Origin of the sequence: Rubrobacter tropicus (assembly GCF_011492945.1) — a bacterium.
GTDB lineage: Bacteria > Actinomycetota > Rubrobacteria > Rubrobacterales > Rubrobacteraceae > Rubrobacter_D > Rubrobacter_D tropicus.
The window spans coordinates 1367104-2281623 of the sequence record NZ_CP045119.1; the positions used below are offsets into that span (position 1 = coordinate 1367104).

Annotated in this window: 922 protein-coding genes, 18 tRNA genes, 3 rRNA genes, 26 pseudogenes and 5 riboswitches (1 of these 974 only partly in view); of the genes and pseudogenes, 542 read left to right on the forward strand and 427 right to left on the reverse strand. The window is 66.6% G+C overall.

What is annotated here, in order from left to right:
• Window positions 1-11 precede the first annotated feature (11 nt).
• The gene (locus GBA63_RS06630) at window positions 12-329 is read left to right on the forward strand and encodes a CD225/dispanin family protein (protein ID WP_166174596.1); all 318 of its coding nucleotides are present in this window, start codon (window positions 12-14) and stop codon (window positions 327-329) included.
• Between the two features lie 149 nt (window positions 330-478).
• On the opposite strand, the gene GBA63_RS06635 is transcribed toward GBA63_RS06630, so the two are convergent.
• Entirely contained in the window at window positions 479-934 is a 456-nt protein-coding gene (locus GBA63_RS06635; protein WP_166174598.1) for a hypothetical protein, read from the reverse strand.
• 18 nt (window positions 935-952) lie between these two features.
• Window positions 953-3334 carry an ABC transporter permease gene (locus GBA63_RS06640; RefSeq protein WP_323127039.1) on the reverse strand — a complete coding sequence of 794 codons (2382 nt, stop codon included), beginning with the start codon at window positions 3332-3334 and terminating at the stop codon, window positions 953-955.
• Window positions 3335-3364: 30 nt separating this feature from the next.
• On the opposite strand from GBA63_RS06640, the gene GBA63_RS06645 reads away from it, so the two are divergent.
• A complete protein-coding gene (locus GBA63_RS06645) occupies window positions 3365-3538 on the forward strand; it encodes a hypothetical protein (RefSeq protein ID WP_166174602.1) in 174 nt (57 codons plus the stop codon).
• Between the two features lie 38 nt (window positions 3539-3576).
• On the forward strand, window positions 3577-4008 hold the full coding sequence (locus tag GBA63_RS06650; RefSeq protein WP_166174604.1) for a hypothetical protein: 432 nt from the start codon (window positions 3577-3579) through the stop codon (window positions 4006-4008).
• A 4-nt stretch (window positions 4009-4012) separates the two neighbouring features.
• On the opposite strand, the gene GBA63_RS06655 is transcribed toward GBA63_RS06650, so the two are convergent.
• Window positions 4013-4480 carry a GNAT family N-acetyltransferase gene (locus GBA63_RS06655; protein WP_207957108.1) on the reverse strand — a complete coding sequence of 156 codons (468 nt, stop codon included), beginning with the start codon at window positions 4478-4480 and terminating at the stop codon, window positions 4013-4015.
• Between the two features lies 1 nt (window position 4481).
• The gene (locus GBA63_RS06660; RefSeq protein WP_228282337.1) at window positions 4482-5231 is read right to left on the reverse strand and encodes an ABC transporter ATP-binding protein; all 750 of its coding nucleotides are present in this window, start codon (window positions 5229-5231) and stop codon (window positions 4482-4484) included.
• Between the two features lie 215 nt (window positions 5232-5446).
• On the opposite strand from GBA63_RS06660, the gene rpsF reads away from it, so the two are divergent.
• From rpsF to dnaB, 4 genes are all read left to right on the forward strand, one after another.
• On the forward strand, window positions 5447-5779 hold the full coding sequence (gene rpsF / locus GBA63_RS06665) for a 30S ribosomal protein S6 (RefSeq protein WP_266096307.1): 333 nt from the start codon (window positions 5447-5449) through the stop codon (window positions 5777-5779).
• 23 nt (window positions 5780-5802) lie between these two features.
• The gene (gene rpsR / locus GBA63_RS06670) at window positions 5803-6054 is read left to right on the forward strand and encodes a 30S ribosomal protein S18 (RefSeq protein WP_166174610.1); all 252 of its coding nucleotides are present in this window, start codon (window positions 5803-5805) and stop codon (window positions 6052-6054) included.
• Between the two features lie 6 nt (window positions 6055-6060).
• Window positions 6061-6510 (forward strand): 50S ribosomal protein L9, encoded by a 450-nt coding sequence (rplI, locus tag GBA63_RS06675; protein ID WP_166174612.1) that lies wholly within the window; start codon window positions 6061-6063, stop codon window positions 6508-6510.
• Window positions 6511-6743: 233 nt separating this feature from the next.
• Window positions 6744-10865 (forward strand): replicative DNA helicase, encoded by a 4122-nt coding sequence (gene dnaB, locus GBA63_RS06680; protein WP_166174614.1) that lies wholly within the window; start codon window positions 6744-6746, stop codon window positions 10863-10865.
• Between the two features lie 86 nt (window positions 10866-10951).
• Here the strand turns inward: dnaB and fabI are convergent, their stop codons facing one another.
• Both fabI and GBA63_RS06690 read right to left on the reverse strand, forming a co-directional pair.
• A complete protein-coding gene (gene fabI / locus GBA63_RS06685) occupies window positions 10952-11731 on the reverse strand; it encodes an enoyl-ACP reductase FabI (protein WP_166174615.1) in 780 nt (259 codons plus the stop codon).
• A gap of 225 nt (window positions 11732-11956) precedes the next feature.
• The gene (locus GBA63_RS06690; protein ID WP_166174617.1) at window positions 11957-13849 is read right to left on the reverse strand and encodes an LTA synthase family protein; all 1893 of its coding nucleotides are present in this window, start codon (window positions 13847-13849) and stop codon (window positions 11957-11959) included.
• 274 nt (window positions 13850-14123) lie between these two features.
• Here GBA63_RS06690 and acs point away from each other — a divergent pair, with 274 nt between their 5' ends.
• The 22 genes and pseudogenes from acs (at window position 14124) to GBA63_RS06800 (ending at window position 38276) form a co-directional block, all read left to right on the forward strand.
• Entirely contained in the window at window positions 14124-16046 is a 1923-nt protein-coding gene (acs, locus tag GBA63_RS06695; RefSeq protein WP_166174619.1) for an acetate--CoA ligase, read from the forward strand.
• Between the two features lie 174 nt (window positions 16047-16220).
• On the forward strand, window positions 16221-16913 hold the full coding sequence (locus GBA63_RS06700; protein WP_228282339.1) for a zinc metallopeptidase: 693 nt from the start codon (window positions 16221-16223) through the stop codon (window positions 16911-16913).
• Window positions 16914-17066: 153 nt separating this feature from the next.
• A complete protein-coding gene (locus GBA63_RS06705; protein ID WP_166174621.1) occupies window positions 17067-17687 on the forward strand; it encodes a hypothetical protein in 621 nt (206 codons plus the stop codon).
• A 276-nt stretch (window positions 17688-17963) separates the two neighbouring features.
• A complete protein-coding gene (locus tag GBA63_RS06710; RefSeq protein ID WP_166174623.1) occupies window positions 17964-18686 on the forward strand; it encodes a Crp/Fnr family transcriptional regulator in 723 nt (240 codons plus the stop codon).
• A 377-nt stretch (window positions 18687-19063) separates the two neighbouring features.
• Window positions 19064-19675: an RNA polymerase sigma factor gene (locus tag GBA63_RS06715; RefSeq protein WP_166174625.1), complete on the forward strand. Its 612-nt coding sequence runs from the start codon at window positions 19064-19066 to the stop codon at window positions 19673-19675.
• Window positions 19672-20178 carry an anti-sigma factor family protein gene (locus tag GBA63_RS06720; RefSeq protein ID WP_166174627.1) on the forward strand — a complete coding sequence of 169 codons (507 nt, stop codon included), beginning with the start codon at window positions 19672-19674 and terminating at the stop codon, window positions 20176-20178. The genes GBA63_RS06715 and GBA63_RS06720 overlap by 4 nt, the downstream gene beginning before the upstream one ends.
• Entirely contained in the window at window positions 20175-21221 is a 1047-nt protein-coding gene (locus GBA63_RS06725) for a hypothetical protein (RefSeq protein ID WP_166174629.1), read from the forward strand. The genes GBA63_RS06720 and GBA63_RS06725 overlap by 4 nt, the downstream gene beginning before the upstream one ends.
• A gap of 437 nt (window positions 21222-21658) precedes the next feature.
• Complete coding sequence (locus GBA63_RS06730; RefSeq protein ID WP_166174631.1) at window positions 21659-23359, forward strand: ABC transporter substrate-binding protein; 1701 nt, start codon at window positions 21659-21661, stop codon at window positions 23357-23359.
• A gap of 247 nt (window positions 23360-23606) precedes the next feature.
• Window positions 23607-25316 (forward strand): ABC transporter substrate-binding protein, encoded by a 1710-nt coding sequence (locus tag GBA63_RS06735; RefSeq protein WP_166174633.1) that lies wholly within the window; start codon window positions 23607-23609, stop codon window positions 25314-25316.
• A gap of 117 nt (window positions 25317-25433) precedes the next feature.
• A complete protein-coding gene (locus GBA63_RS06740) occupies window positions 25434-26348 on the forward strand; it encodes an ABC transporter permease (RefSeq protein WP_166174635.1) in 915 nt (304 codons plus the stop codon).
• A gap of 15 nt (window positions 26349-26363) precedes the next feature.
• Window positions 26364-27296, forward strand: coding sequence for an ABC transporter permease (locus GBA63_RS06745; RefSeq protein ID WP_166174637.1), 933 nt, complete (start codon window positions 26364-26366; stop codon window positions 27294-27296).
• 10 nt (window positions 27297-27306) lie between these two features.
• Window positions 27307-28335: an ABC transporter ATP-binding protein gene (locus tag GBA63_RS06750; RefSeq protein ID WP_228282489.1), complete on the forward strand. Its 1029-nt coding sequence runs from the start codon at window positions 27307-27309 to the stop codon at window positions 28333-28335.
• Window positions 28332-29336 carry an ABC transporter ATP-binding protein gene (locus GBA63_RS06755; protein WP_166174641.1) on the forward strand — a complete coding sequence of 335 codons (1005 nt, stop codon included), beginning with the start codon at window positions 28332-28334 and terminating at the stop codon, window positions 29334-29336. The genes GBA63_RS06750 and GBA63_RS06755 overlap by 4 nt, the downstream gene beginning before the upstream one ends.
• A gap of 271 nt (window positions 29337-29607) precedes the next feature.
• Window positions 29608-31149 (forward strand): ABC transporter substrate-binding protein, encoded by a 1542-nt coding sequence (locus tag GBA63_RS06760; protein WP_166174643.1) that lies wholly within the window; start codon window positions 29608-29610, stop codon window positions 31147-31149.
• 12 nt (window positions 31150-31161) lie between these two features.
• The gene (locus GBA63_RS06765; protein WP_166174645.1) at window positions 31162-32112 is read left to right on the forward strand and encodes an ABC transporter permease; all 951 of its coding nucleotides are present in this window, start codon (window positions 31162-31164) and stop codon (window positions 32110-32112) included.
• Between the two features lie 3 nt (window positions 32113-32115).
• Window positions 32116-33012: an ABC transporter permease gene (locus GBA63_RS06770; protein ID WP_166174647.1), complete on the forward strand. Its 897-nt coding sequence runs from the start codon at window positions 32116-32118 to the stop codon at window positions 33010-33012.
• A gap of 15 nt (window positions 33013-33027) precedes the next feature.
• Window positions 33028-33886, forward strand: a pseudogene (locus tag GBA63_RS23925) (DUF1028 domain-containing protein).
• 90 nt (window positions 33887-33976) lie between these two features.
• On the forward strand, window positions 33977-34990 hold the full coding sequence (locus GBA63_RS06780; protein WP_166179892.1) for an ABC transporter ATP-binding protein: 1014 nt from the start codon (window positions 33977-33979) through the stop codon (window positions 34988-34990).
• Window positions 34987-36060, forward strand: a complete 1074-nt coding sequence (locus GBA63_RS06785; RefSeq protein ID WP_166174649.1) for an ABC transporter ATP-binding protein — start codon at window positions 34987-34989, stop codon at window positions 36058-36060. Before GBA63_RS06780 ends, GBA63_RS06785 begins: the two co-directional genes overlap by 4 nt.
• A 178-nt stretch (window positions 36061-36238) precedes the next feature.
• Entirely contained in the window at window positions 36239-37483 is a 1245-nt protein-coding gene (locus GBA63_RS06790) for a S41 family peptidase (protein WP_166174651.1), read from the forward strand.
• Between the two features lie 74 nt (window positions 37484-37557).
• Entirely contained in the window at window positions 37558-38025 is a 468-nt protein-coding gene (locus GBA63_RS06795; protein ID WP_166174653.1) for an SRPBCC family protein, read from the forward strand.
• Between the two features lie 80 nt (window positions 38026-38105).
• Complete coding sequence (locus tag GBA63_RS06800) at window positions 38106-38276, forward strand: hypothetical protein (protein ID WP_166174655.1); 171 nt, start codon at window positions 38106-38108, stop codon at window positions 38274-38276.
• Between the two features lie 292 nt (window positions 38277-38568).
• On the opposite strand, the gene GBA63_RS06805 is transcribed toward GBA63_RS06800, so the two are convergent.
• Window positions 38569-39663, reverse strand: a complete 1095-nt coding sequence (locus GBA63_RS06805; protein ID WP_166174657.1) for a sigma-70 family RNA polymerase sigma factor — start codon at window positions 39661-39663, stop codon at window positions 38569-38571.
• Window positions 39664-39795: 132 nt separating this feature from the next.
• On the opposite strand from GBA63_RS06805, the gene GBA63_RS06810 reads away from it, so the two are divergent.
• The 17 genes and pseudogenes from GBA63_RS06810 (at window position 39796) to pth (ending at window position 53143) form a co-directional block, all read left to right on the forward strand.
• Window positions 39796-40539: a YcjF family protein gene (locus GBA63_RS06810; RefSeq protein WP_166174659.1), complete on the forward strand. Its 744-nt coding sequence runs from the start codon at window positions 39796-39798 to the stop codon at window positions 40537-40539.
• A 34-nt stretch (window positions 40540-40573) separates the two neighbouring features.
• Window positions 40574-41830 (forward strand): phospholipase D-like domain-containing protein, encoded by a 1257-nt coding sequence (locus GBA63_RS06815; RefSeq protein WP_166174661.1) that lies wholly within the window; start codon window positions 40574-40576, stop codon window positions 41828-41830.
• Between the two features lie 153 nt (window positions 41831-41983).
• Window positions 41984-43639, forward strand: coding sequence for a single-stranded-DNA-specific exonuclease RecJ (locus GBA63_RS06820; RefSeq protein ID WP_166174663.1), 1656 nt, complete (start codon window positions 41984-41986; stop codon window positions 43637-43639).
• A 3-nt stretch (window positions 43640-43642) separates the two neighbouring features.
• A complete protein-coding gene (locus tag GBA63_RS06825; RefSeq protein WP_166174665.1) occupies window positions 43643-44593 on the forward strand; it encodes an ROK family protein in 951 nt (316 codons plus the stop codon).
• Window positions 44594-44596: 3 nt separating this feature from the next.
• Window positions 44597-45397, forward strand: a complete 801-nt coding sequence (gene rsmI, locus GBA63_RS06830; protein WP_166174667.1) for a 16S rRNA (cytidine(1402)-2'-O)-methyltransferase — start codon at window positions 44597-44599, stop codon at window positions 45395-45397.
• A gap of 10 nt (window positions 45398-45407) precedes the next feature.
• Window positions 45408-45899 carry an NUDIX hydrolase gene (locus GBA63_RS06835; protein WP_166174669.1) on the forward strand — a complete coding sequence of 164 codons (492 nt, stop codon included), beginning with the start codon at window positions 45408-45410 and terminating at the stop codon, window positions 45897-45899.
• 70 nt (window positions 45900-45969) lie between these two features.
• On the forward strand, window positions 45970-46728 hold the full coding sequence (locus tag GBA63_RS06840; RefSeq protein WP_166174671.1) for a TatD family hydrolase: 759 nt from the start codon (window positions 45970-45972) through the stop codon (window positions 46726-46728).
• A gap of 12 nt (window positions 46729-46740) precedes the next feature.
• Window positions 46741-47199, forward strand: coding sequence for an HIT family protein (locus GBA63_RS06845; protein WP_166174673.1), 459 nt, complete (start codon window positions 46741-46743; stop codon window positions 47197-47199).
• Window positions 47200-47205: 6 nt separating this feature from the next.
• A complete protein-coding gene (gene rsmA / locus GBA63_RS06850) occupies window positions 47206-47982 on the forward strand; it encodes a 16S rRNA (adenine(1518)-N(6)/adenine(1519)-N(6))-dimethyltransferase RsmA (RefSeq protein ID WP_166174675.1) in 777 nt (258 codons plus the stop codon).
• Window positions 47979-48854, forward strand: coding sequence for a 4-(cytidine 5'-diphospho)-2-C-methyl-D-erythritol kinase (gene ispE, locus GBA63_RS06855; protein ID WP_228282340.1), 876 nt, complete (start codon window positions 47979-47981; stop codon window positions 48852-48854). Before rsmA ends, ispE begins: the two co-directional genes overlap by 4 nt.
• A 52-nt stretch (window positions 48855-48906) precedes the next feature.
• Window positions 48907-48990 (forward strand): annotated as a pseudogene (locus GBA63_RS24290) (NUDIX domain-containing protein); the annotation flags it as partial.
• 329 nt (window positions 48991-49319) lie between these two features.
• Window positions 49320-49390: transfer RNA gene (locus tag GBA63_RS06865), tRNA-Gln, on the forward strand.
• 46 nt (window positions 49391-49436) lie between these two features.
• The gene (gene glmU / locus GBA63_RS06870; protein WP_166174679.1) at window positions 49437-50840 is read left to right on the forward strand and encodes a bifunctional UDP-N-acetylglucosamine diphosphorylase/glucosamine-1-phosphate N-acetyltransferase GlmU; all 1404 of its coding nucleotides are present in this window, start codon (window positions 49437-49439) and stop codon (window positions 50838-50840) included.
• The gene (locus GBA63_RS06875; RefSeq protein WP_266096308.1) at window positions 50840-51724 is read left to right on the forward strand and encodes a ribose-phosphate diphosphokinase; all 885 of its coding nucleotides are present in this window, start codon (window positions 50840-50842) and stop codon (window positions 51722-51724) included. Before glmU ends, GBA63_RS06875 begins: the two co-directional genes overlap by 1 nt.
• Entirely contained in the window at window positions 51681-51830 is a 150-nt protein-coding gene (locus GBA63_RS24580) for a hypothetical protein (protein ID WP_207957113.1), read from the forward strand. The genes GBA63_RS06875 and GBA63_RS24580 overlap by 44 nt, the downstream gene beginning before the upstream one ends.
• A gap of 19 nt (window positions 51831-51849) precedes the next feature.
• Complete coding sequence (locus GBA63_RS06880) at window positions 51850-52548, forward strand: 50S ribosomal protein L25 (protein ID WP_166174681.1); 699 nt, start codon at window positions 51850-51852, stop codon at window positions 52546-52548.
• Window positions 52484-53143, forward strand: coding sequence for an aminoacyl-tRNA hydrolase (gene pth, locus GBA63_RS06885; protein WP_207957114.1), 660 nt, complete (start codon window positions 52484-52486; stop codon window positions 53141-53143). The genes GBA63_RS06880 and pth overlap by 65 nt, the downstream gene beginning before the upstream one ends.
• A gap of 12 nt (window positions 53144-53155) precedes the next feature.
• On the opposite strand, the gene GBA63_RS06890 is transcribed toward pth, so the two are convergent.
• The gene (locus GBA63_RS06890) at window positions 53156-54106 is read right to left on the reverse strand and encodes a GntR family transcriptional regulator (protein ID WP_166174683.1); all 951 of its coding nucleotides are present in this window, start codon (window positions 54104-54106) and stop codon (window positions 53156-53158) included.
• 94 nt (window positions 54107-54200) lie between these two features.
• Between GBA63_RS06890 and GBA63_RS06895 the strand changes: the two genes are divergently transcribed.
• The 7 genes from GBA63_RS06895 (at window position 54201) to GBA63_RS06925 (ending at window position 59167) form a co-directional block, all read left to right on the forward strand.
• Entirely contained in the window at window positions 54201-54788 is a 588-nt protein-coding gene (locus GBA63_RS06895) for a hypothetical protein (RefSeq protein WP_166174685.1), read from the forward strand.
• Between the two features lie 47 nt (window positions 54789-54835).
• Window positions 54836-55114, forward strand: a complete 279-nt coding sequence (locus GBA63_RS06900; RefSeq protein WP_166174687.1) for an antibiotic biosynthesis monooxygenase — start codon at window positions 54836-54838, stop codon at window positions 55112-55114.
• Between the two features lie 219 nt (window positions 55115-55333).
• On the forward strand, window positions 55334-55855 hold the full coding sequence (locus GBA63_RS06905) for an AzlC family ABC transporter permease (protein WP_407690832.1): 522 nt from the start codon (window positions 55334-55336) through the stop codon (window positions 55853-55855).
• Window positions 55855-56160 (forward strand): AzlD domain-containing protein, encoded by a 306-nt coding sequence (locus GBA63_RS06910; RefSeq protein ID WP_166174689.1) that lies wholly within the window; start codon window positions 55855-55857, stop codon window positions 56158-56160. Before GBA63_RS06905 ends, GBA63_RS06910 begins: the two co-directional genes overlap by 1 nt.
• A gap of 25 nt (window positions 56161-56185) precedes the next feature.
• Entirely contained in the window at window positions 56186-57745 is a 1560-nt protein-coding gene (locus GBA63_RS06915) for a DNA-3-methyladenine glycosylase 2 (protein WP_228282341.1), read from the forward strand.
• Window positions 57742-58257: a methylated-DNA--[protein]-cysteine S-methyltransferase gene (locus GBA63_RS06920; RefSeq protein ID WP_166174691.1), complete on the forward strand. Its 516-nt coding sequence runs from the start codon at window positions 57742-57744 to the stop codon at window positions 58255-58257. Before GBA63_RS06915 ends, GBA63_RS06920 begins: the two co-directional genes overlap by 4 nt.
• Window positions 58258-58279: 22 nt before the next feature.
• Window positions 58280-59167 carry a DMT family transporter gene (locus tag GBA63_RS06925; RefSeq protein ID WP_166174693.1) on the forward strand — a complete coding sequence of 296 codons (888 nt, stop codon included), beginning with the start codon at window positions 58280-58282 and terminating at the stop codon, window positions 59165-59167.
• On the opposite strand, the gene GBA63_RS06930 is transcribed toward GBA63_RS06925, so the two are convergent.
• Window positions 59164-59568, reverse strand: coding sequence for a PaaI family thioesterase (locus tag GBA63_RS06930; RefSeq protein ID WP_207957115.1), 405 nt, complete (start codon window positions 59566-59568; stop codon window positions 59164-59166). The two genes, GBA63_RS06925 and GBA63_RS06930, sit on opposite strands and share 4 nt — an antisense overlap.
• 107 nt (window positions 59569-59675) lie before the next feature.
• Between GBA63_RS06930 and mfd the strand changes: the two genes are divergently transcribed.
• The 9 genes from mfd (at window position 59676) to GBA63_RS06975 (ending at window position 69477) form a co-directional block, all read left to right on the forward strand.
• A complete protein-coding gene (mfd, locus tag GBA63_RS06935) occupies window positions 59676-62834 on the forward strand; it encodes a transcription-repair coupling factor (RefSeq protein ID WP_166174697.1) in 3159 nt (1052 codons plus the stop codon).
• A gap of 372 nt (window positions 62835-63206) precedes the next feature.
• Window positions 63207-64214 (forward strand): peptidylprolyl isomerase, encoded by a 1008-nt coding sequence (locus GBA63_RS06940; RefSeq protein WP_166174698.1) that lies wholly within the window; start codon window positions 63207-63209, stop codon window positions 64212-64214.
• A gap of 224 nt (window positions 64215-64438) precedes the next feature.
• Window positions 64439-65728, forward strand: coding sequence for a phosphopyruvate hydratase (gene eno, locus GBA63_RS06945; RefSeq protein WP_166174700.1), 1290 nt, complete (start codon window positions 64439-64441; stop codon window positions 65726-65728).
• A 1-nt stretch (window position 65729) separates the two neighbouring features.
• Window positions 65730-67160, forward strand: a complete 1431-nt coding sequence (pyk, locus tag GBA63_RS06950; protein WP_166174702.1) for a pyruvate kinase — start codon at window positions 65730-65732, stop codon at window positions 67158-67160.
• 119 nt (window positions 67161-67279) lie between these two features.
• Entirely contained in the window at window positions 67280-67459 is a 180-nt protein-coding gene (locus tag GBA63_RS24295) for an FtsB family cell division protein (RefSeq protein WP_407690833.1), read from the forward strand.
• A 137-nt stretch (window positions 67460-67596) separates the two neighbouring features.
• Window positions 67597-68049: a DUF501 domain-containing protein gene (locus GBA63_RS06960; protein ID WP_166174704.1), complete on the forward strand. Its 453-nt coding sequence runs from the start codon at window positions 67597-67599 to the stop codon at window positions 68047-68049.
• A gap of 34 nt (window positions 68050-68083) precedes the next feature.
• Window positions 68084-68156, forward strand: a tRNA-Leu gene (locus GBA63_RS06965).
• A gap of 60 nt (window positions 68157-68216) precedes the next feature.
• Entirely contained in the window at window positions 68217-69176 is a 960-nt protein-coding gene (locus tag GBA63_RS06970; RefSeq protein WP_166174706.1) for a nucleotidyltransferase domain-containing protein, read from the forward strand.
• A 100-nt stretch (window positions 69177-69276) separates the two neighbouring features.
• Window positions 69277-69477, forward strand: a complete 201-nt coding sequence (locus tag GBA63_RS06975; RefSeq protein ID WP_166174708.1) for a hypothetical protein — start codon at window positions 69277-69279, stop codon at window positions 69475-69477.
• Between the two features lie 29 nt (window positions 69478-69506).
• Here the strand turns inward: GBA63_RS06975 and GBA63_RS06980 are convergent, their stop codons facing one another.
• Together GBA63_RS06980 and GBA63_RS06985 are read right to left on the reverse strand one after the other, a co-directional pair.
• A complete protein-coding gene (locus GBA63_RS06980) occupies window positions 69507-69794 on the reverse strand; it encodes a hypothetical protein (RefSeq protein WP_166174710.1) in 288 nt (95 codons plus the stop codon).
• The gene (locus GBA63_RS06985) at window positions 69791-70033 is read right to left on the reverse strand and encodes a hypothetical protein (RefSeq protein WP_166174712.1); all 243 of its coding nucleotides are present in this window, start codon (window positions 70031-70033) and stop codon (window positions 69791-69793) included. Before GBA63_RS06985 ends, GBA63_RS06980 begins: the two co-directional genes overlap by 4 nt.
• A 437-nt stretch (window positions 70034-70470) precedes the next feature.
• Here GBA63_RS06985 and GBA63_RS06990 point away from each other — a divergent pair, with 437 nt between their 5' ends.
• Window positions 70471-71691, forward strand: a complete 1221-nt coding sequence (locus GBA63_RS06990) for a low temperature requirement protein A (RefSeq protein WP_166174714.1) — start codon at window positions 70471-70473, stop codon at window positions 71689-71691.
• Window positions 71692-71722: 31 nt separating this feature from the next.
• Here GBA63_RS06990 and GBA63_RS06995 read toward each other — a convergent pair whose 3' ends face one another.
• From GBA63_RS06995 to thrS (GBA63_RS07005), 3 genes are all read right to left on the reverse strand, one after another.
• The gene (locus GBA63_RS06995) at window positions 71723-72484 is read right to left on the reverse strand and encodes a hypothetical protein (RefSeq protein WP_207957116.1); all 762 of its coding nucleotides are present in this window, start codon (window positions 72482-72484) and stop codon (window positions 71723-71725) included.
• Window positions 72485-72528: 44 nt separating this feature from the next.
• Window positions 72529-72933: a PadR family transcriptional regulator gene (locus GBA63_RS07000; RefSeq protein ID WP_166174716.1), complete on the reverse strand. Its 405-nt coding sequence runs from the start codon at window positions 72931-72933 to the stop codon at window positions 72529-72531.
• Between the two features lie 204 nt (window positions 72934-73137).
• On the reverse strand, window positions 73138-74934 hold the full coding sequence (thrS, locus tag GBA63_RS07005) for a threonine--tRNA ligase (RefSeq protein ID WP_207957117.1): 1797 nt from the start codon (window positions 74932-74934) through the stop codon (window positions 73138-73140).
• 191 nt (window positions 74935-75125) lie between these two features.
• On the opposite strand from thrS (GBA63_RS07005), the gene GBA63_RS23120 reads away from it, so the two are divergent.
• From GBA63_RS23120 to GBA63_RS07030, 5 genes are all read left to right on the forward strand, one after another.
• Window positions 75126-75461, forward strand: coding sequence for a DUF2188 domain-containing protein (locus GBA63_RS23120; protein ID WP_207957118.1), 336 nt, complete (start codon window positions 75126-75128; stop codon window positions 75459-75461).
• A 299-nt stretch (window positions 75462-75760) separates the two neighbouring features.
• Window positions 75761-76291 carry a calcium-binding protein gene (locus tag GBA63_RS07015; protein ID WP_166174720.1) on the forward strand — a complete coding sequence of 177 codons (531 nt, stop codon included), beginning with the start codon at window positions 75761-75763 and terminating at the stop codon, window positions 76289-76291.
• A 12-nt stretch (window positions 76292-76303) separates the two neighbouring features.
• Entirely contained in the window at window positions 76304-77419 is a 1116-nt protein-coding gene (locus GBA63_RS07020) for a cobalamin-independent methionine synthase II family protein (protein ID WP_166174722.1), read from the forward strand.
• 23 nt (window positions 77420-77442) lie between these two features.
• Complete coding sequence (locus GBA63_RS07025) at window positions 77443-77958, forward strand: AAA family ATPase (protein WP_228282492.1); 516 nt, start codon at window positions 77443-77445, stop codon at window positions 77956-77958.
• A gap of 43 nt (window positions 77959-78001) precedes the next feature.
• Complete coding sequence (locus GBA63_RS07030) at window positions 78002-78664, forward strand: CBS and ACT domain-containing protein (RefSeq protein ID WP_166174724.1); 663 nt, start codon at window positions 78002-78004, stop codon at window positions 78662-78664.
• A 260-nt stretch (window positions 78665-78924) separates the two neighbouring features.
• Here GBA63_RS07030 and GBA63_RS07035 read toward each other — a convergent pair whose 3' ends face one another.
• On the reverse strand, window positions 78925-79830 hold the full coding sequence (locus GBA63_RS07035) for an NAD-dependent epimerase/dehydratase family protein (protein WP_166174726.1): 906 nt from the start codon (window positions 79828-79830) through the stop codon (window positions 78925-78927).
• A 103-nt stretch (window positions 79831-79933) separates the two neighbouring features.
• Here GBA63_RS07035 and GBA63_RS07040 point away from each other — a divergent pair, with 103 nt between their 5' ends.
• Window positions 79934-80977, forward strand: a complete 1044-nt coding sequence (locus GBA63_RS07040) for an NAD-dependent epimerase/dehydratase family protein (RefSeq protein WP_266096297.1) — start codon at window positions 79934-79936, stop codon at window positions 80975-80977.
• Window positions 80974-82143 (forward strand): zinc-dependent alcohol dehydrogenase, encoded by a 1170-nt coding sequence (locus tag GBA63_RS07045; protein WP_166174730.1) that lies wholly within the window; start codon window positions 80974-80976, stop codon window positions 82141-82143. Before GBA63_RS07040 ends, GBA63_RS07045 begins: the two co-directional genes overlap by 4 nt.
• Before the next feature lie 70 nt (window positions 82144-82213).
• On the opposite strand, the gene GBA63_RS07050 is transcribed toward GBA63_RS07045, so the two are convergent.
• The 5 genes and pseudogenes from GBA63_RS07050 to GBA63_RS07070 all read right to left on the reverse strand — a co-directional run.
• Window positions 82214-82414: a hypothetical protein gene (locus GBA63_RS07050; protein WP_207957119.1), complete on the reverse strand. Its 201-nt coding sequence runs from the start codon at window positions 82412-82414 to the stop codon at window positions 82214-82216.
• Window positions 82411-83454, reverse strand: a complete 1044-nt coding sequence (locus GBA63_RS07055; RefSeq protein WP_166174732.1) for an LLM class F420-dependent oxidoreductase — start codon at window positions 83452-83454, stop codon at window positions 82411-82413. Before GBA63_RS07055 ends, GBA63_RS07050 begins: the two co-directional genes overlap by 4 nt.
• A 1-nt stretch (window position 83455) precedes the next feature.
• Window positions 83456-84426: pseudogene (locus GBA63_RS23125) on the reverse strand (quinone oxidoreductase family protein).
• 74 nt (window positions 84427-84500) lie between these two features.
• Window positions 84501-85442 (reverse strand): PASTA domain-containing protein, encoded by a 942-nt coding sequence (locus tag GBA63_RS07065; protein ID WP_407690834.1) that lies wholly within the window; start codon window positions 85440-85442, stop codon window positions 84501-84503.
• Between the two features lie 6 nt (window positions 85443-85448).
• Window positions 85449-86167, reverse strand: a pseudogene (locus GBA63_RS07070) (protein kinase domain-containing protein); the annotation flags it as partial.
• Window positions 86168-86317: 150 nt separating this feature from the next.
• Here GBA63_RS07070 and GBA63_RS07075 point away from each other — a divergent pair.
• The 4 genes from GBA63_RS07075 to rbsD all read left to right on the forward strand — a co-directional run bounded on the left by GBA63_RS07075 (window position 86318) and on the right by rbsD (window position 88514).
• Entirely contained in the window at window positions 86318-86563 is a 246-nt protein-coding gene (locus GBA63_RS07075; RefSeq protein WP_166174738.1) for a hypothetical protein, read from the forward strand.
• A gap of 20 nt (window positions 86564-86583) precedes the next feature.
• Window positions 86584-87123 carry a hypothetical protein gene (locus GBA63_RS07080; RefSeq protein WP_166174740.1) on the forward strand — a complete coding sequence of 180 codons (540 nt, stop codon included), beginning with the start codon at window positions 86584-86586 and terminating at the stop codon, window positions 87121-87123.
• 105 nt (window positions 87124-87228) lie between these two features.
• Window positions 87229-88131: a ribokinase gene (locus tag GBA63_RS07085; RefSeq protein WP_166174742.1), complete on the forward strand. Its 903-nt coding sequence runs from the start codon at window positions 87229-87231 to the stop codon at window positions 88129-88131.
• Entirely contained in the window at window positions 88128-88514 is a 387-nt protein-coding gene (gene rbsD, locus GBA63_RS07090) for a D-ribose pyranase (protein ID WP_166174744.1), read from the forward strand. Before GBA63_RS07085 ends, rbsD begins: the two co-directional genes overlap by 4 nt.
• Before the next feature lie 101 nt (window positions 88515-88615).
• Here the strand turns inward: rbsD and GBA63_RS07095 are convergent, their stop codons facing one another.
• The 6 genes from GBA63_RS07095 to GBA63_RS07120 all read right to left on the reverse strand — a co-directional run bounded on the left by GBA63_RS07095 (window position 88616) and on the right by GBA63_RS07120 (window position 92371).
• Complete coding sequence (locus GBA63_RS07095) at window positions 88616-89443, reverse strand: class I SAM-dependent methyltransferase (RefSeq protein WP_166174746.1); 828 nt, start codon at window positions 89441-89443, stop codon at window positions 88616-88618.
• A complete protein-coding gene (locus tag GBA63_RS07100) occupies window positions 89444-90067 on the reverse strand; it encodes a flavin reductase family protein (RefSeq protein WP_166174748.1) in 624 nt (207 codons plus the stop codon).
• A 37-nt stretch (window positions 90068-90104) separates the two neighbouring features.
• Window positions 90105-90593 carry a hypothetical protein gene (locus GBA63_RS07105; RefSeq protein WP_166174750.1) on the reverse strand — a complete coding sequence of 163 codons (489 nt, stop codon included), beginning with the start codon at window positions 90591-90593 and terminating at the stop codon, window positions 90105-90107.
• A gap of 397 nt (window positions 90594-90990) precedes the next feature.
• The gene (locus GBA63_RS07110; RefSeq protein WP_166174752.1) at window positions 90991-91608 is read right to left on the reverse strand and encodes a MarC family protein; all 618 of its coding nucleotides are present in this window, start codon (window positions 91606-91608) and stop codon (window positions 90991-90993) included.
• A gap of 14 nt (window positions 91609-91622) precedes the next feature.
• Window positions 91623-91904 carry a hypothetical protein gene (locus tag GBA63_RS07115; RefSeq protein WP_166174754.1) on the reverse strand — a complete coding sequence of 94 codons (282 nt, stop codon included), beginning with the start codon at window positions 91902-91904 and terminating at the stop codon, window positions 91623-91625.
• On the reverse strand, window positions 91901-92371 hold the full coding sequence (locus GBA63_RS07120) for a lipoate--protein ligase family protein (protein ID WP_166174756.1): 471 nt from the start codon (window positions 92369-92371) through the stop codon (window positions 91901-91903). The genes GBA63_RS07115 and GBA63_RS07120 overlap by 4 nt, the downstream gene beginning before the upstream one ends.
• 116 nt (window positions 92372-92487) lie before the next feature.
• Here GBA63_RS07120 and GBA63_RS07125 point away from each other — a divergent pair, with 116 nt between their 5' ends.
• From GBA63_RS07125 to GBA63_RS07195, 16 genes are all read left to right on the forward strand, one after another.
• On the forward strand, window positions 92488-93063 hold the full coding sequence (locus tag GBA63_RS07125) for a GNAT family N-acetyltransferase (RefSeq protein WP_166174758.1): 576 nt from the start codon (window positions 92488-92490) through the stop codon (window positions 93061-93063).
• Window positions 93064-93140: 77 nt separating this feature from the next.
• Window positions 93141-93704, forward strand: a complete 564-nt coding sequence (locus GBA63_RS07130; protein WP_166174760.1) for an NUDIX domain-containing protein — start codon at window positions 93141-93143, stop codon at window positions 93702-93704.
• Window positions 93701-94210 carry a 2-phospho-L-lactate transferase CofD family protein gene (locus GBA63_RS23130; RefSeq protein WP_207957123.1) on the forward strand — a complete coding sequence of 170 codons (510 nt, stop codon included), beginning with the start codon at window positions 93701-93703 and terminating at the stop codon, window positions 94208-94210. Before GBA63_RS07130 ends, GBA63_RS23130 begins: the two co-directional genes overlap by 4 nt.
• Window positions 94211-94357: 147 nt before the next feature.
• Window positions 94358-94552 carry a CofD/YvcK family protein gene (locus GBA63_RS23540; RefSeq protein ID WP_228282651.1) on the forward strand — a complete coding sequence of 65 codons (195 nt, stop codon included), beginning with the start codon at window positions 94358-94360 and terminating at the stop codon, window positions 94550-94552.
• A complete protein-coding gene (gene cofC / locus GBA63_RS23545; protein ID WP_228282494.1) occupies window positions 94549-95244 on the forward strand; it encodes a 2-phospho-L-lactate guanylyltransferase in 696 nt (231 codons plus the stop codon). The genes GBA63_RS23540 and cofC overlap by 4 nt, the downstream gene beginning before the upstream one ends.
• 5 nt (window positions 95245-95249) lie before the next feature.
• On the forward strand, window positions 95250-95984 hold the full coding sequence (gene cofE, locus GBA63_RS07145; protein WP_166179906.1) for a coenzyme F420-0:L-glutamate ligase: 735 nt from the start codon (window positions 95250-95252) through the stop codon (window positions 95982-95984).
• A gap of 358 nt (window positions 95985-96342) precedes the next feature.
• Window positions 96343-97572, forward strand: a complete 1230-nt coding sequence (locus GBA63_RS07150; RefSeq protein WP_166174764.1) for an MFS transporter — start codon at window positions 96343-96345, stop codon at window positions 97570-97572.
• A 215-nt stretch (window positions 97573-97787) separates the two neighbouring features.
• Entirely contained in the window at window positions 97788-98534 is a 747-nt protein-coding gene (locus GBA63_RS07155) for a phosphoadenylyl-sulfate reductase (RefSeq protein WP_166174766.1), read from the forward strand.
• Window positions 98535-98586: 52 nt separating this feature from the next.
• Window positions 98587-100218 carry a nitrite/sulfite reductase gene (locus GBA63_RS07160; RefSeq protein ID WP_166174768.1) on the forward strand — a complete coding sequence of 544 codons (1632 nt, stop codon included), beginning with the start codon at window positions 98587-98589 and terminating at the stop codon, window positions 100216-100218.
• Window positions 100218-101417 (forward strand): Coenzyme F420 hydrogenase/dehydrogenase, beta subunit C-terminal domain, encoded by a 1200-nt coding sequence (locus GBA63_RS07165; RefSeq protein ID WP_166174771.1) that lies wholly within the window; start codon window positions 100218-100220, stop codon window positions 101415-101417. The genes GBA63_RS07160 and GBA63_RS07165 overlap by 1 nt, the downstream gene beginning before the upstream one ends.
• Window positions 101418-101726: a hypothetical protein gene (locus GBA63_RS07170; RefSeq protein WP_166174774.1), complete on the forward strand. Its 309-nt coding sequence runs from the start codon at window positions 101418-101420 to the stop codon at window positions 101724-101726.
• 56 nt (window positions 101727-101782) lie between these two features.
• Window positions 101783-102955 carry a sulfate adenylyltransferase gene (sat, locus tag GBA63_RS07175; protein ID WP_166179908.1) on the forward strand — a complete coding sequence of 391 codons (1173 nt, stop codon included), beginning with the start codon at window positions 101783-101785 and terminating at the stop codon, window positions 102953-102955.
• Window positions 102956-103037: 82 nt separating this feature from the next.
• Window positions 103038-103607 (forward strand): adenylyl-sulfate kinase, encoded by a 570-nt coding sequence (gene cysC / locus GBA63_RS07180; protein WP_166174777.1) that lies wholly within the window; start codon window positions 103038-103040, stop codon window positions 103605-103607.
• Window position 103608: 1 nt separating this feature from the next.
• The gene (locus tag GBA63_RS07185; RefSeq protein WP_166174780.1) at window positions 103609-104412 is read left to right on the forward strand and encodes a sulfite exporter TauE/SafE family protein; all 804 of its coding nucleotides are present in this window, start codon (window positions 103609-103611) and stop codon (window positions 104410-104412) included.
• A 238-nt stretch (window positions 104413-104650) separates the two neighbouring features.
• The gene (locus GBA63_RS07190) at window positions 104651-104965 is read left to right on the forward strand and encodes a hypothetical protein (RefSeq protein ID WP_166174782.1); all 315 of its coding nucleotides are present in this window, start codon (window positions 104651-104653) and stop codon (window positions 104963-104965) included.
• A 164-nt stretch (window positions 104966-105129) separates the two neighbouring features.
• Window positions 105130-106875: a VanW family protein gene (locus GBA63_RS07195; protein WP_166174784.1), complete on the forward strand. Its 1746-nt coding sequence runs from the start codon at window positions 105130-105132 to the stop codon at window positions 106873-106875.
• Between the two features lie 177 nt (window positions 106876-107052).
• Here the strand turns inward: GBA63_RS07195 and GBA63_RS07200 are convergent, their stop codons facing one another.
• On the reverse strand, window positions 107053-108354 hold the full coding sequence (locus GBA63_RS07200; RefSeq protein WP_166174786.1) for a PASTA domain-containing protein: 1302 nt from the start codon (window positions 108352-108354) through the stop codon (window positions 107053-107055).
• A gap of 344 nt (window positions 108355-108698) precedes the next feature.
• Here GBA63_RS07200 and GBA63_RS07205 point away from each other — a divergent pair, with 344 nt between their 5' ends.
• The 3 genes from GBA63_RS07205 (at window position 108699) to GBA63_RS07215 (ending at window position 111404) form a co-directional block, all read left to right on the forward strand.
• Entirely contained in the window at window positions 108699-109232 is a 534-nt protein-coding gene (locus GBA63_RS07205) for a septal ring lytic transglycosylase RlpA family protein (RefSeq protein ID WP_166174788.1), read from the forward strand.
• A gap of 73 nt (window positions 109233-109305) precedes the next feature.
• Window positions 109306-110343, forward strand: a complete 1038-nt coding sequence (locus GBA63_RS07210) for an LLM class flavin-dependent oxidoreductase (protein WP_166174790.1) — start codon at window positions 109306-109308, stop codon at window positions 110341-110343.
• Entirely contained in the window at window positions 110340-111404 is a 1065-nt protein-coding gene (locus GBA63_RS07215) for a TIGR03668 family PPOX class F420-dependent oxidoreductase (RefSeq protein ID WP_228282350.1), read from the forward strand. The genes GBA63_RS07210 and GBA63_RS07215 overlap by 4 nt, the downstream gene beginning before the upstream one ends.
• A 3-nt stretch (window positions 111405-111407) precedes the next feature.
• Here GBA63_RS07215 and GBA63_RS24300 read toward each other — a convergent pair.
• The 5 genes and pseudogenes from GBA63_RS24300 to cofH all read right to left on the reverse strand — a co-directional run bounded on the left by GBA63_RS24300 (window position 111408) and on the right by cofH (window position 118323).
• Window positions 111408-112051, reverse strand: a pseudogene (locus tag GBA63_RS24300) (response regulator).
• A 13-nt stretch (window positions 112052-112064) separates the two neighbouring features.
• Window positions 112065-113303, reverse strand: coding sequence for a sensor histidine kinase (locus GBA63_RS07225; protein WP_166174792.1), 1239 nt, complete (start codon window positions 113301-113303; stop codon window positions 112065-112067).
• Window positions 113304-113347: 44 nt separating this feature from the next.
• On the reverse strand, window positions 113348-114553 hold the full coding sequence (locus GBA63_RS07230; protein ID WP_207957125.1) for a DUF418 domain-containing protein: 1206 nt from the start codon (window positions 114551-114553) through the stop codon (window positions 113348-113350).
• Window positions 114550-115236, reverse strand: coding sequence for a GAP family protein (locus tag GBA63_RS07235; RefSeq protein ID WP_166174794.1), 687 nt, complete (start codon window positions 115234-115236; stop codon window positions 114550-114552). Before GBA63_RS07235 ends, GBA63_RS07230 begins: the two co-directional genes overlap by 4 nt.
• Window positions 115237-115980: 744 nt before the next feature.
• A complete protein-coding gene (cofH, locus tag GBA63_RS07240) occupies window positions 115981-118323 on the reverse strand; it encodes a 5-amino-6-(D-ribitylamino)uracil--L-tyrosine 4-hydroxyphenyl transferase CofH (RefSeq protein WP_166179938.1) in 2343 nt (780 codons plus the stop codon).
• Window positions 118324-118479: 156 nt separating this feature from the next.
• Between cofH and GBA63_RS07245 the strand changes: the two genes are divergently transcribed.
• Window positions 118480-119349: a sulfurtransferase gene (locus tag GBA63_RS07245; protein ID WP_166174796.1), complete on the forward strand. Its 870-nt coding sequence runs from the start codon at window positions 118480-118482 to the stop codon at window positions 119347-119349.
• Between the two features lie 11 nt (window positions 119350-119360).
• A complete protein-coding gene (locus GBA63_RS07250) occupies window positions 119361-119780 on the forward strand; it encodes an iron-sulfur cluster assembly scaffold protein (RefSeq protein WP_166174798.1) in 420 nt (139 codons plus the stop codon).
• Window positions 119781-119790: 10 nt separating this feature from the next.
• Here GBA63_RS07250 and GBA63_RS07255 read toward each other — a convergent pair whose 3' ends face one another.
• On the reverse strand, window positions 119791-120408 hold the full coding sequence (locus GBA63_RS07255) for a hypothetical protein (protein ID WP_166174800.1): 618 nt from the start codon (window positions 120406-120408) through the stop codon (window positions 119791-119793).
• A 153-nt stretch (window positions 120409-120561) separates the two neighbouring features.
• Here GBA63_RS07255 and argH point away from each other — a divergent pair, with 153 nt between their 5' ends.
• From argH to GBA63_RS07270, 3 genes are all read left to right on the forward strand, one after another.
• A complete protein-coding gene (argH, locus tag GBA63_RS07260; protein WP_166174802.1) occupies window positions 120562-121947 on the forward strand; it encodes an argininosuccinate lyase in 1386 nt (461 codons plus the stop codon).
• Between the two features lie 231 nt (window positions 121948-122178).
• Window positions 122179-122997 carry a metallophosphoesterase family protein gene (locus GBA63_RS07265; RefSeq protein WP_166174804.1) on the forward strand — a complete coding sequence of 273 codons (819 nt, stop codon included), beginning with the start codon at window positions 122179-122181 and terminating at the stop codon, window positions 122995-122997.
• Between the two features lie 16 nt (window positions 122998-123013).
• Window positions 123014-124573: a hypothetical protein gene (locus GBA63_RS07270; RefSeq protein ID WP_166174806.1), complete on the forward strand. Its 1560-nt coding sequence runs from the start codon at window positions 123014-123016 to the stop codon at window positions 124571-124573.
• A gap of 49 nt (window positions 124574-124622) precedes the next feature.
• Here the strand turns inward: GBA63_RS07270 and GBA63_RS07275 are convergent, their stop codons facing one another.
• The 7 genes from GBA63_RS07275 to GBA63_RS07305 form a co-directional block, all read right to left on the reverse strand.
• The gene (locus GBA63_RS07275) at window positions 124623-124979 is read right to left on the reverse strand and encodes a hypothetical protein (RefSeq protein WP_166174808.1); all 357 of its coding nucleotides are present in this window, start codon (window positions 124977-124979) and stop codon (window positions 124623-124625) included.
• A gap of 210 nt (window positions 124980-125189) precedes the next feature.
• Window positions 125190-126428, reverse strand: a complete 1239-nt coding sequence (gene hutI / locus GBA63_RS07280; protein ID WP_166174810.1) for an imidazolonepropionase — start codon at window positions 126426-126428, stop codon at window positions 125190-125192.
• On the reverse strand, window positions 126421-127659 hold the full coding sequence (locus GBA63_RS07285; protein WP_166174812.1) for a formimidoylglutamate deiminase: 1239 nt from the start codon (window positions 127657-127659) through the stop codon (window positions 126421-126423). The genes hutI and GBA63_RS07285 overlap by 8 nt, the downstream gene beginning before the upstream one ends.
• A gap of 94 nt (window positions 127660-127753) precedes the next feature.
• Window positions 127754-129421 carry a urocanate hydratase gene (gene hutU / locus GBA63_RS07290; RefSeq protein ID WP_166174814.1) on the reverse strand — a complete coding sequence of 556 codons (1668 nt, stop codon included), beginning with the start codon at window positions 129419-129421 and terminating at the stop codon, window positions 127754-127756.
• Window positions 129418-130935 carry a histidine ammonia-lyase gene (hutH, locus tag GBA63_RS07295; protein ID WP_266096310.1) on the reverse strand — a complete coding sequence of 506 codons (1518 nt, stop codon included), beginning with the start codon at window positions 130933-130935 and terminating at the stop codon, window positions 129418-129420. The genes hutU and hutH overlap by 4 nt, the downstream gene beginning before the upstream one ends.
• Before the next feature lie 32 nt (window positions 130936-130967).
• Window positions 130968-132191, reverse strand: coding sequence for a Zn-dependent hydrolase (locus tag GBA63_RS07300; RefSeq protein ID WP_166174818.1), 1224 nt, complete (start codon window positions 132189-132191; stop codon window positions 130968-130970).
• A gap of 2 nt (window positions 132192-132193) precedes the next feature.
• Complete coding sequence (locus tag GBA63_RS07305) at window positions 132194-133039, reverse strand: MurR/RpiR family transcriptional regulator (protein WP_228282356.1); 846 nt, start codon at window positions 133037-133039, stop codon at window positions 132194-132196.
• 116 nt (window positions 133040-133155) lie between these two features.
• On the opposite strand from GBA63_RS07305, the gene GBA63_RS07310 reads away from it, so the two are divergent.
• Window positions 133156-134730 carry an HAL/PAL/TAL family ammonia-lyase gene (locus tag GBA63_RS07310; RefSeq protein WP_166174820.1) on the forward strand — a complete coding sequence of 525 codons (1575 nt, stop codon included), beginning with the start codon at window positions 133156-133158 and terminating at the stop codon, window positions 134728-134730.
• Window positions 134731-134872: 142 nt separating this feature from the next.
• Here the strand turns inward: GBA63_RS07310 and GBA63_RS07315 are convergent, their stop codons facing one another.
• From GBA63_RS07315 to GBA63_RS07355, 9 genes are all read right to left on the reverse strand, one after another.
• Window positions 134873-135598: an alpha/beta hydrolase family protein gene (locus GBA63_RS07315; protein WP_166174822.1), complete on the reverse strand. Its 726-nt coding sequence runs from the start codon at window positions 135596-135598 to the stop codon at window positions 134873-134875.
• Between the two features lie 133 nt (window positions 135599-135731).
• Window positions 135732-136640: a glycine betaine ABC transporter substrate-binding protein gene (locus GBA63_RS07320; protein ID WP_166174824.1), complete on the reverse strand. Its 909-nt coding sequence runs from the start codon at window positions 136638-136640 to the stop codon at window positions 135732-135734.
• Between the two features lie 113 nt (window positions 136641-136753).
• Window positions 136754-137719 (reverse strand): ABC transporter permease, encoded by a 966-nt coding sequence (locus tag GBA63_RS07325; RefSeq protein WP_166174826.1) that lies wholly within the window; start codon window positions 137717-137719, stop codon window positions 136754-136756.
• Window positions 137720-137721: 2 nt separating this feature from the next.
• The gene (locus GBA63_RS07330; protein WP_166174828.1) at window positions 137722-138918 is read right to left on the reverse strand and encodes a quaternary amine ABC transporter ATP-binding protein; all 1197 of its coding nucleotides are present in this window, start codon (window positions 138916-138918) and stop codon (window positions 137722-137724) included.
• A gap of 257 nt (window positions 138919-139175) precedes the next feature.
• The gene (locus tag GBA63_RS07335) at window positions 139176-139664 is read right to left on the reverse strand and encodes a hypothetical protein (RefSeq protein WP_166174830.1); all 489 of its coding nucleotides are present in this window, start codon (window positions 139662-139664) and stop codon (window positions 139176-139178) included.
• A 55-nt stretch (window positions 139665-139719) separates the two neighbouring features.
• Window positions 139720-140676: a glycine betaine ABC transporter substrate-binding protein gene (locus GBA63_RS07340; protein ID WP_228282358.1), complete on the reverse strand. Its 957-nt coding sequence runs from the start codon at window positions 140674-140676 to the stop codon at window positions 139720-139722.
• Window positions 140673-141332: an ABC transporter permease gene (locus GBA63_RS07345; protein ID WP_166174832.1), complete on the reverse strand. Its 660-nt coding sequence runs from the start codon at window positions 141330-141332 to the stop codon at window positions 140673-140675. The genes GBA63_RS07340 and GBA63_RS07345 overlap by 4 nt, the downstream gene beginning before the upstream one ends.
• A 1-nt stretch (window position 141333) precedes the next feature.
• Window positions 141334-142065: an ABC transporter permease gene (locus GBA63_RS07350; protein WP_228282360.1), complete on the reverse strand. Its 732-nt coding sequence runs from the start codon at window positions 142063-142065 to the stop codon at window positions 141334-141336.
• On the reverse strand, window positions 142058-143035 hold the full coding sequence (locus GBA63_RS07355; protein ID WP_166174834.1) for an ABC transporter ATP-binding protein: 978 nt from the start codon (window positions 143033-143035) through the stop codon (window positions 142058-142060). Before GBA63_RS07355 ends, GBA63_RS07350 begins: the two co-directional genes overlap by 8 nt.
• A gap of 176 nt (window positions 143036-143211) precedes the next feature.
• On the opposite strand from GBA63_RS07355, the gene GBA63_RS07360 reads away from it, so the two are divergent.
• Window positions 143212-144294, forward strand: coding sequence for an NAD(P)/FAD-dependent oxidoreductase (locus GBA63_RS07360; RefSeq protein ID WP_166174836.1), 1083 nt, complete (start codon window positions 143212-143214; stop codon window positions 144292-144294).
• Between the two features lie 229 nt (window positions 144295-144523).
• Here GBA63_RS07360 and GBA63_RS07365 read toward each other — a convergent pair whose 3' ends face one another.
• Genes GBA63_RS07365 through GBA63_RS07375 form a run of 3 tightly spaced genes read right to left on the reverse strand, consistent with a single transcriptional unit; the run spans window position 144524 to window position 145654 of the window.
• The gene (locus GBA63_RS07365; RefSeq protein ID WP_166174838.1) at window positions 144524-144799 is read right to left on the reverse strand and encodes a hypothetical protein; all 276 of its coding nucleotides are present in this window, start codon (window positions 144797-144799) and stop codon (window positions 144524-144526) included.
• Window positions 144800-144828: 29 nt separating this feature from the next.
• Window positions 144829-145182, reverse strand: coding sequence for a hypothetical protein (locus GBA63_RS07370; RefSeq protein WP_166174840.1), 354 nt, complete (start codon window positions 145180-145182; stop codon window positions 144829-144831).
• A gap of 43 nt (window positions 145183-145225) precedes the next feature.
• On the reverse strand, window positions 145226-145654 hold the full coding sequence (locus tag GBA63_RS07375) for a recombinase family protein (RefSeq protein ID WP_323127034.1): 429 nt from the start codon (window positions 145652-145654) through the stop codon (window positions 145226-145228).
• A gap of 12 nt (window positions 145655-145666) precedes the next feature.
• On the opposite strand from GBA63_RS07375, the gene GBA63_RS07380 reads away from it, so the two are divergent.
• The 19 genes from GBA63_RS07380 (at window position 145667) to GBA63_RS07470 (ending at window position 163209) form a co-directional block, all read left to right on the forward strand.
• Window positions 145667-145740, forward strand: a tRNA-Pro gene (locus GBA63_RS07380).
• 248 nt (window positions 145741-145988) lie between these two features.
• Window positions 145989-146741, forward strand: coding sequence for a ParB N-terminal domain-containing protein (locus tag GBA63_RS07385; protein WP_166174844.1), 753 nt, complete (start codon window positions 145989-145991; stop codon window positions 146739-146741).
• A 177-nt stretch (window positions 146742-146918) separates the two neighbouring features.
• Entirely contained in the window at window positions 146919-148244 is a 1326-nt protein-coding gene (locus GBA63_RS07390; protein WP_166174846.1) for an ABC transporter substrate-binding protein, read from the forward strand.
• A 311-nt stretch (window positions 148245-148555) separates the two neighbouring features.
• Window positions 148556-149842 carry an adenylosuccinate synthase gene (locus GBA63_RS07395; RefSeq protein ID WP_166174848.1) on the forward strand — a complete coding sequence of 429 codons (1287 nt, stop codon included), beginning with the start codon at window positions 148556-148558 and terminating at the stop codon, window positions 149840-149842.
• Between the two features lie 13 nt (window positions 149843-149855).
• Entirely contained in the window at window positions 149856-151121 is a 1266-nt protein-coding gene (gene purD / locus GBA63_RS07400; RefSeq protein WP_228282495.1) for a phosphoribosylamine--glycine ligase, read from the forward strand.
• A complete protein-coding gene (gene purE, locus GBA63_RS07405) occupies window positions 151118-151549 on the forward strand; it encodes a 5-(carboxyamino)imidazole ribonucleotide mutase (protein ID WP_166174852.1) in 432 nt (143 codons plus the stop codon). The genes purD and purE overlap by 4 nt, the downstream gene beginning before the upstream one ends.
• Window positions 151550-151551: 2 nt before the next feature.
• Window positions 151552-152010 (forward strand): hypothetical protein, encoded by a 459-nt coding sequence (locus tag GBA63_RS07410; protein WP_166174854.1) that lies wholly within the window; start codon window positions 151552-151554, stop codon window positions 152008-152010.
• Window positions 152007-153320, forward strand: coding sequence for an adenylosuccinate lyase (gene purB, locus GBA63_RS07415; RefSeq protein WP_166174856.1), 1314 nt, complete (start codon window positions 152007-152009; stop codon window positions 153318-153320). Before GBA63_RS07410 ends, purB begins: the two co-directional genes overlap by 4 nt.
• Window positions 153313-154065: a phosphoribosylaminoimidazolesuccinocarboxamide synthase gene (purC, locus tag GBA63_RS07420; RefSeq protein ID WP_166174858.1), complete on the forward strand. Its 753-nt coding sequence runs from the start codon at window positions 153313-153315 to the stop codon at window positions 154063-154065. The genes purB and purC overlap by 8 nt, the downstream gene beginning before the upstream one ends.
• A 106-nt stretch (window positions 154066-154171) precedes the next feature.
• Window positions 154172-154408 (forward strand): phosphoribosylformylglycinamidine synthase subunit PurS, encoded by a 237-nt coding sequence (gene purS, locus GBA63_RS07425; RefSeq protein ID WP_166174860.1) that lies wholly within the window; start codon window positions 154172-154174, stop codon window positions 154406-154408.
• The gene (purQ, locus tag GBA63_RS07430) at window positions 154405-155067 is read left to right on the forward strand and encodes a phosphoribosylformylglycinamidine synthase subunit PurQ (RefSeq protein ID WP_166174862.1); all 663 of its coding nucleotides are present in this window, start codon (window positions 154405-154407) and stop codon (window positions 155065-155067) included. Before purS ends, purQ begins: the two co-directional genes overlap by 4 nt.
• Before the next feature lie 2 nt (window positions 155068-155069).
• The gene (gene purL, locus GBA63_RS07435) at window positions 155070-157304 is read left to right on the forward strand and encodes a phosphoribosylformylglycinamidine synthase subunit PurL (protein ID WP_228282496.1); all 2235 of its coding nucleotides are present in this window, start codon (window positions 155070-155072) and stop codon (window positions 157302-157304) included.
• Window positions 157301-157666, forward strand: coding sequence for a cupin domain-containing protein (locus GBA63_RS07440; protein WP_166174864.1), 366 nt, complete (start codon window positions 157301-157303; stop codon window positions 157664-157666). The genes purL and GBA63_RS07440 overlap by 4 nt, the downstream gene beginning before the upstream one ends.
• A 19-nt stretch (window positions 157667-157685) precedes the next feature.
• Complete coding sequence (gene purF, locus GBA63_RS07445; RefSeq protein ID WP_228282363.1) at window positions 157686-159137, forward strand: amidophosphoribosyltransferase; 1452 nt, start codon at window positions 157686-157688, stop codon at window positions 159135-159137.
• Window positions 159134-159619: a GNAT family N-acetyltransferase gene (locus GBA63_RS07450; protein WP_166174868.1), complete on the forward strand. Its 486-nt coding sequence runs from the start codon at window positions 159134-159136 to the stop codon at window positions 159617-159619. Before purF ends, GBA63_RS07450 begins: the two co-directional genes overlap by 4 nt.
• Window positions 159612-160634 (forward strand): phosphoribosylformylglycinamidine cyclo-ligase, encoded by a 1023-nt coding sequence (gene purM, locus GBA63_RS07455; RefSeq protein WP_166174870.1) that lies wholly within the window; start codon window positions 159612-159614, stop codon window positions 160632-160634. The genes GBA63_RS07450 and purM overlap by 8 nt, the downstream gene beginning before the upstream one ends.
• On the forward strand, window positions 160627-161208 hold the full coding sequence (purN, locus tag GBA63_RS07460) for a phosphoribosylglycinamide formyltransferase (protein WP_166174872.1): 582 nt from the start codon (window positions 160627-160629) through the stop codon (window positions 161206-161208). The genes purM and purN overlap by 8 nt, the downstream gene beginning before the upstream one ends.
• Window positions 161205-162743, forward strand: a complete 1539-nt coding sequence (purH, locus tag GBA63_RS07465; protein ID WP_166174874.1) for a bifunctional phosphoribosylaminoimidazolecarboxamide formyltransferase/IMP cyclohydrolase — start codon at window positions 161205-161207, stop codon at window positions 162741-162743. Before purN ends, purH begins: the two co-directional genes overlap by 4 nt.
• A 4-nt stretch (window positions 162744-162747) precedes the next feature.
• Window positions 162748-163209, forward strand: coding sequence for a phosphate-starvation-inducible PsiE family protein (locus GBA63_RS07470; protein ID WP_166174876.1), 462 nt, complete (start codon window positions 162748-162750; stop codon window positions 163207-163209).
• Window positions 163210-163398: 189 nt separating this feature from the next.
• Here the strand turns inward: GBA63_RS07470 and GBA63_RS07475 are convergent, their stop codons facing one another.
• From GBA63_RS07475 to GBA63_RS07520, 10 genes are read right to left on the reverse strand one after another with little or no spacing between them, the layout of a single operon-like run.
• On the reverse strand, window positions 163399-164787 hold the full coding sequence (locus GBA63_RS07475) for a UDP-glucose dehydrogenase family protein (RefSeq protein WP_166174878.1): 1389 nt from the start codon (window positions 164785-164787) through the stop codon (window positions 163399-163401).
• A 35-nt stretch (window positions 164788-164822) separates the two neighbouring features.
• Entirely contained in the window at window positions 164823-165746 is a 924-nt protein-coding gene (locus GBA63_RS07480; RefSeq protein WP_166174880.1) for a sulfotransferase family protein, read from the reverse strand.
• Between the two features lies 1 nt (window position 165747).
• On the reverse strand, window positions 165748-166683 hold the full coding sequence (locus GBA63_RS07485) for a sulfotransferase family protein (RefSeq protein WP_166174882.1): 936 nt from the start codon (window positions 166681-166683) through the stop codon (window positions 165748-165750).
• Between the two features lie 2 nt (window positions 166684-166685).
• Window positions 166686-167672 (reverse strand): sulfotransferase family protein, encoded by a 987-nt coding sequence (locus GBA63_RS07490; protein WP_166174884.1) that lies wholly within the window; start codon window positions 167670-167672, stop codon window positions 166686-166688.
• A 28-nt stretch (window positions 167673-167700) separates the two neighbouring features.
• Complete coding sequence (locus GBA63_RS07495; RefSeq protein WP_166174886.1) at window positions 167701-169068, reverse strand: phosphotransferase; 1368 nt, start codon at window positions 169066-169068, stop codon at window positions 167701-167703.
• The gene (locus GBA63_RS07500) at window positions 169058-170860 is read right to left on the reverse strand and encodes an ABC transporter ATP-binding protein (RefSeq protein ID WP_166174888.1); all 1803 of its coding nucleotides are present in this window, start codon (window positions 170858-170860) and stop codon (window positions 169058-169060) included. Before GBA63_RS07500 ends, GBA63_RS07495 begins: the two co-directional genes overlap by 11 nt.
• Window positions 170857-171897, reverse strand: a complete 1041-nt coding sequence (locus tag GBA63_RS07505) for a phosphotransferase family protein (RefSeq protein WP_207957127.1) — start codon at window positions 171895-171897, stop codon at window positions 170857-170859. The genes GBA63_RS07500 and GBA63_RS07505 overlap by 4 nt, the downstream gene beginning before the upstream one ends.
• The gene (locus tag GBA63_RS07510) at window positions 171894-173153 is read right to left on the reverse strand and encodes a glycosyltransferase family 4 protein (RefSeq protein ID WP_166174890.1); all 1260 of its coding nucleotides are present in this window, start codon (window positions 173151-173153) and stop codon (window positions 171894-171896) included. Before GBA63_RS07510 ends, GBA63_RS07505 begins: the two co-directional genes overlap by 4 nt.
• Window positions 173150-174376, reverse strand: a complete 1227-nt coding sequence (locus GBA63_RS07515) for a glycosyltransferase family 4 protein (RefSeq protein WP_166174892.1) — start codon at window positions 174374-174376, stop codon at window positions 173150-173152. The genes GBA63_RS07510 and GBA63_RS07515 overlap by 4 nt, the downstream gene beginning before the upstream one ends.
• Window positions 174377-174380: 4 nt before the next feature.
• A complete protein-coding gene (locus tag GBA63_RS07520) occupies window positions 174381-175556 on the reverse strand; it encodes a glycosyltransferase family protein (protein WP_166174894.1) in 1176 nt (391 codons plus the stop codon).
• Between the two features lie 367 nt (window positions 175557-175923).
• On the opposite strand from GBA63_RS07520, the gene GBA63_RS07525 reads away from it, so the two are divergent.
• Window positions 175924-176010 (forward strand) — tRNA-Lys (locus GBA63_RS07525).
• 39 nt (window positions 176011-176049) lie between these two features.
• Here GBA63_RS07525 and GBA63_RS07530 read toward each other — a convergent pair.
• Window positions 176050-176292, reverse strand: a complete 243-nt coding sequence (locus GBA63_RS07530) for a metal-dependent hydrolase (RefSeq protein WP_166174896.1) — start codon at window positions 176290-176292, stop codon at window positions 176050-176052.
• A gap of 857 nt (window positions 176293-177149) precedes the next feature.
• Here GBA63_RS07530 and GBA63_RS07535 point away from each other — a divergent pair.
• Window positions 177150-178001: a DUF6414 family protein gene (locus GBA63_RS07535; RefSeq protein WP_166174898.1), complete on the forward strand. Its 852-nt coding sequence runs from the start codon at window positions 177150-177152 to the stop codon at window positions 177999-178001.
• Between the two features lie 1032 nt (window positions 178002-179033).
• On the opposite strand, the gene GBA63_RS07540 is transcribed toward GBA63_RS07535, so the two are convergent.
• The 6 genes from GBA63_RS07540 to GBA63_RS07565 all read right to left on the reverse strand — a co-directional run bounded on the left by GBA63_RS07540 (window position 179034) and on the right by GBA63_RS07565 (window position 183883).
• On the reverse strand, window positions 179034-179708 hold the full coding sequence (locus GBA63_RS07540; protein ID WP_166174900.1) for a hypothetical protein: 675 nt from the start codon (window positions 179706-179708) through the stop codon (window positions 179034-179036).
• The gene (locus GBA63_RS07545; RefSeq protein ID WP_166174902.1) at window positions 179708-179926 is read right to left on the reverse strand and encodes a hypothetical protein; all 219 of its coding nucleotides are present in this window, start codon (window positions 179924-179926) and stop codon (window positions 179708-179710) included. Before GBA63_RS07545 ends, GBA63_RS07540 begins: the two co-directional genes overlap by 1 nt.
• 506 nt (window positions 179927-180432) lie before the next feature.
• Window positions 180433-181818 (reverse strand): DNA primase family protein, encoded by a 1386-nt coding sequence (locus GBA63_RS07550; RefSeq protein WP_166174904.1) that lies wholly within the window; start codon window positions 181816-181818, stop codon window positions 180433-180435.
• A gap of 22 nt (window positions 181819-181840) precedes the next feature.
• Complete coding sequence (locus GBA63_RS07555) at window positions 181841-182050, reverse strand: helix-turn-helix transcriptional regulator (RefSeq protein ID WP_166174906.1); 210 nt, start codon at window positions 182048-182050, stop codon at window positions 181841-181843.
• Between the two features lie 38 nt (window positions 182051-182088).
• A complete protein-coding gene (locus GBA63_RS07560; RefSeq protein ID WP_166174908.1) occupies window positions 182089-182277 on the reverse strand; it encodes a helix-turn-helix domain-containing protein in 189 nt (62 codons plus the stop codon).
• Between the two features lie 508 nt (window positions 182278-182785).
• A complete protein-coding gene (locus GBA63_RS07565; protein ID WP_166174910.1) occupies window positions 182786-183883 on the reverse strand; it encodes a tyrosine-type recombinase/integrase in 1098 nt (365 codons plus the stop codon).
• Window positions 183884-183985: 102 nt separating this feature from the next.
• On the opposite strand from GBA63_RS07565, the gene GBA63_RS07570 reads away from it, so the two are divergent.
• Window positions 183986-184057, forward strand: a tRNA-Lys gene (locus GBA63_RS07570).
• 3 nt (window positions 184058-184060) lie between these two features.
• Window positions 184061-184133, forward strand: a tRNA-Glu gene (locus GBA63_RS07575).
• A gap of 178 nt (window positions 184134-184311) precedes the next feature.
• Here GBA63_RS07575 and GBA63_RS07580 read toward each other — a convergent pair.
• A complete protein-coding gene (locus GBA63_RS07580; RefSeq protein WP_166174912.1) occupies window positions 184312-185118 on the reverse strand; it encodes a hypothetical protein in 807 nt (268 codons plus the stop codon).
• A 711-nt stretch (window positions 185119-185829) separates the two neighbouring features.
• Between GBA63_RS07580 and GBA63_RS07585 the strand changes: the two genes are divergently transcribed.
• The 7 genes from GBA63_RS07585 (at window position 185830) to GBA63_RS07615 (ending at window position 189020) form a co-directional block, all read left to right on the forward strand.
• Entirely contained in the window at window positions 185830-186264 is a 435-nt protein-coding gene (locus tag GBA63_RS07585) for an iron chaperone (RefSeq protein ID WP_166174914.1), read from the forward strand.
• Between the two features lie 469 nt (window positions 186265-186733).
• Window positions 186734-186805: transfer RNA gene (locus tag GBA63_RS07590), tRNA-Val, on the forward strand.
• 80 nt (window positions 186806-186885) lie between these two features.
• Entirely contained in the window at window positions 186886-187965 is a 1080-nt protein-coding gene (locus GBA63_RS07595) for a guanosine monophosphate reductase (protein ID WP_166174916.1), read from the forward strand.
• 63 nt (window positions 187966-188028) lie between these two features.
• Window positions 188029-188105 (forward strand) — tRNA-Asp (locus GBA63_RS07600).
• Window positions 188106-188261: 156 nt separating this feature from the next.
• Complete coding sequence (locus tag GBA63_RS07605; protein WP_166174918.1) at window positions 188262-188462, forward strand: hypothetical protein; 201 nt, start codon at window positions 188262-188264, stop codon at window positions 188460-188462.
• A 42-nt stretch (window positions 188463-188504) separates the two neighbouring features.
• Entirely contained in the window at window positions 188505-188843 is a 339-nt protein-coding gene (gene trxA, locus GBA63_RS07610; RefSeq protein ID WP_166174920.1) for a thioredoxin, read from the forward strand.
• A gap of 104 nt (window positions 188844-188947) precedes the next feature.
• Window positions 188948-189020, forward strand: a tRNA-Phe gene (locus GBA63_RS07615).
• Window positions 189021-189158: 138 nt separating this feature from the next.
• Here GBA63_RS07615 and GBA63_RS07620 read toward each other — a convergent pair.
• On the reverse strand, window positions 189159-189656 hold the full coding sequence (locus GBA63_RS07620) for a cupin domain-containing protein (RefSeq protein WP_166174922.1): 498 nt from the start codon (window positions 189654-189656) through the stop codon (window positions 189159-189161).
• 265 nt (window positions 189657-189921) lie between these two features.
• Here GBA63_RS07620 and GBA63_RS07625 point away from each other — a divergent pair, with 265 nt between their 5' ends.
• The 3 genes from GBA63_RS07625 (at window position 189922) to GBA63_RS07635 (ending at window position 191879) form a co-directional block, all read left to right on the forward strand.
• Window positions 189922-190200 (forward strand): DUF3303 domain-containing protein, encoded by a 279-nt coding sequence (locus GBA63_RS07625; protein ID WP_166174924.1) that lies wholly within the window; start codon window positions 189922-189924, stop codon window positions 190198-190200.
• A 336-nt stretch (window positions 190201-190536) separates the two neighbouring features.
• A complete protein-coding gene (locus GBA63_RS07630) occupies window positions 190537-191280 on the forward strand; it encodes a hypothetical protein (RefSeq protein WP_166174926.1) in 744 nt (247 codons plus the stop codon).
• Between the two features lie 158 nt (window positions 191281-191438).
• Window positions 191439-191879 (forward strand): hypothetical protein, encoded by a 441-nt coding sequence (locus tag GBA63_RS07635; protein ID WP_166174928.1) that lies wholly within the window; start codon window positions 191439-191441, stop codon window positions 191877-191879.
• A 116-nt stretch (window positions 191880-191995) separates the two neighbouring features.
• Here the strand turns inward: GBA63_RS07635 and GBA63_RS07640 are convergent, their stop codons facing one another.
• Window positions 191996-192943, reverse strand: coding sequence for an FAD-dependent oxidoreductase (locus GBA63_RS07640; RefSeq protein ID WP_166174930.1), 948 nt, complete (start codon window positions 192941-192943; stop codon window positions 191996-191998).
• A gap of 92 nt (window positions 192944-193035) precedes the next feature.
• Here GBA63_RS07640 and GBA63_RS07645 point away from each other — a divergent pair.
• Window positions 193036-194672, forward strand: a pseudogene (locus GBA63_RS07645) (thiamine pyrophosphate-dependent enzyme).
• Between the two features lie 88 nt (window positions 194673-194760).
• Here the strand turns inward: GBA63_RS07645 and GBA63_RS07650 are convergent.
• On the reverse strand, window positions 194761-195246 hold the full coding sequence (locus GBA63_RS07650; RefSeq protein ID WP_207957130.1) for a helix-turn-helix domain-containing protein: 486 nt from the start codon (window positions 195244-195246) through the stop codon (window positions 194761-194763).
• A gap of 146 nt (window positions 195247-195392) precedes the next feature.
• Between GBA63_RS07650 and GBA63_RS07655 the strand changes: the two genes are divergently transcribed.
• A complete protein-coding gene (locus tag GBA63_RS07655) occupies window positions 195393-195875 on the forward strand; it encodes an Hsp20/alpha crystallin family protein (protein ID WP_166174932.1) in 483 nt (160 codons plus the stop codon).
• A 98-nt stretch (window positions 195876-195973) separates the two neighbouring features.
• On the forward strand, window positions 195974-196171 hold the full coding sequence (locus GBA63_RS07660) for a hypothetical protein (protein ID WP_166174933.1): 198 nt from the start codon (window positions 195974-195976) through the stop codon (window positions 196169-196171).
• Window positions 196172-196218: 47 nt separating this feature from the next.
• Here the strand turns inward: GBA63_RS07660 and GBA63_RS07665 are convergent, their stop codons facing one another.
• The 3 genes from GBA63_RS07665 to GBA63_RS07675 all read right to left on the reverse strand — a co-directional run bounded on the left by GBA63_RS07665 (window position 196219) and on the right by GBA63_RS07675 (window position 200633).
• Entirely contained in the window at window positions 196219-196521 is a 303-nt protein-coding gene (locus tag GBA63_RS07665) for a hypothetical protein (protein ID WP_166174934.1), read from the reverse strand.
• A 107-nt stretch (window positions 196522-196628) separates the two neighbouring features.
• The gene (locus GBA63_RS07670; protein ID WP_166174935.1) at window positions 196629-198770 is read right to left on the reverse strand and encodes an acyltransferase family protein; all 2142 of its coding nucleotides are present in this window, start codon (window positions 198768-198770) and stop codon (window positions 196629-196631) included.
• A 96-nt stretch (window positions 198771-198866) separates the two neighbouring features.
• Window positions 198867-200633, reverse strand: a complete 1767-nt coding sequence (locus GBA63_RS07675; protein ID WP_166174936.1) for a dynamin family protein — start codon at window positions 200631-200633, stop codon at window positions 198867-198869.
• Window positions 200634-200829: 196 nt separating this feature from the next.
• Between GBA63_RS07675 and GBA63_RS07680 the strand changes: the two genes are divergently transcribed.
• From GBA63_RS07680 to GBA63_RS07705, 6 genes are all read left to right on the forward strand, one after another.
• Window positions 200830-201798 (forward strand): aldo/keto reductase, encoded by a 969-nt coding sequence (locus GBA63_RS07680; RefSeq protein ID WP_166174937.1) that lies wholly within the window; start codon window positions 200830-200832, stop codon window positions 201796-201798.
• A gap of 30 nt (window positions 201799-201828) precedes the next feature.
• Entirely contained in the window at window positions 201829-202734 is a 906-nt protein-coding gene (locus GBA63_RS07685; RefSeq protein ID WP_166174938.1) for a DMT family transporter, read from the forward strand.
• 51 nt (window positions 202735-202785) lie between these two features.
• Window positions 202786-203202 (forward strand): nuclear transport factor 2 family protein, encoded by a 417-nt coding sequence (locus tag GBA63_RS07690; protein ID WP_166174939.1) that lies wholly within the window; start codon window positions 202786-202788, stop codon window positions 203200-203202.
• Window positions 203203-203429: 227 nt separating this feature from the next.
• Window positions 203430-203720 (forward strand): Dabb family protein, encoded by a 291-nt coding sequence (locus GBA63_RS07695; protein WP_166174940.1) that lies wholly within the window; start codon window positions 203430-203432, stop codon window positions 203718-203720.
• Between the two features lie 3 nt (window positions 203721-203723).
• Window positions 203724-204053 carry a rhodanese-like domain-containing protein gene (locus tag GBA63_RS07700; RefSeq protein ID WP_207957131.1) on the forward strand — a complete coding sequence of 110 codons (330 nt, stop codon included), beginning with the start codon at window positions 203724-203726 and terminating at the stop codon, window positions 204051-204053.
• 147 nt (window positions 204054-204200) lie between these two features.
• Entirely contained in the window at window positions 204201-204728 is a 528-nt protein-coding gene (locus GBA63_RS07705) for a hypothetical protein (RefSeq protein WP_166174942.1), read from the forward strand.
• 33 nt (window positions 204729-204761) lie between these two features.
• Here GBA63_RS07705 and GBA63_RS07710 read toward each other — a convergent pair whose 3' ends face one another.
• Together GBA63_RS07710 and GBA63_RS07715 are read right to left on the reverse strand one after the other, a co-directional pair.
• Window positions 204762-205136 carry a hypothetical protein gene (locus GBA63_RS07710; protein ID WP_166174944.1) on the reverse strand — a complete coding sequence of 125 codons (375 nt, stop codon included), beginning with the start codon at window positions 205134-205136 and terminating at the stop codon, window positions 204762-204764.
• A 77-nt stretch (window positions 205137-205213) separates the two neighbouring features.
• Window positions 205214-205693: a hypothetical protein gene (locus tag GBA63_RS07715; RefSeq protein WP_166174946.1), complete on the reverse strand. Its 480-nt coding sequence runs from the start codon at window positions 205691-205693 to the stop codon at window positions 205214-205216.
• A 169-nt stretch (window positions 205694-205862) separates the two neighbouring features.
• On the opposite strand from GBA63_RS07715, the gene GBA63_RS07720 reads away from it, so the two are divergent.
• The 3 genes from GBA63_RS07720 to clpS all read left to right on the forward strand — a co-directional run bounded on the left by GBA63_RS07720 (window position 205863) and on the right by clpS (window position 208064).
• Entirely contained in the window at window positions 205863-206501 is a 639-nt protein-coding gene (locus GBA63_RS07720; RefSeq protein WP_166174948.1) for an acetoin utilization AcuB family protein, read from the forward strand.
• Window positions 206498-207658, forward strand: a complete 1161-nt coding sequence (locus tag GBA63_RS07725) for an acetoin utilization protein AcuC (protein ID WP_166174950.1) — start codon at window positions 206498-206500, stop codon at window positions 207656-207658. The genes GBA63_RS07720 and GBA63_RS07725 overlap by 4 nt, the downstream gene beginning before the upstream one ends.
• Window positions 207659-207761: 103 nt before the next feature.
• Entirely contained in the window at window positions 207762-208064 is a 303-nt protein-coding gene (clpS, locus tag GBA63_RS07730) for an ATP-dependent Clp protease adapter ClpS (protein WP_166174952.1), read from the forward strand.
• A gap of 128 nt (window positions 208065-208192) precedes the next feature.
• Here clpS and GBA63_RS07735 read toward each other — a convergent pair whose 3' ends face one another.
• Both GBA63_RS07735 and moaA read right to left on the reverse strand, forming a co-directional pair.
• On the reverse strand, window positions 208193-209182 hold the full coding sequence (locus GBA63_RS07735; protein ID WP_166174954.1) for an aldo/keto reductase: 990 nt from the start codon (window positions 209180-209182) through the stop codon (window positions 208193-208195).
• Window positions 209183-209240: 58 nt separating this feature from the next.
• Window positions 209241-210227, reverse strand: coding sequence for a GTP 3',8-cyclase MoaA (gene moaA, locus GBA63_RS07740; protein ID WP_166174956.1), 987 nt, complete (start codon window positions 210225-210227; stop codon window positions 209241-209243).
• 122 nt (window positions 210228-210349) lie between these two features.
• On the opposite strand from moaA, the gene GBA63_RS07745 reads away from it, so the two are divergent.
• On the forward strand, window positions 210350-211672 hold the full coding sequence (locus tag GBA63_RS07745; protein WP_166174958.1) for a TrkH family potassium uptake protein: 1323 nt from the start codon (window positions 210350-210352) through the stop codon (window positions 211670-211672).
• A 242-nt stretch (window positions 211673-211914) separates the two neighbouring features.
• Here GBA63_RS07745 and GBA63_RS07750 read toward each other — a convergent pair whose 3' ends face one another.
• Window positions 211915-213192: an ArsB/NhaD family transporter gene (locus GBA63_RS07750; RefSeq protein WP_166174960.1), complete on the reverse strand. Its 1278-nt coding sequence runs from the start codon at window positions 213190-213192 to the stop codon at window positions 211915-211917.
• A 57-nt stretch (window positions 213193-213249) separates the two neighbouring features.
• Between GBA63_RS07750 and GBA63_RS07755 the strand changes: the two genes are divergently transcribed.
• Together GBA63_RS07755 and GBA63_RS07760 are read left to right on the forward strand one after the other, a co-directional pair.
• Window positions 213250-213714 carry a CBS domain-containing protein gene (locus GBA63_RS07755; protein WP_166174962.1) on the forward strand — a complete coding sequence of 155 codons (465 nt, stop codon included), beginning with the start codon at window positions 213250-213252 and terminating at the stop codon, window positions 213712-213714.
• 93 nt (window positions 213715-213807) lie between these two features.
• Window positions 213808-215082, forward strand: a complete 1275-nt coding sequence (locus GBA63_RS07760) for an ArsB/NhaD family transporter (RefSeq protein ID WP_166174964.1) — start codon at window positions 213808-213810, stop codon at window positions 215080-215082.
• 310 nt (window positions 215083-215392) lie between these two features.
• On the opposite strand, the gene GBA63_RS07765 is transcribed toward GBA63_RS07760, so the two are convergent.
• The gene (locus GBA63_RS07765) at window positions 215393-216928 is read right to left on the reverse strand and encodes a glycosyltransferase family 4 protein (protein ID WP_166174966.1); all 1536 of its coding nucleotides are present in this window, start codon (window positions 216926-216928) and stop codon (window positions 215393-215395) included.
• A 392-nt stretch (window positions 216929-217320) separates the two neighbouring features.
• Between GBA63_RS07765 and GBA63_RS07770 the strand changes: the two genes are divergently transcribed.
• Window positions 217321-218409, forward strand: a complete 1089-nt coding sequence (locus GBA63_RS07770; RefSeq protein ID WP_166174968.1) for a peroxiredoxin family protein — start codon at window positions 217321-217323, stop codon at window positions 218407-218409.
• 15 nt (window positions 218410-218424) lie between these two features.
• Complete coding sequence (locus GBA63_RS07775) at window positions 218425-219300, forward strand: hypothetical protein (RefSeq protein WP_166174970.1); 876 nt, start codon at window positions 218425-218427, stop codon at window positions 219298-219300.
• Window positions 219301-219498: 198 nt separating this feature from the next.
• Here the strand turns inward: GBA63_RS07775 and GBA63_RS07780 are convergent, their stop codons facing one another.
• Genes GBA63_RS07780 through GBA63_RS07795 form a run of 4 tightly spaced genes read right to left on the reverse strand, consistent with a single transcriptional unit; the run spans window position 219499 to window position 221231 of the window.
• Complete coding sequence (locus tag GBA63_RS07780) at window positions 219499-220227, reverse strand: response regulator (RefSeq protein WP_166174972.1); 729 nt, start codon at window positions 220225-220227, stop codon at window positions 219499-219501.
• 10 nt (window positions 220228-220237) lie between these two features.
• A complete protein-coding gene (locus tag GBA63_RS07785; protein ID WP_166174974.1) occupies window positions 220238-220429 on the reverse strand; it encodes a twin-arginine translocase TatA/TatE family subunit in 192 nt (63 codons plus the stop codon).
• The gene (locus tag GBA63_RS07790) at window positions 220426-220866 is read right to left on the reverse strand and encodes an SRPBCC family protein (RefSeq protein WP_166174976.1); all 441 of its coding nucleotides are present in this window, start codon (window positions 220864-220866) and stop codon (window positions 220426-220428) included. Before GBA63_RS07790 ends, GBA63_RS07785 begins: the two co-directional genes overlap by 4 nt.
• Window positions 220863-221231, reverse strand: coding sequence for a metallopeptidase family protein (locus tag GBA63_RS07795; protein WP_207957132.1), 369 nt, complete (start codon window positions 221229-221231; stop codon window positions 220863-220865). The genes GBA63_RS07790 and GBA63_RS07795 overlap by 4 nt, the downstream gene beginning before the upstream one ends.
• A gap of 136 nt (window positions 221232-221367) precedes the next feature.
• Between GBA63_RS07795 and GBA63_RS07800 the strand changes: the two genes are divergently transcribed.
• Both GBA63_RS07800 and GBA63_RS07805 read left to right on the forward strand, forming a co-directional pair.
• Window positions 221368-221565 carry a hypothetical protein gene (locus GBA63_RS07800; RefSeq protein WP_166174978.1) on the forward strand — a complete coding sequence of 66 codons (198 nt, stop codon included), beginning with the start codon at window positions 221368-221370 and terminating at the stop codon, window positions 221563-221565.
• A gap of 40 nt (window positions 221566-221605) precedes the next feature.
• Window positions 221606-222907, forward strand: a complete 1302-nt coding sequence (locus tag GBA63_RS07805; protein ID WP_166174980.1) for a replication-associated recombination protein A — start codon at window positions 221606-221608, stop codon at window positions 222905-222907.
• 281 nt (window positions 222908-223188) lie between these two features.
• Here the strand turns inward: GBA63_RS07805 and GBA63_RS07810 are convergent, their stop codons facing one another.
• The 6 genes from GBA63_RS07810 to GBA63_RS07835 form a co-directional block, all read right to left on the reverse strand.
• A complete protein-coding gene (locus tag GBA63_RS07810) occupies window positions 223189-224751 on the reverse strand; it encodes a multicopper oxidase family protein (RefSeq protein ID WP_166174982.1) in 1563 nt (520 codons plus the stop codon).
• Window positions 224752-225103: 352 nt separating this feature from the next.
• Window positions 225104-225712 carry a GNAT family N-acetyltransferase gene (locus tag GBA63_RS07815; RefSeq protein WP_166174984.1) on the reverse strand — a complete coding sequence of 203 codons (609 nt, stop codon included), beginning with the start codon at window positions 225710-225712 and terminating at the stop codon, window positions 225104-225106.
• Window positions 225687-227546 carry a hypothetical protein gene (locus GBA63_RS07820; RefSeq protein ID WP_166174986.1) on the reverse strand — a complete coding sequence of 620 codons (1860 nt, stop codon included), beginning with the start codon at window positions 227544-227546 and terminating at the stop codon, window positions 225687-225689. Before GBA63_RS07820 ends, GBA63_RS07815 begins: the two co-directional genes overlap by 26 nt.
• A gap of 80 nt (window positions 227547-227626) precedes the next feature.
• The gene (locus GBA63_RS07825; RefSeq protein ID WP_166174988.1) at window positions 227627-228799 is read right to left on the reverse strand and encodes a glycosyltransferase family 87 protein; all 1173 of its coding nucleotides are present in this window, start codon (window positions 228797-228799) and stop codon (window positions 227627-227629) included.
• A gap of 41 nt (window positions 228800-228840) precedes the next feature.
• The gene (locus GBA63_RS07830; RefSeq protein ID WP_166174990.1) at window positions 228841-230034 is read right to left on the reverse strand and encodes a potassium channel family protein; all 1194 of its coding nucleotides are present in this window, start codon (window positions 230032-230034) and stop codon (window positions 228841-228843) included.
• Window positions 230035-230038: 4 nt separating this feature from the next.
• A complete protein-coding gene (locus GBA63_RS07835) occupies window positions 230039-231367 on the reverse strand; it encodes a magnesium transporter (protein ID WP_166174992.1) in 1329 nt (442 codons plus the stop codon).
• 104 nt (window positions 231368-231471) lie between these two features.
• Between GBA63_RS07835 and GBA63_RS07840 the strand changes: the two genes are divergently transcribed.
• On the forward strand, window positions 231472-232962 hold the full coding sequence (locus tag GBA63_RS07840; RefSeq protein ID WP_166174994.1) for a protein kinase domain-containing protein: 1491 nt from the start codon (window positions 231472-231474) through the stop codon (window positions 232960-232962).
• A gap of 36 nt (window positions 232963-232998) precedes the next feature.
• On the opposite strand, the gene GBA63_RS23145 is transcribed toward GBA63_RS07840, so the two are convergent.
• The 4 genes from GBA63_RS23145 to GBA63_RS07855 form a co-directional block, all read right to left on the reverse strand.
• Window positions 232999-233238: a hypothetical protein gene (locus GBA63_RS23145; RefSeq protein WP_207957133.1), complete on the reverse strand. Its 240-nt coding sequence runs from the start codon at window positions 233236-233238 to the stop codon at window positions 232999-233001.
• On the reverse strand, window positions 233235-233531 hold the full coding sequence (locus tag GBA63_RS23150) for a DoxX family protein (protein ID WP_207957134.1): 297 nt from the start codon (window positions 233529-233531) through the stop codon (window positions 233235-233237). The genes GBA63_RS23145 and GBA63_RS23150 overlap by 4 nt, the downstream gene beginning before the upstream one ends.
• A 275-nt stretch (window positions 233532-233806) precedes the next feature.
• Window positions 233807-234760, reverse strand: a complete 954-nt coding sequence (locus tag GBA63_RS07850) for a ring-cleaving dioxygenase (protein WP_166174996.1) — start codon at window positions 234758-234760, stop codon at window positions 233807-233809.
• A gap of 25 nt (window positions 234761-234785) precedes the next feature.
• A complete protein-coding gene (locus tag GBA63_RS07855) occupies window positions 234786-235448 on the reverse strand; it encodes a TetR/AcrR family transcriptional regulator (RefSeq protein WP_166174998.1) in 663 nt (220 codons plus the stop codon).
• A 94-nt stretch (window positions 235449-235542) separates the two neighbouring features.
• On the opposite strand from GBA63_RS07855, the gene wrbA reads away from it, so the two are divergent.
• The 3 genes from wrbA to GBA63_RS07870 all read left to right on the forward strand — a co-directional run bounded on the left by wrbA (window position 235543) and on the right by GBA63_RS07870 (window position 238277).
• Window positions 235543-236139 (forward strand): NAD(P)H:quinone oxidoreductase, encoded by a 597-nt coding sequence (gene wrbA / locus GBA63_RS07860; RefSeq protein ID WP_166175000.1) that lies wholly within the window; start codon window positions 235543-235545, stop codon window positions 236137-236139.
• A gap of 100 nt (window positions 236140-236239) precedes the next feature.
• Window positions 236240-237268, forward strand: a complete 1029-nt coding sequence (locus tag GBA63_RS07865; RefSeq protein WP_166175002.1) for an iron-containing alcohol dehydrogenase — start codon at window positions 236240-236242, stop codon at window positions 237266-237268.
• 31 nt (window positions 237269-237299) lie between these two features.
• Window positions 237300-238277, forward strand: coding sequence for a S66 family peptidase (locus GBA63_RS07870; protein WP_166175004.1), 978 nt, complete (start codon window positions 237300-237302; stop codon window positions 238275-238277).
• A 12-nt stretch (window positions 238278-238289) separates the two neighbouring features.
• On the opposite strand, the gene GBA63_RS07875 is transcribed toward GBA63_RS07870, so the two are convergent.
• Window positions 238290-239480 carry a low temperature requirement protein A gene (locus GBA63_RS07875; RefSeq protein ID WP_166175006.1) on the reverse strand — a complete coding sequence of 397 codons (1191 nt, stop codon included), beginning with the start codon at window positions 239478-239480 and terminating at the stop codon, window positions 238290-238292.
• An 82-nt stretch (window positions 239481-239562) separates the two neighbouring features.
• Here GBA63_RS07875 and GBA63_RS07880 point away from each other — a divergent pair.
• Window positions 239563-240457 (forward strand): annotated as a pseudogene (locus tag GBA63_RS07880) (DUF5996 family protein).
• Between the two features lie 60 nt (window positions 240458-240517).
• On the opposite strand, the gene GBA63_RS07885 reads toward GBA63_RS07880, so the two are convergent.
• From GBA63_RS07885 to GBA63_RS08005, 25 genes are all read right to left on the reverse strand, one after another.
• The gene (locus tag GBA63_RS07885; protein WP_166175008.1) at window positions 240518-242107 is read right to left on the reverse strand and encodes a Na+/H+ antiporter; all 1590 of its coding nucleotides are present in this window, start codon (window positions 242105-242107) and stop codon (window positions 240518-240520) included.
• A 3-nt stretch (window positions 242108-242110) separates the two neighbouring features.
• Complete coding sequence (locus GBA63_RS07890) at window positions 242111-243040, reverse strand: zinc-binding dehydrogenase (protein WP_228282497.1); 930 nt, start codon at window positions 243038-243040, stop codon at window positions 242111-242113.
• Between the two features lie 58 nt (window positions 243041-243098).
• On the reverse strand, window positions 243099-243365 hold the full coding sequence (locus GBA63_RS07895; protein WP_166175012.1) for a ubiquitin carboxyl-terminal hydrolase 14: 267 nt from the start codon (window positions 243363-243365) through the stop codon (window positions 243099-243101).
• 19 nt (window positions 243366-243384) lie between these two features.
• Window positions 243385-243777, reverse strand: a complete 393-nt coding sequence (locus GBA63_RS07900) for a nuclear transport factor 2 family protein (protein WP_166175013.1) — start codon at window positions 243775-243777, stop codon at window positions 243385-243387.
• Window positions 243774-245360 carry an MFS transporter gene (locus GBA63_RS07905; RefSeq protein ID WP_207957138.1) on the reverse strand — a complete coding sequence of 529 codons (1587 nt, stop codon included), beginning with the start codon at window positions 245358-245360 and terminating at the stop codon, window positions 243774-243776. The genes GBA63_RS07900 and GBA63_RS07905 overlap by 4 nt, the downstream gene beginning before the upstream one ends.
• 49 nt (window positions 245361-245409) lie before the next feature.
• On the reverse strand, window positions 245410-245988 hold the full coding sequence (locus tag GBA63_RS07910; protein ID WP_166175015.1) for a DUF924 family protein: 579 nt from the start codon (window positions 245986-245988) through the stop codon (window positions 245410-245412).
• Entirely contained in the window at window positions 245978-246565 is a 588-nt protein-coding gene (locus GBA63_RS07915) for a DNA integrity scanning protein DisA nucleotide-binding domain protein (protein ID WP_166175016.1), read from the reverse strand. The genes GBA63_RS07910 and GBA63_RS07915 overlap by 11 nt, the downstream gene beginning before the upstream one ends.
• A 4-nt stretch (window positions 246566-246569) precedes the next feature.
• On the reverse strand, window positions 246570-247982 hold the full coding sequence (locus GBA63_RS07920; protein ID WP_166175017.1) for a sensor histidine kinase: 1413 nt from the start codon (window positions 247980-247982) through the stop codon (window positions 246570-246572).
• Window positions 247958-249412 (reverse strand): ATP-binding protein, encoded by a 1455-nt coding sequence (locus GBA63_RS07925; RefSeq protein ID WP_166175018.1) that lies wholly within the window; start codon window positions 249410-249412, stop codon window positions 247958-247960. Before GBA63_RS07925 ends, GBA63_RS07920 begins: the two co-directional genes overlap by 25 nt.
• Entirely contained in the window at window positions 249409-250818 is a 1410-nt protein-coding gene (locus tag GBA63_RS07930) for a sensor histidine kinase (protein ID WP_207957139.1), read from the reverse strand. The genes GBA63_RS07925 and GBA63_RS07930 overlap by 4 nt, the downstream gene beginning before the upstream one ends.
• Before the next feature lies 1 nt (window position 250819).
• Window positions 250820-252481, reverse strand: a complete 1662-nt coding sequence (locus GBA63_RS07935; protein WP_166175019.1) for an FAD-dependent oxidoreductase — start codon at window positions 252479-252481, stop codon at window positions 250820-250822.
• A 200-nt stretch (window positions 252482-252681) separates the two neighbouring features.
• Window positions 252682-253314, reverse strand: a complete 633-nt coding sequence (locus GBA63_RS07940) for an alpha/beta hydrolase (protein ID WP_166175021.1) — start codon at window positions 253312-253314, stop codon at window positions 252682-252684.
• Window positions 253311-254258: a ring-cleaving dioxygenase gene (locus GBA63_RS07945; protein ID WP_166175023.1), complete on the reverse strand. Its 948-nt coding sequence runs from the start codon at window positions 254256-254258 to the stop codon at window positions 253311-253313. Before GBA63_RS07945 ends, GBA63_RS07940 begins: the two co-directional genes overlap by 4 nt.
• A 419-nt stretch (window positions 254259-254677) precedes the next feature.
• Window positions 254678-256339, reverse strand: coding sequence for an ABC transporter ATP-binding protein (locus GBA63_RS07950; RefSeq protein WP_166179957.1), 1662 nt, complete (start codon window positions 256337-256339; stop codon window positions 254678-254680).
• 118 nt (window positions 256340-256457) lie between these two features.
• Window positions 256458-256826 carry a DNA polymerase ligase N-terminal domain-containing protein gene (locus GBA63_RS07955; protein ID WP_166175025.1) on the reverse strand — a complete coding sequence of 123 codons (369 nt, stop codon included), beginning with the start codon at window positions 256824-256826 and terminating at the stop codon, window positions 256458-256460.
• Between the two features lies 1 nt (window position 256827).
• A complete protein-coding gene (locus GBA63_RS07960) occupies window positions 256828-258612 on the reverse strand; it encodes an ABC transporter ATP-binding protein (protein ID WP_207957141.1) in 1785 nt (594 codons plus the stop codon).
• Between the two features lie 8 nt (window positions 258613-258620).
• Window positions 258621-259034 carry a PPOX class F420-dependent oxidoreductase gene (locus GBA63_RS07965; protein WP_166175027.1) on the reverse strand — a complete coding sequence of 138 codons (414 nt, stop codon included), beginning with the start codon at window positions 259032-259034 and terminating at the stop codon, window positions 258621-258623.
• Between the two features lie 31 nt (window positions 259035-259065).
• Window positions 259066-259971, reverse strand: coding sequence for an LLM class flavin-dependent oxidoreductase (locus GBA63_RS07970; protein ID WP_166175029.1), 906 nt, complete (start codon window positions 259969-259971; stop codon window positions 259066-259068).
• The gene (locus GBA63_RS07975) at window positions 259964-261442 is read right to left on the reverse strand and encodes a DHA2 family efflux MFS transporter permease subunit (RefSeq protein WP_228282366.1); all 1479 of its coding nucleotides are present in this window, start codon (window positions 261440-261442) and stop codon (window positions 259964-259966) included. Before GBA63_RS07975 ends, GBA63_RS07970 begins: the two co-directional genes overlap by 8 nt.
• The gene (locus tag GBA63_RS07980) at window positions 261439-262032 is read right to left on the reverse strand and encodes an NADPH-dependent FMN reductase (RefSeq protein ID WP_228282499.1); all 594 of its coding nucleotides are present in this window, start codon (window positions 262030-262032) and stop codon (window positions 261439-261441) included. The genes GBA63_RS07975 and GBA63_RS07980 overlap by 4 nt, the downstream gene beginning before the upstream one ends.
• A gap of 65 nt (window positions 262033-262097) precedes the next feature.
• A complete protein-coding gene (locus tag GBA63_RS07985) occupies window positions 262098-262562 on the reverse strand; it encodes a MarR family winged helix-turn-helix transcriptional regulator (protein ID WP_166175033.1) in 465 nt (154 codons plus the stop codon).
• Window positions 262559-262885, reverse strand: coding sequence for a luciferase domain-containing protein (locus GBA63_RS07990; RefSeq protein WP_166175035.1), 327 nt, complete (start codon window positions 262883-262885; stop codon window positions 262559-262561). Before GBA63_RS07990 ends, GBA63_RS07985 begins: the two co-directional genes overlap by 4 nt.
• A gap of 277 nt (window positions 262886-263162) precedes the next feature.
• The gene (locus GBA63_RS07995; protein ID WP_166175037.1) at window positions 263163-264101 is read right to left on the reverse strand and encodes an AEC family transporter; all 939 of its coding nucleotides are present in this window, start codon (window positions 264099-264101) and stop codon (window positions 263163-263165) included.
• A gap of 92 nt (window positions 264102-264193) precedes the next feature.
• The gene (locus tag GBA63_RS08000) at window positions 264194-264451 is read right to left on the reverse strand and encodes a CBU_0592 family membrane protein (protein ID WP_166175039.1); all 258 of its coding nucleotides are present in this window, start codon (window positions 264449-264451) and stop codon (window positions 264194-264196) included.
• Window positions 264451-264714, reverse strand: coding sequence for a CBU_0592 family membrane protein (locus GBA63_RS08005; RefSeq protein WP_228282501.1), 264 nt, complete (start codon window positions 264712-264714; stop codon window positions 264451-264453). Before GBA63_RS08005 ends, GBA63_RS08000 begins: the two co-directional genes overlap by 1 nt.
• 354 nt (window positions 264715-265068) lie before the next feature.
• Between GBA63_RS08005 and glpK the strand changes: the two genes are divergently transcribed.
• From glpK to GBA63_RS08030, 5 genes are read left to right on the forward strand one after another with little or no spacing between them, the layout of a single operon-like run.
• Window positions 265069-266592 (forward strand): glycerol kinase GlpK, encoded by a 1524-nt coding sequence (gene glpK / locus GBA63_RS08010; protein ID WP_166179963.1) that lies wholly within the window; start codon window positions 265069-265071, stop codon window positions 266590-266592.
• A gap of 22 nt (window positions 266593-266614) precedes the next feature.
• Window positions 266615-267616, forward strand: a complete 1002-nt coding sequence (gene dhaK, locus GBA63_RS08015; protein WP_166175043.1) for a dihydroxyacetone kinase subunit DhaK — start codon at window positions 266615-266617, stop codon at window positions 267614-267616.
• A 13-nt stretch (window positions 267617-267629) separates the two neighbouring features.
• A complete protein-coding gene (locus tag GBA63_RS08020) occupies window positions 267630-268373 on the forward strand; it encodes an MIP/aquaporin family protein (RefSeq protein WP_166175045.1) in 744 nt (247 codons plus the stop codon).
• A gap of 57 nt (window positions 268374-268430) precedes the next feature.
• A complete protein-coding gene (locus GBA63_RS08025; RefSeq protein WP_166175047.1) occupies window positions 268431-269198 on the forward strand; it encodes an SDR family NAD(P)-dependent oxidoreductase in 768 nt (255 codons plus the stop codon).
• Between the two features lie 19 nt (window positions 269199-269217).
• Window positions 269218-269973 carry an SDR family NAD(P)-dependent oxidoreductase gene (locus GBA63_RS08030; RefSeq protein ID WP_166175049.1) on the forward strand — a complete coding sequence of 252 codons (756 nt, stop codon included), beginning with the start codon at window positions 269218-269220 and terminating at the stop codon, window positions 269971-269973.
• Between the two features lie 222 nt (window positions 269974-270195).
• Here the strand turns inward: GBA63_RS08030 and GBA63_RS08035 are convergent, their stop codons facing one another.
• Window positions 270196-270915, reverse strand: coding sequence for a Crp/Fnr family transcriptional regulator (locus GBA63_RS08035; RefSeq protein WP_166175051.1), 720 nt, complete (start codon window positions 270913-270915; stop codon window positions 270196-270198).
• A gap of 295 nt (window positions 270916-271210) precedes the next feature.
• Here GBA63_RS08035 and GBA63_RS08040 point away from each other — a divergent pair, with 295 nt between their 5' ends.
• Entirely contained in the window at window positions 271211-271444 is a 234-nt protein-coding gene (locus GBA63_RS08040) for a DUF2007 domain-containing protein (RefSeq protein ID WP_166175053.1), read from the forward strand.
• Window positions 271445-271605: 161 nt separating this feature from the next.
• On the opposite strand, the gene GBA63_RS08045 is transcribed toward GBA63_RS08040, so the two are convergent.
• The 12 genes from GBA63_RS08045 to GBA63_RS08100 all read right to left on the reverse strand — a co-directional run bounded on the left by GBA63_RS08045 (window position 271606) and on the right by GBA63_RS08100 (window position 283147).
• Entirely contained in the window at window positions 271606-272415 is an 810-nt protein-coding gene (locus GBA63_RS08045; RefSeq protein ID WP_166175055.1) for an alpha/beta fold hydrolase, read from the reverse strand.
• A gap of 122 nt (window positions 272416-272537) precedes the next feature.
• On the reverse strand, window positions 272538-273548 hold the full coding sequence (locus GBA63_RS08050) for a thioredoxin family protein (protein ID WP_207957142.1): 1011 nt from the start codon (window positions 273546-273548) through the stop codon (window positions 272538-272540).
• A gap of 194 nt (window positions 273549-273742) precedes the next feature.
• Entirely contained in the window at window positions 273743-274939 is a 1197-nt protein-coding gene (locus GBA63_RS08055; protein WP_166175057.1) for an epoxide hydrolase family protein, read from the reverse strand.
• Window positions 274940-275291: 352 nt separating this feature from the next.
• Entirely contained in the window at window positions 275292-275618 is a 327-nt protein-coding gene (locus GBA63_RS08060) for a hypothetical protein (protein WP_166175059.1), read from the reverse strand.
• Between the two features lie 126 nt (window positions 275619-275744).
• A complete protein-coding gene (locus GBA63_RS08065; RefSeq protein WP_166175061.1) occupies window positions 275745-276773 on the reverse strand; it encodes an NAD(P)-dependent alcohol dehydrogenase in 1029 nt (342 codons plus the stop codon).
• On the reverse strand, window positions 276770-277273 hold the full coding sequence (locus GBA63_RS08070; protein WP_166175062.1) for an META domain-containing protein: 504 nt from the start codon (window positions 277271-277273) through the stop codon (window positions 276770-276772). Before GBA63_RS08070 ends, GBA63_RS08065 begins: the two co-directional genes overlap by 4 nt.
• Before the next feature lies 1 nt (window position 277274).
• Window positions 277275-278099 carry a carbohydrate ABC transporter permease gene (locus GBA63_RS08075; RefSeq protein ID WP_166175064.1) on the reverse strand — a complete coding sequence of 275 codons (825 nt, stop codon included), beginning with the start codon at window positions 278097-278099 and terminating at the stop codon, window positions 277275-277277.
• The gene (locus GBA63_RS08080) at window positions 278096-278998 is read right to left on the reverse strand and encodes a carbohydrate ABC transporter permease (RefSeq protein WP_207957143.1); all 903 of its coding nucleotides are present in this window, start codon (window positions 278996-278998) and stop codon (window positions 278096-278098) included. Before GBA63_RS08080 ends, GBA63_RS08075 begins: the two co-directional genes overlap by 4 nt.
• Before the next feature lies 1 nt (window position 278999).
• Window positions 279000-280481 carry an ABC transporter substrate-binding protein gene (locus tag GBA63_RS08085; protein ID WP_166175066.1) on the reverse strand — a complete coding sequence of 494 codons (1482 nt, stop codon included), beginning with the start codon at window positions 280479-280481 and terminating at the stop codon, window positions 279000-279002.
• A gap of 157 nt (window positions 280482-280638) precedes the next feature.
• Window positions 280639-282165 carry an FGGY-family carbohydrate kinase gene (locus GBA63_RS08090; protein ID WP_166175068.1) on the reverse strand — a complete coding sequence of 509 codons (1527 nt, stop codon included), beginning with the start codon at window positions 282163-282165 and terminating at the stop codon, window positions 280639-280641.
• Between the two features lie 24 nt (window positions 282166-282189).
• A complete protein-coding gene (locus GBA63_RS23940; RefSeq protein ID WP_166179969.1) occupies window positions 282190-282489 on the reverse strand; it encodes a sugar-binding domain-containing protein in 300 nt (99 codons plus the stop codon).
• 19 nt (window positions 282490-282508) lie between these two features.
• On the reverse strand, window positions 282509-283147 hold the full coding sequence (locus GBA63_RS08100; RefSeq protein ID WP_166175070.1) for a sugar-binding transcriptional regulator: 639 nt from the start codon (window positions 283145-283147) through the stop codon (window positions 282509-282511).
• Window positions 283148-283276: 129 nt separating this feature from the next.
• Between GBA63_RS08100 and GBA63_RS08105 the strand changes: the two genes are divergently transcribed.
• Window positions 283277-284092, forward strand: coding sequence for a class II fructose-bisphosphate aldolase (locus tag GBA63_RS08105; protein WP_166175072.1), 816 nt, complete (start codon window positions 283277-283279; stop codon window positions 284090-284092).
• Window positions 284093-284201: 109 nt separating this feature from the next.
• On the opposite strand, the gene GBA63_RS08110 is transcribed toward GBA63_RS08105, so the two are convergent.
• From GBA63_RS08110 to GBA63_RS08120, 3 genes are all read right to left on the reverse strand, one after another.
• Window positions 284202-285041, reverse strand: coding sequence for a carbohydrate ABC transporter permease (locus GBA63_RS08110; RefSeq protein WP_166175074.1), 840 nt, complete (start codon window positions 285039-285041; stop codon window positions 284202-284204).
• A gap of 1 nt (window position 285042) precedes the next feature.
• Window positions 285043-285921 carry a carbohydrate ABC transporter permease gene (locus GBA63_RS08115; protein ID WP_166175076.1) on the reverse strand — a complete coding sequence of 293 codons (879 nt, stop codon included), beginning with the start codon at window positions 285919-285921 and terminating at the stop codon, window positions 285043-285045.
• A gap of 92 nt (window positions 285922-286013) precedes the next feature.
• Window positions 286014-287345, reverse strand: a complete 1332-nt coding sequence (locus GBA63_RS08120; RefSeq protein WP_166175078.1) for an ABC transporter substrate-binding protein — start codon at window positions 287343-287345, stop codon at window positions 286014-286016.
• 222 nt (window positions 287346-287567) lie between these two features.
• Here GBA63_RS08120 and GBA63_RS08125 point away from each other — a divergent pair, with 222 nt between their 5' ends.
• From GBA63_RS08125 to GBA63_RS08155, 7 genes are all read left to right on the forward strand, one after another.
• Window positions 287568-288557, forward strand: coding sequence for a sugar-binding transcriptional regulator (locus tag GBA63_RS08125; RefSeq protein WP_166175080.1), 990 nt, complete (start codon window positions 287568-287570; stop codon window positions 288555-288557).
• Between the two features lie 130 nt (window positions 288558-288687).
• Window positions 288688-289284: a dihydroxyacetone kinase subunit DhaL gene (gene dhaL / locus GBA63_RS08130; protein ID WP_166179971.1), complete on the forward strand. Its 597-nt coding sequence runs from the start codon at window positions 288688-288690 to the stop codon at window positions 289282-289284.
• A complete protein-coding gene (gene dhaM, locus GBA63_RS08135) occupies window positions 289284-289685 on the forward strand; it encodes a dihydroxyacetone kinase phosphoryl donor subunit DhaM (RefSeq protein ID WP_166175082.1) in 402 nt (133 codons plus the stop codon). The genes dhaL and dhaM overlap by 1 nt, the downstream gene beginning before the upstream one ends.
• Window positions 289686-289727: 42 nt before the next feature.
• Window positions 289728-290588 carry a potassium channel family protein gene (locus GBA63_RS08140; RefSeq protein WP_166175084.1) on the forward strand — a complete coding sequence of 287 codons (861 nt, stop codon included), beginning with the start codon at window positions 289728-289730 and terminating at the stop codon, window positions 290586-290588.
• Between the two features lie 13 nt (window positions 290589-290601).
• Entirely contained in the window at window positions 290602-292350 is a 1749-nt protein-coding gene (locus GBA63_RS08145) for a glycerol-3-phosphate dehydrogenase/oxidase (protein WP_166175086.1), read from the forward strand.
• Window positions 292351-292545: 195 nt separating this feature from the next.
• Window positions 292546-293055 (forward strand): ferritin-like domain-containing protein, encoded by a 510-nt coding sequence (locus GBA63_RS08150; RefSeq protein WP_166175088.1) that lies wholly within the window; start codon window positions 292546-292548, stop codon window positions 293053-293055.
• Window positions 293056-293244: 189 nt separating this feature from the next.
• Window positions 293245-294549, forward strand: a complete 1305-nt coding sequence (locus GBA63_RS08155) for a hemolysin family protein (RefSeq protein WP_166175090.1) — start codon at window positions 293245-293247, stop codon at window positions 294547-294549.
• A 236-nt stretch (window positions 294550-294785) separates the two neighbouring features.
• On the opposite strand, the gene GBA63_RS08160 is transcribed toward GBA63_RS08155, so the two are convergent.
• Window positions 294786-295094 carry a hypothetical protein gene (locus GBA63_RS08160; RefSeq protein ID WP_166172259.1) on the reverse strand — a complete coding sequence of 103 codons (309 nt, stop codon included), beginning with the start codon at window positions 295092-295094 and terminating at the stop codon, window positions 294786-294788.
• Between the two features lie 68 nt (window positions 295095-295162).
• On the opposite strand from GBA63_RS08160, the gene GBA63_RS08165 reads away from it, so the two are divergent.
• The 6 genes from GBA63_RS08165 to GBA63_RS08190 all read left to right on the forward strand — a co-directional run bounded on the left by GBA63_RS08165 (window position 295163) and on the right by GBA63_RS08190 (window position 299886).
• Entirely contained in the window at window positions 295163-295990 is an 828-nt protein-coding gene (locus tag GBA63_RS08165) for an amidohydrolase family protein (RefSeq protein WP_166175092.1), read from the forward strand.
• Window positions 295987-296301, forward strand: coding sequence for a hypothetical protein (locus GBA63_RS08170; RefSeq protein WP_166175094.1), 315 nt, complete (start codon window positions 295987-295989; stop codon window positions 296299-296301). Before GBA63_RS08165 ends, GBA63_RS08170 begins: the two co-directional genes overlap by 4 nt.
• A gap of 43 nt (window positions 296302-296344) precedes the next feature.
• Window positions 296345-297292, forward strand: a complete 948-nt coding sequence (locus tag GBA63_RS08175; RefSeq protein ID WP_166175096.1) for an asparaginase — start codon at window positions 296345-296347, stop codon at window positions 297290-297292.
• Window positions 297293-297299: 7 nt separating this feature from the next.
• Complete coding sequence (locus GBA63_RS08180; RefSeq protein WP_166175098.1) at window positions 297300-298274, forward strand: class I SAM-dependent methyltransferase; 975 nt, start codon at window positions 297300-297302, stop codon at window positions 298272-298274.
• A complete protein-coding gene (locus GBA63_RS08185) occupies window positions 298267-298599 on the forward strand; it encodes a hypothetical protein (RefSeq protein ID WP_166175100.1) in 333 nt (110 codons plus the stop codon). The genes GBA63_RS08180 and GBA63_RS08185 overlap by 8 nt, the downstream gene beginning before the upstream one ends.
• 249 nt (window positions 298600-298848) lie before the next feature.
• Window positions 298849-299886, forward strand: a complete 1038-nt coding sequence (locus tag GBA63_RS08190) for an LCP family protein (protein ID WP_166175102.1) — start codon at window positions 298849-298851, stop codon at window positions 299884-299886.
• Between the two features lie 65 nt (window positions 299887-299951).
• On the opposite strand, the gene GBA63_RS08195 is transcribed toward GBA63_RS08190, so the two are convergent.
• A complete protein-coding gene (locus GBA63_RS08195; protein ID WP_166175104.1) occupies window positions 299952-300293 on the reverse strand; it encodes a DUF1499 domain-containing protein in 342 nt (113 codons plus the stop codon).
• A 165-nt stretch (window positions 300294-300458) separates the two neighbouring features.
• Here GBA63_RS08195 and aat point away from each other — a divergent pair, with 165 nt between their 5' ends.
• From aat to GBA63_RS08215, 4 genes are all read left to right on the forward strand, one after another.
• The gene (gene aat / locus GBA63_RS08200; RefSeq protein WP_166175106.1) at window positions 300459-301031 is read left to right on the forward strand and encodes a leucyl/phenylalanyl-tRNA--protein transferase; all 573 of its coding nucleotides are present in this window, start codon (window positions 300459-300461) and stop codon (window positions 301029-301031) included.
• A 93-nt stretch (window positions 301032-301124) separates the two neighbouring features.
• The gene (locus GBA63_RS08205; RefSeq protein WP_207957144.1) at window positions 301125-302294 is read left to right on the forward strand and encodes a PQQ-dependent sugar dehydrogenase; all 1170 of its coding nucleotides are present in this window, start codon (window positions 301125-301127) and stop codon (window positions 302292-302294) included.
• A gap of 18 nt (window positions 302295-302312) precedes the next feature.
• Window positions 302313-303464 carry a PQQ-dependent sugar dehydrogenase gene (locus GBA63_RS08210; protein WP_166175108.1) on the forward strand — a complete coding sequence of 384 codons (1152 nt, stop codon included), beginning with the start codon at window positions 302313-302315 and terminating at the stop codon, window positions 303462-303464.
• Between the two features lie 42 nt (window positions 303465-303506).
• Window positions 303507-304391: a PAC2 family protein gene (locus tag GBA63_RS08215; RefSeq protein ID WP_166175110.1), complete on the forward strand. Its 885-nt coding sequence runs from the start codon at window positions 303507-303509 to the stop codon at window positions 304389-304391.
• A 230-nt stretch (window positions 304392-304621) separates the two neighbouring features.
• Here the strand turns inward: GBA63_RS08215 and GBA63_RS08220 are convergent, their stop codons facing one another.
• Genes GBA63_RS08220 through GBA63_RS08235 form a run of 4 tightly spaced genes read right to left on the reverse strand, consistent with a single transcriptional unit; the run spans window position 304622 to window position 307878 of the window.
• Window positions 304622-305197 (reverse strand): DUF456 domain-containing protein, encoded by a 576-nt coding sequence (locus GBA63_RS08220; protein WP_166175112.1) that lies wholly within the window; start codon window positions 305195-305197, stop codon window positions 304622-304624.
• Complete coding sequence (gene larE / locus GBA63_RS08225; protein WP_166175114.1) at window positions 305197-306048, reverse strand: ATP-dependent sacrificial sulfur transferase LarE; 852 nt, start codon at window positions 306046-306048, stop codon at window positions 305197-305199. The genes GBA63_RS08220 and larE overlap by 1 nt, the downstream gene beginning before the upstream one ends.
• A gap of 13 nt (window positions 306049-306061) precedes the next feature.
• Complete coding sequence (locus GBA63_RS08230; RefSeq protein ID WP_228282372.1) at window positions 306062-306634, reverse strand: peroxiredoxin; 573 nt, start codon at window positions 306632-306634, stop codon at window positions 306062-306064.
• Window positions 306635-306636: 2 nt separating this feature from the next.
• Window positions 306637-307878: a beta-ketoacyl-[acyl-carrier-protein] synthase family protein gene (locus GBA63_RS08235; RefSeq protein ID WP_166175116.1), complete on the reverse strand. Its 1242-nt coding sequence runs from the start codon at window positions 307876-307878 to the stop codon at window positions 306637-306639.
• 178 nt (window positions 307879-308056) lie between these two features.
• On the opposite strand from GBA63_RS08235, the gene GBA63_RS08240 reads away from it, so the two are divergent.
• The 8 genes from GBA63_RS08240 to GBA63_RS08275 all read left to right on the forward strand — a co-directional run bounded on the left by GBA63_RS08240 (window position 308057) and on the right by GBA63_RS08275 (window position 315635).
• Window positions 308057-308365 carry a hypothetical protein gene (locus GBA63_RS08240; RefSeq protein WP_166175118.1) on the forward strand — a complete coding sequence of 103 codons (309 nt, stop codon included), beginning with the start codon at window positions 308057-308059 and terminating at the stop codon, window positions 308363-308365.
• A 9-nt stretch (window positions 308366-308374) separates the two neighbouring features.
• Window positions 308375-309178, forward strand: a complete 804-nt coding sequence (locus GBA63_RS08245; protein WP_166175120.1) for a nitroreductase family protein — start codon at window positions 308375-308377, stop codon at window positions 309176-309178.
• Window positions 309175-310221 carry a type III polyketide synthase gene (locus GBA63_RS08250; protein WP_228282373.1) on the forward strand — a complete coding sequence of 349 codons (1047 nt, stop codon included), beginning with the start codon at window positions 309175-309177 and terminating at the stop codon, window positions 310219-310221. Before GBA63_RS08245 ends, GBA63_RS08250 begins: the two co-directional genes overlap by 4 nt.
• Window positions 310222-310288: 67 nt before the next feature.
• Window positions 310289-310804: an isoprenylcysteine carboxyl methyltransferase family protein gene (locus GBA63_RS08255; protein WP_166175122.1), complete on the forward strand. Its 516-nt coding sequence runs from the start codon at window positions 310289-310291 to the stop codon at window positions 310802-310804.
• Window positions 310805-310894: 90 nt separating this feature from the next.
• Complete coding sequence (gene serS, locus GBA63_RS08260) at window positions 310895-312184, forward strand: serine--tRNA ligase (RefSeq protein ID WP_166175124.1); 1290 nt, start codon at window positions 310895-310897, stop codon at window positions 312182-312184.
• Between the two features lie 2 nt (window positions 312185-312186).
• Window positions 312187-312972 (forward strand): aspartate/glutamate racemase family protein, encoded by a 786-nt coding sequence (locus GBA63_RS08265; RefSeq protein ID WP_166175126.1) that lies wholly within the window; start codon window positions 312187-312189, stop codon window positions 312970-312972.
• 164 nt (window positions 312973-313136) lie between these two features.
• Window positions 313137-314567, forward strand: coding sequence for a proline--tRNA ligase (proS, locus tag GBA63_RS08270; protein WP_166175128.1), 1431 nt, complete (start codon window positions 313137-313139; stop codon window positions 314565-314567).
• 120 nt (window positions 314568-314687) lie between these two features.
• Entirely contained in the window at window positions 314688-315635 is a 948-nt protein-coding gene (locus GBA63_RS08275; RefSeq protein ID WP_166175130.1) for a hypothetical protein, read from the forward strand.
• On the opposite strand, the gene GBA63_RS08280 is transcribed toward GBA63_RS08275, so the two are convergent.
• The 3 genes from GBA63_RS08280 to GBA63_RS08290 form a co-directional block, all read right to left on the reverse strand.
• Entirely contained in the window at window positions 315632-315997 is a 366-nt protein-coding gene (locus tag GBA63_RS08280; RefSeq protein WP_166175132.1) for a hypothetical protein, read from the reverse strand. The genes GBA63_RS08275 and GBA63_RS08280 overlap by 4 nt on opposite strands.
• Window positions 315998-316193: 196 nt before the next feature.
• A complete protein-coding gene (locus tag GBA63_RS08285) occupies window positions 316194-316538 on the reverse strand; it encodes a calcium-binding protein (protein ID WP_166175134.1) in 345 nt (114 codons plus the stop codon).
• Between the two features lie 162 nt (window positions 316539-316700).
• Window positions 316701-317387: a response regulator transcription factor gene (locus tag GBA63_RS08290; RefSeq protein WP_166175136.1), complete on the reverse strand. Its 687-nt coding sequence runs from the start codon at window positions 317385-317387 to the stop codon at window positions 316701-316703.
• Window positions 317388-317483: 96 nt separating this feature from the next.
• Here GBA63_RS08290 and GBA63_RS08295 point away from each other — a divergent pair, with 96 nt between their 5' ends.
• From GBA63_RS08295 to GBA63_RS08325, 7 genes and pseudogenes are all read left to right on the forward strand, one after another.
• On the forward strand, window positions 317484-318914 hold the full coding sequence (locus tag GBA63_RS08295; RefSeq protein WP_166175138.1) for a sensor histidine kinase: 1431 nt from the start codon (window positions 317484-317486) through the stop codon (window positions 318912-318914).
• Between the two features lie 60 nt (window positions 318915-318974).
• Window positions 318975-319091: riboswitch (SAM riboswitch) on the forward strand.
• 105 nt (window positions 319092-319196) lie between these two features.
• Window positions 319197-320339 carry a homoserine O-acetyltransferase MetX gene (gene metX / locus GBA63_RS08300; RefSeq protein ID WP_166175140.1) on the forward strand — a complete coding sequence of 381 codons (1143 nt, stop codon included), beginning with the start codon at window positions 319197-319199 and terminating at the stop codon, window positions 320337-320339.
• A 29-nt stretch (window positions 320340-320368) separates the two neighbouring features.
• Window positions 320369-321672: pseudogene (locus tag GBA63_RS08305) on the forward strand (O-acetylhomoserine aminocarboxypropyltransferase/cysteine synthase family protein).
• Window positions 321673-321680: 8 nt separating this feature from the next.
• Entirely contained in the window at window positions 321681-322883 is a 1203-nt protein-coding gene (locus GBA63_RS08310; protein WP_166175142.1) for an aspartate kinase, read from the forward strand.
• Complete coding sequence (locus GBA63_RS08315) at window positions 322880-323953, forward strand: homoserine dehydrogenase family protein (RefSeq protein WP_166175144.1); 1074 nt, start codon at window positions 322880-322882, stop codon at window positions 323951-323953. Before GBA63_RS08310 ends, GBA63_RS08315 begins: the two co-directional genes overlap by 4 nt.
• A 21-nt stretch (window positions 323954-323974) precedes the next feature.
• A complete protein-coding gene (locus GBA63_RS08320) occupies window positions 323975-324940 on the forward strand; it encodes an aspartate-semialdehyde dehydrogenase (RefSeq protein WP_166175146.1) in 966 nt (321 codons plus the stop codon).
• Window positions 324941-325043: 103 nt separating this feature from the next.
• Window positions 325044-325523, forward strand: coding sequence for a GNAT family N-acetyltransferase (locus GBA63_RS08325; protein WP_228282375.1), 480 nt, complete (start codon window positions 325044-325046; stop codon window positions 325521-325523).
• Window positions 325524-325651: 128 nt separating this feature from the next.
• On the opposite strand, the gene GBA63_RS08330 is transcribed toward GBA63_RS08325, so the two are convergent.
• The 4 genes from GBA63_RS08330 to GBA63_RS08340 form a co-directional block, all read right to left on the reverse strand.
• Window positions 325652-326326: a hypothetical protein gene (locus tag GBA63_RS08330; protein ID WP_166175150.1), complete on the reverse strand. Its 675-nt coding sequence runs from the start codon at window positions 326324-326326 to the stop codon at window positions 325652-325654.
• Entirely contained in the window at window positions 326323-327717 is a 1395-nt protein-coding gene (locus tag GBA63_RS08335) for a selenium-binding family protein (protein WP_166175152.1), read from the reverse strand. Before GBA63_RS08335 ends, GBA63_RS08330 begins: the two co-directional genes overlap by 4 nt.
• Before the next feature lie 413 nt (window positions 327718-328130).
• Entirely contained in the window at window positions 328131-328277 is a 147-nt protein-coding gene (locus tag GBA63_RS23160; protein ID WP_207957145.1) for a hypothetical protein, read from the reverse strand.
• A gap of 70 nt (window positions 328278-328347) precedes the next feature.
• Complete coding sequence (locus GBA63_RS08340) at window positions 328348-328950, reverse strand: class I SAM-dependent methyltransferase (protein ID WP_207957146.1); 603 nt, start codon at window positions 328948-328950, stop codon at window positions 328348-328350.
• Between the two features lie 259 nt (window positions 328951-329209).
• On the opposite strand from GBA63_RS08340, the gene GBA63_RS08345 reads away from it, so the two are divergent.
• From GBA63_RS08345 to GBA63_RS08395, 11 genes are all read left to right on the forward strand, one after another.
• Window positions 329210-329488: a hypothetical protein gene (locus GBA63_RS08345; RefSeq protein ID WP_166175154.1), complete on the forward strand. Its 279-nt coding sequence runs from the start codon at window positions 329210-329212 to the stop codon at window positions 329486-329488.
• A gap of 160 nt (window positions 329489-329648) precedes the next feature.
• Window positions 329649-329945 (forward strand): FmdB family zinc ribbon protein, encoded by a 297-nt coding sequence (locus GBA63_RS08350; RefSeq protein WP_166175156.1) that lies wholly within the window; start codon window positions 329649-329651, stop codon window positions 329943-329945.
• A gap of 5 nt (window positions 329946-329950) precedes the next feature.
• Window positions 329951-330199 carry a hypothetical protein gene (locus GBA63_RS08355; RefSeq protein WP_166175158.1) on the forward strand — a complete coding sequence of 83 codons (249 nt, stop codon included), beginning with the start codon at window positions 329951-329953 and terminating at the stop codon, window positions 330197-330199.
• A 338-nt stretch (window positions 330200-330537) separates the two neighbouring features.
• A complete protein-coding gene (locus GBA63_RS08360) occupies window positions 330538-334026 on the forward strand; it encodes a DNA polymerase III subunit alpha (RefSeq protein ID WP_166175160.1) in 3489 nt (1162 codons plus the stop codon).
• Between the two features lie 62 nt (window positions 334027-334088).
• Complete coding sequence (locus tag GBA63_RS08365; RefSeq protein ID WP_166175161.1) at window positions 334089-334568, forward strand: GFA family protein; 480 nt, start codon at window positions 334089-334091, stop codon at window positions 334566-334568.
• Window positions 334569-334580: 12 nt separating this feature from the next.
• Window positions 334581-335222, forward strand: a complete 642-nt coding sequence (locus GBA63_RS08370) for a DUF7002 family protein (protein ID WP_166175163.1) — start codon at window positions 334581-334583, stop codon at window positions 335220-335222.
• 76 nt (window positions 335223-335298) lie between these two features.
• Window positions 335299-336399 (forward strand): aminotransferase-like domain-containing protein, encoded by a 1101-nt coding sequence (locus GBA63_RS08375; protein ID WP_207957148.1) that lies wholly within the window; start codon window positions 335299-335301, stop codon window positions 336397-336399.
• Window positions 336400-336724: 325 nt separating this feature from the next.
• Entirely contained in the window at window positions 336725-337327 is a 603-nt protein-coding gene (locus GBA63_RS08380) for an ArsR/SmtB family transcription factor (protein WP_166175165.1), read from the forward strand.
• A 12-nt stretch (window positions 337328-337339) separates the two neighbouring features.
• Complete coding sequence (locus GBA63_RS08385; protein WP_166175167.1) at window positions 337340-338449, forward strand: MFS transporter; 1110 nt, start codon at window positions 337340-337342, stop codon at window positions 338447-338449.
• Window positions 338425-338697 carry a hypothetical protein gene (locus tag GBA63_RS08390; RefSeq protein ID WP_166175169.1) on the forward strand — a complete coding sequence of 91 codons (273 nt, stop codon included), beginning with the start codon at window positions 338425-338427 and terminating at the stop codon, window positions 338695-338697. The genes GBA63_RS08385 and GBA63_RS08390 overlap by 25 nt, the downstream gene beginning before the upstream one ends.
• A 54-nt stretch (window positions 338698-338751) precedes the next feature.
• Window positions 338752-340203 (forward strand): transposase, encoded by a 1452-nt coding sequence (locus GBA63_RS08395; protein ID WP_166175171.1) that lies wholly within the window; start codon window positions 338752-338754, stop codon window positions 340201-340203.
• A gap of 101 nt (window positions 340204-340304) precedes the next feature.
• Here the strand turns inward: GBA63_RS08395 and GBA63_RS08400 are convergent, their stop codons facing one another.
• Window positions 340305-343907, reverse strand: a complete 3603-nt coding sequence (locus GBA63_RS08400; protein ID WP_166175173.1) for a M36 family metallopeptidase — start codon at window positions 343905-343907, stop codon at window positions 340305-340307.
• Window positions 343908-344218: 311 nt separating this feature from the next.
• Here GBA63_RS08400 and GBA63_RS08405 point away from each other — a divergent pair, with 311 nt between their 5' ends.
• Window positions 344219-345211, forward strand: coding sequence for an A/G-specific adenine glycosylase (locus tag GBA63_RS08405; protein ID WP_207957149.1), 993 nt, complete (start codon window positions 344219-344221; stop codon window positions 345209-345211).
• A gap of 28 nt (window positions 345212-345239) precedes the next feature.
• Here the strand turns inward: GBA63_RS08405 and GBA63_RS08410 are convergent, their stop codons facing one another.
• Window positions 345240-345626, reverse strand: coding sequence for a VOC family protein (locus tag GBA63_RS08410; RefSeq protein ID WP_166175177.1), 387 nt, complete (start codon window positions 345624-345626; stop codon window positions 345240-345242).
• 147 nt (window positions 345627-345773) lie between these two features.
• Here GBA63_RS08410 and GBA63_RS08415 point away from each other — a divergent pair, with 147 nt between their 5' ends.
• The 3 genes from GBA63_RS08415 (at window position 345774) to GBA63_RS08425 (ending at window position 349852) form a co-directional block, all read left to right on the forward strand.
• Window positions 345774-347150 carry an APC family permease gene (locus GBA63_RS08415; RefSeq protein ID WP_166175179.1) on the forward strand — a complete coding sequence of 459 codons (1377 nt, stop codon included), beginning with the start codon at window positions 345774-345776 and terminating at the stop codon, window positions 347148-347150.
• 76 nt (window positions 347151-347226) lie between these two features.
• Window positions 347227-348342, forward strand: coding sequence for an SMP-30/gluconolactonase/LRE family protein (locus GBA63_RS08420; protein WP_166175181.1), 1116 nt, complete (start codon window positions 347227-347229; stop codon window positions 348340-348342).
• A gap of 106 nt (window positions 348343-348448) precedes the next feature.
• On the forward strand, window positions 348449-349852 hold the full coding sequence (locus tag GBA63_RS08425) for a circularly permuted type 2 ATP-grasp protein (RefSeq protein WP_166175183.1): 1404 nt from the start codon (window positions 348449-348451) through the stop codon (window positions 349850-349852).
• Between the two features lie 167 nt (window positions 349853-350019).
• On the opposite strand, the gene GBA63_RS08430 is transcribed toward GBA63_RS08425, so the two are convergent.
• Entirely contained in the window at window positions 350020-351519 is a 1500-nt protein-coding gene (locus GBA63_RS08430; RefSeq protein WP_166175185.1) for a carboxypeptidase M32, read from the reverse strand.
• A 121-nt stretch (window positions 351520-351640) separates the two neighbouring features.
• On the opposite strand from GBA63_RS08430, the gene GBA63_RS08435 reads away from it, so the two are divergent.
• Together GBA63_RS08435 and purU are read left to right on the forward strand one after the other, a co-directional pair.
• Window positions 351641-353014: an NAD(P)/FAD-dependent oxidoreductase gene (locus tag GBA63_RS08435; protein WP_228282377.1), complete on the forward strand. Its 1374-nt coding sequence runs from the start codon at window positions 351641-351643 to the stop codon at window positions 353012-353014.
• A gap of 7 nt (window positions 353015-353021) precedes the next feature.
• Window positions 353022-353873, forward strand: coding sequence for a formyltetrahydrofolate deformylase (gene purU, locus GBA63_RS08440; RefSeq protein WP_166175189.1), 852 nt, complete (start codon window positions 353022-353024; stop codon window positions 353871-353873).
• Window positions 353874-353920: 47 nt separating this feature from the next.
• On the opposite strand, the gene GBA63_RS08445 is transcribed toward purU, so the two are convergent.
• Both GBA63_RS08445 and GBA63_RS08450 read right to left on the reverse strand, forming a co-directional pair.
• On the reverse strand, window positions 353921-354553 hold the full coding sequence (locus GBA63_RS08445; protein ID WP_166175191.1) for a glutathione S-transferase family protein: 633 nt from the start codon (window positions 354551-354553) through the stop codon (window positions 353921-353923).
• A 64-nt stretch (window positions 354554-354617) separates the two neighbouring features.
• On the reverse strand, window positions 354618-355304 hold the full coding sequence (locus GBA63_RS08450; protein WP_166175193.1) for an acetate uptake transporter family protein: 687 nt from the start codon (window positions 355302-355304) through the stop codon (window positions 354618-354620).
• Between the two features lie 97 nt (window positions 355305-355401).
• Between GBA63_RS08450 and hisZ the strand changes: the two genes are divergently transcribed.
• The 6 genes from hisZ to hisA all read left to right on the forward strand — a co-directional run bounded on the left by hisZ (window position 355402) and on the right by hisA (window position 360663).
• Window positions 355402-356649, forward strand: coding sequence for an ATP phosphoribosyltransferase regulatory subunit (gene hisZ, locus GBA63_RS08455; protein ID WP_166175195.1), 1248 nt, complete (start codon window positions 355402-355404; stop codon window positions 356647-356649).
• Window positions 356646-357293: an ATP phosphoribosyltransferase gene (hisG, locus tag GBA63_RS08460; protein WP_166175197.1), complete on the forward strand. Its 648-nt coding sequence runs from the start codon at window positions 356646-356648 to the stop codon at window positions 357291-357293. Before hisZ ends, hisG begins: the two co-directional genes overlap by 4 nt.
• Entirely contained in the window at window positions 357286-358530 is a 1245-nt protein-coding gene (gene hisD, locus GBA63_RS08465; protein WP_166175199.1) for a histidinol dehydrogenase, read from the forward strand. The genes hisG and hisD overlap by 8 nt, the downstream gene beginning before the upstream one ends.
• A gap of 46 nt (window positions 358531-358576) precedes the next feature.
• A complete protein-coding gene (gene hisB, locus GBA63_RS08470) occupies window positions 358577-359161 on the forward strand; it encodes an imidazoleglycerol-phosphate dehydratase HisB (protein ID WP_166175201.1) in 585 nt (194 codons plus the stop codon).
• Between the two features lie 153 nt (window positions 359162-359314).
• Entirely contained in the window at window positions 359315-359941 is a 627-nt protein-coding gene (hisH, locus tag GBA63_RS08475) for an imidazole glycerol phosphate synthase subunit HisH (RefSeq protein WP_166175203.1), read from the forward strand.
• Complete coding sequence (hisA, locus tag GBA63_RS08480; protein ID WP_166175205.1) at window positions 359941-360663, forward strand: 1-(5-phosphoribosyl)-5-[(5-phosphoribosylamino)methylideneamino]imidazole-4-carboxamide isomerase; 723 nt, start codon at window positions 359941-359943, stop codon at window positions 360661-360663. Before hisH ends, hisA begins: the two co-directional genes overlap by 1 nt.
• A gap of 131 nt (window positions 360664-360794) precedes the next feature.
• On the opposite strand, the gene GBA63_RS08485 is transcribed toward hisA, so the two are convergent.
• A complete protein-coding gene (locus GBA63_RS08485; RefSeq protein ID WP_166175207.1) occupies window positions 360795-361103 on the reverse strand; it encodes a hypothetical protein in 309 nt (102 codons plus the stop codon).
• A 64-nt stretch (window positions 361104-361167) separates the two neighbouring features.
• On the opposite strand from GBA63_RS08485, the gene GBA63_RS08490 reads away from it, so the two are divergent.
• The 5 genes from GBA63_RS08490 (at window position 361168) to GBA63_RS08510 (ending at window position 366097) form a co-directional block, all read left to right on the forward strand.
• On the forward strand, window positions 361168-363123 hold the full coding sequence (locus tag GBA63_RS08490) for a transglycosylase domain-containing protein (RefSeq protein WP_166175209.1): 1956 nt from the start codon (window positions 361168-361170) through the stop codon (window positions 363121-363123).
• A 47-nt stretch (window positions 363124-363170) separates the two neighbouring features.
• Window positions 363171-363419: a hypothetical protein gene (locus GBA63_RS08495; protein WP_166175211.1), complete on the forward strand. Its 249-nt coding sequence runs from the start codon at window positions 363171-363173 to the stop codon at window positions 363417-363419.
• Between the two features lie 60 nt (window positions 363420-363479).
• On the forward strand, window positions 363480-363932 hold the full coding sequence (locus tag GBA63_RS08500; RefSeq protein WP_166175213.1) for a hypothetical protein: 453 nt from the start codon (window positions 363480-363482) through the stop codon (window positions 363930-363932).
• A 280-nt stretch (window positions 363933-364212) separates the two neighbouring features.
• On the forward strand, window positions 364213-365658 hold the full coding sequence (locus tag GBA63_RS08505; RefSeq protein WP_166175215.1) for an NAD-dependent malic enzyme: 1446 nt from the start codon (window positions 364213-364215) through the stop codon (window positions 365656-365658).
• A gap of 163 nt (window positions 365659-365821) precedes the next feature.
• A complete protein-coding gene (locus GBA63_RS08510) occupies window positions 365822-366097 on the forward strand; it encodes a (2Fe-2S) ferredoxin domain-containing protein (RefSeq protein ID WP_166175217.1) in 276 nt (91 codons plus the stop codon).
• A 32-nt stretch (window positions 366098-366129) separates the two neighbouring features.
• Here GBA63_RS08510 and GBA63_RS08515 read toward each other — a convergent pair whose 3' ends face one another.
• Window positions 366130-367497, reverse strand: coding sequence for an NAD(P)/FAD-dependent oxidoreductase (locus GBA63_RS08515; RefSeq protein ID WP_207957150.1), 1368 nt, complete (start codon window positions 367495-367497; stop codon window positions 366130-366132).
• Window positions 367498-367710: 213 nt separating this feature from the next.
• On the opposite strand from GBA63_RS08515, the gene GBA63_RS08520 reads away from it, so the two are divergent.
• From GBA63_RS08520 to GBA63_RS08530, 3 genes are all read left to right on the forward strand, one after another.
• Window positions 367711-368034, forward strand: coding sequence for a hypothetical protein (locus tag GBA63_RS08520; protein WP_166175221.1), 324 nt, complete (start codon window positions 367711-367713; stop codon window positions 368032-368034).
• Window positions 368035-368113: 79 nt separating this feature from the next.
• Complete coding sequence (locus tag GBA63_RS08525) at window positions 368114-368329, forward strand: hypothetical protein (RefSeq protein ID WP_166175223.1); 216 nt, start codon at window positions 368114-368116, stop codon at window positions 368327-368329.
• 187 nt (window positions 368330-368516) lie between these two features.
• A complete protein-coding gene (locus GBA63_RS08530) occupies window positions 368517-369845 on the forward strand; it encodes an alpha/beta fold hydrolase (RefSeq protein ID WP_166175225.1) in 1329 nt (442 codons plus the stop codon).
• Window positions 369846-370050: 205 nt separating this feature from the next.
• Here GBA63_RS08530 and GBA63_RS08535 read toward each other — a convergent pair whose 3' ends face one another.
• From GBA63_RS08535 to GBA63_RS08545, 3 genes are read right to left on the reverse strand one after another with little or no spacing between them, the layout of a single operon-like run.
• Window positions 370051-370674 carry a GNAT family N-acetyltransferase gene (locus GBA63_RS08535; RefSeq protein ID WP_166175227.1) on the reverse strand — a complete coding sequence of 208 codons (624 nt, stop codon included), beginning with the start codon at window positions 370672-370674 and terminating at the stop codon, window positions 370051-370053.
• Between the two features lie 27 nt (window positions 370675-370701).
• The gene (locus tag GBA63_RS08540; RefSeq protein ID WP_166175229.1) at window positions 370702-371484 is read right to left on the reverse strand and encodes an ABC transporter permease; all 783 of its coding nucleotides are present in this window, start codon (window positions 371482-371484) and stop codon (window positions 370702-370704) included.
• Window positions 371484-372437, reverse strand: coding sequence for an ABC transporter ATP-binding protein (locus GBA63_RS08545; protein WP_166179981.1), 954 nt, complete (start codon window positions 372435-372437; stop codon window positions 371484-371486). The genes GBA63_RS08540 and GBA63_RS08545 overlap by 1 nt, the downstream gene beginning before the upstream one ends.
• 306 nt (window positions 372438-372743) lie before the next feature.
• On the opposite strand from GBA63_RS08545, the gene GBA63_RS08550 reads away from it, so the two are divergent.
• Window positions 372744-373592 (forward strand): sortase, encoded by an 849-nt coding sequence (locus tag GBA63_RS08550; RefSeq protein WP_166175231.1) that lies wholly within the window; start codon window positions 372744-372746, stop codon window positions 373590-373592.
• 164 nt (window positions 373593-373756) lie between these two features.
• The gene (fba, locus tag GBA63_RS08555) at window positions 373757-374785 is read left to right on the forward strand and encodes a class II fructose-bisphosphate aldolase (RefSeq protein WP_166175233.1); all 1029 of its coding nucleotides are present in this window, start codon (window positions 373757-373759) and stop codon (window positions 374783-374785) included.
• 67 nt (window positions 374786-374852) lie between these two features.
• Here the strand turns inward: fba and GBA63_RS08560 are convergent, their stop codons facing one another.
• From GBA63_RS08560 to GBA63_RS08590, 7 genes are all read right to left on the reverse strand, one after another.
• A complete protein-coding gene (locus GBA63_RS08560) occupies window positions 374853-375809 on the reverse strand; it encodes a hypothetical protein (protein WP_166175235.1) in 957 nt (318 codons plus the stop codon).
• 67 nt (window positions 375810-375876) lie between these two features.
• A complete protein-coding gene (locus GBA63_RS08565; protein ID WP_166175237.1) occupies window positions 375877-376458 on the reverse strand; it encodes an LOG family protein in 582 nt (193 codons plus the stop codon).
• 4 nt (window positions 376459-376462) lie between these two features.
• Window positions 376463-376909: a DMT family transporter gene (locus GBA63_RS08570; RefSeq protein WP_166179983.1), complete on the reverse strand. Its 447-nt coding sequence runs from the start codon at window positions 376907-376909 to the stop codon at window positions 376463-376465.
• A gap of 13 nt (window positions 376910-376922) precedes the next feature.
• A complete protein-coding gene (locus GBA63_RS08575) occupies window positions 376923-377180 on the reverse strand; it encodes a hypothetical protein (RefSeq protein WP_166175239.1) in 258 nt (85 codons plus the stop codon).
• Window positions 377181-377184: 4 nt separating this feature from the next.
• Window positions 377185-377709, reverse strand: a complete 525-nt coding sequence (locus GBA63_RS08580; protein WP_166175241.1) for a MogA/MoaB family molybdenum cofactor biosynthesis protein — start codon at window positions 377707-377709, stop codon at window positions 377185-377187.
• Window positions 377706-378344 carry an MBL fold metallo-hydrolase gene (locus GBA63_RS08585; protein ID WP_166175243.1) on the reverse strand — a complete coding sequence of 213 codons (639 nt, stop codon included), beginning with the start codon at window positions 378342-378344 and terminating at the stop codon, window positions 377706-377708. The genes GBA63_RS08580 and GBA63_RS08585 overlap by 4 nt, the downstream gene beginning before the upstream one ends.
• Window positions 378341-379810: a leucyl aminopeptidase gene (locus GBA63_RS08590; protein ID WP_166175245.1), complete on the reverse strand. Its 1470-nt coding sequence runs from the start codon at window positions 379808-379810 to the stop codon at window positions 378341-378343. The genes GBA63_RS08585 and GBA63_RS08590 overlap by 4 nt, the downstream gene beginning before the upstream one ends.
• Before the next feature lie 73 nt (window positions 379811-379883).
• Here GBA63_RS08590 and GBA63_RS08595 point away from each other — a divergent pair, with 73 nt between their 5' ends.
• The 3 genes from GBA63_RS08595 to GBA63_RS08605 are packed head-to-tail and all read left to right on the forward strand — an operon-like array spanning window position 379884 to window position 382007.
• Window positions 379884-380552 (forward strand): TIGR04283 family arsenosugar biosynthesis glycosyltransferase, encoded by a 669-nt coding sequence (locus tag GBA63_RS08595; RefSeq protein ID WP_166175247.1) that lies wholly within the window; start codon window positions 379884-379886, stop codon window positions 380550-380552.
• Between the two features lie 17 nt (window positions 380553-380569).
• On the forward strand, window positions 380570-381190 hold the full coding sequence (locus tag GBA63_RS08600) for a TIGR04282 family arsenosugar biosynthesis glycosyltransferase (protein ID WP_166175249.1): 621 nt from the start codon (window positions 380570-380572) through the stop codon (window positions 381188-381190).
• Window positions 381191-381227: 37 nt separating this feature from the next.
• Window positions 381228-382007 carry an inositol monophosphatase family protein gene (locus tag GBA63_RS08605; RefSeq protein ID WP_166175251.1) on the forward strand — a complete coding sequence of 260 codons (780 nt, stop codon included), beginning with the start codon at window positions 381228-381230 and terminating at the stop codon, window positions 382005-382007.
• A 2-nt stretch (window positions 382008-382009) separates the two neighbouring features.
• Here GBA63_RS08605 and GBA63_RS08610 read toward each other — a convergent pair whose 3' ends face one another.
• Together GBA63_RS08610 and GBA63_RS08615 are read right to left on the reverse strand one after the other, a co-directional pair.
• Window positions 382010-382645 carry a hypothetical protein gene (locus GBA63_RS08610; protein WP_166175253.1) on the reverse strand — a complete coding sequence of 212 codons (636 nt, stop codon included), beginning with the start codon at window positions 382643-382645 and terminating at the stop codon, window positions 382010-382012.
• A gap of 196 nt (window positions 382646-382841) precedes the next feature.
• A complete protein-coding gene (locus GBA63_RS08615) occupies window positions 382842-384164 on the reverse strand; it encodes a glutamine synthetase family protein (RefSeq protein ID WP_166179985.1) in 1323 nt (440 codons plus the stop codon).
• Window positions 384165-384453: 289 nt separating this feature from the next.
• Between GBA63_RS08615 and GBA63_RS08620 the strand changes: the two genes are divergently transcribed.
• From GBA63_RS08620 to GBA63_RS23945, 3 genes are all read left to right on the forward strand, one after another.
• Complete coding sequence (locus GBA63_RS08620; RefSeq protein ID WP_166175255.1) at window positions 384454-385281, forward strand: tetraspanin family protein; 828 nt, start codon at window positions 384454-384456, stop codon at window positions 385279-385281.
• Between the two features lie 105 nt (window positions 385282-385386).
• Window positions 385387-386421 carry a DNA topoisomerase IB gene (locus GBA63_RS08625; RefSeq protein WP_166175257.1) on the forward strand — a complete coding sequence of 345 codons (1035 nt, stop codon included), beginning with the start codon at window positions 385387-385389 and terminating at the stop codon, window positions 386419-386421.
• A gap of 29 nt (window positions 386422-386450) precedes the next feature.
• The gene (locus GBA63_RS23945; protein ID WP_266096298.1) at window positions 386451-386582 is read left to right on the forward strand and encodes a hypothetical protein; all 132 of its coding nucleotides are present in this window, start codon (window positions 386451-386453) and stop codon (window positions 386580-386582) included.
• Between the two features lie 64 nt (window positions 386583-386646).
• Here the strand turns inward: GBA63_RS23945 and GBA63_RS08630 are convergent, their stop codons facing one another.
• Window positions 386647-387780 carry a carboxylate-amine ligase gene (locus tag GBA63_RS08630; protein ID WP_166175259.1) on the reverse strand — a complete coding sequence of 378 codons (1134 nt, stop codon included), beginning with the start codon at window positions 387778-387780 and terminating at the stop codon, window positions 386647-386649.
• Between the two features lie 223 nt (window positions 387781-388003).
• On the opposite strand from GBA63_RS08630, the gene GBA63_RS08635 reads away from it, so the two are divergent.
• The gene (locus GBA63_RS08635; protein ID WP_166175261.1) at window positions 388004-388891 is read left to right on the forward strand and encodes a triphosphoribosyl-dephospho-CoA synthase; all 888 of its coding nucleotides are present in this window, start codon (window positions 388004-388006) and stop codon (window positions 388889-388891) included.
• Between the two features lie 105 nt (window positions 388892-388996).
• Window positions 388997-389338, forward strand: a pseudogene (locus GBA63_RS08640) (CbiX/SirB N-terminal domain-containing protein); the annotation flags it as partial.
• Between the two features lie 132 nt (window positions 389339-389470).
• On the opposite strand, the gene GBA63_RS08645 reads toward GBA63_RS08640, so the two are convergent.
• Complete coding sequence (locus GBA63_RS08645; protein ID WP_166172261.1) at window positions 389471-389701, reverse strand: hypothetical protein; 231 nt, start codon at window positions 389699-389701, stop codon at window positions 389471-389473.
• 32 nt (window positions 389702-389733) lie between these two features.
• On the opposite strand from GBA63_RS08645, the gene GBA63_RS08650 reads away from it, so the two are divergent.
• Both GBA63_RS08650 and GBA63_RS08655 read left to right on the forward strand, forming a co-directional pair.
• Window positions 389734-390531: a DR2241 family protein gene (locus tag GBA63_RS08650; RefSeq protein ID WP_166175265.1), complete on the forward strand. Its 798-nt coding sequence runs from the start codon at window positions 389734-389736 to the stop codon at window positions 390529-390531.
• A gap of 88 nt (window positions 390532-390619) precedes the next feature.
• Window positions 390620-391306 (forward strand): BON domain-containing protein, encoded by a 687-nt coding sequence (locus tag GBA63_RS08655; RefSeq protein ID WP_166175267.1) that lies wholly within the window; start codon window positions 390620-390622, stop codon window positions 391304-391306.
• Window positions 391307-391427: 121 nt separating this feature from the next.
• On the opposite strand, the gene GBA63_RS24305 is transcribed toward GBA63_RS08655, so the two are convergent.
• Together GBA63_RS24305 and GBA63_RS08660 are read right to left on the reverse strand one after the other, a co-directional pair.
• Window positions 391428-391664: a hypothetical protein gene (locus GBA63_RS24305; protein WP_207957223.1), complete on the reverse strand. Its 237-nt coding sequence runs from the start codon at window positions 391662-391664 to the stop codon at window positions 391428-391430.
• Between the two features lie 21 nt (window positions 391665-391685).
• On the reverse strand, window positions 391686-392780 hold the full coding sequence (locus GBA63_RS08660; RefSeq protein ID WP_207957152.1) for a phosphomannomutase/phosphoglucomutase: 1095 nt from the start codon (window positions 392778-392780) through the stop codon (window positions 391686-391688).
• Window positions 392781-392899: 119 nt separating this feature from the next.
• On the opposite strand from GBA63_RS08660, the gene GBA63_RS08665 reads away from it, so the two are divergent.
• From GBA63_RS08665 to GBA63_RS08690, 6 genes are all read left to right on the forward strand, one after another.
• Window positions 392900-393448: a CPBP family intramembrane glutamic endopeptidase gene (locus GBA63_RS08665; protein ID WP_166175269.1), complete on the forward strand. Its 549-nt coding sequence runs from the start codon at window positions 392900-392902 to the stop codon at window positions 393446-393448.
• A 68-nt stretch (window positions 393449-393516) separates the two neighbouring features.
• Window positions 393517-393999 (forward strand): hypothetical protein, encoded by a 483-nt coding sequence (locus GBA63_RS08670; protein ID WP_166175271.1) that lies wholly within the window; start codon window positions 393517-393519, stop codon window positions 393997-393999.
• Between the two features lie 117 nt (window positions 394000-394116).
• Entirely contained in the window at window positions 394117-394776 is a 660-nt protein-coding gene (locus GBA63_RS08675; RefSeq protein ID WP_166175273.1) for a class E sortase, read from the forward strand.
• Between the two features lie 36 nt (window positions 394777-394812).
• Window positions 394813-397011, forward strand: a complete 2199-nt coding sequence (mrdA, locus tag GBA63_RS08680; RefSeq protein WP_166175275.1) for a penicillin-binding protein 2 — start codon at window positions 394813-394815, stop codon at window positions 397009-397011.
• Between the two features lies 1 nt (window position 397012).
• A complete protein-coding gene (lgt, locus tag GBA63_RS08685) occupies window positions 397013-397843 on the forward strand; it encodes a prolipoprotein diacylglyceryl transferase (RefSeq protein ID WP_207957153.1) in 831 nt (276 codons plus the stop codon).
• A gap of 47 nt (window positions 397844-397890) precedes the next feature.
• Entirely contained in the window at window positions 397891-398610 is a 720-nt protein-coding gene (locus GBA63_RS08690) for a ZIP family metal transporter (protein ID WP_166175277.1), read from the forward strand.
• 159 nt (window positions 398611-398769) lie between these two features.
• On the opposite strand, the gene GBA63_RS08695 is transcribed toward GBA63_RS08690, so the two are convergent.
• Complete coding sequence (locus tag GBA63_RS08695; RefSeq protein ID WP_166175279.1) at window positions 398770-399294, reverse strand: rhomboid family intramembrane serine protease; 525 nt, start codon at window positions 399292-399294, stop codon at window positions 398770-398772.
• A gap of 173 nt (window positions 399295-399467) precedes the next feature.
• Window positions 399468-399914: a hypothetical protein gene (locus GBA63_RS08700; protein ID WP_166175281.1), complete on the reverse strand. Its 447-nt coding sequence runs from the start codon at window positions 399912-399914 to the stop codon at window positions 399468-399470.
• Between the two features lie 111 nt (window positions 399915-400025).
• Between GBA63_RS08700 and GBA63_RS08705 the strand changes: the two genes are divergently transcribed.
• The 4 genes from GBA63_RS08705 to GBA63_RS08720 all read left to right on the forward strand — a co-directional run bounded on the left by GBA63_RS08705 (window position 400026) and on the right by GBA63_RS08720 (window position 402303).
• On the forward strand, window positions 400026-400892 hold the full coding sequence (locus tag GBA63_RS08705) for a deoxyribonuclease IV (RefSeq protein WP_166175283.1): 867 nt from the start codon (window positions 400026-400028) through the stop codon (window positions 400890-400892).
• Between the two features lie 10 nt (window positions 400893-400902).
• Entirely contained in the window at window positions 400903-401202 is a 300-nt protein-coding gene (locus GBA63_RS08710) for a helix-turn-helix domain-containing protein (RefSeq protein WP_166175285.1), read from the forward strand.
• Window positions 401203-401353: 151 nt separating this feature from the next.
• The gene (locus tag GBA63_RS08715) at window positions 401354-401815 is read left to right on the forward strand and encodes an HIT family protein (RefSeq protein ID WP_228282503.1); all 462 of its coding nucleotides are present in this window, start codon (window positions 401354-401356) and stop codon (window positions 401813-401815) included.
• Window positions 401816-401820: 5 nt separating this feature from the next.
• Window positions 401821-402303, forward strand: coding sequence for a GNAT family N-acetyltransferase (locus GBA63_RS08720; RefSeq protein WP_166175289.1), 483 nt, complete (start codon window positions 401821-401823; stop codon window positions 402301-402303).
• Between the two features lie 31 nt (window positions 402304-402334).
• On the opposite strand, the gene GBA63_RS08725 is transcribed toward GBA63_RS08720, so the two are convergent.
• From GBA63_RS08725 to GBA63_RS08755, 7 genes are all read right to left on the reverse strand, one after another.
• Window positions 402335-403342, reverse strand: coding sequence for a CPBP family intramembrane glutamic endopeptidase (locus GBA63_RS08725; RefSeq protein ID WP_166175291.1), 1008 nt, complete (start codon window positions 403340-403342; stop codon window positions 402335-402337).
• A 382-nt stretch (window positions 403343-403724) separates the two neighbouring features.
• Window positions 403725-404015: a hypothetical protein gene (locus tag GBA63_RS08730; protein WP_166175293.1), complete on the reverse strand. Its 291-nt coding sequence runs from the start codon at window positions 404013-404015 to the stop codon at window positions 403725-403727.
• 1 nt (window position 404016) lies between these two features.
• Window positions 404017-404364, reverse strand: a complete 348-nt coding sequence (locus tag GBA63_RS08735; protein ID WP_166175295.1) for a hypothetical protein — start codon at window positions 404362-404364, stop codon at window positions 404017-404019.
• An 86-nt stretch (window positions 404365-404450) separates the two neighbouring features.
• Window positions 404451-404891 (reverse strand): hypothetical protein, encoded by a 441-nt coding sequence (locus GBA63_RS08740; RefSeq protein ID WP_207957155.1) that lies wholly within the window; start codon window positions 404889-404891, stop codon window positions 404451-404453.
• A 7-nt stretch (window positions 404892-404898) separates the two neighbouring features.
• Entirely contained in the window at window positions 404899-405900 is a 1002-nt protein-coding gene (locus tag GBA63_RS08745) for an NAD(P)/FAD-dependent oxidoreductase (protein WP_166175297.1), read from the reverse strand.
• 6 nt (window positions 405901-405906) lie between these two features.
• Window positions 405907-406659, reverse strand: a complete 753-nt coding sequence (locus GBA63_RS08750) for an SDR family NAD(P)-dependent oxidoreductase (RefSeq protein WP_166175299.1) — start codon at window positions 406657-406659, stop codon at window positions 405907-405909.
• Complete coding sequence (locus GBA63_RS08755; RefSeq protein WP_166175301.1) at window positions 406652-407575, reverse strand: histone deacetylase family protein; 924 nt, start codon at window positions 407573-407575, stop codon at window positions 406652-406654. The genes GBA63_RS08750 and GBA63_RS08755 overlap by 8 nt, the downstream gene beginning before the upstream one ends.
• Window positions 407576-407655: 80 nt before the next feature.
• Here GBA63_RS08755 and GBA63_RS08760 point away from each other — a divergent pair, with 80 nt between their 5' ends.
• From GBA63_RS08760 to folE, 10 genes are all read left to right on the forward strand, one after another.
• On the forward strand, window positions 407656-408501 hold the full coding sequence (locus GBA63_RS08760; RefSeq protein WP_166175303.1) for a DUF72 domain-containing protein: 846 nt from the start codon (window positions 407656-407658) through the stop codon (window positions 408499-408501).
• Window positions 408498-409277 (forward strand): sugar phosphate isomerase/epimerase family protein, encoded by a 780-nt coding sequence (locus tag GBA63_RS08765; protein ID WP_166175305.1) that lies wholly within the window; start codon window positions 408498-408500, stop codon window positions 409275-409277. The genes GBA63_RS08760 and GBA63_RS08765 overlap by 4 nt, the downstream gene beginning before the upstream one ends.
• Window positions 409278-409288: 11 nt before the next feature.
• Window positions 409289-409813: an MFS transporter gene (locus GBA63_RS08770; protein WP_166175307.1), complete on the forward strand. Its 525-nt coding sequence runs from the start codon at window positions 409289-409291 to the stop codon at window positions 409811-409813.
• Window positions 409810-410196: a hypothetical protein gene (locus GBA63_RS08775; protein ID WP_166175309.1), complete on the forward strand. Its 387-nt coding sequence runs from the start codon at window positions 409810-409812 to the stop codon at window positions 410194-410196. The genes GBA63_RS08770 and GBA63_RS08775 overlap by 4 nt, the downstream gene beginning before the upstream one ends.
• Complete coding sequence (locus GBA63_RS08780) at window positions 410193-410432, forward strand: hypothetical protein (protein ID WP_207957156.1); 240 nt, start codon at window positions 410193-410195, stop codon at window positions 410430-410432. Before GBA63_RS08775 ends, GBA63_RS08780 begins: the two co-directional genes overlap by 4 nt.
• Window positions 410433-410468: 36 nt before the next feature.
• Window positions 410469-411572: an aminopeptidase gene (locus tag GBA63_RS08785; RefSeq protein WP_166175313.1), complete on the forward strand. Its 1104-nt coding sequence runs from the start codon at window positions 410469-410471 to the stop codon at window positions 411570-411572.
• Between the two features lie 3 nt (window positions 411573-411575).
• On the forward strand, window positions 411576-411812 hold the full coding sequence (locus GBA63_RS08790) for a hypothetical protein (RefSeq protein ID WP_166175315.1): 237 nt from the start codon (window positions 411576-411578) through the stop codon (window positions 411810-411812).
• Entirely contained in the window at window positions 411809-413050 is a 1242-nt protein-coding gene (locus tag GBA63_RS08795; RefSeq protein ID WP_166175316.1) for an MATE family efflux transporter, read from the forward strand. Before GBA63_RS08790 ends, GBA63_RS08795 begins: the two co-directional genes overlap by 4 nt.
• Before the next feature lie 336 nt (window positions 413051-413386).
• Window positions 413387-414067, forward strand: a complete 681-nt coding sequence (locus GBA63_RS08800) for an HAD family hydrolase (protein ID WP_166175318.1) — start codon at window positions 413387-413389, stop codon at window positions 414065-414067.
• A gap of 4 nt (window positions 414068-414071) precedes the next feature.
• Window positions 414072-414641 carry a GTP cyclohydrolase I gene (gene folE / locus GBA63_RS08805; RefSeq protein ID WP_166175320.1) on the forward strand — a complete coding sequence of 190 codons (570 nt, stop codon included), beginning with the start codon at window positions 414072-414074 and terminating at the stop codon, window positions 414639-414641.
• Window positions 414642-414649: 8 nt separating this feature from the next.
• Here the strand turns inward: folE and ppgK are convergent, their stop codons facing one another.
• Both ppgK and GBA63_RS08815 read right to left on the reverse strand, forming a co-directional pair.
• The gene (gene ppgK, locus GBA63_RS08810; protein WP_166175322.1) at window positions 414650-415408 is read right to left on the reverse strand and encodes a polyphosphate--glucose phosphotransferase; all 759 of its coding nucleotides are present in this window, start codon (window positions 415406-415408) and stop codon (window positions 414650-414652) included.
• A 163-nt stretch (window positions 415409-415571) separates the two neighbouring features.
• Window positions 415572-416582 (reverse strand): DMT family transporter, encoded by a 1011-nt coding sequence (locus tag GBA63_RS08815; RefSeq protein WP_166175324.1) that lies wholly within the window; start codon window positions 416580-416582, stop codon window positions 415572-415574.
• Between GBA63_RS08815 and GBA63_RS08820 the strand changes: the two genes are divergently transcribed.
• The gene (locus GBA63_RS08820; protein WP_166175326.1) at window positions 416581-417999 is read left to right on the forward strand and encodes an aminotransferase-like domain-containing protein; all 1419 of its coding nucleotides are present in this window, start codon (window positions 416581-416583) and stop codon (window positions 417997-417999) included. The two genes, GBA63_RS08815 and GBA63_RS08820, sit on opposite strands and share 2 nt — an antisense overlap.
• A 402-nt stretch (window positions 418000-418401) precedes the next feature.
• On the opposite strand, the gene GBA63_RS08825 is transcribed toward GBA63_RS08820, so the two are convergent.
• From GBA63_RS08825 to GBA63_RS08835, 4 genes are read right to left on the reverse strand one after another with little or no spacing between them, the layout of a single operon-like run.
• Window positions 418402-419448, reverse strand: coding sequence for an ABC transporter ATP-binding protein (locus GBA63_RS08825; RefSeq protein WP_166175328.1), 1047 nt, complete (start codon window positions 419446-419448; stop codon window positions 418402-418404).
• The gene (locus GBA63_RS23170; RefSeq protein WP_207957159.1) at window positions 419445-420167 is read right to left on the reverse strand and encodes an ABC transporter permease; all 723 of its coding nucleotides are present in this window, start codon (window positions 420165-420167) and stop codon (window positions 419445-419447) included. Before GBA63_RS23170 ends, GBA63_RS08825 begins: the two co-directional genes overlap by 4 nt.
• Complete coding sequence (locus GBA63_RS23175; RefSeq protein WP_207957160.1) at window positions 420127-421047, reverse strand: ABC transporter permease; 921 nt, start codon at window positions 421045-421047, stop codon at window positions 420127-420129. The genes GBA63_RS23170 and GBA63_RS23175 overlap by 41 nt, the downstream gene beginning before the upstream one ends.
• A gap of 1 nt (window position 421048) precedes the next feature.
• Window positions 421049-422164: an iron ABC transporter substrate-binding protein gene (locus GBA63_RS08835; RefSeq protein WP_228282381.1), complete on the reverse strand. Its 1116-nt coding sequence runs from the start codon at window positions 422162-422164 to the stop codon at window positions 421049-421051.
• 155 nt (window positions 422165-422319) lie between these two features.
• On the opposite strand from GBA63_RS08835, the gene GBA63_RS08840 reads away from it, so the two are divergent.
• On the forward strand, window positions 422320-423264 hold the full coding sequence (locus GBA63_RS08840) for an NAD-dependent epimerase/dehydratase family protein (protein ID WP_166175330.1): 945 nt from the start codon (window positions 422320-422322) through the stop codon (window positions 423262-423264).
• A 7-nt stretch (window positions 423265-423271) separates the two neighbouring features.
• Complete coding sequence (locus GBA63_RS08845; RefSeq protein ID WP_166175332.1) at window positions 423272-425293, forward strand: glycosyltransferase family 39 protein; 2022 nt, start codon at window positions 423272-423274, stop codon at window positions 425291-425293.
• A 233-nt stretch (window positions 425294-425526) separates the two neighbouring features.
• On the opposite strand, the gene efeB is transcribed toward GBA63_RS08845, so the two are convergent.
• Window positions 425527-426807, reverse strand: a complete 1281-nt coding sequence (gene efeB, locus GBA63_RS08850; RefSeq protein ID WP_166175334.1) for an iron uptake transporter deferrochelatase/peroxidase subunit — start codon at window positions 426805-426807, stop codon at window positions 425527-425529.
• A 15-nt stretch (window positions 426808-426822) separates the two neighbouring features.
• Complete coding sequence (gene efeO / locus GBA63_RS08855; RefSeq protein ID WP_166175336.1) at window positions 426823-427833, reverse strand: iron uptake system protein EfeO; 1011 nt, start codon at window positions 427831-427833, stop codon at window positions 426823-426825.
• Between the two features lie 138 nt (window positions 427834-427971).
• On the opposite strand from efeO, the gene GBA63_RS08860 reads away from it, so the two are divergent.
• Together GBA63_RS08860 and GBA63_RS08865 are read left to right on the forward strand one after the other, a co-directional pair.
• Window positions 427972-429414, forward strand: a complete 1443-nt coding sequence (locus tag GBA63_RS08860) for an alkaline phosphatase family protein (RefSeq protein ID WP_166175338.1) — start codon at window positions 427972-427974, stop codon at window positions 429412-429414.
• The gene (locus GBA63_RS08865; protein ID WP_166175340.1) at window positions 429411-430094 is read left to right on the forward strand and encodes a glycosyltransferase family 2 protein; all 684 of its coding nucleotides are present in this window, start codon (window positions 429411-429413) and stop codon (window positions 430092-430094) included. The genes GBA63_RS08860 and GBA63_RS08865 overlap by 4 nt, the downstream gene beginning before the upstream one ends.
• Window positions 430095-430128: 34 nt before the next feature.
• Here the strand turns inward: GBA63_RS08865 and aac(3) are convergent, their stop codons facing one another.
• Together aac(3) and GBA63_RS08875 are read right to left on the reverse strand one after the other, a co-directional pair.
• The gene (gene aac(3), locus GBA63_RS08870) at window positions 430129-430968 is read right to left on the reverse strand and encodes an aminoglycoside 3-N-acetyltransferase (RefSeq protein ID WP_166175342.1); all 840 of its coding nucleotides are present in this window, start codon (window positions 430966-430968) and stop codon (window positions 430129-430131) included.
• Between the two features lie 256 nt (window positions 430969-431224).
• Window positions 431225-432268 carry a tartrate dehydrogenase gene (locus tag GBA63_RS08875; protein WP_166175344.1) on the reverse strand — a complete coding sequence of 348 codons (1044 nt, stop codon included), beginning with the start codon at window positions 432266-432268 and terminating at the stop codon, window positions 431225-431227.
• An 87-nt stretch (window positions 432269-432355) separates the two neighbouring features.
• Here GBA63_RS08875 and GBA63_RS08880 point away from each other — a divergent pair, with 87 nt between their 5' ends.
• The 3 genes from GBA63_RS08880 (at window position 432356) to ggh (ending at window position 434547) form a co-directional block, all read left to right on the forward strand.
• On the forward strand, window positions 432356-432643 hold the full coding sequence (locus tag GBA63_RS08880) for a DUF427 domain-containing protein (RefSeq protein ID WP_166175346.1): 288 nt from the start codon (window positions 432356-432358) through the stop codon (window positions 432641-432643).
• An 88-nt stretch (window positions 432644-432731) separates the two neighbouring features.
• On the forward strand, window positions 432732-433073 hold the full coding sequence (locus tag GBA63_RS08885) for a hypothetical protein (protein WP_166175348.1): 342 nt from the start codon (window positions 432732-432734) through the stop codon (window positions 433071-433073).
• 82 nt (window positions 433074-433155) lie between these two features.
• A complete protein-coding gene (ggh, locus tag GBA63_RS08890; protein WP_166175350.1) occupies window positions 433156-434547 on the forward strand; it encodes a glucosylglycerate hydrolase in 1392 nt (463 codons plus the stop codon).
• Between the two features lie 250 nt (window positions 434548-434797).
• Here ggh and GBA63_RS08895 read toward each other — a convergent pair whose 3' ends face one another.
• On the reverse strand, window positions 434798-435310 hold the full coding sequence (locus GBA63_RS08895; protein ID WP_207957161.1) for a hypothetical protein: 513 nt from the start codon (window positions 435308-435310) through the stop codon (window positions 434798-434800).
• A 187-nt stretch (window positions 435311-435497) separates the two neighbouring features.
• Window positions 435498-436262: an SDR family oxidoreductase gene (locus GBA63_RS08900; RefSeq protein ID WP_166175354.1), complete on the reverse strand. Its 765-nt coding sequence runs from the start codon at window positions 436260-436262 to the stop codon at window positions 435498-435500.
• A gap of 187 nt (window positions 436263-436449) precedes the next feature.
• Here GBA63_RS08900 and GBA63_RS08905 point away from each other — a divergent pair, with 187 nt between their 5' ends.
• The 7 genes from GBA63_RS08905 to GBA63_RS08935 all read left to right on the forward strand — a co-directional run bounded on the left by GBA63_RS08905 (window position 436450) and on the right by GBA63_RS08935 (window position 442949).
• On the forward strand, window positions 436450-436866 hold the full coding sequence (locus GBA63_RS08905) for a PPOX class F420-dependent oxidoreductase (protein ID WP_166179994.1): 417 nt from the start codon (window positions 436450-436452) through the stop codon (window positions 436864-436866).
• Between the two features lie 11 nt (window positions 436867-436877).
• A complete protein-coding gene (locus GBA63_RS08910; RefSeq protein WP_166175356.1) occupies window positions 436878-437318 on the forward strand; it encodes an NUDIX hydrolase in 441 nt (146 codons plus the stop codon).
• A gap of 80 nt (window positions 437319-437398) precedes the next feature.
• Complete coding sequence (locus GBA63_RS08915) at window positions 437399-437572, forward strand: hypothetical protein (protein WP_166175358.1); 174 nt, start codon at window positions 437399-437401, stop codon at window positions 437570-437572.
• Between the two features lie 125 nt (window positions 437573-437697).
• Window positions 437698-438879, forward strand: coding sequence for an MFS transporter (locus GBA63_RS08920; RefSeq protein WP_166175360.1), 1182 nt, complete (start codon window positions 437698-437700; stop codon window positions 438877-438879).
• A gap of 130 nt (window positions 438880-439009) precedes the next feature.
• Window positions 439010-440242, forward strand: a complete 1233-nt coding sequence (locus GBA63_RS08925; protein ID WP_166175362.1) for a DegT/DnrJ/EryC1/StrS family aminotransferase — start codon at window positions 439010-439012, stop codon at window positions 440240-440242.
• Window positions 440239-441768 carry a glycerol-3-phosphate dehydrogenase/oxidase gene (locus GBA63_RS08930; protein WP_166175364.1) on the forward strand — a complete coding sequence of 510 codons (1530 nt, stop codon included), beginning with the start codon at window positions 440239-440241 and terminating at the stop codon, window positions 441766-441768. The genes GBA63_RS08925 and GBA63_RS08930 overlap by 4 nt, the downstream gene beginning before the upstream one ends.
• Window positions 441769-442082: 314 nt before the next feature.
• Window positions 442083-442949 carry an IS1595 family transposase gene (locus tag GBA63_RS08935; protein ID WP_228282505.1) on the forward strand — a complete coding sequence of 289 codons (867 nt, stop codon included), beginning with the start codon at window positions 442083-442085 and terminating at the stop codon, window positions 442947-442949.
• Window positions 442950-443376: 427 nt separating this feature from the next.
• On the opposite strand, the gene GBA63_RS08940 is transcribed toward GBA63_RS08935, so the two are convergent.
• Window positions 443377-443619, reverse strand: a complete 243-nt coding sequence (locus GBA63_RS08940) for a ribbon-helix-helix protein, CopG family (RefSeq protein ID WP_166175366.1) — start codon at window positions 443617-443619, stop codon at window positions 443377-443379.
• Between the two features lie 348 nt (window positions 443620-443967).
• Here GBA63_RS08940 and GBA63_RS08945 point away from each other — a divergent pair, with 348 nt between their 5' ends.
• Window positions 443968-444804, forward strand: coding sequence for an SDH family Clp fold serine proteinase (locus tag GBA63_RS08945; protein WP_166175368.1), 837 nt, complete (start codon window positions 443968-443970; stop codon window positions 444802-444804).
• Window positions 444805-444816: 12 nt separating this feature from the next.
• Window positions 444817-445071 carry a hypothetical protein gene (locus GBA63_RS08950; protein WP_166175370.1) on the forward strand — a complete coding sequence of 85 codons (255 nt, stop codon included), beginning with the start codon at window positions 444817-444819 and terminating at the stop codon, window positions 445069-445071.
• A gap of 53 nt (window positions 445072-445124) precedes the next feature.
• Here the strand turns inward: GBA63_RS08950 and GBA63_RS08955 are convergent, their stop codons facing one another.
• Window positions 445125-445304 carry a hypothetical protein gene (locus GBA63_RS08955; protein WP_166175372.1) on the reverse strand — a complete coding sequence of 60 codons (180 nt, stop codon included), beginning with the start codon at window positions 445302-445304 and terminating at the stop codon, window positions 445125-445127.
• Window positions 445305-445617: 313 nt separating this feature from the next.
• On the opposite strand from GBA63_RS08955, the gene GBA63_RS08960 reads away from it, so the two are divergent.
• The 13 genes and pseudogenes from GBA63_RS08960 (at window position 445618) to GBA63_RS09015 (ending at window position 456861) form a co-directional block, all read left to right on the forward strand.
• Window positions 445618-445920: a metal-sulfur cluster assembly factor gene (locus GBA63_RS08960; protein ID WP_166175374.1), complete on the forward strand. Its 303-nt coding sequence runs from the start codon at window positions 445618-445620 to the stop codon at window positions 445918-445920.
• 28 nt (window positions 445921-445948) lie between these two features.
• A complete protein-coding gene (locus tag GBA63_RS08965) occupies window positions 445949-446575 on the forward strand; it encodes a DNA-3-methyladenine glycosylase family protein (protein ID WP_166175376.1) in 627 nt (208 codons plus the stop codon).
• Between the two features lie 53 nt (window positions 446576-446628).
• The gene (locus GBA63_RS08970; protein ID WP_207957164.1) at window positions 446629-447360 is read left to right on the forward strand and encodes a TIGR01458 family HAD-type hydrolase; all 732 of its coding nucleotides are present in this window, start codon (window positions 446629-446631) and stop codon (window positions 447358-447360) included.
• Between the two features lie 32 nt (window positions 447361-447392).
• Complete coding sequence (locus GBA63_RS08975; RefSeq protein WP_166175380.1) at window positions 447393-447995, forward strand: META domain-containing protein; 603 nt, start codon at window positions 447393-447395, stop codon at window positions 447993-447995.
• Window positions 447996-448010: 15 nt separating this feature from the next.
• Window positions 448011-448226: pseudogene (locus tag GBA63_RS23950) on the forward strand (META domain-containing protein); the annotation flags it as partial.
• 48 nt (window positions 448227-448274) lie between these two features.
• Complete coding sequence (locus tag GBA63_RS23955; RefSeq protein ID WP_407690835.1) at window positions 448275-449033, forward strand: META domain-containing protein; 759 nt, start codon at window positions 448275-448277, stop codon at window positions 449031-449033.
• Window positions 448999-449397, forward strand: a complete 399-nt coding sequence (locus GBA63_RS08985; RefSeq protein WP_166175384.1) for a secondary thiamine-phosphate synthase enzyme YjbQ — start codon at window positions 448999-449001, stop codon at window positions 449395-449397. The genes GBA63_RS23955 and GBA63_RS08985 overlap by 35 nt, the downstream gene beginning before the upstream one ends.
• Before the next feature lie 256 nt (window positions 449398-449653).
• Window positions 449654-451045, forward strand: a complete 1392-nt coding sequence (locus GBA63_RS08990; RefSeq protein WP_228282384.1) for an NAD(P)/FAD-dependent oxidoreductase — start codon at window positions 449654-449656, stop codon at window positions 451043-451045.
• Between the two features lie 118 nt (window positions 451046-451163).
• Complete coding sequence (gene pgsA / locus GBA63_RS08995; protein WP_166175386.1) at window positions 451164-451733, forward strand: CDP-diacylglycerol--glycerol-3-phosphate 3-phosphatidyltransferase; 570 nt, start codon at window positions 451164-451166, stop codon at window positions 451731-451733.
• Between the two features lie 13 nt (window positions 451734-451746).
• A complete protein-coding gene (locus GBA63_RS09000; protein WP_166175388.1) occupies window positions 451747-452592 on the forward strand; it encodes a hypothetical protein in 846 nt (281 codons plus the stop codon).
• Between the two features lie 169 nt (window positions 452593-452761).
• Window positions 452762-454888: a RecQ family ATP-dependent DNA helicase gene (locus tag GBA63_RS09005; protein ID WP_166175390.1), complete on the forward strand. Its 2127-nt coding sequence runs from the start codon at window positions 452762-452764 to the stop codon at window positions 454886-454888.
• A 52-nt stretch (window positions 454889-454940) separates the two neighbouring features.
• The gene (locus GBA63_RS09010; protein ID WP_166175392.1) at window positions 454941-455462 is read left to right on the forward strand and encodes a type 1 glutamine amidotransferase domain-containing protein; all 522 of its coding nucleotides are present in this window, start codon (window positions 454941-454943) and stop codon (window positions 455460-455462) included.
• Window positions 455463-455694: 232 nt separating this feature from the next.
• On the forward strand, window positions 455695-456861 hold the full coding sequence (locus GBA63_RS09015) for a Shedu anti-phage system protein SduA domain-containing protein (protein WP_166175394.1): 1167 nt from the start codon (window positions 455695-455697) through the stop codon (window positions 456859-456861).
• A 314-nt stretch (window positions 456862-457175) separates the two neighbouring features.
• Here GBA63_RS09015 and GBA63_RS09020 read toward each other — a convergent pair whose 3' ends face one another.
• Window positions 457176-457604 (reverse strand): hypothetical protein, encoded by a 429-nt coding sequence (locus GBA63_RS09020; protein WP_166175396.1) that lies wholly within the window; start codon window positions 457602-457604, stop codon window positions 457176-457178.
• A gap of 1141 nt (window positions 457605-458745) precedes the next feature.
• Between GBA63_RS09020 and GBA63_RS09025 the strand changes: the two genes are divergently transcribed.
• The 5 genes from GBA63_RS09025 to GBA63_RS09045 all read left to right on the forward strand — a co-directional run bounded on the left by GBA63_RS09025 (window position 458746) and on the right by GBA63_RS09045 (window position 462103).
• Window positions 458746-458961 carry a helix-turn-helix domain-containing protein gene (locus GBA63_RS09025; RefSeq protein WP_228282386.1) on the forward strand — a complete coding sequence of 72 codons (216 nt, stop codon included), beginning with the start codon at window positions 458746-458748 and terminating at the stop codon, window positions 458959-458961.
• A 366-nt stretch (window positions 458962-459327) separates the two neighbouring features.
• The gene (locus tag GBA63_RS09030) at window positions 459328-460617 is read left to right on the forward strand and encodes a zinc-ribbon domain-containing protein (protein WP_166175400.1); all 1290 of its coding nucleotides are present in this window, start codon (window positions 459328-459330) and stop codon (window positions 460615-460617) included.
• Window positions 460618-460672: 55 nt separating this feature from the next.
• Entirely contained in the window at window positions 460673-461233 is a 561-nt protein-coding gene (locus GBA63_RS09035; protein ID WP_166175402.1) for a hypothetical protein, read from the forward strand.
• A gap of 378 nt (window positions 461234-461611) precedes the next feature.
• Window positions 461612-461911, forward strand: coding sequence for a hypothetical protein (locus tag GBA63_RS09040; protein WP_166175404.1), 300 nt, complete (start codon window positions 461612-461614; stop codon window positions 461909-461911).
• 45 nt (window positions 461912-461956) lie between these two features.
• Window positions 461957-462103, forward strand: a complete 147-nt coding sequence (locus tag GBA63_RS09045) for a hypothetical protein (RefSeq protein ID WP_166175406.1) — start codon at window positions 461957-461959, stop codon at window positions 462101-462103.
• 355 nt (window positions 462104-462458) lie between these two features.
• Here GBA63_RS09045 and GBA63_RS09050 read toward each other — a convergent pair whose 3' ends face one another.
• The 3 genes from GBA63_RS09050 to GBA63_RS09060 form a co-directional block, all read right to left on the reverse strand.
• Window positions 462459-462968 (reverse strand): hypothetical protein, encoded by a 510-nt coding sequence (locus GBA63_RS09050; RefSeq protein WP_166175408.1) that lies wholly within the window; start codon window positions 462966-462968, stop codon window positions 462459-462461.
• A gap of 78 nt (window positions 462969-463046) precedes the next feature.
• A complete protein-coding gene (locus GBA63_RS09055) occupies window positions 463047-463340 on the reverse strand; it encodes a hypothetical protein (protein ID WP_166175410.1) in 294 nt (97 codons plus the stop codon).
• A gap of 354 nt (window positions 463341-463694) precedes the next feature.
• On the reverse strand, window positions 463695-465218 hold the full coding sequence (locus GBA63_RS09060; protein ID WP_207957166.1) for a sulfatase: 1524 nt from the start codon (window positions 465216-465218) through the stop codon (window positions 463695-463697).
• 243 nt (window positions 465219-465461) lie between these two features.
• Between GBA63_RS09060 and GBA63_RS09065 the strand changes: the two genes are divergently transcribed.
• A complete protein-coding gene (locus tag GBA63_RS09065; protein WP_166175414.1) occupies window positions 465462-465782 on the forward strand; it encodes a hypothetical protein in 321 nt (106 codons plus the stop codon).
• Between the two features lie 293 nt (window positions 465783-466075).
• Here the strand turns inward: GBA63_RS09065 and GBA63_RS09070 are convergent, their stop codons facing one another.
• Together GBA63_RS09070 and GBA63_RS09075 are read right to left on the reverse strand one after the other, a co-directional pair.
• Entirely contained in the window at window positions 466076-467878 is a 1803-nt protein-coding gene (locus GBA63_RS09070; RefSeq protein WP_166175416.1) for a coiled-coil domain-containing protein, read from the reverse strand.
• A 110-nt stretch (window positions 467879-467988) separates the two neighbouring features.
• Entirely contained in the window at window positions 467989-468423 is a 435-nt protein-coding gene (locus GBA63_RS09075; RefSeq protein WP_166175418.1) for a Fur family transcriptional regulator, read from the reverse strand.
• A 332-nt stretch (window positions 468424-468755) separates the two neighbouring features.
• Between GBA63_RS09075 and GBA63_RS24310 the strand changes: the two are divergent.
• The 8 genes and pseudogenes from GBA63_RS24310 to GBA63_RS09110 form a co-directional block, all read left to right on the forward strand.
• A pseudogene (locus GBA63_RS24310) lies at window positions 468756-469766 on the forward strand (S49 family peptidase); the annotation flags it as partial.
• Window positions 469767-469792: 26 nt separating this feature from the next.
• The gene (locus GBA63_RS24315; RefSeq protein ID WP_407690836.1) at window positions 469793-470200 is read left to right on the forward strand and encodes a S49 family peptidase; all 408 of its coding nucleotides are present in this window, start codon (window positions 469793-469795) and stop codon (window positions 470198-470200) included.
• A gap of 42 nt (window positions 470201-470242) precedes the next feature.
• On the forward strand, window positions 470243-471427 hold the full coding sequence (locus GBA63_RS09085; RefSeq protein WP_166175422.1) for an MFS transporter: 1185 nt from the start codon (window positions 470243-470245) through the stop codon (window positions 471425-471427).
• A gap of 106 nt (window positions 471428-471533) precedes the next feature.
• Window positions 471534-472751, forward strand: a complete 1218-nt coding sequence (locus GBA63_RS09090; protein ID WP_166175424.1) for an MMPL family transporter — start codon at window positions 471534-471536, stop codon at window positions 472749-472751.
• A gap of 64 nt (window positions 472752-472815) precedes the next feature.
• The gene (locus GBA63_RS09095; RefSeq protein WP_166175425.1) at window positions 472816-472989 is read left to right on the forward strand and encodes a hypothetical protein; all 174 of its coding nucleotides are present in this window, start codon (window positions 472816-472818) and stop codon (window positions 472987-472989) included.
• Window positions 472990-472997: 8 nt separating this feature from the next.
• Window positions 472998-474083, forward strand: a complete 1086-nt coding sequence (locus tag GBA63_RS09100; RefSeq protein ID WP_166175427.1) for an MMPL family transporter — start codon at window positions 472998-473000, stop codon at window positions 474081-474083.
• A gap of 214 nt (window positions 474084-474297) precedes the next feature.
• Window positions 474298-474708, forward strand: coding sequence for a Fur family transcriptional regulator (locus GBA63_RS09105; RefSeq protein ID WP_166175429.1), 411 nt, complete (start codon window positions 474298-474300; stop codon window positions 474706-474708).
• Between the two features lie 117 nt (window positions 474709-474825).
• The gene (locus GBA63_RS09110) at window positions 474826-475815 is read left to right on the forward strand and encodes a hypothetical protein (protein WP_166175431.1); all 990 of its coding nucleotides are present in this window, start codon (window positions 474826-474828) and stop codon (window positions 475813-475815) included.
• 20 nt (window positions 475816-475835) lie between these two features.
• Here GBA63_RS09110 and GBA63_RS09115 read toward each other — a convergent pair whose 3' ends face one another.
• The 3 genes from GBA63_RS09115 to GBA63_RS09125 all read right to left on the reverse strand — a co-directional run bounded on the left by GBA63_RS09115 (window position 475836) and on the right by GBA63_RS09125 (window position 478200).
• Entirely contained in the window at window positions 475836-476594 is a 759-nt protein-coding gene (locus tag GBA63_RS09115) for an MBL fold metallo-hydrolase (RefSeq protein WP_166175433.1), read from the reverse strand.
• Window positions 476595-476607: 13 nt separating this feature from the next.
• Window positions 476608-477225: a phosphatase PAP2 family protein gene (locus GBA63_RS09120; RefSeq protein WP_166175435.1), complete on the reverse strand. Its 618-nt coding sequence runs from the start codon at window positions 477223-477225 to the stop codon at window positions 476608-476610.
• A gap of 90 nt (window positions 477226-477315) precedes the next feature.
• Complete coding sequence (locus tag GBA63_RS09125; protein ID WP_166175437.1) at window positions 477316-478200, reverse strand: sigma-70 family RNA polymerase sigma factor; 885 nt, start codon at window positions 478198-478200, stop codon at window positions 477316-477318.
• A 214-nt stretch (window positions 478201-478414) separates the two neighbouring features.
• Here GBA63_RS09125 and GBA63_RS09130 point away from each other — a divergent pair, with 214 nt between their 5' ends.
• Window positions 478415-479341 carry a GGDEF domain-containing protein gene (locus tag GBA63_RS09130; protein WP_166175439.1) on the forward strand — a complete coding sequence of 309 codons (927 nt, stop codon included), beginning with the start codon at window positions 478415-478417 and terminating at the stop codon, window positions 479339-479341.
• A 14-nt stretch (window positions 479342-479355) separates the two neighbouring features.
• Complete coding sequence (locus tag GBA63_RS09135; protein WP_166175441.1) at window positions 479356-479664, forward strand: antibiotic biosynthesis monooxygenase family protein; 309 nt, start codon at window positions 479356-479358, stop codon at window positions 479662-479664.
• Here the strand turns inward: GBA63_RS09135 and GBA63_RS09140 are convergent.
• A complete protein-coding gene (locus GBA63_RS09140) occupies window positions 479661-479810 on the reverse strand; it encodes a hypothetical protein (RefSeq protein WP_166175443.1) in 150 nt (49 codons plus the stop codon). The genes GBA63_RS09135 and GBA63_RS09140 overlap by 4 nt on opposite strands.
• Window positions 479811-479982: 172 nt before the next feature.
• On the opposite strand from GBA63_RS09140, the gene GBA63_RS09145 reads away from it, so the two are divergent.
• The 6 genes from GBA63_RS09145 (at window position 479983) to GBA63_RS09170 (ending at window position 484232) form a co-directional block, all read left to right on the forward strand.
• Window positions 479983-480678: a Crp/Fnr family transcriptional regulator gene (locus GBA63_RS09145; protein WP_166175445.1), complete on the forward strand. Its 696-nt coding sequence runs from the start codon at window positions 479983-479985 to the stop codon at window positions 480676-480678.
• Window positions 480679-480860: 182 nt separating this feature from the next.
• Window positions 480861-481697, forward strand: a complete 837-nt coding sequence (gene uppP, locus GBA63_RS09150) for an undecaprenyl-diphosphatase UppP (protein WP_166175447.1) — start codon at window positions 480861-480863, stop codon at window positions 481695-481697.
• A gap of 208 nt (window positions 481698-481905) precedes the next feature.
• Complete coding sequence (gene pheA / locus GBA63_RS09155) at window positions 481906-483018, forward strand: prephenate dehydratase (protein WP_228282387.1); 1113 nt, start codon at window positions 481906-481908, stop codon at window positions 483016-483018.
• A 7-nt stretch (window positions 483019-483025) separates the two neighbouring features.
• Window positions 483026-483187, forward strand: a complete 162-nt coding sequence (locus GBA63_RS09160; protein WP_166175449.1) for a hypothetical protein — start codon at window positions 483026-483028, stop codon at window positions 483185-483187.
• A 117-nt stretch (window positions 483188-483304) separates the two neighbouring features.
• Window positions 483305-483919, forward strand: a complete 615-nt coding sequence (locus GBA63_RS09165) for a hypothetical protein (protein ID WP_166175451.1) — start codon at window positions 483305-483307, stop codon at window positions 483917-483919.
• A 58-nt stretch (window positions 483920-483977) separates the two neighbouring features.
• Window positions 483978-484232 (forward strand): hypothetical protein, encoded by a 255-nt coding sequence (locus tag GBA63_RS09170; RefSeq protein WP_166175453.1) that lies wholly within the window; start codon window positions 483978-483980, stop codon window positions 484230-484232.
• A 23-nt stretch (window positions 484233-484255) separates the two neighbouring features.
• Here the strand turns inward: GBA63_RS09170 and GBA63_RS09175 are convergent, their stop codons facing one another.
• Window positions 484256-484477: a helix-turn-helix transcriptional regulator gene (locus tag GBA63_RS09175; RefSeq protein WP_266096299.1), complete on the reverse strand. Its 222-nt coding sequence runs from the start codon at window positions 484475-484477 to the stop codon at window positions 484256-484258.
• A 212-nt stretch (window positions 484478-484689) separates the two neighbouring features.
• Between GBA63_RS09175 and GBA63_RS09180 the strand changes: the two genes are divergently transcribed.
• The 4 genes and pseudogenes from GBA63_RS09180 (at window position 484690) to GBA63_RS09190 (ending at window position 488399) form a co-directional block, all read left to right on the forward strand.
• Entirely contained in the window at window positions 484690-485220 is a 531-nt protein-coding gene (locus GBA63_RS09180) for a zinc ribbon domain-containing protein (RefSeq protein WP_166175457.1), read from the forward strand.
• A 100-nt stretch (window positions 485221-485320) separates the two neighbouring features.
• Window positions 485321-485410: pseudogene (locus GBA63_RS24320) on the forward strand (zinc-ribbon domain-containing protein); the annotation flags it as partial.
• Window positions 485411-485473: 63 nt separating this feature from the next.
• Complete coding sequence (locus GBA63_RS09185; protein WP_166175459.1) at window positions 485474-486619, forward strand: hypothetical protein; 1146 nt, start codon at window positions 485474-485476, stop codon at window positions 486617-486619.
• A gap of 97 nt (window positions 486620-486716) precedes the next feature.
• Window positions 486717-488399, forward strand: a complete 1683-nt coding sequence (locus GBA63_RS09190; RefSeq protein WP_166175461.1) for a zinc ribbon domain-containing protein — start codon at window positions 486717-486719, stop codon at window positions 488397-488399.
• 58 nt (window positions 488400-488457) lie between these two features.
• Here the strand turns inward: GBA63_RS09190 and GBA63_RS09195 are convergent, their stop codons facing one another.
• Entirely contained in the window at window positions 488458-488805 is a 348-nt protein-coding gene (locus tag GBA63_RS09195) for a cyclic-phosphate processing receiver domain-containing protein (RefSeq protein WP_166175463.1), read from the reverse strand.
• Between the two features lie 162 nt (window positions 488806-488967).
• Here GBA63_RS09195 and trxB point away from each other — a divergent pair, with 162 nt between their 5' ends.
• Both trxB and GBA63_RS09205 read left to right on the forward strand, forming a co-directional pair.
• Window positions 488968-489903, forward strand: coding sequence for a thioredoxin-disulfide reductase (gene trxB / locus GBA63_RS09200; RefSeq protein ID WP_228282388.1), 936 nt, complete (start codon window positions 488968-488970; stop codon window positions 489901-489903).
• A 109-nt stretch (window positions 489904-490012) separates the two neighbouring features.
• Window positions 490013-490465, forward strand: a complete 453-nt coding sequence (locus GBA63_RS09205; protein WP_166175467.1) for a hypothetical protein — start codon at window positions 490013-490015, stop codon at window positions 490463-490465.
• 33 nt (window positions 490466-490498) lie between these two features.
• On the opposite strand, the gene GBA63_RS09210 is transcribed toward GBA63_RS09205, so the two are convergent.
• Window positions 490499-491101, reverse strand: a complete 603-nt coding sequence (locus GBA63_RS09210; RefSeq protein ID WP_166175469.1) for a helix-turn-helix domain-containing protein — start codon at window positions 491099-491101, stop codon at window positions 490499-490501.
• Between the two features lie 575 nt (window positions 491102-491676).
• On the opposite strand from GBA63_RS09210, the gene GBA63_RS09215 reads away from it, so the two are divergent.
• The 3 genes from GBA63_RS09215 (at window position 491677) to GBA63_RS09225 (ending at window position 494933) form a co-directional block, all read left to right on the forward strand.
• Window positions 491677-492363 (forward strand): response regulator, encoded by a 687-nt coding sequence (locus tag GBA63_RS09215; protein WP_166175471.1) that lies wholly within the window; start codon window positions 491677-491679, stop codon window positions 492361-492363.
• Between the two features lie 283 nt (window positions 492364-492646).
• The gene (locus GBA63_RS09220; protein WP_228282514.1) at window positions 492647-494443 is read left to right on the forward strand and encodes a hypothetical protein; all 1797 of its coding nucleotides are present in this window, start codon (window positions 492647-492649) and stop codon (window positions 494441-494443) included.
• Window positions 494444-494498: 55 nt separating this feature from the next.
• Entirely contained in the window at window positions 494499-494933 is a 435-nt protein-coding gene (locus GBA63_RS09225; RefSeq protein WP_166175475.1) for a hypothetical protein, read from the forward strand.
• A 100-nt stretch (window positions 494934-495033) separates the two neighbouring features.
• On the opposite strand, the gene GBA63_RS23180 is transcribed toward GBA63_RS09225, so the two are convergent.
• Window positions 495034-496407 (reverse strand): thermonuclease family protein, encoded by a 1374-nt coding sequence (locus GBA63_RS23180; protein WP_207957167.1) that lies wholly within the window; start codon window positions 496405-496407, stop codon window positions 495034-495036.
• 349 nt (window positions 496408-496756) lie between these two features.
• The gene (locus GBA63_RS09245) at window positions 496757-498436 is read right to left on the reverse strand and encodes a hypothetical protein (RefSeq protein WP_166175477.1); all 1680 of its coding nucleotides are present in this window, start codon (window positions 498434-498436) and stop codon (window positions 496757-496759) included.
• A gap of 124 nt (window positions 498437-498560) precedes the next feature.
• Here GBA63_RS09245 and GBA63_RS09250 point away from each other — a divergent pair, with 124 nt between their 5' ends.
• Together GBA63_RS09250 and GBA63_RS09255 are read left to right on the forward strand one after the other, a co-directional pair.
• Complete coding sequence (locus GBA63_RS09250) at window positions 498561-499040, forward strand: hypothetical protein (protein ID WP_166175479.1); 480 nt, start codon at window positions 498561-498563, stop codon at window positions 499038-499040.
• Between the two features lie 196 nt (window positions 499041-499236).
• Complete coding sequence (locus tag GBA63_RS09255) at window positions 499237-500484, forward strand: hypothetical protein (RefSeq protein ID WP_166175481.1); 1248 nt, start codon at window positions 499237-499239, stop codon at window positions 500482-500484.
• Window positions 500485-500688: 204 nt separating this feature from the next.
• On the opposite strand, the gene GBA63_RS09260 is transcribed toward GBA63_RS09255, so the two are convergent.
• From GBA63_RS09260 to GBA63_RS09300, 9 genes are all read right to left on the reverse strand, one after another.
• The gene (locus GBA63_RS09260) at window positions 500689-500922 is read right to left on the reverse strand and encodes a DUF3892 domain-containing protein (RefSeq protein ID WP_207957168.1); all 234 of its coding nucleotides are present in this window, start codon (window positions 500920-500922) and stop codon (window positions 500689-500691) included.
• 367 nt (window positions 500923-501289) lie between these two features.
• Complete coding sequence (locus GBA63_RS09265) at window positions 501290-501559, reverse strand: hypothetical protein (RefSeq protein ID WP_166175483.1); 270 nt, start codon at window positions 501557-501559, stop codon at window positions 501290-501292.
• A 504-nt stretch (window positions 501560-502063) separates the two neighbouring features.
• Window positions 502064-502714 carry a hypothetical protein gene (locus GBA63_RS09270; protein ID WP_166175485.1) on the reverse strand — a complete coding sequence of 217 codons (651 nt, stop codon included), beginning with the start codon at window positions 502712-502714 and terminating at the stop codon, window positions 502064-502066.
• A 159-nt stretch (window positions 502715-502873) separates the two neighbouring features.
• Window positions 502874-505735 (reverse strand): hypothetical protein, encoded by a 2862-nt coding sequence (locus GBA63_RS09275; protein ID WP_166175487.1) that lies wholly within the window; start codon window positions 505733-505735, stop codon window positions 502874-502876.
• A gap of 65 nt (window positions 505736-505800) precedes the next feature.
• Entirely contained in the window at window positions 505801-506199 is a 399-nt protein-coding gene (locus tag GBA63_RS09280; protein ID WP_166175489.1) for a hypothetical protein, read from the reverse strand.
• A gap of 1 nt (window position 506200) precedes the next feature.
• A complete protein-coding gene (locus tag GBA63_RS09285; RefSeq protein WP_166175491.1) occupies window positions 506201-506794 on the reverse strand; it encodes a hypothetical protein in 594 nt (197 codons plus the stop codon).
• Window positions 506795-506796: 2 nt separating this feature from the next.
• The gene (locus GBA63_RS09290; RefSeq protein ID WP_166175493.1) at window positions 506797-507399 is read right to left on the reverse strand and encodes a hypothetical protein; all 603 of its coding nucleotides are present in this window, start codon (window positions 507397-507399) and stop codon (window positions 506797-506799) included.
• Window positions 507396-508688, reverse strand: coding sequence for an MT-A70 family methyltransferase (locus tag GBA63_RS09295; RefSeq protein WP_228282516.1), 1293 nt, complete (start codon window positions 508686-508688; stop codon window positions 507396-507398). The genes GBA63_RS09290 and GBA63_RS09295 overlap by 4 nt, the downstream gene beginning before the upstream one ends.
• Complete coding sequence (locus tag GBA63_RS09300) at window positions 508688-508912, reverse strand: helix-turn-helix domain-containing protein (protein ID WP_166175497.1); 225 nt, start codon at window positions 508910-508912, stop codon at window positions 508688-508690. The genes GBA63_RS09295 and GBA63_RS09300 overlap by 1 nt, the downstream gene beginning before the upstream one ends.
• Before the next feature lie 183 nt (window positions 508913-509095).
• Here GBA63_RS09300 and GBA63_RS09305 point away from each other — a divergent pair, with 183 nt between their 5' ends.
• Entirely contained in the window at window positions 509096-509845 is a 750-nt protein-coding gene (locus GBA63_RS09305) for a DUF5131 family protein (RefSeq protein WP_166175499.1), read from the forward strand.
• Here GBA63_RS09305 and tcmP read toward each other — a convergent pair.
• The 4 genes from tcmP to GBA63_RS09325 all read right to left on the reverse strand — a co-directional run bounded on the left by tcmP (window position 509813) and on the right by GBA63_RS09325 (window position 514649).
• A complete protein-coding gene (gene tcmP / locus GBA63_RS09310) occupies window positions 509813-510928 on the reverse strand; it encodes a three-Cys-motif partner protein TcmP (protein WP_166175501.1) in 1116 nt (371 codons plus the stop codon). The two genes, GBA63_RS09305 and tcmP, sit on opposite strands and share 33 nt — an antisense overlap.
• A gap of 201 nt (window positions 510929-511129) precedes the next feature.
• Window positions 511130-511465, reverse strand: coding sequence for a hypothetical protein (locus tag GBA63_RS09315; RefSeq protein WP_166175503.1), 336 nt, complete (start codon window positions 511463-511465; stop codon window positions 511130-511132).
• 188 nt (window positions 511466-511653) lie between these two features.
• On the reverse strand, window positions 511654-511944 hold the full coding sequence (locus GBA63_RS09320) for a hypothetical protein (RefSeq protein ID WP_166175505.1): 291 nt from the start codon (window positions 511942-511944) through the stop codon (window positions 511654-511656).
• A gap of 35 nt (window positions 511945-511979) precedes the next feature.
• A complete protein-coding gene (locus tag GBA63_RS09325; RefSeq protein ID WP_166175507.1) occupies window positions 511980-514649 on the reverse strand; it encodes a phage NrS-1 polymerase family protein in 2670 nt (889 codons plus the stop codon).
• Window positions 514650-514802: 153 nt separating this feature from the next.
• Between GBA63_RS09325 and GBA63_RS09330 the strand changes: the two genes are divergently transcribed.
• Window positions 514803-515048 (forward strand): hypothetical protein, encoded by a 246-nt coding sequence (locus tag GBA63_RS09330; RefSeq protein ID WP_166175509.1) that lies wholly within the window; start codon window positions 514803-514805, stop codon window positions 515046-515048.
• Between the two features lie 71 nt (window positions 515049-515119).
• Here the strand turns inward: GBA63_RS09330 and GBA63_RS09335 are convergent, their stop codons facing one another.
• Complete coding sequence (locus tag GBA63_RS09335) at window positions 515120-515839, reverse strand: hypothetical protein (RefSeq protein ID WP_166175512.1); 720 nt, start codon at window positions 515837-515839, stop codon at window positions 515120-515122.
• A gap of 483 nt (window positions 515840-516322) precedes the next feature.
• On the opposite strand from GBA63_RS09335, the gene GBA63_RS09340 reads away from it, so the two are divergent.
• From GBA63_RS09340 to GBA63_RS09350, 3 genes are all read left to right on the forward strand, one after another.
• Window positions 516323-518194, forward strand: coding sequence for a recombinase family protein (locus GBA63_RS09340; protein WP_166175514.1), 1872 nt, complete (start codon window positions 516323-516325; stop codon window positions 518192-518194).
• 57 nt (window positions 518195-518251) lie between these two features.
• Entirely contained in the window at window positions 518252-519262 is a 1011-nt protein-coding gene (locus GBA63_RS09345) for a prolipoprotein diacylglyceryl transferase (RefSeq protein WP_166175515.1), read from the forward strand.
• A 112-nt stretch (window positions 519263-519374) separates the two neighbouring features.
• Entirely contained in the window at window positions 519375-520028 is a 654-nt protein-coding gene (locus GBA63_RS09350; RefSeq protein ID WP_228282389.1) for a cold-shock protein, read from the forward strand.
• Window positions 520029-520193: 165 nt separating this feature from the next.
• Here the strand turns inward: GBA63_RS09350 and GBA63_RS09355 are convergent, their stop codons facing one another.
• Entirely contained in the window at window positions 520194-520835 is a 642-nt protein-coding gene (locus GBA63_RS09355; protein ID WP_166175516.1) for a histidine phosphatase family protein, read from the reverse strand.
• Window positions 520836-520952: 117 nt separating this feature from the next.
• Between GBA63_RS09355 and GBA63_RS09360 the strand changes: the two genes are divergently transcribed.
• Window positions 520953-521798, forward strand: a complete 846-nt coding sequence (locus tag GBA63_RS09360) for a hypothetical protein (RefSeq protein WP_166175517.1) — start codon at window positions 520953-520955, stop codon at window positions 521796-521798.
• A gap of 46 nt (window positions 521799-521844) precedes the next feature.
• Here GBA63_RS09360 and GBA63_RS09365 read toward each other — a convergent pair whose 3' ends face one another.
• From GBA63_RS09365 to GBA63_RS09375, 3 genes are all read right to left on the reverse strand, one after another.
• Window positions 521845-522084: a glutaredoxin family protein gene (locus GBA63_RS09365; RefSeq protein ID WP_228282518.1), complete on the reverse strand. Its 240-nt coding sequence runs from the start codon at window positions 522082-522084 to the stop codon at window positions 521845-521847.
• 77 nt (window positions 522085-522161) lie between these two features.
• Complete coding sequence (locus tag GBA63_RS09370) at window positions 522162-522629, reverse strand: RidA family protein (protein WP_166175519.1); 468 nt, start codon at window positions 522627-522629, stop codon at window positions 522162-522164.
• Complete coding sequence (locus tag GBA63_RS09375; protein WP_166175520.1) at window positions 522630-523124, reverse strand: flavin reductase family protein; 495 nt, start codon at window positions 523122-523124, stop codon at window positions 522630-522632.
• An 89-nt stretch (window positions 523125-523213) separates the two neighbouring features.
• Between GBA63_RS09375 and GBA63_RS09380 the strand changes: the two genes are divergently transcribed.
• From GBA63_RS09380 to GBA63_RS09420, 9 genes are all read left to right on the forward strand, one after another.
• Complete coding sequence (locus GBA63_RS09380; RefSeq protein ID WP_166175521.1) at window positions 523214-524197, forward strand: PrsW family intramembrane metalloprotease; 984 nt, start codon at window positions 523214-523216, stop codon at window positions 524195-524197.
• A 26-nt stretch (window positions 524198-524223) separates the two neighbouring features.
• On the forward strand, window positions 524224-524796 hold the full coding sequence (mobA, locus tag GBA63_RS09385) for a molybdenum cofactor guanylyltransferase (RefSeq protein WP_228282520.1): 573 nt from the start codon (window positions 524224-524226) through the stop codon (window positions 524794-524796).
• The gene (locus tag GBA63_RS09390; protein WP_166175523.1) at window positions 524793-525392 is read left to right on the forward strand and encodes a YdcF family protein; all 600 of its coding nucleotides are present in this window, start codon (window positions 524793-524795) and stop codon (window positions 525390-525392) included. Before mobA ends, GBA63_RS09390 begins: the two co-directional genes overlap by 4 nt.
• Window positions 525393-525403: 11 nt before the next feature.
• Window positions 525404-526243, forward strand: a complete 840-nt coding sequence (locus GBA63_RS09395; RefSeq protein WP_166175524.1) for a DMT family transporter — start codon at window positions 525404-525406, stop codon at window positions 526241-526243.
• Between the two features lie 185 nt (window positions 526244-526428).
• The gene (locus tag GBA63_RS09400) at window positions 526429-527058 is read left to right on the forward strand and encodes a hypothetical protein (RefSeq protein ID WP_166175525.1); all 630 of its coding nucleotides are present in this window, start codon (window positions 526429-526431) and stop codon (window positions 527056-527058) included.
• The gene (gene cbiB, locus GBA63_RS09405; RefSeq protein WP_166175526.1) at window positions 527055-527990 is read left to right on the forward strand and encodes an adenosylcobinamide-phosphate synthase CbiB; all 936 of its coding nucleotides are present in this window, start codon (window positions 527055-527057) and stop codon (window positions 527988-527990) included. The genes GBA63_RS09400 and cbiB overlap by 4 nt, the downstream gene beginning before the upstream one ends.
• Window positions 527983-529053 (forward strand): pyridoxal phosphate-dependent aminotransferase, encoded by a 1071-nt coding sequence (locus GBA63_RS09410; protein ID WP_166175527.1) that lies wholly within the window; start codon window positions 527983-527985, stop codon window positions 529051-529053. The genes cbiB and GBA63_RS09410 overlap by 8 nt, the downstream gene beginning before the upstream one ends.
• Window positions 528951-529565: a bifunctional adenosylcobinamide kinase/adenosylcobinamide-phosphate guanylyltransferase gene (locus tag GBA63_RS09415; protein WP_166175528.1), complete on the forward strand. Its 615-nt coding sequence runs from the start codon at window positions 528951-528953 to the stop codon at window positions 529563-529565. Before GBA63_RS09410 ends, GBA63_RS09415 begins: the two co-directional genes overlap by 103 nt.
• A 181-nt stretch (window positions 529566-529746) precedes the next feature.
• Complete coding sequence (locus GBA63_RS09420; protein WP_166175529.1) at window positions 529747-530295, forward strand: adenosylcobinamide-GDP ribazoletransferase; 549 nt, start codon at window positions 529747-529749, stop codon at window positions 530293-530295.
• On the opposite strand, the gene GBA63_RS09425 is transcribed toward GBA63_RS09420, so the two are convergent.
• Window positions 530252-531118 (reverse strand): metal-dependent hydrolase, encoded by an 867-nt coding sequence (locus GBA63_RS09425; RefSeq protein ID WP_228282522.1) that lies wholly within the window; start codon window positions 531116-531118, stop codon window positions 530252-530254. The genes GBA63_RS09420 and GBA63_RS09425 overlap by 44 nt on opposite strands.
• A gap of 160 nt (window positions 531119-531278) precedes the next feature.
• On the opposite strand from GBA63_RS09425, the gene GBA63_RS09430 reads away from it, so the two are divergent.
• The 11 genes from GBA63_RS09430 (at window position 531279) to GBA63_RS09480 (ending at window position 541506) form a co-directional block, all read left to right on the forward strand.
• On the forward strand, window positions 531279-531701 hold the full coding sequence (locus tag GBA63_RS09430) for a DMT family transporter (protein WP_166175530.1): 423 nt from the start codon (window positions 531279-531281) through the stop codon (window positions 531699-531701).
• A 206-nt stretch (window positions 531702-531907) separates the two neighbouring features.
• Window positions 531908-532507 carry a helix-turn-helix domain-containing protein gene (locus tag GBA63_RS09435; RefSeq protein WP_166175531.1) on the forward strand — a complete coding sequence of 200 codons (600 nt, stop codon included), beginning with the start codon at window positions 531908-531910 and terminating at the stop codon, window positions 532505-532507.
• 27 nt (window positions 532508-532534) lie between these two features.
• Complete coding sequence (locus GBA63_RS09440) at window positions 532535-532768, forward strand: hypothetical protein (RefSeq protein WP_166175532.1); 234 nt, start codon at window positions 532535-532537, stop codon at window positions 532766-532768.
• Complete coding sequence (locus GBA63_RS09445; RefSeq protein WP_407690837.1) at window positions 532746-532964, forward strand: zinc-binding dehydrogenase; 219 nt, start codon at window positions 532746-532748, stop codon at window positions 532962-532964. Before GBA63_RS09440 ends, GBA63_RS09445 begins: the two co-directional genes overlap by 23 nt.
• Before the next feature lie 107 nt (window positions 532965-533071).
• Window positions 533072-535804: a tetratricopeptide repeat protein gene (locus GBA63_RS09450; protein ID WP_166175533.1), complete on the forward strand. Its 2733-nt coding sequence runs from the start codon at window positions 533072-533074 to the stop codon at window positions 535802-535804.
• Between the two features lie 215 nt (window positions 535805-536019).
• Window positions 536020-536355, forward strand: a complete 336-nt coding sequence (locus GBA63_RS23185; protein ID WP_207957170.1) for a hypothetical protein — start codon at window positions 536020-536022, stop codon at window positions 536353-536355.
• Entirely contained in the window at window positions 536324-536689 is a 366-nt protein-coding gene (locus GBA63_RS09460) for a hypothetical protein (RefSeq protein ID WP_166175534.1), read from the forward strand. Before GBA63_RS23185 ends, GBA63_RS09460 begins: the two co-directional genes overlap by 32 nt.
• 275 nt (window positions 536690-536964) lie before the next feature.
• Entirely contained in the window at window positions 536965-537663 is a 699-nt protein-coding gene (locus tag GBA63_RS09465; RefSeq protein ID WP_166175535.1) for a hypothetical protein, read from the forward strand.
• 268 nt (window positions 537664-537931) lie between these two features.
• Entirely contained in the window at window positions 537932-538432 is a 501-nt protein-coding gene (locus GBA63_RS09470) for a DUF6326 family protein (RefSeq protein ID WP_166175536.1), read from the forward strand.
• A gap of 135 nt (window positions 538433-538567) precedes the next feature.
• Window positions 538568-539563 (forward strand): NAD(P)-dependent alcohol dehydrogenase, encoded by a 996-nt coding sequence (locus tag GBA63_RS09475; protein ID WP_407690838.1) that lies wholly within the window; start codon window positions 538568-538570, stop codon window positions 539561-539563.
• Between the two features lie 671 nt (window positions 539564-540234).
• Window positions 540235-541506, forward strand: a complete 1272-nt coding sequence (locus GBA63_RS09480) for an MFS transporter (RefSeq protein ID WP_166175537.1) — start codon at window positions 540235-540237, stop codon at window positions 541504-541506.
• Window positions 541507-542331: 825 nt separating this feature from the next.
• Here GBA63_RS09480 and GBA63_RS09485 read toward each other — a convergent pair.
• On the reverse strand, window positions 542332-542919 hold the full coding sequence (locus GBA63_RS09485) for a TetR/AcrR family transcriptional regulator (RefSeq protein ID WP_207957172.1): 588 nt from the start codon (window positions 542917-542919) through the stop codon (window positions 542332-542334).
• 148 nt (window positions 542920-543067) lie between these two features.
• Between GBA63_RS09485 and GBA63_RS09490 the strand changes: the two genes are divergently transcribed.
• Both GBA63_RS09490 and GBA63_RS09495 read left to right on the forward strand, forming a co-directional pair.
• Window positions 543068-543820 carry an SDR family oxidoreductase gene (locus GBA63_RS09490; protein ID WP_166175538.1) on the forward strand — a complete coding sequence of 251 codons (753 nt, stop codon included), beginning with the start codon at window positions 543068-543070 and terminating at the stop codon, window positions 543818-543820.
• 176 nt (window positions 543821-543996) lie between these two features.
• Window positions 543997-544980 (forward strand): alpha/beta hydrolase family protein, encoded by a 984-nt coding sequence (locus GBA63_RS09495; protein ID WP_166175540.1) that lies wholly within the window; start codon window positions 543997-543999, stop codon window positions 544978-544980.
• Here GBA63_RS09495 and GBA63_RS24325 read toward each other — a convergent pair.
• Complete coding sequence (locus tag GBA63_RS24325) at window positions 544967-545827, reverse strand: colicin E5-related ribonuclease (RefSeq protein WP_207957173.1); 861 nt, start codon at window positions 545825-545827, stop codon at window positions 544967-544969. The genes GBA63_RS09495 and GBA63_RS24325 overlap by 14 nt on opposite strands.
• Window positions 545828-546878: 1051 nt before the next feature.
• Between GBA63_RS24325 and GBA63_RS09505 the strand changes: the two genes are divergently transcribed.
• The 3 genes from GBA63_RS09505 (at window position 546879) to GBA63_RS09515 (ending at window position 549926) form a co-directional block, all read left to right on the forward strand.
• Window positions 546879-547268 (forward strand): hypothetical protein, encoded by a 390-nt coding sequence (locus GBA63_RS09505; RefSeq protein ID WP_166175542.1) that lies wholly within the window; start codon window positions 546879-546881, stop codon window positions 547266-547268.
• Between the two features lie 383 nt (window positions 547269-547651).
• Entirely contained in the window at window positions 547652-549460 is a 1809-nt protein-coding gene (locus tag GBA63_RS09510; RefSeq protein ID WP_166175544.1) for a glycoside hydrolase family 15 protein, read from the forward strand.
• Between the two features lie 4 nt (window positions 549461-549464).
• On the forward strand, window positions 549465-549926 hold the full coding sequence (locus GBA63_RS09515; RefSeq protein WP_166175546.1) for a nucleoside 2-deoxyribosyltransferase: 462 nt from the start codon (window positions 549465-549467) through the stop codon (window positions 549924-549926).
• Window positions 549927-550325: 399 nt separating this feature from the next.
• On the opposite strand, the gene rph is transcribed toward GBA63_RS09515, so the two are convergent.
• From rph to GBA63_RS09540, 6 genes and pseudogenes are all read right to left on the reverse strand, one after another.
• Complete coding sequence (gene rph, locus GBA63_RS09520) at window positions 550326-552920, reverse strand: rifamycin-inactivating phosphotransferase (RefSeq protein ID WP_166175548.1); 2595 nt, start codon at window positions 552918-552920, stop codon at window positions 550326-550328.
• A gap of 23 nt (window positions 552921-552943) precedes the next feature.
• The gene (locus GBA63_RS09525; protein ID WP_207957174.1) at window positions 552944-553180 is read right to left on the reverse strand and encodes a hypothetical protein; all 237 of its coding nucleotides are present in this window, start codon (window positions 553178-553180) and stop codon (window positions 552944-552946) included.
• A gap of 8 nt (window positions 553181-553188) precedes the next feature.
• Window positions 553189-553384: pseudogene (locus GBA63_RS24330) on the reverse strand (glycosyltransferase); the annotation flags it as partial.
• 609 nt (window positions 553385-553993) lie between these two features.
• Window positions 553994-554941, reverse strand: a complete 948-nt coding sequence (locus GBA63_RS09530) for an L-lactate permease (protein WP_166175550.1) — start codon at window positions 554939-554941, stop codon at window positions 553994-553996.
• A 27-nt stretch (window positions 554942-554968) separates the two neighbouring features.
• Window positions 554969-555193, reverse strand: a complete 225-nt coding sequence (locus GBA63_RS09535) for an L-lactate permease (protein ID WP_166175552.1) — start codon at window positions 555191-555193, stop codon at window positions 554969-554971.
• Between the two features lie 25 nt (window positions 555194-555218).
• The gene (locus GBA63_RS09540) at window positions 555219-555383 is read right to left on the reverse strand and encodes a hypothetical protein (protein ID WP_166175554.1); all 165 of its coding nucleotides are present in this window, start codon (window positions 555381-555383) and stop codon (window positions 555219-555221) included.
• A gap of 20 nt (window positions 555384-555403) precedes the next feature.
• On the opposite strand from GBA63_RS09540, the gene GBA63_RS09545 reads away from it, so the two are divergent.
• Window positions 555404-556009 carry a helix-turn-helix domain-containing protein gene (locus tag GBA63_RS09545; RefSeq protein WP_228282393.1) on the forward strand — a complete coding sequence of 202 codons (606 nt, stop codon included), beginning with the start codon at window positions 555404-555406 and terminating at the stop codon, window positions 556007-556009.
• Between the two features lie 41 nt (window positions 556010-556050).
• On the opposite strand, the gene GBA63_RS09550 is transcribed toward GBA63_RS09545, so the two are convergent.
• Window positions 556051-556527, reverse strand: a complete 477-nt coding sequence (locus tag GBA63_RS09550) for a hypothetical protein (RefSeq protein ID WP_166175556.1) — start codon at window positions 556525-556527, stop codon at window positions 556051-556053.
• A 147-nt stretch (window positions 556528-556674) separates the two neighbouring features.
• Complete coding sequence (locus GBA63_RS09555; protein WP_166175558.1) at window positions 556675-557826, reverse strand: nicotinate phosphoribosyltransferase; 1152 nt, start codon at window positions 557824-557826, stop codon at window positions 556675-556677.
• A 51-nt stretch (window positions 557827-557877) separates the two neighbouring features.
• Here GBA63_RS09555 and GBA63_RS09560 point away from each other — a divergent pair, with 51 nt between their 5' ends.
• Window positions 557878-559347: a gamma-glutamyltransferase family protein gene (locus GBA63_RS09560; protein ID WP_166175560.1), complete on the forward strand. Its 1470-nt coding sequence runs from the start codon at window positions 557878-557880 to the stop codon at window positions 559345-559347.
• 71 nt (window positions 559348-559418) lie between these two features.
• Entirely contained in the window at window positions 559419-560339 is a 921-nt protein-coding gene (gene rocF / locus GBA63_RS09565) for an arginase (protein WP_228282395.1), read from the forward strand.
• 157 nt (window positions 560340-560496) lie between these two features.
• Here the strand turns inward: rocF and GBA63_RS09570 are convergent, their stop codons facing one another.
• The 5 genes from GBA63_RS09570 to sucC are packed head-to-tail and all read right to left on the reverse strand — an operon-like array spanning window position 560497 to window position 565414.
• Complete coding sequence (locus GBA63_RS09570) at window positions 560497-561177, reverse strand: potassium channel family protein (RefSeq protein WP_166175562.1); 681 nt, start codon at window positions 561175-561177, stop codon at window positions 560497-560499.
• The gene (locus GBA63_RS09575; RefSeq protein WP_166175564.1) at window positions 561174-563129 is read right to left on the reverse strand and encodes an APC family permease; all 1956 of its coding nucleotides are present in this window, start codon (window positions 563127-563129) and stop codon (window positions 561174-561176) included. Before GBA63_RS09575 ends, GBA63_RS09570 begins: the two co-directional genes overlap by 4 nt.
• 59 nt (window positions 563130-563188) lie before the next feature.
• Entirely contained in the window at window positions 563189-563362 is a 174-nt protein-coding gene (locus tag GBA63_RS09580) for a hypothetical protein (RefSeq protein WP_166175566.1), read from the reverse strand.
• A 9-nt stretch (window positions 563363-563371) separates the two neighbouring features.
• Window positions 563372-564244, reverse strand: a complete 873-nt coding sequence (sucD, locus tag GBA63_RS09585; protein ID WP_166175568.1) for a succinate--CoA ligase subunit alpha — start codon at window positions 564242-564244, stop codon at window positions 563372-563374.
• Between the two features lie 3 nt (window positions 564245-564247).
• The gene (sucC, locus tag GBA63_RS09590) at window positions 564248-565414 is read right to left on the reverse strand and encodes an ADP-forming succinate--CoA ligase subunit beta (protein WP_166175570.1); all 1167 of its coding nucleotides are present in this window, start codon (window positions 565412-565414) and stop codon (window positions 564248-564250) included.
• A 104-nt stretch (window positions 565415-565518) separates the two neighbouring features.
• Between sucC and GBA63_RS09595 the strand changes: the two genes are divergently transcribed.
• Genes GBA63_RS09595 through GBA63_RS09605 form a run of 3 tightly spaced genes read left to right on the forward strand, consistent with a single transcriptional unit; the run spans window position 565519 to window position 566736 of the window.
• Window positions 565519-566211 carry a DUF554 domain-containing protein gene (locus GBA63_RS09595; RefSeq protein ID WP_228282399.1) on the forward strand — a complete coding sequence of 231 codons (693 nt, stop codon included), beginning with the start codon at window positions 565519-565521 and terminating at the stop codon, window positions 566209-566211.
• A 56-nt stretch (window positions 566212-566267) separates the two neighbouring features.
• Window positions 566268-566501: a hypothetical protein gene (locus GBA63_RS09600; RefSeq protein WP_166175574.1), complete on the forward strand. Its 234-nt coding sequence runs from the start codon at window positions 566268-566270 to the stop codon at window positions 566499-566501.
• A 10-nt stretch (window positions 566502-566511) separates the two neighbouring features.
• Window positions 566512-566736: a hypothetical protein gene (locus tag GBA63_RS09605; protein ID WP_166175576.1), complete on the forward strand. Its 225-nt coding sequence runs from the start codon at window positions 566512-566514 to the stop codon at window positions 566734-566736.
• Between the two features lie 104 nt (window positions 566737-566840).
• On the opposite strand, the gene GBA63_RS09610 is transcribed toward GBA63_RS09605, so the two are convergent.
• Complete coding sequence (locus tag GBA63_RS09610; RefSeq protein ID WP_166175578.1) at window positions 566841-567083, reverse strand: DUF2630 family protein; 243 nt, start codon at window positions 567081-567083, stop codon at window positions 566841-566843.
• Between the two features lie 49 nt (window positions 567084-567132).
• On the opposite strand from GBA63_RS09610, the gene mce reads away from it, so the two are divergent.
• The 4 genes from mce (at window position 567133) to GBA63_RS09630 (ending at window position 572577) form a co-directional block, all read left to right on the forward strand.
• Window positions 567133-567585, forward strand: coding sequence for a methylmalonyl-CoA epimerase (mce, locus tag GBA63_RS09615; protein ID WP_207957175.1), 453 nt, complete (start codon window positions 567133-567135; stop codon window positions 567583-567585).
• 21 nt (window positions 567586-567606) lie between these two features.
• Window positions 567607-569196: an acyl-CoA mutase large subunit family protein gene (locus GBA63_RS09620; RefSeq protein ID WP_166175580.1), complete on the forward strand. Its 1590-nt coding sequence runs from the start codon at window positions 567607-567609 to the stop codon at window positions 569194-569196.
• Between the two features lie 200 nt (window positions 569197-569396).
• Window positions 569397-569475, forward strand: a riboswitch (cyclic di-GMP riboswitch).
• 103 nt (window positions 569476-569578) lie between these two features.
• On the forward strand, window positions 569579-571159 hold the full coding sequence (locus GBA63_RS09625) for a S8 family peptidase (RefSeq protein ID WP_166175582.1): 1581 nt from the start codon (window positions 569579-569581) through the stop codon (window positions 571157-571159).
• Between the two features lie 203 nt (window positions 571160-571362).
• The gene (locus tag GBA63_RS09630) at window positions 571363-572577 is read left to right on the forward strand and encodes an Mrp/NBP35 family ATP-binding protein (protein ID WP_166175584.1); all 1215 of its coding nucleotides are present in this window, start codon (window positions 571363-571365) and stop codon (window positions 572575-572577) included.
• 129 nt (window positions 572578-572706) lie between these two features.
• Here the strand turns inward: GBA63_RS09630 and GBA63_RS09635 are convergent.
• Window positions 572707-573677: pseudogene (locus tag GBA63_RS09635) on the reverse strand (malate dehydrogenase).
• Window positions 573678-573813: 136 nt separating this feature from the next.
• Between GBA63_RS09635 and GBA63_RS09640 the strand changes: the two are divergent.
• On the forward strand, window positions 573814-574389 hold the full coding sequence (locus GBA63_RS09640; RefSeq protein ID WP_166175586.1) for a nitroreductase family protein: 576 nt from the start codon (window positions 573814-573816) through the stop codon (window positions 574387-574389).
• 247 nt (window positions 574390-574636) lie between these two features.
• On the opposite strand, the gene GBA63_RS09645 is transcribed toward GBA63_RS09640, so the two are convergent.
• Window positions 574637-575437, reverse strand: a complete 801-nt coding sequence (locus GBA63_RS09645; protein ID WP_166175588.1) for an MBL fold metallo-hydrolase — start codon at window positions 575435-575437, stop codon at window positions 574637-574639.
• Window positions 575438-575565: 128 nt separating this feature from the next.
• Between GBA63_RS09645 and GBA63_RS09650 the strand changes: the two genes are divergently transcribed.
• Complete coding sequence (locus GBA63_RS09650) at window positions 575566-576684, forward strand: CAP domain-containing protein (RefSeq protein ID WP_166175590.1); 1119 nt, start codon at window positions 575566-575568, stop codon at window positions 576682-576684.
• Between the two features lie 9 nt (window positions 576685-576693).
• Here GBA63_RS09650 and GBA63_RS09655 read toward each other — a convergent pair whose 3' ends face one another.
• On the reverse strand, window positions 576694-577926 hold the full coding sequence (locus GBA63_RS09655) for a geranylgeranyl reductase family protein (RefSeq protein ID WP_166175592.1): 1233 nt from the start codon (window positions 577924-577926) through the stop codon (window positions 576694-576696).
• Window positions 577927-578026: 100 nt separating this feature from the next.
• Between GBA63_RS09655 and GBA63_RS09660 the strand changes: the two genes are divergently transcribed.
• Window positions 578027-578233, forward strand: a complete 207-nt coding sequence (locus GBA63_RS09660) for a hypothetical protein (protein ID WP_166175594.1) — start codon at window positions 578027-578029, stop codon at window positions 578231-578233.
• 8 nt (window positions 578234-578241) lie between these two features.
• Here the strand turns inward: GBA63_RS09660 and GBA63_RS09665 are convergent, their stop codons facing one another.
• Together GBA63_RS09665 and GBA63_RS09670 are read right to left on the reverse strand one after the other, a co-directional pair.
• Entirely contained in the window at window positions 578242-578499 is a 258-nt protein-coding gene (locus GBA63_RS09665; protein ID WP_166175596.1) for a hypothetical protein, read from the reverse strand.
• Window positions 578500-578609: 110 nt separating this feature from the next.
• Window positions 578610-579290 (reverse strand): hypothetical protein, encoded by a 681-nt coding sequence (locus GBA63_RS09670; RefSeq protein WP_166175598.1) that lies wholly within the window; start codon window positions 579288-579290, stop codon window positions 578610-578612.
• A 179-nt stretch (window positions 579291-579469) separates the two neighbouring features.
• On the opposite strand from GBA63_RS09670, the gene GBA63_RS09675 reads away from it, so the two are divergent.
• The 14 genes and pseudogenes from GBA63_RS09675 (at window position 579470) to pheT (ending at window position 591410) form a co-directional block, all read left to right on the forward strand.
• On the forward strand, window positions 579470-580192 hold the full coding sequence (locus GBA63_RS09675; RefSeq protein ID WP_166175600.1) for a YIP1 family protein: 723 nt from the start codon (window positions 579470-579472) through the stop codon (window positions 580190-580192).
• Between the two features lie 82 nt (window positions 580193-580274).
• Window positions 580275-581279, forward strand: coding sequence for an isocitrate/isopropylmalate dehydrogenase family protein (locus GBA63_RS09680; RefSeq protein WP_166175602.1), 1005 nt, complete (start codon window positions 580275-580277; stop codon window positions 581277-581279).
• A 101-nt stretch (window positions 581280-581380) separates the two neighbouring features.
• Window positions 581381-582502 carry a glycosyltransferase family 4 protein gene (locus GBA63_RS09685; RefSeq protein WP_166175604.1) on the forward strand — a complete coding sequence of 374 codons (1122 nt, stop codon included), beginning with the start codon at window positions 581381-581383 and terminating at the stop codon, window positions 582500-582502.
• Entirely contained in the window at window positions 582499-582960 is a 462-nt protein-coding gene (locus GBA63_RS09690; protein ID WP_166175606.1) for a GtrA family protein, read from the forward strand. Before GBA63_RS09685 ends, GBA63_RS09690 begins: the two co-directional genes overlap by 4 nt.
• 33 nt (window positions 582961-582993) lie before the next feature.
• Window positions 582994-583066: transfer RNA gene (locus GBA63_RS09695), tRNA-Gly, on the forward strand.
• A gap of 17 nt (window positions 583067-583083) precedes the next feature.
• Window positions 583084-583154: transfer RNA gene (locus tag GBA63_RS09700), tRNA-Cys, on the forward strand.
• Window positions 583155-583181: 27 nt separating this feature from the next.
• A tRNA-Val gene (locus GBA63_RS09705) sits at window positions 583182-583253 on the forward strand.
• Between the two features lie 190 nt (window positions 583254-583443).
• Window positions 583444-585357 (forward strand): threonine--tRNA ligase, encoded by a 1914-nt coding sequence (gene thrS, locus GBA63_RS09710; RefSeq protein ID WP_166175608.1) that lies wholly within the window; start codon window positions 583444-583446, stop codon window positions 585355-585357.
• Window positions 585358-585518: 161 nt separating this feature from the next.
• Window positions 585519-586103: pseudogene (infC, locus tag GBA63_RS09715) on the forward strand (translation initiation factor IF-3); the annotation flags it as partial.
• A 109-nt stretch (window positions 586104-586212) separates the two neighbouring features.
• The gene (gene rpmI / locus GBA63_RS09720; protein ID WP_166175610.1) at window positions 586213-586410 is read left to right on the forward strand and encodes a 50S ribosomal protein L35; all 198 of its coding nucleotides are present in this window, start codon (window positions 586213-586215) and stop codon (window positions 586408-586410) included.
• A complete protein-coding gene (gene rplT / locus GBA63_RS24170; protein WP_166175612.1) occupies window positions 586411-587205 on the forward strand; it encodes a 50S ribosomal protein L20 in 795 nt (264 codons plus the stop codon). It abuts the gene before it with no gap.
• Window positions 587162-587887: a TrmH family RNA methyltransferase gene (locus GBA63_RS09730; RefSeq protein ID WP_166175614.1), complete on the forward strand. Its 726-nt coding sequence runs from the start codon at window positions 587162-587164 to the stop codon at window positions 587885-587887. The genes rplT and GBA63_RS09730 overlap by 44 nt, the downstream gene beginning before the upstream one ends.
• A gap of 9 nt (window positions 587888-587896) precedes the next feature.
• Window positions 587897-588925 carry a phenylalanine--tRNA ligase subunit alpha gene (pheS, locus tag GBA63_RS09735; protein ID WP_166175616.1) on the forward strand — a complete coding sequence of 343 codons (1029 nt, stop codon included), beginning with the start codon at window positions 587897-587899 and terminating at the stop codon, window positions 588923-588925.
• Window positions 588926-588944: 19 nt separating this feature from the next.
• On the forward strand, window positions 588945-591410 hold the full coding sequence (gene pheT / locus GBA63_RS09740) for a phenylalanine--tRNA ligase subunit beta (protein ID WP_166175618.1): 2466 nt from the start codon (window positions 588945-588947) through the stop codon (window positions 591408-591410).
• 114 nt (window positions 591411-591524) lie between these two features.
• Here pheT and GBA63_RS09745 read toward each other — a convergent pair whose 3' ends face one another.
• Window positions 591525-592076 (reverse strand): GNAT family N-acetyltransferase, encoded by a 552-nt coding sequence (locus GBA63_RS09745; protein ID WP_166175620.1) that lies wholly within the window; start codon window positions 592074-592076, stop codon window positions 591525-591527.
• A gap of 54 nt (window positions 592077-592130) precedes the next feature.
• Between GBA63_RS09745 and GBA63_RS23190 the strand changes: the two genes are divergently transcribed.
• Window positions 592131-592490 carry a hypothetical protein gene (locus GBA63_RS23190; RefSeq protein WP_207957176.1) on the forward strand — a complete coding sequence of 120 codons (360 nt, stop codon included), beginning with the start codon at window positions 592131-592133 and terminating at the stop codon, window positions 592488-592490.
• Complete coding sequence (locus GBA63_RS09750) at window positions 592394-593089, forward strand: DNA-3-methyladenine glycosylase (RefSeq protein WP_207957225.1); 696 nt, start codon at window positions 592394-592396, stop codon at window positions 593087-593089. The genes GBA63_RS23190 and GBA63_RS09750 overlap by 97 nt, the downstream gene beginning before the upstream one ends.
• On the opposite strand, the gene GBA63_RS09755 is transcribed toward GBA63_RS09750, so the two are convergent.
• Window positions 593046-595376: a transglycosylase domain-containing protein gene (locus GBA63_RS09755; protein ID WP_166175622.1), complete on the reverse strand. Its 2331-nt coding sequence runs from the start codon at window positions 595374-595376 to the stop codon at window positions 593046-593048. The two genes, GBA63_RS09750 and GBA63_RS09755, sit on opposite strands and share 44 nt — an antisense overlap.
• A gap of 67 nt (window positions 595377-595443) precedes the next feature.
• Between GBA63_RS09755 and tyrS the strand changes: the two genes are divergently transcribed.
• From tyrS to GBA63_RS09850, 19 genes are all read left to right on the forward strand, one after another.
• A complete protein-coding gene (tyrS, locus tag GBA63_RS09760) occupies window positions 595444-596607 on the forward strand; it encodes a tyrosine--tRNA ligase (protein ID WP_166175624.1) in 1164 nt (387 codons plus the stop codon).
• Window positions 596608-597102: 495 nt separating this feature from the next.
• Window positions 597103-598648, forward strand: a 16S ribosomal RNA gene (locus GBA63_RS09765).
• 262 nt (window positions 598649-598910) lie between these two features.
• Window positions 598911-601902 (forward strand): 23S ribosomal RNA (locus GBA63_RS09770).
• 91 nt (window positions 601903-601993) lie between these two features.
• Window positions 601994-602109, forward strand: a 5S ribosomal RNA gene (rrf, locus tag GBA63_RS09775).
• Together the 16S, 23S and 5S rRNA genes form the textbook arrangement of a ribosomal RNA operon.
• A 193-nt stretch (window positions 602110-602302) precedes the next feature.
• Window positions 602303-602689, forward strand: coding sequence for a TraR/DksA family transcriptional regulator (locus GBA63_RS09780; protein WP_166175626.1), 387 nt, complete (start codon window positions 602303-602305; stop codon window positions 602687-602689).
• Window positions 602690-602750: 61 nt separating this feature from the next.
• Complete coding sequence (locus tag GBA63_RS09785) at window positions 602751-603923, forward strand: ArsA family ATPase (RefSeq protein ID WP_166175628.1); 1173 nt, start codon at window positions 602751-602753, stop codon at window positions 603921-603923.
• A gap of 19 nt (window positions 603924-603942) precedes the next feature.
• On the forward strand, window positions 603943-604119 hold the full coding sequence (locus tag GBA63_RS09790; RefSeq protein WP_166175630.1) for a hypothetical protein: 177 nt from the start codon (window positions 603943-603945) through the stop codon (window positions 604117-604119).
• Window positions 604120-604134: 15 nt separating this feature from the next.
• Window positions 604135-604314, forward strand: a complete 180-nt coding sequence (locus tag GBA63_RS09795) for a hypothetical protein (RefSeq protein WP_166175632.1) — start codon at window positions 604135-604137, stop codon at window positions 604312-604314.
• Window positions 604315-604412: 98 nt separating this feature from the next.
• Entirely contained in the window at window positions 604413-605309 is an 897-nt protein-coding gene (pdxS, locus tag GBA63_RS09800) for a pyridoxal 5'-phosphate synthase lyase subunit PdxS (RefSeq protein ID WP_166175634.1), read from the forward strand.
• Window positions 605299-605898: a pyridoxal 5'-phosphate synthase glutaminase subunit PdxT gene (gene pdxT / locus GBA63_RS09805; protein WP_166175636.1), complete on the forward strand. Its 600-nt coding sequence runs from the start codon at window positions 605299-605301 to the stop codon at window positions 605896-605898. The genes pdxS and pdxT overlap by 11 nt, the downstream gene beginning before the upstream one ends.
• Window positions 605885-606637 carry a YebC/PmpR family DNA-binding transcriptional regulator gene (locus GBA63_RS09810; protein ID WP_166175638.1) on the forward strand — a complete coding sequence of 251 codons (753 nt, stop codon included), beginning with the start codon at window positions 605885-605887 and terminating at the stop codon, window positions 606635-606637. The genes pdxT and GBA63_RS09810 overlap by 14 nt, the downstream gene beginning before the upstream one ends.
• A gap of 342 nt (window positions 606638-606979) precedes the next feature.
• Entirely contained in the window at window positions 606980-610921 is a 3942-nt protein-coding gene (locus GBA63_RS09815) for a PAS domain S-box protein (protein WP_166175640.1), read from the forward strand.
• A 421-nt stretch (window positions 610922-611342) separates the two neighbouring features.
• Window positions 611343-612230, forward strand: coding sequence for an excalibur calcium-binding domain-containing protein (locus GBA63_RS23195; RefSeq protein ID WP_207957177.1), 888 nt, complete (start codon window positions 611343-611345; stop codon window positions 612228-612230).
• A 113-nt stretch (window positions 612231-612343) separates the two neighbouring features.
• Window positions 612344-612865 carry a crossover junction endodeoxyribonuclease RuvC gene (gene ruvC, locus GBA63_RS09825; protein ID WP_166175642.1) on the forward strand — a complete coding sequence of 174 codons (522 nt, stop codon included), beginning with the start codon at window positions 612344-612346 and terminating at the stop codon, window positions 612863-612865.
• Window positions 612866-612889: 24 nt separating this feature from the next.
• Entirely contained in the window at window positions 612890-613480 is a 591-nt protein-coding gene (gene ruvA / locus GBA63_RS09830; RefSeq protein WP_166175644.1) for a Holliday junction branch migration protein RuvA, read from the forward strand.
• 2 nt (window positions 613481-613482) lie between these two features.
• Complete coding sequence (gene ruvB, locus GBA63_RS09835; RefSeq protein ID WP_407690827.1) at window positions 613483-614571, forward strand: Holliday junction branch migration DNA helicase RuvB; 1089 nt, start codon at window positions 613483-613485, stop codon at window positions 614569-614571.
• Between the two features lie 99 nt (window positions 614572-614670).
• Window positions 614671-614817 (forward strand): hypothetical protein, encoded by a 147-nt coding sequence (locus GBA63_RS09840; protein WP_166175646.1) that lies wholly within the window; start codon window positions 614671-614673, stop codon window positions 614815-614817.
• A 128-nt stretch (window positions 614818-614945) separates the two neighbouring features.
• A complete protein-coding gene (locus GBA63_RS09845) occupies window positions 614946-615221 on the forward strand; it encodes a hypothetical protein (protein ID WP_166175648.1) in 276 nt (91 codons plus the stop codon).
• Between the two features lie 60 nt (window positions 615222-615281).
• Complete coding sequence (locus GBA63_RS09850; protein ID WP_166175650.1) at window positions 615282-616388, forward strand: App1 family protein; 1107 nt, start codon at window positions 615282-615284, stop codon at window positions 616386-616388.
• Window positions 616389-616563: 175 nt separating this feature from the next.
• Here GBA63_RS09850 and ilvD read toward each other — a convergent pair whose 3' ends face one another.
• Complete coding sequence (ilvD, locus tag GBA63_RS09855; protein ID WP_166175652.1) at window positions 616564-618258, reverse strand: dihydroxy-acid dehydratase; 1695 nt, start codon at window positions 618256-618258, stop codon at window positions 616564-616566.
• A 104-nt stretch (window positions 618259-618362) separates the two neighbouring features.
• Between ilvD and GBA63_RS09860 the strand changes: the two genes are divergently transcribed.
• Window positions 618363-619232 (forward strand): DMT family transporter, encoded by an 870-nt coding sequence (locus tag GBA63_RS09860; protein ID WP_207957179.1) that lies wholly within the window; start codon window positions 618363-618365, stop codon window positions 619230-619232.
• Window positions 619233-619450: 218 nt separating this feature from the next.
• Here GBA63_RS09860 and GBA63_RS09865 read toward each other — a convergent pair whose 3' ends face one another.
• A complete protein-coding gene (locus GBA63_RS09865; RefSeq protein ID WP_166175654.1) occupies window positions 619451-620875 on the reverse strand; it encodes a M20/M25/M40 family metallo-hydrolase in 1425 nt (474 codons plus the stop codon).
• A gap of 152 nt (window positions 620876-621027) precedes the next feature.
• Window positions 621028-622920: a PA domain-containing protein gene (locus GBA63_RS09870; RefSeq protein ID WP_166175656.1), complete on the reverse strand. Its 1893-nt coding sequence runs from the start codon at window positions 622918-622920 to the stop codon at window positions 621028-621030.
• 243 nt (window positions 622921-623163) lie between these two features.
• Between GBA63_RS09870 and GBA63_RS09875 the strand changes: the two genes are divergently transcribed.
• The 9 genes from GBA63_RS09875 (at window position 623164) to GBA63_RS09915 (ending at window position 632438) form a co-directional block, all read left to right on the forward strand.
• The gene (locus tag GBA63_RS09875; protein ID WP_166175658.1) at window positions 623164-623388 is read left to right on the forward strand and encodes a DUF2905 domain-containing protein; all 225 of its coding nucleotides are present in this window, start codon (window positions 623164-623166) and stop codon (window positions 623386-623388) included.
• Window position 623389: 1 nt separating this feature from the next.
• On the forward strand, window positions 623390-624400 hold the full coding sequence (queA, locus tag GBA63_RS09880; protein WP_166175660.1) for a tRNA preQ1(34) S-adenosylmethionine ribosyltransferase-isomerase QueA: 1011 nt from the start codon (window positions 623390-623392) through the stop codon (window positions 624398-624400).
• 23 nt (window positions 624401-624423) lie between these two features.
• The gene (gene tgt, locus GBA63_RS09885; RefSeq protein ID WP_228282530.1) at window positions 624424-625512 is read left to right on the forward strand and encodes a tRNA guanosine(34) transglycosylase Tgt; all 1089 of its coding nucleotides are present in this window, start codon (window positions 624424-624426) and stop codon (window positions 625510-625512) included.
• 86 nt (window positions 625513-625598) lie between these two features.
• Window positions 625599-627077: a protein translocase subunit SecD gene (secD, locus tag GBA63_RS09890; RefSeq protein WP_207957180.1), complete on the forward strand. Its 1479-nt coding sequence runs from the start codon at window positions 625599-625601 to the stop codon at window positions 627075-627077.
• 3 nt (window positions 627078-627080) lie between these two features.
• Complete coding sequence (gene secF / locus GBA63_RS09895) at window positions 627081-627971, forward strand: protein translocase subunit SecF (RefSeq protein WP_166175664.1); 891 nt, start codon at window positions 627081-627083, stop codon at window positions 627969-627971.
• A gap of 122 nt (window positions 627972-628093) precedes the next feature.
• Complete coding sequence (locus tag GBA63_RS09900) at window positions 628094-630766, forward strand: LuxR C-terminal-related transcriptional regulator (protein WP_207957181.1); 2673 nt, start codon at window positions 628094-628096, stop codon at window positions 630764-630766.
• A gap of 211 nt (window positions 630767-630977) precedes the next feature.
• The gene (locus tag GBA63_RS09905; protein WP_166175666.1) at window positions 630978-631250 is read left to right on the forward strand and encodes a hypothetical protein; all 273 of its coding nucleotides are present in this window, start codon (window positions 630978-630980) and stop codon (window positions 631248-631250) included.
• A gap of 87 nt (window positions 631251-631337) precedes the next feature.
• Window positions 631338-632051, forward strand: a complete 714-nt coding sequence (locus GBA63_RS09910; protein ID WP_166180034.1) for an NAD(P)-dependent oxidoreductase — start codon at window positions 631338-631340, stop codon at window positions 632049-632051.
• 33 nt (window positions 632052-632084) lie between these two features.
• Window positions 632085-632438, forward strand: coding sequence for a DUF4386 family protein (locus tag GBA63_RS09915; protein WP_166175668.1), 354 nt, complete (start codon window positions 632085-632087; stop codon window positions 632436-632438).
• Window positions 632439-632666: 228 nt separating this feature from the next.
• On the opposite strand, the gene GBA63_RS09920 is transcribed toward GBA63_RS09915, so the two are convergent.
• A complete protein-coding gene (locus GBA63_RS09920; protein WP_166175670.1) occupies window positions 632667-633137 on the reverse strand; it encodes a GNAT family N-acetyltransferase in 471 nt (156 codons plus the stop codon).
• A gap of 161 nt (window positions 633138-633298) precedes the next feature.
• On the opposite strand from GBA63_RS09920, the gene GBA63_RS09925 reads away from it, so the two are divergent.
• From GBA63_RS09925 to GBA63_RS09955, 7 genes are all read left to right on the forward strand, one after another.
• Complete coding sequence (locus GBA63_RS09925) at window positions 633299-633712, forward strand: phasin family protein (protein WP_166175672.1); 414 nt, start codon at window positions 633299-633301, stop codon at window positions 633710-633712.
• A gap of 21 nt (window positions 633713-633733) precedes the next feature.
• The gene (locus tag GBA63_RS09930) at window positions 633734-635404 is read left to right on the forward strand and encodes an ABC1 kinase family protein (protein WP_166175674.1); all 1671 of its coding nucleotides are present in this window, start codon (window positions 633734-633736) and stop codon (window positions 635402-635404) included.
• Between the two features lie 128 nt (window positions 635405-635532).
• Entirely contained in the window at window positions 635533-637764 is a 2232-nt protein-coding gene (locus GBA63_RS09935) for a RelA/SpoT family protein (protein ID WP_166175676.1), read from the forward strand.
• 3 nt (window positions 637765-637767) lie between these two features.
• The gene (locus GBA63_RS09940; RefSeq protein WP_166175678.1) at window positions 637768-638436 is read left to right on the forward strand and encodes an MOSC domain-containing protein; all 669 of its coding nucleotides are present in this window, start codon (window positions 637768-637770) and stop codon (window positions 638434-638436) included.
• A complete protein-coding gene (locus GBA63_RS09945; RefSeq protein ID WP_166175680.1) occupies window positions 638433-639011 on the forward strand; it encodes an MBL fold metallo-hydrolase in 579 nt (192 codons plus the stop codon). Before GBA63_RS09940 ends, GBA63_RS09945 begins: the two co-directional genes overlap by 4 nt.
• On the forward strand, window positions 639008-640282 hold the full coding sequence (gene hisS, locus GBA63_RS09950) for a histidine--tRNA ligase (protein WP_166175682.1): 1275 nt from the start codon (window positions 639008-639010) through the stop codon (window positions 640280-640282). The genes GBA63_RS09945 and hisS overlap by 4 nt, the downstream gene beginning before the upstream one ends.
• An 8-nt stretch (window positions 640283-640290) precedes the next feature.
• Window positions 640291-641040 (forward strand): SIR2 family NAD-dependent protein deacylase, encoded by a 750-nt coding sequence (locus tag GBA63_RS09955; protein ID WP_228282401.1) that lies wholly within the window; start codon window positions 640291-640293, stop codon window positions 641038-641040.
• Between the two features lie 260 nt (window positions 641041-641300).
• Here GBA63_RS09955 and GBA63_RS09960 read toward each other — a convergent pair whose 3' ends face one another.
• The 3 genes from GBA63_RS09960 to GBA63_RS09970 form a co-directional block, all read right to left on the reverse strand.
• Window positions 641301-641573, reverse strand: a complete 273-nt coding sequence (locus tag GBA63_RS09960; RefSeq protein ID WP_166175684.1) for a hypothetical protein — start codon at window positions 641571-641573, stop codon at window positions 641301-641303.
• Window positions 641574-641664: 91 nt separating this feature from the next.
• Window positions 641665-641940, reverse strand: a complete 276-nt coding sequence (locus GBA63_RS09965) for a hypothetical protein (protein ID WP_166175686.1) — start codon at window positions 641938-641940, stop codon at window positions 641665-641667.
• A 329-nt stretch (window positions 641941-642269) separates the two neighbouring features.
• Window positions 642270-642863: a response regulator gene (locus GBA63_RS09970; protein WP_166175688.1), complete on the reverse strand. Its 594-nt coding sequence runs from the start codon at window positions 642861-642863 to the stop codon at window positions 642270-642272.
• A gap of 252 nt (window positions 642864-643115) precedes the next feature.
• Here GBA63_RS09970 and GBA63_RS09975 point away from each other — a divergent pair, with 252 nt between their 5' ends.
• Window positions 643116-643496, forward strand: a complete 381-nt coding sequence (locus GBA63_RS09975) for a hypothetical protein (RefSeq protein ID WP_166175690.1) — start codon at window positions 643116-643118, stop codon at window positions 643494-643496.
• A gap of 14 nt (window positions 643497-643510) precedes the next feature.
• On the opposite strand, the gene GBA63_RS09980 is transcribed toward GBA63_RS09975, so the two are convergent.
• From GBA63_RS09980 to aspS, 5 genes are all read right to left on the reverse strand, one after another.
• On the reverse strand, window positions 643511-645478 hold the full coding sequence (locus GBA63_RS09980; RefSeq protein WP_166175692.1) for an FAD-dependent oxidoreductase: 1968 nt from the start codon (window positions 645476-645478) through the stop codon (window positions 643511-643513).
• Window positions 645475-646050, reverse strand: a complete 576-nt coding sequence (locus tag GBA63_RS09985; RefSeq protein WP_166175694.1) for a class I SAM-dependent DNA methyltransferase — start codon at window positions 646048-646050, stop codon at window positions 645475-645477. The genes GBA63_RS09980 and GBA63_RS09985 overlap by 4 nt, the downstream gene beginning before the upstream one ends.
• Entirely contained in the window at window positions 646047-646634 is a 588-nt protein-coding gene (locus GBA63_RS09990; protein ID WP_166175696.1) for an acyl-CoA dehydrogenase family protein, read from the reverse strand. Before GBA63_RS09990 ends, GBA63_RS09985 begins: the two co-directional genes overlap by 4 nt.
• A 575-nt stretch (window positions 646635-647209) precedes the next feature.
• Window positions 647210-647836: a polysaccharide deacetylase family protein gene (locus GBA63_RS09995; RefSeq protein WP_166175698.1), complete on the reverse strand. Its 627-nt coding sequence runs from the start codon at window positions 647834-647836 to the stop codon at window positions 647210-647212.
• Between the two features lie 70 nt (window positions 647837-647906).
• A complete protein-coding gene (gene aspS, locus GBA63_RS10000; RefSeq protein ID WP_166175700.1) occupies window positions 647907-649739 on the reverse strand; it encodes an aspartate--tRNA ligase in 1833 nt (610 codons plus the stop codon).
• 249 nt (window positions 649740-649988) lie between these two features.
• Between aspS and GBA63_RS10005 the strand changes: the two genes are divergently transcribed.
• The 16 genes from GBA63_RS10005 to ribH all read left to right on the forward strand — a co-directional run bounded on the left by GBA63_RS10005 (window position 649989) and on the right by ribH (window position 666538).
• Window positions 649989-650942 carry a lamin tail domain-containing protein gene (locus GBA63_RS10005; protein WP_166175702.1) on the forward strand — a complete coding sequence of 318 codons (954 nt, stop codon included), beginning with the start codon at window positions 649989-649991 and terminating at the stop codon, window positions 650940-650942.
• A gap of 38 nt (window positions 650943-650980) precedes the next feature.
• A complete protein-coding gene (locus GBA63_RS10010; RefSeq protein WP_207957183.1) occupies window positions 650981-652162 on the forward strand; it encodes a cysteine desulfurase family protein in 1182 nt (393 codons plus the stop codon).
• A 132-nt stretch (window positions 652163-652294) separates the two neighbouring features.
• A complete protein-coding gene (gene mnmA, locus GBA63_RS10015) occupies window positions 652295-653761 on the forward strand; it encodes a tRNA 2-thiouridine(34) synthase MnmA (protein WP_166175704.1) in 1467 nt (488 codons plus the stop codon).
• Between the two features lie 74 nt (window positions 653762-653835).
• On the forward strand, window positions 653836-654219 hold the full coding sequence (locus tag GBA63_RS10020; protein WP_166175706.1) for a DUF948 domain-containing protein: 384 nt from the start codon (window positions 653836-653838) through the stop codon (window positions 654217-654219).
• The gene (locus GBA63_RS10025) at window positions 654216-654539 is read left to right on the forward strand and encodes a hypothetical protein (protein ID WP_166175708.1); all 324 of its coding nucleotides are present in this window, start codon (window positions 654216-654218) and stop codon (window positions 654537-654539) included. Before GBA63_RS10020 ends, GBA63_RS10025 begins: the two co-directional genes overlap by 4 nt.
• Before the next feature lie 31 nt (window positions 654540-654570).
• Complete coding sequence (locus tag GBA63_RS10030) at window positions 654571-654858, forward strand: hypothetical protein (RefSeq protein ID WP_166175710.1); 288 nt, start codon at window positions 654571-654573, stop codon at window positions 654856-654858.
• Window positions 654855-655628 (forward strand): SigB/SigF/SigG family RNA polymerase sigma factor, encoded by a 774-nt coding sequence (locus GBA63_RS10035; protein WP_166175712.1) that lies wholly within the window; start codon window positions 654855-654857, stop codon window positions 655626-655628. The genes GBA63_RS10030 and GBA63_RS10035 overlap by 4 nt, the downstream gene beginning before the upstream one ends.
• Before the next feature lie 24 nt (window positions 655629-655652).
• On the forward strand, window positions 655653-658286 hold the full coding sequence (alaS, locus tag GBA63_RS10040; protein ID WP_166175714.1) for an alanine--tRNA ligase: 2634 nt from the start codon (window positions 655653-655655) through the stop codon (window positions 658284-658286).
• Between the two features lie 6 nt (window positions 658287-658292).
• On the forward strand, window positions 658293-658715 hold the full coding sequence (ruvX, locus tag GBA63_RS10045; RefSeq protein ID WP_166180040.1) for a Holliday junction resolvase RuvX: 423 nt from the start codon (window positions 658293-658295) through the stop codon (window positions 658713-658715).
• Between the two features lie 59 nt (window positions 658716-658774).
• Window positions 658775-659827, forward strand: coding sequence for an endolytic transglycosylase MltG (mltG, locus tag GBA63_RS10050; protein ID WP_166175716.1), 1053 nt, complete (start codon window positions 658775-658777; stop codon window positions 659825-659827).
• Window positions 659828-660101: 274 nt separating this feature from the next.
• Window positions 660102-661721 carry a GspE/PulE family protein gene (locus tag GBA63_RS10055; protein ID WP_166175718.1) on the forward strand — a complete coding sequence of 540 codons (1620 nt, stop codon included), beginning with the start codon at window positions 660102-660104 and terminating at the stop codon, window positions 661719-661721.
• A 170-nt stretch (window positions 661722-661891) separates the two neighbouring features.
• Complete coding sequence (rpe, locus tag GBA63_RS10060; RefSeq protein ID WP_228282403.1) at window positions 661892-662563, forward strand: ribulose-phosphate 3-epimerase; 672 nt, start codon at window positions 661892-661894, stop codon at window positions 662561-662563.
• A 342-nt stretch (window positions 662564-662905) separates the two neighbouring features.
• Window positions 662906-663077, forward strand: a riboswitch (FMN riboswitch).
• 1 nt (window position 663078) lies between these two features.
• On the forward strand, window positions 663079-664203 hold the full coding sequence (ribD, locus tag GBA63_RS10065) for a bifunctional diaminohydroxyphosphoribosylaminopyrimidine deaminase/5-amino-6-(5-phosphoribosylamino)uracil reductase RibD (protein WP_166175722.1): 1125 nt from the start codon (window positions 663079-663081) through the stop codon (window positions 664201-664203).
• Window positions 664184-664837: a riboflavin synthase gene (locus GBA63_RS10070; RefSeq protein ID WP_166175724.1), complete on the forward strand. Its 654-nt coding sequence runs from the start codon at window positions 664184-664186 to the stop codon at window positions 664835-664837. The genes ribD and GBA63_RS10070 overlap by 20 nt, the downstream gene beginning before the upstream one ends.
• Entirely contained in the window at window positions 664827-666029 is a 1203-nt protein-coding gene (locus GBA63_RS10075; RefSeq protein WP_166175726.1) for a bifunctional 3,4-dihydroxy-2-butanone-4-phosphate synthase/GTP cyclohydrolase II, read from the forward strand. The genes GBA63_RS10070 and GBA63_RS10075 overlap by 11 nt, the downstream gene beginning before the upstream one ends.
• An 8-nt stretch (window positions 666030-666037) precedes the next feature.
• Window positions 666038-666538 carry a 6,7-dimethyl-8-ribityllumazine synthase gene (ribH, locus tag GBA63_RS10080; protein WP_166175728.1) on the forward strand — a complete coding sequence of 167 codons (501 nt, stop codon included), beginning with the start codon at window positions 666038-666040 and terminating at the stop codon, window positions 666536-666538.
• Between the two features lie 112 nt (window positions 666539-666650).
• On the opposite strand, the gene rpmB is transcribed toward ribH, so the two are convergent.
• Window positions 666651-666872: a 50S ribosomal protein L28 gene (rpmB, locus tag GBA63_RS10085; protein WP_166175730.1), complete on the reverse strand. Its 222-nt coding sequence runs from the start codon at window positions 666870-666872 to the stop codon at window positions 666651-666653.
• A gap of 189 nt (window positions 666873-667061) precedes the next feature.
• Between rpmB and GBA63_RS10090 the strand changes: the two genes are divergently transcribed.
• The 16 genes from GBA63_RS10090 to GBA63_RS10170 all read left to right on the forward strand — a co-directional run bounded on the left by GBA63_RS10090 (window position 667062) and on the right by GBA63_RS10170 (window position 681151).
• Entirely contained in the window at window positions 667062-668645 is a 1584-nt protein-coding gene (locus GBA63_RS10090; RefSeq protein ID WP_166175732.1) for a DAK2 domain-containing protein, read from the forward strand.
• Window positions 668642-669457 carry a DegV family protein gene (locus GBA63_RS10095; RefSeq protein ID WP_166175734.1) on the forward strand — a complete coding sequence of 272 codons (816 nt, stop codon included), beginning with the start codon at window positions 668642-668644 and terminating at the stop codon, window positions 669455-669457. Before GBA63_RS10090 ends, GBA63_RS10095 begins: the two co-directional genes overlap by 4 nt.
• Entirely contained in the window at window positions 669438-671579 is a 2142-nt protein-coding gene (gene recG, locus GBA63_RS10100) for an ATP-dependent DNA helicase RecG (RefSeq protein ID WP_228282405.1), read from the forward strand. Before GBA63_RS10095 ends, recG begins: the two co-directional genes overlap by 20 nt.
• 10 nt (window positions 671580-671589) lie before the next feature.
• Window positions 671590-672633, forward strand: coding sequence for a pantetheine-phosphate adenylyltransferase (coaD, locus tag GBA63_RS23200; RefSeq protein ID WP_207957184.1), 1044 nt, complete (start codon window positions 671590-671592; stop codon window positions 672631-672633).
• Window positions 672634-672655: 22 nt separating this feature from the next.
• The gene (locus GBA63_RS10115; RefSeq protein WP_166175738.1) at window positions 672656-673111 is read left to right on the forward strand and encodes an ATP synthase F0 subunit B; all 456 of its coding nucleotides are present in this window, start codon (window positions 672656-672658) and stop codon (window positions 673109-673111) included.
• A 19-nt stretch (window positions 673112-673130) separates the two neighbouring features.
• Entirely contained in the window at window positions 673131-673589 is a 459-nt protein-coding gene (locus GBA63_RS10120; protein ID WP_166175740.1) for a YceD family protein, read from the forward strand.
• Between the two features lie 29 nt (window positions 673590-673618).
• Window positions 673619-673804: a 50S ribosomal protein L32 gene (rpmF, locus tag GBA63_RS10125; RefSeq protein ID WP_166175742.1), complete on the forward strand. Its 186-nt coding sequence runs from the start codon at window positions 673619-673621 to the stop codon at window positions 673802-673804.
• 25 nt (window positions 673805-673829) lie between these two features.
• Window positions 673830-674828, forward strand: a complete 999-nt coding sequence (gene plsX, locus GBA63_RS10130) for a phosphate acyltransferase PlsX (RefSeq protein WP_166175744.1) — start codon at window positions 673830-673832, stop codon at window positions 674826-674828.
• Complete coding sequence (locus tag GBA63_RS10135) at window positions 674825-675772, forward strand: beta-ketoacyl-ACP synthase III (RefSeq protein ID WP_166175746.1); 948 nt, start codon at window positions 674825-674827, stop codon at window positions 675770-675772. The genes plsX and GBA63_RS10135 overlap by 4 nt, the downstream gene beginning before the upstream one ends.
• 7 nt (window positions 675773-675779) lie before the next feature.
• Window positions 675780-676598: an ACP S-malonyltransferase gene (locus GBA63_RS10140; RefSeq protein ID WP_166175748.1), complete on the forward strand. Its 819-nt coding sequence runs from the start codon at window positions 675780-675782 to the stop codon at window positions 676596-676598.
• Window positions 676595-677044 carry a 3-hydroxyacyl-ACP dehydratase FabZ gene (gene fabZ / locus GBA63_RS10145; RefSeq protein WP_166175750.1) on the forward strand — a complete coding sequence of 150 codons (450 nt, stop codon included), beginning with the start codon at window positions 676595-676597 and terminating at the stop codon, window positions 677042-677044. The genes GBA63_RS10140 and fabZ overlap by 4 nt, the downstream gene beginning before the upstream one ends.
• Window positions 677044-677787 carry a 3-oxoacyl-[acyl-carrier-protein] reductase gene (gene fabG / locus GBA63_RS10150; RefSeq protein ID WP_166180044.1) on the forward strand — a complete coding sequence of 248 codons (744 nt, stop codon included), beginning with the start codon at window positions 677044-677046 and terminating at the stop codon, window positions 677785-677787. Before fabZ ends, fabG begins: the two co-directional genes overlap by 1 nt.
• A gap of 78 nt (window positions 677788-677865) precedes the next feature.
• Window positions 677866-678111 (forward strand): acyl carrier protein, encoded by a 246-nt coding sequence (gene acpP, locus GBA63_RS10155; RefSeq protein WP_166175752.1) that lies wholly within the window; start codon window positions 677866-677868, stop codon window positions 678109-678111.
• On the forward strand, window positions 678108-679364 hold the full coding sequence (fabF, locus tag GBA63_RS10160) for a beta-ketoacyl-ACP synthase II (RefSeq protein WP_166175754.1): 1257 nt from the start codon (window positions 678108-678110) through the stop codon (window positions 679362-679364). Before acpP ends, fabF begins: the two co-directional genes overlap by 4 nt.
• Before the next feature lie 8 nt (window positions 679365-679372).
• The gene (locus tag GBA63_RS10165) at window positions 679373-680032 is read left to right on the forward strand and encodes a ribonuclease III family protein (protein WP_166175756.1); all 660 of its coding nucleotides are present in this window, start codon (window positions 679373-679375) and stop codon (window positions 680030-680032) included.
• Between the two features lie 135 nt (window positions 680033-680167).
• Entirely contained in the window at window positions 680168-681151 is a 984-nt protein-coding gene (locus GBA63_RS10170; protein ID WP_166175758.1) for an NAD(P)-dependent alcohol dehydrogenase, read from the forward strand.
• A gap of 369 nt (window positions 681152-681520) precedes the next feature.
• On the opposite strand, the gene GBA63_RS10175 is transcribed toward GBA63_RS10170, so the two are convergent.
• On the reverse strand, window positions 681521-681928 hold the full coding sequence (locus GBA63_RS10175) for a RidA family protein (RefSeq protein WP_166175760.1): 408 nt from the start codon (window positions 681926-681928) through the stop codon (window positions 681521-681523).
• 529 nt (window positions 681929-682457) lie between these two features.
• Here GBA63_RS10175 and smc point away from each other — a divergent pair.
• The 14 genes from smc (at window position 682458) to GBA63_RS10245 (ending at window position 695848) form a co-directional block, all read left to right on the forward strand.
• The gene (gene smc, locus GBA63_RS10180) at window positions 682458-685778 is read left to right on the forward strand and encodes a chromosome segregation protein SMC (RefSeq protein WP_166175762.1); all 3321 of its coding nucleotides are present in this window, start codon (window positions 682458-682460) and stop codon (window positions 685776-685778) included.
• Complete coding sequence (gene ftsY / locus GBA63_RS10185) at window positions 685759-687018, forward strand: signal recognition particle-docking protein FtsY (protein ID WP_166175764.1); 1260 nt, start codon at window positions 685759-685761, stop codon at window positions 687016-687018. The genes smc and ftsY overlap by 20 nt, the downstream gene beginning before the upstream one ends.
• The gene (ffh, locus tag GBA63_RS10190) at window positions 687019-688350 is read left to right on the forward strand and encodes a signal recognition particle protein (protein ID WP_166175766.1); all 1332 of its coding nucleotides are present in this window, start codon (window positions 687019-687021) and stop codon (window positions 688348-688350) included.
• Between the two features lie 20 nt (window positions 688351-688370).
• Window positions 688371-688613, forward strand: a complete 243-nt coding sequence (gene rpsP, locus GBA63_RS10195) for a 30S ribosomal protein S16 (RefSeq protein WP_166175768.1) — start codon at window positions 688371-688373, stop codon at window positions 688611-688613.
• Window positions 688614-688621: 8 nt separating this feature from the next.
• A complete protein-coding gene (locus GBA63_RS10200; RefSeq protein WP_228282409.1) occupies window positions 688622-688861 on the forward strand; it encodes a KH domain-containing protein in 240 nt (79 codons plus the stop codon).
• Window positions 688862-688866: 5 nt separating this feature from the next.
• The gene (rimM, locus tag GBA63_RS10205; protein ID WP_166175770.1) at window positions 688867-689355 is read left to right on the forward strand and encodes a ribosome maturation factor RimM; all 489 of its coding nucleotides are present in this window, start codon (window positions 688867-688869) and stop codon (window positions 689353-689355) included.
• 4 nt (window positions 689356-689359) lie between these two features.
• Entirely contained in the window at window positions 689360-690049 is a 690-nt protein-coding gene (gene trmD / locus GBA63_RS10210) for a tRNA (guanosine(37)-N1)-methyltransferase TrmD (protein ID WP_166175772.1), read from the forward strand.
• 36 nt (window positions 690050-690085) lie between these two features.
• On the forward strand, window positions 690086-690412 hold the full coding sequence (gene rplS / locus GBA63_RS10215; RefSeq protein WP_166175774.1) for a 50S ribosomal protein L19: 327 nt from the start codon (window positions 690086-690088) through the stop codon (window positions 690410-690412).
• A 13-nt stretch (window positions 690413-690425) separates the two neighbouring features.
• On the forward strand, window positions 690426-691052 hold the full coding sequence (locus GBA63_RS10220) for a ribonuclease HII (RefSeq protein WP_166175776.1): 627 nt from the start codon (window positions 690426-690428) through the stop codon (window positions 691050-691052).
• Entirely contained in the window at window positions 691010-691399 is a 390-nt protein-coding gene (locus tag GBA63_RS10225) for a YraN family protein (protein WP_166175778.1), read from the forward strand. Before GBA63_RS10220 ends, GBA63_RS10225 begins: the two co-directional genes overlap by 43 nt.
• Before the next feature lie 143 nt (window positions 691400-691542).
• Entirely contained in the window at window positions 691543-693051 is a 1509-nt protein-coding gene (locus GBA63_RS10230; protein ID WP_166175780.1) for a YifB family Mg chelatase-like AAA ATPase, read from the forward strand.
• A complete protein-coding gene (gene dprA, locus GBA63_RS10235) occupies window positions 693038-694171 on the forward strand; it encodes a DNA-processing protein DprA (RefSeq protein WP_166175782.1) in 1134 nt (377 codons plus the stop codon). Before GBA63_RS10230 ends, dprA begins: the two co-directional genes overlap by 14 nt.
• Window positions 694168-695007 carry a FliA/WhiG family RNA polymerase sigma factor gene (locus tag GBA63_RS10240; protein WP_166175784.1) on the forward strand — a complete coding sequence of 280 codons (840 nt, stop codon included), beginning with the start codon at window positions 694168-694170 and terminating at the stop codon, window positions 695005-695007. The genes dprA and GBA63_RS10240 overlap by 4 nt, the downstream gene beginning before the upstream one ends.
• Window positions 695008-695086: 79 nt before the next feature.
• The gene (locus GBA63_RS10245) at window positions 695087-695848 is read left to right on the forward strand and encodes a prepilin peptidase (RefSeq protein WP_166175786.1); all 762 of its coding nucleotides are present in this window, start codon (window positions 695087-695089) and stop codon (window positions 695846-695848) included.
• Window positions 695849-696397: 549 nt separating this feature from the next.
• On the opposite strand, the gene GBA63_RS10250 is transcribed toward GBA63_RS10245, so the two are convergent.
• On the reverse strand, window positions 696398-696808 hold the full coding sequence (locus tag GBA63_RS10250) for an Asp23/Gls24 family envelope stress response protein (protein WP_207957186.1): 411 nt from the start codon (window positions 696806-696808) through the stop codon (window positions 696398-696400).
• Window positions 696809-696967: 159 nt separating this feature from the next.
• Window positions 696968-697042: riboswitch (cyclic di-GMP riboswitch) on the forward strand.
• A gap of 83 nt (window positions 697043-697125) precedes the next feature.
• Here GBA63_RS10250 and GBA63_RS10255 point away from each other — a divergent pair.
• The 13 genes and pseudogenes from GBA63_RS10255 to GBA63_RS24335 all read left to right on the forward strand — a co-directional run.
• The gene (locus tag GBA63_RS10255; protein WP_166175790.1) at window positions 697126-697881 is read left to right on the forward strand and encodes a sigma-70 family RNA polymerase sigma factor; all 756 of its coding nucleotides are present in this window, start codon (window positions 697126-697128) and stop codon (window positions 697879-697881) included.
• A 54-nt stretch (window positions 697882-697935) separates the two neighbouring features.
• Window positions 697936-698475, forward strand: a complete 540-nt coding sequence (locus GBA63_RS10260) for a pilus assembly FimT family protein (protein ID WP_166175792.1) — start codon at window positions 697936-697938, stop codon at window positions 698473-698475.
• Window positions 698468-698902, forward strand: a complete 435-nt coding sequence (locus tag GBA63_RS10265; RefSeq protein WP_166175794.1) for a type IV pilus modification PilV family protein — start codon at window positions 698468-698470, stop codon at window positions 698900-698902. The genes GBA63_RS10260 and GBA63_RS10265 overlap by 8 nt, the downstream gene beginning before the upstream one ends.
• A gap of 11 nt (window positions 698903-698913) precedes the next feature.
• Complete coding sequence (locus GBA63_RS10270; RefSeq protein ID WP_166175796.1) at window positions 698914-699537, forward strand: PilW family protein; 624 nt, start codon at window positions 698914-698916, stop codon at window positions 699535-699537.
• Window positions 699538-699548: 11 nt separating this feature from the next.
• Window positions 699549-701057, forward strand: a complete 1509-nt coding sequence (locus tag GBA63_RS10275; RefSeq protein WP_166175798.1) for a hypothetical protein — start codon at window positions 699549-699551, stop codon at window positions 701055-701057.
• A 73-nt stretch (window positions 701058-701130) separates the two neighbouring features.
• Window positions 701131-701619, forward strand: coding sequence for a type II secretion system protein (locus GBA63_RS10280; RefSeq protein WP_207957187.1), 489 nt, complete (start codon window positions 701131-701133; stop codon window positions 701617-701619).
• A 197-nt stretch (window positions 701620-701816) separates the two neighbouring features.
• On the forward strand, window positions 701817-702047 hold the full coding sequence (locus GBA63_RS10285) for an ATP-dependent Clp protease adaptor ClpS (protein WP_207957188.1): 231 nt from the start codon (window positions 701817-701819) through the stop codon (window positions 702045-702047).
• A 182-nt stretch (window positions 702048-702229) separates the two neighbouring features.
• A riboswitch (cyclic di-GMP riboswitch) is annotated at window positions 702230-702308 on the forward strand.
• 168 nt (window positions 702309-702476) lie between these two features.
• A complete protein-coding gene (locus tag GBA63_RS10290; protein ID WP_166175802.1) occupies window positions 702477-702923 on the forward strand; it encodes a response regulator in 447 nt (148 codons plus the stop codon).
• Window positions 702916-703368 (forward strand): response regulator, encoded by a 453-nt coding sequence (locus GBA63_RS23575; protein ID WP_228282411.1) that lies wholly within the window; start codon window positions 702916-702918, stop codon window positions 703366-703368. Before GBA63_RS10290 ends, GBA63_RS23575 begins: the two co-directional genes overlap by 8 nt.
• Before the next feature lie 20 nt (window positions 703369-703388).
• Window positions 703389-704657: a putative bifunctional diguanylate cyclase/phosphodiesterase gene (locus GBA63_RS23205; protein ID WP_266096313.1), complete on the forward strand. Its 1269-nt coding sequence runs from the start codon at window positions 703389-703391 to the stop codon at window positions 704655-704657.
• Window positions 704654-705376: a PAS domain-containing protein gene (locus tag GBA63_RS10300; protein ID WP_166175804.1), complete on the forward strand. Its 723-nt coding sequence runs from the start codon at window positions 704654-704656 to the stop codon at window positions 705374-705376. Before GBA63_RS23205 ends, GBA63_RS10300 begins: the two co-directional genes overlap by 4 nt.
• Window positions 705265-707028, forward strand: a pseudogene (locus GBA63_RS10305) (PAS domain S-box protein); the annotation flags it as partial. The gene GBA63_RS10300 and the pseudogene GBA63_RS10305, both read left to right, overlap by 112 nt.
• A gap of 72 nt (window positions 707029-707100) precedes the next feature.
• Window positions 707101-707788: pseudogene (locus tag GBA63_RS24335) on the forward strand (sensor histidine kinase); the annotation flags it as partial.
• A 163-nt stretch (window positions 707789-707951) separates the two neighbouring features.
• Here the strand turns inward: GBA63_RS24335 and GBA63_RS10315 are convergent.
• Window positions 707952-709031 carry a type IV pilus twitching motility protein PilT gene (locus GBA63_RS10315; RefSeq protein ID WP_166175808.1) on the reverse strand — a complete coding sequence of 360 codons (1080 nt, stop codon included), beginning with the start codon at window positions 709029-709031 and terminating at the stop codon, window positions 707952-707954.
• Window positions 709032-709216: 185 nt separating this feature from the next.
• On the opposite strand from GBA63_RS10315, the gene GBA63_RS10320 reads away from it, so the two are divergent.
• The 39 genes from GBA63_RS10320 to GBA63_RS10505 all read left to right on the forward strand — a co-directional run bounded on the left by GBA63_RS10320 (window position 709217) and on the right by GBA63_RS10505 (window position 749110).
• Complete coding sequence (locus GBA63_RS10320) at window positions 709217-711655, forward strand: type II/IV secretion system protein (RefSeq protein WP_166175810.1); 2439 nt, start codon at window positions 709217-709219, stop codon at window positions 711653-711655.
• A gap of 32 nt (window positions 711656-711687) precedes the next feature.
• Entirely contained in the window at window positions 711688-712809 is a 1122-nt protein-coding gene (locus GBA63_RS10325) for a type IV pilus twitching motility protein PilT (protein ID WP_166175812.1), read from the forward strand.
• 6 nt (window positions 712810-712815) lie between these two features.
• Entirely contained in the window at window positions 712816-714027 is a 1212-nt protein-coding gene (locus tag GBA63_RS10330; RefSeq protein ID WP_166175814.1) for a type II secretion system F family protein, read from the forward strand.
• Between the two features lie 176 nt (window positions 714028-714203).
• A complete protein-coding gene (locus GBA63_RS10335) occupies window positions 714204-714551 on the forward strand; it encodes a type II toxin-antitoxin system TacA family antitoxin (protein ID WP_166175816.1) in 348 nt (115 codons plus the stop codon).
• 24 nt (window positions 714552-714575) lie between these two features.
• The gene (locus GBA63_RS10340; RefSeq protein WP_207957190.1) at window positions 714576-715166 is read left to right on the forward strand and encodes a GNAT family N-acetyltransferase; all 591 of its coding nucleotides are present in this window, start codon (window positions 714576-714578) and stop codon (window positions 715164-715166) included.
• A 518-nt stretch (window positions 715167-715684) separates the two neighbouring features.
• Complete coding sequence (gene rpsB / locus GBA63_RS10345; RefSeq protein WP_166175818.1) at window positions 715685-716758, forward strand: 30S ribosomal protein S2; 1074 nt, start codon at window positions 715685-715687, stop codon at window positions 716756-716758.
• Between the two features lie 5 nt (window positions 716759-716763).
• Window positions 716764-717351, forward strand: a complete 588-nt coding sequence (gene tsf / locus GBA63_RS10350) for a translation elongation factor Ts (RefSeq protein WP_166175820.1) — start codon at window positions 716764-716766, stop codon at window positions 717349-717351.
• 70 nt (window positions 717352-717421) lie between these two features.
• The gene (gene pyrH, locus GBA63_RS10355; protein ID WP_166180053.1) at window positions 717422-718174 is read left to right on the forward strand and encodes a UMP kinase; all 753 of its coding nucleotides are present in this window, start codon (window positions 717422-717424) and stop codon (window positions 718172-718174) included.
• Window positions 718167-718727: a ribosome recycling factor gene (frr, locus tag GBA63_RS10360; RefSeq protein WP_166175822.1), complete on the forward strand. Its 561-nt coding sequence runs from the start codon at window positions 718167-718169 to the stop codon at window positions 718725-718727. The genes pyrH and frr overlap by 8 nt, the downstream gene beginning before the upstream one ends.
• Before the next feature lie 3 nt (window positions 718728-718730).
• Window positions 718731-719459 (forward strand): polyprenyl diphosphate synthase, encoded by a 729-nt coding sequence (uppS, locus tag GBA63_RS10365; RefSeq protein WP_266096314.1) that lies wholly within the window; start codon window positions 718731-718733, stop codon window positions 719457-719459.
• A 6-nt stretch (window positions 719460-719465) separates the two neighbouring features.
• Entirely contained in the window at window positions 719466-720239 is a 774-nt protein-coding gene (locus GBA63_RS10370; RefSeq protein WP_166175826.1) for a phosphatidate cytidylyltransferase, read from the forward strand.
• Between the two features lies 1 nt (window position 720240).
• Window positions 720241-721401: a 1-deoxy-D-xylulose-5-phosphate reductoisomerase gene (dxr, locus tag GBA63_RS10375; protein ID WP_407690839.1), complete on the forward strand. Its 1161-nt coding sequence runs from the start codon at window positions 720241-720243 to the stop codon at window positions 721399-721401.
• Entirely contained in the window at window positions 721398-722435 is a 1038-nt protein-coding gene (gene rseP, locus GBA63_RS10380) for an RIP metalloprotease RseP (RefSeq protein WP_166175830.1), read from the forward strand. Before dxr ends, rseP begins: the two co-directional genes overlap by 4 nt.
• A 30-nt stretch (window positions 722436-722465) precedes the next feature.
• Window positions 722466-723539: a flavodoxin-dependent (E)-4-hydroxy-3-methylbut-2-enyl-diphosphate synthase gene (ispG, locus tag GBA63_RS10385; protein WP_166175832.1), complete on the forward strand. Its 1074-nt coding sequence runs from the start codon at window positions 722466-722468 to the stop codon at window positions 723537-723539.
• Window positions 723540-723598: 59 nt separating this feature from the next.
• Window positions 723599-723961, forward strand: a complete 363-nt coding sequence (locus GBA63_RS10390) for a hypothetical protein (RefSeq protein WP_166175834.1) — start codon at window positions 723599-723601, stop codon at window positions 723959-723961.
• A gap of 121 nt (window positions 723962-724082) precedes the next feature.
• The gene (locus tag GBA63_RS10395) at window positions 724083-724532 is read left to right on the forward strand and encodes a ribosome maturation factor RimP (RefSeq protein ID WP_166175836.1); all 450 of its coding nucleotides are present in this window, start codon (window positions 724083-724085) and stop codon (window positions 724530-724532) included.
• 4 nt (window positions 724533-724536) lie between these two features.
• A complete protein-coding gene (nusA, locus tag GBA63_RS10400; protein WP_166175838.1) occupies window positions 724537-725670 on the forward strand; it encodes a transcription termination factor NusA in 1134 nt (377 codons plus the stop codon).
• Window positions 725663-727822, forward strand: coding sequence for a translation initiation factor IF-2 (infB, locus tag GBA63_RS10405; protein WP_166175840.1), 2160 nt, complete (start codon window positions 725663-725665; stop codon window positions 727820-727822). The genes nusA and infB overlap by 8 nt, the downstream gene beginning before the upstream one ends.
• 9 nt (window positions 727823-727831) lie before the next feature.
• Window positions 727832-728113 carry a DUF503 domain-containing protein gene (locus tag GBA63_RS10410; protein WP_166175842.1) on the forward strand — a complete coding sequence of 94 codons (282 nt, stop codon included), beginning with the start codon at window positions 727832-727834 and terminating at the stop codon, window positions 728111-728113.
• Window positions 728114-728126: 13 nt separating this feature from the next.
• A complete protein-coding gene (gene rbfA / locus GBA63_RS10415) occupies window positions 728127-728480 on the forward strand; it encodes a 30S ribosome-binding factor RbfA (RefSeq protein WP_166175844.1) in 354 nt (117 codons plus the stop codon).
• A complete protein-coding gene (locus GBA63_RS10420) occupies window positions 728461-729423 on the forward strand; it encodes a DHH family phosphoesterase (protein WP_166175846.1) in 963 nt (320 codons plus the stop codon). Before rbfA ends, GBA63_RS10420 begins: the two co-directional genes overlap by 20 nt.
• Window positions 729424-729449: 26 nt before the next feature.
• Entirely contained in the window at window positions 729450-730298 is an 849-nt protein-coding gene (gene truB / locus GBA63_RS10425) for a tRNA pseudouridine(55) synthase TruB (protein ID WP_228282535.1), read from the forward strand.
• Complete coding sequence (locus GBA63_RS10430) at window positions 730286-731179, forward strand: bifunctional riboflavin kinase/FAD synthetase (RefSeq protein ID WP_166175848.1); 894 nt, start codon at window positions 730286-730288, stop codon at window positions 731177-731179. Before truB ends, GBA63_RS10430 begins: the two co-directional genes overlap by 13 nt.
• Before the next feature lie 103 nt (window positions 731180-731282).
• The gene (rpsO, locus tag GBA63_RS10435; RefSeq protein WP_166175850.1) at window positions 731283-731549 is read left to right on the forward strand and encodes a 30S ribosomal protein S15; all 267 of its coding nucleotides are present in this window, start codon (window positions 731283-731285) and stop codon (window positions 731547-731549) included.
• 37 nt (window positions 731550-731586) lie between these two features.
• Window positions 731587-733644 (forward strand): polyribonucleotide nucleotidyltransferase, encoded by a 2058-nt coding sequence (locus GBA63_RS10440; RefSeq protein ID WP_166175852.1) that lies wholly within the window; start codon window positions 731587-731589, stop codon window positions 733642-733644.
• Window positions 733644-734900, forward strand: coding sequence for a M16 family metallopeptidase (locus GBA63_RS10445; protein WP_166175854.1), 1257 nt, complete (start codon window positions 733644-733646; stop codon window positions 734898-734900). The genes GBA63_RS10440 and GBA63_RS10445 overlap by 1 nt, the downstream gene beginning before the upstream one ends.
• Window positions 734901-735028: 128 nt before the next feature.
• Window positions 735029-736666 carry a ribonuclease J gene (locus GBA63_RS10450; RefSeq protein ID WP_228282536.1) on the forward strand — a complete coding sequence of 546 codons (1638 nt, stop codon included), beginning with the start codon at window positions 735029-735031 and terminating at the stop codon, window positions 736664-736666.
• A gap of 288 nt (window positions 736667-736954) precedes the next feature.
• Window positions 736955-737656, forward strand: a complete 702-nt coding sequence (locus GBA63_RS23580) for a hypothetical protein (protein ID WP_228282415.1) — start codon at window positions 736955-736957, stop codon at window positions 737654-737656.
• Window positions 737653-739005 (forward strand): DNA translocase FtsK, encoded by a 1353-nt coding sequence (locus tag GBA63_RS10455; RefSeq protein WP_266096315.1) that lies wholly within the window; start codon window positions 737653-737655, stop codon window positions 739003-739005. Before GBA63_RS23580 ends, GBA63_RS10455 begins: the two co-directional genes overlap by 4 nt.
• Before the next feature lie 25 nt (window positions 739006-739030).
• A complete protein-coding gene (locus tag GBA63_RS10460) occupies window positions 739031-739876 on the forward strand; it encodes a helix-turn-helix domain-containing protein (RefSeq protein ID WP_166175858.1) in 846 nt (281 codons plus the stop codon).
• Between the two features lie 101 nt (window positions 739877-739977).
• The gene (gene recA / locus GBA63_RS10465) at window positions 739978-741105 is read left to right on the forward strand and encodes a recombinase RecA (RefSeq protein ID WP_166175860.1); all 1128 of its coding nucleotides are present in this window, start codon (window positions 739978-739980) and stop codon (window positions 741103-741105) included.
• Between the two features lie 12 nt (window positions 741106-741117).
• Window positions 741118-741726 (forward strand): regulatory protein RecX, encoded by a 609-nt coding sequence (locus tag GBA63_RS10470; RefSeq protein WP_166175862.1) that lies wholly within the window; start codon window positions 741118-741120, stop codon window positions 741724-741726.
• A gap of 70 nt (window positions 741727-741796) precedes the next feature.
• On the forward strand, window positions 741797-743341 hold the full coding sequence (rny, locus tag GBA63_RS10475; protein WP_166175864.1) for a ribonuclease Y: 1545 nt from the start codon (window positions 741797-741799) through the stop codon (window positions 743339-743341).
• Between the two features lie 4 nt (window positions 743342-743345).
• On the forward strand, window positions 743346-744266 hold the full coding sequence (locus tag GBA63_RS10480; RefSeq protein ID WP_166175866.1) for an ATP-binding protein: 921 nt from the start codon (window positions 743346-743348) through the stop codon (window positions 744264-744266).
• Window positions 744263-745582 carry a MiaB/RimO family radical SAM methylthiotransferase gene (locus GBA63_RS10485; RefSeq protein ID WP_166175868.1) on the forward strand — a complete coding sequence of 440 codons (1320 nt, stop codon included), beginning with the start codon at window positions 744263-744265 and terminating at the stop codon, window positions 745580-745582. The genes GBA63_RS10480 and GBA63_RS10485 overlap by 4 nt, the downstream gene beginning before the upstream one ends.
• A 149-nt stretch (window positions 745583-745731) precedes the next feature.
• Window positions 745732-746463: a tRNA dimethylallyltransferase gene (locus GBA63_RS10490; protein WP_166175870.1), complete on the forward strand. Its 732-nt coding sequence runs from the start codon at window positions 745732-745734 to the stop codon at window positions 746461-746463.
• Between the two features lie 62 nt (window positions 746464-746525).
• A complete protein-coding gene (gene hflX / locus GBA63_RS10495; protein WP_166175872.1) occupies window positions 746526-747749 on the forward strand; it encodes a GTPase HflX in 1224 nt (407 codons plus the stop codon).
• A 13-nt stretch (window positions 747750-747762) separates the two neighbouring features.
• Window positions 747763-748479, forward strand: a complete 717-nt coding sequence (locus GBA63_RS10500; protein ID WP_166175874.1) for a RibD family protein — start codon at window positions 747763-747765, stop codon at window positions 748477-748479.
• Between the two features lie 121 nt (window positions 748480-748600).
• The gene (locus GBA63_RS10505; protein ID WP_207957193.1) at window positions 748601-749110 is read left to right on the forward strand and encodes an inorganic diphosphatase; all 510 of its coding nucleotides are present in this window, start codon (window positions 748601-748603) and stop codon (window positions 749108-749110) included.
• Between the two features lie 23 nt (window positions 749111-749133).
• On the opposite strand, the gene GBA63_RS10510 is transcribed toward GBA63_RS10505, so the two are convergent.
• The 17 genes and pseudogenes from GBA63_RS10510 to GBA63_RS10585 form a co-directional block, all read right to left on the reverse strand.
• Complete coding sequence (locus tag GBA63_RS10510; RefSeq protein ID WP_228282538.1) at window positions 749134-749973, reverse strand: tyrosine-type recombinase/integrase; 840 nt, start codon at window positions 749971-749973, stop codon at window positions 749134-749136.
• 102 nt (window positions 749974-750075) lie between these two features.
• Window positions 750076-750597, reverse strand: a pseudogene (locus GBA63_RS10515) (adenine phosphoribosyltransferase); the annotation flags it as partial.
• 42 nt (window positions 750598-750639) lie between these two features.
• Window positions 750640-751536 (reverse strand): transcriptional regulator FtsR, encoded by an 897-nt coding sequence (gene ftsR, locus GBA63_RS10520; protein WP_166175880.1) that lies wholly within the window; start codon window positions 751534-751536, stop codon window positions 750640-750642.
• A 58-nt stretch (window positions 751537-751594) separates the two neighbouring features.
• Window positions 751595-752047, reverse strand: a complete 453-nt coding sequence (locus tag GBA63_RS10525) for an FHA domain-containing protein (RefSeq protein WP_166180061.1) — start codon at window positions 752045-752047, stop codon at window positions 751595-751597.
• Window positions 752047-752304, reverse strand: a complete 258-nt coding sequence (locus GBA63_RS10530; protein ID WP_166175882.1) for an RsiG family protein — start codon at window positions 752302-752304, stop codon at window positions 752047-752049. Before GBA63_RS10530 ends, GBA63_RS10525 begins: the two co-directional genes overlap by 1 nt.
• Before the next feature lie 61 nt (window positions 752305-752365).
• The gene (locus tag GBA63_RS10535) at window positions 752366-754873 is read right to left on the reverse strand and encodes a sugar phosphate nucleotidyltransferase (RefSeq protein ID WP_166175884.1); all 2508 of its coding nucleotides are present in this window, start codon (window positions 754871-754873) and stop codon (window positions 752366-752368) included.
• 119 nt (window positions 754874-754992) lie between these two features.
• Window positions 754993-756297: a ribosome biogenesis GTPase Der gene (gene der / locus GBA63_RS10540; protein ID WP_166175886.1), complete on the reverse strand. Its 1305-nt coding sequence runs from the start codon at window positions 756295-756297 to the stop codon at window positions 754993-754995.
• Window positions 756294-756938: a lysophospholipid acyltransferase family protein gene (locus GBA63_RS10545; protein ID WP_166175888.1), complete on the reverse strand. Its 645-nt coding sequence runs from the start codon at window positions 756936-756938 to the stop codon at window positions 756294-756296. Before GBA63_RS10545 ends, der begins: the two co-directional genes overlap by 4 nt.
• Window positions 756939-756945: 7 nt before the next feature.
• Window positions 756946-757611: a (d)CMP kinase gene (gene cmk / locus GBA63_RS10550; RefSeq protein ID WP_166175890.1), complete on the reverse strand. Its 666-nt coding sequence runs from the start codon at window positions 757609-757611 to the stop codon at window positions 756946-756948.
• Between the two features lie 32 nt (window positions 757612-757643).
• Complete coding sequence (aroA, locus tag GBA63_RS10555; protein ID WP_166175892.1) at window positions 757644-758984, reverse strand: 3-phosphoshikimate 1-carboxyvinyltransferase; 1341 nt, start codon at window positions 758982-758984, stop codon at window positions 757644-757646.
• Window positions 758981-759682, reverse strand: coding sequence for a pseudouridine synthase (locus GBA63_RS10560; protein ID WP_166175894.1), 702 nt, complete (start codon window positions 759680-759682; stop codon window positions 758981-758983). The genes aroA and GBA63_RS10560 overlap by 4 nt, the downstream gene beginning before the upstream one ends.
• A complete protein-coding gene (scpB, locus tag GBA63_RS10565) occupies window positions 759683-760288 on the reverse strand; it encodes an SMC-Scp complex subunit ScpB (protein ID WP_166175896.1) in 606 nt (201 codons plus the stop codon). It lies immediately after the preceding gene.
• Window positions 760285-761019: a segregation and condensation protein A gene (locus GBA63_RS10570; protein ID WP_166175898.1), complete on the reverse strand. Its 735-nt coding sequence runs from the start codon at window positions 761017-761019 to the stop codon at window positions 760285-760287. Before GBA63_RS10570 ends, scpB begins: the two co-directional genes overlap by 4 nt.
• A complete protein-coding gene (locus GBA63_RS23210; RefSeq protein ID WP_207957267.1) occupies window positions 761016-761639 on the reverse strand; it encodes a Rossmann-fold NAD(P)-binding domain-containing protein in 624 nt (207 codons plus the stop codon). The genes GBA63_RS10570 and GBA63_RS23210 overlap by 4 nt, the downstream gene beginning before the upstream one ends.
• The gene (locus GBA63_RS23215) at window positions 761561-762148 is read right to left on the reverse strand and encodes a Rossmann-fold NAD(P)-binding domain-containing protein (RefSeq protein WP_207957194.1); all 588 of its coding nucleotides are present in this window, start codon (window positions 762146-762148) and stop codon (window positions 761561-761563) included. The genes GBA63_RS23210 and GBA63_RS23215 overlap by 79 nt, the downstream gene beginning before the upstream one ends.
• An 88-nt stretch (window positions 762149-762236) precedes the next feature.
• Window positions 762237-762737: a hypothetical protein gene (locus tag GBA63_RS10580; protein ID WP_166175900.1), complete on the reverse strand. Its 501-nt coding sequence runs from the start codon at window positions 762735-762737 to the stop codon at window positions 762237-762239.
• Between the two features lie 32 nt (window positions 762738-762769).
• Window positions 762770-764434: a CTP synthase gene (locus tag GBA63_RS10585; RefSeq protein ID WP_166175902.1), complete on the reverse strand. Its 1665-nt coding sequence runs from the start codon at window positions 764432-764434 to the stop codon at window positions 762770-762772.
• A gap of 416 nt (window positions 764435-764850) precedes the next feature.
• Here GBA63_RS10585 and GBA63_RS23960 point away from each other — a divergent pair, with 416 nt between their 5' ends.
• Together GBA63_RS23960 and GBA63_RS10590 are read left to right on the forward strand one after the other, a co-directional pair.
• The gene (locus GBA63_RS23960) at window positions 764851-764982 is read left to right on the forward strand and encodes a hypothetical protein (RefSeq protein ID WP_266096301.1); all 132 of its coding nucleotides are present in this window, start codon (window positions 764851-764853) and stop codon (window positions 764980-764982) included.
• 161 nt (window positions 764983-765143) lie between these two features.
• Window positions 765144-766022, forward strand: a complete 879-nt coding sequence (locus GBA63_RS10590; RefSeq protein ID WP_166175904.1) for a DMT family transporter — start codon at window positions 765144-765146, stop codon at window positions 766020-766022.
• 135 nt (window positions 766023-766157) lie between these two features.
• Here GBA63_RS10590 and GBA63_RS10595 read toward each other — a convergent pair whose 3' ends face one another.
• The 39 genes and pseudogenes from GBA63_RS10595 to GBA63_RS10785 form a co-directional block, all read right to left on the reverse strand.
• Complete coding sequence (locus GBA63_RS10595) at window positions 766158-766580, reverse strand: ester cyclase (RefSeq protein ID WP_228282540.1); 423 nt, start codon at window positions 766578-766580, stop codon at window positions 766158-766160.
• A gap of 327 nt (window positions 766581-766907) precedes the next feature.
• Window positions 766908-768572, reverse strand: a complete 1665-nt coding sequence (gene recN / locus GBA63_RS10600; RefSeq protein ID WP_166175908.1) for a DNA repair protein RecN — start codon at window positions 768570-768572, stop codon at window positions 766908-766910.
• Window positions 768572-769381: an NAD(+)/NADH kinase gene (locus GBA63_RS10605; RefSeq protein WP_166175910.1), complete on the reverse strand. Its 810-nt coding sequence runs from the start codon at window positions 769379-769381 to the stop codon at window positions 768572-768574. Before GBA63_RS10605 ends, recN begins: the two co-directional genes overlap by 1 nt.
• On the reverse strand, window positions 769374-770165 hold the full coding sequence (locus tag GBA63_RS10610; RefSeq protein WP_166175912.1) for a TlyA family RNA methyltransferase: 792 nt from the start codon (window positions 770163-770165) through the stop codon (window positions 769374-769376). Before GBA63_RS10610 ends, GBA63_RS10605 begins: the two co-directional genes overlap by 8 nt.
• A gap of 9 nt (window positions 770166-770174) precedes the next feature.
• Window positions 770175-771074 carry a polyprenyl synthetase family protein gene (locus GBA63_RS10615; protein ID WP_166175914.1) on the reverse strand — a complete coding sequence of 300 codons (900 nt, stop codon included), beginning with the start codon at window positions 771072-771074 and terminating at the stop codon, window positions 770175-770177.
• Window positions 771067-771477, reverse strand: a complete 411-nt coding sequence (nusB, locus tag GBA63_RS10620; RefSeq protein WP_166175916.1) for a transcription antitermination factor NusB — start codon at window positions 771475-771477, stop codon at window positions 771067-771069. The genes GBA63_RS10615 and nusB overlap by 8 nt, the downstream gene beginning before the upstream one ends.
• A 22-nt stretch (window positions 771478-771499) precedes the next feature.
• Entirely contained in the window at window positions 771500-772057 is a 558-nt protein-coding gene (gene efp, locus GBA63_RS10625) for an elongation factor P (RefSeq protein WP_166175918.1), read from the reverse strand.
• Between the two features lie 193 nt (window positions 772058-772250).
• Window positions 772251-772427 (reverse strand): annotated as a pseudogene (locus GBA63_RS24340) (type II 3-dehydroquinate dehydratase); the annotation flags it as partial.
• Window positions 772387-772596, reverse strand: coding sequence for a type II 3-dehydroquinate dehydratase (locus tag GBA63_RS23965; protein WP_166175920.1), 210 nt, complete (start codon window positions 772594-772596; stop codon window positions 772387-772389). The gene GBA63_RS23965 and the pseudogene GBA63_RS24340, both read right to left, overlap by 41 nt.
• Entirely contained in the window at window positions 772589-773062 is a 474-nt protein-coding gene (locus GBA63_RS23970) for a 3-dehydroquinate synthase family protein (protein WP_266096316.1), read from the reverse strand. Before GBA63_RS23970 ends, GBA63_RS23965 begins: the two co-directional genes overlap by 8 nt.
• Window positions 773055-773663 carry a 3-dehydroquinate synthase family protein gene (locus tag GBA63_RS23975; RefSeq protein WP_166175924.1) on the reverse strand — a complete coding sequence of 203 codons (609 nt, stop codon included), beginning with the start codon at window positions 773661-773663 and terminating at the stop codon, window positions 773055-773057. Before GBA63_RS23975 ends, GBA63_RS23970 begins: the two co-directional genes overlap by 8 nt.
• On the reverse strand, window positions 773645-774148 hold the full coding sequence (locus GBA63_RS10650; protein ID WP_166175926.1) for a shikimate kinase: 504 nt from the start codon (window positions 774146-774148) through the stop codon (window positions 773645-773647). The genes GBA63_RS23975 and GBA63_RS10650 overlap by 19 nt, the downstream gene beginning before the upstream one ends.
• A 3-nt stretch (window positions 774149-774151) precedes the next feature.
• A complete protein-coding gene (gene aroC / locus GBA63_RS10655) occupies window positions 774152-775318 on the reverse strand; it encodes a chorismate synthase (RefSeq protein WP_166175928.1) in 1167 nt (388 codons plus the stop codon).
• Between the two features lie 71 nt (window positions 775319-775389).
• Window positions 775390-776139 carry a hypothetical protein gene (locus GBA63_RS10660; RefSeq protein WP_166175930.1) on the reverse strand — a complete coding sequence of 250 codons (750 nt, stop codon included), beginning with the start codon at window positions 776137-776139 and terminating at the stop codon, window positions 775390-775392.
• Complete coding sequence (locus GBA63_RS10665) at window positions 776132-776785, reverse strand: type IV pilus inner membrane component PilO (RefSeq protein WP_166175932.1); 654 nt, start codon at window positions 776783-776785, stop codon at window positions 776132-776134. Before GBA63_RS10665 ends, GBA63_RS10660 begins: the two co-directional genes overlap by 8 nt.
• On the reverse strand, window positions 776785-777519 hold the full coding sequence (locus GBA63_RS10670) for a PilN domain-containing protein (protein WP_166175934.1): 735 nt from the start codon (window positions 777517-777519) through the stop codon (window positions 776785-776787). The genes GBA63_RS10665 and GBA63_RS10670 overlap by 1 nt, the downstream gene beginning before the upstream one ends.
• Window positions 777516-777986 carry a pilus assembly protein PilM gene (gene pilM / locus GBA63_RS24175; protein ID WP_323127041.1) on the reverse strand — a complete coding sequence of 157 codons (471 nt, stop codon included), beginning with the start codon at window positions 777984-777986 and terminating at the stop codon, window positions 777516-777518. Before pilM (GBA63_RS24175) ends, GBA63_RS10670 begins: the two co-directional genes overlap by 4 nt.
• A 57-nt stretch (window positions 777987-778043) precedes the next feature.
• Window positions 778044-778640 carry a type IV pilus biogenesis protein PilM gene (gene pilM, locus GBA63_RS10680; RefSeq protein ID WP_166175938.1) on the reverse strand — a complete coding sequence of 199 codons (597 nt, stop codon included), beginning with the start codon at window positions 778638-778640 and terminating at the stop codon, window positions 778044-778046.
• A 75-nt stretch (window positions 778641-778715) separates the two neighbouring features.
• Window positions 778716-779330, reverse strand: a complete 615-nt coding sequence (locus GBA63_RS10685) for a PglD-related sugar-binding protein (protein WP_166175940.1) — start codon at window positions 779328-779330, stop codon at window positions 778716-778718.
• A gap of 173 nt (window positions 779331-779503) precedes the next feature.
• Complete coding sequence (locus GBA63_RS10690) at window positions 779504-780079, reverse strand: methionyl-tRNA formyltransferase (protein WP_228282545.1); 576 nt, start codon at window positions 780077-780079, stop codon at window positions 779504-779506.
• Window positions 780076-780423 (reverse strand): formyltransferase family protein, encoded by a 348-nt coding sequence (locus GBA63_RS10695; RefSeq protein WP_166175944.1) that lies wholly within the window; start codon window positions 780421-780423, stop codon window positions 780076-780078. Before GBA63_RS10695 ends, GBA63_RS10690 begins: the two co-directional genes overlap by 4 nt.
• Window positions 780424-780430: 7 nt before the next feature.
• A complete protein-coding gene (gene def, locus GBA63_RS10700) occupies window positions 780431-780928 on the reverse strand; it encodes a peptide deformylase (protein ID WP_166175946.1) in 498 nt (165 codons plus the stop codon).
• A gap of 5 nt (window positions 780929-780933) precedes the next feature.
• Window positions 780934-783186: a primosomal protein N' family DNA-binding protein gene (locus GBA63_RS10705; protein WP_166175948.1), complete on the reverse strand. Its 2253-nt coding sequence runs from the start codon at window positions 783184-783186 to the stop codon at window positions 780934-780936.
• Entirely contained in the window at window positions 783187-784395 is a 1209-nt protein-coding gene (metK, locus tag GBA63_RS10710; RefSeq protein ID WP_166180063.1) for a methionine adenosyltransferase, read from the reverse strand.
• 32 nt (window positions 784396-784427) lie between these two features.
• On the reverse strand, window positions 784428-785519 hold the full coding sequence (gene coaBC / locus GBA63_RS10715) for a bifunctional phosphopantothenoylcysteine decarboxylase/phosphopantothenate--cysteine ligase CoaBC (protein ID WP_166175950.1): 1092 nt from the start codon (window positions 785517-785519) through the stop codon (window positions 784428-784430).
• Between the two features lie 11 nt (window positions 785520-785530).
• Window positions 785531-785908, reverse strand: a complete 378-nt coding sequence (rpoZ, locus tag GBA63_RS10720; protein ID WP_166175952.1) for a DNA-directed RNA polymerase subunit omega — start codon at window positions 785906-785908, stop codon at window positions 785531-785533.
• Window positions 785892-786473: a guanylate kinase gene (gmk, locus tag GBA63_RS10725; RefSeq protein ID WP_166175955.1), complete on the reverse strand. Its 582-nt coding sequence runs from the start codon at window positions 786471-786473 to the stop codon at window positions 785892-785894. The genes rpoZ and gmk overlap by 17 nt, the downstream gene beginning before the upstream one ends.
• The gene (gene mihF / locus GBA63_RS10730) at window positions 786458-786781 is read right to left on the reverse strand and encodes an integration host factor, actinobacterial type (RefSeq protein WP_166175957.1); all 324 of its coding nucleotides are present in this window, start codon (window positions 786779-786781) and stop codon (window positions 786458-786460) included. Before mihF ends, gmk begins: the two co-directional genes overlap by 16 nt.
• Window positions 786782-787168: 387 nt before the next feature.
• Window positions 787169-787798: an SDR family NAD(P)-dependent oxidoreductase gene (locus GBA63_RS10735; protein WP_166175959.1), complete on the reverse strand. Its 630-nt coding sequence runs from the start codon at window positions 787796-787798 to the stop codon at window positions 787169-787171.
• Entirely contained in the window at window positions 787795-788247 is a 453-nt protein-coding gene (locus GBA63_RS10740) for a vitamin K epoxide reductase family protein (RefSeq protein ID WP_166175961.1), read from the reverse strand. The genes GBA63_RS10735 and GBA63_RS10740 overlap by 4 nt, the downstream gene beginning before the upstream one ends.
• 106 nt (window positions 788248-788353) lie before the next feature.
• Entirely contained in the window at window positions 788354-788959 is a 606-nt protein-coding gene (locus tag GBA63_RS10745; protein WP_166175963.1) for a thioredoxin domain-containing protein, read from the reverse strand.
• Window positions 788960-789026: 67 nt separating this feature from the next.
• Entirely contained in the window at window positions 789027-789344 is a 318-nt protein-coding gene (locus GBA63_RS10750) for a hypothetical protein (protein WP_166175965.1), read from the reverse strand.
• A 34-nt stretch (window positions 789345-789378) separates the two neighbouring features.
• Window positions 789379-789903: a hypothetical protein gene (locus tag GBA63_RS10755; protein ID WP_166175967.1), complete on the reverse strand. Its 525-nt coding sequence runs from the start codon at window positions 789901-789903 to the stop codon at window positions 789379-789381.
• 18 nt (window positions 789904-789921) lie between these two features.
• Window positions 789922-790701 (reverse strand): respiratory nitrate reductase subunit gamma, encoded by a 780-nt coding sequence (gene narI, locus GBA63_RS10760; RefSeq protein ID WP_166175969.1) that lies wholly within the window; start codon window positions 790699-790701, stop codon window positions 789922-789924.
• 205 nt (window positions 790702-790906) lie between these two features.
• Window positions 790907-791365: pseudogene (gene narJ / locus GBA63_RS24345) on the reverse strand (nitrate reductase molybdenum cofactor assembly chaperone); the annotation flags it as partial.
• Complete coding sequence (gene narH, locus GBA63_RS10770) at window positions 791362-793092, reverse strand: nitrate reductase subunit beta (protein WP_166175971.1); 1731 nt, start codon at window positions 793090-793092, stop codon at window positions 791362-791364. The gene narH and the pseudogene narJ, both read right to left, overlap by 4 nt.
• Complete coding sequence (locus tag GBA63_RS10775) at window positions 793092-796751, reverse strand: nitrate reductase subunit alpha (protein ID WP_166175973.1); 3660 nt, start codon at window positions 796749-796751, stop codon at window positions 793092-793094. Before GBA63_RS10775 ends, narH begins: the two co-directional genes overlap by 1 nt.
• Window positions 796751-797965: an MFS transporter gene (locus GBA63_RS10780; protein ID WP_166175975.1), complete on the reverse strand. Its 1215-nt coding sequence runs from the start codon at window positions 797963-797965 to the stop codon at window positions 796751-796753. The genes GBA63_RS10775 and GBA63_RS10780 overlap by 1 nt, the downstream gene beginning before the upstream one ends.
• A gap of 274 nt (window positions 797966-798239) precedes the next feature.
• Complete coding sequence (locus GBA63_RS10785) at window positions 798240-798665, reverse strand: RrF2 family transcriptional regulator (RefSeq protein WP_166175977.1); 426 nt, start codon at window positions 798663-798665, stop codon at window positions 798240-798242.
• Window positions 798666-798812: 147 nt separating this feature from the next.
• On the opposite strand from GBA63_RS10785, the gene GBA63_RS10790 reads away from it, so the two are divergent.
• On the forward strand, window positions 798813-799196 hold the full coding sequence (locus tag GBA63_RS10790; RefSeq protein WP_166175979.1) for a cupin domain-containing protein: 384 nt from the start codon (window positions 798813-798815) through the stop codon (window positions 799194-799196).
• 39 nt (window positions 799197-799235) lie between these two features.
• Here the strand turns inward: GBA63_RS10790 and GBA63_RS10795 are convergent, their stop codons facing one another.
• From GBA63_RS10795 to pyrR, 7 genes are read right to left on the reverse strand one after another with little or no spacing between them, the layout of a single operon-like run.
• Window positions 799236-800132: a dihydroorotate dehydrogenase gene (locus GBA63_RS10795; RefSeq protein ID WP_166175981.1), complete on the reverse strand. Its 897-nt coding sequence runs from the start codon at window positions 800130-800132 to the stop codon at window positions 799236-799238.
• The gene (locus tag GBA63_RS10800; protein WP_166175983.1) at window positions 800126-800860 is read right to left on the reverse strand and encodes a dihydroorotate dehydrogenase electron transfer subunit; all 735 of its coding nucleotides are present in this window, start codon (window positions 800858-800860) and stop codon (window positions 800126-800128) included. The genes GBA63_RS10795 and GBA63_RS10800 overlap by 7 nt, the downstream gene beginning before the upstream one ends.
• The gene (gene carB / locus GBA63_RS10805) at window positions 800857-804021 is read right to left on the reverse strand and encodes a carbamoyl-phosphate synthase large subunit (protein WP_166175985.1); all 3165 of its coding nucleotides are present in this window, start codon (window positions 804019-804021) and stop codon (window positions 800857-800859) included. Before carB ends, GBA63_RS10800 begins: the two co-directional genes overlap by 4 nt.
• Window positions 804022-805149: a glutamine-hydrolyzing carbamoyl-phosphate synthase small subunit gene (gene carA / locus GBA63_RS10810; protein WP_166175988.1), complete on the reverse strand. Its 1128-nt coding sequence runs from the start codon at window positions 805147-805149 to the stop codon at window positions 804022-804024.
• A complete protein-coding gene (locus GBA63_RS10815; protein WP_166175990.1) occupies window positions 805133-806443 on the reverse strand; it encodes a dihydroorotase in 1311 nt (436 codons plus the stop codon). The genes carA and GBA63_RS10815 overlap by 17 nt, the downstream gene beginning before the upstream one ends.
• The gene (locus GBA63_RS10820; RefSeq protein ID WP_166175992.1) at window positions 806440-807357 is read right to left on the reverse strand and encodes an aspartate carbamoyltransferase catalytic subunit; all 918 of its coding nucleotides are present in this window, start codon (window positions 807355-807357) and stop codon (window positions 806440-806442) included. The genes GBA63_RS10815 and GBA63_RS10820 overlap by 4 nt, the downstream gene beginning before the upstream one ends.
• Window positions 807347-807901: a bifunctional pyr operon transcriptional regulator/uracil phosphoribosyltransferase PyrR gene (gene pyrR / locus GBA63_RS10825; RefSeq protein ID WP_166175994.1), complete on the reverse strand. Its 555-nt coding sequence runs from the start codon at window positions 807899-807901 to the stop codon at window positions 807347-807349. Before pyrR ends, GBA63_RS10820 begins: the two co-directional genes overlap by 11 nt.
• Window positions 807902-808147: 246 nt before the next feature.
• Between pyrR and GBA63_RS10830 the strand changes: the two genes are divergently transcribed.
• From GBA63_RS10830 to GBA63_RS10845, 4 genes are all read left to right on the forward strand, one after another.
• Window positions 808148-809131 (forward strand): zinc-binding alcohol dehydrogenase family protein, encoded by a 984-nt coding sequence (locus tag GBA63_RS10830; protein WP_207957196.1) that lies wholly within the window; start codon window positions 808148-808150, stop codon window positions 809129-809131.
• A gap of 177 nt (window positions 809132-809308) precedes the next feature.
• Entirely contained in the window at window positions 809309-809644 is a 336-nt protein-coding gene (locus GBA63_RS10835; protein WP_166175995.1) for a YciI family protein, read from the forward strand.
• Window positions 809641-810897 (forward strand): RNA polymerase sigma factor, encoded by a 1257-nt coding sequence (locus tag GBA63_RS10840; RefSeq protein WP_166175997.1) that lies wholly within the window; start codon window positions 809641-809643, stop codon window positions 810895-810897. The genes GBA63_RS10835 and GBA63_RS10840 overlap by 4 nt, the downstream gene beginning before the upstream one ends.
• Complete coding sequence (locus GBA63_RS10845; RefSeq protein WP_166175999.1) at window positions 810894-811775, forward strand: alpha/beta fold hydrolase; 882 nt, start codon at window positions 810894-810896, stop codon at window positions 811773-811775. The genes GBA63_RS10840 and GBA63_RS10845 overlap by 4 nt, the downstream gene beginning before the upstream one ends.
• Window positions 811776-812043: 268 nt before the next feature.
• Here the strand turns inward: GBA63_RS10845 and GBA63_RS10850 are convergent, their stop codons facing one another.
• From GBA63_RS10850 to GBA63_RS10970, 26 genes and pseudogenes are all read right to left on the reverse strand, one after another.
• Window positions 812044-812922, reverse strand: coding sequence for an RluA family pseudouridine synthase (locus GBA63_RS10850; RefSeq protein WP_207957197.1), 879 nt, complete (start codon window positions 812920-812922; stop codon window positions 812044-812046).
• Between the two features lie 25 nt (window positions 812923-812947).
• Window positions 812948-813253, reverse strand: coding sequence for a DUF167 domain-containing protein (locus GBA63_RS23220; protein ID WP_207957198.1), 306 nt, complete (start codon window positions 813251-813253; stop codon window positions 812948-812950).
• A complete protein-coding gene (locus GBA63_RS23225; protein WP_207957199.1) occupies window positions 813246-814361 on the reverse strand; it encodes a DivIVA domain-containing protein in 1116 nt (371 codons plus the stop codon). Before GBA63_RS23225 ends, GBA63_RS23220 begins: the two co-directional genes overlap by 8 nt.
• Window positions 814362-814367: 6 nt before the next feature.
• On the reverse strand, window positions 814368-814706 hold the full coding sequence (locus GBA63_RS10860; protein WP_166176003.1) for a YggT family protein: 339 nt from the start codon (window positions 814704-814706) through the stop codon (window positions 814368-814370).
• Window positions 814707-815495: a pyrroline-5-carboxylate reductase gene (gene proC, locus GBA63_RS10865; RefSeq protein WP_166176005.1), complete on the reverse strand. Its 789-nt coding sequence runs from the start codon at window positions 815493-815495 to the stop codon at window positions 814707-814709. It abuts the gene before it with no gap.
• A gap of 15 nt (window positions 815496-815510) precedes the next feature.
• Window positions 815511-816092, reverse strand: a complete 582-nt coding sequence (locus GBA63_RS10870; protein WP_166176007.1) for a cell division protein SepF — start codon at window positions 816090-816092, stop codon at window positions 815511-815513.
• Complete coding sequence (locus tag GBA63_RS10875) at window positions 816082-816810, reverse strand: YggS family pyridoxal phosphate-dependent enzyme (RefSeq protein ID WP_166176009.1); 729 nt, start codon at window positions 816808-816810, stop codon at window positions 816082-816084. The genes GBA63_RS10870 and GBA63_RS10875 overlap by 11 nt, the downstream gene beginning before the upstream one ends.
• The gene (locus tag GBA63_RS10880) at window positions 816807-817571 is read right to left on the reverse strand and encodes a polyphenol oxidase family protein (RefSeq protein ID WP_166176011.1); all 765 of its coding nucleotides are present in this window, start codon (window positions 817569-817571) and stop codon (window positions 816807-816809) included. Before GBA63_RS10880 ends, GBA63_RS10875 begins: the two co-directional genes overlap by 4 nt.
• 17 nt (window positions 817572-817588) lie before the next feature.
• Window positions 817589-818664: pseudogene (gene ftsZ, locus GBA63_RS10885) on the reverse strand (cell division protein FtsZ).
• 45 nt (window positions 818665-818709) lie between these two features.
• A complete protein-coding gene (gene ftsA, locus GBA63_RS10890) occupies window positions 818710-819909 on the reverse strand; it encodes a cell division protein FtsA (RefSeq protein ID WP_166176013.1) in 1200 nt (399 codons plus the stop codon).
• A 6-nt stretch (window positions 819910-819915) separates the two neighbouring features.
• Window positions 819916-820203 (reverse strand): hypothetical protein, encoded by a 288-nt coding sequence (locus GBA63_RS10895; RefSeq protein WP_228282418.1) that lies wholly within the window; start codon window positions 820201-820203, stop codon window positions 819916-819918.
• Window positions 820204-820300: 97 nt separating this feature from the next.
• Window positions 820301-820579, reverse strand: a pseudogene (locus tag GBA63_RS24350) (FtsQ-type POTRA domain-containing protein); the annotation flags it as partial.
• Window positions 820580-820584: 5 nt separating this feature from the next.
• Window positions 820585-821937, reverse strand: a complete 1353-nt coding sequence (gene murC, locus GBA63_RS10905) for a UDP-N-acetylmuramate--L-alanine ligase (RefSeq protein ID WP_207957200.1) — start codon at window positions 821935-821937, stop codon at window positions 820585-820587.
• The gene (locus tag GBA63_RS10910) at window positions 821934-823034 is read right to left on the reverse strand and encodes a UDP-N-acetylglucosamine--N-acetylmuramyl-(pentapeptide) pyrophosphoryl-undecaprenol N-acetylglucosamine transferase (RefSeq protein ID WP_228282419.1); all 1101 of its coding nucleotides are present in this window, start codon (window positions 823032-823034) and stop codon (window positions 821934-821936) included. The genes murC and GBA63_RS10910 overlap by 4 nt, the downstream gene beginning before the upstream one ends.
• Window positions 822925-824079, reverse strand: coding sequence for an FtsW/RodA/SpoVE family cell cycle protein (locus tag GBA63_RS10915; protein WP_166176021.1), 1155 nt, complete (start codon window positions 824077-824079; stop codon window positions 822925-822927). The genes GBA63_RS10910 and GBA63_RS10915 overlap by 110 nt, the downstream gene beginning before the upstream one ends.
• Window positions 824076-825407, reverse strand: coding sequence for a UDP-N-acetylmuramoyl-L-alanine--D-glutamate ligase (gene murD, locus GBA63_RS10920; RefSeq protein WP_166176023.1), 1332 nt, complete (start codon window positions 825405-825407; stop codon window positions 824076-824078). Before murD ends, GBA63_RS10915 begins: the two co-directional genes overlap by 4 nt.
• Before the next feature lie 3 nt (window positions 825408-825410).
• Window positions 825411-826405, reverse strand: a pseudogene (gene mraY / locus GBA63_RS10925) (phospho-N-acetylmuramoyl-pentapeptide-transferase).
• Window positions 826398-827774 carry a UDP-N-acetylmuramoyl-tripeptide--D-alanyl-D-alanine ligase gene (locus GBA63_RS10930; RefSeq protein ID WP_166176025.1) on the reverse strand — a complete coding sequence of 459 codons (1377 nt, stop codon included), beginning with the start codon at window positions 827772-827774 and terminating at the stop codon, window positions 826398-826400. Before GBA63_RS10930 ends, mraY begins: the two are co-directional and overlap by 8 nt.
• Window positions 827771-829630 (reverse strand): peptidoglycan D,D-transpeptidase FtsI family protein, encoded by a 1860-nt coding sequence (locus tag GBA63_RS10935; RefSeq protein WP_166176027.1) that lies wholly within the window; start codon window positions 829628-829630, stop codon window positions 827771-827773. The genes GBA63_RS10930 and GBA63_RS10935 overlap by 4 nt, the downstream gene beginning before the upstream one ends.
• Window positions 829590-830030, reverse strand: a complete 441-nt coding sequence (locus GBA63_RS10940) for an FtsB/FtsL family cell division protein (RefSeq protein WP_166176029.1) — start codon at window positions 830028-830030, stop codon at window positions 829590-829592. The genes GBA63_RS10935 and GBA63_RS10940 overlap by 41 nt, the downstream gene beginning before the upstream one ends.
• Window positions 830030-830959, reverse strand: a complete 930-nt coding sequence (rsmH, locus tag GBA63_RS10945) for a 16S rRNA (cytosine(1402)-N(4))-methyltransferase RsmH (RefSeq protein ID WP_228282546.1) — start codon at window positions 830957-830959, stop codon at window positions 830030-830032. The genes GBA63_RS10940 and rsmH overlap by 1 nt, the downstream gene beginning before the upstream one ends.
• Entirely contained in the window at window positions 830959-831435 is a 477-nt protein-coding gene (gene mraZ / locus GBA63_RS10950; RefSeq protein WP_166176031.1) for a division/cell wall cluster transcriptional repressor MraZ, read from the reverse strand. Before mraZ ends, rsmH begins: the two co-directional genes overlap by 1 nt.
• Before the next feature lie 302 nt (window positions 831436-831737).
• Window positions 831738-831811: transfer RNA gene (locus tag GBA63_RS10955), tRNA-Ile, on the reverse strand.
• A gap of 30 nt (window positions 831812-831841) precedes the next feature.
• Window positions 831842-831914, reverse strand: a tRNA-Asn gene (locus tag GBA63_RS10960).
• Between the two features lie 43 nt (window positions 831915-831957).
• Window positions 831958-833208 (reverse strand): toprim domain-containing protein, encoded by a 1251-nt coding sequence (locus GBA63_RS10965; protein WP_323127042.1) that lies wholly within the window; start codon window positions 833206-833208, stop codon window positions 831958-831960.
• Complete coding sequence (locus GBA63_RS10970) at window positions 833172-833819, reverse strand: CHC2 zinc finger domain-containing protein (RefSeq protein ID WP_166176035.1); 648 nt, start codon at window positions 833817-833819, stop codon at window positions 833172-833174. The genes GBA63_RS10965 and GBA63_RS10970 overlap by 37 nt, the downstream gene beginning before the upstream one ends.
• A gap of 81 nt (window positions 833820-833900) precedes the next feature.
• Between GBA63_RS10970 and ppc the strand changes: the two genes are divergently transcribed.
• On the forward strand, window positions 833901-836720 hold the full coding sequence (gene ppc, locus GBA63_RS10975) for a phosphoenolpyruvate carboxylase (RefSeq protein WP_166176037.1): 2820 nt from the start codon (window positions 833901-833903) through the stop codon (window positions 836718-836720).
• A 193-nt stretch (window positions 836721-836913) separates the two neighbouring features.
• Here the strand turns inward: ppc and GBA63_RS24355 are convergent.
• Window positions 836914-837857: pseudogene (locus GBA63_RS24355) on the reverse strand (helix-turn-helix domain-containing protein).
• Window positions 837858-838105: 248 nt separating this feature from the next.
• Here GBA63_RS24355 and GBA63_RS10985 point away from each other — a divergent pair.
• The gene (locus GBA63_RS10985; protein ID WP_207956714.1) at window positions 838106-839143 is read left to right on the forward strand and encodes an NAD(P)/FAD-dependent oxidoreductase; all 1038 of its coding nucleotides are present in this window, start codon (window positions 838106-838108) and stop codon (window positions 839141-839143) included.
• On the forward strand, window positions 839140-839853 hold the full coding sequence (locus tag GBA63_RS10990) for a class I SAM-dependent methyltransferase (RefSeq protein ID WP_166176041.1): 714 nt from the start codon (window positions 839140-839142) through the stop codon (window positions 839851-839853). Before GBA63_RS10985 ends, GBA63_RS10990 begins: the two co-directional genes overlap by 4 nt.
• A 384-nt stretch (window positions 839854-840237) precedes the next feature.
• Here GBA63_RS10990 and GBA63_RS10995 read toward each other — a convergent pair whose 3' ends face one another.
• The 16 genes from GBA63_RS10995 to lepA form a co-directional block, all read right to left on the reverse strand.
• Window positions 840238-840732 carry a GNAT family N-acetyltransferase gene (locus GBA63_RS10995; RefSeq protein WP_166176043.1) on the reverse strand — a complete coding sequence of 165 codons (495 nt, stop codon included), beginning with the start codon at window positions 840730-840732 and terminating at the stop codon, window positions 840238-840240.
• Between the two features lie 69 nt (window positions 840733-840801).
• Window positions 840802-841551, reverse strand: a complete 750-nt coding sequence (locus tag GBA63_RS11000) for an HD domain-containing protein (RefSeq protein WP_207956716.1) — start codon at window positions 841549-841551, stop codon at window positions 840802-840804.
• A gap of 220 nt (window positions 841552-841771) precedes the next feature.
• Window positions 841772-842527 carry a DNA repair protein RecO gene (recO, locus tag GBA63_RS11005; RefSeq protein ID WP_166176045.1) on the reverse strand — a complete coding sequence of 252 codons (756 nt, stop codon included), beginning with the start codon at window positions 842525-842527 and terminating at the stop codon, window positions 841772-841774.
• Window positions 842508-843209 carry a deoxyribose-phosphate aldolase gene (gene deoC, locus GBA63_RS11010; RefSeq protein WP_166180073.1) on the reverse strand — a complete coding sequence of 234 codons (702 nt, stop codon included), beginning with the start codon at window positions 843207-843209 and terminating at the stop codon, window positions 842508-842510. Before deoC ends, recO begins: the two co-directional genes overlap by 20 nt.
• 44 nt (window positions 843210-843253) lie before the next feature.
• A complete protein-coding gene (era, locus tag GBA63_RS11015; RefSeq protein WP_228282097.1) occupies window positions 843254-844171 on the reverse strand; it encodes a GTPase Era in 918 nt (305 codons plus the stop codon).
• Window positions 844168-844572 (reverse strand): cytidine deaminase, encoded by a 405-nt coding sequence (locus tag GBA63_RS11020; RefSeq protein ID WP_166176047.1) that lies wholly within the window; start codon window positions 844570-844572, stop codon window positions 844168-844170. The genes era and GBA63_RS11020 overlap by 4 nt, the downstream gene beginning before the upstream one ends.
• Window positions 844569-845303, reverse strand: coding sequence for a diacylglycerol kinase (locus GBA63_RS11025; RefSeq protein WP_166176049.1), 735 nt, complete (start codon window positions 845301-845303; stop codon window positions 844569-844571). Before GBA63_RS11025 ends, GBA63_RS11020 begins: the two co-directional genes overlap by 4 nt.
• Window positions 845296-845598, reverse strand: a complete 303-nt coding sequence (ybeY, locus tag GBA63_RS11030) for an rRNA maturation RNase YbeY (RefSeq protein ID WP_166176051.1) — start codon at window positions 845596-845598, stop codon at window positions 845296-845298. Before ybeY ends, GBA63_RS11025 begins: the two co-directional genes overlap by 8 nt.
• Before the next feature lie 113 nt (window positions 845599-845711).
• Window positions 845712-847352: an HD family phosphohydrolase gene (locus GBA63_RS11035; RefSeq protein WP_166176053.1), complete on the reverse strand. Its 1641-nt coding sequence runs from the start codon at window positions 847350-847352 to the stop codon at window positions 845712-845714.
• A gap of 20 nt (window positions 847353-847372) precedes the next feature.
• A complete protein-coding gene (locus GBA63_RS11040; RefSeq protein WP_228282098.1) occupies window positions 847373-848251 on the reverse strand; it encodes a PhoH family protein in 879 nt (292 codons plus the stop codon).
• 253 nt (window positions 848252-848504) lie between these two features.
• Window positions 848505-848948: a GatB/YqeY domain-containing protein gene (locus GBA63_RS11045; RefSeq protein WP_166176057.1), complete on the reverse strand. Its 444-nt coding sequence runs from the start codon at window positions 848946-848948 to the stop codon at window positions 848505-848507.
• Window positions 848945-849295 (reverse strand): histidine triad nucleotide-binding protein, encoded by a 351-nt coding sequence (locus GBA63_RS11050; RefSeq protein ID WP_407690816.1) that lies wholly within the window; start codon window positions 849293-849295, stop codon window positions 848945-848947. Before GBA63_RS11050 ends, GBA63_RS11045 begins: the two co-directional genes overlap by 4 nt.
• A complete protein-coding gene (locus tag GBA63_RS11055; RefSeq protein ID WP_166180077.1) occupies window positions 849292-849999 on the reverse strand; it encodes an RsmE family RNA methyltransferase in 708 nt (235 codons plus the stop codon). The genes GBA63_RS11050 and GBA63_RS11055 overlap by 4 nt, the downstream gene beginning before the upstream one ends.
• 23 nt (window positions 850000-850022) lie before the next feature.
• Entirely contained in the window at window positions 850023-851153 is a 1131-nt protein-coding gene (gene dnaJ / locus GBA63_RS11060) for a molecular chaperone DnaJ (RefSeq protein WP_166176061.1), read from the reverse strand.
• A 2-nt stretch (window positions 851154-851155) separates the two neighbouring features.
• Window positions 851156-852196, reverse strand: coding sequence for a heat-inducible transcriptional repressor HrcA (gene hrcA, locus GBA63_RS11065; RefSeq protein ID WP_166176063.1), 1041 nt, complete (start codon window positions 852194-852196; stop codon window positions 851156-851158).
• A 203-nt stretch (window positions 852197-852399) separates the two neighbouring features.
• Entirely contained in the window at window positions 852400-854184 is a 1785-nt protein-coding gene (gene lepA, locus GBA63_RS11070; protein WP_166176065.1) for a translation elongation factor 4, read from the reverse strand.
• A 76-nt stretch (window positions 854185-854260) separates the two neighbouring features.
• On the opposite strand from lepA, the gene rpsT reads away from it, so the two are divergent.
• Both rpsT and GBA63_RS11080 read left to right on the forward strand, forming a co-directional pair.
• Window positions 854261-854518: a 30S ribosomal protein S20 gene (gene rpsT, locus GBA63_RS11075; protein ID WP_166176067.1), complete on the forward strand. Its 258-nt coding sequence runs from the start codon at window positions 854261-854263 to the stop codon at window positions 854516-854518.
• 31 nt (window positions 854519-854549) lie between these two features.
• Entirely contained in the window at window positions 854550-855212 is a 663-nt protein-coding gene (locus GBA63_RS11080; RefSeq protein WP_207956719.1) for a class I SAM-dependent methyltransferase, read from the forward strand.
• 27 nt (window positions 855213-855239) lie between these two features.
• On the opposite strand, the gene GBA63_RS11085 is transcribed toward GBA63_RS11080, so the two are convergent.
• The 28 genes from GBA63_RS11085 to GBA63_RS11220 form a co-directional block, all read right to left on the reverse strand.
• Window positions 855240-855758: a hypothetical protein gene (locus GBA63_RS11085; protein ID WP_166176069.1), complete on the reverse strand. Its 519-nt coding sequence runs from the start codon at window positions 855756-855758 to the stop codon at window positions 855240-855242.
• An 82-nt stretch (window positions 855759-855840) separates the two neighbouring features.
• Window positions 855841-856317: a GNAT family N-acetyltransferase gene (locus GBA63_RS11090; RefSeq protein WP_166176071.1), complete on the reverse strand. Its 477-nt coding sequence runs from the start codon at window positions 856315-856317 to the stop codon at window positions 855841-855843.
• Window positions 856318-856340: 23 nt separating this feature from the next.
• Complete coding sequence (holA, locus tag GBA63_RS11095) at window positions 856341-857270, reverse strand: DNA polymerase III subunit delta (RefSeq protein WP_166176073.1); 930 nt, start codon at window positions 857268-857270, stop codon at window positions 856341-856343.
• A gap of 181 nt (window positions 857271-857451) precedes the next feature.
• The gene (locus GBA63_RS11100; protein ID WP_166176075.1) at window positions 857452-859044 is read right to left on the reverse strand and encodes a ComEC/Rec2 family competence protein; all 1593 of its coding nucleotides are present in this window, start codon (window positions 859042-859044) and stop codon (window positions 857452-857454) included.
• Entirely contained in the window at window positions 859031-859444 is a 414-nt protein-coding gene (locus tag GBA63_RS11105; protein WP_207956720.1) for a ComEA family DNA-binding protein, read from the reverse strand. The genes GBA63_RS11100 and GBA63_RS11105 overlap by 14 nt, the downstream gene beginning before the upstream one ends.
• 122 nt (window positions 859445-859566) lie before the next feature.
• Window positions 859567-859639: transfer RNA gene (locus tag GBA63_RS11110), tRNA-Ala, on the reverse strand.
• A 98-nt stretch (window positions 859640-859737) separates the two neighbouring features.
• Window positions 859738-860136 carry a ribosome silencing factor gene (rsfS, locus tag GBA63_RS11115; protein ID WP_166176077.1) on the reverse strand — a complete coding sequence of 133 codons (399 nt, stop codon included), beginning with the start codon at window positions 860134-860136 and terminating at the stop codon, window positions 859738-859740.
• Window positions 860133-860777 carry a nicotinate-nucleotide adenylyltransferase gene (gene nadD / locus GBA63_RS11120; protein WP_166176079.1) on the reverse strand — a complete coding sequence of 215 codons (645 nt, stop codon included), beginning with the start codon at window positions 860775-860777 and terminating at the stop codon, window positions 860133-860135. Before nadD ends, rsfS begins: the two co-directional genes overlap by 4 nt.
• The gene (gene obgE / locus GBA63_RS11125; RefSeq protein WP_166176081.1) at window positions 860774-862012 is read right to left on the reverse strand and encodes a GTPase ObgE; all 1239 of its coding nucleotides are present in this window, start codon (window positions 862010-862012) and stop codon (window positions 860774-860776) included. The genes nadD and obgE overlap by 4 nt, the downstream gene beginning before the upstream one ends.
• A gap of 31 nt (window positions 862013-862043) precedes the next feature.
• Window positions 862044-862319: a 50S ribosomal protein L27 gene (gene rpmA / locus GBA63_RS11130; RefSeq protein ID WP_166176083.1), complete on the reverse strand. Its 276-nt coding sequence runs from the start codon at window positions 862317-862319 to the stop codon at window positions 862044-862046.
• Window positions 862309-862608: a 50S ribosomal protein L21 gene (rplU, locus tag GBA63_RS11135; protein ID WP_166176085.1), complete on the reverse strand. Its 300-nt coding sequence runs from the start codon at window positions 862606-862608 to the stop codon at window positions 862309-862311. Before rplU ends, rpmA begins: the two co-directional genes overlap by 11 nt.
• Before the next feature lie 95 nt (window positions 862609-862703).
• Window positions 862704-863261 carry an FtsW/RodA/SpoVE family cell cycle protein gene (locus GBA63_RS23985; protein WP_166176087.1) on the reverse strand — a complete coding sequence of 186 codons (558 nt, stop codon included), beginning with the start codon at window positions 863259-863261 and terminating at the stop codon, window positions 862704-862706.
• A 46-nt stretch (window positions 863262-863307) separates the two neighbouring features.
• Window positions 863308-863856, reverse strand: coding sequence for an FtsW/RodA/SpoVE family cell cycle protein (locus GBA63_RS23990; protein ID WP_166176089.1), 549 nt, complete (start codon window positions 863854-863856; stop codon window positions 863308-863310).
• Window positions 863853-864368, reverse strand: coding sequence for a rod shape-determining protein MreD (gene mreD / locus GBA63_RS11150; protein ID WP_228282549.1), 516 nt, complete (start codon window positions 864366-864368; stop codon window positions 863853-863855). Before mreD ends, GBA63_RS23990 begins: the two co-directional genes overlap by 4 nt.
• 6 nt (window positions 864369-864374) lie before the next feature.
• Window positions 864375-865304, reverse strand: a complete 930-nt coding sequence (gene mreC / locus GBA63_RS11155; protein WP_166176093.1) for a rod shape-determining protein MreC — start codon at window positions 865302-865304, stop codon at window positions 864375-864377.
• Window positions 865305-865310: 6 nt separating this feature from the next.
• Window positions 865311-866339, reverse strand: a complete 1029-nt coding sequence (locus GBA63_RS11160; RefSeq protein ID WP_166176095.1) for a rod shape-determining protein — start codon at window positions 866337-866339, stop codon at window positions 865311-865313.
• Window positions 866340-866388: 49 nt separating this feature from the next.
• On the reverse strand, window positions 866389-867078 hold the full coding sequence (gene radC / locus GBA63_RS11165; RefSeq protein ID WP_166180082.1) for a RadC family protein: 690 nt from the start codon (window positions 867076-867078) through the stop codon (window positions 866389-866391).
• Window positions 867079-867264: 186 nt separating this feature from the next.
• The gene (locus tag GBA63_RS11170; RefSeq protein WP_166176097.1) at window positions 867265-867837 is read right to left on the reverse strand and encodes a Maf family protein; all 573 of its coding nucleotides are present in this window, start codon (window positions 867835-867837) and stop codon (window positions 867265-867267) included.
• Window positions 867838-867844: 7 nt separating this feature from the next.
• Window positions 867845-868246: a nucleoside-diphosphate kinase gene (ndk, locus tag GBA63_RS11175; protein WP_166176099.1), complete on the reverse strand. Its 402-nt coding sequence runs from the start codon at window positions 868244-868246 to the stop codon at window positions 867845-867847.
• A 23-nt stretch (window positions 868247-868269) separates the two neighbouring features.
• Window positions 868270-868776 (reverse strand): double zinc ribbon domain-containing protein, encoded by a 507-nt coding sequence (locus GBA63_RS11180; RefSeq protein WP_166176101.1) that lies wholly within the window; start codon window positions 868774-868776, stop codon window positions 868270-868272.
• 87 nt (window positions 868777-868863) lie between these two features.
• Window positions 868864-870084, reverse strand: a complete 1221-nt coding sequence (locus GBA63_RS11185; RefSeq protein WP_166176103.1) for a bifunctional folylpolyglutamate synthase/dihydrofolate synthase — start codon at window positions 870082-870084, stop codon at window positions 868864-868866.
• 7 nt (window positions 870085-870091) lie between these two features.
• On the reverse strand, window positions 870092-872641 hold the full coding sequence (locus tag GBA63_RS11190) for a valine--tRNA ligase (protein WP_166176105.1): 2550 nt from the start codon (window positions 872639-872641) through the stop codon (window positions 870092-870094).
• A gap of 7 nt (window positions 872642-872648) precedes the next feature.
• Entirely contained in the window at window positions 872649-873908 is a 1260-nt protein-coding gene (gene clpX / locus GBA63_RS11195) for an ATP-dependent Clp protease ATP-binding subunit ClpX (RefSeq protein ID WP_166176107.1), read from the reverse strand.
• Window positions 873909-873956: 48 nt separating this feature from the next.
• Window positions 873957-874559, reverse strand: a complete 603-nt coding sequence (locus GBA63_RS11200) for an ATP-dependent Clp protease proteolytic subunit (protein ID WP_166176109.1) — start codon at window positions 874557-874559, stop codon at window positions 873957-873959.
• On the reverse strand, window positions 874556-876001 hold the full coding sequence (tig, locus tag GBA63_RS11205) for a trigger factor (protein WP_166176111.1): 1446 nt from the start codon (window positions 875999-876001) through the stop codon (window positions 874556-874558). The genes GBA63_RS11200 and tig overlap by 4 nt, the downstream gene beginning before the upstream one ends.
• A 61-nt stretch (window positions 876002-876062) precedes the next feature.
• Window positions 876063-876143 (reverse strand) — tRNA-Leu (locus tag GBA63_RS11210).
• 427 nt (window positions 876144-876570) lie between these two features.
• Window positions 876571-877512, reverse strand: a complete 942-nt coding sequence (locus GBA63_RS11215) for an LCP family protein (RefSeq protein WP_228282550.1) — start codon at window positions 877510-877512, stop codon at window positions 876571-876573.
• Window positions 877513-877757: 245 nt separating this feature from the next.
• Window positions 877758-878633, reverse strand: a complete 876-nt coding sequence (locus GBA63_RS11220; protein ID WP_166176115.1) for an esterase/lipase family protein — start codon at window positions 878631-878633, stop codon at window positions 877758-877760.
• Between the two features lie 318 nt (window positions 878634-878951).
• Between GBA63_RS11220 and ppk2 the strand changes: the two genes are divergently transcribed.
• Window positions 878952-879764 carry a polyphosphate kinase 2 gene (gene ppk2 / locus GBA63_RS11225; RefSeq protein WP_407690840.1) on the forward strand — a complete coding sequence of 271 codons (813 nt, stop codon included), beginning with the start codon at window positions 878952-878954 and terminating at the stop codon, window positions 879762-879764.
• A gap of 393 nt (window positions 879765-880157) precedes the next feature.
• On the opposite strand, the gene speB (GBA63_RS11230) is transcribed toward ppk2, so the two are convergent.
• From speB (GBA63_RS11230) to speB (GBA63_RS11255), 6 genes are all read right to left on the reverse strand, one after another.
• Window positions 880158-881150: an agmatinase gene (speB, locus tag GBA63_RS11230; RefSeq protein WP_207956723.1), complete on the reverse strand. Its 993-nt coding sequence runs from the start codon at window positions 881148-881150 to the stop codon at window positions 880158-880160.
• A 185-nt stretch (window positions 881151-881335) separates the two neighbouring features.
• Complete coding sequence (locus GBA63_RS11235) at window positions 881336-881530, reverse strand: hypothetical protein (RefSeq protein ID WP_166176117.1); 195 nt, start codon at window positions 881528-881530, stop codon at window positions 881336-881338.
• Window positions 881527-882300, reverse strand: a complete 774-nt coding sequence (locus GBA63_RS11240; protein ID WP_207956724.1) for an SDR family NAD(P)-dependent oxidoreductase — start codon at window positions 882298-882300, stop codon at window positions 881527-881529. The genes GBA63_RS11235 and GBA63_RS11240 overlap by 4 nt, the downstream gene beginning before the upstream one ends.
• Complete coding sequence (locus GBA63_RS11245) at window positions 882300-883007, reverse strand: SDR family NAD(P)-dependent oxidoreductase (protein ID WP_166176119.1); 708 nt, start codon at window positions 883005-883007, stop codon at window positions 882300-882302. Before GBA63_RS11245 ends, GBA63_RS11240 begins: the two co-directional genes overlap by 1 nt.
• A 1-nt stretch (window position 883008) precedes the next feature.
• Complete coding sequence (locus GBA63_RS11250; protein WP_166176121.1) at window positions 883009-884511, reverse strand: amino acid permease; 1503 nt, start codon at window positions 884509-884511, stop codon at window positions 883009-883011.
• 40 nt (window positions 884512-884551) lie between these two features.
• Entirely contained in the window at window positions 884552-885517 is a 966-nt protein-coding gene (speB, locus tag GBA63_RS11255) for an agmatinase (protein ID WP_166176123.1), read from the reverse strand.
• A 214-nt stretch (window positions 885518-885731) separates the two neighbouring features.
• Here speB (GBA63_RS11255) and GBA63_RS11260 point away from each other — a divergent pair, with 214 nt between their 5' ends.
• Entirely contained in the window at window positions 885732-887258 is a 1527-nt protein-coding gene (locus tag GBA63_RS11260) for a PucR family transcriptional regulator (RefSeq protein WP_166176125.1), read from the forward strand.
• Between the two features lie 64 nt (window positions 887259-887322).
• Here GBA63_RS11260 and GBA63_RS11265 read toward each other — a convergent pair whose 3' ends face one another.
• The 3 genes from GBA63_RS11265 to GBA63_RS24360 form a co-directional block, all read right to left on the reverse strand.
• A complete protein-coding gene (locus tag GBA63_RS11265) occupies window positions 887323-887967 on the reverse strand; it encodes a response regulator transcription factor (RefSeq protein WP_207957231.1) in 645 nt (214 codons plus the stop codon).
• Between the two features lie 22 nt (window positions 887968-887989).
• A complete protein-coding gene (locus tag GBA63_RS23240) occupies window positions 887990-889342 on the reverse strand; it encodes a sensor histidine kinase (RefSeq protein ID WP_207956725.1) in 1353 nt (450 codons plus the stop codon).
• A 242-nt stretch (window positions 889343-889584) separates the two neighbouring features.
• Window positions 889585-890067, reverse strand: coding sequence for a CPBP family intramembrane glutamic endopeptidase (locus tag GBA63_RS24360; RefSeq protein WP_407690841.1), 483 nt, complete (start codon window positions 890065-890067; stop codon window positions 889585-889587).
• Window positions 890068-890835: 768 nt separating this feature from the next.
• Here GBA63_RS24360 and GBA63_RS24365 point away from each other — a divergent pair.
• Together GBA63_RS24365 and GBA63_RS24000 are read left to right on the forward strand one after the other, a co-directional pair.
• Window positions 890836-891222, forward strand: a pseudogene (locus tag GBA63_RS24365) (tyrosine-type recombinase/integrase); the annotation flags it as partial.
• Between the two features lie 82 nt (window positions 891223-891304).
• Window positions 891305-891718, forward strand: coding sequence for a tyrosine-type recombinase/integrase (locus GBA63_RS24000; RefSeq protein ID WP_266096321.1), 414 nt, complete (start codon window positions 891305-891307; stop codon window positions 891716-891718).
• Window positions 891719-891725: 7 nt separating this feature from the next.
• Here GBA63_RS24000 and GBA63_RS11290 read toward each other — a convergent pair whose 3' ends face one another.
• The 8 genes and pseudogenes from GBA63_RS11290 to GBA63_RS11325 all read right to left on the reverse strand — a co-directional run bounded on the left by GBA63_RS11290 (window position 891726) and on the right by GBA63_RS11325 (window position 898920).
• A complete protein-coding gene (locus GBA63_RS11290) occupies window positions 891726-892988 on the reverse strand; it encodes a hypothetical protein (RefSeq protein WP_166176133.1) in 1263 nt (420 codons plus the stop codon).
• 124 nt (window positions 892989-893112) lie between these two features.
• Window positions 893113-893186: transfer RNA gene (locus tag GBA63_RS11295), tRNA-His, on the reverse strand.
• 42 nt (window positions 893187-893228) lie between these two features.
• Window positions 893229-893624: a hypothetical protein gene (locus tag GBA63_RS11300; RefSeq protein ID WP_166176135.1), complete on the reverse strand. Its 396-nt coding sequence runs from the start codon at window positions 893622-893624 to the stop codon at window positions 893229-893231.
• Window positions 893625-893792: 168 nt separating this feature from the next.
• Window positions 893793-894880, reverse strand: a pseudogene (locus tag GBA63_RS11305) (zinc-dependent alcohol dehydrogenase).
• Window positions 894881-894909: 29 nt separating this feature from the next.
• On the reverse strand, window positions 894910-895752 hold the full coding sequence (locus GBA63_RS11310) for a sugar phosphate isomerase/epimerase family protein (RefSeq protein WP_166176137.1): 843 nt from the start codon (window positions 895750-895752) through the stop codon (window positions 894910-894912).
• Window positions 895749-896600, reverse strand: a complete 852-nt coding sequence (locus GBA63_RS11315) for a carbohydrate ABC transporter permease (protein ID WP_166176139.1) — start codon at window positions 896598-896600, stop codon at window positions 895749-895751. Before GBA63_RS11315 ends, GBA63_RS11310 begins: the two co-directional genes overlap by 4 nt.
• Window positions 896597-897538: a carbohydrate ABC transporter permease gene (locus tag GBA63_RS11320; RefSeq protein WP_207956726.1), complete on the reverse strand. Its 942-nt coding sequence runs from the start codon at window positions 897536-897538 to the stop codon at window positions 896597-896599. Before GBA63_RS11320 ends, GBA63_RS11315 begins: the two co-directional genes overlap by 4 nt.
• Window positions 897538-898920, reverse strand: a complete 1383-nt coding sequence (locus GBA63_RS11325) for an ABC transporter substrate-binding protein (RefSeq protein WP_166176141.1) — start codon at window positions 898918-898920, stop codon at window positions 897538-897540. Before GBA63_RS11325 ends, GBA63_RS11320 begins: the two co-directional genes overlap by 1 nt.
• Before the next feature lie 217 nt (window positions 898921-899137).
• Here GBA63_RS11325 and GBA63_RS11330 point away from each other — a divergent pair, with 217 nt between their 5' ends.
• Complete coding sequence (locus tag GBA63_RS11330; RefSeq protein ID WP_207956727.1) at window positions 899138-900007, forward strand: AraC family transcriptional regulator; 870 nt, start codon at window positions 899138-899140, stop codon at window positions 900005-900007.
• Between the two features lie 179 nt (window positions 900008-900186).
• On the opposite strand, the gene GBA63_RS11335 is transcribed toward GBA63_RS11330, so the two are convergent.
• Together GBA63_RS11335 and GBA63_RS11340 are read right to left on the reverse strand one after the other, a co-directional pair.
• Window positions 900187-900549: a nuclear transport factor 2 family protein gene (locus GBA63_RS11335; RefSeq protein WP_166176145.1), complete on the reverse strand. Its 363-nt coding sequence runs from the start codon at window positions 900547-900549 to the stop codon at window positions 900187-900189.
• Window positions 900550-900715: 166 nt separating this feature from the next.
• Window positions 900716-900797 (reverse strand) — tRNA-OTHER (locus tag GBA63_RS11340).
• Window positions 900798-901212: 415 nt separating this feature from the next.
• Between GBA63_RS11340 and GBA63_RS11345 the strand changes: the two genes are divergently transcribed.
• The 4 genes from GBA63_RS11345 (at window position 901213) to GBA63_RS11360 (ending at window position 907213) form a co-directional block, all read left to right on the forward strand.
• Window positions 901213-903783 (forward strand): ATP-binding protein, encoded by a 2571-nt coding sequence (locus GBA63_RS11345; RefSeq protein WP_166176147.1) that lies wholly within the window; start codon window positions 901213-901215, stop codon window positions 903781-903783.
• Between the two features lie 347 nt (window positions 903784-904130).
• Entirely contained in the window at window positions 904131-904760 is a 630-nt protein-coding gene (locus GBA63_RS11350; RefSeq protein ID WP_166176149.1) for a response regulator transcription factor, read from the forward strand.
• A gap of 253 nt (window positions 904761-905013) precedes the next feature.
• On the forward strand, window positions 905014-906846 hold the full coding sequence (locus GBA63_RS11355; protein ID WP_166176151.1) for a putative bifunctional diguanylate cyclase/phosphodiesterase: 1833 nt from the start codon (window positions 905014-905016) through the stop codon (window positions 906844-906846).
• Between the two features lie 13 nt (window positions 906847-906859).
• Complete coding sequence (locus GBA63_RS11360) at window positions 906860-907213, forward strand: ANTAR domain-containing protein (RefSeq protein ID WP_166176153.1); 354 nt, start codon at window positions 906860-906862, stop codon at window positions 907211-907213.
• 68 nt (window positions 907214-907281) lie between these two features.
• Here the strand turns inward: GBA63_RS11360 and GBA63_RS11365 are convergent, their stop codons facing one another.
• The 3 genes from GBA63_RS11365 to GBA63_RS11375 all read right to left on the reverse strand — a co-directional run bounded on the left by GBA63_RS11365 (window position 907282) and on the right by GBA63_RS11375 (window position 909319).
• Window positions 907282-907521 carry a hypothetical protein gene (locus GBA63_RS11365; protein WP_166176155.1) on the reverse strand — a complete coding sequence of 80 codons (240 nt, stop codon included), beginning with the start codon at window positions 907519-907521 and terminating at the stop codon, window positions 907282-907284.
• A gap of 517 nt (window positions 907522-908038) precedes the next feature.
• Window positions 908039-908677, reverse strand: coding sequence for a hypothetical protein (locus GBA63_RS11370; protein ID WP_166176157.1), 639 nt, complete (start codon window positions 908675-908677; stop codon window positions 908039-908041).
• A 54-nt stretch (window positions 908678-908731) separates the two neighbouring features.
• A complete protein-coding gene (locus tag GBA63_RS11375; RefSeq protein ID WP_166176159.1) occupies window positions 908732-909319 on the reverse strand; it encodes a hypothetical protein in 588 nt (195 codons plus the stop codon).
• A 305-nt stretch (window positions 909320-909624) separates the two neighbouring features.
• Between GBA63_RS11375 and GBA63_RS11380 the strand changes: the two genes are divergently transcribed.
• Window positions 909625-910437 (forward strand): YveK family protein, encoded by an 813-nt coding sequence (locus GBA63_RS11380; RefSeq protein WP_166176161.1) that lies wholly within the window; start codon window positions 909625-909627, stop codon window positions 910435-910437.
• 1 nt (window position 910438) lies between these two features.
• Window positions 910439-911158 carry a CpsD/CapB family tyrosine-protein kinase gene (locus GBA63_RS11385; protein WP_166176163.1) on the forward strand — a complete coding sequence of 240 codons (720 nt, stop codon included), beginning with the start codon at window positions 910439-910441 and terminating at the stop codon, window positions 911156-911158.
• A gap of 177 nt (window positions 911159-911335) precedes the next feature.
• Here GBA63_RS11385 and GBA63_RS11390 read toward each other — a convergent pair whose 3' ends face one another.
• On the reverse strand, window positions 911336-912226 hold the full coding sequence (locus tag GBA63_RS11390) for a metallophosphoesterase family protein (RefSeq protein ID WP_166176165.1): 891 nt from the start codon (window positions 912224-912226) through the stop codon (window positions 911336-911338).
• A gap of 415 nt (window positions 912227-912641) precedes the next feature.
• Here GBA63_RS11390 and GBA63_RS11395 point away from each other — a divergent pair, with 415 nt between their 5' ends.
• On the forward strand, window positions 912642-913394 hold the full coding sequence (locus GBA63_RS11395) for a hypothetical protein (RefSeq protein ID WP_166176167.1): 753 nt from the start codon (window positions 912642-912644) through the stop codon (window positions 913392-913394).
• Window positions 913395-913421: 27 nt separating this feature from the next.
• Window positions 913422-914520, forward strand: the 5' portion of a protein-coding gene (locus tag GBA63_RS11400; RefSeq protein ID WP_166176169.1) for an O-antigen ligase family protein. It continues 200 nt past the right edge of the window; 1099 of the gene's 1299 nt are visible here — the first part of the coding sequence; the start codon lies at window positions 913422-913424; its stop codon lies off the right edge, out of view.

A 914520-nucleotide genomic window follows, 5' to 3' on the forward strand; every position in this document is an offset into this window, starting at 1 on the left:
GGAAGGACCAGGTGCGCTGTCCGAACTGCAACACGTGGAACGGAGATCCCCGCCGGCGCCGCTGCTCGAATTGCGGGACCGTTTTGGAGCCCGTCCCCGATTACCTGGCGCGGGCGGTCGTGGCGGCCCTGATCTGCCCGGTTGCCGGCATCGTCTCCCTCTACTTCTCCGTGTGGACGAACCGCTCGCTCGTCGCGGGCGACTACTTCGGGGCGCGGGAGCATTCCCGGCTGGCGCGGGCGTGGGCCAACGCGGCACTCTGGCTCGTGCTGGCGGCTGCTTTGTTCTTCGGTCTCGTCACCCTGCTCGACGCGGTCGGCAACCCGTAGTCCAGGGGCGGGTTGCTCGTATTCTGTGGCCTTCGCGGGCCCTCCGGGCGCGTGTAGCGTGGAAGGGTAGCCGCCGCGCAGGGCAGACGAACCCCAGTCTCTGTTATCGGTTCAGGTGTGAAAGTTCCGTGTGGGATCGGGTGTCGGCGCTAGGATTCGTCCCGGAGGTCCGGCGCTCCCCTGAGCGCGGCCTCGTATTCCTCGCGCTCGAAGACGAAGGGCCCGAGCCGGTCGTGGCGCCATCTCCTCCGGTGCGGCTGCTCGAAGTCGTCCCAAACGACGGCATCGTCCTGGACCGTGATCCTCGCGTGTAGCGGCCAGCATCCGACGACGCCGCAGCCGAGGACGGAGATCCTGCCTTCCCAATCGTCGTAACGATCATCCGGAACGCCGAGCAGACGCCGCGAAGGCATAAAGATGGCTTCGGCGGGCAGCCCGACGTAGCTCCCGGCGCGATCTGGGCGGCCGTCTCGCGTGGCGAACGGAAGCTCGACCTCCCTTACCAGGTCCAGAAGGCTCCGGCCGTTGACGAAGATGTCCACCGTGTCGATGGGCCCCCAGGCAGGGGTGTCGGTTCTATCGACCTCGAAGCGAATAGTGTCCACCGGGATGTTCTACGCCACCTACTCGTAGCCCACGGCCTCGACTATGGCCTTGCGGGCAGCGGAGCGGGCAGGGAGCAGGCCGGCGAAGACGCCTATGAAGAGGCCGGAGAAAAGGGCGGCGAGCGCCGGAAGGCGCGGGTAGTAGAACTCGATCTCGAACCCGCCGGCGCCCGAGCCCTGGACGAACAGGTAGCCGAGAAGGGAGCCCAGAACGACGCCGACGAGGCAGCCGATCAGGCTGATGACGACCCCCTCGTCGATGATGAGGCGCCCGACCTGCAACCGCGTGGTCCCGATGGCCCTGAGTATCCCGATCTCCCGCGTCCTCTCGAACACGCTCATGGACAACGTGTTGACGACCCCGAACGCCGAGACCGCCACCGAGACGCCCATGATGGCGTAGAAGAAGACGTACTGGCGGTTGAAGTCTCCCTCGATGCGCGCCTTCCACTCGGCGTTCGAGTACAGCGTGAACTGCGGGTAATCCCGCAACACCCGCCCGATCCCATCGGACAGGGCTTCGCGGTCCGAACCCGGCTCCGCCTTTACGGCCAGAAACTCGCTCTCGGTCTCGTTGAAGTCCCTGGCGAGCGCCCGCTTTGAAAGGTAGACGCCCGACCCGCCCCCGATCAGGTCGTTCTCCAGAACACCCTCGATTGGGTACTTCTTTTTCCCTCTCGGTCCTGCCAGCTCTATCTCGTCTCCCACGCCAAGCTTCCTGCTCTCCGCGAGCTGCTTACCGATCAGGGCGCCGCCCTCGTCGAGCGTACCGAAGGCGTCTTTCGGGGTGCCCGGGGCGAAGTCCGTGCGGAAGATACCGGGGTAGTTCCCGTCCACGCCGAAGACTATGTCCACCTTCTCGCCGCTGCGGCGGAAGCTCGAGACGATGCTCGTCGTGCTCTCGACGCCTTCTATCGCCTGGACCTTTTCCGGCAGGCTCGCGTTGAAGCCCGCGTCGGAGGTCTGTTGGGTGGGCTGGACCACGTAGTCGCTGCCCAGAGAGTCGTCGAGGTAGTCTCTTATCGAGCCGAGCAGGCTCCCGCCGAGGGCCGCGAAGGCGACGACGAGCGAGATGCCGACCATGAGCGCCGACGCCGTGAGCGCCGTCCTTCCCCGGTTCCTCGTGGCGTTCGCCGCCGCCATCCTTCCCTCTACCCCGAAGAGAAGCCGCAAGATCGGGGAGAAAAGGGCCGCCAACGGCCGGACGAGGACGGGTATCAGGAGCGAGACGCCGAGAAAGGCCGCGATGACGCCGGCGATGCCCGAGGCGTAGACGAGGCCGTCGAGGTCGGCCGAGAGGTTCCTGGCGAGGTAGTAGATCCAGGGCACCCCCACGCCCGCCAGCGCCAGCCCGATTACCGGCGCCAGACGGGAAGCCCTTCGTCTCCCCCCGCCGCCGGCGCGGGAGCGCATCGCCTCGACGGGGCTGACGCGGCCGGCGCGCAGGGCGGGGAGCAGGGCCGCGACCACCGTGACGGCGACGCCGACGCAGACGGCGGAGACGAGGGCGAAAGGGGAGAGGATGAGCGTGGTGATCTCGAACAGAAAAGCCCTCCCGAAGAGGTAGACGAGCCCCTTCGCCATCCCGTACCCGAAGAGCACGCCAAGGATGGAACCGAAGATGCCGAGAAGTGCTGCCTCCAGGATGACGGAACGCGCGATCATGGCCCGCGTCGAACCGAGCGCCCGCAGCATGCCCAGCTCCCTGGTCCGCTCGAGCACGGTCATCGAGAGCGCGTTGAACACTAGAAACGCCCCGACGAAGAGCGCCGTCCCGGCGAAGAAGAGCAGCGCGAGCCTGAACCCCTGCAACTGCCCCGTTACCGCCTGCGTCCGCGTCTCCGACCGCTCCGCCTGCAACCCTTCGCCCAGGCCCCTGTCCAGCCGCTCCCGCAACTCCCCGACCGGCACGCCCTCCCCGGCCTCGACCGCGATGCCGGAGATCTGGTCCGGCTTGTCGAACGCGTCCTGGACGAAGGGCAGAGGGACCATGCCGAAGGCGAGCCCCCCGAACGACCCGCCCGGTATCCTGAGCAGCCCTACGACCTTCGCCTCCCGCGGACCTGCGGGCGTGCCCAGCGTTACCTCGTCCCCGATCTTCAGCCCGGCCCCCTCCGCCGCGGCGCCGTCGAGGGTGAGCTCCCGCCCGCTCTTCGGGAACCTCCCGTCCGTCAACTCGAAGCCCGTCGCGAGTTCCGCGGACCTGGGTTCCACGCCGAAGAGGCGCATGCTCCTGACCTCCGGCAGTCCGGCTTCGGTCTCGCGGTCCAGGATCAGGGACGCCGAGCTCGCGTACCGGGGCGCGGCCGACTCCACCCCCTCGAAACCACGTACCTTCTCAACGGTCTTCTGGTCGAAGCCGCCCGAGCCCCGGCCGCGGTCACCGTGAGGTCGGCTGATCCGTAGGCGCGGGAGAAGAGTTGCTGAAAGGTGCCCGACATCGTGTTCGAGAGCGTCAACACGCCGAAGACGATGCCGACCCCGAGCACGATGCCGACGGCGGTGAGCAGCGTGCGCTGCGCCCTGGCCCGCAGGTTGCGCAGGCTCAGGCCCGAGAAGCGCCTCAACTTCACAGGGACGCCGCCCCGGGGCGTGCTAACCTGAACGAGATCTGGGCGAAAACGTTTGAGTGGGGAGGACGGATGGAAGAGCGCGGCGGGCCCGTCAGGGTAGGTTCTGAGAGGGAGAATAAACACTCGCGGCTCGGGGTCGCCTCCTTCGTGATAGCCGTCCTGACCACGGTGCTCTTCATCGTGCTGCTCGTCGTGATCTTCGGCGCCGCGGGGCAATTGCTCGGGAACGAGGACCCGCAGAGCGTCACGCCCCAGGACCTGCAACAGAACCTCGAAGAATCTCCCGGCACGACGGGCGTGCTCGGGGTCGCGGGCTTCGGCCTGGTGGCTAGCCCGTTCCTGTACCTTCTCGGCGCCGCGCTCGGCACAGCCGGCCTCATACAGAAGCGCCGCAAGAGGCTGTTCGCCGTCCTCGGGACCGTCGCGAACGGCGTGATCTTCCTCGGCCTTCTGGCCCTCGTCCTGTTCCTCGTCGTGGTCGGCACGACCATCCAGCCCTGATCCGTCATGCTTCCCGCTCCATGAACAGGAACTCGTACCCGCCGACGTTCGTCTCGTGCATATAAGTCTCGCCCCGCCCGAAACCGGCCCGCTCGTAGACCCGTATCGCGCGTTCGTTGAAGGTCGTCACGGAGAGCGTGAAACGCCGGGGCGCGAGACGTTCGCGCGCGAACCCCAGCCCGGCGCTGCAGAACTCCTCCCCGATCCCGCGTCCCGTCAGGTCCGGCCTGAGCCCTAGGCCGACGTCCATGGTCTCGCTCGTCTTCTCGAACTGGAAGAACCCGACGAGGTCTCCCTCCTCGTCCAGGGCCGAGAAGTAGACGTCTTTTCGGCGCTCTTCGTCCAGAAGCTCCGCGAGGTCATCCGGGTCCGCGTCGCCGTTGTAGAAGTCGTAGGGGGGCTCGTAGCGCCAGCCGGAGATCTCGCGGGCGTCGGCGGCGTCCATCTGCCGGAAGGAGTAGCCGGAAGGCATCTCAGCCCAGGGATTCGAGCGTCCTGATGCGCTCGAGGATGTCGTCCGGGTTGGGGTCGCGGGCCTCGTCGACCACGCGGCCGTCGGAGAGGAAGACGGCCCTGTCTGAGGCGGAGGCGGCGCGCGGGTCGTGGGTGACCATCAGGATGGTCTGGTCGTAGCGGGCGGCCGACTCTTTGAGGAGGACGAGCACCTCGGCTCCGGTCCTCGAGTCGAGGTTTCCGGTCGGCTCGTCGGCGAGGATGATGTCGGGGAAGCGTATGAGGGCGCGGGCTATGGCGACCCGCTGCTGCTCGCCGCCCGAGAGCTCGTCCGGCCTGTGATCCCGGCGGCCCGTCAGGCCGACGAGGTCTAGAAGCTCGTCCACCCGCCTCGCGTACTTGCCCGGCTTCTTGCCGGAGATCAAAACCGGCAGGAGCACGTTCTCCTCGGCCGAGAGCGTCGGTATGAGGTTGAAGAACTGGAACACGAAACCCATCCGCCGCCGCCTCAGCAGCGTGAGCTCCCTGTCGGAGAGCCCGGACAGCTCCGTCCCGCCGACGATGACGCGCCCTTCCGAGGGCTTGTCCAGGGCGCCGAGGATGTGCAGCAGCGTGCTCTTACCCGACCCGCTTGGGCCCATGATCGCGGCGAACTCCCCGTTGGGGAACGCCAAAGAGACGTCGTCGAGCGCCCGCACCGCCGTCGAACCCTCGCCGTAGACCTTACGCAGGCCCACCGTCTCGACAGCGTTTGGAACACCGTTCTCCACGAGCCGAGTATATCCGTGCATAGGACCGACACGACGAAGAAGGCTTTGAGGGGTGGGGAGTCGGGACCCACACTGCCAGGCGCCCCTAAAAACCTGAGAACCTCAAAACCTTTGTAACATCTACATCCCGCTGGTAGAATCCCGCGGCAATCGCATAAGCCCCTGCTCCGCCGGGACGAGCCCGGGGAGCCGAATCTAGACCGGAGGAGGCAACCATAACTACTTACGAAGCCATGCTCATAGTCATACCCGAGCTCGACGAAGAGCAGGTCGAGAATACGGTCGGCCGTTTTCGCACGATCATCGAGCGCACGGGCGGCGAGGCCGGCGAGCCCAAGCACTGGGGCCGCCGCAAGCTCGCCTACGAGATAGACAACCGCACCGACGGTTTCTACGTCGTCATGGAGTTCACGACCGGGGAGCGGACCCTCGTCGAGCTCAAGCGCATCCTGCGCGTCTCGGACGACGTGCTGCGGCACACGATCGTGAAGCTCCCGCCGAGCTACGCGCACAAGCCGCTGCCGGAGCCCGAAGAAGTCCCGGCCTAACACGACTCTCCAGGAGGTAGAGAATGGGTAAGAGAAGGAGTGGCCCGCCCCGCGGGGGCCGGCCGGTAAAGAGCAAGCCGTGCGTCTTCTGCAAAGAGGACGTCGCGTACGTGGACTACAAGGACTACAACGTGCTGCGCCGGTTCGTCTCCGACCGGGGCAAGATCCGGGCCCGCAGGGTGACCGGCCTCTGCCCGCAGCACCAGCGCGAGGCGGCCACCTCGATCAAGCGCGCCCGCGAGATGGCGCTTCTGCCCTACGTGGTAGGAAGGTAAAGGGCCATGCAGGTGATACTGACCCAGGACGTGGACAAGATAGGCCAGAGGGGCGATATCGTGGACGTTAGCCGCGGCTACGTCCGCAACTTCCTGGTCCCCCGCAACCTCGCCGAGGTCGCGACGCCGGGCAAGATGGAAGAGGCCCGCCGCGAGATGGCCGAGAGCGAGGAGCGGGACCGCCGCCTCGCCGAGCGCGCCGAGGAGATCGCCGCGACCCTGAACAAGAGCGTGATCACCATCGAGGCCCGCACCGGCGAGGACGAGCGCCTCTTCGGCTCCGTCACCGCCGCGAACGTCGCCGACGCCGTCGAGAAGGCCCGCGGAGTCCGGATCGACCGGCGCAGGGTCCGCATGGACGAGCCCATAAAGTCCCTCGGCACCCACCAGGTCCCGATCCAGGTCCACGGCGACGTCGAAGCCAGCGTCAAGGTCATCGTCGTCCCCAAACTGTAGCCGGCGGTTCGTGCAGCGAACCGCGCTTTCAGCTTTCGGCCGTCAGCTTTTTTTGTTCTGCTGACGGCCCGGCCTCTTGCCGGAACGCTTGTCCTCCCGGGATACCTCGGGAGGGGTGGGTGTAGTTGAGGTGTAGGTTTATGTATGACCTGGACCAGAAGGTGAAGGCCCCCGTCTTGTAACGGGGGCCTTTGTGTTGCATATTTGGGAGTCCTATGGAGCGTCGGGGGAGGATGCGGAGCGTAGAGACGGGGGCCGACGCGGCCCGCGTGCCGCCGCATGACCTGGATGCCGAGCGGGCGGTAATAGGGGCTTTGCTCGTCTCGGAGACCGCTGTGGCCGCTGTGGCGGAGCAGCTCACGGCCGAGGAGTTTTACTCGGAGACGCACCGGATCATCTACGGGGCTATGATGCGGCTCTACTCGCGCGGGGACCGCATAGACCAGATCACGCTCACGAACGAACTCAACTCCATAAACGAGTTCGACCGCGTCGGCGGCCGGGCCTACGTCTTCCAGCTCGTCGAGAGCGTCCCGACGGCCTCCAACGCCGCCCGCTACGCCGAGATAGTTCGCGGCAAGGCGCTCTTGCGCTCCGTCATAGACGTCGGCAGCCGCATAACGGAGGACGCCTTCCGCGAACCCGAGGACGTAACGGAGGCGTTGGACTCAGCCGAGCAGCTCATCTACGGCGTCTCGAACAGGACGCTAAAGCAGCACCTGGCCCCGGTCTCGGAGCTCGCGCCCGGGGCTCTGGAGATGATCCAACGCCTCTACGAACAGGAGGGCGAGGTAACCGGCGTCGAGGCCGGATTCGAGGACCTCGACCGGCTCACGACCGGCTTCCACAAGAGCGACCTGGTCGTCCTCGCCGCCAGGCCGGCCATGGGGAAATGCCTGAGCGCCGACGCCGAGATCGTGCTCGCCGACGGCAGCGTCAGGACCATCGAGGAGATCTTCCACCAGCGGAAAGCGCGACTGATGACGCTCGGGAACGGTCACAAGCTTTCCTGGACCAGCCCGAGCGAGTTCATAGACGACGGGGTGAAGCCCGTCTTCCGGGTGACGACGCGCCTCGGGCGTGAGATCAAGACGACGCTCACCCACCCGTTCCTTACGATGGGCGGATGGCGAAAGCTCGGGGAGCTTTCGGTGGGCGACCACGTCGCCGTCCCGCGCCGGATGCCGGTCTTCGGAGACAAACCGCTCGGTACCCACCGCGTCAAACTCCTCGCCTACATGCTCGGCGACGGCAACATGACCGGACGCACGCCCCGCTTCACCAACGCCAACCCGACCGTGCGCAAGGACTTCGCGGATGCCATCGGCGAGTTCGGTGGTCTGTACTTTCGGGCCGAGACCTCCGACGGCACGCGGACGCCGACGCTTTGCGTCTGCTCCGACCGCGTGGTCGTTCGACGGCACCGGGAGGAATTTGCCAGGACGTTGCGGGCTGCGGCGCTGCAGTCCGGCCGTCCCGCCAGCGAGCTCGCCGGCCTGGTGGGGGTCAGCCCGGCATCGGTAACCAACTGGACCCTGGGCAAGACCGTTCCGAACGAAGCCACCGCGCTCAGGCTCCGCGGGGCGCTCTCCGAAATTTCCGTGGCCCTTGAAGTCTCCGGCCTGGACCGGGCGCGTACCAACGCCCCGAACGCGCTGCGGCGCTGGCTAGACGGGCTCGGACTGTGGGGATGCGGGGCGAAAGACAAATTCGTTCCTGACCTCGTTTTCCGGACCCCGCGCGAAGAGCTGGCCTTGTTCTTGAACCGCCTCTTCGCGACCGACGGGTGGGCCACGGTACTGGCTTCCGGACAGACCCAGCTAGGTTACTGCTCAGTGAGCGATAAGCTCGCCCGGCAGGTCCAACACTTGCTGCTGAGGTTCGGTGTGATCTCCTCGCTACGAGAGAAATCCGTGAAGTACGGAGGCGCACGTCGCCCGGCTTACCAGCTGGACATCACCGGCGCGGACTCGATCCGTGCCTTCATCCAGGAGATCGGCATCTTTGGCAAAGAAGAAGCCGTGGTGCGTGTCTCTGAAGCCCTGGAAAACAAACGCCGCCACGCCAACCGGGATCTGGTACCGCGCGAAGTATGGAAGCTCATCGACGAGGCCAGGGAAGGTGAGTCGTGGTCCTCATTGGCCCGGCGGGTGGGCCACGGTCCGGGGCACAATCTCCACGTCGGCACGCGGTCCCTCTCAAGAGAGAGGCTGGCCCTGTTCGCCGAAGCGCTGGACGATGAAGGCCTGCGAGATCTCGCCGGTAGCGACGTGTACTGGGACCGCATCGTCAGCATAGAGCCGCTCGGCCTCGAGCAGGTGTACGACCTTACAGTCCCCGATACCCACAACTTCGTCGCCAACGACGTCTGCGTCCACAACACCGCGCTTGCTTTGAACGCTATATGGCACGCTGCTGGCGAGAAAAAGATGCCGGTTGCGATCTTCTCTCTGGAGATGAGCAAGGAGCAACTCGTGCAGCGCCTCATCTCACAGACGACCCGCATACCGGCCCAGGCTTTGAGGAGCGGCAACGTCAAGGCCGAGGACTGGCCGAAGCTCCTCAGGGGCGTGGCGCAGGTCAGCGAGGCTCCCATTTGGATCGACGATACAGCGGGTGTTACGTTGATGGAGATGCGCGCGAAGGTGAGGCGCCTCGCGAGCCAGCTCGGCGCCACCGGTGGGCCGCCGCTCTCGCTCGTCGTCGTGGACTATTTGCAGCTCATGATCGGGCAGGGCAGCCGCAACGACAACCGTCAGCAAGAGATCGCCGAGATCTCCCGCGGTTTGAAGGTCCTCGCCCGCGACCTCGACGTCCCCGTCCTCGCCATCGCCCAGCTCTCCCGCGCCGTCGAATCCCGCCACGACAAACGTCCCATGCTCTCGGACCTCAGGGATTGTGTGACCGGGGATACGCTGGTGTTGCTCGCGGACGGCCGTCGCGTGCCCGTGCGAGAGTTGGTTGGAGCGACGCCGCGCGTGCTGGCGATGTCGCCCGGAGGGAAGATCGTGGAGTCCGAGGCCGACCGCGTGTGGTCGGTGGGACGGCGTCCGGTCTTTACGGTGAGGCTCGCCAGCGGACGCGAGGTTAGGGCCACGGCCAGGCACCGGCTTTTCGGCGCTGACGGTTGGATACGTGTGGGAGAGCTGCGTCCTGGCGACAGGCTCGCGCTGGCTCGTGGCGTACCGGAGCCGGAGGCCGCGGGAAGATGGTCCGAGGCACGCCTGGCGTTGCTGGGGCACCTGATCGGGGACGGCAGCTACTTGAGCGGCCAGCCGTTACGCTACTGCACCGCCTCGGAGGAGAACAGCCGCCTCGTCGCGAAGTCGGCCATAGAAGAGTTCGGCGTTCGGGTGAACCGCCACGCGGGAAGGGACAACTGGCACCAACTCGTCTTGAGCGGCAACGGCAACCGCTGGCATCCCGCGGGTGTGAACCGTTGGCTGCGCGAACTTGGCATCTTCGGCCAGAGGTCCCACGAGAAACGCATCCCCGAACCCGTCTTCGGGCTCGGCAACGAGTCCATCGTTGTCCTGCTCAGGCATTTGTGGGCTACCGATGGGACGATCTTTGCTCGCAAACCGGGGACGCACGGTTCCTCCACGATCTGCTTCTCCACCAACAGCAGGGGCCTCGCGGACGACGTTGCCGCCCTGCTTCTGCGCATCGGCATCGTGGCCCGGCTTCGTGAGGTCGACCAGGGCGGACACCGCCCGATGTTCACGGTCTCCGTCTCCGGTACTCGCGACCAGAGACTCTTCCTCGATCAGGTGGGAGCCTTCGGTCCCCGTCGCGAGGGGGCTGAGAAGCTCGCGCGACTCCTTGCATCCCGTCGCGATGGAACCAACGTGGATACACTGCCCGCCGAGTTCTTCGCAAAGGTGAAGGCGAGCATGGCAGCCCGTGGTGTCTCCCACCGCGCCATGTCGCTGGCGAGAGGCACGTCCTACGGCGGCTCGTCGCGGTTCCGGTTCGCACCATCTCGCACACTGATGGCCGAATACGCCAGCCTGCTCGAAGACGAAACGCTGCTCGCCGACGCGGAGAGCGATCTCTTCTGGGACCGGGTGGTAGAAGTGGTGCCTTCGGGAGAGGAAGAGGTCTTCGACCTAACCGTTCCAGGACCGGCTTCCTGGCTCGCCGACGGCATCGTCAGCCATAATTCGGGCGCCATCGAGCAGGACGCGGACATGGTAATGTTCTTGTATCGAGACGAATACTACAATCCCGAATCGGACGACAAGGGCATAGCGGAGGTCATCGTTGGCAAGCACCGCAACGGGCCTACGGGCAAGGTGCAGCTCGCGTGGCTGGAGCAGTACACCAAGTTCGCCTCACTGGCCCGCCGCGGCTAGCGGCGTCCATGCTCCGCGGCTCCGTCCAGCCACCGGCCAGAGCGTCCTTGGCCGCTGACAAGCTGAAGCGCTGACCGGCTGACAAGCTACCTGATCTTCGTCCCCATGGCGTGGTACCCACCATCGACGTGAATGAGCTCCCCGGTGGTCGCGGGCCACCAGTCGGAGAGGAGGCTCACCACCGCCCGCCCGACCGGCTCGGGGTTCGTCGTCTCCCATCCCAGGGGCGCCTGCCTGCCCCACTCGCCCTCTATCTCCTCGAAGCCGCTGATGCCCTTGGCGGCCAGGGTTTTTACTGGGCCTGCCGAGACCAGGTTCACCCTGATGCCCTTCTCGCCAAGATCGCGGGCGAGGTAGCGGGAGGTAGACTCCAGGGCCGCCTTTGCCACGCCCATCCAGTCGTAGGAGGGCCAGGCCACGCGGGCGTCGAAGTCGAGGCCGACGACGGAGGCCCCTGGTTTCATCAGGTCCGAGAGGCCGACGGTAAGAGCCTTCAACGAATAGGCCGACGTCTGGACGGCCGTCGCGACCGAGGGCCACTCGGCCGTGAGGAAGTTGCCGCCGAGGGCGTCCTCGGGGGCGAAGGCGATGGCGTGGACGACGCCGTGGACCTGCCCCCAGCGTTCTTTCAGGTCGGCGGCGACGGCCTCGATGTCCTCGGGCTTGTTGACGTCCAGCTCAAGAATGGGGGGCTGGGGATCCAGCTTTCTCGCTGTCCTTTCGGTGAGGCTGCGGGCGCGGCCGAAGCTGCTCAGAACCACCTCCGCGCCCTGTTCGGCCGCCAGCCGCGCCGCTGAGTAGGCTATGGACCGGCGGTCCAGGACACCCGTAACCAGCACCTTCTTGCCTTCTAGCAGTCCAGACATCTCGCCTCCCGGGGCTTCGTCCCTCACAAAGTCCGGCACAGTCTACGGAAAGAGCAAAGAGCTTTCAGCGGTCAGCTATCAGCCAGTCGTCTCGATCCGTCACGCCGCCCGTTGCCCGAACCGTCGGATATGGCGCCGCCCGGTGGGGACCTGGGCGGCAAGAAGCTGACAGCTGATAGCGAGGGGCTGCAAAGCAGGCCCGACGCGTGCTGATAGCTGACCGCTCTACTCGGTCGTCTCCTCCTGCGGGCGTTGCTGCTCGTAGGAGTCCGTGACGCGGGCCTCCCAGGCCAGCAGGTCGTCCCGGAGGTCCTCTATCTTCTTGTCGCCCTGCTCTTCGATCAGGTTTTTCTTCTCTTCGGGATCTTCCGAGAGGTCGTAGTACTCCTCGCCGCGGTTGCCGTAGGAGTAGATGTACTTCTTATCCCCGTCGATGCTCGCCAGGCAGGTGCGCTCGTGGTAGCAACTCGCCACGAGCCTTCGGTCCTCCGGCGGAGAGAGAAGCGAGAAGCCGGGGTAGTCGCCGCCTTCCACCCTGTACCCGAGCATGTCGGCGACCGTCGGCAGGACGTCGAGTTCGTTGACGTTCTCCTCGACGCGTCGCGGTTCGGGGTTCTTGGGATCGTGGACGAGGAGGGGGATGTGGAGGCCTTCCTGGTAGATCGTGTTGTCGTGCTGCTTGAGGCCGTGTTCGCCGAAACCCTCGCCGTGGTCGCCCAGGATCACGAATATGGTGTCCTCGTAGAGCCCGAGGTCCTTGTACTGGTCGAAGAGCTTCTCCAGAAAGAAGTCCTGGTAACGGACGGTGTTCAGGTACCTGTTCAACTCCGGGTCTGACGAGTACTTCTTCGTGCCGTAGCGCTGCGGGACCACGTAGTTGTGGTGGGGGGTGACCGTCAGGTACGTGGTCATGAACGGGCCGTCGTCGGCGTTCTCTTCGAGCCAGGCGCGGCTGGGCTTCAGCATGATCTCGTCCTCGAACCCGAAGTAGTTGACGCGCTGGTAACCCGTCTTGCTCATGTCCTCTATCGCCTGGAAGTGCCCGTACCCGAAGTTGTCCACGAGCTGGGGCCTGCGCTCGAAGGTCTCGGTGGCCGACTGGAAGAAGGCGCTGTTGTAGCCCTGCTCTTCCAGGAGCTCCGGCAAACACCGGGCCGGGATGATGCCAGGCTCGGACTCCGTCTTCTGGGTGTCGAGGGGCGGAGGCACCCCGCAGGCGGTCGCCACCAGCGCCTTTGAGGTGTGCGGGACCACGGCGTGGGCCCGCTCCGCCATCAGGCTCTCTTCGGAGAGTTCGTCCAGGAACGGCGTCGTGTCGATCTCGTCGTTGTACGCGGTCGTCGATTCCGCGCGCGTCGACTCGAGGAAGACCAACACCACGTTTCGTTTCTCGGTCTCGGGCGTGGGGGAGAGGCTCGTGTCCGTCGGGAGGGATTCCGGGGAGACGTTCGCCTCGACCTCCGTCGTGGCGACCTCGTTGACCACCATGTTCGCCAACGGGTCCCTGGCGAAGGCGTTGCCCGCGTTGGTCACGCTCGGCACTACCGAAAGGGAGAAGAGCAGGACGGCGGCCAGGCCGACGGTGAGCGGGGCCCGGCCCGGGCTCCCCGGGGCGTCCGGCTGGGGATCCCAGGTGCCGGTAAACAGGCGGGTCAGCAGGGCCGGGCCCGCGAGGGTGTAGAAGAGGATGACGGAGACCAGGGCCCAGTGCAGGGTCGTCGTCTCCGAGCCGATGGCGCCCTGGATCTCCCCGATCGAGGAGATCGAGACGAGCACGAAGCTCAGGTCCAGCGTCGAGCCCGTGGTCGTGTAGAAGAAGTGGGCGCTGGTGGTCAGGATCACGACCACCACGACGGCGAGGTGAAACAGGATCAGGACCGCGCGCCTGGGCCAGCCGCCCCTCACGACGGCGAAGACGCCGATCCAGAGCGCCGCGAACCCGAGGTTGAAGAGGAGGTCGGAACGGACCTGATCCAGAAAACCGAGAAAGCCGGGCGGGTCCGGACGGGTGACTATGCGGACCACTTTGAGCACGAGGTTGTAGACGACCAGGGGCACGAGTAAGCTCGCGAGGTAGATCCAATCCCCACGCGTCAACAACCTGTCGAGGCGCTTCACGACGCCCGCCCTGCCTTCGTTTGCCGCCTCAAATGCGGCAGAGTTTAACAAAATTTTCACACGAACCCGCCCTCGCAGACCACGCCGCAGGCCCGAATCCTCTCAAGAAACCTCCATGATTGACCGGCGGCGTAACGGGTAATATTGTACGGGCAGTTTGGGTGACTTGGAAAGGGAGCCCGTGCAAAAGGCGAGCAGGTAGCGGTTCGGGTCCCAGCGGGGCCTACCGCGTCCGTGAACAGGCCTGCCGCATGACACGAGGAAAGGGAGAGTGATGGCTGAAGAGACCGAGATCCGCACTTACGAGCCGCCGGAGGAGTTCGCCCGGCAGGCCAACGTGGACGATGCTTCGGTGTACGACGAGGCGGAGAAAGATTACGAAGGATTCTGGGAGAAGCGGGCGAAGGAGCTCCACTGGTTCAAGGAGTGGGACCAGGTCCTCAACTGGGACCCGCCCGAGGCCGAGTGGTTCGTCGGGGGCAAGCTGAACGTCGCCTACAACTGCCTGGACTACCAGGTCGAGCAGGGCAGGGGGGACAAGACGGCCATCCTCTGGGAGTCCGACGAGCCGGGCGAGGGGAAGGCCTACACTTACTCCGAGCTCACGGCGGAGGTAAAGAAGTTCGCCAACGTGCTCAAAGGGTTGGGCGTCGGGAAGGGCGACCCGGTCGCGATCTACATGCCCATGATCCCCGAGCTTCCCATCGCCATGCTCGCCTGCGCCCGCATCGGTGCCCCGCACTCGGTCGTCTTCGGCGCCTTCTCTGGCGACTCTTTGCGCGACCGCATAAACGACTGCGAGGCGAAGGTCCTCGTGACCGCCGACGGCGGCCCCCGCGGCGGCAAGACGGCGTACCACAAGAAGAACGCCGACGAGGCCCTCAAGGACACTCCCTCCATCGATAGCGTGGTCGTCGCTAAACGCGTCGGCGAGGACGTGCCCATGACGGAGGGCCGCGACCACTGGTGGGAAGACCTCGCGGCCGAGGCCGAAGACGAGTGCCCGGCCGAGGAGATGGACTCGGAGGACATCCTCTTTATCCTTTACTCCTCCGGCTCGACCGGCAAGCCCAAGGGCATCGTGCACACCACGGGCGGCTACCTCACCCAGGTCAAGGCCACGACCAGGTGGGTCCTCGACGTCAAGGACGACGACGTCTACTGGTGCCAGGCCGACATAGGGTGGGTCACCGGCCACTCCTACCTCGTCTACGGGCCCCTCAGCAACGGGGCGACTACCGTGCAGTTCGAGGGCACGCCTAGCTACCCCGGTCCCGACCGCCACTGGGACCTCATCGAGCGGCACGGGGTGACGATCTACTACTCGGCCCCGACCGTGATCCGGGCGTTCATGAAGCAGGGTACCGAACCGCTGGAAGGGCACGACCTCTCCAGCCTTCGCCTGCTCGGTACGGTGGGCGAGCCGATCAACCCGCGGGCCTGGGAGTGGTTCCACAACAACGTCGGCAAGGGCAACTGCCCCGTCGTGGACACCTGGTGGCAGACGGAGACGGGCGCCATCATGATAGCGCCCCTCCCCGGCCTCACGAAGACCAAGCCGGGCAGCGCTACCCGTCCCTTCCCCGGCATCTCGGTCGACATCTACGACGAAGAGGACAACCCCATAGAGGGCGCCGGCAAGGGCAACCTCGTGATCACCAGGCCCTGGCCCAGCATGCTCCGCACGATCTACAAGGACCCCGAGCGTTACCGCAAGACGTACTGGGAGCGGCTCGGCGACAAGTACTTCGTCGAGGACGGCGCCGAGCGTGACGAGGACGGCTACTACACCATCACCGGCAGGATCGACGACGTGATGAACGTCTCGGGCCACCGAATCGGCACGATGGAGGTAGAGAGCGCGCTCGTCGGCCACGAGTCCGTCGCCGAGGCCGCAGTTATCGGGCGCAACGACGAGGACAAGGGCCAGGCCATCGTCGCCTACGTCATCCTCGAAGGCGACCGTGAGGGCGACGAGGAGCTAATCAAGGAGCTCAACAACCAGGTTAGAAAGTCCATTGGCCCCCACGCGAGGCCGGAGGAGATCATCTTCACCCCCGACCTCCCGAAGACGCGCAGCGGCAAGATCATGCGCCGCGTCCTCCGCGGCGTCGCCGAGGGCCAGGAAGACCTCGGCGATACCTCGACCCTGGCCGACCCCTCGGTCGTCGACGACCTGAAGGCGGCCCGGCAGTAAAGCCACCGCCCAACCGGACGCGCGCCCCGACGGGGCGGGGACCAGAGATCCCCGCCCCGTTTTTGGCCCCCGCCGGGCCCGCGTCCTGGCACCTCATTAGAACTTTCTAAGGCTTCCGACGTACGGGTATGTAGTAGAATATCCGCAGTAAATCTTCCCTAGGAGGAACAAGAGTTGGGCGGTATCGGTTTCGGTTACCTGTTCATTATGATCATCGGGGCCCTGATCTCGGGCGCCGCGGCGCTGTGGGTGAGGAGCTCGTACAAGAAGTACTCCAAGCAGAGGAGCAACAGCGGCCTCACGGGGGCCCAGACGGCGCGCATGATCCTGGACCGCAACGGCCTCTCGAACGTCCGCGTCGAGCCCGTGGCGGGCACGCTCACGGACCACTACGACCCGCGCAGCAAGGTGGTGAGGCTCTCGGAGGGCAACTTCAGGGAGAGCACCATCGCGGGCGTCAGCGTTGCGGCCCATGAGGTCGGACATGCGATACAGGATGCCTCGGGTTACGTGCCGATGAAGCTGCGCTCCGGGCTCGTCCCGATAGTGAACTTCGGCGGCCAGCTCTGGACGCCGCTCTTCTTCCTGGCCATCATCATGGGCGTCTCGACGGGCATAGGCCAGCTGTTCATCCAGCTCGCCGTCATTGCCTTCGCAGGCGTGTTGGCCTTCCACGTGGTCACGCTGCCGGTCGAGATAAACGCCTCGACCCGCGCCTACGGCCTCTTGACCCGCTACGGTATCCTCTCTGCTACGGAGGCAGGCGGCACCCGCCGGGTCCTTACGGCGGCGGCCTTCACCTACATAGCCGCGGCCCTCACCTCGCTTCTCACGCTGCTCTACCTGTTCGCCCTGAGCCGCGAGTAGGCGAAACCCGAGCCGATGGACGGGGCGGGGCTTTAGGGCCCCGCCCTTTCTCGTGCCACGGCTCCCGCCCTCGACCCGCAACTTGAGGTCTGCGGCCCGGGGTCTCGAACCGCCCGGGCGGCACGCGGAAACAGGTTGTAGAATATGCCCGCTATGGAAGACGTTCGTCGGATAACGAAGAGGCGGCGCAGGCTCCGGACCGTGGGGGAGCCGCACCCGTGGGAGCCCCGCCACATGCGCCTGGCGGGCGTGCGCGTCGCCGAGTCGGTTGGGAAGCCGGCGGCCCGGCGCAACGTCACTTTGGGCGTCGTGAAGCACCTCTGGCGCTCCCCGGTCCCCTTCGTCGGGTTCTACCCGCCCGAGGGCGTCAAGGTCACCGAGCACCGCAAGTACGTCCCCCGGTCGCCGCGGCGGGTGGACGACACCGAGTACCTGGCCGGCGTCGAGGCCCACAAGAGGTCCTTCGCCAAAGACCTCCAGGACGGCATGGTCCCGTCAGGACACCTTCCGGGCTACTTCGAGGTGCCGACCGACGAGGGGTGGCGGATCACCCTGGATCTCGTAGAGGGACGGCTGGAACTGGCAGACGCCTGGGGGCTCGGAACCGAGTCGAAGGTGGCCGGGGACCTCGCCCCCTTCGTCTGGGCTTACAGGCATTGCGGCTTCTGCATCGTCAGCGTCTACGACAAGGACGTCGACGGCCTGCGCGACGACCTCCTCTTCGTCGCCAAACGCCAGGGCGTGGAACTCAGGTGGACCAGAAAGGCCGCTTAAGAGCGGTCAGCTATCAGCGCGCTCCGGCTTCGCCTCCGCTCTCAGCCATCAGCAAAAGCCAAGCGAGCTGAAAGCTGACCGCTGAAAGCTGGCAGCGCGATTCGCGGAGCAAATCGCCACAAACAAGAGCGCTTACAGGAACGATTCTCAAAAAAGTACACCTAAAGATGCATCTGGTGGGCGCGAGGCGTTAGAATGTTTGGGTATAATGGTGCCACCCGGCACGAGGTGTTGGGGGCAAAGGGTCTGTTAGAGAGGTAGAAGAGCCAGATGCTTTTGAGCCACAACACCGGGGGATTCGCCGCGACGACCGCGCCCGAAGGGTTCAGCCTCGAAGATTTCGAGGAGGTTGGCCTCAGGACGGTGGAGCGAAGGTTTTCGCCCAAAGACACCATCTTCGCGCCGGGGGACCCCGACGATCAGCTCTACTTTCTTCTTTCGGGCACGGTTCGTCTGTACAAGATCTACGGCGACTTCAAGGAGGCGACCACGGCGCTGCTCAAGAACGGCGGCATCTTCGGCAAGCTGAACCTCGTCGAGGGCCGCTGGCAGAACGTGTTCGCCGAGGCCGTCACGGAGGCGCGGGTCGCCGGCGTTCAGAAGAGCTCGCTTGAGATGGTCATAAAGAGGGACCCCGCGTTTGCCCTGAAGCTCTTCTCCTCTTTCTCGGAGCGGCTCCGCCAGTCGGACGAGGTCATAGAGAGCCTTCTGCACCGGGAGGTCTCGACCCGGCTCGCTACTCTGCTCAGCAACCTGGACGACCGCTTCGGCCGGGAAAACGGGAAGGGTTCGCTGATAGACGTGCGGCTCACGCACCAGGATCTCGCCAACATGATCGCCTCCACAAGAGAGGCCGTCTCCAAGGTGATGAGCGAGCTCCAGCGCGAGGGCGTCATAGAGAACCGCAACCGCCGCATAGCCATCCTCGACCGCACGGCCCTCGCCGAGCACGCCTCGAGGCTCTCGGGCCTCACCGTCGACGGACAGACACAGATCTAGCGCCGGCAAAGCCGGCGCGCACGCTGCGCCCTTCGGGCTCCGCTTTCAGCCCGGCGCCGTTGGCGCCTTGTCAGCACGCTCCAGCCTTCGGCTTCCACTCTCAGCACGCCTCCCTGCGGGAGGCTTTCAGCCCAGTCGTCCGTAGGCGTCACGCTTTATGACACTCGAATCGCAGCGCCATACGTGGCCCGGTTGGGCTTCGCACGGCAAAAAGCTGAAAGCGGAGGCGCAGCCGGAGCGGGCTGAGAGCGAGGACTGCGAAGCAGGCCGATGCCTGCCGAAAGCGAAGCCCTTAGGGCGCAGCGTGCCGAAAGCTCGCGAAGCGAGCGTGCTGCGCCGGAAACCTTTCCGGCGCGAGGGCGTATACTCAGTCCGATATGGATTACGCATCTGCTGTGGCGGTGGGAGGGTGGCGGACGAGGCTCAAGGGCCTCTCGGTTCGGCGTGCCGGCCTCGAGGACAACGAGCTCGTTACGCGAACGATGGCCGGGGACGTGCGTTCTTACGAGGAGTTGGTAAAGCGCTACGAGCGGCTCGTCGGGAAGGTGCTCTATCCTTACGCCCGCCGCGAGATCTCCGTCGAGGATCTCGTGCAGGAGACGTTCTTGCGGGCCTACGACAGGCTGGAGACGTTCAACCCGGAGTACCGGTTCAAGACCTGGCTGCTCGCCATCGCCAACAACCTCGGGATCGACACCCTGCGCAGGCGCAAGGAGACCGTCGAGTTCAACCCGGAGACCCACGCCGCCGTCTCCGGTGGACCGGAGGGCGAGGCGGTGCGCAAGGACCAGTCTCGCAGCGTACAGGCGGCGGTGGCGACGTTGCCCGAGACCTACGGCGTGCCGATAGTGCTGCGCTACTCCGAGGGGATGAGCTACGCCGAGATCTCCGAGGTCCTCTCCATCTCCGTGCCGGCCGTAAAGAGCCGGCTCTTCCGCGCCCGCAACATGCTGGCCGGGAGGCTGGAGGAGGCGGGGGAGGGGGCATGAACCGCCCCGGCGGGCCCCGCTGCGACCCGAAGAGGGTCTTCGAGCTCGCCGACGGGGAACTCCCTCCCGAGGAAGGGCGCGAGGTACTGGACCACCTGGACCGTTGTCCTTCCTGCAAGAAGCTCTACATGGAAGAGCTGGAACTGAGCGCTTGCATGGGCGGGCTCGAAGTCGGGGAGACGCCTTCGGTCTGCCGGGAAGTGGCGATGGCGCTTCCGACCCGGCTGATGGGGGCCAGGGTCCTGTGGGCCGGGCTCGCGGTAGTCCTGCTGGTCGCCGTCTCGGTGGCCCTGAGCCTCGACGGAACGAACCCTGCCGCCTTCGTGCTCGACTCGGTCGGGGCCTTCTGGGGCTTCGTCTCCGGGCTCGCGGAGGTGGCCGAGGCCTTTCTCGTGGCAGCGGGACCGGCGCTTCTGGTGGCCCTTGGCGTCGGGGCCGTGTTGGATCTCCTCATAGCGGGGGTGGTGTTCTCCGTCTCGCGCCGGCGCGCGCGCGAAGCATGAGCGCCTCGGTAACCCTCAGCAGGTTCGACGCTCGGCCCCTGATCGCGGCCTCCGTCGCCCTCATCGGGTTCGTGATCTTCTTGCCGCCGCTCCCCGCGTACGCCGGGGAGAAGAGCGTCTTCGCGGACGTGGTGGTCGAGCGTGGCGGTCACACGGGCGAGGTCTCGACCGTCTTTGGAGACGCGAGCGTGCACGGGCCGGTGGCCGGGAACGTGCATTCGGCGTTCGGGGACGTCCGGGTGGGCGCCCCCGTCGACGGCAGCGTCAACTCCGGCTTCGGCGACATAAAGGTGCGCGAGCCCGTGACGGGGGAGGTGGACGCGGGGTTCGGCGACGTGTACGTGAACTCCCGCGTCGGCAGCATCGACGTGGACCACGGGGACATCCGCCTCGGGCCCGACGCCGTTGTGATGGGCCACGTCCGTCCGGGCAGCGGTGAATTCCGCCCTGACCCGGGGGCCGTGATCCACGGCCCGATGGGCGCCGGCATGATGCCGGAATTCGAGTCGTCCGGAGACGATGGGCTACTCGGTTATCTCGGCTGGTTGCTCGCCGCCGCCGGCTTCGCCGCGTGCGTCGTGCTCGCCGCCGTGGTAGCCCCGCGCGCCCTTTCCGCCTCCGCCCGGCGGGCCGAGGAGGCCCCCGGTTGGTCTCTGCTCGTGGGCCTGGTCTCCGTGCCCGCCGTCCTCGTCCTCTCCGTCGCGCTGGCCGTCTCCGTGGTGGGCGTGCCCCTCCTGCTTCTACTGGCGCCCGCCTACCTGGCCCTCGTCTTCTACGGCGCCCTGGTCGCGGCGTTCTACGTGGGCCGAAAAGTGGTGCTCGCCACCGGCCGCTACCGGTCGGGCAACGCTTCGGCCGCGGCGGTGGGCGCGATCCTCGTGGCCGCCACCACCCTGATCCCGATCCTCGGCGAGATCCTGCTCTTCGGCCTCGCCCTCCTCGGTACCGGCGCCGCGATCCTGGCCCTCGCTTCCCGACGCCGGGCACGCCGCCCCACCTACCCCTCCTACGAGGCCTTCGTCGGCGACCGCCGCGACGCGTAGAGGGTTCGCGCAGCTTCGACGGGCGAGCCGTCTGCCCGCTACCGAAACCCCGGCCCTCACGCCTCCATATTGTCTACCGGTGCTTCGGTAAAGGCGCGTCCGCCCTCCACGTTTGGCCGCGAGTCGACGGAGACAAACGAAAAGCAAGAAGAGTTCGCGGTTGCCGTGGCAACAGGGTCGCCCAGGCTAAAGCGGATGGCCCGATGGTTCGAGGATAGTCTCCGATAGGGCCGATGCCGCGAGCCGACTCGGGCGTTCGCCAGCCCGTACCGGGGCCCTGCTCTCTTGTGCGGGTGGCACAAGAGAGCAGGAGTTGCGACGGGCGAACTCCTGTACTGAGGCGGGGTCGCGCCGGGTTTCGCGGTGATGTAACTTGGCTCATGTATCTCCAGGACTCGACACAGAAGAAAATGCTGGGAATGCAAGGGAGGGAAGACTTGAACGGCAAGGCAAAGGGCGGGCTCGGCGCCGACAGGGTTCTAAGCCTCAAACCGGTAACGCGCAGGGACTTCCTCAAGGTCGGTGGCGCAGGGCTGGCCGGGACGGTCCTGCTTGGCGGTGCGGGGTGCGGCGTGTTCGAGGGGGGCGGCCAGCAAGAGCAGGGGGCCGGTGGCGGCAGCAAGGTATTCAACGACTATTACGAGGGCGACATCGTGGACATCGTCTCCACGACCACCACGGACATTTACTCCTTCTCGATCCTGAACAACGTGATGGAGGGGCTCTACCGTCTCGATAAGAACACAGAGCCCGCGCCGGCCCAGGCCAAGGGCGTCGAGATCAGCGACGACGACATCACCTACACCTTTACGCTCAGGGACAGGCTCCGGTGGTCGAACGGCGATCCCGTCGTGGCGGAGAACTTCAGGTATGCGTGGCTCAGGGCCATGGGTCCCGATACGGCGGGCGACTACTCGTTTATCCTCACGGACTACATAGACGGCGGCGCGGAATTTTTGGCGGGGGACACCGATGAGGGCTCCGTGGGCCTGGAGGCGCCCGACGAGAAGACGTTGGTGGTCACCCTCACCAAACCGGCCCCCTTCTTCCTGGGGCTGACCTCTTTCCCAACCTACCTGCCCCTCAACCAGGAGTTCACCGAGCAGCAGGGCGACCAGTTCGGGCTGAACCCGGACGCTCTGGTCTACAACGGCCCGTTCACGCTCACGGAGTTCAAGCCTTCAAGCCAGGCAGTGCTTCAGAAAAGCCAGGACTACTGGGACAAGGACAACGTGGGCGTTGAGCGGGTGAACGTCAGAATCGTCAAAGAAGACGAGACGGCGCTCAACCTCTACGAGGCGGGAGACCTCGACGTCTTCGCCCTCGCCGGCCAGTACTACAACGAGTTCCAGGACTCGCCGGAGTTCGAATCCTCACCATACTTCTCCACCTTCTACCTCCATTTCAATGCTCAGGACGAGGCGATGGACAACCTCAACATCCGCAAGGCCATCCAGATCGGCTACGACCGCCGGATCGTGGCCGACAGGATCCTGAACGACGGTTCGCGGCCGGCGGTCGGGTTCGCACCGATAGGTATTGCCGGTCCTGGAGGCGAGACCTTCCGCGAGGCGACGGGAGACACCTTGCCTGCTTTCGACGCCGGGGAGGCCAGGCGGCTCTTCGAGCAGGGGTCCGAAGAACTGGGTGGGGCGCCTCCCTTGACCATCCTGGTCAGCGACGACGACACCTCCAAGGACTTCGGCGCCTTCGTGCAGGAGGAGTTGAGCAAAAACCTGGGCGCCGATGTAAAAGTCACGTCGTTGCCCTTCGACGCACTCTACGAGCGTACAAACGACAAGGATTACCAGATCTCGGCCTACTCCTGGATCGGGGACTACAACGACCCGATGACGTTTATGGACCTCTGGCTCTCGGAGTCCGGGTTCAACACCGTCAGCTTCTCGAACGACCGCTACGACGAGCTCATCAGCGGCGCGAAGGCGGAGCCCGACAATGACCGGCGGATGGAGATGATGGCCGAGGCCGAAAAAATACTTCTCGAGGAGAACGCCGCGATAGGCCCTATATCCCACGGTGCCCTCGCGAGGCTCGAGAAACCATACCTCAAGAACTACGTGGCCCACCCCTACGGCGCCGCCGCAGAATACAAGCCCTTGCGCCTCGAAGGCAAGTAGAAGACACCGGTACAGAACCCCGCGAGACAAGAGAAAGGATCTCGCGGGGTCGTCTTTGTCCGGCCGTACGAGCGTCGCAGGGCCTTCGCATTGCAAGATCGTTAAAGTTAGGCTTATACTGCCGCAAGACAAATCTTGATGCCGCACCGAAGAAGTCGTCCGAAGCCGGGGGGATTCGTACACCGATCATACGCTAGTACCTGGCGTTTTTGCGTGCGGCGGGCACCGGGATTAGAGAGGAGAAATCATGACCAGAAAGAAAATGCGGCCCATGATGCCCAGACCGTTGGACCTCGCGAGGTTCAGCCGCCGGGACTTTCTGAAGATGGGCGGGACGGGCCTGGCCGGCGCCGCCTTGCTAGGCACCGCCGGGTGCGGCAGCCTCTTCGGGGGCGGGCAGGGCGGGGGCAACGGCGGCGGGGGCGGTGGTGGCAACTCCATCACCATCAACCTCGGGGACGCCATCAGGGACCTGAACTCCACCACCACCACCGACTCCGTATCCACGGACGTCCTGCTCAACGTCATGGACGGCCTCTACCGGCTGGACGAGAACACCGAGGCGCAGCCGGCTATCGCCGAGGGCGTGGAGATTAGCGACGACCAGCTCAACTACACCTTTACGCTGCGTGACGGCGTGCAGTGGTCCGACGGCTCGCCCGTCACGGCGCAGGACTTCGAGTATGCCTGGTTGCGGGCGCTCGACCCCGAGACGGCGGGCCAGTACGCCTTTATCATCGGCCAATTCGTCGAGGGCGGCACGGAGTTCAACGCCGGCGAGGGTAGCCGGGAGGACGTGGGCATCCGGGCCACCGACGATAAGACGCTCGAGGTTACGCTGGCGGCGCCGGCGCCGTTCTTCCTCGGCCTCACCTCGTTCTTCACCTACCTGCCCCAGAAGCAGAGCTTCGTCGAAGAGCAGAGCGACAACTACGCCCAGGGCGCCGACGGCCTGCTCTACAACGGTCCTTACACCCTGACGGAGTTCAACTCGACAAAGGGCGTGACCTTCGAGAAGAACGACCGCTACTGGAACGCGGACAACGTGGACATCCCGAAGGTCGAGGCCGTGATCGTAACGGAGCAGGACACCATCGTGAATCTCTACGAAGGCGGCGACCTAGACGTGGCCGGCCTCAGCGCGGAGTACGTGGACGAGTACCGGGATTCCCCGGAGTTCAACACGCAGACGTTCTTCGCCACCTTCTACCTCACCTGGAACTACGAGAACGAGATCTTCCAGAACTCGAACATACTCAAGGCCATCCAGATGGGCTTCGACCGGCAGGCCATAGCCGACCAGATCCTCAACAACGGCTCCAAGCCCGCAACCGGGTACGTGCCGGAGGGCATGGCCGCGAACGGCGGGGACGATCAGACCTTCCGCGAGGTGCAGGGCCCGACGGTGCCGGAGTTTAACGCGGATGAAGCGCGCAGGCTCTTCGAACAGGGCGTCGAGGAGCTCGGCCAGGAGCCGGGCGAGATAGAGTTGCTCGTCTACGAGGGCGACCCGGCCGAAGACGTGGCGGCGTTTTTGCAGGAGCAGTTCAGGAAGAACCTCGGGCTGCAGACCCGTATCAAAGTCCAGCCCTTCGACGCCAAGCTCCAGCTCGAAGCCGACGGGGATTTCGAGATGTCCTGGCAGGGTTGGATCGGGGACTACAACGACCCTATGACCTTCCTCGACCTGTACCTCAGCGACTCGTCCTTCAACACCGGCGGCTACCAGAATGACCAGTACGACCAGCTCATCACCGACGCGCAGGCCGAGGCCGACCCCGCCGCTCGCCTGGAGTTGATGCAGGAGGCGGAGAGGCTGCTGGTGGAAGAAGACGCGGCCGTCGCGCCGATCTTCTTCGACGGCGAGGCAGAGCTCATCCGGTCCAACATCAAGAACTACGTGGACCATCCCTACGGCGGCGGTATAGACCTCAGCCTGTGGAGGCTCGAGGGATAACGAGCCGTTGCAGGGATTCGGCATGATGCGTGGAACGGCTCGTTACCAGGGTCGCTCCACGCATCCGCCACGAGTATCGACTGGCCTCATGACTATTCATAGGGAGGCAGCAACGTCATGTTGAGGTATGTGGCGCGACGCCTGGTAATCATGCTCGTCACGCTCTTTGTGATCATCTCCCTTACGTGGTTCATGAGCCAGCTTCTGCCCGGCACGCCATTTGCGGACGAGAAGCTCTCGGACAGCGCCAGGGAGCAACTCTACGCCAAATACGGCCTCGACGATCCGCTGCCGGTCCAGTACTTCTGGTACATGGTGAACGTGTTGCAGGGAGACCTCGGGAACTCCTTCTACTTCGAGAACAGGTCGGTTACGTCCGTGATCATGGACGGGGCGCCCATATCGGGGTTCATCGGGGTTCAGGCGATAGTCTTCGGACTCGTTCCAGGCCTCGTGCTCGGGGTGGTCGCAGCCCTCTGGCACAACAGCATCCTGGACTACACGGCGACGGTGGTGGCGATACTGGGCATCTCCGTGCCGAGCTTCGTGCTCGGCCCGATCATGCAGTACTGGTTCGGCTACAAGTGGGGGTTGCTGCCGATAGCGTTCTTCGAGAGTTGGGCGCACTCGATCATGCCCTCGGCCTGTCTTGCGGTCTTCGTGATCGCGATAGTGGCCCGGTACATCCGGGCCGAGATGCTGGAGGTTTTGGGGCAGGACTACGTCACGCTCGCCAAGGCCAAGGGGCTCTCCAGGGTGGCCGTCGTGATGCGGCACGTGTTGCGCAACTCCCTGATACCACTCGTCACCGTGCTGCTGCCGCTCATGGTGGGGTTGGTGACCGGCTCCATAATCGTCGAGAACATCTTCGCGGTGCCGGGGATCGGGGATCTGTTCGTGCGCTGCATCTTCGTCAACGACTACGCGGTGATCCTGGGTACAACCATCTTCTTCGCGGTGTTCTTTATAGTCGCCTACCTGGTCCAGGACGTCCTTTACGCGATCATCGACCCCCGCATACGGGTCTCTTAGGGGGAGGAGAAGAGCATGGAGACACGCCAAAGGGATCTGACGCCGGACCTGTTCGAGCCGGCCGGCACGGCAGCCAAGGACGCCGAGAAGATCTCCGGTCCCTCGGTAGGGTTCTGGAAAGACTCCTGGATACGGCTGAAGAAGAACAAGGCGGCCGTGGTCTCGCTCGTGGTGATCGTCTTGCTGCTCGTGATGGCTTTTATTCTCGGGCCCCTGATCAGCCCCTACGCCTCCAACGAGCAGGATCTCGGCCGCAGCTACAGAGATCCGACGGGAGGGTTCTGGTTCGGGACGGACAAGTTCGGCCGGGACATGTTCGTTCGCGTGTGGGAGGGGACCAGGGTCTCGCTTTACATCGCGTTCCTGGCCGCCGCGCTCGACATCTTCCTCGGCGTTACCTACGGGGCGGTCTCGGGCCTGTTGGGGGGCAAGACGGACAGCGTCATGCAGCGCGCGATCGAGGTGCTGGTCGGAATACCGAGCCTCGTCGTCGCCATCCTGGTCATGGTGGTTCTCGATCCCGGCATCATCACGCTCAGCATCGCCGTCGGCCTGACCGGCTGGGTGACGATGGCCCGGATCGTGCGCGGTAGGGTGATGCAGCTCAAGGAGCAGGAATTCACCCTCGCCTCGTTGTCGCTCGGGGCGGGCAAGCGCAGGCTCCTTACGAAGCATCTCATCCCCAACGCGCTCGGGCCTATAATCATCACCGTCATGTTTACGGTTCCGAGCGCGATCTTTTACGAGGCGGTCCTGAGCTTTATAGGCCTCGGGATACAGGTGCCGAACGCGTCTCTCGGGTCCCTGATCAGCGACGGCGCCAAAGAGATGCGCTTCCACGCCTACCTGCTGCTGGTCCCGGCCGCCGTCTTCAGCGTGCTGATGCTCACCTTCAACGTCCTGGGCGACGGCCTGCGCGACGCCCTCGACCCGAGGATGAGGAAGTAAATTGGCGACGTTGAACGGCGCGAACGACGCCATCCTGCAGGTAAAGGACCTGCGCATCTCCTTCTCAACCTACGCCGGCGAGGTGCAGGCCGTGAGGGGCGCCTCTTTCGACCTCCGTAGGGGCGAGACGCTGGCGATCGTCGGTGAGTCCGGCTCGGGAAAGTCGGTCGCGGCGAGAAGCATTATGAGGTTGAACCCGCCGGCCAACACCCTGGTTCGGGGGGGCGAGATCCTCTTCGAGGGTGAGGACATCCTCAAGCATTCCGAGAGACGGATGCAGGGCATCAGGGGGCCGAAGATAGCGATGGTCTTCCAGGACCCTATGACCTCCCTCGACCCGACGATGCGGGTCGGACGCCAGATCTCGGAGAGCCTCACCAAGCACCTCGGGATGAAGGGTCGCCGGGCGACGGAGCGCGCGGTGGAGCTTCTGAAGCTGGTCGGCATCCCGAACGCCGAGGAGCGCGTCAAGCAGTACCCGCACCAGTTCTCGGGCGGGATGCGCCAGAGGGTCGTCATAGCCATCGCGCTCTCGTGCGACCCGCAGATACTCATAGCCGACGAGCCGACGACGGCCCTCGACGTCACGATCCAGGCCCAGATCCTGGACCTCATGCGCGAGTTGCAGGACAGGATAGGGACTTCCATCATCCTGATCACGCACGACCTCGGCGTCGTCGCGAGCACGGCCCACCGCGTCGCCGTCATGTACGGCGGCAGGATCGTCGAGACTGGAACGGTCCGCGAGATCTTCTACAACCCCCAGATGCCGTACACCTGGGGCTTGCTGGCCTCGATCCCGCTCCCCAACGCCGACAGGAGCCAGGAGCTCATACCGATCCCCGGCACCCCTCCCAACGCCCTCGACCCGCCGAAGGGCTGCCCGTTCACGGCCCGCTGCCCCTACGCCATGAAGGTCTGCGAGGGTGAGATGCCAGACAAGACCACGTTCTCGAACGAACACTGGGCCGCCTGCTGGCTGCACCACCCGATGGCCCCGAAGGGCGAGCCCCCGGTCCGGGTCAGGGGGCAGCGATGACGGACGGGACCACGAACGGCGGCCCGAACGGGAGCGCGAACGGGCAGGCGCTGCTCCAGGTCAAGGACCTGAAGAAGCACTTCCACGTCGGGCGCGGGGCAATGCTCAAGGCCGTGGACGGGATCTCACTTGAGATAAAGAAAGGCGAGACCTTCGGCCTGGTGGGCGAGTCGGGGTGCGGCAAATCGACCGCCGGGCGGACCCTGATCCGGCTCTACGAGCCATCGGGCGGCCAGATCGTCTACGGCGGCAGGGACATCAGCCAGGCGACGGGCGAAGAGGCGCATTCTCTCAAGCGCAAGATGCAGATGATCTTCCAGGACCCCCAGGCCTCCCTGAACCCGCGCATGGTAGTCGGCGACATCGTCGCCGAGGGCATCGACATCCACGGCCTCGCGGACAGCACGAAAGAGCGCAACGACCGGGTCCAGGAGCTCCTGGAAACGGTCGGCCTGAACCGGGAGCACGCCAACCGCTACCCGCACGAGTTTTCCGGGGGACAGCGCCAGAGGATCGGGATAGCGAGGGCTCTGGCCGTCGACCCCGACTTCATAGTGGCCGACGAGCCGGTCTCCGCCCTCGACGTCTCCATTCAAGCGCAGGTGATCAACCTGATGAAGAAGCTCCAGAGGGAGCGCAACCTCACCTACATGTTTATCTCCCACGACCTCTCGGTGGTGAAGTACATAAGCGACCGCGTGGGCGTCATGTACCTGGGCGTGATGGTCGAGATGGCCCCGAGCGACGAGTTGTACTCGAACCCGGTCCACCCTTACACCCAGGCCCTGCTCTCGGCGGTCCCGGTCCCCGACCCGGACGTGGAGAACGAGCGGGAGCGGATGGTGCTCGAAGGCGACGTACCGAGCCCGGTGAACCCGCCTTCTGGTTGCCGCTTCCGCACCCGCTGCCCCTACGCGACCGAGGCCTGCGCCCACGACGAGCCGGTCTGGCGCGAGGTCAGCCCGGAGCACTGGGTCGCCGCCTGCCACTGCATCGACTGAAATAAAGGTTTCGGGCTACAGGCTTCAGGTTTTGCCGCGGCGAGAGTGGACGTTTCCACATAGCGTTTGACCGTTGTACTGCCGGCGGATTGTCGGGCGTGCGAGTGGTGGCGTTTGGGACGATGCCGGGATTGCGGCGCGTCGCTTACATTTTGGTCGTGACGGACGTATACGGAAAAAGGGTTGACCCAGGTTCGGGCGCCTGCTACGTTGCGCATAGGGAATAGCCGGCCGGTGAGGGTCGGGACGATCGGGAGATTTCGGGGGGAAGATGAAGCTTGTTCGTGTCGGTGTAGTCTTGTTGTTGGCTGGCGTATTGTCCCTGGCCGCGGCCTGTGGCGGCGGTGGGGGGGAGACGCAGTCGAACACGCCTCCCGGTACGCTGGAGGTCGGGTTGGAGGCCGAGCCGCCCGAGTTGGACCCGAACCTCTCCAGTGCCTACGTGGACCGGCAGGTGATGTCCAGCATCTACGACAGGCTCGTCGACATCGACGAGAACGGCGAAATCGTGCCGATGCTCGCCGAGAGCTGGGAGGTCTCCGACGACGGGAAAGAGTACACCTTCAAGCTCCGCCAGGGCGTCGAGTTCCACGACGGCGAACCGTTCGACGCCGAGGCCGTCAAGTTCAACCTGGAGCGCTACCAGAAAGACGACTCCGTAAGGAGCACGGAAATAGAGCCCGTACGGTCGGTCGAGGCCGTTGACGAATCCACGGTGCGGGTCACGCTCGAGAGGCCCTTCGCCCCGTTCCTGGCCGTGCTTACGGACCGTGCCGGGATCATGGTCTCGCCGAAGGCTATCGAAGAGGGCGGGGGACGCGTCTCCAAGAAGCCGGTCGGGACGGGGCCATTCGAGTTCGTGGAGCGGGTGCGCGGGGATCACATCACCGTCAAGAAGAACCCCGACTACTGGAAGGACGGCCAGCCCAAGCTCGACGAGATCGTCTACAACGGCATAGACGACGAGAACGTCCAGTACCAGAACCTGCAGAGCGGCGAGCTCGACATGATCGACTCCATCCCGTTCGTGAACTTCAAGAGCCTCCAGGAGGGCGGCGACTACAAGGTCTCCTCCATCCCGGGCCTCGGCTACCAGGGCTTCTTCCTCAACACCCGCCAGCCCCCCTTCGACAACAAGGCGCTCAGGCAGGCTGTCTATCATCTCGTGGACCGCGACGCCATAGTGAAGGCGGTCTTGCGTAACGTCGGCGGCACGCCGGCGAACTCGCCGTTCTCCAAAGCCTCCTTCGCCTACAGCGAGGAGAGCGACTCCTACCCCGAGCGGGACGTCGCGGAGGCCAAGAGGCTCCTCGAAGAGGGCGGGGAGCCGGGCGGGTTCTCGTTCACCTACAAGACCGACCCCTCGCCCGTAAGCCAGCAGATGGGGCAGGTCATCCAGAACAACCTCAAGCCCGCGGGCATAGACGTCAAGCTGGAGCAGCTCGAGTTCGGGACGCTGCTGGAAGACTCCACCAGCGGTGACTTCGAGGCGCTGCACCTCGGCTGGAGCGGCAGGATCGACCCCGACCTCAACATCTACGACTTCATGACGACCGACGGCGACTTCAACGACTCCGGCTACAGCAACCCGGAGGTGGACGATCTGCTCAACGAGGCGCGCACGACGAGCGACGAGGCCAGGCGCAAGGAGCTGTACACACAGACCATGGAGATCCTGCACGAGGACGTCCCGTACGTCTACCTCTACCACTCCAACACGACGACGGACTTCGCCATGCAGTCGAACGTCAAGGGCTTCACGGCCTACCCCGACGGGATCTTGCGGCTCGCGAACGTGAGCAAGCAGCAGTAGGGGAGGAGGGGCGTGGCGTTCCTGGTCAGGCGGTTGCTGTTGACGTTGCCGATCCTGTTCATCGTCAGCGTCATCTGCTTTTCCATGATCAACCTCATACCGGGCGACCCGGCGACGGTGATCTTGGGCCCCGAGGCCACGGAGCAGGCCAAGGAGCAGATGCGCAACCGCCTGAACTTGAACGACCCCATAGCGTCCCAGTACCTCGACTGGCTCGGCGGCGTCCTCCGCGGTGACCTCGGCGAGTCCCTTATAGACGATGAGCCGGTCTCGGGCATCATCCTCCAGCGGTTGCCCGTGACGATAGAGCTTGCCCTGGGCACCTTCCTGGTCAGCCTGACGATAGCCGTGGTCGCCGGCATCCTCTCCGCGAGCCGGCGGGGGACGTGGGTGGATTACGTGAGCACGGGTGTCGCCCTCGGCGGGATTTCCATCCCTCACTTCTGGCTCGGGATGATGTTCATAATAATCTTCGCGGTGAGCCTCGGGTGGCTGCCGGCCTCGGGCTACGAGCCGTTCTTCGAGGACCCCGTCGCCAACATAACGGCCATGATCCTGCCCGTCTTCGCCACCGGCCTGCGCGAGTCGGCGGAGCTTACCCGAATGCTCAGGAGCAGTTTGCTGGAGGAGCTCGGCTCCGACTACGTCAGGACGGCATTCTCCAAGGGACTCAGCAGGCGGGTCGTTGTGATGCGGCACGCCGTCAGGAACGCCCTGGTGCCGTTCGTGACGGCGAGCGGGCTCCAGATCGCGGGCCTCCTGGGAGGGTTGGTGGTTACCGAGACGGTCTTCCAACTCCCCGGTCTCGGGCGGCTGGTCGTGGACTCGATAGAGCAGCGGGACTTCACTACCGTGCAAGGGGCCGTGCTGACCATCACCCTGATAGTGGTCCTCGTAAACGTGCTGGTCGACACGCTCTACGCGTTCATAGACCCGCGCATCTCCGCGGGCAGCAGGGGCTAGAGGATGAGCGAAGCCGTCACCGCAGAGGGTTCCCAGACGCAGGCCATCCAGCCGCGCGAGAGGCGGCTGGCGGGTTTCTGGCGGCGGTTCAAGCGCAACAAGCTGGCCGTCGTAGGTCTCGTCATCGTCGCGATCATGCTGCTCACGGCCCTCCTGGCACCCGTCATAGCGCCGTCCGACCCGCAGGCCCAGGACTACGGGCTCACGCTGCAGCCGCCGGGGGTGGGCGGGCTGATGGGGACGGATTCTCTGGGGGGCGACGTGTTCTCCAGGGTGGTTTTCGGGGCCAGGATCTCGCTTTACTCGTCCCTGATCTCCGTCGGCATAGCCCTTCTGATCGGCGTCCCGGTGGGTCTTACGAGCGGGTACTTTCGCGGGATCTGGGACGAGTGGATAGTGATGCGCGTCGTCGACAGCCTCCAGGCATTCCCGTTTCTGATCCTGGCGCTCGTAATAGCCGCGATCCTGGGCGGCGGCCTCGGCTACGCGATGATCGCCATCGGCATAGGCTTCGTCCCCGCGTTCGTAAGGATCACGCGCGCCCAGGTCCTCACGGTCCGCTCCCTGGACTACGTGGACGCCGCCCGCGCCATAGGCACCGGCCACTTGGGCATCATGCTCCGCCACGTCCTCCCGAACTCCCTGCCCCCCTTGCTGGTCCAGACTACCCTGGCCGTCGGTTACGCCATCATCGCCGAGGCCACCCTTTCTTTTCTGGGGCTCGGGGCGGAGCCGGGCCAGCCGAGCTGGGGCTCGATGCTCTTCCAGGCCCAGTCCTACCTGACGACCGCCTGGTGGATGGCGTTCTTCCCTGGCATGGCGATCTTCTTCGCCGTTCTCGGCTTCAACCTTCTCGGCGACGGCGTCCGCGAGGCCCTCGATCCCAGAACCTACGACTAGAGAGCGAGCCCGTCTTTGAGAGAGATAGTCGCCACCTTCTCCATCGCCGCCTTCGACCCCGAGACCGACTCTTTAGGCGTGGCCGTCCAGTCCAAGTTCCTCGCCGTCGGCTCGGTCGTGCCGTGGGCGCGGGCGGGCGTGGGCGCCGTCGCGACCCAGGCGATGGCCAACTTCAACTACGGCCCACGGGGCCTGGACCTCATGGCCGAAGGAAAGACCGCCGAAGAGACCGTCGAGGCCCTGACCTCGGCGGACGAGGACCGCGGGCACCGGCAAGTGGGCGTCGTCGATGCGAGAGGTCGGAGCGCCACGTACACGGGCTCCGAGTGCTTCGACTGGGCGGGGGGCGTTACGGGGGAGCATTACGCCGCGCAGGGGAACATCCTCGTCGGGCGGGAGACGGTCGAGGCGATGGCGCGGGCCTACGAGGGGACCGGGGGGACCTCGCCTCGCGGCTGCTGGCCGCGCTCGCGGCGGGGCAGGAGGCGGGGGGCGATTCGCGGGGAAGCAGTCCGCGGCGTTGCTGGTCGTGCGCGAGGGCGGCGGGTACGGCGGGGATAACGACAGGGCGATAGACCTGCGGGTGGACGACCACCCCGAGCCGGTTGCGGAGCTGGCGCGCATCCGGGACCTCCACACCCTGTACTTCGGGGAGACGGGGCCAGGGGACGTAGTCGCGATAGACGGGAGCGTGCGCGGGCAGGTCGTCGCCTCGCTGCGGAGCCTGGGGTACCTGCGGGAAGAGGACCCGGACGATGAGGATCTTTTCAGGGCCCTTGCGGCCTTTATCGGTACGGAGAACTTCGAGGAGCGGGAGCAGGCGCGGGGGTACGTGGACCGGGCCGTGCTGGAGTTTATGAGGGGGAAGGGGTGAGCTGGATGCGCTGGCCGGGACGCCGCCGCTGCTGTAGTCTTCGCGGGAGTCGTGGGGTTCGTCCGGGAGAGGAGGCGTAGTCCGGTGGCGATGCTGGAGGTGAACAACCTCAAGACGCACTTTTCGACCCAGGACGGGGTCGTCAAGGCCGTGGACGGGGTCTCGTACTCGCTGGAGCCCGGAGAGACCCTGGGGATAGTGGGGGAGTCCGGGAGCGGCAAGAGCGTGACGGCGCTCTCGGTCATGCAGCTAAACCCCAAGCCGCCCGCCTCGTACCCGGAGGGTGAGATCCTCTTCGAGGGCCAGGACCTCCTCAAGGTGCCCGAGAAGAGGATGCAAGAGATCCGGGGCAACGACATAGCCATGATCTTCCAGGACCCCATGACGAGCCTCAACCCGGTCTTTACCGTCGGAAACCAGATCCGGGAGGCCATCCGCATCCACCAGGACGTCTCGAAGTCCGAGGCGTCCGAGAAGACCGTCCAGGTTCTGAAAGACGTAGGGATAGCCAACCCCGAGCGCAGGGCGAAAGAGTACCCGCACCAGTTCTCCGGCGGGATGCGCCAGCGGGCCATGATCGCGATGGCGCTCTCGTGCAACCCGAAGGTCCTCATAGCCGACGAGCCTACGACGGCGCTCGACGTGACGATCCAGGCCCAGATCCTGGAGCTGATGGTGGACTTGCAGGAGAAGTACGGCACCGCGATCGTCATGATCACGCACGACCTCGGAGTCGTCTCCCAGATAGCCGACAAGGTGATGGTCATGTACGCGGGCCGCGCCGTCGAGCAGGCGACCACCGACGACGTCTTCTACGACCCGCTGATGCCGTACTCGTGGAGCCTGCTTCGGAGCCTGCCGCGCCTCGACACCGCTGGCGAGGTGAGGCTGCTCCCGATAGAGGGTACGCCGCCGTCCCTGATCTTCCTCCCCGACGGCTGCAACTTCCACCCCCGCTGCCCGTTCGCCAAGGACGAGTGCCGCACGGTGGACCCCGCGCTAGAAGAGAAGAAGCCGGGCCACGAGGCGGCGTGCATCCTCTCTGTGGAGGAGATAGAAGCGAGCAAGAGCCGCGTGGACCAGGAGCTGGGGGTCGGGGGATGACCGAGGCCGTGGCCACGAACGGGAGCCCGAACGGTCGTCCCGCCGAGAACCTGCTGGAGATGCGGAACCTGAAGATGCACTTCCCGATCAAGGCGGGCGTCTTGAGGCGGACGGTGGGCCACGTCAAGGCGGTCGACGGGGTCGACCTCGCCATCCGCAAGGGCGAGACTTTGGGCCTCGTCGGCGAGTCCGGCTGCGGCAAGAGCACGCTCGCCCGCCTCGTCCTGCGCCTGCTCGAACCGACTGAGGGCGAGGTCCTGTTCGACGGCGAGAACATCCTCGGCTTCGACCGCAAGCGGATGCTCGGCGTCAGGCGCAACATGCAGATCATCTTCCAGGACCCCTACGCCTCCCTGAACCCCCGCATGTCCGTGGGCAACATCATCGCCGAGCCCCTGAAAACGCACGACGTCGGCGATGGCCCCGGGCGCAAGAAACGGGTGCAGGAACTCCTCGAGGTCGTCGGCCTCAGCCCCGAGCACTACAACCGCTACCCGCACGAGTTCTCGGGCGGCCAGCGCCAGAGGATCGGGGTCGCCAGGGCCATAGCGCTGAACCCGCGCCTCATAATCTGCGACGAGCCGGTGAGCGCGCTTGACGTCTCGATCCAGGCCCAGGTCGTGAACCTGCTCCAGGACCTCCAGAAAGAGTTCGACCTCACCTACGTCTTCATAGCCCACGACCTCTCCGTCGTGAAGCACATCTCGGATCGGGTCGCGGTCATGTACCTCGGCAAGATCGTGGAGGTCGCCGACCGCAAGGACCTCTACGACCACCCCCGCCACCCCTACACCGCCTCGCTCCTCTCGGCGATCCCGGTCCCGGACCCCCGCAAGGAGCGCGAGCGCAGGCGCGTGGTCCTGACCGGCGACGTGCCGAGTCCCGCCAACCCGCCTTCGGGCTGCCACTTCCACACCCGCTGCCCCCGCGCCCAGGACTACTGCAAACAGAACGAGCCGCCCCTGGAGCCCCAGGAGAGCGAAGACCACCGCGCCGCCTGCTTCTTCCCCGTAAAAGAGGGGCAGAGGATAGACGATGCAGCCACGAGCACGCCATACCGCGTCGAATAGCTGTCAGCTTTTAGCAATCAGCCGTCAGCTTCTCGGAGGACGGCGAAAGATTCTGTCGTCCGGAGAAAAGCTTCTTGCCGGAGGTACTTCGGATCTTGTTCCCGTAGCGGTCGCGCTTTGCGCGGCGTGGCTGAGGGCTGAGGGCTGATTGCTGACGGCTTGCTAGTACAATCTTTGCGTGTTCGGGAGCTTTGATAAGGCTGGCAGGCGTGGCGGCGGGGCGTGGCGCCTGCTTGCGTTCGCCGTGGTTCTGGTCGCCACGGCGGCGGGGGCGTTTTACGTGGGGCGGTCCCAGAGCCCGGCTTCTCTGCAGGAGCGGGACCGGGAGAGCCTCGAGTTGTACGCCGAGGCGCTGGACGTCGTCAGGGACGATTACGTGGACCAGGGGGCCCTTGACCCAGAGAAGCAGACGCGCGGGGCCATAGAGGGGATGCTCGACACTTTGGGCGACAAGGGGCACACGCGCTTTCTGACCCCGGAGGAGCGCAAACAGAACCAGGCCGGGCTCTCCGGGACCTACGTCGGCATCGGGGTGCAGCTGGAGATGCGCGGGGACGACGTCGTCATCTCGGCGCCGATAGAAGGGTCTCCCGCGGAGGAGGCCGGGGTCGAGTCGGGGGACGTGGTGGTCGGCGTGGACGGCGAGGGCGTGCGGGGTGAGGAGATCTCCGGGATCGTCTCGAAGGTCAAGGGGCCCGAAGGAACGAGGGTCGAGCTGACGGTCTCGCGGGACGGCGAAGAGCGGGTCTTCGACCTGCGGCGCGAGGAGATAGACTCGCCCGTGGTCTCCTGGGCGCGCATTCAGGGCACGGACGTGGCCCACGTCCTCCTCTCTTCTTTCTCCAACGACGCCGCCGAAGAGCTGCGGGACGCCTTCGGTGAGGCGAAGGCCGCCGGCGCCGAGCGGTTCGTGCTGGATCTCCGGGACAACCCCGGAGGGAGGCTGGACCAGGCGGTCGAGGTCGCCGGCTTCTTCCTCGAACCCGGCAGCGTCGCCTACGTCCGCAAGGACGCCTCCGACGGGCGCGAGGAGGTAGAGGTCGAGGGGGAGCCCGGCCTGACCGACGCGCCGCTGGTGGTGCTCGTAAACGAGGGTTCGGCTTCGAGCTCCGAGATCGTGGCCGGCGCTTTGCGGGACAACGACCGCGCCACCGTCGTCGGGCAGACTACCTTCGGAACGGGGACCGTCCTCTCCGAGTTCGAGCTGGACGACGGCTCTTCCATCCTGCTCGGCGTCGCCGAGTGGCTCACGCCTGACGGCGACTTTATCCGGGAGACCGGCATAGAGCCCGACGTGACGGTCCCGCCGGAGAAAGGGGACGAGGCCGTCTCGCCCAGCGACTTGAGGAACTTGTCCAGGGAAGAGGCCTTCGAGAGGGACGCGCAGCTACGCGCCGCTTTCGAGCAGATGCCTGATCAGTAGCCCCGTTCACTTAAAGAAACGCGCCCGTATCCGATGCTCTCGGGCGAGATCGACTGACTACAGAAGGGATAACCGTGGCACAGCAGGTACGCGAAAGCATCGAGCTCCAGGCGCCATTGCAGGACGTCTTTGCCTACTGGTCCAACTTCGAGAACTTCCCGAGCTTCATGTCCAACGTCGAAGAGGTGAGGATGACGGGGCAGGACACGAGCCACTGGAAGGTGAAGGGTCCGCTCGGCAAGACCGTTCAGTTCGACGCGAAGACCACGGAGATGGACCCTGGCCGCGGCATCGGCTGGAACACGGTGGACGGTGACGTCTCGACCAGCGGCGAGGCCCGCTTCGAGGAGGTCGCGCCCGGACGCACCCGCGTCGACGTAACCATGAACTACTCCGACCCGCCCGGCGGCGCCGTCGGCGAGGCCGTCGCGAACGTCCTCTCGAACCCCGAGCGGAACCTCAAGGAGGACCTGCAGAACTTCGCGAAGATCGTGGAGCGCGGGGAGCTCGGCGGCCCCGGGGCCCAGTCGCCAAGCCGCTAAACGGTAGAACCCCGCATAAGGTAGTATGGGGTCGTCGGGCTAGACCCGGCGACCTTTGTACGCTCGAGAAAGGGCGGCCAGTGAGCATCGCCATCGTATCCTTGCTTCTTTTGATCCCGCTGGCGATCCTCGGGATCATACTCTTCGCCGTGATCTCCGGACGGGCCACGGGGCGCAACGAGAACCGCCCCGGGGGCACGGGCAGCGACGAGACCAGGCCCGGGGACAGGGGCCCCGGCGGGGAGGAATAGCGGGCTCCTCCCTTCGGTCGTCGCGCACGCTCCGGCTTACGCCTCCGCTTGTCAGCCCGGCGCTTCGCGCCTCGTCAGCACGCCCTCTCCGAGGGCTTTCAGCCTATCAGCCAATCGTCTTGGCGCGTTACGGCTTCGCGACATCTGAACCGACGCGCGACTCGCGGCCCGGTCGGGCCCTCGACGGTAAATAGCTGACCGCTGAGAGCGAGGACCTGCGGAGCAGGCCCGAAGCGTGCTGAAAGCGGAAGCCGAGGGCTGGAGCGTGCTGAAAGCCCGCGAAGCGGGCGTGCTAATCGAGCAGGTCTCTGAGCCCCGCGGCGTGGGGGCTGCTCTTTATCTTGGCGAGGGCGGTGAGTTGTATCTGGCGGATGCGCTCGCGGGTTACGTCGAAGCGCTCGCCGACCTCTTCGAGGGTCTTGGGTTGGCCGCCGGTGAGGCCGAAGCGGTATTCGAGGACCATGCGTTCGCGTTCGGGGAGGCTGCTGAGGGCCTCGCGCATCCTCGCTTTTAGCAGGGAGGACTTGGCGAGGTCGTGGGGGGATTCCGAGTCCTCGTCGGCTATGAAGTCGCCGAGTTCGGAGGAGTGGTCTTCGCCCACGGGGGTTTCGAGGGAGATGGAGCGGCGGGAGACGCGGCGGATGCGGACTATCTCCTCGGCGTCTACTTCCATGATGGCGCCGACCTCTTCGTCCGAGGGGTCGCGGTTCAGTTGGGCCGCGAGGCTGCGCTGGACGCGGTAGTACTTGTTGATCTTCTCGACCATGTGGACCGGCACCCGGATCGTGCGGCCCTTGTCCGCGATGGCGCGGGTGACGGCCTGGCGGATCCACCAAGTCGCGTACGTCGAGAACTTGAAGCCCTTGCGGTGGTTGAACTTCTCGACGGCGCGCATCAGGCCGATGTTGCCCTCCTGGATCAGATCCAGAAGAGAGACGCCGCGGCCTGCGTACTTCTTGGCTATGGAGACGACGAGCCTGAGGTTTGCCTTCGTCAGGTGCGCTTTGGCCCGACGGTCCCCGCGCTCTATGCGCCGGGCGAGGTAGACCTCTTGCGCTTTGGTGAGGAGGGGGGTCTTGCCGATCTCGTCGAGGTACATCTGGACGGCGTCGCCGGTGTAGCGGCTCTTCAGGTCGGCCTCCAGTACCTCTTCGACGAGCTGGGTGTCTTCGTCCTCTTGCAGCGTCTCTGTGAGAAAACCCGCGTCCACCACCTCGACGCCGTGTTCCCGAAGAAGGCCGTAGACTTGCTGGATCTCGTCTGTCGAGAGATCCACTTCCTGGAGGAGTTCGAGCACCTCGCTCGATTCCAGGGTGCCGGTCTCTTGGCCGGCTTCGAATAGCCCTTGTATCTCCTCTATGTCCCGCAGATCGCGCTGTGGCTGCAAGAAACTCTCTCTCCGGAGATTTTAGGTTGGAACCCTTCCGTAGCCTGCACGTAATATATCTTAAAAGGGTCATTTATCAATTCGGGGTCCCGGCAGGGGCTCCGCCCGCTGGTCGCGGAGGAGGACACGCTTATGATGGGGTTAAGGAACCTGTACAAGGTCTTTGCCGAGACGCGCAAGGCGAGCCGGGAGCGGGCGACGCTCGCTGTGGTCGGCGACTCGCCGCGCACGGGGGAGCTGGCCGACCTTCTCGGGGCGCAGCGGAACATGAGGAAGGCCGAGGTGATCCTGACCGTCTCTGGAGACGAGATCTCGCTCTCCGGCAAGGCCGCCGAGGACCCCGGCGAGATACCGCTGCCGCCGCCGGGGGCCACGGAAGAGCTTGCGCCCCGCATCGTGAAGGCGTTGGACGAGGACTACCTGGTGCCGCTGGCGAAGGCTTATCCGGCCCTCAGGCGGGCCTCGTGCGAGCGGATCATCCGCAAGAACGCCCGCGAGAACGCGGTGATAGGTCTCCTGCCGATCCCCGGCGCCGACATGCCGGTCATGACGGCGAACCAGGCGAGGATGGTCTTGCACCTGGCCGCGGCCTACGGGGAAGAGCTCTCGCTGCAGCGGGCGCGGGAACTTCTCGGGGTGCTCGCGGCGGGGTTCGGGTTGCGGGCCCTGACGCGGCAGGTGGTGAAGGTGGTGCCGGTCGGGGGATGGGCCGCGGCCGCGGCAATCGGGTACGCCGGCACGGTGGCGATGGGCCGCTCCACGATGCTGTACTTCGAGCGGGGCGGGCAGAAGGTCGGGCAGGAGGAGATGGAGCAGATCCAGCACCGCGCCGCCGAGGAGGCCAGGGCTTTCGTCTCCCGGCTCAGGCGCCGGTAGGGAGAAGAGGGACCCCGCCGCTATAATCCGTGCCATGAACCTTTCCCTGGGACGGACGTTCTCTGACTTGCGAAGGCTGGCTTTCAGGCTCTTTCTCGCCCTGACGGCGGTGCAGGCGGCCGTCGTCGGCGTGCTGGTGGCCATGGCGCAACTGCGCAAGCGCCGCGCGGGCCCGCAGGGGGGCTTTCCCTGGGAGGACCAGCCGGAGGTCTCGCTGAAAGGGGGGGACAGGCTCAAGCTCTACCCTTACGGCGTCCAGCTCTACGACGCGATGCTCGAGGACATCCGAAACGCGAAGAAGAGCATCTACGTCGGCACCTTCATCTGGAAGGGGGACGAGGTCGGAAAGCGATTCGTGGAGGCGCTGGCCGAGAAGGCGCGGGAGGGGGTCCTGGTCTGCGTGATCTTCGACGGCCTCGCCAACGTCTTCGTCTCCCCCGAGTTCAAGGACTTCCCAAAGGAGATAAACACGCTCCACTTCCGGCCGCTCTGGGGGCCCGAGAACCTCGCCAACCCGCGCAACGTCTTCCGGTACCACAAGCACATCATGAGCGTGGACGGGGAGATCGGCTTCGTCGGCGGCTACAACATCGGCTCGCTCTACGCGGAGAGCTGGCGCGACACGCACATCCGCATCGAGGGGCCCGACGCCCGCGAGATCGAGAACGACCTCGTCGATTTCTGGAACGACCACCGTACCGCCGGCCTTCCGGAGCTCGGGCTTGCCGGGAAGCGCGCGTGGAACTCGGACACCATGTTCCACAGGAACGACCCGTTCATGAGGATGTTCCCCATACGGGCCATGTACATCGAGGCGATAGACCGCGCCAACAGCCACATCTACCTGACCCACGCCTACTTCATCCCCGACAGGGCGATGCGCGCCGGCCTCATAGAGGCGGTCAAGAGGGGGGTGGACGTGCAGGTTCTCGTGCCCGAGCACTCCAACCACGTAACGGCCGACTGGCTCGCCAGACGCCACTTCAGGGAGCTTCTGGAGGCGGGGGTCAGGATCCACCTCTACAAGCACATGATGATCCACTCCAAGACAGCCACCATAGACGGTGTCTGGTCGACGGTCGGCACGGCGAACATCGACCGCTACAGCCTGCTCGGCAACTACGAGACGAACCTCGAGGTCTACAGCGAAGACCTCGCCGACCAGATGGAGAGGATGTTCGAGCTCGACAAGACGAACGCGCGTGAGATCACGGCCGAAGAATGGGACCGCCGCCCCCTCCCCGCGAAGGTGGTCGAACGCGTCCTCGCCTCTTTGAGCCCGCTGGTCTAGAGGCTACAGGTCGCCCGCTTCGCGGGCTTTCAGGCTTCAGGGGTGGTCGGCGGTGTAAAGCCCCGATCGCGCACCCCTGAAGCCTGTAGCCTAATACCCTCTTTGTATAATGACGATGATCTGGGATCGGGTTTCTAGCTTGTGGAGGACTGGTTGGCGCGCTGGCGTTTTCTTGAGCCGGATAGTGGGGCGGTCGACGACCTCGCGCGGGCTGCCGAGGTGGACCGGCTCTGCGCCCGCGTGCTGGCGAACCGGGACGTAAACCCGGAGGACGCCGCGGCCTTTCTCGCGCCTTCGTTGAAGGCTATAGGTATGCCCGAGGAGGAGCCGTGGGGGGTCGGGGCCAGGCGGGTGGCCAAGGCCATAAAGGCCGGCGAGCGCATCGGGGTCTTCGGCGACTACGACACCGACGGCCTGACCTCCGCGGCCGTGCTTTACCTGGCGCTCTCGAACTACACGGACAACCTGACGGTCGCCCTGCCCACCCGCCAGACCGGATACAGCCTGAGGGAACCCTACGTTCGGGACCTCTTCGCCGAGGGGGTGGACCTGCTCGTCACGGCCGACTGCGGCATCTCGAACCGCAGGGAGGTGGCGCTCGCGAACGAGCTCGGGATGGAGGTGATCGTGACGGACCACCACATCCCGCCCGAAGACCCGCCCGACTCGGCCGTCGCCGTGCTCGACCCGAAGCTCTGGGACCCGGACGATCCTCTCGCCGGTGTCGGCGTGGCCTGGAAGTTCGCCTGGGCCGTCGCCCGCGAGCTCGGGGACGCGGAGGGCAAGAAACGGCTCGGGCGCCTGCTCGACCTCGTCTCCGTGGGCACGGTGGTGGACATAGCGCCGCTCGTCGGGGACAACCGGGCGCTCGCCACGATGGGCCTCAAGCACATGAACCGGGGGCTGTCGGCTGGCATCGCGAGGCCCGGCATCCAGGCGCTCGTCAAGGCGGCGGGGGTGCGCGGGGAGCTAAACGAGGAGGACCTCGGGTGGAAGCTCGGGCCGCGGCTCAACTCCATCGGCAGGATCAAGAACCCCCGCCCCGCCCTCGACCTCCTGCTCACCGAAGATCCCAAAGAGGCGACCCGCATAGCCTGGGAGCTCAACCAGCTCAACTCCGAGCGCCAGCGCCGGACGCGGTACGCCGTCGAGCGGGCGATGGAGGAGGTCGACCCGGACCAGGACTTCAAGGTGGTCGTCACGGACGAGACGGGCGGGCTGGCCGGGCTGGTGGCCGGAAGGGTCGCGGGGGCGACGGGTCGGCCGGCGGCGATCCTGCACCGCAGGGCCGACGGTTCCTACGGCGGTTCGGCGCGCGCCGGGGACACGGACGTCGACCTCTACGGCGCCCTCTTCTCCGTCAGGCACCTGATGGGGGAATGGGGCGGCCACCGCAAGGCCGCGGGCCTCTCGGTGAACCCCGGGCAGTTCGACGAGTTCGTCGCGGGCGTCAACGAAGCGGTGCGGGCGCAGCACGCGGAGGACCCCGAGGTCTTCGTCCCGGCGCTCGAGGTGGACGCGGAGATAGCACTGGCTAGCGTGCAGAACGGCCTGCTCGACTGGCACGAGAAGCTCGCGCCTTTCGGGAGCGGCAACCACAGGCCCGTCTTCGCGAGCGAGGGCTTGCGGATCGAGGGCTCAAGACAACTCTGGGAGGGCATGAACCTGGTGAGCCTCGCCGGAGGCGTCAAGGCCAGGATGGCGGGAGACCCCGACGACCTGCCGGACGGGCTTTTCGACGCCGCCTACACCGTCTCCCGCAGCCGGTACTCCGGGCAGGCCGAGCTAGAGATAGTGGACGTGAGGTAGCCTTTGAACGCCGTCGGGGTGGACGTGGGCGGGACCAAGATCGCCGCCGGCGTCGTCTCCCCCGAGGGCGAGGTCCTCGCGGCGGTCCGCTACCCGACGCCGCGCTCTCCCGATAAGCTCGTCGAGACGATGGTCCGGGCCATAAACGAGGTCGGGAGCGGCAAAGACGTGGCAGGGGTCTGCCTCGCCGTTCCGGGCTTCGTTCTCGCGCAGAAAGACACGGTCGTCTTCTCCCCGAACCTGCCCGCCATCGAGGGCATCCCGCTCAAGGAGCGGGTCGGGCCCGAGGTCGGGTTTCCGCTCACCATCGAGAACGACGCGAGCGCCGCTGCGTGGGGCGAGTTCCGGTTCGGGTCGGGGAGCGGGGTCGATGACCTCGTCTTTCTGACGCTTGGGACCGGGATTGGGGGAGGTGTGATCTCGCACCGCGCCCTCCTGCGCGGCGCCCAGGGCTCCGGCGGCGAGCTCGGCCACGTCACCGTCCACGCCACGGGCCCCCGCTGCGCCTGCGGCAACCGCGGTTGCCTGGAAGCCCTCGCCTCGGGCACCGCCATAGGCCGCCGCGCCAGGGAGGCGGCCGTCGAAAACCCGGGCTCGGCCCTGGGCCGCCTGGCCGCGCGGCGGGGGTTGCTCGGGGAGGACGTCACGGAGCTCGCGCGGGAGGGGGACGGGGTGGCGCTCTCCGTGCTCGAAGAGACGGGCAGGTGGCTCGGCATCGGCCTCGCGGGCTTCGTCAACGTCTTCAACCCGGAGGTCGTGGCGGTAGGCGGCGGCGCGATGGAGGCCGGGGACCTGATCCTGGCCTCCGCGCGGCGCGAGATCCGGCTCCGCGCCCGCCCCCCTTCCCGCGACCTGGTCGAGGTCAAAGAAGCCACCCTCGGCCCCGAATCCGGCGTACTCGGGGCCGCCGCCCTCGCCCGAAACACCGACGGCGCGTACGCGCTCGGCGGTTAGCCCGTGCCCCTGGCCGTCGTCCCGACCCCCATAGGCAACCTCGAAGACATCACCCTTCGCGCCCTCCGCTACCTGCGCGAGGCCGACCTCGTAGCCTGCGAGGACTCCCGCCGCACCGGGCGCCTGCTCGCCCACTACGAGATAAAGAAGACCCTCGTCTCCTACCACGAACACAACGAGGAACGCCTGGCGATGGACCTCGCCGAACGGGCAAAGACCGAGCGCGTGGCACTCGTCTCCGACGCGGGGACCCCGCTCGTCTCCGACCCCGGCTACCGGCTCGTCGCCGCCTGCATAGAGGCGGGCGTAAAGGTCGAAGTCCTGCCCGGCCCGTCCGCGCTCGTCACGGCGCTCGCCGTCTCCGGACTACCGTCGGACGCGTTCACGTTTCTCGGCTTTCTCCCGCGCAAGGGCAGGGAGAGGACGGAGATCCTGTCCCGAATCGCCGGGGAAGAGTCTACCTTCGTGGTCTACGAGTCCCCGCACCGGATCGGCAAGACGCTGGCGGAGCTTCCGCCGGGGGCCCGGGTGGCCGTCTGCAGGGAGCTCACCAAGCTGCACGAGGAGGTCTATCGTGGGACGGCGGTCGAGGCCGCGGAGCATTTCGAGGAGGGCGTCAAGGGGGAGATCGTGCTCGTAGTGAGGGGTGGCGCGGCAAACGTCGCGGGCAGCCTGGAAGACGCCGTGGGGAGGGCGCGGGAGTACGTGGCCGGAGGCGAGAGCCCTTCGAGGGCCGCGGCGCGGGCGGCAAGGGAGGCCGGGTTCAAGAAGGGCGAGGTCTACGACCGGGTGGCGAAAGGTTAGCGGAACGGCGGTGGAGGTCCCGTACACCATCTGCTTTTGCCGGTGTGGGGACCTCGTCCTCATGCTGCTCAGGACCAGGCCGCCGAACATGGGGTTGTGGAACGGGCTCGGCGGCAAGATCTCTCCCGGCGAGACGCCGCTGCAAAGCATACGACGCGAGGTGTTCGAGGAGGCCGGGATCGATCTCCGGGAGACGGAAAGGGTGCGTTTCGGGGGCGCGGTTCGGTGGGCGGCCGGCGTGGACCCGACCGGTCCGAGCACGGGGATGCACGCGTTCGTCGCGGACCTGCGGCCCGGATCGGCCCGGGAAGGGGCGCGGGAGACCCCGGAGGGACTGCTGTCCTGGAAGACCCTGGACTGGGTGTGCGACCCCGAGAACGGGGCCGTCGTCAGCAACATACCGCGTTTTCTACCGGATCTCATCCAAAGCGACAGGCCGATGGAGTACCGCTGCGAGTACGATGGGGAGAAGCTGGTGGGGCTTTCGGTCGGACCTCTGTAGCATCGCCGGTCGGCGGTGCTCTGTATAATGCGGCCCGCTGACGTCTGGCGGGGGAGAGGGGATGGGCTAAATGCTGGTGGACTCGCACACGCACCTTCTGCGGCTCGAAATTTCGCCCGAGGACGCGGTCGGGGAGGCGGCGGAGGCCGGGGTCGGGATCGTGGTGAACATCGGGACCCAGATCGAGGACTCGCGGCGCGGGGCGGAGCTCGCGGTCCGGTTGCCCAACGTGTACTCGGCGGCCGGGATACACCCGCACAACGCGGGGACCCACACGTCCGCCGATCTGGAGGCGCTGGCGGAACTCGCGGAGTCGCCCGGGATCGTGTCGCTCGGCGAGGTCGGGTTGGACTACTATCGATCGGAGTGGTCGAAGGAGGTGCAGCGGGCCTTGTTCGAGGAGGCGATCTCGCTCGCCAACGACGCGCGGCTGCCGCTCGTCGTCCACTCCAGGCAGGCCTTCGCCGACACGATGGCCTGCCTCGGGAGCGCCCGCGTGCCCGTCGTCCTCCACTGCTTCGAGGGCGGCGACCGCGAGGTCCGCGAGGCGACCGAGCGCGACTACTACGTGGGCCTCGCCGGAAACATCACCTACAAGAACAACGAGACGGCCAGAGTGCTGCGTCTCATAAACCCGGACCGCCTACTCGTCGAGACGGACGCCCCCTACCTGAGCCCCCAACCCCTGCGCGGCACTAAGAACGCGCCGAAGAACGTGGTCCACACGGCCGCCTTCGTGGCGGAGCGGCTCGGGTACGAAGACGAGGAGTTCGCCGCCCTCACCACCCGCAACGCCCGTAACTTCTACGGCCTGCCGCCCGAAGTGTGAGCGGAGCGCCGCGTGGGCAAGTGGACGGATTCCGAAGAGTGGGGGAAACTTCTCAGCGGCGATGGATGCCCGATCTGCCTGGAGGGCAAACCGCCGGGCGCTATCGCGGAGCTGGAGACCGGCTACCTCACCACCCAGCCGGAGCAGCCGCTCCACGGTTACTGCTGCCTGGTCCTCAGGCGGCACGCCGTCGAGCTACAAGATCTCGAAATCGCCGAGGCCGAGGGGTTTATGAGGGACATGCGCGCCGTGTCCGGCGCTCTCCAGGGCGTCACCGGGGCCGTCAAGATGAACGTGGAGATCCACGGCAACACCATTCCCCACTTGCACGCGCACTTCTTTCCCCGTTACGCTGGAGACCGCTTCGAAGGCGGGCCGATAGATCCGCAAGGGACGGAGCCGATCCGGCTCCGTCCCGACGAGTTCGAGGTGTTCGTCGCCGGTTTGCGGGCGGCGCTGGAAGAGGTGTGAGCGGGGGTGCCTGATTCCGGCAGGCCGAAGAAGAAGCTCGGCCAGCACTTCCTGAAGGACCCCAACACGGCCAGGATAGTCGCCTCCGGCGTCGGGGCCGAGGACGTTGTGCTGGAGATCGGGCCGGGCCGCGGCTTTTTGACGGGCTTTCTGGCCGAGAGGGCGAAGCTTGTCCACGCCGTCGAGCTGGACCCCGACGTGCTGCCCGCCCTGCGCAGGGCCGTGGGCGCGGCTGGCAACGTCCGAATTCACGAGGGCGACGCCCTGCGCTTCGACTATTCGAGTCTCGACCCCGCGCCGAACAGGATGGTCGCCAACCTCCCCTACAACGTCGCCTCGCCGCTCGTGCTGATGTTGTTAGAACGGGTAACGAACCTTCGGACCTTGCGGTTCATGGTGCAGTTGGAGGTGGCCCGCAGGATGGCCGCGACGCGGGGGACCAAGGATTACGGCTCTTACGCGGTCCTGGTTGGGCTTTTGGCCGGGGTCAAGATCCTGCACAAAGTCCCGCCCACGGTCTTCGACCCGCCTCCCCGCGTACACTCGGCGGTCGTGGAGATGGAGCGCAGGGAGCCGCCGAAGGACTACGACCGGGTGAAGGGCCTCGTGCTCGGCGCTTTCAAGAGCCGCCGCAAGCGGCTCGTCAACAACCTGCCGGAACCGGCTCGGGCGGGGGCCCCGCGGGCCCTCGTCTCACTCGGTCACGGGCCGGACGCCAGGGCCGAGGAGCTGTCGTCCGAGGACTTCGTCGGGCTCTACCGCGCGCTCTCGTGGGCGCTGTGAGGCGGAAGATCAGGCTAAAGGCTTTTGCGAAAGTGAACTACGCCCTGGACGTGGTCGGGGTGCGACCTGACGGGTACCACGAGCTGAGGACGGTGTTGCAGAGCGTCTCGCTCGCCGACGGGGTGACGGTGGAGCGCATCGGGAGCGGGTTCGAGTTGCTGGTCGAGCCGGAGAACCTCGGGATAGGGACGTTGGAGCAGAACACGGCGTACCGGGCGCGGAGCCTGCTCGGCGAGCTCTGTGACACGGAGCTTCCGGCCAGGGTGACGCTCACAAAAAACGTCCCGGCAGGCGCCGGCCTCGGCGGGGGGTCTTCTGACGCGGCCGCGGTCCTGCTCGGCCTGGACGAGCTCTTCGGCCTCGGCCTGTCGGCCGAAGAGCTCGGGATCGTCGGTGCGAAGATCGGGGCAGACGTGCCGTTCTGCCTCGCCGGCGGGACCGCGCTCGCGGAGGGAGTCGGAGAGGCTCTGACCAACGTTCCCGCGCCGCCGGATCACCGGCTCCTAATCGCCAAACCGTCCCGCGGGGCCGACACCGGGAAGGTCTACCGGGCTTACGACGCGGCTCCCGTTCCGAGCGTGGACTCCGCGGACCGCGTCCTTGCCGCCCTACGCTCGGGCGACCTGGCCGCGCTCGCCGGGGCGCTCGGCAACGACCTCGCCTATTTCACCAAGGAAGAGCTGCCTGAGGTCGCGGAGCTTGAGGAAAAACTCCTGCAAGCGGGCGCACTCGGGGCCTCCATGACCGGCAGCGGGAGCGCCGTTTACGGGCTGTTCCGCGACGAGGAGGCCGCCGAGCGGGCGAGAGGAAAGATCGAAGCCTCGTTCACGGGCGTTTGCGCGCCTGTCTCCCGTGGGGTCGAGGAGATCTAGCCTGGAGAAGGCGTTCCCGGTCTCGGTCAAAGGGGTGCTCCTGGAGCGGGGGATGGTCGTCCTGCTTCGGAACGAACGCGGGGAATGGGAGCTACCGGGCGGCAGGCTGGAAGACGGCGAGACCCCACAAGAATGCGTGGCCAGGGAGATCCTGGAGGAGTTGAACCTCGAAGCCGGGGTGGGGCCGCTGCTCGACGCGTGGGTCTTCGAGGTATTGCCCGAATCGCGCGTGCTGATCTTGGCTTACGGGTGCTTTGTTGGGGGGGTGGTGAGATGGCGTGTAGCGCGGAGCATTCGGAGGTGGGGTTCTTCGGTCTTGACGAGTTGGACGATATCGTCCTGCCTGAGGGGTATGCAAGGATTATACGGACGTGAGCCGGGCATCCGGCGGTTTCTGGGTCTTCCGGGGTCTGACGGGCCAGGGGGGCTTCGGTATACTTGCGGCGTCGCGGAGCGTTGCGGTTTTGGGGCGTGGCCAAGAGGCAAGGCACCGGGTTTTGGTCCCGGGATCGCAGGTTCGAATCCTGCCGCCCCAGCCCCGGGGCGCGACGAGAGGCTAACGAACAGGAGTAGCGCAGACCGATGCCCGAGAGCTCGCCGATCTTCGCCGTCGTCCTGGCGGCCGGCAGGGGGACCCGGATGAAGTCCAACCGGGCGAAGGTGCTTCACACCCTCTGCGGCGTCCCGATGGTCAACTACGTTATAGAGGCGACCAGGCCCCTCCTCCCCGAGGGGCTCTTCGTCGTCGTGGGACACCAGGCCGACCTGGTGGAGGCGGTACTTCCCCCCGACGCCACGCCCGTCCTTCAAAAAGAACAGCGGGGCACGGGGGACGCGGTGCGGGTGGCGCTGGAGTCCCTGGAAGGGCAGGAGGATGGCGTGTTGCTGGTCGTCAACGGCGACGGGCCGCTCGTCTCCGACAGGACGCTCGGGGAGCTTCTGGAGCGGCACCGTTCCGCGGGGGTCGGGGCGACGGTGCTGGTGGCGAAGCTCGAAGACCCGAGCGGGCTCGGGCGGGTCGTCGAGGAGGCCGGGGTCGTCAGGATCGTCGAGGAGCGGGACGCCAGCGAGGCCGAGCGGAAGAACCGGCTCGTCAACCTGGGGCTCTACGCGTTCGAGCTGGCGGAGATCCGGGACGCCATAGCGGGCCTCGAATCCGGAAACGACCAGGGCGAGCTGTACCTGACGGACGTGCTCGAGACCATCGGGCGGAGGAGCCGGGCGGTCACGTACAAGCTCAAGAACCCGGAGGAGGCGAACCTCGTCAACGACCGGGCGCAGCTCGCGAGGGCCGAGGAGATCCTGCGCCGCAGGATCCTGGACGCGCACATGAGGGATGGGGTGACGGTCAGGGACCCGGCCAGCACGCACATAGAGGCGTCGGTCGAGATCGGCCGGGACACGGTGATCCTGCCCGGCAGCTTCCTGCGCGGCGACACGGAGATCGGCTCCGACTGCGTGATCGGGCCCTCTGCCGACCTGCTAGACACGAAGGTCGGCGACGGCGCCCAGGTCGAGCACTCGGTCGGACGGGGCGCCGTGGTCGGGGAGAACGTCACCGTCGGCCCCTACTCGTTCTTGCGGCCGGGGACGGTGCTCGAGGCCGGCTCGAAGGTCGGCGCTTATTGCGAGGTAAAGAACACGCGGGTCGGCAAGGGGAGCAAGGTCCCGCACCTCTCCTACATCGGGGACACGGAGATAGGGGAGGGGGCGAACCTCGGGGCCGGCACGATAACCGCCAACTACGACGGGCAGAACAAGAGCAGGACGAGCATCGGGGACGGGGCGTTCACGGGCGTCAACACGAACCTTATAGCGCCGGTTACAATTGGGGCGGACTCCTACACAGGGGCAGGGAGCGTGGTCAGCAAGGACGTCCCGCCGGGGAGGCTCGCCGTCGGGGCGCCGGCGCGCGCCATCAAGGAATCACCGCAGAGCCGGAGGAAGCGAGAGATGAACGATGGAGAAGGGGGACTAACGCGGTGATGCACAACGGCCACCTGACGCAGACCACGGAGAAGCGGCTGATGATCGTCAGCGGCCAGGGCTACCCCGAGCTTGCCGAGAAGATAACCGACCGGCTGGACATGGACCTGAGCGGGGTCGAGCTCGTCAAGTTCCCCGGCGGGGAGCTCTACGCCCGTTACCTGGAGAGCGTGCGCGGGGCTGACATGTTCATCGTCCAGTCCTTGTGCGAGCCCGTCAACGAGAACCTGATGCAGCTCCTCATCATGATAGACGCCGCCAAGAGGGCTTCGGCGAAGCGCATAGTCGCCGTCATCCCCTGGTACGCCTACTCTCGCCAGGACCGCAAGACCAAGCCGCGCGAGCCCATAACAGCGAGGCTCGTCGCCAACATGATCCAGGCCGCCGGAGCCGAACGCGTGATGACGATGGACCTGCACACGGGCCAGATCGAGGGCTACTTCACCTTCCCGGTCGACCACCTGACGGCGATGCACACCTTCGTCGACTACTTCGTGGAGCAGGGCTTCAAGGACGCGGACGACGCGGTCGTGGTGGCCCCCGACACGGGCGAGGTCAAGGTCGCCAAGCAGCTCGCGGGGCACCTCAGGCTGCCGTGGGCCATCGTGAACAAGATGCGCGAGGGTCCCGAGCGTTCGGAGGTTACGCACGTCATAGGCGACGTGGCCGGCAAGAGGGTAGTCATGATCGACGACATCATCGCCACCGGCGGGACGCTCGTGAACGCGGCCGAGCGCCTGGAGAAGGAGGGGGCCACCGAGGTCTGGGCGGCGGCCACGCACGGGAGTTCTCGGGGAGGCGTACCGCAAGATCGAGGAGTCTCGCATAAAAGAGGTGGTCGTGACGGACACGCTTCCCTTGAAGAGCGACCAGCCGCGGTCTAAGATCAAGACGCTTACTATCGCCCCCATCCTCGCGAGCACCATAAAGAACGTCTTTACGGACGAGTCGGTGAGCGAGGTCTTTATGGGCGAGAACCAACTTTTCTGAGAGAGGTCAGGAGAAAGAGATGGCGGACAACGTAACTTTGCAGGCGAGGGAGCGCGACGAGCGGGGCAAGAACGCCGCCCGGCGCCTCCGGGCCTCCGGGATGCTCCCGGCGATCCTCTACGGCGACGGGGAGAGCACGTCTCTCGCGGTCGAGACGAGGACGCTGGACTACACCCTCACCCATTTCGGGGACAACGCCCTCTACGACATAGATCTCGGCTCCGGGAACGCGACGGCCCGCGTCGTCGACGCCCACCGGGACCCCGTCACCGGCCTGCTGGTCCACGTCGACTTCGCGCCGGTGAACATGCGCGAGAAGATCGAGGTAACCGTCCCGCTCACGGTCGTCGGAGAGGCCGCCGGCTCCGAGGAGGGCGGCGTGCTGCAGCAGGTGGCGTACGAGATCCAGGTCGAGACCCTGCCGGGGGACATCCCGCAGGAGATCACGCTGGACGTCACGCCCCTCGGCATGAACGAGAACCTCACGCTGGGGGACCTGTCCCTGCCGGAGGGGGTCGAGCTTCTCTCCGACCCGGAGGAAGTGGCCGCCACGGTGACCCAGCCGACGGAGATCACGGACGAGGAGATGGAGGCCGCCGGCATCGTCGAGGAAGAGTCCGACGAGGAGCTTGCCGAGGGCGAAGAGGCCGAAGGTGAGGAGGCCGAAGAGGGCGACGAGGGTTCCGCCGAGGAAGGCGAAGAGCGGGAGAACGGGTAACCTGCGGCTCGCGCGCTCCTTTTTCGGGCGAAATGACGGCGGGGGGCCTTCCGGGTCCCCCGTAGTCGTTGGCCTCGGAAACCCCGGCCGCTCCTACGAACGCACCCGCCACAACGCCGGCTACCTCGTCGTCGAGGAGCTGGCCCGCCGCCACGGCGGCTCCTGGCGCCGGAAGAAGAAGGCCGAGACGGCCGAAGTCTCCGTCGGCCCGAAGAACGTCACCCTGCTAAAACCAACGACGTTCATGAACCTCTCGGGCTCGGCGCTGGCGGGCCGACGGGCGGACGACCTCATCCTCGTCCACGACGACCTCGACCTCGACCCCGGCACCGTCAGGGTCAAGGTCGGCGGCGGTGCGGGCGGCCACAACGGCCTCCGCTCGACGATCCAGAACATAGGCCCGGACTTCACGCGCGTCCGCATCGGCATAGGCCGCCCCCCCGAGGGGTCCCGTATCACGGTAACGGACTTCGTCCTGGGCCGGATGGACTCGGCGGTAAAGGATGCCCTTCCCCTGGCCGCCGACGCGGTCGAGGCCGTGCTGGAGGAGGGCGCCGAAGCGGCCATGAACCGCTTCAACGTGCGGTCGGCGTAGGGGCGATCCGCTTCAAGGGGTGGGTGGTTGGGCCCGGCGGAGCATGCGGCCCAGCATCTCGACGCCGCCCTTGTCGAGGGTCTGGTCTTCTTCGATGATCTCGAGGTCTTCCGGCACGCCGAGCTCCCGCAGCCTGCGGGCCGTTATGCTGGCGCACACGACCGCCCGGCACCCGTGCAGGTCCGGGATGGCCTCTTTTGCGTCCCGGTCCACGTAGGACTGCACGAACTCGAGGTGGTCGAGGCCGGCGCCTTCGAGCGAGCGGGAGAGGTTCTCCATGCACGTCCGACCCCATCCCACGACGCCCACGGTGGTCCCGGCGGGCAGGTCGGTCAGGCGGCGCAGGCTCTCGAGGTTTGCCTCAGCCAGGAGCGCCACGGTCTCCACCCCCAGGGGCTCCACGAGGTCCTGCACCTCGTGGACGTGGAAGAAGGTCGTGACTGCCATCGCCCAGGGCGTCTCCCCGTCTTCCGAGAGCCGCCCTGGCAGGTCCTCCAGGAGCACCCTCTCCACGTCCACCGGCAACTGCGCCTCGAGCTCGTCCGAGAACTGGTCGAGCGCCTCCCGCGTGCACTCGACGAAGAGGATCTTCGCCTTCTCCCGCGGCTCGGCGCCGGACCGGGCCAGGAGCGCGTAGGCCAAATCCTCCACGGGCAACCCCTGCGCCGCCGCGAGGTCCATCACCCGGTCGAGAACGTCGTCCTTCATCTCGATCGCGTCCACCGGCGGCTCCAGCACGTACATCCCGCTGCCGCGGCGGCTCTCCACGAACCCCTCGCGTTCGAGGTCTGAAAATACCCGCGCCACCGTGTTGCGGTTGATGCGCAGGTAACCCGCCATCGCCCTGATGCTCGGCAGCCGGCCCCCGACCTCGAAACCGCCCGTCATGATGAGGTGCTTTATCTGCTGCTCCAGCTGCAAATGCACCGGTACCCGACTCTTCAAATTTATCCGCAAATCCATGAATTATCCTATTGTCCTATGTCGCTATGTCAATTACAATTGTCCTAGTCGAATAGGGCAATTATACAGCAGGCGCATTGCCCGGAGGTGAGCGGTGTACGGGATGATGGACATCGAGTTGGCGAAGGAGCGGCGTAGGGAGCTAATCGAGGAGGCTGAGGGTATGCGGCTCGCCCGGATAGCGGGGGCGGCCGGGGCTGAGAAGAGGGTTGGGACAGGCATCGGGGTTCGCTGGGGGATGGCCGCGGACGAGGAGGCGGTCGCCGACCTCTTGCAGCTAAACGGTATGCCGCGGTGGGTCGCTTTCGAGGAGCGGTTCATCGTTGCCGAGAAAGACGAGAGACTACTCGGCGCGGTGCGCTACAGGACCGAGTCGAAGCGGCTACTTCTGGGGCTGCTGGTGGTAGATCCCTGGGAAGGTGAGCGTCGGACGGCGCGGGCGCTCTATTCCGGGGCGGTCGGGTTGGCGCGGGATCTCGGGGCGTCCGAAGTTCTCGCGGAGTCGGTGACGGGCGCGGATTACCCGGGAGAGGCCGGGTACTGGCGGGCCGGACGCGGGTGGAGGATACCCGTGTCTTCGGAAGGCGGTGGAGGACGCGTGGGCTTCTGGCGCGCGCTGGTGCACCTGTTGGGCACGAAGGCGGCGTTGCCGTTCTACAGGATCCCCCGCCGGGGTCGATGACTGGGAGAGCGCGGCCAGCCGTCGCAAAGCGGAAGTCTGGAGGGGGCATGATCGCGAGGATCTGGCACGGCGTGACGGCCGCGGTGAAGCCCGACGAGTACCTCGACTACCGCGCCGCTGAGGGGAACCGGGGCGTCTACGTGCTGCGCAGGATCGAAGCCGACCGGGCCCACTCTCTGACGGTCTCGTTCTGGGAACCCGGGGCGAATACCGTGAAGCTCGCCGGCCCCGACCCGGAGAAGGCGAGATACTGCCCCGGGGACGAAAAGTTCCTCCTCGACTTCGAGGCGGGGGTGGAGCACTATGAGGTCGTCGCCGAACCGTAGGGCGGTCAATCTGCACAACGCGATGGGGGATGGTCTCTTGGGTCGAACATCTGGGGTGAAGCAAGGCGGGGAAGCGGCAAACCCTCGGGAACGGTACTACGCCGGGGCCAGGGTCGCCCTTCCGTTCGCCCTCGTGACGGGCGTGGTGGGCGTCTCCTTCGGGGTCCTCGCCGGCTCTTTGGGCTGGGGGCGCTGGCGGCCATCGCCTCCTCCGTCTTTATCTGCTCCGCATCCGCCCAGTTCGCGGTGGCCGCGGTTCTGGGTTCGGGCGGGGGGCCGGTCGCGGCAATCGCCGCCGCCGTGCTCCTGAACGCCCGTTTCGGGCCGATGGGGTTGGCCGTCGGGCCCTACCTCAAGGGCGGGCGGTTGCGGCGCGCGCTCGAAGGACAGACCGTGATCGACACCTCCTGGGCCCTGGCCAGCCGGGGCGGGGGACGGTTCGACCGCGAGTTCATGATCGGGGCCAGCGTCCCGCAGATAGTCGCCTGGGTCGGGGGCACGGCCGTCGGGGTCCTCGGCGGGGACCTCGTCGGAGACCCCGAGAGGCTTGGCCTCGACGCCATCTTTCCGGCCTTCTTTCTGGTTCTCCTCGTCGGAGAGATCCGCAACGGAGGGTCGGCGCTCGTCGTGGCGGTTCTCGCCGCGGTCCTGGCCCTCTTGCTCGTCCCCGTGGCACCCCCCGGCGTGCCCGTGATCGCCGCCTGCGTGGCCGCGCTCCTCGGTCTGAGGAGGACGTTTTGATGACGCTCTGGTTCACGCTGCTCGCCGTCGCCCTCGCCAACGCCGCGATCAAGGCCTCGGGGCCGGTGCTCGCCGGGGGGAAGGAGCTCCCGGCGTGGGCGAACGCCGTGATCCCGCTCCTCGCCCCAGCCCTTCTCGCGGCCCTCGTCGTCACCGAGACCTTCGGCGACGACGGCGCGCTCGTCCTCGACGAGAAGGCCCTCGGCGTAGGGGTGGCGGCCATAGCCCTCGCGCTGCGCGCGCCGGTGCTCGTCGCCGTCTTCCTCGCGGCCCTCACCGCCGCCCTGGCCCGGGCCTTCGGCTAACCGGGTGGATGCGCCGTCCACGGCCATGTCCGATTTCCGCCAGAAAAGGGATGGTGGGGGTGGCACAATCGGGGGCGTGATCGGGGACTTCGACAGCAGGTACAGGGCGGTCAGCAGCCGCGACGAGCGTTTCGACGGGTGGTTCATAGTGGCCGTGACTTCTACCGGGATCTACTGCCGCCCGAGCTGCCCGGCCGTCACGCCCAAGAGGAAGAACGTGCGCTTCTACCCGACCGCAGGCGCCGCCCAGTACGCCGGCTTTCGGGCGTGCAAGCGCTGCCTGCCGGACGCCGTGCCCGGCTCACCCGAGTGGGACGTTCGGGCCGACGCCGCCGCGAGGGCCATGCGCCTCATCTCGGACGGCGTCGTCGACCGCGAGGGCGTCTCCGGCCTCGCCGGACGCCTGGGATACACGGAGCGCCACCTGCACCGGCTCCTCGTGGCGGAGCTCGGCGCGGGGCCGCTCGCGCTGGCCCGGACCCGTCGGGCCCACACCGCAAGGCTCTTGCTCGAATCGACCGGCCTGCCCATTACTCAGGTCGCCTTCGCCGCCGGCTTTTCGAGCATCCGGCAGTTCAACGAGACCGTGCGGGCCGTCTTTGCGGCGACGCCCGGAGAGCTTCGGAGGGCGGGGAGGCGCGGCGGGGTTTCGGAGGGTATGGAGCGGGGTGAGATCCACCTCCGACTCCCGTACCGCGAACCTCTGGATATCGGCGGCCTTCTGGATTTCCTCGGCGCCCGGGCCGTCCCCGGCATAGAGTCGTACGAAGGCGGCGTCTACCGGCGGACCCTCAGGCTGCCCCACGGCGCCGGAACCGTCGCGCTTTCGGCCGGCGAGGGGCGCATCAGATGCGTCCTGCGCCTCGAAGATCTGCGGGACCTCGGCGCGGCGGTGCAACGCTGCAGGCGGCTCCTCGACCTCGATGCCGACCCTGTGGCGGTCGACGGGGCTTTTGCGGCCGACCCGATTCTGGGGCCGCTCGTGGCCGGACGCCCCGGTCTTCGGACGCCCGGCGGCACCGACGCCGAAGAACTCGCGGCGAGGGCCGTGCTCGGCCAGCAGGTCTCCGTGGCGGGGGCGAGGACCCTCGCGGGCAGGCTGGTCAGGAACTGCGGAGACGGCCTGCCTGTGAGTTTGCAGGATCCCGCCGAGACGCTCACGCACCTCTTCCCCGAACCGGCCGCCATCGCGGAGGCCGGGCCCGATCAATCGGGGCTGCCGGGGGCCAGGCACGAGACCCTGGTGTCTCTGGCGGGCAGCCTGGAGCGTGGGGAGGTGCTGCTGGACCCGGGCGCAGACCGTGACGAGGCCCGGCGGCGGCTCCTGTCGCTGCGGGGGATCGGGCCGTGGACCGCGTCATACGTCGCGATGCGGGCGCTCGGGGAGCCCGACGCGTTCCTGCCGACGGACCTCGGGGTGCGCAGGGCGCTCGCGCGGCTCGGCCATCCCGGCAACCCCCGGGGCGTGGAAGCGCTGGCCGAACGCTGGCGTCCCTGGCGCTCCTACGCCGTGCAGCACCTGTGGAAGAGCCTCGGAGGCGCCCCCAAAGAGAAAGAAGCACGTAGAGAGGAGACGGTCGCATGAACGTTTACGCCGACGCGGTCGAGTCGCCGGCCGGGGAACTGGCCTTCGCCGTGGACGAGGAGGGGGCCCTTGTCGCCCTCCACTTCGCCGAGGGCGAAGGCGGGCACTCCATGGAAGAGGCGCTGGAGGACGAGGGATTCCGGATTTTGCACGACGGGGCGAGGACCGCCCCGGCGCGGGAGGAGTTGCGGGAGTACTACGCCGGCGAGCGCCGGGAGTTCGGGTTGCCGCTCTCGTTCGTCGGGTCCGAGTGGCAGAAGGCCGTGTGGATGGAGCTCACGCGCATACCTTACGGGGAGACGCGGTCGTACGGGGAGATAGCGGACAGGCTCGACCGACCCGGCGCCGCCCGCGCCGTCGGACGGGCAAACGCCACTAACCGGCTGCCCGTGGTCGTGCCGTGCCACAGGGTCATAGCGGCGGACGGCTCGCTCGGCGGGTTCAACGGGGGCTTGCACCTCAAGGAGCGGCTGCTGGAGCACGAGCGTCGCGTGCTCGGATCGGGGTCTTGAGCGCCGCAGAGAGAAGCGCGGCTTGAGCTTCAAAGACTTCGCGGCCCTGATCTCGCTCGGCGCCCTCTGGGGCGCGTCGTTCCTGTTTATCCGGGTAGCCGTGCCCGCGCTCGGGCCCTTCGTCCTCGTCGGGCTGCGCGTCGGGCTGGCGGCCCTCACCCTCGCGCTCTTCGCGGTCGCGACGCGACGGGCGCTGAAGCTGCGGGGTTTGTGGGCGCCCTTGCTGTTCGTGGGGTTCGCCAACACGGCGGTGCCGTTCTCCCTGATCTCGGCCTCCGAGCTGCACCTCACCGCCTCCCTGGCCGCCATCCTGAACTCGACGACCGTCTTGTTCACGGCGCTCGTCGCCGCCCTCTGGCTGGGGGAATCGTTGACGCCGAAGAAGATCCTGGGCGTGCTGCTCGGCATCTTCGGGGTCGCGGTGCTCGTCGGCTGGGACCCGCTGCCGCTGAGCCCCATCGTCCTGCTCTCGGTCGCCGCGGTGCTCGGGGCTTCCCTCTGCTACGGGGTCGGGGCGGTCTTCACCAAGCGGGCCTTCGTCGGCGTCCCGCCGCTCACCCTCGCCGTGGGCCAGCAGACGGCCGCCGCGGGCATCATGATCCCCATATCCTTCACGGACCTGCCGAACGAGGCGCCTTCCGTCTCGGCGGCGCTCTGCGTGCTGGCGCTCGCCGTCCTCTCGACCGCGGTCGCGTACCTGCTGTTTTTCCACCTCATCGCCAGCGCGGGGCCCACGGCCACCTCAACCGTCACGCTCATAGTGCCGGTCTTCGGCCTGATCTTCGGGGTCCTGTTTCTCGGCGAGCCGGTAGGCTTCGGTACGCTGGCCGGCCTCGCCGTGATCCTGTTCAGCGTCGTCCTCATCACGGGTATCGGTCTCGGAAGGGCCGAAAAAGCCCCGGCCCACTAACTCGGGTAGAGCACCATCTGCGTGCAGCGGAAGAGCGCGAGGGTCTTCTCGGGTCCTTGTACGGTGGCGTCCCACACCTGGGTGGTGCGACCGCCGTGGACGAGCCGCGCTTCGCACCAGATGGTCCCCTCGCGGGCCGTGCCGAGGAAGTTGCTCTTAAGCTCTATCGTGGTGAAGCCCGTCGATCCCTCGGGAAGGTGTACGAACGTGCCGTAGCCGCAAGAGGTGTCCGCGAGCGCCACGACCGTCGCCGCGTGCAGGTAGCCGTTCGGCGCCAGAAGCTCGTCCCTCAATTGCAGCCGGCTGGAGATGGAACCCTCCGCCGCCTCCACTATCTCCAACCCGATAAGCCCCGGCAGCGCGCCCTCGCCGCGCCTGTTCAGATCTTCAACAATCCCCACAGCTTGGTCTCCCACTCCCGCCGATAAGAAGACCATTGTCTCAAATAGCGGATAGCTGACGGCTTCTCTTCACATTGTTTTTGCTCGTGAGCGGGTAGAATCCCCCGGTGAGCGAGAAGACCAGAACCAGGCTCCTGCGCGCCCCGCGCAGGGTTCGCTCTTACCTTGCGGCGAAAGCGGGTTCTCCCGTACTGCTGCTCGCGGCGAGCGAGGAGGCGGCGGAGCGTTACGCTGGCGAGGCCGCGGTGTTTACCGACGGGCCGGTGGTCCATCTTCCTTCGCGCGGCGTGGCGTTCGGGGACGTGTTCGAGCCGGCGGTCACGCGGGTCGGCCGGCGGCAGCGGGCTTTGAGGTCGTTCTCTTCGGCCAGGCTCGTGGTGGCCGGTCCGCTCGCTTTCATGGAGAAGACGCCGCTCCACGAGCCGCTAGCGCTCTCGGGTGGGACGGAGATCGAGCTCGACGAGACGCTCGAGAGGCTCGTCGGCCTGGGTTACGAGAGGGTTGACCGGGCCTCGCGTCCGGGCGAGTTCGCGGTGCGGGGTGGGATCGTGGACGTCTTCCCGAGCACCCGCCGCTCGCCCGTGCGGGTCGAGTGGTGGGGCGACGAGGTGGAGAGCGTCCGCGCCGTCTCCCTCGCCACCCAGCGCGTCGTGCGCGAGCTCGAAGGCGTTACCGTCTACGCCGCCCGCGAGGGGGACCTTGCCGGCCTCGCCGCCGCGGCCGGGGACGGCTACCCGGAGGAGGCCCGCCGCGGGGCGCGGGTGCCGGGCCTCGACCGCCTCCTCGCCGACCTCGACCCCGTCTCGCCGGCCGATCTCGTGCCGGACGGGTTCGAGGTGTGGCGCGAGGGGGCGCAGGAGGGGTTGCCCGAGGGGCTGGAGGACCTAGTCCGGGAGATGTACGACGAGGCGCCGCCCGCCGCGGACGTGGAGTTCTCGCTCGACGAGGAGGGGGAGGCAGTCGAGGCGCCGCCGGTCGCGGCGTTCGCCACCACTTTGCGCGAGGCGGCGCGAAGGCTGGACGCGCTGGTCGAGGGTGGGTTGGCCGTCTTCGTGGCGTGTGATTCCGGCGGGGAGGCGAGGAGGACCGTCTACGCGTTCGGGGAGATCCACCGCACCATGCGCGAGGCCGAATGGGTCGACCCGTCCCTCCCGCCGGGCCTCTACGCGGTGCCCGGCCCCGTCGAGGAGGGCTTCACGTACCCCGAGGACGGCGTCGCGGTCGTGCGGCGGGACGCGCTGCTCGGCCGCAGGCGCGAGCCGAAGCGCCGCCCCGGACGGGTGGTCTCATCCTTCGCGGACCTGAAAGTGGGCGACCTCGTCGTCCACGCGGCGCAGGGCATCGGGCGGTTCGAAGGGCTCGTCGCCAAGGAGGTCCTCGGGGCGACGCGCGACTACATGCAGGTCACCTATCGCGGGGACGACACGCTCTTCGTCCCCTACGAGCAGATGGAGCTCCTCCACAAGTACATAGGCGGCGAAGGCACGCGCCTGGACAAGCTCGGAGGCTCGACCTGGGCCCAGGTAACCGACAGGGTCCGCAAGAGGGTAAAAGCGCTGGCCGGTGAGCTCCTCCGTCTCTACGCTCAGAGAGCAGCGGCCCCGGGCTTCGCCTTCCCGCCCGACGCCGAGTGGGAGCGCGAGCTCGAGGAGAGCTTTCCCTACCAGGAGACCACCGACCAGGAGGCGGCCATAGCCGCCGTCAAGACGGACATGCAGAGGCCCCACCCGACGGACCGCCTGGTCTGCGGAGACGTCGGCTTCGGTAAGACCGAGGTGGCGGTAAGGGCCGCCTTCAAGGCGACGCTCGCCGGCAAACAGACCATGATGCTCGCGCCCACCACGATCCTGGTGCAGCAGCACGAGCGGACCTTCGAGAAGCGCCTCGGCTCCTTCGCCGTCAGGGTGGAGAGCCTCTCCAGGTTCACCAAGCCCGCCGAAAGGCGACGCATCCTCAAGGACTTCGCGGAGGGCGAGGTCGACGTGCTCATAGGGACGCACGCGTTGCTCGGGGCGGAGGTCTCGCCGAAGGACCTTGGCCTGATCATCGTCGACGAGGAGCAGCGCTTCGGGGTCAAGCACAAGGAGCGGCTCAAGGAGTTCAAGACCAGCGTGGACGTCGTGACGCTTACGGCCACCCCGATCCCGCGCACCATGCAGATGGGCCTGGCTTCTTTGCGGGACATAAGCGTCATAGAGACGCCACCCGCCGGACGGCGCAGCATCCAGACGCACGTGGGCCCCTACGACGAGGACCTGGTCCGGCGGGCCATCGAGCGGGAGGTGGCCCGTGGCGGGCAGACCTTCTTCGTCCACAACCGCGTCGAGAGCATAGACGAGGTCACGGAGAGGCTCCGCTCGCTGGTGCCCGACGCGACGTTCGTCACGGCGCACGGGCAGATGCCCGAGCGGGCGCTCGAAGGCGTGATGGGACACTTCCTCGAAGGCCGGGCAGACGTGCTCGTAACTACCACCATCGTCGAGAGTGGGCTGGACGTGGCGAGCGCCAACACGCTCGTCGTGGACCGGGCCGACGCGATGGGGCTCGCGCAGCTCTACCAGTTGCGGGGCAGGATCGGGCGCTCCAGCCAGCAGGGCTACGCTTACCTCTTCGCGCCCCTCGGCGCCACCGTCGAGTCCCAGAAGCGCCTCGAAGCCCTCATGGACTTTACCGAGCTCGGCAGCGGCTTCGCCATCGCCATGCGGGATCTGGAGATCCGGGGCGCCGGCAACCTCCTCGGCGCCGAGCAATCGGGCCACATAGCGGCCGTGGGCTTCGAGATGTACCTGCAGCTCCTCGAAGAAGCCGTCGCCCAGGCCAGGGGAGAGTCGCAGAAGCGGGAGGAGGGGCGGCCCGTCATCGTGGAGTTGTCCCTGGACGCGTACCTGCCGCCCGAGTACGTGATGGACGAGATCGAACGCGTCGACCTCTACCGCCGCGCTTCGGGCACCTCGTCCCTCGCCGAGGTCGACGACCTCGCCGAAGAGCTAACGGACCGCTTCGGCGCGCTGCCCGAGCCGGCCATCAACCTGCTCGGCATCTCCCGCGCGAAGGTCTTGGCCCGCAAGATCGGGGCTACCTCAGTGAACTTCCGATCCGGCACGCTCTCCGTCTCGGGCGTAACCGCCGGTCCCGTGGAGTCGGCCCGGATCAGGAAGCACACCGGCGGCACCGTCGGCGGCAGGGAGGGCCGGGTCACCGTCAAAGACTCCGACCTCGGCCCGCTGGAACTCGCCGAGGCGACGTTGCGCCTACTCTCCGAGTAGGCAGCACGCTCCGCCCTACGGGCAGCTTGTCAGCCCGGCGCCGTTGGCGCCTTTCAGCCCGCTGCAGCCTTCGGCTTCCGCTCTCGGCACGCCTCCCTGCGGGAGGCTTTCAGCCGGTCGTCTGTGCGCGTTACGCCTCCCGGTACCCAAACCGTCCCGCCCCGCGCTGCCCGCCCGGCCCGTGCGCAACAAGAAGCTGAAAGCGGAGGCGACAGCCGGAGCGTGCTGAGAGCGAGGACTGCGAAGCAGGCCGATGCGTGCCGAGAGCGGGGCCCATAGGGCGAAGCGTGCCGAGAGCCGGCGAAGCCGGCGTGCTGATATAATCTGCCGCGGTTCTTGGAAAGCTATCCCGACAGCGAGGTTCTCGTCGCTTTGAGCAAGCATCTATCTTTGAGGGCGGTCTTTGTCCTGTGCGCGTTGATTCTGGTCTCCGTGGTTGGCTGCCAGCCCGCCGACACGACCGCCAACTCCGATTCGGGGTCCAAGAAGGTGGCGACTTACGAGGGCGGCGAGGTGACGGAGGGCGAGTTGCAGCAGTTCGCCCAGCAGAGCGGGCTCGGCGAGCTGGACCCGAGCTCTCCAGAGTACGAGACGGCCGTCCAGCAGGTGATGCCGCAGCTCGTGGGCATCGAGATCGCCAAGACCTACGCCCAGGAGGAGGGCATCACTGTCTCGGATAAAGAGGTGGACCAGGAGCTCGAGACCATAAAGCAGCAGGTCGGCGAGCAGGCCCGCGCCTCGGGGCAGAACCTGGAGAACCAGGAGGCCTTCGACCAGGCGCTCGAAGAGAACAACATCTCCGAGCAGGAGCTCCGCCAGGACATCAGGGAGAACCTCCCGGTCCAGCAGGTCCAGGAGCGGGTATCCGGCAACGCCGAGCCTTCCCGGGACGAGGTCCAGAAGTTCTACGACGACAACAAGACCCAGTTCACCCAGCCGGCCCAGCGCTGCGCCAGGCACATCCTCTTCAACAAGGACCAGAAGGAGAAGGCCGAAGAGGTCAAGGCCGAGCTTGAGAACGGCGGGGACTTCGCCGCGCTCGCCAAGGAGAACTCGCAAGACCCCGGCAGCGCCGAGAAGGGCGGCGACCTCGGCTGCCTCGGCAAGGGCGAGACCGTGCCCCCCTTCGAGGAGGCCACCTTCGCCGCCGAGCAGGGTGAGATCGTCGGCCCCGTAGAGACCGAGTTCGGCTACCATCTCATCGAGGTCACCGAGATCCGCGAGGAGCAGACCCAGCCCCTCGAGGACGTGGAGGCCCAGATCACGGACCAGCTAGCCGCCACCCAGCAGGAAGAAGAGTTCACCAAGTGGCTCGACGAACAGAAGAAAGAGCGCAACGTGAAGTACCTGCCGGGCTACAAGCCTGCCAGCCAGGGGTAGCGGTTCGCTGCGCGAACCGCGCTGACAGCTGTCAGCCATCAGCTTTTTATCGGCTGGAGAGACTTCATGGCGAGAAAAGTCGTCCTCCGGTGGCGCAACGTGGTGCCAGGGCGTAGAGTTACGGAAAGCTAGTCAGCTTATCGGTAGAAAAAGGCGGTTTCGGGTACTATCCGAAAAAAGCTGAAAGCTGATGGCTGATGGCTGACAGCTAAAAAGGGAGGATGATGACGGAGATCGTCGCGGTCCACGGAAGGGAGATCCTGGACTCACGGGGAAACCCCACGGTCGAGGTCGAGCTCGCCACGGTTAGCGGCTTCGTCGGCCGCGCCTCGGTCCCTTCGGGGGCCTCGACGGGCGCGAACGAGGCCGTGGAGCTCAGGGACGGGGACAAGTCGCGCTACGGCGGCAAGGGCGTCTTGAACGCCGCCGACAACGTGGACACGGAGATCGCGCAGGCCGTCATCGGGCTGGACGCCGCCGACCAGCGGACCCTCGACCTCGCCATGATCGAGGCCGACGGCACCCCCAACAAGGGCCGGTTGGGGGCCAACGCCATCCTCGGCGTCTCTCTCGCCGCGGCGAAGGCCGCGGCCGAAGCTTCCGCGCTTCCTCTGTACAGGTATCTTGGCGGGGCCGGGGCGCACGTGTTGCCCGTGCCTTGCGCGAACATCATGAACGGCGGGGCGCACGCGGCGAACAACGTGGACTTTCAGGAGTTCATGGTCGTTCCGTTCGGGTTCGACCGGTTCGACGAGGCGCTCCGGTCGGTGGCCGAGATCTACCAGGGCTTGAAGAAGCTGCTCGGGGAGCGGGGCCTCTCCGGCGGCATCGGGGACGAGGGAGGGTTCGCGCCCGACCTCGAGAGCAACGGGGCGGCGCTCGCGCTCATCGCTGAGGCGGTGGAGCGGAGCGGGTACTCTTTGGGGGACCAGATCGGCTTTGCCCTCGACCCGGCCGCCTCGGAGTTCTACGAGAACGGCGAGTACAACCTGGCCGGCGAGGGGCGCAGGCTATCGAGCGGCGACATGGTCGACTACTACGCGCAGCTGTGCGACCAGTACCCGATCCTGAGCATCGAGGACGGCCTCGGGGAGGACGACTGGCAGGGCTGGGGGGCCATCACGGAGAGGCTCGGGGACCGGGTCCAGCTCGTCGGGGACGACCTGTTCGTGACGAACAAGGAGATCCTGGCGCGGGGCATCAGGGAGGGCGTCGGCAACTCCATCCTGGTGAAGGTCAACCAGATAGGGACGCTAACCGAGACGTTCGAGACGATGGAGCTCGCGCACAAGTCCGGGTACACGACGATGGTGAGCCACCGCAGCGGCGAGACCGAGGACGCGACGATATCCGATCTGGCGGTGGCGGTGAACGCCGGCCAGATCAAGACCGGCGCCCCCGCCCGCACGGACCGGGTAGCCAAGTACAACCAGCTTCTCCGCATCGAGGAGGCGCTCGGCGAGTCGGGCTCCTACCCAGGGCGCGCGGCCTTCAACCCGAGGGTGAAGGGCTAGCATGGCCGCCCGCCGGACGAAGATAGTCGCCACTCTGGGGCCAGCCACCTCCTCCGAGGAGAACATAGCGAAGCTCGTGCGGGCCGGGGTGGACGTTACGAGGTTCAACTTCAGCCACGGCGACCAGAACATGCACCTCAAGAACGCCAAGGTCGTGAGGGACACGGCCAGAGAGCTCGGGCGCAACGTCGCCATCCTGCAGGACATCCAGGGGCCGAAGATAAGGACCGGTGAGGTCGAGGGCGGCACGGAACTCGTCGCCGGCAACAGGGTGACCATAGCCGCGGGGGACTTCCTGGGGGACGCGAGCCGGCTCGCGACCTCCTACGACGCGCTCGCGGAAGACGTGCGTCCGGGCCACAGGCTGCTCATAGACGACGGCCTGATCGGCCTTCGCGTCGAGAGCATCGAGGGCACGGACGTCGTCTGCGAGGTGCTGGAGGGCGGGCCCGTCTCCTCCCACAAGGGCCTGAACTTCCCCGACTCGAACCTCTCCATAAAAGGGCTCACGCCCAAGGACGTCGAGGACTTGAGGTTCGGGATGGAGGAGGTGCAGCCCGACTGGGTGGCCGTCTCGTTCGTCAGGACCGGGGACGAGGTGCGGGAGGTAAAGGAGAGGATCAAGGAGTTTGGCGGGAACGCGCCCGTGATCTCCAAGATAGAGAAGCACGAGGCCATAGAGAACATCGAGGACATCATGAACGCCTCCGACGGCATCATGGTCGCCCGCGGCGACCTCGCCGTCGAACTCTCGGCCGAGCGGGTCCCGATAGAGCAGAAGCGGATGGTAGCGAGGTGCCGCAGGCTCGGCAAGCCCGTAATAGTGGCGACGCAGATGCTCGACTCCATGATCCGCAACCCAAGGCCCACCCGCGCCGAGGTCTCCGACGTGGCCAACGCGATCTTCGACCGCGCCGACGCGGTGATGCTCTCGGGGGAGACGGCCGTCGGACGCTACCCGATGCAGAGCGTGCAGGAGATGGAGCGCATCTGCCGGGCGGCGGAGGGCGCCATAAACTACGGCCGCGACATCCCGTCGTCCGCCTCCTGGGGCCGGGGCGACCGCTACGACGCCGTCACCCACGCGGCCTGCGAGCTCGCCGAGGACCTGGAGACCGAGGCCATACTGACCTCGACCCAGACAGGGCTTTCGTGCATAAGGGTGGCGAGGTTCAGGCCGCCGAACAAGATCCTGGCGATAAGCCCCATAGAGCACACCGTTCGTATGCTCGCGCTCGTCTGGGGCGTTACCTCCATCCTCGGCGAGCAGGCCGGCTCCCTGGAAGACCGCTTCGCCGGGGCCATAAGGGCCGCCAGGGATGCGGGGCACCTGCAGGATGGCGACGAGGTGATCCTGACCGGCGGCACGGCGGGCTCGGTGCCGGGCTCGACCAACGTCGTCGAGGTAGTGACCGTGGGGGAAGAGACCTGAGGGGAGGTTGAGGCCGGGCCGATGAGCGTGCCCCGGAGATTAAGGCCGGTAGCGGTGCTTCTCTACGCCGCGTTCGTCGGCCTCCTCCTGGCCTCCTACATCTCCCTTTAGAGAGCATAATCTCCGGCCGCGCGGACGTCGCCGCCCTGGAGCAAAAGCTCGAAGAAGCAAAGATCCACAACACCGAACAGCAACGCCTCGTAAAGGACCTAAACACCCCGGCCGGTATCGAGCGCGCCGCCCGCGAGCGGTACGGGATGATAAAGCCGGGCGAGAAGGTCTACATAGTCTCCGACTAGGCTTCAGGTTGCAGGTTTCAGGCATTAGGGAAGGATCTTGAGGGCGATGACGCTAGTAGGAAACTGGCGCTTGTGATGGGCCGCCGTCTGCGGCTTGGTGCGGTGCCCGCCGGGGTTTACCTAAGAGCTGAAGCCTGATGCCTGATGCCTCGCCTGATCGCGAAGCGGTCACGCGCCAGCTCGGGCGTGAGCCCAGACCTTTCCGGGTTGCGGCGCGGTGCCCGTTCGGGACGCCAAGCGTTATCGAGAACGAGCGGGCGCGGAACATGCCCACGAGCTTCTGGGTTACGTGCCCGAGCCTGGTCGCCGAGATCTCACGCGTCGAGTCCACGGGCGGCGTCAGGGAGGCGGGGGAGGCGGTCGGTGAGGAGGCCGTCGAGGCGATTCACGAGGAGCACCGCGCCCTCTACGGTACGCGGGTCGCGGGCGTCAGGGAGGGCGGAAACGTGAAGTGCCTGCACGCGTTCACGGCCCTGCAACTCTCCGGCGCCATCCCGAACGCCGTCGCGGAATGGACGCTCGGGCGGCTGGAGAGGCCTTATCCCGAGAACGCGTGTTGCACCCGGGTATTCGAAGAGCAGAAAAGCTGACTGCTATACTCGTGATGCGTTTCGCGGCGCGTGCGGGGGCGTAGCCCAACGGCAGAGGCAGAGGACTTAAAATCCTCACAGTGTGGGTTCGAATCCCACCGCCCCTACTCAGCAATGGGACCTTTGGGCCGCCCCGTTTCCGAGATCTAAGGTAAGGAAGGCATCCAATGACCCATCCCGTCAACCCGCTCGAGAGCGTACCCGACCTCGTTCGATCTGGGACGGTGTTCCTCTCCTACCGGGGTTCGGAGTCGCACGGGACTACGCTTCCGCCCGAGGACGAGTTCGGGACGGACGACGTGGACCTGATGGGCGCTTTCGTGCATCCTCTGGAGCACTACTTCGGTTTCGGACGCCGCCAGACGCTTGAGCGGTGGGTCGGGGAGTACGACATCGTCGAGTACGAGCTTGGCAAGTTCGTCTCGTTGTTGCTCAAGAGTAATCCGAACGTGATCTCGCTTCTCTGGTTGCCGCCGAGAAGCATCCTCGTATCCTCACCGGCCCACGAGAGGCTGATCGAGAACAGAAGCCTCTTCGCTTCGAAGGCCGTCTACGATTCGTTCTGCGGCTACGCCAACGGCCAGCTTCGGCGTATGACCCGTCTGGTGGATAACAACCCGGAACGCGAGAGGGAGATGGAGGCGTTGAACGCGGAGCTCCAGCACCGCAGAGACATGGAGCGGGTTCATGGCCCTGGCAACCACGCCCGCGGCATCTACGGGGAGTGGTCCGCGAAGAAGCTAAGGAAGCGGCTCAACGACCTGCGCGGAGTCTCCGGGTACATGGGGGAGAAGCGGCGCAGAAACGTAGAGCGGTTCGGCTACGACGTGAAGCACGGGGCCCACGCGATCCGCCTCCTCCGCATGGGGGTGGAGTTCCTTCGCACGGGGGAGTTCCGGGTGGACAGGACCGGCGTAGACGCGGAGGAGCTCAAGGAGATCAAACGCGGACTGTGGACCCTCAAACGCGTCCAGTCGGTGAGCGAGCGGCTCTTCACCGAGGCCGAAGATGCCCTCCGCGCCTCGAACCTGCCGGAGAAGCCAAGCCGCGAGGGGGCCGAGGAACTGCTCGTCGGCATCCTCAAGGAGCAGTTCAAGGTCTCGCCCGAGGACGCCTCGTGGCGCTGATTTTATCGCGGGGATGCGCCTGACCCGCCACGGGCGCACCATGATTCTGGGCGAAAGGATTGGCCCGCTCCCGCGGGAGCTGGGATAGGAGGCAAGCATCGTGTCGGGCAACGGAGAGATCAAGGAAGCCGCCGACCGCGTTTTGCGCGAGGTCGTCGAGCAGGAGGGCGGCGTGCCTGGCGTGGTTGCGATGGCTACGACAACCTGCGTTCCGTCGAGCGCCGTCAGCTATCAGCGCGCTGCGGCTTCGCCTCCGCTTTCAGCTGTCAGCGGTCAGCTTTTTGGTTTTGCTGAAAGCTGACCGCTGATACCTTTAGACCGCTTTGGGGATCAGGCTTCGCGCAGGACGGCGAGGCCCCGGGCGGTGATGCGGCGCGAATCGACGGCGGAGTAGGGGTCTCCCTCGATCCAGCCGGCGACCTCCATGAAGTCTTCCAGGGCCGCGGTGCGCGCGGCGTCGAGGTCGAGCTCTTCGGCGCCGACGCCGAGGTCCATCTGGGTTACCTTGCCCCAGATCTCGACCTGACGCCTGTACGCGGCGCACAAGAGCTGCCGGGCCTCCTCCCTCATCCCGGCCTCCTGGGATACCCTCGTGTCTTTGCGCGTCTCTTCGGTCACGCGGACCTCATGGGGAGCTGGTGGGCGGGGGCGTCGGAGATCGAGATGCGGTCCACAGGCCACGGCACGCCGACCGCCTCCCGGTTCGAACGCCAGGCGGCCCTGTACTCGTCCTCGGTGGCGACCCAGATCACCACCTCCCCGGTCTCGGAGGTGAGGGGGCAGGAGATCGCCCTGAACCCCTGCCGCCGCGAGCCGTCTTCCAGCAGCAGGCCCACGCACTGGCCGGGGTCCGGCACGCGGGTAACCTTCCCAAAGAAGGGGAGCCGTATCATCGCCACTTCGATCCCGTCTGAAACATCTGCCTCGCGCAAGAAACCCCACGTTTCGGTGCCACATCCCGGGCGCTCGACCGCATGATAACCCCCTCGCGAACCCCGCGAGACCGCCGAACGACGCGCGGAGACCGCCTTTGCACGAGATGTGGTGTAAGCCCGACCCCGCCCGCGCCACGCGTTGGGAGCCGAGAAAAATCCGCCTCGATGCGACGCCCCGCCGTCGTTGACGCCTGTTCCGGTCAGCCGCCGGCGACGTTCGAAGCTCCGAGCCGGCCCTCGCGCTCGGGCTCTCGCGGGACGCCTCGACCGGACGTATCGGCGGGTTGAGGGTAGCGTTTCGGTGCCGGTTCCGGCTGTGGGGCGATGTTGGCGTCTTTCCGGGATAGAATGGTCTTTCTATGGACCATTCACGGCGGCGGACCAGCGGGGAGGGGCGGAGGGCTACCACGCTGGAGCTCTTCTACGACCTGGTGTTCGTGTTCGCGATCACGCAGGTCTCCCACCTCCTGCTGGAGCATCTGACGTGGGCCGGGGTCGGGCAGTCGTTGCTGGTCTTGCTCGTCGTGTGGTGGTCGTGGAACTACACGACGTGGGTCACCAACGAGCTCGACACCGAGGCAATCTCCGTGCGCCTGTTGATGATCTCCTTGATGCTCCTGAGCCTCCTGATGTCGGTCGCGATCCCGCAAGCTTTCGAGGAGCGGGCGCTGCTCTTCGCCGGCTCCTACGTGGCTATTCAGGTGGGACGCCACATCTTTCTCACGTTTATCGCGTACGGGCCGGGTACGGTAGAACGGGAGCGTGCCGGTCGCATCCTTACGTGGTTCGTCGTGGCGGGCGTGCTGTGGATAGCGGGCGCACTGGTCGACGGGCCCGCGCGCGTGGTCCTCTGGCTGGCGGCGCTCGCGCTAGACTACGTAGCGCCGCTCGTCCTCTACTGGGTGCCGGGACGCCGGCGGCTCGCGGGCGCCACGTGGAGCGTGGGGACGGAGCACTTCGCGGAGCGCTTCCAACTCTTTATCATCATCGCGCTCGGGGAGACCATCGTCATCACCGGGGCGACGACCTCCGATCTGGACCTGGGATGGGCGAGGCTCGCGGCGTTCGGGATGGCCTTCGTCACGACGGCCGCGATGTGGTGGCTGTACTTCAACTACGTGGCCAGGATCGCGCAGCGCAGGCTCGAGCTCTCCGAGGACCGCACCACGCTCGCCCGCGACGGCTACACCTATTTGCACGTCCTCATGGTCGCCGGCATCATCGTCTCGGCCGTCGGCGACGAGCTGGTGATCGCGTACCCGAGAGAGGTCCTGGCTCTCCCCGAGATCGCCGTGGTCGTGGCGGGGCCGGGGCTATACCTCCTCGCCCACGCCCTCTTCCGCCGCAGGATGACCGGCTCGTGGGGCAGCAAACGCCTCCTCGGGGCGGCAGGATGCCTCGCCGTGGGCGCCGCCGGGCCCTTAGTGCCGGCGCTCGTGCTTGCCGGGCTCGTCATCGCGGTGCTGGCGGCGGTGATCGCCTCGGAGCACGTCGCCGCCGTTCGTCGCACCCGCCGCGGCGAACCCACGCCCCTCGAACGCCTCGAAGCCTCCGCGAACAGGGGCGAGCCTACCCCCTGACCCGACCGAACTTCGACCGCCGGCGCGCGGGTCAACCCTCCGGCGCCGCGCCCGCGGGAGTCTGCCGCCGCGCGGCGTACCGGAACAACCACGCCGATCCTACGAACAGCGCGACGAAGAACCCGTTGAGGGCCAGGATCTCTGCCGGCGGGCTCCACGGGGAGCCCAGCCCGAAGATCAGCGCGATCCCGGCGACCGACGCCTGAGCGAGCGCCGTCGCGAGCAACGCGCGTACCATCCCGCGCGGCCTGAAGCGCGCGACGATCGCGCCGATGATCCCGACGGCGAGCACCCCGACGTACATCGAGTTGGCAAGGTTGTCCTCAGACCCGATGACGCCAACGGCCAGGTTGATCCAGACGAGCATGAATGCCGCCGCGAGCGCGACGCCGACGGCGGCCCGGTACGCGATATTACCGGCCTTCCTCGCTGCCAGCACGTACGTGAGACCGGTGCCGAAGATGAGGGCGCCGGCGATAACGAAATCGGCCAAATCCCAGGCCCATTCCGCCAACAAGGGCAGCAACAATATGAACGCCGTCGCGAGCGCAAGACCGCCGACGGATCGGTACGCGTTTCTGGCCGACATGGTGCTCCTCTCCTTGAGCGCGGTGTAGAGCAACTCCGGCAGGGTGCGAACCCACAACGCCGCCAGGCCCAGGCCGCCGCCGTCCTCCAACTCCTCGCGGCACAGGTCCCGAAAAAGGCGGACCATCTCGTCGCCGTACTCGTCTCGAAGCCCGCGTGGGTAGGCCCGCAGGAGCGACCGGTAGGCCCGCCCCGAGACCCCCACGGCGCGTTCGCGCCCTCCCGGGCGCGGTCCCCCCGGAGGGGCCACTACGCCCCCTCCGGGCTCGGCTTCGGCGCGGGGAAGGCGCCCTTCTCCCGCGCGGCGCGCACCAGGCCGTCGAGCCTTTCGACCTCCGCCGCCAGGACCTCGCCGCCGAAGCCGGTGAGGCGGTAGTAGCGGCGCCGCCCGTCGTCCGGGGCTTCGCCGGGGTCGGGTCTCTCCCCGGACTCCTCGATCACGCCGCCCTCCTTGAGGCGCTTGATCGCCCCGTAGAGCGTGCCCGGCCCCAGCCGCACCCTCCCGCCGGTCCTCTCCCTGACCTCCAGCATGATCCCGTATCCGTGGCGCTCCCCGTCGGCCAGCGCCAACAGGACGTTCAGCGCCACGGACGTCAGGGGCAGAAGGTCCCCCGGATCGCCCGAGCGTTCCCCTGGCACTTCCCCACCACCCATGACACCACCCCTCTGCGTCGCTCTGTCTCTCGATGCATCGTAACACGATGCATTTCCTACGGCATGGTACGCAGCTTCGGGACGCCTGTCAAGACGCCCGGAACCGCGGCAGCGTGTCCGCTCTACGGGGGATGTATAGGTTTCACTCGCTCGCCCCGCTGCGGCGGTGGGCGGCATCGCACGGGGCCGTCGCGCGTTTGCGTTTTACAGGCCGGTCTTCGCCTCGACGATCTCCTGGATGTGACTCACGAAGGAGGACAGGTCGGTCATGCCCCGGTCTTCGTTCGTGCGGAGCCGCACGCTGACGCCTCTGGCTTCTTCCTCCCTGTCGCCGACGACGAGCATGTACGGGACCTTCTGTAGTTGGGCGTCCCGGATCTTGGCGTTCATCCTCTCCGGGCGGGCGTCGACCTCGGCCCGGAGGCCGGCGGTTGCCAACTCGTCGCTCACCTCGCGTGCGTAGTCCAGGTTGCGGTCCGAGACCGGGATGACGGTGGCCTGGGTCGGTGCCAGCCAGACGGGCAAGGCCCCCGCGTGGTGTTCGATCAGGAGCGCGAAGAAGCGCTCGATGGAGCCGTACAGCGCGCGATGCACCATGTAGGGGCGGTGCGGTTTGTTGTCCTCGCCCGCGTAGGTCAGGTCGAACCTCTCGGGCAGGTTGAAATCGAACTGGATGGTGGAAGCCTGCCAGCGGCGGCCCAGAGTGTCGAGGATACCTATGTCTATCTTCGGGCCGTAGAAGACCGCCTCGCCTTCGACGCGCCTGTACGGAAGCCCGCGCGCCTCCAGGGCCGCGGCAAGCGTGGACTCCGCCACCTCCCAGTCGGCCTCGCTGCCCGCGTACTTCTCGGGCATCCCCGGGTCGTGGACGCTCAGCTCCATCTCCGGCTCCTCGAAGCCGTAGGCGGCCAAAAACGAGAGGCAGAACCCGAGGACGCGGTCGATCTCCTGGTACATCTGGTCGGGGCGGCAGAACAGGTGGGCGTCGTCCTGGGTGAAGCCGCGCACGCGCAGCAGGCCCCGCAGGGTGCCCGAGGGCTCGTAACGGTAGACGGTGCCCAGTTCCGCGAAGCGCAGGGGCAGGTCGCGGTAGCTTCGGGGACGGCTGTTGAAGATCAGCATGTGGAACGGGCAGTTCATGGGTTTGAGGTAGTACCTTTCGTCCTCGACCCCGATCGCCGGGTACATCCCTTCCGCGTACCACTTCAGGTGCCCGCTCGTCTCCCAGAGGCCGGAGCGCCCGACGTGGGGCGTAAAAACGAAGTCGTAGCCCCCGGCCCGGTGCCTCTCGCGCCAGTAGTCCTCCATCAGCACCCTTACCAGCGCGCCCTTGGGGTGGAAGAGGGCAAGGCCCGGCCCGACCTCCGGCCTGATGCTGAACAGGTCGAGCTCGGCCCCGAGGCGGCGGTGGTCGCGCTTCTCCTCTTCCTCGCGCCGACACAGGTAGCGCTCCAGCTCCTCCTTGCCGGGCCAGACCGTGCCGTGGACGCGCTGGAGCATCGGGTTCTCCCCGCTCCCGCGCCAGTACGCCCCGGAGACGTCAAGCAGCTTAAAGCCGTCCGGGGGGATCTGGCCGGTGCGTTCGAGATGGGGGCCCAGGCAGAGGTCTTCGAACGTATCCTGCCCGTAGGTTGAGATAACGGCGCCAGGGCGGGCCTCGCCGTACTCGTCCTTGCCCTCGGCCAGATCCTCGATAGTCTGGAGCTTGTACGGTTGGTCTTCGAACAGTTCACGAGCCTCGTCGGCGCTGAGGACCCGGCGGCGGAACGGGTGGTCTTCCCGCACGATCCGGCGCATGCGCCCCTCGATCTCCGGCAAATCCTCTGGCGTCAGGGGGCTCGGAAGGTCGAAGTCGTAGTAGAAACCGTTCTCGAAGCGGTCGTGCGGCGGCCCCCACCCGAGCTTCGCCTCCGGGAACATCTCGGTGACGGCCTGGGCCATCACGTGGGCCGCGGAATGGCGCAGCCCGTAGGTTGGATCTTCGCGGTCCACGGGGACCATAGGAGCGCTCCTTCGCCGGTTTTTCGACCCGGTTTCCATCTTACAGAAACCACGGTTTCGGGTATACGACCGGGCGGGCAGTGGGTTCGTCCTCAGCCCCTGACCCACCGGCGGAGGTGTAACGATCCCGCCGCCCGCAAACGTCCAACCCCTTGAAGGCAACGATTGGCGCAAGAAAGGTGGGCATCGCGGTGGGCAAAAAGAAGAAGAGCAGCGGCGAGAAGGTGGGGGACAGGATCACGGGCCAGTTGACCGAGACGGCCGGGATGATGTCAGGGAGTGCGGACCTCGAGGCCGAGGGCCGCACGATACAGAGAAGCGCGGACAGGACCACCTACACGGTGACGGCCCGGGACGACGGGACCTGGGAGGTCCGAACCGAGGGCGCCACCCGCGCCACGAGCGTCCACGACCGCAAAGACGAGGCCGTCTCCAAGGCCAAAAAGCTCGCCGGAAACCGCGTCCCGAGCCAGCTCCTCGTCTACAAGCAGGACGGGACGGTACAGACAGAACAGACATACGGATAGAGCTTGTCAGCACGCTGCGCCCTTCGGGCTCCGCTCTCAGCACGTTTCGGCCTGCTTCGCAGTCCTCGCTTTCAGCTTGTCAGCTTTCAGCCGTGCGGGGCGCAACCGGGTAGCGACTTGCGAAGCGTTTCGGGTGTCGCTGGGCGTGACGTGTACAGACGACTGACTGACAAGTTGAAAGCGAGGGCCTGGCAAGGCCCGAAGCGTGCTGACGAGGCGCGAAGCGCCGGGCTGAAAGCCTGCAAAGCAGGCGTGCTAACCTGTAGGCGGTTCGTGGTCCGTCTTTCGGGAGGAGCAGGATGGGGCGTATGATGTTTTTTGCCGCGCTGACGGCGGGGTTGCTCGCCTTCGGCGGCGGGGCCGCGTTCGCCGCGGTCGTGCACGGGACGCCGGGCGTGGACGACCTCGTTGGCACCAACGGGCCCGACACGCTCCTCGGAGGGAGCGGGAAGGACTCGCTCGACGGCAGGGGCGGCGACGACCTGATCAGGGGCGAAGCCGGCGACGACACCCTTAGAGACCACGCGGGCGACGACGTGCTTCGTGGGGGGTTCGGGAACGACACCTTCGGGGGCAACCCGGGCAAGGACGAGATCCACGGCGGACCCGGCAACGACGTCCTGCTGGACGACGCCGGGGTGGACGCCTTCTTCGGCGGCGAGGGGAACGACGTCATCGGCATCCCCGGCTTCGGACCCGGACCGCCCTCCCTGCCGTTCGAGTCGGACTCCATCGCCTGCGGCCCGGGCAACGATCGGGTGATCGCCCACGCCGTCGACCGGGTGGCCCGGGACTGCGAGGACGTGGACATCGTCGGGGCCGCACGCTAGATGAGCCCTCTTATGGCCGGGGAGACCATCCGCGCCGACGTCGTGGGGAGCCTGCTCAGGCCGCCCGGGCTGCTCGAGGCCCGGGAACGGTACTCGGCCGGGGGGATGACCGCGCCCGAGTTCAAGCGGGCCGAGGACCGGGCGGTGGACTGGGCCATCTCGTTGCAGGAACGCGCGGGCCTCCCCGTGGTGACGGACGGCGAGATGCGCCGCGAGTCCTTCCAGAGCCAGCTCGTCGAGGCGGTCGAGGGCTTTTCGGGCCACACCATCGAAGCCTGGCTCTGGGGCGACTGGCACGGCGACGAGGCGGTAGGGGACAGGCGCACGGAGCGCCCCCCGGAGCTCGGCGTCGTGGGCCCGCTGCGCAGGCGCCGCCACCTCTGCGCCGAGGAGTTCGTCTACGCCAGGGCGCGCACGGAGAAGACCATAAAAGTGACGATCCCGAGCCCCAGCATGTACGCCAACCTCTGGTCGCCCGAGCTGTCGAAGGAGGCGTACCCCACCCTGGACCTCTTCCTCGAAGACGTCGCGGAGATCCTGCGCGAAGAGGTGGAAGAGCTGGTCCGCCTCGGCGCCGAATATATCCAGCTCGACGCGCCGCACTACCCGCTGCTGCTCGACCCGAAGACGCGCCGCTTCTACGAGGAGCGGGGCTGGCCTTTTGAGCGCTGGATGTCCCGCGGCGTCGAACTCGACAACCACGTCATTGGCGACCACCCGGGAGTCACCTTCGCCTTCCACCTGTGCCGGGGCAACCAGGGGAGCCGCTGGCTCGTCTCCGGTTCCTACGAGCCGCTCGCCAGGGCCCTCTTCGCCAACGTCCATGCCCACCGTCTCATGCTCGAGTACGACGACGAGCGGAGCGGCACCTTCGAGCCCCTCGCCCACGTCCCTGAGGACAAGACGGCCGTCCTCGGCCTCGTCACCACGAAATCCGGCAGGCCCGAGACACCCGAAGAACTCGAAGCGCGAATCCGCGAAGCGTCGCGGTTCGTCCCGCTCGAAAGGCTCGCGCTCAGCCCCCAGTGCGGCTTCGCCACTTCCGTCGTGGGCAACGCCCTGGGCGTCGAAGACGAAGAGCGAAAGCTCCGGGCAATCGTCCAGACGGCTGAGAACGTCTGGGGTTAGCCGGCACCGTACCCACGCTCCTCATAACCGGCCCAGGAGGAGTCGGCAAGACCACGGTTGCCCACGAGGTCTGCCGGCAGCTCCAGGCGGCGGACGTCGCCCACGCCATGATCGACACCGACGAGCTGGACCGCGTCTACCCGCCGCCGGGCGGTGATCCCCACAAGACGGACCTGACCCGGAGGAACCTGGCGGCCGTGTGGTCGAACCTCCGCGATGCCGGCGCCCCGCGCCTGATCCTGACGATGGTCGCCGTCTCCCTCTCGGACGAGCTCGCGAATATCCGCGAAGCGATACCGGAGGCCCGCATCGTCGCGGTCCGTCTTTACGCTTCCGAGGATGCCCTGCTGGAGCGGGTCCGACGCCGGGAGGTGGGATCCGGCTACGGCCACCAGGCGCCGCGCTCCATCGGGCAGTCCAGGGTCATGGGACGGGAGTGTGGCGGGGACCGGTCGGTCGTTGACACTACCGCAAGATCCGTCCCCGAAACGGCCCGCGAGGTGCTCGACCACGCCCGCCGGTCGGCCGGGTTCTGGTAAGCTGCGCACAGAACGTGCGGGATGCGAGGGAAAGGGTGAGTCTATGCTGCGGGTAAGAGATTCCATGACGCGGGACGTCGTTACTCTGGGGCCGGACGCGAGCGCGGCGGAGGCGTGGCGCCTGTGCCGGGAGAAGAACATCCGGCACCTGCCCGTGGTGGACGAGGGACGGCTGGTCGGGCTCGTCTCGGACAGGGACCTCAGGGACACGAGCCCGCCGCGCGGCTCGACCGGGGAGCGGGACGCGCTCAACTGGAGCCGACTCGGGGACATCATGACCACGGGGCTCGCGACCATCCACCCCTTGGACACCATCGACCACGCCGCCAGGGAGCTCAACGACCGCAGGATCGGCTGCCTCCCCGTCGTCGCCGACGGCGAGCTCGTCGGCATCATCACCTCCTCGGACATGATGCAGACCCTCATCGAGCTCGTCGGCGCGCGCGACCGCGGGAGCTGGGTCGAGGTCGAGGTCCCCAACGAGCCGGGCCAACTGGCCGACGTGACCGACGTCATCCGGGAAAAGAAAGTCAACATAGGCGGCGTCTTCCTCTCCCCGGCGGGACGCGCCAGCAACCGCCTGATAGTCCTCCGCCTCGAAACCACGAACCCATCGGGCATAGTCAAGGCGCTGGAGAACGCGGGCTACAACGTCACCACGGTGGAGGCCTCCCGGAACCCCGAGCCGACGCTAGAGGAGAGCTAGTCAGCCCGCTCCGGCCTAAGGCCTCCGCTCTCAGCCCGCTTCGGCTTCGCCTCGCTCTCAGCAGTCAGCCAGTCGTCTTAGAGCGTCGTCTCTCTCGACGCTCGAACCGCCTCGCGTGGCGCCGCCCAGTAGCGCGTTGCACGGCCGAAAGCTGACAAGCTGAAAGCGAGGGCTTGCGGAGCAGGCCCGACGCGTGCTGAAAGCGGAGCCCATAGGGCGCAGCGTGTTGACAAGCGGAGGCGTTAGCCGGAGCGGGCGGATCAGCTAAATAGACCGCTCACGCCCTGCTTCAACCTCCCGCGCTGATCCAGGTAGTCACTCCACGAGCGCTTCGGATCGTAGCCGAGCATGCGGCGGGCCTTTTCCACCGAGATGCCGGAGGCGTCTTCGCGGGGGAGGGGGGTCTTTACTTCTACCCTGTCCCCGTAGTGTTCGCGGACGGCCTGCTCGAAGGGGCGGGAGCCCACGTTGTCGGGGGAGGCTATGTAGAAGACCTCGTGGCCGGGGAGGTCGCTCTCGGCGGCGAGGACTATGGCGTCCGCCAGGTCGTAGACGTCTATGTAGCTCCAGAGGCTCGGGCTCAGTTCGGATTCGTTCCGGATCATGGGCCCCAGGTTCCGCTCGTAGTTGCCCTCGTGCTGCACCCAGGATGGCCTTATGGAGATGCACCGGATGTCCGAGCGCCGCAAGGCGGCGTCCATTAGCTGCTCACCGAAGTGCTTGGCCGTCGCGTAAGGGTCCTGGGGCCTGATGGGATGCTCCTCATCGACCGGCACGTAGTCGGGCAGGAAGGGCCTCTCGGGGAAGAAGAACCCTGGCACGGTCTCGCTAGACAGGTTGACGAACCTGCCGGCGCCGAATCGGATCGCGGCCTCCAGAGTGTTGAAGGTGGACATGAGGTTGTTCTGAAACACCACGTGCGGCGGGTTCTTCGTGGGCTCCGGAATGGCGGCCGCGTGAACCACCGCCTCGGCGCCCCGGACCACGGCGAAGGCGTCGCCGGCGTCCGTGAGGTCGGCCTGGTAGTAGTCGGCCTCGCCCTCGTCGGCCCGCTCGAAGACCGGCGGCAGGATGTCCGTCGCCCGCACGTCGTGGCCAGCCCCCTGCAGCGCCGCCACCGTCGCCCGACCGACCTTGCCCCTCGCACCCGTTACCAGTACGCGCATGACGCTCCCTTCCCGTATACGGTCCGGGCGATGGTACAACATCGCGCTTCGCCGCGTTTCGCGGGCGGGTGGTGGGGGTAAAGCCCGGTACATGAGGGTCGTCGTGGTAGGGGCAACGGGAAACGTCGGAACGAGCGTGCTGCGCTCGCTCTCGACGGAGCCGCGGGTCGAGTCCGTTCTCGGGCTGGCGCGCAGGAGGCCGGACCTCACGATCCCGAAGGTGGAGTGGACGGCGGCTGACGTCGTGAACGACGATCTCGCACCGCACTTTCGGAAGGCCGACGCGGTGGTCTGCCTGGCCTGGATCATCCAACCCTCTAGAGACTTGAACAGGCAGTGGATGACGAACGTCGAAGGCACTACCCGCGTGGCGAGGGCTACCGCCGAGGCCGGCGTACCCGCCTTCCACTACGCCTCTTCCGTCGGGGCGTACTCGCCCGGACCCAAGGACCGGGCCGTCGACGAGGGCTGGCCCACGGGCGGCATCCCGACCTCGTACTACGGCCGCCACAAGGCGGAGGTCGAGCGCAGGCTGGACCGCTTCGAACAGGAATCCCCCGGGGTGCGGGTCACCAGGATGCGCCCCGGCCTCGTCTTCAAGCGCGAGGCGGCCGAGGGCGTTCGGCGCCTGTTCGCGGGGCCGTTCTTCCCGAACCTGCTCGCCAACCCGAGCCTCATCAACCTGGTGCCGGAGATAGAAGACCTGCGCTCGCAGGTCGTCCACTCCTACGACGTGGGGGAGGCCTTCAGGCTCGCCATCCTCAACGAGGAGGCGCGGGGGGCCTACAACCTCGCGGCCGAGCCGGTCCTGGACGCGGCGGAGATCGGGCGGATACTCAACGCCAGGCCCGTCCCGTTTCCGGCGCGGCTGGCCAGGGCGGGCGCGGACCTCTCCTGGCGCCTCAGGCTGCAGCCGGTGCCGCCGGGGTGGTTGGATCTCTCGCGGCAGGTCCCGATCATGTCCACCCAAAAAGCCCGCGCGGATCTCGGCTGGGCGCCGCAATTCTCTGCCGACGAGACCCTGCTGGACATGCTCGAGGGCCTGCGGAGCGGGGCTGGCCTCGAAACGCCGCCCCTTTCGCCGAAGACGGGCGGGCCCTTCCGCATCCGCGAGTTTCTGACGGGGGTGGGAGGCAGGGAGCCGTGAAAGCCGTAGTCTGGCACGGCAAGGAAGACGTCAGGGTGGACAACGTCCCCGACCCCATAATCCAGGAGCCGACGGACGCCATAGTCCGCATCACCTCGACCGCCATCTGCGGCTCGGACCTCCACCTGTACTCCAAGCTGTCCCCACTCATGCGCGAGGGGGACATCATAGGACACGAGCCGATGGGGATAGTCGAGGAGGTCGGCAGGGAGGTCGAGCACATCTCCCCCGGCGACAGGGTAGTCATCCCCTTCAACATAAGCTGCGGCGACTGCTATTTCTGCGACCAGGACCTCTACTCCCAGTGCGAGACGACCCGCGACACGGGCAAGCTGGCCCAGGGCGTGAACCTGCTCGGGCGCGGACGCGGGGCGAGCCTGTTCGGCTACACCCACGTCTACGGGGCCGTCCCGGGCGGTCAGGCCGAGTACCTGCGCGTCCCGCAGGCCCATTTCGGCCCGATAAAGGTGCCGGAGGGGCCGGCCGACGAGCGGTTCCTCTACCTCTCCGACGTGTTGCCGACGAGCTGGCAGGCCGTGGCGTACGCGGACGTGCCGGAAGGCGGAACGGTCGGGATCTGGGGCCTCGGGCCCATAGGCCAGATGAGCGCCAGGATCGCGCTCCACCAGGGCGCAGGCCGCGTTATCGGGATAGACCGGGTGGCCGAGCGGCTGGCGATGGCATCAAGGCACGGGGTCCAGACCCTGGACTTCTCCGCGGTCGAGAACGTGCGGGACGTGATCCTGGACCTCACGGACGGCCGCGGCCTCGACGCCGCCATAGACGCCGTCGGCATGGAGGCTTCTGGCTCCGCCGTGGGCTCCCTCCTCCAGACCACGAAGCTGCAACTCGACAAGGCCACCGCCCTGCGCGCTGCGATGTCCTCCATCCGGCGCGGCGGGACGCTTTCCTTGTCCGGGGTCTACGCCGGACCCATACAGGCCTTCCCGTTAGGCGACCTCTTCGACATGCAGATACAGATCCGGATGGGCCAGGCGAACGTCCGCCAGTGGACCGACGAAATCATCCCGCTGCTCACGGACGAAGACGTCCTCGGCGTCGAGGACCTCAAGACCCACACGATGCCGCTCGAAGACGCCCCTTTGGGGTACGAGATCTTCCAGAAAAAGCAGGACGGCGCCATCAAGTGCGTCCTGAAACCGTAGCCGCGCCCTTGGGGAACGCGAGGTAGGACACCGGCACGTCCACGGCGGGCGACCAAAGTCCAGGACGGGCTCAGCCTTTGTGGGTACCCACGTAGGAAGCGATAAAGACCGCGCAGGCGAGAAGAAAAAACACCCCCCCGAGCAGGGCGACTACGTCCCCGGTTCGGATGCTCGACGCTATAAAGAACAGCGCGGAGACGACGAAGAGGACCCAACCCCAGAAGTCGTGCTTACCCGCTCGCTTGGGGTCGTTATCCGGCACGTTGGTCACGGGGCGACGGACTTTCCCGGGGTAGATTGGATCACGCGCCGCCAGAAGTCGTCCCTCTCGCCGGGCACGAATGGGACGTACAGCGCGACGCGGTCGATGAGGTCCTCGTAGCGCTCGCCGAGGACGGCTCCGATCTCTTCCGGCACGGCCTCGACGACGAAGGCTTCGAGCATCTCGTCGGTGATGAGGGAAGGCATCTCGCGCCACTTCTTCTCCCGCGCCAGCCCGCCGAGCCTCTCGCCGACTTCCTCCCAGCCGTGGGCTTCGAGGACGGTTCGGTAGGTCGGGGTGGAGGCGTAGAAGGAGATCTGGGCCCGCACGGACTCGCGCTGATCCGAAACCTCTTCCTCGTTTTCGCCCGAGACGACGAAGACGCTAGTGGCGAGCTCCACGCTGTCGGAATTGCGGCCCGCCGCCCGCGCGCCCTCCGCCATGGCCGGCTTTACCGTCTGCCGGACGTACTCGGGGGAGTGGAAGGGGTGGACGTGGAAGCCGTCGCAGAGCTCGCCGGCCAGGCGCGCGAGCTTCGTGTTGACGCCGGCTATGTAGACGGGGATCCGGGGGTGTTCTATGGGGCCGGGGTTGAAGAAGGGCGTCATCAGGGTGTGCCTGTAGAACTCGCCCTCGAACTTTAGCCGGCCTTCTGTCTGGAAAGACTCCCAGATCGCGCGCAGCGCGAGGATGTACTCGCGCAGGCGGCTGGCCGGTTTGTCGAAGGGCATCGAGAAGCGGCGCTCGACGTGGGCCCTTACCTGGGTGCCGAGGCCCAAAATGAAGCGGCCTTCGGAGAGGGATTGCAGGTCCCAGGCGGTCTGGGCGGTCGCCATCGGCGAGCGGGAGAACGCTATGGCGACGGAGGTGCCGAGGTCTATCTTTTCGGTCTCGTTGGCGGCGACGGCGAGCGGGAGGAAGGCGTCGTGTTTTGTCTCGCTGGTCCAGAGGCCCGCGAAGCCGAGGTCCTCGGCGGCGCGGGCCGTCCGGTCCATGCCCTTCAGGTAGTCGCCCTCGGTGCCGAGGCCCGCGTCTATCTTGAGGGGCATGTTACGGGATCAGGATGAGTTTGCCCGTGGTCTTACGCCCTTCGAGGTCCCGGTGGGCCCGGGCGGCGTCTTCGAGGGCGTAGGTGCCGCCGATGCGAACGTCGAGGTTGCCCTGGCCGATCCAGGAGAACAGGCTCTCCGCCCGCCACAAAAGCTCCTCGCGGGTGCGGGTGTACTGGGCGAGGGCCGGGCGGGTCACGTAGAGGCCGCCCTTCTGGTTCAGGACCTGCAGGTCGAAGGGGGGGACCTGCCCGCTCGAACCCCCGAAGAGGACCATGTAGCCCCGGGTCTTCAAGCAATCCAGAGACCTGTCGAAGGTGTCCTTGCCGACGGAGTCGTAGACCACGTCGACACCCTCGCCGCCGGTGATGCGGTTCGTCTCTTCGGCGAAGTCTTTCTCCCTGTACAGGACCACCTCATCGGCCCCCGCCTCCCTCGCGAGCGCGGCCTTCTCCTCGGTGCCGGCGGTGCCAATGACCCGCGCCCGCGCATCTTGGCCATCTGGCAGAGGAGCAGGCCGACGCCGCCCGCCGCGGCGTGAACGAGGGCCGTCTGGCCCTCCTGGAGCGGGAACGTGCTGTGGGTGAGGTAGTGGGCGGTCATCCCCTGGAGCATGATGGCCGCGGCGACCCGCGCCTCCACCATCGTGACGTTGAAGGGGACGAGCTTGTCCGCGGGCGCGACGACCTGTTCGGCGTAAGAGCTTGGCACGCCGGCCCAGGCAACGTGGTCGCCGACGGAGACCTCGTCGACGCCCTCGCCGACGGCCTCGACCTCGCCCGCGCCCTCGAGCCCGAGGGTGAATGGGGTCTCGCCGGGGTAGATCCCGGTCCTCATGTACACGTCTATGAAGTTGACGCCCGAGGCAGCGAGCCTGACGCGGGCCTGGCCCGGGCCGGGCTCCGCCACGTCCACGTCCTCGTACGACAGAGCCTCCGGTCCGCCGTGCTCGTTCACCCTGATCGCCTTCATCCCCGCTCCTCCCGTCCTACGCAGCTACAACGTTCGGACCATTCTACCGGGGACGAACCGGTAGGGGGCGCATCCTATTCCTCGGCCTCTTTCCTGATCTCTTCGGCCCTGTCTTTGGCGGCTTCCCTGGCCTCTTTCTGCGCCTCCCTGGCGGCTTCCCTGGCCTCCTTCTGCGCATCTTTCTGCGCCTCTCCGGCGTCCGCGTTCGGCCGGGCCGAAGCCGAGGCGGAGGCCGGGTCCGCGGAGGCGCCGCCATCAGGCTGCTGGGAGGCGGAGGCGTCCGACGGGGACGGGGTTGTCGGCGCGGGGCCCGTGCTGAGACCGAGGTTCACGGCCGTGCCCTCTTCGACCTCGCTGCCGGCCGCGATGCCCTGCTCAAGGACGACCCCCGCGGCGACGTCGCTCGGCACGTCGTAGGTCTCGCCCACCACCAGGCCGGCGTTCGTGAGCTCTGCCTCGGCGTCCGCGAAGCCCAGATCCCTGACCTCAGGCACGGAGACGGTCCGGGCGCCGGCGCCGACGGTCAGTGTCACGGTCGAGCCCTCGGGAGCCCTCCCGCCGCCGTTGGGGGATTGGTCGACCACGACTCCCGAGTCCTCTTCTCCGCTCTGGCGCGTCTGGATCTCCGCCCTGAAGCCGGCGTCCTGGAGGCGCGAGACCGCCTCGTCCCTCGCAAGCCCTTCCACGGAGGGGACCTCGACGGCCCCGCCCCCTGTCCCCTGACCCTGCGCCAGGGCCCAGCCCATACCGAGCAGGCCCAAAAGCAGGAGGAGCAGCCCGAGGATCAACGGTCCCCGGGTTCGTCTTCTCCGCGATCGGACCGCGGCCGGCTGGCGGGTGGTCGGGGCGGGCCTGCCGGGTGGGGGCGCCTTGACGGTCTTCGCCCCTCCCGGCACCGCCGCGACGACGGGCGGCGCCCCGCGCCGCACCCGCAGGAGGTCCTCGGCGAGCTCGTCCGCGTCGGCGTAGCGGTTGGCCGGGTCCTTGGCCAAAAGCTTCAAGATGACGGCGTTCATGCCGTCGGAGACGTCGGGGTTGAGTTCCCGCGGGGGGCGGGGCACCTCGTTGACGTGTTTCATGGAGACGGCTATCGGGTTCTCGGCCGTGAAGGGGAGCCTGCCCGTGACGGCCTCGTAGAGGACGACACCCAAAGAGTAGAGGTCACTCTTCGGGGTCGCCGACTCGCCGAGGGCCTGCTCGGGGACATGTAGCCGGCCGTACCCATCACCGTGCCCGTCTTCGTGTGGGAGTCGGTGGTGGCCGAGGCGGCGCGGGCGATGCCGAAGTCGGCAACCTTCGCCTCGCCCGAGGCCGTGATCAGGACGTTCTGGGGCTTGATGTCCCGGTGGACCACGCCCCTTGAGTGCGCGACCCCCAACGCCCCCGCCACCTGGTAGCCGAACGAGGCCGCGGCCTCCGAGTCGAGCGGGCCGTCCCGAACTATACGGTCCTTGAGGGTGCCGCCGGGGACGTACTCCATGGCTATGTACGAGGTGCCATCCTCAGTGTCCCCGCGGTCGTAGACCTGGACGATGTTCGGGTGGGAGAGCCTGGCGGCGCTCAGGGCCTCGCGCTTGAAACGCTCGGCCGACTCCCTGTCGTTGGCGAACTGGCTCCTGAGCAGCTTCAGGGCGACGTCGCGGCCCAGGGTCATGTCGTGGGCCAGGTACACCTCTCCCATGCCCCCGCTGCCCAGAGGTCGCGCGATGTCGTACCGGTTGTCTACGACGCTTCCCTGCAAGTTTCGCTCTCTCTACATCCTGCCTCGAAGACGCTGCCTGTGGGCCGCTATTCTACACACCAGACCCGCCCTCTCACGCCGCGGGCAGGGTTAGGCCGGGCCGGGGCGGGGTACGTCTGTCGCGACGGCGCAAACGACGACGGAGGTAGGATGGGTCAGAGGCGCAGGGGCGACGGGGAAGGGCCCGGTGGCCGCGGTCAGGGCCGCGGGCGCGGCGAAGGACGCGACAGGCCCGGCGACCGCGGCGGGGCCGGGGACAGGCCCGGCGGGATGGACGATCTCAGGGAGCGCATGCGGGAGCACAGGGAGCGGACGGATGGGCGGCTCGACCGCCTGGAGCAGCGCCTGGAGAGGATCGAAGCCCAGCTGGAGCGGCGCTCCGGGGGCGGACAGTAGGCCGGCGGGAGGAGCCGAGTTTGTCTGAGAGCGCGGTACAAGACGCGGCGATGAGGCTGCTGGCGGCGATCCACGACCTCTCCGGCGGCAAGCTCTACGAGCCCGTCCCGGTCGTGGTACCCGGGGAGGCCGACAAGGGCGCGGCCCCGAAGGCCGGTATCGACCCGGGATCCACCGAGGACGAGGTCGCCATAAGATACCTCGTGGACCAGGGATACGTCCGGGCCGCGGGCGACCCGTCCACCGGCGGCGGGCAGGACTACGAGCTAACGGTGGCGGGCCTGGACCGGGCGCGGCAATACCGCGGCCTCGGGGAACCCGAACGGCCGGAAAGGGGAGGCATGAGCGACGGGACGCAGAAGATGCTGGTGACGGTGCTTGGCATAGTGGGCTCCCAGATACTGGCCCGCCCGCTGACGAAGTTCATAGGAGAGCAAATCCCCGAACGCAGGGGCGTCAAAGACGACGTGATGGAAGCGGTCCTCAAGGGCCTCGCCCGCGCCGCGGCCCTCACCATCGCCTCGATAATCGTCCGGCAGTTGGCCCTCAGGCGCAGGTGAAGAAGCTTTCAGCCGTCAGCGCGCTCCGGCCTGGCGGCCTCCGCTCTCAGCCTTCAGCTTTTTTCGGTTTAGCTGAAGACTGACCGCTGAAAGCTGATAGCTAAAATGGCCGACGTTTTCGTGATGGGTTCAATCAACCAGGATCTCGTCTTGAAGGTCGAGCGCCGCGCGAGGCCGGGCGAGACCGTTACGGACGCCGTGCTCTCTACCCACAACGGGGGTAAGGGGGCGAACCAGGCGGCCGCGGCCGCCCTTCTGGGGGCTTCCGTGGTGTTTTTGGGACGGGTCGGCGACGATGGGTTCGGCGACCCGCTGGTGCGGGCCCTCGGTGACAAGGGCGTGGATACGAGTCTCGTGGAAGAATCCGAAGGCACGTCCACGGGCACGGCCTTCATAACCGTCACGGCGGATGGGGAGAACGCCATCACCGTGGCCCCCGGCGCGAACCGGAGCCTCACCCCGCAAGACGTGGAGGACGCCAGGGGGGCGATCGGGGGCTCGCGCGTCCTCGTCGCCCAGATGGAGATACCCAGGGAGACGGTCAGGCGGGCCGTGGAGGTGGCCGGGGAGGAGGGGACGCGCATGCTTATCAACCTGGCGCCGCCCTTCGAGGTGCCCCGGGCCGTGCTGGAGGGCGTGGACCCCCTGGTCGTCAACGAGCACGAAGCCGCTTTCTTGCTCGGCGAGAAGGTCGAGGGGTGGACGGCGCGTTGGACGCCGCCCGAGGCTGCTCTCGCTCGGCCCGAGGTCAGCCGTCGTCACGGTCGGGCCGACGGCGCCGTCCTCGCCGAAAAAGGAGCCACAAGACACGTTCCCGCCCCGCGGGCCGAGGTCGTGGATACCACGGGCGCCGGCGACGCCTTCGTCGGGGCTTTGGCGTTCCGGCTCGCCAGGGAAGATACGCTGGAACAGGCCGTAGCATACGCCGTCAGGGCCGGCGCCGCCGCCGTTACGAAGGAGGGCGCGCAGGGCGCCCTGCCCACGCCCGATATTCTGGAGGCTCTATGAAGCGCGGGGGCATCATAAACGCGCGGCTCGCAGGGGAGCTTGCCGGGCTCGGGCACACCGATCTGGTCGTGGTCTGTGATGCGGGGTTTCCGATCCCGCCGGGACCGTCCGTCGTGGACCTCGCCTTCCGCTTCGGCGTGCCGTCCTTCGGGACCGTGCTCTTCGGTTTGCTCGAAGAGATAGTCGTCGAGGGCGCCACCGCGGCCGAGGAGATCAAGGAAAACCCCGACGCCGGCAATCTCTTGCAGGAGGTACTGCCCGACCTCGGGCTGGTCTCCCACCACGACCTGAAGCGCATGTCCGCAGGCGCGAAGCTCGTGGTCCGAACCGGCGAGGCGACGCCGTTCTCGAACGTGATCCTGCGCTGCGGAGTCGCGTTTTAGTTGAGAGCTGTCAGCGATCAGCCATCAGCAAAAACCAAGAGCTGAAAGCTGAGAGCGGAGGCCGACAGGCCGTAGCGCGCTGACGGCTGTAGCCTGAAACCTTACCGGCGCGTGGCCGCGGCGAAGAAGACGGCGCCGTGGGTCTCCAATGGGTCCGGTTCGAAGCCGGCGGTGTCCAGGAGTTCTGTGAGTTCTTCTGGATCGAAGAACTGGATGCCGCCCGTGGAGAGGAAGCGCTGGAGACGGCGGCCGTTCGGGGTCGTGGCTTTGAGGATGCCCATGACGGCGAGCCGGCCGCCGGGTTCGAGGGCGCGGCGGGTCTCGCGCAGGACGCGGGCCGGGTCTCCCAGCTCGTTCAGGGTGCCGCCGCAGACGGCGCCCGTCATGCAGGCGTCAGCGAAGGGGAGCGAGGCCGCGTCGGCCCGGACAAAAGAGGGGGAGACGCCGGAGTTCCGGGCGCGGCGGGCGGCCTCTTTCAGCATGGATGGGGAGATGTCGAGCCCGACCACGTCCCCCGAGTCGCCCAGGGCGCGGGCCAAATTTCGGGTGTAGAGGCCCGCCGAGCAACCGAGGTCGAGGTAGAGGCCGCCGCGATCGAGGCCTGCCTTTTCGGCGATGATCCCCAGCTCGCGTTCGTTCGGGAAGTCTTCGCCGGTGAGCAGGTTCAGGGAACGGACCCTCCACAGCGGCTCGTAGCCGCGCCCGGCGCCCGGGAGGAAGTTGGTCAGGTTCGCCACGTTGCTCCCGCCGAGGCTTCCCTTGAGGAGGTCCAGGTAGCCGTTCTTTACGGGGTAGGTCTCGCCGGTGGCGGGGAGTCGGGTCCTGCCCGACAGGATCACTCCGTTCTCCTCGACCCCCTCGTCGTAGACGAGGCCCGGTTCGTCGGCCGGTCGGGGCCTGACGAGGGGAAGGAGGGAGCGGCGGAACATCTAGCGGCGGCTTCGGCGGCCGATGCGGGCGTCGAAGCCCCTGACGGAGTCCATGAAGGCCCCCGTCTCTTCCGCCCGCGCCCTGGAGGAGAGCGTCGGGTAGTCTCCCTCGTGGAAGACGAGCGGGCCCTTGCGCGTGTCACCGAGCTTCACCCCGACCACGCGCCCCAGGAAGAGGTCGTGGTCGCCCCCGGCGTAGACCTCGGCCAACTCGCACTCGATGGCGGCCAGGGCCCCGGCCGCGAGCGGGTCTCCCGTAGAGCCGTACCCGCCGCCGAGGGAGTGCTCGGCCTGCGGGCCGCTCGACCGTTCGGGCGAGGAGAAGAGCCTGGAGAGGCCCTCCTGGTCGTCGGCGAGCAGGCTGACGGCGAAGTGGCCCTCCTCCCTGATGCGGCCGTTGAGCCGCGCGTCTTTGTGGACGCTGACCAGGAAGAGCAGCGGATCCAGGGAGACCGAGACCACGGCGTTCGCCGTCATGCCCTCGGCCCGCTCCCCTTGCCCGCTGGTCACGACCGTCACCCCGGTCGGGAAGTGGCCCATGGCCTTCCTGAGCGCGTCGGCATCGGCCCCGAGCGTCTCCCAGGGATATTCGTTTCCTGCTCTGTGACGGCCCTCGGGCGGCATCTGGTTCCCTTCTCTTCTGCCGAACTTCTGGAGGCTACTACGCGCCCGCCCCTCCCACAAGGAAACCCCTCGCAAGCAGCTCCTCCGGCCACCACCCCGCCACGGTCTCCGCGTCCGACCCGTACCAGCGCCCCAGCCTGCGGTTGTGGTGGACTCCCTCCAAGACCAGCGTCTTCGAACCGGGCAGCAAGGCCGCCTCCACGGGCACGACGCCGTCCCCCATGGTCCTCCCGTCCTCGACGAAGCCCTCGTAGCGCCGGCGGGCCTTCTTGGAGGAGGCCCCGTCCGCCGCGGCGCCGGCCACTGAGAGGTAGCGCAGGCCAGAGCCCTCATGGAGGGCGCCGGGAAAGAGGTCGTTTACGCGCGAGATCGGCCCCGCAAACCTTCCGCCGGGCGGGGAAGCGTGGGGCGTGCCGAGCGTGATCAGGCGCGACACCCGCCGGTGCCCCGAATACCGCCGTCCCCCGTAAGGCGGCTCCCCCCGATAAATACCCGGCAGGCCAACCCCCGGCCGAATGCCCGACAAGCACCACCTTCTTCGCCCCGCTCTCGAGCAAAGCCCGGTCCACCGCCCCGGCCACCTCGAACACCAACTGCCCGAACCCCGGTAATACCCCGCAACCCAATCCAGCGGCGTTATCGGGGCGACGTGCACCCCCGCCCCGACATCCCGCCCAACACGTCAGCCAACCCCCGGTAACTCCCCGGCCACTGCGTAACACCACCCACGATAACGACAGGCTCGACAGGCATACCAGCAGTATATCTAGAAAGCTGGTCAGCCCGTCAGCACGCGTCGGGCCTTGCGGCCCTCGCTCTCAGCCCGTCAGCCAAAACAAAAAAGCTGGAATGCTGACAGGCTGACGAGCGGAGGCGAAGCCGGAGCGTGCTGAAAGCCTGCGTAGCAGGCGTGCTGACGGGCTTCAGGCCAAACTGGCCTGAAGCCCGTCCAGTACGAATTGGACGGCCAGCGCCGCGAGGAGGACGCCGAGCACGCGGGAGAGGACGTTGGCGCCGGTCTCGCCGAAGAGGCCCATGATGCGGGGGGCGAGCAGGAGTGAGAGGAGCGTGAGGAGAAGGACGAAGAGGAGTACGGTGATGAAGACGCCGAGCTCTGCGGGGCTTCTCTCGCCCGTGTAGAGCAGGACCGTCGTTATGGCGCCCGGGCCGGCGAGAAGCGGGATGGCGAGCGGGAAGACCGAGACGTCCTGGCCGAAGTCGTCCTCCTCCTGCTCCCGCACCGTCCGCGACCGGAGGCCGGCCGGGCTCGCGAAGACCATGTCGAGCGAGAGGAGGAAGAGGAGCACGCCGCCCGCGATGCGGAACGCCGGGATGCCTATGCCCAGAGCCGAGAGAAGGACGTCCCCGGCGAGGGCGAAGATCAGGAGGATAATGGTCCCGAGGAAGGTCCCCCTGATGGCCGTCTCCCGCTTGCGCTTCTGGGGGTAGCCGCGGGTGAGCGCCGCGAAGATGGGGGCAAGCCCTAGCGGGTCGATCACCACCAGCAGCGTTACGAACGAGTTGAATACGAACTCCGGCACGGCGAGACTCTACCTCACAGCGAAGACCCGGACTCCGGGATGAACCGCCACCTCTCCCGCAGGGCCACGGCCTTCTCCACGGTCCCCGAACCCACGGTGCCCTCTTCCGCCCCGTAGCGCCCGCGCACCTCCCGACAAGAGCATCGACCACGTCCGGCACTCCGCGGGCAGATCGGCCACCCCGAGGGCCGGAACGGCAGACCGAGGCCGCCGTAGAAACGCGCGAGCGCCGCGCGGACGGGTGCCGTGTCTTCCACCAGGATCAGGGCTTCGAGACGCGCCGACCTCCTGGTCACCCTTTGCGCCAGCCCCGCGTGCTTGACTCCCGCGGCCCGCCGCTCCTCACGGAGTACGCGCCGGGGCAGAACTCCCCATCCACCTCCCCGCCCTCCGCCTCCACCCCGACCCTCCGGAGTGCCGAAGACACGAGATCCACACCCTCCGCGTACCGTTCGTAGAGCCCGTGCCTGAGGTCTTCCACGGGCACCGTCAGGGAGAAAGAGAGCGAGCCCTCGTTCGCCGCCACCGCCCCGCCGCCCGAGTTTCGGACGAGGACCGGGAAGCCGAGGTCTTCGACGGACCGCGCGGCCCGCGCGAAGCCGGGGAGGCGTGTCTCGGGTCTCGTCGCGCCGACGTAGGGGGAGGAGGACCAGATCAGGGCCGTCTGGCCGCGCTCCCCGGATGCCACCTCCTCCAGCACCGCCTGCTGCAGCCCGAACCCGTCCTCGGGGTTCTCGAAAGCGTCTGCGACCAGGATCTCCACGGCGCTAACGGGGCGTGGGCACCGCGAAGTGATGTTCTCCGAACCGAAAATCCACGATGCTAAGATAGCAGGCGCGGCAGACGCCGGTCTGGATCAGACTCGACCCGAAGGACCCGATGCCAAGCGACAGGATACGCCTGATCTCCCCCGAGAAGGTGCTCGAGACGCGGCGTCTTCTCCTCGAACCCCTTACCGCGGCCCACGCCGCCATCCTCTACGAACCCCTGCTGAACAGCCGGCTCTACACGTTCATTCCGCAGGATCCTCCTGCCTCCGAGCGGGCGCTCGAAGATCGCTACCGGAAGCTGTCCACGCGACGCTCCCCCGACGGGAGCGAAGCCTGGCTGAATTGGGCCGCGCGCGAAAGGGAGACCGGACGATACGCCGGTACTCTGGAGGCAACGGTGCAGGAGGACGGGGCCGCCTTTGTCGCCTACATGGTCTTCGTTGCATGTCAGCGGAGGGGCTTCGCGGCGGAGGGTTGCGGACGTCTGCTCGCGCACCTGTTCGATGATTACGGGGTCTCGGTGGTCGTGGCGGAGATAGACACCCGCAACGCCGCGTCCGTCGCGCTGGTCGAATCCCTCGGCTTCCGGCGGGTCGCCCTCCGGAGGGACGCCGACCACTTCAAGGGCGCGTCCAGCGACGAGTACCGCTACGAGCTGGGCCGGCCCGAACACAGGCGATGCTAAGATAGCAACCCGGAACGGACCAGAGCACGGAGGGCGATGCTCCAGCATAGAAACGAGACCGCGTGCCCGGAGGCCGCGTGAGCACGGACGAGACGTTCAACCCGTGGCGGGTGCTCGGGTCGAGGGCGGTGTACGAGAACCCCTGGATCTCCGTCCGCGAGGACGAGGTGGTGCGCCCGGACGGTAACCCCGGAATCTACGGCGTCGTCCACTACAAGAACGTCGCCGTCGGCGTCCTGCCCGTCGAGGACGGCCACGTCTACCTCGTCGGCCAGTATCGTTACCCGCTCGGGCGGTACTCCTGGGAGATCCCCGAAGGCGGCTGCCCGGCGCACGAAGACCCCCTGCAGGCCGCGCGCCGGGAGCTGAAAGAGGAGACGGGACTCGACGCCGCGAACTGGGAGAAGCTCGGCGAGGCCGACCTCTCGAACTCGGTCGCCGACGAGCGGGCCGTCTTGTACCTCGCCACCGGCCTCGTCCCCGGCGAACAGGAGCCGGACGGCACCGAAGTCCTCGGCGTCCGCCGGGTGCCGCTCGACGAGGCCATCTCGATGGCGCTGGACGGCAGGATGCGGGACGCCATCAGCCAGCTCGCCCTCCTCGGATACGCGATGAAGCGAACCGGCGGTAGCGCCTTGTGAGGGTATGCGCGCTAGCGGGCGGGGTCGGCGGGGCGAAGCTCTCGGTCGGCCTGCAAGACGCCCTGGAACCCGGTGGGCTGTCCGTGGTGGTCAACACCGCCGACGACTTCGAGCCGTGGGGCCTGCGCGTCTGCCCGGACCTGGACACCGTCATGTACACCCTGGCCGGCGTCGCCAACCCCGAGACCGGCTGGGGGCTCGCCGGCGAGTCGTTCGCCGCCCTGGAGGCCCTGGCCGGCTACGGCGAAGACACGTGGTTCAAGCTCGGCGACAAGGATCTCGCGACCCACGTCCTGAGGACCCAGAGGCTCCGCGCGGGCCACACGCTGACGGGGGTGACGGGCGGGTTGTCGCGCGCGCTGGGCATCCCCGGCGCCATCCTCCCGATGTGCGACGAGAAGGTCTCGACGGTGCTCAAGACGCCGGCCGGCCTGCTCGAGTTCCAGGAGTACTTCGTGCGCAGGCGCCAGCGGGACGAGGTACTCGGCGTCGAGCTCAGGGGATAGAGGACGCCAGGCTAACCGGAGCGGCCCTCGAAGCCATTGCCGGGGCCGACGTCGTCGTGTTCTGTCCGTCGAATCCGGTGGTGAGCCTCGGCCCGATCCTGTCGGTCCCGGGATGCGCGAGGCGCTCGCCGCCGCCCGGCGCCGAAGGTGGCCGTCAGCCCGATAGTTGGGGGCAAGGCCCTGAAAGGCCCGGCCGACAGGATGCTCTCGTCCCTCGGCCACGAGGTCTCCGCCACCGGCGTCGCAGCCCTTTACGAGGGCCTCATCGACGGCATGGTCGTGGACCTTGCCGACGAGGGGAGAGGGAGGACATCGAGCGACTCGGGACGCGCGTCCTCGTGACGGACGCCGTCATGGGGCCGGTCCGGACCGCGAGCGGCTCGCGCGGGAGGTCCTCGACTTCGGCGCCGGACTCCGGGCGTGACGGACTCCGCAGGCGGGGCGTCTACGTCGTCGTGCCGGTAAAGGACCTGAGCGGCACCAAGAGCCGTCTCGCGCCCGTGCTCGACCCCGCCGCCCGCGCCGGGCTGACGCTGTACATGATGGGCCGCGTCGTCTCGCGGGCGCGGGAGGCGGGCCTGGAGAACGTCGGGGTGGTCAGCCCCGACCCGATCGTGCTGGACGAGGCCCTCAAGCGCGGCGCCACGCCGCTCGCGCAGAAGAGCCGGGGCCTGAACCCGGCCCTGGAGGAAGGCCGCCTGTGGGCGACCAAGAACGGCGCCTCGGCCCTGCTCGTGCTCCCGGCCGACCTGCCCCTGATCGAGGCCGCAGACGTCAGGGACGTGCTCGCCGAGGCCGCGGACGGGTCGCCGGTGGTCATCTCGCCCGACGGCGCCCGCTCCGGCACGAACGCCCTGCTCCTCAGGCCGCCGGACGCCCTGCCCTTCCTCTTCGGCCCCGACAGCTTCGAGGCGCACCTGAAGGCGGCCCGCGACCTGGACGCGGAGGCGCGGGTCTGCGAGAACCAGCACATCTCCTTCGACCTCGACACGGCAGGGGACCTGGCGGCGTACAGGGGAGAGGGTCGGCCGTGAAGGGGATACAGCTCGTACCCGTCGAGGGCTTTCCCGAGATCCGGCCGGGCGACGACCTGGACGCCCTGATCTCGGCTGCCGTGGAAGATACTTTGCGTTCCAGGGACATCCTCGTCGTGACGCACAAGATCATGAGCAAGGCCGAGGGCCGGCTCGTGGACCTGAACACCGTCGAGCCCTCCGCCCTGGCGAAGGGGTACGCGGCCCGGTGGGGCAAGGACCCGCGCCAGATCGAGGTCGTCTTTCGCGAGAGCCGCCGCGTCGTGCGCATGGACCGCGGCGTCGTCATCTCCGAGACCCACCACGGCTTCGTCTGCGCCAACGCCGGCGTCGACGCCTCCAACGTCCCGGGCGAAGACACCGTCTGCCTCCTCCCGGTAGACCCGGACAGGAGCGCGGCGAGACTGCGCGAGGCCCTGGCCCAAAAGCTCGGCGTGGAGGCGCCCGTCGTCGTCTCGGACTCGTTCGGGCGGGCTTGGCGCTTCGGCATAACGGATATCGCCATCGGCGTCGCCGGCATGGGCCCGCTGGCCGACTACCGCGGCCAGAACGACCCGCACGGCTACCCGATGGAGGCCAGCGTTCTCGCCGTCGCCGACGAACTCGCCGCCGCCGCCGAGCTCGTGATGGGCAAGACCGACGGTGTCCCCCTCGCCATCGTCCGCGGCTACGCCTACGAAAAGGGCGCCGGCACGGGAAAAGACCTGCTCATGCCGCCCGAGAGGGATATGTTTAGGTAGCTGTCAGCCCGCTCCGGCTTCGCCTCCGCTTTCAGCCCGGCGCTTCGCGCCTTTCAGCACGCTTCGGCCTGCTCCGCAGGCCTCGCTTTGAGCTTGTCGGCTTTTTGGTTTTGCTGGGGGGCTCTTCTTGACCGGCGTTTCGGGGTGGGGGTAGGATGGGCGGCATGACGATTCTTTCGTAGGCGGTGGAGATGGGGGCGAGGGGGTGCGGTTCCCTCCGGCTCCGCCGTACTTCCGTTAGCCCGTGCCCGGTTCTGCGCTGGGTTGGTTCGGGCCTTTAGGTTGGTAAGGGCGCGTTTCGCCCCACGGGTGGTGAACCGTGGATCGGCGAGGCTTGTGCGAAGAGGGCGGGATCTTTGTGAACGGTTTTAGGGCTTATCCGGTGTACCTCGGTATCAAGGGGGCGTTCGCACTCTTTTTCATGTTGTGGGCTACCGTGGCTTCCGTTTACAGGATCGAGGAGGTGGGCCTGGACCCCTTGCGGCTCGTGCTGCTCGGCACGGCGCTTGAGGTCGCGGTGCTCGTCTTCGAGGTGCCCACCGGGGTGCTCGCGGACACCTACGGGCGGAGGCGTTCCGTCATCGTGGGGTTCTTGTTGATGGGGTCGGGCTTCGCGCTCGAAGGTGCCGTTCCGACTTTCGCGGCCGTGCTCGTGGCGCAGGCGGTGTGGGGGGTTGGGTACACGTTTATCAGCGGGGCCCTGGAAGCCTGGATCGCGGACGAGGCCCCCGAACGGAACCTAGGGCGGGTCTACCTGCGGGGCGAGCAGGCGGATTACGCGGGATCGCTCCTCGGCGTTATCCTTAGCGTGGCCTTCGCGACTTACGCCCTGAACCTGCCGCTCCTTCTCGGAGGCTTCCTCACCGTCGGGCTCGCCGTCGCGCTCTTTTTCGTTATGCCGGAGCGGAACTTCGACCCCTCGCCGCGCGAGGGGCGGACTTCCTTGCAGCAGGTGCGGGCCACGGCGCGGGGCGGGGTTCGGCTGGTGCGGGCCCGTCCGGTGCTCCTGATCCTGCTCTCCGTCGCCGTCTTTACCGGCATGTCCGAGGAGGGCTTCGACCGCCTCTACGCGAAGCACTTTCTGGACGGCCTCGGGCTCCCGTCCCTGGGCGCCCTTGATTCCGTGGTCTGGTTCGGGATCATAAACGCTGGAGCCTTGATTTTGAGCTACCTCGCCGCCGAGGTCGTCGGCCGCAGGCTGAACGTGGGGGACCCGGCCGTCGTCGCCCGCCTGCTGCTCGTCTTGAACGCCTGCATGATCCTGGGTACGCTCTCCTTCGCCCTCGCGGGAAGCTTCGCGTTCGCGCTGGCGGCGTTCTGGTTCGCGAGCCTCGCCAGAACCCTCGCCGAGCCGCTCTACCTGACGTGGCTCAACGAGGGGTTGGAGCCCGGTATCCGGGCCACCGTAATCTCGATGGGCAGCCAGGCCGGAGCCTTCGGCGAGGCCTCCGCCGGACCCGTGATCGGGGCAATAGGCAACCTGGCAGGCGTCCGCACCGCCCTCACCGTCGCCTCCATCATCCTCTCCCCGGCCCTCCTGCTCTACGCCCGCGCCATCCGTCACCAGGGCAACCCGGACGCCAAATAGCCCGCAGAGACCCGCCTCGCGACCAATTCCGATAAAAAGTGTCGGAATTGTATTGACGGAGTGGGGTTTACGTCCTACTATCCCGCACATGGAGTTGCAAAGTACGCAGGGACAGGCGAAGAGGCGAATGTTCACGGCGCTTCTCGCGGGCGCTCGATGTAGCGTTCGCGTCTGACCCCCTTTTCCGAGTCTTACGATCCCGATGGAGGACCGCTATGCCTGAAGCCCTGCGTTTCCAGCAAGACAAGACAATACTGCCAGACCCCGAGGGTCTCGACCTCGAGTCGAACCGGCTCGAAGGGTCGGACCCGAGGGAGATCATCCAGTGGGCCGTCGAGACTTACGGCGACGGGTTGGCCCTCTCGGCCTCCTTCGGGGGCGGGGAGGGGATGGCGCTCCTCGACATGATCTCCAAGATCACGAACAAGGTTACCGTCCTCACCATCGACACCGGCTTTATCTTCAAGGAGACCGCGGAGTTTCGTGAGGAGGTCATGCGCCGGTACAAGCTGCCGGTCGAGGTTTTGAAGCCTGCGCTCTCGATCGAGGAGCAGGTCGAGCGCTACGGGGATCAGATGCGCACCTGCACGCCCGACCTTTGCTGCCAGATCCGCAAGATAGAGCCGCTCCAGAGGGCGCTCTCCCGCTACGACGCCTGGATGACCGGCATCCGCAGGGTCCAGACGCCCCAGCGGGCGAACACGAAGATCGCCGCCTGGGAGGAGCGCTACGGCGCCGCCAAGATAGCGCCGCTGGCGGGTTGGACGGACGAGCAGGTCTGGAACTACGTCCGCGAGCACGACGTCCCCGTCAACCCGCTGCTGCACCAGGGCTACAAGAGCATCGGCTGCGAGCCCCAGACGAGGCCCGTCCACGACGACGAGGACCCGAGGGCCGGCCGCTGGTCCGGCACGGAGAAGACCGAGTGCGGCCTTCACTGGGTCAGCGCCGCCGGTTCGTAATCCCGGGCTTTCGGACAGACACTCTCACCAACGGCTTCACAGGGGTTTCTCGATGCGTTTTCTCAGGGAGGGCCAGACCCTCAACAAGGTTGAGCAGATAAAGCTCCAGCGCCACCCGCTGGAGGTCAAGCAGGCGATAATAGACACCTACTCCGAAGACCTCTCCAGGATGGACGAGGTTCCTGGTGAGGTCGAGCGCCTGAAGTGGGTAGGCATCTACCCGCAGAAGCAGGGCGGCGACGCCTTTATGATGCGCGTGAAGGTGCCCGGCGGCGTCCTGACGCCGGAGCAGACGAAGGTCATAGGCAAGATCGCCTCGGACTTCGCAAACGGCCCCATATCGAACCCCCACTTCGGCAACAACTTCCTCGACATCACCACCCGCCAGGACGTCCAGATGCACTGGCTCAAGATGGGTGACATACCGGAGGTCTGGCGCAGGCTCGAAGAGGCCGGCATAACCACCGTGCAGGCGTGCGGAGATTCCGCGCGCAACGTCCTCTGTTGTCCCGTCTCCGGCCTCGACCACGAGGAAGTCATAGACGCCTACCCGATAGCGCAGGCCATAAGCGACTACTTCACCGGCAACCGCGAGTACGCGAACCTGCCGCGGAAGTTCAAGATGAGCGTCACGGGGTGTCTGGAGGACTGCGCCCAGGCCGAGATCAACGACATAGGCCTCCTGCCCGCGCGCCTGGAGGACGGGACCATCGGCTTCAACCTCCGCGTCGGGGGCGGGCTGTCTGATGGGCCGCGGATGGCGTCCGACATAGACGTCTTCGTCAGGCCGGAGGAGGCCGTGGAGATCACGCGCGGCATAGCCCAGGTCTTTGGCGAGCTCGGCGACCGCGAGAACCGCTGGACGGCCCGTATGCGCTACCTGGTCCAAAGAATAGGCCCCGAGGCCTTCCGCGACGAGCTCGAGAAGCGAGTCTCCGTCGAGCTCACGCCGGCCGGCGAGGACCTGACCAAGCGGTACCGCGGCGACCACGTCGGCGTCCACGCCCAGAAGGACGGGCTTTTCTACGTGGGGCTCAACGTCCCCGTTGGCCGGATGAGCGGGGAACACTTTGTGGAGGCGGGGCGTCTCGCCGAGGAGTACGGCGGCGAGGTGCGGCTGGCGACGGACCAGAACCTGGTAATAACGGGCGTCCCCGAGGATAAGATCGACGACCTGCTCGCCGAGCCGCTGTTGGAGAGGTTCTCGCCCAAGCCCGGGGCCTTCGAGCGGGGTGTCGTTGCCTGCACGGGGAGCGAGTTCTGCCGGTTTGGGATAGTGGAGACCAAGATCCGGGCCGTCGAGTGGGCGAAGGAGATGGACGAGCGCGTGGGCGACGTCGGCCAGGACGCGGTTCGGATGCACTTCTCGGGCTGCTCGGCTTCCTGCGCCCAGCCCCAGATAGGTGACGTCGGGTTCCGCGGCGAGACGGCCAAGACCCAGACCTCCATAGTCGAGGGCGTAGACATCGGGCTTGGCGGATCCCTCGGCCGAGACGCCGCGTTTATAGACTGGGTCGAGGGGGCTAAGCCCGCCGAAGAGGTCCCCGACGCGCTCGTCTCGGTCTTCGAGCGTTTCAAGGAGGAGGGGCGACCCGGCGAGCGGTTCCACGAGTGGGCCCGGCGCAAGAAGAACAAAGAGCTGCGCGAGGCGTTGCGCAAGCCCGCGAAGGTGGGGGGCCGCTAGTGGCGGGTTTCGACATCCGGGAGATGATGAACGACATCGACGAGGCCCCCGGGAAGGTCTGGTTCTGGGATTTGGAGCAGGCCGTCATCGACGCCGACCGCTGCGTGCAGTGCGGCGTGTGCGTGGCGGCGTGCCCGACCGACTCCATCGGGATCGGCTCGGACGACCTGCCGGAGCTCGTCAAGATGTGCACCGGCTGCTCTTTGTGCTGGGACTTCTGCCCTAGAGGCGGCCTGCAGTACGAGGCGACGTGGAAGATCTCGGGCAACGGCAACGGCCACAGGGGCAACGGCCTCGGGCACGTCGAGGAGAGCTACACGGCGAAGGTGGACCCGGCCATAGAAGGCGTCCAGGACGGCGGGTTCGTGAGCGCGCTCCTGATCTCGCTTCTGGAGAACGACGAGATAGACGGCGCCCTGTTGGCCCGCGAGAGCGAGACCGAACGTTGGAAGGGCGAGGCGTTCCTTGCCACGACTCCGGAAGAAGTCCGCGAGTGCGCCGGCAGCTTCTATAACCAGACGCTTGCCTTGGGCCACGTGGACTTCAAGGGCTACGACCTGCCGCCGAACCCGCGGATAGCCGTCGTCGGCACGCCGTGCGAGATCGAGGGCATAAAGGCCATGCAGGCGAGGCCGTGGACCTGGGGCACCTCGCAGGTGGAGGCGATCACGCTGACCATCGCGCTTCTGTGCACCAAGAGCTTCAACTACGAGAAGCTGATGCTGGAGGAGATCCGGGACAAGCGCGGCGTGGATCTGGACAACGTCGGGCGGGTGGACATCATCCGCGGCAAGATGATCGTGCAGGACCTGGAAGGCGAGTCTATCTTCGAGGAGCCGATCCGGGACTTCCACAACGCCGCCCTGAAGGGCTGCGACGAGTGCGCGGACTTCATGGGCCACGCGGCGGACATCTCCGTCGGCAGCGTCGGCAGCGCGGACGGCTACTCCAGCGTGCTGGTCCGTTCGGAGGAGGGCAGGGTTGCCTTCGAGCACGTAAGAGACCGTTTGTTAACCCGGCCGCTTGACAAACCGCAGGCATTGGATAAGCTTGACGCTTTGGACAAGAGGGTGGCCTTTAGCACCTTGAAGCGGGCCTTCGACCCCGACGCCCCGCTCTTTATAGACTTTGAGGACCACCTGAACGACTACGCCGGGACGGACCGCGCCCCGGTCGAGCACGAAGCGGTGAGGTATTGATTGGCACGCGCCCTGCAGAATCTCCCCCTGCGAGAAGAGCCCGTCGAGCTACGGGCCGAGACCCGCGCCCTGCTGGAGGAGTCGCCCGAGGAGGGCTCGCGGCTCATAGGTGAGGCGGCCTTCGTCGCCGACCTTCTCTGGGAGGACTGGGGGGAGACGCTCGAACCGAAAGGGATGGGCCGGGACCGCTTCGTCGAGATCTCGCGCGGCTACGCCGACGAGCTGAGGCTCTGGGTGGTCGGAGAACGTCCCTGGGACCACTGCGCGGCCGGGCTGGCCGGCCGCGTCAAACGCAGGCTACCGGCCTAGACCAGGCCATCCAAGCGGAGGTACAAAACGTGACGACAGGCACCACGGAACACGGCATGATAGCCCCCCACGGCGGCGAGCTAATCGACCGCCGCGCCCCCGAAGGCGAGAGGGACGACCTGCTCCAGAGGGCAGAGGGCCTCGCCAGGGTGACGCTAGGGCCGCGGGCGCTCTCCGACCTGGAGATGATCTCGACGGGTGTCTTCTCACCGCTTACGGGCTTCATGACCCGGGCCGACTACGATTCCGTGGTCGAGACGATGCACCTCGAGAACGGCCTCGTCTGGAGCCTCCCCATCACCCTCTCTGTGGACGACGCCGAAGCCGAGCCCATAAACGAGGGCGACGAGGTCGCGCTCGCCGACGGCGAAGGCCGCGTCCTCGCCACGATGGTCGTCGAGGACAAGTACTCCTACGACAAGGAGCGTGAGGCCAGGGAAGTCTTCGGCACCACGAACGACGAGCACCCCGGTGTCGCCGCCGTCTACCGCCAGAAGGACACCCTGATCGGGGGCGAGGTAACCCTCCTCGTGGACGACCCGAACCCGAAGCCCTTCCCCCAGTACCACTACGAGCCGCGCGAGCTCCGCAAGGTCTTCGCCGAGAAGGGCTGGAAGCGCGTGGTCGGGTTCCAGACCCGCAACCCCGTCCACCGCTCCCACGAGTACATCCAGAAGAGCGCTCTGGAGATCGTTGACGGACTCCTGCTCAACCCCCTCGTCGGCGAGACCCGCGCAGAAGACATCCCGGCCGACGTCAGGATGCGCTCCTACGAGGTCATCCTCGACAAGTACTACCCCAAAGATCGCACGCTCCTCGGCGTTTTCCCGGCTGCCATGCGCTACGGCGGGCCGCGCGAGGCGATCTTCCACGCCGTCTGCCGCAAGAACTACGGCTGCACCCACTTCATAGTCGGGCGCGACCACGCGGGTCCCGGCAAGGACTCCAAGGGAAACCCGTTCTACGGTGACTACGACGCCCAGCACATCTTCGACGAGTTCGAGGACGGCGAGATCGGGCTGACCCCCCTCTTCTTCGAGCACTCATTCTTCTGCCTGACCTGCCAGGGCATGGGCACCACCAAGACCTGCCCCCACGACAAGGAGAACCACGTCTTCGTCTCCGGCACCAAGGTCCGCGAGATGCTCTCCAATGGCGAGTATCCTCCGCCGGAGTTCTCCCGCCCCGAGGTTATAGAGGTTCTCATGGAAGGCCAGAAAACCGCCTAGAAGAATCTTTAACATTTGTTAAACTAGCTGCGTTAGCAACAGCAAGCAACGACAAGTAACTGAAAGTAAAGGAGAGGTGAGAGTGGAGAACGGGAAGCGGCGTGGGGGATTCACGCTATGGTTCACCGGGTTGTCCGGGGCAGGGAAGACGACGATCGCCGAGATCGTGGAGCACGAGCTCCGGATGCGTCGCGTCAAGATCGAGGTCCTCGACGGGGACATCGTGAGGACGAACCTCTCCAAGGGCCTCGGTTTCAGCCGGGAGGACAGGGACACGAACGTTCTCCGCATCGGCTTCGTGGCGGATCTTCTGACGCGCAACGGCGTCGGCGTTATCGTCTCGGCCATCTCTCCCTTCAAGGAGGTTCGGGACCAGGTTAGGCGCAACGTGGGCGAGGGCTTCGTGGAGGTCTTCGTGGACGCGCCGCTCGACGTGTGCGCCGATCGGGACGTCAAGGGGCTGTACAAGAAGGCTTTCAGCGGCGAGATCCCGCAGTTCACCGGCGTCTCCGACCCCTACGAGGCCCCCGTCGCCCCCGAGCTCCACATAAAGACCAACGAGGAAGAGCCGGCCGAGAGCGCCGCGCGGGTCGTCAGGTACCTCGAGGAGCAGGGCTTCCTACAGCCCGTTCCGGAATTCAACCGGGTCTAGCATGTTCGACGCCACCCCCACCCTCTTTGGCCTGCTCGTCGGTTTCCTGGTCGGCCTCACGGGGGTGGGGGGCGGCTCTCTGATGACGCCGTTTTTGGTTGCCGGGCTGGGGGTTCCGGCGCCCACGGCCGTCGGGACCGACATGGTCTTCGCCACCCTCACCAAGTTCACCGGCTCCGTGCAGCACTACCGCCAGCGGTCGGTCAACCTGGAGGTGGCTTTGTTCCTCGGGTTCGGGAGCATCCCCGCGGGGTTGCTCGGGGTGGCGACGCTCGAGTGGATCGAGGGCGCCTTCGACCCCGAGACGGTGAAGTCCATCATGATCACCGTCATAGCCTGCACGCTCGTGTTGGTCGGCGCTTCCCTGATCTACCGCAACTACTTCATGCCGAATCGGGACGCCAGCCCCAAACCGCACGTCTGGGACGGCAAGACGAAGATGAGCACCAGGCGACGGGCCTACACGGTCGTCTTCGGCGCCTTCGGAGGCTACCTCGTCGGCCTGACGTCCATAGGCTCCGGCAGCGTGATGGCCGTGATACTGCTGCTGCTCTACCCGCTGGCCCCGGCCGTCGTGGTGGGCACGGACATAGCCCACGCCACCGTACTCTCCCTGGTCGTCGGCCTCGCCCACATGACCCAGGGCAACGTGGACTTCGGCCTCGCGGGTTCCCTGCTCCTCGGCGGCATCCCCGGCGTCCTTATCGGCAGCCGCATCGCCCCCTGGCTTCCAGGCAAACCGCTCAAGACGGTCCTCGCCGTCATGCTCATCTTCGTCGGCGTCCGCCTGCTTCTGACCTACTAAAACGGTTTGCAAAGAGGCCCAACCTCTTTGCAAGGCTATCAGCCATCAGCTTTCAGCCAGGAGCAAAAAGCTGAGAGCGGAGGCGAAGCCGAAGCGGGCTGACAAGCCGACCGTGCGGGTCGCGGTGGCTCAACCCCACTGCGATCCGCTTTAGGCAGCGTTTCGGCTTTCTCTTTTCGCAGAAGTTGTCTGGGCTGGCCCATCGTGTACCATATCCACCGTGCTTGCGGTACGAAAGATGGCGCGGCGAATACTGCCGACGGTGGTCGTTCTTTGGGCCTCCCTGGCCATGATCGGCGGCGCCGTCCACCTGGTCAACGAGTCCGAGGCGGCGACGCAGGATACGGCGGCGAAGGCCGGGCTGGGGTTGTGCGCCGTCAGTTTTGCCTTTTTGGCCAGGAAAGCAGCCCGCCAGGCATTACCGTCGGTCCCCACCGGCGCCCTGATGCCGGAGCCCGCGCCTGTTATCCGCGCTTCGGTTCCTTACGCCCATTTCGCCCCGCCTGTGGCGGGACCACCCTTACTCGTACTCCTTCGGGTCTCGCGCACGTGAGTTGGGCCGGCACTTTCGCCGGCCCCACCTAGACGCGCAGATCATTCTCGAAGGAGGTGGCTCCCACATGGAGCAGAACAGACGCCCGCGCGCCGGGCGGCCCAGGACGTTGCCGTCCGCAGGCAGGCCAGTGTTCGAACCGGAGACCCGCTGGGAGGCCCGACGTGGCTAGGGTCTCCGTGCGGGAAAAGAAGGTAGCGGGAAGGCGGGTGTCGCGTGGCCGGCGTCCCATCCGCCGGGGCGGCGGCCGGGCCGTCCGGGCAGTGGTCCTGGCGTGCGCTGCGCTCTCCGTGCTGGTGGCCCTCGACCACCTTTCGAGCTCGGGGGAGATCCGACCCGGCGTCTCCGTCGGCGGCGTGGCGCTCGGAGGCAAGACGCCCGAAGAGGCCCGCGAAGCCCTGGGCTCTCTTGCCTTTTCGCGGGGTGAGGTCCGCATGACCGGCCCCGGCGAAGGTGCCGCCATACCGGCCCGGCGACTGGACCTTCGGTTCGACGCCGAGACCACGGTCGAACGGGCCTACGCCGTGGGCCGCGAGGGCGGTATCGCCGAACGCATCTCGGACCGGGCCGGTTCCCTGCTGGGGTTCGGCGTTCCGGCCGAGGTGGGCTACAGCCGCCAGGGCGCGAGGGTGTGGTTGCGGAACGTGGCCGAACGCGAAACCGCCGAAGTCAGGGACGCGTCTGTGGGCATCTCCGGCTCCGACGTCACCGTGACGCCATCCCGGCGGGGGTACGCCCTCGACGTGCCAGCCTCGCTGGCCGCGTTGGACGAGGCCCTCCGCGCGCTGCGCAAGGAGACGGAGATGGTGGGAGAGGTAGAGCAACCGCGCGTGGACACGGCAGAGGCGAACGCCGCCGCGGGGGACGTCCGCGAGGCCGCTAGCGCCCCGATCCGGCTCACCTCCGGCGGGCAGGCCTGGTCCGTCCCGCGGTCCGGGATTACCTCGTCCCTGGAGGTGGTCGGGGGGGACGGAGGCTTGCGGGTCGAACTGGACCGGGACGCCATGGGAAAGAGTCTGGCCCGGGCCTACGCGCCGCTGACCGTCGAGCCGGTCGAGGCCGGGTACGCCGTCGAAGGCTCCTCCGTCGCCGTGACGCCCGGGAAGGAGGGACGACGGGTCGAAGAAGAGAAGCTTCTCGATGCCGTGGAGGATGGCCTCTTCCGGGGCGTGCGCGAGTACGAGGTCCCGGTAGCGGTGGCCCGTCCGGAGTTGACGACGGCGGAGGCGGAGTCGATGAAACCGACGGAGATGCTCGGTTCCTACCGCACCGACTACTCCGTCGTCCCGGACGACGGCACCAGGGTCGAGAACCTCGGCATCTCTTCGGAGGCGGTGAGTGGTACGTTGCTCGCGCCCGGCGAGACCTTCTCCATGCTGGATCACGTCGCGGGCCTCGACTACAACGACTCGAAGGTGATAGTGGGTGGCAAGGAGACCACGGCCGACGGCGGCGGCCTCTGCCAGGTCACCTCGACCCTCTACAACGCGGCCAACTTCGCGGGGCTGGACGTCGTGGAGCGGACGCCGCACTCCGCGCAACTGCCGTACATCCGTCCCGGGATGGACGCGACGGTCTGGTGGGGAGGCCCCGGAACCTCCGACGACCTGGACATGAAGTTCAGGAACACCACCGGGGGCTACCTGCTGCTGCGGGAGTACGTCGCCGGAGATGGGCACGTCTACGCCGAGATCTGGGGCAAGCCCGACGGCACCGAGGTCGAGATGCATTCGGAACCCGTCTACATGGACGGCACAGGTTCGGAGTGGGTCACCTACCAGACGGTCGAGCGGGACGGCGAGGTGGTCTTCGACGGGGAGCTTCACAGGGACGCCTACGAGCCGCTGGTCGACGGTCGTGGCGAAGCCATACCGCCGACGGACGTGCCCGTGGCGCCCGTCGACCCCTAGAGCGGATCGCGGTGGCTCAAGGCCACCGCGATCCGCGCGGTCAGCTTTCAGCGCGCTCCGGCTTCGCCTACGCTTTCAGCGGTCGGCTTTTTGCTCCTGGCTGAAAGCCGACCGCCGTGAAACGCCACGCTATCTGGCAGACGCGCGTCGGTGCTGTCGTTACTGGATGGTTCCTTGTTACGGGGATGGAGGGGCCGAAGCGCCCGCGGTCGAGCCGGCGCCCGCTGAAGCGCTCGTTGAAGCGCTCGCTGAGGCGGTCGCCGAGGAGGATGCGTTCGCTGATGCGGTGGCGCTTGCGGGGGATGCGCCCGTCGGACCGGTGCTCATGGTGAGGACGATGGGGGCGCCGCTTGGGGTATCGGTACCGGCTGAAGGCTCCGTGCCCGTAACCGTGCCCGGCTCCTCGGGTCCGGTCCGGGCGCGGATGGCCGCGACGGTGTATCCGGCATCGGAGATGTTCCTTGCGGCCTCCTCGACGGGTTGGCCGGTTACGTCGGGTACGCCCGCGTCGGGCTCCGGGGCTGCGGGCGCGGCTGCGGCGCCTTGTTGGGCCGGGGCTGGTCCGGATTCGGAATCTCCGTCTTCGCTGGCGGAGGCGACGTCGCCCGTGGTTTCGGTACCGCCGTCGTCGGTGCCGTTGTCAGCCTTGCCGTCGTCGCTGGCCGGGGCATCTCGTTCATCCTCTGCGCCGGCCGGCTGCTGGCCGGATGTCTTCCTGCCTCCGGCGTCGCCCGCGACGGATTGGTCGGTGGCGGCCGTTTCGCCGCCGCCCAGAGCCGGAAGGAACAGAACGAGTAGGAGCGCCAGCGCCGCCGCGCAGAGGAGGGCGAGGACGCTGCGCCTGCGGCGGCGTGCGAGGGCGCCGAATCTCGCGGGTGGCTCAGGGACCGTGGGAGGGAGGAGGGGGGGAGATTCGGCCTCGCGTACCGGAACTTGCTCGGCGACGACCGTTCCGGAGAGCTCGTTCCGCTCCTCCGCGGCGATGGTGATGGAGATGGCCCGGTCACCTTCGATCCTCTGGACCGTCCGGCGGCGGGGCCTGCTGTTGGCGAGGAGCAGGTCCTCCACCATGCCGGTGAGGTTGAACATCGCCGAAAGCATCAGGCTCTGGCGGGCAAGGACGGTCTGGAGGGCGGGGGAGAGGGCCACCTCTCCCGTGGCGGGCCGCTCGCGCAACTCGCCGCGCAGGTCCTCCAGCGTGTCGTGGAGGCTGTCGAGGCGGCGGTCGATATCTTCCGTATCCGGCCCGCCGCCCTCGCGGAGTTGCCTGCGGACGGAGTCCGTGCCGAGCCCCTCCTTGTGCAGGTCGCGGGCCTCCCGAATGCGGTCGAAAGAGTCCTCGGGGATCTGGATCCTACCCCCCCGGCGCAGGTGCGGGATCGAATATTCCCTCAAGTAACGGTAGAGGGTTGGGCGTGGTATGCCCAGAAGATCACTGACCTCATCGACGCTGTAGATGGACCCCTCCAGGATTTTCACGCGGATATTTTCGACGCTTTTCTCCGCCGGTGGGCATGTTAGCATATCCCGCCCGCGCCCTCGCGAAGCAAGAATGGGGCCCGTATCACGCGTTGTCAGGCGGATTCCGGACACGGGGCATGACAGGCTCTAGCATAATGCGTCCGAAGCCCGTTCTGGCCGGATTATCACCCCGTGATAACGGCGATAAACCCCTTGAAATCGTTTTAGATGCCCACAATACTCCCTGCCGCTGCACCTTAATGTGACATCGAGATATAGATAAAGCTAACGCTGACGGAGGGGGACGCGTTTTGCTCAAGGCGAGTCGTTTACTTTGGATTGCGCTTATTTTCGGGGCCTTTATGGCCTTCGGCAACGACCGCGCGGAGGCCGACACGGCCCTCGCTTCCTGGTACGGGCCGGGGTTCCACGGGCAGACCACGGCGAGTGGTGAGGTCTACGACGCTTACGGGTACTCGGCTGCCCACAAGACGCTGCCGCTCGGGACGGAGATCACGGTCAGTTACGCCGGCCGGTCCGTCGACGTGGTAGTAAACGACCGCGGCCCCTACTCCGGCGGACGGGACCTGGATCTCTCCCAGGGCGCGGCCGAGTACCTCGGCCTGACGGCTGCGGGAGTGGACTACGTCGAGTACACCTACGCTGGCGAGTCCGGCTACGCGGCGGACGGCGGTTACGCCGAAGCGGAGCAAACCGGGGCGGCCTATGAGAGCGGCTCCGAGGAGCAGGCGTCGGGCGGGTCCTACGTGGTCCAGGGCGGGGACACGCTCACGGGCATCGCCGCGGAGCTCGGGACGAGCGTGGACGACCTCATGGCGGCGAACGGGTTGACCGACCCCGACTACGTGTACGCGGGACAGACCCTCGCCTACTGATCCGCGATCCCTCCGACGGCGACGGGCCCGGGTGTAAACTCCGGGTGTGGGGCGACGGGCGGAGGAGGCGCGATTGATCGGCAACGGTGATGGTCCGAGCTTCGGGCTGTGGTACGACTTCAGGCAGAGGCCGCCGCTAGGGGACTACGCGGCCTTCTACGCCGAGTGTTTGGAGGAGATCGAAGAAGGGGAGCGGCTCGGGTTCACGGGGGCCTGGCTGTCGGAGCACCACTTCGTAGACGACGGCTACCTGCCATCGCCCCTTGTCGTCGCCGCGGCGGTGGCCGCCCGCACGAAGAGCATGACCATTGGGACGAACATCCTGCTCCTACCGATGCACCATCCGCTGCGGGTCGCCGAGGACGCGGTCGCGGTGGACCTCATTTCGGGTGGGCGGTTCGTGCTCGGGGTCGGGCAGGGCTACGTCCAGCACGAGTTCGAGACTCTGGGGTACGAGAGGCGCTACAGGCCCTCGCTCTTCGAGGAGGGCATCGAGGTAATCCGGCAGGCGCTGGAGGAAGGGCGCACCGGGTACGAGGGTAAGCGGTGGCGCTTCGACGATTTGCCTTTCGAGCCGCGGCCCTCCGGGAAGCTCCCGATCTACGCCGGCGCCTTCGCCGACCCGGCCATAGACCGGGCAGCCCGGTTGGCGGACGGGTTCCTCGCCTCGGCCGGGGGCGGGGCTTTCGGGGAGACGTACCGGAAAGTCCGCGGGGCCCTGGAGCGGCACGGGAGGGGCGACGAAGGGTTCCCGTACGTGGCTTCTGGCGTCGCGTTCGTGCACGAAGATGCGGGGCGGGCGCGGGAGATCGTGGGCCCCGCCATCTCCTACCAGCGCACGCGCTACGCGGAGTGGGGGACGGACAGGGAGGAGCCACGTCCAGACCCCATCCAGGAGGAAGACCTCCCGTGGGAGCGCTACCTCGTCGGCACGCCCGGGGAGGTGGCGGAGGGCCTGATCGAACTCCACGAAGAGGCCCCCTACGACCACTTCTGCTTCTGGGGCCGGCTCCCTGGCGTCACCCACGAGGAGGCCGTCGAAAACATGCGCCTGTTCTCCACCGAGGTCGCCCCCCGGGTCCGCGAGGCCGCGGGGGCCAGGCCCGCGTGACGGTGGCCTCCGGCGTCCTGACCCCGGAGCAGACGGCCTTCCTCGTCCGCCAGAGGGTCGCCCGCCTCGCCACGGCCGATGCCGAAGGCAGGCCGCACGCCGTCCCCGTCTGCTTCGCCCACGCGCCCGGCGCCGTCTACATAGCTCTGGACGAGAAACCGAAAGACGTGCCGGCCACGCGCCTCAAGCGCGTCCGCAACATCAGGGAGAACCCGGACGTCGCCCTGATCGCCGACCGCTACGCCGAGGACTGGAACCTCCTGGCCTTCGTGATGGTGCGCGGACGGGCCGGGTTGATCGAGCCCGGCGCCGGGGAGCACGCGGCCGCCGTGAGGCTCCTGCGCGGCAAGTACCACCAGTACGAGGGGATGCGCATAGAGCAGAACCCGATCATCGCGATCCGGCCCGAGAGCGTGGCCGCCTGGGGTGCCCTCGACGAACCGCCCTCCAAGGAGCGGCCGGTCCTCGACGCCATAAGGGGCCGCCGCTCCGTGCGGCGCTACCTGCCGAAGCCGGTGCCGGAAGAGGCCGTCGGGCGGGTACTCGAGGCGGCGCGCTGGGCGCCTTCCCCGCACGGCCGCCAGCCCTGGCGCTTCGCCGTCGTCACGAAGGAGGAGACGAAGAGCCGCCTCGCCGGGGCGATGGGCGGGGAGTGGCGGTCGAACCTCGAGATGGACGGGCAGGACGCGCAGGTGGTCGAGAAGCGGCTCGAAGGCTCCAGGCGGCGTCTGTTCGACGCGCCGGTGCTGGTCCTGATCTGCCTCTACCCCGAAGACCTCGACGCCTACCCCGACCCCGCGCGGCAGCAGAGCGAGACGACGATGGCCGTGCAGTCTCTCGGGGCTGCTGCCCAGAACGCGCTTCTCGCGGCCTACGACCAGGGGCTCGACGCCGGCTGGATGTGCGCCCCGCTCTTCGCGCCGGAGAAGGTCGTGGAGGCGCTCGGCCTCGACCCGAAGCTCGTCCCGCACGCGCTGCTCACGCTCGGCTACGCGGAGGGTGATCCTCCAAAGAGGCGCGGTCGCACGCCGCTCGAGAACCTGATCGTGTACAAGGATTGATCCTCAGGCGCCGAGGCGGATGATCCCGCGCTCCAGGGCCACGGTGACGGCGGCCGTGCGGTCCGAGACGCCTAGCTTGGCGAAGACGTGGATCAGGTGCGTCTTTATAGTAGCCTCGCTGAGGTGGAGGCTGCGCGCGATCTCCCGGTTGGAGAGCCCCCTGGCGACGAAGCCGAGCACCTCGGTCTCGCGCTCGCTGAGCTTCTCCTCCGCCGGCCGCCGCATCGTCTTCATCAACCGGTTGGTGACGGCGGGCGCGAGCACGGACCGCCCCCGGCGGTGGCGCGAACGGCCCCGTAGAGCTCCTCGCGCGGGGTGTCCTTTAGCAGGTAGCCCGTAGCCCCGGCCTCGATGGCCCTCAGGATGTCCGCGTCCGAGTCGTAGGTGGTGAGGACCAGGACGTGCGTCCCGGGGTGTTCTTTCGAGATCCTGGCGATTGCTTCGACGCCGTCCATGCCCGGCATCCTGAGGTCCATCAGCGCAACGTCCGGGCCAAGCCTCTCGACCATGGACAGTGCCTCCGAACCGTCGCCCGCCTCCCCGACGACCTCGATGTCGGGCTCGCCGGAGAGCATGTCTTTGAGACCAGCCCGCACCACGGGATGATCGTCCACGATGAGGACGCGGATCACATATCCTTCCCGCATCAGGTTTCGGCTTTCAGGTCTTTCCCTGATGCCCGATGCCTGAAGCCCCTATCGGCATCTCCACGACCACGGTGGTGCCCTCGCCTTCGAAGCTCTCGATCAGGAGCCTGCCGCCGAGAAGCTCGACGCGTTCCCGCATCGCCCGCAGGCCGAAGCCGTCGTCGTTGTCGCCGCCGTTCGTCCCGAACCCCGAACCGTCGTCGTGGACGTCGAGCACGACGAGGTTGTCCATGCACGAGAGCGTGAGGTCCACAGAACGCGCCCCCGCGTGTCTCTGGACGTTCTGGAGCGACTCCTGGGCCGCGCGCAGCAAGGTAACCTCGACGGGCATGGGGAGCGGCTGCGGCGCGCCGGTGACGGAGAGGCGGGCCGGCGTTCCAGACGCCTCGGACCAGCGGGCGGCGAGGCGCTGGAGGGCCTCGGGCAGCGAGGCGCCTTCGAGTAGTTCGGGGCGCAGGGCGCGGACCAGGCGTCGGGACTCGTGGAGGCCCTCGCGGGCCGTTGCGCGGGCGCGGTCGAGTCGGTTTCGGACGGAGGCCTCGTCGGGGGAGAGGCGTTTATCCGCCGCCTCAAGCTGGGTCACGATGCTGACGAAGCCCTGGGCGAGGGTGTCGTGGATCTCCTGTGCCAGGCGGCTTCGTTCCTGTAGCACGCCGGCCTCGCGCTCGGCGGCGGCCAGGTCCTTTCGGGTCTCTTCGAGCTCTTCGATCAGGTTCTGTCTCTCCTCGCTCTGGTTGATGATCGAGTCGATCCACAGGGTCAGGAAGAGCGCGAACCCGAGCGTGAGAAGCCCCGAGATTGCGATTCCGAGAGCGTCCTCCGGCGACCGCCGGATACCGTCGGCGGCCACCAGGACGGCGAGCGAGACCGAGACGGGCACCGACCAGCGCGTAGGCAGGAACAGGAAGACCTGCATGAATACGGCGAAGTTGAGGATCTGGTAGATCGGGTGTACCTGGTTGAGCGCGATGGCGAACGCCACGGCCGCCACCACGTAGAAGAGCATAAGGCCCGTAGACCTGGCCCGGCCCCTCACGGCCGCGAACCAGTACAGGCCGCCCCAGGCGGCGCTCAGGAGGATGGCCGCGAGCCGCGCGGCTCCGGAGGTCCCGCCATCCACGAGGCTCAAGACCAGGGCCGCGGCCAGGAGCGCGTAGAAGATCAGGTCCCACGCCCACAGCCACCGCTCCCACGCGTGCGAGGGCCGGTCCCCGGCGCCAAGACCCGGCAGGATGAATCTCAAGAGCCTCATCTCAGGAATCTTACCGCCACACGAACCCGCACCGGGAAGGTGGTTCATTTCGTCCCGCCCCTTGCGAACGGCGCCTCCGCCAGCTTTCGCCAGGCCATCTCCAGCGGGCCTGACGGGAAGCGGCGCAACCACAGGTTGGCGAGCAGGGCGAGGACCGCGCAGATCGCGAACCACACGGCTAGCGCGCCGGGCGCGCCGACCTTGCCCGTGAGGCCGAGGCCCCACCCGTAGAAGACGGCGGAGGCGAGGACGTTCTGGACCACGTAGCAGCTCAGGGCCGCCTTCCCGACCTCGGAGAGCCGGTCCGAGAGCCAGGGCAGGACGCTCCGCTCCGTCGCCAGCGCCACGAGGCCCGCGTAGCCGAGGGAGAGGATGGGGGCGAAAAGGTAGCGTATCGGGAGCTCCGAGATCCCGCCGGGGACAAAATACAGCAGGTTGAGCGGGATGCCGAGAAGAAGACCCCAGCGCAGCATCTTTTCGCGGATGCGTCGTCCGTCGGCGTCAGGAGAGAAGGCGCCGGAGCGCATCAGGCGGACGCCGAGGAGGAACAGAAAGACGTTCATCGGGATTATGAAGACGGGCTCGGCCCGGTAGGTCGGCATGTTGTCCAGGCGGTAGAGGACCTGATCCCACCATGACCCTGATGTGTAGACCCTCGCCGCCTCGTCTGAAAAGATGCTGGTGCTGGCGAAAGCTTGCGGGTCGAGCAGCGCCACGGCGCCGACCAGCGCGGACAGCCCCCCGGCGAGCAGCAGGTGCAGCCCCCCGGAGATCCACATGGCCCTGCGGACGATCTTCCCGCTCCTCCCGACGAGGAAGGCGACGACGAAGGCGGCGACCGCGTAGCCCATCAGGATGTCGAACTCGAAGACGAGCACGTAGTGGAGGAACCCCTCGAAAAAGAGCAGCGTCGTCCGCCACAGGTAGCGGCGGAGCCACGGCGGGCCGCGCCGCCTGGTGGACTGGTACTGTATCTCGAGCCCGACGCCGAACAGGATCGTCAGAAGCCCCAGAAACTTGCCGTTCGTTACGGCCAGCGTGAGCGTCGTCAGAAAGCCGTCCAGGGAGGCCCACCACCGCAGGCCGCCGCCGAAAAAGGTCGATGACCCCGCGTCCCCGACCGCGGCGAAGAGCCAGATGTTCGTCCCCAAAGTCCCGAAGATGGCGAGCCCGCGCAGCGCGTCCAGAAGATGGATGCGCCCCTGATCTGGCCTGCCGGCCGGGGCCTGCATGGTTGCGGCCCGGCTCACGAGCCCCTCGGCGTGTCCGGGATCTCCACGAGGCCGAAGAAGCCGAGGCCGGCCAGGCTGTCCGAGAGCAAGAAGAAGCCGACGATGCCGAGGATCCAGAGCAGCGTCTCGCGTGACCCGCCCTCGAACCTCTCCCGCAGCCGTTCGAGACGATCCCGTACGCGCGTGCCGAACACGCCGTAGGCGACCATCAGCAGCAGCGGCGGCAGCACGAAGATTACGTTGTAGACGACGAGGATCGGAAGCCACCGCGCTGCGGCCAGGTCCGCGTCGGTAAGGAGGGCGATCGCGCCCAGGTACGGGAAGGCCGTCGTGAACTCGACGGCCGTAACGGTCACGCCGAGCAGGAAGATCCCGGCCAACCCACGGGAGCGCGGCGTCCGGGTCTTGTTCCTGCGGGGCTTGTTCGGCGCCAACAGCGCGTACCCCAACAGCAGCGCACCGGCGACGCCCTGCGCAGCGTCGGCGGCCGGACCTTCTACGTACCCCCACACGGAGCCGAGGCCGAACATTAGCAGCACGCCGATAGCGAGGTAGGATGCGAAGACGGCCGAGACGTATGTCAGAACCCGGGACCCGTAAGGTCTTCCTTGCAGGATCAGATAGACCGTCACGGCCAGCGCCGAAGGGTTGATGCTGTCGAGGAGCGCCAGCCCGAGCAGGGAGAGGAGGAGCGCCGTCACCCCGAACCCCTCACGGAGTCCTCGCGACGTGCGCGGAGGCTGTCGTGGGGCGACCGACCGCTGGAACCCGGGATGGCGCTCCTGACCCGACCAGGAAAACGATCCACCACTGATACCTCCCCAAACGTTCTCGAACCGCAACCCTTGTGCGTCCAAGTATCGTCTTCGGGCACCAGCGCCGGATCGCCCGTGAGGTTGGAACTCGAAGGGAAGAGCGGTCTAGGCCGGCATCAACCGGCCGGTTGATGCTCCCTGACAAAGGGCGTCACGGTCGGGACCGGCGGACGGGGCGCTGATAGGCGGGCTTTCGTCCAGAAGTGCCTCTCGCCTGGACCCGTCCGGCCGGATCTCCGGCGGCGAGATGGGAACCAACGCCCTCATGGCGCTCTCGCCGCGGAACCAGTCCGTCGTGGGCTTCTACGTGCGCCCGTTCTTCGGGATAACTGAGCTTCTTGAGCGGCGCCTTGAAGCTCTCCATCAAAGCCCGCGGGAGCACGGGCAGGGTAGTTCTCATCCCGTAAGTAAAGGCACGCGCCGACAAAGAGCCGGTGATAAACGAGAAAACGGGCGGCTGTAAGGATAGAGCACAAGCTCTTGGAAGGGAGCTACGTCGCCCGACCGTCCTAAGTCTGCCGCCCGTAATACCGACATCTTACCACGGACAAGTGCTGTGAGTAGCAATGCGCGGGGCGCCGATCCTCGGTGCAGGCAGGGATTTTGGCGCCAAGCCTTCAAGACCCGTTACTAGACGGAGCGTGCGCGTTCCGGCACGCCGTAGAGGGTGTTGCGGCGGCGGGGGGTGCGGCCTACGTCCCGGATCATGGCCTCCAGATCCGAAGGCGTCATCTCCTGGCCGTGGTCGGCGCCGGCGGCCCGGCTGATGCTCTCGTTCATCAGCGTGCCACCGAGGTCGTTGCAGCCGGCCTGCAGGCACGCCTTCGCGCCCTCGGCGCCGAGCTTCACCCACGAGACCTGAACGTTGTCTATGTGGCCGTGGAGCGCGATCCTGCCTACCGCGTGCATCTTGACCGTCTCGGTGAAGGTGGGGCCCCTGCGGGAGCGGCCCTGCAAGTAGAGCGGGGCTCCCATGTGGACGAAGGGCAGCGGCACGAACTCCGTGAAGCCGCCCGTGTCGGCCTGTATGTCCCGCAGGACCATGAGGTGCCGCGCCCAGTTCGCGGGACCGTCGACGTGGCCGAACATGATGGTCGTCGTGGCGGAGAGCCCGATGCCGTGCGCCTTTCGCATCACCTCCGCCCATTGGGCGGTGTTGATCTTGTCCGGGCAGATGATGGCCCGGATCTCATCGTCCAGGACCTCCGCCGCCGTACCGGGTAAGGTCCCGAGCCCGGCCTCCTTTAGCTCCACGAGGAACTTCTCGACAGATATGCCCAGGGTGCGCGCGCCCTGCCACACTTCGAGGGGCGTGAAGGCGTGGACGTGCATGTCGGGCACCTCGTCTTTTACGGCCCGCAGGTAATCTATGTAGTTCTTGCCCGTGAAGCTGCCGTGGATGCCGCCGACCATGCAGACCTCGGTGGCGCCCTTCTCCCACGCCTCCCGCGCCCTTCGGGCCACCTCGGCCGTGTCCAGGAGGTAAGGGTCGCCGCGCAGGTTGAGGGACTTCGGCCCCTTGGAGAAGGCGCAGAAGCGGCACCGGAAGTAGCACTGGTTCGTGTAGTTGATGTTCCGGTTCACGACGTAGGTGACCTCGTCGCCGTTGACCTCGCGCCTGAGCCCGTCGGCCACCCGGCAGAGCTCCTCGAACTCCGTCCCCCGCGCCGTGAAGAGCAGGGCTATCTCGTCCTCGCGCAGGTCCCTGGTCCCGGCGGCCGCGAGCGCCCTCGCGAAGTTGGGCCGCACCTTCGAAGGGCGCAGACCCCTCGCCTCGGCAAGGACCTTCGCCGGCACGGGCTCCGTGGTGCCCGGCGCCCAGTCTTCGGTCCTGGCGAAGCCCTCGGCGTCCTGGGCGGACAAGACGCCGGGGCGGAGGCGTTCGTCCACCCAGGTTCCGGCGTCGCGGGCGTAGGAGGGGTGGAGGGCGAGTCGTTCGAGGAGCAGGTAGCCCTTTGCCTGGGTGGCCTTTTCGAGCTCTTCCAGGTGGGGCCAGGGGCGTTCGGGGTTGACGTGATCCGGGGTTACGGGGGAGACGCCGCCCCAGTCGTTTATGCCGGCGTCGATGTAGCGGGCGTAGGAGGGCGTGCCGTTGACCTCTAGACCGGCAAGGTTCGGGGGCGCCTGGACGGTAACGTCGGAAGGCAGAAGGAGGCGGGCCAGGGCTATGGTGGCGAGCATCTCGTCCTCGGTCGGCTCGGACCAGCCCGCCATGCGGGTGCCCGGCTTGGCGCGGAAGTTCTGGACTATGCACTCCTGGATGTTGCCGTGGCGCTCGTGGAGGTCGCGGATGGCGAGGATCGTGTCGACCCGCTCCTCGACGGTCTCCCCGATCCCGATAAGGATTCCCGTCGTAAACGGAACCTTGAGCCTTCCCGCCCCTTCCATCGTCTTCAGGCGCTTGGCAGGGACCTTGTCCGGGGAGGCCCAGTGGGCGAGGTTCGGGCCGAGCAGCCGGTCGGAGGCCTGCTCCAGCATGATCCCCTGCGAGACCGAGACGGGCCTGAGATCCCGCACCTCCCCCGCCGAGAGGACCCCGGGATTCGCGTGCGGCAGTAACCCTGTCTCCTCCAGCACGAGCCGGCAGCAGTGGGCCAGGTACTCGATGGTCGTCCCGAAGCCCATCTCTCTCAGCTCGCGCCTGGCCTCGGGGTAGCGCTTCTCGGGCTTGTCCCCGAGCGTGAACAGGGCCTCCTTGCAGCCGGCCTCTGCGCCTGCCCTCGCGACCTCGAGGACTTCTCCGGGTGTCAGGAACGCTTTTTCGCCGGGGCGTGGGCCGTGGGCGAAGGTGCAGTAGCCGCAGTTGTCGCGGCAGAGCTTGGTGAGGGGGATGAAGACCTTGCGGGAATATGTGATCCTCGGCCCGAAGGCCCGGTCGCGGACCTCGGAGGCCGCCTTCATGGCCGGTTCCGGGTCGGCGTAGGCCGCCCATGCCAGCTCGTAGATCCTCTCGCGCCTCTCTTCGTCGCCCATCAGCGCGTCTACCAAAACTTACCCCCCGTCGTTCTCGCGGAAGGGCAGTATACTCCCGATCCCCCCGGCCGGAAGCCTCTCGCCGAAATCCGACAAAATTTATCGGGGATCGGATAGAATACCCTTTCGTGGATTGAAAGCAGAGAAGGGAGATTCGTGAGCGAGCAGCAGATAGAGCAGAAGGGTTACGCCCACCCGGAGGCGCTGGTCAGCACCGACTGGGTGGCCGAGCATCTGAACGACCTTGAGAACGTGCGCATCGTCGAGTCCGACGAGGACGTGTTGCTCTACGAGGTGGGCCATATTCCGAACGCCGTCAAGATCGACTGGGTAGAGGACCTCAACGACCCGCTCGTGCGCGACTACCTCGACCCGGAGCACTTCGCCCGCCTGATGGGCGAGAAGGGCATAGGCCCGGACACCAAGGTCGTCTTCTACGGGGACAAGAACAACTGGTGGGCCACGTATGCGTTGTGGGTCTTCCGGCTCTTCGGGCACGACAACGTCGCCGTTATGGACGGGGGCAGGATAAAGTGGGAGGCCGAGGGCCGCGAGATGACCCAGGAGGTCCCCGAAGTCCCGCAGAAGGACTACCCGGTGCCGGCCAGGGACGACTCGAAGATCCGGGCCTTCAAGGCCGACGTCGAGAGGCACCTCCAGTCGAACGGGCCCATGGTCGACGTGAGGAGCCCCGGCGAGTACTCGGGCGAGCTTCTGCACATGCCCGACTACCCGCAGGAGGGCGCGCTCCGCGGCGGCCACATCCCCGGGGCCGCCAACGTGCCGTGGGCGCGGGCCGCGAGGGAGGACGGAACCTTCAAGAGCGCGGACGAGCTCAAGGAGATCTACGAGGGCGAGGCAGGCCTCTCGGGCAGCGACGACGTCGTCGCCTACTGCCGCATCGGGGAGCGCTCCAGCCACACCTGGTTCGTGCTCAGCTACCTGCTCGGCTACGACAACGTCCGCAACTACGACGGCTCCTGGACCGAGTGGGGCAACTCCGTCGGCGCCCCCATCGAGCGGTAGGCCGCACGCCTTTGGACCGCAAAGAGCGCGTAGCCTACCTCGTCGACCACTTCGGGAACCCCCGCCACAAGGGGGTTCTCGAAGGCGCGGACGTGGCCATGCCGGGCGGCAGCCCCGAGTGCGGCGGCTCCGTCGTCGTCTACCTCAAGGGCGACGGGAACGGCGGCATAGAAGACCTCGCCTGGACGGGCCAGGGAGACACCATCAGCATGGGCGCCACGTCTGTAATCGTCGGGCGCGTGCGCGACGAGGGGCTCACGCTCCAACAGGTGCTCGACCTCGACTACGAGAAGTTCATGGACTCCATAGGCCGGGACGTCATCGGCAGCCGCACCCGCAACGCGACTTTGGGCCTCTCGACCATAAAGTCCGCCGTCAGGAAGTACCAGAGGGACCGGATCGCTGACACGGAAGACCGCGCCACGGCGTAGCGGGGCCCGACTAGTCGCCGGTCAGACGTTCGCGGCTGGTCCAGAGCGCGTATCCGGACCACGCGAGGCCGGCGCCCAAGAGCGTGTGGCCGACGATCAGAACGGCCTGGATTCCGATGGGCGGCGAAAAGGCCACGATCGGGCCTCCGAGGGCCAACAGCAGACCGGCCGCGCGCGGTAGGACCCCGGCCCGGTACATCGAGATCCCGAGCAGGACGTAACCGGCGCTAAAGACGAAGCTCGTGACGATAAGCTGCCACAGCCCGGCCGGCGTTCCCTGGCCGAAGTCTTGGGAGAAGAGGTGCTCCCTGCCTTCGAGGAGCATCATGGCCGTGCCGGCGAACGCGGCCAGGAAGCCCGCCAGGCCTGATGGGCCGGTCCGCGGTAGCTGGCGGGCGAAGATCCCGACCAGAACCAACAGGACGGCCATGAGCGTGGCGAAGTGCAGAAGGTGCGCGGGGACCCATCCCGCGCTTGCGGGATCGTGCGGGTGAAGGAACGGGGCAAGGAACATGGAGACCCCCGCCGCCAGGGCCAGGAGCCCGGTCCCCCGAACAAGCGCGTTCGGCGAGACGCCGCGCTCCTCCCTGCGTCCGTTGGACGGCGTCGTCGCTCTTTCCGTGATCACCTCGTTACCCCCAAACCTTCGGTCAAATGCGGCCGGAAGACCGCGTACCAACGCCTGCGATCGACACCCTAAAGGCAACGATGCCGGGCAGGATCGCGCAGATTGCGTATTTTCGGGTCTCATGGGGGCAGATCTGGGCTAAACTGCGCGACCATGAGCGGTAAGGACAACGCGCCACTCTGGGGCGGCCGGTTCGGGACGAGCCCGGCCGGCGCCTTCGAGCGGCTGAACGCCTCCATCCCCTTCGACGTCCGGCTGGCCCCCCACGATATCCGGGGCTCCATCGCCCACGCGAGGATGCTGGGAAGGCAGGCAATAGTCTCTGCGAAGGAATCGGAAGAGCTGGTCAGCGGCCTGGAGGCCGTGCTCAAAGAAGTGGAGGCCGGGGAGTTCTCGTGGACGCTCTCCGACGAGGACGTGCATACGGCAGTGGAGCGGCGGCTGCGCGAGATAGTCGGCGACGTGGCGCTGAAGCTGCACACGGGCCGGAGCCGCAACGACCAGGTAGCCCTCGACCTTCATCTTTTTGTCCGGGACGCGGCGGAAGGGATACGAGAGGGCGTTCTGGGGGCCATGCGGGCTCTCGTCGAGGTGGCGGCGGCGAACCGGGACGTCGTGTTGCCGGGGTACACGCATCTGCAGCGGGCGCAGCCGGTCCTGCTCGCGCATCACCTGCTCGCCCACTTCTGGGCCTTCGAGCGCGACGCGCGGCGCCTGGAGGCCGCCCGGGAGGCCGCCGGTCGATCCCCGCTCGGGGCCGCGGCGCTCGGCGGGACGCCGCACCCCATAGATCCTTCCCTCACGGCGCGAGATCTCGGGATGAGGCCCCTCGTCAACTCCCTCGACGCCGTCTCGGACAGGGACTTTGCCCTGGATCTTCTCTACGCCTGCGCCGTGCTCGGCGTCCACCTGAGCCGCCTCGGTGAGGAGTGGGTACTCTGGACGAGCGCCGAGTTCGGGTTTGCCAGCCTCGACGACGCGTACTCCTCCGGCTCGTCCATCATGCCCCAGAAGAAGAACCCGGACGCCCACGAGCTGATGCGCGGCAGGGCCGGAAGGCTCATCGGGGACTTGAACGCGCTCCTGATCACCCTGAAAGGACTCCCGCTCGGTTACTCGAAAGACCTCCAGGAGGACAAGGAACCGCTATTCGACGCCGTGGACGCTGTAACGCCCATGCTCGCCGTCCTCCCCGAGATGCTCCGCACGGCCCGGTTTGACGCCGGGCGGATGCGCTCGGCGGCGGGCGGCTTCGCCCTGGCGACGGAACTCGCGGACTTCCTGGCAGCGCGCGGCGTGCCTTTCCGGGAGGCCCACCACGCCGTCGGACGGCTCGTGAAGAGGTGCGAGGAACTCGACCTGTCGCTGGAGGAGGTGCCGGACGAAGAACTGGTCTCCGCGCACCCGACCCTGGCGGAGTTCCCCCGGACTTTGCTCACGCCGGAAGGTAGCGTCGCCAACAAGAAGAGCGGCGGCTCCACCTCGCCGGATTCCGTCGAGGCACAACTGCGCGACGCCGGGCGGCTCCTGGGCGAATAGACTTCAAGTGCGCCGTCCTGGAAGTAAACGCCGAGTTCGCCGAGGGGTACGTCGAGCTCTACGAGGAAGAGGGCTACGGGGCCGTGGTCGGCGTCGGCCCCAATCCCGAGACGGAGTTCAACCCGTAAGGTGTGGAGCCCCGGATAGGCGCGGAGCGGACGTTCGCGCCGCGGCCCCCTCCGTGTATAGTGTTGGCGCTGGTCGGCCAGAACCCGGGAGGGAGACTCAACCGTGCGGATCGTTCAGATGTCGGATGTCCACGTAGGCTCGGGACTGTTCAGGCAGGATCTCCTGGAGGCGACCGTCGAGGAGGCCAACGCCCTCGAGCCGGACCTGGTCGCCGTCGTGGGCGACCTGACGATGGAGGGCTACCGCTGGGAGTTCGAGGAGGCGAAGGGTTACCTCGACCGGTTGACCTGCCCGAACGTCGTCTACTCGATGGGCAACCACGACGCCAAGAACGTGGGCTACAGGCACTTCGAGGAGTTCTTCGGCATCAGGGAGAAGTCGATCGAGATACCCGTGCCCGAGGGCGTCGCCAAGATAGTCTCGCTCGACTCGACGAAGCCCGACCTCGACGAGGGTGAGGTCGGGCGGGAGCATTACCGCTGGCTCGACTCGGAGTTCCGGGACTGGGACCGGGGGCCGAAGATACTCATGATCCACCACCACATCCTCGCCGTGCCCGGCACGGGACGGGACGTGAACAACCTGCGCGACGCCGGGGACGTCATGGCCATCCTGCGCGAGCTGAAGGTGGACATGGTCCTTTCCGGCCACCGGCACGTACCCTACGTGTGGAGCATCTCCGGCGTGCGCATAGTCCACTCCGGCACCGTCTCGACCATGCGCGTCCGCGGTACGATGCCGCCGTCGTACAACGTGATAGAGCTCGACGATAACTCGGTCTCTATCACGCTGCACGAACCCGGTAAGGGCGTCAAAGAACCCCTCGCCAGCTTTTCCCGCAAGCCCGTCACCACGAGCGAATTCTACCCGGACTTCGAGCGCTTCGTCCTCTACGACCGGCTCCCTTTCCTCAAGGAGTAGGTGCCGGATTGTCCCCTTGCCCGAAAGGAGATCGGCGGCTGAGTCGCGCCGGATGCCCGGTGGTGAGCTGCCGTACGGCGATTTGATCGGAGGGCGGAGGGCCGCATCGTGGGTGGTCCTGATCGGGCTGTCGAGCGGCGCCCTTTACCTGGTTGGGTACGCGGCAGGGTGGGCGATCTTCCGCAACGGCCAACGCGCCGAAGTCGCCGGGGCGGCGGTCCGCGGCACCCCGCCCGACGCGCCCCGCCTGGCGCTGGAGCTCGGCGTCTATTTCGCGGCGACCGCGCTGCTCTTCGCGCTGTACTGGTGGATCCTCGTCCTCTGCCGCCGCGGCCTGCTCCGGGACGGTCGGGCGCGCACGCTGGCGCTGGGCTTCCCCGTCCTCTTCAACGTGGGCCTCCTCTTCGGGCGCCCCTACCAGTCCATAGACGCGCTGACCTACGTCGCGCACGGCTTTATGAGCACCGCGCACGGCCTCAACCCCTACGCCAGGGCGGCGGCCGAGATCGCCTACAGGGGCGACACGACTGAGCTCGCCCGGCAACTGGCGTCGTTCGGGTGGCTTCCGGTCCACGGGCCATCGCCCTACGGGGCGCTGTGGACGTGGATCGAGGCGCTCGCCGCGTCGCTGACGGGGAGCGTTCCTGGGGCGTTGTTGCTCACCAAGTCCCTCGTCGTGCTCGCGAGCCTCGGGTGCGCGGGCCTGATCTGGACGATACTCGGCCGCGTGCGGCCGGAGGATCAACTGCTCGGTACCCTGGTCTACTTGTGGAACCCTCTGATCGTGTTCGAGTTCGCCGCGGAGGGGCACAACGACGCGGTCATGGTCCTATGCGTCCTCGTCTCGCTCTTGTTTACCGTCACCGCCAGGCCCGCGCTCTCCGTGATGGGCGTTGTCCTTGGCGTGCTCGTGAAGTACCTGCCGATCGTGTTCTCACCGGCGCAGGCGGTCTACCTCTGGCGCACCCGGCGAGGCGCGCCGCGCCTCGCCCTCTCCGTCTCTTTGGCCCTCTTTCTCGGCCTGCTCCTGGCGGCCGCTCTCTACTGGCCGTTCTGGATCGGCGCCGGTACATTCGACGCCGTGCGCCAACAGGGCCTGCCCTTCCTGGCCCCGACGCCGTCGGGGAGCCTCTACTGGCTGGCCCTGCAAGTCTACCCGGACGGCGCGGCGGCCGTGACGTTGCGCCTGCTGGGGCTCTCTCTGGTGGTGTTCGCGGTCGTCGCCGGCTGGCGGGCGCGAAGCGCCCCGGAACTCCTGCGGGCGTGCGCCTGGATCTCCGTCTTCTACCTGCTCGTCGTCTCGGCCGGCACCTGGCCCTGGTACGCGGCGCTGCCGCTGGCCCTCATGGCGCTCTCGCCGCGCGGCGTCTTCCTGCCCCTGGCACTTATCGTTACCCTCACCTCGCGCCTGGTAGGACCGTTCAGCAACCTCGTCAACAACGGCTTCGCGGGCTGGGACGCGCTGATGCCGGTGGCGACGACCGTTAGCGTGACGGTCCCGCTGGCCGCCCTGTTGCCGCTTTACGTCCTGTACCGGCGGCGCCCGGTCGAGAAAGAGGGCCCGGGCGGGGTGTGACGTTTATGTTGGGGGGGTGGGTTATGAGCCCGGGGGGTGATTGCGGTTCTTACAGGTGCGGTTTGGCCGTGTCCATCTGGCCCGTTTTTTCGAAGGCCTGGCGCAGGAGGGCGCGGCCTTCCTCGCGTTCCTCGTCGGAGCGGGCCTTTTGTTCAACCGTGCGGATCGACTCCTCGATGGAATCTTCCTGGAAGGTGATGTCCGGCAGGGCGATCACGACCTCCCGGATCTGGCGAAATACGAAGTCAGGCTCCCCGGCGTACGACCAGCCCTTGCGGGCGAGGACCCACGCCCAGCCCTTCATCCGGATGGTGTTCTCGATGTCCTCGTCTTCGAGGCCGTACATCTCGATCCGAAGTCTATGTTCCGTTATGAGCTCGGGCTTTATGCGTACCGTCGTTGCCATGGAGCTAGTGTATAGCAATTCAGCCCGGCGCTCCGCGCCTCGTCAGCTTGTCAGCAAGTCATTTGTACACGTTGCGTCTCCCGGCACCCGAACCCCTGCGCAAAGCGCGCCCCGGTCCCGCCCCGCGCGGCAAGAAGCTGACAGGCTGAGAGCGGAGGCCATAGGCCGAAGCGTGCTGACGAGCGGAGCCCGGAGGGCGCAGCGGGCTGACTAGCTGACAAGCCGGCCGGCTTTTATCGTCGCCGCGAAACGGTCTCCGCCGAGGTGGTAGGCGAGGTAACGCCAGTCCGGGGCGTCGAGGACGAGGACGTCGGCCTTGTAGCCGGGGGCCAGGCGCCCCACGTCTGGGAGATCGAGTACGTGGGCCGCGTTCGCCGTGCAGGCCGTCAGGGATTCGGCGGGGGAGAGGCCGAGGCGGGTGCAGGCGAGGTTCATGGCGAGCGGGAGGGACTCGGTGAAGGAGCTTCCGGGGTTGAAGTCCGTGGCGAGCGCGAGGATGGCGCCTTCGTCGGCGAGCCGACGGGCGGGGGGAAGGGGGAGGTCCAGGAAGAGGCCGCACGCAGGGAGGAGGACCGCGGCCACGTTGCTTTTCGCCAGCAGCCGGACGCCGGCATCGCCCGTGTTTTCGAGGTGGTCCACGCTGCGGGCGCCGAGCTCTATCGCCAGAGGGATGGCGCCGCGCTCGGAGAACTGGTCCGCGTGCAACCGCGGGGCCAGACCGTGCTCCCGGCACGCCTCAAGGTAACGCCGCGCCTCGGGGACCTCAAACGAGCCCCGCTCCAGGAAGACGTCGGCCTGGCGGGCCAGCGTGGCGGCCTCGGGGAGCGCCGACCGGACCACGAACCCGACGTACTCGGCGGCGGTGTCGAACTCCGGCGGCACCGTGTGGGCGCCGAGGAAGGTGGGGGAGACGTCGATGAAGCTCCCTTTCGCGGCGTTCGTGATTGCCTTGAGGGATTTGATCTCGGTCTCCGCGTCGAGCCCGTAGCCGGACTTTGCCTCCGCGGTCGTGGTGCCGTGTTCCAGCATCCAGGCCAGGTGCCGCCGCACCGCGGCGGTAAGCTCCTCCTCGCTCCCCCGGCGGGTCGCTTCCACGGTCGAGAGGATGCCGCCGCCGGAGGCGTGGATCTCCTCGTACGAAGCCCCGCCCGACCGCAACTCGAACTCCGCCGCCCGGTCCCCGAGAAAGGCCGGGTGGGCGTGGCAATCCACCAAACCGGGCAAGGCGACCTTCCCACGCCCGTCCATCGTCTCGCAATCCGGTCTGGGCGGATAGTCCCGCAGCACCTCATCCGGCGCTCCCACGGCCAAGACGCGATCTCCGGCGATCGCCACGGAGGCGGGAGAGTGGACCTGCAACCCTCCCAGGTCCCGCCCGCGAAGCGGCCCGCTCCCTCGCGGCGACACGGCCGCCGCGAGGTCGTGGACAAAGAGCGTGGTTTCAGCCATCGCCGAACACCTTCCGTCCGGCCACCCACGTCCCCGCCACGACGGCGCTTCCCGCCCCAAAGACGAGCGCGGACGGCAGCGCTTCGGGCTCTACGTCCGCCACCGCCGGATGCGTCAGGTCGATCTCGATAAAGTCAGCCGCCACGCCCGGCTCCAACGCCTCCCGCCCCCAGCCCGCCCGCAGGAGCCACGGCGTCGGCGAAAGCTCCCCTGATGGCACGAGGACGTTTCTGCTTCCACAGAGCCTCCGCGCGTTCGTCTCTATCTCCCTCAGCTCCTCGAAAGGATCCAGCCGAACGTGCGAGTCGGACCCGATGGAGAGCGGGATGCCGCGCCCCACGATGCCATCCGCCGGCAAGAACCCGTCCCCCAAATTGCCCTCCGTCGTGGGACACGCGCAGATCGTGGAGCCGCGTTCGGAGATGAGGTCTAGCTCGCGGGCGTCCGCGTGCGTGGCGTGGACGACGGTCGCGCGCGGGCCGAGAAACCCGGTCTCCGCCAGAAGCTCGACGGGCCTCATCCCGTGCTCCCGTACGCACTCCTCGACCTCACGCGGCTGCTCGTCCGCGTGGGCGTGGAGGGGCAGGCCGTTGGCGTTGGCATACTCCGCGATCCCCTCCAGCCACCCGCGCGGCACCGCCCGCACGCTGTGCGCCGCCACCCCGATGTCTACGAAACGAAGGCCTTTTGCCCGGTCCCTCAAAGAGTCCACCCTTGCCAGGAAATCTTCGAGGTCGGGGTCTCGAAAACGTGGCAGGCCGCCCCGGGCGTAGGCCACTGGGAGCAGCAGCAGCCCGATACCGACGTCCTCGGCCGCGGAGATCAGGGCCTTAGCCAGCGCGTTCGGGTCCTCGTACGGCGTACCGTCCGGGCGGTGGTGTACGTAGTGGAACTCCGTCACGCTCGTGTACCCGGCCGACAGCATCTCCGCGTAACACCGCCGCCCGGCCTCCCGCATCGAATCAGGGTCCGATCCCTCGGCCAGCGCGTACATCCGCTCCCGCCACGTCCAGAAATCGTCGCGCGGGTGCCCCGAATCCACCCTCTCCACAAGACCCCGCAGCCCGCGCTGAAAGGCGTGGCTGTGGTCGTTCACGAACCCCGGCATCAAAGCCCGGCCGGCCAACCGCTCCCCCTCAGAAGCCGGCCCAACCCCAACCACGACCCCATCATCTACACCCACGCCGATACCGCCACGCGCCCCACGCGCGTCCACGATGAGATCCGGCACAAGCACCCTTTTCATGCGCCAATCCGCCGATCTAGCTTGGCGGACATGCGTCCGTTACCAACCAAACCCGAAGCCTGATGGCCTATCCGAAACCTTACTCATCCATCATCGGCATCTGGATACCAAGTCGCCCGGCGGCGGCCCGCGCCGTTTCGTAGCCGGCGTCGGCGTGGCGGACCACTCCTATGCCGGGGTCGTTGAAGAGGACGCGGGCGAGCCTGGCGGCGCCCTCTTCGGTTCCGTCGGCGAGGACCTGGGCGCCGGCGTGGATGGAGCGGCCGATGCCGACGCCGCCGCCGTGGTGGACCGCCACCCAGCTCGCGCCGCCTGCGGTTGCGAGCAGGGCGTTCAGGACGGGCCAGTCGGCTATGGCGTCGGAGCCGTCTTTCATGGCCTCAGTCTCGCGGTAGGGTGAGGCGACGCTGCCCGTGTCGAGGTGGTCGCGGCCTATGATAATGGGGGCGCTTATGGTGCCTTCGGCGACTAGCTCGTTGAAGCGGAGGCCGGCGCGGTGGCGCTCGCCCGCGCCGAGCCAGCAGATGCGGGAGGGGAGGCCCTGGAAGTGGACCTTCTCGCGGGCCTCGGAGATCCAACGCGTCAGACGCTCGTTCTCGGGGAACAGATCCAGCATCGCGTCGTCGGTCGCGGCTATGTCTGCCGGATCTCCGGATAGCGCCGCCCACCGGAAAGGCCCCTTGCCCTCGCAGAACAGCGGCCTGATGTAGGCCGGAACGAAACCCGGATAGCTGTACGCTTTGCCGTAGCCGCCGAGCTTGGCCTCGCCGCGCAGGGAGTTGCCGTAATCGAAGACCTCGGCTCCGCGCTCCCCGAAGCCGACCATCGCCTCGCAGTGGACGGCCATCGAGCGGCGGGCCTCCTCGACGTAGCGGTCCGGGTTTGCCCCGCGCAGATCTGCGGCGGTGTCCAGGTCGTAGCCGGCCGGGACGTAGCCGACCAGCGGGTCGTGGGCCGAAGTCTGGTCCGTGACGACGTCGGGGACGAAGCCGCGGTTCAGGAGGGCCGGAAAGACTTCGGCCGCGTTGCCGAGGATGCCGATGGAGACGGGTTCACCGTTGCGTTTCGCTTCCTCGGCGCGGGAGACGGCGGCGTCGAGGTCGTCTACGCGTTCGTCGAGGTAGCGGTGTTCGATGCGGCGTTCGATCCTGGCCTCGTCCACCTCGACGCAGAGGGCGACCCCCTCGTTCATCGTTATGGCGAGTGGCTGAGCCCCGCCCATCCCCCCGAGGCCCGCGGTCAGGGAGATGCGTCCCTTAAGCGTGCCGCCGAAGCGTTTTTCGGCCACCGCCGCGAAGGTCTCGTAGGTGCCCTGGAGGATGCCCTGGGTGCCTATGTAGATCCAGGATCCCGCGGTCATCTGGCCGTACATCGTCAGGCCCGCTTTTTCGAGCTCCCTGAAGGTCTTCCAGTCGGCCCACTCGGGGACGAGGAGGGAGTTGGCGATCAGGACGCGCGGCGCCCACGGGTGCGTCCTGAAGACCGCCACGGGCTTCCCCGACTGGACGAGCAACGTCTCGTCGTTATCGAGGCCCTGGAGGGTCGAGACTATCGCCCAGAACGCCTCCCAACTTCTGGCCGCTTTCCCGGTCCCCCCGTAGACGACGAGGTCTTCCGGGCGTTCGGCTACATCGGGGTCGAGGTTGTTCATGAGCATCCTGAGGGCGGCCTCCTGGTGCCAGCCCTTGCAGGTGAGGTCCGTGCCCCTCGGGGCGCGGATGGTGGGTGCCTTCTCGACGCTCGTCACTGCTGCCTCCTTGCGGCTGGTGCGTTCGCGGCTTCTCTGGCGGCCTTCACGGCTTCTCCCGACTCGACGAGGTCCTGCATCGCCTTCAGGTCGGGGGCCAGGAAGCGGTCCCGGTCCGTGAAGGGGACGCGCTCCCTTATAGTTTTCAGGGCGGCGCGGGTGGCGGGGGCCGGCTCCAGCGGCGCGCGGAGCTCTATCGCCTGGGCGGCGCAGAGGAGTTCCGCGGCCAGGATGCGGGAGAGGTTGGTAAGGACCTGGCGCAGCTTGCGGGCGGCGCTCCAGCCCATCGAGTTGTGGTCTTCTTGCATGGCGGAGGTCGGAAGGGAGCCTGTGCTCGCCGGGTTCGCGAGGCGGCGGTTCTCTTCGGCGAGGGCGGCCGCGGTGTAGTGGGAGATCATGTACCCGGAGTTGACGCCCGGGTCGACCGCTAGAAACGCTGGCAGCCCCTGGGAGCGGGAGGGGTCGAGGAGGCGGTCGATCCTGCGCTCCGAGATCGCGCCCACCTCGGACGCCGCGATGGCGAGAAAGTCCAGCGGCAGGGCGAGAGGCTCCCCGTGGAAGTTGCCGGCGCTCTCGACCCGCCCGTCCGGCAACACCACGGGGTTGTCGGTCACGGAACTCAGCTCCCTCTCGGCGGCAAGCCTGGCGAACCCGAGGGTGTCGCGGGCCGCGCCGCAGACGACGGGGGCGCAGCGCAGGGAGTAGGCGTCCTGGACGAGGTGGCGGGAGGCCTTGTGGGAGGAGACGATCCCGCTCCCCGCGAGCATCCGGGCGATGTTGCCGGCGCTCTCGGCCTGTCCGGGATGGGGCCTTATGGCGTGGAGCTCCTCCTTGAAGACGCGGTCGGTCCCGAAGGCGCCCTCGACGCTCATGGCCGCCGCCAGGTCCGCCGCGTCGAGCAGGAGCCCGAGGTCTTCGAGGGCGAGGACGAGCATCGCCAGCATCCCGTCCGTGCCGTTTATGAGGGAGAGCCCCTCTTTCTCCCGCAGGACGAAGGGTTCGAGGCCCCGCTTCGAGAGCGCCTCCGCTGCGGGGACGGTTTCCCCGTCCTCGAGCGCCCAGCCTTCCCCGCAGAGGCACAGGCCGATGTGGGCGAGGGGGGCGAGGTCCCCGCTGGCGCCGAGCGAGCCGTGTTCCGGGACGGCTGGCACCACGCCCGAGTCGAGCATCGCGGCCAGGGCGTCGACCAGCTCCACCCGCACGCCCGAATAACCCATCGCCAGGGTCTTTACCCGGATCGCCATCATCCCGCGCACGACCTCGGGCTCTATAAACGGGCCGACCCCGGCCGCGTGGCTCCGCAGTAGCGACCTCTGCAGCTCGCGCCCGGCCTCGGGCGCGATGCGCGTGTTCGCCAGCGCCCCGAAGCCCGTGTTTACGCCGTAGACCGCGGTTCCCCCGTCGGTGATCCCCTCGACGTGTACCCGCGCCGCCCGCACACGCCCCCGTGCCTCCTCGTCGACTTTCACCGTCGCCCCGCGACGGGCGATCGCCACCACGGCCTCCGTGTCCATGCGGTCCACCCGAACCTCCCCGCCCGCGGACGTCATCGCAGGCCCCGAAGCATCACCGACGGCTCTCCTCGCGGGCTTTCCATCAACAGGCAAAGCACCCCCAGGGCCGCCTCCACGTCCTCTTCCGCGACCGCCTCCCCCGGCGCGTGGCTCACGCCGTTCTCGGAGGCCACGAAGAGGAGCGCTGACGGGACGACCGCGGCTAGGTGCTGGGCGTCGTGGCCGGCGAAGCTGACGCACCGGCCGCACCGGACCCCAAGCCGCGCGCACGCCTCCTCGACGGCGGCGACCATCGCCCCGTCCATCTCCGTCGGTTCGGATGCCGAGATCTGCCCTTCCTCCAGGTACACGCCGCGCCGATCCGCGGCTTTCCGCGCGCCGTCCAGCAACTCCTCCAGCAGACGCCGCGCCCCGCCGGGTCTCACGCCCCTGATGTCGACGCCGAGTTTCGCCGTGCCGGGGATGCTCGTGAGGGAGTTTGGGTGGATCTCCAGGGTGCCCACGGTCGCCGTCGTCTCCGGCGCGCAACGGCGGCCGAGTTCCTCGGCGAGCAGCACGGTCTCAGCCGCGGCGCAGAGGGCGTCGCGGCGTTCTGAGGCCGGGGTCTCCCCGGCGTGGGCGACCTCGCCGGAGAACCGCAGCCCGTGGCGGACGGGGCCTGCGATGGTCGTCGCAACCCCCAGGGAGAGCCCTTTGTCGCGCAGGGCGGCGCGCTGCTCTATGTGGACCTCGACGTGGGATGAGACCCTTTCGAGTGGGGCGCTTCGGAGACGCGGAAGGCCTCCCAGGGCGTCGAGGTACTCGGCGCGGGCCGTCAAGGCGTCGAGGCCGCCGGTGTCCCGAAGCCGTGAGAGATCTCCTTCCGAGAGCTTGCCCGTCATGGAGCGCGACCCGATGGTGCCCGCCCCGAAGCGCGAAGCCTCTTCGGCGGCGCACACGAGCACGCCCCGACCCCCGCCGGCCCTTGATGCGGCCTCGACGGCGAGCACGGTGCCCAAAGGTCCGTCGTACCTGCCCCCGCCGGGCACGGTGTCGACGTGCGAGCCGCTCGTGACGCAGGGCGCGTCGCCTGGCGGGAGGCACCAGAGGTTGCCGTGCGGGTCGACGCTCGGTTCGAGGCCCGCCTCGCGTGCCCAGGCGGCCACCAGCAGCATCGCCCGGGCCTCGGCCCGGGAGAACGCCGGGCGAGAGGCGCCGCCGTTCTTTCCCGGCGAGAGGGCGAAGAGCTCCTCGATGCGTCCGTGAACCCTTGCCAACGTCATTCGGCGAACCAGCCCAGGTTCTGGGCGCGTTGTTCGAAATCTTCGAGGTTGGCCTGCGCCCGCCGGGGGGCGGCGTCGGAGAGGGCTTCGATCAGGACCGTCGAGAGCGCCATCGCCGCGGTCTGCGAATCGAAGACGAGCCTCGTCCCCACTCCCGCCGGCAGCACGACCTCGGCGGCCCCGGATACCGGGCCGCCTACCCTGTCGCTCACGGCGGCGACCCGAAGCCCGAGCTCCCGCGCGTACTCCATCAACGCCAGGGTCTCCCTCGGATAACGGGGCAGCACGAAGCAGAGCGCCCACCCGGCGCCCGCGCGCCTCGCCTGGGCCAGGCGGTCCGTGCCGGCGCTCCCGCCGTCCGTGATGGTCCTGACGTCCGGGTGCAGCTTCTCCGCGAAGTACGAGAAGAACCCCGCGAGCGGCGCGCTCGCCCTCAAACCGACCACGACGAGCGGTACCGAGGAGGCGAGGTCCCGCCCCAGTTCAGCTATCTTCCCGTCGTCCTCCAGAGCCCCGCGCAAGGCGCGGAGGTTGGAGATCTCCTCGTCCACGGCCGCCTGGAACTTGTTGCCACCGGCCTCTTCTACCGTGCCGAGGACGACTCGACGAAGATCCTTCTGGAACTCCCCGTATCCCCCGTACCCGAGCGCGACCGCCAGCCGCGTTACCGTGGGCTGGCTGACCCCGGCCCTGGACGCGAGCTCCACGCTCGACAGGAACGGCGCCTCCCTCGGATGGTCGGCCACGTACCGCGCCACCCGCCGCTGCGTCGGCGAGAGCCTCCCCCCGTCGAAGAGCGCCGGCAACCGCTCCAGACCGTTCTCCATGGAAGACGAAGCCACCCTAGAATGCCGCCCTGTTCATGACCCCCCGCGTTTGCTAGACTGCATGAATAAAATTATACAGAACAAAGCGACGTGCGTAAAACAAAGAATTGTTAGATTCAGGAGAGTGGGGTTTGGACCCTCTATCTTTGGGTGGGGGCACGGTAGTTCTCACGGGCGACGACCTGTACATAGAGGAGGTCGTGCGGGTGGCGCGGCGGGGGGCGAGGGTCGCGGTCTCCGGGGAGGCTCTCGACCGGGTGCGGCGGGCGCGGGAGGTGGTCGAGCACGTGTTAGAGAGGGGTGACCCTGTCTACGGGATGAACACGGGCGTCGGGTCGCTCTCGCGTTACAGGGTGCCGTTCGAGCACCTGGAGCAGTTCTCCGCGACGCTCGTAAGCCGGCACACGACGCACCAGGGGGCCGAGGTAAGCCCTGAAATCGTGCGGGCGATGATGGTGACGCGCGTCAACGGGATGGCGAAGGGCGGGGTGGGGGTGAGGACCGAGCTTCTCGGGGCGTTCGTGGACGCGTTGAATGCTGGGGTGCATCCCGTCGTGCGGCTCGGGGGGTCGGTCGGGCAGGCGGACCTCGCGGAGATGGCCGAGATCGGGCAGGTCCTCATCGGCCGTGGCGAGGCCGACTACAGGGGCGAGCGCATGGGCGGGACCGCCGCGTTGAGAGCCGCGGGCCTCCAACCCATCCGATTAAAGGCCAAAGAGGGCCTCGCCCTCATAAGCGCCAACGGCATCACGATGGGCCACGGCTCGCTGGTCCTCTCCGACGTGGCCGACCTGCTCGACGTCTTCGACATAACGGCGGCCCTCTCGATGGAAGCCTTCGGGGCGAACCTCTCGACCGTGCACCCCGAGGCGGCCCGGCTACGGCCGCATCCCGGGCAGGCGCGGGCGGCGGACAGGCTGCGGGAGTTGCTCGCGGACAGCTATTTGTGGCGGCCTGGGGCCGCAAGAAACCTTCAGGACCCGCTCTCGTTCCGGTGCGTGCCGCAGACCCACGGGGCCAGCTACGACGCGCACGCGTACGCCAGGGGGACGATGGAGGTGGAGATCAACTCCGCCGGCGACAACCCACTCGTCCTCATAGAAGACAAGACGATCATCTCCGTCGGCAACTTCGACGTCGTCGCCCTCGCCGTCGCCTTCGACCTCCTCCGCGTGGCCGTAGCCCAGGTAGTCCACCTCGCCAACGAGCGCATCCAGAAGCACCTCTGGTCCCAGTTCTCCGGCCTCCCGACCGGCCTCGCCGCCCGCGACGGCGACGAGGGGCTGCGGCCCCTGGGTTACACCTCCGCCTCGCTCGCCGCGGAGGCGCGCGTGCTCGCCAACCCCGTCTCGCTCGACTACCGGGGCCAGATCGCCGAGGGCGTAGAAGACCACGCCAGCATGGCCCCCTTAGGCGTCCGCAAGACCGACGAGCTCGTGGACGTAGCCCGCCGCATCGCCGCCCTCGAGCTTACCGTCGCCACCCGCGCCGTGGATCTGCGCGGCCGTCCCCGCCTCGGCACCGGCAGTCGCGCGGCCTACGACCTCGTCTCCCGCTACGCCGCCACCGAGCCCGAAGAACACTGGCCCGACCTGGACGGCCTCACGCAAGCCATTGCCGGCGGACGGCTTATCGCGCACGTGGCCTCGGAAATCGGGTTGCTGGAACCAGTCTCGACGCCCGGAGACGCAGTAGGACCAGAATGAGTAGCTGTCAGCTATCAGCCAGTAGTCTCGAAGCGAGGTTCTACCTTCTATCGTGCCTCTCCTGCCAGGACTGACCGGGTGGCGGTTCACGCTGCGTCGGTACTCCGACCAGGGAGAAGCTGAAGGCTGATAGCTGACCGCTCTAGAGAAACCTTCCAAGCCACGAGAGCGTCTCCTCGATCCAGTACGCCCCGACCCTGTGGTCTTCGCCCGGCATGTCCACGAAGCGGAGGCGTTCTGGGGCGGCCGAGTAGTGGGGGACGAGGGTGTCGTAGAAGGAGCGGGCGTTGGGGTATGGGGCCGTGCGGTCCTCCGTGCCGTGCACGATCATGAGCGCCGTGGGGAAGCATAGTTCCGGTCTGGGGGAGTAGGCTGCCTCCTGGCGGATGGTGCTTTTGGGGCCCGGGGCGGTCGGCATCAGGGCGACGGAGACCTTGGGGGCGGGGGAGTGATGGCCGCACGAGACGGCCAATGCTACGGCGCCGCCCATGGAGGTGCCGATGACCCCGATGCGGGAGGGGTCAAGTTCCTCGCGGGAGGAGATCCAGTCAAAGACCTCGGCGGCTTCGCGCACCGTGACTTCGAGGACGTCGGTGAAGAGGCCGTCACGGTCGTCTGCGAGGCGCCTTTCGAAGTCCTGGGGGGCGCGTTCCCCGTGGAGGGCGGATTCGGGGAGTACGGCCGCGACGCCGGAGTCGGCCAGGGGTAGGGCGAGTCGGAGCAGGTCATCCGTATTGCGGCCGGAGAATCGGTGGTAGATCGTCACCACCGGCAACGGCGCTGTGGCCTCCACCGGCTGCACCGACACCAGAGGCACGCCACCGGCGAACCAGCGCTCGATCCTGTACGTTCCCCTGCCTCGAAGCATGAATCATAACCTCACGGGCCGACGCGCGTCAGCCAGGAATACCGGGCTCTTCCTCCCCAGACCTTCTCCCGAGAAGACGAGCGGGGGCTCCGCACGGGAGCCCCCACTACGAACGTACGCCGTTGTTCGAACCCTACTGTGCCTGTTTGGCGGCGTCTATCGCCGGCTTGACCACGTCGCGGTTCTGCTCCAGCCAGGCAGCGGCGCCCTTCACCGCGTCGTCGTCGGCGGCGAGGATCTCTTCCTCCAGCGAGTTCAGGTCGTCTTCGGTGAGGCTGATCTCGTTAAAGAAAGCGTAGGCCACGGGGTCGTCGGACTCGAGGTCCTCGTTGACGATGCTGGAGATCTTCGCCGGCTCGTCGAGGTTGCCCTGGGCGTTCTTGGGGTCTTCGAGGTACTTGAAGTCGTACCTGGTGTTCATCCAGTGCGGGGACCAGCCCATGAACACGAAGGGCTCCTTGTCCGGGTAGAGCCGGCTGACCTCGGAGAGCATCGCCGCGGTGCTGGAGGCCTCGAGTTCCAGGTCGAGGTTGTAGGCCGGGATCACGTCTTCCTCGGTCTTCTGCACGAGTATCGCGCCGGGCTCGATGCCGATGATCCTGTCGGCCCCGGACTCGTTGAGGTCCGCGATGCTGTTGGTGTCCTTCATGTAGCTCGGGACCGCGAGCCCGAAGGCCGTCTCGCCCTGGTACCACGGGTCGAGGTGCTCGACGTCGTTCTCGACCTTCGCGAGCAACTGCTCGTGGTTGGGCATCCACACGTCCTGGAAGGCGTCCACGTCGCCGCCGGCAACACCCTCGAAGACGAGGCCGAGGTCGAGCGTCTGAAGCTCCACTTCCTGGTAGCCCAGGTCTTCCTCCATGATTACCTTGGTCAAGCCGTTTATGGCGACGTTCTCCGTCCAGCCGATGTTTCCGAGGGTGAGCGTCTTGCTGGAGTTGTCACCCGAGGAGCCGCCGGATTGGGCCCCCCCGCAACCGGCAATCGCCAGCGCGACCACGAGCGCCAACAGAACCGCCAGCAAACTCTTGCTAATCTTCATGTCCTCGCCTTCATGTCGACTACACGTCTCGAACACGGCTATTGCGCGGTTCGATGGTGCTTAAAAGATACGTACGTTCGGGATGCCTTCCTGGATGCTCGACCCCCGAAGGTTCAATTACCAGATCCTCCATCGGACGAAGACCCCGCGCCGACGGACGCACCGGACACCGACCCGGGGTTCGATCTCTTACCCGAGAAGACCTTCGAGATACCGCCTCCTTTGTCCTTTGTTCTCTCCAGGCCGCGCGTGACGCGGTCGAGGATGATGGCGAGGATCACGATCCCCACCCCGCCCACCATCGCCTGCCCGACGTTGAGCTGGCCGAGACCTGCGACCACGATCTCGCCCAATCCTCCGAAGCCGACCAACCCGGCGATGACCGCCATCGAGAGCGAGAGCATGATGACCTGGTTGACCCCGGCCATAATGGACCGGAGCGAGAGCGGCAGCTCCACCTTCGACAGCGTCTGCCACGGCGTTGCCCCGAAGGCGTGGGCGGCCTCCACGGTCTCTTTTGGCACCTGCTGTATGCCCAGCATCGTCAGGCGGACGGCGGGCGGCGTGGCGAAGATGACCGTCGCGATCAGGGCCGGCGGGTTGCCGGTGCTTAGCAGCACCACCACGGGCACCAGGTAGACGAACGCCGGGAGCGTCTGCATCACGTCCAGAACGGGCCGGATGAACGTCTCGAAACCGCGGTTCTTGGCCGCTATTATTCCTATGGGTATACCGATAGCCAGCGACACGACCGTCGCCGCCAGGGTCAGCGCGAGCGTCTCCATAGACTGATCCCAGAGTCCGAGACCGACGATTAGCAAAAGTCCCAACACGGTGAAAACCCCGACCCGCCAGCCCGCAGCGACGAAAGCGACGACCGTCAAAATGGTGATCATGAGCAACTCGGGAGGCGCGGCCAACACGAACACCAGAGCCTCGACGAAGGTGTCCATGACGTCTTGAACGACGTCGAAGAACCCGTCGAACTTCTCCGTTACGTACTCCTCCGCGCTGTTTACCCAGCCTTCGAGCGGTATCCAGTCCTCCGGGATGATCTGGGCCTGCGACAGACGACCCATTCCTACCGCCTCTCCCCGTTGACCTCGCTTGGGTGGCGGCCTACGCCGCTGAAGCTCCCGGCGTCCTCGTCGTCCTGGTGTTCGGTGCTCGTGGTGAGGCCGGCGATGAGCGAGCCGCGCACTACCGCGCCTTCGAGGCGGCCTTCTTCGTTAGTGACGGCGACGGGCGCGTTCCCGTCGTCCACGAAGAGCGGCAGCACCTCGCGCAACGGGGTCCTCCGTCCGACCTTGCGGGGTCCCCTGTCGATGGCGGGCCTGAGTTCCCTCGCGTCCCGCTCGGCGAGCCTGGCGACCTCTTCGGCCTCGGCAATCCCTACGAGGCGCCGGTCTTCTTCCAGCACGAAGATGTGGGAGAGTCCCTCCTGCTTCATGCGCCGCAGGACTACCGTTGGGCCCTCGTTGGTGTAGGCGACGCTCTTGGGCTTCACCATGACGGTCTCGGCGGTGCGGACCTTGGCGTAGTCCACGTCTTCCACGAAGCGTTCGACGTACTCGTCGGCGGGCTCGCGCAGGATCTGCTCCGGGGTGCCCAACTGCACGATCTTGCCGTCCTTCATGATCGCAACCCGGTGGCCCAGCGTGAGCGCCTCGTCGAGGTCGTGGGTCACGAAGACGACCGTTCGCTGGATCTCGCCCTGGATCGAGAGGAACAGGTTCTGCATGTCGCGCCGGATCAGGGGGTCCAGCGCGCTGAACGGCTCGTCCATGAGCAAGACTTCCTGCTTGGTGGCCAGCGCGCGCGCGAGCCCGACCCTCTGCTGCATCCCGCCCGAGAGCTCTGTTATGAGCTTATCGCCCTGGCCCTGCAAACCGACCATGTCGAGGGTCTCCTCGGCGGCCTTGCGGCGCTCGCCTTTGGGCACACCCTGTATCTCCAGGCCGAAGGAGATGTTGTCGAGGACGGTCCGGTTCGGCAAGAGCCCGAAGTGCTGGAAGACCATCCCGATCTTTTTGCGCCGGACCTCTCTTAGCTGCTTGGAGGGCATCTTGGAGATGTGGTCCCCGTCGAGGTAGACGTCGCCCTCGGTCAGCTCGTTCAGGCCGTTGACGGCCCTGAGGATCGTGGACTTTCCGCTCCCGGAAAGGCCGATGATCACGAAGATCTCGCCCGGATAGACGTGAAAGGTGGCGTCGTAGGCGCCGATGGTGGACCCCGTCGCCTTCTCTACCTCCGCCTTGCTCTTCCCCTGCCGGCTCATCTCTAGCGCCTGCTGGGTCCGCCGCCCGAATACTATCGAGCAGTTCTCTACCCGAATGATCGGGTCGCGGTCACCTCTCCTGTTTTCCGTGGTGTCTCCTTTTTCTGCCTGCTACGTCTGGGGAAGGGCGGCTTGCGACCCGCACTTCTCCCGCCAGCCGAACTAGAAATGGTCACACGGTCTGCTTCCCGCTACAAGCATCACATTATATGCTCAAGTTCACGACCGTTCAACAGCAGAACGGGTCCCGGCCCCGTTCAATCGGTGGCCTTGACGTAGTAGCCTTTGTTGTTTGGCGGGCCGTGGAAGTAGCCTATGTAACCCACGCCGGCGGTCGTGTTGAAGATCAGGGCTCCGCCGTTGTAGCGGAGCGCCTGCCTCAGGTCGATGAACTCGATCGACACGGCGTCGAGGTTTGCGTACCTGACCTTTAGGTGGCGGGTGATCAGGACGTACTCTTCCTCGCTGTGCGCGCGCGTGTCGATCAGAAGCCACGCGCCGCGTGCCCCGTCGCGCCGGTTCCTCCTCTCGTCGAGGATCTCGTACTCGGGCACCTCTTCCGGCCGCTCGAAATCTCCTATCCGTATCTCCGGCCCCGCCTCCGAGCGTGCCCCTTCTTCCGTCGCAGCGGCGGTTCCCAACGCCGCGAGCGGCTCCGGCGCGGCGCGCAGCTCGGGCGTCTCCACAGCCCGCACCGGCCCGTCGCCGGACCACCACACCAGGCCGGCCACGGCCGCGGAGCTCACGATAAACGCCAGTGCCGACGCGCGGGTCAGGGGGCGCCTCTCTGTTGGGGCGCGGTTATTCGATGATGCCAGCGTCTTCCAGGTGGCCCTGGGCGACGTCTTCCGGGTCCTCCTGCTCGAGGTCGACCGCGCCGTTCAGCTCGCGCATCTTGTCCGCGTCGAGGCTGGCCGAGACTTCGTTGAGGATCTTCTTGGCGTCCGGGTTCTTGTCAAGGAACTCCTGGGTGATGACCGGGGCCGGGTAGTACTTCGGCCAGATGTCCTTGTTGTCCTCGATCACCTTCAGCTCGGGGGAGGCGAGCTGGCCGTCGGTGGTGAACCCGATGCCAACGTCGGCCTCACCCTCGGCCAGAGCCTTGTAGCGGATGCCGAGGTCGTTGACGATCTTGATGTCCTTGAAGTCGAGCTCAGGGTAACTGTCCTGCATGTTCTTGTAGCCGTCCGAGCGGTTCTGGAACTCCGAATACGAGGAGAACACGAGCTCGTCGGACTGGGCGGCGAGGTCGTCCAGGTTCTCTATGCCCCGCTCGTTCGCCTCCTTGCTCAACATCACGATGCCGTAGTTGTTCTCGAAAGGCGCCGGCTCGAGCATTTGCATCGGCGTGTCTTTGCGGTTCTTGTAGAACTTGGCGACCTGCCTGTAGGTTTCCTCTGCCGACTTCGGATACGACTCCGGCGGCTTCTTCAGGATAGCCACGTAGGCCGTGCCCGTGTACTCGGGATAGACGTCTATGGTGCCGTCCTGGAGGGACTTGTCCATGACCTGCTCCGAGCCGAGGTCCAGCTTGCGCTCGACGTTGTAGCCCTCGTCTTCGAAGGCCTGGGCGTACATCTCGCCGAGGAGTATCTGCTCGGTGAACTTCTTCGAGCTAACCGTGATGCTCGGGCCGTCGCTGCTGCTGCCCCCGCCTCCTCCGCCGCAGGCAGCCGCGACGAACACCAGGGCGGTGATCAGCATGGCCGTTACCGCCCGGATAAACATTGTCTTGTTCTTCACTCTCTCTCCCGTCATTTGGTTGCTCTTCCTCTCTTCTGGGCTATACGAAGCCCCTTTGGGGTAAACGTGCGTTCGAGCGCGGCGAAGCCGAGCTCGGTGATAACCGCCAGGACCGCCACCGAGAAAGCCCCGGCGAGGGATATGGCCGTGTCGTTGCGCTGGAACCCCTCGACTATATAGTCGCCCAACGCGCCGCCGCCGATAAACGTCGCCAGGGTCGCGCTCGCCACCACCTGCACCGCCGACGTTCGGATGCCGGCGAAGATGATGGGGGCTGCTATCGGGATCTGGATGCCCGTGAGGACCTGGCGGCCCGAGAGCCCCATGCCCTTCGCCGAGTCCAGGATCTGGGCGCTAACCTGCCGCAGCCCCACCACCGCGTTTATGAGGATCGGCGGAATGGCGAGGAGCGTCAGGGCGAACAGCACACTGTCGAACCCTAGCCCGAAGACCGGGAACATCAGGACCAGCACCGCGAGCGAAGGCACCGCGCGCCCGATATTACCTACGTTAATGGCGAACGTGGAGGCCGCGTCCGAGCGGTTCACAAGCACCGCCACCGGGATGGCGACCAGCAGTCCAATAAGCGTCGCCAGTACCGTGTACTCGATGTGGATGATCAAGTTCTCGATAAAGTCCGGGCGTTGCAGGGTTTCGATAAACCTGTCCATCTTATGCCGCCCCCCTCGCCCGGCGGGCCCACGGGCTCATCATCCGTTCCGCACGGACGAACAGCAAGTCGGCCGCAATCGCGAGCAGGGTCGAAAGAACCGCCCCGGTTATGTACATGGTCGGGAAGTCGCGCTGGATGCCACTGAAAATCAGGACGCCTAGCCCGCCGGCCCCGATGTACGCGCCTATGACCGCGATGCCGATGACCGTGACGATAGCTATGCGCATCCCGGCTACTATTACCGGCAGCGCCAGCGGCAACTCGACCCTCCAGAGTATCTGCCGGTCGGTCAAACCCATCCCGCGTGCCGCGTCCTTGGTCTCGGGCGGCACCGAGTCAAGACCCGTCACCACGTTTCGGATAAGGACGAGCAGCGAGTAGAGCACGAGCGCTATGACTGCCGGCGTTGTGCCAGCGCTTAGCCCGACGACGAACAGCAGGATGGTGAACATGGAGAAGCTAGGAATCGTGTAGAAAAACCCCGTGAGCGCCGTCAGAGGAGGGTAGATCCTGCGGTAGCGCGCGGCGAGGATGCCGAGCGGCACCGAGATGAGGATCGCGATGGCGAGTGAGACGAAGCACAAAAAGATGTGCTGAAGAAACGCCGGCACCACGTCTTCGGTGAAGTTGTCGCCCAGCCATTCCCAGTCTATGAAGCCATCCTGCGCGCTCTCGGGGGCGAAGTCTTGCAGAAAGGCGAGCACCGCGGAACCGCTCGTTAGGCTAGCCACGCGGCGCCCCGGCGCCGTGGGAGATCTCCCTTATGGAGTTGAGCGTGATCGTGCCGCTCGAAGCCCCGTTGCCGTCGCCGTTCTGAACCACCACGCCCCTGTCCGCCCCCGCGCCGATGATCTCCGAAAGGGCGTCCCTCAGGGTCCACTCCTCCCGGATTCGCGGCAGGTCGTGTCCGTTGGCGGTCGGCGGGTCGAGGTCCACGTCGCCGACGCGCGTGAGCGAGAGGCGCTTGAGGACCCTGTCGCCGCCGACGAAGGACTGCACGAACTCCGAGGCCGGGTTGACGAGCACGTTCTCGGGCGTGTCGTACTGGGCGAGGATGCCGCCTTCTTTCAGGATGGCGATCTTGTCGCCCATCTTTATGGCCTCGTCTATGTCGTGGGTGACGAAGACGATGGTCTTCTTGATGTCCTGCTGGATTCTCAAGAACTCGTTCTGGAGCCTGTCGCGCGTGATGGGGTCGACCGCCCCGAAAGGTTCGTCCATGAGCATGATCGGCGGATCCGCCGCGAGCGCGCGGGCGACGCCTATCCTCTGTTGCTGGCCGCCCGAGAGCTCGGCCGGGTAGCGGTCGCGGTACTGATCCGCCGGCAGGCCGACGAGGTCCATGAGCTCGTCAACGCGCTCCTTCATCCTGCCCTTGTCCCATCCGAGCAGGTTGGGGACGGTGGCGATGTTGTCGGCGATGGTGCGGTGGGGGAAGAGGCCTATCTGCTGGATGGCGTACCCGATCTTGCGCCTGAGCTGCGTCCCGCTCATGGACGTGTTCGGCTCGCCGTCTATGAGGATCTCGCCCTCCGTCGGCTCGATGAGCCGGTTGACCATCCTCATGCTTGTCGTCTTGCCGCAACCGCTGGGACCCACCAGCACGCAGATCTCGCCGTCCTCTATGTTGAAAGTGAGGTCGTTTACGACGGGCCTGTCGGACCCTGCATAGGTCTTGCTTACGCCCTTAAACTCGATCATCGCGCGCTCCTGTTCGTCCGTCCGTAGCATCGCCTCCCATGAACTCTTCTTCTCTTCGGTTCCGTCATAGCGCCTCCTGCGGCGTTTAGGAATCGTTCCGGGAAGTATACGGCATTCTTGTGGGCCGAGTCCAAGCATTCCGCAAACATACTCTTTTCAGGGTATATAACGGTCGGGTGAGCGAGAGCCCCCGCAGACCCACGATAGCCCTGGCCGGAGGCGGCCACGCGAACCTCTACACGCTCCGCCGCACGGGCGAGTTGGTCGGCCGCGGCTTCGACGTGGTCCTGATAGATCCCGCAGAGCACCTCCACTACTCGGGTATGGAGACCGGCGTGCTCTCCGGCTCCCACGAACCCGGCGAGAACCGCATCGACATCCGCTGCCTCGTCGAACGCGGCGGGGGGCGTTTTGTGAGGGGACGCGTTGCGGAGGTCCTATATCGGGAGCGCGCCCTCGTTCTCGAGGACGGGCTGATCGTCCCTTACGACGCCGTATCCTTCTGCGTGGGAAGCGGGACCCCCGCCCGGGACGGCGCGATCCCGGTAAAGCCTATCGCGAACCTGGAGAGGGTCAGAGAGACGCTTCTCGCTCCGGTACCGGACGCGCCCCGCGTCCTCGTTGTCGGCGGCGGCGCGGCGGGTTGCGAGGTCGCCGCCAACGTCGTCGGCCTGCTGCGCGGGGGGAAGATGACGCTCGTCGAGGCGGAACCGGACCTGCTCCCCACCTCGCCGAGGGCCGCCCGGCGCGTCATGCTCGAACGTCTACGAGGCCCCGGCGTGGAGGTGGTCCTGGGCCAGAACGCGAACCTGCAACCAGGGGCGGCCGTCCTCCGGGACGGTACGAAGATAGAGGCCGACCTCGTCCTGGCCGCCACCGGCGTCTCGCCGCCCGGCCTCTTCCGCCGCTCACGCCTGGCGACGGGCGACGACGGCGCCCTGTGGGTGAACCGCCACCTCCAGAGCCCCAACGACGCGGGGATCTTCGGCGGCGGAGACGCCGTGGCCTTCCGCGGCGCCCGCCTGCCCCAATTCGGCGTCTTCGCCGTCCGTCAGGGCCCCGTCCTCTACCACAACCTCCAGGCCGTCCTGTGGGACGAGCCCCTCCGCCCATACAAACCCCAAAACCACTACCTCTACGTCCTCGACCTCGGCGACGGAACCGGCCTCGCCATCTACGGCCCGCTGACCTGGCGGGGTCGCCTCGCATTACGGATCAAGCACCACATAGACAAACGATTCGTAAAGGAGTTCAGCTAGTCAGCACGCCGCTTCGCCTCCGCTTTCAGCTTGTCAGCTTCTTGCCGCGCAGAGCCCGACCGGGCCGCGCATGGCGTGGCGGTTCGAGTACCGGGAGGCGTATCGGATACAGACGACTTGCTGACAGGCCGAAAGCCGCGAAGCGGCGTGCTGAGAGTCCCCGAAGGGGACGTGCTGAGAGGCGCGAAGCGCCGGGCTGACAAGCGGAGGCGAAGCCGGAGCGGGCTGACTAGCCCTTTTTTCCGACCCCGAGGAGGAGGTACAGGATCAGGTACAGCCCTATCGCGGTGAAGGCCACGGTGAAGAAGCTGGTCGGGTCCAGGTACTGCTGGATGGCGGGGACGGCGTTTATGAGGAGGGCGGCGGGGGATTCCAGGAGGGTGCCGAGGCTGTAGATGGCCCTGGTTACGGTGTTCGCGCCGCTGTTGATGCCGACGTAGACGAGGGCCACGTGGACCAGGATCAGCAGTATTACGAACCCCAGGATGGTGCGGATAAGCGACACTTTCTAGCCTCCTCCCTTCGCGGGCGTCGCTAAGAGGCGGCCCGCCTGTAACCCGACCTGTTCTCCCTGGTCGTCTTCTCGGACCCGTCGGGGGTGTGCCCGCTGGGCCCGCCCCTGTTCCGCCTGGCCGAGTCTTTCTGTCCGGCTCCGGACAGGACGAAGACGGCGCCGGCCACGAGGAAGCACAGCGTCCCGATAAGAAAAGTAACGCCGTCGCGCATCATGACGCCGGCCGCCCCGGCCGCGCCCGACACCCAGCACAGGGAGAAGAGGACGCCGGGCTCGCGGTTCTTGCCGTCGAGCGCCATGTAGATGCCAAGGGCGACCCCGGCAAGGCATACGACCAGGAGCACGGTGCCGATGACTATCAAGACAAAACTCACGGGCCAATACTACCCGACCGTAAAGCGTTTGACACAGGCCGGATCATCCCCGGGACATCGCCCGGCGGTAGGCTTTCATGGCGGCCAAAAACTCCTCCCACGAACGCCCGGGACTCTCCAGCCGGTTGCCGTACAGCGAGAGCTTGTGCACGAACTCGTGCAGGGCCGACTCGTCGTCCGAGATGCAGCCCGGCCGGGCGACGATCAGGACCTCCCAGTCCTCCTCTTCCTTTATGTTGTTGATCGCCTCTTTCAGGGCCGGCTTGTGGTAGAGGAGGGTGCCAGGGGCCTCCAGGTCCTCGTAGCGGGCCACTACCTCGTGGCCGTTCTCGGCCGCGAACGTCTCGCAGGAAGACGCCTGTTCCTCCCTGGAAGGCAACTGTGAGGCCGGGTCTGTCCTTATGTATAGGGCGGCTCGGGACACGGAAAACGGATGATAGCACGGCCTCCGTCTGGTATGATTTTGCCCCACGAAGAGGCGCGTCGGGACGTGGCGCAGTCTGGTAGCGCACTCGGCTGGGGGCCGAGTGGTCGCCGGTTCGAATCCGGCCGTCCCGACTCTTCGAGACCGCCTACAGAAGGAAAGGCCGCAAAAGCTTTGGAGACTATCTACCTGCTGCTCGGCATCGTCGGGTTCATGGCCGTGATCGCGGCCTTCTTCTTCGGCGGCTTCTTGCTGCTCGACTTTCTCTGGGGCCGCCGCGGCGGAGACGCCTGAGGCGGTTTGCCGGGGGCAAACCGTGCTGTCAGCTATCAGCGGTCAGCTTCTAGCCAGGACATCCGTCGGCGGCTCGGGACTCTAGTTCGTGATCCGATCTCTCAAAGACCTTCGCCTCGTCGAAACCGGGTGCCTGATCCTGCACGAGGCCCACGACGAGGCCCGCCTCGCCAGGCTCAAGTCCAGGGTCGAGGCCGAAGGCGAGCAACGTAACCCCGTCATCGCCTCGCCCTACGAGGACCGATTCCTCGTCCTCGACGGCGCCCACCGGGTCCGCGCCATGACCGAATTGGGCGCCCGCTTCGTCCTCGTCCAGCTCGTCGAACCGCCGGAGCGGGCCGAGGGCTGGGGCCACGTGGTCCGGGGGTTCGAGCCCGACGGGAGGAACGGGTTGCTGATCGGTGAGAGCCCCAACGGCGAGGTCGTCGCCGAGGTCGAGTCGGCCGCCGGGGAGACCGCCTTCGTCCTCTCCGAAGAGGGCGGCCCGCTGGCCCGGTCCCGCGTGATGTGGGAGTTGCAGGCGCTCTACCCGGAAGGGGCTTCGGTGCGGCGCATCGAGCCCGATGGGGCCGTGCGCCTCACCAATGGGGAGGCCCTGATCCGGTACGGCGCCTTCGCCCCGGAGGAGTTGGTCGAGATCGTCGCCTCCGGCTCCGTCCTTCCCGCCGGCGTCACCCGCTTTCGCGTCGAGGAGCGCGTCCTCGGCGTGCGCTACCCGCTGGAGAGGATGATGTCCGGCGAACCCCGCGCCCGCAACGTCGAGCTCAGGAGGTTCGTCGCGGAGCGCTGGGCCGAGAACCGCGTCCGCTACTACCGCGAGCCCGTGGTCCTTTTCGAGTAACGGCCTGGTGGCCGGTCCGTCGGCGGTGGTATAAATCCCGGCCAGCGGGGAAAGAGGTAGCGACGATCGTACTGTCGGGGTGCCGACGTGGGCCGGTCCGTACTCGGGCAAGCCCGGTCGCATCCCCGGCACAGACCGTCCGCCGGGGGGCTTTGGCGGATCGGAAGGAGCGGACGGATGAACGGGTTTACTGCGCGACGCGCGGGGCGCATGAGCCGCCGCGGGTTCTTGAGGATGGGCGGGGGGCTCGCCGGGGCCGCCGCGCTCGGGGGCGTCCTGGCCGGCTGTGGCGGCGGGGAAAGCTCGGGTGGGGCCGTCGAGATCACCCTCGGCTTCATCCCCGACGAGGCGGGCGGTTTGCAGAAGATTCTCGACCGCTTCAACAGGGAGAACAGGGGCGAGGTCCAGGTCAAGTGGCGACAGATGCCCGCCTCGAGCGCCGAGTTCTTCGAGCAGATGCAGGCAGAGCTGCAGTCTGGACGGTCGACGATGGACGTGATAGCGGGCGACGTCGTCTGGCCCGCCCAGTTCGCCGCGAACGGCTACATCCTCGACCTCTCGGACCGCTTCACGCCAGAGATGCAGAAGGACTACCTTGAAGGCCCCACCCAGGCCGTCCAGTACGAGGGAAAGACCTACGGCGTCCCGTGGTTCACGGACGCCGGGATGTTCTACTATCGCACGGACCTCCTGGAGAAGAGCGGCTTCTCCGAACCGCCCAAGACCTGGGACGAGATGAAGAGCATGGCCGAGAAGGTCCGCGCCGACCAGGGGACGAGGTTCGGGTTCGTCTTCCAGGGTGCGCAGGACGAGGGCGGCGTCGTCGACGCCCTTGAGCACATCTGGAACGCCGGGGGCGACGTCCTCGACGGGGAAAGGGTCATCATAGACAGCCCGGAGTCTGCCAAAGGGCTGAAGCTCAGGCGGAGCCTCATCACCGACGGCGTGGCGCCGCAGGCCTCCGGCGACTACACGACCCAGGAGTCGCAGGCGAGCTTCACCAACGGCGACGTCGTGTTCATGCGCAACTGGCCCTTCGTGTACGGGCTCCTATCCGACCCTGAGACCTCCAAGGTCAAGCCGGGGCAGGTGGATATAGGGGCGTTGCCGGTGGCCGGGGCGGGGGACACGAGCTTCAGCGGGCTCGGCGGCTGGAACTTCATGGTCAACGCCGAGGCCGAGGACAAGATCGAGGAGATCTGGGCCTTCATAGAGTACATGTCCGCCCCCGAGCAGCAACAGACCTTCGCCGTCGAGAGCGCCCGGCTGCCCACGCTGAAAAGCCTCTACGAAGACCAGCAAGTCCTCGACGAGCTGCCCGTCGCGAGGCTGGGCCGCGAGGCGCTGGAGAACACCAGGCCCCGGCCCGTCTCGCCCCTCTATTCAGACATGTCGCTGGAGATGGCCGAGCAGTTCAACGCGGCCCTCAAGGGAGAGGTCTCCGTGGAGCAGGCGCTCGCCGGGCTTCAAACGGGGCTGCAGGAGATATCCGACCAGGCGTAAAGAAGGCTTCAGGTTACAGGTATCAGGGATGCGGTTCAGGACGTTCGCCCGTGGTGTTCCGCCTTCCTGTCCCTCAAAACCTCATCGCTCCAACGCCTTCCCTGAGAGCCTCCGAAGGAGGCGACCCGAAACCTGTAGCCTGAAACCTTGAAATCGTTTCAAAAGCGTAAAACCATGTGCTACGCTGCGGGCGTGGCAGAGAGCGTCGGCCCCGACTGGATGACGAGGAGTTTGGCTCCCGGTCCGGCGTACTCGAATTCTTCGCGCCGCGCCTGTCCTGGAGTCCTGCACACCACCGCGGAGGTAGAGCTTTGACGGCCACGGTCGTGCTCGGGTTGGCCTGGGGGGACGAGGGGAAGGGGAGGGTGTGCGACTCCCTCGCCTCCGACGCCAACTACGTCTCGCGCTACTCGGGCGGCAACAACGCCGGGCACACCGTCCGCGTCGGCGAAGAGGAGTTCAAGCTGCACCTGATCCCATCGGGCATCGTGCGCGAGGGCGTGGTCTGCACCATCGGCAACGGGGTAGTCGTCAACCCGGAGGTTTTGGTCGAGGAGGTCGAGGCGCTCGAGGCGCGCGGTATCAGCGTCCGCGACCGGCTCAAGATCGACGGCCGGGCCCACCTCATCATGCCCTACCACATAGCCCTCGACTCGCACCGCGAGATAGCCTTGGGCGACGCCAAGATCGGGACCACCAACAGGGGCATAGGGCCCGCCTACGAGGACAAGATCGCCCGCTACGGCGTCCGCGTCCAGGACATCTCGGACGAGGGCATCCTCAAGACGAAGCTGAAGGCCGCCCTGCGCGAGAAGAACTCGATCTTCGAGAACGTCTACGGCGAGAAGCCCTACGACGTCTCCGAACTCGCCGCCTGGCTGCGCGGCTTCGAGGACTTTATCCGGCCGATGATGGCCGACACCGGCACCATGCTGCGAGAGGGCCTCGAACGCCGGGAGAAGGTCCTGTTAGAAGGCGGACAGGCCACCCTCCTCGACAACGACCACGGCACGTATCCTTTCGTCACCTCGTCGAACCCGACCGTTGGCGGGGCCGTTACGGGCTCGGGCATTCCGGCGGGGCAACTGGAGTACGTGGTCGGGGTGACGAAGGCCTACACGACGCGGGTCGGGGACGGGCCGATGCCGACGGAGCTCTTCGACGAGGTTGGGGACAGGATCAGGGATGTCGGGCGCGAGTACGGGACGACGACAGGAAGGAGCCGTCGGGTCGGGTGGCTCGACCTTCCCGCCATCAAGTGGGCGGCGTCCTTGAACGGGATCACGCACTGCGCCCTGACGATGCTGGACGTTCTATCGGCGGTCGATGAGATCAAGATCTGCACCGGCTACGAGGTGGACGGGAGGCCCTTCGACGGCTACCCGATGCACCAGACGGACCTCCACCACGCCCGCCCGGTCTACAAGACCTTGCCCGGCTGGGACGAGGACATCACGGGGTGCAGGATGAGGGGGGACCTGCCCGGGGCCGCGCAGGACTTCGTCGGGTTCGTCGAGGCGGAGGTTGGGGCTCCTTTGTGCATGATCAGCGTCGGGCCGGAGCGCGAGCAGGCTATCGTAGAGAGGATCGGGACCTAACGCCGTGCGCGTGATGGTGGTCGGCAGCGGCGGGCGCGAACACGCCCTGGTCGAAGCCCTGGCCGCGAGCCCGCTCGCCCCCGAGATGTTCGCCGCCCCCGGCAACCCGGGGATAGCCCGCATAGCGCAAGTCGCGGACATCCCCGTGGACGACCTGGTCGCCCTGCGCGACTTCGCCAAAGAGAACTCCATAGACCTGACGGTCGTGGGTCCCGAGACGCCCCTGATCGGGGGCATCACAGAGTGCTTCTGGGAGGAGGGTCTGAAGGTCTTCGGTCCCTCCCGCGCCGCAGCCCGCATCGAGGGCTCCAAAGTCTTCGCCAAGGAACTGATGCGCCAGGCCGGCATCCCTTCGGCGGACTTCGAGGCCTTCGACCGCGAGGAGGCGGCCCTCGCCTACCTCGCTACGCGCCGGGACTACCCGGTCGTCGTGAAGGCCGACGGGGCCGCGGCGGGCAAGGGCGTCACCATCGCCCACAACCGCGACGAGGCCGAGGAGGCCGTCAGGGCGTCTTTCGCCGGCAAGTTCGGGGCTGCGGGGGAGAGGATCGTTATAGAGGAGTGTCTCGAAGGGCGCGAGGCCTCCATCTTCGTCGTCACGGACGGGCGGGACATCCTCCCCTTCCTGCCGGCCCAGGACTACAAGCGGGCGTACGATGAAGACGAGGGGCCGAACACCGGCGGGATGGGGGCCTACTCCCCGATCATGTGGATGGAGCCCGCCACCTACGCGGCCATCCTCGAAGACATCATCCGCCCGACCATCCACCACCTGTCTCTTATAGGGGCGCCCTACACGGGCCTGCTCTACGCTGGCGTCATGGTCACCGAGACGGGGCCGAAGGCCTTGGAGTTCAACTGCCGCTTCGGGGACCCCGAGACCCAGGTGATCCTTCCGCGCCTCGGCTCCGATTTGCTCGAGATCATGATCGCGGCCGGCGAAGAAGACCTGGCGGGCCGCGAGGTAGTCTGGTCGGCCGACAAGACCGTCTGCGTGGTGCTCGCCTCGGAGGGCTACCCCGACTCTTCGCACTCGGGGGACGAGATCTCGGGCCTGGAGAATATCCCGGCCGGCGTCTACGTCTACCACGCGGCCACCGAAGAGGAAGACGGACGGTTTCACACCGCCGGCGGGCGGGTCCTGAACGTAGTCGGAACCGGGCCTTCCATCATCGAGGCGCGTGCCCGCGCCTACGCGGCGGTCGAGCAGATCCACTTCGAGGGCATGCAGTACCGGACCGACATCGCCCTGGAAGCCATAGAACTGGAAGACCTGTGAGTCCAACCGTGGGCATCCTCGTCGGCAGCGACGCCGACCTTACATCCGTGGAAGGATGCACGGACCGCCTGGATGGCTACGGCGTGGAGTTCGAGGTAGAAGTCCGCGACGTTCACACCAATCCCGAATCCGTCTCCGAGTACGCGGGCACAGCCAGGGCGCGCGGGCTCAAAGTCCTGATCTGCGCCGCCGGCATGGCCGCGCACCTGGCAGGAACCGTCGCCGCCCGCACGGATCTACCCGTAATCGGCATCCCTCTATCCGCCGGAACGCTCGGCGGCTTCGACGCCCTGCTCGCGACCGTCCAGATGCCGGAAGGATCTCCGGTGGCGACGGTGGCAATAAACGGCGCTGCCAACGCCGCCGTGCTCGCGGCGCAGATCCTGGCTCTCTCTGACTCCGAGTTGGCGGAGAGGTTGGAGGGATAAAAATGTCGGCGGCGCAGAGTCGAGGAGTAGTGGTCAAGATCTTCTCCCCCCTGGCTTACGTCGCGGTTCTTCTGGCCGCGATCCTTACGGCGCTGCTGACGGCAAGGACTCTGGAGTCTATATGGGGTTACGACGTACCCGTGTTTCTGTTCGTAGGCGCGGAATTGCTGGTCGCCGGAACCATTCTCTACATTGGGGCGCGAGCGCTACTCCAATTAGAGGGGTTACGACGGCCGCGTATCGTGGATCATTTGCGAAGGTGCGCGTTACTCTACGCGTTGTTCGTCCCCCTGAGCGCTTTGCTGGTGGCGCTGGTGGATTTTGGAGACCCGGGCGGGGGCGGCTCTCTGGCGATAATGCTCTGTTTTGCCGCCGGCTACGCTATTCTCGTCGATACGGTCCTCCTCCTCTTCGTCGTTCGGAGGCGTTCTGGTCGTCAGAGGTTCAGGAGCCACGCATGATCGAACGCTACACCCTACCTGAGATAGGCAGCGTCTGGACGGAAGAGGCGAAGTACCGGGCCTGGCTGAAAGTCGAGATCGCCGTCTGCCGGGCGAGGGCGGAGCTTGGCGAGATCCCATCCAAAGAAGTCGAGGAGCTGGCCGATAAGGCGGATTTCTCCGTGGAGCGCATCCACGAGATCGAAGAAGAGACCAACCACGACGTCATCGCTTTCGTGACGAACGTCGCGGAGAACGCGGGAGACGTCGCCCGCCACTTCCACTTCGGCCTTACGAGCTCGGACGTGCTGGACACGGCCGGGGCCCTGCAACTGCGGGACGCCCTGGAACTTATCCGGGGCGAGGCGAAGAATATGACGCTGCTGCTAACGGAGATGGCGCTGGAGCATCGCGAGACCGTCATGGTCGGGCGGACGCACGGGGTCCACGCGGAGCCGATGGTGCTGGGGCACAAGCTGGCCGTTTGGGCCTTCGAGATGGAACGGAATTTAGAGCGGCTCGGGCGGGCGGAGGAGGCGGCCTCGGTCGGCAAGATCTCCGGCGCCGTCGGCGTCTACGGGAACGTGGACCCGAAGGTCGAAGCCCTGACTTGCGAGAACCTCGGCATCTCGTCTTCACCCGCCTCGACGCAGGTAGTGCAGCGGGACCGGCACGCGGAGGTCTTGTCCGCGCTGGCTATCCTCGGTTCGACGATGGAGAAGATCGCGCTCGAGGTACGGGGGGCGCAGAGGACGGAGATCCGGGAGCTCTCCGAGCCTTTCGGGCGCGGCCAGAAGGGCTCATCGGCGATGCCCCACAAGAAGAACCCGATCCTCTGCGAGCGTCTCTGCGGCATGGCCCGCCTGATGCGCGGCTACGCTCAAGTGGGCTTCGAGAACAACGCCCTCTGGCAGGAGCGCGACATAAGCCACTCATCCGCAGAGCGCGTCGTCCTGCCCGACGCCACCATCCTGGCCTTCTACATGCTGCGCACGACGCAGCGCGTCCTGCGCGGCCTCCAGGTCCACCGGGACAGGATGCTGGAGAACCTCAACATCGGGGGCGGCATCGTCTTCTCGGGCCGCGTCCTGCTCGCCCTCGTCGAGGCGGGCATGGCCCGCGACGACGCCTACGCGGTCGTCCAGGGGGCCGCGATGCGGGCCTGGGAGGGCGAGGGCGGCTTCAGGGAGCTCCTAAAGAGCCGGGAAGAGGTCCGCGAACATCTGGATGGTGACCTGGACGAGCTCTTCGACCCGGCGCACGCGCTCCGCAACGCCCACGTCGTCTTCGAGCGGGTGGAGAAGCTGAAGGAGAGGTTGGAAGATGCCTGAGACCCTTCTCTACGAGGGCAAGGCGAAAAGAGTCTTCGCCACGGACGACGAGGCGGTCCTGCTCCACCGCTACAAGGACGACGCAACGGCCTACAACGCCCAGAAGCGCGGCTCGTGGAAGGACAAGGGCAGGACCAACGCCACCATGAGCGCCGCCATGTTCACCTACCTCGAGGCGAACGGCGTCCCGAGCCACTTCGTGGAGCAGGTAGACGAGACGACCATAAAGACAAAAAAGCTGACCATGCTCCCCGTCGAGGTCGTAGTCCGCAACCTCGCGGCGGGCTCGCTCTCTCGCCTGCTCGGGTTCGAGGAAGGGCGCAGGCTCAAGGCGCCCATAGTGGAGCTCTGCTACAAGAACGACGCTCTGGGAGACCCGCTCCTGAACTGGCACCACTTCCGCGAGCTCGGCGTCTCCGACGAGGACCTCGAGTTCTGCGAGGAGCTCGGCCTCAGGGTAAACGGCATCCTGGCCCCCTTCTTCGACGAGAGGGGCGTCACGCTGGTGGACTTCAAGATAGAGGTGGGCCGCGACGCGGACGGCCAGCTGATGCTGGCAGACGAGATCTCCCCCGACACCTGCCGCTTCTGGGACAAGGAGACGGGCGAGAGGTTGGATAAGGACCGGTTTCGAAGGGACCTCGGCGGGATGGAGGAGGCGTACGCCGAGATGCTCCGTCGAGTGACGGGGCGGCCATCAGCTATCAGCGGTCAGCAGTCAGCCAGAGAAGGGGACGATAGTTGAACGTCTTTTCGCCGGAATCGGTGCAAAGCGATGCCTCTACGAGGCAGGTTCGTCGTGCGGTGCCAAGTCGCGCCACGAACGGCAAAAAGCTGAAGGCTGATAGCTGATGGCTGACAGCTTGAAAGTTCGTGTCCTCGTCCGTCCCAAGGAAGGCATCCTGGATCCTCAAGGCGAAGCCGTTCGTGGAGCCCTGCCCGCCCTGGGGTTCGGTGGGGTCAAGACCGTGCATATCGGGCGTCTGATCGAGATGGAGGTCGAGAGCGCGGACGAGGTCGACGCGATGTGCCGCCGGCTGCTCTCCAATCCCACCATCGAGGAGTACGAGTGGGAGGTGGTCTCGTGAGGATCGGGGTTACCGTGTTTCCGGGATCCAACTGCGACAGGGACGCGCTCTACGCGGTCGAGAGGATGGGGGCGGAGCCGGTCGGGCTTTGGCACGCCGAGGCGGACCTGAAGGGGGTCGACGCCGTGATCGTGCCTGGCGGGTTTTCGTACGGCGACTACCTCCGTCCCGGCGCCATCGCCCGCTTCGCCGGCGTGATGGGGCCCCTGGAGGAGTTCGCGAACGAGGGAGGTCCCGTCCTCGGCGTCTGCAACGGGTTCCAGGTTCTTTGCGAGGCCCACCTGCTGCCGGGGGCGCTTCTCCAGAACACGCACATGCGCTTTGTCTGCGACCGCGTGCGGGTTCGGGTCGAGACGACGGGCACGCCCTGGACGGCGGGGGGCGAGGTGGGCGAGGAGCTTACGCTGCCGGTCGCCCACAACGAGGGGAACTATTTCGCGGACGCCGAGACGCTCGCCCGCCTGGAGGACGAGGACCGGGTGGTGCTGCGTTACGTGGAGAACCCGAACGGGTCGGCCAACGACATCGCGGGGGTCTGCAGCGAGGGGCGGAACGTCGTAGGGGTCATGCCGCACCCCGAGCGGGTCTCGGACCCGGCGCTGGGCTCGGACGAGGGGCTCAAGATCCTGCGCTCCGTGCTGGTCGGAGCGGGCGTCTGAATATCCAGGAGACATACAGCGCCCTCGGCCTCTCGGATGGCGAGTACGAACGCATCCTGGGGCTTATGGGCCGGGAGCCGAACTACCTGGAACTCTCGCTGTTCTCCGTGATGTGGAGCGAGCATTGCGGCTACAAGAACTCGCGCCCGCTCCTGCGGCGCTTCCCGAACGAGGGGCCGCGGGTCCTGCAGGGACCCGGCGAGAACGCGGGCGTGGTCGAGGTGGGGGACGGGTGGGCGCTCGCGTTCAAGATGGAGAGCCACAACCACCCTTCCGCCGTCGAACCCTACGAGGGGGCTGCTACGGGCGTCGGCGGCATCATCCGCGACATCCTGGCGATGGGCGCGCGGCCGGTGGCGCTGCTCGATTCCCTGCGCTTCGGACCGTTGGGGGAGGAGAGGAACCGCTACCTGTTCAGGGAGGTAGTGCGGGGCATCGGCGGCTACGGGAACGCCGTGGGGGTGCCGACCGTTGGCGGAGAGGTCGAGTTTTCGCCGGCCTACTCGGGGAACCCTCTCGTCAACGCGATGTGCGTCGGGCTCATCCGGGTCGAGGACCTGATGCGCTCCCGCGCCACGGGCGAGGGGAACGCCGTCGTCCTGCTCGGCTCGAAGACGGGCCGCGACGGCATCCACGGGGCCACCTTCGCCTCGGACGAGCTCACCGAGGAGTCCGAGTCCAGGCGCTCGAACGTACAGGTCGGGGACCCGTTCGCCGAGAAGATGCTCATAGAGTGCTGCCTGGAGTTGCTCAAGCAGGACTTGCTCGTCTCACTGCAGGATCTCGGGGCCGCCGGCATTACCTCCTCGGCCTCCGAGATGGCCGCGAGTGGCGGGGTCGGGATCGACATCGAGGTCGAGAAGGTGCCGAGGCGCGAGACGGGGATGGAGCCGTGGGAGGTCATGATCTCCGAGTCCCAGGAACGGATGCTCGCCGTCGTCGAGCCCGAGAGGGTCGATGAGGCGCTGGCCCTGGCCGAGCGCTACGGCATCGGCGGCACCGTCGTCGGGCGCGTCGCGGGCCACGGCGACCTTCGCGTGGTCGAGAACGGCGAGGTCGTGGGAACCGTCCCGGCCGAACACCTCGCCGACGCCCCCGTCTACGAGCGGGAGGTCGTCAGGCCGGCGTACCTGGACGAGGTCCAGGAGTTCGACGTGGCGGAGATCCCCGAGCCCGAGGACTACAACGAGGTCTTGCTCAAGATGCTCTCGCATCCGAACCTGCGGTCTCGCCGGTCCATCTACAGCCAGTACGACCACCAGGTCGGCACGGACACCGTCGTCCTGCCCGGTGCCGACGCCGCCGTCATGCGGATCAAGGGCACGAAGCGAGGCTTCGCCGTCACCACCGACGGCCGTGGACGCCACTGTTACCTCGACCCTCGCGGCGGCGGGGCGGCCACCGTCGCCGAGGCGTACAGGAACCTCTCGTGCGTGGGGGCGGAGCCGGTGGCTGTCACCGACTGCCTCAACTTCGGCAGCCCCGAAAAGCGAGCGGGCTACTACCAGCTCGCCGAGTGCATCGAGGGGATGTCCGAGGCGTGCGAGGCGTTCGGGACGCCCGTCGTGAGCGGGAACGTCAGCCTCTTCAACGAGACGGACCGGGGACCTATCTACCCGACGCCAACGGTCGGCATGGTTGGCGTCTTCGAGGACGTGAGTCGTTACGCGACGCCCGGCTTCAAGCGGGAGGGGGACATCGTGGTCGCCATCGGTCGGGGCTGGCGGGCCTCGCTCGCCGGTTCGGATTACCTGGAGATAGCCAACGAGAGAGCAGTCGGGGTGCCTCCAGCCCCCGACCTGGCCTCCGAGAAAAGGTACGCGGATCTCGTGCGGCATCTGATATCTGAGGGGATGATAGACACCGCGCACGACGTCTCCGCCGGCGGCGAGATCGTCGCCCTGGCCGAGATGGCGCTCGCGGGCGGCCTCGGAATAGACTACGAAGAGGTAGAGGTCGAGCCGCTGGTCGGTGGCAAGGGTGGCGGCAGGGCGGACGTGGGGCTGTTCGGCGAAAACGGCCTGAGTTTCATCGTCGCCGTGCCGGAAGAGCGGTGGGTCGCCCTGCAAAACGCCTTGCGTGACGTACCCTACGACAGCATCGCCCGCGTGGGCGGCGACCGCCTGATCCTCCCCGGCCTGATAGACGTCGGAATCGACGAGTTGAGGGAGGCCTACGGACAGGATCTCTTCGGCATCCCGGGCGAGGTCGTTGGCGGATCGGAGGCGGTCGGATGAACCCGGAGAAGGTAAACCTTGAGCAGAAGCTCTCGCGCTTCGACGAGCACTGGAGCCCGAAAGTAGTGGGCGAGTTGAACGGGCAGCACGTGAAGCTGGTGAAGCTTCTGGGAGAGTTCGTCTGGCACCACCACGATGAGGAGGACGAGCTGTTCCTGGTGGTGGGGGGCCGGTTTCGGATGGAGTACCGGGATCGGGAAGAGTGGATCGAGCCGGGGGAGTTCGTGGTGGTGCCGCGCGGGGTGGAGCACAGGCCGGTCGCCGAGGAAGAGGCGCACGTTATGCTCTTCGAGCCGGCTTCTACGGTAAACACCGGGAGCGCCGGCGGCGGGATGACCGTGGCGGATCTGGACAGGATCTAGGAACCGGAAGGTGGACGTTTTGCAGCAGGACTACCGCGATACGGACGGCAAGCCGAAGGAGGCGTGCGGGGTCTTCGGGATCTACTCCCGCGAGCTGGCCGGCGAGCTGTCCCAGCGCACGTACTTCGGCCTCTACGCCCTCCAACACCGGGGCCAGGAGTCGGCCGGCATCGCGATCTCGGACGGCGAGCGGACCACCGCCTTCAGGGACATGGGCCTCGTCTCCCAGGTCTTCGACGGCCCGCGCCTCGCCGCGTTGGAGTCCGGCCACATCGCCCTCGGCCACGTCCGCTACTCGACGACGGGCTCCGCGTCGTGGGAGAATGCCCAGCCGGAGTTCGTGGGCCGCGGCGAGGTGAACGTCGCCGTCGCCCACAACGGGAACCTGGTAAACGCGAAGTCCTTGCGGGAGGAGCTGGCCGAGGAGGGGTTCAAGTTCAACTCGACCTCGGACACGACGTACATCGCGGCGGCGGCGGTGAGGGAGCTGGAGCGCGGCCGCTCCGTCGGGGAGGCGGTGCGGGAGGCGATGCACCGGCTGAGCGGTGCCTACTCCGTGGCCATGATCTTCCGGGACAAACTGGTCGCCTTCCGCGACCCGCACGGCTTCCGCCCGCTCGCCATCGGACGGATCGACGGCGGATACGCCGTCTCCAGCGAGACGTGCGGCCTGGACATCATAGGCGCCGAGTTCCTGCGCGAGGTGGAACCCGGCGAGGTCGTGGTCATGGACGACGACGGGCTCACGAGCTTTCGCTCGGAGAGCCCGCGCCGCGCGTTGTGCGTCTTCGAGTACGTGTACTTCGCCCGGCCGGACTCCCGCTTCGACGGCAGCGAGGTGGCGGGCAGCCGCCACCGGATGGGGGAGCTGCTCGCGGACGAGGCGCCGGTCGAGGCGGACGTGGTGATCCCGGTTCCAGATTCCGGGATGATGGCCGCCATCGGCTATTCGCAGCGGAGCGGCATCCCCTACGCGGAAGGCCTCATAAAGAACCGCTACGTCGGCAGGACGTTTATCCAGCCGTCCGACGGGATGCGCCAGCTCGGCATCAGGCTGAAACTGAACCCGCTGCCGTCCGTGATCGAGGGCAGGCGGGTCGTCGTGGTCGACGACTCCATCGTGCGCGGGAACACTAGCCGCAAGCTCGTCGAACTCCTCTTCGAGGCTGGGGCCAAGGAGGTCCACTTCCGGGTCTCCTCGCCGCCGATCACGGGCCCCTGCTACTACGGCATAGACATGGACAGCCCCGATCAGCTCGTCGGCGCCAACTACACGGTGGGGGAGATACGCGAGCAGATCGGGGCAACCACCCTCGCCTACCTCTCCACCGACGCGATGGTCGCGGCCACCGAGCAACCGAAGGACCGCCTCTGCCGCGCCTGCTTCGACGGGGAGTACCCGACGACCGGCACCTCCGAGAAGTTCGCCCTCGAAAACCGGACACACCACGCGACCATCCCGAGCCGGTGACGCCCGCGACCGCCAAGACCCTCACCATCCGCCGCTACCGGCCGGGCGACCGCGAGGCCGTGCGTAACCTGCACGACGAAGCCCTGAACGAGGTGGGCGCCCACCTCGGGAGCGGACCGTGGGACGAAGACCTCGACGCCATCGAATCCGTCTACCTGGAGGGCGGCGGCGAGTTCCTCGTCGGCACCCTCGAAGGGAAGGTCGTCGCGATGGGCGCGTTGCTGCGCACCTCGGACGAACGGGCCCAGGTGACGCGCATGAGGGTCTCCCCGAACCTCCAGGGAAGGGGCATCGGCCAGGAACTTCTCGACAGGCTCCACGGCCGCGCCGCCGAGCTCGGCTACGCATCACTCCACCTGGATACCACCGCGCAGCAGGTGGCCGCCCAACGCCTCTACGAGAAGAACGGCTACCGGGAGACGGGCCGGGGGACGGTCGGGCCGTTCCGTTGCCTCTACTACGAGAGGGAGACCGGTGCCTGAAGGTCCGGGTTCCTACGAGTCTGCCGGGGTCTCCATCGAGCGCGGGGAGCGGGCCGTGGACCTCATGCGCTCGGCCGTCGAGAGGACCCAGGGCCGGGAGGTGATCGGGGGCGCCGGCGGCTTCGCCGGCCTCTACGCCCTCGCCGGCCTCAGAGAACCCGTACTCGCCTCCACTATCGACGGCATAGGCACGAAGGTTCTAGTCGCCAGGCATCTCGAACGCTACGATTCTCTGGGTGCTGACATCGTGAACCACTGCGCGAACGACGTGCTCGCCACGGGCGCACGCCCCCTCTTCTTCCTGGACTACGTGGGGACGGGCAGGCTCGACCCGGAGGCCGTCGCGGCGCTGGTTCGGGGGGCGGCGGAGGCGTGCGGCGAACTCGGGATCTCTCTTATAGGAGGAGAGACGGCCGAGATGCCTGGCCTCTACGGCGAGGGGGACTTCGACGTGGTCGGCGTGTGCACCGGGGCCTGCGAGCGCGGGGACGTCGTTACCGGGGAGGGCGTGCGTCCGGGGGGCGCCGTGATCGGGCTCCCGAGCAGCGGCCTCCACACCAACGGCTACACCCTCGCCCGCAAGGTCTTGCAGGACGCGGGACTCTCGTACGACGACGCGCCGCGGTCGCTGGGCCGCACCGTCGGCGAGGCGTACCTGGAGCCGCACCGGGCCTACGTCGGCGAGATCCTGGCCCTGCGCGAAGAGCTGGAGGTAAGGGGGATGGCGCACATCACCGGGGGCGGGCTCGTCGGGAACCTGCCCCGCGCGCTCGGCGGCCTGGGCGCGGAGCTTGATGCTGGCTCCTGGCAGGAGCCGCCGGTGTTCGGACTTATAAGATCCCTCGGCAACGTCCCCGAGGACGAGATGCGTCGCGTCTTCAACCTCGGCGTCGGCTTCTGCGCGGTAGTCGCCCCGGATGGTGTCGAAAAGGCCGTCGAGGCGCTCCGGACCGCCGGACGCGCGGCGTGGAAGATAGGTACCGTCGTCGAAGAGCCGGGCGTCCGGTTTGCCTGAGGAGTTGCCGCAGGGCTCCCGCTTCGCGGTGCTCGCCTCGGGGTCCGGGTCGAACCTCCAGGCCCTGCTCGACGCCTACCCCGCGAACGTCGCGGTGGTGGCCGGGGACAAACGGGACGCCTTCGCCTTCGAGCGGGCGCGGCGGGCCGGCATCCCGGCTGAACACGTGGACCCAACAGGCTACACGAGCAGGGACGACTTCGACCGGGAACTCGCCGAACGGGTGGCGGCCCACGACGTGGAGTTGGTGGTAGGCGCCGGGTACATGCGCGTCCTCTCGCCCGCTTTTTTGGAGCTCTTCCCTGCTGTCCTAAACGTGCACCCGTCGCTGCTGCCCGAGTTCCGGGGGTTGCGTGCCGTGGAGCGGGCGCTCGAGGCGGGGGTCGCCGAGACGGGCGTTACGGTCCACTTCATGGTCGAGGAGGTGGACGCCGGGCCGGTCGTTGCGCAGGAGGCGGTGCCGGTCTTGCCGGGGGAGACGAAGGAGAGCCTGCTGGAGCGGCTGCACCCGGTCGAGCACAGGCTGCTCGTGCGGGCGGTCGCTGACTTTTTCTGGGGAAAGGTGGCTGTATGAAGCGTAGGGCGCTGGTGTCGGTCTCGGACAAGCGCGGGGTCGCCGCGTTCGCGCGCAAGCTCTCGTCTTTAGGGTTCGAGATCATCTCGACCGGCGGCACCGCTAAAGCCCTCGAAGAATCTCGTATCCCCGTGGTCCAGGTCTCCGAAATAACCGGCGCCCCGGAGATGCTCGACGGGAGGGTAAAGACGCTCCACCCCAAGATCCACGGCGGCATCCTCGCCGACCTCGAAAACCCCGACCACGTAACCCAACTCGTCGAACACGACATAGGCCCCATAGACCTCGTCTGCATAAACCTCTACCCCTTCGAGGAGACGGTGGCCGCCGACCCCTCGGAGAAAGAGGCGATAGAGCAGATAGACGTCGGCGGACCCGCGATGCTCCGCGCCGCCGCCAAGAACTTCAAGAGCGTCACGGTGGTCCCCTCGTCCTCGTTCTACAACGAGGTCATCTCGGAGCTCGAAAACGAGGGGCAGGTCTCCGAAGAGACCCGCCGCCGGCTCGCGCTGGCAGCGTTCCGCAGGACCGCGCAGTACGACGCGGCGATCTCCGGGTGGCTCGCGGTCCAGGCGGGGGACCACGACGAGTTCCCGGAGCGGAGATTTGTCCGGTACGAGAAGGTGTCGTCCCTGCGTTACGGCGAGAACCCGCATCAGAAGGCGGCCTACTACGCGGAAGAGGGGGAGGAGCATCTGCTCTCCGGGGTGGAGAAGTTGCAGGGGAAGGAGATCTCCTTCAACAACCTCTACGACCTCGACGCCGCCAGGACCTTGCTCTCAGATCTCACGGAACTCGAGGCGCCCGCCGCGGCTGTGATCGTCAAGCACGCCAACCCTTGCGGCGCGGCGGTAGGCGATTCCCTGGTTGAGGCGTACCGCAAGGCGCTCGCCTCCGACCCGCTCTCCGCTTTCGGTGGCATAGTGGCCCTTAGCGGCGAGGTCGATGGGGGGTTGGCGGCGGAGATCTCGAAGGTCTTCACGGAGATACTGGCCGCGCCGGGCTTCACCCCTGAGGCCAGGGAGGTCTTCTCCGCGAAACCGAGCGTGCGCGTCCTGAAAGCCGGTTCGCTCGCGCGTCCTGCGCTCTCGTCCAAGAGCGTAACCGGCGGCGTGCTCCTGCAGGAGGCCGACGCCCTCGAGGGCGGCTCGGAGTACAGGGTGGTAACCGAGAAGCGGCCCTCGACCGAACAGATGGACGACCTGCTCTTCGCCTGGCGCGTCGCCCGCACCGTGAAGAGCAACGCCATAGTCCTCGTCAAAGACGGGGCGACGGTTGGGATCGGGGCGGGCCAGATGAGCCGGGTTGACTCCTCGGAGATAGCCGCCAAGAAGGCGGGGGACGGGGCGGTAGGGTCGGTGGCCGCAAGCGACGCCTTCTTCCCCTTCGCCGACGGGGTCGAGGCGCTCGCCAGAGACGGCGTCGCCGCCGTAATACAGCCGGGCGGGTCCGTCCGGGACGAGGAGGTCGTCGCGGCGGCGAACAGGCTCGGGCTGGCGATGGTCTTCACCGGCCGCAGGCACTTCAACCACTAGGCCCGTGGAGCGGCGGCCAGACAGGGAGAGGCAGGGGCCGCGGCCGGCGAGGTTCATAGACCTGGCCGAGCGGGGCGCCTACTACGGGGTTGCGCTCTTCCTGCTCGCGACAATCGTCATGGTCTTCGTCTCCGCCGTCGTCAGCCTCACGGAGGTCTTGGAGCTCGGGCCGCTAGAGACCGCCCTGGAGGTATTGGACAAGGTGCTCCTGATCTTCATCTTCGCCGAGCTCCTCGGGACCATAGGCACCATCGTGAGGGAGCGGGAGGTCACGGCGGAACCCTTCCTCCTGATCGGCCTGATAGCCGTAGTCAGGCGCATCCTGGCCGTCACCGCCTCCATAGAGCAGAACCTCGGCACGCCCCGGTTCGAAAGCCTGATCCTCGAGCTCGGCGTCCTGACCGTTCTGGTCCTCGCGCTGGCCGGCGCCCTCCTCATCACCCGCCGCGCAGACAGGGCCGGGTAAACCCGCGACCCCGTCCCGAAGCGATTGCAGAGCCGTCAGCTATCAGCCCGCTATGGCCTGCCCCGCAGGCCTCCGCTTTCAGCCATCAGCTTTTGCTCTTGCTGAAAGCTTACCGCTGACGGCTGAGAGCGGAGGCGAAGCCGAAGCGGGCTGAGGGCTGACAGCGCGATTCGCTGAAAGCGAATCGCTTCAGCGTCCGAACCCTCGGTAGAGGAGGCCGGCGGCCCGGACCGCGTCCGGGTCGAGGGTGTTGCGTCCGTCCACGAGTAGCCCGGGGTCGTCCATTAGTGAGGCGGCGCGTTCGAGGTCCAGGTTCCGGACCTCCTCCCACTCGGTCACTACCACCGCCGCGTGCGCCCCGGCGAGGGCCTCGTAGGGGTCGAAGACCACCCGGAGTCCTGGTGAGAGCCTGGCCGCGGCCTTCCCCGCGACGGGGTCGTAGCCCACGACGCGGGCCCCCAGCGAGTCGAGCTCTCCGGCTATCCGCAGGCTCGGGGCTTCCCGGAGGTCGTCCGTGTTCGGTTTAAAGGCGAGGCCCAGCAGGGCGATGCGCTTGCCCTTGAGGGTGTGGAGGTCGTGCTGGAGCTTCGAGATCACCCTCCGGCGCTGGCGCTCGTTGACGGCGACCGTGGCGTCGAGGAGGACGGGCTCGTAGTCGTACTCGCGGGCGACGGAGCGCAGGGCCGCGACGTCCTTCGGGAAGCAGGAGCCGCCCCAACCGACGCCGGCCCCGAGGAAACGCGGGCCGATGCGTTCGTCGAGGCCGATGCCGGCGGCGACGTTCGCGACGTCCGCGCCGACGAGCTCGCAGAGGTTCGAGACCTCGTTTATGAAGCTGATCTTGGTAGCCAGGAAAGCGTTCGCGGCGTATTTGATCATCTCCGCGCTGGCAAGGTCCGTGACGACGAGCGGCACCGACACCTTGGGGCGTGGGTCGAGGTCCGTCGGGAAGCTCTGGGCTATGATCGGGTCGTAGAGGGAGCGCATCGCTTCCAGGGCCTCGCGCGAGTCGGCGCCGAGCACGATCCTGTCGGGAAAGAGCGAGTCGTAGAGCGCGTTCCCCTCCCTCAGGAACTCGGGGTTGGAGACCACCCGGAACTCCGCCGGCTCTCCGGCGCCTCCGGCCTCGTCTATGCCGTCGCAGACCAGCATGGAGACGTAGTCCCCGCTCCCCACGGGCACCGTGCTCTTGTTGACTATAAGGAGCGGCTTCTCCCTTGGCGCGGCCGCGAGCACGCTACCTATGCTCTTCGCGACCGCCGCCACGTTGGAGAGGTCGGCAGAGCCGTCCTCGCCCTGCGGGGTATCCACCGCGATAAACACGACGTCCGCCGCGCGCACGACCTCCCGAAGCCCCCCGGGCCCGGTGAAAAAGAGCGTGCCGCGCCGCGCGTTGCGGACTACCATCTCCTCGAGGCCCGGCTCGTAGATAGGAACCCGGCCCGCGGACAGCTGCGCCACGCGGTCCTCGTCCCGGTCCACGCACGTTACCCTGTGCCCGATCTGGGCCAGGCACGCCCCCGTCACGAGCCCGACGTACCCGGCCCCTATGACCCCGACTTTGAACTCTTCTACCAAATCAGCCAGCACCTTTCGCGCATCGCTCCATAAGTCTATAGTCCCCCGGACGCCGCGAGCGCCGCGCGCACCCTGAAGGCGTGCTCCACCGCCCGGGGAGACGGGTCGGCAACGACGCGCGGATAGCCCAACCTCTCTAGCGTCGCCCCCGCCGCCGCCTCGAAACGCTCCACGTCCTTCTCCGCCATCTGCCCGCGCCAGTCGCGCAGGCCCGCGGTAACCGGTAACCACGCCTTCTTCGCGCTGAGACCCCCTTGATCTTTCGTCTTGCCCTCGTGAAAGCGGATCATGGCCCCATCGTAGGGGATGCCGAGGAATTCGCAGAGCCGTTCGCACTCTCCGGCCGGCTCGGCGACGAGGGTTTCGTAGCGGACCTCGCGGTAGAGGTCGGGGCCGAGGTCCCGGCCCGCTTCGCGGCCGAGACGCACGAGCCAGTCCCACCAGACGCCGGCCGTCGCCACGGGGTCCGTCTTCCAGGTCTCGAAGCGACGGGCGAGCTCGCCGCCGCTCCTCCACTGAAGGGCCGACAGGCAGACGTCCCGGCCGTCCCGGATCAGGTGCAAGAACCTGGCCTTCGGCCAGAGCGCGTGCAACTCCGGGATACTCCGCACGTAGCGCGGGGTCTTGTCCCCGACGACCTCCTTGCCGAGCGCCCGTCCGTGCAGGTCGTATACGCCGCTTAAGAAGTCCCGGTAGTGGACGGCGCGGCCGTCTGGGAGGAGGCTTTTGAGCCCCTCCCGATCCACCCCCAGCTTCGCGAACCTGGGGTGTTCGGCGATGAGCGGGACGATCTCCCCGGTCACGTTGCCCTCGGGGGTGAGCCCCTGACGGTCCCGGTAGTAGCTGTCGACGAACCGGCTCTCGTGAACGATGGCTATGTTGGGGTTGGCGTCGACCATCCTCTGCAGGAGCGTGGTCCCCGACCTCTGGCACCCCACTATAAAGACGTGCGGGTTCACGCTACCACCCCGCCGGCAACTTCCGGCCCCGGGAGCCGGCCTCGGTGGAGAACGCCTCGCGCATCCTGGCCGCGCGCTCTACCGTCGCCCGGCCGGGACTCGTGGCGAGCGGGTACCCGAGGTCCTCGAGCAGGTCCCCGGCCACGGCCTCGAAGCGCTCCACGGCCTCGCGGGGCATCTGAGCGCGCCAGTCGCGAAGGCCGGCCGTCACGGGCATGGTCGGGTGGGCGCGCTCCAGGTCCGGGTCCGATCTGCGCTCGACGAAGCGGAGCATCGCCTCCTCGTAGGGGATGCCGAGGAAATCGCAGAGCCTGCGGCACTCCCCGGCCGGGTCAGAGACGAGCGATTCGTAGAAGGTCTCGCGGTAGAGACCCGGTTCGATGCCGGCCCCGCCCTCCCGCCCCAGGAGGACCTTACGCCTCCACCACAGCGCCGTCGTCGAGATGGGGTCTTCCCCCCAGGAGGAGTAGCGGCCCGCGGCCCCCGGCGTACTCTCCCAGTCGAGGATCGAGAGGCAAACGTCCCGACCGTCCCGGATTATGTGGACGAACCTCGCTTTCGGCCACAGGGCATGCAGCTCGGGGATTCGCCGCACGAAGGGGGCCGTCTTGTTCCCGACGAGCGGCTTGTGGGAAGCCTCTCCGTAAAGCCCGAAGATGCCCGAGAGGAGGTCAAGGTGGGTGGTCTCCGGTCCCGCGAGCGCCGCCACCCGCCCGGGGTCGAGGCCGAGTCGGGAGAACCTAGGGTGCGCCACGAGGGCGGAGACCAGGGTCGGTGGTACGGGGTCTTCCGGCCTTTTGAAGCCGCGTTCGCGGAACAGGTCCCGCACCCAGTGCATCGATGGGGTGACGGACAGGTCGGGGTGGGCGTCGACGAGGCGTTGGAGCAGGGTGGTCCCCGACCGGGCGCAGCCGACTATGAAGACGTGCGGGTCCAAACCTACGGCCGCTCCCGGCGGGCCCCGATGTCCCGCTCGAAGGCCTCGCGAACTCTACGGGCGTTCGCCAGCGCTTCCCGGCCCGGATCCGGGAAAGCGCGTTCGTAGCCGAGGTCGGTGAGGAGGTCTCCCACGGCGGCCTCGAAGCGCTCCACGTCGTCGGCCTCCATCTGCGTTCGCCAGTCGCGCAGGCCCGAGGTGACGGGGAGCCAGGCCTTCTTCGGCGTCCGGCGGGCGTCGGGGAGGTCTGTCCTCGTCTTGCCCTCGCTGAAGCGGACCATCGCGGGGTCGTACGGGAGGGCGAGGAAATCGCAGAGGGCGCGGCATTGGGCCTCGGGGGCCCCGATCAGGTCCTCGTACAGCATCTCGTGGTACAGATCCCGGCCGAGCGCGGCCCCGTCCTCGTGCCCGGAGCGGACCTTCCGCTCCCACCACAGCGCCGTCGTCGTGACGGGGTCCTCTTCCCACGTCGCGTACCGCCCGGCCGTCCTGGCCGCCTTTTTCCAGTTCAATACCGAGAGGCAAACGTCCCGCCCGTCGCGGATTATGTGGACGAACCTTGACCGCGGCCACAGGCCATGCAGCTCGGGCAGGTGGCGGACGTAGGCAGGCGTCTTGTTGCCGACCACGGGTTTGTCTTTCGACCTGCCGTAGAGGCCGAAGAGGCGGCGCAAGAACTCGCGGTAGGGCAGCGATTCTTCCATACCAAGCAGGGCCTCGAAGTCCGGGCGGTCCAGGTCGAAGTGGGAGAAGCGTCTATGGTCCGCGAGCTCCGAGACCGTGCGCGGCGTGACGATTGGGCCTCCGGCCGCATCGGTTTCGAGGTGTTTCGAGATCCAGTGCATCTCGGGGGTGACCGCCACGAGTGGATGCGCGTCCACGATCCTGTGCAGGAGCGTGGTCCCCGAGCGGGCGCACCCCACTATGAAGTGGTGCGGTTCGAGGCCGGTCCCCGAGGTGCGCGTCGAAAACTCTTGTTGTTCCGTCATAGGTTCTTTATCTCCGTTTGTCATCGCGTTACCATATCCGCCCCGCGAGCGAGTCCCGGGCCGTGTGCAAGAGCGCTTCGATCTTCGCCGGCCAACCGGCCTCCCGCCGCCGGAAGAAGCCGACGGCCATCTTGAGAACCGCCCCGGCGTAGTGGACCGGCAGCCCGTCCCGCCAGCCCTCCGGGACGCGGCCGAAGTACTCGTGGGCGAAGGTGCGCTCGAAATCCTCGCCCCGCGTCCCGTCGAAGCCGGGGAAGTGAAGGGGCAGGCCGCGCAGGTGGGCCATGACCCCTGCCGCGTCTATGAGGGGATCGGCGCCCGCGAAGCCGTCGAGGTCGATCAGGCCAGCCCGCCCGTCGCGCAAAAGCACGTGGTCCAGCTTGAGGTCGCGGTGGGTAGGCGCCGGCGGAACCTCCTCCAGCTCCGAGACGACGGCCCCGACGGTGCCGTCTATCCGCGCCGCGAGATCCGGACGCGCCCACCGCAAGAGCCTCCCCGTCCTCTCCAGGACGACGACTTCTCGCTGCAGAGGGTGCAGCCTCGGCACCTCCACCCCCGAGGTGTGAAGCTCCGCGAGTGCCCCGGCCGTCAGCCGCAGGGCGGCCTCCGCATCTTCGTCCCGCAGCAGCCTGTCCCGTAGCGTTGCGCCCGGAACCTCCCTCTGCAAAAGAACGCGCGGCCCGTCCAGGTACGCCACGGCCCCCTCGACGACGAACGCCGTCTCCGACGCCCCGGCCGCTTCTTTGAGGGTCTCGAGCACGCGGCTAGTAACCTCGCCGGCGTCATCGTGGTAGGCCTTGGCGTAGAAGCGGCGTCTCTCCGTCCGGCCCGTGGCGCTTTCGGTGGCGCAAAGCGAGATCCCGACCGTCGCCCCGAGCTCGGAGCGGTACCGCACGAGCTCCGCGTGCCAGCCCGTCATTCGCCAGTTCCCGCCGAAGTCCGCCAGCAGCGGCGCCCGGATCTCCGGGGAGGGGCCGGCCATGAGCAGCGGGAGGCCGGGAAGCCGCCGGTCGTAGGGGAAGACCTCGACGAGCATGCCGAGCTCCGGGAGAAAGGAGACGGGCTCGAAGGCCGGGTCCGCGGCCGGAACCTCCGGCGCGGACTTGCGCAGCTTCTCCCACTTGCGCTTCGCTTTGCCGCTGGCGTACATGACGCCGGTTACCCACTGGGTATGCTCCGCGCCCGTGACGGGGTCGTGGAGGTCGAGGGAGTATTGGAGGACGCAGCGGGCGCCCTTGCGGTAGCGGACGCGAAAGAGCTTGCAGCCCGAGATCTCGTAGGGGGTCTCCCCGACAGGACGCAGGTGTTCGGCGAAGAGACTTCTCATGGCGTCCGGGTCGCCGGCGAGGGCGAGGCCGGGGAAGGCCGGGTCGGCGGCGAAGGGCTCAACGATCACGCAGAGGCTCCCGGCGTCCGGTCTTCAGGTCGTTGAGGCGGCGGTAGCGGTCGCTCTTCGCCATAAGCTCGTCGTGTTGTCCCTGCTCAACGATCCGGCCGTTCTCCAGGACGAGGACCTGGTCCGCGCCGGTGACGGCGTGGAGGTCGTGGGTTATGAGGAACGAGGTGCGGCCGGCCATCAAGCGGTCGAGGGCTTCCTGCACCCGCGCCTCGCTCTCGGCGTCGAGGCCCGTCATCGGCTCGTCCAGGATCAGGACCCGCGCGTCCCTGACCACGGCGCGGGCTATGGCGATGCGCTGGCGCTGGCCGCCCGAGAGCGTGTCGCCCCGCTCACCCAGCACGGTGTCGTAGCCCTTTTCCAGCCCGGCTATGAACTCGTGGGCGTTGGCGGCGCGGGCGGCGGCCTCTATCTCCTCGTCCGTCGCGTCCAGCCTACCGTAGGCTATGTTCTCGCGGATCGTCGCGCCGAAGAGCACCGAGTCCTGGAGGACTATCCCGATCTGACGCCGCAAGGAGCGGAGCTTATAGTCCCGGATGTCCCGGCCGTCGATCAGGATGCGCCCGGCCTTCGGCTGGTAGAGGCGCAGTATCAGGCTGACCATGGTGGATTTTCCCGCCCCGGAGGCCCCGACGAGCGCGACCCTCTGGCCCGGCTCGACGGCGAACGATACGTCCTCCAGAACGCCGTCTTCGTCGTCCTCGTAGTCGAAGGAGACGTTCTCGAAGGCGACCGCGCCTTTGAGTTTCGGGGCTTCGACGGCGTCGGGCCTGTCCTGGATCTCGGGCTCGACCTCCAGGATCTCGTTGATCCTCTCGGCCCCGACCACGGCCTTGGAGTACTTGTTGGAGAGCCTCGCGAGGTTCCGGACGGGCCTGTACATGCTCTGCACGTATGAGGTGAACAGGAGGAGGTCGCCGGGTGAGATCCTGCCCGCTATCACCTGCAGCGCCCCGACGAGGACGACCGCGGCCGTCCCTATCGCCCCGATCACGACGACCGCCCGGCTCGCCACGGCCTCTATCCTGGCGTTGCGGATGCTCTCCTCCAGAAACTCGCTGCTCTCGGCCTCGAACCGCTCCTGCTCGTGCGGCTCCCGCCCGAACGCCTGCACCAGCGGGACCGTGGACATCACCTCGTTTATGCGCGTGGCGATCACCGCCTCGCGCTTGCGCTGCCGCTTGGACGAGGCTTTGGAGGCCCGGTAGCGGTAGTACAGCGTGGCCCCGAGCAGCGGCACCGTCGCAAGCACGACCAGGAAGAGCCGCCAGTCGAGAAAGAGCATGATGGTGAACATCCCGAAGAACGTCAGGATGTGGGCCGAGGCGGTGAGCGCCGACTCGGCGAAGACGTCCTTGAGGGTGTTCGTGTCGCTGACGATCTTGGTCATGTGCTCGCCGGAGCGGGTCTTGTTGTGGAAGGAGAGCGAGAGACGCTGCAGGTGCGCGAAGAGCGTCCGCCTGAGCGTGTAGACGAGCTCGTTGCCGATGCGGGAGGTTATGTAGACCTGAAGGTAGGTAAACGCGCCGGTGAGGACCGCGATCAGGACCATAGCCCCGGACATCGCGACCAGAAACGCCACCCGCCCGTCGCCGAAAACCTCGAAGAACGACAGGTACCCCGGCAGCGGCCTCTGCAGCAGCACGTAATCGAAGACTATCTTGATCGGCCACGGCTTGAGCAGCTCGGTGAGCGTCAGCCCGATGGTGCAGGCCGCCGCGAGCGCCAGGCTCACCTTCGCCCCCCGCAAGTACCCGAACACCACCTGCATGAACTTCGTGCGCTCCTTCACCGGCTCCCCACCCCCAACCTCTCCTCGCAAAGCCCCAACAAATCCCCGGTAAAGGCCCGCCGCTCCTCGAACAGCGTGCTCAGATGGACGTGGCGCACCAGCGTGAGGTCCGAGTAGGCCCGCACCGCCTCGCGCGTCCCCTCGCCCGCCAACTCGACGAACCTCTCCTCGAGCGCCGCCCCGACGCCCGCGAGCGCGGCCTGGTCTCCGAGCGTCCGCAATCCCTGTTCCGTCAGGTGGCCCAGGAAGTTGCCGACGTCGAGCGCCGGGTCGCCCTCGCAGTACAGGTCGAAGTCGATCAGGTACAGTTGAGCCTCGTCCACGATCACCTGATCCGCGTAGAAGTCCCTGTGGATGCCGCACGGCTCCGGCTCCCTGACGCCGGCGCCTAGATTGTCGCACGCCTCCAGCAGCCTCCTGATACGACCTTCCAAGCGGGGCTCCTCCCGCGCGACCTCGGGCAGCCGCTCGTGCAGGATCCTGAGCTCGTCCTCCATCGTGTGCCGGCGCCCGGTCGGTACGCCCGACTGGTGTACCTTGTGGGCCGCCTCCGCGATCCTGCGCGCCAGCTCCTCACCACCTGCTTCGGGCAAGAGCTCCGTCGCCGTCCGGCCGGGCACCTTGCGCTGCAGCCACATCCTGAACTTCGAGATCGTGCCCACGGGCTCCGGCACCCGGATTCCGTCGGTCGCGTCCCCGCCGAACCCGGCCTCCCGAAACGCCCTGAGCTGCCTGTAGCCCGACTTGCCGAACCGCCTCACCCTGACTTTCCCGAGCAGCACGACCTCATCCGTCGTCCCGTCCGCCCGCTCGACCCCGAGCGCGTACTCGACCACGCAGCGCCGGCCGGGCTTGTACCGGGCCACCCGGATGCCCCGTAGCTCCAACCTTCCGCCATCGCCGGCCAGATGTCCCAACCGTTCATCGAACTGCTTTTGTGCTTCGTCCGGGTCCAGGGCGCGCGCCAGGGACGGCATCTCCGCGTCCGAGGCGACGCCGAACGGGTCTTCCACGGTGACGGCGGGGGCGCGTCTCACGGCCCTGCCCGACGGGCCGAGATGAGGTCGGTGGCGACGGCCGCAACGCGTTCGGCGTTCTTGTCCCAGGTGTAGCGGTTGTGGACCTCTTTGGCGGCGGCGGAGCCGATGCGGCGGCGGAGGTCCGGGTCGGAGAGGAGGCGGTCGCAGGCTGAGGCGAGGGCGTCGCGGTCGTCCGGGGGGTAGAGTAGGCCCGTCTCGCCGTCCCGAACCACTTCCGGGATCTGGCCGAGCGCGGCGGCAACGACGGGGACGCCGCAGGCCATGTACTCGAAGAGCTTGAGGGGCGAGAAGTAGAAGTCGTGGTCGGGCCGGGGGTACGGGGCGAGCGCCACGTCGAAGAGCCGGATCAGGGGCGCCACGTCTTCGTGCGGGAGCGATCCCGTAAAGACCACGCTCTCCCGCATACCCCGCTCCCCCGCGTCGCGCTCAAGCTCTTTTCTCAGCGGCCCGTCCCCGGCAACCACGAGCCGGGCGTCCGGGTGGGCGCGCTTCAGCCGCTCCAGGAGCGCGGGCAGCACCTCGACACCGTGCCACGGCCTCAACCCGCCCACGAAGCCGAGGACGGGGCCTTCGCCGAGCCCCCAGCGCTCCCTGAGCCCCCGCTCCGGGCCTCCGGGATAAAAACGCCCGGCGTCCACGCCGTTCGGGACTACGTGGACCCGGCCGGGCTCCGCGCCCAAAGAGACTGCGTAGTCCTTGAGGAGTTCAGAGACGGTGAGGACGGCGTCGGCCCGCGTGACCGTCCAGCGTTCGGCCCGGGAGGCGAGCTCGCCGAGGCCCGTCGCCCGGTAGGTCGTCTGCTCGACGGCAATGGGGGAGTTCAGCTCCAGGATGAGGGGCACGTCGAGCGCCCGGGCCAGGGAAGCGCCGGCGGTCGCGTAGAGGGACGCCCGTTCGTATATGAAGTCGGGTCTGTGGTTCTCGAACCTGCGCCTGAGCCGCAGTCCCCATTCCTGATCGTGCAGGATGCGCCTGAGTTCGCCGGGCAGGGAGTTCTCCGTCCCGAGCGTCTCGTTGAAGGTTTTCATGGCGAGCACCGCCGCCACGGTCTCGGGTCCGGGCGGCAGGTGCATCAGCGAGGCCTCTACCTCCGCCGGCTCCTCCCACGGAGATTTGTTGAGCTGGGGGGTCGCGACGACGACCGTGTGCCCGGCCCTCCCGAGGGCCGCGACGAGCTCGCGCACGTGTACGGAGGCGCCCTTGCGGCCGAGGACGGGGATGCCGAGGTCGGGGCAGAGGTAGAGAATCCTCATGCGAGGGTGGCCTCCCGCGCCGAGGGCTCTTCGAGGCCGCCGCCAGAGGCGAAGACTTCCCGCAGGATGGCGGCGTTGCGGCTGACGTCGAACTCGGCCTCGATCAGGCGCCTGGCACCCCGGGCGAGCCGGACCCGCAACGCCGCGTCGCCGAGCAGCCGCTCCAGGGCGCCGGCGAGGGCCGCGGGGTCGCGCTGGGGGACCATCAGGCCGGTCTCCCCGTGGCGCAAGACCTCCGGGATGCCGGTCACGTCCGTCGAGACGCACGGCGTCCCGAGGGCCATCGCCTCCAGCAGCACGGTCGGCAGACCGTCCCGGTTCCCGTCCCCGCCGACCACGCAGGGGGCGGCGAAGACCGAGGCGCCTCCCACGACCCGCGCCATCTCGCGCTGGGGCAGCGGGCCTGCCAGGTCGACCAGGTCGCGCAGGCCGCGACTCTTTATCAGGGACCTCAAGTGTTCTTCCTGGTCCCCGAGGCCGACGATCCGGGCTCGGAACCGGACGCCGCGGTCGCGCAGGAGGGCGCAGGCCTCGACGAGGTCGGCGAACCCCTTCTTCTCCACGAGCCTGCCGACCGCCACGATCCCGGGCTCCCTGTGCCGCGGGTCGCCGTACGGGAACCTTTCGAGCTCCAGCCCGTTGTAGATCCTGCGCGTCCCGTCCGCCGCCCTGCCGTACCTCTCGCGCAGGTACTTTAGGTTGAAGTCGCTGACGGTGACGGATGCGGCGGCGTCCGAGAGCTTCCGCCGCAGATCCTCCGGGTCGACGCTCTCGTGGAAGATGTCCTTGGCGTGGGCGGTCAGGCTGTACGGGAGGCCGGCGAAGCGCGCCGCGAGCCTGGCGACCGTCGTCGAGGCCGTGGCGAAGTGGGCGTGGAGGTGGCTAAAGCCGCCCCTGCGCGCCTCCCGGGCCAGCAGGACCGCCTGATAGACCTGACGCACGTCCCCGCCGCGGGCCTCCTCGAGCGCTCCCCAGAGGTTCGGGAGGTCTTCCCCGGCCTCGTCCAGGGTCGCCCAGAGGTCGGATGCTTTCAGGCCCTTGGCCTGCAGGTAGGTGACGGGGGCCCGGACGCGGGAGATGGCGTCCTGAAAGTGGCCGTCCTCGGGAGGGAGGAGGGAGAAGATGCCGACCTCCACCCCGGCGGCTTCGTGCGCCAGGATCTCGTTGACTACAAACGTCTCCGAGTAGCGGGGATACCTCTTGACGACGTAGGCCACCTTCACAGGCTCACGCCCCGACGGCGACCGAGCGCTTTTGTGCGACGCCCGACACGACGTGGTCGACGGCCCTGGCCGCCCCCGAAAGGTCGACCTCGACGGCCGGCGCTGAAGCGGGGCCCCGGCGCAGGAGGCCCTCGACCTTCTTACGCATCGCCCCTGGGGTGAGATCGTCCGGGTGGATCATCTCCACGAGCCCCAGCTCCGAGAGGCGCTCGGCCCGGATCAACTGCTCCACCCTCGGCTCGACCCGGGGCACGATGAGCGCCGGCTTGCGCGCGACGAGCAACTCGATGGTGGTGTTGTAACCGCCCATCGAGACGACGGCCCCGGCCCGCGCGACGAGCCGCTCCATGTCGGCCCTGAACTCGAGAACCCGCACGGGAAGCCCCCTCGCGGCCTTCTCCAGCTCCCGCCTGGCCCCATCGTCCATCATCGGCCCGGTGACCACGATCGACTCGAAGGCCGGCGGTTTGCCCCGCAGGCCCTCCACGTAGTTCTTCATGAGCCGGAAGCCGTCGCCCCCGCCCCCGGCTGTTACGAGCACGTATCCGGGCCGGAGCTCCAGATCGACGGCCTCTTCCAGGACGGGTTCGCGCCCGATGTAGCCAACGTAATGGCAGCGCTCCAGCGTCGCGTCCGACAGGCCATACTCCGGCAGGGGGTCGTAGACCTCACGCGGGCCGTAGACGAGGATGGTGTCGTAGAACTGCTCTATGGCATCGGCGATGAGCCCCTCGGTCCAGTTGCGCCGGATGCGCGCCGGGTCGTCCATGACGTCCCGCAGGCCGAGGACGGTGAGCGTGGACGGCCTCCACCCGCGGAGGAACTCGAGCGTCGGGGTAACCTCCCGCTTCATCCCCAGGGGAGCCTTGTCCACCACGAAGGCGTCGGGGTCGAAAGACTCGGCGGAGGAGCGGATCAGGCCCGCCCTCAACTTCTTGAGGCGCTTGAAGCTGACGGACATCCTGCTCGGCTCGTACTCCCCGCCGCCGACCTTGATGGCCGAAGGCAGCTTCACGAGGTCGATGCCGTGGGACATCCCAAAGGTGCCGGACACGGTCGAACCCGTAAGGACCAGCACGCTGACGTCGGGACCGCGCCGGACAAAGGCCTCGGCCAAAGCCAGCGTCCGGCGCAAGTGCCCCAGCCCGTAGGAGTCGTGCGAGTACATGAGCACCTTCACCCGTTATTCCCCTCCCGCGTCATGGAGCCACCGCCCCGAATCCTTCTGCCGCCGGGCCCCCGGACCCCTCCTGGAACTTCCCGGCCGCATTCGCCTTTCAACACGTACTAGTAGATACGTCTATCGATTTAACTTGGATGAAACAGTCATCGTAAGCACTAAATGGGCCAGTTTTAGTTAGCCCAAATGGGCTATACGAGGCTTTTCGAAACGCATACCGGCGCTCTATGGGGCACATTTCCGTCCGCCTCCTTGAACCAAGATTTAACCTTACGAACAGGTATGCGCCGGGTGGACGAAAAAATACTTCCGTGGCCGCGGTTCGCCGAAACGGGGCGCGCGTATCTGATAAAATCCTGCCGTGGTCGGGCCAGTAGCTCAGTGGCAGAGCAGGGGACTTTTAATCCTCGTTCGTCGGCCCTAATCCGCCATTCTAGGCGCATCTGGCGTTCCACGGGACCGCCGTTACTGTCAATTACTGTCACGGTTGCTGTCACGTGAGTTCCCGTAGGCGTTCCATCTTGTCCCGGAGCTTGTCGGCCTTGCGTGGCCTCGTCGCCTGCAACCTCTCTACATCGTAGGCCCATGCCGTTAGAGCCTCGTCAGCGGTGGCGTGTTCTCCGAGATGGACAACCTCTTGCTTGACCTTCCCGGCCTCACGGTACGAGCGGACGGCTTGGTAGTAGGTTCCGTATTGCTCGCCGTCCCTCTCGATATTGACCGTCCGAATGTACACGCTCGCTCCTTTGTGTAGTATTTAATTTTGATACTACGCACCGCACTGGCGTCTGTCAATAGCTTTCTTAGAAGTCTAAGGAATCGGAGTGGGGGCGAGTAGAATCAAGGTGTCCACTATCAGCAGAGAAGGGGTTTTAGAATGGCGGATTTGGAGTTCACCTATGAGCATGTGCAACAGCTAACCGAGATTGCGCGTGAGCGAGACTTGAGGTGTCGGGGTTGCGGTTCGGCTCGATTAGTTCCACGGTACTCGTCAGAACGGCTTTCGATTGGCAAGACTAGAGCGATGAAGGTTGAGATGGTGTGCGAGGGGGACTGTGACGACCCCGTAAGGATGTGGGTCAGGCAGAATGACGCAGGAAACTTGGAGCCTTACGAACCACGCTCCTAGTTGCGAGGGACCATCGCTCTCAATGGGTGATGGTCCCCCTTATTTCCGTTGAACTAAGGTGTAGTGCAGGGTCGAGGGATGTACCTACAGCACAGGTTAAACCACCTTGCAGCCACCTTGAAGTGCAAGGCTAATTGAACCTCTACTTCTGGTTGAACGGCGATTTGCAGCACTTTCCTGTTTTCCACTGGACAAGCGATGTCCGGGCTGGTAAGAAGGGAGCAACATAGAGCACGAAGGAGGTGATTAAAGGGTTGGACCCTCAGCTTGGAGAAAAAAAGGAAGGGAGAGGACGCACTCGATTGCCCGTCGCGAACGCCCTCCCCGTTACCAGTCCCAACCACGACAAGAGCCTGAGAGTCCCGCCTAACGGTTAGGTACTTCCACTTTATACCCCAGATTCACAATACCAAGCAAGCGGGTGTGACCTAGCGTATACCCGCGCCTACCCGAAAGGACACCCGTTGCTCCTGTTAAGGGACTACGAGTACATCGACGTGGCAAGGATAACGGACTACCTCTCCAGCGTTGACCCTGGCGTGGCTAACGAGCTTACGCAGAGAATTAAGTCGAACACCGGCGTGAATGTCAGCGGCGGCATCAACATCCAGGCGTTCAAGCTGGGTGGTGGTGCGCGTAAGGGCGACGAGTCGGAGGTCCAGCAGACCATACGTGTCTATGCCCAGCACATGTTCAGCCGACTGTACGATGAAGTGCAGAAGGCAGGAGCCATTCAGACCGTTGACCTGGACACCCCGCTTGAAATGGATGGGTTGAGCAGGAGCAGCGTGCTGGAGGTTACCAGGGACTTCCGTCCTTCCCCACTTCACCAGATGCTCGATTCCTTCACCGGAATCGTGGACCGGATGAAGTCTCTAGGGATGGAGAGCGAGCTGGGCGACGAAGCCAACATGGAGCAGATTATGAGGATAGTCGGTTGGCTGAGAGGCGAGGAAGGAAGCAACGAAGTACCGATGTTCTCCAAAGCCGACGAAGACGGGGACGCCTCGGTCGTTTTCGTTGCGAGAGAGAACTTCGTGCTGGGCATGGGCACGGAGTTCCGTGGGGAAATGACCCTGTTCGGGAAGGTACAAGAGCTGGTGCCTGCTGGCTCGTCAATCGACCTGATTGACTTACTGAAGGTTCTTCCTCCTGGAGTTCGTGGAGCAAATGGCTTTGGTGGTACCTTGAAGGACGCTATCCACGACTTCATGGGCGAGTGGCCCAAGGAGCTTGGCGGTCCAATAGAGCGTGACGAAGTTGTCGTGCAGGGGCCAGCGGTGGTCGTGACGCCGGTTGCCGCCTATACCGTGTAGCGTCAGGTCTTGCGCGTAAGAGGAGCCGTCTACTCGGGCGGCTCCACTTACGATGTGACAAGAGCGGGGCGAAGCGTTGCAAGGCCTGAGAAACGTAAAACGAACGAGGAGGTCACGTGCCACTGACCCAAGAACAGAAAGACCATGTGACGGCATGGCGTAGGGAGAAGGGCATTGACCGTTGCCTGGCGTGTGGGTACGACGGTGAGATGCAGTGCGGCGAGATAGTCGTCGTGCCTATACCGGACGCGACGGGCTCTATACCTGTTGACGAAGCGGTGGGCGGTATCGGGATGGTTCCTGTTGCGTGTCCCAACTGTGCGCACATGATGCTGCACGAGCCTATTACTATGGGGCTGGCGAGTGCGGGACAGATGGGGGGACTGAGTTCCTAGATTCTCTTAACCACGAAACGAACGGGTTGCTCGCAATAGGCTAGGGTAGTCCGGGCGTAACGATGGTGACTGTACTTGGATGTGACTATACAGGGTGAGCATTCAAGTACAGTCCATCGGTTAGGGGTTGCTGTGTCTCACAGCTTGCACGCTGGTCCAGGGTATGTAGCTCATGCCGTTGCTGTCCTTTCTGTATGTGTGTCGGCAGATAGATATTCGCCCAACACGTACCCTCTATCTATCCGGTATCGGTACGATGGTTGAGCGGCTTATCTATGCACAATCCGGGTATCGGGGTGCTGTGGGACGGTACAGATAAGCGTCATAATCTTGTCTGTGCGACGTTACCATTCAAGCGGGGGTGTATGGGGGGCCGGTCGAAAAATGCCCGGAGGGGAGGGGGGTGCTTCAAAGGCTAGGTCCGCGATACGTCCGGCTGTACATTAAGGTCGGGGGGTGTTCGACCGGAGCTATACCGGGAATCGTCCAATAGTACCCTTGAAATTATGGGAGATTCTCACATTAAGGGTCAATCAATGGGCGGTGTCTAGGCTACAGGACGTACACTTTGGGGGAACGGCCAATCTGTGACCAATCCGGGCCAGCATCACCCAAAGTATGTGTCCGGGTATGTGTTCTACTTCCGTGCCGCCACCACTGCGCGGCGGTCCCTGGCTTCCAACCTTGCTGCCAGCATAGCTGTTGCCTGTTCGCTGTTGCCCTTGTCGTCTTCGTCGCGTAGGTACTTCTCCAGGGTCGCGCCGTCGTTCATGCGGTAGCCCTCGTCAAGCTCCATGAGTGCGGCGTGTGTGGTTCGAGGGGCCGGTGTCGGCAGTAGCTCCAGCGTGGCCGTCACGCGCTCCTGAGCGTCCTGTGCGGTGCTGTTCTCGTTCTCACGGATGGCCTTGACCACATCGTCAACGGACGGGCTGTTGAACCGCTTCAACCGGGTTATCAGTGCCGCCAGTTCGGAAGGGTTTACCGTGTTGCTCTCCACCACTCCGGCAAGCTGTCGAATCTCACCCTGCAACCTCTGCTCACGCTCGGCCAACGATGCGTAACGCTCTCGAAGACCTACCAGAGATTCGTTATCGTCCAACGCCATTGCTCGCAGCATCTCGGCCTCTGTGGATACCTTGTCAGCCTGGATGCTATCAAGCCCGGTCCGTACGTCCTCAATCAAGCTACGGGCATCGTCGGCGTACTCGCGTTGCTCGACAATCTCTGCCGCTCGCGCTTCGAGTTCGTTCAACATAGCTTCCGATGCTTTGACCCTTGCCTTGTAGTCCTTCGTAACCTTGTCAATACTCACTACTTACCTCCATAATCTGCTAGTGCCTGTGCTGCAACGTCCTGGTCTGTTATGGCCTTCGGCGGTCGATGCTTTGCGCGTAGTCTTACCAACGCCTGTTCAGCGGTCTCTTCGTAGTTGTCTGCAACGGGCCTACGCTTCATGGCGTTCTCGAATAGCTTTGTGGACCTATCCATTTCACTTATCTTGTCTTCGAGGTATTGAGTTGCCCTATCCATGTGATGCCTCCTGGTTAATGATTGGCTGGTATTGACGTGTACGCTCAGCGCGTACAGTCCTGAGAGAGTCGGCACCGCCAGGGGATGACGTAGCGGTGCCGTACCCGTAATGCCGGGGGATTGGTGTACCCCTTGCGGCAGCAACCGACGGTGGGCCACGGACTCCCACACTGAACCTGCCGCGTAAGTACCCATGCGTTACCGGCTACTCGCATGGTCCCGTTGATGCTCGTAAACCCGACGAGCGCGGTTACTTCTTCGTAGGTGCGCTACCGGCGCGGCTACCCTTTAAGCTGTGTCCTGGCAACAACCAGGGTAGGTGCGCCGGTCTTACTCCTACGAAGAGGTTGTGTTGCGCCTCGGTTCTATGAACCTGCCTGACATCCCGTGGTCGGTTCTTCTGACAACTCTGACAACTTAGGGGGCGATTTCAGAAACTCCCTCGTGAAGAGGCTATAGGGAAAGTTTCCGAAATAGGGGGTCAACTTGTCAGACTTGTCAGAAGGTTAGAAACTGTCTATCTGTAGGGCTATGCCCTCGTACACCCGCGTACCGCTACCGTTGTTGGCCCTGCCCTTGTTGAAGCCCTTGCCTTCGAGCCTCTGGCCGAACGTAATCTTGCCTTCGACCTTTTCGGTGTTGCCGTCAAGCTCTACCCAGGACTTGTACGCTTCGTAGAGCTTGCCTATCGGTACTTGCTTGCCCGGTCCCGTGTCGCACATCTCCTGTATGAACTGGCCTATCCTGTCCATGTCGGACCTGTACTCTTCGGTCGCGTCCTCTACCGGCTTCGGGGCTACCAGACCGTCGGACGTATGCCAGTCCATAGCACCACGGACAATCCAGTTCAGCACGCCCGATGCCTGCTCCCGCAACTTCTCCGGTAAGTGTCGGTCCTGCTCCGGCTTCGGTATCGCTACCGTGAAGGGTACGAGCATCAGCCTGCGCCAGATGGCGGGGTCCGTTCCCTTGACTCGCGGCTTATGGTTCGTCTCTAGCCATAGCGTGTGCGACGGCTCGAACTCGAACGGCTTGCCGTACAGGTGCCTTGCGTTTATCGTGCCGCCGCCCGTGATGCTCTTTATCGTGGCCTCGTCTAGCCTCTGGCCCTCTTCGGACTCCGACGCATACGTGAACCTGCGGCCTTTCAGGTTCGCCAGGTCCGGGGTGGCCCCGTTGGGACCGCCACCGCTGTTGACCAGCGTGTTCGTGTTCGTCCTGTGGGCGTAGTCTCCCAACACCGCTTTGAGGGTTTCGGTGAACGTGGACTTACCGTTAGCCCCCAAACCGTACAGGATGAACATAACGTGCTCTGCCGCGTTGCCGATGGCTGAGTAGCCAACGGACGTGCGCATGAACTCGCGTAGCTCCTCGTCCGGTAGCACCCGTTCAAGGAACGTATCCCATTCCGTGCCGTCCGCATCAGGATAGTAGGCGACCGGGGCCAGCATGGTTATAAGGTTCTCCCGGTCGTGGCCGTGAAGCTCCCCGGTGCGTAGGTCAACCGTGCCGTTCCAGACGTTCATAAGGTAGGGGTAAGAGTCAAAAGCGGCGGGGCCTACACGAACGCTGGCATCCTTCGTGGCCCGCCTCACCATGCGCTCTATGCCGGGGTCGCTGAGTGAGTACCTAGCGTGCTGTATGAGCCTGTCCCGGACGTGGTTGTCCTTCTCGTCTGCGGCCTCTTGAAGCAACGCCCTGCCGATTCTGCGCGCCTTCTCGTGTATGGCGGCGTTGTCCACCTTCCAGCGCAGTCCGTTCCAGGTCAACCAACCTCCGAGCGGTTCGCAGTACCTAAAAGCTTCCCTGTGTTCTCGGACCAGACGGTCCGCGTTGCCGCTGTCGGTGGTGATGTAATCTAGGTCGTGCGTGTTGGTGATTGTGTCTGTCATCGGCTTATGCCTTTCTCTGTTGTTAATTGACTGTGGTGCTGCGGATGTAGTCGCGCACGTCTTCCGGGTGAAAGCGTAGTGCGGTGGTGGTCTGCGTTACCTCGTGCCTGCTGACCCTCCCACCGCGTACCCTGCTGGCAGGTATCTCCCCGTCCCGCACGAGGTCTATGATTGTCGCGGGTGCCAGCCCAAGCACGTTGGCAAGCTCCTTGATGTTCAACAACTGCTCCATGTGTCGTCACTCCTTGTACGTTCCTAACGTGTACGTCCTTAGTCCTCTTCGCGCTGCTTCAAGTACCTATAAAGTTCCTCCCTGCTCACTCGTAGTTGGCCGGTGTCGTCCGTGGTCGCTTCAAGGTCCCCACGATGCACAATCTTGTAGACGTGGGTCCTGTAGCAACCTATGAGCTTCGCGGCCTCGCTGACGGTGTACATCGGGGTTGGTAGGTTTATCGTCATGTTCTCACCTCCATTCGTGTAAGACGGTTCGTGGTTATGTCCCCCTTCTTTAGTGGCGGGGGTGGCGCGACGTATCGTTTCTCGTTTTGTAGGCGGTCGTGTCCGAGTAGAATGAAGCTGGGAGAGCAAGCACAGGGAGGATAGAGCGTGAGTTACCAAGTGGTAGTCACCTTCGACTTGAAGGATGCCGACTCGGACGATTACGCGTGTGTCCGGGAAGAGCTTTCGAGTATGGGCCTGTACAACTTCGTCTTCACTAGCTAGGACGAGACAAAGGACTTGCCCCGCAACACGTTCACCGGGGACTTGAACGGGTCCGGCGTGGGCGAGATACGCGACTCCGTGAGAAATCGTTTGAAGGACGCTTTTGCGCGTTGTGGCGTCCGGGGGCCGATGTGGGTTGCGGTAGGGGGACAAGAACATACTTGGGGCGGTCAAAATCTGGAGAACAGATAACGCCCCGGCCCATACGAATAGGACCGGGGCGGTGTGGAGGCTGTCCAGTTGGTCAGCCTAGAGCCTCGTCTATGCCGTCGGCGGCTGTCCCCTGCATGTCGGGGAGTACGTGCCCGTAGACCGAGAGGGTTACGGATATGTCGGCGTGTCCGGCCATCTCGGATACCACTTTGACGGGTACGCCTCGCGCCAGTAAGAGTGAGATGCACGAATGCCGTAGGTCATGGAATCGGACGGAATGGGGCAGACCGGCACGCTTGAGCAGGGGCTTCCAACTGCGGTTGTGCAAGTTCTGGTGTCCGATGGTCGTACCCCTGGCATTCGGGAAGACCCATTCGGATATACGCTCGCTGCGCGTGGCGGCGTTGACCCTATGCTGACGTAGTGCCGATACTGCCAGCTTGGACAGTCGGATGGTGCGGCGTCCCGCGTTCGTCTTCGGGGGACTGACGACGCCCTCGTACACACTTCGATTGACGCGCAACGTGCCGCCGTCCATGTCAACATCCTTCCACTGTAGGCCGATAAGCTCGCCCTGACGCATCCCCGTAGTTGTCGCCAGCACGTACAGAGCGTGGAGCTTGTCGCCTCGTGATGCGTCGAGCAGGGTACGCATCTGGTCTTGCGTGAGCGGGTCAATCTCCGTCTTGACCTGACGCGGCGGTATGGCGGCGTCGGCCACGTTCCTTGATAGAAGTTGAAGCCGTACCGCGTCCTTCAACGCCTTGCGTATGGTCACGTGGATGTACCGCACCCGTCGAGGGGACAGCCCCGCGTCGAGCTTCTGACGATACAGTCTCTCAAGCTGCATGGCGTTGAGCTTGTCGAGCTTCGTGCCTCCGAGTGTCGGCTTTATGTGGAGTCTGACGATGGCCTCGTATGGCTTGAACGTCCCCGGCCTGACGTTTCCGCGTATGGCCTCCAACCAACGGTCCATGTACTTCTCTACGCTCAACCCTTCCGAGTGGGCAGCTACGCCCTCGTCGCGGTCCTGGAGCTTTTTGCGGACGGCTGCTTTCATCTCCGTCTTGGTCATGGTCTTGCTGCTGATGTAGCGCGTCTTGCCGTGGGCATCCTCGTACACGCCCACTATGCGCCCGTCGGCACGCTTGAACACGCTGCCTTCTCCGTTGCCCCGTTTCTTGGTCATTTTTCCCCCGGTTACTGTCGCGGTTACTGTCACGGCACCAAACCGGGTCCGTCGGGGGTCTTGGAAAAGTGGGGAATATGCGGGTAGAATCGGGCCGAAGCCGGGCCAGTAGCTCAGTGGCAGAGCAGGGGACTTTTAATCCTCGTGTCGAAGGTTCGATCCCTTCCTGGCTCACGGGCCCCCATCGTCTAGAGGCCCAGGACACCGCCCTTTCAAGGCGGCGGCACGGGTTCGAATCCCGTTGGGGGCACTACCTTGCGCCTCGCCGTTTATCAACGGCATCCAGCTCAACTAAAGGAAAAGCTCGGCGCAAGGTAGTTCCGGGACGGTGCCCTGAACCCCGATCCGAAGGCGTCCGTTCGCCCGAACTAAGCCCCGGTAGTCGTCAGGGTTGTCGTCAAACGCTCCGGGTTAGGGTCAAAGTGGGGTCAAGATTTCGGACCAGAATAGTCGGACCTCAACGCGGCCAAGAAGTCTGGTACGTGTCTCGACCACGATTCCAATACGGGGTCGCTTTCGGTTCCTTTGCTGTGGGCTTTGACCAACTGGTGTTCAAGGCCGCGAAAGACATTCCTCACGTACAGGGCTTCGTTTACGAGCGACTGTATGAAGTCGAACGTTTCTTTCAGTTCTTCTTTCGGGGGCAGGCCGCCTGTTGACTCGCTGCGTCGGTCTTGCTCGGTCCACCAACTATGGATGAACTCGTTCCTCATGCCGACGAACTTGGACAGTCGTGCTTCAAAGTCGGGACCAAATATCCCGCTTTTCCTCAAAGCGTGTGCGACGTGTCCGGGTGTCTGCCTTCGCCTTTTTGGGTCAGGAGACGTGAAGTCTTCAAGCGTCAGATTGAGCCCTTTTAACGGTAATGCAGTGCAGCAGAATTTGATGTGGTGTTCGATGGTTTGCAGGAGTATCAATGTTGCGCCTGCTTTGTTGAGGACGATATCCCGAAGTTTGCGAAGTTGCAGGATGTCCTTGATGAACTTGTCTATCGCCTCTTCTCCGAAGAACTCTTTGCCTTGGTTGAGGCAATCTCCGATAGCGAAGTTCACATGGTCGTCTAGATGGGCGCTTCGGGTCCCTAGCCCCAACAGGTAGGCGAACACTACGGAGAACTCTTCCCACGTCGGGGTTCGTGTGAAGTTCATCGCGCTCGGATGCATCTCGACTCCCACGCGCTTGAGGTAATCGAGTTCGTCATCGTCCAACAGGTCCCATCGGGTCATATCGTTCACAAACTCCTTGGGCTACCTGTAACCGTTTTCGGGTTCGCTCCACTTGGATTGTACGCGGCTAAGATGTTGGCGGTCTGGAACTGGAAAACAAACGGGTGCTTGCTACACGGTCTGCCTCATGTGCGTGCGCGTCGTGCGTGGGTGCGCGTTCAAGAGGCCATTCGGATTGCGTATGTATGGTATGCCTGAACTGTAGGCTAGGGTAAGATAGCAACACATAGCAATAGGTTGTTGCTATCGTGGTGAACGGTGGCGATGTACGAGGGTAGGGAAGAGGGCAGGCCACACGATATATGCAGGTAGCTGGATGGTTGTGCGCTATGACTTCCGAGAATTCGCGTGAGTATACGTGGATGTAGTGAGTATATGCTTTGCTTATCAGCAATACTCTGCATCAGGGATGATATGACGTACTACGGATAAGCTCCATTCTCCGAAGTTAGCTTTCCGCTTTGCGGAGTTCTAACAAGTTCGCATAGCCCCGGATCGACACTTGTTAGCGTACTGGACTAAGATCGACGCTCGTCGGGAATCGTCCCCACTTGCTCGTGATACTCGTGGAAGGTGTGCCCCTCTGTGGCGTCCCTGGAGCATAGGACCGAGGCCGAGCGTCTTAGAAAGGCGTAGAGAAGCCGCCGTCCATGAGTATCTTTAAGGTATGGACCGTGGATCAAGAAATCAGGAGTGGGAGAGCCTGCACAGGAGGGAACGATGAGCGCAAGGAAGGCCACGCAGAAGTCCAAGGGATTCACGGACGAGGAACGGGCCGCGATGAAGGAGCGCGCCAGGGAGCAGAAGGCGGAAGCGCAGAAGGAGGATGGGGAACGCGCCGTACTCGCGAAGATCGCCGAGATGCGGGGGCCGGATCGCGCCATGGCCGAGCGGCTCCATGGGATCATCAAGGCCAGCGCGCCAGACCTCTCGCCGAGAACCTGGTACGGGATGCCCGCGTACGCCGAGGACGGCAAGGTCGTCTGCTTTTTCCAGAGCGCTGAGAAGTTCAACACGAGGTACGCGACGTTCAGCTTCAGCGACAGGGCGAACCTCGACGAAGGCGCCATGTGGCCGACCTCCTTCGCGCTAAAGGAGTTGACCGCCACCGAAGAGGCAAAGATCGGCGCGCTCGTGAAGAGGGCGGTGGGCTGAGCCAGCTCCTGAGCCCCGCTCCCCGCCTGGTCACGACGACCGCGAAGGAGAACCAGACTACTGCCCAAAGGCGGCGCCGCCTGATAGATGGAGACTCGACGAGCATGGCCACGAGGACGCACACGCGGTCGCCTGCGCCGCACGTTGCCGACAGCCACGATCCGCGTGCACGGCGCGCGAGAACACCCCGATAATTCGACGCAGTGCGCGCGATGCCCGTGCCGATTCACCCAAGTTTCTAGAAGTCGGGTTCTCGGGACTTCTCCTGAGCACTACCGCCCCAAGTGCACTTAACTCCCGCAAACCCGCTGGTATACTGGGTTTCGGAAAGTGTCCTCACGCAGCCTTTCGCGGCGGCACGGGTTCGAATCCCGTCGGGGGCACGTATTAGCCGGTCAGCCCGGTCAGCACCCCAGCTAGTCAGCAAGAGCTGACAGGCTGAAATGCTGACCAGCTGAAGTGCTAGTACGGGCGATTAGCTCAGGGGTAGAGCACCTCCCTTACAAGGAGGGGGTCGCTGGTTCGAACCCAGCATCGCCCACTGGGGGGCCTTCGGCCCCGCTTTTAGCTATCAGCTTTCAGCCGCTAGCAATTATAGTTGGGAAGGATCTCAGGACCGCTATGGGTGTGAAGTTTGTGGAGAACGGGTTGACGTTCGACGACGTTTTGATCGTGCCCAAAAGGTCTTCGGTTTTCTCCCGCAAGGACGTCTCGCTGAAGACCCGTCTGGTTGGGGACCTGACGCTGGAGTTGCCGATCATCAGCGCGAACATGGACACCGTTACGGAGCTTGCGATGGCGACGGCCATGGCCGAGGCGGGGGGGATGGGTGTGATCCACCGCTTCGTGGAAGACCCCGAGACGCACGCGGACTGGGTGGGCCGCACCCCGGGCCACCGCTTTATGGCCGTCGGCGTCAAGCCGGCCGACCTCGGGAAGATTTCGATGGTCGATGGGCTCGACGGCGTGGTCATAGACGTGGCCCACGGCCACAGCGACCGCGTGACGGAGATGATCTTTGAGGTCCGTGAAAGGTTTCCCGAACTATGGGTCGTGGCCGGCAACGTGGCCACCGCCGAGGGCGCGTGGGACTTGCTAGAGGCCGGCGCCCACGCGATAAAGGTCGGGGTGGGCCCCGGCGCCGTGTGCACGACGCGCATCGTTACGGGTTGCGGCGTGCCGCAGCTCACGGCGATCCTCAAGGTCAGGGCGGCGCTCGACCGCTGGTGGGACGCCGAGCGCCGCAAGGCGCGCCCGCGCGTCCTCCACCCGCCGGCCCTGATCGCCGACGGCGGCATCCGCAACTCGGGCGACATCGCCAAGGCGCTCGTGGCCGGCGCCGATACCGTCATGATCGGCTCCCTCTTCGCCGGCACGGACGAGGCGCCCGGGGCCGTGATCCGGGAGAACGGACAGGCTTTCAAGCTCTACCGCGGCATGGCCTCCCGGGGCGCGATGGATCGCGTCGGCACGGACCGCACCCCGGAGGGCGTCTCGACCCTCATCCCCCACAAGGGCTCCGTGAGGACCCTCATCACCCAACTCGAAGGCGGCATCCGCTCCGCCCTGAGCTACTGCAACTCCGCCTCCATAGCCGACCTCCACGAACAAACGATCGAGATGGTAAAGGTGAGCCCGCCTCCGTGCGAGAAAACAGCCCCCACGCGCTCTCCCTCTCCCGGCCCAACCGCAATAGCCTAAAAAGCTGACCGCCGAAGGCTGACGGCTGACAGCTTCTTTGTTACACTCCCGTCTGCCCTTCGCGGGGGCGTAGTTCAGTTGGTTAGAACGCCGGCCTGTCACGCCGGAGGCCGCGGGTTCGAGTCCCGTCGCTCCCGCCAGTTTAGCTTTTAGCGGTCAGCTTTCGGCTTTCAGCTTCCTGGCCTGGAGGAAGAGCTTTCTTCGCCGCCGTTTTCGCTTCGCAATGATGGGGTAACGTGGCCCGGATGTGTCCGGCGTAGCTTTGTGGGGGCGGAGATCGGGGCGGTCCAGACGCGATGAAGCGCGAGCTTGCGGAAGAACCCAAAAACGACGCGGATCTCATCTCCGAGATGGGCAGGGAGCGCATGGCGCTCCGGGCCAGAAACGCCACGGTCCTACTCACGGCGGCCTGCTCTTTCGTCTGCCTGGGCGCGGCCCTGGCCGGTTTTACCGGGTTTGTCCTCTCCGTCACCGTGGCAGGGCGCCTTCGGTGGTAAAAATATACTGATATTCAGATGAGAGATTCCAGGAGGTATGTTGTGTCCGATCCCGTAGCCGTTACTATCGACACGTTCGAGGAAGAGGTTTTGAAGTCGGAGGTGCCCGTGCTGGTCGACTTCTGGGCTGAGTGGTGCGGTCCCTGCCGGCAGGTCGCGCCGGTGATGGATGAGATCGCGCGCGACTACGAGGGCTCCGTGAAGGTGGCGAAGGTGGACGTGGACGCGGAGTCCGCGCTCGCGGGCCACTTCGGCATCTCCAGCATCCCGACCATAGCCCTCTTCGAGCCCGGCGAGCAGCCAAAGGCCGTCATGGGCGCCCTTCCCAAGGAGATGCTCGAGTCAGCCTTCGAGTTGGGGCGGTTCCAGAAGGCGGTGTAAGAGGCCTGGCCACCGCGCCAGCGGGACACCACGACCGAAAATCGTGGTGTCCCCTGCCGCTTGATAGCCCCCGTCTCGTAACGTAGAATCTCCACGCTTTCCCCGGCGGGATAGCTCAGTTGGTAGAGCACATGACTGAAAATCATGGTGTCCCGGGTTCGAATCCCGGTCCCGCCACTTCTTGATTTCCTGCGAATCGCGAGGTTCGTGGCCGCCTTGAGGACCACGACCTGTTCGCGCCGTTCCCCAAGCGGATGACCGGTCAGGAAGTGAAGTGCATCGAGCGGCGCAAAGACGCGTTGCGTTCGCTGGGCCTTATGAGGTCTGCTCCGGAGGCGGCGGTATATCGACTCCGTACCTGGCTGCGGCCGCCATGACCTTCTCGATGTCCGGGGGACCGGGTGGGGGGGAAGCGTCCCCCGCCGCCGGCTCGCCGGCCTCCAGGAAGAACCTCTCCAGGCCCCCGGGCGTGATGACGCCCAGCATCCTGGAAGGCGCCGCGCCGACGTTCATCCAGGTGTGCAGGATGCCCCTCGGGGCGTAGACGCACGACCCCGCGCCCGCCGGGATACTATCCTCGCCCACGAGGAACTCCACCTCCCCCTCCAACACGTAGAGCGTCTCGTCTTCGTTTAGGTGGGAGTGCGGGGGCGGTCCGCCGCCGGGCGGGGTCGTCTCCTCGACCAACGAGTACGCCCCGCCGGTGTCCTCGCTCGAGAGCTTCACCTCGATCAGGTCGCCCACCAGCCACACCGAGCGGCCTCCGCCAGGCGGCACCTTCACCGGCCCCTTTCCCCTCGCCTCTGTGTCCATCTTCGTCCTCCCTTCCCGGCCCGAACTTCGCCACCAGTGTGCCGGATTTCGCGGGGAGGCGCATACCAGGCGCATACCGCGAAAGGGCTATCTTGGAGCTTGTTCGCCTACCTTCCGGTAAGGTGAGCCTTCTCTGAACCTCGCGCTGATGGGTTTTTCGGAGGTTGGCCTTGCAAGGAGATGCGCCGCTATTGTGACAGAGGTATCATGGGTCCGGGTGAAAGACAAGACCTGCTCTTGCGCGGTGGGGAAAGGAGGAACAGCGATGTTGTTCGTGGCGCTGCTCAAGACCCGAGGTACTGCTACCTTCCAAGAAGGGGTCGCCCGCCGGATGCAATGGGACTACCCGGAGGGCGTGAGGGTCCTTGGCGAGTACTGGCTCGAAACCGAGCACCCGAGGGTCGTCTCCGTCATGGAAGCGGATAGCATGGACGCCTTCGGCCAGATAAGGATGCAATGGGCCGACATGTTCGAGATTGAGGTGTTCCCCGCCGTGACGGGTGAGCAGGGCATGGAGATGGCCAGGCAGGCCATGCCCGGGTAGGCGACGGCGGCGGGCCAAGACCGTCTCCTTCGGGCCGGGTCGCCGATAAGCGCCGGGCCCGAACAGGAGGGGGGTAAAAGAGTCGGGGCCCGGCTTCACATGGCTACGCGGCGGAGCCCGTAAAGTTTCGCGTCTTATCGGTGAGTAGGTCCGTGTCACTCCCGTAACGAAACCAAGGGCTGCATGAACGGTAAGGAACGTCGGCCGTTCGCCGGGTTCCGTGTTCCGCGGGCGGGCCGCGAGGCTACTGGCTTTTCCCGTCTGCAGCGGTTAACATGGCCCTCGAAACATCTGGTGTAAACGCGCGATGGGCCGCGTATGGTGTGGGGGGCAAGAATGGGCAAGATTCTGACCGTGGCGGCTCTGGTGTTGGCGCTGTCTTTGGCGGGGTGGTCCTCGCCGGCGCAGGCCCTCGTGCCATCGACGGACTTCGACGCCGACCTCGAGGAGGACGGCGACGTCCAGATGTGCAACCGTGGGGGATTGGAGAGCGCCTACTATTTTCGGGCTATCGTGAACCTGAACGCGGACACCTCGCTACTCCCCGGCGCGGACCCCCGGTTCGTGGACGTGACGGATACGGGAGAGTTCTGCGAGGCGCTCGTGCAGGGCTTCAATAACGGCGGGATCAGGGCCCCGCTCGCGCAGTGGAGCTACTCTTTGCACCCCGACCGCTTGCAGATCAACATCAACCCGGACAAGTACCCGTCGCTGCCCGAGAGCCAGCAACTCGCCACCATGACGCACGAGATGGAGCACGGCGCCGGTCTCGACCACCCGCCCATCGGCCGCTACTGGTGCCAGAACGCCGTGATCTCGACCCTGGCCGGCTGCCGTTCCATCGACACGCCCCGCCGTATGACCCCGGGACCCCAGGACGCCGCGTCTTTCGACGCATATTGGGACCGGATCGGCAACCCCAGCGGCGACGGCCCCTACCCCGTCCGCAACAAGTGCTGGGATGATACCGACGCGGACGGGGACGGGGTGTGCGACCGCTTCGGACCGCCGGCCAGCGCGCGAGACGGACGCGCCGCGCCCGCGACCCCCGTCCCGACGCCCGGTGTCATAGAAGAGTAACCGGCCCCCTCTTCGGGTCTCCCAGGGAAACTATCGGCGGCTTTCGGTGGTGCGGAGGCGCGTGAAAATACTCTGCATGTTGTGGTATTTTGGGTCTTTGGTCCACATCATGTTGTGGGCCCTGTTTTTGACGCATACACGCATCCGGGGGGATGGTCTTGAGAAGCATGGAACTGGGCGGCATCGGGGTCGAGCGGCGCCGCTACGCGGTGGAGGAGATACGTTTCGCGCTCGCGCGGCTGTACCGGGGGTTCGTGTCGTGGACTTCGATGTACGGCGAGTTGGACGAGGCCGAGGAGCGGGAGCGCAGGGAGCGGGTCGACCAGCTCCTCGAGGGGCTTTCGAGGAGCTACCTGCCCCGGTCGATGTGGCTGGCGGACGAGACCCGAGAGAAGATCGAGGACTTCACACAGAAGAGCCGGGAGCTCCGCGCCCTTCTCTCGGCCGAGGTCGAGGAGAAAGGATACGAACGGGCCCGCAAGGGGATGTCCCGCCGCGTGAGCAAGAAGCTCGGCCCGGCCAAAAAACAGGTGGACTCGGCGCTCGAAACCGAGCTGTCGGGACCCCGCCCGTCGGGGTGGAGAATCCGCAGGAAGTAGAGGGCGTCTGGCTGTCAGATTTTAGCGATCAGCTTTCAGCCAAGGACACAAGGCTGATAGCTGAGGGCGCAGGCCTGCGAAGCAGGCCGAAGCGGGCTGAGAGCTGACCGCATTAATTACGCCTCCGCGGCGAGACGGACGGCTTCTTCCGCGCAGCCCCAGGAGAGGGTGACGCCCGAGCCGCCGTGGCCGTAGTTGTGGATAATGGGAACGCCCGAGCCGTCTTCGCGCTCCAGCCGGACCTCGGGGCGGCCCGGTCTGAGGCCGACCCTGTGCCCCAGAACTTCGGCGCCCGCGAGGCGGGGTTCGAGGGCCGCGCAGCGGCGTAGGATCTCCGCCGCCACCGAGGCGTCCGGTTCGGTCTCCCACTCGCCCTCGTCCGCCGTGCCGCCGAGGACGCAGTCTTCGGAGCGGGGGACGATGTAGGTGACGCCTTCCGGGTCATCCTCGTCCAGAACAAAGTCTTTCAGGTTAGGGTTGCGGACGCGCAGGATCTGGCCGCGGATCGGTGTGAGGGAATCGTCGCCGACGAGGTCCCGGGCGCCGAGGCCGGCGCAGTTGATGAGCACCCGGGCTTCTCCGGCGAGATCGTCCAGGCTGCCGAGGGCGCGCTCCTCGATCTCGCCCCCCGTCCTGGCGAATCGGCCCATCAGGTAACGGAGGTAGGCGGGCATCTCGATCACGGGCACCACGAAGGCGTGCCCTTCCAGGTAGCCGGGTGGCAACTCGCCCTCTTCGCAGCGCCGGACGCCGGGGACCGCCGCGGCCCACCACGGCTCCCCGACCGGCTCTCGCCGGAGTTCCACGCCGCCGCGCATCCGGACGCCCGTGCCCGGCGCCGCGGCCAGGCCCTCGAAGACCTCGAAGGTTCTGGCGCCCCAGCGCAGGACGGCTGCCTCGGGGTAGGCCCTGTACGGGTACCAGATCGCCGCCGCCACGGCCGAGGTCGTGTTCTCGGGAAGCTCCGCGGTTACGATGCGGGCGTCCACGCCGGCTTCGCGCAGGCGGATCGCCGTGGAGAGCCCTATTACCCCGCAGCCGATCACGACGGCCTCAGCCAACATCCTCCCTTCTTGGTCCCGTACACACTCTAACTTCTCTGCCGGGTTGGCGTGTAGGATGTGCGGTGGCGGGTTCGTAGATTTCGGGAGGTCGAATGGGCGCGAAGGCCAGGGCGGGACACGTTGCGGTCGAGACGCTGGCCCGGGCTGGGGTCCGGCGCTTCTACACGGTGCCGGGCGAGAGCTTTTTGGAGGTTCTTGACGCCGCCGAACGCCACCCACAGACAAAACTGATCTCGACCCGCCACGAGTCGGGCGCCTCGTTCATGGCCGAGGCTGACGCCAAGCTGACGGGCGTGCCGGCGGTGGCGATGGCGACGCGGGGGGTGGGGGCCTCCAACCTCGCCATCGGCGTCCACACCGCGATGCAGGACTCAACCCCCATGGTCGTCCTACTCGGGCAGGTCGAGACGGATTTCCTGGACCGGGAAGCTTTTCAGGAGGTGGACCTTCCTGCCTTCTACGCCCCGATCACCAAATGGTCGACCACCGTCCACCGCGCCGACCGGCTCCCCGAACTCGTCGCCCGCGGCCTGCGCATCGCCACCTCGGGCCGCCCCGGCCCGTCATGCTCGCCCTCCCCGCCGACGTCCTCGCCGAGGAAGTGGCGGATGAGGTGCCGCGGCTCTCCGAGGGCACGCCCGCTCTGCCCGGACCCGAGGACGTCGAGCACGTCGTGCGCAGGCTCGTGGGCGCGAGGCGGCCCGTCGTGATCGCGGGCGGCGGGGCGAAGCGGTCACGCGAGGCCCTGGTCCGGTTCGCCGAAGCTTTCGGCGCGGGCGTCTACGCCGCCTTCCGGCGCCAGGACGTCTTCCCGAACGACCACCCCCTCTACCTCGGACACCTCACCCTCGCGACCTCGGCGGAGACGCTGAAGAGCCTGGAGGAGGCGGACCTCGTGGTGGTGGTCGGTTGCCGTTTGAGCGAGGTGACGACGCAGACCTATGCGCTGCCGCGCCACGACCAGGCCGTGATCCAGGTAGACGCGGACCCCGGCGAGGTCGGCGCGACGGTCCCGGTCGAACGCGGCGTCGTCTCGGAGGCCGGCGCCGCGCTCGAAGCCTTCACCAGGCATGCCCCCAAAGCGGTCGTGAGGGACTGGACCGCCGCCCACAGGGCATACCTGGACTTCAGCGAGGTACCGGAGAGCCGCTCCGAGAACGGGGTGGACCCGGCAGAGGTCGTCGGCGCGCTTCGAAACGTGCTCCCGTCCGACGCGGTCCTGGCCAACGACGCCGGAAACTTCTCGGTCTTCCTTCACCGCTACTGGCGGCACGACCACCCGCTGACGCAGCTGGCGGCCACGAACGGCGCGATGGGGTACGGCGTGCCGGCCGCCGTCGGGGCGAAGCTCGCGGCGCCCGAGAGGTCCGTCGTGGCGCTCTGCGGGGACGGGGGCTTCCTGATGAGCGGTCAGGAGATAGAGACGGCCGTCCGGTACGGCGCGGATATTACGGTCGTCGTCTTCCGAAACGGGATGCACGGCACCATAGCAATGCACCAGGCCCGCGACGTCGGCCGGACCGCGGGCTCGGATATCGGCGCCGTCGACCTCGCCGGTTTCGCCCGCAGCCTCGGCGCCGAGGGCTACGGCGTAACGGCCCCCGGGGACCTGGAGCCCGCCCTAAGGGAGGCCGTGGCCCACGAAGGCGTCTCGCTCGTGGACGTCGTCACGGACCCCGACCTCATCACCCCGACCTCCCGCCTCTCGGAGTTGACGAGATCCGGCTGACCGCGGATAGCTATCAGCTTTCAGCAAAACCGAAAAGCTGAAGGCTGAAAGCGGAGGCGGAGCCGGAGCGGGCTGATGGCTGATAGCTCTAGACCTTCCCCTCGTTCTCCGCGTCGGGGTGGACGGAGATGGAGGCGTCCACCGACCCGGAGTTTGCGGCGGCGTGGCGGATCATGCCCTTCAAAATCCGCCGCGGACCGTCGCCGCTGACCTCCCCGTAGAGCTTCCGCAGGCGCTCCTGCTCCTCGCCGAGACCCCGCGAGAGCGAGCTCAGGCCGGCCATCGACGCCCCCTCTAATCCGCGCTCGAACTCTTCCTCGCTCGAGGACATGGCCCATTCCAACGAGAGGGAAGCCGGACCCGCCACGGGCCTCGAACCCGAAGCCAACTCCTCGGCCTCTACCCCGAGCGCCCGCGCCAGCTTGCGCACCGTGCCGAAGTGGGGGCGCGCTATGCGCCCGCTCTCGATGCCCGAGATCGTCGTCGGGCTCAACCCGGCCTCCCGCGCCAGCCGCGCCTGCGTCCACATCCGCCGCCCCCGGATCGAAGCCACCCTCTCGCCCAAATCGTCCACTCGTCCGCCTCTCTGCCCGCCGTCCCAGATATTCTAGCACAATCTGTAAAAAATCTGTAAAAAAACTGTTGACAAAGTGTACGAAGGTGTATAATGGGGCCGTAAGCAGGTTGGCCGGAGGCCACGAAGAAGAGGAGGTAGTGAAGATGGCTATCAGTCCTTTCAGGGGTCGCGGGTTCTACGACATGCACAGCGAGATGAACCGCATGCTCGAGGAGATGTTCGGTGGATTCTCGCGGGGCGGTCGCCAGCAGGGTGAGCAGCCCATGCAGTGGGCGCCGGCGCTCGACGTGTTGCACGAGGACGGGGACGTGATCGTGCGGGCCGAGTTGCCGGGTGTGAGGCAGGAGGACGTGGACATCACGTTCCACAACGGCCTGTTGACCATCAGCGGGGAGCGCAAGGCCGAAGAAGAGAAGCAGGGCGCGGGTTACTACGTGCGCGAGCGGCGTTACGGGACGTTCAGGCGGAGCATGTCGTTGCCGCAGGGAACCGACGAGAGCAGCATCAGCGCCCGCTTCCGGGACGGCGTGCTCGAGGTCAGGGTCGCGGGGGCCGCTTCCGTGCAGGAGCCCAGGCGCATCCAGATCGAGGGCGCGGGCCCCGAGGAAAACGGCTCCGAAGCCTAGCGCTTCGGCGTCGCAGATAGGGGAGGGGCCGGGAACTCCCGGCCCCTCTTCGTTTTGGCCAGGCATTGGCCTTGCGCCGTTGCGCTAGACTGGCCTTCGTGGGCAACGAGTGTCGGCTGGAAGAGGAGCGGGCCAGGATCGAGGCCGAGTACCGGCGGGTCCTGAGGAGTTCCGTGGAGTTCGAGAAGAGGATCCGTGACCGCTGGCGGCAGAAGAGCCGCGAGAAGAACCGTCGCATCTCCGAGCTCGAACGGCAGGTCGCCGACCTGAAACGACGGCTGGATGAGCAGGGGTAGGGGCGTTTTCGCCCCTACCCCTGTATACGCGTAACCTGGGGCCTTTCCTAATTGTCCGTGTTCTCTCCGGGGCCGGGGTTGTGGGACATGTCGGGGGCGCCCGTGAGGTCTCCGGGGGAGCCTGAGGGGGTCTCGGGTTCCCGGACGTGCAGGAGCGCCGAGTCGAGGGCCTCCTCGTCGGTTGGGTGGGGGAGGTCCAGCCTGGACGCGAGGATCCTGTCCAGCTCGTCCTCTGGGAGCGCCTGGACCTCCTTCTCGGCGCGTGAGAGGTCTTCGAGGCCCATGCTGGCTTCGAGGTCGTTGATCATCAGCGCAACGAGCTTACGCTCTTTCGTCTGGCGGTCGGCCATCTTTTTCTCCTCTTTGGGTGGGTCGTTTCGGGATCGGTCTACCACCGGGCCGGGGTATCGGCTGGCGTTCGGTTCACTGCGGGGTTGGGATACAACCGGACCCCGCGTCAGCCTTCCTCTATTTGGGCCGAGATCATGTCTGCGTAGAGGCGCTGGCCCGGGGGCTGGAGGTGGACGCCGTCCGTGACGAAGAGGTTGGGCTGGCCCGCGCTGGCCGAGTACCAGTCGACGAGTTCCGCCTTCGGGTACTCCTGGACGCCCTCGTAGATCACGGCGTTGTTCGGAGCCTCCCAGGCCCGCGGCACCCGCACGTTGACGAAGATCACGCGGTCCACGTCGGAGAGGACGTTCATCATCTCGTCGAACTGGCCGGCCGTGAAGGTGCCGTTGTTGCCGAGGTGGACGATCACGGTCTCCCCGAGCTGCCCCGCCGACCGCCGCGAACGAAGTATGTCGGTGGCATAAGAGACCTGCATCCCGACCTGGGCGTCGATGACCGAGAGCTCTGCGACTTCTTTCTGCAAGGTGGCGGCGGAGCCGAGCATCACGGAGTCCCCGATGGCGCTGACGGGCCCGGTCGAAGCGGGCGCCGCGGCGTTTTGCTTCTTCGGGTCTTTCTTGGAAGCGTTTTTGTCGGACGCTTTTGTCTTGTTGGCGTCACCTTTTGCCCGATCTTTATCGGCCGCCGCTTTGTCTTTGTCGCTCTTTGCTTTGTCCGGCGAAGGCTTTTCGTCCTTCTTGGAGAGGGGTTCGGAGGCGACCTCTTCCTCCTCTTTGTTCCCGTTCTCGTTGGTGTCTTTTTGGGATGGCTGATCTGTGGTCTCTTCGACCGTGTGGATCTCCTGCGCGGCGAGGTAGGCCGGCGGCGCCGGTGCCTTGGCCTGCGCGACGGCGACGCCGAGCACGACGCAGAGCGCGATGACCGGCGTGACCGCGGCGGCCCAGCGGAACCCGAGCGCGCGGCGGCGAGGGCCCCTCGCCTGCCGGAGCCGCTTCCAGGCGCGGCCGAGGGCGCCTGACCGGATGGGCTCTTCGACGTAGCGGAAGGAGAGGTGGGCCAGCAGAACGGTGACGGCCAGGCGCAGGGCGAGCAGCTTCGGACCTTCCAGGGGTACGTCGAGACCGGGGCGGGTGACCATGAAGACGGGCCAGTGCCAGAGGTAGATGCCGTATGAGCGCTCCCCGATCCAGCGCAGGGGGCGCCACCCGAGCAACAACCGTCCCACGTGCGAGTGCGGGTGGGCGAGCGCCGCTATAAGGGCCGCCGTTGTCAGGGAGACCGCCAGGAAACCGCCCTTGTAGAGCGCCGGCTGGAACTCGTCGAGGCGCAGGCAGAAAAGCACGAGCCCGCCGAGGGCCGCGAGGCCGACGAGGTCGAGCAGGGCCGGCAGGGTCCAGCCCCATTTGCGCCGGAGACGTCCCCTGGCCCCTGACCCCCGGAGCCTCGCGAGACGGGCGCAGCCCTCCCTGTAGGCCCGCTCCCCGGGGCGCCAGGCAAAGGCGAGCGCGGCGCCGATGAGGAGGCCGGCGGCACGGGTGTCCGTGCCGTAATAGATGCGGGACGGGTCCACCTCTGGGACGTACAGGAAGGCCATCAAGAGCGCGGAGAGGCCGGCGATCACGAGGGAAACGAACGCCAGGCGGCGCAGGCGCCAGCGGCGGGCGCCGAGGCTCACGCCCAGGGCGACCACGGGGGGCCAGAGCAGGTAGAACTGCTCCTCGACGGCGAGCGACCAGAGGTGGCGCAGGAGCGAGGGGCGGCCCATGGCTTCGAAGTACGATTCGTTGCCGAAGATCAAATACCAGTTGGTGAAGTAGCCGAAGGCCGAGAGCGCGTCGCCCCTGAGGCCCGCAACCTCCCCGGGAAGGAAGATCACGGCGTAGGCGAGCGTCGCGACGACCACCAGGTAGAGCGCCGGCAACAGCCTCCTAGCTCGTCTGATCCAGAACGTCTTCAAGTCTATGCGGCCCCGCTGGCGCCACTCGGTGACGAGGAGGGCCGTGATCAGGTACCCGCTTATTACGAAGAAGATCTCGACGCCGAGGAACCCGCCGGGCAGCCACTCGAGCCCCGCGTGGTAGAGCAGCACTGCCACGACCGCAAGCGCCCTCAACCCGTCGAGACCCGGCATGAAAGGCAGCCTTATACCGCGGGCTTTGGGGTCGGACGGGCCGACGATCTTGACGACGTGCGTTATCTCTGGTCCGGCACCAGGCGTTGCGTCGCCCGGCGGCCGAGACCGCAACATGTTGCGCGTTTTGCTCCCCCCTTAATCTCTAAGGAAGGCGAATGATAGCAGCTATGATGGGGACCATCACGCCTTTTTCGGGGGCTTTTTGAACTTCTAGGAATCTGTCCCGGAGCGGGGGCCCGGGGCGGAGATCTCGTCCTTGATGGCGTCGACTTCGGCGTCTATTTTAGTGAGGTCCTCGCGGGCGCGGCTCATGCGGGCGTGCTCGGTTCTGACGAAGCGGGTGTACGGGGCAATGGCCTCCCGCATCTTCTCCACGGAACGGCCCAACTCGGTCTCGAACTGGCGCCTGACCACCTCCCCGAGCCGCCGGCGCAGGGCGTCGGTCTTCTCCCGGAAGTCCTGGCGGGCCTTGCGCCTCCGGTTCGGAAGCACGAAGAGCCCGTAGCCGGCGATGATCGCCGCCGCTATGACCCCGGTGGCGTCCAGAAAGCGGGTGGTGGCGAGGGCGACCACGACGGCGCCGATGCCCAACGCGCCCGCTTCTATGGCGGCCGTACGGGCCACGGCGTTCTGGATGGAATTGGCGAGGAGCTCGGACTCGCGCTCGCGGTCGTAGCCGCCGACGACGTCCTGGGCCGTCTTGCCGACGGAGCGCAGGATCTTGCCCCGGTCGTGCTCGAAATCGTCGCGGACCTCACCTATCATCTCCCCGTCGTACTCGGCCCGCCGCCTGCGCTCCAGGTAATCGACCACGGTCCGCCACTGCTTGTGGTTGCGCCCGACCAGCCAGTCCACGAGCTCGTCCACCCGCTCGTCGATGAGCTTCTCCGTGTCGGCCACGACCTCCCGCTCGAAGCGCCGCTTGACCTTCTCCTCCCGAAACAGCTCCCGCACGTTCATGAGCCGGATGTTCTCCTCCAGCCACAAATCCCCGCGCTCGCCCATCTTGAGGACTATGTTCTCTATCTCGGACAGACGAGCCTCGAAGTCCCGCTTCGTGTCCTCGACGTAGAGCGCCAATTGCGACTCGACGTTCTCGGAGGTTCTGAAGTCCTCTTCGAGCAGGTTCAGCCGCTCCTCGACCGCGCCCCGGTATCGCCGGGCAAGCTCCTCGACGGGCCCCAGCGGGCTCTGGAGCTTCAGGCGCACCCTTCCCTCCTCGTCCAGAAGGTCGTGGACGTAGGCTTCGAGGTCCCCGAAGCCGCTCGCCTGCAGGAGCGCCCTGCTCTCCATCGCGCTCGTCGCCGCCTTCGCCTTGCGGGCGAGGAGGGAGGAGACGAAGAAGATCGGGGGCGAGAGGCCGAGCGCCGAGCGGAGGCCGTCCTCCACGAAAGAGCGGACCTGCCCTACCTTGTCGTCGTCGCCGAGAAGGTCGGCCTTGTTGACGACCATGAGGACCTTCTTGCCCCAGTCCCGCACGAGCTCCAGGTAGCCGCGCTCGCTCTCCGTCAGCGGCCTGTCGGCCGAGGTCACGAAGATGACCAGGTCGCTGCGGGGGACGAAGCCGCGGGAGAGCTCCTCGTGGTGGCGGATGATCGCGTTGGTGCCAGGCGTGTCCACGATGGCGACCTCGCGCAAGAACTCGTTCGGGTGGCCCCGCTCCAGCACCCCGTCCCTGCGCTCCCGCTCCATCGGCTCGTCCGCGTGCCTGAGGAGCGTGATCCTGTCGGTAGTCGGCGTTACGCCCTCCCGCGAGACCTCCGCCCCGAGCAGGGCGTTCACGAAGGCGCTCTTGCCAGCGTTGAACTCCCCGACGATGACCAGCAGGAAGAGCTCCTCGAGGTCGGAGAGCGACCTGCGCACGATCTCCACATCCTCGCCCGGCGCCCCGAATCCGACAAGAAAGTCCACAAGGGTCCCGAGCAGGGCCCGCTCCCGCCCGACCAGCGCCTCCTGACGCGCGTCCAGCACCCGCACCGCTATACCCTCCCGTCCATCCGAGCAGTATAGCTTGTCAGCACTTCAGCTTGTCAGCGCTTCAGCTTTCTCGCTGACTGGCTGAGAGCGGAGGCCGAAGGCCGGAGCGGGCTGACCGGCTGACCAGCTGTTTCGTGGCAAAGCCGCCGTGGTAAGAACACGATTCATCTGCGAGGCGGTATAGACGGAGGAATGCGTGAACTACAGGAAGCTTGGCCGGACGGGTATCGAGGTGTCGGAGGTCGGCTACGGGGCGTGGGGGATCGCGGGCGACGCCTGGCTCGGCGCCAAAGACGAGGAGTCGCTGAAGGCCCTGAACCGGGCCGTGGACCTTGGCCTGAACTTTATAGACACGGCGCTGGCCTACGGTGAGGGGCACAGCGAGCGGCTCGTCGGCAAGGTGGTCGCGGAGCGGGACGAGGATATTTACGTCGCCACCAAGGTCCCGCCGAAGAACCTGCGGTGGCCCGCGCCGGCGGGGCTGCATCCCGACGAGGTCTTTCCCGGCGATTACGTCAGGGGGTGCACGGAGGAGAGCCTGAAGAACCTCGGGGTCGAGGCGCTCGACGTGCAGCAGTTCCACGTCTGGCAGGACGAGTGGCTCGGCGAGGGGGACTGGCAGGAGGCCGTCGAGGACCTCAAGCGGGAGGGCAAGATCCGGTCCTTCGGCGTCTCCATAAACGACCACCAGCCCGCCAACGCGTTAAAGCTAATCGAGTCCGGTATCGTGGACACGGTGCAGGTGATCCACAACGTCTTCGAGCAGAGCCCGGAGGACGAGTTGTTCCCGGCCTGCCAGGAGCACGGCGTCGGCGTGATCGTGCGGGTGCCCTTCGACGAGGGGGCGCTCACCGGCAACATCACGCCGGAGACCGAGTTCGACGAGGGCGATTTCCGCAACCACTACTTCCGCGACGACCGCAAGCGCGAGGTGCAGGAGCGGGTGCGGGCCATCGTCTCCGAGCTCGGGGCGAGCGAGGATGAGATCGCCGAGATAGCGCTCCGCTACATCCTCAGCCACCCGGCCGTCTCGACCGTGATCCCGGGCATGCGCTCGGTCCGGAACGTCGAACGCAACATGCGCGTCGGCGACGGGCGGGGACTCCCAGAAGACCAGGTGCGGCTGCTCAAGAACCACCGCTGGGTCCGCGATTTCTACGCGTAGGGAAGAGGTTGTAGGTTTCAGGCATCAGGCTTGAGGCTCTTTGGCCGGAGGCGTTTTGGCGCTCTGGCGTTCGCCGTGCTCGTGCTCGCCTGGGCGTCGTCGTTCTCGGTGGTCAAGGTTGGTCTGGGGTACGCCCCGCCGGTGCTTTTCGCCGGTGGTCGGACCTTGCTCTCCGGGATCATCATGACGGCGGTGGCGCTCGCCTGGGGCGGGAGCCTCGACTTTCGGCGGGACTGGCGGATCTTCGCGTTTCTGGGGGCCTTTAACGTCGTGTTGTTCATCGGCGCCCAGACGTTCGCCATTATGTACCTGCCCTCGGGGACGGCGGCCGTCCTGATCTACCTCCAGCCCATCCTCGTCGGCGTCTTCGCGTGGGCTGTTCTGGGCGAGTCCCTCACGCCGATGAAGGTTCTGGGCCTCCTGCTCGGGTTCGCGGGCATCGTGGCGGTGAGCTCGTCTGGGCTGCTCGGGGCCGCGGAGGAGATCACGCCGGTTGGCGTTGCCTGCGGTGTTGCCTCGGCGCTCTTCTGGGCGCTAGGCACCGTCGGTTTCAAGAAGTACGAGGCGAGGATCTCGACGCTCTGGGCCGTCGCGGTCCCGTTTCTCGCGGGCGGGGCCGTCCTTACGGCGCTCGGGCTCCTTCTGGAGAGCCCGGCGGAGATCTCCTGGACCGTTCCCCTGTTCTCGAGCGTCCTGTACTCGGCGTTCGTCGGCACGGGGCTCGCGTGGCTCCTCTTCTTCGGGCTCGTGCGGGCGGGTGAGGCGAGCCGGGTGGCCTCCTACATCTTCGTCGTGCCGCTCGCGGCGGTCGCCATAGGGGCCGTCTTTCTCGACGAGACACTCGGGCCCCCGCTCCTCGTCGGCGCGGCCCTCGTCGTCTCGGGCATCTACCTCGTGAACCGCACGCCGCGCGGGGCAAAGGAGCCGCCCGAGTAACGCCGGGCGGTTTGTGGAAAGATTTGTGGGGTCCAAGAGAAGGAGAAGGACATGGAGCAGCCGAGACCGCCGGTGCCGCCTTTCGACGAGGCAGGCGCCAGGGAGAAGGTAAAGAAGGCCCAGGACGCCTGGAACACCCGCGACCCCGAGAAGGTCGCCCTCGCCTACACGGAGGACTCGAAGTGGCGCAACCGCGACGAGTTCTTCGAGGGCAGGGAGGCGATAGTCGAGTTCCTGACCCGCAAGTGGGAGCGCGAGCTCGACTACCGCCTGATAAAGGAACTGTGGTGCTACCAGGGGAACCGCATCTCCGTGCGCTTCGAGTACGAGTCGAGGGACCAAAGCGGCCAGTGGTGGCGCTCGCACGGCAACGAGCACTGGGAGTTCGACGACAACGGCTACATGCGCCGCCGCGACGCCTCGATCAACGACTACGAGATAGACGAGTCCGAACGCAGGATCTTCTAGAGCATCTTTGCAAAGAGCTGTCAGCTTTCAGCTTTTTGCCCTTGCTGAAAGCTGATGGCTGAAAGCGGAGGCGAAGCCGCAGCGGGCTGATCGCTGATGGCGCGGGTAGCGGGGGCTTTATGCCCCCGCTACCCGCTTTGGGCTTCAGGTTCGCTTCGGGCTTACGCTGATCCTCCGAGGATGCGTTGCTAGACTCTATATCTGACGTTTTCGAGAGGGAGGGCGCTATGGTAGATCATCTGGTGTTTTTTGCCGTCAAGGAAGGGGCTTCGGCCGGGGAGGTCGAGGACCTGATCTCGTCCATCCGGGGGCTGAAGAACGAGGTTCCCGGCGTGGTCGACCTGTCGGTCGGGGAGGACTTTAGCGGCCGTTCCGGGGAATACACCCACGCGCTCTTCGCGCGGTTCGAGGACGCGGCGGGATTGCAGGAGTACATGGGACACCCCGCGCACCTCGCAGTCGTAGAGAAGCTCGGTGCGACCACGACGGGCCGCATCGTCGCGGACTACGAGTTCTAGGCCGTGCGGGAGGCCGACTACGAGAACATAAGCCCGCGCGAGCTCAAGGAGCGCCTCGACGCCGGTGACTACCCCGTGCTGCTCGACGTCCGCGAGCGGTGGGAGTACGACCTCGCGAGGATCGAAGGCGCGACCCTCGTCCCGCTCTCCGAGATAGAGGAGCGCTTTCGCGAGCTCGACCCCGGCGCCGAGACCGTCGTGATCTGCCACCACGGCGCCCGCAGCGCCCACGTCACCCGCGCCCTGAACCGGGCCGGCTTCCACTACGTCTCAAACCTCGAAGGCGGCCTCGACGCCTACGCCGACGTGGACGAGTCCGTGGGGAGGTACTGAGGAACTACACGCGGCAACGGCCGATCGTTCGCATCTTAACGAGCTTCAATTTTCATGTTACCGCTGCGTTGCCTCACGCGAGTAAGATGGCAGGCAGTCTGAGGTGTACCGTTTGCGAGGTCTTGCGGGCATCGGGGAGGCGAACTGGTGCTGAGGAACGTGGGGCTTGTGAGTGTCGCTGTTGGTGTCGCGGTCACTACGTTGTTGGCTCTGCTTCTCGAAACTATCGTGCTTCCACCGATCAACCTCTTTATGTACGATCTGTTTGCCGTCGAGCGGGCCGGAGGGGCCGTAAGCTTTACCGGGGACGCGTGGAACGCCTATATGGTCTTGAGTACCTCTCTGATGCTGGGGGCATTGCCCGTCTCTTTTCTCTTGGGGGGCGTATCGGCTGGCGTTGTAGCCCGTTCGCGACCCGCGATTAACGGTCTGACAAGCGCTGCGGTGGTCGTAGCACTCGGGTTTGCGTGGCTGCTTGCGACCGCGTTGCCCTCGCTGATGGACCCCATCAGCAACCCTGGCGAGGTGTACACCAGGTCTGAGAACCTCCAGATGCTCTTCCTGTGGGGGACTGCTTTCTGCGCCGTCACCCCGTTCGCGCTCCTCGCCGGATACCTGGGTGGCAGGTTTGGAGGGCGCCGGGGCGAACGTGCGCACCTGAACACGAATCCATGACGGCGGGTCTGGAGTACGTTGCGCGCCGGAAGACTACCCGCTCTTGAGCGTCTCCTCGACCTCCGCGTAAAGCGCGGTGGCGAGGCCCTCCGGCGTCGCAGACCTTTCCTGGAGCATCCGGGCCGCGTCGGCGACGGTGACTTCGCCCGAGATCTCGAACGTCAGAACGACCGGCTCGTCGTCCTCCAGTCCTAATCCGTCCGCGATCGCCCGTCGCACTTCGGGGGTATCCCGGCCCGTCTTCCCCGAGACCTCCTTGCTCATGGTCTTCGGGTCGAGTTCCTGGCAGATCTCGATGCCGCCGCCCATGCGCCGCTCCCACCACCACTCCGCGCCGATACCCGTGAAGTTCTCGGTTACGAGGAGGGTCGCTTTGTCCGCCAGCAGTTCGTTCAGTCTCTCCGCCATGCCGCCTTTATACCAGCGAAAGTCGGTATTTCAGCCCGGTGCTCCTGCTGATGGCCGAAAGCTGATGGCTGACTGCTCTACCGGTATACGCCCCACACGCGGTACTCGCCGTCGAAACGGGCCACGAGCACCCGGTGCTCGGAGAGGCTGGCGCTCGACTCGTACTTCGGGAAGACCATGTCGACCTGCACGCTGCGCTTTTGCAGGAGCTTGCCGTACTTGGGGCGATTGGGGCAGGCGGTCTTGTGGAACTTTTTCAGCGGCGCCTGCAGGCCTCTGAAGGCCGCCTCGGCGTAGCGGTCCTCGGAGCGGGGCACGCCGTAGATCTCAGGCACCGAGGTGAGGGCTGCCCTCGTCGCGCCGGCAATCGCCCTCGGGGGCAGCTTGTCGGGTTCCGCGTTCGGGCATTCGTTCTTCGTGGGATCCGGCTTGACCACGGGCGGGCGGGATATGTCCGGGGGCGACCCCTTCTTCGTGTCCTGGGCCAGTGCCGTGGCGCCGGCAGTTATCAGGACCAGGGCCGCAACGGCCACAACCAGAAAAGATCTCACGCTCATGGACGATCCTCCTCGCGGACGCCGCAGAACCCCACGACCGCATTGTAGGCCGGCGGGTGTTACGAGGGCGTGTCGCCGCGGATGCGTTCGTGTAACGGTTTGAGGGGGCTCTCCCCGGGGCGTGGGGGTGCGGCCTCGGGTAGACTGGGGCCTAAGCAAAGGGGGTTGGATGCTTCAAGTCAAGGATTCTATGGCCCGTGAGGTGGTAACGCTCTCACCCGGGGAGACGGCGGGGGAGGCGCTCGGCCTGTGCCGGGAGAGGCATATCCGCCACCTGCCGGTGTTGGAGGACGGTCGTTTGGTAGGCGTCGTGTCGGACAGGGATCTGCGCTCTGCGACGCCGGCTTTCGGGGACCCGGCACGGGCCGCGGCGCTCGCGGAGATCCTGGTACGGGACGTCATGGCGCGCGACGTGATCACGGCCAGGCCCGACGACCCCATAGACGAGGCGGCGAACACGATGAGGGAGAAGGGGATCAACTGCCTCCCCGTCCTCGAAGAGGACGAGCTGGTGGGCATCGTCACCTCCTCCGACGTAATGGAGGCCCTCGTCTACCTGGTGGGGGCGCACGAGCCGGGGAGCCGGATGGAGGTGGTCGTGCCCGACCGTCCCGGCACGCTCGCGGGCGTGGCCGGCCTGATCGGGGAGCTCGGCATAAACATAGTGAGCGTCGTCACCGGGCCCCAACAGGCCGGCTCGCCCCCTTCCCGCGTCGCCGTCTTCCGCGTCGACACGATAAACCCCGCGGAAGCGACCGACGTCCTGGAGAGGGCCGGCTACCGGGTGCTCTGGCCGCCCCGCCCGTGACCGGCAGGGCCGCCATAGTCCACGACCCAACCCTCGAATCCTACGGCTTCGGCGGAGACCACCCGTTCAACCCTTTACGCCTGCGCCTGACCCTGGAGCTCTGCGAGGATCTTGGCCTCCTCGAAGGCCACCCGCTCACCCCGTCGGAACCCGCCACGGACGAGGACCTCACGACGGTCCACAACCTTACCTACGTGCGGATGGTCCAGCGGGCCGGACGCGGGTCCGCGTTCCTCTCCGACCTCCTCGACTACGGCCTCGGCACGGGGGACAACCCGCTCTTTCCCGACATGCACGCCGCCTGCGCCCGCGTCGTCGGCGGCGTCCTGGAGGCCTGCCGGCTCGTGATGGGCGGCGGGGCCGACCATGCCATGTGCATCTCCGGCGGGCTCCACCACGCGATGCGCTCCAGGGCCAGCGGCTTCTGCGTGTACAACGACGCCGGCGTCGCCATCGCCCGTCTCAAGGAGGAACATCCCGGCATCCGCATCGCCTACGTCGACACCGACGCCCACCACGGCGACGGGGTGCAGTGGATGTTCTACGAAGACCCGGCAGTCCTTACCGTCTCCCTTCACGAGGCCGGACGGTACCTCTTTCCCGGAACCGGAGAGGTGGATGAGAAGGGCCGGGGGGAGGGCAGGGGCTACGCCGTCAACGTCCCCCTGCGGCCGTACACGGACGACGATTCCTTTATCTCCGCCTTCGAGGCCGTCGTGCCCGAGGTGCTGCGTGCTTTCGGTCCGGACCTGATCCTCTCCCAGAACGGCTGCGACGCCCACAAGCTCGACCCTCTGAGCCACCTCTCCGCCACGACCCGCCTCTACGAGCACACCCCGGCCAGGATGCACGACCTCGCCCACGAGCTCTGCAACGGACGCTGGGTGGCGACCGGCGGAGGGGGCTACGACATCTGGCGCGTCGTCCCGCGGGCCTGGACAGCCCTGTGGGCCGCCGTCTCCCACCAGGAGCTGCCAGAGAAGCTACCGGAGGGCTGGCTCGCGAGGTGGGGGGAGAAAAGCCCCGTCACCCTGCCCCGCCTCATGCGTGATGACCCGGACGACTACCCTCCGGGGCCGCGGGCGCGCGAGATCTCCGAAGCCAACAAACGCACGGCCGAGAAGGTCCTCGAGAAGGTGTTGCCCTACATCCGGTAGGACGAAAAAAGGTTGCGAATCCGGCCCCGTCGCGGTATTTTGGCTGGGTGATCAAGACGGCGAACCGGAGATGATAGTGCGGGAAAGAGCGACGTTGCATAGCATGACGGTACCCACCGCCTCCACCGCGGAGACCAAGCCGGGGATAAAGATAGAGCGCCGCATCACGCAGGAGCCGCCGTACAAGGTCATCCTGCACAACGACGACTTCACCCCGATGGAGCACGTGGTCGCGACCCTCAGAAAAGTCATCCCCCGCATGTCCACCCGCCAGGCCGTCTCCATAATGCTAGAAGCCCACACCAACGGCAAGGCCGTCGCCACCAAGTGCCACAAAGAGCTCGCCGAGCTCTACATGGAGAGCCTCAACAACGAGGGCCTCATCTCCACCATAGAGCCGGACTGATCTAGCCGGTCAGCCAGTCAGCAAGGATTCGCGTGGTCCAACATCGTGCGTCCGGTCGCCGGTTTGGCGGGGTATCGGATGATTCGGCAGCGACTTCACACTAACGGTCAGTTACCGCTAATGGGCGCTCAGCGATCGGTCATCCGCTCCAGGTGTTCCGGGTAACGGGCCCCTTGCACCGTGACCTGCGAAGAGACGCTCTCGATATCGCGGAGGTCGTCCGGCGTTAGTTCGATCGCCGACGCCCCGATGTTCTCGTCCAGGCGCTCCGGCCTGCGGGTGCCCGGGATCGGGACGATCCACGGCTTCTGGGCGAGCAACCAGGCTAGCGCTATCTGGGCCGGCGTCGCGTCCTTCCGCCGCGCGATCTCGCCGAGCAGGTCCACCAGGGCCCTGTTCGCCTTCCTGGCCTCCTGCGCGAAGCGGGGGATGGTGTTACGGATATCGTCGCCGGAGAACGAGGCGTTCTCGTCGATCTTGCCCGTGAGAAACCCCTTGCCCAGCGGGCTGTAGGGTACGAAGCCGATCCCGAGTTCCTCTAGAGCCGGCAGGACCTCCTCCTCGGGGCGTCGCCACCACAGCGAATACTCGCTCTGGACGGCCGCGACCGGCTGGACCGCGTGCGCGCGGCGGATCGTCCGCGCCGCCGCCTCGGACATGCCGAAGTGCCTGACCTTACCATCCTCGATCAGGTCCTTTACCGCCCCCGCAACCTCTTCGATCGGCACGTCCGGGTCGACGCGGTGCTGGTAGTAGAGGTCGATGGTCTCGATTCCGAGCCGCCTGAGGGAACCCTCGGCGGCCTGCTTGATGTGTTCGGGCCGGCTGTTCAGGCCAGTCTGCCGCCCGTCGGGATCGAAATCGAAGCCGAACTTGGTGGCGATCACGACCCGGTCCCGAAGGGGGGCCAACGCTTCGCCCACCAGCTCCTCGTTCGCGAACGGGCCGTAGACCTCGGCGGTGTCGAAGAAGGTGACGCCGCGCTCGACGGCCGACCGGATCAGGGCGATCATTTCCTGCGTGTCCCCCGGGTTCGGGCCGTAGCTCTGGCTCATGCCCATGCAGCCAAACCCGACGGCCGAGACTTCCAGGTCGTTTCCGAGTGTGCGCTTCTGCATGATGGCTCTTTCTCCCATGCGAACACGCGGAGAGGTTCCTCGAACAGGCAGCGGGGCCCTAGCCCCCGATCTGGCTCATCGTGCGGTTGCGGGACTCTTCGGGGAGGGTGAGGCCCGCGGCTGGCTTGATGCGGGCTGTCTCCCAGAGGACCTTGTGGATGGCGGGGATGGGGTCCTCGCTCCTGATGGCGTCCTTTACGGGGACGTCGAGGTCGGTGAGGAGGCAGGGGTGGATCTTGCCGTCGGCGGTGAGCCTGAGCCTGGAGCACCTGGCGCAGAAAGGCTCAGAGACGGGGGTTATGACGCCGAAGGTGCCGGGGGCGCCGTCGAACTTGTACTCGTCGGCTGGGGCCGCGGGGTCATCTTTCTCGACGGGCTTGAGGTCGCCGAGTTCCTCCTGCGCGCGGTCCAGGATCTCGCGCCCCGAGATGAAGAGCTTGCGGAAGCGGGAGCCGTCGGTGTCGCCGTTCAGCGGCATCAGCTCTATGAAGCGGACGTGCATGGGGTACTTCAAGGTCAGCTTCGCCATCTCCGCTATCTCGTCGTCGTTGACGCCGCGCATGGCGACGGCGTTGATCTTGACGGGTGAGAGCGGCGTCTCCAGCGCTGCCATCAGGGAGCGCCAGACCTTCTCGAAGTGGTTGCGGCGGGTTATGAACTGGAACTTCTCGGGCTGGAGGGTGTCGAGGGAGATGTTGATCCTGTCGAGGCCCGCCTCGACCAGCCCGCTCAGGTTCTCTTCCAAAAGATACCCGTTGCTCGTCATGGTGACCTCGTCGAAGCCGAGGTCTTTCAGCCAGCCGACAAACTTGACGACGCCGCGCCTGACGAGCGGCTCGCCGCCCGTTACGCGGACCTTGTTTACGCCGAGAAGGAGGCAGGCTTCGGCGAAGGTGAGCATCTCTTCGAGGGTCAGGATGTGGCTCTTGTCCTGGAACTTTATGTCTTCGGGCATGCAGTACTGGCAGCGGAAGTTGCAGCGGTCGGTGACGGAGATGCGCAGGTAGTCCATCTTGCGCTCGTAGCTGTCCTTTAGCTGCGTCAAAGACTTCCTCTCCTGTACCGTCCTTTCCACGACCCTGATTGTATCCGTTTTCGGAGATGATGCCGGAGAGGCCTGCGCGGGTATACTGCCCGGGTTCCGACAAGGAGATGGGGGAGAAGGCGTTGTCCCGGTGGTTCTCCACACCGCGTCTTATAGTCTACGGTTTCCTGGCGTTGATGGCGCTCGGGACCGCGCTACTCAAGCTGCCCGTCTCGACGCAGGCGGGGATCTCCTGGGCGAACGCGTTCTTTGTTTCGGTGAGTGCCGGCAGCGTTACGGGGCTCTCGACCGTTACCATACAGACCACCTTCACGACGTTCGGGCAGGTCGTGATGATGGTCCTGGTGCAGCTCGGGGGGTTGGGGATCATGACGGTCACGACCATCGCCGCCTTGCTAGTGGGCCAGCGGGTCGGTTTCAGGAGCCTTCTCGCGGTGCGCGAGGAGATGGACAACGTGGACTCGCTGCGTAACACGCTCCGTCTTCTCGGCCAGATAGCCGCCATCACCTTCGCGGTTGAGATCGTCGGGGCGGTGGTGCTAGCCGCGGCGTTCTTCCGCCGCGGCATGGGCCTCGGCGAGAGCGCCTTTCAGGGGCTGTTTCACTCCATCATGGCCTTCTGCAACGCGGGGTTCACGATACTGCCGGGGGAAGGCCTCGTGCCCTACGCGGGGGACTGGCTCGTCGTCGGGACGCTCGTCGTCGTCATTACGCTCGGCGGGCTCGGGTTCCCGGTGCTGGTGAACCTCTACCGTTACACAGACGAAAGGAGGCTCTCGGTCCACGCGAAGCTGGTCTTGATCACCTCCGGCGTCCTCATCGTGGTTGGCGTCGCGAGCGTCGCCTTCATGGAGTGGACCAACCCGGCCACCCTGGGGGGAGAGACCGTCAGCACGCAGGCGGCCATGTCCGTTTTCCAGGGCGTCACGCCCCGGACGGCCGGGTTCGCCACCGTCGACTATGCCGAGATGCGCGACACCACGCTCTTCGTGCAGACGCTGCTCATGTTCATAGGGACCGCCCCGACTTCCACCGGCGGCGGGGTAAAGGTCACCACCGTGGCGCTCGTCTTCCTCATCGTCGCCTCACAGGTCCGGGGGCAGGACAAGATCACGCTCTTCTGGCGCGAGCTGCCGAGGACGCTGGTCGCGAAGGCGCTCGCCGTCCTCGCCCTCTCCACCGTGCTCATAGTCGTCGGGACGCTGACGATCATGATCTCGGACGGGCTCGAGCTCCTGCCCGCCCTGTTCGAGATCACCTCAGCCTTCGGCACCACGGGCCTCTCCCTGAACGTAACCCCGGACCTCTCCGGCTTCGGCAAGATGCTCGTCGCCGTCATCATGTTCCTCGGCCGCGTGGGCCCCATAACCTTCGTCATCGCCATGACCGCACGCCAGCGCCCCCCGAAGTACACCTACCCGCAAGAGGATATAGCCATCGGATAGCGCTGGCGAAGCCAGCGCTATCCGCACGCTCCGGCTGTCGCCTCCGCTCGTCAGCGCGGCGCTGCGCGCCTTTCAGCACGCCCTCTTCGAGGGCTTTCAGCCCGTCATCTGTGGGCGTTACGCCTCTCGGCATGCGAACCGCCCCGCGCTGCCCGGTCGGGTCATGGGCGGTAAGAAGCTGACGAGCTGAAAGCGAGGGCCGCAAGGCCCTAAGCGTGCTGAAAGCCCGCGCAGCGGGCGTGCTAGAAGTAGCGCAGGACGACGTAGACGGTGGCCAGGGCCAACGATGCCAGGGTGACGGGGATACCGTAGAGCATGAACTTTACGAACGAGATCTTCTGCCCCGCGCGCTCGCTCATCCCGGCGACTACCACGTTGGCCGAGGCGCCTATGAGGGTCAGGTTGCCGCCGAAGTCCGCCCCGAGCGCGAGCGACCACCACAGGGGCCTGACCTCGGCCTCAGAGAGGCCTTCGGCTTCGGCCAGATCCTGTATTACCGGGATCATGGTCGCCGTGAAGGGTATGTTGTCGACGATGCCGGAAGCGAGGCCGCTGCCCAGGATGACCACGACGGCCGTCGTCGCCGAGGTTCCCGCGCCCACGCCGGTCAGCGCTTCGGCGATGCTGCCGACGAAGCCCGTGACCTCGAGCCCGCCGACGAGGATGAAGAGGCCGACGAAAAACAGGAGGGTGGGCCACTCCACGTCGCGCAGGATCTCCTCGACGTTCACGCCGGAGTAGAGCATCAGGGCGGCGCCGCCGAAGAGGGCTATCGTCGCGGCTTCGAGGTGGAGGGCCCCGTGGAGGAAGAAGGCCAGGATGACGAGGCCGAGGATTATCAGGGAGCGGCGGAGCAGGACCCCGTCCCGGATGCTGCCGGCCGCGTCCATGTTGGCGATCACCTCCTCCGCGTTGTCGCTGCCCCTCAGGTCCTTGCGGAACATCAGGTAGAGGATGCCGAGTACGACGGGGAGCGAGATCAGGACTATCGGGGTCAGGTTTACGACGAAGTCCGCGAAGGTGAGGCCCGCGGCGCTCCCGATCAGGATGTTCGGCGGGTCCCCTATCAGGGTCGCCGCCCCCCCGATGTTGGACGCCATAACCTGCGTGAGCAGGAACGGCATGGGCGAGGTGTCCAACGCGTCCGCGATGAGGAACGTCACGGGCACCATGAGGATGACGGTCGTCACGTTGTCCAGAAACGCGGACAGGAAGGCGGTAACGAGGGCGAGAAGTATCAGGATGCGTCCGGGTTTCGCCCCGCCCCACTGGGCGCTCTTGATGGCGAGGTACTCGAAGACGCCGGTTCGCTCCAGGATCGCCACGATCACCATCATCCCCGCGAGGAGCCCTATGGTGTTCCAGTCTATGAACTCGGTTGCGGCCTCCTCCTGGCTGACCACGCCGACCGCCACGAGCACCGCCGCGCCGAACAGGGCCAAAACCGTCCGGTGCGCCAACTCGAAGGCTATAAAGGCGAGCACGACCACGAAGAGGCCTACCGCAAAGACTTCCTGCATAGGATAGAGGATAATACAATTCGAAAGAGGTTGTCCGCGACGCGCCGAGGAGAACGGGTGAGCCAGGGGCCCCGGAGGAACATAAGGGTACAGGACGTGATGCGGCCGGCCGTGAGCGTCACGCCGGAGACGACCGCGCGGGAGGTCCTGAAGATCCTGCGCGACAACAACGTCCCCGGCGTCCCGGTAGTAAACGAGGGCGGCAAACTCGAAGGCTTCGTCACCGACGGGCACCTGATGGAGTCGGCCCTTCCCCGCTACATGAAGATGATGGGCAACCTCTCCTTCGTGCCCGACGACGCGGACGAGTGGGTCCACTACCTGACCGATGCGGCGGACAAGCCCGTCCGGGAGGTCATGACCACCGAGGTCTCCCAGGTCCCCCTCGGCCGGAGCGAGCTGGCCGTGGCCCACAAGATGGTGCACGATGGAGTGTCGAGCGTCGTCATAACCGACGGCGGCAAGGTAGTCGGCATCGTCAACCGCCTCGACCTCTACGCCGCGATAGAAGGGATCGAATAGGGCGGACGGCTCCGGGCCGGGAGATTCGGCGCTTGCTAGTATGCCCGCGTGGGAGGAGAGAGGCATCACGGGTTGGCCTGGGGGGCGGGTTAGATGATGCTCTTCGCCATCGCGGTCTTCGTCGTGGTGCTGTTCGTGTTCGCGACGGACATGGCGCACCGCACGCCGGCGGCCCTCGGGGGGGCGATACTGCTCGTCATCGCGGGCGCCATCGGCCAGGAGGAGGCGATCGAGGCCGTCCACTGGGAGACTTTGGGTTTGCTTGTCGGGATGATGATCCTGGTCGGCATCCTCAAGGAGTCGGGCGTCTTCGGGTACCTCGCCATCAAGAGCGCCCAGGCCGCAGGGGGGAGGCCCGGGCTCGTACTGATCTATCTGGCCGCCATCACGGCCCTCCTCTCGGCCTTCCTGGACAACGTCACGACCGTGCTCCTGATGTTCCCCGTCACGCTCGTCATCGCCCAAATACTCGAGGAAGACCCGATCCCCTTCCTCATAGTGGAGGTGCTCGCCTCCAACATAGGGGGGACGGCGACGCTGGTTGGCGACCCGCCGAACATCATCATCGGCACGGTCGTCGAGGAGCTGACGTTCATGGACTTCATAGTGAACCTGGCGCCCCCGATACTCGTGATCCTGCTCGTCACCCTGGGCCTAGTGTGGCTGGTCCACGGCCGCAAGCTCCGCACCACCGAGGAGGACCGAAAGGGGATCATGGCGCTGGACGCCGCCGAGGAGATAGAGGACCGCCCGCTGCTCGTCCGGGCCGGACTCGTGTGCGTTGCGACGGTGATCGGGTTCTTCTTGCAGCAGGTGACGGGCCTCAACCCGGCCGTCGTGGCGCTCGCGGGGGCGGCGGTCGCCATGCTCGTCTGCGGCCCCGAGGTCGAGGAGGTCTTGCACGAGGTCGAGTGGCCGACGATCCTGTTCTTCGTCGGCCTGTTCGTGATGGTGGGAGCCCTCGAAGCCACGGGGTTCATCGACGCGGTGGCCCACTCGCTGGCCTCGGCCTCCGGCTCCCTGGCCGGGACGGCCATGATCGTGATGTGGGGCAGCGGCTTCGCGTCGGGCGTGGTCGACAACATACCCTTCACGGCGACCATGATCCCCGTGATAGAAGGGCTCGCCGAATCCCGCGGCTACGACGCCGCCACGACCGAACCACTCTGGTGGTCGCTCTCTTTGGGCGCCTGCCTCGGAGGCAACTTCACCCTGATCGGGGCCTCGGCCAACCTCGTGGTCGCCGGCCTCGTCGCCCGCGAAGGCATGACGACCTTCACCTTTTTGCGCTTCCTGCTCTGGGGCTTCCCGCTCACCCTGGTGGCGCTCGCCATCTCCAGCGCCTACATACTCCTGTTTCAGATTTAGCACGCCTCCTTCGGAGGCTTTCAGCCCGGCGCCTTTGGCGCCTCGTCAGCACGCTCCAGCTTCCGGCTTCCGCTTTCAGCACGCCCGCTTCGCGGGCTTTCAGCCAAGTCGTCTCGGAGCATCGCCCCTCTCGACACCCGAGCCGCCGCGCGTGGCGCCGCCCGGTAGCGCGTTGCGCGGCCGAAAGCTGACAAGCTGAGAGCGAGGGCCTTCAGGCCCGAAGCGCGCTGACAAGCGGAGCCCGAAGGGCGTAGCGTGCTGCGACGACCAAAGGGAGGAGCCGGGAGCGTGCGCGCCGCCTTCGGCGGCGCTAGTCGAAGACCTCGACGATCTTCTCCGCCAGCGTGCCCCAGCTCAACGATTGGACGGTGTTGCGCCGTACGGTGTTTGAGTGGTCTCGCCGCTCTTCTTCGGGCCGGGAGAGAAAGTCCAGAAGGGCCGCCGACAGGTTTTTTTCGAAGTCCTTCACCGGCACCCTGAGGTCGAAGGGGAGACCCTGGCCCACAAACGCTCCCGCCTCCCGCAATCCCGAGTGGTCGGCCACGAACGGGACGACGCCGGCGGCGGCGAATTCGGCGGCCACGAGGCCGAAGGTTTCAGGAAAGATCGAAGGAACCATCGCCACGTCGGCGGCCGGCAGTACCCTGGCGAGCTCCGCGTGCCCGAGCGGGCCCACGAACTCGACGGACTCCCCGAACCCGCCGGCTTCCCGCAGCAGGGCGCCGGAGTGATCGAAGTGCTCCAGCGGGTTCGCCGGGCCGCCCTCGAGCAGACGCCCGCGCTCTGCCAGGCGCCGGACGTTCTCCTCGTCCCCCTCGTCGAGCGCCCGGACCAGCGCCTGCAACACCTCGCGGAAGGTGCCGAAGCCTATGAGGAGGAGCCTGGCCCCGGTCTCTTCGTGTACGGGGGCGAAGGACGAGATGAGGCTGTGGACGCCCTTTGAGTGGATAAGCTTGCCGAGGTAGACGATCACGGGCGCATCCGAGGTCAAGAGTGGCGCCAGCCGGTCCCCGGCGTCGGAGTCGTGGGCGCGGGCGTCGTAGGAACCCGCTATCTCTTTGAGGCCCCGGACCAGGTCTTCCGCGTCTTCCGAGCGGTCCAGGCGCTCTTCCAGCGCCCGCTGCTGGCCGGGTCCGCGTCCCCGCCCTCCGCCCAGGGACTCCAGGATGTCGAGGTCGAGGGCGTCCGGGCGGAAGAGGTCCGTGTCCACGCCGCCCGGCAGGGAGCGGGTCTTGCCGGCCAGGTGGGGGAAGTCCTCCGCTATGGTGCCGGCGCTGTGGGTCGAGAGGGCCAGGATCTCGACCGCCCCTTCGAGCCCTTCCCGCGTGAGGTCCATGTATTTCTCGCTCCTGCGCGAGACGTACTGCAGGCAGCTTCCGTGGACTACGCTCGCGTACGGAACACCCGAGCCGTCGAGCGCCTGGCGCGAGATCAGGGGACCGGGCACGGAATGGTTGGTGATCACCGCCCCCGCCCCCGAAGCCCGGAGCACGACCCCCACGGTCTCGGCGTTGCGCGCCAGGTAGTTCTCCAACTCCTCGTCCGTGAGGTCCAGAAAAGTCTTTACCCGCCACCCCGGGTAGTCGTCGTAGACGTAGACGGGGAGCAGGTCCCCGATGCGCGGGTTGTAGACGACGCACCGGCCCGGATACGGCGTCTCCTGCTCGCCAAGCTTTTCTATCCCATTCTCGTCGACGGCCGCGTGCGCGTTCACGAAATCGTGGGCGAGCGGGCCTTCGTCCTGGCAGAGAAGGTGGACCTCGTGACCAGCGCGCACCAGGGCGCGGCAGAGGTTCTGGACGTAGATGTTGCTCCCCGTTCCGGAGAGCATGTACCCGTGCGTCATAAGCAGCTTCACGGCGGCCAGAATACCAGAGCCGCGCGAAAGAGCCCCGAAGCGCGCATGCTTCCGGGCTCCGGAGATTGCGTGCCACCGTCCGAGCGGGGTCGGAGACGGCTGCCATCAGGGACGCCGACAGGAAGAGGCCGGCCAGCGACTCTGCCCTTCCCCCGCGGCTCGTAAGGGCGGAGATGATCGCTTCGTTCTCTTCTTCGTCTCGGGTTCCTGAAACGTCTCAAGGATAGCCGCTGCGCATCCCCGCAACCTCCGCGTAAGTGGGAAAGTTTTTCCGGCCAATTCGGGATGGTCCGGGAGGGGAGGAAGTCTGGTGGGCCAAGCCGTTGGTTAGCCTGTAGTATTTTGGGGGCTGGTTGTTTGAGACGCGCTAGGAGGATCTGGTGTTTACGAGACGCAAGCGGGACGTCGTTGCGCCTGAGGTTGGGGTCGAGGCCCCGGAGTTCAACCTCCCGAGCGCCCAGGGGGGACAGCTCAGGTTGAGCATGAGGACCGTGAGGGGGCCCGTCGTGGTCGCCTTCTACAGGCCCGGCAACGAGGAGGACGTCGAATACTTCCGGGCGTTGGCCGCGAAGGAGCAAGAGATCAACCTCGCCTCGGGTTCCGTCGTCGGCATCGGCGTCGCCGAGCCGTCCGCGGCCCGCGAGTTCGCCAGGGAATGCGGCCTGAAGTCCTACCTCCTCTACGACTACGCCAGGGTGACGAGCTCCCAGTGGGGGCTTCTGGAGGGGGACAGGCGCCACGGGTACTCCTCGCGGCCGGCCGTCTTCATAGTCGGGCCTGACGGAAAGGTCGCCAACGCCTGGACGGGGGAGAGGCCGTCGGCCGAGGAACTTTTGGAGAAGGTCAGCGGCATCACGGGCCTGCCCAAGAAACCGGAGGAGGAGAAGCCCGCCGCGGAGGAGGCCGAAGCCGGGGGCGAGAAGCCCAAAAAGATGTCGGCCGAGGAGCGGGAGAAGATCAAGGCCGAGCGCCGCGCCGCCCGCGAGGCGGGGAAATCCATCAAGACCGCCGAAACCTCGCCGGCGGCGCCCGGCACCGCGGCGGGTGGGGAGCAGCCCAAAAAGATGTCCAAGGAGGAGCGCGAGCGCATAAAGGCCGAACGCCGCGCCGCCAGGGAGTCGGGCAAGTCCCTGAAGACCGACGCCCCCGGAACGCCCGCCGAGACGCCCGCTGACGCGCCGAAAAAGATGAGCGCGGAGGAACGGGAGCGTATAAAGACGGAGCGCCGCGCCGCGCGGGAGGCCGGGAAATCCGTGAAGACCGGGGCCTCGGAGACGGCGACGCCGGCCGGGATCGACGGCGGGGAGAAGGCCCCCGCCGAAGCGTCGGCCGACGCGCCGAAAAAGATGTCCAAAGAGGAGCGGGAGCGGATCAAAGCCGAGCGCCGGGCGGCGCGGGAGGCGGGCCAATCCCTCAAGAAACCCTCGGGGGACGGGTCTCCCGGGGACGGGAGCGCGGAGAAGCCCTAGAGCCGGGGAGAGTAGATGGTGGAAGAAGAGGGGCGGCGCGAGGATAACGGAGGGCCTCCCCCCGAGATCGTCGAGCTTCGGACCAGGATCGGGATAAAAGACAACCGCATCCGCGAGCTCCTCGAAGAGGTGACGGCCTCCCGCCTCGCTGCCGACGAGGCCAGGGCCGCGCGTGAAGCGGGTGACGGCCACGTCGAGGCAATCGAGCGAGACAGGGACAGGCTAAGGGAGCGGGTCCGCGAGCTCGAAACGGAGTCCCGGGGGCGCTGGCGCCGGAGGGAGGGCTCGGAGCGCCGGATATCGCGCCTCGAACGCGAGATCGAGCGCAAAGACGGCGAGATAGCCCGCCGCGACCACCTCCTGAAGCGAAGCGCCGAAGACCTGGAGGAGGCGAACAGGGCGGCGCGGGAAGAATCCTCACGCAAAGACGACGCCCTACGGATGGCCCGCGGCAGGGTCGAAGGGTTGGAGAGGGACCTGGAAGGCAGGGAGGCCGAGATCTCCTCCCTGCAGACGCAATTGGAGGAGGTGCGGGCCGCACTTGACTCCGAGCGGGAGTTTCGGGAGGGCCTCGCCGACCCCGAAAACCGCCTGCGGGCCGGTATCGAGCTCTTCAATGACTCTGAAGGCCGCGACTCCACGAACGCCCTCTCCCGCACCCTGGGCAGGCCCGAGGTCCACGTTGGCCTCGGCGAAGGCGAAGAGCCGCCCACCATCATCTCCTTCACCTGGCAAAACGTCACCTGGCAGACCTACGCCGCAAACCCCAACCCCGCGGTAAGGCCGCCCCGCGTCTACCTCAAGAGCTCGGGCGAAGACCTCTCCGGCGTAGACCGCGAACCACCAAACGCCCGCGTAGTCGCCGGAGGCCGCGTAGCGCTGGGGCTCTAGCCTTCGGGCTCCGCTTGTCAGCACGCTGCGCCCTTCGGGCTCCGCTTTCAGCGCGCGTCGGCCCGCTCCGCAGGCCTCGCTCTCAGCTGTCAGATTTTTGCCGCGCGGGGCCCAACCGGGCCGCGGACGGTTCGGATACCGTGTAGGGCGCGCCACAGGTGACTGGCTGACCAGCTGAAACGCTGACCGGCTGAAGTGCTAACACCCTTTCGGGTCTTGGCCCGTTCGGATCAGGTCTTCCGTCTGGTCTATGAGCTCGATCAGCGTGTCCAGGCCGGGGTTCTCCTGGCTTGATCGCTTGCCTTCGATGCAGACTTCCGAGGGCTCGTCTGGCTCGTGGGCGAGCCTGTACCACGCCGGCCTGTTGCCGGGGTCCGTCGTGTTCGGGCGGCTCGAGACGACGAGGTGGGGGTCGAGCCGCTTCACTTCCGAGGCTAGCGAGCGCAGGCTGACGGCCGTCACCGCGACGTGCGGGCGGATCGCCCGGACGGCGCCGACGAGGGTGTCGCGGTAGGTGAGATGTGTCTCTTCGTAGGCGAAAACGACCCGCACGTCGCCGGTTTGGGATTCTCCGAGCCTCCTCACCGCGGCGAGCACGCCCTCGTAGCCGACCCCTTTGGAGAGCACCTCTCGCGCCCCGGCCTCCAACAGGTCGTTGCGGCGCTTCCGATCTTGCGTCTCGGTAAGCACCAGTACGGGGATGGACGGGTTGGCGCCGTGCATCTCCCTTACCAACTCAAGCCCGTACTCATCGAGGAGCGGCACGTCCACGATCGCGGCGTCCATCCCGCCTTCCACCATCCACCGCCGTCCCTCGGAGACCGACCCGGCCTGCGCCATGACCTCCAGGTCGGGCTCCCGGGCGAGCATCAGCGAGGCCGACTGACGGAATCCCCGGTGGGCCTCCGCAAACAGGATGCGCAGCACGTCCCTGCCCCTAACCGCCGGTGTCCCGGTCGTCGGGCTCCCCTTCGGGCAGCTCCTTCTTCGCCCCCTTGTCGCGGCCCAGGGTGTCGACGAAGTCGTGTACGCCGCGGCCCATTGAGCGGAAAAGGTCGGCGATGCGCCGGGGGCCCATGATGAGGAAGACGAGGACGACGAGAAGTACCTCGATGAGGCCAAGGGTCATCCGAGACGCCTGGCTTCCATCAGGTGCTTGAGGCGGGAGAGGGAGCGTTCGCCGTTGGTGCGGGCGAAGCGCTCCGCGCCGACGAAGCGGGCGGCCCGGTCCAGGAACCCCCGCTTGAGATGGAACTCGCCCTGGTAAGAGACCCGGCAGCCGCCGTTCGCGTCGGGGGAGATGTCCACCCGTCCGCCGCCCTCGACCGCCGAGGCGTAGATCCAGCGGACGGTCGTCGGGCCGTGCTCCAGGACCTTTACCTCCGGACGGATCCTGCCGATGGGGCTCTCGATTTCGAGCCTGTATTCGTCCGTCCCGAGCGGCTCGATGCCGTCGACGCCGACCATCCACTGCTTCGCGTTGCGGAAGTCGCCGACGAAGGCGGCCACCATCTCCGGCGGTGCCGCTATCCGCTCCTCGATGGTAACGGCGCCCTTGCCGCTCATCCCCACCCCAACTCTTCCAGCCGCTCCTCGTCGAAACCGAAGTGGTGGGCCACCTCGTGGACCACCGTTATCCGGATCTGCTCCTCCAGCTCGTCCCGCCAGAAGTCCCGCTCCAGGGGCCCGCGGAAGATCGTGATCTTGTCCGGCAGGATCCCGTAATACCCCGACCCCCGCTCCGTGAGCGGCACACCCTCGTATAACCCGTAGAGCGTGTCGTCTTCCTCGCTCCCGACGAGCGGCGAAGAGAGGTCGGGCCAGTCGTCCACCACTATGGCGACGTTGTCCAGAAGCTCCGCAAGCTCGGATGGCAGCCCTTCGAGCGCCTTCTCGACGAGCTCGTAGAAGTCTACCGTCTCCCTGTTCACGGGCCTAATTGTACACGGACGCGCAGATACTTCGCCCCGGACCGCGTGTCGGGCTAGAATCATCCCTCGATCAGGTTCTGGATGGAGGTGCGCACTTTTGAGGTTTTTGTCCGGCTCGCGTCCGGGACGGTGGATTGTGTGGCTGTTCTACTGGACGTTCAACAGGCCGCTGCCCGTGCCGCACGCGGCCGAGTGGATGATGATCCCGGAGCACTCGGTGGATCAGGTCCTCGAAACGGGCGCCCTGCGCAGCCTCTACCCGCAGGACGTATTGGAGGCCGCCCGCCGCATGGACCGCCAGCGCCGCGAACACGACGAGCTGCACAAGGGCTGATACCGCCTGAAGAAGAGTTCCCCGCCGTTATACTCATCGCATGGACCTCTTCGACCAATCGGGTGCGGATAACCTCTCCCGCCGCGCCCCGCTCGCCGAACGCTTGCGTCCGAAGACGCTTGGGGAGGTCGTCGGGCAGGCCCACCTGACCGGCGAGGGCGGGCCCCTGGGTGCGGTGGTCCGGCGCGGCAGGATAGGCTCCCTCGTCCTCTGGGGACCGCCCGGAACGGGCAAGACCACCCTCGCCCGCGTCCTCGCCGGCACGGTCGAGGAGGAGTTCGTTCCCTTGAGCGCCGTCACGAGCGGCGTAAAGGACCTCCGTGGGGCCCTCGACGAGGCCCGCGAACGACTGAAGTTCCGGGACCGGGGAACGCTCCTCTTCGTGGACGAGGTCCACCGCTTCAACAAGGCCCAGCAGGACGCGCTGTTGCCGGCCTTGGAGGAAGGGCTCGTCGATTTTATAGGGGCGACGACGGAGAACCCGTCCTTCGAGGTGACGGCCCCGCTGCTCTCCCGCTCGCGCGTGCTACGGCTGCGGCCTCTGGCGGAGGAGGATCTGAACTCCTTGCTCGGGCGTGGCCTCGAGGAGCTTGGCGTCTCCATCTCCGACGACGGCCGGGAGTACCTCTTGAGTCTGGCGGGCGGCGACGGGCGCAGGATGCTGAACGCGCTCGAAGTCGCGGCGGCCGGCACGAGGCGCGTCGAGGCCGCCGACGTGGAGCGGGCGGTCGGGCAGAGGGCGCCGCGCTACGGGCGGGAGGAGCATTACGACGTCATAAGCGCCTTCATAAAGAGCGTTCGCGGCGGCGACCCCGACGCGGCCCTTCACTACCTGGCCAGGATGCTGGAGGCGGGTGAGGACCCTGTCTTCGTCGCCCGGAGGCTCGTGATCCTGGCCTCCGAAGACATCGGCAACGCCGACCCCCACGGCCTGCCGCTCGCCGTCGCCGCCACCGAGGCCGTCCGGCTCATCGGTATGCCGGAGGGCCGCATCCCGCTCGCACAGGCGACGACGTACCTGGCCTCCACCGCCAAATCCAACGCCGCCTACGCCGGCATCAACGCGGCCCTCGACGAGGTGCGCCGGGGTGGGACGCCCGAAGTCCCGCTCTTTCTGCGCAACTCCCGCACGGACTTGATGAAAAGGGAAGGTTACGGCGCCGGCTACCGTTACGCCCACGACGACGCGCCCGAGGGCATGAACGACCACTACATGCCCGAGGAGCTGAGGAACCGCATCTACTACGAACCCAAAGAGAGCGGGTCGGAGGCGGAGGTCAAGGCGCGGTTGGAGCGGTGGAGAAAACAGAGAGAGAAGCGGGAGCAGTCGCGGGGGGATTGAGAAGGTCACACCCGGCGGCCTTTCTCCTGGCCGTGAAGCTCCATACCTTGATACCGACGAGCGGGTCGCCCGTGTTCTTCGTGGGACGGAGAAGGGCTTCGAAATCCGGCCGCGGTCAGCGCTAGGCGGCGTGGGCGTCCGATGGTTTGACGCTCTGTAGAGCGGTCGGCTTTCAGTTGTCAGCCGTTAGCGAGAACAAAGAGCTGATAGCCGAGAGCGGAGGCGAAGCGGGCTGATTGCTGATAGCGCGGGGTGCGGAGGCAATGCCTCCGCACCCCGCTTCAGAGCACCGTCTCGAACTGGGTCATCATGTCGTGGTCCTCGTGGGAGACGTTGTGGCAGTGCATCACGTACCTGCCCGCGAAGTTTCGGAACTCCATGAGCACCCGCGCGGTGACGTTAGGACCCAACCACACAGTGTCCTTCCAGCCCGACTCTCCCGGTCGTCTCGGACGCCCCTTCAGGTCCAGGATGAGGAACCTCACGAGGTGGGGGTGGATCGGGTGAACCCAGCCGCCCGCGGGGTTCACGAACCGCCAGATCTCGGAGGTGCCCAGGCGCGGCCGGGCGTCTACGCGCCCGGGGGCGAACTGCCTGCCGTTGATGGACCAGAAGCCGTCCTGGCGGTCGAACTCCCAATTTCTCGTCCTCGCCGCCCGCGCCGGGGTCGGCACGCCCGTCGGGTCCGCGAGCGGGCGTAGCCTCGCCGGGATGGGGGCCGTAAAGCCCTGCCTGCGCGTGACGTCGAAGGCCATCACCCGGCTCGTCGGCAAGCGCGGGTCGAAGCGGTCTTCGAGGCGGCGGTCCTGGGGCTCGTCGAGCCGGTTCTGGAGCACGATGCGCGTGCCGGGCTGGTAACGGGCGAAGTCGATGACCACCTCGTAGCGCTCCGCGGGCGCGACGTGCAGGCGCCTGGTCGGCTCCGGCGCCGGGAGAAGCCCGTGGTCGGAGCCGATGACGTGGAAGACGGAGTCGTCGCTGAGGGCGAGGCGGTACTCGCGCGCGTCCGAGCCGTTGAGGATCCGAAAACGGTACTTGCCCCTCGCCACCTCGAAGCGCGGCTGTTGCCTGCCGTTGACCGTGACCACGTCTCCCTCGACGCCCTTGAAGCCCTCGTTGGCGTAGACCAGCAGGCCGCTCTTGTCGATGATCACGTCCTGTATCTTGAGCCCGACATCGAACTCCCCATCGGGAAGGTTCAAGCGCTCTTCCAACTCGTCCGTGAGGACGTAGAAACCCGCCAGGCCCCTGTACACCTGCTGGCTCGTGGCGTGGATGGCGTGGTCGTGATACCAGAGCGTGGCCGGGCGCTGGAAGTCGTTGTTCGGCCAGAAATACTCGAAGCTTTCGCCGGAAGGAAAGGTGAAGAGCGGGTGGCCGTCGTGCGGCGCGTCCGTGTTGACGCCGTGCAGGTGCACCACGATCTCCGAAAGGGACCTCCGCCCAAGCTCCTCCGGGATGATTATGTTCCCGGGGTCGCCAGCGGCCGGAAGGTTGTTCACGAACGTTGCGTTCACAGGGATGCCCTTCCGCGCCAGGATGGTGGGCCCGGGGGAGACCCCTTCGTAGCCCCAGATGGGGGTGGTGATCCCGGGTATGATCTCCTGCCTGCCAACCCGCGCGTCTAGCCTTATGCTTTCTCCCCGCCTGGCGTCGATCACCGGCGGTATGGCCAGGTCCGCCTCGAACGGCGGCCTGCGCGGGCTCTCGAACCCGCCCGCAGCGCGGGCCGAGCGGCGGGAGCCGAGCGTCCTCTCCAGGGGCAGCAGCAGCCCGGCGCTACCCAGGAGGCCGAGTTTCAGCGCCTCACGCCTGGTGACTCCCCTTCGCGCAGACGGGTCCATTCGCGCCTCCTTCCCACGAGAGTTCACTCCGCGCAAACGCGGCAGGTATCCCCCCATGATGCCCGGGGCTACCCGGTTTTCGCGTGAGCCACCCGGCTTGTTTTGGGACAGTTCTACGTAACGCCCTTCGGGCTAGCCCCATGGGCACCCACCCGGGACGCGGAGGGCGATTGGTATCATGGATCAGAGGGGTGCGGCCGGGCACAAGGGGCTTTTGACCCGAATCAGAGGATGGCGGGCGTTCCTGAAACCCTGCTCGTCGCATCCGGCGACGCATCAGCGGCCGCAAGCACGTGCAGGCGGGTGATGTGGCCGCCGTTACGGCTTAGAGCATCGGACCACCGCGGCCGTCTTACCGCGACGCCTCCGGCGAGAAAATACGTCCGAGAACCGGACTCTCGAACTCGGGGGCCAGGCAGTCCATGTAGATCTCATCCCACAGCTTCCCGCCCATGAGGCGGGACTCGCGCCGGCGGCCTATCTCCCGGAAGCCGGCCTTCTCGTAGGCCCGGAAGCCGGCGGGATTGTAGGCGAACACGGTAAGCAGGACGTTGTGCAGGCCGAGGGCCGTGAAGGCGTAGTCGAGCATGAGGCGGGTCGTCTCGGTGCCGTAGCCCTTGCCCCGGCAATCCGAGTCCCCGATCAGGATCCCGAAAGAGGCGCTCCTGTTGCGGTGGTCCAGGCCGTGCAGGGCCGTGTTGCCGATGGGCCGCAGGGTCTCCCGCTCGTAGATGGTGAACATCGGGTCGGTTTCGGCTTTCGACCGCTGCTCGTACCAGTCGCGCTCCTTTTCGGCGGTCACGGGGCCGGGTGGGAGTCCGAGCATGCGCATGGTGCCGAAATCGTTGATCCAACGCCCGTACAGCGGCAGCAACTCCTCCCGCAAGGGTCCGAGCGCCACGCGCTCCCCCACGATGTTGAGCGCCACTTCCGCGCTAGGTTGGGGCTTGCTTCCCTTCATCGCCGTCCGCCTCCCCTTCTTCCTGATGCCCCCCGTCCAACCGCGACTTCTCGTTGGTGGCGAGAAGGAGGCTCAGGAAGACGAAAGGCTCGAACCAGACCACGTACGCGTAGAACCAGTAGTTGACGGTTAGCTGGAAGGCGATGATTACGGCGGCCGACAGCGCGGCGAGCCGCCTGACGGTGCGCCTGCGGGGCACGAAGGCGACGAGGACGGCCAGGAAAATGGCGAACGCGGTGAGCGGCCTCTGAAGGAACGCCAGTTCCGGCACCTGGGTGAAGATGGTCCAGGGGCTCACGCGGTCGCCCTGGAAGGCGAGCGTGCTCTCGTAGAAAAGCCTCGCGGCTTCGATGGGTTGGCCGGGTATCAGGAGGATGGCGAAGCTGATCAGGACGACGCCGAGCCCGCCGAGCACGAAGTCCGTTATCGGACGGCGCTTCCAGCCGTCGTGGGAGATCCAGAGCGGACCAAGCATGAGCGGGTAGAGCTTGACCGCGAACCCCGCGGCAACGGTCGCGCCGCGGGCGAGGGGGGAGGCCGCGGCCGCGAGCGCGATGGCGGAGATGGCCGCCACGATCACGTCGTTTGTGTTGTTGTTGGTCGCGTAGAGGGTGTAGGGAAAGGCCGCCCACGCGAAGACCATCGCCGACGCGCCCTTCGGACCGGAGAGCTTGTACCCGGCTATGAAGAGCGCCATCGCGCCCGCCACGAACGAGAACATGGTCAGGGCGTGGGCGGCCGGCAGGAAGTCCCAGTTCCCCGAGAAGCCGAACATGAGGACGAAGGGGACGTAGAGGAGGTAGTTGAGGGGGCCGTAGGTGTCCCCGGTGCCGACGTCCGGGGGCATGTTGCCGTAGGGGATCTCCCCCCCGATTATGCGGTCGGCGCCGACCACGCCGGCGTACCCGACGTCTATGACGCGCGAGTCGGTGTTGAGGGCGAGGACGAGGCCGGCGGCGAGCCCGGCGAGCAGGAGCAGCAGCCAGGTCGGCAGGTTGCTCGTCTTCTCGACCCGCTCCCCGATGCCGAAGCCCATGAGGAGGGTGCGTCCCAGGAGGTAGATCAGGGGCGGATACCACAGCACCACAGCCTCCAAAACGATCCCCTGCCGGAAGAACGAGTGCGAGACGAGGAACCCGAGGAGCATGACGATGTCCAGGTTGCGCAACGAGAAGAGCTTGTCGGTCCTGACGAAGGCGAGGGCGAAGGCGAGCGCGAGCGGCCCCCAGACCCACGGGTAGTTGGCCTGTTTGCCGTAGGCGCCCGAGATCCCACGCGCCATCAGCCACCCCACCTGGTCCCCCGTCTGCACGGAGTCGATCACCCACGTCTCGTCATCTATTTGGACCGTCGCCACCTCCTTGCCCTGGTCCGTCGGCCTCCCGCCGACCATCCCGGTCTCGTCGACGTAGAAACGGACCGTCCACCGCCCGTCCTCGTACCGCGCCCCGGTCGTGTAGGGCCCGTGCTCCGCTAACTCACCCCTGACCTCGGCGTCCGAAGCGGCGAGCCTGACGGCCTCCGCCTCGGTGAGGGTCGGATAATCTATCTCCTCGGCCTTCGACGAGACCTCGACCCCGCCAACCCTCCCGGAATCGTCGGCCACCGCGAACTCCGCGACCTCGTCGCCGGACACGGTCTCGACGAGGGCGACCCGCCACGCGTCGTCGTCCCCGTCGTAGAGCGCCTCCGCCTCGACGGTCGGTTTCGCGTAATACTCCGAGAGCTCCTCGACGGCGGCGGCCTTACCGGCGGCCTCCTCCTCCCCGAGTCGCGGCCCGGGCGCGAGGCCGACCGCGAGCAGGAGCAGGGGCAGCAGAACGACGGCCCACATCCGCCGCGTTGTAAACCACCGGTGCGATGTCCGGCACCCGTTCGTGGGGGCGGGTTTGAGACCCGCCCGGCGACGGGCGATCACGACGGGACACCTTTCGCGCCGGCCTGCCGAATGGGCAGGAGCAGCAATCCCCACAGCGCCACCAGCAGCGCGTTTCGCAGGAGCAGCAACTGCGGCCCCGGGTATCTCAGGTTCAACAGGTCGTCGTAGTGGGTCGGGAAGACCTGGGTAGTGGTCCAGCAGGCGGCAAGAAAGACGATGGAGATTCCGGCGCCCGCCGGCCCGCCCGCGCAGATTGGCACGAGTGGCAAGAGCCAGAGGACGTACTGCGGGGACAGGACCTTGGAGCCGAGCATGAACGCCAGTATAAGGGCCGCCGCCCAGCGTGGAAAATGCAGGCTTTCCGGGCCCTCGCGCCTGAACCGGCGATACATCACGAACGCCGTAAAGGCGAGCAGCGCGGCGCTCACAGGCAGGCTCGAGCCCGCCGCGAGCCCGGCGGCGGGTCCCCGGGCCTCGAAGGCCCCGAACTCGAAGGCTACGCCTTCTACCTTCCCGGCCGCCAGGAGGACCGACGCGGCGACGCTCTCGACCTGGAGGCCCCGGTCGGCGTGGTACGCGAAGCTCTCGACGAACCGCGCGTCCCCGAAGGCCAGCGCCGGGACGAAGAAGAGGGCGAGAACCCCGAAAAAGATCGCGAGGCCAGCGCCGCGCCGCGCGAGGACGAGGGGCAAAACGGCGAGCGCCGGCACGAGCTTGGCGGCGGCGCCGAAGCCTAAAGATGCGTAGGAGAGGAGCCGGTAGCGTCCTCCCAGCGCGGCACCGAGGACGGCGACCGCGAGGGAGAGGGTGACGACGGGATCGTAGCGGGTGACCGCGACGGGGTAGAGCAGGAGCGCGCCGGCCGTGAACGTCAGCGCCGGCACCGGCCAGGCGCGGCCGAGACGCCGCGCGGTTAGGGCGACGAGGAAGAGGGCGGCCACGAGGACGAGCGCCATCTCGGAAGAGAAGAGGTCTACGAAAGCTCTCCTATCGTCAGAGAAGAGGGCCGGGGGGAGGAAGGCGGGCAGGGAGCCCGGCGGGTACTCGATAAAGAAGTCCCTGTAAGGGATCTCGCCCCGCAGGATCGCCTCGCCCGCGCCGTGGTAGGTCCCGAGGTCGTTCGAACCTTCCCGGAGGTCGGGCGGCAGGGATTCCGAGAGCCCAAGCACGGCCCCGTAGAGGACCGCCCCGAGCAGGGCGAGCGGCATCCAGAAGAGGAGGACGTCCCTGGGCGTCTGGCCTTGCCGGATTACGCCGGCCCTTCCAGCTCCTGGCCGAAGAGGTCGGCGATGGGTTCGAGGCCCTCGTGTGCGCCGGTGAAGAGGAGCGAGTCGTTGCCCTTCAGGACGTAGGTGTCGCGGGGGCGGTAGGTCCAGCGCCCGCCGCGGTTGACGGCGAGGGCGAACATGCCGGTCTCGGTCTCCAGTTGCAAGTCTTCGAGGGTCTTGCCGTCGGCGGGGGAGCCGGGCGAAACCGTTAGCTTCATGACTATTTCGTCGGACTCGCCTATGGCGGCTGAGAGGACGGGGTGTACCTCTTCGCCCTTCTCCACGATCCAGACCATCTCCATCGCGCAGTCGGCGATGGTCTCGGAGGCCGTAGCCAGGTGCAGGACGCCGCGCAGCCTGGAGGCGTCTTCGATGTGGCGGGCGGCCAGGAGCACCCAGCGCTCCAGGCGGTAGCGCATCTCGTCCATCTCGTTCTCGATGGCGACGACCTCGCGGGCGAGGCCCGCGTCGTAGTAGAGGAGGGCCGAGTAGGCGAGGCCTACGGCGACCTCCGAGAGGTTCTTCATCTCTATCAGGATGTCCACGGCCCGCTCGAGCTCGGTCAGCTCGCCCGCCGGCTCGGCCGGGTGCGCATGTACCGTCACGGCCCCGGCCAGCCCCCTGACCTCGGCGACGCCCTCGGGCGGGCCCTGCATGAAGAGCACGTCGCCGGCCCGAAGCACGTCCTCGGGCTCGGGGTCGAAGTTCCACTCGTCGTCGGAGCGGACGGCGATGGGGCGCATTCCGGTTTCGGTCGGGAGGTCGGCGTCCTCGAGGCTCAGGCCGTCGAGATCGCTGCCGGCGTGGATGCGCACCCTTGAGGGCGTCTCCTCGGCCTCGGGTATGTCCTGGAGGAGCTCGCGGGGGATGCCGAGGCGTTTCACCACGATCTTGGCTATGTCGTTCGCGGCGTTGCCGATCTTCTCTATGTCCTGGACGACCTGGAGGATGCCCGCCATCTGCTCCGAGTCGGCGGGACTTCGGGCCGCCAGGATGGCGAGGGTACGCATGTCGAAGACGAGGTCGTTGAGGCGTCCCTCGAGGCGAAAGACCTCTTCCGAGATGTCTTCCGAGTTGTAGAAGAGGGCTGCGTAGGCGAGGTCCACCATGAGCTCCGAGGTGTCCTTCGCCTCGCGGAGCATGTCCTTCAGGTTGCGTGGTCTTCCGTCGCGCATGTCCCTACCCCGTAAGATCGAAGATGTTCAACGCAATTATAAGGCTCATGAAACCGAGCAAGTCCACCGCGGCCGTGATGATCGGGATGCCGTACGTATCGGGGTCCAGGCCGAACCGGTAGCTGACCGTCGAGCCGTAGTACGCCGCGAGCACGGCCGCCGTCGTCGCCATGAGGCCCGCGAGCGCGCTGACCCCGAGCATGACGAGGAAGCCGGGGCTTAGTTGTCCGGTGCCGAGGCCCAGCGACGCCAGGACCTCGGGGCTGAGTTGGCCGAGGGCGACCGCGATCCAGTGCGACGCCCCGCCTATGAACAGGTAGACGCCGACGGCGAAGATGTACGTGAGCGTGAAGTCCCTGAAGGCCCGCGGCTCCGGAATGCCCCGCGGCGCCAGCAAACCCAGGTGGACCTTGGACGAGAGCCGGCTGGAGAGGATGCCGCCCAGGGCGCCGCCCTCCTGCAAGAAAGCCGGCAGCAGGATAAAGAGGGCCGGCAGGGTCACGAAGACTTCCTTGCGGTCCTCGAGCGCCAGGCCTACCAGGGTCATCACCGTGCCGGTGAGGGCCAGGATGGGGAGGCTCTCGGCGAGGATGCGCTTGAGGTTCGCGGCGCCGAGCCGAAGACCGAGGCCGACGGCCGTAGTGGCTATCAGGATCAGGGCCACCGCGAGCACGTTCGAGAAGATGGGGATGCCGATCAAATACGTGGTCAGAACGAGGGCGGGTAGGGTCAAAATGTCGCCCGCGGCGGTCAGCATGGGGGCCGCTATGTTGTCCATATCCCAGCCGCGGGAGACGGAGAGGCGGGCCACGAAGACGGTGATGCCGAGCAGCAGGAGGCCCGCGAGGATGCCGCCGACCGTCGAGATCACCACGTAGTCGAAGACCGTTAGCTCCGTCGGAACCCCGAGCACCCCGCACAAGAACCTGGCCAGGAAAGCGAGGAAGACCCCCGAGACGAGCGAGAGCACGGCCGCGGCCTGCGCGTTCTCGGCGAGCACGCCCCTTCTCAGGCTCAGCTCGAAGAGGCCCGTCTGGATGGAGGTCGAGAGCCGGCTGCCCATCGCCCCGAAGATGGCGCCCCGCATCCCGATGGCGGCCGGGATCAGGACCGCCAGCCCGACCAACTCGTCGAGCGTCCCCGAGATGCCGGCGAGCACGATGCCGGCCACGAGCTCCCCGACCGACGAGAGAAAGAGCGCCGCGAACCCCTGCCGCAGCGATTCTTTCTCTTCCGTGAGGTAGCCGTAGACCGTCGGGCGCAGCCGCGGCCGGTTTTGCAGCCGTTCGCGCACCCTGTCCCGGCGCCCGCTGGTTTTCTCCGTCTCGGACACGGGGAACGGTATAGACGTTGCCGTGCCGGTTGTAAAGGGACGGAGCGGTACGGGGCCGAACCGCTCCGTGTTACCCGATACGGTCCGCGGGGTAGAATGAAGGCGTGCAGCACGATTTTTCTATCGGTGATCGGTACGAACTCGGCGGGCTTTTGGGCTCGGGAGGCATGGGTTCCGTGTACCGAGCCCACGACGCGCGGCTCGACCGCGAGGTGGCCATAAAGGTCCTCGGGCGGCACCACGCGGGGTCGCCCGAGTTCGTGGAGCGTTTCGAGCGCGAGGTGAAGAGCGTCGCCTCGCTCGACCACCCGAACGTGGTGCGGGTCTTCGATTCCGGCCGGGGCGACGACGGCTCCCCTTACATGGCGATGGAGCTCATGGACGGCGGGACCCTGAAAGACAGGATCCGGCAGGAAGGGCCGCTCCCGCCCCGGGAGGCGGCGAAGGTGGCCCTCCAGGTCGCTGACGCCCTCGGGGCGGCCCACGCCGCCGGCATCGTCCACCGCGACGTCAAGCCCGAGAACGTGCTTCTTGCGAAGGGTGGCGGGGCCAAGGTGGCCGACTTCGGGATCGCGCGCGCCACGGAGGCGACCGCCATGACCCACACGAGCATGATCCTTGGCACCGCCCCCTACCTCTCGCCCGAGCAGGCGAGGGGGGAGACGGTCGGCCCGGCGAGCGACCTCTACTCCCTGGGCGTCGTCCTCTACGAGGCGCTGACGGGCCGCACGCCCTTCGGGACCGGCGAGCACGTCAACCCGCTCGCGATAGCCATGAAGCACTGCACCGAGCCGGCGCCCTCCCCGAGGACCTCCAACCACCGGGTGCCGCGGCCCCTGGAGATCGTTACCCTCACCCTGATGCGCAAGCAGCCGGCCGACCGCTACGCGAGCGCCGCCGCCCTCGCCGACGACCTCGAGGCCTTTCTAAGGGGCGAGGAGCTCTCGTCCGCGGCGGCGATGCGGCTGGCATCGTCCTCGGAAGGAACGGGCACACGGGCGCTACACCGGACGCCCGCCCCGCCGCGCCGCCGCCGCAAGGTCGTGCCGGTAATGGCCTTCGCGCTCGCCTGCGTCCTGGCGCTCGCGTTTTCGCCGCTAGTCTCGATGCAAAAACCCGTGGCGTTCGTGGAGGACACCGTAGCCGGCGATGTGGGGGGCCTGGACCGGGCGGCGAGCCCGACGCTCCGAACCCATCCCGGCGTGCCCGAAGCGCCCGAAAAAGAGCGCATAGAGGCGAACCAGCCGGAGAAGCAGGCCACCCAGGTGGAAGAGCAGGCCCCCGCCAAGGCCCCACCAGCCGAAGCCGCGCCGGTCGAGGCCCCGGACGAGGTAGACGCCGCAAGCGCCTCCGCTTCGGCGCCGGCCAGCGCATCGGCCTCATCCGCCTCGGCCCCGGCCGACTCTTTCGCCCCGGCGCCGGGCGCCGTCGGCCCGACTCCGTCGGAAGAGGCCGCGGAGCAGACGCCCGCCGCCTCCGCCCCGGCTGCCGAAGAGACGCACGCCCCCGAACCCGAGGCTTCCGCGCCGGCCGACGACGGAGGGGCCGACGTGCCGGACGTGGAGATCCCGGATGTCGAAATGCCGAACTTCTAGGGGCGTGGCCGGTCTCCGGGCGGGGTTGACGGGCGTTTACGCCTCGTCGTTGCCGGCGGCCCCTTCGCGGGCCTCATCCTGCTCCGGCGGTTCGGGGGCGTTGACGCCGGCGTAGAGTACCGTAACGATCACGGCGACGAGGCCGAGCGGGGCGAGCCAGCCGGGAAGGCGCAGGCCGAGGGCCCGGTCGAGCGAGTACTTGCCGGGGCCGCCCACGATGAGCGCGGTGGCCGCCGCGATGTTCGTGACGGGCAGCTCCGCGCCGCCCTCGGTCACCCAGATCGGCTTCCCCAGTGCGCCTTGGTGGTCGCCATCGCCATCGAACCAATTACTCCCACGGGACCGAGCGGGTTGAGAAACCCGAGCAGCGTGAGCACGCCGCCCCCGAACTCGGAAAGCCCCGCCATCACGGCCCACGGCCTACCCGGCTTCAGGCCCAGCATCTCCATAAACCCGCTGGTCCCTTCCATCCCGGGGCCGCCGAACGACCCGAAGAGCTTCTGCGCTCCGTGGCCGGCCATCAACCCTCCAAGGGCCACGCGCAGGATCAACGCCGCGAGATTACCCATGCCGCTCTCCTCTCTGTCTCCATACCGTTTGCTTTATCGAAGTGTCCCCGCGAAAGCCGCGGCTTAAAAGCTGTCAGCTATCGGCCTTCAGCTTTCAGCTTTTGAGTTTTTGTGGCCGGGAGCCGGTTGCCGGTGAGGTTAGAAGCGTTCGATGCCCCGTCTCTGGGCTAGTCGCTCTGTAACGATCCGCGCAAAAACAGTCCGGCGTCTGACACCGTCTTCAGCGGCCGGCCTTCGGTCAAACGATAGCTGACCGCTGATAGCTGAAGGCTCTTCTACACCGGCGTCAGGCGTGCTTCTATCTCCTCTCGGCGGCCCTCCAGGAACGGCGGCAGGGAGAGTTTCTCGCCGAGGTGGGCGGCGTCCTCGTCCGTCGCGAAGCCTGGGCCGTCGGTGGCGATCTCGAAGAGGATGCCGCCGGGCTCGCGGAAGTAGATGGACCGGAAGTAGAAGCGGTCTATCTGCGGGGTAACGCCGAGGCCCATCGCCCGGATCTTCTCCCGCCAAAGCGCGTGCTCTTCGTCGTTGGGCGTCCTGAATGCCACGTGGTGCACGCCCCCCCTACCGAGGTGCGCCGCCGCGGCGCCCGGCCTCTCCAACACCCGCACGGTCGCCCCCGGCCCGCCGGGCCCGACCTCGAAGGTGGCGACCCTGCCGCCGTCCTCGGCCCGCTCGCCGGTCTTGGTGAAACCCATCGCCTCCGTCAGGGTCCAGGCCGTCGGTTCCAGGTCGCGCACCGTCAGGTCGACGGAGGCGAGGCCCCGGATGCCGTACTCCTCCGGGACTTCGCTGGCGTCCCACGGCACCCCGCCGCGCGTCCCCTCGCCCCTGTCCTCGGAGAGCCGCAGGCGCTGGCCCTCGGGGTCCTTGAAGTCCAGCCGGGCACGGTCGGCGCCGCTCTGGACGCCGCCGTGGGCGACGCCGGCGTCCTCCAGACGGCCGGCCCACCAGTCGAGGGCCGCGGCGTCCGGGACGCGCAGCTCGGTCGTCGAGACCTCGCCGGCGCCGGGGTGGTTCGCGGCGATCCTTAGCTGCGGCCAGTCGAAGAAGGTCACCTCGGTCCCGGGGTTGCCGGCCTCGTCGCCGTAGAAGAGGTGGTACGCCGAGACGTCGTCCTGGTTGACGGTCTTTTTGACGAGCCTCATTCCGAGCACCCCGGTATAGAAATCCACGTTCGCCTTCGCGTCGGTGGTTACCGCCGTCAGGTGGTGCAATCCTCCGAGTTCCAAGTCTGTCTCCTTTGCCTTTGCGTATTTACCTTGAATGGCTTTGCGGGATGAGGGATCTCAACCCGGCGCTCACGCGGGCGGGGGAGAGGCCCTCGACGCGGCGCTGGTGGTAGTAAAGGTCGACCTCCAGCGGGGCCAGGAGCGCCGTGGCCAGGTACTCCAGGTCGAGGTCGGCCCGGATCCCGCCCTCCCGCCCGGCCCCCCGCAATAGCCCCAGGACGGTCCAGCGCCGCCAGTCGTAGGCCGGGGAGCGAAACCGCGCCAGGCGGGTCGCCCCCCAGAGCGGCTCCTCGCCGCCGTAGAGCAGGTCCAGGTTCTCCTCGGTGAACAGGACGAGGCGGTCGAGAAAGCGATCCAGCTTCTCCAGAGAACCGACGCCCGGCTCCCCGACGATCTCCATGGTCTCCCGCTGGAACTCCCGGGTCGGCTCGTCGAGCAACGCCTCGCACAGAAGGCCCTTGTTCGGGAAGCGGCGGTAGAGCGTCCCCTTGCCGACGCCGGCCTCCTGCGAGATCTCCTCCATCGTCACGCACGTTACCCCCCGCGCCTCGAACAGCCTCCGCGCGGCAGCCAGAATAGCCCGCCGGTTGCGTGCCGCGTCGCTCCGCTCGCGACCGCCGGCAGCCGGCCGCCCCCGGTGGTCGACTTCCCACCCCGTCCTGCCGGTTTTCCCACCTACGTACTCCATCGAACACACCCCGCAAGCTTGACACCGGCAGTCTACCGCGATACCCTCCGGCTTTAAAGTGGACGCGGGTCCGCTTATGACCAAAGGAGCAAGAGTGGCAGTCAAGGTAGCGGTGATCTACTACAGCGCGACGGGCAACGTCTACAAGCTGGCGCAGGCCGTGGAGGAGGGCGCCAAGGAGGCAGGGGCCGAGGTGAGGTTCCGCAAGGTTCACGAGCTCGCGCCGGAGGAGGCCATCAAGAGCAACCAGGGCTGGTCCGACCACGCGCTCATGACGGAGGACGTGCCGGAGGCCGAGCTTTCGGACCTGGAGTGGGCCGACGCCTACATCTTCGGGACGCCGACCCGTTTCGGCAACGTCTCCGCGCAGCTCAAGCAGTTTATCGACACGACGGGTGGGCTGTGGTTCGAGGGCAAGCTCGCGGACAAGGTCGTCAGCGGCTTCACGAGCGCCTCGAACGCCCACGGCGGCCAGGAGTCCACGCTCCTCTCCCTGTACAACGTCTTCGCCCACTGGGGCGCCATCCTCGTCACGCCGGGCTACACCGACCCCGTGCTCTTCGAGGCCGGCGGCAACCCCTACGGCGCCAGCAGCACCAACGAGCCAGACGAGCAGGAGCTCGCCGCCGCCAGGTACCTCGGGCGCCGCGTGGCCGAGAAGGCCGCGCTTCTGGCCGGTAGCAGGGTTTAGGTAAGCTTTCAGCCCTCAGCTTTCAGCTTTTGGCCCCGAAGGCCGAGGTTTCGTTGGGGGGCGGCGTGCGCGGCGTTGGCCCCCTGTGTAGACTGCCCGTATGATGGGGGGCACGCACACCTTTCTGCCGACGGAGCGCGTCCACTTCGGCGCCGGCAGTCTGCGGAAGCTCGAACAGGAGGCCCGGCCTTACGGTCGGGCTTTCGTCGTTACCGGGCGAACGTTGGACAAGAAGACGGACCTCGTCCGGAGGGTAGAGGCCTTGCTTGGGGGGAGGCACGCGGGCACGCACGTGGGCATGGGGGAGCACACGCCGGGGAGCGCGGTGGAGCTTGCCGCCGGCGAGGCGGAGGCGGCCGGGGCGGACCTGCTCGTGAGCGTCGGGGGCGGGAGCGTTATCGACGGGACGAAGGCCGTCTCCAGGCAGCTCGGGTACCCGGCGCAGGTGGCGGTGCCCACGACGCTCTCGGGGGCCGAGTGGGCGCACCGGGTCGGGGTCACGGACGAGGCGGCGGGGAAGAAGGCCGGGTTCGCGGACCCGGCGACCGTGCCGCCCGTCGTGATCCTGGACCCCGAAGCCACCGCCTTTACCCCCGAACGCCTCTGGCTCTCGACCGGCATCCGGGCGCTCGACCACGCCGTCGAGGGCTTTCTTTACGGCGGGGACCATCCCATCACCGACGTTACCGGCCTCGAAGGCGCCCGGCGCCTAATGAGGCTTCTGCCGGGGTCCAAAGAGAACCCCGACGACCTCCAGGCGCGGGCGGAGCTTCAGGTCGCGGCGTGGCTCGCGTACTTCGGGCCGCTCAACACGCCGATGGGGCTCTCCCACGAGTTGGGGCGCAGGATCGGGGCAACCTACGAAGTTCCCCACGGCGTTACCTCGTGCATAACCCTGGCCCCGAGCCTGGAAGTGGCAGAGGAGACCGCCCCGGCGGAACGCTGGGGGATGCTCACCGAAGCCCTCGGCGGCGACCCCGCCGGGCGGGTCGCCGCCCTGGTGCGGGGCCTCGGTTTGCCGGACAGGCTCGGGGACGCGGGCGTGCCGGAGGGAGATCTCGCGGGCATCGCCGGCGGGTTCGGCGACAAAGAACCGGACGCCCTGCGGATACTCAACGCGGCGTACTGAAGTAGCGTCCGGAGAGTCGGGAGGTCATGCCGTGATCCCCGCCAAGTTAGAGGCCGGCAACGAGGTCAGGGTCGTCTCCCCGTCGGTCAGCCTCGGGTTCATCGCCGCAGAACAGCGGGAGCTTGCCGAAGAGCGGTGGAGGGGGCTTGGGCTCGGGATCTCCTACTCCCCGAACAGCGAGATGCTCGACAGGTTCGACTCCTCGCCCGTCGGGGCCCGCGTCTCGGACCTGCACGGGGCGTTCTTGGACCCCGAAGTAAAAGGGATGCTGACGACGCTCGGCGGCTACAACTCCAACCAGTTGCTCCGGCATCTCGACTACGGCCTGATAAAAGACAACCCGAAGGTTCTCTGCGGGTTCTCGGACATAACCGCCCTTGCGACCGCGATCTACGCCAGGACCGGCCTCGTCACGTACTCCGGTCCCCACTTCACGACCCTCGGGATGAAGCGCGGCATCGAGTACACGATCGACCACTTCGAGCGGTGCTTGATGCGGGAGGGGCCTTTCGGCGTCGAGCCCGCCGACCACTGGAGCGACGACCTTTGGTACGCGGACCAGGAGAACAGGGACATGGTCCCGAACCCGGGCTACAGGGTGGTCAACGAGGGTGAGGCAGAGGGGACCATTATCGGCGGCAACCTCGGCACGCTCGCCCTGCTCTTCGGCACCCCGTACATGCCCGGGCTTGAGGGGACTGTCCTGTTGCTGGAGGACGACGAGGAGATCAGGCCCGAGCACTTCGACCGCACGCTCCAGTCCCTCGTCCACCAGCCGGGTTTCGAGGGCGTGCGGGGGATTCTGTTCGGCAGGTTCCAGCGCGCCTCGAACATGGACTTCGAGACGCTCGACCAGATCCTGGGCGCGAAGCCGGAGCTGGGCGGTATTCCCATCGTCGCCGACGCGAGCTTCGGCCACACCACGCCCGCGTTCACCTTCCCCATCGGGGGGACCGGCTCCCTGCGCGCGCACGCCGGGGACGCTTCGTTTCGGATAGAGGCGCACTGAACCCGTGGCGGTTCAACCCCGGTTGCGCAGCCTGGCCCTGAGCTCTTTGTGGCCGAGCGTCTCGTAGGCGGCGAGGGCCGTCAGCAGGACGGCGAGCAGCCCGAGCGAGAGCAGGGCCGGGACGAACAGGGCGGGCAGCAAGAGGACTAGCGCCACGGCCGCGGCGACGAGACGTTCCGCGCTCACGGTGCCATGGTCGCGCAACCTGAAGGCGTTGTGGCCGAGCAGGTAGAGGGCGACCCCGCCGCAGAGGGCGAAGGCCGGGACGGGCTCAAGCGGGTCCCCGATGTGCTCCAGCGTCTTCTTTATCCCGAGCGCGATCAGGATGATGCCGGCGACCATAGGCAGGTGGAGGTAGCTGTAGGAATCGCGGGCGAGCGTCGCCCGCTCCGGACCCCTGGCCCTCTCCAGTTGGCGTTCGGCCGCGAGGGAGACGTGGTCGAAGTACGTCCACCACAGCCCGGCGGCCACCACCACCGCAAGGACGGCCGCGAGCACCACGCCCGGGCCGAGGTCCCCACCCGAGGCGCCGACGCCGACGGCCACTATCGACTCGCCGAGGGCTATGATCATGATCAGGCCGTGCCGCTCGACGAAGTGCCCCGGACTGACGCTAAAGCCCTCGACGCCGAGCACCAGGGCAACGCCGTAGCTCGTCGCCAGCGACGCGGCCCAGAGCGCGGCCTGGGCCGCCCCGTCCGCGAAGCCGGCCGCGACCAGGAGGAGCGGGCCGGCCACGAAGCCGGGTGCGAGGCGGAAGATGGCCACGCTCACGTCCGGGTTGTCGGTCCTGGTGGCGAGCACGTACAGGGCCGAGTGAAGCACCGTTACCACGACCAGGGCCAGGCCGAAGACGACGCCCGTCTTCCCGAACGCCCCGGGCACCGCCAGGGCCGCCACCATCACCGCCGCCATCGCCCCGACCACGACCAGCCGGGCCGGCGTCCGCTCCTCGACCGGCACGGCGTTGGTGAGCCACGCGTACCCCACCCACGGCCACCACAGCGCCGCCAGAATCGCCATTCCGCGCGCGAGACCGGCCCACGTCGGGTCGTCCGCCATGAGCCCCGTCACCTGCGTCAGGGAGAAGACGAAGACGAGGTCGAAGAACAACTCCAGCGGCGTTACCCGCTGCTCGGCGCGTTCCTCGACCGGCCCCCGCGACCCCGCGCGAACGTCGTCCCTGGCGTCCAAATCGGCCATCTCCCGGCGCATTCTATACCGCGCGCTCGTGCTTCGGGTTATATTGTCCCGGGGAGAGGGCTGCCGATAGGAGAAGCGTATGATGTTTGTGGACCGCTTTCCGCCGCTGCCGCTGGACGCGTGGGAGGGGACCAGGGAGACGCTCCACCGCTACGCGCAGGTGGTGGGCAAGATCCGGCTGGCGAACGCCCCGTTCAAGAACCACTGGTGGCACGTCACCCTCTACGTTGACCCCCGTGGCCTGAGTACCGGCCCGATCCCCTACGGCCGCACGAACTTCGAGGTCTGCCTGAACCTTTTAGACAACCGCCTCGAAGCCCGGACGGGCACGGGGGGATCTTTCGGGTTCTCGCTCGACGACCTGCCCGTCGCGGAGTTCTACCGCAAGCTCGTCGGGGGCCTCGCCACCCTCGGCGTCGAGACCTCCATAAACACCCGCCCCTTCGACCTCGACGACGACGAGCCCCTGGACAGGAACCTCGTCCACCGCACCTGCGACGGCGAGTACGCGCGACGGTACTGGGAGATACTCGTCCGGACCACCAACGTCTTCGAGGAGTTCGCCGGCCGGTTCAACGGCAAGCAGAGCCCCGTTCACCTCTTCTGGCACTCCTTCGACCTGGCCCTCGCCCGCTTCTCCGGCAGGCGTGCCCCGGGCGCGAGGGGCCGACCCCGTGACCCGCGAGGCCTATTCGCACGAGGTCATCTCCTTCGGCTTCTGGCCGGGCGGAGGGGACGTTCGTGAGCCCGCCTTCTACTCCTACACCGCCCCCGAACCGCCCGGCCTGACGGACCAGCCCCTCGCGCCAGGCGCGGCCCACTGGCTCCCGGAAGGCGGCACCGCCAACCTCCCCTACGAGGCCGTCCGCCGCAGCGATTCGCCCGGGAAAACCCTCCTGGCCTTCCTGCAGAGCGCCTACGAAGCCGGCGCCCGGACCGCCCGCTGGAACCTCGACGACCTCCGCACCGGGGCGTGAGCCCCGAGACTCACCGGCCAAAAAGCCAAAAGCCGACGGCTGATAGCTGAAAGCTGAAGGCTAGACCTCCAGCCTCGCCTCCTCGAGGTCGAGGTCGCGTTCGACGCGGCGCATGACCTCGTCGTTTATGAAGCCCTCGTTACGCAGGCGCAAGAGCTCCGTGCGTTGGGCGGCGAGGACCTCGTGCTGGAAACGCTGGAAGGCGGTCGAGCGGTCCTCGTAGTCCTCTTCGTCCTCCGATTCGGCGGCGCCGGCGCGGGCGGCGAAGCGGCGCCGGCGGTAGCCGTAGAGGCCGCGCATCCGCTCGGCGGTGTCCTCGCGCACCCACTCCTCCTCGGCCAGCTCGTCCACGCGGGCGACCGCGGCCTCGGCGACGCGGAGGCGGGCCTTCAACTCCTCCCTCTCGTCCAGGCCGTCGCCCCTCACGCCGAGGGTTCGGATCAGGGGCGGCAGGGAGAGGCCCTGCAGGACGAGGGTCGCGAGTATCACGCAGAAGGTGAGGAAGATCAGGAGGTCCCGCTGCGGGAACGGGGCCCCGCCCTGAACGGTGAGCGGGATCGCGAGCGCGGCGGCCAGAGAGACGGCCCCGCGCATACCGCTCCAGGCGACGATGGCCGTGTTGCGCCAGCCGGGATACGGGTCGCGCCCCAGCAGCCGCCGGGAGACCAGGCGCGGCAGGTAGGTCAGGACGAAGACCCACAAGAGCCGCGTCAGGATAACGACCGCCCCGACGAGCGCGCCCCAGAAGACCAGGGTTGCCGTGGGTTCACCGGAGATGCCGTCCAGAACCTGCGGGAGCTGCAGGCCCACGAGGACGAAGAGGACCGCGTTCAGCAGGAACTGCAAGACCTCCCAGACCCCGTAGGCCTCGATGCGCGTGGCCGGCGCGTAGAGCTCCGAGGACCGCCACCCGAGGTAGACGCCCGCCGTCACGGCGGCTATCACGCCGGAGAGGCCGAGTTCCTCGGCCAAAAGGTACGCCGCGTAGCCCGTGAAGAGGGAGATCGTGATCTCGACCATCGCGTCGTCCACCCGCCGGCGCACCTGCGCTATGACCCACGCCACCGCGAGGCCAACCAGGAACCCGCCCGGTCCGGTTAGCAGGAACCCGAGGCCGGCCTGCCACAGCGAGAACGAGCCCTGGACCACGGCGGCAACCGCGAAGCGGTAGAAGACGAGCGCGGTCCAGTCGTTGGTAAGGTTCTCGCCCTCCACGATCGTGATGATCCGGCGCGGCACGCCCAGGCGGCGCAGGATCGTGGCCGGCGCCACGACGTCGGTGGGGGAGACGACCGCGCCGAGCACGAACGCCACGTTCCACGGCAGCCCGATGACCCAGTGCCCCACGGCCGCAACCGTCAGGGCCGTCGCGACCACGAGGCCTATGGCGAGCAGCGAGATCGGGCGCACGTTGGCCCTCAGGTCCCGCAACGAGGAGAAGAACGCCGCCGCGTAGAGGAGCGGCGGAAGGAAGATCAGGAGCACCAGCTCCGGCGGCAGCTCGATGTCGGGCACCCCGGGCACGAACCCGAGCCCGAGCCCCCCCATGACGAGGAAGATCGGGTAGGGGATGCGCGCCGCCCGCGCCGCGAGCGCGAGCCCCGCCACCGCCACCAGCAGCAACAGGATAACGAGCTCGAAGTGCTCCAACTCTTAGCCCTCCACCCGCAACACGGCCTTGCCGGGATACCCGCGGTCGAGCAACCGCCGCGCCACGGGACCCACCTCCGTCCACGGCTCCTCGACGCTGATGCGCGGCGCGAGCCGGCCTTCGGCAACCAGCTTCGTCAGCCGCGCCAGCCCGTCGGAGGCGGGTTTGGCGAGGACCTCGTGGAAGAGGATGAAGCCGTAGAGGCTCGCGCCGCCGGAGAGATAGAAGGCCGAGACGTCGAAGGTCGCCTCGGCGCCGGCTGAAGGGCCGAATGCCACGCAGGTGCCCCTGGGCGAGATCATGCCCATCGCCTCGCCCAGGGGCCCGCCGCCCAAAGAGTCGAGGATCAGGTCGAACGGCCCGAACCTCCCCGCCGCCGCGGCCCCCTCCCCGACGGCCACCTCCGCGGCCCCCGCCTCCCGGACGAGCCCCGCGTGCTCCTCGCGCCTGACGAGCGCGACCGGCCGGGCCCCGCCGAGCGACGCCAGCCCGAGCGCGAAGAGCCCAACCCCGCCCGACGCGCCGGTCACTAGCACGTTGCGCCCCAGCAGCCCGTCCCCCTTCTCCAGCGCGTAGAGCGCCGTGAGCCCCGCCACCGGAAGCGTCGCCGCCTGCCCGAACGAGACGCCGTCCGGCAGCTCGGCGAGGGCGCCCGTCGGAACCACCGCCCGCTCCGCCCAGGCGCCCGACCCTAACAGGCCGACCACGCGGGCGCCTTCGGGCGGGCCCGTGCCGTCCGCCGCGGCCCTCTCCACGATCCCGGCGAGGTCCCAGCCGGGACGGAAGCCGGGCTCGGCCGTCTGCGAGCGGCGCACCTCCCCACGGTTCAGCGAGACCGCAAAGACCCGCACCAGCGCCTCCGAGGGGGTCGGCTCCGGCTCCTCCACCTCTCCCAGGCCCAGGCGGGCCGTCGCGCTCTCGTTTACTATCACCGCGCGCAAACCGAACCTCCCCAGGTTAAACGACGTTTCCACCGGCCGCTATGGCCGTTCAGCGGCGGGGCTCCATGACCACCTCGTCGACGTAACACCAGATCCAGTCCTCGCCCGGCTGGAAGGATCGCACGATCGGGTGCTCCGTGGCGTGGTAGTGCTTCGTGGCGTGCCTGTTTTTGGACGAGTCGCAACAACCCACGTGTCCGCAGGAGAGGCACTCCCTGAGGTGGACCCAGGTGTCGCCCGTCTGGAGGCACTCCTCACACCCTTCGGCGCTGGGCTCGACGTCTTTGATCTGGTCCAGGTGCGTACAGGTCTGCACGTTTCTCCTCTCGCCGGGGTCATCCCTGCCCGACTCTGTCGGACTCTTCCAGCCCCGCGGCCCGCAGGGCGTCTTCCAAATCGTCGTGCCGGACCACGGCCGCAACGAGGCCGTCTCGCACCCTAAAGACCGTCGCGACGGTCGCCCCCCCGGTCTTCTCTCCCGTGTCGGCGTCCCGCCACGTCGCTTCTTCCTCCACGACCACGGTCCTCCCGCCACGGAACGAGCGAAGGGGCTCGAGGCGGATGTTCGCCCGCCCCACCCAGTCCTTCAGCACTTGCCGGCCCATCGCCGGGCCCCGCGGTCCCCCGAGCTCGACGTCGGGGTGCGAGAGGGCCGCGAGGCGTTCCGCGTCGCCGGCGTTCAGGGCCTCGTGCCAGGCCAGGACGGCTTCGAGGTCCGGGGCGCTCACGCTGGGGCGGCCTCAGCGTCGGACTGCCCGGCCTCCTGCGTCCGGGCCGGGCTGCCCTTGCCCTCGATGATGAGGGCCGCCGCGAGGGCGCTCAGGAGGGCGAGGCCGGCCGCCACATACATGGCGAGGCGGAAGCCGGAGAGGAACGCCTCGTCCACGGCGCCCTCGATCTCTGCGGCCTGCTGTCCTCCCACGCCGGGCGGCGGCTCGGCGGCCCCGAGGTCCGGCTTCTCCCGCTCCATCGCCGCCTGCTGGGAGGGGGAGAGGTCCACCTGCGCCAGGCGGGAGTCCAGGGCGGACGAGAAGGCGGCGAAGACGAAGACGCCCATCAGGGCGACCGCGAGCAGGCTCGCGGTCCTGGAGACCGCGTTGTTCACGCCGGAGGCCAGGCCAGAGTGGCGGCCCGAGACGGCATTGAGCGCCGTCGTGGTCAGCGGGGCTATTACCAGCGACATCCCGAACCCCATGACGACCACCGCCGGGAAGAACGTGGTCCAGTACGACCCGCCCGTGCCCGGCAGGGCGAAGAGGAAGAAGCCGACGGCGGTTATGACGGGGCCGACGGTCAGGGGCAGCTTCGGGCCGACGGACGTCACCAGCCCGCCAGACCAGCGCGACATCAGGAACGTGAGCACTATGAAGGGCAAAAAGGCGCTGCCCGCCGCCGTCGCCGAGTAGCCGTGCACCTGGATCAGGACGAACGGGAAGAAGTACAGAGCCCCGCCCAGGCCCATGTAAAGGAGCAACGTCAGCAGGTTCGCCCCCGAGAAGTTGCGGGAGCGGAACAGCGAGAGCGGCATCATGGGCTCGCGGCTGCGGCCCTCGACGAAGACGAAGAGGACGAGCGACCCGACGCCTATCAGCAGGGGCAAAAAGACCAGCGGGCTCGCGAAGCCGCGGCTGGTGCCTTCGATCAGGCCGAAGACCAGCCCGCCGAGGCCGACGGTGCCGAGCGCCGCGCCAGGCAGGTCGAGCCGGCGGGCGTCGGGGTCGCGGCTCTCGGGGACGTGGCGCAAGGAGAGGTAGAAGATCAGGGCCGCCAGCGGCACGTTTATCAGGAACGCCGCCCGCCAGGAGACGTTGTCTATGAGGAAGCCGCCGACTATCGGACCCAGGGCCGCCGTAACGCCCGAGAAGCCGGACCACGTGCCGATGGCCCTGCCGCGGTCGGCCTCGGAGAACGAGGCGCTTATGATGGCCAGAGAGCCCGGGATCATGAGCGCCCCGCCGACGCCCTGGACGGCCCGCGCCGCTATGAGCTGCCCGGGGTTCGGCGCCAGGCCGCACCACAGCGAGGCGACCGTAAAGAGGCCGACGCCGAACAGGAAGATCCTGCGCCGCCCGTAGTGGTCGCCCAAAGAACCGCCTACCAGGATCAGGGCCGCGAGCATCAGGGCGTAGGACTCGACGATCCAGAGCGCGTCCACGGCGCTCGCGTTCAGCTCCTGCTGTATCCGGGGCAGGGCGACGTTCGTGATCGTGCCGTCCATGAACCCCATCCCGGAGGCCAGGATGGTCGCGGCCAACACCCACGGCCCCGAGGACGCCGCGCACGGCGAAGCCCCGTCGCTTGACCTGATCACTCCTTCATCGCATGGCGGTCTGCCGGCGTAAGACAAAAGCGTCTCCTCCTCAGTACGAAGACCCCGGCCGCGTCAGAAACTCCGCCTCCTCCGGCGTCGTCTCCCGACCCAGTAAGGCGTTCCTGTGCGGAAAACGCCCGAACCTCTCCACGATGTCCCTGTGCCCGACCGCGTACTCGACCACGTCCGGCCCACCCGGCTCGCCCGCCAGCCCCTCGAAGAGCTCCACCGACCGTCTCTGGTCCTCGACGCTTTCTGAGTGCATGAAGGGCATGTAGAGGAACATTCTTTGAAGAGCCGGCAGCTCCCGGTCCAGCGCGCGCCCGATGGCGTCCTTCGCCGCGTCGAGGGCCTTCGCGTCCGTCGCGTGGGTCCTCGCGTCGCCGCGGAACATGTTGCGTGGGAACTGGTCGAGCGCGATGACGAGCGCCAGGCAGCCCTCCGCCTCCTCGCGCCAGTGGTCCAACTTACCGGCGGCGGCCTGCTCGTACAGGTCTTCGAAGCGGTCCGTTACCTCGCGGTCGAAGGTTTCGTCCTTCCGGAACCACTCGCTCCTGAACTCGCCGTATCCCGGGTCTCCCTGCGTGCCAAACCAGAAAGCGAGGACTTCTAACGGGCTAGTCCGCACGCGAGATCACCGCCACCTCGTCGTCCCGGCGGGTGAGGGTCTGGCCTTCGACGCGGCTCCTGTAGCCCTCGATCATCCACAGCTCCGGGACTATCTCCGTGACGAGCTCCCCGTCGTCGAACATCCTGACCATCGAGCTTTCGGAGACGACGACCGCGACGGCGTCGGTCTGCTGGGAGATGGAGGCGCCCGCCATGTGGCGGCTGCCGAGCCCGAGGGGGACGTTCAGGCTGTCGGAGGCCGCGTCTATGTAGCGGGCCGCCGAGAGGACGACGCCGGCGTTCGAGACGACGAAGGCGCCGTCGAGCTGGGCCAGCTCCTTTATCGTCTCGCGCGTGTTCGGGTCGTCTATGTACTTGTCCTCGTCCGGGTGGCCCTGCAGGGGGTCCAGGATCATGGGCTTCGAGCGCCGCATCACCTCGCCCGAGTCGCCCACGACGAAGAGAGTCCCGATCTTGCGCCCCTCACGCCCCTCGCGCGCGATCTCGACCGCGAGCGAGACCACCTGCTCCAGCACCCGCGTGTTGACGTCCCGCCTCTCCGAGCAGATCTCCTCGTATATCCTCGATCTCGCCATTTCCTCATCCTCCGTTCTGCGTTTGAATCTCCAGCGGCAACCGCACGGCGAAGCGCGTCCGCCCCGGCCCGGTCTCCAGGTGGATCTCACCCCCGTGCCCGACGACGATCCGCCGAACCACGTCGAGCCCGAGCCCGGCCCCCGAACCGACCTCTTTGGTGGTGAAGAAGGGCTCGAAGACGCGGCCCTCTATCTCGGGCGGTATCCCGGGCCCGTCGTCCTCCACCTCCACGACGACCGCGCCCCCGTCCCTGAAAGCCCGCACCCTGATGCCGCCCCCGCCCGCCACGGCGTCCGCGGCGTTGTCGAGCAGGTTGGTCCAGACCTGGTTCAACTCCCCGCCGCGGCCTGGCACCTTCGGCAGCCCCTCCTCGTACTCCCGCGCGACGGAGACGCCCCTTAGCTTGTGGCCGAGTACGGTGATGGTGTTCTCCAGGCCCCGCGCCACGTCCACCTCCGAGTGCGTCGCCCGGTCCATGTAGGTGTACTCTTTCATCGCGCCGACGAGCCGCGAGACGCGGCCGACGCTCACCGAGAGCTCCCGCGTGAGCCCCGAGAGCTCCAGAGTTCCCGCGAGCCACCGGACGGCCCCCGTAAGCTCCCCCCCGGAAGAAGCGGACAGGCCTTCTAGATCCCGTTCCTCCACGCCGGCCGCTGACAGCGGCGGGGCCAGGTCCCAGGAGTCCTCGACGCCGCGGTCTTCTAGCCAGGAGGCGAGGGCGTCCTCGGCGTCGCTCGAAGAGAGCGGGTCCCGCGTGGTGGCGGGGCGGGACGTGATCTCCCGCAGCAAGCCGGCGAGGCCCTCGCGGCCTTCGGCGGAGAAACGCGCGTCGTGTTCGAGGGCGCTGAGCTGGGCGGCGAGGATCGCGTCGCCGAGCTCCTCGGAGGCCCGGCTGGCCGCGGCGGCCGGGTTGTTGAGCTCGTGGGCGAGGCCCGCGGAGAGCTTGCCTAGCGCGGCGAGCTTCTCCTGCTGGCGGAAGGCCCGCTGCGTGACCCTCATGCGCTGCGCCAGGCCGGAGATGAAGGCGTCGCCCAACTCGGGCCTCTCGACGGCCAATCGCCGGAAGGTCCCGGCGTCTATCTCGATGACCCGGGTCGGGGCGTTGGCGCGCGCCCGGTGTATGGACCTCTTGCCGGTCAGGACCGCGAGGCCGCCCGTGAACTCGCCCGGTCCGTGGGTGACGAGCCTGGTCTCCTCCGCGCCGTCGAGGCGTGAGATCCCGACCTCCCCCTCGACCACGACGTAGAAGCTGTCGACGACACCCTTCTCGTCGAAAAGGTAATCGCCCTCCTCCAGCTGCAGCTCCCTCCCGTAGCCGGAGAGCACCCCGAGCTGCGCGTGGGTCAGGCGCTGCTCCTCCTGGTCGGCCCGCGTCTCGTTCGGGGCGCGCACTATCGCCCGGCCTCCAGCGACCACTCGACGTCCAGCGCCTCGCCGCCGCCCGCCGGGCCTTTCACCGGCAGCCGGACCTCGAAGCGCGTGGCGCCCGGCTCGGAGACGACGTGTATGTCCCCGCCGTGGCGACCCACCACGATCCTGTAGCCGACGTCGAGGCCGAGACCCGTGCCGGCGCCCACGTCCTTGGTGGTGAAGAAGGGCTCGAAGATTCGGCCCCTGATTGGTTCCGGGATGCCCGGCCCGTCGTCGGAGATCTCAACCAGCACCCGGTCCCCCTCGCACGTCGTCCTGATCCCGACGCGCCCTTTGCCACCCTCGACGGCGTCGATGGCGTTGTCGAGGAGGGCGGTCCAGACCTGGTTTAGCTCGCCGCCGTAGGCCACTACCGGCGGTAGGTTGGGGTCCAGGTTTCGCCGGACTTCGATGCCGCCGAGCTTGTAGCCGAGCACGGAGAGGGTGTCCAGGAGGCTTTGGTTCACGTCCACGTCCTGCAGGGGCGCCCGGTCCATGTACGAGTAGCCCTCCATCGTGCGCACGATCTCGGAGACCCGCCCCGCGCTCCCCTCGACCTCGTCGAGCAGGCCCGAAACCCCGATAACCGCCCCCAGATACCGCAGCGCGTCGGCGCGTACCGCGGGCGGCACGCTTTCGGCGACGGAGTCGAGGTCCCCGGTGCCGAGCCCCGCGTCGACGAAGGTCGGCGCGAGCTCCCAGGCGTCGGGGAGCCCCGAATCCTCCAGCCAGAGGGCCAGCTCGTCCTCCTTCTCGCTCACCTCCAGGGCGTCCAGGGGAGTCGAGGTCCTTGGGCCGGAAAGCCTGACGACCGCGGCTTCGAGCGCCTCCAGCGCGGAGGGGTTCAACCCGCCGCGGGCCGCGGCGTGGGCCAGGCGCCAGCCCAGGGAGCGCAGCCTGGCGAAGTTCTCGCGCAGTCCCTCCGCGGAGCGGCGGGTCGCGGAGGCGGGGTTGTTCAGTTCGTGGGCGAGGCCCGCCGCCAGGGTGCCGAGGGAGTCGAGCTTCTCGCGCTGGCCGGCGACGGACTGGAGGAGCTGGACGCGCTCGGCCATGGTATGTAGGATCGTCTGGCTGAAAGGGCCGTTCTTCGTTAGCAGCCGACGGAAGAGGGCGTTCGGGATCAGGAACATCCGGCAGTCCGTTAGCGCCCTTCCCGAGGCCATGAAGGGCGAGCCCGCCAGCAAGGGCACCTCGGCGAAGAAGCTCCCCGGCGTGTAGACGTTGAGGACCGTCTCCCCGCCGTCGGCGGTCTTTTTCGTGATCCTGAGGTCCCCCTCCAGGATCACGTACAGGTGCTCGACGGGCTCGCCCTCGCGGCCGTTCACCTCGCCGGCCCGAACGATTTTCTCCACGCCCTGCTCCAAAACACGCCCGAGCTCCTCGTCCGAGAGCCCGTCGAAGAGCGGCACCCGGCGCAGCTCCTCCAGCGTCGTCACGACGCCCCCCGGGTGTCGGGCGCGATGGGCAGCCTGACCTGAAAACGCGTGTCGCCCGGCCGCGACTCGACCCGAATGTCTCCCCTGTGGTCATCGACGACCACCCTGCGGCTGATGTCCAGCCCGAGACCCGTTCCCTTGCCGACGTCCTTGGTGGTGAAGAAAGGCTCGAACATCCTGCTCCGTATCTCTTCCGGTATGCCCGGCCCGTCGTCGCCGACCTCCACCAGCACCCGGCCGTTCTCCCTGGCCGTCCGTACCAGGATCCTGCCGTGTCCCCCGACCGCGCCGATGGCGTTGTCGAGGAGGTTCGTCCAGACCTGGTTCAGCTCCCCCGCGTGCCCGCACACCGGGGGAAGCCCGGCCTCGTACTCGCGGACGACCTTTACGTCGCCCTTCTTGAGCTTGTGGCCGAGCATGACGAGGGTGCTGTCGAGGCCCGCGTGGACGTCGACCTCCTTTGAGGCGGCCTTGTCCATGTGGGTGTAGGTCTTGATGGCCCGCACCAGCTCGGAGATCCGGGACGAGCTCTCCTCGATCTCGCGGAGCAATCCGTCTCCGGACACCACGGAAGCGAGCCATCCCAGCACGTCCCCCAAGGCCTCCTGGGGCAACCGTCCGGACAACCCGTCCAGCCGCGCCACGTCCAGCCCCGCGCCGACGAGGGTGGGGGAGACGTCCCAGGCACCCTCTACCCCCCGGTCCTCCAGCCACAGCGCCACCTCGTCTTCGAGGTCGCTCCGGTCCAGGGAGTCGAGGGTCGGCGCGGGAAGTTCCGATACCCGAGTCGGCAGGTCGGCCACGAGCGACCGTTGTTCGGCGTCGAGCGGCAGGGCGCCGAGCTTCGCGGCCTTCTCCGATGAAAAGCGGAAGGTTTGCCTGGCTTCGGCGGCGGCACGGCTGATGGCGGCGGCGGGGTTGTTCAGTTCATGGGCGAGGCCCGCGGCCATGGTGCCGAGCGAGATCAGCTTCCCGTGCCGCTGGCTTACGGACTCGTGCAGCTCGGCCCGCTCGACCGAGGTCGCGAGGATGCCGCGCAGGACCTCGGGGCAGATCCTGAGCATCTCCCAGAACTCCGTCTTGTCCAGCTTGAGGAGCCTGGCATCCGTGACGGCGCGGCCCGTGGTCGGGTAGGGGGCGTCGAGCACCATTATGAGCTCCGCGAAGATCGCGCCCGGACCTAGCGCCACGACGAACGCTTCCTCCCGCCCTACCTTGCGGGTCCACTCCGTCTCGCCCTCCAGGATCACGTAGAACCCGTCGGGCGGGTCGCCCTGACGGGCGATGACGTCGCCCGCCGCGAGCCGGACCTCTTGCGCGCGCTCCGCGATCCATTCGAGCCGCTCTTCCGGGAGATTTTGAAAGAGCCCTACGGTGCGCAGGCAGTCCAAAGCGCGCGTCTCCACCCTAGATCTCCATCAAGTACTGGTGGACGAACTGGACGGCGATGGAGCCTTCCCCGACCGCGGAGGCGCAGCGTTTGATCGAGCCGTGCCGCACGTCCCCCGCAACGAAGATGCCCGGCACGCTCGTCTCGAGCAAGAACGGGTCCCTGTCGGGCCGCCAGCCTTTCGGCCGCTTGCCGCCTGTCATGAGGTCCGGACCGGACAGGATGAAGCCCCGCCCGTCCCGCTCGACGGTGCCGTCGAGCCACCCCGTCTTCGGGACCGCCCCTATAAAGATGAACAGCGAGTTCGCGGGCACGGTCTCGGTCTTCCCCGAGACGGAGTCGCTGATAGTGACCTTCTCCAGGTGCCCGTCGCCCTCGACGGCCGAGACGCTGCTGTTGGTTATGACCTCTATGTTCCCGGTCTCCTCTATCTGCTTTACCAGGTACTCGGACATGCTCTTGCGCAGGTCGCCCGAGCGGCAGAGAAGCGACACCTTGCTCGCCTGCCCGGAGAAGAACATCGCGGCCTGGCCTGCGGAGTTGGCCCCGCCGACTATGTAAACGTCCTCGTCCTTGCAGGAGAACGCCTCGGTCTGGGCCGCGCCGTAGTAGACGCCACGGCCGGTCAGGTTCTCCTCGCCCGGGACGTCGAGGCGGCGGTAGGAGACGCCGGTCGTGATGATGAGGGCGTAGCAGGAGATCTCCGTCCCGTCTGTCAGCGTGACTATCCTGTATGGGTCCTCCACCCGCACGTCGCTTACCTCCTGGGGCGTGAGGATCTCGACCTCGAACCTGCGGGCCTGGTCCACGGCCCGCCGCGCGAGATCCGCCCCGGACAACCCCCGCGGGAACCCGAGGTAGTTCTCGATGCGGCTGCTCGTCCCCGCCTGCCCCCCGGGCGCCTCCCGCTCCACGAGCACCGTGTTGAGCCCCTCGGAAGCCCCGTACACCGCCGCCGCCAGCCCCGACGGGCCGCCGCCCACGATCACGAGGTCGTAGAACTGCTGCTCGGCGCGGGTCTGGAGCCCGATCTTCTCCGCTATCTCCCGGTTCTCGGGCGCCTCCTCGTAGGACCCGTCCTCGTAAACCACGAGCGGCAACCTGGGCGATCCGTGGTCCGCGTTGGCCACGACCTGCCGCGCCTCCTCGGACGCCTCGACGTCCAGCCACCTGTAAGGAACGCGGTTTCGGGCCAGGAAATCTCTGGTCCGGTGCGACGACGGTGACCAGCGGTCTCCGACGACCCGGATCCCCTCGAACGGCGGCCTGTAGTCCGCCCGCCAGTCCTCGAGTAACTCGTCCAGACTGGGATACAAGTTCTGATCCGGCGGGTCCCACGGCTTCTGCAGGTAGTAGTCGAGCCCGACCTCGTTTATGGCCCGGATGGCCGCCTCGGTGTCCGAGTAGGCCGTAAGCAGCGCCCGCTTGGCGTCCGGGAACCGCCCGATCGCCTCCTCCAGAAACTCCACACCTGTCATCCGCGGCATCCTCTGGTCGACCAGAAACAGCGCCACGGGATCCCCCCGCAGCTTCAGCTTTCCCAAAGTGTCGAGCGCCGACTCGCCCGAGTCGGCCCTCAAAACGCGGTAGTCCTTCGCGTACCGCCGCCTGAGGTCCCGCTCTACGGCCCGCAGGACCTGAGGGTCGTCGTCCACCGCCAGTATCACCGGCTTCGCCATGCCGCCCCGCCCTTCAAAATGCGATTGTTAAATGCTTGTTTCAGCCCCAAATCCGCGCCCTATCAGCGCTGAGAAAAATTGTAGCACCACTGGCAACCTAGCCATTCGGGTGGGTGTTGGCCGATTGCTGGGCATGGTTACAGGGGGTCGAGATCCACGTACCTGTTGGCGCGAAATGGTCTTAGTTCAGACTGGTCCGGTCATTGGACGGTTCGCGTGAGCCAGCCTCGTGCTTCTTCGAGCTCTTCGTAGGTGAGGGGGTGGCCTGTGTTCTTCCAGCGCAGGTCGAGGTTGGCGCCCGCTTGGCGCAGGATCCCGGCGAGGCGCTCGGTGTTGTCCGGCGGGATCATGGTGTCCCGCCTGCCGGCGGCCAGGAAGACCGGTACGCCGGAGAGGTCCGGCATCTCCTCCGGCTCGAAGGGGACCATCGCCCGGAAGAGGACGGCGGCGCGGAGCAGGTTCGGATGTAGCAGCATGAGGCTCGCGGCTATGTTGGCGCCGTTGGAGTAGCCGACGGCGACGAGCTTCGCGCTGTCGAAGCCGTACTGGTCTGCGGCTTGGCTTACGAAGTCCGCCAACTCGTGCGTCCTGAAGACCAGGTCTTCGTGGTCGAAGACGCCCTCGGCGAGGCGGCGGAAGAAGCGGGGGGCGCCGTGTTCGGAGACCTTGCCCCGGGGGCTCAAGATCGCGGCGTCGGGGAGGAGTTGTTGGCCGAGCGGGATCAGGTCGTCCTCGTTCCCGCCCGTGCCGTGTAGAAGGAGAAGCGTAACGCCGGACCCGTCCCGCTCGCCCGGCAAATAGTTGTGAACAAAGCCCGCGATCTCGGCGCTCATGCTTCCTCCTTGCCGGGTACCCGTATCGGGGCGAGCACGTCTTCTATCTCGCCTCTACGCTCTTCGAGCCAGGGCGGGAGCTTGAGCGCCTCGCCGAGGTGGTCCGGGTCCTCGTCGGCGGCGAAGCCCGGCGGGTCGGTGGCGATCTCGAAGAGGACGCCACCGGGCTCGCGGAAGTAGATGGACCGGAAGTAGTTCCGGTCGAGCACGGGCGTTACGTCGTGGCCGAGCCCGGCTACTTCTTCCCTTACTGCCAGGTGCGTCTCCTCGTCGGGCACGCGGAAGGCGATGTGGTGGACGGTGCCGACGCCCGTGCCGCCCCTCGGGAAGCCAGAGGCGTCCATCACGTCGACCAGGTTGCCGGGGCCGCCGTCGCCCGCCGCGAGGCGCACCCTGTTCTCGGCTTCGTCGATTTGCCTGAAGCCGAGGTGGTCCGTCATGAGCCTGACGGTTCGTTCGGCGTCGCGGACGGCAAGGGCGGCGTGGTGGAAGCCGCGGATGGAGTGCTCGGCAGGGGTCGGGCCGCCGTAGCCCGCCCGACGGTCTTCGGCAGCGACGATCTCCAGCCGCAGGCCGTCGGGGTCCTCGAAGGCGAGGACCGTGTCGCCGAAGCGGTCGCGGGGCTTCTCGAAGCGAACGCCGCTCTCGACGAGGCGTTCGGTCCAGTAGCCGAGGGAGGCCGAGGGTATCGAGTACGCGGTGGTGACGACCTGTCCAGAGCCCACGCGGCCCCGCGGGGCGCCCTCCCAGGGGAAAAAGGTCATGATGGTGCCGGGGTTCCCGCCGCCGTCGCCGTAGTAGAGGTGGTAAGTGCCAGGGTCGTCGAAGTTCACGGTCCTCTTGACCAGCCGGGTCCCCAGGACGCCCGCGTAGAAGTCCACGTTCCGCTGCGGCCCGCCGCTTATCGCGGTGATATGGTGAATACCCGATGTCCCAGTGCTCATCTATCTCCCGTCCATAGGTCTCTCTCGCGTCTGCCCGATTCGCCGCAAGAATGTTAGCACCGACTTCTTCGACGAATTGCCAGGGAGTTAGCGTGTCAGCCCGCTCCGGCTTCGCCTCCGCTCTCAGCACGCTTGGGCCTGCTCCGCAGGCCTCGCTCTCAGCCTGTCAGCTCTCAGCCTGTCAGCTCTCAGCCTGTCAGCTCTCAGCCTGTCAGCTCTCAGCCTGTCAGCTCTCCGCCTGTCAGCTCTCCGCCATGCAGAACCCGACCGGGCCGCGCATCGCGAGGCGTTTCGGGTGTCGGAAAGCGTAACGTGCACAGACGACTGGCTGACAGGCTTAAAGCGGAAGCCGAAGGCTGGAGCGTGCTGACGAGGCGCGAAGCGCCGGGCTTAAAGCGGAGCCCTTAGGGCGCAGCGTGCTACGAGGCCTTCTGGCCTCGTCGGTAGAGGTCAGCGTAGAGGCCGTTTTGCGCGAGGAGTTCGTCGTGGGTGCCGCGTTCGGCGATGCGGCCCTCCCTGACGGTAAGGATCTGGTCGGACGTTCGGATCGTGCTCAGGCGGTGCGCTATGACCACGCTCGTCCTGCCTTTCAGGAGCGTGGCGAGCGCGTCCTGGATGACCTTCTCCGTCCGCGTGTCTATGTTGCTCGTGGCCTCGTCGAGGATCAGGATGCGCGGGTCGGTCAGCACGGCCCTCGCGAACGAGAGCAACTGCCGCTGACCCTGGCTCAACGACCCGCCGCCCTCCCCGAGCTCCGTCTCGTAGCCTTCGGGAAGCTCGGTTATGAAGCCGTGGGCGCTGACGGCCCTCGCCGCGGCCTCCACTTCCTCCTGGGAGGCGTCGAGGCGGCCGTAGCGGATGTTGTCCCCGATGGTGCCGGAGAACAGGAACGACTCCTGCAACACCATCCCGATGTTCTCTCGAAGGTCCTTGCGGGCGTACTGCTCCACGTCCCGACCGTCGATACTTACCGTCCCCTCGGTCGCGTCGTAGAAGCGGGGGATGAGGTTCGCTATGGTCGTCTTGCCTGCGCCCGTCGGCCCGACGAGCGCGACGGTCTGGCCGGGCTGGATCTCGAAGCCCACGTCTTCGAGCACGGGGCGGCCGGGCTCGTAGGCGAAGGTGACGTTCTCGAAGGTTATGCGGCCTTCCACGGCGTCGACCTTGCGAGCCCGGGGCGGGTCGTCGGGTTCCGGTTCCTCGTCGAGGATGTTGTAGATGCGTTCGGCGCCGGCGAGGGCGGCCTGGGCCTGGGTATAGACCTGGGAGGCCAACTGGACGGGACGGAAGAATTGCTGGACGTAGATCAGGAACGCCGTAAGCACGCCCACGGAGACGGAGCCCGCGAAGACCAGGTAGCCCCCGTAGCCTATGACCAGCGCCGTCGCCAGCGTCGAGAGGACGTCTATGGCGGGGGCGAACGCGGAGGTGATCGCCACCGCCTGCACGTTGGCGTCCCTGTTGGCGGCGTTGCGCTCCCGGAAGCGCGCGATGTTCCTCTCCGTCCGGTTGAACGCCTGCGCCTCCCGGACGCCCACGATGTCCTCCTGCAGGCCGGCGGACACGTCCCCGACCGTCTCGCGGGTGAGGCGGAAGGCCTTGCGGGCCCGGCGGGCGAAAAACGACGTCGTCAGTAGCATGATGGGGATGATGGAGAAGCAGGCGAGGGCCAGGTTCCACTGCAAGACGAGCATCGCCACCAGTATCCCGATCAGGCTAAACAGCGAACCGAGCAGCTGCGTGATCCCCTGCGAGAAGAGCTGGTTCAGGGTGTCGACGTCGTTGGTGACCCGGCTCATCACGTCGCCGACGGGCCGCCGGTCGAAGAAGCGCAAGGGAAGGTGCTGCAGCCGGTCGAAGATGCGCTCCCGCAACGAGGCCAGCAGCCGCTGCGACACGGACCCGACGCCGAAGACCTGCCCCCGCGAGGCGACGGTGCCGACCGCGTACACAGCCAACAGCAAGAGCATCGTCCGCGAGAGACCTGCAAAATCTCCCTCCAGGATGTAGAGGTCGATGGCGCGCCCGATCAGCCACGGCCCGCCCGCCTGCGCCACGGCCCCGAGCACCACGAGAACCATCACCCAGGGGAGCGTGCGTTTGTAAGGAGAGAGCTCCGAGATGAGGCGCCTGGCCGTATTGCGCCTGTCTTCGGCCTTCTCCTGCGGCGCCCCGGCGATGGACTGGATCCCCCTGATCTCAGGCCCCCTGTTTCATCTTATGTACCAACCAGTTTTTGCCGGCGCGGAAGATCGAGTATTTACCCTTGAGGCGTCTACCGTTGAAGGTGACGATCACCATATCCTCCCCGAACTCCTCGGCCTCGTACGTGCCACCGTCCCAGATGCTCTTCTTCACGGCCCCAGGCACGCCTTCGACCGGCGTCCCGTCCTCGACGATCAGGTGGGAGAGGTCGTGGTCATCGACGCGAATGGCGAGGCGGTTCTTTGTCGGGTCTTCCGGCATGCCTTTCGGGACGGCCCAGGAGACGAGGGCGCCGTCCCTTTCGAGGCGCAGGTCGAAGTGGTGGCTCGTTGCGTAGTGCTCCTGGACCACGAACCGCGGCACCCTAACCGTCGCTCCCCGTCGTGACCGCCTCCTCAACGAGCTGGGAGCCCAGGATCTCGTTGTACAGTTCGGAGTCGCGGCGCAGTTCTTCGTGCGTGCCCATCGCGCCGATCCTGCCCTCGTCGAGGACCAGGATCAGGTCGGCGTCACGAACCGTCGAGACCCGCTGGGCTATCACGAAGACCGTCCGGTGCTTCTCGCGCATCAGCCCGTCCAGGGTCTCCTGGATCGCCGCCTCGGTCTCCGCGTCGACAGCGGACGTGCTGTCGTCGAGGATGAGCAGGCGCGGGTCCACCAGGAGCGCCCGCGCTATGGCGATCCTCTGCCGCTGCCCGCCTGAGAGCCCCACGCCGCGTTCCCCGATCACGGTGTCGTACCCGTCGGACAGCCCCCGGATAAAACCGTCGGCCTGGGCGGCTTCGGCGGCGGCCCTGACCTCCTCGTCGGTGGCGTCGGGTTTGCCGAAGGCCACGTTGTCCCGGACTGAGCCCGAGAAGAGACGGGCCTCCTGGAGGACCATCCCGATCTGGGACCGCAAGGAAGAGAGCGTAACGTCGCGCACGTCGTTCCCGTCGAGCCTGACGGCGCCGCCCGTCACGTCGTAGAACCGCGGCAGCAGGTTGACGAGCGTCGACTTGCCAGAACCCGTCGTGCCGAGGATGGCGACGGTGCTGCCCGGCTCGATCTCGAAGCTGACGCCGTCCAAAACTTCGCGCTCGCTCCCCGGATAACGGAACGAGACGTTGTCGAACTTGACCCTGCACTCGACGGGAGGCAGGGGGGAGGCGTCGGGTTTGTCCGTGACCTCCAGGGGCGCGTCCAGGATCTCGAACACCCGTGTGGCCGAAGCCCCGGCCCGCGAGATGCTCGCGGACAGGAAGCCTATCGTAAGTATCGGGAAGAGCATGAAACCTAGCAGGGTGTTGAACGCGACGAGCTCCCCGATGGAGAGCCCGCCGTTTATTACCTGCCAGCCGCCGAACCACACTATCGCCAGCGTCCCGACGTTGGCGAGCAAGAAGACGAAGGGGAAGTTGTTCGAGAAGACGCGGACGGTCTGGAGGTTCTTGTCGAGAAGCTCGTCGTTGACGGCCTTGTAGCGGGCGGTCTCGTAGTCCTCGCGTGCGAAGGCCCTGATCACGCGCACCCCCGAAAGGTCTTCTTGCAGCACGGTGTTGAGCCTGCCCAGCGTCTGCTGGACCTGCCCGAAGAGTGGCCGAATGAGCCCCACGAACCGGACGAGCAGCAGGGCTATCAAAGGGACCACGGCGAGCGCGACGAGCGCCAGTTGCCAGTCCAGGTAAAAGAGCAGGGCCGCCGAGCCGACGAGCATTACCACCGCGTTGGCGAGTTGGACGACGCCGGAGCCTGCGAAGGACCTTATCTGCTCGACATCGTTGGTGAGCCGTTGGACGAGTTGGCCCGTCTGGACCCGGTCGTAGTAGCTGAACGAGAGCCGCTCCATCTGCCCGAACAGCGCGTCGCGCAAATCGTACGCGACCCCCTGGGAAGCCCTCTCGGCCAGGTATCCCTGCAAGAACGTGAACAGCCCTCGCGCCAGCGCCACCGCGACGAGACCTGCCACCGCGTAGACGAGGACGTCGGCCCTCCGGGGGGCGATGCCCGTGTCGATCGCCCGGCCTACGAGGAGCGGGGCCACAAGGCTGGCCCCCGAGACGAGCATCAGGGCCAGCGCCGCGCCGATGCTCTCCCGCTTGTACGAGCGCAAAAAACCCAGCGCCCGCCTGAGCGCTCCCGGGCCCTGGGCTCGCTCCTCGCCGGCCAAGCGGTCTTCTACGCGCCCATCTGGGTAGTGTGACGCGGCCTCACGTGGACTACCACGCGCTCGTCGCCCGGCTGGTGGAACGGGTAGACGTCGCGGCCCATGTACTTCTTGGCCATCGCGTTTATGAAGTCGTTGTCCGGGTCCTCCTCGATGCGGTCCACCTCGCCCCGGATCTCCAGGTAGCGGTACGGGTTCTCGGGGTCAACGATAGAGAGGGCCAGCCGAGGCTCCCTGCCCAGGTTCCTGTACTTCTGGCGGGTCTTCGTCTGGCTGAACTGTATGTTCTCCCCGTCCCAGCCGAACCAGACGGGGTTGTTCTGCGGCTCGCCGTTGGGGCCGAGCGTCGCGACGTGGACCAGGGCCGTGCTCTCGAGCAGGTCCCTGTATCCCTCGGGTATCCCGGTCCTTCCGTTCTCGGTCACGCATACTCCTCTCTCGTTTTTTGCGTGAACCTCAAGAGTTTAGCCCGGCTCCGCGTTCGCGGGCCACGGCCTCCCGAACGCCGGGCACCACCTCGTTTGCGAAGAGCTCCACCTGGCGCCCGTGGTCCCGGTTCGGCCAGTACACGAACGTGTCCATGCCGTATTCGAGGACGAAGCCAGCGAGCGTCTCGATCCACTTCTCGGCGGAACCTTCGAGCCGGCCTTCGCCCTCCGGGCCGATGTTGCCCGAGACGTTGTAGACGCGCTTTATCCCGGAGGGATCTCGTCCCGCTTCGGCGGCCCCTTCGTCTATCTTCTCGTGCATCCCAGGCAGGCGTCCGGGCGGGGAGAACCCGAGGGAGGGGACCCAGCCGTCCGCCTTGCGCCCGATCAGGCCGAGCATCCGCGGCCCGTAAGCCCCGACCCAGATGCCGATGTCGTGCGCCGGCGGCGGACCGGGACGCATCCCCTTTAATGAATAGAACTCGCCCTCGAAGCGCAGGCTGCGTTCCCCGCTCCAGACCATGCGCATCACTTCTATGGCCTCCTCGGTTGACCTGAGGGCTTCTCCGGGGCTACGGCGGGGGCCGCCCATGCCGACGACCGCGTCCCAGAAGGCGCCGGCCCCCAGCCCGACCTCGACCCTCCCGCCGGAGATAGCGTCGAGCGAGGCCGCGGCCTTCGCCAGCATCACGGGCGGCCTCAAGGGCAGGTTCGCGACGTCGGTAAAGAAGCGCACGTTCCCCGTGACGGGTACGAGGGTCGAGATGAGCGTCCACGTGTCCAGGAACCGCCGCTGGTAAGGGTGGTCCTGAATGCCGACGAGGTCCAACCCCGCGCGGTCGGCGGTAGTGGCCATCCTCGCCGCGAAGTCCGGGGGGTCCGCCAGCGGCTCCACGCTGACGCCGAACTCTAGCGCCCTGCCGTAATCAGGCATCTTTGCCCCCTTTCCCCCCTTTCCCTACGCTTTTCTTGAGGCCGAAAGCGGCGACGAACGAGACGACCGTCGCGGCGGTCAGGAGCAGGAATGCGTCCGAGAACGGGGCTGAGCTCGCGACGAAGAGGGGGTTCAGCGCCCCCGATTCGGACCCCTGACGCACGGCAAGGAAGGTTGCGGCGACGGCCGGCCCGAACCCGCCGCCCAGAAAGAAGAGCATCTGGTAGATGCCGAGCCCGACCCCGCTCTCCTCGGGGGACAACGAGGCCGCCGCGGCGTTCGCGTTCGGCGAGTTGACCATCGAGAAGCCCACGCTCAGGCCGAGCATCCCGACCGCCACGGCCACGGCAGAGGCCCCCGCGGCGAACGCGGAGACGGAGAAGGTCGAGAGCCCGATCACGACGAGCCCCACCCTCACCAGCGTCCGCGGCCCGAACCTGTCCGAGAGCCTGCCCGCGATGGGGGAGAGGACGGCAACGACGAGCGCCCCCGGCGCGAGCACCAGCCCGATGCCCGCCGCGGACAACCCGTTGACCTCCGAGAGCAGCAGCGGCACGAGCACCAGGCTCCCCACGTTGCAGAACATCATGAAAAAGCCCGTGACCGAAGCCGCCAGAAATGCCTTGTTCCGAAACAGGTGGGGCGTGACGAACGGGTCCGAAGCCGCCCGGATGCGCCACGCGAAGAACGCGGCGAGGAACCCGGCCGCGACGAAGCTGCCCCAGGAGATCGGGGACGAGAACCCGACGACCTGTCCCTGCGTGACCCCGAAGAGCGCGAGCCCGGCGGCGAGCGCCAGCGAGAGGCCGCCCGGAACGTCGAAGTGCTGCACGGCCGCCATAAACCCTGCCGGCTTGGTCGATCCGCCATCGGCGGTGCCCGGCAGGGCGTAGAGGGCGCCCGGGATGAGCAGCGCGGCGAGCAAAAGGGTCAGGTAGAAGAGGACGTGCCAGCCGGTCAGCCCCGCCACGAAGCCGCCGAGCACGGGGCCTATGGCGGCCCCCGCCCCGACGCTCGAGGAGAGCAGGCCGAGCGCCGTGCCCCGGCTCCCGGGCGGCAGCGCCTTGGCTACGGAGGCGAAGCCCAAAGCCGGTATCGCCGACGCACCGGCGGCCTGCAGGACGCGTCCCGCGACCAGCAGCGGCAGGCTCGGCGCCAGCGCGCAGGCCAGCGAGCCGGCGGCGAGCAGCAACAGGCCCAGGGCGAACGTGTAGCGGAGGCTGTAGAGGTCGGCGATGCGCCCGTAGAGCGGGATGCCGACGGCGAAGACGAGGAGGTACCCCGTGATTACCCAGCCGGCCTGCCCCTGCGTCGCCCCGTAGTCCTGCCTGATGTCCGGGACGACGACGTTGACGAAGGTCTGGTTTAGAACCGAGATCAGGATAGCCGTCACGACGACGATGAGGAGCAGGCGCGTGTTCCTTTGCCCCGCCCGCTCCTCCGCGTCCATCGCCTGCCCGGCCGCGCTCAACCCGCGACCCCGACGAGCTCCGTCCCGGCCGGGCCGCCACGCGCCGCCAGCCCGCCGGCGAGGTCCACGACGAGCCCGCCCAGGCTATCCAGACGCCGGCCGTACGACTCGTCCGTCACCGCTCCGGAACCGTCGGTGCGCTGCCAGGCCTTCGGGATGGAGACCACGAGCGGCGCGACGACGCCCCGCAGCGCGTGGACCACGTGGACCATGGCGCCCGTAGCGTTTGCCCCGGCCTGCTCCCCGCCCGCGGTGGAGATGAGCCCCACCACCTTCCCGTCGAAGTACGGGTGCTCTCCGCCGGAGAGGAACTGGGCGAAGTCCAGCGCGTTCTTCGTGACGCCCGCCAGCGTCCCGTGGTAGGCCGCGGTGCTCACGATGACGGCGTCCGCCCCGCGCAGCGCCGCCACGAGGCGCTCCGCCCCGGGCCCGTGCTCTTCGAGCGGCAGGCCCGGCTCGTACATCGGCAGGTTCAGCTCCCGGAGATCCAGAATCTCCGTATCGGCGCCCGCCTCCCCCGCCGCCGCGAGCGCCCTCCCGAGCGCCCCGAGGCTCGCAGAACCCTCCCGCAGCGTGCCGCCTATGCCCACGACCTTCAAACGTCCTTCTCCCAATGCCATGCTCGTCCCCTCACCAAAATAATTCTCTCAAACGACTAGTCTCTGATCGAGCCCAGGCCGGACCGCACCTTCGCGAGCAGCCTCCCGAACTCGCGGCGTTCGGCCGGGTCGAGCCCGGCGAACGTCTTCTCCTCGGCCCTCTCCCAGCACCCGAGCACGGGTTCCTCCAGAGCCCGTCCTGGCCCCGTCAGGTACACCCGGAAGCTGCGGGCGTCGGCGGGGTCTGGGCGCCTCTCGATGAGGCCCATGCCTTCGAGACGCCGGAGCATCTTGGTGACGGTCGGCGGCTCCACCCCGAGCCTGCAGGCGAGTTCGCCGCCGCGCAGCCCGTCGTTTTGCCAGAGCTCGATCAGGACCATCTCCTGCCCGACGTGCAACCCGAACTCCGCCAACAGGCCCGCGACGTTCCCCCTGTGCGCCTTGCAGACCTTCGCCAGCCCAAACCCGACCCTCTCCTTTACCGGATGGTTCGCCGCGACCGCCCGACCCACCCCGGTCACGAAGCCTTGCCGCCCTTGCGCGACGTCAACCTCTCGTAGTTCAGCCTGAAAAGTTCCAGCGCCCCGGCCACGTCTTCCTCGCCCCGGATGCGGTAACTGACCCAGCCCGTCTCTGGCATCACGTGGTGCTCGGCGGCCTTGCCCGCGGCCACCAACTCCTCGCGTACCTTCACCGGGAACGGGAGGTCCGCCAGCCTGTCGCCGTGCAGGTGCCCGATCTCATGCCCGCGTACCCGAAACTCGACCCCGCCGAAACGGTGGTCCCGGCCCTCGACCCCTTCCCACCCCAATACCTCGCGCCCGATCTCCTCGCCAATGCCCACCGCCGCTCCTCTCCGCCGATTTCATTAGCCGGCTAAGTAAATGGTACTACCGTAGTGCCGTCTTTCAAGCCTGCAAGGATTACCTCCTGGTCCGTTCTCCTACGCCCGAAGAATACGGCGCGCCAAAGACCCCGACGACGAACGAAATAACGGTTTTCAACCCGTACCAGAGGACAGGTCCATCCAACACCCCACGCCAACAACCCCCGTAGGGGCGGGTTTCAAACCCGCCCGGGCACCCGCCCGGGCACCCGTCCGGGCGCCGCGGCCGACCGCTTCAGCCCGGCGCCAGGACCAGCAGCAGCGCCGAGACGGTGACGATCGAGACGGCCGTCGAGACGAGGACGGCGCCGGAGGCGCGGGCGACGTAGGTGTCGTACTGGCGGGCGACTATAAAGACGTTGGCGGCGACGGGGAGGGCCGCGCCGAGGAGGGCGGCGGTCGCCCAGAGGGGGTCCACGTCGAAGACGACGGTGGTGGTGAGGAGGAGGGTGGCGGGGTGGACGAAGAGTTTCAGGGCTGTCATGTAGGAGATCTCGGCCGCCCCCCCCGCTACCGAACGGCCGGCAAGCGTGGCGCCGAGGGCGAAGAGGGCGCAAGGCCCCGCCGTATCGCCGAGAAGGTCGAGGAAATTGTTTACGGGCGTCGGGGTAGTGACACCGGCCGCGGAGGCGGCCAGGCCGGCGAAGATAGAGATGATGAGCGGGTTTCGGAGAAGGTTGGGCAGGGTCGAGAGGGCCGAGCGGAGCGGGCCCGCGTCGCGGCCTTTCTCGGATTCGATGAGCAGGATGCCCAAGGGTATGAGCAGGATGCCGTCGAGCGTCAGGCCGACCACCAGTGGGACGGCCGCCTCGCGGCCGAAGACCGCCACGGCGAGCGGTATCCCCATGTAGCCCGTGTTCGGGAGAACGGCGGCGAGCCCCTGCACCGCCGCCTCCCCGCGCCCGACGCCGAAGAGGAGTTTGCCCCCAGCGGCGGCCAGGCCGAAGACGGCCAGGCTCGCGCAGACGTAGGCGCCTATGAACGGGACGTTCAGGACCTCGGCGATGGGGGAGGAGGACATGAGCGAGAAGAGAAAGGCGGGCAGGGCGAAGTAGAAGACGAACGTGTTCACGCCCGCGGCGGCCGTGGTCGTGAGGAGGTTAAGGCGGCCCGCGCCGTAGCCGCAGAAGATCAGGGCGAAAAAGGGCAGCGCCGTGTTGAGGATAGATTGCAAGTCGACTCTCAGCTGTAGTAGCGGTCAGGCCTGGCCGGCGGGGCGTCGCCCGGCGGTGGTAACGCTACCAGACCTTCGCGCCGGCGGCCCCCTCAGCCATCGGCGTCGGTGGGAGGATCGCCGCGCAGGATCCTGACCACCGCCCACAGGCTGACCAGGGCCCACACGCCTTCGAGCAAGATGAAGCCCAGTTGGACCTCGATCGCGGCGACGACCAGGAGGATTCCGGAGCCGGCGAGGTTGGCGAGTTGGTACGGGAGGTTGTCCAGCTCCACCCTGCCGAGCTGGTTGGCGGCGTAGGCGCCGAGCACGGCGAGCGCCCCGACCACCGAGATCGCTTGCAGCGCCATCACGGTTCCTCCCCGCGCCTGCCGCCCCGGAGAGGCGAAGCCCCGCGGCTTCGCAAGATCGCCGCGGCGCCCCAGAGGCTGATGAGCGTCCAGGCGCCCTGCAGGAGGATGAATCCGATTTGCCGGTCGACGACCGCGACCACCGTCAACAGCCCGGCGCCCACGAAGTTCGCCAGCGCGTAGGAGAGGCGGGAGGGGGTGATCCAACCGAGCTGATCCGCCACGAAGGCGCCAAGCACCACCAAGGCCCCGATTATGGACACGATCTGCAAGTGACGAACCTCCCGAACGCTACCGCTTGACCCTGACCTTGCCGATGATCGCCCCGGATACCCCATCGGCCTTCGCCGAGCACCGCGTCAACCTTATGCGCCCTCGACGGTCCATCGCGCGGGAGTATATCGCCGGGCCGCGGTAACGGCGTTTCTTGACGCGGGTATGCGGCTCCGTTACGCTCGGAATGGCAAAAGATAGCAAAGATGCATGGTGGCGGAAGGGAGAAGGTTCATCCTGTGGTCGCGCGTGCCCCGCGATAGGGGGCAACGGAGGTGGAGATTGGTGTAGGTGGCGCTTTTCGTGGGGATTTGTCGGGTTGGATGGAGATGGAGGTACCGGGCATGGCAGGCGACTACATTCTGGCGATAGACCAGGGGACCACTTCGAGCAGGGCTATAGTCTTCAACCACGATTCCGCCACGGTGGGGGAGGCCCAGCAAGAGTTCACGCAGCACTACCCGAGGCCGGGGTGGGTCGAGCACGACGCCAACGAGATCTGGGACGTAACCCTCGGCGTGATGCGCCAGGCGCTCCAGGACGCCGGCGCCTCGCCCGACAGCATCGCCGGCATAGGCATCACCAACCAGCGCGAGACCGTGGTGATGTGGGATAAGGAGACGGCCGAACCGGTCTACAACGCCATCGTCTGGCAGGACAGGCGCGGGGCCGCCTTCTGCTCCCAGCTCTCCGAGGCAGGCAAAGACGAGATGGTCCGCGAGAAGACCGGCCTCACCATAGACGCGTACTTCTCCGGCTCCAAGGTCAACTGGCTCCTCGAGAACGTGGAAGGTCTAAAAGAGCGGGCGCAGAACGGCGAGATCTGCTTCGGCACCATCGACACGTGGTTGATCTACAAGCTCACGGGCGGCCGCGAGTACGTCACGGACTACTCGAACGCCTCCCGCACCCTCATGTACAACATCTTCGACCTCCAGTGGGACGACGAGCTGCTCGAGATGCTCGGCGGCGTCCCGAAGGCGATGCTCCCGGAGGTCAAGCCCTGCTCCTACGTCTACGGCAACACCGACGCCGACGTGTTCGGCGCCGAGGTCCCGATAGCCGGCGTCGCGGGCGACCAGCAGGCCGCCCTCTTCGGCGAGGTCGCCTTCGAGAAGGGCCTGACCAAGAACACCTACGGCACGGGCTCCTTCGCCCTCATGAACACGGGCACCGAGCCGATAAAGAGCAAGAACGCCCTGTTGACCACCATCGCCTGGGGCATCGGCGACGAACCCGTCGAGTACGCCCTCGAAGGCGCGATCTTTATAACCGGCGCCGCCGTCCAGTGGCTCAGGGACGGGTTGGGGATCATCAAGGACGCGACCGAGACCGAGGAGCTCGCCCGCAGCCTCGACTCCAACGACGACGTGTACTTCGTACCCGCGCTCGTCGGGCTCGGCGCCCCGCACTGGGACTCTTACGCCAGGGGTACGATAGTGGGCCTGACCCGCGGCACCACGCGGGCGCACCTGGCGCGGGCGGCGCTGGAGAGCATGTGCTACCAGACGCGCGACGCCGTAGAGGCGATGCAGGACGACGCGGGTACCGCCATCCCGACCTTCCGGGCCGACGGCGGGGCGGCGGCCAACCGCTGGATGATGCAGTTCCAGGCCGACATCCTCGGCATCCCGGTCGAGGTGCCGGAGACCCTGGAGACGACGGCCCTCGGCGCCGCGTACCTGGCCGGGCTCGCGACCGGCTTCTGGCAGGACAAGGAGGAGCTTAAGAGCCGGTGGCGCCTCAGGCGCCGCTACGAGCCCCAGATGGGCGAGGAGGAGCGCGAGCGCCTCTACGCGAGGTGGAAGGAAGCGCTCGCGCGGGCCGGGAACTGGTCGCAGGAAGCCGTCGAGTCCCCTCTGGCCTAAAGAGACCCCCGAAAGGAACCAGATGAAGAAGCTCATCAACGCGCCCGAGAGGGTCGTCGGGGAGATGCTCCGGGGCATGGAGCTCGCCCACGGCGGCCTCCTCAGGCTGCTCCCGGAGAACGGCGTCGTCCTCAGGGCCGACGCCCCCGTCCAGGGCAAGGTGGCCCTCGTCTCGGGGGGCGGCTCGGGCCACGAGCCGACCCACGGCGGCTTCGTAGGCCCCGGCATGTTGGATGCCGCGTGCGCCGGCTCCGTCTTTACGAGCCCCACCCCGGACCAGATGCTCGAGGCCACCAAGGCCGTCGACGGCGGGGCAGGGGTCTTCTACGTCGTCAAGAACTACACCGGCGACGTCCTCAACTTCGAGATGGCCGGGGAGTTGGCCGAGGCCGAAGGCATCCAGACCGACTACGTCGTCACGAACGACGACGTCGCGGTCGAGGACTCCACTTTCACGAGCGGGCGGCGTGGGATCGCGGGCACCATCTTCGTGCACAAGATCTGCGGCGCCGCCGCCGACGACGGTAAAGATCTGGCCGGCATAAAAGAGCTGGCCGAGAAGGTCAACGGCAACGTCCGGTCGATGGGGATGGCGTTGACCAGTTGCACCCCGCCGGAGAGCGGGGAGCCGATCTTCCAGATCGGGGACGACGAGATGGAGATAGGCATAGGCATCCACGGCGAGCCCGGCATCCAGCGCAAAAAGATAGAGCCGGCCGACAACATCGTGGACGAGATGCTCGACAAGATCCTCGGCGACTCCGTCGACTTCTCGGGCTCGGAAGTCGCCGTCATGGTCAACGGCATGGGCGGCACGCCGCTCATGGAGCTCTACGTAGCCTACGCCCGCGTCGCCGACAGGCTCAAGGACGAAGGCGTGAACGTGTGGCGGATGCCTTACGTGGGCGACTACATGACCTCGCTCGAGATGGCCGGCTTCTCCATAACGCTGCTCAAGCTCGACGAAGAGATGAAGGGCTACCTCGCGGCGCCTTGCGACGTGGCCGCCGGCAGGCCGTTCTAGGAAAGGGGACCAAATGCAAGCATACCTCGCCGAGTTTATCGGCACCATGATCCTCATCATCTTCGGAGACGGGGTCGTCGCCGGGGTGCTTCTCAAGAACTCGAAGGCCGAGAACTCGGGCTGGATCGTCATTACCTTCGGCTGGGCGATGGGGGTCGCCATCGCCGTCTACTGCGTCGGCGCCATCAGCGGCGCCCACATAAACCCGGCCGTCACCATAGGGTTGGCCGCGTTCGCCGACTTCCCGTGGGCCGACGTGCCGGGCTATATCATCGCCCAGTTCCTCGGGGCGTTCGTGGGCGGCGTTATCGTGTGGCTGGCCTACCTGCCGCACTGGCGCCCGACCGAAGACCCGGGCCTCAAGCTCGGCGTCTTCTGCACCGCGCCCGCCTACCGGGCGACGGGGCCGAACATCATCACGGAGATCATCGGCACCGCCGTCCTCCTCTTCGGCGTCCTCGGCATCGGCGCGAACGCGGGGGCCGTCCCCGGTGATCTCTCGGCGGTCATCGCGACGGGCCTCAACCCGCTCCTCGTCGGTCTCTTGGTCCTCGGTATCGGGCTCTCGCTCGGCGGGCCGACGGGCTACGCGATCAACCCCGCCCGCGATCTCGGGCCGCGCATAGCCCACGCCGTTCTTCCCATAGCGGGCAAGGGTTCGAGCGACTGGGAGTACTCCTGGATCCCGGTCGTGGCCCCCATAATCGGCGGCATCCTCGGCGCCGGCCTCTTCGTCCTGCTCGGTTTCGGCGGCTAGATAGGTCTGTTTTTCCGGAGGGGCGCCGCGCGCCCCTCCCGCGAGAGGGGGATACCGGTGGGCGTACTCGACGCCTTCGATCTTACGGGCAAGGTCGCCGTCGTCACCGGCGGCAACACGGGCCTCGGCGAGGCCTTCGCGAAAGCCCTCTCCGAAGTGGGGGCGAGCGTCGCCGTCGCCGCCCGCACCCGCGAGCGCTCCGAGAAGGTGGCGCGCGAGATCTCCGCCTCCGGCGGCCGGGCGGTCGCCGTCGACCTCGACGTGACGGACCCGGAGAGCGTCGAAGCCATGGTCGGGGCCGTGGGCGAGAGCCTCGGGACGATTGACGTCCTCGTCAACAACGCCGGCGTCTGCTACCACAGGCCGGCGGCCGAGGTTCCGCGCGAGGAGTGGCTGAGCACCTTCGACGTGAACGTCCACGGGCTCTGGTACTGCGCGCAGGCGGTGGGAAGGCGGATGATCGAGGCTGGCGGCGGGACCATAGTCAACGTCGGCTCGATCTCCGCGATGATCGTCAACCGGCCCCAGTGGCAGCCGGCCTACAACGCGTCCAAGGCCGCCGTCCACCAGCTCACGAAGTCCCTCGCGGCGGAGTGGGCGCCGCACAACATCAGGGTCAACGCGCTCGCGCCCGGCTACGTCAAGACGGAGATGGCGCCCGTGGACGAGCCCCGGTTCAGGCGGCACTGGATCGAGGACGCGCCCATGCAACGTTACGCCCTGCCGGAGGAGCTCGGCCCGAGCCTCGTCTACCTGGCGAGCGAAGCGTCGGGCTTCATGACGGGCTCCGTGCTCGTCGTGGACGGCGGGTACACGCTCTGGTGAGACAGGAAAAGGAGAAGTGATGGAGAACGACAGGTTTTCGCTGGAAGGCAAGGTGGCGGTGATCACCGGCGCCGGGGGCGGCCTGGGGCATGAGATCTCGCGCCTGCTCCGGTCCGCCGGGGCCGAGATCGTGGCCTCCGACCTCAACGAGGGGCCGGGCCGGGCCGTGGCGGACGAGCTCGGGGGCACGTTCGTCCAGACGGACGTGACAGACCCGGACTCCGTGCGGGCCCTGATCCGGTCCGTCCTCGACGCGCACGGGCGCGTGGACGTGATGGTCAACAATGCCGGCATCGCCCACAACGTCCCCTCCGAGGAGGCCACGGACGAGGACTGGCGCAGGGTCGTCTCCGTCAACCTCGACGGCGTCTTCTGGTGCTGCCGCGAGGCGGGCAAGGCCATGCTGGAACGGGGCTCCGGTTCCATAGTCAACATCGCCTCGATGTCCGGGATGGTCTCCAACTACCCCCAGCCCCAGGCCGCGTACAACGCCGCCAAGGCCGGCGTCATCGTCCTTACCAAGTCGCTGGCGGGCGAGTGGGCCCAGCGCGGCGTCCGGGTCAACGCCATCTCCCCAGGCTACATAAGGACGAACATGACGGCCGGCGGCATCGCCAACGAGGAGTGGTACAGGGTGTGGCTCGACAAGACCCCGATGGGCCGCGTCGCCGAGCCCCAGGAGATAGCGCCCGCCGCCCTCTACCTCGCCTCCGACGCCAGCAGCTTCACCACCGGCACGAACCTCGTGGTCGATGGGGGCTACACGTCCTGGTAAGGGCTGGCCCTCTCGACGGGGGACCCCCTCACCGTCATCGCCTCGGACGGCGGGCTCATGCCCCGCCCCCGGCAGACCAGGATCGGGCAGGTCGAGCGCTACGAGATCGTCATAGACTTCGCCAGGTACGAGGTCGGGCAGCAGGTGGTCCTCCCGAACCTCCGTAACTCATGGCCCGTTCGCGATGGGACCCATCCTTCCGCAAACCGCTGTATTGCCCCGCTAGCGCGCCTCCTGAGCATCCCCGTAAGCGGCCGATCTCTTGAGGGCCTCGATGTCTGTCACGTGGATCAGACGCCGCCTGAGCTCCACGACCCCCTTGTCCTGGAGCAGCCCGAAGGCGCGGGTGACGGCCACGCGGTTGGCCCCTATCATGGTGCCCAGCCTCTCATGGGTGTAGTGGACGGGAATCTTGTAGCCCGTGCCGCTCCTGACGCCCTCGCTCTCGACCAGGAGCAAGATGATGCCCGCCAGGCGGGCGTGGACGTCCTTCATGGTGGCGTCCTCGAGGCGCGACTCCTGGCGGCGCAGGCGCTCGCTAAGGACCCGCATTATCTGCAGGCCCACCTCCGGCTTCTCCAACACCAACTGCTCCAGGTCTTCCTTTAGTATCGTGGAGACCATCGAGGGCTCGACCGCCTGGGCGTAGGCCCCCTCGGGCTGCAGGCCCGCGAGCGCCATCTCGCCGAACACGGTCCCGGACTCCACCACCGCGAGGGTGAACTCCCGCCCGTCGGGGGCGGTCCTGAAGATCCTGGCCTTGCCCTTCTGGAGGATGAAGAGCCTCTCCGAGAGGTCCTGGGGTCCGTAGAAGATTTCGCCGCTTTCCACGTGGCGGTCGGGGAGCCGGCCGTCGAGGCGCTCTATCTCTTCTCCGGAGAGTGGCTCGAAGATGTCCACCAAAGAGAGGAGCCTAATCCTCTCCGCGCTTGGCTCCGACAAAGCCGATCCTCCGCTTAACCTTCGTGACGATTTGCAGAAGCAGCTTCTCGATTCGCTCCCTACCATTCTAAGGGACGAAGACTCGCGGCGCATCCTTTGGGAAAAGGAGGCCCCGCCCGGCGGGTACGGGAAGGAGACCGGGTGGGGCCGGCTCGACGCGTCCCCGACCAGGGTGCCGGGGTGTTTGGGAGGGCCGACGTCCTCGGGGAGACGGGATCTCTACAAACGCCCCGGATACAGGCTTAGAAGATAAACGCCTCTTCCACGAGCCAAAAGATTGGGGTAGGATGCGTGCATGGCAGAGAGGTGGGCGAAGGTGGCCGTGGCCCCCAACGAAACCGACGCGCTGCTGATGGACGGCGTGCTGAAGGACGCCGGCATCCCGTCGCTGATCCAACGCGCGGCAGGCTTCGATGCGCCGGACTTCCTGGCTGCCGGTCCGAGGGACGTGCTGGTGCCGGGTTCGTTGATGGAAGAAGCCAGGCAGGTACTCGAAGACACCACGGGGCTCGGGTCGTACGCGCCGTAGCGGTGCTGCGGGAGACCTCCGACTAGACCCCGCCCGGTCGAAGTAGACGCGCAGCCTACCGTGGACCGAATAGCTCGTACCGATTTGCCGAGGTCGCCCCCTCCCACGAACGCCGGCTGCTTTCGGGGAAGCGGGTGAGGAGCTCTCCGGCTTTCTCGCCTTCATCCGGGCGAGGCCACCACGCACACGAGCGTCTCGACATCGTCCTTACCGGACACCGCGTTGTCCCTCCTGCCGGGGGCCGCTGCGACCGCGGTGAGGATCGCGTCCGCGACGACCTGTGGCTGCGAGATCATGATCACGTGGGAGCCCTCGATCTCGGTGATCGTGGCCCCGGCACGCTCGGCCATGGAACGCACGACGTCGGAACCTGCCGCCTTGTCGCCGGTGGGGACCACGGCCCAGGACGGCAGGTTCTTCCAGGCGGGCACCCCGGACGGCTCGGAGAACGCCAGCTCGGCGACGGGGCGCTGGGTGGCGGCCATCACGGCGGTCTGCTCGCCGGGCAGGTCGGCGGCGAAGGCGTCGTGGAACTTCGCGGGATCGATGGCGAACTCCACGGCCGTCTCCGCGCCCCGTCCCGTCGGGTACTGAAACGGGACCAGGGCCGCATTCAAGACGCTGTCCTTCGAGGTGCTTTCGATATCTGCCAGGCGCTCGCCTTCGTCCGGGGCGAAGGCGGCGATGTAGACCAGACCGCCGACGTTGTCGGCGTTGGCGGCGGCGTTGGTGATCACCGCGCTGCCGTACGAGTGGCCGACTGCGAGGACCGGGCCGGGGATCTGGTCGAAGAAGCTGGCGATGTAGGCGGAGTCGATGGAGATGCCGCGTAGCGGGTTCGCGGGGGCCGTAACCCGTATCCCGCCCGCCTGCAGCCGCTCGACCACGCCGGCCCAGCTCGAAGCATCGGCAAAAGCGCCGTGCACGAGGACGACGGTGGGCCTGGATCCATCCTGCGGGCTCATGCTCATCGTGTTGCCTCCCTGGTTCTCGTTTTCTCGACCGTTACCGGAGACCCCCCAAAGAAGCCTGCCAAGGGCGTGGCTCCTCGCCGTACTGCGTGTGTGATCGGGTGAAAAGCCTCTGCGGCGGATCAGCCGAACGTGAACGCAAAAGCCTCCACGCCCGAATCGAGAAACTCGATCTCGAACCGTCGATCAGCGTTTGGCTTTGGTTGCCGGATCAGCTGATACAGCCGCTGTTCGGTGACCGTGCCGTTGCCCTGGTCGTCGACGTCGATTCCGTGGGCAGCTCCCGGCGGCTGTCCGTCGATGAGCACGCGAAACCGCGCGGTAGTTCCTCGCGCTGCCGGTCCCATGACGAGATGGAGATCGCGGGCGCGAAAGCGGTACGCGATCCGCCCGTTGGCCTCGTTCAGCACCGTGGCCTGTCTCTCCACCGTCCAATCACCCGAGAGGGCCCAATGATTTAGCCTCAACCGCGCCGGGAAAGCGTATACCCGACGCCTGTCCAATACCGCACCTCCGGGAGACGCGAAGTTCTCGGTGCGCTCATAGCCGACATAGTTCTCCGGAGACCCCAGGCTGCCCCAATCGGCGGCGGCCTCAACACCACGGGCATCGACCGAAACCAGTTCGTGACCGACGCCGCCGTTTCCGGCCTCGGCCAGCAGTCGCTGAACGATCATCTCCGACTGTTCGTATTCGCCCTCGCCGAATTGATGATGTCGAACATGCCCCTGCGCATCGACGAAATAGAGGGCGGGCCAATACCTGTTGTCGAAAGCACGCCATATCGCATAGTCGCTATCGATCGCCACCGGATATTCCACCCTCATGTCCTTCGCGGCTCGGCGGACGTTATCGAAGTTTCTCTCGAATTCGAACTCGGGCGTGTGCACGCCGACCACCGCCAACCCTTGGTCCCCGTATTTCTGGGCCCAGGCGCGGACGTAGGGAAGCTGGCGCAGCCAATTGATGCAGGTGTAGGTCCAGAAGTCGACGAGGACGACTTTTCCGCGCAGGCCGGCCGCCGTCAACGGCTCCGAGTTGAGCCACCCGGTCGCGCCGCCGAGAGAAGGCAACTGGCCCTCCACGGGTAACCTGGGGTGTAGCGCAGCGAGCAAGAGCTGTCTTGCTTTCACGATGAAGGCCTCTCATCTGGTCGGACGTGTCGGCAACGTGCGTACCCAACATCCGGGACGCCGGCATCGATCCGCTTCAGTACGCCGAACGGCGTGTTCATCCCCGGCTTAATCGTGGTCGCGATTCCTTGGGCCATTTGTCTTTCTCCAGCTTGATGGAAGCGATGTTGCCGCGTATTCCCACCACTCTCCAACTAGCGCAGTGACCTGAACGCCGCTCGGACCTCGTCAGCGAAGAGCGCCGGCTCTTCCCACGCGGCGAAGTGGCCGCCCCTGTCGACCTCGTTGAAGTAGGTGAGGGTGCCGTACGACCCCCCGACCCAGCTGCGCGGGGCCGCCCAGATCTCACCGGGGAAGGTGGTGAAGCCCACCGGGACCGAGACCTCGGGAGGAGGCTGGGCGGCCACGGCCGCGACGGCGGCGGCCCCGTAGCTCTCCCAGTACGACCGGGCCGCCGATGCCCCGGTGCCGGTCAGCCAGTACAGCGTGATGTTGTCGAGGATGTGGTCGCGGGTGAGATTGCCCGTCGGCTGCCCCTCGACGAAGGCGCGCGACATCTTGTAGTAGCTGTCCGTGTCGTGGTCGAGCATCCAGGCCGCCAGGGCGACGGGTGAGTCCAGCAGGGCGTAGCCGATCGTCTGCGGCCGGGTGGCCTGCTCCAGGAAGTAGGCGAAGCCGGTGGCCTGGAACTCGGCGAGCGCGGCCGCCGCCGCGCGTTCGGGCTCGGTGTCGGCCGGCTGGGGACCGCCCAGCGCCGTCACGAGCAGGTTCATGTGGATGCCGAGCAACCCCTCGGGCGCCTGGCGGCCCATCGCGTCGCTGACCCCGGCGCCCACGTCGCCGCCCTGGGCGACGTACCGGGGGTAGCCGAGGCGCCGCATCAGCTCCGCCCAGGCGCGCGCTACGCGACCGACACCCCAGCCGAGCTCGGTCGGCTCGCCGGAGAAGCCGTACCCGGGCAGGGACGGCAGCACGAGGTCGAACGCGTCCTCGGCGCGTCCACCGTGCGCGGTCGGGTCGGTGAGCGGGCCGACCGTCTCCAGCAGCTCGACGACCGAGCCGGGCCAGCCGTGCGTCATGATCAGCGGCAGCGCGCTCTCGTGCGGCGACCTGACGTGGATGAAGTGGATGTCGACCCCGTCGATCTCGGTCACGAACTGCGGCAGCGCATTCAGTCTCGCCTCGCCCTGGCGCCAATCGTAATCTGTGGCCCAGTAGCGTGCGAGCTCCTGCATCGTCGCGAGCTGCACGCCCTGCGACCGATCTTCGACGAGCTCCTTGCTGGGCCAGCGCGTCGCGAGAATCCGTCGGCGGAGGTCGGCCAGGTCCTCCTCCGGAACGTCGATGCGGAATGGGCGGACTTCGACCCCTCCCCCAACTAGATGCGTCATGGTTGTCTCCTTTGCGTGGACCGCGCTTCTTTATGTGACGATCGCAGCGTACTCCTGCGCAAAGACGACGTATGTTCCGCACGGCACAAAGTATCGTGGTGCACAGCCGCTCCCCTTCGGAGAGCTTTTGGCGGTCGTAAGAACAGGCTTTGACGAGCTCCTTCGTCACCCCTCCCGACGAGCGGCTGATCCGGCATGCACCACATCGGGGGTCGGCCCGCAACTATCGTTCCGGTCTCTGCTTTGAAGAATGCGTCCTGAGAGCGGTGACGGTGGGGGTGTGATCCGCTTCACCCAGAACGCAAATCAACCCGCAGGATCTGTTGCGTGGACTGCTGGGGTCGAAAACCCCTTACCGGGACCGCAACGTCTCGTTGTTACGGTAGCGCCGGCGGGCTGCATCGTCCATAACGCCGCCTGAGAGCGTCACGTAGAGGAACAGGACGAGGGAGATGAGGAGCCCGATGACGAGCAAGACCGCCAGCAGCATGAACGTCAGCACAGGCTCCCCGAACTCGCCGTCCCTCGACGGTACGAGAACGGAATCAATCAAGAAGTAGAGCGCGAAGACGCCGAAGACCTTGCAGACCGTCGTCACGGCCCACAGGGCAGCCTCTCGGTGGTCCAGGAAGCGGCGGGGCTTTCCCGCCTCGTCCGTCTTGTAGAGCCATCGCCGCACCCGCCCATCACCCCCGTTCGGGACCCTGCCAGGGCCGGCCCTGGCAGGCACATGGTGCCGAACCGGGGCGGGCCGCGCATAGGACGGAAGTACCATCTTGCAGGCCGGGGGTATGATCTTCTCTGGTTACGCGCCCGCGTTCGGGACGACCATCGGTTTGACGTTTCCGGCGTCCTTGCGGCTGGCCTGGAGGGCGTCCGCGGCGTGGTCGAGGTCGAAGCGGCTGGTTACGAGCGCGTCGAGGTCGACCTTGCCGGTGGCGGCGAGCTCTATGGCGGCCGGATAGGTGTTGGCGTAGCGGAAGGTTCCGGTCACCCAGATCTCACGCGTCTGGACGAAAGCGAGCGGCACGCTCGTCTCCTCGTTCGGCCCCATACCGACCACCACTGCCGTGCCCGCGGGCCGCAGGGATCGGATGCCGTCGCCGAGCGCCGTCGGGTTCCCGGAGCACTCTATGAGCGAGTCCGCCTCGATACCGGCCTCCTCCAGCGGCTCTTCCGCGACGTTCATGGTCCTCGTGGCCCCCATCTTGCGGGCCATCTCCAACCTCTCCGGGGCGACGTCTGTGACGGTAACCTGCGTGGCGCCCTCCGCGAGGGCTACCTGGAGGGAGACGAGCCCGATCGGGCCTGCCCCGGTCACGAGGACGTGGTCGCCGGCCTTCGTGCCGGCCTTGCGGTTGGCCCATATCCCGACCGAGAGGGGCTCCATGAGCGCGCCGGCGTCGTCTGAGAGTGTCTCCGGCAGCGCGAAGGCGAAGTCCTCGTGAATCGCCACGTAGTTGGCGAACGCGCCGTCTATCGGCGGGGTGGCGAAGAAGCGGACGTTGGGGCAGAGGTTGTAGCGCCCGGCGCGGCACTCCCGGCAGGTCCCGTCCGGTATGCCGGGTTCGAGGGTTACGCGGTCGCCTTCTTTGTGCCTGGTGGCCTCGCCGCCGAGCCCGACCACCGTGCCCATGGACTCGTGGCCCAGGATCATGGGCTCTTCCACGATAAACGAGCCGATGCGGCCTTCCTCGTAGTAGTGGACGTCCGACCCGCAGACGCCGACGGCCCGGATCTCGACCAGGACCTCCTTCGGCCCCGGCTCCGGGACCTCCCGCTCCTCGACGCGCACGTCGCGGGTTCCGTACATGACCGCCGCCTTGTTGTTCATGCTTTCTCCTTCTCGAAGAGTAGGATCTTCTCGCCCGCGCCGTTTTGGATCTCCAGCCGGTCCTCTACCAGCCGGTAGGAGGCGGCCTCGCCAAGGGCGCGCAGGTACCGTTGTTCTTGATCCATCACCCCGCCCTCGGTCTTGCCGCAGGCCATCTCGGTAGCGCTGATCGTGGAGGTCTCCATGGTTCCATTGCCGAGCCTCACCTCGGCTGCTCTGTAGAAGTTGCACCCGGCGTTTCCGGCCAGGCCGTCATTTCGGAAGTTCAGGGTGATCTGCGTCCCCCCGATGAGCCCGCGTCCCTCTAGCTCCGTCAGCGCCCACTTCGTGCCCGAGAGATCTACCCTTTCGTCGGCGCTGGCCGTCGTGTCGGCGTACGCGGTCGGTTCGCCCGAACTCTCCTCCCGAGCTTCGGTATTTCCGGTCGGGTCCGAAGCGTCGGTGTTGCCGCAAGCGGCGACGAGCGCCATTGCCGTGACCAACAATGCCCGAACCCACAAGCTACTCTCCCGTGACCGCGCCGAGGGTCAGGCCCTTTACCAGGTATCGTCGGACGGCGAGCCCTACCAGGATCATGGGCGCGACGACGATGGTGCCTATGGCCGTGAGCTGTCCCCAGTTGAGGCCCGTCTGGGTGTTGAGCTGGGAGGCGGCTATGGGCAGCGTCTGGCTGTCGGGTCCCGCGAAGGTCACGGCGAAGGCGTAGTCGTTCCAGGAGAAGACGAGGCAGAGGATGGCCGTGGTCACGATGCCCGGCGCGGTCAGTGGGAGCGCGATGCGCCAGAACGCCTCGAACCGGGTGGCGCCCTCCACCATCGCCGCCTCCTCCAACGAGGGCGGCAGGTCGGCGAAGAAGGCGTTCATGATCCAGATCGCGAAGGGCAGGTTGAAGGTCAGGTACGCGATGATGAGGCCGAGCGTCGAGTCGAGCAGGCCCGCGTAGCGGAAGAGGATGAAGAGCGGCAGGATCACGGCGGCTATGGGTGCCATTCTGGTCGAGATGATCCAGAACGCCACGTGGTCCTTGCCCCGAAAGTGCGCCCGCGAGAGCCCGTAACCCGCCAGGCACCCTAAAGTGACGGCTATGATCGTCGAGATGCCGGCCGCGAGCAGGCTGTTCTGGACGTAGCCCCACAGCCCGCTCTGGAACAGGGCCCCGTAGTGCTCGAGCGTCGGGGTGAAAAACAGCGACGGCGTGGTCGCCAGCAGGTCGTTCGGGGACTTGAACGAGGAGAGCACCATCCATACGAGTGGTACGACCGTCCACAGGAGGACGAGCGCGAGCGCCGCGTAGAGGAGCACTTTCGTTACGGTTCCGTGCCTCATTTGGCGAGCCCCCTGTTCTTGAGGATGCGCATAAACAGGTTCGCGACGATTATGGAAAAGGCTAGCATGCCGAGTCCTATTGCCGCCGCGTAGCCCAGGTCGAAGAAGCGGAAGGCCGTCTCGTAGAGCCGGATCGGGATGATCTTGGTGGCGTTTCCAGGCCCCCCGTTGGTGGTCACGAAGATGATGTCGAAGTAGCGGATTGCGTCCATCGAACGGATCAACAGCGCCACTATGACCACCCCCGCTATGGAGGGCCAGACCATGTGCCGCAGCCGCTGCCAGTAGTTGGCCCCGTCTATGTTGGCGGCCTCGAGGACCGAGACCGGAACCGACGAGAGGCCCGCGAGGACTATGAGGGTGATCAAGGGCGTCCACTCCCACACGTCCATGAGTATGACCGCGAGTAACGCCGAGCCCGGCGTGCCGAGGATGTCCTGGGTGTAGAGGCCCGTGGCGTTCAGGAAGTACGCGTAGAGGCCGTAGGTCGAGTCGGTCAGGAAGCGCCCGAGGAGGCCGACTATAACGGGCGCCACGAACATCGGCATGAGGATGAGGGAGAGGGCCGCGTAGCGTCCCGCGATGATCTCGTTCAGGAGCAGCGCGATGCCTACCCCAAGCACCATCTCGATACCTACGGTCGCTATAAAGTAGATAGCGCTCCGGGCCCAGCTCCCGAGCACGACGCTGTCGGTGAACAGCCGCGTCCAGTTCTCCATCCCCGTCCACTCGAAGGAGATGCCTCCTATGAGCGAGACGGTGTTGAAGCTCATGAAGATTATGTAGACGAACGGGAAGAGGGAGAGGACCGCCAGTAGGACGAGCGCCGGCAACAGCATCTTCGTCTCCAGGGAGATCCCCCGCCGGCCGCCGCCCTTTTCGGTGGTGTTGGACGCCATCTTAGGCCACGCCTCCTCTCCCGCTGGAGGCGAGGTTCTGGACCCGCGTGTTCGCCTCGTCGAAGCCCTGCTTGGCCGTCTTCATGGCCTCCTCGGGCGACTTGCCGCTCACGAGCATGCTGGAGAGCTCCGTGAAGATTATGGTGTCGCACTCGTTCCAGGCCGGTATCTTGGGCCTGAGCCCGATGTTGTCTGGCTTCCAGGAAGTGGCGACGGCGTCGTAGGTGAGCATGTTCGGCATCTCCGAGGGCGGCTCCATCGCCTTCTTGACGTCCGGCCTCTCGTAGAGGGAGGACCGGGTGGGCGTCCCGCCGCCGACGTCGCTCTTGAGCCCCATGAGCTGCGTCTCCGGCGAGGTCGCCCACACCAGAAAGAGCCACGCCGCCCGCTGCTCTTCCGCGGGCGAGGCCCCGTTTACCGAGAGCCCCGTGCCGCCCCACATGCCTGACTGCCGCGCCGGGCCCTTCGGCAGCGGCGCGAAGCCGACGTCCTTGCCGATAGAGGAGTCGACGATGCCGGCGGCGAACTCGTGCCAGTTGGGCGCCATCGCAACCTGCCCGGCCCTGAAGGCCTCGTCCAGCGCGTTCCAGTCCCAGGAGGTGCTGGAAGGGTGCGCGATCTCCAACAGCTTCTTGTAGAACTCCGCCCCCTCGACGGACTTCGGTTCGTCCAGGATGGAGGGACCCGGGTCGGAGGCGCCGAGGCTGCCGACGTTCGGGTTGTCGAAGTAGTCGCCGCCGTAGGACCAGAGGACGTTCGAGAAGTCGTTCATCAGGGAGTCGTGCTGCTTGGCCTGGTGGCCCGTCCCGTACGGGACCTCGTCGGCGTTGTCGTTGAACCACCTGGCGATCCGGAAGTACTCATCCCAGGTCGAGGATTCCGAGGGCATCGGGTCGAAGCCGAGGTCCTGGCGCATCCTTTCGCCGTGCTTCTCGAAGAGGTCCTTGCGGTACATCCAGATCATGGTCGGGCAGTCGTAGGGGAGGCCGTAGAGCGTCTTTTCGTCCTCGAAGCGTCCGGCCGCGGCGAGCTGCGCGGGGATGAAGTCGTCCACGCCGCGCTCGATGGAAGGGAGGTTCTCGTCGGCGTCGAACTCGTTGAGGTCGGCCAGGGCGCCGTGGTAGGGGGCCAGGATCTGGTACGGGTCGGCGTACAGGATCTGGTACGAACCGAGCCCGCTTCCTATGTCCAAAGCGACCTTCTGGACGAGGGAGGTGAGCTCCAGCTGGAGGATGTTTACCTTGATACCGGTCAGCTTCTCGAACTCGCCCAGGTTGGCCCCGATGGCCGAGGTCGGCGCGGTGTTCTCGGATACGAAGCTCAGCGTCGTGCCGGCGTATTGCTTCCACATGCCGGCACCGGCCCGCGCCCCGGTCGTGCCGCCGCCGCCGCATCCGGCGGCCCCCAAGAGCGAGGCCCCCGCCAGACCTGCTCCCGTCATCCTCAAGAAATCGCGCCTGGTAAGAGCGTGTCTCGAAGTCATCTGTGCCCCCATCCTTGCGACGTGGCCCCTCGTACTTCCCCAGTACGCTGCCCCTTGCCGGGGCATTAAGCATCAATCTACGCGCGGGACCGGGGTATGTCAACGATTCCTCCGGCGAGGGGAGGGAACGCGCCGCGCGGCCGCCGGGTCGGGCTCGCTATTCGGTCTCTTGCAGGCGATGGATGGCGTGGTGCAGGCCGCGGAGGGCGGGATAGGCCTGCCTGTAAGCCTGGCGGAAGAGGGCGTCGTAAAGTGGCACTTGATCTTGCACGGGATCTACGACCGTCTTCGCGTGGTGCAATTCTCCTAGCGCCGAGGGGATGTCCGCGTAGACTCCCGCGCCCACCCCGCCGAGGATGGCCGCCCCCAGGCTCGTGGCCTCCCTCGCTTCGAAGACCGTGATCGTTTGCCCGAGGACGGTCGCCTTGATGCTCATGAGCAGACGGTTCTGGGTGACGCCACCTATGGCGTAGATATTCTTCGGCCTGGCGGCGTTGGAGTGATCCAGGAGCGGGTCGAGCGAGCTGCGGGACTCGAACGCCAGCCCTTCCAGCACCGCGCGAAACAGGGTGCCGCGCTTTGCGTCGGTGCTGAGGCCGACGAAGGCGCCGCGGGACCTCGGATCGTCGTACGGCGGGTTCGCCAGCCGCAGGTGGGGGAGGAAAAGGACACCGAGGCTCCCGGCCGGGACGTTTTCGGCCTCGTCGATCAGGGCCTCGTAATCGTGCTTACTACCGAGCGCGTCCCTGAACCACTCGATGCTGGCGCCCGAGGTGTACTGGCCCCCCAGAACGTAATATCCGCCCGTGACGTGGGCCCCCTGCGTGTAGCCCTGGCGGCCGATTTCCGGGTCCGTCAGCGGGCGCTCCACGGGTAGGAAGAGCGCCTCGGCGGTGCCAATTGAATCGAGCATGGTCCCCGGCTCTACGACGCCGACGGCGAGGGCGCCGCAGACGTGGTCGTGCCCACCGACAGCCACCGTGGCGCCCTTCGGCAGACCTGTCTCCGCGGCGACCTCAGGCCTGACGGGGCCCAGGGCCGAACCGCTGGGCCGCAGGGGCGCGAAGAGGCCGGCCGGCACGTTTACCTCCCGCAAGAGCTCGTCCGCCCAGCGCAGCCGGGACAGGTCGAGAGCGAGGGTCCGGGAGGCCAGGGAGTAGTCCGTGGCGGCAACGCCCGAGAGGCGGAACGCCATGTAGTCGGTCACGTTCAACCAGGTTGCGGTACGCCCAAAGGCGTCGGGTTCGTTCTCCTTAAGCCAGAGCAGCTTGCACAGGCCGAAGATTGGCTGCAGCGAGAGGCCGGTCAGGCCAAAGAGCCGGTCCTTGCCGACCGTGCGGTCCAGCCACCCGGCCTGGGGTTGCGTTCGTTTGTCGAACCACGCGATGACGTCGCTGGTCGGCCGGCCCTGGCCGTCGAGGGGCACGGCGGCCTCGGAGAAGCTGGCGACGGCCACGCTGGCGATGCGGTTGGCATCTTCCAGCTGGCCGGTAACCTCTCGCAGTGCGGCCACAAAGCAGCGCCAAAGCTCCTCAGGATCGTGGTGCGCCCAGCCGGGGCGCGGGTAGTAGGTTGGCGTGGGGCTGCTTGCCTCGGCCACGATCCGGCCGTCGGGGCTGAAGGCCGCGACCTTTATGTTGGTGGTGCCGATGTCCGCCCCGACGAGGAGCGGTTCAGACGTCACAGGACATCCTCTCCCACTGCTCCCCTAAGCCGCCTCGACCATTCTGATGCACATGTTGGCCGTCTCTTCGTCGGTGACGAGCGAGTCGATCAACCCCGCCCGGGTCGCCCCGACGATGCCTGCCACTTTTTCGCGCCCGCCCGCCATGCCGATGGTCAGGGACGCTCGCCTCAAGCCGTCCCGGTCGATGGCCACCAGCCTCGAGTCGTACTTCTCAGCGGCCGGCCGGCCGGCCGCGTCGAAGTAGTGGGCGCAGACGTCGCCGACGGCCGTCGTGGTAAGCGTCTCGTCCCGCAGGTACTCGACCTCGTACAGGGGACCGATGGAAGGATCCGGGGCCTGCCTATCCCACGATCGCGACGTCCAACTCCTGCCAGGCCTCCCAGACGGACCTTATGGGAGGCTCCTTGAGCAGGGTCTCTACCACCCGACCGTCCGAGACCAACGCGGGGGCGTACAACAAACGCGCCCTGGCCCCGAGCGCCTCCGCGGCCCGGCGCACGATCTCGTTGGACTGAAAGACGCCGTGGCTCTGGCCCGAACCCCCGATCAAGGGCACCAACTCCACGGTGCTGCCAAGCAACAGGTGTCCCGGCTCCACGGCCTCCACGAACGCGAAGACGGACCTGCCCCATCCGAGCCCCATCCTTTTTACCTGCGTCGGGTGCCTGCCGAGCAACTCCAACGCCCCCCTCGCCAGCAGGATCTCCCTCGCACGCCCGCTCTTGAAGGACCCCGGCACGACGACCGCCCCGTTCAACCCCAACGTATCGAGCAGGAGGGCCTCCAGGGCGGAATCCCGGCGCCCCGGCTCCCGGACCGATATACGCACGATCCCCTCCTGCTGCGCCCGACCAAGCAGCCTCGAAACCGTGGGCCTCGAAATCCCCAACTCGACCGCGATCTCCTCCTGCGTCAGCTTTCTCTCGTAGTAGAGATGGGCCGCCACATACGCGGTGTTGATGTCGGGCTCTCTTGCCATGGTAACGAAACTTTACGACTGTTCTAAAAAAATGTAAAGTTCTTGCGATGCGAGGCGTATAAAGGCGCCGTCGCGCTTTTGGTTGGGCGCTTTTGGCGTGCGGCGGGTGGGAGTACATGAGGAGTCCGAATGACCAGAGTGACCGATGGCAGAGAGCTATACGCCCGCGCTTACCGCGGGGGGTTCGCGATGCCCGCTTTCAACGTCTGCAACCTGGAGATGGCCCAGGGGGTCGTGGAGGCGGCGGAGGCGGAGCGGGCGCCCGTCATCTTGCAGACATATCCCGGCGACATCGCCCACGGTAGGCCCGCGTTGGCCCCGCTGTTGAACGCGTTGGCCGACGATGCGGGCGTGCCCGTCATGCTGCACCTGGACCACGGCGATGGGCTGGAGATGGCGGTCGCCTGCATGAAGCTCGGATACTCGTCCGTGATGTTCGACGGGGCCGAGCTTGGTCTCGAGGAGAACATCGCCCGGACCGGCCCCATAGTAGAGGCCGCCCACGAGTTCGGGGCCTCCGTGGAGGGCGAGGTCGGGCTCTTCGGCGGGGATCACGGTTCGGTGGTCCTCACGGACCCGGACGAGGCCGCGCGCTTCGTCTCCGAGGCCGGCGCGGACACCCTGGCCGTCTCCGTCGGCTCTGAGCACGCCCAGAAGAGCCGGTTGAAGCTCGACCTTCTCAGGAGCGTCGCCGAGAGCACGGGCCACCCGCTCGTCCTACACGGCGGGTCCGGCATACATCCCGACGACGTGCGCGAGGCCGTGACGCTCGGCGTCGTCAAGATCAACATAGGCAACGCGCTCTCCCAGGCCGTGCGGCAGGGCGCGCGCGATGCGCTAGAGTCGGGCCTCGACCACTACGGGATGCTCGCCGCGATCCGAGACGCGGTGCGCGAAGTCGCAAGAGCAAAGATCAAACTAATGGGAGCCTCAGGCCACGCGTAATGCAGTTTGCATTCTGCAAACCCCGCCATCAGCTATCGGTCCGCTCCGGCTCCGCCTCCGCTCTCAGCCATCAGCTTCTTGCTCTTGCTGAAAGCTGACCGCTGATAGCTTACTTGACCGCGCCCGAGGTGAGGCCGCGGACGAGTTGCTTCTGGGTGAGCCAGCCGACGATCACGGGCACGATTATCGCGAGCGTCGTAAACGCCGAGAGTTGGGCCCAGAACTGGCCTCGCGAGGTCTGCTGCGCCGCGACGGCCACGGAGAGGGGTTGCCACTCGATGGCGGTGAAAGAGACGCTGAACAGGAACTCGTTCCAGGCGAAGATCACGCACAGCATCGCCGTGGACGCGATGCCGGCGCGGGTCAAAGGAATGACGATCTGCATGAGCATCTGCGAGAGGCTCACCCCGTCTACCTGGGCCGCTTCCAGGATGCCCCGGGGGAGGTCCTTCATGAACTGGTACATCATCCAGACCACGATGGGCGTGTTCATCCCGACGAAGACGATTATGAGGACCCAGACCGTGTCGAGCAGCTGGAGTTCGCGGAAGATGACGAAGAGGGGCACGAGCACCGCCACTTGCGGCAGGGCCTTCGTGGTGATGAACCAGAAGACTATGCCCTCGTTGCGCTTGTGCGCGTAGAAGCTCAGGGCGAAGGCCGCCGGGACGCCGAGGAGCAGGCAGATGGCCGTCGAGACGCCGACGATGATCACCGAGTTCAAGAACGGCGTCCAGAAGCTCTCCAGCGCGCCGGCGTACTGCTCGAGGGTCGGGGTGAAAAGGAGCTTCGGCGGCAGGTCGTAGGCCGCCGCGTCCGTCTTGAAGCTCGTGACTATAAGCCAGAAGATGGGGCCGAAGATGACGACGACCGCCGCCCAGAGCGCCACGTTCTGCGCGTAGTGTCCCCACCGGATGGGGGACTTCCGCCTGGTCGATGCGCCGCTCACGTCAGACCTCCTTCACCACGGCGTTCGCCGCCCGCATCAGGCCCGTCAGGATCACGAGGGTGATGATCAAAGTACCCACCCCGATCGCGGAAGCCGCCCCGACCTGCGTCCCGACCACGGCCGTGTCGTAGGTCAGGTACTGAAGGTTCATCGAGCTCGTGCCCGGGCCGCCCGCGGTGCCGACGTAGATCTCGCCGAAGGCCTGCAAGATAAAGATCGTCCCGAGCAAGATGACCATGCGGTAATACGGGAGCAGGTAGGGCAGCTCGATGTGCCAGAACACCCCGAACCTGGTGCACCCGTCGAGCCTCGCCGCCTCCTTCTCCTCCTCGGGTATCGCCTGCAGCCCCGCGAGCAGGACCAGCATGAACAGCGGCTCCCACTGCCAGGCGATCATGGTGGAGACCATGAACAGCGCCTGGTTCGCCATGGGGTTGAAGCCCTCTATCCCGACGACGCCGGCCAGCCACGTCAGGATCCCGAAGTTCGGGCTGAACAGCTCGTTCTTCCAGATCAGGCCCGTGACGACCGGCATGACGAAGAAGGGCGTGACGAGCAGGGTCTGGACGAGCCCCTTGCCGAAGAAGTCGCGGTTCAAAAGCAACGCCAGGACCAGCCCGACCGCGCAGCAGATGACGAGCGAGATAGCGGTGATGGCAAGCGTCTGGAGCAGGATGGCCCCGAACTCCGCCGAGAGCACCTCCGTGGCGTAGTTGCCGAACCCGGTGAAGACCCGCCCGAGGTCGGGGCGGGTCAGGTTCCAGGACTGGAAGCTGAGGTAGATGGTCAGCAGGAACGGTATCTGCGTGATTATCGCGACGACTATGAGCGTCGGATAAAGCAGCGCACGCCGCTGCCGCCCCGCCGAGGTCGGCCTCATGCCGCCCCGGCTCTTACCGCCCGCCGCGCTGCCAGCAGCCACCTGAGATCACCACGCTTTCTCTGTCGGGGACGCGACCGGCCTGATACTCCTCAGCTCTTGAGGTACTTGCCCTGTTTGGCGACCTTGAGGGCCTCGTCCTGCGCCCTCTGCTGCATCTCGTCGATTGTCAGGTCGCCCGTGACCACGCTCGCAGACAGCCTCCCGACGGCGTCCCCGAGCTGCTGCCACTCGGGTATCGGGATGTACTGGATGCCCTTGTAGGGCACCGGGTCCCTGGTCGGGTTGTCAAGGTCGGCCGTCTCGATGGAGGTGAGCTCGACCTCCGTCCACGGGTTCTCGCCGTAGGGCGTGTCGTAGGTGGAGTTGCGCGTGCCTGGCGGCACCCGGTTGTAGCCCAGCTCCTCGCCCACGAGCTTTATGTAGTCCTTGCTCGTCGCCCACTTGAGGAACTCGAAGGCCGCCTCCTTGTTCTTGCTTGCGGCCTCTATACCCAGCGACCACGCCCACAGCCAGTGGGACCCGTTTGGGGTGACGGCCGTCGGCGCGTAGGCGAAGCCGACGTTGTCCGCGACCTCCGACTCCTTCGGGTCGCTCACGAGGCCGCCGGCGACGGTGGCGTCGCTCCACATGGCAGCCTTGCCGGAGGAGAAGAGCGTCAGGCACTCGGGGAAGTTGTCCGAGTTGATGCCGGACTGGGCGTACTTTGTGGCCAGCTCGGTGTGCTGTTCGAGGGCGGCCTTCACCTCGGGGGTGGTCAGTTGCGGCCGCCAGTCCATGTCGTACCACCGGCCGCCGAAGGTGTTTATCATGATCATGATGTTCGCCATGTTCGCCCCCCAGCCGGGCAACCCGCGCTGGGCGATGCCGCTGACCCCACTCTCCGGGTCGTTCAACTCCCTGGCGAAGTTGGTGACCTCCTCGTAGGTCGGGCGCATGGGCATCTTCAGGCCCGCCTCCTCGAAGAGGTCCTTTCTGTAGAACAGGCAGGAGCTCTCGCCGTAGAAGGGCAGCGAGTAGAGCTGGTCTTCGTAGGAGAGGGCGGTGCGCCACGTGGGGAGCACGTCTTCGAGGTCGTAGGTGTTGCTCTCCTTCTGGCTCATCTCGTCGAAGAACGGGTTTAGGGGCTCCAGCCACTGGCTCTGCGCCCAGATCGGGGTCTCGTACGCGCCGACCATCACGATGTCGAAGTTGCCGGCGTTGAGCGAGACGTCCTGGGTAACCTTCTGACGCAAGTCGTTTTCGGGCAAGAACTGGAACCTGGCCGTTATGCCCGTCTTCTTCTTGAAGTCGTCCGCCAGGCTCTGCATGTCTTCCATCTGCGGGTTGTTGACGGCCGCGATCGTGATCTCACTCCCGGAGAGATCCCCGCCGCCACCCCCGCACCCGGCCAGCCACGGCGCCGCCACCGAACCCGCCGCCAACGCGCCACCCATCCTCAAGACTTGCCCACGGGTAAACTTTCTTCCCACGCCAACGCCGGACGACGCTCCCAAATCTCTGCCCATTCGATTCCTCCTTTTCCTGCCGGCAGTCTAGCCCCGACCCGACGTTTGTGTCAATAGTGCAAAACTTGCACATTTGTGCAAAACTTGTTCGGGTCCGCGGGGTGTTCGGGTCTAGTCGTGGGCGGGGAGGACGGTCGGTTGAGGCTTCAGCGCAAGGGACCGGGGTCTTTCGAGGATCGGGCTTTGACGCTGGCCGAGGTGGCCCGGCTCTACTACCTGGAGGATTTCACGCAGGAGCGGATAGCGCGCCGCCTCGGGTTTTCGCGGTCGAACGTCTCGCGGATGCTCAAGGAGGCGCGGGAGTCGGGGCTCGTGGAGATCCGCATCCGGTCGCCGCTCGAGGTGGCCGACGGTGTGGGGCGGGAGTTGCGTTCGAGGTTGGGTCTGCGGGAGTGTCTGGTCCTGGCGTCTTCGCGCCGGGGTGCTTCGGGCGATTTCCGGGGCGACCTCGGGGCCTTCGGCGCCGGGTATCTACGGGAGAAGATCTCGGACGGGGACGTGGTCGGGATCGGGTGGAGCAGCGCCGTGTACGACGTGGTGCGCAGCGGACGCCTGCACGAGAAAAACGGCGTTACCGTGGTGCAGCTAATAGGGAGTTTGGGCGGCGCCGTGCCGGATCTCGACGGGGCGTCCATCGCCGGCGGTCTGGCGCGGGCGCTCGGGGCGCGCGAGTACTTCCTGCAGGCGCCCATACTCGTCGCCGACGCGTCGGTAAGGGAAGGGTTGCTGCGAGACCTTCACATCTCCAGGACCCTGGAGCTCGCCCGGAAAGCGGATATAGCGGTTGTGGGGGTCGGGACCATAAACCGCGACTCCGGGCAGTACAGGGCCGGCTACCTGGACGACGCGGACCTCGAGCACATCGGGAGGCGGGGGGCCATAGGCGAGATCTGCGGCTCGTATTTCACGCGCGAGGGGGACCCCGTGCCGCTCGAGATGGAGGCGCGGACCATAAGCCTCGGGCGCGAGGACCTCGTGCGCGTACCGATCCGCGTCGGCATGGGGTGGGGGGCGAAGAAGGCGCTGGCCAACATCGGGGCCGCGCGGTCCGGGATCTTGAACGTCCTGATCACGGACGAAGCCACGGCCAGGGAGATGCTCGAAATCCTCGACGCCGAACAGGGGTAACCTCCGGGGGCTCTCCCCGTTGAGCCGGGTTCGGCCCGGTTGTACTCTTACGCCACCCGGAAGCAGTTCAGAGTTCAGAGAGGATGGGTTTTTGAGCAGCGTAGAGGCCACGACGAAGATCATCGAGCGAATGGCAGCCTCGATGGAGGAGAACCGAAAATACCTGACCAAGCTCGACTCCGAGATAGGCGACGGCGACCATGGCAACAACATGCGCCGCGGCTTCGCCGCCGCGCTCGAACGCCTGGAAGGGACCAGCCCTTCCTCCCCGGCGGACGTCCTGAAAGCCGTCTCGATGGCCCTCATAGGGAAGGTCGGCGGAGCCGCGGGCCCCCTCTACGGCACGGCGTTCCTGCGCGCGGCCACGGTCCTCTCCGGCGACGAGGTCTCCCCCGAAGACGCGGCTTCCGCCCTGGAGGCGGCGCTCGGCGGGGTCAAGCAGCGCGGCAAGGCCGAGGTGGGGGACAAGACCATCGTCGACGCCCTGACGCCGGCCGTCGAGGCGGCGAAGGAGGTCGCCGGGTCCCCTGAAGCCACCGTCGCGGCCGTCTTCAGGGCCGCGGCGGAGGCCGCCGCGGTGGGGGCCGAGTCGACCGTGCCGCTCACCGCGAGGAAGGGCCGGGCGAGCTACCTCGGCGAGAGGGCCCAGGGCCACAGGGACCCGGGCGCGACCTCGACGCAACTCCTGCTCGACGCGGCCGCCCGCTCGCTCGAAGGGGCCGGGTAGTGGTAGGCCTCGTGCTCGTCTCGCACAGCCCCAAGATCGCCGAGGGGACGGCCGACCTCGTGCGCCAGATGGCCGGAGAGGTCGAGATCGCCACCGTGGGGGGCGACGCCGAGGGCGGCTTCGGCACGGACCCCGAGGGCATAGAGGCGGCCATAAAGGGGATGGAGGCGGACGAAGTACTCGTCTTCATGGACCTCGGCAGCGCCGTGCTCTCCGCCGAGACGGTGCTCGAGATGCTCCCAGAGAAGGACCGCGCCAGGACCACCCTCGTGGACGCGCCCTTCGTGGAGGGGGCCTTCGCGGCCGGCGTCTCGGCCTCCGCCGGCTCCGACGCCGAGGAATGCGTCGAGGCGGCGATGGAGGCCCGCACCGAGCCGAAGCTGCAGGACGAAACGTCGTGAGGCCGGCCGCGTAGACTTGGGGACCCGATAGGAGGAGAGAGCATGGGCGCCACGGCGGCAAGAGGCTCGGACCTTGGACGCACCACCCACGTCGTGCCCGGCATGACCGAGGAGCAGGCGGCCAAGGCCCGCAGGCTCGACGCGCCCACCGTCGTCGTGGTCCTGCTCGTGATCCCCGCGCTCGTCCTTCATTTCTCGGAGCCGCGGGGGGCGCTCGCCGTGGCGAGCGCGGCGCTAAACTGGGCGATCTACGCCTGGTTCTTCTTCGAGTTCGTCTACATGCTCCGCCTCGCCCCGGACAACCGGGAGTTCCTGCGCCACAACAAGCTCGACCTGACGGTGCTCGTGCTCACCGTCCCTCTGCTGCCGGGGGTGCTCCAGGCGCTGTGGGTGCTGCGGCTCCTCAGGCTCATCGACATGATGCCCGCCGTGCTCGGGCGTTTCGTCAACATCACGTTGCTTCCCTACGCGGTCGTGCTCGCGTTCATAGCCGTCTTCGGCGGCGGGCTCGCCTTCGCCAGGCTCGAAGGCGTCAGCGTCTTCGACGGGGTGTACTGGGCGAACACCACCGTAAACACCGTCGGGTACGGGGACATCTCGGCCCAGACGACGGAGGGGAAGGTCCTCTCGATGGTGTTGCAGTGGACCGGGAACGTGATCCTGGCGATGCTAATAGGCGGGGTCGCCGCTTTTGCGCAACAATTGCTTCTGGGTGAGGACGTCGAGGAATTAGAGAAAGAAGTGGACGAGTTGGAAGAAGACGTCGAGGAGGTGGAGGAGGACGTCGAGAGCCTGCTGGAGAACGTGCGGGGGATGTCGGCGACGGACCGCGTAGTCCTGCAAGAGTTGGCACACATAAGGGCGCGGCTCGATGAAGTACAACCAGGGGACCAAAGGTCCTAGAAAGAGAGGCCCCATGAACCGCCAGATCCCCAACGACATAGGCGATTATCCCTTCGACCTCGTCGTGATCGGGGCCGGCATCAACGGCTCCGGCATCGCCCGCGACGCCGCCATGCGCGGCCTGAAGGTCCTGCTCCTCGACAAGGGCGACATCTCCGACGGCACGACCCAGTGGTCCACCCGTCTCATCCACGGGGGCCTGCGCTACCTGGAGCACTACGAGGTCCATCTTGTCAGGGAGTCCCTGGCCGAGCGGGAGAAGCTCCTTCACATAGCGCCGCACCTGGTCAAGCCGCTCCGGTTCGTGGTTCCGATCTACGAGAGGAGCAAGCGCGGGCCCGGCCTTATACGCCTCGGCATGATCGGCTACGACACCCTCTCCTTCGACAAGTCCGTACCGAACCACAAGATGCTCTCCCGCGAGGAGGCCCTCGAACGCTACCCCGGCCTGAACCCCGAAGGCCTCCTGGGCGCCGCCACCTACTACGACGGGCAGGTCGAGTACGCCGAACGCATAGCGGTCGAGAACGCCGTGAGCGCCCGCGAGCACGGCGCCACGGTCATTACCCACGCCGAGGTCAAGCGCCTGCTCTTCGACGCCCCGGCGAACGGCGGGCTTCCGCGGGCGGCCGGCGTCGAGTTCGAGGACGGCCTGAACGGGGGCGTGTACAAGGCCTTCGCGCCCGTGACGGTCAACGTGGCCGGGCCGTGGGTCGACCGGGTGCTCGCCGGCTCGGGCACGTTCGGGATGGACCCGCAGGAGAGCAAGGAGGACGAGGGGAAGATGATCGGGGGCACAAAGGGCTCGCACCTGATAGTCGACCCCTTCCCCGGCGCCCCCCAGGACGCCCTGTACGTCGAGGCCCGCCGGGACGGGCGGCCTTACTTCATAGTCCCGTGGAACGGCCGCTACCTCATCGGCACCACCGACTTCCGCTACAGGGACGACCTCGACCACGTCTCCGCCAACGACGAGGAGATGGACTACCTCATAGACGAGACGAACGCCGTCGTGCCGACGGCCAACCTGACCAGGGAGAACGTGCTCTTCACGTACTCGGGCGTCAGGCCGCTCCCGTTCAAGCCCGAGGGTTCGGAGAGTTCGATCACGCGCAGCCACGTCGTCTACGACCACGCCACGGGCCGCTCCGCCGCCGGCGGCCGGCTCACGGTCGAGGGCGCCGGCCCCAAGGCCGACGGCCTCGTCTCCATAGTAGGTGGCAAGCTGACGACCTACCGGAACCTCGCCCGCCAGACGGTCGACGTCGCCTACAAGAAACTCGGCCGGAGCGCCCCCGCCTGCGTCACCGACAAGGTCCCGCTCCCCGGCGGGGCCGTCGACGACTTCGAGAACTTCTCCGCCGAGTTCAAGGCGACGAGCGGGCTCACCGATGAGCTCTCCGAGAGGCTCCTCAGGCTCTACGGCGTCCGCGCGCCCGAGGTGCTGGACGAGGCCGGCGACGACCCGTCCCTCCGCGTCTCGCTCGCCCCCGACCCGGCCGTCGAGACGGGCCTGATGGGGTGCGAGGTCCTCTACGCCTTCAGGCGGGAGATGGCCGAGACCCTGGCCGACGCCCTTCTCAGGCGCACCATGGTGGGCCTCGGCCCGAACGTGGCGCTGGACGTGGACGAGGCGGCGGCGAAGGTCGCGGTCGAGCACCTCGGCTGGACCGAGGATCGCGCCAGAGAGGAGGTCGAGAACTACCGTAGGTACATCGAGCGCTACAGACCCAAGCGTTTCCGCGAGCGAGAGCCGGCGTAAGGAGGCTTCGGGTTACGGGCATCAGGCCGCCTCCTCCGGAGGCTCTCGGCTTCAGAGATGGGAGGTCGGGACCTCGTCCCGAACGCTGCCCCCGTAGCCTGAAACCTGATGCCTTTCAGTTCACGTTTATCCGGGGGCCGCGGGGGTACGATTGGACCGTAACGCCCGAAACGTTCTAGCAGGAGGTTCCGACCAGTGGAGACCAATCGAGGCAGCGAGGGCATCCTCTCTGAGGAGCTCGCCGACAGGCGCGACGCAATCGTCGAGCTTCTGAAGACCGCCTACTTCATGGAGCTCGAGACGGTGATGAACTACGTCACCAACTCCATCAACCCCGACGGTGTGCGGGCGCAGGAGGTCAAGGAGAACATCGAGGAGGACATCCAGGAGGAGCTGGGGCACGCGCAGCAGATCGCGGCGCGCATCAAGGAGCTCTACGGCGTGGTGCCGGGCTCGATGGACTTCAAGGCCGTGCAGGAGAAGCTGCAGCCGCCGGAGGACCAGATCGACGTGGTCCACGTCATAAAGGGCGTCATCGACGCCGAAGACGGGGCCATCCAGCACTACACCCGCATCGTCGAGGAGACGGAGGAGGTCGACCCCGTCACCAACGACATGTTTATCGCCATCCTCCACGACGAGCAGGGTCACCGCCGCCTCTTCGAGGGCTTCCTGCGCGAGTACGAGGCCGAAGGGCTCGCGTAGAGGCGCCCGAAAACTCCGAGGGCACCACCCGGGGGGCCCGGCCGTGATGCGGCCGGGCCCCCTCGTCGTGGGCGGGTTTCGCGGGGATGGGGGGCTGCGATATAATCCGGTTCGTCACGTGATGGAAGAGATTTATCCGAACCGGCCTCTACCCGCCCCGCGTACCCGCGCCGGGACGAGAAAACACACTTGGACGAAACCCTCTTAACCTGGCTTAACCTCTTAACGGCCCTGGTTCTCGTGGGCCTCAACGCCTTTTTCGTCGCGGCGGAGTTTGCCCTCGTCAGGGTGCGGGAGTCGCGCATCGTACAGTTGGAGCAGGAAGGTAGCGCGCGGGCCGGGGTCGTGCGCCAGACCTTGAGGGATCTGGACTCCAACCTCTCCGTCTGCCAGGTCGGCATCACCGTCGCCTCCCTCGCTCTTGGCTGGGTCGGCGAGCCCGCGGTCTCGCACCTCATAGAGCCGGTACTGCGCAACATCGGCGTCGCGAGCGACAGGGTCGTAACGGTCGTCTCGGTAATCGTCGGGTTCGGGGTCATAACCTACGCCCACCTGGTCTTCGGGGAGCAGGCGCCCAAGTACTTCTCCATCCAGAAAGCGGAGAGGGTCTCGCTCTGGATCAGCCGCCCCCTCAACTTCTCGCGGCTCCTGCTGCGGCCCGTGGTCTGGGTCGTCAACACCTCGACGAACTTCGTTCTGAAGCCCTGGGGCATCAGGCTCGGCGAGGAGATGGAGGCCCACTCGGAGGAGGAGCTGCGCATCATGATCTCCTCGTCCACCGCCTCGGGCGTTCTGGACCCGGAAGAGCGCGAGTACCTGAACAACGTCTTCGACTTCGGGGACCGGGTGGCGCGCGAGATCATGGTCCCCAGGCCCGACATAGAAGCCCTGCCGAGCAACGCCCCACTCGCCGAGCTGGCCGAGAGGGCAGCCTTCGGCCGCTACACGCGTTACCCGGTCTTCGAGGAGGATCTGGACAACATCCTGGGCGCCGTCCACGTCAAGGACCTGTTCCGGGCGGCGGGTGAGGACCCCAAGGGCTTCGACATCAGGGACGTGATCCGGGAGTGCCTCGTCGTCCCGGAGAACAAGCCCATCGAGCAGATCCTGCGCGAGTTTCAGACCCGCAACCTCCAGATGGCGATTGTCATAGACGAGTGGGGCTCCGTCGAGGGGCTCATCACCATAGAAGACATCATCGAAGAGATAGTGGGGGAGATCCAGGACGAGTTCGACGAGGGCGAGGCCGCCATCGAACCCATCGGCGAGGGCCTCTTCGCCATAGACGGCCGCATCCCGATTACCGACGTGAACGAGCATTTCGACCTCGACCTCCCGCACGAGGACTTCGAGACCATCGGCGGCTACGTCCTCGGTTCCCTGGGGCGCCCGCCCGAGGCCGGCGACTCCGTCGAGGCCGACGGCGCCACCTTGCACGTCAAGAGCGTGGACGGCCAGCGCGTCTCGATGCTCACCCTGCGCCGCGAGGGGTGATCCTCCGCGCCCGCGGCGTAGCCGGACCGTTACACCCGCGTCGCCCTTCTGCAACCTTCGTCCCGTAGAGTAGCCGCGCGCCCTGGAATAGTGGCGCCGCCGGAGGTGGATACGACAGGAGAGGGAGGTGACCCGGTGTACTACGTCCCCTGGTGGCTGCTCGCCATCTGCCTGCCTGCCGCCGCCCTGGCCGTGTACCTGGCGCTGCGCGGCACGAACCGCTCACGCCGGAGCCTTTACGTCCTTTCGGCCGTCCTCTCCCCGGTGCTCCTGATCGGGGCCGCGGTCGTCGCCGTCGTGCTGTCCACGGTCCTTTTCGCGGTCTTCGAGCCCGCGCCGGAACCGCCCACCCAACCCGTAAGGACGGAACCGACGACTCCCGAGCCCGCAAGCCCCACGCCGACCCCCGGGGAGACGACCACCCGGACGCCCGGGCCGACATCCTCCCCTTCGGCCTCTCCGTCGGCCTCGCCGGCCGCCTCCCCCTCGGCCTCTCCGGCGGCATCCTCCGCGTCCCCCGCGGCCGGTGGGTAAAAGCCGGGCATTCGTCCGGCCCTCTGATAACATTGCACGGTTGTTTGACCCTGAATCTCTGGCTGGATCGGCGGGTGCGTTGGAGACGGAGCGCAAGAGAGGAATAGAAGCCCTTACGACCGGGGCCATGACGGACGTCTGGAGGTGGGTGCGGGGCAAGATTCCTCCCGGCGTCGAGGTCTTCGACGCCCACGCGCACATAGGCGCCGACGTGGACGGCCGGACGGTGACCGCGGAGAGCATGCGCGAGCAGATGGAGGCCGCCGGCGTCGCGAAGAGCATAGTCTTCCCGCTCAACGATCCCAACGCCCGCGACGACTACTCGGGCCCCAACGATGTGATCTGGGCCGCCCACGAGGAGTACCCGGGCTCTTTCGTCCCCTTCTTCCGCCTCAACCCGCACCTCGACTACGACAGGGAGTTCGATAGGTGCGTTGAGCGGGGCTTCATGGGGCTCAAGCTGCACCCCGTCTCCCAGCAGTTCGAGCTGGACGACCCGCGGGCCGTCAGGCTCTTCGCGAAGGCGGCGGAGGCCGACCTGCCGGTCCTGATACACGCCGGTTTCGCGATGCAGCGGATCGTCGAGCCCCTGCTGCCGACGATCGAGGCCCACCCCGAACTGCGCCTGATCCTGGGCCACGCCGGGATGGTCGAGATACTGGAGGCGGTGCGCGCCTTCGAGGACCACCCGAACGTGCACTTCGAGACGTCGGTGGTCCGGGCGAAGGACCTCTACGTGCTCTTCTCGACGCTCGACCCCTCGCGCATAAGCTACGGCTCGGACATCCCTTACGGGGATTTGCCTTCGACGCTGCACGGCACCCTCGCCGCGGCCGAGGCGGCGGGCGTGCCCGACGAGGCGCTGCCCGGCATCCTCTCGGAGAACATCCGGCGGTGGTTTTCGTGAGCGCAGGAAAGAAGCCCGACGGGCGGTTGCGGGCGGCGTACCTGCTCAGGATCCACAGCTACGTGGACATCGCGGTCATCTCGATGTGGACGAACAACCCCCGCGTGGACGTGATGCTCGGCATGGTCGAGGCCAGCCTGCGCGGCGGGAGCCCCGGAGGCGCCGACGACGCGGTGCTCGAGGCCGTGCGTCCCCTCGTCAGCGAGGCGCGGGCTTACCTGGCGGACGGGGAGTTCCTCGCCGCGATGGGCAGGATGCGCGTCGCGCACGACACGCTTGCGCTGTACGTGATCCAGCTCGCCGATGACTGAGCTGCCAGAGAACGAAGCGGGTCTCCCGGAAGATCTCCCACTCGTGGCCATCCGGCGCGGGGCCATCGTCGAGAGCGTCCACAGGGGCCGCTTCGTCTTCTGCGACCCCTCGGGGAATGTTCTGGACGCGGCGGGCGACCCGGATGCCTACGTCTACGCGCGCTCCTCGGCCAAGCCTTTCCAGGCGCTCCCGCTCCTCCTTTCTGGCGCGGCGGACACCTTTGGCCTCTCGGACGCTGAGTTGGCCGTCGCCTGCGCCTCCCACAACGCCGAGGAGCCGCACCTCGAAGCCGTGCGTTCTTTGCTCCAGAAAGCGGGGCTCTCAGAGGACGACCTCCAGAGCGGCGCCCACCCGCCGATGTACGCGCCGGAGGCGGCGAAGCTGACCCGGGCGGGGGACGAGCCGCGTCCGATCCACGGCAACTGCTCGGGAAAGCACGCGGGTATGCTCGCCGTCTGCGCCCACGAGGGGCTCGCGACTGGCGGCTACCGTAGCCCGGATCACCCCCTCCAACTCCGCATCCTGGAACTCGTGGCCGAAGTCTGCGGCCTGCGAAACGATGAGGTGCTGGTGGCCGGCGACGACTGCGGCGTGCCGGCCTTCGCGTTGCCCCTGAAGAACCTCGCCACCGGCTTTGCCCGGATCACGACAGGAGATGGGCTCTCCGATGAGGTCGCCGCCGCCGCGGCGAGGGTTTGGCGCGCGATGCGGGCCCACCCCTTCATGGTCGCGGGTACCGGCCGCCTGGACACGGAACTGATGGGGTCTACCGACCTCGTGTGCAAGAGTGGCGCTGAGGGCGTGTTCGCCGCCGGCAGTTCGGATGGCTGGGGGCTTGCGATCAAGATTTCGGACGGCGGGGGACGTGCCGTCCGTCCCGCGGCCGTCGCCGCCCTCGGAGGCCGCGGGGTGGGGGTTACGGGGGACGAGCGGCGTGCCACGCGCGGCCTGCACGGCGAGGTGGTGGGGGAGATCGGCCCGCTGTTTTGAGCCTGCCGTGAACTACACGGAGCTCGACTGGCGGTGGGCGATCCTGCTCGGTGCGGCCCTGCGAGACGGGCTGCTCGAGGCCGTCGCCGAGCGTCCGTCTTCGTCCGCCGACGTTGCCGGCGACCTCGGTCTCGACGCGCGGGCCGTCCACGTCGTCCTCTCGGCCCTCGCCGAGCTCGGGGTGTTGGTCGAGGGTGACGACGGTTTCTTGCTGGGCGAGGAGCACAGGGGGCCGCTTCTGGTGGCGGAGCATCCCGAATACGTGGGGCAGAGCGTGGTGCATCGGTTCGAGTTGATGGGGAGCTGGAGTCGGCTGCCCGAGGTCCTGCGCACCGGCAGGCCCATCGAGGATCGGACCGCGCCCGACTTCGGCGGCGCGGCGACGTTTATAGCGGCCATGCGGCGCGGGGCCATGCCCGGAGCCGAGGCCGTTGCCGCCTCCGTTCTGCCCCGGTTGCCGGAAGGGGCGCGGATACTCGACGTGGGCGGTGGGCCCGGCACCAACGCCGAGGCGTTCGCGCGTGGCGGGGCGCGTGTAACGGTTCTGGACCGTCCAGTAGTCATAGACCTTATGCGGAGCACCCTACACGCGGCGGGCGTCGAGACGGTCGCGGGCGACATGAACGAGGGGCTTCCCGAGGGGCCCTTCGACGCGGTCTACTTCGGCAACACCTCCCACATGTACGGGCCGCGGGAGAACCTGGCGCTCCTCGCCAGGATGCGCGGCTCGCTCGCGCCTGCCGGCCTGCTGGTGGTCAGGGAGTTCGTGCGGGGCCTGGGCGAGGACGCCGCCCTCTTCGCGGTCAACATGCTCGTGACGACCGCGCGCGGCAACACGTACACGGCCGAAGAGTACGAAGGCTGGCTCGCGCGGGCCGGGTACGAGGGCGTCGAGTTCGAGCCCGTTCCGGGCAGGAGCACGCACCTGATCTTCGCCCGCAAAACCCGTCCGACCTCGACGGAGGAGCCGGCGCGTGCGTGAGGCCATCCTGCGTAACCTGGCCGCCAGGGCCGCTTCCGACCCGGCCTTTCTATCCGGCATAAGAAAGGACCCCGAACGCACCCTCGCCGCGTACGGTTACGACCTCACCCCGGAGGAGTTGAAGACGGTGCTCGACCTCCGTCGGAGGACGGCCCTACTGGGTAACCGGACGCTTGCCGCGCTGCTCGCCGGCGGGCTCGAAAAGCGGACGGGCGGCCCGCCTGTAAGGCCCGCCACCCCCGGAGGACCGGGCGATGGTCCCACGAGGCCCGGCCCCCCGGGCGGCATGAGAAGGGGGAGTTCGGGTGGGGATCAGCGGGGTTAGGCGGCCGGAGATCCGGCCGGTGTTGTAGACTCGTCAGAACCTTCGGGATCATCCGGGGGCCCAATCGGTTAGTATTGCCCGTCGAAAGTAAGACCGCAGGGGCGCAGGCTCACCCGTCATCGAGGTGTGGAGGGCAGTCCCCGGTCCCCGAGAAGTTCGGAGAAGAGAGAAGGCTTGTACCGAAGAGAAGATCAATATCGTTCCATCGAGGACCAGCTCCGGTCCGCCGGCCGGACGCAACGGAGCAAGGTGTACCGCAGGCGCCGGTGGCTCGCGGTATTCGTGGTCCTTGTTGGCGCGATGCTCGGCCTGGGTATCCAGGCCGGGGTCTCGCTCCCGGCCTTGCTCCCCCAGAACGAAGACCTCGCCGGCGGGGGGGTGGGCTCCGGCGGTACGGCGACGGACGGGCGCTCCGGGCCGCTCGACGCGCTGGGCGAACGGACGGAGCTCCCCAAAGAAGAGACCGGCTCCGAGGATGCCGGCCCCGGGTCCGACTCGTCAGGTAATACCGAGATGGAGGAGAAAGAGAAGCCGGAACCCCCGCCCGCTTCCGAAGAGCCCCTGAACGTGCTCCTGCTCGGGGTCGACCGCAGGCCGAGCGCGGCGGAGGGTTCTTCCAGCCGCTCGGACACCATCATGCTGGCGCAGGTCACGCCGGGGACCGGGCGCGTCGAGCTACTGTCCGTGCCGAGGGACCTGTTCGTCGAGGTCGAGCCGGGCGTGGAGGACCGGATCAACACGGCCTACGCCTACGGCGGGGTGGAGCAGGCGAAGGCGGCGATGGAGGGCCTCACGGGCGTCCCCATAGACGCCCACGCGATCGTAGACTTCGAGGGTTTTGAGGACGTCATAGAGGCCCTCGGGGGGGTCAAGGTGAAGATCGAGCCCGGCGAGTTCCCCGAGAAGTGGCACATGGGCGAGGGGGTGGAGAGGCTCGGCGGGCGCAAGGCCCTCTACTACGCGCGCTACCGTGGGTCGGCCGGCGGGGACCTCGACCGCATAGAACGCCAGCAGAAGCTGCTCACCGCCCTCCGCTCCAAGATGCTCGCGTGGAACACCGTCACCAAGATGCCGGCCATGCTCAAGATCGCGAACGAAAACATGGACACCGACCTGGGGCTCCTGCAGGCGATCTCCCTGGGTCGCGCCCTCGCCACGAACGGCGGCAAGGGCGACCTGAAGGCCGTCCAACTGAAGGGCTACCCCGAGACGCTCTCTAGCGGGGCGCAGGTGCTCATACCAGACCAGGAGGCGAACGAGGCTATCCTCGCGACTTTCCGCGAGTAGCCGATCAGCACTTCAGCCGGTCGGCACGCTTCGGGCCTGCTTCTCAGGCCCCCGCTTTCAGCCCGTCAGCTTCGGGGATGGGGGGCCTCGCGTTCCACTGCCCGGAGGAGCTCTTTGAGGTTGCGGGGGTTCTGGCCGAGGTCGCCTTTGCCTATTCTGGAGGCGCTCGTGAGGTCCGCCCTGGAGCCGGTTTCGTCGGCGCTGATTTGGATCTTTACGTCGTCCCGGAAGCGGAAGAGGCGCGTCTTGCGGACGGCCTTTAGTTCGCTCTTTTCGGAGGGTCCCACGGTCCAGCGGGGTAAAGTTTCGATGGCGTTTTGGAAAGCGGCCAGCAGGAGCTCGGGGGCGATGGGGTACGTCACGGTGGCTCGGGCCGAGTTGGACGTGGGGCGCTCTATCTGGGTCATGGGGGTTCATTCTAAAGCGGTTTGCAAAGAGACGGAACCTGTTCGCGAAGCCGTCAGCTATCAGCTTTCAGCCAAAAACAAAAGGCTGACAAGCTGAAAGCGGAGGCGAAGCCGAAGCGCGCTGACCGCTGACCGCTAATGGGCCGGCGGCTGTAATATGGCGGCGTGAGGTTGACGGTTGAGATGTTGGAGGCTTGCTACCGGGCCGGCGCGTTCCCGATGGCCGACGGTTATGGACGCATAGAGTTCTACCGCTCGGATCCTCGGAGCATACTGGAGTTCAGAGACTTGCGGGTAGCGAAGTCTTTGGGGCGTGTGATCCGCAAGGGCACCTACGAGGTAAGGGTGGACGAGGACTTCGAGGGCGTAATACGGGCCTGCGCACAGAGGGAGGAGACCTGGATCAACGCCGAGATCATCGCTGCTTACACGCGGCTGCACCGGGCGGGCAAGGCCCACAGCGTCGAGGCTTACAGGGAGGGAGAGCTCGTCGGCGGGCTCTACGGGGTCTCTCTGGGCGGGGCGTTCATGGGGGAGTCCATGTTCACGCGGGCGCGCGACGCCTCCAAGGTCTGCTTCGTGTATCTGGTGAGGCGGCTCGAAGAGCGCGGGTACGAGTTGCTCGACTGCCAGATCCAGAACGACCACCTCGCCAGCCTCGGGGCAAAAGAGATCCCCGCCCGGGAGTACGACCGGCGCCTGGAGAGAGCCCTGAGGCTCGACCGGAGCTTTCTCTGACCGATCTCCCGCCGGGTAAGATCTAATACCCCCCGGTCCGCCGGCGCTGTTAGAATGCTGCGGTCGCAACCGGGATAACTTGGAGTGTGTAATTTGGGAACCACCGCGGGACGAGGCGGCGCCTCGATTCTTCATGCGCCCTCCGCAAAGCATGGGTTCGCAAAGCTGTTCGCGGCGCTGTTCATCTCGCTGGCAGTCTCGTTCGGCCTTTTGTTCGCGGCTGGTGGGATCGAGGCGAAGGCGGTCCGGGGTTTCACCCAGGCGAAGTTCGTCGGGGGGTTGAACGGGCCGACCGCCATGACCTTCGCGCCGGGCGGCAGGATATTCGTCGCCCAGCAGGGCGGCAACCTCCGGGTGGTAAAGGATGGGCGCCTGCTCCCGCGGCCGTTCGTTTCGCTCAACGTGGATTCGCGGGGAGAGCGCGGCCTGCTCGGCGTGACCCTCGACCCCGACTTCGCCGACAACCGCTACGTCTACGTCTACCACACCGTAAAGAGCCCGAGGGTCCACAACCGCGTCACCCGCTTCACGGCGTTCGGGGACCGCGCGGCGGCCGGCAGCCGGCGGACCATCCTCGACCTCGACAACCTTAGCGCCAGGACCAACCACAACGGCGGGGCCATGCACTTCGGGACGGACGGCAAGCTCTACGTCGCCGTCGGGGAGAACGCCGAGGCCTCCAACGCCCAGACCTTGCGCAATTTGAAGGGCAAGATGCTCAGGATAAACAAGGACGGCACCATCCCCGCCGACAACCCGTTCTATGGGGCTGCGGCCGGCAAGAACCGGGCCATCTGGGCGCGGGGCTTGCGCAACCCCTTCTCCTTCGCCATACAGCGGGGGACGACGAAGATGTTCATAAACGACGTCGGGCAGAGGACGTGGGAGGAGATCAACCGCGGCGCCAGGGGCGCCAACTACGGCTGGCCGCGCCACGAGGGGCCGGAGTCGGACCCGAATACCCAGGGCCCGCTCTTCGCCTACAGGCACGGCAACACCAGCGCGACCGGGTGCGCCATCACCGGGGGCACCTTCTACGCCCCGGCCCGAAACCAGTTCCCCCAGTCCTACGTCGGCGACTACTTTTTTGCGGACTTCTGCAACGGTTGGATCCGCAAGCGCGACGCCCAGACCGGCCGCGTGACGCCCTTCGCCACCACGGCCGGCGGCACGGTGGACCTCGACGTCGGCCCGGCCGGTAGCCTCTACTACCTCTCCCGCGGCACGAACTCCATCAACATAATCCGCTACAGGGGAGGGTGACCCGTGAAAGGAACGGTTGTGAGCGAGCATCGGTCCGCGGCGCGCCGGGGTGTGCTAACAATCTGCGCGCTGGTACTGGCGACGGCGCTTGCGGCCCTGGCGCTTTCTGCCGGGGAGGCCGGGGGGGCTGGAAGCGTGCCCCAGGGTTTCACCCAGGCCAGGCTCGCGGCCGGCCTGAGCGATCCGACAACCATGGCCATGGCCCCAGACGGGCGGATCTTCGTCGCCCAGCAAACCGGCCAGCTCAAGGTCATCGAGGACGGAAAGCTCGTCGGGAGATCGGCCATCGACCTCTCGGCCAGGATCGACGCCAGGGGGGAGCGCGGGCTGCTCGGGATCGCCTTCGACCCGGCGTTCCGCAGCAACCGTTGGATCTACCTGTACTACACCCAGCGGGCTACGGACACGATGGCGGCCCACAACCGCGTCGTTCGCTTCGCCGCGAGCGGCGACCGGCTCATAGCGCGCAGCCAGAAGGTCATCCTCAGGCTCGACGATTTGGGCACGGCCACCAACCACAACGGCGGCGCGATCCGCTTCGGGAATGACGGCAAACTCTACGTGGCCGTCGGGGAGAACGCGACCGCGGAAAACGCCCAGAACTTCGGCAACCGGCTCGGCAAGATGCTCAGGATAAACAAGGACGGCACCATCCCCGCCGACAACCCTTTCGCCGACCGGACGCAGGGCGAGAACAGGGCCATCTGGGCGATGGGGCTGCGCAATCCTTACACCTTCGCCGTGCAGCCGGGCAGCGGGCGTATCTTCATAAACGACGTAGGGGCCCAGTCGTGGGAGGAGATCAACGTCGGCATAAAGGGGGCGAACTACGGCTGGCCCGTCCACGAGGGACCCGAGTCAGACCCGATGTACAACCCGCCGCTCTACGCCTACGGGCACGGCACCGGCAAGAACCTCGGGTGCGCCGTCACCGGCGGCGCCTTCTACAATCCGGGTACCGTTACCTACCCGCGCACGTTCGTCGGCGACTACTTTTTCGCCGATTTCTGCGGGGGTTGGATCCGCCGCTACGACTCCAGGGACAAGACGGTCATCACCTTCGCCACCGGCATAGACCGGCCCGTGGACTTGATGGTCGGCGGGGGCGGAAGCCTCCACTACCTGGAGCGCGCCACAGGCTCCGTGTACCGGATCTCGCATCCGGGCTAGCCGGGACTCTAGCCGCGGGATGGGTCGTGGTAAGCTAGCCCCATGGCTAATAGATACGTTAAATTAGATCGGATACCAGAGTTGGAGCGGCCCATCCTGATAGCCGGTTTCACGGGATGGAACGATGCCGCGGAGGCTTCGAGCCTCGCCGTGGGCACGCTGAACGACGCCTGGGAGGCGCGGCGGTTCGGTGCCTTCGACGCCGAGGAGTTTTTGGACTACCAGTCCACGCGGCCCCAGATCATGCTGTCCGACGGCGTCACGCGCACGATAGAGTGGCCCGAGAACGCCCTGAGCGCGACGGCGCCTTCCCTCGACGCGCTGGGTGGCCGCGGCGCGGTGCTTCTCTCCGGCCCTGAACCGAACTTCCGCTGGAGAACGTTCTGCGACGCGGTGGCCGAGACGGCGAAGGAACTCGGGGCCGAGATGGTTATAACGATGGGAGCCCTGCTCGCGGACGTGCCGCACTCGCGTCCGGTCTCCGTGGCCGCCAACTCCCAGGACCCCGCCCTCGTGGAGAACCTCCACCTCTCGGCCTCGCGCTACGAGGGGCCGACCGGCATCACCGGCGTGCTCCACCGCGTCTGCGCGGAGGCCGGCCTCCCGTCGGTGAGCCTCTGGGCCTCCGTCCCGCACTACCTTCCGGCCGTGCCATCGGCCCCCGCGGCCCTGGCCTTGCTCCAGAGCCTCTCCGTCCTGTTGAAGATGGACGTTGACACCTCCGAGTTGGAAGAGACCGCATCGAGCTACCAGGAGCAGGTCTCCGTCGCCGTCTCCCAGGACTCGGACCTCTCCTCCTACGTCCAGATGCTGGAAGAACGCTTCGACTCGCAGGTGGAGGGCGGCGAACGCAACCTCCCCACCGGGGACGACCTCGCCCAGGAGTTGGAGGGGTTCCTGCGCGAGCAACGCCACGACGAAGAGTAGCTAGTCAGCACGCTCCGGCCTAGGGCCTCCGCTTTCAGCACGCATCGGACTGCTCCGCGGGCCTCGCTCTCAGCCTGTCAGCTTTTGGCGTTAGAGGCGTGACCGGGCCGCGCTTTGCGCTGCCGTTCGGACGTCGCGGAAGCGTAGCGCGCCCGGGCGACTGGCTGACAGGCTGAGAGCCCTCGAAGAGGGCGTGCTGAAAGGCGCGAAGCGCCGGGCCGACAAGCTGGCTACAACGCCAGCAGGAAGATGATGACGCTCGCGAGGCCGAGGACGCCTTGCGCTATGGCGGAGATGAGGTAACCGACGAAGACGCCGCCTGCTGCGCGGCCGGTGCGTCTCCAGTCTCCCTGGTTCGTGCGGGCGGGCTCGACCCTGGGTTGTTCGGTGCCGGGGTCCCTCGTACCTTGCCTGCGGCGTTTCAGGTATTCGCCGAGAAAGACGCCGCCTACGGAGCCGAGGATGAGGCCGAAGAGGGAGCCGATGCCGAGGAAGAGGAGGCCCGCGAGGGCGCCGAGGATGCCGCCTATGGCGCCGCCGGCGGTGCCCCAGTTGCTCGCCCCGAAGCGTCGGGCGCCGTAGCTGGTTCCTATGAAATCGGCGACGAGGGCGAGGGCGGCGAAGAGGCCGAGGAGGGCTATCACCCAGCCGCCGACCGCCTCGAAGCCGGTGAAGTAGGCGTAGACGAGGGCCGAGATAAAGATCAGGGTGACCCCCGGCAGGGCCGGGAGGACGCTTCCTACGAGCCCGACGAACATGGCGATCAGGGTGACGACGAGAAGCGTGCCCTCGGGGAGATCCGGCATCAGGAGATCACAGGCAAAGACTTCTTGCCCTTCTTGAGGGCTGCGTTGAGGCTGCCGGACTTGTAGCCGGCGAGGTCGAGCGTGACGTAGAGGAAGCCCGCGTCGAGAAGCTCGGCCGTGATCTTCTCCCGCTCGGCGAAGGCCCGCTCGAGCTCCGTAGGTCCGACCTCCAGGCGGGCTATCTCCCCGTGGTGCCTGACCCGGACCTGCCTGAAGCCCTCGCGGCGCATGAACTCCTCTGCGCGGGCGACCTGGGTGAGCTTCTCGGGCGTGATCTCCTGCCCGTAGGGGAACCTGCTGCTGAGGCAGGCGAGCGCCGGCTTGTCCCAGCTCGGCAACCCGAGCCGCTTCGCCATCTCCCTGACCTCGTCCTTGCCGACCCCGGCCTCGGAGAGCGGCGAGACCACGCCGAGCTCCTTCGCCGCCTTCCTGCCGGGCCTGTAGTCCCCCTCGTCGTCCTTGTTGGCCCCGTCCACCACGCACGCGTAGCCCTTTTCTTCGGCCAGCTTCGCCAGGTCCGAGTAGAGGGTGCTCTTGCAGAAGTAGCAGCGGTTTGTCGGGTTCGAGGCGTAGTTCGGGTCGTCGAGCTCGCGGGTGTTGACCACCAGGTGTTCGACGCCGAGGGAGGCGGCGAAGTCCCGGGCGAGGTCCAGCTCCGACGGAAGGTAGGTCTCGTTGTTCGACGTGACGGCGAGCACCCTGCCCTCCGGCAGCGCCCTTGCCGCTATCGCCAGGGCAAGCGAGGAGTCAACGCCGCCGGAGAAGGCGACGAGCGCGCTCCCGCGCGGGGCGACTATCTCTTCGAGTTCCCTGATCCTCTCTGAGACGGGGTCGGCTGAGACGCTCTGCACTCGTATCACCTCTCTAGTCGCTTGCACGCGCGGAGAGCCACCGGACAACGCTCTCCGCGCTCTCGTTTGGCGGGAAGACGGGGTAGAAGACCTTCTCGATCCGCCCGCCCTCCAAAATCATGGTGAGCCTTTTGGTGAGCACGCTCCCCTCGACCTCGAAGGTGGGGAGCCCGGCTTTTTTCGCGAAGCCAAGACCCTCGTCGCTCAAAAGCTCGAACGGCAGATGCAGCCGTTCGACCGCCTCCTGCTGGTACGCGGTACTTTGCGTGCTGAGGCCGAAGACTGTGGCGCCGAGGGCCCGGAGCTCCCCGTGGTGGTCCCGGAACGAGCAAGACTGTGGCGTACACCCGCGGGCGCCGGGGATCTCATCCCAGCCCACTGGAAGATCCCGGTCGGGCCGGCCCGTCATCGGGTAGCAGTAGACAACCGTCGTGCCGGGGAGCGCCGAGAGGTCCACCGTCCCGCCGCCAGTGGAAAGCAGGGGGACCGGCGGCAGGGCCATCCCCGGCAGGTGGTCGGCCGCGCCGTCGTCGGCGGGTTCGGGTAGGCCCGCCGGGAGGCTTTGGAAATTTTCTGTTTCGGACAAACCTACGCCCGTTCCAGGACCACGGCCGCGTTGTGGCCGCCGACGCCGAGGTTCGCGCAGAGGGCGGCCTTAAGGTCGGGGGCGTCGCGGGGTTCGTTGACCACGTAGTCCAGGTCGGCGCAGCCATCGGCCAGGGAGTCGAGGTTGCGCATGGGGGGGACGGTCTTCTCCTTCAGGGCGAGGGCGCAGATCGCGGTCTCTATGGCGCCCGAGGCGCCCAAAGAGTGCCCCAGCGTGGACTTCGTCGCGGAGACCATGGCGTTCGGGTTGATCTGGGCCATCGCCTGGGACTCCGGGCCGTCGCCGGCCACCGTGCCCGTGCCGTGGGGGTTGATGTAGTCGATCTGATCCTCTTCGAGACCCGAGGCCTTGACGGCGAGCCGCATGGCCCTCAGGATGCCGCGGCCCTTAGGGTCCGGGTCCGTCAGGTTGTGGGCGTCCGTGCTGCGGCCCACGCCGGTGATCCTGGCGTACGGCTCGGCCCCGCGGCGCTCGACGGACTCCGCGCTCTCAAGCAGCATCATCGCGCAGCCTTCGCCTATCAGGAAGCCCGAGTGGTTCGAGTCGTAGGGGCGGCAGGCGCCCTCGGGGTCGTCGTTGCGGCGGCTCATGGCGCGCATGGCTATAAAGCCGGCGACAATGACGGGGGTAATGGAGGCTTCCGAGGCCCCGCAGAGGACCATGTCGGCGTCGCCGCGCCGGATCAGGTCGAAGCCCAAAGCCATCATGTCCGTCCCGCAGGTGCAGGCAAGGGCACCGGTAATGGAAGGCCCCTGCACGCCGAGCTGGATGCCGACGTGGGCGGCGGCGGAGTTCGGCATGATCTTGGTGACCGAGAACGGGTTGACCCGCGTCGGGCCCTTGCTGTCTATGGTCGCCTGGGTCGTCTCCATGCTGGTGACGCCGCCGATGCCGCTGCCTAGGATCAGGCCCACCCTTTCGGGGTCGTTGTTGAGGGTGTCCCAGGCGTCCCCGTCTTCGAGGGCGAGCTTGGAGGAGGCGAGGCCTATCTGGGCGAAGCGGTCTGTGCGGGCCGCGACCTTGCGGTCCATGAAGTCCGTAGGCTCGAAGTCGTTGCACTCGGCGGCGATTCTGACGTCGAACCCGTCCGGGTCGAAGAGCGAGATCGGGCCGGCCCCGCTCTTGTTGGCGAGCAGCGAGCTCCAGAAATCCTTCCGGCCGACCCCGACCGGGCTGACCACGCCGATTCCGGTTATGTAAGCCTCCGGGCGTCCGTTCTCCATCTCGCCCTCCACGAATGTATAGCATTAGACCTTATAGGAACCCCCGCATCTTAGCACCGTCGCCGCGCGAAGAGGCACGGTCCGCCGTCTTCGGGTGGCCGTGAAGGCGGGTACGTTCGTATTCGGCGCCTGTGCTATAAACGGGAGAGCAATCCGGGAAGGAGCACCGCTGGCGTCCGTGATCTTCTACTCCGCCTCGATCCTGTTCGGGCTCAACTTCGCCCTCGGCGTGCTCGTGCAGTTCGGCATCGTAGATACCAAGCCTTTTCGCTGGCTTCACCACGCGCTCTTCTTCGCCGTCTTCGCCTCCGCGGCCCTGGCCGTGGCGGTTGGCTTCTGGCAGGGTGAGCCCTACCGCTGGGCGCTCCTGCCGGTCCTCGCCCTGTACGTGGTCCTGCCAAGGGTGCGGGCCGGGACCGCCGGGCACGCGGCGCTGGCGGGGGCCGCGTTGGTCTTTTACGCAACCGGGCTCGTGTTCTCCCTGTAGGAGGGTTTGTTGGATTTTCTCGAAGTCGTGAGGCGCCGCAGGACCACGAACGGCCCCTTTCTGCCCGACCCCGTAAAGCCGGAGCACCAGCGGCTGCTCGTGGAGGTCGGCGGCATGGCGCCGTCCCACTTCAACAGCCAGCCCTGGCGCTTCGTGCTCGTCGAGGACAGGGAGAAGATCGAAGAAGTAGCCCGCATAAGCGGCGACAGCATGAGGCAACTCCTGGAAGAGGGCACGTTCTGGAAACGCTACCGCCCGTACTTCCGCTTCTCCGAGGCCGAGATGGAGGAGCGGCGCGACGGTATCTTCTTCGACCAGATGCCCTCGGTCCTGAAGCCCTTCTCGCGCCAGGTCTTCTCGAACACCGGCCAGGCCGTGATGAACCGCTTCGGCGTCCCGAAGACTCTCGGGGAGGACAACCGCAAGCTGGTCGCCGGCTCCCCGCTTCTGCTCGCCGTGCTGCTGGACAAGACGGAGTACCGGCCGGGCGAGCTCTCGGGCTTCTACTCGGTCTTCGGGATGGGGGCCGCGATAGAGAACATCTGGCTGACCACCACCGAGCTCGGCATGGGCATCCAGTTCGTCTCGACGCCGATGGAGATACCGGAGAACTGGAAGAGGCTGCAGGACCTCCTGAAGGTCCCGGACGAACTGGAGCTCATGGCCGTCTACCGGCTGGGCTACCTGCCCGAGAACCAGAGGCGTCCCACGATAGACTGGTCGAGCCGGCAGCGAAAGAGGATCTCGCAGTACGTCTTCCGCGAGACCTGCGAGACGCCCGAGGCTGACCCGGGCCGGGAGGCGGCGCGTTGAGCGGCCCGAAGATACTCTCCGTGGCTGGGGCCGTGCCGCCGCATCGGGTCGGGCAGGCCGAGGTCAAGGAGTTCGCGCGCGGCATGTTCGGGGAGGTCTATCGGGACATAGAGCGCCTCACCCCCGTCTTCGACAACGTCCACGTCGAGAACCGCCACTTCTGCGTGCCACTCGAATGGTTCGAGACGGACCACACCTTCCCCGAGAAGAACGCGCTCTACGTCGAGCACGCGCTCGACCTATCGGAGAAGGCGGCCAGGCGCGCGATGGACAGGGCCGGGGTACGCCCGGGCGAGATCGGCGCGATCCTCTTCTTCTCGACCACCGGGATCGCGACGCCCTCGCTCGACTCGAAGCTGATCTTCTCCCTGGGCCTATCCGAGCACGTCAGGCGCGTCCCTATCTGGGGCCTCGGATGCTCGGCCGGCGCCTCTACCCTTGCCCGCGCCGCCGAACACGCCCGCCTCTACCCGGAGCAAAAGGTGCTGATGGTCGGCGTGGAACTCAGCGGCCTCACTTTCCAGCGCGGCGACCGCTCGAAGAGCAACCTCGTCTCGACCAGCCTCTTCGCGGATGGGGCCGCGGCGGCGGTCGTCGGGAGCGGGGAGGGCCCCGAACTCCTCGGAAGCCGCAGCACGACCTGGCCCGACACCGAAGAGGTGATGGGGTGGGACCTGATCGAGACCGGCCTCAAAGTCCAACTCTCCAAGAGCGTCCCCGACATAGTCCGCACCAAGCTTCGCGAAGACCTGCAAGGGGCCTGCGACTCCCTGAACCTCCCCTTCGAAGAACTCGCGCACTTCGTCCTCCACCCCGGCGGCGCCAAGGTCCTCGACGCCTTCGAGGAAGTCCTCGGCATAGAACGCGGCGGCCTCACGTTCTCCCGCGGCGTCCTGCGCGACCACGGCAACATGTCCAGCGTGACGGTGCTGTTCATCCTGGAGCGCTTCCTGCAGAGCGGGGAGCCTTCGCCCGGTGACCTCGGCGTGCTCTCGGCGATGGGGCCGGGGTTCTCCGCGGAGCACGTGTTTTTCCGATGCTGACGAGTCAGCACCTGAGCTGTCAGCTGTCAGCCATCAGCCATCAGCTTTTCTTGGGCGGTACGTTTCGGTGAACGCGGCGCTCCTCGTCATTGTTGTCGCGCTCGTGGGTTTGCAGCGGCTGTTGGAAGTCCGGTACTCGCGACGCAACGAGGCGCGGCTTCGGGCGCGGGGGGCGGTGGAGCGGGGGAGAGCGCATTATCCGGCGATGGTGGCGATTCATGCGCTCTGGCTGGTGTCGACGCTGGGCGAGGGGCTGTTGCGCGGGCCCGAGCCCCCGGCGTGGTGGCCCGTGCCGCTCGCGCTGTTCTTGCTCGTCCAGCCGTTGCGTTACTGGGCGATCTCCTCCCTCGGGGAGAACTGGAACGTTCGCATACTCGCCGTGCCGGGTGCGAAGCTGGTTAGAAGCGGGCCGTACAGCCTGTTTCCCCACCCGAACTACATCGTCGTGGCCGTAGAAGTGTTTACACTACCCTTGATCTTCGGCGCCTGGACCACGGCATTCGTTTTCTCGGCCCTCAACGCCGGTTTCCTCTACGTCCGTATACGGGCCGAGAACCGCGCACTCAAAGAACTTGCAGGCTAAGATAACGCTCGGGCGTCGGCTTTTCGCTCCTTGCTGATAGCTGACCGCTGAAAGCTGAAAGCCAATAGCTGCTGACCGAAGGGAAGCACCGTGCTCGATCTCAAATTTATCCGCGAGAACGCGGACGCCGTTCAGGAGAACTGCAGGAACCGCGGCGTCGAGGCTGACGTGGGGCTTGTGGTGGAGCTCGCCGACAGGCGCTCGGCGCTCATTCAGGAACTCAACGAGCTCAAGCAGCGGCAGAACCAGACGGCGAAGAGCATCGGGCAGGAGCGAGACCCCGAAGCCCGCGAGAAGCTCATCGCGGGGTCTAGGGAGATGAAACAGGAGGTACCCCAAAAGGAAACCGAGCTTACCGAAGTAGAAGGGCGGTTGCGGGAGGAGCAGCTCAAGATACCCAACATGACCCATCCCGACTCGCCCATCGGCAGGGACGACTCCGAGAACGTCGAGATCCGGCGCTCCGGAGAGATCCCAGATTTCTCCTTCGAGCCGAAGGACCACGTAGAGTTGGGCGAGGCGCTCGGCATCATAGACTTCGAGGCCGGGGCGAAGACCACGGGCAGCAAGTTCTACTTTCTGAGGGGCGACGCGGTTCTTCTGGAGCTTGGCCTGATCCGGTACGCGCTCGACCTCATCACGCAGTACGGTTACGAACCGACGATCACGCCCGACCTTGCCCGCGACGAGGCGCTGGTCGGGACGGGCTTCATTCCCCGCGGTCCCGAGACCCAGATCTACTCGGTCGAAGACGACGACCTGTCTTTGATCGCGACCGCCGAGATCCCGCTCGCGGGCCAGCTCACGGACGAGATCGTGGACGAGAAGCGCCTGCCTTTACGCTTCGCGGGCCTCTCCCACTGCTTCCGCACAGAGGCGGGCTCCCACGGCCGGGCGAGCCGCGGCCTGTACCGCGTCCACCAGTTCACCAAGGTCGAGATGTTCGCCTTCACGACGCCGGAGGATTCGGAGAAAGTCCACGAGGAGATGGTCGAGATAGAAGAACGTATCTTCCAGGGCCTCGGCCTGCCTTACCGCGTCGTCGACATCTGCACCGGCGACCTGGGCGGCGCCGCATACCGCAAGTACGACCTTGAAGCCTGGATGCCCGGAAGAAACGACTTCGGAGAGGTGACGAGCACCTCGAACACCACCGACTACCAGGCCCGCCGCCTCCGCATCCGCTACCGCAGGGACGGGGGACGTCCCCAGCTTCTCCACACCTTGAACGGCACGGCCATCGCCATGAGCCGCGCCCTGATCGCACTGCTCGAGATCTACCAGCAGGAGGACGGCTCCGTAAGGCTGCCGGAAGCCCTGGTCCCTTACGTGGGTAAGGAGGTCCTGGAGCCGGGCGTCTCCAGGGGGGCTGGGGGTTAGCGATGACGGAGGCCGCATCGGGCGCCCGCGTCTGGTACCAGAGCTTCGTGGACGAGGAGGAGCAGCGTCCGTACATCGACCGGCTGCGGGATCACCTCGGCACCGTGGCGGACGCGGGCTTCGACCACGAGGTCGTCGGTATCTCGCCCCCGGACAGGCACTTCCACCCGGTTACGGAGTTCAGGATCGCCTCCCGCGTCATCCGAAACGCCCTGGCGGCCGAGGAGCGGGGCTTCGACGCGTTCGTCGTCGGGCACTTCCAGGAGCCGGGCATCAACGAGTGCAAGGGGGCGGTCGGCATCCCGGTCATCGGCCTCGGGGAGGCGACGATGCTCCACGCCATGACCCTCGGGCGCAAGATAGGGCTCGTCACCATCAACCCGATCTTCATCCCCTGGCACGAGGATCAGATTTCGCGCTACGGACTCGGCGAACGCGTCGTAGGCGTCCGCGCCGTCGACACCCACGTGGACGACTACATGAAGGCCTTCGAGGACGAGAAAGCCTACGACGCGGTTCGCGAGCAGTTCCGCCGGCAGGCGGGACCCTTGCTCGAGATGGGGGTGGAGGTGATCGTACCCGCAGGCGGCCTTCCGATGCTTCTCTTCGCGAAGGAACGAGGCTTCTCCATCGAAGGCGCCACCGTGCTGAACGGCATCACCGTCGCCGCGAAGTCGGCCGAGATGGCGATCAAGCTAAAAAACCTCGACGGCACCTCCGTCAGCCGCCGCTCCTGGTTCGCCAAAGCCTCGCCGGAGGCTATACAAGAATTCCTCGAAAGCCAATAACTTCCGCGCCACGGCACAGTTTTCGTGGTAACCGCGTCGGCTCGGCGCGTATTGACTAGCCTATTGGTCATCTGGTAGTAGGCTGATGGAAGCGGGCAAGAGCCAGACGGCGGCTATACTGCCCGTAAATCGCAAAGAGTTGGAATCTTGAGAGGAGCGCCCGTATGGCCGAGGCGGTCGAGAAGCTTACGAAGAAGAGCGAAGACCCGAGCAAGTGGTACCTGCAGCTTGTCAGGATGGCGAAGCTGGCGGATTACGGGCCGGTTCGGGGGACGTTCGCTATTCGGCCTTACGGGTTCGAGATCTGGGAGCGCGTCCAGCGCGACCTGGACGACCGCTTCAAGGCGACAGGCCACAAGAACGCCTACTTCCCGCTCCTCATCCCCGAGAGCTACCTGAAGAAGGAGGCCGAGCACGTCGAGGGCTTCGACCCCGAGCTCGCCTGGGTGACCATCGGGGGGAGGGAGGAACTGGAGGAGCGGCTCGCCATCAGGCCGACGAGTGAGAGCATCATCTGCGACTTCTACAAGAATTGGATCCAGAGCTACCGCGACCTCCCCATCCTCATCAACCAGTGGTGCAACGTCCTGCGCTGGGAGAAGGTTACGCGGCCCTTCCTCCGCACGTCCGAGTTCCTCTGGCAGGAGGGCCACACGGTCCACGCGACGGCCGAGGAGGCCCGCGCCGAGACCCTCCAGATGCTGAACGTCTACCAGGACTGCTTCCACGAGGCGATGGCGATTCCGGTCTTGACGGGCGTCAAGAGCCCCTCCGAACGCTTCGCGGGCGCTGTGGAGACGTTCACCTGCGAGGCGCTGATGGGGGATGGGCGGGCCTTGCAGGCCGCGACGAGCCACGATCTCGGGCAGAACTTCGCGAAGGCCTTCGACATCACGTTTTTGGACGAGCAGCAGGAGCGGGTCCATCCTTACCAGACGTCGTGGGGGTTCTCGACGAGGACCATAGGCGGGCTCATCCTGGTCCACGGCGACGATCGGGGCCTGAAGCTGCCGCCGAGGATAGCGCCGACGCAGGCCGTCGTCGTCCCGATCTGGCGCGGCAACAACAAGGGCGAGGTGCGCCGCGAGGCCGAGGCGCTGTACTCGGAGTTGAAAGACGCCGGCCTTCGGATGGAGGTGGACCTCGACGAGGAGCACTCCCCCGGCTGGAAGTTCAACGAGCACGAGTTGCGCGGCGTGCCCGTGCGGGTCGAGCTGGGCCCGAAGGACATCGAGAAGGGGCAGGCCGTCCTCGTGCGGCGCGACACGCGGGAGAAGGAGTTCGTAGATAGGAAGGAACTGGCCGTGCGGCTGCAGGCTTTGATGGGGGAGATCCAGGAGAATATGCTCCGCCAGGCCGCCGCCTTCCGCCACGAGAACACCCGTCAGGCCGAGAGCTACGACGAGTTCAAGGAGATCATCGCCGAGAAGCGGGGCTTCGTCGTCGCCCCGTGGGACGGGACGGCCGAGACGGAGCAGAAGATCAAAGACGACACCAAGGCGACCATCAGGCTCCTACCCTTCGAGCGGCAGGACGGGGAGGACCTCGTCTCGGGCAAGCCCGGACAGACCGCGGTCTTCGCCCGCGCTTACTAGGGTAGGCCCCGGGCTGCGCCTTCCGCGCAGCCCTTTGACGACGCGGGTCGGAGCGGTTAGCATTAATATGTTTTGTGGCGAAGCGCCCGTGTTGCGGGCGCTGCATCCGGAGGGGGCTCCGTGGGATCGTTCCTGATAGAGAGAAAGTTCTTTGTGCCGCGTCGGTTGGGTCTGTGCCTGCTTGCTCTGGTTCTAGGCGGGGGGATGCTGGCGGCGGTCTATGGGAAAGACGCCGGGGCCGAGGAGTACTCCGCCTACTCCGACCCCGACAAGACGGCGCTCTCCCTGATCCTCTCGGAGCCGCGGAACGTCCGCGAATTCGAGCAAGAGTTCGGGCTCGATGATGCCGAGGTGGGGAAGGTCCTCGCCGCGGTGCGCGAGGAGAACGAGAAGTTGGCCGAGGAGTACGCCGCGAGCGAGAAGATAGTGGCCGCCAACAAGTCACTCCCGGACGAGAAGGTGGCTGACAGGATCTCCGCCTCCGACTACGACGAGACGGTAGAGGGGGCCATCGGCGAGACGAAAGAGAGCGTGACGGACCTGCTGCCCAGAGGTGGCGAGCCCGAGTTACGGGCGTGGGTGGACGAGCAGTGGGCGCAGGAGGTCTCGTCCTCTTCCGAAGAGAGTTATGCGCGGGTGGAGGAGACGAAGGCCGGGCGAAGGGTGGTGTGCAAGGTCTTCGCCACGCAGTACATCGGCTACACCAGGTACGAGGCGTCCCTTCCTCACCGCACGCTCAAGTTCGGCTCGCGGCCCCAGGTGGTTATCAAGCGGATCAACGGCAACGTGGCGGTGCGGCCCCGGATCAAGGAGGTCGGGCCCTGGAATACCTACGACAATTACTGGCAGACTAGGAAGAACCGCACCATGTGGAAGAGCCTCAAGCGCTGCGTTCCCCAGGCGCACGCGGCCTACTACCGGAATTACAACGGCGGTAAAGACGAGTTCGGGCGTACGGTCCTAAACCCCGCAGGGGTAGATCTGACACCCGCCGTCGCCAGCGACCTGCGACTGGGCAAGTACCAGAACGCCTGGGTCTACGTCAAGTTCCCCTGGCTGCGGCGTTAGGGGCGCGCGGGCCGGTCCTCGCTCCGGGGGGGTAGCGCGGGGAAATCTTCGGCTTCGTCGAGGACCGCGAGCAACTCCGTCAACGAGAGGTCGCCCACCTCCCGAAGAAAGCCGCCGCAAGAGATGGTGCCCGGGACGCCCTCCTCGGTAGGTACCGTCACCCAGGTCGTGTTCGGGTCGGCAGTACCCTCCGAGCGGCTGGCGCAGATCACCACGTGGGGCTCCAGCCTGTATACCTGCGCCGGAACGGCTTCGAGCGGGGAGACCGTGACCCGCGCGGACGGTCGGAGGGCCTGTATGGCGCGGGCTATAGCCTCCCGGTACGATCGGTACTCGTCCCCGAAAGCGACCAGCACCCGCATGCCGCGTGTCCCTGCGGGATCGCACCCGGACCGGCCTGCGCGTCTGGCCGCGCCGCGTGCGCCGCCCTCAGTGCCTCCGATGCCCCAGGGCCCCGGCACGACCGGGGCCATACTCGCCAGGCTCGCAACCATGTTCACCTCCCCGCCATCTTCAGTGGCGCCCGGTCAGAAGGACCGGGCGCCTGCCGAACAACGTCTAGCCAACCCTGACCCTCTCGCAGTTGCTCATGACGCGGTCCTCGGTGCTTGGATCGACGCGCGCCCGGTCGAAGCCGGCCCCGCAGTTGACCAGGTCGTCCTCGGCGCGGCCGGGGTCGACGGCGTTTATGAAGTCGTTGCCGTCGCCGCCGAAGAGGCGGTCGGAGTCGCCGCGACCGATCAGGGTGTCCCCGCCTCCCCGGCCGCGAAGCGTGTCGTTCTCGGCCGTGCCGACCAACCTGTCGGGGCCGTTGTCGCCCGTAAGGTTGAGCGCAAGGGCCGTGCCGCCGAAGATCGTGAGCATCAGGCCCGTCACCGCCACCAGCATGGCCATCTTCTTCATTGCCGCGCCTTTCCGTCGCCTGCCTTTCCCGTCTTCCACGGTACTCTCTTCGGCGGGGCGATCAAGGGCGCGGCGGTTAAATAGCCTTCACTATGCGCGCCCTGCGATTAAACTGTTTTCATCGAAGGGCGGTGGGCCCCGAAACCACCCGTTGGGGGGCCGTTACGCCCCCTGAGCCCGGGGCGGATCGAAGCGGTATCCGACGCCCCGGATCGCGGTGATCGAAGACCGTTCGCCGGGGTGGTCGATCTTGTGCCTGAGGTGCCTGACGTAGACGTCGAGGACGTTCGAGCCAGGGTCGAAGTCGTAGCCCCAGATCTCGGCCAGGATGCGCTGGCGGGTGAGCTCTTCGCCGGGGCGGCGCGCGAAGTATTCGAGCAGCACGAACTCCCTCGGAGAGAGCTCTATCTCCTTGTCTCCGCGCCAGAGGCGGCGGGCGAGGAGGTCGATGCGGAGGTCTCCGGCGTTGATCTCGACAGGCTCCTGACGCCCGACGCGGCGGCTTAAGGCCTCGATCCTCGCCATCAGCTCCTCGAAGGCGAAGGGCTTGGTGAGGTAGTCGTCGGCTCCCGAACGCAGGGCCACCACCTTGTTCTCGAGGTCGTCGCGGGCCGTAAGCATGAGGACCGGCAGGTTGGGCCGGATGGACCGGATGCGCTGAAGGACCTCGTGGCCGTCGATGTCGGGGAGGGAGATGTCCAGCAGGACGAACTCCACACCCTCGTCGGCCGCGAGCCTGGCGCCTTCCTCGCCGCTCTCCGTGCCGACGAGGTCGTGCCCGTAGGCGGCCAGGATGCGCTTCAGCGACCGGACGATCGCCGCGTCGTCTTCGACTATCAGGATCTTCATTGGTCAGGCAGTATATATCGGCGGGAAATCTCCGGGTATCGGACATGGTCCGATAACGCTATAGTACGGGCTCCGCAGGGTACGCGGGGGGCGTCTATGGGGTGGATAAAGAAAACCGCGTCGCAACCCTGGCTGGTCGCCGTCGTGGCGGGTAGCCTCATAGCCATGATCGCGCTCGCCGGCCTCGTCGGCCTTATGAACAACCTCTACGTCAAGAAGATCACGGACGGCGGCCTCGAACACGCAGTCCAGCTGGAGACCCGTTCTAGCAACCTGAGGGACGCGGTCTCGGAGCTCCAGTTTCACCATCGCGACCTGCTCCTCTACGGCCCTGTGGAGGAGCACGTGCAGGACATAGACCGGGCCTACGACGACGTCATCGAGCAGATAGACCTCCTGGACAGCCTCGGGGTCCGCGACCCCGAGGCGCCGCAGCCCGACAGCCTGCGCCGAATGGCGAACGCCTACTACGAGGGCTTCAAGCCCGTGGCGGACAGGCAGGCCTCGGACCCCGGCGCGTTCGAGCTGGCGAGCGACCGCGGCCTCGCGCAACTGGCCGAGTTGGATCGGGCCGCCGTCGACCTGGAGGCGCGCGGGCAGGATCGCGCCGCGGAGGCGCTCGTCGACCTATCCGCGGCCGAGGACGTGGAGAGGATCGTCCTGATCCTCGTCGCCACGGGCCTGGTGCTCGCCCTCATCGCGCTCACGTACACCGGTTGGCGGATGATGCTGCTCATCGGCGAGCTGCGCGGCCTCCACGCCGAGCAGCGGGCCGCGGCGGAGGCGAGGGCCGACTTTCTGGCCGACGTCTCCCACGAGCTGAGGACGCCCCTTACCGTGCTCCGCTCGAACGCCGAGTTCGGCCTGGCCATCGACAAGGACTGGGCCCACAGGGACGTCCTCGAAGAGGTGGTCAAGGAGTCGGTCCACATGTCGCGCATGGTCGAGGACCTCCTCTTTCTGGCCCGCTCGGATACCTCCTCACCCCCGATGGAGACACGTCCCGTCAGCGTTCCGCTCTTCGTGGCGGATCTCGCGGGGAGATCCGAGGTGCTCGCGAGGGAGCACGGCTCGCGGTTCGAGACCGGCCTCGAAGGGGAGGGTGAGATCCGGATAGACCCCTCTCGCATGGAGCAGGCGGTGCTCGCGCTCGTGGACAACGCCGCCAAGTACGGCCCCGTTGGCGGCCTCGTCTCGCTCACCTCGTCCACGGACGGCGGAGAGTTGCGCATCGAGGTGGCCGACGAGGGACCGGGCATACCCCGGGAGGAGCTGGAGCGGATCTTCGAGCGGTTCCACCGGGTAGGCGGTACCCGCTCCCGCAGGGCCGGCGGCTCCGGGCTCGGCCTCTCGATAGCCAAGTCGATAGTGGAGCTTCACGGGGGCCGCATCGAGGCGCAAGCCCCGCCCGGCGGCGGGACCAGGATGACCGTGTGCCTGCCACTCGACCACGCGGCCAAACCTGCCCCCGGGCCTGCCGTAGAGGCCCCCGGCCGGGAGGGCGGAACGGTCGGACGGTCCGGCTAGAGACCGTCCCCGCCCTTGACGGCGGGAGACGAGTTGTTTAGCATCCGCTTCTAGCGCGAACTCGCATCGAGAGCGGTGGAGGGAACTGGCCCCGAGAAACCGCGGCAACCGGCGGAGCACGTTTACGCGAGGTGCCAAGTCCAGCAGGACGGCCATTACCGTTCTGGAAGATGTGGGGAGGGGCGGGCAGCCTCTTCTGCGGGCGGGTTGCGCGGTGGGCGGGAAGACTCTCGCCGGAGGCGTGGCACGCGATCATAGAGGGAGGCTGCATTACTACTGAGCATGACACTAGACCCGGGGGCCGGCGCTAGTCAGGCCCCGGCCCAGGGAACCCCGGGCAGACTCAACCACTCCATCGGCGCTTTCGAGCCGGAGCTCGGCGGCGTCCTCAACGACGTTACCCTGGCCTACGAGACCTGGGGCGAGTTAAACGCGGACGCGGACAACGTCGTCCTGATCACGCACGCCCTGACCGGCGACTCGCACGCGGCCGGCGGCCCCTGCGCGGAACACAGGCGCGGCGGCTGGTGGGACCCGATGGTCGGGCCGGGCCGACCCGTCGATACCGGGAAGTACTTCGTCGTCTGCTCGAACGTGCTCGGCGGCTGCTCCGGCAGCACGGGGCCCTCTTCCGTGGACTCTGAGACCGGAGAGCCCTACGGGATGCGTTTCCCGGTCGTCACGATCCGGGACATGGTCAGGGCGCAGAAGCGGCTGCTCGACGACCTCGGCGTCTCCGGGCTGGCGCTCGTCATCGGCGGCTCCATCGGCGGGCAGCAGGCGCTCGAATGGGCCGTCGAGTTCCCCGACTTCGTCGAAAAGGCCGTCCCGGTCGCGGCGACGGGCGCGTTGGGACCGCAGGGCGTTGGGATGAGCGAGATCGGACGCCGCGCCATCATGGCCGACCCCGGCTGGCAGAACGGGGACTACTACGACACGGGCAAGACCCCGGAAGAAGGGCTCGCCATAGCCCGCATGGCCGGCATGATGACCTACCAGAGCGCCCCGGGCCAGTGGGAGCGGTTCGGCCGCAGGCCGGCGGGACGCCCCGCGCTCCACAAGGAGTTCGGCGGCCGGTTCGAGATAGAGAGCTACCTCCACTACCAGGGCAACGACCTGGTGGGGCGCTTCGACGCCAACTCCTACCTCTACCTCGGCCGCGCCATGGACCTCTACGACGTGGCAAACGGCTACGGCTCCACCGAAGAGGCCCTCTCTCGCGTCTGTGCCGAACTCCTCTTCGTGGGCATAACCAGCGACTGGCTCTTCCCCGCGAGCGAAGTAAAGGACACGGCAGACAAGGCAAGCCGGGCCGGCGCCAGGTCCAACTACGTCGAAATAGACACCCTGAGCGGGCACGACGCCTTCCTCAAAGACTGGACCGAACTGGAGCAAGCGGTCAAGCCGTTCATAACCAACACCTGAAGCCTGAAACCTACAAACAAGGAGCGAAAATGGACACCACCGAAAACCAGTCTGCAGAGCGAAATCTCGGGTTCGACACCCTGGCATTGCACGGGGGGCAGGCGCCCGATCCGGCGACGTCCGCGCGGGCGGTCCCGATCTACCAGACCACCTCCTACGTCTTCGACGACACCGACCACGCGGCGAACCTCTTCTCGCTCGCCGAGCCGGGCAACATCTACACCCGCATCATGAACCCACAAACGACGTCTTCGAGCAGCGGATGGCGCTCCTGGAGGGCGGCGTCGGGGCGCTCGCCGTCGCCTCCGGCCAGGCGGCCGAGACGCTCGCGATCCTCAACCTCGCGGGGGCCGGGGACGAGATAGTCTCGGCAGCCGCCCTCTACGGCGGCACCTACAACCTCTTCCACTACACCCTCCCCAAGATAGGCATCAACGTAAAGTTCGTCGACTCGAACGACCCGGAGAACATCCGCGCCGCCATCACGGACAAGACCAAGGCCGTCTACGCCGAGACCGTCGGCAACCCGGCCCTCTACACCCTCGACATCAGGGGGGTGGCGGACGTGGCCCACGAGGCCGGCGTGCCGCTTATCGTGGACAACACGGTCCCGTCCCCGTACCTCGTCAACCCGCTCGCCCACGGGGCGGACATCGTGGTCCACTCGGCGACGAAATTCATTGGCGGGCACGGGACGAGCATTGGCGGCGTGATCGTGGACGGCGGCAGGTTCCCCTGGGACAACGGCCGCTTCCCCGGGTTCACCGAGCCCGACCCGTCGTACCACGGACTGGAGATCTACCCGACCCTTGGCGAACTCTCCTTTATCCTCAAGGCGCGCGTCCAGATGCTCCGCGACTACGGCCCGGCCCTCTCCCCGTTCCACTCCTTCCTGTTCTTGCAGGGCCTCGAAACGCTGCCCCTGCGCATGGAGCGCCACTCCCAGAACGCGATGGCCGTCGCCGAGTTCTTGCAGGCCCACCCGAAGGTCAACTGGGTGAACTATCCCGGCCTCGCGGACCATCCGGGTTACGAGACGGCGAAGAAGTACCACAGGGAGGGGATGTTCGGCGCCATCCTGGGCTTCGGGATCGAGGGTGGACTCGAGGCCGGCAAGGCGTTCATCAACCGCCTGGAGCTCCACAGCCTGCTCGCCAACATAGGGGACGCTAAGAGCCTCGTGATCCACCCGGCCTCCACCACCCACTCCCAGCTCACGGCCGAGGAGCAGCGCTCCACGGGCGTCACGGACGACTACGTCCGCCTCTCCGTCGGCCTGGAGTCCATAGACGACATCCTCTACGACCTCGAACAGGCGCTGAACGGGGCGTGAGAGGTCAGGTGAGCGAGAACCCACTCGTCATAAAGTTCGGCGGCACCTCCGTCGGCACCGGCGCGGCGATAGGCCGCGCCGCCAGGATCGCGGCCGAGGCCGCCCGCGAACGGCCCGTCGTAGTCGTCGTCTCCGCCATGAGCGGGGTGACCAACCTGCTGCTCGGCCACGCGGCCGTGGGGGCGACCGCGGACGGCTCGGCGGCGGAGCATCTGCGCGCGTCGCTCGCCGAGAGGCACCTGCGCGCGATGGGCGAGGCCGTCGCCCCCGAACGGCAGCCCGAGGTCGAAGGGCGGGTGCTCCGGTTGCTCGACGAGCTGGTCGAGACGGCGGGACGTCCGGCGGAGAGCGTGAAGGCCAGGAGGGCCGGGATCGCGGTCTTCGGCGAACGCCTGTCGGCCGAGATCTTCGCCGGCGCCGTCGCGGGGGCGGGCGTCCCGGGCGGGGTCGTCGGGGCCGACCCGATAGCCACCGACCGGCGATTCGACGAGGCCGAGGTCGATGTCGCGGAGACGGAGAGGCGATGTTCGCGGTACGTAGCTCCCGTGCTCGAAGACGGGGCCGTGGCGGTCGTGCCGGGGTTCGTCGGACGCGCGCCCGACGGTTCTCCCACGACGCTTGGGAGGGGAGGGTCGGACCTTTCGGCGACCGTGCTCGGCCGGGCGCTCGGGTCCTCGGAGGTCTGGATCATGTCCGACGTCAACGGCGTGCTCGACGCGGACCCGCGGCTCGTTCCCGACGCCACCCTGATGCCCAGGCTCTCGTACCACGAGGCCCACACCTTCGCCGGTCTCGGGGCCAAGATCCTGCACCACAAGACCATGGAACCGGCCGCCGAGGCTCGCCTGGACGTCCTCGTCCGAAACACCTTCGCCCCCGAGACGCCCGGAACGCGGATCTCAGCGGACTTCGCCGACGGCGACGGCGTGCGCTGCGTGGCCCTGCGCCGCAAGGTCCCGATGGAGATACCGTGCGCCAACGGACGTCGCAGCGAGACGGCGATGGTGGTCTGCATAGGGTCGCCCTCGGAGGCCGACCTCAAGCTTGGCCTGCGTCTATTGCGGAAGGCGAAGATACGGTTCCTGCACGCCGGGTTCGCCTCCGCCGGCCTCGTCTTCGTCGTCAACGGAGAACAGGGTGAGGACGCCCTCAGGCTCCTGCACGGCTCTCTCGTCACGGCCGACTCCCCAGGGGTCGAGGAGGTAGCTTGAGGCGGCTTGAGATCGTCCAGATAGGCCTCGGCCACGTCGGGCGCGCGGTCGCCCAGATCGTCCTGGAAGAGCGCAAGCGCTGGCTCGAACGCCGCGGCGTCGAGGTCCGCTACCGCGCCGTCTCGGATACCTCGGGCGCGCTCTCCGGCGAAGACCTGCTTCCGCAGGCCGTTCGTCTCAAGGAGGAGGGCGGCAGGCTCTCGGAGCTCGGCACGGAGCCGCTGGAGGACGTGCTGCGCTCGGAGCCCGCGCCGGGGTTCACGAGGGTCGTCGTGGACGTGGCGGTGCACGGTGGGACGTTCGACCTCGACCTGCTCGGGATCGAGAACGGCTCCTACCTCGTGCTCTCCAACAAGGGGCCGCTCTCGGGGAGCACGGCGCAGTACGAGCAGCTCGTCAGCAAGGTACCAGACAGGCTCTGGCACGAGGCCACCGTGGGGGCCGGGATGCCGGTCATCTCGACCATGGGCGGCCTCATCGAGACCGGCGACGAGATCCTGGAGATCCAGGCGAGCCCCAGCGGCACTTTGGGCTTCGTCATGAGCGCCGTCGAGGCCGGAAGGTCGTTCTCCGAAGCGGTCCGGGAAGCCGTAGACTTGCACTACGCCGAGCCGGATCCCAGGGACGATCTCTCCGGGCTGGACGTGGCCAGGAAGGCGATAATACTGGCCCGCATGATGGGGCGCGGGATCGAACCGGAGGAGATCCCTTACGAGTCCCTCGTCCCCAAAGGCCTCGAAGACGTCCCCCTGGACGAGTTCATGGCCCGCCTCCCCGACCACGACGAGGCCTTCGCCGCCCGCATGGCGGCCGTGGAGCAGCACCACATGCTCCGCTACCTGACGCGAATCCCGAAGGAGGGCCCCGTCACGGTCGGCCTGGCGGACACGCCGGTCGAGAGCCCGTTCGGCCCGATCAGCGGCCCCGAGAACGTCTTCGACTTCCGCACGCGCCGCTACTCGGATGTTACCCTCACCGTGCGCGGCCCGGGCGCGGGCCCCGAACGTACCGCGAGCGGCGTTGTCTGGGACCTGCTGGACATCGCCCACAGGGCGCTGCAAGACGACTAAGAGATTAAAGGAGACACTGAGATGCGCGAAGGATACACGGTGGCCGTGGTTGGGGCGGGCCTTGTGGGCGACAGGATCGTCGCCGAGCTCAGACGCCGGGACTTCCCGCTGAAAGAGCTGCGCGTCCTGGCGCGCACCGCCCGCCGCGCCACGCTGGCCGGCGAGGAGTTCGAGGTGGGGGTGGCCGAGCCCGAGGCGTTCGATGGCGTGGACATCGCCTTCTTCGCCGGAACGGAGGGCGAGAAGGGCGCCGCCGTCCAGCTCGCCGGGGAGGCCATAAGCCGGGGAGCCGTCGTCATAGACAACGGCAGCGACTTCAGGATGGACCCGGAAGTGCCGCTCGTCGTGCCCGAGGTAAACGCGGGCGCGGCTAAGGATCACAACGGGCTCATCGCCAACGGTAACTGTTCGACGATACAGATGGTCGTAACCCTGGCGCCGCTCGCGCGCGAGTTCGGCATCGAGAAGGTGATCGTCTCCACCTACCAGGCTGTCTCGGGCTCGGGCCGCGGCGGGGTGGAGGCCCTGGAGGACGGTCGCGAGGGCGTGTATCCCAAACCCATAGACCGCAACGCCATCCCGCTCATCGGGGGCGTCGGAGACGACGGCTACACCTCGGAGGAGACCAAGATGCGCCTTGAGACGCGCAAGATCATGGGCCTCCCCGACCTCGAAGTCTTCGCCACCGCCGTCCGCATCCCCGTCCACACGGGCCACTCGGAGAGCGTCTACGTCGAGCTGGGCCGCGAGGCGACGCTCGACGAGGTCGTCGAGGCGCTTCGTTCGGCGCCGGGCGTAACCTTCTCGGGTGACGCCGACGACTTCCCGACGCCGCTCGAAGCGGCGGGCGACCCGAACACCTTCGTGGGCCGCGTGCGGGTGGAGGGCAACGTGGCGCAGTACTGGTGCGTCTCGGACAACCTGCTCAAGGGTGCCGCCACCAACGCCGTCCAGATCGCCGAAGAGCTGGTCGGCGTCCGCGTCTGAGGCGGTTCGCTTCGCGAACCGCGCCGTCAGCTATCAGCCGTCAGCTATCTGCTCTTGCTCCGTATCGTGAAGCCTTAGGAGCGAACCTGGGGGGGAAGTGTTGGTGATCGGCGTCCGGGAAGCGACGGTGGATGATGTGCCGCTGGTCCTCTCGTTTATCCGGGAGCTCGCGGAGTACGAGAAGCTCTCGCACGAGGTGGTCGCAACGGAGGGGGCGTTGCGGGAGACTCTGTTCGGGGAGCGGCGGTACGCGGAGGTCCTGATCGGGGAGCAGGACGGAGCGCCAGCGGGCTTCGCGCTGTTCTTCCACAATTACTCGACGTTCCTCGGAAAGCCGGGCATCTACCTGGAGGACCTGTACGTGAGGCCTGAGTTTCGCGGTGCCGGCATCGGCCGCGCCCTGCTGGCACGCCTGGCTCGGCTGACCGTGGAACGGGGTTGCGGACGTCTGGAGTGGTGGGTGCTCGACTGGAACGAGCCCTCGATCGGCTTCTACAAGAAGCTCGGCGCCGTCCCGATGGACGATTGGACGGTCTACCGCCTGACGGGTGAGGCGCTGGAAGCGTTGGTCGACGGGGCTTGATCGGAGCACGGTTGGTTGTTGGGTTCGGGCTTTACTCGCTCTGGTAGCCGCGCCCTTCCTGGTACTACCGGAGCGCCGGAAGTACCCGCATTGCCGCCTAGTCTTCGCATGCCCAGGCGCGCGTCGGCTCAAGCTGTGGTTCGGATGGTCATGGTGAGGACGCCCGCGACGATCAAGGCCCCTGCCCAGGCGAGGTCCGCGTTGAACCAGGTGCGTTTGAGGATCATCAACCCGAGCTTTTCGTAGACCACCAGCGCGACGGCCGCCATAACCGCGAACATCGCCAGCGTATGCACCGCGACGGCCGCGATGTCGGCGAGCGCCGCCGGGTTGGTCAGGAAGAGGTGTACGCCGTGGCCCGGGTGTTCGTGCGCCGGGTGCCCCATCCCCCGCACCGTGCCGGAGAACCTCAGCAGCACGGGGACGAGCATGAAGCCCGCCCCGTGCGCGGTCGCCATGATGAACGACCAGAGGGTCAGATCCCGGAAGCCGACCCGCATCCCCACCCAGCGCGGGTGTTTGCGCCGGATCAGCTTGTAGAGACCAAAGAAGATGAGCGTTACCGCCCCGATGTACCCGAGTGTGTCCAGGGGGATCACGACCTGCGCGACCAAAACCGCCGCCACCACGAGGGTGACGGCGGCGGCGTGTCCGAGGGCGATGGGCCAGAAGGCCTTGAGGACCGCCTCCCGGCGCCCTTCTTGCAGGCCCAGGCTTACCGCGAAGAGCCAGCCCATCGCGGGGTTCAGGCCGTGGTAGGCGCCCAGCAGGACCAGGACGAGCCAGGGCCACGCGGCGCTCATGACGGGTAGCAGAACGAGTCCGAGGACGAGTCGCCGCCCTGCAGCCGGATCTGGTGCGGCCTCTCGTCCCCGAAGTCCGTGAAGAAGTCCGCATCGAGGGTGAAGCCGCCGCCGTTGTCCGCGTCCACGTCGGCCCTGGCGACCCAGCCCCTGATGCCGTCGGGGTAGAACTGCTCGTCCCAGCTTGAGTACAGCGAGTTGCTGAAATAGACCCTGCGCCCGTCGCGGCTGACCTCCACCATCTGCGGCGCGCCGTTGAGGGGCCGTCCCGTCTTCGGGTGCTCCGTCCTGCGCGCGATGCCTCCGAGGTGCAGGGACCCCGTGTGCCTGGGATCGAACGGGTCGGAGACGTCGTACTGGCGCATCTCGCCGGTCCCCCAGCAAGAGATGTACAGGAAACGGTCGTCGAGGGAGAGGTTGATGTCGGAGACGAGTGGCGGCACGGCGCCGAAGCCCTTGAGCAACGGGGGCAGGAGGTCCGGTTCGGCGGGCTCTGCCGGGATGTCTATGACCTTCGTGATGTCCCACTTGTCGTTCTCGCGGTGCCACAGCCAGATCGAGGCCGAGAGGTCCTTGGTCGAGACGACGACGCCGACGAAGCCGTACGCCTTCGTGGGATCGTGGGCCGGGCGGAGCTCAAGCACCATCTGATGCTCCTCGCCCAGATCCAACGCCTGCAGGTGCTTGCGGCGGCGCAGGTCCCACACGTGTATGCGGTGCCCGTAGCCGTTCGACAGGAGAACCTCCGGGTCGAGGCCGGCCTCGACCATGTTGGGTGTTCCCCACTCGCTGGTGATCATAGTATCGTGTCCCAGGTGCCACCAGAAGTCATAAGAGAACTGCTGGGGTCCGCGATCCACCTCCCAGCGCCCCAGGGGCTCGAAGGTGTCGTGGTCCATGACGAAGACGCCGCCCGGTCCGTTCCCGTCCGGGGTGCCGAGGGCGTTCATGTAGATCCCATCGGGACCGCAGTGGGTGGTGTGAGGGCGGCTGTAGCCCGTCCGCTCGTGCAGCTCTTCTGGCTCGATCACCTTGACGATGTGGGGCTTGGCGGGGTCCGGCTTGGTGTCGATGACGTGGATGCGTGAAGAACGCAGGCCCGGAACGATGAGGTACCGGCGCTCCAGGTGCGGGTGTGGCGCGTAGGGGCAAAGCGACGCGCTGCAGGCGTTCCAGCCAAAGTGGTGCAACTCGTCGCCCATGACCGGCATCTCCACCCGGCCAACGACTTCCGTGTAGGTCGAGGAGTCTGGATCGACGTCCATCACCGCGAGGGCGTCGGGACGCCCGTTCGGGTTGAGGACCGCCACGTAAGCGAGCTTCTCTTTCGGAGCCTGCATCGCCATCCGCGGCGATGGGTAGTAGGTCGGGTCCGGCCTCAGAATAGTCACGAGCATCTCCTTTCGGTCGACATGATCACGTGTTCCTGCCTGGTTGGTGGGGTCCTCGAGGCGTCGGGTAACGGGACGCGGAGAGTACTTACGGTAAGGCGTGCGTCGCGTTGTCGCCCGCACCATGGTCCGGCGTCCGAAGCGCAGGCGGGCAACCGCGGGAAAAGCCGGCCGAACCCCAGCGCCCGGCGCCGCGACATCGTGCGACCGGCAGGCTTCTCGCGGGACCGGTGCAGAGGCAATGGGTCTGACCTCGCCTCTGCACCGGTCCTTTGGTCGATATGGGGGACCATCTTTCCCTAGTCCTTTTGGTCGCTACGTTGCAGGTAGCCTCGGCCCGAACGGTCGGGAAAGCCGGTCAAAGCTCCTCCGGTGTCGGGGGCATGGACTACCAGTCCAGTGCGGGTCTCTGATCAGCGCCTGAAGGCCACCACCTCCAGGTAGTGGGAGGGAACGACCATCGTCCCGTCGCTGGCGGTGTTCCGCTCGTCGATCAGGGCTTTGAGGTCCCGGGCCAGCGCTTCCTGGCCGTCGGAGTCCAGGGCGGCGAAAGCCCTCACCGTCGGGCCGTAGTAGTCGCGGAACCAGTCGACGAAATGCTCGGCCGACGGGTACCGAAAGTTGTACGTCCTACGGTGCGTCTCCAGGGAAGAGATCCCCTCGCCAAAGAGCTCCCGTAGCCGCTCTTCGGTCCCCCACAGCGAAGGCGGCTTCACGCCGGGGGCGGGGGACGTGCTTGCCTACGGTCTTTAGCATCTGTCCGGTGTAACCGTCGGGGGTCCAGCTTGCCAGCCCGATCTTCCCCCCGGGCCGGCAGACCCTGAGGAGCTCCGCCGCCGCCTTCTCCTGGTTCGGGCAGAACATCACGCCTATCGTGGAGAGCACCACGTCGAAGGAGGCGTCCGGGTAGGAGAGGTCCTCGGCGTCGCCGACCTCGAAGGTTATGTTCATGCCCTCTGCCTCGGCCCGCCTGCGGGCGTGTTCTATGGATTCGGGCGCCAGGTCCATGCCCGTAACCTCGCAGAAGCGTCTCGCGGCCGAGATGGCGGTGTTGCCGGAGCCGGTCGCCACATCGAGAACCTTATCGCCGGAGCGGAGGTCCACCGCCTCGCAAAGCAGCTCGCCCATGATGGCGATGGGGTTGCCGATCTTCGCGTAATCGCCCGAGGTCCAGACCTTGCGCATGCGTTCCTTGATGGCCCCCATGCTGGGTGCCTGGTCCTGGATAGTCACGTCGATCCTCCTTCTCCTCGTGTTCGGTTGACGTCTACGGCGCTCTTTCTGGTCCGTGCCGTTGTTGCCGATCCTGGGTAACGGGTTCGCAGCCTTTCCCTATCAAATGTAACAAAAACATCATACATGTGGAGCCAGCCGTTCCGCATCGGTCGAATTACGCAATTTCGGTTCCGGGGGCGTCGCTCCTACCTCCCGCCGGGACTCGCTATACTTAGCGTGTCGTAGGCGGCGTCTGCGGGCGGAGAGGAGTATCAGCATGGCCGAGGGACGGGAGAAGCAGTCTTTCTGGGACCGTCTTTTCAGCGTGAACATAGGTTCCGCGCGGGAGGAGAGGGTCGTCGGGTACATCATGCACAGGATCGGGGAGGGCGCCAACCTGCGCGAGGTGACGCAGGAAGAGTACGTACGGCGCAACGCCTCGCCGGCCGAGGTCGAAGAGATCCTGCACAACCCAAAGCTTTTGCACACGGCCCACGAACACCTGCAGCAGGACTTCGGCTCGGGAGAGCTCGACCCGCACCGCAAGCCGGAATAGGTAGCTGCCAGTTCTCGGCTTTCAGCACTTTCGTTCCCGCTGAAGGCTGAAAGCGGAGGCCGAAGGCCGCAGCGGGCTGATAGCCGATAGCTCCAACGGGAGACCGAACATCCCGCGGGCGGTATAATTCCCGGGTTGCGAGCTGTTGGATGGAGGCCGGATGCCGATCTACGAGTACAAGTGCGAGAACGATCACGTCTTCGACGTGATGCAGAAGATGTCCGAAGACCCGCTGACCACCTGCATCGAATGCGGCGCCCCGGTCAGAAAGGTCCTCCAACCGGTGGGCATCTCCTTCAAGGGCTCCGGCTTTTACTCCACGGACTACAGCAGCAAGAAGGGCCCCAAGGAACCGGCCGCCACGAGCCCCAACGGCGACTCCAAACCAGACACCAAAGAGAAGAAGCCCGCCGACAAGCCGGCCGCGTCGACCAAATCGTCCGGAACGAAGGACTGACCACGGTGGCCCGCGGCGCGGACCCGCCGCGCGACGAGCCCCGCCGCGAAGGCCCCGTTCGCCGGACCCTCCGCGTAGCCATCCTCGGCGTCACCCTGATCTTCGTGGTCGCCGCCCTCGCCATCTCCTGCTCCCTCGTCGTCTACACGGCCTACCGCCACGACCTCCAGAACGGCGTCTTCGCGTTGCTCCTCGCCGTCCTGAGCGCACAGATCGCCATAAACTGGTTTCTGTGGAAGGACGACGAGGAATAGGCTTCGGGTTTGGCTTCAGGTTTCAGGCTGCAGGTATCAGAAAAATACCCTCGACCGGCCCAACGTTCGGCCGAGCAACGTAACTTCTAAACTACAACATACGTCGCCAAGCGACGGCTACGCACCGCACATCTGGCTGAAGCCTGATACCTAAAGCCTGAAACCTCTGCGTGAAAAGTCCTGCAAATACAGCCTCAACTTCTACTTCAGGGAGGCTGGACAACAGCCACTCCGTTCTCGTATAGTAGCCCTCGTCGAGGATGGATCGACGGGGAGAACAGGCGAGCGGCGGCGTCCTTTTGCGGCGTCGCCGGGGACCATGAGCGAGGGAGGGCTTTTTGTCGGGTGGTTCGGGCGCTTTCGCGCATTTGCACTGTCACTCGGAGTACTCGATGCTCGACGGGGCGAGCCGGATCAAGGACCTCGTCTCTTTCGCGAAAGAGCAGAACATGCCGGGGCTGGCGCTCACGGATCACGGGGTCATGTACGGGGCCGTCCGGTTCTACAAGGAGGCGAAGGACGCCGGGATCAAGCCGCTCATGGGCTGCGAGGTCTACGTCACGGCCGACCGGCACGACCGCAGCAGGGCCCCCTACTACCACCTGACGCTCATAGCCCGGACGGCCGAGGGCTATCGGAACCTGATGAAGCTCTCGACGGGCGGTTTTCTCGAAGGCTTCTACTACAAGCCGCGGGTGGACATGGAAATGCTCAAGAGGTACGGGAAGGGCATCATCTGCCTCTCGGGTTGCCTCTCGGCCGAGGTCCCGACCCGCATCCTCGAAGGGCGCTTCGACGAGGCGAGGCGTCTGCTCGAGGAGTACGGTGAGATCTTCGACGCCGTCTACCTGGAGATGCAGGATCACGGCATCCCCGAGCAGCGGCGCGTGAACGAGGGGCTCGTAAAGCTCCACAAAGAGACGGGCCTCGACCTCGTGGCCGCGAACGACTCCCACTACACGACCCGCCACGACGCCAAAATGCACGACGCGCTCTTGTGCATCGGGACCGGCAAGTTCGTGAGCGACCCGAACCGCATGAAGTTCAGCGGCGATGAGTTCTACGTCAAGAGCATCGAGGAGATGGGCCGCATCTTCCCCGACCATCCCGAGGCCCTCGAAAACACCTTGAAGGTCGTCGAGAGCGTCGAGGACGTCGGCATAGAGCTCGGCAAGACCAGGTTGCCGAACTTCCCGAAGCCCGAGGGGTACACGGCCGACCAGTATCTCAGGGAGCAGTGCGACCGGGGGCTCGTGGCGCGTTACGGGGAGCTGGCGAAGGGGCCGGAGGTCCAGCAGAGGCTCGAGTTCGAGCTTTCGACCATCGGGAAGATGGGGTTCGCCGATTACTTCCTTATAGTGTGGGACTTCGTGAAGTACGCGAAGGACCGCAAGATCGCGGTGGGGCCAGGGCGCGGGTCGGCCGCGGGGTCCATCGTGGCCTACGCGTTGGGGATCACGGACCTCGACCCGCTTCACTACTCGCTGCTCTTCGAGCGGTTCCTTAACCCGGACCGGATCAACATGCCGGACGTGGACATAGACTTCTCCGTCTCCGGTCGTTCCGAGGTTATGAAGTACGTGACGGACAAGTACGGCGGGCACGAGCACGTGGCCCAGATCATCACCTTCGGGACGATAGGAGCCAAGGCCGCCATCCGCGACTCGGGCCGTATCTACCAGTACCCCTATTCGGACACGGACAAGCTCGCCAAGTTCATCCCTGACAAGCCCGTCGGCACGACGCTGCGTGACGTGCTAACTCAGGGCGAGGACGGGGAGTACGCCGCGGGTGAGAAGCACCCGGGGCAGGCGCGCGAGATCCTGCAGTTCATCAACGGGAACGATGCCGCCCGACAGGTCCTGGATACCGCCTTCGAGATTGAGGGCTTCGCCCGCCACGCAGGCACCCACGCGGCGGGCGTCGTCATCTCCGAGGAACGCCTGACGGACATAGTCCCGCTTCAGCGCGTCAAGGACACCGACTCGGTGATGGTCCAGCACCCCATGAGCGACGTGGAAGCGTTGGGACTCCTCAAGGTGGACTTTTTGGGCCTGCGCAACCTCGACGTGATCGAGGAGACGCTCGAGACGATCCGGCAGACCTCGGGCGAGGAGGTGGACATCCAGAACATACCCCTCGACGACGAGAAGACCTTGAAGATGTTCGCCAGGGGCGACACGTTCGGGGTCTTCCAGTTCGAGTCCGGGGGGATGCAGCGGATGCTCCAGGAGGTCCGCCCGGACCGCTTCGACGACCTCGTGGCCCTGAACGCCCTCTACCGTCCGGGCCCCATGGACTACATCCCGACCTTCAAGAAGGGCAAGCACGACCCCGAGAGCGTGGACTACCGCGACGAGCGGTTGAAGCCGATACTCGAGCCCACCTACGGGGTCGCCGCGTACCAGGAGCAGCTCATGGAGATAAGCAAGCTCCTGGGCGGCTTCACCCCCGGGCAGGCCGACACGCTGCGCAAGGCGATCGGCAAGAAGAACGCGGCGATGCTCGCGACCCTCAAGGACAAGTTCATGGAGGGCTGCGCCGCCAACGACGTCTCCATCGAGGTCGCCGACGAGCTGTGGAACTGGATGGAGAAGGCCGGCGGCTACTCGTTCAACAAGAGCCACTCCGCCTGCTACTCGTTCCTCGCCTTCCAGACCGCGTACCTGAAAGCCCACTACCCCGAGTCGTACATGGCCGCCCTCATGAGCAGCGTCATGAACACTAAGGACCGGGTGCCGCAGTACGTGGCCGAGGCGCGGGCGATGAAGATAGAGGTCCTGCCGCCCGACGTGAACGAGAGCGGTCGCCGGTTCACGGTCGTCGGGAACACCATCCGGTTCGGGTTGTCCGCCGTAAAGAACGTCGGCGAGAACACCGTGGAGGCGATACGGGCCGCCAGGGAGGAGGGGGGGCCGTTCGCAGACATCTTCGACTTCTGCGAGCGGGTCGACTCCTCGACCTACAACAAGCGGACCGTGGAGTCGCTCATAAAGTGCGGCGCCTTCGACAACGTAGGCCCCTCGCGCGCGGCGATGGTAGCCGTCCACGCCAAGGCCGTCGAGCGCTGCACCAAAGGCCTCAAGGGGGCCTGCGAGGACCAGTTCTCGATGTTCGACGACGCCGAGATAGCGCCCCCGAAGCCCGAGTTCCCCGACCTCGAAGACGACCGGCGCGAGAGCCTGGAGTGGGAGAAGGAGACGCTCGGGCTCTACGTCTCCGACCACCCTTTGCGCCCGGTCCTCCACAAGCTCAAAAAGCACACCGACACAACCGTCTCCGACCTCGACCATTGCAGGGACGGGGCGATGGTGTGGGTCGGGGGGCTGGCGACGAGCGTTCGGACCAACACCACGCGCAAGGGCGACATGATGGGGATGCTCCAGCTCGACGACACCCGGGGGCTCGCCGAGGTAATGGTCTTCCCGCGGGTCTACGCCAAGTGCGCGAACTGCGTGCGCGAGGACGCCGTTCTAAAGGTCAAGGGCCGCGTCGAGCGCAAGGAGGGCATCCCGCGCATCATCGCCATGGAGATGGAGGAGCTCCACCTGGAACCGGGCCCCGATCCCGTCTACCTCGACGCTTCGTGTTTCGTCGGCCTCTCCCGCGCGGAGGCGGAGGAGGCATTCGGTCTGCTCGCCAAAAGCCCCGGAACGAGCCCCGTCTTCCTCGTCTCCCCGTCGGACGGATTGGAGGAGAGGGTCTTCGACGTGGAGGACTCCTCGGACCTGCACGCTGAGCTCAAGCAGATACTGGGGCCGAGGTGCCTCTCTTACTCCCGGAAAGAGGCCCCGGTCGCCGAGCCGGAGATGGAGCAGGTGTCTTAGAGCGGTCAGCTTTCAGCCGTCAGCAGCCTGATGCCGGTGGGGCTCGATGATGTGAAGGAGGCATGGTGTCCGAAGAAACGTTGACGGTGCGGGGCGGGTGTCAGTGCGGTGCGGTGCGGTATGAGGCGAGGGCCGCGAGCAGGGACGCCTATTACTGCCACTGCCGGATGTGCCAGAAGGCATTCGGGCATCTATCGGGTATCTTCTGCGGGGTTGATCGGCGGAGCGTGGAATGGGAGAGCGGGGAGCCAGCCTACTACCAGTCGTCGAAGGTCGCGCGCCGCGGTTTTTGCCGGGAGTGCGGCACGCCGCTGACGTTCGAGTATTTGGAGTTGGGTGAGCTTCACCTGGCCGTCGGTAGCCTCGACGAGCCCGGGCGGTTCAGGCCGGTGATCCACTACGGCTCGGAGAGCATCGTGGAGCCGTTCTTCACGGAAGACGGGCTTCCCCGCGAGCGCACGGATGAGGACCAGGAGTTCATGGCCATGTGGCGCGCGGCCTACGGCCCGGACTCCGTGCCGGGGCATCCTTCCGGTAGCTGAGGGACCCGCGGGGTGGACGTCGGAAAGCTCGCCTCACGTCATCCCGTGCTGTACCACATGGCCGAGGACGGGAGCTGGGAAAGTATACGCAGACTCGGTCTTTTGAGCACGAGCGCCCTGCTCGACGGGTTCGAGGTGGGGGAGGGGCGGAGGCGCCGCATCGAGTCCGCCCGCCGGCCGGAGATGGAGGCAATAGAGCACCCGGAGCACGGACGCGCCCTGATCTGGGACAACAAACCGATGCAGGAGACGGTCCTGGAGCGGTGCCTGACGGGCATGACCCCGCGCGAGTGGTACGAGACGCTCAACCGCAGGGTCTTTTTCTGGCTGGACAGGAGGCGACTGCTAAGGCTGCTTTGTGCGAGGGCCTACCGGGACCGGCCGCACCTCGTGCTCGAGCTGGACACCGCGGAGCTTCTGCGGCGGCACGCGGAGGACGTCACCCTGTCCGCGATCAACTCCGGCGCTACGTTCGCGATGAACCCGGCCCCCCGCGGGCCCCACACGTTCCGCCGCGTTGAGGATCACCCCAGGGGCAAGGCGGTCGTCGAGCTCGCCGTGGACTACGCCGTCCCCGGGGCCGCCGACTTCACCTGCCGCGTGAGCCGGTGGCGCGGCGGGGGAGAGTTGGGTGAGGTCTGGCGAAAGGGTTAACGTCCCCGGGTTGTAATCGGCGGCGGTGAGCGGCTAGGATTGGTCTTTCGGCACGCGCACACGAGAGGTTGACCCGATGACGGACACGATGACCGAGAAGATAGTCTTTACCCGCGGCGTCCCGCCGCCCGAGGCTTTCCCGACGGAGCAGATGGGCGAGTGCTTCGACGCGGCGGTGCGCGGGGACGCTGCCACGGTGCTGCAATACGGCCAGCAGCGCGGGTACGCCCCTCTGAGGCGCCAGCTCGCCGAGGAGTACGGGGTCTCGGAGACGGAGATCCTGGTGGGCAACGGCTCGCTGCAGTTGCAGGACCTCGTCGCCTCGTACCTCTCCGGGCCAGGCACCGTGGTCTACACGGAGCAGCCGAGCTACGACCGCGCGATCAAGACGTTCCGCAGGCGCGCCGCCCAGGCCATCGGCATCCCGCTCGAAGAAGACGGCATCAGCGTCGACCGCCTGGAGGCGGCGCTTGAAAGGGAGGTCCCGGCCTTCGTCTACCTCGTGCCGGACTTCCAGAACCCGGCGGGCGCGACGCTCTCCCTGGAGAAGCGGCGCAGGATCGTGGAGCTCGCCGTGGAGCACGACTTCTGGGTGATAGAGGACGTCCCGTACCGCAAGCTCCGCTACGAGGGCGAGGACCTGCCGCTGTTGCGCGAGATCGACGCCTCGCGGGTCATCACGATGAGCTCGTTCTCGAAGCTCCTCTCCCCAGGAATCCGGGTGGGGTTCATGATCGCGCCAGAACCCCTCATAGACGCGGTCACGGCCCTCGGCGAGGACACCTACCTCGCCCCGGTCCTGCCCACGCAGGCGGCCGTCGCCGAGTTCATGGGCCGCGGCCTGCTCGGGCCGAACATCGAGCGCCTCAAGGAGCTGTACACTCCTCGCTGGAAGACGATGTCCGACGCCGTCCGCCGCGAGCTACCCGACGCCCAGGCCTTTATCCCCGGCGGCGGCTTCTTCGTCAGCGTCATGCTCCCCGAGGACGCCAACACGACGAACCTAGTCGGGCGCGGCAAAGACGCGGGCCTCGTGCTCACGCCGGGCGCCGCCTTCTTCGCCGACCCCGGGGACGGCGAGGCCGTCCCCGGCGACCGCTTCGTCCGCCTCCCCTTCTGCGCCGTAACACCGGGGCAGATAGAAGAGGGAGTCAAAAGGCTCGCGAGCCTTTTGTAGCTGTCAGCTTTCAGCGGTCAGCTTCTCCCCTGACAGCAAAGTCTCGCCCGAAAGAGCGAAGCCGCGCGGCCCCGGACTCAATGGTCCGGGGCCGCTCCAGTCACGACGTTTGCGCTCTACTGCGGGTGCGTCCCAACGGTCAAAAGCTGATAGCTGACAGCTGATAGCTGATAGCTGACAGCGCAGGTAGGGGCTTTGCCCCTACCCTGGACTTTGGCGCTTCTTATGGTTGTTGCAGGATTTGGACAACTCCCAGTTAAGTTGTTGCGACGAACGTAATCGGCTCCTTCTTGACTTTTGATTTGTTTTTGCGAAACATATCGTTATGACTGAACAAAGCGGTTTTCCGGATTACGAGATGGAGGAATACTTCGAGGCGACGGAGCCCGAGCACCACAAGGCGTTCGCGGACCCCACCAGGCAGCGGGTCGTTAACCTGCTCTACGAGAGGGCGGCGACGACCAAGCAGCTCGCCGGGGCGCTCGGGCAGAGCCCCGGGAGGATGGCGCACCACCTGAAGGTCTTGGAAGGAGTGGGGCTCGTGCGGGTGGTCCGCACGCGGCAGGTCAGGGCCATAACCGAAAAGTATTACGGCAACACCTACCGCAGGGTGAACTTCACGGCCAGGGGGTTCTCGTGGCGGGAGAATCTGCCCGAGCTAGAGCCCTTCTTCTTGCTCCGGCAGGCGATCGACGAGTACGACCGCTCGGCACTGGAGGTAGAGAGGCGGCCGGGCGCCGTAGCCCCTATGTCGCTCGTAGAGCACGCCCGCGTGCCGGCCTCACGCGCCGACGAGTTCGCCGCGAAGGTCCTGGAGCTCGCCAAGGAGTTCGAGTCGGACCCGGTGCCAGGAGAGCGCGTGTGGGGCTTCGTGGCGGCCGTCTACCCGACCGACCTGCCCGAGCTCCCCGAAGACGCCGACGCCTAAGGTTGCGGGCCTGTGAGCGACACCAGACCCGACGTGCAAGGGAGCGCGCGGCGACTGCCGATGCTCGCGCTGATCGGCGCGAACGGCGTTTCCTGGATGGGGAACATGGCTGCCCTGGTCGTCGTACCCTGGTTCGTGCTGGAGGTCACCGGGAGCGCGGCCAAGACCGGCCTCGTGGGCGCCACGCTTGGGGTAGGCACGGTCCTCTCCGGCGTCTTCGCCGGCCCCATGGTGGACCGCCTCGGGCACAGGAGGATGAGCGTCCTGGCGGACCTCGCGAGCGGCGTGACGACCGCCGCCGTGCCGTTGCTCTACCTGGCCGACGCCCTGGAATTCTGGGCGCTCCTGGCGTTGGTTTTCCTGGGCGCGGTCCTCGATGCGCCGGGCAACGCGGCGCGTGCCGCCATGGTGCCTGGCCTGGCGCGCCACGCCGGGATGCCGCTGGAGAGGGCCAACTCGGCCTTCGGGGCGGTGCCGCGTCTCGCCCTGCTCGTCGGCACCCCGGCGGCCGGGGCCGCCATCGCCGCGTTCGGGGCGACCACCGTGCTGCTCGCCAACGCCGCCACCTTCGCCGTCTCCGCGGCCCTGGTGGCGCTGCTCGTGTCCCCGACCGAGGACCGTGCCGAAGCGATCCCCGGAGCGCGGGATGCGACTTCGGGAATGCGCGCGACCGGTGTCGCGGGGTACTTCGCCGACCTGGCAGAGGGTGCGAGGTTCGTGGCGAAGAGCCGGACGGTACTCTCCTTGGTGCTCGTGGTGACCTTCGTAAACACGATCGACGACCCGTTCGTCTCCGTGGTGCTACCGGTCTACGCCAAGACCCAGTGGGGGAGCGCCGTGGGCCTGGGCCTCCTCTTCGGAGCAGGCGGGGCGGGGGCGCTCGCGGGAACGGCGGTGTTCGGGGCGGTGGGCCACCGCCTGCCGAGGAGGAGCGCCTTCGCGATCGGCATCCTCGCCGGCGCGGGGATCGAGTACGCGGTGCTGCTGGTCTCGCCCTCTCTGGCCGTGGCCTTCGCCGCCTTCGTGCTCGGGGGGTTCCTCTTCGGGCCGATCGACCCGATCTTCTCGACGGTCCTGCAGGAGCGCACCCGAAAGAGATGCTGGGAAGGCTGTTCGGCCTGAGCACGGCGCTGGCGACGGCTGGCGCCCCGCTCGGGCTTGCCGTAGGCGGCTTCCTGGTCGAAGGCGTAGGTCTGCGGGCGACCATCGCCGGGATGGCGGCGGCCTCGGCGGCGGTGGCCCTCTGGATGTGGCTCGATCCCGCCCTGCGCGGCATGGACGCCCCGGCGAGAGTAGGCGCCGACCGGCCGCGGGAGGAGGGCCCCGTGGTCGCGGCGGACTCCGCGAGGGGCCCGCGCGAGGAAGACTGACCGCCTGCCGGCTAGGACGCGAGAGCCCTGCCCCGACCAAGGAGGATAGGAGCCATGCCCAGGAATGCCGCCGTCCCCGCCGAGCCGTCGTCGTCGCCTCCGCTTCTCGGGTCGCTCCTGCGCTTGCTCGCCGCGCATCGTCCCGCATTCCGCCAGGAGCGCACCTTCCGCAGGATGCAAGCCTTGCTCTTGGGATGTCTCTTCTCCTTCGCCAGGCGCACCGTCACCCAGGCGCTCGTCACATTGGGGCTTACGGACCACGACTGGAGCGCCTTCTACCGCCTCTTCAACGAGCCCCGCCTCGACTACGAGGTCCTCACCGGCTGCTTCTTTCGGAAGACGTTGGAGCACCTCCCGGAAGAGCGGCCCTGCGTGGCGGTGGTCGACGGCGTCCAGGTCCCGCGCCACTCCCACAAGATGCCGGGCACCTCGTGGCTCAAGCACCCGAAGACCCCGCCTTTCATGCCCGGACCCCATCGAGCCCAGCGCTTCCTGCACCTGGCGGCGCTCCTGCCTCGGAGCGCCGAAGGGTACACGCGAGCGCTGCCGCTCAGGTGGGAGCCGGCCTTCCCGGAGAAGGCGGTCCTTCCCGATGGAACCGATCCGCGCAAGCAGTGGGAGCCGGCGGTCCTGGCCGTCCGGTGGCTCAGGGCGCGCCTCGACGAAGCCGGCCGCGCCTCGCAGCGGCTCCTGGTCCTGGGCGACGGCGACTTCTCGGTCGCCAAGATGAGGGCGCTTCTACCGGAGGGCGTCGTGCTGATGACCCGCTTCGCCCGAAACCGGATCCTCCGGGAGCTGCCCGTTCCTGAGACGGTGGTCCGCAGGGGCAGGCCGCGATTCTACGGACCGAGGGCGAGGAAGCCGCACGAGTGGCTCGGGGAGCGTTCTGGGTGGCGCCGGGCACGCCTGCGTGTGCGCGGTAGGACGGTCTCCCCGCGCTACCGCGTCGAGGGGCCGTTCTTGCTGGAGCGTGCCCCGGGGCGACCGGTGTTCCTGGTCGTGGTGAAGGGGGTGCAGCGGGCCTCCGGGCGGGGCCGCCGGGCGAGGAGGGACCCCGCGTTCTGGATCGTCTCGGCGGTCCGGGATTGCGAAGGATGGCGCCTGCCCTTCTCGGCGGCGGAGCTGCTGTCGTGGGCGTGGCAGAGGTGGGAGGTTGAAGTTTCGCACCGCGAGATGAAAACCGGCTTTGGGCTCGGGGAGATCCAATGCTGGAGCAAGGAGGCCGCCGTCCTGGCGGTGCAGTGGCAGGCTTGGGCCTACGGGGTACTGGTGCTCGCCGGTTACCGCGCCTGGGGCATGGGCCTCGGGCCGATCCGTCCGCCGGGCAGGTGGTGGAACGGCTCGGGGAGGTGGTCGCTGGGCTCCCTATGGCGGGGCTACCACTACGAGCTGTGGGGGACGGAGGAATTTAGACCGATCTTCGCGGCGACCGGGGACGGGTGGCCCGAAAAAGAGGCGCTGTTGGCGGGGATGGGAAACGCGGTGAACGGTTCGCTGCGCGGATAGCCGTTCGCGTGCGCTTGCGCGCCCGGATGGGTCGGTGGGAGACCGCCCGTCCGGACTACCGCTGCTGAGAAATGCCAAAGTCCAGGGTAGGGGCAAAGCCCCTACCTGCTAAACACTTGCAGTTCGGCGGCGCGGACCACTTCGTCCTCGTCGGAGCCGCGGGTGCAGTCCGAGTCGTTGGCCGGGTCGGCGTCGGGGTCGCCCTGGTAGATGGCGGCGCCGGTGCACTGGTTGGAGATGACGCGGAGCTGGACATGGGTGGCGGTGGTGTCGCGGACGTCGAAGCCGGCGAGTTGGAGGTCGGGGGCCGTCGGGCGGGGCTGGCCCGCCGAGGCCGGGCCGGTCTCGGCGCTGGCCGGGCTGGTGAAGACGCCCGTGAAGCCGCGCGTCGGGTTCGAGCAGTCGTTCGACGCACTCGCGGTGCAGGTCAGGATCCGGAACTGCCTGAGCGCCGAGAAGCGGCTCTGGGTGTCCGTGTCGCCGAACTTGTCGCCCTCCTCCTGGGGCCTGAGCAAGGCGCTGACCTGGACCCTGTCGACGAGCTGGGCGCCGCCGGCGAGGTTGACGGTTACCTGCTTGCCCCTGACGGGGCCGTTGGCCCGCCAGTTGGTGGCCTCCGTCTCGTCGAGAAGCCGGGTGGCGGAGGCGCCGCCCGTTCCCGCTGTGCCGTCGCTCGTGGCCGTGGGCCGCGCGCCCCTCGCCGAGGAGGCCAGGTTCGCCTGCATCTGGATCGTCCTGGTCCCGGTATCGCCGGAGGCGAACGTCTGCCGCGCGCGCTGGAGGCCGAAGCCGGGGGCGCGGACGAAGAGGTCGTAGGAGCCGGGGGCGATGGTTGCCGAGCGGGTCAGCGGGGTGGTCGTGCGGCCGTCCGCGACGGGGACCGCGCGCGCCTCGTAGCGGCCGACGAAGACCTCGAAGTTGGTGATCTCGGCGCCCGTGGGGCCGACGGCGCGGAAGGTTACCTCCGCGTTGTTCTCCCGCGGGGAGGCGAAGCTGGGCGTCGGGTCGCGGTCGTCTGAACCTTCGCTCTTGGCGCCGATGCCCATGCCGCCGCGGGCGAAGCCGAGCCAGAGTTCTTTCTGGTTGGCGCCGCCGAAGCGCATCCTGTCAGCGGCGAGGTAGGCGTCGCGGGCGTCGAGGAAGCTTACCGAGGACTGCTGAAGGAGGAAGGCGTCGTGGAAGATCTGGGCCCACCTGCGGTTGCCCGGGCAGTCGAGCGCAGAAGTCTCCCCGTCGGCGCACCGCTTTTGCAGGTCCGTGCCAGACCCCGAGGGGTACTGGGCGTCGTACTTGTTCATGAGAAGCTCGCGGATATCGAAGTTGACGGCCGACCAGATCTCACCGTCCGCGTGCGGGCTTGTTACGCCGTTCGGGTCGTACTCGATGTCCGAGTAGTTCAGGGGGCTCGCGTTCATGCCGTAGTTGCGGATGCCGGACTGCTTGTCGCCCGTAACGTACGGACCCACCGCGTACCGGTTCTCGCCGTCGGTCGGGTTGTAGCCGTACTCGTACAGGTACTCTATGGCCGTGAGGTCCGACCAACTCTCGCCCATCGAACGGGCCTGCAGGCCCGAGAGGCCCTGGTCCGGGCCGGCGACCATGCGGTTTTGGATCGCGTGCCCGTACTCGTGGGCTATCACCGAGACGTCGTAGTCGCCGTCGACGCACGGGGCGTAGAACGCGCCCGCTATCGGCTGCCAGAGGTACATGTTGGTTATGGGTGCTATGCCGTCGTTTAGCGTGATCTGGTTGGCGTTGTCCCGCCCGAGGTAGCTCGGCGCCCCGCCGTTGACGGCGCCGGCCTGCACGTCGCCGATTTCGGGGTCGTTCTCCCTTTCGGGCGGCGTCAGGCCGAAGTTGTTGTCCTGCAGGTTGTAGGCCTGCTCGGTGAAACCGAGGTTGTAAGACCAGTCGTGGATGCGGTTGTGGGTGGCGAACAGCGCCGCCGTGGCCGCCGAGATGTCGTTGCCCTCGCCAGGGACGGCGAGCTCGGTCGGCGAGCAACCCTTGCCGGGGTCGGCCGGGTTGGTCGACTCGTACCAGGCGTTGGTCCAGGGGTATTCGTACTCGCGCGTGGCGCTCGTCGGCCTGAAGCCGGTCGGGCCCGGCGAGAACGGCCCGTACCAGGACTCGGCCGAGCGCGCGTTGTTGCCTATCGTCGTAAACGTCGGCGGGTTGCCCGCCGCCTTGGTGTTCACGTCCCAGGGCGCCCGCGAGGCCTGGTTTGCGACGTCGAGGGCGCAGCCGGCGGGGGCCGCGTCGCCGTAGACGAGGGTGTTCCAGCAGATCACGTCCCGGGTGTCAGTGGAAGGGTAGCTGCCGATGGTGGCCCCGATCGGCGGGTTGGCGAAGAACTGGTCCCACTCCGGAGGGTAGGGCACGCCGTCCGGCGGATCCGCGGCGTCGTTGGCGAGGAAGAAGCCCGTGTAGGTGTTCGGCGGGAGCGGGGCCGCGTTCTGGAAGCTGCAGACCCGCACGAAGTAGTCTCCCGGCGGCACGCCGCCCTCGGGCTCGTAGAGGATGCTCTCGGGCGTCGTTATGACGTCGCCTTCGGCCACGACCACGCCGCCAAACACGAGCTGGAGCACGATGTCGTTGGCCGGGTTCGTCGCGTTGGCGCTCACCGCGACCTGCCCCGTGCCCTCGGCGACGGTGAACGGGCCGTTCTGCGGCGCCTCGTCGCAGGAGGTGGCGCTGAAGGTGCCCTGGAAGGGTTGGGAGTTCGGCGGCTCTGGCACGGCCGGCGGCTCGACCTGGGCGTACTCGATGCCCGTGTCTTCGGCGAGCTGCTGGACGTTGTTCGTCCTTACGAGCACCTTGCCGGTGTTGGCGTCGACGAAGCTGGTGAAGGATTTCGCCTCGTTGCCGCTGTCTTCGATCAGGATCGCCTCGTAGGCCGGCCGCACGCCGCCCTCTGGCGTCGGAACGGCCGTGAGGCGGACCTGCTGCTCCTGCGAGAGCCCGTCCACGCGCAGCTGCGTGAAGTCGCTGCGCAGGCCATCGCCGTCCTTCAGACGGTCGGCCGTCGCGCTCTCTATGTCCGCGGGGACGACGCTCTCGCCGACGTCCCGGGCCGCCGTCACCCAGGCCTCCTTGCCCGTGAGACCCGTGGAGGTCGTTGCGAGGCCCGTGTTCTTCGAGAGCGATGAGGAGACGTAGGCCACGTCCCAGCTGCCGCCAGACCCGGTGAGGCCGACCAGCACGGAGCCGTCGGTCACCGCGGGCAGGTCGCCGAACTGCTGGCGAAAGAGCACGACGTGGCCGTCGGAGCCCTCCATCGGGGTCTCGTTCTCGAACTTCAGCCGGGCGTCGTCGCGCAGGTAGTCCGCGGAGAGGCCGAAGACCGCCGCGTTGTTCGCGAGGAAGGCGCGGGCCGCGGCCCTGGCGTCGTCGCCCTGCACGTCTTTGGCGAGGAAGCCGTCGTAACGGATCAGGGACCGCGGCGTGCCGAACTGGTTCCAGCGGGCCGTCGCGCCGAGGTCGGAGACGGCGCCGCGCTGGGCCGCGGTCGCGCTCACGCTGCCCGTCCTGAAGTCCCGGTCGGGCTCGTGGTCGTGCAGCTCCTCGATGTTTCCCACTGCGCCCGCCGAACGGGGTCCGAGCACCTCTAGAGCGAGGAGCGCCGCCGCCAACACCACCATGAGAAATACGGCCTTCGCCGTGCGTCCGGTCGGCACTCCGCCGTTCGCCCCTTCTCCAGACATTGTCCCCCGTCCCGTTCGGTTCCCGGCACGAACCCTCTTCCGCGCTTCAGACGCGCTTGCCCGGGATAGAATCTTGCCCGGGGCCCCTACGGCGCACGCGGGGGTTTGTGCGTTGCAGTTCGAGCAGCATACAGGGATGGCGATCCCCGCGCCAGGGGCGGCGCGGAACCTTCTCCAGCGTACCAAGGATCGGGGGTTTGGGCGCCGATTTTCTCTCTGGTTTGGGGCCGATGCGTGCGTACACTCGGTCAGTGGCGAAGAAGATGACCGGCGCGGCCGACCAGAAAACAGATCAGACAAAGAATGCGACGGTGCGCAAGACGCTGATCTCCTGGTTCCGGGAGAACGGGCGGGACCTGCCTTGGCGCCGCACGCGGGACCCGTGGCGCATCCTGGTCTCCGAGGTGATGCTGCAGCAGATCCAGGTGGCGCGCGCGATCCCCTTCTACGAGCGTTTCACAGAACGCTTCCCGACGGTCGACGCGCTCGCGACGGCGCCGCTCGCGGAGGCGATCCGGGCCTGGGGCGACCTCGGCCGCTACCGGCGGGTGGTGAACCTCCACAGGACGGCCCGCATCGTCGTCGAGGAGCACGAGGGCCGGATACCCGCGGACCCGGAGGTGCTCGTCACCCTGCCCGGCATCGGGCCCTACACGGCTGGCGCGGTCGCCTGCTTCGCCTTCGAGCGGGACGTGCCCTTCTTCGACACGAACATGCATCGGGTGCTCCACCGCGTGTACTTCGGCCCCGAGGTGCCGGAGCCGGCGGCGAAGAGGAAGGAACTGCTGGCGCTCGCCGCGGGACTCGTGCCCGTGGGGGACGGCTGGGCCTGGAACCAGGCGGTGATGGAGTTCGGCGCGTTGCACTGCACGGCGCGCAGACCCCGCTGCGAGGAGTGCCCGGTCTCGGGCCATTGCAGCGCCCATCCCGGGATGCCCGGGGCCCTGGCCGCCGCGCCGCGCGCGCCGAAGCGGGAGCCGGCCGACAGGTACGAAGACTCCAACCGCTACCTGCGGGGCAGGGTGCTGGCCCAACTTCGCGAAGCCCGCGCGGCGGACGGCCTCGAGCTGCGGGATATCCAGAGCCGGCTGCGCCGCGACGAGACCGAGGTCGGGCTGCCCCGCCTCCGGGGCGCGGTGCGCAGCCTGGAAGACGACGGGCTCGCCTGCACCGTGCCCGCGAGAGATTCGGACGACAGTTCCCCGGGGCGGGCCGTGGCCGAAGAGCGGGCCGCCTACGACGCTAGACCGCCCGGCGGCGCGGGGGGCGAAGGCCTGGCCGGGATACGGGTTACGCTGCCGTGAGGGGATAAGGGTGGCGAGATCCGCCGCGCTACAGCGGGGCGAAGATGTCCACGTGGTTGCCGTCCGGGTCCAGTACCACGGCGTAGCGCTGGCCCCAGAACGCGTCCCAGGGTTCTTTGTGGCCGCGCCCCAGGGCGGCAAGCTCCGCGTACTTCTCGTCCACGCCGGCGGGCGAGGGGAGGAGAAAAGCGAGGGCCATCCCGTGGCCGCCGGATGGTGGAGTGTAGTCAGGGTAGATCTGGGCGATGAGGTCCGCGGTGTCCCACGCGACCCTCAGGCCTCCCGGTGTCGTCGTCTCCGCGTGGGGTTGGTTCTCGGCCTCCGGGGGGACTTCCAGCCCGAGGCGGCGGTAGAACGCCAGCGAGGCGCGCATGTCGCGGGTGACGATGCCTACGAGGTCCAGCCGTACATCCATGGCGTAAAGCTCCTCCGGTCGTTTCAGACCGAGCTTACTTCAAGGAAGCACCGCTCCCAACATGCGATGTGGGAAGCGGGTGTGCAATTCCGTTAACATGGGACTCAAGAATGGGCAATGCGTCCGCGCGGCGGGGAGGAGAGGCTCATGGAGGCATCTGAGGCCAGGGAGGCACGGTCGGGTCACCCGCCGCTAAAGCGCGGGATAGGACGGGTACTGCTCCTGTTCTTCGTGATCGGGGACATAGTCGGGGCCGGCATCTACGCGCTCGTGGGCGAGGTGGGGGCGACCGTGGGCGGGGCGATCTGGGCGGCCTTTTTGGCCGCCTTCGTGCTGGCCGTGTTCACCGCGGCCTCCTACGTGGAACTGGTGACCAAGTACCCGCGGGCCGGCGGGTCCGCCACCTACGCCCACAACGCCTTTCGCAGGCCGTTCGTCAGCTTTATAGTGGCCTTCGCGGTGGCCGCCTCCAGCATCACCTCGGCCTGCGTGCTCACGCTCGCTTTCTCGGGCGACTACCTGAGCCAGTTCGTCAACGTGCCGACGCTTGTCTCCGCCGTGCTCTTTCTGGCGCTCGTGTCGTTCATCAACTTCTACGGCATCTCCGAGTCGGTCAGGATCAACGTGGTGCTTACGTGCGTTGAGCTGTTCGGGCTGCTCCTGATCGTCCTTATCGGGTTCGCGGCGCTCGGCACGGGCACGGGCGACCCCGGGCGGGCCTTCGAGTTCAAGGACGGCTCGGCGGTGCTGCCGGCGCTTCTGGCCGGCACGGTCCTCTCCTTCTACGCCCTCATCGGCTTCGACGACTCCGTGAACGTGGCGGAGGAGGTGCAGGGGCCGAGCCGGTCTTACCCGTTCGCCATCTTTGGCGGCCTCGTGGCCGCGGGCGTGATCTACCTGCTCGTCACCTTTACCGCCTCAATGGTGGTCCCGACAGACGCTTTGGCGGGCTCGGACGGGCCGCTGCTACAGGTCGTCGAGCGGGGACCGCTCCCGATACCAACCTCCCTCTTCGCCGCGATCGCGCTGCTCGCCGTCTCGAACGGGGCTCTTATCAACCTGATCATGGCCTCCCGCGTCGTCTACGGGATGGGGGACCAGGGCGTGCTGCCCAGGATCTTCTCCACGGTCCATTCGAACCGGCGCACGCCTTGGATCTCCATCGTCTTCACCTCCCTGATAGCCCTCGCCCTGCTCGTCACGGTGGGCCGCTACGACGAGGCGTTGAGCACCCTTAGCTCGACGACCGTGGTGCTGCTCCTCTCGGCTTTCGTCGTCGTGAACGTCTCGGTGCTGGTGCTGCGCCGCGACCGGGTCGACCACGAGCACTTCACCACCCCGAACGTGTTTCCCATCCTCGGCATAACGGTCTCGGGGGCGCTTTTGGTCTACACCGCGATCAGCGACATCAGGGTCTTCGGCCTCGCGGCGTTGCTTGTCGGCCTGGGCGTCGTCCTCTACGTGATCAACGTCTTCGCCAAGAGGAGCCTGGACAGGGAAGGCCCCCGCGACGACGGGGGGTGAGCCTTTCGGAGATCCGGCAAGACCCTTCGGTGCGTAGTCTCCGGTAGGCGTATCTAACTCGGAACGGAGGACGGCCTTGTCCGACATCAAGCTCCTGCTCGCGCTTGCCATGGTCGCCCTGTGCGCGGCCGGCGCGGCATCGGCCCAGACTGGGACCGCACAGGCTTTCCCGCTTCCCGGCGACGAGGTGTACCCCGAGGGCGTGGCATACCAGCCGGCGACGGGAGACTTCTTCGTCGGCAGCACGACGGACGGCGCGGTCTTCCGGGGCAACGTCGGGGAGCCTGGTACCGAAGCCGAGACGTTCCTCGAACCGGGCGCCGACGGACGCTCGACCGCGATCGGGATGAAGGTGGACTCCGCGGGACGGCTGTTCGTCTCCGGTGGCGACACGGGCAGGATGTTCGTCTACGACACCGAAACGGGCGAGCTCCTGGACCGATTCGAGAACGGCGCGGAGACGACCTTCGTAAACGACGTTGCGCTCACCCCCGACGGCTCCGCCTTCTTTACCGATTCGATGAACCCCGAACTGTACCGCGTGTTTCCGGACGGCTCCGGCGGCTACAGCCAGGAGACCTTCCTGAACTTCGAAGGGACACCCCTCGAGTACGAGGAGGGCTTCAACCTCAACGGCATAGCGGCCACTCCGGACGGCCGCTACCTCATAACCGTCAAGTCCCTCAGCGGGCAACTCTTCAGAATCGGCACGCAAAGCAAGGAGGTCGTCGAGATCGACACCGGCGGCGCGGACCTTACGAACGGCGATGGCCTCCTGCTCCTGGGTCGCACCCTCTACGTCGTGCGCAACCAGAACGAGGTAATAGTGCCCGTTGAGCTCTCCCCGGACTACTCCAGCGGGACGGCGGGCGAAGGCTTTACGGACGACTCCCTCATGTACCCGACCACCATCGCCGCGTACGAAGGTCGGTTGCTGGTCGTGAACTCCCAGTTCGACGCGAGAGAGAGCGGCACGCAGGCGGAGCTGCCCTTCACCGTCTCCGGCATTCAGATCTCCGACGGAGCCGCCCCCGCCTCGGCATCCACCAGTCCATCCGCGAGCGCCTCTGGCGTTGCCTCGCCCGTGCCAGATACCGGCGGCGTCTCCCCGAACACGCTGGTGCTGGTAGCGCTTCTAGCGGGGGCTTGTGCGCTCGCGATCGGTTACGGCGCGATCAGGCGCTTGCGTTAGCCGCCGAATATTTGTACCGGTGGCCCATTACATGTTCGCGGCGGGTGACGTATTCTGGCGCGGTGAGCGGTAAGGAGAGAACCCGACACACGGACGGAGCCGCGAGTTGATCCACGACGAATCGGCCCCGACCGGGACCGGAACGAAACTGCCCGCGCTCGAGCCCGACTTCTTCAACGAGGTTTTCGAGAAGGACGGCCGGGTGCGGACGCACTACGGGCCCTTGATGGGGGCGATCGGGTCTTTGAACGAAGGGGAGTTGGCGGCCAGGATCTCGCGGGCCAACGGGCGGCTGCGGGAAGAGGGGGCGACCTTCGTCCTGCCAGACGACCCTGATAACTCCGGCAGGATCTTCCCGGTCGACTGGATACCCCGCATCATCCCCCCAGAACACTGGCAGACCTTACAGGCCGGTCTCTCCCAGCGCGGCCGCGCCATCAACGCCTGGCTGCGCGAGGTCTACGGCGGCAAACAGGACGTGGTGCCGGACGAGGTCCTCCGGGACAGCGTCTTCTACAGGCCCCACGCGTTCCCCGGAGAGCACCCCGTCCACGTCTACGGCCCCGACGTCGTACACGTGAAACCCGGCGAGTACGTGGTCCTCGAAGACAACGCCCGCGTGCCGAGCGGCATAGCCTACTCCGACGTAATCCGCCGGGTCGGGATGGAGGTTCTGCCCGAGCTCTTCGAGGGCTACGGGGTGGCCGGGATCTTCGCGTACTACTCCCGGCTGCGGGCGACGCTCCTCGCGGCAGCCCCGCCGGACGTGGACGAGCCCCACGTGGCGGTCGTCACCCGGGGCGAGCGGGACTCGGCGTTCTTCGAGCACGAGAGGATCGCGCGTTCCTGCGGCGTCCCGCTTCTCACCCTCTCCGACTGCTTCGTGAAGGGCGGCGAGGTCAGGACCCGCCCCGAGGGCCGGCGCCTGGACGCGATGTACCGCCGCTTCGACGAGGACTACGTGGACACGGACCTGCCCGAGATGAAAAACGTCTACCTGAACGGCAAGATAGGCTTCGCCAACTCCTTCGGGGCGGGGGTCGCCGACGACAAGGCGGTCTTCCCGTTCGTGCCGGCCATGGTCGAGCGCTACCTCGGCGAGAAGCCGGTCCTGCAGAACGCCCCCACCTACTCCCTGATCGAAGAAGACGGCCGGACGGAGGTCCTCGACCGCCTGCCGGAGCTCGTCCTGAAACCCCGCGAGGGTTACGGCGCCCAGGGAATGCTCGTGGGCCCCGAAGCCAGCCGCGAAGACCTCGAAGAGGCCGTCCGCCGCGTAAAGAAAGACCCCACCGCCTTCGTCGCCCAGGAATTCCTGGACTTTTCGACCCACATAACCCACGACGGCGAAAACGAACCAGACGAAGCCTTCGTAGACCTGCGCGCCTTCGTGCTCCCGGCCCTCGACCACGTAATGCCCGGCGGCCTCACCCGCGTCGCCCGTCCGGGCACCCGCGTCGTCAACTCCAGCGCCGGCGGAAGCTCCAAAGACACATGGGTGTTGGAATAGCTGTCAGCTATTAGCTATCGGCCGTCAGCTTCTCGTCTGGTGGCATTTTCCCAGGACCGTTGACCCGGCTCTAGACAAAATTCTCCAAAGACTGGCCGCCAAGCGTTCGCCCCCGGGTTCCTTCTATTACGATTTTTAGCTGAAAGCTGACCGCTGAAAGCTATAAGCTAAAAATCGTATAGCGCGCCGAACTTCTCCCTGAGGTAATTGAGGTACGGGGTCGTGTCGGGGGGGCGGCCGGTCGCTTTTTCGACGAGGGCTTCGGGGTCGTGTTTCTTACCGTGGCGGTGGATGTTTTCGCGGAGCCAGGCGAGGAGCGAGGTGAATTCGCCGCGTTCCATCTGGGCCGGGATGCCGGGGTGTTCTTTCAGGGCTGTTTCGAAGAGTTGCACGGAGAGGATGTTGCCCAAGGTGTAGGTTGGGAAGTAGCCGAAGTAGCCGATTGCCCAGTGGTCGTCCTGGAGGACGCCGCTGGCGTCGTCTTTCGGGGTGATACCCAGGTGCTCTTCCATCTTCGCGTTCCAGGCTTCGGGGAGGTCGGGGACGGCTAGGCTGCCTTCGACGAGGGCGACTTCGAGCTCGAAGCGCAAGACGACGTGCAGGTTGTACGTAAGCTCGTCGGCCTCTACGCGGATCTCCGACGGCGACGCCGCGTTGATCGCCCGGTAGAAGTCTTCGGGCGACGTCCCTCCCAACGCCTCGGGGAAGGCCTCCTGCAGGCGCGGGTAGAAGTGGTTCCAGAAGGGGCGCGAGCGACCGACGACGTTCTCCCACAGGCGCGACTGCGACTCGTGGATGCCCAAAGAGACGCCGCCCGAGAGGGGCGTGCGCGTGTAAGTCGGGTCGACGCCCTGCTCGTAGAGGGCATGGCCTGCTTCGTGCAGGGTTGCGAAGAGTGCCGGGGAGAGGCAGGCGGGGTCGTAGCGGGTGGTTATACGCACGTCTCCCGGCCCGCCGAAGTTTATGCAAAACGGGTGGGGCGCCCGGTCCTGCCGCCCACGCCCCCAGTCGTAGCCGAACGCGGATGCGATTGATCGGCCGAAAGCCTCCTGCCGTCCCTCGTCGAACGCGCCGCGGAGCGGGGCCGTCCGGTCGTCCGAAACAGCGGCGACTGCGCGCACCATGTCGGCCGTTCCGCGTTTGAGTTCGTCGAAGATCGGCTCCAGGCGGGCCTTTTTGGCGCCGGGCTCGTAGCGGTCGAGGAGCGCGTCGTAGGGATGATCCTCGTAACCGAGGCATTCGGCAATCTCCCGCTGCAAATCCAGGATGTTCCGCAGGTGTGGGACCAGTGCCCTGAAATCTTGGTCGGCCCGCGCCCGTCTCCAGGCCGGCTCCGCGATGGTGGTGGCGCGCGAGGTCTCCGCCACCAGCCTGGAGGGGAGCTTGGTGGCGCGTTCGTGCTCGCGGCGGGCGAGGCGCACCACGGCCTCGGCGTCCGAGCCCGGTTCCGGGTCGCCCGCGGCGTCGATCAGGCGGGCGGTCTCGTTCGAGGCGGTGATGTCGTGGGAGAGGCGGCTCAGGGTCGCGAGGGCCTCGGCCCGGGAACCGACGCCGCCGGGCGGCATGTAGGTCTGGTGGTCCCAGTGGAGGACGGAGGCCGCCGAGTCGAGGTCCGCGGCGGCGGCGAGGTAGTCGACCAGCGATCTGGTGCGTTTATCCAGGTTCATGGGGAGGGAACGTAGTGCAGGGACGGCGTCCCGTCAAGGCCGTCGATTCGTTTCCATTCGGGTGCGGGGCGCATTAGTATGTCCGGGATTGGTCGGTGAGTGTGCAAGAGGGAGGCGTGGGTTGAACCGGTTCGCAAGAGGGGCGCTCACGGCGTTGGGCGGGGCCGTCGCGGCGGAGACGCTCAGGCGCGTCGTCTTCTCGGGCAACGGCCAACGCTACGAGCCGTGGGAGCGGGCGCCGTACCGCGACTTCCCCAACCGCATCCTCATCCTCGGCGGCGGGTTCGCCGGCTACACGGCGGCCAAGAGCCTGTGCAAGATGACCCGGCGCAGGGACGACGTTGGGGTGATGGTCATCTCGCGGGAGAACTTCTTCACCTTCTGGCCCATGCTCGCCGGGTGCATCAGCAGCGACATCGACACCAAGAACGTCGCGCAGCCCTTGCGGCGGGCTCTGATCCGGGACGGCGCAAGCTTCCGCCGCGCCGAGGTCGAGGGCGTAGACCTGGAGAAGCAATGCGTCACGGCCGGCGGAAGGGAGTTCCCCTACGAGCACCTGATCGTGGCTTTGGGGGCCGAGCCGGCGTACTTCGGCATCCCCGGCGTCGAGGACCACGCCATAAGCATCAAGGGAATACGGGCCGCGGAGGAGATCCGAAACAGGGTAATAGAGCGCTACGAGGAGGCGACGCTCGCCCGCGGGGACGTCCCCGACTCGCAACTGACGTTCGTGGTGATCGGGGGCGGCGCCACGGGCGTCGAGGTCGCCGCCGAGCTGCACGGCCTCGTCCACGACGTCCTGACGCCCGACTACCCGAACATAAACCCCCACAGGGTCAAGATAGTGCTCGTAGACAGCAACGAGATGATCCTCAAAGAGCTCGACCCGGCGCTGAGGCGCACGGCGCGCAAGAAGCTCGCGGACCTGGACATCAGCGTCATCACGAAGGTCAAGGCCAGGGAGATCAAGGCCGACAGGGTGATCCTCTCGGATGGGAACGAGATCCCGACGCAGAACGCAATCTGGACGGCCGGCGCCCGCGCGAGCGAGAAGCTGGACGACCTGGACCTCCCCTCGGACGAGCGAAAGGGCCTGAAGACCGACGCCTTTATGCGGGTGGAGGGCCACGAGAACGTGTGGGGGATAGGGGACTGCGCCGCCACCGTCGAGAAGGACGGCACGCCCGTCCCGCCGAACGCCCAGGCGGCCACGCAGGAGGGTAAGGTGGTCGCAAGAAACGTCGTCTCGGCAATAGACGGCGGCGAGCCCGAGCCCTTCGACTACAAGCCGGTAGGTCAGCTCGTCGAGATCGGCAGTGACTTCGCCGTCAACCAGGTGATGAACGTCAAGTTCAGCGGCCTCATAGCCTCGCTGTTCTGGCGGGCGACGTATCTCTACAAGCTGGAGAGCCCGCAGAGCCGGGCCAGGATCGCCGCTGACTGGATACTCGACATCTTTATCGACTCGTCGGTAACCCAGATCCGGGACCGCTAGGGCGACGTTGTCTTCCAACTTGCGTCTCACCGTCTCCTGCCCCGACAGGAAGGGCCTGATCTCGGCCCTCTCCTCCTTTATCTCGATGCACGACGGCAACATCCTCTCGGCCGACCAGTACGTGAGCGACGAGGCGACCTTTTTTATGCGCCTGGAAATAGAGGGCGAAGGCTTCGGTCTCTCCCGCGACGAGTTCGCCGGCGCCTTCCGCCCCCTCGCCCGCCGTCACGGCATGGACTGGCACGTCAGCCACACCGACACCCCGAAGAAAATGGCGATCCTCGTCTCCCGCTACGACCACTGCCTGACGGACCTCCTCTGGCGCTGGGACGCAGGAGAACTCGACGCCGAGATACCGCTCGTCGTCTCGAACCATCCGGACCTCGCTCCGCGCGTCGAGGCCCACGGCATCCCCTTCCACCATCTCCCCGTGACGAAAGAGACGAAGGCCGAGCAGGAATCGCGCGTCCTGGACCTGCTCTCCGAGAACGAAGTGGACCTCGTCGTGCTGGCCCGGTACATGCAGATCCTCACACCCAAATTCGTGGACGCCTACAGGGACAGGCTCATAAACATCCACCACTCTTTCCTGCCGGCCTTCGCCGGCGCCGATCCCTACCGCAGGGCGCACGAGCGGGGCGTAAAGACGATAGGGGCGACCGCCCACTACGTCAGCGAGGAGCTCGACGCGGGCCCAATAATTCACCAGGACGTCGCCCACGTCTCCCACCGCGACACGGTGGACGACCTGGTGAGGTTGGGCCGCGAGGTCGAACGCCGCGTCCTCGCCAGGTCCGTCCGCCTGCACCTCGAAGACCGCATCCTCGTCGACGGGAATCGTACGGTCGTCTTCGAGTAGAGAGCTGTCAGCTGACAGCTGAAAGCGCGGTTCGCGTAGCGGACCGCTCAGAGGCTCTCCATTCGATACGACACCATCACGTGCTCGCGGTACGCCGGGCGTTCGGAGAGTCGGTCGTGCCAGGCTTCGAGGTTCGGCAGGGCCGGGCGGTCTATATCGAGGGTGAGGTAGCGGTAGATCGTGGGCCCGAGGGCGACGTCGCCGATGGTCGGCGAGTCGCCGGCTACGAACTCGCGGCCTTCGAGGTGGGTGTCGAGTACGTGCAGGGTGTCGGCGGTGGCTCTGACCGAGGCGGCTATCTTGTCCGGGTCTCGGTTCTCCGGGGCGGACCGGATCAGGCCGAGCACCGCGTCCTTGAAGGCCGGAAAGACCGTGCCCAGCTGGTAGTCCATCCACTTGTCCGAGAGGGCGCGGGCCTCCGGGTCTTCAGGCCACAGGAGCCCCGCCCCGTATCGGCCGGCCAGGTACCTGACGATCGTGTTCGACTCCCAGAGGTCGAAGCCGTCGTCCGAGATGAGCGGCACGAGCCCGGTCGGGTTTCGGGCAAGAAAGCCCGGTTCCTTGTTGCCCCCGTAAAGGCCGCCCATGTCGTACCGCTCGAACGGCACCCCCAACTCGCCCAGGCACCAAAGCACCTTCTGCACGTTGAGGGAGTTCGTCCTGCCGAAGACCTCGATCACGCCATCCCCTCTCCTACGCCTGCGACTCTTTTAGTCTACCGGGTGGCGGTATTGGGGCGCGACCTTAAAGCTGTTTCCGCACGCCTGCTTCGGATTCGATGGGCCCCACCTGCTCGCCGAGGTCGCCCTCGAAGGCGCGACGGGCCGCGCCGCGGCGGCCGATGGGGAGGACGGTCTTGCCCTGGAGGTCTTCGAGGCCCAGGGCGAGGCCGCCGTAGAGGGCTATGGCGGCTATCACGCAGCCGAGGACGCCGGAGGCGGTCTGCAAGGCGGTGGCCGCGGTGAGCTCGTAGAGGCCGCTCGTTGCGAAGCGGGCCGAGGCGAGGACTATGACCAGGCCGAGGAGGGGCTTGCCCAGGAGGGCGCCCGCGCCGACGAGGAGCAGGATGACGGCCAGCGAGACGGCGAGCAGGCCCTGGGTGGCGTTGGTCGAGTTCGGTGGCGCGGTCAGGTCGATCAGGCCGTTGGCGAGCCAGGAGAAGGAGATGAGGGCCATGATGGTGGCTCCGAGCGTCTCCCGGGAGAGAAAGGCGAGCACGGAGGCCAGCGCCAGCGGCGGGAAGATGAAGCCGATCTGGACGAGCGCGAGGCTCCGGGTCTCTGACGTGGGTATGATGCCCAGCTGCAAACCGCTCAGCATTAGCGACCCGGCACCGAAGGCGAAGAACGCCAGCGGCAGGGGGCTGGCCAGCGGGCGGAGCACGATGCGGGTCATGCCCTCGATCTTCTTCTGCGGGTCCCGTTCTTCCAAACTTCTCCTTCGTATATTCGCCGGCGGCAATGCATCGTAGCATCGTGCGCGCGGCTGGCCGTGAACGGCCTCTTGTATCGGTTAAGATAGCCTCCGGATGAGAGAGAAGACCCCAAGAAAGTTCTCGACCACGCCGGGCACGCGCGACGTCCTGCCCCCGGAGTCCACGCGCCTCCTGGACGTGCAGGCGGAGGTGCTGAAGCGGTTTCGCCTGCACGGTTTCAGGGAGATCGTTACGCCGGCGTTGGAGTACTCGGAGGTCATCGAGGAGCCGAAGCTCCGGGATTCGGCTTTCAAGCTTTTTGACCCGGACAACCAGATGCTCCTGTTGCGCCCCGAGGTTACGACGCCGGTCGCCCGCCTCGTCGCCCAGCGCCTGCGCAACATGCCGCCGCCGCACAAGCTCTCCTATAGCCTCCCCGTCTACAGACGCACCGGCGTCGGCCGCGGGCAGAGCGCGGAGTTCCGCCAGGCCGGGGTCGAGGCCGTCGGCTCGGCGAGCCCGGGCGAGGACGCGGGGACTATCGCCGTGCTCGTGGACGTGCTCCGAACCCTTGGCCTTCGTCCCGGTACGGACTTCGCTCTCGTGCTCGGGCAGGCGGCGTTCTACAGGGGGTATCTCAACAGCGTGGTCCCCGGGGTCGCGGCAGAGGTGCTAGCGGCGCTCGCGGACAAAGACCTCGTGAGGGTGGACGAGATCTCGTCCACCCTCCAGCCCGAGGTCGCCGCCGCCGTCAGGGAGCTACCGCGCCTCGTCGGGCCCGCCACCGACGGCGCCGTGTTGGAGCGGGCCGAGAGGTACGCGGGGGAGAGCGGGGATGCCGGGGCGGCGCTGGGGAACTTGCGGCTGATCCTGGATCACCTCGCGGCCGTCGGTTGCCTCGACGGCGTCATGCTCGACTTCGGCCTGATCGGTCGCCACGACTACTACACGGGAGCCGTCTACGAGGTCTACGCCTCGGGCCTCGGCTTCACCGTCGCAAACGGCGGCCGCTACGATAACCTTCTCCGGCGCTTCGGGGAACCGCTGCCCGCCACCGGCTTCGCCATCTCCCTCGAACGTCTGGTCTCCGTGCTTCCCGAGAGGGAACCCGCCCCGCTCGTCGTCCTCGTCGGCGCCTCCGTAGAGGCGACCCGGAAGGCGGGTGACTTGCGCGGGTTCGGTGTGCCCGTCCTGCACCTGGCCGAAGACCTGCCGCAGGCCGAGGCCGCGGACTACGCCCGCTCGGTCGAGGCTGGCTGGGTCGGATACCCGGTGCCCGAGGGCGTCAAGCTCGTCTCCACAACCGGAGAAGAACCCGGAATCGTCCCCGTCGATGCCGTTGCCGGGAGAGTGATGCGATGAGGGGTCTGCGGGTCGCCGTCCCAAAGGGCGCCATCTTCGAAGACGCCCTCGCCGCCCTCGAATCTGCCGGGATGCCGGTAGGGGTGTTGCGGGAGGACGGGCGGAGGCTCCTCTACCGGGCCGAGGGGGCCGAGTTCATCATGAGCCGGCCATCGGACGTGCCCGTATTCGTGGAGCATGGGGCCGCCGACATCGGCATCGTCGGGAAGGACGTGCTCGACGAGCAGCAGCCGAACGTGATGGAGCTTCGGGACCTCGGGACCGGGGCCTGCCAGATGGTGCTCGCCGCGCCGCGAGAGAACGTGGAGGTCGTGCGGAGCGCCATCTCGCACGCCGAAGTGGTCCGCGTCGGTACGAAGTTCCCCAACGTCGCCCGCCGCTACTTCGAGGGGATGGGCAGGCAGGCCGAGGTAATAGAGTTGCACGGCTCCGTGGAGCTCGCGCCGCTCGTGGGGCTCGCCGAGTGCATAGTCGACCTGACCGCGACGGGCACGACGTTGCGGGAGAACGATCTTGTGGTCATGGACGAGATCTCCTCCTCCACCGCCCGCCTGATCGCCAACCGCGGCTCCTACCGCCTGCGGCACCCGGAGGTCGCGGCCCTGGTCGAAGCCATGCAAAGAAACGGAGACCGCGTTGGTTGAGAAGATAGACGCCCGCGGCAAGAGCGCGGCCGAGATCGTCGGAAGATTGCGCCGCCCGGACGGCTTTCTCTCCGTTCGAATACGAGGGGCCGCCAGGGGCATCGTCGAGGGGGTGCGCGAGGGGGGCGACGCGGCGCTGCTCGATTACACCGAACGCTTCGACGGCGTGCGCCCGGAGAACGTCCGGGTGCCGGCCGAGGAGATCGAGAGCGCCAGAGACTCCCTCTCTCCCGAACTCAAGGACAGCTTCGCCTTTGCGATAGAGAACGTGCGGGCGTTCCACAAGCGGGAGCTTGGGCGTGGGTGGGAGATGCACAGAAACGGCGCCACCGTGGGCCAGAGGGTGCGACCCATCAGGAGCGCGGGCCTCTACGTCCCTGGCGGGCACGGGGCCTACCCGAGCACGCTCGTCATGTCCGCCGTCCCGGCCCAGGTGGCGGGGGTGGGGGAGATCCGGGTCTGCACCCCGCCGGGAACCGACGGCACCGCCGACGAGAGCGTGCTCGCCGTCGCCGGCCTTCTCGGCCTGGACGAGGTCTACGCCCTCGGCGGGGCGCAGGCCGTCGGCGCCCTGGCGTTCGGGACCGAGACCGTTAGGCGGGTGGACAAGATAGTCGGCCCCGGCAACGACTACGTGACGGCGGCGAAGCTAGAGGTCTTCGGCGTGGTCGGCATCGACGCGCCGCAGGGGCCTAGCGAGGTGATGGTCCTTGCCGACGCCGGCGCCTTCCCCGAGCGGGTCGCCCGCGACCTCATGGCCCAGGCCGAGCACCTCTCCGGCGCCTCAGCCGTGCTCCTCACCCCGAGTGAGGAGCTCATACGCGGCGTCGAGCCGCTCCTCTCCGGGGAACCATCAGAGCTAATCACGCTCGTCAGGGTACGGAACAACGCGCAGGCCGTCGAGATCTCCAACGCGTACGCCCCCGAGCACGCGCACGTGATCTCCGAGGACCACGAGGCGATCCTCCAGGACCTCGACGCCGTCGGCATGGTCGCCGTCGGCGATTTCAGCCCCGTTGCCCTCGGCGACTACGCCGCCGGCCCGTCCCACGCGCTGCCTTCGGGCGGCGCCGCCACCTGGGCCTCGGCCCTCGGCACCCGCGACTTCGTGGCGCACACAAACTACATCCACTTCACGAGGGACGCGCTGGGCGAGATCGGACCGCACGTACAACGCCTCGCCCGCCTGGAAGGCTTCGAGAACCACGCCGAGAGCGTCAGCGTCCGGATGAAGTGAGCCGTCGGTTAGAATGCCGGCGGGCAGATAAACCAGAAGGAGCGGGATGTCACGAACGGGCAGCGCGGAGCGGAAGACGGGCGAGACCTTCGTCAGGGTCGGCCTGGAATTGGACGGTACCGGCCGGGTCGATGTGGCCACCGGCGTCGGTTTCCTCGACCACCTCCTGCACCTGCTCGCCCACCACTCCGGCATGGACCTTACGGTCGAGGCGAAGGGCGACACCTGGGTAGACGACCACCACACCGTCGAAGACACGGGCCTGGTGCTCGGCCGCGCCTTCGACGAGGCGCTCGGGGACCGCGCGAACCTCGTCCGGTTCGCCGACGCGAGCGCCCCGCTCATCGAAGCCCTCTCGACGGTAGTGGTCGATCTCGGCGCCAGGAGCCACCTCACCTGCAACCTCGGGCCGATGCCCGAGAAGATCGGCACCTTCGACACCGAGCTGTTCCAGGAGTTCCTGCGCGCCTTCACCCAGTACGGCCGCTTCACCCTCCACGTAAACTGCCACTACGGCGAGAACGCCCACCACAAAGTGGAGTCGGGGGTTAAAGCGCTGGCGGTCGCGCTTCGGGCGGGCATCGCGACGCGGACGGGCGGCAGCGCCTCGACGAAGGGGGTTGTTGATTAGCTATCAGCTATCAGCTTTCAGCGGTCAGCCAGGAGCCTGTCTAGACCGGGGTTTCTTACGCCCGGGCAAAGGCCTGTCCGGGCGCTGCGGTTTCGGCGGGTTGCCGAACAGGAGAACCGGGGGATCAAGCCCGAAGCCGAAGGCTGATAGCTGATGGCTGAAAGGTTGAACGTCGCCGTCATCGACTACGACGCGGGCAACACCCTCTCCGTGACGCGGGCGTTGGAGAAGGTGGGTGCCCGCGTGGATCTTACGTCAGACCCGGAGCGGGTGGGGGGCGCGGATGTGGTGGTGCTGCCCGGGGTCGGGGCCTTTGGGGACTGCATGAAGAAGCTGCGGGAGAGGGGGATGGACGTTGCCTGCGGGGAGGCGTTTCGTTCCGGTAAGCCTTTTCTCGGCGTGTGCGTGGCGCTGCAGGTGATCTTCGACGATTCGGAGGAGTCGCCCGGTGCGGAGGGACTCGGCCTGCTTCCTGGGAGCGTTCGCCGCTTCGAAGCCGGGGACCTCAAGGTTCCTCATATGGGATGGAACGAGTTGCGGCTGGTGCGGGAGCACCCGGTTCTGGATGGGCTCGACGGGGAGGACTTCTACTTCGTGCACTCGTATTACCCCGAGCCCGCGGAGGCGGCGGACCTTCTGGGGGAGACGGAGTACGGGGTGCGCTTCTGCGCGGTGGCGGGGCGGGAGAACCTGGTGGCGGTGCAGTTTCACCCCGAGAAGAGCAGCCGGGCCGGCCTGAGGCTCTACGAGAACTTTCTGTCCTGGTCGAGGACCCTCTGATGGATTTCACCGTTTACCCGGCGATAGATTTGCGGGGCGGCAAGTGTGTTCGGCTCGTGCAGGGGGATTTTGGCCGGTCAAAGGAGTACGACGCCGACCCCGTGGAGCGGGCCCGCGAGTGGGAGCGGCGGGGGGCCGGGGCGATCCACGTCGTCGACCTCGACGGCGCGAAAGAGGGCCGTCCCGTTCAGGCCGAACTGGTCGGCCGGATCTCCGGCGCCGTTGGCGTCCCGCTCCAGGTCGGCGGCGGCATCAGAACCCTCGATGACCTCGCGCTGCTCCGGCGCTCGGGCGCCTCGCGCGTCGTCGTGGGGACGGCAGCCGTGGAGGACCGGGAGCTGCGCCTGCGGGCCGTCGAGGAGCTCGGACCTTCGCTCGTCGTGGCCCTCGATGCCCGCGACGGGGTGGTCGCCACCCACGGCTGGCAGCGGTCGAGCGGGGTCCCCGTGCTGGAGCTTGCGGAGGAGATCTCCGAAGACGGCGTCGCGTCCGTCCTCTACACCGACGTCGCCCGCGACGGCGTGGGTACGGGCGCCGCCCTCGAAGACACCGCCGCCCTCGCCCGCATCATACCCACTATCGCCAGCGGCGGCGTCCGGGACGCGGGAGACGTGGCCGCTCTGTCCAGGCTCGACGGCGTGGTAGGCGTGATCGTCGGCACCGCCCTCTACGAAGAACGCGTAACGCTGGAAGACCTTCTCCGCGCCGCGAACCAGGGTTGAAGCTGTCAGCTCTCAGCGATCAGCTCTCAGCCAGGAGCAAAAAAGTCGATCGCTGAGAGCGGAGGCGGAGCCGGAGCGGGCTGATAGCTGATGGCGCGGGTTGCAGTGGCTCAGTGTCACTGCGAACCGCTTTAAATTTCCAGCGTGGAGACCTTCGTCTGGCCGCCCTCGTATTTTGCGGCCTGGATGGTGCGCCAAAAGAGTTGGGCCAGGGCCTCGTCGGTCGGCTGCGGCAGGCCGGGATGGTTCTCGGAGATGGTGGCCCGTGAGGCCTCGGTCGCGGCGTCGAGGGCGGCGTTGATCTCGTACGCCCTGGCGGCCTGGTACTTTACGTGGAGGATCTGTGGCGGGGCTTCTCCGGCCGAGAAGCGCAGTTCGTACTCTTCGGTGCGGCTCTCCTGGTCTCCGGTGCGCCTGGCGGCGCAGATCAAATCTGGCATCGGCACATCCTAGCATCACCCCCGGTCCGGTGGCCGTTGGGTTAGACTAGTCGCCGGAGGGCAGGTGAACGACTGGTTCGAGACAGGCAAGAAGGCCAGGGGCAAACCGCGCCCCGGTCTCTTCGTGCGCGGTTTGCGCACCGCGTTCAATACCGCCCTGATCCTGGGCGCCTCCGCCGTTATCGGGGTGTTGGGCCTCTACCTCTTCGTCGTGCAACAGTACGAGGAAGGCCTCGCGAGGCGGCAGCCGGAGCTCGTGCAAGACTCCTACGTCTACGACGCGCAAGGTGAGAGGATCGGCGCGTTCCGGGCCGTAGAGAGCCGCGAGACCGTCGGCTTCGAGGGCCTGGGGGATCGGATCCCGGCCGCCGTCGTCGCCGTCGAGGACCGCAGGTTTTACGAGCACTTCGGCGTCGACTTCGAGGGCTTGGGGCGGGCGGCCTGGACGGACCTTCGGGCCTGGGAGGTGCAGGAGGGGGGCTCTACCATAAGCGAGCAGCTGATGAAGAACCTCTTCGTCGAGGAGGACGAGCGGCTCGACGTCTCGTTCTGGCGCCGCTTCGTGCAGTCCTCGCTCGCCTTCTCCTACGAGCGGCGCCACTCCAAGGAGGAGATCCTGACCGCGTACCTGAACGCCGTCTACTTCGGTGACGGGGCATACGGTGCCGAGCGGGCCGCCGAGCAGTACTTCGGCAAGGACGCCGACGAGGTGACGCTCTCGGAGGCCGCCGCCCTCGCCGGCTTCCTGCACGCCCCCTCGACCTACACCACCTGGGAGGGCGAGCCGCTCGTCGAGCAGGCCACCGCCCGCCGCGACAGGGTGCTAGGCCTCATGCTGGAGCAGGGCATGATCTCCGCCGCCGAGCACCGCGAGGCGGTCTCCGAGGACCTCCAGTTCGCCCCCGACCCTCCCCCAGAAGACCCGGCCTACGCGCCCTTCGTCGAGAAGGTGCGCGAGGAGGTCGAGGAGAAAGCCGGTGCCGAGGCCGTTCGCCTGGGCGGCCTTCGCGTCCACACCACCCTCGACCCCGACCTCCAGCACGCCGCCGTCGAGGAGTCGGAAAGGGTCCTCGACGAACCCGACGACCCCTCCGCGGCGGTCGTGACCGTGGAGCCCCAGAGCGGCGCGATCAGGGCCCTGGCCGGTCAGGAGGGGGACTTCAACCTGGCGCTCCACGCGCGCCGCCAGCCGGGCAGCTCCTTCAAGCCCTTCGTGCTCGCCGCCGCGCTCAAGAAGGACGTCTCCCCGGAGAGCACGTACTTCTCCCAGGACCTCAACTTCAGTTTCCAGGACGAGTACTACGCCATAGAGAACTACGACTCGGTGGAGCGGGGCGAGATCTCGATCCGCGAAGCGATGGCCGAATCCGACAACACCGTTTTCGTCCAGCTGGCCGCGGACGTCGGCCTCGATCGGGTCGCCCGAACGGCAAGAGAACTCGGCATAACCACGAAGGTCGAGGCCTACCCTTCCACGGCGATAGGCGGTCTCGGCGAGGGGGTGAGCCCGCTCGACATGGCCTCCGCCTACTCGACCTTCGCGGGCAGCGGCATCCATCGCGAACCTTACGCCGTCGGGCTCGTCGAGCGGGTGGATTACGGAAGGCGCGAGACGCCGTTCGAGCACCGCATCGGCGGGAGGCGCGTGCTCACGGGGAACCAGGCCGCGATCGCGACGGGCGTCCTGCGGGGCGTGGTCGAAGACGGAACGGCGAGCATGTACCACGACCTGGACGAGGAGATAGGACGCCCCTCAGCCGGCAAGACGGGCACCACCGACGACTTCGTTGACGCCTGGTACGTCGGCTACACGCCCCGCCTCTGCACCTCCGTCTGGGTGGGCTACCCGGAAGGCAGGCGCTCGATGGTCGGCGTCCACGGCCTCGAAGAACCGAACGGCGAGAGGCTGCCCATGGACATCTGGTCCTCCTACATGGACCGCGCGACCGAGGGCGACCTCGCCCTCGAGTTCCCGGAGGCCGACACCTCAGAACTAGAGATCTCTTACGGCGGCATGTAGCGTCCCGCCTTACACTCCAACCCCTGCCACGCTTCGAGAGGAGAACCATGACGAGCGGCAACATCCAGATGGGCCCCGACCCCGACGAGGTGCGCGACGCCCTGAACGCGGCCCTGCGCGACGACCCGGCCTTGCGCGAACGCACCAGCGAACAGGTGGCCACCGAACTCGCCGGCAGGGGCTACCTGCAAGAAGAACCGGACCCCGTCCTCGTCGCCGAGACGCTTGGCACGCCTGACCCCGACGGGCCCGACGACGGCCCTGGCGAAGAGACCGAAGCGGCGAGCCCGACGTAGGGGTTGTAGCCGTCAGCTTTCGGCGGTCAGCTTTCAGCTTGGATTACAATGAGGTCCGGCATGGACCTGGATAGGCTCTACGGGGGATCCTTTATAGACTGGGAGGCGGTCGCCGCCTCCTGGAACAAGCGCACCGTCCCCTCCCGCCTCCTCCTCTTCGCCGCCCGCCGCTACCTCGGAGAACGGCCCGCCGCGACGGACGGGACGCGGGCCGCGACGCTGGAACCCGTCTCCCTGCCGGACGAGATAAAACGCGCCTATGCCGCACCCCCGGCTACGGAGGGAGACGCGGCCCGCCTGTGGGGCGAGTTCGTCGACTCCGCCGTCGCCGCCGAACTCGAAATGGTCTCCTACGGCGAGCGCCCCCCGCTCCTGCACGAGCTCCGAAACGGCCTCTCCCAGGCCGCCGACGAGGCCGGAAGAAGCTCCGAGAGGGGCAGGTGGTTTATGCGGCGCCACGACGCGCTCCCGGGAACGGACCTGCCCGACTCCCCCGAATATCTGCCGATATAGCTTGTCAGCCCGGCGCTTCGCGCCTCGTCAGCCCGCTTCGGCCTGTCAGCCAGTCGTCCGTACACGGTACGGTTTCCGGCACCCGAAACGCTTCGCAAGGCGCTGCCCGATTGGGCCATGGGCGGCGAGAAGCTGACGGGCTGAGAGCGAGGGCCGCAAGGCCCTAAGCGTGCCGAGAGCGGAGGCGCAGCCGGAGCGTGCTGAAAGCTGCGAAGCAGCGTGCTAAATTCGGCGGGTGGAGCGCCGCGTGGGGCGGGCTCACTAGGGAGAGGAAGATTCGATGGAGTCCATACCGAGCGCCAGCTACAGTTTTACCTTGCGGGTCGAGTTTCCGCACCGGGCGGGGTCGCTCGGCAAGATCCTGACCGCCATCGGGGAGGCCGACGGGATGGTAGGGGCGGTCGACATCGTCAGGATGCGGGAGGACAGGACCGTTCGCGACATCACCGTGAACGCCCGCGACTCCGAGCACGGCCAGAGCGTCGTCGAGGCCGTAGAGGGGCTGCCCGAGGTCAGCGTCGTAAATGTCTCCGACAGGACCTTCCTGATGCACATCGGGGGCAAGATCGAGGTCCGCTCGAAGCTCCAGATCCGGACCCGCGACGACCTCTCTATGGTCTACACGCCGGGCGTCGCGAGGGTGTGCCGGGCGATCCACGACGACCCCGAACGGGCCTTCAACCTCACCATAAAGCGTAACACCGTGGCGGTAGTCTCGGACGGGACGGCCGTCCTCGGCCTCGGGGACATAGGCCCCAGGGCCGCGATGCCCGTGATGGAGGGTAAGGCCGCCCTCTTCAAGCAGTTCGCCAACGTCGACGCGTTCCCGATCTGCCTCGACACCAAGGACACGGACGAGATCGTCGCAACCGTCAAGGCCCTCGCCCCCGGTTTCGGCGGCATAAACCTCGAAGACATCTCGGCCCCGCGATGCTTCGAGATCGAAGAACGCCTGAAGAAGGACCTGGACATCCCCGTCTTCCACGACGACCAGCACGGCACGGCCGTCGTCGTCCTCGCCGCCCTCATAAACTCGCTGAAGATAGTGGGCAAGAAGGTGGAGGACCTGCGCCTGGTCGTGAACGGCGTGGGGGCTTCCGGGGTGGCGTGCGCCAAGATCATAATGGCGGCCGGCGCCACGAACGTCGTCGGCTGCGACTCAAAGGGCATAGTCCACGAGGGCCGCGAGGACCTGAACCCGGCCAAGCGCTGGTTCGCCGAGAACACCAACCCCGAGGGACGCACGGGGGATCTGGCCGAGGCCGTCCGGGGCGCCGACCTGTTCCTAGGCCTCTCCGCCCCGAACGTGCTCACCGTGGACGACCTCAAGACGATGAACGAGGACCCCATAATCTTCGCCATGGCGAACCCCGACCCGGAGATACGCCCCGAGGACGCGATGGGTCACGCCAGGATCATCGCCACGGGCCGCAGCGACTACCCGAACCAGATCAACAACGTCCTCTGCTTCCCCGGTATCTTCCGCGGCGCCCTCGACGTCCGCGCCCGCGAGATAGATGAGGGGATGAAGCTTGCCGCCGCCAACGCCATGGCCGAGGTTATCCCCGAAGAAGACCTCTCCGAAGACTACATAATCCCCTCCGTCTTCGACGAACGCGTCGCCCCCGCGGTCGCCGAAGCCGTCTCCGAGAAAGCGAAAGAGACGGGCATGGCACGCCGCATACAGGATCGCGCCGAAACCGGGCTCTCCGCGACGACGTTCTGAGGAGGTTTCAGGCATCAGGTTCCAGGTAAGGGGAAGACGCGACTTTCTCCTGGCCCCTTTCGGGGAGGAGTCTTGCGCGACCAGAGGTTGCGCCCAAGACTCCTGCAGCCTGAAACCTGATGCCTTCACTGGACTTGTCTCCGGCGCGGCATAGAATCTCTTCATGACGGCTTTTCGCCAGATTTTTGTTTGCGCCACGCCCGGGGAGGGACGCTGCGGCGCGAAGGGAGGCGAAGAGTTGCTCGAAGCCTTCAGGAGCGAAGTGGAGAGGCGCGGGGTGTCTTCGTCCACCATCCTTCGCAACGCCTGCACGCGCCGGCACGAGGAGGGTCCCGTCGTCTTCGTCTTCCCGGACGACGTCTGGTACACCCGCGTCACGCCTGACGAGGTCCCGCGGATCGTCGAGCGGCACCTGTCTCCATTTCGGGTGGAATCCTAGCCTGACGGCCTGTTCCTGCGTGTCCGGTCTGGCTAACGCTCATCCTTTTCTTGCTCACCGCTGAAAGCTGAAGGCTGAGAGCTGTCTGTCCCATCGCTCCCGAACCCGAGGCGTCCGATCGTCCTCTCCATGGCCCAGTCCGCGCCGGTGAGCAGCCTGTCACGGCGGCTCTTTATGTAGTAGAGAAAGACGCTTCGGTAGAGGGCCTGGGCCGCGGGCCCTCGTAGCTTGAGGCCCACCGCGTCGGCCACGCCGCTCTCGGGGCCGAGGCTCACGACGTAGCCCCGGTCGAAGAAGCGGAAGGGTGGGCGGCCCCTGCGGCTGCCGGCGCCCCGCAGCCGCCTCTTGAGGTCGCGGGCGGTCCACGGTCCTTGCTGCACGGCGACGGAGGCCGTGGGGGGCAGGGGACCGAGCTTCGGGTGGAAGTAGTTGCCGGCGTCCCCGAGGACGTAGACTTCGGGGTGATCCGGCAAAGTCAGGTGCTCGTCTACGCCGACGCGCCCGGACGCGTCGTGCTTACCAGGAAGGTCGCGGACGAGCGGCGAGGCCTCCACACCCGCCGCCCAGACGCGCGTTGCGGCGGGCAGGAACTCGTCCCCGAACCACACGCCGGACCCTGTCGCCCCGTCCACCGGGGCGTTCAGGCGGACCTCGACGCCCAGGTTGGCCAGGGTCTGTTGGGCAACGCGGTCGAAGTACGGGTCGAGCCAGCCCATCAGCCGGTCGGCCGCCTCGAAGAGGACCACCCGCGGCTCCTCGCGGGGGCGCCGGTGCGAGCGCTTCTTGAGGTAGTCGAAGAGCGCCGCGAGCTCCGCGGCGAGCTCGACGCCGGTCGCCCCGCCGCCGATGACCGCCACCGTGAGGGCGCCGGGCGGCACGGGACGCGGGCCGGCGGACCCGTTCCAGGCCCTGGCGAGACCGTCGCGCAGGGTCAGCGCGTCCTTCACGCTCCAGAACGTCTGGGTGTGGTCTCTTAGGGGCCCGGGCGGCTGCGTCGCGACGCTGCCGGGGTTGAGCACGAGGTACTCGTATCCGACCACGCCCTCCGAGGTGTGGAGGACCCTCTCGTCGAGGTCCAGGCCGGTGACCTCGGCCCGGAGGAAAGTACACGCGCCGCGGCAGAGGGGGGAAATGGGAGACCGGACGCTCCCGGGGTGGACGCGGCCGACCGCGACCTCGTGGGCCAGGGGCACGAACTCCCACTCCTCTCGGCGGTCGACGAGAAGTGTCTCGCCCGGCTTCTTCAGGGCGGGGGGCAGGTGCCTGAGCAGGGACGCACCCGCAAACCCGGCACCGACGATCACGACGCGCGCACCCCGGTCCACGCGCAAGGACCGGGCCGTTCTGCCGGACGTTGCCTCCACGTTCGACGGTGGTCGGTTTCCGGGGGTTTCGGGCAAGGCTTATCTCCATTCATGGCCTGCTCGCGGCGACAGTAGAAGTATACAGCGGCGCGTGCAGGCCTAGACTGCGCCCCGTCACGCGACGGGGGTTTACAAAACGGATCGCCGAACGTAGACTGCACGGACCGTCGTCGTATGGGGCGTCGGCGGTACAAGGGGTTTTGGCAGTGGAACGGGGAATTGCCCCTTCCGGGGCTAGAAAGGGAAAGAGTGATAAAGGAGGAAGCGGGGGCCGGGGACATCATCCCCGGGCTTATAGTCAGGCATACCAACCGGCGCCTGGGTAAACTCGACGCCTGCGAGGCGTGCGAGCGTTTGATCTCGGGCAAGATCTCCTTCTCCGAGTTCGTCGACCAGATCGGAGACCGATACACGGAGATCCTCGACTTCATGATGGAACACGACCTCCACCCGGGCCGCCCGGAGGAGGTCCTTTTTTGCATCGATTGCCACGCGGATCTCTCCGCCCGCAACGTCCTGCGCGCGCAACTGTCCTACCTCTACGGCTACGAGGGCAAGGCCGCCACGGGGTAGACTCGGGCCGTACCGGGTAGTAAACGTACCCACGCCCCCAGGGGCACAGTGCAGGCGAGAGACGGGAAGGCCCCAAACCGTGAACGACGATACCCAGAAGCGTCTTATCTCCATCCTCTCGACGGCCATCGCGTTCGTCCTGGCGAGCCGGCTGGCCGAGAGGTTCATAAAAGAGCCGGAGGTGCGCGGCGTGCGCGACGACGCCAAAGAGGCGCTGCTCCAGGCGTCGTTCTCCCTGGCCTCGACGATAGTCGCCTCGTTCATCATCCGCCGGGTGGTCGGCAGCCGCTGGTAGAGCGGGGATCGGAAGCTCAAGCTTCCGATCCCCGCGCGGTCAGCTATCGGCGCGCTCCGGCTTCGCCTTCGCTTTCAGCCGTCAGCTTTTTTGGTCTTGCTGAGAGCTGAAAGCTGACCGCTGAAAGCTACTACGAACACGTCAGTCCACTCACCGGGCTGCGCACATTTGCGTTATTATTGCGCGCATGAGTACCATTCTGATAGTTCTGTTTCTGTTGATCCTGGTGGTCGTGGCGGCGTCGCTGGCGCTCGGCCGGGCCACCTACGAGGTGGACAGCGCCCGCGACACGGAGTTTCTAGAACTCGACGGGGCCTGGGTCCGCTACAACGTCATCGGCGGGGGTCCGCCGGTGGTCCTGGTCCACGGCTGGCTCTCCTCTTCGCGCATCTGGGAGCCCCTGGCGAGTAGGCTGGCGCAGCGCTTCACCGTCTACAGCCTCGACCTCGTCGGCTTCGGCGAGTCGGACAAGCCGGCCTCCGGATACGGGGTGCGCAACGGGAGCAGGCTGCTCTACGCCTTTTGCGCCCACTTCGGGCTGGCGCGGGCCAGCGTCATAGGCCACGACCTCGGCGCCAACATGGTGGTCAAGCTCGCGGCGGACCATCCGGATCTGGTCGGCCGTATCGTGCTCGTCTCGGCGCCGGCGGACGAGGACCAGATCGACCTTCCGACCCCGCTGTGGCTCGCGACGCTCCCCGTCATAGGCCCGCTCTTCTACGCGCTCGGGCGGGCGGCGCGGCCGGTGCGGCGGATGTGGATGCGGCCCTTCGTCGCCGATCCGGACGACCTCACGGACGAGCTCGTTGACGACGCGGGGAAGTCCACGCCGGCGGCGGCGGCCCGCACCCTGAGCATCTCCAGGCGCGAGATCTCGCGCGGCAGGCTCGTTCGGCAGGCCGCGATCATCAAGATGCCGATGCTCGTAGTCTCGGGAGAGGAAGACCAGATCGTGGACCCCCACTCCGTCAGCGCCTGGGCCGGAAGCGTGCAGCGGGCCGAGATCTGCCTGATGGACGCGTGCGGCCACGCCCCGATGATCGAACGCCCGGCGGAGTTCAACGCCCAAATTCTTGCCTTTCTTACGGGCGACGCCCGCTACCTGGACCACGCCGAAGCCCAACTTCCAACCGCCGCCGACCAGGAGGCCGAACCGGCCGAAGACCGGGAACCGGATGTACTTCCCGACGATGAGATCGCCGTTCCCCCGGAAGACGTTCACGCTAGCGACGATACCGCCGACCTCACGGTGGAGTACCCGGTCTCTGACGAAGCGCCGCCGAAGATCCACCGCAAGCGCGAGGGAACTTACCAGGCGGACGGCCAGGATGAGACATCCGAACCACAGACAGACCGCGTTCAGAACAGAAGACGCCGCGCCACATCGGCCGACGACCCCATCCCGGAGCTGCCGGAGGACCTCTTCGACTGGCCCGAACCCCGCCGGGAACCCCGCCGTCCCAGGCCTGAAGACGAAGAGCCACCGCCAAGCTCCAACGGGCCATCTCGGCTTTAGCTTTCAGCCGTCAGCTTTCAGCTATCAGCCTTAGAAGATGCTCGATTACCGCTGGACGTTGATGGCTAGAATTCGGACTTCCCGCTATCCGCTATCGTGCGGTTCGCAAGGAGACCGGCGCCTGGACAAACGGCAGGAACAAACGCCCTCCGCTTCGCCGTTCTTGCTCGAAGCTGTTAGCTGAGGGCTGAAAGCTGACAGCCGCCTACAGCGTTTTCTGCAGGTACAGCCATTCCCTGATATCCAGGAAGTAGCTCGTCAGGAAAGACTTCTGGCGGCTTACCTCGCGGTAGCCCTCGGCTTCGTAGAGGCGCAGGGCGGAGAGGTTGTTGCTGCTGACGTGGAGGCCGACGGTCTCCTTGCCGGAGTCCCTGGCGAGGTCCTCGGCGGCCGAGAGCAGGCCGCGGGCGATGCCCTGCCGCCGGAAGGAGGGGGAGACGACGAGCCGCTCGACGTAGGCCTCGGATGAGGTGTGCGAGTAGCGGGGGTAGGAGAGCAGGGTGGTCGCCCACATGGCGCGGGGAAGACCCAGGTTGCGGGTCAGGGAGCGCCAGAGGCCGCGGGCGAGGATGTCTTCCCTGGAAGGGGCCGTCCGCACGCCGACGCTGCCGGCGAGCTCGGACGTCGAGTAGCCTTCGGTGACGAGCGAGGTGACGCCGCCAGAGGCGTGCTCCAGGGTAACCCACTTCTCCATGATCCGGAGGGAGCGGTCCATTCGGCCGCCGAAGATGGGCCGGAACTTGTCCAGAAAGCCCTCGACCACGAGGCCCGCTATGGCGGGGTCGTCCTTTGCGTCGGCGAAGCGTACGGTAAACTGCTCGGCTTCCATACGGTCAATCGTACCAGAATGCGGGGTTTAGCCGATCAGGCGCCGGCGCATTATCTGGATCGGCACGAGCGCCAAGACCCCCGTGAAGACGAGTATCCACGCGACGTCTATAAGGACCGCGGGCGTTGGCCCCGAGGCGAGCGCCCTGCACACGTTCACCGCGTGGTAGAGCGGCGTGAACCACGCTACCTGCGGCACCGGAGCGGGGAAGTCGTCGACGGGGAAGAAGATCCCCGACACCAGAAAGAGCGGCGTGATGACGAGCGTGAAGTAGTACGAGAAGTAGTCTATCTGGTAGATAAGGCTCGTAAACAACGTCCCCATGACGCTGAACATGATCCCTATGAACAGCAATGCCGGCGGTATTAGTACGGCCCACGGCGAGCCCACCAGCCCGAGCGCCACGAGCACGAGCAAGAACGCCGTCCCGTACAGGGCGCTCCTGGTACCCGCCCACAGGTACTCGCCGGCCACCACGTCCTCGGCGTTGACGGGCGTCGTGATGATCGCGTCGTAGACCCTGTCGAACCTGAGCTTCACGAACGTGTCGAAGGTGCTCTCGAAGGAGGCCGCGAACATGGCATTGCTCGCCAAAAGCCCCGGCGCTATGAACGCCACGTAGTCCTGGCCGTTGATGCCGCCCTGCTGGATAAACGCCCCGAGACCCAGGCCCAAAGCTCCGAGGTACAAGAGCGGCTCCACGAAGTTCGGGAACATGATGCTCTTCCAGTACTTGCGGAAGATCGTCAGGTTACGCTGCCAGACGCGGAACGCCCCGCGGGGCGACGGAATCTTGACCCCGCCGAACATCAGTCGGCCAGCCTCCTTCCGGTAAGTCGCATGAAGACATCCTCCAGCCCGGCCTCCCGGTGCACGGTGTTCTCGACCCTGATCCCGGACTCGTGGACCCGCTCCATGACCGCGTGGGCGTCCCGGCTGAAGGCGAGCAGCGCCTCGACGCTCCCGCCCTCCTCGACGCTGTCCGCCGCGTCTTCCAGGACGGGTCGCAGCGCCGCGAGCGAGGCCGGGTCGGATCTGAACTCGACCACCTGCGGGCTGACGTACTCGCGGACGAGATCCGCCGGGGACCCCTCCGCTATGATCTCCCCGCCCTCCATGATGACGAGCCGGTCGCAGAGCCTCGCCGCCTCCTCCATGTAGTGCGTGGTAAGTATCAGCGTCTTCCCGGCCCTGGCGAGCTCCCGCAGCTTGTCCCAGACCAGATGCCTGGCCTGCGGGTCGAGCCCGGTCGTCGGCTCGTCGAGCACGACGAGGTCGGGGTCGTTGATGAGGGCGCGCGCGATGAGCAGCCGCCGCTTCATCCCGCCCGAGAGCGCCTCGACCTTCTCCCCGGCCTTCTCCGTGAGCTGCACGAAGTCGAGCAGCTCTTCGGCCCTCTGCAAGACGACCTTGCGCGGCAGATCGAAGTAGCGGCCGTAGACGAGCAGGTTCTCCCTGACCTTCAGGCCCTCGTCGAGGTTGTTCTCCTGCGGCACGACGCCTATGCGCCGCTTGACCTCCCTGTCGTGGCGCGTGACGTCGAGGCCCACCACGGAGAGCTCGCCCCCCGTCGGCACGGCGGCGGCGTAGATCATCTTCATGGTCGAGGTCTTGCCCGCCCCGTTCGGCCCCAGAAACCCGAAGCACTCCCCAGGGTAGACCTCGAAATCGACTCCCTTGACCGCCTCGAAGTCCCCGTAGCTCTTCCTGAGCCCGCGGCCCGCGAGCGTCGAGGACCCCGCGCCACTCCCGGCCGTCTTCATCTTCTCCGTGTTCAACCGCGAGCACCTCTTTGTACTACGAATGGTCACGGGGCCCGAAGCCCGCCGAACGCCCGGCCATGATCCCGGACAAGACACTAATACTAACCTATCGATCCGCCCTGACCACCCCGCAGGTCCGCAGGCCATGCCGGACGCCACGTGTTTCTGCGGTGTGTCACAAAATGTACAAGTATTAAGAACTGTTCAGTTGTTGCCTACCACTTTACGAACGTGGCTGATAAAATGCCGCGCGGGTAGAAGTCTGAACGGGCGTTTTAGGCGACTGAGAAAGACGGAGAGGACACATTGGGCAAGAGGTCGGACCGGAGAATATTCAGGAAGCGGCGTCAGCGGGCGGGTTTCGTGCTGCTGGTGTCGGTCGCCATCGTGGTTGTCGGCGCGATCATGTTCTCCTCCCTGAGCCCTTTTAGCCCTGACCTCGTGGCTTCGGGCGGCGAAGAGGCTTCGCCCGTCAACAGGGTCGAATCGCCCGAGGTGGACCGGGCGCCGGAGGCCGTGGCCGAGAACGCGGGAGCGTCTCGGGAGACGGTGGACGAGCCCGCCGTCGAGGAGAAGGCCGCCGAGGAAGAGAAGGCGCAGGCGGAGTCCTCCGGGAACGGTGGGGAGAACGCCGGCGACAAAGAGCAGGCTCAGAAAGAGCCGGAGCAGCAGGCCTCCGGGCCGCCCCCGATACCGAAGCCCGCCACGAACGACTTATGGATGGACATCCCGGCGCTCGGCCTCGACGACAACTACGTAGCCAACACCGATTCCCACGCCGCGATGGACGCCGGGGCCATAAAGCTTCCCTCCTCGGGGTTCCCGTGGCAGGAGAACGCCAACACTTACATCGCCGCGCACAGGCTGGGGTGGCCCGGAACGGCGAGCGACTACCAGTTCTACGACCTGGTCAACATGCAGCTCGGGGACAAGATCTACCTCTACGACGCCAACGGGACCGTTTACACCTATGAGGTGTCGGGCTTCGCCGAGGTCCTGCCTTCCGAGACGTGGGTCACTTCGCCGCAGGCCGGTCGGGACATGATCTCGCTCCAGACCTGCATCGAGGACTACGGCGACTACTGGACGATGGGCCCGAACTGGTACGTCCGCTACGTGGTTCAGGCCGACCGAGTCTCCGTAGACCGGGCCTAGAGAGCCGGCACCAACCACGCTTCGTCAGGCGCCCTCTCGGGGGCGCCTCTTCTTTGCCCGCAGGCCGGACTAGCGGCTATACTGAATGCTTCCGCAGGTGGGGTTGGGCGGGGAACCGTGAGGCTCCGCAGGGTTTGCAAGCACGCGAGAGGAGAAAGAACCGTATGGCACTGGTGACGATGCGTCAACTTCTCGACGAGGCCGCGAAGGGCGGTTACGGCGTCGGGGCCTTCAACGTCAACAATCTGGAGCAGGTACAGGCCATCATGGAGGCCGCCAGGGAGACCGAGTCGCCGGTCATAATCCAGGCTTCCAGGGGCGCGAGGAAGTACGCCAACGACCGCTTCCTGTACCACCTGATGGAGGCGGCGGCCGAGGTGTACCCGGAGATCTCGGTAGCGCTGCACCAGGACCACGGCAACTCGCCCGAGACCTGCAAGAGCGCCATAGATCTCGGCTTCACGAGCGTCATGATGGACGGCTCGCTCATGGACGACGGTAAGACGCCGGCGGACTTCGAGTACAACGTGCGCGTGACGCGCGAGGTCGTCGAGATGGCCCACGAGGTCGGGGTGACCGTCGAGGGTGAGCTCGGGACGCTCGGCGGCATCGAGGACGGCGTCGGTTCCGGCGAGGTGCACCTCACCGACCCCGACCAGGCCGTGGAGTTCGTCGAGAGGACGGGCGTCGACGCTCTGGCCGTAGCCATCGGGACGAGCCACGGGGCCTACAAGTTCACGAGCGAGCCGGACCGGGACGTGCTCGCCATGAACATCATCGAGGAGATCAACCAGAGGTTGCCCACCACGCACCTGGTGATGCACGGCTCCTCCAGCGTGCCCAAGGAGCTTGTCGACACCATCAACCAGTACGGTGGGGAGATCCGGCCGACGTTCGGTGTCCCCGTGCGCGAGATCCAGGAAGGCATCAAGCACGGCGTCCGCAAGGTGAACGTCGACACCGATCTCCGCCTCGCCGCGACGGGTGCCATCCGCAAGGCCTTCGCCGAGGACCCGTCCGAGTTCGACCCCCGCTACTACCTCAAGCCCGCCCGCGAGGCGATGAAAGCGGTGGTCAAGGCCCGCATGGAGGCCTTCGGCCAGGCCGGCCACGCGAGGGACTACGATCCCATCTCCCTGCCCGACATGGCAGTCCGCTACAAGGAACAGGGACACCAGTTGACGACCGCCTAGCGGCGGTCTTGGCTCTTAGCTTTCAGCGGTCAGCCATCAGCTCTTGGTGGTTGGCCGCTTCTCTGCGCTATGGGGTTGGTGAACGGTCGGCGCGCAGGTGGAGGAGGTATCTGCAGGGTGTTTTGGGGAGGTGCAGTGCCGTAAGCAACCCCTCCCACGGGCGGTTTTCGCCGTCGACGAACGTCCAGGTACTCCACGCCTGCGGGCCGTCGAGGCCTTCTTCGGAGCGTGACCAACCCGCGTCCTCCAACTGGGTGGCGTAGTGGGCGGTGAGGGAGGGGAGGTCCAGGTCGGACTCCAGGGCGGTGAAAGAGTACGCGCCGTCGTGCTCCTGGCTGCTTCCGCCGTATTCCCCGCCAGAACTTCGGGCGTCGAAGGGAGGGGCTAGGAGGCCCGTTTGGTCGTCCTCATCGAAGCTGCGGGACCGCGGTGGTGGGGTGAGTAGGGGCATCACGAACAGGGCCTCCGGGTCGTTGCGCCTTCGACGTTCGGAGGAGCGCCGGCCGGTGATCAACCTCAGGCGCACGTCCGTGGGGGCGTTGGACCGCTCCTCGGCGCTTATGATGAGCAACTGTTGTCGGGCATCCCTGAAGACCGTGGAGAGCCCCGGCACGTCGACCGCCGCCCACCGGGAAGCCCGATTCAGCACACGTCTCAGGGAGATCAGGACACCGCGCGGGCCTCTTGCGAAGCCGCCGTGACCCGTGATTCTGTTGTCTTCCTCCCAGCCGTCGCCGGACAACTGGCCGCGGAACACTTCGCGTACCCGTGAGGCGGACATGTCCGCGTCAAGCACCACCTCGGTCGCCCGCCGGCCCCGCCGCGGCGCAAAGTCGGCGCTGCCGACGAGCGTGAAGCCATCCGGTATCCGCACGTCGAACTCGGTGTCGTCGGGCAGGCCTCCGGAAAAGAGCCCGGGCTCCTCGTCCGAATCCGCGTACGGGTAGTGCGAACGGAGGAGCCTGACGGCGAGTTTCAGCGGCACGGTGCCGTTCGCCGGTGGTTGCGGGCTTCGGCCTCTCAACTCGTACTCGCTTTCGTGGGGGATGGTCCGGTACTCATACGGCCGATGGGGGACAAGGTTGCCCCGACTACTTCTCCGATTCGCCGATCCACTTGACGGTCTTCGGCGGTTCGTAGATCTCGAACCTGCCGAGAAGTATCGACGGGTCTTCTTCCACGAGGACAAGCTCGCGGTGTTCCGGCTTCAAGAACTCTTCACCGACCATGTTGTCGAAGACGGCCAGGAGCGGGTCGTAGTAGCCGGCGACGTTGAGGATGCCGCAGGGCTTGCCGTGCTCGCCGAGTTGGGCCCAGGTGAGGACTTCGAAGAACTCTTCGAGGGTGCCGTTTCCGCCGGGGAGGGCTATGAAGCCTTCGGAGAGGTCGGACATGAGCGCTTTCCGCTCGTGCATGGAGCCGACCACGTGGAGCTTCGTGAGGTCCGTGTGCCCGATCTCGCGCTCGACGAGCGCCCTGGGCATCACGCCAACAACCTCTCCGCCGGCCTCCAGCGCGGCATCGGCGACGACGCCCATGAGGCCGACGTGCCCCCCGCCGTAGACGAGGGTGGTGCCCCCTTTGGCGAGCGTCCGGCCGAGCAGACGGGCCGCACCGGCGTAAGCAGGGTCCGAGCCCGCGCTCGACCCGCAGAAGACGCAGATGCTGTTCACGCGGCTAGAACCTCTGGACCAGGAAGACGCCGGCCACGATCAGCAGCGCGCCGAGGAGTCGGGGCGGGGTCGCCTCCTGGGCGGCCACCCGGAAGAGGCCGAAGTGGTCGATGGCTATGGAGGCGAGGACCTGGCCGGTGAGGATGAAGGCCACCGTCGTGGCCGCCCCGAGCCGCGGCGTCAGTACGACCGAGGCGAACACGTAGAACGCGCCGAGCAGGCCGCCGGTCCAGACCCACCACGGGGCCCCCGCGACGTCGCCGAAGGAAGGCAAACCGCCGTTTAGCGCGAGCGTCAGGACCACGAGGGCGGTGGTACCGACGATGAACGAGATCGCCGCCGCGGCAACGGGCCCGCCCGCGACGGCGCGAAGCTGCGAGTTCACGCCGAATTGCATCGAGACCGCGGTGCCGGCCGCCAGCGCCACCGGGACGAGCAGGAACCACGTCATGCGGGCCAACCCTCTACCTGGGCTCGTAGACGTCGTAGAGGACGGGTTCCAGGCCGTCTTCGCCGACGCCCGTGCGGTACTGGACGTAGCGGGCGCGCTGGAGGTAGGCCAGCGCCGTCTTGATGCGGCCCTCCAGGCTCGGGATCTCGTCTTCGAGTTCCTGAAGCTCAGAGGCGCCGAGGATCACGTCGTCCTCGTCGTTGTCCTGCCAGATCTCCCACAGCCTGCGCCAGAGCGCGTCGGCCTCGGGCGAGAGAGGTTCGCGTTCCACTGTCTTACCCCTTTTCCTGATGTTTGCGTAGCTCGAAGACTATGTGCGCGATCTCGGGTACGAGCAGCTTGCCGACCCCGAGCCTCACGGCGTTGCGCGAACCGGGCAGGGATGCCACGAGCTTGGCGCCCACGGTCCCCGCGACGGCGCGGCTCAGGACGGCGGCGGCCCCGATTTCCTCGTAGGAGAGCATCCTGAATAGCTCCCCGAACCCGTCGAGCTTTTTCTCGATCATGCGGTCGACTACCTCGTAGGTGGTGTCCCGCCCCGAGATGCCCGTCCCGCCGGTGGTAACCACGGCGTCCACGTCCGAACGGGCGAGCAGGTCGACGAGGGTGTTTCGGATGCTCGTGGCTTCGTCGCGCACGATCTCCCGCGCCACGACCTCGTGCCCGGCCCCGCCCAAGAGCTCCTCCGCCACGTCGCCCCCGGTGTCCGTCTCCGGGGTGCGGGTGTCGCTGATCGTCAGCACGGCCGCCCTGATGGCCTCCGGCGCGGATTCGCGGTGGTGCCGCACGCTCTCGCTCACAGAAGGCCCCCTGACAGGAACGGGTTGTGCGCCCGCTCCCCGCCTATGGTCGTCTCGGGCCCGTGCCCCGAGTGGACGGTGGTCTCGTCCGGCAGGGTGAGCAGCCGCTCGTTTATGCTGCGCATCAACACTTCCATGCTGCCGCCAGGCAGGTCGACCCGCCCAACGCTCCCGGCAAAGAGCGCGTCTCCCGAGAGCACCAGCCCTTGCTCCGCGGCATAGAAGGCGAGGTGGCCCGGGGCGTGGCCGGGAGTGTAGAGCGCCTCGAACCGCAGGCCCCCGACTTCCACGACGTCGCCGTCCTCGATGTACCCGTCCACCGCGGGAACCTTGCCGAAGCGGAGGCCCATCATCAGGGCCTGGTTGGGGAGTTGCTTTAGCATGGGTTCTGCCTCGGCGTGCATGAGGACCGGGCAAGAGTACTCGTCCACCAGCGCCGCGACGGCCCCCACGTGGTCGATGTGGGCGTGGGTGATGATTATCCGTGAGATCTCCAGGTTCGTCTGCTCCACGGCCAGCGAGATGCGCGCCGCCTCGTCGCCGGGGTCGAAGAGGACGCCGGTTCCGGAGTCCTCGTCCCCGACTATGTAGCAGTTCTCCTGGAACGGTCCGACCGTCAGCTTCTCCAGGATCATGCAGACCTCCCGATCAAAAACTCGACCAACAGCCGCGCCGGTGTGCCCGTCGCCCCCTTGGTCGTGTACGCGTTTCCCTTCTTGCCGTAGGCGGTCCCCGCGATGTCCAGGTGCGCCCACGGGAACTCCGCGAACTCTTTCAGAAAAGCGCCCGCTGTGAGGGCGCCGCCCCCGCGCCCGCCGGAGTTCTTCAGGTCGGCGGTGTCGCCCTTTATCTGCTCGGTGTACTCGTCGAAGAGCGGGAGGGGCCAGGCCCGCTCCCCGGTCGTGTCGCCCGCGGCCTGTACCTCTGCTATCAGGTCCTCGTCGTTGCCCATGAGGCCGGACGCGTGGGCGCCCAGGGCCACCACGCAGGCGCCCGTCAGGGTGGCGCAGTCGACGACGGCCGCCGGTTCGTAGCGGCGGGCGTAGCAGAGGGCGTCGGCCAGGATCAGGCGCCCCTCGGCGTCGGTGGTCAGGATCTCGACCGTCTTCCCGTTCGGCATCGTCAGCACGTCCCCGGGCTTGAAGGCGTCGCCGCCTGGCAGGTTCTCGGTCGCCGGGACGATCGCGACGACGTCGAGCGGGAGGTCCAGGGCGCCGACGGCCTCCATCGCGCCGAGGACGGCGGCCCCGCCGCCCATGTCGAATTTCATGTCGTCCATGCCTGCCGTCGGTTTTATGGAGATGCCGCCCGAGTCGAAGGTGACGGCCTTGCCCACTATGACTACCGGCTTGTCTCCGCCACCCTTGCGGTGTTCCAGCACTATAAAGCGCGGCTCGTTGGAGGAGGATCTGCCCACAGTGGAGAGCCCGGTCAGGCCTTCTTCTTTGATTCCGGCCCTATCGAGAACGGTCACCGCCATACCGTAGCGGGCGCCGATCTCCTCGGCCCGCTCCGCCAGGTACTCGGGCGTTGCCGTGTTGGACGGCTCGTTGGCGAGGTCCCTTGCGAGCGCGGCCCCCGACGCCACCTTGGCCCCGATCTCCGCTCCCCGGGATGCCGTCTCTTCGACCCCCGAACCGCCGATTAGCAGGTCGAAGTCCTCGGGGCCGCCCCCGCTGCTCTTGTCGCCGGTCTTGTACCGTCCGAAGCGGTACAGACCGAGAGACGCGCCTTCCGCCGCGGCCCTCGCCGCCGTACCGGCGTCCACGTCCGCCAACTCTGGCAGCGAGAAGGCGACGGAGCCGGCCTCGAGCGTGCGGGCCCTGCGGGAGATCGTGGCGGCGGCGCGGCGCAGTTTTTCCGGGCTGAAAGACGACCGTTCTCCGAGGCCGACCAGCAGGAGCCGCGGGGAGGTGATCGTATCGCCGGTGTACAGCAGCGCCGTCTGCCCGGACTTTCCAGCGAAGTCGCCGCCGGAGAGCGCCGGCTCGGCCGTGGCCGCGAGGGCTTCGGGTGGTTGACCATCCGTGTGGAGGCCAATCGCGAGCAGGTCGGCCCTCGCCTCCTCAGGCGCCAGCTTCTTTACACCGATCCGGACCAAACGGAACCACCCCCTGCGCGACAACGCCTCGGAACTTGCCCTGTGACGGCCCGGATTATACGGTAAAGGCGCCTTGAAACTGTCGGTGATCATCCCAACCCTGAACGAGGAGGCGTCCATCGGAGACCTCCTCGAGCGCCTCATCGCCGCCCCCAACGTCCACGAAATCATAGTTTCGGACGGCGGTTCGACGGATGGAACGGTCGGCCTCGTCTCACCGCGGGCCAGGCTCGTAGTAGGCGGACCCGGACGCGGTCCCCAGCTCGGAAGGGGAGCCGACGCCGCCACCGGCGACGTACTCCTCTTTCTTCACGCTGACGTGCTGCCGCCGGCGGACGTCGCGGCCCAAATCTCAGGCGCTCTGCGCGCGGGTTTCGTCGGGGGGAACTTCCGGCTGCGGTACCCCGGGGGCGGGCTTCTCGGACGCTGGCTGGAGCTGCTCGCCCCGATCTACCGCCGATTACCGCGCTACTACGGGGACTCCGGGATCTTCGTCCGAAGGGACGTCTACGAGGCGTGCGGCGGCTTCCCCCACATACCGGTGATGGAGGACGTAATCTTCGTGCGCAGGATGGAGGCCGCGGGACGAACCGCCTACCTGCCGGGCCCGATGGTCAGCGCCTCCCGCCGCTGGAAGGAGCGGCAGATCCAAACTCTCCTGCTCTGGGGCTTGATGCAGACCGCGTTCGCCCTCGGCGCGACCCCCTGGCGCCTGGCACGCTTCTACCGGTCGAGGACTTGAGCTTTCGGATCCTCGTCATGGCGAAGGCCCCGATACCGGGCGCCGTCAAGACCCGACTGCGCCTCCCACCAGAGGACGCGGCTAGGCTACAGACGGCCTTCGTAACTGACGCGGTAGACAAGGCCCGCGGCCTCGCACCGACCACCGTCGCCGGCGCACCCGGGGACCGCCTGAGCCTGATCCGCCCTCTCCTCTCCGAAAACAACCCCCTTATCCCTCAATGCGACGGTGACCTCGGAGACAGGATGCTCGCCGCCGCCCACGCCCTCTTCGCCGATGTCCCGGACCCCGTGGTCATCCTCGGAACCGACACCCCAACTTTGCCACCGGAAGCAATAGCAGAGGCCGCAAGCTCTCTAGACAAATACGATATATCGATAATACCAAGTACGGACGGTGGGTACGTCCTGCTGGGGCTACGCGGGCCATATGGAAGAGTCTTTTCCGGGATTGAGTGGTCCACGCCGGAGGTCTACGGGCAGACGCTAACGAGGGCGAAGGAGGCGGGGCTCTCCGTATACGAGGGCGCGCCGGGGCGTGACGTCGACGAGCCGGCGGACCTTGCGCGCGTTCGGGAGGAGCTGAAAGCGCGGCCCTGGCTGGCGCCCCGGACCGCCGAAGCGCTGCGGCTGTTGTAGGCGGGTGGCGGGGCTGGTTGGATGCTATCGTGACGCCATGGACTTGCGGCCTTACCTGAGTCTCGCCGTGCAGACCGCCTACGAGGCGGGCCGCCTAACGCTCGGCTACTACGGGACCGAGGCCGCGAGGCCGGAGTTCAAGGACGACGAGACGCCCGTCACGGTGGCCGACAGGGAGGCCGAGAGGCTCATACGCGCCAGGATCTCGGCCCGCTATCCCGGACACGCCATCCTGGGAGAAGAGTACGGCGAGGAAGATGGGGGGGACCACCGCTGGATCGTCGATCCCATAGACGGCACCAGGGCGTTCGTGCGGGGCGTACCGCTGTACGCCGTCCTGATCGGTCTGGAGATAGAGGGCGTCTGCGAGGTCGGCGCGGCCTACTTCCCGGCCCTGGACGAGATGGTATGCGCCGCCACCGGCGAGGGCTGCTTCTCGAACGGCCGCCGCACCCGCGTCTCGGCCACGCAGACGCTCCGCGGTGGCATAGCCTGCTTTACCGACGCCAGGGGTTTCGAGAAGTACGGACGGGCAGAGGAGTGGCAGAGAGTTCTGTCGGCCGCCGGCGAAGCGAGGGGCTGGTCGGACGCTTACGGCCACGCGCTCGTCGCCACCGGGCGGGCCGACCTCATGCTCGACCCCGCCATGAACCCTTGGGACGCCGGAGCATTCCCCCCGATCCTGCGCGAAGCCGGCGGCTATTTCGGCGACTGGTCGGGCAACGAGGGCGACATCTACGCAGATGAGGGCATCAGCACCACGAAAACGCTTCTTCCCGAAGTGCTCGGCTTGATGAGGCAGGACCCGGACGCCTGATGTCAGATGGCCGTCGTGGCTACCGCGAAGAATGTTGTCCCGGTCATTGCTAGCCCCGTCAACCCGGCGGCGAGCCCAACTAACCTGTGCTTCCTCTCCGAACCCCTCACGAGCAGGATGCCACCACCAATCGTCAAGAACACTGATACGAACACCGTGCCGATCGCCAGTCCGAATGCGCCGATAAATACCGCGGGCCCGAGCACGCTAAAGAGTACGCCGTCGACATCTCTGGGCAGAAAGAAGGAATACGTCGAGGCCCCATCGCAGTTGAAGACATTCTTCCCGGTCGGCACGAAAAACGGCCCGTAATGAACCACCTCAGCCCTGTAGTCCCCGGCGAAGTAGCCTGTATAGTAGGGGCTCCCCCTTGGCACCCCATCGGAGGTGCACTGGCTATCCGCATCGTGCGTCCCGCTCACCCCCGTTACCCGACGCGCCACGGTCGGGTCTACCGGGAACGGCCACTCCCTGAGGGTAAGGTCGTAGACGAGGGCAGACTTGGCGAAGGCCTCCTTCTCGCCGGAGTAGGACCCGACTCCTTGATCTGCGAAAGCCAGGCGTGGCAAAAGGCTTCCGACGCCGAGAACGACCACGGCGCAGGTGAGCGCGAGCAGGCAGCCGTACAGCCGCCTCACTTGCGCTCCGTTTCTTCCCTGCAAAACTCCACAAGCCGCACCTTAGACGGAACCGGTTACACACAAGCAACAGGGGTGTTAAGCATTTCGGGAACACCACGATCCGAGCTCGCGGCACCGCACGAATCGTCTGCACGAGAAAGGGCGCGGTTTTCGCCACGCCCTACTCTGAAGCATGAAACCTGTAGCCTGAAGCCTACAAAACCGGCAAGAACTTCTCGATCTCGTACGGCGTAACCTGGATGCGGTAGTCCTCGAACTCCTCCCGCTTGAGCTGCAGCAGACGGCTGTAAGTGTGTTCGCCGAGCGCCTTGTGGAGAAGCTCGGAGTTCTCGGCCTCCTTGATCGCCTCGCCGAGGTCGGCGGGGAGTGACTCGATGCCCATCTTCTGCCGCTCTTCGGCGGAGAGGTTGTAGAGGTTGCGCTCCATCGGCTCAGGCAACTCGTAGCCCTTCTCGATGCCTTCGAGACCGGCATGAAGGAGGGCGGCGAAGCAGAGGTAGATGTTGGCCGCGGGGTCCGGGCAGCGGAGCTCCATGCGGGTCGCCTTCTCCTCGCCCGGGTGGTAGAGCGGGACGCGGACGAGCGCCGAACGGTTGCGGCGGCTCCAGGCGATGTAGACCGGGGCCTCGTAGCCGGGGACCAGACGCTTGTAGGAGTTGACGTGCTGGGCGAAGATTATCGAGAGCTCCCGCGCGTGGCGGAGCTGGCCCGCTATAAACGCCTTGGCCTCGTCGGAGAGGTAGTACTCGGCGTCCGCGTCGAAGAACGAGTTCTTGCCGTTGGCGAAGAGGCTCTGGTGGGTGTGCATCCCCGAGCCGTTCTGGTCGATCAGCGGCTTGGGCATGAAGGTCGCGTAGACGCCGTGGCGGGTTGCGACCTCCTTGACGACCGTCTTGTAGGTCATCACCTTGTCGGCCATCGTCATCGCGTCGTCGAACCGGAGGTCGATCTCGTGCTGCGAGATGCCGACCTCGTGGTGCGAGTACTCGACTTTGATGCCGAGCTGCTGCAGCGCCTGGACCGTCTCGCGCCTCAGGGCCGTCGCCGCGTCGAGTGTGGTCAGGTCGAAGTAGCCGCCGTAGTCGAGGGGCTCGGTGCCCTTAGAGTCCTTGAAGTAGAAGAACTCGAGTTCGGGGCCGCAGTAGAAGTTGTCGAAGCCCATCTCGTTCGCCCGCTCCAGCGCGCGGCGCAGGATATGGCGCGGGTCGCCGACGTAGGGGTCGCCGTCCGGGGTCCTGACGTCGCAGATCATGCGGGCCGTCGGCTCCTCCTGGGGGCTCCAGGGGATCACCTTGAACGTCGAGGGATCGGGCATGGCGATCATGTCCGACTCCTCGATGTCCTGGTAGCCCGTGATCGAAGACCCGTCGAAGCCCATCCCGCCGTCCATGGCGTCCTCTAGCTCGTCGGCCGTGATCGCGAAGCTCTTGAGCGTCCCCAACACGTCCGTGAACCACAACCGGATGAACTGGACATTCGCCTCTTTGGCCTGCTGTATCACGTCTTGCTTGGTCATCTCCGCCACGCTTACCTCCTCTTGCCTCTAGCTCTATACTGTGCCCCGGGGGCGGAGCGCTCCCGGCCGTGAGGCCCATGATATGAACCGCCCGCGCCGGTTGAATATGGCCCGGCGTACAAGTCAGGAGCACGCTACGGGCGAAATCCCTGGCCGAGCGTATAAAACGGCGACTCAGAAGGGGTCCGAAGCCCCGTCTGCGCGACGCGGGGGCGGTCGGGGTAGAATTCTCCCGGTGTGGCGCGGCCCGTTGGGAGTGAGGATCTCATAGAGGTATGAAGGGGGAAAGATGACGCAGAGACCGGAAGATCGTCCGGAGGAACGTCGCAGGACGGGTCCGCTCGGGGACGACGCGGACGCGGAGGAGACCCGCAGGGTCCCGATCGGGGAGAACCGCCCCGAAGCCGGACGCAGGGAGCAGCCGGGCCAGACCGACGACGCGGCCGAGACGCGACAGGTCCCGCAGGGCTCTCCCGAGGGCAACGGGGACAAGGACACGCGCGTCATCCGCACGCCAGGCTACCCGGACACCACCGCGGACGCGACGCCGTACCCGCGGGGGTACTTCGAGGCCGCGGAAGACCGGGAGGACCGGCTGCGCGACATGTACGGCGGCGTAGACTGGCTGGCCAGCTTTCTCGGTTTCGTCTTCGCCGTGGTGGTCGGGGCCATCCTCTCTCTCGTCGCGGGGGTCGTGCTCGGCCCGTTGGGCTTCTCGCCAGACCTCTCCGGCACGCTCGGGGCCGCCGTCATAACCGGGCTCGTGTTGCTGGGCGTCCTGATCTTCCTGACCTACTTCTTCGGGGGCTACGTATCCGGGCGGCTGGCGCGCTTCGACGGCGGACGCAACGGCGCGATGCTCCTCGTGTGGACCTTCCTGACCGTGATCCTGCTCGCCCTGGCGGCCGGGGTCTTTAGCGGCTTTCTTCCCTCCGGCGCCGCCGACGCCATAGGCGGCTTCGTGGACAGCGCCTCTTCCGCGGTCGGGGACCTCTCGCGCTCCGGCGTGGTTGGTATTGTCGTGGTCGCGGCCGCCCTGCTGCTCGCCCTGCTCGGCGGCTTCCTCGGCGGACGGCTGGGCAGCCGATATCACGCGGAGATAGATAGGACCACTTAGCAGAGGTTTCAGGCTACAGGCATCAGGTTTCGGGTCTGCGCTTGATCTTGTCCGCGGTGAATGCGATCGCTTTGTGCCGGGCGTCTTCTGCGGATAATCGCCGGCATGGCTAGGCACGTTTTGTTCGAGACGGGGATTCGGCGGCTCGGGTCGAAGGAGGACGGCTTCTTCTACCGCTATCCGGGGACGGATGAAGTGGTGCGCGAGGAGCGGGTCCTGGCGCGGATAGAAGAACTGAAGGTGCCGCCCGCCTGGGAGGAGGCGCGGATAGCGAGGAGCCCTTCGGCCAAGGTGCAGGCCGTCGGATACGATTCTGCCGGACGGGTGCAGTACAGGTATCACGACAAGTACAGGGAGCGCAAGGAGCGGGAGAAGTTCGGGCGCATCCTCGAGTTCGCGGGCAGGCTTCCCGAGATGCGGCGCGTCACGAGCAACCATCTGCGGCACAAGACGCTGGATCGCGAGAAGGTGCTCGCGTGCATGACGCGCATGATGAACGCGGCTTACTTCAGGGTCGGCGATGAGCGCTACGCGAAGAACAACAAGACCTACGGTATCGCAACGCTCAGGCGAAAGCACCTGAAGATCGAGGGCGACACCGTGATCTTCGAGTACACCGGCAAGTGGGGGCAAGAGCAGCGCAAGGCCGTCACGGACGCCAGGATCAGGCGCGTCGTCGAGGAGTGCCGGGACCTGCCGGGCTACGAGGTCTTCAAGTACGTCGACGAAGACGGGGATGTGCGCGACGTGAAGAGCCGCGACCTCAACGCCTACGTCAAAGAGGTGGTCGGCCCCGAGTTTACGCCCAAGGACTTCCGCACCTGGGCCGGGACCCTGATCGCCGCCAACCGCCTCGCCGAGCTGGGCGAGGCCGAAAACCACAAGGCCGCCCAGAAGAACGTGCTGGCCGCCGTGGACGACGTGGCCCACAGGCTGGGCAACACCAGGGACATAGCGCGGGCCTCCTACATCAGCCCCAGGGTCATAGACCACTACCTCGAAGGCTCCGTGGTAGCCTATTACGGCGAGCGGCTCGAGGAGATCATCGCCGCGGAGCAGGGCGGCCTGACCGAGGAGGAAAAGGCGCTCCTGGACCTGCTGAACAGGAAACTCCGCCGCGAACTCGGAGAGGCCGCCTGACCAGGACCCGACAGGGAGGCACCAAGAACATGAAGAAGGCAATCGCCCTGAAGCTCATAAAGAGCCCGACAGTCCGCAAGGCAGCCGTCAAGGCCCTCAAGAACCCGAAAGTTCGCGGCATCGTCGCCAAGCAGGTCAAGCGAAGGGTCTTCGGGAAGTAGGCAATAGCCATCGGCCTTCAGCTTTCAGCTTCTGGCGGCCAGGTCGAAGCCAGTACGCCCTCGACTATCCGGCGGTGGAGCGGGTCCTCTCGGCGACGTCGCGGGCGACCTCGGTAGCGGAGCCCGTGTCTTGCCAGACTTCTAGCTGGCGTTCGGATTCGGTAGGTTCGTCTAACAGGAGGCCGAGGGGGGACAGGTCTCTGTCCGTCTTGTCGGCGAGGTTGTCGAAGAGGGTTTCGACGGCGCGTCGGGTCTCTACCGTTTCGTGGGTTTCGTGGTCGGTCAGGCCGCCGTTCATGCCGTAGCGCTGGGCGCTCCATTTGTTTTCTTCGATCTCGCGGCTCGGCCGGATCGGACGCAGGTCTCCGTTCTCGTATTCGCGGCAGAGGGCGTCGCAGAGGGCGGCGGCCAGGGTCGTCAGGGCTTCGTTGCGTTTTGGGTCCGTCTGGGCGTCGAAGGCGCGGACCTCTACGGTGCCGAGGCCCGGGTGCGGGCGCACGTCCCACCAGATCTCCGACAGGGAGTCTATGGCGCCCGAGCGGTGCGCGAAATCCACGTACCTGGCGTAGTTGTCCCAGAGACCCATAGGTTCAGGCAGCCCCGCCCGGTGGATGGAGCGGGCGAAGATAAGTGTGCGGCTGGAGTGCATGTCGGTGATCTCGCCCTGCCAGAACGGCGAGTTGGCCGAGACGGCGAGCAGGTGGGGGACGTACTCGCGGAGCCTGTCGAAGAGGTAGACCGCTTTCTCGCGGCCTTCGACCGCGTAGTGGACGTGCAGGGAGAAGGTGTTGTTGCGCCGGATCAACCACCCGAGCTTTGCCTTGAGGCGCTGGTAGTGGGGCTTGTCGATTATCTCCTGCTCCCGCCAGTCGCCGACGGGGTGCGTCCCGCTCGTGCCGAGTACCCTGCCGAGCCGGTCCGCGTGGCCGAGCAAGACCCGCCTGCGCTCCAGCAGGTCATTGGCTACACCTCTCGGAGTCAAATGGACGCCCGAGTTCGACTCGATCTCGCAGTCGATGAGCTCCCCGGAGAAACGGTCCTCCGGCTCGGCGGCGAGGATTTCCTGCGCCCCCCCGGCGAGCTTGAGCGTCCGGGGGTCGGCGAGCCAGAGCTCCTCCTCCGCCCCGAGGGTTCCTTCCCGCGCGCCCATCTGGAATGCGCTTTCGGGGATCAGGGACGGCTTCTCGACGGTGGTCATCTCTGCTACGAATCCTCTCCACGACAGGTCGTCTTTGCAAACGTCGCCGCGTATATTACCGCGTCAGGCGCCGCCCCTCGAAGAGTCAACGTAGTCCTACCCAGGAAACCGGTCCAACCGCCGACGAGAGCGCCGGGGACCACCCGCCCTCACCAGAAAGCTGACGGCTGAAAGCTGAAAGCGAGTGCAAAGAATCGTGGCTTCTTTGCAGTAAAATAATCCGATGGAGCAACCGGGCATCCCACGCGTTCCGGCGGGCCTCGTCGCCCGGTCCGCCGTCGGCGCCCTGACGCTCGTCTACAGCGCTCCGACGCCGGGCGCCGGCTCCCGCTACTCGGACGGACGCGTCGCCCACGAGGCAAGGATCCTCTCGGCGGTGGCCGTGCGCGACGCCCTCGTCTCCGGGCTGGAGGTCGGGGAGACGGTGCTACAGGCGACCCGGGCCGCGGTGGCCCAGGCCGGCTACGCGGACGTCCGCGCCGCGGGATACCTGGCGCCGCTGGCGCGGGCCGCATTGGACGGGGTCCCCGTCCGGCGCGTTCTCGGCCGTCTGGGCCACGACGACATAGTCCCTTTCGCCCGGGCGCTGGAGACGGCGGGAGCCGGCGGGCCGCTAGTCGGGGCCCTCGCTTACGCGGCCGGCGCCGGCAAGGAGGCGACCCTGCGCGACGCGATGCGCTTCGTCGCGGGCCGGGACGCCCTCGCCCGCGAGTACGCCCGCGGCTTCGAAGTAACGCGCGAGTTGGCCCGTCCGGCCCTGCTCTCCGCCCTCTCGCGGGCCGACTCCGTGCGCGGGGCCCTCGTCCAGGCGTACCTCGAAGTCCTCTCCGAAGTCCCCGACCTGGACGTGGCGGCCGCCGCCGGGCACAACGAGGCGGAAGACATATCCCGCATGTCCAAAGGCGTGCTCAAGGCGGGCGGCGTCCACTCCAGGCGGGGCCTCGAAGGGCTCTCCAACCTGGACGGCCTCCTTCGCGCCGACACACGCCTGGCCCCAACCGCCACCGAGCCGCCCGTAATAGCCGCCGCCTTTCTCGTGACCCTCGAATACGGCCCAGACTCCCTCACCCACCGCATCCGGCCCGCCACGGGCCTGGGCAGGGGCCGGTAGAGCCTTTAGCTGACAGCTCTCGTGAGTCAGTTCCCACACCGGGGATGCATCCCAAAGGGTAGAATCTCCGCAGGTCGAAGGAACTACCAAAAGGAGGCTTTGGCCTTGAGAGCGCTCATAATAGTCGGGCACGGCTCGCACTTGAACGAAGACTCGAGCCTGCCGGTCTACGAGCACGCGGAGCGCATCCGCCGGACCGGCGAGTTCGACGAGGTCGTCGAGTGCTTCTGGAAAGAAGAGCCCTCCATGCGCCACGTCCTCGACACCGTCGAGTCGGACGAGGTCTTCGTGGTGCCAGCGTTTATCTCCGAGGGGTACTTCACGCAGCAGGTGATCCCAAGAGAGCTCGGGCTCGAAGGCCCGGTGACCGTGAAGGGGGACAAGACCGTGCGGTACGCCGGGCCCCTCGGCACCTTCGAGGGGATGCCCGACGTGATCCTGGAGCGGGTGGAGGACCTGATGCGGGGAGGGAGACGAGGGTAGGACCTCGCTCGTCCTTCTCGGCCACGGCACGGACCTCAACAAGAACTCGGGTGGTGTTATCTACCTGAACGCGCAGCGCATCCGCGAGCGCGGCCTCTACGACGAGGTCGGGGTCGGCTTTCTTGACCAGGAACCCGAGATAGGGGCGTGGTCGAGAGCGCGGACGCGGACGACGTGATCCTGATCCCCGTCTTTATAGCCGAGGGCTGGCACACCCGCGAGACGATCCCCGAAGACCTCGGCCTGACGGGCGAGGTCACCCACCTGGACGGGAAACGGGTCTTCTACGGCGCCCCGTCGGCACCCACCCTCGATGGCGAACCTCATAGTCGCCCGCGCCCGCGAGACGGAGCAACAGGTTGTCTGAGGCCGCCGAGGCCCGCGAGGCCTTCGCCGCGTGGGTCGAGGAGGCGGAAGAAGCGGGCCGCGTCTTCGGCCAGGTGCTTCTCAAAGCCACCGAGCCGGGACGCTACGCTCTCCGGCACGTCGAAGACGCCGGGGCTTCGAGGCTGAGACTTCACGAAGACCCCCGCAGGGCGCGTGAGATCTCCAAGACCACCGAAACCGGCGAGTACAGGCCCCTCAAGAGCTCCCCGAACCTCAGGCGCGGCTGGGAGCTTCGGGTCGACGGGGTGGTGGACCTGTCGATCGCGATGAACTACCTTTACCCTGCCGGCGTGGTTCACTGGCACCTCTACCGGGAGAGCCGGCTCGAACTGACGAGCTACAGGGAGAACGCCGCCCGCCAGAGCGGGATCTACAAGCGGGTCCAGCGCCTCTCCGACGAGGGGGTCCAGGACACCGCGCGGGCCTGCTGCGAGGACGCCGTTTGCCTCAAGAAGACCCTGTGGGACGTCGACGAGGATACGCCGCTCGAGATGGAGCGGGGGGAGGGGGAGATCCCCTGCCCCGAGCCCTGCAGCGTCTTCGTGTCCCTCGCCCGCCGCGTCCGGCTCTTCGAGCGGGAGAAGAAGCGCGACCTCGACGCCATAGGCCTCTCTCCTTCCGAGAAAGATGACCTCGCCGCCCTCGTCGAGACGGCGGCCACCGGCCACCTCGAGTTCGTCCGCGAGGCGGAGTTCGAGAAGCCCCTCAACGAGCGCCGGATGCGCTATCGTCGGCTCACGTTGGTCCCGAAGTTGCGACCGGAGGCGTAGCGAGTCCAGGGGGCGCGGGGTTGTTTTCCCGCGCGGGTGATCGGGTATCACCCGAAGAACAAACTCGGAGCCAGATGGAGGAAGACCTATGCCGAAAAAGAGAACCGGCGCGAAGCTCGGCGCGAAGGCCGGCGCCAAGGTAGCACCCAGGGCCGGCAGGCTCGCCGGCAAGGCCGCGCTGAAGGCCGGTAAGAGCCAGGCGAAGCTGGCAAAAGCCGCGATGAGCTCCAGGGAGCCGGCCCCGTCACGCTTCCTCAAGTACGGCACCTTCGCGCTCGCCGGGTTCGCCATAGGCGCGCTGCTCGCGCGCTCCAAGGGCGACAGCGATTCGTCTTTCACCGGCACCACCGGAAGCCACGCGCCCGACCCGGGCAGCCCCGCGGGCCAGCGCGGAGAGACCTGGGGCAGCGGCACGCCCACGGGCACGGCCGGCGGCGGTGGCAGCGCCGCCCACCAGCGCCCCGAAGACCCAAACCGCACGGGTGCCGAGCGGGAGTACTCGGATCCCGCCTCCGGGCCCCTGATCGGTGAGCACCGCCGCGGGAGCGTCGCGGGCGTCGGCGAGGCCCAGGAAGAGGTCGAGCAGCGCATCCGCACCCGCATTGGCGAAGACCCGCGCACCGCGAGCATGCCGAGGGTGAACGTCGAAGTAACAGACGGCGTCGCAGAACTCCGCGGCCCCGCGCCCTCCCAGGAGGCCCGCGAAGCCGCAGGCGAGATCGCCGCCAACGTCGAAGGCGTCACCGAAGTGCGCAACCTGATAGTCGTCAGCTAGTCAGCACCTCAGCTGGTCAGCACCTCAGCTCTCTGGCTGACAAGCTGAGAGCGAGGGCCGTAAGGCCCGACGCGTGCTGAAAGCGGAGCCCGAAGGGCGCAGCGTGCTGACTAGCTGTTGACTAACCCCGGATCATGCCGAGCAGGGCGTCGCGCTGCTTCTCCAGGGTTTCGCGGTCCGAGGCCTCTACGTTCAGGCGGAGCAGGGGTTCGGTGTTGGAGGGGCGGAGGTTGAACCACCAGTCGCCGAGGTCGACGGTCAGGCCGTCGAGGTGGTCTGTTTTGGCGTTTTCGTTTTCGGCGAAGTGGTCTTCGACCTTCTCGAGGGTCGCATCCTGGTCGTCTACTTCGGAGTTGATCTCCCCGAGCGGAAGTAGGGTCTATGGGGAGATGAGGTCCGAGATGGGCCCTTCCTGACGGCCCACGAGCTCGGCCACCGTCAGCATGGCGATGATGCCCGAGTCGGCGAAAAAGTTGTTTCGGAAGTAGAAGTGGGCTGAGTGCTCGCCCCCGAAGGCGGCGTCCCGCTCTCGCATCTGGGGCTTGATTATCGAGTGTCCGGCCTTTGTCCTGACGGGTCTGCCGCCCTCGCGCTTGACGAGTTCGGGGAAGGCCTTGGAGCAGACGGCGCTGTGGATGATGGTCGCGCCAGGCTCCTTCTCGAGCACGTTCTTGGCGATGAGGGCGGCCAGGATGTCGCCGTCGATGGTCTCGCCCTTCTCGTTCACTATGAAGCAGCGGTCGGCGTCCCCGTCGAAGGCCACGCCGAAGTCCGCGTTCTCGGAGCGGACCCGCTTCTGGAGTTCCTTGACGTTCTCGGGCTCGATGGGGTTCGGGGGGTGGTTCGGGAACGAGCCGTCGAGCTCGAAGTACATGGGGACGTACTCGAAGGGGAGCCTCTCGAAGAGGGGCGGGAGCATCTTGCCCGCCATGCCGTTTCCGGCGTCGACCACGATCTTGAGCGGCCTCAAGCCTTCCGTCTCTATGAAGTTCAGGCAGTGTTTCGCGTAGTCTTCGGCGATGTCCGTCCGCTCGACGGAGCCGGGATACTCGGCGGGTTCGGGGAGCTTGCCCGAAGTTATGAGGTCCCTGATCTGGCCGATGCCCGACTCGCCGGAGAGGGCTATGGCCTGCTCCCTACAGAGCTTGAAGCCGTTGTAGTTCTTGGGGTTGTGGGAGGCCGTGATCATGGCCCCGCCGGGCTCCTCCAGGTGCCCCACGGCGAAGTACAGCGCGTCCGTCGAGACCATCCCGAGGTCCAGCACGTCGGCCCCCGACTCGGTCACCCCGCCGATGAACGCCTCCTGGAGGTCTTCACCCGAAAGCCGCATGTCCCTCGCGACGACGACCCTCGAACCCGAGAGGCCGAGGTGGGCGACGAAGGCCCGGCCTATGTCCCTGGCTACGTCTTCGTCGAGCTGCTCGGGGTACGTCCCCCTGATGTCGTAGGCCTTGAATATCGACTCGTCGATCATCTCCTACCCCTGGGCTCCTCTTGGTCTCGAAACGGCCGGACGATTTTGGCTTCCGGTACAATACCGTCTTATGGTCCCTCGTGCAGCACGCCTCTTTCAGCCCGGCCGGTAGCCGCGCCGTGGGACCCCGCTTCGTCTCCTTCGCGGCCGTCTTTTACGGCCTGCTCACCGTCGCCGGGGCCGTCTGGTGCGGCCTGCGAGGCATCGAGCTGCCCGTCTTCGGTCCGAACCCCGCGACGGGCCTGGCGTTCGGCGCGGCGACCGCCGCCGGGACCGTCTCGCTCTCGCTGCTGGCCTACCGTCTGGTCCCGATCACCCGCAAGCTGGCCGACGAACTGGCCCCGAGCCTCGTGGACCGGGCCGACCGCACCGGCCTGGTGCTCGTCGCGCTCTTCTCCGGTATCGGGGAGGAAGTCTTCTTCAGGGGCGCGGTGCAGCAGGAGTTCGGCCTCCTCATAGCCTCGCTCGCGTTCGGGCTCGCGCACGTCGGCCCCGACCGGCGGTACCTGCTCTGGACCGCCTGGGCCGTCCTCGCGGGCGTGGTCTTCGGCCTCCTTTTCGGGGCGACCGGCGGCCTGCTCGCGCCCGTCGCGGCCCACGTCCTACACAACGCCGCGACGCTCCTGATCTGGAAGCGCTCCAGACCAAACCTCCCGACCGGCACGTGAGCCGGCTCCCGAACACCACTACCGCGAAACCCCGCAAGAGGGCGCCCCGACAGACTATGTTCCTTTTATTGGCGGCACTGCTCGCGACCGGTCTTTTCATCGTCACGTCCACCACCGGTGAGGATTTTGCCCCGGGAGAGGAGATCCTGTCGCCCGGCGTGGCGGATATCGCCGCCGGAACGGGTGAGGCGCCGTTTCCGCGCACGGATGTGTCGCGCTTCGACGGCAGCACCGAGGTGGTGCGGGTGTACCTGCGGGTGGAAGAACTGCCGCCGGGGCGACGGATGACGGCCACGGTGGAGCGCTATGGGCGGTCGTCCGCGCTATCCCGGTTCTTCGGGGGTGGGATCAGGGCCGAAGGCGGCGGTGAGGACCGGCTCTCGGTCTCCCAGAGCGGGGTCTCCGGGGTCGTCTCGTTCGCCGTGCGGGCCGAGGACGCGCTGCCGGCGGGCGAGTACGCGGTGGAGGTGCGCTCCGTTCGGGCGGAGTCGGGCGAAGAAACTCTAGTTCTGGCTCGGAAATACTTCGTGGTGGGGGACCGGCAGGCCTAGTAGTCCTTCGCTTTTCCGATACAATGGGTTGCGTTCTGAGAGCGGCCGGCGGACGGGAGTTCGGGGCCGTAGAGGGAGGGAAACATAAGGCGCGGCACGGACACCATTTTCAACGTCATGAGCCTGCTGCTGGTCGGGGTCGGTCTCGCCGTGGCCCTGACCTTCTTCGCGGGCTCTCCGGCCCGCGACGCCGACGCCGCGAGCAAGGTCGAGACCCTGGACCGGACGTCTTCCGGCCCCGAGGCCCCGGTCGTATCCCCCGAGGTCGAGAAGTCTCTTGAGAAGTCTCCTGACCGCGCCAAAGCCGGTAGGGCCGGCGGGAAGCGACGGGTAGAGGTCCCCGGCGGCCCGCAGAACAGGACGCTCAAGGTTAGCATCCCGAAGATGAGCCGGATCAGCGGGGCGACGGTCCCGTACGCCGACGGGGGCAACGAGGCCGCCTTCAAGCGGTACGCCGGGGTCCACCTGAAGGGAACGGGTAGCCCGTGGGAGAGGGAGGCAAACGTATACATCGCCGGGCACAGGCTCGGATATCCCGGCACGGACAGCTTTTTGGCCTTCTGGGACCTCAACAAGCTGGAGGATGGGGATAGGATCTTCCTCACGGACGCCGCCGGCAAGCGCTACGTCTACAGAGTCTTCAGAGAATTCGTGGTGGAGCCCACCCAGGTCTCCGTGACGCGGCCCCTCCAAGGGCGTAACATCGTGACCTTGCAGACCTGCACGCTGCCGGATTACTCGCGGCGCCTGATCGTGCAGGCCGAGAAGGTCGCCTAGCAGTTGAAACCGGATACAGCGAGAGGGAGATAGAGGTTGCTCCGGTCGCCAGCGCGCAAAAACAGGGAGACGAACCCTGCGAAAAAACGGGTCGAGACCCCGCCCCTGACCAAGGGCAACATGCAGGTGCGGGTGGTCTCGCTCGCCGTTCTCATAGCCCTCGTCTTCGCCGTGCTCGGCGCCCGTCTCTGGTACCTGCAGGTCCTGACGGGCGAGGAGTACAACGTCATGGCCCAGAACACGGGCACCCTTACCGTCAAAGACCCCGCCCAGCGCGGCGTCATCTACGACCGCGACGGCGAGATCCTGGCCAACAACGAGCCGGGCCTGAACGTCACCGTCATACCCAACGAAATCGGGCGCGGTAGGACCGCCGCCGAGGCCCGCGAGAAGGTCGGCGAGCTGGCCGAGATCCTCGGCGCCGACCCCAAGAGCGTCCAGGAGCGCTACGACGCGGCCATCGACCCCGTGACGGGCGCCGCCTACAGCCCGATTCTCGTGAAGGAGAACGCCGACCAGACGGCCGTTACCTACATCAGCGAGCGCACGGAGGAGTTCGACGGCGTCCAGGTCAACGACGACTGGGTGAGGAACTACCCCCAGGGAAACCTGGCCTCCCACGTCCTCGGCTACACGGGCGCCATCACCCCCGATGAGCTAAAGCTGGACGCCTTCAAGGGCCTCTCCAACGATTCCATCGTCGGCAAGAGCGGCGTCGAGGTCTACTACGAGGAGACGCTGCGGGGCGAGGCGGGCTGGCAGAAGTACGACGTGGACGTGCTCGGGCGGATAGTCCCGGACGGGGCCAGGGTCAACTCCGCGAGCGAGTTCGTGGACGAGAACGGGAACCCGATAGAGTCGAACCCGACGGAGGAATTGCCCGACCACGTCAAGGACCCCAAGCCGGGCGACAACCTCAGGCTGACGGTCGACGTGGATTTGCAGAAGGTGGTCGAGACGGAACTCGACGCCGCCCTCGACCGGACGAGGGCCGAGGGTTACGAGGGCAGGGGCGGGGCGGTTATCGCCATGAACCCCGAGAACGGGGAGGTGCTGGCGCTCGCGAGCCGGCCCGACTTCGACCCGCAGCTCTTCGTCGGGGGTATCTCCGGGGACCAGGAGCTAGAGGAGTACGAGTACCTGTCGTCAGAGAGGAGCGGGTACCCGTTCACCAACCGCGCCATCGTCGGCGGGCAGCCGGGCGCCTCGACCTTCAAGATCTTCACGGGCCTCGCCGGGATGGCGGCGGGCGTGATCGACGCCTACACCATCATTACAGACAGCGCTATCATCGACGAGAACCTGTGCTGGAGTCCATCCAGCGTCTCGGTCAGCCCGTGCTACAGCAGTTGGCGGCAGAACAGCCCCAACTACGAGTACCTCGGGAACCACGGCCCCCAGAACTTCTCCGAAGCCATAGCGGATTCCAACGACATATTCTTCTACCAGGTGGCCGACTGGATCTGGAACCAGACCGAAGACAAGGACTGGATGCCCAAATACTACGAGCGGTGGGGCTTTGGGAAGCTCACCGGCATCGACATCAGCGGCGAGTCCGCCGGGCGCGTGCCCACGGAGGCGGGCGAGAGAGAGCTTTACAGGGCGCTGCACGGCAGCGCGGAGGAGGCCTACTGGAGCGTGGGGGACTGGATCAACCTCTCCATCGGCCAGGGGGACCTGCTCGTCTCCCCGGTCCAGATGGCCACGGCCTACTCGGCCCTCTACAACGGGGGCACGCTGGTAACCCCGCACGTCGCCAAGGACGTGAGGGACCAGAGCGGGAAGGTCGTGGCGGAGATCACGCCCGAGCCAGCGGGCCAGGTCGACACTAACCAGGCCCAGATCGACGCCGTGATAAATGGTTTCAGGGGCGTCACAGCGAAGAAAGGAACAGCGGAGAACATCTTCAAGGGCTCCGAGCTTCCGACCATCGGCAAGAGCGGCACGGGCGAGTTGCCCAGCGAACCCGGCGAGGCGGCGGACTACGTGAACTGGTTCGCGGGCTGGACGGAGGGCCAGGACGAGCCGCTGGTCGTGGTCACCATGATCGAGGGTGGCGGCGCCTTCGAGACGGGCTCGGAGCTGACGGCCGGACCCGTCGTGCGCCACGTCCTCGAGGCCTACTACGGCGTCGAGCAGTCGCCCGAGGACCCGCAGCCGACTGGGACTCGGCCGATAGACCCGGCCGACCGGCAGTCGACGGAGGCGCCGACCGTCACCACAGCAACGGAGTAACGTGCCACTCCTCCTTGCCTCACTGCCGAGCCCGCCGTCCCCGATCATGTTCGAGGCGGGGCCCTTCGCGCTTCGCTACTACGGCCTCTGCATAGCCCTCGGCATCGTCGTCGCCACCTGGCTCTCGGGCCGGGAGCTCGTCCGCAAGGGCTACGAGGGCGAACTCGCCCTCGACTCCCTGTTCTTCATAATCCCGCCCGGTTTCATAGGCGCCAGGGCCTACCACGTCATCACGGACTACGACCTCTACGCCGGCGACCCCTGGCCCGGCGTCATCGCCGTGTGGAACGGGGGGCTGGGCATCTACGGGGGCGTGATCGGGGGCTTCATAGGCCTACTCGTCTTTTGCCGGATCAGGGGCATCAGCCCGCTGGCCTTCGCGGACGCCGTGGCCCCGGGCCTCGTGCTCGCCCAGGCCATAGGACGGTGGGGCAACTACTTCAACCAGGAACTCTTCGGCAGACCGTCGAGCCTTCCGTGGGCCATAAGGATCTCCCCGGAGAACAGGCCGGACGGGTTCGCCGACGCTTCCACCTTCCATCCGACGTTCCTCTACGAGAGCATCTGGAACGCGCTCGTGTGCCTGGTCTTGCTCTGGGTCGCCCGCCGATTCGCCGGATGGCTCAAGGACGGGGACGTGTTCCTGCTGTACGTCAGCCTGTATTCGACGGGGCGCTTCTTTATGGAGCTCTTGAGGATCGACCCGGCGTTCCTGATCGGGGGCGCCATCCGCGGCAACCTGCTCGTCGCCACCGTGCTCGCCCTCGGCTTCGCGATGGTCCTGATGCTCCGCCATTCCAGGCCGTCGCGCAAGCGTTCCGGGCCGTCCTGATCCCCGTCCGGAGCCTCGGGTAAGGCCCGCCGCGTGAGGACCGAACCGTGAGCGCGGTCTTGCTCGCCCTGCTCGCCGCTGTCGGCTTCTCCGGGGCGAGCCTGCTCGCCCTCTTCGGCAAGGGCCTTGGCGCGCGGGGCCGCTCCCTGGCGGCCGCCTTCGCGGCGGGCATCTTGCTCGCCCTCACGTTCGTCGAACTCTTTCCCGAAGCGCTAGAACTCGCCGGTAGGACGGCGACGGTCGGTTTCGTCGCCGGCTTCGCCGTGCTCTTCCTGGTAGAAAACGTCTTCAGGGCCCACACCGACCACGGCCCGGAGGAGCCGGTCCACGAGCACGCGGTCGGCCCCTTCGTCGCCGGCCTCGCCGTCCACAACCTGGCCGACGGCTTCGCCATCGGCATCGGCGCCGAGGCGCCGGAGGTCACGTCCTGGCTCGTCGGCCTCGGCATCCTCGTTCATCAGGTTCCCGTCGGGGTCTCCCTGGCCGCCGTGCTCGTGGCCGCGCGGGCGACGAGGGCCCGGGTCATGCGGTCCGCCATCGCGCTGGGGCTGGCGATCCCCTTCGCCGCCTTCCTCGTCCTGGCCCTCCCGGCGCCGGGCGAGAGTACCCTCGGCCTGCTCACCGGCGCCGCGGGCGGCGTTCTGGCCTACGTCGGCGCCGCCCACCTCCTGCCTGAAGCCAGGGCGGAACACCGGGGCAGGGGGACGGGCATCCTGTTCCTCGCGACGCTGCTCGCCACCACCTTCGCGCTGTTGACGTTGTTTTAGCGGTCAGCTTTCAGCTATCAGCAAGAATAAGGGACAGGTAGTCGAGGGCGCGTGGACAGGGCTTCGACTGATCGATCACTCGCATCAACTCGGAGAGTCGCGCGCTTTGACGCAGATACGTCGGGCTACTTCAAAGCTGACGGCTGATAGCTGAAAGCTCTAAACAAACACATACCAGGCAACGAGAAGCAAGATCTCCAACCCGAGAACCACGGCGATTGGCGTGATGGCTTTCGCCGTTTTGCGGCTGTAGACCGTCGGGGCGACGAGGAAGCCGAAGAGGAGGCCCCCGGCGAGGCCGCCCATGTGGGCCGTGTTGCTGATGTTCGGTATCGAGAGGCCTATGTAGAGGTTTATCGCGAGGAGTATGAGGAGTTGGCGGATGATGGGGTTTCGCCAGGAGAAGGTGCCCCTGCGTATCGAGTAGCCGAGTATGCCGCCGAGAAGGCCGAAGATGGCCCCGGATGCGCCCACGGCGGGCTCGGCGAAACCCCCGAAGTACAGGTAGGCGATGCCGCCGGACAGGCCGCTCAGGAGGTAGAGCGCCAGGAAGCGGCCCCGCCCGAACGAGGCCTCGACGAACGAGCCGAGAAAGTACAGCGAGAGCATGTTCAGGGCGAGGTGCACGAACCCGGAGTGGAGGAAGACGCTCGAGACGAGGCGCCACGCCTGGCCGTCGGCCACGAGGGCCGGGACGAGGGCGCCCTGCTCCAGTATGTCGCCCGGCTGGACGACGAGGGCGACGTTCCAGGGGATCGCGTAGGCTGACGCGCCGAGGTACGCGACGCCCAGGTAGACGAGCGTGCAGGCGGTTATGAGGCCGTAGGTTACGGGAAGGCCGGGATTCCTCTGCCCGATCAGCGCCGCTTTACCTCGCGCGCCGCGTCTCCGACCTGGACCTTCGAAAGGTCCTGCAGGGGGCCACCGAGCATGGACTCCAGGTCGGGGTCGTCGGGGGAGCCGGTCCCGAAGCCCTGGACGCGTACGTCGTCGCCGAACATCTGGCCGAACATGCGCTGGAGGTTTTGCTGCATCTCCCCGATGTCCACGGCCCCGAAGGGCGACTGGGCGTTCTGCCTGAGGCGGGCGACGGAGAGCCTCTCCTTGACCTCCGTAACCTCGGCCTGCGCCTTTATGTCCTCGACCGTCCCTAGCGTCTCCCCGGTGTCGGGGTCCCAGACCTCCTCGCCGTCCGGCGAGTAGACCTCGAAGACCATCCCGGTTCGGACGCCGTCGGTGCGTCCCCGGTTCAGGACTATTTCACTGTTCCCAAGGACCTTCGCCACCTTGCCCTCGACTGCCATCTCGCTCCCTCCGGCCGGCCGAACGCGGCCGGGCCTGTAGGTTTTGTTTCGGTTCTTCCGAAGATTATATCTATCACAACGCGGCCGTCCCCCTCCGCTAGAATCTTCGCCATGCCGGACAGGACAAACAAAGTGGGGAGGCACCTGCCGACTTCGGGCGGGCTGCGAAAGACGCTCTCGCTCGCCGGGGAGCAGGGGTGCGAGACGTTTCAGATCTTCGTCTCCAACCCGCAGGCCTGGGCGGAGCCGACGCCCCGCGCCGACCGGGAGGCGTTCATCGAGAGGATGCAGGAGCTGGGCTTCTCGCCCGGCGTGGCCCACGCGAAGTACCTGATCAACCTGGCCTCCCCGAAATACGAGCTGCGGGAGAACTCGGCCCACGCCCTCGCCGCGGAGCTCGTCGCCGCTGGCGACCTTGGCCTCGACCTCGTTGTAGTCCATGCCGGCAGCCACGGCGGCGACGGAGAAGCGAAGGGGCTCGACCGGCTGGTAGAAGGACTCGAAAGAGCGAGGGATCTTGCCGGCGACTCCGGGCGTGCCGCCGAGGTCGTGGTCGAAAACTCGGTCGGCGCGGGCACGCAACTCTGCTCGACGTTCGATGCGCTCGGCGAGGTCGCCCGCAGGGCGGGGGTGCGGGTCTGCGTCGATACCGCCCACGCGTACGTTGCCGGCTACGACCTCGCGATCCCCGGCGGGCCACGGCTCGTCGCCGCAGAGCTGAGGGAGGCCCTCGGGGACGCGGTGGCGCTTCTTCACCTAAACGACGCCAAGAACGAGCTGGGTAGCCGACGCGACGGGCACCGCAAGGTGGGGGAGGGAGAGATCCCGCCATCCTCCTGGACGGAGCTTTTCGCCGCCCTGCCCGGCGTTCCGCTGGTCATGGAGACGCCTTACGAGACGCCCGAGGCCGACGCCGCGGAGGTTCGGCGCGTCAAAGAGCTGGCGGGTGGGTTGCGTAAAACGGCCGATAAAGGATAGAATCTAACCCGTGAAGACCTTGGACATCACCCCGAAGAGCAAGGAGGGCGACCTCCTCTCCGCCATCGGAGAGACCCTGCGGGCCGAGCGCAACGAGCGGGGCCTCACCCTCAAGCAGGTGGCCGAGGGCGCCCACGTCTCCGTCTCCTACCTCGCCGAGATCGAACGCGGCGAGAAAGATCCTTCCTCCAGGGTGCTGGAAAGCATCGCAGCGGGCCTCGAGGTCGAGGTAAGCGACCTGCTCGTCCGCATCGCCGCATCCCTGGAGCCGGCGCCCGTCGTTCCGGTCGCCAGCTCGCTGGCCGCTTAGCTGTCAGCCCGCTCCGGCTTCGCCTACGCTCTCAGCACGCTTCGGCCTGCTACGAGCAGGCCTCGCTTTCGGCTTGTCAGCTGGTGTTTGCTTTCGGGCGGGTCTGGTAGGGGGGATGGTGGAACGGGAGTTCGGGCGGTATTTTCCGGATATGGAAGCTTTACACGCTTCGTTTCGTTCGCAGCCTTGTTTCGTCTGTGAGGTGGTGTCGGGTACGAACGATTTGCCGCAACATTTCGTCTATGAGGACGATGAGATCGTAGCTTTTCTTGACGCGTTTCCGAAAGCCTATGGGTACACTCTCGTCGCACCTAGAAAGCACCGGGAGCAGGTGACGAAGGACTTTACGCGTGAAGAGTACCTGCGCGTGCAGGCCGTCGTCTATGGTGTGACCGAGGCCGTGCGCGAGGAGGTGGGGGCGGAGAGGATGTACGTCTACGCGTTTGGGAGCAACGAGGGGAACGCGCACGTCCACTGGCACGTCGTGCCGCTGCCGCCGGGTGTTCCTTACGAGGAGCAGCAAGGCGCCTGGGCGAGTTGGGATAAAGGAGTTCTGGAGATCTCTCGGCAGGAGATGGCTGATCTGGCCGGGCGCATCGGGCGCAGGATGTAGTGGGGATGTCCGAGAGCCTTTACGTCTTGCGGCCGATCACGCGGGCCGACGCGGAGGAGATCTCCCGCTGGCGCTACCCCGAGCCGTATTCCGCTTACGACGGCAACCCTTCGTCCATCCCCGGGCTGCTCGAGCCCCGCTACAACTACCATTCCGTCTTCGACGGCGCCGGGGAGCTGGTCGGCTACTTCTGCTTCGGCGCGGACGCCACGATCCCCGAGGGGCGCAAACGCGGCCTCTACGGCGACGACGCCCTCGACGTGGGCCTCGGCATGAGGCCCGACTTCACGGGCGTGGGCCTCGGCCTGGAGTTCGTGCTGGCGGGCCTGCGGTTCGCCAGGGAGAAGTTCTCGCCGCCCGCCTTCCGCCTCACCGTCGCCGCCTTCAACCGGCGCGCCATCGCCGTCTACCGGAAGGCCGGGTTCGACCTGGTCCAGGAGTTCGGGGACCGCGGCCCGGAGTGGCTGCTAATGAGACGTCCGGCGTAACCCTCAGGTCCCAACGCCGACCGTGGGCTCCCTACGCCGCGAAAAGGTAGGCGGCCATCACGCCGACGAAGTTGTAACCGGCGTGGGCCAAGAAGCTCGCGGTGGTGTTGAAGTGGCGGCGCAGGTATCCGAGGCCCACGGAGAGCACGAAGATGTAGCCCAGGAGCAGGGAGGGCCCGTACTGAACGTGCATCGAGGCGAAGAGGACGGAGGTGGGGAGGATGCCGAGGGTGGGCTGGACGGCGCCCCGGAAGAGCGTCTCCTCGCCGAGTCCCGCCGCGAGCCCGATCAGCAAGGCGAAGAGGACCGCCGGCACGAGGCCCAGGCCCCGCGGGTCGAAGAGCGTGCCCGAGATCTCCCCGACCTCCCGGTACAGTTCCGGCTGCAGCACCCGAAACAGGAAATCCGCGCCGAGCGAGAGGGCGAACGCACCGACCACGAACGCTACGACGATCCCGAGTTGCTTGGCGTTCAGCGGACCGTAGCCGAGGCGGGCGAGGGTCTGACGGAGCCCGCACCTGAGGCCCGCCCCAACCCCGAGCAGCGCCACCGCCACGAAGGGCAATTGGGTCGCGAGGATAAGGCCGACGGAGAGCCTTCCGCCCGTGCCGAGGGAAAACGCGCCTATCTCCTCCAACTGGTCGAAGCCGAGGATGCCGATCAGGTTGTTGGTGAGCAGCACCATCGCGAAGAGCCAGAGCGCGAGAAAGACCGGCGGGTCCGAGAGAAATGTCGCGGGGCGGCGGCCCACGATCTTCAGCAGGGTCGGTACGCAGAGGGCCAGCCCGATCACGCCCGCCGCGGAGACGGCGCCGGCAGTAATCGTTAGCAGTCCGGGCGGATACAGGTCAGCCGGCACCGAGCCGGAGATCCGGGCGACCGCCAGCAGCGCCCCCGCGCCAAGCACGAGCAGCGAGACGAAGAGGAGGGTTACCCAGAGCGAGATCTCGGCCCCCCGGCTCTTCCTGGCCCACTGCGCAAGCAGGGCCAGGGCCCCAACGAACACCGTCACCGCAAGCAAGGCAAGAAAGTTCTGCATAACCGGTCTAGAGGTTAGCACACAAGAAAAACCGGACCGCGCGAAATAATACACGGCCCGGCACTCTCGCCTGGGCCAGGAAGGGGGAAGGGCCCAGTGACCGCAATATAGCCGCGCCGGGTTACACCGGGGCTACCAATAGATAACAAACGGATAACAGCTTGTCAGCACGCTTCGCCCTATGGGCTCAGCTTTCAGCCATCAGCTTTCAGCCATCAGCTGCGCAACGACCGACCGGGCGGCGCCAGGCGCAACGGTTCGAGTGTCAGAAGACATAACGTGTACGGACGACTTTCTGATAGCTGACCGCTGAAAGGCGCGAAGCGCCGTGCTGACAAGCGGAGGCGAAGCCGGAGCGTGCGCGACGACCGAAGGGAGGAGCCTACGGATCTCTGTTTTCGGCGCTTTCGAGGCCGTCCAGGATGGGGCCTAGCTCTTCGTCGCGGACGGCTTCGTATTGTTCCAGGGTGTCGGACTGGCGGGCGAGGTCGGCGAGGCGGGCCGTGAGGCCGGTGCCGGTCTTGGCGGCCAGGGTGCGCCAGGCGAGGAGGCGGTGGGGGCGGTCCAGGTTTGGGTTCGCGGGTGCGGTTTCGAGGAGGACTTCGAGGGCGGCGTGGAGGGCTTCCGCTTCCTGGAGGGAGAGGTCGAGGCGGACCGGGCGGTCTTCGGCCACGCTAGCGGACTTTTTCGAGGTAGATACGGTCCTGGGTTATGACTACTTGCAGGTCTTCCGGGGAGCCGCGCAGGTAGCCGCGCCACTCGCGGTCGAAGACGTCCGAGTCGCGGGCGTCCGTCTTTAGCAGGATGCCGTCCGCGGTCTCGTCCAGGACGGCCGGGTGCTCGGAGAGCTGGCCGCGGCGGACAGGGTCGCGACGGTAGATGGAGTTTCGGGAGCGGAAGCTCTGGACGCTCGACGGCGTCGTGTTCAACTCCTGGGCGATCCAATCGTCCCCCCGCCCGTCTTCTACCCAGCGCCGGATCTTCGACGCATGCGGCTTTAGCGCGACCCTTCTGTTTCCCAAGTCCCCCTGCTCCTTCGACGGATTTCGTCTTCTAGTCCATATGTACCACTTTTTGTTACGCGACGCCAGATGCATCTTGCACGGGGTCACGCCTGGGGCAAGATCCCCGCGGTCATCCAGAGCACCAGGAGACCGCGCACGGTCCAGAGGGCGGTCCGGATCCAGTTGGTGCGCACGAGAAAGCGGTGGGAGGCCGGGCGGAACCCCTGTCCCAGAACGCCGTGCTGGGGCGATTGCAAGAACGCGGTCGAGAGCCAGATCGCGCCTAGCAGCGCGAGCCCGATCAGGGCCAGGGATGGCGAAACGCCCTGCGGCGGCCTGATCACCAGGACGACCGCGGTCGCCGCCTCGACGAGCATCGGGGGGCCGACTACGAACCCGGTGAGCCGTGAGTGGGCCGTCGAGTAACCGGCGAAGCCTTCGGTTCCGACCCGTCCGAAGAGGGGGTAGTGGACAACCTGGACGAACCAGATCACACCCACCATAAAGATCGTCGCCGCCAGGTGCGCGAGCAGGACGACCTCCACTTCAGCCCTACCCCGCGCGGCCGAGCAGCCTGTCGGCCGCCGCCAGCCCGGAGAGCGCTGCCCCCTCCACCTTCGGCTGCCCGAAGCCGTCGCCGCAAAAGACGAGCGGCGGGTCTTCGGAGGCGACCAGGCAGGGCTCGTCGTGGGACGACGTAACCCAACTGTAGCGCCACCGGGCGAGCGAGGTCTCCACCGTCGCGGAGGCGAGGTCCGCGCCCAGTTGTTCTGCGGCCAGGGAGAGGAGGGCTTCGGTGATGCTCTTTTCGTCTTCTTCGTAGTGCTCCCTCGACCATCCGGGGCCGGCGTGGATCGTGACGCAGGGGCGTTCCGAGATCCCTTTCATGGCGTTGTCCCCGATCCAGTCCAGGGGCTCGTCCTTGATCTGGACTCCCCCCGGCTCCGGCACCGGCGAGGGACGATCGAGCAGGGCCATCACCGCGAGGCAAGGGTCGTAGGTCACGTCTTCGAGCTGCCGACGAGCCCCGTCCGAGAGTGCGTAGTTGCCCGATCGGGCCAGCGCGAGGGATTGCGGGACCGGGGCCGTCAGCAGCAGGGCGCCGCCCGTGGCCGTCCCGCCCGATTCGCAGGTGACCGTCCATCCGGCGTCTACTTGCTCCACCTTCACGGCCCGTTCCCCGGTCCTGACGTCGAGGCCGCGGGCTAGGTGCTTCGGGATGGAGGTCATGCCCTCCGCGCCGCGGTAGCGGGGGTGGCCGTCGGGGTCTCTAGGGCCCTCGGCGTTCGCGAAGCCGCGGGACCACTCTGCGGCGGCTCCGGAAGAGAGCCAGCCGTCCACGATCTCCCCGAACCTGTCGTCGCGGACCGTGAAGAACTGGGCCCCGTGGTCGAAGCTTGCCCCGCCGAAACGGCGGGTCGCCATCCGTCCGCCCACGCCCCGGCCCTTATCCAGGACGGTTACGCGCCAGCCGGCCTCTTGCAGCTCGCGGGCCGCGAGCAGGCCCGAGATGCCGGCCCCGACGACCACGCAAGAGTTCGGGTTGTCAGGCATCGCACTCTAGCCTTTCGCCGAGCGTCGGACGGGGGGACGTAAAGTGGAGAGGCCGCCGTCGACGCCGAGGGTCTGGCCCGTGATCCAGCCAGCGTCGGGACCTAGCAGGTAGGCGATGGCCCCGGCGATGTCCTCCGGCTCGCCCAGCCTTCCGAGCGGGTGCAGGTCCAGGGACGCCTTTCTGGCCGTTTCGCTGCGGGTTACGTTCTCCGTCATCCGCGTCTGAACGAGGCCGGGCGAGACGACGTTGAAACGCAGCCCCCGCGCGACGTATGAGGCGGCCGCCGAAAGGGCGAGGCCGGCCACGCCCGCCTTCGCCGCGGCTATCGCCTCGTGGTTCGCAAGCCCGACCCGGGCGGCGACGGAGGAGAGCAGGACGACGGAGCCGCCGTTTGGCATGTTTTTCGCCGCCGCCCTGACGGTGTTGAAGGCGGTCGTGAGGTTCTGGGAGATCTGGTGCGCAAACTCCTCGTCCGACGTCATGTGGGCCGGCTTGAGCAGGAACGAGCCCACGCAGTTGGCCGCGCCCGCGACGGGGCCGTTCTCCTCCACCGCTTTGGAGAACAGGTCACCCACGGCGCCCGCGTCCGTGGCGTCAAGGGCAAAGTACGGAGCGTCGAGTTCGTCGGCGAGTTCTTTCAGGCGTCCCTCGTCGCGGGCGGCGAGGATCGGGGTCGCGCCTTCGCTAGCGAGGCGGCGGCAGAGCGCGGATCCGATACCGCCCGTCGCCCCTAGTACGACGTGGGTCGCGTTATCCATGGGTGAGTCCTCTCTGTGGTTGGGCCATCTTCGCGGCCCGCTGGATGCTCGCGAAGTGGACGTCGACTATGTCCCCGACGTCTTCCGAGTAACCGCCGGCCATCGTCACCGCTACCGGAACGTTACGCTCCCGGCAGCCTTCCAGGACCAGCCGGTCGCGCTCGGCGAGTCCCGCCTTCGATACCGAGAGGCGGCCGAGGCGGTCGCCCTCGAAGGGATCGGCGCCCGCGAGGTAGATCGCCAGGTCCGGCCTCGACTCCTCCAGCGCCCGTTCGAGGCCGGAGCGGAGGGCGTCGAGATACTCGCCGTCGTCGGCGCCGTCCGGGAGGGGGGCGTCGAGGTCGCTGCGCTCTTTATGAAAAGGGAAATTCTTCTCGCCGTGGATCGAGAACGTGAAGACCGTCGGGTCGCCTTGCAGGATGGCCGCCGTCCCGTTCCCCTGGTGGACGTCCGTGTCGATGATCACCACCCGCCCGGCGCGGCCCGCGGCCTGCACGGCGCGGGCCGCGATGGCGGAGTCGTTGAAGACGCAGTAGCCCTCCCCGCGGTGGGCGAAGGCGTGGTGGGTGCCGCCGGCGAGGTTAGCGGCGAAGCCCTCTTCGAGCGCGGCGAGGCAGGCGCCAAGCGTGCCGCCCGAGGCCCTGCGGGAGCGCTCCACCATCCTCTCCGACCAGGGGAAGCCGATGCGCCGGATCTCTTTGCCCGTCAGGGCGCCGGACGCGACGCGGTAGAGGTAGCCGCGGTCGTGGGCGCGCAGGATCTCCTCGTCCGTGACGGCCTCGGGCTGCCGCAACTCGCCGGGCCCGCAGACGGAAGAGGCTTCCACGCGCTCGCGCAGCAGCGAGTACTTGGTCATCGGAAAACGGTGCCCCTCGGGCAGGGGCAGCACGAAATGGTCGCTGTAGAAGACCTTCACGCTGCTGGAGCCCCGTATCCCACCGCCAGAATGTATTACATCGGGGGGAGGTCGTTAGAGATAGCTATTTCAGAAAGGTGATGAGAGGCTATGGTAGCATCGCGTTTTCGCGCCCTATGGACGATCCCACGCAACAGAGGCTCTTCGCGGAGACGCCCGGCAGCATCTCGCCGCCGGAGCCGGGCCTGTACCTCGGCACCTCGGGCTGGTCCTACGCGGACTGGGAGGGGACGGTCTACCCGCCGGGGATGCCCGCCGGGTCGCGGCTGGCCGAGTACGTCAAGCGGTACGCGACCGTCGAGATAGACTCCACTTTCTACGGGACGCCCCGGCCGTCCACCGTCCAGAGGTGGCGCGAGATCTCGCCTGAAGGCTTCCTCTTCGCCGCGAAGTTCCCGCAGGAGATCACGCACGAAAAAAACCTCGTCGGCTGCGAACGCGAGACCCGGAACTTTCTCGGCACGATGGCGGGGCTGGGCGACCGTCTCGGACCGCTGCTCCTCCAACTCCCGCCGTCTTTTACCGTCGAAGGCCTGGGCGAGCTCGACGACTTTCTCGCAGCCCTGCCAGAAGGCTTCCGCTACGCCGTCGAGGTGCGCCACCGGAGCTGGCTCGGCTCCGACTTGACGAAGATGCTCCGGGAGCGCGGGGCGGCTCTCGTGCTGGTCGATTACCCCAGGATGCCGAGGATGGAGGAGGCGACGTCGGACTTCTCCTACGTGCGCTGGCTCGGGGACCGGCGCGAGTTCCCGTCGGGGCACACGGGCCTCAAGAAGGAGCGCGACGACGACCTTCGCTGGTGGTCGGGAGTCGTCGGACGGTTTCTTGAGGAGGACAAGACCGTCTTCGCCTACGCCAACAACCACTACCAGAACCACTCGCCGTCCACGCTGGAGAGATTCGAGAAAATCCGGCGCGGCGGATGAGTGCTATCCCGGTTATCTTCAGCACGGGCTCGCTGTATCCGTTCGGGCTGGACCGGGTCTTCGGGTGGGCGGCCGAGGTCGGCTTCGATGGGGTCGAGGTCATGATGGACGACCGGTGGGATACGCATCAGCCAGACTACTTGAACGAACTCGTTCAGAGGCACGGGGTGCCGATCCTGGCGCTCCACCCGCCGATCTATACCGGAGCCTGGCGGCTCGGTAGGGAAGAGACGCTCGTCCGCAGCGCGCGACTGGCGCGCAGGATCTCCTGCCCCCTCGTCGTCGCCCACCCGCCGCCGCCCGGACTCCCGCTCGCCCGCTGGATGGACGGAGCGCTCACGGAGGCCAGGGCCGAAGGCGTGACGGTAGCCGTCGAGAACATGCCCGCGAACCAGCCCGGCGTCCTCCAGGTCCGCAGGCAGAGCTGCCACCTGCCGGAGCATCTGAAGGGCATCGGTGCCGTGACCCTCGACACGAGCCACGTCGGGGCGAGCGGTGTGGATCTGCTAGACGCGCACGCGGCGCTCGTGGGCCAACTGCGCCACGTACACCTGTCCGACTCAAACCTCGTGGTCGGCAAGGACGAGCACAGGCTTCCGGGCAAGGGGCAACTGCCGCTCCGGCCGTTCCTAGGCGCCCTGGCGGCGGACGGCTACCAGGGGGCGGTCAGCCTGGAGCTCAAGCCGTGGCCGCTCGGGGCGCCGGACCCGGGGGAGATCCTGGTCCGCACGCGCGCGGCGTTCGGGTTCGTTCGCGGGGCGCTCGGTGGCGGGTAGGGCCTCGCTGCGTGGGTAGGGCCGGGAGGCTTGGGGCGGCCGGGTTCTGCGCCATAGCCGTTTCCTTCGGGCCGGCGCGGGCGGGGTACGGACTGTTCCTGCCGCAGTTTCGGGACGAGTTCGGCCTCTCGATACAGCTCTCCGGGCTCGTCGCGAGCGGGTTGCAGGCGGGATACCTGGTCTCGCTGGTCGCGGTTGGCCTCCTGGTCGCCCGGGTCGGCGCGAGGGCCCCGATCCTTCTCGGTATGCTGGCGGCCGCCCTCGGTATGGGCATCGTGGCCGGAGCGCCCGGCACGGCGTGGCTCGCGGCCGGGGTGGTCGTCGCTGGCACCAGCGCCGGGTGGTCGTGGGCGCCCTACAACGACGCCGTCGGCGACGAGGTGCCGCGTCCCTTGCAGGGACGCGTTCTGTCCGTGATCAGCACGGGCACCACGTTTGGGGTGCTGATCCTGGGCGTTACGGCGTTCGTGGTCGGCGCTTCCTGGAGGACGGCCTGGCTCGCTTTCGCGGTCACCGCGCTCGTCGCAGGGCCTTGAACCTCCTCGCCGTCCCCGGCCGCACCGCCGCGACCGCGCCTGACGGTGGGAACATCCGGCTGCTGCCGCGGGCGGGGGCAGTCTCGCTCTTCGCCGTCGCGCTCTCGTTTGGGGCCGTGAGCGCCTTCTACTGGGCGTTCGCCGTCGAGCTCGTCACGCGCTCGGTCGACCTTCCGGTCGCGGCGGGGCCGCTTTTCTACGCCGTGGTCGGGGTCGTCGGCTTCGTCGGGATGCTGACCGGGGACGCGGTGCGGTACCTCGGGCTGGTGGCCGTGCTGCTGGGGGTGCTCGCCTCCCTGGCGCTCTCTGCGGGGTTGCTGGCCGTCGCACCGGGGTCTCTGGCCGCGGCCGGTATCTCGGCGGCGCTGTACGGGTCGGCGTGATGGCGATGTCGAGCCTGCTCGCGCTCTGGAGCTCTCTGGTCTTCGCGGAGCGGCCTTCGACGGGCTTCTCGGCCACCCTGTTCTTTTTCGGGGCGGGTTGCGTCGCGGGGCCCGCCGCGCTGGGGGCCGTCGGAGGGAGATTCGGCCTGGAGGCGTCGTTCGCGCTAGCGGCGGCGGTGACGCTCTCGACCGCGGCCTCGGCGCTCTTCCCGACGGGGGCCCGCGAGCGTGGATGATAAGCTCCCGGAGGATCGACTTGGAGAGGAGCTTTCTTGAGGGATGAACGTCTAGAGAAGCTGGCGCGGGTACTCGTCGACTACTCGATCGAGGCCCGCGAGGGGGAACAGGTAACGGTTGCGGGCGAGGTCGGGGCGGAGCCCCTGATCAAGGCGCTCTACACCCGGCTCTTGCAGGTGGGCGCCGTGCCCGTCGTGCAGGCGCAACTGCCGGGGTTGCAGGAGCTCTTCTTTGAGCACGCGCAAGACCTCCACTACCAGACCATCCCGTCGATTCGGCGCTTCGTCACCGAGGAGGCCGACGCGCAGATCGCGATCAAAGCCCCCTCGAACACGCGGGCCCTGGCGAACGTCGACCCTGCCAGGCAACGCGCGCTCGCGGAGCTGAACAAGCCGCTGCAGGAGGCCGTGCTGGAGAAGAACCGCTGGGTGCTCACCCTCTTCCCGACGGAGGCTTTGGCCCAGGAGGCGAACATGGGCCTCACCGCTTACGAGGAGTTCGCCTTCTCTGCTATGGGCCTTGACGAGGATGACCCGGTCCGCTACTGGCAGGAGAAGCACCCCGAGCAGGAGCGGCTCAAGGAACGGCTGGAGGAGGCGCGCGAGATCCGGCTCGTCGGCCCTGGGACGGACCTCACGCTCTCGGTCGCGGGACGCACTTTCGTGAACTCGGCGGGCAGGCGCAACATGCCCTGCGGCGAGGTTTTTACGGGGCCCGTCGAGGACTCCGCCAACGGCCACGTGTACTTCGGGGTCCCGGCCGCCATAGGGGGCCGGGAGGTGGCGGGGGTCACGCTGCGCTTCGAGAACGGGAAGGTCGTCGAGGCCGATGCTGAGAAGGGGCGGGAGTACCTGGAGAGCCTGCTCGACACGGACGCGGGGGCGCGGTACCTGGGCGAGATCGGCATCGGCACCAACTACGGTATCAGGCGCGCGAGCGGCAACGTGCTCTTCGACGAGAAACTCGGCGGAACCGTCCACCTCGCCATCGGCCGCTCGTACAAGGAGACCGGCGGCAAGAACGACTCTAGCGTGCACACCGACCTCGTCTGCGACCTGCGCGACGGCGGCGGGCTCTACGCCGACGGCGAGCTGATCCAGAAAGACGGCAAGTTCTTCGAGTTCGACCTGGGAGGGTAGAGGGTGCAGGGCGATACGATGCTGAGGGTGGACAACGTAAAGGACGAGGACGCCCTTGAGGCCGTCCGCGACGCCCTGGACCGGCTTGGAGTGGACTACAGGTTCGCCCGCGCCGAGCCCAACGAGGACCGCTTCCCCCAGACGGTGTACTTCTACGTCCCCGACGACTCCGCAGAGACGGTCGAGAACGCCATGCAACCACTCTCCGAGGAGCACGGGTTCGACGCAGAGACGCTTTGACCGGGGGCGCGTCCGGACGCGCCCAGGGCCGGCGGTACGACCGCGAGATCCTCGCCCTCGCCCTGCCTGCCCTCGGGGCGCTCGCCGCCGAACCTACCTACGTCCTCGTAGACACCGCGATAGTAGGGCACCTCGGGACGCCCCAGTTGGCGGCGCTCGCTATCGCCGCCACGCTCCTCAGCACCGCCGTAACGCTCTTCAACTTCCTAACCTACGGCACGACGGCCCGCGTCGCGCGGCTGCACGGGGCGGGGGAGGTGGCCGCCGCCGGCCGTCTGGGCTCCCAGGCGTTGTGGCTCGCGCTCGCGCTCGGAGGGACGCTGATGGCCCTGATCCTGTTTCTCGCCGCCCCGGCCGTCGCCCTGATGGGCGGGGCGGGCGAGACGGCCGGGATGGCGGTCTCGTACCTGCGCATCTCGGCGCTCGGGGTGCCTTTCGCCATGATCGCGCTGGCGGGGCAGGGCTTCCTTCGCGGGGTCGGCAACCTGAGGACGCCCCTCGTCATACTCGTCGCCGCCAACGCTGCCAACGCTGTCCTCGAGGTACTGTTCGTTTACGGGTTCGGGTGGGGGCTCGCGGGGTCGGCGTGGGGGACCGTCATCGCCCAGGCCGGCATGGGCCTCGCGTTCGTCTTCTGGCTGCTGAAAGCACCCGCCGACTCGCGGCGGCCGAGTTGGACCACGATGCGGCCGTTGATGCGCGTCGGCGGGGACATCGCGGTGAGAACGGGAGCGCTCCTGCTCTCGTTCGCGCTCGCGAGCGCCGTCGTCGCCAGGATGGGGGAGGCCCCGCTCGCGGCGCACCAGGTCGCCTTCAGCCTGTTCATATTCCTCGCGCTCGTGCTCGACGCGATCGCGATAGCCGGCCAGATCCTGGTCGGCCGGTCCCTCGGGGCCGGGGACGCCGATGGCGCCTACGCCGCCGCGCGGCGCATGATCTTCTGGTCCGTGGCCGTAGGCGGGATCTTCTGCCTGGCGCTTCTCGCCGGGACGGGAATAATTCCCCGCGCCTTTACCGGGGACGCCGAAGTGATTGAGAGGGCAAGGGAGCTGTGGCCCCTCTTCGCGCTCATGCAGCCGGTTGGCGCGGCGGTCTTCGCCCTGGACGGCATCCTGATCGGGGCCAGCGACACCCGCTTTTTGAAGTGGTCGATGGTCGCGGCCTTCCTCGTCTTCGCCCCCTGGCCCTCTCGTCCCTCGCCCTGGGCCTCGGCGTCGTGGGCGTCTGGGCCGCCCTGAACGTACTGATGCTCGTGCGCCTGGCGACCTGCGGCGCCCGGTTTCTCGGCCGCCGCTGGGCCGTCGTCGGGGTGTAAGCTTGTCAGCGTTTCAGCTTGTCAGCGTTTCAGCGCGCTTCGGCCTTCGGCCTCGCTTTCAGCTCGAAAGCTTATGGCTTGGCCGTGGAGTTCCGCCGGGCTGGGGATGGGTTCACGTTGGTTCGCCGGGACCGGGTTTATACTTCTGGCACTAGTAATCTGAAAGTTGCAAGAGGGGTGCGAGTGGTGAGGGGTTTCTCTGTGAACGGGCGTGGGATGCGAGCGTCTTGCGGTATCGTGGCCGGGGGGAAACGGTAGGGTGCGGTACGACGCGGTTTTTCTGGACGTGGACGGGACTTTGCTCTGGGTGGATCTTGACGTGGAGGGGTACGTCGAGGACCTCTCGCCGTACTCGAACAACGGGGGGCTGACCGTCGAGGGGGCCGCCGGGCCGGTGTGGGGGAGCCTGAGGCGGCACATCCACGAGAACATCGAGCACAGGACGGAGGAGGCGCTGGCCCGGTTCAGGCGGCGCAACGCCGAGCGGACCGCGGGGGAACTCGGCGTCGAGGCCCCGTCGGAGGTGCTCGCGGAGGTGGCGGAGCGCCGGATCTCCTTCAACCCCTACCCCGAGGCGGAGTCGGTATTGGAGGAGTTAAAGACGCTCGGCGTACCGGTCTACGTGGTCTCGAACTGGGACATCGAGCTCGAGAAAGTGCTCGAAGGTCTGGGATGGATGCGTTTCTTCGACGGCATCGTCGCGTCCGCGGTGCTGGGCGTCGAGAAGCCGCGGCGTGAGATCTACGAGGAGGCCCTGCGCGTAGCCGGCGTCCCGGCAGACCGCGCGGTCATGGTCGGCAACGACCCCGTCTCGGACGTGAAAGGTGCGTCCGAGGCAGGAGTGGACGCGGTGTTTATCGACAGGAAAGGCTCTGAAGCGCCCGAAGCGACCTTCGTTCTTTCCGACCTCCGGGGCCTTCCCGGGATCGTGCGGGGCTAGCGGCGTGGGGGAGGCGGACCCGGGCTTCGACCGGCGGCGCGTGGAGCGGGCCGTGCGCGAGATCCTCGACGCGATGGGCATAGAGGGCCTCGACGAGACGCCGGGGAGGGTGGCCGAAGCCTACGCGCACCTCTTCCGCGGGCTCCGCGAAGACCCGCTCCGCCACCTCGAAGTCTCCTTCGACGAGGGGGCCAGGGACCTCGTCCTCATGCGCGACATCCCGTTCGTAAGCAACTGTGAGCATCATCTTCTGCCCATGATCGGGCGTGCCGGCGCGGCCTATCTGCCCGAGGGCAAGGTCCTCGGCTTTTCGGAGTTCGTGCGGGTCGTGGAAGGTTACGCCGCGAGGCCGCAGCTTCAGGAACGTCTCACAGCTCAGGTCGCCGACGCCCTGCACGGCGGCATGGGGTCAAGGGGCTCGCTCGTCGTCGTCGAGGCGGAGCACACCTGCATGGCGGCCACCGGCGCGTGGCGGCCGGGCGCGAGGGCCGTCACGTCGGCCGCGCGCGGGGTCTTTGGGGAAGATCCCGCCCTGCGGGCCGAGGTGACGGCCCTGCTCTCGACCGGCCCGTAGGACCGGCGCTATTCGGCGGCCTTCTCGGTTGGCTGATCCGGAACCGCGGCCAGGGCGGCGCCAGAGATACCGGCTTCGTTGAGCATCTTGGCCGTGACTATCTCCGTGCGTGTGGTGAGGTGGGGGAGGTATTTTTCGGACTTCTTGCTGATGCCGCCGCCGATCACTATCAGGTCGGGCCAGAGGAGGTCTTCTATGGCGTGCAGGTAACGGTCCAGCCGCGCGGCGTACTCTTCCCAGCTCAGGTCTTCGCGCTTGCGGGCGCCGTCCGAGGCCCGGTACTCTGCGTCCTCGCCCCCGATCTCGATGTGCCCGAACTCGGTGTTCGGCACGAGACGGCCTCCTATAAACAGCGAGGTCCCGATGCCGGTCCCGAGCGTGAGCATCAGGACGAGGCCGCGCACGCCCCGTCCGGCGCCCCACCGCATCTCGGCCAGGCCCGCCGCGTCCCCGTCGTTGACCACCGTCACGGGGCCGCCCAACTCCTGCCCGAGCGCCCCGGCGAGGTCGAAGCCGATGGCCGCCTTGTCGATGTTCGCGGCCGTCCTCACGACGCCGTCTTTGATCACGGCCGGGAACCCGCACCCCACCGGCCCATCCCACCCCGACCTGCGGACCACCTCGACGGCGGTATCGACTATTGCCCGTGGCGTCGCCGGTTGGGGCGTCTTGATCCTCACCCTCTCCGTGACGAGTTCCCCGGTCTCGGTGTCCACCGCAGCACCCTTTATCCCCGACCCGCCTACGTCCAACCCGAAAACGTTCATCAGAATCCTCCCCAAGCAGTTGGTGACATTCTAACGAAATGATCCTCCTTCCGGTCGGACCGCATCGACCTTCCCCCGCCCCGCGAACTTGCAGTCGACCTCCAGGCCGCGCCCGGGCACCGCGCCGGTCTCGGCGACCCCGCGGGTCGGCTTCGGCCATGCCCTATCCCTCCCGACCCGTTTTCGCGGCAACAACCTTCCCGCCCCCGGCACCGCCCCCGGCACCGCCCGCAGCACCACCCGCAGCACCGCCCTTGACCCTGGTTCTCTGGCCGATGACGACGCTTCCAAGCACCAGCAGGGCGCAAAGGACGGTGAGGGGTCCGATGCTCCCCCCGAGCAGCAGCGCGGACCAGAGGATGGTGAGGACGGGCTGGGAGAGCTGGACCTGCCCGACGCGCGCGACGCCCCCCTCCGCGAGCCCCCTGTACCAGGCGAAGAACCCCAGGAACATGCTCACCACCGACACGTAGGCGAAGCATACCCACGCGGCCGGACTGGCTCCGGCCAGGCCAGCTCCGCTGGAGCCGAAGACCGACCAAGCCACGAACGGCGCGAGGAAGGGGGCGAAGATAACGAGCGACCAGGAGATCACACGCCAGCCACCGACCTCCTGGGCCAGGGCTCCGCCCTCAGCGTACCCCAAGGAGCACAGCACCACGGCGAGCAGAACCAGCAGGTGCCCCCGATCCGGCACCAGCCCCGCCCCCTGCGAGGCCGCGAACAAGAGGACCGCGAATAGCCCGAACGCGCACGCCCCCCAGAACGCCCGTGAGGGCCGCTCGCCGGCCCTCAAGACCGCCATAACGGCTGTGGCCGCCGGTAGCAGGCCGACGATCACCGCCGCGTCCGCCGACGGAAGCTCCCTCAAGGCCAGCGACGTGAAAAGCGGAAAGCCCACGATAATCCCCGAGCCCACCACCACCAGCCGGACCCAATGCCGGCGCTCCGGCAGGGGTTGGCGCGTGGCGAGGAGCAGGATCGCGGCCAGGGCTGCCGCCACCAGCGCCCGCCCGAGCCCCACGAACGCCGGATCCAGGTCCGCCACCGCCACGCGGGTCAGGGGGACCGTGAAGCTGAAGGCGAGAACCCCCAAGAACCCGAACAGGAGGCCCCTCGTCCGCGGGGCTTGCGTTTTCGACGGCGCACCGGTAACGTTACTCTCAGTATTCATGAACAACGATAACACGATAACGCGCGTAGCGGAAGATCTCAGGGGGGCGGCCGAGGCTGGCGTGCCTGGCGAGAGGCTGCCCTCGGTGCGGGAGCTGATGGCCCGCCATCGGGCTGGGCCGGTGACGGTGCAGCGGGCGGTGCAGAGGCTCGTGGCAGAGGGGTTGGTGGAGGCACGTCCTGGCCTGGGCAGCTTCGTTGCGGCTCGCGACACCGTCCGGCCTTCGGACCGGCCCGCGCCGGACTACGGGTGGCAGAGCGTGGCGCTTGGGGAGAGGACGGTCTCGGCCGACGGGCTCGGCGAGCTATTGGCGGTGCCGAGGGCCGGGGCGGTGCCGCTCACGAGCGGCTACCTCTCCGAAGACCTCCAGCCGCTCCCCCAGTTGGCGGCCTCGATGGGGCGGGCGGCGCGCCGTCCGGGCGCGTGGGGCAGGGCGCCGATCGAGGGCTCGGAGCAGCTCAGGGCGTGGTTCGCCAGGGAGGCGGGGGGCGGCTTTGGGGCTCACGACGCCGTGGTCGCCTCGGGCGGGCAGGCGGCGCTCTCGGCGGCGTTCCGGGCGCTGGCCGCGCCGGGCTCCCCGGTCCTCTTCGAGTCGCCGACCTACATCGGGGCCCTCGCCGTCGCGCGGGCCGCGGGCCTCGTGCCGGTGCCGGTGCCGACGGACGCGGGCGGGGTGCGCCCGGAGCTCTTGGAGGAGGCGTTCGCGGCGACGGGATCCCGTCTGTTCTATTGCCAGCCTCTGTACGCCAACCCGCACGGGGCGATGCTCGCCCGGGACCGCCGCGAGGCCGTCCTGGGGGCGGCCAGGGGCGCGGGGGCGTTCGTGATCGAGGACGACTGGGCGCGCGACTTCGCGCTTGAGGGCGAGCCGCCTCCGACGCTGGCGAGTGGGGACCCGGACGGGCACGTCGTCCACGTCAGGTCGCTTACGAAGATCCTCGCGCCCGGCATGAGGGTCGCGGCCCTCTGCGCCAGGGGGCCGGCGGGCGCCCGGCTAAAGGCCGCCCGCCTGGTGAACGACCTCTTTGTCGCGGGGCCCTTGCAAGAGGCAGCGCTCGACCTTCTCTCTTCTCCCGCCTGGGAGCGCCACCGCCGCCGCGTGCGCAAGGAGCTTCGGGTCCGGCGCGACGCGCTCGTGTCCGCCGTCCGCGGGCGCCTGCCGGGGGTGAGGATGCCGGCCGTGCCGAAGGGCGGGCTGCACCTTTGGGTCGGGCTGCCCGAGGGGACCGACGACGCCCTGGTGGCCGCCGAGGCCGAGAGGGCGGGGGCGGTGGTGAGCCCGGGGAGACACTGGTTCCCGGCCGAGCCGACCGGACCCTTCCTTCGCCTCAGCTACGTGGGCGCCGGCCCCGAAGAGCTCGCCCGGGGCGTGGAGATCTTGGCCCGGGTACCCGGCCCCGGCGCCCGCAAGAAGTAGACCGCAACGTACCAAACGTACTCTGCTATTCATCCACTTTCGGGTAGGGAGCGCACTCGACAATCCAGGTGCCAGAGCCGGCGCTCGACTCGTCTTGACAGGCTCGCCGTCGGGATCAGCGGCGCGATCGTCGCGCGCTTCAGGCCGTGCGGGATGGTACGCGCGTTGTTCGCGACGGCGCTCGCTCAGGCGTCGGTCGCCGGGATCGCGCTGATCTTCGGGTTGGGCTCCCCGTGGAGCCCGCCGGCAGGGATCCTGGCCCTCAACGGGTTCTTCGTCGCGCTATTCGTAGGATCGGCGTTTTCGTTCCGGCGTGCTGGGCGGGAGCAACCTCCCGCCTCTACTCACCCGAGTGCGTAGAACACTTCGGCCGGCGCAAGGGCGCGACGGCCAGAACGGTCGCTAGCTTTTCGGGAAAACGACCGCCCTGCCCGCGACGGCCACCGCCACGCGCTCGCCCGGTCTGAAACCGGGTCCGCCGCCCAGGCGGGAGCAGAGGACCGGTCCGGAGTCGAGGCGCAGCTTTATTAGCTGGTCGTGGCCGTAGAACTCCCGGGCGAGGACTGTCGCCCTGGTCTCCGTGCCGTCGGGAGCTTCCCCGTTCAGGCGGCGCAGGGTGAGCGCTTCGGGGCGGAGCATCGCCTCGACGGTGCCGGTGCACTCTCCGCAGGCCGGCACGTCGTCGCCGAGCACGCAGCTCAGGCGGCCGTTCTCGTGGGTGCCCGGGATAAAGTTGGCCTCTCCCACGAACTCGGCGACCTCGCGGCTGGCGGGCTCGTGGTAAAGGACCTCCGGGGCCGCCTTCTGGGCGATGGTGCCGTGGAGCATCACGGCCACCTCGTCGGCGAGGCTCAGGGCCTCTTCCTGGTCGTGGGTGACGAAGATCGCGGTCGCGCCCGCGTCCGTCAGTATGTCGCGCATCTCGGCCCGCACTCGCGTCCGGAGGGCGGCGTCGAGGTTGGAGAAGGGCTCGTCGAGCAGGACGACCTCGGGGTTCGGCGCCAGAGCCCTCGCGAGCGCCACCCGCTGCTGCTGGCCGCCCGAGAGCTCGTGAGGCATCCTGGACCCGAAGCCGTCGAGGTGGGTGAGAGATAGGACCTCTTCGACGCGGCCGTTGCGCCTCTTGCCGCCGGGGAGGCCGTAGGCCACGTTCTGGGCCACGGTCAGGTGGGGGAAGAGGGCGTAGTCCTGGAAGACCATGCCTACCCGCCGCTTCTCGGGCGGAACCCGCAGGTTCGGGCCCGCGACGGTCCGGCCGCCGACCTCGACCGTGCCCGTGTCGGGGGTCTCGAAGCCCGCGATCAGGCGCAGCGTCGTCGTCTTGCCGCACCCGGAGGGGCCGAGGAGGGCCAGAACCTCGCCGCGCTCGACCTCGAAGTCGACGCCGCGCACGGCGGCGACGGGCCCGTAGGAGCGGCTCACGCCCGTGAGGCGGACGGCGGCGCTCACTTCGCCCGCTCCCGGATGACGAGCAGGTAGAGCGGGACCGCCGAGATCCCGATAAGTAGCAAGGCGGGAGCCGCAGCCCTGGCGAAGAACGCGTCTCCCGTCGCGCTCCAGATCCTGGTCGCCAACGTCTCGAACCCCGTGGGGCCGAGCAACAACGTTGCGGGTAATTCCTTCATCGTCGTCAAGAATACCAGGGCCGCGCCCGCCACGACGCCAGAACCTGCGAGCGGGGCCGTGATCGTCGCCGCGACCCGCACCGGCCCGCGCCCGAGCCCGCGCGCCGCCTCCTCGACGCTGGGCTTTACCTGAAGGAGGGCCGAGCGGCTTGCGCCCACGGCCTGCGGCAGAAAGTGGACCGCGTAGGCGAAGACCAGGAGCCCGAGGGTCTGGTACGCCCACGGCGCGTAGTTGGCCCCGAAGAAGACCAGCGAGAGGGCGAGCACGATGCCCGGCAGCGCGTAGCCCAGGTACGTAGTCTTCTCCACGAGGCCCGAGATCCTGCCCCGGAACCTGACGGACAGGATCGCCACCGGCAGCGCCGCGAGCGCCGTGACCGCCGCGGCGAGACCGGAGGCGTAGACCGAGCTCCAGGCCGCGTTCCAGAGCGGCCGCAGCGGCTCTCCCTCGGCCAGACCCCTGACGAGCCAGAAGGCGAGGACGCCGACGGGGCGGCGAGCGCTAGCAGGACCACCCCTCCGCAGAACAGCAGCGCCGGCCACCGCCAGCGCCCGAGCGGCACCGTGGGGCCGGACGCGAGGCGGCGTTGCCGTGGTAGCGGGCCCGCCCCCTGGTGGCCCCATCGACGAGAAGTACGGCCACCGTCAGCGCGACCAGCATCAGGGCCAGGATCGCGGCCGGCGTCCTGTCGAAAGCGGAGCGATACTGGATGTAGATCTCGTTCGAAAAACTCTCGTACTGCAGCAACGAAACGACCCCGAAGTCGCTGAGGGCGTAGAGCGCCACGAGCAACGCCCCGGCCACGATGCCGGGCCTGAGCTGGGGCAGCGTTACGCGCAAAAACGTCTCCCAGGCGCCGCTCCCGAGGCTCCTCGCGGCCTCCTCCATGGCCGGGTCCATGCCCCGCAACGCGCCCCTGACGGTCAGGAAGACGTACGGGTATGAGAAGAGGGTGAGGGCGAGGGCGGCGCCTGGGAAGCCGTAGATCTCCGGCAGACGCTCCACCCCGAGCGGCTCCAGCCAGCCCTGCAGCATCCCGCGGGGCCCGAGCACGCTTACCAGAACGAAACCCCCGACGTAGGACGGAATGACGAGCGGTAGCGCCGCGAGCACGGCCCACGTCCGCCGTCCCGGAAGGTCCGTGCGCGTCGTCAGCCACGCCAGCGGCAACGAGAGGGCGACGGAGGCGGCGGTGACCACGGCGGCGAGCAGCGCGCTGCGCCCGAGAACCGCCAGGGTGTCGCCGTCGAGAACGACCTCGGCGACGGGCGCCCACCCGCCTTCCAACGAGCGGACGGCGAGGTAGACGAGCGGCAGGGCCATCGCCGTCACGACGAGCCCGGCGAGTATACCGAGCAGGACCGGCGGCCGGCGCGGTTTCGACCCGCGCCCCTGCGCTCCGACCGCCGCGGGCGTCGTCACCCTAGAGCGCCCCCGTCTCCTGCAAGAGCTCGAGCGTGCCGCCGAGGTCGTCGAGGTTGCTCAGGTCCACCTCGGGGCCCTGAACCTCGGAGAGCGGCGGGAGCTCGTCGTTGATCTCCACGCCTTCGGTGAGCGGGTACTCGTAGGTCTCGTCGGCGAAGTACTGCTGGGCCTCGTCCGAGAGCGCGAACTCAAGGAACTCCCGCCCGGCTTCCGGGTTCGCTGCCGTATCCAGGACGCCCGCCCCGGCGGCGAGCACGAGGGCGCCGGGGTCCCCGCCTCCGAGGTAGTAGTTGGCGGCGGGCAGGTCGTCGCCCCGCTCTTCCTTGACCTGGAAGAGGTAGTAGTGGTTGACGAAGGCCACCTGCACCTCGCCCGAGGCGACGCCCTCGACGGCGCTCAGGTTGTCGGGGTAGACGAAGGGGTCGTTAGCCTGCACGCCTTCCAGCCACTCCCGGGCGCGGTCTTCACCTTCGAGGACCCGGAGCGCAGTCACGAAGGCCTGGAACGAGCCGTTGGTGGGCGCCCAGCCGATCTTGCCCTCCCATTTGGGGTCCGTGAAGTCGAAAATGGAGTCTGGCAGATCCCCCTCCGCAAGCTCCTCCGTGTTGTACGCCACGACCCGCGCCCGCCCGGATGTCCCCACCCAGTCCCCGTCGTCGGCCTTGAACCTCGACGGGACCTTGCCGAGTATGTCATCCGGAAGTCTGGTCAGGCGGCCCTCGTCGTCGAGCGCGCCAAGCGCGCCCGGGTCCTGGGCGAAGAAGAGGTCGGCCGGGCTGTTCTCGCCCTCTTCCAGGATAGTCGCCGCGAGCTCTGCCGTGTCCCCGTAACGGACCTGCACGTCTATGCCGCTCCGCTCCTCGAACTGCTCGAAGATGGGGCCGACGAGCTCCTCGCTTCTGCCGGAATAGACCACCAGAGAGCCCTCGCCGGGCTTGAGCTCTTCCTGCGCCGTCGTCTCGGAGCCCGTTGTCTCGGACCCGGTGGTTTCTCCCGAACCGCTTTCGCCGCCGCCACCCTGGCCCCCTTGCGGCGGCTGGCCGCAGCCGGTGGAGATCAGGACCACAAGCGCCAGCACCGCCAGCGCGAGAACAGAGTTCGCGCGTGAGACCAAAATCCCGTCCTCTCCAACGCCGGACCGCCACGGCCCGACGGAGATATCGTCGTAATGACAATCGTTTGCAATAACGTGGTGCTGAGGGTAATCTACGGCGCTGTGGCGCGTCAAGTACCAGGCGGGTGGTTTGTGAGCTGGATCAAGGCTGTGGCATGAGCCGGGTGCTGGTAACCGGTGCTGCCGGCTTTATCGGGTCGCACCTGGTCGACCGCCTGCTCGCCGAAGGCCGCGAGGTCATAGGCCTCGACGCCTTTACCGGCTACTACTCCCGCCGTACCAAAGAACGGAATCTCGAGTCGGCGCTGCGGAGCGGCAGGTTCCGGTTGGTGGAGGGCGACCTACTGGACTTTGACCTGGACGGTATTTTGGACGGCGTGGGACAAGTCGCGCACCTGGCCGCGGAGCCGGGGGTGCGACGGAGCTGGGGCCGGAACTTCCCCCGCTACGTCGCCCGCAACGTGGTTGCCACCGAGCGCCTGCTCGAAGCGGTAGGCGAGGGGACGAAGCTCGTCTACGCCTCCTCCTCCTCCGTCTACGGCTCGGACCCCGGTCATCCGGTTGACGAGGGGCATGGGCGTTTTCCGGCCTCGCCTTACGCGCTCTCCAAGCTCGCCGCGGAGGAGCTCGTCGGGTTGTACGGGCGGGAGCGCGGGGTCCAGGGTACCGTGCTCAGGTACTTCACCGTCTACGGCCCGCGCCAGCGACCCGAGATGGCGCTCTCGCGCTTCCTGTTTTCGGCGTTGCGGGGCAGGCCGGTCGACGTGTTCGGCGACGGGGGCCAGCTGCGGGACATGACCTTCGTCTCCGACGCGGTCGAGGCGACGGTGGCGGCGCTCGGGGCGCCGGTCGGGGTGTACAACGTCGGGGGCGGGACGCGGGCGTCGGTGGACGACATGATCCAGACCGTCAGAAAAGTGACGGGTGCCTCGTTCGAGGTCCGCTACGGACCCGAGGCGGAGGGCGACGTCCGGTCAACCTGGGCCGACTCCGGGCGCGCGGAGCGCGTGCTCGGCTACAAGCCCCGGGTGGGCCTCGAAGAAGGTGTGGCGGCCCAGGCTGAGTGGGCCGCCCGCGCGCTCGTCGCCGCGCCGGCCTAGAAGCGCCGTGCTGCAGGGGCTCCTGATCCTGGCCGCCCTCTACCTCCCGGGCCACTTCCTCGCCCCTCTCCTCTCCCGCAAAGACGACGGCCTCACGGAGCTCCTCTTGCTCCGCCTCTGCTCCTCCCTGGCCCTCGCCGCCCCCCTCCTGACGCTCCTGGCCCTCGCCGGGTGGTTCACCGTGCCCGTGATCGCCGGAAGCCTCGCGCTCCTCGCCGCGGGAGCCTTCTTGCTCGGCCGCGGCCGGGGCGGAACCGGACGGCCCACCGCCTGGGACTTCGGGGCGCTCGCGCTCGTGGCCGGGAGCTTCGGGCTCTATGGCAGGCCGGCGGAGTACGTACTAAACAGCAGAGACCCCGGCGTGTACTTCCTGTTCGCGGACAAGTTGGCGCGGACCGGGGCGTTATTGCACAGGGACCCGCTAGTCGGGGCCGTGGCCTCCTTTCACCCTTTCCTCGAAGGTAGAAAGTACCCCGGGTTCTACGTGTACGGGCAGGACCTTATCGTGCCGCAGTTCTTCCCCGGACCGTTCGCATTCCTCGGTCTGGGCGACCTTATAGGCGGCACCTGGGGAAACCTCCTGGTAGTCCCCGTCATGGGCGCCCTCTCGGTCGGCGTCGCGTACGCCCTCGGCAGCGAGCTCTTCGGCCGGTGGGCCGGGCTTCTCGGGGCTGCGCTTCTTGCAGTGAGCTACGCCCAGGTATGGTGGGCCCGGCACCCTTCGAGCGAGGTGATGACCGCGCTCTTGGTCCTCGCCGGGCTTTGGTTCGCGACGCGGTTCGCGCGCGGCGCCGGCCCCCTGGCGGGCGTCTTCGCGGGCCTGTTGCTCGGGGGCGTCATGCTCATCCGGGTCGACGCCTTCCTCGCGGCGGCCGCGATCCCCCTGCTCTTCGTCTTCGACCTCGTCACCCGCCGGCCCGCTCGCCGCTGGCTCTACCCTGGGGTGCCGCTCGTCGTCTTCGCCGGCCTCACGCTCCTCTATCTGAACACCCTCGGCTCGCGTTACCTGTACGTGATCTACACGGAGCACGGCCTGAAAGAAGCTCTCGCACTCGTCCCGTACGCCGCACCTTTCGTCCTGATCCTGGCCTGTGCCGTGTTGTACGTCAGGCGCCGGTGGGGGATGGAGATCGGGGCGTACCTGGAGTCCAGGGGCGGGCGCTTCGCCGTCTTCGGCGCCGCCTGCGTGGCCGTCCTCGCGCTCTGGGCCTACTTCGTCCTGCCCGTGCCGTGGGAGACCTTGCCGGACGGGTCGCGGGACTTCGACGCGTACAGGACCCAGATCCTGCTGCGCATCGTCTGGTTCGTGACGCCGCCCGTCGCGGCCCTCGGCCTCGCAGGCTTCGTGCTGGCCGCCCGCCGGTTGGACGCCGGACGAACCCTGCTCTTCGGGGCGTTTCTCGCTTTCGGGTCCCTCTACGCGGTGATCCCGAACGTAGCACCAGATCTACCCTGGGCCACCCGGCGGTTCGTGCCCGCCGCTTTCCCGATACTTGCCCTCCTCGCCGCCCACGCGACGGCCGAGATCGGGGCCGGTATCTCCGAGCTCCTGGGCCGCCGGGCCGGCGCTGTCGTCTCCGCGGCCCTGGCCGCCTTGGCGCTCTCGTGGACCGTCTACACCACGATCCCCATCCTGATCTTCCAGGAGCTGGACGGGGCGGTCTCCTCTTTCGACAAGATCGAGAAAAAGATACCTGCGGCCGAGGTGGTCTACATGGAGATGCCAGAAGGCTTCGACGTAACGGCCTCGACCTTCGAGTACCTCTACGGTCGCCCGGTCTTGCCCTACGATCACAATCGCTTCGTCCGGGAGGTGGACGAGCTTCAGGAGGCCGGCCTCCTCGACGACGCCGTCTACGTCACCACCGACGGCGGCCCGGCGCCGCTGCTCGCCGACTGGGACTTCAGGGAGGTGGCGAAGGCCAGGCTCGACCTCCCCCGGCTCGCCGCCGTCGAGAAAGAGCTGCCGACGGTGAAGGAGTCGCTCCGCCTGGACTATCGCGTCTTTCGCGTGGAGAAGGAACGATGAGGCCGCACGCCCGGATCTTGCGCGAGTCTATTGGTCAGGCTCATGTTGTCACAGCGGTTTGCGGGATCATCGAGCCCGTTGGGGGTGGGCCTACGGGTTCTTAGGCTTTGAGGTTCCGAGGGGTGGAGGGTCGGGGCCCGCCCGCGGTCTCGTGGCGCACCCCTAAAAATCTGAGTGCCTAAAAACCTGAAAACCTCACCAACGATGAGGGTCGGTCTCTCCGCAAACCGCTCTCAGATCCTATCGAAGAGACGTTCGCCGACGTAGCCGCCTTCGCGGGCCCCTGGCGGGCAGGCTAAGAGGGCGCTGGCGGTGTGTCGGATGTACTCGTTGAGCCGGTCGTTGGCGGCGAGGCGTTGCTGAAGGGGTACGAACTGCTTGTGGGGGTCTCGCTGGAAGGAGATGAAGAAGAGGCCCGCGTCGAGCTGGCCGCGTTCGGCGTCGAAGCCGTCGGTGAAAGAGTAGCCGCGGCGTAGGATCTTCTCCTCGTCGCTGTGGCGGGCGAGCCGAACGTGGGCATCCTCGGCGATCAGCGGCTCCCCGTTTTCGCTCTTTGCTTCCAGGTCTACCGGATCGAACTCGTCTTCTTTCCCGATCGGAGCGCCGCTGTACTTGTGGCGGCCGATGCTGGCTTCCTGTTCGCCCAAGGAGACGCGGTCCCAAACCTCTATGAGCATCCTGATCCTGCGCGCCACCAGGTAAGTCCCGCCCGCCATCCACGACGGCCCCTCGCCCTCCGGCACCCAGACGTGCCGGTCCATGAGATCTGCGTCCTCGGCCTTTATGTTGTTGGTTCCGTCCTTCACGCCCATGAGGTTGCGCGGCGTCGCCTGGGTCCTGCTGGTGCTGGCGGTGCGCCCGAAGCCAAGCTGGCTCCACCGCACTACGGCCAGCCCGCGCGAGATCCTGACGAGGTTTCGCACGGCGTGGAACGCCACCTGCGGGTCGTCCGCGCAGGCCTGTACGCACAGGTCCCCGTCCGAACGCGCCTCGTCGAGCACATCACCCGTCAAAGGCGGCAGCGGCGCTAGCGCGGCCGGCCTCGCCGCTCCGAGCCCGAAGCGGTCCTCGTCCTCCTCGCCGAAGAACGAAGGGCCGAAACCGAAAGTCAGGGTGAGCCTGGCGGGGGAGAGGTCGAAGGCTTCCCCGGTGTCTTCAGGTGGCAGGAACTCGCTGTGGTTTTCCTCGCCCGCCGGACGGCCCCGCGTCATGCGCTCCGCGGCCTCCGTCCACGCCCGGAGGAGATCGCGCACCTCCAAAACCTCTTCCGTGACCAGGTCCAACGCCGCGAAGTGCAGGTGCTCCTGCTGCGCCGTCGCGATGCCGGCCTGGTGGACGTCGCGGAACGCCACGGTCTGAAGGCCGGCCAGGGCCGCCGCCTCGTCCCCGGAATCCCGCGCGTCGGCGGCTCCACTGAGGGCGGCGTAGCCTCCGGCCCCGAGGGCCAGTCCGGCGCCCGCGGCGCCGGTTACCCGGAACAGGTCCCTGCGGCTGAGCCTCCCGCCGTCGCCCACGACGCCCGTGCCCTTCTAGCCTTCGAGTACCTTGCCGACCCGCGAGAGGGGTTCGGCAAGGGCGTCGACCTTCTGGCTGAGGGCGCGGCGGTCCGCTTCGTTCAGGGTTTCGTAGGAGACCCAGCCGTCGCCCCGCCGGTACTGATCAAGCTCCTCATAGACGCCATCGAAGCCCTCCGTGACCTCGTTGGCGAGCGTCATGTCCTCGCCGGCCACCTCCGGCTTGAGCTCCTCGAAGGCGACCTCGGAACCCTCCACGTTGGCGTTTATGTCGTAGAGGTCGGTGTGCGAGTAGCGGTCCTCCTCGCCCGTGATCTTGCCGGCCGACACCTCGTTTAGCAACTCCACCGAGCCCGTGACGAGGTCCGCAGGCTCCAGCTCTAGCTCCTCGACCTCCTCGTGCAGGTTCTCGACGTCCTCCATGAGCCGGCGGGCGTATTCCTCCTGCCCTTCCGTGGTGTTCTCCTCCCACAGGGCCTTCTCGATCCTGTGGAACCCGCGCCACTCCTCGTCGGGCACGTCACCTTCCCTGGCGTCGATGTTCGGGTCGTAGTCCCCGAGGGAGGCCGCTACGGGTTCGATCCTCTCCCACGGCTCCCGCGCCGGCCCGAAGAGCCGCTTCGCCTCTTCCACGTCGCCGGAGATCACCGCGTCGGTGAACTCCCCGGTCCGGTCCTCCAGCAAATGCACCTGCTCCTCGACGTAAACCTCGTACTCGTCGGCCGCCGCGGCCAACTCGGCCGTGCCCCCAACCTCCACTGCCGCCGTCGTCTCTTCAGACGTCGTCTCTTCAGACGTCGTCTCTTCAGACGTCGTTTCCTCGGAGGTGGTTTCCTCAGAGGTCGTCTCCCCGGAGGTCGTCTCCTCGGCCGTGGTCTCTTCCGTCTTCTCCCCGCCTCCCCCGTCGTTGCCGCCGTTCGACGGCGGGGGCTGGCCGCAGCCCGCGACCAACAGCGCGAACAGCGCGCCCAGCAGCAAAAACGCCGGTCTCCCCGGTCCGTGGCCCAGCCGATCTGTCTCGCGCAAAGAGTCCCTCCGACTACTAATGAAAATCATTTGCAATAACCCGGAGGGAAAGTTAATGTACGGCGGCGGGTCAGGTCAAGCGTGGAGCGAGGTTTATGTGAGGCAGATCAAATCGCGGTCGGGGCGGGGAGGGGCGTCGTGAAGGCCGCGTCGGGGTTCGAGATCCTGGCGGCCAGGATGTGGAACGTCCTGAACGAGGGGAAGTCCTTCCATCCCGTGTTCGTGGCCGGGATCTTCGTCTTGCTGCACCTCGGCGAGGTCTTCTCGGCGGGCTTCTGGGGGAGGGCGCTGCCCGCGATCCTGCTCGCGGCGCCCCTCGTCGTACTCTTTGTCCGCTACGACTTTCCGCTGAAGCTGCGGTGGGCGCTCTGGACGTTCCTGGCGGCGTTCTTACTGGTCTTCAGGTTCGTCGACTGGGGCGCGCTCGCGCTGGCGCTCGGGCTGTACGTCTTCTTTACGGTCTTCTTCTGGGGGACCTTCTACTATCACTTAAGAACCGGGGCGCCGAAAACCAACTTTCTGAGGTTCTGGAAGCTCGTGCTCGAGAACCCCGACTCGACGAGCGGGAATTTTCTGGAGCAGGTCCCGAAAGCCCTGATCGTGTTGTTCGCGCTCGAGTATCTCGTCGCGGCGCCGGTTACGGTCGGAAGGGCGCTCGCGGTGCTCGCTTTCGCGGCGGCGGTGGGGGTGGCGGCCTGGTGGGTGCATCGCAGGTTCTTCGACTGGAAGCCCGCGTATCCGGCGGGGCGGACTCGGACGGTCAATCGTGGGGAGGCGTTGGCCAAGCGGGTCATCGTGGTAGTCATCGACGGGTGCAGGCTGGACAGGTTTCACGAGGCCGAGAAACCCTACCTGGAGAAGATGATGGCGGGGGGAACGGTCTACGAGTCGGTAGAGACCGTTTACCCGGCGAGGACCGTGGTCTGCTTCTCGTCCATGCTAACGGGGGCCGCGCCCGAGAAGCACGGAATAACGTCGAATCTGGTCCTCAAGCTCGGCCTGAAGGTGGAGAGCATCTTCGACGTGCTTCGGAGATCGGGGAAAAAGGGGCGGCTCGTTGGGATAGCCCACCTCATAGACGCGTTCGGGGACGACGTGGCGAGCGTTACCAGCGTGGCCCACAACGACAAGATCGACGTCAACCTCATCGCGGCGGGGCGGCGCGAGCTGGAGGAGCACGACCCCGACCTCCTCGTTCTGCAACTGCTCGCCGTGGACCAGAACGGTCACGTGCGCGGCACCCGCTACCCCGAGTACGTCGAGCGGATCGAGATCACGGACAACCTCATAGAAGGCTTTATGAGGTGGTGCGAGGAGGAGGGCTACCTCGAAGACGCAGCCGTCGTACTCATGGCCGACCACGGCCAGGGCATAGGCATAGGCGCCCACGGGCACCTCTCGGAGGGAGAGAGGTTCGTGCCGTTCGCGATGTGGGGCAGCGGCGTCAGGGCCGGGCAGACCGTAACGGAGCCCGCCTCCGTCATGGACCTCGCGCCGACAATCTGCTACCTGCTGGGGGTCGAGCCGCCTGAGGGTTCGACCGGGCGGGTGCTCGAAGACGCGCTGGAGGACCGGGGGTGAGACGCATCTCCGTCGTCATCCCGGCCAAAGACGAAGAGGCGACCATCGGGGAACTGCTCGAAGGGATCTCCAAAGTCGTTCTGGACGGGCACGAGCTTTGCCCCATAGTCGTGGACGATGGATCTACCGACGCGACGGCCGCCATCGCCCGCCGGCACGGTGCCACGGTGGTGGCCCACCCCAAGAACAAAGGGCTCGGCGCCGCCGTTCGGACGGGTCTCAGGGCCGCCGTCGAGACGGACGCGATTGCCGTCGCCTATCTGGATGCGGATCTCGAGTACTCGCCAGAAGACATACCGCGCCTGCTGGGGCCGATCCTCGGCGGCCGCGCCGACTACGTGCTCGGGAGCCGCTTTCTGGGCGGGGTGCGGGGGATGCGCCTCTACCGGCGCGTCGGAAACTTTGCTTTCACCGCGCTGCTCTCCGCGCTCACCGGACGAAGGATCACGGACGGTCAGACGGGGATGCGCGCCTTCTCGCGGGAGGCCGCCGGGAGCGCCGAGATCGTCCACGACTACAACTACGCGCAGGTGCTGACGCTGGATCTGCTCCGCAAGGGCTTCCGCCTCGAGGAGGTGCCGATCCGGTACAAGGTCCGGGAGCACGGCGAGTCGTTTATCCGGTGGAGCTACCCGGCAAAGGTCCTACCGGCCATCTGGCGCGAGCTGCGCAGCCCCTGACGGCGCGCATCAAGGTAGCTTCGAACGGTTCCCCCTAACCGGGGCCCATCGAACCCCCTGGCGGGTACGTCTGTTCGATCCAGTCGACAGCGTGTTCGACCAGCCCCCGCGCTTCGAATAGGTAGGCCGTGCCCGCCCCGGCCGGCCCGCTCCTCCCTTCTCCGGCCGCGAGCGCCGAACGCGCGATGTGCTCGATGTAGTCCTCCCCGCCCAGGACGTGTTCGTAGGGCAAGGCTCCTTTCGAGGTGTCGATGTCCGAGAACGTCCGCCAATAGCGCCCGCCGGAGTCCTGCGCGGTCACGGGCATGCCGTAGCTTACCCGGCGTTTGCCCGGAACGTTTGCAACGGCCTCGGCGTGGTGAACGAGCGTCACGGTATCCAGGGGAGCGCCCAGGACCGCGACCTGGCCGTCGAGCTCGACCAGGCGGGCGTAGGGCGTGCCTGCGCCGTACGCGTCGTCGTGGGGATGGGAGGCTGTTACGTCCTCGGCGAGGGGACCCAGGGCCGCCACGCCCGCCTCCGGGTGGCCGCTGTGGCGCGCGCCCGGCCAGGTTCTCAGCGCTTCGGGGACCCTCCCGTGGTCGCGGCGGGAGAGCGCGACGCGCGGGTCGTAAGCCGGATGCTCTTCGAGGTAGATCCGCCTCGCCTCTTCGTCCAGCGCGGCGAGGTCTTCGGGGGGCTCGTCCTGCCAGCCCGTGTAGGCCACGAGCGTCCCGCCGGGTCCCAGGGTATCCAGCAGGGCTAGCACGACGGTTTGCGCGCCCCCGACCACGTGTCCTAGCGCGGACATCCGGCAATGGACCATCGCCACCGCGCCGGGTCTCAAACCGAGATCGGCCAGATCACGAGCCAGCCGCGTACGCGCTACCAACATGTCCCACACGGTAGCAGGTGCGCCGCAAGTCGGCCTTCACCGATGGTGGTTAGCGCAGTTTGCGGAAGTATTGAGACCAGCAAGGAAAGGTCCTTAATTTCTTAGGCTTTCAGGGATGGAGGGTCGAAGCTTGCTCATAGATTTCTTAACGCGCCCCTCAAAACCTCAGTGCCTTGAAACCTCAAGGCCAACAAGAATCAGTCCTTATGCAACCCGCTATAGTCGGGACTCACGGACGTCCGAAGCTTCGGAGATTCTATCCGCCCAGCCGTTCGACCACGGCGTCCGTCATCTCTTCTGTGTTCGCCTCGCCGCCGAGATCTCGGGTCCTGATGCCCGAAGCCAGGGTCTCTTCCAGGGCTTCGAGGATTCGGCCCCCGGTCTTCGGGTGGCCCGCGTGCTCCAGCATGAGGGCGGCGGCCCAGATGGCGCCGGCGGGGTTTGCGACGCCCTGGCCGGCGATGTCGGGGGCGGAGCCGTGAATGGGCTCGAAGAGGGACGGGAAGGCGCCCTCCGGGTTGAGGTTCGCGGAAGGGGCTATGCCGATGGCGCCCGAGACGGCTGCCGTGATCTCCGAGAGGAGGTCCCCGAAGAGGTTCGAGCCGACGATCACGTCGAAGCGGGCAGGGTCGAGCACGAGCCGGGCGGCCAGCGCGTCCGCGTGCATCAGGGACGCCTCCACCTCCGGGTACTCCCGGGCGACCTCGTTGAAGATCTCGTCAAAAAACGGCATCGTGATGCTGATGCCGTTCGACTTCGTAGCCCCCACGAGGAGGCCGCGCCTGCCCTTCGCCTCCTCGAAACCGTAGCGGACTATCCGCTCGACGCCGCGGCGGGTGAAGATGCTCTCCTGCACCGCGATCTCGTGCGGGGTTTCCTTGTAGATGCGCCCCCCGGAGTCCGAGTATTCGCCTTCGGTATTCTCCCGGACTACTGTAACGTCCAGGTTCCCCGGGTTGGCGAGCGGGCTTTCGACGCCCCGCAGGAGGCGGGCCGGGCGCAGGTTCACGTACTGGTCGAAGCGCCGGCGGATGGGGAGCAGGAGGCCCCACAGCGAGACGTGGTCGGGCACGGTGGGCCAGCCGACGGCGCCGAGGTAGATCTCGTCGAAACCCCTCAGCCTCTCTATCCCGTCCTCGGGCATCATCCGCCCGTGCTCCAGGTAGTACTCGCAACCCCATTCGAACTCGGTGAAGCGCAACTCCAGCGGGTCGTCCGCCGCGGCCTCCATTACCCGCATCCCGGCGCGGACCACCTCGGGCCCGATCCCGTCCCCGCCTATGACCGCCACGCGTACCATCCGTCCATGCTAGCAACCGGCCGCGCTCCGGTCCAACCGCAGCACGATATAATCCCCGTCGGGTAAGGACGAGGAGAGGAGAGGTGCGTGCCGAGAGCAACGCTGAACGGCGTAACCCTGGCCGAGAGCGACCACACGGAGGTGGTCGAAGGAAACCACTACTTCCCGCCGCACTCCGTCAACACGGAACTCTTCCGGCCGAGCGAGACCACCACCCACTGCCCCTGGAAGGGCGACGCGAGCTACGTGAACGTGGAGGTCGACGGCGCCGTCGTCGAGGACGCGGCCTGGTACTACCCCGAGCCTATGGACGCCGCAAACAACATAAGAGACCACTTCGCCTTCTATGGAAACAAAGTCGACGTGGCGGGCTGATGCGGCCCGACCACGCTCGCTGAAAGCTGATAGCTGACAGCTTTCACCCCCTTCCGTCGCGTGGGGCGACGGGGAGAGGAAAACCATCATGAACGCAGACAAGACGCGGGAGCGCAGGGAGGCCGTCGAGAAGTTCGACGCGGCGGCCCGGCAATCCTACATGGCCGCCGTGGACCGGGCCTTCGAGGTTCAAAAGAGCGGGGCGAAGCTCTCGCGGACCTTCTTCGAAAACTGGGTTCAGACGCTGGAGGAGGGGGTGGAGATCAACCGCCGCGCGCTCGAAGACCTGCAGAATATCGCAGCCGAACAGCGGGAGGTCTTCTACAACCTCTCCCGCGAGTCGCTAGGCGCCTACGAGGGGTTCGTCGGCTCGCTCGACGCCTACGAGGCCAGGATCTCGGAAAACAGGGAGACGGCCGACAAACCTTGAACCCGCCTGTCCTTGAAGGTTGTGCCTCGACCCTATAGATTAAGGGGGTCGAGCGAAGCGACGGGAGTTGCGCCAGCGGTTCATGCAAGAAGAAGAGGTCCCACAGACCGTCTCCAAACCGCCCGGGCGCCCCGGCTTCCATGACGTAAACCCCCAGGCGGCCGGCGTGCTGCAGCGAAACGGCGTCAAGTCCTGGACGAAGCCGGCGCCCTCCCTCTACCCGCACCAGTGGAGCTGGGACTCCGCGTTCATAGCGCTCGGCCTCGCCCACGTGGACAACCGCCGGGCAACGGGCGAGCTCGAGGCGCTCTTCTCGGCCCAATGGAAGACCGGCAAGGTGCCGCACATAGTCTTCGACCCCGAGGCGCCCCCGAAGAGTTATTTTCCGGACGCCGAGCGCTGGAACTCGAACGGGCTCTCCGAGCACGCGCCGACGGGGCCGCACACCAGCGGGCTCTGCCAGCCGCCCGTGCACGCGCTCGCCGTGCGCAGGATCTGGGAGACCGCCCAGGACAAGGACGAGCGAGGCGTCGAGGCCGCCAGGGAGTTCCTGACGGGCAACTACCCCCGCCTCTACTCCTGGCACCGCTACCTGTCGACCGCCCGCGACCCCGAGCGGTCGGGCCTCGTCACGATCTACCACCCCTGGGAGAGCGGGACGGACAACTCCCCCCGCTGGGACGCGCCGCTCTCGCGCATCGCGATCGGGGACATCCCAAGCTACACCCGCTACGACGTGCAGCACGTCGCCGACGCCTCGCACCGGCCGACGGACGAGGAGTACGACCGTTTCCTGTGGCTGCTTGAGATGCTCAAGAAGGCCCGCTACGAGGAGATGGACATCTACGGTTCGCACCCTTTCCTCGTCAAGGACGTCCTCTTCAGCGCCATCCTGGTCGCGGCCAACGAGGCGCTGCTCGAGATCGGGGCCGTCGTCGGGGCGCCGGCCGAGGAGCGGGCGCAGGTGGAAGCCTGGATCGAACGCGGCCGCGAAGGGCTCGAAGAGCAGTGGGACCCCGCCCTAAACCTCTGCGTGGACCGCGACGTGCTGACCGGCGAGTCGCTGCGGGTCCGAACCGTCGCGGGCTTCGCGCCCCTGATCTCCGGCGGCCTGGACGAGAGGAGGCTGAAGGACATGCTCCTCACGCTCGACTCTGAGGATTTCGCCGGAAACCCGACCCTCCACAGGCCGCTCCCGCCCTCCACGAGCCCCGACGAGCCGGGCTTCCACCCTCGCAGCTACTGGCGCGGCCCGGTGTGGCCCGTGGCGAACTGGTTGCTCTGGTGGTCGCTCCTGCGGGCCGGCGAGTCCGAACGGGCCGCATCATTGCGCCACCACACCCTGGAAGAGCTCGCCGAAAGCGGCTTCGCTGAGTACTTCGAGCCCTTCACCGGTGAGCCGCTCGGCTCGGGCGAGCAGTCCTGGACCGCCGCCATTGCCCTAGACATGCTCGCCACCGAGAACGGCCCGTAAACGCCGTATCATGACCGTCCGCAGGCTCCATGAACGTGACGCGCGTGCTACGGCGACGGCCTGCAACTACTGAGTTCGGTAGCGGGGCGTAGCCTAAAAAGCGGTTTGTAAAGCTGTCAGCCTTCAGCCATCAGCTTTCAGCCAAGGACAAAAAGCTGACAAGCTGAGAGCGTAGGCCTGCGGAGCAGGCCGAAGCGGGCTGATCGCTGATGGCGCGGTTTTCGGAAGCGATTAGCTTCCGAAAACCGCTCTAAGCTGGGGCTTCTCCGCGGCCCAGCCACTCGTCCCTGCGCTCCTTGAGCCAGGTAGTGCGGAGTCTGTTCGCGGCGATCCTGGCCGGCATGTCCTCGGGTTTTAGTTCTTCGAGGGGTTTGTAGACCGTGTTGCCGCCGCTCATCAGGGCCACGAGGCCCAGTTTGGCCTGCGTCTGGTCGTGGGCGGCGAGCTTTTGCAGCGCCGCCGGGAGCTCGCCCGGCAGCGGCGCGCCGAGGTGCCTGGCGAGCTGGCCGTCCTGGCGCAGTTTGATCTCTCGCCGCTCCGTCTCCATGAACTCGTGCCAGAGCGCTACCTGATCCGCGGCCTTCTGCCTCTTCGATTCCTCCCGCTTGCGCGCGAGCTCTTCCAGCTTCTCGACGTCTTCCCAGGCCTCGTCAAGACTGAGACGGCCCCCTTCGCCGTCCCGATCCTCCCCGCCCAGCCCCGGGCTTCTCTCTTCCAGATCGCTATTTCCGTTTAGCTTCAACGAAACCCTTCTCTCGTTCACGACCCCGAACCGCCTCGAAAAGACGACCGGGCCCGCCTGTTTGATTGGTGGGTAAAGCCATCCAGCCCCAGCGCGAGGCAGGCGACTTTCCATTAAATACACATTGTATCATGCCTGCCGCCGATGGACGGGGCGGGGCCGGCGCGGACCCCACCATCGGCCCGCGGCGCGGTCGTGGGGGCGGGGGTTAGGGAAGCGCCTCCCCGATTGGGAGTACGATCCCTTCCGTCAGCACGAACTCGGGAGGGGATGCGACGAACCACGAGATAAAGTCCGCGACCCGCTCCGGCGGGAGTACCTGGGTTGCGGGGGCTTTGGCGGTATCTTTTTGTTGGCGCTCCTCGGGGGAGAAGGCGCCCCAGTTCGTCGCCATCGCGCCGGGGTAGAGGATTATCGCGCGGATGCCGTGCTCCCTCCCCTCGTCGGCCAGGGCCTCGGTGAGGCCCGTAAGCCCAAACTTGGAGGCGCAGTAGGCTGCGGCGTTTGCCCAGCCCTTCTTGCCCGCCACCGAGGAGACGTTGACTATCGTGCCGCCACCAGCTTCGCGCATACGCGGGAAGGCCGCCCTGGCGAGTAAGAACGGCGCCCGCAGGTTCACGGAGAGCGTCCGGTCCCACCCCGCGGCGTCGAGGTCCTCCACCGGCCCGGGCGCGTCGGTGCCGGCCGCGTTTACGAGCACGTCCAGGCGGCCGAACTCGTCGACCGTCCGCGCGACGGCGGCCCCTGTCTCGCCCTCGTCCGCGAGATCGGTGGGCACGACCAGCGCCCGGGCGCCGGTCGCGGAGATCTCGCGCGCCGCCCCCTTCAGCTCCTCCTCGCTCCTGGCGACCAGGGAGACGTCCGCCCCGGCGCGGGCGAGTGAGACCGCCGTCGCCCGCCCGAGTCCGCTGCTGGCCCCCGTGACCAACGCCGCCCGGCCCTTCAGCCCGCCCTCTCCGTCCGCCCCGACCATGCTCCACCATCCTCTCTCCGATGCCCGCCCTGCAAGTCCAAGAAGGGAGAGCATGGCAGGTACCATCGCCCGCTGCCAGTCGGGGGGTTCCGGGGCGGCCATTCGGCCGGGGGGGTATGATCTCCGCGGGCCGACGGTTGCTTGGTCCTGAACTCGAATAGGGCATCGGAGGTGGGGCGTGCGGGAGATGAACGCCGAAGAGTACAGAGACTTCTTGCTTGGCCGAGCCCGCACGGCGAAGCTGGCGACCGTGCGGGCCGACGGGCGCCCGCACGTTGCCCCGGTCTGGTACGACCTCGACGGCGAGACTTTCGTCTTTATGACCGGCGAGGGCACGGTGAAGGGAAGAAACATGCGGCGGGAGCCCCGCGTGAGCCTGTGTATCGACGACGAGAGGCCGCCCTTCCACTTCGTCATCGTGGAAGGCATCGCGGAGTTGACCGAGGGCGACCCGGACCTGCTCCGCTGGGCGACGAGCATCGGGGGCCGCTACATGGGCGAGGACCAGGCCGAGGCCTTCGGCCGCCGCAACGCCGTTCCGGGGGAGTTGCTCGTGCGCGTCAGGCCAACGAAGGTGCTCGCGTACATGAACATCGCCGACTGAAATGCCGGACGGTGCGTTATGATCCCGGGATCATGAACGACGCGACCGGAGAGCGGGATATCGACGCCAGGGAGTTGCTGAGATCCGCCCTCGCGACGCCGCTCGAAGGCTGGCGCGAGGTTTACGAGAGCTTCTCGCCCGTCAACCTCGAGACGGGGGAGAGGCTTGGGCGGGTCCCGCCGCCGAACGGGGAGACCCGGCGGGCCGCGGTGCTCGTTCCCGTCCTTCTGGAACCCGACGGTTTGCACCTGGTATACACGGTTCGGAAGAGCCACCTGCAGGACCACGCCGGCCAGATCTCTTTCCCCGGCGGCAGCATGGACCCTGCCGACACCTCGCTGATGGAGACAGCCCTGCGGGAGGCCGAGGAGGAGATAGACCTGAGCCGGGAGCTCGTCGAGATCGTCGGCGAGCTCGAAGAGATGTATATTCCCCTTCGAACTTCCGGGTAAGCCCTTTCGTAGGGCTTCTGCCCCCGGAAGCCGAGCTGGTCCTCGCCCCCGACGAGGTAGAGGAGATCTTCACGGTCTCCGTGGAGGAGCTTCTCGCCCCCAAGACCTTTCGTAAGGTCCTCTGGCGCCGCGACGGACGCGACTACGAGGTGCCCGTCTTCGCCGTCGAGGGGCCGCGTGAGATCTGGGGCGCCACCGCCGCCATGACCGCGGCACTGCTCGTCCGCCTGGGATGGGACGGGTACCGGGTGTAGAGCTTTCAGCCGTCAGCTTTTAGCAGGGGCGAGTAGGCTGGAGTGGTTTTTCTGAGTTGATCCTGGTCTGGCTGTGTGTGCGGGGTCCCATTTCGCGGTATGGGGGTCTGGTAGGTTTCTTTTTCGTGTCTTCCGCTGAGGGAACAGGGCCGGAACGCAAGGTCTACAAGGACCACAACCTGCACGTGCTCTGGGGGGTTACCCTGATGGCGGTGCTCGGGGTATCGAGCGTGACGCCTGCGTTTCCTGCCATTTCCCGGGAGTTCGGGATCTCGGGCGGGCAGGTCGGGTTGCTTATTACCGTCTTTACGCTCCCGGGTATCGTGCTTACGCCGGTGCTCGGGGTGCTCTCGGACCGGTACGGGCGGAAGAAGATCCTGGTCCCGGCCCTGCTCCTCTTTGGGGTGGCGGGGGGTGCTTGCGTCTTTGCCCGCGACTTCCAGCTCTTGCTCGTCTTACGCGCTTTTCAGGGTATGGGGGCCGCGGCCCTGGGCACCTTGAACGTTACCGTGATCGGGGACATCTACGGCGGGCGCGAGCGCTCGGCGGCGCTGGGCTACAACTCCAGCGTCCTCTCCGTTGGGACCGCGAGTTATCCGGCCGTTGGTGGCGTGCTCGCGACGTTCGGGTGGTTCTACCCCTTTGCGCTGCCGGTGATCGCGGTCCCCATCGCCGTGGTCGTGCTCTTCTCGCTGCGCAACCCCGAGCCGCTGAACGAGCAGGGCCTCAAGGAGTACTTCGGGAGCGTGTGGGGGCACCTGCGCGACAGGGAGGTGCTCGGCCTGATCGGGGCCTCCCTCATGACTTTCATCATCCTCTTCGGACCACAACTCTCCTACCTCCCGATCCTGATGAACGACCGGTTCGACGCGCCCTCCTACGTCATCGGCGCCGTCCTCTCCGGCGCCTCCCTGACCACAGCCCTCGTCTCCTCCCAACTCGGCCGCCTGACGGGCCGCTTCGACGAAAAGACCCTCCTCAAGACGTCGTTTTCCCTGTACGCCATAGCCCTCGCGGCCGTCGCCACAGCTCCCACGCTCTCCCTCCTGCTCGTCCCTGCCGTCCTCTTCGGCGTCGCCCAGGGGATCAACCTCCCCAACGTCTTCTCCCTCCTCAACTCCCACGCCCCCAATGAGAACCGCGGCGCCTTCATGGCGACGAACGGCATGTCCCTGCGCACCGGCCAGACCATAGGCCCCCTCTTGATGGCCTCCCTGGCCGGAACCCTCGGCGTTACCAACGCCTACCTCGCCTCCGCCGCCATAGCACTCGCCGCCTTCCTGCTCGTCCTCGCCTTCGTCCGCTAGACCCCTACCTGCTCCCGACGCTTGCCCCAGACACGCGTATCTGCTAACTTACAATGTAAATATACGGTGTAAGTCAAAGGTGGTTTTTGGGGAGGTGGTCGGTGTGGGGTGTTTGGAAGGGGGAGGCGCGGTGTACGTCCGCCATCGGTTGGACGCGTCTTTGGGCGACGTCTTGTTCGGGGCCGCGGCGTGCGCGGGGGTGTGGGGGCGGGACGGGCTCGTGGCACGGGCGCTGGCGTCGTGCGGGGCCGGGAGGGATGGGCTGGTCTGCCTCTCGGTGCGGACGGGGTGGGATTTGTGGCTGGGGGCGTCGGGGTTGGGGGAGGGTGATGAGGTTTTGGCCTCGGCCATCACGCATCCGGAGATGGGGCGCATTGCCCGGTTGCGAGGCTTGCGGGTCGTTCCCGTGGACCTCGATCCGGCGACGCTCGCGCCCGGAGTCGGGGCGTTGGAGGCGTCGGTCTCGGCGCGTACCCGGGTAGTATTGGTGGCGCACCTGTTCGGGGGGAGGCTGGATCTCGGGCCGGTCTCCCGGTTCTGCGGGGAGCACGGGTTATCGTTGGTCGAGGATTGCGCACAGGCCTTCGCAGGGCCTGGCGAGGTGGGACATCCTGAGGCCGACGTGTCCATGTACAGCTTCGGGACGCTAAAGACGGCCACCGCCTTCGGGGGCGCCGTGTTGCGGGTGCGGGACGGCGAGGTGCTCGGTCGGATGCGAGAGATCGAGGCAGACTACCCGGTCCAGACCCGGCGCGAGTACGCGGGCAGGCTGCTCAAGGGGATTCTTCTACTTGGTGCTTCCAGGCCCGGGGTGTACGGGTTCCTGATCCGGGCTTGCGCGCGCCTCGGTTTGGACCTCGATGGCCTGGTGGACGTGGCGACGAAGTCCCACGCTGTCGGGGTGCCGGACGGGGAGTTGCTCCGTCGGATCAGGCGCAGGCCTTGCGCGCCCCTGATCTCACTCCTCCTGCGTCGTCTGCGGCGTTTCGACCGCGGCAGGCTCGCCGCCCGAACCGCGGCGGGCGAACGCCTCTCGGACGCGCTCGGGCCTTACGTCATGCGGCCCGGGTCCGGCTCCCTCGGACGGACGCACTGGATCTTCCCCGTGGTGGTTCATGACCCGGATGAACTGGTAGAGGGCTTGCGGAGACGAGGTTTCGATGCCAGCCGGGCGACCAGCAGCATCGTCGCCCTTAGCCCGCCGGACGGGGCTCCCGAGCCCTTCGAGGCCGCGCGCATGATGGCCGGGATCGTCTTCCTCCCGGCGCCGATAGGGCTTCCTGAAAAAGAGATGGGCCGGCTCGCATCTGTCGTCAACGGGCTCGCCGTCCCGCGGCGCGACGCCGGAAGGTTGTTGGCATGACCGGCGGTTCGCGGGACGAGGCGCTGGAGCGGCTCGGCGCGGGCGTGTTCGACCTGCTCGTGATCGGGGGCGGCATCGCGGGCTGCCGGACGGCTTACGAGGCGGCGCGGGCGGGCCTGCGCGTGGCGCTCGTAGACGCCGGGGACTTCGCGGGCGCCACCTCCGGCTCCTCGGCCCGCCTCGTACACGGAGGGTTACGCTATCTTGGGAGGGGGGATCTTCGTCTGGTGCGAGCCGCCTCCGTGGAGAGGAACATTCTCTGCTCGCGCGTCGCGCCGCACCTCATGCACCCGTTACCGTTCGTGGCGGCTACCGGCAAAGAAATCTTCCGCGGGACGGGGATCATGGCTGGACTCTCGCTCTACGCCGCGGTCGGCGGACGGGGTTGGCCTCGCCCCAGGGCCATCGCGGGTCAACAGGCAGGTAGGCTCGTACCCCGGATCCAGGATAGCGCGGTAGTCCCCCGCGCGGTCTTCCACGAGGCCAGAACCGACGATGGCCGTCTCACCCTCGCCACCGTGAAGGCGGCTAGAGGAGCGGGGGCCGTGGTTGCAAACTACTTGCGGGTGGTGGACCTCGCCGTGATCCCGGAAGGCGTCTCCGAAGCCATTATGTCCGGGCCCGAGGGCGAATTGCGGGCCCGGTTCAGGGCCGTCGTCAACGCGACGGGACCGTGGATGGACGCGCTCCGCCGGCTGGAGGACCCTCGCGCCGAACCCGCGACCCGGTTGAGCAAGGGCGTCCACGTAGTACTCCGTTCGCGAGAGGCGTGGAGGGCCGCCGTTGCCGTCTCCTTCCGCGACGGGGGCCACCTCTACGCGATACCGCACGACGACATGGTCCTGGTCGGCACCACGGACGACGAGTACGCCGAAGAACCCGGCCGCGTTGGACCGGAGGCCGTAGACATCGCCCGCGTGCTCGAGCGGGCCTCCGCTTTTCTGCCCGACGACATGCTCCGCCCCGGGGCGGTTGCCTCCGCGTATGCCGGCCTTCGCGTCCTCCCGCTCGGTGCGGGGGCGACCATCTCGGCGGGCCGGGATCACCTCCTCAGCGTCGGTCCCGGAGGGATGGTCTCCGTGGCCGGCGGAAAGCTGACGACCCACCGCCGCATCGCCATCGACGCTCTCCGTCTCCTACCCTCGCACGTCCGCCCACGCAACCCGCGCGCCTGCGACGCGCCGCTCCCCGGTTCCTTACCGGCCAACGTCCGGGCGCGCCCGGACCCGGAGAACCCCGTCCTGCGCCACCTCTCCCGCGTCTACGGACATGAGGCAGCAATGGTCCTCTCCCGCGCCGCGCGTCTACCCGGCGGACTCGAACGCATATCCCCGCAAGGACCGGACGTCTGGGCGCAGGTCCACCATGCCGTCGCGGAGGAGTGGGCACTCACCGTCGAGGACGTGGTCCGGCGGCGGACCACCCTCGCCCTGCGCGGGCTCGACACGCCCGAGGTTCGGGCCGGGATCTCCGCTGCGATCTCCGCCCCCGACCGCAGCCCGCTACCTTCCGGCCGCACCGCTTGACCGGCGTTCGAGCATCGAAACCGACCCTGTCCTCGTTCCAATGGCCGGGATCGCCGGGCCGGCTTTGCCAGGGGCCCGTAGCGGCACCCGTTAATGAGATGTAACAAGATGGGGTGGTTTTGCACCAGTCAGCGCAAGTTATCCACAAGATGTTGTGGATAAAGCGAGGCGAACGGTGGATAAGTGCATCACGTGTAACAAGGCCTTAACTAAGGCAATAACGTACTTGACTCACCAAAACGTGGTATAATGCACTCATAGACGGAAAAAGCCAGCCGAAAACCCTCATAGAAGCCATCCGGTTCTTCTCGGATCTGGACGTTGCAACCGCGTACTTCGCCAAGCTCCGTTGGCCAGAAGGCCCGGTTTGCCCGAAATGCGATGGCAAGGACCACTACCACCTGAAGACCCGCAGGGTGTGGAAGTGCAAGGCCTGCAAGAAGCAGTTCTCGGCCAAGGTCGGCACGGTCTTTGAGGACTCCCCGATAGGCTTGGACAAGTGGCTCCCCGCCGTGTGGTTGATCGTCAACGCGAAGAACGGCGTAAGCTCCTACGAGATCGCCCGCAGCCTGGGCGTTACCCAAAAAACCGCGTGGTTCATGATGCACCGCATACGGCTCGCCATGCAGACCGGCACCTTCGAGAAGCTTTCGGGCGAGATAGAGGCCGACGAGACCTTCGTCGGCGGGCTTGAGAAGTTCAAGCACGAGTCCAAGAAGCGCAAGCGGGGGCGCGGCTACAACGGCAAGACCGCCGTTATGGGCCTCGTGGGTAGGGACGGAGAGGCGAGGGCCAAGGTCATCCCGAACACCGCGAAAAGTACGCTTCACGGCGGGGTCAGGGAGAACGTCGAGCGCGGCTCGACGGTCATAACGGACGCCCTCTACTCCTACCGGGGCTTGCAGGGCGAGTACACGCACGAGTGGGTTGACCACGCCATCGAGTACGTTCGCGGGAACATCCACACGAACAAGACGGAGAACTTCTGGAGCCTCTTGAAGCGCACCCTAAAGGGAACCTACGTCCAGGTGGAACCCGAACACCTCTCGCGCTACCTGGACGAGCAGACCTTCCGGTTCAACAACCGCGAAGGCAAGGATGCGGATAGGTTCGCAAAGGCGCTCGGAAACGTGGCGGGGCGGCGGCTCACCTACGACGAACTGACAGGCAAGACCGAGTAGGGGTTCGCCTAGAGGAAGGCTTAGCTGCCCGAACCCCCGCCGGGGTTCTGCGGCGGGGGTTGGCCGGGGAAGTAGTGGCCCGCTATGTAACCCCCCAAGGCGGTGATAAATGGGGCGAAGTACTTCACTAGCTCGAATGCGTTGTTCCAAGGTTCATTACTTCGCAACGCTCCGACAGCTCCCACACCCAGGACAGCAAGAAACAAGGCGAAGAATCCGATAATGAGTGCCCTGCGTGTTCGTTCTCGGGAGCGTTCCGGGTCTCTTGTTGCAATCTGCTCGACCGCTTCTCCTACCCCCGAAACGTCAACGTTGACCTTGACGGGCGGCGCAGAAGGAGAGGCCCCCGCGTCCGACGCGGGGGCCTCTCCTGATTCCTGCATAGCTTCTTGCCTTGGGGGCGGCGGATCGCCAGGGTTACCGGCCACTACGGACGGACGATCTCCTGAGGACGCCCGCTATTGCGCTCGACAAGCACATGCCCGCCGCTATCCACGGTGTCCTGGTACCACTTCTCGAAGGCTATAGCATCACGCAGCACCTCGGAGATGCTCTTGCCCCTACGCTCCGCTATTTCCGTAAGGACCTTGTAGGCATCAGGAGAGAAATTGGCATTCACGCGCACCCTCTGACCGCTTTCACGGGTCCTGCTCTCGACGGTCTCGGCCATGTTGCTCTCCTCTCTCGGTGCCGGTTTCGTGTGGTAGGGCACCTAGTATATGAGGCGTTTGTGTACCTCATATGAGTAAATCATACACCTAGGCGGTTTCCGGTACCACCTAGGCGGTACCGGAGAGCTGCGAATCCTCTATCAGCTTCTTGTAGGGCAGCGTTTCGGCTAGCCCACTGCCCCCGGGTAGAGGGTTACCGGGGGGACACCGCCAAGATACACTACATAAAGTGTAGAACACTAGGCACAAGGGTAACAACAGCGGCGGACCTTGTGGATGCACTACGGGACGCTACGAAGCGGGAGATGATGGCGGAACGACGGTCGGATCCAGTATGGACGCAGATTATGGCCGATATAGGCCAGAGTCACCAGACGCGCCAGGAAATCTACGCCGGACTGGAAGTCGAACTTGGCAAGCCCGTGGTAACGCTTTTTACCAGCTTCGTCAACGCGGCTCCCCTTGCGGATGCGGACGCCGACATGCTGGAAGGCGTCTTGCAAAACATGGACCTGTCGGAAGGTTTTGTGTTGGCGATAAATTCGCCTGGCGGCAGCGGATTAGCCGCAGAGCGGATCATCAACATTTGCCGTGGCTACAGCGGTACCGGCGAATACCAAGCCTTCGTGCCCAACAAGGCGAAGTCTGCCGCAACGATGGTGTGTCTCGGCGCGAGCCAGATTTTCATGGGGCCTAGCTCGGAGTTAGGCCCCGTGGACCCGCAGTTGACCGATGCCCAGACGGGGCAATGGTTTTCTGTCTACAACCTCGTTCAAAGCTACGACGATTTGTTCAAGCGAGCCGTGGAGGCAAATGGCAACTTGGAGCCCTACATTCAGCAGTTGGGGCGCTATGACGAACGAGAAATTCAGGAGCTTAGACAGGAACTTGCGTTATCGGAGGACATTGCGACCAGGACTCTTGCCAAGGGGATGATGGCGGGCATCTCCGAAAGTGACATAGGAGAACAGATAAAGGTCTTTCTAACCCCGGAGCGTACCAAAACGCACGGCAGACCGATTTACAGGGACGAGGCGTTGGAATGCGGTTTGGCGATAAAGCCGGTCGAGGTCAAGGAGAGGCTATGGGAACTCGCGTTTGAATTGTATCTTCGGGCGAACGTTTACGTGAGTACGAACGTAACAAAATGCGTGGAAACCAAAGACCACGCCTTCTTCGCGTAGCGGGAGGTAGCGATGAGCGAAGCAACGAAGCAAGAGCAGACGATGGAAAGACAGAGAAGATTCGAGCGGGCGCGTAAGAGTGTGCGCGATATGGAAGAAGCGGTCGAGCCATACACCGAGAGGCACGAGATCCGTGAAAGTTCGGAGCCGAGTCAGTGGCGCGATGCCTCGGATTACGAGCGGTCCCATTTCTTCCGCGACTTGAAGAAGGTGGTTAGGAAACTGCCCTCGAATCACCCTTCTCGATCCGGCTCAGGAGGGCGCTGAACATCCCTTACGGGTCTTCACGGTGCTAGAGGGAGAGGACTTGGGCTTGTAGCTTAGCCCGCCCGCTTCTCCCGTTCCCGCTTCTCTTTCTGCTCCCGCTCCCACTTGCGGCGTTCGGCGTCCACTTCCTCTTTCGGAACCTTCGCCAGCTTCTTCATGGTTTCCTCGAAGCGGTCGAATTCCTCGCTGCGTTCGTCCTCTTTGCGTTCTTGGTTCGGCTTCTCGTCCTGCACGTTAGCCAACCTTTCGGCGCGTTAGACGCGCTGTTGAATCGTTAGCCGTTCTGTTTACTCGCCAGACGTGCTGTCGCATTCTACTACGCTGTGTAGTACGGATGCCCACTACTTGCGTACCGGATGACCACTGGATGCGCACAACTTGTTCACCTCCATTTGCTGCTTGGTGAGCCAAGTACGTCATTGCCTTAACTAAAGCTACGTCGGGTGGGGGAGACGTGGGGATTGCGGGGTACGGGGAGAAAGGTGGAAATGGCTCTGTTCGGCTTTACAATTGGGAGGCCGAGGAGATCCGACAAGAGGTGAGAGAGTGATAACCGAAGAGCGCGTGCGGGACCAGCTCAGGAACGTGATAGACCCCGAGATCGGGATGGATTTGGTGGAGCTTGGTCTGATCTATGACGTGGGCGTCCATGACGAGGGCCGTCACGTAGACGTCACGTTCAGCCTCACGAGCCCGATGTGTCCCGTGGGGGACATGATCCAGGAGCAAGTCGAGACCGAGGCGCTCGCCATCGAGGGTGTGGAGACCGTCAACTCCCAGCTTACCTTCGACCCTATGTGGTCCCCGGAGATGATGAGCCCCGCCGCCAAGCTCTTTTTCGGCCGCTAACCTGATCGACCCGGCGCGAGACCCCGGGGTGCTGCACCTTCTCGGGTGCGGCGACCCGGTGATGGAAGACGTCGTGCGCCGCGTCGGGCCTTTAGGCTTCGAGGAGCGCCGCCGCGGGCGGCCGGACGACGCCTACGGGGCGCTCGTCCGCACCATCGTCGGCCAACAGCTCTCCACGAAGGCGGCCCGCAGCATCTACGCCCGCCTCACCGCGCTCTTCGGCGACCGCGCGCCGACGCCCTTCGAGTTGATCTCCACGGACGAAGACCTCCTGCGCGGCGCGGGCCTTTCCAGGCCCAAGATCCGGTACCTCCGCGACCTCGCGGACCACGTCCTCTCGGGCGGGCTGGACCTCGGCGCGTTGCAAGAACTCTCTGACGACGCCGTCGCGGCCAGGATCGTCGCCGTCAAGGGCCTCGGCCGGTGGAGCGCGGACATGTTTCTGATGTTCCACCTCGGCAGGGAGGACGTCCTGCCCGTGGGCGACCTCGGCATCCGGCGCGCGGTCGAGAAGGCTTACGACCTCCCCGACGCCCCGTCCCCGGACGCCCTTCGGGAGCTCGCCACACCCTGGCGGCCCCACCGGACCCTGGCGAGCCTCTACCTCTGGGAGTCGTTGGACAACAAACCGGCCGTGGAAGGCGCTTCGGCCTAGGACACCGGCACTTCCGGGTGCATTATGATGCTGCCATGCGAGTAAAAGGCTTTATGCTGGATCTCGACGGGACCCTCTACGTCGGCGCGGAGCCCGTGCCAGGCGCCCGCGAAGCGGTCACGGAACTCAAGGCCGCCGGCCTCGTCCTCCGCTACGTCACCAACACCACCCGAAAGCCGCGGAGGGCAGTCGCGGAGAACATGAGGGACCTCGGCTTCGAGGTGGACGGCGCCGAGATACTCACACCGGCGACAGCCGCGGCCGACTTTATAGGCGCCAGGAGTTGCCTGCCTCTCGTGGACGATTCGCTGCTCGAAGACCTCCCCGACATGACGACTTCCAGCGATTGCCCCGACTACGTCCTCATCGGTGACCTGGGAGAAGGTTTTACTTACGCCCGGCTCGACGCGGCGTTCCGTTGCCTGATGGAAGGGGCGGAGTTGATTGCCCTGCAGAAGAACCGTTACTGGCGGACCGGGACGGGGCTCTCGCTCGACGCGGGACCGTTCGTGGCCGCCCTGGAGTACGCGAGCGGCAAGCGGGCCACCGTGCTCGGCAAACCGCAGGCGGAGTTCTTCCGGCTCGCGCTCGAAGACATGAACCTCCAGGCGGCCGAGGTCGCGATGGTCGGCGACGATCCAGAGTCGGACGTTGCGGGGGCGAAGATGGCCGGGCTCTGGGGCGTGCAGGTCAGGACCGGGAAATGGACCCCCGACGTCGAGGCCGGTCGGGCGGATCTCACCCTCGACTCCGTCGCGGAACTACCCGCGGCCATCGGGTTGTGAGAGACTGGCCTGACGCCACGGAGGATGGGCCCTTGCGCCGAAGAAAAGTCTTCACCACGCTGGTCTTGACGGCGCTGATCGCCGCGGTCGTGGCCTGCGGAAGCAAAGAGGAAAATGCCTCGGAGCCTGCCCCCAAAAACCAGACCGTGTCTCCGGGAGACTTTGTCGACTACGAGGGACCACGGTCTCCCGGAGACTCCGAGTGGTTGCTCCGGTCTCTAAACGGCGACGGCGCTGCGGAGGGCTCGGATATCACGCTGAATCACCTCGGATACGACGGCAAGTTCGAGCTGAACGTGGAGGGCGGGTGCATCGGTTTCTTCCTTATGCACAAGCTGGAAGGTCGGCGTATACGCGCCGTCGAGCCGGGCCTGCAGGTCGGAAGGCTGGACTGCGGCAAACCCGAACAGGTGAAGCGGCAGGCCGAGAGCATCCTGGACATCATGCGGGATCTCGCCCGGGTCCGGGCGACGGAGGACCGCTTCGAGCTTACGAGCGCCTCCGGCGAAGTGGCCGTTTTCGTGCCCCGGCCCCGCGCAGGTGGACCCGGCGCTCGTTGGGACAGAGTGGTTTCTGATCTCCTTGCGGGGCAAGAAACCGCTCCCGAAACCCCGCCTGACGCTGGAGATCGGTAAGGAAGACGTCGGGGGTTCTCCGGTTGCAACAGTTTCGGCAGCGCGGTCGACAAGATGGACGACGGAGAGTTGGTGTGGTCGAGCGGTCCGAGCGACGGCTTTGCCAGCACAACGGTTGGATGCGGTGGTCCGCTGGCGCCGCAGGAACGAACGTACCAGAACGTAGTGGAGGCGGCGGAAGGCTACCGGCGCGACGGCGACCGGCTGGAGTTGCGCGACGCCGCCGGCAAGACGACCGCCGTGCTCGACCAGAAGACTCGGTCGACCTTCGATCCCGCGATGATCGAGAGTACCCGTTGGAGGGTCCGTGCCATTGACGGCAAGGCGCCCGGTACGGGATCTGTCCCCACCGTCGAGTTCGGTTCGGAGGGACAGGTCGCCTGGTACGACGGCTGCCTGCGACACAGCGGCACGTACAGGTTCACCGAATACGAGCTCGTGGCGAGCCGCAGGGGCCCGATGGAGGAGGAGTGCATGAAACCCGGGACCCGCGTGAACTTCCACCCCAGCGGCAACTACCGGACGCAAGACGGGCTGCTGGAGGTCCTGTACGAGGATGACGGAACGAAGACCATCCTCGAACCGCTCGCCAAAGACGCGGAGCTCAGCCGTGAAGGCACCCCGTGGGAGCTCGCGGCGTTCGTCGAGCAGGGCGTGACCACCCGAGCGGCCGGAGAGGCTCCGATCACGCTGACCTTCGACCGCGGCACCCTGCGAAGGGAGGGGGCCATCTACGGCTCCACCGGGTGCAACGATTACCGCGCCGCCTACGAGTACCCCACGGCCCGCAACACCTTCGAGCGTATCGTCGTCGCGGACCCCGTGTCGTACCCGCGCGAGTGTCCCGATACACGCGATCTCTCCGATGAGAACCGCTTCCTGGAGATCCTCGGCGATCTGGGCGAACATCCAGCCACCTCCGGAAACGGCCAACTGACGCTGGAGACGAAGGACGGCCGCAAACTCGTCTTCCGGCAAAGGAATAAGGAGAAAGGAACCCCGCGTGAAAGTGCAGGAGATATCCGTAAGCACCGATGAGCGTTACCAGCTGGTCTCGATCACGAGCGAGGTAAGAGAGGCCGTTAGAAACTCCGATGTCGATGAAGGAATCTGCGTGATCTCCTCGACCCACACCACGGCCGCCGTCACGGTCAACGAGGACTACGACAGGGACGTGCCGAGGGATCTCGCCGCCGCCTGCCGCGCCTTCCTGGAGAAGCTCGACGTCCGCTTCGATCACATGGAAGGCAACAGCGACTCCCACTTTCTCACCAGCCTCTTCGGCCAATCCCAGACCCTGCTCGTTCGGAATGGCGAGCCGGACCTCGGCCGCTGGCAGGGCGTCTTCCTCGCCGAATTCGACGGTCCCCGCCAGAGAACCGTCAGGGTAGCGGTTTATTAGCCGTCAGCGTTCAGCCGTCAGCCGTCAGTCCTTGTGGCGGTTCCCGCGCAAGCGCGCTACGTACGTGTCTTCTGTCGAGAGGAGGCACGAGCGAGGATGGGGGCGCCCGGTTTGTTCGCTGAAAGCTGAACGCTGACGGCTGACAGCTATCGCCCCTGTTTTGTTACGGTTGCCGGTTCGGTAGAATAACAGTCGGTTGGACGGTTCTTCTGGTTCCAATCTTGTCGGGCAGGTGGCAAACTTTTTGGAGGCTCGCGTGAACGGATTGGCGAAGGGCGGTCTGGCTTTGGGAGGGCTGGTCGTTGGTGTGGTGGGCCTCAAGAAGGCGCTCAACCCGCGGCCCCGGTACGCGCCGTGGGAGAAGCCGCCCTACGGCGAGTTCGAGAACAAGGTTCTCGTGGTCGGCGGCGGGTTCGGCGGCTACACGGTCGCGAAAGATATATGCAAGCTCACCGAACGCCGCGACGACGTCGGGGTGCTGGTGATCGCGAGGGACAACTTCTTCACGTTCTGGCCGATGGTGCCAGGTATCGTCAGCAGCGACATCGACGCGCGCAACGTGGCGCAGCCCTTGCGGCGGGCGCTCATCACCTCGGGGGCGAGCTTCCGGCGGGCGGAGGTCAAAACCGTGGACTACGAGCGCAAGGTCGTGGTTGCGGACGGCGGGATCGAGTTTCCGTTCGACCACCTCGTGATCTCCCTGGGCGGGCAGCCCAACTTCTTTGGGATACCGGGTGTGGAGGAGCACAGCCTCACGATGCGGGGTGTGGAGGACGCCGAGCGCATCCGCAACCGCGTGATAGAGCGGTTCGAGGAGGTCTCCCTCATCCGGGGCGAGGTGCCCGAGTCGAAGCTGACGTTCGTGGTGATAGGCGGTGGGGCCACGGGGGTCGAGACGGCGTCCGAGATCCACAGCCTCGTCCACGAGAGCCTCGCGCCCGACTACCCGAACATCGACCCGCACAGGGTCAGGATCTTCCTGCTCGAAGGGCTGCCGAACATCCTGCCGGAGCTGGACCCCGCCCTGCGCAAGGCCGCCCGCACGCGGCTCGTCAACGAGCGCATAGACGTACGGACGGGCGCCATGGCGACCGAGATCACCGAGAACTGCGTCCAACTCAAGAGCGGGGAGACGATCTCGACGGAGAACGTGATCTGGACGGCCGGCAACCGCCCGAACCAGGCGATCACGGACCTCGGTCTCCCCTACGACGAGCGGACCGGGATCAAGGTGGGACTCGACCTGCGCGTCGAGGGCCACGAAAACGTGTGGGCCATCGGCGACTGCGCCTCGGTGGCGGACAAGCGCCAGGACGACGGGAGGATCGTGCCCCCGACCGCCCAGGCCGCGATCCAGCAGGGCCACGTCGTCGCCCGCAACGTGCTGAAGAGCATAGACGGGGAGCCCGGCCTGGAGGAGTTCGAGTACAAGCCGCTCGGCCAGCTCGTCGAACTCGGCAGCGATTTCGCCGTCAACGAGGTGATGGGCGTCCGGTTCACGGGCCTGATCGCGGCCCTCTTCTGGAGGATGACATACCTGGTGCGCCTGAACAGCCCGCAGAGCAGGGCCCGCATAGCGGCCGACTGGCTCCTCGGCGCCGTCCTGCGGCCCGCCGTGACCCAGACCCGGGGTACCTCCAAGGAGTAGCCGCGGGTCTTGAGCCGTCGGCCCGGAAGTGCTACGTTAGTGCAGGGAAAGGCTTTTCCTCCCCTGACGCAGACGAAGGCCGGACTATGACGAACAGCATCGAGAAAACCGAGGCCGCATGACCCTCGCCAACCAGCTGACCCTGGTCAGGCTCGTGGCGGTCGTTCCCGTGATGGCGATGCTCTACCTGCCCTTCGACTGGGCGAGGTGGGCCGCTGTCGGGATCTACGTCGCGGCCATCCTGACCGACTACTTCGACGGGAAGCTCGCCAGGCGTTCCAACGAGGTCACGGGCTTCGGTAAGCTGATGGACTCCATAGCGGACAAGGCGCTTATCGTGTCGCTCTTCTTCGCCCTCGTCGGGGAGGGGTCGATGGCCTCGTGGATGGCCGCGGTCATGGTGATCCGCGAGTTCGCCGTCACGGGCCTGCGCATGGTCGCCCTGGAAGGCGGGGAGGTGATCGCCGCGAACAGTTGGGGCAAGGCGAAGATGAACGCCCAGAGCGTGGCGGTCTTCGTCCTGCTCGTCGGCATACCGGGGGCGGACGGCTGGCGGGGCGCCGTCTCGGTTATCGGCTGGTGGATGATGCTCGTCGCCGTCTTGTTGACGGTCCTCTCCGGCTGGTCTTACCTGAGGGACACGCCGCGCATACTCGCCATCACTTCGAAGCGGGATCAGCGCCTCTAAAAGCTGTAGAATCGTGCCCCGTATGGCGGAGCACATCGAAAAACGTCTCAAGCCGGCCGAGGTCGAGATGATCCTGCGCCGCGCATCCGAGCTGAACGCCCGCCGCTGGGAGGGGGTCTCCCAGGACGCGCCTTCGGTCTCTCCCGAGGTCCTCGTGCAGGTCGCCGCGGCGGCCGGCATCCCGGAACAGGAAGTCCGCCGCGCCATGTGGGACCTCTCCTCGGAGAAAACTGCGGAGCCCCACTCTTTCGCCTGGAAGGTCTACGGCCCCGCCCGGTTGCGCGCCGTGCGCGAGGTGCAACGCCCCGCCGGTCGAACGCGCGAACACCTCGAGGGCCTTCTGCGCCTGGAGCAGGGCCTCAAGGTCCGGCGCAAGACCGAGATGGAATCCCTCTGGGACCCCGGCGACGAGCTCGGCGTGGTGCGCCGGACCCTGGACTTCTCGGGCGACCGCACCCTCCTCAAGACCCGGAGCGTGGAGGTGAGGGTCGAGGCCGTCGAAGACGAACGGTGCGCCGCCAACGTCACCGCGGACATCGCCAACCAGCGCGCGGAGTACCTCTCCCTCGGCGGCATCCTGGGCGTAACGCTCGCCGCCCTCTTCGTCCTCGCGGGAATGCAGAACGGGATCTTTCTCCTCGGCGTCCTGCCCGCGCTCGCCGCCCCGGCCTTAGGGTTCAGGCTCGCCTACAGGCGGGCGGCCGTGGAGATCCGGCGCGCCCTCGACGACCTGCTAGACGCCGTCGAACAGGACCCTTCCAAAGAAGAACTACCCCCCGACCGCGGCGACCGGGAACCGGGCAGCATCAAGGGTCTCAAGCCGATCCCGCGCTTCACCTCCCCGCCGCGCGACGAGTAGCTATTAGCTGTCAGCCGTCAGCTTTCGGCTATTGGGGGAGTAACAGTTGCGGGGTAATCTAAAGCTGGCGTGGTTGTGGGACGATCATTTTTTGGACAGATGCGTTAGGGCGTGGCAGGAACGATGACGGTGTTTGGAGTTGACCGCTGAAAGCTGAAAGCTGATAGCCGTGCCGCAAGGCATACTCAAAGAGATCTTCGGCTTCGATTCGTTCCGTCCGGGACAGGAGGCCGTGATCCGGGCGGTCCTTGAAGGCCGGGACACGCTTGCCGTGATGCCGACGGGCGGCGGGAAGAGCCTCTGTTACCAGATCCCGGCGCTCATGCAGGAGAGCCTGACGGTTATCGTGTCGCCGCTTATCTCCCTGATGAAGGACCAGGTCGACTCGCTTTTGCAGAGCTCGGTCGCGGACGCTGCGGCCCTCCACTCCGGGCTCTCGCCGGAGGAGCGGTGGGAGGTCGAGCGGAGGGTTCGGACCGGGGAGATCCGGATGCTCTACGTCGCCCCGGAACGGCTGCGATCCCTCGAATTCGTCCTCTCCCTCCGGCGCGCCGGCGTCGGCCTCTTCGTCGTCGACGAGGCGCACTGTATAAGCGAGTGGGGCCACGACTTCAGGCCCGACTACCTGTTTTTGCCGCGCGCCGTAAAGGACCTCGGCAGCCCGCCGGTCCTCGCGCTCACGGCGACGGCCACCCCGCGGGTGAGGCAGGACATCCGGCGGTCCTTGAGGATGCGCGACCCGCACGTCGAGGTGACGAGCTTCAACCGGCCGAACCTTACCTACAGGGTGGTCCCGGCTGAGAAGAAGGAGAAGCTCGCCCGGATATTGGACGTTGTACGGACCTCTCCGCCGCCGGGGATCGTGTACGCCACCACCCGCAAGGAGTGCGACGAGCTGGCCGCCGAGCTGCGCTCCGCGGGCGTCGACGCCGCCTCTTACCACGCTGGTCTTGGGGCCGCGAAGCGTAACGAGGTGCAGGAGCGGTTCATGACCGACGAGGTTGGGGTCGTCGTCGCGACGATCGCCTTTGGGATGGGCGTGGACAAGCCCAACGTACGCTTCGTCGTCCACTCGTCCGTACCCGGCAGCCTTCCCGCCTACATCCAGGAGTCCGGCAGGGCCGGCAGGGATGGGGAGGACTCCGAGTGCGTCGTGCTCTTCCGCGGGGCCGACGTCGGGCGCCGCAAACGCCTGGTGACCCTGAACAGCTCGGGGGAGGACGAGGTCTCCTCGTTTTTTCGCGGGCTCACGGGGGTAGAGAGGGACGGCCGGGCCAACGTCCCCTTCAACTCGTTAGCCGCGCTCGGCGGGGTGGAGCAGGAGGCCGCCGGGATCGTGCTCGGAAGCCTCGAGAACGCGGGCCTGGTCTCCCGCGGCTACGACGTCTGGGCCGAGGTCGAGGTGCATCGGCTGGACGAAGAGCCGGGCGATCTGCGCGAGGAGGTCGCCGCAGTCCACGCGGCTTTGCCTGGAGCTGGATCTATCGGCCTGCCTGAGTTGTCCCGCAAGGTGGGGTTCCGGCCCGCGGTGGTACAGGGGGCCGTCTACAGGATGATGGTGGACGGGGTGGTCGAGGCGGTCCCGCGCGGTTCGCTCGTGGACGTGAGGCTAAAGGTCTCCTCGCTCGACGCGGAGAGCCGGCGGGATATCGCCTCCAGGCTAAAGGGCCGGGCCCAGGCGGCGTACGCCCAGATCCGGGACGTCGAATCCTACGCCACCCTGAACTCCTGCCGCCGCGAGCACCTCCTCCGCCACTTCGGCGACGCCGAAGAGGTGGCCCCCTGCTCCGGCTGCGACTTCTGCCTCGACGAGGTCAGCCAGCCCCCGAAGACGCCCGCCACCGTACTCGCCGCTTCGTCCAACGGGTCGAACCCGGACGTCGACGCCGACCTCTTCGAGCGGCTCAGGAGTTGGAGGGGGGAGAAGGCCAGGGAGCAAAAGGTGCCGGCCTACGTCGTCCTCCACAACTCGCACCTGGAGGAGATCTCGGCCCGCAAACCCCGCACCATCCAGGAACTCGGCGCCGTAAAAGGCGTGGGCCTCCGCCGCGCGGCCCGCTACGGCGAACAGCTTCTGGCCCTCGTAAACGGCGAGGAGCCCCCCGTCCAGCCCTCCGAACCGCCGCCAACCGTCACAGCGGCCACAAACGGCTACCGCCCGCACCTACTATCCGCAACCGAGCTGCTCCGATCAGGCAAAGGCGCCGAAGCCGTCCCCGAGCTCGCCCGCGCCCTCGAACTGGGCGGGGAGGAAGCGCGCCGGGCGGTCGATGACCTGCTCAAGCCCCCCAGCTAGAATGCTGACAAGCCGGCGAAGCCGGCGTGCCGTCGACCGAAGGGAGACCTAAATGAAGCTCGAAGGCAAGAGAGTCGCCGTCCTGCTGGCGGAGGGTTTCGAAGATCTCGAATACTGGGTTACGGTGATGCGGCTCCAGGAAGAAGGGGCGGAGGTCGTCACCGTCGGTCCTGACAAAGAGCCGGTCTCGGGCAAGAACGCCCTGGAGGCTCAGGCCGACGCGACCGCTGACGAGGTGGACGCGGAAGGCCTCGATGGGGTAGTCGTGCCGGGCGGGTGGGCGCCGGACAAGCTCAGGCGGTACTCGGGGATCACGGATCTCGTCAAGACCGTCCACGGGAGGGGCAAGACCGTCGGCATCATCTGCCACGGGGGCCTCGTCGCGATCTCCGCCGGCATCGTGGAAGGCTCGCGGGCCACCGGCTCCCTCGGCATAAAGGACGACCTCGTCAACGCGGGCGCCACCTGGGTCGACGAGGCGGCCTTCAAGGACGGCAACCTCGTCTGGGGCCGGGTCGTCGCGGACATACCCGACTTCAACCGCGAGCTAGTCGCCGCGCTGGCCGAGGGCTGAGCGTTTCGGAAGTAACGGCGGGGCGGCCGCAAGCAGGCCAGAGAAGCTGAGAGCTCACGGCACACCAGTAGGTAAACCAATGGAGGCCGTGGACGCGGTGCGAGTAGGAGGCACGGGTTCGAACCCCTCTGGGCACCCTACTGAATTGTCCGGTTATGTAAAACACGAGCCATTGCCCATGCGCTAGGGTTACTCGATACCACTACCGTACCATCGAGAGATAGGGAACCTAATGGGGATTTCAAGGCGCGAGAAGTGGAAAGAGCCGAAGAAGAGCCCTGCCTTTCTAGTGTATGGGGCTGATGAAGAGGTCAAAGCAATATTCGAGCGTAGGCGCATGGAGCGCGGGCCGTCGGAAGAGTCGGAGGCTCTGACGCAATCCAGCTTTATCGAGCCAGCCAAAGAACTAATATTCGACAAGGAGAATGACCGTCCAGTTTTCCATCCGGTTCTTCCAATGTTCAACACAGAAACAGCTGAACTTGAGCTCTCCGCAGCACTCACTATATCTTTGGGAGAAGACGACTCTGAAGAGTTGAGGGAATGGGTCAAGCTCGTTCTTGCCCTCGCGGTGATCCACGACGTTCCGGTCTATCCCGATACTGAGGAGCTAGCGTCGGAGCTAGCGTCATATCATGAGGAGATGCTTGTAGTAGGTTTCAGGACCCAAGACGAATCCGGTAAAGACGTATTTGTGCGGTTCAACAAGCTGGCGGGAACAAGCGTCGGCACCCTTGACCATCTCGAAGCTATCAGAGCTACAGAACTACAATCACCAGCTGAGATTCAGTTGATCAAGCGGGCCTTGCTTACAGAGCTGCAGAAAAGGGAAGAGGCTGGGCGCCTCTTAGCGTCACTTAGACTTGCAATCGCAGAGTTGGAAGGCCTTTTGGATGAAACAGTGCGCAACGAGAACGCTCTTCAACGTTGCTTAACTCAGAATCCCATCTTGTTCGGCACTGACTACAGGCGTGTCATCCCGAAGCATCGGTTGGGCGACGAATACGAGATGGATTATGCCCTTGAAAGGGTTTCTGGTCTGTTTGACTTAGTAGAAATCGAAGCTAGTACACACCTACTGTTCACCCAAAGTGGTGATCCACGCAAAGAACTAGTACATGCCGAGCAGCAGGTGCTCGACTGGATCGATTGGGTCGAACGGAATGGCGGGTACGCACAAGACCGTCTGCCTGGATTAATACGGCCGTTCGGCTACGTAATCATCGGCAGAACTCCCAATTTGGATGAAGGGGATCGAGACCGTCTGCGCAGGCGGAACAGCATCTTTCGTGGTGCTTTCCAGATTCTTACCTACGACGACTTGCTGGATAGAGCGGGAACGCTGCTAAAAATGCTTGAAGGTAGGCTGTTCGACCCTGGATCAACTAAGACCAATTAATCGTTACGTCAGGACAGCGCTGCTTTCAAGGGCATCCATGGTATCGTCTCCCAGATCATCCGTTACGAGGGTGGATATTCATCATCTGAGAAATCGTGGCATGAGCCACGCACCGCCTACCCTAGGCTCCTAGTGCGTCCTCCATCGCGCTGGCTGCTGCGTCCCCCAGCCCCGGTATCACGTGGCTGTGGATGTCCAGCGTCATGGCTATGGAGGAGTGCCCGAGCATCTCGCTCACTATGTGCTAACTACCTTAAGGTCGCCCGTGGCTCCTTTTCCTCTATCTCGTAGGGTGCGCATTGCAGAAGTTGCTCTTAGCTGGGGCCGACATCAACAGCAAGGTAGTATTTCCCGATCGCCGCTCTGGTAAATGGCAAATCTTCTGTGGTCTCCAATTCGCCGCTGGCGCGGCGCACTTGAAGGGTTATATCGTACTCATTCTGTTCGAGAAGCCTGCCGTACTGTTCTTGATTCAGTATCCTGGCGTACACTGTCACGGTCGCACCCGGTCTTACCCTAACCTGATAGTTATCGATAGCATTGCCGTCCACTGTGCGTAACTCATATTTCCCAACTGCATGCTGAGCGTCTGGACCGGGTAACCACAAATAGAAATCACCCCGTGCGAGAACATCAGCTACTTTTTGGGAGCTATTGGAAAGCTTAACGGCAATCGCTGGAATGGATGGTGGGGCAGGTTCAGGGGTGACGTGATCTATTATTTGGAACAAGCCTGCGACCACTGCGCCCGCTCCCACAATGGTAGCCGCAACGATCTTGGCGATATTCTTAGTTCTTGTAGATACCGCGCCTAATCGCTCTCTCCAGTTTACCCGCTGCGGAAGTGGTCTCCCGCGGTGGTCAACGAGTTGCGAATCGCGTTCCTCGTCGGAATCAGGTGTAGGTGGTGACTGAGCCATGTCCCCTCGTGGCAAACTCTCACATAAACATATAACTCGCTATCGTACGGATACAATCCGTACAATCCGTGTCCACTGGTCTTATCCGCAACCGTGCGAAGCTGCTAATGAATGGCAGTTCAGGGTGTGAGGGAAGTTCCGGCAAGCGCCAGAAGTTCTTATGAGGTCAGCGCATACAAGCGGCTCCTCGCGCTCGAGCGCCAGACGGTCCTTGCATATCGTGTTGGGCCGCGGCGTGCTCCCGAGGGTTGCTGCTTGTTACCAATCTTGGTTTGACCCCAACCTGGCACGGGAAACTAGAAAGTGACTACCGACGTTGAGGAGGGCTCATTTCTTCGACGAGCAGAGACTCGGAAAGAACTATCTCCGACAAACGCTGATAACCACAGCTCCGAAGACGCAACATCTCCCTGCGATTCTTCGTGAATTTCTGTTTACCATCTCCAATAAGGTCGTAGGGTTGACAGCGGCATTACTCCCCGAGCGCCTCCTCCATGGCCTCTGCTGCCACCTCCTGCATCCCCGGAATCACGTGGCCTCGTGACCCCGCCCTCGCCGTTCGCCCGGCGCCGCCTGGCCACCTAGACCAGCCCCCTCTCGCGGGCGTAGGCCCTCTGCTCGTCGGTGAATCGGTCGTTGCGGAGCAGGGGGTCCCTCTCCAGGTTGCGCTTGAGCTCGCCGTGGAGACGCGTGTCGTGGCCGGGTTTGAAGCGCCCTCCACGGGTGGTATGGCCGCAGCCACACAGGCAGCTGCGGCCGGTACCCAGCGGGGCGCCCGTGGGCTGCTCCTGTGGCGTCCCTGCCGCCTCCTGGCCTCGTCCTCGACCGTCGCTGGCCTCCGAGGTATCGGCGGGCCCGCCCCTCCTCCCCGACGTCGCATCTACCTTCAGAATGTCTACCTTCAGAATGTAGATCTGTAGTATGCACGCCCCTACCTTCGTTTTCCATGGCGAGGGAAGCGCTGGTGCGGGGGTTCGGGGAGACGGTACGGCGGCTCCGGCTGGAACGAGATTACTCTCAGGAGCGTTTCGCCGAACTGTGCGGCCTGCACCGCACCTACATCGGCAGCATAGAGAGGGGCGAGAAGGTCGTTACCATCGTGACCGCCGACAAGCTGGCGCGGGCGCTCGGGATCAGCTTGACGGGGCTGTTCGCGGAATTGGAGCGGGAGCAACCTTAGGGTATGCTGCTTAAGGACTCCTGCGTGCCTCCTGCCGCTCCAGCCAGGCGAAGAGGTGCTGAGGATAGGACCGAGGGAGAGAAAACTACTGCTCGGCATTGCGCGGCAGATTGCGTCTCTCTCCTAGCTAGGCGCGATCTGCTGACCCAAAGCTGTAGGGCGATTCCTCGACAGCGTCGGCGGACAGTGGGAGGGGACAGCCACGGAGTTGTTGCAAGTTGGAGTCTGGTACTGAGGTCCAAAAAGACCCATGGAAGGGGCTAGCCCATGCTGAAGTGACCCATCTTGTGCCTTCCCTTACCTCGCAGGTCCCGTGCTGTTAGCATAGTGTGCAGGGGAAAAACCGCTTGAGGGAGGACAAGGGCCTTGGCGAACAGGTACTGCAGCAATTGTGGACAGGAGTTGAACGAAGACAGCCGATTCTGTCCTAACTGCGGACGCCCCGTACACGAAACGGCGCATGTACCCACCCCCGAGGCCGACGTTCCGGTCCCGCCCCCGCCGGTGACCCAGCGGTTTGACACTGCCACCCAGGATGCCTCTCAAGAGCGGACCAGCGGCGGCTCCGACCGCGTGCGTGGCGCGTGGGGTTGGTTCTTGGCGCGTCCGGTCCGGACCAAGGTTTTGTTGGGGTTCGCGGTGCTCGTCGTGGCGCTCATATTGAGTCCGTTGTGGGAAGTGGTGGCCAGGCTCGCGCTCCTCGTAAGCGTTGTCGCACTCATCTGGTGCCTGTTGCGCCGGAGACCGGCAAGCACGTGGGGCATAGCGGTGATCGCGGCTTTCGTATCCATGTACGCGTTCGGCGGCGTGTCGAACGCCCTCTACAGCGAAACGTCCGGACAGACGAAGCCCACCGGTGCCGCGTCTTCCGACCAGGCCAACGCCGACCGGCCGAAACGGGAGGCCGAGGAAGCCCCCCGAGAGGTAAGGAGCACCGAAGAGGGGGCCGAACAGAAGGACCCAGAGGACCGGGGCGCAGGCGCGACGGGTTCCGAGGAGGAGGGCGCCTCAGAGAGCGAAAAGCCCGAAAGCAACCCCGGCACCGAACCCGCCACAAAGCCGAGCGCCGACGGGGAGGGGGACGCTCCGTCCGGGCAGGCTCCCCAGGTCAAGAGCCCGCCGCCCACGGCGGAAGAGCAGCTGTACGCGAAGATCGCTGGCGTGTTCTTGCTCGAGGGTAAGCCCGCAAAGGAAATGGCGGAGCACGTGAAGGGCCGGGAGTTCAGGCCTTCCCAGGCCGACGGGCTGAAGCAGGTGGACATCACCCCAGAATCCCAGGGCTGCCGATACGTAAACGTGGAGTTCTACGAGCAAGCGGCGGAGTTCATGGAATTCAACATGGAGGAGGTCTACGCGAGCGTCTACAAGAACGAAGAACTCTCCCAAAGCGTGTGCAACGTGCAGGTCAGCGCCTTCCAGGAACTGCAAAATGACTACGGCCAGACGTTCAGCAGGAGGGTCTACGTGACCTCCATGGACAAGACGACCGCGAACAAGGTCGGCGACTGGTTGATGGTCGAGCAGCCCGCGATATGGACGGTCAACAAGATGCACCCCGTGGTGGAGGCAGAACTTGCCCAGAACGCGGTCGAGCACGCCGCCGATTGCGCCGAGGACGAGGGCATCTTCGACATGCAGCCGTTGGATTGCCCCTGAGCGGCGCGAGACGCTTGAGCGGTGCTCGCACCCAAGCAATCCTTACGTAGGTTCGTTGAACCAGGGAGCAAACAAAAAACGCGAGGCGAAGCTCAGAGAGCGCTGCGAGGTGCTGGCGGGCGTATTGGTAAGTGTGGGCGGCCTTTACCACAACGAGTCCACGACCAAGGACCAGAAAGCGTACCTCGAGACCATGATCGGGGCGGCGCTTTGGTACTTGCCCGTCCCTAAAGAGTGTTGGACCGGGAAGATATCCCTTGAGGCCATAAGAGCCCACCACCCGGATTCTGGGGTCCAAAGGCCGAAGCTGACGGCCGACCACGAGTACCCGAGGAAGATAGCGGCGGGTGAGCTGCTCGGGAGGCACGCGGGGGAGAGGGCGAAACTCTCGGACGAACTACTGCCGCTTTACGTGGGCAAGTACGGCAGGTTCAACTACGTCACGCCTCAGGAGAACAGGTCGCTGATGCCGCACCAGAGACGAAGCGCGTTCGTCGATCCCGCCACCGCCTACCTGGCGGCGGGCATCACGCTCGTCGCGGTAACGGAAGGCGAGCTATCGCAGATCAAGAAAAGAAATGCGGCCGCGATAGCACGAGTGCTCCAGCGACTCTAGCCCTAGCCCCTGCGTACCGACGACCGCCTCAAGGCCCGCGTTCGTTTATGCTGTGGCATGAGTCCGGCGGGAGCGAAGGAGGGTCCGGTGGCGAAGGAACGCAAGCCGACGGGAACCTGTTGGTGCGGGTGCGGGCAAGAAACGGGGTCCGGGCGGTTCTTCGCTCCCGGCCACGACCGGCGGGCGGAGGCTACGCTAATACGCCTGGAGTACGGGGACGTGGCGGGGTTCTTAGAGGCGCACGGCTACGGACCCGGAGGAAGGAACCTGGCGGAAGCGGCGAATAATCAAGGGCGCTAGGCGGGCTCGTACCATGCTCGCAGCCGCGAGGGACAGCCCAGGGACGCCAAGGCGGACGAACTGGGGAGAGCGCAACGGATGGCCCTGAGGACGATCGTGATCGGCTGGCGGGGGCCGCACACGCCGGAGGAGGTGGGCTTCTCCGATCTCGAGAAAGGCCTGTACTTCCTCGCCGGGCGCAGGAGGTACGAGAGGCAAGACCAAATCCAGTACTTCGGCATCACCGAGGGGCCATACCGCAGGCGCCTAAACCGCTGGCACCACGCCTTGGGCCAGGTCACAAAGAACCCGACGGTGTGGCTGGGCCAGGTGGAGTACCCGCGCCGGTTCGACCGGAGGCACCTCGAGCTCGCCGAGGGATGCCTGATCTACTTCTAGGGGCCGAACATCAACCGTAAGAAGCTCGTCACGCCTCCGGAGCCGGTGTGCCTGATCTCGAGGTGGCTCAGGCCCGACGGGGAGGCCCGCAAGAACCGCCGAGCGATCTACAGGGAGCTCCCCGACGTGGTGTGGTGGGACGGCGCGTACTGGAGGACCGGCAACCTGAAGCCGCCGTACCCGGACTACTAGCGTCGGCCGCGAGCACGGGTTGTGTCCAGTGAGCGAAGTGATGGAGCCGGGGGCAGGGGTGTCCACCTGGTTCAAAGCGACTCTCGTGGAGATGACCGAGAGGAACTAGTGTCTGGGGCCCCGTAGGGCCCTAAGACAAGATGCCTTGAGCTTTCCTACTGAAGTTCGCAAGCTCACCCTTGGCTTTCGTGACGCTGGCGAATTTCTCGAGCGATCTCGGGCATCAAGCGCGTCGCGCTGCTGGGCGGACGCTGCCGGTCGCTGCGTCCCCTCTCCAGCACTTGGAGCTTCATAACGGCACGGTCGAGGGGGGCCGAGACGCTGCCGAATACGTCGGAAGTGCCCTTCCCGATCGCTACGACGAAGGCGGGCGGAGCTGGTGGAACTGGTCATTTGTGTGGGCTTGCCAGCTGCGACGGAACATGGACATCGTCGGCTCGGCGTCGGAACGCCACTTGAGCAGGTTCAGGTACGCGATCGAGTCGAGGTCCATGTCGGCCCTCGAGATGATGGGACGGACGTAGTTCCGCACTATGTCCCACGCCGACATGATACGAGTGAGGTCTTCCGTGAGGGCCTCGAACGACGTGAGAAGGGAGTCCGGTCCTGCAGATTGCAGGTTCCTCAGTGCCCGTATATGCGCTTCCTCGAGGGCATTGTGGGGCACGGCGCCTTTTCCTGGATTTTTGCCCATGAACAGGACGCCTCCAAGCCGATACGAAGGACCCACGAAGCCCGGCTGCGGCAGCTCGTCCCCGGAGCCGGGCCGTTGCGCCAAGCGCTCGGCGTCCCGCCCGAACAGCCGGTGCGGGTCGGTTCGAAGGATGGCTTGCCACAGGCGGGACAGCTCTGTACGGTCGATCATCTATCCTCCCTAGTTCTCCTCAGACGCTGCCGTCCGCCGACCGTTGGGGACCTGCGCCGCTGCCGCAACCGGCGTCGGCTACCCGAAACAAGTGCCGCAGCGCGTCCAAGTTATCCCGCGTTCGGTCGCCCACGCCTTCAGGGGTGCGCTCGTGGGGGAGCACACCTTGCGTTTGTCCGTCAGGCTGACGTCCGGGTCGGAGTAGTCCGCTATGTGCATGCAGCCGCTCTCGTGGAGGACGGCCGCCTTTTGCGTCTTGAGGTTCAGCACGAAGCCACGGGGGTTGCGCCGAAGCCACCCTATGTAGTCGTTGTGGGTGTCCCGGTACTCATCGTCATGGAACTCGCGTACGGCAGTCGCGCTCTCCGTCACAGCCCGCGCTCCTCTCTAGCCGAAGGGCCAAGATACTTTGCCATAGGATACCTTGGTGCGGTGTCTCACGGGTTCGCCCTTCTCAATAGCAATCGCGCCAGCCCCGTTGACCACACCAGCTTGCACACAAGCCGTAGCGGAGGCGCCCGCCGGGGCTTCGTCAGGGGGCCGTCGGGGACGTGTTCGGCCGCTTCGCGACCTCTCTTTACTCGGTCTGGGGCCGGGTCGTTGCAGACATACCAGACTTCAATCGCGAACTCGTAGCCGCGCTAGCCGAGGACTGAAGGGGCTACGGACCGGTCGAAATAGCTGACCGCTGGCGGCCGAAAGCTGACAGCGCGGCCCAAAGGGCCGCTAAACCGTCGGTTCCGGCAGCGGGTCGTAGACCGGCAGGGGGCCCCCTGCGTCCCTGAGGACGTAGCCGTCGAACATGCGCTTGACGACGTCGGGCTGTTGGGCGGCGAGGTCTTCGTACATCTCCGGGTCGGCCTCCACGTCGTAGAGCTTGGCATCGGTGCCGTCGTGGCGGCAGAACATCACGTAGCGGTCGTCAGTGGTCCAGACGTGGTCGTGGTAGCCGGAGGTGAAGTGGGATCGGTCGTCGTCCGGGTCGTCGTCCGGCATGACCGAGAGGTCTTGGCCGGTCATCTGCTCGGGGGCATCTATGCCTAGGTAGCCGAGGACGGTCGAGGCGACGTCGTGGGTCGAGGCTATGTAGTCGCTGGTCTGGCCCGCGCCCTTGCCGTCGGGGTGGCGGATAAAGAACGGGACGTCGGTCATCTCGGGCCACAAGATGTAGGCCGGCTTGCCGGTGTATCCGTGCTCCCCGAGGCCGATCCCGTGGTCGGAGAGCAGGAGGAGCAGGGTGTTCTCGAAGAGGTTCAGCTCCTCCATCTTGTCCATCAACCGCCCGAGCCAGCGGTCCGTCATCGTGATCTCGGCCGAGTACCTGGCCCGCATCCGTTCGAGTTCCCTGTCCGTCAGGTAGTCGCTCGGGCCGTAGATCACGGAGAACGGCTCTTTTAGATCGTACGGCTCGTCGTCGTACATCTTCAGGTACTCCTCGGGGGGGTCCCAGGGCTCGTGCGGGTCGTAGGAGTCGACGGTAAGGAAGAAGGGGGAGCCGGTTCCGCTCACGGCCTCCAGCATCTCAGAGGCGCGGGAGAAGACCTGCGGGGCGAACCAGTCCTCCTCCGTCTGCCTGGCGGCGACGTTCGAGAAGTACTGCTTCATCTGGCCCGTCATCGCGGGGACGTTGCCCTTCATGAGGGCCTGGTCGACCTTCTCCGGCGGGTACGTCCAGTTGGGCATGTAGTTGTCCGTGGTCTGCCCCCGGATAAAGTCGAAGGCGTCGAAGCCGCGGTGCATGTTGTAGGCGGACTTGAACTGGTGCATGTTGTCCGTGACGAAGAAGGTGCCGTAGCCGTTCGCCCGCATCACCTCGGCGAGGGTCGTCTGCTCGCGGGGGATCGGCTGCCAGCCCTGGAGGATGATGTCCTCGCCCATCGGCGGGTCCCAGTCCGTGAAGGGCCACGTCCGCGTGCCGGTGTGGATCGCCCTGCGGGCGTTGATGGTCGGCATGGACTCTGGATGGGCCCGAGTAAAGATCAGGCTGTCCTTCGCCAGGGAGTCCAGGTTCGGCGTCCGCACGGCGCGCTCGCCCCCGTAGACGCCTATGTGGTCTTTCCTCAACGAGTCGATGATGACCAGCACCACGTTGGTTCCCTCGCGGTTGGGCGGCGTCGTGCCGGGGAGGCCCGGGACGCGCTCCGCAAGGTCGCACCCGGCGGCGCCGAGCAGCGCGGCGCCGGCCATTCCGGTACCGGTAAGCTTCAAGAAGTCTCTGCGGCTGAGGGTGCGTACTGAGGGCTTTCTCACGGTCAGAGAGGGTACTATGCCGCACGTGCGCCTACAAGGTGTTCCATATCCGGGTGATTCTTTCCACGGGCGGGACGCGCGGGACTGCTAAAATTTGCCGTATGAGAAGCGTCGTGTCAATCGGGGCCGGGATGCTCGTGGCCTTCGTGTTCATCCTGCTGATCCTGTTCGGAATCCTGGCCCCGTGCTCTCCTGGCTCTTCCAGATAGAACCCTCCGCCTCCGCGGTAACGACCTTCGCCCCGTGTTGCTCGTGATCTGCGGCATCGGCTTCTACTTCGGCGGGATGGCGTCAGCCTACAAGGCGCCGGCCCGGCGTCTGCTACACGGTACCCTCGTGGCCCCCGCCGCGTTCCTGCTCTCCCCGGCCATCAACCTCGTCCGGGGCGATGCGCTGTTCCCCGGTCTGGACAGCGTCGGAAAGGCGCTCCTGGCCGCGGCCTTCCTGGCCGCCTCGGTAGTGGCCGCCTACATAGGCGCCAGGCGCGGCCAGACTCTCTACAACCACAACGAACGCGTGATGCGCCTGATGCGCCGCTCCAGAGAACGCAACGCCACGAAGTAACGGTCAGCACGCTCCGCCCTATGGGCTCCGCCTTCAGCACGCATCGGCCCGCTTCGCAGTCCTCGCTCTCAGCCCGCTCCGGCTTCGCCTCCGCTCTCAGCTTTCAGCCGCGCGGAGCCTGACCGGGCGGCGCCACAAGCGACGGTTCGGGTGTCGCCTGGCGTGACGCCCACAGACGACTTAGCTGAAAGCCCGCGAAGCGGGCGTGCCGAGAGCGGAAGCCGAAGGCTGAAGCGGGCTGACGAGGCGCGAAGCGCCGGGCTGACAAGCGGAGCCCGCAAGGGCGGAGCGGGCTATCTCGCCTGCACTCCGAGCGTCAGGCGTCCCTGGGCGTCCATGCGGGCGTTTGGTTGGCGTTCGGTCCGGGGGACTTCTTCGGGGTCGTCGCCCGTGCCCGCCAGGTATACCCTCGGTTCGGGGACGCCCTCTGAGGGGTCGGAGACGTAGCGGCGCCAGGCCACGTCGCCCCAGAGGAGGGTGAGGGTCGGCTTTCCTGTCGTTCCGCCGTCCAGGTCGGCGTGCACGCGGGGCAGGCCGAAGGAGCGGGAGATCGAGGCGACCACCCGGGCGTGCTCGCTCTCGTTGAAGAGCGCGAGCCCTTCCCGGAGCCTTCGACCGGGCTCCGAGAGAAGCCGCAGGCTCTCGGTGGCCCTGTCGAGCTCCTCCGCGTTGCGCTTCGCCTCCTCTTCGGCCCGCGCGAGGCGCGCCTCGAGGTCTTCTATCCTCTCCTCGGCGAGAATCCTCTCCGCGTCGACTTCCTCCGTCCTGCCAGCCGGTTCGCCTTCGGGGTCTCCGGAACCATTCTGCGCGTGGTCGGCGGGAGGGGGTTCGGCGCGCGATGGCTCCGGCGCGGCGTCCGGTGGTGGCTCGGGAGTTTCTCCCGTCTCCTGGAGGGCCTCTTCCAGCTCCTCTATGCGGTCTTCCTTCGCGGAGATCTCGGCCCGCAGATGGTCGACCGCAAGTTCGTGGTCCTTTTCGAGGGCCGCCTTCTCCGCGAGACGGGATGCCTCCAGCTCCTTCATGCGGGCTCCGTAGACGCGTCTCTCGGTCTCAAGCCGGAGGCCGGCCTCGTGGAGCCGCTCTTCGAGGGCCCAGGTCTCGGACCTCCTGCGTTCGTCTTCGCCGGCGAGCTTCTCCTCGTAGTCGCGGCGGAGGGCCGAGATCTCCTCGGCGTGGCGGGCCCTTAGCGCCCGGTTGTCCGCCTCGCGCTGGGCCCGAAGGGCCTCGACGCGGCGCTCGGCGGCCTCCCGGGTCTCGGCGAGCCTCGTCGCCTGCGAGCGGCGGAGCTCCTTCTCCCGGCTCTCCGCCAACGCCTTTACCTCTTTGCGCTCTTCCTTGCGCGCCTCGTCGGCCTGGAGCTTGCGCGAGTCGAGCTCGGCCCGGAGCGACTCTATCTCCGTCTGCTGGGTCTCGACGACCGCCTGGTAGTCCCTCTGCAGTTCCAGCTCCCGCCCGGCCGCGGCGCTCTTGAGCGCCTTGAGGGCCGCCTCGTGGCGTTCCTCGTGGGCCGCCCGCTCCTCTGAGATCCTGCGTTCTATCTCCTCGTCCCGGGAGTTCTCTAGCTCCTCGATCCGCCCGCGGTCCTCCCTGCGGGCGGCTTCCAGTTCGGCCTCGTGGCGCTCCTCCTGCTCCCGATACTTCGTCCTGAGTTCTTCTTCCCAGATCTCCGAGTCGGTCCTTAGCGCCTCGATCTCGGCCTTGTGGAGGTCCTGCAAGGCCGCCCGCTCCCTGGCGAACTCTTCTTTCAAGGCCTCGACGCGGGTCTCGGAGGCCGCTGCCTCGACGTCGGCGCGGCGTTGTTCCTCCAGGGCGCGCCGTACGTTGGCGACCTCGTTTATGTGCGCGTTGCTCATGCGGAGTTGCTCGTCGGAGTGACGGCGTTTGAGGTCGGAGATCTCGGCCCGCAACTCCTCCGCCTCGCGCCCCGCGTCGGCGCGCCCGCCCACCTGTTCCTGGGCCACCCTGAGCGCGGCGGTCGCCGCGTCGAGGTCCCGCCGCAGGCCCGCCACCTCTTCCTCCAGGCTCTCTATGAGGGCGCCCGCGGCCTCCAGGCTCGACGCCAACCCGGCCGTCTGGTCCTCCGGCCCTTCTCTCACGCCTCCCCCTCCCGCGGGCACCACTCCGTCATCGCCTCATCCTCGGGTTCTCGCTCGACTCAAAGGTTAATGGTCTACGGGGTCCAGGTAAAGGGGCCCGGTGGAGCGACCTACCGGCCGTCGGCGCGGCAGGCGGGGCAGAGGCCCTCGATGACGACGGCGGCGCGCGTCACCTCGTACGGGGTCGCCCCCCTGACCCGGTCTTCCAGGTCGCCAAGGTCGACGCCCGGGACTTCCGAGACCGCGCCGCAATCCGTACAGCGGATGTCGAGATGAGGCTGGACGTTCAGGTCGTAGCGGGTCGGGGACTCGGCCCAGTGCTTGGCGCCTATCACCCCGATCTCCTCCAGGACCGAGAGGGCCTGGTAGACGGTCCCCAACGCCACGCGCGGGTTCTTCTTCTTGACCAAAAGGTAGACGTCTTCGGCCGAGGGGTGCCCCCGGCTCTCGCCGAGCGCCTCCAACACCGCCTTGCGCTGCGAGGTCAGGGTGTAGCCTGACCTGCGAAACCGCTCGCGTATGTCCCTCTCCAGCGTGGCGCCCATCTCCGCGTCTTTCCCTCCGGTGACCAGTAATCGTTCCTATTCGCGAGTCTATCACAAGGCCAATCGCCGACCGCGTTGTACCATAACGGCCAGTGTCCGCGATCTTCGACTTCCTGGTCAACCTCTGGCGCTTCGCGCGCAACACCCTCGTGGGCCTGCTCGGGCGCGCCCCCGGCTTCGTCTGGATCGAGGTGGGCGGGACTCTGCCCGAGTTCGAGACGCCCGTCGGTTTTGTCAGGAAGCGGCTGACGCGCGGGCCGTCTCCCCTTACCCTCCAGTCGCTCCGGGAGAGGCTGGCCAGGATCTCCGCCGACGGCAGGCCCCGCGGCGTCGTGCTCCGTCTTCGGGACGTCGAAGCCGGGTGGGCCTCCCTCGAAGAGGCGAGGGAGGAGTTGCTCGAGTTTCGGAGTGGGGGAGGCCGGGTGGTCGCGTACCTCTCGGATCCCGTCGACACGCGCTCCTACTACCTGGCGACCGCCGCTGATGAGATACTGGCTGCGCCGCTCGTTACCGTGGGCGTTACGGGCGTACGGACCAGGGTCAGCTTCTTCAAAGACGCACTTGAGCGGCTCGGTATCGGAGCCGAGGTCGTCGCCGTCTCGCCCTACAAGTCCGCCGGCGAGACCTTCACCCGAAACGACTTCTCTGCCGAGGCCCGCGAGCAGGCCCAACGCCTCCTCGACGGCCGTTACGAAGAGTTGGTTCGCGCCGTTGCCGGGGCGAGGGGCCTGACCCCGGCGGAGGCGCGCGAGAAGATCGACCGCGCCCCGTACGGTGCCGAAGAGGCGGTCGCTGCCCGTCTCGTAGACGGCGTCTGCTACGAGGACGAGCTGGCGGCACGGCTCGCGGGAAACGGAGACAGGGTACGCCTCGCGGAGTGGGGGGCGGCAAGGAAGTCGCTAAAGGCTCCGTACCGGAGGCGGTCGCGGCGTCGGGTCGGGATGGTGCAGGTTTCCGGGACGATCATGCGCGGCAGGAGCCGGAAGGTGCCGATCCCACTGCCTTTCCTGGGAGGGGAGCGGGCCGGAAGCGAATCCGTCGTGGCGGCGCTCAGGGGGGCGGAGGGGAACGGGCGCGTCGCGGCCGTGATTTTGCACGTCGAGTCGCCCGGTGGGGATGCTTTGGCGTCTGATCTGATCTGGCGCGAGGTCCAGAGAATCTCTGCCAGGAAGCCGGTCGTCGTCCTGATGGGCAACGTCGCGGCCTCGGGAGGCTACTACGTCTCGGCCCCGGCGGCGCACGTCGTCTCCCGCCGCACCACGGTCACAGGCTCCATCGGGGTCATCACGATCCGGCCCTACGCAGACCGCCTCTACGAGAAGCTCGGGGTCAACCCGGTAGGCCTCGAGAGGGGCGGCGGGCCGGGCTCATGGACCCAAGCCGGCGTCCCACGCAGGACGAGTTGGCGGTGCTCGAAGGCCAGATCGGGCGCATCTACGACGAGTTCAAGGCCAGGGTGTCGAGCGGCCGGAACCTGCCCGACCTCGAAGGCCTCGTCGGCGGCAGGGTCTGGAGCGGCGCCGAGGCGCTCGAGCGCGGCCTCGTCGACGATGTCGGCGGTTTCCGGGGGGCGTTTCGGAAGGCCTGCGAGCTCGGCGGCATCGAGGAGGGGAAGACGGACGTCCTGGCGCGAATCCCAGTCCCGCGTTCGGGCCGGCCCGCGCCCAAGAATCCCGCCGACGTTCTCGGGGAGGTCGTGGAGACGCTGCGGCGGGAGGTCCTCGAGTTCTCCGGCGGGGTGTGGGCGATGGGGCCGTACAGGATCTCCGATGACTGATAGCATCTTGCGGTCGGAGACCTGTGGGAGAGAGATCTGAGCGTGGCCTCGAAGAAGGGCGTGGATCGGCGGGCGATGGGCGTCCTGTCGGCGGGACACCTCTTTACGGACCTGAACCAGGGCGCCGTCGCGGCCTTGCTGCCGTTCCTGATCTCCGAGCGCGGCATCTCCCTGGCGGCGGCGGGCGCGCTCGTCTTCGCCGCCACCGTGAGCTCCTCGCTCGTCCAGCCACTCTTCGGGATCTTCTCGGACAGGAGACCCATCCCGGCGCTCATGCCGCTAGGCGTACTCCTTGCGGGGGTCGGCATGGCGCTCGTCGGGGTGGCGCCCAACTACGCCCTGATCTTCGCCTCCGTCGTCCTGAGCGGCGTCGGGGTCGCTGCCTTCCACCCGGAGGCCGCCCGCTTCGCCAACTACGTCTCGGGTTCCCGCAGGGCGCGAGGCATGAGCTTCTTCTCCGTCGGCGGCAACGCCGGCTTCGCTCTCGGTCCCGTAGTCGCCACCCCGCTCGTCCTCGTCTTCGGCCTCCCCGGCGCGCTTTTTCTCGCCGCCCCGGCCGCGATCATGGCCGGCGTCATGTTCTTCGAGACGCCCCGCATGCTGCGCCTGGCGCCCGAGGCCGCGGAGGGTGGGGAGAAGAAGGCCGGGACGGAGGCCGCGCCGGAGAACTGGGGGCCGTTCGCCGTCATGATCGCGGTGGTCGCCGTCCGCTCCTTCGTCTACTTTGGGCTGGTCGCCTTCGTCGCCTCCTACTACGAGCGCGTGCTCGGGGCCTCCCCGGCCCTCGGGAACGTGGCCCTCACGGTCATGCTCGCTTCGGGGGCCGTCGGAACGCTGCTCATGGGACCGCTCGCCGACAGGTTCGGACGGAAGGCCGTGCTTGCTCTGTCGATGCTGGTGCTCCCGCCGTTAGTGCTCGCCTTTGTTTTCGCCGGTCCTTACGCGGGCATGGCTTTGCTCGCGCTCGTGGGCGCGGCGACGGTCGGGACTTTCGGGGTTACGGTGGTAATGGGGCAGGAGTATTTGCCCGGGCGCATCGGGCTGGCCGCCGGGATCACGATGGGCCTCTCCATCGGGCTCGGCGGGATCGGCGCGCCCCTGCTCGGCCTCCTCGCCGACGCGGGTGGCCTGAGGGCGGCCATGCTCGCCATCGCGGCCCTCCCCGTTCTCGGCCTCGTCCTCGCCCTTACCCTGCCGGCGAAGACCGGCCATCCCGGCGGCGCCTGAGCGCCGCTTCGGTCTCGTTTTCGTGTAACCGAACACCGTCGACCCCACCGCACTCGGCTAACATAACGCGGGTGCGAACCTCCCCCGACAACAGCCGGCGCAAGGTATGAGGGGCTTCTACCAGCTCGGCGCCTTCGTCTACCGCTTCAGGTGGGGGGTGCTCGCGTTGTGGGGGGCCATCCTCATCTTCAGCGCCATCTTCGCCCCGGACCTCTCCGGGCGTCTCAAGGGCGGCGGCTTCGAGGGCTCGAACTCCGAGGCAGAGCGCGTTCAGAACGTCATGTCCGAGGAGTTCGGGGTCTCCCCGGCGGCCCTGACGGTGGTCTTCACGGGAAACGGCCTCGATGCGAGGGGCGAGCAGTTCCAGGACGCCCAGGACCGGGCGCTCGAAGAAGTCGGCGAGATGGACGAGGTCCGCTACGTCGCCTCCTACGCGAACTCCAAGGACGGGCGCTTCATCTCGAAGGACGGGGAGAAGTCCTACGCCATAGTCGCGTTTAGCGTCTCCATCGACCAGGCCCGCAACGTCGTCGCCGAGGTCAGGGAGAAGGTGCGCTCCGAGGAGTTGAACACCTACGTTACCGGCGCCCCGGCCGTCTACCAGGATCTGGAGGCCGCGAGCAACGAGGACGTACAGCGGGCCGAGAAGTACGCCTTCCCGTTCGCCGTGGTCATCCTGGTCTTCGCCTTCGGGACGCTGGTCGCGGCCGGGGTGCCCGTGGTCATCGGGGGGGCGAGCGTGCTTACCTCGCTGGCGATCATCTACTTCTTCGCCGGCGCTTACGACATGTCCGTCTTCGTCCTGACGCTCTCCACTATGCTAGGCCTCGGGCTCGGAATAGATTACGCGCTCTTTTTCGTCAGCCGCTTCAGGGAGGAGTTGGAGGACTACTCGACGGCCGAGGCGGTGCCGAGGACGGTCGCGACGGCCGGGCGCTCGATCTTTTTCTCCGGGACGGCCGTCCTCGTCGGGCTCTCGGGCCTTCTGTTCTTCCCTTTCATGTTCATGCGTTCCATCGGGTTCGCCGGCGTGATAGTCGTCTTCGTCTCCGTGGTCGCCGCGCTGACGTTCCTACCGGCCCTCCTCGGCGTCATCGGCCCGCGGGTGAACCGGCTTGGCATCCGGCGCCGGGGCGGGGCCACCGGCGCGGGTTTCTGGAGCCGGAGCGCCGAGGTAGTCATGCGGCGCCCGCTCGTCGTGATCCTGCTGGTCGCGGGCATCCTCGCCGCCCTGCTTTTCCCCGTCGGCCACATGAAGGTCGGCATCCCGGAGGCGACGGTCCTCCCGAGAAGTACGAGTCGCGCGCCGGGGACGACCTGCTGAAACAGAATTTCGAGTACGCCGCCCTCAACCCGATGGAGGTGGTCGCCAACCTCGGGAAGACCCCTTGAGCCCCGAAGGACTCGCGGACGTGCGGGAGCTGGGCGAAAAGATAGGGAACGCGGAGGGTGTCGCGCGCGTCGAGAGCGTCTACACGGTGGGGAGGGCGCCGCCCGCGACTACGCCGCGCGGGTTGCCGACGCCCGCGAAGAGGCCGAGAAGGAGGCCGGGGGGCGCGTAGACGGGCTGGTGCAGGAGCAGATCCGGGAGCAGATCGACAAGAACACCGATGAGGCCGTCCGGCAGCAGCTCTCGGAAGTGGAGGCGACCTACGGCACGGTCCCGGCGGGTACGGAGGAGCAGGTCCGGGCCGAGGTCGAACCGCGGGTCGCCACCGAGGTCCGCGCGGCCGAGGGTGAGATCCGGGCCGAGGTCGAGGACCGCGTCTTCGCGGAGGTGGACCGCCGCGTCCCCGAACTGCCGGAAGGCGTCTCCGCGAACGGCGAGGCCACCCCCGAGGGCGTGTCGAACTTCCTGAAGCTCCCCGCCGCCCGCGAATCCGAGGAGTTGAACGACGCCGTCGACTCCTACGTGGCCGGGGACCGGTCGCTACTGCGGGCCGTGACGGAGGAGAACCCCTACACCCAGCGGGCTTACGGCGCGGTGGACGCGGTCCGGGCGGTCGAGGCGCCCGAGGGGACCAGCTTTATCGTCGGCGGGCTGTCGGCCGGGCAGAAGGACTTCATATCCAGCCTGTACCAGAAGGCGCCGCTGGCCGCGGCGTTCGTTATCGGGGTGACGTACCTGATACTGCTCGTGACCTTCCGCTCGGTCCTCTTGCCGTTGAAGGCCGTGATCGTGAACATCCTGAGCCTCTCCGCGAGCTACGGGGCCGTCGTCTTCGTCTTCCAGGACGGCAACCTGTCGGGCCTCTTGAACTTCACGCCCCTGGGCTTCGTGGACGCGACGCTCCCGATCCTGATGTTCTGCACCATCTTCGGGGTCTCGATGGACTACGAGGTCTTCCTGCTCTCCCGCATCCGCGAAGCCTACGAGAACGGCGACTCGAACACCGCCAGCGTCTCCAAGGGCCTCGTCGCAACCGCCGGCATCATCACTTCGGCGGCCGCGATCATCATAGTCGTCACCGGCGCCTTCGCCTTTACCGGCATCATCCTCACGAAAGCTGTGGGCCTCGGCCTTGCCGTGGCGGTCTTCGTCGACGCCACGATCATCCGGGTCCTGCTCGTCCCCGCCACCATGCGCGTCCTGGGCGACTGGAACTGGTGGCCCGGGGGACGAAAGGCGACTTTCCGGACGGACGGCAAGGCCTAGAAGTAGCGAGAGATCAAAGCGGTTTGCGGGGATACCGGGCTCGTGGTGGATAGGCTTTGAGGTTCTGAGGCTTCGAGGTTTTTGGGGTTGTCTTGCTGGGCCCGGTGTCGACTTCCCACCCCTCAAAACCTCACTGCCTTGAAACCTCGAAACCTTTAGAGGCTTATAAGATCAATTCTTGATCTCGTAATGGCGCGGGTCTAGACTGTGGGGGATGCTGGATCTCGAACGCATACTCAGGGACAGGGGCTACCGGCTCACGAACCAGCGTCGCGTAATCGTGCGCGAGCTCGAAGACGAGCGCCACCTCTCCGCGGAAGAGCTCTACGACCGGGTCAAAGGCGAGCATCCGGAGCTCGGGCTATCGACGGTCTACCGGACGCTCGATCTACTGACGGAACTCGGGGTCGTGCGCAAGGAGGATTTCGGGGAGGGGTACTCGCGGTACGAGCTCTCCACGGAGCGGGTGCATCACCATGCCCGGTGCGACGGGTGCGGGTCCGTCATAGAGTTCAACGAGGAACTCATGGAGTACCTGGCGTTGCAGGTAGAGCGCGAGACCGGGTTCGTGACGGACTGGCACGAGATCACGCTCCACGGCCGCTGCGCCGCCTGCTCTGCTTAACACAAGCATGGGGATTTTCTATTCTGGTCTTGCGCCCGCGCGGTTACGTGCTTAGAGTGTAGGGGTTTTTGGGGGCGCACCAGATGTAGGGTGTCCCGGTCGTATGAGGGGGATAGAGTGAAGCGAGTAGCGTCGATAGCCGCGGCCCTGGCGCTGGCCTGCACGGCGGTAGCAATGTTTACCGGGTCCCTGCTCGCGCAGGCGGAAGGGACCGTCTACGACGCCTGCTCGCGGGACAAGCAGGAAGTCCGGGCTGCCGCGCTGCCCGAGGTTCTGGACGAAGAAAAATGTCCGGTGGCCGGGCGCGTGATCGTGGACGGAGACATCGGGGCTGTGGTTCCCGAGCCGGGCATGGCCGTCATCGCCGAGGCCGAGTCTTCCGACGGGCATCAGTACCTGTCCGTAAGCAACCCCCGTGGGGGCAAGCTACTTATCGATGGCGCGGGCCGGGAGCCTCGACCGGAAGCTGCTTCCGGGATCTCGGCGCGGGCCTCGGGGCCGGGAGAGTGCCGGGACTCTTTCTACTCATCCAGGGATGCCAAGGTCTACAACTACAACCGCTGGTACGTGAACGGGCGCAGTATTCCCTCGTACCTCTCGAAGTTCCGCGCCGTGTCGGCGATGAAGCAGGGCGCGGCGAACGTCACCAGGGTGCGGGATGCCTGCGGTTTCGGGGACGGTGTCAGGGGGCGCATGATCTACGAGGGCGCCACCAGGAGTTCGGTGAACATAACGAGCAACCTCAACTGCACATCCAACGACTACAGGAGCGAGGTCGGCTTCGGGGACCTGCCCTCGAGCTACACGGCCTTCCATTGCGCCTGGGTCTGGCCCAAGAGCGGCGCCCCGGACAGGGTCGCCCACACCGACATACGCCTGAACAAATTCGATTACAGGTGGACCGCCAGGGTCACGAGCTCTTGCAGGGGGCGCCAAGACATCGAGTCATCGATGACCCACGAGCGAGGGCACACCTTTGGGCTTGGCGAGGCGCCGGAGGGATCGCACGGCAACCTGACCATGAGCAACCTCACGAACGGGCCGTGCCAGACCTCGGAGCGATCCCTCGGCAAGGGCGACGCAATGGGCCTGAACAGAAAGTATTGAGCCAGGGGCAGCTCAGGGCGTTAAACGCGGAACCGCAACCCGTCCTCCGCCACGAGTACCTCTCCGTCGAAACCTCGCTTTACCGCCCCGGGCAAGCGGCCGTCGTCCACGGCGGGATAGAGGTGCGTGAGAACGAGGCGCTGCACGCCGGCCTCGCTCGCCATCCGCGCCGCCCCGCCCGGCGTCAGGTGTCCTCGCACGGGGGCGTCGTCTGGGAAAGAGCATTCGATCAGGAGCGTGTGCGCATCTCGGGCGAGATCCACCACGGACGGCGAGTACTCGGTGTCGCCTGTGTAGACGAACGCGCCGTTCTCGCCGTCGAGCCTGTAGGCTATGCTCTCGGGACGGTGGGCGGCCGGGGTCCAGGTGAGACCGTAGCGGTCGATCTCTATGGGTGAGTCGCATGTGTGCGCCACCTCCCTCGTCAGGATAGGGTAGTCACCCGTCATCCACTCGCCCCAGACGTTCAGGATGGAGGACCAGAAGTTCTCGAACGGTTCGGGGCCGGTGACGTGGAGTGGGCGGGTGCGGGGCTCTTCGGTACCGTAGTTCATGGCGAAGAGCAGGTTGACGGCGTCGAGGGTATGGTCCGGGTGGAAGTGCGTGAAGAAGATCCTGTCGACGGCGAAAGGGTCCACGCCGGCGGCGACCATGCCGGTGACGGCGCCCGCCCCGAGGTCGAAGACGAGCGTCTCTCCGCCGGCCTCGACCACGACGCAGCTCTGCCGGCGCTCCGGCCGGGGCGCGACCGTCCCCGAACCTACTACCGTGATCTCCAAGATCTCCTCCGATCTACCCGCCGGTTTTGGCCCGATCCGTACCCCCGAAAGCCCAGGCCAGGCCCGCGGCCCCGAGCAAGGCGCCCCCGAGGACGTCGGAGGGCCAGTGGGTCCCGAGGTAGACGCGGGCGAGGGCGGAGCCCGCGAGGATCACCACCAGGCCGAGCCGAACGAGCGGGTTGGGCCAGAGGAGGTAGACCGCACCGAGAAGGAGAACCGCCCGCAACACGTGGCCGCTCGGATAGGGATACGGAGTGACGAAATCGACGAGCGACGGGTCCGGCACGCGCCCGACGTCTTGCGGCACGGGGGCCTGCGGCAGCACGAACTTAAGGAGTAGTTCCACGACCGTGGTCACGACTAACGCTACCAGGAGCCGCCGTCCCAAACGACCTCGGCCACGCAGGTAGAGCCCACCGGCCAGGACAATCAGCGCCGCAACGGAGACCTCGGCCCTCCCCGGCACGGACAAAACGCTCCCCGCATCATCCAGAGACGCAGACGAACGCGACTGGGCGAGCCTGAGAAGGCCGGAGTCCACGCCCTCCAAATGCCCGGCGCCGGCCGCGGCCGAGAGCGCCGCAAAAGCGGCGGCCCACGCCAGAAAGATACCGTGTCCTCTACCGCTCACGCGCCGAAGGCTAACAGAGTCGCCCCGAACGGGCGCGAAAAAGGCCGGGCCCCGAAAGGCCCGGCCGACGAAAGCTCCGTAGAAGTGATTCTAGGCCACGGCGTCGCGGAGGACGCGGCCGTACTCGCCCGCTTTCAGGATTCGCTCGGCCTCGCGCTGGAGCTGGCGGACGCGCTCGCGCGAGATGTCCAGCTCCTCGCCGAGTTCTGCGAGCGTGGCGGGCTCGCGGTCGTCGAGGCCGTAGCGCCTGACGAGCACGTGGCGCGCCCTCTCGGGGAGGTGGTCGATCGCCTCCTTGAGGTGGGCCGTCTCCATCTCCCGCATCACCGTGTCGGGCGTGTCGGAGACCTTCTCGTCCTCTATAAAGTCGCCCAGCTGGGAGGCCGTGTCTTCGCTTGAGACGGGCTGGTTGAGGCTCGTTGCGTCCGGCATCGCCCGCATCGTGAGGCGCACCTCGTCCAGGTCCCATTCGAGGTGGTTGGCCACCTCCTCGCGGGTCGGCTCGCGTTCCAGGAGCAGGGAGAGCTCGGCGATGGCGCGGCTTACCTTCCGGATCTTCTCCGTCATGTGTACCGGTACCCTTATGGTGCGCCCCTTGTCCGCGACGGCCCTTTGCACGGCCTGGCGGATCCACCACGTCGCGTAGGTCGAGAACCTGAAGCCCCTGTCCGGGTCGAACTTCTCGACGGCCTTCATCAGGCCGATGTTGCCCTCCTGGATCAGATCCTCGAAAGGCAGCCCGTAGCCCCTGTACTTCTTGGCGACGCTCACCACGAGCCTCAGGTTCTTCTCGATGAGCCTCTGGCGGGCCCGCGCGTCGCCGGCCTTCGCCCTCTTGGAGAGGTCGATCTCCTCCTTGTGGGAGAGCAGGTGCCCCTGCCCGATGTGCGCCAGGTACTTCGCGAGGAGCTCCGGCGTCTCCTGCTCCCGCTCCGGCTTCTGTCCCTCTGTCCGCTTGTTGGCCTCCGGCTTCAAAATGCCCTCCTCACGAAACGCGCGGCCCACCCGAGATCGATTTTAGTAACTAATCCTAATCTACCGGGCGCCGCCAGTTTCTAAACCCCTCTAATTTCGGACCCGACGGGTACTTTTTTGTCCGACAACCTTTATACGGACGTCGGGACGAAAAGGTTGCGTCGGCGGCCTCCGGCTACCGCGGGAGAGATAGGGCACGGGTATACTGTCTGTCATGAGGACACCACCGCAGATAGTCGCCCACATCCGCCAGGACCTGCCCAGTATCTTGAAGAGTTGGAAGGAGGAACGCAAAGGGTTCGGCGAAGACGAGCCGTCCAGGCGCCTGGTCGCCGGGATGGAGGAGTTGCTCTCCGTCTTCGCCGGGTTCTTGGAGAGCCCGCAAGGCGTGGAGGGCTTCAGCAGGGGGGGTGAGATCCGCTCCCTCGTGGCCAGGATCGCCGACGACCAGCACGCCCTCGGCCGCGACGCCGTCGGTGTCATAGAGGACTTCGCCGTGCTCCGGCGGTGCGTCTGGCGCTCCGTCGAGGAGGGCGTGGACCTCTCGGACGGCTCGGGAAGCGAGGTGGCGGCGTTCTTCGTCAAGCTTTTGCAGGCCTCCGACTGGGTTACCGAGAAGGGCCTTGAGGCTTTCGAAGAGATAGCTATGCGCGACATGGAGCGGGCGCTCGGGCGGGCCGAGGCGACCGACCTCGTCACGGGCCTGCCCGACAGGGAGCAGTTCAACCGCCTGCTGCTGCCGGCCGCCGTTAGGGAGCACGAGAGGTTCGCCGTGCTCGCCTTCGACGTGGTCGATTTCACCGAGACCGTCGCGGAGGGAGACCTGGGCCGGGCGCGCGGCATCCTGCACCTGCTCGCAGAGACGGTCGAGCAGGCGACGCCGGAGACGGCCGTCTGCGCCCGCTTCGGGGACGACGAGGTCTGCGCGATCCTGCCGGGCAGCACCAGCGAGGACGCCTACAAGATCGCGAAGCTCGTCTCCCAGCGCCTCTCGGAGGACCCGGACGGCTTCGAGGTCGACGCCGGCGTGGCCGAGTACCCGGTCCACGGCTCCGACGCCTCGGAGCTTATGGCGGAGACCCTGAAGGCGCTCAGCACGGCCAAGCGAGTCGGCGGCGGCGGCATCGTCGTCGCCCGGTAGGTGGGGGGAGAGACGTGATAGCGATCATGAACAGCCTGCCCGTGGTCGAGGGCGCCGCCGACGCGGTCGTGGAAAGGTTCGCCGGCAGCAGGGGGCACGTGCAAAACTTCCCCGGCTTCGTCTCGATGGAAGTCCTCAAGTCTGCCGAGGAGGACGAAGTGCTCGTGGTGACGCGCTGGCGGGACCGGGAGGCTTTCGACGCGTGGGTCGGTAGCGAAGAGTTCGCCAAGGCCCACTCGCGGGGTGGAACGCAGGGGTTACTGCGGGGGCACCCGAAGATGTCGTCTTACGAGGTGGCCGTGCAGCGTGGGGCCGCGGGCTAGGAGGTCGGCAGGGACAGGGCCAAGGCGGGGGACGACTCTCGCTCCGCGCCCGGTTCGTACTCGCCCTTGCCGAGGACGGCGAACGTGAAGGCGAAGAGGAAGATCAGAAGCAAAATCAAGATTCCGAACGTTAGCCGCTCGCGCACCCGGTCTCCTCTCTCAGTTACCCGTCCGGGGCATTCTAACCGAATCGCGGCGGCCCGTCCCGCGTTCGCCGGCACGTCCAAGTAGGGTACAATGTATCAATGTGTAGCAGGCTCGATCCCGGGGCGCCGGGGGAGCGGGGACGCTGTGACGGACGCTATCGGGGGGCTTTAGATGGACGTGGATCCTTCCCTGTCGGAATACACCAAGCTGCAGGAGGAGGAGTGTCGCTCGCTCCTGCGCCTGATGGAAGAGATGGGCATAGCCACGGCCGATCGGACCTACAGGCCCGGTGACGCCGTCTACCGCGAGGGCGAGTACGGCGACGCTCTGTACGTGCTCGTCTCCGGCATCGTGAAGCTCTTCCGCCCGTACTCCGGGACCAAAGAGGCGACGCTCCGGCTGTTGAGATCGTGGGACATCTTCGGGCACCTCGCCTTCGCCGGCGAGGCCCGCCAGCGCGCCTACGCCGAGGCCGTAACCGAGTGCAGGGTCACCAAGATCCCGAAGGTCTTCGTGGAGCGGGCCGTCCGGCAGGAGCCGCGGGTGGCGTTCAAGATCATGACCCTCCTCGAGCTGCGCCTCGTCCAGTACGAAGAACTGGTCAAGTGCCTGCTCCCCCGCGAGACGGAGGTCCGGCTCGCCAACCTGCTTCCCATCCTGGCCCAGAAGTTCGGCGAGCGCAACAACGGCGTCGTCACCATAGACCTCCGCCTCACCCACCAGGACCTGGCCGCGATGGTCGCCTCGACCCGCGAGTCCGTCACCAAAGTCCTGAACGACATGCGAAACCGCGACCTCATAGTCGTCGACTCGGGACGCATCACGCTCAAGGACTCGCGCGCCCTCGCGAAACTGAGCGGACCGTAGAAGAGCTAGTCAGCATGTCAGCTTCTTTCGGCCTGTGGCCTAACCGGGCAGCGTGCCTAGACAGCCGGCTGACAAGCTGAGAGCCGTCGAAGACGGCGTGCTGACATGCTGACTAGCTGAAATGCTGACATGCTTCTGCAATAGTATGCCGGCTACGTTCGTCGGAGCTAAGGATTAGAGTCTTGCTGGAGCTTTTTCAGGCGGTACTTCTCGGCGTCGTGCAGGGGCTAACAGAGTTTCTGCCCGTGTCGAGCTCGGGGCATCTGTTGTTGGGGCAATATTTCCTGGGGTTGGACCAGGAGCGCTTCGGGCTATCTTTCGACGTAGCGCTTCACATGGGGACGCTCCTCGCCGTCGTCTCGTACTTCTGGCGTGACCTGTTGCGGATGGCCTTCGCGTTCTTCCGCTCGTTCTCTCACCGGGACCTCAGTAACGACGCCGACCAGAGGATGGCCTACCTCATCATCGCCGCGACGGTGCCGGCGGCCGGGATCGGGTACTTTCTGGAGCCGTTCTTCGAGGGGCCGGTCGTCCGCTCGCCGTGGGTCGTCGTCTTCAACTTCGTGCTGATCGGTACCCTGTTTATCGTCGGGGAGGCTGTCGGGTCCCGGACGCGGCGGGCGTCGAAGCTCGGGTTCGGCGAGGCTGTGGGCATCGGGTTCGCGCAGGCGGCGGCGCTGGTGCCCGGGGTTTCGCGGTCGGGGGGGACCATAACGCTCGGTCTGTTTCTGGGGCTCAGGCGGGAGGAGGCAGCCCGGTTCTCGTTTCTGATGAGCGTGCCGATCATCGCGGGGGCCGGCGGGTTGCAGGTGGGGGAGGTGATCTCACGCGGCATGAGCTTCTCCCAGATGCTACTTTTCGTGGTCGGCTTCGTTACCTCGGCTGCTGTCGGGTACGTGACGATCCGGTTCCTGCTCAACTACCTGACGCGGCACAGCCTGCGGGCCTTCGCGTTCTACCGCTTCGCGGTCGCCGGCATCGTGACGATCCTGCTCCTGATCGGCCTCGGAGGCTTTTGACAAACGCCTCGCCGCTCTGGTAGTTTGAACCCATCATGCAACTTTTTCTTTCAGTAGCGCGGCGATTTACCGGGGAGGGGCGCGCCCGCTCCTGACGCGCGGTTCCGCCCCTCCAGACCACCAGAGCCGGGCTCACCAACACCCACGAATGGAGGACGCGGTCGCCGTGGTTCCATCTGAACCTTTACGAGAAGAGATAGACGGGCAAGTGGAAGTAGCGGGCCGGAAGGGGGCCATTGACGAGGCCGAGATGGCCGAGTTGCGGGCAGGCATAGACGCGGTGGACGCCGAGATCGTGCGCCTGCTCGACCGGAGGGCGTCGTTCGCGCGCAGGATCGGGGAGTTCAAGCAACAGAGGGGGATGGCCGTCTACGCGCCGGCGAGGGAGCGGGTGGTCCTGGACAGGGTCACCGCCCTCGGCGAGGGCGCGTTCCCCAAGCGGGGCCTCGAGGCCGTCTTTCGCGAGATCATCTCGAGCTCCGTCTCCCTGGAGACGAGCCTGAAGGTCGCGTACCTCGGCCCGGAGGCCACGTTCACGCACGAGGCGGCCCTCAGGTCCTTCGGGACCAGCATCGAGCTCCAGCCCCAGACCACCGTCGCCGAGGTCTTCGCCAGGGTCGAGAGGGGGGAGGCCGAACACGGCGTCGTCCCCGTCGAGAACTCGATGGAAGGCGCCGTAACCCACACCCTCGACGAGCTTATGAACAGCCCGCTCAAGGTCTGCGGCGAGGTCTACCTGCCCGTCTCCCAGAACCTCATCTCAGCCGAGGAATCCCCGGACAAGGTAAGTCTCGTCTGCTCGCACCCGATGGCCCTCGCCCAGGCCGCGTCCTGGCTGCGGCGCGAGTTGCCCGGCGCGCGCCTGGAAGAGGTCGAGTCGACCGCCGAGGCCGCCCGCCGGGCGTCGGTGCAGCCGGGGGTGGCGGCCGTCGGGAGCGCGCTCGCGGCCGAGGCCCACGGCCTGAAGGTGCTGGCGCGCAACATCCAGGAGGCCAGGACCAACACCACGCGGTTCATAGTTCTCGGGCGCTCGTGGGCCGCCCGGACCGGGAAGGACAAGACCAGCGTGGTCTTCTCCGTCAAGGACAGGCCCGGCGTGCTCAAGGAGGCGCTCTCCGCGTTCGCGTCGGAGGGGATCAACCTCACCCGCATCGAGAGCCGCCCGAGCCGCAAGCGGGCCTGGACCTACGTCTTTTTCGCGGACTTCAAGGGGCATCCGGACGAGGAGAAGGTCAGGCGCGCGCTCGAAGGGCTGGAAGAGCATTGCCCTTACGTGAGCCTGATCGGGGCCTACCCGGAGGTCCCGCCCGAGGCCTCCTGAGCGTCTGATGGACTTCAAGGAAGCCGCAAGGGTGGTGCTCGGGGAAGTCGGGCACCCCTTGCACTACGGGGACATCACGGAGATCGCGTACCATAAGGTAGTGGTCTCCTTCTCTGCCACGTTGCGAATGGAGCGCAAGCCCGTGGTCAGTTGGGAGATGGCGGAATAGGGGCGGGGTAGCGCCGCGAACCTGTGGAGTGCCGCAAGACGGCCCCGCCCGAGACGGAATTATACAGTTTGCGGCTGGGTCGAAGAGCCTTTCTACGGACGGGTCGGAGGATGTGCCATGAACCACGAAGACAGAAGGCGGATAGCGCAAGAAGAGGTTTATAGGGAAAGGGTGAGGGCAGAGTACCGCGTCGCTCGGACGAGAGAAGGTCTAGCCTCGGCGGGTCGGGGGCTCTTGGGACTCTTCAACCTGGGCGTGCTCCTCTTCGCGGCGGGCGTGTGGATTGTCTGGTCCGTCATCCTGTTCGTGGTTTTAGTCTTGACGCTCGTGGACGGCAGCGGGGCCGCCGCTATCTACGGCCTCCTGTTCCTCTTAGTCTTCTTCGGTCCGCTGTTCTGGCTGTACGTGAAGTACCTCGGGATCAAGCGCGAGCGCGAAAAGAGGGAAGAGAAGCAGAGGAGAGAGCGGGAAGCGCGGGAATCTCGTTGGAAACAACAGGACGAAGCAATGGTGGAGGAGGAGCCATGGGAGGGGTTCGCGAGGGCTGAGAACGATAAGTACGCGACTATGGCGAGGGAATGGGAGAGGCGCTGGGGTGTTCTTACCAAAGATCTTCCCGAAGAGGAGGCGCAAAAGCTCCACAAGGAGTTCCTGACCGACAACCCTGGCCGCACCGACGAGGAGAGGTGGGAGCATATAGACGGCCTCTTCAACGAGAGGTCCGTCACCTGATCCTGGCCGATCTGCGGGCGCGACGTCGGTTTTGGGACCGTCGGAAATGGAGTAGACGTTGAGCAGGGAGCGACGGATAGGGCGGGACCTCAAGAGCGGAACGCTCTACGGAGTCACCGTCAACAATGGGACTGGTGTCTCCAGGACGTTCAACGCCTTCCGGCGCGAGGAGAACTCGATGTTCTACCTGCACGACAGGACTTGGGAGGCGACCGGCACCGTGGAGTTCCGACTCACGCTCGACGCGGATATCATGCTGGGGGCCATGAGAGAGGTCGCACCTTTAGAAGAATGGGGAGAGCTGCACGAGTAGCAACCGCCGTCGCGAGATATCTGTCAAGAGAACCAAGAGTCGCGGCCTTGGTCCAGGTTTCGCTCAAGCTCCGAGAAGACCTCCGACAGCGTGGTCCCGAGGGCTCGCGCCAGCTTGTCCGCTGTGACTATAGAAGGCGTCCTCTCGGCCCTCTCTATTGCCCCTATGTAGTTGCGGTGGAGGCCGCATAACTCGGCCAACCCTTCCTGGGACAGGTCTTTCTCCAGACGAAGTTTGCGTACCAACGTTCCGAACTCCCGCGTTAGGTCCTCCCCTGCCATAGACACGAAAGTACGGACGCGGCATAATAGAGGTCTACACACTATTGATGGGATCGAAGGTCAGCAAACGGTGAACTGGGGAAGTCGTGGCGTCGTAGAAGGTGTTGTGGAGGCAGGGGATGCTTGGCCGGAGTGCGTCTAGATGCGTGCCAGGACCGGTTTAAGAGGGAGGTAGAATGACTGAGGAGATAGGAGCTGGGCAACCACGGTTTTGCGGGCGCTGCGGGGCTCCAAGAAGTCAGAGAGACATCTTCTGTACCTCTTGCGGGGAGCAGCTCGATTACGCCAACACGAGAGAGGAAGGTTCGGCGTCTGCTGTTGGTAGGCGTGCGTCCTCGGGCGGCGGTGCCGAAAAGGGTAGCGCAGTCAAGGAGGCACAGGCCAAACAATCCAACGCCGGTTTCGACTGGACGCCGGTGGGTCGGGAACTCAAGAACGTGGGATCGGATCTGCTTCGGGAGACCGATTTTATGTTGGGCAACATCGTCGTAGTTTGCGTCTATTTTCTCTCGGGATTCGTCGCTTTCGGGTCCCTCTTCGGCTGGGTGGTGGCGGGCGCACTCGGGGAGTTCTTCTGGTACCTGCCGGTTTCGTTTCTGCTCTCCGCCACGGTGTTCGCGGTTTGCTTCGTCTATTTGAGGAGCAAGGTAGGGTCGCGCAGGTGGAAGAGCGGCTTCTACAAAGGCTGGTTCGGCCAAAGGGACTAGACGTCGGTTCGGGCAACCGACGCCTGCGGGAGCCGTGACCTCATCCAGGCAACCCGGACAAACGTACACTATCCTGTGGCAGCGCGTGGGAGGAGGATGGGTGTCCGAGGAGTATGGGCGGCAGCGCTACTGCCGCGATTGCGGGGCGGAGCTTAGGTCTGGCATGTCTTTTTGTGTTTCGTGCGGGACCCCTGTGTCTTCCGTCACCGGGGGGTCAGGTCCATCGTCATCCGGCTCGGATGGACCGGGACGGTTGGGCTCGTTCCTCGATGATCTGCGGAGCAGCTTCCGGCAGAGCGCGGACGGTCTCGGTGAGACCTTCTCGGGTTTCGGTACGGACGGCATTCGGCGGTTCCCGAGGAAGGTTTTGGGATGGTTCAAGGACCTTCCCGTGGTGCCCAAGTTGGTACTCGTCGGTCTGGTGGTGCTGGTCCTCCTGGTCTTCCTCAGTCCGGTAGCCATGATCGTCGCCGGGCTTCTATTTGGTGTGAGCATCATCGCCCTCATCATCCGAGTGGCCCAGAAAGGGTCCATCAAGAACTGGGGAATGGTTGCGATCGGGTCTGTGGTCCTCATGTTCACGTTCGGGCTCATGTCGGATGCTCTGTACGGGATCAGGTTCATGGGCTCTTCTGGTCCGATTGGATCATCGGGAGGATCTGATCGGTCTGGGGGGGCGACGGACGTAGCGTATGACGTGGTTTCGGAGGAGGTTAACACGGACGGAAACCCGAGCTACTACGTCGTCAGTTCCGCCAACGACCTCGAATCGTTGAACGTCGTTGCCCAGGAGATTCAGCGGGAGTTACTGCAAACCAACCAAGGATCTGTCACGTTCTTCGACAACCGGGCTGCGGCGGAATCTGTCGACTTGGAAGCCATGGTCGGTTTGGCATTCCTCTTCCTGGACGAGATGCAGGTAAGATCTCATTACGCAGATGGCACCGTGCCTCTGTCCTCCGAAGAGGTCGAGCAGGTGGTGGACGCGATGGCGGGCAACGGCTACGTCCAGACGAGTGTGGAAGGCGGCGACTCCCTGCCGGTGATGCCTGACTTCATGTACGAGCCTGTCGATTCGTCCAGTGCCACGTCGTCTTCGAGCGCCTCGTCTACCGCCTCGCCCTCGGTGTCCGACGATAACCGGGTTAGCTTCACGGGTGAGGTATTCGGCTACCCAGAGACGTTCAACTACGACGGTCTCTCCGTCACCGGCCAGGTCGTCGATTGGAACGGGAACCACGTAATGATCCTACTGGACCCGTGGCAGGGGAACCGCGTCCATTTGGGATTCCCAGGACAGCAAATAACCGTACACGGCGAGTACCGGGGAACCGTCACCACTTCCAGCGGCGGTACCTACGAAGCCGTGATGGCCGACGATGTGGAGACTGCGGAGTAGCAGAGGGAGTTGGCGGCAGACTAAGGAGTCGCTTCGTGCCGGGAAGGACGCATAAGGGTACGCTAAGTATTGCGGCCCTGATAGGGGGAACGCGGCGATGAACCGAGACAACCGTACCGCTTACTGCGGGCAGTGCGGCAACGCCGTCGAGCCGGGAGACAGGTTCTGCGGGACGTGCGGGGCTGCGGTAGCCACGGGCGCTTCGGACGATACACAAGTGATTCCGAGGTCGGTCGCGGCGGCCCAGGGTGTCGCCCACACGAACAGGCGCGGGAGACGGCGGTGGGTCAACATGGCGGCGGTCTCGCTCATCCTGTTGCTAGGAATCGGAGCCATCACCGCCCTGGCTATAGGAGGCGGGCCAGAATTCTTGGGCATGTCCGATCAACAACCAGCAGATGACCGTGAAGTCGATCTTCCCAAAGGCGACAAAAGCGTCGCCGGCCAGAGAGCTGTCTCGGCGGATTCGCCTCCCGACCCTGCTTTCGAGCACCTCCTTCCTTCTATCGAAGGAACGACGGACGCTCCCGTAATGCTGTCCGCCGAGCTTCCAGACGACATGGACCTGCCTGCCATCGACGGCTATTACAGCGGCGACGGGTACGGGATCGTCTTCCCGTATGGGCCCTCCGAGACCACCACCATGGCGAGCAATGCTGACACCCTGGGCACTCTGACCGTCTACCCCGAAGACGAAGACGTGGCGAACGAATACTTCGACGCCGAGAGGATCGATGAGGTCGCCCTGCCGGATGGCACGAAGGCCACCTTGAGATACATGGTGCCAGCGGGGAGGGCTGGGTCCCAGGGACCGTTCTGGGAGGGCAAGTTCGACAAGGCCGGCTTCACCTACAACCTCAAGGTGGTGAAACCGAACGAAGTCGGAGAGGAAGAGGTCAGGCAGGCCCTCTCGACGATGGTGTTGGTGCCGGAGGCGGGCGGGCAGGAACCCTCCTGGATGTCGGACGGAGAGATCTCGTCGCTTGAGGAGTTCGGACGCGAGTACGACGAGGCCGTCAGGCGCGAAGATTGGGAAGAGACCTACGAGATGCTGGACGGGTCCTCCCAGGAGGAGTTTACGGAAGACGAGTGGGCAGAGGGTCAGCAGGCCCTGGCAGACGAGAGTGGCGTTCCTGCCTCTCTGGAGTCGGTCAGTGTCACGCAAGAGGAGGAGGCGACGGACGTTCCCGTCGACGTCAACCTCGCCTACGAGGACGGCTCCCAGGAGACCATTCTGGCGGGCATACCCCTGGTCATGGAGGACCCCGCCGATTCGGGAGGGCCGAGGCGCTACCTGACGGAGGAGGAGATCTCAGAGCTGGATGGTCTCTTAACGTCTTCGGAACCGACCACGTTCAGCAGCCCGGAGCCCACCACCCAAGAACCCACGGACTTCGGCGTCAGTCCCGGAGGGGAGGACGAGGTGCGAGAGGCGGTGGAACAATACTACTACGCGGTCGATTACGAGTCGTGGGACACCACCTACTACAACCTCGACGCGGAATCGAAGGCGCTGTTCACGGAAGAGGAGTGGATAGCGAAGAACCGTTGGTACGCCGAGATCGAGGGCTTAGAACTCGACTCCATGAGCGTGGACGTGACGATGGACGGGGAGGAGCGGGCCGAGGTCACGGTCGACAGGACCTTCGCTGATGGCACGTCGATCACAAGGGACACCGTCTTCGTTTGGGAGGGCTACTGGAGGCACCACCTCACCGAGGAGGAAAAGGAGATCTTCATGCCCGGCGTTCCCTACGAGGAGTTCGTCGAAGCCCAGTAACGAAACGGCCCTCCGATCCAGGCGCGTTGGTAGAACAGACGCCGGCCTTTACCTCTGGCTACATAACCGCCACGAACCTCCTCGTGCCCCGAATCCTGCGATAAGGACCGTACCTCTCTATGACTGCGCACATCCTCTCCGCGCCCGGCGGATTGGAGGAATGCACGGATATGGCTTCCGAGGGCCAAAGGCCGTGCTCTGCCATCCACAGGACGAGGCGGTGCCCCTCCTGCGTCCCCTCCCCGAGGTCGTGGTCGAGCGAGGCTTCGGCGACCCGGCCGTTCTCGATAAGGGAGACGGCCTCCTCCACCGTTTTGACCCACGTCCAACCGTCGGGCACGGGACGCAGGTCGTCGAGCCACAGCCTCACCGGAGACTCCGCCGCGTTCTGATTCCTCGTTTCCATACTTCGATCATACGACACCCGTACAGAAACGGACCAACCTGTTCCTGGACCCACTACGAATACGAATCGGGTGCTTTCCGAACCACGCTCTCCAATAAATACGATATGTAGTATAGAATGAGGCAGGGACTTGCGCGGTGGGCGTACCAGGAGTGTTTCCGGTTGGTAGAAAGAGTTCGCGACACGGTGGTCGTCGGGTCGGGTCCTGCGGGCTACACGGCCGCCCTGTACGCCTCGCGGGCGAGGCTCGATACCCTCGTTTTTCAGGGGTTCGAGTCGGGCGGTCAGATGATGCTCGCCTCCGAGGTCGAGAACTATCCCGGCTTCGGCAGCGGCGTCATGGGTCCCGATCTGATGGACGAATTCGAGGAGCAGGCGGCCCGGTTCGGCGCCGAGATGCGCCCCGAGAACGTCGAGAGGGTGGATCTTCGCGAGCGCCCCTTCAGGTTGTGGTCGGAGGGTGAAGAAGAGCCCGTGCTCGCCCGCAGCGTCGTCGTGGCGACGGGCGCGAAGCCCAAGCGCCTCGGCGTCGATGGGGAACTCCGGTTCTTCGGCAAGGGCGTCAGCGGGTGCGCGACGTGCGACGCGTTCTTCTTCAGGGGCAAGAAGGTGGCCGTCGTCGGCGGGGGCGATACTGCGATGGAGGAGGCCCTTCACCTTGCCCGGTACGCCTCGGAGGTCCTGATCGTCCACCGGGGTGAGGCGTTGAGGGCGTCCAGGATCATGCTGGAGAGGGCGAAGGAGAATCCGAGGATCGGGTTCGTCGCGGGCGCGGTGGAGGAGATAGTCGGAGACGGGTCCGTCAAAGGCGTCTGGTTACGGACGCCGGGAGGCCCGGAGCGGTTCCTGCGGGTGGACGGGCTGTTCGTTGCCGTAGGACAGAGACCGGCGAGCGACCTTTTCCGGGGCCAGGTCGAGATCGACGAGGACGGTTACGTCGTGCTGAAGAGGCAAACGATGACGAGCGTGCCCGGCGTGTTCGCCGCCGGGGAGGTCGCCGACAAGAGCTACAGGCAGGTTGCCACGGCCGTCGGATCGGGTTGCATGGCGGCCATAGACGCCCAGAGGTGGCTCGAAGCTGACATCCGTTCCCTTTAGCGGACTCAGAAATGGTCCTTTTGAGTGATACAGAAGGCTCAGGCGACTTCCTAAGATGGTTCGTGGAAGTGCTGTGAGGTCGCCTGTGACGAAGCGGGAAAGGGTAGTAGTGGAAAACAAAGAAGCAGCTATGGCGCTTCAAGAGGGCTACAAGGCTATGGTGGACACCGCCAAGCATCTGACTACCCTTTGCACCGCTTCGATAGTGATACTGGCAACGTACTTGAAGGACGTGTTCGGCGGAGCGGATCAGGTGCAGGTGTGGGAATCCCTGCTGCCCGCCGTTTTTCTCGGTTTCGTAGTGTCGTTGCTGCTCGCGGCGATCGTCGCCTACTTCGTGCCGCTCCGATTGATTACGCCCGCCTACAGAAGGTCGCGTGAGGCAATCGATGCATCCGCCGCGAAGGAGTCGACCGATGCGCCCGGCAAAGCACTTTACCGCCTCCAAGGGTTGGAGGACGCCCTGAGCATCTCGGTGTTCTGGTGCTACCGTCTGTCCCTTGTCGCTTTCCTGGTTGGCATCGGCCTTCTCGCTTTCTTCGCGTACGAGAACCTGGCCTAGCCGCGATAGTGCGGCGGCCCCTTCGTCGATTAGCTAACCCGCAGACCCGCCTTCACCGAACTGTCGCACGATTCCGAGCGCCATCCGTTTCTCGCGGTCGGGTAGCCGCGAAACGTCCCTGGCTACGTCCCGAACCGTCTCGTCTCCCAAAGCCTCCAACAGCTCGGCGTCCAGGGACGGCGGCCCCTTGCGCCCGACCAGGTACGAGGGATCGACGCCGAACGCGTCGGCAAGTGCCACTACCTGCCCAACGGTCGGGTCGGCGATCCTGCCCGTCCTGATTCCCTCTATGTCTTCCTTCGAGAGGTCACCGGCGCTCGCGCGGGCCACCTCGGAGTCAGTGTAGGGCTTCCCCGTACTCGGGCTCCTCATGGTCGCGAAAAGGTGACGGACGCGTTCGGTCACCGTGCCGGCCTCCTCCAACCGTTCGGGACGCGCCCCGTTTCCTTCCTCGAACCACTGCTCCGGCGGGAAGTTCATGGCCTTTGCTATGGCCTTGAGCTTCTCGTAGCCCGGACTCTCTATCCTGCCCTTCCGCAGGTTCGTCACGTAGGAACGGGTTACGACGCCCCCGGTCGCCCTCGCCAGCTTCTCACCGGTCCATTCGCCGCCGTCCGGGTGGCGGCGCGTCTCCAATAGCCGCTCGAATCTCTGTGCTATGTGTATCCTTCGCCTCCAGTTTCGGATTGTTGTCGTTGAATCCACAATACGATACGCTGAATTGTTGTATTCGTGCAACGTAAGCGGCAGTATGGACAATGCCGGACCAGGACATTTCGGGGTACGGGGCCTTCCCTGCCTTCTGCGTGGCGACAGAAGGGGCGTTGGTATCGCGGGCAATCGCGGGTACTTAAAAGGCTGCGTGGCTTAGGTAACGGGAAAACACGGAATCGGCAGTCTTGGGCCTATCGCGGTTGCTTTTCGGGCTATCGCACCTATAGAAATCACTCAACTGCTTGGTGACAAGCCTTTCCGTGCCTCCTTCCTCGGCGTGCCATACGCTCTCGACCCACTTCGTCTCCGGGCCTCTTGGGGCGGAGACTTGTCGGGGGACGTGCTCCGGGGCGTTCGTAATTGAACGATCGGCATGCGCGAAGCGGGGCATGGTCGCCGCTTCGTGCTCGCCTATCTCGGCCTTCCTCGTCGCGGCTGTCGGGTAGAATGGAAAGACAGGAGGGCTCGGTAAGCCTGGAGGGAGGAGACCGGGAAGCATGAAGGACGGGGCAGGACCTTTTCGCGTTCTCGTCGCCGACGACCATCCGCTGTTCAGGAGGGCTTTCGGTGCCATGATCTCTGCAGAGGAAGGTTTGGAGGCCGTGGGTGAGGCCGAAGACGGGCTGGAAGCCGTCGAGTTGTGCCGTGAACTGCGCCCGGACCTTATCCTGATGGACCTCTCGATGCCGAGGATGGGCGGCCTTGAGGCCACGCGCGAGATAAAGGGAAGCTTTCCTGAGACCGTCGTACTGATCGTGACCGCAGACGACTCCGAGGACCTCATGCTGGAGGCGATACGGGCCGGGGCCGCAGGGTACGTCCTCAAGATCGAGAGGCCCGAGCGCCTGGTTTCGGCCGCCCGTGCGGCGCTCGCCGGGGAGTCGCCCATCGACGCTGGCCTCGCCGGACGGCTGGTGCGTCGCATCGCGGCAGAGGGCGAGGAGGGCATGAACGGGCGACCCGAACTCGCCTTCGCAACACCGACCGTGCCGCTCACCCCGCGCGAGATAGAGGTGCTCGGGCTGGTGGTTACGGGAAAGACCAACCGCCTGATAGCCGGAGAACTGCACATGAGCCTCTCCACGGTGAAGAGGCACCTCGAACGGGTCGTCAAGAAGCTGGGCGTCTCCGACCGCACGCAGGCCGCCGTTAGGGCCATGGAGTTGGGACTGATTTCGGGGTAGCCGGCCAGCAAGACCCGTCAAAATCCTTTGTACATGTGACCAACCTCGTGGTGAGCCACATGGCTCACCTCATGAGCCCCAAGAACGGACCACCCGGCCAATGTTCTCCTAGCCACTAATGACAGATAATCCTCCCAGGCGGAGCACCGCTAAAGGCGGGGCGGCCTCTTGCCCGCGAGGGCAGGATCACCGTCCCACCGCCTCAGGGTACGGGCTCCAACTACGACGGGGGTACTCGAAGGAGAAACAGCCGGCTTGAGCCTGGCAGAAAGGCGTGCTTGGGATGGGGTTCAGGAAAGCGCAGCGAATAACGATTGGGCTCGGGACAGGGATAGTCGCGGCGGTTCTGTGGAGTGGTATGGCTTTCGCCTATCCAATGGATCTCGACCCCTCCTTCGACGGGGACGGGAGGGTCAGCACAGACTTCGCACCCGTCAACGACCTCAAGGACGAGTTCGCCAGGGACGTCGCCGTCCAGCCCGACCGTAAGGTCGTCGTCGCGGGGGAGGCCCAGGGTAACAATCAGATGGACGTAGGCCTTGCCCGCTACAATCCAGACGGCTCCCTCGACGGCTCGTTCGGGACCGGGGGTAGGACGACCGCAGACCTCACAGGCGTCAGCGAACAGGTGAGCGCCCTTATCCTCCAGCCCGACGGAAAGATTATCGTTGTCGGTTACGCTTCGGGCGGTAACAGTCAAGATTTCTTGCTGTCTCGCTTCGGGGCCGACGGCTCTCTCGATGCCTCCTTCGGCACCGACGGCACGGTGAGGACCGACCTCTTCTCAAACAACGACTACGCTTACGATGTCGCCCTTCAGACCGACGGAAAGATCGTGGTCTCGGGACAGAGCAGCGGAGACTTTGCTCTGTCCCGTTACAATAACGATGGGTCTCTCGATGTCTCTTTTGACGGCGACGGCACGCTAGTCACCGACTTCGGTGACTACTCCGAGGGGGCTGCGGGTGTCGCGCTTCAGACGGACGGTAAGATTGTGGCGGTGGGCACGACGGGCTACAACGCCTTCGCCTTGGCCCGCTACAACCCCGACGGGTCTTCGGACGGTTCCTTCGACGGTGACGGCAAGCTCATCAGCAAGATTAGTTCCTCGACCGACGAAGCATACGACGTCGCCGTAGACGCCTCCGACAGGATAGTCGTGGCGGGGAGCGTCAACTACAACGCCGCCCTTGTCCGCTACGATCCCGACGGCACCTTCGACGATACTTTCGGTCAGACCGGCAAGGCCATAAACACGGATGAGGATCGGTACGAGGAATTGGCGATCCAGCCAGACGGCAAGATCGTCGCGCGGAGATATTCGTATCGCTGGGGCGTTGTAAGGCATGAGTCCGACGGGAGCCGCGATGCCTCGCTCGACATAGACTACGGTTGGGGAGGTAGGGTCTATCCTGACGCCTACGGTATGGCCCTGCAGCCCGACGGCAAGATTTTGCTCGCCGGCGGGGTGGAGGACGCCAATGGCTTCAGTGACTTCGCGGTTTCGCGCCACCTGGGAGGTTCCGACGACGCGGCCCCGCAGACGACCATAACGCGCAAGACGGCGGCGGCGACCACCGATACCTATGCGGATTTCCGATCTGCTTCCAGCGAAACGCGCTCCACGTTCGAGTGCCGACTTGACAGTGCTGCCACGTTCACGCGCTGTTACGGAGGGCGTGAATACTATTCGCGCCTTGCCGAAGGCACCCACACCTTTGAGGTGAGGGCCACCGACGCGGCGGGCAACACCGATCCTACCCCCGCGAAGTGGACCTGGAAGGTCGACCGCACCAAGCCAACCGGACGCGTCGTGATAAACGGCGGGAAGGCCTCGACCGCGAGCCAGAGGGTCTTCCTGAAGCTCACCGCTTCTGACCCCTCTCCGGCCTCCGGTGCCTACCAGGTGCGCGTGAAGAACGAGAACTCGTACTACTACGGTGCCTGGCAATCCCTTACCCCGAGCAAGGCGTGGACCCTTAGTCCGCGTGCGGGCACCAAGACGGTCTCCGTGCAGTTCAGGGACCGCGCCGGGAACGTCTCGACGACCGCGCTCGACAGGATCGCTTACAGACCATAAGACGATTCGGCAACAACTCCCGTCTCAACAACGAACCAGAAGGGAAGGTAGCGAAGTGGACAAGCTCACGATGTCGGAGGGATTCCCTATCCGTCCGGTTTCCGTTCTCCTGGCGGTCCTGGCGGCAGCCCTGATGCTTGCCCTGGCGGGTCCCGGTGATGGGTCTGCGGTTTCCCCGCGTCCTGCTGAGGCGGCTCCTTCGGTCAAGGTGGCGGTGAACTGTACCGGAAACCCGGAGATTACCCGCGTCACGAACAACACGCGCCGAGCCATCACGGTCAAGGCCGTAGGATCGGTCCACCAGCCTCGCTCGAACGAGCCCTTCCGGGTCAACCGCACGCTCAAGAGGGGAAAGACCGTAGCCTTCGAGAGCGGCTACGCGGCCAACAGTAACACCCTGACTAGGCAGTACATCTACGACAACGAGGTGGGCCGAAACGAAGGCGCGAGGGTCTACACGTCCGTGGGCGGCTTCGTCGACCGCTGCTAGGGTGCTCCTGATCGCCTTACGGGGAGACCGGGTGGATCGATCCACCCGGTCTCTCTCGTATTGGCAGTCGTGTAAGGAGATTGTCGGCCGAGATCAAAACCTATTCGCACGCCAAACCGTCGCCGTCGCCGTCCAGGCCGTCGGGATCTCCCGGCGGGGTCGGGATCGGCCCGTCCACCTCGTCGCAGTCTATGTCTCCTCCCCCAGAGGGTGCCCCTCCGCCGCCGCTGGGTGCCGGCGACGAGGCGCTCGGTGAGGCGGAAGACGTCGGGCTCGCTGAGGACGTGGGCGAGGCTTCCGACCCGCCCGGCGGCAGGTCCTCGCAGGCCACGCCCGGATCTCCCGTGTAGCTTTCTCCCTGTGGACCGTCCAGTCCATTCGGGTCGGAGGTGTCCTGATCGTAGACGGCCTGCGCCTCCTCCTGGGTGTCGAAGTCCGAGCAGTCGAGGTCACCAGAGGAGGGAGCCGGTGCGGGCGCAGGATCGGGACTTGCCGAGGCTGACGCGTCCGGGGAGGAAGGTTCGGGTTTCGGTTCGGGTTGTGGAACAGGCTCGGGTTCCGGCTGCGGCTCTGGTTCTGGGGCGGGACGAGGCGCGGGTTCCCGTCGTTCCTCACAACCTGGAGTACCGTCGCCTATGCCGTTGCCCCGGTCGGCCAGCTCGCACTGGTCGTCCTCGGAGAGGCCCCAGATGCCGAGGTTCGCGTCCCTGGCCTCCTCCTGGAACGCCCGGAAGCGCTCCTCGTACCTCGCGTTCGGATCGACGGTGTAGACCTGGGCGTAGCCGCCCTCCACGAGCTCCCCGTTGAACATCTCGTCGCCCGCCAGGTAAACGTAGGCTAAGAGCCGCCCGTACTGGTCGGTCCTCTCCTCGTCGAACTCCAGCTCTACCTTCTCGCCTTCGAGCACGGAGGTCGCGTAGTTTGAGGACTCGGGTCCGTAGGGCTCTACGTCTTCGCTCGGGTCCACGGTCTCCGGGGTGTCCACCCCGATCAGGCGCACGTCCTCCACTCCGTCCACGGCCGGCTCTATCTCTACGGTGTCGCCGTCAACGACCCTCGTTACCGTGGCCGTGGCGTCGTAGCGGCCTTCGTCTTCGTCCTCTTCCGGCTTCGGCGCTGGCTTGGCCTTCTTCTCCTCGGTGGGCTTGGGCTTCGGCGCGACGGCTGCTTGCTCGTCCTGCCCCGTCGAGCCAGCCTGTTCTTGACCACCGCCGTAAAGGGCTCCCGATATGCCACTGAACGCGAGGACTAGTACGAGCGAGGACCCGGCAATAATGCCCCACGTCCTAAGCGGCCTCCGCCGAAGGATACGAATAATCAGGGCGAAGATGGCGACGACGAGCGCCAGGAACGCCAGGACCACCATCAGGGGACTCGCCACGATGCAGAGGACGAGCAAGAGAAGGGCCGCGAAAGCGAGCAACACCTTCGCGGCGGTCGAGAGGGCACCAATCCTCGCAAGCAAGTTGCCCAACGCGCGACGCCCCCTTTACGTCAAACCCAAACAGCGCGGGGAGGAACGAGCATCTTCCCCTTCCCGGACACGGGGCATGTTAAATGTCTGACAAGCCCGCGTCAACGCTTTTTGTCCGGTCCAAGGTGACGAACGTTGACGTCTCGGGTGGCTATGGGAAGTGGAACGTCATGAGTTGGCCTCCAGGTTAGCGACCGTCCGGCCCAGACCGTCAGGACCGAAGTCGTTGGGGAGACGTGAAGGCGGGACTGGTCTAGGTTACGAGGTAAACGTAGCTAATCGCCGACCAAGATGCGGCGGATGTGCTGAACTTTGAGCATACGGTGGACCTGTAAGAACAGCTTCTCTGCTAGAGTTCGCCCCCCTCTCGCTCATAAGCTGATGCCGCCCGGTCCAAGAACTCACTAAACTTCTCGTTAAGCCGTTTCTTGCGCTCGTAGATCGGCCTTAGCTGCTCCACCTCTCGCTCAAGCTCGTACATCCTCCGAGGCCGCGTATTAGGGTTCCTCATGGCCTCGTTGAGAGCGCGTCTGGCAGGCGCGTATTGTTTAGCCGTCTCCGTCAGCTCCACGGTTAGGTCTTTGCTGGCGTGAAACCCCTGCGTGAGAAGCCGCTGTAAGGTCGCGTAGCCGCCCTCATCTAGCAGGTCCTCGTTCTCGTTCATGAACTTTTGCGCTTCACGCTCGGCCTCGCTAGGGGTTTGGTCCACTAGTGCCGCTCCTTCCGCTTCCACCTCAGCTTCTAGGGCTTCTGGCTTCGCTCGCCAAGAACGCACCGTGGTCGCAGCCGCAGCCGAGTCCAATGCAGCGAGGCGTTCCCGCGTCTCGTAGTAGAAGAACATGTGGTTGCTCTCGATTCTCTTGCGGTCCTCAAGCCATTCCTTGTACGCCCCTCGGGCCGTCATGCCCGTAGTGGTTCCGCTTCCCAACAGGACCGAGGCGGCGTCGGGCAGGCCCGCCAAGGTGCTTATCATTACGCCGAGCCCGGTCGCCCAGTCCCCCGGTCTAATGCCCTTGAACAGAAGTGACCTTAACGATCCATTGTCCTGGACGGCTTCCTCTATTTCGAGCACGGCAGGTTTCACGACCTTGCGGAACTCCTTGTCGGCATCGCTGGGGAAGTCCTCGTCCCACGCCGCCGAGCGGATGTCTTCCGACATCCCTATGACCGCTCCCCGAAAACGGATCAGCGGGCTTTCGAGTTCACGGCGGATGTCGAGTATCTCCTTGACGGTCGCCTTCTCGAACAGCGGCAGTTGGCGCAGGAGGTCGGAGGCAAGGCCGCTGTGCCTCCCGCGTGCTTCCCCGCTCTCGGTGGGCGACACCACCCCGGCCTCCATCCCCGTTCTGACGAGATTGCCGGACATCTGATCGAACAGGGGGTTGGTATCGCCGTCGGCCACCGCATCGCCGATCAGGTTCAAGAACTCCCAGAAGAGGTCCTCGACGAACTCCTCTTGTCTCCGGTCTTGGTCCTCCGGCCCTAGTCCGCCCATCCTCTCCACCCCGCCGGCCTCGAACCGGTGCAGGTCGAGGAGTCCGGTGTCCACGGCCTCCATGATCCCGTCTGCTCCTGCTACGCGGAGGAACTCACCGATGCCTTCCTCGAACTTGGCCCATATTCGTCTCATGCCCGCCTGCACCTCGAACATGGTTTGTATCTGAGCCTTGCTACGTGTCCCTCCTCTGCGTCTCTGCAAATCCCGGTACGTTGTCACGAATTCGCGCATGTTGACCGCTGCTTCGGGGTTGGTCGAGGCCAAGTCCTCAAAATACTGCCTCAAGAACTCCATACGCTGGCGGTTCGAGGCATCCTTGAGCTTGGCAAACTCCAGGGCCAGGGAGGACCCGATGCTGCACAACCGGACCCGATCCGCGTAGAGAAGTCCGGCCTTGACCAGCAGAAGATCGTTCTCCAGGCTGAGCTGTCCGACGGTGGGGTGGAGGCCCAGTCCTGTGCCGATGGTGAAGTGTAAGGGCCTCGACATATCTCTAATAAGGAAGTGTAGCCGAACTGTCCCGGACCTCAAGAGGCACCTTGGTCCTCACGAGGCGAGCGAGTCGAGTCGGCTTGCCACCGACTTCATAAGGCCGTAGCGCGGTTCGTAGTGACCATGAGAGAATGTCTTCGTTTGCAACCGAGGGAGGCGGTTCGTGTTCACAAGATGGTACGCGCGTGCGGCTTTGGTCGTGCTGGTGTTTGCCTTGGGGTTCTCCGGTCGTATCGCGTTCGAGAACGTCAAGAACCCGGAACCCGTCATCGCTGCGGCCCAGGCGCAGGAGTCGGATGACCTCTACGACTGCGCGAACTTCGCCACGCAGGAAGAGGCACAGGCCGTCTACGATCAGGACACGACCGACCCCTACGGCCTCGACGGGCAGCCGGGCACGGCGTTCACGGGCGAGCAGGGCGTCGCGTGCGAAGAGCTGCCCAGTTCCGGTACGGACGACGACAACACGAGCGCCACGGGCGACCAGTACGACAACGACGATGGCAGCACGCGCAACCCTCGACGGGATAACGACCTCATGAAGTCCGGTGGCCCCGCGCACGGTCCCGCGCCGTTCATGCCGGATGGTAGCTGCCCGAAGGAGTATCCGGTCGTGAAGGCGGACGGCTGCTACACGCGCTAGATTTGACGTCGAACGGATGCAGAGCACAACTGGCACGGGCATTGAGGACGGCGAGGTGCTCGTGGTCGAGGAGATAGTGGTGCCAGCCGAGGAGGTCGGCGTCCAGGGAGAGGCGATCTTTGCCTTACACTCTCCCCAAAGACAAAGTAGGCGGCATCCTTACGAGGGTTCGCGAAGAAGAGATGAGACATAGGGTTTGATACGGGCCCTGACAAGCTCGCTCCTCCTGGTCTTGGCGAGCTTCGCCCTCGTCGTGATGGTGCAGAATCTCCTTGGGTGGACCTTCCTCTCCGGCGACCCCGAGACCGTTTCGACCTTCCTGTCTTCCCTGGCGCAGTTCGCGGCCATACCCGTGACCATAGCCTTCGGCGTCGTGGTCGTGGTCATCCAGCAGCAGGCCGCCACGTACACCGGCAGGGCGGGGGCCCTGGTCGTGACCAGTCCGGGCTTCATGTTCGTCGTCGCCTTGCTCTTCGAGGTGCCCGCTTTCTGCATCCTCCTTTTAGGAGCCCTTGATCTGAGCGGTCAGAGCGTTGGCGAGTCCACCAAAGAATGGGCGGTGGGGGCGGTGGGACCCGTACTCTTGACCTTCGTGGCCTTGGGGGTGTTTTCTTCCGCGTGGTTCAGGAGGCTGAGCCCGGCGGAGTTCTGCGGGTTCATGGCGACCAGGGCCGTGGAAGGGCTGAAATCCGGGAACCGCGACGCTGTCTCCCTGGCGGTCCGGGGGCTCGGGGAGTCTTTGAATAACCTGGCCCTTTCCACGGACTATACGAGTCTCCACCTTTGCATGAACTTCGTCACCCGGTTCCTGAAAGACTACATCTTGGAGCAGAAACCGCGCCTGCTACGCGAAAATCCCGGCTTCTTCGAGTACCGGTTTCCCGAGAAGCGCACGGATAGCGCGTGGGTCGAGCGGGAGGCTTGCACCTTCGTGAAGGACGCCACGGACGCCCTGCTGGGAAAGCTGGGCCCCGCAGAGAGCATCTACTATCTGGTGGACGGCCTCCTGCCCTTCGGCGGTGCCGCCATGAACGCCGGAGACGGGGAGGCGTTGGAGGTCCTGGCAGAAGCCTTCGTCGAGATGGGGACGACCGAAAGGACGTTCGGGATGAGCGTCAATTTCAACACGAGGCCGCTGGAACGTTCCGCCGAAGGGGTTATATGGGCCCGACAGAACGGTCACCATGAGGCCGGTGATCTACTTTCGGCGGTGTTCTTCGTCCTGTTTGCGTACCTCGACTACCACGTCCGCAGCATGGGACCCGAAAGGAAGTTTTCGTCGAATCTCCACGAGGCGAAGGCCAAGGAACTGAAGGATGCCGGCGTAGATTTTGCAAGGGCGGCAAAGGAATCGCGTGAGAAGTTCCAGGGATTCTGGATTATCCGCTTTCCAGATGCCGACGCCGAACGAGAAGAGGCGTTGAAAAGGCTGAACCGACTATAGTCGGTTAGAATTGTTTCTTAGGCCACCACGATGAAGGGTGCCCCCGGTTCGTCGCCCGCGAGCTGGTGCCCCCGTTGGCTAAGGCGACCACGCGGGAAAGCTACGATCTTTTCGCTTGATATGCTCTCGGAGGGGGAGTCAGGTCTGCGATAACGGTGAGAATCGAAGCCGCCACCGAGGAAGCGTGTCGCGCTCAAGCCAAGATCAGTCTTGGGCCATCTCGTCCAGGTTGTTGCCGGACCTGCCGTCAGGGTTGGTGCGAAGGTACTCGCCGCCGTCCTTCTTCTTGACCGCGTGGGCGTTCTCCAGCCCGCCTCGCTTCGCGATCTCTATGGCCTTGTTTACGTCGGTGAAGTTCCGATTGCCTTCGAGCCTCACATGGCTGATGTTGCCCTCGTGATCTTGCCTCGCGTCAACGACCTTCCTCTTCCCAGCCACAAGCATTCCTTTCACGAACTCTATTGCCTCGAATATTACTATGATGACTAGGGTTTGCGCAAAAACAGAGGTAAGTAAGGACATGAGTTTGACGATCCAGAAGCTGAAGGCGCTCCCGCAAGTTTGCTTGCTGCGTGAAATCTATTTGGAGGGTGAATGTCCCAAGGAGATCGTCGCGAGAAGACGGTAATCTTGGAGCGTGAGAGCCCCGGCCGCCACTGTTGTGCCCGTCCGAAGGCGTCAACAATGGCGGCGAAGTTGGCTTCTAAGAAAAAGATACCCAGGACCTTAGACGCCAACTTCGCCGCTCAGAGGCGAATACAGAGTGGCTAGGAGCCCTCGAAGGCGCCCTTCGTTGCCCGAAGGGTCAAGCCAGACCCAACGTCTCTTCCCAGCGTCTCTTAAAAGACTCCCAAGAGGCCAGCGCGTCTTCCCAGCCGTCGTGGAGGTCGCTGAAATGGAAGAGCTTGCCGTCAGTCAGGCGGCGGGCGGAGACCGTGTAAACGTCCCCGTCGATCTGCCTGATCTCTCCCGCGAGATGGAGATCCAGGCCGGTAGGGTCATCGAAGACGCAGAAGCGGACCAGTCGGGAGCATGAGCCCGTATCGTCGGGGAAGAGGGTGGTCTCGTCGGTCACGCGGTTCGTCCTTTCCTCGGCCTGGCTCCGAAGCGTTGGGTCGCACCGCCAGGGCCATTTTCTGTACCTACACATTGTCTCAATATTGTTTACGTTTGTCAAATAGAGTGTTAGGATTACAAGTAAGAACAAGAGGCTTCAAAAGATCAAGAAAAGGGGCCAGAATTGCCGAGTATAGAAGAACTAGAGTCGTGGATAATTACTGGACAAGCGTCAAAATTGCTCGGCTATTCGCGACAAGGGACCATCAACCTCGCGAGAGAGAGGCGCGTGAGGGGGGTCTACGTTGGGAAGAACGGTCCGGGGCGCGGGGCTTGGATTTTCGACCCGGCGAGTGTTGAAGACTTTGTTCGACGGAACGTTGAGCGCGAGGGGAGAGAGATTTCGGAGGACGCAAACCCTTAAGAGGCCGGCAGGTCGCTGTGTCTCTGGGAGTCCGGGTAACGAAGCATACCTATGTCGAGCTGAACTTGAGCGGAGTCACAGAAATGAGAGGCGGCGGGGCTACTCGACCGTTAACTGCCATTCGTCGCCGGTGATATCAGAGGTTCCTACCAGAACTGCTATCTCCTTGGAGAAGCGACTGCCGTTCGGAAAGGAGGCATTGAGGGTTACCCGAGAGCTTCTCATCACCTCCAACCCAGCGGCCCCGTCGATCTCCCCCGAGAGCGTCAAGCGGACAGTTCTGCGCGATGGCAGGTCCACGGTGGTAGTAGGGGCCTCCAAAAACTCTTCTGCGCGGCGAGGTCGGGAATAGTCTTCGTGAGAACGTACCTCACGCCTCATTCGATCCCCCAACGACAACCCTCGGCGCGGTGCGTCTTTGTCTAGCAAATCGCCCTCTGCGGCAACCTCATTGCCTTTGTAGAAGGTTACGCCGATGCCTTGCAGCGCCGTGTCCAAATCCTTTTCGTTGAACAACTCAAGGCTGATCGAGTAAGAGGCCGTGACGGATTGGTAGTGCTCCGGATTCTTATCGTAAGGCGAGTAACCGGGAACGGCCGTGTTCACCGTTCGTGTACCGCCGCTATTTACGCCCTCCGGATACGTCACCTCCCAAGCATGAACCTTTATTCGGACGTCTCCCCACTCTCGAAGGACGCGCAATGCGGCCTGCCCAGCAATGGTCAACAGGCTACCGACGACTGCGCCCAACAGGGAGCTAACTATTGTGATCGTCCCCAATAGCTTCTTGCCATGAGGACGAGAACACCTTCTCTCATGGGCAAAGCGTACCCCAACGCGATGTCTGACGCTTGATGGCGAGCAAGCGGTGAAGGCAATAGAAGGGGAAACGGTAGAGGAGATCGGCGGTCAGCCCCCACCATAAATCGGTTTGTCGTTCAAGTTCTTTTTTCCCGTGTTCGTGGCGTGGGCGTGCTGGGATTCCGTGGTCGAACCCGCCGCGCCCTGGGGGTTTCTCACGTCTTTGACCTCAAAATACTTGGAAGCCCTTTCGGAGAGGTCTATCTCCGCCTTGTAGCCGGCCTTCTCGCCCTTGCCGGGCTCTCCCAAGTTTAAGCCTCCCTTCTCCCCGAGGTAAGCCTGGCCGCGAATGTCCTGCAAGTTGTAATCCGCAACCGTCAGGTTCTTTCCGCCGACCCGGATCTTCTGTTTGCCCTGGTTCAGCCTCTTCAGCAAATCGGGGTCGCCGAGAGCGTCGGCGAGAGTCTTGTCGCCCTTCCCGGCGAGCCTTACGTTTTCGAGATCTATGTCTTTGTTCTGGCCGACCAGCCGGCCGACGGCCCCGTCGCCCTTCGCCTGGTCCCTAGAGGCGCGGTAGAGCTTGTTGGCGTCCCACTGGTCGTAGGTGAGGCCGTCGCCGCTCCACTTCCCGCTCCCTATGCCTTTGGCGGCGAGGGATTGCTGCTTCTCCTTCTTTTTTCTTTCTTTCTGTTGGGTCTCGAATTCCTTTCTGGCGTTGTCGGGGGTGATGTTCGGGTTGGTTATCATCTCGGCGACCTCATCGACGCTCATGCCCTTGAACGCGCTCGCCCACGGTTCCATCTGCATCGCCATTTGCAGTTGGTAACGTCCGTTCGTGCTCAGGTTGCCGTCGGGGGCCATCTCGACCATCCCGCCGAGCTGCTTGGCAAGTTCGATCCTGCCGGCCGCCATGGCCCCCGGATCTTGCTGTTCGGGGCTTAAAGACGGGTCCATGCCCATCATCATCATCGCCATCGGGTCGTTCATCATCGCGGCGTCGGACTCGATCATCTTGCCCACGGTGCCGGCGTTCTGGAAGAGCAAGTCGGCTTCTTCTCCGCCGCGAGACATCAAGCCGCTGTAGGCGAGGGCACTCTCTGGAGCCTCGGCGTAGCCACTAACGGGACCGAGGGTTTCTATTGCCTGCCCAACGTACCCCGAAATATCCTGCTGCGTCAGTCCCCGTCCCGCTTGGCTCTGAATCATTGAGGCGACGTATCGGGCGGTTTCCACGCCACCTAGAGATCCCGTGGAGCCCGCCCGTTCCAACTGCGCCACCAAGGCAGGGGCCAAATTGAAGTCGGCGACCACGCGAGATAGGGGCTCGACCTTCTCGGCCGCCGATTCGACCGAATCTCCGAGCCTAAGCAGTTCGTCCGTGAGGGCCGAGATTTGTGCCGGGTCGAGAAACGGGTTCTTAAGGCGGGCCCGGTTCTGGGACTCCCTTAAACCGCCGGCTCCTCCAGACGCCCAGAAGGGCGTCGCGACCTGCAAAGCCTGGAGCAAATTGTTCTGTGCTCCCTCACCTTGAAGGTTCTCGCCCGAGATTGCTTCCGCCTGCTTCGCGAACGCGACCTGGTCGGCGTAGGGGTCCATAACTCCTCCCACGACCTTACTCGCACCGTAACCCAAACCGAGACCGACGGCCGTTCCCACGGGGCCGCCGAGGGACCCCGCGAGCCCACCAATGCCTGGCAACGTAGACGTGACGGCGTTCGTTACTGAACCCGCGCCAGTCCTCCCGCTCATGGCGGTCAGGTCGGCTGTTGCCGATAGTCCGGCAAATCCGAGAGCGGCGGGCCCCAATGCCCTCAACGCTCCGCTGTTAATTACTTTGCCGGCCATCTGTCCTGCCCTCGAATCTCCGAGGAGGCTCCCGGCCTTGCCCGCCGCTCCTGCTGCCGCACCTAACCCCATAGGCACCGCACCGCCCTGCTGTTCCTGCTGGGGATTTACTGGATACCCGAAAGCGGTCTCGGTACCCTGATCGGCGCTGCGTGCGGTAATCACGTCTGCGGCAAGGGCCTGTCCCCGAACGGGGTCGTTGACTATTTCTTCCCGATTGTTGACGTACTCTGCTGCTTCTTCGGGTTTTAGGAAACCTTTCTCACGGAGGGCTCTGAGGTCCTCCAAGTAAGGCTGCTCTCCTTCGTCTTTCCAACGCGACAGTAATTCGCCCTGCTCTTCCGCCTTTAACTTGTATTGCTGCTCTATTTCTTGGGCGCGGGTTCTGGCTTTCTCTAGGGCCACCTCCTCCAGCTTCCGGCGGAACAGGTCTTGCTCCTCGCCGACTACCTTCTCTGCCGCCTCCTGGTACAGTTCTCCCTCGTCGCCGCCGGACTTGTTCCTGACGAAGCGTGCGAAGCCGCTTGGCGCTTTCTGTCCCGACTCTTTCAAGACCCTGTTCAGGTCTTCCTGGTTGCCGCTGCCGACGAGTCCTCGGATCAACTGTTCCGTTGGGGCAGTCTTCATGGTTTGCTGGCGTTCTTGCTCACCCAGATTCCGGTAGTCGTAAGACAGCCGGGCGGCCATTTGCGGGCTGACGGTTTCGTCTATCTCCGAGGCCACGGTGGCGTGTTGACGATACACTTGATTAACAGCCTGATCGAGGCCCGACGTGTCCACCGAACGCACCCTCTCGCCCTCGACGCGGCTCTTGACACCGAAGGACCGTCCCAGCTTCTTCGAGAGGCCGTCCACCTGCATGTCGATCTTGGTCAGATCATCGAGGGTTAGGTTCTCCGGGCCGGCCTCAAGTTTGCGGTTGACCTCGGCACGGAGTTTAGAGAGTTGTTCGTGCTCTACCTCCGTTTTCAAACGGCGGACGAACAGATCGTGGGCCTTTATATAGTCTTCGCCTTCACTGAGGCCACGGGCACGATTGTAAGAACTCTCGGCCTGCTTGCTCCTCTCGGAATTTGGACCCGAGAAGAGGGACTGTATAAGATCCAACACGTCGGAATTTATCATTTGTATGCTTTCTTTCTGGGTTTATCGAGACGAGCTGGGCATAGGGATCTCATAGCCATAAACGTTCATGGAGTCTCCCGGACGTCCCCGACAACCCACAACGACACGGAGCGGTCGTCGACGGGGACCTCCTCGTAGACCGTCCTCGTCCTTGTCCAGAAGCGGGTGGACTGGCCGTCGATTACGGAAAGGGCGACCGAGGGGGACCAGGTGACGGGTCCTGCGGCGGGGTCCTCTGCGGAGAGTTCCCAGTAGGAGGCGGTCGTGCCACGGAAAGAGAGCGCGGCCTCCTCGCAGTAGTTGCCGGCCGGAAGCGACAGGTTCAGGGCGACGGGTTCTGAAGGGGCGGGAGAGGGGTTTGTGGAGTCCAGAAACAGGTAGACGGGGTTGTAGCCGGGATCGGAAGAATCGTTGGAGGAGGAGACGTTAGAGCCATTGTCGGCGAACGTGACTATGAACTCCACGCTAAATCGACCTCCGTTCGGCTTGAGTCAACCGTCTGTTGAGCAGGCCGCCGACCTCACGGAATAGCCGCTTGTCCTCCTCGATCTGACGTTGTACGGCCTCGGAGTCGAACGGGTCGTGGTGCAAAATTTTCTCTTGAAGCAGTAACTCCTCCAGTTCGGGATCTCCGGGAGAGGCGCGGTAGATTTCAAGTACCGAAGGGCTTCCGAGGAAATCGCCTATCCTGATCTCACACCGTTTCCCGACAAGTTTGCCGAGGTCAAGGTCAATCCGTTCGTTCTCTTCTAGCGGACGGCCCAAGAGACTTTCGACCCAGCTCCTGCCTTCAGTCTCGCTCGACAAGTCGTTCTCGACGTCGCCGGATACCTCCGTCCCCGCCCACTCGCCGCAGAGTATCTCGAAGTAGAAGGCGATAAGGTCATCTGTATCCTCCAGACCGGTTAGTCTTGCCGCGTACCTCCCGCTGAGGATCTTGGGTTCGTCAGGGTCGCGGCGGCAGAGATACTCGAACTCGGCGGGATCGTCGAAGGAGGCACCGTCAGCCAAGAGGGCGAGCCCTCTTTCGATTCCAGAGAGTCGTTCGTTGAGATCCACGTTCACTGATCCTTTCGGGAGTTTGTCGCGGCGGGTATTTCTTCGTCAGGGGCGATAGCTTCGTTCGGGCGGGAAGGCTCGGCGAAAGGGTCTCCCTCCCAGGTGATAACCATGGCCTCTTTGAGAGCCCGCCAGACCTCCTTCCTAGGGACAGCCACCGAGACAGTCGTGTATCCGTCGTTCTTGGCCTCAATCCTGGGGTACTGCGCGATCCATGCCTTGTGATTCGCTTCCCAAGTGTGTCGCAGCAGTTGGAAATGAAGCAGGTAGCACTTCTTGGCGGGAACGACAACATACGACACAAAGTCACAGTTGAGATCCTTGGAGATCCAGCCCGGAGTTTTCCTCTCGTATGAGGAATGGTATTCGAGGAGGAAGTCGCCATAGTCTTTCTGACGAACCTTCTCGTCGACCTTGACGATCGAGCCGTCGGAAAGAATCAGGAGGCGATCGATGCCAGCCCTTTGCGCCCAACCATCTTCTGTTATCGGTTCTGCGGAGACAAGACCGGGAAAGCGTTTCTTATAAAGATCAAACCAGAACGGAGAGTCTTCGAGATCCTTACTCTTTTTGAGGCTCTGCTGGAAATTGTGGATCTTTCTCACGAGGCGGCCCCCAGGACCTCGTTTCCCCAGGCGTCGAAGCCAGGGCGAGCACCCCTCGCGAAGAGCTCGACCTTACTTTCATCCTGGTACATCCGCTCTATTACCTTGTAGAAATTCTCCGTTTTCGCGGAGTGATTCTTGCGATCACCGTAGAAGACTGAGGACGGCCGGTCGGAGGGTTCGGGTACTGGAGGGTTGCCCCTCTTGCCAATCAGAACAAGTTCGTGCTGCTGGCGAGCGTAGTAACCCATTCCGATTCTGTTCTTGACCCATACCATGCAGGTTCTGTAGTCGAACCCCCACGCCTCCATGACCTCCAGCGCCTCTGTTAGCTTTGGGGAAGTGGCCCACAAGAAGAGGACTGCGTCCGCCTCCGCAGGGACTTCTAACGCTTTGATCTCTTCGAGGCGCATGGTCGGATACTGATTTTCCACGCGGCGTGAGTCGGAGGTCGAGAACGAGTATTTCCAGGGTGGGTCCGCTACGAGGACCTCGTAGCGGCGATCGAGGGGCGGGGCTTCGCGCAAGGTAGCCCTGTGGGACTCGCGCCTCGCTTCCCTCTCGACCCTGTCCTGTTCCCTCTTCATTTCTTCGTAGACCTTGAAAGTGTTGCCGCCCTCTTCGGTCAGGGCCGCGAGAGCCACCTCGGCCGCCACCTCGTCGCCGCGCTTTTTGGTGATGTTAGCGAGATGGTCTAACTGCGTGGTGCTGTTGAGTAGGTTGCGGGTCTTATCGTCGGTGGCGTCTGCGTGATCGAGGATCGCCGAAGTTTCCGGCCCCAGCCTGCCGATCTTGTGGCGGCGTTGGTAGGTGCGTTCGCTCATGCCGGCTTCGCCCGCCAGACGCTCGTTGGTAAGGGGTGACACCGTGTCGCCCCTAGAATTAGAATGTCGATTGTCTCCAGATTGCGCCCTCTCGTTCCGAGCGTCGAGTATTCTTTCCCGCTCGGCGACGTGGCGGGACTGCTCCCAGACGGTGAGGTCGTTGCGGCAGAGGTTCTCGTCTATCTCGGCGAGGCGTGCCTCGATCTCGTCGTAGTCTCTTATCTCGGCCCTTATCGTCTCCCAGCCCAAAATCCCCGCCGCCTCGTACCTGTGAAGACCGGCGACGAGGGTGAGATCGGGCGTGAGGATGATGGGGGAGAGCTGGCCTCGCTCACGCATGCTCTCGGCCAGAGGAGAGGGATCGTGGCGTTGCTCCCGCACGCGCCCATCCGGGACGAGGATGTCGTCAAGAGAGATGTCGCGAGTGATCGGGTGGCCCGAGGTCTCCACCGGGGCCAGCCCCATCACGCTTCCACCTTAGCGTAGGGGTGGTTCTGGACGTATTCGAGCAGGCTCGCCTTGTTGACTCTCACGGTCCTCCCGAGACGGACGGCCCTGATCTCCCCTCCGGAGGAAGAGAGAAGTTCGTAACTCTTGTTCTTTGACAACGAGAACATCCGGCCAATTTCGTCGACAGAGATCCACTCGTCCCTCGCCAAGATCAACTCGTCTCGCGTGTTCGTCTGCAACTGAGACCTCCTAGAAGGATTGGGTGTCAGTTACTAGTTGTGAAAACGGGGGTCGTGGTATCCCTTCTCGTCACTTTGTGTCCGGAGGGCTAAAGAGGTGTTCGTCGAGGCAGATGTTTTGTGCCCCTTGTTTCCCTACAATGAACGCGTAGGCTTCCGGTTGAAGGCGGGGAGGAGGCGCTGGTGTCCAGCACGAAAACGGCGATAGAGTGGACCGACAAAACCTGGAACCCGACCACCGGCTGCAACAAAGTGAGCCCGGGGTGTAAACACTGCTACGCCGAAACCATCACCAAACGCTTCACGCAGCACTTCCCCAACGGCTTCGACTTCACCCTCCACCCGGAGCGGCTGGACGATCCGAGGCGTTGGCGCAAGCCGAGCCGGGTATTCGTCAACTCCATGAGTGACCTGTTCCACGAGCGGATGCCCTTCCCACTGCTGGAGAGCATTTTCCGTGTGATGGAGGAGTGTCCGCGCCATGTCTTCCAGATCCTCACTAAACGCCACGAGCGGCTCGCGGAGCTTGCGCCCGAGCTGGATTGGCCCCGTAACGTATGGATGGGCGTCTCCGTGGAGAACCAGGACTACGCCCACCGGGCGGACTACCTGAGGCGGGTCCCGGCGGCCGTCAGGTTTCTCTCCTGCGAGCCGCTCTTGGGACCTTTAGACCTCGACCTCGAAGGCATCCACTGGGCGATAGTCGGCGGGGAGTCCGGGCGCGGCCACCGCCCGATCGAGGCCGGGTGGGTGCGGGACATCCGCACCCAGGCGCGTAACGCCGGCGCCGCCTTCTTCTTCAAGCAGTGGGGCGGACTCCACCCGAAGGCGGGGGGACGGGAGCTGGACGGGCGCGTCTACGACGAGATGCCGTCCGCCTGGTCGGCACACCTCCGCGCCCTAGACGAGGCGGGGCTGGCCGCCGCCACGTAGCTCGACCCAGTCCTTCTCCTTCGCCAGGCTGCCGACCTTGCGCTTCTTGCTCGGGTCGTTGGGTGTCACGATCACCTCGCCCCGCTGCTCCAGGGCCTTTACAGCCCCCCGCACATCGTCGCGCCAAGTCGCCGTGAAGTGCCGGAGCCACACCTTCTTCGCTAGGGGTAGCGCCTGCAGCGTCCTTCCTCCACCCAGCTCTTCAAGTATGAGGTCCTCGACAGCGGCGTCGGGCAGCGGCAGCGAGAGCTGCGCGTCTTTCAGAACATTGGCGCTCCAGACGGCCTCCTCCATCGCCTTGCGGGCCGCCTCGTGCTGGGAGACGTGGACGAGGTGGTAGATGTCGGCATCCCTGCCCTCGAAGTCCACGTCGATCGGGTAAACGAGGACCTCATCTACGCCCAGCTTCTCCCGCGCCATGATCTGGATCTGCTCGCAGTACAGACGAACAAGCCGCTCCTGGCGGTTCGGGACGCCCCGAAGCTCCCTCCACCGGGGCGTCCCAAAGATCCGATCCATGACGGCGGCCTTGGACGGGTCCGTTAGGAAGCGGTTTACGAAGGAGCTCATGAATGTGATGAAGACCTCGTTGCGTCGCCGGTCCAGCATCTTGAGCGGCATGTCTATGCTCTGGTAGCCGAACGGGTCGAGGAAAACCAGCGCCGGCTCACCGGCACCGATGTTTGAGAAGATCTCGCCCGCCCGATCCTCGAAGGAGCCCTGGTAGTTGCGCACCCCGACCGAGGGAAAATCCTGCTTGGCGACCTCGACCTCCCATCTTAGGGAAGCAAAGTTGAAGGCGTCGCGCTCGACATTGTGGCACTCTAGGAAGAAGGCACCGTTGAAGTGGCGGTGGAGTTCCTCACCCACCTCCATCGACAGGATGGGCGACCCTAACTCTCCGCTCTTGTACCTCGCACGCCCGGCATAGGAGTCCACGAAATGCATCGTCTTCGGCTTACCCGCCCTTGGCCTGCCCAAGATCGATATCCACCTCTTGAGGTAGTTGGAGAGGATGGCGTGCTTTAGGCCGGTGTGTTCTTTGTATTCCCACAAATCGGGTTGCTTGTCAGGACCGATCACGTCGCTACGCCTCCCATAATCTGCTCCACGAATGCTTGTGATACCTAGTACACCTCAACGATATACGAGGACCGCTACCCTCACCACCGATTTTCTGAGGCTCAAGCCGAAGGAGTGGCGTCGAAGAGCGGTCAGGGGAGAGACGTCAACGACGGCGAAAGAGTTTACCGGACTCGACGGGGTAGGCTGTCAAGGAACAGGCTATCCTCCTGCGCCCTGACGCAACTCTGCGTTCTGCCTCTCTAAAACACCTATGAGGTGAGTGGACTGGTTGGCGTCGAGGCCTCCCGCCTCCCTGCACAGGTCGACGAACTGTACGCTCTCAACCCGGTCTAACCCCACCAACGAACAGATCCTCTCAAATCGATCCAGGCTGACGCCTAACCCGTCCTCCTCGGCCCCGGAGGGAAAGCAGTCGCCCAACTCCAGGACCGTCTCCCGGACCTTCTCGCCGAGGTATGGATTCCTAGCAAGGTCCAAAAGCCTGAATAGCCTCTCCAAAGATCCTCCCTCAATCCGCATTCTCGTTTCTCTCAACAGAACTCCTCTCTTCTCCCTTTTGGACACACACCCCACACCCTGTGTTTCTTTGTATATCTTTACTGTCCTGTTTTTGAGGGGGGTGTGTAAACGAACATATTGATATATTTGTTCTGTATATTTAGATACGAGTATTCAGATATGTTCTACCTTCGATCTCCCTGCTGTTGGCCCCTGCCTTATTTCTACGGGGCTTTTCTCTTCAGCCTGTTAATCAGGTGATGGGCCTGTTGGGAGGATAGGCCTCCTGCGCAGGTGATAACGTCGAAGAAGTCTTGGGTCTCCTCCTCGCTGAGTTTCGCCAGGGTGAGGACGAAGGCCATCTGGTCGGGAGTCGCTCCTGCCGCGTCTCTGGCATTTCCTGCTGGGAAGCAGTCGTTCAAGAGGTCGCAGACCTCTTTGGCCTTTCCTTCCACGTCCTTTGAGAGATCGACTATCCTGAAGGTTCGCCTGAGGTGGTCTCCCCACAGTGCCATTCTGTCGGAACCGCTTTCGGAACTCCTACCTCGGGTCATCCGCGCACCACCCGACCCTTAGAGGTGTTGCTCTTCCCCTTGTTCGTGTACAGTTCGAGTAATTCCTTGCCCCTCTGCAGTTTCTCTTCGGCTTTTCTCCTGTTCTTCTCCCACTCCTCCAGGTTGACCCGGTCCGCCTTTCTCTCTCGTCCAGCGCGTCCTCTGATTTCCTCGTACTTCTCCGCGCTTCCCGACCGAGTGAACACCTCCTCTAGCGCCTGCTCGAAGTTCTCCGCCTTCTCGTAGCTTTTCCCGTAGCGTTCATCTTGGAAAGAAACGATCAGGCTCTCTTTCTCTAGCGGGCGTAGGTACCTACGCCTGAAATTGCTCTTCTCCTTGTCGGTGACGACGTCAAAGAACTTCTCCAGCTCAAGGAGCGATCTGCGGCCGTAGTCTATCTGCTCCAAGACAAACTTCTGCTTCGGGCTCAGGCCCTGCGTGCGGACGAGATTCAGCCTCGTCGCTGCGTCCATTGGACGGTCGGGCGACGGTTGTTGGAAGCGGTAGACGGGGGCGTTGTAGGGAGCCGAGAGGGCCAGAGGGGGGTGGAGTAGAAATTCCCCCTCGAAGCCCCTGTGCTCGTCCTTGTCGGGGTGGTCCTCCTCCACGCGGGTGCGCAGGAGGAGGTCCTTAATGTTCTTGTCGTGGCAAGCCATGGAGTTCAGGGGTGAGCGGAAGGGCGTCTTGGGTACACTCTTCATCGTCCTCCTGAAACTCAGCGTTTGGAGAGGGTGACGCCAGAAGTCTATGCCGAAAATGTCGAGATCGTCCAGGCCTCGTTGGAAGGCTTGACAGCCGCTGAGTGTCCCTACGAATCCCGTCGGATACGGGATGATCTTTCTGGGAATGTGCTTGGGGCTTCTTAGAAGGTAGACAGACGGCTCTCTTTTGCGACCCTCCTTGAGCGTCTTGATCAATCCCGCCTCCTCCAAGATCTTCCGCCTTTTGTTTGTCCCGCCTTTCGAGTACACGCCGCTGCCTTGCATGAGGCCACGGACCGCTGCCTCCACGACGACCTCGGGTTCGCCGTCATGCTGGTCGATCTCGCGGAGAACCTTCTTGTCGATGCCGTACTCGGGACCTATATCCTTCTTTAGCCTCCCGTCGATACGCCCCTTGCCAATGAGGGCGAGGTAGTCGTAGCAGGCGTTAATGCCCCCCGACACGTCCCAGACCAGGCCTAGTCTGATCTCCTCAAGGACGTCTAAGGCCGAATCCCTCTCTCCGTTGTCGGGCCTCCAGTCGGGATCGAAAATGGTCTCGGAGAGCGCCATTTTCAGGGTGCGGGTCCTGTAGGTCTCGTCCTTCCAGTTGTCCTTATATAGGCCGGACCTCCTGAAGAGCCTGTCGACCCTGGCCTCGTCGTTGCCGGTGACGAACGACAGCATGGAGCAGAGACCGAGTTGGGCCGCTTCCAAGCCCTTTTCTGAATCCTTCTCAGGTTTTTCGTAGGGGCCGGAGTCCGTCCACAAGCCCTCATCACCTTCCCAGAGCTTCTCGAACCTTTCGCCCTTGGTCTCCGCCAGTTTGCGCAAGAGGTCATTGTCGGAGAGGTAAACCTTCGCCCTGGGTACTTCCCTGTCGTCCTCCTGAGTGGAGGAGTAGGCCGGGTCGTAGAAGTTCCCTTTGCAGGAGGAAATGGCCTTCTCTATGTTGTTGTTCAGGTAATCCGGGCTCCACCTCTTCTCCCTGCGCATGCCGGAAGAAAGTGCGATTCTGAGTACACGCCCCTTGTCTCCCCTAGCGTAGAACGCAAGTTTCCTAAAGAACGCCAGGTCGGCATAGGACCGCCTCTTGTAGATGGCGTTCTCGCCTTTCCACAGGCCCTTATCGCCGACCATGAATTGCTGGATCAGCTCGCCGTCTTTCTTGGAAGAGCGCATGATCTCCAAGATCTGTTCCTCGGAGACGCCGAGAGGCTCGGGAATCGCGGCCTCTTTGTCGTCGCGCGGGGGTTTCTTCGGAATTCTCTCGTCCATAAAGCCCTTTACCTCCCGCAGAGGCTTGTCCTCCAGAACGGCCCCGGTGAAGGTGATGAGGTGACGCCCGCCTCTGTTGCCGCCGTAAACCTCCAGCCTGCGGTACCCGTCTTCCTTCTTCGTGACGAAGTGTTGTCCGTCAGGTGTGTAAAAGAAGCAGCCTCTTTCCTCGGGCTCTCTTACAAGCCCTATGGCCCTGATCCCTTCACCCGAAGGGGACACCTCGGCGTAGGTGTCGAGGCTCCACAAGATCTCCTCGGCCCAGGGCTCTATCTGCCCAGTTTCTGGGTCGCGGCAGTTGTCGAGGTCGAAGAATACGGGGTAGACTTTCTCCCCCCCGATCATGATGGCGCGTCCCGGTTCGATTAGGAGGCCTATGCCCTGGAGATCTCTGTTCTCGCAAAAGGCCGCGTGAGCCTCTTCAAATTTCCCCCACAGGCCGAGGTTCCTTTCCCAGTTCTCTTCCGACCAGTAGATAATGCCGAGCGTTCTCGGGCTCCTGGCGAGTCGGCTCCCTTTCTTCCAGATCCCATTCTGATGATCCCACTTCGGACGCTCGTACTTCCAGACGTACCACCTTAGTTGGGGAATAACGCCTTCGAGGGGCCGGGGGACACGGCCGGAGGGTTTTATCCTCGACCTCTTTGCGGCGGGTTGATAGGCCTTCGACCCCCGCTTTGAATTCACGAGGTCCCTTCCTGCCCGTCGACTCGATCGGTCAAGGAGCACGGTTCCTTCCATGGATATTTTTCAGAAGTTCTTTTCATTTTGTAACTTATCGTGATGAACTTCGAGAGCGTAGCATCGACCGGAAAGTGTTCAAGGTCTACCGCGCGGTCTATGATCGGCGTCAACTACAAGATCGTCGTATGGTGTCTCTGCCCGGGGACTGGTGCCGCTCTTTACGAGGTGGACGCGCACCTCTTGAAAGGCATCGTGAAATTCCACGAGAACTTCGTCGGCAGCGAGATGAAGGGCAAGAACGGGGACTACGGCAAGATCGTGGGCCTGCTGAACCCCAAAGGTGCCCTCGGACACCTGCGAAAGAATACAGCTTCGTTAAGCAAATCGGCAGTGGCCTTTTGAGGGCTTGCCAGTTTCCCGATACTCTCAAGGATTCAAAGGCGAGATCACCAAGCCTTCCCCTCGGTGAACCCCTAGCGTCTGTGCCCAAGGGTGCCCAACGTTGCCGCAAGGTGCTCTATAGCCATTGGTGAGCGCGGGTAGGCGTTCGCGCTGATCTCAAAACTCTCCAGCTTCTCTGGGGGGTAGAGACCTTGTTCTTCTAGCTCTTCTAACAGGGCGGCGACTTTATACAACAGGCGGTCGCGGTACAGTTCCATTACCTCGCTCTCTGAGCGTCCGCTATTGTCTTTCAGGAACCGTCTCAGGTCATCGGCCATTTGCCGACTGTCCCGTTTTAGCTCTTCTCTGCCCGGCTGCTCCTGCTGGGATACCGGCGAATTCGTATCGTCCTTGCGTGCTTCTTTCTCGGCCTCAAGGCGTTCGCGTTCTTGCTCGCTTTGCCGCAGATCGGCCTTCATCTCCTGGACCTCTTGCCGGAGTTCGTCGAACTTTTCCGAAGTCGGCATGCGAAGGATTCCCCTGCCGCCCGTGAGCGCTGCCATCTGCCGATTATGCCGCCGCCTTCCGAGGGACACAAAGGCATTGAGGGCCACGACCCAGACGACTAGACCAATCAGCAAGCCCACGAACCAAGGCAAGTCAAATGCCCACCCGACTATCCAGGTCCCGCCGGTCACCGCAAAGCCCGCCATCGCCGCCGAGTTGACCCAGCGAGCCATCCTCTGGTCCAAGTTGAGCGCCGGGTCTTGAGCGGAGAGCCAAAACCAAAAGCGTCGAAGCTGCTCAAGCACCTCGGCATTCTACCAACTTGCGCCAAAGGGACAGTCCCGCCTCAAACGAGTGCTTCACGTAAGGATTTCCAGAAAGATCTTCTCAAGATCCGCAAATTACTTTGTGCTTGACCATTCTTAATGCGCTGGGTAGAATACGGTTGCGTTTTTGGGAGCTTTCTGCGAGGCGGATTTGTTGAAGGACACGAGACCGAGGGAGTGTTGTTCGCTGAAGTCGGGTTTCGCATGAAAGATCTTCTCAAATTTCTTGGATTGGGCATGGGTATGGGGCTGTCGGAAGATACGAATGGCTGAGGGTTTACAGAAACCCTCGGCGGATTCTGGTCTTGGGAGCCAAAGGGACTTCGACCGCCAGGTCGCCTTGACCCTGGCCGAGATCTACCGCTTCGTGCTCGATACTCCAGAGGAATCTGATGGGGGCACCGACAGCGAAAGAAAAGTAGAATACGATCGTGGAGTGTCGTAAGGGAGAGAGGCGCGGCGATGGCAGAAAAGCATCTAACGGCGGTCCCATCGCGGGCCGCTTTGTACGTTAGGGTTTCGACCACCAGGCAGGACGACGGCTTCTCGCCGGAGGCGCAGGTTCGCACCGCCACCGAATACTGCGACGCCAACGGTTTCCGGGTGGTCGAGACGGTAAAGGACGTGGATTGGTCGGGGGGATGGTCGGTACGTCCCGGCCTCGACGAGTTGCGGGATCTCGCGGAAGCCAGAAAGATAGACGTGGTGGTCGTCGCCGTCCGCGACCGCTGGGCCAGGGGGCTCCTGGCGCAGGTCCTCAAGGAGGAGTTCGAGGAACTCGGGGTCAGGGTGGTCGCCCTGGATTCGAGGGGGGACGATTCCCCTGAAGGGCAACTGGCCGACGGAGTGATGGACCTCTTCAGCGGCTACGAAAAGAAACGCGTCGTCAGGCGCATGTTCGGCGGCAAGCTGGAGAGGGCGAGGAAGGGGCAGGTCGTTGCCACCCGCGTCCCTAAATACGGCTACCGTAACTCCGAGGACCGCAAGACCTACGTCGTAGACGAGGAGAAGATGGCCGTGGTCCGGCGGATCTTTCGCATGATCGGAGTGGAGGGCATGACACTCAGGTCCACGAGAAAGGCCCTCGAAACGGAGGGCACACCCTCTCCCTCGGGCCGCCCGCGATGGGTGGAGAGAACCATCAAGGAGATCGTTCAGAACGATGTCTACAGGCCTCATTACTCGAAAGATATCGCGGAGTTGGTCACAGCTCGCCAGATGTCCCCAGAGGTCTTCGCGGACCTGGACCCAGAGCAGCCATATGGCGTTTGGTGGTTCAACACGCGCAAGAACGTCACGCGCCCGGATGTGGAGGTGGGTCCCGGCGGCAGAAGGGAGTACCGCAAGCGCCGCGTCACCACGAAAAAGCCCGAGAAGGACCACATAGCCGTTCTGGTCCCCGACGCCGGGGTACCCTTGGAGTGGGTCGAGGCCGCCCGTGTATACCTGGGCTCGAACAGGTTCCCGAATAGCAACAGCCCGAAGGTCTTCGAGCTGTCGGGAGGGATGTTGCGTTGCGAGAGGTGCGGGATGGTCCTGCAGGTCTATCACCGCAAGGAGCGTCGGAGAAAGACCCAACCCGACTATTTCTACTATCGTTGCTCGACGAAGGTGCGGGAAGGGAAGGACGCCTGCGGTGTCCCGCCTTCCTACAGGCGCGAAGACCTCGACGGGATGGCGTGGACCTTCGTCAAGACCCTCTTGAGCAACCCGGAACTGCTGAAAAAGGGGCTCGACGAGATGGTGAGGCAGGAAGAAAAACTGCTCAGGGGCGACCCTGCGGGCGAGGCGAGGCGATGGCTCAAGAAGGCCGAAGCGTGCGAGAAGGAATCGGGACTGTTGCTAGACCTCTACCTGAAGGGCAAGATCGACGAGGCCGCCTTCGACGCCAAAAGGATCGAAATAGAGGAAAGGAAGGACCACGCCATGGTGGAGGCGGCGAAGTCCAAATCCCGCACCTCGCGGCTGGCCTCACTAATGGAGGCGCGAGAAACGCTCGTCGAGAAGTACGCCGCAACGACATCGGAGCGGTTGAAGAACCTATCCCCCGAAGGTCGCCAAAGGATCTACCGTATGATGGGGTTACGGGCGACCGTGGATGAGGGCCCGACCCTGCTCCTGGGCGGCCGGCTGATAGAGGCGATAGGAGAGGAAGGGCGCACTACACTTGAGAACGCTACCGAGATCGCGCTAGAGTCCGGCTACCTGAAGAGCGCCGGCCGCACCCCCCAGAACACCATGCGCGCCCGCCTCTCCGTGGACGTGCGGGACAACCCCGAGACGCCGTTCGCCCAGACGGCCCCGGGCGTCTACCGGCTGCGGGAACCCAATTGAGGCCCGGCGAGATGCTATATTGGCCCAAAGGCTCTTTTTGAAGGTCGAGGAGATACCATGGTCGAGGTTGCGGATAGGGCGGTAGAGGCCGCCTGGAAGGTAAGAAACCTTGAGGACTTTGATCGGCGGCTGGCCCGCGCGGCCCGGAGGCTGGACGAAGTCACGGGCGGGCTCGCCGCGATGGTCGTCTACGAGACGGCCCTCATGAAGAGCGGGCGCCCGCCCGAAGAGGTGAGGAAGATGGTCCGCTCGTTCCGGGATGCTTTCGAGGACGAGGAGGAGCCGCTCACCATCGCCCACACCAGCGGCATAATGAACGTGGAGGGGAACGACTGGTTTTTCGGGGACGGCGCGCTGCGCGTCCTCACCGGCAAGCTCCTCGGGCAGTTCCAGCACCGGGTCGCCCAGTACAACTACGTGGACGAGAGGGAAGTGCTCAGGCGCTGGGCCGACGGCTACGACACCCGCCTCTTCGTGCGGCGCAGGATCTTCGAGACCGAACCCGTTATAGGCGTGGTCGGCGGCCTCGACCTCTACCTGCTGCAGCACCTCCGCGTCGCCGCCGGCGGCAACACCCTCGTCCCAGGCCCTGACGTTGCCGGGGCGCTGGAAGCCCTCGGTTACCGCGCGGGCGCCGACCCCTACGAGACGCTGGCCGCCGCCGAAGACCTGGCGCTGCGCCTGGACCTACCGGCCCCCGTGGTCGGCGAGATGCTCGCCGAACTCGGCCGCGAGGGCTTCAGAGACTACCCGGAGCCGCCGCGCGGCGAGACTCAGGAGACACCTTCCGAGTCATCCCGGGGAGAGGAGATCGCTTCGGAGGGCGGGGCCGTCTCGGGCGGCGCGGCCGACGAGCCGGGAGAGCAGAAGCCTGTCCCGCCGGAGAGGGCGGAGCGGGCGGAGGTACGGGGAGATCCCGCCTCGGGAGAAGAGCCGTCGAGGGTTCAGGACCCGCAGGCGAAGGACGCGCCCGGGGTCGCGGAGGAGGAAGGGCCGGCCAGGAAGGCCTCGCCGCCGGGGTCCGGCCGGCAAGACGAGCCCGGAACCTCGGGGCGGGAGGATGCATAGTAGAGGGATGAGGTGGTAAAATGCCGGTCGGCGTCACCAAGGGACATCGTCAATCATCGTTCAAAAACATCTCTCGTAACCCACGGTAGGGCAAGAAGGAGCAGGCGGTAGCATGGCAGACTCCAGGAAGCGCATAGCGTTGAAACCGCATATGGACCGTATCCGGGAGTGGGTGGAGGCGGGCAAGACGGACGACTGGATCGCCGACGCCCTCGGGACCAGCGCCTCTTCGGTGCAGTCCTTTCGCTCCCGCAACGACATCTACCGCCGCGAGCGCGGACCCAGGGAGCCCGAGGTCCTCTTCGAGGGCGTGCTCGACCACGGCGAGAACGACGGCTGGGGCCTCTGGCTAGATCCGGCAGTCGCGGAGGACCCGATCTGGAAGGAGCACTGGGCCGACGTCGAGGCGGTCGTGGTGAAGGTGGCCGAGGATTCCATAGTTCTCGAACCGGACGCCGCGGAGACGCCCGACGGGGACTCCGACGGGCAGGCCTGGACGCTCGTTGCGACCAACGGCCAGGCCGAGCCTGAGCCTGAGGAGGCCGTAGAAACCGCCGCCCCGAAGCGTGAGCAGGGGCGCGTCAAGTGGTTCGACCCGGAGAAAGGCTACGGCTTCCTCGTTCGTCCCACGGGTGACGACCTTTTCGTGCATCACTCCGAGGTCGAGGGCGACCCGTCCGCGCTATCTCCGAACGGCGAGGTCGAGTACGAGGTCGGCCGCAACGACCGCGGCCCAAACGCCCGCAGCGTCCGCACCCTCGGCTAGATCGCAGCGCCAGAGCGGCTTGCAGAGGGCTTCCAGCGATCAGCCTTCAGCGATCAGCTTTCAGCAAGTGCAAAATAGCTGACCGCTGAGAGCGGAGGCCGAAGGCCGCAGCGGGCTGATAGCTGAAAGCGCGGGTTGCGGAGGCGTTTCGCCTCCGCAACCCGCTTACTCTGTTCTGGTCTTGTCCGGGCCTTCCTCGCCGGGGAGGTGTAGTGTCGAGGCCAGGTCTAGTAATTCCGGGCCGGTTCCGTTTCGGCCCCAGCCGATGCGCGTGATCGAGGCGTTCGCCGCCCTGTGGGTCCCCGGCAGGACGTCCGGGCCGAACCTGTCGCGCAGAAAAGCCCGCATAGCACCCCCGTGGGAGACGACGACGATGCGAGTACCTTCCGGGTGACGCTCTCTTATCTCCGAGATCGCGGCCTCGAAGCGTTCCATTACCTCCTCGTCCGTCTCCGCGCCGGCGAAGGCCCAGCGGTCTTCTTCCGGCAGGGAGAGGAACTTTTTGGCGAACGCGGGGTCCAGTCTCTCCTGCTCGGCCCAGGTGTGGCCTTCGAGGACGCCGCCGTGGCGTTCGCTGAGGCCGTCCAGCGGGACGATCTCCTCTCGAAATCCCGACTCTCTGGCTATGATCGTCGCCGTCTCGAAGGCCCGGGCGAGCGGGCTGGAGTAGAGGGCTTCGAAGGGTTCCCTGGCGAGGGCCTTTCCGGCGAGGGCCGCCTGAAGGCGTCCGTCTTCGGAGAGCGGGAACTCCATCTGGCCCTGCCAGACGCCCTTCGCGTTTGCGGTCGATTGTCCGTGGCGCACCATTAGCAGCTCTTGTCGTTCAGGCATTGGCATAAGATAGTCTATCGGGGTCGTGCCGGCAAATACGCGCCGATGCTAAACTTTGCAGGTTCTTTGAGCCAGATCGGAGGTTGCGGCGCAGTGTTCTGGAGGGGCGAAGACGGGTCGCAGGAAGCGCCCGAAGAAGGCGCCGGAGAAGGGCGCTCTGGGCCGATACGGGTGACGCCCGACGCGCCGCGCCCGGCGACGATCTTGCGGGTGGCTGGCGAGCTGGAGGAGCGCGGGGGACGCATCCTGGAGCTTTTCAAGGAGATCCGGTCCCCCCTCGGACAGGTGGTGCTGCCGATCCACCTCCTCAAGGACGAGGAGACGTTTTTCGTGGAGGTCGCGACGGGGCCGTGGGACGAGCGCAGCGAGCGCGAGGTGGCCGAACGGGCGGCCGTGCTGCGCAACTCCGAGCACGCCGACGCCGAGCTCGAGCTGCTTAGCGCCTACCCGGTCCCGGAGCAACTGCGCTTTTTCTGCGGGCGTTCTCCGGCCGCGCTGCTTCAACTAGACCTCCTGAGGCTTCGCGTCGACCGCCCGGAAGAGGCCGCGACGGTCTTCCGCGAGGTCGCGAGCCGCCACTGGGGCGTTGACCTGGACTTCGAGCCCGGCTACCTCACCCTCGTCGAGGACCTCCTCATGGCCGCCCTGGCCGCCGACGAGACGGAAGGAGACACCCCTCCGGTCACTGAGGGGCTCGTCGCGGGCGTGGGCGGCTTTCTCGGCGAGACGGTGCGCAGGAACGCGGGCCACGGGGCGGCCTGGCGCGAGGGCGAAGAGTGGGGCGAAGGCCCGGTCGTCGAAGTCGAAGGTTTCGCCCTCGACCCTATCGGGAAGGCGAACGCGTTTCTAAGGAGCGGACCCGAAGAGTCGATGGCCTTCTACGCCGATTACGTTTTGAAGGTCCTGAAGGAGGGCGAGCCCCCCAACGCCCGGGAGTAGCGCCCCCGACAACTGGAGCCGTGGACGCCTTACCAAGAGCCTGCTCTTACGAGTAACGCTTGCGGAGCTCCCTGATGATGTTGCTCGAGTCGACGAGGACCTCGTCGCCGATGGTCAGGATCGGGATCGCCCGCTGGCCCGAGAGCCGGATGACTTCCTGCCGCCCGTCCTCGTCCGCGTTGACCGATTCATAATCGAGCTCCAGCCTGTCCAACTCCTTTTTTACCCTGCGGCAGTAAGGGCAGTAGCTGCCGGTGTACAGCCTGACGTCTGTCTTCTCCCTCATGGCTTCCAAGATGAGACTCCTCTGTAAACGTATACGAACATTCGGATTATACCCACCTATGAAATTGGTTAAAGCGGTCAGGCGGGTGGGTCGAGGCCGAATATGACCTCAACCTCGACGGGCGCGTCGAGGGGAAGCTCGGCGACGCCAACGGCCGAACGGGCGTGCAGGCCGGCTTCACCGAAGAGTTGCCCGAGAAGCTCGGATGCCCCGTTCAGGACGTCGGGCTGGCCGTTGAAGCCCGGCGCCGAGGCGACGAAGCCCGTGACTTTTACGACGCTGCCAAGGCTGTCCGGGCCGCCGGCTTTCTCCGCGGCGGCGGCGGTGGCGTTGAGGGCGCAGAGCCTGGCCGCCTCTTGGGCCTCCTCCAGCGTGACGGCCGCGCCCACTTTTCCGGCGCGGTGGAGTACCCCGTCGCTGAACGGGAGTTGGCCGGCCGTGAAGATCAGGTCCCCCGTCCGCGTTGCCGGGACGTAGGAGCCTGCCGGGGTTGGTACGGGTGGGAGCTCGAAGCCGAGGTCTTGGAGACGGCTCTTGAGGCCCATCTAGCGCAGGGCCTCTTCGTACTCGCCGGGGTCGTAGATGAGCGGGTAGTTGGTGTCGAGGGTCTCCCCGGCAGTAACCTCGCCGACAACGACCGTGTGGTCGCCGGCTCGGGCGCGGTCCATCACGCGGCAGTCGAGGTAGGCCAGGCAGTCGAGGAGGTAGGGCGAGCCGTTCGGGGTGAGGCCGTAGGGGACGCCGCGCAGCTTGTCTTCGTACTCGCCGCTCGTCTCGCCGAAGTGGGTCGCCACGTTCACCTGGTCGTCGCGCAGGACGCTGAGGGCGAAAGTCTCGCTCTCCAGGATGATGTCGTGGGAGTAGCGGTCGTTTCTGACGGCCACGGCCACGCAGGGGGGGCGTTCCGAGGTCTGCATCACCCAGGAGGCCGACATCGCGTTCGATTGGCGGCCGCGGCGGGTGCCGAGCACGTAGACCCCGTGGGTAAGGTGGCGAAGGGCGCCGAGGACGGCGCCGCGCTCGTGGGGATCCCTGTCCAAATCTCTCCTCTCGGTTCCGACACCGGTATTCTACCAAGAGTGGGTATACTTGCGGCCCATGAGATCTGTCGGAGGGATATAGATTGGCCTTGAGCGCCTCGCTGGTTGGGATCGGTGTACTACAGGCCGTGCTCTACCTGTTCTTTATAAGGGCTATCGACCTGTACGAGCGCGAGTCGTTGCGGTACGTGATACCCGTGTTCGTCTGGGGGTTCGCGGTCGCCACGACGGTCTCGCTCATCTTCAACACCATAGCGTCCGTCACCATAAGCAGCCTCGCCGGAAATCAGGCCGCCACCTTCTTTACGGCCGTCTTCGTGGCGCCGCCGGTCGAGGAGACCGCGAAGGGCCTCGCGCTGCTCATAGCGTTCCTGGTGGCATACGCGGCGGCCCGCAGGCGCGGGCTCGTCGAGTTCGCGGGGGTCATGGACGGCATCGTCTACGGGTCGGCGGTCGGTTTCGGGTTCGCCATCGCCGAGGACATCCTTTACGGGTTGCAGTTCGGGTCCGAGACCTTCGTGATGCGCAGGATCTTCGGCGGCTTCGCCCACGCCGCGTTCACCTCGCTCACGGGCATCGGGATCGGCCTCATCCCCTGGGTCCGCGGCGGTTTCTTGAAGGTTCTGCTGCCCCTGCTCGGCCTGCTCGCGGCCATCCTGCTGCACGCGACCTTCAACTTTGTCGCCACCGTGTTCGGGCCGGTCGCCTACGTGGGGTTGTTCGTCGTCTTGCTGATCTACGCCGCGATCATAATCGTGTGGCTTACCATGGAGCGGCGCATGATCCGGACCGAGCTCCGCGACGAGGTCGGCGCCGGCACCATAACGCCGCAGGAGTACTCCATACTCCCTAGTTACTTCCGAAAGACTATCTACTACTTGGGCCTGATCTTCTCGGGCCAGTTCACGACCTGGCGCCGCGCCCGCGCGTTGCACGGGACCGCCGTCGAGCTGGCCGTCTCCAAGCGCCTCGCCCGCCGGGCGGACACCGCGATCCGCCGCGACCGGGTGCTGGCCCTGCGAAACAAGGTGGTGGCGCTGAGGGGGGGGATGGCCCCGCGGACGGGCACCTGAACCGGACGCGGCCCGCGTCGGGCCTGATCCTCGCCGGCGGACGGAGCCGCAGGATGGGCCGGGACAAGCTGGCCCTCGAAGTGGGTGGCGAAACCCTGATCCAACACGTCGCGAACGCCCTCTCGCGCCGCTGCGACGAGGTGATCCTGGCAGGCCGTGTCAACGAGGTTCTCCGAAACGTCCGCGGGGTCGAAGACGCCAGGCCCGGTGAAGGACCGCTCGCCGGCCTGGAAGCGGGGCTTCGAGAGGCCCGCTTCCCGCTGGTCTTCGCCGCGGCCGGCGACCTGCCTTTCTTGAGTCCCGAACTGATCTCGTACCTCCTCGACGAGCTCGTCGGGCGCGGGGTCCAGGCGGTGGTTCCGCGTCGCGGGGGAAGGCTTCACCCGCTCTGCGCCGCGTACCAGAGATCCATCCTGCCGCACGTGGTATCGGCCCTCGACGAAGGGGTACGGTCCGTGGGCGAGTTCGTCGGACGGTTGGGGCGGGTCGCCTACGTGGAGGAGGCGGAGATCCTGCCGTTCGGCGACCCCGACATGCTCCTGATGAACGTCAACACGCCCGGGGATCTGCGCCGGGCGAGGGAATTGGCCGGCGGTTGAGCGGTATTCCTTTTAAAGGACTGCTCTTCGGGCTCCTCGAGCTGCTGTCTGTCTACCGGGGCAGGGGATTTCGTGGGCACGATTCCTCGGGGGCGGGGCCTTCCGTGGCGGTCGTGCTCGGGACGCAGGTGCTGGCCGGTGGGAGGCCGAGCCGGACGCTCGAGGCGAGGGTGCTCCACGCCGCCCGGATGTACGCCGCGGGCGGGATCGACCGCCTCGTCGTTACCGGTGGCCTCGGCAAGCACCCGCCGACCGAGGCCGAGGTCATGGCGCGAATACTCGGGCAGGATGGCGTACCCGACGAAGCCGTGGAGATCGAAGACAAGGCCGAGAGCACGTGGGACTCCGCGCGGTTGCTGGCCGACGTTCTGGCAGGGCACGGTGTACGGGAGGTACTGGTCGTGACCGATCCGCTCCACTGCGTCAGGACGGCCGCGGCTTTCGAGAGGGTGGGTATCTGCGCCCGGCCGGAGCCCGTGTATAGTAGCCCGATGTGGCGTGACCCGTGGTTGCGTCGGGGGCAGTTCTTCAGGGAAAGCGGGGCTCTGGTCTGGTACGCGATGAGGTACGGGGTGGGGGGGCGCTCGGGGCGGTAGCCGTCGGGGTCGTGGCCGTCTCGTCGGCCGCGGTGATGATCCGGCTCGCAGGCGCCCCCGCGCTCGCCGTCGCGTTCTGGCGCTGCGCCCTGGGCGTCCTCATCCTGCTGCCGCCGGCTCTGGTCCGAAAGGACGAATTTCCGAAAGGCAGATCCCTGTACGTCGGGATCGCCTCGGGCGTGGCCCTCGGGGCGCACTTTGGGTTCTGGATCTCCTCCCTCGACTACACGAGCGTCGCGGCGAGCGTGGTGCTCGTGAGCAATACGCCGGTCTTCGTGGCGATCCTGGCCTACCTCCTCTTCGGAGAGAGGACCACGCCCGTCTCGTTCGCCGGCATCCTGGTAGCCCTCGGCGGAACCATCGTCATCGCACAGGACGGCTCCGCGGGCTCCGCCGCCCTCTTCGGCAACGCGCTGGCTCTCCTTGGGGCACTCACCTTCACGGTCTACGTCCTGATCGGGCGCTCCCAGCGCTCCGCCGCCGAACCCGTCGGCGTCCTTCCGTACTCGATAGTGCTCTACTCGGCCGCGGCGGGAGCCCTGCTGCCAGCCGCCTTGTTGTCGGGTGACAGGATGTGGGGATATCCCGGGGAGACGTGGTTCTGGCTGATCGCGATAGCCGTCGGCCCCCAGATCCTGGGCCACACCGTCTTCAACTGGGCCCTGCGCTACGTCGAAGCCTCGGTCATCTCGGGCACCGTCCTCGCCGAACCGGTGGTGGCAGCCCTCCTCGCCTGGCTCGTGCTCGCCGAGAAGCCGGGACCGGTCACGGTCATCGGCGGGGCCATCGTGCTGGTCGGGATCTTCCTGCTCCTCCGGGGACGCCGGAAAGCCGATCAGCCGGTCAGCTAGTCAGCATTTCAGCCTGTCAGCGTTTCAGCTTGTCAGCACTTCAGCTTTTTGCTGACGGGCTGAGAGCGGAGCCCGATAGGGCGCAGCGTGCTGACAAGCTGATCGGCTCGTTCACACCGAGGGTGGGGCGGGATGTTGTATTCTGGACCCCGAGACTTGTCTGACAGAGGAGCATTTTGGGACCTTTGAGAACCGGGTTGTTCTATGGTGCGCTTGCGGCGGCCCTGGCGGTCGTGGCGGAGTTGTACTTCCTGTTTTTGGACCCGTCGGAGACGGCGGGTTGGGTGCTCGCCGCTATCGGTTCGTACCGCACGCGCCTCTCGCTGGCGGCATTCCTGTTCCTCGCCATTATCGCGGCGATCCGGATGCGTCCCGTGAGGCTCGACCCCGGCGTCTCCTACCGTTCCCTCCTGCTGCGCGACGGCGCCCTCGCGGCGACCGTGGTCGCCATCCTCGTCGGGTTCGCCCTCTCGCTCACGACCCTTTTGCAGGCGACGGTGCTCGCCGACGAGATGCGCGCCTACGCGAGGGAGGCCGCCCCCGAGGTCGTCGCTTACGTCAACGGGGTGCGCGACGAGATCCAGGACCGCCGCAGGGAGGAAGGCCAGTCGCCGCAGGAGGTAAACGACGTCCCGCCGCCCGCCGACGTCTCAGAGGTCGAGGAATCTCTCGGCCCGCCGGCCCCCAGGGACCTCGGCCGCTCCCTCACCAACTTCGTGCTCCGCGCCGTTCTCCTCGGTACTGTTGGCGGGCTCGTCGGGCTCCTGCGAGGCCGGTCCAAGACGGGCCCCGACGAGGCGCCCGGACCGGGATGAGGCAAACGTACGGGCCGGCGGTCGCGGCGGCCCTCCTGCTAGACGCGCTCCTCGGCGAGCCGCCCGAGGCGCTTCACCCGACCGTCTGGATGGGACGCGCGATCTCGGCCTACGAAAACCGCGCCTTACGTTTGAAGAACCCGCGGGACCGTCGAATCGCCGGTGTGTTGCTCGCCGGCTCTCTGCCGGCCCTGGTCTTCCTCTGCGCCCGCTCGGTACTTCGCTTTACACCTCGTGGTCTACGCCCGGTCGTAGAGGTCGCCCTCGGTTCGACGACGATCTCCATGCGTGGCCTCGCCTCGGCCGCCGAGTCTGTTCAGCGGGAACTGGATGGGGGAGATGTCGACGCGGCCCGCTCCCGAGTAGGTGAGTTCGTGGGGCGGGACACGGCCGACCTGACGCCGCGCGGCGTCTCCCGCGCGGCCGTCGAGTCGGTTGCGGAAAACGCGAGCGATGGCGTAATCGGCCCGATGCTCTACGGGTTCCTGTTCGGCGCCCCGGGAGCCCTCGCTTACAAGGCGGTGAACACGATCGACTCGATGGTCGGGTATCGTCGCGGGCCGTACCTGGAGCTTGGCTGGGCCGGCGCCCGCCTGGACGACCTCGCCAACCTGGCCCCCGCCCGACTGACGGTTCTCGCGGTCGCTGCTGCGTCGGGAGCTCCCGCGAGGACGATCACGACCGCCCTTCGTTATGGGCCGCTCTCATCCAGCCCGAACGCCGGATACGTGGAGGCTGCCTTCGCCGGCGCGCTCGGCCTGCGTCTGGGAGGCACGAACGTCTACGGCGGGGTCGGGCGGCCGGGGGCTCTCCTCGGGGAGGGACGCCCGCCGCAGGCGGGCGACATCGGGCGTGCCGTGCGCCTGATGCGCCGGCTCTGCGCGTTTCTCGCGCTCACGATGCTGCTGGTCGAGGGGGCCCGGCGTGGTTGAGGGCTGGGCGAGCCACCCGGGCTCGCGCCACCACGGGGCGCACGGCGAGGCCGCCTCCAGGGCGATGGGGGGGGCGGACAAAGGATTTCTCGACTTCAGCCAGAACATCAACCCACTAGGTGCCCCCCCGGCCACGCTGGAGGCGGCCCGGAGGGCGTTGGTCGAGGACACCGGGCGCTACCCGGACCTCTCCTACACGCGCCTGCGGGAGGCGCTCGGCGGATACCTCGGGGTGGATCCGGGGAGCGTCGTGCCGACCAACGGGGGGGCCGAGGCCCTCTTTCTCGCGGCCAGGGCCGCCGGCAAGAGCGGGAAAGCGCTCGTGCTGGAGCCCACCTTCAGCGAGTACGCGGCTGCGGCCGAGGCGGCCGGGATGGAGATCGTTCGACGCGTCTGCCGCCGCCCGGGCAACGGCTTCCGTATCGCGCCAGAGGTATTTGAGGACTTGCGGGGGGTCGCCGCCGTCTTCCTGTGCAACCCGAACAACCCGACCGGCGAGGTGTTGGGACGAGAGGAAGTGCTGGAGATCGCCACGCGCGTCGGGGACGCCGGGGCGGTCCTGATCCTGGACGAAGCCTTCGTGGATTTCGTCCCCGAAGCGAGCGTCGCGAGCGAGATGCAAGACGGCCTCTTCGTCGCCAGGTCCTTCACCAAGTTCTTCGCCATACCGGGCCTCAGGCTCGGCTGCCTGGTCTGCCACGACGTGCCGCGGGCGCAGGCCCTGCAACCCTCCTGGCCCGTCAACGCCGTCGCCGCCGCGGCCGGCATCGCCGCCGCGGGCGATTCGGACTTCGCGGAGAGGTCCGTAAGGGGAGTAGCACGCCTGCGCGACGGCCTCTCGGCGGCGCTCGGTTCCCTGCCGGAGCTGGAAGTCTTCCCCAGCGCGGCGAACTTTCTCCTCGTCCGGGGGCCGGCGGCGATGCCGGAACGGCTGGCGCGGCTGGGCATCCTGGTGAGGGGATGCGAGCCCTTCGCGGGTCTTGGCCCGGGGTTCTTCCGGGTGGCCGTGCGTGGCGAAGAGGAAAACGATACGCTTGTGGACGGTATTCGGAGGGCGTTGTAGGCGTCCGGGCTCTCATCATCGGCGGCGCCAGGAGCGGCAAGAGTTCGCTTGCCGAGCGGATCGTCGCGGAACTTGGCGGGGACCGGGTCCTGTACGTGGCGACGGCCATTCTCGGGGACGACCCCGACCTCAGGCGGCGGGTCGCGCTTCACCGAATGCGCCGGCCCGCCGGCTGGGGCACGGTCGAAGCGGGAGATCTCGGAAAGGTCCCGGAGGAGGCGGGCTCCTGGGACGCGGTGCTGCTCGACTCCCTGACGTTGTGGGCCTCGGCGCACCTCTTCTCGGTGGGCGAGAAAGAGACACTGCGGGCTTTCGACGGCTTTCTTGAGAAGATCTCGGCGCTACCGACGCCCTTCGTGCTGGTGAGCGACGAGGTGGGTCTCGGGGTGGTGCCAGAGAACGAGGCGGCCCGGACCTTCAGAGATGCCCTGGGCCTCATCAACCAACGGGCTGCGGCCGTCGCCGAGGAGGTCCACCTCTGCGTGGCCGGGGTCGGGGTCAGGATCAAGTAGTGCGCGCCCTCCTCGCCTTTTTCACCGTCTATCCGGTAACAGGACCTTCCCTGAAAGACGCCGCCCGCGCCTCCCACCTCTTACCCCTGGTCGGCCTCTTCACGGCGGCCCCTAGCGTACTGCTGTTGCTCCTGGCCTACGTCCTGCCTCCATCCGTGGCGGCGGTTCTGGCGCTCGGGGCGTGCTGCTGGCCGCCGGCTTTCACCACTCCGACGGCGTCCTCGACGCCGGTGACGCGCTCATGGTTCACGGCGATTCCGCGAGGCGTAGGGCCGTCCTGAAAGACGGGAGAGTCGGGGTCGGGGGCCTCGGCGCCCTCTTCCTGGTCTACGCTCCGGCGGCGGCCGCCCTCGCCGCGCTGGCTGAGGTCTCGCCCATCCGCGCCGCGCTCTTCCTGGTCGCCGGGGAGATCTCCTCCCGCTCCGCGATGCTCCTGATGATGGCCTTTGGCAGCCCCGCCGAGACGACCTCCTCTTCAGTCCCCTTCGTCGAGCACCTCGCCGGGCCGCGCAGACCGCTGGCCCTGGCCCTCGCCCTCTTGGCGCCGCTCCCCTTCATCTTGCCCGCGGGTGCGACGGGCGTTCTCGCTATCCTGAGCGTCCTTCTCACCGCTGTCTTCGGCCTCCACGTCTCCGGCCGGGCCTTCGGCGGCATCAGCGGCGATTCAATTGGTGCCACGGGCGAGCTCACCCGGACGGTTCTCCTGATCGTTCTAAGCGCAACGGCGTAGCCCCGACTCCGAAGAGCCGGGGCCAACAAGAGCTGACAGGCTGAAGTGCTGAGAGCGGAGCCCGAAGGGCGCCGCGTGCTGAAAGCCGCCGCAGGCGGCGTGCTAACTCGACAGGTCGTCGCCTGGCTGCATGACGTGAACCGTCACGTCGGGGCGATCTCGTCGAGGTGCTCCCGGAGCTTCTCCGGGTGCCGGTGAAGAAGGGGAGTACGTCCGTGCTGTAGTGGATCGGCACCACGTGCTTGACGCCCAGGAGGCGCGCCGCGTGGGCCGCCTCGAAGGGCCCCATCACGAGCCGGTCGCCGATGGGGAGCAGCGCGAGGTCCGGGTGGTAGAGCTGCCCGATAAGCTGCATGTCCCCGAAGACGGAGGTGTCGCCCGCGTGGTAGAGGCGGAAGCCGCTCTCGAACTCGACCACGTACCCCATAGGCTCGCCGCCGTAGATCAGGGACCCGTCCTCGGTCTGGATGCTCGAGGAGTGAAAGGCGTTCGTGGCCGTCACCCTGATACCGCCTATCTCCGCGGTCCCGCCCTTCTGGATGGGCTGGCCGTTCTCCACGCCCTGCCCCTGCAGGTAGGAGAAGATCTCGAAGTTCGAGACCACGTTGGCGCCCGTCTCTTTAGCTATCGGCACGGTGTCGCCCATGTGGTCGAAGTGGCCGTGGGTGAGCAGGATGGTGTGGACGTCTCCGGCCTCCTTCAGGTCCTCGGGCGTCGTCGGGTTGTCCGTCAGGAACGGGTCTATAAGGATCTGCTCTCCACCGGCCGTTACGAACCTGAAGGCCGCGTGGCCGAGGTAGTTGATCCTGGTTCCGCCGAGCATCTCTTCCACGATTTTCCTCCGTATCTACGCTTCACATCCCACAAAAGGACACCGTGCCGTGTACCCGATCGGGTTGTCCCGGAAACGGTGCCCGGAACGGAAGATATAATCCCGCGGGCTCCGGAATGGCCGGACGCTCATCGAGAGATCTCGGAGGTGTATGAAGGTAGTGGTTCTGCTCGCGGTGCTCGCGGGCCTGTGCGTCGCGGTCCAGACCAACCTGACGGCGGTGGCCCAGCGCTCTCTGGGCGCCCCCGTGCTGGTCGCCATCTCCGGCCTGTGCACGAGCCTCGCGGCGCTCGTAATCGCCCTGGTGCTCGCCAAACCCGACTTCACCGGCCGGGCCGTCGGTTACGCGGTCGCCTCCGGCCTACTCGGGGCCGTGATAGTGGGCGCCATAGCCATAGCGGCCTCCCAGGGAGGAGTGGCCAGGGCCCTCTCCCTCGTCATCGCCTCCCAACTCGTCTTCGGCCTGGCCCTCGACGCCCTCGGCGTCTTCGGCGGCGGCCCGGACGTGGGTATCCTCAAGGTCGTCGGTGTGGCCCTGATCATCGCCGGAGGGGTGCTCGTAGTCAGGTTCTAAGGAGGTTTCGAGCCTCAGGCATCAGGCAAAGCATCCATGCGAGGGAGCGATTTTGCTCAGGCGTACACCCTGACAGACCCCGCCATTAATTCCCCGGCGTACGCGTGCCGCCGGCCTGGCAGTAAAGACGGGTGTCTTCGCCTGACGCCGTAGAACTGGCAGCAAACCACGGCCCGTGGCACTCTTCCGCTCTCGTGGCACTACATATGGGAGGACCGGATGAGCGGAGCGAGCGGAGAAGGGTAGACCCGACCGACGAATGGGAGCAGCTCGCGCTCCTGTGCAGATGGCCCGAGCAGTTGGCTTACGAGGAGGTCCGCCCGCTGACGCTGTTCGGCGCATCCGTCGCGCAGAGGGCGAGCGAAACCGGCTCGGCCGAGCGAACCCTGTACCGCAAGGTGGCCCGCTTCGAAGAGGAAGGCATGGAGAGCCTCTTCGACGCGGCAGGCGCCAAGCGCCGCCCGCTCCCGCCGATCATAAGGCGGATGATCGTGGAGCTCAAGGCGGAGCACCCACGCTTCAGCCTGGGCGAGATCGGGACGATCTGCTACGTCAGGACGGGCAGGCGGCCCGGAAAGCACACCATCGAGCGCGTCCTCGCAGAGGAACCCGTGCCCTTGCGGATACTCAGGCGCTTCGAGCCCTACCACGAGATCTCGGAGGCGCGGGAGCGCAGGAGGGCGGTGGTCGCGCTGCACGCCGAAGGGTGGACGGTCAAGGCGATCGCGGGCTACATGGGGATCAACCGCGACACCGTTTACACCATACTGAAGCGATGGATCGAGGAAGGAGAGGCCGGGCTGTAAGACAAGAAGCGGGGACAAAAAGGCGGTGTGCGAAAAACGGACCTGAGAGCGTACGCCGCCGTCCGTCGCTTGCGGGAGAACCCCAACCTCGGTGAGTTCAGGATGCGCGCGGCCCTGGCGCAGATCGGCATCCACCTCGGCGCTCGCACCGTGGGCCGCATTCTAGCCGTCAACCGCAAGCTCTACGGTCTCTCGATGCCCAAAGGCCCGACCAAGGAGAGCCACAATTTTGCAGATTTTGCTCCTGGGAGCATGGATTAGAGGAACCACGGGCAAGAAAATACGCATCCTGGCGGTTCAACCAAGCAACGAAGATGTAGTTTTTATGAAAGAACTCATTGAGGCCGGCAAGGTCACGACGGTAATCGATAAGACATACCCGCTGAGCGAGGTCCCTGAGGCTTTTGGTTATGTCGGAGAAGGAGACGCTCGAGGAAAGGTCGTCATCACCGTGTGAGGCGCGACATCTCTTGGGGCGGGCCGCAGAAGGTGCCGAAGATGATTCACTAGCCGAGCTGATCACGCTACCATGGAGCAAGTGCCGGAGGACTCGGAAGTTGGCCTATGTCTACGCAAATATTAGCCACCAAGCTCTATATCCCCCCACCTCAGCCCAGAGCCGTCCTCCGCCCCCGCCTCATCGAGCGTCTGAACGAGGGCCTTGACCGCAAACTGATCCTCGTCTGTGCCCCCGCCGGCTTCGGCAAGACCACGCTCATCAGCGAATGGCTCGCCGCTTGCGAGCGGCCGGCCGCCTGGCTGTCGCTGGACGAAGGAGATAGCGACCCCACGCGCTTTCTGTCTTACCTCGTAGCCGCTTTGCAGACGATTGCGGCGGATATCGGGGAAGGGGTGCTGGGTGCGCTCCGATCCCCCCAGCCGCCGCCAACCGAATCGATTCTGACGGCCCTGCTCAATGAGATCACCACCGTCGAGGGCGATCTCGTCCTAGGCCTCGACGACTACCATGCTATCGAAGCCAGAGCGGTCGACGACGCCATCGCCTTCCTGCTCGATCACCTGCCGCCACGGATGCACCTGGTAATCGCCACTCGGGAGGACCCACGTCTACCCCTGGCCCGCTTACGCGCCCGGGGCCAACTGGTTGAGGTGCGCGCCGCGGACCTGCGTTTTAACCCCTCCGAGGCCGCCGAGTTTCTCAAAGGGGTGATGGACCTGAACCTCTCAGAGGAAGATATCGCCGCGCTGGAAGACCGCACCGAAGGCTGGATCGCGGGCCTGCAATTAGCCGCGCTTTCGATGCGGGGGCGAGAGGATGTGCCCGGGTTCATCAGGGCTTTCGCCGGAGATAACCGGTACATAGTGGACTACTTGGTAGAAGAGGTTCTGCAACGTCAGCCCGAACGTGTCCGGAGCTTCTTGCTCCAGACCTCCATCCTCGAGAGGTTGAGTGGCCCGCTGTGCGATGCCGTCACCGACCAGGAGGAGGAAGGCAAGGCGATTTTGGAGGCCCTGGAACGAGGCAACCTGTTTGCCGTTCCGCTGGATGACAAGCGCCACTGGTTTCGCTACCACCACCTCTTTGCGGACGTTCTCCGCGCCCGCTTGATGGAGGAGCAGCCCGATAGGGCACCTACCCTGCACCAGCGCGCGAGCGAGTGGTACGAGCAGAACGGTCTGCGCGCCGATGCTATCCGCCACGCGCTGGCCGCCGAGGATTTCGAGCGGGCGGCGGGCCTCGTTGAGCTGGCAGCGCTTGAAATGCTCGGCAGTAGTCAGGAAACGTTGTATCGCTGGTTGATGGCGCTACCGGACGAGGTGGTCCGCGCCCGGCCCGTGCTCAGCGTCTACTACGCTTTTGCGCTCCTCGGTCGCGGCGGCTTCGAAGCCTTTGCCGCCCGCCTCCGGGATGCCGAAAGGTGGCTCGACACGTCAGCGGAGACGAGCGAGCGACGTGAAGCGCCTTCGGTCGGCATGGTCGTCGTGGACGAAGTGGCATTCAGGTCTCTGCCGGGAACGATCGCCGTCGCCCGTGCCTACCATGCCGGGGCGCTCGGCGACGTGTTCTGCGCCGCGGATCACGCTCGGCGGGCACTCGACCTCTTGCCCGATGATGATCATTTGTGGCGCGGAGCTGCCGCCTCGCTCCTGGGAATCGCGTACTGGACCAGCGGGGACCTGGAGGCAGCCCACCGGAGCTTTGCCGATGGCGTGTCTCATCAGCAGATGACCGGCCACGTCCGTTTCCAGATTGCTGGCACATATATCCTTGCAGACATCAGGATAGCGCAAGGGCGTCTCCACGAGGCAATAAGAACGTATGAGCAGTCATTGCAGGTCGCGACGGAGCAGGGCGAGCCTGTATGGGGAACAGCAAACCTGTACGTGGGGTTGAGTGAGCTGCACCGTGAGCGTGGCGATCTGGAAGCCGCCAAACAACATCTCCTGAGAAGCAAGGAGCTGGACGAGCACGGCGGGTTACCGGAGACGCGCTATCGCTGGTACGTTGCTATGGCGCGAATCAAGGAGGCCCAAGGTGACCTTGACGCCGCGCTCGATCTGCTCGACGAGGCGGAGCGCCAGTATGTCGAAAGTCCCGACCCCGACGTGCGTCCCGTAGCGGCGCTGAAGACGCGGGTGTGGGTTGCGCAGGGTAGGCTGGCTGAAGCCCTGGGCTGGACGCGTGAGCAGGGCTTGTCCGCCCATGACGACCTCAGCTACCTGCGCGAGTTCGAGCACATCACCCTGGCAAGGGTGCTCTTGGCCCGATACGAGAGCGATCGGGAAGAACGCTACATTCACGAGGCAATGGGGCTCCTGGAGCGCCTCCTGAAAGCGGCGGAAGAAGGGGGGAGGATGGGTAGCGTGATCGAGATCCTGATGCTACAGGCACTCGCTCACGAGGCGCAGGGCAACATCCCCCCTGCCCTCGCGCCGCTGGAGCGCGCCCTGACGCTGGCCGAACCGGAGGGCTACGTCCGTATCTTTGTGGACGAAGGTAGACCGATGGCTCGTCTACTCTACAAAGCCCTTTCTCAAGGAGTTGAATCAGATTATATTCGTCGGTTGCTAGCAGCATTCCCTGTTGCGGAATCTGAGCAAACTACATCATCGCAGTTGAGAGGCCCCGAATCCGAATTAATTGAGCCGCTCAGCGCACGCGAACTTGAAGTACTACAACTCATCGCCCAGGGGCTCTCGAATCGCCAGATCAGCGAGAGGCTTTTCCTCACCTTGAGTACCATCAAAGGACACAATCGGATTATCTTCAGCAAACTTATGGTCCAAAGGCGCACCGAAGCTGTAGCCCGAGCCCGCGAGCTGGGCCTGTTGTAGCCTGAACGCCAGCTTGCCCGCAAGTTTGGCATTAAGAACGGCACCCGAGCGCACCGTAAAGTCAGAGCTTTAGCATTTCCTCAACTCAGTAGATCAAAAACAATACCCCCAAACCGTACTTTAGTAGCTGTTCGTCAATACCGCGCTGCAGCTAGGCTCTTGTACATGAACGAGTGGCACAGACCTTTGTGAGAGTTCAGAAGAGGTACAGGAGCATGTCGAACAAACTCGATCCGAATACGGACCCGGACCAACCGTTGGTTTACCGGATCCGGCTCCAGGGCCATCTGGGTCGTAATTGGACGCACTGGTTCGGGGACGTGACCATCACACTGGAAGAGGGCGGCGAGACGCTTTTGACCGGCCAGGTGGTAGATCAGGCTGCGTTACATGGGCTGCTAAGGAAGGTGCGCGACTTAGGCCTACCACTCATCTCAGTCACGCGCGCCCAAACCGACCAGATAGACGGACCAGATTTCAAACAGGCAATCGAGGCCACCACCTTAGAAGGGAAACAAGATGGGAGCAATCAAAAAGCTGAACTCGATTAGGACGATCAGGTATACAGGGTGGGTCGCAGGGTTGCTGTACATATTCCTCGATCTGTACATTGTGTTCACTGTTGATCTGAACATTGTATTCACCGGTTTATTCGCTCCCTTGAGCATGTTGTATGTTCCTGAGGCATTGGTCGGCAGGGTTGAGGTTGTAGGCGGCATATGGATTCTGCTGGTAACTTGGGCAACTTTGCGGGCAGGAAGGCATCCCAGAGCACTGAACTACCTTGGCGTGGTGGTCGGCGTGGCGGGCGTCCTCACGGTTGTCCCGGCTCTCGAGGTTTTGGGGATTGGTTTTAGGCTGGGTGAGATCGTGTGGGTTGTATAGCTGGGGATCGTCTGGGTCCGCGGTAGCTGAAGCGCGGCGGCGCGAAAATTGCGCGCGTTCTTCGCAGGTAGGTTCGGAAAGTGAGTAGCAACCACGCAGGATCTTGCGCCAACGCGGGGTGAGTCATAGCGACAAGGAGGTGTCCATAGTTTTATCCAAGTTCGATTCAATGAACCTGATCAATACCGTTCGAGTAAAGGAGATAAATGATGAACGATTTACGGAAAGTGGCGCAGGTGAGCACAGACACCAAGTCAGCGATTGGAGGAACTCGAATGAGCGAGGCAGCGACACCAGCAGTGGCCGCGGGGAACCGGGTGTCCACGACGCGAATCGTCGGCGGCGCCGGGGTCGCCTTAGCCGCGTCGGTGGTCGTTCAGAACGCGGTGTTTGTGGGCTCTGGAGCGCCTGCCTACGGCGATCCTCTTGGTGTGGTCCTTGCCTACCACGCCGAGAACTGGGGCGCCATGGCCGTCGCCGTGGGTCTGGAGGCCGTGAACCTGCCGCTGCTCCTGTTGTTCGTCACGGCGCTGTACGGGCTCGTGCAGCGCCGTGGCGGCGCAGGGGCGGACTGGTCGCGGCTCGCGGTGGCAGCCGGAGCGACGCTCTCGGCATTATTCGCCCTCGTCATTGCCACGCACATCGCGGTCGTGCTCGCCGCGGATGGCCTGGCCGAGCCGACCCCCGCCTTCAAGCTGATCTGGCAGCTCCATGCCGCGGCCTTCGCGCTCGCGCTGCCCGCGCTCGGGGCGACCTTCATCGGCGCGGCGTTGGCCACCCACGCCAGCGGTTTAACACGGCCGTGGCAGCGGCTGCTAGGCGTGGCGGGCGGCAGCTTGCTCATCTTGGCCGGGGCCGGAAACCTCGCCATCGCGGATGGCTCGCCACTGGTGTTCGTCGGGGTTCTGGGCTTCGCTACGTGGCTCGTCTGGCTCGTTGTCACCGGCCTACGGCTCATCCGTGGACAGGGCTGAAGTCGCTCTATGGTGGCGCTCGTTGAAGCGAAAGAAAGGAGGTTGCAATGGGAGCTGGAGTAAAGGCAGCCGAGCATGCCCCGTAGCCCGTAGAACTTGAGACGGTGGTCCTCCCGCCTCATCCGCTCTCGCTGAGAGCGAGCGGGGTTTACCGTCACGCTGGATGATCATGGCGACACGCTTCTATCCGGCCCAGTCGTCGATCAGGCCGCGCTGCATGCAGGACCCTTCACGACACTTTCCTACATTATTCAAGACAAGGACTAAAATGAGAACCCAGACAGCAGAACTCACCGCGCTAGATGACCGGCAGGTCCCGGTCCAGGCGAAGCTCGCAGCGGCATGGACCAGCTTCATGTTCCTCTACCTCTACGTCGACTACCTCGGCCTGTACAAGCCCGGCGTCGTCGACGACATCCTGGCCGGCGTCGTCCATGAGTTCGAAATCGGCCCAACCTTTGTCTCCATTGCGCTCACGGCCTTAGCCATCCCGAGCCTCATGATCCTGCTCTCCACGACACTGCCCGCCCGTGTCAACCGCACCATCAACCTCGTCGTAGCAACGCTCTACATCCCCTTCTCGATGTACAACGTGGCAGGGGAGTCCTGGACCTACTTCTACTTCTACGGCCTCTCCATCGGACTCGAGGTGCTGCTCCTGGCCTTCATCCTGCGCTCCGCCTGGACCTGGCCACGCCGCACCGCATCGCCGACGACCATGGCGACCAGCCCGGACCGCGAAGCCGTTCGCGCCCAGCAGCAAGCGTGAACCCAAGAGCAGTCCCCGTCCTGTTCGGAGCCATCTGCCTCGGTGCCGCGATGTGGGCCTCCTGGCGGTGGGACACCAACTACCACTGGGACGTCGCGTAGGGGCCTTCCAAGGCCCCTACCGGCAGGTCAGGTCATCGGATGCGCACACAGGCCCACCGCATCGTCGACACCGACCCCAAGCGCGGCAACGTCGTCGTCCGCCTCACCGACCCGCCACGACGGGCACGCCGAGCCGCTGGTGCGTGTGCATGCGGCCGGTGTGGACCGGGGCGTGTGGCACCTGATGACCGGTCTGCCCTACCTCACTCGACTGGCGTTCGGGTTCCGTGCGCCCAAGACCCCCGTCCCCGGCATGGACCTCGCCGGGGTCGTGGAGGCGGTCGGCAAGGATGTGAGCAGGTTCCGGCCCGGCGACGAGGTTTTCGGCGTCGGAAAGGGCACCTTCGGCGAGTACGCGCTCGCTCGGGAGGACAAGCTGGCGCCAAAGCCGGCGAACCTCACCTTCGAGCAGGCGGCAGTGGTCGCCATCTTCGGCTTGACCGCCTTGCAAGGGCTGCGCGACCACGGACGAATCGAGCCGGGGCAGGAGGTACTCATCGTCGGCGCGTCGGGCGGTGTGGGTACCTTCGCCGTGCAGATCGCCAAAGCGTTCGGGGGGCGCGTAACCGGCGTGTGCGGCGCAGCGAAGGTGGAGATGGTCCGATCCATCGGCGCGTATCACGTAATTGACTACACGCGCGAGGACTTCGCCGAGGGCGATCCACGCTACGATCTTATCCTCGACATCGGTGGGAGCTCGTCGCTCTCTCGCCTCCGGCGCGCCCTCGCCCCGAAGGGAACCCTTGTAATCGTCGGAGGCGAAGGGGGAGGACGGTGGCTCGGGGGCTCCGACCGCCAGCTTCGGGCGATGATGCTGTCCCCGTTCGTGGGCCAGAAGCTCCTCGCGTTCGTCTCGCCGGAGAACCACGAGGATATGATGGCCCTCAAGGAACTCATTGAATCCGGCAAGCTCGCACCGGTCATCGACAGGACGTACCCGCTGAGCGAGACCCCTGAGACGATTCGATACCTCGAAAGCGGACACGCTCGAGGAAAGGTCGTCATCACCGTGCCCGGGCAGGGAGCGTGATGAGCGCGTACGCGACCCTGCCGATCGAGAGACGGTTCGGCGATGTCCGGAGAACCGGTCGCGGTGTTCCAGCGGCGGAGGGGAGGTGGTCGATTGGCTGGAGCGTGACGCTGCACGAGCGTGGGCGAAGCCACCGCGTCGGTTGGTAGTCGCCCGTCGTTGCTCCCGTCAAGGAAAGGAAGTCAGATGAATCCTCTTATCTTTATTTACCCGATTGCGTGGAAGGGGCCTTCCCCGAAGTTCGGATTCAGTGCCTTGCACAGGTAAGAACGAAATCGGGCCGGAAAGCCGGTCGCGTGAGCCCAAGTGGGAGATGGGCAACCACAAGATGTTGCGGCGGTGGATAGACATGCACTGAACCGGATGGCGGTGGGGCAGACCGACTCACAAATCCTGGGCTCTGTCGCTCTTTTGGTGATCCACGAAAATCGGGCCCCGAGCCTGCCCCTTGAAAGCGTTCAGAAGACCGTCAAGCGGTAGCAACAGGTTTCTAGCGTGTTGCGAAGGGGCTCCCGCCCGGCCGTGTCGGGCAGCTTTCACCAAGAGCGCGACAGAGCCAAATCCTGCGGCGTATCGCTGTCGCAAGGATGACGGGAAACGTGCCGGCGAGCGGCTGCTAGGTGGCGTCCGTGTGGGCGAAGAGGACCTGCCAAGTGTAGGCTGTCGCGGGTATGGGTGAACTGCTCGCCACGTTCCGCAACCGGGACTTCGCCTTGCTGTGGTCCGGGGGCCTGATCTCCATGACGGGCGACTGGATGCTCCTGGTGGCCCTGCCCATCTACGTCTACCGGGCCACGGGCTCGGCGCTCGCGACCGGCGCCATGTTCGCCGCCGGGCTCCTGCCGAACGTGCTCCTCGGGTCTGTGGCTGGGGTGTTCGTGGATCGCTGGGACCGCAAAAAGACGATGGTCGCCGCCAACGCGCTCATGGCCCTTTCGATTCTGCCCCTCCTCCTCGTGCCCTCCACGGGGTGGCTGTGGCTTGTCTACGCGGTCGCCTTCGCCCAGTCCTGCTTCGGCGCCTTCAACGAGCCCGCCGAGAACTCGCTGCTGCCCCTCCTCGTGGAGGAGGGGCGCCTGGTGACCGCGAATTCCCTGAACGTCACGAACAACAACCTCGCCCGCCTCGTGGGCCCCGCCCTGGCGGGCCTGGTGGTTGGCCGGTTCGGACTCGCGGGCGTGGTGGTCGCCGACGTCGCCTCCTACCTCGCCGCCGCCGCGCTCGTCTCCCTGATCTCCGCCCCGGCCTCGCCGGACCGGGTCGGAGAAGCCACGCCGCCGAAACCTTCCGGCGGCGTGGCGGCGCCCTTTCTGGCCGTCTGGCGCGAGTGGGCGGAGGGGCTGCGCCTGATGGCCACCGGGCGGGTGGTCCTGACCGTATTGTTGGTGGGGGCGGTCACCGGCCTCGGGGAGGGGGTCTTCGCCGCGCTGTTCCCGCCGTTCGTGGGGGTGGCGCTGGGCGGCGGCGCGCTGGAGCTGGGGTGGCTGATGAGCGCCCAGGCGGTGGGCGGGCTGCTCGGCGGCGTCGCGGTCGGCTCCCTGGCCGGGAGGCTCCCGCCGCGGCTGCTGCTGGGGCTGGGCGCCCTGCTGCTCGGCCTGGGCGACCTAGCCATCTTCCTCTACCCGTCGTTCGTCGGGGGCATCGCCCCCGGGCTGGCTCTGTTCGTGCTGGTGGGCGTCCCGGCTACGGCCGCGTTCGCGGGGCTGCAAACCCTCCTGCAGACCTCCACCGAGGACCGCTACCGGGGCCGCGCCTTCGGCGCGCTCGCGACCACCCAGGCGCTCCTCATGCTGGCGGGGACGCTGCTCGGCGGCGCGCTTGGGGACGCGGTGGGCATCGTCCCGGTGCTCGTGGTGCAGGGGGTCGCCTATGTCGCCACCGGGACCCTCGTGCTCGTCTTGCTCCCGCGCGACGGAAAGCGTCCGGCCCGAGGAGGCGTCTGATCCCGCCGCCTCCGTGCCCCTAGTCCCTCTCGGGCTCGTACCGTCCTCCGCGAAACCGCAAAGCCCCCTCGCCGCCGCGGCGGCAAGGGGCCGCGGGGTTGATGGGTCGGTCCGTGCCCCTGTCAGAAAACGGGCACGAATTCGGCGCCGCGGAATCCGGCCGCGCGGGCGGCATCCGCTTCCCGAAAAGCGGTGTCAGAAAACGGTCGTCTATTGACATGGGCTTCGGTAGCCTCTAATGATGCCCGTGACAATCGGTAAGGGGCGGTCCAGACTAGACCATAAGCCCCGTTACGCCCGCTTGCCGTGAGGGTGGCAGAAGGTCGACGTGTGGCAGGGGCAAAAGTCGGTTGAGGGACGGTACTCGGGTCCGTGTCGTGTGCCGCAAACCGGCGAGTCCGAGCAGCCGTCAACTTCGCGCCGAGGGTTTTCGGGAAAAGGGCCCAACCTGGCGAAGGCCGAAAGTTTGGCCAGGTCGTGTGAGTGCTTTTTGTGTTCCGAGGTCGGCCGTCACGGGGCAAGCGCCCCCCAGCACCACCGAGACCATGTGCCGTTCTCGGCCGAAAGTTCGCGAAGGGCCGGCCTCGGGGTAGGAAACACGAAACCCTTCCGGTTCGAGCGCACGCGCCGGCAGAGCCCGGCGCTGGGCCACAAAACACCCGCACGGGTCGCCGCCGGCCCGCGCGGCGTCATCACCCGACCCGGAGCATTCGCCGACGCGCCGCGGCGGGATGGGCGTCGGTGGATCCCCGACGGTGCACGGGGCGCGGTTCCGGATGTGCACATAGAACGCCCCGACCGGTGTTCCGCTTGGGTCGGCGACGATTACGGTCGGCGCAGTCCCGCGACGAGCAGCTCGACCATGCGGCGGGCGTCGTAGCGGGGGTCGTTGTCGGCGCCGACGCAGAGGTTGCCGACGCCGCGCATCAGCCCGTAGGCGTCCGTGTCGGGGCGGATCTCGCCGGCCTCGGCGGCGGCGTCGAGCAGCCGGGCGCAGACGGGCACGAGGCGGTCGAGGAAGTAGGCGTGCAGGGCGTCGAAGCCGGCGTTGTCGGGTTGCAGCGCGGCGGCCAGCCCATGCTTCGTGACCAGGAAATCGACGAAGAGGTCGACCCACCGACGGAGCGCGGCGTGCGGCGAGCCGCTAGTAGCCAGCAGCTCGGGACCGGCCTCGGCGCAGGCCTCGACCTGGTGGCGGTAGACGGCGACTATGAGGTCCGCCCGCGTCGGGAAGTGGCGGTAGATCGTCCCCACCCCGACGCCGGCCTCGGCCGCGATCTCACGCACCGGCGCCTCGACGCCGGACCTGACGAATACCTCGGCGGCGGCGTCGAGCAACGCCCGCTCGTTGCGCCGCGCGTCGGCCCGCTTGGGCCGGACCGCTTCCCCCGCTCGCCCGTCGATGTCCGTCACCGCACCGTTCCCTCCACCGCCAAGCTTGACAAACGGAACGTGGTTCCGTATATTACCGGAGCTGCGTTCCGCTTGCCCACTGTACCAGAGAGGGGGTCCGGCGACCAGACGCTGCGGTCGGGCACCCATCTCACAACGGAGGATCACTATGCAGGACAAACCCGTCGCCCTGGTCACCGGGGCCAACAAAGGGATCGGTCTTCGGATCGCGAAGGACCTCGCGGCGCACGGCCTCACCGTGCTCGTCGGGTCGCGCGAGCTCGAAAATGGTGAGGCGGCCGCGAAGAGCGTTGCGGAGGATGCCCGCGCCGTCCGGCTCGACGTAACGGATCGGGCCTCGATCGCCGCCGCGGCAGAGCGCATCCGGAGCGAGTTCGGCCGCCTCGACGTGCTCGTGAACAACGCGGGCATCTCGCATGCGGGAAAGCCGGGCAGGCCGCTCGAGGAGCTCGCGGCGTCGAACATCCCGAGTGTCGCGTCGCTCGACGAGGTCCGCGCGGTCTTCGAGACGAACGTGTTCGGCGTCATCGCCGTCACCCAAGCGATGCTGCCGCTCCTCCGCGAAGCGCCGGCGGGGCGCATCGTCAACCTGGGGAGTGATTCCGGCTCGCTGACGCTGAACTCGGACCCGAGCTTTCCGCATCGCGCGGTGTTCGGCGTCGCCTACAGCCCGTCGAAGACGGCCTTGCACGCGATCACGCTGGCCTTCGCCATCGAACTCGAGCCGACGGGCATCAAGGTGAACGCCGCGTCCCCGGGCTTCACCTCGACGGACCTCAACAACTTCGCGGGCACGCGCACGGTCGAACAGGGCGCGCGCGAAGCCGTCCGCCTCGCGCTCATCGGCGCGGAAGGACCAACCGGCACGTTATCGGACGAGGACGGCCCGCTCCCGTGGTGATGTAGTCTCGAGCGAGTCAACGAAGGATCCGTGCCGCGACCCTCCAAGCCGAAGGTGGCGTCCGGAAGTTCTGCGAGCCCGTAGCGACGTCGATAAGCGCACGCCGCGTGCGCCCGCGTCGATCGCCGATGGTCGGCCAAGACCGGAGGCGGACCTCAAGAAAGGGAGATCGTTCCATGAGCGACACAACCGTATCGGCTATAGATATACCCGTCAGCGCGCCCACCCCCGTCGTCTCCGTCAGCCCGGTGGTGCTGCCGGCTCCGGGTCGGCCCGTGGACCTGCAGGTGCGGGTTTCCGCGCCCGCGACCGGGAGCGGGCTGCCGATCATCCTCCTCTCGCACGGCCACGGGTTCTCGAACCACCTTTCCTCGTTGAACGGCTACGGCCCGCTCGCTAACTTCTGGGCCGCTCACGGCTTCGTCGTGATCCAGCCCACCCACCTGGACTCGAAGACGCTCGGCGACGATCCGAGCCTCGATCCGAACGGCCCCGAGGGGCCCCTGTTCTGGAGGTCGCGGGCCGAGGACATGAAGCGCGTCCTCGACCGGCTCGACGCCATCGAGGCCGCCGTTCCTGAGCTCGGCGGGCGCCTCGACCGGGCCCGGGTCGCCGTGGCCGGGCATTCGATGGGCGGGCACACGGCGAGCATGCTCTTGGGCATGCGGGTCACCGATCCCAACGACGGAACGGAAGTGGATATGGCCGAGCCCCGGATCAAGGCGGGCGTGCTGCTCGCGGCGGTCGGCAACGGCAACGGCGGTGCCGACCTCAGCGCGTTCGCCGCCGAGCATTACCCGTTCCTGGCGAACAACAGCTTCGCCGAGATGACGACGCCGGCCCTCGTGGTCGCGGGCGACAAGGACGCCTCCGCCCACCTGACGGTTCGGGGCGCGGAGTGGCACGCCGACCCGTACTCCCTGAGTCCGGGCCCCAAGTGCCTGCTTACTTTGTATGGGGCAGAGCACGGGCTCGGCGGGGTTTCCGGGTACGACGCGGCCGAGACGACGGACGAGAACCCCGGGCGGGTCGCCGCGGTCCAACGGCTCACCTGGGCCTACCTTCGCACCGAGCTCTACCCCGAAGACCGCGCCTGGGACGCGGCGCGCGCCGCGTTGACGGACGCGCCCAAGCCGCTGGGTCGGGTCAAATGCAAATGAAGCCCTGAGGGACGCAGGGTCGGGGGGCTCCGTCAATTTGGGCCCCCGTGCGGCTTCGGCCGTTTCGCCCATCTCCGCCACCCTCGCGGCACGCGGGTGCAACGGGGTTTGGCTCGTTGCTCACTTGTACTATGTCCCCGGTCTTGTTGTTCCTGACCACGTAGCTGCCGTCGGAGCGGTAATAAGCCGTTGCAGGATCGTCCATACGACCGCCCCCAGGGAGATGCCTGGTGTCCCTCGTAGAGATTGTACGAGCGGGGTTAGTGATAGTGTCCTCGACCTCCGTATCGGTCCACCCTCGTTTGCCCATTTGTCGCTGGATCTTGGACCCTATCCATATGTCGTCCGCGACGCGTCCCGCGTCCCTGGCTTCGTCGGCGAACTTCATAATCCTGCCGGCCTTGCCGGCGCCGCCGAGGGGGTTGATCGAGCCGGTGACGGCGTCGTAGCCCACGGTCCTGGTAAAGTCGACCCAGTCTATGCCGCCCTTGTCGGCGCGGTGGGTGAGGTAGTACTCGCCAGCCGAGAACGTCGCGCTCTGGGCCGCGTTCTTGAGCAGGTAGACGGCTCCGGCCAGGCAGATCGGGCAGTCGCCGTTGGGGTCGGGGTATGCGAGAGGGTTGTCGTAGCCGTAGACGTAGGGGTTGAGGGTCTCGGGCATGGTGGCGAAGCCCTTCACCGGATCCTCGCTCGCGAAGCGGCCGGTGCCCGCATCGTACATCCTGGCTTTCAGGTCGTAGAGTCCGCTCGTCGAGTCCAGCGGGGTGCCGCTGGGGTAGGCGACCTTGGTCGGCTTCCCGAGGGCATCGTAGGTGTAGTCGGTCTGCGCGCCGGCCCGGTCGGTCACCGAGACGAGGCGGTTCGCCGCGTCGTAGCCGTAGAGAACCTTGGTGCCGTCGGGGTAGGGGAAAGACGTGCGGTTGGAAGACTACGCCCCGAGGAGACTCCGGCCCGAATCGTCGCAGCAGGCACTTTTTCCCTATCACGAGGCTTGGGGATGAACTTCTCGTAGAGACCATTGCGAATTTCGCCTTGTAGCCCTTCTCGGCAAGTGGCGGCGGGGAACATGGCGGCCGACCGTCCAGACTAGCCTCAACTCAACATACGGAAGAACGAACTTGACCGGCGTTTTGTAATCTGCCTAACATGCCCCCCGCGCCTAACCTAGCCCATTTGGGCTAGAGCTCAGAAGTCACAGCCGAGGGACGAAGCTGGAGGAGGGAACGTGGTGATGGAGCGAACAAGTGTAAGTTGGGCCCCCAAGAGTCCGCTGCGGGCCGGACTCTTCCTCCTACTGGGATTAGGGCTGAGCGTGCTGGCGCTGTATGTGGGGCATGCGGCGGCCCTGACCTCTGGTCCGGCCTCGTTTCTGGGTCCATCAGAGGCGCAAGCCTCTCCTTCACGCTACGACATCAAGTACCGGCACTACACCACCAGGGGCACGGTCTATACCCGCTGGGGTTACCACAGGGCGAGTTCGGGCAAAGGTTTCGGTTACAGGCACATCGTGGGAGGCAACCACGGTTGGTACCCCGGTCTCATAACCACGACCATAAACCGGGGTAAAAGGGCCCCGGAGTACGAGTACTTCTCGTCCCACAGAGCGCGCGTTTACTGGTACAGGTCCGGCAATGTTAGGTACCGCTTCAGGGTCATCTATAGTCTCTCGCGCGAGGACACACCGAGCGGCGGACGCAAGGGCGTGATCACCGCTTTCCATGACAGGGCGGTTCAAGACCCGCTCCCGTGTTCGGCGCCCTCAGGGCGGCCGACGGGGGAATCGGGAAAGACCGTCGAAGCCCGCTGTTGATCTCGGAAACACTCTGGCGGCGTAAGGGCTTGGGCGCCGGACCTCCGGCACCCAAGCCCTACCCGTGGCATGATAGGCTATCAGTCTTATGGTGACGCGCGAGGACGAGCATTACTTGGAGAGTGCGCGAGAGACGTTGGACTTCTTGCGCCATCGGCTCTCTGACAAGGAACGTCAGCGGGGGCTCTCGGACGGTCGGTACCGCATAGAAGTAGACAGCGTAAAACTCGAGGATCGCGACGACGGGAAAGCCATCGTCGTCATGTTCAGAGCCGAAGAACGCCCCGGTTGCCTGTTCGGTTTCGAGATGGACGCCGTCGAGCCGCTGGAAGAGGACAACCCCGACGATGACCGCCGCGTGTTCTCGGACCCTCGAGAGTGGGGTGCCGTGGTGCTGACCAACTTGGACGAGACGCTCTCCGCTATCAACCTCGGGCTACCCGAGGACTGTGCCCGGCAAGCCGTAAACTGGGTCTAACGTAGCAGCGTCGACTTCACGGGACCGCAAGAGTCCAGGCTCGGCTTGAACTACGGCTAAGGCTCGTCCTCGGAAGTTCCGCTAATAAAGATGCGCGGCATTGAATAGGTATGCGCATTTTGGGGCCTCCAAAGATGCTGGCAGGCTAGGTTCAGGGCCTGAGATCGGGACAGTGTTACGAGATCGCATAAAGATTCAGAGGCGCCGTGGACCCGGCCAGCGCTTTCACCCGACCGGTCATCGATGCTTGTAGGGCTCGTGAGCCTCTGAAGCACAGCATATTTCTGCCAGGCTAGCGGCACGCATACGCCGGGGAAATAATGGCGAGGTCTGCACCCTGAAGCCTAGAACCTGAAGCCTGAAGCCTGTAACCTGATGCCTTCATGGGCTATCTTCCTATAGGCGACCACGGCATCATCGGCAACCTGCACACGGCGGCGCTCGTCGGGACGGACGGGACCATCGACTGGTTGTGCCTGCCTGCCTTCGACTCGCCCAGCGTGTTCTGCTCCATCCTCGACGACGAGAAGGGCGGGCATTTCAGGCTGCGGCCCGTCGAGCACGAGAAGAGCCAGCAACTGTATCTGCCCGACTCCAACGTGCTGCTCACCCGGTTCCTCTCGCGGGAGGGGATGGCCGAGGTGATCGACTTCATGCCCATCATCTCCAAACCGGGGGACCGCTCGCGGCTGGTGCGCCACGTAAGGGCCGTGCGCGGCTCGGCGACTTTCGAGGTGGAGTGCCGCCCGGCCTTCGACTACGCCCGCGGCGGGCACCACCTCTCGACGGGCAAGACGGGGGCCGTCTTCGCCTCTGCCAGCGCGGCGCACACCTCCCTCGGCCTCTCGACCGAGGTGCCGCTTGAAAAGGGGCCGAAGGGTGCGGCGGGGGCCACGTTCAAGCTGGGCGAGGGGGAGCGGGCGACGTTCGTGCTCTCCGAGGTAGAGGAGGGGGAGGGGCCGGGGTACGTGTTCCGGCGGGACGATTTCGAGGAGAGCTTGCACGACACGCTCGCGTACTGGCGGCGTTGGATCTCCGGTAGCACCTACTCGGGCCGCTGGCGGGAGTTCGTCAACCGCTCCGCCCTCGTCCTGAAGCTGATGGTCTACGACCCGACCGGGGCCCTGGTGGCGGCCCCGACGATGGGACTGCCCGAGAGGATCGGCGGCGAGCGCAACTGGGATTACCGGTACGCGTGGCTCAGGGACGCGGCTTTCACGCTCTACGCCCTGATCTCCATAGGCTTCGAGGACGAGGCGAACCGCTTCATGGGCTGGCTCCGCGACCGCTGCTCCGCGGACGAGGACGGGCTCCTCCAGCCCCTCTACGGCATCGACGGCCGCGCGAAGATACAGGAAGAGGAGCTTAACCACCTCTCCGGCTACATGGGCTCGGGACCGGTGCGCCTCGGAAACGCGGCCTACGGCCAGATCCAGCTCGACTTGTACGGGGCGATCCTGGACGCCGCCTACCTCTACAACAAGCACGGCGCCCCGCTCGACTACGACCTCTGGCAGAATCTCCGCCGCATCCTCGACTGGCTCGCCGACAACTGGCGCCTCGAAGACGAGGGCATCTGGGAGGTCCGCGGCGGCCGGCGGCACTTCGTCTCCTCCAAGGTGATGAGCTGGGTCGCCCTGGAGCGGGCCGTCAGGATCTCGCGCCAGCGCGGCCTCCCTGCGGGGAACGGGGGAGAGGGGCGCTGGATCTCCGAGCGCGACAAGATCTACGAGGAAGTCATGGAGAGAGGCTGGAACCCCGATAAGGGCAGCTTCGTCCAGCACTACGGGAGCGACGCCCTGGACGCCTCGCTCCTCCTCATGCCGCTCGTAAAGTTCGTGGGACCCACGGACCCGCGCTGGCTCGCCACCCTCGACCACATCCAGAACGAGCTCACCTACGACACCCTCGTCGACCGCTACCGGACCGACGAGGCGGCGCCCGACGGCCTCGTCGGCGACGAGGGCAGCTTCAGCCTCTGCTCCTTCTGGTTCGTCGAATGCCTGACCCAGGCAGGACGCCTCGACGAGGCCCGCCTCGCCCTGGAGAAGATGTTCTCCTACGCAAACCACCTCGGCCTCTACGCCGAGGAGGTCGGCTCCTCGGGCGAGGCCCTCGGCAACTTCCCCCAGGCCCTGACCCACCTCTCCCTCATAAGCGCGGCCGTCCACCTCGACCGCGCCCTCGGCTAGCACCGTGCTGGTCTACCTGGCCGGCCCGCTCTTCTCCGAAGCCGAGAGGTCTTTCAATGAAGCGCTGGCCGGTAAACTGGAAGACCGGGGTTTCCGTGTCTTCCTCCCCCAACGCGACGGCGTCGAACGGGACAAGGCGCCGTACGACGCGATGCGCCCCGAGGAGCGTCGCCTGGCCATGTTCGAACTAGACGAAACCAAAATAATGGAATCCGACATCTTTCTTTTCGTGCTCGAAGGCCGGGTCCCGGACGAAGGGGCCTGCGTAGAGCTCGGCATCGCCCACGCCCACCGCCGTCTCGAAGGCGCCAGGCGGCTGATCGCCGGTCTCCACACCGACACCCGCGCGACGTTCCTCGGCTCGAAACTAAACCCCATGGTCCGCGTTCCGCTGGACCGGATAGCCGAAGACGAGGCTACTTTGCTGAGGATTCTTGAGGGGCGCCTGGCCGGGCGGGAACCGTAGCCTTGAACGCGAAAAGCTGCCAGGCTTCCGGGTAGAGACCCCGGGCCGTCTGGGTTCTGCCTTCTACGATCCTGGTGCCGAAGGTTTCCGGGGCGCCGCCCGTTACGTCAGGGATCTTCCCTACGGTAGAGACTCCGAAAGGTCCGACTGGAGCCCGGTGCTCTCGGAGGGGCGCGGGACCTGCAGCACGAAACACGCCCCCGCTGGCCGCCCGCGGGCACGACGCCGAGGCAGAACTGCGGATCGGCGTCTACCTCGTGGATGGGACCAACATGCCGGCCGTGGCCGGGATCATCGTGGCATCGTGCAGCAGGGTGAAGACCCGCGGCGGGCATCTACCAGGCCGCCAACGGCGTCTGGCCGTCCACGCGCCGCCCGGCTACCTGCCGGGCTGTCCCGCTAGGGCAGGATCTCGACGTACCCGTCCGTTCCATGCACGCGGATCCGCTGCCCATCCCGGATCAGCCGGGTGGCATGCTCCACCCCCACGACGGCCGGCAAGCCGTACTCCCGTGCGATCACCGCGCCATGGGTCATCAGGCCCCCCACCTCCGTCACCAGGCCCTTGATCGCGACGAACAGGGGCGTCCAGCTGGGGTCCGTGTAGGCGGTGACCAGGATGTCGCCCGCTTCGAGATCGGCCCCCGCCACGTCCAGGATGACGCGGGCCCGCCCCTCGATGGTCCCGGCGGAAACCGGCAAGCCGACCAGCGCGCCGGCCGGCAGATCGTCGCGTCGGTACGCCCCGGCGACGGCCTCGCCATCCGACGTGAGCACCCGGGGCGGCGTGAGCGCCTTATACGAACTGAACGCGTCCTTGCGCTGGCGGATGAGCCGGTCATCCACCTGGTTCGTGCGCACGACGTCCTGGAGCTCCTGGAAGGTTAGGTGGAAGATGTCTTCCTTCTCACGAAGCACGTGGGCCCGCACGAGGCGCCCGGCTTCTTCCAACAAGGCCTGCTTGTAAACAAAGTATCGGCTGACCATGCCGTACTTCGGATACTCCCGGTACCCGCTGAAGGTCCGGACCCGGTCGATCATTTGCTTGGCCTCTTCGGCCTTCCGCTTCCCGTCCGGCAAGGCCCGCAAGCGCTCCAGCAGCTCCCGTTCCTTCTTCCAGGCCTCCTGCCGTCCTTGCTCGAAGCGCCGCGCGCCGGCGCCCGGCTCGAAGTTCTTGACGTTGCTGAGGATGATGGGCACGAGCGTGGTGGGGCGTTCGCTCCAACGCGGCCTCGTGATGTCGATCTCGCCGACGCAGCGCATGCCGTACTTGTCGAGCCAGGCCTGAATGGCGTCTCGCGCTTCCCGCCCGCCTGCGAGCCCGGGCAGCTCGTCCAGGAAGCCCTCGTCCTCGACGTGCCGCAGGAAGGCCACCACGTCCGGACGCGGGCGGATCACGTCCGCGACGTCCAGGAGCGCTAGCCCCATCTCCGACGTGACGTTGTGGGGGACGGACTGCGTAAGCGTGTCGGCCGCGTTCTTCTCGCCCAGCCACGCCTGCAGCTGCTCATTGAGCCACCAGGTTGCCTCCATTCCCGCCATGATCACCCGATGGCTCTGCGGATCGAACAGGAGCCGCCTCAGCTCCTGGATGTCCGCCAGGATGAAGTCGAGGAGCGCCGATCCGGACTTCGTCCGGATGTCGCGCTTCAAGTCGGCGAGGGAGGCCTGGCTGCGCCTGATCAGCTCGGCGACGATGGCCGGATCGGTCTCGATCGGGGCTGGCGCGCCGCCCGCCGGCGCCCCGTCGGGACCCTCGTCCGGGAGCGTCGGGATGAAGTCGCCGCGGTCGAGGATGGTCTGCAGCGCGTCCCCGATCAGCGGATCGGATTTCCCCAGCATCTCCAGGAAGCCTGCGCGGCTCGCAGGCGTTGCGAGGCCCCGGGTGACGTCGACGAACAGCCTCCCGCCGGCCTCGTACATGGGCCGGCCTGCCGTCAGCTGCCACAAGGAGATCCCCAGCGGCTTCATGGGGTCGGTCATCATCTGCTGATGACCGACGGAGACGTAGACGTGGTTCTCCCGGTCGCCGGCCTCAGGGATAGGGAACAGCGTGGTGATCGGCCGGCTCTGGACGATCTGGAACCCATCGTCGACCAGGCACCATTCGATGTCCTGGGGGCGGCCGAAGTGGGCTTCGATCCGCCGGCCCAGCTGCGCCAGCCGCACGACCTGCGCATCCGTCAGCGCTGCCTGCTCCTGCCGCTCCGGCTCGATCGCATGTTCTTGCGTCCCGCCTGCCGGCGAGGCGTGGATGGCAAGCCGCTTGGTGGCGACCGCCCTGGCGACGACCTCGCCGTCCCGCACCTTGTAGACGTCCGCGTTTACCAGGCCGGAGACCAGGGCCTCGCCGAGGCCGAAGCTGCCCTCCACGGAGGCGACCTTCCGGCTGCCCGTGACGGGGTCGGCCGTGAAGAGGATGCCGGCCGCCTGCGGGAAGACCATCTGCTGCACGACCACGGCCATGTGGACCTTCCGGTGGTCCAATCCGTTCCGCAGGCGGTAGGTCACGGCCCGCTCGGTGAAGAGCGAGGCCCAGCACCGGCTGACGTGCTGGAGGATCGCCGCCGGCCCCACGACGTTCAGGTACGTGTCCTGCTGGCCCGCGAAGGATGCCGTCGGCAAGTCCTCTGCCGTCGCACTGGATCGGACGGCGTAGGCGGCTCTCTCGCCGAGCCGGGCGAGCGGGCGGGTAATCGCCGCCGCCAGATCGTCGGGGATGGCGGTCCCTTCGAGGGTCCGGCGGATCTCCGCGCTGAGCGCGCGGATCGCCTCCCGGTCGTCCGGCTTCAGGCGCGACAGCCGATCGAGTCGATCGTCGATCGACGGCGCTTCCGCCATGATCCGCTGGAAGGCGTCCGTCGTCACGCAGAAGCCAGCCGGCACGCGGAGGCCTTTGATCCGCGAAAGCTCCCCCAGATGCGCGCCCTTGCCGCCAACGACCGCGACCTGCGTCCGGTCGACCTCCTGGAAACCCAACACGTAGCAGCTCATCCCTTCCCTCCCTCGTGCGTTCTCTAAAGAACGTCGCAACGTCTCACCGGCCCCCACCCGCTCAAGGAATGGATCCCGAGCGCGTCGCGGCGTAGGTCCCATTCCGGCTCCTCGGCCAGCTCGACCTCGGAGATCAGGTGGCTGGTCGTCGGATCCCACCCGGGGAACTCGATGCCGGCGGCCTTCCGGATCAGATCGCGTCCGCCGTTGCGCCCGACGAGGTATTCCGCCCGCAGCGACGGGCCGTCGGCCAGCTCCACGTCGACGCCGGCTTCGCCCCGCGCACCATCGGGCGCACCGGCCGGCCGACCGGTACCAGCGGCGCGCCGACACGGGCCAGCAGCTCCGCGAAGGCCGGAGGCGCGCACACGCGCCTCCGCGCCGGGTGCCCGCAACCGCACCGCGGGTCCCGCCATCGGTTCGACGTCCCCGCGCGACCCACACGCCGACAACAACACACGCATTTCGTTACTCTAATCTCCGTGGGTTCTGGCCTCGGCCGGCATTATGCGCCACGACCGGGGCTTGAAGCAAGCCCCGGGGCGCTGTATATTGGAAGTGGAAGGGAGTGGGCAGGCCTACTCACAGGGTCCGCGACTCCCTCGTGCAGCGCCGCGGACGGTGTCATAGGTTACGCCCTCGACGAGAACCGATGACTGGCGACTGAGCCCGCGCTTCGCGAATCACGCGGGTCATCCGTCACCATCATGCCGACTCGCCGCGTCCTTCTGGCGATCAGGCTTCGAGTCTCATCGAAAATCGAGCCCGTTGGGGGTAGGTTTACGGGTTCTTAGGCTTTGAGGTTCCGAGGGGTGGTGGGTCGGGGCCCGCCCGCGGCCTCGTGGCGCACCCCTGAAAACCTGAGTGCCTAAAAACCTCAAGGCCTCACCAACGATGAGGGTCGGTCCTTCCGCAAACCGCTGTAGCTTGGCCGGGGCAGATCGGCGCGTACAAGGTTTTTACGCACCGACGATTCTTGCGAGCCTGGGCCGCCGAAATCGGGCTTGAGCCGGATCTCTCGTGGCTCGTGCGGGAGAGGCGCATGGCTGCACAGTCCGAACACGACCTCTAAGCTAGGACACCATCCCGATGACCGCCAAGACGACGATGGAAACCACGACGGGGGCCATGGCGAGGCGCGTGATCTCACCCTCCCGCCCCACGAGCCCGGTCGCCGTCGCCGCCAGCACGATTCGCTGAGGAGCCAACAAACTCGCGTGGCTCCCCGACACGTTCTGCGAGGCCGCCGCGAGTGGCTCCGAGATGCCGAGCCCGCGCGCGGCCTCGATCTGGAGCGGCATGAAGAGCGCGTTGGAGGCCGCGTTGGATCCCGCGAGCGCCCCCCCGAAAGCACCGAGAACGGGCAGGATGGCGGGGTAGAGGCTCCCGAAACGCCTGGCTTCGGTCGCCAGCACCCCGGCCGCTCCACCGTCTGCCAAGATCGCCCCGGCGAGCACGAAGGTGAGCACAGCACCCGCGGTCGGGAGCCACTGGCGGGTCGTGCTGTTCAGCGCGTTGCCGAACGTTCCCGGACCGACCGCGAACAGTGTGGAGGCGAAGATCGAGGAGGCAAGGAGCGGCAGGCCCGGTCCGTCGATCGCGGGCCCGATCCAGGCCACAGAGCCGGGCCCCCCGCCCGCGTTTATCAGGACGAGTAGGGTAAGGAGAAATGCGTAGGGCAGCAGCGCGCGCACCGGGGCGCCCCCGGCCCGGCCGATCCGGAGCCCGAGAAAGATTGCCGTCGCCGCGAGCCCACCGACGGCGCCCGAGAGCTCCGGGACTAGGAAGAGGCTGGTCGCGAGCGTCCCGGCTCCTGCCGCGAGGCCAAGCAGGGCCGCCTCCGCGCCGCGGCGCCTGACACCCGACCATCCGCCGGCGAGCGCGACCGCGGCGACGCCGTAGACGGGGAAGAGGGGAACGCTCAACAGGGCGCTCCAGTCCGAGAGCTCGACGAAGCCCATCCCGGCGAGATCCGCCCCGATCACGGTCCCAACCCCCAAAGCCCCCACGGCACCGCGCACTGCCCCAACTCGCCAGCACCGCCGCCTTTAACGGCGAGAAACCGGCGGCGAGCAGTATGGGGCGCTTATTACCACCGCCACCCCGAACCCCGTAACCGACTCGAAGAACGGTGCCACCCCGACGACCACCCCCGCGGCGAGCGCGACGGGATCGGGCTCCAACCGCCCCAGAAATCGCGACACCTCCCCGACCGCCCCGCCAGCCGCGAGCACGTTGTACAGCAACAAACCGCCGAAGAGAACGAACAACACCCGCCCCGACGTCCCGAGCCCCCCATCAAAGCCCCGAACAGCCCCGACCCCCGAACGCCAACGCCCCGGCCACGGCCGCCCCGAGCGTCGCCACCCCGACCCATACCGCGGGCCGCCCGAGCACCAGAAGCCCGACCCCGGCCACCACGAACGGCGCAAGGGCCGCGAAGAATAGAAAAGCTTCTACCATGATAGAATCTCTTCTACCAAATGACGGAGGACAGCGCAACGGTGGACTCTCGGATGGTGGAGGCGGTTTCGTCCGATCGGCTGGGCGGTCGCGTCAGGGAGTTGCGTCGCGGGCGGGGGTTGACGCTCGAGGAGTTGGCCGGCCGGTCGGGGGTGAGCCGGGCCATGATCTCCAAGCTCGAACGCGGCGAGAAGAACCCGACGCTGGTGGTCGCCGCGAGGCTTGCCGAGGGGCTGGGTGTTACGCTCTCGCGCCTGGCGGGCACGGAAGAAAAACGCGAAGTCGTCGTGGTGCGGAAAGAGAACCGCCTGGTCATGCGCGACCCCGAGACGGGTTTCGAGCGTCAGTTGCTATCCCCGACGTTCGCGGGACGGGGCGTCGAGTTCGTCCGCAACGTGATCCCCACCGGCGGCACTTCCGGCGAGTTCCCGCCCCACAGCAGGGGCGTCAGGGAGCACATCGTTGTGGAGAAGGGCGAGCTGTCGGCGACCCTCGGCGGTGAAGAACACCGGCTGCGGCAAGGCGACGCCCTTTACTTCGAGGCAGACGTCCCGCACCGCTTCGACAACACCGGGCCGGGAGAGTGCAGCTACTACCTCGTCATAGACTACTCGGGCGCCCCTTGAACCAGAAGCTGAAAGCTGAAAGCTAAAGGCTGAAAGCTTCCCTAAGACGCCTCTATAAGCCCACGCCTCGCGACCCTCGCCTCCCGCCCGGCGCGGTGGCCGCGGTAGAAGTCGAGGCGGTCCTGTGCCGAGTCCCAGCGGGCGAGGACCCGGTTTGTAGAGAGCCGCTTCTGCTCGCCGTAGCGGCCGTCGAGCCAGCCCGACCAGTAGGCCTCGGAGTGGTCGGAGCTCTTCCAGGTCGCGGCCCCGGCAGAGACCGGCACGACCTCGGCGCCGCAGGCCGGGCACCGGTAGACGTCGTCGGGGAGGAGGCGCATCTCGGGATGTCCGCACTCGCAGGCGTGCCGGCCGAGCGTGTCGGGGAGGGCGACGATGCGCCGCAGCATCTCCAGCAACTCGCCGCCGAGGACGCCGCCACAGGTCCTGCACCGCGCCGAGTTGCGGCCGAAATCTTCGAGGGGCGCCGACTCGCAGAAAGGACAGGTCAGAGGGCTGGCGTTCGAGGTCGTGTTCTCCATCTCGGGTCCTCTCCATCGGCTCTTCCTTACCCCCGTAATTATCCTGCAGGGATGCTGGTATCACATCACACAAATAGAGGAAATTTGTCTCGCCAAAAGGGACCATGCCCGCCTAGCCCAAATGAAGTAGAGGGACCGGGAGGCGCCTTAGAGAGCGAACTTATCGGTGGCGAGTTGGGCGAGGACCCGCCCTCGGAGGGCGTGGGCGTCGTCGTCGCCAAAGGCTTCTTCGATGGGGCGAAGGACGTCGCGGGCGCCGTGGGGTTGGGGGGCGCCTACGGGCAGGACCTGGCGGGACCCGTCCTCCAACTCGAGGAGTTTCTTGCGCCCGCCGCGCTTACCGCGCTTGGAGCGGTCCTCGCCGTCGACCTCGACGATGTCCAGGGAGTAGTCGATCATCGGCGCGTCCGCGATGGCGCCGCCGACCCCGTAGGCGTCGCAGACGGGGTTCAGGTGGAGGATGTAATCGACGTCGATGCCGCCGGAGGCGAAGATCTTGACGTGCGAGAACCCGTGGCGGTCGAGTTCCCACCGGACCTCGCGCATCAGGTCCCTGAAGTCTCCCCTGCGGTTGCCCGGCGTGTCCATCCGGATGGCCGAGATTGTGTCCGGAATGGCGCGGGCCGCCAAAAGGGCCCCGAACTTCTCGTCGTCGAAGGTGTCTATGATGATGGTGCGTGGGACCTCAGGCTTCATCGTCTCGTCGAAGGCCTTCGCCGCCTCGGCGGTCGAGCCAATCATGAGGACGAGGGCGTGCGGGGTCGTGCCGGTGGCGGGGATGCCCATACGTTCGACGGCGAGGTCCACGGCGACCATGTCGCACCCGCCGATGTAGGCCGAGCGTTCGATCATGGGCGCTATGGACGGGTGCATCCTTCGCGCCCCGAAGGAAATCACGGGCCGCTCGCCGGCCGCCAACCGGCACCGCGCCGCGCCCGTTGCGATGCCCGAAGCCTGGCAGAGCAGGCCGAGCAGGGCGGTCTCGTGCTCGGCGAAGGCGCCGTAGGGGCCGGAGATGGTGAGGATCGGCTCGTGGGGGCGGCAGATCGTGCCTTCGGGCACCGCCCGAACCTCGACCGGCAGATCCTCGAAGAGGTAGGCGACCTCGTCCAGGCCCGCGACGACGAACCAGGCGTCGGGGTCGCTGGTCTTGTAGGCAAGCTCGGCGTGGACGGGGGTGTTCTCAAGGCCGCGGGAGCGGAGCACCTCCATCGTCCTGTGGAAGTACGAGTCGGCTACGTCGGCGTTGCGGATCTCCGCGTCCGTCGCCGAGTTGAACCTGCGTCCGCCTTCGCTCAAGTCTCTGTCCCCCGTTTTCGCGTGACCGTCCTCTCGCGTATGATAGCCACAATGAACGCCTCGGACTCAAAGCTCTCCTTCGCGGCCTCGGCCGGCACCCCGTACGCGGCGGAGGCCGCCGCCGAGGTCTTCCGCGCCGGGGGCAACGCCGCCGACGCCGCAGTCGCCGCGGCCGCCGCGGTGAGCGTCACCGAGCCCCTGATGAGCTCCATCGGCGGCGGCGGTTTCGCGCTTGTCAGGGACTCGGACGGCAGCGCCGAACTCGTCGACTACTACGACGCGATGCCGGGCAAGGGCCTGCCGGATTCGGCCTTCGGGGCGGGGGGAAGCCCGCAGTCGGTGACGCTCAAGTACGGCGCCGGCGTCCGGTCCATAGTCGGCGGGGCCGCGGTCTCCGTGCCGGGTTCTTTGCGCGGGTGGGAGATGGTGCTCCGGCGGCACGGGAGGCTGGGTCTCAAGGAGGCTCTGGGGCCCGCGATCCGGCTCGCCCGCGACGGCTTTCGGCTCTGCCGGACCTCCGGGCTCTGGTTCGAGGTGGCCCGGGAGGTCCTCACGCTCACGGACGAGACGCGCCGGCAGTTCTACAAGGGCGACAGGGTCTACAGGGAAGGCGAGGAGATACGGTTCCCCGAGCTCGCCGACACGCTGCAGGCCGTGGGCGAGTCTGGCGCCGACCTGTTCTACGAGGGGGATCTCGGGCGCAAGGTTTCTTCCTACGTCCTCGGCATGGAGGGCATCCTTACGGAGAGGGACCTCGCCGAGTACAGGCCGGTCGTCAGGGAGCCGATGAGCGTGCGCCACGGGGCGGGGGAGATGTACACGAACGGTCCGCCCTCGGCCGGCGGCCCCACGCTGGCGCAGATGCTGCGCGTGGTCTCGGCTTACGACCTCGCCTCCATGCCCGGCAGGGAGTACGTTACCGTCATGGCCGGCGCCATGAAGCTCGCGCTCGAAGACCGGGCGACGCAGTACCTGGACGGCTCGGAGAACGGGACCGTCGCGGCCCGGCTGACCGGGGAGGAGTACGCCAAGGTCCAGCGCCGGCGCATCTTCGAGGGCTTCGGCTCCCCGCACACCACGCACCTCTCCTGCGTCGACGCCGATGGCCTCGCCGTCTCCATAACCGCGAGCATGGGCTACGGTTCGGGTCTCGTCGTCCCAGGCACGGGCATCCCGCTCAACAACAGCCTCGGCGAGCCCGAGCTAAACCCCAAGGGCTTTCACGCGCTCAAGCCCGGCGAGCGCCTCGTCTCAAGCATGAGCCCGACCGTCGTCTCGTCCGCCGAGGGTGGGATCGTGGCGCTCGGGTCTCCCGGCGCCTCGCGCATACCAACGGCGATCCTGCAGACGCTCGTGAACATCCTGGACTTCGGGATGACCGTCGAAGAGGCGGTCCTCGCGCCGCGCTTCCACGCGGAGGGAGACCTTTTCGCGTTCGAGGCGGGGTCGCCAAAGGCGGACCCGGAGCGTTTCGGGCGGGTGCTCCCGTACGAGGAGCCGAACATGTACTTCGGGGGGTGAACGCCGTCAGGCTGACGACCGGGGGGACCTCGAGGCGGCGGCGGACCCCAGGCGGTCGGGAGGCGTCTCTTTTGCCTAGGAACCCGCGCAACCCGGTTGGTATCTTCGGGGTGCCTATGGACCTCGGGCAGGACCGCCGCGGCGTGGACATGGGGCCGAGCGCCATCCGGTACGCCCGCCTGGAAGACGCCATCGAGGAGCTGGGCTATCCCGTTACGGACCTCGGCAACGCGGGGGTGCCGATCCCCGAGCTGATAGAGAGCGACGAGTCCGTCCGTCACCTCGATGCCGTGCGGAGCGTGTGCGAGGAAGTCTCCGGGCGGGCAGGGGCCGTCGTGTCGGAGGGGCTGTTCCCGATCTTCCTCGGGGGGGACCACTCCATCTCCATCGGGACCGTTTCGGGGGTCGCCGGGTCCTCCGGCGGCCGGACGGGCGTGATCTGGCTCGACGCCCACGCGGACTTCAACCTCCCCGAGACCTCGCCTTCTGGAAATATCCACGGGATGCCGCTCGCCACGCTCGCCGGCATGGGTCCTGCCGACCTCGTCGAGATCGGCGGCCCCGGCGCGAGCGTGAGGCCCGAGGACATCGTTTTGATAGGCCTGCGCTCCGTGGACCTCGAAGAGCGCAACCTGCTCCGCGAGGCCGGCGTGCGCGCCTACACGATGAAGGAGATAGACGCCTACGGCGTCGCCCGCGTCGTGCGCCAGGCCATGAAGTACCTCTCGCACGTGGACCGCGTCCACCTCTCCTTCGACCTGGACGTCCTCGACCCCGAGATAGCCCCGGGAGTCGGCACCCCGGTCCGCGGCGGCCTCACCTACCGCGAGGCCCACCTCGTCATGGAGCTCATAAACGAGGCGGACGTGGTGACCTCCCTGGACGTGGTGGAGGTAAACCCGATCCTGGACGTCAGAAACGGCACGGCGTCCCTCGCCGTGGAGCTCGTCGGGAGCCTGCTCGGGCGCCGGATAATAGACCTGCCGGTGTAGGTTTCAGGCTGCAGGCATCAGGTTTCGGGGTTGGTGGCGGAACCCTTCGCCGAGATAGGTAGTCCGAACGTGGACCCAAAAGTACCGGGCCGATCCGCGCGAGGGCCTCGGGCTGGCGACCACCATCCCGTAAGCGGTCCTTCCTGATGCCTGAAACCTACGTTTTGCGCGGAGGGGGGCCTGAGAGGGGAGAGGCGTCCAGGGTCTTCTTGGAGCCGCCCACCACTATTACGTCGCCCTCGCGGAGGATCGTGTCGCCGCGGGGGAGCGTTCCCGCGCCGTTCTGCGGTTTCAGGGCCAGGACCGTGAGGCCGAGGTTGCGGGAGAGGGCGAGTTCGGCCAGCGATTTGTCGGTCCACTGTTGGGGTACCCGGGCTTCGATCAGGGCCTCGTCTTCGCCGAGGTCCACGTAGTCCAGTACGGCTGGGGAGGCGAGCACCCGGGCGACCTGTTCGCCCATCTCGCGCTCGGGCTGGATGACCCTGTCGGCGCCGACCCTCTCGAGGACCCTGGCGTGCAGCTTGCTCGTGGCGCGGGCGACGATGGTCGAGACGCCGAGCTCCTTCAAGTTCGCCGTCGCCAGGATGCCGGCCTCTATGTGGTTCTCCCCGATAACCACCGCCGCCGCGTCGAAATCTTGCAGGTTCAGGCCGTGCAGGACGTCTTCGTCCGTGGCGTCGGCCGCTACCAGGTGGACGTTAGGCAGGTCGTCCGCGAGCGTCTGGATCAGGTCTTCCTTCAGGTCTATGGCAAGGACGTCGTGCCCCAGGGAGTCGAGGGTGCCGACCATCGCGATCCCCAGCCGCCCGAGGCCGATAACGGCGAACTGGTGGCTCATCGGCCACCCACGTGGATGGCGGGGCGGCGGGAGGCGTCCGGTTCTGCCTCCCTGAGGACCTCGTGGGTCACGGGGGCCGTGTCCCCCTCGCCGAAGAGCATGAACCGGATCAGGTAAACGACCGGGTTCCCCTCGGTCCAGCCGAAGTAGCAGTGGGGCGTCTTTCCCGTCGTGTCGCGCACGTGGAGCAGGAAGGCCGCGATGGCGTTCGGCACGACCGAGCTGACGGAGCGCAGGACCTTGTAGCGCCCGATCTCCACGCCGCTCACCTCGAGCACGTCCGTGAACTCCGAGGCGTCCTCCACATCAACCTCCAGAAACAGGATCGGGTCGCTCGCCGGGATGTGGTTGTCCTCGCGTTGCTCCCTCTCCTTGCGGGCGTACTCCGAGGGGTCGTCAGTCCGGCGCCTGCGGTGGGCGACTATGTGGATCTCGCCGCCCCTGGCGGCCTCGTCGAGGAAGATCTGGGCGGTCTCGTCTATCTCTATCCTCTCCTGCCGCAATTCCGTGGAGCGCTGCACGCGGGAGACCAGCGAGACGACGACGATGGCCGCTATAAAGAACAGGGAGATGACTATGCCGTCGGGGCGTCGGATCTCGTTCGCCACGAAGGCGTAGACGAAGACCAGAAACAAGACCCCGAAGGCCAGTCCCGTCCCGCGAGAACCCCTACGCCACGCGGACAGGGCCACCGCGAAGGCCGCCGAGACCATCATCGCCAGCACCCCGGTCGCGTAGGCCCCGCTCTGGGCTTCGACGTCCGCGGCGAAGATTATCGTGACCACGAGAGCGATCGCCGTGTAGACGAGCACCAGCGGCCTCACCGCCCGTCCCCACTCCGGGGCCATGCCGTACCGGGGCAGGTAGCGGGGCACGATGTTCAAGAGCCCCGCCATCGCCGACGCGCCGGCGAACCACAGGATCGCGATGGTGCTCAGATCGTAGACGGTCCCGAAGCCGTCGCCCAGGTACTCGTGCGCCAGGAAGGCCATCGCCCGGTCCTTGGCCGCGCCCCCCGGTCCGAACTCCTCGGCCGGGATCAGGACCGCCGTGACGAAGCTGGTCGTGATGAGGTAGAAGCTCATGATGAGGGCCGCCACCGTGAGCATGCGGCGCGTGTTTCTTATGCGCCCTCTGGGGCGCTCCGGATCGTCGCCGTCCTCCCCCCGGACGAGCGGCATCATGCTGACGCCGGTCTCGAAGCCCGAGAGCCCGAGGGCCAGCAGCGGAAAGACGAGCAGGGATTGTCCGAGCATCGTCAGGGGGTTGCCGTAGTTGGTGAAGAGCGCGTCTTGCCAGCTAGCGAGGTTCCCGGGATCGGCGAAGACGGAGTAGAGGCACACGCCAACAACGACGAGGTTCGTCAGCAGGAACACGGCCACGACGACGACCGCGATGCCGATGGCTTCCTTGAAACCGCGCAAAAAGACCGCGCCGAGAATCGCCAGGAGGACCAGCGTGATGCCGACTTCGTGGTCCCTGAGTCCCTCGGGCCAGAACGGGTTCTCGACGATGTGGGCCGTGGCGTCGGCGGCCGAGAGGGTTATGGTGATGACCCACGCGGTCGCCACGAACCCCAGGAGGCAGAGGACGAAGATCTTGCCTTTCCAGAACGAGAGCAGCCGCTCCAACATCGAGACGGAGCCCTGGCCGTTCGGGCTCTCCGCCGCCACCACACGGTACATCGGAAGCATCCCGAACAGCGTGAGCAGCACGATAAGCAACGTCGCGATGGGTGAGAGGGCCCCGGCGTTGGCGGCGGCTATGGCGGGGATGTAGCCGAGCGTCGAGAAGTAGTCCACGCCCGTCAGGCAGACGACCTGCCACCACGGATGCTGCTGGGACTTGCTCTCCGGTGTCTCCGGTCCCTGAACCTGTTCTATGCGGTGCTTGAGCAACCAGCGGGTGAGCCGGTTGCCGTAGCGGACTGGTGGAGCCGTAGACTTAGCCATGATATCCCGGTCGCGCACGACCCTGCCGCAAGTCTAGCACGGCGGCAGGGCCTCAGGCGTCAAGAACTGAGGGCGAGGAGCGCGATCATCAGCCCCAAGACGAGGACGGTGAAGATGACGAGCACGGCGATGACGGTTCGGTCGGCCCTCTGCTCGGTGGACCTCCCCGTGCCGCCGTTCCGCCTCCGGTTGCGCCGGTTGTCCGGCCTCCAGCCCCCGCCCCCGAACCTCATGGCTCCGCCCTAGCCGCCGAGCGCCTCGGCCACGAGCTCCGCGACCTCCGACGGGTTCGTCGCCGCCCGGATGCCGGCCGACCGCAGGGCCTCGCTCTTCGCCTCGGCCGTGCTCTCGCCGCCGGAGACTATCGCGCCGGCGTGGCCCATAGTCTTGCCCTCCGGGGCCGTGAAACCGGCTATGTAGGCGACCACGGGGGTCTTCATCTCCGATCGGACGTAGTCGGCTGCGAGCTGCTCCGCGTTGCCCCCGATCTCCCCGATCATCACCACGCAGTCCGTCTCGGGGTCCTCCTCGAACTTGCCGAGGATCTCTATAAAGTTCGTGCCTATGATCGGGTCGCCCCCGATCCCGACGGCCGTGCTCTGCCCGATGCCGCGCTGGGTAAGCTCGTTGACGATCTGGTACGTGAGCGTCCCGCTGCGGCTCACCACCCCGACCTTGCCCGGCGAGAAGATGTCGCGAGGCATGATCGAGACGTTCGCCTTGCCCGGCGAGAGCACGCCCGGGCAGTTAGGCCCGATGAGCGTCGCGTCCTTGGTACCTATGTAATCGGCCACCCGCATCATGTCGTGCACGGGGATGCCCTCCGTGATGCAGCAGACGGTGCTCATGCCCGAGTCAAGAGACTCGAAGATCGCATCGGCCGCGAAGGGCGGGGGGACGAAGATCACGCTGGCGTTCGCGCCCGTCGCCTCGACCGCGCCCGCAACGGTGTCGAAGACCGGAACGCCTTCGTAGTCCTGGCCGCCCTTGCCGGGCGTGACGCCGGCCACCACGTTGGTGCCGCTCTCCAGCATCCTGCCCGTGTGGAACGCGCCTTCGCGGCCCGTGATGCCCTGAACCAGCAGTCGGGTCCCGTCGTCTACAAGTATCGCCATGCTCTACCGCCCCCCGTCGCGCGCGAGCTCCACGGCGCGGCGGGCCGCGTCGAGCATCGTCTCTTCGGTGTGTACGTTCTCCGGCGTGTTCTCGGCCAGGATGCGGCGCCCCTCCTCGGCGTTCGTCCCGTCCAGGCGCACCACGATCGGCAGTTCTATGCCGGTCTTCTCGATGGCCGAGAGAAGGCCTCGGGCGACCTCGTCGCCGCGCGTGATCCCGCCGAAGATGTTGAACAGGACGCTCTCGACCTGCTCGTTGGACGTGACGATGTCCAGCGCCGTCGAGATCTTCTCCGCGTCCGCCCCACCCCCGACGTCGCAGAAGTTGGCCGGCTCGCCCCCGGCCTGGGCCACCACGTCGAGCGTGCTCATCACGAGCCCCGCCCCGTTGCCCAGGATCCCCACGTTTCCGTCCAGCTTCACGTACTGGAGGCCGACCTCCTGGGCCCGCTGCTCCTGCGGGTCCGCCGCCTCCACGTCGTGCAGCTCCGCTATGTCCTTGTGACGGTAGAGGCTCGAGTCGTCCACCGTCACCTTCGAGTCGAGCGTCAGCACCCGCCCGTCCTTGGTCAGCACCAGCGGGTTGATCTCGACCAGGCTCGCGTCGAGCCCCTCGAACGCCTTGTAGAGGTTGTTCAGCGTCCGCCCTACGCCCTTCGCCGCGTCGCCCGAGAGGCCCGCCGCGAAGACTATCTCGCGCACCTGGTACGGTAGCAGGCCGAGCAGCGGGTCGACGTGCGTCCGCACGATCGCCCCGGGCTTGGTCTCGGCGACCTCCTCGATGTCCACGCCGCCCTCGGTCGAGAACAAGATCAAGGGCTTCTTCGCGGCCCGGTCGACCGTGATGGAGAGGTAGTACTCCTTCTCGATCTCGGCCCCGCCCTCGACGTAGACCCGCCGCACGGTATGCCCCCGGATGTCCATCCCAAGGATGCGTTCCGCGGCCTCCTCCGCCTCCCTGGCGTTGTGGACCACCGCGATCCCGCCGGCCTTCCCGCGCCCGCCGATGAGGACCTGCGCCTTCACGGCGACGGTTCCCCCGAGCGTCTCGGCCGCGCGGGCCGCCTCCTCGGGCGTTCCGGCCACGATGCCCGGAAGTGTCTCCAGGTCGTAGCCCCTCAACAGTTCTTTGCCCTGATACTCGTAAAGATCCAAGTCAGACTCCCGCAAAACCCGCCATGACACGGCGGATTATACAGAGAGCCCGTCCCCCTTTTTTCCGGCGGGTTTCCGTCGCGCGTCGCGTCTACCCAAACCTTATACTTCAGTCCGTCTTGGGCCTCGGAACCGCCATAAACGTCGTAGCCGTGCTGGCCGGAGGGGGAATAGGAACCCTCGCCGGCGCCAGGTTGCCGGAGAAGATGCGTTTGACGGCCATGCAGGCTATCGGCATCGTGACGCTTCTCGTCGGCGTCGCGAACTTTCTGGAGTTCGACAATCCCCTGATCCCGCTGGTCAGCGTGGTAGCGGGGCTGGTCGTCGGGGAGGTTCTCGGCATCGAGGACGGGCTCAAGCGCTTCGGCGATTACCTCGAAAAAAGGTTCTCTAAGGGGGAGAGCCCCGTAAGCCGGGCCTTCGTCACGACCAGCCTGCTGTTCTGCGTTGGTCCCTTGACCGTGATCGGCTCCCTCGAAGACGGTCTTCGGGGGGATTACGGCCTGCTCGCCCTCAAGAGCGGCCTGGACTTTATAGCGGCGCTCACGTTCGCTTCCGTGCTCGGGTGGGGGGTCTTGCTCTCCGCGGGGACCGTGCTCGTGGTTCAGGGATCGTTGACGCTCGGGGCCGGGTTTATCGAGCCGTTCGTAACCGACGCCATGATCTCTGCCGCCACGGCGACGGGCGGCGTGCTGATCGTGGGGCTCGGCCTCGGGCTTCTAAACCTGAAGCAGGTGAGGGTCGGGAACATGCTGCCGTCCCTCCTCTTCGCGCCGCTGCTGGTGGCGGCGGCGCCCCTGTGGCCTTTCTAGGCCGGGTGCTGGTAACATGCCGCTGGCAGCCGAGGTAGGAGCGGAAAGGAGCCCGCGTGCAAGACGCGAGCAGGGAAGGTGCAGATAGGGAGTGGCGGGGGAGCCCGCTCGACATCTCCGACGCCGGCATGGACCCGAAAGGCGTGCGCGAGATCGTCATAGAGTTCGACAACGGGGACTCTGACGTGATCACGCCCAGGCGCAGGAAAGTGTTCGAGTCCTACGAACTGCACATGATGTCGGTCTACCTCGACACGGTTGCCCACGACGCCCGCAGAAACGTCAAATAGGAGGGCCGCCATGCACGGTATACAGCGCGAAAAAAGACACTCCAACCCGGGGAAAGAAGGCGCGGGCGTCTCGAGGGTCGTGATCCGCTACGCGGACGGACGCGTCATGAACTTCGTCCCGGACGCCGGCCGGCAGAACTTCCACGAAGACGACGTCCTGGAACTAAAGAAGATCCTGACCAGAGCGGCCTCGAAGGCCGAGTGGGCGGACATCAACACCAGGCTGGGGTTCTAGCTGGTCAGCCTGTCAGCACGCGTCGGCCTGCTACGAGCAGGCCTCGCCCTCAGCCCGTCAGCAAAAAGAAGAGCTGACCAGCTGAAATGCTGAGAGGATGACAACTAGCGGCCGGGCGCGTCGGAGCCCGGGTCGACGGTGTAACGGTCGTAATAGTCTTCTTTGAGGTTGACGTTCTCACCGGCCATCTCGCGGCGGCGGAGGTCCCAGAGTACCTGCAGGTCGTGGTCTATCTGTACGATCCTGGACCGGTCTCCGGTCTCCGCGTGGTGGGTTCCCTCCCGGGCAAGGATTCGCTCCCGCTCTTCGGAGAGCTCCTGGATCTTGCCCATGATTCCCTGCGCCATGCTCGCCTCCCGGCCGTTTTGCCAGGGATTCTAGACCACGGTCGCCTTCGTGATCTTGATCTACAATCCCCCCGCCACCGTCGAAGGGAGAGAGTTGCTCGGCAGGATCTACCACCTCGGTTACGCGGTTGAGGATATCGACGCCGCCGCCCGCTTCTACGCGGAGAACTTCGGCGCCCAACCTTCGGAGAAGGAGGTGGTCGAGGAGCAGGGCATCGTGGCCACGATGTTCCGCGTCGGCGAGTCGCAGATCGAGCTCGTCCAGCCGACCCGCCCCGACTCTCCCGTCGGCAAGTTCCTGGCCAAACACGGCGAGGGCTTCCACCACGTGGCCTTCCAGGTGGACGACCTCGAAGCCGCCCTCTCCGACCTGAAAGGCAACGGCGTCCAGCTCATAGACGAGTCGCCCAGGATCGGCGCCGGGGGCAGCCGGATGGCCTTCGTGCACCCGAAGGGCGCCTTCGGGGTGCTCACCGAGCTTGTAGAATTGCCCGAAGGCTAGGTCTACCGGAAGGGACGCTGCATGGACGTCGAGAAACGCCGGGACGAACGACGCACCGAGTCCGGTATCGAGGTCAAGCCCCTCTACGGCCCCCCGGACCTCGAAGGTTTCGATTACCAGGAGAAGCTCGCCGACCCCGGCGCCTTCCCTTACACCCGCGGCCCTTACCCCTCGATGTACCGCGGCCGGCCCTGGACTATGCGCCAGTACGCGGGCTTCGGGACCGCCGGAGAGACCAACCGGCGCTTCAAGTACCTCACGGAGAATGGCCAGACCGGACTCTCCGTCGCCTTCGACCTGCCGACCCAGATGGGCCGGGACTCGGACCACGAGCTTAGTCTCGGCGAGGTCGGAAAAGTCGGGGTCGCCATAGACTCCCTCCTCGATATGCGCGACCTCTTCGACGGGATACCCCTCGCCGAGGTCTCGACCTCCATGACAATAAACGCCACGGCCTCGACCCTGCTGCTCCTCTACTCGCTCGTCGCCGAAGAACAGGGCGCGAGGCCCGAGCAGGTAACCGGCACCACCCAGAACGACGTCCTGAAGGAGTACCTGGCGCGCGGGACGTACATCTACCCGCCGGCTCCTTCCATGAGGATCACGACCGACATGTTCGCGTACTGCGCGAAGGAGCTTCCGCGCTGGAACACGATCTCGATCTCCGGCTACCACATCCGCGAGGCGGGATCCACGGCCGTCCAGGAGCTCGCCTTCACCCTCTCCAACGCCATCGCCTACGTCGAGGCGGCGACCAAAGCGGGGCTCGAAGTCGACGAGTTCGCCCCGCGGCTCTCGTTCTTCTTCAACGCCCACAACGACCTCTTTCAGGAAGTCGCCAAGTACCGGGCGGCGAGGAGGATGTGGGCCAGGATCATGCGCGACCGCTTCGGCGCGACCGACGAGAGGAGCCTGAAGCTCCGCTTCCACACGCAGACCGCAGGCTCCTCGCTCACCGCCCAGCAGGCCGAGAACAACATAGTGCGAACGACGGTTCAGGCACTCTCGGCCGTGCTCGGCGGCACCCAGAGCCTTCACACCAACGCCTTCGATGAAGCGCTCGCCCTGCCGACCGAGCGGAGCGCCCGCATAGCGCTCAGAACCCAGCAGATCCTGGCCAACGAGGGCGGCCTCACCGACACCGCGGACCCCCTGGCCGGCTCGTACTTCGTCGAGTCGCTGACCGACGCCGTGGAGGAGGAAGCCTGGGAGTACATCGGCCGGATCGACGAGATGGGCGGTTCGGTCAAGGCCATAGAAGAGCGTTTCATGCAGGCGGAGATCGAAGACGCGGCCTTCCGCTACCAGCGCGAGGTGGAGAAGGGGGAGCGAATCATAGTCGGCGTGAACCGCCACGCCGGCGACGAGGACCCGGAGATGGACCTCCACACCGTGGACGAGTCGATCCGCGATACCCAATCCGCCCGCCTCGCCGAACTCAAGGAGGCCCGCGACAACGCCGCCGTGGACCGCGCGCTCGCGCGACTGAAGGCGGCGGCCGAGGGCGACGAGAACCTCCTCTATCCTATGCGGGAAGCATTGTCAGAGCTCGCCACCCTCGGCGAAGTCTCCGACACTTTACGCGGGATCTTCGGCCAATATAAACCCTGAAGCGGTTTGCAAGGAGGTCGAACCTCCTTGCAGGGCGATCGGCTTTCAGCTCTCAGCTCTCAGCAAGAGCAAAAAGCCGACCGCGCGGATCGCGGTGGCATTGCCACCGCGATCCGCCTTAGAGGCCTTTCCGATAGAATCGTACACAACGTGGAGCCCTTCACGTTTGCCGGGGTGCCCGCCGGGTAAACTGGCAAGGCTTACGAAAAAGGCAAACCCGTCGCGAGGCGGGGACGCAAAGCCACGGGCCTCTTGCTGAGAGGGCGCCGGGTCGCCGAAGGAGGGTTCAATGTCTTTGATCCGTAGAACAAGCTTGTTGGCCGGGGCTTCCACGGCCGCGCTTCTTGTGTTTATTAGCCTTCAAGGGGCTACCCAGGAGGCCATGACCCAGCCCGTTCGGGAGGAGGATCCTACCTACCAGGAGGGTTCCGCCCGGCAGTTCGCGCCGGGTGAGATCATCGTCGGCCTCGAACAGCCGGCCTCCCAGGCGGACCTCCGCGACCTGAACCGGGAGACGGGGGCCACTATCGAAGAAGACCTTCCTCGCAGCGATGTGAACGTCGTGGACCTGCCGCGCGACCTGACCGTGAACGAGGCGGTGCGGGCCTACGAAAACTCTCCCGACGTCGCTTACGCCGAGCCGAACTTCAAGCTCCAGCCGGCCGCGGTCCCGAACGATCCCCAGTTCAACAACCTTTGGGGCCTCAACAACACCGGGCAGACCGGCGGGACTTCCGACGCCGACGTGGACGCGCCGGAGGTGTGGAACACGGCCACGGGCAGCCAGGACACCGTCGTTGCCGTGATCGACGAGGGCATAGACACGAACCACCAGGACCTCAGGGGCAACCTGTGGACGAACACCGGCGAGATAGCCGGTAACAACGTCGACGACGACGGCAACGGTTACGTGGACGACGTCAACGGTTACGACTTCGCCAACGACGACGCGAGCGTCTACGACCCCGACCCCATAACCGGCAACGGCGACGAGCACGGCACGCACGTCGCGGGCACCATAGCCGCCACCGGCAACAACGGGGTCGGGATCACGGGCGTCAACTGGCGGGCGCAGGTCGCCTCCCTCAAGTTCCTCGGCGCGAACGGTGGCTACACCTCCGATGCCGTAGAGGCCATCAACTACGCGGTCGCCGAGGGCATGGACATCTCCAACAACTCCTGGGGCGGCGGTGGCTACAGCCAGGCGCTGCGCGACGCCATCGCCAGGGCCGACGCCGCGGGACACATCTTCATAGCCGCGGCCGGCAACGGTGGCTCCGACGGGGTCGGCGACAACAACGACGCCACGCCGCACTATCCCTCCAACTACGAAGTCCCGAACGTCGTCTCCGTGGCCGCCACCGACGACACCGACGCCCTCGCTTCGTTCTCCAACTTTGGGGCGACCAGCGTGGACCTTGCGGCGCCCGGCGTCGGTATCCTGAGCACGCTGCCGGGCAACAGCTACGGCAGGTACAGCGGCACCTCGATGGCGACACCCCACGTCGCCGGCGTCGCGGCGCTCATCAAGAGCCGGGAGCCCGGCCTGGACGACGCCCAGATCAAGGCCCAGCTCCTGCAGTACGTCGACAACAAGGCGAGCCTCCAGGGCAAGGTCGCGACGAACGGCAGGATCAACGCCCTGCGCTCGGTGACGGAGAACGCGGACACGACGAAGCCGACCGTAACGGAGAAGCGCCCGGTGCCTGCTAGCAGCATCCGGGACCGCACGCCCAAGATCACGGCGACCGTCAAGGACAACAAGACCGATCTCCAGAAGGGCAACATACAGCTCTACGTAGATGGTTCGGCGCGGGGCGGGTTCACCTACTACGCGGGTGTGGACCGGCTCATCTACACTACCCCGACGCTCTCTTACGGCAACCACAGCGTCAGGATCGTCGCCAAGGACACGGCCGGCAACACCACCTCCTCCAGCTGGGGCTTCAAGGTAGTCAGGTAAGACCGGCCGGGGCCAAACCAGCGCGCGGGAGCCGGGGCACAGTGAGTCCCGGCTCCCGCTTCTCTGCGCTCGGTTGTCGGGCCGCAAAGATGGACGGTTTGGGGGAGGGCTTATGGTAGTATTGGCCGGAAATGGGGGCTTTCGCGTCCCGTTTTCGTACCCGTTCTAGAACACGGGCTTCGGCCCGCGGGAGGTTGGCAGACGTGGTTGATTGGTTCCGCAGACGAGCGGGAAAAGACGAGGCCCCAGGTAGCGCGAACTCGGGGCCTGCCGGCGGGCTAGAGGCCGAGACGGCCGGGGAGTTGGTGGATCGGACGCCCAAGCCCGAAGAGCCCGCGGACGGGTTCTCGGAGGCCGGGATACGGGAGGCGTTGCGGGACGTCAGGGACCCTGAAATTGGGCGCGACCTCATCTCGCTCAACATGATCCGGAACGTCGACATCGAGGGTTCCGGCGTCACAGTCGGTGTCGCGCTGACGACGGCGGGCTGCCCGATGAAGCACCGGATCACCACCGACATCAGGGACCGGCTCATGATGATCGAGGGGATCGAGAGCGTCGAGATCGACTTCGGCGTCATGACCGACGACGACCGCCAGAACTTGATGACCTCCCTGCACGGCGGCCCCTCGGAGCTTGCCCCCGCCTTCCGGGACGAGTCGAAGACCCGCATCATCGCCGTCGTCTCCGGCAAGGGCGGGGTCGGCAAGAGCACCGTCGCCGTCAACCTGGCCGCCGCGCTCGACAGGGCCGGCAAATCGGTCGAGATCCTGGACGCCGACGTCCACGGCTCCTCCATCCCCGTGATGCTCGGCTCGACCGAGAAGCCGAACGTTGTGGGAGGCGTGATCTTCCCGATAGAGTCCGAAACGGGCCTGAAGTTCATCTCCATGGGCAACTTCGTCAACGAGGGCCAGGCTATCATCTGGCGTGCCCCCATCGTCAACAAGGCCCTCACCCAGCTGATGCGCGACGTCTACTGGGACGAGCCCGACTTCATAATCGTCGACATGCCCCCCGGCACCGGCGACGTCGCCCTCACGGTCGCCCAGATGATCCCCAAGGCCGAGGCGCTGGTCGTAACCACCCCCCAGGCCGACGCCGCCCGCGTCGCCGTCAAGGCGGGCAAGATGGCCGTCCAGGCCCACCTCAAAGTGGCCGGCGTCGTGGAGAACATGGGCCACGCCGTCTGCCCGTGCTGCGGCGAGGAGATGAAGATCTTCGGCGGCGACGGCGGCAACCAGGTGGCCGAAGAGCTCGGCTCCACGGTCATGAGCCGCATCCCCATCCTCCCGGACGCAACAGGCGAACCCGGCAACGCCCTCTTCGACGAGGACTCGGCCCCCGCCCGCGCCTTCGACGAGATAGCCGCGAGCCTGTCCGCCACCAAGGTGCGGCGGCGGATAAAGGTGTTGTAGGTAGGTTTCAGGCTTCGGGTTACAGGCATCAGGAAAGAAGGGAGGGGCCCCGCATTTTCGCGGAGCCCCTCCCTTCTTGTAGGCTGCTACTCGGGACTTTACCTGATAGCTGAGGCCTGAAGCCTGTTATCAAACCAGTCCGAGCCCCTTCACCGCGTCGCGCTCCTCTTTGAGTTCGTTCACGGTGATGTCGAGTTTGCTCTGCGCGAAGTCGCCGATCTCGAGTCCTTCGACGATCTCGTAGTCGCCCCCCGAGCATCGAACGGGGAAGGAGGAGATGAGGCCTTCTTCGACGCCGTACTGGCCGGAAGAGGGGACGGCCATGGAGCGAAGGCCGTCGGCGCCCAGAGCCCAGTCGCGGACGTGGTCGATGGCGGCGTTGGCGGCGGAGGCGGCCGAGGAGGCGCCGCGGGCTTCGATTATAGCGGCGCCCCGCTTGCCTACGGCGGGCATGTACTCGTTCTCGTACCAGTCGAGGTCCACCTTGTCGGAGGCGCGCTCGCCGTTCACCGTGGCGTTGAAGAGGTCGGGGAACATCGAGGGGGAGTGGTTGCCCCAGACTACGAGGTCCTGGACGTCCTCGACGCCGACGGAGAGCTTCTGGGCGAGCATCGAGACGGCGCGGTTCTCGTCGAGGCGGGTCATCGCCGTGAAGCGGTCGCGGGGGACGTCCGGGGCGTTGCTCATCGCGATCAAGGCGTTCGTGTTCGCCGGGTTGCCGACCACCAGGATCTTCACGTCGTCGGCCGCACCGGCGTTAATCGCCTCGCCCTGGGGCTTGAAGATGGCGCCGTTCGCCTCCAACAGGTCCGCCCGCTCCATTCCTTTTTGACGCGGCCTGGCGCCGATGAGCAGGGCCACGTTGGAGCCGTCGAAGGCTTCGTTCGCGTCGGCGGCGATATCTACCGAGTCGAGCAGGGGGAACGCGCAGTCGTGGAGCTCCATCGCCGTGCCTTCCGCCGCCTTTAGGGCCGGCTCGATCTCCAGCAGCTTCAGCTTTATCTTCTCGTCGGGCCGAGCAGTTGGCCCGAGGCGATACGGAACAGGATCGCGTACCCGATCGCTCCGGCGGCGCCGGTCACCGTGACGGTCTTTGTCATCTGGTCGTCTCCTTCTATCTCGTGCCCGTCTTCGATAGGAATACCCACGCAAATCATAGGGAAACCCGCGGCCTTCTGCCGCCGGTGCGGGCGGTAGAATGCATCCGGTCCTAGTTACACGAGAGCACGGAGGATTTTGGAGCTAGCAGAGGCGATACGGTCGCGTCAGAGCATCAACCGCGTAAAGCAGGACCCCGTGCCCGACGAAGTCGTCGAGGAGGTTCTAGAGAGCGCGGTGCACGCGCCGAACCACAAGATCACCGAGCCCTGGCTCTTCCACGTCTTTACCGGCAAGGGCCGCGGCGAGCTCGCCCGCGCCCGCGCGGAGACGGCCAGGCTTCAGGCCGAGGAAGAGGGCGAAGACGAAGAGATGGCCGCAGGCCGCGTAAGCCGCGAGCGCAAGAAGGCCTTCCGGGCCCCGGTCGTGATAGCCGTGATCTCCCACGCCGGCCGCGACGAAGTCGAGACCACCGAGAACTACGCCGCCTGCTGTGCCGCCGTCCAGAACATGCTCCTGACGGCCCACTCTTTGGGCCTCGGCGCCATCTGGCGCACCGGCCCCGTCGCCTACCACCACCACATGCGCGAGTTCTTCGGGCTAGAGGCGGCCGACAGCATAGTCGCCTACCTCTACCTCGGCCACCCGGACATGGGCGAGCGGCCCCGCCGCCGCGAACCCGTCTCCGAGAAGACGACCTGGCACCGCGGGTAAAGGTTGCCGCAACCGGAAACCGGGTACTGGCGTATCCAGAGTCGTCACCGAACAGGGAGATCCCATGAAGACCATCCTCAGAAGGCTACTGATCCTCGCCGCCCCGCTAGTGTGGCGCAAAATAAAAAAACGCCGCAGCCGGGGCAGGTAAGGAAGAGCCTGTCAGCTGGTCAGCACGGCGCTTCGCGCCTGTCAGCCAGTCAGCTTTTTTCCGGCTGAGTTGCTGACAGGCTGAAGCGCTGACCGGCTATTCCTCTATCGTGACCGCTTCGAAGCCCTTTTCGGAGCTCTTTACGCGCACTACGGCCTCTCCGGGCTCGTGGTAGAGGATCACCGGCGCGTTTTTCTCCTCGGCCTCGGTCAGCACCTCGATGCGATTGCGGCGGGCCGCGTCAGGGTCGGTGTCCACGCCGGCTATGAGGTCGGGGTTGAGCCAGATCTTGGCCGGCGCGAGGTCGGCTGTGTACAGGGCGACGTCGTCTCCGGCCCCGATCCAGACCACCTGATGCCCCTCGGAGTGACCGCTTCTTACTTCGACCCTGACCCCGGGGACGATCTCCCCGTCCCCTTCGAGCAGCTCGCACCAGCCTTCCTCGGCGCCCTTCTCCACGGCCGGCACGGCCTCCCGCCTGCCGTCCCCCTCGGGCATCTCTTTGGCCTCTTCGAGGGCGGCCCGCTGCACGTAGATCGTCGCGTTCGGAAAGCTCGGGGGTTCCAGTGCCCAGCCCACGTGGTCGGCGTCCAGGTGCGAGAGCACTACGTGCGTCACGTCATCCGCTGAGTAACCGGCTTCCCGGAGATGATCCATCAGGTCCTCTTCCCGCTTGAGCTCGTAGCGCCCGACGAGGATCTCGGGTAGCTCGGCGCCGAACCCGGCGTCCAAAAGGACGAGCGACTCCCCAGTTTGGACGAGGACGGGGTGCATGGCGCCCTTGATGCGCGCCTTTTTCGAGCCGCCGAAGAGGTTGCCCGCGTCCGTCACGAAGACGCCGTCGTCGAGCAGGTGGACCCGGGCCGATCCCACGTTGAAGCTTTCAACCTTAGCCAATCTCGCCGTCCTCTCTTGTTTGTGGGAACGAATGATAGCTGCGGCCAGCTGCGTGCGCTCCTCTCCGGCTTTCGTCCGCGAGTCGCCCCTAGCGTGGTTGGACCACGGAGAAATCCTCCATATGGGGTATGCAGATCGGCATCGCACGCGTCATACTGGCCGGCATGGAGATGATGAGGACCACGCCAAAGAGCGCCCGCGCCACCCGCCATCGGTGGTGGGTCCTGGTCCTCATCACCGTGCTTCTCTCGACGCTGGTCCTTACCGGTCGGGGCGACGCTTCCACAGCCTACGACTCCGAAGAGCTGCAGTTTCTCGGCCTCATAAACGACTACCGCAAGGAGAATGGTCTGCGGCCCCTGCTTCTCTCGGACACGCTCACGGTCTCCTCCGAGCGTCACTCCGAGGACATGGCCGACTACGGCTTCTTCGCCCACAACACCGAGAAAAGTTCCTATTACCCCGCGGCCTCCGAGCCCTGGGACCGCATGGAGGCCGAGGGCTACCGCTACAACACCGCCAAGGGGGAGAACCTGGCGGTCGGCTACGAGACGGCCGAGGAGGCGATGAAGGCGTGGCAGGAGAGCCCCTCGCACAACGAGGCCATGCTCGACGGCAACTACCGCGTGATGGGCGTCGCCCGGATCAACGCGCCCGGAAGCGTCCACGGCTGGTACTGGACCACGGACTTCGGCGGCCACGTCGACCCGAGCGCCCACGCCGCCGGTGAGAGCCCCGACCCCGAAAAGCAGGCGCCCAAACCCGCGGATAAGCCCGCGACTCCTCCCACCGCGCCTGCGGAAGAATCCTCCGAGCCCTTCAGGGACACGAACGAGCTCGAGAACGGGGCCATGGGCAAGCTCGGGGTCTGGAGCCAGCGGGCCAGGGACGGGGCGGATCTCGTCCTCCAAGAGGGCTACGCCCGCCTCGGCGGCTATCACGACGGGGTCGACGAGTTGCGGCAGAGGATCCGGGTGGGCGAAGACTCCAGGCTCGCCTACGACCTCAAGATCAGGACCGGGGGCGACCAGCCCGCCGACCGGATGGCCGTACGCCTCACGGACGGGCAGGGTAAGACCTTGGCCGTGCTGGAGGAATACACCGGGCGCGAGGCCGTCGCCTGGGAGCGGGAGCGGGTCGACCTCTCTCGATTCGCGGACCGGACGCTCTTCCTAAGCTTCCACGCCCAGACCAACGGAGACGGGATCACGACTTTCCAGGTGGACAAGGTCTCCCTCGCCCGTTGAGGACCTGCGCTACCCGCGCAGGCGGTCGCCCACCACGTCTTTTAGCGCGGTCGCGAACGTGGCCGGGTGTTTCAGCAGGCTATAGACGGGGGCGTCCCCGGTGAAGCTCTCGATCAGCGCGCGGCTCGCCTCCCGGTCCCGCTCGCAGGCCTTGAACAGCGGTTCCAGCAGGCCCAGGTTGGGAACGAGGTTCACGAGCGCGTGGCCCGAGAGGTGTTCGCGGGCCCGCTGGCGCCGGAGCTGGCGGGCGTAACCAGAGAGAACGGACGCCGAGAAGTCCTTGCGACCATGGGCCTCGTGGGACCAGGCGGCGGCCAGGCGGCCGGATTCTATGGCGTATCCGACGCCTTCGCCGCTTATTGGGTGGATCAGGCTCGCCGCGTCCCCGACGGTCATTACGCCCTGACCGTGAAGCTTCGCCCCCCACATCCCCATCTTGAGCGACCAGCTCTTCGCCGGCCCCTCGGGTTCCGCGTTCCTGAGCCATTCGGCCATCCGCGGCTCCTCCAGGAAACGGTCGAAGTAATCCTTCAGGTTCCGGCCGGTCTTCTGGAGGGCCCTCGTCGAGACGCCTGCCCCCACGTTGGCCCTCCCGTCCCCGAGGTAGAAGACCCAGCCGTAGCCCGCGCCCTGGGCGTTCATGTCCTCCGTTATAAAGACGTGGATGTCTTCCTTATCAGGGCCATTCACGCCGCGGAAGTACTGGCGGCGGGCCACCGCGTTCTGGTGGGCCTTCATCTGTGATTCGAAGCCCCCGACGCCGTCCGCGACCACGACGAGCGGCGCGTCGAATTCAACGGCCCCCCCGTTCTGGGCGGCGAGGCCCGTTACATCGCCGGCCGGGGAGCGGAGGAGCTTCGTGGCGCGGGTGCGGGGGAGGAACTCGGCCCCAGCACCCGTGGCCCGTTCCAGCAGCTTCGCGTCGGTCTCTTCGCGCCGGATGACGTACCCATGCGGGCCGTGCAAGGTGGGGGGGACGCCCTGCCGAATCTTGGCCGTTTTCGTGAAGATCGAGAACCCGCTGAACCGGCCGTGGTGCGGCTCGTCGAGCCAATCCCCGAGTCCCATCATCGCCACCTCGTTCGCCGCGTGCGGCATCAGGCCATCCCCGCAAGGTTTATCCCGCGGGAAATCCTGACGGTCGAGAAGCAGGGTCTTGAGCCCGGCTCTGGAGGCGTGATAGGCCGTGGAGGAGCCGCCGGGGCCGGCGCCCACGACGACGAGATCGTAGCGCTCGCTCATCGTATTCCTTCCCAACGTGCCGCCGATTGTGACAAAATGTCAACCCGCTCCGCCTGGAGCGGGCCACATTATACCGACGCGTCAGAAGGAGGCACCCCCCTTGGTGGATAGAACCCGCCCCGCGCGCTACGCACCGGGCGACCGCGCCGCCCTGAAAGCGACGGGACAGCCGGTTAGCATACTCGAGGTCCGACGTGGCGAGTTCGTCCCCGACTTCGTTTATAAGGTTCGCATACTCGCCGAGAAACCGGCGAGGCCGTACAACCTGTCCGTCCCCGAACACGACCTGGCAGACCTGGCGGTCTGAGCTGACAGCTAGAAGCCCTCGCTAGTCACGCTCATGTAGGCGACGTCGACGAGAGGAACGCCGGTCTCCAGGGCGCGGTCAATGGCGCGGGTGAGGACTTCCGCGGCGACGCCGGCGTCGGGGAAGTGGCCGTCGAGGAGGCGGGCGGCGCGGGCTATCTCGTAGAAGGAGAAGCGGCGGCGTTGGCCGGTGAGTTCGTAGACGGCTTCGAGCACCTCGAAGCGCAGGGAGATCAGCTGCTCCAGCCGCCAGCGGATCTCGTCCACCGTCAGGTTCATCGTCTGGTAGAGGCGCGCGATCTCGGCGACCTGAATGAGGGTCTGTGGCCGTTTGAGGAGCCGGCCGACGGAGGTCTCGTCGAGGTAGCGCCTGGCGGTTATGCGGGCGAGCGCGAGGCGGCCTTCGGGGGTCTCGTAGCCTGTGAGATGCCGGAATCCTTCCGGCCCGCCCGGCCCCGCCAGCCTGACCTCCTCGTTCCCCGCGAAGACCCGCGGGTGTGCCCGCCGGCGTAGTAGCCGATGTGCCGGGCCATGCGCGACGCCTCCGGGGACGCCTCGGCGGTGCGGATCTCGACCCAGCGTCTTACGGTGCCGGAATACAGCCTCTCCAGGGCGCGCCACGTGGCGTCCCCCCGCAGGTCCACCTGGCCCGGCTTCTCCATCACCACGGAGACTTCCACGTCCGGTATAGAGCCTTCGTACGCCCGTCGGATGGCAGCGAGCAGTTCCTCGAACTCTTCGTCGACCGCGCCTGCGAGGTAGCGGCGCCTCTCGGCCGGGAGGACGTACATGAGGCGGCTCTTGATCCTGCGCTCCTTGCCCTCGGCGGCCTTGAGCCGGTCTATTGCCTCGTAGAGCTCGCGCCTCCTCTGGTATACGAGCGTCGTGAGGCGGTCCACCTCGGGGTCCGTCGCGATGCTGCGGGACCACGCCTCGTCCCTGGCGGAGCAGGCCGCTTCGTGGGCGTTCTCGGCCCTCAAGACCGACCGTTCCTCTCTCTCGCGTTCCGCCTGGGCCTCGCCCAGCTCGCGCTCCAGGGTCTCTATAGTCGAAGGCATCGCGCGTTCCCCGTTCCCACCACACCTCTCACCACCAAGAATCCATTCTACAGCACCCCCGGTGCCGCGGAAGGCCGCGAAATGCTCGCCTGCGGAACGTTCCAGAGGAACCGCCGTTGCGCCGGCTTGAGAAAACCACTAGATTTCCAGGTGTCCGGGTCCCTACGAAGGGAGAGCGCATGGAGTTCGAGACGGGAGGACGGCCAGATCCGTCCGGTTCCGGGGGTTCGGGCGGAGGGACGGGCACGCGACCGCCCGGTATGTCCGCGTCCGCGGGGAATGAGTTTGACTACAGGGACCCGGTTGGGACCTTCGTTGGGGCCACCAGGGGTGTTCTCACCCGGCCGGTCGACTTTTTCCGCGGTATGGCGAGGCAGGGAGACTTCCTCAACCCCGCGCTATACGCCCTGATCTGTTACGAGATCTACGCCGTTCTGGGCGGGATCATTGGGCTGTTGTTCGGAAGTATCGGCTCCTTAGGCGCCGGCACTGCCGGCGAGCAGGCCGCGGGCGTGGCGACGTCTTTCGGGGGTTTCATAGCGGGAGTAGTGCTCGCCCCCTTCTTCGCGGCGCTGATACTGCTCATCATGGCAGGCATCAAGCACCTGCTGGTGATCCTGATAGTGGGCTCCTCCAACGCGGGCTTCGAGGCGACGCTGCGCGTCCAGTCCTACGCTTTCGCCACGAGGGTATTCTGGTGGGTGCCCATACTAGGTTCCTTGGCGGGCTTCGTTTACGGCATCTACCTGTCCGTCGTCGGAATCCGCGAGGTTCACGCCACCACGACGGGCAAAGCGGCCCTGGTGGTCCTGATACCCGTGGGCGTCGTGCTGATCCTCGCGCTCTTGCTGGCCGCGGTGATAGGCGCCGCGATCTTCACGCTCCTCCAGCAGCAAGTCTAGCTTTCCGCGCCGAGAACGGACCGTTAGCTGGCCGCGCGGCTGGCCGCTATACTATGCCGATCCAAATCGAAGGGGGTCGCGCGTGGCGCAGACGGTTACTCTTATACCCGGTGACGGCATCGGGCCGGATCTTACGGACTCCGTCAAGGAGGTCATCGGCGCGCTCGACGTAGGTATCGAGTGGGAGATCGCCGAGGCCGGCGAGGCGGTCATGGACAGGGAGGGCACGCCCCTTCCCGAGTCCGTGCTGGAATCCATCCGGCGCAACAAGGTAGCCATCAAGGGCCCCCTGACCACCCCGGTCGGGACGGGCTTCCGCTCCGTGAACGTGGCTTTGCGCAAGGAACTCGACCTCTACGCCAACATCAGGCCGAGCCTGAGCCTGCCGGGGATAGAGACGCCGCACGAGAACATAGACCTGATCATCTACCGCGAGAACACCGAAGACCTCTACGCCGGCGTCGAGCACATGGTCGGCAAGCACGCCGCCGAGTCGATCAAGATCATCACCCGCGAGGGCACGGAACGCATCTGCCGCATGGCCTTCGAGCGCTCCAAAGAACAGGGCCGCAAGCACATAACCGTGATCCACAAGGCGAACATAATGAAGTTCACGGACGGCCTCTTCCGGGACGTCTTTTTCGAGGTCTCCAAGGACTACGAGAACGACTTCGAGGAGATCGACGACCGCATCGTGGACAACATGGCGATGCAGCTCGTCACGAAGCCGAACCTCTACGACGTGCTCGTCTGCCCGAACCTCTACGGCGACATACTCTCCGACCTGTGCGCCGGCCTTACCGGGGGCCTGGGCGTGGCCCCGGGGGCGAACATCGGGGAGGAGATCGCGGTCTTCGAGCCGGTCCACGGCTCCGCTCCGAAGTACGCGGGCCAGAACCGCGCCAACCCGCTCGCGACGCTTCTATCGGCCAAGGAGATGCTGATACACCTCGGCCAGTCCGAGGCCGCCGACCGGATGCAGACCGGCATCGAGGCGGCCCTAAAGAACCCCGAGACGCGCACCAAGGACCTCGGAGGCAGCGCGGGCACCAAAGAGTTCACGCAGGCCATCATCTCGAACCTGTAGGGGCGACCGATGCCCTTTGCCGGAGCCGCGGGTTACGGGCACGGGGCGTCTACCCGCGCGCCGGCGCGGGGCCTGGGGTAATCCGGGGCTCCCGGACCCTTATGCGAGTCGCGATCTTCACGGAGACCTTCGTGCCGGCATTGGACGGGGTCGTTACGCGGCTGAGGAGCACGATAGACGAGCTCCTCAAAGTGGGCGACGAGATGATGGTGATCGCGCCCAGTTATGGAGAGGGCCCGGCCTACTACCACGACGTTCCGATCCACCGCGTCGCGAGCGTGCCGTTCCCCCCGTACCCGCAGATAAAGCTCGCCCCGAGCAACCCGCGCGTGGGACTGGCCCTCAAAAAGTTCAAGCCCGACCTGATCCACGCCGTCAACCCTTTCGTTCTCGGAAGCGGCGCCCCTTTTTTCGCCCGCCGGTTGGGGGTCCCGCTCGTCGCCTCCTACCACACGAACGTCACTACCTACGCCCGGTTCTACGGTCTGGGGATCGGCGAGAAGGCGGGACGTTGGTGGACGCGAACGCTGCACAACAGGGCGCGGATCAACCTCTGCACCTCCGAGACAACTCGAAAGTACCTGAGCGAGGACGGCATCGAACGTCTCCACGTCTGGCCCCAGGGCGTGGACACCATGCGTTTCCACCCGAAGAAACGCTCGGAGAAGTGGCGCTACAAGCTCTCAGGCGGGCGTCCTGATGCCCCGGTCTTGCTCTACGTCGGCCGGCTTGGACGCGAGAAGAGCATCGGCAGCCTGAAGGAGGTTTTGCGAGCCCTGCCTGGGGCGCGGCTCGCCCTCGTGGGAGACGGTCCGGCCCGCGGAGAGCTGGAGGAGGAGTTCGCGGGAATGCCGGCGGTGTTCACCGGCACGCGGCGTGGGGAGGAGCTCACCGCCGCCTACGCCTCGGCCGACGCCCTGGTATTTCCGTCGACGACGGAGACGCTTGGCCTGGCGATGCTCGAGGCGCTCTCGTCCGGCCTGCCCGTCATCGCCGCGCGGGCCGGGGCCTCGCACGAGGTCGTCACGGACGGCGAGAGCGGATTGCTTTATGAGCCGGGTGATTCGGCCTCGCTCGTCGCGGCGTGCCGCCGGGTTCTGTCCGACGCGGACTTGCGCGCCCGGCTGGGCGAAGGGGCCAGGGCTACCGCCGACAACAAAGACTGGGAGGCGGCCACGCGGGCGCTGCGGGGGTACTATGAGATGGCGCTGGCGGACGGGTGAGCAAGCGCGCCAAGATCAAGAGCGGCGGCCTCCGGTTCTCGAAGTTCTCCCTCGTCGGGCTGTCGAACGCCGTCGTCGATATCGGGGTACTGAACCTTTTCCTGTGGCTGCAGCCGACCAGGGAAGTTTCGGTGCTCGTCCTCTACAACGGCGTCGCGCTCGTGCTGGCGAACGTGAACAGTTACGTGGGCAATACCCTGTGGACGTTCCGGGGGAGGGCCGAGCACAATTTGCGCCAGACCTCGCTCTTCATATTGCAGGCGCTCATCAACATCAGCATCAGCAACGGGCTGTTCTGGGTGCTGATCCACCCGCTTCTGGTCGACACGGACATACCTGCCTACCTCGTCGGGAACGTCGCCAAGATCGTCTCCGTGGTGGTTGCGTCGGTGATCAGCTTCTTCCTCCTGCGCTACGTGGTGTTCTCCCGCAAACGCTGGTTCAACGGTCGCTTGTAAGAGCAAATGGGCCGTGCTAAATTAACGCGGCACGCGGAAGTAGCTCAGCTGGTAGAGCATCACCTTGCCATGGTGAGGGTCGCGGGTTCGAATCCCGTCTTCCGCTCTGGCCGCGGGCCGACTGGCGGCATGGCCGAGTGGTTAGGCAAGGGTCTGCAAAACCCTGCACCCCGGTTCGACTCCGGGTGCCGCCTCTCGGAGAGGCCAGCCCGGGTGACACGGGGCGATTAGCTCAGGGGGAGAGCGCCTTCCTGACACGGAGGAGGTCAGTGGTTCGAATCCACTATCGCCCACTTTTGGGGCCTACGGCCCCGCTTTCAGCGGTCGGCTATCAGCTTTTTAAGTTCACTGTATGAGCGTCTATCAATGCGGTTCCTGGTAGCATCTTCCCCGTAGAAACGTTGGATCAAAGGCACGTGTACACGAACCGCCCTGCTGACGGCTGAAAGCTGAAAGCTGAAGGCGCCGACTGAAAGGAGGCACATGCCCTCCATCACCCTCCCAGACGGCAAGCAGTTGGACGTAGAACCCGGCGCCAGAGCGCTCGACGTGGTCGAGCGCATCGGCCCACGCCTGGCCCGCGACGCCGTGGTCGCGAAGATCGACGGCGAGGTCGTCGATCTTGACTCGCCGATAGACGGTGGGGGCGCGTTAGAGGTCATTACGAAGGACTCTCCTGAAGGCCTCGAAGTGCTACGGCATTCGACGGCCCACGCGATGGCGCAGGCGATCCTGGAGCTCTTTCCGGGCAGCAAGCTGACCCTCGGGCCTCCGATAGAGAACGGCTTCTTCTACGACATCGAGGTGGAGGGACGCATCACGGACGAGGATCTGCCGCGCATCGAGGAGCGGATGCGCGAGATCGTCGCCCGCGACCTGCCGGTCACCCGCGAGGAGGTCTCGAAGGGCGAGGCCGAGCGGCTCTACGAAGACAACCCGTACAAGAAAGAGATAATCGCTGGCCTGGAAGACGGGGACATTACCGTCTACCGTCAGGGAGATTTCTTCGACCTCTGCCGCGGCCCGCACGTTCAGAGCACGGGCAGGCTCGGGGCCTTCAAGCTCCAGAACATAGCGGGGGCCTACTGGCGGGGGGACGAGAAGAACCCGATGCTCACCCGCGTCTACGGCACGGCCTGGCCGACGGAGAAGGAGCTAAAGGCCTACCTCAGGCGTCTGGAGGAGGCGAGGGCGCGGGACCACCGCAAGATCGGCAAGGACCTGGACCTGTTCACGTTCTCCCCGGACGTCGGCGGCGGGATTCCCCTCTTCCTGCCGAAGGGGGAGATGCTTCGACACCTGATGGAGGGCTACGTCCGCGACGTGCAGACCCGTCACGGTTACGACCACGTCTGGACCGGGCACCTCGTCAACGAGTCGCTCTACGAGAAGAGCGGGCACCTGGAGCACTACGTCGACTCCATGTTCCCGCCTATGGTCGAGGGTGAGACCCACTACCGACTCAAGCCGATGAACTGCCCGAGCCACATGACGCTCTTCAACTCCCGCGCCCACTCGTACAGGGACCTGCCGCTACGCTACGCCGAGTTCGCGACGCTATACCGTTACGAGAAGAGCGGCGAGCTAAACGGTTTGACGCGGGTAAGGAGCCTCACGCAAGACGACGCCCACGTCTTCTGCACCGAGGATCAGGTCCAGGAGGAGTTCGCCCGCGCCCTCGAAATAGTGCGCGAGGTACTCGACACCTACGGGTTCGACGAGTACCGGGTCCAGCTCTCCATGCGCGATCCGGACGACAGCAAGTACATAGCAGACGAGCAGAAGTGGGCCAGGGCCGAGCAGGAGCTGCGCGAGGCGCTCGACGCCGCCGGCATCGACTACGACGAGGAGGCCGGGGAGGCTGCCTTCTACGGCCCCAAGGCAGACTTCATGGCGAAGGATGTGCTGGGTCGGGAGTGGCAGCTCTCCACGATCCAGGTCGACTTCCTCCAGCCCTTGCGCCTCGGGTGCGAGTACGTGGGCGAAGACGGCAAGGAGCACACGCCCGTGCTTCTCCACCGGGCGGTGACCGGCTCCACGGAGAGGTTCCTAGGCGTTTTGATCGAGCACTACGCCGGCGCTTTCCCCGTCTGGCTCTCGCCGGTGCAGGCCGTCGTCATCCCCGTCTCCGACCGGCACAACGATTACGCCCACGAGGTCAGGGATCAGCTGGCAGAGGCGGGAATCCGGGTCGAGGTGGACGACGCTCAGAACAGCATGCAAAAGAAGATCCGGGAGAACGCCCGGCAGAAGATCCCCTACCTCCTCATCGTCGGCGACAACGAGGCCGAGGCAGGGACCGTGAACGTCCGCCGCCGGGGCGAGAAGCGGCAGGAAGAGGCGCCGGTCGCGGAGTTCGTAGAGGCCGTTCGGGAGCAGGTGCGCTCGCGAGAATAGTTCCATATAGACACGGGCGCGTGGCGGGGGGTATAATCGTGGCGGTAGATGGGGTTCCGTTTCGTTCAAACCACGAGCACGAGGCTTGCAGGGACGAACGAACGGCCCCGAAAAACAGGTTTTGAGAGGAGTGATGCACAGTAGCGACTGAAGAAGAGCCGCGAATAAACGGCCAGATCCGGGCGCGGAGCGTCCGATTGATCGCGGCCGACGGCGAGCAGCTAGGCATCAAGCACATCAAAGAGGCGATGGACTACGGGGAGAGGGCCGACCTCGACCTCGTGGAGGTCGCACCGAACGCGAACCCGCCGGTGGTCCGCATGATGGACTACGGCAAGTTCAAGTACCAGAAAGAGCAGGCCCGCAAGGCAGCCCGCAAAAAGCAGGTAAACGTCAACGTGCGGGAGATCAAGCTCAGGCCCAAGATCGGGGACCACGACTTCAACACCAAGCGCGGCCACGTCGAGCGCTTCCTGCGCGGCGGCGACAAGGTCAAGGTCACGATCATGTTCCGGGGACGCGAGGTGCAGCACCCGGCGCTGGGCGAGAAGCTCCTGAGGCGTCTGGCAGAGGACCTCGACGAGATCGGGCGTATAGAGAGCCAGCCGAACCTTGACGGCCGCAACATGATCATGGTCATGGCCCCGAAGAAGGTCGCCAGGGAAGAGGGCGACGCCGAAGAGCCACAGCCGGAGCCCGAGCCGCAGCGTTCCGGTAGCCGGCGCGAGAGGGCGGCTCGCAGGTAAAGCAACAGTTTGATACACTCTCCCGGCTTTGCAGAGGCGAACCGGCTTCGACTCCCGTGCCGCGAGCCTCTTTTCGGATAAACCGCCAGACGAAACGTGGAGGAAAAACATGCCGAAGATGAAGACCCACAAGGGCGCTGCCGGGCGCTTTCAGGTAGGCAAGAAGGGCCGCCTGAAGCGACGCCGGGCGGGCCACAACCACATCCTGGAGAAGAAGAGCCGCAAGCGCAAGCGGCGGCTCAACACCGAGACCATCATCCACGCCCACGACGAGAAGAAGCTCAAGCGTCTGCTGGGGGTGAGGTAGATGGCGCGCACCGCGAGAAGCGTCCACGCCCGCAAGAAGCGCCGGAAGGTGCTCGAGCAGGCGAAAGGCTACAGGGGGACCAAGCACAGCTCGTACAAGCGGGCCAAAGAGCAGGTCTGGAAGAGCGGGGTCTATGCGTACCAGGGGCGCAAGCAGCGCAAGCGGGACTTCCGCTCGCTCTGGATCCAGCGCATCAACGCCGGCGCCCGCGAGCACGGCATGTCCTACTCGCAGCTGATCCACGGCCTTCGCCTGGCCGAGATCGACCTGGACCGCAAGATCCTGGCCGACCTCGCCGCAACGGAACCGGAGATCTTCGCGGGCATCGTCGCCCAGGCGAAGAACGCCTTGAGCGGCAACCCCGTCGAATCCCGCGTCGCCGTCGAGCGCAAACCCGAGCCGCGGCCCAGGCCGAAGGCGCGCAGGAAGCCCGCCGCCCAGGCCGCACCGGCGCCGCAGCCGGCGACCGAAGAACCCGAAGCAGCGCCAGAGACGGAGGCCGCCGGCGACGAGCAGCCCGACGTCGAGGCCACGGAGGCCGCGGAGCGCAGGGCCGAGGAGCTCGACGTGGACCTCGAATCCATAGACGAGGGTTCCGGCGCCGAGGGGCGCGTCCTGGTTGAAGACGTAGAAGAGGCCGCGGAGGAAGAGGGCAAGGTACACGCCACCGATGCCGCCGAGCGCAAGGCCGAAGAGCTCGGGGTGGACCTCGCCGACGTCGAGGGGACGGGCCAGGAAGGCCGCATCACCGTTGGCGACGTGGAAAAGGCCGCGAAGGACGGGGAAGACGGCTAGCACCTGGTACGAGATCTCGCCCAAAAGGGCGGCGAAACTCAACGCCAAGAAGCACAGGGAGGCCGAGAGGCTCTTCCTTGCGGAGGGGGAGACTCTGATCCGGGAGTCCCCAGAACCCCCGGTGCGAACCTTCGAATCCGAAGCGGAAGTGCGCCGCGTATCCGCGCTGAAGACCCCGACCGGTCCGGTCGGGGTCTTCCCATTTCTCGACGTTACTGTTGAGGAACTGCTCTCCGCCCGGGACCGTATCGTCCTCCTGCACGGCGTCCAGGACCCCGGAAACGTCGGCACGGTGATACGCGGCGCCCACGCTTTCGGGGCGGGGGTGGCGCTCTCGACGGGTTGTGCCGACCTCTACAACCCGAAGACCGTGAGGGCCAGCATGGGCTCCATCTTTCACGCCCCGGTCGCCCGGGAGATCGACACCGTCGAGTTCCTGAACGGGGCAGACGCCGCCGGCTTTCGGACGGTCGCGGCGGTGCCGGATGGGGGAGACGCGCCGGGTTCTTCGCTCGACGGCAAGTCGGTGCTGGTAGTCGGCTCGGAGGGCTCGGGCCTCCCGTTGGGGGTGTTGGAGAGGTGCCTGACGCGGGTGAGCTTGCCGTCGCAGGCGGCCTCGCTCAACGCGGCGGTGGCGGCTTCGATCCTGCTCTACCACGCTTATGCGCGTGTGCTAGGATAGACGCCCATTATGATGGCCTCGGACCGCATAGAAGAGCTCAAGAACGCGGCGCTCTCCGCCGTGCGAGACGCCGGCACCACGGCCGATCTCGAAGGCGTCCGGGTACGCTTTCTCGGCAGGTCGGCGGAGCTTACCGGGATCAAGAAGGGCATCGGTAACCTCTCCCCGGACGAGCGTAAAGAGGTCGGCAGGTCGGCGAACCTCGCCTCGCGGGAGATCGAGGGCGCGCTGGCGGAGAGGACCGAGGCGCTCGCCGCCGCCGAGCGCGGGGCCCGCCTGCAGAGGGAGGCCGTGGACGTTACTCTGCCGGGCGTGCCTTTCCCCGGGGGGCACCTGCACCCATCGCAGAGGATCATCGACGAGGTCGTGGACTTCTTCGTGGGCCTTGGGTACGGCGTTGCGGAGGGGCCCGAGGCCGAGACCGACTACTACAACTTTACCGCGCTCGGCATCCCGCCCGGCCACCCGGCGCGCACGATGCAGGACACGTTCTTTCTGGACGAGGGGCTCGTGCTGAGGACGCACACCTCGCCGGTGCAGGTGAGGACCATGCTCTCCCAGGAGCCGCCGGTCTACGTGGTCTGCCCTGGGCGGACCTACAGGCGCGACTCCGACCCGACCCACACGCCGATGTTCCACCAGATCGAGGGCCTCGCGGTCGACCGCGGCCTCACCCTCGGTCACCTCAAGGGGACGCTCGCGGCGATGGCGCGGCACGTCTTCGGCGAGGAGGTCGCGGTCAGGCTCAGGCCGAGCTACTTCCAGTTCACCGAGCCGAGCGTGGAGCTCGACGTCAGCTGCTTCCGGTGTGGTGGGAGCGACCCCAACTGCAAGATCTGCAAGGGCGCCGGTTGGCTGGAGATGCTCGGCGCGGGCATGGTGGACCCCGACGTCCTCGAGGGGGCCGGCTACGACTCCGAGGAGTACACGGGCTTCGCCTTCGGGATGGGGCCCGACCGGATGGCGATGGCGAAGTACGGCATCCCGGACCTGCGTCTCTTCTTCGAGGGCGACCTCCGCTTTCTGCGTCAGTTTTAGTCTTTAGAAGGGAATACCTTTGCGCGTTCCGTTGAGCTGGCTCCGCGAGTACCTGGATTTCGATCTTGGCGTGGAAGAACTCGTCAAACTCTTTACCCTCCACAGCCAGGAGATCGACGGCGTCTACCGCCTCGGCGTGACCGGGGGCGAGGTCGTCGTGGGCGAGGTGCTGGAGTTCGGGCCGCACCCCAACGCCGATAGGCTCTCCGTCGCCAAAGTGGACCTCGGCGGCAGGGAGGTCCAGATCGTGGCCGGCGCCCCGAACCCCTACCTCGGAGCCCGCGTCCCGGTGGTCCTGCCGGGCAGCGTCATGGCCGACGGCACGAAGCTCAAGAAGGCGAAGCTCCGCGGCCTGGAGTCCTACGGCATGATGATGAGCGAACGCGAGCTCGGTATCTCCGCGGACCACGGCGGCATCCTCCTGCTAGACGAGGGCTATGAAGTCGGACGCGCCGTGGAGGACTATTTCCCCGTGGGGGAGGTCGTCATAGACGTGGACGTGACCCCAAACAGGCCGGATTTGTGGGGCATGATCGGGGTCGCCCGCGAGCTTGCCGCGATCCTCCAAACGGATTTCCGCATACCCGAACCGTCCGTCGAAGCCGGCGGCGCCGCGACCTCCGACTACGGGCTCAGGGTCGAGGCCGGGGACTTGTGCCCCCGCTACGACCTGCGGCGCGTCTCCGGTCTGACGCCGGGTGGCGAGGCCCCGCTCTGGATGCGGCGACGCATCCACGCGGCCGGGATGAGGCCCATCAACGCCGTCGTGGACGCGACGAACTACGTGATGCTCGAGACAGGGCAGCCGATCCACGCCTTCGACGCCGCGAAGGTGAGGGAGGGCATCGTGGTCAGGCGTGGGCGGCCAGGGGAGGAGATCACGCTTCTAGACGGTTCGACCCGTTCGCTAGATGAAGGGATACTCGTCATAGCGGACGAGGAGCGCGGGCTCGTGATCGCCGGCGTCATGGGCGCGGAGGACGCCGAGGTCGGCCCCGAGACCGCCGACGCCCTGATCGAGGTGGCAACATTCACCGGCGGCAATATCCTGAGGACTTCCCAGAAGCTCGGCCTCCGCACCGACGCCTCCGGCCGCTTCGAGAGGGGCCTCGACCCGAACATGGTCGACTACGCGATGGAGCGGGTCGTCGGCCTCCTCTCCGAGGTGACCGGGGGGCGGGTGGCAGAAGACACCCTCAGCCACTACCCCGAGCCTGTTCGTCCCTGGCAAGTTCCGTTGCGGCTCTCCCGGGCGGAACTCGTGCTCGGAATGCCGGTCGAGGCCGGTAGTGCGACCACGCGGCTGGCGTCGCTCGGGTGCGAGGTCGAAGGAGAAGGCGAAAGCCTCTCCGCCACCGTGCCGACGTTCCGCCGGGACCTGCGCCGCGAGGCGGACCTGATCGAGGAAGTGGGGCGCCTCATAGGCCTGGACAAGATCCCCGAGTCCCTTCCCGGTGTCGGACAGCCCGGGGGCCTCACCTCTGCACAACGCAACACGCGCCTCGTACGACGCGTTCTCGCGGATCTTGGCCTCTCCGAAGCCATCACCTACCCGTTCGGTCCCGAACGATGGACCAGCGACCTGCGGATGGACGACGAAGGGGAGACGGATACCGTGAGGATCGAGAACCCTCTCAGCGCCGAGGGGCGTGACCTGCGCACGACGGTTCTGCCGGGGCTGCTCGATGCGGCGGCCCGAAACAGGACGTTCGGCGCCCGCGGCGGGGGTCTCTTCGAGGTGGGGCGCGTCTTCTCGCCGAGCCCTCCGCCCGGCGGTATGCGCGAGGTGGCTCTAAGGTTCCGCATGACCGGGCGGGTCGAGGCCCTGGGGCCCGAGGCGGAGCCGAACAAGGACTCCCTCATGGGCGTGAGGGAGGAGGCCCGGGTTGGCGTGGTCCTGGCCGGAACCGTTCGGCCGGCGGGGTGGAACGTCTCTGAGCTCCGGGCGGGGTTCTTCGAAGCGAAGGGCCTGGTGGAGCGTCTCCTGCCGGGCGCTTCCTTCGAGCCGGGCGTTGCTCCCGCGTTCCTGCACCCCGGACGCTCCGCCTCCGTGCGGGCAGGGGACACGGTGGCTGGCTGGGTCGGTGAGCTACACCCCGAGGTCGCCGAGAGGTTCGGGCTGGACGGCTGGCCCGTCGCCGCCTTCGAGCTGGACGCCGGGCTTTGCCGCCCGGACCCGGAGCCGCGCTTCCGGCCGTTCGTGAACGTGCCAGTCGTCCCGCGCGACCTCGCCGTCGTGGTGGACGAAGGGGTGCCGGTCGGCGAGATGCTCGCCGCTGTAGAGGGCCTGGGCAGTGAGACGCTGGCGGAGGCGCGGGTCTTCGACGTCTACGCCGGCAGCCAGGTGCCCGAGGGACAGAAGAGCGTGGCCTTCGGGTTCGTCTTTCAGGGAGAGAGGACGCTCACGGACGATGAGGTAGACGTGGAAATGAAACGCATCGCCACGCTCCTATCTGACGAGTTCGCGGCGCAGGTAAGGACGTAAAGCGGTCGGAGGTGGCTAGCCACCGTCCAACTGAGCTACCGGCCCGCTGCGGCTTCGCCTCCGCTTTCAGCCATCAGCTATTTGCTGAAAGCCGACCGCTGAAAGCTTCAAAAACTACCTCTGCCACTCCTCGCTCAGGACGCTCATCAAGAGGGCGTCGTGGAAGCCGTCGGCCCGCTTGACCGCGCGGCGGAGGCGTCCCTCGTGCTCGAAGCCCAGGCGTTCGTAAGTGGAGATGGCGGTGTCGTTGAAATCGAAGACGCTGAGGCCCACGCGGTTCAGGCCCAGGTCGTCGAAGGCGTAGCGCAGGATCATCTCTATCGCCTCGGCCCCGAAGCCCTGGTTGCGGTCCTCGGGATGGCCCACGATTACGGAGAGGTCGGCCGACGAGTTTGCCTCGCTGAGGTTCATGAGGCTTATGACGCCGACAGGCTCCTCTTCGCCCTCGACGTGGATGGCGAACGAGTCGTCCGTCGTCGAGAGCTCCCGTTCCTCGAAGAGGCGTTTTACGGCGGAGCGTCCGAGGGGCGCAGCGGCCCAGCTCGTGAGGTGCCAGATCTCGGGGTCCCCGTACCAGCCGGCGTATAGCCCGTAGTTACCGGGCTCGTGACGCCTGAGCCGTACCCTGTCGCCTTCTAGCGACCTTGCTTTGCCGCCGAGTTGCACGCGGGTGAATATACCCGGTTTGACCGATGGGCGCTATGCTAGAATCCGCCGACAGTGAAGGCGATACCCGACCGCATCGTGACCCTCGGATTCGGCAAGCATGTGCGCGCCGACAGGATCGTTGCGCTCGTCCCCATCGAAGAAGACAGGGGCCCTGGACGCCGCACCCTGGTCTACGTGGACGGGTTGCCCGATCCGCTGGTAGCGGGCCGGACCGAGGCCACGATCCTGCGCGACATGGTCGGGGCCGAGAGCGGGGCCAGCGAGCTGTTGCGGGAGCTGCAGGTCCAGATCGGGCAGGTAAGGCCGCTCCTCAAATCCTCGATCCGCTCGGAGGCGGGCCTCGACCTCGACGAGCTCTCCCGCCGCATCACGGACCTGACCGGAGAGCAGGGCTCCTTACGGATGTTCTAGGCAGGTCGTTCTACGACCGGGACCCCCGCCAGGTCGCCGTCGACCTTCTCGGCTGCGTCCTGACGCACGAGACCTCCGAAGGCGCGGCGTCCGGCCTGATCGTCGAGACCGAGGCCTACCGGCCTGAAGACCCGGCCTGCCACGCCTACAAGGGGCCGACGATGCGCAACCGCAACATCTTCGCCGGGCCCGGTGTCGCCTACGTCTACGTCTCCTACGGCATCCACCACCTGCTCAACGTGGTCTGCGAGGAGGAGGGGGTCGGAAGCGCCGTCCTGATCCGGGCCCTCAGGCCCCTGGACGGCGTCGAGCTCATGCAAGCGAGACGCGGACGCCCAAAGGACCTCTGCAACGGGCCGGGCCGTCTGACCCAGGCGCTCGGCGTCCACATCTACCACGACGGTCAGGACCTGACCAACGGCTCCCTCAACCTCGCGCACGGCGAGGAACCCGAAGAGATCGTCGCGACGACGCGCATCGGGATAACGCGGGGCGTGGAGCTGCCGTGGCGCTACCTGACCCTCGGCGAGAAGGACGTGTCGGTTCCGCCGAAAACTATCTCGGAGCGGGGCTTGCGGCGGGAGCGCTCGCGGGCGTAACGGCCGATGGTTCCGGGCTGGCCGGGGCGACGTTTGCCGGCGGCGCGCTAGAAGTCGTGGGCGGTACCACACCGGGCTCCTCCGGAGGCGGGCTGGCCGTCGTGGTGGCGCCTGGCGTCGTGGTCTCGGACGGCACGGGGGGCGTCTCCGGCCCGTTCCCAGAGATGGCTTCGGTCGGGCCCGTGGTCTCGACGGGGTCTTCTTGCGGGACCTCGACGCCCTCGAAGTTTTTGACGGGCTTGCCGGCCATTATGTCCTCCATATAGGTCTGCCAGATCTCGGCCGGCGTAATGCCGCCTGAGAGCCCGTTGAGCTTGCGGGCGTAGTCGAGGGTGTACTCGAGGGTGGCTCCGCCCTCGCCGTAGCCCATCCAGATCCCGGTGACCATCTGCGGCACGTACCCGATGAACCACGCGTCGAAGAAGTTCTCGCTCGTACCCGTCTTGCCGGCGACCGGGCGCTCTCCGAGAGATGCGTCCTTGGCGATACCCTGCGTGACGTCCCCGATCATGATCTCGGTCGCCTTGTGGGCTATCTCCTCGTCTATTACCTGCTCCCCCCGCGGCGCGTCCGGCGCCTCGTAGAGGACCTCGTCCTCGTCCCCGGCGTTGCTCACGACTTTGGAGATGGTCGTCGGCTCCACCTTGCGGCCGCCGTTGGCGATGGTGGCGTAGGCCGTCGCCATGTCGAGCGGGGAGACCTCCTGCGTGCCGAGCACCACCGAAGGGTGGGGGTGGGGGCCGAAGTCCGCGGAGACGCCGAGACGCTTGGCGACGTCTATGGTCGCGGCCGGTCCGTTCTCCAGGCCGCGTCCGTCCGGGTTCATCACGAGGTCCGTGAAGACCGTGTTGTCCGACCACCAGAGGGCTTCTTCGAGCGTCATCTCGCCGCGCACGATCCCGTCGAAGTTCTCGACCTTCCACTTCTCGGGCTTGTCGAGGCCGGGCACCTCAACCATGTACTCCTTCTTCTCCGAGACGAACGTCGTCTCGGGATCTATACCCTGCTCCAGCGCCGCGATGAGCGCGAAGGGTTTGAAGGAGCTGCCGGGCTGGCGCCTCCCTTGCGTGACGAGGTTGAACTGAGAGTCCGGGTCCCTGTTGCCGACCATCGCCTTTATGCGGCCGGTCTCGGGGTCGAGGGAGACGAGGGCCAGGTCCGGGTCGTCGGCGTTGGGCAGGTAGCCGCCCGGGCCGTATAAGATCTCGCGCGCCGCCACCTGCGCCTGAAGGTCGATGGTCGTGTACACGCTCATGCCGCCCTGCAGGACCGTGTTCGCCCCGTACCGGGCGATGAGCTCCTCCTCCACGAGGTCCGCGAAGTTGCGCGTCGTCGAGGGCCCCTGCAACCCGGACTCGACCATCGCCGCCGCCGGCCACTTCTCCGGCATCGGGACCTCGAGCGCCTCGTTGTAGTCCTGGCTGGAGATGTAGCCGGTCTCGAACATCTTCCTGAGTACCAGGTCGCGCTGGATCCCGGCCCCCTCGCGGTCGAGGCCGAGCGTCGAAGGCGACCACAAGAGGCCGACGAGCGTCGCCGACTCCGCCACCGTCAGGTCCGGCACGGACTTGTTGAAGTAGGTCTCGGCCGCCGCCTCGACCCCGTACGCGTTGCCGCCGAAGTACACGGTGTTGAGATAGTCCGCCAATACCTGGTCCTTGTTGTCCTCGTAGACGCTGCGCTCGAGTTCGACGGCGATGAGCGCTTCCTTGACCTTGCGCGTGATCGAGCGGTCCTGGGAGAGGTAGGCGTTCTTTACGTACTGCTGGGTGATGGTGCTCGCGCCCTCGACGGCCTCGCCGGCCCGGATGTCCACGTAGAGCGCCCGCATGATGCCCCACAGGTCCACGCCGCCGTGCTCCCTGAAGCGCTCGTCCTCCTTCGCCACCAGCGCGTTCAGCAGGTGGGGCGGCATCTCCCCGAGCGAGGCGGTCTTGCGGTTCTGGCCGCCGAAGATCGTGCCGATCACGCGCCGCGAATCGTCGCTCTCGCCCAGCGGGGCCGAGTACAGGTAGGTCGGATGCGTCTCGAAGTTCTGGGGCGCCTCCAGCTGCTTCACGCCCTGGATGACCCCGACGTACCCGCCCGCGGCGAGCGCCAGGCCGGCTACGAGGAGGCACAGAAAGAGGATGCCGATGGCGCGCAGGATCTTGGCCCAGATCCCGCCCCACTTGGACCGCCGCTTGCGGCGATTGGACGGTAGCTTGACCGGCCGCCCCGAGCCCTTGCGCTGTGGGGTCCTCGCGGCCGTACCCTTGCCTCGTCCTCTCTGGTGGGTGCGAGCCATCGAGCCGGTATATTACACTACCCTTAGACACGTTACATTCCCGTTGCGAAGAGGTTGCGAAAGTCTTATGACGGCTGGTACTAATCACGGCGAGATCTACCGTAATACGGTGGACGTGATCCCGCGCGAGGAGTTGGACAGGCGCCTGAAGTCCGGCAGGGCGCTGCGGGTCAAGCTGGGGATCGACCCCACGGCCCCGGACATCCACCTCGGCTTCGTCGTCGTGCTCAAGAAGCTGCGGGCGTTCCAGGAGCTCGGCCACACGGCGGTTTTGACCATAGGGGACTACACCGCGCGCGTCGGGGACCCTTCGGGCAAGTCGAAGACCAGGCCGGTGCTCTCGCCGGAGCAGATCGAGGAGAACACCCGCACCTACCTCGAGCAGGCGTACCTGGTGCTCGACAAGGACAAGACGGAAGTACGCCATAACTCCGAGTGGCTGGCGCCGCTGGCGCTGGCCGATCTGATCCGACTGACAAGGGCGACCACCGTCGCCCGCATCCTGGAACGCGACGACTTCTCCAAACGCTTCGCCGCAGGCGACGCCATCACGCTAACGGAGCTGCTGTACCCGCTGATGCAGGCCTACGACTCCGTCGCCCTCGACGCCGACGTCGAGCTCGGCGGCACGGACCAGCTCTACAACCTCCTCATGGGCCGTCACGTAATGGAGTACTACGACAAGACCCCCCAGTGCGTAATGACGACCCCCTTGCTCGTCGGCACCGACGGCGCCATAAAGATGAGCAAGTCCGTCGGCAACTACATTGGCGTCACCGAAGCGCCGAAGGACGTGTTCGGCAAGACCATGAGCATCCCGGACCACCTGATGGAGGACTACTTCTCGCTGGTCCTGGACCGTCCGATGCCAGAAGGAGAGCCCGTCGAGCAGAAGCGGGAGCTGGCGCGCTCCCTGGTTCGGATGTTCCACGGCGAGGGCGCGGTGGCGGACGCTGAGAGGATCTTCGACGCCGTCGTGCGCCGCGAGGTGCCCGACGACGTTCCCGAGGTGGAGGTGGCGGAGGGGGAGAGCGTCTGGATCGTTGACCTCATCACCCGCGCCGGCTTCGCCGGCACCAACGGCGAGGCACGCCGCTTCGTGCGCGGGGGTGCGGTTCGCCTTGGGGGAGAAGTGGTCCGGGACGAGAAGCTCTCCAAGCCGGCAACCGACCTGGACGGCGTAATCTTGCAGGTGGGCAAGCGGCGTTACGCCCGCATCGCCGTCCGTTAAAGGGCCGTTTCATCGATTTTCCGGAAACGTCCTTGACGCCTGACCGCCCGAGGCTATAATCCCCGTCGCCGATGAGATCCGGGGCGCTTCAGGGCGCGGACGGGGCATCGGAGGGGCAGAGGGAGCGGCACCGAGAAACTCCCGAAAAGGGATTGACTCCCCGGGGGTCGGTGCTATACTTCTCTGGCTGATGACGGAGATCGAATTGATAACCGAGAGGGCGATATAAGGTAGGACTCCCGACAGATTGGGAAAGCTTGCCGGCCCACCGAGAGGTGGGCGTATTTGTCCCCGGAGATTCGTCTCCGTTGCTCCGCCGAGAGGCAGGAGCCTGAGGCTTTGAAAACTGAATAGCAGCGAAAGAATGGGTGAAAGTAGAAACCCGTCAAAAAACGCCGAGAATCGACTCTTCGCGGTCCGAGAGTGTAATGCCGGACCGTCGAGCGGGTGGCGCCCGCGCCAACACGGCTATAGTCTCCTTGTGAGGCAGAAGCTAGTTCGGAGAGTTTGATCTTGGCTCAGGACGAACGCTGACGGTGTGCTTTAGGCATGCAAGTCGAACGAGAAAGCCCTTCGGGTGAGTAAAGTGGCGAACGGGTGAGTAACACGTGGGCAACCTGCCCCTCGCAGGGGGACAACCGGAGGAAACTCCGGCTAATACCCCGTAAGCTTGTCGAGTCGCATGGCTCTTCAAGGAAAGGTAGCTTCGGCCATCCGGCGAGGGATGGGCCCGCGTTGCATTAGCTAGTTGGTGGGGTAACGGCCCACCAAGGCGACGATGCGTAGCTGGTCTGAGAGGATGATCAGCCACACTGGGACTGAGACACGGCCCAGACTCCTACGGGAGGCAGCAGCCAGGAATCTTGGGCAATGGGCGAAAGCCTGACCCAGCAACACCGTGTGGGCGATGAAGGCCTTAGGGTCGTAAAGCCCTGTTGATAGGGACGAAGGGCGAAGGGTTAATAGCCCCTAGCTTGACGGTACCTTTCGAGGAAGCCCCGGCTAACTACGTGCCAGCAGCCGCGGTAATACGTAGGGGGCGAGCGTTGTCCGGAATTATTGGGCGTAAAGAGCGTGTAGGCGGTTCGGTAAGTCTGCTGTGAAATCCTGGGGCTCAACCCTGGGCGTGCAGCGGATACTGCCGGGCTAGAGGGTGGTAGAGGCGAGTGGAATTCCGAGTGTAGCGGTGAAATGCGCAGATATTCGGAGGAACACCAGTAGCGAAGGCGGCTCGCTGGGCCACACCTGACGCTGAGACGCGAAAGCGTGGGGAGCGAACAGGATTAGATACCCTGGTAGTCCACGCCGTAAACGATGGATACTGGGTGTGGGCGGAGTCGAATCTGTCTGTGCCGAAGTTAACGCGTTAAGTATCCCGCCTGGGGAGTACGGCCGCAAGGCTAAAACTCAAAAGAATTGACGGGGGCCCGCACAAGCAGCGGAGCATGTTCTTTAATTCGATGCAACGCGAAGAACCTTACCTGGACTTGACATGAGGCTGCAAGCGCACGGAAACGTGTGACCTTCGAGGGTGCCTCACAGATGCTGCATGGCTGTCGTCAGCTCGTGTCGTGAGATGTTGGGTTAAGTCCCGCAACGAGCGCAACCCCTGTGGTGTGTTGCCAGCATTAAGTTGGGGACTCACACCAGACTGCCGGTGACAAACCGGAGGAAGGTGGGGACGACGTCAAGTCATCATGGCTCTTACGTCCAGGGCTAGAAACGTGCTACAATGGCTGATACAAAGGGTTGCAAGACCGCGAGGTGGAGCGAATCCCATCAAAGTCAGTCTAAGTTCGGATCGCAGTCTGCAACTCGACTGCGTGAAGGCGGAGTTGCTAGTAATCGCGGATCAGAATGCCGCGGTGAATACGTTCCCGGGCCTTGTACACACCGCCCGTCACACCACGAAAGTTGGCAATACCCGAAGCAGGCGCAGCGAACCCCTTGTGGGACGCGGTCTACGAAGGTAGGGCTGGCGATTGGGGTGAAGTCGTAACAAGGTAGCCGTACCTGAAGGTGCGGCTGGATCACCTCCTTTCTAGGGAGCAGGTTAGGCTGGCAACAGCCGACCGATCGGACGCCGGCTATATAGCGGCTCGAGCTCAAGCTCGCCGTGCCGGTGTACCGCTCTAGGATATTTCGACCGATTTCGGCGTTGGGTTTCTCTCCATCCATATCGACTAACTGCTATTCAGTTTTCAGGGCCTTCGGGTTCTGGAGCGACGCTAGATTCACATCTAGCGATGCGCCCGCGAGAGTGGGCGTCTGGTCTTTGAAAACTGCATAGCGCGATCCAATACCATTAAGATGATAAGGGCGTATGGTGGATGCCTTGGCACCGAAAGCCGATGAAGGACGTGGCAAGCTGCGATAAGCCGTGTGGAGCCGCAAGCGAGCTTTGAAGCACGGATCTCCGAATGGGGAAACCCAATCAGGGTCATGCCTGATTACCCCCGTCTGAACACATAGGGCGGGAGGAGGGAACCCGGGGAAATGACACATCTGAGTACCCGGAGGAACAGAAAGAAAGTCTCGATTCCCTGAGTAGTGGCGAGCGAAAGGGGAACAGCCCAAACCGAATACGTGAAAGCCTGTGGGCGTTGCGTATTGGGGGTAGTAGGACCAACATGGTCGTCCCACAGGGCGGCCGGGGAGTTACAAAACGCGCGGGTAGCCGAACAGTCTGGAAAGTCTGTCCGAAGAGGGTTAGAGGCCCGTAGGCGAAATTCGTGCGACTCCCTCGTTGGCACCTGAGTAAATCCGGACACGTGAAACCCGGATTGAATCCGCGGGGACCACCCCGCAAGGCTAAACACTAACGGTGACCGATAGTGAACCAGTACCGTGAGGGAAAGGTGAAAAGTACCCCGCAAGGGGAGTGAAATAGTACCTGAAACCATACGCTTACAAGCGGTCGGAGCAGATCTTTCGAGATTTGTGACGGCGTACTTTTTGCATAACGGGCCAGCGAGTTGCTGGTGCTTGGCGAGGTTTAGCGTAGAGCGAGCCGAAGCGAAAGCGAGTCTGAATAGGGCGATTCCAGTCAAGTGCCGCAGACCCGAAACCGGGTGAGCTATCCATGGCCAGGCTGAAGCGAGGGTAAGACCTCGTGAAGGGCCGAACCGACTTAGGTTGAAAACTGAGCGGATGAGCTGTGGATAGGAGTGAAAGGCTAATCAAACCCGGCGATATCTGGTTCTCCCCGAAATATATTTAGGTATAGCCTGGCGCGTTTCGTCGCGGGTGTAGAGCACTGTTTGGACGCGGGGCCCTACAAGGTTACCAACTTCAGACAAACTCCGAAGACCGTAGACGTAAGAGCGCCGGAGTCAGGGACGCGGGGATAAACTTGTGTTCCGAGAGGGAAACAACCCAGACCGTCGGCTAAGGTCCCTAAATAACGGCTAAGTGGTTTAAAGGATGTGGCGCTGCACAGACAACCAGGATGTTGGCTTAGAAGCAGCCATCATTTAAAGAGTGCGTAATAGCTCACTGGTCAAGTGGTGTTGCGCCGAAAATTCTCGGGCCTTGAGTCGTTTACCGAAGCCACGGACTTTAGACTTGTTCTAGAGTGGTAGGGGAGCATCCTGTAGCGATCGAAGCGGCGGCGTAAGCCGGCCGTGGACGTATCAGGAGAGAGAATGCTGGCATGAGTAACGAGAGACAGGCGAGAAACCTGTCCGCCGAAAGCCCAAGGGTTCCTGGGTAAAGCTAATCTTCCCAGGGTCAGTCGGGACCTAAGCCGAGGACGAAAGTCGTAGGCGATGGACAGCAGGTCGATATTCCTGCACTGCGCACGTAGCGTTCGAGCGATGGAGGGACGGAGAAGGGTAGGCCAACCACGGCGCTGGTAGACCGTGGGCCTTGCCGTAGGCCGGGGACCAGGAAAATCCGGGCCCCACGAAGGCTGAGGGTTGGGCCGAGCCCGTTTAGGGCGAAGTGGTTGACCCCATGCTTCCAGGAAAAGCTTCTAAGCGAGTTGCGTACGCACCCGTACCAAAACCGACACAGGTGGGCGAGTGGAGAACACTAAGGCGATCGAGCGAACTATGGTTAAGGAACTCGGCAAATTGTCCCCGTAACTTCGGGAGAAGGGGAGCTCTGGACGGTGAAGGCCTTGCGCCGTAAGCTGTTCGGAGCCGCAGAGAATAGGCCCAGGCGACTGTTTACCAAAAACACAGGTCTCTGCTAAGTCGAAAAGACGATGTATAGGGGCTGACGCCTGCCCAATGCCAGAACGTTAAGGAAGCCGGTTAGCCTTCGGGCGAAGCTGGCGACCGAAGCGCTGGTCAATGGCGGCCGTAACTATAACGGTCCTAAGGTAGCGAAATTCCTTGTCGGGTAAGTTCCGACCTGCACGAAAGGCGTAACGATCTGGGCGCTGTCTCGACCATAGGCTCGGTGAAATTGTAGTCTCGGTGAAGATGCCGAGTACCCGCGGAAAGACGGAAAGACCCCGTGAACCTTTACTATACCCTGGCATTGGATATCGGCACGGCTTGTGCAGCATAGGAGGGAGGCTAGGAAGCCGGGACGCCAGTCTCGGTGGAGCCGCCGTTGAGATACCTCCCTTGCCGTGTTGGTGTTCTAACCCTACGCCGTGATCCGGGTAGGAAACAGTGTCAGGCGGGTAGTTTGACTGGGGCGGTCACCTCCCAAAATGTAACGGAGGTGCCCAAAGGTTCCCTCAGCACGGTCGGAAATCGTGCGCAGAGTGTAAACGCACAAGGGAGCTTGACTGCGAGAGAGACATCTCGAGCAGGGACGAAAGTCGGGGTTAGTGATCCGGCGGTAACGAGTGGAAGTGCCGTCGCTCAACGGATAAAAGGTACTCCGGGGATAACAGGCTTATAGCCGCCAAGCGTTCACAGCGACGCGGCTGTTTGGCACCTCGATGTCGGCTCGTCGCATCCTGGGGGTGGAGCTGCTCCCAAGGGTTGGGCTGTTCGCCCATTAAAGCGGCACGCGAGCTGGGTTCAGAACGTCGTGAGACAGTTCGGTCCCTATCTTCCGTGGGCGTTGGAGATTTGAGAGGAGCGACTCCTAGTACGAGAGGACCGGAGTGGACGTACCCCTAGTGTACCGGTTGTCCTGCCAAGGGCACCGCCGGGTAGCTATGTACGGAAGGGATAACCGCTGAAAGCATCTAAGCGGGAAGCTCGCCTCGAGATAAGATCTCCCACCTCTTCGAGAGGGTAAGACTCCTGGTAGACCACCAGGTTGATAGGCCACAGGTGTAAGTGCAGCGATGTATGTAGCCGAGTGGTACTAATAGGTCGAGGGCTTAATGGACCAATATTGGATCGCAAGCTATGCAGTTTTCATAGATCAGGCGCGCCCCTAGCGCCGGGCTTTACAACTGAATAGAAGTCCCATTTTATATATGGGTGACGATAGCGGCGGGGATCACCTCTTCCCATTCCGAACAGAGAAGTTAAGCCCGCCAGCGCCGATGGTACTGCAAGGGAGACTTTGTGGGAGAGTAGGTCGTCGCCCATTTTTTATGCTCCGGCTTCGCCGTCGCGGTACGCCCGCTTCGCGGGCTTTCAGCACGCTACGCCCTACGGGCTCCGCTTTCAGCACGTTCCGGCTTCGCCTCCACTTTCAGCGCACTCCCTACGGTCGCTTTCAGCTTTTTGGGGGTGGTAGGGTATTGGGGTTGGAGAGTTGGTATAGAAAGGGAGGTATCTTCGTGGCTAACGCGGAGCTTGACGAGCAGTTCGTGGCGCAGCAGAAGGAGCGGTTGCTGGGGTTGCGGGAGGAGTTGCAGCGGATACAGCGGGGTGTGCGGGGCGACGAGCAGAACATGAGCGAGGAGCAGGGGGACACGCAGCTCGACTCCGGGGACCAGAGCCAGCAGATGTTCAACCGGGAGATGGACGCGACCATCGGCGAGCAGGCCGGTGAGCGTCTGAAGGATATCGAGCGGGCGCTGGAGAAGATCGAGGAGGGTACCTACGGGGTCTCCGACGAGAGCGGGGAGCCGATACCGAGGGGCCGGCTGGAGGCGGCGCCCGAGGCGATCCGGACGGTGAACGAGCAGCAGGACTACGAGAGGGAGCGGCGCCCCCCGGTTTGATCCCTCGCGGGCTATATAATCCGCGCATGGGCTATCTCTTTGTTGCGGGCGCGGTGATTTCTTGAGGACCATCCTCTACACGGGCAAGGGCGGCGTGGGCAAGACGAGCGTCGCCGCGGCCACGGCGTTGAAGGCGGCCGGGCAGGGGAAGAACGTGCTCGTTATGAGCACGGACCCGGCGCATTCGCTTTCGGACGCCTTCGACGCGCCAATCGGGCCGGACCCGAAAAAGATGGCGACGGGCGTGTGGGCGCAGGAGATGGACCACACGGCCATGATCGAGGAGAACTGGGCCGAGATACAGTCCTACGTCTCGACGGTCTTCGAGTGGCAGGGCGCGAACACTCTGGCCGCCGAGGAGCTGGCGATGCTCCCGGGGATGGACGAGCTCTTTGGCCTCCTGATGGTCAGGCGGCACCACCAGGAGGAGGCGTACGACGCGCTGGTCGTGGATGCCGCGCCCACGGGGGAGACGCTCAAGCTTCTCAGCCTGCCGGACCAGATGAACTGGTACGTCGAGAAGATCCTGCCGATACAGCGCCGCGCCGCGAAGCTGGTGCGTCCCTTCGCGAACAGGGCGAAGTCCCTGCCGCCCCTGCCGGAAGACAGCGTATTTGCCGCGGGCCAGAGGTTCTACGAGGCGATAGCCGGCGTCGAGGAGATCCTGACCGACAGGAAGAGGTCTTCGGTCCGCCTGGTCGTGAACGCCGAGAAGATGGTGGTCGCCGAGGCCCGCAGGGCCTACACGTACCTGAACCTCTACGACTACGGGGTCGACGCCGTGGTGGTGAACCGGCTCCTGCCCGACTCGGTTACCGATCCGTACTTCTCGCTCTGGCGCGAGGCGCAGGGGCGGCACATGAGGAGCATCGAGGAGTCTTTCTCCCCGATCCCGATCCTCACGGCCCGTCTCTTCGACCGCGAGATGTTCGGCTTGGAGGCGCTGGGCGCCCTGGCCGAAGACGTTTTCGACGGTACGGACCCGCTGCCGATGCTCTTCAACGGGGCGGCGCACGACGTTATCAAGACCGAAGGCGGGTACGAGGTTGTTTTCAACCTGCCGCTCGCGGAGAAGAAAGAGGTTGACCTCTCCAAGCGCGGGGCGGAGCTCTTCGTGCGGGTCGGGGGCTACAGGCGGAACATCCTGCTCCCGGACTCGCTGGCCCGGCTCTCGGCGGCGGGGGCGAGTATCGAGGATGGGCGACTGAAGGTGAGGCTCACGGATGTTATCTGAGCGGCGCGGGAAGGGTGGTTTGCTGGCCGTGATCGCCTACGTCGCGGTCCCGGGGGAGCGGCGCAAAAAGGCCGCTGTCCATTTCCGGCGGGCGGGTTTCGAGGCGCTCAAGGGCGTGGCCGCGCTGGCGAGGCCGGACGCGGCGGGCAAAGGCGGGCCGGAGGAGGTCCGCAGGGAGCGCATAGAAGTCGAATGAGCGGATGGTCCCAGGTTGGCTGACAACACCCCCGACATAACCGGCCGGGCGCGGGCGTTCAAGAAGGTGGCCGAGTTCGCGCGCAGGGAGGCCGGGGTGGCGTTCCCGGCCGCCAGGCGCGCCGCGGGGCACGGCATCGAGGCTTTCTTGAAGAAGTTCTCCGAGGAGTACGCCAAGGAGCGCAGAAAGCGTTAGAAATCACGGTTTCGGCCGGATCTCGGTTTGGTCTGGTGGGGCGCTAGTAGTAAGATAGCCCTTACAGATTCTAGTAGACATCCACGGGGGCAAAACCTATGTCGGAAAACGGGCGGTTAACCGGGACGTTCAGGGTCAAGAGCGGGATGGCCCAGATGCTCAAAGGCGGCGTGATCATGGACGTCGTCGACGCCGAACAGGCGCGCATCGCCGAGGAGTCGGGCGCCGTCGCCGTGATGGCGCTCGAGCGTGTACCCGCCGATATCAGGGCGGACGGGGGGGTCGCCAGGATGAGCGACCCCGAGATGATCTCCGGCATCCAGGAAGCGGTCTCGATCCCCGTGATGGCGAAGGCGCGTATAGGCCACTTCGTCGAGGCCCAGGTGCTCGAAGCGCTCGAGGTCGACTACATCGACGAGTCTGAAGTTTTGACGCCGGCCGACGAGAAACATCACATAGACAAGGCCGCCTTCGAGGTGCCCTTTGTTTGCGGTGCTACGAACCTCGGGGAGGCTTTGCGGCGCATCGGCGAGGGTGCGGCCATGATCCGGTCGAAGGGCGAGGCGGGCACGGGCAACGTGGTCGAGGCCGTCCGCCACATGCGGTCCATCGTCGGCGGCATCCGTCGCCTGGGCGTGCTGGAAGAAGACGAGCTCATGAGCGAGGCGAAGGAGTTGCAGGCCCCTTACGAGCTGGTTCGGTGGGTCGCGGAGAACGGCCGGTTGCCGGTCGTGCTATTCACGGCGGGCGGGATCGCGACGCCCTCGGACGCGGCGTTGATGATGCAGCTCGGGGCCGACGGGGTGTTCGTGGGGAGCGGTATCTTCAAGAGCGGGGACCCGGCCACGCGGGCGCGGGCCATCGTGAAGGCGACGACGCACTTCAAGGACGCGAAGGTCGTGGCCGAGGCGAGCCGGGGCCTGGGCGAGGCCATGGTCGGCCGGGAGATGGGGAGCCTCAAGGACGAGGAGCGGCTCGCCACGCGTGGCTGGTAACGGCGACAGGCCGAAGGTCGGCATACTCGCCCTCCAGGGCGACGTGCGGGAGCACGCCGAGATCCTGCGGAGGCTCGGCGTCGAGCCCGTCGAGGTAAGGACGGCCGGGGAGCTCGAAGGCCTCGCCGGCGTCATAGTGCCCGGCGGGGAGTCGACGACCATCGGGAAGATGATGGTCTCTTCGGGGCTGCTCGACGGCATCCGTAGCTACTTTTACCGGGGTGGGCCCGTCTGGGGGACGTGCGCGGGGATGGTGCTCGCGGCTTCCGCGACGACGGGGCCGCGCCAGCCCTTGCTCGGGGTGATGAACGCGCTCGTGGAGCGCAACGGGTTCGGGCGGCAGGTCCACTCCTTCGAGAAGGACCTGGAAGTGGAGGGCTTCGACGGGCCGTTCACGGGGGTCTTTATCCGGGCGCCGTTCTACGAGGACGTGGGGCCCGGGGTCGAGGTCCTGTCTGAGGTGGACGGGCGCGTCGTGGCGGCGCGGGGGGAGAACATACTGGTGACGGCCTTCCACCCCGAGCTCACGGACGACACCAGGTTTCACGAGTACTTTCTCAAGGAGGTGTGCGGCATTGAGCGGTCATAGCAAGTGGTCGACGATCAAGCGCAAGAAAGGGGCCGCCGACGCGAAGCGCGGCGCGCTCTTCGGCAAGCTTTCGAAGGCGATAACCGTGGCGGCGCGCGAGGGTGGGGGCGACCCGGAGATGAACCCGACGCTCGCTTTGGCGGTCCAGAAGGCCAAAGACGGCAACATGCCGAACGACAACATCCAGAGGGCCATAGACAAGGGGACGGGCTCGGGCGCCGACGCGGCCGCCATCGAGAGGATCACCTACGAAGGCTATGCCCCCGGCGGCGTCGCCGTCCTGGTGGACGTCCTCACGGACAACCGCAACCGGACGGCCTCCGACGTGCGCTACGTCTTCTCCAAGAACGGCGGCAAGCTCGGCACCAGCGGCTCCGTGGCCTACCTCTTCGAGCGCAAGGGCATAATCCTGGTGCCGAAGGACGACGTAGACGAGGACGACCTGATGATGGCCGCCCTGGAAGCGGGGGCCGAGGACGTCGAGGAGCAGGAGGGCGACTACCGCGTCGTGACGACGCCCGAGACGTTCACGGCGGTGCGCGAGGCTCTGGACGAGGCCGGCATCTCGTACGAGAACGCCGAGATCACGATGGAGCCCCAGAACAGCATAGACCTCGACGCCGGTACGGCGAAGCAAACCCTGCGCCTCATAGACGCCCTGGAGGAGAACGACGACGTCCAGGAGGTCTACGCCAACTTCGATATAAGCGACGAGGTCATGGCAGAGGTGGCATCTTAGCTGGTCAGCCCGCCGACAGTTTGGCCCGTCAGCTACGTGGCGGTCGTCGGTGGGCCGGCCGCTTCTGGTTGCGTTTTGGGGAGAGGGTGGCGTAGACTACCGTAAGACTTCTCGACAGGATCGGGGAGGTCCCGGTCGACGGGCCGCGCGCGTTTTAGTCCTGCGGTGGGCTGGAGGTTTCACAGGAGAGATGCGGCATTGAGGAGGGCCACGTCTTCGCATATATCTGTCCGGGTGAAGGAGGGGCGGGGGCCGTCCGTTCTTGTAACAATACACCTGTGTGATGTCGATCTGGCCGAAGGAAAAGGTTCTGGAAACATCCTGTCATGAAGGCGGGCTCGTGTGACCCCTCTAGCGGGCGACGGGGGTTGCCGTTCGGTGATCGACGAGTTGAGGGATGGCTACTTCGAGGTCGACCTGGCCGGCAACATTACCGTCGTCAACCCGGCGTTGTGCGAGATACTGGGGCGACCCGCCAGGGAGTTGGAGGGAACCAACAACCGCGCCTACGGTGATCCCGAGGACGCGCCGAAAGTCTACGCAGCCTTCAACGAAGTCTACAGGACGGGCGCACCCAACCCCGGTTTCGGCTCGCGGGTAATAAGAAAGGACGGGACCAGGCGGACCGTCGAAACCTCCGTGAGCCTCGTGAGGGACGAGAAGGGGGAAGCCGTCGGTTTCAGGGGCATCCTGCGCGACGTCACGGACCGGGTGCGTGTGGATGAGGAGCTCGCGCGGCAGGTCCGCCGGAACGAGTCGATCCTGAACTCGGCGGGTGAGGGTATCTACGGCCTCGACCGCGCGGGCAGAGTCACGTTCGTCAACCCGGTCGCGTCCTCGATGCTCGGCTACGAAATCGAAGAGCTGGTAGGGCGGCCCATGCACGAGCTCACGCACCACACCACGTCCGACGAGAAGCCGTACCCCTCCGGGAAGTGCCCGATCTACAGGGCGATCACGGACGGGACGTTCCACCGCGTCGCCGATGAGGTTTTCTGGCGCAAGGACGGAACGAGCTTCCCGGTCGAGTACGCGAGCACGCCTATCTTCGAGGGAGGGGAGGCCGTCGGCGCCGTGGTGACCTTCTCCGACATCACCGAACGCAAGGGGGATGAGGAGGCGTTGAGGAGGGCTGAGGAAGCCTACCGCTCCCTCTTCGAGAACGCCACCGTGGGCATCTTCCGGACGAGCGTCGACGGTCGGATCCTGATGGCCAACACGGCGCTGGCCCGCATGCACGGATATGAGACGCCGGGGCATCTCTTGGCAGGCGTCGACGGCGCCGGGCAACTCTACGCGGACCCGGTCCGGCGCGACGAATTCGTCCGACTGCTCTCCCGCGAGGGCGAGGTCTCGGGGTTCGAGGTGGAGGGAAGAAAGAAGAACGGCGCCGCTTTCTGGATCTCGCTAACCGCCTGGGCCGTGCGGGACGAGGACGGCTCCGTGGTCGGTTTCGAGGGCAGGGCCGAGGACGTCTCCGAGCGAAAAAAGGTCGAGGACGAACTCCGCTCGGCCCACCAGGAGCTGAATTCCCACTTCGAGAACTCCCCGGTCGGCGTGGTCGAATGGGACAAAGATCTGCGCGTACTTCGTTGGTCCGGGGGGGCGGAGAGGATCTTCGGGTGGGGCGCTGATGAAGTGGTCGGCCAGACCATCGGAGGCGACCTGCGCTTCATCCACGAGCAAGACGAAGAGGAGGTTGGCGCCGTCGTCACCCGCCTGCTCGACGGTGAGGACCGCGTGGTCTTCTCCAACCGCAACTACCGCAAAGACGGCTCGGTACTCGACTGCGAATGGTACAACTCCGTCCTCAGGGACGAGTCGGGCGGGGTGCTCTCCGTCATGTCGCTGGTCCTCGACGTCACCGCGCGAGAGCGGGCGAACAGGGAAGCCAGGGAGCTGGCCAACTACAGCCGCACCATCGTCGAAACAACCCCGGACGCGCTGACAGCGGTCGACCTCGAAGGAAAGATTACAGATACCAACGCCGCCATGCAGGAGGTGACCGGTCTGCGCAGGGACGAGCTGATCGGCTCCAGCATCTTCTCCTATTTCCCTGAGCCGGAGCGGGGGGTCAGGGGACTTGAGGCGGTCCTGACCCACGGTTCGCTGCGGGACTTTCCGCTAGAGATCCGCCACCGCGACGGACGGATTACGCCCGTTCTGTACAACGCCGCAGCCTTACGGGACGCGGGTGGCGAGGTGATCGGCGCGCTGGGCTCGGCGCGCGACGTCACCGAGCGCAGGCGGGCCGAGGCGGAGCTGAAGGAGGCCAAGGAGGATGCCGAGTCGGCCAGCAGGGCCAAGAGCGGGTTTTTGGCCAGCATGAGCCACGAGATCAGGACGCCGATGAACGGCGTCATCGGCATGGCCGAGCTACTCGCCGGCACGAACCTCGACCCCGAGCAACGCGAGTACGCCGAAACCGTCCGCTCTTCTGGGGAAGCGCTGCTCACGATCATCAACGACATCCTGGACTTCTCCAAGATAGAGGCTGGCAAGATGCGCCTCGAGGTCATCGATTTCGACCTTGGGGGCGTGATCGAGGAGACCGTGGGGCTCCTGTCCGGGCGCGCTCGCGAGAAGGGGATCGGGTTGGAGTTCCTCTTGGAGCCTGGCCTGCCCACGGCCCTCAGGGGAGACCCCGGCCGCATAAGGCAGATTCTCACCAACCTTACCGGGAACGCCATTAAATTTACCGAGCAAGGCCGGGTTGCGCTGCGGGTTCGCCTCATCGGGGAGGAAGCCGAGAGGGTGGCGGTGCGCTTTGAGGTCTCGGACACCGGGATCGGCATGACGGAAGAGCAAAGGGGCGACCTCTTCCGGGCTTTTTTCCAGGCCGACGTTTCGACCACCCGCCGCTACGGCGGGACGGGACTCGGCCTGGCAATCTCCAGGCAGCTCGTCGAGCTGATGGGTGGCGAGATAGGCGTCGAGAGCGAGTACGGCGTGGGCAGCACCTTCTGGTTTATCTTGCCGCTGGGCAAACAGTCGAAGGTGGTGCCGGTCGCACCGCGACCCCGGGAGGAGCTCCGAGGCCTGCGCGCCCTCGTCGTGGGCGGCGACGTCTCGAACCGCCGCATCCTCCAACGTCAACTCCGCTCGTGGGGTATGGACGGTGGCGCCGCCGAAGACGGCCCGCGGGCGCTGGCGGAACTGCGCTCCGCCGCCCGGGGCGAGAGGCCGTACGACGTGGCCCTGCTCGACGTCACTGGCCCCGGCGCCGACCGCATCAAACTCGCGCGGGAGATCAAGATCGACCCCAAGATCTCCTCGACCCGTCTCCTGCTCCTAGTCTCGTCGGGGCGCCCGGGCGATGGGCGGCGGGCGGCGGAAGCGGGAATAGAGGCATACCTGACGAAGCCGGTAAGGCAATCGGAGCTCTACGATACCCTGGCGACGGTGTTGGGCAACTTTTCAGAGTCCACTGAAGGGCGGAAGGAAGCGTACCTCGTCACCCGCCACTCCGTTCGCGAGGGAAGGTCCGGGGCGGGGGCCAGAGTGCTGCTAGTCGAGGACAATGCCGTAAATCAGCGGGTGGCCATGCGGATGCTGGAGAAGCTCGGTTACCGGGTGGAACTCGCCGCAGACGGTGTCGAAGCCCTCGAAGCGCTCGCGAAGAAACACTACGCCGCGGTCCTGATGGACGTGCAGATGCCGAACATGGACGGCTACGAGGCCACGGCCGAGATCCGGGGCCGCGAAGGGCCCGCGGGTCACACCCCGATCATCGCCATGACCGCGAACGCGATGCGGGGCGATCGGGAGAAGGCGCTGGAAGCGGGCATGGATGACTACGTCCCAAAGCCGGTCAGGTCCGAAGATCTGGACGCAACCCTCTCCCGCTGGGTTGTGCCGGATCGCGAGGGCCCGGAAGGGGTTGCGGACGACGGGTCCGCAGATCCTTCTCCCGAAGAGGCGGAGGTACTCGACCGGGCGGTGATCTCATCCCTGCGCGGGCTGCAGGGGGAGGGGGACCCAGACATTGTCGCGGAGTTGGCGACGATGTTCCTGGAGGACGCCTCCGAGCGCCTCTTGGAGCTTCGGAAGGCCATCCGCCAGGGGGATGCCGAAAAGGTCGCATCGGTTTCGCACGCGCTCAAGGGTGCGAGTGGTAACTTGGGTGCCAAGCGTGTCTTTGCCCTCTGCCAGGAGTTCGAGGAGATGGGGAACTCCGGCGTTCTGGCCGGAGCCTCCGGGCGCATCGGACGGCTGGAGGTCGAGGTCACGCGGGCCCGCGCCGAGCTGGAAGAGATCTCGCGCGTCGAGGAGGAGCCCGGGTAGCGGAGAGTAGCCTCCCCCGACGCCCAGGGGCCGACTTTGACGGACCCGGGACCGTAAGGGGTGGAAGCCGGGAGGGAGGACCAATATCATGTCGTCCTCGTGGACCTTTTCAAGAAGCTCGTGATCCTCGCCGGCGCCCTGCTGCTGCTCGCGCCCGCCGTGGCCTGCTCCGGCGGCGCGAGTGGGAGCGGCTCTGACGAACGAGCCCCCAGCCGGGACGAGAGGGCGGGTGGAGCCAGGCAGGAGAAGGAGGCTCCCCGAGCCTTCTGGACGAAGTGGATAACCACGGGGGATCGGCGACAGGGTCGACGTCGGCGGCGTCTCCCTGAGGCTCTTCGGCGTCAGGGACGCGGATATTCTGTACTACGCGCCAGGTCCGGGGGAGCGTGTCATCTCCAAAGATAGCGGCGACGGCGAGTTCGTGGCGGTCGACTTCGTGGTCGCGAACGGTTCGGGATCTCCCGTCACGGTCCGGCCCGAGGCCTTGCTGGAGGACGACGCGGGAGGAACCCATCGGCCCGAACAGCCCCTGGAGGCGGTGGAGTTGGACGGGGGGCAGAGCCGCGCTTCGACCCTGTTCTTCGCCGTCCCCAATGGCATCACGCCGGAACGCCTCGGGGTCCGACTGGGCGGCGGGGAGGCGAGGCTCGACCTGCTCTCTGATGCGCGGGACGAGATCCCACCGGACGACCACCTGCGCGTCTACCATCTGTATTTCAAGCAGAAGGCGTACGAAGAGGCCTACGAGATGTACGATCCGGGCACCACGCAGGGCGTTACCCTCGGCGACTGGCTCTCCTTCTACGAACCGCTCTGGGGCAGCCGCTACCTGAGCCTCGACTCCCTGACGCGCGTGTTCGTCGGCCCGGACGAGGCTTCCTTCGAGATGGACCGGACCTTCTACGCCAGGGACGGGGAGCCCGTGGCCGACCCGGTCCTCAACGCGCCCGTCTTGCAAGACATGGTCAAGACCGAAGAAGGGTGGAGGCTCGTCATGGGCGAAGACCTCGTCGCGGACATCGTCGCCGAAGTCCCCCGCTTCACGCCCCCGCCCGACGAGCCCCCGCCGGAGGACGGGGAGCAAGAGACGACGGCATCCGAGACCACCGCACCGGAGGCTACGCCCGAAAGGACCGGGATCACGCCCCAGGAGACGACGGCGGGCGGCACGACGACCGCTTCCCCGGCCGGCGACTACTCCTGCTCGGACTTCCGGACGCAGGAGGAGGCTCAGTTGTACCTGGCGCCCGGCGACCCGTACGTTCTGGACCCCGACGGCAACGGGCTGGCCTGCGAGACTTTGCCGTAGGGAGATTTCGGGCATTAGCCAGGTGCTTCGTGCTGGCGTAGTGGCCTCGGGTCTGGTTTGCACAACATGTAGGAGTAGATGCAGCAGGAGGATTTAGCGAGTAGTCTTAGGTCATGCTCGTGGCGACCGGCAGGGGACAGACCATTCTCGGGATAGATCCCGGCACGGCGACTATGGGGTGGGGCGTGATCCGGCAGGAGGGAAGCCGGCTGCGCTACGTCCAGCACGGGGCGATCACGACGCCATCGACCTGGGAGATGCCGCGGCGGCTGGGCCGACTCTTCGACGGCGTCACGCAACTGGTCGGGGGATACGTGCCGGATACCGTGGCCGTCGAGGAGCTCTTCTTCAACACGAACGTGACCACCGCGATCACGGTCGGGCAGGCCCGGGGGGTGGCTCTGTTGGCCGCTTACCGGGCCGGGATCGAGGTGGCCGAGTACACGCCGCTTCAGGTCAAGCAGGCGATCACGTCCTACGGCCGGGCCGACAAGCGCCAGGTGCAGGAGATGGTCCGGGCGTTGTTGAACCTGCGCGAGATCCCACGCCCCGACGACGCCGCCGACGGCCTCGCCATCGCCATTACCCACGCCTTTTCGAGCAGGATGCCCGGAAAGGTGGGGGTGGGGAAATAGCGTGCCTTGGGGGATAATTAGCCGATGATTTACAGGCTCAGAGGAACGCTGGTGGAGAAGGATACGGAGGGCGTCGTCATAGACGTCGGCGGCGTCGGCTACCGGGCCTCGGCGTCTCAGGGGACGCTGCGGGCGCTGCCCTCCCTCGGCGAAGAGTGCGTCATACACACCCGCATGGTCGTCCGGGAGGACGCGATGCTGTTGTTCGGGTTCGCGGGGCGCGACGAGCGCTCGGCTTTCGACGCGTTGACGGCGGTGAGCAAGGTCGGGCCGAAGCTCGCGCTCTCGGTGCTTTCGACGATGACGCCTCCAGAGGTCTCGGAGGCCGTGGCGAGGGGCGACGTGGTGAAGCTCGCCTCGGTGCCGGGCCTCGGGAAGAAGACGGCCGAGAGGCTCGTGCTGGAGCTTCGGGGTAAGGATCTCGCCGTCTTCGGGGCGGAGCCGGCGGTGGCGAGCAACGGTGGCGGCGGTCCGTTCATGGAGGCCAGGGACGCGCTCGCCGCGCTCGGGTACAGGCTCGAGGAGGCGGAGAAGGCGCTCAACGACGTGCCGCCGCAGACGTCGGTCGAGAAATACATAAAGGAGGCGCTACGGCGGATAGGGAGCAGGCGCTAGGCGTGGAAGAGATGGACGACTTCACCGTGCGCGACGACGGGTTGCCGGAAGATATTACCGGGGCGGCGGGTCCCATCGGCCCCATCGGGCCGCCCGAGGAGCACGCGCTCGACCCGGAGGCCTTCGCCGAGGACGACGAGCCGCAGCTCAGGCCCGGTTCGCTCGACGAGTTCGTCGGGCAGGAAGCGCTCAAGCAGAACCTCAGGATCTTCGTGGAGGCCGCCAAGCAGCGCGGCGAGCCGCTGGACCACGTGCTGTTCGCGGGGCCTCCGGGGCTCGGCAAGACGTCGCTGTGCCGCATCCTCGCCGGGGAGATGGGCGTCAACCTGCACACGACGAGCGGGCCTAGCCTGGAACGGGCCGGGGACATGGCGGCCATTCTCACGAACCTAGAAGAGGGCGACTTCCTGTTTATAGACGAGATCCACCGCCTCAACCGCCAGATCGAGGAGGTTCTCTATCCCGCGATGGAGGACTACGCCATGGACATCGTGCTTGGTCAGGGGCCCTCGGCGCGCACCATCAGGATGGACCTCGAGCGATTCACCCTCGTCGGGGCGACCACGCGCACGGGCCTGATGACCAAGCCGCTGCTCGACCGGTTCGGTGTAACGGAGACCCTCGACTACTACCGGCCCCAGGACCTGCAGAAGATCGTGGTCCGGGCGGCCAGGATCCTGGATATTCCGATCACGGACGACGGCGCTTCTCAGCTCGCCAAACGGAGCCGGGGGACGCCGCGCGTGGCCAACCGCCTGCTCAAGCGGGTCAGGGACTACGCGCAGGTCGTGGGAGAGGGACACATCGACGAGGAGACGGCAAACGCGGCGCTCGAGATGCAGGGTGTGGACGTGCTCGGGCTCGACCGGGCCGACCGCAACTACCTGGGCCTCGTAATAGAGAAGTTCGACGGGGGGCCCGTCGGGGTCGGGACGATCTCCGTCGCGCTTGGCGAGGCGCGGGACACGGTCGAGGACGTCTACGAGCCCTACCTGTTGCAGAGCGGCCTGATCCAACGCACCAGCCGGGGCCGGATCGCTACCCACCGGGCCTACGACCACCTGGGCGTCCCCTCCCCAAACTCCAGGTAGTTGTTCGACCGGTTTCCGCTAAAGCCCCGCCCCGAATCGCTCGATAACCCGGCGATGCCGGGTACGAACGAAAACGAATGGCCCGAGGAGCCACCTCGGATGGAAGACGATCTCGCCTTCGCCGCGTTCACCCTCACCCATTCCCCCTGCGGCGACGTCATCGAGTTGCGGCTGGATCAGGGATCTCTGGTGCAGTGGTGCGTCGCCTGCGCCGATGCGAGGGTATTTGGCCCTTCCGGTTCGTGAAGTTGCTTGAGGTCGGGCTTGATCCGCGCTGCGCCCCAAGACGTAAACCCCGAAAATGTCCAGCCGGAACTAATAGGCCTGGCACCGGATTACTTTGCGCGGCGCGGGGTACACAGGGGGCAGAAGCGATGGACCGAGATGCGACTACACGGCCAGAGGGCGGCGGGGACTTCTTGGATCAGGCCCCGAAGGTTTCGGACGCCTTGAAGAGAGGTGTAGGCGTCTCCGTCACGACCTGGAGTGGTCGTAAGATGGCCGGGACGGTCTCGGACCGTGACCCGGCCGGGCTCTTGTTGCATGTGGGGGAGGGTGAAGACGGCTACGCGTTCCTGCCGTGGTCGAGCGTGGAGCAGGTGGACATACCCGAAGTGGCCCACCGGCAAGTAAAGTTTCTCCAGGGTTGAGCAGGATGTCGAGAGCCAAGGGACGTACCGGTCCCATCGCTGGGGCCTGGGCGTGATCCCATGACCTGGAGGTGGCGTCCGATCACGGCCGCGCGGGACGTCGAGAGGTGGGTGGACGACCTCCGCTTCGGGTTCAAGCGCCGCTTCGGGCTTCTGGGCCGGTTCCAGATCCTGCCCTACAGGGGACACGGCACGGACCGCCAGCTCTTTTTGCGGGGCAGGGTCCTCGAAGAGGAGGGCGTGACCCGCTCGGCGCGGGACGACACCCTCGCCGAGAACCTGCTCAACATGGCCCGTCGTTTCAACAGCGGCGAGGTCGCGGGCGCCAGGGTGCGCGCCACGTTCCGCGCCCTGGAGGTGCACGCCACGGCCGACGAGGAAGGCTTCTTCGACGTCAGCTTCGAGTTGGATGGATCGCTGGGTGGGCCCGGCCTCTGGCACGAGGTGGGGTTGCACCTCCTCCATCCGCCCTCACCCGGAGGAGGGCCGGTCCGGTCCACCGGACGGGTCCTCGTCCCCTCGGGGGCAGAGTTCGGGGTTATCAGCGACCTCGATGATACGGTGGTCCAGTCCAGCGCGACCAACGTGCTCAAGATGGCCTGGATCGTCGCGCGCAACAACGCCCACACGCGGTTGCCGTTCGAGGGCGTCTCCGCCTTCTACGAGGCGTTGCGCGGCGGTCCCGGGGGCGAAGGAAGCAACCCCATCTTCTACGTTTCGAGCAGCCCCTGGAACATCTACGATCTGCTGGAAGACTTCCTGGACGTACACGGCGTGCCCGCCGGGCCGTTATTTCTGAAAGATTGGAGCCCGACGACCCTCGGGAAGCACCACGATCACAAACTCAGCATCATCCGCACGTTGCTGGCTACGTACCCGGACCTGCCTTTCGTCTTGATAGGCGACTCCGGGGAGAAGGATCCGGAGATCTACCACCAGGCGGTCATAGAGCACCCGGGCCGGATCAAGGCCGTCTACATCCGCGACGTGACCTCCCCCGAACGCGACCTCGAAGTTCACGCCATAGCCGAGAAGCTGAGCGCCCACGGCGTCGCGATGGCGCTGACCGGCGACACGGTGAAGGCGGCCGAGCACGCGGCGGAACTCGGCCTGATCCCACCAGGAGCCATCGATCGGGTCCGCGCCCGCCGCGACGCGCCGGGGTAGCTGGCAGCTTTTAGCTATCAGATGTCAGCCAATAGAGGGCCGCGTGCGGGCCGATCGGGAGATCCGAACAGTGTCGTTTTTTTCGGATGTTTCCCTAGAGTTCCGTGCGAGGAGGGTTACCCTCCTCGCACGGAACTCATCAAAAAGCTGATAGCTGACAGCTAAAAGCTAAGAGCTACCCCGCTCCCAGTGCGGCGTCGGTGATCGCTCCCTTCGATGCTGAGGAGACGAGGGCCGCGTATTTCGCCATGACGCCGGTGGAATAGGGAGGGATGGGCTCGGTCCAGCCGGCGAGGCGGGCTTCGATCTCTGCTGCCGAGAGGTCCACGTTCAGGGTGCGGCCTTCTATGTCGAAGGTTATGGTGTCGCCGTCCTTGAGGGCTGCGATCGGGCCGCGGTGGGCTGCTTCTGGGGCGACGTGGCCGGCCATGAGGCCGCGGGTGGCGCCCGAGAAGCGGCCGTCGGTGAGGAGGGCCACCGTCTCGCCGAGGCCCTGGCCGACGAGGGCCGCGGTGACGCCGAGCATCTCGCGCATGCCGGGGCCTCCGCGGGGACCTTCGTACCGGATCACGACGACGTCCCCGCCGGTTATGGAACCGGCCTGCACGGCCGCCATCGCGTCTTCCTCGGAATCGAAGACGCGGGCGGGGCCGCTGTGGCTCATGCGAGTGTAGCCCGCGACCTTGACCACGCAACCCTCGGGGGCTACGTTGCCCTTCAGGATGACGAGGCCGCCCGTAGCGCGCAACGGGTGCTCGACGGTCGCGACGACGTCCTGGCCCTCATCCTCTTCTGCGTCCGCGACTTCTTCCGCGATGGTCCGGCCCGAGACGTTCAGCTCGTCGCCGTGGAGCAGGCCGCCGTCCATGAGGTGCTTGCCGAAGAGGCGCGTCCCGCCGGCGCGGTCGAGGTCGACGGCCGTGTAGCGACCGCCGGGCTTGAGGTCGGCGATGATGGGGGTCTTCTCGCTCACGCGGTCGAAGTCGTCTATGTCCAGCGGGATGCCGGCTTCGCGGGCGATGGCGAGCAGGTGCAAAACCAGGTTGGTCGAGCCGCCGCTCGCGGCCCCCGCGGCGATCGCGTTCTCGAACGCCTCGCGGGTGAGGATTCGTTTCGGGTCGAGGCCGTTCTCGAGCAGGCGCATGACGAGCCTGCCGGCCGCGACGCAGGCCTCGTCCTTGCGGCCGTCGAGGGCGGGCGGGCTGGAGGAGCCGAAGGGGGAGAGGCCGAGGAATTCCAGGACCATCGCCATCGTGTTCGCGGTGAACTGGCCGCCGCAGGCGCCCGCGCCGGGGCAGGCGCCCTCTTCCAATTCGAGGAGGTCGGCGTCGGACATCTTGCCCGCCGCGTTCGCGCCAACGCCCTCGAAGACGTCCTGGATCGTGACGTCGCGGTTCTTGAAGCGTCCAGGTTGTATGGAGCCCGAGTAGACGATCACGCCCGGGATGCCGAGACGGACGTGGGCCATCGCGGCGGCGGGTATGGTCTTATCGCACCCGACGAGCGTAACGATGGCGTCGAACATGTGGCCGCGGCCCACGAGCTCTATGGAATCCGCGATGATCTCGCGCGAGACGAGGCTAGTCTTCATCCCTTGAGTCCCCATGGTTATGCCGTCCGAGATAGAGATGGTGTTCAGCTCCATCGGGGTGCCGCCGGCCTCGCGGATGCCCTCCTTGACCTTCTCGGCCAGGTGGCGGTGGTTGAAGTTGCACGGCATCGTCTCGATCCAGGAGTGGGCCACCCCGACTATCGGTTTGCTCAGGTCCTCCTCGGTGAATCCCATCCCCTTGAGGTAGGAGCGGGCCGGCGCCCGGTCCCGTCCGTCGAGGATTGCGCGGCTCTTGTGCCGGGTATCCGTGATTTCCATGGTCTCTCCTACCAGATCGCGTGGTGTGCCCGCCGAGTATAGAAAGCCGCGCGGCTTTATGCCAGCGCCGGCCACGTCCCGGGCCCGCTTGTAGACTACCCCGCGTGAAGCGGAGCAGGGACAGGCGCGTGCTACTCGCCCTCGGGGCCACCATTCTGATCTGGGCTTCGGCGTTCGCGGGTATCAGGGCAGGGCTGGAGACGTACACGCCGGGGCACCTGGCCCTGTTGAGGTTCCTGGTCGCTTCGGCGCTGCTGGTCGCCTACGCGCTGCTGACGCGGATGCCGCCTCCGGCGTGGAGGGACCTGCCTGCGGTCCTCCTCGGGGGGTTCCTGGGGTTCACCGTCTACCACGTCGGGCTCGCGTTCGGGCAGGTGACGGTTGAGGCCGGGGCCGCCAGCCTCATCATCGCGTCCGTCCCCGTCTTCACCGCGCTGCTCGCCGTCTGGCTTCTTGGGGAGAGGCTGCCTTTAGTGGGGTGGGTCGGCACCTTCGTCAGTTTCGTAGGGGTCGTCATGATCTCGCTCGGGGAGGGCGGGTCTCTGGGCATAGATCCGGGGGCGCTCCCGATCCTGCTCGCCGCCGTCTCCGAGAGCCTTTTCTTTGTCTTCCAGAAACCCTACCTCGCGCGGTACGGCTCGCTGCGCTTCACCACCTACGCCATCTGGGCCGGGACGCTCGTCATGCTCCTCTTCGCGCCGGGTTTGATCGACGCGGTTCGGGAGGCGCCGCTCGGGGCTACTTTGAGCGTGGTCTACCTTGGGGTGTTCCCGACCGTGATCGCGTACCTCGCCCTCGGCTACGCCTTCGCCCGGATGCCGGCATCGAACGCCACGAGCTTTCTGTACCTGATCCCGGGTCTGGCCTTTCTTATAGCCTGGATTTGGCTGGGCGAGGTGCCGACGCCGCTCTCCGTCGTCGGCGGCGTCATCGCGCTCTCGGGCGTCGTGCTCGTGAACGCGAGAAGGGGCTGAACTAAAGCGGGTTGCGGTGACTCAATGCTACCGCAACCCGCGCGGTCAGCGTCAGCCCGCTGCGGCCTTCGGCCTCCGCTCTCAGCGATCAGCCCTCTTGCTCTCGCTGAAAGCTGACGGCTGACAGCTTTGCAAAGAGGTCGAACCTCTTGGCAAACCGCCTTAGAAGCTTCGGGTATCAGGCCTTCGGCAGAGGCCTGGCGTGATGGGATCTGTCGTTAGCTTTGGGCAAGGACGGCCGTGGCGTGGGCGGCGCCGTCGGAGAGCTGGTCCAGGGACTTCTCGTTCAGGTTCTCGATGTCGTCGCATTCCTGGTGGTAGCACGCGTCGAAGGGGGCGCCGACCTCGCCGCCGAATGCTTCTTGCTGATTCCGGGTCTTCGTTCCCCCCGCGCCGGAGAACAGGCCGCCGGTCGGGACGCCCTCGTCCTGGAAGGGCCCGTGGTCGGAGCGGCCGTCGAGGGCAGAGTTGGTCTCCGTTTGTATGCCCTTCTCGTCGAAGTATTCGCTGAAGACGCCCTCCACCTCATCCGGGCCTTCGTAGACGGAGCGCACGAAGTTGGGGGAGCCGAGCATGTCGAAGTTGAGGTAGGCCGAGATGTCTTCGATCTCGTTATCCGAAAGGTTTTCGACGTAGTGGCGGGAGCCGAGAAGCCCGATCTCTTCCGCTCCCCAGAAGGCGAAGCGGACGCGATTTTTGGGCTGCGGGTCGATCTCCGCAAGCTGGAGCGCGATCTCGAGCACCGTAGCCGACCCCGACCCGTTGTCGTTTATGCCCGGACCCTGCGGCACGGAGTCCAGGTGCGCCCCGACCATTACGGTCTCGTCCTCGTTCCCGCCGCGCGTTTGCGCTATGACGTTGGTGGTGGAGTTGGCCCCGGTATCTCCCACGAAAACCCGTACCCCGGACGCCCCATCGCGCGCCAGCAGGTCTTCCCCGACCGTCGCGCTCGTTCCGAGTACCGGGATACCGGTCGGCGGCCCGTCGAGCTCTCCGAACAAGACCTCCCCTTGGGGCTCGCCGTCGTTGAAGACGATCGCGGCCGAGGCGCCCGCCGCCTCCGCGTTACGGGCCTTGGTCCCGAACGTGCAGACGCCGCGGCGCAAGAGCGCGACGTCCCCTCGGACAAAACCCGCGAAGTCCCCGGCCTCGCAACCGCTGGTGGGGGAGCCCTCGTCCACTGGCCGCAAGGACGCCCGAACCTCGCCGCCCGGCGTGCCCTCCATCGGCGCGAAGTCCGTCCCAAGCGCGTATTCGCGCGCGTCCGGTACGCCCATCTCCCGAAGCTCCGCGTCGAGCGTCGCCGCGGAGGCCGGGAACTCGAACCGTTGCACCTTTACCTCGTAGCCGGCTTCACGCAGCTCGTTCGCGACATATGCTGCCGAAGCGTCGTAGCCGGGGGTGCCGGCGGCGCGGTTGCCGCTATGCTCGTCGGCGATCCTCTGGAAGCGGCGGGCGTGGTCCATGATTCCCTCAAGTGTTACCGCCTCACGTAGTTCCGCAGGCAGCCCATCAGACGTGGCCGGTCCGGCAGCAGTCTCGGTCGCGTCTCGCCCCGACGAAAGTATAAGGACGATTACCGCGACTATCAGGAGCACGAGAGCCGGGGCCACCACCATCGCGATCCGGCGTGCTTTCGGCATGGGAAGATCCTTCTCCGGGTGCATCGGCGGTGCCAATGTACCACGGCGGAGAGCTCCGCAGCCCGGCCGGGGTACGCCCCTTCGCGGACCGGATCAAGGGCACGAAAAAGGCGGCCCCGAAGGGCCGCCGAAGGGTCGAGAACCGTGCGGTGCTAGTTGCCGGTGTACTCGAAGATGTACAGGCCGAAGTCGCGGTCGCTGGCCGCCACGTACTCTTCACCCTTGTGCTTGAAGGTCTGGACGCCCCAGAAGTTGTTGCCGCCCTGGTCTATGAAGCTGCCGGTCTCGACCAGCTCGCCACCGGCTATCTTGGCGACCCGGAAACCGCCCGAGTAGTACGAGAAGTAGGCGAGGTTGTTGCGCTCCTGGCTCATCGCGACCTCGTGGACGGAGAGGTCACCGAAGCCCTCCGCGAACTGCGGGTCGTGGGCCTCGGGGATGGCGTAGGTGTCGAGCTCTCGCAGCTTGCCGGCGCCGTTGGCGAAGAGGTGGACGTAGCCCCATCCGTCGAAGACGGCCTCGACCTTGACCGTGTCGCCGGTCGTGCCGATCCCGATGGGAGCCTGGCTGCTGCCGGCCCGGCAGGCCTCCTCGTCGTAGGCCGCGCCGAAGAACTCGAAGCCTGTGTCGCGCCCGACGAAGAGCGCCGGGATGGTGCCCTGGACGCTCATATTGAGCAGGTCGGAGCAGCCGTCGGGCCGCTCGGAGTTCATGACGATGACGCCGACGTAGCCTCCCGCCGCCTCGACGCTCGCGACCTTGTCGGTGAAAGCGCAGACGCCACGCTCTACGACGGCCACCTGCGTGCCGTCGCCCACCGGAACAGCCGGGTCGCCGGGGCACGCGCGGCCGACGAAGACCGTCTGGCCGTTCATGGAGGTGTCCGAGTCGATCTGGGGCGTGTCGCTGCCCTGGGTCGCGTCGAACTCCTCGTTGTTCTGCGTAACGTTGCGGGCTTCCACCTTGTAGGGTGAGAAGTCCTCGTCCGCGGCTACTATAAAGTCGTTCTTCAAAGAGAACTCGGCCTGGTGGGCGTTGCCCTCCGGCTCGACGTTGAGGCCGCTCTCCAGGGCTTCGGGGTCTGGATTGTTGAAATCAGAGTCGGCGATGTAGGTGGCGTTCGTTGGGTCGGTGACGTCCAGCTTGACGTAGCCGCCGTCCCAATAGGAGATCAGCATCTCCTGGCGGCCCTTTATCTTCTTGACCACCACGTCGTGGAAGAAGGAAGCCGCCGTGCCGAGGTCCTCCTGCGCGATCTGGGGGAACTGCTCGTTGAGGTCGTACTCGGCGATGAGTTCGGGGTTGCGCGGGTCGGAGATGTCCATGATGTCGACATCCGCGCCCTCTTCGTTGTCCACGAGGACGGCATATGCCGTGTCCTCTGCCTGCCAGGCGAAGGCGCTGTGGACGGTGTGCGCCACGTCGGGCCCGTTCTGGCCCTCCGGCTCGAAGTCGCCGACGCCCTCGGCCAGCTTCTCGGGGGCCGCGGGGTTGCTAACGTCCACGAGCGAGATCCCGCCGTCGGGGGCCGGCGCGTTCGCGTCGCAGATCTCGTTGTTGTGTATCAGGAGATCACCCTCGTACTGGGCCGTGTCCACGCTTATGGTTTGGACGCCTTCGCCGACGTAAGAGCCCTGCGCCGCTTCTATGAAGCCGATCTGGGCCGGGCGCCGCGGATTTTTTATGTCGAAGACGTAGACGCCACCGCGCTGGCAGTCGGGCTCGTTGAAGGCGGCCAGGTAGGCGTGCTTCTTGAAGACGCCCACGTCGGCCACGCGCCCCGGAACGGGCGTGTCTATCGGCGCCTTGCCGACGACCTCAACGTTGGATTGCTGGGGCGGCAGGTGGCCTTCATCCCCATCGTGCTGCTTGTCGCAGGGGTCGTTGGACGTCTGCTCCTCCACGGCCGAGTCTATGACGCCCTCCCGATCCGACACCGCGTTGACGCCGCAGTCATCGTGGTCCGGGTGCGCGAGCGCCACGCCCGTTACCGATAGCCCAAGCGCCAGCAAGAAAGCCAGCAAAAGAGTCAACTTTTTACTCAATCGTCTCTCCTCTTTCTCCTTGCCCGGGGTGGAGCAGCGTGCGCGACTCGTACTGTTTTGGGCACCGACCGCCTCGTGCCCATGATAGAGTGTGTTCCCGGTTTTGCCCCCCTCCGATCATGCGCTTTCGTGGCCTTACGGCGTAATGATGCCGGGTAGCATACACCAAACGTTAAGACCGGCACAAGCGCGGCAACGCCGGTGGGCAGGGGGTTTGGACCTCTGGTGGAGGGCTAATAGAATATGTCCGTGGGATTCGAAAGCATAGGAAGGTTGCTCATAGGCGGGGCGCTGGTGCTTCTGGTGCTCGGCGGCCTCTTCCTGCTGCTCGGTCGGCTCGGGATGGACAGGCTGCCGGGGGACCTCGTTTTCAGGCGCGGGAACTTCACCGCGTATTTCCCGATAGGGCTCATGATCCTGCTCTCCATCGTCGGCACCGTCGTCTTGAACATCCTGCTGCGCCGCTAGCTTGCTAACCTCCGAACTCGACTACGCGCTGCCGGAGGCCCTGATCGCCCAAAGCCCCGCCGAACCCCGCGACGCCTCGCGCCTGATGGTCCTGGACGCGGCCCGCGGCACGATAGACCACCGCGTCTTCCGGGATCTCCCCGGCTTCCTGCGCCCTGGCGATGCCCTGGTGTTGAACGAGACGAAGGTGTTGCCCGCGCGGCTGGAGGCCCGCAAGCCGACCGGCGGCGCGGTCGAGTTGCTCTTTCTCCGGGACCTCGGTCCGGAGCGGGGCAACGCCTGGGAGGTGCTCGCCAGGCCGAGCAAACGCCTCAGGCCCGGCCTGGACCTGATCGCCGACGGAACCGATTTGCGCCTGGTCGAGGACCTCGGCGACGGTTACTGGGCGGTCTCTTCCGGGGACGTTCTGGGCCTGTTGGAGAGGAGCGGCAGAATGCCGCTGCCGCCTTACATCGAGGCGACGCCGGAGGCGGAGGGCCGGTACCAGACCGTCTACGCCAGGGAGGCCGGGTCCGCCGCGGCCCCCACCGCCGGTTTTCACTTTACCGAGGACGTACTGGAGAGGTCAGGCGCGGCGGGGGCGGAGATCCCGCGAGTAACCCTGCACGTCGGAACCGGAACCTTCCTGCCGGTGAGGACGGACAATCTGGAAGACCACCAGATGCACGCGGAGCATTACAGGGTGCCGGCCGGGGCGGCGCGCAAGATCGAGGATGCCGGGCGCGTCGTCGCCGCGGGCACGACCGTGGCCCGGACGCTCGAGACGTGGGCGGCGACGGGGGAGCGGGAGGGGGAGTCGCGGCTCTTCGTGTATCCCGGTTACAGGTGGCGCGCGGTGGACGCGCTGCTCACCAACTTCCACCTGCCGAGGTCCACGCTGCTCGCCATGGTGATGAGCTTCGGAGGGACCGATCTCGTGCGCGAGGCATACCGGGTCGCCGTGGAAGAGCGGTACCGCTTCTACTCCTTCGGGGACGCGATGCTGATCCTGAACGGCGGCAGAAACCTATAGGCGCCCCCGTCTCCATAGAAGTCCTGGCCCGCGACGGGGAGGCGAGGGCTGGCCTGCTCGATACGCCGCACGGTCGCGTGCAGACGCCCACCTTCATGCCGGTCGGCACCAAGGGTACGGTCAAGGGGCTCACGCCGGCGGATCTGCGCGGGGCCGGGGCGGGCATCATCCTCGGCAACACGTACCATTTGTACCTGCGGCCGGGCGCAGACCTCGTCCGCGAGGCCGGGGATCTCCACGCCTTCTCCGGTTGGGACGGCCCGATGCTCACCGACTCCGGCGGGTTCCAGGTCTTCTCGCTGGCGAAGACGCGCAAGATCTCCGAGCGCGGCGTCCGGTTCGCCTCCGTCTACGACGGCTCGACCCACGAGTTCACGCCCGAGCTTACGACCAGGGTTCAGGAGGACTTGGGCGCGGATATAGCGATGGTCCTCGACGAGTGCCCACCCGCCAACGCGGCCCGCGGGTACCACGAAGACTCCCTGCGCCGGACCGCCCGGTGGGCGCGGAGGTGCAAGGATGCCCATAGCAGGGAGGATCAGGCCCTGTTCGGCATCGTGCAGGGGGGATTGCACGAGGACCTGCGCCGGGAGAGCCTGGAGCGGACAGTGGAGATAGGGTTCCCCGGCTACGCGGTCGGCGGGCTCTCCGTGGGCGAGTCCAGGGAGGAGATGCTCCAGACCCTCGCCGCGACCGCGCTGATGCTGCCGTGGGAGAGTCCCAGGTACTTCATGGGCATAGGCGACCCCGTCGGCATCCTGCAGGTCATATCCCTCGGCGTGGACATGTTCGACTGCGTGCTCCCGACAAGGCTCGCCCGCCACGGCGCCGCGCTCACCCCAGACGGCCGCCTCAACCTCAAGAACTCCCGCTTTCGCAGGGACTTCGGGCCGCTCGACCCCGAATGCTCCTGCGAAACCTGCACCGGATACAGCCGGGCCTACCTGGCGCACCTGGTCAGGGAAGACGAGCTACTGGGTCACAGGCTACTTACGCTCCACAACGTCCATTTCACGGCGAACCTGTGCCGGCAGGCGCGGCGCGAGATCTCCTCCGGCACCTACGCGGCTTGGGCGCGGGCCTGGATCTCCCGCTACGAGACGGCCAGATAGCCGCCTCGCGGCTATCAGCCACTACCCGGTTTTTGCTGAAAGCTGATAGCTGACCGCTGATAGCTATATAATTGGTCCCCGATTCTATGGGTAGCACGCGCAACAACATCATCGTGCTCGGGCTGGTGGTCGTCCTTATCGGGGTGGCGGCTTACCTGATCTTCCTGCGCCAGCCGGTCACGCAGGCCACGCAGCTCGGGCTCGACCTGCAGGGTGGCGTCAGCGCGCAGTTGGAAGGGTCGCAAACGGGCGGGGGGAACGTCTCCAGGGAAGAGATGGAGCAGGCCTCCGACCTGATCCGGCAAAGGATCGACCGCCTCGGCGTAGCCGAGCCAGACGTGCGGGTGCAGGGGCAGGACCAGATCGTCGTCCAGATCCCGGGCGTCGAGAACCCCGATGAGGTAATAGACATCATAGGCCGCACCGCCCAGCTGGGCTTTTACCAGGTGCTCGCGTTCGAGCAGAACCCGAACACCCCCTCCGACGAGATCGACGCGGTACAGAACGAGCTGGAGGAGGACCTCAGGGACGACGACGCCTTCCGGCGGGGCGAGACGAAGATCCTGTTCGAGGAGAGCCCCGCTTTCCAGGGAAGCGGCACCGACGTCACGGGCTACGTGGTCCGCGAGCAGCCGGATCTTACGGGCGAGGAGCTCCGGCAGAACGGCGCGAACGTCGAGTTCGACCCGACGAGCAACAACCGGATCGTCACCCTGCAGCTCACGAACGAGGGCGGGAACCGGATGGCCGACCTCACCCAGGAGATAATCAACGAGGCGGCCGTCAGCGGCGAGCCCGGCCTGATGGCCATCGCGCTCGACCAGGACGTCCAGAGCGCGCCGGAAGTGCAGGCCGTCCTGTCGGACCAGATCTCCATCACCAACGATTCTCTTCCCGGCGGCCTTCCGGAAGACGAGGCAAGGCAACTGGAGACGGTGCTGAACACCGGCGCGCTTCCCGTCAACATGGAGATCATCTCGCAGACCGAGGTGGGGCCGACCCTGGGCCTCAGCTCGCTCAGGAGCGGCCTGACCGCCTCGCTCGTCGGCTTCGCGCTGGTGTTGGTCTTGCTGGTCGTTATCTACAGGGCTCTGGGTCTCGTGGCCGCGCTGGCGCTCTTGATCTACGCGTTCTTGATGTGGGGGATCATCGTCGCCGTGCCGGTGACGATGACGCTGCCCGGGATCGCGGGGATAGTCCTCTCCATCGGCGTCGCGGCGGACGCGAACGTGGTCATCTTCGAGAGGATCAAGGAAGAGGTCAAGCGGGGGAGGACGCCGCGCGCCGCGATCCAGGCCGGCTACGACAGGGGCTTCAGGGCCATCCTGGACGGGAACATCACCACGCTTATCACGGCCTTCATCCTTTTCGCCCTCTCCTCTGGCTCCGTCCGGGGCTTCGCGGTCTTGCTGGTGATCGGCGTCATCCTGAGCATGTTCACGGCCGTCGTCGTCACGCGCGCCCTGCTCGGCCTGCTCTCGGGGCGCGGGGTCCATCTCTCGCCCGGCATGATGGGCGTCTCCAAGAGCAGCGTCTCTGCGGAGCGTCCGGCGGGGGTGAGGTAGGCCGTGTTCCCGGGCGTCGACTTCGTTGGCAAGTACCGGCGGTGGTTCGCGATCTCCGGCGTCTTGCTCGCCCTGGGCCTCCTGGCCGTCGCCCTCGGCCGCCTGGAGTTTGGCATAGACTTCCAGGGGGGCGCCCAGTTCACCGCGACGGAAGCCGACCGCCAACTGACGGAGCAGGAAGTTACGGACGCCCTACCGCCAGGTATAGCGGAGGAGTCCGTAGTTACGACCCTGGGCGACGATGGGTACGAGGTCAGGACGCCGGTTCTGAGTGAGCAGGACAGCCAGGAAGTCCAGAGCTTGCTGGCGGAGGCGCTCGGGGCCGAGGTGAGCGCCACGAGCGTAAGCCCGGCGTTCGGGGAGCAGATCAGGAACCAGGCCCTGCAGGCCGTCGCGGCGGCGCTGCTTATCATAGTGGCGTTTATCAGCATCCGGTTCGAGTTCTCGTTCGCAATCGCGTCGATGGTCGCCCTGGTGCACGACGTGCTCCTCACGATAGGGTTCTACGCCGCCTTCGGCCGCGAGGTAAGCCTCGTCACGGTGGTGGCTGTGCTCACGGTGCTTGGTTATTCGCTCTACGACACGATCATCATCTTCGACCGGATCAGGGAGAACGCGCCAACCGTCGGGTACAACCGGCGCCGCTTCGACGAGATGGTGAACGTCTCGATCCGTCAGGTCATACGACGCTCCATCTACACCTCGATCTTCACCCTGATCCCCATAACTGCCCTCCTGATTTTCGGCGAATCGACCCTTAGCGACTTCGCCTTCGCCCTCCTCGTCGGCATCCTCGCCGGCGCCTACAGCTCCATCTTCATAGCCCCCCAGGTCCTGTCCCTCTTCAAGGCCTGGCGCGCCGGAAGCGCCAGACGCGCCCCCCGCTCCGCCTGAAGCACCGTATAAGGAGGGCAGATACCGCGAGCCGCGACGATCGCCTCACCCGCAGGACAAGCGGAGGCCCGCAGCGTCTGCCTTCGTGGTGAAACGGCAAGTGCCAGAGGACCCAGTGATCTGTGTCTACGCCAATTCTAGCCACCAAACTAATTCTAGCCACCAAACTCTATGTGCCCCCGGCGCAGCCCACAGCCGTTCCCCGCTCACGCCTGATCGGGCGCCTCAACGAGGGTCTGCACCGCAGGCTGACCCTCGTCTGTGCCCCCGCCGGCTTCGGTAAGACCACGCTAATCGGCGAGTGGATCGCCGGTTGCGGGCGGCCCGCCGCCTGGCTCTCGCTGGAAGAAGGTGACGGCGACCCCGCACGCTTTCTGGCCTACCTCGTCGCCGCTTTGCGGGCGGTCGCTGCGGATATCGGGGAAGGGATCTTAGACGCGCTCCGATCGCCCCAGCCACCGCCGACCGAACCGCTTCTGACGGCCCTGCTCAATGAGATCGCGACCGTAGAGGACGATTTCTTCCTCGTGCTCGACGACTACCACCTTGTTGATGCCAAAGTGGTCGACGATGCCATCGCCTTCCTGCTCGAGCACGTGCCCCCGGAAATGCACCTCATCATCGCCACCCGGGAGGACCCGCGCCTGCCACTGGCCCGGCTGCGCGCCCGGGGCCAACTGGTTGAGGTGCGCGCCGCGGACCTGCGTTTTAACCCCTCCGAGGCCGCCGCGTTCCTCAAGGGGGAGATGGGCCTGGACCTCTCGGCGGAGGACATCGCCGCGCTGGAAACCCGCACGGAGGGTTGGATCGCGGGCCTGCAATTAGCCGCGCTCTCGATGCGGGGGCATGAAGACGCCTCGAGCTTCATCGAATCCTTCACCGGCAGCCACCGTTTCGTGCTTGACTATCTGGTCGAAGAAGTCCTGCAACAGCAGCCCGAGAGCGTCCAGGGTTTCTTGCTGTGCACGTCTATCCTCGACCGCCTGTGCGGACCGCTGTGTGATGCCGTTCTGCTCGGTTCCTCTGCATCCGGGCGAGCAACGCTGGAATATATCGAGCGCGCCAACCTGTTCCTGGTCCCCCTGGACGACGAGCGTCGTTGGTACCGCTATCATCATCTCTTCGCCGAATTGCTGAGACAGCGACTACACCTGGTCAGCGCCCCGTCTACGGGGGCTGCGGTGGGAGACGTGGCCGAATTGCACGGTCGTGCCAGCGCGTGGTACGAAGCCAACGGCCTGGAGATAGAGGCTTTTCGCCATGCGGCCGCCGCCAACGACGTCGAGCGCGCCGAGCGCCTCATCGAGGGGGAAGGGGTACCCCTGTACTTTCGGGGCACGGTGGCCCCTGTACTAAACTGGCTGGAGTCACTGCCCGGAGCGGTGTTGGATGCCAGGCCCTCGCTGTGGGTAATGTATGCCTCGGTGTTGTTGCTTGTCGACCATACCGCCGTCGAGCAGAGACTCCGAGCCGCTGAAGCGGCGCTCCAAGGCATCGAGCCGAACGACAGAACCCGAGATCTTGTAGGACGTGTCGCCTCCATGCGGGCCACGTTGGCTGTCATTCGGCACGATGCAGAGACCATTATTGACCAGTCGCGCCGCGCCCTGGAGTATCTGCACCCCGACAACCTGCCTGCCCGCACCGCCACTACCTGGACGCTGGGGCATGCCCATCAGCTTCAGGGAGACCGGGCCGCGGCCGGTAAGGCCTACGCGGAAGTCATATCTACCGGCAACTCGTTCGGGGATTCCGTCTACACCATAGCGGCTACGATAAATCTCGGCCAATTACAGGAAGCAGACAACGAGCTTTCTCTGGCGACAAAGACCTACGAGCGTGTCCTGGAATTAGCGGGTGATCCGCCGCAACCGATTGCCTGCGAAGCGTGTCTTGGCTTGGCCCGTATAACCTACCAATGGAACGACCTGGATGCCGCGGAGCGTCACGGGCAACAATTTGTCCAACTGACGCGGCAGATGGGAAGCGTCGACTCCTTTGCTTCGTATGATGTCTTTCTCGCCCGCCTGAGACTTGCCCGGGGAGATGTGGCCGGCGCGGTCGCTGTTCTAGTCAGGGCCGAAGAGTTCGTACGCCAGCACGACTTCGTGTTTCGGATGCCCGACGTCGCTGCCGCACGCGTGCTTACGTTGCTTTATCAGGGACATCTGCGGGCGGCCGCCCGTCTGGCCGAGACCCACGGCCTCCCGCTCAGCCGCGCCCGCGTATACCTGGCCCAGGGAGACGCGTCCTCGGCACTGGCGTCGCTGGAGCCGTTGCGCCGGCAGGCAGAGGCAAAGGGCTGGGCGGATGAACGGCTCAGGGTTATGGTGCTGCAGGCGGTCGCCCTCCACGCGCAGGGGGAAAAGGACGGGGCTGCGCAACTGCTGGACGACGCGCTGGCGCTGGCGGAGCCGGGCGGCTTCATCCGCGTCTTTGTCGACGAAGGCAGGCCGATGGCCCACCTGTTGTCCGAAGCGGCCGCTTGTGGGATCGCGCCGGACTATACGGCCAGGTTGCTGGCTGCGATCGAAGCCGAGGCGCACGAGGGCGTAGATAGATCCTACCTGCCCGCCGCCCGGTCACTCGCCGAGCCGCTGAGCCAACGCGAGCTGGAGGTGCTGCGGCTCGTCGCCGAGGGACTCTCGAACCGTGAGATCGGCGCGAGGCTCTTCCTCGCCCTGGACACTGTCAAAGGGCACAACCGCAGAATCTTCGGCAAACTGCTGGTCCACAGGCGCACCGAAGCCGTGGCAAAAGCCAGGGCTCTAGGCATCCTCCCCGGCGAGAACTAGAGCGGTCGGCTATCAGCCCGCTGCGGCCTACGGCCTTCGCTCTCAGCCATCGGCTTTTTGTTCTTGCTGATGGCTTTGCAAAGGGGTTCACCCCCTTTGCAAACCGCTTTAGAAACAACACCACTAACGGACACCAAAGTGTCTGTACGTCGACACCGTACCGTAGCTATGCTCCTGTGTATGGAACGACGGCTACGAAAGGCGTGGGGCGATGGCCAACGATCTCGATGCAGAACCCGACGCTGGTCAAGCGGTGGTCTACCAGATCAGGCTCAAGGGCCACCTGGGTCCCAAATGGGGGGACTGGTTCGGGGGCCTGACCGTCACGCTGGAAGACGACGGCGAGACGCTTTTGACCGGACCGGTGGTGGACCAGGCCGCGCTGCACGGCTTGCTGAGGAAAGTGGGCGATATGGGTATGCCGCTGATCTCGGCCGTTCGCGTCCAACCCGGCTCGGCGAATGCTTCCGAGGCCAAACGGTAAGTCGAGAGAGGAGAACGAGCGATGAATACCAACAAAGAATGGCAACCGGTCGACGGCGACGTCCGAACCCAGGGATCTTCGGGGGCGATGAAGGTCTGCATCGTCGGGGCTTCCGGGAAGCTGGGGCAGTACATGGTGCGCCACGCCTTGGAGCGGGGCTACGAGGTAGTCGGCGTGTGCCGCGAGGAGAGCGTGGAGAAGCTCGACGCGTTCAAGGGGCTCATCACCATTGTTCCGGGGGCGACGGACGACGCCGAGGTCATCAAGAGGGCGGTCTCGGGGTGCGACGGGGTGCTGGTAGTGCTGGTACCGCGGGGCGTCCACGGGTACTCGACGGGAACGGCCCAGGCGGTGCTCGACCACGCGCCCGCGGGTGCACGCCTCATCTTCTCATGCGGGTGGCACATCACGCTCGACGGCCGGGACGTGTATTCGTGGAAGCTCAAGGCGCTCGTGAATGTCTTCGGCCCGCTCGCGCGCCTCGCCCGCTTCGCCGACCTCGACGATCAGGTCGAGGCGTGCCGGCGGGTGTTCGCCAGCGATAGCCGGTGGACCGTCGTGCGCGGTAGCGATCTCGAAGAGGGCGAGAGCCAGGGCCTGCCCGTGTGGAGCCGGCACGTTGGCGACCCCATCCTCAAGAGCAACATCACGCGCCGCGTGGACTTCGCCCTGTTCATGGTCGCGGCGATCGAGGACGACGAACTGGTCCACGAGGCCCCGGCGATCGTCGGCTGCCGGACGCCTTCGGCCCTCGCCCACGCCGCAGCTACCGGAGGATCGGTGTCGCCGATCTCGGCCTAGTTACAGAGACGAATGATGAGAAGGGAAGGGAAAATGAACACTTACAGAATGACCGCAAGAATCGTGGGGGCGATGTACCTCGCGGGGTTCGTTGTGGGTATTGGCGGCATCGTACTCATCCAGTCCATTCTTGGTGCGCCGGATCATCTTGCCACTCTTCCTGCGAACAGCATCCTGCTGGCAATCGGCGCGGTGCTGTGGTTGATGGCCGTCGCCTGGGACGCCGCCCACGGGGTTCTGATGTTCCCGGTCCTGAAGCAACACAACAGCGAGCGTTTAGCCGTCGGCTACCTCGGATTCCGGATCATGGACGCCCTCTTTATTGCCGTCATGGTTCTCTTCGTACTTATTCAAATACCCATAGCCAGCGAGTATCTGAATATATAGAGCGGAGCTGAACGAAAAGAACGAGGTCGGGCACGAGAGAGTGATACCCATGTACTCTTCTCTTTCGGCCCCTGCCGCGTTCACCAGCCCTGCTCGATACCGAACTCGGTCACCACAGGCCTCTTTTACGCCTTTGCCGCCTACCGTTTCAGGTGCGCGTGGATGTCTACGGGTGGGGCGCTGGGGTTGCCTTCGGGCTTGTCCCGGATGCCGTCGAGGCTGACGGGTTTACAAACCGAGTTCCAGGGAGACGTTCCTCGGCTCGAAACCCATGCGCTCGTAGAAGTGGATCGCGCGCTCGTTCGCCGCGTACGCCGTAACCGACACCTGCTCGGCGTCCCGATCCCTGGCCCAGACCAGAAACCCTTCCACCAGCCGTGTCCCCACACCCTGACCCCTCTCCGCCTTGCGGACGTACATGCTCTGGAGTTCGGCGACTCGCACCGGCCTGAGCGCGTATGGCCCCCTCCCGTAGCCCGCCAGATAGCCGACGATCTCTCCTCCCGAGCGCGCCACCAGGCACAGCGCGTCGTCTTTATCGAGCAAGCCGAGGAAGTGCCCCCGTGCGTGGTCTGCCGGCCAGGAGAGGTTGGTATGCGGGTCCCGCACACCCGCGTCCTCCTGGAACAGAGACGAGATCAAGCCCACCAGCGCCCCCACGTCGCCCTCCCTGGCGGTCGTGATCCTGAGATGCTCCATCGCGTTCTCCCTCCGTACGCAACCCGCGCGTTGCCCCTGGCGATTCTAACAGCAGCATTGTATTAGTGTGGTTTGTTATTTATATAGGTATCGTGGGTGGTCCGATGGTCCGTGGTGTTGGGTTATCATGGGGACGTTGCGAACCAGGCCGGGAGGTTAGCGTGCGTGGGACGGTAGGGGAGACGCTTGAGCGTCTTATTCTGTTGCAGGTAGGGGCTGCGGCTGCGACGCGGGATCGGGTGCAGCAGGTGGTGGAGGGTTTGATCGAGCAGGGCCGCATCGAGCGTGAGGAGGGTCGCACGGTTGTCGACGACGTGATGAACCGGGCCCGCGAGCGTTCCGCGGGGGCGAGGTCGCTCGTCGACGCCTCGGTCCAGCAGGGGTTGAGGAGGGGCGGGTTGCCCACCCGGGAGGACTTCGAGGATATGGTGTTCCGGGTGGAGCAGTTGGAGCACAGGGTCAGGATGCTGGAGGACAGGCCCGTGGCAGCCCCGGCCGCGCCGCCTGAGGCGGGGGAGCCGGACATCGCGGTGGATACGCCCAGGGACGCGCCCGAGACGCCGCCGGGCCTCTAGGTAGGGGCGGCGCGACAGCCGGTGGGCAACGGCGGCCTCCTCCCCGCGCGGTCCGCGGGGGGGCTCAAGCGCTTCTCCCAGATCAGTCGCGTACTGGTGCGGCACGGGTTCGGGTTCGTGTTCGACGTCAGGCGCGACCGGCGGGAGAAGAAGGGGCTGCAGGAGTTTTTGGCGCCCAACTTCGGGGTCCGCCTCAGGCGCACGCTCGACGACCTCGGGCCGACGTTCGTCAAGTTCGGGCAGGTCCTATCGACGCGCTCGGACATCTTCCCCGAGGGGATACTCTCGGAGCTGCAGAAGCTGCAGGACACGGCGAGCCCCATGCCCGCGGGGACGGCGCAGGCGCTGATCGAGGCCGAGCTCGGGGCGCCGGTAGGTGAGATCTTCTCCTCGTTTGATCCGGTTCCGCTCGGCTCGGCCAGCATAGGGCAGGTTCACAGGGCCGTGTTGCGGGGCGGTGAGGTCGTCGCCGTGAAGGTGCAGCGGCCCGAGGCGCCAGGAAGGGTGGCCGGGGACCTGGAGCTCATGCGCGAGTTCGCGGCGTTCGTAGATCGGAGGTTCGCCCGCCGGATCCTCGTCGACATCCGGGGGCTCGTGGCGGAGTTCGAGGGCGTTATCCTGCGCGAGCTCGACTACACGGCCGAGGCCCGGAACGCCAGGCGCTTCGCCGCCAACTTCGCCGGCACCCCGGTGGCGATACCGGCGGTCTACGAAGAGCTCACTACGTCCAAGGTCATGACGATGGAGTTCGTGGTCGGGACGCGCTTTAGGGACATAAGGCCGCTTCTCATGACCCCCTCCGAGCGCAGGCGGGTCGCCTCGATGGGTGCCGACGCCATCTTCAAGATGGCGTTCGAGGACGGGTTCTTCCACGGCGACCCGCACCCGAGCAACCTACTGCTGACGCCGGAGGGTGACCTTGCCCTGCTCGATTTCGGGATGGTCGGGTTCATGAGTAGGGGCGACATAGAGGCGTTGTCTCGGCTCTTCATAGCCGTCATCCAGCGCGACGCGTCGGCGGCCTTGCGGGGCCTGGAGGCGCTCGGGGTGCGGTACGCGACCGAGGTGCGGGGGGAGCTCGTGCGGGAGCTCAGGGAGTTCTTGAACAAGTATTCCGGGCTCTCGGTCGGCGAGGTGACGCTCGGGCAGGCGCTCTCCGAGCTGATCGCGCTGGCGCGGCGCTACCGGCTGCGCGTCCCGCCCGTCTTCCCGCTCCTTACCAAAGCCCTCGTCACGGCCGAGGGCCTCGCCAGGTCGATAGACCCGACCATAAACGTCTACGAGGTCGCCCGCCCCTACGCCAGGCGGCTCCTGACCCAGAGATACAGGCCGGACGTCCTGGCCCGGTCGGCCACGGAGCGGTCTTTGGAGTACGCCCGGTACGTCGAGGAGTACCCCGAGCAGGTCCGTCAATTACTCGGCGAGCTCGCCGACGGTGAGCTTGAGGTGCGGCTCCGCCACGGGGGCCTCGACGAACTCGTGGGGGAGGTGGACGTGCTCGCCAACCGCCTCGTCTTCGCCGTGGTCACCGGCGCGCTCCTGGTAGGGTCGTCCATGCTCGGCTCCTTCGACGTGGGCGGACCGAGCGTGCCCCTACTCGGCGTCCCGGTCGTGGCCTTCATCGGGTTCACGCTCGCCCTGATCCTCGCGACGATACTGCTGACGATCATTTTTCGTTCCAGACGGCTGTAGCTAGTCAGCGGTCAGCTTGTCAGCACTTCGGCTTTTTGGCTGACGGGCTGAGAGCGAGGGCCGCAAGGCCCTAAGCGTGCCGAGAGCGGAGGCGAAGCCGGAGCGTGCTGAAGGGCTATAATATCCGCGTGGAACCAGCGCGCACAGAAGAGAGACCCAGGGCCATACCGGCGCCGCCGGTGACCATCTCCGGCCTGCTCGAGAGGGTTTCGTCCTACGCGCCCGAGGGGGCAGAGGAGCTGATAGCGCGCGCCTACGGCGTGGCCCACGCCGCGCACCGGGGGCAGGTCCGCAAGAGCGGGGAGCCATTCGTCTACCACCCGCTGGCGACGGCGGCGATCCTGGCGGAGCTGCGGCTCGACGCGACGACCATAGCCGCGGGACTCCTGCACGACGTGCTCGAGGACACGGGCGTCACCAAGGAGGAGCTCGCCGAGCAGTTCGGGGACGAGGTCGCGGAGATCGTCGACGGCGTCACGAAGCTCGGCAACCTGCCGTCCGGGAACCTCGAAGAGGCGCAGGCCGAGTCTTTGCGGAAGATGATCGTCGCGATGAGCCGCGACGTGCGGGTCATCATCATCAAGCTCGCCGACAGGCTGCACAACATGAGGACGCTCGCCTACTTGAAGCGCGAGACCCAGCTCAAAAAGGCCACGGAGACGTTGGAGATATACGCGCCCCTGGCCCACAGGCTCGGGATCTACTCCCTCAAGTGGGAGCTTGAAGACCTCTCCTTCGCCACCCTCCACCCCCGCCGGTACGAGGAGATAAAGCGCCTGGTCGCCGCCCGCAGGGGGGATCGGGAGGCGTTCATCAACGGGACGGCCGCGGAGCTCTTGCGGCACCTGCGCGAGACGGGGACCGAGGCAGAGGTCCACGGGCGGGTAAAGCACTTCTACTCCATCTACAACAAGATGGTCCGGCGCAACAAGGAGTTCAACGAGATCTACGACCTCACGGGTTTGAGGGTCGTAGTGGACTCCGTGCGGGACTGCTACGGGGCGCTAGGCGTCATACATTCGATCTGGAAGCCCATCCCCGGGCGGTTCAAGGACTACATAGCGATGCCCAAGTTCAACATGTACCAGTCGCTCCACACGACGGTCATGAGCAACGAGGGGAAGCTGCTGGAGATCCAGATCCGGACCCACGAGATGGACACCACGGCCGAGTACGGCATCGCCGCCCACTGGATGTACAAGCACGGCCTCACAGACCGGCAGGTCGACCGCCTGGGCTGGCTCAAGAGCATGATGGAGTGGCAGAAGGAGACCACGGACTCCTCGGAGTTCATGGAATCGTTGAAGGGCGAGCTGGTCGCCGACGAGGTCTTCGTCTTCACGCCGAAAGGTGACGTCGTGAGCCTGCCTTCCGGTGCGACGCCAATAGACTTCGCCTACCACGTCCACACCGAGATAGGCCACAGGACCATCGGCGCCAAGGTGAACGACAGGATAGTTCCCCTAGATTCCGAGCTCGTAAGCGGGGACCGGGTGCAGGTCATCACCGGCAAGAACTCAGGTCCTAGCCGGGACTGGCTGGCCGTCGTGCAGAGCGGGAGGGCGCGGAACAAGATCCGGCAGTTCTTCAACAAGGCCGACCGCGAGGACAACCTTTCCTTGGGGCGCGAGAAGATCCTTGGCCTCCTGAAGAAGCGCAGGATCGGCAAGGTCCCGTCAGGCATCCTAGAAGACGTGGCGCGCGCCACCAACCACTCGTCTCCGGACGACATGCTGGCCGCCGTCGGTTCCGGCTCGCTCTCGGCCGAGAACGTGGCGGGCCGCATAGTAGACCTCGTCCAGCCGAAGGAAGAGGAAGAGGAGAAGCCGAAAAAGCAGTCCCCGGCCCTCGCCCCGCTCCCGCTGCCGGGCGACGCGGGCGCGGCCGACGAGACGGGCGTGCGCGTCGTGGGCTCCAGCGGCATCCTGACGCGCCTGGCCCGCTGCTGCACCCCAATGCCGGGCGACGACATCGTCGGATACGTCTCGCTCGGGCGCGGCGTCGTCGTCCACTCCGGCGGTTGCGTGAACGCCCGGGCCCTCAAGTCCCGCGACCCCGACCGGTTCGTCGAGGTCGAGTGGGCGATAGGGGAGGGGAAGCTCTTCACCGTGGAACTGCTCGTCGAGGCGCTGGACAGGATGCACCTCTTGAAGGACATAACCTCCGGCATCTCGGACGCCGGGGTCAACATAGTCTCGGCGAGGGTCGACACCATCGAGGACCGGACGGCCCTAAGCCGGTTCGCCTTCAAGGCCGGGAGCGTGCAGCACGTAGAGGAAGTGATACGCAAGATCCGGGGCATCCCGGACGTCTACGACGTCTGCCGCGTCTCCCGCGACGGCACGCCCCTGGAAAGCTAGTCCTTGCGCCTACTCAGCGTGAACGTGGGGCTGGAAGAGCCGATCGAGGGCGCCAAGAGCTCGGGAAAGACGGGCATCTTCAAGAGACCGACACACGGTCCAGTGCGGGTTACGAAGGATGGCCTGGCGGGGGACGAGATCTCCGACAAGGAGAACCACGGCGGCGTGGACCAGGCCGTCTACCTGTTCGGCTCCCCGGACTACGAGTGGTGGTCGGAAGAGCTGGGAAGGGAACTGGCGCCAGGCACCTTCGGGGAGAACCTGACCGTCTCGGGGCTGGAGAGCGCCGGGGCGTACATCGGGGACCGCTTCTCGATAGGCTCGGCCGTCCTTGAGGTGACGGCGCCCCGGATACCGTGCGTCACGTTGGCGGTACGGATGGGTGACCCGGCCTTTCTCAAGCGGTTCAGGCGGGCTGAGCGGCCGGGGCTTTACTGCCGCGTGATCCGGCCCGGCGAGGTAGCGGCCGGCGATCCTGTAGAGTCGGGGGCGTATTCCGGGGAAAGGGTGCCGGCGATCGAACTGTTCCGGGTGTTTTTCGAGCCCGACCCGGACGAGGTAACCCTCCGGCGGCATCTCGCCGCGCCGATAGCGGTACGCGCCCGGGAGATGAACGAGCGGCGGCTGGCGCGGGTGTTGGAGAGAGACGCAGAGACAAGGAGCATCGTTTGACCGAGATCGAGCAGGTAACCGTCTCCATGGACGGCTTCGAGGTGAACTCCTACGTGGTCCACGCGCCGGAGGGCGACGTGATCGTGGACGCCGGGGCGGAGCCCGAGAAGATCCTGGGCGCCGTCCGCGCGCCGGTGGTCGCCGTTCTCATCACCCACGCCCACGCGGACCACGTCGGAGCCCTGGACGCCGTGCTGCGCGAGACGAACGCCCCGCTCTACGTCCACCCCGACGCCGCCGAGGGCACGGGGGTCGGCGTGTACGAACCGCTGGACGAGGGTCAGGTGTTGGATCTCGCGGGCGAGACCTTTCGGGTCCTGCACACGCCGGGACACGCGGTCGGCTCCGTAACCTTCGTGGTCGGTCGGGACCAGATCGTGGGTGATTTGATCCTCCCCGGCAGCGTGGGCCGGACGGACATAGACGGCGCCTCCTGGGAGGACCTCGAAATCTCTTTACGCAAGGTGATGCCGCTCTGGGAGGACGGGACGCGCCTCTACGCGGGCCACGGCCCCGTCCTGCTCGCCTCGGAGCAGTTGGAGAACAACCCGTACCTGCCTCCGGTTCTTCCGTGAGCTACAAGGGACCGAGGGGCACCTACGACGTCTATCCCGGCGGGCGCGAGCCTCACGAGCGAGCGGCGTTGTGGGCGTTCGTGGAGGAGCGGGCGCGCGAGATCCTGGGCCACCACAACTACCGGGAAGTAAGGACGCCCGTCTTCGAGGAGATAGAGCTCTTCGCCCGCACGGCGGGGGAGGCCTCGGACATCGTGGTCCAGAAGGAGATGTTCACCTTCAGGGACAAGGGCGACCGGGAGATGGCGCTAAGGCCCGAGGGGACGCCGGGGGCGGTCCGGTCCTACATCGAGCACAACCTGTTCAAGCTCGCCCAGCCGGTAAAGCTCTTTTACGTGGGGCCGATGTTCAGGCAGGAGAGGCAGCAGAAGGGGCGGTACAGGCAGCACACCCAGATCGGGGTCGAGGCCCTCGGCACGTCGGACCCGCTGGTCGACGTGGAGGTGATCTCCCTCCTCTACGCGATCCACCAGGCGGTGGGCGTCAAGGAAGAGGTCGTCTACCTCAACAACCTCGGCGACCTGGAGACCCGCCGCGCCTACGTCCCGGAGCTCCGCGCCTACCTCCGGAAGCACGCGGGCGACTTGGACCCGGACTCCGTCGCCCGCATGGAGACCAACCCCTTGAGGACCTTCGACTCCAAGCACGAGGGCACGCAAGCGGTTCTGTCCGAGGCGCCGAAGATCGGGGCTTACCTGAGCCCCGACGCCGCCGAACACCTCGCCGTCGTCCGCGAAGGGCTCGACGCGCTCGGCGTCCCCTACGAGTTGGACGAGCAGCTCGTGCGCGGCCTCGACTACTACACGATGACCGTCTTCGAGGCCAAGAGCGGGGCGCTGGGCGCCCAGGACACGGTCGGGGCCGGGGGACGCTACAACGCCCTCATCTCCGACCTCGGCGGCCCGGACCTCGGCGGGATCGGCTTCGGCACGGGCGTCGAGAGGATGCTCCTTGCCGCCGCGTCTTACGAGTCCGAGCCCTCCCTCGACGTCTTTTTCGTGGCGCTCGCGCCCGAGGCGAGGGTGCCCGCGATGCGGCTCGCCGGAGCACTGCGCGCGGAGGGGATCTCTTGCGACCTCGACTACGGCGGACGGGGGGCGAAGGGCCAGTTCAAGCAGGCCGACAGGACGGGCGCGGCGTACGCCGCGATCATGGGCGAAGACGAGCTCTCCCGCGGCACCATAAAGGTCCGCGACATGTCCTCGGGCGAGGAACGTGAGGTGTCCGTCTCCGACGGGTCATCGGAGCTGCTCCGGACGATAAAGGCCTGACCCCGGCCGTGCCGGACCTTCCGACGGGGCTGGTCGAATCCCTGCGGGACGCCCGGCGCGTTGTGGCTTTGACGGGCTCCGGTATTTCCGCGGAGAGCGGCGTGCCAACCTTCCGCGAGGCCCAGACCGGGCTCTGGGCGCGCTACGATCCGCAGGATTTGGCGACGCCGGAGGCGTTCGCGCGCGACCCGCGCCTCGTCTGGGAGTGGTACGGGTGGCGGCGCGAGCTGGTCGCCGCAGCGGAACCAAACGCGGGACACCGGGCGCTCGTGGAGCTGGAACGCCGGGCGAAGGCATTTGTCCTGATCACCCAGAACGTAGACGGTCTTCACCAACGGGCCGGAAACCGCGAAGTCGTGGAGCTGCACGGCAACATCCGGCGCACTAGGTGTTCCGGGGAGGGCGTAATCGTGGACGATCACGAGCAGGGGGATGGGCCGCCACGCTGCGCCGGGTGCGGCGCGTATCTGCGCCCGGACGTGGTCTGGTTCGGAGAGATGTTGCCGGCGGAAGCGATGCGGCACGCTTCCAGGTCCGCGCAGAGCTGCGACCTCTTTCTCTCTATCGGGACTTCGAGCCTTGTCTACCCGGCGGCCGGTCTGGCGCACGAGGCGCTGGAGAACGACGCGACGGTCGTGGAGATCATCCCGGGCGAGACGACGCTGACCGCGCACGTTGCGTACCGCGTGCCGGGAGCCGCAGGCGAGGTCCTGCCCGAGCTCGTCACCCGGGCTTTCGGTGCGCGGGCAGGAATGTAATCTCGGAGGCGGCCGGTGCTCTGCACCGAGCGAAGTTCCGGGTTCTCACGGTATCCCGAACCTTCTGCTCGCGGACCATCTCTTGCGGTCTCGACGTTTAGCTAAAGCGGTCTGCAAAGAGGTTGGGCCTCTTTGCAGGGCTATCAGCTAGCAGCTTTCAGCAAGAGCAAAAAAGGCTGAGAGCGGAGGCGAAGCCGGAGCGGGCTGACAAGCCGACAGCGCGGATCGCGGTGGCATTGAGCCACCGCGATCCGCTTTAGTTAGAGACCGAAGATGTTGCCGGCGAAGGCCACGGCGTCCTGGTCAGACGTGTTGTAGTTCGTCTGGTTCAACTCCTGGTTGGCGTGGTTATCGCCGTTCATGGCAAACTGCACGTTGTTTTGCACGCCGATGTTGAGTTGGATGTTGGTATTGTAATTGTTGGCGGTCGCGTCGCCCGAGTTGTCCTGGGCGAAATCGTCGGCCATCGCGGGGGCCGCCATTGCCAGCATCATCGCCAGCGCCGTCGCCAGCGCGGCCATTTTGGTCTTCACCTTCGTGGCTCCTCTCCGACGGGCGGGCCCTCCGGGAGGGCCCGCCTGCCACCTGACGCCGTACGCGGTCGCCTACCGCTTGCCTTTCGGCCTAGAAACCGTCGGCGGCGATGTTGCCGGCGAAGGCCACGCCGATCTGCTCGCTCGTGTTGTAGTTCACCTGCACGAGCGACTGCTCGCTGGAGTTGTCTCCCTCCTCGGAGTACTGATCCACGTGCTGATCGGCGTAGTTGGCCTGATCGGTGGCGTTGTAGTTGTCGACGGTCGCGTCGCCCGAGTTGTCCTGGGCGAAATCGTCGGCCATCGCGGGGGCCGCCATCGTAAGCACCATCGCGAGGGTCGCCGCCAGGGCGAGAAGCTTCTTCACGGTTCCTCCTTCGTGCTCGGTCGTCGGTTTGATTACGCCTCGCCAGTCAGGATCGACGGCCCATCCACCCGCCGTAAGTCTGGACGGGTATACCGATCCGTTCGCGTGGTCCACCTCCTTCCCCTGCGAGGCTTCGTGAACTATCGACAACCTAAAGCGTCATCGCGGGGGGCACATGACCCGTGCGGTACCGTTTTTCGCCGTTCGAGCAGGAAAATGTTGCGGTACACCCGGTATCCGTGGACCGGTTACCGGGGTATCGTCCTGGTCCCGACTCCGGTACCGGAACTCCCGGTACCGGTCGCGGGCCCGCGAGAGGTCCGAAGCGTCTACAGGAGGTCGATGCGGCTATCGGCACCGAGCTTCTTCAGAACGTTGCTCACGTGGTTTTTGACGGTCTGGTGGCTTATGGAGAGCTCGGCGGCGATCTCGGCGTTGGTGCGGCGCTTGACGAGCAGGGCGAAGATCTCCTTCTCCTTGGGGGTGAGCGAGGGCTCCTCGGCGTTGAAGTGTCGGTGGGGGCCGGGGTTATCCCCCTCGCCCAGGAACCACACCTTCTTCCCGGAGCGGGTCTCCCTTATCGCCTCGAGCAGCTTGCCGGTACTCTCTCCTTTGTGGACGAAGGAGTCCGCCCCCGAGAGCCGGGAGGAGAAAACCTCCTCCCTGGAGTTGCGGAAGGTGAACACGACGACGCCCGGGGCACCGGGCATCGATTTTATCTTTCGGCAAAGTTCCAGGCCGCCCCCCTGGCCCTCCAGGTCGAGGTCCAGGACCACGATGTCCGGGGCCGCCCGCCTGACGAGCTCGATGGCCTGTCGGACGCTCGCCGCCTCGCCCACGGTCTCCATATTCTCCTCGGCATCCAGAACGGTCTTCACGCCCACCCTCACGACGGGCTGCCCGTCTACGACGACGATCTTCAAACCGGGTCGTTTGGTGGCCGCACTTTACCCAACCTCTCGCTCGGAGGGACATGGCACGATCCTTGCGAGATCCGGGTACCATATTACAGTCCGAAGGTGGGTACGCAAGGGGACATTTGTCCTAGTCCTCGGACCATTACCGCCGTACTGTGGGGACCCGGAAAGGTGGGCCCGGGGACACGATTGTGGTGCCTTTCACCGTTATCCGGGGTACTGCTCTTAACCTTACCAAAGCCAAAAGAGAGGAGACGTATGTCTGTCGAGGATCTACGCCAGAGCCCGATGATGGGGCACATGCTCGACGCGCTCGACAACGGGGAGGATATCGGCCACTACGGGCGGCTGGTCTTCGCCATGATCGGGCGCCACTTCGTGGACGACGGGGAGCTCGTCGGGCTGCTCACCCAGGACCACGACGCCGACGAGCAGGAGATAAAGGCGCTCGTCCAGCAGGTCCGGGAGAAGGGCTACAGCCCGCCCAGGCGGGACAAGATCCTGGAGTACCAGGAGCAGCAGGACTTCCCCATCTGCCCGAACCCGGACGACCCGGACGCCTGCAACCCGTACCAGGAACTGCAGTTCCCGGACGAAGTCTACGAGTCGATCCAGGAGTACAGGGAGGAGAAGGCGTAAGGAGGCATCAGGTTTTAGGCATCGGGTTTCGGGTCTTTGATGGCCGAAGCTCGATGCCTGAAACCCGCCTTCGCAAGGTCGTGGGAGAGGCCGCGGCTGGCGCGGCCGTTCAGGCGGGAAGAGGTGGTGACCCGGACCGAGAGGAGGTGTTCTATGGGGACGCCGTTCTCCCGGAGCACCTCTTCCAGGTGCTCGTCTTCCAAAGATTCCCGGGGACGCAGGCCGCCGACGTTCCTGTACGTGCCGGCCGTGAGGGCGAGGGAGGCGCCCGAGAACTGCCAGTGCTCCGCCCGGCCGGATCTGTCCGGGTTCGCCAGGAGCTTTTCGTAGCGCATCCGGCCGTTCTCGGCGTGCCAGCGCAGGATGCCGGGGGGCAGGGTCTCCGCGCCTTTAAGGTCGATGCGCCCGCCGATGGCTTTCGCCCCGGCCTCCACCGCCCGCAGTTGGGTGGCGAGCCAGTCCGGCGCCACGACGGTATCGGCGTCGGTGGAGCAGATCAGACCGTCCGGGCCGCGAACGGCCAATAGCCGTCCACACGCGGCCTCCATCCCGACCCGCCGCGCGAGACCGGAGCCTTCCCCGGGGCCTTCCAAAAAATAGAGGCGCAGGTCGGGGCTGGCCGCGGCCGCTTCTCTGGCCCGCGCTTCGGTCTCGTCGGTGCAGCGGTCGAGCACCAGTAGGACTTCGTAGCCTTGCGGGGCCACGCCCGTTTGCGCGGCGAGCGCGCGCACGCAGGCCCCGACGAGCGCCTGCTCGTCGCGCGCCGGCACGACGACGCTGGCCCGGAGGGACGGGTTGGGCGCCGCGGGCTTCACCCGCGGAAAGGGTCCCCCCGCTCGATCGGTGCGCGGCCCTTCTCGTAGTCCTCGTCGGCGCCGTGGGTGAGTATGCCGACGAGCACGCCGTCCTTGCCGTACCGGACGACGAAGGAGTCGCCCCGGTCTTCGTAGGCGTGCTCGTCCCACCCGCCGTCCCACGCCCAGTACTTCAGCGTGTCGTCGCCTATGGTCGACCAGAAGCCGGGCGCCATGCTCCACGCCGCATCGCCCCGGCGAGCACGGTCCCCGCCACACGCCCGTGCTCCAGGGCGTCCCCCAGTGCTCGACGCTGACGTGCCGGCCGGCCGACTCGTTGTACGCGCTGGCGATGTCCCCGACGGCGAAGACGCCGGGCGCGCTCGTGCGCATCGACGAGTCGGTGACCACGCCCCCATCCAGCTCGAGCCCCGCATCCTCCGCGAGTCCGAGCCTCGGCTCGACGCCAGTCCCGAAGAGAACGGCGCCCGCAAAGATGTTCTCCCCGCCGTCCACAGCGACGGAGTACGCGCCGTTTCGGCGTTCGATGGATTCCAGGCTCGTGTTCATACGCAGGTCCACGCCGTAGCCTTCGAGCCAGGCCCTGATCCTCCCCCCTGCCTCCTTCCCGAGCCGCCGCCCCTGCGGGATCTCCTCCAGGCTGACGAGGGTTACTGACGCCCCCCGAAGCGAGAGCGAGGCCGCCGCCTCGCACCCGATGAACCCGCTGCCAACGACCACGGCGCTGCCGCCCTTGCCCGCCCTGTCCTTGAGCCGGGAGGAGTTCTCTATCGTGCGCATCACCAGCACTTCGGGGTCGTCGGCGCCCGGTACGGGGATGCGTATTGGCTCGGAACCGGTGGCAAGGACGCAGGCGTCGTAGGCGAACGCTTCTCCCGCGTCGGTCTCTACCACGGCCCGGCTGCGGTCCAGGGATTCGACCACGGTGGAGAGCCGCAACTCGACGCCGTTTTCCTGGTACCAGCCCTCGGCCTCTATGGGGAGGTCGGCCGGGTCCGAATCTCCGCGCAGGAACTCCTTGGTGAGCGGCGGACGGTTGTAGGGGGGGTGGGGTTCGGTCGAGAGAATGGTGACGCGTGCCCGGCCGCCGGCGTTCCGGTACGCGCGGGCGGTGGCGAGGCCGGCGGGGCCGCCGCCGACGATCACTATTCGCTCCTTTCCGTTCAACCGCGGTCCTCGAAGAGGTCGAGCCGGTAGTCGGGTTCGGCCACCGACTCCGTCAAAGCGAGGCTTGTGTGGGCCGTTAGTAGCTCGTGGACCTCATCCCCCTGAAGCGGGTAGGTGCGCGTCTCGCGGCGCCAGTGGACGGCCAGGAGGACGCCGCCGGGCGCCAGAATGTTCTCGAAACCGTTCAGCATCGCGAGCATTTCTTCCCGGGTGAAGTAGTACAAAACCTCGGAGGCGACGATCAGGTCAAAAGGGCCTTCGGGCATCTCCTCGGGGAGGGTCCTGCGCTCCACCCTGACGTGTGACTGGCCTCTCAGCCTCTCGCGCGCCGCCGCCACGGCTTTCGCCGAGACGTCCACGGCGAGCAGCTCGTCGCACCGGCCGGCGAGCATCCGCGTGAAGACCCCGATCGAGGCGCCCGCCTCCAGCGCGCGCCCGAAGCGCCGGCCGCCGAGGGCTTCGAGGGTCCGGGCGTACTTCTCGCGCTCGTAATCGCTCGTCTCGAAGTTCCAGGGGTCTTTGGAGCCGGCGTAGAGCTCTTCGAAGTAGTCCCGGTCGAGGCGTCCGCTCACCCGCCGCGCTCCCTGATGGCTTCCCTGCCCCGGCGCGCGAGGGCCGGCTCCAGGCGGTGCTGGAGCAGGAAGAGCTCGAGGTCCCTCCTCGCCCTGTCCAGCGGCCCGGCCGTGGCGAAGGGGTGGGAACCCACGGCCCTGGCCGCCTCGTCCAGGATGGTCCGGCAACCGTCGGCCACGGCCTCCCGAAGCTGGGTCGAGAACCCGGAGACGGAGGCTTCCGGGTCGGCGTCCGCGCCTGCGGCGGCGAACTCCAGCCAGCGGTCGATGGTGCCCCGCGCCGTCAGCAGCCTCCCCGCGGCGAGCGAGACGAGGTCGTCCGGCTCCCGGTTCGCAAACTTGGCGGCGAGCACGCCCAGGGCCGAGTCCACGGCGAGGTCCGCGATGCCGGCCCAGGTGACGGCGGTTCTGACGGCGTCCCGCGAGAAGTAAGGCTCGCGCAGCAGCTCGCCCGGCTCCCCGAGCACCGCCAGCACCGGCGTGCCGTCAAAGATGACCCGGTGGCTTTCCGAGCAGCGCATCCCGTGCCCTCTAAACCACCCGGTGTCGACCTCGATCCCCTCCGACAGGTCGACGTAGGCCACCTGCGGCGGCCCCCGCTACCGTCGGAGCCACGCACGAGGACCACGGCCCGGTCCAGGCCCGTAGACCCCGAGCAGAAGGTCTTGACGCCTGAGACCGTGCTTTCGTCTTCGGACAACCGCGCCGGCTCGCCCTCGCCGGGGATGGGGTCCGCGCCCCACACGCCGAGGCGTAGCTCTCCGGCGGCTATAGCTTCGAGTTCCGCCGAGCGGAGCGGATCGGGGGTCAGGGCGCCGACCCGCTCGACCGCGTTGAAGTGGCCGTCGAGGATGCGGCCCACGGAGCCGTCGGCCCCGGCCACCGCCCGCAGCACGCGCCACTCCTCCTCGAAGGAGACGCCGCGATCCCCGTCCGGACCGGGGACCGTCATGCCGAGGATACCGGCTGCGGCGAGATCCCCGAAAGGCCCCTCGGGGAAGCCCGGCGCCGCGTCCCTGCCGGCGGCGCCCGACGCGATCCGTTCTAAGGTCTCCGCCAGACTCCGGCCTTCCGTCGGCTCTTCCGCGCTACGCTCGTGTGTGCTCATTCTCATACCGGCTGACTTTATCCGAAGGCTTCCCTGGTGCAAGGCGAAAGCTCATACACCGGCGACGGGACCGGGGTTCCTATCCGGGAGCACTCCGGACAACTCGCCGAGTGGCACCGGCTCCAGGTCTCGCGAACGGCAAAGCGAGACCAGCGGCGCGAGAAGCTCGACGGTCTCGCCGCACCCGTCCCGCAAAGAGCCGGGCCCGACCCCGTCGTGCATGAGGACGACCCCACCCGGACCGATACCCGGCGCGAGGCGCGAGAGCATCACCTTCGACGGCTCCCCCCGCCAGTCCTCGCTGTCCGCGGTCCAGCCGACGAGACGGAGGCCCAGGTCCTCGGCCGCCTTCTTCGTGCCCCCCGTAACGACCCCCCAGGGTGTGCGCCAGTCGCCGGCGTCGTGGCCGAGCTTCCCGAGTACCCGCAGGCCTTTTTCGGCGTCGGCGTAGATCTCCGAGGCCGTCATCCGGTCGTGGCGCAGGTGGCGGGTGCAGTGGAGGGCGATCTCGTGTCCTGCCCCAGATGCCCGGCGGAGCAGCGAAGGGTGCCGCTCCGCGAGCGTCGCCACCACGAAGAACGTCGCCCGCACCCCGACCTCTTCCAGGACATCCAGCACGCGCGGGGTCCAGACGGGATCCGGACCATCATCGAACGTCAGGGAGAGCTTCCCGCTCAACCCGCGTCCCGATCTAGGGCTGAAAGCCGAGAGCTAACAGCTGAAAGCGCGGCTCGCCGCGCGAGCCGACTCAGTTATTCCCCTCGGAAGGCCGGGAGGCCGGGTCCGAGCCCTTGGGCCCCTCGGGCCTTCGGCGCAGGGCGATGTGGAGCTCCTTGAGCTGGTCTTCGGAGACCGGGCCGGGGGCGTCCATCATCTCGTCGCGGGCGGCCTGGGTCTTCGGGAAGGCCATGACCTCGCGGATGTTCGGCTGGTCGCGCAGGAGCATGATGAGGCGGTCTATCCCCGGGGCTATGCCGCCGTGGGGCGGGGCCCCGTATCGGAAAGCAGTCAGCATCGCGCCGAAGCGGCGTTCGGCCTCTTCCGAGTCGATGCCAATAACGTCGAAGACCCGCTGCTGGATGTCGGGGCGGTGGATCCTGATGCTCCCCGAAGCCAGCTCCGTCCCGTTCGCCACCAGGTCGTAGAGCTGGCCGATGACCTTCAGGGGCTCCGTCTCCAGCAGCCCGAGGTCCTCCTCGCGCGGCATGGTGAACATGTGGTGCATCGGCTCGACGCGCCCCTCGTCCTCGTTCCACTCGAAGAGCGGGAAGTCCGTCACCCAGCAGAGGCCGAGAACGTCGTCGTCCGCGAGCCCCAGGCGGTCCCTGAAGTGAAGCCTGAGCCTGCCAAGGCTCTCGAAGACGACGGGGTCCTTGTCCGCCACGAAGAACAGGTAGTCTCCCTGCCGGGCGCCCAGGGCTTCGCGGAGGGAGGCCTGCTCTTCGTCCGAGAAGAACTTCGCTATTGGGCCTGTGAGGCCGTCGGCTTCGGCCTTCATGAACGCGAGGCCGCGGGCGCCACCGGTCTTTGCGACATCCGTGATCTCGCCCTCGATCTTCCCCCGCGATAGGTCCCCGAGCCCGCCGACCGCGATGCCCCGCACGGACCCGCCGGACTCGACGGCCCCGCTAAAGACCTTGAAGCCGCTAGTCGCCGCGATCTCCGAGACGTCCCGAAGCTCCAGCCCGAACCTGATGTCGGGCTTGTCCGACCCGAAACGGTCCATCGCCTCGGCGTAGGTGAGGCGGGGGAAGGGCTTCTGGCCAATCGTCTTATCCGTAAGCCCCTCGACTATCCCGGTGAACAGCTCCTCGACCAGGCCGAGCACCTCGTCCTGGGTGGTGTAGCTGAGCTCCATGTCTAGCTGGGTGTGCTCGGGCTGGCGGTCGCCGCGCTGGTCTTCGTCGCGCAAAGCACGCGCGATCTGGAAGTACCGCTCGAAGCCCGCGACCATCAACAGCTGCTTGAACTGCTGCGGCGACTGCGGCAGCGCGTAGAACTGGCCCGGGTAGAGCCTGGCCGGGACGAGGTAGTCGCGGGCGCCCTCGGGGGTCGAGGCGGTAAGGAGCGGCGTCTCGATCTCGACGAATTCGCGGGCGTCGAGGAAGTCCCTGATGTGCTTGACGACCCTGTGCCGGAAGAGGATGGTGTCTCGCATCTTCTCCCGGCGGAGGTCCAGGTAGCGGTATTTCAGGCGCAGGGTCTCGTCAACGGGGCGGTCGCGTTCGATCTCGAACGGCGGCGTCTCCGAAGTGTTGAGGACTCGCAGATCCGTCGCCCGAACCTCTATGTGTCCGGTGGGGAGGTCGGGGTTCTCGTTGCCGGGGGGGCGGGCGGTCACCTCGCCCTCGACGGAGATGGACCACTCGGGCCTTAGTTTCTCGGCCGTCGAGAAGATGTCCTCCCTCTCCGGGTCGAAGGTTACCTGGGTTATGCCCCACCTGTCTCTCAGGTCTATAAAGATGAGGCCGCCGTGGTCCCTTCTGCGGTGCACCCAGCCGGCCAGCCTCGCCGTCTCTCCGACGTTCTCTTTGCGTAAGTCCCCCGCGTTGTGGGTCCTGTAAGGGTTACGACGGTCCATCTCTCGCCTCCCGACGTCTCGCTTGCGCGCCCGAACTCCCGCGGCGCGAACCTCCCGAATGGTAGCCGAAAAAGCCCGCTCCCGAAGCCCCGGGGGGCGCGCGGCGGGTCCGTTGCGTGCGTTTGGCGCCCGTGCTAACTTAGCCGATATCCGGCCGGGCACCCGCCGCCGGACGGAAATCTTCGGTGGGCTGCGGGGGAGAGGTTTATCCGGGAGAACGGTTTAAAAGGTCTCTTCGCGCGGCTCGGCGTGCCCGTGGTCCTTGCCTGCGTCGTCCTGCTGACCGGGTGCGGCGGCGGGGACGAGGAGGCGACCGTTCCCGAAGCCGAAGCCCCGGCGACGCCGGCGCCCGCCGCCACACCGGGCGCGGGGACTTCGACGGTGGGGGTGGGGCAGGCAGAGACGCTTTCGGACGTACCCTTTACGCTCAACACGGAGCAGCCCGTGCCGCCGAACTTTAGCGAGGCATATGGGCGGCGGGCCAGGATCGCGGTCCAGTTCTACAAGCTGGACGAGGATTCTTTGGGCTATCCGCAGGGCCTCTCGGTAGACCGTGGGGTTCGGGACGCCATGGACCGCCTCAGCGCCCAGTACCCGACGATAGAGTTCTTCAGCTACGACATCTCCAACCCGGGCCCGGCCGACGACGCCGGGGAGTTGCAAGAGGGGCAGTACGGCACGCTCGCCGCCCAGCTTGGCATCGGGGTAACGCCGTACGTGGCGATGCTCGCGCCGAGCGGGGAAGAGTACGTCATCACGAACCTCTTTCAGGGCTACACGCCGGAGCCCGTCCTTAGCCAGGCGCTCTTCGACCTCGCCGCCGTCGAGGTCGAGGACAACACGAGCGACATCAACGTGCGCATAGAGAACGTGGACCTTACCGACGACGGCGGCGGCATCGAGTTCTTTAGCGTCCAGAACCCCACGGAGAGCCCGGTGAACCTGCGCGGCTTCACCCTCAGGGTGCTCAGCCCCGAAGATGCCCAGGTCGACCCTGACGCCCCGCAGGTGACCATCAACAGCGACGTTCGGATACCCGTCAGGGGAAGCGCCTCGATCGGGCGCGTCCCCGACGTGGTCGACGCGGACGGCGAAGTCGTCGACGGGACCTTCGAGGGCGGCACCGAGCTCGACCTCGCGCCCGGTGACCAGGTGGCGCTGCTCGATCCCGGCGGGGCGGTTGCCTCCACGTACACCGTCTAGGCCGCGCAACCCCGCTTTCGGGCTGAAATTTCGCCCCCGTGAGATACACTAGCCGGGCGATGCAGAGCCCCGTTTACCTGGACAACGCCGCCACCACGCCCCTGGATCCAAGGGTGCTCGAAGCCATGCTCCCGCACCTCGGCGCGACCCGCGGAAACCCCTCCTCCCTGCACGCTCGGGGCGTTGCGGCCAGGGGCGCGGTCGAGACCGCGCGGGAGCAGGTGGCCGGGCTCCTCGGGGCGTCTCCGGAGGAGATCTTCTTCACGGGTGGCGGCACCGAAGCCGACAACCTCGCGATACTGGGGCTCGCCCGTGCCGCGGACCGGGGCAAACGGCACGCGGTCGTCTCGAAGGTCGAGCACGCCGCCGTCCGCGAGGCGGCGAGAAGGCTGGAGGCCGAGGGCTTCGAGGTCTCGTGGGTGGGAGTGGACGGGCACGGCCTCGTCGACCCGGCCGAATTTGTTGCCGCCCTGCGCCCGGACACGGCCCTCGCCAGCGTCGTGTGGGCCAACAACGAGATAGGTACCGTTCAGCCCATCCGGGAGATCTCGGAGGCGTGTGTTTCGCGTGGCGTACCCTTCCACACGGACGCGGTCCAGGCAGCCGGCAGAACCCGCCTGAACGTCGGGGAGACGCCCGTTTCGACGCTCGCGATCTCGGGCCACAAGCTCTACGGGCCGCAGGGCGTCGGCGCCCTGTTGGTGCGTGGGGGGACGGCCATCGAGCCCGTCGTGCTCGGCGGCGGGCAGGAGGGGGGCCTGAGAAGCGGGACCGAGAACGTCGCCGGTATCGTGGGCCTCGGAGAGGCGGCCCGGCTCGCGAGGGAGGAGCTGGAGGAGAGGATCGGGCACGAGACGGAGCTTCGGGACCGCGTGATCTCTGGCGTCGGCGCGATGCCGGACGTGGACCTGAACGGCCACCCCGGCCGCCGTCTCTCCAACAACGCGCACTTCACGGTCCGCGGCGTTGGGGCGGAGAGCCTGGTACTCGTCCTCGACTCGCTCGGCTATGCTATCGGGAGCGGCTCCGCCTGTTCCAGCGGCGGCCACAAGGCCTCCGGGGTGCTGTTGGAGATCGGCAAGGACGAGCAAGACGCGCTCTCGTCGGCCAGGATCACGGTAGGAAAAGACAACACCGCTGAAGAGATCGAAGGCTTCCTCGAAGCCTTCGCCGGGGCCGTGCGACGCCTCCGCGAAGTGTCGCCGGTGTATGCGAATTAGGCTTCGGGTTTCAGGAATCAGGTATCGGCCAGAAGGAGATAGTCTCTTCGTGAACCGCAACTGCACCACCATAAAAACGAAATATTCGCCGCTTATCGTCTGTCTGCCAACAAAACCGAAAGCTGCAGCCTGATGCCTGAAGCCTATAGCCCACAAGTCATCGACCATCTGGTCCGGCCCAGGCACGCCGGACGGCTGGACGAGCCTTCCGGGGCGGGCGAGTCGGGGGATGCTGCCTGCGGCGACGTCGCCACCTTTTCGGTCCTGATCCGGGAGAAGAGGGTCGAGGAGGCGCGGTACGAGGTCTTCGGTTGCGCGGCCTGCGTGGCGGCCGGGTCGGCGTTGGCTGAGCTCGTGAACGGGCGGACCCTGCTCGACGCCGCGCGAGTTTCGAAGGCGGACGTCGAGGGGGCTCTCGGCGGGCCGCTGCCGGAGGGCAAGGGACACGCCTTGACCCTCGTGCTCGACGCACTGCACAAGGCTTTCGAGGACCACTGGAGCCGGACGGCCGGCGCGGGGCTGGTGGAAGGCTACTCTGGCGGTGGTGAGATCGGTGCTGGCGGCGTCGTTGCCGCGATGAGCGGCGGGGTTGACTCGGCGGTGACGGCGTTGTTGCTCAAGGAGGCCGGGCACGACGTGGCCGCCGTTACCTTCAGGCTGCACGACGGCGAGAAGGGCAGCCGGTCGTGTTGCTCGCCCGATACGGTCCTCTTCGCGCGCGACACGGCGCACAGGATGGGCCTGCCGCACTTCACGCTCAACCTCAAGGACCTCTTCAACAAGCGGGTAATGCAGGACTTCGTGGGTTCTTACGAGAAGGGGCGCACCCCGAACCCCTGCGTGGCGTGCAACGCTCACGTCAAGTTTCACGCGGCCGCCTTTCTCGCGGATGAACTCGGCTTCAGGCACGTCGCGACCGGGCATTACGCGCGGGTGGCGGAGGGTCCGAGCCTGGCGCGGCCGGCGGACGAGAGCAAGGATCAAACCTACGTTTTGTGGCCGATCCCGAAGGAGTTGCTGGCGCGGGCCGTGTTTCCCCTCGGCGACTACCGAAAGACGGAGGTGCGCAGGATCGCCGAGGAGCGGGGCCTCGCCGTCGCCTACACCCCCGAGAGCCAGGACATCTGCTTTATCCCCGACGGCGATTACCGGCGTTTCGTGCGAAAGACCGTATCGGCCGAGCCGGGGGAAGTCGTGGACCGGGAAGGCGCCGTGCTCGGCCGGCACGCCGGGGTGGTCGACTTCACCGTCGGCCAGCGGCGGGGCATAGGCGTCTCCGCGCCGACCCCGCTCTACGTCACGGAGGTCCGTCCCGAGAGCAAGCAGGTGGTCGTGGGGCGTCGTAAGGACCTGGAAGTCCGCGAGGTGCGGGTGCGCGGCCTCAACTGGTTTTTGCCGCCCGGGGAGGCGAAGTCCGTGCAGGTTCGGTACAACGGCGGGCCTGTGGCCTGCGAGATCCGGGCCGACGGGGAGGGCGGTTGGATCGCCGACCTCGAAGAGCCCGTTATGGGGGTCGCGGCCGGTCAGTCGGCCGTCTTCTACAGCGCGGACGGCGAGCGGGTGGTCGGCGGCGGCGTCGTGGCGCGGGGGCTGGAATAGTGGGCGTGCGAGAGGCGTGTCATCCCGGTTATAATGCGGGCTCTCGGCCCGCTTTAACGGAGGTGCGCTAGGTTTTGGACCTTTTCGTGGAACTGATGAAGGGGCTGCTCTACGCGGGGATCGCGGTCGCCTTCTTCCTGCTCGCCTGGGCTTTCCTGCGGCTCGCCCGCATCTTCGCGACGACCGAGAAGAGCATAAGGGACGTCTCCGAGCAGGTGGTGCCCCTGATCGGCAAGACCCACACCACGGTGGATAACATAAACAGTCAGCTCTCCCAGCTCGACGAGGCGGTCGGCGACGTGGCCGGCATGACGGACGAGCTCGACCAGACCACCACCGTCATTACGAGGGGCGTGCGCGGCGGCATCATCCGGGCCTCGTCCGCGACCGCGGGGCTTTCGAGGGGCATAAGCACGTTCCTCGGCGGGGAGAAGCGGCCCGAAGGCGAGGATAGATGAGTACCTGGGGCAAGGTTGCCGCGGGCGTGGTCCTTGGCGTGGCGGGCACCATCTACGCCACGAGCGAGGAGGCCCGCAAGAACCTTCCGAAGGCGGCCAGAGACCTTCCGGTAAACGTCAGGCGCCGGTACAGGAACGCGGTCTCGGCGGCCCGCGAGGCATCCTCCTCGCGGCGGGAGGAGATCCTGCGCGATCTGGAGCGGCATGACAAGGCGCACGCCGGGCGTGCCGCCGCAATCGGTCCCGAACCCGCGCCCGAGGCGCAGCCGGCCGTGGAGCCGGAATCGACCGTCGAACCCCCCGCGCCGCGGGACGCTTAGAGCCGAGATCACGACCCAGGAGGACACAGGCTTGACCCCTGACCGCGCCCGAGAATACGCCTATCTCACCCTTCCGCCAGACGGGCAGCTCCGCTCTTGCGTCGGGCTGGTCCTGGCCGGCATGGCCGCGCGGGCCAGGGTGGGTGTGGGCGGCCTCGACGAGGCGGTGGAGCTGCTGGAGGACTTTCACACCGGGGACGGGCCCACGCGTTTCCGGTTCGCGCTGGCGGACGACGCCGTGGTCGCTGAAGTTGAGGAGCCGGCCGGGAACGGCGGGGTCGAAAGACGCTGGCGCACAGTGGTCGAGCTGGTGTCGTGAGCCGCCGCTACCGGCGGCCAGACAAGGCGCGCACCAGGCGTCTCCTTACCCGGTACCACAAGCTGGGCGACCAGGCTGCCAGGGAGAAAGTCATCCAGGAGCAGTTGCCGCTCGCCGAGTTTCTGGCCCGCAAGTTCGCGGGGCGTGGGGAGCCCGTCGACGACCTCGTGCAGGTGGCCTCCGTTGGCCTCATCAAGGCCGTCGACAGGTTCGACGTGGACCGGAGGATAGAGTTCTCCACCTACGCGACGCCCAACATCCTCGGGGAGATCAAGCGCTACTTCCGCGACAAGGGGTGGGCGATGCGGGTGCCGCGCGGCCTGCAGGAGCTTCGCCAGTCGGCCAAGGAGGCTATTCGCGACCAGACCGTGAAGAACGGCCGCTCGCCCACGGTCAGGGAGCTGGCCGACGTACTCGACGCCGACATGGAGAGCGTGGCAGAGGCCCTGGCCCTCGGGCGGGCCTACAACACGGCGAGCCTGGACGCGCCCGTCAGCACCGACGAGCGCGAGGGCGACACGATCATGGACCTGCAGGCGGACGACAACTCCCCGATAGACGGGCTGGAAGACAGGATACTCCTGCAGCGGGCCATAGACGGCCTCAAGGGCCAGCAGCAGCAGATCCTAAAGCTCCGCTTCAACGAGGGCAAGACGCAGACCGAGATAGCGGACCGCATCGGGGTCAGCCAGATGCACGTCTCGCGGCTCCTCAGGCGGGCCCTGCAGGATTTGCGCGAGGAGCTCGACGATATGGACAACGAGAACTAGGACGCCAGGAGCGGGATGGAGCCCATGCAGAGCTACGAGATCAGACGCCGGTTTCTTGAGTTTTTCGGAGAACGGGGCCACAGGTTCTACCCGAGCTCCTCCCTCATCCCCTACAACGACCCCACGGTACTCCTGACGACGGCCGGCATGCAGCAGTTCATAACCTTCTTCACCGGCGAGGACAAACCGCCATCCCCCCGCGCCACCAGCGCCCAGAAATGCTTCCGCACCCAGGACATCGAGGAGGTCGGGGACAGGCACCACCTCACCTTCTTCGAGATGATGGGCAACTTCTCCTTCGGCGACTACTTCAAGAAAGAGGCCGTAGATTACGCCTGGGAGTTCCTCACGGCCGAGCTCGGCCTGGCGCCCGAGCGGCTCTGGATCACGATCTTCGAGGGCGACGAGGATGCCCCCGAAGACCTCGAGGCCAAGAGGTTCTGGATGGACGTCGGGGTGCCTGAAGAGAAGATCTTCGGCCTCCCCAAGAGCGAGAACTGGTGGGGACCGCCGGGCGACTCGGGCCCGTGCGGCCCGTGCTCGGAGATCTACTACGACTACGGCGAGGAGTACGGGCTCGGCGACCCTTCGCAAGACCCGAAGTACGGCCCGGGCGGTGACGAGGGTGACCCGCGCTTCTTGGAGATCTGGAACCTCGTCTTCAACCAGTACGAGCAGCGCAAGGACGGCACCCTCGTCCCGCTCGCCAAGACCGGCGTCGACACGGGCATGGGGCTGGAACGGACTACGGCCGTCGTCCAGGGCGTCCGCTACGTCTACGACACGGACCTCTATGCCCCCGCTTTCGAGAAGATAAAAGAGTTCGCCGGCGTCTCCGTCGGCGACTCCGATGCGACGGACAGGGCGCTTCGCATAGTCGCCGACCACACCCGCGGCATGGCGTTCCTGATCGCCGACGGCGTCAGGCCGGGCAACCAGCGCCGGGAGTACGTGCTGCGGCGCATGATCCGGCGCGCCACCCTGCAGGCGTACTCGCGCCTGGGCCTGGGCCCCGAACAACTGGCCGCCGTGGCCGAGACGGTGGTGGACTACATGGGCGATTTCTACGGGGAGCTGCGCGAAGCCAGGGAGGACATCCGCCGCATCGTGACCGACGAGGCCGCGAGGTTCGTCGAGATCTTCGAGTCGGGCAAGGAGCTCCTGGAGTCAGAGCTCTCGCGCCTGGATGGCGGCAACTTCCCCGGCGACGTCGCCTTCACCCTCCACGACACCTACGGTTTCCCGGTCGAGGTGACGCGCGAGGTGCTCGCCGAACGCGGCGTCTCCCTGGACGAGGCCGGCTACGAGGCCGCGATGGACGCGCAGCGAAGCCGCGCCAGGGAGGCCGCGCGCGGGTACGACCGCGCGGTGGCGGCGTTCGGCGGGCAGGAGATTCACAGCCGGTTCGTCGGGTACGAGCGGGAGCAGATAGAGACCAGGATCGTCGCCCTCGAAGACTCGCCCGATGCGCCCGGCGAGGTCTCGGTGGTTTTGGCCGAGAACCCGTTCTACGCCACCGGCGGCGGACAGGTCGCTGACGAGGGTTGGATCACCTCGGGCGACGGCCAGCTTGAGGTCTTCGACGTGGTTCCCGCGGGCGGCTACCAGGTCCTTCGGGCGAGGGTGGAGCGCGACGGGTTCGCCGTGGGCGACGCGGTCACCGCCTCCATAAACCGGGTGCGGCGGCAGCAGATCGAGGCGAACCACACCGCCACGCACATCCTGCACTGGGCCCTCCGGGCCGAGCTCGGCCCGGACGTCGCTCAGGCCGGCAGCTACGTCGGTCCCGACCGTTTGCGCTTCGATTACCGCTACGGCGGAAGGGTCAGCGAGGAGCAGGTCCACCGGGTTCAGGAGGTGTGCCTGTACAAGATCACCGAGAACCAGCCCGTCCGCTACTACACGACGACCATCGACGAGGCCCGCGAGCTCGGCGCGATGATGCTCTTCGGCGAGAAGTACGGGGATCTCGTGCGGGTGGTCGAGGTGGACGGCTTCTCCCGCGAGCTGTGCGGCGGGACGCACGTCCGGGGCACGGCGGAGGTCGGGGCCTTCAAGGTCCTCTCGAACAGGAAGCACGGCGCCGACCTGTACCGCATCGAGGTCGTCACCGGCCGCGAGGCGCTCTTCTACCTCACGGAGACGGCGGAACAGGCCGAGGAGATAGCCGGTGAGCTCCGGGTTCCCGTGGAGAACCTTCCCGACGCCATCGAGAACCTGCGCCGCGAGGCCCGCCAGGGTCGCGAGGCGGCCCGCGAGGAGGCGCTGAAGCAGGGCCTCGGCGAGGTCGGGACGCTGGTCGATGGGGCGGAGAAGATGGACGGCGCCAGGGTCGTCACCGGGCAGGTGGTCGCCGCGGACGTCAAGGGCTTGCGCCAGATCTCCGACGACGTGAAGAACCGCCTCGACGGCCCCTCGGCCGTGGTACTCGCCGCCGACCTCGACGGCAAGGCGGTGCTCGTCGCCAACCTCCATCCCGACGTCTCAGGAAAAGTAAGGGCCGGCGATATAGTCAAGGAAGTCTCGGGCGTTCTCGGCGGGGGCGGGGGCGGCGGGGCTACGATGGCCCAGGCCGGAGGGGGTAACCTCGAGGCCATCCCGGACGCGCTGGCGAGGGCGCGCGAGATCCTGGGCCGCAAACTCTCCGACGCGGGGTAGTAGGCCCTGACCGGCGCCGGACGCGTCGCCGCGCTCGACCTCGGGACCGTCCGCACCGGCGTCGCCCTCTCCGACCCCGACCGCGTTATAGCCGCCCCACTCGACGTCGTCCCGAGCGGCGAATTGACCGTCTACCTCCGCGATCTGTTCGCCTCGCAGACCGTCGACGAGGTCGTCGTCGGGGTGCCGAAGACGCTGGCCGGCGAGGTCGGCCCCCAGGCCAGCGGGGTTTTGGATACAATTGCGCGGTTGAGGCGGGAGTTTCCGGGCGTACGGTTCGTCGAATGGGACGAGCGCCTGACCACCCGCATGGCCGTCGCTGGCGGCTCCAGAAAGGCGGGCAAAAAGAAGGGGCGGCGCCCGCCGGTCGACCACCTGGCGGCAGCCCGCATACTGCAGGAGTATCTGGCGAGGAGGGGGGACCTCTGAGGCGCTACGACAAGAGCAAGCGCGAGGACCGGGCCGAGCTCGAGGCCCGGCTCGACGCCTTGCGTTCGGCCAAGGGTCAGAAAGGCCGCAGAAAGCGCCGCTCCAACTGGGGGCCGACCGTTCTCGGTGTTCTGCTACTGGCCGGCGCCCTTGGGGCCGTGTACCTGATCTACACCTCGGCCTTCGCCGGCGGCGGGGACGACGAGGCCGAGGGGCCGGCGCAGGTCGAGGTGGTCAAGGGGGACACGCTCTCTACGGTCGCCACCAAGCTTGAGAGAGCCGGGGTGATCTCTAGCGCGTTCGTCTTCAAGGTCGAGGCCCGCGTGGACGGCCGCGACACCACGGTAAAGACCGGCCGCTACACCTTCCAGCCCGGCGCCGACGCCGACGAGATCCTATCCAAGCTAACCGCCGGGGAGGCCGTCCCGACCATCGCCGTTACCGTCCCCGAGGGCCTGACCCTCTCTGAAACTGCCCGGACCGTCGCGGAAGGCACCGACATCTCCGCCGGCAAGTTCGAGGCGGCCGCGCGCCGCACGGACTACGGTTACGCGTTCCTGCAGGACTCCAGAGCCCAGACCACGGAGGGATACCTCTTCCCGCGGCGCTACGACTTCGAGAAAGGCGTCACGGCGCCGCAGGTGGTGGACCGCCTGCTCGGGCAGTACCTGCTAGAGACCGAAGGTCTCGACATCGCGGGGGCCAGGGAGCGTCTCGGCCTCACCGAGCACGAGCTCGTGACCGTGGCTTCCATGATCGAGAAGGAGGCGGCAAACGCGGAGGAGCGGCCCGTGATCGCCTCCGTCATCTACAACCGCATCCGCAAAGACATGCCCCTCCAGATAGACGCGACCATCCAGTACGCCCTCAAACGTCCCAAGGAGAACCTCTCCTACTCCGATTTGGAGATCGAGTCGCCCTACAACACTTACGAGAACGAGGGCCTACCCCCCGGCCCGATCTGCAGCCCCAGCCTCCAATCGCTCCGGGCCGCCCTCGAACCCGCCCAAACAAACCACCTCTACTACGTGCTCAAGGCCGGCGGCGAAGAGCATTTCTTTACCAACGACTACGACGAGTTCCTGCGGGCCAAGGAAGGGGCTGGAAGGTAGCTGTCAGCCATCAGCTGTCAGCTATCTGGCTGTGGGAATGTCGCGGGCGCTCTAGGAAGGCGCCCTGATCGTCTGCTGCGCTTGCGGCGATGACCTCCGCGTGGCGCTGTCTGGTCGTTTGGGCCTGCCTCTTCATACTTCTTGCGCCCGTCTCTCTGGACCGTGATAGTTTGGCGTCTCCTGTACGTGGCGCGGCCTGTCGAGGACAGCGGTTAAAGTTCGTGATCGAACGCTTCGAAAACGGTCTCGTGGTTTGGCGACGGGAAGAGGAGCGATGGGCGTTCGGGAGGCGGCGGCTGTGCTTGTGGAGGAGGGGGTCGTCACGCGGGCGCAGTTCGATGAAGCGCTGGCTTTGCGGGGGAACGGGGACCGGCGCGAGGTCCCGGAGCTGCTCGTCGCCCTCGGGCACGCAAGCGAGGACGAGCTGGCCCGGGCTTTGGCCGCGAGGCTGCGGTTGGACTTCGTCGATCTGGCCGAGACCGACGTGGAGGCGGGGGCCGCGGGGATCGTGGACCGCGAGGTCTTGCGCCGGCACCGGGCGCTTCCCATCAGGGTCGAGAGCGGCAACCTGGTCGTGGCGATGCGCGATCCGGCGAACCTCTACGCGATCGAGGACCTCGCGATGCTTTCGGGACACCGGATCCGGCCCGTCGTGGCTACGGGGAGCGGGATAGAGCGCGTGTCTAAAGCGGTTTTCGCAGCGGCCGGAGGCGCCTGTGACGGGTCGCCGGAGGCCGACAGGGGGGCCGCAGGCGAAGGCGGCGACGCGTTGGAGCTAGGGTTCGTTTCCGTCGGTGACGGGCCCGTGGTGCGTCTGGTGGGCTCCATTCTGGAGCGGGCCCTGGGGGAAGGGGCCTCCGACGTGCACGTGGAGCCGCGGGCCGGCGAGACGAGGGTCCGTTACAGGGTGGATGGGGTGCTGCGCAGGATGACGTCGGTGCCGGCCAGTTTGCACGGCGGGGTGGTCGCGAGGATCAAAGTGCTCGCGGACCTCGACATCGCCGAGCGCCGGGCGCCCCAGGACGGGCGCCTCTCAGTGAAGCTCGGCAGCAGCCGGGCCGACCTGAGGGTCGCCACGCTCCCCACGATCTTTGGCGAGAAGGTGGTGTTGCGGCTGCTGGACACGGCGAACGTCGAGGTGGACCTGCAGAGTCTCGGGTTCGAGGCCGGGATGCTCCGCCGGTACGAGAGGGTGTTTCGCCGGCCCTACGGCACCATCCTCGTCACCGGCCCGACCGGGTGTGGCAAGTCGACGACGCTCTACGCGACGCTCGGGGAGCTCGACGGCGCCGAGAAGAACATAGTCACCGTCGAAGACCCGGTCGAGTACAGGATGCCCGGGGTAAACCAGGTACAGGTCAACCCGAAGGTCGGCCTCGGCTTCGCCTCAGGCCTCCGTAGCATCCTGCGGTCCGACCCGGACGTCGTGATGATCGGGGAGATAAGGGACAGGGAGACCGCGCGGACCAGCGTCGAGGCGGCCCTCACGGGCCACCTGGTCCTCGCCACCCTCCACACCAACGACGCGCCCTCGGCCGTGGCGCGCCTGACGGACATGGGCGTCGAGCCGTTCCTGACGGCCTCCGCGGTCGACTGCGTTATCGCCCAGCGGCTGGCGAGGAGACTCTGCGAGCACTGCAAACGGCCCTCCCAAGTAGAAGACGAGGTTCTTCGAGAACTCGGCCTGCCGGACCTGACGGGGGCCGATTTTTGCGAGCCCGTCGGGTGCCGCCGGTGTGGGGGCATGGGGTACCGGGGGCGCATCGGCGTGTACGAAATGATGGTGCTGGATGCGTCCCTGCGCGACCTCGTCCTACGGCGGGTCCCCGCGGGAGAGCTCGGCCGCGTCGCCGAGGCGGGGGCATGGTTCGTCTCAGAGAGGATGGCCTGCTAAAGGCTGCCAGAGGGATAACCACGATCGAGGAGGTCTTGAGAACGGTGGTCTGAACCCGCCGGAATGGAAGCCCCCCGTCTCTATTGCCCGTATCTTGCGGTCGGCCTCTGGCGCGGACGTTTTCTGTAGAATGGATGCCCGTTGCCGCGGATTCGGGAGGGCGTTGGGCTTTGGGCTTTTGGGGTGAACTGGGGGACAGGATCGTGGGTGCGCCGTCGATCCTTGCGGCCGACTTCGCGAACCTGGCGGAGGATGTGCGCCGGGCGCAGAGGGGAGGGGCGGAGCTCGTCCATTTCGATGCCATGGACAACCAATTCGTGCCCAACCTGACCGTCGGGCCGGTCGTTGCGGCCTCGCTCGTCGAGGCGATAGACCTGCCGGTGGACGCGCATCTCATGGTAGACAGCCCGGACAACCTGATCCCACCCTTCATAGAAGCCGGGGTGGCGAGCATCTCGGTCCAGCCCGAGGCCGTCACCCACCTTCACCGGACCCTCACCATGATCCGGGCCGGCGGCTGCGAGGCGGGCGTCGCCCTCAACCCGACGACCCCGCCCGAGTTCATAGAGTGGGCGCTCCCCTACCTCGATTACGTCCTCGTAATGACCGTCAACCCGGGCTTCGGCGGCCAGTCCTTCATCCCCGAAATGGCCGACAAGGTACGCAGGCTCAAAGAGATGACCGACCTCCCGATCCAGGTGGACGGCGGCATAACCGCCGAGACTGCCCCCATAATGGTCGGAGCCGGCGCCCAGGTCTTGGTCGCCGGCTCCGCAGTCTACAAGGGCGACGCCGAAGTAGAGATGAGGAAGATTATCGACGCGGCGCGCGGAGCCGGCTAGCACGCTCGCTTCGCGAGCTTGTCGGCACGCTCCGGCTTCGCCTCCGCTTTCAGCACGGCGCTGCGCGCCTTTCAGCCTGTCAGCCAGTCGTCTACGTGCGATACGTTTCGCGACAACGGAATCGCTTTCGCAATGCGCCGCCCGGTTGGGCCCCGCTCGGCAAAAAGCTGAAAGCGTAGGCCGAAGGCCGGAGCGTGCCGAAAGCGAGGCCTGCGAAGCAGGCCGATGCGTGCTGAGAGTGGAGCCCATAGGGCGGAACGTGCTGACAAGCGGATCCCGCAAGGGCGAAGCGTGCTGACAAGCTGTTGGCAGCGTGTCATTTCGTGTGGTATTAGTTTCCTCGTAACTTTTCGGGGGCGGGTGGAATTCCCGCACCGGCGGTGAGCCCGGAGGGAGTGTTCCCGACGGGGAGCCCGCGAGCCCACGGGTAGGACCCGGGGGTTGAGCCGGTGAAGGTTCGCGACGAGCCGTAGTCCGGCGCCGACGGTCAGAGTCCGGATGGGAGAAAGGTAGATTTGGCAAGAGGTTCTTTTGAGGATCTCGCCCGCCGGCTTGCCGAGCGCGGGCGTTTTACCGTTGCGCCGAACCCCCTGGTCGGGGCCGTCGCCGTGCGCGGCGACGCCGTCGTTGGCGAGGGATGGCATGCGCGGGCCGGTGAGGATCACGCCGAGGTCCGCGCGCTGAAGGCGGCCGGGGGCGCGGCCGCCGGGGCCACCCTTTTCGTTACGCTCGAACCCTGCAACCACCACGGCAGGACGCCGCCTTGCGTGGAGGCGATCCGGCAAGCCGGGGTCTCACGGGTGGTGGTTGGCGCGCTCGACCCCGACCCGCGGATGCGCGGGCGAAGCGTCGAGATGCTCCGCGATGCCGGCATCGAGGTCGAGGTGGTCGGGGATCCCGCATGCGAGCTCCAGAACGAACAATTCTTTCACAGGATGCGCACCGGACGTCCGTTCGTACACGTCAAGCTCGCGACCACCCTCGACGGCAGGATCGCGGCCCCCGGCGGCGACAGCAAGTGGGTGACGGGAGAGGCGGCAAGGCTCCGGGCGCACGCCCTGCGGGCCGAGGCCGGGGCCGTCCTCGTCGGGGCCGGTACCGTGCGGGCCGACGACCCGACCCTGACCGCGCGAGGCCTGCCCGAGGTGCCACCGGCGGTAACGCGCGCGGTACTCGACCCGAGATTGACCACGAGCCCCGAGAGCAAGCTCGCCCGGACGGCCTCGGATTCGCCGGTCGTCGTCTTCGCCGCTTCTGAGAGCCTCGACGGGAGAGAACGCGCCCTCCTGAAGGCCGGTTGCGAGGTCGTGGAGGCGCCGGCGAACGGGGGAACCCTGGACCTCTTGTATATCCTCGACGAGTTGGGGCGGCGGGGGGTCAAGGGCGTCCTGGTCGAGGGCGGCGGCGAGACCGCGACGGGCTTCGTGGAACGGGGGCTCGCCGACAAGCTGACCCTATTCTACGCCCCGAAGCTTATGGGCTCCGAAGGCGTGCCGATGATCGGGACCCTTCGGGCCACCAAGATGGCGGAGGCCCTGCGGTTTCGCGTCTCCGGGGTCGAGGCCGTCGGCGAGGACGTGGCCGTTACGCTCTACCCGGCCAGGAGTGAGGAGGAGAAGCGTGTTCACCGGGCTTGTTGAGGAGGTGGGGCGCGTGACGGCGCTCGAGGCGAAGGAGGGGGCCGGGGACGCCAGGATCGGCCTCTGTGCCGGTACCGTGACCGGGGGGACCCGCGTCGGGGATTCGATCCTGGTCAACGGCGCGTGCCTGACCGTCGACGAGATAGAGGGCGACGCCCTCGTCTTCTACACGATGCCCGAGACGCTGAGGCGCACCGCGCTCGGAGGCCTCCAGAGAGGCAGCGCCGTAAACCTGGAGCGGGCGATGGCCGCCGGCGGGCGGCTCGGGGGGCACATCGTGCAGGGTCACGTCGACGGGGTCGGGGAGGTGCTCGACGTCAGGCCGGAGGACGACGCCGAGATCTGGACCTTCTCGGCGCCCGAGACGGTGCTGCGTTACGCCGTCGAGAAGGGGAGCGTCTGCGTCGACGGCATAAGCCTCACCATAGTCTCCGTCGAGGAGGACCGGTTCACCGTATCCATCCTCCCACACACCAGGTCCAACACGAACCTCGGGGAGCTGGGTGTGGGGGACCACGTCAATTTGGAGGCGGATGTAGTAGGGAAGTACGTGGAGCGGCTCATGGAGCCGTGGACAGCCAAAACCGAGAGAACAGTTAATCAGCTCGAGAGGAGAACCGAAGATGCCGTTTAGCCCCATGGAAGAGATCCTGGAAGATATCAAGGCCGGAAAGATGGTAATAGTCGTCGACGACGAGGACAGGGAGAACGAGGGGGACCTCACCATGGCCGCCGAGCTCGTCACCGCCGAGGACATCAACTTCATGGCGACGCACGGCCGCGGCCTGATCTGCCTCCCGATGGCCGAGGAACTGGTGGACAAACTAGACATCCCCCAGATGACCGTGCACAACTCCTCCCGCATGGGAACGGGCTTCACGGTCTCTATCGAGGCCCGCGAGGGCATCTCCACCGGCATCTCCGCCGCCGATAGGGCCCACACCTGCCGCGTGGCCGTCGACGAGGCAACGGGCCCCGAGGACCTCGTCATGCCGGGGCACGTCTTCCCCCTGAGGGCGAAGGCCGGCGGCGTCCTGCAGCGCGCCGGGCAGACAGAGGCGGCGGTGGACCTCGCCAGGCTCGCCGGCCTCAAGCCCGCGGGCGTGATCTGCGAGATCATGAAGGAAGACGGCACGATGGCCCGGGTGCCGGACCTCGAGGAGTTCTCCGCCGAGCACGACGTCAAGCTCGTGACGACCGCCCAGATCATAGAGTACCGCCACGCCTACGAGACCCAGGTCAAGTGCGCCGTCGAGACGAAGCTTCCGACCCCGTTCGGCGAGTTCAGGCTCAAGGCTTACGAGAGCGAGATAGAGGACCTCACCCACCTCGCCCTCATTATGGGCGAGCCCGAGGGCAAGGACGACGTGCTCGTCCGCGTCCACTCTGCCTGCCTCACCGGCGATGCGCTCCACTCTTTGCGCTGCGACTGCGGCGAGCAGCTGGAGTCGGCGATGGAGCTCGTCGCGCGCGAGGGCGAGGGCGTCATCGTCTACATGCAGCAGGAGGGGCGCGGGATCGGCCTCCTAAACAAGATGAAGGCCTACCACCTGCAGGACGAGGGCATGGACACCGTCGAGGCCAACCAGAAGCTCGGCCTCGCGCCGGACCTGAGGGACTACGGTACGGGAGCCCAGATCCTCAAGAGCCTCGACCTCAAGCGCATCCGGCTCCTCACCAACAACCTGACCAAGGTCGTGGGCCTCAGGGGCTTCGGATTGGAGATCTCCGAACGCGTCCCTTTAGAGATGGAGCCCAACGGCCATAACGAGCGCTACCTCAAGACCAAGCGCGAGAAGCTAAACCACGTCTTCGACAAGATCTAGGAGGAAAGATGCGTCGAGACGACGGCGCCAACCACATTGAGGGCACCCTCTCCGCTAGCGGCAAATCCTTCGGGATCGTCGCCTCCCGCTTCAACGACTTCATAGTCAAGTCGATGCTGGAAGGCTCGCTAGAAGCCGTGCGGCGCCACGGCGGCGACGTCGGCTCGGTGGACGTCGCCTGGGTGCCCGGCTCCTACGAGATACCGCTGGCCGCCAGGCAAATGGCGCTAACGGGCCGCTACGACGCCGTGATTTGCCTCGGAGCCGTCATCCGCGGCTCCACCGCCCACTTCGAATACGTGGCAAACGGCGCCGCCGGGGGCATCTCCGCAGTCGCCCTGGAAACCGGCGTCCCGACCATCTTCGGCGTCATCACGACCGAGACCATAGAACAGGCAATCGAGCGGGCCGGCACCAAAATGGGCAACAAAGGCTTCGAGGCCGCCGTCTCCGCCATAGAGATGGCCGACCTGATGCCCCGCATAAAAAGCGGAGGGGGGACTGCTTAAGCAGTCCCCCCTCCGCTTTTAGCCTGTCAGCTAGTCAGCACTTCAGCCTGTCAGCTTTCTGGCTGACTAGCTGAGAGCGTAGGCGAAGCCGGAGCGTGCTGACAAGCTGGAGCTAGACGTTCTCGACGACGCGCGGGGTCTTCGCCACTGCCTTCTGGACCTTGAAGGCCTTCAGGCACGAGGTGCAGGTCCACACGCGCTTGGTCGTGCTGCCCTCCTGGATCCGGACCTTCTGCAGGTTCGGGTTCCAGCGGCGGCGCGTCGCGCGCAGGGAGTGGCTCCTCGCGTTACCGTACTCTGGCTTCTTTCCGCAGGAATAACAGACCTTCGCCACTTCAATTTCTCCTGTGCTAGGATACCGGTCGAATTTGGGGACCCCGTGCGCCGCCGTGGGCCGGCTCCGGGCGTCGGGCAGGCATTGTACCAGATCGTCGCGGATGGACAGGAACGCGGAGGGCCTTCGGGTTCTCCCGAACGGGCACGCAAGGAGCGCAGTGGGGATACAGCAAGAGGGTCGGATGCAATGGCGGTAAAAGTGGCCTCACTCGGGGCCGCGGCCCACGCGGCCCTCAAGGCGCAGGTCTCCAGGATCAACGCCCTCAACGTCTACCCCGTCCCGGACGGGGACACGGGCACGAACATGCTGCTCACCCTCGAATCTACCCTCAAAGACGCCGCCGAAGCCAGCTACGGAAGCCCCGAAGAGGCGAGCCGGGCCGTGGCGCGGGCGGCGCTTATGGGGGCCAGGGGCAACTCGGGCGTGATCCTCTCGCAGATGATCCGGGGCGCCTGCGACGTCCTCGCCAGCCGCAAGACGCTCGACGCCGCGACCTTCGCCGCGGCCCTCGACGGCGCCAAAGAGAGGGCCTACGCCTCGGTAAGGGAGCCGGTCGAGGGGACCATGCTTACGGTGATCAAGGACGCCGCCCGCGCAGCCGGGGAGGCCGTGGGCGCGGGAGAGGACGAGCTGCCGGCCGTGATCCGGGCCGCCGCCCAGGAGGCCCACGAGTCGGTCCGCAGGACGCCCGAGCTGCTCGACGTCCTGCGCGACGCGGGCGTCGTCGACGCCGGAGGCCTCGCCGTCGCGGTCATCCTCGACGGCCTCTACGCCTGCGTGACGGGCGAGGAGATCGCGAGTTCCTTCGATTCCGAGGACGACGTCCCCGACCTGACGGCCATCCACGCCGAGGAGGAGGCCTGGGGCTATTGCACCCAGTTCGTCGTCTCCGGGTTCTCCGGCGAGGCGGAGGAGTTCGAGGAGCGCGTCTACGAGAGCGGGAAGAGCGTGCTCGTCATCGCCGACGAAGACACGGTGAACGTCCACATCCACACCCAGGACCCGGGGGAGATGCTCTCCTTCGCCGGCCGCTTCGGGCGGCTCGCGAGGGTCAAGATCGAGGACATGGAGGCCCAGGTCCGCTCCAGGACCGAAGCCCCCGAAAAGCGCCGGGCGGGCAACGTCGGCGTCGTGGTGGCGAGCCGGGGCGCGGGGACCCGTTCGCTTTTCGAGGGGATGGGCGCCGTCGTGGTCGAGGGCGGGCAGGGCGCGAACCCGAGCGCCGCGGACCTCGCCCGGGCGGTCGAGGAGTCGGGCGCCCCTTCCGTGATCCTGCTTCCCAACAACAAGAACATCGTGCCGACCGCCGAGCGCGTGTCGGAGCTGGTGGACGTCCCCGTGCGGGTCGTGCCGACCAGGAGCATCGCCGCCGGCCTGGCTGTGATGGTCGGCTTCGATGCCGAAGGCGAGCTCGAGGACGTTTTCGAGGAGATGGGTGAGATCTCGGCCTCCCTGCAACGCGCCGAGATTACCCGCGCCGTCAGGGACGCCAGACTGGACGGACAGGACGTGCCCGAAGGCTCGTTTATCGGCTTCCTGGACGACGCGATGGCCGCGGCCGGAGAGAGCGCCGAAGAAGTCGCCCTCTCGCTCGCCCGCACCATCGTCGAGAACGGGGCGGACATCCTTACCATCGTGTACGGGGAGGATCTGGACCCTGGAGAGGCGGACAAGATAGCAGACGGCATCCGCGACCTGGACGAGGAGCTCGAAGTAGAAGTGCGAGACGGCGGGCAGCCCCTCTACCCCCTTCAGATGGTGGCCGAGTGACCACGGCCATCGTCACCGATTCGACGACGAGCGCCGGCCCCGAGGTGCTTGAAAGGCCCGACGTGCGGGTAGTCCCGCTGACGTTCCACTTCGGCCCGGACGAGACGTACAGGGACAAGGTCGACATGACCAACGAGCAGTTCTACGAGCGCCTTCGCGACGCCGACGTCTTCCCGACCACGTCGCAGCCGCCGGCCGGCGCCTTCGTGGAGGCCTACGAGGCGCTCTCGGATTACGACGACATCCTGGTGTTGACGCTCTCGCGCAAGCTCAGCGGCACCTACGACTCCGCCGGGCAGGCGGCGGGGATGGTAGACCGGCCCGTAGAGGTGCTCGATACCAGGAGTGCTGAGATGGGGAGCGGCCTGATCCTGCTCGAGGCGCTGAAGGTTCTGGACGAGGGCGGGGACTTCAAGGATGTGAAGCGGGCAGCGGAAGCGGCGGCCGGGCGGTGCAACCTGCTGTTCGCGGTCGGAACGCTCGAGTACCTGGCGAAGAGCGGCAGGATCGGCCGCGCCCAGCGCCTCGTCGGGACGGCGCTCGACATCCGGCCTGTTCTCAAGGTGGTCGACGGGGAGGTCGTACCCCACAAGCGCACCAGGGGGCGCAGGCGGCAGATGAACTCGATAATCGAGGAAGTGAAGCCCGCCGCCGAGGCCGGGCGCCCGATCTACTTCGGGCACATCGCCACGCCCGAACCGCTCGCGGAGCTCGCGGAGGGACTCGGCGTGGAGAAGACGCGCGTCGCCGAGATCGGGGGCGTCGTCGGTTCGCACGTGGGCCTCGGAGCCTATGGCCTGGCCCACCTCTAGCGAGGTCACGGAGCCGAAGCTCCCGCCGAGGTCCACGCTCAGCGGGCTCCGCGCCCGTCCGGTAAAGGAGCTTCCCGGCGTGGGGCCGAGGATAGAGGCGGCGCTCAAAGAGCTCGGCGTCACGTCGGTGGCCGATATGATCTCGCATTACCCATCCCGCCACGAGGACCTCTCGAACGTAAAGAAGATCGGCGAGTTGCGCGTGGGCGAGAAGGCGACGGTGGTAGGCCGTGTCGTAAGCACCCGCCCCGTAGGCCGTCCCGTCCGGGGCCGACACCCGGGCTTCTCCGCCCAACTCTACGACGGAACGGGCTACCTGCCCGTCACGGTCTGGGGCCGCTCCTGGATGCAGCGCGGCCTCCAGCCGGAGACGCGGGTCGTGGTCTCGGGCGAGGTCCAGAGCCGCTACGGTATACAGCTCGCGGCCAAGAGCATCGAGGTCGTGGACGACGGCGGAGGTGCCGACGACGGGCCCCACGCTGGGCGCTTCGTCCCGATCTACCCGGCCAATAAGGGCGTCCAGGCCCGCCGCGTCAGAACCCTCATCCACCGGGCGCTCGACGCCGCGGGACACGTCCAGGACCCGCTCCCGGCGGACCTCTTGGCCCGCCACGGCCTACCGAACCTGCACGACGCCGTCCAGGAGGTCCACTTTCCGGAGGACAGGGCGCGACTTCGGGCGGCGATGCGCCGTCTCGTCTTCCACGAGTTGTTCCTCATCCAGACGGGGCTGGCCGCGCGCAAGATCCGGCTCGACAGGACCGAGACGGGCGCCCGCCACCGCGGCGACGGCCGCCTCCTCAACCCGTTCGTCAAGGCCTTGCCCTTCGGCCTCACGGGCGCCCAGGAGCGGGTGGTCGAGGAGGTGCTGGCCGATATGCGACTCGAAAAGCCGATGCGCAGGCTCCTCCAGGGCGACGTCGGGAGCGGCAAGACCGTCGTCGCCGTCGCGGCCCTGCTTACGGCCGTCGAATCGGGCGGACAGGGCGCCATCATGGCCCCGACGGAAGTGCTGGCCGAGCAGCACTTCCTGTCTATATCCGCCTCCCTCAAGGACCTGCCCGTGAACGTCGTGCTGCTCACCGGATCGCAGAGCGCCGCCGAGAGGCGGGAGACGCTGCGGAGGATCGAGGGCGGTGAGGCGCACGTGGTCGTTGGGACGCACGCGCTGATCCAAAAGGGTGTTGAGTTCAGGGACCTCTCGCTCGTGGTGGTCGACGAGCAGCACCGCTTCGGCGTCGGCCAGAGGACGGTCTTCAGGGAGAAGGGCAAGACGCCGGACACTCTGGTCATGACCGCTACCCCGATCCCGCGGACCCTCTCGCTGACGCTCTACGGCGACCTCGAAGTCTCCGTCATCGACGAGCTGCCGCCCGGCCGCAAGCCCGTCGAGACCCGGATAGTGGAGCCCGCCGGGCGTCTGGAGGCCTACGAGGAGGTGCGCGAGGAGCTCGAAGGGGGGCGCCAGGCTTACGTAATCTGCCCCCTGGTGGAAGAGTCGGAGGCGCTGGAGGACGTGCGGGCGGCGGAGGAGCTGCGGGAGGAGCTGGCGGAGGAGGTCTTCCCGGACAGGACCGTGGGCCTCCTGCACGGTCGCATGAAGGCCCAGGAGAAGCGGGACGCGATGGCCGCCTTCAGGTCGCGCGAGATCGAGGTCCTCGTGGCCACGGTGGTCGTCGAGGTCGGGGTCGACGTGCCGAACGCGAGCGCCATAGTCATAGAGGGCGCGGAGCGCTTCGGCCTCTCCCAGCTCCACCAGCTCCGCGGCCGGGTTCTGCGGGGGCTCCACCCTCCGAAATGCTTTCTGATCGGGGACCCGAAGACGGACGACTCGCTCAAACGGCTCGAGGCGCTCGCGGAGCACCAGGACGGGTTCAAGCTCTCGGAGGTAGACCTCCAGATCCGGGGCGAGGGAACCCTGTTCGGGAGCCGCCAGAGCGGGATGCCGGACCTGAAGGTCGCCAAGCTTCTGAGGGACCTCGACGTGCTCGTCGAGGCGCGGCGGGAAGCGTTTGCCCTCGTCGCCGGGGATCCCACCCTCAGGCGGCCTGACCACAGGCCGCTGCGGCGTGAGATCCGGGAGCTACTCGGCTCCGACGTCGAGTGGCTCTTCCGGGAGTAGGGCCTTGCGGGTGATAGCGGGGACCGCCGGCGGCGTGCGGCTCGCCCCCGTGCCGAAGGGCGTCCGCCCGACCGGCGACCGGGTGCGCGAGGCCGTCTTCAACGCCCTGGGCCAGTTCTTCGTGGGCGGCGCGGTGCTCGACCTGTACGCCGGGACGGGCGCTTTGGGCATCGAGGCCATGAGCCGCGGCTGCGAGAGGGCGGTCTTCGTAGAGCGGGACCGGGCCGCCCGCAGGACCATCTCCGAGAACCTGGCCAGGACGGGGTTTACGGAGCGGGCGGAGGTCGTCGCCGGGGACGTCGGGCGGGTGGTCGGGAGGTTGCTCCAGCGCGAGGAACGCTACGATTTGATCTTCGCGGACCCACCTTATAGAATCGCCGCGTCGGAGGTCGGGGGGATAGTGTCCCGGCTGGGCGTCTTGCTCGCGCCCGGGGGCCGGGTCGTGATCGAGAGCGGCGAGGCCCCGCCGGAGAACGCGTTTGGCAGAGAGGGGGCAACGCGCCGTTACGGCGGCACGTTCGTGACCGTACTTGAAAGATCAGATATGACAATGAGGATCGCCGTCTGCCCCGGAAGCTTCGACCCCGTTACCGCCGGGCACCTCGACATCATCCGCCGGGCCTCCCGCATCTTCGACCACGTCGTCGTGGCCGTGGGCGGGAACACGCGCAAGAGCCCCAGGCTTTCGGCCAGGGAACGGGCCGGCCTTATAGAAAAAGTCACCTCCGAGATGGAGAACGTCTCGGTGGAGGTGATGGAGGGACTTCTCGTGGACTTTGCTCGGGAGCAGGGGGCCGGGGCCATAGTGAAGGGCCTTCGGGCCGTCTCTGATTTCGAGTCCGAGTTCGAACAGGCGCAGCTAAACAGGACCCTCTCGCCCGAGATCGAGACGGTCTTTATAATGGCGGCTTCCGAGCACAGTTTCTTGAGTTCGAGCGCGGTTCGGGAGATAGCTTCGTTGGGCGGCGAGGTGCGCGGGCTGGTGCCCGACGGCATACTGGAGACCGTCCGGCAGATTTATTCCGGCTCGGACGGTAAGATACAGGGATCGTAGGCAAAGGATAAGGTTGCTGAGGATGGACGTACTGGTACTCATAGACAGGTTGGAAGAGCTGGTCGAGGACGCCCGGAGCTTCCCGGGCTTCGGCAACACGGCGATGGTAGACCGCGACGCCGCCTTCGACATCATCGACCAGATGCGCCAGACCATCCCCGAAGAGCTCAAGCAGGCGCGTTGGATCGTCAAGGAGCGCCAGGCGATGTTGGATGAGGCCCGCTCCGAGTCCGACCGCATAATCCGCAGCGCCCAGGACGAGGCCGAGAAGATCACCTCGGAAGAAGAGGTCCTCAAGCGGGCCGAGAAGCGCAGCGCCGAGATCATGGAGGACGCGAGGCGCCGCGAGCGCGAGATTCGCCTCGGCGCCGAAGACTACGCCGACGAGGTCCTCGCGAACCTCGAAGACAACCTCGGCAAGCTGCTCGAAGCCGTGCAGCGGGGCCGCTCGAAGCTGCAGGGCGTTCAGGAACAATAACAAGCGGTACACTATTTTCATGAGCAACCGTATCCCCCTCAGAAAGCCGGGCGCTGAGGTCGGAGACAGGCACGACCTGCACGCCGACTTCGCCGCCGAGCCATTCGACCTCTACGGCCGCCACCACGAAGTAACGGCGGCGGAGGCAGACGTCGGCGTGACGAAGGTCTCGGACGGCCTGCACCTGGATATCAGGGTCAGGACGACGGTCGCCACCACCTGCGACAGGACCCTGGATCCGACGGGCCTCGTACTGGAGTTCGGCGACTCTGAGCTTCTGGCAGGCCCCGACGACGAGGAACTCGCGGTGGACGACTGGACGCTCGACCTCGGGCGCTACGCCGAGCGGGCGCTCCCGAACGAGGTCCCCATGCAGGTCTTCAAAGAAGGCACCGAGCCCGTCGGCGCCGAAGACGGCGGGGATGAGATCGACCCGCGCTGGCGGGGCCTGGACGGGATCTCCGTTTCGGGCTTCTAGCACTTCAGTAATCGACAGGAGGTAACACCATGGCAGTACCGAAGAAGAAGACGTCCAAGGCGCGCAAGAACCAGCGTCGGGCCCACCACGCGCTGAGGGGGCCCGGCCTCCAGGCGTGCCCCAACTGCGGCGAGCCGCACCTCTCGCACCGCGTATGCGCGAACTGCGGCTTCTACAAGGGCCGCACCGCCGTGGCCGTAGAGGCCACGGAGTAGCCAGCCCCACCGACCGAGAGAAGCGGTGCGCCTCGCCGTAGACGCCCTCGGCGGCGACAACGCCCCGAAGGAGGTAGTCGCGGGGGCGATCGCAGCCGCCCGCCGGCTTCCCGACGACGACGTTTACCTGGTCGGCGTCCCTGAAGAGATCGAGGGTCACCTGGGCGGGACGCTCCCGCCCAACGTCTCCGTGCACCCCGCGGACGGTCCCGTGGCGATGGACGAAGAACCGGCCGCGGCACTCCGGTCCAGGCCCGACGCGAGCGTGGCCGTCGCCGCGAAGCTGGTCCGCGCCGGCGAGGCCGACGCCTTTTTCTCCGCGGGGAGCACGGGGGCCTCGGTGGCGGCGGCGCTGCTGCGGGTGGGCCGCTTAGACGGCTGCCGCAGGCCCGCGATCGCGACCGTCCTGCCCCTGCGGAACCCCGTCTTGCTGCTCGACGCTGGAGCGACCACCATGTGCCGGCCGCAAGACCTGCTCAATTTCGCTATTCTTGGCGGCGTGTTCGCCAGGAGATACTTTGGTCTTAGGGAGGAAGCCAGGATCGGGCTCGTCAACGTCGGCGAGGAGCCGGGCAAGGGGACGGACCTCGCGAGGGTGGCCCACGGCCTCATAGCCGCCTCGGGCCTGCGCTTCGTCGGCAACGTCGAGGGCAGGGACCTCGGCGGCGGCGTGGCAGACGTGCTGGTTACCGACGGGTTCACCGGCAACGTGGTGCTCAAGACCGCGGAGGGGGTGGCCCGGGAGGTGCTCGGCATGGTCCGCTCCGCCGTGACGGGGAGCCTGGCGGGCAAGCTGGCGGGCGCCGCGCTCAGGCCCAAGTTGGCGGCCGTGCGGGAGCAGGTGGACCCCGAGAACTACGGGGGATCGTTCCTGCTCGGGGTGCGTGGGCCGGTCGTTATCGGGCACGGCAACTCGATGGCGAGAGGCGTCGAGAACGCCCTGCTCGGCATCTCCCGCTCCGGCCCGGGCCTGACCGACGAGATGCAGCGTGCCCTCCTCTCCGCCAGCGGGGAGCCGGCGTGAGCGGGCCGGCTAAGGGCAAGATCATAGGCGTCGGCCGGGCGCTAGGCGGACGGGTAGTGACGAACAAGGACCTCGAAAGCGTGCTCGACACGACGGACGACTGGATCTCCTCCCGCACCGGTATCCACGAACGCAGGTTCGTCGAAGAGGGTGAGACGTGCGCGACGCTTGCGACCGGAGCTGCGCGCAACGCCCTGGAGCACGCCGGCGTCGGCGGCGACTCGATCGACCTGATAATCTGCGGCACCTCTACAGCCCCGGAATCGATGCCCTCCGTGGCGTGCCTGGTGGGGGAGGAGGTCGGGGCGGCGGGCGTCGGCGCGATGGATCTTTCCGCCGCCTGCTCCGGCTTCTCCTACGCCGCCTCCGTCGCGAGCGCCATGATCGGGGCAGGCTCCGCGGGCAGGGTCCTCCTGATCGGCGCCGACGCCATGAGCACGGTAGTCGACCAGACCGACCGCTCTACCGCCGTCCTCTTCGGCGACGGCGCGGGCGCCGTCATCCTCGACGCGGGCGACGGCGAATCGGGCTTCGTCGACCACATCCTCGGCGCCGACGGCGGCGGCGCCCCCCTCGGACGCGCGGGCCAGCCCGGCGACGAGAACAAGCTCTACCAGAACGGCCGCGAGGTCTTCAAGTTCGCCGTGCGCATCCTCCCCGACATGTTCGAAAAGCTCCTCTCCCGCAACGACCTGACCCCGGACGACGTGCAGTACGTCATCCCCCACCAGGCAAATGCCCGCATAATACGCTCGGCGGCGAAGAAGATGGATCTGCCGGAGGAGAGGATCGTGATGAACCTGGACAGGTTCGGGAACACATCAGCGGCCAGCATCCCGCTCTCGTACCCGGACATCTTCGACGACATGGAGCCGGGGAAGTACGTTGTCACTGTGGGGTTCGGGTTCGGGCTGACGTGGGCCGCGAACCTGTACAGGATCTAGGAGGAGCATGGCGCGGATGCGGGCTGTCGTCTTTCCAGGCCAGGGAACCGCTGGCGGCGAGGTCACGGGCAAAGTCGAGGAGGCCCTGCGCAACCGCGTGGGCGACGGCGAGCCGCCGTACCAGCTCGCCGTCTTCGCCAGCTCCGTGAGCCTCTTCCACAGGCTGCGGGGCGCGGGCGTAGAGCCCGACGTCGTGGCCGGGCACTCACTTGGGGAGTACGCGGCGGCGCACGCGGCCGGTTCCTTGGGCCTCGAAGACGGCGTGCGTCTCGTGGCGGAGCGCGACAGGCTCATGACGGAGGCGTCGGAGAAGACGCCCGGCGGGATGGTCGCCGTGATCGGGGCCGACGTCGAGGAGGTGGAGCGCGCGGTGGACGCGTCAGAAGGCGTCGTCGTTGCCGCCAACTACAACACGCCGCGCCAGACGGTCATCTCGGGCGAGAAGGGGGCGCTCGAAGGCGTCGCCGGGGAGATCAAGGGCAGAAAGGTACCGCTTCGCGTAGTTGGCGCGTTCCACTCGCCGCTCATGGAGGGCGCCGCGGCAAGGATGGAGAAGTTGCTGAACGAGGTGGAGTTCGCGGAGCCTGCAGTCCCGATGGTAGGGGCCGCGAGCGGGGAGGTGCTCCGCACGGCGCGGGAGGTTCGGGAAGCGCTGCGCGAGCAGATGCTTTCGCCCGTCCGGTGGGCCGCTGTCATGGGACGGTTCTTCGAGATGGGCGTGGAGGAAATCGTCGAGGCCGGGGAGGACGGGACGCTGACGCGGATGCTGCGGGATTTCAAGAGAGAAGACGTAACGGGTGTGACGGCGAAGGAGGCGCTCTCGTGAAGGCGCCGCTTGGTCCGGCGGCCATTCGGGGGTTGATCCCCCACAGGTACCCGTTTCTTCTCGTCGACAGGATCGAAGAGCTGGAGCCGGGCGTGCGCGCCGTCGGCGTCAAGAACGTCACCCAGAACGAACCGTTCTTTCAGGGCCATTTCCCGGATTATCCGGTCATGCCCGGCGTGCTCATCATCGAAGCGATGGCTCAGGTCGGGGCAGTCGGCGTCATGGCCGGCGGCGAACACCAGGACAAACTCGCCCTCTTCGCCGGCATCGACGGCGTCAGGTTCCGGCGCCAGGTCTTGCCGGGTGACGTGCTTCGGATGGAGGTCGAGATAGTCAGGCTCAAGGGTTCCGTCGGGCGGGGCAAGGGCAGGGCCACCGTGAACGGCGAGCGGGTCTGCGAGGCGGAGCTGATGTTCGCCTTCGCGGCGAAGGGGGACGTGGAGTGATCTCCGAAGGCAGGGTCGCCATCGTCACGGGCGGCGGCCGCGGCATAGGCCGGGCGATAGCCGTCGAGCTCGCCTCCGAGGGGGCCGACATCGCCATCTTGTACCGCTCGAACGACGCGGCTGCCGAGGAGGCGGCCAAAGCGGTGCGCGAGACGGGCCGGAAGTGCGAGCTGTTCAAGGGCGACGTTGCCGAGCCAGAGGACGTCAAGCGGCTCTTCGACGGGGTCAACGAGGCGTTCGGCCGTGTCGACATCCTGGTCAACAACGCCGGCGTTACGCGGGACAACCTGATGATGCGGATGAAAGAGGACGAGTTCGACGACGTCTTGCGGACCAACCTCAAGGGGACCTATCTGTGCACGAAGGCCGCGCTGCGGCCGATGGTGCGGGCCCGGTGGGGCAGGATCGTGAACGTCTCGTCCGTGGTCGGGCTCGTCGGGAACGCCGGGCAGGCAAACTACGCGGCGTCCAAGGCCGGGATCATCGGGTTCACCAAGAGCGTGGCGCGTGAGGTTGCGCAGAGGGGGATCACGGCGAACGTGGTCGCGCCCGGGTACGTGGAGACGGAGTTGACGGGCAGCCTGCCCGAGAACGTCAAGGACCAGATCCGGGCCCAGGTGCCCAACGGGCGGTTCGGGGAACCCGAGGAGATAGCAGAAGCGGTTGCGTTTCTGGCCTCGGAGGGGGCCGGTTACGTGACCGGGCAGACGTTGGCCGTGGACGGCGGGATGACTATGCAGTAGCGGGCCAAACGTTTACACTACGCGCTATCCTGGAAAGGGTACGTGCTGACTGATAAAGCAAGAGAGGAGAAAAAGGTTTTGGAGCGCGAAGAGATTCTGTCCAAGATTCAGGAGATAACTGCCGACCGGCTGGGGGTGGACGAGGGCGACGTCACGCCCGACGCCTCCTTCCGGGAGGATCTGGAGGCCGACTCGCTCGACCTCGTAGAGCTCATCATGGAGCTAGAGGAGCAGTTCGGGCTCGAGATCCCGGACGAAGAGGTGGAGAAGATCACCACGGTCGAAGAGGCCGTGGACTACGTCGACCAGCACCAGGCGGCGTGACGCAGCCGCCGACAAACGGCAGGGGCCGCGCCCTTATAACGGGCGCGGGGGCCGTGACGCCGCTCGGCACCGGCGTCGAGAACTTCTGGGACGCCGCCCTGCACGGGAAGAGCGGCATCGGCCCGATAACCCAGTTCGACGCCTCCCCGTTCCCCTCCCGCATAGCCGGCGAGTGCTCTGACTTCGACCCGACGGACTTTATGAGCAAGAAGCAGGCCAGGCGCATGGACCGCTTCGCCCAGCTCGGCGTCGCCGCGGGCCTCGAAGCCGCCGAGAGCGCCGGGGTTGGGGACGTGATCCGGGAGACCCCGGAACGCGTGGCCATCGTCCTCGGGAGCGGCATCGGCGGCCTCTCCACCTGGGAACGCGAGTACAAGGTCCTCGCCGAGCGCGGCCCCGGCCGCGTCAGCCCGTTCTTGATAACGATGATGGTCCCGAATATGGCCGCGGGCCAGCTTGCCATCCTGCTCGGGGCGACGGGGCCGAGCCAGTGCCCGGTACTTGCGTGCGCCACGGGCGGCGAGGCGATAGCGGAGGGCCTGGAGCTCATACGCCGCGGTGACGCGGACGTCGTCATAGCCGGCTCCTCCGAGGCCCCGATAACGCCCCTCAGCATGTCCGGCTTCTGCGCGATCCGCGCGGTCAGCCGCTACAACGGAGATCCGGCCCACGCGAGCCGCCCGTTCGACGCGGGCCGCGACGGCTTCGTGATGAGCGAGGGCGCCGGCGCCGTCGTCCTCGAAAGCGAGGAGCACGCCGCGAAGCGCGGCATCGAGCCGATAGCGGCGGTGGCCGGTTACGGCCGGACCACGGACGCATACCACGTGACCGCCCCCGACGAGCAGGGCCGCGGCGTTGAGCGCGCGATGCTAAGGGCCCTCGAAGACTCGGGCCTTACCGCCGAGGAGGTCGGGCACGTCAACGCCCACGCGACCGCCACCCCAACAGGCGACGCGCCGGAAACAAAGGCGATCTCCCGGGTCATGCCCCACGCCAGGGTCTCGGGAACGAAGTCCATGACGGGCCACTCCTTCGGGGCCGTCGGCGCCACCGAGGGGATTATGTGCGCCCTCGCGCTGAAGCAGAAGATCCTGCCTCCCACCATCAACCTGGAGAACCTCGCTGAGGATTGCGAGGAGCTGGACTACGTGGTGGGGGAGGCGGCCGAGGCGCCGGATCTCAAGGCGGCGATCTCGAACTCCATGGGGTTCGGCGGGCACAACGTCGTGGTTGCGTTCACAAGTGTAGAATAGAGAGCGTTATGTCTATAAGGGACCTCATAGCGATCCTGCCAGAGCCGCTCAGGCTGCGTTCGCTGACCCACCCTAGCGTGGCGGACCCTTACGAATCGAACGGACGCCTCGAATTCCTCGGCGACTCGGTCTTGAACAACCGGGTCGCCGAACTCGTCTTCCACGGCTACCCCGAACTCCTCGAGGGCGACCTGACCCGCATCCGGGCGCACCTGGTCAGAAAGTCGTTTTTGGCGACCGTCGGCCGGCGCGAGGGCATAGAGGAGATCATAGAGACCTCCGTCATAAACGACTCGGTGGTGGCCGACACCGTCGAGGCCATCATAGGAGCCGCCTACCTCATAGACCGCGACCTGGTTCTTCAGACGGTGGACGAGATCTTCAACCCCTCCGAGGTCGACACGGACGAGCTGCGCGACTGGAAGACCCTCCTGCAGGAGACCCTCCAGGCCGACGGCCTCCGGCCCACCTACCGCGTCAACTCCAAACAGGGCCCGGCCCACCGCCCGAGCTTCGTCTCCGGCGTCTCCGTGGAAGGCCGCGAGGTCGCGACTGGCGAAGGCCCCTCCATCAAGGAGAGCGAACAATCCGCCGCCCGCGCCGCGCTCGAAATCCTCGGCATAAGGCCCGTCCCGCGCGAGTCCGTCGAGGTTCACGTAGGCGCGTAGGGGCCGCTCGCTTCGCGAGCTTGTCAGCCTGTCAGCATCTCGGCTCTCTGGATCAGAATCATTCATCAGGGGGATGTGTTCGCCTGCTTTCTGTGCCTATGGTGCCCGTCGAAGAAGCGATAACGGAGGACGCTTATGAGGGCGATCGTGTACACAAAATACGGAGCGCCGGACGTACTCGAGCTGAGGGAGGTGGAGAGGCCCGCCCCCGGTGACGACCAGGTGCTGATAAAGATCCGTGCGGCAGCGGTCACGCCGACGGATTGCGCGTTTCGGAGGGGCGATCCCTTGATCAGGCTCTTCTTCGGCCCGCTGGAACCGAGGAAGAAGATACTCGGGACCGAGTTCTCGGGTGAGATCGAGGCGGTCGGCCGCGACGTGGCGCGATTCGGCGTCGGCGACCAGATCTTTGCTGCCACGGGAACGGGCTTCGGCGCTTATGCCGAGTACGTCGTCCTGCCCGAAGAAGGGGCGATCGCGATAAGACCGTCCAACGTGACGCCCGGCGAGGCCGCCGCCGTCTGCGACGGGGCGATGACGGCGTTGCCCTTCCTCAGGGACAAGGGAGGAATCCGGACCGGGCACAGGGTCCTGGTCAACGGCGCTTCCGGGTCGGTGGGCGCTTACGGCGTGCAGCTTGCCAGGTACTTCGGGGCTGAGGTTACGGGGGTCTGCAGCACCGCGAACGTGGAACTGGTGAGGTCGCTCGGGGCCAAGGAGGTCATCGACTACACGAAGGAGGACTTCACCGCGGCGGGCCGGACCTACGACATCATCTTCGACGCCGTAGGCAAGAGCTCGTTCTCGCGCGCAAGGGGCTCGCTCACTCATGGCGGAGTCTATCTCTCGACCGTGCCAACGCCCGCGATGTTTCTTCGGATGTTGTGGAATCTAAAGCCCGGTGGAAAGAAGGCGAAGCTCGCGGCCACGGGGATGAGGCCGGCGCGCGAGAAGACGCGGGATCTCGCCTTCCTGAGGGAGCTAGTGGAGGCCGGGGAGATCAAGCCGGTCCTGGACCGGCAATACCCGATGGAACGGGCCGCCGAAGCGCACGTTTACGTCGAGACCGGGCACAAGAGGGGGGGCGTGGTGATGACGATGGAACGCGACGTAGGGTAGGGGCATGATCGGGACAGAATCCAGCCGGTCGAGGTCCGAACTCCGGGACCCTCGCGCAACCGCGGCCGTTCGGCCTCGACGACCTCTGCGAGGCGGGATGACCGAAAGCACCGAGGCCGGGAGATTACGCGCCGAGGGACCCCAGGCTGCCACACGGGCTCCAGCAGACCTTGTTCACGTACCATGAGGCTTGGGCCTGATGGACACCGCGGGCTCACCCGTCGCCTGGTCTGTTCTACGCGAAGCGGTAGAAGAGGTCGGTCGCGTGGAGCGTTTCGTTGACCGTGAAACGAGACCCTTCAGCCACGGGCCACGGGGTGGAGACGGAGGAGTCGGCCCGCCCGGGTCGAGGTGACCCCGACCTTCGGTTCAGTCGATGACCGCGGTGGCCTCGACCTCGACCAGTATGTCGGGGGCGGCGAGCGCACTGACGCCCAGCCCCGTGAGCGGCGGGACCGGGGCGACCCCCAGCTTCTCGGACGCCCGGGCAATTCCCTCCATCACCGTGGGCATCTTCTCGGGCGTCCAGTCTACGAGGTAGACGGTCAACTTTGCCACGTCGTCGAACGAGGCCCCGGCCCCGGCCAGGGCGATGGAGACGTTGAGGTAGCACTGCTCGACCTGGGCGGCGAGGTCGCCTCGGCCGACCGTGACCCCGTCGGCGTCCCAGGCGACCTGGCCGGCGACGAAGACCAGCTTCGATCCGGTGGCCACCGACACCTGCCGGTAGAGGTCGACCTCCGGCAGTCCTTCGGGGTTTACCAGGGTAATGGGCATGCTTGCTCCTTCTCGTGAGAACCCGCAGTCTCGGGACCCGAATACTGTAGCAGTGCAATGCTCTGTATACTGGTGCCGTGGGCTGTTTCCCCGGTCGCCGGCGGCCCCCCGCCGCGCCAGACGCTCGACCCACGGCATCCCCATGCTAACCGCGCCGGTGAACGGCGCGGGAGACCGGTTCGACGGATGTTGCACCTCGGTCGAGCAGGGCCGGCAGCAACCAATCCCACCCGCCGAGGGGCCGTGGGCCGAGTAGAGCAAGAGCGCAACAGCGAGTCCCACCACGGCCCTCGGGGAGGATCGGCCGCGTTGGATTCGCGACAGGGGGCGCCGCTTGTCCCCGTCGCGGAGTTTGTGCCGACGTGGTTCCGGCTGTAGGCCGGGCATCTTCCGGCCATTGACGGGCACGCCATACGTGCCGGACTCAAGAGGCGAGGTTTGGGGGGATCGGGGGGAAGGGCGCTGACAAGCATTTTGCTCCACTTTTCCGCGTGCTTTCTGTGGTCAAGTTGCGTAAAATGCTCGTTTAGTGCTTTCGGCGATCTATATCAAGGGCTTCAAGACGTTCGCCAGGCCGGTGAGGATGCCGCTCGAAGGTGGGATCACCGCGATAGTCGGTCCCAACGGCTCGGGCAAGAGCAACATCACGGACGCGGTGTTGTTTGCTTTGGGGGAGCAGAGTCCGGGTGTTCTACGGGCGGGTGCCATGGGGGATTTGATCTTCTCGGGCTCCGAGTCGCTTCCGGCCGCGAGCGCCGCGGAGGTAACGCTGGTCTTCGACAACGCTTCCGGGGAGATCTCGCTGCCCTACGAGGAGGTTTCGATTACGCGCCGCATCTCCCGCGTCGGCGAGACGGAGTATCGCATCAACGGCTCCCGCTCCCGTCTTGCCGACGTGCGGGCGGTGGCCGGGGAGGCCGGCCTCGGCCGCCACAGTATCCTGCGCCAGGGTTCGGTTGACGCGATCGTCGCCGGCGGGGCCGCGGCCTGCCGCCTGGCGCTGGAAGAGGCTGCTGGTCTCGGTGTGTACCGCAGGCGGCGCCTCTCGGCCAGCCGTCGCCTGGAGAGGGCCGACGACCAGTTGGAGAAGAGCCGGCAACTGGAGACGGAACTGGCTACGCAACTTCGGAGGATCCAGACGGAAGCCGAAGCCGCCAGGCGCTACAGGGAGATCGAGTCCCGCTACCGCGAGCTCTCCCTCGCCCACCTCTACCGGGTTGCCAACCGCGAGCTCTCGGACCTCAGGGAACGGCTGCGCGCCGGCCGGTCCCGGGTCGACAGATTGGACGAGACTGAGCGTGGCCTGCGCGACGAGGGCGAGAAGATAGAGCAACGCCTGCGCGACATCTCGCGCCGCGCCAACGAGACCGAGCGGCGCGCGGAGGCGCTCGAAGACGCCGCCGAGGATCTCCGCTCGGAGAACCTGCGGGCCGACCGCGCCCTGCTCAGGCTGGATTCCGGCGCCGACCGCGAGGGCGAGCGGCGCCTCGTGCTCCGCCGGCTGCAGGAGGAGCTGCGCCGGACCTCCGAAAGCCTGGAACAGCTCCGTGGGAGGGCCGGTAGCCTGGAACCAGACGTCATCAAGGCGAGGGAGAGCGCTGAAGAAAAGGCGCGGGCCGCCCAGGTCGCCGCCCGCAAAAGCTCTGGCTCCGAGAGGGAGAGGTCGCGCCTAGCCGCGGAGTTGGACAGGCTGCGCGCCAGGCTCGCCGGTCTCGACCCGGCGGGCCCCACGCCGGACGTCCCGGAGGAGGATCTCGCCCGTCTCCGGCGCGCCATCGAGGAATTGCGGGGCCTGCGCGAGCATCGTTCGGGCGATCGGGTGCGCCGTCTCGCCGAGGAGGTTTCGGAGTCTCTGGGGCGCGCGGAGGCGCGCTTCGAGGAGGTGAGCCACAGGCGCGGGGGGCTCGCCGCGGCCGTGGGACGTTCGGAGTCGAGGGTCAGGTCGCTGCGGGCGGCGGCGCCGGCGGGGGACGCCACGCGGCTCTATGAGGTGATCCGGGCCCGGCCGGGCTACGAGGCGGCCGTCGAGGCCGCCCTCGGCGAGCATGGCGCGGGCGTTCTCGCGGAGAACCTGGACAAGGGTATGCTCATGCTCTCCGAGGCAGACCCCGTCGCCTTGAGGCTCGACGCCGAGGACGTGAAGCCCGACGGCCACGCTCCCGGCACGCCCCTCTCCGAGTGCGTCGACGTGCTCGACGGACGCTACACGGGCGCCGTAGAGCGCCTGCTCGGCGGCATCTTCGTCGTGGACAGCCCGAACGACGGCGCCAACCTGAACGGCCACGTCGCCGTGACCACGGACGGCCTCCGCCTCACCAGGACCAGCGTCAGCCGCCGGCCCGGGCCCGGAAACTTCGAGCGGGAGGCCCGACTCGGGGCCGAGCTGGAGATCCTCGACGCCCTTAAGAACGGGCCGGGCGGGACGTTGTACGACGCGCGCGGCACTATACAGTCCGCCTCAGAACGCCTCACCGCCGTCTCACAGACCGCGAACGCGCTGCGCGGCCTCTCCGAGCGCGCGCGGCGGGCCCGCTCCGCCCTTGTGACGGAGGCCGTCCGCCGCCTGGGCGCGGCCGAGACCTCGCGGCGCAAAAAGCTCGACAGGCAGCGCCAGGCGGGGGAACTGGCTGGCAGTATCTCCTCGGCCGACCGCGAGCTCTCCGAAGCGGAAAAGTCGGCACGCTCCGACCGCGAGGCCGCCGCCGCCGCGACCGCCGCCGCGGAATCCGCCAGGGCCGCCGCCCAGGACTCGGACCGGCGCCTTCGGTCCCTGCGGGCCGCTATCTCCGACGGAAAAAAGCGCGAGGCGGCCTTCCGACGGAGGTTGGAGAAGGCAACGTCCTCCGCCCCCGATACCGTCTCCCCGCGCGACCTGGCGAAGAGGGCCGCGGACCTCTCCGCGGCCCTCCTCTCCGCCGTGCGCGAGCGCCGGAACGGCCTGCGCCAGACTCGGGCCGGGCTCTCGGAGGCCCAAGGCCGGGTCTCGGAAGAGCGTTCGCAACTCTCGCGCCGGGCCGTCGAGACAGCAGGGGAGCTTGCCACGGCCCGCGCCGAAGCCGCCCGCTTCTCGGAGGAGGTCGCGAGGGCCGAGGCGGACGCGGCCGCTTCGCTCGAGGAGATCCAGACGGAGTGGGGCAGCACGCTGGAAGCGGCCCGCCTGCAGGCCGAGCGCCACCCCGAGGAGACCGATGCCGAACGCCAGAAGCTGGCCCGCCAGCTCAAACGCTTCGGCGACGTCAACCTCCTGGCCCTTTCCCAGGAACAGGAACTGCGCGAACGCCACGAGTTCGTCGCAGCCCAGCGCGCCGACGCCGAAGAAGCAACGGCCGAACTTAACCGCATAATACACTCGGTGGACAGGGAGATAGAGGTACGGTTCTCGCAGACCTTCGGGAGGGTACGGGAGGCGTTCGGGGAGATCGTGCCGAGGATGTTGCAGGGGGCTTCGGGGATTTTAGAGTTGTCCGAGGAGGGGGTCGAGATCGGGCTCCGGCTGGGGCGTAAGGGTTGGAGGCCGCTCAGGGTTCTCTCGGGCGGGGAGCGGGCTCTGCTCGCGCTCTCTTTCCTGTTCAGCATCTTCTTGAGCCGTCCGATGGGCGGATCGGGGGCCTTTTGTATCTTGGACGAGGCGGAGGCTGCCTTGGACGACGTGAACCTGGCGCGTTTTCTCTCTGTGGTAGACTCTCACCGATCCGGCGGACAGTACCTGCTGGTCACCCACCAGAAGCGGACGATGGCCGCTGCGGACGTGCTTTACGGGGTGGTCCAGGACGCCTCCGGTGCCACCACTGTCGTATCTAAACGTTTGCAGGGAGAGAGAGAAGTCGCCCATGGCGCGCTCTTGGCGTAACTTTTTCAGACGCAGCAAGGACGAACCCGAGGAGCAGGGTCCTACTACCGAGACGGAAGCCCCGCCGGACGCGGAAGCGTCCGCCAACGGTACGGAGTCCCCGGTTGCCGACCCCGAGCCCGTGACCCCGGAAGACCCGTCGGAGACCGTGGCGCCTTCCGTCGAAGACGAGCCCGTAGAACCTTCGCAAGAAGAGGCCGCGGAGCCGGTCGAGCCTCCCCGTGAGGAAGTTCTGGAGCCGGAGTCCGAGCCTGAGGTCGTCGAGGCGTTGCCGGAGCCGACCGCCGTCGAGGAGGCGCCCGATGCCGGGGCGGCCGCCGAGGAGCAAGAGTCGGCCGGGTGGTTCGGGAGGCTGCGGCAGGGGTTGTCCCGGAGCCGGGAGTCCTTTGTCGGGCAGCTCAACGCGGCCGTCGCGGAGTTCAAGGACGCCGAGGACGAGGAGTTCTGGGAGAGGGTGGAGGAGATACTGGTCTCCTCCGACGTCGGGGTGCCGACCACGGCGAAGCTGGTCGCCGAGCTGGAGCAGGAGGCGTTGCGCAGGAACATCACCAGCGGCGCCGAGCTCAAGAGGCTCATGGTGGAGCACGCGACGAAGATGCTCGAAGGGCCCGTCGAGTTGGATATTTCGCACAAGCCGACCGTGATCCTGATGGTCGGCGTCAACGGGACGGGCAAGACGACGACCATCGGCAAGCTCTCGCGCTTCCTGCCCGGAACCACGATGTTCGCCGCCGGCGACACCTTCAGGGCCGCCGCCATAGAGCAGCTCCAGCAGTGGGGCGAGAGGACCGGCACGCCGGTCATAGCCAGGGACCGCGGGGCCGACGCCGCGGCCGTGGCGCACGATTCGATCCAGGCCGCCAGGCGCGAGGGCACGGACGTGCTCCTGATAGATACCGCCGGCAGGCTGCACACCAAGGTCAACCTCATGGCCGAGCTCGACAAGGTGCATCGCGTGATCGGGCGCCAGATGCCGGGCGCGCCGCACGAGGTGTTGATGACCGTCGACGCCACCACGGGCCAGAACGGCCTCAGGCAGGCGAAGATGTTCCAGGAGGTAGCCGGGCTCACCGGCATTATCCTCACCAAGCTCGACGGCACGGCCAAGGGCGGCATCGCCCTCGCCATCGCGAACGAGGTGGGGGTTCCCATAAAGCTGGTCTCCGTGGGAGAGAAGGTCGAGGACTTGCACCCCTTCGACGCCAGGGAGTTCGCGGAAGCATTGTTTGGAGATCTCTAGATGTTCGATACCTTAGGCGACAGGCTCAACAAGGCGCTCGACGGGGTCCGCGGCAGCGGCAACCTGACCGAGGACCAGGTAAAGAAGGTGACGCGCGAGATCCGGCTCGCCCTGCTCGAGGCGGACGTGAACTACGGCGTCGTAAAGGAGTTCGTCTCGAACGTCAGGGAGCGGGCGACCGGGGCCGACGTCTCCAAGGCGCTCAGTCCCGGCCAGCAGGTGGTCAAGATCGTCAACGAGGAGCTGGCGAACCTGATGGGCGGGACCTCGCACAAGCTCTCCTTCGCGTCGCGCCCGCCCACGGTGGTCATGCTCGCCGGCCTCAACGGTCACGGCAAGACGACGACGGCGGGCAAGCTGGCGCTCTTCGTGCGGAAGCTCGGGAAGAACCCTTATCTCGTCGCCTGCGACACTTACCGTCCGGCCGCCATAGAGCAGTTGCAGCAGATCGGGCGCGAGTTGTCCGTTCCGGTCTACACGGAGGGGACGGGGCCTAAGCCGGAGGAGATCGCCGAGCGGGGCATCAAGGAGGCGAGGGAGGGCGGCTACGACTTCGTCATCGTGGACACGGCGGGCCGGCAGGTCGTCGACATGGACATGATGGAGGAGATCAAGCGCGTCCGCAGCGTCTCGAAGCCCCACTCCGTGCTCCTCGTTCTCGACGTGGTGACGGGCCAGAACGCCGTCGACGTGGCGCAGGCGTTCAAGGAGTACGCGGACTTCGACGGGATGGTGCTCACCAAGCTCGACGGCGACGCGCGCGGCGGGGCGGCGTTATCCGTCGTCTCGGTGACGGAGCGGCCGATAAGGTTCGCCTCCGAGGGCGAGAAAATGAGCGAGTTCGACTACTTCTATCCGGATCGGATGGCCGGGCGCATACTCGGGATGGGCGACGTCATGACGCTCATCGAGAAGGCCGAGCAGCAGATGGACCGGGAGGAGGCGCAGGCCGACGCCCAGCGGCTGATGAGCGGCAAGTTCACGTTCGAGGACTTCTTGAAGCAGATGCAGATGATCAAGAGGATGGGCCCGATCTCGGGCCTGCTCGGCATGATCCCGGGCCTCGGCAAGCAGCTAAAAGGCGTGGAGATAGACGACAACCAGCTCGCGAGGGTCGAGGCTATGGTAACCTCCATGACCGTCAAGGAGCGCCGCAACCCGAAATTGTTGCAGAACCCGAGCCGGGCGCGCAGGATCGCGCGCGGCTCCGGCGCCACGCAGCAGGACGTGCAGAAGCTCGTCAAGCAGTTCGGCGAGATGCAGAAGATGATGAAGCAGATGGGCAAGGGCGGCGGGATGCCGAAGTTGCCCGGGCTGTCCGGACGCAGGTAGAAAACCGAGAGGAGACAGGTATGGCGGTAAAGATCAGGCTCGCGAGGCACGGCTCGAAGGGGAACCCCTTCTACAGGATAGTGGTCGCCGACGCCCGCAGCCCGCGCGACGGCGCGTTCATAGACAGGATAGGCACCTACGACCCGCAGGCAGAGCCCTCGGCCATCACGGTCGACGAGGAGAAGGCGCGCGACTGGATCGGCAAGGGCGCCCAGCCCACGGACCAGGTCCGCAACCTCCTGAAGATCTCCGGCGTCCTGTAGAGGACGCCGTGGAACGACTGGAGAACCTCCTGCTTCTCCTCGTCCGGCCCATAGTGGACGAGCCGGACAGGGTCGAAGTATCCGCAACCGAATCCGACTCGCACGTGGACCTCGAGCTCACCGTCGCGCCAGACGACATCGGAAGGGTCATAGGACGCGGGGGGCGCACGATCCGGGCCATCCGTACGGTCGTGAAGGCCGCCTCGGTGAAGGTCGGCAAGCGCGCCAACGTGGAGGTCTCGGACTAGCCCCCGTGGCGGACCTCCCCGACCCGGTGACGATCGGCGTGATCGTCGGCCCCCACGGCGTGCGCGGCACGGTAAGGGTGCGGCCCTCGGGGTCGGGCGACCACCTCCGGGACGGCATCTCGCCCCAGGTGGCGGGCGTGCGACGCAAGATCCTGGCCTCCCGCCCCACCCCGAAGGGTTTTCTGTTGGAACTCGAAGGCGTCGGCGACCGACCCGGGGCGGCGAGCCTCAAGGGCGAGCCTCTCCTGCTCGACAGGTCCGAGCTCGATAGCCCGGAGGAGGGCGAGTTCTACGTCGGCGACCTGGTCGGCCTGACGGCGATGGACGAGGCGGGGGAGAGGATCGGCGAGGTGAAGGAGACCTTCGAGACGGCGGCGCACGAAGTGCTGGTGATCCGAACCGGCGGGGAAGAGTTGTTCGTACCCTTCACCATGGAGCACGTCCCCACCCTGGACCTCGCGGGCCGCAGCCTCGTCGTGCGCCCGCCGGAGTAGGATCTTGAACATCGACGTCTTTTGCGTTTTCCCCGAGGCGGTCGACGCCGCCCTGCGCGTCGGCGTCGTCGGACGCGCGATAGAGCGCGGCGTCGTAGGCTACAGGAGCTTCGATCTCAGGGACTTCTCCCCGAACGGCCGCATCGACGACATGCCCTACGGCGGCGGCGCCGGGATGGTGGTGCGCGTCGACGTCGTTGCCCGCGCCTTCGAGGAGGTCTACGGCGCGCCGGCCAGGGAGGTTCGGAACACTCGCCGTGTCGTGCTCACGGAGCCGGCGGGACGCCCGCTCGTGCAGGCGTACGTGGACGACATCGCCGCCGGACCCGACCTTACGGTCGTCTGCGGGAGGTATGGGGGAGTCGACGAGCGCGTCCGGACGGAGCTTTGCACCGAAGCCGTTTCGCTCGGGGATTTCGTGCTCTCGGGCGGGGAGATCGTGGCCTCCGCGCTCGCCGACGCGGTGGTCAGGCGCCTCGACGGGGTGCTAGGAAACGCGGAGAGCCTAATCGGGGAGTCCTTCTCCGGGGAGGGCGTGGTTGGGCCGCCGATGTACACGCGGCCGGCCGTCTGGGATGGAGAGGAGGTGCCCGGCGTGCTATTATCCGGCAATCATGCGGAGATCCGCGCCTGGCGCGAGCGGGAGTCTCGGACCAGGTCGGAGGCGAGGGGGACCGGCCGCCGGTCCCCGTGACCGTTCGTAGGAACACCCACGAGAGGAGCAAGACAAATGATAACGAGCGAGAATTTGCAGCAGAGGGACGTCGTCTTCAAGCCGGGCGACACGGTGAAGGTCCACTACCGCGTCATAGAGGGCAACCGCGAGAGGGTGCAGGTCTTCGAGGGCCTGTGTATCGCCCGCAAGGGCGGAGGTATCGACGAGACGTTCACCGTCAGGAAGAACTCCTTCGGGGTACACGTGGAGAGGATCTTCCCTCTACACTCGCCCAAGATCGCGCAGATAGAGGTCTCCCGCCGGGGCGCCGTGCGCCGCGCGAAGCTCTACTACATCCGCGACAAGGTAGGCAAGAAGGCCCGCGTCAAGAAGGCCCGCTAGAACCGCACGACCGTTGCGGGCCGCCCCCGGCACGGCACGCCGCCCGGACGCGGCCCCGCTCTACGCCTTCGACGCCGCCTGGACGCTCGACCGCGGCGGCCCGCTCGCGGGCGCCGACGAGGCGGGCCGCGGCGCCCTCGCCGGACCGCTCGTCGCCGCAGCCGTCGTTCTGGGCGAGACGCAGCTCTCCGAGGTGAACGATTCGAAGACGCTCCGGGCCGGCCGCCGCGAAGCGGTCTTCGCGGACGTTCTGCGCCGCGCCGAGGCCGTCTCAGTCGTCGCTTTTCCGGCGTGGTGGATCGACCGCCACGGCGTGGGCCGCGCGAACCGCGAGGCCCTCACGAGGGTTATCGAAGCCCTAAGATCCCGCGCCCGCTGCGCCCTCGCCGACGGAAACCTGAAGCTGGGGCCCGACGTGGAGTGCCTGCCGCGGGCGGATACCAGGAGCGCCGCCGTCGCCGCCGCGAGCGTCGTGGCGAAGGTCCTTCGTGACGGCGCCATGCGCGAGCTGGCCTCGACCCACTCCGCCTACGGCTTCGAGAGGCACGCCGGCTACGGGACCGAGCACCACAGGGCGGCCCTCGCCCGGTACGGCCCGTGCCGGGTCCACCGCCTGAGCTACGCCGGGGTCTTGGGCTGAACAACCGCCCGAGCGGGAAGCGCGGCGAGAGGCTCGCCCGCCGCTTCCTCGAAGAGCGGGGCTACACCGTCGTCGACCAGAACTACCGCACCCGCCACGGCGAGCTCGACCTCGTAGCAAGCAAGGACGGCACCCTCGTCGTGGTCGAGGTCAAGCTCCGGCGCGGCACGGGCTTCGGGGACCCGCTCGAGGCCATCACCCTCCGCAAGCAGCGGACTATACGCGCGATCACTGAAGAGTACCTCCTGGAAAAGTCCCCAACGTTCCACACCCTGCGCTTCGACGCCATCGGCATTCTTGCCCGCAGCGACGGGGTGCGGATCTCACACGTTACGGACGCCTTCTGATGCTTGTCGTATAAAATTTTAAACAACAGTATAAAATACTAGACAAAACTAGCCCGTTTGGGCTATACTGCCTGGGCTCTGTGGAGGAGTCTCTGGAGGTGAGGGATGAACGGGGCCGCGCTCGTTGGCGGGGTTGTTTTCTGATGTCCGTTTGCAGGGTTAGAAGTCTGAGCCTGTTCGGGATCGACGCGCTGCCGGTCGAGGTCGAGGTGGACGTGAGCGCGGGCCTGCCCGGGTTCTCGATAGTGGGTTTGCCCGATGCGGCGGTGCAGGAGGCCAGGGAGAGGGTGCGGGTTGCGATCTCCAATTCAGGATACAAGTTCCCGACCAAGAAGGTGATCGTCAACCTTGCCCCCGCCAACCTCCGCAAGGAGGGGGCCGCCTTCGACCTTCCGATGGCGCTCGGCATACTCGCCGCGTCGGGGAGCCTGCCCCCCTCCGGCCTGGAGGACGTGGGCGTGGTCGGGGAGCTCTCGCTAGACGGCGGGCTGCGGGCGGTGAGGGGCGCCCTGTCGATGGCCGAGGCCGCCAGGCTTGGCGGGCTGCGGCGTTTAGTGTTGCCAGAAAAGAACGCCGGGGAGGCGGCCGCTTCGGGCGGAATAGAGGTATACGGGGTCGGGGGACTGCGGGAGGCTGCGGCGTTTTTGGCTTCCGGAAACGGGGTCGAGCCGGCCGAGCCGTGGTCTGAGAACGGGGAGGAGCCAGCACCCGCGGAGGACTTCGCAGACGTGGCGGGCCAGGGGTACGCGAAGAGGGCGCTCGAGGTCGCGGCGGCCGGTGGGCATAACGTGGTGATGAGCGGGCCGCCGGGTTCGGGCAAGACCATGCTCGCCCGCAGGATGCCGGGGATTCTGCCGCCCTTAAGTCTCGGGGAGAGGATCGAGGTGACCAAGGTCCACAGCGCGGGTGGGGAGGCCAACGGGTCGCTGCTGCGGGTGAGACCGTTCAGGGCGCCGCACCACACGATATCGACCGCGGGGTTGGCTGGCGGGGGAAGCAACCCGCGTCCGGGCGAGGTCTCCCTGGCCCATCACGGGGTGCTGTTTCTGGACGAGTTCCCCGAGTTCGGGCGCAGGACGCTCGAGGTCTTGCGGCAGCCGCTCGAGGACGGGTACGTGACCATCTCGCGGGTTGCGGCGACCTTGAGTTACCCGGCCAGGGTAACGCTGTTGTGCTCGATGAATCCCTGTCCGTGCGGGTACGCCGGGGATGCTCGGCGGGCGTGCCGGTGCACGCCCGGCCAGATCGAACGCTACCAGGGCCGCATCTCTGGGCCCCTGATCGACCGCATGGACCTCTTCGTCGACGTGCCGCGCCTCTCGCGCGAAGAACTGAGGGGCGGTCCTCGGGCCGAGCCTTCGCGGGCCATAAGGGAGCGGGTGACCGCGGCCCGGCGGGCCCAGTTGGATCGGCAGGGGTCACCGAACTGCGCCCTCTCCGGCCGCGTCCTCAGGGCCGCGTGCGGCTTGCGGGGGGACGCCGAGGCGTTGTTCGCGCGGGCCATAGACCGGATGGGCCTCTCCGGGCGCGGTCACGACAGGGTGCTGCGCGTCGCGAGGACCGTGGCCGACCTCTCGGGCGAGGGGGACATAGCCGTCGAGCACCTCGCCGAAGCCCTCAACTACAGGAGGGCGTACGGTGCCGGAGGTTAGGGAGGGAGAAGCGTACCTGTTTCTGTCCCTCTTGCAGGCCAGGGTCGGCGGTAGTCTGGTCTCGCGCCTCGCGGGCGGGCGCGTAAAGGACGTTCTCGAGAAGCCCGCGGCCCGGATCTCGCGCGAGATGAACCTGACCGAGAGGGCCGCCCGCGCCCTTGCCGAGATGAGGCAGACCTTCGAGGCCCGAGCCCTCCTGGGACGGCTGGGACACGCGGGAGTCCAGACAATAACGCTGGCCGACGAGGCGTATCCGGCGCGCTTGAGGGTCGCCCCGGATCCGCCGCCGGCCCTCTTCGTTCGAGGCCGACTGGCGCCGGAGGCCCTGGTGGCGCTCGTGGGTTCGCGTAAGGCGACGCCGGCCGGGGTCGAGATGGCGCGCTCGCTCGGGCGGGAGCTCGCGGCTAGGGGCGTCTGCGTGGTGAGCGGGCTGGCGCTCGGGGTCGACGCGGCGGCCCACGAGGGCGCCCTTGAGGCAGGGGGCGAAACGATGGGCGTGCTCGGCTGCGGTATCGACGTCGTTTACCCGAGGGCCAACAGGGGTCTGTTCCGGCGCGTGGAGGAACGCGGGGCGCTCGTCTCCGAGTACGCTCCGGGGGAGGCGCCGCTCGCGTGGCGGTTCCCGGCACGTAACAGGATCATCGCCGGCCTCTCCGACGCGGTCGTGGTCGTCGAGGCGCCGGAGAAGAGCGGCGCCCTCATCACGGCGCGCCACGCGCTGGACGCCGGAAGGGACGTCTGGGCCGTGCCGGGGCCTCCCGGCGTGCCCGAGTGCCGCGGCTCGAACAGGCTGCTGGCCGACGGCGCGGGAGTGCTGTGGGACTTGCCGGAGTTCCTCGATGCCGTTGCGGGCCGGGCCGGGGATAAACCGCCGCCCGGCCCGGCACCCGAGGAGCCTGCCGCTCCAGAGCCCGCGCTACCCGACCCGCCGATAGGGTTGCCGGAGGAAGAGGCCGGGGTGTTGCGGGGGGTGGATTTTCGGTCCGTGGGGGCAGACGTGGTGGCAGGCCGGACGGGGGTGGAAATGAAAGTCGTGCTAAGCGCGCTCGCCATGCTGGAGATCAAGGGTTACGTGGCCCGCGACGCGGCGGGCAACTTCGCGCGGCGGTCGGCCTCGTGACGCGGCAGAACCTTGGGTCCCTGTGGGCGCGGTACCGAAGGGTAAGGGAGCGGGCGGCGGGGATTGCCTGTCCCACCGAGCGGCGGCTCGTGGACCGCGAGGCCACGATGCTGCGGGACAGGCTCGTCGTCAACTACTCGCCGCTCGCGCGGTACGTGGCCGGCAGGATCTTCGCCCGGTCACCCGGGCCCGTCGACCGGGAAGACCTCGTCTCGTGGGGGTTGTTCGGGCTGCTCGGGGCCGTCGAGACCTACGATCCGTCCAGGCCTGCCAAGTTCGAGACCTACGCCATATCCAAGATCCGGTGGTCCATCCTCGACGAGCTGCGAAAGACCGACCCGCTCCCACGCACTACCCGGCTGCGCGTCCAGCGGGTGGAGCGCGCCCGTTGCGAGCTCGCGCAATGCTACGGCAGGTCGCCGACGGAGTCCGAGGTCGCTGTGAGGTTGGGCGTATCGATAGCTGACCACCGGGCTTTTCTGGAGAAGGTCGCGAGGTCGAGGGTCGGGTCGCTGGAGGCGCGTTCCGGCTGTGATCCCGCCGAGGGCGGGCTGCACGAGCTCGTGGCCGACCAGTTCGGGGCCGACCCTGCGCAGTCCGTCGAGAGTTCGGAGCTCAGGTCCCTTCTCGTCCGCGCTATAGAGGGGCTGGGCGAGCAAGAGCGGGTGGTCACGACCTTCTACTACTACGAGGGCCTGACGCTGCGCGAGATCGGCGGCGCCCTCGGCCTGACGGAGGGCAGGATCTCCCAGATACTCCGGGCCTCCCGCCTGAGGCTCCGCGAGGCCCTCCTGGAGATGGCGAGTTTTCCGGAGAGCCTTTCGGTGGATTCGTAGCCACTGGTGCCTCTTCCCGGCGGTGTAGAATGCCGGGCATTCGGAAAGGGAGACAGGTTATACCCGCGCGGATTCTCAATTGATAGCGTTCCTTGCCGGGCTTCTGGGGCTCGTCGTCGGGAGCTTCTTGAACGTGGTGATCCACCGCGTACCACTCCGCCGGTCGATAGTATGGCCGGGTTCCCGGTGCCCGGACTGCGGCGCTCCGATCCGGGCGCCGGACAACGTGCCGGTCGTCTCGTACGCGCTCCTCGGGGGACGGTGCCGGAGTTGCAAGTCGCGCATCTCCCTCCGATACCCGCTCGTCGAGGCCCTTACAGGGGTGCTCTTCGCGGCGGCGGCCCTCAGGTTCGGGTTCGGCCTGCCTCTACTCTCGGCGCTGGTCCTGATCGGGACGCTAGTCGCGCTGGCCGGCATAGACCTGGAGCATCGCCTGCTCCCGAACGTAATAGTCGGCCCGGCGGCGGTGGCCGGATTGGCCCTCTCCATCCTGATCAACCCCGGGGCGTGGTGGGTGTATACCGTCTCCGCCCTCGCCGTTTCGGGCGGGTTGTTCGCGCTCGCCATCGCCTACCCCGGCGGCATGGGGATGGGGGACGTCAAGATGGGCGGGATGCTCGGGACGTTTCTGGGGCCGTACGCGGCCCTGGCGGTCTTCCTCGGCGCGCTCGTCGGCTCCGTCACCGCTGGGCTCCTCATGGCGGGTGGAAAGATAGACCGCCGCGCTGCGCTTCCCTTCGGGGTGTTTCTCGCCGTCGGGGGGATCTTGGTCCTCTTTGCGGGACCATACCTCTGGGGGTTCTACCTCGAATTCGCAGCAAGGCTCGTTGGTGGGCCGTGAACCCGGATCGGGGCGCGGTTCGTCTCTACTACGGCGGTTTGCGGAAGGACCGAACCTCGTTGTCTGTGAGGCACTTAGTGCGGTTTGCGGAAGCACCGGGCCCGTCTAAAACCCGGGCTTTCGGGTTCCAAGGTTCTTGGGTTCTCAGGTTCTAAGGCGGTTTGCGGAGGTATCGAGCCTACCGCGAGCAGCCATCCGGGTTCTCGGGTTCTCAGGGGAGGAAGGTCGGGGCCCGCCCGCGGCTTCGGGGCGCGCCCCTGAAAGCCTCGGTGCCCCGTGGGCGGCGAGGGTCAGTTTTTCCGCAAACCGCCGTAAGGGGTGGCGGGTCGGGGCTTGCTCGCGGGTTTCGTGGCCCACCCCTCGAAACCTCGAGAACACCGAAGGCCGGTCCTCGTGCAAACCGCTCTAGGTCTCTTGGGTTTTGAAGCGTGGGCCGGGAGACTGCAGGCAGGCTCCACCCCACCCCTTTAGAACCTGAAAACCTAAAGACCTAAAAGCCTATTCGTGATGGGCTTGAGTCTTCTGCGGTCCGTGCCAGGCACCCGAGCTTTACTGCTCGAAAGCAAGGTCGTTGACGACGATATTGACCTCCGTGACGTGCAGGCCGGTTAGGCTTTCGACGCGGGAGATCACGTTCCGGCGCAATTCCTGGGCGACGCTTGCGATGTTCTTGCCGTAGTCGACGTTGATGGTCAAATCGACGGCCGCCTGGCTCTCGCCGACCTCTACGGAGATGCCGCGCGGCCGGCCCGACCCGCCCGTGATGTTGCCCAGGAACTCGCCGACGGTCGGGGAGCTGTCGCCAGGGAGCCTGGTGCCCCCGTGGGAGAGGTGCGCGCCGCCGACCTCCCCGGCGGCGGCGTTCGCGATGGCGAGCACCACCCCGTCCCCGATCTTCGTGGTCCCGCGGTCTCCCTGCAGCGGGCTCGCGCCCGCGCGCTCCTGGCTCGTCTCCGTCACCATTCCTCCTTTTCGATCCCGGATGCAGTCGTAGCATACCCGCTGCGGTGTTTTCGTTCCCGCGTGGGGTTGTAAACGCGACCACATTCCCCATACGAATCGGAAAAACAGTCTATCGGCAGGATTGTTTCTTTCAGCCTGGCCGTATACAATGCTCCGGTTACGAAAAGGCAAACCCGCCGCGAGGCGGGGGCGCAAAGCCACGGGCCTCACGTAGGCAGCCGGGTTGCCGAAAAGGGAGATTCGATGCGGATTACTACTCGTCCGGCCGGTTACGCGAGTACCGGCCTTGCCCGTGCGGCGGTTCGTGCTGTGGCATGGGGTCGATGAGGATGGTGGCGGGCGCCGCGGAACGGGGTCGGCAAGACGCGGCGGCCCTGATCCGGACCCACAGAGAGACCGGGGACAGGAAGGCCATAGAAACGATACTAGATATGCACGGGGGGCTAGTCGCCCACCTTGCCGGGCGGCACGCAAGGGTTTCGGACGAGGCCTACGAGGACCTGATACAGGTCGCCCACGTGGGGCTCATGAAGGCCGTAAAGAACTACGAAGACGCCCCGGGCGCGGGGTTCGCGACCTACGCTTACGCCGTGGTGGACGGTGAGATCCGCCACCACCTCCGCGACACCCAGCTCGTAAAGAAACCCCGCTGGTCGCGCGGCCTCTACTCCAAAGTCACCTCGGCGGCGGCGCGGCTCGAAGCAGACCTCGGCCGCAGGCCCGAACTCGAAGAGATAGCCGAAGAGGTCAACGTCTCGCCAGACGGCATCGTCGAGTTGATGAAGCTCTACCACGACACGAGCGTCGTCTCGCTCGACGGCGCCGAGGAAGAGGGCATTGACCTCTCGGCCATCAGGAGCATCCACCACGAGAGTTTCTCTCTCCCGATAGAGGACCGCATCGTGCTGGAGCAGGCCATAGAGTCGTTGAGCGAGATCCAACGCAGAGTCGTCTACCTGTTCTTCTACAAGGACCTAACGCAGACGGAGGTCGGAAAACGGCTCGGGCTCTCGCAGCGAAAGGTGTCGCGGCTCGTCGCTTCTTCTGTGAAGTCGCTGAGAACGCTCTGAAGCGGTGGATTGATGGAGTCGAGCAGCTGGCGCCTTGATGACAGTGGCCGCCCGGTGGGCGAGTGGGGATTCACGCTGCCGGAGGTTGTAATCACCATCGTCGTCCTGGGTGTCCTTATGGGCATCGCCAGCTCTACCTGGTTCAGCGTGATAGAGAGCAGGGCCGTGGACTCCGCAGCCAACCAGTTGGCGTCTGATCTGCGGCTCGCCCATACCAGGTCCACCAACCAGTTGGCGAACTGGCGCGTCGTCCTCTCGCCCGAGAAAGCCAAGGAGAGCATGGGCCCCGACTACTATCTGGTAAAGATGACGAGCTCGGGCGGCGTTGCCGCGGGCACCGCCATAGATCGCACCCTGCCGGACAATACAAAGGTCGTGGGTGTGCCGGCGCTCCAGGACGATGCCGCCGTCACCACCTTATACTCGACCCTGGGATTATCCGGGCCCACCCGATCGCTGGAGTTCTCTCCGGACGGGTCGATGCGAAACGTGACGGTCGGCGCCGGATCCAACGAGATCCGGGTGACGGTAGATGGCAACCCTACGACTAGACTAGAGTTCGTAGATGTGACCTCGAGGATAAAGGTTGACTAGATTTCTCAAGGGCGAATCCGGCTACTCGCTGGTCGAGGTGATGGTGGCAATCATGATCCTCGCCGTCGCGATCATACCGATGGTTAGCATGTTCGACGCGGGCCTCAACGCGGCCGTCGCGGGGAGCAACTACGATCAGGCGCGGGCGCTCGCGAACGAGAAGCTGGAGGAAACCAAGGCTCTGACCCTTCCGGCCGCGCTTGCCCGTTACCCGGTGGGAAGCTCCACCGACTGCAACCCCGCGCCTCCCGCAGGCTCTCCTTTCGCGTCTCCGTCGGGTGGCTGCGAAGTGACGACCCAGTACATGCGCCTCGGTCCATCCGCCGTAGAGCCTGCCGGTTACCAGACGAACCTGATCCAGGTCAGCGTGACCGTGGATTGGGCGTCCGGTGGTAATTACGAGGTCACGGGGTTGGTCGCCAAGTGAAGTGCCTCAAGGTGAAGGTGCGGCGGTCACTCGCGGAGGAGGACGGATTCACCCTCACGGAGTTAATGGTAACGATCCTGTTGATGTCTGTTGCTATGGGTGCCCTCTACTCCGTCTTCGACATGAGCTTGCGGGTGTTCAGCTTCGGTAACGACAAGACCGAGGCGGTAGAAAACGCCCGGCTGGGGCTGGAGCGGATGGAGCGCGAGATCCGGACCGCCTACCCGTACAACAAGCTCGACGGGGTCAGCACCAACGACAATCTCCTCGGTGGTTACTCACCCTCGAGTGCGGTGACGCCGAACCCTTCACCCTCGATCACCTTCTTCAACGACCTGAACGGCAACCACGCAGAAGATCCTTCGGAGCGCGTGACTTATGGCTTGAACGGGGATTCTCCTCCAGCGCTCCTGCGCAATGGTAAGCCTCTGGTCGAGTTCGTCAGGCCCGGCGGGCTCAGCTTTACGTTCTGCGAGAGCGTGGATAGCTGCGATCCCGCGTCTCCTCCGTCCATAACCGAGGGACAGATGAAGCTGGTGCACATAGAACTCAGGGTCCAGGTGGACCGCGGGATCTCCGGGCCGGCCACTCAGACCCTTGCTACCGACGTAAAATTGAGGAACCGGCTCAGATGAAGGCGCGAAGTTTGAAGAGAGGCGAGGCCGGAATCGCCCTGCCCATGGCCATCTTCGTGATGGTGATAGTCGGAGTGATGGGAGCGGGGCTTCTGGTCTTCGTGCGCAACGACCTAGAGACCGTAGTGGAAGTGAACCGGGGGCAGCGCGCGCTGGAGATAGCGGAGGCCGGCGTAATGGCCGCGAAGCAGCAACAACTCTCCGACGTGGTGCGCCAACATTACGATAACGATTACACGAACGACTGCTCTCCGGGCCGGCGGATCGGGGCGGATTGGTCTCCTTCGGCGACCGTGTGGGCGGATCCGAGCACCTGTTCCGGTGCCACCGTAACGCGCCAGCCAGGGGTTAGCCGGGAGTTCGGAGGTGGACGATTCAACGTGACCATCCGGTGCTTCGATCAGCTCAACGATCCGGTCTCCGACCCGTGCGGCGGCGTGGATGAGGACGCTCCCGTTAGCGTCGAGGCCGGGAAGCGGTCTTACTTCAAGATAACCTCCACCGGCTATTACCCGGCCGACGGCACGGGAGCGGTCCGCACGGTGCAGGCGATATTCCATACGAACCGCCTAGACGTGCCGACGGCCTACTACACGCCACAAACGATACGGTTTAACGGCAACGTAGACCTGAGCGGTGTCAGCTTCTTCGCCGGAGAAGATATCGTTCTCGGGAATGCCGACCTTGCGAACGGGCCCGCCGATCCCGCGGCCTTGTATAGGGACTGGGATACCACCAACCCGCTCAACTTCACTCCGACTTCCAACCTCAACACCTCGCCGCGGCGCACGGCGCCAGATCCGGCCTCGCCCAGAGTAGACAAGGCCGGGCTTGGCGCAGAGGGACTTATCTGCAACAGCGCGGGTAATTGCGATGGTCCCTCCGACAGTGTCGCCGACGGAATAAACAACTACGACTCCACGACGGCGACCAGGGGCTCGCAGCAGAGGTTCGTCAGAAAGTTGCCGGACGACCTGGACGACCCCAACCCGGCAAAGACGATCTCCCATCCATTTGACCCGTACGCGGAGTTCGACCTGACCTCGCTGGAGCAGATCGCCCGAAGCCAGTGCGTCGGAGGCGCGTGCAACTACTACGAGGGTTCCGTGAATATCGACGACAGCCCGACTTCCGGTAGCGACGTGCAGTATCCCGAGAACTCGACCGATCAGACCGTGTTCTACGTGGACGCTAAAGGCGGAGACGTCACCTATACCGCGAGCTTTCCCTCCGGGCCTGGCAAGGGACTGATCGTTGTAGAAAACGGAGACCTCGATATCAGGAACAGCTCCAACGGGTTTGACGGCGTGATCATCGTAACGGGAAACGGCACGACGACCGGGAGCTACACCAACAGCGGCAACAGGACCGTCAAGGGTTTCGTCATCGCCGAGAACGAGATGACGATCGGCGGGACCGTAGACCCGTTCTCCGTAGTCGGCGAGTTCAGCCAGCGCGCCGGCTTCTACAACATGAGGCAGTGGAGCTGGCGCGAGTGCTACAGCGTAGGCTGCACCTAGAAAAGCCCGCTTACGCTTCCAACAGATCCCCCCAACCGAAAAATTTCCAGGAGGGCGTCTAGAAGATGCATAAGTGGGCTCAACTACGATAGGCAAGTTAGCAGCAACACACATCGTCGGAAAGGAGAACCGCATGCTGCGCTGGTTTGGCAAGAGGTTGCGAGAGATGCAGGAGGTGCCCCGTGACGAGCGCGGCTTTACCCTCATCGAGCTCCTAGTCGTGGTGATCATCATCGGTATACTGGCGGCCATCGCCATACCGGCCTTTCTCGCCCAGAGGGAGCGAGCCCAAGTAGCCAACCTCGAGAGTGATTTGCGGAATGCTGGTACTGCCTTCACCCAGTGCATAACGGAGACAAGTACCTTTGCCAGCTGTGACGAGCAGGATGAGCTTGAGGGCTACGGCTACAACAAGAGCGCGGACGTCACCTTTGGTGGCGTTACAGGGAACGCCGATGCTGGGGTGATCACCGCCAGCCACGTCGACAACACCGATGTCGACGGCAACTTCAACAGTGGCACCGGACAGGTTACCGTCAACAGCGACGCACCTACTCCGTAACTCCTGACCACCTCGATTCATCGGGCGCCCCTCCAGGGGCGCCTTCTCTGTGCCCTATTTGGCACATACGTGCCACGCGAGAATGGGCCATCTGGGGGATGCGTTCGCTCCGGTAGAAATCCACAATGCCCTGCATGGCTACGGCGCATCCTATAAAAGAGAAACGGAGTCGGACTGGGAACAAGGCTAGGCTGGGGTTGCCCTGGAACGTCGTCCTGCACAATGACTGGAACAACTCGATGCCGAGGGTCGTCGTGGTGCTCAAGAGGGCGATCCCCGGCATGACGTACAAGAGGGCAGCCGCGGTCATGTACGAGGCGCACAGGAATGGCCGGGCTGTGGTGAAGAGTTGCCACAAAGAGCTGGCGGAGCTTTACGAGGAACGCCTGCTCGGTAAGGGCCTGAGCGCGAGCATAGAGCCCGCCTGACGCGAGGCGTTTCTCTACAAGCTACGCGCCCGACATTCGCTGTGGATGTGCGGGGCGCATGACCCGCGGGGCGCGACACAGTCTGTCTTCGCGAGAGCCCCGATGCTTTTCGCGGCCTGATCCGACCGCGCGGTTCTACAAGTGCGCTCTTGTATCATTTCTCGTGGTGGGGGTACACTGGAAGCGGACAAAGGCAAACCTGCCGCGAGGCAGGGACGCAAAGCCACGGGTCTCGCGAGAGCAGATAGCCGGGTTGCCGACGATGTGGGCTGATTCGCCAGCGACTCTGATCACCCTCTCGCCTATCCGAATCGCAGTTTATGGTCTCCCGGGCCAAGGGTCGGGAGTAGCTAGACAGGAACGCTCCGGGATCTCGGGGCGGTTGCGCGCACGTCGGCCGATGGGTCGAGAAGGGTGGTCTCAACCGAAATGCCCAATACGGAACCCATCGAGATCCTGCTGGTCGAGGACAACCTGGGGGATGCGCGGCTGGCGCGGGAGGCGCTGAAGGAGAGCAAGGTCCGGAATAACCTGCACCACGTCGCTGACGGGGTGGAGGCAATGCGGTTCTTGCGGAGGCGGGAGGGGTATGCCGGCGTGTCTTTGCCGGACTTGATCCTGCTCGACCTGAACATGCCGCGCAAGGACGGCCGCGAGGTGCTCGCGGAGATCAAGGAGGACCCTCAGCTGCGTCTGATCCCGGTGGTGGTTCTGACTACGTCCGAGGCGGAGCGGGATCTTATCAAGAGCTACGACTTGCACGCCAACGCCTACGTCGTGAAGCCCATTGATCTGGACCGGTTTATCGAGATCGTGCGGGCCATAGAGCACTTCTGGTTCTCGGTCGTGAAGCTGCCGCAGGGGAACGGTGGCTAGCGAAACCAACGGGGCGCGGCGGGAGACCGTCGGCGTGCTGCTGGTCGAGGACAACCCCGGCGACGCGCGGCTGGTGGAGATTATGCTCTCCGAGCCCGGCCTGATGTGGGACTTCGAGATAAGCCACACGGCCCGGCTCGGGGACGCCGTCGAGGAGCTCGAACGGTCGGAGTTCGACGTGGTGCTGCTCGACCTCTCGCTGCCCGACTCCCAGGGGATGGAGACGGTGGAGAGGGTGCGGACGGTGGCGTCGCGGACGCCTGTAGTCGTGCTCAGCGGCCGGGACGACGAGGAGATAGCGCTTCTGGCCCTCCAGGGCGGGGCCGAGGACTATCTGGTGAAGGGGCGGGGGACGGGGAGCTCGTCGCCCGGTCGATCCGGTACGCGATCCAGCGCAAAAAGGCCGAGGAGAGGCTGGCCTACCTCGCCCAGTACGACCCGCTGACGGGCCTCGCCAACCGCGCCCTGTTCCAGGACCGCCTCCAGCAGGCCGTGGCCCGCGCGGAGAGGTCGGGGGTGCCGCTCGCGCTGGTGTTCGTGGACCTGGACCGCTTCAAGGCCGTCAACGACACTTTCGGGCACGACTGCGGGGACGCGTTGCTCCGGGAGGTGGCAAGGCGCATCAGGGACCGCGTCCGCGAGAGCGACACCGTGGCCCGCCTGGGCGGCGACGAGTTCGCCCTTATCCTCGAGAACCTCTCCGAAGCGGAGGACGCCGCGCGCGTGGCCCAGGACGTGCAGAGGCGCCTGCTGGAGCCGGTCCTCCTCGCCGGGGACCAGATACCGGTGTCGGCGAGCATGGGCATAGCGTTGTGGCCGGCTTCCGGGAGGGAGAGGTTGCTAAAGGACGCCGATGCCGCCATGTACCGGGCCAAGCGCCAGGGAGGCAACGGGCACCGGTTCTACACCGAGGAGATGAACGCCCAGGCGACGGCCCGCCTGACGCTGGAGAGGGACCTGCGACGGGCCCTCCAGGACGAACAGTTCGTACTGTACTACCAGCCCCAGGTAGACCTCTCGACGGGCAGGATAGTGGGTGCCGAGGCCCTCCTGCGCTGGCGGCACGTCGAACGGGGGCTCGTGTCGCCGGGCGAGTTTATCCCCATCCTGGAAGAGTCGCGCCTCATAAATTCCGTGGGCCGGTGGGTGCTCGGCTCGGCGTGCCGGCAGGGCAGGGCGTGGCGGGAGGCGGGGCTGCCGCCCCTGCGCGTCTCCGTCAACCTCTCCGCGCGCCAGTTCGGCCGCAGGGACCTCGCGGACGACATAGCCGGGGCGCTCGCCGAGGGCGGGATGGAGCAGGAGAACCTGGAGCTCGAGATAACCGAGAGCCTGCTCATGGAGGACCCGGAGACCGCGCTCGCGACCCTCGGGAGGCTCAGGACGGAGCTCGGGGGAGTCGGAATCTCGATAGACGACTTCGGCACCGGCTACTCCTCGCTCTACCGCCTCAAGGCGCTGCCCGTGCAGCGGATCAAGATCGACCGCTCCTTTATCCGGGGCGTACCGGAGGACCGCGAGGACGCGGCGATCACGGCCGCCGTGATCGGGCTGGCCCACGACCTCAGCCTCAGGGTGGTCGCGGAGGGCGTCGAGACGGCGGAGCAACTCGCCTTCTTGCGCGCCCACGGCTGCGACGAGGCCCAGGGCTTCTTTTTCGGGAGGCCGGTTCCGGCGGAAGAGTTCGCCGCGTTACTGGCAGGGAATGGCCCCGGCGCGAAGGACCGCCCACGATGACGGGTCCCGCGGTCGTCATGCTCGACCACGCGGGGAGAGTTACCGCCTGGAATGAGGGCGCTGAACTCCTCTACGGGTACGCGGCGCGGGAGATCGTGGGAGAGCATCTCGGGTTCTTGTACGACGATCCCGAACGGGCCGAGAAGGACCTGGGCGCGGCGGCGCGGAAGGGTTGGCTCGGGGTGGAGGGTCCGCGCTTGCGGGCGGACGGGACCAGGTTTCGCGCGGCCGTCGAGATCTCGGCCCAGCGGGACGCCCTGGGCGACCTGGTCGGTTTTACAGCCGTCGTCGGCAAGGAGGACGACGCGGGCGAGTCGCGCTTTTTGGCGGAGTCGGGCCGCGTCCTGTCCTCCTCGCTGGACTACAGGGAGACGCTGTCGAAGCTGGCCGGCCTGGCCGTCCCGCGTCTCGCGGACTGGTGCGTCGTGGACGTGCTCGACGAAGAAGGCGGCATCAACAACGTCGCCACGGCGCACCGGGATCCCGAGAAGGCGGCCCTGGCGCGGCGGTGGCGGGAGCGTTATCCGCCCGACCCGGAGGCGAAGCGGGGGGCCCCGCAAGTCCTCCGGACCGGCCGGCCCGAGCTCGTCCCCGAGATACCCCCGGGTTGCTTGAAGCGGCCGCCCGGGACGACGAGCATCGGCGGCTGCTGCAGACGCTGGACCTTTCTTCGTACATGGCGGTTCCCCTCCTGGCGCGGGGCCGGATTCTCGGCGTGATCACGCTCGTGGCCGAGTCTGGCCGCCGTTACGGGCCGGACGATCTCGAACTGGCTGAAGACCTCGCGGCCCGCGCCGCGCTCGCGGTGGACAACGCCAGGCTCTACGAGGGGGCGCAGCGTGAGATCTCCATCCGCGAGCGCGCCGAGGGCGAGCTGAAGAGGGCGGAGGCGCGCTACCGGGCTCTCGTCGAGCAGATGCCGGCGGTCACCTACATCGAGGCGCTCGATGAGGGAAAGCGCGGCACCGAAATCGTCTACGCGAGCCCCCAGATAGAGGGCCTCTTCGGGTACACGGCCGAGGAGTGGATGTCGGATCCCGGCCTGTTTGTCCGCCTCCTTCATCCGGACGACCGCGAGAGGGTGCTCGCCGAGGACGAGCGCACCGAGCGCACGGGCGAGCCGTTCCGGGAGGAATACCGCCAGTACACCAGGGACGGCCGGATCGTCTGGGTGAGGGACGAGGCGACCCTCGTGCCCGACGAGGAGGGGCATCCCCTCTACTGGCAGGGTGTGATCCTGGATGTCACGGAGCGGAAGCGGACCGAGGAGGCCCTGCGCCTCAGCGAGGAGCGCTACCGGGCCGTGATCGAACGCGCTGCCGAGGGTATCTACCTGTTGGACGCCAAGACCGCCCGCGTTGTCGACGCCAACCCCGCCTTCTGCCGCCTCCTGGGCTACACCCGGGACGAGGTCATCGGCATGTCCGTCTACGACCTACTCGACCACGACCGCGAGGAGATAGCGCACAACATCGACACGACACCTGCGGGGGCGAGTCGGGAGGTGGGCGAGCGGCGCTACCGCCGCCGCGACGGTTCGCTGCTGCACGTGGTCTCGAACGGCAGCGCGATGTTCCACGAGGGGCGCAGGGTCATCAGCATCCTGATGCACGACGTGACGGAGCGGAAACGCGCGGAGGAAGCCCTGAGGCGCAGCGAGGCCAGCCTCCGCGCGGCCCAGGCGATGGCGAGCATCGGGGACTGGGAGTACGACTTGATCCGGGACACCTCGCGCTGGTCCGAAGAGCTGTACCACATCTTCGGCCTCCCGGGTGGGGAGGCGGCACCGGATTTCCGGGCGTTCTTCGAGCTCGTCCATCCGGACGACCGGGCGGCCGTCCGGCGGGAGGTCTTCGGGGTCCTGCGCGGTGGGGAGGAGTCGAGCCGGGACTACCGGATCGTGCGTCCTCGGGGCGGAGTCCGCAACGTTCACACGGAGTATAGGGTGACGAGGGACGTTTCAGGACGGGCCCTGGGTATGGTCGGCACGATCCAGGACATCACGGACCGCAAGCGGGCCGAGGAGGCGGTGCGGGAGAGCGAGCGGCGCTTCAGGGCTCTCTTCGAGAACTCGGGCGACGCGCTGATCGTACACGACAGATCCGGCAAAGTGGTGGACTGCAACAGGGAGGCGTGCCGGTCTCTCGGTTACACCCGCGAGGAGTTTCTGACCCTCCGCGTCAGGGACTTCTCGGTGGACGTGCTCTCGGAGGAAGAGAAGGCGTCGCTGGGGGAAGACACGCCCTGGGGGCGGGCGATGCGGACGGCGCCCGGTGAGATCGTCGGTTTCCACGAGAACGTACACAGGCGCAAGGACGGCACAACCTTCCCCGTCGAGGTCGGCATCGGCTCCATCGACATCGGTGGCAGGCGCCTGATCTTCGCCTCGGCCCGCGACATAACAGAGCGCAAACGGGCAGAGGCCGAGCTCGACGCGCTGGTCGAGGAGCTGCGCCGGTCGAACGCCGAGCTCGAACAGTTCGCCTACGTGGCCTCGCACGACCTCCAGGAACCCCTGCGTATGGTCTCGAGCTTCACCCAACTGCTCCGCCGCCGCTACGGCGGGCAACTCGACGAGACCGCAGACGAGTTCATAGAATACGCCGTTGACGGGGCCAACCGCATGCAGACGCTCATCAACGCGCTGCTCGAGTACTCGCGCCTCGGGACCAGGGGTAGCCCCCACGCTCCCGTCGACACCGAAAAGGCCTTCGACGCGGCCATCGCCAACCTGAGGAACGCCGTCGAGGAGAGCGGGGCCGAGATCGTCTCGGGCGGGCTTCCGGTCGTAAACGGCGACGAGGTCCAACTCATGCAATTGTTCCAGAACCTTATAGCCAACGCCATCAAGTTCCGCGGGAGGAGCCCCCGCTAGTGCGCGTCTGTGCCAGCCGGCGGGCAGGGAGTGGGTCTTCTCCGTCGAGGACAACGGGATCGGGATCGCCCCCGAGTACCTGGAGAGGATCTTCGTCATCTTCCAGCGCCTCCACGGCCGGGAGGACTACTCCGGCACCGGCATAGGCCTCGCCCTCTGCAAAAAGATAGTCGAACGCCACGGAGGGAGGATCTGGGTGGACTCAGAACCCGGCCAGGGCAGCACCTTCTATTTCACCCTGCCTCCCGCAGGGTGAGCTCGTCAGCCCCTCAGCTTGATGCCCCGCAAATCCCGACCGGGCAACGCGATGCGGAGCCGTTGGGGTGTCGTGACGCGTATCGTATACAGACGACTGGCCGACGTGCTGAGAGGCGCGAAGCGCCGGGCTGAGAGCGCAGGGCGTAGCGCGCTGACAGACTTTACAACCCCAGCGATTGGACCATCAGCTTGAAGTCCTGGGGGCGGCTGGCGGCGGTCAGGCCGTCCTGGTAGGAGATGCGGTCTTCTTCCACGAGCTTCAGGAGGGCCTGGTCGAAGGTCTGCATCCCGTAGTACTCGCCCTCGGAGATTGCTTCCTGGATCTGGCCGGTCTGGAGCGGGTCCATTATGAAGTCCTGGATGCGCCCGGTCGTTACCATTACTTCGCACGCGGCGACCCTACCGCCGTTTTTGGTTCTGAGCAGGCGCTGGCCTATGATGCCCTTGAGGGTGCCGGCGAGCATGGTACGGACCTGGCCCCGCTCGTGGGGCGGGAAGAGGTCGATCATGCGGTTTATGGTCTCGGTCGCGTCGACCGTGTGGAGGGTGGAGAGGACGAGGTGGCCGGTCTCGGCTGCGGAGAGGGCGATCTGGGCCGTCTCGGCGTCCCGGATCTCGCCGATCTGGATGATGTCGGGGTCCTGGCGAAGCACCCGCCTGAGCGCCCTGGCGAAGGAGAGGGTGTCCGTGCCGACCTCCCGCTGGTTTATGATGCTCTTCTCGTCGCGGTGCATGAACTCTATCGGGTCCTCGATGGTGACGATGTGCTTGCGGGAGGAGCGGTTGACGAGGTCGATCATCGAGGCGAGGGTCGTCGACTTGCCGCTGCCGGTGGTGCCGGTTACGAGGATGATGCCGCGTTCCTCCATGGCGAGGCGCCGGATCACGTCCGGCAGATCCAGATCCTCGAACTTCGGGACCCCGAAGGGGATGAACCGCATTACTATCGAGACGGACCCGCGCTGCTTGAACGCGTTTACCCTGAACCTGCCGACACCGGGCACGGAGTAGGAGAAGTCCGCCTCCCCGTCCCGCTCGAACTCCTCGACGAGCCCGGGGGGGATGATGCTGTTGAGCATCTGGGCCGTGTCCTCGGGCCCGAGCCTCTCCTGGCCCTCGACGGGCGTTAGCAGGCCGCGCACCCGGACCATCGGCTCTATGCCGACCTTGAGGTGCAGGTCGCTGCCGCCCATCCCGGTCAACCGGCCTACGAGCGTGTCGACGCTTGCGCTGTCTATCATTCTCGGTGTCTCCTCGTACCCGTGTCTCCAAACACGAAGCCTCTCGGGCTCAAGTATGCCAGCGGAGGCGGGTCGATGCCCATACAGTTCGCGGCGCGTGGGGTGTTGTACACTTCCGGACGGAGGGGGCGCTCCCGGTCCGGACCCTCCGGCCTCCGCGATGGCCCGCATGAGTAGGAGAGATCGTGTTCGGTTGGAACACATCCACCAAGATCAATAAGAAGGGCGCGGAGGGCGCGACCCCGACGAAGGCGGCCGTGGCCGGCGGGGCGCTTCCCGTCTCCGACAAGATCGGAGAGATCCTCTTGTCCGAGGGCACCGTTACCCGCGAGCAGATCGACCTGGCGCTCACCATGCAGCGTAACGACCCCCGAAGACTCGGGGAGATACTTCTTTCGCTGGGTTACGTCACGGCGGAAGACCTCGGACGGGCGGTCGCGCGGGACCAGAAGCTCGAGTTCGTGGAGATCCGGGAGCTCCCCCCGGACGCAGTGGATCCCGACGCCATTAACCTCCTGGATGAAGGCATACTCCGCAAGCACAAGGCCCTGCCGTTGCGGTTCGAGAACGGGCACGTAGTCGTCGCCATGGCCGACCCTACCGACCTCTACGCCGTCGAGGACTTGAGGCTGCTCGCCGGCCACGCCGTTCGTCCCGTGGTCGTCACCGAGGAAGACCTGAACGGTGCCTTCCTCCACCTCTTCGGCGGTGTAGAGTCTCCGTCAGGTCCGGACGAGTACCCGGAGGACGAGGAGGGGCCGCTTGACGACCCTTACCCGGGCGCCGGGAACGGCGGAGCCGTCGAGGAGGCCGTCGTCGAAGCGCCAATGGAGCCTGTCGAACCGGAGCCGGCCGCGGAGATAGAGCCGGAAGAGCTCGTTCTGGGGCAAGAGGGGGAAATCGAAGAGGCGGCGAGGTCCGGTTCTCAGGTCCATGCGGGGACCGTCGGGGGTAGGATCGGCGACATCCTGGTTGCGGCGGGGGATATCATGCCGGAGCAGCTCGAGGAGGCGCTCGCGCTCCAGCGCGAAGACCGGAGGGAGATCGGGCAGATCCTGCTCTCTTTGGGCTACGTCGGCAAGGCCGTCCTCGCCCGGGCGCTGGCGGCGAGGTTGCGCCTGGAGTACGTCGAGATCACCGAGCGCGACGTGGACCGCGCGGCCACGAGCCTCGTCGACCCGCGGGTGCTTCGCAAGTACGGGGCGATGCCGATGAGGGTGGAGGGCGGCCGGCTGGTTGTCGCCATGAGCGAGCCCAACAACTTCTACGCGCTCGAGGACATCAGGATGATCTCGGGCTACCCCATCACCCCCGTCGTCGCCGTGGACGACGACATAAGACGGGTCCAGAACAAAGTGTTCGCGATGAGCGCCGAGGTCTCGGAACTGCTGGAAGAGGCGCCCGGAAGCCAGACCGCAGAGGACGTGGGCGAGCTCGAGCTCGGCAACGAAAGCGCCGAGAACGCGCCCATCGTGCGCCTCGTGAGTTCGATTCTGCAGCAGGCCGTCGGGGAGGAGGCCTCGGACATCCACATAGAGCCGCGCGCCAGGGCGCTAACGGTTAGGATGAGGGTGGACGGCGTGCTCCGCGAGGTGATGAGCGTGCCCCCGCGGCTCCAGAACGGCGTGGTCGCCCGCATCAAGATCCTCGCCAACCTCAACATCGCCGAGCGGAGGGTCCCCCAGGACGGCCGCTTCTCGGTGCGGCTAGGGGAGCAGAAGGTCGACCTCAGGGCAGCGTCCCTGCCTACCGTCTTCGGCGAGAAGATCGTGCTGCGACTGCTCAACACGTCGAGCATCGACGTTGACCTGAAAGCGCTGGGCTTCGCCCCCGGGGCGCTCGCGCAGTACCGCGAAATCTTCCAGAAACCGTACGGCACGATCCTGGTGACGGGACCTACCGGCAGCGGCAAGTCGACCACCCTCTACGCGACGCTCGGCGAGCTCAATTCTCCGGAGAAGAACATCATCACCGTCGAGGACCCGGTCGAGTACAGGATGCCAGGCGTGAACCAGATCCAGGTAAACCCCGGCGTCGGCCTGACCTTCGCCTCGGGCCTGCGTAGCATCCTCCGCTCGGACCCGGACGTGCTCATGATTGGTGAGATAAGGGACCGCGAGACGGCCAAGATCAGCGTAGAGGCGGCCCTCACCGGACACCTCGTCCTCGCCACCCTCCACACGAACGACGCGCCCGCCGCCGTCACCCGCCTTACGGACATGGGCGTCGAGCCGTTCCTGACGGCCTCGGCCGTCGACTGCGTCATCGCCCAGCGCCTCGCCCGCAGGCTCTGCGAGAGGTGCAAGCGGCCCACAGAGGTGGACGAGGAAACGCTCTCCCGGGTGCGGTTCCCATTCAAACACGCCCCCGAGGACGCCCTGGATTTCCACGAGGCAGTGGGGTGCGACCGTTGCGGTGGCACGGGGTACAGGGGGCGAATGGGCATCTACGAGATGCTGGTAATCACGGACGAGATTAAAGAGCTGGTGCTCGGGCGCGTCTCGACCGGGGAGGTCAGCCGGGTGGCCGAGGGTAAGGGCATGGTACGCCTGCGGGAGGACGGCCTGATCAAGGCCGCCAGGGGCGAGACCACCATCGAAGAGGTCCTGAGAACAGTGGTATAGGTGGCCTGCATACGCGTGACGACGGAGGACGGATGATACAGACGGGGCTCAACGACTACCTTTTCGACGCGATCCGGATGGGGGCGAGCGACCTCCATATAACTGCGGGTCTGCCCCCGATGGTGCGCCTGAGCGGCAAGGTGCAGGCGCTCGATTATGAGCCCTTCACCCCGAACGCGACCCGGGAGATGGTCTACGACATCCTCTCAAGCGACCAGCGCCAGCGCCTGGAGAACGAGTGGGAGCTGGACTTCTCCTACACGCTGCCGCGCACGGCCCGCTTCAGGGTGAACGTCTACTTCCAGAAGGGCGCCATCGGGGCCGCCTTCAGGACCATCCCGCACGAGATAAAGACCCTGGGAGAGCTCGGGCTGCCGAAGGCCGTCGAGGACATGACGGAGAGGCCGCGGGGGCTCGTCCTTGTAACGGGGCCGACGGGGAGCGGCAAATCGACGACGCTCGCGTCCATGATCGACAGGATCAACGAGACCAGAAGCGAGCACATAATGAGCGTGGAGGACCCGATAGAGTTCCTCCACGCCCACAAGAAGTGCATAGTCAACCAGCGCGAGGTAAACCAGGACACCAAGAGCTTCGCCCAGGCGCTCAAGCACGTCCTGCGCCAGGACCCCGACGTGATCCTCGTCGGCGAGATGCGCGACCTGGAGACGATCTCGCTCGCCGTAACCGCCGCCGAGACCGGCCACCTCGTCTTCGGTACTCTCCACACCCAGGACGCACCCCAGACGGTCGACCGCATCATAGACGTTTTCCCGTCCCACCAGCAGTCCCAGATCAGAACCCAGCTCGCAAACGCCCTGCAGGGCGTCATCACCCAGACGCTCGTGCCCCGGCGCGGGGGCGAGGGGAGGGTCGCCGCCTGCGAGGTGCTCGTCCCGACGCCGGGCGTCAGGAACCTCATAAGGGAGGGGAAGAACCACCAGATCTACTCGGCCATGCAGACCGGCGGCAAGTTCGGGATGCAGACGATGGACGCCGCCCTCGTCGACCTGTTGCGCCGGAACCTGATCTCCCGCGAAGAGGCCGAGAAGCGGGCCTCGAACCCCGAGGAGTTGCGCCGTCTGGCCGGCGGCAGCTCCCTGGGCGCGAACTCGAAATCGAGCGCCGGCGGCTACGCGGCGTTCAGGAAGTAGCGGCCCGTGGCCACGTTCGCCTACAAGGCGCGCAACCGCCAGGGAGAGGTCCTCCAGGACCAGATGGACGGGACCGACAAGATGTCCGTCGCTTCGCAGCTCAGGCAGCAGGGCCTGCTCGTCATAGACATCAAGGAGCAGGGCGTCGCCCAGAAGGACATCCTGGAGCCCTTCAAGAAGGTCAAGCCCGCCGACCTCGTCGTCTTCACCCGCCAGTTCGCCACCATGATCAACGCCGGACTGCCCATCGTCCGGTCGCTCTACGTCCTCTCCGAACAGACCGAGAACCCCAAACTTCAGGAGGTCATAGTCGCGGTTCGCAAGGATGTGGAGGCCGGGCTGGCGCTCTCCGAGGCCCTAGAGAAGCACCCAAAGGTCTTCTCGCGGCTCTACGTTGAGATGGTAAGGGCCGGCGAGATCGGGGGCATCCTCGACGGGGTACTTCTCCGCATCGCCGACCAGCTGGAGGACGACCAGGAACTCCGACGAAAGGTCAAGAGCGCGATGACCTACCCGGTCATAGTGCTCGTGCTCGCCGTGCTCGCGGCCTCGTTCATGCTCATCTTTATAGTGCCGATCTTCGCGAGGATGTTCGAGGACCTCGGCGGCACCCTGCCGCTCCCCACCCGAATCGCCATGGGCATCTCGGGCGTGCTGACCAGCATCTTCGGCGTCTTTATCTACGGGGCCCTGATCGGGGGCGTCGTCTTCTTTCTCCGCTGGAAGAACACCGAGAACGGCCGGAAATGGTGGGGCAAGGTCTCCCTGAAGCTGCCCGTGAAGATAGGCGACGTTATCCAGAAGGTCGCCCTCGCCCGCTTCGCCCGGACTCTAGGCACCCTGAGCGCGGCGGGTGTCCCGATCTTGCAGGCCATCGAGATCACGGCCGCCTCCTCGGGCAACTGGGTCGTCGAGAACGCGCTGCTCAAGACCCGCGAGGCGATCCGGGAGGGCATCCCCATCTACCGGCCGCTGGAGTCAGAGCCCGTCTTCCCGCCCATGGTGACGCGCATGATCGCCGTCGGAGAAGAGACCGGAGACCTCGACGGGATGCTCACCAAGATAGCGGAGTTTTACGAGTCGGAGGTGGATGCCACGGTAAAGGCCCTTACCTCCATCATCGAGCCGCTCATGATCGTCGTGGTGGGCGGCATCGTCGGGGGCATCATAGTCGCCATGTACCTCCCGATGTTCAAGATCTTCGAGCTCGTGGAGTGAGCTGTTTGTAGGTGCTCATCAAATTTTCCAGTTTCTCGGGACAGTTTCTAGTGGCGTTCTAGCAACGTCTCGCCGGGTCTTGGTTGGAGGCTTGTTTTGTACAGCGATACGCTGTACAGTGTGTTTCGCAGGTGGATAGAGTTTTGCTTACCGTCCCTTCGGACGCTTCGGAGATCTTGGAAGAGGAGAGGCCGGTGGTTGAGGTGAAGGATCAGAAGAGGCTCGATCTTAGGGTGTCGAGTACAGAGAAGGAGACGATCGCAAGAGCGGCCGCGCTCAGCGGGCACACGATCTCGGAGTTCATTCGTGGCACGATGCTCGCCGCGGCCAACAAGGAAATCCGGGAGCACGAGGTCATCCGGCTCACGAATGAGGGGAGCCGAGCATTCGTCGCGGCCCTTATGGAGCCGCCGGAGCCGAATGAGAATCTTCGTCGGCTTGCGCGGGAGTCCAGGCTCGCGCGACCTCCGAAGGATAGTGGGCGGACCGACGAGGCTTCTACCACGGAGACCCCCGTCCTTTAGCCGACGGGCAGCCGGAGATCGCGGGTGGCTTCAGATGAGGGGGCTGACGAGCGGCGCTACTGCTTCGAGGTACTCTCTGAGGAGCACAAGTCACTAAGAGGGGCATTCTGTTGCGGTGAGGACGCGCTCGACGGGTATCTGCAAAGGCAGGCCCGTCAGGACATGAAGAGAGGTCTGTCTGTCGCTCATGTCCTTCGCGACAAGGAGCAAGAGCGCATAGCTGGCTACTACACGCTCTCATCGGAGGTGATCGAGCGAGGGGAGTTGCCAGCAGCGCTCGAGCGGGGATTTGGAAGGAATCGGGTATTCCCCGCAATCCTCCTCGGCAGGCTTGCCGTGGATCTCGAATACCAAGGCGAAGGCTTGGGGCGTGAATTGCTGCTCGACGCGCTCTACCGGGCGCTCGAACTCTCTCGAACGTCCGTGGGTGCGATGGCCGTACTCGTCGACGCTCTACACGAAAAGGCGCAAGAGTTCTATACTCGCTATGGTTTCGAGCAGCTGGACATACTCGAACAGAATGAGGGCGCAGGGACTCGAACCTCTGGGGAGCCGGGTCCCGGCCATCCCAAGCGCCGGCTGTATCTCCCCATGAAGAGCATCACGCGATTGTGAGAACCCGCAGCTTACAGCGGTTTGCGGGATCATCGAGCCCGTTGGGGGTAGGTTTGCAGGTTCTTAGGCTTTGAGGTTCCGAGGGGTGGCGGGTCGGGGCCCGCCCGCGGCCTCGTGGCGCGCCCCTAAAAACCTCAAGGCCTCAAAACCCAAAAACCTCACCAACGATGAGGGTCGGTCTCTCCGCAAACCGCTGTAAGCCCGCCTTTCCAGAAAAATTTCAACTATCCTGAGGGAAATCACACCCGAGTGCGTGGGAAGCCCTCGTGAATCAGGCTGGTTACCTTCTTCAGCGCTCTCGACTACGACGAGAACCTGAACGTCGACCTTTTTCTAGATGCATTGTCCCCCCTGTGCTAGTATCTTCGAGGTTTAGGCGGCGGTAGAAAGCCGTCGCCGCTCAACACGCACGCCCGCCGGAGGTCTTCGAGACCCGGGTGGTGGTCCCTCGGCTAGAGAAGCGGGCGGATTGCGAGGCGCGGGCGGAGGACGTCAACCACCAAAGAGAGGTAAAGAGCATGGAAGGCACAACCGACCGGGTCGGCATCAGGGATCTGCTCGAGGCGGGGGTCCACTTCGGGCACCAGGCCAAGCGCTGGAACCCCAAGATGAAGCGCTACATCTTCGCGCAGCGCACCGGCGTTCACATAATAGATCTGGACCAGACGATCACGCTGCTAGAGCGGGCGCTCAAGTTCGTGCGCGGCGTGGCCGAGGCGAACCGCGAGGTCCTCTTCGTCGGGACGAAGAAGCAGGCCCAGATCCCGCTTGCCGAGCAGGCCATAAGAAGCGGGCAGCCGTACGTGGCCGAGCGTTACATCGGCGGGATGCTCACCAACTTCCAGACCATCCTGCCGCGCATCCAGTACTTCACGGAACTCGCCAGGAGGGTCGAGGAGACTCCCGAGGAGGAGAAGACCGGCAAGGACTGGTTCGCGCTGAACCGCGAGTACCAGAAGCTCAGGCGCAACTTCGCCGGGCTCACGGAGATGGAGAAGCTCCCGGGCGCCATCTTCGTCGTCGACCCGAAGCGGGAAGAGCTGATGGTCAAGGAGGCGAACCGGCTCAAAATACCGGTGGTCGCCCTCACGGACACCAACTGCGACCCCGAGGTCGTCGACTACGTAATCCCCGGCAACGACGACGCGATCCGGGCCATCGGCCTGATCTCGCGCCTGATGGCCGACGCCATCGTCGAGGGCCGCGGCGAGGAGGTCGCCGTCGAGGACCGCCCCGTGCCGCCGGTGATCGAAGAAGCCCTCGTAACCGAGGAGGAGCAGCTCTCGAAGGCCGCCGACGAGGCGAAGGTTTCGGAGCCCGCCGCGGAGCCCGCCCCCAACGGGAACGGCGCCGCGAGCGCCCAGGCGGAGCCTGAAGCGCCCGTTCCGGCCGAGGACGCGCCCGCGAACGGGGCGGAGCCCGTCGCGGAAGCCGCCGAAGAGCCGGTGGCGCAGGCCGCCGACGAGGCCGCTGCCGAGGAGCCTGCGGTCGAGGAGCCCGCGGTCGAGGAGCCTGCGGCTGATGAAGCCCCCGCCGACGAGGCCGAGGCCTCCGATGGTGGGCAGGAGAACGAAGAGAACGAGGAGAAGTAGGAGCTTTGGCTAGCACCATAGAGAAGATAAAGCAGCTTCGGGAAGAGACCGCGGCTGGCATGATGGACGTGAAGCGCGCCCTGGAGGAGTCCGAGGGCGACGTCGATGGGGCCCGCAAGGTCCTGCGCGAGCGGGGCCAGGCCATCGCGGCCAAGAAGAGCTCGCGGGAGGCGACGGAGGGTCTGATCGAGGCCTACGTCCACTTCAACGGGCGGGTCGGCGTGCTCGTCGAGGTCAACTGCGAGACGGACTTCGTGGCCCGTACGCCGGATTTCAAGGAGTTTGCCCGCAACGTGGCGCTCCACGTGGCTTCCATGAAGCCTATCTGCGTGGCGCCTGAGGACATCCCGGCTGATGCCCGCGAGGAAGAGAAGCAGATCGTGGACAAGCAGGTGGCCGAGATGGGCAAGCCCGAGAAGATACAGGCCCAGATCGTCGAGGGCAGGATGCGCAAGTGGGAGGCCGAGCAGGCCCTCCTCACCCAGCCCTACGTGAAGGAGACGGACAAGACGGTGGGCGACCTTTTGCAGGACACCATCCAGAAGCTCGGCGAGAACATCGTGGTCCGGCGCTTCGTCCGGTACGAGCTCTAGGCTTATCTTGGACGACTCCGCCAGAACGAGCGGCGAAACGAACGGGGCCGGGCTCTCTGAGCTTGGCCCCGTGAAGCGCATAGTCCTGAAGCTCTCCGGGGAGAGCCTGGCCGGGGAGAACGGGTACGGCATAGACCCCGCGAGCCTCGACTGGACCGCCAGCAGCGTCGTCGAGGCGGTCGAGGCTGGCGCCGAGATCGCCATAGTCGTGGGCGGCGGGAACATCTTCCGCGGCTCCCACGTCGCGGCGGAGCTTGGCATCGAGGGGGCCACGGCCGACTACATGTCGATGCTCGGGACGGTCATAAACGCGATGGCGCTCCAGGCCGCGCTCGAGAGCCGGGGCGTCGAGACCAGGGTCCAGACGGCGATCGAGATCAAGGAAGTCGCCGAGCCCTACATCCGCCGCCGCGCGATGCGCCACCTGGAGAAGGGCCGCGTCGTCATCTTCGGCGGCGGCACGGGCAACCCGTTCTTCACGACCGACACGGGCGGGGCCTTGCGCGCCTTAGAGATCGGGGCCGACGCCCTGCTCATGGCCAAGAACCGGGTGGACGGCGTCTACGACAGGGACCCGCGGCGGTACCCGGACGCCGTCAGGCTAGAGCGCCTGAACTACATGGACCTGCTCGCCAACGATCTGGCGGTGATGGACCACACGGCGGCGACGTTGTGCAGCGGGGAGAACCTGCCCATAGTCGTTTTCGATATACTGAAACCCGGGAACCTTCGCCGCGTCTTGCAAGGAGAGCGGGTCGGCTCCCTGGTGTGGGGCGCCCCGAACGGGGCGAACGGCGGGTCGGAGGAGGAGAGGCGTGTCTGACATTATCGACCTGACCGCTGCGGAGCGCCGGATGCAGGGCGCGATGGAGTCCGTCAGGAGCAACTTCGCGACGATCAGGACCGGGAGGGCGAACCCCTCGCTCCTGGACAGGATAGAGGTTGAGGCCTACGGGACCAAGATGGACTTACGGAGCGTGGCGAGCATCGGGGCGCCCGAGCCCAGGCTGCTCACCGTAACGCCGTTCGACCCGAACTCGCTCAAGGACATAGAGCGGGCCATAAGGGACGCGGACATCGGGCTCAACCCCCAGAACGACGGCAAGATGCTGCGCCTGCCGATCCCCGAGCTCACCGAGGAGCGGCGCCGGGAGTTGATCCGGATGGCCAGGAGCATGGCCGAGGAGGCAAGGGTCTCGGTGCGCAACGTCCGCCGGGACGAGATGCGCGACGTGCACGAGCTTCGGCGGGAGGGTGAGATCTCCCAGGACGACGAGCACCGCGCCGAGACGGAGCTCCAGCAGCTCACCGACAGCTACGTCAAGCGCGTGGACGCCGTCCTCGCGGACAAAGAAGCGGAGCTTCTGGAGGTCTAGCTTCTGGAACCCGCCGCGAAACCCGCCCCCGCCGGCTTCGACCCGAAGTCGGCGCCCCGCCACGTCGCCATCATCATGGACGGCAACGGCCGCTGGGCCCAGCGCCGCTGGCTGCCCCGCGCCGCCGGCCACCGCGAAGGCGTCGCGGTCTTGACCCCCCTCCTCGAAGCGGCCGGTAAGGCAGGCGTAAAGACCCTCACCCTCTACGCGTTCTCGACCGAGAACTGGAAGCGGCCCCCGAAAGAGGTCAAGACCCTCATGCGCCTGTTTTTGGAGACGGCCCGAAAGCAGGTGCCCACGCTCAACGAACGGGGCGCGCGCTTGCGCTTCCTCGGCCGCCGCGAGGGGCTTCCCGAAAGCGTCTTGGAAGCGTTGACGCAGGCCGAGGAGTTGACCGCCGAAAACGAGAAACTCGACGTCTACATAGCGCTCAACTACGGGGGGCGGGCCGAGATCGTTGACGCCGCGCGGCGGATAGTGGAGGACGGCCTCTCGCCGGAAGCGGTGGACGAGGAGACGTTCGCCAGTTACCTGTACGCGCCCGAGGCGCCGGAGGTCGACCTCGTGATCCGGACGAGCGGCGAGCTTCGCGTCTCCAACTTCTTGCTCTGGCAGATCGCCTACGCGGAGTTCTACGTCACCGAAACCCTCTGGCCCGACTTCTCGGCAGAAGAGTTCACGCGGGCCCTCGAAGACTTCGCCTCCCGGTCCCGGCGCCGGGGCGGCGCCTGAGGCCCCGTGCTCCGGTGGCGAACCGTCACCGCCCTGGTGCTGGCGCCCATCGCCCTGGCCGCCATCATGATCGGCGAGGCCGCCGTGCTCGCCTTGGTGCTCGTCGTGATCGCCGGGGCGGCCTACGAGCTCTCCAGGGCATTGAAGCCGCTCCCCTTCGTCGCCGCGTTCGGGGCCGGCGCTATTCCGGTCCTCCTATCTATACCGTACAAGCAGACCGGCATCCTGGCCGGCGCCGTGGCCGGACTCCCCTGGGCCCTGATGTGGCTCGCGGGCAAACCGGAGACGCGGACGCTGCGGGCCGTGCTCGCCGTGCTGCTGATGGCGATGTGGGTCGGGGTGCCGCTTGCCCACCTCGGGTTGTACCCGGGCAGTCCCAGGGAGGTCTTCGTGCTCACCATGATCGCGGTGGTGGGACCCTGGATCTCCGACTCGGGCGCCTACTTCGCCGGACGCTTCTACGGCCGTCACCCCCTCTTCCCGAAGCTCAGCCCGAAGAAGACCGTCGAGGGAAGCATCGGCGGCCTCCTGCTGACGGTCGTCGTGATCTCGCCCTTCGCCTACGCCTTTCTGGAATACACGATGGTAAAGGCGCTCGTGATGGGGGTGAGCGTCTCCCTCGCGAGTCAGGGCGGGGACCTCTTCGAGTCCGTCCTCAAACGCATCCTCGACGTGAAGGACCTCGGCCGCTTCCTGCCGGGCCACGGCGGCGTGCTCGACAGGATAGACAGCCTCCTCTTTACGGTTCCGGCGGTATACTACATCTCGTTGCTCGTATGAGATTTCTTCCCACACCCTCGTGAAGCGGCGCCTCACCATCCTGGGCTCCACAGGCAGCATCGGCCTCCAGGCCCTCGACGTCGTCCGCGCCCACCCCGACCGGTTCGAGGTTGTAGGCCTCTCCGCCGGCCGGAGCGCGGACGTGCTCCGAGAGCAGGCCGCCGAGTTCTCCCCGGACTTCGTGGCCCTCGAAAACGGGGACGCGACGGTCCTAAACGATCTGCCCTGCGAGGTCATCTCCGGGCCCGGCTCCGCCGAGCGCCTCTCCGAAGTCCCCGCGGAGGTCGTCTTGAACGGCATAGTCGGCTTCGCCGGCCTCGCCGCCACCGTGGGGGCGCTCGGGGCCGGCAACCGGGTGGCGCTCGCGAACAAGGAGTCCCTGATCGCCGGCGGCGAATGGGTGATGTCCCTCGCCAAAGACAACCCCCTGATCCCGGTAGACTCCGAGCACTCGGCGATCTTCCAGTGCCTGGCGGATCGAACCGATGAAGAAGTGCGGGGCATCCTGCTTACCGCCTCGGGCGGACCTTTCTTCTCGACGGACAAAGCGCGGCTCATGGAGGTCGGCCCCGAGGACGCCCTGGCGCACCCGACCTGGAAGATGGGGCCGAAGATCACCATAGACTCGGCGACGATGATGAACAAGGGCCTCGAAGTCATCGAGGCCCACCACCTCTTCGGCGCCGACTACGACGACGTACACGTGGTCGTACACCGCCAGTCGGTGGTCCACGGCGGCGTGATGTTCGTGGACGGCTCGGTCGTCCTCCACGCTGCCCTCCCCGACATGCGGCTCCCGATCTCCTACGGCGTCCTCTACCCCGACAGGGTGGACGTCGGCGCCGCCCCCGTCCCGTTCGACGGCGCCTCCTGGACCTTCGAAGAGCCGCGCAGCGACGTCTTCAGGTGCCTGCCGCTCGCCGTCGAGGCCGGCAAGGCCGGGGGGGCCTACCCCGTCGCGCTCAACGCGGCGAACGAGGTGGCGGTCGAGGCATTCCTGGACGGTCGGATACAATTCCTTTCTATAGCAGACGCGATCGAGGAGGTCCTCGCAACCGTGCCGGACTTCGGCAAGATGCAAAGCATGGAAGCAATAACCGCCGTGGACGCCTGGGCCAGAGACGAGGCCAGGCTCAAGATCGAGCGGGGCGTAAACGCGTGACCTTCGCCCTCGGCATCCTCGGCCTGATCTTCCTGATAGTCATCCACGAGCTCGGCCACATGCTCACCGCCAAGGCCGTCGGCGTGCGCGTCCCCGAGTTCGGCATCGGCTTCGGCCCGGCCCTCTTCAAAAAGAAGTTCGGCAAAACCGTCTATTCTTTCCGCATAATACTCCTGGGCGGGTTCGCTAAGATGGCGGGGATGGGGGATGGGGAGGAGGGGCCCGACACGTACAACGCGAAGTCGCCGTGGAGGCGGGCGGCGATCATCTTCGCCGGGCCGCTGGCGAACATCCTGGCGGCGATCATCATCTTCGCGGGTATCTACATGGCGGGCGTGCCCAGGGCGACCACGGAGATCGCCGAGGTAGTCCCCGACTCTCTGGCCTCCGAGGCCGGCATTCAGAGGGGCGACCGCATAGTCTCGGTGGACGGGGAGCGCTCCAGGAACTGGGAGGCTTTCGTCCAGGACGTGGGGCAGAAGGAGCCTGGGGACCGGGTGGAACTCGTGGTCAGGCGCGACGGCGAGGAGCGGACCGTCTCGGGCGAGCTCATAGCCGACCCCGAGAACCCCGACCGGGCGCTCGTGGGGGTCAGGCCGGTGGCTGTCGAGGACACCTACGGGCCCGTTGCGGCTCTCGGGCAGGCCGTGGCCCGGTGCGTGGAGATCACGGCGACGCTCGGCGGGTTTATCGTCGACCTCGTGACGGGGCAGAAATCCTTCTTCGACAACGTGAGCGGGCCGGTTGGGATCACGTCGGTGGCGAGCACGTCGGTGGCGCAGGGGTTCTTCCTGCCGCTGCTCGCTATCATTAGCCTCAACCTGGCGCTCTTCAACCTGCTCCCGTTCCTGCCGCTCGACGGGGGGCACCTGTTCTTCATTGCGGCCGAGAAGCTGCTCGGGAGGCCCGTGAGCCAGGAGACCATGGGCCGGTTCGCGGCGGTGGGTGTCGCGCTGGTGCTGATGCTCTTCGTCTTCGCAACCTACGCGGACCTTAGTAAAATCTTCACGGGACAGCCGTTCATCCCGGAGTAGGATCACAGCGACGTAGATTTTGGGAGTGAGATGACTGAGGCAGCGGTACGCGAACGTCCGGTGACGAGCAGGCAGATAAAGGTCGGGGACGTGCCGATCGGGGGCGGCGCCCCGGTGGTCGTCCAGTCGATGACCAACACCATGACCTACGACGTCGAGGAGACCGTCCAGCAGGTCTACGACCTGAACGCGGCCGGAGCAGAGTTGGTCCGCGTGTCCGTCAACGGCTCCAAGGCGCTCAAGGGGTTTCGCGAGGTCGTCTGGCGCTCTCCCGTGCCCCTGATCGCGGACATCCACTTCGACTACCGAATGGCCCTCGGCGCCGCCGACGCGGGCGCCGCCTGCGTGCGCATCAACCCGGGCAACGTCGGCAACGACGACCGCTACCGCCAGGTCATCGAGAAGTGCCAGGAGACCGGCGTCGCCATGCGCATCGGCGTCAACTCCGGCTCCGTCGAGAAGAAGTACTGGGACCTCCCCAAGCACGAGGCGCTCGTCGCGAGCGCGCTCCACAAGGTCGAGATCGCCGAGGAGATGGACTTCTTTAATTTCAAGGTATCCCTCAAGGCGAGCCACGTCCCCGAGATGGTAGAGGCGAACCGGCAATTCCGCGAGCACTCGGACGCTCCGCTGCATCTGGGCGTAACAGAAGCTGGAACCAAGCTCACCGGCGCCATAAAGACCGCGGCGGCGCTCGGCCAGCTACTCCCCTACGGCATAGGCGACACCATCCGCGTCTCGCTCGCCGAGGACCCGGTCGAGGAGATACCCGTGGCGTACCAGATCCTCTCTTCCCTGGACCTCCGTCACCGCGGCCCCAACGTCATAGCCTGCCCGAGCTGCGCGAGGACGCTGGGCTTCGACGTGATCGGCATGGCCGCCAAGGTCGAGAACAGGCTCAAGCACTTCGAGGACCACTTCACCGTGGCCGTTATGGGCTGCATCGTGAACGGTCCCGGCGAGGCGAGGGACGCAGATTACGGGGTGGCTGGGGGCAAGGACGACGGCGTGATCTTCTCCAAGGGAGAGCCCTTGCGCAAGGTCGGGCGCGACGAGATCTACGACGCCCTCTTCGAGGAGATAGAGAAGGACGGCCGCAAGTAACGGCCTGGAACCGGACTACGAAACTGCTTGCGGCAGGCGTTGCCGGAGTATCGGCGACGTTGTTGCTCTACTTCGTCCTGATGGTCGTGCAGATCGTCAACGCCGACGATGCCTGCGAGAGCTACCCGCAAACCGTCCCCGGGGCGGACTTCGAGGACGTTCGCGGTTTCGGCTTCGAAAACTCGTTTCTTAACCTGGGTGGCCGCTGCACCTATCATATGGACGACGGGTCGGTCGTGATTACCCGCGAGCCCGGGTGGGGGTTTTCGGGGACGATCGCCGGCTTTGCGGTGATGATCGCGGCCGCGGTCACCTTCCTGGTAAGGCGGAAGGGCCACCCCGGCGTGCTTTACGGTCTTACAGCGTTGGTCGCGCCGCCTTTAGGGCTTGCCCTGGCGCTCGCCGCGCCCCGCAGGGCCTGACGCGGGCGCCCTCGCAGAGCCGGGTTCCCTTGTAACCTACATACTCTGATGTAAAATTCTATCTGCTGTATTGGAGCAAGGGGTCCCCTGGGCCCGTTGCTTTTTTTATCGTTCGGAGAAGGTGAGAGAGACGGCGAGGCTGGAGAGATTGGCCGAGGTTGTGGAGGGCGCGTTGCCCGCGGGCAGCGAGCTCGTCGACGCCCGTTTTTCGGGCGGACCGCTGCTGACGCTGCTCGTGGACCGCGAGGATGGGCCGGTCGACCACGAGTTTTGCAGAAGGATCGCCACGGCCGTCGGGCCCGCGGTCGAGGGCGAGGGTTACGACGGCCCGGTAGAAGTCTCCTCGCCCGGAATAGACCGGCCGCTCACGAAGCCCGAGCACTTTCGGCGTTTCGTGGGGCACGAGGCCAGGGTCCGGCTCGGCGAGCCGCTGGACGGCCGGCGCAACTTCGCCGGGACCATCCAGGGCGCCGGCGACGAGGCCTTCACGCTAAAACTCTTGGAGGGGGGAGCTGAGGTGGAGCTGCCGTTTGGCGCCGTCACCCGCGCGAACCTCAAGGAGGACATATAACCAGATGAACACGGCACTGTTGTCGGCACTGCACGAGATAGAGAACGACAAGGGCATCCCCTTCGAGACCGTCAAAGGGGTGCTCGAAGAGTCCCTGCTCGCGGCCTACGAGGGTCGCGAGGGGGCCGTCGAGGATGCCCGCGTGGTCCTGGACGAGGAGACCGGCGACCTCAGGGTAATGAAGGAAGACGAGGACATAACGCCGCACGACTTCACCCGCATCGCCGCCCAGGTGATGCGCCAGACGTTCTACCAGCGGCTCAACGAGGTCCACAACGAGCAGCTCCTCGAAGAGTACGGGGAGCGCATGGGGGACATCGTCACCGGCATCGTCCAGCAGGCCCACAGGCGCATGACGCTGGTCGACCTCGGGCGGGTAGAGGCCATTCTGCCCGCCAGCGAGCAGGTGCCCCAGGAGCGTTACGAGAACGGCCAGCGCCTCAAGGTGTACCTGCTCGAGATCCGGGAAGGCGGGCGGGGCCCGAGCCTGACCGTCAGCCGCCGCAACGAGGGGCTCCTCAAAGAACTCTTCCGGCTGGAGGTGCCGGAGATATACGACGGGCTCGTGGAGATCCGGGCCGTCGCCCGCGAGGCGGGCCTTCGCTCGAAGGTGGCCGTCTGGTCCAACGAGCAGGGCGTGGACCCCGTCGGCGCGTGCGTCGGGCCGCGGGGGAGCCGGGTGCGGGCGGTCGTCTCCGAGCTTCGCAACGAGAAGATAGACATCATCCAGTGGGACCCCGAGCCCGCGCGGTTCATAGCGAAGGCCTTGAGCCCGGCGAGGGTGCGCGAGGTCTACCTGGACGAAGACGAGAAGCAGGCGGAGGTGATCGTGCCGGACGACCAGCTCTCGCTGGCGATCGGCCGCGAGGGCCAGAACGCCCGCCTAGCGGTGAAGTTGACCGACTGGAAGATAGACATAAAGCCCGAGAGCCAGGCGACGGAGTACGAGGACACGGAGGAAGAGGAGTGGGAGCCCGACACGGACTCCCAGATGCACCGCTGCCGCGCGGTCCTCTCCAACGGTCGCAGGTGCGCCAACATGGCGCTCCCAGGCTCGCTGTTCTGCGGCATCCCGTCGCACCAGGAGCAGGCCTCCGAGTTCGAGGGCATGGTAGAGGGTAGGGGATCTGATGAGTAAGCGCGTATACGAGATTGCCAGGGAACTGAACCTGGAGAACAAGGAAGTCATTGGCCGCCTGCAGGACGCCGGGGAGGACGTGAAGAGCCACTCCTCCTCCGTGGAGGATTCGGTCTACGAGCGGGTCTTCGGCTCCGGAACCAACGGCGCCGCCAACGGCCGCTCGGCCGCCCAGGAGGCCGAAGCGCAGGAGGCCCGCGAGGCCGCCGAGAAGTCCGGGCACGGGGCCACGATCCAGGAGGCCCCGGCCGAGAAGCCGGTCTCCGAACCGAAGAAGGGCCGCAGCCAGAAGAAGCGTCGCCGCGTCGTCATCGACGCGAGCGCCAGGAACCGCGGCGCCCGCCCGACCGCGGCCCCCGCCGCGCCGCGCGAGCAGGAGTCAGCACCCGTCGCCGAGAAAGAGGAGTCGGCGGACGCCGGGGTCCGCGTCGAGCCCGGGGCGACCGTCAAGGACCTCGGGGACGCTCTAGAGGTTCCGCCGACCAGGATCATCCAGGTCTTGATGGGCCTGGGGGAGATGAAGACGCTTACCCAGACGCTCTCCATCGAGGAGATCGAGCTGATAGCCGAAGAGCTCGGCGTGAAGGTCGAGATCGGGGCGGTCGAAGAGCCTGCCCCCGAAGAGGTACTCCCCGACGACGACCCGGCCGACCTCGAAGAGAAGCCCCCGGTCGTGACCGTCATGGGCCACGTCGACCACGGCAAGACGAGCCTGCTCGACCGTATCCGCCACGAGAACGTCCAGTCCGGCGAGGCGGGCGGCATAACCCAGCACATCGGCGCCTACCAGGTCGAGAGCGACGGCCGCAAGGTCACGTTTATCGACACCCCGGGCCACGAGGCGTTCACCGAGATGCGCGCCCGCGGGGCCAAGGTCACGGACGTGGTAGTCCTCGTGGTCGCCGCGGACGACGGGATCATGCCCCAGACCCAGGAGGCCATAGAGCACGCCCAGGCGGCCGGTGTCCCGATGGTCGTCGCCCTCAACAAGATCGACGTCCCGAACGCCAACCAGGATCGGGTCCTCGGGGAACTCTCCGAGCGTGGCCTGATGCCCGAGGCCTACGGCGGCGAGACCGTCACCGTTCCCGTCTCCGCCAAGACCGGCGAGGGGATAGACGAGCTGCTCGAGAACATCCTGGTCGTCGCCGAGCTCGAAGACCTCAAGGCGAACCCGCACGCACCCGCGAGCGGGTACGTCGTCGAGGGCGAGCGCGACCCCGGCCGCGGTCCGGTCGCGACGCTTCTACTCAGCCGCGGCACCTTGAACAAGGGTGACGTGGTGCTCGCAGGCACGGCGTATGGACGTGTCCGGGCGATGCTGGATTACACCGGCAAGCGCGTCAAGGACGCGGGCCCCGGGACCCCGGTCGAGATCCTTGGCCTCTCCGGCGTCCCCGAGGCGGGAACCCGCTTCGAGGTCGTCGACCACGAGAGGCTCGCCCGCGACAGGGCCCAGCAGGCAGAGGAGAAGCTCCGCCGCCAGGAGCTCGCCCAGGGCGGCTCGCGCCGCTCGTTGGAGGACCTGCTCGGCGAGGGCGGGATGCAGGACCTCAACCTCGTCATAAAGGCCGACGTCGCGGGTTCCGTGGAGGCCTTGAAGGAGGCGCTCGCCAAGCTCTCGACCGACGAGGTGCGCGTCAACATCGTGCGCAGCGGGGTCGGGGCGCTCACCGACTCGGACGTCATGCTCGGGTCCGCGAGCGACGGCATCCTGCTCGGGTTCAACGTGAGGCCTACCAACACGGCCAAGCAGGTAGCCGAGCGCGAGGGCGTCGAGATCCGGACCTACGACGTCATATACAAGGCCCTGGAGGAGATCGAGTCCGCCATGCGCGGCATGCTCGCCCCCGAGGAGCGCGAGCAGGAGACCGGCACGGCCGAGGTCCGCCAGACCTTCCGCGTCCCCAACGCGGGCGTGGTCGCCGGCTGCATGGTCACGAGCGGGGAGATCTTCCGCAACAACCGCGTCCGGCTGGTCCGCGACGGCACCGTCGTCTACGAGGGCAACATAGCCTCCCTGAGGCGCTTCAAGGACGACGCCCGCTCGGTGCGCGAGGGGTTCGAGTGCGGTATCGGCATCGAGAACTTCGACGACGTCAAGGAAGGCGACGTGCTCGAGTTCTTCGAGATCATAGAGGTCCCGAGGTAACCCCGTCCTTTGTTCTGCAACGTAAGGCTGGAGCTGGACCTTCCCTACGCCTCCAGCCTGAAGGACAAGCGCCAGACGGTCCGCTCTTTACGGGACCGTCTGCGCCGCAAGAACGTCTCCATCGTCGAGTCCGGAAACCAGGACTTCTGGCAAAGAGCGACGCTGGAGTTCGCGCTCGCGGCGGTCTCCAGGGGGGCCGCGGAGGAGAAGCGGGAAGAAGTCAGGCGCATGCTCCTCAACTACGACGAGGTCATGATCTCGGACTGGCGCGAGGAGTTCGTGAAACTTTGATAGGGGTGGCCGCATGAGCGACAGGACCCGCAAGGTCGAGTCCCAACTGAAGGAGATAGCGGGCGAGGAGCTCGCCGGCCTCTCGGACCCGCGCATCCAGGGCCTCGTCACGGTCACGGGCGTCAGGGTGAGCCCCGATCTGGCCCAGGCCACGGTCTTCTACAGCGTCCTCGAGGGCGAGGATGAGGAGGCCGCCCACGAGGGCCTGCAGAGCGCCGCCGGGCGCGTCCAGGCGGCCGTCGGCCGCCAGACCCGCCTCAGGCGCACGCCGAGGCTCCGCTTCGAGCCGGACCCCGTGGTCGACAGAGCAATGAGCATAGAGGCAGCCCTCAGGGAGGTTAGAAACAGTGACGACGCAAACGGCTAACAACTCGCTCCGCGAGGTCTCGGACTTCTTGAAGACGCTGGACCGGGTGGCGATCACGACGCACGTCGGCGCCGACGGCGACGCCATAGGCGCATCGGCCGCCCTCCTGCGCCTGATGCGCAGGCTCGGCGCCGAGGCCGTCTTCTGCCACGCAGAACCCGTGCCGGAGTACCTCAAGTGGCTCCTGCCGGACGAGGCCCTGACGGAGATACCGGCCGGCCACGACCTGCTCGTGGTAGACACCTCCCGCGCCGACCGGACGGGCGTCCCGATCCCCGATTCCGGCGCTCGCCTGAACCTGGATCACCACGAGGACAACCCGTTCTACGCCGGGCTGAACCTGGTCGACGCCAGGGCCGCCGCGAGCGCCGAGGTCGTCTCCCGCCTCTACAGGGAGCTCGGCGTCGGGTTCGACAAGGAGGCGGCCCAGGCCATCTATGTCGGCGTCAAGACCGACACGGGCGGCTTCAACTTCCGCAACATCTCGCCCACAGCCCACGAGCTCGTCGCCGATCTGCTCCGTGCGGGCGTGGTGCCCGCCGAGGTCTCCGAGCGGATCAACCGCCGCGGCAGCCTGGAGCAGCTCAGGATCGTCGGCGTCTCGCTCGCGAACGCCGTGCGTTACGGCGAGGTCCTGATCTCGACGGTGGACAACGACGATTACGCCCGAACCGGTGCCGGCGAGCTCGACTCGAAGGAGGCCATAGACCAGCTCCGCACCGTCGAGGGCATCGACATGGTCGCCCACCTGCGCGAGGTCCCGCAGGGGACCAAGGGTTCCCTGCGTTCGGAGACCATAGACGTCGGCGAGATCGCCCGCACCTTCGGGGGCGGCGGCCACAAGCTGGCCGCGGGCTACACCACGGCCAGCCGGCCGGCCGAAGCCAAAGAAGAACTGCTCGGCGTGCTGAGGGACGTCGTGGACCTCGGGGAAGCAAGATAGCCGACGGGCGGCCATCAGGCGCCCTGCTGCTCGACAAGCCGACCGGCCTCACGAGCGCCCGCGCCCTATCCAAAGTCAAGCGGCTACTCCCGAAGGGGACCAGGATCGGGCACACGGGCACCCTCGACCCGCTCGCCTCGGGCCTGCTGGTGCTCCTGATCGGGCGCGCCACCCGCCTCGCCCGCTACGTGACACCCCTCGACAAGTCCTACACGACGACGGCCCGCGTCGGCGTCGTCTCGACTACCCTGGACGCCGAGGGTGAGCTCTCACCGGTCGAGGGCCCGATCCCGGACGAGGTCGCCATCCGCGCCGAACTCCCGAACTTCACGGGCAACATCCTCCAGACCCCACCGATGACCTCGGCCCTCAAGGTCGGGGGAAAACGCCTCTACGACCTCCACCGCCGCGGCATCGAGGTCGAGCGGGAAGCCAGGCCGGTCGAGATCCACACCCTCGACCTCGTCTCCACCGACCCGGCCGAACGCACGGCCACCTTCGAGGTCTCCTGCAGCAGCGGCACCTACGTCCGGTCCCTGATCTCCGACCTCTTCCACGCCCTCGGCTCCGGCGCCTACCTCACGACCCTCCGCCGTACCCGCGTAGGCGACCTCCCCGTCTCCCACGCGATCCCCCACGACGACCTGACCGACGACAACATAAATAACCGCATAATACAGAATGATGCGGTGCTGGGGCGTTTGCCCCGGGTAGAGGTACCGGAAGAGGCGAGGGGGGCCGTCTGCAACGGGCGCAAGTTTCCTGCTTTCGGGGTTGAAGGGAGTTACCGGGTGGTTGCGGGCGGGGAGTTGCTCGCCGTTTACCGGGACGAGGGGGATCTGGCGAGGGCCGAGGTGGTGCTTTGCGCCCCGTAGTCGTGGCCCTCGGCAACTTCGACGGTGTCCACCTCGGGCATCAGGCCGTGCTCGGGCGCGCGGTCGAGGAGGCGAGGGGGTTGGATGGGATGGTCGTCGCGGCGACCTTCTGGCCGCATCCCCGGTCCGTGCTCGGGGCCGGAGCGTCGCCCGGCTTGCTCACCACCGTCGAGGGGCGCCGCGAGGCGTTGGCGGAGTACGGGGCCGACGAGGTCAGGACGATACGGTTCGACCTGGAGCTCTCCAGGAAGAGCCCGGAGGAGTTCGTGGCGGACGTTCTCGTCGGGGAGCTCGGGGCGCGGGCCGTGGTCGTCGGAGAGAACTTCCGGTTCGGCTACAAGGCGTCCGGGGATTTCGAGGAGTTGCGGCGTCTCATGCGCGAGCACGGGGGAGACGCTTACGCGGTCGAGGTACGGGGGGACGGGGGTGAGATCAGCTCCACGCGCATCCGTTCGCTGCTCCTGGAAGGCGATGTGACCGGCGCCGCAGAGCTGCTCGGGAGGCCCTACTCGGTCAGGGGCGAGGTCGAAGTCGGGGATAGGCGGGGGAGGACCATCGGGTTCCCGACGGCCAACGTGAGGCCCGATCCGGCCGTCATCGTGCCGGCGAGGGGGGTTTACGCGTGCTTCGTTCGGGTCGGGGGAAGATCCTATGCTGCCTGCACCAACGTCGGGGTCGCGCCGACCTTCGAGCGGGGCGAGAACAGGATCGAGGCCCACCTGTTAGATTTTGCGGGGGATCTGTACGGGCAGGTAGTCGACGTGTCGTTCCTTTCGCGCATACGCGGCGAGCGGCGGTTCTCCGGCGTAGAAGAGCTCAAGGCCCAGATCGGGCGCGACGTCGAGGAGGCACGCGGGATCACGCGGGAGGCATCTCGATGAGCGAACTTTATCCCGGAGATGCCATTAGGTACGTGTGGTAGCATAACGGGTCGAATAGAGTGAAATCACAAGAGAGTAAAGAACACAGAGGAGAAGGAAGAAGTTGGCTGTCGTAGAAGGCAAGCAAGAAATTATTCAGGAGCATCGGACGCACGAGGGCGACACGGGGTCGCCGGAGGTTCAGGTCGCGGTGCTCACCAAGCGCATCTCGCACCTGACGGACCACTTGCGCACCCACAAGCACGATTTCCATTCCCGCCGGGGTCTGCTCAAGCTGGTCGGCAAGCGCCGGCGTCTGCTCAAGTACCTTCAGAGTAAGGACGTCGAGCGCTACAGGTCGCTTATCGCCAGGCTCGGCCTGCGCCGATAGGTCCGGCCACCCCACCAGAAACAAGAGGAGACAACACATGCGTCTAGAGATACCAGTAGGCGAGCGCTCCGTCGTGCTCGAAACCGGCAAGCTTGCCAAACAGGCCGGCGGCTCGGTTACGGCCCAGCTCGGGGACACCGTCCTGCTCTCGACGGCCACCCGCTCGGCCAACCCGCGGCCCGGGGCGACGTTTTTGCCCTTGAGCGTGGACATAGAAGAGCGAATGACCGCGGCGGGCAAGATCCCGGGCGGTTTCCTCAAGCGCGAGGGGCGTCCTTCTGACAGGGCCGTCCTCACTTCGAGGCTCACCGACAGGCCCATCAGGCCGCTCTTCCCCAAGGGTTACCACCACGAGATCCAGGTAATAGGCACCGTGCTGGTCGCCGACCAGGACACCCCCTACGACACCGTCAGCATGGTCGGCGCTTCCGCGGCGCTCGCGCTCTCGGACCTACCGTTCGACGGCCCGATCGGCGCCGTGCGCGTCGGCCGTTCGCTCGACGGGGACTTCATCCTAAACCCGACCTACTCCCAGATAGCCGAGAGCGACCTCGACCTCGTGGTCGCCGGCACCAAAGAGGCCATCACTATGGTCGAGGCCGGCGCGAACGAGGTGCCCGAGGACGTAATGGTGGAGGCCCTGCAGCTCGCGCAGGAGACCGTGATGGCGCAGGCGCAGGCCATAGACGCCTGGGCCGCCGAGCACGGCAAGCCCAAGCAGCCCGTCGAGGAGCCGGAGGAGAACCCGTTTCTCGCGGACTTCCGGGCCCAGTACTTCGACAGGATCAAGGACGGCATCGTCCAGACCGACCGGAGGGCGCGCCGCGAGGCGCTATCCGACCTCAAGAACGAGCTCGTAGAGGGCCGCGACGAGGAGGAGATCCCGCAGATCTCCGCCGCCCTGTCGACGCTCGAAAAAGAGGCGTTCCGGGCGCTCTATTTGCAGGACCGCAAGCGGACCGACCTGAGGGCCTTTGACGAGATCCGTCCGACTACCGCCGAGGTCTCGGTGCTGCCGAGGGTCCACGGCACGGGGCTCTTTACGCGCGGTGAGACGCAGGTCTTGAGCTCTCTGGCGCTGGCCGACCTCGGCCTCTCGCAGCGGCTCGACACCATCGAGCCCCAGACGGGCAAGCGCTACATGCACCACTACAACTTTCCGCCCTACTCCACGGGCGAGACCGGCCGCGTCGGCAGCCCGAGGCGGCGTGAGATCGGGCACGGGGCGCTCGCCGAGCGCGCCCTGCTCCCGGTGGTCCCGGGCGAGGAAGAGTTCCCCTACGCCCTGCGCATCATCTCCGAGGTCCTGGAGTCGAACGGCTCCTCCTCGATGGCCAGCGTCTGCGGCTCGACGCTCGCGCTCATGGACGGCGGCGTGCCGATCAAGGCCCCCGTCGCGGGTGTTGCGATGGGCCTCGTCAAGGAGGGCGACGAATACGTCATCATGTCGGACATCCAGGGTCTCGAGGACCATCTGGGCGACATGGACTTCAAGGTCGCCGGCACGGCCGACGGCATCACGGCGCTGCAGATGGACATGAAGATCACGGGTGTGTCCGCCCGGCTCTTGCAGGAGGCACTCGGGCAGGCCAAAGAAGGCCGGTTGCAGATACTAGATATCCTGCGCGGCGCCATCTCCGAGCCCCGTTCGGAGGTCTCCGAGTTCGCGCCCAGGGTCGAGGTGCTGCGCATCCCGAAGGAGAAGATCGGGATGCTCATAGGCCCCGGCGGCAAGACCATCAACGCGCTCCAGGACCAGTTCGGCGTCAATATCTCCGTCGAGGACGACGGCATGGTCCACGTGGCCGGCGACGGCGCGGTGGCCAAGGAGGCCGCGGGCGCCATCAAGGGCATGATGAAGGACGTCGAGGCCGGCGACATCTACAACGGCAAGGTCGTCAAGACCACGAACTTCGGCGCTTTCGTCGAGCTCACCCCCGGCCGCGACGGCCTGGTCCACATCTCCAGGCTCGCCCCGGGCAAGCAGCGGGTCGAGCGGGTCGAGGACGTCGTCACCGAGGGCGACCTCGTCAAGGTGCGGGTGCTCGAGATCGACAAGCAGAACCGCATCTCGCTAGAGAAGCTGGAGGACTAGTGGCGGACAAGAACGTCAGAAGGCGGGAGCTTCCGGGGGGCCTCAGGGTCTTCTCGGAGCCCCTCTCGGAGGCCACCAGCGTCTCTCTTGGCGTCTGGATCCGGGCCGGCTCCCGCGACGAGCGGGACGACGTGGCCGGCATAACCCACCTCATGGAGCACATGCTCTTCAAGGGGACGCCCGAGCTCGACGCCCTCGGCATAGCCCAGGCCTTCGAGGGCATCGGCGCGCAGGAGAACGCGGCCACCGGCGAGGAGTACACCGTGCTCTACGCCCGCTTTCTTCCCGAGCACCTCGAAAGGGCGCTCGACGTGATGGGGGACATGGTGCTTCGTCCCACCTTCGCGGACCTGGAGCGGGAGCGGGAGGTGATAGTCGAGGAGATCAAGATGTACGAGGACCGTCCGGACCAGATGGCCGACGAGTACCTCTCCGGCTTGATCTTCCACGGCGACCCGCTGGGACGGCCCATTATCGGCTCCGCCGAGACGGTCCGCGGCGTCGACCACGAGACCCTGAAGTCTTTCCACCAGAACACCTACACGGCCGCCAACGTCTTCGTCGTGGGCGCCGGCAAACTAGACCCCGACGAGCTGGAGCGGATGGTCGAGGAGAAGCTCGGCGGCCTGCCAGCCGGGGACCCTTTTCCCCGCAACGCGCGTCCGGGCGAGCCCGAGAGCCGCGTCCACTACAAGTTCAAGGAGACCGAGCAGTACCACGTCTCCGTGGGCTCGTTGGGCATCCCCGCGAGCAGCGAGGACCGCTTCGCGATGGCCGCGCTCAACAACGTCTTCGGCGGTGGCATGAGCAGCCGGCTGTTCCAGGAGGTCCGCGAGAAGCGGGGCCTGGCCTACGCCGTCTACTCCTACCACCAGGCCTACTCCGACGCCGGCGCCATAAAGACCTACGTCGGCTCCACCACCGGAAACGTCGAAGAGGCCATAGAGACCATAGTCCGCGAGATGGGCAAGATGCGAAACGAGCCCGTGGACGCCGAGGAGCTGGAGCGAACAAAGCAGCAGCTAAAGAGCTCGACCCTCCTCGCCCTGGAGAGCACCGCGGCCAGGATGAACCGCGTGGGACGCAGCGTCATCCTCGACACCGAGCTGCTCTCCCCGGAAGAGATAGCAGAGCGCATAGAAGCCGTCACCGCAGACGCCATCATGCGCCTCGCAAACGAACACTTAGACACAAAGAAAATGTACCTCTCAGCCGTCGGCCCGAAAGAGCTCGACCTGGGGAGGTACCTGGGATAGGTTTCAGGCTACAGGCTTCAGGTCGCCTCCTTCGGAGGCTCTCAGGATTTTCCTGATGCCTGAAACCTGATGCCTGAAACCTCCAAAGGAGGTAATTCACGCTGAGAGATAAAAACGCCTTGCAGGTCGTGCCCTTGGGAGGATTGGGCGAGATCGGCAAGAATATGACCGCCGTTCGCCAGTCGAGCGGCATGATCCTCGTCGACGCCGGGATGTCTTTCCCGGACGAGGAGATGCCTGGTATCGACCTGGTGCTGCCGGACTTTACGTTCCTGCGCGAGCACGCCGACGAGCTAAAGGGGGTGGTTCTCACCCACGGGCACGAGGACCACGTGGGCTCGTTGCCCTACCTTTTGCGCGAGTTCAACGTTCCGGTGTACGGGACCAAGCTGACGCTCGGGCTCGTGCGGAGCAAGCTGCAGGAGTTCGGGATAAAGAAGGGGGACCTGCGCGAGATCAAGGCCGGGGACACCCAGAACCTGGGCGGCTTCGGCCTCGAGTTCATAAACGTCAACCACTCCATCCCGGACGCCATAGCCATCGCGATCCGCACGACCGCGGGTTTGATCCTGTTCTCCGGGGACTACAAGATCGACCTGACCCCGATCGAGGGCGACCCGATGGACCTCGGCCGCCTCGCGGAGCTCGGTAACGAGGGCGTGCTCGCGTACTTCGGCGACTCCACGAACTCCGAGCGGCCCGGTTTCGTGCCGTCCGAGAGGATCGTCGGGGAGACGCTCAACGACGTGTTCCAGAAGGCGAAGGGCAGGATCATCGTGGCCTCCTTCGCCTCCCACATCCACCGCGTGAGCCAGGTCGTCGAGGCCGCCAAAAAGCACAACAGGCTCGTGGGTGTTGCCGGACGGTCCATGGTCCGCAACGTCCAGATAGCGCGCGACCTCGGATACCTGGATCTTCCGGACAACATGTTCGTGGACCAGCAGCGGGACTTCGGCAGGATCCCGGACTCCGAGATCGTCGTGATGATGACGGGCTCGCAGGGCGAGCCGCTCGCCGCGCTCAGCCGGGTCGCCAACGGCACCCACCGCTCTATAGAGGCCGGTCCAGGCGACACCGTCGTCATAGCGGCCCACCCGATACCGGGCAACGAGCGGGGCGTCTCGCGCACTATCAACAACCTGATGAAGCGGGGGGCCGAGGTCTGCTACAGCCCCCTGATGCCCGTCCACGTCTCCGGCCACGCGGCCCAGGAGGAACAGAAGATAGTCCTCTCGCTGCTCAAGCCCCGCTACCTGGTGCCGGTCCACGGCGAGTTCCGCCACCTGCGCCACCACGCGAACACGGCGATGACGCTCGGAATACCCGAGGAGAACATCTTTATCCTGGAGAACGGCGACAGGCTCGAGTTCAAGAACGGCAAGGCCCGCCGCGACGAAAGCGTCTCCGCCGGCATGTTCCTGGTCGACGGCGGGGGCCTCGCAGAGGGCGCCTCCGGGGTGATGCGCGAGCGCCAGCAGCTCTCCGAGGACGGCATGTTCATAGTCGTCGCCAGGGTCAACGCCCAGAACGGCCAGCTTCTCGGACCCCCTGACCTGATCTCGCGCGGCTTCGTCAGCCCTCAGGGCTCGAACGGCCTCATGGAGCAGTCCACGGAAACCGTCCGTAAAACCCTCGAGCGGACCGCCAAGGGCCGCGTCACCGACCGCGGCGAGCTCAAAAACGCCGTGCGTAAGGACCTCTCCAGCTTTCTCTCCAACAAGACCGGGAAGCGCCCGATCATCCTTCCGCTAATAGTAGAGGTCTAGCCCTAGACCTCTACTATATGGTGCGGTTGAGGGTCCGGCCCGCTGGTTTAGGCTAGACTTCTACCGTGGCTACACACAGAAGCGCCCCGAAAAAGACGGCAAAGAAGGCGTCCCCGAACAAGGGTCGCGCCAAAGGGACCCGCAAGAAGGCCCAGCCCCCCTTGATGGAAGGCCTGCGGGAGGCCGTAAGCCGCGAGGCGGTCGGCATCGCGCTGCTCGCCCTGGGTCTGTTTTTCAGCGCCGCCTTCTTTACCGGGCGGGGGCTTTTCTGGGGAAGCCGGCCTCTTCGTGGCGCGCAACCTCCTGGGCGAGGCCGGCCTGGCGTTGGCGCCGCTCGCCGCGCTGGGCGGGCTGCTGCTTCTTCTAGACCGGTTGCCCGGAAGGGCTGTTATCGGTACGGCCCTGCTCCTTACGGGGGCCGCGACGACCTTCGGGGCCGCCATGCCCCGGCGCCTGCTTTTCGCGAGCGAGGCTTACCCCGACGCGGGCGGCGCCGTCGGCAGCGCCGTCTACTACGCCGTAGACCTCGTCGGCGGTACTATCGGGACCGTGCTCACCCTCGGGCTTCTCTACGCCCTCGGCCTCTCCCTGCTCACCGGCGTCGGCTTCGCGGCCGCGCTCACGGCCCTGCGCGACGGCGCGATCCACCTTGCCGACTACGCCCGAAGGTTTGGGGAGAGCCTTCGAGACGGCGGTAAGTCCCGAACGGACAAACCGGCCGCCGTGCGGGAGCGGCCGGCCGAGCCGCCGGCGGAGCCCGAGGTGCGCGACCTGCACGAGGAGTTGGCGCCCGAACCCCCGCGCCGCCCGAGGAGGAAGACGCGCCGACGCGGGAGTTCGAGGTGGTGTTGCCGGAGAGCTCCGGGGGGCTGCCGCTCGAGGAGGCCCGTCCGGTCGAGCCGGGGGAGTACACGCCGCCGTCCTTCGGCCTGCTGGAGGTCGGGCACGGGGTCCCGGAGCACGACGCGGAAGGGACCAGCGAACGCCTGACGCGGGCGCTCGCGGACCTCGGGGTCGAGGCGCGCGTGATCCGGGCCGTCGTAGGCCCCCGCGTTACCCGCTACGAGCTGCGGCTCGGCAGCGGGGTCAAGGTGGGCAAGGTCAGGAACCTGCAGCAAGACATAGCCTACGCCCTGGCCGCCACGGAGGTCAGGATACTCGCCCCGATCCCCGGCAAGAGCGCGGTCGGGGTCGAGGTGCCGAACACGAGACCGGCCAAGGTAACCTTGGGCGACGTCTTCAGGGAGTACCCCGAAGCGAACGACTGGACCCTGCCCGTGGCCCTCGGCAAGGACATCTCCGGCCGGGCCGTGTTCTTCGACCTGGCCGAGATGCCGCACCTGCTCGTCGCCGGCACCACGGGAAGCGGGAAAAGCGTGATGCTCAACGGGTTGCTCACCTCGCTTCTGCTGACCACCGATCCTCGCCAGGTCAAGATGGTCCTCATAGACCCCAAAAGGGTGGAGCTCTCGCCGTTCGGGCGGGTGCCGCACCTCATAACCCCCGTCGTCACGGACGTCAAGAAGGCCGCCAACGCGTTGCAGTGGGCCGTCGCCGAGATGGAGCGGCGCTACGAGGTTTTGGAGAGGATGGGGTCGCGGTCGCTGGAGGGCTACAACATAAGGGCCGAGACGCAGATGCCCTACGTGGTGATCGTCATAGACGAGCTCGCCGACCTCATGATGCAGGCAGGCGCCAAGGTCGAGGACTCCATAGTGAGGCTCGCCCAGAAGGCGAGGGCCGTGGGCATCCACCTCGTCGTCGCGACCCAGAGGCCGAGCGTCGACGTCATAACCGGCATGATCAAGGCTAACATCCCGAGCCGGATCGCCTTCGCCGTCTCGAGTCAGGTGGATTCGCGCGTGATCCTGGACGGCGGCGGCGCCGAGTTTTTGCTCGGCATGGGCGACATGCTCTTCAAGCCCGTCTCCGCCCTGAGAAGCTCCAGGGTGCAGGGCGCCTTTATCTCGGAGAACGAGGTCGAGCGGGTGGTGGGCGCCTCCGAGGACGCCGCCTCGGGCAGGGCCGAGCCCCACTTCGTCGAGGAGGTCACCCAGCAGCCGAAAAGCGACAAGGAGGAGACGGACGAGCCCGAGGACGACCTCTTGCCCGAGGCGGCGAGCTTCGTCGTGCAGACCCAGCAGGCCTCCGTGAGCGCCGTGCAGCGGCGCTTTCGGGTCGGGTATTCGCGGGCCGGCAGGATCATCGACGCGCTAGAGCGCAAGGGCATCGTCGGCCCGTACGAGGGCTCGAAGAGCCGCGCCGTCGTGGCGAGCGCGCTAGATATCGAGTCCATGTTCGAGGGCGGGGAACCGGGCGACAAACCCGAGGGCTGGTAGCGTCTATGGTAGGCTTTTAGGCTGCATGGAAGACGGCAATCACACACCCGGCTCGTCCAACGGCGAAGGCAAGATCGGGCGCGTTCTGGAGCGGGCCAGGCGGGACAGGGGCCTCTCATTAGAAGAGGCCGAGCGGGCTACCAAGATCCGCAAACGCTACCTCGTCGGCCTCGAAGAGGACGACTACACGGTCCTCCCCGACGCGGTCTACGCCCAGGGTTTCTTGAAGACGTACGCCAACTTCCTGGGCCTCGACGGCGCGGGGCTCTCCCAAGAGCTCAGGACCCGCAGAAAGCCGCGCCGGGAACGGGGGTTGAGCTACGCGCCCCCCGAGAGCGAGTTCGAGCGGCCGATCATCAACCCGGGCGGCGTCTCGGGCGCCCGCAAGCGCAAGATACCGCGCTCTACCATCATCGCCTTCGGCGTAGCCGCCCTCGTCATAGCCGCCCTTATCGGGGCCCTGTACTTCGTGGGCCTGAACGTCAGGGCCTCGACCGGGGACGACGTCCGGGCGGAGGCCCCGGCCAACGAGGAAGACCAGAGGGCGTCCGGCGGAGGGGCGGGGCAAGGCGGGGAACGGCCCGCGTCCGGGGAGCAGGTCGCCAACGAGGCAGCGCTCGACACGCTCAGGGTCGGGGTGAGCGTGGAGGGGTCGCCGGCCTGGATCCGGGTCCGCTCCGACTCCGAGACGGTCTTCGAGCGGGTGGCCGAGCCCGGGTACTCCAGGACTTTCGAGGCGCGGCGCGTGGTCGGCATCGAGGCGGGGAACGCCGGCGCCGTCTCCGTCGAGGTCAACGGCCAGGACGTGGGCCCCCTCGGAGACCCCGGACAGGTGCTCGACAAGAGCTACACCCTGAAGTCCGCGGGCTGAGAGGCCCCCACCCGGAAACCCTCTTGGGAGGCCCCCGGCGCTGCAGTATAATTTCCTGCGAGGAATACCGATCACGCAAGAGCCATCGACGCACGCGTTTCGTGGAGGATGCATTGGACAAGAGCAAAGCAATAGACGCCGCGGTATCCCAGATAGAGCGGCAGTTCGGCAAGGGCTCCATCATGAGGATGGGCGACGACGAGAGGCCAAAGGTCCCGGCCATCTCCACGGGCGCCCTCGCGCTCGATTTGGCGCTCGGTGTCGGGGGATTGCCGCGGGGCAGGATCGTCGAGATCTTCGGCCCCGAGTCCAGCGGTAAGACCACCCTCGCCCTGCACGTTATAGCGGAGGCCCAGAAGTCCGGCGGCCTGTGCGCCTTCGTCGACGCCGAGCACGCCATCGACCCGGACTACGCCCAGGCGATCGGGGTGAACCTGGAAGACCTCTACTTCTCCCAGCCGGACAACGGCGAGCAGGCCCTCGAGATAGCCGACACCCTCATCCGCTCCGGCGCCCTCGACGTCGTCGTTATCGACTCCGTCGCCGCCCTCGTGCCCCGCGCCGAGATAGAGGGCGAGATGGGCGACTCCCACGTGGGGCTTCAGGCCAGGCTCATGAGCCAGGCCTTGCGGAAGCTCTCGGGCTCCCTCAACCGCTCGGGGACGACGGCCATCTTCATAAACCAGCTTCGGGAGAAGATCGGGGTGATGTTCGGCTCCCCCGAGACGACGCCGGGCGGCCGCGCCCTGAAGTTCTACTCCAGCGTCAGGCTCGACATCCGGCGCATCGGCGCCCTGAAGGCCGGCAACGACACGGTCGGCAACCAGACGCGGGTCAAGGTCGTCAAGAACAAGGTGGCGCCGCCGTTCAAGGTCGTCGAGTTCGACGTCATGTACGGCGAGGGCATCTCCCGCGAGGGGAGCCTGCTCGACATCGGCATCGAGAACGGGGTGGTCCAGAAGTCCGGCGCCTGGTTCGCCTACGGCGACGAGCGGCTCGGGCAGGGCCGCGAGAACGCCAAGACGTTCCTCAAGGAGAACGAGGGCGTCCGCAACCGCGTCCTCGCCGACATCTACGACAAGCTCGGCTTCGACAACCCGAACGCCGGGGCGAACGCCGGGGCGAACGCCGGGGCGAACGCCGACGGCGCTAACGGGTCCGCAGAGAGGGCCAACGGCGTCGCGGACCAGGACCTCGTCGCGGAGGCCCCGGCGGGTCGGCCGGTCTAAGGGCGGTCCGGTTTGCCCGAGATCACGGGCGCGAAGGAGCGGCGGAACCGGGTCAGGATCTCCGTGGACGGGGAGTTCTGGGCCGAGCTGGACGCCGCAGTCGCACGAGAACGCGGCCTCCGTGAGGGGGCCGCGTTCTCGTGCGAGGAGCTCGAGGAAGCCAGGGTGGCGGGGGAGAGGCCGCTCGCCATGGGCCGGGCCCTGAACCTGCTCGGCTACCGCGCGCGGTCCGAGGGGGAGGTCCGAGAGAGGCTCGGGCGTTACGGGTACGCGTCAGGGACCATCGAGGTCGTCGTTGCCCGCCTGTTCGAGCTCGGTTACCTGGACGACGAGGAGTTCGCCCGCCAGAAGGCGCGGGAGAAGGCGCAGCGATACGGGCCCAGGCGGGTCTCCGCCGACCTGCTCAAGAGCGGGGTCGGGCGGGAGGTGGCAGCGGTGGCTGTCGAAGAAGAGTTCGCCGGTCGGTCCGAGCTCGAGGACGCTAGAAGTGCTGTGGCGCGGCGGTATAATGGGGTGGGATCCGAGGCCGAGGCGCGCAGGGTCTACGGTTTTCTGGCGCGTCGCGGTTACTCGGCCGGGGTCTGCGCCGAGGTCGCCGGGGAGCATCGGGGACGGGCGTAGTCCCAACAAGGACTGTCCATTTAACTCGATGCCGGGCCTCGAAACAGGGGCCCGTTGAAGGAGACAACCCGTGAATGTTCTGTTACTGGTCCTCGGGCTTGCCGTTGGCGCGATCGCCGGAACGGCGGTCGGCTACTTCGTCTGCAGATCTCGCATGCAGGCCAGCCAGACCCAGGCCCGCTCCGACGCCCGCTCCATAGTAGAAGACGCCCGCCGCGAGGCCGAAGCCGCCCGTCGCGAGGCCGAGCTCGCCGCCAAGGAATCCGCGCTCAAGCTCAAAGACGACGCCGAGGCCGAGATCCGATCCCGCCGCGCCGAAGTCTCGCGCGTCGAGGAGCGCCTGGACAACCGCGACGCCGCCCTCGAACGCCGCGAGGGCGAGCTCGAAGCCCGCCGCAGGCGCCTGGGCGAAGACGAAGAGGCGCTCGCCCGCAGAAAGGAAGAGCTGCAGCAGAGAGAATCCGAGCAGCTCAGGATCCTCGAAGAGCTCTCCGGCCTCACGCGCGACGAGGCCGAGCGCCGCCTCTTCTCCGGCCTCGAATCCGAGCTCGAGACCGACCTCGGGAAGATGGTGAGGGACATGACCATCGAGGCCGAGGAGAAGGCCGACCAGGAGGCCCGCAGGCTCATCTCCACCACGATGGAGAGGGTTGCCTCGGACCTGACTTCGGAGTCGACGGTAAAGGCCGTCAGCCTTCCGTCGGACGACATGAAGGGCAGGGTCATAGGCCGCGAGGGCAGGAACATCCGGGCCTTCGAGGCCGCGACGGGCGTGGACGTCATAATCGACGACACGCCCGAGACGGTCGTGATCTCGTGCTTCGACCCCGTCCGCAGGGAGGTCGCCAGGGTTGCCATGGGCCGCCTGGTGCAGGACGGCCGCATCCACCCTGGGCGCATCGAGGGCATCGTCGCCAAGGCGAAGAAGGACGTCGAGAAGGAGATGAAGGCCGCCGGGCGCCAGGCGCTCTACGACGCCAAGATCACGGGCAACATGCACAACGACCTGACCCGCCTGCTCGGCGCCCTGAAGTACCGCACCTCTTACGGCCAGAACGTTCTCGCCCACTCCGTGGAGGTGGCCAACATCTGCGGCATGATGGCCCAGGAACTCGGCGCCAACGCCAAGCTCGCCCGCAGGGCCGCCCTCCTCCACGACGTCGGCAAGGCTATAGACCACGAGGTCGAGGGGACTCACGCCATCATCGGCGGGCGGTTCGCCAAGAAGTCCGGCGAGTCCGACGACGTGGTCAGGGCCATAAGCGCCCACCACCACGAGATCGAGATGGAGACGGTCGAGGACGTGCTCGTCGCGACCGCCGACGCCGTCTCGGCGGCCCGCCCCGGCGCCCGCCGGGAGACGACGGAGACCTACATCGAGCGCCTGCGCTCCCTGGAGGACATAGCGCAAGGGCACCGCGGCGTCGACAAGGCCTACGCGATCCAGGCCGGGCGCGAGATCCGGGTGATGGTCCAGCCCTCCGAAGTCGACGACCGTATAGCAGCCAAGCTCGCCTACGACATCTCCAAGCAGATAGAGACGGACCTCGAGTACCCGGGCCAGATCAAGGTGACCGTCATCCGCGAGAGCCGCGTCAGCGAGGTCGCGCGCTAGCGCGATGGAGGGACCCTACAGGGACCTCGGCTCCGGCTTCGCCCGCCTCACCGGCGTCGAAGGCGCCCGCCGGGGCCCCTCCCCGATAACCCACGTCGAGGACGCCCTCGTCGAACTCCTGCGCAACGCTCGCGACGCCGGCGCAGCCCGCGTCTTCGTCGCCTCGACCCTGACGGGCCGCCGCTTCCGCACCCTGACGGTAATTGACGACGGCACGGGCATCCCCGACGCCTACGCCCCGCTAATCTTCGAGCCCGGCGTTACCACCCGCCACCTTGCGCCAGTCCCGGACCCCGCCGCCCGCACGGGCTCCCACCACGGGGCGGGCCTCGCCCTCTACCACCTCAAACGGGCCGCGACCGCGGCCGAAGTCCTCTCCCCGTCACGGCCAACCGCCCTCAGGGCCACGTTCGACACCAGAACCCTCCCCGAACGCACCCTCCAGTCCGCCTCCCGCACCTCGAGAACGAACCTCCTCGCCATCGCCGAGTCCTTCGCCCGAGAATCGGCCAACGCCACCATCTACTACGATTCCCCCGCCAGCATCCTGGCAGCCCTGTTAAAAAACCACATAATACACACAGAAGAGAGCGTCGGTAGACTACGCGATAGGGCATCGGGTATCGGCCTTGACCTCTCGTCCCGGACGGTGCAGCGGGTGTTGAGGGGTGAGGTCCGGCCAGCCAGCGAGTTGACCGTAGACGAACCGGGAATTCGTCCGAAAGAGACGCGTCGAGGGAGAGGGACGGGGAGTGGGGGGGCCGTGTTGCCCTTCGGGGAGAAGGAAAAGGCCGAGATCGCGGCTATACTGGGACGGGCGGCCCGCGCCGGGTACGTGGAGGTGGACGACCTCAGGGTAGTGTCGCGCCCAGGTGAGATCCTCCTGAAAGCCCGCGTCTACGAACCGGAGGAAGAGTATGAGTGAGACCACCCCGTGCAACTCACCCGCAAGCCGAAGCCCGCCCCAAAACGGCACCAGGCGCGGGCAAGACGGCGTGCATAAGGACCTTCGGCTGCCAGATGAACGTGCACGACTCTGACAGGATGCGGCGCATGATCCTGGACGCAGGGTACGCCGAGGTCCCGCGCTACGAGGACGCGGACATAGTCATCCTCAACACCTGCTACGTGCGCGAGAACGCCGTGGACCGCGTCCGCGGACACTTGGGCGAACTCACCCGCCTCAAGAGGTCCGGCCGCCTCAAAAAAGTGGCCCTCACCGGCTGCATAGGAGCCGCCGAAGAATCCGAAACCCTCCGCCGCCAATTCGGTATAGACCTCGTTTTGGGTACTCATAATACGTACGAGTTGGCCGAGTTCGTGGGGTTACCCACGATGGAAGAGACGTACACTCCCGAACTACCGGGGACGGAAGGCGGACACTCAGCTTTCGTCACGATAATGACCGGCTGCAACTACCGGTGCAGCTACTGCATAGTCCCGACCGTGAGGGGAAGGATGGTGTGCAGGTCGAAAGAGAGCATCCTCTCTGAGGTGGATCGGCTAGTGGAGGGCGGCACCGGGTACGTGACGCTGCTCGGGCAGACGGTGGACGCCTGGAGGCAGGACGGCGAGAGGTTCTGTGATCTGCTGGAGGCGGTCTCGGAGCGGGCGCCGAGGGTGTGGTTCACCACCAGCCACCCGTCCAACATGGAAGACAGGACTCTGCGGGCCATCGGCGAGAGGGAGACGATAGTAAAGCGGCTGCATTTGCCGGTCCAGTCCGGTTCGGATCGGATGCTGAAGATCATGCACCGCGGTTACAAGGCAGAGAGGTACAGGCGAAAGATAGAAGTCTTCCGGGAGGCCGCGCCGGGCGGGACCCTGAGCACGGACATCATAGTCGGGCATCCGGGGGAGACGGAGGAAGACCACGAGGCGACCTTGAAGCTCGTCGAAGACTGCCAGTTCGACTCCGCGTACGTCTTCAAGTTCTCGCCGAGGGATGGGACCGAGGCGGCTAACATCGGGGGTGTCGTTTCGCAGGAGGTGGCGCAGAAGAGGTTCGTCGAGGTGTTGCGGGCCGTCGAGGGCAACGCTTTCAGGCGGAACAGGGCAAAGATAGGGGCCGTCGAGGACGTGTACGTCCGTCACGGGGCCAACGAGGAAGGGCGCGCCATAGGCGAGACCTGGAGCGGGCACGCCGTCCACCTAAAGACGGGAGCGGTGCCCGGGTCGTACGTGAGGGCAAGGGTGGGATCGGCCGGCCCTCACGTGCTCTACGCGGAACCGATCCGCTAAAGGGAGCGGTCGGCACGAAGAGGCAAAAAAAGAAGGTTCTCGCAGTCTGCGGTCCCACGGCCGCCGGCAAGAGTGACCTTTCGGACGCTCTCGCGGAACGTTTCTCCGGGGACTTTGGGGTCCACGTTCCGGTGATAGCCGTCGACTCGATGCAAGTCTATTCGGGGATAGAGAAGATCACGAACCAGTCGAGGAGAAGGCCGGCGGAGCTCGTCTGCGTGGTCCCCGTCACGGAGCGCTGGACGGTGGCCAGACACGCTGAGGAGGCGCTGGATATTATCTCGGGCTCAAAGAACGGGGTCGTGCTCGACGCCGGCACCGGGATGTACCTAAACGCCATCCTCCTGGACATACCGATGGCCCCGAAGGTGCCCGCGCTGGTTAGAGAAGCGGCGCAAAGGGCCACCGTAGACGATGCGAACCCCCGCAGGGCCTCAAGGTCGGCCGAGCTGGAGATGTCCGGGGCCGACAAAAGGGGCTCCATCTGGTCCGGGGACTTGAGGTACGAAACGACGATGCTCTACATAAGGCCGCAGAGGGACGTGCTGGATGCCTCGATCTCCGAAAGGTCGGAGAGGATCTGCGAAACCGGCCTGGGGGAGGCGCGGATGATCCAACGAATGCAGAAGGAGGGGCAGGAAATAAACCCCTCCGTCCTGGAAGCCGTCGGCGTCGCGGAGATGCTGCAACTGGCCGACGGGAGGATCACGGCGGAGCAGGCGAGAGACCGTATCTCCGCGAGAACGAGACGGCTCGCCAGAAAGCAGATGCGCTGGTTCGATAAGCTGGCGAGGACCATCGGGAATCGCGCGAGAATCGTCACCGTGGGCGACCCCCAAGGCGGGGAATTGAATACCATGCATGATACAATGTGGGAATGATGGATCTCACGGAAGAAGGGAACGCTCGGGCCGTTTTGGTTGGGGCCGGGGAGCCCCGTCACATGGGGGAGTTGCGGAGGCTTGCGACGACGCTCGGGATGGAGGTCGTTGGTGTCGTGGAGCAGGCGAGGCGGGACAACGCCGGCTACATTGGCCTCGGCAAGCGCGAGGAGTTGCGCGGGGTCGTCGAGGAGGCTGACGCCGGGTTCGTGGTGACGGATGACGAGTTGACGGCCTCCCAGGCTAGGACCCTGGAGCGGGGATCCGGCGCCAACGTGGTCGACAGGACGGAGTTGATCATACGCATCTTCGAGGTCCACGCCGGGGATGCCGCGAGCAGGCTTGAGGTCGAGCTGGCGGACCTCCAGTACCGGCTGCCCAGGGTCAAGGGCCGCAACCCCGAGCTCAGCCGCCTCGGCGGCGGCAGGGGCGGGTCCGGCGGAGGGGCCAGGCGGGGCAGCGGCGAGCAGCAACTGGAGTACGATCGCCGCGTCATAAGGGGCCGCATAGACACGATAAACAGGAAGCTTCGCCGGGAGAAGGTGGGCCGCGAGGTCCGCGGGGCAAGGCTCAAGGAGGGGGCCACGCCCACCGTCGCGCTCGTCGGCTACACCAACGCCGGAAAGACCACGATCCTGAACGCGATGAGCGGGGCCGGCAGATCCACCAAAGACCGGCTCTTCGAGACGCTCGAGACCACCACACGGACCGTACAGGGGACCGCCACGGCCAATGGCTCCGAAGGCGCGCACCCAGACTTCGTGGTAACGGACACCGTCGGCTTCATAAGGAAGCTGCCGACCCAGCTCGTACACTCGTTTGCCTCGACGCTCGAGGCCGCCATCGACGCGGACGTCCGCGTCCTGTGCGCGGACGCCTCCAGCCCCGAGCTCCCCGACGAGATAGCCACCGTCGGCCGCACGCTCAGGGAGGGCCTCGTCGGCGGCGATAACGAAGAGCCCTGGGATATCCTGTGCCTGAACAAGATGGACCTCGTGGGCGAGGAGAGGGCGTGGGATTTGCGCGCCGAGTACCCGGACGCCGTCTTCGTGAGCGCCACGGGGGGAGGCGTGGGGCCCCTGCTGGAGGCCGTGTACGGCGAGATCTCGGTCCGGCGGGAGAGGATCGAGGTCCTCATACCCCACGAGGATTACGCGCAGGCGAGCAGGCTTTACGGGCTGGCCGAGATCCACGACCAGAAGAGCACCGAAGAGGGCCTCTGGATGGACGTCAGCCTCCCGAGATCCGCCTCGGCCAGGTACTCCCGCTACAGGGTACCCGGTTAACGGGACCGCACCAATGGGCGACCAGACGCCCCCAGGCGTCTACGACGACCTGAGACTGCCCGCCCCCAAAGACCCCGCAAGGCCTTACGTCCTGGTGAACATGGTCTCCTCCGTTAACGGCGTGGCCTCCGTAGGCGGAAAAGCCGCCGGTATAGGGAAAAGCGCGGACCGGAAGGCAATGAGGGGGCTAAGGTCCGTCGTCGACGCCGTGATGGTCGGCGCCGGGACCCTCAGGGCGGAGAGGATGAGGCTCGGCCTGGATGACCCTTCCTTGCCGCAACCTTTGGCCGTTATCCTCTGCGGCCCCGAACCGCCGACCATCGGCGAGAGGCTGATCAGGGACCCCGCCCAGCGCGTGCTACTCGCGTTCCCCAAAGAAGCTTCTGGCGCGTACGAACACCCCACAAAAGGCATCGACCTGATGCCGACGCCGAGCCTTCCCGACGGCCGCGTGGACCTCAGAGCCGCCCTGCGCAAGCTTCGAACCGACCACGGCGTGGCGCGGCTCCTGGTCGAGGGCGGCCCGAAAACAAACGGCGCGCTCCTCGCGCAAGGCCTCGTGGACGAACTCTTCGTCACCATCTCGCCGCTACTACTCCCGACTACCGGCGGCCACATCGTCGACGTCGGCGCGGGCGCTTCGCGCGAACTGAGACTCCACTCCACCAAAACATCCGGCGACGAAATCTTCCTGAGATACACCGTGCCAGGGGGCCAACCAGGCCCCTGACGGACGCAAAATTCAACTTCCGAGAATTACCGTTATGCGAAGTTGGAGCGCGAGGGGGGCGAAGGGTAGTAAGCTGGGGCCTTCGATAACGTTTGGGAGACGCGAGTCAGGAGGCGGTGTTGTGGCTTTGGATCTTGAGGCCTTACCCCTTGGTGATGACGCCCCGCGGGTGGTCAACGCGGTCGTCGAGATACCGGTCGGAAGCCGCAACAAGTACGAGTGGTTCCCGGGGCTCGGGCTTATAGGTCGCGACAGGGTCTTGCCCGGGAACGTCCGTTACCCCGTCGAGTACGGCTTCCTTCCTTCGACGAATTATCAGGGAGATCCCTTCGACGTCCTGGTCGCCGCGTACGAGCCAACGTTCCCCGGCTGCGTCATCAAAGCCCGGCCCGTCGGCGCCATGCACCTGACGGATACCGAGGGCGAAGAGCACAAGATACTCGCGGTCCCGGACGACGATCCACGCTTCGACGCCATAGAAACCATCGACGACTTCCCCGAGCAGAACCTGCACGAGATAGAACAGTTCTTAGAAGTCTACAAACGACTCGAAGGCGACGAACGCGCCGAGGTGCACGGATGGCTCTCGCTCGAAGAGACGTACGACCTGATACGCAAACACGCCACATAGGTGTGCCCACCCACCGGGATCGCCTACATCGGCAATGTATTATATTGATATGCCTTGCTAGCGAGTTCTTCGGCTCGGCGGATGTAGCGCATGGTCGTCTTGGGGTCCGAGTGGCCGAGGAATTGCTGGATGACGAGTAGCGGGGCTTCGTTCACGGCCATGTTGGTGCCGACGGTGTGGCGGATGGAGTGCGGGCTTATGGGTTTCGTGATGCCGGCTGCGCGGACGTATTTCTTGACTATGTTCTGGACGGAGCGGGTCGTGAGGGGCTTGTCCTTGCCGACCCGGGAGCAAAAAAGCGGCTTGCGGGCGTCGGCGTGGGAGTTGAGGCTGCGGTCGGAGAGGAGGACGTAGCGCTGGATGAGGCGCCACAGCTCGGGAGATATCGGGACGTTGCGGATCTTGTCTCCTTTGCCGAGTACCCGTAGCAGGACCACGTCGTCTCCGGAGTCCTGGAAATCGGAGAGCTTGAGGCCAACGACCTCGGCCTCCCGCAAACCACACGCGGACATCACGGCCAGCATCACGTAGTTGCGGTAGTTGTCCGCCCGGGCGGCGTTCAACATCCGCCGCAGTTCGTCCTCCGTCAGCACGTTGTAGGCCGGGTCCTGGCGGACGCGCGGGCTCTTCGCGAAGAAGCGCAGGGCCTCGGGGTTGACGGTGGTCGCGCCGGTCATGAACGTGAAGATCAAAAACCGCCGCAGCACAGCCAGCTTTTTCGCCGCCGTCGCCGGGGCGTAGTCGTTTATCAGGCGCTCCCTGTAGATCGACACGTCCTCAGCCGTCAGAGACGCGAGGTCCTTTCCCATCTCCCCCGCCATGTAGACCACGAACAGCCGTATCTCTGTATTATAGGTTTTTATCGTCTGGGGCTCGTGAGGGTGCGGAGGTAGAGGGTGATGAGGCGGTCGGTATCGGGCGGGAGGTTTGGGGCGGGGGTTGGGTTGTGGGCTGGGACGGGGAGGTCAGTCATTTGGGGTGGCGTAGGTTATCAGGGAGACGACTTCGTAGGGTTTGAGGCGGGATCTCCCGTCCAGGTAGCCGAGTTCTATTAGAAAGGCGACGCCCGCCACGGTTCCTCCGGCGCTCTCGACGAGGTCGCACATGGCGCGGGCGGTGCCGCCGGTGGCGAGGAGGTCGTCGGCGACGAGGACCCTGGCGCCCTCCGAGACCGAGTCGGCGTGGGCTTCCAGGATATCGGTGCCATATTCGAGGTCGTAGGAGGCCGAGATCGTCTCGCGGGGGAGTTTATTCGGTTTGCGGGCCAGGATCAGGCCCTTCCGGGCCCGGTACGCGAGGGCCGTGCCGAAGACGAAGCCGCGGGCCTCGGCCGAGAGGATGCGGTCGTACTCCAGGTGCTTCGTGGCCCCGTGAAGGGCGTCCGTGGCGGCGTGGAGGGCGTCGCCATCCTCTATGAGGGGGGTTATGTCTTTGTAGGAGATGCCCGGCTTCGGGAAGTCTGGCACCGTGCGGATGCGGCGCTCGACACGATCGAGCGCGTTGTGGGGTCCCCGGTCAGCGTCACGGCGTCAGGGGGCGAAGGTGTCGATCACGTTCGCCATCATCAGCTCTTTCATGCGGGAGTCGACCGAGGCGAGGTGGCGGGCCTTGTTCATGGCCTCGGCGACCCTGCCGTCGTCCCTGCTGCGGAGCTCCGGGTTGACCACCTGCTTGAAGAGGGCGGCCTCGCGGTCGACGGCGGCCATGATGCCGCGCAGGTGGCGCGGTTGGATCGAGTACTTCGCCATCTCCTGGGCGAGGCGCGCGATCTCCGCGTCGCGCTGGGTGAGCTCGCCGCTGCGGCCTATCACGCCCACGGTCACGAGCTCGTCCACGAAGCGCGAATCGGTCTCTAAAGTGTCGGCGAGCTCCTCGCGGGTGTAGGTCCTGTCTTCGAGGACCCGCGAGAGGTCACCGGCCGCGTCCCCCCCGCCCGCCGGGAAACCGCCCCCGCCCTCGATGCGCTTCTTAATGACCTTGAGCGGCAGGTACTCCTTGTCCTGGAGGGTGAGGATGTACTTCAGAAGCTCGATGTCCTGGCCGGAGAAGAGCCTGTAACCTCCGCGGGTGCGGGTGAGGTTGATCAGACGCCTGCGCTCCAGGTACCGGATCTTGCTGACCGAGAGCGTCGGGAACTCGGGCCTCAGCCGCTCGACCACCTCGCCGATGGTGTAGCTGTCCTTGCCCCCACCGCGCCCCCGCGTCCCCTGGCCCAGCATGGGGTCTTCCCGGGAACGGTCCTGCGCGCCAGGATCCGGGTCCGGTGTCTCAGCCATCGGCGACTCAGCCAACGGCTGTTCCGCCAGGGGCTGTTCCCCGATCGGGTCCGCTTCGGGGCCGAGCACGTCTTCGCGCGCATCGTCGGCCCTGGGGTCTTCCCTCGGGGGGCTGGTCCACCTGCTCCTGTACGTGTCTCCGTTCTCCAAGAAGTTAGCTCCCATCCTCTACATCGGGTCTTCTTCGCGCCCGCCCCTGCTAGCTCCGCTAGGCGTACACGAACCTGAACCGGTACTTTCCTACCTGTATCTCGTCGCCGTTGCGCAGGTCGACCGAGTCGACCCTTACCCTGTTTACGTAGGTGCCGTTGAGGCTGCCGGCGTCCCGGATGAGGAAACCCCGGTCGCCGCGCACTATCTCCGCGTGCCTCCTCGAGACGGTGACGTCGTCGAGAAAGATGCTGCTGTCCTGGCCGCGGCCCACGGTCACCACCGAATCGTCTATGTCGTGCATCCTGCGCCCGGCCGTCCCCTCGACCTGGTCGAGCTCTATGAGAGACGCGCCGCCGGGCCCGCCGCCGGAGGGCGCGGGCGATTCGACCTCGTCGCCGAAGCTCGGGGCGAAGGAGACCGTGCTCTGGCCGGCGTCCAGCTTGGTCCCGCACTCGGCGCAGAACCTCATGCTGCGCGTGATCTCGGCCCCGCAGTTGGGGCAAACCATCACAGGTCCCCACCCCTCTCCCCCAAAAGAACCCTCGCCAGCTCCTCGGGCGGCAAAGACGCAACCCCCCGGTCCACGAGCTCGGCCCGGATCAAATCGACCCTGCCTCGCAAGACCTCGTGCCGGTAGGCCGCCGCCCGCTCCTCGACGGCGACCCGCGCCAACAGCTGGCGCAGTTCTCCTTCGGAGAGCGCCGTGAAGTCCTCGGCGGCCTCCCAGTCGAAGCCGCCGGACCGTGTGAACCCATCCTCAGACATGGACGCAGTATAGCGCGACCTCAACCTGAAGCGCAATCTCAGCTTGAGGCACCTGGACCCCTCAGGAAGGTTCGGCCGGGCCGTCTTCGATCAGGGACCGGACCAGTTCGACGTACTCGCCGGCGAGGGCGCGGGGGTCGGCGCCGTCTCCCGGCTCGGCGTAGACGTAGAAGACGGGGTTGTCGGGGTCGGGGAGCATGAGCACCCACCCGCCGTCCGCGTTCAGGCGCACGCCCTCCGTGAGGATGGCGTCGGGGTCGCCGCCGAACCGCTCCGCGAGGCCGCGCATGACGCGCCCCTTGGCGGTCCACGGGCATTCCAAACGCTCGCGGACCACGTTGCCGAACGAGTCGTCGAAGTTCTGGCGGACGGCCGAGAGCGGTTCGGCTCGGAAGGCCTCCAGGGCGCGGGCGAGCGTCATGAAGCAGTCGGGGGCCGGGAGGAAGGACGGGAAGATGTATCGGCCGTCGGCCAGGGAGGCGAGGTCCGCGCGGGCTTCCGCTGCTTTGATGGCGACGTTGCCTATGCCGGTGCGGCTGATCTCGACGGTCCCCCCGCCCTCTTCGGCGAGTTTTCTGTACCCGCTGCTCAGGTTTATCGGGAATACGGACCGGCGAGGACGGGTGGTCCGGATGAGGCACGCCAGCATCACGTCTGACGGGACGAGCCTGCCCTCGTCGTCGACGAACCGGACCTGCTCGGCCTCGGGCCCGACCACGGCCCCGAAGACGGCCCCGACCGTTGGGACGATGCGGGCGACCCGCTCGATGCTCTCTTCGAGGTCGACGCCGGGGCCGGACCCGACGACGTTGGCGTTCGTGAACCCCTCCATAACTACGGCGCCTATGCCGAGGCGCGAGAAGACCCGGCTGGCGACGAGGCCGGCGACGCCGCCGTAGAAGTCGACGACTATCGTGGCGCCGGCCGTCTTGTCCCTGTCCACGACGCGCTCCAGGCGTTCGACGAACTGCTCGACCACGCGCCCCGGGTAGATGAGCTCCCCTATGTCCTCCCCGTAGGCCCTGCGGTACTCCTCGCGCACGAAGGCCTTCTCCACGTCGCGCTGGTCGCCCTCGGTCATAGGGGTGGCGTCGGAGGAGAAAAAGAGGATCTCGACGTCGTCGGGGTCGGCGCCGGCCCTCACGTGCACGCCGGCGGACGAGCGGCCCGAGAGAACGTCGTGGCGCACCACGCCCGCGTGGGCCGCCCTCAGGTCCCTGATGTTTATGCCGGTCCCGAGGAGGGCCGCCGTCATGGCCCGCTTGGCGACCTGGGCGGAGCGCGAGGCGTCGCGGCCTAAAGTTACGACGGCGCCGGGGTCGAGCGTCGTGCCGAAGGAGGAGGCGAGGCGGGTGACGAACTCGGGGGTGAGGTTCACGTTGAACTTGCCCGTTACGACCCCGCCCTTGAAGACCGTGCGAAGGCCCATGGTCTCGTAGATCAAGGAGTGGGTGACGTTCGCGCCGGCCTCGATGGTCTTGTGCGGGTAGACCTTGACCTCGGGGGCTATCGTGGCGCCCTCGCCGACTATCACGTCGTCGCCGAGGGCGCTGCGCTCGAGGATCCTGGCCCTGGCCTGGACGTAGGAGTTGCGCCCGACGAGCGTGTCCTTGAGCTCGGCCCCGTCGCCTATGTAGGTCCCGTCCGCGATGACGCTCCGCTCGACGGAGGCGCCGGCGGAGACCACGACGTTGTCGGCTATGACACAGTAGGGGCCGATGGTGGCGGCCGGGTCTATGCGGGTGTTCTCCCCGATCACGACGGGCCCTTCGAGCTTCTCGTCTGCGACCTGGGCCCTGCGGCCGACGAAGATATTCTCCCGAAGCCGGGTTCCGGGAGGCCTGACGTCCCTGACCTTCCCGTCGAGCACGTCGCGCTGGGCCGAGGCGAACTGCTCTAGCGTCCCTATGTCCTCCCAGTAATCCTCCGTGACGTAACCGTACATGGGCCGGCCGGCTTCCAAGAGCTTCGGGAAGAGCTCCTTGGAGAAATCGTACTCGCCCTCTTCCGGTATCTCGTCCATCACCGAGGGTTCGAGCAGGTAGATGCCGGTGTTGACGGTGTCTGAGAAGACCTGGCCCCAGGCGGGCTTCTCCAGAAAACGCGAGACGCGCCCGTCCTCCTCCAGGATCACGATGCCGAAATCCAGGGGGTTCTCCACGCTTTTCAGGACCATCGTCGCCTCCGAGCCCTTCTCCTCGTGGAAGCGCAAAAGTCGCGTCAGGTCCGCGTCGGTGAGGGCGTCGCCGCTGATGATCAAAAGCCGCTCGCCCTCGAGGCCGAGTTGTTTTTCGGCCATCTTGACGGAGCCCGCGGTGCCGGCCGGGGCGTCCTCGACGGAGTAGCCGATGTTCACGCCCCAGTCAGAGCCGTCGCCGAAGTAGTCCCGGATCTCCTCGGGCATGAACTGCAGCGTCACGGCGATGTCCGTGAACCCGTGGCGTTTCAGGAGGCCGACTATGTGCTCCATGCAGGGCAGGTTGGCTATCGGGATCATCGGTTTGGGCTGGTCGCTCGTGAGCGGCCTCAGACGCGTGCCCTGGCCGCCGGCCATTATGACGGCCTTCATCGCAATGCCTCGCGGAGGCCCGAAGCCCCCACCAAAATCACAGGCCAAGCTCGACGCATTCTCTCTCCCCTTCTAACCCGCCGGTAGACTTCCTTATCGTACCCGCCGCGCCGGGTGGGCTAACGGCTGCTCCTGGCCTTTACGCCGACGGCGACGCCCCACAAATCGTAGCGCTCCCTGAGGGCGTTCTCGACGTAGCGGATGTAGTTGTCCGGCAGATCGTCCGGGCGGTTGGCGAAGAGCGTGAAGCGGGGCGGGGTGGTCCCCGTCTGCGTGGCGTACCGGATCTTGACGCCCCTCGGCGGGGCGTTGCGGTCGACCAGGGCGTTCACGAACTCCGCGATCTCGTGCGTGGGCACCCGCAGCCTGTATGCCGCCCTCACGCGGGATGCGAAGGGGAGCACGTCTTCCACACCGGCCCCGGTCAGGGCCGAGATCGGCAGCGAGTGGGGCTTGAGGTCGGTGAGACGGGCCGCGACGCCCTCCGCGACCTCGCGCAGACGGTCGGGCGAAACGAGGTCCCTCTTGTTGACGAGGACCCCGCAGGCCCGGCCCGACTCCTGGATCTCGCGCGCAACCCGCAAGTCCCCGGCAACGACGCCCTCGACCGCGTCGACCAGGAGCAGGGAGACGTCCGAGCGCCGGATCGCCCCCGAGGTCCGCAGGGAGGAGTAGTAGGGTACCCCGCTCGCCTTCCTGGCCGTCTTGCTCACCCCGGCCGTGTCCAGCAGGAGGTAACGCTCACGCCCGCCGGCCGTCTCGAACTCGACCTCGCCCGCGACGGCGTCGGTGGTGGTGCCGGCCACCTCTGAGACGACCGCCCGCTCGGCGCCGAGGAGCCGGTTCAGGAGCGTGCTCTTGCCGACGTTCGGCCTTCCCACTATGGCGAGCCGGGGGAGATCCGAGTCCTCCTCAGCCGGGGTCTCCGGCAGCAACGCGACGACGGCGTCCAGGAGATCGCCGACGCCGAGGCCATGTATGGCCGAGACGGCGTGGGGCTCTCCCTCGCCCAAAGAGTGGAAGCCGTGGCGTTCGGTGTCGTCGGCGGGGTTGTCCAGCTTGTTGACGGCGAGGACCACCTTGGCGGGGGAGCGGCGCAGTTCGCGGGCGATGGCCGCGTCGGCCTCCGTCGGGCCGAGCCTGGCGTCCGTGAGGTGCAGGATCACGTCCGCCTCCTCGACGGCGACCCGAGCCTGCAACGTAACGAGGGACTCGAGGCCGACCTTCGCCCTCGGCACCATGCCGCCCGTGTCCACAAGGTCGAACTCGGCGCCGGCCCAGTCGGCCCTGTTGTACGAGCGGTCGCGGGTCGTGCCCGGCTGGTCGGAGACGACGGCGTCCCTGCGGCGCAGGATCCTGTTTATAAGCGAGCTCTTGCCCACGTTCGGGGCGCCCACGACGGCAACAACGGGGAGACGGCTCACTTCTGTCCCTTCCGGTTCTGTTTCGGCAGCGAGTAGATGGTGCGCAACACGTCGTCAGCCGCCTCGCGGTACGCCTGGCCGCCGCGGAGTCCCGCGTCGAGCGTCATGGGATCCCCGACTATAAGGCGCAGGCGCCCGCCGCGCAGGCGTGCGCGGGGGCCGGGGATCTTGCCGACGAAGACGGGGAGCACCGGGGCCCCGCCCCTGATGGCGAGAAGAACGGCGCCGCTCTTTGCCTCCCTGGCCGTCCCGTCGTCCCTGTGCGTGCCCTCGGGGAAGATGCCGAGCGCCCACCCCTCTTTGAGGAAGGCGAGCGCGGCCCTGACACCCGCGCGTCCGCCGCCCTCGCGGTCGACAGGGAAGGAGCCGATGAACTCGAAGAACTTCTTGTACGGGGGTTCGAAGAGCTGCTTTTTCGCCATCCACTGCATCCTTCTCGGTACGGCCATGCAGACGAGGACGGGGTCCGGGTACTGGGTGTGGTTCGCCGCCACCACCAGGGGGCCGCCCTTTGGCACCTTCTCCATGCCTTCGATGGTCAGGCCGAAGAGGAGCCTGCAGAGGAGGATCATGAACCGCCTGAAGAGGTCGTAGCGGCGGGACATCCTGGTGGGCGTGCTCCGTCCCTCGAAGGCCGTCAAGGGTTCCTCACCCTCCGCGCCGCAGGCCGTCCGCGAGGTCGAGGACTTGGGAGACGACCTCTTCCAAAGAGAGCGAGGTGGTGTCGAGGACAACCGCGTCGTCGGCCGGCTTCAGGGGCGAGACCTCGCGCTCTGAGTCCTGACGGTCGCGGCGTGAGATCGCCTCCCGGATCCGGTCGAGCTCGCCCTCCCGCCCGGTCTGCTTCGCCCGCCTGCGCGCCCGCTCGTCCGGGTCCGCCTTCAGAAACACCTTGAGCTCCGCGTCAGGCAACACGACTGTCCCTATGTCCCTTCCCTCGACGACCGCCCCGCCACGTTCCCTCGCTTCCGACGCGGCGGCCCGCTGGACCGGCAAGAGGACCTCCCGCAGCCCCGCGTTGACGGAGACTTTGGAGGCGGCGGCCGAGACCTCGGGCGAGCGGAGGTCGGGCTCGTCCACCCGCTCCCCGTCTATGCTGGCCCCGTCCGGGTCGAGGGAGACCCTGGAGGCGAGGGCGGCGAGCCTGGGCCCGTCGGAGAGGTCGGCTTTCTCGCGCAGGGCGAGCAGGGCAGCGGCCCTGTAGGCCGCGCCCGTGTTGAGGTTGACGACGCCGAGCCGCCCGGCTACCTGCCGCGCGACCGAACTCTTCCCGCTGCCCGCGGGACCGTCTATGGTTACCAGAATGCCCTTCATCGACCCCGGAAGTATAGCCGAAAGACCGGCGGCTACCGCAGCGATTCGAGGGCGCCGAAGTACCCGGGGAAGGTCTTGGTGACGCAGCCGGGGTCCCTGATGGTCACGACGGGGTCGGGGGAGGCGAGACCTGCGACGGCGAAGGCCATCGCCACGCGGTGGTCGCCGTAGGTCTCGACGACGGCCGGACGCAAGGGGCCGGGTAAGATCTTTAGCCCGTCGGGCCGCTCCTCGACCGCGACCCCGAGCCGCCCGAGCTCCGCCGCCACGGCCGAGATCCTGTCCGTCTCCTGGTGCCTGGCGTGCCCGACGTTGGTGATGGTGGTCGGCGTGGAGGCGAACGGGGCTATCGCGGCGAGCGTCATCATGGTGTCGGAGAAGGCGTTCATGTCGACCTCGACACCCCGCAGTCGTTCCGTCCCCCGCACCTCTACGGCGTCCGCCTCGATCTCCACCTCACAACCCATCGTTTCGAGGACTTCGGCGAAACGGAGATCTCCCTGGGAGGAGCGGGATCCGAGCCCCGGCACCCGCACCCGTCCGCCCGTCACCGCGGCCAGCGCCATAAAGTAAGACGCGGCGGAGGCATCGGGCTCGACCTCGAAGGCCCGCGCCCGGTAGACGCCCGGCTCGACAGCGAGGCTCCTGAGGTCTTCGGATACGCCTACCTCGACGCCGAAACGGCGCATGACCTCTACCGTGATCCCAACGTAAGGCCACTTCTCCCTGCCCTGTACGTCGAGGTTCACGGTTCTCCTCGCGTAAGGGGCGGCCATCAGGAGCCCGCTGACGAACTGGCTGCTGCCGGCGCCTTGAACGGGGGTCGCGCCGCCCTCGAGGCCGCCGCCGCGGACGACCAGGGGGAAGCGGCCTTCATCTTCGGCGTAGTCGACGGCGGCGCCCAGCCGGCGCAGGGCGTCCACGAGGTCCCGGATCGGGCGCTCCCTCATCCTGGGCACGCCGTCTACGGTGTAGGGTCCCGGCCCGAGCGCGAGCGCGGGCGGCAGGAAGCGGGCCACAGTGCCGGCGTTTCCGACGAAGACTTCGACACCGCCCCGCGGTATCTCTCCGCCGAGCCCCCCGACCCGGACCTCGCCGGCCTCCCTGTCCGCCCCGACGTCGAAGCCGAGGCGGACCAGGGCGTCGAGCAGGTAGTAGGGATCGTCCGAGAAGAGCGGGTTGCGCACGACGGAGACGCCGTCGGCCAGCGCCGCGACCAGCAGGGCCCGGTTCGTCACGCTCTTCGAACCCGGAACCCGGACCTCGGCGTCCACGGGGCGGCCGAGCGGGGAGATCTCCAACTCCTCCGGGAAGTCGCCCCTGACCTCGCGGATGCCGAAATCGATTCCTGGCACGCCTCTTACGGGCTTCATCGCAAACCTTCGAGTTCGGCTCCGGTCAGCGGGCGATGCCGTCCCTCGCACAGGCTGCCGAGTCGTACCGGGCCAAGACGCAGCCTTTGCAGGGAGAGGAGGTGCAGGCCAACGGCGACGCACGCCCGTCGTATTATGCGGTTACGGCCCTCGTGGATGGTGAGGTGGACGGTTGTTTGGGCGCCCGATTTTTGGATGTGGGAGATGGTTGGCGGGGACATTCTGCCGTCTTCCAGGGTTGGGCCCGCGGCGAGGGCTTTGAGGGATCCCGGCGGGACGGGGTTTCTGAGGGTCAGGCGGTACTCCTTCTCTATCTCGGAGGAGGGGTGGGTGATGCGGTGGGCGAGCGGGCCGTCGTTGGTGAGGATGAGAAGGCCCGTCGTGTCGGCGTCGAGGCGGCCCGCCGGGACGAGGCCGGGGATGGCGGGCATCAGGTCGGCGACCGTGGGGCGGTTTCTGTCTGGTTCGTCTTTGAGGGTGGTGAGGTAGCCGGCGGGTTTGTTCAGGGCCAGGTAGGCGTGTTCGGCCGGAAGGAGGACCCTGCGCCCGTCGAGGAGGATGGTCTCGTCGCCCGTGACGGAGAGGCCGAGGGCGGCGGTCTCGCCGTCGACGGTGAGGCGGCCCGCTTCGATCAGGGCCTCCGCCTTGCGCCTGGAGGGGGCGGCGCCCGCGCGGGCGAGGAAAGCCTGCAGGCGCACTCAGGTAGCCTCGGGACCGGCCTGGGCCGGGATCTCTTCCCGAGAGGTGAGGCGTTCGCGGACCCTGTCGAGCTCTTCCTGCGAGACGAGCGAGTCGAGCGGGGGGAAGTCGTCGCGGGAGGCGGCGTCGGTGGCCGCGAGGAACTCGTCCGTGACGGCGAGGAGGGCGGGAGCGCCCGGGGCTTCGCGGTCGGCGCCCACCTCCGCGAGGAGGTCGCGTTCGAGGAGGTTGCGGACTACTGCGTCCGAGTTGACGCCCCGGACGCGGGAGATGGCGCCGCGGGTCAGGGGGCCGAGGTAGAGCGCGCAGGCGAGCACCTCGTGGGCCGCACCGGAGAGCGGGGTCGGCCTCGCCTCCTCGCGGAAGCGCTCGACGGCGGCCGAGCAGGCCGGGTTCGTCGAGAACAGGTAACCGCCGGCGACGGCGCGCAGGACCACGCCCGAGTTTTCGGGCGAGTAGCGCTCGGACAGGGTGGCGAGGGCCGCCTCGACCTCGCCGGGGGTGAGATCCGTGGCCGAAGAGAGGTCGTCCGGCCCGACCGGGCGGGCGCTAACGAGCAGGACGGACTCTATGAGGTGCTCGGGGGCGGGGACGTTCTCGGTCATCCGGGCGTCTCCAGGGGTTCCAGGGTCAGGGCGCCCAGGGGTTCGGGCTGGACGAGCTTGACCGAGCCCTCCTGGGCCAGGGAGAGGACGGCCGCGAAGGCGACGGCTGAGCGCAGGCGGTCCATGTTGCGGGTCAGTTCCTCGTAGGAGACCGGGCCGCGAAGGAGGGAGGTCCGGATCAGGCCCGCGAGCTCCTGAAGGGTCACGGTTATAGGGCCGAGGTGTCTTACGGGCGGCTCCAAAAGGCGGGAGAAGGCGCGCCTGGCCGCGAGCGTGACCCGGTCTTCGGCGACGCGCAGGCGACCCGGTTTCGGCGGCACGACGTGGGCCGACGGGTAGTGGCCCGCGGCGCGGGCGAACCTCGCGCGGAGGTCTTCCGAGGCGCGACGGATCTTGAGGTACTCCTGCAGGCGTTCGGCGAGTTCTTCCGGGGAGACGGCCACCGCGTCGTCGCCTTCGGCGTCAGGTTCTACCGCCGGCGATAGGGTGCGGCTCTTTAGCAGGATCAGGGCCGCCGCGGAGCCCGCGAAGTCCGTGTCGCGGTCGAGGGCGTTGGGGGCTTCCGGGTCGCGGGAGCCGGCGTAGAGGTCGACCAGCTCGCGCAGGGGGACCTCGAAGATCTCGAGCTCGTCCTTGAGTATCAGGGCGAGCAGCCACTCGTAGGGCCCCGAGTAGACGTCGAGCTCTACGGTGAAGTCCGCGAGCGAGCGCCCAGCAGACTCGAAGGTCACCTGGCCTCCCTGTGGAGCGGCAGGACGGAGGAGAGCTGGCTGTGGTCCGCGCCGGTCGCCCTCGCGAGGACCGGGTCGACGACCCTTCCCTCCGCTATGGCGACCCCGCGGCCGAGGCCCTCGTCGGCCTTGAGGGCGTCGGCGAGGCCGTGGCCGGCGAGGGCGCGGACGTACGGGAGCAGGGCGTTGCTCAGGGCGCGGGAGGCGGTCACGGGGACGGCGGCAGGCACGTTCTTCACGCAGTAGTGGATAACGCCTCCGTCCACGAAGACGGGGTCGTCGAGCGTTGTCGGACGGGAGGTCTCCACACAGCCGCCGTAGTCGACGTCGACGTCCACGATCACGGACCCGTCCTTCATCCCCTCGACCGTCTCCCGGTCGACGAGGGCCGGCGTGCGGGCGCCGACCACGTGGACGGCGCCTATGAGGAGGTCGGCCCGCAGCGCCGCGTCCTTGATGCCCAGGGCGCTCGCGGCCAGCGTCGTGACGCCGGGGATGCGGGCGAGTTCCAGGGTGCGCAGGCGGTCCACGTCGCGGTCGATCACGACCACCTGGGCACCGAGGCCGCTCGCCATCCTGGCCGCGCCCGAGCCGACGATGCCGCACCCGAGCACGACCACCCGGCCGGGCCTGACGCCCGTGGCGCCGCCGAGCAGGATGCCCGCCCGCCCGATTGGCGCAGGAGGTAGTGGGCGCCGATCTGGGGGGTGAGGCGGCCCGCGATCTCGCTCATCGGCGCCAGGATGGGCAGTCTTCCCGGGCCGTTCCTGACGGTCTCCATGGCGAACGCGATGCACCGGGAGTCGAGCAGCGCCCGCATGAGGCTCCGGTTCACGGGCAGGGAGAGGAACGAGAGCAGGATCAGGCCCTCCCGAAGGCGCGGCCATTCGTCTTCGATTGGCCCGTAGACCTTGACGACAAGCTCCGAGTCGTCCCACACCTTGCGGGCGTCGTCCACCACGCGGGCCCCGGCGTCCTTGTAGGCCTCGTCGGAGATTCCGGACGCCTCCCCCGCCCCGGCCTCCACGAGCACGCGGTGGCCGGCCCGGCTGAGCTCGTGCGCCGCGTGCGGGGCGAGCGCGACGCGCGTCTCGCAAGGCGTCCTTTCTTTGGGCACCCCGATCCTCAAAGCCCCGCTCCCCGGTCTGTCGTTGTACGCGCGTCCGTAGTCACATCCCCAAGACTAACCCGTAGCCGGTCGGCGATCCAGGCCGGCGTCACGACGGCTCCCAGAGCGCACTCTCCCGCAAAAAGCCCAGGAGCGCCTCCTCATCGCCGTGGACGCCGAGCGCGAGAACGTTCGAAGGGGCCGGCGTCCAGCAGGGCGAAAAGCGAACAGAAAAGCCGGCGCGCCAGAGGTCCAGGGCAAGCGCCTGCAAGGGCCCGGGCGGCGCGGGCCGCGGCCGGCGCTCCTTGAAGGACCGCATCTCGAGCACGGCCCCGGAGAGGGTCGCGGCGTTCGAGACCGAACGCATCACGCGCTCCAGCCCGGCGCCGAGCCCGCGGTCGGTCGGGGCCAGGATGGTGCCGGTGATGCGCAGCAGCGTGCCGGCCGGGTCCAGGACCTCCTCCAGGTCGTGTTTGAAGAAAGGTTCGGGCGCGGGGAGGCAGGATCCCGGCCCGGCAGGAGCCTCGTCCCATTCCAGCGTCGCGTGAAACCTGATGAGGCCCGCGGTCCGCGTGGCGAGGGTGCCGGCCGCATCGCCGGTCACCAGCACGCCGAACCGGCCGGTCTCTGGGAGCGCGGCCCTCAGCTGGCCGCCCGCTCCTCGGCCGTTGCCTCGGCCGTTGCCTGCTCGGGTTCCGTCGCGGCGGGCTTCTGCTGCGCGCCGCAGGCCTCGACGAAGCCGAAGAAGAGCGGGTGCGGGCGGAGGGGCCGGCTCTTGAACTCGGGGTGGAACTGGCTCCCTATATAGAACGGGTGGTCTTTGAGCTCGGCTATCTCGACGAGCCTCCCGTCGGGCGAGGTCCCGCTGAAGACCATTCCCGCCTCCTCCAGCGCCTCGCGGTAGGCGTTGTTTACCTCGTAGCGGTGGCGGTGGCGCTCGTGGACGAGGTCCGAGCCGTAGACCCTGGCTGCCAGGGTACCCGGGGCCACCTTGCAGGGCCAGCGGCCGAGGCGCATCGTGCCGCCCATGTCCACGCCCACCTGGTCCGGCATTATGTCTATGACGGGATGCGGGGTGTCCTGCTCGAACTCGGTCGAGTTCGCCATCTCGAGGCCGGCGGCGTTACGGGCGAACTCGATCACCTCGATCTGCATCCCAAGACAAAGCCCGAGATACGGCGTGTTCGTCTCCCTGGCGTAGCGGGCGGCCTCGATCTTGCCCTCCGCCCCCCGGTGCCCGAAGCCCGGCAGGACGAGCACCCCGTCCACCCCGGCCAGGCGTTTCTCGGTGGATGCCCTATCGTCGAGGATCTCCGAGTCGACCCAGTCGAGTTCCACTTTCAGCCCGTTCGAGCCGGCGGCGTGGCCGAGGGCCTCGACGACGGAGAGGTAGGCGTCCTGAAGCTTGATGTACTTGCCGATGATCGCGACCTTCACGCTCCGCTCGGCCTCCAGCGTGCGGGTAACGAGGCTGCGCCACTCGTCGAGCTCCGCCGGCGGAGCCTCCATCCCGAGCTTCTCGAGGACCAGATCGTCGAGGCCCTCGTCGTGGAGACTCAAGGGTATGGCGTAGAGGCTCGGGGCGTCCTCGGCCGGGATAACGGAGTCGAGCTCGGTGTCGGCGAAGAGGGCTATCTTCTTTCGGATGTCCTCGCTCATGGGGCGGTCGGCGCGGCAGACGAGCACGTCTGGGCTTATGCCGATCTCGCGCAGGCGCTGGGCCGAGTGCTGGGTCGGCTTGGTCTTGAGCTCGCCTGCGGCCTCGATGTAGGGAACGTAGGAGACGTGGACGTAGAGGACGTTCTTGCGCCCTACGTCGTTGCGGAACTGGCGGATCGCCTCGAGGAAAGGCAGGCTCTCGATGTCACCGACGGTGCCGCCGATCTCGGTGATTACGACGTCGTTGTCGTGCCCGAGGCGGCCTATCCTGTTCTTGATCTCGTTGGTTATGTGCGGGATGACCTGCACGGTGGCCCCGAGGTAGTCCCCACGCCGCTCCCGGCTTATGACCTCCCAGTACACGCTCCCCGTGGTAACGTTGGAGAGGCGGCCCAGGTTCTCGTCCAGAAAGCGCTCGTAGTGGCCGAGGTCGAGGTCCGTCTCGGCCCCGTCCTCGGTGACGAAGACCTCGCCGTGCTGGTACGGGTTCATGGTGCCCGGGTCGACGTTTATGTACGGGTCGAACTTCTGAAGCACCACCCTGTAGCCCCGGCTTTTCAGGAGCATCCCGAGCGCCGCGGCGCTCGTCCCCTTGCCTATGGACGACACGACCCCGCCCGTAACGAATATATACTTCGTCTCACTCATCCGCACCACGCTCCCGAGAAACAGAACACCGTAACGTCTCTACCTCCTGAACAACCCGAAAAATGAAGGGAAACCATCAACGCGCCGCCCGGCGCCGAGGAAAACCCGCAAATGCACGTTTCAACATCACGGAACACCATATTACCTCTCACGGGCCTGGAATGGAACAGGGAGGGCTTATCTTTGCAAAATCGTCTGTAGAAACCGGTGGGGCCGCGGGCTCTTCTTCGCGTGCCGAGCATCTTTTGCGGGCGTGCTCCTACCGGAAATGGGCCACGGATATTTCGTCTATACGGGCGATGTCAAGCACGACGGGCCAGGCGAACATGTCTTCAAGAAAACACCTACGAGGAGGTGGACCTGGAGAAAGAACGCCGAGAGAAATGCGCGGGTAGCTACGAAAGGAAATGAGCAGCATGGCTAAATTCACAAATATGGCCCCGGCCAGCAGGGACGGACGCGAAGACAGGAGGCGGAGGCGCAGGCGGCGTCACACCCACCGTCGCCGCCGCCACCGCCGCAACTCCCACGGCCCCAACCACCAGTAACAAGAGAAGACCGACGCTCGCGGCCCCGCCTGTGGGCGGGGCCGCGGGCGAACCTGCTCGGGATGGCGTTGACGGGTCGGGCTCCAGGCTCTGCCTGCTCCGACGGTTGTTCACGAAGCTCCTGCTGGCCGGATCGGGCCGGAGTGGCTAGGCTATGGGCCATGCCGGCCGATTCGAGATCCAACGGCCCACTCTTCGTCGTTTTGGCGTCGGCCCTGTGGGGAACGAGCGGCACGGCCCAGGCGTTCGCCCCGCAGTCCGCCGACCCGATCTCCGTCGGGGTCGTCAAGATCGGCGTGGGCGGGGCGGCCATGCTCCTGTTCGCGGCGCTTTCCGGAGCACTGGCGAAGGGTCCGGTGGCGTCGACGCGGTGGACGCCCCTGCCGGTGCTCGCGTGCGCGGTGCTGGTCGCCGCCTACCAGACGCTCTTCTTCACGGGCATCTCGCTCACGGGCGTGGCGCTCGGGACGATCTCGGCCATCGGCAGCCTCCCCGTGTGGGCGGGGCTCGCCGACCTCTTCTATGGAAAGCGTCCCGACGCCCGCTGGCTCGGCGCCACCGCCCTCGCGGTCGCCGGCTGCGCGCTTCTCGTCGGCTCCGGCGGCCCCCTGTCGGCAGATCCCCTCGGGGTGCTGCTCTGCGTCTTTTCGGGCGGCGGGCTGGTCGCCTTCACCACGATCGCGAAAGGCATGCTCGAGGACCGGCCGCACGCGGTCGTGATGGGCGTAACGTTCACCCTGGGGGCCGTCGTGCTCTCGCCGGCCCTGTTCTTCTCCGACCCGTCCTGGGTCCTGTCTACCGCGGGCATCGCCGTCACCCTCGAACTCGGCATCGGGGCGACGGCGCTGGCATACATCCTGTTCGCCAACGGCCTCTCGAAGGTCTCCGTCTCGACGGCGGCCACCCTCTCCCTCGCGGAACCTCTGACCGCCGGCCTGCTCGGCCTCATAATCCTGGGCGAGCGGATTTCCCCCATAGCCGTCTGGGGCATGGGCCTCCTCGTGCTAGGCCTTCTACTCGCCACCGTGAAACGCGGATAACGAACCCGGACATGGTTCAGCCCCCCATGCGGAAGACACCGGTCTACCATGCGGTTGGGGTTTCCTCTGGAGACGGCTTCTCGGAAAGGGGTTTCTCCTTACTTCGGGCGGTTAGGTTGGGCTAACTTCCTCGGACTACTCTGGCGAGGGGACGACGCCGAGTTGCTGCATCATCTCCAGGTCGTTGGATTGTGCCCAGCGTTCTACTATCCTGCCCTCAACGATGCGTAGCACGTCTATGCCCTTGATCGTGACCCCATTGCCGGTAGGCGCTATGCCCATCAGCTCGCCTTGGTGGGTGCCGCGTGCCGTCCAGCGGCTCACCACCTTATCCCCTTCCGAGAATATGTCCTCGGTGGTGACGTGCAGGTCGGGGAAGGCGTTGCGGAAGAGGGTGAGCTGATACTTGTGCCCCTCGCGACCGGACGGCTGGCCTGGGATGGCACCGTGGTCGACGACGTCCTCCGCGAACAACTCCTCCAGAGCGGCTTCGTCCCCTTTGTCCCAGACCTCCTCGTTGAAGCGCCGAGCGATGATCTTGTTCTCTTTTTCGGCCATCACGCTCCTCCTTCCCGTCCCGCTTGCCCGGCAGGGCTACCCTTTGCCCGCAATTATGATACTAAAGACACAATTTCGACGGGTTCCCGACGAAGGAACATTCCCCGAACTCCGCATACGGGATCTCGCATAGGCTGGCTCCCTGGAGACCTCCGGATCCCTGCCACGACGCCGTGGGGCATAGAAGGCGACACAACATCTTGTGGGTCCGCATGTAGATGCACCGAACCGGATGGAACGATACGGTTTTCCCGGAATGGTAGCGCTACGCGAGAACGGCTTCGCGGCATCTGTATTATGTGTGTAAATACTGAAGGGGCTCTTAAGCTATTTGCGTACGAGGAGTTCTGAGGCGTGGGCGAGGGAGGCGTCGTCGATGCGGCCCGAGAGCATGCGGGCCATCTCCTTGAGGCGGTCTTCGCCGGTGACGCGGGTTATGCGGGTTATGGTGCGGCCCCTGGTCTCTTCCTTGGCCACGACGATGTGGGAGGCGGCTTCGGAGGCTATCTGGGGGAGGTGGGTTATGGTGAGCACCTGGTTCTTTTCGCCGAGCTGGCGGAGCTTGGCGCCGACGGCCGTCGCGGTCTCGCCGCCGATGCCAGCGTCCACCTCGTCGAAGACGTAGGTCGCGCCGGGTTCGACGCGTTCCTGGGCGAGGCGGATGGCGAGCATAATTCTCGAGAGCTCGCCGCCCGAGGCGTAGCGCCTGACGGGGAGCTCGGGCTCGCCGGGGTTTGGCCGGATCTCGAACTCCACCCGCTCCCTGCCTTTCGGCCCGGGCTCCGCCGGGACGAGCCCCGCCCTGAACTCGGTCCTCCCGAGGTTGAGACCGGCCAGGTTTTCCTGGACCTTTTTGGCGAGCCGCTTCGCGGCCTTCCGGCGGCCCTTTGAGAGGGTGGCTGCCAGTTCTTCGAGGCGCAGCTCCCCTTCGGCGAGCCGGGCTTCGAGGCCGGCCGTCTCCTCGTCGAGGTTCTCGAGACGCGAGAGCCTGGCGCGGGCGTCTTCGAGGTAGCCCTCGACGTCGCCGTACTTGCGCTCCAGGGCGCGCAGGGCCGCCATACGGTCCTCCACGGTCTCCAGGCGGGCCGGGTCGGCCTCCAGCTCCTCGACGTAGGAGCGAAGCTCGTAGAGCACGTCTTCGAGCTCGGCCGAGAGGCCGGCCAGGCGTTCGAGCAGGCCCGAGAGGCCCGGGTCGAAGCGGAGGGCCGTTTCGAGCTCGCCCTGCGCGCGGGCTACGGAGTCCACGGCGCCCCCACCCTCCTCGGAGGCGAGCGCCGCGGTCGCTGCGGCGGCGGCCTGTTGCAGGTCGGTGACGTTGCGCAACCGGTCGCGTTCGCGGGCGAGGTTATCCGCCTCTTCGGTGCTGTAATCCGCCGCTTCGAGCTCGCCGATCTGGAACCGCAAAAAGTCCGCCTCGCGCAGGCGGGCCTCGCCGGAGGCCCGGACCTCGGCGAGCTCGCGGCGGTCCCTCTCGACCGAGCGCCACAGTTCTTCGTGGTCCAGGCGGGCCTCGAGGGCTTCGCCGGTGAGGAAGTCGTCCAGGATCTCCAACTGCTCGGCGGGCTCGGTCAGACGGGCCTGCTCCCTCTGGCTGTGGTACGAGACCAGGCGCTCTCCCAGGGCCCCGAGCGCCCTGACCGGCACGGAGACGCCGCCGACGTAGCAGCGGGAGCGGCCCTCACCCGTGAGCGTGCGGCGCAGTACGAGGCCGTCCTCGGCGTCCACCTCCTCGGCGAGGTCCCCCAGGGCGTCGGCGAGCATTTCGGGGCCCGCGGCCTCGGGCAGCAGGAAGGTGCCCTCCACGGTCGCCCTCTCGGCGCCGGCGCGGACGGCCTCCGAGCGGGCCCGGCCGCCCAGGAGGAGTTGGAGGGCGGTTGCGAGGAGGGTCTTGCCAGCGCCAGTCTCGCCCGTGATGGCGTTCAGGCCCGGGGAGAGTTCTAGGGTTGCTTCTTCGATCAGGGCGACGTTCTCGACGGAGATCTCGAGCAGCATTACAAGAACGTCCTCCTGACGGCCCGCCACCAGCTCCAGTCGTCGGTGCGCCCGATCCTGACGCTCCTGTCGGAGAGCCGGATCTCCACCTTCTCCCCCTGCGAAACCTCGCGCGGATCGTCCCCGTCCAGGGACAGAAGCGCCTCCCTGTCCACGATCTCGAGCTCCACCACCTGCTCCTCGCCGAGCACCAGCGGCCTGCTCACGAGCGCGTGGGGCGCTATGGGAACGAGCACGTAACACCCGGCGTCCCCGGAGATTATCGGCCCGCCGGCGGAGAGCGCGTAGGCCGTCGACCCGAGCGGCGTCGCCGCTATGAAACCGTCGCAACGGAACGCGAAGAGCTCCTCGCCGCCGACGGTAACGTCCACGGAGACGAGCTGGTGCGGCCTCTTCTTTATGAGGACGGCGTCGTTTGCCGCGAACTCGGGCTCCGCGCCCTCCCGCCGGACCTCGAGCATCCTGTACTCCTGCACGGTGAGGCCGCCTTCGAGCACCTTCTCGACGCCCGCCTCCATCTCCTCCGGCAGCATCCCCGACATGAAGCCGACCTTGCCGAGGTTCACGCCGAGCAGGACGCGCCCCGGGTACATCCTGGCCGCCTTGAGCATCGTCCCGTCTCCGCCGAGCACGAAGACCAGGTCGGGGTCGACCACCCCGTCGGGCTGGCCCTGAGGTCTGATCTCCCCTACCTCTACCCCGCCGCGCTCGAGCGCGGCCACGAGCCGCTCGGAGTGGCCGTCGTCCACCTTCGGGTTCGCGACGATCGCGACCCGCCGCACCTCCCCCGCCCCGTTCTTTTCAGGCACCGGCAACCACCTTTCGGACCAGCGCCTCGTCCAGGGTCCCGGGCTCGTCCCTGAGCAGGTGCAGCGGGTACTCTTGGTTGCCTGACCGGCGCCCGGTAACCGCCGCCCGCGCCACGCCCACGGCGCCGAAGTCAAGCGCGGCGAAGTCGGAGATCGTGCCCAGGATAACGCCGGCCCGCACTTCCGGGTCGCGTACCAGCCCACCACGGCCGACGAGCTCCGGCCCGGCCTGGAACTGGGGCTTCACGAGGACCACGGCCTCCCGGAGCGAGGGTGTAGTCGAGAGAAGCATTCTGAGGGCCACGGTTAGCGAGATGAACGAGAGGTCGGCGACGAGGAAGTCGGGGTCGAAAGGCAGGTCTTCGCCGCGCAGGTGCCTGACGTTCGTACGCTCCATGACCGTCACCCTCGGGTCGTTTCTCAAAGACCAGGCGAGTTGCCCGTAGCCCACGTCGGCCGAGATCACACGCCCGGCCCCCCGCTGCAGCAGGACGTCGGTGAACCCGCCCGTGGAGGCGCCCGCGTCCAGGCAGGACCGGCCCTGTAGGTCTATCCCGAAATCGTCCAGGGCGGCGTCGAGCTTCTCTCCGGCGCGGGAGACGAAGCGGTCGCCGCCGCTCACGGAGAGCGCCTGGTCGGAAAAGACGCGGGAGCCTGCTTTGGTGACCACTTCGTCGCCGACGCGGACGGCGCCCGACAGGATCAGGCCCTGCGCCCGGCTCCGGCTCTCGGCGAGGCCCCGCTCGACCATCAGGGCGTCCAACCGCTGCGGGGTCCCCTTCATGCCGCCCGGCTAGCTCCCCCGGTTGCGAACGAAGCGGGCCATCTCTTCGAGGCCGGAGGTGTCGCCGTCCACCCGGGCCAAAGCCGCGAGGGCCCGCTCCTCGGAGGCATCGGCCTGGCTTCTCGCGCCTTCGAGCCCGTAGACGCCGACGAAGGTGGCCTTGCCCTGCTCCGCGTCGCTGCCGGCGCTCTTGCCCAGCTCCTCTCGGGTGGCGGTCGCGTTCAGGACGTCGTCCACTATCTGGAAGCAGAGGCCGAGCTCGGCCGCGTACTCGCTCACGGCGGCCTGCTCCGCCTCGGAGGCGCCGGCAAGGATCGCGCCTATTCGGACGCTCGACTTGATCAGGGCGCCCGTCTTGTATTTGTGGATGAGGTTGAGGGTCTCGACGTCCGTCCCGTCACCCCTGCCGGTCTGCTCCATGTCGAGGATCTGCCCCCCGACCATCCCGTTTACCCCCGTCGAGCTGGCAAGCTCGCGCACGACCTCCAGGATCTGGCCGCACCCGGCTCTCTGGTGGACGGTGATCAGCGTCAAGGCCTCCCCGAAGAACGCGTCGCCGGAGAGTATCGCCATCGCCTCGCCGTACTTCTTGTGGGCGGTCGGCCTGCCCCGGCGGAAGTCGTCGTCGTCCATGGCCGGGAGGTCGTCGTGGATCAGGGAATACGTGTGGATGAGCTCTATTGCGGCCGCGGAAGGGAGCACGCGCTCAGGCTCCCCACCGAAGATCCAGGCAGATTCCATGCACAGCGTCGGCCTGACCCGCTTGCCGCCGGCGAGCATGGAGTACCTCATCGCCTCTTCGAGGCTCGCCAGGCGCGGCTCTTCGGTAAACCGCAGGCCCTTCAAGTACCCCTCGAACGTCCGCCGGTGGGACTCCCAGCGGAGCCCGGTCTTCAGCCTGCTAACCATGGGAGACCCCGCCGTGGACCCTTCCCTCCGCGCCGCGCAGGACGCCGCCGACGAAGGCGGGCGCCTCGTCGCCGGAGAAGCCCTTCGCGAGCTCGACGGCCTCACCGACGGCGACCTCCGGGGGAACGTCTTCCACGTGGAGCATCTCGTAGAGCCCGAGGCGCAGGATCGAGCGCTCCACCGCGCCCATCCTGTGGACCGGCCACCCCTCGGAGACTTCGGAGAGCAACCCGTCGAGCGACTCTTTCTCGGCCTCCACGCCGCGCAGAAGCCCGACGGCGTACTCGTCCATGCTCCCCCTGTACTCCCGCCACCGCGCCACGGTCGCCCCGAGGGGCCTCTCCGTCACGTCGCTCTGGTAGAGGGCCAGGAACGCCTGCTTGCGCGCGGTCCGCCGCCTCAAAGGTCTCTCGCTTTCATGGGCGCTAGACCCTCGTGAGGTACTCGTTGGAACGCGTGTCCACCCGAACCCTCTCGCCGGTGTTGACGAACAGGGGGACCTGCACGACGACGCCCGTCTCGAGCGTCGCGGGCTTGCTCCCGCCCGTCGCGGTGTCGCCCTTGAGCCCGGGGTCTGTCTGGGTGACTTCGAGGTCCACGTGAGGGGGCGGCTCGACGCTCACGACCTCCCCGTCGGCGGAGAGGACGCTTACCGTCCCGCCTTCGACGATGTAGCCCGCCGCGTCCCCAACGGCCTCGGCGGGCACCGCCACCTGGTCGTAGGTGTCCGAGTCCATGAAGTGGAGCAGGTCGCCGTCCTTGTACAGGTAGGTCATCGGGCGCGATTCGGTCCTCACGCTCTCCAGCTTCTCCCCGGCGCGGAAGGTCTTCTCGATCTGGGCGCCCGTGTCTATGTTTCTCAGACGCGTCCTGACGAAGGCCCCGCCCTTGCCCGGCTTGACGTGCTGGAAATACAGGATCGTAAACCGCTTGCCGTCGACGCGGATGGCGGCGCCGTTCCTGAACTGGTTGGTGGATATCATCCCCGAAGTCCCCTTCGAGACGCTTCGTCTTCGTGGTGTGACCAAGTGCCGCAAACCCGGCGCTCACGCCGCAATAGCGCCGCGATATTATCGCACAGATCCGGCCCGGGCTATCCCCGCCGGACCGCCCGAGCACGTACCCCACGGCGGCCCTGTACCCCCACCCACCCATGCCCGCGACTACCGCGTCAACCGCCGGCGAGACCACGGACCGCCGCCGCCACTCCTCCCTCGCGTGAACGTTCGAGAGGTGTACCTCTACTTTGGGTACATCTACGGCCTCCAGGGCGTCGTGCAGGGCGTACGAGTAGTGCGTCCATGCCCCGGGTTCACGACGAGCCCCGAGGATACGGCCGCCTCCCGCACCCAGCCCACCATCTCCCCTCGTAGTCGGTCTGCCTGAACTCGAAGTCGACCTTCGGGAAGGCTTCTCGCAAGCCCCTCTCTATGTCGTTCAGGGTTAGGGTGCCGTAAACCTCGGGACGGCGGGTCCCGAGGGAGCCGAGGTTGACGCCGTTCAGGACGTGGACGCTAGCCAACGAGGGCGCCTAGCTCGCGGCGGGCCTCGTCGTCGCTTACGGGGACGCCGTAGACCGGGTCTCCGATGTCCCGGAGAAGCACGAAGCGGTGGCCGGTCTTGATGGATCTCTTCTTATCGCGGGCCATGGCGGCGAGCGCGGCCTCCCCGTCCACGCCGGGGGCACCAAGGGGGAGGCCCGCGGAGCGGAGGAGGTCTTCGTGGAGTCCGGTAAGGTCGGTGGCGAAGCGCGAGCGCGAGAGGCGGGCGGCGGCGACCATGCCGGCCGAGATGGCCGAGCCGTGCGGGAGGGCGAAGGCTGCTGCGGCTTCGAGGGCGTGGCCGATGGTGTGGCCGTAGTTGAGGGTCGCGCGGCGGCCCCCTTCCAGCTCGTCCTCGCCGACGACGGCGGCCTTGAAGCCGACGGAGTGACGGATCAAGGCGCGGAGAGCTTCCGCATCGCCCGCGCGGGCCGCGGGATCAGGGATAGGTCCTCGAAGAAATCTCCCCGCAGAGCAGGCCCATCTTCACGACCTCGGCCAGGCCGTTGGAGATCTCGGCGTCCGGGAGTGTCGCGAGCCAGCGCGTATCCGCCAGGACGGCGCGCGGCCTGACGAAGGAGCCGACGAGGTTCTTGCCCTCCGGCAGATCCAGGCCCGTCTTGCCGCCGACGGCGCTGTCGACCATCGCGAGAAGCGACGTCGGCAGCATCACCAGGTCGACGCCGCGCATGAAGGTTGCGGCCACGAACCCGCCGAGGTCCCCGACGACGCCGCCGCCGAGGGCGAAGACGGTCCCGTCACGCGTAAGACCGAGCCTGGCGAGGCGGCCGACGGCGTCGGCGTACGTGCCGATGTCCTTGGATGACTCCCCGGCGGGCACCTCGACCGCGCCGAGGACCCGCCAGCCCGCCTCTTCGAGGGACCTTTGCAAAACCTCGGCGTGCAGGGGCCCGACGTTCGAGTCCGTCAGCACGACGCACGAACCCGGCCGCGACGCCTGCGAGATCGTCCCGGCGGGGTCGAGGTCGTCGCCGAGGAACACCGGGTAGGGAGAGGAAACCGGGACTTCTATAGTCTCGACAGGCACCGCTCTACCTCCTCGACTACTGCGGCGGCGCTGCGGCCGTCCGCGTCGACCTCGACGTCGGCGACTTCTTGATACAGGGGCAGTCTTTCGGCGTAGCGCCGGGCGAAGTCTTCCCTGGAGCCGCCCCTGAGGGGACGGTTGGCGCCGCGGGTGCGGGCGTAGAGGACGTCGATGTCCTCGCGCAGAAAGACCGTCGGCGTGCCGCGCAGGGCGGCGCGGTTCTCCGGACGCAAGACGGCGCCGCCGCCGCAGGAGACGACGCAATTCTCTTCCCTGGCGAGGGCTTCCAGGAGGGCTTCCCGTTCGATGTCTCTAAAGCGTTCCTCTCCGTGTTCGGCGAAGATCCCGGGTATCGAGACACCGGCCCTTCGCGAGACCTCCGCGTCGAGGTCGACGAAGGCGCGTCCGGTGTTTCGGGCGAGCAGGCGCCCCACGGTCGTCTTGCCGCTACCCATGTAGCCGACGATGGCCACGTGTCCCGGCAAGCCTCAGCGGGCCGCCACGCCCGCCTCTGCGAGGCGCCGGGCGTAGGAGTCGTGGGCGGCGCGGATGTCCGTCATGTTGTCCGCGCCGAACTTCTCGAGGAACGCCTCGGCGAGGACTACCGCCACCATCGACTCCCCGATAACGGCGGCGGCCGGCACGGCGCAGGAGTCGGCCCTCTCCTTGAAGGCCTTCGTCTCCTCGCCCGTGGAGATGTCCACCGTCCTGAGTTGTTTGGCTATCGTCGAGATCGGCTTCATGGCGGCCGAGACCACGACGGGCTCGCCGTTGGTCATGCCGCCCTCGATGCCGCCGAGGCGGTTGCTCGCGCGGGCGAGGTGGCCGTTCTCGGCCAGGATCTCGTCCTGCACCTCGCTGGACCGTTTCGCGGCGAGCCCGAAGCCCATCCCGAACTCGACGCCCTTCATGGCGTTTATGGAGAGGATCGCCGCCGCGAGCCGGGCGTCGACCTTGTCGCGCCAGTCCACGTAGGAGCCGAGCCCCGGCGGGCAACCGTGGGCGACGACGACGAACTCGCCGCCGAGCGCGTCCCTGGCGTAGCGGGCCGCGTCGATCTCCTCTTTCATTCTTTCGGAGACCTCCGGGTCCGGGCAACGGACCTCGGACTCGTCGGCGCGGGCGGCGTCAACGACGGCCCGTTCCTTGGGGTAGGCGACGGTACCTATGCGGTAGACGGCGCTGTGGATCTCGACCCCAAAGTCGGAGAGGAGCTTCTTGGCGACGCCGCCGGCGGCGACGCGGGCCGTCGTCTCGCGGGCGCTGGAGCGCTCCAGCACGTTGCGCAGGTCGTCGAAGGCGTACTTCTGCATACCGGCGAGGTCTGCGTGCCCGGGCCTCGGGAGGGTTATGGGATCCGGCGGGTCCTCGACCGGCGCCGGGGACATGCGGTGCTCCCAGTTGGCGTAGTCCCTGTTGCGCACGAGCATCGCCACGGGAGACCCGAGCGTGTAACCGTGGCGCACCCCGCCCAAAAACTCGACCTTGTCTTTCTCTATCTTCTGCCGACCGCCCCGGCCGTAGCCCTGCTGCCTGCGGGCGAGGTCGCGGTCCACGTCCTCCGCCAACAGCCCGAGCCCGGCCGGAACCCCATGCACCAGGGTAACCTCACCCGGACCGTGCGACTCACCCGCGGTCGAAAAACCGAACCTCAATCGTGCCCCCGAACTAGAAACGGTGTCCTACGCATCCCCGCTAATATAAACCACGCCGCCCGAGTCTTCCGCTACCCGGGGTAAAGTGTTCCCCCGCTGTCGAAGAGCTCGTCGTCGGCTCCGCTCCCGCCGCCGGCTCCGCCTCCCCTCCGCCGCCGTTGCCCCCGGCCCCGCCTCCACCGGCACCACCCCGCCGCCGCCGGCGTTGTTGCCGCCCTGGCCGTCGGGACGCCGTCGTCGTTCGAGTCGTCCGCGCCGTCCTGTATCCCGTCGCCGTCGGTGTCCGGGTCGCGCGGGTCCTGGCCGAGCCTCTCCTCCTGCCGGTTCGTCAGCCCGTCGCCGTCCGAATCCCTCCTGGAGCGCTGTCCATCGCCGTTTTCACCGGTCCCGCTACCGGTTCCGTCACCGGTTCCGCCGCCCCCGTTGCCCGTGGTGGTCTCGTTCGGGGTGGTGGTCTCATCGTTGGTAGTTTCGCCGGTGCCCGTCTGGTCCGTCGTGTTTTCCTGGGAGGTATCGTCGGTGGTCGACTCGGCCGGGGCGAAGAGCCGGCGGAAGGGGTCCTTGTTGCGGTACGCGGCGTAGGAGTCCGCGTCGCGGTCTTCGGCTTGCGGGGCGACGGGCGTGTCCCCTGACGGTTCCCTGGACTGCACCAGGTCGGCGTCGCCGGTCGAGTTGTTATCGCCGGACTCGTCCACGAAGACGCCAGCCACCACCCAGGCGAAGAGCAGGATGGCGAAGAGGGCGATCACGGGCGGCAGGACCCTGTTCTCCCGCACGAAGGCGTCGAAGAACGTACCCCAGAGTTCCCTTAGCCTATCCACCGTCGGTAGCCTCCGCCGGCGCGGAGCCCGTGGTCGACTCGGGGGCGCCGGGCGCCACGGGCGCGGTCCCGTCGGACACGCCGGTGGGCTGATAGTAGACCTCGGCCTCTATCTGTACGAGAAGGAGCTGTTCGATCTCAGGTGCCGCTGTCGTGCCTTCCTCCGCGATCTCGTAATTCACTTCGTTTATGGTCACCAGCCGGACCAGCGCATCGGCCCGGGTAAGGAAGTCCTGCAACTCCTCGTAGGTGCCTTCAAAAGACATTGTAATCGGTTGAACGGTAAAGTCGCCACCGCCCTCGGGCGGCTCGGGGTCGCCGCGCACCACCTCCGTCTGGGTTACTTCGGCGGCCTCCGCTATCTCCTCTATCTGGAAGGTCAGCGTATCGACCTCCGGTTGGCTCGGGATGCGTTTGCTGAGCTCGAGCAACTGGCGCTGGAGCTCAGGAGAATTACGCCGTACCTCCTCGAGCTGCGCCACCTCGGCTTCGAGTTGCTGGAGTTGCGCCTGGCGGTCCTCTCGCGCCTGGACCTGCTCCTCTAGGTTGGTGAGAAGCGGCCCGAGGAAGAGAAAGTAGAAGGCGACACCCAGGGCGATGATGCCGAGGACGCCGAGCAGGATCAGGTTCCGCTGACGGGTATCCATCAGGGAGACGCCTCCCCCGCGTACTGGTCTTCCGACACGGAGCCCGACCGCGCGACTTCGATGGGCTCGGGCGCCTCGGCCACCTCGGCCGGGCTGCCGCCCTCTATGCGGACCTCCGTGCCCCGCTCGCCCGAGACCGTCACGAGTTCGGAGGCGACCTCGAACGCTATGGCGGGCTCGGCAAAGCTCTCCCTGTCGAGCTCGGCGGAGTTGAGTTGCGCGTTGGAGAGGTGCTCTAGGTTGTTCATCCTGATGACGAAGTCCGCGACGTTCTCGTACTCGGGCAGGGCGACCCCCGTGAAGGTCACCGCGCCGGGGGGATCAAGGGGCTGCTCGGCCGGGGCCTCGACGTCCACCGGCGCGGCCTCGCCCGTGAGGGTCTGGAGCGCGGTCGTCTCGGGCACTACGAAGGCGAGGCCCTGAAAGAAGTCGTCCCAGGGGAAGCGGGTCCTGAAAATACCGTCGGCCACGGGGCGCTTCTCGTCCAGACGCTCGCGCAGGTCCCGATACGGGGAGAGCTCGGCCAGGCGGCTGTTTTGCTCTGAGATCCTGCCGTCCAGCTCCGCGACCTGGCTCTCTACGTTGTTGAGCCTGAGCAAGAAAACGAAGTAGATGCCGACAAAGAGCAGTATTAACGCGGCCCCCGCGACGAGCAGCAGGCCCGCGGTGCCGCCCGGCAGCCCTTCCACCCGGCCCCTGCGGTCCTCCGGCGGGATGAGGTTGACGCGCCTCAAGCTTCCTCCATCGCGAGGCCCATCGCCACTGCGAGCACGGGTTCCATGGCGCTGAGTTGCTCGTCGGAGACGTTGGAGCGGTTGGCGGAGAGCCTCTCGGCCGGCCTGGCCCGCTCCGCCGGCAGGCCGAGACGCTCCCCGAGGAACGTGTCGAGGCCGGAGATCAGGGCCCCCTCGCCGGAGATCACGACGCGGGAGACTTCCCTGGCGCCGGGCTGGGCGTGGTGGTGGTCGACGGACCTCTGCACCTCCTCGGCCAGCTCCCCGGCCGCGGCCTCGAGCCCCCGCCGCGCGTCGTAGGCGAGCGCCGGGTCCCACGCCTCGTCCCCGACGACTTCGGTCTCGGGCTCCCCGTACTCCGGCTCGTCGCCGAGGCCGGTGCGGGGGTCGAGGGCCCGCCTCTCGGCCTCGTCGTCGGGCAGGTCGGCGGCCTCCGCGACGGCGGCGACGAAATCCGAGAGGCCGATGGGACGAAGCGAGCCATGACCGGCATCTCCCCCTCGGCGACGACGAGGTTCGAGATCTCACCCCCACGTCGAGCAGGACCGCGGCCCCCCATCCTCGAAGAAGGTGCTCGGCGCCGCGGAGCGGGTAAGCGCGAGCGCCTTGACGTCCACGCCCACGGGCCGCAGCCCGCCGGCCCGCACGGCGTCGGTGTAGCGCTTCACCATCTCCCTCTGGGCGGCCACGACCAGCACGCGGTCGCCCTCTCCCGGCTCCCCCCGCGGGCCGAGGACCACGTGGTCGAGCACGGCCTCGTCGGGCGGCATCGGTATGTGCTCGGCCGCCTCGAACTCTATGGCGCCCTTGAGGTCCTCGGCGGACATCGGCGGGAACTCCAGCATCCTGACCACGACCTTCTGGTTGGAGAGCCCGAGGAAGACGGACTTTCCGCCGAAAGCGTGGGCGTCCCAGAACTCGGTGAGCTCCTCGGCCAGCAGCTGGTCGTCGGCGACCTCCCCGTCCACGATGGTCCCGGGCGGCAGCCTGTGATACCCGACGTGCTTGAGGGTGTACGCCCCACCCCGGTAAGAGACCTGGACGGCTTTGATCGCCCCCCGGTCTATGTCCAAACCGATCGCCGCGGACTTTACCCTCGCCAAACTCTTTATGCGCTCCAAGCCGCTACCGCCCCCGAAAGACCGGCGGCAAACGCCCGCCCGAGAGGATATCGGGACCAGGTTCGAACACCCGGCTCAAGCCCCCTCCCTACCCACGTGCCGCTGCCCTTCGACCTCGGCCCCGGGCCCGACCTCCGCCTTGCGCCCGACGCTCGCGTTCGGCCCGAGCACCGCCCGCGCGCCGACCCGCGCCCCCGGACCGACCACGCAACCGGCGGAGACCCACACCCCGGCCCCGACCTCGGAGTCCCTGTCCACGGCGGCCCCCGGGCCGACGAAGCAGTGGCTGCCGACGGCGGCGTCTGGGTGGACGACGGCACCCGCCGCGAGCACGCACCCACCCCCGACGGTGGCCGCGTCCGAGACGTAGGCGAGGGGATGGACCGCCGTGAAGAACTGGCCGCCGAGGCGCCGCAGGGCGTTGGCGATGTTCAGCCGGGCCGCGTTGTCCGTAATCGCGACGACCACGTGCGCGGGCTCCACGGAGAGCATGCTCTTGAGCATCTCCACGTCCCCCAGCACGGGATACCCCCTGACCCTCGCGGCAAGCGCCGCGTGAGCGTCGTCGTAGAAACCGAGCACCCGCTCCCCAAAGCCGCCGGCCAGAAGCACGTCCAGGGCGATCCGCCCGAAGCCCCCCGCCCCGACGATCACAACCCTCATCTCTTCTTCGAGGCCTATTTCCTGCACCTCGACCTCCGGTTGAGGTGTGTTGATGGCGGTTTCGGGCTCTCTGATCTCGGCCTCCTCCCCGTAGCGTGGGCCCAGCGTAACCGTCGCAGTTTAGCACCGCCGCTGGCATCTTGCTCCGATCCCATCATCCTGACGGCGGCCCCCGCCACCCCGGCCAAGCCCCGGAAGTCTCAGGCCTCGAATGCCCCTTCCAGGCGACGACCGAGCAAGAAATCCCTTGCGCTGACACGTCTTCCTCCAGGCGTCTGCAACTGGAGCACTTCGAGCGCCCCGACCCCGCATTCCACGAGCATACGCTGGTTTTCCGCGTGTATGCGGCCCGGCTCCGTCCCAGAGCGCTCCCCATCCGCTACCGCGGAGCGCCAGATCTTCAGGGGTCCGTCGACATCCGGATGGAAGGCCCGCGCCCCGATCCCGGGCGCCAGCGCCCGCACGAGATCGTGCACCTCCCCCGCGCTCCTCTCCCACCTGATAGTCTTATCCTCGTCCGTAAGTTTAGAAGCGTACGTTGCAAAAAGACTGTCCTGCACGGTCAGGGTTAGCCCGCTGTCCTCGATGCTGGCCAGAACCTCGATCACAGCTTCAGCCCCTATGCTCGCGAGCGCGTCGGTAAGTTCGCCACCTGTTGTGTCGGGGCCTATGGGGGCGGGTCGTTGGAGGGCCACGGGTCCCGTGTCGAGGCCTTCGTCCATCTGCATGATGGAGACGCCGGTCTCCCTTTCGCCGGCCATGATCGCGCGTTCTATCGGGGCGGCGCCGCGGTATTTCGGGAGGAGGGACGCGTGGACGTTCCAGGCGCCATTGGGGCGGCGTTCAGGGTGCCGGCGCGCAGGATCTGGCCGTAGGCGGCCACCACGAGGGCGTCGTTCTCGGAGATCTCGGCGGCCGCGTCGCCTATTCGGGGGGGCTGCAGGAGCGGGAGTCCCCTCTCTCGGGCGAGGGCCGAGACGGGGGTCTGGGTAGTTTTGCGTCCGCGCCCGCGGCGGGGGTCGGGCTGGGAGATCACGAGCCCCACCTCGTGGGGTGAGGCGTCTAGGCCGCGGAGGATGGTCGCGGCGAACTCCGGGGTTCCGGCGAAGGCTACCTTCAAGCGGCCCTCAGGCGTTCTGGGCGAGCAGGCGTTCGCGCCACTCGCGCAGCGCGGCCTTGCGCGACTCGCGGTCCGTGCGGTCCAGGATCAGGACGCCGTCCAGGTGGTCTATCTCGTGCTGGATGACCCTGGCGAGGAGGTCGGTGGCCTCCAGCCTGATGGGGTTGCCCGAAGGGTCCTGGCCCGAGACCGTTACCGCGGTGGGCCGCTCGACGTCGACCATGATACCGGGAATGGAGAGGCACCCTTCGCCGCCGACCTCGGTCTCTTCCGAGGAGGACTCGATCTTCGGGTTCACGAGGGCGTACTCCTCGTCCTCCACGACGGCCACCAGCACGCGCCTGAGCCGCCCGACCTGGTTGGCGGCGAGGCCCACGCCCTCGTGCTCGCGCATCGTCTCCAGCATATCTTCCGTCAGGCGCTGGAGGGTCTCGTCGAACTCGCGGACAGGGGCGGCCCTGGTCTTGAGGACGGGATCTCCGAACGTCTTGATCTCCAAAGCCACGCTCTCTATACCTCCTCTGGGTCGACCTCAACGCGCACCCGCAGCCCGTGCGTCCCGGCCGCCAGCCTGGCCGCGCCGGCCGCGGCCCTGGCGACCGCGCCGAGTTCCCGTCCCCGGAGCAAGACCCGCCAGAAAGGCGGCCCACCGGCGCGCGAGACGACCACGGGCTCCGAGGCCTCGACCCCCGGCGCGAGGCCCGGACGCAACCGGGATTCTACCGCACCCAGCACCTTTTCCTCGGGCCCGTACAGGCTCACGACGGCCAGGTGGGCGAAGGGCGGGTAGCCCGACGCGCGCAGTCTTGGGACCTCCTCGGCCGCGAGGGCCTCGTAATCTCCGCGGGCCGCCGCGAGCAGCGCGCTGTGCTCGGGAACGCGGGTCTGGATCAGGAGTAGGTCGGTGGCGGTCTCCGCGGCGCGGTAGATCAGCCGAAACGAGCGCTCCGTGGCGCCGAGGCCGCTCGCCCGCAGCGAGGAATCTATGTCCGGGATCAGGACGGCGTCCCATTCCTCGCGCAAGACGCACCTGGCCGTTCCGACCACGACAGGCGAGTCGTCTTGCTCGCGGCGGCCGGCCGTGATCAGGCCCACCGGCTCCCCGAGCGCCCCCGAAATCTCGTCGCGAACCCTTTCCACCGCGAGGCCGGTCGGGCTCAGGCGATCCGACCCGCACTCCGCGCACCGCTCCCCACCCGGCCCGCGACGCCCGCACCGCGAGCAAGACGGCAGGCGCGACCCATCCCGTGAGGAGAGTGGAACGTCGCACCCGGGGCAACGCGCGACGGCCCCGCAATTGTTGCAGGTGACCACGGCCGCATAGCCCAACCGGTCGACTATGACCCCGACGCGTCGCTCGCCCGCGAACCGCCGGCAGGCGTCGAGCAGCACGGAGCTCAGTACGGAGCCGGAACCCCGCATGTCCACCACGCGCACAGAAGGCCAGCCCGCCGGCTGCCGGGGTGGCAGCTCCCTCACCCTCGACCGGCCCCTCCCACCCGCGGCGAACAGCCTGAGGGAGGGCACCGGCGAGAGGCAGACCACGGCGGCCCCTTCTGCCCGCCCACGGACGACGGCGACGTCCCTGGTGTGGACCGCCAGCCCCTCGTACCCGGCCTCGGCGCGGTGCGACCCGTCCGGCTCGTCCACTACGCAAAAGGCCCCGGGCCGGGCGAGCGGCAACAGCGCGGCGGCGCGGGTGCCGACCACGACGTCCACCTCGCCCGCCCGCGCCGCCGCGTGGACGGCGGCCCGGTCCCGTCCGAGGCCCCCATGGTAAGCGGCGACGGCGTGGCCTTCGGGGAGCGCGCGGCGAAGGCGGCGGACCAGGCCGTCCACCGTCTCCCGCTCGGGCGCGAGAAGCAGGGCTTGCTCCCCCTCGTCCACCACGGCCCGCGCCACGGCGGCGACCGCGTCGGCCTGCCCGGCCGTGGGCACCCGCCACACGAACGCGCCCCCGCGTCCGACGGCCCTTGCCGCGTCCCGGCGAAACGGCTCTACCCCGGCCTCATCGCCGCCGGACGTCCCGAAGAGCGGGGCGGGCTCGGGCCGCCGCGTTAGCGTGATGGCCCCGCGCCGCGCGAGCTCCCGCAGCACGTTCCGGCCCGCCCCCGTCCCGGACAAAAGGGCGACCGAAGGCAGTTCGCCGCCGCCCTCCTTCAGGGCCTCGAAGACCCCGCGCTGCCGCGGGGCGCGGGCGAGGTCCGGTTCGGCGCCCCCGCGGACCACCGACCACTCCACGGTCTTCCGTTCCGGCAGGGCGGGTGAGAGCGAGATCACGCCCCCGGCCTCCGCGGCGCGGAGCCCGTCCGCGCCCAGGGCTTTCTTGATCTCCGCGCGCGAAACGATGGTCCCGGGCTCCCAGGGTGATCCCCCGTCCGAACGGGCGACGAGGAAGCGGCCCGTGTCGAGCCCCGGGGGGAAGGTAGACCGCAAGACGGTTGGCAGCGGGATGGCGTAAGACTCAGAGATCCGCAAACACGTTTCGAGCAGGTCGGGCGGCAGGGACAACGCCTGCTGAACGGAGCAGACCTCCTCGCTCGCGCGCCCCGGCTCGGGGTCCGGCCCGAGAACGACGCCGAGCCGGGAACGGCCTGAGAGCGGCGCGACGACGACGGTTCCGGGAAGGACGGCGTCCCTCAGGCGGGCGGGGACGACGTAGCTCAACGGAGGAAGCGCGTGGGTCGGGATGAGCAGGGCCACCCTCACGCGCTCTTGCCCGCGGGCCGCGCGGCCGGTTCTCTGCCCGGTGGCGCGGACCAACTACAGCCCGGCGGAGCGGCGAAGCGCGTCGGCCCGGGTCGTCTCCTCCCAGGTAAAGCCGGGCTCGCGGCGGCCGAAGTGGCCGTAGGCGGCCGTCTGCCCGAAGACGGGGTTGCGAAGCTCGAGGTCCCGGATGATGGCGCCGGGCCTCAGGTCGAAGTGCTCCATCACGAGGCTGCCCAGGGTGGCCGGGTCGACCTTCGCCGTGCCGAAAGTCTCGACCATCACGCTAACCGGCTGCGCCACCCCGATGGCGTAGGCGACCTGGACCAGGCAACGGCCCGCGATGCCGGCCGCGACCAGGTTCTTGGCGACCCAGCGGGCCGCGTACGAGGCCGAGCGGTCGACCTTCGTCGCGTCCTTGCCGGAGAAGGCGCCGCCGCCGTGGGGGGCCGAACCGCCGTAGGTGTCCACTATGATCTTGCGCCCGGTAAGGCCCGTGTCGCCCTGCGGGCCGCCCGTCACGAAGCGCCCGGTCGGGTTCACGAGGACGTCTACCGTGTTCTCGTCAAAGAACTCCTCCGGCATCACCGGCCGTATAACGGCCTCCAGGAGATCCTCCTTGATGCGCTTCTCCACCCCGTCGCGGTGCTGGGCGGAGATCAGGACCTTCTCCACGCCTACCGGCGTATCGCCCTCGTAACGCACCGTTACCTGGCTCTTGCCGTCCGGGCGCAAATAGTCGAGCATCCCGGTCTTGCGGACCTCGGAGAGCCGGCGGGTCAGGGCGTGGGCGAGGGTGATCGGGAGCGGCATAAGCTCGGGGGTCTCCTCGCAGGCGTAGCCGAACATCATGCCCTGGTCGCCCGCGCCTATCTCGTCGAGGGCCTGCTCGTCTTCGCGGATCTCGAGCGCCCGGTCCACCCCTTGCGCGATGTCCGAGGACTGGGGGTCTATCGTGGTTATGATCCCGCAGGTCTCGGCGTCGAAGCCGAACTTGGCGCGCGTGTAGCCGATACCAGCGACCTTCTCCCTGACCAACGTCGGGATGTCGACGTAGGTCGTGGTCGTGATCTCTCCGGCCACGATGACCAGACCCGTCGTGACGAGCGTCTCGCACGCGACGCGGCTGGCCGGGTCGTCGGTTAGGGCGGCGTCGAGTATGGCGTCCGAGATCTGGTCGGCTATCTTGTCCGGGTGGCCCTCGGTGACGGATTCCGAGGTAAAAAGGTGCGAAGCCTTGAGCCTCTGATCGTCCGCAACGTTCATGGTGGTAGTTCCGGCCGTGCGCTCCGCCATCGCTATCTCTCCTCTTCCAACCCTGCCAGGACGTCTTTCAGGATCTCACGCGCGACCTCCGTCTTCGAGGTCTTTGGCACGAATCGTTCGCCCCCGCGCGTAACCACGTGTACTTCGTTATCCTCGGAACCGAACCCGAGACCCTCGCGCGAGATGTCGTTGCCGACCACGATATCGGCGCCTTTTTTCTGGAGCTTCTCGCGGGCGTCGGCGACGGGGTCCCCGTGCGTCGCCGCGAATCCTACCACAAAGAGGCCCGGATTCTGTTCCCTGACCGCCTCCAGGATGTCGGGCGTCGGCTTCAAATCTATGCTCCGAACCCCGTGGCTGCGCCGGATCTTCTCCCCCACCGGCGAGGCCGGCGTGAAGTCCGATACCGCGGCCGCCATGACGAGCGCGTCGACGCCCCCGGACCGCGCGAGCACCTCGTCGCGCAACTGCTCGACGGTCTCGACTTCCGACCACCCGACCCCCGGCTCCCGCGCGGCCACGTTCGCCGCGACCACGTGAACCCCGGCCCCGAGCCTCATCGCCTCCCGCGCCAGCGCGAGGCCCATTTTCCCCGACGACCTGTTCCCTATAAAGCGCACGCTGTCCAACGGTTCGTGCGTCCCGCCGGCCGTGACGAGCACCCGGAGCCCGGCCATCGGACCACCCATCCCCCCCAACACGCGCGAGGTTACCTCCCCGGCACCCGCCATCCCTCCCCCATCACCGACCACGACGCGCCTGCCGTCTTCGCGCAAAACCGCCAGGTTCACCTCGACGGCTGGATTCCGGGCGGTTTCGGGGTCGAGGTCTGGCGCCACGAAGACGGGAACCCCGCCACGGAGAACGCCGTCGGGCACGACGTCCAGGCCGCGGGCCAGGCGCGCCAGGGTACCGGCCGTGGCCGGCGCGAATAGGATCGCCTCGGGCACGTCGAAAGGCGCCTCCGCCACCCGTACCGGGGTGGCGAAGGCGCCTGGGCCAACGAAATGCTCGGTTCGCGGTTCGAGGATTACCCCGACCTCGTGGCCGGCCGCCGCCAGTTCGCGGGCTATGGCCGGGGCTAGAAGGGCGCCGGCCGTTGGGCCGACGGAAACCAGGATCAAGGCCGCCGTCTCTAGGCCGCGCCCGCGCCCTCCTGCTCGTCGTCGGCCGGGGCACCGGAGTCCACGGAAGTGGCCTCGGGCGAGCCGGCGCCGCCGGGGGGGCTCACGAAGTCGTCGCCGCCTGCGGCCCCGACCTGGTCCTCGACCTCCTCTGGCTGCTGCTTGAAGACCACGTCGAGCTTGTCCTGGCGGAGTTCCTCGATGGCGATCGTGAGCGGGTGCTGGGATCGGGTGTGGACCTGCGGGCCGGGGATGCCGAGGGCGTCGTTCAGGCCCAGGGTCGAGGTGTACTCGTTGATCTGGCGCGCCCGCTTGGCGCTGGAGACGACCAGGCCGTAGCGCGAGTCCACCTTGCTCAAAAGCTCGTCTATCTTAAGATCGTTCAGCATCGCTACCTCCACCGATTATGGTTTCCATCAGTTCTATCATGTCTTTGCGGGCCTGCTCCCTGTCCCCGTTTACGACCTCGAAGTCGAACTCGTCCCGCGCGGCGACCTCGCCGACGGCCGTGGCGAGCCGGGTCTCGACCGCCTCGGCCGTCTCCGTCGCCCTGCCGGAGAGCCTCCTGCGCGTCTCTTCCAGCGACGGGGCGCGGACGAAGACCATCACGGCGTCGGGCCTCTTACGCCGCACCTGGCGGGCGCCCTGGAGCTCTATCTCCAGGATCACGGACCGCCCCGCCTCCAATAGCTCCTCGACCTTCGCCTCGGGCGTCCCGTAGAGGTTTCCGGAGTACTCGGCGCATTCGAGGAACTCTCCCTCCCCGATCCAGCGCTCGAACTCCTCGCGGGAGAGAAAGACGTAGTGCTCGCCGTGGACCTCCCCGGGCCTCGGCGCCCTCGTCGTGGCCGAGACCGAGTATGCCAGTTCGGGCACCGCATCCAAAGCTTCCCGGATCAGGGTAGATTTGCCCGCTCCGGAGGGCCCGGAGACGACGATCAGGCGTCCTCGCACCCGAGCGCCCCGAGTAGCCGGTCCCGCTGCCCGTGCGTGAGGCCGACGAGGGTCTTCGAACGGCTTATCCCTGCCTCCCTCAGCACGCGCGTGACCTTGATCCTGCCCATACCTTTCATAGCGAGGAGCATCTCTTCGACTTTGGCGCCGCGCAGTTCCTCGGACGGGTCCATGAGCAGGTCGTAGATGTCCAGCTCCCCGCTCTTGAGGTCCCGTTTGGCGGCGGCCCTGGCGAACCGCACCCTGTTGGCCTCTTCGAGCGCGTTCTTGCGCTCGTCGACCGTCCGTTCTGGTGCCCGCCTCAGCATCAGCGCGCTAGTATACCATCGGCGCCTCCGCCCCGTCAGGGCCCCTCCCGTCCACGCCCGGAGAATACCAGCCTGCAATTTGCCGCCGTCGCAGTAGGCGAAGGCTGATAAGGATGTCTATACCGGGTTGCATGATGAATGAACCTGGAGGTTCGGGAGGTTTTGAGGTCTTGAGGCATAGAGGTTTTGAGGGGTGCGTCTCGGAACCCCGGGGAAGCCCCGACCCTCCGCCCCTGAAAGCCTAAAAGCCTTGGAACCTCGAAACCCCCGCAACTCGTGGCCCGTTCGCGATGGGCTACATCATTCCGCAAACCGCTGTAATTGGTCGTGAAGTCGGGCCTCTTTACGAGTCAAGGAGTACGGTCCGAGGGTCGGTAGGGGTGGGGATCACCGCCCTACTTCGAGATCCTTCAGCGTGCGTACTATCGTCTTGGAGCACTCCTCGGGGTCGCGAGCCTGCCGGGCGTCTAGCCTGACCTCGGCGGCGCGGATGCCGTCGGAGGAGAGTTCGCCGGAAAGCTCCGCGAGGATCGTGCTCACCGCGGACCGCCAGGCGCGCAAGAGCGGGTCCGGCACCCCACCGGCGTCGTCGGTGCCGACCACGACCACGCGTCCATCTCCTCGCTCGCGCATGGCGGGCAGGGCTGCGGCGAGACAGTAGATGAAGCCCCTGAGGTTCACGTCCAGGGAACGCTCCCAGGCGTCGACGTCGAGGCTGCTGAAGGGCGGGGCGGCGGCGGAAGCCATGAACAGTAGGGCGTCGAGACCGCCGAAAGCCTCCACCGCGGCCTCCACCAGGTGGGCCGGGTGGTGGCGCTTGGCGAGGTCCAGGCCGAGGACGAGCGCCTCGCCGCCGCGCGCCCGGACCTCCGCTTCCAGTTCCTCCAGCCTCTGCCGGTCTCGCCCCCCGAGGGCAACGTTGGCGCCCTCACGCCCGAGCGCCCTCGCCGCGGCGCCACCGTAGGCGCTGGAGCCGCCCAGCACCATCACGGTCTTGCCGGACAACGTCCCGCTCATCGCCCGCCCGCCGTCTCCCGGACGGGCGTACCCGTGTCGCGAAAGCGTAGGGCGCCGAGGGCGAGGCAGGCGACCACGATCCCGGCGTTCGCCACGCACCACTGGCAGACCGCCCGGATCACGAGGAACTCGAGGTAGGTGAGGTAGGCGCTGAAGAGGGTGCCGACCAGGGCGATAAAGAGACCGAGGAGTGCCGCGGTCTCGCCCTTGAACACGGCCGAAAGCAGCAACCCGGCGTAGGCGACCAGACCGAGGGCGGCGACGGGGACGCCAAGGATCTCGGAGTAGCGGCTTGCCTGGACCGCCTCGCAGCCGCCCGACCCGCCGACGCAGACCGGGGCCGTGCCGCCGAGGTGGGACCAGGTGAGGTAGGCGCTGATCGCGACCCCGCCGGCGGCGAGCAGGGCGAGCCCGACGCGAAGGCCCGGATGCCCCCCGCGGGCGCCCACTACCCTCCCACCTCTTCCACCGCCCGGTCGACTTCCTCTATCGGCACCGCGCCGCGCAGTATCGTCTCGCCTTCCGGTCCCGAGACCACCAGGGTAGGCGTGCTGTTCACGCCGGCCTCGTTTGCCCTCTGCCGGACGGCCCCGAGCTCTTCTTCGATGGACGCGTCGTCCCGCGCCTCCCGCCACCGCGCGACGTCGAGCCCCTCCGTCTCCTGCGCCAGGCCGATGAGGAACTCGTCGGTGACGTAGCCGCTGTTCTCGGCGCCCTGGTTCTCGAAGAGCAGGCCGGCGTACTGCCAGTAGAGGTCCTGCTCCCCGCGGCGAGGGCGGCCCGCGCGGCGGGGACCGAGTCCGGCCCCAGGAAGGCGAGCGTCTCGGAGACCAGCTTCGCATCCCCCGGTCTCACGTAGCGGTCCACGACCCCCGGCAGCGTCTCGCGGGCGAACTGGCCGCACGCCGGGCACTGGAAGTCCTCGTAGAGCCGTATCGTGACCGGGGCGTCAGCGTTGCCGAGCGTGGTCCCGTTCTGCGGTATGGCGCCGAGGTCCTCCTGTTGGCCCTCGCCGAGCGCGCTCAGCGCCACGAGGAGCCCGGCCACCAGGACCGCGCCGATCCCCAGCATGACGAGCAGCCGCGTGTTGTTCTGCCTTCCGCCTTCGTTCCCGGGCCTTCCGGGCCTCTTTCGGGCCCCGTCCTGTCGTTCTTTCCGCATGTCCCGTCCGCACCTTTCTCCCGTTCCTTGAGCCGTACCGGTCAGGCGGGGTCTGAAAGCCCCGCCCCTACGGGCGGGGAGGCTCAGGCTCGAGATCGGCGTAGACCTGGGCGGGCCTCCGGTCGGAGGCGGGCCGCGGGCCGAAGGACCGGACCAGGGGCGGCGCGGCGACCGCGGCGACCGCGGCGAGCGTGGCCGAGGGCAGCTCGGCGGAGGCCGGGGCGTGCGACTGGAGGAAGTGGGGGCAGCCGGCCTCGCCGCAGAGGCCGGCCGCGTCCAGGTAAGGGTAGAAGAGGGCGAAAGCAAGCAGGACCGCCGCCAGGATAAACGGTCGCGGGAGTGGGGTCGCGGGCCGCTGTCGCGTAACCGTGCAAGTTTGGATCAAGGTGGCCCATCCCCCATGCTCGTGCTCCTTCATTCTACTCCGCGGGGGTCCTCGTCGCGCCCCCGGAGGTGCCGACCGGCCCCCTCTCCCACTCGCCAAGCGCCCCGCCGAAAAAGCCCCCGATCAGGTTCAGAACGAGAAGCGCAAGGCTGGCGAGCAGGGCACCGCCGGCGAACCCGAGCGTCACGGAGGGGAGCGGTATCCCACCCTCTACAAGCACTATACCGGCGGTGGCGAGGAGGATGGCCGAGACCACCGCGACGGCGACGACCACGAAGACGAAGCCGAGTATCGCGACCATCGCGCCGTGCAGCCCGCCCGAGACCCGGGCTTTTCTGCCGGCCACGTACCCGCCGGCGAAGTGGGCCAGAAAGCCGGAGACGAGCGAGATCGCGACGACCCCCGTCGTGGGGCTCGCGGCGCTCAAAGCCTCTCCGCCGAACAGGAAGACGTGGGCCGCCTCGAACACGAGGTTGAGCGCGATGCCGGCCGCGATCGCGACGGCCCAGCCCACGACCACGGCCCTCCAGTTCGTCCTCTCCCGGATGCGTCGGAACACGCGCCTACCCCCGGGCCCTCACTCGACGCGCCGGCTCTGCTCGACGCCGGCGGGCTTCTTGCCCGACTTGTTGGCCCTCTCGCGCGCCAGGGTGGCCCGCGGGTTGGAGCTGCGGTACTGGACGTGGCCGCGGCGCAGGTAGCCCAGCGGCACGCTGAAGACGTGAACCAGGCTCGAGAACGGCCACAGCGCGAACAAAACGAAGGCCGAGATAGCGTGAAGCTGGAATATGAGGGGCACCCCGACCATGAGGCCGGCTTCGGGCCGGAACAAAAAGAGGTTGCGGAACCACGCGCCCACGGTGTCCCTGTACTCGAACTCCCCCTGCAGCTCGTACTGGCTGGCGTAGACGCGGTAGCCGATGGTCGCCGCGAGGCCGAGCAAGACCACCACCAGGAGCAACCCGTCCGTCACGAACCTCATCGTCTCGGTGTTGTTCCGGATGCGGGGTATGAACCAGCGGCGGATGTTCAACAGGAGGATGCCGGCCATCGCGACGATCCCGACCGGGGCGCCCACCCACAGGGAGAGCAGGTGGTAGTTGTGGTCCGAGACCCCGATCGCGCGGTAGACCCCGATCGGCACGAGCAGCCCCATCACGTGCCCCCCGAGGACGAACAGGAACCCCCAGTGAAAGAGCAAAACGCCCCACATGAGCAGCCTCCGCTCCAGTAGCTGGCTCGACTTCGGCGTCCAGCCGTACTGGTCGTAGACGTACCGGTAGACGTGCCCGAGTACGAACGTGACGAGGGCCAGGTAAGGGAAGATCACCCACAAGAACTGGCTCCAGAGGCTCATCGTTTCCTCCCGTGAAAGACGACGTTGCCGATCGGAGCAACGCCACCCAAAGCGCCGTCGTCGCCGAAGGGCTCTCCGGGCGCCGCGTCGGCCGAGTAGGGCTCGAGCCCCACGCTCTCCTGCGGCGGCCCTGCACTATGAGCTTCCTCATCTCCGCGACGGTCCCCTCGTCGAGCGCGGGCAGGAAGAAGTCGAGCGCGTCGGCGAGATGGGCGTAAGGGCTCCTGTCGTGGACGAGGGAGCGCCGGATGACCTCTATGGCCGCCCGGTTCCCGGCGAGCATCGCCAGCCCCTCCTCCGGGGCTTCCGAGGCAAACTCCAGCAGGAGCGGGAGGTAGTCCGGCAGCTCGGTCGTGTCGAGCGGGTACCCTGCCCGGGAGTACGCCTCTTTCATGTCGGCGAGGGCCCGGCCGCGGGAGCGGGCGTCGCCGTGACGGTAGTAGCTGAGGTACAGGCAGCCCCGTCGTTTGAAGTCGAAGACTTCGGCGTAGGTCGCCTGCAGGCGCGACGGGGGCTCTTCTTCCCAGTAGGCCAGGAACGGTAGGATGGCGTCCTTCGCGGGCGACGGCGGGAGGTCGTGGGCGGCGGCTGAGATCTCCTGGCGATAAGCCAGCACCTCGTCGTCCGGGTAGCGGAGCAGGATGGAGAGGAGCTTGAAGATCACGCGCCCGCCCCCTTCGGCCCGCGCCCCTTGAGGTGGAACGCCTCGAAGTCCTTCTTGCTCGTAAAGAGCCGCACGTTTGGCGCCCGCACCTTCCCGCCCAGCTCCCTGGCCTTCTTCTCCAGCTCGTCCTTCATGGCGTAGAAACCCTCGTTGCGCGTCCCGCCAAATGCGCCGGCTTCGGCCGAAGAGGAGCAGCTACCAGGTCCGCCGGCGAAGTCCAGGCTGCAGGAGGAGTAGGCGTCGTTGCGGTGTCCGCCGTCGGAGGCGGCGGCCGGGCCGCCGGCGAACTGGAGGCCGGCCGTGCCGCGCTGCTCGTAGAGCTCCGCGGCGAGCTCCTTGTGGGCGGGCGGGATGACGTAGCGGTCCTCGTACTTTGCGATGGCGAGCAGGCGGTACATGTCTTCGATCTCCTGCGGCCCCATCCCGACCGCCGATGCGACCTCGGCGTCCCCGAGACCGGAGAGGTTCTTCTCCCGCATGTAGCCCCGCATCGCCGCCAGGCGTTTCAGCACCCTCCTGACCACCTCCTCGTCGCCGGCCGAGAGGAGGTTGGCCAGGTACTGGATCGGTATCCTGAGCTCGTCTATGGCCGGAAAGACGTCGTCGGGGTCGGCCTCGGCGCCGTTCCCTTCCACAAAACCCATGACCGGCGAGAGCGGGGGAACGTACCAGACCATGGGCATCGTGCGGTACTCCGGGTGGAGCGGCAGGGCGATGCCCCACTCTATGGCGAGGCGGTAGATCGGGGACCGCTGCGCCGCCGCGACCCAGTCGTCCGGAATCCCGTCGAACCGCGCCTGCTCGACGACCCCGGGGTCGTTCGGGTCCAGAAACACGCCGCGCTGGGCCTCCAGCAGGTCCTTCTCGTCGGGCACCGAAGCGGCCCCCTCCACCGCGTCGGCGTCGTAGAGGACGAGACCTATGTAGCGCAGGCGACCGACGCAGGTCTCCGAGCAGATCGTCGGCTGCCCCGTCTCTATGCGCGGGTAGCAAAGCGTACATTTCTCCGCTTTGCCCGAATCCCAGTTGAAGTAGACCTTCTTGTAGGGGCAGCCGGAGACGCAGTAGCGCCAGCCGCGGCACTGCTCCTGGTCTACCAGCACGATCCCGTCCTCCTCGCGCTTGTACATCGCGCCGGAAGGGCACGACGCGACGCACGAGGGGTTCAGGCAGTGCTCGCAGATGCGCGGCAGGTACATCATGAAGACCTTCTCGTACTCGAAGCGCACCGACTCCTCAAGCTCGCCCCGGATGTTCGGGTCGAGCGAGGCGGTCTCGGGGGCGCCCGCGAGGTCGTCGTCCCAGTTCGGCCCCCACTCCAAGTCTATGGGATCGCCGGAGAGCTGCGAGATGGGCCTTGCCACGGGCTGATGCTCGCTCTGTTTCGCGTTCGTGAGCGTCTCGTAATCGTAGGTCCAGGGCTCGTAGAAGTCGTCTATGGACGGCATGTCCGGGTTGAAGAAGATGTTGGCGAGCTTGCGGAGCTTGCCGCCGGCCTTGAGCTCGAGCTTGCCGTTCTTGCCTAGAGTCCAGCCGCCCTTCCAGCGTTCCTGGTCCTCGTAGAGCTTCGGGTAGCCGACGCCCGGTTTGGTCTCGACGTTGTTCCACCACTGGTATTCCGTGCCCTCGCGGCTCGTCCAGACGTTCTTGCAGGTAACCGAGCAGGTGTGGCAGCCGATACATTTATCCAGGTTCATCACCATCGCCACCTGGGCTTTGACGCGCACTAGTAGACCACCTCGCTCTCGCGCTTGCGGATCACCGTCAGCTCGTCGCGCTGGGAGCCCGTCGGGCCGTAGTAGTTGAAGAAGTACGAGAGCTGGGCGTAGCCCCCGATCATGTGCGTCGGCTTGACGTAGATCTTGGTCAATGAGTTCTCCGTGCCGCCGCGGGTGCCGGAGACCTCGCTTATGGGCACGTTCAGGTGACGGTCCTGGGAGTGGTACATGATCGTGGTCCCCTCGGGGATGCGGTGGGAGACGACGGCCCGCGCCGCGACCACCCCGTTGCGGTTGTACGCCTCCACCCAGTCGTTGTCCTTCACGCCCATCTTCGCGGCGTCCCTGTCGCTGATCCACATCGTCGGCCCGCCCCGAAAGAGCGTGAGCATGGTCAGGTTGTCCTGGAACTCGGAGTGTATGGACCATTTGGAATGCGGCGTCAGGTACTTGAGCACGACCTCCGCCTTGCCGTTTCCCTCCCTGATGTCCCCCAGGTGTTTGGCCATCCGCATCGGTGGTCTGTAGGCGGGTAGGCCCTCGCCGTACTCGAGCATCCACTCGTGGTCGACGTAGAACTGCTGGCGGCCCGTGAGGGTTCGCCAGGGGATGGAGCGGTCGACGTTTATGGTGAAAGGCGAGTAGCGGCGGGTGCGGCTCTCGGTGCCGGACCATTCGGGGGAGACGATCACCTTGCGCGGCTGGGAGACTATGTCGGCGAAGGTTATGAGCTCCTCGCCCCGCTCCTCGGCCAGGTCCGCGAGCTTCATCCCCGTCCGTTCCTCCATCTGCCCGAAACCCTCTACCGCCATGCGGCCGTTCGTGGTGCCCGAGAGGGCGAGTATCGCCTCGCACACCTGGTCGGCCCTCTTGATCTCGGGCCTCCCTGCGCCGACGCCGCGGCGCACGGTCCCGTTGCGTCCCTTTAAATACTCGATCTCCTGGTGCGGCTTCCAGAGGTTGCCCTTGGCCCCGATCCCGACGTTCTCGACCGCGGGCCCTATTGCGGTCATCTTCTCCGCGACCGCACCATAATCCCGCTCGACTACGACGAGCTTGGGCATGGTCTTGCCCGGGATGGGCTCGCACTCGCCCTTCTTCCAGTCGAGGACCTTCCCTGACGGCTGGGCCAGCTCGTCCGGCGTGTCGTGGAGCAGGGGGGCGGCTATCAGGTCCCTTCTAATCCCCAGGTGCTTCTTGCCGAGTCTGGAGAACGCTTCGGCGACGTAGTTGAAGATGTCCCAATCGCTCTTCGCCTCCCACGGCGGCGTTATGGCCGGGTTGAACGGGTGAACGAACGGGTGCATGTCGGTCGAGGAGATGTCGTGCTTCTCGTACCAGGTCGCCGTCGGCAGCACGATGTCCGAGTACAGAGACGAGCCGTTCTTGCGGAAGTCTATGGTCGTCAGAAGGTCGATCTTACCCTCGGGCGAATCCCGCCAGACCACCTCCTCCGGGCGCATCTCCTGAGGCGTCTCCTCGCTCCGGACGGCCGCGTCTGGAACGCCGAGCAGGTGCTTCAAGAAGAACTCGTGGCCCTTGCTGGAAGAGCCGAACAGGTTGCAGCGCCACAGGGTAAGGACGCGCGGGAAATTCTCCGGCGCGTCGGGGTCCTCGGCGGCGAACCGGAGGCGCCCCTCCTTGAGCTCGCGCACCACGTACTCCTTCGGGTCCATGCCCTCGGCTTCGGCCTCGTCTACGAGATCGAGCGGGTTCCGGTTGAAGCTCGGGTAGGAGGGCAGCCAGCCGAGGCGGGCGGAGAGGGCGACGCAGTCGGCCATGTGCTTGCCGGCCAGCTTCCCCTTTCCGAGCGGGGTGGCGAACTCGTCGGCCTTGAAGGTGTCGTAGCGCCACTGGCTGCTCGCCAGGTACCAGAGGGCCGTGCCGGCCATGTGGCGCGTGGGCCTCGCCCAGTCGAAGGCGAAGGCGAGGGTCGACCAGCCCGTGATGGGGCGGACCTTCTCCTGGCCGACGTAGTGGGCCCAGCCGCCGCCGTTTCTGCCCTGGCAGCCGCACAGGACGACGAGGGCGAGCATGGAGCGGTAGATCTGGTCCGAGTGATACCAGTGGTTGGTGCCCGCGCCCATCAGGATCATGGACCGGCCCTCGCTCCTCTCGGCGTTGCGGGCGAACTCGCGGGCTATCCGGGCGCAGCGCCCGGCGTCAACGCCCGTGATCTCCTCCTGCCACGCCGGCGTGTAGGGCTCGGGATCGTCGTAGCCTTCCGGCCACTCACCCGGCAAACCCTCGCGCCCCACCCCGTACTGGGCCAGCAGCAAATCGTAGACGGTCGTGACCAGGTGCCCGCCGACGCGCCGGACCGGCACGCCGCGGCGCATCACGGTCCCGCCCTCGTCGTCGCCGGCGTCGAAGCGGGGCAGGTCTATCTCGACGAGTTCTTCGTGGCGGCCCAGAAGCGTGAGCGCGGGGTCGGCTTCGCCGAGCTCCAGGTTCCATTTGCCCATCCCCTCGGCGCCGTAGCGGTCACCCATCGAGCCGTTCGGCACCACGGGCTCCCCGTTCCTCGCGTCGACGAAGACGGTCTTCCACTCGGCGTTCTCCGAAGTCTCGCCCAGGTCTTTGGCGTGCAAGAAGCGGTCCGCGACGGGGGCGCCGCCCTCGCGCTCCCTGAGGGTCACGAGCATTGGGAGGTCGGTGTATTTCCTGGCGTAGTCCTGGAAGTACGGGACCTGGCGGTCCACGTAGAACTCCTTGAGCATCACGTGGCCCATCGCCATGGCGAGGGCGCCGTCGGTGCCGGGCTGGACGGGGAGCCAGTGGTCGGCGAACTTGGTGTGGTCGGAGTAGTCGGGGCTGACGACCACCGTCTTCTGGCCCTTGTAGCGGGCCTCGGTCATGAAGTGGGCGTCGGGGGCGCGGGTTATGGGGACGTTCGAGCCCCACATCATGAGGTAGGAGGCGTTCCACCAGTCGGCGGACTCCGGGACGTCCGTCTGGTCGCCCCAGATCTGGGGCGAGGAAGGCGGGAGGTCAGCGTACCAGTCGTAGAAGCTCGGGATGGTGCCCCCGATCAGGGACATGAACCGCGACCCGCCCGCGTAGGAGGCCATGCTCATGGCGGGTATCGGGGAGAAGCCGATGACCCTGTCGGGGCCGTACTTCTTTATCGTGTACACGTGCGCGGCGGCCATGATCTCCGCGACCTCGGGCCACGCGGAACGGACGAGCCCGCCCTTGCCCCTGGCCACCTTGTAAGCCCTGGCCTTCTCCGGGTCCTCGACGATCGAGGCCCAGGCCGCTACCGCGTCCCCGGTACGGGCTTTCGCCTCGCGGTACATCTCGACGAGAACGCCGCGGACGTAGGGGTACTTTATGCGGATCGGGGAGTAGGTGTACCAGGAGAAAGAGGCGCCCCTGGGGCAGCCGCGGGGCTCGTACTCGGGCATGTCTGGGCCATTCGAGGGATAGTCGGTCTGTTGACTCTCCCAGGTGATGATCCCGTCCTTGACGTAGACCTTCCAGGAGCACGAGCCGGTGCAGTTCACGCCGTGGGTGGAGCGCACGATCTTGTCGTGCTGCCACCGCTGGCGGTAGGCGTGCTCCCACTCCCGGTCCCGCGCGTTCAACTCGGAGTGCTCGCCCGGCCGCTTCTCGCCCCTCCTGAAATACTGCAGGTTCCTGAGCAGGGGGTTGGTGGTCTTCGCCACTACCTCACCCTTCCTTCCGTGGCCGCGCCGGCACCCGACGGACGTTTACGAACGAACATGGCGTTGACGATCAGGCACCCGATAGCGAAGATCGCCAGAAAGATGAACCCGAGGGTGTAAGCCCCGGTGGCGTCCCGCACGATGCCGAGCACGAGCGGCGGGAAGAACCCGCCGAGCCCGCCGGCCGCCCCGACGACGCCGGTCACGGCGCCCGTCTTGCCGGGGTAGTACTCGGCGACGAGCTTGAAGACCGCGCCGTTGCCGAGCCCGAAGAGCACCGCGCTCGCGAGGGCGCCTATGGTGAAGAGGAAGATCCCGGGCTCGAAGCTGAGGATGATCGCCGTTACCGGCAGCCCCGCGAAGACGAGCATGAGCGTCCCGCCCCCCCCTACCCGGTCCGCGAGCCAGCCTCCGATCGGGCGGGAGAGCGTCGCGAGCACCACGAACCCGGCCGCCCTGAGGCCAGCCCCGGTCTGCGTGAAGCCGAACAGGTCGACGAGCAGCTTGGGCAGGTAGATACCCAGGGCCACGAAACCGCCGAAGGTCAGGAAGTAGAAGAGGCTGAGGACCCAGGGCATTACCTCCTGGCGGAAGAGCGAGATCCCGGCCGTCACGGAAGGCCGCGGCCCGGTGCTCGGCGCGTCCCGCCCGAGGGCGTAGAAGATCACGGCCATCGCCACAAGCGGCACCACGAAGACCCAGAACGCCAGCCGCCAGCCGTAGAAAGCGGCGATGGCGGGGGCGGTGTAGGCGGCGATCGCCGTCCCGATGTTGCCCATGCCGTAGACGCCGAGGGCGAGCCCCTGCATGTGCGGCGGGAACCACTTGTTCACGAAGGGAACCCCGACGGCGAACGAGGCCCCAGCGAGCCCCAGGAAGAACCCCAGAAGAGCAAACCCCGAAAGAGCCCCGAGAAGCCCGATAAAGACCACGGGCACGATGAGGACGAGCATCAACGCGGAGAAGACGATCCTGCCGCCGAACCTGTCCGTGATCAGGCCGAGCGGGATCCGAAACAGCGAACCCAGAATAACCGGCGTCGCGATTACGACGCTGATCTGGAAGCTGGAGAGCCGGTACAGCTCCTGAAACTGCGGCGCGAGCGGCGCTATCAGCCCCCACACCGAGAAACACAACGCGAACGCCAGCGTCGCCAAAACCAACGCCCGGTACGCCCCGGCCTGCGGCCTGCCGGCCGAACTACCCGCGCTCATCCCCCACCTCCTCTAATGGGAAGAAGTCCTCCACAACCGAACCCCATGTTGGCCCCTCCCCCGAGCCGCGTCCTGAGAAGATTTGCCCAACCCTCTGGTCCAAACAGACCAATACCGACGGAGAGATCCCCCAACATCCAACCCAGACACCTCCTATACTATGACTAATATAGTGATAGTAAATGCGGCCGGGCCGCGGCGTCAAGAGCGGGAGTAAGGTTTTGGGTGGCGGCTGATAGCTCTACAAACAGTTCCACCCTCTTTGCAAGCCACACTAGTGGAAGTGCGGGGCCTGGGATGAGAAATCGGCGAGGGTCTTTGTGCCGAGTTCCTGGAGGATGGCGTTCTGGCCTTCGGTCCAGGCGTCGTGGAGGGCGCAGGGGCGGCCGTGGCCGCAGGGTCGTTGTTGCATGATGCAGTGGGTGATCTCGAACGGGCCCTCCACGGCCTCCACGGCGTCGCGGAGGCTGACCTTGTCGGGTGGCAGGGCGAGGTGCGACCCTCCCCCCCTCCCCTCGATGCTCTCCACCAGGCCGGCGCGCACGAGCTTCGCCATCACGCGGGCGAGCAGACGCCGGGGCACGACCGCCTCGGCCGAGATCCTGTCGGCCGTTACCAGATCTCCCCGGTCCGCAACTCGCGCCAGATACACCAGCGCCCGCAGCGCGTAGCGCCCCTCGCTCGATAACTCGAGCTTCATTAGCCCGGTTCTCCGCTTCCCATCTCCCAAAGATACACCGCCGCGCCACCCTCCACCCGGGTGAAAGCGTTCGCCCGCGCACCCTCCATACTGACACTTATTATGTCATAGTTAGGGGTGATCGCCGTAGACCGAGAGGAGATAAAGATGTCGAGCAGGCCGCAGCCCGGGTCCGGGCGTCCGTTGAGCGGGCCGTTGCAGAGCTTCGATTTGGGGGAGGAGGTCGCCAGGTTGCGCGGGGAGGAGGCTTTCAGGGAAGGAAGGCGGAACTCGATCACGCTTCGCAAGGGCGGCGGGATGAGCGTGGTGTTGCTGGTGATGAGGGCGGGGGACCATCTGGAAGAGCACGCGGCGCCGGGTCCGATCTCTCTGGCCGTGAGGGAGGGACGCGTCCGCTTCTCGACGCCCGGCGCCAAGGTAGAGGCCGGACCCGAGACGCTGCTCGCCTGCGACGCCGGCGAGCGGCACGCGGTCGAGGCTCTGGAAGACTCCGTCTGCGTGGTTACCATCGCGCGCGGCGGGGAGCGCTGATACCGTCCATCGCACCGCCGGACGGCTCCACCGACGTTCTTATTCGAGGGCTCCGGTCAGGTTTGCGGCGGCCGTTCCGGCTTCGCGCAGGTAGTCGGAGAACTCGGCAAGGATCTCGGCCGGATCGCGGACGAAGCTGGCGGTCCCGACCTGAACCACGGTCGCCCCAGCGAGCATGAACTCGGCCACGTCCACGCCGCTCGTAACCCCCCCGCCCCCGAGGATGGGCACTTCAACGGTCCTGGCCACGTCGTACACGGCCTTGAGCGCGACGGGCTTGACGGCCGGCCCAGAGAGGCCGCCCCGCACCAGAATCGACCGTTTCTTCGCGTCTATGGTGAGGGCGGGTATGGTGTTCATGACCGTCAGCGCGTCCGCGCCGGCACCTTCGGCCGCGCGGGCGTTCCCGACCACCCCCTCGTGGGTGAGCTTGGCGAAGAGCGGCTTCGTTGGCGCCGCGGCGCGGCAGGCGCCGACCACCTCCTCGACCGCGGCCGGTCCGGCGCAGAAGGTTAGCCCGCCGTGCTCCACGTTCGGGCAGGAGAGGTTCAGCTCGATGGCGGCGACTCGATCGTCCCCGGCTACCCGTTCGCAGAGGTCCGCGAAGTCGCGGACGGTCTCGCCCGCCACCGAGACGAAGATCGGGACGCCGAGGTCGAAGGCGTCGAGGTCCTCCATGAACCGCTCGACGCCCGGGTTTTGAAGCCCTATCGAGTTGACCATCCCGGCCGGCGTCTCGGCCACGCGCGGCGGCGGGTTGCCGGCCCTGGCACGAGGGGTCGTGGTCTTGGGCAGGATCGCGCCGTAGACACCCTCAGCCTCCCCGAGCGCCTCCTTCGCAAGCGTCCCCGAGGCGGGCACGAGGGGCGTGTTCAGGGTCATCCCGCAAAGCTCGACCGTGAGGTCCACTTCCGTCGCCCGCTCCCGAACTACCACGCCAGCACCTCCGCCCGGAAGACGGGACCTTCGACGCAAGACCTGACGTATCCCCCGTCGACGGGCACCACGCACCCGTTGCAAGACCCGTTCCCGCAACCCATCCGCTCCTCGACCGAGAGCTGCCGCAATCCATCCTGCCCCGCGGCACCCTTCACCGCCGCCAGCATGGCGTTTGGGCCGCAGGCGTAGACGGCGGGGTAACCCAGGAGATCCGGCGCGGCATCGAGAACCGTGCCACGGGTTCCGGCCGACCCGTCCATGGTGGCCACGGAAGCACCAGGGAAATCGTCGGCGACGGCGGCCGTCTTCGCGTCAAGGAACCCCAGAAACACGTCGTGGTCGATCCCACGGGACGCGAGCTCTCTGCCGAGTATCTTGAGTGGGGCGACGCCGATACCCCCGCCGAGCAGTGCGGCCCTGCCGGTCGACGCGTCGATCTCGAAGCCCTTGCCGAGCGGGGCCGTCACCTCTATCGTCTCCCTGGCCCGGTCGAGCAGCGCCGTTCCCCGGCCCCTGACCTCGAAGAGCAGGCTCGCCACCCCGCCCTCGAAATCGTAGAACGAGAAAGGACGGGCCAGAAAAGGGTCGAGGGTTACGGGGTAGCCGGCAGCCCGGGCCATCACGAAGCGACCCGCTTCGATCCCATCCCCGGGCCAGCGGTAGCTGAGGAGCGTATAGGCGCCGAGCCGGCGGCGCGCTTCTATCTCCACGGTGTAGAACTTCACGCGCGCGCCGCGTAGAGGCCCTGGAGGCTGTTCACGCGGCGGGTTCCGCCACGAATGCGGGCCTCGATCCCCTGGATGGCGGCGGCGGAGCCGGCCAGGGTGGTGATGCAGGGGACGCCGTGCATGAGCGCGCCGCGGCGGATCAGGTACCCGTCCGTCCTGGCCCCGCGGCCCCAGGGGGTGTTGACGATCAGGTCGACCCCACCCTCCTCTATTAGCGAGAGCACGTCTCCCCCGGCCTCGCCTATCTTCGGCACCACCACGACCGGCAGCCCGTTGCTCTTGAGAACCTCCGCGGTCCCCTCGCTCGCCGAGATCTCGAACCCAAGATCGGCGAAGGCCCGCGCTATGAGCACCACGGACCGCTTGTCCCTGTTGGAGACGGAGATGTAGACCCGCCCCGACACCGGCAGCGTTTGCCCGGCCGCGATCAACGCCTTCGCGAACGCCCCCCCAAACGTCCTGTCTATCCCCATCGCCTCCCCCGTAGAACGCATCTCGGGCCCCAGCAACGGGTCGACGTCCGCGAACCGGTCGAACGGGAAGACCGGGGCCTTTACGGAGAAGTGTCCGTTTGTGGACGAACGGGGTTGAATATCTCTCAGTTTCTCGCCGAGCGAGACCCTCGTGGCCAGCTTCGCCAGTGGCACGCCGGTCGCCTTGGAGATAAAGGGCACCGTGCGGGAGGCGCGGGGGTTGCACTCGATCACCATTATGTCCTCGCCCCGGACCACGAACTGGACGTTCATGAGGCCGACGACGCCGACGGCGAGGGCGAGGCGGCGGGTGTAGTCCTCTATCCTCTCGACGAGGGCGCTGTGGAGCGTGATCGGGGGCGTGACGCACGAAGAGTCGCCGGAGTGGACCCCCGCCTCCTCGATGTGCTCCATTATCCCGCCCACAAAGACATCCTCCCCGTCGCACACGGCGTCGACGTCGACCTCCACGTAATCTTCCATGAACTCGTCCACCAGGGTGGGGTGCGTCGGGCTCGCCCCCGCGCCCGTTCTCAAGTACAGATCCAGGTCGTCGTCGCTGTAAACGATCTCCATCCTGCGCCCGCCGAGCACGTAAGATGGCCGCACGACCACGGGGTATCCGAGTTCGCCCGCCACGGCGCGGGCTTCGGCCGGGGTCGTGGCCGTGCCGAACCGCGGGTGCGGAATGCCGAGGTCTTCGAGCAGCCGCCCGAAGCGGGAACGGTCCTCGGCCAGGTCTATGGCGTCCGGGGAAGTGCCGACTATGTGCACTCCCTCCTTCTCGAGCTCGCGGGCGAGCTTCAGGGGGCTCTGGCCGCCGAACTGGAGGATGACGCCGTGGGGGTTTTCGCGCCGGATCACCTCCAAGACGTGCTCCGCCGTGAGCGGCTCGAAGTACAGGCGCGTGGAGGCATCGTAGTCCGTCGAGACCGTCTCGGGGTTGGAGTTGACCATGACCGAGTCGTAGCCCGCGTCTTTCAGGGCGTAGCTCGCGTGGACGCAGGCGTAATCGAACTCCACACCCTGCCCGATCCTGTTCGGCCCGCTCCCGAGCACGACCACCGACGGGTTCTCCCCGCGTTCCACCTCGTCTTCGTCCTCGTAGGTCGAGTAGTAGTAAGGCGTCTGGGCGGGGAACTCCCCGGCGCAGGTGTCGACGGACTTGTAGGTGGGCGAGACGCCCAAAGCGCGGCGCACGCCGCGCACGACCTCCGTCGAAGTGCCCGAAGCGGAGGCGATGGTCTCGTCCGTCAGGCCGATCCGTTTAAGCTCCCGCAACTCCTCGGCGTCGAGGGGGACCGAGATCGCGCCTTCGGCGGCCACGATGCGGGCTATGGACGCAATAAAGAACGGGTCGATGCTGGTGCGGTGGTGGATCTCGCGTATGTCGAGCCCCGCCCGTAACGCGTCGAAGATGGCGAAGACCCTGTAAGGCCCAGGCTCGTCGAGCCCGGCCTTGATGTCCTGCGGATCCACCTCGAGCGACGCCATCGCCTTTCCCAGGCTCTCCGTGAACGTCCGGCCTATCGCCATGACCTCGCCCACCGAGTGCATCCTCGTCGTCAGCCGCGGGGATGCCCCCGGAAATTTCTCGAAGGCGAAGCGCGGGATCTTGGTAACCACGTAGTCGAGCGCGGGCTCGAACGAGGCCGGCGTCGCCCGCGTTATGTCGTTCGGGATCTCATCCAGCGAATACCCGACAGCGAGCTTCGCGGCTATCTTCGCGATAGGGAACCCCGTGGCCTTGCTCGCGAGCGCGCTCGACCGGCTCACCCGCGGGTTCATCTCGATCACGTAGAAGTCGTCGCTCTCGGGATCCACCGCGAACTGTATGTTCGACCCCCCGGTGCTCACGCCAATTTCACGTATTATGCGTAAAGAGGCGGAGCGGAGGGTCTGGTACTGGCGGTCTGAGAGGGTCTGGGCCGGGGCTACCGTGATCGAGTCTCCGGTGTGGACGCCCATGGGGTCCACGTTCTCAATGGAGCAGATGACCACCACGTTGTCGTCGAGGTCGCGCATGACTTCTAGCTCGAACTCTTTCCAGCCGGCTACGCTCTTTTCGACGAGGACGGAGCCTACGGGGCTCGCTTCGAGGCCGTCCGAGACGGCGCGGCGGAGTTCGGCGTGGTCGTTTGCCGTGGCGCCGCCCTTGCCGCCCAGGGTGAAGCTCGGGCGGATGATGAGGGGGTAGCCGATCCTGCCGGCCAGCTCCTCCGCCCCCGCGAAGCTCTTGACGGTGCGGCTCGGTGGAACCTTCATGCCGATCCTCGTCATGGCGTCGTGGAAGAGTTGGCGGTCTTCGGCCTTCTGGATGGAGTCGATGGAAGCGCCGAGAAGCTCGACGCCGAGGTCTTCGAGCACCCCCGCCTCGTGCAGCTCGATGGAGAGGTTCAGGGCGGTCTGCCCGCCGAGGGTCGGGAGCAGCGCGTCGGGGCGCTCCTTGCGCAGGACCTCCGCGACGGCCTCGACCGTGAGCGGCTCGACGTAGGTGACGTCCGCGACCTCTGGGTCCGTCATGATGGTCGCGGGGTTCGAGTTGACGAGGACCACGCGGTAGCCCTCGTCGCGCAAGGCGCGGCAGGCCTGGGTGCCCGAGTAGTCAAACTCGGCGGCCTGCCCGATCACGATCGGACCCGACCCGATTATGAGGACCTTCTCGATGTCGTCGCGCCTTGGCATCTAGCCGACCACCGCCTTCGGCGAGACCGTCTCGATAAACCCGTCGAAGAGGTAGCCGGAGTCGCGCGGCCCGGGGCTCGATTCAGGATGGTACTGGACGCTCCAGGCGCGGAGACCCGGCGCCGAGATACCCTCTACGGTTCCGTCGTAGAGGTTTCGGTGGGTAAGCTCTACCCCTTCTGGAAGCGAGCTTTCGAGGACGGCGAAGCCGTGGTTCTGGCTGGTTATCTCGATCCGGTTGTTCTCCAGGTTCCTCACCGGGTGGTTGGCCCCATGATGCCCGAACGGCATCTTGTAGGTCTGGCAACCGAGCGCGAGCCCGAGGAGTTGATGACCCAGGCAGATACCGAAGACCGGCACCTCCCCCAACGCGGGCCGCAGCGCGTTGACGGCCCGGTCCAGGGCCGCAGGGTCGCCCGGACCGTTGGAGAGAAAGAGCCCGTCGGGGTTCGAGTCGAGGATGGCCTCGGGCTCGGCCGAACCCGGCATCGCGAGCACGGTGGCGCCCCGGCTGCGGAGTTCTTTGTAGATCGAGCCCTTCACCCCGTAATCCAGCGCGACGATCCGGCACCGCTCCTCGCCGAATGCCGGCATGAGGGTCGGTTCGGCAAGGTCAGACCCCGAGGAAGCCAGGTCCCGGCCAACCATCGAAGGGTGGGCGTTCGCCTTCTCTTGCAGCACGTTCGGGTCTCTCTCTACAGTCGAGATGAAGCCCCGCATCGCGCCCCTGTCCCTTATTCGCCGGGTGAGGGCGCGGGTGTCCATGCCTTCGATGCCGAGGACGCCCGCCTCGTCGAGGGTCGCGGCGAGGGATTTCTCGCTGGCCCAGTTGCTGTGGTAGGGGGTGTACTCGCGGACGAGGACGGCGGCGGCCTGGACGTCGCGGGACTCCTCGTCGCCGGGGATCATGCCGTAGTTGCCGATAAGGGGGTAGGTGAAGAGCACGATCTGACCCCTGTAGGAGGGGTCCGTTATCGTCTCCTGGTAGCCGACCATGCTGGTCGTAAAGACGACCTCGCCCGCCACCTCGCCGTCCCCGGCGAAGCTCCAGCCCTCGAAGACGGACCCGTCCTCTAGCACCAGCGTCGCCCTGCTGCGTCCCTGACGCCGGCTACCCGCGTGTTCCAAGTTTCGCTCCCGTCCTGTCGTACACCATCTCTCCGCCAACTATAGTACCCACCACCCTGCCCGTCAGGGTCTTTCCGAGGTAGGGGGAGTTCGACGAGCGGCTGATCATGGTCCCCGCGTCCACGGTCCACTTCTCGGACAGGTCCACCAGCGCGAGATCTGCCGGTTCCCCAACGGTCACGCTCCCCCCCTCACCGACCCAACCCCCAGGCGCGCAACTCATCGCCTCCACAAGCCGGGGCAAGGTGAGCTTGCCGGTCATGACGAGCTCCGTGTATATAGCCGCGAAAGCCGTCTCGTGGCCTAGAAAGCCGGGGGCGGCCTCCTCCAGCGGCAACTCCTTCTCCTCGGAGGCGTGGGGCGCGTGGTCGGTCGCCACGAAATCCAGCACGCCCGTTCGCAGCGCGTCCCCCACGCCTTCCCTCTCCGCGTCCGGGCGGAGCGGCGGGTTGACCCGGTAGAGCCCTTCGAGGGTGGAGACCAGATCGTCCGTCAAGGTCAGGTGGTGCGGCGTCGTATCCGCCGTGACGTCTGCCCGGTCCTTGAAGAAGGCGACGAGCGCCGCCGACAGGGCCGTCGAGACGTGGGTAACGTGGGTCTTGGCGCCGGTCTCGGCGGCCAGGATCAGGGCCATCGCGGTCGCTACGTCCTCGGCGCTCGCGGGCGAACCCGGGATGCCGGCGAGCGAGGCGGCGACGCCGTCGTGGACCACGCCCGTCGCGAGCGTGTGGTCCTCGCAGTGAAGGATCAGGGGCAGCCCCGCCGACCGCGCGTAGGTCATCCCGTTGCGCAGCACGCCGGCCGAGGCCGTGCCGAGCCCGTCGTCGGAGACGCAGAAGGCGCCGGCTTCCTTTAACAGGCGCATCTCGGTGAGGCGCTCGCCCCTCAGGCCGACGTGGAGGGCCGCGGAGACGCGGGCCCTGACGCGGGATTCTTTTTCGATGCGGCGCATGAGGCCGCTGACGATCACGGGGCTGTCCACGATCGGGTCGGTGTTTGGCATCATTACGACGCCCGTAAAACCCCCGGCCGCGGCGGAGGCGGAGCCGCTCTCGATGGTCTCCTCGTCCTCCCGGCCCGGCGTGCGCCAGTGGGCGTGCACGTCCACGAAGCCGGGGAAGAGGTGCAGCCCGTCGGCGTCGAGCTTTCGCGTGCCGCGCAGGTTCTCTCCGACCTCTGAGACCCTGCCTTCGGTGAGGCGGACATCCATTACGCCGTCGAGGCCGGCGCGCGGGTCCAGGACGTGGGCGTGGCGGATCACGAGCTCGGCGTTTCCGGCTTTGTCGGGGATCAAGCGGCCACCCGGTCCACCGCGCCGGTCGCGACGGCCAGGACGGCGGAGCGCACGGCGACGCCCGCCGCGACCTGGTTCGGGACGAGGGAGGCGGCGTCCAGGACCACGTCGCCCGAGATCTCCACGCCCCGGTTCACGGGACCGGGGTGCATCACCAGCGCCCCGCCCCGCAAATGCCGGCCCGACACGCCGTAGTATCGGGCGTACTCGCCGACGGACGGAATTCTCGCCCCCGTCATCCGCTCCTTCTGCAGGCGCAGCGCGTAGAGGACCTCGGCCCCCCAGTCGAGGGCGTCGTCGACCGAGGGCAGGACCGGCAGGCCCCAGGCGCCGGCGTCGGATGGAAGCAGAGTGCGGGGAGCCACCAGCGAGATCTCCATGCCCGCCTTCTGGAAGGCCGGTATCACGCTCCGGGCCACCCGGCTGTGCAACACGTCCCCGACTACCGCGACCCTGCGATTGGCAAGCTCGTCGAAGCCGCCGACGGCCTCGCTCAGGGCGTAGAGGTCGAGGAGCGCCTGGGTGGGGTGCTGGCCGCAACCGTCGCCCGCGTTGATGACCGGGGCCGAGGTGTGGCGCGAGGCGAGGGCCGCGGCGCCCGCGGCCGGGTGGCGCAGGACCAGCGCGTCGGCGCCCAGGCTGTCGAGAGTTACGACCGTGTCCACCAGCGACTCGCCCTTGCAGATCGCCGAACCCTGCTCGGAGAGCGAGATCACGTCAGCCCCGCTCCTCCTGGCCGCGAGCTCGAACGAGACGGCCGTCCGCGTCGAGGCCTCGAAGAAGGCCAGGCAAACGGTCTTCCCGGCGAGCGTGCCCCCGACACGGCCCTCCGCGTGGGCCCTGGCAAGGTCCAGTATCTCCCTCAAGTCCTCGCGGCCCGCGTCTTCCAACGAGAGAAAGCTCCTAATCCCCAACGACGATCACCCCGTCCTCCCCATCCGTCTCCTCCAGGTTCACGAGCACCCGTTGTCCCCGCGCCGTCGGCACGTTCTTCCCGACGTGGTCGGCCCGGATCGGCAACTCGCGGTGCCCCCGGTCGACCAGCACCGCGAGCCGTATGGCCGCGGGCCTTCCCAGCTCCAGAAGCGCGTCCATCGCGGCCCGGGCCGTCCGGCCCGTGTAGAGGACGTCGTCCACGAGCACCACCGTCTTTCCCGTCACGTCGAACGGGATGCGGCTCCCTTTCACCTCGGGCTCGTCGCCCGAGAGGTCATCGCGGTGGAGCGTGATGTCCAGCGAACCCACGGGCGCGTCGAGGCCCTCGAAGCGTTGAAGGTTCGAGGAGATCCGGTGCGCCAGAGGGGCGCCGCGCGTCAGCACGCCGACGAGGGCCAAGGATTCCAGGGAAGTGGCGTTGCGTTCGAGGATCTCGTGCGAGACGCGCCGCAGCGAGCGGTCTATTCCGTCCTGGGTGAGCACCCGCGAACGCGCGTGCTCGTGGACGCTTGATCGGTCCAAGCCTTACTACCCCCTTCGCGCCTCACGGGACGCCGTTAAAGGTTGGTGTCGCTAACAGGGGAAGCTAACAGAGCATCGTATGGGCGTCAAGCGTCCGGACCATACCGGACGGATTATGGTAAGCCGATAGCAAGCGACGACCACCTTGCGGTTGGCGCTTGCGAATACTACGCATAGAACGTAGGTTTGGGTCGCGGCATGTGACGGCCACCGAAACCCCTCCCCCAACGCGAAAGGATGGCAGCAATGACCGACAACACCATGCAGGCGATCGTTCTCGACGCGCCCGGGCCCGTCGAAGCGCTCACCATCCGCGAGCTTCCGATCCCCACGCCACAGAATGGGTGGGTCCTCATCCGGGTGAAGGCTTTCGGGCTCAATCGTTCGGAACTCCACACCCGGCTCGGGCTGGCGGACGGTGTCACCTTCCCGCGGGTACTCGGGATCGAGGCGACCGGGGTCGTAGCAGAATGTCCGGGTGGGGAGTTCTCCGCCGGCCAGCAGGTCGTCGCCATGATGGGCGGCATGGGCCGCACGTTCGACGGCGGCTACGGCGAGTACACGTGCGTCCCCGTCAGCCAGGTCATCGCGTTCCAGAGCGAGCTCGATTGGGGCGTCCTCGGCGCGGTTCCGGAGATGCTCCAAACATCCCACGGCTCGTTAAGCGTCGGGATGAACGCGCAGCGCGGACAGTCGATCCTCATCCGCGGCGGCACCTCCTCTGTCGGCATGTGTACGGCCATCCTCGCCAAGCAAAGGGACATGACCGTACTCTCAACTACCCGCAGTGCCGGCAAGGCCGCGGCGCTCACCGCCCTGGGGGTCGATCATGTCCTCATCGACGACGGCGATGTTGCCGGCCAGGTCCGCGAGATCTTGTCCGGCGGGGTCGACACCGCACTGGAACTCGTTGGCACGCCAACGCTGCCCGACACGCTTCAGGCGACGCGCGTGCATGGGGTCGTGTGCTTCGCTGGCATGCTCTCCAACGAATGGACGGTCAAGGATTTCTACCCGATCGGCTACATCCCTCACGGAGTCCGACTCACCTCCTACGCGGGCGACGCTGGTGACCTGCCCGCAGGCGTGCTGCAGGATTTCCTCGAAGCCGTCGCCGCCGGCGATGCCACCGTTCCGATCGATCACGTCTACGGGTTTGATCAGATCGTCCAAGCGCACGCCGCCATGGAAGCCGGCCGCACGAAGGGGAAATTGGTCGTCACCACCTGAGCAACCGGGCGGTCAAAACCGGGAGGATGGTATCTCCGAAGAGCCTCGGAGTGTCCGGCGGGACCGAGCGACCGAGCGTTTCGGATCACCGACGCTTTGGCGTCGAGGACCGAGGGTCTGTCCATTTGGGGCATCCCCCTTCGTCGTACTAGTGTTGGACCCGATAGAGGAGGAGATATGCGCTACATGCTCTTGATCTGCGACGACCCGTCCGCCGAGGCGGTCCCCGGGGAAGGCCTGGGGGCCAGGACCGAGGCCTGGGTCGAGGAGATGGACGGTCGGGGCGTACGCAAGGCGGGCGACCGCCTGCGCCCCGCCAGCGACGCCACCACCGTGCGGGTGCGCGGGGACGAGGTGCTGCTCTCAGACGGCCCGTTCGCCGAGACGAAGGAGCAGATCGCCGGGTACGACCTGATCGAGTGCGCCGACCTCGACGAGGCGATCGAGGTCGCCTCCAAGCATCCGATGGCGAGGCACGGGAGGATCGAGGTGAGGCCGTTCTGGGAGGCGTGAGGCCCGAGGTAGGGGCGGCGGTCTCGAAAGCCTTCCGCGAGGAATGGGGCCGCATCGTGGCGACCCTGATCCGGACAACCGGTGACTGGGACCTCGCCGAGGAGTGCGCCCAGGAAGCCTTCGCGCGGGCTTTGGAGACCTGGCCGCGGGACGGCGTCCCGCGCCGCCCCGGCGCCTGGCTGACCACCACGGCGCGCAACCGGGCCCGGGACCGGCTACGGCGCAAGGCGACGGGGGCCGCCAAGCTCGAGGAGGTGGCGATGTTGTCCGGCCCGGATCAACCCGGCAGCGACGCGACCGAAGGGAGCGGCGTCCCCGACGACCGTCTGCGGCTGATCTTCACCTGCTGCCACCCGGCTTTGCCGCCCGAGGCGCGGGTAGCCCTCACCCTCAGGACCCTCGCCGGCCTGACCACCGCAGAGATCGCCCGCGCGTTTCTCGTCTCGGAGCCGACGATGGCGAAGCGACTGGTTCGCGCGAAGGCCAAGATCCGCAACGCCGCGATCCCCTACCGCGTGCCGCCGGACCACCTGCTGCCCGAACGCACGGGGGCCGTGCTGGTCGTCCTCTACCTGCTGTTCAACGAGGGCTACGCCGCCACCGCCGGCGCCGACCTGGTGCGGGAGGGCTTGAGCGCCGAGGCCATCCGCCTGGCCCGCACCCTCGCCGGGCTCATGCCCGACGAGCCCGAGGCGTTGGGGCTGCTGGCGCTAATGCTCCTGCAAGACGCCCGCCGCGACTCCCGGGTCGACGAGGCGGGTGACCTGGTCACGCTGGAGGACCAGGACCGCTCCCGCTGGGACCGGGAAGCCATCGCGGAGGGGGTTCGCCTGCTCGACGCGGCACTGCGGCTCGGGAGGACCGGCCCCTACCAGTTGCAGGCTGCCATCGCGGCGTGCCACGCCACCGCCGAGGCGTCAGACACCGATTGGGCCGAGATCGCCGCCCTCTACGGCCTGTTGACCCGGCTCACGCCTTCCCCGGTGGTGGAGCTGAACCGCGCGGTGGCCGTGGCGATGGCGGAGGGGCCGGCCGCGGGGCTCAAGCTTGTGGAGGAGCTGGAAGCGTCGGGGGAGCTGGCCGGCTACCGCCTGCTGCCCGCCACGCGCGCCGACCTGCTCCGCCGCATGGGACGTCCGAACGAAGCGGCCGACGCCTACCGGGAGGCGCTCGGGCTGGCGGCCACCGACGCCGAGCGCCGGTACCTCGCCCGGCGGCTGGCCGAGACCGACCGCGAAGGGAGCGACGTATGACCGACGACGCACGCGGGACCCGCAGGGCGGTTGCCGAGACCGATTTGGAGCTTGGCGACGGCCGCACGCTGCACGTGTACGACACGGGCGCGAACGATGGGGACGGTCGACTCGCCGTCTTCTGGCATCACGGCACGCCGAACATCGGCGCGCCTCCCGAGCCCCTTTTCCCGGTCGCAGACCAGCTCGGCATCCGCTGGGTGTCGTATGACCGGCCCGGATACGGTGGATCAACCCCTAACCCAGGCCGCAACGTGGCATCGGCGGCCCCTTACGTCTCCAGCATCGCAGATGCTTTGGGCATCGATCGGTTCGCGGTCATGGGCCATTCCGGCGGCGGTTCGCACGCCCTGGCATGTGGCGCGCTGCTGGGAGAACGCGTCCTTGGCGTGGTCAGCGTGGCCGGGCTGGCCCCGTTTGGTTCCGAGGAACTTGAATGGTTCGCGGGCATGACGCCCTCCGGGGTGGCGTCGCTGCGCGCCGCCGCGGAGGGACGCGCGGCAAAGGAGAGGTACGAGGCTTCGGCCGGCGAGCAGGACCCCGGGTTCCTCCCGGCGGACCGGGCCGCGCTGTCCGGCGAGTGGTCCTGGCTGGGCGACGTCGCAGGCCCGGCCGTGGAGGCCGGACCGGGCGGGCTCATAGACGACGACCTCGCCTACGTCTCCCCGTGGGGAGCCGACCCCGCGCGGGTGATCGCGCCGGTCCTCCTCCTGCACGGCGGCCGGGATCGGGTCGTGCCAGGCTCGCACGGCGAGTACCTCGCGCGCCGCTGTCCCTCGGCGGAACTGCGGCTATACCCAGTTGACGGACACATCTCGGTCCTCAACCACGCAGCGGCGGCCATGGCCTGGCTCCGGGAGCACGCCCAAGGGGGCTGAGCCCCGCTTGGCCGACCCGCCGGAACCGACCAGAGGCGGCCGTCCTCAAGGAGGCAGCCCGCAGGTCGTGACCCTCGGCGGCGGTCAGTCGGTCGCGCCGGGAGCCTGTCGAAGGCGCGCCAGAATGGAGCCTCGATGCCCACCCGTAAATTGCTCTCCGAAAGATCGGCCGGTCCTTACGCAGGACTCGCAGCCTTTCGCCACGCCTTGCTACCGCTTGACGCTTCCCTTAGCGTACAGAATTCCCGGAATGGTTCCGCTACGCGTACTAGCCTGCCTCCGGCGACGCCGGCATTCCCAGCTGCGCTGCTGCGGCGGCGAGATCCCGCGGTACCGGAGCCTCGAACGCCAACGTATCGTGTGTCACGGGGTGACGAAAGGCGAGCCGTTCGGCGTGGAGCCAGAGGCGATGGTCGGGGACGGGCGTTCCGTAGAGAGGATCCGCGTAGACCGGGTATCGGATGGCCGAGAGGTGGACCCGGATCTGGTGCGTCCTCCCCGTCTCCAACCTCACCCGCAACATGGTGTGCCCATCGGTCTCCGCCAGCTTTTGGAAGTGCGTGACCGCGTGCCTGCCGACACCGGCCGTCATGAACGTCGGGTTGTCGGGGTCACGCCCGACAGGTGAGTCGATAGTCCCCGTCTCCGGCAATCCCGTGCCGACCACGACGGCGCGGTAGACCCTCTCCACCTCGCGCCTGGACATCATGCCGACGAGATCTGTGTAGGCAGACTCCCCCTTGGCGACCACCATCAGCCCCGAGGTATCCCTATCCAGGCGGTGCACCACTCCCGGCCTGTCCGGATCGTCCCCGCCAGCTATTCCTCTGGTCAGGAGCGCGTTCACGAGGGTGCCCGACGGGTTGCCCGCGCCGGGGTGCACGACGAGCCCCGCCGGTTTATCGACGACGACCAGATGTTCGTCCTCGTAGACGACGGGCACGGGTATATCCTCGGGCGAGAGGCCAGGCTCGGGAAGCTCGGCCGAGACTTCGTCCCCTTCCCGCGCCTTGTAGGATGGGCTCTCCCGCCTGCCCGCGACGAGCAGGAGGCCGTCTTCGATCAGGCGCCTGGCGGCGCTCCGGCTGATCCCAATCCGCCCGGCCGCGAGGCGGTCGAGCCTCTCACCCGTCTCCCCGGGCCCCACCCGGAAGTTCTCGGAGGACACCGGGCTAGGGGAGGCGCGAGGATATGGCTTCCCGCGCCCTCGCCGCGCTCACGCCGCCCACAAAGACGGTCTTGTCCCTGGCCGAGGCGCCCCTGACCACGCGCGCCTCCGAGGGCGCCGCGCCGACGAGGCCGGCCAGGAAACGCTCGGCCTCGGCGTTTGCCTTGCCGCCGACGGGCGGGGCGGCGACTTTGAGCTTCAACGCCTCGGCACCGTACGCGCCCCGCAACTCCGTGCTCTTCGCCCCGGGCGACACCCGGAGCACGATGAGCACGCCGCCGTCTTTCTGGACGACATAGCCGTTACTCACGCCTGCGCAGGAAACGGCTGGCCCGCGAGATGCGGCTGTCCCCGCCCTCCTTGCCGGAGGACTCCCGGTCGAAGAACTCGTGGGAGCTGCTCTCCTCGGCGAGCGTCGGCTCCTCCCGCTCGACCTCCTCGGACGCCCGGGGCTCCCCGACGGACGCGTCGTCGGTAGCACCTGCCGCGGAAGGTCCAGTCGCAGGCTCGTCCGCGACTGGACCTTCCGCCGCGGCCTCGTCCGGCCCAGCGGTCTCGGTGGACCACACGACCTCCGACTCGCTGCCTTCCGGCCGGTCGGCCTCCTGGTCGCCGGCGGCCGAATCGCCGGGCCTGAGCACCTGCGTCTCCTGCTCGTCGGCCGAAGCTTCTTCCGAAGGAGGCGGCCCGGCCAGGGGGCCGGTAGCCTGCGTCTCCTGCTCTTCCGGGGCGGCCGTGGGCTCGACCGCGGCGGCCGTCTCCGGTTCGATGCGCTGGGTCGAACCGGGATCTTCGAGGTCGGCCGCGTCCCCGGTAGTCCCGAAGGCCGGCTCATCCAGATCCGCAGCGGGCTCTTCCCTGGCGGCGGCCTCGCGGACCACGGCTATGGACTCGGTATCGAGCCGCTCACGTAGGGAGGCCTCTATCTCCCGCGCCGAGGAGACCTCCATGTTCTCCATCATTTCCATGTAGGTCTTCAAGAGGTGGCGGAAGTCGTTGGCGAAGCTCCTCTTCGCGTCCTGCAGCGCCTCGTAGGAGTCCTGGACCCTCTCTATCCGCGCGGAGGAGTCGGCGAGCATCTGGTGGGAGCGGTTCTGGGCGTCCTTGACCGTAAACTCGGCCTCCCGCCTCGCGCTCTGGCGGACGTCCTCGGCCTCCCGGTTAGCGCTGCGGCGCAGGTCGTTCGCCGCCTGCTCGGCGTGGACGAGCGCCGCCCGTATGGAACCTTCGAGGTCCTCGAACTGCTGCAGGCGTTCGCGCAGGCTGTTCGTCTCCTCGCGCATCCTTTGGTTCTCGTTGTAGGTGCGCTCGAACTCGTCGGCGACCGTGTCGAGGAAGTCGTCGACCTGGTTCGCGTCGTAGCCGCGGAACCCGTTCCTGAACTCCTTGCGGCGAATGTCTATCGGTCGTATCGGCATCTCACATCACCCCGTAACTGGTCCTATGAACTGAACAATGATGATCTTGAGCAAAGTCCGGGCTATCGAGAGCCCGAAGATGGCGATTATCGGCGAGAGGTCTATCCCGAACCCGCCGAGCTGTAGCATGGGCACCCGGCTGCGTATCGGCATCAGTATCGGGTTCGCGACGGCCCTCACGGCGTCGAAGACGGCCTGCATGAAGGAGCTCGACGGGTAACCGGGGAACCAGGAGAACAGGATCGACGCGATGATGAACCCGAAGAGGATGTAGAAAGCGTAGTCGACGAGCGTGGTGAGCAAACGCACGATGTCGTAGCCGAACGTCTGGAGCAGGGCCACCATCTACCCCCCGAGCCCCCGCGCCTGCTCTGTGGCGGCCTCGATGCCGTCGTGAACGGCGCCCACGAACCCCGCCTTCTCCATCGCCACGAACGCCGCGGCCGTCGTCCCCCCCGGCGTCATGACCTCGTCGCGCACCTGGTGGGCGCTCCGGTCCTTGAGCAGCACCGCCGTCCCCCCTATCGTCTCCACGACGAGCCTGCGGGCGACGTCGCGCGGGATGCCCTGGCGCACGCCCGCCTGTATCAGGGCGTCGGCGAAGAGGGCGACGTAGGCGGGCCCCGAGCCGTGCAGGGCGGTCGCAGCGTCGAAGAGGCGTTCGGGCAGCTCCATCACGTCCCCGACGTGGCGGAAGATCCCCATGACCTCCCCGAGCCTCTCCCTCCCGGCGTCGTTCGCCGTCACCACCGCGGACCCCAGCCCGACCGAGGCGCACACGTTGGGCATCACGCGCAACACCGCGGCACCCGCCGGCAGCCTGTCCGAGATGTTGGAGATGGTGACGCCGGCCGCGACGCTCGCCACGGCCTTGCCGCCTTCCGGGATCATCGCGGGTGAGATCTCCTCCATCACCATGCCCACGTCCCAGGGTTTGACGGCGACGAAGACCAGGTCGCTGCGCTCTGCTACTTCCAGGTTGGATGAGACGGTGTTGACGCCCGCCTTCTCGAAGGCGCCGAGTTGCTCTTTATGGATGTCGCTCGCGGAGAGTTCGAACTCGCCCGACTCGGCCAGCCTGAGGAGGAGGGAGCCCCCGATCTTGCCAACCCCGATGATGCCGACCTTCTGCAAATCCCCCCTCGGCCCTTAGAGCTGGTTGAAGAACGCCCGCTCGGCGATGCGCTTGCGCTCCTCGGCGCTGACCTCGACGTCGCGCGGCGTGAGCAGAAAGACCCTGTTGGCGACGGACTGGATGTTGCCGTCCATCGCGTACGTCAGCCCGGAGCAGAAATCCACCATCCGCCGGGAGAGGTCGCCGTCGACGTTCTGGAGGTTCAGGATGACGGGCTGCTGGCGCTTGTAGCGGTCGGCCAGGCTCTGGGCGTCGTTGAAGCTCGCCGGCTCGACCACGCTCACGCGGGTCGGACGCTGGTCGGGGACGGGACGCAGATGTGACGGCTGCTGGCTCTGGCCCGCGTAGCGGTCGCCGCCGCGGCCGGGTCCCTCGCTGCCGAAGAGGTCGCCGAGGGAGGTGCCGAAGGCGGACGAGCGCTCCGAGCGTCCGAGGCGCCTGACCGTAGGTCCCGGCTCACCGCCGCGCGACCCGTTCGCGTACGCCTCGTTCGCGTAGCGGCGGTCCTCTTCCTCTTCTTCCTCGTAGTAGTCGTCCTCGTCGACACCGAACCCGAACCAGGCTGCGATCCGGTCCAGTCGGTCCCTAACTCCCATCTTGCCTCCTAACGGGCCCATCCTCTTCTATTAGCATCCGCCCGATCCTGACCACAGTGGCGCCCTCTTCGACGGCCACCTCGTAGTCGCTGCTCATTCCCATGGAGAGCTCGGAGAGATCGAAGTGCGGGCTCCAGCTTCCGCGTAGCCTATCACGGATGGTCCTCAATTTCGCGAAAACATAACGCACCCGCTCGGGGTCTTCAACCAACGGCGCCAGCGTCATAAACCCCCGCGCCCGTACCCTCCCCCCCGTACCCGCCGCGGCCTCGAGCAGGCGTTCCACCTCGTCCTCCCCGACCCCGTACTTGGACTCCTCGCCTGAGACGTTGACCTGGAAGAGGACCTCGATCCCACCCTCGGGCGCCCTTCCTGCCAGCTCCTCCACGAGCCGCACCGAGTCGACCGAGTGGATCAGCCTAACCCTCGGCGCCACGATCTTCGCCTTACGCCGCTGCAGATGCCCTATAAAGTGCCACTCGAACGCGTCCCCGAACATCTCCTGCTTCTGGACCAAATCTTCCGCCCGGTTCTCACCCAAGAGGTCCGCGCCCACGGCCGCGAGCGCCCCTATCTGCTCCGGCGCGTAGTACTTGCTCGCGACGAGCACCCGCGTCTCGCCGGCCCCCCGTCCGGACCTTTCGAGCGCCCCGGCCAGGTTCTCGCGCACGCGGTCGAGCCTCTCCCGGATTCCGGCCTCCGTAACCGGCGTCGTCATCGCCCCACCTTCACGACCGCGGCCAGGCTCCGCCCGGTCGCGGGCTTCTGCTTGCGGTGGGAGAAGAACAGGTCGGGCCGGCAACCGGTGCAGAGCCCGAGATCGGTTACCTCCACCCCGGAGCGTTCGAGGTCCGTCCTGATCGCCCCCGGCAGAGACAGGTTCCGCCCCGACACCACACCGTCCCCGAACTCGGCCGCGAAGGCCCCGGCCAACTCTTCCGACACCTCGTAGCAGCAGCCCCGGATGCACGGCCCTATATATGCCCGCTTCGCTCCAACGGCCATCCTGCCAGCCGCCTTGCCGGAGATACCCGCCAGCGTCCCGCGCCAGCCGGAGTGGATCATAGCCACCTCGTCCTGACCGACCAGGGCCACGGGCACGCAGTCCGCGACGGCCACGTTGAGGGAGAGCCCCTCCGTGGAGGTAACGAGCGCGTCTGCCTCGCCGGCGAACCCGCCCTCGGTGACGCGAAGCACGCCGTCCCCGGCCACCTGCTTTACCCAGGCGGACGGCCCGCCGCCCAGGGCTTCGCGAATCGTTGAGATGTTCCCCGCGACGGCGTCAGGGTCGTCGCCGACTTTCACCGAGACGTTGAGCGAGTCGAACGGCGGCCGGGAGACGCCGCCGAGGCGGGTGAAGAAGAAGACCTTTGCCCCCTCGGGTCCGGGTTGCGGGGAGACGTAGACGGCGCCCCCGGCCGCCGTGTGGGTGGCGGCGGGGGCGCCGTCGTGCAGAAGGTTCGAGATGCGCGCGCGCACGCTCCCTGGGGCCGCGGCTACCTGCGCCGCAGGAAGGCCGGGATGTCCAGGACGTCCCCCTCGCCGGAGCCGCCGACGGGCTGCTCCTCCTCGCGCGGCTGCTGCGGCTCGGCGACCGCCCGCTCCGATCGGCGCTGGTTCGCCAGCCGCTGGTCGAAGCCTGTCGCGATCACCGTAACGCTCACCCGGTCGCCGTAGGCGTCGTCGATAACGGCGCCGAAGATCAGGTTCGCGTCCTGGTGCGCGGCGTTGTGCACGATCTCGGCCGCCTCGTTCACCTCGAACAGGCCCAACTCGGGCCCCCCGGTAATGTTCAAGATGATCCCGGTGGCCCCCTCTATGCTGGCCTCCAGCAAGGGGCTGGAGATCGCGGTCTTGGCGGCCTCGGAACCGCGGCTCTCGCTGGTCGACTCACCGATGCCCATGAGCGCGGAGCCTGAGTTGTGCATGATCGTGCGCACGTCCGCGAAGTCCAAATTGATGAGGCCCGGCACCGTGATGAGGTCCGTGATGCCCTGCACACCCTTCCTCAGGATGTCGTCGGCCATCTTGAACGCGTCCATCATGCTGGTCCGCTTCTCGGCGACCTGAAGGAGCCTGTCGTTCGGGATGATGATGAGCGAATCGACGTTCTCCTTGAGGCGCTTGATGCCCTCCTCGGCGTAAGTCGAACGGCGACGCCCCTCGAAGGCGAAGGGCCGCGTGACCACGCCCACGGTAAGCGCTCCGGAATCTCGTGCGATCTTGGCGACGACGGGAGCGGCGCCGGTGCCGGTGCCGCCGCCCTTGCCCGCGGTGACGAAGACCATGTCGGCGCCGCGGAGGGCCTCCTCGATCTCGGCCTTATTCTCCTCGGCCGCCTCCATCCCGATCTTCGGGTCGGCGCCGGCGCCGAGGCCGCGCGTGATCTTCTCGCCTATGTGGATCTTCTGGTCCGCGTCGCACATCTGCAGCGCCTGCGCGTCCGTGTTTACCGCTATGAACTCGACCCCCTGCAGACCGGAGTTGATCATGCGGTTCACGGCGTTTGTCCCGCCCCGCCGATGCCCACAACCTTTATGACCGCCAAGTAGTTCGTCGCCGCGTCCAGCACTTCTCTAACCCTCCATCGCACGCTCTCCGGGGGCTCGCCGGTCCATCATCCCCGGAACCAGCCCTTAACCGCCTCCACTATGCTACCAAAACTGGTAATTCCTGCACCTTTACCCTTCGGTGCAGGGTCACCGTCGCGGGCCGCGAAGTATAGCAGACCTACAGACGTCGAGTACTGAGGCTTCTGTACAGGTTTAATCTCGCCCCTGACGCGCAGGGGCGTCGCCCGCTGGACGCGCATCCCGAGGATATCCTCGGCCAGCTCCGGCATTCCGGCGAGCAGCGAGCCGCCGCCGGTGAGCGCGACGCCGCCCGGCAGGAGGTGGCGGGTGTTGGTCGCGTCCAGGGTATCGCGGACGTACTCGAGCACCTCGCGGGCCCTGTACTCCAGGATCTGGCTGACGAAATTCGCGTTGTAGTGGCGGTCTTCGAGCTTGACGGCGGCGACGGAATCCACGGTCGTCGAGAGGACCGTCCCGTAACGGAGCTTCAAGTCTTCGGCGGTGTGCTGCGGGACTTTCAACCCGTAAGCGACGTCGGAGGTGAAGCTCTCGCCGCCCAGGGGTATGACGGCCGTGTGCGTCAGCGCGCCGCGCATGAAGGTCGCGATGTCGGTGGTGCCGCCGCCGATGTCCACGAGCGCCACGCCCGCCTCACGGTCCGACTCGTGCAGGCAGGCCTCCGCGGAGGCGAGGGGCTCCAACGCGACGCGCGAGACCTTTACGCCGCAGTCCTCGACCGCGCGCAGGAGGTTCTGGATGCTGCTGACGGCCCCGCAGACGACGTGGGCGCGCATCGTCACCTTGCGGGCGGCGAGGCCTATGGGGTTCTTGACGCCCTCGGAGCCGTCGAGGACGTAACCGCGGGGGACGACGTGGATGATCCGCTCGTCCTCGTGCAGTTCTATTTGCCGCGCTTCCTGCTCAAGTTTCTTCAAGAACCGTTCGTTCACCGTGAGGTTCCGGCTCCGGTTGAGGAGGGTGACCTCGGTGTTGAACGACGAGATGTGGCTTCCGGCGATACCGACGCTCACCTGACCGCCGCGCACGCCGCAGGCCTCCATCGCTTCCGCGATCGACTCCGCCGCCGCCTGGCGGTCCACCACCACGCCCCGCTTGAGCCCGTAGCTCGGCGCCTCCCCTATGGAGAGGACCTCGGCCCACCCGCGACGCGCGTCCACGCGCCCCGCGACGGCGACGATCTTCGTGGTGCCGACGTCGATACCGTAAACGAGAGAGGGCGCCAAGATCCGCTACCCCTCCGTCCCGCCGCCGGCCCCGCTCGCGACCACGATTCTCTCCCGCGAGCGGAGGTCGAGGACGGATGTCCCGGGATGCCGTCCCATTACTTCCCGCAACGCGCGGGCCTGTTCGGCGGTGACCTCACCGGAGAAGACGACCCGGCGGCCCTCGACGGTCGCCTCGAAACCGGCGGCGCCGGCCTCTTCGAGCCCCTCCATCTCTAGGCCGTTCTCCCTCAAGACCCTCCCGAACCTCAAGACGTCCTCTACCTGGTCCCGATCCAACTCCACCCTGCTCAAAACCGCCCCCCGAGCCCAGGCAACTCCGTGCCGTCCAACGCCAGAACCTTACGCTCCCCGATACCTCGGCATCGAGCACGGCCCGCCGTTCCTCAACCTGAACGGTAACTATACCGGATTCGTAATTCTCGGTCACCTCGGCACCCTCGACCCAAGGGTTAGCTTCCACCTTGCGCTCCAGGCGCTCCTCGTTGAGGGTCAGCAGGCTTGCGTGCTCGGAGACGGCGTCCCAGGCGTCGGATTCCGAGTACATGTTGGCGCCTTGGACGCGGATTCCGGCAACGGGGGAGGCGAGGTAGGCCACGATCAGGACGAGCAGCGTCGTCGCCACCGCGACGACCACGGAGACGAGGATCGAGCGCAGGTGGGAGGTCACGGTCTCTATTGCGGGGCCTCCAGCAGTTCGAGCAGCTCCTCCCCGACCTGCGAGACGTCGCCGGCGCCGAGCGTCAGGACCAGGTCGCCCGGTTCGGAGACTTCGCGCAGGACGCGGGGGATGACGTCCTGCTGGGGGAGGTAGAAGACCTCGGGGTGGTTCGGGGTCTCGCAGATGGAGTCGACTATGAGCTTCCCGTTGACCCCCGGCTGGGGCATCTCCCCCGCCCCGTAGACCTCCGTTACGACGACCGCGTCGGCCGACCCGAACGACCCGCCGAACTCTCTGTGCAGGGCCCTGGTGCGAGAGTAGCGGTGGGGTTGGAAGACCGCGATCACACGCCCTTCGCCCACCGTCGAGCGCGCGGCGTCGAGTGTGGCCGAAAGCTCGGTCGGGTGGTGGGCGTAGTCGTCGACGACGCGAACCTCGGCCCGCTCCCCCTTGAGCTGGAACCGCCGCCTCACCCCGCCGAAACCGGACAGCGTGCGCGCGGCTTGTAGCGCGTCGTGCCCGAGCCAGCGGGCCGTCGCGGCGGCTGCCAGGGAATTGAGCACGTTGTGACGCCCGTAGACCCCGAGCTCGACCGTCCCCGTCTCCTCGCCGCTCTCGAAGAGCGTGTAGCTGTTCGGGCCGAGCACCTCGGCCCGCAGGTCGCCGCCCGAGATACCGTACGTGGTCGAAGGGCACGGGGCTTCAGACGCCAGTTGCAGGCAGACGGGGTCGTCCGCGCAGGTGACGAGGTGGCCGTCCGGCGGGAGGGCGGCGAGGAAGGCCGAGAAGGTCTCCACCACGTCTTCCAGGGAGGAGTAGAAGTCCGGGTGGTCGAACTCGACGTTCGTGACGACGGCAACCTGGGGGCGCAGGTAGAGGAAGGAGCGGTCGCTCTCGTCCGCCTCGGCGACGACGAGGTCCGAGCGGCCGAAGGCGACGTTGCTCCCTATGTCGTTCAGTTCGCCGCCGATTAGGGCCGTCGGGTTCTCGCCGAGGGACTTCAGGGCGTGGGCCGTCATGCTCGTCGTGGTCGTCTTGCCGTGGGTGCCCGCGACGGCGACGCTTCGGCCGCCTTCCAGGATAGAGGCAAGGGCCGCGGCGCGGGGGAGGATCGGGATCGAGCGCCGGCGGGCCTCCAGGAGCTCGGGGTTCGTCTTGGGGATGGCCGTCGAGATCACCACCTGATCCGCCTCCCCGACTTGCCCCGTGTCGTGCCCTATGTAGACGGTGACGCCGGCCTCCCGGAGCCTCCTCGTGTACGCGGACTCCTTGAGGTCCGACCCCGATACGTAGTGCCCCCGGCTCTTGAGGACCTCGGCTATGCCACTCATACCGGCCCCGCCGATGCCTATCATGTGGATTCTCAATTCTTCTCCTCTCCGGCAACGGCGAGCAACCGCCGGGCGACCCCGTCGGACGCATCCGGGGTGGCGAGCGCCGCCATCCGCCCCTCGAGCTCTTCGCGCCCCTCGTCGTCATCTAGTAGTCTCTCGACCCGCCGTCTCAAAGATTCCACCGTGACCTCGTCGTCCATCATGAGCTCGGCCGCCCCGCGCTCCGTGAAGTAGCGGGCGTTGTGAAGCTGGTGGCCGCCCGTGGCGAACGGGAACGGCACGAGGATCGCGGCGCGTCCCACGGCGGCGATGTCGAAGAGGGACCCGGCGCCCGCCCGGCTTACCACGAGGTCGGCGGCGGCCAGGTACCTCCAGATGTCGTCGACGTACTCCAGGATCCTGTGCCTGGGGTTCTGGGTCGAGAGCCGCGCGAAGTCCCTGCGGCCAGAGACCTGTACCACCGTGTACGGCGTCGTCCCGGCAAAAGCCCCGGCGGCCGCGAGGTTCAGCTTGAGGGCGCCGCCGCTCCCGCCGAAGACGACGACCACGGGCGGCTCCAGCCCGAGATCCTCCAGCGCCTTCTCCCTCGAAACTCCGAAAAACTCGGGCCGCGTGGGCATTCCCACCCTCACGGCGCCGGGCAGATGCTCCAACGCGGCGGGGAACGTAACGAGCGTCTCCCTCGTCAGCCGGCCGGCCAGCCGGTTCACCCGCCCGGGCACGGAGTTCTGCTCGTGCAGCAGCGTCGGCACCCCGAGCGTCCTCGCGGCCACCACCGCGGGCGCGCTCGCGTATCCTCCCACTCCCAGAACGGCGCCAGGCCCGAACCGTTGTATTATGCGTTTACAAGAGCGGATGGCTTTCAGGAAGAGGGTGGCGGCGCGGGCGCGGGCTATGGGGTTGCCCGCGAGGCCCGTGAGGGGGAGGGCGTGGAGGGGGAAGTCGGCTTTGGGGACCAGGGTCGATTCGATGCCCGATACGGAGCCTACGAACTCGACGTTTGCGTTCATGGATCTCAAGCTAGAGGCCACGCAGAGCGCGGGGATCGCGTGCCCGCCGGTCCCGCCGCCGGCTATCAAGATCCGCGGCGCGGGATTTGGGCTTTGGTTTGATCTCTCTGGCTCGTTCACTGTCCTCCGATATTCGGTACAGGATCCCGACGGCGGCGAAGCATACCAGGAGGCTGGACCCGCCGTAGCTCACGAAGGGGAGCGTCATCCCGGCGAGCGGCAGCACGACCATCGCGGCCCCCATGTTGAAGACCGCCTGCACCGTGAGCATCGTCGTCAGCCCGGCCGCCACGCAGCGGGCCATTACCGACGGGGCATCGAGCGCGATCTTCACGCCGCACAGCGCCAAAAAGCAGAACGCCGCTATGACGCAGACCATCCCGAGCAGGCCCAGCTCTTCGCCGATCAGGGCGAAGATCATGTCCGTGTTGATCTCCGGCACGATGGCCCCCCGTCCGCCGGACCCGGCCCCCGACCCGAAGACGCCGCCGGCCTTCATCGCGATCATGGCCTGCACGTTCTGGTAGCCGGAGGTGTCCGCGACCGCCAAAGGGTCCAGAAAAGTCAAAAACCTCTCCCGCCGGTAGGGTGCGAGCAGCATGACGACGGCGAGGGCCGCGACGGCGCCCACGCCCGTCAGCACGAGGTCCCTTGTCCGAACCTCAGACGCCCACAAAGACCCGGCCACCCCGGCGAGCAGGATCACCGACGTGCCAAAATCCGGCTCGATCAGCACCAGCCCGAACAGAACCCCGACGGCCGCCAGCGGTTTCAAGGGCAGACCGGAGCCGGGCTTCAACCGGGCCAGGGCGCAGCTCAAGAAGATCACGGCCGCGATCTTCGCGAACTCCGAGGGCTGAAGGCTCATAAAACCCACGTCGAGCCACCGGCGCGCGCCGTTTATCTCCTGCCCGATTCCCGGTACCAGCACCAGGACCAGTCCCACCAGGACGACGGCGTAAAGGGCTGCGGAGTATTTGCGCCAGACGGTATAGCGGACCCGGCTCACCGCCGCGAACACCGCGAGCCCGAGCGCCAGGTGTACGAGCCTGACCTCGAGGGCGTTCGTCCCCTGGAACCTGTACGTCGCCGAGTAGACCATCACGACCCCGAGCAACGAGAGGCCGAGCGAGACGTAGAACAGGTTCGCCCTCACCCCCGTCATCGTCCCGCCACCCCCTGCCGCCCGGCGAGCGCCCTGGCGAGATCGGCGAAGGCCTCGCCCCTCTCGGCGTACCCGGCGAACTGGTCGAAGCTCGCGCACCCGGGCGAGAGCAGCACGACGTCGCCGGCCCGCGCCACATCGGACGCCCGGGAAACGGCGGAGCCAAGGTCAGGCAAACGCTCGACGGCGTCGCCGTACCCCCGCCCTTCGAGAAAATCGGCGAGCCGCGGTCCCGCCTCCCCCTGGCAGAGCACGGCCCTGCACTTCCCGAGTTGGGGCAGGATCTCCGAGAAATCCGTGTTCTTCTCCGAACCGCCGAGGATCAGCACCACCGTCCGGTCGAGCCCCCCGAGGGCGGCCGCGACCGCCGCCGGGTTGGTGGCTTTGGAGTCATCCACGTAGACGACACCATCGTTGTCTGCCACCACCTCGAGCCGGTGTGGCTTGAGCCGGTACGCCAGAATGCCGTCCCGGATAGCCTCCGCCTCCACGCCAAGCCATTCCGCGGCAGCGGCCGCAAAGAGCGCGTTCTCGTAGTTGTGGGTGCCGGCAAACGGCAACTTGTCGGCACGCACGATGGGCCGGCCTCGTAGGGTCAACGCCCCGTCCAGAATCCCGGTGTCTCCTTCGCCGATGAGCAGCGGCCTGCCTGAAAGGCCCGGAACGGCTTCCCGCCCGACCGGGTCTCCGGCGCTGGCGAGGGCGAGGTCTTCACGACCCTGGCCGTCGAAGACGCGCAGCTTGTCGCGCCGGTATTCGTCGAAGGAGGCGTGCCAGTCCATGTGGTCCGGGCGGGTGTTCAACAGCGCGGCCACGTCGAAACCGGGCTCCGTCATGTAGTGGAGTTGAAACGACGATACCTCTAGCACCAGCAACCCGGCACTCCCGACCTCGTCGAGGCATCCCGTCAGAGCCCGCCAGGAGTTCCCGGCGACCGCGTGCGGCACCGCGGCCGCTTCGAGTACCCGATGAAGCATGTCAGCGACCGTCGTCTTGCCGTTGGTCCCGGTGATCGCGGCGACGCGTACCCCTGGCCCCAAAAGCTCCAGGCCGAGTGCAACCTCGGAGATGGTGGGAATACCGTGATCCTCCGCCGCCCCCAACACCGGGTCCGAAGGCCTGACGCCCGGGCTGACGACGACGCGGTCGACGCCATCGAGCACCTCGGGTCCCGCCGCGAGGGTTCCCTCCACGCCGAGCGAGGAGAGCGTCGCCCGCAGGCGTTCGCCGTCGTTGGCGTCCGCGGCGATCACGTCCTCGCCCGCTTCGAGGAGGGCGCGGGTCGCCGCGACGCCCGATTCGCCGAGCCCGTAGACCAGGGTCTTCATGGGTCAGCCGACCGTGTTGTAGAGGAACAGGTAGTAGAGAAAAAAGCCGAGGGCGGAGAAGGCGGCCTGGACGATCCAGAACCTGACCACCACCTTGTTCTCCTCCCAGCCGAGGAACTCGAAGTGGTGGTGGATCGGGCCATCTTGAAGACCCGCCTGCCCGTCAGCTTGAAGACGGCGACCTGGATCATCACCGAAAGGGCCTCGATCACGAAGAGCCCCCCTATCACGGGCAGCAACAACTCCGTCTTGGTGAGCACCGCGGCAGCGGCCAGAACGCCCCCGATGGCGAGCGAACCCGTATCCCCCATGAAGACATCGGCGGGGTGGGAGTTGTACCAGAGGAACCCGATGATCGCGCCGACCATCGCGCCGCAGATGATCGCGACGTCGTACTGCCGCTCCAAAAACGCTATGGCCGTGTACGCCAGCAACGCCAGAGCGCCCGCCCCGGCCGCGAGCCCATCGAGGCCATCGGTAAGGTTCACGGCGTTCGTGGTGCCGGCGATCACGAGCAGCAGGAACCCGCTGAAGAGCGCGAGCCCGACTATCCCGGGCCCGAGCACGAGGCTCAGGTCGAAGTAAGGCACCAGCACGGTCTGGGTGACGCCGACGTAGTAGAGGGAGAGCACGTCTGCCAATACGACGGCGAGCGTCAGCAGCCCGAACTTGTAGCGGGCGCTGAGGCCCTCCGGGCGCTTCTTGGAGATCTTCTGCCAGTCGTCGTAGAGCCCGATCCCGGCCACAACGGCCACGAGCAGCAGGGTGGCGAAGGTGGCGGCGTTCGGCCGGGCCACCACCAACAGCGCCGCCACGAGGCCCATCAGCATCACGACCCCGCCCATCGTGGGCGTGCCGGCTTTGATCAGGTGCGTCTGCGGCCCCTCTTCCCTGACGAACTGCCCGAACTTCCGCGACTGCAGGAAGACTATGAACGTGGACCCGAGCCCGACGGTCACCACGAAAGCCACGGCCGCCGCGAGTACAACGCTAAACAAGAGCTAGACTTTCCTTTAACTGACGGGTCAGGGTATCGAGCTGAACCCCCTCGAACCCTTGACTATGAGGTAATCCCGGGTTCGAGGGCGTTGCGTATCTCGGAGGCGGCGGCCGCGTCGGGGTAGAGGAGGGTCTTGCCGGAGAAGGTTTCCGCGTACCAGCGGGCCTCGTCGCCGACGCAGGCGAGCAGGTCCACGCCGAGGTCGTTCGCGAGCGCCCCGATCTCCCGGTGGTAGGTCCGGGCGCCCGGCCCGAGCTCGAACATCCCCCGAGCACGACGACGAGGCGACGCTCCTGCTTACGCGCCGTCTCGGCCGCGTACCTAAGCACCGCGGCCATCGAGGGCGGGGACGCGGCGTTGTAGGAGTCGTCGTAGACGAGCACGTCGTTGCGCAAACTGTAGACGTCGCCGCGCATCCCGGTCCGCTTGAGCCGTGAGATACCCCGCGCCGCCTCTTCCAGCTCCAGGCCGAGCGCCACGGCCCCGCCCATCGCCGCGAGCAACGGCTCGACCAGGTGCGTGCCGAAGACGGGCGAGCGGACCCCGGCCGAGAGCCCCCCTAAATGCGCCACGAACCGAAGACCGTTCTCGTCTTCCGCAAAATCCGAGGCCCACAGGTCGGCGCCCTCGGCCGCTTTCGGGGAGAAGACGAGGCGCCGGGCGAGGTCCTTGCCGGGGGCCACGGCGGCGTCGGGGACTCCCAGCGGCGAGACGAAGGAGCCGTTCGGGGGCAGGGAGGCGGCGAGCTCGCCCTTCGTCGCGGCGAGCGCCTCCAGGCTGCCGAAGGATTCGAGGTGGGCCGGGGCTATGGCCGTCAGGATGCCGTACCGCGGCGGGGCGGTGTCGCAGAGGTCGGCTATGTTGCCGACGTGGTCGGCGCCCATCTCGAGCACCAGCACTTCCGTGGCGGTTCCGGCGGCGAGGACGGTAAGCGGCAGCCCGATCTCATTATTCAGGTTGCCGACGGTCGCGGAGACCTTCAGGCCCGCGGCGCGCAACACGGCCGAGAGCGCGTCCTTGGTGGTCGTCTTGCCGACGCTGCCCGTGATCCCGACGACCGTGGGGGCCTCGACCCCGGGACGCCGCAGCGACCAGCGGGCGAGGCCCTGCAGGGCGGCCAGCGGGTCTTCCACAACGAGGGTCGGCCCGTCGAGGGGACGCGTGGCGACGGTCGCCACGGCCCCGCGCCCGAGCGCCTCGCCAGCGAACTCGGCCCCGTCGGTCCGGCCCCGCAGGGCGAAGAACAGGTCGCCCTCCCGCGCCTGCCTGGAGTCCGTGGCCGCTCCCCGTGCCTCCGCGTTCCCGTCGGCACCGTGGAGGACGCCTCCGAGTGCAAGAGCTACTTCCTGGAGGGTGGCCGGTCTCACCCGGTCTCCCCGGATTGCGAGGCCGGGTCGTCGGGCGGGACGTTGTAGTAGCCGAGGGCGAAGCTCATGACGTCCTGGAAGTAGGGGGCCGCGGCCAACTCGCCCCAGTAGGTGGTCTGCGGTTCGTCCACGGCGATGAGCATGACGAACTCCGGATCCGTCGCGGGCGCGAACCCCACGAAGGAAGAGACGTACTCGGTGGTGTAGGCGCCGGTCTCGGGATCGACTTTCTGGGAGGTGCCGGTCTTGCCGGCCACCGTGTAACCGGGGATCTGCGCCAGGTGGCCCGACCCGTCTTCGACTACGCCCTGCAACATCGTGCCTACTATATCCGAGGTCTCCTCGCTTATCACCCTGGGCCCCTTCGGCGCCGGGGCCCCGCGCTCCACGACGTGCGGCGTGACCCTCTGCCCCCCGTTGGCGAGCGCGGCGTAGCCGGCCACGAGCTGCAGCGGCGTCACGGTCAAACCCTGGCCTATGGGGATGTTGCCGATGGACGAGCCGCTCCAATCCTCGTAGGCCGGCACGATCCCGGGGTCCTCGCCCCACAGGTCCACGCCGGTCGGCTCGCCGAAACCGAAGCGCAGGATCGCGTCGTGCAACCTTTGTCCGCCGAGCGCCTGGGCGATCTGGATGGCCCCCACGTTGCTCGACTCCCGGATCACGTCGGCCGGCTCCATGACTTTCGTCTCGTGCGGCCGCGAGTCGTGTATTATGCGGTCAGCTACCGCGATGCTGTCGGGCACGACGAAGGTTGATCGGGTCGAGACGGCGCCCGCTTCGAGTGCCGAGGCCACGGTGAAGGCTTTAAAGGTCGACCCCGGCTCGTAGGGGTCTGTCAGGACCCTGTTGCGCTGGGCCTCGGGGGAGGCTTCGCCGAACTCGTTGTTGTCGAAGCCGGGCGAGTTGGCGAGGGCGACGATAGAGCCGTCCTCGACGCGCATCATCAGGCCGATCGCGCTCTTCGCCTCGTGCTTCTCGACCGTCGCCTCGAGCGCGTCCTCGAGCTCCTGCTGGACGGCTGTATCAATGGTGAGGTTCACGTCTTCGCCGGACGCGAGCCGTTGGTCCTGTCCGGACTCGACGCCGCCGAACGCCTCGCCGAAGTCCCCCTGGTGGCCGGTGAGCTGGCTCGCGAGGGCGCCTTCCGGGTAGACCCTTACCGTGTCAGGCTCGGTCTCGACGCCCCCGACTCCCAACTCCGCAACCTTCTCTTCGATCTTCCGCGCTGCTTCGGGGGGTACGTCGGCGGCTACTTCGCTATAGCCGGCGGGCTCGCCGGTCGGGCTGGTGGCGGAGAGCGACGCGAGTATCTCTTTCTCCGTGAGGCCGACGGCCGGGCCGAGAACGTCCGCCAGCAACTTCGCCGTCGATGCCGGGTCCTCGATGAGGTACGGGGTCGCGACGATCCGGGCCGCCTCAAGGGTCTTCGCGAGCTCGCGCCCGTCGGCGCTCAAGATGCTGCCGCGGGGGACGCCGGGCGAGGCCAACTGCTCGATCCCGACCTCCGACGCGAAGGCCCCGTAGCGCTCGTCGTCGACCAGGCCGATGTGGACGGCCCTCGCGCCCAGCAGGAGGCCGATCACGACGAACACCGCCGCCACGACCCGCAACCGCCCGTACCCGATGGGCGTCTTGTTGCCGACAGGGTCCCCCTCGAACTTCCTGTACCCGGTGTTTCTATTAGAGCGCGTGCTGCGACGGCCCGCGATCGGGACGACGCGAGGCCCGGCCTCTCTGCCCTTCCGGGATCTCCGGAGGGAGTTTTTTGGGGTGCCGACTCCGGCTCTTCTTGCTCTCCGGTCCTTCGCGCGCCTAGCGCGCCCGCGGCTCCCCTCCTCTCTGTTCTCCCTCATCGTAGGTCCCATCCTCCCGTTTTCCGTCTCCCAGCACTTGCAGATCGGCGCTTCCCGCGTCCCGCATCCCGAGCTTCTCCCGGGCTAACGACCGCACCCTCTCCGCCGCCGACAACTTCGCGACCTCGACCTCGAGCCTCTCCCCAGAAGCTCTGGCCCCGTCGAGCTCTTCTTGCAGCGCCGCCTCCCGGCTTTCGAGCCCGCCCGACACGGTGTGCAGGTAGACGCTGCCCAACATCAACAGCACGGGGACGAGCACCAGGACGGCCAACCGCCCCCTTCGCCCCCGCTCCTTGCGCCGGACCTTCCCGACCCGGGGTTTCCGCGGGGCCTGCTCCCACGGGGGCAGCGCCGGCTGCGTCGGCAGCGTCGAACGGTACCGCCGCTGCGGCGCGGCCATCAGTCATCCCCCGTGGGCTCTGCGGTCCTCGTGGCGGAGCGCAACCGGGCCGAGGCGCTGCGCGGGTTCTCCCTGACCTCGCTCTCAGACGGCCGGACCACCGCGCCCCGCCGGAAGACGGGGCTCGCGCCGCAGACGCAGACCGGCAACTCGGGCGGGCAGACGCACCGGCCCTCGCGCTCCGCGATAAAGCGCTTCACGATCCGGTCCTCCCCGGACTGGAAGGTGATGACCACGAGACGCCCGCCCGGCAAGAGCAGCCGCTCCGTCGCCCGCAACGCCCGCCGCAGACCCTCCAGCTCGTCGTTGACCCGCACGCGCACGGCCTGGAAGACCCGCTTGGCCGGGTTTCCGCCGCGCTCCTTCCACCCGACGGCGGCCCGCACGGCGTCGTGCAGGTCCGTCGTGGTCGCGAGCGGCCTGCGGCGCACGATCTCCCGCGCCACCCTTCTGGCTTCCCCGCGCGGCACGTCCCCGTAGCGGCCGAGCGTCTCGATCAGCTCCGCCACCTCGACGGTGTTCAAATACTCGGCCGCCGACACCCCGGACCCGGGGTCCATCCTCATGTCCAGCGGACCCTCGGAGACGTAAGAGAAGCCGCGCCCGGGCTCGTCGATCTGGAAGCTCGAAAGCCCGAGGTCGAAGAGCACCGCGTCGACACGCTCCCCCCTCTCGACCATCTCCCACAAGACCTCGTCGTAAGGACCGGCCAAAAAAGAGAACCGGTCGTCGCGCAAAAGGTCACTGGCCCTTTCTGCCGCGGCCGGATCCCGGTCTATCCCGATCACGCTCCCGGAACCGACCTCTTCCAGCACGCGACGCGCGTGGCCGCCGCCCCCAAAGGTGGCGTCCACTGCTACAGAGCCTTCTTCGAGCGCGAGGGCCGAGACGGCCTCTTCGAGCAGGACCGGTCTGTGCCCGGTCGCCATCAAGCCCCGAGCTCCCTGCCGGCGAACTCCTCGACGATCTCCGAGAAATCTTCGTCCGCGCCAGAGACGTAGCTATCCCACTCTTTGGTGTCCCAGATCTCCAACCTGTCGTCCACCCCGGTGACGGTCACGTCGCGCTGAAGGCCGGCGTAGCGGGCCAGCTTCGTCGGGATCAGGACGCGCCCCTGCCTGTCCAGCGTGGCTTCGAAGGCCATCGAGAAGAACATGCGAGAGAGCTGGCGGCCCCGCGCCGAGAGATCCGCGTTGGCTTTGATGTTGGCCTTGAACGTAGCCCACTCCTCAGGTGGAAAGGCGAACAAACAACGGTCCACCCCTTTGGTCACGACGATCCCACCCTCGAAATACGGACGGAGGCGGGATGGGAGGGTCAGGCGCCCTTTCTCGTCCAGCGTGTGCTCGTACTCGCCTAAAAGGGCCGTGGCCTGGACCTCCCACTCCGCTCCACTTTGACCCACAACTGGCGAAATTCTTGCATATGCACGGAAAATAAGCAACGTAGGCACCGGCAGAGCGGGTCAAAAGGGCCTCCAGGACCCGAAATCGGCCTCTATACCCACCCCCAAGGGGTATGGACCCCCTACAAAATATTCTATGCACGGTGGGTAACGGGCTTGGGGTGCGTCGGGGCGGATCGCGGGCGACGTGTGAGATGTGGGGGTAGCCAGGTTCGACGCACCCAAGATGTTGGGTGTTTGCAAAACGGTGGTTGAAAGGGGGCTGAGGCTGGGATGAGGAGCGGCGCGGCGGCGGTTATTAGTGGGCCCACCAGGACTCGAACCTGGGACCGTCCGATTATGAGTCGGATGCTCTAACCAACTGAGCTATGGGCCCTGGGCGGTATGCCCTGGGGGCACCGTCCGGCTCCCCCGGCTGGACTCGAACCAGCAACCCTTCGGTTAACAGCCGAATGCTCTGCCAATTGAGCTACAGGGGAAAGGTTGCAGCGGGGTGGATTATACGGTGTGGCCGTGGCCGCTTCAAGGCGTCGAGGAGGAGCCTCGCCGCGCTTCTTCGAGGGATCTTATCTCCTTGCGGAGCGTCTCTTTCTCGTCGTAGTCGTCGGTCTCGCGCTGGGTGCGGCGGCGGCTGAGGATCACGAGTCGCAACCAGAGCTCGCGTATGGAGGCCTTGGATGGGTAGAGGCCGTCCCGGCGTATCCTCGCCGCCTCGGCATCGAGGGTCATGAGAAGGTCCATCAGGGGACGGGCCCGCTCGTCGGAGAAGACGGCGCTCATGTTCGCCCCCGCGTGCTCTTTGAGCACGGCGAAGACGCGGGCCTGGGCCTCATCGCCGAAGTCCTCGGGCAACAGCATCAACGGCTCGGAAAGCGCGGGAACGCGAACCCCCTGTCTCAAAGGTTCCGCGCTGAGTTCGGGGCGGGCGAGGATCGCCGCCAGCGTCTCGCGCCCTGCCTCTAGCAGCGGGTTGCCAAAGTCGGGTGAGGGACTCGGGTTTCGGGCAGGGGGCCGCCGCGCGCGGACCGGCGTCTCGACGGGCGGCCGATTTCGCTTCACCTGCAGCGCCTCCTGGCTCACGCCCAGGGTCTCGGAAGCAAGACGGATGGCTTCTTCGTGGAAGACGGGGTCGTCGATCCGCTTGATGAGGGTCCTGATCTCCGGCAGTATACGGGACCTTTCGGTGGCGTCGGCGCCCCGCGCCCACTCGGCCTTGCGGCGAAAGATGTACTCGAGCAGGGGCATCGCCTGCGAAGTCAGCATGGACCTGAACTCTTCAGCGGAGTGCTCCAGAAGCCAGTCCGCCGGGTCCGCCGAGAGCCGCAATACACGCAGATCTAGCTTCAACCTCGTCGCCTCGACCGCCGCGTCTGCGTCGTCCGAATTGTTCGTTCGCTCCAGCTCCTGGACGGTCGCATCGGCGCGCTCCAGCGCCCTCTCCCCCGCCGCGTCCGGGTCGAAGAGCATGTAGATCCTGTCCACGTAGCCGCTCAGGGTCTTGAGGTGGCTCGGCGTAGTCGCCGTGCCGAGGGTCGCCACGGCGTTCTTTATCCCGGATTGGTAGAGCATCAAGACGTCCGTGTAGCCCTCGACTATCAGGGCCGCCCGCTCCCTGCTCACCGCCTGCGCGACCTGCGGAAAACCGTAGAGTAAGTCCCGCTTGTTGAAGATTTCCGTCTCCGGGGAGTTGAGGTACTTCGGCTGGGCGTCGCCCATGGCCCGCGCCCCAAACCCGACTATTCTGCCTCGCCGGTCGGAGATGGGGAACGTGATCCTCCCCCCAAACCTCTCCCCCCACGCGAAGACAACAACCCGGCAGCATCCAGACTCGACCTCTCTATACCGAGCTTCTTCACCGCCTGAGAGAACCCGGATCCCCCACGCGCGGCGTACCCCAAACGAAATTCTTCTATAGTAGAATGCTCCAATCCGCGGCCTTTGAGATAGTCGCGGGCCCCTTGCGCCTCGGGGCTCGAGGACTTCAGCAGGTACTTGTGGTAGTAGATGGCGGCGGCGGCGAGGGCCTTATAGATGGCACGTCTTCGGCCGGCGCGTTTCTTGGCGGCTTCGGCGTCTCCCCCGCCTTCGTACTCCAGCTCGACGCCGGAGCGTTCAGCCAGATAAGAGACGGCCTCGGCGAAGTCGAGGGACTTGAGGTCCATCAGCAGCTTGATGGCGTCGCCGCCCCGCTGACAGCCGAAACAGTAATAGAAGCCCCTGTCCGGGGAGACGCTGAAGGAGGGGGTTTTCTCCTGATGGTCGGGGTAGGGGCAGAGGCCGGAGAAGCGGGCGCCCTGGCGGCGCAGGGCCGTGAACTCGGAGGTTACTTCGACTATGTTGGCCGCCTCGCGGACGTCCTCGATGCTGCGCTGCGAGATCCTCAACCCAGGTCCCCCGTTGTACCGATGTACAAATATTTGCCCTCTCGTGCGGTCCCCATCGGGCGTAATGTTACTCTACGGAACGTGGCTGTCCGGCAGACATCATCCGAGGCGCCGAGGGCGGGGTACGCGGACCTCCCGCCGGGTGTCGAGTTCGAGCCCAAAGACGAGCCCTTGAGGCGGGACATCAACCTGCTGGGGCGGGTGCTCGGGCAGGTCTTGATCGAGCAGGAGGGCCGCCGGCTCTTCGAAGCGGAAGAGGAGATCCGGCTGCTCTGCAAGCGCCTACGCTTCGACTACGACCCCGCGCTCGACGAGAGGCTGCGCGCCCTGATAGACGGCCTCGGGCAGGAGGATCTGGAGAGGATAGTGCGCGCCTTCTCGGTCTACTTCCAGCTCGTCAACATCGCGGAACGCTACCACCGGGTGCGCCGGCGCCGACAGTACGAGTCGTCGCCGGAGAACCCGCCCCAGCGGGCCTCGGTGGCGAGCGCCCTCTCCCGGCTCAAGGACGAGGGGCTGGATGCCGGGAGTTTGCAGGAGGTGCTGGACGGGCTGAACGTGGGGCTCGTGCTCACTGCCCACCCGACGGAGGCTACGCGCAGGAGCGTCAGGCGCAAGCACGAGCGCATCGGGGAGATGCTGGCGAGCCTGGAATCGCCGTCGCTCACGTGGAGGGAACGCAGGCGCCTGGAGGAAGGCCTCGCGGAGGAGATCACGGTCCTCTGGCAGACGGACGAGCTCAGGGTCAGGCGTCCAGCGGTGGTCCAGGAGATAGAGAGGACCCTGCTCTTCTTCGAGCATCCCCTGATCTCCGCGACCCTCGAAGCCTACAGGGAGTTCGAGGACGAGCTCGCGATTCAGTTCCCTGACGGGACGCCGCGCCTCGGGCGCGTGCTGGAGTTCGGGTCCTGGGTCGGCGGGGACCAGGACGGGAACCCGTTCGTCGAACCGCGCATGATAAACACGGCTCTCGGCCTGCACAGGGCCCTGATCCTCAAGCGCCACATGAGCACCGTCTCGGAACTGGTGGACCACATGAGCCAGTCGGAGAGGCTGACGGGCGTCTCCGGCGAGCTGGGTGCGGCCATCGAGCAGTACGAGCGGCTGATGCCACAGGTGGCCGAACGATACAAGCCTATCGACCCGAACGAGCTGTACCGCAAGATGTTGCTCCTGATCGCCGAACGCCTGCGGGCCACCCTCGAAGAGCCCGAGTCCGCGGCCGCCTACGACGGGGTCTCGGGGTTCCTGGACGACCTCTTTCTCATCAGGGATAGCCTGGTCGCGCACGGCGGCAGGCGGACGGCCGCCGGGGGGCTGCGCGACCTGATCCGGCAGGCCCAGGTCTTCGGTTTTCACCTCGCCAAGCTCGATGTCCGCCAGGAGAGCTCGACGGTGGTGCAGGCGACCGCTGCCGTGGTCGCCCAGGCCACGGGCGAAGACCTCCTCGAGATGGACGAGCCCGAACGCGCCGAATGCTTGCGCAGACTGCTCTCCGGCCCGGACCTGCCAGATGAAACGCCCGACGACCTATCTGAAGAGTCCCGGAAGGTGCTCGACACGTTCGAGCGGATTCGCGCGGCGCGGGACGAATTCTCGGAGACGCCGGTCGAGACGTTCGTGTTGAGCATGGCCCACCACGCGAGCGACGTTCTCTGCGTTCAGTTGCTGGCCCGGCGGGCCGGCCTTCTGGAAGTGGACGAAGAGGGCAGATGCACGTCCAACCACCTGAGGGTATCCCCGCTCTTCGAGACGGTGGACGACCTGAAGCGGGCGCCGGACGCGCTGAGGAATCTGCTCGACGATCCCTTCTACCGTTCCTCCCTCTCGCACGGTGGCGACCTGCAGGAGATCATGCTCGGCTACAGCGACTCCGGGAAGGACGCGGGCTACGTCGCGAGCAACTGGACCCTGTACAAGGCGCAGGGCCACCTCGTCTCGGTGGCCGGCGAGCACGGCGTCAGGCTCAGGGTCTTCCACGGCCGCGGCGGCAGCGCGAGCAGGGGCGGCGGCCCGAGCTACCAGGCGATAATGGCCCAGCCGCCCGGAACGCTCGACGGCAGCATCAGGATCACGGAGCAGGGGGAGGTCATCTCCTTCAAGTACAGCATGCGCGGCCTCGCCCGCCGCAACCTCGACACGATCCTGGCCGCAGTCCTGGAGGCCACCGCGGACCACTCTCCCCCCGAGCCGGAACCCCACTGGGTCGAAGCCATGGAAGAACTCTCCGCCACCGCCAGGAAGGCCTACCGCCGCCTCGTCTACGAAGACGAACGTTTTCTCCCCTTCTTCTCCCAGGCCTCTCCCATCGGGGAGCTCTCGTCCCTGAACATGGGCAGTCGCCCGGCCAAACGGGTCCAGAACGCAGAGGTGGAGAGCCTGCGGGCCATCCCCTGGGTCTTCGCCTGGACCCAGAACCGCTTCCTGCTGCCTTCGTGGTACGGCTCCGGTACCGCCCTGCGTTTTTGCACGGAATCGGAAGAGAAATTGCGGAACACGAGAGAGATGTACAGAAGCTGGCCTTTTTTCCGGACACTTGTCGATTTCATGCAGATGACGCTCGCCAAGAGTGATTTGCGGATAGCGAAGACGTACACCTCGCTCGTTTCGGACGGCAAAGTCCGGGACGAGTTGTGGTCGAAGATCTCCGAAGAGCACGGAGCCTGCGTCGGGGCCCTGCTCCTGATCACGGACAACGAGAACCTGCTGGACGACAGCCCCGTGCTGCAGCGTTCCATCCGGCTCCGGAACCCCTACGTGGACCCGCTCTCGTACGTCCAGGTCAGCCTCCTGCGCCGGCTCCGGGACCTACCCGAAGACTCACCCGGGCGCGAAAGTGTCCTCAAGACCTTGCTTCTCACGGTCTCCGGGATCTCCTCCGGGCTGCTTAACACGGGCTAGAGTGCCACCCGCTGTGTCTCAGGTTTCGTGCCGCCTGCCCGCTTCCGCAGTTCCAAGTTCACTGTGTCCCTCCCTGAACGGGTGGAGGCGACCGAGGGTCCCCTTCATGGGCTCTATGACATGATCCGAAGAGGGTCCGGAGCGTTGAAACCCAATATCGGGCCGATAAGCGTTTCTGGAGGCTTCCGGACCGTTACGGGCGGCCCGCGCGACGCCATCCGAGCGGGCTGGCGCCGTGGGCGCGACGGAACACCCTCGCGAGGTAGCCCGCGTCCCCGTAACCTACCCTGCGGCCGACCTCCTCCGCGGGGAGATCGGTCTCGACCAGGAGGCGCCGCGCCTCGGCCATGCGGCGTTCGGTGATCCACTCCAGGACCGTCCGCCCCGTCTTGCGCCGAACCACCGTGGCGAGGTGCCCGGCCGAGAGTCCCACCGCCCTGGCCACGTCCTTGAGCGAGATCGGCTCGGCGTAGCGCTCCTCGACAAAGCCGAAGACCCCGGCGAGTAACGACTCGTCCTTGAGCCTGAGATCCCCCACCACGTCCGCCGCCAGCCTCGAGAGCTCGACGAGCAGGAGCGTCAGGTGCGCCAGCGCCGCTTCCCGGTAGCCGTCGCGCCTCCGGCCCAACTCCAGGTCCAAGGCCGAGAAGCGTTCGGACCACGAGGCCCGATCCTCGGGCGGCACCCTCAGGCGCTGGGCCCCCCGGCCGCGCTCCCCACGAACGGGTACAGCAAGGGGTGGGCGCGCCAGGAGAGGAAGGAGCCGGGCGCACGATCCCCGAGGACCTCGGGCGGGAAGAAGACCCTCCAGCCCCGCGCCCCTACCAGGCCGTCGTTGTCTCCGCCGATCCCCAGCACCTCGCCGGGGGCGATCACGTACGCGTCCCCGGCCTCCACGGGCCACTCCCGTCCCCCCAGGCGCAGCGAGCCGCCGCCCCGCTCGAAGTAGAAGAGCAGGAGGAAGTCGTGGGAGTGGGAGCGCCCTTGGGCGCGAGCGTCTCGCGGCCTCCCGTTCGGTGCCCCGGACTCCGATCCTTCCGGCGACCCCCGACCCAGCCTCGCGACGCTCACGGGGGGCACACCGGGCACCGCCTCGTAGGTGTAGACCGGCGGACCGTCCCCGCCCCTGCCCAGCATCCTCGTCGTGCCCAAGACTCGTTAACCGCCTTCCCTTTAGCCATGCCGCGCGACGCCGGCGACCGTTCGGCCATGATAAACCGAAAATCGTCCTACAAAGTCCGAAGATGTGCCCTTTGACGCTTCAAACCTACCTCCGATACTGGTTCTACAACGAAAGATGGTCCTGCACATCCGGCAAGCACGAAGGCGAGCACGATCGAGGGAGACCATCGGGACGTGGTGAACAGAGAGGCGAGGAGACAAGAGTGACACAGTCGGCAGAGAGGTTTGGGGCGAAAACTTTGGACGGGGATGGCCGGCCCCGCTACGACGTGGTCGTCGTGGGCGCCGGCGCCGCCGGACTATCAGCGGCGCTCGTCCTCGGACGGTCCGGAAGAAAGGTGCTCGTCCTGGACGGCGGCGAGCCCCGCAACGCCCCGGCGGAGGCCTCGCACGGGTTCTTCACGAGGGACGGCGTGCAACCCGGCGAGATGCTCAAGATAGGCCGCGAGCAGCTCGGACGGTACCCCAACGTGGAGTACAGGACCGGGCGGGCCACGCAAGCGTCCGGCGCCGACGGGGCCTTCGAGGTAACCCTGGAAGATGGAGAAGTGGTCTCCGCGCGCAAGCTGGTGCTCGCCACCGGAGTCTTCGACGAGCTGCCCGAGAGGCCGGGGTTTCGGGAGCTTTGGGGGAAGGGCGTCTACCACTGCCCCTACTGCCACGGTTGGGAAATGCGAGGGAGGCCGCTCGCCGTGCTCGCGAGTCCCGGGACAGCCTTCGATCGGGTCGCCCTGATCCGCAACTGGAGCCGGGACCTCGCGCTGCTGACCGACGGCGAGGGGGGACTGTCCGGAGCCGACCGCCGGAGGCTCGATGCGCTCTCGGTCCCGGTCTACGAGGAGCGGATCTCGCGCCTCGAAGGGGACCCGGCGCGGCCGGGAGGCGGCCTCGAACGGGTGGTCTTCGAGGGTGGGGCCGCGCTGGAGCGCGAGGGCGTGTTCCACGTTCCGCCCCAGCGCCAGCGCTCCGGTCTCGCCGGCTCTATAGGCTGCGAGCTCGCCGCCCCGGTGCCCACGGTGGAGTTCGTGAAGGCCGACCCCATGACGCGCGAGACGACCGTCGCCGGAGTGTACGCGGCGGGAGATGCCGTCAGGGCCCCGGGGCAGTCGGTCGTCCTCGCCTCCGCCTCGGGCGCCGCCGCGGCCTACGTTCTCAACCACGCGCTGGCAATACAGGACGCGAAGGACGAGGTCGCGGCGGCGCCCTCCGCAAAGGGCGACCTCGGGAGGGCCGCCGGATGAACGCCCGTACCAACGGGGGTCCATACGACTTTCCCCTCGGCGAGGCCGACGGCGGGGTCGGCGCCTTCGTCCGCTCGCGGTTGCCCGCCCCGCCGGCCCGGGTGCTGGAGGTCGGCTGCGGGGACGGGAGGCTGGCCCTGGCGCTGGCCGAGGAAGGCTGGCGGATGACGGCCGTGGACCCGGCCGCACCGGGAGGCGGGCCCTTTATCCGGGGCGCCGTCGAGGATCTCGACCCGTCGGAGCACGGGCCCTTCGACGCGGCGGTGGCGGTGCTCTCTCTGCACCACCTCCATGATTTGGGGGCGGCATTGGGTAAGGTGCGTTCGCTGTTGGCGCCCGGCGCGGTATTCATCGTCGACGAGTTCGGAAAGGAAGAACTCGAAGATGGGGCGACGGCCGCGTACGCCTTCTACCAGCGGCTCGCCCTGCTACACGGCGGTTATAAACCCGTCAAACCCGGCGCATGGGCGGTGTACGAGGGAGACTCGTTCGAGGGCTGGCGCTCGAGGATCAGCAGCCACTGGGAACACATCGACGAAGGCCGGACGGTCCTCTCCGCGCTGGAGGCGAGCTTCGAAAGGCGGGAGTTCGCATCCGGTCCGTTCCTCTTCCGCGACGGACTCGGCCCGGAACTCGAGCCGCTGGAAAGAATGCTCATAGGGGGAGGCGGGATACGACCGGTGGGGTTCCGTTGGGTCGGCGCCGCCTGAGAGGACTCCACGATGCTCTGTGGCGTCGGGCAGGAAGCGCGGGGTCGTTTCGGCCGGGCCCCCCTCGTGAACTGGCGTTTGCACCGTAGCGAGCGGCAGAAATAGCTTACAGGGAGGTCGGAGATGGAACCCGAGACCGTGCATCGCAGGAGGTGATGGACCCTTGCCGTGCCGTGTTCGAGCTTGTTTGTGGTCGGGTTAGATAACCTTGTGCTCAACCCGGCTCTGCCCACCATCCCCCAACCTAAGTTGAGCAACGGTGGCAAGAGTGGGAGAGATGGGACTCGAAACCGATCTCTGATCTCCCTGGGCGTGGCCCGGTCGCCTCTCGACCGCCGCGATGCCGCAACCGGCTTCTCGAAGCGTCGTCCCTGTCGCGCTCCGCTACAGGTTCTTGAAGTACCTGGCTATTGGAAGGAGGACGTAACCGGCCTTCTCGTACGTGCGGCGCGCCGCGGCGTGCCCGGGGTCGCCCCCCGTCTCGACCATAGCCACCTTCATCCCGACCTCTTTCAGCCTGTCGAGCGCGAACCCGGTCAGGGCGGTCCCGATGCCGCCGCCATGATGGTCGGGGTCGACGGCCAGCATGGAGATCTCGCCCATACTCCTCTCGGGATCGTAAACCCCAACCGACACGAAACCGACGACGCTCGCACCTACCTCGGCGACCCACACCCGGCCCTTTTGCGAAGCGCAGACGTCTTTGACCGCCCGGCGCTGATCTTCCCGCCAGTCCGGATGCAGCCGCCTGAAGATCTCGGAACCCAACACTCGCTCGAGAGATGCGAAGACCGGAGCCCACGCCCGCAGCGAGAGATCTACCACCGCTTCGGCGTCTCGATCGTCGAACGGTCGGATTCGCGGCTGGACAGAATCCATCTCCCGACACTAACAGAAACCGAACCGATCGGCCCGAAGATCCACCGCGATACGCCTCCGGACCAGCTTTTACGCGAAGATTTCGCCCCGCGGCATGAAGAGTCGCCTGTAGGTCGCGAGGGCGTATCGGTCGGTCATACCGGCCACAAAGTCCACGGTCTCCACGAGAGGATCCCGATCGCTGCCCGCCCGCTCTTCCGGATGCCGCAGGTAATACTCGAAGAGCGCCGCGACGACGCCGGAGGCCTTCTGGTTTTCGCGCGAGCGCCCGTCGCGGTAGACGTTCTCGAAGAGCCAACTCCGCAAACCCATCAGCGCCGCGTACCCGTCCTCCGACAAAGCAATCTCACCTTTAACTTTAGAGGTAGAGATCATGTCCCGTACGAGGGTATCGATCCTGACGCTCATCTGCTCGCCGAGGGCGGAGATCGGGCCAGGCGGAAGGTCTTCCGGGGCGATGATCCCGGCCCGTAGGGCGTCGTCCACGTCGTGGTTGACGTAGGCGATGCGGTCCGCAACCCGCACGATCTCCCCCTCCCGGCTCGACGGATGACCCTTTCCGGTATGGTTAAGTATCCCGTCTCTCACCTCCAACGTAAGGTTCAGACCCTTGCCGGCCTTTTCGAGGTGGTCGACGACGCGGAGGGAGTGTTCGTTGTGGCGGAAGGTGCGGCCGTGTTTGGAGAGGGCGTGGGAGAGGGCTGACTCGCCCGTGTGTCCGAAGGGGGTGTGGCCGAGGTCGTGGCCGAGGGAGATCGCCTCGGTGAGGTCCTCGTTGAGGCCGAGCGCGCGGGCGATGGTGCGAGAGACCTGCATCATCTCCAGCGTGTGCGTGAGGCGGGTCCGGAAGTGGTCGCCATCGGGGCTATGAAGACCTGCGTCTTGTGCATGAGACGGCGGAACGCCTTGGCGTGGATTATGCGATCCCTGTCCCGCTGGAACTCGTTGCGCACCCCATCGGGGGGTTCGTACCGGAGACGCCCCGCGCTCTGCTCGCAGGCCCAATCCCAGCGTCTAAGCTCCGGTTCGTGCGGCGGCGTCACGCGGGGCGTCGGGAGCGATAGGCGAGCTTCGCCCCGGCGAGGGTGTTGCCTGGGGCGTGTGCCAGGACGTGGGCGCGGACCACGCGCAGCACGCTCTGTTTGAGGTCCTCGCCCGTCGGGGCGTCGCGGACGGGGCGTTCTATCGTCTCCCGGAGCCTGTCCAGGGTGCCGGGCGCCATCGGGAAGGCGTCGGCCGTTGACGAACGGCATTCGGCGCAGAGCACGCCGCCGTGTTCGGGGGCGAAGTGGAGGGGTTCCGACGCCTCGTCGAGGGCCACCTCGCAGTTCAGGCAACGGTCGAGTTGCGGGGCGTAGCCGGCGAGGACGGAGAGCTTGAGGCCGAGGGCGGCCTCCACCGCCTCGAAGCCGGAATCGCGCGATTCGAGGGCGTCGAGGCCGTTGTAGAGGAGGTTGAAGACGCGGCGATCGGCCTCGTCCCCGCCCGAGAGGGCGCGCACGCTGCCTACCATGCCGGCCGCGGCCTCGAAGCGGGCGAGGTTCTCCCGGATGCCGTGGAAACTCCTCAGCGTCTCGGCCTGGGTGATCGTGTCCAGGGTCCTGCCGCCGTAGGCGACGAAATCCACGCAAGAGAGGGGCTCCAGGCGGGCGCCGAAGCGAGATTTCGTGCGCCGGATGCCCTTGGCGATGGCCGAGACGAGGCCGGCATCGCGGGTGTAGAGGTCGAGGATGCGGTCGGCTTCGCCGTAGCGGATGGACCGGAGCACGATCCCCTTACTCTTGTAGACCGCCACCCTCGGCCTCCTCCATCACCGCAACGCTCGAACTCATGCCCAGACGCGACGCGCCGGCGTTGAGAATATCCAGGGCGTCCTCCAGAGTCTTGATACCGCCAGACGCCTTGACCGCCAGGCCCTCCGGCGCCTCTTCCCGGAGAAGGGCGACGTCCTCCGGGGTGGCGCCGCCTGGGCCGAAGCCCGTCGAGGTCTTCACGAAATCCGCGCCGCTGGAGGCCACTATCTGGGTGGCGAGCCGCTTCATCTTGTTCGTCAGGTACGCGGTCTCGATGATCACCTTCATCACCGCGTCGTTCAGGCCGTTGTTCATAGCGACGACGCTCACCTCCTGGGTGAGGCTGGCTAGCTCGTCGGCCACGTAGTCGAACTCGCCGGAGAGAAACTTGGAGATGTTCATTACCACGTCTATCTCCGATGCGCCGCGGGTGATGGCCTCCCTGACCGCCGAGATCTTGACCGCCGTCGCGTCGTTGCCGAACGGAAAGGAGACGACCGTGGCGACCTTCACGTCGGTCCCCCGCAACTCCTTCGCGGCGGTCCTGACGTAGCAAGGGGGTACGCACACCGCGGCGAAGTGGTAGTTCGCGGCCTCCTTGCAGAGGGTTGTTATCTGATCTTCCGTGGCGTCCGGCTTCAAGAGGGTGTGGTCCACCGTCTTCGCGAACTCCCGCACCCTCATCGCCAATCTCGCTTCTCCCAGTTAGACGCCACGGCCGGGGCTAATTATAAACCCAACCGCTCGAGGAACTTCTTGTCGCTGCGCCAGCCCGGCGTGACCTTTACCTTCAGATCGAGGTAAATCTTGGTTCCCAGGAGGCGCTCGACGTCGCGGCGGGCCTCGGTGCCGATCTTCTTGATGGTCTTACCGCCCTTGCCGAGCACGATCATGCGCTGGGTGCCCCGCTCGACGTGGATGATGGCGTAGACGACCGTGACGTTCTCCTTGCGCTCTACCTCGTCCACCTCGACCATAACCGCGTGCGGGACCTCCTCCCGAAGCGCGTTTAGGGCCTTCTCCCTTATGTACTCGGCCAGGATCAGGGACTCCGGGTAGTCGGTCACCATCCCCTCGGGAAAGTACCGGGGTCCCGGCGGCAGGAGCCCGACGACGGACTCCATCAGGGCGTCCACGTTCGTTCCCTCCGAGGCGCTGATCTGGAAGATCTCCCGCCAGTCGCCGAGCTCTGAGAGGGCCTGGACGATGGGCAGGGCCCGGGTCGGTTTTTCGAGGAGGTCGATCTTGTTGAGGCAGACCATCGCGGGCGTCCCGCTGTCGGCGACGAGGCGGGCCACGTAGCGGTCGCCGGTGCCGAGGCCTTCGGCCGCCTGGGGCGCGTCCACCAGGAAGAGGACGATATCGGATTCGGAGAGGCTGTCTATCACCTGATCCTGCATGCGGGCGCGCAGGGTGTCTCTGGGCTTCTGCGAGCCCGGGGTGTCGACGAAGATCGCCTGGTAGTTCTTGCCGTTGCGGACGCCCCGGATCGGGCTGCGGGTGGTCTGCGGACGGGGGGAGGTGATCGAGACCTTCTCCCCGACCAGCCGGTTTACCAGCGTGCTCTTCCCCACGTTCGGCCTGCCAACGACCGCTATGAAACCGCTCTTGAGGCCGTTCCGGGAGGCCCCGTCCACGCCCTTCACAGGTGTTCCGGACCGAAGGAGTTGGGCAGGATCTCCTCGAACGGGTAACGCCGGAGGCCGGAGGCATTCTCCACCACTACTTCCTCGCAGCCGAACTCTCGCAGGAACTGGCGGCACGCGCCGCAGGGGAAGCAGGGGGCGACGTTGGGGCTGAATACCGCGACGGACTTTATGCGCCTGTCCTCACCATCGGCCGAGACCATGGTGGTGGCCGCGTTTCGCTCGGCGCAGATGGAGAGGCCGTAGGAGGCGTTCTCGACGTTGCAGCCCGCGTGCACGGCGCCGCCCTCCGTCAGGATCGCGGCGCCCACCAGGAAGCGGCTGTAGGGCGCGTAGGCCCGTTCGGCGGCCTCGCGGGCCGCGCGCATCAAAGAGTCCACGCTGGGGCTCCTCTCCGTCATAAGAATTGGAAGATGGACACGGTAAGGAGGGCGCCGATGGCCGCGCCCGCCACCACCTGGTAGAAGCTGTGGATGCCGCTCTCGACGCGGCTCTGGCAGACGAGGAGGGCCATCAGGAGCGAGATCAGGGACACCAGCCCCGCGTACCGCCCCCCGGCGGCTATGAAGCTGGCGGCGACCCACCCTGCGAAAGCGACGGCCGCGTGCCCCGACGGCATCCCCCCGTAGAACGAGTTGGGCGAGCGCGTCAGCGCCTTGCCGAGCACCACCACCAGGACCACGACGCCTAAAGAGACGAGGGTCAGATGCCCGGGCCAGCGCCGGATGCTGTTGAGCGTCTCCAGGGAGAGGGGCCCGAGGTCGTCGGCCAGGACCAGGTATCCCACCAGCAACGCACCGACGCTGGAGACGAGGACCGCCCCCGCGGAGACGTCCTTGGCGAGCTTGGCGAGCGGGTGGTACTCGGTCGTAACGAGGTCCACGACGAACTCCAGGGCGGTGTTGAACATCTCCGTTACGAAGACCACGAGGATGGTGAGAACGAGCACGGCGAGCTCCAGCTCGCTCACGCCGACCAGCAGGCTGAGGACCAGGACGCCCACCGCCGCGACCACGTGGAAGCGCATGTTGCGCTGGGTCCGAACCGCCGAGACGACCCCGCGATAGGCGTGCTCGAAGCTGCGGCCAACGCCCTGCTGTCCCTTGAGCGGCTTCCTGGCCTCCTTAACCACGAGTCTCGTCCATCACGGCCCGTTGCGTTCGGGCCATCTCGCTCCCGTCGAAATCCTCGCCGTGGTCCATCCCGGCGAGGTGCAGGGCACCGTGGACCACAAGTTCCTCGATATCCATGTCGGCGCAATCGGGGCAGATCACGACCTCCCCCGCCATCTCCCCGTATGGGCCGTCTACCTCGAAAGAGAGCACGTCGGTCTCCCTGTCCTTGCCCCTGAACCTGTGGTTGAGGTCCCGGATCGTCTCGGGTTCTACGAGGACCACGGAAGCCTCGCCCGCGCGTTCGAGGTTCAATCCCCTGCTCTCGAAGGCCGCCGCGAAGAGTTCTGTGGCTCGTGCGGCGGAGAGTCGGCCGTACCCCACCTCGTCGAGCAACTCGACGGTGAAGGGGGTGGGTCGCGCGCCGCTCAGGTGGTCTCCTTCCGGACGCCTTTTGCCCGGTCGGGCTTCTCTACTCCCTTGCGGGGGGTGGGCTTGCCGTTTGCGGCCTTGCCGTTACGGGAGTCCCCGTTTGCCCCGGGGTACTCGATGCGGGGTCCGAGAAAGCCGATGAGGGCTTCGAGGACCGCCTCTCCGACCTCGTGGATCTCGCGCATCGTCAGGTCGCACTCGTCGAACTGGCCGTCGTCGAGCTTGCGGTTGATGGTGTCGGTGACTATATCCTCGATGCGTTTGGGGGTCGGCTTCGCGAGGGACTTCACCGTCGCCTGCACGGAGTCGGCGAGCATCACGATGCCGGCCTCCTTGCTCTTGGGCAGGCCGCCCGAGTACCGGAAGTCGGCCTCGTTCACCTTGTCGCCGTCGATCTCTATGGCCTTGCGGTAGAAGTACTCGATGCGGGTCGAGCCGTGGTGCTGGGAAATGATGTCCAGGATCTCCTGCGGCAGGCCCCAGGCGCGGCCTATCTCCAGGCCGTCCTTGACGTGGCGCCGGATCACCTTCGCGGACAAGGTCGGCGATAGGGCGTCGTGGGGGTTGAGCTGGCCGATCTGGTTCTCGATAAAGTACGCCGGGTGCTCCATCTTCCCGATGTCGTGGTAGTAGGCGCCCACGCGGGCCAGAAGTGCGTTCGCGCCGATCCTCTCGGCCGCGTTCTCGGCGAGCGTACCGACCTCCATGGAGTGGGTGAACGTGCCGGGAGCTTTTTGCAGGAGCTTGTGAATGAGGGTGTTGCTCGTGTTAGAGAACTCGAGCAACTTCATGGGGGTCAATATGTTGAAAGCGTCTTCGAGCAGCGGCAGCAGCACCATGGCGAGCATGAGCGAGAGCAGCCCGCTCCCGAGGCCGAGCACGCCCTGCCAGGCCGCATCGGCGAAATTGGCGCCCCCGATCAGGCCGACGGCGAAGGTAACGACGCCCGTGACCAGCGCGATGACGAGCCCGGCCTTGAGCAAACGCTGGCGCGAGTCGACCCGCACGACCGTATAGATGGCGAAGCCGGACGAGAGGAGCAGCGAGATCGTGAGGAGAAAGTCGTTGCCCCCCATCACCCCTATGTTGATGGACGTAACGACCACCATCAGGAACATCAGGCGCGGGCCAAGGAGCAGGGTGCCTATGACCGAGAGGCCTGCCAGGGGGGTCAGGTACTCGTTGAAGTTCAACTCCGTGAAGAACCGGGCAAGCGCCGTGAAAAGAATGGTGAGTGAGGCGGCCAGTGCTATCCGGATCGCGGTGTTGGTCTTGAGGATGCGGCGTCCGAACCGCTCCAGGAAGTACCAGGCGATCCCGAGCTCTATCGCCACCACCATCGCCACGCCAAGCAGCACGGTCAACGGGTTGGGGTCCTGGAGCAGGCCCTCTATCCGCTCGAAGTTGCCGCTCTCTATGATGCCTTCGGGGACGCTCCGCTCGATAGGCTCGCTGGAGCCGAGCCCGATCAGGGCGGTCAGGGAGAGCCAGGTGACGAGCGTCAACCCGGCGTAGAGCCGCAGGGTCGGGAGCCGTTCCATCCACTCGCGGAGACGTTCGAAGCGCGTGGGAGGACGATGCAGGTCGTCCACACGAGAACCCAAAGCCGGGTTCGGTATGCCTTTTTTGAGCTTCATGCTCGCTCCCGCGCCGGCCTCTACGCCCCGTCGCCCTGTTCGGCCCCCTCGTAAGCGTCCACTATACGCATCACGAGGTCGCTGCGCACTATGTCGTCCCTCTGCAACCCCACGAAAGAGACGCCCTCGACCCCGGTCAAAGCCCTCCTCGCATCGTCCAAACCGCTAACGCGGCCCTTCGGGAGGTCCACCTGAGTCCGGTCGCCGGTAACCACCATCTTCGAGCCGAACCCGAGCCGCGTCAGGAACATCTTCATCTGCTGGGGTGAGGTGTTCTGTGCCTCGTCCAGGATTATGAACGCATCATTCAGAGTACGGCCCCTCATGAAAGCCAGCGGCGCGATCTCGATTATACCCCTCTCGAGATGGCCCTGGAACTGGGCCGGGTCGACCATCTCGTAGAGCGCGTCGTAGAGCGGGCGGAAGTACGGGTCGACCTTCGCCATCATGTCCCCCGGCAAGAACCCGAGCGACTCGCCCGCCTCGACCGCGGGCCTGGTCAGTATGATCCTGGAGACCTCTCCCCTGTTCAAAGCCTCGACCGCGAGCGCGACGGCCAGATACGTCTTGCCCGTCCCCGCAGGACCGATGCCGAATACGACCTGGTGGTTGCGGATCGCATCGGTATAAGCCTTCTGATTACGGGTCTTCGGCGCAACCCGGCGGCCCCGATGCGTCAGGATCACGTCCCCGAGCACCTCGCGCCCGCCCCCCCCATCGGCCATCTTGTAGAGCCTCTCTGCGGTCTCGGGCGTGGGGTTGTGCCCCTCCTCCGCGAGCCCCACGAGCCCGTCGAAGACGGCCTCGGCCCGCTCCACGGCCACTTCCCCTCCGCGCAGCAGGATCTCGTTCCCCCGCACGACGACCTCGCACTGCACGAGCTCCTCGACCCGCCTCAAAACGGAATCCCGCTCCCCGAAGACGTCGAGCATCCGCCCGGGCGGGATGACGAGCTTGGCTTCTACCTGGCTGCTTGTTCTCGTGTCCGTCGTGACTCCTTTTTAGCCATCAGCTTTCAGCGGTCAGCATTCAGCTAACCACCCTCCACGTGTTGCTCCGCACTCGGCCCGACAACGACTCTCGTCCCGCTCGATCTTCTCCGAATGGCGACCATCGTTGTGCTGAAGGCTGAAAGCTGACCGCTGAAAGCCCTCATTGCAACCTCTGCTTTACCAGCGCTGAGAGCTCCCGGCCCTCTGCCCGGCCCCCTGATAGCTGCGTCGCCTTTCCCATTACCTTGCCCATGTCGCGCATTCCCTTAGCACCCGTCTCCTGGATCGCCTCGTCCACTATGGCCTCTAGCTCTTCTTGGGAGAGGGGCTGGGGAAGGTAGGCGCGGACCACTTCGGCTTCGGCCGCTTCGGAGGCCGCCTGCTCTTCGCGTCCGGCCTTGCGGAAGGCCTCGGCCGACTCTTCCCTTTGTTTTAGCTGGCGTCTGAGGATCGTCTGTTCTTCCGCCTCTTCCAGGGGACGGCCGGCTTCGATCTGGCCGTTCTTGAGCGCGGCGCCCAGCATTCGAAGGGCGCCCAGGCGGGCCTTGTCCCGCTGCTTCATGGCGGTCTTGGTGTCCTGTTGGATGCTCTCCGCGATGCTCAAGGCATGCCCAGCTTTCTGCCGCCGAGGACGTGCAGGTGGAGGTGGAAGACCTCCTGCCCGGCGTCGGGGCCGTTGTTGATCCTGACGGCGTATCCGCTCTGGTCTACCCCGAGCTTGCCCGCGACCTCGCTCGATACCTCCAACAGCCGCTTCGCGACGCTGTCCGGCAAATCGGCCATCGCTTCCAGGTTAGGCACGTGGCTCCTCGGGATCACGAGGACGTGGGTCGGCGCCTGGCCGTTTATGTCTTTGAAAGCCACGATGTCTTCTTCCTCGTGGACCATCTCGGCGTCGATCTCCCCGCCGGCTATCTTGCAAAAGATGCAGTCCGGATCTACCAATATCACACCCCTCCTCTCACCCTGACTCGTCTCTCCAACGCCGCCCGCGCCCGCGAAACGGCCACGATTCCCGCCGTCTCGCTCCTGAGCCGCCGCGACCCGAGCCGCGCCACGGCCAGCCCCGCCCGCTTCGCGGCCTCCAACTCCGACCCGGCCCATCCACCCTCGGGACCCACGAAGAGCCTTACGCCCGGCTCCACCGCGTCTTCGACGTCTCCTATCCCGGGCACATTGTGCAACAAAACGCCACTCTCCCCCGCCTCCCGGACGGCAGCCTCGAAGGCCACGGGCTCAGACACCTCCGGCACGCCCGAACCGAGCGACTGCCTGGCGGCGGCCTCAGCGACCCGCCGCCACCGATTCACTTTACCCTCGCGCGGGCTGACGACCCCGCGCTCGGTGAGCAGCGGCACGATGCCCGTCGCCCCGACCTCGGTCGCCTTCTCCACGACGAGGTCCATCCTCCCCCCCTTTGGGACGGCCTGGTACAGGTACACCTCGACCTCGTCGCCCGCGACTTCCAACTCCTCGACGACCTCCGCCCTCCGCCCTCCCGCGAGCTCCGCCAGAAAGAGGCGCCCATCGGCGGAGATTTCGACGAGGTCGCCTTCGCGTCCCCGCAGCACTTTGAGGACGTGCCGCGCTTCGCCTTCGGGAAGTTCCAGCGTGGTGCCGACCGCCGGGGCGAGGGGGAGAAAGACGCGCGTGATGGGCGTTGGCGTGGTTGCCTCCCCTACCTGAAGACGCCCCTGAGGCGGTCGAAGAAGGACCCGCCACCACCGTTGTAGGTCTCCTCGCCGCTCGTCTCCTCGAACCTCTCCAGAAGATCCCGCTGCTCCGCGGTGAGCCGCGTGGGGACCATGACGTCGACGAGCACCTTGAGGTCCCCGCGCCCCCTGCCCCTTATCCGCGGCATCCCCTCGCCCCTGAGCTTCAGGGTCGCCCCCGGCTGCGTGCCGGCCTCGACCCTCACCGTCGTGGGGCCGTCCAGGGTCGGGACCTCGACCTCCGTGCCCAGGGCGGCGTGGACGAAGGAGACCTGGAGGCGGTGGATCAGATCCTCCCCGTCCCGCACGAGCTCAGGATCTTCCTTGACGTTGACCCTGACGTACAGGTCTCCCGGAGCGCCCCCGGGCTCACCCGCGTGGCCCCCGCCGGAGACGCGCAGGCGCATCCCGGTTTCGATTCCCTGGGGGATGCGCAGCCGGCGCGTCTGCAGGTCGGAGACGCGACCGCCGCCGCGGCAGTTTTCGCAGGTGACGTCGATGATCCTGCCCCGGCCCCCACACGCCGAACACGCCTGCGTGCTGACCATCTGCCCGAGGATGCTCTGGCGCACCGTCCTCACGGCCCCCGCCCCGCCGCACGTTCCGCACGTGTGGGACTCCGTCCCGCCAACCCCGTCGCAGACCTCGCAGTTCTTGACGATCTGAACGTTGACCTCACGGTCAGCTCCGTAGGCGGCCTCCCGCAGCGAGACCTCGACCTCGACCTCCGCGTCAGCGCCACGGCTCGGGGTTCTGGCGGACTGTCCGCCGAAGAAGGAGCCGCCCCCGAAGCTGTCGCCGAAAAAGGCCTCGAAGATGTCCTGGACGCCGCCGAAGGGGTCTCCCCCGCCGGGGTAGCCGTTCCCGCCGCGGGGGACCTGGTGGCCGTAGGTGTCGTAGGCCCGGCGGGCTTCGGCGTTTGAGAGGACCTCGTAGGCCTCGGTCAACTCCTTGAAGCGTTCCTCGGCGCCCGGGTCTTCCGGGTTGGCGTCGGGGTGGTGGGAGCGGGCGAGGCGGCGGTAGGCCTTCTTGACCTCCGTCTCAGACGCCTCCCGGGACACGCCCAGCACCTCGTAGTAGTCGCGCTTCGTCGGCAACTCTAAAAACCGTCGCTCAGGCGGTTGGTGAGGGTCTCAGCGGCGGAGCGGACCGTCGCGATGGCCGAGTCGTAGTCCATTCGCTTGGGCCCGATCAGGCTCACCACCCCGTAGGGTTTCTCGTGCTGACCGTAGGCGGCCGCGACGAGGCTCGTGCCCACGAGGTTGTAAACGGCGTTCTCTGCCCCGATGGAGACCACGACGCCGCTGCTCGAGACCGAGCGGCGCAGGGCGTCTCCCATCAGGCCGAGCAGCCAGCGCCGGCGCTCGAAGATCTCGACGACGGCCGCGAGGCTCGCGGGGTCCATCTCGTCCAGCCTGGCCAGAAGCGTCGAAGCCCCGCGCACGAAGACGCCGCGCTCCGTGACCCGTCCGAGCCCCTCGACGGCCTGAAGCACGGCCTCGACGACGAGGGGGTTGTGGTCCGAGAGGGCCTTGCGGGCGGCCTTGGCGAGCTCGAAGTCGCCGCCGACGGGGCGGCCCCCGATCCAGGAGTTCAACGCCGAGAACATCTCCCGCAGCTCGCCCTCCTCGACCGGCCTCGGCAGCACGACGGTCGTGCTGGAGGAGGCGCCGCTGCCCATCGAGACGACGAGTAGAAGCGTCCCCCCGGGAAGCGCCACGTAGTCCGCCCGCGAGAGCGAGTCGCCGAGCGCGCTCGGACCGGCAACGACGGCCAGCAGCCTCGTAACCTCGCTCATGTCCTCCGAGACGCCGTTGAGCAACTCGTCCAGGTTCCCGAAACCCCGCCGCGTGAGAAACGAGACGGCCTCGCCCGGCTCCGCCGACGGGTCGGCGGCCATCAGGGCGTCGACGTAATAGCGGTAGCCGGCGTCGGTCGGGACGCGGCCGGCCGAGGTGTGAGGGTGGGTAAGAAGTCCCACGGACTCGAGGTAGGAGAGCTCGGACCTTATCGTGGAGCTGGAGGCTTCGACCTCATCGGCCAGCGAATGGCTGCCCACGGGTAGGCCCGTGGAGATGTAGAGCTCCAGGGTCTTGAGGAGTATTTCCCTCTGCCGGTCGGAGATTTCGGGATGCCTCATAACGGAGGAAATTTTAACACGGGCGCGGGCTCATCCCACGAAGAGCGGTCAGCCATCAGCTCTTTTCTTGGGTTGGCGAAATAGTCCGGGGGTTCGGTATCCATGCGTTGCGTTTCAAGATGGCGTGGAGAAGTTGTCCTGATCGGTCTCGCACGGCCGCCTCCGGATTTTGGCTGAAAGCTGACGGCTGATGGCTGACCGCTTCAAATACGCAGCGCGGCGAGGAATGCCTCTTGCGGAATCTCCACGCTGCCGACCTGCTTCATGCGGCGTTTGCCCTTCTTCTGCTGCTCGAGGAGCTTCTTTTTGCGCGAGATGTCACCGCCGTAGCACTTGGCGGTAACGTCCTTGCGGTAGGCGCGGACCGTCTCGCGGGCGATGATCCTGCGCCCGACCGCAGCCTGGACCGGGACCTCGAAGTTCTGGCGCGGGATGAGTTCCTTGAGCTTCTCTACGAGCGCCCTCCCGCGGTGGTAGGCCTTGTCGCGGTGGACGATGATCGAGAGCGCCTCGACCGGGTCACCGGAGACCAGCACCTCGACCTTGACCAGGTCCGCGGCCTCGTAGCCCAGACGGTCGTAGTCGTAGGAGGCGTAGCCCTTCGTGCGGCTCTTCAGGGCGTCGAAGAAGTCCGTTATGACCTCGCCGAGCGGCATGTCGTAGGTGAGCTGGACCCTTTTGGGGGAGAGGTACTCCATGCCGACCGACGTACCGCGCTTCTCGTGGCAGAGGCCCATCACGGCGCCGACGTGCTCCTTCGGGCAGATGATGGTGGCGCGGACCATGGGCTCCCGGATCTCGTCGAAGTCCTCGGGCAGGTCGCTCGGGTTCGTAACCTCGATCGTCTCGCCGTTCGTCTCGACCTCGTACTTCACGCTCGGGGAGGAGGCTATGAGGTCGAGCCCGAACTCCCGCTCCAGCCTCTCCTGCACGATCTCCATGTGAAGAAGCCCGAGGAACCCGGACCTGAACCCGAAACCCATGCGGGAGTTCTCGGGCTCGTAGAAGAGCGAGGCGTCGTTTAGCTGGAGCTTGGAGAGCGCGTCGCGCAGCCGCTCGAACTCGTCCCCCACCGTCGGGTAGAGGCCGCAGAAGACGGTCGGCAGGACCTCGGCGTAACCGGGCAGCGGCTCTTGAGCGGGGTCCTTGGTCCTCGTTACCGTGTCGCCGACTCGGAGGGCCTCTATGTCTTTCAAACCGGCGATTATGTAACCCACCTCGCCAGGCCTGAGCGTCGGCAGGGCCGTCGGCTTGGGCGAGTAGCAACCCACCTCGAGCAGTTCGAACTCCTCCTCGCTGCCCATAGCCTGGACCGTGTCGCCCTTGCTCAGCTCGCCGTCGAAGAGGCGGGCGAGGGAGACGACGCCCCTGTAGGGGTCGTAGTAGGAGTCGAAGACGAGGGCCCGGGTCTGCTCTCCGCTCGTGGCCGGCGGAGGGACCTTATCGACGATCGTGTTGAGGACTTCCAGGACGCCCTCGCCTGTCTTGGCCGAGATCTTCAGGATCTCGCCCTCGTCGACGCCGAGAAGCTCCACCAGCTCTTCTGTCGCGGCCGGCACGTCGGCGACGGGCAGGTCTATCTTGTTGAGGACCGGGATGATCTCCAGGTCCTGCTCCATCGCCAGGTACAGGTTCGCCAGCGTCTGGGCCTGTATGCCCTGGCTCGCGTCCACAACCAAGAGGGCGCCCTCGCAGGCGGCTATGGCCCGGGAGACCTCGTAGGTGAAGTCCACGTGACCAGGGGTGTCTATGAGGTTGAGCATCCAGTCGCCGTCTTCGCGCTTGTGGAGGAGGCGGACGGCCTGGGCCTTGATGGTTATGCCTCGTTCGCGTTCGAGCTCCATCGTGTCCAGGATCTGGTCCATACGATCCCGCTCGGCGACGGCCTCGGTTAGGTCGAGCATCCTGTCGGCGAGGGTGCTCTTGCCGTGGTCGATGTGCGCGATTATGCAGAAGTTTCGGGTGCGTTCGATGTTTTTCACCGCCAAAGTCTACCATGATTGCCCCCTTGCTCCGCGTGTGTTACATTCTCACGGTTAAGCTAGTTTCACACGGAGGAGCAGCGTGCCCGCACCATCCAAGCGCGACAAACAGAGCGTCAAGCGTTTCGAGCAGAAGCGCGGCGAGAGGACCCGTCTAAGGAACCTCTCCAAGAACTTCTACAAGGCCGTTGAGTCGGGCGACGCGGAGACCGCGCGGCGGTTGCGCGACGAGTCTCAAAAGGCCTTCTCCCGGGCGGCGACCAAGGGGATCATCCACCCCAACAAGGCGTCGCGCAAGATCGGGCGCTTCGACAGGGCGCTCGCCGGCCACGGCGAGTAACCGGCCGTCAGACCCCCCAAAGCTCGCGGAGGTGGTCCCCTGGGGCCGATCCCGCGCAGAGTACGTAAAGATGTTCGCCATCACGGCCCCGGACACCCGGGGCCGTATCCTCGACTGCGGCGCGGGCCCCGCCTCGTTCAACGCCGAGGCCACCGCGGAGGGCCACCGGGTCGTCTCCTGTGACCCGCTCTACCGCTTCTCAGCCGACCAGATCCGCACCAGCGTAGAAGAGGCTTCCGTCACCCTTCTCGCCAACGTCGAGGAGAACACGAACCGGTTCGTCTGGGACCGGATGGGATCTCTGGACAGGTTGCGGGAGATTCGGCTGGGCGCGATGGACCGTTTTCTCGAGGATCTCCCCACGGGGCTCGAACAGGGTCGCTACCGGGAGGACGCGCTTCCCCACCTCGACTTTGCCGACGGCGAGTTCGACCTTGCCCTCTGCTCCCACCTGCTGTTCCTGTATTCGGACACCTTTTCGACGGGTTTTCACCTGGCGGCGATAAGGGAGATGTGCCGCGTGTCCGGTGAGACGAGGGTCTTTCCGCTTCTCGGGGCCTACGGGGAGCCGTCCCCACACCTCGACCCCGTGATCCGGCACCTGCGAAAGCTCGGCTACCGGGTCGAGAGACGAAAAGTTCCCTACGAGTTCTTGCGCGGCGCAAACGAGATGCTGGCGGTGACCCGCCTCTGATGCTGGGAGAGTCCGTTCTGGCATGATCTACGCTGGCGGGGACGCCGCTGCCGGCACCAGAGGTCCGAAGTCCGCGGCCAGCTTTGGGCGCCGGGAAGATCTGAACTCGGTAACCTCGGCGTCAACCCACTCCGCCCCGTGGAAGCGGGCGACGCTCACGCGGTGGTGGCCGTCCTGGACGAAATAGTCCCCGTCGATGCCGTAGAGGCTGACCGGCGGCAACTCCTCGCCGCTGCGGTAGGCGCGGTCGATCCGCTTCCACCTGTCCGGCGAGGCCCCACGGAGCGGCATGAAAGTGTCGTCGAACTGCTCGTGCTTGCCGGCGCTGCCGACGATCCTGGAGACCTCTACCGTTCTCCTCCCCCGCCGAAAGCCGCCGGACGCCCGCGCCGATCGCCGCTCTTCGTCGAACGAAAGGAGCGTGCCCGGGCCGGGGAGGCCGCCCAGACGCCTCCACAGGCCGTGCAGGCGGGCCCTGCGCCTGGCCGTGGCGAACTCCCTGTCCACCTGCTCCGAAAGGCTCATCAACTCGACCATCGCCGCCACCCACCACGCACGATTCTTACCGCTTGTAGTCTACCGCACAACAGATTTCGGAGCCTTGAGGAATATCCCGGTCGGAGGTGAACTACCGGCCCAACCTCTTCACCATATTGACGCTCGTGATCTCGTATCCGACCTTCTCGTAGAGCGCCCGGGCGCCGGGGTTATGGCCGAAGACTTGCAGCCCGACCCTGTCGCCGCCTAATTTGGTCGCCCTGTCCTCGACCGCCCGCAGGGCTTGCGTGGCGTAGCCCTTGCGGCGGAAGCCCTCGTAAACTTCGATGTCGTAGATCCAGGCGGACCTGCCGACGCCAGAATCGAGGATGGCGATCCAGACGACCCCGACCTCCTGCCCCGCAAGATCATCCCACAGCAACAACAGGTAGTGACCTTCGGTCTCCGTTCCGTCGGGCAGCAGGCCGCCCACGTCGGCGGCCGACCGTCGCGGCGCCTCTTCGGGGGACCACGCCCCGGCCCTGACTTTGTCCCGCGCGTACTCGAGTACCAGCCGGTCTCGGTAAGCGGGGAAGCGCTCCGGGGGCATCTCCTTTAGCTCGATCACCCGCCCATCTCCTCGTGCCGGATCTAGGCCGGAGAACCGGAGAGCCTGAGTACGGCGAGCTCGACCTGAAGCGCTTCGCCGAGATTGCTTCCGCCCTTGAGCCCGCTCTCCAGCTCCAGCACCGTGGCGAGGGCGCGTTCGAGGTCTCGCTCGTCCAGCTTGCGGGATTGCTCCGAGAGCTTGCGGGCGACGAACGGGGGAACCTTGAGCTCGCGGGCGACCTCTGGCTGGGGCACGCCGCGCTCGAAGAGGGCTCGGGCCCGGGCCACCAGCCGGAACTGACGCCTGACCATGAACGTTAACCGGAGCGGCGGCTCACCCGTGCCGACGAGCGCCTCGAGTAGCTCCACGGCCCGGCCCCGCTGACCGGCGGCGAGCGCGTCGACGAAGGCGAAGATGTTCGACTGTACGTCGGGAGGGCAGAGCTTCTCGACGTCATCCAGGGTGGCCGTGCCGTCACCAACGTAGAGCGCGAGCTTCTCGGCCTCCCGCACCAGCCGCATCTTGTCCCCCGAAACGCGGTTGGTGAGTTCCTCGGCCACGTCCTCGGGCAGGTCCAGGCCGAGCTTCTTCGCGTGCCCCACGAGCCACTTGACGAGCGCCCTGCCGGTCGGCTGCTGAAAGTCGTGGACCTCGCCGCCCTTCTTGGCCGCCGAGAGCAGCCTCTCTCGCGCGCCGAGCTTCTTTCCGAGGAGGAGGAGATCCGAGCCCTCGGGCGGGTCTTGAAGGTAGTCCACGACCAACGCCTTCTGGGCGGCGTTCCAGGCGTCGAGGTTCTTGACCACCACGAAGGGCCCCTCGCCGAACAGATCGAACGAGTTGCAGGCGGAGATGACGGTTTGGGGGGAGGCGGAGGACGCGTCGAAGCCTTCGACCGCCCGACCCCGGCGCAGCTTCTCCACGCCGCGCGCCTTGCGCTCCTCATCGTCGCCGAGCAACAGGTACACGCCCACGGAAGGTATTGTAGCGGTCAGCCGTCAGCTTTCAGCCGTCAGCTCCTGGCGGCTCAGGAGAAGCCGGTTGGCGGTGTCGCGGGGTTTGGTTCATTTTGCGGACACATCAGCGCTCGGAGCGAAGGCTTTCAGGCGTCGGCGACCTTCTTTTGGCTGATGGCTGAGCGCTGAAAGCTGACAGCTATACGCTTCCCGACCCGACGAGCACGAGCCAGAGCGCCGTCCAGAGCAGTAGCAGGGACGCCCAAAGCGGCCGGCGCTCCTTGGGGAACAGCCGGTCCGCCGCGATCACGGGGATGCAGCCGATATAGAAGAGCCCGACGAGCAGGGTCGTCACGCCCGGGGTCGTGGTCGTGGCGAAGGGCATGGAGGCTGCGAAGCGGGCAACGGCTATCAGGATGGTAACGAGGAAGCCGTTGCAGGCGTTCAGCGGGTAGGCGAGGATGGGGGCTATGTTGCCGAGCGTGGAACCTAGAAGGCCGAGGGTCAGGATGGGGCCCGAGATCGGGACGGCCACGAGGTTCGTGAAGACGCCGACGGTCGAGACCTCCTCGAAGGTGGCAGCGACGATGGGCGCGGTCGCGACCTGGGCCGCTAAGGAGACCGAGAAGAGGTTTGTCAGGAAGCGGGGAGGCTCGCGGACCGGCCTGAGGACGGTCTTTTCGACGAGGGCGTTCAAGGGTTCCCTGATCAGCAGGATGCCGAGAACGGCCGCGACGGAGAGTTGGAATCCCGTGCTGTAGGCCAGAAGCGGGTTGAGGGCGAGGACGGCGGCCAGCATGGTCGTCGTGAAGTGGAGGGGCGAGACCTGGCGGCCGAGGGGTCCGGCCGCGAGCACGAACGTGGCTACCACCCCTGCCCTGATGGCGGAGGGCGGGGCGCCCGCGACGACTATGTAGAGCCAGGCGAGCGAGATCGTCACGCCGGCGCGGGCGTTCGGGGGCACGGCGGCCAGGCGCAGTCCGAAGAAGATCACGGCAGCGAGCACCGCCACGTGCTGGCCCGAGATGGCGAGCACGTGCGTAACGCCGCTGCGCTGAAAGTCCTCGTCCAGCTCCTCCGGTATGAGCGAGCGGTCCCCAAGCACCATGCCGCGCACGACAGCGGCCTCCTCCGGCCTCAGCCCGTGGCCGAGGGCGACGTCCGTACGACGGTGGACGCGTCCGATCCAGCCGGCCTCGCCCCCGACCGGGTAGACGCCGGTCGCCTCGACGACCGCGCCGATCCTTTTCGTGGAGAGGTAGCGGCCGTAATCGAAGCCGTCCTCGCCGACCTCGGGGAGTGAGATCTCCCCGTCCACCCTCACAAGGTCTCCTACCCCGACGCTCAGATCCGGGGCGAACACTTCGACGCCCCCGCCACGCAGCACCTCTCTCCCCTCGTGCCAGAGGTGATCCACGCGCACAGCCGTCCGGTACCCGAACCCGCTCTCCACGGGCGGCGAGGAGACCTTGCCGACAATAACCACCTCCCCGGGCTCCATTCCGGCGAGCTCGGCCAAGGGGTCGGACGCGCCGGCGTGCGCGAGGGCTATTGCTACTCCGCCCGCCGTGAAGACCGGCGCCATCAGGGCCATCAAGCGCCACTCCCGCGGCACGAGCTCCCGCCACACGACGGCCCCGACGCACACGATGACGCCGGCGAGCACGACCGCGAGCGCGAGCGCCGGCACGACCGTACCGACTACTATTCCTGCCGCCAGCGCCGTAGCCCAGAGGTCGAGACGGACGGGCGGCCTGAGGTCGAGGCCGAGCGGCCGTTCAGACGGTCGCAAAGGGTTCGATCTTCTCTATGGTCTTCGGCCCGATCCCCGGCACCTCTTCGAGCTCTTCGACGGCGGTGAAAGCCCCGTTCGCCCTCCTGTACTCTATGATCGCCTCGGCCGTGGAAGGCCCGACCTCGGGCAGCTCGTCGAGCTCCTCCACGTCCGCCCCGTTGATGTCGACTTTCAACGAGCTCTCCGACTCCGCCGCGACCTCCTCCAGCGACGCCGTGTAGACGACCTTCGGGGCGCCCTCCGAGACCCGCGACGCGTAGACCGCGCCCCCCGCGAGCACGACTACCACCACGAGCGAGACCAGCAGCCGCGCCCCGTTACGCCCGGTTAAAACGGCGACAGGACCGCCCGCGGAGTCCCCGCGTCGCGTGGCGGTCTCGAAGTTCGCGCCGTTCATACGTGGGTGTTCGGATGCTGGCTACCAGAGGTTTAGAGAAGAGCGCCGCCGCGCGACAAGAGAGGCAATATAAAGAGCTGAAAGCTGACCGCTGAAGGCTGACAGCTAATCGCTACAAATCGTGGAGCCGAGGGGGCTCGAACCCCTGACCTCCGCGCTGCCAGCGCGGCGCTCTCCCAGCTGAGCTACGGCCCCGGAAAATCCGTAAGAGTATATGCAGAGCGCCAAAGAGTGTCAACGTGGCGCGAGTTGTGGGCGGGCGTCGCCCCGGCGATGCCCTGGCGGTGCCCTGGCTAGGCCTCCCAGCGCTCCTGGGGGGCGCTGCGCCAGAGGGATTCCAGGCGGTAGTAGTCGCGGGCCTCGTCCGTGAAGACGTGGACCACGACGTCGAGGAAGTCGATGCTGATCCAGGCCGAGCCCTCGTCCACGCGCTTGGAGCGCGGGCGGTGTCCGGCTTCGATCATCCTATCGATCACCTCTTCCGCGACGCGCCGGGTCTGGCGGTCGGTCTCGGCGCTCGCCACCACGAAGTAGTCCGCGTAGGAGACGAGCTCGCGCAGGTCGATGATGGTGACGTCCTTGCCGAACATATCGGCCGCCGCCCGGGCCGAGACCTCGGCCATCTCGCGCGTGATCTCCTCGCCCTCAGTCCCGATGCCTTCCCGCCGGGCCACGGACTCGTCCCGCCTCACCGGATCTCCTCCCTCAATTGCTCCCCTTCCGCCCTTTTCGCGTCCCTTTCATAGAGCCTCCTCTCGATGATGATCTCCCGCACCGCCTCGGGCACGAGGTACCTTATGCTCTTCCCCTGCAACATCCTCCTCCGTATCCCGGTCGCCGAGATGTCCACCCTCGTACACTCGACGGGAAAGATCCGATCGAAGTTCCTGAGCCCCGCCTCCAGATGGTCCAGCTTGGAGAGATCGTACCCGGGCCTCGTCGCGGCCACCATGACGACCTCTTCGAGTAGCCGGTCGGGTTCCTTCCAGGAGAGCAGGTTGGATACCTCGTCGGCCCCGGTGACGAAGAACCACTCGTCTTCCGGCGCGCGCTCCTTGAGTATGCCCACGGTCTCAACGCTGTGCATCGCGCGCCCCGCGTCGACCTCGACCCGGTCGGCGGAGAAGCTCTCGTTGCCCATGACGGCGGCCTCGACCATCGCGTAGCGGTCCTCCGCGGTGGCGCGCACGCTCGATGCCTCCTTGTGCGGGGGTATGCCGCCCGGGACGAACATCACGTGGTCGAGGCGGAGTTCGACCATTACCTGCTCCGCTATGATCATGTGCCCCAGGTGCACGGGGTCGAAGGTGCCGCCGAAGATCCCAACCCTCACCGGAAGTCGAACACCGCCTCCCCTATCCGCACTTCGTCCCCCTGCTCGGCCCCCGCGCGCCTGAGCGCCCCGACGACCCCGCTCTTCTCCAACTCCCGCTGAAACCGCTCCACCCCTTCGGGGTTCTCCCAGTCGGTCTTCATCGCGAGCCGCTCCACCTCTTCGCCGGAGACCACGAACCCCCCGTTCTCCCGCCCGACCCTGAGTCCCCTCCAGGTTGGCTTGTAGACCCTGTGCTCGCGCTCCGTCCCCGCCGGCGCCGTCTTCCTGTCCATCCGGCTGACCATCCCCTCGACGTGGTCCCTGAACTCGACGACGCCTTCTCCCGTCGCAGCGGAGACCAGGAAGGCGCCGGGGAAAGCGTCGCGCAAGTAGCTCCGCAGTTCTTCGTCCAGGAGATCCACTTTGTTGAGGACGGTCACTGTTGGGCGTTCGGAGAGGCCCGCGGCGTGGAGCTCGGAGATCAGGGTCCCCTGCGCCCCCTCCGGGTCCTCGCTGGCGTCGAGCACGAGCGCGAGCAGCCGCGCCCGCGCCACGTGCCGCAGAAAACGGTTGCCGAGCCCCCGTCCCTCGCTGGCACCGGATATGAGACCGGGGATGTCCGCGACGACGAAGGGCCCCTTGTAGGCCTTCTGGTCGACCACGCCGAGTTGCGGCGAGAGCGTCGTGAACGGGTAGTCGCCGACCCTGGGCCTGGCGGCGCTCAGGGCGCGCAGCAGGGAGGACTTGCCCGCGTTCGGCAGGCCGACGAGGCCGACGTCGGAGAGGACCTTGAGCTCCAGCAGGATCTCCCTCTCCTCGCCGGGCATCCCCCGCTCCCTGAAGGCCGGCGCCTGCCTGGTCGAGGTCGCGAACGAGCCGTTGCCCCGCCCGCCCTCGCCCCCGCGTGCCACTACGAAAGAGGCACCGGGCTCTGAAAGGTCGGCGAGCAGGCCGTCGCCGTCGAAGACCTGGGTGCCGAGCGGCACTTCGAGGATCAAATCCTCGCCGCTCTCGCCCGCGCGGTTGTTGCCGGAGCCGTGTTTGCCGCGCTCGGCCTTTATGACCTGACGGCGGGCGTAGGGCTCCAGGGTGGAGAGGTCTTCCGTGGCGCGCAGGATTATGGAACCGCCGTCGCCCCCGCGGCCGCCGTCGGGCCCGCCGCGCGGCTTGTACTTCTCGCGGTTGAAAGAGACGCTGCCGTCGCCCCCGCGGCCTCCACGGACGGCGAAACGCGCTTCGTCGACGAACTGCAAAGGGGCTAGATACCCCCGGCGCTAGCGGTGGTCAGGCCGTGGCCTCCTCCAGGATGGGCTCCTCTATGACGCGCACGAGGCTCTTGCCGCGGGTGCGCCCGAAATCGACCCTACCGTCGACCTTGGCGAAGAGCGTGTCGTCCGAGCCCTTGCCGACGTTCTGCCCGGCCCGGACCTTCGAGCCGCGCTGGCGCACGATGATGCTGCCGGCCGTGACCGTCTGGCCGCCGTAGGCCTTGACGCCGAGCCGCCTGCCCGCGGAGTCGCGACCGTTGCGGGAAGAGCCGCCGCCTTTTTTATGAGCCATCCTGAACCTCCAGAACCTTCACCCGGGTCTGCGCCTGGCGATGCCCGGTCTTCTTTCTCGAATCCTTCTTCGCGCGGTACTTGTAGATGTGGATCTTCTCCCCGCGCAAATGCTCCAGGATCTCGACCCGCGCCGTCCTCGCGCCGAGGTCGAACCCCTCGTCGTCGACGAAGAAACCGACCGGAAGCTCGACCGAGTCCCCGACCTCGCCCTTGACGCGGTCCAGAATTAGCTCCTGGCCCTCTCTAACCCTGTACTGTTTCCCGCCGCTCTTTACAACCGCAAACATCCACCGCTCCTAGATTTCACAAACTTCCGCAAGGGATTACAAGTGCTTTACGACGGCTTAGTATACCCGTCCCGGTCCCCAGCGACCAGCCGGAATTACACCTTCGGGTGTTTAGAGACCTCCGAGCGGGAGCGCATGGCGATGCTCTGCAGGAGGCCGAGGGACATCACGCTCACGACCAGGCTGCTTCGCCCGTAGGAGATGAAGGGGAGCGGGATGCCGGTCACGGGCATGATCCCCATCGTCATGCCCACGTTCACGAGGACGTGGAAGAGGAACATGGTGCCTATGCCGACCGCGATCAGGACGCCGAAGCGGTCGCGGGAGGTCGTCGCGACGTGGAGTATGCGCCAGATCAGGAAAAAGAACAGGAAGATGAGCGCGATGCTCCCCACGAACCCGAACCTCTCCGCGAGGTTCGAGAAGATAAAGTCCGTGTGGTCCTCCGGCAGGAACCCGAGGTTCGCCAGCGTTGTCGCGTCGAAGCCCTTGCCCGTGATCCCGCCCGAGCCTATAGCCATCTTGGACTGGGCCACCTGGTAGCCGACGGTGTCCGTGTCGTTCTGGTTCATGAACGACGTGAGGCGGGCAACCTGGTACTCCTCCAGTATCCCGACCTTGACGGCGAACACGCCCGAAAGGATCGTGGCCAAAACGAGGCCCCGAGCTGTATCAGGCGGGCGCCGGCCACGTAGGCCATCACCAAAAAGACGGCCCGAAGACCGTCGCGGTGCCGAGGTCCGGTTGCACCAGCACCAGCAGGCCTGGGATCGAGATGATCCCGAGCGCCTTCAAGAAGACCCCGTGCTCTCCCACGGCCTTCTCGGCGAAAAAGCCGGCGAGCACCACGATCATGAGCGGCTTGGCGAACTCGGAGGGCTGCACCCTGATCGGGCCGACGTCGAGCCAGCTCGTGGCACCGTTGGCCGTGGCGCCCATCAGCGTCACGGCGAGCAGCATCACGATGGCGAGCCCGTAGATGGGCCGCAAGAACCTGCGCCAGACCCGGTAGTCGATGATGGCGAGCGGTATCGCCCCAAGGAACCCTGCGACGAAGCCGATGGCCTGGTTTGTGGCGTAGGCCTCCGTCGGGCTGGTGCCGGCCACGTACACGGCGAGGATGCCGAACGCGACGAGCGCCAGCGAGACGAGCACGAGCACGAAGTCCATGGACCGCCACAGGCGGAGGTTCTCTTTCTGGGCCTTCCGGTTCTCCCTGCGGAGAAAGTCCTCGCGGGTCAGGCTCACCTTGACTCCCACGCGGTTTTCTTGGTGTTGACGACCTTCAAGAGCCACCCTCCGACGAAGTATGCCAGCACGGCGTTGAGCAACGCGTCGGGGAGTATACCCGCGACCGCGTACTCGGCAAAAGGCGGCGACTCGAGGCCCGCCAGGCTCCGGGCCATCCAGCCGAGCAGGTCGTAGATCACGACGGACACGGCGACCACCTGCGCGAGGAGCACCCTTTCGGTGCCCCTTCGTTGCACGGCCCCCACCCGGAAGGCGAGCGTCGCCGCCGCGAGGCCCGAGAGCGCCCCGACGCCGAAGAGCCCGCTCCCCAAGGAGTCGAGCAGGATACCGCCGAAGAACCCGAGGAGGACCGCCTGAAGGTCGCGGAGGGGCGAGACGGCGAAGACCATCCCGATCAGGGCGAACTTCGGCGAGATGTACCCGAAGGTCAGGTAGGGTCCGAGGACGGCCTCAAGAAGCACGGCGACCGCAACCACGACGGAGGCCCGGACGACGGATGCCTGCTCCATCACCGCCTACCCCTCCTGGCCGGCCCAGCCGACGATGACCCTTACCTCTTCGAGATCGTCGGGGTCGATCGCCGGGTCGACCACGATCTTCTGGAACTGCTCGATGTCCTGTTCGGTCGCTGATTCGACCGTCCCGACGTAGAGGCCGGGCGGCTGCAGCAGCTCCCTCCCGCCGGACCTGCCGCTGGTGACCACGTAGTCGCCCTCCTCGGCCCTGGCGCTGAAGTCGACGTAGTCGACCCCGAAGTAGCCCTCGAGGCTCGTCTTGAGCATCCCCTGGCCGTAGGAGGCGTCCTCCGCGGTTACGGCCGGGGAGATCTCGCTAGAGCCCGGGTCGAACTCGGCGGGCGGCACGATCCTCACGCCTGCGGCGAACATGCGGTCTGTTAGCAGCACGACCTGCGCCGTGTTCCTCGAGACGTCCGTGGTGCGCCCGACGAGCGTGTTCTCCCCGACGACGACGGGCTGGTTGTCCTCTATCCCATCCTCGGTGCCGACGTCTATGACGATCCTCTCGGCGAACCGGTCGCCGACGGGGGCCACGACGCGCGCGAGCGGCCCGTACTCGTAGGCCGCCCTCTGGCCTTCGAGGAGCCCGGTCAGGCGCGCGTTCTCCCGTTCCAGGCGCGAGGCCTGGGCGGCGAGGGCCTGCGTGTCGCGCAGCTCGGCCCGCAGCCGCTCCTCCTCGCTGTTGTCGAAGGCGTGCCCGATCCTGTCGGCGGTCTCCCGGATGGGCGAGAACAACGCCCCGACGACGCCCCGCACGGGCTGCAGGACCTCGGCGGCGCCGAGCTGGACGGTGTGCAGGGGCCCGCACCGGCCCTGGGTCGAGCAATCCCCCTCTTTCACGTAAACGGTAAAGAGGACGAGGCTGACCACGCAAAGGGCACAGAGGGCCGCAAGACCGCTGGCTGCGCTGGACTTCCTCCGACCCACGACGCCTTAGGCGGAGTGGAGCGTGTTGCGGTAGAGGTCCATCTCCTCGAGCGAACGCCCACTGCCGATGGCGACGCACATAAGCGCGTCGTCGGCGACGTGCACCGGGATGCCGGTCTCGCGCCTGAGGCGCTCGTCGAGGTGCCTGAGCAGGGCCCCGCCGCCGGCGAGGACCATCCCCCGGTCCATGATGTCCGAGGCGAGCTCCGGCGGGGTACGGTCCAGCGTGTCGCGCACGGCGGCGACGATCGCGTCGACCGGCACGCTGATGGCCTCCCTTACCTCCTCGCTGGTTATGACGATGGTCTTCGGCAGCCCCGTCACAAGATCCCTGCCCCGGATCTCGGCGGACTCCTCATCCTCCAACCTGAAGGCGCTCCCGAGCTCTATCTTGAGCTGCTCGGCGGTCTGGGTGCCTATGGCGAGCTTGTATTCTTTCTGGATGTAGGTGCCTATGGCGTCGTCTATGTCGTCGCCGGCTATCCTGATGGAGGACTTGTTGACGATCCCGCCCAACGAGATCACGGCGACCTCGCTCGTACCGCCGCCGACGTCCACCACCATCGACCCCTGCGCCTCGTTGACCGGCATCCCGGCCCCGATGGCGGCGGCCAGCGGCTCCTCGATGGTAAACGCCTGCCTGGCGCCGGCCGACTCGGTGGCCTCCTTGACGGCCCGGAGCTCGACCCCGGTGACGCCGGAAGGCACGCACACGACGACGCGCGGTCCTATTAGGGAGCGGAAGATCCTGCGCTTGGCCTGGACCTTGCGGATAAAGTAGGCGAGCATCTTCTCGGTGACCTCGAAGTCCGCGATGACACCGTCCTTGAGCGGCCTCATCGCGACTATGTTGCCCGGCGTGCGCCCGAGCATGCGCTTGGCGGCCGAGCCAACGGCGACCACCTTGTCGGTCTTGGTGTCGATGGCGACGACCGAGGGCTCGGAGAGGACTATGCCCTGCCCCTTTACGAACACGAGGGTGTTCGCGGTGCCCAGATCTATCGCAACATCCCGCCCGAAGAGTCCTCCAAACATTCTCGCCCCATCCGTCCGTAGTTCAGCACCCCAACCGCGCATCAGGCGGCTAGAGCATTCCGTGTTCCTTCATACTAAAGTACCCGTCGCCCAAGATCACGTGATCGAGGACCTCAATCCCGATTATTTCCGCCGCCCCCACGAGCCTCCGGGTCACGTCCCGGTCCTCACGACTGGGCTCGACCTTGCCGCTCGGGTGGTTGTGGGCCAATACTATTCCCGCAGCACTCGCCCTGATGGCCGGTTTGAAGACCTCTCGGGGGTGGACCAGGGAAGAAGAGAGGGTTCCCACAGAGATCGTGGGGTATTCCAACACCTCGTTTTTGGTGTTCAAGAGCACCGCGACGAAGTTCTCCCGGTCAAGATTGGCGATCCGCCCCCTCAAAAGACTCTCAACGTCCGCCGGTGAGGATATCACGGGACGACCGGGGTTACGAACCCTACCCAACCGCTTCCCGAACTCCACGGCGGCCAGTATTATGCACGCCTTCGCCTCGCCGACGCCCTTGGTCTGGACGAGGTCGTGGACGGTCACGTTGTGGAGGCCGAAGAGGTCGCCGTGGGTAGATATCACCTCGCTGGCGAGCTCGACGGCGGTCTTCTCCCTGCTGCCGATGCCGAAGAGGATGCCGAGCAGCTCGGCGTTTGAGAGCGCGGCCGGGCCGGCCTCGAGCAGGCGCTCCCGAGGACGGAGCTCCGGGGGGAGCTGCTTTATGGTGTAGCGGCGTCCTTCCACGATTGGATTATCGGTATCTCGGGCTGCAGGCTTCAGGTCGCCTCCTTCGGAGGCTCTCAGGCGTCAGGGGTGCGGTGCGCAACCCCGACAGCTGAAGTCGCGCCCCGGGCAAATCGTGGGGACTCGGAACCGCGGCGACCTTGCTCCACCGCTCCTGAAGCCCGAAACCTGATGCCTGAAGCCTTCACTTCAGGGCCGCGGGACGCCGAAGCGGGCGAGCATGCGTCCGGTGAGGGCTAGCGGTAGGCCTACGACGTTGGTGTAGTCGCCCCCGATCCACTCCACGAAGGCCCCGGCCCTGCCCTGAATGGCGTAGCCGCCGGCCTTTCCGATCCCCTCACCGAGACGCGCGTACGACTCGACCTCGCGGTCGGCCACGCTGCGCATCCTGACCGTGGTCATCGCGTGGCCCCAGATGACGCGGTCACCCCGCGCGACGGCCACGCCGGAGTAGACCTCGTGAGGACGGCCGAGCAGGCTCTTCAGCATCCGTCTTACGTCTTCGGCGTCTTTTGCCTGGCCCAGGACGCGCTTCCCGGCTGGAAGGCCCGGCGCGTAGACGACCGTGTCGGCGGCTAGCACTACCGAGTCCGTCCCGCCGGCCACAGCGAGGGCCTTGCCGCGGGCGTTCGTCTCGGCGGTCTCTCTTGGATCTTCTAAAGAGACCTCGGGGAAGCCGCTGCGCGCGGCCACGAAGTCGTAGCCCGCCGCGCGGAGAAGGTCCACGCGGCGGGCCGATTCGGAGGCGAGGACGAAGCGCAAGCTCTCTCTACTGGCCGAAAAAGAGGCCCAGCTCCCTTTGCGCGCTCTCGGGGGAGTCCGAGCCGTGGACGAGGTTGTCCGGGAGGGAGAGGGCCAGGTCGCCCCTGATCGTGCCCGGGGCGGCCTCGGCGGGGTTCGTCGAGCCCATGAGGGTGCGCATCACCTTGATGGCGCCCTCGCCGCGCACCCGCATGGCGACGACCGGGGTCGAGGTTATGAACTCCACGAGCTCCTCGAAGAACGGCTTCTCGCGGTGCTCGGCGTAGTGCTCCTCGGCGAGCTCGCGGCTCACGTTCATCTTCTTCAGGGCGTCGATGTCCAGGCTCTTCGCCTCTATGCGCCGTATGATCTCACCGACGAGCCTGCGGCGGACGCCATCGCCCTTTACCAGTACGAGTGTCTCTTCCACGTCTATCTCCTATCCAGCGTTTGTTACCAGGTCATTTTCTTGCCGGAGCGTTGGTCCGTGCCGCAGTACGGGCACATCCCCCACTCCTGGTTGAGCGGCCTGTCGCAGTTGATGCAGGGCTTCTTGAGCTCCCAGGCGCAGGTAGGGCAGATCAGGTAATCCTTCTCCACCAGGTTGCGGCAGTTCGGGCAGAGAAGGATGCTGTTGCGCAACTCCCTTTCCAGGACCGCCGTCTCGAGCTCGCGCTCGCGGGACTCGTCCAGGTACTCGGGGGGGCGGACTATCAGGTAGATCAGGGTCCCTACGTAAGGGAAGATGACCGCCACGATGCCCCACAAGACCCGCGTGGCCCCGCGTCGCCCGGCGTCCGTGTAGGTCCAGTAGACGAGCGCGACCCACAGCACGACGAAGAGCAGCACGATGAGCTGGCCCGAGATCCTGAGGATCGGGCTGTCCAGAAAGTCGGAGATGATCTGGAACGGATCTGCGTCTTGCTGCAGCATCAGCAGCGCGCTTGCGGCCAAACTCATGAGATAAACCTTACCATTAGGACGTATCCGAGCACAAAAGCCGCCACGGCCACGACCAAAAGCAGGCCCACGAGGCGCCAGATCCCCCTACCCGTCACGCAACCACCGCAACACGGGCGCCGCCGTGGCGAAGGAACCCAAAACCAGCACGGCCCCTCCTTCCCCCGCGACACCCCGGACGGCGACGCGAACCGCCTCTACCGGGTCCTCCACAGTCAACGTCTCGTCCCCCTCCGCCTCTAGCCGCCCCGCCGAAACCTCCGCCGGCTCCGCGGCCCTCTCGCCCTCCGGGCGCGTCAACACGACCGTCCGGGCCCGATTACTCAAGGCGGTAAGCATACTGACAGCATCCTTGTCTCGCAAGACGCCGAAGACCACGGCGAGCGGCATCCCGCCATAGACCCCGTCCATCGCCTCCAGGGCGGCCTCCACCCCGGAGACGTTGTGCCCTCCATCCACGACGACAGGCACCCCGTCTACCCGATACTCCTCGAATCGCGCGGGCAATGCCCCCGCGACGGCTCTGAAGGCTCGGGATCTCGCCCCGTCATCCAGCTTCTCCCCCGCCAACTCCTCGGCAGCCCTCACCCCGAGCGACGCGTCCCGAACCGAGTAGGGCGGCATCGTTTTCGGGGCACGGTATCCCGGCCTCGAGGCTGCCCGGACGAGGCGGGCGCCGACCTCCGCGCACCGGTCGCGCGCCATGGAGAGGACGGTCGGGTCGTCGGTGCCGAGGATCAGGACCGAGCCGGAAGAGACGCTGGCGAGTTTCTCGGACGAGATCTCCCCTACCGTCTCCCCGAGGTACTCGGCGTGATCCAGCCCCACGTTGGTCAGCACCACCGCCTCAGGCCCGGCGGCCGTTGTCGCGTCATACCTGGCGCCGAGCCCGGCCTCGAGCACCGCCCACGCAAGCCCCTCGTCGGCGAAGAGCTTGACCGCCCCCGCCGTCAACAACTCGAACTGGGAAGCGGGAACGCCGTGCCGATCCGCGACCTTCATGGTCTCGCCCATCGCGGCGGCGAAGCGCTCTTCGGAGACAGACCTCCCGCCGACCATGACGCGTTCGGTATACGAGAGCACGTGCGGAGACAGGTACGTTCCCGCGGGGTGCCCCGCCCCCGACAGCGCGGCGGAGAGCGCGACCGCCGTCGTGCCCTTGCCGTTCGTCCCGACCACCTGGACTACCCGGACTTTTCGGTGAGGGTCTCCGAGAAGCGAGAGCAGGGCTTCTATGCGCTCGAGCCCCATCGTTACGCGGCGGCGGCGGTCCAACTCGCGGCACACCGAATCGAAAGAGGAGGTCAACGTGGGGCTAGAGGTAGCCTTCCAGGCGGACGTTGAGCGTTTCGAGCATCCGGGTATTGGTCTGGAGTTTCTCGCGCTCGGCCGAGACCACGGCGGCCGGGGCGCGCTCGACGAACTTCTCGTTCGAGAGCTTGCCTTCCGCCCGCTTCACTTCGCCTTCTACGCGCGAGATCTCCTTGCGCAGGCGTTCTATCTCACCCCGCCTCAACTCCTCGCTCAACGCCAACTCGACCACCGCGTCGCCCGCCGGCAACGTCGCCGTGGCATCGCTCCGGATCTCATCGACCAACCCGACCCCCGTCAGGCTTCCGAAGACCGCGCGATCTACCTCGCCAGACACCCGGCCTTCGAGCCGCCCGTCCACCCTGGATTCGGCCCTGAAGGACCTGACCGCGGAGACGGCGCGTTTGGTACGGCCCAGCAGAGCGTCGGCTTCCGCATCTTCTAGCGAGGAGTCGTAGGTCGGAAACTCACGTCGGGCGAGGGGTCCTTCTTCGCCCATGATGCCGGCCATCTCCTCCGTGGCGAACGGCATGACGGGGTGGAGCAGCTTCAGGGTGCCGACGAACACCTCCCTCAATACGCGTGGCGTCGCGGGAGACGGGCTGGCTTTTGCTATCTCGATGTACCAGTCGGCGAACTGATTCCAGGCGAAGCCGTAGATCAGACGCATCGCCTCGGAGAACTCGCACTCTTCGAGCAATCCGTCGTACTCGCGGGCCGTGCGGTTGAACTCGGAGAGGATCCAACGGTCCGAAACGGACATTTCTCCGTCTCCGTCGGGCTCGGGGTAGTTCAAGATAAAGCGGGTCGCGTTCCAGAGTTTGGTAACGAAGGCGCGGCCCATGGCGGCGCGTTCGTAGGAGTAGGCGAAGTCCTGGGTCGAGGACTGGTACAGGAGGCCGAAGCGGACGGCGTCCGTGCCGTACTCCTCGAAGAGGTCGAGGGGGTTGATGGTGTTGCCCTTCGACTTGCTCATCTTGGTGCCGTCCTCGGCCAGGACTATGGAGTGAACGTTCACCTTTTCGAACGGGACTTCGCCGCGGAAGCGGAGGCCCATCATGATCATACGCGCCACCCACAGGTACATGATCTCGCGGGCCGTCGAGAGCAGGCTCGTCGGGTAGAAGTACTCGAGGTCCTCGTTCTCTTCCGGCCATCCGAGCGTGGCGAACGGCCACAGGCCGCTCGAAAACCAGGTGTCGAGGATGTCCGGGTCTTGCTCCCAGCCCTCGCCCGGCGACTCCTTCGAGGCGACGGTCTCGCCGTCCGGTCCGTACCAGACGGGGATTCTGTGGCCCCACCAGAGTTGGCGGGAGACGTTCCAGTCGTGGATGTTCTCGAGCCAGCGGATAGTCTCCCGGCGCCAGGAGTCGGGGTAGACCGTGATCTCGCCCTTCTTCAGCGCCTCTATCGCGGGTTTGGCGAGCTCTTCCATCGCCACCCACCACTGCTCAGAGAGCCACGGCTCGATCACGGCCCCGCACCGGTCGCAATGCCCGACCCTGTGCCTGTAGTCCTTCACTTCGCCGAGAAGTCCCATCTCCCCCAACCGCTCGACCACGGCCTTGCGCGCCTCGAAGCGGTCAGTGCCGGCGAAGTCCGCGCCGTTCTCGTTGATCGTGCCGTCCGGGTTGAGGACGTTGACGGCTTCGAGGCCGAGCCTCTGGCCGATCTCGTAGTCGTTCGGGTCGTGGGCCGGCGTCACCTTCAGGATGCCGGTCCCGAACTCGGGCTCGACGTGGTCGTCGGCGAAGACCTCGATCTCACGCCCCACGAACGGGACCGTGACTCGCCTCCCGACGAGCGCTTTGTACCGTTCGTCTTCCGGGTTGACGACCAGCGCCACGTCGCCGAGCATCGTCTCGGGGCGGGTGGAGAAGACCTGCACGAAGTCATTGCCGTCGGGGCCGGGGCCCCTGCCGTCCGAGAACGGGTAGCGGAGGCCGTAGAGCCTGCCGTCCGTGTCCTCGTAGTTGACCTCCAGGTCCGAGATGGCCGAGCGGTCGCGGGGGCACCAGTTGACGATGCGCGTGCCGCGGTAGATGGATCCGTCGTTGTACAGCTCGATAAAGGCCGTGAGCACGGAGTCGACGTACTTCTCGTCCATCGTGTAGCGCAGGCGGCGCCAGTCCGCGGAGGCGCCGAGGCGCCTGAGCTGGCCGAGCATCGTGCCGCGGGCCTCCTCGGCGAACTCGCGGCACCGCTCGATAAACTCCTCGCGCCCGACCTCCCACTTCGTCTTGCCTTCTTCGCGAAGAATTTTGCGCTCGAGCACGTTCTGGAGCGCGATGGAGGCGTGGTCCACGCCGGGCAGCCAGAGGGCCTCGTAGCCCTTCATGCGGGCCCTGCGGGCGAGGGTGTCCTGGATGGAGCCGTTCAAAGCGTGGCCCATGTGGAGCGCCCCCGTCACGTTCGGCGGGGGCATCACAATGCAGTACGCGGGCTTGTCGGGGTTAGGGTCGGCCTCGAAGGCGCCCGTCCTCTCCCACTCCTCGTAGAGGCGCGCCTCCACGGCGCGGTGGTCGTATGTTTTTGGTATCCCGGTCTGGCTCAAGGAACCTTTAAGCCGTCTCTTCTTCGTCGTACGAGTATTTCTGCGCGCCCGTCACGAGCGAGGGCTGCACGCCCTCCTTAACCGTGTCCGCGTCGACCACGCACTTGTTCACGTCCGAGCGGCTCGGCAGGTCGTACATCGTCGGCAGTAGCGAACTCTCCAGGATGCTTCGCAGACCCCGGGCGCCCGTGCCGCGTTCGAGCGCCAGCTCCGCGACGGCCGCGAGGGCCTCGTCGGTGAAAGTGAGGTCCACCTTGTCGTAGCGGAAGAACTGGCGGAACTGTCGGACCAGGGCGTTCTTCGGCTCGGTCAGGATGCGGACCAGGTCCTCCTGCTCGAGCAGGCGGAGCGTCGAGATCACCGGCAGGCGGCCCACGAACTCGGGGATCAGGCCGTACTTCAAGAGGTCCTCGGGCTGGACGTGCTGCAAGAGGGCGTCGTCCTCCTGCTTGAGCCGCTGGTCCACGTCGGAGCCGAAGCCTATGCTTTTCTTGCCGATGCGCTGGCGGATGATCTCCTCCAGCCCCCCGAAGGCCCCGCCGCAGATGAACAGCACGTTCTTCGTGTCGATCTGCAAAAAGTCCTGGTGCGGGTGCTTGCGCCCGCCCTGCGGCGGGACGGATGCTACCGTACCCTCAAGGATCTTGAGCAGGGCCTGCTGGACGCCCTCGCCGGAGACATCGCGCGTTATAGACGGGTTGTCCGACTTGCGGGCGACCTTGTCTATTTCGTCGATGTAGATGATCCCGGTCTCCGCCTTCTTCACGTCGAAGTCGGCGGCCTGGATCAGCTTGAGCAGGATGTTCTCGACGTCCTCGCCGACGTAGCCGGCCTCGGTGAGCGCCGTCGCGTCGGCGATGGCGAAGGGTACGTTGAGGATGCGGGCGAGAGTCTGCGCCAGTAAGGTCTTCCCTGATCCGGTCGGGCCGAGCATCAGGATGTTGGATTTCTGGAGCTCGGTACCGTCGGTCGCTTCGGCGCCCATCTGGATACGCTTGTAGTGGTTGTAGACGGCGACGGCCAGGACCTTCTTGGCGTCCTCCTGGCCGATAACGTACTCGTTGAGGATGCGGTTGATCTCGCGGGGCTTCGGGAGGTCGTCGTCCTTGAGAAGCTCTGGTCCCGAGAACTCTTCGTCGATGATCTCGTTACAAAGCTCGATGCACTCGTCGCAGATGTAGACGCCGGGGCCTGCTATGAGCTTCCTGACCTGGCGTTGGCTCTTTCCGCAGAAAGAGCACTGCAGCTGATCCGACGGGTCCCTCATACCGTTAAGGCCTCCCCAAGAGCTTGCTGCCGTCTCTCACCAGGTCCCTTAGTGGTTCCTGATTATGTTGTCGATGACGCCGTACTCGATGCCCTCCTCGGGGCCCATTATGTAGTCGCGGTCGGTGTCGCGCTCGATCCTGTCGTAGTCCTGCCCGGTGTTCTCGGCCAAAATCTCGTTCAGGCGCCGCTTGGTGTGCACGAGCTCCTTGGCGTGGATCTCCACGTCCGAAGCCTGCCCGGCGAGCCCACCGACGCTCGGCTGGTGAAGGAGGATCCGCGTGTTCGGGAGCGCGCTCCTCTTGCCCTTGGCGCCGGCCGCGAGCAAGAAGGCCCCCATCGAGGCCGCCATACCCAAGGCGGTCGTGACGATGTCGGGCTTGACGAAGCGCATCGTGTCGTAGATCGCGAGCCCTGCCGTGACGGAACCGCCCGGGGAGTTTATGTACAGGTTGATGTCCTGCTCCGGATCCTCGCTCTCGAGGTGGAGGAGCTGGGCCATTATGGCGTTCGCGACCTGGTCGTCCACGGGGGTGCCGAGGAAGATGATCCTGTCCTTCAACAGCCGCGAGTAGATGTCCATGGCCCGTTCGCCGCGCGGGCTCTGCTCGATTACGTAGGGTATGACGCCCTGGGGATCTTGGTAGCTCATTCTTTCTCCTTTTGATCGTCGTCTGCTGTTCCGGCCTCGACGGTCGCCTCGACCGCGGCCTCGCCGCCCTCGGGCTCCTCCTCGGCGCCCGGCGTCTCCCCGCCTGCCTCCATGCCCTCGTCTGAGGCATCCTCCTCCGGCATCTCGACCGGGGTGGCGTTCTCGGCGAGAAAGTCGAGTGCTTTCTGGCGGGAGATCTCCTCCTGCAGGAGCGAGTAGGTCCCGTTCGCCTTCATGGTCTCGGCTATCTCTTCCGGGGCCCGGTCGGATTCTTCGGCGAGGTGCCCGATCTCGTGCATCACCGCCTCGTCGTCGGCGGTTATGTTCTCGGCCACGGCCACGGCGTCGAGCACGAGCTCCTTCTTGACCGTGTCCTCGGCCTCGGGCCTGACGCGCTGCTCGAACTCGTGGTGGTTGGAGCCGGCGAGCTGGTAGTACTGCTGGGGGTCCATCCCCTGCGCCCGCACGCTCCGCTCGAAGCTCTCTACCATCTCGTGCGCCTTCTCGTGAGCCATCACGTCGGGCACCTCGACCTCGGCGTTGCTCGCGACCACGTCGAGCACCCGCGCCCTGAACTCGCCGGAGACGCGTTGCTCCGCGGCCTGCTCCAACTGCTCCCGGATGGCCGCCCGCAGCTCGTCCAGCGTCTCGAACTCGCTCGCCTCCTGGACGAACTCGTCGTCGAGCTCGGGGAGGTCGCGCTCCTTGATCTCCTTGAGGTGAACGTTGAAGAGCACGGACTGGCCCTGCAACGAAGCCTCCGCGTAATCTGCGGGGAACGTTACGCCGAACCGCTTGCGCTCGTCCGGCTTCATCCCGACCACGTTGTTCTCGAAGTCTTCGAGAAGCTCGCCGCGCCCGATCTCCAGCATGTAGTCCTCGGCCTGGCCGCCTTCGAGCGGCTCGCCGGTCGTCATGTTCTCGCCGGCAAAGTCGATGATGGCGAAGTCGCCCTCCGCCGCCGGCCTGTCCTCGACCGCCGCAAGCGTCGCGAACTGCCCGCGCAACTCCTCGAGTTGGGCGTCGACCTCTTCGTCGGAGACCTCGACCTCGCGCTTCGGGACCTCGACGCCCTTGTAGTCGCCGAGTTTGGCCTGGGGGCGCACCTCGACGGTCGCGGAGAACTTGAAGCCGCTCTCCTCGCTCAAGGGGTCGTCGAAGTTGATCTCGGGCCGGTCGATGGGCCTCAGGTCGGTCTCGACCACGGCCTCCGAGTACCAGCTGGGGAGGGCCTCCTGGAGGGCCTCCATCATGATGTAGTCGCGCCCGAGGCGGTTCTCGATCACACGCCGCGGCGCCTTGCCCGGCCTGAAGCCGGGGACCCGCACCTGGCGGCCGAGCTCCCTGACCTTCGCCTCGACGCCCTTGCGGACGGCGTCGGGGGGCACCTCGACGTCCAGACGCACCTTGTTCTCCTCGAGCTTCGTAACGTTAGCCGTCATACCCTCCAGTTCCTCCTAAACGACCCGGACCCGGCGTGCCACACCCGCCGACCCGGCGAAGTGCGAGAGGCGGGACTTGAACCCGCACGCCCGAAGGCACTAGATCCTAAATCTAGCGTGTCTACCGTTCCACCACTCTCGCCCGCCGTAGAACCTGGGCAGAAGTATAACAGCCACCATTGTCGCGCCGGCCTGTTGCGCTGAGAGCGCAGGCCAAGCCAGCGCGGCCGGCGCGGCACGCTCCGGCTGTCGCCTCCGCTTGTCAGCACGCTACGCCCTAAGGGCTCCGCTCTCGGCACGCGTCGGCCTGCTTCGCAGTCCTCGCTCTCAGCCCGCTCCGGCTTCGCCTCCGCTTTCAGCTTCTTGTTGCGCACGGGCCGGGCGGGCAGCGCGGGACGGTTTGGGTACCGGGAGGCGTAACGCGCACAGACGACCGGCTGAAAGCCTCCCGCAGGGAGGCGTGCTGAGAGCGGAAGCCGAAGGCTGCAGCGGGCTGAAAGGCGCGCGGCGCCGGGCTGACAAGCGGAGGCGACAGCCGGAGCGTGCTGCTCGCAGCCAAAGGCTGCGAGCTAGTAGCGGAACTGGTCCAGGATTGGTTCGTTGGCTTCGTTGTCCGGGACGAGGACCTGGTTACCGTTTTCCAGGGTCTCCGGGTCTCCCTGGAGTTGTTCTGAGGTCATCTGGGCGTTGGGGCCGCGGCGGATCAGGATCTTGCCCAGGGAGATGCCGTCTGTCAGGCCGAGGTCGGTCTGGACGTTGCGGTTGGCTACTTTGAGGATTTTGGGTAGCTGTTTTACGGTGCTCCAGTCGAAGGCCTGGCTGCGCAGGGCGGCTACCAGCTGCTGCTGGTGTTTGATGCGGTCGAGGTCGCCTTCCGGGGTGCCGCGGTAGCGGGCGTAGAAGAGGGCCTGCTGGCCGTTGAGGGTCTGGAGGCCGTCTTCGATCTTGTATTTTGGCGGGATCTCATCCTGCACGTCGACCTCGACGCCGCCCATGGCGTTTATTACGTCCTTGAAGCCCTCGAAGTCGACGATGGCGTAGTGGTCGATGCCGATGCCAGAGTACTCCTCGAAAGCCGTGATCGTCTGCTCTATGCCGCCGTAGTTGTAGGCGGCGTTGATCCTGTCCTCCCGGCCGGGCTCGACCTCGACGAGCAGGTCCCTCGGGACGGAGAGGAGCTTCACGTCGCCGCTGTCCGGGACCACGCGCACCAGCATTATGGTGTCGGTCCGGCTCCCCTCTTCCTCGCTATCCGGCCGCTCGTCGACGCCGAGCACGAGCACGTTGAAGGGTCCCTCGGTGAGCTGCCCGGTCCCGCCGAACATGCGTTGGATCCAGCTGGTAGGAGAGGCGTTTACCCGCTCCGGCTCCCCGGCCTCACCGCCACCGGGCTCGTAGGCGAGAGCCACCCCCCCGACCACCACCGCGACCAGAACGACCGGCAGCGACCACACCCACCACCGGCGGCGCGCAGCACCGGGCTCCTTGGTGTAATTCTGGAAGTCCCTCATCCCGGGCAAGTCTAATCTCGCACAAAGGCCAAATCAAACCGGATTTCGGACGCTATGATCCTGAAGGAGGGTCAGGGAACCAGGCGGCGTTGGCCTACGGCGGCCTGCAAGATGATTGATCCTCGATGCAGGCGAGGTTCCGAGGTTTCTAGGAGTGGGAGGTCGGCACCCGGCCCCGCGAAGCACACACAAGAACCTGAAAGCCTCGGGACCTATCCACCGGCCCGGTCTTTCTGCAGACCGCTTCAGGCGCCGGCCCGGGGTAGCGGGAAGTCGCGGAGCGCCCGTCCTGGTTTTGTCGGGCCGGGGTTGTCGAGGGCGTCGAGCATGAACTCCTGGGCGATAGGGTCGTCGTAGATGTTCTGGTGGGTGACGATCAGGTCCGGCTCGTAGTAGTCCTGGAGGGTGAGGTTGGCCGTGCGCAGCTCGCCCTTCAAGAAGCAACGGGTGTAGGGGATGATGATCTCGTCGTCATCCGTGGCGATCTGGGTGTAGGACGCGGAGCCGAGCGTGTCGTCTCCCCCGTTGAGCCTCTTGAGGAACGGGGACCCGGCGCTCTGCTGGTCGCACGCCCGGCACGGGCCGGAGGTGCCGGAGACCGGGAGACCGAAGTCCTCGGCCGTTGAATCCTCGCTCGTCGCGCTGTTGAGCTCCGTGCCGTAGTTCGAAGGGGCGAACCCGACAAGATCGTCCACCCTGTTGCCGGCGTTTTGGCTCTTGATCCAACGCCTGGGCATCATCCCGCCCTGGCTGTGCCCGACGAGCGAGACTTTCTGCGCCCCCGTAAACCTCATCACGTTGCCAACGAACCGGCCGAGCTCCTTCGCGGAGTCCCCGATCGGGCCCAGCCCACGGTTTCCGTAGTTGAGCGCGAAGACGCAGTAGCCCTCCCGCTTGAGCCTCGGCGAAACGACCGCCCAGTTCTGCTCCATGGTCTCGAAGGTCCCGTGCACGAGCACCACGGGATAGGGATGCGCCCTGGTCGGCCTGCACCGGACGTTGGCGCCGGGAGGCGGCGTTCCCTCCCTCGCAAGGAACGCCCCGTCGCCGGCCTGGGCCTCGGATTTCCCCCCGAACGCCAGCATCCCCACGGCAACGGCAACCACCACGGAAACCGCCACCAGACCTACCCTGAAGCGCCCCCGAACACCGGAGCATCCCCGAAAGATCCCCCCACACAAGCGCCTTTCCCGTAACGAACTCTGGCCTGGATACCAGAAGGGATTCTCTTCCCCCACCGACCCCGTGTCAACAGCGGCGAGGACAGGAACGCGGCGGCCGGCGTCGAAAGACGGAGGGTAACGACGGAGATTGCACTAAACGGCACTACGTGAGACGCTTCTTGAGAACGACGCGGGTTCTTTAGGAGGAAGATCGTGGCGAAAGACAAGTCGAAGAGTAAGAAGTCTGGGAGGGCCAACGGCAACGCCGGCGGTCGGATGGCGCAGGGCATGGCGGAGGCGGACGGGAAAGTCGGTAAGCTCAAGAAGCGGGATTACGAGTCGGAGCTGAAGAGGCTGCAGGTGGAGTTGGTCAAGCTCCAGGAGTACATCAGGGAGAAAGGGCTGCGGGTGGTGGTCGTGTTCGAGGGCAGGGACGCGGCCGGCAAGGGCGGGACCATCAAACGCATCAACGACGCCATGAACCCGCGCGTGTGCCGCATCGCCGCGCTTCCGGCACCGAGCGACAGGGAGCGCACCCAGTGGTACTTCCAGCGTTACGTGGCCGAGCTGCCGGCCGCCGGCGAGATGGTCCTGTTCGACCGCTCCTGGTACAACCGGGCGGGCGTCGAGCGCGTCATGGGCTTCTGCAACGAGGAGGAGTACCAGGAGTTCCTGCGTTCGACCCCCCTCTTCGAAGAGATGCTCCTCCGCTCGAACATAAAGCTCATCAAGTACTGGTTCTCCGTCTCCGACGACGAGCAGGAGCGCCGCTTCCAGGACCGCCTCTCCGACCCCAGCAAGCACTGGAAGCTGAGCCCCATGGACCTCGAATCCCGCAGGCGCTGGGTCGACTACTCCCGCGCAAAGGACGTAATGTTCGCCCGCACGGACACGGATCTATCCCCCTGGTGGGTCGTCGAGGCGGACAACAAAAGGCGGGCGCGCCTCAACACCATCTCCCACCTCCTCTCCAGCATCCCCTACGAATACGAGCCGAAGCCGCCACTCGAACTGCCCGAACGCCAGGACGATCCCGACTACGTCCGCCCACCCCGCGAGACCCAGCGCTTCATTCCGCAGGTCTACTAGCGGGAGCGCACGCCCGGATCAAGGGGTCCCGCAGAACACCCTGGAACCTCGCAGGCCACTTGCAGTAGACGTGGCCCAGCTTCTTGGTCTGGCATCACATTTTCCCTGCGATGAAAGGGTGACCGACGGGACCCGAAACTCGCAGCCTTCGGAGCCACAAAACCAACCGGAGATTCCGGAGTGTTTCGTCGGGTCCTGCGGGGTCCAGCAATCTGGTTTCCGAGGATTTGGTGTAGGGTGCTCGGCCATTGATCATCCCCGCCTTTTTCACCTCTACGAAGCGTCTGCTCGTGTGGCAACTGCGGGGTTCTGGACGTACCAACCTCGGTGCTCGCGAGACGGCGTTCTTGTTCAACGGGGAGTTTCGGCCCGGAGGCGCCGCGTGTATCGGTATCAGGTCCGGGGGCGTCGTGAAGCGCTTCTGGCATGGAACGCCAGAGCGTCCAGCAAGATGCGCACGGCTGTGGTGGTTGTTGTATTCGTGGGATCGAGGGTGGGTGCGACCTCGACGAGGTCCATCCCAAGCAGTCCTCGGGCGGAGACCCGGCGGACTATCGCAAGGATCTCCCTTGTGGTCATTCCTCCTGTGCCCGGCACGCCCGTGCCGGGTGCGTACGCGCCGTCGAGGGCGTCGATGTCTACACTGAGGTAGACGCCATCCGTGCCACGACCCACCGCATGCAGCACGCGATCTAGCGCCCTCTTCAGACCGTTCTCGAGGATGTCTTCGAGCCAGACGATCTCTATGCCGTTTTGGCGGCAGTACTCCAGCTCACTGCGAGGGTTGAGCCAGCCGGTCGCCCCGATTATGGCGATGTTTTGCGGAGGAAACCCGGCCTCTACGGCGCGCGTGATCGGGCAACAGTGGTTGAGGGTCTCTCCGCCGACGTCCGACGCCGTGTCGAGGTGCGCGTCGACCAGGACCAGGGAGGGATTCGTGTGGCGCTCGGCCACGGCCCTCACGGCTGGGATGGTAACGGAATGATCTCCCCCCAACGTGACGGGCAGCGCGCCGGCGGCGAGGATGCTACCGATGTCCTTCTGGGCGCTCCCAAACGTCTTCTCCGCGTTGGCGAGCGTGGTGGCGGCGTCGCCACAGTCGACGGGGTTCAGGGCATCGACGAGGTCGATATTTAGGGTTGCGTTGTAGCTCAGAGCCTGCAAGGAAGCTTCCCGGATGCCACGCGGGCCGTAGTTCGCGCCGGAGCGGCTGATGACCGTGGAATCCCACGGGATGCCGTAGATCGCAGCTCCGGCCCCGGCGGCTCTCAGTTGCTCCGCGTCGGGCGGTACGTGGGGGAGCCTCAGGAAGGAGCTGGCCAACCCGGAGTGGAGAAGGCTCGTCCACATGGTTGAGTCGGTGTTGTTCTGCTCAGGGGTGCTCACTCTATGCTCCTTCTTCGGAATCCTGAAGCACTGCGTCCGCCAGCCGGTCTGTCTCAGAGAATCGGACGTCACCGCACTCTCTGGCGAAGCTTATGAAGCCTTCTGTGGCCCGGATAAGGGAAGGTCGCTCGCCCGGAAAAGGATGGCACGTCAGCACACAGAGGGCTCCCGTCTGCCGCATCAGGTCAAGTTCGCCCTTCCAAGTTAGCCACGAAGTCGAGGTTGCGAGGCACACCGACCTTCGGGCCGTGGGCCCGGCGGGACATGGTCCAGAGGTCCTCGGCGAGGATCGGCGCCTCGGCGTCGAAGTCGAAGGTCGACATTGCCACGGCCCTGGCGCTTTTACGCCGATCGCCCGTTCTGCGCTTGGTCCCGCTCATGCCCAACTCCTCGTGGTGCCGCCGTTGGGCTGTAGGACCTGGCCTACGAAGGCGGCTGAATCGGCGGCGGCGAGAAACGCGACCGTGGCGGCTATCTCCTCCGGGCTTCCGATCCTTCCGACGGGTGTCTGTGAAGCGTAGCGGGCCTTTATCTCGCCCATCGAGACGCCAGCGTCCCTGGCGTCCTGCTCGAGTTGAGGGGTGTCTACGACGCCGGGGGCGACCACGTTGGTGATGATGTTCTCGGGGGCGAGTTCCCTGCCGAGGGTCTTGCCCAGGGAGATCAGGCCAGCCTTGGACGCGGCGTAGGCGGTGGCGTTCGGCCACCCGCTGACGCCCCACTCGGAGCTCACGATGACGATGCGTCCGCCGCCGAGGCGTCTCATGTGAGGCAGGACCGACCGGACCAGGTAGAAGGTTCCCGAGAGGTTGGTGTCGATCTGACGCCACCAGTCGGCCGGGTCCTGTTCGAGGAAGGGTCCCATGGACATGTACGCGGCGTTGGCGACGAGCACGCCGATCGGGCCCGCGCTCTGTTCGACGGCCGAGACCATCTCTTCGACGGCGGCCGGGTCCGACACGTCCGCTATCGCCGGCACCCCGCCGCAAGCGTCTACCACTTCGTCTATCTTCCCTGCTGGTTCGCGGCCGTTTACCGCGACCACGGCGCCTTCGGCGGCGAGGTGCAGGGCCGTCGCGCGGCCTATCCCCCCTCCGGCTCCGGTAACCAGGGCCACGGTTCCTTCCAGGCGGCCGCCAATTTTCTCCATCAGATCACCGCCCCGGCGTTCGGGGAGAGGACCTGCCCGCAGAAGAAGCCGCCCTCATCGACCAGGAACAGCACGGCCTCCGCGACCTCGTCGGTGCGCACCAGACGGCGTAGCGGTAAGGTCTCCAGGAAGGCTTTGTCCCGCCAGGGCGAGGTCGGTTCGAGCAAGGGGGTGTCTGTTGGTCCGGGGGCCACGCAGTTGACGCGGACGCCCCTGTCTGCCACCTCGACGGCCAGGCTTTTCGTGAACCCAAGGATGGCGCCCTTCGCCGCGGCGTAGTGCGCGTCTTCCGCGCCGCCGCCAAGGGCTAGCTCGGACGAGACCGTGATTATGGTGCCGCCCCCCGCCTCCAGCATGCCAGGCAGCACGGCGGCGCAGGCGTTGCAGGTTCCGCCGAGGTGGACCTCCAGCATCCGCCGCCATTTCTCGGGGGTGATCTCCTGGGCGGGAAGCATCTCGTAGTAGCCGGCCACGGTCACGAGTACGGAGACCGGGCCGAGTTCGTCCTGTACCCGGCCCAGCGCGTTCAGGACTGCGCCACGGTCGGAGACGTCGGCGACGAGCGAGAGGTCCGTATCGGATTCCTGGAGGTCGAGGCCCGCGACCCTCCGGCCGGTCGCGGAGAGCCGGGCCGAGATGCTGGCGCCGATGCCGCTCGCCGCCCCGGTGACGACGGCCGCGCCGCCGCCGCTGCCGGAGGTAGTCATGCTACGGTCTCTCCGTTCCCGGGCGTTCAGCAGTCGCGGCGACGCCATCTCGCTCGTTGTGTGGGGTCAGGGCGATATTGCCCCGGAGCGGCAAGAAGGAGGCCGCGCCGAGGACGCCAAGCGCCACGATCATGATCAGGACGCCATAGTTCTGGTACCAGGGCAAGTCCGGGGTGCGCGGCCAGGCTATGTTGGTTATCTGGAAGGCAACCCATATCACGGCCAGCACGTTGACGACCAGACCCAGGCCGCCGATGGAGAACCTTCCCGGGCGCCAGCGTCCGGAGAGACGGGCTATCAGGGCGGCGAGCAGGGGAAACAGGAAGGCTACGTAGAAGCCGCCGGTGGTGAAGCTGACGAGGGTGCCGTAGATGTCCGAGTTGGCTAGCAGGAAGAGCGCCGTCGTGACGACGGAGGTGAGGAGGATGGCGTTTATGGGGAGGCGGTCTTCGGTCGCGAGCCGTCCCAGAAAGCCCGAGGCAGGCAGCGCGCGGTCGCGGGCGAAGGCGAAGATCACGCGAGAGACGGAGGCCTGCAGGGCCATGAAGCTGGCGAGGAACCCGACGACGATCACGGCGAAGAGGGGTTTCGAGATGCCCGCGCCGAGCTTCGCGGCCAGGGTATCTGTTATCGGGTCGCCGACGGTGCCCGCGACGACATCGCCTATGTTCGGTATGGCGAGGATAATTGCGAGCCCGGCGTACATGACGATGAGGGCGACGCAGATCAACGACAGCAGCACGGCCTTTGGCACGTCGCGGTTCGGGTCTTCGACTTCCTCGGCCATCGCCCCGGCGCTCTCGAATCCCACGAATGCCCAGCCTATAAAGGCCACGGCGGCGAGGAAGGGACCCAAGAGGTAGGAGCCCTCGCCGGCCGTACCGAACGCGTCGAAGAGGACCGAGAAGGAATTCTCGCGGTAGAAGAGGAGCAGGACCGTCCCAATAATTATGCTGCCCAGGATCTCGGCGGCTATGCTCAGGTAGACCATGAGCTTCAAAACCCTGCGTCCGACCGTGTTCGCCAGCGTACCGACTATCGTGACGCCGAGCGCGAACAACACCAGGGTCAGCGGGCTCGGGTCCTGCACGTCGAAGATCGCGGCCAGGAAGCCCGCGGCGCCGTAGGCCACGGCGGACATGGCGATCACGAGGGTCCACATGTACGCCCAGCCGGCGAACCAGCCGAAACCGTTGCCCATGATCTGGCGCGACCACTGGTAGACGCCGCCGGCGAGCGGCCAGATGGAGGCCAGCTCGGCGAAGATCAGGGCGACGAGCATCTGGCCGGCCAGCACCACGAGAAAACCCCACCAGAAGGCCGGCCCGCCGGCCGCGAAGGAGAGCGCGAAGATGCCGTACAACGCGACGATGGGCGAGATGAAGGCGAAGGCCAGCGCGAAGACAGACCAGAGGTTGAAGCCGCGTTTGAGCGTCTGCTCGTAGCCGTAGCGGGCGAGCTCCTGCGCCGCGCTCGTGTTGTCTCTTGCTCTTTGCTCCTCCATCCCAGCCCCTTTCCTCGGAAACGTTACACGGATTCTTCGTTCACGGTGCCGGCTCGATGCTTCTGGTCCCGGCGAGCAGGCTCAAGAACTCGAAGGCGACGTTCGCCGCGAGGAGCGACGTGATCTGGCCCGGACCGTCGTACTGCGGGTAGACCTCGACCACGTCGCAGCCGACGATGCGCAGTCCGGCAAGCCCGCGCACGAACTCCTGCGCCTCGCGGCCGGAGAAGCCTCCGATCTCCGGCGTGCCGGTGCCCGGCGCGTGGGCAGGATCCACGAAGTCCACGTCGAACGAGACGTAGGTCTTCGCGTCGCCGACCCTCTCGCGAATAAGTCCGATCGTCTCGGGAATTCCCCGCTTCCTGACGTCGTCGGTGGTTACGAGATCCAGGCCCAGGCTCCGCGAGGCGTCGAGATCCCCGGCGTCGTAGAGCGAACCGCGCATCCCTACCTGGATGGACCGGTCGGCACGAAGCAGGCCTTCTTCCGCCGCCCTGCGGAATACCGTCCCGTGGTTGTACTTCTTGCCGAAGTACTCGTCCCAGGTGTCGGCGTGGGAGTCGAACTGCACGAGGGCCAGAGGCCCGTGGACGGAGGCCGCCGCGCGGAGCTCCGGCAGGGCTATGGAGTGGTCGCCACCGAGGACTATGGGAACTACGCCGGCGCGGTGTATCTCCTCGAGGCCTCCCTTGATGGTCTCGTAGCTCTCCTCTATGAAGCCAGGAACCACGGGCACGTCGCCAAAGTCTATGACGGACAGGTGATCGAAGATGGAGATACGCTGGGATGGGTTGTAGGGCCTCAGGAGGTGGGAGATGCTGCGGATGCTCTCCGGCCCGAAGCGGGCGCCGGCCCGAAAAGAAGCGCCGGTATCGAAGGGGACCCCGACGACTGCGGCGTCGGCGTTCTCGAGGTCGCGCACGTTCGGAAGCCGCATGAACGTGCGCACGCCCGAGAAGCGCGGGATCGCGAAGGAATCGGCGGGTTCGTAGCGGGTCGTGCTCATCTTCCTCCCCGATCCGGCAAACCGACGACGGCGCCACAAGGGTCCGTCCGTCTCAATCTTTCTGTTGCTCCGGATATACCGGCAAGGGCCCGGGTTCCGGCCACAGGTCTCACCCCAAGTCTTCTTGCCGCATTCTGTCCCCGAGGGCTCTGCGACGCAATACTCCGGGTGTATAAATTTGAACAATTGTCTCATACGGTAGTATGAAAGGGTCATGACCGTTACGGTGTCAGAGTTGCTGGAGATGCCAGATCTGAGGACGCGGGTTTTCGCGGGTGAGTCCGGGCTCGGGCGGCCCGTAAGCTGGGCGCACGTCTGCGAGTTACCTGATCCGACGGAGTATCTCGCTTCAGGCGAGTTGCTCATGACGGTGGGTTACACCGTCCCTGAGGGTGGCGGGGCGCAGGTCTCGTACGTGGAGCGCCTGGTGGATGCGGGGCTCAGCGGGCTTCTGATCGCGGAGAAGATGCACGCGCCGGCGTTATCGGAGGAGATGTCCGAAGCGGCGGATCGCCTCTCGTTTCCGGTGCTGCTCACGGCCTACGACGTTCCTTTCACCGCGATCTCGCGGGCCGTGGCGGAGGCGAACCGGGGTGGTGAGCACGCGAGGCTCGTGCAGGCGGTGAGGGTCTACGAGACGGCGCGCCTGGCGGTGAGTGGAAGCTCTTTCGGCAAGAGCCTGATGGCGCGCCTCGGCGAGGTTACGCGCTGCGAGCTTTTCGTGCTCGACCCGGAACGGGGACGCTCGCTGTTGCCCGACGTACCCGGGGCGCCCCTCGGCGTCACCGAAGCGCTCACGCAAGAGGTCAGGAGCAGGTCCCAGCCCATGCCCGCCGTGCTGCGCCTGGGCGTGGGTCCCCGACAGGCCATTGCGCTGCACGTTCCGGCCTCCAGGCCGGCGGCGCTGGTCGCGATCTCCGGGGCAGATGTCTCCCCGGACCTGTCTGTACTGCGTCACGTGGCGACCGTTGCGGCCCTGGAGGTCGAGAAGAGGATCGCGGACAGCGAGCGAAGGCGACGTCTGGGAGCGGAGCTTCTGGCCGGGCTTGTGGACGGCCGTATTGGCACCGAGACGGCATCTCATCTGCTCTCCGAATGGGGGCTGGCCGAGGAGCCGCGAGTCCTGGCAACGTGCGACGGAGAAGGCGGGTCGGACGGAAGGGCAGATCTACACGTGCGGCTGGAGGACAGGGGCATCCCCCACCTGCTATTGCGCCGCGCCCTTCTGACGGCGTTACTTCCGGCCACGACCGGGGCGATCGATGCATTCCGCGAAGAAGTGGACGAAGTGTACCCGGTAGGATTGAGCGATCCCCTGTTGAGCCCATCGCGCGTTCCGGACGCCTATCGCGAGGCCCGTTGGGCCCTGGAGAGCGTGAGGGCCTCCGGTGGACGGGTGGCCAGGTACGGCGACGCCACGTTCTCGCCGTTCCTGCCAAGAGACCTCGACGAGTCGGGGCGGGTGGTACAGCACGTGCTCGGGACAATTCTGGCCTACGACGCGTCGCACGGCTCCCAGCTCGTGGCGTCGTTGGCCACCTTTCTCCGGCGGAATCGTTCCTGGAGGCGGGCGGCGGAGGAACTGCACGTACACAAACAGACGCTCGTTTACAGGATGCGCCGCGTCGAGGAGTTGACGGGCCGACGGCTGGACCGGACGGAGGACGTCGCTGAGTTATGGTTCGCGCTCAAGGCCGCGCAGGCCTCGGGAATGCTCAACACCGCTGGCGAACGTGGATGAAAACGCAGGGTTCTTCGAGGCCGCGCGGCGTATCGGATACGGGTCCCAGGCTTACGGGCGAGTGCTAGCCGCGCAGGTGGGCCAGCACCGCCAGCACGCGGCGGTGGTCGGCCTCGCCCTGGGGAAGCCCGAGCTTGCCGAAGATGCTCTTCACGTGCTTCTCCACGGCGCCCCCGGTGATGAAGAGCGCCTTCGCTATCGCCTGGTTGGTACGTCCCTCGGCCACGAGGGCCAAGACCTCGCCCTCGCGCGGGGTGAGGGAGGCGAGGCCTTCGTTGTGCTTCCTTCGGGCCAGGAGCTGGCCCACCACCTCCGGATCGAGCACGGTCCCACCGGCGCCCACGGTCTCGAGCGCCGAGACGAACTCGGCGACGTCGGCCACGCGGTCCTTGAGCAGGTAGCCCGTGCCCTCCATCCCGGACTCGAGCAGTTCCCTGCCGTAGCGTTCCTCGACGTACTGGGAGAGCACCAGCACCGGGAGGCCGGGCCTGCGCCTCCTCGCCTCCAGGGCGGCCTTGAGGCCCTCGTCTTTGAAGCCCGGCGGCATGCGCACGTCCACGACGGCCACGTCGGGGGGTTGCTCCTCGATGATCCTCAAGAGGCCCGGCCCGTCGCCCGCCTCGGCGATGACCCGGTGACCGGCGTCGGTTATGAGGCGCGCGATGCCCGCCCGCAAGAGCCCCGAGTCCTCGGCGATCGCGACCCTCAGGGATGCTTTCCTCGCGGCGTCCTCAGCCATCGCCTCGTTCCTCCCACGGCAGCTCCGCGCGCACCCTGGTTGGGCCGCCGGCGGGGCTCTCGACCGTCAGGCGGCCGTCGAGGACCACCGCGCGGTCAGCCAGCCCCTTGAGGCCTGCGCCCGCGGGGTCTGCCCCCCCGACGCCGTCGTCCCCGACCTCCACCACCAGGAGGTCCCGCCGGTCCTCTCCGCCCACCGCGCCCCTCTCCCGCCGTGCCAGGACGCGGGCCTCGGAGGCGCCCGAGTGCTTGGCGACGTTCGCCAGGGCCTCAGCGATCACGAAGTAGGCCGTGATCTCGGCCGCCTCCGGCGGACGTTCGTCGAGGTCCACCACCACCGAGGTGGGCACAGGGGAGCGGTGCGCCAGCGCGGAGACCGCCGCGTCGAGGCCCCTGTCGGTGAGGACCGCCGGGTGGATGCCCCGGATGAGGTCCCGGATCTCGGCCAGGGCGCGCTTGGCCTCCTCGTGCGCCTCCCCCACGAGCTCCGTCGCCCGCTCGACCTCGGGGTCCCCCCCGGGACTTCCCTCCAGCTTCTGACGGGCCATGCCGAGCGCCATCGCCAACGAGACGAGGCGCTGCTGGGCCCCGTCGTGCAGGTCGCGCTCTATTCTGCGCCGCTCTGCGATGGCGGCCTCCACGGCCTTCGAGCGGCCCTCCGTGAGCGCCTCTACCCGCCTGTCCAGCGCCTCGCGCCTGCGGGGTCCGAGCAAGGCCCGGCCCAGCGAGACGTGCGCCCGGCAGGCCTGCGGGACGAAGGCCGCTGCGGCCGCCATGACCACGAGGCCGACGAACGTGACCACCAACGCCTTGGGCACGGTGTCCGCCACGAAGGCGTTCGTCGCGACTATGGCCACGCCTTCGGGGAGCGCCCAGAACCACAGCGGGTAGCTGACCAGAACCGCCGAAAAGGCCAGGACCAGGACGACGACGGTCTCGACCAGGCCGATGGGGAGCAGCAGGAGCAGGTAGAGCAGGCCGCGCCACAGCGCGGGGTCCGCCGCCCGGGCCCGCGCGCGGGCGAGGAACGAGCCGCGGGGCAGGGGACGATGGGGGGAGGAGATGCAGGCGCCCAGCAGCGCTGACAGGCGCCGCCGCTCGACGTCCGTGCCCAGGATGCACGCCAGCGTGGCGAGGGCGAGGATGGGCAGCCCTACCCAGACGACCGCCAGCGGAAGGCCGGCCAACAGCGCCACGGCCACCACGAAGAACCAGAAGAGACCGAGGGGGAGGCTGGAAAGCAAGAAGAGCGTCGAGAGCAAGGCCCGGACGAGGGGCCGTCCGCGGGGCGTACCCTCCCGGCCGAAACCTTCGTCTGCCGCCGCGGCTTCTTCAGTATGGTACATGGGATCCCTCCTCTCCCCGTAGTTTACGCGGCTCGCCGCCCAAGGTTCTCCGCCCCAGAGGTTTGCCGTCACGCCTCCCGCGTCCCTGGGTGATCGACGCGTTGGCCGGCCACCACACGGGCGACGGGAACACCGCCAGGCTCCTTGCCGGCCCCTCCTTGGGTTGGTCCTCGAGGGGCCGCCGTAGCCGAGCCTCCCGCGGGTCGCAAGGGTGAGCACCAGGGCCAGGGCGCCGTAGCCGATCACGGCCCCGTGAGCACGTCCCTCGAGGGTCGAGGGTGGTGAACGTGGCGGCGAGCAGCAGCGACGCGAAGGTGTTGTTGGACGCGTGGATCACGATGGCCAGCGGCAGGCTCTCCCGCGTCCTGTTGAAGACCCAGGTGATGACGACGCTGAGCGTTACGCAAAGGAGGAAGAACAGCAGGACGGTGCGCGGGTTGGCCCGCCGATCCCCGCCCCCACTCGGTCAGGAACAAAGGGGCGTGCCACCCAGCCCACAGCAGCGACAGGATCAGGGTTCCCACGAGGGGGCCGTGCTGCCGCTGGTGGCGCACCAGGGCGAAATCGCGCCATCCCGGCTCCTCCGCCAGCCCCGTGGTCACCATCTGGAGCGCGAAGAACGGCACGTAAACGAGGAACAGCTCCAGCGGTGGGAGGCGCAACCCCGCGGCCGCCCCGGGCATCAGCAGGGTGCCGGCCACGATGACCGTTGGGACGGCGATCATGGCGAAGGCGTACCACCTCCAGCCGACGCCCCACCGGAACAGCCTCCCCGCCAGCGCCTGAGGCCCGGCCTCCCCTCGGCCAGGGCAGTGACGATGAACGCCGCCCCAAAGGCCCGAGGTAGGCGCCGAGGAGGATACCGGCCAGTTGCCCGACAAGCTCCTCTGGCCCCACGAACGGGGGCAAGGAAATGTGCACGACACCCAGGCCGTACTGGGAGAGCACGTAGGGCAGCCAGGCCAACCAGCTCAGGCCGTACGCCAGGGCGTAGAAGCTGACCAAACCGTGGCGGCGCGCGAACGCCCCCGGGCCGCGGGCACGGTCCGTCGAACCGTGCCCGGGTTCCTCTTTACTCGTGTTCCGCATGGTTGCTCCTCTCGTTCGTTGTCGGCCATAAGCGTAGGTCCCGGAGAGCCGCCGGCCAATGGGGATGCCGGGAGACTTTGGGGTAGGGATAACCCCACCCCGCATCGGCGGAGTCGGTCCCCAGCGTCGTCGTAGGACAACGCGCCGGGTCGACGGAGCACCAGGGCCAACCGCGGGGCGCCGGGCCACGGCCGTACACGGCCCGCTACACCGTCCACACGCCGGACGGCCCAAAGCGCAGGACCATCTACGGCAAAAAGCACCGAGAGGTCGAAAGCAAGCTAAACGAGGCGCGTGCCAACGCAGATAAGGGGATCTTCTTCGACGCCGACGACTTCAAGGTGGCCGAGTGGCTCGATTCGTGGCTCCGCGATTGCCTCAAGCCGCTCGTCGACGCCGGCAAGATGACGCACAGCACCTTCATCCGCTACGAGGGCATCGCGAACAACCATCTCAAGCCGGCGCTCGGTCCCCGCAAGCTCAAGGATCTCACGCGCGCCGAAGTCCGGTGGCTCTACAACGAGAAGGGCAAGACGCTCTCCGCGCGATCCGTCGACTACGTCCACGTCACCTTGCAGAAGGCTCTCTCGCAAGCCGTGCGCGACGACCTGATCTACCGCAATGTCGCGGAAGGCGAGCGGCCCCGTAGCAGCCGCGAGAGACGGTCGGACGGCGTTAAGGCGCTCTCCCCCGTCCAGGTACGCGTCCTGCTCGACGCCGCGCGGGGCACGCGTAACGAGGCGCTGTACGTCGTCGCCCTGCACACCGGCTTGCGTCAGGGCGAGTTGTTGGGGCTCAAGTGGTCCGACGTGGACCTCGACGCGGGCAAACTGTCCGTGCGCCGTGCCCTCAAGGTCACCGACCACGGCCTAGATTTCGGCCCCACGAAGAACAAGGCGAGCCGCCGGCGTGCCCCTCAACAAGACCGCGGCGGCTGCTCTGCGGGCTCACAGGGCGCGTCAGAACGAAGAGCGCATCGCAGCGCGGATCTGGCGCGACGCCGATCTAGTCTTCCCGAACCGCGTAGGCGGCCCGATGGACCACAACAACCTGTACTACCGAGACTACAAGACGCTCCTAAAGCGCGTCGGGCTCGACGGCTACACGTTCCACGCGCTGCGTCACACGTTCGCCACGGCGCTATTCAACCAGGGCAAGCACCCCAAGCGCGTCCAATCGCTGCTAGGTCACTCGTCGATCACGCAGACGATGGACACCTACTCGCACCTGATAGACGACATAGGCGGCGACGCGGTAGACGGGCTCGATGAGATGTTCGGAGGCTGAACGAAGGCTAGGAATGATACTTTAGTGCTCGATCCATCAGCCAGCGCCTTCTACGCAATATCGACATATCTGCAAGGGGAAGTTGCATCATCTCGGCGACTTCCCCGATGCTGGCGAAGTCGGGAGCACTGAAAACGTGGAAGAGTAGTACGCGTTCCACGTAGCGCTTCAGTTGGTAGAGCGACGTTTCTATGTCTTCGGGCGCAAAACCGGCATGAACGGTTCTGTTTCGATACTTCATCAGATGCTTGAGCACTTGTCGGTGAAAATCGCGCTCGTCTCGATGCCAGAAGAACAACGCTCGCTTAACGGTAGTATCGTTGGGCGCGTTCGTGGTATCTGTAAGATATTCGAGTAGGCTCCACAATTGTACGAAGGCGCTATTCCACTCGCGACTATCCAGAATCCTTGTGTATCGCGTTATGGCGCCTTCTATATCTTGCCTATATTGGCTCTTAGACAAGTATTTACGGACAAGTTTCTCGAAATCGCGTAGCTCATCTTGTGCGTTGTGCAGGTTCAAATTCTTAAGCGGCTCGACGTATCCGGGGTCATACCAGTAGCTCTCAGTGGCGAGCCTGCCGTCAGGCTCGTGCAGGGAGTGTATGGGTCCCAGGTGCAGCACGTTTACCGGCTTGCGCTTCCCCATTGACGTTCGCGCAGCTTTGTTGAGACGCAAATTCCAGATACCTCGAAGAAGGTCTAGCGCCCCAATTGACTGTTCGTACGCGGCGCTTATGGAGCGAGCGCGGACGGAGACTCGGACCGGCGAGTACCCGTTGAACATCGACCACCACTTAGGAGGCTCTCCGAAAATATCGCGTCTACCAAGCTCCCTGGCTTTCTCGTGCTCTGTAGCAAAACGCTTTGGAAGATATCTGCCGAACGTGATCCGATGCCCCGAGACACTGGTGTTTCTGAGTGGGTTAGGCGGCCTAATCGAAATGCTGGTAGCCAGCACGAACCGACGTTCATCGAGTTCCTGGAAAGCACCTTCGCGCCTGTTTATCTCGGCAATAAGCGCGTCAGAGGTCATGTCATCGACGCGCCCCAGCGCGAGGACCGACCTATAGATGATTCGGCTCCGATCAGTTTCGGTCATGTCGTGCGCAAACTTGACGCAAGAATGCAGAACGGCGGTAACGTCTTCAAACGGGTTCCATCCCTCGAAGCCCTCGAACTCCCCCGTATCCTCGTTGCGCTTTCGGCTAACTTCTAGCTCTTGAAGCAACAGTTTGACATCGTATTCCCCAGCCCACTTAGCGCACATTGGCTTGGCTCTCCCCAGTGGTTCCCGGCCCGGTGATGTACAGGTGATGTATTTCGTCGCCCGGCAACTCGACCACACTTACTACTCATCCGCGTATTCGGCTTATGTATGCGGGATTAGAGGGGGTGACCGACGGGGCTCGAACCCGCGACCTTCGGAGCCACAATCCGATGCTCTACCTGACTGAGCTACGGCCACCAAGCGCAGGGCGATTCTACCAGGAAAAGGGGCGGCGCAAAGCTAGTCGCCCCAGCCGAGGAACTCCATCTTCTGGTCGTCTTTTTTGCGCTCGTCTACTATGCGGAAGAGCCGGGAGGGGGTCGGGTTGTTGATCATCTCCATGTTGCCGTCGGTGTCGTAGGCCTGGATGGCGGTGCAGAGGTACTCGCCTGGGGTGTGGCCGTCTGCGACTTTGAGGGAGACTTCCACGGTCGCCTTTTTCTGGCCCTCGCCGTTGCCGCGGAGCTCAAGGATGTCGTTCGGGTCGAGGCCTCTGGGTCCGATCTCACTCGCCGTCCTCAGCCGGCGGAAGATGGCCCTGACGTGGGCCACGCCGTCCGCGTCGCTGAGCAGGATCGGAACCTTTATCTCGTCGTCTATGGTGTAGGTCTCTGGTTCTGGGCGTTCTGCCGGCACGATCTACCTCCTCTAAGAGCCACCCACACGGAAATATCCCCCAAACTCTAGCGGACGAAAACCGATGCTGCCTGGGAAGGAGCTAGTCAGCCGGTCAGCATTTCAGCCTGTCTGCTTTTCCTTTTGCTGACCGGCTGAGAGCCGCGAAGCGGCGTGCTGACCGGCTGACTAGCTCGCTTGAAACCTCACCCCGAGTTTGACGGCGCGTTCGGGGTTGCGGTCCACGTACCGCTCGTAGGCTCCGGGGGCCTCGTCGAAGGGGACGACGGGGTCTATTATGCCCTCGCAATCCACGGCCCCGGACGCGAGCATCTCCCAGCAAACCGAGGCGATGCGCCCCCGGTCCCAGCGCGGGTGGTCCCTGTTGGGCTCGCTGCCGGCCCTCGAAAACACCAGGTTGGCGTTGTTGAAGTGGGCCTCCCTGCTGAGGTCCAGCTTCCCGCCGAAGGCCCTCGCCCAGCCGACGAAGGCGATGGTGCCGCCGTAGGCAAGCCCCCTGAGCGCCTGCTGCAGGGCCTGCTCGTTGCCGCTCGTCTCGACCACGCAGTCCACGCCGAGCCTGCCCGTGGCCCGCTTGAGCTCGAGCCCGACGTCCTGATGGAGCGGGTCGAGGGCCGCGTCGGCACCGGCCCTGACCGCCGCCTCCCGGCGCTTGGGTATCGGGTCCACGGCGGCGACGAACGAGGCCCCGGCTATTCTGGCCATCTGGGCGGCGACGGCCCCGATGGCGCCGAGGCCGAAGACGGCGACCGTGTCCCCGATCCTGACCCCGCCGTCCCGCACGCCGCACAGGGCGTACTGCGCCGGATCGAAGCAAAGGGCGCTCTTCCACGACATCCCATCTGGCACCCCGAACAGGTAGGGCGCGCTCCGCACGTCCACCACGTGATACTCCTGGATGCCGCCGTACCCGCACACCCTCTCCCCCGCCCGAAAACCCTCCGCGCCTCCGCCGGACTCCTCGACCACGCCGACCCACTGGTTGCCGAGCACGGGCCTCCCGGCGTCGGGTGTGGCCCCGCCGCCGTCCTCTGCGCGCCCCAGGAACAGGCGCCAGTTCTCGTCGAACACGTCGGCCACGAAAGGGTCCTCCCCCGGAAGACCGCGAGCTCGGTGCCGTGCTTGGGCGAGGCGTACTCGACCCGGACCCCGATCTCCCCTGGCCCCACGGAAGGCTTCTCGTACGGTTCCAACGCGGCCCGCCGCGGCCCGGCGGCCACCAGCCTGCGCGGCGCGGCGCCCCGACCGCCCCCCACCTCGCGGCTCGCGGTCCCCTCCGCCGAGCTCACGAAGAGACCCCCGCCCGCTCCGAAGCCCGAGAGTGCCGAATGGCCTGCCCCGCGACCTCGTCGAGAGTGGGCTCGTCGAGCCCGGCGTCTACTCCGAGCCGGTTCGGGAGGCCCGGCAAGAGTTCGAACGCCAGATAGCCCCCGTAGCCAATCTCTTCGAGGCCCCCGATAAAGCCGGCGAAGTCCACGTGCCCGAGGCCGGGCGCGAGGCGGTTGGAGTCCGAGAGGTGGACGTGGTTGAGCAGGCCGCCGAGGCCGCGCACGGCTTCGGTCAGGGATGCCTCTTCCACGTTCATGTGGAAGGTGTCGGCCATGACGCCCCCGTTCGAGAGACCCGTCTCGCGCCACATGCGGGCGCCCTCTTCGAGGCGGTTGAGCATGTACGTGCCGTAGCGGTTCCAACACTCGAGCGAGAGGTCCACGCCGGCCGAGGCGGCGTACTCGCCGGCCTCGCGCACGCCCTCGACGGCCCACAGCCATTCTTCGCGCGCCTCGGCGGCGGGTTGGACGCGCCCGTAGGCCGTCGGGGCTACTATGAAGAGCGGGGCGCCCGCTTCGGCGGCGAAGTCCGCCAGGGAGCGGAGGTAGCGTTGGGCCCCGGAGCGTCTTTCGGGGTCCGGGTGGGAGAGGTCGCGGCCGGGGGTGAAGTTCGGGCAGACGGAGCTGATCTCAAGGCCCGCATCGTCGGCGGCCTTTTTGATCTCCTTCGGGTCGTGCTTCTCGGGCTCGCCCACTACCTCCATCGCGTCGTAGCCGAGGCGGGCCAGCCTGTCGGCGGAACGGGAGATCTCTTCGCCGCCGAAACCTATTACGTTGTACGAGTAGCGGTAGCCGATCATCCCTTGAGTCCGCCGGAGGTCAGGCCGCTGATGAAGCGGCGCTGGAGAGCGAGGAAGAGTGCCACGACGGGCAGGATGATGATGATTCCGGCCGCGCTCGTCAGTCCCCAGTCGCGGCTGAAGTTGCTCTGGAAGGCGTCGAAACTCGTCGTCACGGGCTTGAGAGAGTCGTCCTGGATGAACGTCAGGGCGAAGAAGTACTCGTTCCAGGCACCGAGCCCGGAGACGAGCGCGATGGTCAGGAAGCCGGGCCAGGAGAGCGGCAGGATGACGCGCAGGAGTATCTGAAGCTCCGTCGCCCCATCGACCCTCGCCGCGTCCTCGAACCCCCGCGGCAAGGCGACGAGGTACGAGCGCAGCAGCAAGGTGGCGAACGGAGAGAAGATCGCCCAGTAGATGATTATGAGGCCGAAGAGCGTGTTCGTCAGGTTAAGGCCGCTCCACAGGAAGAAGAGCGGTACCAGGAAAAGCTGGAACGGGAGCGCGCTCGCCACGAAAAGGTAGAGCAGGACGGCGTCCGTGCCGGGGAGGTCGAGGCGGGCCATCGCGTAGGCGGCCATGCCGGCGATGACGCAAACCCCGGTCACGGTACCTGCCGTCAGGATCGCGCTGTTCACCATCGTCGTCGCGAACCCGCCCTGAGACCACGCGGCCTGGAAGTTCTCGAAGACCGGTGAGAGGGGCGGACCCAACGGGTTGCGTCCGATCTCGGCGTTCGTCTTGAGCGAGTTGAACGCCAGCACCACGAAGGGCCCGATGGCGAAGAGCGCCAGCAGGACCAGTACCACGTAGTAGGGCGCCTTCGACGGTTCGCGCCGGGTCTTCCGCCCTCCGACGACGGTGCTCAAATCTCCCACCCCCTGCGTCTGAGGTAGACGAAGATCAGGACGATAAGCCCGCTCATGAAACTCATCCCGAGCCCCAACGCCGCCGCGTACCCGGCCTCGAACCTACCGAACGCCTCCTTGTACATCAGCGTCCCAACGACCTCGCTGGCCCCCGCCGGCCCGCCCTGCGTGATGATGTAGACGTAGTCGAAGACGAGCAAAGACCCGATGATGGTCATCAGAACCACGAAGACCAACGTCGCCCGGATGCCGGGAATCGTGACGTTGACGAACTGCTGCCAGCGCCCGGCCCCGTCCATCTTCGCCGCCTCGTAAAGCTCCCTGTCCACGGACTGCAACGCCGTCAGGAAGAGGAGCACCACGAAGCCCCACCAGTGCCAGTTGTCCACGAACGCGACCGCCGGCAGCGCCAGGCGCTCGCTGCCGAAGAACGAGACGCCCTCCAACCAGGGGATGCCGAAGTTCGCAAGGGTGGAGCCGATGCCGCGATCCGGGTCCAGAATGTTCTGCCAGAGGGCCGCGTTAACCACGCTCGCCATCACGTACGGGATGAAGTACAGGACGCGGAAGATCATCTGGAAGCGCGTGATCTGGGAGAGCAAGAACGCCCCGCCGAGCCCCATCGCTATGGGCACGGTAAGGAAGATAGCCGTCCAGAGAAGGTTGTTCCCGAGCGCGGACCAGAAATCCGTATCACGGAGGATATCCGTGTAGTTCTGCAGGCCCACCCACTCGGCCGGCCCGATCCCCGACCACTCCGTGAACGAGTAGTACACGGTCGCGACCGACGGACCCAGGATCACGAGCACGTTGACCAGGATCAGGGGCAGCATGAACAGCCACGCGGATAGCAGCCGCCTCCGCCTCAGCGCCCGCCCGGAGCTCTGTTTGGCGCCCGGCCTGATGGCGCTCCGAATGGCCTGCTCGTTTACCTCCATCAGGCGCCGGGCTTGATGATCTTGGGCACCAGCCCCTCTTTGCGCTCCTCGTCGAAGACCCCGGCGAGCCCCTCGCAGTACTCGGCGGCCGTCATCTTGCCCGTAAGGACTTTCTGGATCTCCTCCTGTATGTACACGGTCGACTTGGAGGGCCAGAAGGTCCAGTTCGTGTACCCGAAGTTCCCCTTGTCGGTCGCCTGGCTTAAAGAGACGAGCTGCCTCCGAACCCGCTCGTCCATGCTCCCCGGGAAGTCGCCGTCCTCGAACGGCAGCGGCGAGTTGAACGCGGACGGTATGGCCGCCATGTACTCCGCCGCCCGCTCTTTGTCTGCGACGAGGTAGTCGATAAAAGAGGCGGCCCCGTCTGTGTTTGCGGAGCGGGCGTTGACGGAGATGGTCGAGCCGATCCCGAGCGCGTACAACTCCTGCGGCACCCCGCTCTGCATCGGCGGCAAGGGCGCCCAGTCCCACTCGTTCTCGTTGCCGGCCTTCTGCCCGAAAAAGTCCACGGCCGAGGCCATGAACCACGACCCCTCGATGTTCATGGCCGCCTTGCCGTCCCCGAAGTCCGCGTGCAGCGCGTCGAACCCGTTCGAGAAGAACTTCTCCCGGCTCCCCCCGAACCACCCCTTCTGCACGTAGCCGTTGAAGAGCTCGATGGCGTCCACGAAGACGGCGTCGGAGAACGGCGTCTCCCCGGAGAGCGCCTCGTAGAGGGCCTGCGGCCCGGAGAAGTGGTTCCAGAAGACGGTTGGGAACCACTCGACCGCCGCCGGCTCGTCCCCGATGCCGGCGGCGAAAGGCACGATCCCCTGCCCGTTCAACTCTTCCGCCAGCCCTTCGAGCTCGTCCCGATCCTTCGGGGCCCGCAGCCCCATCTCTTCGAAGAGGGTCCTGTTGAAGTACAGCAGCATCGTCTGGAGCTGGTACGGGATGGCGTAGAGCTTGCCCTCGGAGCGACCGAGGTCGAGCGCCCACCCGAGCAGCTTGTCGTCCCATTTGTACCGGCCCACGTAATCGTCGAGCTCGGCGAAGAGGTTGGCGTCTATGTACTCGCCGGCGTAAGCGGGGCCCGGGGTCGGGATGATGTCCGGTCCCTCCCCGCCCTGAAGGGCGGTACGGACGAGGCGGTCGATCTCGGCCGGCGGCTGGAACGTGACGTCGAGCTTGGTCCCCTCGTTCGCCTTCTCGAAGGGCTTCTCGATATTGTTGGTGAAGTAGTTTTGGGCCTCGGCGCCTTCGAGGTTGCTCCACATGGTGACGGGGCCGCCGCCCTCGGACCCCCCGCCACAACCTGCGAGCAGGGAGCCGGCCAGCCCGGCCCCGACCGCCGCCTGCCCTCCCCGGACGAGAAACCGCCTGCGCGTCAAAGGTCTGTACATGATCCTCGTCCTCCCGAACACCCGCTCAGCCGCACGAACCCGCCAGCCGCGGGGTTGTTCATTTCCGGCCGGCCCTCGCGGGCCCGCGTTCCCTTGTTCACCCTGCTCCCACCCGATCTCTTCGCAATAATAGGCTTCTTCTGCGCTTGATTCATTGCTTACAGGCACTGTATTGTTGTCAAAAACGATCATACAGGAGATGGAATCGAGGCCTGGGATGGAAGGTCGGGCGGCGTGCGGGCCCATAGTTCCCTACGTGCGGGACGCCAGTTTCCCTGTGCGAAGCGCGTGGCGGACGGCGCCCCGGCGCCTGCTCGACTACCTGCTGATGTACGTGCAGGAGGGCGAGATGGTAGCGCGTGTCGAGGACCGGGAATTCGTCTTCCGGCCTGGAGAGTTCTGCCTCATACAGCCGGGCGAGTTGCACGCGCTAGAGGGGCCGTCGGACACCATTACGCCGTACGTCCACCTCGACGTCTTCTACAACCCCGGGCGCGAGCGGAGTTTCGTCGTGAGGTCCGGGAGGGTCGACGTTTCGGGGGTGGAGGAGTTGATGCAACCCCGGCTCGAAGCGGCGACGGGGGTGCGGGTGCCGACCAGGTTCGTGCCCGCGCATCCTGCGCGGTTCAGGGATACGATGCTAAAGACCATAGGCATCTGGCAGAGGCGGGATTTTCTCGGGCAGTTAGAGTCGCACCATTTGGCGAGCGGGCTCGTGTTAGAGATCCTGCAGGCCTACACGCCGGGCGGGGTGGACTCGCCCGACAGGCCCGAGTTTCTTAACTGGATCACGTCCCACATGTCCCTGCACCTCTCGGAACCGCTCTCCGTGGCGGACATGGCGGATCGCGCGGGCCTCTCCCCGTCCCGCTTCTCCCAGGTTTTCCGCGACCGCTTCGGCAGCCCGCCCCACAAATTCTTGCTGCACCTGCGCGTTCAGCGGGCGCAGGACTTACTCCAGCACACCGGTCTGAGCATGCGCCAGATCTCGGCCCAGTGCGGCTTCTCGGACGTCCACCACTTCGCCAAGACCTTCAAGAGAATCTCGGGCCAGACTCCGGGTTCCTGGCGCCGCCTGATCAACTAGCGGTAGCTTGAGGCAGCCCCCTCGGAGGATGCGCGAATAAGCCGACGGACGACGCTGGTGGTACGGTCTCTTCGTTCAGCAGTGCTACGGCCACCGGGGGCGGGATAGTGAGGGTCCCGGCCCGAAGGTCCGTGCCAGGATCGCCGACACGGACGCTCCTGGCGAATCCGTCGAGATCCCTACTCGTCCCAGGCCTCGACGTTGGTCTGCTTGACTACCTTGCCGCCGCGCACCTCGAGCGTCGCGGCGCACAGGACTTTCGTCCCGTCCGGGTACTCGCACGCCTCGTTGAAGGCCACCCGGTCCTCCCCGACGACCTCGTTCTCTACGCGGTGGGTCATCGCCCGGCCGCAGACGTCGCGCAGGTGCTCGGAGATCTCCGCCTTGCCCCGCAGCACTTTGGGCGAGCTCGGGGTGGAGTAGCGGTTGACGGTGCGCATCTCGGCGTCGTCGGCGTAGAGGGCAACTAGCGCTTCGGCATCTAGCCCCTCGATGGCCCGGCGCATCTCCTCGAAGTCTAGGCCCGCTCTTTGTTGGGTCATGGCTTCCCTTTCCATTCCGTACTTCGCCACCGCGCAGACGAGAACGAGCACCCACCGGCAGCCCGGCGAACGTCACGGAGACCCGCCGGTCTTTGAAACCTGGAATACGAGAGACCATCCCTTTGGGCGCTGGCTTGACGGGCATCCCGGCGTGGTCCCGGCCCGGCGTACCCGGCGAGGCTCGAACTCGCGACCTTCACCCCCATGGGTCTTAGGGGATGGCGCTCTTCCTGCTGAGCTACGGGCACGAAACACGGCGCCAACGATAGCGCCGCCCCCCGAACGGACGCATCGCCCGATGGTGTCGAAATGGTGCTACGGGGTCTCGCGCTCCAGAGTCGCGCCGGGTCCGGCAGAAGGGAGCCCCCGGAGCAGCGCGCAACCGGGCACCCACCGGTATGACCGCGCGTTCCTGGCAGGCGGACCTGTTCGCCCACCGGTCGGCGCGGGTTGCTCTCTTGAGGCCACCGCCCCGGCAACTTCCGGATTTAACAGGGATGACACATAAATACCCCAAACGAGCGATGCGTCCGGCCATGCCCGACGATATCTTAGAGGAGTCAAGCCGTGGGGTAAAGACGTGAGGAAGAGCCGACAGTGGGGCCGAACGACCGTGAAAACCCGGGTTTCCATGGCTCGGGCATCGGCTTGCTGCTACGTAGTGTGAGAGAGGCAGCCGTAGTCGTCGAGGTCGCAACGGGCAGAATCGTGCTCTGGAGTCAGGCCGCCTCGGAACTCTTCGGCTACCCACCCGCGGAGGCGCTCGGTTCGAACGTCGAGGTACTCGTTCCCGCCCGTCTCAGGGAACGTTACCAGAGCAGGTTGGCACGCTACCGGGAGACGGGCCGGGACCCGCACGTGGATTCCGGCACGGCCCTGAAACTGCCCGTCGTGACGAAGGATAGCGGGGAGATCCGCGTGGAGTTGACGCTCTCCCGGCTGGAGAGGGTCTCTGATGCCGAGCCGCACGGGCACCTCGTGCTGGCCGTCGTCCGGGACGCGGCCGGGCGGGAGCGTCCCGGGGATGCGACGCGCGAGGCCGGGCTCTTCGCCCGCTCCGCCCTCGACGGGCTCTCCGCGCACGTGGCCGTCCTTGACGAGACGGGCGTCATCGTCGCCACCAACAGGGCCTGGCGGGAGTTCGCCGCGGCCAACGCGACCGTGGACCTCGAGAACCTGATGGAAGGCGCCAACTACCTGGAGGTTTGCGACTCGGCTTCCGGGCCGAGCGCGGACGAAGCCCCCCGGGTCGCGGAGGCCATACGCGCGATCATCTCCGGGGATCTGGATTCCTTCGAGTTGGAGTACCCTTGCCACTCGCCCGACGAGCGCCGCTGGTTCGTAGAGCGCGTGACCCGCTTCCCCGACGGCGAGCCTCCGCGCGTGATCGTCGCGCACGAGAACGTCACCGAGCGCAAGCTGGCGCAGGAGGAGACGGAGACGCGCACCCGCCAGCAGGCCGTCGTCGCGGAGCTCGGCCTGCGGGCGCTGGCGAGCGCCAACCTCCAACCGCTAATGGACGAAGCCGTCTTGGCGGTCCGCCGAACCCTTGGGGTCGATTTCTGCAAGATCGTGGAGCTTTTGCCCGGCGGAGAAGAACTGCTGCTGCGGGCCGGGGTGGGATGGGAAGAAGGGGCCGTCGGAAACGCGACGGAGGGGTCGGACTTCGACCCTCACGCCGGCTTCACCCTGCGTTCGGAAGAGCCGGTGGTCGTCGAAGACCTGCGCACCGAGACCCGCTTCGAGTCGTCCCGGTTTATGCTGGAGCAAGGGGCGGTAAGCGGCATGACAGTTCCGATCCCCGGCAGGGATGGCCCCTTTGGGGTCCTGGGGGCGCACACGAAGAGCCCCCGGGCCTTCTCGGGGAACGACGTGAACTTCCTGCAGGCCGTGGCAAACGTGCTCGCCACGGCGGTAGAGCGTCACGCGTCGGAGAAGAAACTGCGCGAGGTAAGGGAAGCCGAGCGCGACCGGTTGGCCAGGGACCTGCACGACGAGGCGCTCCAGGATCTCACCCGCGCCCTGGTGGAGACCCGCCTCATGCAGGGGACCACGGACGACCCCGAAACGAACTACCGGCTCGAACGGCTGGCCGAGGCGCTCAAGCGGGCGGGACAGGGAACGCGCAACGCGATCTACAACCTGCGCCTGGAGCACGAATCCCGGGGCCGGACGCTCGTCGAGATGCTCGAGTGGGTCGTCGCGAGAAACCGTCGGAACGCACCCGGCAGCGAGATAGAGCTCTCGATCGAGGAGGACCTGGGACGGCCGCTCCCGGAGGCCGAACAGGTCGAGCTCTTGCGCATCCTCCAGGAGGCGCTGCTAAACGCGTTGCGGCACTCGGGTGCCGGCCGCATCCGTGTCTCGGCCGGAGTCCGCGGTGGCAGGCTCTGGGTCCAGGTAGAAGACGACGGACGGGGCTTCGACCTGGCCCGGACGGGCGCCGGGATGGGCATAAGGGGCATGCGGGAGAGGGCCCACGCGGTGGGCGGAGAGTTGGAGATCTTCAGCGGCCCCGGCAGGGGGACGACCGTGCGCATCACCCTGGACCTCGGGGATGACGGGGGAGGATCGGGGGAATCGGAAGAGGTGCGTATCCTGCTCGTCGAGGACCACGCCTCCGTCCGGCAGGCCACGGCCTCCGTGCTCGACCAGGAGCCGGGGTTCAGGGTAGTGGGCCAGGCGGGCTCCCTCTCGGAGGCGCGGGGCAAGCTCGAAGGGATCAACGTGGCGATCATCGACCTCGGACTGCCGGACGGTTACGGGGGAGACCTGATCCGGGACCTCATGGAGGCCAGCCCGGGGGCGCAGGCGCTCGTCCTGAGCGCCATGCTCGACCACGCCGAGATCGCGCGGGCCGTCGAGTCCGGGGCCGCCGGGGTCCTGGACAAGCTCTCCGAGATGGACGCGGTCGTGGACGCGATCAGGCGTCTTCGGGCGGGAGAGACCCTGATGCCCCTGGAGGAGGTCGTGGAGCTGCTGCGCTTCGCCGGCTCCCAGAGGGAGGAGGAGTACGAGGTCCGCCAGACGATCGCGCAGCTGACCTCCAGGGAGATAGAGGTGCTGCAGGCGCTCGCCGATGGCCTCGACAGCAACCAGGTCGCCGAGCGACTGAACATCAGCATCAAGACGGAGACCAACCACATGACGAGCATCCTGAACAAGCTCGGTATGCACTCGCGCCTGCAGGCCCTGGTCTTCGCCATCCGCCACGGCGTGGTACAGGTCCGCTGAACGCCCCACCGCCCGACGCGGCGCCCGTATAGGAGAAATCTCCCCCCCGAAAGTCGGCGGTTCCCCCCAAAGAAAGATAAGGCACTTAGACGAGGTCCGGTGTCGGGGGGGCCTGCTAGGCTCAGCACCTAGGTAGTCAAATGGGTGTTACACGGCGGGTAGGGAGAGCGGCACCGGCCGAGTAAGACCGGGGAAGCATGGTAGGGCGAAGGGAGAGATGCGGGTCGTAGGGGCCAGTTGGATCGAATGGCTGCGAAAGGCATAGGACTGCGAAAGGCAGAGGCCGAGGCGCGCGGGGCAGGCGAAGGCAACCGGATGGGAAGGAGCGGTGAAAGGCGATGAACGCGATGAGCACTAGTTTGGTGCGGCGGTCCCCCGAATACGAGGAGGCGCGGGCCTGGATCTGGCTCAAGTGCGACTACCCGGTCGTGGCGAGGGGGTTGGCAAGCGTCCTGGGGGGCGTGTCCGAGGTGCGCGGCGACTTTATCGAGGAGCTGGACCTCCCGTCGTGCGTGGTGATCTGCTCCAACGGCGAGGGGGTCGCCCAGGAGGTCGTCAAAGCGCTCCAGGCGGCGCCGACGGCTCCGGTGCTGGTCGTGGGCCTGCTCAACGACGTCAGGTGCGCCAGGGCCGCGCTCAGGGCCGGGGCGACCGGATTCATTCACGTCGGAATGGAGGCCTCGCAGGTCCGGCGGGCGCTTTGCGTGGTCCGCAAGGGCGAGACCGTGGTCCCGAGGAACCTCGTCGCCGAGCTGGTAAAGGACGAAGAGGTGATAGACCCCTTCATCCTCACCTCCCGCCAGAGGGAGATCCTGAACCTCGTGGCAGAAGGGTTGACCAACGCCCAGATCGCCAAGCAGTTGTTCCTCTCCGAGTACACCATCAAGCAGCACCTGCGCGCCGCCTACAAGCTCCTCGAGGTGCGCAACCGCGTGGAGGCGACGAGGGTCTTCAAGCGCTCCCAAGAACTGCATTGATCGGGGCCGCTACGCCCAACGCCGGGTGCCTGGCGCGCCCCCGGTACTTGGGTGCGCTTATGGTGCGTCTGGTCGATTCGTTGGCCGAAAGACGCCGCTCCTACGCTACACCCACCCTCGCGCGCCGCGGGGCGCGGCCGCCGGATAGGCCAGGAGGCAGCGCATAAAGGCGACGAAGCTACTGGAGTCTTTCTCCTCCCGGTTCGTGTCGGGAGCCCCCAGACCGGGAATCGGCGCCACCCTCCGCAAGAAGATGCGCGAAAACCGCCGCGAGCCGGCGCCCGAGAACTTCCGGGACCTCGTCCAGAACGCGCCGGAGGTGGTGATGCTCACGGACGCCGATGCCTCGGTGCTCTACGTCAACGGCGCGGTCACCGGGGTGCTCGGGTACGAGCCGGAGGATATGGTCGGCGACGACCTCGCGGGCTATGTGCACCCTTCGGAGAAGGCCAGGCTGTTTGCGCCCGCGGCGGAGAAGCCCCGGGTTCGCCTCCCCGCCGGGGGCGCCCTGGAGTTTCGGATGCGCCACGCCGACGGCTCCTGGCGCCGGGTCGAGGCCGTGGCCGCGTGCCCGTCCGACGACGGGGGCCACGAGAAGGCCCTCTACATACGTGACGCCTCGGGCCGGGACGACAGGGCGGAACTGGAGCGCCGGGCCTCAGAGGACCCGCTGACCGGCCTGGCGAACCGGGGCCTGTTCATGGTGCGGCTGGAGCACGCCATGGCCCGCAACGCCCGCCAGCAGACGCCGGTCGCGGTCCTCTTTCTGGACGTGGACGACCTCAAGGCGGTAAACGATACGTTGGGCCACAAGGCCGGCGACCGTCTGCTCGTCGCGATAGGCCGCCGCCTGCGGGCCTGCACCAGGCCGGGGGACACCGCCGCGCGGCTCGGCGGCGACGAATTCACCGTGCTTGTTGAGGACGCGTCCGGCAGGGCCAACCCGGTCCGTCTGGCGGAGCGTCTCCTGGGCACCCTGACGGAGCCCATCGCCCTGGGAGATCACACGGTATTCGTGTCCGTCAGCATAGGCGTCGCCATGAGCAGCCCCGGCCTGCACGAAGCCGAGAGCCTGCTGCACGCCGCCGATACGGCCATGTATCGCGCGAAGCGGGCAGGCAAGGGACGGTACGAGGTCTTCGACGACGAAACATCCGGGCCGCTAGTCTCGCCTCTGGGGCTGGAGACGGAGCTCCGGCGGGCCCTGGATCGCTCGGAGTTCGAACTTCATTACCGGCCCGTGGTCTCCCTCGAGACGGGCGAGGTCGTGGCCATGGAAGCCGCGGCGCGGTGGAACCATTCCGAGTTGGGCTTGCTCCCGCCCGACGTCTTCGTCCCCGTTGCGGAAAAAAACGACCTCGTGGTCCCGATCGGGCGGTGGCTCCTCGAAACGGCCTGCGCGCAGGCGAAAGAGTGGCGCGCCGCCGGTTTGGGGTCCCGGACGTCCGTCGGCGTCAACCTGTCGGCCGCGCAGCTCGCGCAGCCCGACCTTACCGAGGTGGTGGCCGACACCCTGCGCAAGACCGGATACGCGGCCTCGGGTCTCGTGCTACAGATCAGCGAGAGCACTATCGAGGACACGCGCCGCGTGGAAGAGACGCTCGGGGCGCTCGAAGCCCTGGGCGTCAGGCTGGCGATAGACGGCTTCGGCACGGGCTTCTCCTCGCTCTCGAACCTCGCCAACCTGCCCGTCCACGCCCTCAAGGTCGACCGCTCGTTCGTGGGCCTGCTGGACGGCCGCCGGGACAAGACGCTGCCGATAGTCTCGGCGACCCTCGGCATCGCCCGGGCTCTTGGCATAGCGACGGTGGCCGACGGCGTCGAGACGCGCGAGCAGGCTTCTATGCTGCGCGAGATCGGCTGCGACGCCGGCCAGGGTTCTTACTTCTCCGCGCCGCTGCCGTTTGGCGCGGCCTGCGAATTTCTGGGCGCGCGGGGACGCGGCGGGGACCCCAGAACAGGCAGACGGTACGCCGACCCTGTCCCCACCGCAGCGCCGCAGAGAAGATTCGCGGAGGGATGGACCGACGGCGAGGGACGCGAACACCCAGGGGAGAAACACCGCGACCCAGGACGTCCTCGCTAGGAGACAGGGTCAGATGAGAAACGTGCGCGTCCTGATCGCCAACGAACCGCGGACCTACCGGGAAGCGTTCGCGGAGGCCCTGCGGTTTATCCGTCCCGGCGCCGAGATAGTCGAGGCCGAGGCCGAGGACCTGGATCGCGAGGTGGAAAGGTTCAGGCCCGACGTTGTGCTGTGCAGCACCGTCTCCCCCACCGTGCAGAACATGGTGGAGAATTGGGTACTGCTCTACCCCGAAAACGAGCCCCTGGTGATGGTCAGCACGGCGGGCGAGTTGTCCACGGTGAGCGACGTGGACCTCGATGACATAATCGCGCTGGTGGACAGGACGGCCGGCCTGATCAACAACAACCACGCCCCATCACTGTAGGTCGGCGCCCTCCCCGGGCTGGCAGAAGGCGGCTCCTCGCGCCGCCCACAGTCCTCGCGGACCAGTCCTCAACCGTTTCGGGCCGTTCGGGCCCCGACCCGTTCGTCCCCGTGGCGCTCATGCGTCACGATCTCCACCCACTCCGCCCGGGAGACGGGGTCTTTCACGAAAAAGGAATCGGGGTCTATTGGGAACACGAGGTTCACTTCGCCCCGCGAGCAATGTTCTTCGGCCAACTCGAGCGCCCGGCAAACGCTGCCTGCCCGAACCTCCACCACGAACCGGCTTACGCTATCGCTTGCTTCCACCAGGACTCTTATCATCCTTCCGCCACCTACGGTCGGCGCGACCTCTAGCGAATACGACGTTAACCCGGTGTTAAATGTGGCACGGCCGACCGCGAAAAAGTAGAGGCCGGCACGCAAAGCACCCAACGAGCGTACCACCGTGCGGGGTCGTGCTAGCCCGCGGAACGCACGAACAGATCAGGACCCGCATGGGGGCCGCCTCAAAGCGGATTGCGTGAGGGTGAACCTCACCGCAATCGCTGTCAGCGTTTCAGCTTGTCGGCGTTTCAGCTCTCCGTTCTGTGGACGACAGCTGATGACGTGGGTTGCGGTGGTATCGAACCACCGCAACCCGCCTTTAGTAACAAGACTCCGCCCAATGAGACGGTAACGCCGTTGCTTCTCCGCCGGCCGGCGCGGCCGAGGGGGGCGGGCATTGCGGCTTGGGTCCTCGGTGGCAAGACCACCCCGCTTTGCCGGGGATGACGAGCGCATGCCGGGAACGGTTGCGAGGGGCGCGGCCTTTGCGCTATCTGTTCTAGGCCCTGTCCCTGAACGAGATCACGACCGCGAGGCCGATCAGCGCCAGGGCTGCGGCTGCGGGTAGGAGGAGGACGGTGAAGCGCGTTCCGCCGGTATCGGGCATGACTTCCACGGGGGCCTGCTCGTCCGCGGCGATCCCGGCCCCGGGCGTTCGGCCGGCTGACCAGACGAGGTCGGCGCAGGCGATGCCGGGCGGGATGCCCTCGCCCTTCTTCGCCTCCTCGTGCACGAGCACGTAGCGTTCCTTGTCGGTGGCGAACAGCTGGTCCACCGTTATGTCCCCGAGGCTCGTGGCGGCCTCCCCGTCCCCGTTCTCCTTCGCCACGAGGGTCTTGAGCGGGATCGTCGCCGGGGCGCCCCGGCCGGCCCGTTCGTCCGCGCACATCGCCCCGCCGTGGACGTGGTTGATGTGTTTTACCCCGGCCTCGGGCAGGCCTCGCACGCTCAGCCCGACCTCCACGCCGCCCTGCGAATCCTGGAAGATCGCGGTTCCGCTGACGCCGGAATCGTGGATCGGGACGAGCTCGACGCTCCTGGTCTGGGCCTGACCGGCCGCGGCGTTGGCCGACAGCAAAACGGCCCCCACGGCGAAGACCAGAACCGTCCCGACGGTAACCCGCATCTTGCGGTCCATAAAGCTTCCTCCTTACGCGGTTGCTTTCCGTGCGTCCCGGGCTTTCGGGACGGTCTATCCGACGGTGGGCATCCGGACGCCCTCGATAGTCTCGAACTCGCGGCCCAGGACCTCGTTGGAGCGGCGCAGGTGCTCCCCGGCCCTGTCGACGTGGAGCGCGTAGGCGTCGAAGTCGGCCTGGGTCGCGGAGATGGGGTCGGCGGCCAGCCGGTAGGCGAGCTCGGCGGCGTAGTGCAGATCTCCGAGGGCGAAGTCGAAAGACTCGTACTGGCCCTCGTACTTTTCGGGCGGCGAGAGCTCGTCCGCTTGCCTCCGGTAGTCTTTCAGGGCGAGGTAATTTGCCTCCAACTCATCGACGTCTTCGGCGGTCAGGTTGTCGTAACGGAGCAGCCTGGCGTTGCTGTCGAGAAAGGCGTCCACTGAACCTGCCTGTATCTCGCCGATCCGGTCCAGGTATTCCGCTTGATCTCTTCCGGCGCCGCCGTCGCGGTTTGGGATCTGGTGCGACACCTGGTTCGACACCTTCACGGCCCTCGCCTCGGGGATCGCCCGGTCCTCCTGGTAGAACCCGTACAGCAGGTACGCGTCGAGGCAGAGAACCAGGACGGCAAGAAGCGTCGTTACCCGTACGAAGGTTTTCACGACGCGCCCCCGTTACCCAAGACAGTTGCGAAGCCAGACGACCAAACCGTCCTCCTTCGACGGGCGGTGGCGACCACGATGGCGACCTATCCCGTCGTGGGATCGATGGTACACACCGCGGGGTGGGCCGGGAACCGGTCCGGGCTCCCGGACCGAGGAAACTCACCTAAAGCAGCAGAAAGTGCCGCAAGGAGGTGGCACCATCGGGTAGTCAACAACGGCACTTTGCGCCGTTGCCCGCCCGCCGGGCGCCGTCCTACACTGGAAGCCAGCGCAACGTGAGACGCGATGGAGGCTGTAGAAGCATGACCCTGATACCCCGCACGGGTGTGAACGGAAAAGGGATCGCCAACCCAACGGGCGCCGGGACGGGTTCGGCCGGGTCGGATCGCCACGAGGACGTCCTCTCTTTCAAGGAGTTGCTCCAGGTGGTGCGCAGGCGGCTGTGGCTGGTCGTGCTGCTGGCGCTCTTGATGTCGGGGGCGGCGATGGCCTACTCGCTGCTGCTGCAGACGCCCAAGTACGAGGCCACCATAAAGATCCTGGTCGGCCAGGCCTCGGGCAACCCGGAGACGAGGTCGAGCCTCGGGGACGAGGTCCAGGGCCTGCTGCAACTGACGGGGACCATGGCGGAGGCGGTGGACACCCGCTCGGTCGCGGACAGGGTAATAACGGAGCTAAACCTGGCGACGACGCCCCAGGAGTTCTCGCTCAACCTGAGCGCCCAGCAGATCCCCGAGACGCAGTTCATCGAGGTCACCTACGCCGACCCGAACCCGGCTCAGGCGCAACAGATCGCCAACACGACCGGCGACGAGTTCTCTCAGAAGGTCTCCGAGGTGAGCCCCAGCGCCAACGCCGTGACGGCGACGGTGTGGGAGCGGGCACAGCTCCCGGAGACCCCGTCTAGCCCCCAGCCGCTGCTCTACGGGCTGCTTGCGCTCTCTTTCGGGGCGATGCTCGGGGTGAGCCTGGCCTTCTTGCTTGAGTACCTCGACGACAGCTGGCGCTCCGCGGAAGAGGTGGAGAAGGTCTCCGGGCTGTTCGTGCTGGGCGCCATCCCGCAGTTCGGGGCGCCTAGTGGCAAGCCTAGAGGCAAGTACGAGGATCGGGGTTAGAATGGCTCGTCCCAAGGTCAAACGTCCGGCGCGGAAGGGCAACGCCGAAGGGGGTCCCTCGGCATCCCTGGTAACGGTGACCGACCCAACGGGGGCCGCGTCGGAGGCCTACAGGGGGCTGAGGACGAACCTCCTGTACGCACAGGTCGACGCCCCGCCGAAGGTGATCCTGCTGACCAGCCCGGGCAGCAGGGAGGGCAAGAGCACCATCTGCGCCAACCTCGGGGTGGCGCTGGCCCAGGCGGATCGCGCAACGCTCGTTATCGACTGCGACCTTCGCGGGCCCACGCTGCACGGGATCTTTGGCCTGCGCGACTCGCCGAACCTCCTGGACGTCCTGGCGCGGGAGGACGGGCTCGGGGAGGCCTGGCAGGAGGCCGCGCCGAGGTTGAAGGTGGTGGCCGGCGGGCCCACCCCGCCAAACCCGGCGGAGCTTCTGGGTTCGAGGCGCTTCTCCGAGCTGCTTGGCCGGGCGAGCCGCGAGTTCGACTACGTCCTGCTCGACGCCCCCCCGCTGGAGCTCGTCTCCGACGCCGCCATCCTCGCCACCCAGGCGGACGGGGTCTTGCTGGCGATGGACGCGCAGAAGACCCGCAAGATCGCCCTGCGCCGGGCGGTGCGCGGCCTGCAGCTCGTCGGGGCCAACGTGCTAGGCGTGGTTGTAAACAACGTCGAGGACTCGGGCGAAGGCTACCCCCTGGCCGGCTACGCGAGCGGTTAGAGCGGTTTGCAAAGAGTACGAACCTCTTTGCAAAGCTATCAGCTCTCAGCTCTCAGCTTTCAGCAAGAACAGAAAAGCCGATGGCTGAGAGCGCAGGCCGCCAGGCCGGAGCGGGCTGATTGCCGACGGCGCGGTTTTTAGAAGCAATGAGCTTCTAAAAACCGCTCTAGACCCGTCTCAATGGCACCCGTCCTCGCCGGAGTCGGAGAACGCCTCGCCCGAGACCGGGACGAACTCCCAGGCGTAGCGCCCCGGTTCGAGGGTCAACTTCAGGACGCCGTAGGCGCCGTCGCCGTAGGCCTCGCTGTTTTCCACGGGGTCTTCGATCTCGTAGCGGTCGCCGCCGCCGGTGCCAACCACGAACTGGCGGATGCCGCGCGCGGGGTCCCGCTTCCCGTTGGGGTCCTGCGGCGCGAAGCGCTGGTAGTTGTGGTCGTGGGCCGAGAGAACCACGTCGGCGCCGTGGTCGTGGAGGACCTCCCAGATCGGCTCCGTCCTCCTCTCGTACTCGCCGTGCTTGCCGGAGTTGAAGAGCGGGTGGTGGAAGTACGCCAGGGTGCATTCTCCGTCCCCGTTGGCGACGAGGTCCGACTCGAGCCAGCGGATCTGGGGCGAGCCGCCGTCGCACCCGCCGACTTCGTCGCACATGCTGTTGAGCGCGACGACGTGCCACCCGCCGAGGTCGTAGCTGTAGTAACCCTTGCCCGGCTCCCCGGCGGCGGAGCCGAAGTAGTCGAAGTACGGCGCGGCCTCGGGGTGCTCCTCGTACTCGTGGTTTCCGGGGACGGGCTTGGTGCGGGCCTTGTAACGCCCCCAGGTCGGGTCGTAGCAGTCCGCGAAATCCTCCGCGGAGCCGTCCGGGTAGGCGTGGTCGCCGAGGGTGAGGACGGTCCCGCCGAAGTCGTCGAGCAGGTTCGCCGTTGCCTCGTCCCCTCCCTCCTCGCAGCGGGCTATGTCGCCGGCCGCGAGGACGACGGCGCCACGCTCGCGGGTGTAGAGAAAGAGGGCGAGGCCGGCGACCACGAGCACCAGGACCAGTCCGCCCCCGATGAGTACCCAGCGCCTCATCACCGGCGTCCTCCCGCGGAGGCCGCGCTCCGCACCTCTCTACCGCCCGGGGTCGTCTTCACGCCCAGATCCCCTGCCTTCGCCGACTGTTGCCCGCGCCTGCTTACGGTCGTTAGCCCCCCAATATAATAATCCCCGGTGCCCCGGCCAGGGTTCGCGGGACCCGGCGGTCAAGCTTTGCACTTTGGTGGCAGGGCGGGGACGACACCAGATTACACTTTGGACCGTCTTAGGGTCCCTTCCGGGCCGCTCCGCCCCCGAACCCTTGCCGCCGGGTACCCCTCGGCTATTTGTGGACCGCCAGGGGAATCGAGTCTCCTGGGGAAGATCCGAGAAGGAGGCGAATCATGTCCGGGGTTTCGGCCAGGGTCCACGAACGGCGGTCGGTCTCCCCCGCCCGTGGGCGTGCACCGGCATGAGGGTCCTGCTCTCGATCTCGCCGCTGTTCGCGAGAAAGGTCGCCCTTCTCCTGACCCTCGTGGTGCTGGGGTTCGTGTTCCTGAGCGTCGGCGGGCTGCTCGCCGTTCGCGCCCTGGAAGGATCTCCGTTGCAGGGCGCCGCGACGGAGTTTTACAACGCGTTCAACGCCAACAGGGAGAAGAGCTTTCCCAACCTGTACTCGGCCTACGCGCTGCTGCTCTGCTCGTTCCTTCTCGGCCTTATCTCGCTGGCCAGGAGGACGGACGGGGCCCGTTACGTGGCCCACTGGGCTCTGCTTGGCGTCGTCTTTCTATACCTGTCGGTCGACGAGGCGCTCGTCATACACGAGAAGCTGATCTCGCCGCTCCAATCCGCCCTGGGCACCGACGGGTTCCTCCGAAACGCCTGGGTTATACCCGGTGCCGTGGCGGTCCTGGTCCTCGGGCTGGCCTACCTGAGGTTCGTCCTCGACCTGCCGGCCGGGATCAGGAGCCTGTTCGTGATAGCCGGCGCCGTCTACGTCGGTGGCGCCCTCGGCATGGAGATGGTAGACGGGTACTATCAGAGCGTCTTCGGAGACACGCTGGGCCAGGAGCTGCTGACGAACACGGAGGAGGCCCTGGAGATGCTCGGCGTGGTCGTCTTCGTCTACGCGCTGCTCATGTACCTCAGCCTCCGCGCGGAGAAGATAGAGGTGATGCCCGACCCGCCCGCCGGGGGCCCCCGTGGTGGCAGCGGGACCGGGTAAGGCCGGCCCGGCGCCGGGCCGCGGATCATGAGCCCGCGCCGGCTGGTACCCGGGGCCCTGCTCCTGGCGAGCCTCCTTGGCGCGTTCGGTTTCCTGAGCTTCTACGAGGCCCTGCACGCCAAGGAGCTCGGGGAGTTCTGCGCCCTGGTCCTGTTTTCGTGGCTCGCGCTCGCCACCCGGGCCGATTCGAGGTGGGCCGTGTACGTGCTCCTCCCCGCCCTGCTGGTGGCGCTCTTCTCGTTGCTCTACGCCTTCGTCTTCACCCTCAGGACGGGCGCCGACCTGTTTCCGAGCCTGTGGGCCCAGAGGTACTACGCCTACGTCCTGCTCGGGCCGGTCGTCTACATGCTCTACAGGCGGGGGTGGGGTCTGGCCGATTTTCGGCGGGTCTTCGTCACGACGATGGTCCTGATCGTGGCCGGCCGCATCGTCGGCGACCTGACGGTGTCGTCCACCCCCCTGCTGCTCTCGGGACGCCTCTTCGTGCTGCAGCTTGGCCCCTACTACGACGACCAGACCTACCTGTTCCGGCGCATGGACTTCAGCGCCCTGTTCGTGGCCCTGTACTTCGGACGGCGGCTCTTCTCGTCCCCAAACCCGGCCGCGTTCGCGTTCCGGTCGTCGGTGGCGGCCCTGTCTACCGCCGTGCTGCTCGTCAGCCTGCCGCGCACGCTGGCGACGGGGACCGTCGTGGCGCTGGTCCTCTACGGCCTGTTCCTCTCGCGGCCCGAGCGGGCCAGGGTATCGGCCCTCGTGCTGCCGCTGTGCCTCTCCACCCTCGTCCTGGCCGCCCCCCTGCTCGGCGGCTTCCTGCTCTCGCTCTTCCGGCACGACCTGTCCTTTTTGACCAGGTCGCAGAGCACCGGGATCGCCCTAAAGTCGTTCGCGGAGTACCCGATCTTCGGTTTCGGGCAGGACAGCTCCCGCTCGTTGTCCTACCAGGACCTTTTCGGGGAGAGCTTCTACCCTTCCGACACGGGCCTCACGGGGGTGGCTTTCCAGTTCGGGATTATCGGGGTGCTCCTTTACCTCGCCTTTTGCGCGTGGCTCGTCCCGAACATGCTCGGGCTGATTTGGGCCGCCAGGGGCAGGGTCGGATCGGCGGAGACGACCTTCTTGTGGGTCT

Coding starts and splice junctions, on each gene's coding strand:
- GBA63_RS06650 (WP_166174604.1), top strand. CDS start 3,577: ATGGAAGAGCGCGGCGGGCCCGTCAGGGTAGGTTCTGAGAGGGAGAAT.
- GBA63_RS06655 (WP_207957108.1), bottom strand. CDS start 4,480: ATGCCTTCCGGCTACTCCTTCCGGCAGATGGACGCCGCCGACGCCCGC.
- rpsR (WP_166174610.1), top strand. CDS start 5,803: ATGGGTAAGAGAAGGAGTGGCCCGCCCCGCGGGGGCCGGCCGGTAAAG.
- rplI (WP_166174612.1), top strand. CDS start 6,061: ATGCAGGTGATACTGACCCAGGACGTGGACAAGATAGGCCAGAGGGGC.
- dnaB (WP_166174614.1), top strand. CDS start 6,744: ATGCGGAGCGTAGAGACGGGGGCCGACGCGGCCCGCGTGCCGCCGCAT.
- fabI (WP_166174615.1), bottom strand. CDS start 11,731: ATGTCTGGACTGCTAGAAGGCAAGAAGGTGCTGGTTACGGGTGTCCTG.
- acs (WP_166174619.1), top strand. CDS start 14,124: ATGGCTGAAGAGACCGAGATCCGCACTTACGAGCCGCCGGAGGAGTTC.
- GBA63_RS06705 (WP_166174621.1), top strand. CDS start 17,067: ATGGAAGACGTTCGTCGGATAACGAAGAGGCGGCGCAGGCTCCGGACC.
- GBA63_RS06715 (WP_166174625.1), top strand. CDS start 19,064: ATGGATTACGCATCTGCTGTGGCGGTGGGAGGGTGGCGGACGAGGCTC.
- GBA63_RS06720 (WP_166174627.1), top strand. CDS start 19,672: ATGAACCGCCCCGGCGGGCCCCGCTGCGACCCGAAGAGGGTCTTCGAG.
- GBA63_RS06725 (WP_166174629.1), top strand. CDS start 20,175: ATGAGCGCCTCGGTAACCCTCAGCAGGTTCGACGCTCGGCCCCTGATC.
- GBA63_RS06735 (WP_166174633.1), top strand. CDS start 23,607: ATGACCAGAAAGAAAATGCGGCCCATGATGCCCAGACCGTTGGACCTC.
- GBA63_RS06740 (WP_166174635.1), top strand. CDS start 25,434: ATGTTGAGGTATGTGGCGCGACGCCTGGTAATCATGCTCGTCACGCTC.
- GBA63_RS06745 (WP_166174637.1), top strand. CDS start 26,364: ATGGAGACACGCCAAAGGGATCTGACGCCGGACCTGTTCGAGCCGGCC.
- GBA63_RS06755 (WP_166174641.1), top strand. CDS start 28,332: ATGACGGACGGGACCACGAACGGCGGCCCGAACGGGAGCGCGAACGGG.
- GBA63_RS06760 (WP_166174643.1), top strand. CDS start 29,608: ATGAAGCTTGTTCGTGTCGGTGTAGTCTTGTTGTTGGCTGGCGTATTG.
- GBA63_RS06770 (WP_166174647.1), top strand. CDS start 32,116: ATGAGCGAAGCCGTCACCGCAGAGGGTTCCCAGACGCAGGCCATCCAG.
- GBA63_RS06780 (WP_166179892.1), top strand. CDS start 33,977: ATGCTGGAGGTGAACAACCTCAAGACGCACTTTTCGACCCAGGACGGG.
- GBA63_RS06785 (WP_166174649.1), top strand. CDS start 34,987: ATGACCGAGGCCGTGGCCACGAACGGGAGCCCGAACGGTCGTCCCGCC.
- GBA63_RS06810 (WP_166174659.1), top strand. CDS start 39,796: ATGATGGGGTTAAGGAACCTGTACAAGGTCTTTGCCGAGACGCGCAAG.
- GBA63_RS06815 (WP_166174661.1), top strand. CDS start 40,574: ATGAACCTTTCCCTGGGACGGACGTTCTCTGACTTGCGAAGGCTGGCT.
- GBA63_RS06840 (WP_166174671.1), top strand. CDS start 45,970: ATGCTGGTGGACTCGCACACGCACCTTCTGCGGCTCGAAATTTCGCCC.
- glmU (WP_166174679.1), top strand. CDS start 49,437: ATGCCCGAGAGCTCGCCGATCTTCGCCGTCGTCCTGGCGGCCGGCAGG.
- GBA63_RS06875 (WP_266096308.1), top strand. CDS start 50,840: ATGCACAACGGCCACCTGACGCAGACCACGGAGAAGCGGCTGATGATC.
- GBA63_RS06880 (WP_166174681.1), top strand. CDS start 51,850: ATGGCGGACAACGTAACTTTGCAGGCGAGGGAGCGCGACGAGCGGGGC.
- GBA63_RS06890 (WP_166174683.1), bottom strand. CDS start 54,106: ATGGATTTGCGGATAAATTTGAAGAGTCGGGTACCGGTGCATTTGCAG.
- GBA63_RS06900 (WP_166174687.1), top strand. CDS start 54,836: ATGATCGCGAGGATCTGGCACGGCGTGACGGCCGCGGTGAAGCCCGAC.
- GBA63_RS06910 (WP_166174689.1), top strand. CDS start 55,855: ATGACGCTCTGGTTCACGCTGCTCGCCGTCGCCCTCGCCAACGCCGCG.
- GBA63_RS06915 (WP_228282341.1), top strand. CDS start 56,186: ATGTCCGATTTCCGCCAGAAAAGGGATGGTGGGGGTGGCACAATCGGG.
- GBA63_RS06920 (WP_166174691.1), top strand. CDS start 57,742: ATGAACGTTTACGCCGACGCGGTCGAGTCGCCGGCCGGGGAACTGGCC.
- eno (WP_166174700.1), top strand. CDS start 64,439: ATGACGGAGATCGTCGCGGTCCACGGAAGGGAGATCCTGGACTCACGG.
- pyk (WP_166174702.1), top strand. CDS start 65,730: ATGGCCGCCCGCCGGACGAAGATAGTCGCCACTCTGGGGCCAGCCACC.
- GBA63_RS06960 (WP_166174704.1), top strand. CDS start 67,597: ATGCCTGATGCCTCGCCTGATCGCGAAGCGGTCACGCGCCAGCTCGGG.
- GBA63_RS06970 (WP_166174706.1), top strand. CDS start 68,217: ATGACCCATCCCGTCAACCCGCTCGAGAGCGTACCCGACCTCGTTCGA.
- GBA63_RS06990 (WP_166174714.1), top strand. CDS start 70,471: ATGGACCATTCACGGCGGCGGACCAGCGGGGAGGGGCGGAGGGCTACC.
- GBA63_RS07000 (WP_166174716.1), bottom strand. CDS start 72,933: ATGGGTGGTGGGGAAGTGCCAGGGGAACGCTCGGGCGATCCGGGGGAC.
- thrS (WP_207957117.1), bottom strand. CDS start 74,934: ATGGTCCCCGTGGACCGCGAAGATCCAACCTACGGGCTGCGCCATTCC.
- GBA63_RS07015 (WP_166174720.1), top strand. CDS start 75,761: ATGGGGCGTATGATGTTTTTTGCCGCGCTGACGGCGGGGTTGCTCGCC.
- GBA63_RS07020 (WP_166174722.1), top strand. CDS start 76,304: ATGGCCGGGGAGACCATCCGCGCCGACGTCGTGGGGAGCCTGCTCAGG.
- GBA63_RS07030 (WP_166174724.1), top strand. CDS start 78,002: ATGCTGCGGGTAAGAGATTCCATGACGCGGGACGTCGTTACTCTGGGG.
- GBA63_RS07035 (WP_166174726.1), bottom strand. CDS start 79,830: ATGCGCGTACTGGTAACGGGTGCGAGGGGCAAGGTCGGTCGGGCGACG.
- GBA63_RS07055 (WP_166174732.1), bottom strand. CDS start 83,454: ATGCCCCTCAAGATAGACGCGGGCCTCGGCACCGAGGGCGACTACCTG.
- GBA63_RS07065 (WP_407690834.1), bottom strand. CDS start 85,442: ATGAACGCCGTCATCTTGAAGCTTTTGGCCAAGGACCCGGCCAACCGC.
- GBA63_RS07075 (WP_166174738.1), top strand. CDS start 86,318: ATGGGTCAGAGGCGCAGGGGCGACGGGGAAGGGCCCGGTGGCCGCGGT.
- GBA63_RS07085 (WP_166174742.1), top strand. CDS start 87,229: ATGGCCGACGTTTTCGTGATGGGTTCAATCAACCAGGATCTCGTCTTG.
- rbsD (WP_166174744.1), top strand. CDS start 88,128: ATGAAGCGCGGGGGCATCATAAACGCGCGGCTCGCAGGGGAGCTTGCC.
- GBA63_RS07095 (WP_166174746.1), bottom strand. CDS start 89,443: ATGTTCCGCCGCTCCCTCCTTCCCCTCGTCAGGCCCCGACCGGCCGAC.
- GBA63_RS07100 (WP_166174748.1), bottom strand. CDS start 90,067: ATGCCGCCCGAGGGCCGTCACAGAGCAGGAAACGAATATCCCTGGGAG.
- GBA63_RS07125 (WP_166174758.1), top strand. CDS start 92,488: ATGCCAAGCGACAGGATACGCCTGATCTCCCCCGAGAAGGTGCTCGAG.
- GBA63_RS07155 (WP_166174766.1), top strand. CDS start 97,788: ATGCCTGAAGCCCTGCGTTTCCAGCAAGACAAGACAATACTGCCAGAC.
- GBA63_RS07160 (WP_166174768.1), top strand. CDS start 98,587: ATGCGTTTTCTCAGGGAGGGCCAGACCCTCAACAAGGTTGAGCAGATA.
- sat (WP_166179908.1), top strand. CDS start 101,783: ATGATAGCCCCCCACGGCGGCGAGCTAATCGACCGCCGCGCCCCCGAA.
- GBA63_RS07185 (WP_166174780.1), top strand. CDS start 103,609: ATGTTCGACGCCACCCCCACCCTCTTTGGCCTGCTCGTCGGTTTCCTG.
- GBA63_RS07190 (WP_166174782.1), top strand. CDS start 104,651: ATGGCGCGGCGAATACTGCCGACGGTGGTCGTTCTTTGGGCCTCCCTG.
- GBA63_RS07205 (WP_166174788.1), top strand. CDS start 108,699: ATGGCCTTCGGCAACGACCGCGCGGAGGCCGACACGGCCCTCGCTTCC.
- GBA63_RS07225 (WP_166174792.1), bottom strand. CDS start 113,303: ATGAGGCTCTTGAGATTCATCCTGCCGGGTCTTGGCGCCGGGGACCGG.
- cofH (WP_166179938.1), bottom strand. CDS start 118,323: ATGGGCGACGAAGAGAGGCGCGAGAGGATCTACGAGCTGGCATGGGCG.
- argH (WP_166174802.1), top strand. CDS start 120,562: ATGAGCGGTAAGGACAACGCGCCACTCTGGGGCGGCCGGTTCGGGACG.
- GBA63_RS07275 (WP_166174808.1), bottom strand. CDS start 124,979: ATGGCAACGACGGTACGCATAAAGCCCGAGCTCATAACGGAACATAGA.
- hutI (WP_166174810.1), bottom strand. CDS start 126,428: ATGGCTGAAACCACGCTCTTTGTCCACGACCTCGCGGCGGCCGTGTCG.
- hutH (WP_266096310.1), bottom strand. CDS start 130,935: ATGGACACGGAGGCCGTGGTGGCGATCGCCCGTCGCGGGGCGACGGTG.
- GBA63_RS07315 (WP_166174822.1), bottom strand. CDS start 135,598: ATGCTTCGAGGCAGGGGAACGTACAGGATCGAGCGCTGGTTCGCCGGT.
- GBA63_RS07320 (WP_166174824.1), bottom strand. CDS start 136,640: ATGAAGATTAGCAAGAGTTTGCTGGCGGTTCTGTTGGCGCTCGTGGTC.
- GBA63_RS07325 (WP_166174826.1), bottom strand. CDS start 137,719: ATGGGTCGTCTGTCGCAGGCCCAGATCATCCCGGAGGACTGGATACCG.
- GBA63_RS07330 (WP_166174828.1), bottom strand. CDS start 138,918: ATGAGCCGGCAGGGGAAGAGCAAGGCGGAGGTAGAGAAGGCGACGGGG.
- GBA63_RS07340 (WP_228282358.1), bottom strand. CDS start 140,676: ATGACGGGAGAGAGAGTGAAGAACAAGACAATGTTTATCCGGGCGGTA.
- GBA63_RS07345 (WP_166174832.1), bottom strand. CDS start 141,332: ATGGACAGGTTTATCGAAACCCTGCAACGCCCGGACTTTATCGAGAAC.
- GBA63_RS07355 (WP_166174834.1), bottom strand. CDS start 143,035: ATGATCGAGTTTAAGGGCGTAAGCAAGACCTATGCAGGGTCCGACAGG.
- GBA63_RS07390 (WP_166174846.1), top strand. CDS start 146,919: ATGAACGGGTTTACTGCGCGACGCGCGGGGCGCATGAGCCGCCGCGGG.
- purD (WP_228282495.1), top strand. CDS start 149,856: ATGGTGGTCGGCAGCGGCGGGCGCGAACACGCCCTGGTCGAAGCCCTG.
- GBA63_RS07410 (WP_166174854.1), top strand. CDS start 151,552: ATGTCGGCGGCGCAGAGTCGAGGAGTAGTGGTCAAGATCTTCTCCCCC.
- purB (WP_166174856.1), top strand. CDS start 152,007: ATGATCGAACGCTACACCCTACCTGAGATAGGCAGCGTCTGGACGGAA.
- purC (WP_166174858.1), top strand. CDS start 153,313: ATGCCTGAGACCCTTCTCTACGAGGGCAAGGCGAAAAGAGTCTTCGCC.
- purS (WP_166174860.1), top strand. CDS start 154,172: ATGGCTGACAGCTTGAAAGTTCGTGTCCTCGTCCGTCCCAAGGAAGGC.
- GBA63_RS07440 (WP_166174864.1), top strand. CDS start 157,301: ATGAACCCGGAGAAGGTAAACCTTGAGCAGAAGCTCTCGCGCTTCGAC.
- purH (WP_166174874.1), top strand. CDS start 161,205: ATGAAGCGTAGGGCGCTGGTGTCGGTCTCGGACAAGCGCGGGGTCGCC.
- GBA63_RS07490 (WP_166174884.1), bottom strand. CDS start 167,672: ATGACGGAACAACAAGAGTTTTCGACGCGCACCTCGGGGACCGGCCTC.
- GBA63_RS07510 (WP_166174890.1), bottom strand. CDS start 173,153: ATGAGGATTCTCTACCTCTGCCCCGACCTCGGCATCCCCGTCCTCGGC.
- GBA63_RS07545 (WP_166174902.1), bottom strand. CDS start 179,926: ATGGATAGGGCAACTCAATACCTCGAAGACAAGATAAGTGAAATGGAT.
- GBA63_RS07550 (WP_166174904.1), bottom strand. CDS start 181,818: ATGACAGACACAATCACCAACACGCACGACCTAGATTACATCACCACC.
- GBA63_RS07555 (WP_166174906.1), bottom strand. CDS start 182,050: ATGGAGCAGTTGTTGAACATCAAGGAGCTTGCCAACGTGCTTGGGCTG.
- GBA63_RS07560 (WP_166174908.1), bottom strand. CDS start 182,277: ATGACGATAAACCTACCAACCCCGATGTACACCGTCAGCGAGGCCGCG.
- GBA63_RS07565 (WP_166174910.1), bottom strand. CDS start 183,883: ATGACCAAGAAACGGGGCAACGGAGAAGGCAGCGTGTTCAAGCGTGCC.
- GBA63_RS07585 (WP_166174914.1), top strand. CDS start 185,830: ATGAGCGCAAGGAAGGCCACGCAGAAGTCCAAGGGATTCACGGACGAG.
- GBA63_RS07595 (WP_166174916.1), top strand. CDS start 186,886: ATGGGTGTGAAGTTTGTGGAGAACGGGTTGACGTTCGACGACGTTTTG.
- GBA63_RS07605 (WP_166174918.1), top strand. CDS start 188,262: ATGAAGCGCGAGCTTGCGGAAGAACCCAAAAACGACGCGGATCTCATC.
- GBA63_RS07620 (WP_166174922.1), bottom strand. CDS start 189,656: ATGGACACAGAGGCGAGGGGAAAGGGGCCGGTGAAGGTGCCGCCTGGC.
- GBA63_RS07625 (WP_166174924.1), top strand. CDS start 189,922: ATGTTGTTCGTGGCGCTGCTCAAGACCCGAGGTACTGCTACCTTCCAA.
- GBA63_RS07630 (WP_166174926.1), top strand. CDS start 190,537: ATGGGCAAGATTCTGACCGTGGCGGCTCTGGTGTTGGCGCTGTCTTTG.
- GBA63_RS07640 (WP_166174930.1), bottom strand. CDS start 192,943: ATGTTGGCTGAGGCCGTCGTGATCGGCTGCGGGGTAATAGGGCTCTCC.
- GBA63_RS07655 (WP_166174932.1), top strand. CDS start 195,393: ATGGCTATCAGTCCTTTCAGGGGTCGCGGGTTCTACGACATGCACAGC.
- GBA63_RS07665 (WP_166174934.1), bottom strand. CDS start 196,521: ATGGCCGACCGCCAGACGAAAGAGCGTAAGCTCGTTGCGCTGATGATC.
- GBA63_RS07670 (WP_166174935.1), bottom strand. CDS start 198,770: ATGTTGCGGTCTCGGCCGCCGGGCGACGCAACGCCTGGTGCCGGACCA.
- GBA63_RS07690 (WP_166174939.1), top strand. CDS start 202,786: ATGGAGCAGCCGAGACCGCCGGTGCCGCCTTTCGACGAGGCAGGCGCC.
- GBA63_RS07695 (WP_166174940.1), top strand. CDS start 203,430: ATGGTAGATCATCTGGTGTTTTTTGCCGTCAAGGAAGGGGCTTCGGCC.
- GBA63_RS07710 (WP_166174944.1), bottom strand. CDS start 205,136: ATGGCGGAGAGACTGAACGAACTGCTGGCGGACAAAGCGACCCTCCTC.
- GBA63_RS07715 (WP_166174946.1), bottom strand. CDS start 205,693: ATGAGCGTGAGATCTTTTCTGGTTGTGGCCGTTGCGGCCCTGGTCCTG.
- GBA63_RS07720 (WP_166174948.1), top strand. CDS start 205,863: ATGCTTCAAGTCAAGGATTCTATGGCCCGTGAGGTGGTAACGCTCTCA.
- clpS (WP_166174952.1), top strand. CDS start 207,762: ATGACGGTACCCACCGCCTCCACCGCGGAGACCAAGCCGGGGATAAAG.
- GBA63_RS07735 (WP_166174954.1), bottom strand. CDS start 209,182: ATGCAGAAGCGCACACTCGGAAACGACCTGGAAGTCTCGGCCGTCGGG.
- GBA63_RS07750 (WP_166174960.1), bottom strand. CDS start 213,192: ATGCAGGAAGTCTTTGCGGTAGGCCTCTTCGTGGTCGTGCTCGCCTTT.
- GBA63_RS07760 (WP_166174964.1), top strand. CDS start 213,808: ATGATGCTCTTCGCCATCGCGGTCTTCGTCGTGGTGCTGTTCGTGTTC.
- GBA63_RS07765 (WP_166174966.1), bottom strand. CDS start 216,928: ATGACGCACGGGTACATGCTCTCCGGAACGGGGAGCAACATCTACGTC.
- GBA63_RS07775 (WP_166174970.1), top strand. CDS start 218,425: ATGGTGGAAGAAGAGGGGCGGCGCGAGGATAACGGAGGGCCTCCCCCC.
- GBA63_RS07785 (WP_166174974.1), bottom strand. CDS start 220,429: ATGACCCTTGGCCTCATCGAGGTACTTCTCGTCGTCCTCGTCTTCCTC.
- GBA63_RS07790 (WP_166174976.1), bottom strand. CDS start 220,866: ATGAGCGGCAAGGGCGCCGTTACCATCGAGGAGCGGATAGCGGCACCG.
- GBA63_RS07805 (WP_166174980.1), top strand. CDS start 221,606: ATGGACCTCTTCGACCAATCGGGTGCGGATAACCTCTCCCGCCGCGCC.
- GBA63_RS07810 (WP_166174982.1), bottom strand. CDS start 224,751: ATGGACCCGTCTGCGCGAAGGGGAGTCACCAGGCGTGAGGCGCTGAAA.
- GBA63_RS07815 (WP_166174984.1), bottom strand. CDS start 225,712: ATGAAGGGAAGCAAGCCCCAACCTAGCGCGGAAGTGGCGCTCAACATC.
- GBA63_RS07820 (WP_166174986.1), bottom strand. CDS start 227,546: ATGTGGGCCGTCGTTCTGCTGCCCCTGCTCCTGCTCGCGGTCGGCCTC.
- GBA63_RS07825 (WP_166174988.1), bottom strand. CDS start 228,799: ATGCCGCTCGCCCTGCTCGGGGCGGTCCTCTACGGGGCCGTGCTTGGG.
- GBA63_RS07830 (WP_166174990.1), bottom strand. CDS start 230,034: ATGCGCGACGGAAGACCACGCAACCTGAAGGACATGCTCCGCGAGGCG.
- GBA63_RS23150 (WP_207957134.1), bottom strand. CDS start 233,531: ATGGGTAATCTCGCGGCGTTGATCCTGCGCGTGGCCCTTGGAGGGTTG.
- GBA63_RS07855 (WP_166174998.1), bottom strand. CDS start 235,448: ATGGAGTACGTAGGTGGGAAAACCGGCAGGACGGGGTGGGAAGTCGAC.
- GBA63_RS07865 (WP_166175002.1), top strand. CDS start 236,240: ATGATGGGGGGCACGCACACCTTTCTGCCGACGGAGCGCGTCCACTTC.
- GBA63_RS07875 (WP_166175006.1), bottom strand. CDS start 239,480: ATGGCCGATTTGGACGCCAGGGACGACGTTCGCGCGGGGTCGCGGGGG.
- GBA63_RS07915 (WP_166175016.1), bottom strand. CDS start 246,565: ATGGCGAGATCGAGGATATACGAGGAGATCTGCTCGGAGAGGCGGGAC.
- GBA63_RS07935 (WP_166175019.1), bottom strand. CDS start 252,481: ATGGCGAAGCCGGTGATACTGGCGGTGGACGACGACCCTCAGGTCCTG.
- GBA63_RS07940 (WP_166175021.1), bottom strand. CDS start 253,314: ATGAGCGCCGAGATCGCGGGCTTTGTTCACAACTATTTGCCGGGCGAG.
- GBA63_RS07945 (WP_166175023.1), bottom strand. CDS start 254,258: ATGAGCACTGGGACATCGGGTATTCACCATATCACCGCGATAAGCGGC.
- GBA63_RS07950 (WP_166179957.1), bottom strand. CDS start 256,339: ATGGTTCTCGTGGTGCTCGGGGCCGTGGCGCAGGCGGGCGGGCCGTGG.
- GBA63_RS07970 (WP_166175029.1), bottom strand. CDS start 259,971: ATGCCTGATTACGGCAGGGCGCTAGAGTTCGGCGTCAGCGTGGAGCCG.
- GBA63_RS08000 (WP_166175039.1), bottom strand. CDS start 264,451: ATGGCGCTGCAAGCGATCTCGGTGGTCGGGGCGCTCGCCGTGCTCGGC.
- glpK (WP_166179963.1), top strand. CDS start 265,069: ATGGCAGGCGACTACATTCTGGCGATAGACCAGGGGACCACTTCGAGC.
- dhaK (WP_166175043.1), top strand. CDS start 266,615: ATGAAGAAGCTCATCAACGCGCCCGAGAGGGTCGTCGGGGAGATGCTC.
- GBA63_RS08020 (WP_166175045.1), top strand. CDS start 267,630: ATGCAAGCATACCTCGCCGAGTTTATCGGCACCATGATCCTCATCATC.
- GBA63_RS08030 (WP_166175049.1), top strand. CDS start 269,218: ATGGAGAACGACAGGTTTTCGCTGGAAGGCAAGGTGGCGGTGATCACC.
- GBA63_RS08040 (WP_166175053.1), top strand. CDS start 271,211: ATGGCAGAGAGGTGGGCGAAGGTGGCCGTGGCCCCCAACGAAACCGAC.
- GBA63_RS08045 (WP_166175055.1), bottom strand. CDS start 272,415: ATGAGCATGAGCCCGCAGGATGGATCCAGGCCCACCGTCGTCCTCGTG.
- GBA63_RS08055 (WP_166175057.1), bottom strand. CDS start 274,939: ATGACGCATCTAGTTGGGGGAGGGGTCGAAGTCCGCCCATTCCGCATC.
- GBA63_RS08065 (WP_166175061.1), bottom strand. CDS start 276,773: ATGAACAACAAGGCGGCGGTCATGTACGGAACCCGCGACGTGCGCGTC.
- GBA63_RS08075 (WP_166175064.1), bottom strand. CDS start 278,099: ATGAGGCACGGAACCGTAACGAAAGTGCTCCTCTACGCGGCGCTCGCG.
- GBA63_RS08080 (WP_207957143.1), bottom strand. CDS start 278,998: ATGGCGTCCAACACCACCGAAAAGGGCGGCGGCCGGCGGGGGATCTCC.
- GBA63_RS08085 (WP_166175066.1), bottom strand. CDS start 280,481: ATGACTTCGAGACACGCTCTTACCAGGCGCGATTTCTTGAGGATGACG.
- GBA63_RS08100 (WP_166175070.1), bottom strand. CDS start 283,147: ATGGCAAGAGAGCCCGACATCAACACCGCGTATGTGGCGGCCCATCTC.
- GBA63_RS08105 (WP_166175072.1), top strand. CDS start 283,277: ATGACCAGAGTGACCGATGGCAGAGAGCTATACGCCCGCGCTTACCGC.
- GBA63_RS08115 (WP_166175076.1), bottom strand. CDS start 285,921: ATGAGGCCGACCTCGGCGGGGCGGCAGCGGCGTGCGCTGCTTTATCCG.
- dhaL (WP_166179971.1), top strand. CDS start 288,688: ATGGCAGCCTCGATGGAGGAGAACCGAAAATACCTGACCAAGCTCGAC.
- GBA63_RS08140 (WP_166175084.1), top strand. CDS start 289,728: ATGGGCGCCACGGCGGCAAGAGGCTCGGACCTTGGACGCACCACCCAC.
- GBA63_RS08145 (WP_166175086.1), top strand. CDS start 290,602: ATGAACCGCCAGATCCCCAACGACATAGGCGATTATCCCTTCGACCTC.
- GBA63_RS08160 (WP_166172259.1), bottom strand. CDS start 295,094: ATGCCCGGCTTTTACCCACCGGCCGCGGGGGACGCGGAGGATGCCGCC.
- GBA63_RS08195 (WP_166175104.1), bottom strand. CDS start 300,293: ATGACCCAGATAGAGCGCCCCACGTCCAACTCGGCCCGAGCCACCGTG.
- GBA63_RS08215 (WP_166175110.1), top strand. CDS start 303,507: ATGGCTAATAGATACGTTAAATTAGATCGGATACCAGAGTTGGAGCGG.
- GBA63_RS08220 (WP_166175112.1), bottom strand. CDS start 305,197: ATGCCGGATCTCCCCGAGGGCACGCTTCTCGTCGTCACCCTGATCGCC.
- GBA63_RS08235 (WP_166175116.1), bottom strand. CDS start 307,878: ATGGAGAACGGACGCCCGGAGGCTTACATAACCGGAATCGGCGTGGTC.
- GBA63_RS08265 (WP_166175126.1), top strand. CDS start 312,187: ATGACGGAGGCCGCATCGGGCGCCCGCGTCTGGTACCAGAGCTTCGTG.
- proS (WP_166175128.1), top strand. CDS start 313,137: ATGGCCGAGGCGGTCGAGAAGCTTACGAAGAAGAGCGAAGACCCGAGC.
- GBA63_RS08280 (WP_166175132.1), bottom strand. CDS start 315,997: ATGCGGGTGCTGGTCGCTTTCGGGGACGAGTACCGATCGTACCGGGAG.
- GBA63_RS08285 (WP_166175134.1), bottom strand. CDS start 316,538: ATGAAGAAGATGGCCATGCTGGTGGCGGTGACGGGCCTGATGCTCACG.
- GBA63_RS08290 (WP_166175136.1), bottom strand. CDS start 317,387: ATGAAGATCCTGATAGTCGAAGACGACGCGGCGATCGTCCGGTCGCTG.
- GBA63_RS08295 (WP_166175138.1), top strand. CDS start 317,484: ATGGGGTGGATAAAGAAAACCGCGTCGCAACCCTGGCTGGTCGCCGTC.
- metX (WP_166175140.1), top strand. CDS start 319,197: ATGACACTAGACCCGGGGGCCGGCGCTAGTCAGGCCCCGGCCCAGGGA.
- GBA63_RS08320 (WP_166175146.1), top strand. CDS start 323,975: ATGCGCGAAGGATACACGGTGGCCGTGGTTGGGGCGGGCCTTGTGGGC.
- GBA63_RS08330 (WP_166175150.1), bottom strand. CDS start 326,326: ATGAGCGCCGCGTGGCCCTGGCTCGTCCTGGTCCTGCTGGGCGCCTAC.
- GBA63_RS08345 (WP_166175154.1), top strand. CDS start 329,210: ATGGCCGAGGGACGGGAGAAGCAGTCTTTCTGGGACCGTCTTTTCAGC.
- GBA63_RS08350 (WP_166175156.1), top strand. CDS start 329,649: ATGCCGATCTACGAGTACAAGTGCGAGAACGATCACGTCTTCGACGTG.
- GBA63_RS08365 (WP_166175161.1), top strand. CDS start 334,089: ATGGTGTCCGAAGAAACGTTGACGGTGCGGGGCGGGTGTCAGTGCGGT.
- GBA63_RS08375 (WP_207957148.1), top strand. CDS start 335,299: ATGACGGACACGATGACCGAGAAGATAGTCTTTACCCGCGGCGTCCCG.
- GBA63_RS08380 (WP_166175165.1), top strand. CDS start 336,725: ATGACTGAACAAAGCGGTTTTCCGGATTACGAGATGGAGGAATACTTC.
- GBA63_RS08390 (WP_166175169.1), top strand. CDS start 338,425: ATGCTGGGAAGGCTGTTCGGCCTGAGCACGGCGCTGGCGACGGCTGGC.
- GBA63_RS08395 (WP_166175171.1), top strand. CDS start 338,752: ATGCCCAGGAATGCCGCCGTCCCCGCCGAGCCGTCGTCGTCGCCTCCG.
- GBA63_RS08400 (WP_166175173.1), bottom strand. CDS start 343,907: ATGTCTGGAGAAGGGGCGAACGGCGGAGTGCCGACCGGACGCACGGCG.
- GBA63_RS08410 (WP_166175177.1), bottom strand. CDS start 345,626: ATGGATGTACGGCTGGACCTCGTAGGCATCGTCACCCGCGACATGCGC.
- GBA63_RS08415 (WP_166175179.1), top strand. CDS start 345,774: ATGGAGGCATCTGAGGCCAGGGAGGCACGGTCGGGTCACCCGCCGCTA.
- GBA63_RS08430 (WP_166175185.1), bottom strand. CDS start 351,519: ATGAACCTGGATAAACGCACCAGATCGCTGGTCGACTACCTCGCCGCC.
- hisZ (WP_166175195.1), top strand. CDS start 355,402: ATGAGAGAGAAGACCCCAAGAAAGTTCTCGACCACGCCGGGCACGCGC.
- hisG (WP_166175197.1), top strand. CDS start 356,646: ATGAGGGGTCTGCGGGTCGCCGTCCCAAAGGGCGCCATCTTCGAAGAC.
- hisB (WP_166175201.1), top strand. CDS start 358,577: ATGTCACGAACGGGCAGCGCGGAGCGGAAGACGGGCGAGACCTTCGTC.
- hisH (WP_166175203.1), top strand. CDS start 359,315: ATGGCTGAAAGGTTGAACGTCGCCGTCATCGACTACGACGCGGGCAAC.
- hisA (WP_166175205.1), top strand. CDS start 359,941: ATGGATTTCACCGTTTACCCGGCGATAGATTTGCGGGGCGGCAAGTGT.
- GBA63_RS08485 (WP_166175207.1), bottom strand. CDS start 361,103: ATGCCAGATTTGATCTGCGCCGCCAGGCGCACCGGAGACCAGGAGAGC.
- GBA63_RS08495 (WP_166175211.1), top strand. CDS start 363,171: ATGACGAGCGGCAACATCCAGATGGGCCCCGACCCCGACGAGGTGCGC.
- GBA63_RS08500 (WP_166175213.1), top strand. CDS start 363,480: ATGGACCTGGATAGGCTCTACGGGGGATCCTTTATAGACTGGGAGGCG.
- GBA63_RS08505 (WP_166175215.1), top strand. CDS start 364,213: ATGGAGTCCATACCGAGCGCCAGCTACAGTTTTACCTTGCGGGTCGAG.
- GBA63_RS08510 (WP_166175217.1), top strand. CDS start 365,822: ATGACGGCTTTTCGCCAGATTTTTGTTTGCGCCACGCCCGGGGAGGGA.
- GBA63_RS08530 (WP_166175225.1), top strand. CDS start 368,517: ATGAGTACCATTCTGATAGTTCTGTTTCTGTTGATCCTGGTGGTCGTG.
- GBA63_RS08535 (WP_166175227.1), bottom strand. CDS start 370,674: ATGGAAGCCGAGCAGTTTACCGTACGCTTCGCCGACGCAAAGGACGAC.
- GBA63_RS08540 (WP_166175229.1), bottom strand. CDS start 371,484: ATGTTCGGCGGGGTCAAGATTCCGTCGCCCCGCGGGGCGTTCCGCGTC.
- GBA63_RS08545 (WP_166179981.1), bottom strand. CDS start 372,437: ATGAAGACGGCCGGGAGTGGCGCGGGGTCCTCGACGCTCGCGGGCCGC.
- fba (WP_166175233.1), top strand. CDS start 373,757: ATGGCACTGGTGACGATGCGTCAACTTCTCGACGAGGCCGCGAAGGGC.
- GBA63_RS08570 (WP_166179983.1), bottom strand. CDS start 376,909: ATGACGTGGTTCCTGCTCGTCCCGGTGGCGCTGGCGGCCGGCACCGCG.
- GBA63_RS08585 (WP_166175243.1), bottom strand. CDS start 378,344: ATGATCCTGGAGAAGCTGACGGTCGGACCGTTCCAGGAGAACTGCTAC.
- GBA63_RS08600 (WP_166175249.1), top strand. CDS start 380,570: ATGGCGAAGGCCCCGATACCGGGCGCCGTCAAGACCCGACTGCGCCTC.
- GBA63_RS08605 (WP_166175251.1), top strand. CDS start 381,228: ATGGACTTGCGGCCTTACCTGAGTCTCGCCGTGCAGACCGCCTACGAG.
- GBA63_RS08615 (WP_166179985.1), bottom strand. CDS start 384,164: ATGACCAAGCAAGACGTGATACAGCAGGCCAAAGAGGCGAATGTCCAG.
- GBA63_RS08620 (WP_166175255.1), top strand. CDS start 384,454: ATGACGCAGAGACCGGAAGATCGTCCGGAGGAACGTCGCAGGACGGGT.
- GBA63_RS08625 (WP_166175257.1), top strand. CDS start 385,387: ATGGCTAGGCACGTTTTGTTCGAGACGGGGATTCGGCGGCTCGGGTCG.
- GBA63_RS23945 (WP_266096298.1), top strand. CDS start 386,451: ATGAAGAAGGCAATCGCCCTGAAGCTCATAAAGAGCCCGACAGTCCGC.
- GBA63_RS08630 (WP_166175259.1), bottom strand. CDS start 387,780: ATGACCACCGTCGAGAAGCCGTCCCTGATCCCCGAAAGCGCATTCCAG.
- GBA63_RS08635 (WP_166175261.1), top strand. CDS start 388,004: ATGGAGCAACCGGGCATCCCACGCGTTCCGGCGGGCCTCGTCGCCCGG.
- GBA63_RS08645 (WP_166172261.1), bottom strand. CDS start 389,701: ATGAGGTTCGCCATCGAGGGTGGGTGCCGACGGGGCGCCGTAGAAGAC.
- GBA63_RS08655 (WP_166175267.1), top strand. CDS start 390,620: ATGCCGAAAAAGAGAACCGGCGCGAAGCTCGGCGCGAAGGCCGGCGCC.
- GBA63_RS08660 (WP_207957152.1), bottom strand. CDS start 392,780: ATGATCGACGAGTCGATATTCAAGGCCTACGACATCAGGGGGACGTAC.
- GBA63_RS08675 (WP_166175273.1), top strand. CDS start 394,117: ATGAGCCTGCTGCTGGTCGGGGTCGGTCTCGCCGTGGCCCTGACCTTC.
- GBA63_RS08700 (WP_166175281.1), bottom strand. CDS start 399,914: ATGGCAGTCGAGGGCAAGGTGGCGAAGGTCCTTGGGAACAGTGAAATA.
- GBA63_RS08705 (WP_166175283.1), top strand. CDS start 400,026: ATGCCGGACAGGACAAACAAAGTGGGGAGGCACCTGCCGACTTCGGGC.
- GBA63_RS08715 (WP_228282503.1), top strand. CDS start 401,354: ATGGAAGCTTTACACGCTTCGTTTCGTTCGCAGCCTTGTTTCGTCTGT.
- GBA63_RS08720 (WP_166175289.1), top strand. CDS start 401,821: ATGTCCGAGAGCCTTTACGTCTTGCGGCCGATCACGCGGGCCGACGCG.
- GBA63_RS08725 (WP_166175291.1), bottom strand. CDS start 403,342: ATGCAGAACTTTCTTGCCTTGCTTGCGGTGACGGTGTTCGTTGGGGCC.
- GBA63_RS08745 (WP_166175297.1), bottom strand. CDS start 405,900: ATGCCTGACAACCCGAACTCTTGCGTGGTCGTCGGGGCCGGCATCTCG.
- GBA63_RS08750 (WP_166175299.1), bottom strand. CDS start 406,659: ATGGATAACGCGACCCACGTCGTACTAGGGGCGACGGGCGGTATCGGA.
- GBA63_RS08760 (WP_166175303.1), top strand. CDS start 407,656: ATGAGAGGCTATGGTAGCATCGCGTTTTCGCGCCCTATGGACGATCCC.
- GBA63_RS08765 (WP_166175305.1), top strand. CDS start 408,498: ATGAGTGCTATCCCGGTTATCTTCAGCACGGGCTCGCTGTATCCGTTC.
- ppgK (WP_166175322.1), bottom strand. CDS start 415,408: ATGAACGTTTTCGGGTTGGACGTAGGCGGGTCGGGGATAAAGGGTGCT.
- GBA63_RS08820 (WP_166175326.1), top strand. CDS start 416,581: ATGAACAACGATAACACGATAACGCGCGTAGCGGAAGATCTCAGGGGG.
- GBA63_RS08815 (WP_166175324.1), bottom strand. CDS start 416,582: ATGAATACTGAGAGTAACGTTACCGGTGCGCCGTCGAAAACGCAAGCC.
- GBA63_RS08840 (WP_166175330.1), top strand. CDS start 422,320: ATGAGCCGGGTGCTGGTAACCGGTGCTGCCGGCTTTATCGGGTCGCAC.
- GBA63_RS08875 (WP_166175344.1), bottom strand. CDS start 432,268: ATGGTACGCGTGGCGGTCATAGGCGGGGACGGGATCGGGCCCGAGGTG.
- GBA63_RS08885 (WP_166175348.1), top strand. CDS start 432,732: ATGAACGCAGACAAGACGCGGGAGCGCAGGGAGGCCGTCGAGAAGTTC.
- ggh (WP_166175350.1), top strand. CDS start 433,156: ATGCAAGAAGAAGAGGTCCCACAGACCGTCTCCAAACCGCCCGGGCGC.
- GBA63_RS08900 (WP_166175354.1), bottom strand. CDS start 436,262: ATGGTCGGGGCGGACGGAGAGGGCGGGCTGAAGGGCCGGGCGGCGTTG.
- GBA63_RS08905 (WP_166179994.1), top strand. CDS start 436,450: ATGAACGCCGAAGAGTACAGAGACTTCTTGCTTGGCCGAGCCCGCACG.
- GBA63_RS08930 (WP_166175364.1), top strand. CDS start 440,239: ATGACCGGCGGTTCGCGGGACGAGGCGCTGGAGCGGCTCGGCGCGGGC.
- GBA63_RS08940 (WP_166175366.1), bottom strand. CDS start 443,619: ATGGCCGAGACCGTCGAGAGCAGGACCCGTGAAAGCGGTCAGAGGGTG.
- GBA63_RS08945 (WP_166175368.1), top strand. CDS start 443,968: ATGGCCGATATAGGCCAGAGTCACCAGACGCGCCAGGAAATCTACGCC.
- GBA63_RS08950 (WP_166175370.1), top strand. CDS start 444,817: ATGAGCGAAGCAACGAAGCAAGAGCAGACGATGGAAAGACAGAGAAGA.
- GBA63_RS08970 (WP_207957164.1), top strand. CDS start 446,629: ATGCTGGATCTCGACGGGACCCTCTACGTCGGCGCGGAGCCCGTGCCA.
- GBA63_RS23955 (WP_407690835.1), top strand. CDS start 448,275: ATGATCGAGAGTACCCGTTGGAGGGTCCGTGCCATTGACGGCAAGGCG.
- pgsA (WP_166175386.1), top strand. CDS start 451,164: ATGACCCTCGCCAACCAGCTGACCCTGGTCAGGCTCGTGGCGGTCGTT.
- GBA63_RS09010 (WP_166175392.1), top strand. CDS start 454,941: ATGAAGCTCGAAGGCAAGAGAGTCGCCGTCCTGCTGGCGGAGGGTTTC.
- GBA63_RS09015 (WP_166175394.1), top strand. CDS start 455,695: ATGGGGATTTCAAGGCGCGAGAAGTGGAAAGAGCCGAAGAAGAGCCCT.
- GBA63_RS09040 (WP_166175404.1), top strand. CDS start 461,612: ATGGCCCTGAGGACGATCGTGATCGGCTGGCGGGGGCCGCACACGCCG.
- GBA63_RS09050 (WP_166175408.1), bottom strand. CDS start 462,968: ATGATCGACCGTACAGAGCTGTCCCGCCTGTGGCAAGCCATCCTTCGA.
- GBA63_RS09075 (WP_166175418.1), bottom strand. CDS start 468,423: ATGGGCGCCACGCTGGAGAGGGACATACGCGAGCGGTTTCGCAGGTCA.
- GBA63_RS24315 (WP_407690836.1), top strand. CDS start 469,793: ATGGACCCAAGCCGGCGTCCCACGCAGGACGAGTTGGCGGTGCTCGAA.
- GBA63_RS09090 (WP_166175424.1), top strand. CDS start 471,534: ATGAGGGGCTTCTACCAGCTCGGCGCCTTCGTCTACCGCTTCAGGTGG.
- GBA63_RS09105 (WP_166175429.1), top strand. CDS start 474,298: ATGCTGGATCTCGAACGCATACTCAGGGACAGGGGCTACCGGCTCACG.
- GBA63_RS09130 (WP_166175439.1), top strand. CDS start 478,415: ATGAGGACACCACCGCAGATAGTCGCCCACATCCGCCAGGACCTGCCC.
- GBA63_RS09145 (WP_166175445.1), top strand. CDS start 479,983: ATGGACGTGGATCCTTCCCTGTCGGAATACACCAAGCTGCAGGAGGAG.
- GBA63_RS09160 (WP_166175449.1), top strand. CDS start 483,026: ATGGACTTCAAGGAAGCCGCAAGGGTGGTGCTCGGGGAAGTCGGGCAC.
- GBA63_RS09165 (WP_166175451.1), top strand. CDS start 483,305: ATGAACCACGAAGACAGAAGGCGGATAGCGCAAGAAGAGGTTTATAGG.
- GBA63_RS09180 (WP_166175457.1), top strand. CDS start 484,690: ATGACTGAGGAGATAGGAGCTGGGCAACCACGGTTTTGCGGGCGCTGC.
- GBA63_RS09190 (WP_166175461.1), top strand. CDS start 486,717: ATGAACCGAGACAACCGTACCGCTTACTGCGGGCAGTGCGGCAACGCC.
- GBA63_RS09195 (WP_166175463.1), bottom strand. CDS start 488,805: ATGGAAACGAGGAATCAGAACGCGGCGGAGTCTCCGGTGAGGCTGTGG.
- GBA63_RS09215 (WP_166175471.1), top strand. CDS start 491,677: ATGAAGGACGGGGCAGGACCTTTTCGCGTTCTCGTCGCCGACGACCAT.
- GBA63_RS09220 (WP_228282514.1), top strand. CDS start 492,647: ATGGGGTTCAGGAAAGCGCAGCGAATAACGATTGGGCTCGGGACAGGG.
- GBA63_RS09275 (WP_166175487.1), bottom strand. CDS start 505,735: ATGATAAATTCCGACGTGTTGGATCTTATACAGTCCCTCTTCTCGGGT.
- GBA63_RS09295 (WP_228282516.1), bottom strand. CDS start 508,688: ATGGGGCTGGCCCCGGTGGAGACCTCGGGCCACCCGATCACTCGCGAC.
- GBA63_RS09320 (WP_166175505.1), bottom strand. CDS start 511,944: ATGGCACTGTGGGGAGACCACCTCAGGCGAACCTTCAGGATAGTCGAT.
- GBA63_RS09330 (WP_166175509.1), top strand. CDS start 514,803: ATGATCGGCGTCAACTACAAGATCGTCGTATGGTGTCTCTGCCCGGGG.
- GBA63_RS09340 (WP_166175514.1), top strand. CDS start 516,323: ATGGCAGAAAAGCATCTAACGGCGGTCCCATCGCGGGCCGCTTTGTAC.
- GBA63_RS09345 (WP_166175515.1), top strand. CDS start 518,252: ATGGTCGAGGTTGCGGATAGGGCGGTAGAGGCCGCCTGGAAGGTAAGA.
- GBA63_RS09350 (WP_228282389.1), top strand. CDS start 519,375: ATGGCAGACTCCAGGAAGCGCATAGCGTTGAAACCGCATATGGACCGT.
- GBA63_RS09355 (WP_166175516.1), bottom strand. CDS start 520,835: ATGGTGCGCCACGGACAATCGACCGCAAACGCGAAGGGCGTCTGGCAG.
- GBA63_RS09365 (WP_228282518.1), bottom strand. CDS start 522,084: ATGAGGGAGAAGACAGACGTCAGGCTGTACACCGGCAGCTACTGCCCT.
- GBA63_RS09370 (WP_166175519.1), bottom strand. CDS start 522,629: ATGGGCCTCAAGAGCCGTCTCCAAGACCTCGGCTTCGAGCTCCCACCC.
- cbiB (WP_166175526.1), top strand. CDS start 527,055: ATGAGGCAAACGTACGGGCCGGCGGTCGCGGCGGCCCTCCTGCTAGAC.
- GBA63_RS09415 (WP_166175528.1), top strand. CDS start 528,951: ATGCGAGCCCTTCGCGGGTCTTGGCCCGGGGTTCTTCCGGGTGGCCGT.
- GBA63_RS09425 (WP_228282522.1), bottom strand. CDS start 531,118: ATGCTCGGCGGAACCAGGATCAACTACCTCGGCCACGCGGCCTTCAGG.
- GBA63_RS09430 (WP_166175530.1), top strand. CDS start 531,279: ATGAAGGTAGTGGTTCTGCTCGCGGTGCTCGCGGGCCTGTGCGTCGCG.
- GBA63_RS09435 (WP_166175531.1), top strand. CDS start 531,908: ATGGGAGGACCGGATGAGCGGAGCGAGCGGAGAAGGGTAGACCCGACC.
- GBA63_RS09450 (WP_166175533.1), top strand. CDS start 533,072: ATGTCTACGCAAATATTAGCCACCAAGCTCTATATCCCCCCACCTCAG.
- GBA63_RS23185 (WP_207957170.1), top strand. CDS start 536,020: ATGTCGAACAAACTCGATCCGAATACGGACCCGGACCAACCGTTGGTT.
- GBA63_RS09460 (WP_166175534.1), top strand. CDS start 536,324: ATGGGAGCAATCAAAAAGCTGAACTCGATTAGGACGATCAGGTATACA.
- GBA63_RS09465 (WP_166175535.1), top strand. CDS start 536,965: ATGAGCGAGGCAGCGACACCAGCAGTGGCCGCGGGGAACCGGGTGTCC.
- GBA63_RS09470 (WP_166175536.1), top strand. CDS start 537,932: ATGAGAACCCAGACAGCAGAACTCACCGCGCTAGATGACCGGCAGGTC.
- GBA63_RS09480 (WP_166175537.1), top strand. CDS start 540,235: ATGGGTGAACTGCTCGCCACGTTCCGCAACCGGGACTTCGCCTTGCTG.
- GBA63_RS09490 (WP_166175538.1), top strand. CDS start 543,068: ATGCAGGACAAACCCGTCGCCCTGGTCACCGGGGCCAACAAAGGGATC.
- GBA63_RS09495 (WP_166175540.1), top strand. CDS start 543,997: ATGAGCGACACAACCGTATCGGCTATAGATATACCCGTCAGCGCGCCC.
- GBA63_RS09505 (WP_166175542.1), top strand. CDS start 546,879: ATGGTGACGCGCGAGGACGAGCATTACTTGGAGAGTGCGCGAGAGACG.
- GBA63_RS09510 (WP_166175544.1), top strand. CDS start 547,652: ATGGGCTATCTTCCTATAGGCGACCACGGCATCATCGGCAACCTGCAC.
- rph (WP_166175548.1), bottom strand. CDS start 552,920: ATGAGCTGCTACGTGTTGGGTTTCCAGGAGGTCGACCGGACGCAGGTC.
- GBA63_RS09540 (WP_166175554.1), bottom strand. CDS start 555,383: ATGGTAGAAGCTTTTCTATTCTTCGCGGCCCTTGCGCCGTTCGTGGTG.
- GBA63_RS09545 (WP_228282393.1), top strand. CDS start 555,404: ATGACGGAGGACAGCGCAACGGTGGACTCTCGGATGGTGGAGGCGGTT.
- GBA63_RS09550 (WP_166175556.1), bottom strand. CDS start 556,527: ATGGAGAACACGACCTCGAACGCCAGCCCTCTGACCTGTCCTTTCTGC.
- GBA63_RS09560 (WP_166175560.1), top strand. CDS start 557,878: ATGAACGCCTCGGACTCAAAGCTCTCCTTCGCGGCCTCGGCCGGCACC.
- GBA63_RS09570 (WP_166175562.1), bottom strand. CDS start 561,177: ATGAGCCACCAGTTCGCCGTTATCGGCCTCGGGCGGCTGGGGATCGCG.
- GBA63_RS09575 (WP_166175564.1), bottom strand. CDS start 563,129: ATGGCTAAGTCTACGGCTCCACCAGTCCGCTACGGCAACCGGCTCACC.
- GBA63_RS09580 (WP_166175566.1), bottom strand. CDS start 563,362: ATGAGGTTCGGGGGCGGGGGCTGGAGGCCGGACAACCGGCGCAACCGG.
- sucD (WP_166175568.1), bottom strand. CDS start 564,244: ATGGCGATACTTGTAGACGACGGGACCCGACTGCTGGTTCAGGGCATC.
- GBA63_RS09605 (WP_166175576.1), top strand. CDS start 566,512: ATGCACGGTATACAGCGCGAAAAAAGACACTCCAACCCGGGGAAAGAA.
- GBA63_RS09610 (WP_166175578.1), bottom strand. CDS start 567,083: ATGGCGCAGGGAATCATGGGCAAGATCCAGGAGCTCTCCGAAGAGCGG.
- GBA63_RS09620 (WP_166175580.1), top strand. CDS start 567,607: ATGGACGTCGAGAAACGCCGGGACGAACGACGCACCGAGTCCGGTATC.
- GBA63_RS09625 (WP_166175582.1), top strand. CDS start 569,579: ATGACCCAGCCCGTTCGGGAGGAGGATCCTACCTACCAGGAGGGTTCC.
- GBA63_RS09650 (WP_166175590.1), top strand. CDS start 575,566: ATGCAGATCGGCATCGCACGCGTCATACTGGCCGGCATGGAGATGATG.
- GBA63_RS09655 (WP_166175592.1), bottom strand. CDS start 577,926: ATGAGCGAGCGCTACGATCTCGTCGTCGTGGGCGCCGGCCCCGGCGGC.
- GBA63_RS09670 (WP_166175598.1), bottom strand. CDS start 579,290: ATGCCTTCGACTATAGAGACCCTGGAGCGCGAGCTGGGCGAGGCCCAG.
- GBA63_RS09675 (WP_166175600.1), top strand. CDS start 579,470: ATGGAGTTCGAGACGGGAGGACGGCCAGATCCGTCCGGTTCCGGGGGT.
- GBA63_RS09685 (WP_166175604.1), top strand. CDS start 581,381: ATGCGAGTCGCGATCTTCACGGAGACCTTCGTGCCGGCATTGGACGGG.
- thrS (WP_166175608.1), top strand. CDS start 583,444: ATGCCCTCCATCACCCTCCCAGACGGCAAGCAGTTGGACGTAGAACCC.
- rpmI (WP_166175610.1), top strand. CDS start 586,213: ATGCCGAAGATGAAGACCCACAAGGGCGCTGCCGGGCGCTTTCAGGTA.
- rplT (WP_166175612.1), top strand. CDS start 586,411: ATGGCGCGCACCGCGAGAAGCGTCCACGCCCGCAAGAAGCGCCGGAAG.
- pheS (WP_166175616.1), top strand. CDS start 587,897: ATGATGGCCTCGGACCGCATAGAAGAGCTCAAGAACGCGGCGCTCTCC.
- GBA63_RS09755 (WP_166175622.1), bottom strand. CDS start 595,376: ATGGCTCGCACCCACCAGAGAGGACGAGGCAAGGGTACGGCCGCGAGG.
- tyrS (WP_166175624.1), top strand. CDS start 595,444: ATGACGGCTGGTACTAATCACGGCGAGATCTACCGTAATACGGTGGAC.
- pdxS (WP_166175634.1), top strand. CDS start 604,413: ATGTCGGAAAACGGGCGGTTAACCGGGACGTTCAGGGTCAAGAGCGGG.
- ruvC (WP_166175642.1), top strand. CDS start 612,344: ATGCTCGTGGCGACCGGCAGGGGACAGACCATTCTCGGGATAGATCCC.
- ruvA (WP_166175644.1), top strand. CDS start 612,890: ATGATTTACAGGCTCAGAGGAACGCTGGTGGAGAAGGATACGGAGGGC.
- GBA63_RS09840 (WP_166175646.1), top strand. CDS start 614,671: ATGGAAGACGATCTCGCCTTCGCCGCGTTCACCCTCACCCATTCCCCC.
- GBA63_RS09845 (WP_166175648.1), top strand. CDS start 614,946: ATGGACCGAGATGCGACTACACGGCCAGAGGGCGGCGGGGACTTCTTG.
- GBA63_RS09850 (WP_166175650.1), top strand. CDS start 615,282: ATGACCTGGAGGTGGCGTCCGATCACGGCCGCGCGGGACGTCGAGAGG.
- ilvD (WP_166175652.1), bottom strand. CDS start 618,258: ATGGAAATCACGGATACCCGGCACAAGAGCCGCGCAATCCTCGACGGA.
- GBA63_RS09865 (WP_166175654.1), bottom strand. CDS start 620,875: ATGCCGAAAGCACGCCGGATCGCGATGGTGGTGGCCCCGGCTCTCGTG.
- GBA63_RS09875 (WP_166175658.1), top strand. CDS start 623,164: ATGTCCGTGGGATTCGAAAGCATAGGAAGGTTGCTCATAGGCGGGGCG.
- secD (WP_207957180.1), top strand. CDS start 625,599: ATGGGTAGCACGCGCAACAACATCATCGTGCTCGGGCTGGTGGTCGTC.
- GBA63_RS09905 (WP_166175666.1), top strand. CDS start 630,978: ATGGCCAACGATCTCGATGCAGAACCCGACGCTGGTCAAGCGGTGGTC.
- GBA63_RS09910 (WP_166180034.1), top strand. CDS start 631,338: ATGAAGGTCTGCATCGTCGGGGCTTCCGGGAAGCTGGGGCAGTACATG.
- GBA63_RS09915 (WP_166175668.1), top strand. CDS start 632,085: ATGAACACTTACAGAATGACCGCAAGAATCGTGGGGGCGATGTACCTC.
- GBA63_RS09920 (WP_166175670.1), bottom strand. CDS start 633,137: ATGGAGCATCTCAGGATCACGACCGCCAGGGAGGGCGACGTGGGGGCG.
- GBA63_RS09975 (WP_166175690.1), top strand. CDS start 643,116: ATGTCTGTCGAGGATCTACGCCAGAGCCCGATGATGGGGCACATGCTC.
- aspS (WP_166175700.1), bottom strand. CDS start 649,739: ATGGACCGTCGTAACCCTTACAGGACCCACAACGCGGGGGACTTACGC.
- mnmA (WP_166175704.1), top strand. CDS start 652,295: ATGCCTGAAGCCTATAGCCCACAAGTCATCGACCATCTGGTCCGGCCC.
- GBA63_RS10025 (WP_166175708.1), top strand. CDS start 654,216: ATGAGTACCTGGGGCAAGGTTGCCGCGGGCGTGGTCCTTGGCGTGGCG.
- alaS (WP_166175714.1), top strand. CDS start 655,653: ATGCAGAGCTACGAGATCAGACGCCGGTTTCTTGAGTTTTTCGGAGAA.
- GBA63_RS10055 (WP_166175718.1), top strand. CDS start 660,102: ATGGGCGTTCGGGAGGCGGCGGCTGTGCTTGTGGAGGAGGGGGTCGTC.
- GBA63_RS10075 (WP_166175726.1), top strand. CDS start 664,827: ATGCCGTTTAGCCCCATGGAAGAGATCCTGGAAGATATCAAGGCCGGA.
- ribH (WP_166175728.1), top strand. CDS start 666,038: ATGCGTCGAGACGACGGCGCCAACCACATTGAGGGCACCCTCTCCGCT.
- GBA63_RS10090 (WP_166175732.1), top strand. CDS start 667,062: ATGGCGGTAAAAGTGGCCTCACTCGGGGCCGCGGCCCACGCGGCCCTC.
- recG (WP_228282405.1), top strand. CDS start 669,438: ATGGCCTGGCCCACCTCTAGCGAGGTCACGGAGCCGAAGCTCCCGCCG.
- GBA63_RS10115 (WP_166175738.1), top strand. CDS start 672,656: ATGGACGTACTGGTACTCATAGACAGGTTGGAAGAGCTGGTCGAGGAC.
- GBA63_RS10120 (WP_166175740.1), top strand. CDS start 673,131: ATGAGCAACCGTATCCCCCTCAGAAAGCCGGGCGCTGAGGTCGGAGAC.
- rpmF (WP_166175742.1), top strand. CDS start 673,619: ATGGCAGTACCGAAGAAGAAGACGTCCAAGGCGCGCAAGAACCAGCGT.
- GBA63_RS10140 (WP_166175748.1), top strand. CDS start 675,780: ATGGCGCGGATGCGGGCTGTCGTCTTTCCAGGCCAGGGAACCGCTGGC.
- GBA63_RS10165 (WP_166175756.1), top strand. CDS start 679,373: ATGTCTATAAGGGACCTCATAGCGATCCTGCCAGAGCCGCTCAGGCTG.
- GBA63_RS10170 (WP_166175758.1), top strand. CDS start 680,168: ATGAGGGCGATCGTGTACACAAAATACGGAGCGCCGGACGTACTCGAG.
- GBA63_RS10175 (WP_166175760.1), bottom strand. CDS start 681,928: ATGCCCATTACCCTGGTAAACCCCGAAGGACTGCCGGAGGTCGACCTC.
- ftsY (WP_166175764.1), top strand. CDS start 685,759: ATGGCGCGCTCTTGGCGTAACTTTTTCAGACGCAGCAAGGACGAACCC.
- ffh (WP_166175766.1), top strand. CDS start 687,019: ATGTTCGATACCTTAGGCGACAGGCTCAACAAGGCGCTCGACGGGGTC.
- rpsP (WP_166175768.1), top strand. CDS start 688,371: ATGGCGGTAAAGATCAGGCTCGCGAGGCACGGCTCGAAGGGGAACCCC.
- rplS (WP_166175774.1), top strand. CDS start 690,086: ATGATAACGAGCGAGAATTTGCAGCAGAGGGACGTCGTCTTCAAGCCG.
- GBA63_RS10230 (WP_166175780.1), top strand. CDS start 691,543: ATGTCCGTTTGCAGGGTTAGAAGTCTGAGCCTGTTCGGGATCGACGCG.
- GBA63_RS10255 (WP_166175790.1), top strand. CDS start 697,126: ATGGGGTCGATGAGGATGGTGGCGGGCGCCGCGGAACGGGGTCGGCAA.
- GBA63_RS10290 (WP_166175802.1), top strand. CDS start 702,477: ATGCCCAATACGGAACCCATCGAGATCCTGCTGGTCGAGGACAACCTG.
- GBA63_RS10300 (WP_166175804.1), top strand. CDS start 704,654: ATGACGGGTCCCGCGGTCGTCATGCTCGACCACGCGGGGAGAGTTACC.
- GBA63_RS10315 (WP_166175808.1), bottom strand. CDS start 709,031: ATGATAGACAGCGCAAGCGTCGACACGCTCGTAGGCCGGTTGACCGGG.
- GBA63_RS10325 (WP_166175812.1), top strand. CDS start 711,688: ATGATACAGACGGGGCTCAACGACTACCTTTTCGACGCGATCCGGATG.
- rpsB (WP_166175818.1), top strand. CDS start 715,685: ATGGAAGGCACAACCGACCGGGTCGGCATCAGGGATCTGCTCGAGGCG.
- ispG (WP_166175832.1), top strand. CDS start 722,466: ATGACTGAGGCAGCGGTACGCGAACGTCCGGTGACGAGCAGGCAGATA.
- nusA (WP_166175838.1), top strand. CDS start 724,537: ATGAACACGGCACTGTTGTCGGCACTGCACGAGATAGAGAACGACAAG.
- infB (WP_166175840.1), top strand. CDS start 725,663: ATGAGTAAGCGCGTATACGAGATTGCCAGGGAACTGAACCTGGAGAAC.
- rbfA (WP_166175844.1), top strand. CDS start 728,127: ATGAGCGACAGGACCCGCAAGGTCGAGTCCCAACTGAAGGAGATAGCG.
- GBA63_RS10440 (WP_166175852.1), top strand. CDS start 731,587: ATGCGTCTAGAGATACCAGTAGGCGAGCGCTCCGTCGTGCTCGAAACC.
- GBA63_RS10460 (WP_166175858.1), top strand. CDS start 739,031: ATGGAAGACGGCAATCACACACCCGGCTCGTCCAACGGCGAAGGCAAG.
- GBA63_RS10480 (WP_166175866.1), top strand. CDS start 743,346: ATGGAGGGACCCTACAGGGACCTCGGCTCCGGCTTCGCCCGCCTCACC.
- GBA63_RS10490 (WP_166175870.1), top strand. CDS start 745,732: ATGCAAGTCTATTCGGGGATAGAGAAGATCACGAACCAGTCGAGGAGA.
- hflX (WP_166175872.1), top strand. CDS start 746,526: ATGGGGGAGTTGCGGAGGCTTGCGACGACGCTCGGGATGGAGGTCGTT.
- GBA63_RS10500 (WP_166175874.1), top strand. CDS start 747,763: ATGGGCGACCAGACGCCCCCAGGCGTCTACGACGACCTGAGACTGCCC.
- GBA63_RS10525 (WP_166180061.1), bottom strand. CDS start 752,047: ATGGTTTGCCCCAACTGCGGGGCCGAGATCACGCGCAGCATGAGGTTC.
- GBA63_RS10530 (WP_166175882.1), bottom strand. CDS start 752,304: ATGTCTGAGGATGGGTTCACACGGTCCGGCGGCTTCGACTGGGAGGCC.
- GBA63_RS10535 (WP_166175884.1), bottom strand. CDS start 754,873: ATGAAGGCCGTCATAATGGCCGGCGGCCAGGGCACGCGTCTGAGGCCG.
- cmk (WP_166175890.1), bottom strand. CDS start 757,611: ATGAAGGGCATTCTGGTAACCATAGACGGTCCCGCGGGCAGCGGGAAG.
- aroA (WP_166175892.1), bottom strand. CDS start 758,984: ATGAAGCCCGTAAGAGGCGTGCCAGGAATCGATTTCGGCATCCGCGAG.
- scpB (WP_166175896.1), bottom strand. CDS start 760,288: ATGACCGAGAACGTCCCCGCCCCCGAGCACCTCATAGAGTCCGTCCTG.
- GBA63_RS10585 (WP_166175902.1), bottom strand. CDS start 764,434: ATGAGTGAGACGAAGTATATATTCGTTACGGGCGGGGTCGTGTCGTCC.
- GBA63_RS23960 (WP_266096301.1), top strand. CDS start 764,851: ATGGCTAAATTCACAAATATGGCCCCGGCCAGCAGGGACGGACGCGAA.
- GBA63_RS10590 (WP_166175904.1), top strand. CDS start 765,144: ATGCCGGCCGATTCGAGATCCAACGGCCCACTCTTCGTCGTTTTGGCG.
- GBA63_RS10595 (WP_228282540.1), bottom strand. CDS start 766,580: ATGGCCGAAAAAGAGAACAAGATCATCGCTCGGCGCTTCAACGAGGAG.
- recN (WP_166175908.1), bottom strand. CDS start 768,572: ATGCTGCTCGAGATCTCCGTCGAGAACGTCGCCCTGATCGAAGAAGCA.
- GBA63_RS10610 (WP_166175912.1), bottom strand. CDS start 770,165: ATGAAGGGGACCCCGCAGCGGTTGGACGCCCTGATGGTCGAGCGGGGC.
- GBA63_RS10615 (WP_166175914.1), bottom strand. CDS start 771,074: ATGGTTAGCAGGCTGAAGACCGGGCTCCGCTGGGAGTCCCACCGGCGG.
- efp (WP_166175918.1), bottom strand. CDS start 772,057: ATGATATCCACCAACCAGTTCAGGAACGGCGCCGCCATCCGCGTCGAC.
- GBA63_RS10665 (WP_166175932.1), bottom strand. CDS start 776,785: ATGGATACCCGTCAGCGGAACCTGATCCTGCTCGGCGTCCTCGGCATC.
- metK (WP_166180063.1), bottom strand. CDS start 784,395: ATGAACGTTGCGGACGATCAGAGGCTCAAGGCTTCGCACCTTTTTACC.
- rpoZ (WP_166175952.1), bottom strand. CDS start 785,908: ATGCTGAACGATCTTAAGATAGACGAGCTTTTGAGCAAGGTGGACTCG.
- mihF (WP_166175957.1), bottom strand. CDS start 786,781: ATGCTGAGGCGGGCACCAGAACGGACGGTCGACGAGCGCAAGAACGCG.
- GBA63_RS10735 (WP_166175959.1), bottom strand. CDS start 787,798: ATGAGCGGGACGTTGTCCGGCAAGACCGTGATGGTGCTGGGCGGCTCC.
- GBA63_RS10745 (WP_166175963.1), bottom strand. CDS start 788,959: ATGCGGAAAGAACGACAGGACGGGGCCCGAAAGAGGCCCGGAAGGCCC.
- narI (WP_166175969.1), bottom strand. CDS start 790,701: ATGAGCCTCTGGAGCCAGTTCTTGTGGGTGATCTTCCCTTACCTGGCC.
- GBA63_RS10780 (WP_166175975.1), bottom strand. CDS start 797,965: ATGAGCGCGGGTAGTTCGGCCGGCAGGCCGCAGGCCGGGGCGTACCGG.
- GBA63_RS10785 (WP_166175977.1), bottom strand. CDS start 798,665: ATGAAGCTCGAGTTATCGAGCGAGGGGCGCTACGCGCTGCGGGCGCTG.
- GBA63_RS10790 (WP_166175979.1), top strand. CDS start 798,813: ATGTCGAGCAGGCCGCAGCCCGGGTCCGGGCGTCCGTTGAGCGGGCCG.
- carB (WP_166175985.1), bottom strand. CDS start 804,021: ATGCCAAGGCGCGACGACATCGAGAAGGTCCTCATAATCGGGTCGGGT.
- GBA63_RS10830 (WP_207957196.1), top strand. CDS start 808,148: ATGACCGACAACACCATGCAGGCGATCGTTCTCGACGCGCCCGGGCCC.
- GBA63_RS10835 (WP_166175995.1), top strand. CDS start 809,309: ATGCGCTACATGCTCTTGATCTGCGACGACCCGTCCGCCGAGGCGGTC.
- GBA63_RS10845 (WP_166175999.1), top strand. CDS start 810,894: ATGACCGACGACGCACGCGGGACCCGCAGGGCGGTTGCCGAGACCGAT.
- GBA63_RS23225 (WP_207957199.1), bottom strand. CDS start 814,361: ATGCCGATACGACCGATAGACATTCGCCGCAAGGAGTTCAGGAACGGG.
- GBA63_RS10860 (WP_166176003.1), bottom strand. CDS start 814,706: ATGGTGGCCCTGCTCCAGACGTTCGGCTACGACATCGTGCGTTTGCTC.
- GBA63_RS10870 (WP_166176007.1), bottom strand. CDS start 816,092: ATGGGAGTTAGGGACCGACTGGACCGGATCGCAGCCTGGTTCGGGTTC.
- GBA63_RS10875 (WP_166176009.1), bottom strand. CDS start 816,810: ATGACGACGCCGGTTACGGAGGCCGGAATCCGGGAGAGGCTCGACCGC.
- GBA63_RS10915 (WP_166176021.1), bottom strand. CDS start 824,079: ATGACGGGGGTGAGGGCGAACCTGTTCTACGTCTCGCTCGGCCTCTCG.
- murD (WP_166176023.1), bottom strand. CDS start 825,407: ATGAAGACCCTGGTCTACGGGCTCGGCGAATCGGGCGTCGCGGCGACC.
- GBA63_RS10935 (WP_166176027.1), bottom strand. CDS start 829,630: ATGAGGGAGAACAGAGAGGAGGGGAGCCGCGGGCGCGCTAGGCGCGCG.
- GBA63_RS10940 (WP_166176029.1), bottom strand. CDS start 830,030: ATGGCCGCGCCGCAGCGGCGGTACCGTTCGACGCTGCCGACGCAGCCG.
- rsmH (WP_228282546.1), bottom strand. CDS start 830,959: ATGGCGACCGGGCACAGACCGGTCCTGCTCGAAGAGGCCGTCTCGGCC.
- GBA63_RS10990 (WP_166176041.1), top strand. CDS start 839,140: ATGAACGCCCGTACCAACGGGGGTCCATACGACTTTCCCCTCGGCGAG.
- GBA63_RS10995 (WP_166176043.1), bottom strand. CDS start 840,732: ATGGATTCTGTCCAGCCGCGAATCCGACCGTTCGACGATCGAGACGCC.
- GBA63_RS11000 (WP_207956716.1), bottom strand. CDS start 841,551: ATGATGCAGGTCTCTCGCACCATCGCCCGCGCGCTCGGCCTCAACGAG.
- deoC (WP_166180073.1), bottom strand. CDS start 843,209: ATGAGGGTGCGGGAGTTCGCGAAGACGGTGGACCACACCCTCTTGAAG.
- GBA63_RS11020 (WP_166176047.1), bottom strand. CDS start 844,572: ATGACGGAGAGGAGCCCCAGCGTGGACTCTTTGATGCGCGCGGCCCGC.
- GBA63_RS11035 (WP_166176053.1), bottom strand. CDS start 847,352: ATGAAGCTCAAAAAAGGCATACCGAACCCGGCTTTGGGTTCTCGTGTG.
- hrcA (WP_166176063.1), bottom strand. CDS start 852,196: ATGAGGCATCCCGAAATCTCCGACCGGCAGAGGGAAATACTCCTCAAG.
- GBA63_RS11105 (WP_207956720.1), bottom strand. CDS start 859,444: ATGAACGGCGCGAACTTCGAGACCGCCACGCGACGCGGGGACTCCGCG.
- rpmA (WP_166176083.1), bottom strand. CDS start 862,319: ATGGCTCATAAAAAAGGCGGCGGCTCTTCCCGCAACGGTCGCGACTCC.
- rplU (WP_166176085.1), bottom strand. CDS start 862,608: ATGTTTGCGGTTGTAAAGAGCGGCGGGAAACAGTACAGGGTTAGAGAG.
- mreD (WP_228282549.1), bottom strand. CDS start 864,368: ATGGAGCAGGCATCCGTCGTCCGGGCCTCCGTCGTGGTTGCGGTCGCC.
- GBA63_RS11160 (WP_166176095.1), bottom strand. CDS start 866,339: ATGTTTGGAGGACTCTTCGGGCGGGATGTTGCGATAGATCTGGGCACC.
- GBA63_RS11180 (WP_166176101.1), bottom strand. CDS start 868,776: ATGAGTTTGGCCGCAAGCGCGCTGCTGATGCTGCAGCAAGACGCAGAT.
- clpX (WP_166176107.1), bottom strand. CDS start 873,908: ATGAGGGACCCGTCGGATCAGCTGCAGTGCTCTTTCTGCGGAAAGAGC.
- GBA63_RS11200 (WP_166176109.1), bottom strand. CDS start 874,559: ATGAGCTACCAAGATCCCCAGGGCGTCATACCCTACGTAATCGAGCAG.
- tig (WP_166176111.1), bottom strand. CDS start 876,001: ATGACGGCTAACGTTACGAAGCTCGAGGAGAACAAGGTGCGTCTGGAC.
- GBA63_RS11215 (WP_228282550.1), bottom strand. CDS start 877,512: ATGAGGGACTTCCAGAATTACACCAAGGAGCCCGGTGCTGCGCGCCGC.
- ppk2 (WP_407690840.1), top strand. CDS start 878,952: ATGGCGCAGGGCATGGCGGAGGCGGACGGGAAAGTCGGTAAGCTCAAG.
- GBA63_RS11235 (WP_166176117.1), bottom strand. CDS start 881,530: ATGAGCGGGACCAAGCGCAGAACGGGCGATCGGCGTAAAAGCGCCAGG.
- GBA63_RS11240 (WP_207956724.1), bottom strand. CDS start 882,300: ATGGAGAAAATTGGCGGCCGCCTGGAAGGAACCGTGGCCCTGGTTACC.
- GBA63_RS11245 (WP_166176119.1), bottom strand. CDS start 883,007: ATGACTACCTCCGGCAGCGGCGGCGGCGCGGCCGTCGTCACCGGGGCG.
- GBA63_RS11250 (WP_166176121.1), bottom strand. CDS start 884,511: ATGGAGGAGCAAAGAGCAAGAGACAACACGAGCGCGGCGCAGGAGCTC.
- speB (WP_166176123.1), bottom strand. CDS start 885,517: ATGAGCACGACCCGCTACGAACCCGCCGATTCCTTCGCGATCCCGCGC.
- GBA63_RS11260 (WP_166176125.1), top strand. CDS start 885,732: ATGACCGTTACGGTGTCAGAGTTGCTGGAGATGCCAGATCTGAGGACG.
- GBA63_RS23240 (WP_207956725.1), bottom strand. CDS start 889,342: ATGTACCATACTGAAGAAGCCGCGGCGGCAGACGAAGGTTTCGGCCGG.
- GBA63_RS24360 (WP_407690841.1), bottom strand. CDS start 890,067: ATGATCGCCGTCCCAACGGTCATCGTGGCCGGCACCCTGCTGATGCCC.
- GBA63_RS11290 (WP_166176133.1), bottom strand. CDS start 892,988: ATGTGCGCTAAGTGGGCTGGGGAATACGATGTCAAACTGTTGCTTCAA.
- GBA63_RS11310 (WP_166176137.1), bottom strand. CDS start 895,752: ATGATCGGCTACCGCTACTCGTACAACGTAATAGGTTTCGGCGGCGAA.
- GBA63_RS11320 (WP_207956726.1), bottom strand. CDS start 897,538: ATGGAGGTAAACGAGCAGGCCATTCGGAGCGCCATCAGGCCGGGCGCC.
- GBA63_RS11325 (WP_166176141.1), bottom strand. CDS start 898,920: ATGTACAGACCTTTGACGCGCAGGCGGTTTCTCGTCCGGGGAGGGCAG.
- GBA63_RS11330 (WP_207956727.1), top strand. CDS start 899,138: ATGGAAGGTCGGGCGGCGTGCGGGCCCATAGTTCCCTACGTGCGGGAC.
- GBA63_RS11335 (WP_166176145.1), bottom strand. CDS start 900,549: ATGACCCAACAAAGAGCGGGCCTAGACTTCGAGGAGATGCGCCGGGCC.
- GBA63_RS11350 (WP_166176149.1), top strand. CDS start 904,131: ATGAGCACTAGTTTGGTGCGGCGGTCCCCCGAATACGAGGAGGCGCGG.
- GBA63_RS11355 (WP_166176151.1), top strand. CDS start 905,014: ATGCGCGAAAACCGCCGCGAGCCGGCGCCCGAGAACTTCCGGGACCTC.
- GBA63_RS11360 (WP_166176153.1), top strand. CDS start 906,860: ATGAGAAACGTGCGCGTCCTGATCGCCAACGAACCGCGGACCTACCGG.
- GBA63_RS11370 (WP_166176157.1), bottom strand. CDS start 908,677: ATGGACCGCAAGATGCGGGTTACCGTCGGGACGGTTCTGGTCTTCGCC.
- GBA63_RS11380 (WP_166176161.1), top strand. CDS start 909,625: ATGACCCTGATACCCCGCACGGGTGTGAACGGAAAAGGGATCGCCAAC.
- GBA63_RS11385 (WP_166176163.1), top strand. CDS start 910,439: ATGGCTCGTCCCAAGGTCAAACGTCCGGCGCGGAAGGGCAACGCCGAA.
- GBA63_RS11390 (WP_166176165.1), bottom strand. CDS start 912,226: ATGAGGCGCTGGGTACTCATCGGGGGCGGACTGGTCCTGGTGCTCGTG.
- GBA63_RS11395 (WP_166176167.1), top strand. CDS start 912,642: ATGAGGGTCCTGCTCTCGATCTCGCCGCTGTTCGCGAGAAAGGTCGCC.